Origin of the sequence: Sorangium sp. So ce375, assembly GCF_051473855.1 — a bacterium.
In the GTDB taxonomy this organism is placed as follows: domain Bacteria; phylum Myxococcota_A; class Polyangia; order Polyangiales; family Polyangiaceae; genus Sorangium.
This window is the reverse complement of record NZ_CP150335.1, coordinates 8,312,322-9,235,067: the sequence shown is the minus strand read 5'-3', so window position 1 is coordinate 9,235,067 and position 922,746 is coordinate 8,312,322. Positions and strand designations below refer to the sequence as shown.

716 protein-coding genes, 3 tRNA genes, 2 other RNA genes, 2 pseudogenes and 1 riboswitch (1 of these 724 cut by a window edge) are annotated in these 922,746 nt (G+C 71.3%); of the genes and pseudogenes, 368 read left to right on the top strand and 355 right to left on the bottom strand.

Annotation, left to right across the window (positions count from 1 at the left end; genetic code table 11):
• Positions 1 to 1,078: 1,078 nt before the first annotated feature.
• From WME90_RS34370 to WME90_RS34330, 9 genes are all read right to left on the bottom strand, one after another.
• Positions 1,079 to 1,852: a succinate dehydrogenase/fumarate reductase iron-sulfur subunit gene (locus tag WME90_RS34370; protein ID WP_437276280.1), complete on the bottom strand. Its 774-nt coding sequence runs from the start codon at positions 1,850 to 1,852 to the stop codon at positions 1,079 to 1,081.
• Positions 1,852 to 3,765: a fumarate reductase/succinate dehydrogenase flavoprotein subunit gene (locus tag WME90_RS34365; RefSeq protein ID WP_437276279.1), complete on the bottom strand. Its 1,914-nt coding sequence runs from the start codon at positions 3,763 to 3,765 to the stop codon at positions 1,852 to 1,854. The genes WME90_RS34370 and WME90_RS34365 overlap by 1 nt, the downstream gene beginning before the upstream one ends.
• A gap of 19 nt (positions 3,766 to 3,784) precedes the next feature.
• Complete coding sequence (locus WME90_RS34360; RefSeq protein ID WP_437276278.1) at positions 3,785 to 4,480, bottom strand: succinate dehydrogenase cytochrome b subunit; 696 nt, start codon at positions 4,478 to 4,480, stop codon at positions 3,785 to 3,787.
• Positions 4,481 to 4,615: 135 nt separating this feature from the next.
• Positions 4,616 to 5,476 carry a response regulator gene (locus WME90_RS34355; RefSeq protein ID WP_437276277.1) on the bottom strand — a complete coding sequence of 287 codons (861 nt, stop codon included), beginning with the start codon at positions 5,474 to 5,476 and terminating at the stop codon, positions 4,616 to 4,618.
• 317 nt (positions 5,477 to 5,793) lie between these two features.
• Positions 5,794 to 6,657 (bottom strand): urease accessory protein UreG, encoded by an 864-nt coding sequence (gene ureG, locus WME90_RS34350; RefSeq protein WP_437276276.1) that lies wholly within the window; start codon positions 6,655 to 6,657, stop codon positions 5,794 to 5,796.
• 9 nt (positions 6,658 to 6,666) lie between these two features.
• Positions 6,667 to 7,329 (bottom strand): urease accessory protein UreF, encoded by a 663-nt coding sequence (locus tag WME90_RS34345; RefSeq protein WP_437276275.1) that lies wholly within the window; start codon positions 7,327 to 7,329, stop codon positions 6,667 to 6,669.
• Between the two features lie 85 nt (positions 7,330 to 7,414).
• A complete protein-coding gene (gene ureC / locus WME90_RS34340; RefSeq protein WP_437276274.1) occupies positions 7,415 to 9,130 on the bottom strand; it encodes an urease subunit alpha in 1,716 nt (571 codons plus the stop codon).
• Complete coding sequence (gene ureA, locus WME90_RS34335; RefSeq protein ID WP_437276273.1) at positions 9,127 to 9,828, bottom strand: urease subunit gamma; 702 nt, start codon at positions 9,826 to 9,828, stop codon at positions 9,127 to 9,129. The genes ureC and ureA overlap by 4 nt, the downstream gene beginning before the upstream one ends.
• 54 nt (positions 9,829 to 9,882) lie before the next feature.
• Positions 9,883 to 10,746, bottom strand: coding sequence for an urease accessory protein UreD (locus tag WME90_RS34330; RefSeq protein ID WP_437276272.1), 864 nt, complete (start codon positions 10,744 to 10,746; stop codon positions 9,883 to 9,885).
• 472 nt (positions 10,747 to 11,218) lie between these two features.
• Between WME90_RS34330 and WME90_RS34325 the strand changes: the two genes are divergently transcribed.
• A complete protein-coding gene (locus tag WME90_RS34325) occupies positions 11,219 to 12,565 on the top strand; it encodes a class I SAM-dependent methyltransferase (RefSeq protein WP_437276271.1) in 1,347 nt (448 codons plus the stop codon).
• A gap of 83 nt (positions 12,566 to 12,648) precedes the next feature.
• A complete protein-coding gene (locus tag WME90_RS34320; protein WP_437276270.1) occupies positions 12,649 to 13,764 on the top strand; it encodes an aminopeptidase in 1,116 nt (371 codons plus the stop codon).
• A 1,302-nt stretch (positions 13,765 to 15,066) separates the two neighbouring features.
• On the opposite strand, the gene WME90_RS34315 is transcribed toward WME90_RS34320, so the two are convergent.
• Both WME90_RS34315 and WME90_RS34310 read right to left on the bottom strand, forming a co-directional pair.
• Positions 15,067 to 15,585 (bottom strand): nuclear transport factor 2 family protein, encoded by a 519-nt coding sequence (locus WME90_RS34315; protein WP_437276269.1) that lies wholly within the window; start codon positions 15,583 to 15,585, stop codon positions 15,067 to 15,069.
• Between the two features lie 193 nt (positions 15,586 to 15,778).
• Positions 15,779 to 17,053 (bottom strand): PP2C family protein-serine/threonine phosphatase, encoded by a 1,275-nt coding sequence (locus WME90_RS34310; protein WP_437276268.1) that lies wholly within the window; start codon positions 17,051 to 17,053, stop codon positions 15,779 to 15,781.
• 472 nt (positions 17,054 to 17,525) lie between these two features.
• Here WME90_RS34310 and WME90_RS34305 point away from each other — a divergent pair, with 472 nt between their 5' ends.
• From WME90_RS34305 to prs, 3 genes are read left to right on the top strand one after another with little or no spacing between them, the layout of a single operon-like run.
• A complete protein-coding gene (locus WME90_RS34305) occupies positions 17,526 to 18,545 on the top strand; it encodes a LolA family protein (RefSeq protein WP_437276267.1) in 1,020 nt (339 codons plus the stop codon).
• A complete protein-coding gene (locus WME90_RS34300; protein ID WP_437276266.1) occupies positions 18,545 to 20,506 on the top strand; it encodes a class I SAM-dependent methyltransferase in 1,962 nt (653 codons plus the stop codon). Before WME90_RS34305 ends, WME90_RS34300 begins: the two co-directional genes overlap by 1 nt.
• Positions 20,503 to 21,426, top strand: a complete 924-nt coding sequence (gene prs, locus WME90_RS34295; protein WP_437276265.1) for a ribose-phosphate diphosphokinase — start codon at positions 20,503 to 20,505, stop codon at positions 21,424 to 21,426. The genes WME90_RS34300 and prs overlap by 4 nt, the downstream gene beginning before the upstream one ends.
• Positions 21,427 to 21,701: 275 nt before the next feature.
• On the opposite strand, the gene WME90_RS34290 is transcribed toward prs, so the two are convergent.
• On the bottom strand, positions 21,702 to 23,045 hold the full coding sequence (locus WME90_RS34290; protein WP_437283696.1) for a DUF1552 domain-containing protein: 1,344 nt from the start codon (positions 23,043 to 23,045) through the stop codon (positions 21,702 to 21,704).
• A 349-nt stretch (positions 23,046 to 23,394) separates the two neighbouring features.
• Between WME90_RS34290 and WME90_RS34285 the strand changes: the two genes are divergently transcribed.
• From WME90_RS34285 to WME90_RS34275, 3 genes are all read left to right on the top strand, one after another.
• On the top strand, positions 23,395 to 23,613 hold the full coding sequence (locus tag WME90_RS34285; RefSeq protein WP_437276264.1) for a hypothetical protein: 219 nt from the start codon (positions 23,395 to 23,397) through the stop codon (positions 23,611 to 23,613).
• 482 nt (positions 23,614 to 24,095) lie between these two features.
• Positions 24,096 to 24,566 carry a ferritin-like domain-containing protein gene (locus WME90_RS34280; protein ID WP_437276263.1) on the top strand — a complete coding sequence of 157 codons (471 nt, stop codon included), beginning with the start codon at positions 24,096 to 24,098 and terminating at the stop codon, positions 24,564 to 24,566.
• Between the two features lie 62 nt (positions 24,567 to 24,628).
• Positions 24,629 to 25,414, top strand: coding sequence for a leucine-rich repeat domain-containing protein (locus WME90_RS34275; protein ID WP_437276262.1), 786 nt, complete (start codon positions 24,629 to 24,631; stop codon positions 25,412 to 25,414).
• Here the strand turns inward: WME90_RS34275 and WME90_RS34270 are convergent.
• The 5 genes from WME90_RS34270 to WME90_RS34250 form a co-directional block, all read right to left on the bottom strand.
• Positions 25,339 to 27,039 (bottom strand): M23 family metallopeptidase, encoded by a 1,701-nt coding sequence (locus WME90_RS34270; protein ID WP_437276261.1) that lies wholly within the window; start codon positions 27,037 to 27,039, stop codon positions 25,339 to 25,341. The two genes, WME90_RS34275 and WME90_RS34270, sit on opposite strands and share 76 nt — an antisense overlap.
• Complete coding sequence (locus tag WME90_RS34265; protein ID WP_437276260.1) at positions 27,036 to 27,644, bottom strand: hypothetical protein; 609 nt, start codon at positions 27,642 to 27,644, stop codon at positions 27,036 to 27,038. Before WME90_RS34265 ends, WME90_RS34270 begins: the two co-directional genes overlap by 4 nt.
• 303 nt (positions 27,645 to 27,947) lie before the next feature.
• Positions 27,948 to 28,721 (bottom strand): glutaredoxin domain-containing protein, encoded by a 774-nt coding sequence (locus WME90_RS34260; protein WP_437276259.1) that lies wholly within the window; start codon positions 28,719 to 28,721, stop codon positions 27,948 to 27,950.
• Positions 28,718 to 30,805, bottom strand: a complete 2,088-nt coding sequence (locus tag WME90_RS34255) for an ABC-F family ATP-binding cassette domain-containing protein (protein WP_437276258.1) — start codon at positions 30,803 to 30,805, stop codon at positions 28,718 to 28,720. Before WME90_RS34255 ends, WME90_RS34260 begins: the two co-directional genes overlap by 4 nt.
• A 196-nt stretch (positions 30,806 to 31,001) precedes the next feature.
• Positions 31,002 to 31,628, bottom strand: coding sequence for a glutathione S-transferase family protein (locus tag WME90_RS34250; RefSeq protein WP_437276257.1), 627 nt, complete (start codon positions 31,626 to 31,628; stop codon positions 31,002 to 31,004).
• A gap of 634 nt (positions 31,629 to 32,262) precedes the next feature.
• Between WME90_RS34250 and WME90_RS34245 the strand changes: the two genes are divergently transcribed.
• From WME90_RS34245 to WME90_RS34235, 3 genes are all read left to right on the top strand, one after another.
• Positions 32,263 to 34,533, top strand: a complete 2,271-nt coding sequence (locus tag WME90_RS34245) for a DUF3160 domain-containing protein (protein ID WP_437276256.1) — start codon at positions 32,263 to 32,265, stop codon at positions 34,531 to 34,533.
• 219 nt (positions 34,534 to 34,752) lie between these two features.
• Positions 34,753 to 36,120 (top strand): hypothetical protein, encoded by a 1,368-nt coding sequence (locus tag WME90_RS34240; RefSeq protein ID WP_437276255.1) that lies wholly within the window; start codon positions 34,753 to 34,755, stop codon positions 36,118 to 36,120.
• A gap of 8 nt (positions 36,121 to 36,128) precedes the next feature.
• Complete coding sequence (locus WME90_RS34235; protein ID WP_437276254.1) at positions 36,129 to 38,114, top strand: tetratricopeptide repeat protein; 1,986 nt, start codon at positions 36,129 to 36,131, stop codon at positions 38,112 to 38,114.
• Between the two features lie 301 nt (positions 38,115 to 38,415).
• Here WME90_RS34235 and WME90_RS34230 read toward each other — a convergent pair whose 3' ends face one another.
• From WME90_RS34230 to WME90_RS34215, 4 genes are all read right to left on the bottom strand, one after another.
• Positions 38,416 to 40,686: an ATP-binding protein gene (locus tag WME90_RS34230; RefSeq protein ID WP_437276253.1), complete on the bottom strand. Its 2,271-nt coding sequence runs from the start codon at positions 40,684 to 40,686 to the stop codon at positions 38,416 to 38,418.
• Complete coding sequence (locus WME90_RS34225; RefSeq protein ID WP_437276252.1) at positions 40,683 to 42,572, bottom strand: ATP-binding protein; 1,890 nt, start codon at positions 42,570 to 42,572, stop codon at positions 40,683 to 40,685. The genes WME90_RS34230 and WME90_RS34225 overlap by 4 nt, the downstream gene beginning before the upstream one ends.
• A 205-nt stretch (positions 42,573 to 42,777) precedes the next feature.
• The gene (locus WME90_RS34220; RefSeq protein WP_437276251.1) at positions 42,778 to 43,839 is read right to left on the bottom strand and encodes a YhjD/YihY/BrkB family envelope integrity protein; all 1,062 of its coding nucleotides are present in this window, start codon (positions 43,837 to 43,839) and stop codon (positions 42,778 to 42,780) included.
• 127 nt (positions 43,840 to 43,966) lie between these two features.
• A complete protein-coding gene (locus tag WME90_RS34215; protein ID WP_437276250.1) occupies positions 43,967 to 44,308 on the bottom strand; it encodes a hypothetical protein in 342 nt (113 codons plus the stop codon).
• 125 nt (positions 44,309 to 44,433) lie between these two features.
• Between WME90_RS34215 and WME90_RS34210 the strand changes: the two genes are divergently transcribed.
• The 3 genes from WME90_RS34210 (at position 44,434) to WME90_RS34200 (ending at position 49,254) form a co-directional block, all read left to right on the top strand.
• On the top strand, positions 44,434 to 47,532 hold the full coding sequence (locus tag WME90_RS34210) for a TIGR03960 family B12-binding radical SAM protein (protein WP_437276249.1): 3,099 nt from the start codon (positions 44,434 to 44,436) through the stop codon (positions 47,530 to 47,532).
• A 110-nt stretch (positions 47,533 to 47,642) separates the two neighbouring features.
• Positions 47,643 to 48,332: a sensor histidine kinase gene (locus tag WME90_RS34205; RefSeq protein WP_437276248.1), complete on the top strand. Its 690-nt coding sequence runs from the start codon at positions 47,643 to 47,645 to the stop codon at positions 48,330 to 48,332.
• Between the two features lie 58 nt (positions 48,333 to 48,390).
• Complete coding sequence (locus tag WME90_RS34200; protein ID WP_437276247.1) at positions 48,391 to 49,254, top strand: Uma2 family endonuclease; 864 nt, start codon at positions 48,391 to 48,393, stop codon at positions 49,252 to 49,254.
• Between the two features lie 24 nt (positions 49,255 to 49,278).
• Here the strand turns inward: WME90_RS34200 and WME90_RS34195 are convergent, their stop codons facing one another.
• From WME90_RS34195 to WME90_RS34180, 4 genes are all read right to left on the bottom strand, one after another.
• Positions 49,279 to 50,481: a vWA domain-containing protein gene (locus tag WME90_RS34195; RefSeq protein ID WP_437276246.1), complete on the bottom strand. Its 1,203-nt coding sequence runs from the start codon at positions 50,479 to 50,481 to the stop codon at positions 49,279 to 49,281.
• 2 nt (positions 50,482 to 50,483) lie between these two features.
• Entirely contained in the window at positions 50,484 to 51,323 is an 840-nt protein-coding gene (locus tag WME90_RS34190) for an AAA family ATPase (RefSeq protein WP_437276245.1), read from the bottom strand.
• Positions 51,324 to 51,371: 48 nt separating this feature from the next.
• On the bottom strand, positions 51,372 to 52,511 hold the full coding sequence (locus WME90_RS34185; protein WP_437276244.1) for a phospholipase D-like domain-containing protein: 1,140 nt from the start codon (positions 52,509 to 52,511) through the stop codon (positions 51,372 to 51,374).
• Positions 52,512 to 52,664: 153 nt separating this feature from the next.
• Positions 52,665 to 53,519, bottom strand: a complete 855-nt coding sequence (locus WME90_RS34180; protein ID WP_437276243.1) for a helix-turn-helix domain-containing protein — start codon at positions 53,517 to 53,519, stop codon at positions 52,665 to 52,667.
• Positions 53,520 to 54,214: 695 nt separating this feature from the next.
• Between WME90_RS34180 and WME90_RS34175 the strand changes: the two genes are divergently transcribed.
• On the top strand, positions 54,215 to 54,778 hold the full coding sequence (locus WME90_RS34175) for an ExbD/TolR family protein (protein WP_437276242.1): 564 nt from the start codon (positions 54,215 to 54,217) through the stop codon (positions 54,776 to 54,778).
• A gap of 29 nt (positions 54,779 to 54,807) precedes the next feature.
• On the opposite strand, the gene WME90_RS34170 is transcribed toward WME90_RS34175, so the two are convergent.
• The 10 genes from WME90_RS34170 to WME90_RS34125 all read right to left on the bottom strand — a co-directional run bounded on the left by WME90_RS34170 (position 54,808) and on the right by WME90_RS34125 (position 66,222).
• Positions 54,808 to 55,389 carry a hypothetical protein gene (locus WME90_RS34170; protein WP_012239127.1) on the bottom strand — a complete coding sequence of 194 codons (582 nt, stop codon included), beginning with the start codon at positions 55,387 to 55,389 and terminating at the stop codon, positions 54,808 to 54,810.
• Between the two features lie 29 nt (positions 55,390 to 55,418).
• Entirely contained in the window at positions 55,419 to 56,255 is an 837-nt protein-coding gene (locus WME90_RS34165) for a hypothetical protein (protein ID WP_437276241.1), read from the bottom strand.
• The gene (locus tag WME90_RS34160; RefSeq protein ID WP_437276240.1) at positions 56,252 to 58,267 is read right to left on the bottom strand and encodes a BatD family protein; all 2,016 of its coding nucleotides are present in this window, start codon (positions 58,265 to 58,267) and stop codon (positions 56,252 to 56,254) included. Before WME90_RS34160 ends, WME90_RS34165 begins: the two co-directional genes overlap by 4 nt.
• The gene (locus WME90_RS34155; protein ID WP_437276239.1) at positions 58,264 to 59,346 is read right to left on the bottom strand and encodes a tetratricopeptide repeat protein; all 1,083 of its coding nucleotides are present in this window, start codon (positions 59,344 to 59,346) and stop codon (positions 58,264 to 58,266) included. Before WME90_RS34155 ends, WME90_RS34160 begins: the two co-directional genes overlap by 4 nt.
• Positions 59,333 to 60,487 carry a vWA domain-containing protein gene (locus tag WME90_RS34150; protein WP_437276238.1) on the bottom strand — a complete coding sequence of 385 codons (1,155 nt, stop codon included), beginning with the start codon at positions 60,485 to 60,487 and terminating at the stop codon, positions 59,333 to 59,335. The genes WME90_RS34155 and WME90_RS34150 overlap by 14 nt, the downstream gene beginning before the upstream one ends.
• Positions 60,484 to 61,629: a vWA domain-containing protein gene (locus WME90_RS34145; RefSeq protein WP_437276237.1), complete on the bottom strand. Its 1,146-nt coding sequence runs from the start codon at positions 61,627 to 61,629 to the stop codon at positions 60,484 to 60,486. Before WME90_RS34145 ends, WME90_RS34150 begins: the two co-directional genes overlap by 4 nt.
• Positions 61,626 to 62,891, bottom strand: a complete 1,266-nt coding sequence (locus WME90_RS34140; protein ID WP_437276236.1) for a hypothetical protein — start codon at positions 62,889 to 62,891, stop codon at positions 61,626 to 61,628. The genes WME90_RS34145 and WME90_RS34140 overlap by 4 nt, the downstream gene beginning before the upstream one ends.
• The gene (locus tag WME90_RS34135) at positions 62,888 to 63,796 is read right to left on the bottom strand and encodes a DUF58 domain-containing protein (RefSeq protein WP_437276235.1); all 909 of its coding nucleotides are present in this window, start codon (positions 63,794 to 63,796) and stop codon (positions 62,888 to 62,890) included. Before WME90_RS34135 ends, WME90_RS34140 begins: the two co-directional genes overlap by 4 nt.
• A complete protein-coding gene (locus WME90_RS34130; protein ID WP_437276234.1) occupies positions 63,793 to 64,779 on the bottom strand; it encodes an AAA family ATPase in 987 nt (328 codons plus the stop codon). Before WME90_RS34130 ends, WME90_RS34135 begins: the two co-directional genes overlap by 4 nt.
• A gap of 96 nt (positions 64,780 to 64,875) precedes the next feature.
• Positions 64,876 to 66,222, bottom strand: a complete 1,347-nt coding sequence (locus tag WME90_RS34125; protein ID WP_437276233.1) for a serine/threonine-protein kinase — start codon at positions 66,220 to 66,222, stop codon at positions 64,876 to 64,878.
• 247 nt (positions 66,223 to 66,469) lie between these two features.
• On the opposite strand from WME90_RS34125, the gene WME90_RS34120 reads away from it, so the two are divergent.
• Both WME90_RS34120 and WME90_RS34115 read left to right on the top strand, forming a co-directional pair.
• Positions 66,470 to 67,579 carry a hypothetical protein gene (locus tag WME90_RS34120; RefSeq protein ID WP_437276232.1) on the top strand — a complete coding sequence of 370 codons (1,110 nt, stop codon included), beginning with the start codon at positions 66,470 to 66,472 and terminating at the stop codon, positions 67,577 to 67,579.
• Positions 67,576 to 69,261: a hypothetical protein gene (locus WME90_RS34115; RefSeq protein WP_437276231.1), complete on the top strand. Its 1,686-nt coding sequence runs from the start codon at positions 67,576 to 67,578 to the stop codon at positions 69,259 to 69,261. The genes WME90_RS34120 and WME90_RS34115 overlap by 4 nt, the downstream gene beginning before the upstream one ends.
• Before the next feature lie 18 nt (positions 69,262 to 69,279).
• Here the strand turns inward: WME90_RS34115 and WME90_RS34110 are convergent, their stop codons facing one another.
• The 3 genes from WME90_RS34110 to WME90_RS34100 form a co-directional block, all read right to left on the bottom strand.
• A complete protein-coding gene (locus WME90_RS34110; RefSeq protein ID WP_437276230.1) occupies positions 69,280 to 70,845 on the bottom strand; it encodes a dipeptidyl-peptidase 3 family protein in 1,566 nt (521 codons plus the stop codon).
• A 149-nt stretch (positions 70,846 to 70,994) separates the two neighbouring features.
• A complete protein-coding gene (locus WME90_RS34105) occupies positions 70,995 to 71,930 on the bottom strand; it encodes an SDR family oxidoreductase (RefSeq protein WP_437276229.1) in 936 nt (311 codons plus the stop codon).
• Positions 71,927 to 72,790: a lysophospholipid acyltransferase family protein gene (locus WME90_RS34100; RefSeq protein WP_437276228.1), complete on the bottom strand. Its 864-nt coding sequence runs from the start codon at positions 72,788 to 72,790 to the stop codon at positions 71,927 to 71,929. Before WME90_RS34100 ends, WME90_RS34105 begins: the two co-directional genes overlap by 4 nt.
• Before the next feature lie 365 nt (positions 72,791 to 73,155).
• On the opposite strand from WME90_RS34100, the gene WME90_RS34095 reads away from it, so the two are divergent.
• The gene (locus WME90_RS34095) at positions 73,156 to 73,626 is read left to right on the top strand and encodes a GNAT family N-acetyltransferase (RefSeq protein WP_437276227.1); all 471 of its coding nucleotides are present in this window, start codon (positions 73,156 to 73,158) and stop codon (positions 73,624 to 73,626) included.
• Here WME90_RS34095 and WME90_RS34090 read toward each other — a convergent pair.
• The 3 genes from WME90_RS34090 to WME90_RS34080 form a co-directional block, all read right to left on the bottom strand.
• A complete protein-coding gene (locus tag WME90_RS34090; protein WP_437276226.1) occupies positions 73,593 to 73,913 on the bottom strand; it encodes a hypothetical protein in 321 nt (106 codons plus the stop codon). The genes WME90_RS34095 and WME90_RS34090 overlap by 34 nt on opposite strands.
• 388 nt (positions 73,914 to 74,301) lie before the next feature.
• Complete coding sequence (locus tag WME90_RS34085) at positions 74,302 to 76,068, bottom strand: protein kinase domain-containing protein (RefSeq protein ID WP_437276225.1); 1,767 nt, start codon at positions 76,066 to 76,068, stop codon at positions 74,302 to 74,304.
• Positions 76,069 to 76,310: 242 nt separating this feature from the next.
• A complete protein-coding gene (locus WME90_RS34080; protein ID WP_437276224.1) occupies positions 76,311 to 78,197 on the bottom strand; it encodes a radical SAM protein in 1,887 nt (628 codons plus the stop codon).
• A 164-nt stretch (positions 78,198 to 78,361) separates the two neighbouring features.
• Here WME90_RS34080 and WME90_RS34075 point away from each other — a divergent pair, with 164 nt between their 5' ends.
• The 4 genes from WME90_RS34075 (at position 78,362) to WME90_RS34060 (ending at position 82,624) form a co-directional block, all read left to right on the top strand.
• Positions 78,362 to 80,584, top strand: coding sequence for a HEAT repeat domain-containing protein (locus WME90_RS34075; protein ID WP_437276223.1), 2,223 nt, complete (start codon positions 78,362 to 78,364; stop codon positions 80,582 to 80,584).
• Positions 80,581 to 80,955: an exodeoxyribonuclease VII small subunit gene (xseB, locus tag WME90_RS34070; RefSeq protein WP_437276222.1), complete on the top strand. Its 375-nt coding sequence runs from the start codon at positions 80,581 to 80,583 to the stop codon at positions 80,953 to 80,955. The genes WME90_RS34075 and xseB overlap by 4 nt, the downstream gene beginning before the upstream one ends.
• 14 nt (positions 80,956 to 80,969) lie before the next feature.
• On the top strand, positions 80,970 to 81,698 hold the full coding sequence (locus WME90_RS34065) for a competence/damage-inducible protein A (RefSeq protein WP_437276221.1): 729 nt from the start codon (positions 80,970 to 80,972) through the stop codon (positions 81,696 to 81,698).
• A gap of 146 nt (positions 81,699 to 81,844) precedes the next feature.
• Positions 81,845 to 82,624 carry a JAB domain-containing protein gene (locus WME90_RS34060; protein ID WP_437276220.1) on the top strand — a complete coding sequence of 260 codons (780 nt, stop codon included), beginning with the start codon at positions 81,845 to 81,847 and terminating at the stop codon, positions 82,622 to 82,624.
• A gap of 19 nt (positions 82,625 to 82,643) precedes the next feature.
• Here the strand turns inward: WME90_RS34060 and WME90_RS34055 are convergent, their stop codons facing one another.
• Positions 82,644 to 83,834: a tetratricopeptide repeat protein gene (locus WME90_RS34055; protein WP_437276219.1), complete on the bottom strand. Its 1,191-nt coding sequence runs from the start codon at positions 83,832 to 83,834 to the stop codon at positions 82,644 to 82,646.
• A gap of 75 nt (positions 83,835 to 83,909) precedes the next feature.
• On the bottom strand, positions 83,910 to 84,644 hold the full coding sequence (locus tag WME90_RS34050) for a hypothetical protein (RefSeq protein ID WP_437276218.1): 735 nt from the start codon (positions 84,642 to 84,644) through the stop codon (positions 83,910 to 83,912).
• Positions 84,645 to 84,915: 271 nt separating this feature from the next.
• Here WME90_RS34050 and WME90_RS34045 point away from each other — a divergent pair, with 271 nt between their 5' ends.
• From WME90_RS34045 to WME90_RS34030, 4 genes are all read left to right on the top strand, one after another.
• On the top strand, positions 84,916 to 86,253 hold the full coding sequence (locus tag WME90_RS34045; RefSeq protein ID WP_437276217.1) for a Stp1/IreP family PP2C-type Ser/Thr phosphatase: 1,338 nt from the start codon (positions 84,916 to 84,918) through the stop codon (positions 86,251 to 86,253).
• Positions 86,254 to 86,423: 170 nt separating this feature from the next.
• Positions 86,424 to 88,004: a hypothetical protein gene (locus WME90_RS34040; protein ID WP_437276216.1), complete on the top strand. Its 1,581-nt coding sequence runs from the start codon at positions 86,424 to 86,426 to the stop codon at positions 88,002 to 88,004.
• Positions 88,005 to 88,066: 62 nt separating this feature from the next.
• Positions 88,067 to 89,584 (top strand): hypothetical protein, encoded by a 1,518-nt coding sequence (locus WME90_RS34035; protein ID WP_437276215.1) that lies wholly within the window; start codon positions 88,067 to 88,069, stop codon positions 89,582 to 89,584.
• Between the two features lie 5 nt (positions 89,585 to 89,589).
• Positions 89,590 to 90,534 carry an RluA family pseudouridine synthase gene (locus WME90_RS34030; RefSeq protein WP_437276214.1) on the top strand — a complete coding sequence of 315 codons (945 nt, stop codon included), beginning with the start codon at positions 89,590 to 89,592 and terminating at the stop codon, positions 90,532 to 90,534.
• 88 nt (positions 90,535 to 90,622) lie between these two features.
• Here the strand turns inward: WME90_RS34030 and WME90_RS34025 are convergent, their stop codons facing one another.
• Positions 90,623 to 91,531, bottom strand: coding sequence for a M23 family metallopeptidase (locus tag WME90_RS34025; protein WP_437276213.1), 909 nt, complete (start codon positions 91,529 to 91,531; stop codon positions 90,623 to 90,625).
• A gap of 129 nt (positions 91,532 to 91,660) precedes the next feature.
• Between WME90_RS34025 and WME90_RS34020 the strand changes: the two genes are divergently transcribed.
• Entirely contained in the window at positions 91,661 to 93,079 is a 1,419-nt protein-coding gene (locus tag WME90_RS34020) for an LA_2272 family surface repeat-containing protein (RefSeq protein WP_437276212.1), read from the top strand.
• Here the strand turns inward: WME90_RS34020 and WME90_RS34015 are convergent.
• From WME90_RS34015 to WME90_RS34000, 4 genes are all read right to left on the bottom strand, one after another.
• Positions 93,018 to 95,318, bottom strand: a complete 2,301-nt coding sequence (locus WME90_RS34015) for a CapA family protein (protein WP_437276211.1) — start codon at positions 95,316 to 95,318, stop codon at positions 93,018 to 93,020. The two genes, WME90_RS34020 and WME90_RS34015, sit on opposite strands and share 62 nt — an antisense overlap.
• A 437-nt stretch (positions 95,319 to 95,755) precedes the next feature.
• Entirely contained in the window at positions 95,756 to 96,865 is a 1,110-nt protein-coding gene (locus WME90_RS34010; protein ID WP_437276210.1) for an HPP family protein, read from the bottom strand.
• A 126-nt stretch (positions 96,866 to 96,991) separates the two neighbouring features.
• Positions 96,992 to 98,917, bottom strand: a complete 1,926-nt coding sequence (locus WME90_RS34005) for a hypothetical protein (protein ID WP_437276209.1) — start codon at positions 98,915 to 98,917, stop codon at positions 96,992 to 96,994.
• A gap of 134 nt (positions 98,918 to 99,051) precedes the next feature.
• Entirely contained in the window at positions 99,052 to 99,591 is a 540-nt protein-coding gene (locus tag WME90_RS34000; RefSeq protein ID WP_437276208.1) for a hypothetical protein, read from the bottom strand.
• A 57-nt stretch (positions 99,592 to 99,648) separates the two neighbouring features.
• Between WME90_RS34000 and WME90_RS33995 the strand changes: the two genes are divergently transcribed.
• Complete coding sequence (locus WME90_RS33995; RefSeq protein WP_437276207.1) at positions 99,649 to 99,969, top strand: hypothetical protein; 321 nt, start codon at positions 99,649 to 99,651, stop codon at positions 99,967 to 99,969.
• Between the two features lie 248 nt (positions 99,970 to 100,217).
• Positions 100,218 to 102,074 carry a hypothetical protein gene (locus tag WME90_RS33990; protein WP_437276206.1) on the top strand — a complete coding sequence of 619 codons (1,857 nt, stop codon included), beginning with the start codon at positions 100,218 to 100,220 and terminating at the stop codon, positions 102,072 to 102,074.
• 60 nt (positions 102,075 to 102,134) lie between these two features.
• Here the strand turns inward: WME90_RS33990 and WME90_RS33985 are convergent, their stop codons facing one another.
• The 6 genes from WME90_RS33985 to WME90_RS33960 all read right to left on the bottom strand — a co-directional run bounded on the left by WME90_RS33985 (position 102,135) and on the right by WME90_RS33960 (position 106,825).
• Positions 102,135 to 102,383 (bottom strand): hypothetical protein, encoded by a 249-nt coding sequence (locus WME90_RS33985; RefSeq protein WP_437276205.1) that lies wholly within the window; start codon positions 102,381 to 102,383, stop codon positions 102,135 to 102,137.
• 245 nt (positions 102,384 to 102,628) lie between these two features.
• Positions 102,629 to 103,111, bottom strand: a complete 483-nt coding sequence (gene rraA, locus WME90_RS33980) for a ribonuclease E activity regulator RraA (protein WP_437276204.1) — start codon at positions 103,109 to 103,111, stop codon at positions 102,629 to 102,631.
• Between the two features lie 64 nt (positions 103,112 to 103,175).
• On the bottom strand, positions 103,176 to 104,561 hold the full coding sequence (locus WME90_RS33975; RefSeq protein ID WP_437276203.1) for a sigma 54-interacting transcriptional regulator: 1,386 nt from the start codon (positions 104,559 to 104,561) through the stop codon (positions 103,176 to 103,178).
• Between the two features lie 134 nt (positions 104,562 to 104,695).
• Positions 104,696 to 105,622: a Grx4 family monothiol glutaredoxin gene (gene grxD / locus WME90_RS33970; protein ID WP_437276202.1), complete on the bottom strand. Its 927-nt coding sequence runs from the start codon at positions 105,620 to 105,622 to the stop codon at positions 104,696 to 104,698.
• 141 nt (positions 105,623 to 105,763) lie between these two features.
• A complete protein-coding gene (locus WME90_RS33965) occupies positions 105,764 to 106,282 on the bottom strand; it encodes a hypothetical protein (protein ID WP_437276201.1) in 519 nt (172 codons plus the stop codon).
• Positions 106,283 to 106,423: 141 nt separating this feature from the next.
• Positions 106,424 to 106,825 carry a hypothetical protein gene (locus tag WME90_RS33960; RefSeq protein ID WP_437276200.1) on the bottom strand — a complete coding sequence of 134 codons (402 nt, stop codon included), beginning with the start codon at positions 106,823 to 106,825 and terminating at the stop codon, positions 106,424 to 106,426.
• 152 nt (positions 106,826 to 106,977) lie between these two features.
• Between WME90_RS33960 and WME90_RS33955 the strand changes: the two genes are divergently transcribed.
• On the top strand, positions 106,978 to 107,619 hold the full coding sequence (locus tag WME90_RS33955) for an RNA polymerase sigma factor (protein WP_437276199.1): 642 nt from the start codon (positions 106,978 to 106,980) through the stop codon (positions 107,617 to 107,619).
• On the top strand, positions 107,616 to 107,876 hold the full coding sequence (locus WME90_RS33950; RefSeq protein WP_437276198.1) for a hypothetical protein: 261 nt from the start codon (positions 107,616 to 107,618) through the stop codon (positions 107,874 to 107,876). The genes WME90_RS33955 and WME90_RS33950 overlap by 4 nt, the downstream gene beginning before the upstream one ends.
• A gap of 64 nt (positions 107,877 to 107,940) precedes the next feature.
• Here the strand turns inward: WME90_RS33950 and WME90_RS33945 are convergent, their stop codons facing one another.
• Complete coding sequence (locus WME90_RS33945; protein ID WP_437276197.1) at positions 107,941 to 110,952, bottom strand: beta-propeller domain-containing protein; 3,012 nt, start codon at positions 110,950 to 110,952, stop codon at positions 107,941 to 107,943.
• A 379-nt stretch (positions 110,953 to 111,331) separates the two neighbouring features.
• On the opposite strand from WME90_RS33945, the gene WME90_RS33940 reads away from it, so the two are divergent.
• Positions 111,332 to 112,246, top strand: coding sequence for a hypothetical protein (locus WME90_RS33940; RefSeq protein ID WP_437276196.1), 915 nt, complete (start codon positions 111,332 to 111,334; stop codon positions 112,244 to 112,246).
• Between the two features lie 97 nt (positions 112,247 to 112,343).
• Here WME90_RS33940 and WME90_RS33935 read toward each other — a convergent pair whose 3' ends face one another.
• The gene (locus WME90_RS33935; RefSeq protein WP_437276195.1) at positions 112,344 to 115,220 is read right to left on the bottom strand and encodes an Hsp70 family protein; all 2,877 of its coding nucleotides are present in this window, start codon (positions 115,218 to 115,220) and stop codon (positions 112,344 to 112,346) included.
• A 226-nt stretch (positions 115,221 to 115,446) separates the two neighbouring features.
• On the opposite strand from WME90_RS33935, the gene WME90_RS33930 reads away from it, so the two are divergent.
• The 4 genes from WME90_RS33930 (at position 115,447) to WME90_RS33915 (ending at position 120,956) form a co-directional block, all read left to right on the top strand.
• Positions 115,447 to 115,956 (top strand): OmpA family protein, encoded by a 510-nt coding sequence (locus WME90_RS33930; protein ID WP_437276194.1) that lies wholly within the window; start codon positions 115,447 to 115,449, stop codon positions 115,954 to 115,956.
• Positions 115,957 to 116,454: 498 nt separating this feature from the next.
• Positions 116,455 to 117,123: a hypothetical protein gene (locus WME90_RS33925; protein ID WP_437276193.1), complete on the top strand. Its 669-nt coding sequence runs from the start codon at positions 116,455 to 116,457 to the stop codon at positions 117,121 to 117,123.
• A 60-nt stretch (positions 117,124 to 117,183) separates the two neighbouring features.
• A complete protein-coding gene (locus tag WME90_RS33920; RefSeq protein ID WP_437276192.1) occupies positions 117,184 to 118,158 on the top strand; it encodes an aldo/keto reductase in 975 nt (324 codons plus the stop codon).
• Between the two features lie 356 nt (positions 118,159 to 118,514).
• Positions 118,515 to 120,956, top strand: coding sequence for a GH36-type glycosyl hydrolase domain-containing protein (locus WME90_RS33915; protein WP_437276191.1), 2,442 nt, complete (start codon positions 118,515 to 118,517; stop codon positions 120,954 to 120,956).
• Positions 120,957 to 121,056: 100 nt separating this feature from the next.
• Here the strand turns inward: WME90_RS33915 and WME90_RS33910 are convergent, their stop codons facing one another.
• On the bottom strand, positions 121,057 to 122,361 hold the full coding sequence (locus WME90_RS33910; RefSeq protein WP_437276190.1) for an amidohydrolase family protein: 1,305 nt from the start codon (positions 122,359 to 122,361) through the stop codon (positions 121,057 to 121,059).
• A gap of 864 nt (positions 122,362 to 123,225) precedes the next feature.
• Between WME90_RS33910 and WME90_RS33905 the strand changes: the two genes are divergently transcribed.
• Positions 123,226 to 123,690 carry a hypothetical protein gene (locus WME90_RS33905; protein WP_437276189.1) on the top strand — a complete coding sequence of 155 codons (465 nt, stop codon included), beginning with the start codon at positions 123,226 to 123,228 and terminating at the stop codon, positions 123,688 to 123,690.
• Positions 123,691 to 123,868: 178 nt separating this feature from the next.
• On the opposite strand, the gene WME90_RS33900 is transcribed toward WME90_RS33905, so the two are convergent.
• From WME90_RS33900 to WME90_RS33885, 4 genes are all read right to left on the bottom strand, one after another.
• A complete protein-coding gene (locus tag WME90_RS33900; RefSeq protein ID WP_437276188.1) occupies positions 123,869 to 124,747 on the bottom strand; it encodes a transglutaminase family protein in 879 nt (292 codons plus the stop codon).
• Between the two features lie 150 nt (positions 124,748 to 124,897).
• Positions 124,898 to 126,775 (bottom strand): Hsp70 family protein, encoded by a 1,878-nt coding sequence (locus tag WME90_RS33895; RefSeq protein ID WP_437276187.1) that lies wholly within the window; start codon positions 126,773 to 126,775, stop codon positions 124,898 to 124,900.
• Positions 126,772 to 127,428: a DUF2760 domain-containing protein gene (locus tag WME90_RS33890; protein ID WP_437276186.1), complete on the bottom strand. Its 657-nt coding sequence runs from the start codon at positions 127,426 to 127,428 to the stop codon at positions 126,772 to 126,774. The genes WME90_RS33895 and WME90_RS33890 overlap by 4 nt, the downstream gene beginning before the upstream one ends.
• 101 nt (positions 127,429 to 127,529) lie before the next feature.
• The gene (locus tag WME90_RS33885) at positions 127,530 to 128,189 is read right to left on the bottom strand and encodes a hypothetical protein (RefSeq protein WP_437276185.1); all 660 of its coding nucleotides are present in this window, start codon (positions 128,187 to 128,189) and stop codon (positions 127,530 to 127,532) included.
• A 340-nt stretch (positions 128,190 to 128,529) separates the two neighbouring features.
• Between WME90_RS33885 and WME90_RS33880 the strand changes: the two genes are divergently transcribed.
• Both WME90_RS33880 and WME90_RS33875 read left to right on the top strand, forming a co-directional pair.
• Positions 128,530 to 128,742, top strand: a complete 213-nt coding sequence (locus WME90_RS33880; RefSeq protein WP_437276184.1) for a twin-arginine translocase TatA/TatE family subunit — start codon at positions 128,530 to 128,532, stop codon at positions 128,740 to 128,742.
• Positions 128,743 to 128,828: 86 nt separating this feature from the next.
• Positions 128,829 to 131,975, top strand: a complete 3,147-nt coding sequence (locus WME90_RS33875; RefSeq protein ID WP_437276183.1) for an MXAN_5808 family serine peptidase — start codon at positions 128,829 to 128,831, stop codon at positions 131,973 to 131,975.
• Here WME90_RS33875 and WME90_RS33870 read toward each other — a convergent pair.
• On the bottom strand, positions 131,972 to 132,106 hold the full coding sequence (locus tag WME90_RS33870; RefSeq protein ID WP_437276182.1) for a hypothetical protein: 135 nt from the start codon (positions 132,104 to 132,106) through the stop codon (positions 131,972 to 131,974). The genes WME90_RS33875 and WME90_RS33870 overlap by 4 nt on opposite strands.
• Positions 132,107 to 132,109: 3 nt before the next feature.
• Between WME90_RS33870 and WME90_RS33865 the strand changes: the two genes are divergently transcribed.
• A complete protein-coding gene (locus tag WME90_RS33865; protein ID WP_437276181.1) occupies positions 132,110 to 132,664 on the top strand; it encodes a TerB family tellurite resistance protein in 555 nt (184 codons plus the stop codon).
• Positions 132,665 to 132,690: 26 nt separating this feature from the next.
• Here WME90_RS33865 and WME90_RS33860 read toward each other — a convergent pair whose 3' ends face one another.
• Positions 132,691 to 132,996, bottom strand: coding sequence for a hypothetical protein (locus WME90_RS33860; RefSeq protein ID WP_437276180.1), 306 nt, complete (start codon positions 132,994 to 132,996; stop codon positions 132,691 to 132,693).
• A 186-nt stretch (positions 132,997 to 133,182) separates the two neighbouring features.
• Here WME90_RS33860 and WME90_RS33855 point away from each other — a divergent pair, with 186 nt between their 5' ends.
• Complete coding sequence (locus WME90_RS33855; RefSeq protein WP_437276179.1) at positions 133,183 to 134,049, top strand: uroporphyrinogen-III synthase; 867 nt, start codon at positions 133,183 to 133,185, stop codon at positions 134,047 to 134,049.
• Here WME90_RS33855 and WME90_RS33850 read toward each other — a convergent pair.
• Together WME90_RS33850 and WME90_RS33845 are read right to left on the bottom strand one after the other, a co-directional pair.
• Positions 134,037 to 134,861, bottom strand: a complete 825-nt coding sequence (locus tag WME90_RS33850) for a hypothetical protein (protein ID WP_437276178.1) — start codon at positions 134,859 to 134,861, stop codon at positions 134,037 to 134,039. The genes WME90_RS33855 and WME90_RS33850 overlap by 13 nt on opposite strands.
• Positions 134,862 to 134,951: 90 nt before the next feature.
• On the bottom strand, positions 134,952 to 137,702 hold the full coding sequence (locus WME90_RS33845; protein WP_437276177.1) for a tetratricopeptide repeat protein: 2,751 nt from the start codon (positions 137,700 to 137,702) through the stop codon (positions 134,952 to 134,954).
• 647 nt (positions 137,703 to 138,349) lie between these two features.
• Between WME90_RS33845 and WME90_RS33840 the strand changes: the two genes are divergently transcribed.
• The 3 genes from WME90_RS33840 (at position 138,350) to pdxA (ending at position 141,930) form a co-directional block, all read left to right on the top strand.
• Positions 138,350 to 139,795, top strand: a complete 1,446-nt coding sequence (locus WME90_RS33840; protein WP_437276176.1) for a TldD/PmbA family protein — start codon at positions 138,350 to 138,352, stop codon at positions 139,793 to 139,795.
• Between the two features lie 204 nt (positions 139,796 to 139,999).
• A complete protein-coding gene (locus WME90_RS33835; RefSeq protein WP_437276175.1) occupies positions 140,000 to 140,839 on the top strand; it encodes a winged helix-turn-helix domain-containing protein in 840 nt (279 codons plus the stop codon).
• Complete coding sequence (pdxA, locus tag WME90_RS33830; protein WP_437276174.1) at positions 140,836 to 141,930, top strand: 4-hydroxythreonine-4-phosphate dehydrogenase PdxA; 1,095 nt, start codon at positions 140,836 to 140,838, stop codon at positions 141,928 to 141,930. Before WME90_RS33835 ends, pdxA begins: the two co-directional genes overlap by 4 nt.
• An 80-nt stretch (positions 141,931 to 142,010) precedes the next feature.
• Here pdxA and WME90_RS33825 read toward each other — a convergent pair whose 3' ends face one another.
• From WME90_RS33825 to WME90_RS33810, 4 genes are all read right to left on the bottom strand, one after another.
• On the bottom strand, positions 142,011 to 143,003 hold the full coding sequence (locus tag WME90_RS33825) for a ketopantoate reductase family protein (RefSeq protein ID WP_437276173.1): 993 nt from the start codon (positions 143,001 to 143,003) through the stop codon (positions 142,011 to 142,013).
• Positions 143,004 to 143,071: 68 nt separating this feature from the next.
• A complete protein-coding gene (gene dtd, locus WME90_RS33820) occupies positions 143,072 to 143,524 on the bottom strand; it encodes a D-aminoacyl-tRNA deacylase (RefSeq protein ID WP_437276172.1) in 453 nt (150 codons plus the stop codon).
• A gap of 2 nt (positions 143,525 to 143,526) precedes the next feature.
• On the bottom strand, positions 143,527 to 144,000 hold the full coding sequence (locus WME90_RS33815; protein ID WP_437276171.1) for a hypothetical protein: 474 nt from the start codon (positions 143,998 to 144,000) through the stop codon (positions 143,527 to 143,529).
• Positions 143,997 to 144,680, bottom strand: coding sequence for a hypothetical protein (locus tag WME90_RS33810; protein ID WP_437276170.1), 684 nt, complete (start codon positions 144,678 to 144,680; stop codon positions 143,997 to 143,999). Before WME90_RS33810 ends, WME90_RS33815 begins: the two co-directional genes overlap by 4 nt.
• Before the next feature lie 681 nt (positions 144,681 to 145,361).
• Between WME90_RS33810 and WME90_RS33805 the strand changes: the two genes are divergently transcribed.
• From WME90_RS33805 to WME90_RS33795, 3 genes are all read left to right on the top strand, one after another.
• Positions 145,362 to 146,849 carry a YcbK family protein gene (locus WME90_RS33805; RefSeq protein ID WP_437276169.1) on the top strand — a complete coding sequence of 496 codons (1,488 nt, stop codon included), beginning with the start codon at positions 145,362 to 145,364 and terminating at the stop codon, positions 146,847 to 146,849.
• Between the two features lie 12 nt (positions 146,850 to 146,861).
• Positions 146,862 to 147,407: an NUDIX hydrolase gene (locus WME90_RS33800; protein ID WP_437276168.1), complete on the top strand. Its 546-nt coding sequence runs from the start codon at positions 146,862 to 146,864 to the stop codon at positions 147,405 to 147,407.
• Positions 147,408 to 148,280: 873 nt separating this feature from the next.
• Positions 148,281 to 148,694: a hypothetical protein gene (locus tag WME90_RS33795; RefSeq protein WP_437276167.1), complete on the top strand. Its 414-nt coding sequence runs from the start codon at positions 148,281 to 148,283 to the stop codon at positions 148,692 to 148,694.
• Here WME90_RS33795 and WME90_RS33790 read toward each other — a convergent pair whose 3' ends face one another.
• A complete protein-coding gene (locus WME90_RS33790; RefSeq protein WP_437276166.1) occupies positions 148,695 to 149,102 on the bottom strand; it encodes a hypothetical protein in 408 nt (135 codons plus the stop codon).
• A gap of 762 nt (positions 149,103 to 149,864) precedes the next feature.
• On the opposite strand from WME90_RS33790, the gene WME90_RS33785 reads away from it, so the two are divergent.
• The 7 genes from WME90_RS33785 to WME90_RS33755 all read left to right on the top strand — a co-directional run bounded on the left by WME90_RS33785 (position 149,865) and on the right by WME90_RS33755 (position 160,193).
• Positions 149,865 to 150,965, top strand: a complete 1,101-nt coding sequence (locus WME90_RS33785; protein WP_437276165.1) for a PEGA domain-containing protein — start codon at positions 149,865 to 149,867, stop codon at positions 150,963 to 150,965.
• 17 nt (positions 150,966 to 150,982) lie between these two features.
• Complete coding sequence (locus tag WME90_RS33780; RefSeq protein ID WP_437276164.1) at positions 150,983 to 152,572, top strand: hypothetical protein; 1,590 nt, start codon at positions 150,983 to 150,985, stop codon at positions 152,570 to 152,572.
• 38 nt (positions 152,573 to 152,610) lie between these two features.
• Positions 152,611 to 154,152, top strand: a complete 1,542-nt coding sequence (locus WME90_RS33775; protein ID WP_437276163.1) for a hypothetical protein — start codon at positions 152,611 to 152,613, stop codon at positions 154,150 to 154,152.
• A 445-nt stretch (positions 154,153 to 154,597) separates the two neighbouring features.
• Entirely contained in the window at positions 154,598 to 155,131 is a 534-nt protein-coding gene (locus WME90_RS33770) for a hypothetical protein (RefSeq protein WP_437276162.1), read from the top strand.
• 1,131 nt (positions 155,132 to 156,262) lie between these two features.
• Complete coding sequence (locus tag WME90_RS33765; RefSeq protein WP_437276161.1) at positions 156,263 to 156,709, top strand: hypothetical protein; 447 nt, start codon at positions 156,263 to 156,265, stop codon at positions 156,707 to 156,709.
• A gap of 182 nt (positions 156,710 to 156,891) precedes the next feature.
• Positions 156,892 to 158,433 carry a hypothetical protein gene (locus WME90_RS33760; protein WP_437276160.1) on the top strand — a complete coding sequence of 514 codons (1,542 nt, stop codon included), beginning with the start codon at positions 156,892 to 156,894 and terminating at the stop codon, positions 158,431 to 158,433.
• A 698-nt stretch (positions 158,434 to 159,131) separates the two neighbouring features.
• Positions 159,132 to 160,193, top strand: a complete 1,062-nt coding sequence (locus tag WME90_RS33755) for a DUF1835 domain-containing protein (RefSeq protein ID WP_437276159.1) — start codon at positions 159,132 to 159,134, stop codon at positions 160,191 to 160,193.
• A gap of 159 nt (positions 160,194 to 160,352) precedes the next feature.
• On the opposite strand, the gene WME90_RS33750 is transcribed toward WME90_RS33755, so the two are convergent.
• The gene (locus WME90_RS33750; protein ID WP_437276158.1) at positions 160,353 to 161,282 is read right to left on the bottom strand and encodes a hypothetical protein; all 930 of its coding nucleotides are present in this window, start codon (positions 161,280 to 161,282) and stop codon (positions 160,353 to 160,355) included.
• 1,054 nt (positions 161,283 to 162,336) lie between these two features.
• On the opposite strand from WME90_RS33750, the gene WME90_RS33745 reads away from it, so the two are divergent.
• Entirely contained in the window at positions 162,337 to 163,041 is a 705-nt protein-coding gene (locus WME90_RS33745; RefSeq protein ID WP_437276157.1) for a DUF6968 family protein, read from the top strand.
• 189 nt (positions 163,042 to 163,230) lie between these two features.
• Here WME90_RS33745 and WME90_RS33740 read toward each other — a convergent pair whose 3' ends face one another.
• Entirely contained in the window at positions 163,231 to 164,163 is a 933-nt protein-coding gene (locus WME90_RS33740; RefSeq protein ID WP_437276156.1) for a hypothetical protein, read from the bottom strand.
• Positions 164,164 to 164,497: 334 nt separating this feature from the next.
• On the opposite strand from WME90_RS33740, the gene WME90_RS33735 reads away from it, so the two are divergent.
• The 7 genes from WME90_RS33735 (at position 164,498) to WME90_RS33705 (ending at position 170,054) form a co-directional block, all read left to right on the top strand.
• On the top strand, positions 164,498 to 165,703 hold the full coding sequence (locus WME90_RS33735) for a serine hydrolase domain-containing protein (RefSeq protein ID WP_437276155.1): 1,206 nt from the start codon (positions 164,498 to 164,500) through the stop codon (positions 165,701 to 165,703).
• Positions 165,704 to 165,962: 259 nt separating this feature from the next.
• Positions 165,963 to 166,358, top strand: coding sequence for a hypothetical protein (locus tag WME90_RS33730; RefSeq protein WP_437276154.1), 396 nt, complete (start codon positions 165,963 to 165,965; stop codon positions 166,356 to 166,358).
• A gap of 210 nt (positions 166,359 to 166,568) precedes the next feature.
• Positions 166,569 to 167,078, top strand: coding sequence for a hypothetical protein (locus WME90_RS33725; RefSeq protein WP_437283695.1), 510 nt, complete (start codon positions 166,569 to 166,571; stop codon positions 167,076 to 167,078).
• Positions 167,075 to 168,109, top strand: coding sequence for an HTTM domain-containing protein (locus WME90_RS33720; protein WP_437276153.1), 1,035 nt, complete (start codon positions 167,075 to 167,077; stop codon positions 168,107 to 168,109). The genes WME90_RS33725 and WME90_RS33720 overlap by 4 nt, the downstream gene beginning before the upstream one ends.
• Before the next feature lie 82 nt (positions 168,110 to 168,191).
• The gene (locus WME90_RS33715) at positions 168,192 to 168,569 is read left to right on the top strand and encodes a hypothetical protein (protein WP_437276152.1); all 378 of its coding nucleotides are present in this window, start codon (positions 168,192 to 168,194) and stop codon (positions 168,567 to 168,569) included.
• A complete protein-coding gene (locus tag WME90_RS33710) occupies positions 168,481 to 169,338 on the top strand; it encodes a Smr/MutS family protein (protein ID WP_437276151.1) in 858 nt (285 codons plus the stop codon). The genes WME90_RS33715 and WME90_RS33710 overlap by 89 nt, the downstream gene beginning before the upstream one ends.
• Positions 169,335 to 170,054, top strand: coding sequence for a hypothetical protein (locus WME90_RS33705; RefSeq protein WP_437276150.1), 720 nt, complete (start codon positions 169,335 to 169,337; stop codon positions 170,052 to 170,054). Before WME90_RS33710 ends, WME90_RS33705 begins: the two co-directional genes overlap by 4 nt.
• Positions 170,055 to 170,145: 91 nt before the next feature.
• Here WME90_RS33705 and WME90_RS33700 read toward each other — a convergent pair whose 3' ends face one another.
• Both WME90_RS33700 and WME90_RS33695 read right to left on the bottom strand, forming a co-directional pair.
• The gene (locus tag WME90_RS33700) at positions 170,146 to 170,982 is read right to left on the bottom strand and encodes a hypothetical protein (RefSeq protein WP_437276149.1); all 837 of its coding nucleotides are present in this window, start codon (positions 170,980 to 170,982) and stop codon (positions 170,146 to 170,148) included.
• Between the two features lie 25 nt (positions 170,983 to 171,007).
• Entirely contained in the window at positions 171,008 to 172,024 is a 1,017-nt protein-coding gene (locus WME90_RS33695; RefSeq protein ID WP_437276148.1) for an isocitrate/isopropylmalate dehydrogenase family protein, read from the bottom strand.
• A gap of 292 nt (positions 172,025 to 172,316) precedes the next feature.
• On the opposite strand from WME90_RS33695, the gene WME90_RS33690 reads away from it, so the two are divergent.
• Positions 172,317 to 173,198, top strand: coding sequence for an OmpA family protein (locus tag WME90_RS33690; RefSeq protein WP_437276147.1), 882 nt, complete (start codon positions 172,317 to 172,319; stop codon positions 173,196 to 173,198).
• A gap of 87 nt (positions 173,199 to 173,285) precedes the next feature.
• On the opposite strand, the gene WME90_RS33685 is transcribed toward WME90_RS33690, so the two are convergent.
• Positions 173,286 to 174,125 carry an AraC family transcriptional regulator gene (locus tag WME90_RS33685; protein ID WP_437276146.1) on the bottom strand — a complete coding sequence of 280 codons (840 nt, stop codon included), beginning with the start codon at positions 174,123 to 174,125 and terminating at the stop codon, positions 173,286 to 173,288.
• 76 nt (positions 174,126 to 174,201) lie between these two features.
• Here WME90_RS33685 and WME90_RS33680 point away from each other — a divergent pair, with 76 nt between their 5' ends.
• Positions 174,202 to 174,984, top strand: a complete 783-nt coding sequence (locus WME90_RS33680; RefSeq protein ID WP_437276145.1) for a class I SAM-dependent methyltransferase — start codon at positions 174,202 to 174,204, stop codon at positions 174,982 to 174,984.
• A gap of 59 nt (positions 174,985 to 175,043) precedes the next feature.
• Here the strand turns inward: WME90_RS33680 and WME90_RS33675 are convergent, their stop codons facing one another.
• Together WME90_RS33675 and WME90_RS33670 are read right to left on the bottom strand one after the other, a co-directional pair.
• On the bottom strand, positions 175,044 to 176,816 hold the full coding sequence (locus WME90_RS33675) for a hypothetical protein (RefSeq protein ID WP_437276144.1): 1,773 nt from the start codon (positions 176,814 to 176,816) through the stop codon (positions 175,044 to 175,046).
• 236 nt (positions 176,817 to 177,052) lie between these two features.
• On the bottom strand, positions 177,053 to 179,632 hold the full coding sequence (locus WME90_RS33670) for an alpha/beta fold hydrolase (protein ID WP_437276143.1): 2,580 nt from the start codon (positions 179,630 to 179,632) through the stop codon (positions 177,053 to 177,055).
• Positions 179,633 to 179,856: 224 nt separating this feature from the next.
• Here WME90_RS33670 and WME90_RS33665 point away from each other — a divergent pair, with 224 nt between their 5' ends.
• A complete protein-coding gene (locus WME90_RS33665) occupies positions 179,857 to 180,189 on the top strand; it encodes a transcriptional regulator (protein ID WP_437276142.1) in 333 nt (110 codons plus the stop codon).
• A gap of 72 nt (positions 180,190 to 180,261) precedes the next feature.
• On the opposite strand, the gene WME90_RS33660 is transcribed toward WME90_RS33665, so the two are convergent.
• Complete coding sequence (locus WME90_RS33660; RefSeq protein ID WP_437276141.1) at positions 180,262 to 181,242, bottom strand: hypothetical protein; 981 nt, start codon at positions 181,240 to 181,242, stop codon at positions 180,262 to 180,264.
• A gap of 339 nt (positions 181,243 to 181,581) precedes the next feature.
• Between WME90_RS33660 and WME90_RS33655 the strand changes: the two genes are divergently transcribed.
• The 3 genes from WME90_RS33655 to WME90_RS33645 all read left to right on the top strand — a co-directional run bounded on the left by WME90_RS33655 (position 181,582) and on the right by WME90_RS33645 (position 185,275).
• Entirely contained in the window at positions 181,582 to 182,193 is a 612-nt protein-coding gene (locus WME90_RS33655; protein WP_437276140.1) for a hypothetical protein, read from the top strand.
• A gap of 317 nt (positions 182,194 to 182,510) precedes the next feature.
• The gene (thrS, locus tag WME90_RS33650) at positions 182,511 to 183,710 is read left to right on the top strand and encodes a threonine--tRNA ligase (RefSeq protein WP_437276139.1); all 1,200 of its coding nucleotides are present in this window, start codon (positions 182,511 to 182,513) and stop codon (positions 183,708 to 183,710) included.
• A 131-nt stretch (positions 183,711 to 183,841) separates the two neighbouring features.
• Positions 183,842 to 185,275 carry a cytochrome P450 gene (locus WME90_RS33645; RefSeq protein WP_437276138.1) on the top strand — a complete coding sequence of 478 codons (1,434 nt, stop codon included), beginning with the start codon at positions 183,842 to 183,844 and terminating at the stop codon, positions 185,273 to 185,275.
• A 143-nt stretch (positions 185,276 to 185,418) separates the two neighbouring features.
• Here the strand turns inward: WME90_RS33645 and WME90_RS33640 are convergent, their stop codons facing one another.
• Positions 185,419 to 185,898 (bottom strand): VOC family protein, encoded by a 480-nt coding sequence (locus WME90_RS33640; RefSeq protein ID WP_437276137.1) that lies wholly within the window; start codon positions 185,896 to 185,898, stop codon positions 185,419 to 185,421.
• 393 nt (positions 185,899 to 186,291) lie between these two features.
• Between WME90_RS33640 and WME90_RS33635 the strand changes: the two genes are divergently transcribed.
• Both WME90_RS33635 and WME90_RS33630 read left to right on the top strand, forming a co-directional pair.
• Positions 186,292 to 187,623 (top strand): aminotransferase family protein, encoded by a 1,332-nt coding sequence (locus WME90_RS33635; RefSeq protein ID WP_437276136.1) that lies wholly within the window; start codon positions 186,292 to 186,294, stop codon positions 187,621 to 187,623.
• 107 nt (positions 187,624 to 187,730) lie between these two features.
• A complete protein-coding gene (locus tag WME90_RS33630; protein WP_437276135.1) occupies positions 187,731 to 188,546 on the top strand; it encodes a Uma2 family endonuclease in 816 nt (271 codons plus the stop codon).
• A gap of 110 nt (positions 188,547 to 188,656) precedes the next feature.
• Here the strand turns inward: WME90_RS33630 and WME90_RS33625 are convergent, their stop codons facing one another.
• From WME90_RS33625 to WME90_RS33605, 5 genes are all read right to left on the bottom strand, one after another.
• Positions 188,657 to 189,940 (bottom strand): RNA polymerase sigma factor, encoded by a 1,284-nt coding sequence (locus WME90_RS33625; RefSeq protein ID WP_437276134.1) that lies wholly within the window; start codon positions 189,938 to 189,940, stop codon positions 188,657 to 188,659.
• 74 nt (positions 189,941 to 190,014) lie between these two features.
• Complete coding sequence (locus WME90_RS33620; RefSeq protein ID WP_437276133.1) at positions 190,015 to 190,440, bottom strand: YciI family protein; 426 nt, start codon at positions 190,438 to 190,440, stop codon at positions 190,015 to 190,017.
• 135 nt (positions 190,441 to 190,575) lie between these two features.
• Entirely contained in the window at positions 190,576 to 190,896 is a 321-nt protein-coding gene (locus WME90_RS33615; protein ID WP_437276132.1) for a hypothetical protein, read from the bottom strand.
• 93 nt (positions 190,897 to 190,989) lie between these two features.
• The gene (locus WME90_RS33610; RefSeq protein WP_437276131.1) at positions 190,990 to 191,682 is read right to left on the bottom strand and encodes a VTT domain-containing protein; all 693 of its coding nucleotides are present in this window, start codon (positions 191,680 to 191,682) and stop codon (positions 190,990 to 190,992) included.
• A gap of 302 nt (positions 191,683 to 191,984) precedes the next feature.
• On the bottom strand, positions 191,985 to 193,511 hold the full coding sequence (locus WME90_RS33605) for a deoxyribodipyrimidine photolyase (protein WP_437276130.1): 1,527 nt from the start codon (positions 193,509 to 193,511) through the stop codon (positions 191,985 to 191,987).
• Positions 193,512 to 193,835: 324 nt separating this feature from the next.
• Between WME90_RS33605 and WME90_RS33600 the strand changes: the two genes are divergently transcribed.
• From WME90_RS33600 to WME90_RS33590, 3 genes are all read left to right on the top strand, one after another.
• Positions 193,836 to 195,035, top strand: coding sequence for a hypothetical protein (locus WME90_RS33600; RefSeq protein ID WP_437276129.1), 1,200 nt, complete (start codon positions 193,836 to 193,838; stop codon positions 195,033 to 195,035).
• A complete protein-coding gene (locus tag WME90_RS33595; protein WP_437276128.1) occupies positions 195,032 to 195,790 on the top strand; it encodes a ferritin-like domain-containing protein in 759 nt (252 codons plus the stop codon). The genes WME90_RS33600 and WME90_RS33595 overlap by 4 nt, the downstream gene beginning before the upstream one ends.
• A 163-nt stretch (positions 195,791 to 195,953) precedes the next feature.
• Entirely contained in the window at positions 195,954 to 198,095 is a 2,142-nt protein-coding gene (locus WME90_RS33590; protein WP_437276127.1) for a S9 family peptidase, read from the top strand.
• A 142-nt stretch (positions 198,096 to 198,237) separates the two neighbouring features.
• On the opposite strand, the gene WME90_RS33585 is transcribed toward WME90_RS33590, so the two are convergent.
• Both WME90_RS33585 and WME90_RS33580 read right to left on the bottom strand, forming a co-directional pair.
• A complete protein-coding gene (locus tag WME90_RS33585; protein ID WP_437276126.1) occupies positions 198,238 to 198,705 on the bottom strand; it encodes a response regulator in 468 nt (155 codons plus the stop codon).
• A gap of 168 nt (positions 198,706 to 198,873) precedes the next feature.
• Positions 198,874 to 199,668 carry a TerC family protein gene (locus WME90_RS33580; protein WP_437276125.1) on the bottom strand — a complete coding sequence of 265 codons (795 nt, stop codon included), beginning with the start codon at positions 199,666 to 199,668 and terminating at the stop codon, positions 198,874 to 198,876.
• Positions 199,669 to 200,132: 464 nt separating this feature from the next.
• On the opposite strand from WME90_RS33580, the gene WME90_RS33575 reads away from it, so the two are divergent.
• Both WME90_RS33575 and WME90_RS33570 read left to right on the top strand, forming a co-directional pair.
• On the top strand, positions 200,133 to 202,286 hold the full coding sequence (locus WME90_RS33575) for a hypothetical protein (protein WP_437276124.1): 2,154 nt from the start codon (positions 200,133 to 200,135) through the stop codon (positions 202,284 to 202,286).
• A 66-nt stretch (positions 202,287 to 202,352) separates the two neighbouring features.
• Positions 202,353 to 202,736, top strand: a complete 384-nt coding sequence (locus WME90_RS33570; RefSeq protein ID WP_437276123.1) for an STAS/SEC14 domain-containing protein — start codon at positions 202,353 to 202,355, stop codon at positions 202,734 to 202,736.
• A gap of 74 nt (positions 202,737 to 202,810) precedes the next feature.
• On the opposite strand, the gene WME90_RS33565 is transcribed toward WME90_RS33570, so the two are convergent.
• Together WME90_RS33565 and WME90_RS33560 are read right to left on the bottom strand one after the other, a co-directional pair.
• Entirely contained in the window at positions 202,811 to 205,126 is a 2,316-nt protein-coding gene (locus WME90_RS33565; protein ID WP_437276122.1) for an Rv1355c family protein, read from the bottom strand.
• A 76-nt stretch (positions 205,127 to 205,202) separates the two neighbouring features.
• On the bottom strand, positions 205,203 to 205,631 hold the full coding sequence (locus WME90_RS33560) for a hypothetical protein (RefSeq protein ID WP_437276121.1): 429 nt from the start codon (positions 205,629 to 205,631) through the stop codon (positions 205,203 to 205,205).
• A gap of 612 nt (positions 205,632 to 206,243) precedes the next feature.
• On the opposite strand from WME90_RS33560, the gene WME90_RS33555 reads away from it, so the two are divergent.
• From WME90_RS33555 to preA, 5 genes are all read left to right on the top strand, one after another.
• Positions 206,244 to 207,692 (top strand): CoA-acylating methylmalonate-semialdehyde dehydrogenase, encoded by a 1,449-nt coding sequence (locus WME90_RS33555; RefSeq protein WP_437276120.1) that lies wholly within the window; start codon positions 206,244 to 206,246, stop codon positions 207,690 to 207,692.
• Positions 207,692 to 208,564: a nitrilase-related carbon-nitrogen hydrolase gene (locus WME90_RS33550; protein WP_437276119.1), complete on the top strand. Its 873-nt coding sequence runs from the start codon at positions 207,692 to 207,694 to the stop codon at positions 208,562 to 208,564. Before WME90_RS33555 ends, WME90_RS33550 begins: the two co-directional genes overlap by 1 nt.
• Positions 208,565 to 208,765: 201 nt before the next feature.
• On the top strand, positions 208,766 to 210,169 hold the full coding sequence (gene hydA, locus WME90_RS33545) for a dihydropyrimidinase (RefSeq protein WP_437276118.1): 1,404 nt from the start codon (positions 208,766 to 208,768) through the stop codon (positions 210,167 to 210,169).
• A 47-nt stretch (positions 210,170 to 210,216) separates the two neighbouring features.
• A complete protein-coding gene (locus WME90_RS33540) occupies positions 210,217 to 211,608 on the top strand; it encodes an FAD-dependent oxidoreductase (protein ID WP_437276117.1) in 1,392 nt (463 codons plus the stop codon).
• Positions 211,609 to 211,611: 3 nt separating this feature from the next.
• Entirely contained in the window at positions 211,612 to 213,000 is a 1,389-nt protein-coding gene (preA, locus tag WME90_RS33535) for an NAD-dependent dihydropyrimidine dehydrogenase subunit PreA (protein ID WP_437276116.1), read from the top strand.
• Positions 213,001 to 213,067: 67 nt separating this feature from the next.
• Here preA and WME90_RS33530 read toward each other — a convergent pair whose 3' ends face one another.
• A complete protein-coding gene (locus tag WME90_RS33530; RefSeq protein ID WP_437276115.1) occupies positions 213,068 to 216,682 on the bottom strand; it encodes a DNRLRE domain-containing protein in 3,615 nt (1,204 codons plus the stop codon).
• Positions 216,683 to 217,216: 534 nt separating this feature from the next.
• On the opposite strand from WME90_RS33530, the gene WME90_RS33525 reads away from it, so the two are divergent.
• Positions 217,217 to 217,636 carry a hypothetical protein gene (locus WME90_RS33525; RefSeq protein ID WP_437276114.1) on the top strand — a complete coding sequence of 140 codons (420 nt, stop codon included), beginning with the start codon at positions 217,217 to 217,219 and terminating at the stop codon, positions 217,634 to 217,636.
• Positions 217,637 to 217,657: 21 nt separating this feature from the next.
• Here WME90_RS33525 and WME90_RS33520 read toward each other — a convergent pair whose 3' ends face one another.
• The gene (locus WME90_RS33520) at positions 217,658 to 218,881 is read right to left on the bottom strand and encodes a hydroxymethylglutaryl-CoA synthase family protein (RefSeq protein WP_437276113.1); all 1,224 of its coding nucleotides are present in this window, start codon (positions 218,879 to 218,881) and stop codon (positions 217,658 to 217,660) included.
• Between the two features lie 420 nt (positions 218,882 to 219,301).
• Between WME90_RS33520 and WME90_RS33515 the strand changes: the two genes are divergently transcribed.
• Positions 219,302 to 220,549, top strand: coding sequence for a hypothetical protein (locus WME90_RS33515; RefSeq protein WP_437276112.1), 1,248 nt, complete (start codon positions 219,302 to 219,304; stop codon positions 220,547 to 220,549).
• A gap of 134 nt (positions 220,550 to 220,683) precedes the next feature.
• Here the strand turns inward: WME90_RS33515 and WME90_RS33510 are convergent, their stop codons facing one another.
• Together WME90_RS33510 and WME90_RS33505 are read right to left on the bottom strand one after the other, a co-directional pair.
• Positions 220,684 to 222,015, bottom strand: a complete 1,332-nt coding sequence (locus tag WME90_RS33510) for a formylglycine-generating enzyme family protein (protein ID WP_437276111.1) — start codon at positions 222,013 to 222,015, stop codon at positions 220,684 to 220,686.
• A 202-nt stretch (positions 222,016 to 222,217) separates the two neighbouring features.
• Entirely contained in the window at positions 222,218 to 226,075 is a 3,858-nt protein-coding gene (locus WME90_RS33505) for a serine/threonine-protein kinase (RefSeq protein ID WP_437276110.1), read from the bottom strand.
• 332 nt (positions 226,076 to 226,407) lie between these two features.
• On the opposite strand from WME90_RS33505, the gene WME90_RS33500 reads away from it, so the two are divergent.
• Together WME90_RS33500 and WME90_RS33495 are read left to right on the top strand one after the other, a co-directional pair.
• Positions 226,408 to 226,647 carry a hypothetical protein gene (locus WME90_RS33500; protein WP_437276109.1) on the top strand — a complete coding sequence of 80 codons (240 nt, stop codon included), beginning with the start codon at positions 226,408 to 226,410 and terminating at the stop codon, positions 226,645 to 226,647.
• Positions 226,648 to 226,660: 13 nt separating this feature from the next.
• Complete coding sequence (locus WME90_RS33495; protein WP_437276108.1) at positions 226,661 to 227,212, top strand: hypothetical protein; 552 nt, start codon at positions 226,661 to 226,663, stop codon at positions 227,210 to 227,212.
• A gap of 78 nt (positions 227,213 to 227,290) precedes the next feature.
• Here WME90_RS33495 and WME90_RS33490 read toward each other — a convergent pair whose 3' ends face one another.
• Complete coding sequence (locus tag WME90_RS33490) at positions 227,291 to 227,809, bottom strand: MarR family winged helix-turn-helix transcriptional regulator (RefSeq protein ID WP_437276107.1); 519 nt, start codon at positions 227,807 to 227,809, stop codon at positions 227,291 to 227,293.
• On the opposite strand from WME90_RS33490, the gene WME90_RS33485 reads away from it, so the two are divergent.
• Positions 227,718 to 229,358: an FAD-dependent oxidoreductase gene (locus WME90_RS33485; RefSeq protein ID WP_437276106.1), complete on the top strand. Its 1,641-nt coding sequence runs from the start codon at positions 227,718 to 227,720 to the stop codon at positions 229,356 to 229,358. The two genes, WME90_RS33490 and WME90_RS33485, sit on opposite strands and share 92 nt — an antisense overlap.
• On the opposite strand, the gene WME90_RS33480 is transcribed toward WME90_RS33485, so the two are convergent.
• Positions 229,347 to 229,862 (bottom strand): MerR family transcriptional regulator, encoded by a 516-nt coding sequence (locus tag WME90_RS33480; protein ID WP_437276105.1) that lies wholly within the window; start codon positions 229,860 to 229,862, stop codon positions 229,347 to 229,349. The genes WME90_RS33485 and WME90_RS33480 overlap by 12 nt on opposite strands.
• Positions 229,863 to 230,038: 176 nt before the next feature.
• Here WME90_RS33480 and WME90_RS33475 point away from each other — a divergent pair, with 176 nt between their 5' ends.
• The 3 genes from WME90_RS33475 to WME90_RS33465 all read left to right on the top strand — a co-directional run bounded on the left by WME90_RS33475 (position 230,039) and on the right by WME90_RS33465 (position 233,343).
• Positions 230,039 to 231,115, top strand: a complete 1,077-nt coding sequence (locus WME90_RS33475; RefSeq protein ID WP_437276104.1) for an aldo/keto reductase — start codon at positions 230,039 to 230,041, stop codon at positions 231,113 to 231,115.
• A 62-nt stretch (positions 231,116 to 231,177) separates the two neighbouring features.
• A complete protein-coding gene (locus WME90_RS33470) occupies positions 231,178 to 231,759 on the top strand; it encodes a metallophosphoesterase family protein (RefSeq protein WP_437276103.1) in 582 nt (193 codons plus the stop codon).
• A gap of 438 nt (positions 231,760 to 232,197) precedes the next feature.
• Positions 232,198 to 233,343, top strand: coding sequence for a TIGR03118 family protein (locus WME90_RS33465; RefSeq protein ID WP_437276102.1), 1,146 nt, complete (start codon positions 232,198 to 232,200; stop codon positions 233,341 to 233,343).
• 52 nt (positions 233,344 to 233,395) lie between these two features.
• Here WME90_RS33465 and hrpA read toward each other — a convergent pair whose 3' ends face one another.
• Together hrpA and WME90_RS33455 are read right to left on the bottom strand one after the other, a co-directional pair.
• A complete protein-coding gene (gene hrpA / locus WME90_RS33460) occupies positions 233,396 to 237,175 on the bottom strand; it encodes an ATP-dependent RNA helicase HrpA (RefSeq protein WP_437276101.1) in 3,780 nt (1,259 codons plus the stop codon).
• 163 nt (positions 237,176 to 237,338) lie between these two features.
• A complete protein-coding gene (locus WME90_RS33455) occupies positions 237,339 to 238,289 on the bottom strand; it encodes a LysR family transcriptional regulator (protein WP_437276100.1) in 951 nt (316 codons plus the stop codon).
• Positions 238,290 to 238,374: 85 nt separating this feature from the next.
• On the opposite strand from WME90_RS33455, the gene WME90_RS33450 reads away from it, so the two are divergent.
• Together WME90_RS33450 and WME90_RS33445 are read left to right on the top strand one after the other, a co-directional pair.
• Positions 238,375 to 239,337, top strand: a complete 963-nt coding sequence (locus WME90_RS33450) for an NAD(P)H-binding protein (RefSeq protein WP_437276099.1) — start codon at positions 238,375 to 238,377, stop codon at positions 239,335 to 239,337.
• Positions 239,338 to 239,806: 469 nt separating this feature from the next.
• Positions 239,807 to 240,913 (top strand): DUF1566 domain-containing protein, encoded by a 1,107-nt coding sequence (locus WME90_RS33445; RefSeq protein ID WP_437276098.1) that lies wholly within the window; start codon positions 239,807 to 239,809, stop codon positions 240,911 to 240,913.
• 683 nt (positions 240,914 to 241,596) lie between these two features.
• Here WME90_RS33445 and WME90_RS33440 read toward each other — a convergent pair.
• The 6 genes and pseudogenes from WME90_RS33440 to WME90_RS33415 form a co-directional block, all read right to left on the bottom strand.
• Positions 241,597 to 243,819, bottom strand: coding sequence for a hypothetical protein (locus WME90_RS33440; protein WP_437276097.1), 2,223 nt, complete (start codon positions 243,817 to 243,819; stop codon positions 241,597 to 241,599).
• Positions 243,820 to 244,190: 371 nt separating this feature from the next.
• Positions 244,191 to 245,999: a glycoside hydrolase family 28 protein gene (locus WME90_RS33435; protein WP_437276096.1), complete on the bottom strand. Its 1,809-nt coding sequence runs from the start codon at positions 245,997 to 245,999 to the stop codon at positions 244,191 to 244,193.
• Positions 245,914 to 246,378 carry a transposase zinc-binding domain-containing protein gene (locus tag WME90_RS33430; RefSeq protein WP_437276095.1) on the bottom strand — a complete coding sequence of 155 codons (465 nt, stop codon included), beginning with the start codon at positions 246,376 to 246,378 and terminating at the stop codon, positions 245,914 to 245,916. Before WME90_RS33430 ends, WME90_RS33435 begins: the two co-directional genes overlap by 86 nt.
• A gap of 24 nt (positions 246,379 to 246,402) precedes the next feature.
• Positions 246,403 to 247,284, bottom strand: coding sequence for an alpha/beta hydrolase (locus WME90_RS33425; protein WP_437276094.1), 882 nt, complete (start codon positions 247,282 to 247,284; stop codon positions 246,403 to 246,405).
• A gap of 75 nt (positions 247,285 to 247,359) precedes the next feature.
• Positions 247,360 to 247,842 (bottom strand): hypothetical protein, encoded by a 483-nt coding sequence (locus tag WME90_RS33420; protein WP_437276093.1) that lies wholly within the window; start codon positions 247,840 to 247,842, stop codon positions 247,360 to 247,362.
• Positions 247,843 to 248,163: 321 nt separating this feature from the next.
• A pseudogene (locus WME90_RS33415) lies at positions 248,164 to 248,592 on the bottom strand (LLM class flavin-dependent oxidoreductase); the annotation flags it as partial.
• Between the two features lie 416 nt (positions 248,593 to 249,008).
• Here WME90_RS33415 and WME90_RS33410 point away from each other — a divergent pair.
• Entirely contained in the window at positions 249,009 to 251,105 is a 2,097-nt protein-coding gene (locus WME90_RS33410; protein ID WP_437276092.1) for a right-handed parallel beta-helix repeat-containing protein, read from the top strand.
• 246 nt (positions 251,106 to 251,351) lie between these two features.
• Here WME90_RS33410 and WME90_RS33405 read toward each other — a convergent pair whose 3' ends face one another.
• Positions 251,352 to 251,768 (bottom strand): hypothetical protein, encoded by a 417-nt coding sequence (locus WME90_RS33405; protein WP_437276091.1) that lies wholly within the window; start codon positions 251,766 to 251,768, stop codon positions 251,352 to 251,354.
• 775 nt (positions 251,769 to 252,543) lie between these two features.
• Here WME90_RS33405 and WME90_RS33400 point away from each other — a divergent pair.
• Positions 252,544 to 253,098, top strand: coding sequence for a hypothetical protein (locus tag WME90_RS33400; protein ID WP_437276090.1), 555 nt, complete (start codon positions 252,544 to 252,546; stop codon positions 253,096 to 253,098).
• Between the two features lie 173 nt (positions 253,099 to 253,271).
• On the opposite strand, the gene WME90_RS33395 is transcribed toward WME90_RS33400, so the two are convergent.
• On the bottom strand, positions 253,272 to 253,400 hold the full coding sequence (locus WME90_RS33395; protein ID WP_437276089.1) for a hypothetical protein: 129 nt from the start codon (positions 253,398 to 253,400) through the stop codon (positions 253,272 to 253,274).
• Between the two features lie 164 nt (positions 253,401 to 253,564).
• On the opposite strand from WME90_RS33395, the gene WME90_RS33390 reads away from it, so the two are divergent.
• A complete protein-coding gene (locus WME90_RS33390; protein ID WP_437276088.1) occupies positions 253,565 to 253,717 on the top strand; it encodes a hypothetical protein in 153 nt (50 codons plus the stop codon).
• Positions 253,718 to 253,805: 88 nt separating this feature from the next.
• Here WME90_RS33390 and WME90_RS33385 read toward each other — a convergent pair whose 3' ends face one another.
• A complete protein-coding gene (locus WME90_RS33385) occupies positions 253,806 to 254,450 on the bottom strand; it encodes an ATP-binding protein (RefSeq protein WP_437283694.1) in 645 nt (214 codons plus the stop codon).
• Positions 254,451 to 254,520: 70 nt separating this feature from the next.
• On the opposite strand from WME90_RS33385, the gene WME90_RS33380 reads away from it, so the two are divergent.
• Together WME90_RS33380 and WME90_RS33375 are read left to right on the top strand one after the other, a co-directional pair.
• Positions 254,521 to 255,090, top strand: a complete 570-nt coding sequence (locus WME90_RS33380; protein ID WP_437276087.1) for a CAP domain-containing protein — start codon at positions 254,521 to 254,523, stop codon at positions 255,088 to 255,090.
• Positions 255,091 to 255,373: 283 nt separating this feature from the next.
• Positions 255,374 to 255,973, top strand: coding sequence for a hypothetical protein (locus WME90_RS33375; RefSeq protein ID WP_437276086.1), 600 nt, complete (start codon positions 255,374 to 255,376; stop codon positions 255,971 to 255,973).
• Between the two features lie 191 nt (positions 255,974 to 256,164).
• On the opposite strand, the gene WME90_RS33370 is transcribed toward WME90_RS33375, so the two are convergent.
• Positions 256,165 to 256,932: an SDR family oxidoreductase gene (locus WME90_RS33370; RefSeq protein ID WP_437276085.1), complete on the bottom strand. Its 768-nt coding sequence runs from the start codon at positions 256,930 to 256,932 to the stop codon at positions 256,165 to 256,167.
• A 138-nt stretch (positions 256,933 to 257,070) separates the two neighbouring features.
• Between WME90_RS33370 and WME90_RS33365 the strand changes: the two genes are divergently transcribed.
• Positions 257,071 to 258,054, top strand: a complete 984-nt coding sequence (locus WME90_RS33365; protein WP_437276084.1) for an AraC family transcriptional regulator — start codon at positions 257,071 to 257,073, stop codon at positions 258,052 to 258,054.
• Positions 258,055 to 258,670: 616 nt separating this feature from the next.
• On the top strand, positions 258,671 to 259,312 hold the full coding sequence (locus tag WME90_RS33360; RefSeq protein WP_437276083.1) for a hypothetical protein: 642 nt from the start codon (positions 258,671 to 258,673) through the stop codon (positions 259,310 to 259,312).
• A 38-nt stretch (positions 259,313 to 259,350) separates the two neighbouring features.
• Here the strand turns inward: WME90_RS33360 and WME90_RS33355 are convergent, their stop codons facing one another.
• Positions 259,351 to 259,620, bottom strand: a complete 270-nt coding sequence (locus tag WME90_RS33355; RefSeq protein WP_437276082.1) for a hypothetical protein — start codon at positions 259,618 to 259,620, stop codon at positions 259,351 to 259,353.
• 246 nt (positions 259,621 to 259,866) lie between these two features.
• Here WME90_RS33355 and WME90_RS33350 point away from each other — a divergent pair, with 246 nt between their 5' ends.
• Positions 259,867 to 260,091, top strand: a complete 225-nt coding sequence (locus tag WME90_RS33350; RefSeq protein WP_437276081.1) for a hypothetical protein — start codon at positions 259,867 to 259,869, stop codon at positions 260,089 to 260,091.
• Positions 260,092 to 260,312: 221 nt separating this feature from the next.
• Here the strand turns inward: WME90_RS33350 and WME90_RS33345 are convergent, their stop codons facing one another.
• Together WME90_RS33345 and WME90_RS33340 are read right to left on the bottom strand one after the other, a co-directional pair.
• The gene (locus WME90_RS33345; protein WP_437276080.1) at positions 260,313 to 260,771 is read right to left on the bottom strand and encodes a hypothetical protein; all 459 of its coding nucleotides are present in this window, start codon (positions 260,769 to 260,771) and stop codon (positions 260,313 to 260,315) included.
• 53 nt (positions 260,772 to 260,824) lie between these two features.
• Positions 260,825 to 260,983 (bottom strand): hypothetical protein, encoded by a 159-nt coding sequence (locus WME90_RS33340; protein WP_437276079.1) that lies wholly within the window; start codon positions 260,981 to 260,983, stop codon positions 260,825 to 260,827.
• A gap of 111 nt (positions 260,984 to 261,094) precedes the next feature.
• On the opposite strand from WME90_RS33340, the gene WME90_RS33335 reads away from it, so the two are divergent.
• From WME90_RS33335 to WME90_RS33320, 4 genes are all read left to right on the top strand, one after another.
• A complete protein-coding gene (locus WME90_RS33335) occupies positions 261,095 to 261,541 on the top strand; it encodes a hypothetical protein (protein WP_437276078.1) in 447 nt (148 codons plus the stop codon).
• Between the two features lie 360 nt (positions 261,542 to 261,901).
• Complete coding sequence (locus tag WME90_RS33330; protein WP_437283693.1) at positions 261,902 to 263,065, top strand: IS481 family transposase; 1,164 nt, start codon at positions 261,902 to 261,904, stop codon at positions 263,063 to 263,065.
• Positions 263,066 to 263,826: 761 nt separating this feature from the next.
• The gene (locus tag WME90_RS33325; RefSeq protein WP_437276077.1) at positions 263,827 to 264,876 is read left to right on the top strand and encodes an IS1 family transposase; all 1,050 of its coding nucleotides are present in this window, start codon (positions 263,827 to 263,829) and stop codon (positions 264,874 to 264,876) included.
• 223 nt (positions 264,877 to 265,099) lie between these two features.
• Positions 265,100 to 265,642 (top strand): hypothetical protein, encoded by a 543-nt coding sequence (locus WME90_RS33320; RefSeq protein ID WP_437276076.1) that lies wholly within the window; start codon positions 265,100 to 265,102, stop codon positions 265,640 to 265,642.
• Positions 265,643 to 265,693: 51 nt separating this feature from the next.
• On the opposite strand, the gene WME90_RS33315 is transcribed toward WME90_RS33320, so the two are convergent.
• Positions 265,694 to 266,188 carry an RNA polymerase sigma factor gene (locus tag WME90_RS33315; RefSeq protein ID WP_437276075.1) on the bottom strand — a complete coding sequence of 165 codons (495 nt, stop codon included), beginning with the start codon at positions 266,186 to 266,188 and terminating at the stop codon, positions 265,694 to 265,696.
• Between the two features lie 62 nt (positions 266,189 to 266,250).
• Complete coding sequence (locus tag WME90_RS33310; protein ID WP_437276074.1) at positions 266,251 to 266,586, bottom strand: transcriptional regulator; 336 nt, start codon at positions 266,584 to 266,586, stop codon at positions 266,251 to 266,253.
• Between the two features lie 685 nt (positions 266,587 to 267,271).
• Between WME90_RS33310 and WME90_RS33305 the strand changes: the two genes are divergently transcribed.
• Complete coding sequence (locus WME90_RS33305; RefSeq protein ID WP_437276073.1) at positions 267,272 to 268,309, top strand: hypothetical protein; 1,038 nt, start codon at positions 267,272 to 267,274, stop codon at positions 268,307 to 268,309.
• Between the two features lie 385 nt (positions 268,310 to 268,694).
• Here the strand turns inward: WME90_RS33305 and WME90_RS33300 are convergent, their stop codons facing one another.
• From WME90_RS33300 to WME90_RS33255, 10 genes are all read right to left on the bottom strand, one after another.
• Positions 268,695 to 269,567 (bottom strand): hypothetical protein, encoded by an 873-nt coding sequence (locus WME90_RS33300; RefSeq protein ID WP_437276072.1) that lies wholly within the window; start codon positions 269,565 to 269,567, stop codon positions 268,695 to 268,697.
• Positions 269,564 to 270,934, bottom strand: coding sequence for a hypothetical protein (locus WME90_RS33295; RefSeq protein ID WP_437276071.1), 1,371 nt, complete (start codon positions 270,932 to 270,934; stop codon positions 269,564 to 269,566). The genes WME90_RS33300 and WME90_RS33295 overlap by 4 nt, the downstream gene beginning before the upstream one ends.
• On the bottom strand, positions 270,934 to 272,313 hold the full coding sequence (locus tag WME90_RS33290; protein ID WP_437276070.1) for a LysM peptidoglycan-binding domain-containing protein: 1,380 nt from the start codon (positions 272,311 to 272,313) through the stop codon (positions 270,934 to 270,936). The genes WME90_RS33295 and WME90_RS33290 overlap by 1 nt, the downstream gene beginning before the upstream one ends.
• Positions 272,314 to 272,497: 184 nt before the next feature.
• A complete protein-coding gene (locus tag WME90_RS33285; RefSeq protein WP_437276069.1) occupies positions 272,498 to 274,402 on the bottom strand; it encodes a tyrosine-type recombinase/integrase in 1,905 nt (634 codons plus the stop codon).
• A 308-nt stretch (positions 274,403 to 274,710) separates the two neighbouring features.
• Positions 274,711 to 276,246: an LA2681 family HEPN domain-containing protein gene (locus tag WME90_RS33280; protein ID WP_437276068.1), complete on the bottom strand. Its 1,536-nt coding sequence runs from the start codon at positions 276,244 to 276,246 to the stop codon at positions 274,711 to 274,713.
• A gap of 46 nt (positions 276,247 to 276,292) precedes the next feature.
• Positions 276,293 to 277,759 carry a hypothetical protein gene (locus tag WME90_RS33275; RefSeq protein ID WP_437276067.1) on the bottom strand — a complete coding sequence of 489 codons (1,467 nt, stop codon included), beginning with the start codon at positions 277,757 to 277,759 and terminating at the stop codon, positions 276,293 to 276,295.
• A 145-nt stretch (positions 277,760 to 277,904) separates the two neighbouring features.
• Positions 277,905 to 278,843, bottom strand: a complete 939-nt coding sequence (locus tag WME90_RS33270) for a hypothetical protein (protein ID WP_437276066.1) — start codon at positions 278,841 to 278,843, stop codon at positions 277,905 to 277,907.
• A gap of 256 nt (positions 278,844 to 279,099) precedes the next feature.
• Positions 279,100 to 279,408, bottom strand: coding sequence for a hypothetical protein (locus WME90_RS33265; protein ID WP_437276065.1), 309 nt, complete (start codon positions 279,406 to 279,408; stop codon positions 279,100 to 279,102).
• A 471-nt stretch (positions 279,409 to 279,879) separates the two neighbouring features.
• The gene (locus tag WME90_RS33260; RefSeq protein WP_437276064.1) at positions 279,880 to 280,272 is read right to left on the bottom strand and encodes a hypothetical protein; all 393 of its coding nucleotides are present in this window, start codon (positions 280,270 to 280,272) and stop codon (positions 279,880 to 279,882) included.
• 211 nt (positions 280,273 to 280,483) lie between these two features.
• Entirely contained in the window at positions 280,484 to 280,897 is a 414-nt protein-coding gene (locus WME90_RS33255) for a hypothetical protein (RefSeq protein ID WP_437276063.1), read from the bottom strand.
• A 1,039-nt stretch (positions 280,898 to 281,936) separates the two neighbouring features.
• On the opposite strand from WME90_RS33255, the gene WME90_RS33250 reads away from it, so the two are divergent.
• Complete coding sequence (locus WME90_RS33250; RefSeq protein ID WP_437276062.1) at positions 281,937 to 282,149, top strand: hypothetical protein; 213 nt, start codon at positions 281,937 to 281,939, stop codon at positions 282,147 to 282,149.
• A 56-nt stretch (positions 282,150 to 282,205) separates the two neighbouring features.
• Complete coding sequence (locus WME90_RS33245; protein ID WP_437276061.1) at positions 282,206 to 283,018, top strand: protein kinase domain-containing protein; 813 nt, start codon at positions 282,206 to 282,208, stop codon at positions 283,016 to 283,018.
• An 8-nt stretch (positions 283,019 to 283,026) separates the two neighbouring features.
• On the opposite strand, the gene WME90_RS33240 is transcribed toward WME90_RS33245, so the two are convergent.
• Positions 283,027 to 283,335: an NAD(P)-dependent oxidoreductase gene (locus WME90_RS33240; protein WP_437283692.1), complete on the bottom strand. Its 309-nt coding sequence runs from the start codon at positions 283,333 to 283,335 to the stop codon at positions 283,027 to 283,029.
• Between the two features lie 1,018 nt (positions 283,336 to 284,353).
• Between WME90_RS33240 and WME90_RS33235 the strand changes: the two genes are divergently transcribed.
• Positions 284,354 to 285,109 carry a hypothetical protein gene (locus tag WME90_RS33235; RefSeq protein WP_437276060.1) on the top strand — a complete coding sequence of 252 codons (756 nt, stop codon included), beginning with the start codon at positions 284,354 to 284,356 and terminating at the stop codon, positions 285,107 to 285,109.
• Between the two features lie 77 nt (positions 285,110 to 285,186).
• Entirely contained in the window at positions 285,187 to 285,828 is a 642-nt protein-coding gene (locus WME90_RS33230; protein ID WP_437276059.1) for a hypothetical protein, read from the top strand.
• Between the two features lie 177 nt (positions 285,829 to 286,005).
• Here the strand turns inward: WME90_RS33230 and WME90_RS33225 are convergent, their stop codons facing one another.
• The 3 genes from WME90_RS33225 to WME90_RS33215 all read right to left on the bottom strand — a co-directional run bounded on the left by WME90_RS33225 (position 286,006) and on the right by WME90_RS33215 (position 290,244).
• The gene (locus WME90_RS33225) at positions 286,006 to 287,541 is read right to left on the bottom strand and encodes a hypothetical protein (RefSeq protein ID WP_437276058.1); all 1,536 of its coding nucleotides are present in this window, start codon (positions 287,539 to 287,541) and stop codon (positions 286,006 to 286,008) included.
• A 37-nt stretch (positions 287,542 to 287,578) separates the two neighbouring features.
• Positions 287,579 to 288,964, bottom strand: coding sequence for a hypothetical protein (locus tag WME90_RS33220; protein WP_437276057.1), 1,386 nt, complete (start codon positions 288,962 to 288,964; stop codon positions 287,579 to 287,581).
• A gap of 275 nt (positions 288,965 to 289,239) precedes the next feature.
• Entirely contained in the window at positions 289,240 to 290,244 is a 1,005-nt protein-coding gene (locus WME90_RS33215) for a hypothetical protein (protein ID WP_437283691.1), read from the bottom strand.
• 347 nt (positions 290,245 to 290,591) lie between these two features.
• Here WME90_RS33215 and WME90_RS33210 point away from each other — a divergent pair, with 347 nt between their 5' ends.
• The 3 genes from WME90_RS33210 to WME90_RS33200 all read left to right on the top strand — a co-directional run bounded on the left by WME90_RS33210 (position 290,592) and on the right by WME90_RS33200 (position 293,502).
• The gene (locus WME90_RS33210) at positions 290,592 to 291,722 is read left to right on the top strand and encodes an RNA polymerase sigma factor (protein ID WP_437276056.1); all 1,131 of its coding nucleotides are present in this window, start codon (positions 290,592 to 290,594) and stop codon (positions 291,720 to 291,722) included.
• 120 nt (positions 291,723 to 291,842) lie between these two features.
• Positions 291,843 to 292,739, top strand: coding sequence for a helix-turn-helix transcriptional regulator (locus WME90_RS33205; RefSeq protein WP_437283690.1), 897 nt, complete (start codon positions 291,843 to 291,845; stop codon positions 292,737 to 292,739).
• A gap of 199 nt (positions 292,740 to 292,938) precedes the next feature.
• The gene (locus tag WME90_RS33200) at positions 292,939 to 293,502 is read left to right on the top strand and encodes a sigma-70 family RNA polymerase sigma factor (RefSeq protein ID WP_437276055.1); all 564 of its coding nucleotides are present in this window, start codon (positions 292,939 to 292,941) and stop codon (positions 293,500 to 293,502) included.
• Positions 293,503 to 293,619: 117 nt separating this feature from the next.
• Here the strand turns inward: WME90_RS33200 and WME90_RS33195 are convergent, their stop codons facing one another.
• Together WME90_RS33195 and WME90_RS33190 are read right to left on the bottom strand one after the other, a co-directional pair.
• A complete protein-coding gene (locus tag WME90_RS33195; protein WP_437276054.1) occupies positions 293,620 to 293,949 on the bottom strand; it encodes a hypothetical protein in 330 nt (109 codons plus the stop codon).
• 323 nt (positions 293,950 to 294,272) lie between these two features.
• Positions 294,273 to 294,881 (bottom strand): ParB/RepB/Spo0J family partition protein, encoded by a 609-nt coding sequence (locus WME90_RS33190; protein ID WP_437276053.1) that lies wholly within the window; start codon positions 294,879 to 294,881, stop codon positions 294,273 to 294,275.
• A 1,131-nt stretch (positions 294,882 to 296,012) separates the two neighbouring features.
• On the opposite strand from WME90_RS33190, the gene WME90_RS33185 reads away from it, so the two are divergent.
• The 10 genes from WME90_RS33185 to WME90_RS33140 all read left to right on the top strand — a co-directional run bounded on the left by WME90_RS33185 (position 296,013) and on the right by WME90_RS33140 (position 307,057).
• Positions 296,013 to 296,639 carry a hypothetical protein gene (locus WME90_RS33185; protein ID WP_437276052.1) on the top strand — a complete coding sequence of 209 codons (627 nt, stop codon included), beginning with the start codon at positions 296,013 to 296,015 and terminating at the stop codon, positions 296,637 to 296,639.
• Positions 296,636 to 297,730: a hypothetical protein gene (locus WME90_RS33180; RefSeq protein WP_437276051.1), complete on the top strand. Its 1,095-nt coding sequence runs from the start codon at positions 296,636 to 296,638 to the stop codon at positions 297,728 to 297,730. The genes WME90_RS33185 and WME90_RS33180 overlap by 4 nt, the downstream gene beginning before the upstream one ends.
• 111 nt (positions 297,731 to 297,841) lie before the next feature.
• Entirely contained in the window at positions 297,842 to 298,627 is a 786-nt protein-coding gene (locus WME90_RS33175) for a hypothetical protein (RefSeq protein WP_437276050.1), read from the top strand.
• 211 nt (positions 298,628 to 298,838) lie between these two features.
• Complete coding sequence (locus WME90_RS33170) at positions 298,839 to 299,966, top strand: DUF6602 domain-containing protein (RefSeq protein ID WP_437283689.1); 1,128 nt, start codon at positions 298,839 to 298,841, stop codon at positions 299,964 to 299,966.
• A gap of 1,824 nt (positions 299,967 to 301,790) precedes the next feature.
• Complete coding sequence (locus WME90_RS33165; RefSeq protein WP_437276049.1) at positions 301,791 to 302,807, top strand: serine/threonine protein kinase; 1,017 nt, start codon at positions 301,791 to 301,793, stop codon at positions 302,805 to 302,807.
• Between the two features lie 292 nt (positions 302,808 to 303,099).
• Positions 303,100 to 303,678 carry a hypothetical protein gene (locus WME90_RS33160; protein WP_437276048.1) on the top strand — a complete coding sequence of 193 codons (579 nt, stop codon included), beginning with the start codon at positions 303,100 to 303,102 and terminating at the stop codon, positions 303,676 to 303,678.
• A 174-nt stretch (positions 303,679 to 303,852) separates the two neighbouring features.
• The gene (locus WME90_RS33155; RefSeq protein WP_437276047.1) at positions 303,853 to 304,422 is read left to right on the top strand and encodes a hypothetical protein; all 570 of its coding nucleotides are present in this window, start codon (positions 303,853 to 303,855) and stop codon (positions 304,420 to 304,422) included.
• A 251-nt stretch (positions 304,423 to 304,673) separates the two neighbouring features.
• A complete protein-coding gene (locus WME90_RS33150; RefSeq protein WP_437276046.1) occupies positions 304,674 to 305,840 on the top strand; it encodes a hypothetical protein in 1,167 nt (388 codons plus the stop codon).
• 405 nt (positions 305,841 to 306,245) lie between these two features.
• Positions 306,246 to 306,488, top strand: coding sequence for a hypothetical protein (locus WME90_RS33145; protein ID WP_437276045.1), 243 nt, complete (start codon positions 306,246 to 306,248; stop codon positions 306,486 to 306,488).
• Between the two features lie 404 nt (positions 306,489 to 306,892).
• The gene (locus WME90_RS33140; RefSeq protein ID WP_437276044.1) at positions 306,893 to 307,057 is read left to right on the top strand and encodes a hypothetical protein; all 165 of its coding nucleotides are present in this window, start codon (positions 306,893 to 306,895) and stop codon (positions 307,055 to 307,057) included.
• A 35-nt stretch (positions 307,058 to 307,092) separates the two neighbouring features.
• On the opposite strand, the gene WME90_RS33135 is transcribed toward WME90_RS33140, so the two are convergent.
• The 6 genes from WME90_RS33135 to WME90_RS33110 form a co-directional block, all read right to left on the bottom strand.
• Positions 307,093 to 307,695, bottom strand: coding sequence for a hypothetical protein (locus WME90_RS33135; RefSeq protein WP_437276043.1), 603 nt, complete (start codon positions 307,693 to 307,695; stop codon positions 307,093 to 307,095).
• Positions 307,685 to 308,281: a hypothetical protein gene (locus WME90_RS33130; RefSeq protein ID WP_437276042.1), complete on the bottom strand. Its 597-nt coding sequence runs from the start codon at positions 308,279 to 308,281 to the stop codon at positions 307,685 to 307,687. Before WME90_RS33130 ends, WME90_RS33135 begins: the two co-directional genes overlap by 11 nt.
• On the bottom strand, positions 308,278 to 309,261 hold the full coding sequence (locus tag WME90_RS33125) for a hypothetical protein (protein ID WP_437276041.1): 984 nt from the start codon (positions 309,259 to 309,261) through the stop codon (positions 308,278 to 308,280). Before WME90_RS33125 ends, WME90_RS33130 begins: the two co-directional genes overlap by 4 nt.
• Before the next feature lie 414 nt (positions 309,262 to 309,675).
• Positions 309,676 to 310,353, bottom strand: coding sequence for a hypothetical protein (locus tag WME90_RS33120; RefSeq protein WP_437276040.1), 678 nt, complete (start codon positions 310,351 to 310,353; stop codon positions 309,676 to 309,678).
• Complete coding sequence (locus WME90_RS33115) at positions 310,350 to 311,285, bottom strand: PEGA domain-containing protein (RefSeq protein WP_437276039.1); 936 nt, start codon at positions 311,283 to 311,285, stop codon at positions 310,350 to 310,352. The genes WME90_RS33120 and WME90_RS33115 overlap by 4 nt, the downstream gene beginning before the upstream one ends.
• A gap of 24 nt (positions 311,286 to 311,309) precedes the next feature.
• Complete coding sequence (locus WME90_RS33110) at positions 311,310 to 312,884, bottom strand: serine/threonine-protein kinase (protein WP_437276038.1); 1,575 nt, start codon at positions 312,882 to 312,884, stop codon at positions 311,310 to 311,312.
• Between the two features lie 340 nt (positions 312,885 to 313,224).
• Here WME90_RS33110 and WME90_RS33105 point away from each other — a divergent pair, with 340 nt between their 5' ends.
• The 6 genes from WME90_RS33105 to WME90_RS33080 all read left to right on the top strand — a co-directional run bounded on the left by WME90_RS33105 (position 313,225) and on the right by WME90_RS33080 (position 319,441).
• Positions 313,225 to 313,875, top strand: a complete 651-nt coding sequence (locus WME90_RS33105; protein WP_437276037.1) for an Isoquinoline 1-oxidoreductase subunit — start codon at positions 313,225 to 313,227, stop codon at positions 313,873 to 313,875.
• Positions 313,872 to 314,330: a (2Fe-2S)-binding protein gene (locus WME90_RS33100; protein WP_272095274.1), complete on the top strand. Its 459-nt coding sequence runs from the start codon at positions 313,872 to 313,874 to the stop codon at positions 314,328 to 314,330. Before WME90_RS33105 ends, WME90_RS33100 begins: the two co-directional genes overlap by 4 nt.
• A 2-nt stretch (positions 314,331 to 314,332) precedes the next feature.
• Complete coding sequence (locus WME90_RS33095; protein ID WP_437276036.1) at positions 314,333 to 316,621, top strand: molybdopterin cofactor-binding domain-containing protein; 2,289 nt, start codon at positions 314,333 to 314,335, stop codon at positions 316,619 to 316,621.
• 157 nt (positions 316,622 to 316,778) lie between these two features.
• Positions 316,779 to 317,471: a DUF969 domain-containing protein gene (locus WME90_RS33090; protein ID WP_437276035.1), complete on the top strand. Its 693-nt coding sequence runs from the start codon at positions 316,779 to 316,781 to the stop codon at positions 317,469 to 317,471.
• Positions 317,468 to 318,424 (top strand): DUF979 domain-containing protein, encoded by a 957-nt coding sequence (locus tag WME90_RS33085; RefSeq protein ID WP_437276034.1) that lies wholly within the window; start codon positions 317,468 to 317,470, stop codon positions 318,422 to 318,424. Before WME90_RS33090 ends, WME90_RS33085 begins: the two co-directional genes overlap by 4 nt.
• Before the next feature lie 12 nt (positions 318,425 to 318,436).
• On the top strand, positions 318,437 to 319,441 hold the full coding sequence (locus tag WME90_RS33080) for a DUF2891 domain-containing protein (protein WP_437276033.1): 1,005 nt from the start codon (positions 318,437 to 318,439) through the stop codon (positions 319,439 to 319,441).
• 205 nt (positions 319,442 to 319,646) lie between these two features.
• Here WME90_RS33080 and WME90_RS33075 read toward each other — a convergent pair.
• Together WME90_RS33075 and WME90_RS33070 are read right to left on the bottom strand one after the other, a co-directional pair.
• Positions 319,647 to 319,721: transfer RNA gene (locus WME90_RS33075), tRNA-Gly, on the bottom strand.
• Positions 319,722 to 319,909: 188 nt separating this feature from the next.
• Positions 319,910 to 321,541: a sigma 54-interacting transcriptional regulator gene (locus WME90_RS33070; protein ID WP_437276032.1), complete on the bottom strand. Its 1,632-nt coding sequence runs from the start codon at positions 321,539 to 321,541 to the stop codon at positions 319,910 to 319,912.
• Between the two features lie 155 nt (positions 321,542 to 321,696).
• Between WME90_RS33070 and WME90_RS33065 the strand changes: the two genes are divergently transcribed.
• From WME90_RS33065 to WME90_RS33055, 3 genes are all read left to right on the top strand, one after another.
• Positions 321,697 to 322,878 (top strand): cytochrome P450, encoded by a 1,182-nt coding sequence (locus WME90_RS33065; protein ID WP_437276031.1) that lies wholly within the window; start codon positions 321,697 to 321,699, stop codon positions 322,876 to 322,878.
• 164 nt (positions 322,879 to 323,042) lie between these two features.
• The gene (locus WME90_RS33060) at positions 323,043 to 324,299 is read left to right on the top strand and encodes a hypothetical protein (protein WP_437276030.1); all 1,257 of its coding nucleotides are present in this window, start codon (positions 323,043 to 323,045) and stop codon (positions 324,297 to 324,299) included.
• Between the two features lie 240 nt (positions 324,300 to 324,539).
• On the top strand, positions 324,540 to 325,547 hold the full coding sequence (locus WME90_RS33055; RefSeq protein WP_437276029.1) for an STAS domain-containing protein: 1,008 nt from the start codon (positions 324,540 to 324,542) through the stop codon (positions 325,545 to 325,547).
• Positions 325,548 to 325,676: 129 nt separating this feature from the next.
• On the opposite strand, the gene WME90_RS33050 is transcribed toward WME90_RS33055, so the two are convergent.
• From WME90_RS33050 to WME90_RS33040, 3 genes are all read right to left on the bottom strand, one after another.
• The gene (locus tag WME90_RS33050; RefSeq protein ID WP_437276028.1) at positions 325,677 to 326,624 is read right to left on the bottom strand and encodes a peptidase dimerization domain-containing protein; all 948 of its coding nucleotides are present in this window, start codon (positions 326,622 to 326,624) and stop codon (positions 325,677 to 325,679) included.
• A gap of 200 nt (positions 326,625 to 326,824) precedes the next feature.
• Positions 326,825 to 327,151: a YnfA family protein gene (locus tag WME90_RS33045; protein ID WP_437276027.1), complete on the bottom strand. Its 327-nt coding sequence runs from the start codon at positions 327,149 to 327,151 to the stop codon at positions 326,825 to 326,827.
• 62 nt (positions 327,152 to 327,213) lie between these two features.
• Entirely contained in the window at positions 327,214 to 327,543 is a 330-nt protein-coding gene (locus WME90_RS33040; RefSeq protein WP_437276026.1) for a hypothetical protein, read from the bottom strand.
• A gap of 173 nt (positions 327,544 to 327,716) precedes the next feature.
• On the opposite strand from WME90_RS33040, the gene WME90_RS33035 reads away from it, so the two are divergent.
• The gene (locus tag WME90_RS33035) at positions 327,717 to 328,253 is read left to right on the top strand and encodes an RNA polymerase sigma factor (protein WP_437276025.1); all 537 of its coding nucleotides are present in this window, start codon (positions 327,717 to 327,719) and stop codon (positions 328,251 to 328,253) included.
• Complete coding sequence (locus WME90_RS33030; RefSeq protein WP_437276024.1) at positions 328,240 to 328,779, top strand: hypothetical protein; 540 nt, start codon at positions 328,240 to 328,242, stop codon at positions 328,777 to 328,779. The genes WME90_RS33035 and WME90_RS33030 overlap by 14 nt, the downstream gene beginning before the upstream one ends.
• A gap of 238 nt (positions 328,780 to 329,017) precedes the next feature.
• On the opposite strand, the gene WME90_RS33025 is transcribed toward WME90_RS33030, so the two are convergent.
• A complete protein-coding gene (locus WME90_RS33025; RefSeq protein WP_437276023.1) occupies positions 329,018 to 329,662 on the bottom strand; it encodes a hypothetical protein in 645 nt (214 codons plus the stop codon).
• A 199-nt stretch (positions 329,663 to 329,861) separates the two neighbouring features.
• Positions 329,862 to 330,269 carry a hypothetical protein gene (locus WME90_RS33020; protein WP_437283688.1) on the bottom strand — a complete coding sequence of 136 codons (408 nt, stop codon included), beginning with the start codon at positions 330,267 to 330,269 and terminating at the stop codon, positions 329,862 to 329,864.
• On the opposite strand from WME90_RS33020, the gene WME90_RS33015 reads away from it, so the two are divergent.
• On the top strand, positions 330,151 to 330,405 hold the full coding sequence (locus WME90_RS33015; protein ID WP_437283765.1) for a hypothetical protein: 255 nt from the start codon (positions 330,151 to 330,153) through the stop codon (positions 330,403 to 330,405). The genes WME90_RS33020 and WME90_RS33015 overlap by 119 nt on opposite strands.
• A gap of 171 nt (positions 330,406 to 330,576) precedes the next feature.
• Here the strand turns inward: WME90_RS33015 and WME90_RS33010 are convergent, their stop codons facing one another.
• The 5 genes from WME90_RS33010 to WME90_RS32990 all read right to left on the bottom strand — a co-directional run bounded on the left by WME90_RS33010 (position 330,577) and on the right by WME90_RS32990 (position 335,871).
• Positions 330,577 to 332,991: an ATP-binding cassette domain-containing protein gene (locus WME90_RS33010; protein ID WP_437276022.1), complete on the bottom strand. Its 2,415-nt coding sequence runs from the start codon at positions 332,989 to 332,991 to the stop codon at positions 330,577 to 330,579.
• Positions 332,988 to 333,407 (bottom strand): DoxX family protein, encoded by a 420-nt coding sequence (locus WME90_RS33005; RefSeq protein ID WP_437276021.1) that lies wholly within the window; start codon positions 333,405 to 333,407, stop codon positions 332,988 to 332,990. Before WME90_RS33005 ends, WME90_RS33010 begins: the two co-directional genes overlap by 4 nt.
• Entirely contained in the window at positions 333,404 to 333,844 is a 441-nt protein-coding gene (locus WME90_RS33000) for an SRPBCC family protein (RefSeq protein WP_437276020.1), read from the bottom strand. The genes WME90_RS33005 and WME90_RS33000 overlap by 4 nt, the downstream gene beginning before the upstream one ends.
• Positions 333,841 to 334,170, bottom strand: coding sequence for an ArsR/SmtB family transcription factor (locus WME90_RS32995; RefSeq protein ID WP_437276019.1), 330 nt, complete (start codon positions 334,168 to 334,170; stop codon positions 333,841 to 333,843). Before WME90_RS32995 ends, WME90_RS33000 begins: the two co-directional genes overlap by 4 nt.
• A gap of 246 nt (positions 334,171 to 334,416) precedes the next feature.
• On the bottom strand, positions 334,417 to 335,871 hold the full coding sequence (locus tag WME90_RS32990) for a DUF4215 domain-containing protein (RefSeq protein WP_437276018.1): 1,455 nt from the start codon (positions 335,869 to 335,871) through the stop codon (positions 334,417 to 334,419).
• Between the two features lie 641 nt (positions 335,872 to 336,512).
• On the opposite strand from WME90_RS32990, the gene WME90_RS32985 reads away from it, so the two are divergent.
• The 5 genes from WME90_RS32985 to WME90_RS32965 all read left to right on the top strand — a co-directional run bounded on the left by WME90_RS32985 (position 336,513) and on the right by WME90_RS32965 (position 341,506).
• Positions 336,513 to 337,127: a hypothetical protein gene (locus WME90_RS32985; protein WP_437276017.1), complete on the top strand. Its 615-nt coding sequence runs from the start codon at positions 336,513 to 336,515 to the stop codon at positions 337,125 to 337,127.
• 84 nt (positions 337,128 to 337,211) lie between these two features.
• A complete protein-coding gene (locus WME90_RS32980; RefSeq protein WP_437276016.1) occupies positions 337,212 to 337,880 on the top strand; it encodes a hypothetical protein in 669 nt (222 codons plus the stop codon).
• A gap of 55 nt (positions 337,881 to 337,935) precedes the next feature.
• Positions 337,936 to 338,961 (top strand): hypothetical protein, encoded by a 1,026-nt coding sequence (locus WME90_RS32975; RefSeq protein WP_437276015.1) that lies wholly within the window; start codon positions 337,936 to 337,938, stop codon positions 338,959 to 338,961.
• The gene (locus tag WME90_RS32970; RefSeq protein ID WP_437276014.1) at positions 338,958 to 339,866 is read left to right on the top strand and encodes a prenyltransferase/squalene oxidase repeat-containing protein; all 909 of its coding nucleotides are present in this window, start codon (positions 338,958 to 338,960) and stop codon (positions 339,864 to 339,866) included. Before WME90_RS32975 ends, WME90_RS32970 begins: the two co-directional genes overlap by 4 nt.
• A gap of 251 nt (positions 339,867 to 340,117) precedes the next feature.
• Positions 340,118 to 341,506 (top strand): PPC domain-containing protein, encoded by a 1,389-nt coding sequence (locus WME90_RS32965; protein ID WP_437276013.1) that lies wholly within the window; start codon positions 340,118 to 340,120, stop codon positions 341,504 to 341,506.
• 9 nt (positions 341,507 to 341,515) lie between these two features.
• On the opposite strand, the gene WME90_RS32960 is transcribed toward WME90_RS32965, so the two are convergent.
• The 3 genes from WME90_RS32960 to WME90_RS32950 are packed head-to-tail and all read right to left on the bottom strand — an operon-like array spanning position 341,516 to position 344,575.
• Complete coding sequence (locus tag WME90_RS32960) at positions 341,516 to 342,688, bottom strand: cytochrome P450 (protein WP_437276012.1); 1,173 nt, start codon at positions 342,686 to 342,688, stop codon at positions 341,516 to 341,518.
• Position 342,689: 1 nt separating this feature from the next.
• Positions 342,690 to 343,676 (bottom strand): acyltransferase domain-containing protein, encoded by a 987-nt coding sequence (locus WME90_RS32955; protein WP_437276011.1) that lies wholly within the window; start codon positions 343,674 to 343,676, stop codon positions 342,690 to 342,692.
• 11 nt (positions 343,677 to 343,687) lie between these two features.
• Positions 343,688 to 344,575 carry a hypothetical protein gene (locus tag WME90_RS32950; RefSeq protein WP_437276010.1) on the bottom strand — a complete coding sequence of 296 codons (888 nt, stop codon included), beginning with the start codon at positions 344,573 to 344,575 and terminating at the stop codon, positions 343,688 to 343,690.
• Between the two features lie 484 nt (positions 344,576 to 345,059).
• Between WME90_RS32950 and WME90_RS32945 the strand changes: the two genes are divergently transcribed.
• Complete coding sequence (locus WME90_RS32945; RefSeq protein WP_437276009.1) at positions 345,060 to 345,713, top strand: glutathione S-transferase family protein; 654 nt, start codon at positions 345,060 to 345,062, stop codon at positions 345,711 to 345,713.
• Between the two features lie 66 nt (positions 345,714 to 345,779).
• On the top strand, positions 345,780 to 346,820 hold the full coding sequence (locus WME90_RS32940) for a hypothetical protein (protein WP_437276008.1): 1,041 nt from the start codon (positions 345,780 to 345,782) through the stop codon (positions 346,818 to 346,820).
• A 225-nt stretch (positions 346,821 to 347,045) separates the two neighbouring features.
• On the opposite strand, the gene WME90_RS32935 is transcribed toward WME90_RS32940, so the two are convergent.
• Positions 347,046 to 347,789, bottom strand: a complete 744-nt coding sequence (locus tag WME90_RS32935) for an SDR family oxidoreductase (RefSeq protein WP_437276007.1) — start codon at positions 347,787 to 347,789, stop codon at positions 347,046 to 347,048.
• A 93-nt stretch (positions 347,790 to 347,882) separates the two neighbouring features.
• Here WME90_RS32935 and sigJ point away from each other — a divergent pair, with 93 nt between their 5' ends.
• Entirely contained in the window at positions 347,883 to 348,776 is an 894-nt protein-coding gene (sigJ, locus tag WME90_RS32930; RefSeq protein WP_437276006.1) for an RNA polymerase sigma factor SigJ, read from the top strand.
• 297 nt (positions 348,777 to 349,073) lie between these two features.
• Here the strand turns inward: sigJ and WME90_RS32925 are convergent, their stop codons facing one another.
• On the bottom strand, positions 349,074 to 350,447 hold the full coding sequence (locus WME90_RS32925) for a toll/interleukin-1 receptor domain-containing protein (protein WP_437276005.1): 1,374 nt from the start codon (positions 350,445 to 350,447) through the stop codon (positions 349,074 to 349,076).
• 573 nt (positions 350,448 to 351,020) lie between these two features.
• Complete coding sequence (locus WME90_RS32920; protein WP_437276004.1) at positions 351,021 to 351,356, bottom strand: DUF6968 family protein; 336 nt, start codon at positions 351,354 to 351,356, stop codon at positions 351,021 to 351,023.
• 829 nt (positions 351,357 to 352,185) lie between these two features.
• Here WME90_RS32920 and tnpA point away from each other — a divergent pair.
• Positions 352,186 to 352,395: an IS66 family insertion sequence element accessory protein TnpA gene (gene tnpA / locus WME90_RS32915; protein WP_437276003.1), complete on the top strand. Its 210-nt coding sequence runs from the start codon at positions 352,186 to 352,188 to the stop codon at positions 352,393 to 352,395.
• A gap of 254 nt (positions 352,396 to 352,649) precedes the next feature.
• Here tnpA and WME90_RS32910 read toward each other — a convergent pair whose 3' ends face one another.
• Entirely contained in the window at positions 352,650 to 353,273 is a 624-nt protein-coding gene (locus WME90_RS32910; protein ID WP_437276002.1) for a hypothetical protein, read from the bottom strand.
• Between the two features lie 421 nt (positions 353,274 to 353,694).
• Between WME90_RS32910 and WME90_RS32905 the strand changes: the two genes are divergently transcribed.
• Complete coding sequence (locus tag WME90_RS32905) at positions 353,695 to 354,099, top strand: RidA family protein (protein ID WP_437276001.1); 405 nt, start codon at positions 353,695 to 353,697, stop codon at positions 354,097 to 354,099.
• A 116-nt stretch (positions 354,100 to 354,215) separates the two neighbouring features.
• On the opposite strand, the gene WME90_RS32900 is transcribed toward WME90_RS32905, so the two are convergent.
• Positions 354,216 to 355,094 carry a hypothetical protein gene (locus WME90_RS32900; RefSeq protein WP_437276000.1) on the bottom strand — a complete coding sequence of 293 codons (879 nt, stop codon included), beginning with the start codon at positions 355,092 to 355,094 and terminating at the stop codon, positions 354,216 to 354,218.
• Between the two features lie 247 nt (positions 355,095 to 355,341).
• On the bottom strand, positions 355,342 to 356,475 hold the full coding sequence (locus WME90_RS32895; protein WP_437275999.1) for a hypothetical protein: 1,134 nt from the start codon (positions 356,473 to 356,475) through the stop codon (positions 355,342 to 355,344).
• 307 nt (positions 356,476 to 356,782) lie between these two features.
• Here WME90_RS32895 and WME90_RS32890 point away from each other — a divergent pair, with 307 nt between their 5' ends.
• Complete coding sequence (locus WME90_RS32890) at positions 356,783 to 357,046, top strand: hypothetical protein (protein ID WP_437275998.1); 264 nt, start codon at positions 356,783 to 356,785, stop codon at positions 357,044 to 357,046.
• 275 nt (positions 357,047 to 357,321) lie between these two features.
• Positions 357,322 to 359,226 carry a serine/threonine protein kinase gene (locus tag WME90_RS32885; protein WP_437275997.1) on the top strand — a complete coding sequence of 635 codons (1,905 nt, stop codon included), beginning with the start codon at positions 357,322 to 357,324 and terminating at the stop codon, positions 359,224 to 359,226.
• A 276-nt stretch (positions 359,227 to 359,502) separates the two neighbouring features.
• Here WME90_RS32885 and WME90_RS32880 read toward each other — a convergent pair whose 3' ends face one another.
• Positions 359,503 to 359,733: a hypothetical protein gene (locus WME90_RS32880; RefSeq protein WP_437275996.1), complete on the bottom strand. Its 231-nt coding sequence runs from the start codon at positions 359,731 to 359,733 to the stop codon at positions 359,503 to 359,505.
• Between the two features lie 487 nt (positions 359,734 to 360,220).
• Positions 360,221 to 360,565, bottom strand: a transfer-messenger RNA (tmRNA) gene (gene ssrA, locus WME90_RS32875).
• 437 nt (positions 360,566 to 361,002) lie between these two features.
• Here ssrA and WME90_RS32870 point away from each other — a divergent pair.
• Positions 361,003 to 361,293, top strand: a complete 291-nt coding sequence (locus WME90_RS32870; protein ID WP_437275995.1) for an oxidative damage protection protein — start codon at positions 361,003 to 361,005, stop codon at positions 361,291 to 361,293.
• A gap of 83 nt (positions 361,294 to 361,376) precedes the next feature.
• On the opposite strand, the gene WME90_RS32865 is transcribed toward WME90_RS32870, so the two are convergent.
• Entirely contained in the window at positions 361,377 to 362,165 is a 789-nt protein-coding gene (locus tag WME90_RS32865; protein WP_437275994.1) for a hypothetical protein, read from the bottom strand.
• Positions 362,166 to 362,513: 348 nt separating this feature from the next.
• Here WME90_RS32865 and WME90_RS32860 point away from each other — a divergent pair, with 348 nt between their 5' ends.
• Entirely contained in the window at positions 362,514 to 363,584 is a 1,071-nt protein-coding gene (locus WME90_RS32860) for an esterase/lipase family protein (RefSeq protein WP_437275993.1), read from the top strand.
• A gap of 86 nt (positions 363,585 to 363,670) precedes the next feature.
• A complete protein-coding gene (locus WME90_RS32855; protein ID WP_437275992.1) occupies positions 363,671 to 365,446 on the top strand; it encodes a hypothetical protein in 1,776 nt (591 codons plus the stop codon).
• A gap of 121 nt (positions 365,447 to 365,567) precedes the next feature.
• On the opposite strand, the gene WME90_RS32850 is transcribed toward WME90_RS32855, so the two are convergent.
• Positions 365,568 to 366,809, bottom strand: coding sequence for a BamA/TamA family outer membrane protein (locus tag WME90_RS32850; RefSeq protein ID WP_437275991.1), 1,242 nt, complete (start codon positions 366,807 to 366,809; stop codon positions 365,568 to 365,570).
• A 578-nt stretch (positions 366,810 to 367,387) separates the two neighbouring features.
• Here WME90_RS32850 and WME90_RS32845 point away from each other — a divergent pair.
• Positions 367,388 to 369,004 (top strand): NTP/NDP exchange transporter, encoded by a 1,617-nt coding sequence (locus tag WME90_RS32845; protein WP_437275990.1) that lies wholly within the window; start codon positions 367,388 to 367,390, stop codon positions 369,002 to 369,004.
• Between the two features lie 35 nt (positions 369,005 to 369,039).
• On the opposite strand, the gene WME90_RS32840 is transcribed toward WME90_RS32845, so the two are convergent.
• The 5 genes from WME90_RS32840 to WME90_RS32820 all read right to left on the bottom strand — a co-directional run bounded on the left by WME90_RS32840 (position 369,040) and on the right by WME90_RS32820 (position 374,626).
• Positions 369,040 to 370,641: a GDSL-type esterase/lipase family protein gene (locus tag WME90_RS32840; protein ID WP_437275989.1), complete on the bottom strand. Its 1,602-nt coding sequence runs from the start codon at positions 370,639 to 370,641 to the stop codon at positions 369,040 to 369,042.
• A 36-nt stretch (positions 370,642 to 370,677) separates the two neighbouring features.
• Positions 370,678 to 372,213, bottom strand: coding sequence for an FHA domain-containing protein (locus WME90_RS32835; RefSeq protein ID WP_437275988.1), 1,536 nt, complete (start codon positions 372,211 to 372,213; stop codon positions 370,678 to 370,680).
• Positions 372,214 to 372,542: 329 nt separating this feature from the next.
• Positions 372,543 to 373,226, bottom strand: a complete 684-nt coding sequence (locus tag WME90_RS32830; protein WP_437275987.1) for a TIGR00266 family protein — start codon at positions 373,224 to 373,226, stop codon at positions 372,543 to 372,545.
• A gap of 15 nt (positions 373,227 to 373,241) precedes the next feature.
• The gene (locus tag WME90_RS32825) at positions 373,242 to 373,910 is read right to left on the bottom strand and encodes a TIGR00266 family protein (RefSeq protein ID WP_437275986.1); all 669 of its coding nucleotides are present in this window, start codon (positions 373,908 to 373,910) and stop codon (positions 373,242 to 373,244) included.
• Positions 373,911 to 373,930: 20 nt separating this feature from the next.
• On the bottom strand, positions 373,931 to 374,626 hold the full coding sequence (locus tag WME90_RS32820; RefSeq protein WP_437275985.1) for a TIGR00266 family protein: 696 nt from the start codon (positions 374,624 to 374,626) through the stop codon (positions 373,931 to 373,933).
• A gap of 159 nt (positions 374,627 to 374,785) precedes the next feature.
• Here WME90_RS32820 and WME90_RS32815 point away from each other — a divergent pair, with 159 nt between their 5' ends.
• On the top strand, positions 374,786 to 377,368 hold the full coding sequence (locus tag WME90_RS32815; protein ID WP_437275984.1) for a protein kinase domain-containing protein: 2,583 nt from the start codon (positions 374,786 to 374,788) through the stop codon (positions 377,366 to 377,368).
• Positions 377,369 to 377,527: 159 nt separating this feature from the next.
• On the opposite strand, the gene WME90_RS32810 is transcribed toward WME90_RS32815, so the two are convergent.
• The 3 genes from WME90_RS32810 to WME90_RS32800 all read right to left on the bottom strand — a co-directional run bounded on the left by WME90_RS32810 (position 377,528) and on the right by WME90_RS32800 (position 381,163).
• Entirely contained in the window at positions 377,528 to 378,049 is a 522-nt protein-coding gene (locus tag WME90_RS32810; RefSeq protein ID WP_437275983.1) for a hypothetical protein, read from the bottom strand.
• A 9-nt stretch (positions 378,050 to 378,058) separates the two neighbouring features.
• Entirely contained in the window at positions 378,059 to 379,945 is a 1,887-nt protein-coding gene (locus tag WME90_RS32805; RefSeq protein WP_437275982.1) for an AarF/UbiB family protein, read from the bottom strand.
• Positions 379,946 to 380,020: 75 nt separating this feature from the next.
• A complete protein-coding gene (locus tag WME90_RS32800) occupies positions 380,021 to 381,163 on the bottom strand; it encodes a serine hydrolase domain-containing protein (RefSeq protein ID WP_437275981.1) in 1,143 nt (380 codons plus the stop codon).
• Positions 381,164 to 381,316: 153 nt separating this feature from the next.
• Between WME90_RS32800 and WME90_RS32795 the strand changes: the two genes are divergently transcribed.
• The 6 genes from WME90_RS32795 (at position 381,317) to WME90_RS32770 (ending at position 390,487) form a co-directional block, all read left to right on the top strand.
• The gene (locus tag WME90_RS32795; RefSeq protein ID WP_437275980.1) at positions 381,317 to 382,192 is read left to right on the top strand and encodes a protein-L-isoaspartate O-methyltransferase family protein; all 876 of its coding nucleotides are present in this window, start codon (positions 381,317 to 381,319) and stop codon (positions 382,190 to 382,192) included.
• 619 nt (positions 382,193 to 382,811) lie between these two features.
• On the top strand, positions 382,812 to 384,029 hold the full coding sequence (locus tag WME90_RS32790; protein ID WP_437275979.1) for a type II secretion system F family protein: 1,218 nt from the start codon (positions 382,812 to 382,814) through the stop codon (positions 384,027 to 384,029).
• Positions 384,029 to 385,492 (top strand): sensor histidine kinase, encoded by a 1,464-nt coding sequence (locus WME90_RS32785; RefSeq protein ID WP_437275978.1) that lies wholly within the window; start codon positions 384,029 to 384,031, stop codon positions 385,490 to 385,492. The genes WME90_RS32790 and WME90_RS32785 overlap by 1 nt, the downstream gene beginning before the upstream one ends.
• Before the next feature lie 367 nt (positions 385,493 to 385,859).
• Positions 385,860 to 386,465 carry an MlaC/ttg2D family ABC transporter substrate-binding protein gene (locus WME90_RS32780; RefSeq protein ID WP_437275977.1) on the top strand — a complete coding sequence of 202 codons (606 nt, stop codon included), beginning with the start codon at positions 385,860 to 385,862 and terminating at the stop codon, positions 386,463 to 386,465.
• A 78-nt stretch (positions 386,466 to 386,543) separates the two neighbouring features.
• The gene (locus WME90_RS32775; RefSeq protein ID WP_437275976.1) at positions 386,544 to 389,087 is read left to right on the top strand and encodes a tetratricopeptide repeat protein; all 2,544 of its coding nucleotides are present in this window, start codon (positions 386,544 to 386,546) and stop codon (positions 389,085 to 389,087) included.
• Positions 389,088 to 389,206: 119 nt separating this feature from the next.
• Complete coding sequence (locus tag WME90_RS32770; protein WP_437275975.1) at positions 389,207 to 390,487, top strand: aspartate kinase; 1,281 nt, start codon at positions 389,207 to 389,209, stop codon at positions 390,485 to 390,487.
• A gap of 91 nt (positions 390,488 to 390,578) precedes the next feature.
• Here the strand turns inward: WME90_RS32770 and WME90_RS32765 are convergent, their stop codons facing one another.
• Complete coding sequence (locus tag WME90_RS32765) at positions 390,579 to 392,255, bottom strand: hypothetical protein (protein ID WP_437275974.1); 1,677 nt, start codon at positions 392,253 to 392,255, stop codon at positions 390,579 to 390,581.
• Between the two features lie 425 nt (positions 392,256 to 392,680).
• On the opposite strand from WME90_RS32765, the gene WME90_RS32760 reads away from it, so the two are divergent.
• From WME90_RS32760 to WME90_RS32745, 4 genes are all read left to right on the top strand, one after another.
• Positions 392,681 to 393,019, top strand: coding sequence for a hypothetical protein (locus WME90_RS32760; RefSeq protein ID WP_437275973.1), 339 nt, complete (start codon positions 392,681 to 392,683; stop codon positions 393,017 to 393,019).
• 7 nt (positions 393,020 to 393,026) lie between these two features.
• Positions 393,027 to 393,749, top strand: coding sequence for a hypothetical protein (locus WME90_RS32755; protein ID WP_437275972.1), 723 nt, complete (start codon positions 393,027 to 393,029; stop codon positions 393,747 to 393,749).
• The gene (locus WME90_RS32750; RefSeq protein WP_437275971.1) at positions 393,746 to 394,309 is read left to right on the top strand and encodes a TlpA family protein disulfide reductase; all 564 of its coding nucleotides are present in this window, start codon (positions 393,746 to 393,748) and stop codon (positions 394,307 to 394,309) included. Before WME90_RS32755 ends, WME90_RS32750 begins: the two co-directional genes overlap by 4 nt.
• 259 nt (positions 394,310 to 394,568) lie before the next feature.
• On the top strand, positions 394,569 to 394,955 hold the full coding sequence (locus WME90_RS32745; protein WP_437283687.1) for a VOC family protein: 387 nt from the start codon (positions 394,569 to 394,571) through the stop codon (positions 394,953 to 394,955).
• 96 nt (positions 394,956 to 395,051) lie between these two features.
• Here the strand turns inward: WME90_RS32745 and WME90_RS32740 are convergent, their stop codons facing one another.
• The 4 genes from WME90_RS32740 to WME90_RS32725 form a co-directional block, all read right to left on the bottom strand.
• Entirely contained in the window at positions 395,052 to 395,894 is an 843-nt protein-coding gene (locus WME90_RS32740) for an SHOCT domain-containing protein (protein WP_437275970.1), read from the bottom strand.
• A 119-nt stretch (positions 395,895 to 396,013) separates the two neighbouring features.
• Complete coding sequence (locus WME90_RS32735) at positions 396,014 to 397,291, bottom strand: aminotransferase class I/II-fold pyridoxal phosphate-dependent enzyme (protein WP_437275969.1); 1,278 nt, start codon at positions 397,289 to 397,291, stop codon at positions 396,014 to 396,016.
• 160 nt (positions 397,292 to 397,451) lie between these two features.
• Positions 397,452 to 399,407 carry a 2-hydroxyglutaryl-CoA dehydratase gene (locus tag WME90_RS32730; protein WP_437275968.1) on the bottom strand — a complete coding sequence of 652 codons (1,956 nt, stop codon included), beginning with the start codon at positions 399,405 to 399,407 and terminating at the stop codon, positions 397,452 to 397,454.
• Positions 399,408 to 399,477: 70 nt separating this feature from the next.
• Complete coding sequence (locus tag WME90_RS32725; protein WP_437275967.1) at positions 399,478 to 403,086, bottom strand: BadF/BadG/BcrA/BcrD ATPase family protein; 3,609 nt, start codon at positions 403,084 to 403,086, stop codon at positions 399,478 to 399,480.
• A 351-nt stretch (positions 403,087 to 403,437) separates the two neighbouring features.
• Between WME90_RS32725 and WME90_RS32720 the strand changes: the two genes are divergently transcribed.
• On the top strand, positions 403,438 to 404,142 hold the full coding sequence (locus WME90_RS32720; RefSeq protein ID WP_437275966.1) for a TetR/AcrR family transcriptional regulator: 705 nt from the start codon (positions 403,438 to 403,440) through the stop codon (positions 404,140 to 404,142).
• An 81-nt stretch (positions 404,143 to 404,223) separates the two neighbouring features.
• Here WME90_RS32720 and WME90_RS32715 read toward each other — a convergent pair whose 3' ends face one another.
• Positions 404,224 to 404,952, bottom strand: a complete 729-nt coding sequence (locus WME90_RS32715) for a glutamine amidotransferase (protein WP_437275965.1) — start codon at positions 404,950 to 404,952, stop codon at positions 404,224 to 404,226.
• Positions 404,953 to 405,134: 182 nt separating this feature from the next.
• Here WME90_RS32715 and WME90_RS32710 point away from each other — a divergent pair, with 182 nt between their 5' ends.
• Complete coding sequence (locus WME90_RS32710) at positions 405,135 to 405,680, top strand: YkgJ family cysteine cluster protein (RefSeq protein ID WP_437275964.1); 546 nt, start codon at positions 405,135 to 405,137, stop codon at positions 405,678 to 405,680.
• A 69-nt stretch (positions 405,681 to 405,749) separates the two neighbouring features.
• Here the strand turns inward: WME90_RS32710 and WME90_RS32705 are convergent, their stop codons facing one another.
• Both WME90_RS32705 and WME90_RS32700 read right to left on the bottom strand, forming a co-directional pair.
• Entirely contained in the window at positions 405,750 to 406,115 is a 366-nt protein-coding gene (locus WME90_RS32705) for a hypothetical protein (protein WP_437275963.1), read from the bottom strand.
• Positions 406,116 to 406,230: 115 nt separating this feature from the next.
• The gene (locus WME90_RS32700; RefSeq protein ID WP_437275962.1) at positions 406,231 to 406,668 is read right to left on the bottom strand and encodes a hypothetical protein; all 438 of its coding nucleotides are present in this window, start codon (positions 406,666 to 406,668) and stop codon (positions 406,231 to 406,233) included.
• Positions 406,669 to 407,098: 430 nt separating this feature from the next.
• Between WME90_RS32700 and WME90_RS32695 the strand changes: the two genes are divergently transcribed.
• The 12 genes from WME90_RS32695 to WME90_RS32640 all read left to right on the top strand — a co-directional run bounded on the left by WME90_RS32695 (position 407,099) and on the right by WME90_RS32640 (position 458,315).
• On the top strand, positions 407,099 to 407,752 hold the full coding sequence (locus WME90_RS32695; protein WP_437275961.1) for a hypothetical protein: 654 nt from the start codon (positions 407,099 to 407,101) through the stop codon (positions 407,750 to 407,752).
• 143 nt (positions 407,753 to 407,895) lie between these two features.
• A complete protein-coding gene (locus WME90_RS32690; RefSeq protein ID WP_437283686.1) occupies positions 407,896 to 408,153 on the top strand; it encodes a hypothetical protein in 258 nt (85 codons plus the stop codon).
• 531 nt (positions 408,154 to 408,684) lie between these two features.
• On the top strand, positions 408,685 to 410,256 hold the full coding sequence (locus WME90_RS32685) for a tryptophan halogenase family protein (protein WP_437275960.1): 1,572 nt from the start codon (positions 408,685 to 408,687) through the stop codon (positions 410,254 to 410,256).
• Between the two features lies 1 nt (position 410,257).
• A complete protein-coding gene (locus WME90_RS32680; RefSeq protein WP_437275959.1) occupies positions 410,258 to 411,853 on the top strand; it encodes an FAD-binding oxidoreductase in 1,596 nt (531 codons plus the stop codon).
• A 9-nt stretch (positions 411,854 to 411,862) separates the two neighbouring features.
• Positions 411,863 to 419,461, top strand: coding sequence for an SDR family NAD(P)-dependent oxidoreductase (locus tag WME90_RS32675; protein ID WP_437275958.1), 7,599 nt, complete (start codon positions 411,863 to 411,865; stop codon positions 419,459 to 419,461).
• On the top strand, positions 419,458 to 424,902 hold the full coding sequence (locus tag WME90_RS32670) for a type I polyketide synthase (RefSeq protein WP_437275957.1): 5,445 nt from the start codon (positions 419,458 to 419,460) through the stop codon (positions 424,900 to 424,902). Before WME90_RS32675 ends, WME90_RS32670 begins: the two co-directional genes overlap by 4 nt.
• 29 nt (positions 424,903 to 424,931) lie before the next feature.
• Positions 424,932 to 431,342 carry a type I polyketide synthase gene (locus WME90_RS32665; protein WP_437275956.1) on the top strand — a complete coding sequence of 2,137 codons (6,411 nt, stop codon included), beginning with the start codon at positions 424,932 to 424,934 and terminating at the stop codon, positions 431,340 to 431,342.
• Complete coding sequence (locus WME90_RS32660) at positions 431,339 to 436,729, top strand: type I polyketide synthase (RefSeq protein ID WP_437275955.1); 5,391 nt, start codon at positions 431,339 to 431,341, stop codon at positions 436,727 to 436,729. Before WME90_RS32665 ends, WME90_RS32660 begins: the two co-directional genes overlap by 4 nt.
• Positions 436,726 to 442,512 carry an amino acid adenylation domain-containing protein gene (locus WME90_RS32655; RefSeq protein ID WP_437275954.1) on the top strand — a complete coding sequence of 1,929 codons (5,787 nt, stop codon included), beginning with the start codon at positions 436,726 to 436,728 and terminating at the stop codon, positions 442,510 to 442,512. The genes WME90_RS32660 and WME90_RS32655 overlap by 4 nt, the downstream gene beginning before the upstream one ends.
• A 120-nt stretch (positions 442,513 to 442,632) precedes the next feature.
• A complete protein-coding gene (locus tag WME90_RS32650; RefSeq protein WP_437275953.1) occupies positions 442,633 to 446,550 on the top strand; it encodes an amino acid adenylation domain-containing protein in 3,918 nt (1,305 codons plus the stop codon).
• Complete coding sequence (locus WME90_RS32645; RefSeq protein ID WP_437275952.1) at positions 446,547 to 456,773, top strand: amino acid adenylation domain-containing protein; 10,227 nt, start codon at positions 446,547 to 446,549, stop codon at positions 456,771 to 456,773. Before WME90_RS32650 ends, WME90_RS32645 begins: the two co-directional genes overlap by 4 nt.
• Positions 456,774 to 456,869: 96 nt before the next feature.
• Positions 456,870 to 458,315, top strand: coding sequence for a family 43 glycosylhydrolase (locus WME90_RS32640; protein ID WP_437275951.1), 1,446 nt, complete (start codon positions 456,870 to 456,872; stop codon positions 458,313 to 458,315).
• 154 nt (positions 458,316 to 458,469) lie between these two features.
• Here WME90_RS32640 and WME90_RS32635 read toward each other — a convergent pair whose 3' ends face one another.
• The gene (locus tag WME90_RS32635; protein WP_437275950.1) at positions 458,470 to 458,904 is read right to left on the bottom strand and encodes a VOC family protein; all 435 of its coding nucleotides are present in this window, start codon (positions 458,902 to 458,904) and stop codon (positions 458,470 to 458,472) included.
• Positions 458,905 to 460,125: 1,221 nt separating this feature from the next.
• Here WME90_RS32635 and WME90_RS32630 point away from each other — a divergent pair.
• On the top strand, positions 460,126 to 461,262 hold the full coding sequence (locus tag WME90_RS32630; protein ID WP_437275949.1) for a hypothetical protein: 1,137 nt from the start codon (positions 460,126 to 460,128) through the stop codon (positions 461,260 to 461,262).
• 109 nt (positions 461,263 to 461,371) lie between these two features.
• On the opposite strand, the gene WME90_RS32625 is transcribed toward WME90_RS32630, so the two are convergent.
• Positions 461,372 to 462,817, bottom strand: a complete 1,446-nt coding sequence (locus WME90_RS32625) for a PLP-dependent aminotransferase family protein (RefSeq protein ID WP_437275948.1) — start codon at positions 462,815 to 462,817, stop codon at positions 461,372 to 461,374.
• A 109-nt stretch (positions 462,818 to 462,926) separates the two neighbouring features.
• On the opposite strand from WME90_RS32625, the gene WME90_RS32620 reads away from it, so the two are divergent.
• From WME90_RS32620 to WME90_RS32600, 5 genes are all read left to right on the top strand, one after another.
• A complete protein-coding gene (locus WME90_RS32620) occupies positions 462,927 to 463,550 on the top strand; it encodes a GNAT family N-acetyltransferase (protein WP_437275947.1) in 624 nt (207 codons plus the stop codon).
• Between the two features lie 148 nt (positions 463,551 to 463,698).
• Entirely contained in the window at positions 463,699 to 464,289 is a 591-nt protein-coding gene (locus WME90_RS32615; RefSeq protein ID WP_437275946.1) for a Uma2 family endonuclease, read from the top strand.
• A gap of 427 nt (positions 464,290 to 464,716) precedes the next feature.
• Positions 464,717 to 465,103, top strand: coding sequence for a DUF4280 domain-containing protein (locus WME90_RS32610; RefSeq protein WP_437275945.1), 387 nt, complete (start codon positions 464,717 to 464,719; stop codon positions 465,101 to 465,103).
• Positions 465,104 to 465,416: 313 nt separating this feature from the next.
• Positions 465,417 to 469,583, top strand: a complete 4,167-nt coding sequence (locus tag WME90_RS32605; protein ID WP_437275944.1) for an eCIS core domain-containing protein — start codon at positions 465,417 to 465,419, stop codon at positions 469,581 to 469,583.
• A gap of 41 nt (positions 469,584 to 469,624) precedes the next feature.
• Positions 469,625 to 470,230: a hypothetical protein gene (locus WME90_RS32600; protein ID WP_437275943.1), complete on the top strand. Its 606-nt coding sequence runs from the start codon at positions 469,625 to 469,627 to the stop codon at positions 470,228 to 470,230.
• Positions 470,231 to 470,256: 26 nt separating this feature from the next.
• On the opposite strand, the gene WME90_RS32595 is transcribed toward WME90_RS32600, so the two are convergent.
• From WME90_RS32595 to WME90_RS32495, 21 genes are all read right to left on the bottom strand, one after another.
• A complete protein-coding gene (locus WME90_RS32595) occupies positions 470,257 to 471,948 on the bottom strand; it encodes an ATP-binding protein (protein WP_437275942.1) in 1,692 nt (563 codons plus the stop codon).
• Positions 471,949 to 472,018: 70 nt separating this feature from the next.
• Entirely contained in the window at positions 472,019 to 474,145 is a 2,127-nt protein-coding gene (locus tag WME90_RS32590; protein ID WP_437275941.1) for an AAA family ATPase, read from the bottom strand.
• A gap of 15 nt (positions 474,146 to 474,160) precedes the next feature.
• Positions 474,161 to 474,364, bottom strand: coding sequence for a hypothetical protein (locus tag WME90_RS32585; RefSeq protein ID WP_437275940.1), 204 nt, complete (start codon positions 474,362 to 474,364; stop codon positions 474,161 to 474,163).
• An 8-nt stretch (positions 474,365 to 474,372) separates the two neighbouring features.
• Positions 474,373 to 476,604, bottom strand: coding sequence for a hypothetical protein (locus WME90_RS32580; protein ID WP_437275939.1), 2,232 nt, complete (start codon positions 476,602 to 476,604; stop codon positions 474,373 to 474,375).
• 42 nt (positions 476,605 to 476,646) lie between these two features.
• Positions 476,647 to 477,327: a phage tail protein gene (locus WME90_RS32575; RefSeq protein WP_437275938.1), complete on the bottom strand. Its 681-nt coding sequence runs from the start codon at positions 477,325 to 477,327 to the stop codon at positions 476,647 to 476,649.
• Positions 477,324 to 478,322 (bottom strand): baseplate protein J, encoded by a 999-nt coding sequence (locus WME90_RS32570; RefSeq protein ID WP_437275937.1) that lies wholly within the window; start codon positions 478,320 to 478,322, stop codon positions 477,324 to 477,326. The genes WME90_RS32575 and WME90_RS32570 overlap by 4 nt, the downstream gene beginning before the upstream one ends.
• Before the next feature lie 3 nt (positions 478,323 to 478,325).
• Positions 478,326 to 481,340 carry a putative baseplate assembly protein gene (locus tag WME90_RS32565; RefSeq protein WP_437275936.1) on the bottom strand — a complete coding sequence of 1,005 codons (3,015 nt, stop codon included), beginning with the start codon at positions 481,338 to 481,340 and terminating at the stop codon, positions 478,326 to 478,328.
• Between the two features lie 13 nt (positions 481,341 to 481,353).
• A complete protein-coding gene (locus WME90_RS32560) occupies positions 481,354 to 481,767 on the bottom strand; it encodes a GPW/gp25 family protein (RefSeq protein WP_437275935.1) in 414 nt (137 codons plus the stop codon).
• A complete protein-coding gene (locus tag WME90_RS32555) occupies positions 481,767 to 482,366 on the bottom strand; it encodes a phage baseplate assembly protein V (protein WP_437275934.1) in 600 nt (199 codons plus the stop codon). Before WME90_RS32555 ends, WME90_RS32560 begins: the two co-directional genes overlap by 1 nt.
• Positions 482,363 to 483,397: a phage late control D family protein gene (locus WME90_RS32550; protein ID WP_437275933.1), complete on the bottom strand. Its 1,035-nt coding sequence runs from the start codon at positions 483,395 to 483,397 to the stop codon at positions 482,363 to 482,365. Before WME90_RS32550 ends, WME90_RS32555 begins: the two co-directional genes overlap by 4 nt.
• A gap of 11 nt (positions 483,398 to 483,408) precedes the next feature.
• Entirely contained in the window at positions 483,409 to 484,149 is a 741-nt protein-coding gene (locus tag WME90_RS32545) for a CIS tube protein (RefSeq protein WP_437275932.1), read from the bottom strand.
• Positions 484,146 to 484,475: a hypothetical protein gene (locus tag WME90_RS32540; protein ID WP_437275931.1), complete on the bottom strand. Its 330-nt coding sequence runs from the start codon at positions 484,473 to 484,475 to the stop codon at positions 484,146 to 484,148. The genes WME90_RS32545 and WME90_RS32540 overlap by 4 nt, the downstream gene beginning before the upstream one ends.
• Before the next feature lie 1,151 nt (positions 484,476 to 485,626).
• The gene (locus tag WME90_RS32535; protein ID WP_437275930.1) at positions 485,627 to 486,154 is read right to left on the bottom strand and encodes a phage tail protein; all 528 of its coding nucleotides are present in this window, start codon (positions 486,152 to 486,154) and stop codon (positions 485,627 to 485,629) included.
• Between the two features lie 13 nt (positions 486,155 to 486,167).
• A complete protein-coding gene (locus WME90_RS32530) occupies positions 486,168 to 486,338 on the bottom strand; it encodes a DUF6760 family protein (RefSeq protein ID WP_437283685.1) in 171 nt (56 codons plus the stop codon).
• Positions 486,335 to 486,718, bottom strand: coding sequence for a phage tail assembly protein (locus WME90_RS32525; RefSeq protein ID WP_437275929.1), 384 nt, complete (start codon positions 486,716 to 486,718; stop codon positions 486,335 to 486,337). The genes WME90_RS32530 and WME90_RS32525 overlap by 4 nt, the downstream gene beginning before the upstream one ends.
• Positions 486,712 to 487,146 carry a phage tail protein gene (locus WME90_RS32520; protein ID WP_437275928.1) on the bottom strand — a complete coding sequence of 145 codons (435 nt, stop codon included), beginning with the start codon at positions 487,144 to 487,146 and terminating at the stop codon, positions 486,712 to 486,714. The genes WME90_RS32525 and WME90_RS32520 overlap by 7 nt, the downstream gene beginning before the upstream one ends.
• A 46-nt stretch (positions 487,147 to 487,192) precedes the next feature.
• Positions 487,193 to 488,446 carry a phage tail sheath family protein gene (locus tag WME90_RS32515; protein ID WP_437275927.1) on the bottom strand — a complete coding sequence of 418 codons (1,254 nt, stop codon included), beginning with the start codon at positions 488,444 to 488,446 and terminating at the stop codon, positions 487,193 to 487,195.
• Between the two features lie 16 nt (positions 488,447 to 488,462).
• On the bottom strand, positions 488,463 to 489,659 hold the full coding sequence (locus WME90_RS32510) for a phage tail sheath family protein (RefSeq protein WP_437275926.1): 1,197 nt from the start codon (positions 489,657 to 489,659) through the stop codon (positions 488,463 to 488,465).
• 36 nt (positions 489,660 to 489,695) lie between these two features.
• Positions 489,696 to 490,328, bottom strand: coding sequence for a carboxypeptidase regulatory-like domain-containing protein (locus WME90_RS32505; RefSeq protein WP_437275925.1), 633 nt, complete (start codon positions 490,326 to 490,328; stop codon positions 489,696 to 489,698).
• An 8-nt stretch (positions 490,329 to 490,336) separates the two neighbouring features.
• Entirely contained in the window at positions 490,337 to 490,909 is a 573-nt protein-coding gene (locus WME90_RS32500; protein ID WP_437275924.1) for a DUF4255 domain-containing protein, read from the bottom strand.
• A 410-nt stretch (positions 490,910 to 491,319) separates the two neighbouring features.
• Positions 491,320 to 493,893: an SUMF1/EgtB/PvdO family nonheme iron enzyme gene (locus WME90_RS32495; RefSeq protein ID WP_437275923.1), complete on the bottom strand. Its 2,574-nt coding sequence runs from the start codon at positions 493,891 to 493,893 to the stop codon at positions 491,320 to 491,322.
• Between the two features lie 252 nt (positions 493,894 to 494,145).
• Between WME90_RS32495 and WME90_RS32490 the strand changes: the two genes are divergently transcribed.
• Both WME90_RS32490 and WME90_RS32485 read left to right on the top strand, forming a co-directional pair.
• The gene (locus WME90_RS32490) at positions 494,146 to 494,703 is read left to right on the top strand and encodes a DJ-1 family glyoxalase III (protein WP_437275922.1); all 558 of its coding nucleotides are present in this window, start codon (positions 494,146 to 494,148) and stop codon (positions 494,701 to 494,703) included.
• A gap of 393 nt (positions 494,704 to 495,096) precedes the next feature.
• Entirely contained in the window at positions 495,097 to 495,900 is an 804-nt protein-coding gene (locus WME90_RS32485) for an SDR family NAD(P)-dependent oxidoreductase (protein WP_437275921.1), read from the top strand.
• A 92-nt stretch (positions 495,901 to 495,992) separates the two neighbouring features.
• Here the strand turns inward: WME90_RS32485 and WME90_RS32480 are convergent, their stop codons facing one another.
• Positions 495,993 to 496,565, bottom strand: a complete 573-nt coding sequence (locus WME90_RS32480) for a Uma2 family endonuclease (RefSeq protein WP_437275920.1) — start codon at positions 496,563 to 496,565, stop codon at positions 495,993 to 495,995.
• A 230-nt stretch (positions 496,566 to 496,795) separates the two neighbouring features.
• Between WME90_RS32480 and WME90_RS32475 the strand changes: the two genes are divergently transcribed.
• Entirely contained in the window at positions 496,796 to 498,544 is a 1,749-nt protein-coding gene (locus WME90_RS32475; protein ID WP_437275919.1) for a carbon starvation CstA family protein, read from the top strand.
• A gap of 3 nt (positions 498,545 to 498,547) precedes the next feature.
• On the opposite strand, the gene WME90_RS32470 is transcribed toward WME90_RS32475, so the two are convergent.
• On the bottom strand, positions 498,548 to 499,597 hold the full coding sequence (locus WME90_RS32470) for a Glu/Leu/Phe/Val dehydrogenase dimerization domain-containing protein (protein WP_437275918.1): 1,050 nt from the start codon (positions 499,595 to 499,597) through the stop codon (positions 498,548 to 498,550).
• Positions 499,598 to 499,782: 185 nt separating this feature from the next.
• On the opposite strand from WME90_RS32470, the gene WME90_RS32465 reads away from it, so the two are divergent.
• From WME90_RS32465 to WME90_RS32455, 3 genes are all read left to right on the top strand, one after another.
• Positions 499,783 to 501,297, top strand: coding sequence for an AlkA N-terminal domain-containing protein (locus WME90_RS32465; RefSeq protein WP_437275917.1), 1,515 nt, complete (start codon positions 499,783 to 499,785; stop codon positions 501,295 to 501,297).
• Entirely contained in the window at positions 501,278 to 501,808 is a 531-nt protein-coding gene (locus WME90_RS32460; RefSeq protein ID WP_437275916.1) for a methylated-DNA--[protein]-cysteine S-methyltransferase, read from the top strand. The genes WME90_RS32465 and WME90_RS32460 overlap by 20 nt, the downstream gene beginning before the upstream one ends.
• A gap of 1,103 nt (positions 501,809 to 502,911) precedes the next feature.
• Positions 502,912 to 503,589, top strand: coding sequence for a hypothetical protein (locus WME90_RS32455; protein WP_437275915.1), 678 nt, complete (start codon positions 502,912 to 502,914; stop codon positions 503,587 to 503,589).
• A 54-nt stretch (positions 503,590 to 503,643) separates the two neighbouring features.
• On the opposite strand, the gene WME90_RS32450 is transcribed toward WME90_RS32455, so the two are convergent.
• Complete coding sequence (locus WME90_RS32450) at positions 503,644 to 504,594, bottom strand: LysR family transcriptional regulator (RefSeq protein ID WP_437275914.1); 951 nt, start codon at positions 504,592 to 504,594, stop codon at positions 503,644 to 503,646.
• A gap of 57 nt (positions 504,595 to 504,651) precedes the next feature.
• On the opposite strand from WME90_RS32450, the gene WME90_RS32445 reads away from it, so the two are divergent.
• The 3 genes from WME90_RS32445 to WME90_RS32435 all read left to right on the top strand — a co-directional run bounded on the left by WME90_RS32445 (position 504,652) and on the right by WME90_RS32435 (position 507,769).
• Positions 504,652 to 506,514 (top strand): alpha/beta fold hydrolase, encoded by a 1,863-nt coding sequence (locus WME90_RS32445; protein WP_437275913.1) that lies wholly within the window; start codon positions 504,652 to 504,654, stop codon positions 506,512 to 506,514.
• A 79-nt stretch (positions 506,515 to 506,593) separates the two neighbouring features.
• Positions 506,594 to 506,857 carry a hypothetical protein gene (locus WME90_RS32440; protein WP_437275912.1) on the top strand — a complete coding sequence of 88 codons (264 nt, stop codon included), beginning with the start codon at positions 506,594 to 506,596 and terminating at the stop codon, positions 506,855 to 506,857.
• An 18-nt stretch (positions 506,858 to 506,875) separates the two neighbouring features.
• Positions 506,876 to 507,769 (top strand): Uma2 family endonuclease, encoded by an 894-nt coding sequence (locus tag WME90_RS32435; RefSeq protein ID WP_437275911.1) that lies wholly within the window; start codon positions 506,876 to 506,878, stop codon positions 507,767 to 507,769.
• 81 nt (positions 507,770 to 507,850) lie between these two features.
• On the opposite strand, the gene WME90_RS32430 is transcribed toward WME90_RS32435, so the two are convergent.
• A complete protein-coding gene (locus WME90_RS32430; RefSeq protein ID WP_437275910.1) occupies positions 507,851 to 508,423 on the bottom strand; it encodes a hypothetical protein in 573 nt (190 codons plus the stop codon).
• Between the two features lie 270 nt (positions 508,424 to 508,693).
• Here WME90_RS32430 and WME90_RS32425 point away from each other — a divergent pair, with 270 nt between their 5' ends.
• A complete protein-coding gene (locus WME90_RS32425) occupies positions 508,694 to 509,296 on the top strand; it encodes an STAS domain-containing protein (RefSeq protein WP_437275909.1) in 603 nt (200 codons plus the stop codon).
• A 609-nt stretch (positions 509,297 to 509,905) separates the two neighbouring features.
• On the opposite strand, the gene WME90_RS32420 is transcribed toward WME90_RS32425, so the two are convergent.
• Genes WME90_RS32420 through WME90_RS32410 form a run of 3 tightly spaced genes read right to left on the bottom strand, consistent with a single transcriptional unit; the run spans position 509,906 to position 512,671 of the window.
• The gene (locus tag WME90_RS32420; protein WP_437275908.1) at positions 509,906 to 510,622 is read right to left on the bottom strand and encodes a thioredoxin-like domain-containing protein; all 717 of its coding nucleotides are present in this window, start codon (positions 510,620 to 510,622) and stop codon (positions 509,906 to 509,908) included.
• Entirely contained in the window at positions 510,619 to 511,317 is a 699-nt protein-coding gene (locus WME90_RS32415) for a hypothetical protein (RefSeq protein WP_437275907.1), read from the bottom strand. The genes WME90_RS32420 and WME90_RS32415 overlap by 4 nt, the downstream gene beginning before the upstream one ends.
• Positions 511,318 to 511,324: 7 nt before the next feature.
• A complete protein-coding gene (locus tag WME90_RS32410) occupies positions 511,325 to 512,671 on the bottom strand; it encodes a vitamin K epoxide reductase family protein (RefSeq protein WP_437275906.1) in 1,347 nt (448 codons plus the stop codon).
• Positions 512,672 to 512,976: 305 nt separating this feature from the next.
• On the opposite strand from WME90_RS32410, the gene WME90_RS32405 reads away from it, so the two are divergent.
• The 3 genes from WME90_RS32405 to ygfZ all read left to right on the top strand — a co-directional run bounded on the left by WME90_RS32405 (position 512,977) and on the right by ygfZ (position 515,282).
• Positions 512,977 to 513,555, top strand: a complete 579-nt coding sequence (locus WME90_RS32405) for a hypothetical protein (protein ID WP_437275905.1) — start codon at positions 512,977 to 512,979, stop codon at positions 513,553 to 513,555.
• 60 nt (positions 513,556 to 513,615) lie between these two features.
• Complete coding sequence (locus WME90_RS32400) at positions 513,616 to 514,218, top strand: hypothetical protein (RefSeq protein WP_437275904.1); 603 nt, start codon at positions 513,616 to 513,618, stop codon at positions 514,216 to 514,218.
• Between the two features lie 74 nt (positions 514,219 to 514,292).
• A complete protein-coding gene (gene ygfZ / locus WME90_RS32395) occupies positions 514,293 to 515,282 on the top strand; it encodes a CAF17-like 4Fe-4S cluster assembly/insertion protein YgfZ (RefSeq protein ID WP_437275903.1) in 990 nt (329 codons plus the stop codon).
• 57 nt (positions 515,283 to 515,339) lie between these two features.
• On the opposite strand, the gene WME90_RS32390 is transcribed toward ygfZ, so the two are convergent.
• The 3 genes from WME90_RS32390 to uppS all read right to left on the bottom strand — a co-directional run bounded on the left by WME90_RS32390 (position 515,340) and on the right by uppS (position 518,580).
• Complete coding sequence (locus WME90_RS32390; RefSeq protein WP_437275902.1) at positions 515,340 to 516,665, bottom strand: Glu/Leu/Phe/Val family dehydrogenase; 1,326 nt, start codon at positions 516,663 to 516,665, stop codon at positions 515,340 to 515,342.
• A gap of 239 nt (positions 516,666 to 516,904) precedes the next feature.
• Positions 516,905 to 517,726: a phosphatidate cytidylyltransferase gene (locus WME90_RS32385; RefSeq protein WP_437275901.1), complete on the bottom strand. Its 822-nt coding sequence runs from the start codon at positions 517,724 to 517,726 to the stop codon at positions 516,905 to 516,907.
• Positions 517,727 to 517,728: 2 nt separating this feature from the next.
• Positions 517,729 to 518,580: a polyprenyl diphosphate synthase gene (gene uppS, locus WME90_RS32380; protein WP_437275900.1), complete on the bottom strand. Its 852-nt coding sequence runs from the start codon at positions 518,578 to 518,580 to the stop codon at positions 517,729 to 517,731.
• Positions 518,581 to 518,638: 58 nt separating this feature from the next.
• Here uppS and WME90_RS32375 point away from each other — a divergent pair, with 58 nt between their 5' ends.
• A complete protein-coding gene (locus WME90_RS32375) occupies positions 518,639 to 520,021 on the top strand; it encodes a 3-keto-5-aminohexanoate cleavage protein (RefSeq protein WP_437275899.1) in 1,383 nt (460 codons plus the stop codon).
• The gene (locus WME90_RS32370) at positions 520,018 to 522,801 is read left to right on the top strand and encodes a hypothetical protein (RefSeq protein ID WP_437275898.1); all 2,784 of its coding nucleotides are present in this window, start codon (positions 520,018 to 520,020) and stop codon (positions 522,799 to 522,801) included. Before WME90_RS32375 ends, WME90_RS32370 begins: the two co-directional genes overlap by 4 nt.
• Before the next feature lie 91 nt (positions 522,802 to 522,892).
• On the opposite strand, the gene WME90_RS32365 is transcribed toward WME90_RS32370, so the two are convergent.
• Both WME90_RS32365 and WME90_RS32360 read right to left on the bottom strand, forming a co-directional pair.
• Positions 522,893 to 523,741 carry a sigma-70 family RNA polymerase sigma factor gene (locus WME90_RS32365; protein WP_437275897.1) on the bottom strand — a complete coding sequence of 283 codons (849 nt, stop codon included), beginning with the start codon at positions 523,739 to 523,741 and terminating at the stop codon, positions 522,893 to 522,895.
• 257 nt (positions 523,742 to 523,998) lie between these two features.
• The gene (locus WME90_RS32360) at positions 523,999 to 525,168 is read right to left on the bottom strand and encodes a DUF882 domain-containing protein (protein WP_437275896.1); all 1,170 of its coding nucleotides are present in this window, start codon (positions 525,166 to 525,168) and stop codon (positions 523,999 to 524,001) included.
• A gap of 293 nt (positions 525,169 to 525,461) precedes the next feature.
• Between WME90_RS32360 and pilM the strand changes: the two genes are divergently transcribed.
• From pilM to WME90_RS32335, 5 genes are all read left to right on the top strand, one after another.
• Positions 525,462 to 526,523, top strand: a complete 1,062-nt coding sequence (gene pilM / locus WME90_RS32355; protein WP_012238809.1) for a type IV pilus assembly protein PilM — start codon at positions 525,462 to 525,464, stop codon at positions 526,521 to 526,523.
• Complete coding sequence (locus WME90_RS32350; protein ID WP_437275895.1) at positions 526,520 to 527,164, top strand: PilN domain-containing protein; 645 nt, start codon at positions 526,520 to 526,522, stop codon at positions 527,162 to 527,164. The genes pilM and WME90_RS32350 overlap by 4 nt, the downstream gene beginning before the upstream one ends.
• Positions 527,164 to 527,799, top strand: a complete 636-nt coding sequence (locus WME90_RS32345) for a type 4a pilus biogenesis protein PilO (RefSeq protein ID WP_437275894.1) — start codon at positions 527,164 to 527,166, stop codon at positions 527,797 to 527,799. The genes WME90_RS32350 and WME90_RS32345 overlap by 1 nt, the downstream gene beginning before the upstream one ends.
• On the top strand, positions 527,796 to 528,452 hold the full coding sequence (locus WME90_RS32340) for a pilus assembly protein PilP (protein WP_437275893.1): 657 nt from the start codon (positions 527,796 to 527,798) through the stop codon (positions 528,450 to 528,452). Before WME90_RS32345 ends, WME90_RS32340 begins: the two co-directional genes overlap by 4 nt.
• Before the next feature lie 88 nt (positions 528,453 to 528,540).
• Positions 528,541 to 530,865, top strand: coding sequence for a type IV pilus secretin PilQ (locus WME90_RS32335; RefSeq protein ID WP_437275892.1), 2,325 nt, complete (start codon positions 528,541 to 528,543; stop codon positions 530,863 to 530,865).
• A 49-nt stretch (positions 530,866 to 530,914) separates the two neighbouring features.
• Here WME90_RS32335 and WME90_RS32330 read toward each other — a convergent pair whose 3' ends face one another.
• Positions 530,915 to 531,853, bottom strand: a complete 939-nt coding sequence (locus WME90_RS32330) for a LysR family transcriptional regulator (RefSeq protein WP_437275891.1) — start codon at positions 531,851 to 531,853, stop codon at positions 530,915 to 530,917.
• Positions 531,854 to 532,031: 178 nt separating this feature from the next.
• Here WME90_RS32330 and WME90_RS32325 point away from each other — a divergent pair, with 178 nt between their 5' ends.
• The 4 genes from WME90_RS32325 (at position 532,032) to WME90_RS32310 (ending at position 538,093) form a co-directional block, all read left to right on the top strand.
• Entirely contained in the window at positions 532,032 to 533,363 is a 1,332-nt protein-coding gene (locus WME90_RS32325) for a wax ester/triacylglycerol synthase domain-containing protein (protein WP_437275890.1), read from the top strand.
• Positions 533,364 to 533,374: 11 nt separating this feature from the next.
• Complete coding sequence (locus tag WME90_RS32320) at positions 533,375 to 535,204, top strand: NAD(P)/FAD-dependent oxidoreductase (RefSeq protein ID WP_437275889.1); 1,830 nt, start codon at positions 533,375 to 533,377, stop codon at positions 535,202 to 535,204.
• A gap of 183 nt (positions 535,205 to 535,387) precedes the next feature.
• Positions 535,388 to 536,056, top strand: a complete 669-nt coding sequence (locus tag WME90_RS32315; RefSeq protein WP_437275888.1) for a hypothetical protein — start codon at positions 535,388 to 535,390, stop codon at positions 536,054 to 536,056.
• Positions 536,057 to 536,500: 444 nt separating this feature from the next.
• The gene (locus WME90_RS32310; protein ID WP_437283684.1) at positions 536,501 to 538,093 is read left to right on the top strand and encodes a peptide chain release factor 3; all 1,593 of its coding nucleotides are present in this window, start codon (positions 536,501 to 536,503) and stop codon (positions 538,091 to 538,093) included.
• Between the two features lie 42 nt (positions 538,094 to 538,135).
• Here WME90_RS32310 and WME90_RS32305 read toward each other — a convergent pair whose 3' ends face one another.
• From WME90_RS32305 to WME90_RS32285, 5 genes are all read right to left on the bottom strand, one after another.
• Positions 538,136 to 539,998, bottom strand: a complete 1,863-nt coding sequence (locus WME90_RS32305; RefSeq protein WP_437275887.1) for a DUF885 domain-containing protein — start codon at positions 539,996 to 539,998, stop codon at positions 538,136 to 538,138.
• Positions 539,999 to 540,056: 58 nt separating this feature from the next.
• Entirely contained in the window at positions 540,057 to 541,262 is a 1,206-nt protein-coding gene (locus WME90_RS32300; RefSeq protein WP_437275886.1) for a hypothetical protein, read from the bottom strand.
• 68 nt (positions 541,263 to 541,330) lie between these two features.
• Positions 541,331 to 541,999: a DNA-3-methyladenine glycosylase gene (locus tag WME90_RS32295; protein ID WP_437275885.1), complete on the bottom strand. Its 669-nt coding sequence runs from the start codon at positions 541,997 to 541,999 to the stop codon at positions 541,331 to 541,333.
• Positions 541,996 to 542,469 (bottom strand): peroxiredoxin, encoded by a 474-nt coding sequence (locus WME90_RS32290; protein WP_437275884.1) that lies wholly within the window; start codon positions 542,467 to 542,469, stop codon positions 541,996 to 541,998. The genes WME90_RS32295 and WME90_RS32290 overlap by 4 nt, the downstream gene beginning before the upstream one ends.
• A 139-nt stretch (positions 542,470 to 542,608) precedes the next feature.
• Complete coding sequence (locus tag WME90_RS32285; protein WP_437275883.1) at positions 542,609 to 544,093, bottom strand: sigma-54-dependent transcriptional regulator; 1,485 nt, start codon at positions 544,091 to 544,093, stop codon at positions 542,609 to 542,611.
• Between the two features lie 391 nt (positions 544,094 to 544,484).
• Between WME90_RS32285 and frr the strand changes: the two genes are divergently transcribed.
• The 3 genes from frr to WME90_RS32270 all read left to right on the top strand — a co-directional run bounded on the left by frr (position 544,485) and on the right by WME90_RS32270 (position 546,523).
• A complete protein-coding gene (gene frr, locus WME90_RS32280; protein WP_437275882.1) occupies positions 544,485 to 545,042 on the top strand; it encodes a ribosome recycling factor in 558 nt (185 codons plus the stop codon).
• 346 nt (positions 545,043 to 545,388) lie between these two features.
• Positions 545,389 to 545,583, top strand: a complete 195-nt coding sequence (locus WME90_RS32275) for a hypothetical protein (protein WP_437275881.1) — start codon at positions 545,389 to 545,391, stop codon at positions 545,581 to 545,583.
• Positions 545,584 to 545,659: 76 nt separating this feature from the next.
• Positions 545,660 to 546,523, top strand: a complete 864-nt coding sequence (locus tag WME90_RS32270) for a Stp1/IreP family PP2C-type Ser/Thr phosphatase (protein WP_437275880.1) — start codon at positions 545,660 to 545,662, stop codon at positions 546,521 to 546,523.
• Between the two features lie 58 nt (positions 546,524 to 546,581).
• On the opposite strand, the gene WME90_RS32265 is transcribed toward WME90_RS32270, so the two are convergent.
• The 4 genes from WME90_RS32265 to WME90_RS32250 form a co-directional block, all read right to left on the bottom strand.
• Complete coding sequence (locus WME90_RS32265; protein ID WP_437275879.1) at positions 546,582 to 547,142, bottom strand: hypothetical protein; 561 nt, start codon at positions 547,140 to 547,142, stop codon at positions 546,582 to 546,584.
• A gap of 112 nt (positions 547,143 to 547,254) precedes the next feature.
• Positions 547,255 to 548,445 (bottom strand): cystathionine gamma-synthase, encoded by a 1,191-nt coding sequence (locus WME90_RS32260; RefSeq protein ID WP_437275878.1) that lies wholly within the window; start codon positions 548,443 to 548,445, stop codon positions 547,255 to 547,257.
• Between the two features lie 86 nt (positions 548,446 to 548,531).
• The gene (locus tag WME90_RS32255; protein WP_437275877.1) at positions 548,532 to 549,392 is read right to left on the bottom strand and encodes a protein kinase domain-containing protein; all 861 of its coding nucleotides are present in this window, start codon (positions 549,390 to 549,392) and stop codon (positions 548,532 to 548,534) included.
• A gap of 19 nt (positions 549,393 to 549,411) precedes the next feature.
• Positions 549,412 to 550,323 (bottom strand): hypothetical protein, encoded by a 912-nt coding sequence (locus tag WME90_RS32250; protein WP_437275876.1) that lies wholly within the window; start codon positions 550,321 to 550,323, stop codon positions 549,412 to 549,414.
• 185 nt (positions 550,324 to 550,508) lie between these two features.
• Between WME90_RS32250 and WME90_RS32245 the strand changes: the two genes are divergently transcribed.
• Positions 550,509 to 551,150 (top strand): hypothetical protein, encoded by a 642-nt coding sequence (locus WME90_RS32245; protein WP_437283683.1) that lies wholly within the window; start codon positions 550,509 to 550,511, stop codon positions 551,148 to 551,150.
• A 17-nt stretch (positions 551,151 to 551,167) separates the two neighbouring features.
• Here the strand turns inward: WME90_RS32245 and WME90_RS32240 are convergent, their stop codons facing one another.
• Positions 551,168 to 551,662, bottom strand: a complete 495-nt coding sequence (locus WME90_RS32240) for a YqaA family protein (RefSeq protein ID WP_437275875.1) — start codon at positions 551,660 to 551,662, stop codon at positions 551,168 to 551,170.
• 95 nt (positions 551,663 to 551,757) lie between these two features.
• Positions 551,758 to 552,261, bottom strand: a complete 504-nt coding sequence (locus WME90_RS32235; RefSeq protein ID WP_437275874.1) for a response regulator — start codon at positions 552,259 to 552,261, stop codon at positions 551,758 to 551,760.
• 387 nt (positions 552,262 to 552,648) lie between these two features.
• Between WME90_RS32235 and WME90_RS32230 the strand changes: the two genes are divergently transcribed.
• On the top strand, positions 552,649 to 552,921 hold the full coding sequence (locus tag WME90_RS32230; protein ID WP_437275873.1) for a hypothetical protein: 273 nt from the start codon (positions 552,649 to 552,651) through the stop codon (positions 552,919 to 552,921).
• An 80-nt stretch (positions 552,922 to 553,001) separates the two neighbouring features.
• On the opposite strand, the gene WME90_RS32225 is transcribed toward WME90_RS32230, so the two are convergent.
• Positions 553,002 to 554,384, bottom strand: a complete 1,383-nt coding sequence (locus WME90_RS32225; RefSeq protein WP_437275872.1) for a hypothetical protein — start codon at positions 554,382 to 554,384, stop codon at positions 553,002 to 553,004.
• Positions 554,385 to 554,788: 404 nt separating this feature from the next.
• On the opposite strand from WME90_RS32225, the gene WME90_RS32220 reads away from it, so the two are divergent.
• Both WME90_RS32220 and WME90_RS32215 read left to right on the top strand, forming a co-directional pair.
• Positions 554,789 to 555,379, top strand: a complete 591-nt coding sequence (locus WME90_RS32220) for a Uma2 family endonuclease (RefSeq protein WP_437275871.1) — start codon at positions 554,789 to 554,791, stop codon at positions 555,377 to 555,379.
• A gap of 103 nt (positions 555,380 to 555,482) precedes the next feature.
• Entirely contained in the window at positions 555,483 to 556,073 is a 591-nt protein-coding gene (locus WME90_RS32215) for a Uma2 family endonuclease (protein ID WP_437275870.1), read from the top strand.
• Positions 556,074 to 556,281: 208 nt separating this feature from the next.
• On the opposite strand, the gene WME90_RS32210 is transcribed toward WME90_RS32215, so the two are convergent.
• Positions 556,282 to 556,357, bottom strand: a tRNA-His gene (locus WME90_RS32210).
• Between the two features lie 314 nt (positions 556,358 to 556,671).
• A complete protein-coding gene (locus WME90_RS32205; protein WP_437275869.1) occupies positions 556,672 to 557,772 on the bottom strand; it encodes a histone deacetylase family protein in 1,101 nt (366 codons plus the stop codon).
• A gap of 81 nt (positions 557,773 to 557,853) precedes the next feature.
• Between WME90_RS32205 and WME90_RS32200 the strand changes: the two genes are divergently transcribed.
• A complete protein-coding gene (locus WME90_RS32200; protein ID WP_437275868.1) occupies positions 557,854 to 559,302 on the top strand; it encodes an MXAN_5187 C-terminal domain-containing protein in 1,449 nt (482 codons plus the stop codon).
• 84 nt (positions 559,303 to 559,386) lie between these two features.
• Here WME90_RS32200 and WME90_RS32195 read toward each other — a convergent pair whose 3' ends face one another.
• The gene (locus WME90_RS32195) at positions 559,387 to 560,610 is read right to left on the bottom strand and encodes a hypothetical protein (protein ID WP_437275867.1); all 1,224 of its coding nucleotides are present in this window, start codon (positions 560,608 to 560,610) and stop codon (positions 559,387 to 559,389) included.
• 61 nt (positions 560,611 to 560,671) lie between these two features.
• Here WME90_RS32195 and WME90_RS32190 point away from each other — a divergent pair, with 61 nt between their 5' ends.
• The 4 genes from WME90_RS32190 to WME90_RS32175 all read left to right on the top strand — a co-directional run bounded on the left by WME90_RS32190 (position 560,672) and on the right by WME90_RS32175 (position 566,450).
• On the top strand, positions 560,672 to 561,676 hold the full coding sequence (locus tag WME90_RS32190; protein WP_437275866.1) for a hypothetical protein: 1,005 nt from the start codon (positions 560,672 to 560,674) through the stop codon (positions 561,674 to 561,676).
• Positions 561,677 to 561,830: 154 nt separating this feature from the next.
• Entirely contained in the window at positions 561,831 to 564,122 is a 2,292-nt protein-coding gene (locus tag WME90_RS32185) for a transglycosylase SLT domain-containing protein (RefSeq protein ID WP_437275865.1), read from the top strand.
• Between the two features lie 121 nt (positions 564,123 to 564,243).
• A complete protein-coding gene (locus tag WME90_RS32180; protein WP_437275864.1) occupies positions 564,244 to 565,557 on the top strand; it encodes a hypothetical protein in 1,314 nt (437 codons plus the stop codon).
• Between the two features lie 194 nt (positions 565,558 to 565,751).
• On the top strand, positions 565,752 to 566,450 hold the full coding sequence (locus tag WME90_RS32175; RefSeq protein ID WP_437275863.1) for a DUF4230 domain-containing protein: 699 nt from the start codon (positions 565,752 to 565,754) through the stop codon (positions 566,448 to 566,450).
• A 71-nt stretch (positions 566,451 to 566,521) separates the two neighbouring features.
• On the opposite strand, the gene WME90_RS32170 is transcribed toward WME90_RS32175, so the two are convergent.
• The 5 genes from WME90_RS32170 to WME90_RS32150 form a co-directional block, all read right to left on the bottom strand.
• Entirely contained in the window at positions 566,522 to 568,162 is a 1,641-nt protein-coding gene (locus tag WME90_RS32170) for a hypothetical protein (protein WP_437275862.1), read from the bottom strand.
• Between the two features lie 32 nt (positions 568,163 to 568,194).
• Positions 568,195 to 572,943: an nSTAND1 domain-containing NTPase gene (locus tag WME90_RS32165; protein ID WP_437275861.1), complete on the bottom strand. Its 4,749-nt coding sequence runs from the start codon at positions 572,941 to 572,943 to the stop codon at positions 568,195 to 568,197.
• Between the two features lie 38 nt (positions 572,944 to 572,981).
• A complete protein-coding gene (locus WME90_RS32160) occupies positions 572,982 to 573,368 on the bottom strand; it encodes a DUF4280 domain-containing protein (RefSeq protein ID WP_437275860.1) in 387 nt (128 codons plus the stop codon).
• 89 nt (positions 573,369 to 573,457) lie between these two features.
• Positions 573,458 to 574,363 carry a hypothetical protein gene (locus tag WME90_RS32155; protein ID WP_437275859.1) on the bottom strand — a complete coding sequence of 302 codons (906 nt, stop codon included), beginning with the start codon at positions 574,361 to 574,363 and terminating at the stop codon, positions 573,458 to 573,460.
• 46 nt (positions 574,364 to 574,409) lie between these two features.
• On the bottom strand, positions 574,410 to 575,639 hold the full coding sequence (locus WME90_RS32150) for an eCIS core domain-containing protein (protein WP_437275858.1): 1,230 nt from the start codon (positions 575,637 to 575,639) through the stop codon (positions 574,410 to 574,412).
• Positions 575,640 to 576,184: 545 nt separating this feature from the next.
• Between WME90_RS32150 and WME90_RS32145 the strand changes: the two genes are divergently transcribed.
• From WME90_RS32145 to WME90_RS32070, 16 genes are all read left to right on the top strand, one after another.
• On the top strand, positions 576,185 to 577,504 hold the full coding sequence (locus tag WME90_RS32145) for a peptidylglycine alpha-amidating monooxygenase (RefSeq protein WP_437275857.1): 1,320 nt from the start codon (positions 576,185 to 576,187) through the stop codon (positions 577,502 to 577,504).
• A 157-nt stretch (positions 577,505 to 577,661) separates the two neighbouring features.
• Entirely contained in the window at positions 577,662 to 577,946 is a 285-nt protein-coding gene (locus tag WME90_RS32140) for a hypothetical protein (RefSeq protein ID WP_437275856.1), read from the top strand.
• A gap of 108 nt (positions 577,947 to 578,054) precedes the next feature.
• Positions 578,055 to 579,731, top strand: a complete 1,677-nt coding sequence (locus tag WME90_RS32135) for an AMP-binding protein (RefSeq protein ID WP_437275855.1) — start codon at positions 578,055 to 578,057, stop codon at positions 579,729 to 579,731.
• Positions 579,732 to 579,758: 27 nt separating this feature from the next.
• Positions 579,759 to 580,763, top strand: a complete 1,005-nt coding sequence (locus WME90_RS32130; protein WP_437275854.1) for a type VI secretion system protein IglI family protein — start codon at positions 579,759 to 579,761, stop codon at positions 580,761 to 580,763.
• The gene (locus tag WME90_RS32125) at positions 580,760 to 581,656 is read left to right on the top strand and encodes a hypothetical protein (protein WP_437275853.1); all 897 of its coding nucleotides are present in this window, start codon (positions 580,760 to 580,762) and stop codon (positions 581,654 to 581,656) included. Before WME90_RS32130 ends, WME90_RS32125 begins: the two co-directional genes overlap by 4 nt.
• A 118-nt stretch (positions 581,657 to 581,774) precedes the next feature.
• Positions 581,775 to 582,989, top strand: coding sequence for a type VI secretion system contractile sheath small subunit (locus WME90_RS32120; protein ID WP_437275852.1), 1,215 nt, complete (start codon positions 581,775 to 581,777; stop codon positions 582,987 to 582,989).
• An 80-nt stretch (positions 582,990 to 583,069) separates the two neighbouring features.
• On the top strand, positions 583,070 to 584,674 hold the full coding sequence (tssC, locus tag WME90_RS32115; protein WP_437275851.1) for a type VI secretion system contractile sheath large subunit: 1,605 nt from the start codon (positions 583,070 to 583,072) through the stop codon (positions 584,672 to 584,674).
• Between the two features lie 51 nt (positions 584,675 to 584,725).
• Entirely contained in the window at positions 584,726 to 585,295 is a 570-nt protein-coding gene (locus WME90_RS32110) for a hypothetical protein (RefSeq protein ID WP_437275850.1), read from the top strand.
• Between the two features lie 19 nt (positions 585,296 to 585,314).
• Complete coding sequence (tssK, locus tag WME90_RS32105) at positions 585,315 to 586,604, top strand: type VI secretion system baseplate subunit TssK (RefSeq protein WP_437275849.1); 1,290 nt, start codon at positions 585,315 to 585,317, stop codon at positions 586,602 to 586,604.
• Between the two features lie 33 nt (positions 586,605 to 586,637).
• Positions 586,638 to 587,003 (top strand): GPW/gp25 family protein, encoded by a 366-nt coding sequence (locus WME90_RS32100; RefSeq protein ID WP_437275848.1) that lies wholly within the window; start codon positions 586,638 to 586,640, stop codon positions 587,001 to 587,003.
• A 22-nt stretch (positions 587,004 to 587,025) separates the two neighbouring features.
• A complete protein-coding gene (locus WME90_RS32095; protein ID WP_437275847.1) occupies positions 587,026 to 588,663 on the top strand; it encodes a hypothetical protein in 1,638 nt (545 codons plus the stop codon).
• Between the two features lie 5 nt (positions 588,664 to 588,668).
• Positions 588,669 to 589,247 carry a hypothetical protein gene (locus WME90_RS32090; RefSeq protein WP_437275846.1) on the top strand — a complete coding sequence of 193 codons (579 nt, stop codon included), beginning with the start codon at positions 588,669 to 588,671 and terminating at the stop codon, positions 589,245 to 589,247.
• Between the two features lie 10 nt (positions 589,248 to 589,257).
• Positions 589,258 to 590,922 carry a type VI secretion system baseplate subunit TssF gene (locus WME90_RS32085; protein WP_437275845.1) on the top strand — a complete coding sequence of 555 codons (1,665 nt, stop codon included), beginning with the start codon at positions 589,258 to 589,260 and terminating at the stop codon, positions 590,920 to 590,922.
• Positions 590,919 to 591,533, top strand: coding sequence for a DotU family type IV/VI secretion system protein (locus tag WME90_RS32080; RefSeq protein ID WP_437275844.1), 615 nt, complete (start codon positions 590,919 to 590,921; stop codon positions 591,531 to 591,533). The genes WME90_RS32085 and WME90_RS32080 overlap by 4 nt, the downstream gene beginning before the upstream one ends.
• Positions 591,533 to 592,159, top strand: coding sequence for a hypothetical protein (locus WME90_RS32075; RefSeq protein ID WP_437275843.1), 627 nt, complete (start codon positions 591,533 to 591,535; stop codon positions 592,157 to 592,159). The genes WME90_RS32080 and WME90_RS32075 overlap by 1 nt, the downstream gene beginning before the upstream one ends.
• 49 nt (positions 592,160 to 592,208) lie before the next feature.
• A complete protein-coding gene (locus tag WME90_RS32070; RefSeq protein ID WP_437275842.1) occupies positions 592,209 to 595,709 on the top strand; it encodes a hypothetical protein in 3,501 nt (1,166 codons plus the stop codon).
• An 87-nt stretch (positions 595,710 to 595,796) separates the two neighbouring features.
• On the opposite strand, the gene WME90_RS32065 is transcribed toward WME90_RS32070, so the two are convergent.
• Positions 595,797 to 596,417: a hypothetical protein gene (locus WME90_RS32065; protein ID WP_437275841.1), complete on the bottom strand. Its 621-nt coding sequence runs from the start codon at positions 596,415 to 596,417 to the stop codon at positions 595,797 to 595,799.
• Positions 596,418 to 596,688: 271 nt separating this feature from the next.
• Between WME90_RS32065 and WME90_RS32060 the strand changes: the two genes are divergently transcribed.
• From WME90_RS32060 to WME90_RS32040, 5 genes are all read left to right on the top strand, one after another.
• Positions 596,689 to 597,114 carry a response regulator transcription factor gene (locus WME90_RS32060; protein ID WP_437275840.1) on the top strand — a complete coding sequence of 142 codons (426 nt, stop codon included), beginning with the start codon at positions 596,689 to 596,691 and terminating at the stop codon, positions 597,112 to 597,114.
• A gap of 613 nt (positions 597,115 to 597,727) precedes the next feature.
• On the top strand, positions 597,728 to 598,189 hold the full coding sequence (locus tag WME90_RS32055) for a hypothetical protein (RefSeq protein ID WP_437275839.1): 462 nt from the start codon (positions 597,728 to 597,730) through the stop codon (positions 598,187 to 598,189).
• 75 nt (positions 598,190 to 598,264) lie between these two features.
• Positions 598,265 to 598,999, top strand: a complete 735-nt coding sequence (locus WME90_RS32050; protein WP_437275838.1) for a vWA domain-containing protein — start codon at positions 598,265 to 598,267, stop codon at positions 598,997 to 598,999.
• The gene (locus WME90_RS32045; RefSeq protein WP_437275837.1) at positions 598,996 to 599,748 is read left to right on the top strand and encodes a PP2C family serine/threonine-protein phosphatase; all 753 of its coding nucleotides are present in this window, start codon (positions 598,996 to 598,998) and stop codon (positions 599,746 to 599,748) included. The genes WME90_RS32050 and WME90_RS32045 overlap by 4 nt, the downstream gene beginning before the upstream one ends.
• A 6-nt stretch (positions 599,749 to 599,754) precedes the next feature.
• Positions 599,755 to 601,524 (top strand): protein kinase domain-containing protein, encoded by a 1,770-nt coding sequence (locus tag WME90_RS32040; protein ID WP_437275836.1) that lies wholly within the window; start codon positions 599,755 to 599,757, stop codon positions 601,522 to 601,524.
• A gap of 89 nt (positions 601,525 to 601,613) precedes the next feature.
• On the opposite strand, the gene WME90_RS32035 is transcribed toward WME90_RS32040, so the two are convergent.
• The gene (locus tag WME90_RS32035; RefSeq protein ID WP_437275835.1) at positions 601,614 to 602,735 is read right to left on the bottom strand and encodes a sensor histidine kinase; all 1,122 of its coding nucleotides are present in this window, start codon (positions 602,733 to 602,735) and stop codon (positions 601,614 to 601,616) included.
• Positions 602,736 to 603,036: 301 nt separating this feature from the next.
• Between WME90_RS32035 and WME90_RS32030 the strand changes: the two genes are divergently transcribed.
• On the top strand, positions 603,037 to 603,168 hold the full coding sequence (locus tag WME90_RS32030) for a hypothetical protein (protein ID WP_437275834.1): 132 nt from the start codon (positions 603,037 to 603,039) through the stop codon (positions 603,166 to 603,168).
• Positions 603,169 to 603,172: 4 nt separating this feature from the next.
• Here WME90_RS32030 and polX read toward each other — a convergent pair whose 3' ends face one another.
• Both polX and WME90_RS32020 read right to left on the bottom strand, forming a co-directional pair.
• Positions 603,173 to 604,966, bottom strand: a complete 1,794-nt coding sequence (polX, locus tag WME90_RS32025) for a DNA polymerase/3'-5' exonuclease PolX (RefSeq protein WP_437275833.1) — start codon at positions 604,964 to 604,966, stop codon at positions 603,173 to 603,175.
• A gap of 11 nt (positions 604,967 to 604,977) precedes the next feature.
• Entirely contained in the window at positions 604,978 to 605,283 is a 306-nt protein-coding gene (locus WME90_RS32020; protein ID WP_437275832.1) for a DNA ligase LigA-related protein, read from the bottom strand.
• Positions 605,284 to 605,509: 226 nt separating this feature from the next.
• Here WME90_RS32020 and WME90_RS32015 point away from each other — a divergent pair, with 226 nt between their 5' ends.
• Together WME90_RS32015 and WME90_RS32010 are read left to right on the top strand one after the other, a co-directional pair.
• Entirely contained in the window at positions 605,510 to 606,925 is a 1,416-nt protein-coding gene (locus WME90_RS32015) for a sugar porter family MFS transporter (protein WP_437275831.1), read from the top strand.
• 139 nt (positions 606,926 to 607,064) lie between these two features.
• Positions 607,065 to 607,625: a tyrosine-protein phosphatase gene (locus WME90_RS32010; RefSeq protein WP_437275830.1), complete on the top strand. Its 561-nt coding sequence runs from the start codon at positions 607,065 to 607,067 to the stop codon at positions 607,623 to 607,625.
• Between the two features lie 153 nt (positions 607,626 to 607,778).
• On the opposite strand, the gene WME90_RS32005 is transcribed toward WME90_RS32010, so the two are convergent.
• The 3 genes from WME90_RS32005 to WME90_RS31995 all read right to left on the bottom strand — a co-directional run bounded on the left by WME90_RS32005 (position 607,779) and on the right by WME90_RS31995 (position 610,061).
• Positions 607,779 to 607,997 carry a hypothetical protein gene (locus WME90_RS32005; protein WP_437275829.1) on the bottom strand — a complete coding sequence of 73 codons (219 nt, stop codon included), beginning with the start codon at positions 607,995 to 607,997 and terminating at the stop codon, positions 607,779 to 607,781.
• 383 nt (positions 607,998 to 608,380) lie between these two features.
• Positions 608,381 to 609,127 (bottom strand): outer membrane lipoprotein-sorting protein, encoded by a 747-nt coding sequence (locus tag WME90_RS32000; RefSeq protein ID WP_437275828.1) that lies wholly within the window; start codon positions 609,125 to 609,127, stop codon positions 608,381 to 608,383.
• 166 nt (positions 609,128 to 609,293) lie between these two features.
• Positions 609,294 to 610,061: a helix-turn-helix domain-containing protein gene (locus WME90_RS31995; protein WP_437275827.1), complete on the bottom strand. Its 768-nt coding sequence runs from the start codon at positions 610,059 to 610,061 to the stop codon at positions 609,294 to 609,296.
• Positions 610,062 to 610,202: 141 nt separating this feature from the next.
• Between WME90_RS31995 and WME90_RS31990 the strand changes: the two genes are divergently transcribed.
• The gene (locus tag WME90_RS31990; protein WP_437275826.1) at positions 610,203 to 610,544 is read left to right on the top strand and encodes a hypothetical protein; all 342 of its coding nucleotides are present in this window, start codon (positions 610,203 to 610,205) and stop codon (positions 610,542 to 610,544) included.
• A gap of 30 nt (positions 610,545 to 610,574) precedes the next feature.
• Here the strand turns inward: WME90_RS31990 and WME90_RS31985 are convergent, their stop codons facing one another.
• A complete protein-coding gene (locus WME90_RS31985) occupies positions 610,575 to 611,666 on the bottom strand; it encodes a peroxiredoxin-like family protein (RefSeq protein WP_437275825.1) in 1,092 nt (363 codons plus the stop codon).
• An 88-nt stretch (positions 611,667 to 611,754) separates the two neighbouring features.
• On the opposite strand from WME90_RS31985, the gene WME90_RS31980 reads away from it, so the two are divergent.
• Both WME90_RS31980 and WME90_RS31975 read left to right on the top strand, forming a co-directional pair.
• The gene (locus tag WME90_RS31980; protein ID WP_437275824.1) at positions 611,755 to 612,669 is read left to right on the top strand and encodes a LysR substrate-binding domain-containing protein; all 915 of its coding nucleotides are present in this window, start codon (positions 611,755 to 611,757) and stop codon (positions 612,667 to 612,669) included.
• Positions 612,670 to 613,119: 450 nt separating this feature from the next.
• On the top strand, positions 613,120 to 613,476 hold the full coding sequence (locus tag WME90_RS31975) for a hypothetical protein (RefSeq protein WP_437275823.1): 357 nt from the start codon (positions 613,120 to 613,122) through the stop codon (positions 613,474 to 613,476).
• Between the two features lie 199 nt (positions 613,477 to 613,675).
• Here the strand turns inward: WME90_RS31975 and WME90_RS31970 are convergent, their stop codons facing one another.
• Positions 613,676 to 613,930, bottom strand: coding sequence for a hypothetical protein (locus tag WME90_RS31970; protein WP_437275822.1), 255 nt, complete (start codon positions 613,928 to 613,930; stop codon positions 613,676 to 613,678).
• Positions 613,931 to 614,192: 262 nt separating this feature from the next.
• Between WME90_RS31970 and WME90_RS31965 the strand changes: the two genes are divergently transcribed.
• Positions 614,193 to 614,278: transfer RNA gene (locus WME90_RS31965), tRNA-Leu, on the top strand.
• A gap of 789 nt (positions 614,279 to 615,067) precedes the next feature.
• Entirely contained in the window at positions 615,068 to 615,268 is a 201-nt protein-coding gene (locus tag WME90_RS31960) for a hypothetical protein (RefSeq protein WP_437275821.1), read from the top strand.
• 127 nt (positions 615,269 to 615,395) lie between these two features.
• Here WME90_RS31960 and WME90_RS31955 read toward each other — a convergent pair whose 3' ends face one another.
• Positions 615,396 to 615,743 carry a hypothetical protein gene (locus WME90_RS31955; protein ID WP_437275820.1) on the bottom strand — a complete coding sequence of 116 codons (348 nt, stop codon included), beginning with the start codon at positions 615,741 to 615,743 and terminating at the stop codon, positions 615,396 to 615,398.
• Between the two features lie 198 nt (positions 615,744 to 615,941).
• Positions 615,942 to 617,486 carry a histidine ammonia-lyase gene (gene hutH / locus WME90_RS31950; protein WP_437283682.1) on the bottom strand — a complete coding sequence of 515 codons (1,545 nt, stop codon included), beginning with the start codon at positions 617,484 to 617,486 and terminating at the stop codon, positions 615,942 to 615,944.
• A 211-nt stretch (positions 617,487 to 617,697) separates the two neighbouring features.
• Here hutH and WME90_RS31945 point away from each other — a divergent pair, with 211 nt between their 5' ends.
• A complete protein-coding gene (locus WME90_RS31945; RefSeq protein ID WP_437275819.1) occupies positions 617,698 to 619,488 on the top strand; it encodes a hypothetical protein in 1,791 nt (596 codons plus the stop codon).
• 141 nt (positions 619,489 to 619,629) lie between these two features.
• Entirely contained in the window at positions 619,630 to 620,619 is a 990-nt protein-coding gene (locus WME90_RS31940; protein WP_437275818.1) for a D-cysteine desulfhydrase family protein, read from the top strand.
• A gap of 13 nt (positions 620,620 to 620,632) precedes the next feature.
• Here WME90_RS31940 and WME90_RS31935 read toward each other — a convergent pair whose 3' ends face one another.
• Positions 620,633 to 621,409: an NTP transferase domain-containing protein gene (locus tag WME90_RS31935; protein WP_437275817.1), complete on the bottom strand. Its 777-nt coding sequence runs from the start codon at positions 621,407 to 621,409 to the stop codon at positions 620,633 to 620,635.
• A gap of 159 nt (positions 621,410 to 621,568) precedes the next feature.
• Here WME90_RS31935 and WME90_RS31930 point away from each other — a divergent pair, with 159 nt between their 5' ends.
• Entirely contained in the window at positions 621,569 to 622,342 is a 774-nt protein-coding gene (locus WME90_RS31930; RefSeq protein WP_437275816.1) for an acyl-CoA desaturase, read from the top strand.
• Positions 622,343 to 622,438: 96 nt separating this feature from the next.
• On the opposite strand, the gene WME90_RS31925 is transcribed toward WME90_RS31930, so the two are convergent.
• Positions 622,439 to 623,533: a hypothetical protein gene (locus tag WME90_RS31925; RefSeq protein WP_437275815.1), complete on the bottom strand. Its 1,095-nt coding sequence runs from the start codon at positions 623,531 to 623,533 to the stop codon at positions 622,439 to 622,441.
• Positions 623,534 to 623,661: 128 nt separating this feature from the next.
• Here WME90_RS31925 and WME90_RS31920 point away from each other — a divergent pair, with 128 nt between their 5' ends.
• Complete coding sequence (locus WME90_RS31920; RefSeq protein ID WP_437275814.1) at positions 623,662 to 624,579, top strand: TIGR01777 family oxidoreductase; 918 nt, start codon at positions 623,662 to 623,664, stop codon at positions 624,577 to 624,579.
• A gap of 577 nt (positions 624,580 to 625,156) precedes the next feature.
• Here the strand turns inward: WME90_RS31920 and WME90_RS31915 are convergent.
• The gene (locus WME90_RS31915; RefSeq protein WP_437275813.1) at positions 625,157 to 627,028 is read right to left on the bottom strand and encodes a HEAT repeat domain-containing protein; all 1,872 of its coding nucleotides are present in this window, start codon (positions 627,026 to 627,028) and stop codon (positions 625,157 to 625,159) included.
• 372 nt (positions 627,029 to 627,400) lie between these two features.
• Here WME90_RS31915 and WME90_RS31910 point away from each other — a divergent pair, with 372 nt between their 5' ends.
• The 3 genes from WME90_RS31910 (at position 627,401) to WME90_RS31900 (ending at position 631,489) form a co-directional block, all read left to right on the top strand.
• Positions 627,401 to 628,648 (top strand): glycosyl hydrolase family 18 protein, encoded by a 1,248-nt coding sequence (locus WME90_RS31910; RefSeq protein ID WP_437275812.1) that lies wholly within the window; start codon positions 627,401 to 627,403, stop codon positions 628,646 to 628,648.
• A 76-nt stretch (positions 628,649 to 628,724) separates the two neighbouring features.
• Positions 628,725 to 629,297, top strand: coding sequence for a thioredoxin family protein (locus tag WME90_RS31905; RefSeq protein WP_437275811.1), 573 nt, complete (start codon positions 628,725 to 628,727; stop codon positions 629,295 to 629,297).
• 1,118 nt (positions 629,298 to 630,415) lie between these two features.
• On the top strand, positions 630,416 to 631,489 hold the full coding sequence (locus tag WME90_RS31900; RefSeq protein ID WP_437275810.1) for a glycosyltransferase family 2 protein: 1,074 nt from the start codon (positions 630,416 to 630,418) through the stop codon (positions 631,487 to 631,489).
• Between the two features lie 209 nt (positions 631,490 to 631,698).
• Here the strand turns inward: WME90_RS31900 and WME90_RS31895 are convergent, their stop codons facing one another.
• Positions 631,699 to 633,207: a hypothetical protein gene (locus WME90_RS31895; RefSeq protein WP_437275809.1), complete on the bottom strand. Its 1,509-nt coding sequence runs from the start codon at positions 633,205 to 633,207 to the stop codon at positions 631,699 to 631,701.
• Between the two features lie 2 nt (positions 633,208 to 633,209).
• Positions 633,210 to 635,405 (bottom strand): SUMF1/EgtB/PvdO family nonheme iron enzyme, encoded by a 2,196-nt coding sequence (locus WME90_RS31890; protein WP_437275808.1) that lies wholly within the window; start codon positions 635,403 to 635,405, stop codon positions 633,210 to 633,212.
• Between the two features lie 485 nt (positions 635,406 to 635,890).
• Between WME90_RS31890 and WME90_RS31885 the strand changes: the two genes are divergently transcribed.
• Entirely contained in the window at positions 635,891 to 637,318 is a 1,428-nt protein-coding gene (locus WME90_RS31885; RefSeq protein ID WP_437275807.1) for a porin, read from the top strand.
• An 82-nt stretch (positions 637,319 to 637,400) separates the two neighbouring features.
• Here WME90_RS31885 and WME90_RS31880 read toward each other — a convergent pair whose 3' ends face one another.
• The gene (locus tag WME90_RS31880; RefSeq protein ID WP_437275806.1) at positions 637,401 to 637,670 is read right to left on the bottom strand and encodes a hypothetical protein; all 270 of its coding nucleotides are present in this window, start codon (positions 637,668 to 637,670) and stop codon (positions 637,401 to 637,403) included.
• A gap of 469 nt (positions 637,671 to 638,139) precedes the next feature.
• Positions 638,140 to 638,466, bottom strand: coding sequence for a winged helix-turn-helix transcriptional regulator (locus WME90_RS31875; protein WP_437275805.1), 327 nt, complete (start codon positions 638,464 to 638,466; stop codon positions 638,140 to 638,142).
• Positions 638,467 to 638,560: 94 nt separating this feature from the next.
• On the opposite strand from WME90_RS31875, the gene WME90_RS31870 reads away from it, so the two are divergent.
• The 7 genes from WME90_RS31870 to WME90_RS31840 all read left to right on the top strand — a co-directional run bounded on the left by WME90_RS31870 (position 638,561) and on the right by WME90_RS31840 (position 644,515).
• Positions 638,561 to 639,565, top strand: a complete 1,005-nt coding sequence (locus tag WME90_RS31870; RefSeq protein WP_437275804.1) for a quinone oxidoreductase family protein — start codon at positions 638,561 to 638,563, stop codon at positions 639,563 to 639,565.
• 305 nt (positions 639,566 to 639,870) lie between these two features.
• Entirely contained in the window at positions 639,871 to 640,329 is a 459-nt protein-coding gene (locus WME90_RS31865) for a VOC family protein (RefSeq protein WP_437275803.1), read from the top strand.
• Between the two features lie 164 nt (positions 640,330 to 640,493).
• Positions 640,494 to 641,213, top strand: coding sequence for a 16S rRNA (guanine(527)-N(7))-methyltransferase RsmG (gene rsmG, locus WME90_RS31860; RefSeq protein WP_437275802.1), 720 nt, complete (start codon positions 640,494 to 640,496; stop codon positions 641,211 to 641,213).
• Between the two features lie 671 nt (positions 641,214 to 641,884).
• The gene (locus WME90_RS31855) at positions 641,885 to 642,184 is read left to right on the top strand and encodes an RNA recognition motif domain-containing protein (protein WP_437275801.1); all 300 of its coding nucleotides are present in this window, start codon (positions 641,885 to 641,887) and stop codon (positions 642,182 to 642,184) included.
• A gap of 107 nt (positions 642,185 to 642,291) precedes the next feature.
• On the top strand, positions 642,292 to 642,474 hold the full coding sequence (locus tag WME90_RS31850) for a hypothetical protein (RefSeq protein WP_437275800.1): 183 nt from the start codon (positions 642,292 to 642,294) through the stop codon (positions 642,472 to 642,474).
• 197 nt (positions 642,475 to 642,671) lie between these two features.
• Positions 642,672 to 642,833 carry a hypothetical protein gene (locus WME90_RS31845; RefSeq protein WP_437275799.1) on the top strand — a complete coding sequence of 54 codons (162 nt, stop codon included), beginning with the start codon at positions 642,672 to 642,674 and terminating at the stop codon, positions 642,831 to 642,833.
• Between the two features lie 209 nt (positions 642,834 to 643,042).
• Complete coding sequence (locus tag WME90_RS31840) at positions 643,043 to 644,515, top strand: hypothetical protein (protein ID WP_437275798.1); 1,473 nt, start codon at positions 643,043 to 643,045, stop codon at positions 644,513 to 644,515.
• 58 nt (positions 644,516 to 644,573) lie between these two features.
• Here the strand turns inward: WME90_RS31840 and WME90_RS31835 are convergent, their stop codons facing one another.
• The 8 genes from WME90_RS31835 to WME90_RS31800 all read right to left on the bottom strand — a co-directional run bounded on the left by WME90_RS31835 (position 644,574) and on the right by WME90_RS31800 (position 651,992).
• Positions 644,574 to 645,794, bottom strand: coding sequence for a hypothetical protein (locus WME90_RS31835; protein ID WP_437275797.1), 1,221 nt, complete (start codon positions 645,792 to 645,794; stop codon positions 644,574 to 644,576).
• Positions 645,795 to 645,877: 83 nt separating this feature from the next.
• The gene (locus WME90_RS31830) at positions 645,878 to 647,161 is read right to left on the bottom strand and encodes a lactonase family protein (protein ID WP_437275796.1); all 1,284 of its coding nucleotides are present in this window, start codon (positions 647,159 to 647,161) and stop codon (positions 645,878 to 645,880) included.
• A 159-nt stretch (positions 647,162 to 647,320) separates the two neighbouring features.
• Complete coding sequence (locus WME90_RS31825; protein WP_437275795.1) at positions 647,321 to 647,983, bottom strand: NrsF family protein; 663 nt, start codon at positions 647,981 to 647,983, stop codon at positions 647,321 to 647,323.
• Between the two features lie 7 nt (positions 647,984 to 647,990).
• Complete coding sequence (locus WME90_RS31820) at positions 647,991 to 648,722, bottom strand: RNA polymerase sigma factor (protein ID WP_437275794.1); 732 nt, start codon at positions 648,720 to 648,722, stop codon at positions 647,991 to 647,993.
• Positions 648,719 to 649,645, bottom strand: coding sequence for an HvfC/BufC N-terminal domain-containing protein (locus WME90_RS31815; RefSeq protein ID WP_437275793.1), 927 nt, complete (start codon positions 649,643 to 649,645; stop codon positions 648,719 to 648,721). The genes WME90_RS31820 and WME90_RS31815 overlap by 4 nt, the downstream gene beginning before the upstream one ends.
• Positions 649,642 to 650,523: a DUF692 domain-containing protein gene (locus WME90_RS31810; RefSeq protein ID WP_437275792.1), complete on the bottom strand. Its 882-nt coding sequence runs from the start codon at positions 650,521 to 650,523 to the stop codon at positions 649,642 to 649,644. Before WME90_RS31810 ends, WME90_RS31815 begins: the two co-directional genes overlap by 4 nt.
• Before the next feature lie 31 nt (positions 650,524 to 650,554).
• Positions 650,555 to 650,953 (bottom strand): hypothetical protein, encoded by a 399-nt coding sequence (locus WME90_RS31805; RefSeq protein WP_437275791.1) that lies wholly within the window; start codon positions 650,951 to 650,953, stop codon positions 650,555 to 650,557.
• 199 nt (positions 650,954 to 651,152) lie between these two features.
• The gene (locus WME90_RS31800) at positions 651,153 to 651,992 is read right to left on the bottom strand and encodes a YceI family protein (protein ID WP_437275790.1); all 840 of its coding nucleotides are present in this window, start codon (positions 651,990 to 651,992) and stop codon (positions 651,153 to 651,155) included.
• Positions 651,993 to 652,451: 459 nt separating this feature from the next.
• On the opposite strand from WME90_RS31800, the gene WME90_RS31795 reads away from it, so the two are divergent.
• Both WME90_RS31795 and WME90_RS31790 read left to right on the top strand, forming a co-directional pair.
• A complete protein-coding gene (locus WME90_RS31795; RefSeq protein WP_437275789.1) occupies positions 652,452 to 653,087 on the top strand; it encodes a hypothetical protein in 636 nt (211 codons plus the stop codon).
• Positions 653,088 to 653,267: 180 nt separating this feature from the next.
• Complete coding sequence (locus WME90_RS31790) at positions 653,268 to 653,651, top strand: hypothetical protein (RefSeq protein WP_437275788.1); 384 nt, start codon at positions 653,268 to 653,270, stop codon at positions 653,649 to 653,651.
• Positions 653,652 to 653,945: 294 nt separating this feature from the next.
• Here WME90_RS31790 and WME90_RS31785 read toward each other — a convergent pair whose 3' ends face one another.
• The 3 genes from WME90_RS31785 to WME90_RS31775 all read right to left on the bottom strand — a co-directional run bounded on the left by WME90_RS31785 (position 653,946) and on the right by WME90_RS31775 (position 658,596).
• Entirely contained in the window at positions 653,946 to 654,194 is a 249-nt protein-coding gene (locus WME90_RS31785; protein ID WP_437275787.1) for a hypothetical protein, read from the bottom strand.
• Between the two features lie 92 nt (positions 654,195 to 654,286).
• A complete protein-coding gene (locus tag WME90_RS31780; protein WP_437275786.1) occupies positions 654,287 to 656,845 on the bottom strand; it encodes an ATP-binding protein in 2,559 nt (852 codons plus the stop codon).
• A gap of 128 nt (positions 656,846 to 656,973) precedes the next feature.
• Positions 656,974 to 658,596, bottom strand: a complete 1,623-nt coding sequence (locus WME90_RS31775) for an ABC-F family ATP-binding cassette domain-containing protein (protein ID WP_437275785.1) — start codon at positions 658,594 to 658,596, stop codon at positions 656,974 to 656,976.
• Positions 658,597 to 658,857: 261 nt separating this feature from the next.
• Between WME90_RS31775 and WME90_RS31770 the strand changes: the two genes are divergently transcribed.
• Positions 658,858 to 659,214, top strand: a complete 357-nt coding sequence (locus WME90_RS31770; protein ID WP_437275784.1) for an arsenate reductase family protein — start codon at positions 658,858 to 658,860, stop codon at positions 659,212 to 659,214.
• A gap of 201 nt (positions 659,215 to 659,415) precedes the next feature.
• On the opposite strand, the gene WME90_RS31765 is transcribed toward WME90_RS31770, so the two are convergent.
• The 3 genes from WME90_RS31765 to WME90_RS31755 form a co-directional block, all read right to left on the bottom strand.
• Positions 659,416 to 660,135 (bottom strand): hypothetical protein, encoded by a 720-nt coding sequence (locus WME90_RS31765; protein ID WP_437275783.1) that lies wholly within the window; start codon positions 660,133 to 660,135, stop codon positions 659,416 to 659,418.
• 226 nt (positions 660,136 to 660,361) lie between these two features.
• A complete protein-coding gene (locus WME90_RS31760; protein ID WP_437275782.1) occupies positions 660,362 to 661,465 on the bottom strand; it encodes a hypothetical protein in 1,104 nt (367 codons plus the stop codon).
• Positions 661,466 to 661,534: 69 nt separating this feature from the next.
• Positions 661,535 to 663,040: a serine/threonine protein kinase gene (locus WME90_RS31755; RefSeq protein WP_437275781.1), complete on the bottom strand. Its 1,506-nt coding sequence runs from the start codon at positions 663,038 to 663,040 to the stop codon at positions 661,535 to 661,537.
• Positions 663,041 to 664,003: 963 nt separating this feature from the next.
• Here WME90_RS31755 and gndA point away from each other — a divergent pair.
• Together gndA and WME90_RS31745 are read left to right on the top strand one after the other, a co-directional pair.
• The gene (gene gndA / locus WME90_RS31750) at positions 664,004 to 665,536 is read left to right on the top strand and encodes an NADP-dependent phosphogluconate dehydrogenase (RefSeq protein WP_437275780.1); all 1,533 of its coding nucleotides are present in this window, start codon (positions 664,004 to 664,006) and stop codon (positions 665,534 to 665,536) included.
• A 638-nt stretch (positions 665,537 to 666,174) separates the two neighbouring features.
• Positions 666,175 to 666,399 carry a hypothetical protein gene (locus WME90_RS31745; RefSeq protein ID WP_437275779.1) on the top strand — a complete coding sequence of 75 codons (225 nt, stop codon included), beginning with the start codon at positions 666,175 to 666,177 and terminating at the stop codon, positions 666,397 to 666,399.
• A 7-nt stretch (positions 666,400 to 666,406) separates the two neighbouring features.
• Here WME90_RS31745 and WME90_RS31740 read toward each other — a convergent pair whose 3' ends face one another.
• The 3 genes from WME90_RS31740 to WME90_RS31730 form a co-directional block, all read right to left on the bottom strand.
• A complete protein-coding gene (locus WME90_RS31740) occupies positions 666,407 to 666,874 on the bottom strand; it encodes a hypothetical protein (RefSeq protein ID WP_437275778.1) in 468 nt (155 codons plus the stop codon).
• A 389-nt stretch (positions 666,875 to 667,263) separates the two neighbouring features.
• Entirely contained in the window at positions 667,264 to 668,406 is a 1,143-nt protein-coding gene (locus tag WME90_RS31735; RefSeq protein WP_437275777.1) for a hypothetical protein, read from the bottom strand.
• A gap of 129 nt (positions 668,407 to 668,535) precedes the next feature.
• Positions 668,536 to 669,696 (bottom strand): hypothetical protein, encoded by a 1,161-nt coding sequence (locus WME90_RS31730; RefSeq protein ID WP_437275776.1) that lies wholly within the window; start codon positions 669,694 to 669,696, stop codon positions 668,536 to 668,538.
• A 258-nt stretch (positions 669,697 to 669,954) separates the two neighbouring features.
• Here WME90_RS31730 and WME90_RS31725 point away from each other — a divergent pair, with 258 nt between their 5' ends.
• On the top strand, positions 669,955 to 670,617 hold the full coding sequence (locus tag WME90_RS31725; RefSeq protein WP_437275775.1) for a hypothetical protein: 663 nt from the start codon (positions 669,955 to 669,957) through the stop codon (positions 670,615 to 670,617).
• Between the two features lie 195 nt (positions 670,618 to 670,812).
• Here the strand turns inward: WME90_RS31725 and WME90_RS31720 are convergent, their stop codons facing one another.
• A complete protein-coding gene (locus tag WME90_RS31720) occupies positions 670,813 to 671,460 on the bottom strand; it encodes a hypothetical protein (RefSeq protein ID WP_437275774.1) in 648 nt (215 codons plus the stop codon).
• A 101-nt stretch (positions 671,461 to 671,561) separates the two neighbouring features.
• Positions 671,562 to 674,063 carry a M1 family aminopeptidase gene (locus tag WME90_RS31715; protein ID WP_437275773.1) on the bottom strand — a complete coding sequence of 834 codons (2,502 nt, stop codon included), beginning with the start codon at positions 674,061 to 674,063 and terminating at the stop codon, positions 671,562 to 671,564.
• Between the two features lie 560 nt (positions 674,064 to 674,623).
• Between WME90_RS31715 and WME90_RS31710 the strand changes: the two genes are divergently transcribed.
• Positions 674,624 to 675,892 (top strand): hypothetical protein, encoded by a 1,269-nt coding sequence (locus WME90_RS31710; RefSeq protein ID WP_437275772.1) that lies wholly within the window; start codon positions 674,624 to 674,626, stop codon positions 675,890 to 675,892.
• An 11-nt stretch (positions 675,893 to 675,903) separates the two neighbouring features.
• The gene (locus WME90_RS31705; RefSeq protein WP_437275771.1) at positions 675,904 to 677,370 is read left to right on the top strand and encodes an OmpA family protein; all 1,467 of its coding nucleotides are present in this window, start codon (positions 675,904 to 675,906) and stop codon (positions 677,368 to 677,370) included.
• Between the two features lie 147 nt (positions 677,371 to 677,517).
• Here WME90_RS31705 and WME90_RS31700 read toward each other — a convergent pair whose 3' ends face one another.
• The 5 genes from WME90_RS31700 to WME90_RS31680 form a co-directional block, all read right to left on the bottom strand.
• Positions 677,518 to 678,546, bottom strand: coding sequence for a hypothetical protein (locus tag WME90_RS31700; protein WP_437275770.1), 1,029 nt, complete (start codon positions 678,544 to 678,546; stop codon positions 677,518 to 677,520).
• On the bottom strand, positions 678,524 to 680,134 hold the full coding sequence (locus tag WME90_RS31695; RefSeq protein ID WP_437275769.1) for a protein kinase domain-containing protein: 1,611 nt from the start codon (positions 680,132 to 680,134) through the stop codon (positions 678,524 to 678,526). The genes WME90_RS31700 and WME90_RS31695 overlap by 23 nt, the downstream gene beginning before the upstream one ends.
• Positions 680,135 to 680,311: 177 nt before the next feature.
• Positions 680,312 to 681,349, bottom strand: coding sequence for a TOMM precursor leader peptide-binding protein (locus WME90_RS31690; protein WP_437275768.1), 1,038 nt, complete (start codon positions 681,347 to 681,349; stop codon positions 680,312 to 680,314).
• A gap of 31 nt (positions 681,350 to 681,380) precedes the next feature.
• Positions 681,381 to 682,154: a SagB/ThcOx family dehydrogenase gene (locus WME90_RS31685; protein WP_437275767.1), complete on the bottom strand. Its 774-nt coding sequence runs from the start codon at positions 682,152 to 682,154 to the stop codon at positions 681,381 to 681,383.
• Between the two features lie 11 nt (positions 682,155 to 682,165).
• Positions 682,166 to 684,307: a TOMM precursor leader peptide-binding protein gene (locus tag WME90_RS31680; RefSeq protein ID WP_437275766.1), complete on the bottom strand. Its 2,142-nt coding sequence runs from the start codon at positions 684,305 to 684,307 to the stop codon at positions 682,166 to 682,168.
• A gap of 1,142 nt (positions 684,308 to 685,449) precedes the next feature.
• On the opposite strand from WME90_RS31680, the gene WME90_RS31675 reads away from it, so the two are divergent.
• Positions 685,450 to 687,330, top strand: coding sequence for an amidohydrolase family protein (locus tag WME90_RS31675; protein WP_437275765.1), 1,881 nt, complete (start codon positions 685,450 to 685,452; stop codon positions 687,328 to 687,330).
• Positions 687,331 to 687,357: 27 nt separating this feature from the next.
• Here the strand turns inward: WME90_RS31675 and WME90_RS31670 are convergent, their stop codons facing one another.
• Complete coding sequence (locus tag WME90_RS31670; RefSeq protein ID WP_437275764.1) at positions 687,358 to 688,446, bottom strand: serine/threonine-protein kinase; 1,089 nt, start codon at positions 688,444 to 688,446, stop codon at positions 687,358 to 687,360.
• A gap of 851 nt (positions 688,447 to 689,297) precedes the next feature.
• On the opposite strand from WME90_RS31670, the gene WME90_RS31665 reads away from it, so the two are divergent.
• From WME90_RS31665 to WME90_RS31655, 3 genes are all read left to right on the top strand, one after another.
• Positions 689,298 to 690,575: a hypothetical protein gene (locus WME90_RS31665; protein WP_437275763.1), complete on the top strand. Its 1,278-nt coding sequence runs from the start codon at positions 689,298 to 689,300 to the stop codon at positions 690,573 to 690,575.
• Between the two features lie 220 nt (positions 690,576 to 690,795).
• A complete protein-coding gene (locus WME90_RS31660; RefSeq protein WP_437275762.1) occupies positions 690,796 to 691,431 on the top strand; it encodes an MBL fold metallo-hydrolase in 636 nt (211 codons plus the stop codon).
• 163 nt (positions 691,432 to 691,594) lie between these two features.
• Complete coding sequence (locus WME90_RS31655) at positions 691,595 to 692,713, top strand: branched-chain amino acid aminotransferase (RefSeq protein WP_437275761.1); 1,119 nt, start codon at positions 691,595 to 691,597, stop codon at positions 692,711 to 692,713.
• Between the two features lie 202 nt (positions 692,714 to 692,915).
• Here the strand turns inward: WME90_RS31655 and WME90_RS31650 are convergent, their stop codons facing one another.
• From WME90_RS31650 to WME90_RS31615, 8 genes are all read right to left on the bottom strand, one after another.
• The gene (locus WME90_RS31650; RefSeq protein WP_437275760.1) at positions 692,916 to 694,310 is read right to left on the bottom strand and encodes a sigma-54-dependent transcriptional regulator; all 1,395 of its coding nucleotides are present in this window, start codon (positions 694,308 to 694,310) and stop codon (positions 692,916 to 692,918) included.
• 210 nt (positions 694,311 to 694,520) lie between these two features.
• A complete protein-coding gene (locus WME90_RS31645) occupies positions 694,521 to 694,952 on the bottom strand; it encodes a response regulator (RefSeq protein WP_437275759.1) in 432 nt (143 codons plus the stop codon).
• Between the two features lie 72 nt (positions 694,953 to 695,024).
• Positions 695,025 to 696,644, bottom strand: a complete 1,620-nt coding sequence (locus WME90_RS31640; RefSeq protein WP_437275758.1) for a protoglobin domain-containing protein — start codon at positions 696,642 to 696,644, stop codon at positions 695,025 to 695,027.
• Positions 696,638 to 697,171 carry an adenylyl-sulfate kinase gene (locus WME90_RS31635; RefSeq protein ID WP_437275757.1) on the bottom strand — a complete coding sequence of 178 codons (534 nt, stop codon included), beginning with the start codon at positions 697,169 to 697,171 and terminating at the stop codon, positions 696,638 to 696,640. The genes WME90_RS31640 and WME90_RS31635 overlap by 7 nt, the downstream gene beginning before the upstream one ends.
• On the bottom strand, positions 697,168 to 698,280 hold the full coding sequence (locus tag WME90_RS31630; RefSeq protein WP_437275756.1) for a phosphotransferase family protein: 1,113 nt from the start codon (positions 698,278 to 698,280) through the stop codon (positions 697,168 to 697,170). Before WME90_RS31630 ends, WME90_RS31635 begins: the two co-directional genes overlap by 4 nt.
• A gap of 247 nt (positions 698,281 to 698,527) precedes the next feature.
• A complete protein-coding gene (locus WME90_RS31625) occupies positions 698,528 to 700,423 on the bottom strand; it encodes a multicopper oxidase family protein (RefSeq protein ID WP_437275755.1) in 1,896 nt (631 codons plus the stop codon).
• Positions 700,424 to 700,725: 302 nt separating this feature from the next.
• Positions 700,726 to 701,817, bottom strand: coding sequence for a D-xylose ABC transporter substrate-binding protein (gene xylF / locus WME90_RS31620; RefSeq protein ID WP_437275754.1), 1,092 nt, complete (start codon positions 701,815 to 701,817; stop codon positions 700,726 to 700,728).
• A 76-nt stretch (positions 701,818 to 701,893) separates the two neighbouring features.
• Complete coding sequence (locus WME90_RS31615; RefSeq protein ID WP_437275753.1) at positions 701,894 to 703,564, bottom strand: glycoside hydrolase 5 family protein; 1,671 nt, start codon at positions 703,562 to 703,564, stop codon at positions 701,894 to 701,896.
• Between the two features lie 507 nt (positions 703,565 to 704,071).
• Between WME90_RS31615 and WME90_RS31610 the strand changes: the two genes are divergently transcribed.
• The 5 genes from WME90_RS31610 to WME90_RS31590 all read left to right on the top strand — a co-directional run bounded on the left by WME90_RS31610 (position 704,072) and on the right by WME90_RS31590 (position 709,784).
• A complete protein-coding gene (locus tag WME90_RS31610; protein WP_437275752.1) occupies positions 704,072 to 705,172 on the top strand; it encodes a sterol desaturase family protein in 1,101 nt (366 codons plus the stop codon).
• Between the two features lie 245 nt (positions 705,173 to 705,417).
• Positions 705,418 to 706,104 (top strand): hypothetical protein, encoded by a 687-nt coding sequence (locus tag WME90_RS31605; RefSeq protein ID WP_437275751.1) that lies wholly within the window; start codon positions 705,418 to 705,420, stop codon positions 706,102 to 706,104.
• A gap of 261 nt (positions 706,105 to 706,365) precedes the next feature.
• The gene (locus tag WME90_RS31600) at positions 706,366 to 707,487 is read left to right on the top strand and encodes an ADP-ribosylglycohydrolase family protein (RefSeq protein WP_437275750.1); all 1,122 of its coding nucleotides are present in this window, start codon (positions 706,366 to 706,368) and stop codon (positions 707,485 to 707,487) included.
• Positions 707,488 to 707,620: 133 nt separating this feature from the next.
• Entirely contained in the window at positions 707,621 to 709,036 is a 1,416-nt protein-coding gene (locus WME90_RS31595) for an AAA family ATPase (RefSeq protein WP_437275749.1), read from the top strand.
• The gene (locus WME90_RS31590) at positions 708,996 to 709,784 is read left to right on the top strand and encodes an HNH endonuclease (protein WP_437275748.1); all 789 of its coding nucleotides are present in this window, start codon (positions 708,996 to 708,998) and stop codon (positions 709,782 to 709,784) included. The genes WME90_RS31595 and WME90_RS31590 overlap by 41 nt, the downstream gene beginning before the upstream one ends.
• Here the strand turns inward: WME90_RS31590 and WME90_RS31585 are convergent.
• Positions 709,705 to 712,125 (bottom strand): NACHT domain-containing protein, encoded by a 2,421-nt coding sequence (locus WME90_RS31585; RefSeq protein ID WP_437275747.1) that lies wholly within the window; start codon positions 712,123 to 712,125, stop codon positions 709,705 to 709,707. The genes WME90_RS31590 and WME90_RS31585 overlap by 80 nt on opposite strands.
• A 122-nt stretch (positions 712,126 to 712,247) precedes the next feature.
• Here WME90_RS31585 and WME90_RS31580 point away from each other — a divergent pair, with 122 nt between their 5' ends.
• A complete protein-coding gene (locus WME90_RS31580; protein ID WP_437275746.1) occupies positions 712,248 to 713,138 on the top strand; it encodes a helix-turn-helix domain-containing protein in 891 nt (296 codons plus the stop codon).
• A gap of 126 nt (positions 713,139 to 713,264) precedes the next feature.
• Positions 713,265 to 713,759: a VOC family protein gene (locus tag WME90_RS31575; RefSeq protein ID WP_437275745.1), complete on the top strand. Its 495-nt coding sequence runs from the start codon at positions 713,265 to 713,267 to the stop codon at positions 713,757 to 713,759.
• Between the two features lie 90 nt (positions 713,760 to 713,849).
• Here the strand turns inward: WME90_RS31575 and WME90_RS31570 are convergent, their stop codons facing one another.
• From WME90_RS31570 to WME90_RS31560, 3 genes are all read right to left on the bottom strand, one after another.
• Positions 713,850 to 714,518: a response regulator gene (locus tag WME90_RS31570; protein WP_437275744.1), complete on the bottom strand. Its 669-nt coding sequence runs from the start codon at positions 714,516 to 714,518 to the stop codon at positions 713,850 to 713,852.
• 801 nt (positions 714,519 to 715,319) lie between these two features.
• A complete protein-coding gene (locus tag WME90_RS31565) occupies positions 715,320 to 719,840 on the bottom strand; it encodes an nSTAND1 domain-containing NTPase (protein ID WP_437275743.1) in 4,521 nt (1,506 codons plus the stop codon).
• A 347-nt stretch (positions 719,841 to 720,187) separates the two neighbouring features.
• On the bottom strand, positions 720,188 to 721,006 hold the full coding sequence (locus WME90_RS31560) for a hypothetical protein (RefSeq protein ID WP_437275742.1): 819 nt from the start codon (positions 721,004 to 721,006) through the stop codon (positions 720,188 to 720,190).
• A 611-nt stretch (positions 721,007 to 721,617) separates the two neighbouring features.
• Here WME90_RS31560 and WME90_RS31555 point away from each other — a divergent pair.
• The gene (locus WME90_RS31555) at positions 721,618 to 722,652 is read left to right on the top strand and encodes a hypothetical protein (protein ID WP_437275741.1); all 1,035 of its coding nucleotides are present in this window, start codon (positions 721,618 to 721,620) and stop codon (positions 722,650 to 722,652) included.
• A 115-nt stretch (positions 722,653 to 722,767) separates the two neighbouring features.
• On the opposite strand, the gene WME90_RS31550 is transcribed toward WME90_RS31555, so the two are convergent.
• The gene (locus tag WME90_RS31550) at positions 722,768 to 724,039 is read right to left on the bottom strand and encodes a hypothetical protein (RefSeq protein WP_437275740.1); all 1,272 of its coding nucleotides are present in this window, start codon (positions 724,037 to 724,039) and stop codon (positions 722,768 to 722,770) included.
• A 526-nt stretch (positions 724,040 to 724,565) separates the two neighbouring features.
• Here WME90_RS31550 and WME90_RS31545 point away from each other — a divergent pair.
• The 5 genes from WME90_RS31545 (at position 724,566) to WME90_RS31525 (ending at position 729,520) form a co-directional block, all read left to right on the top strand.
• The gene (locus tag WME90_RS31545; protein WP_437275739.1) at positions 724,566 to 725,954 is read left to right on the top strand and encodes an RNA polymerase sigma factor; all 1,389 of its coding nucleotides are present in this window, start codon (positions 724,566 to 724,568) and stop codon (positions 725,952 to 725,954) included.
• Positions 725,955 to 726,403: 449 nt separating this feature from the next.
• Positions 726,404 to 726,970, top strand: coding sequence for an RNA polymerase sigma factor (locus WME90_RS31540; RefSeq protein ID WP_437275738.1), 567 nt, complete (start codon positions 726,404 to 726,406; stop codon positions 726,968 to 726,970).
• A 258-nt stretch (positions 726,971 to 727,228) separates the two neighbouring features.
• The gene (locus WME90_RS31535; RefSeq protein WP_437275737.1) at positions 727,229 to 728,143 is read left to right on the top strand and encodes an undecaprenyl-diphosphate phosphatase; all 915 of its coding nucleotides are present in this window, start codon (positions 727,229 to 727,231) and stop codon (positions 728,141 to 728,143) included.
• A 663-nt stretch (positions 728,144 to 728,806) separates the two neighbouring features.
• Positions 728,807 to 729,232 (top strand): RNA recognition motif domain-containing protein, encoded by a 426-nt coding sequence (locus WME90_RS31530; RefSeq protein ID WP_437275736.1) that lies wholly within the window; start codon positions 728,807 to 728,809, stop codon positions 729,230 to 729,232.
• A 108-nt stretch (positions 729,233 to 729,340) separates the two neighbouring features.
• Positions 729,341 to 729,520, top strand: a complete 180-nt coding sequence (locus WME90_RS31525; RefSeq protein ID WP_437275735.1) for a hypothetical protein — start codon at positions 729,341 to 729,343, stop codon at positions 729,518 to 729,520.
• 274 nt (positions 729,521 to 729,794) lie between these two features.
• Here WME90_RS31525 and WME90_RS31520 read toward each other — a convergent pair whose 3' ends face one another.
• Entirely contained in the window at positions 729,795 to 730,151 is a 357-nt protein-coding gene (locus WME90_RS31520) for a hypothetical protein (RefSeq protein ID WP_437275734.1), read from the bottom strand.
• Between the two features lie 482 nt (positions 730,152 to 730,633).
• Between WME90_RS31520 and WME90_RS31515 the strand changes: the two genes are divergently transcribed.
• The 4 genes from WME90_RS31515 to WME90_RS31500 all read left to right on the top strand — a co-directional run bounded on the left by WME90_RS31515 (position 730,634) and on the right by WME90_RS31500 (position 736,860).
• Positions 730,634 to 731,707, top strand: coding sequence for a DUF72 domain-containing protein (locus tag WME90_RS31515; protein WP_437275733.1), 1,074 nt, complete (start codon positions 730,634 to 730,636; stop codon positions 731,705 to 731,707).
• A 184-nt stretch (positions 731,708 to 731,891) separates the two neighbouring features.
• Positions 731,892 to 735,116 carry a hypothetical protein gene (locus WME90_RS31510; RefSeq protein ID WP_437275732.1) on the top strand — a complete coding sequence of 1,075 codons (3,225 nt, stop codon included), beginning with the start codon at positions 731,892 to 731,894 and terminating at the stop codon, positions 735,114 to 735,116.
• Positions 735,117 to 735,185: 69 nt separating this feature from the next.
• Positions 735,186 to 736,289 (top strand): deoxyhypusine synthase family protein, encoded by a 1,104-nt coding sequence (locus WME90_RS31505; protein ID WP_437275731.1) that lies wholly within the window; start codon positions 735,186 to 735,188, stop codon positions 736,287 to 736,289.
• Between the two features lie 25 nt (positions 736,290 to 736,314).
• Positions 736,315 to 736,860 carry a hypothetical protein gene (locus WME90_RS31500; protein WP_437275730.1) on the top strand — a complete coding sequence of 182 codons (546 nt, stop codon included), beginning with the start codon at positions 736,315 to 736,317 and terminating at the stop codon, positions 736,858 to 736,860.
• A gap of 33 nt (positions 736,861 to 736,893) precedes the next feature.
• Here WME90_RS31500 and WME90_RS31495 read toward each other — a convergent pair whose 3' ends face one another.
• From WME90_RS31495 to WME90_RS31480, 4 genes are read right to left on the bottom strand one after another with little or no spacing between them, the layout of a single operon-like run.
• Positions 736,894 to 738,054 carry a homogentisate 1,2-dioxygenase gene (locus WME90_RS31495; RefSeq protein WP_437275729.1) on the bottom strand — a complete coding sequence of 387 codons (1,161 nt, stop codon included), beginning with the start codon at positions 738,052 to 738,054 and terminating at the stop codon, positions 736,894 to 736,896.
• Positions 738,054 to 739,205 carry a 4-hydroxyphenylpyruvate dioxygenase family protein gene (locus tag WME90_RS31490; protein WP_437275728.1) on the bottom strand — a complete coding sequence of 384 codons (1,152 nt, stop codon included), beginning with the start codon at positions 739,203 to 739,205 and terminating at the stop codon, positions 738,054 to 738,056. The genes WME90_RS31495 and WME90_RS31490 overlap by 1 nt, the downstream gene beginning before the upstream one ends.
• Before the next feature lie 37 nt (positions 739,206 to 739,242).
• A complete protein-coding gene (gene maiA, locus WME90_RS31485) occupies positions 739,243 to 739,908 on the bottom strand; it encodes a maleylacetoacetate isomerase (RefSeq protein ID WP_437275727.1) in 666 nt (221 codons plus the stop codon).
• Positions 739,905 to 740,882 carry a fumarylacetoacetate hydrolase family protein gene (locus WME90_RS31480; protein WP_437275726.1) on the bottom strand — a complete coding sequence of 326 codons (978 nt, stop codon included), beginning with the start codon at positions 740,880 to 740,882 and terminating at the stop codon, positions 739,905 to 739,907. The genes maiA and WME90_RS31480 overlap by 4 nt, the downstream gene beginning before the upstream one ends.
• A 190-nt stretch (positions 740,883 to 741,072) precedes the next feature.
• Here WME90_RS31480 and WME90_RS31475 point away from each other — a divergent pair, with 190 nt between their 5' ends.
• Complete coding sequence (locus WME90_RS31475) at positions 741,073 to 743,475, top strand: substrate-binding domain-containing protein (protein ID WP_437275725.1); 2,403 nt, start codon at positions 741,073 to 741,075, stop codon at positions 743,473 to 743,475.
• A gap of 46 nt (positions 743,476 to 743,521) precedes the next feature.
• Here the strand turns inward: WME90_RS31475 and WME90_RS31470 are convergent, their stop codons facing one another.
• The 3 genes from WME90_RS31470 to WME90_RS31460 all read right to left on the bottom strand — a co-directional run bounded on the left by WME90_RS31470 (position 743,522) and on the right by WME90_RS31460 (position 746,537).
• A complete protein-coding gene (locus WME90_RS31470; protein ID WP_437275724.1) occupies positions 743,522 to 743,863 on the bottom strand; it encodes a DUF1801 domain-containing protein in 342 nt (113 codons plus the stop codon).
• Positions 743,864 to 744,239: 376 nt separating this feature from the next.
• On the bottom strand, positions 744,240 to 745,022 hold the full coding sequence (locus WME90_RS31465) for a dienelactone hydrolase family protein (RefSeq protein WP_437275723.1): 783 nt from the start codon (positions 745,020 to 745,022) through the stop codon (positions 744,240 to 744,242).
• A 108-nt stretch (positions 745,023 to 745,130) separates the two neighbouring features.
• Positions 745,131 to 746,537 (bottom strand): NAD-dependent succinate-semialdehyde dehydrogenase, encoded by a 1,407-nt coding sequence (locus tag WME90_RS31460; RefSeq protein ID WP_437275722.1) that lies wholly within the window; start codon positions 746,535 to 746,537, stop codon positions 745,131 to 745,133.
• Positions 746,538 to 746,788: 251 nt separating this feature from the next.
• Here WME90_RS31460 and WME90_RS31455 point away from each other — a divergent pair, with 251 nt between their 5' ends.
• Positions 746,789 to 747,793: a hypothetical protein gene (locus WME90_RS31455; protein ID WP_437275721.1), complete on the top strand. Its 1,005-nt coding sequence runs from the start codon at positions 746,789 to 746,791 to the stop codon at positions 747,791 to 747,793.
• Entirely contained in the window at positions 747,790 to 748,539 is a 750-nt protein-coding gene (locus WME90_RS31450) for a metallophosphoesterase family protein (protein WP_437275720.1), read from the top strand. The genes WME90_RS31455 and WME90_RS31450 overlap by 4 nt, the downstream gene beginning before the upstream one ends.
• Positions 748,540 to 748,562: 23 nt before the next feature.
• On the opposite strand, the gene WME90_RS31445 is transcribed toward WME90_RS31450, so the two are convergent.
• Both WME90_RS31445 and WME90_RS31440 read right to left on the bottom strand, forming a co-directional pair.
• Entirely contained in the window at positions 748,563 to 749,384 is an 822-nt protein-coding gene (locus tag WME90_RS31445) for an alpha/beta hydrolase (RefSeq protein ID WP_437275719.1), read from the bottom strand.
• Positions 749,385 to 749,512: 128 nt separating this feature from the next.
• Positions 749,513 to 750,328 (bottom strand): metallophosphoesterase family protein, encoded by an 816-nt coding sequence (locus WME90_RS31440; protein WP_437275718.1) that lies wholly within the window; start codon positions 750,326 to 750,328, stop codon positions 749,513 to 749,515.
• A 306-nt stretch (positions 750,329 to 750,634) separates the two neighbouring features.
• Between WME90_RS31440 and WME90_RS31435 the strand changes: the two genes are divergently transcribed.
• Positions 750,635 to 751,576: a hypothetical protein gene (locus WME90_RS31435; RefSeq protein ID WP_437275717.1), complete on the top strand. Its 942-nt coding sequence runs from the start codon at positions 750,635 to 750,637 to the stop codon at positions 751,574 to 751,576.
• 142 nt (positions 751,577 to 751,718) lie between these two features.
• Here the strand turns inward: WME90_RS31435 and WME90_RS31430 are convergent, their stop codons facing one another.
• The 5 genes from WME90_RS31430 to WME90_RS31410 form a co-directional block, all read right to left on the bottom strand.
• Complete coding sequence (locus tag WME90_RS31430; protein WP_437275716.1) at positions 751,719 to 752,090, bottom strand: hypothetical protein; 372 nt, start codon at positions 752,088 to 752,090, stop codon at positions 751,719 to 751,721.
• A gap of 66 nt (positions 752,091 to 752,156) precedes the next feature.
• Complete coding sequence (locus tag WME90_RS31425) at positions 752,157 to 752,537, bottom strand: hypothetical protein (protein ID WP_437275715.1); 381 nt, start codon at positions 752,535 to 752,537, stop codon at positions 752,157 to 752,159.
• Between the two features lie 274 nt (positions 752,538 to 752,811).
• Positions 752,812 to 753,279, bottom strand: coding sequence for a peroxiredoxin (locus tag WME90_RS31420; RefSeq protein WP_437275714.1), 468 nt, complete (start codon positions 753,277 to 753,279; stop codon positions 752,812 to 752,814).
• A 114-nt stretch (positions 753,280 to 753,393) separates the two neighbouring features.
• Positions 753,394 to 754,599, bottom strand: a complete 1,206-nt coding sequence (locus WME90_RS31415) for a serine/threonine protein kinase (RefSeq protein WP_437275713.1) — start codon at positions 754,597 to 754,599, stop codon at positions 753,394 to 753,396.
• Positions 754,600 to 754,696: 97 nt separating this feature from the next.
• Positions 754,697 to 756,157 (bottom strand): hypothetical protein, encoded by a 1,461-nt coding sequence (locus tag WME90_RS31410; protein ID WP_437275712.1) that lies wholly within the window; start codon positions 756,155 to 756,157, stop codon positions 754,697 to 754,699.
• 139 nt (positions 756,158 to 756,296) lie between these two features.
• Between WME90_RS31410 and WME90_RS31405 the strand changes: the two genes are divergently transcribed.
• On the top strand, positions 756,297 to 757,031 hold the full coding sequence (locus WME90_RS31405; RefSeq protein WP_437275711.1) for a hypothetical protein: 735 nt from the start codon (positions 756,297 to 756,299) through the stop codon (positions 757,029 to 757,031).
• A 215-nt stretch (positions 757,032 to 757,246) separates the two neighbouring features.
• Here WME90_RS31405 and WME90_RS31400 read toward each other — a convergent pair whose 3' ends face one another.
• The 4 genes from WME90_RS31400 to recA all read right to left on the bottom strand — a co-directional run bounded on the left by WME90_RS31400 (position 757,247) and on the right by recA (position 761,249).
• Positions 757,247 to 758,218 (bottom strand): HDIG domain-containing metalloprotein, encoded by a 972-nt coding sequence (locus WME90_RS31400; RefSeq protein WP_437275710.1) that lies wholly within the window; start codon positions 758,216 to 758,218, stop codon positions 757,247 to 757,249.
• Positions 758,219 to 758,376: 158 nt separating this feature from the next.
• Positions 758,377 to 759,237 (bottom strand): hypothetical protein, encoded by an 861-nt coding sequence (locus tag WME90_RS31395; RefSeq protein ID WP_437275709.1) that lies wholly within the window; start codon positions 759,235 to 759,237, stop codon positions 758,377 to 758,379.
• A gap of 307 nt (positions 759,238 to 759,544) precedes the next feature.
• Complete coding sequence (locus WME90_RS31390) at positions 759,545 to 760,048, bottom strand: SixA phosphatase family protein (RefSeq protein ID WP_437275708.1); 504 nt, start codon at positions 760,046 to 760,048, stop codon at positions 759,545 to 759,547.
• Positions 760,049 to 760,070: 22 nt separating this feature from the next.
• Complete coding sequence (gene recA / locus WME90_RS31385) at positions 760,071 to 761,249, bottom strand: recombinase RecA (protein WP_437275707.1); 1,179 nt, start codon at positions 761,247 to 761,249, stop codon at positions 760,071 to 760,073.
• 384 nt (positions 761,250 to 761,633) lie between these two features.
• On the opposite strand from recA, the gene WME90_RS31380 reads away from it, so the two are divergent.
• Positions 761,634 to 762,926: a serine/threonine-protein kinase gene (locus tag WME90_RS31380; RefSeq protein ID WP_437275706.1), complete on the top strand. Its 1,293-nt coding sequence runs from the start codon at positions 761,634 to 761,636 to the stop codon at positions 762,924 to 762,926.
• Here WME90_RS31380 and WME90_RS31375 read toward each other — a convergent pair.
• The 3 genes from WME90_RS31375 to WME90_RS31365 form a co-directional block, all read right to left on the bottom strand.
• Positions 762,874 to 764,994: an ATP-binding domain-containing protein gene (locus WME90_RS31375; RefSeq protein ID WP_437275705.1), complete on the bottom strand. Its 2,121-nt coding sequence runs from the start codon at positions 764,992 to 764,994 to the stop codon at positions 762,874 to 762,876. The two genes, WME90_RS31380 and WME90_RS31375, sit on opposite strands and share 53 nt — an antisense overlap.
• 85 nt (positions 764,995 to 765,079) lie before the next feature.
• Positions 765,080 to 765,694: a TetR/AcrR family transcriptional regulator gene (locus WME90_RS31370; protein ID WP_437275704.1), complete on the bottom strand. Its 615-nt coding sequence runs from the start codon at positions 765,692 to 765,694 to the stop codon at positions 765,080 to 765,082.
• 73 nt (positions 765,695 to 765,767) lie between these two features.
• Positions 765,768 to 766,502: a tyrosine-protein phosphatase gene (locus WME90_RS31365; protein WP_437275703.1), complete on the bottom strand. Its 735-nt coding sequence runs from the start codon at positions 766,500 to 766,502 to the stop codon at positions 765,768 to 765,770.
• Positions 766,503 to 766,573: 71 nt separating this feature from the next.
• Between WME90_RS31365 and WME90_RS31360 the strand changes: the two genes are divergently transcribed.
• The gene (locus WME90_RS31360) at positions 766,574 to 767,116 is read left to right on the top strand and encodes a hypothetical protein (RefSeq protein WP_437275702.1); all 543 of its coding nucleotides are present in this window, start codon (positions 766,574 to 766,576) and stop codon (positions 767,114 to 767,116) included.
• A gap of 194 nt (positions 767,117 to 767,310) precedes the next feature.
• Complete coding sequence (locus WME90_RS31355; RefSeq protein ID WP_437275701.1) at positions 767,311 to 768,537, top strand: ArsA family ATPase; 1,227 nt, start codon at positions 767,311 to 767,313, stop codon at positions 768,535 to 768,537.
• Positions 768,538 to 768,614: 77 nt separating this feature from the next.
• Here WME90_RS31355 and der read toward each other — a convergent pair whose 3' ends face one another.
• Positions 768,615 to 770,336: a ribosome biogenesis GTPase Der gene (gene der / locus WME90_RS31350; RefSeq protein ID WP_437275700.1), complete on the bottom strand. Its 1,722-nt coding sequence runs from the start codon at positions 770,334 to 770,336 to the stop codon at positions 768,615 to 768,617.
• Positions 770,333 to 771,880, bottom strand: coding sequence for a GTPase Era (gene era / locus WME90_RS31345; protein ID WP_437283681.1), 1,548 nt, complete (start codon positions 771,878 to 771,880; stop codon positions 770,333 to 770,335). The genes der and era overlap by 4 nt, the downstream gene beginning before the upstream one ends.
• Positions 771,881 to 772,132: 252 nt before the next feature.
• Here era and WME90_RS31340 point away from each other — a divergent pair, with 252 nt between their 5' ends.
• Together WME90_RS31340 and WME90_RS31335 are read left to right on the top strand one after the other, a co-directional pair.
• Positions 772,133 to 774,700 (top strand): glycosyltransferase family 39 protein, encoded by a 2,568-nt coding sequence (locus tag WME90_RS31340; protein WP_437275699.1) that lies wholly within the window; start codon positions 772,133 to 772,135, stop codon positions 774,698 to 774,700.
• Positions 774,701 to 774,829: 129 nt separating this feature from the next.
• Complete coding sequence (locus tag WME90_RS31335) at positions 774,830 to 775,318, top strand: TIGR02266 family protein (protein ID WP_437275698.1); 489 nt, start codon at positions 774,830 to 774,832, stop codon at positions 775,316 to 775,318.
• Positions 775,319 to 775,421: 103 nt separating this feature from the next.
• On the opposite strand, the gene WME90_RS31330 is transcribed toward WME90_RS31335, so the two are convergent.
• Positions 775,422 to 776,414, bottom strand: coding sequence for a zf-HC2 domain-containing protein (locus tag WME90_RS31330; RefSeq protein ID WP_437275697.1), 993 nt, complete (start codon positions 776,412 to 776,414; stop codon positions 775,422 to 775,424).
• A 20-nt stretch (positions 776,415 to 776,434) separates the two neighbouring features.
• Positions 776,435 to 777,055, bottom strand: a complete 621-nt coding sequence (locus WME90_RS31325; RefSeq protein ID WP_437275696.1) for an RNA polymerase sigma factor — start codon at positions 777,053 to 777,055, stop codon at positions 776,435 to 776,437.
• Between the two features lie 528 nt (positions 777,056 to 777,583).
• Between WME90_RS31325 and WME90_RS31320 the strand changes: the two genes are divergently transcribed.
• The 10 genes from WME90_RS31320 (at position 777,584) to WME90_RS31275 (ending at position 791,993) form a co-directional block, all read left to right on the top strand.
• The gene (locus WME90_RS31320; protein WP_437275695.1) at positions 777,584 to 778,477 is read left to right on the top strand and encodes a hypothetical protein; all 894 of its coding nucleotides are present in this window, start codon (positions 777,584 to 777,586) and stop codon (positions 778,475 to 778,477) included.
• Positions 778,478 to 778,503: 26 nt separating this feature from the next.
• Entirely contained in the window at positions 778,504 to 780,912 is a 2,409-nt protein-coding gene (locus tag WME90_RS31315) for a tetratricopeptide repeat protein (RefSeq protein WP_437275694.1), read from the top strand.
• Positions 780,909 to 785,267: a tetratricopeptide repeat protein gene (locus WME90_RS31310; RefSeq protein ID WP_437275693.1), complete on the top strand. Its 4,359-nt coding sequence runs from the start codon at positions 780,909 to 780,911 to the stop codon at positions 785,265 to 785,267. Before WME90_RS31315 ends, WME90_RS31310 begins: the two co-directional genes overlap by 4 nt.
• On the top strand, positions 785,264 to 786,646 hold the full coding sequence (locus WME90_RS31305; RefSeq protein WP_437275692.1) for a tetratricopeptide repeat protein: 1,383 nt from the start codon (positions 785,264 to 785,266) through the stop codon (positions 786,644 to 786,646). Before WME90_RS31310 ends, WME90_RS31305 begins: the two co-directional genes overlap by 4 nt.
• 14 nt (positions 786,647 to 786,660) lie before the next feature.
• Positions 786,661 to 786,909 carry a hypothetical protein gene (locus WME90_RS31300; protein WP_437275691.1) on the top strand — a complete coding sequence of 83 codons (249 nt, stop codon included), beginning with the start codon at positions 786,661 to 786,663 and terminating at the stop codon, positions 786,907 to 786,909.
• 8 nt (positions 786,910 to 786,917) lie between these two features.
• Positions 786,918 to 787,541: a hypothetical protein gene (locus WME90_RS31295; RefSeq protein WP_437275690.1), complete on the top strand. Its 624-nt coding sequence runs from the start codon at positions 786,918 to 786,920 to the stop codon at positions 787,539 to 787,541.
• A gap of 190 nt (positions 787,542 to 787,731) precedes the next feature.
• Positions 787,732 to 789,177: an AgmX/PglI C-terminal domain-containing protein gene (locus WME90_RS31290; RefSeq protein ID WP_437275689.1), complete on the top strand. Its 1,446-nt coding sequence runs from the start codon at positions 787,732 to 787,734 to the stop codon at positions 789,175 to 789,177.
• Positions 789,178 to 789,421: 244 nt separating this feature from the next.
• Complete coding sequence (locus WME90_RS31285; protein WP_437275688.1) at positions 789,422 to 789,964, top strand: hypothetical protein; 543 nt, start codon at positions 789,422 to 789,424, stop codon at positions 789,962 to 789,964.
• Positions 789,965 to 790,065: 101 nt separating this feature from the next.
• Complete coding sequence (locus tag WME90_RS31280; RefSeq protein WP_437275687.1) at positions 790,066 to 791,400, top strand: hypothetical protein; 1,335 nt, start codon at positions 790,066 to 790,068, stop codon at positions 791,398 to 791,400.
• Positions 791,400 to 791,993 (top strand): polysaccharide biosynthesis/export family protein, encoded by a 594-nt coding sequence (locus tag WME90_RS31275; protein WP_437275686.1) that lies wholly within the window; start codon positions 791,400 to 791,402, stop codon positions 791,991 to 791,993. The genes WME90_RS31280 and WME90_RS31275 overlap by 1 nt, the downstream gene beginning before the upstream one ends.
• Positions 791,994 to 792,047: 54 nt before the next feature.
• On the opposite strand, the gene WME90_RS31270 is transcribed toward WME90_RS31275, so the two are convergent.
• Entirely contained in the window at positions 792,048 to 793,022 is a 975-nt protein-coding gene (locus WME90_RS31270; protein WP_437275685.1) for a PCC domain-containing protein, read from the bottom strand.
• Complete coding sequence (locus WME90_RS31265; RefSeq protein WP_437275684.1) at positions 793,019 to 795,025, bottom strand: OmpA family protein; 2,007 nt, start codon at positions 795,023 to 795,025, stop codon at positions 793,019 to 793,021. Before WME90_RS31265 ends, WME90_RS31270 begins: the two co-directional genes overlap by 4 nt.
• A 182-nt stretch (positions 795,026 to 795,207) precedes the next feature.
• Here WME90_RS31265 and WME90_RS31260 point away from each other — a divergent pair, with 182 nt between their 5' ends.
• From WME90_RS31260 to WME90_RS31250, 3 genes are all read left to right on the top strand, one after another.
• Positions 795,208 to 795,867, top strand: a complete 660-nt coding sequence (locus WME90_RS31260; protein WP_437283680.1) for a Maf family protein — start codon at positions 795,208 to 795,210, stop codon at positions 795,865 to 795,867.
• A complete protein-coding gene (locus WME90_RS31255; protein ID WP_437275683.1) occupies positions 795,864 to 797,408 on the top strand; it encodes a hypothetical protein in 1,545 nt (514 codons plus the stop codon). The genes WME90_RS31260 and WME90_RS31255 overlap by 4 nt, the downstream gene beginning before the upstream one ends.
• An 84-nt stretch (positions 797,409 to 797,492) precedes the next feature.
• On the top strand, positions 797,493 to 797,756 hold the full coding sequence (locus tag WME90_RS31250; protein ID WP_012238561.1) for a hypothetical protein: 264 nt from the start codon (positions 797,493 to 797,495) through the stop codon (positions 797,754 to 797,756).
• Here the strand turns inward: WME90_RS31250 and WME90_RS31245 are convergent.
• The gene (locus tag WME90_RS31245) at positions 797,737 to 798,795 is read right to left on the bottom strand and encodes an RluA family pseudouridine synthase (protein WP_437275682.1); all 1,059 of its coding nucleotides are present in this window, start codon (positions 798,793 to 798,795) and stop codon (positions 797,737 to 797,739) included. The two genes, WME90_RS31250 and WME90_RS31245, sit on opposite strands and share 20 nt — an antisense overlap.
• Before the next feature lie 65 nt (positions 798,796 to 798,860).
• Positions 798,861 to 799,421 carry an SMI1/KNR4 family protein gene (locus WME90_RS31240; RefSeq protein ID WP_437275681.1) on the bottom strand — a complete coding sequence of 187 codons (561 nt, stop codon included), beginning with the start codon at positions 799,419 to 799,421 and terminating at the stop codon, positions 798,861 to 798,863.
• A 948-nt stretch (positions 799,422 to 800,369) separates the two neighbouring features.
• Here WME90_RS31240 and WME90_RS31235 point away from each other — a divergent pair.
• Positions 800,370 to 802,121, top strand: coding sequence for a MopE-related protein (locus tag WME90_RS31235; protein WP_437275680.1), 1,752 nt, complete (start codon positions 800,370 to 800,372; stop codon positions 802,119 to 802,121).
• Positions 802,122 to 802,201: 80 nt separating this feature from the next.
• Positions 802,202 to 802,705 carry a phosphohistidine phosphatase SixA gene (gene sixA / locus WME90_RS31230; RefSeq protein WP_437275679.1) on the top strand — a complete coding sequence of 168 codons (504 nt, stop codon included), beginning with the start codon at positions 802,202 to 802,204 and terminating at the stop codon, positions 802,703 to 802,705.
• 48 nt (positions 802,706 to 802,753) lie between these two features.
• Here the strand turns inward: sixA and WME90_RS31225 are convergent, their stop codons facing one another.
• Entirely contained in the window at positions 802,754 to 803,788 is a 1,035-nt protein-coding gene (locus WME90_RS31225; RefSeq protein ID WP_437275678.1) for an AAA family ATPase, read from the bottom strand.
• Positions 803,789 to 803,915: 127 nt separating this feature from the next.
• Here WME90_RS31225 and WME90_RS31220 point away from each other — a divergent pair, with 127 nt between their 5' ends.
• The gene (locus WME90_RS31220) at positions 803,916 to 805,460 is read left to right on the top strand and encodes a flavohemoglobin expression-modulating QEGLA motif protein (protein ID WP_437275677.1); all 1,545 of its coding nucleotides are present in this window, start codon (positions 803,916 to 803,918) and stop codon (positions 805,458 to 805,460) included.
• 60 nt (positions 805,461 to 805,520) lie between these two features.
• Here WME90_RS31220 and WME90_RS31215 read toward each other — a convergent pair whose 3' ends face one another.
• Positions 805,521 to 806,369, bottom strand: a complete 849-nt coding sequence (locus WME90_RS31215) for an RNA polymerase sigma factor (RefSeq protein ID WP_437275676.1) — start codon at positions 806,367 to 806,369, stop codon at positions 805,521 to 805,523.
• A 214-nt stretch (positions 806,370 to 806,583) separates the two neighbouring features.
• Complete coding sequence (locus tag WME90_RS31210) at positions 806,584 to 807,375, bottom strand: enoyl-CoA hydratase/isomerase family protein (RefSeq protein WP_437275675.1); 792 nt, start codon at positions 807,373 to 807,375, stop codon at positions 806,584 to 806,586.
• Between the two features lie 84 nt (positions 807,376 to 807,459).
• Here WME90_RS31210 and WME90_RS31205 point away from each other — a divergent pair, with 84 nt between their 5' ends.
• The 5 genes from WME90_RS31205 to WME90_RS31185 all read left to right on the top strand — a co-directional run bounded on the left by WME90_RS31205 (position 807,460) and on the right by WME90_RS31185 (position 813,488).
• The gene (locus WME90_RS31205) at positions 807,460 to 807,726 is read left to right on the top strand and encodes a phosphopantetheine-binding protein (protein ID WP_044969499.1); all 267 of its coding nucleotides are present in this window, start codon (positions 807,460 to 807,462) and stop codon (positions 807,724 to 807,726) included.
• A gap of 25 nt (positions 807,727 to 807,751) precedes the next feature.
• Positions 807,752 to 810,064 carry a beta-ketoacyl synthase N-terminal-like domain-containing protein gene (locus WME90_RS31200; RefSeq protein ID WP_437275674.1) on the top strand — a complete coding sequence of 771 codons (2,313 nt, stop codon included), beginning with the start codon at positions 807,752 to 807,754 and terminating at the stop codon, positions 810,062 to 810,064.
• Complete coding sequence (locus tag WME90_RS31195; protein WP_437275673.1) at positions 810,061 to 810,975, top strand: hypothetical protein; 915 nt, start codon at positions 810,061 to 810,063, stop codon at positions 810,973 to 810,975. The genes WME90_RS31200 and WME90_RS31195 overlap by 4 nt, the downstream gene beginning before the upstream one ends.
• Positions 810,972 to 812,879 (top strand): beta-ketoacyl synthase N-terminal-like domain-containing protein, encoded by a 1,908-nt coding sequence (locus WME90_RS31190; RefSeq protein ID WP_437275672.1) that lies wholly within the window; start codon positions 810,972 to 810,974, stop codon positions 812,877 to 812,879. Before WME90_RS31195 ends, WME90_RS31190 begins: the two co-directional genes overlap by 4 nt.
• A 123-nt stretch (positions 812,880 to 813,002) precedes the next feature.
• The gene (locus WME90_RS31185) at positions 813,003 to 813,488 is read left to right on the top strand and encodes a hypothetical protein (RefSeq protein ID WP_437275671.1); all 486 of its coding nucleotides are present in this window, start codon (positions 813,003 to 813,005) and stop codon (positions 813,486 to 813,488) included.
• Between the two features lie 39 nt (positions 813,489 to 813,527).
• Here the strand turns inward: WME90_RS31185 and WME90_RS31180 are convergent, their stop codons facing one another.
• The 4 genes from WME90_RS31180 to asnS form a co-directional block, all read right to left on the bottom strand.
• Positions 813,528 to 814,442, bottom strand: a complete 915-nt coding sequence (locus WME90_RS31180) for a patatin-like phospholipase family protein (RefSeq protein WP_437275670.1) — start codon at positions 814,440 to 814,442, stop codon at positions 813,528 to 813,530.
• Between the two features lie 41 nt (positions 814,443 to 814,483).
• A complete protein-coding gene (locus tag WME90_RS31175; protein ID WP_437275669.1) occupies positions 814,484 to 815,179 on the bottom strand; it encodes a hypothetical protein in 696 nt (231 codons plus the stop codon).
• Between the two features lie 28 nt (positions 815,180 to 815,207).
• Positions 815,208 to 815,945 (bottom strand): class II glutamine amidotransferase, encoded by a 738-nt coding sequence (locus WME90_RS31170; protein ID WP_437275668.1) that lies wholly within the window; start codon positions 815,943 to 815,945, stop codon positions 815,208 to 815,210.
• A gap of 566 nt (positions 815,946 to 816,511) precedes the next feature.
• On the bottom strand, positions 816,512 to 817,852 hold the full coding sequence (gene asnS, locus WME90_RS31165; protein ID WP_437275667.1) for an asparagine--tRNA ligase: 1,341 nt from the start codon (positions 817,850 to 817,852) through the stop codon (positions 816,512 to 816,514).
• Between the two features lie 64 nt (positions 817,853 to 817,916).
• Here asnS and WME90_RS31160 point away from each other — a divergent pair, with 64 nt between their 5' ends.
• A complete protein-coding gene (locus tag WME90_RS31160) occupies positions 817,917 to 818,759 on the top strand; it encodes a PDZ domain-containing protein (RefSeq protein ID WP_437275666.1) in 843 nt (280 codons plus the stop codon).
• 15 nt (positions 818,760 to 818,774) lie between these two features.
• Positions 818,775 to 819,305, top strand: coding sequence for a TrmH family RNA methyltransferase (locus WME90_RS31155; RefSeq protein ID WP_437275665.1), 531 nt, complete (start codon positions 818,775 to 818,777; stop codon positions 819,303 to 819,305).
• Positions 819,306 to 819,441: 136 nt separating this feature from the next.
• On the opposite strand, the gene WME90_RS31150 is transcribed toward WME90_RS31155, so the two are convergent.
• The 3 genes from WME90_RS31150 to groES all read right to left on the bottom strand — a co-directional run bounded on the left by WME90_RS31150 (position 819,442) and on the right by groES (position 822,055).
• On the bottom strand, positions 819,442 to 819,975 hold the full coding sequence (locus WME90_RS31150; protein WP_437275664.1) for a GNAT family N-acetyltransferase: 534 nt from the start codon (positions 819,973 to 819,975) through the stop codon (positions 819,442 to 819,444).
• Positions 819,976 to 820,102: 127 nt separating this feature from the next.
• Entirely contained in the window at positions 820,103 to 821,731 is a 1,629-nt protein-coding gene (gene groL, locus WME90_RS31145; RefSeq protein WP_437275663.1) for a chaperonin GroEL, read from the bottom strand.
• Positions 821,732 to 821,764: 33 nt separating this feature from the next.
• Positions 821,765 to 822,055 (bottom strand): co-chaperone GroES, encoded by a 291-nt coding sequence (groES, locus tag WME90_RS31140; RefSeq protein WP_012238539.1) that lies wholly within the window; start codon positions 822,053 to 822,055, stop codon positions 821,765 to 821,767.
• 453 nt (positions 822,056 to 822,508) lie between these two features.
• Here groES and WME90_RS31135 point away from each other — a divergent pair, with 453 nt between their 5' ends.
• The 11 genes from WME90_RS31135 (at position 822,509) to WME90_RS31085 (ending at position 837,757) form a co-directional block, all read left to right on the top strand.
• Positions 822,509 to 823,114 (top strand): hypothetical protein, encoded by a 606-nt coding sequence (locus WME90_RS31135; RefSeq protein WP_437275662.1) that lies wholly within the window; start codon positions 822,509 to 822,511, stop codon positions 823,112 to 823,114.
• Complete coding sequence (locus WME90_RS31130) at positions 823,114 to 823,779, top strand: hypothetical protein (protein ID WP_437275661.1); 666 nt, start codon at positions 823,114 to 823,116, stop codon at positions 823,777 to 823,779. Before WME90_RS31135 ends, WME90_RS31130 begins: the two co-directional genes overlap by 1 nt.
• Before the next feature lie 119 nt (positions 823,780 to 823,898).
• Positions 823,899 to 824,753 (top strand): response regulator transcription factor, encoded by an 855-nt coding sequence (locus WME90_RS31125; RefSeq protein ID WP_437275660.1) that lies wholly within the window; start codon positions 823,899 to 823,901, stop codon positions 824,751 to 824,753.
• Between the two features lie 336 nt (positions 824,754 to 825,089).
• On the top strand, positions 825,090 to 827,027 hold the full coding sequence (locus WME90_RS31120) for a hypothetical protein (RefSeq protein ID WP_437275659.1): 1,938 nt from the start codon (positions 825,090 to 825,092) through the stop codon (positions 827,025 to 827,027).
• Between the two features lie 72 nt (positions 827,028 to 827,099).
• Positions 827,100 to 828,104: an AAA family ATPase gene (locus tag WME90_RS31115; RefSeq protein WP_437275658.1), complete on the top strand. Its 1,005-nt coding sequence runs from the start codon at positions 827,100 to 827,102 to the stop codon at positions 828,102 to 828,104.
• A gap of 18 nt (positions 828,105 to 828,122) precedes the next feature.
• Positions 828,123 to 829,076, top strand: a complete 954-nt coding sequence (locus tag WME90_RS31110) for a DUF58 domain-containing protein (RefSeq protein WP_437275657.1) — start codon at positions 828,123 to 828,125, stop codon at positions 829,074 to 829,076.
• Between the two features lie 2 nt (positions 829,077 to 829,078).
• On the top strand, positions 829,079 to 830,986 hold the full coding sequence (locus WME90_RS31105; RefSeq protein WP_437275656.1) for a vWA domain-containing protein: 1,908 nt from the start codon (positions 829,079 to 829,081) through the stop codon (positions 830,984 to 830,986).
• Positions 830,983 to 833,805 (top strand): VWA domain-containing protein, encoded by a 2,823-nt coding sequence (locus WME90_RS31100; protein WP_437275655.1) that lies wholly within the window; start codon positions 830,983 to 830,985, stop codon positions 833,803 to 833,805. Before WME90_RS31105 ends, WME90_RS31100 begins: the two co-directional genes overlap by 4 nt.
• A 226-nt stretch (positions 833,806 to 834,031) precedes the next feature.
• Positions 834,032 to 834,976: a homocysteine S-methyltransferase family protein gene (locus tag WME90_RS31095; protein WP_437275654.1), complete on the top strand. Its 945-nt coding sequence runs from the start codon at positions 834,032 to 834,034 to the stop codon at positions 834,974 to 834,976.
• 72 nt (positions 834,977 to 835,048) lie between these two features.
• Entirely contained in the window at positions 835,049 to 836,380 is a 1,332-nt protein-coding gene (locus WME90_RS31090; RefSeq protein ID WP_437275653.1) for a glutamate--cysteine ligase, read from the top strand.
• Positions 836,381 to 836,443: 63 nt separating this feature from the next.
• Complete coding sequence (locus tag WME90_RS31085; protein ID WP_437275652.1) at positions 836,444 to 837,757, top strand: hemolysin family protein; 1,314 nt, start codon at positions 836,444 to 836,446, stop codon at positions 837,755 to 837,757.
• A 1,709-nt stretch (positions 837,758 to 839,466) separates the two neighbouring features.
• Here WME90_RS31085 and WME90_RS31080 read toward each other — a convergent pair.
• The gene (locus WME90_RS31080) at positions 839,467 to 841,371 is read right to left on the bottom strand and encodes a HEAT repeat domain-containing protein (protein WP_437275651.1); all 1,905 of its coding nucleotides are present in this window, start codon (positions 841,369 to 841,371) and stop codon (positions 839,467 to 839,469) included.
• A gap of 187 nt (positions 841,372 to 841,558) precedes the next feature.
• Here WME90_RS31080 and WME90_RS31075 point away from each other — a divergent pair, with 187 nt between their 5' ends.
• The 5 genes from WME90_RS31075 to WME90_RS31055 all read left to right on the top strand — a co-directional run bounded on the left by WME90_RS31075 (position 841,559) and on the right by WME90_RS31055 (position 846,940).
• Positions 841,559 to 842,503 carry an XdhC family protein gene (locus tag WME90_RS31075; RefSeq protein ID WP_437275650.1) on the top strand — a complete coding sequence of 315 codons (945 nt, stop codon included), beginning with the start codon at positions 841,559 to 841,561 and terminating at the stop codon, positions 842,501 to 842,503.
• Positions 842,500 to 843,138 carry an NTP transferase domain-containing protein gene (locus WME90_RS31070; protein ID WP_437275649.1) on the top strand — a complete coding sequence of 213 codons (639 nt, stop codon included), beginning with the start codon at positions 842,500 to 842,502 and terminating at the stop codon, positions 843,136 to 843,138. Before WME90_RS31075 ends, WME90_RS31070 begins: the two co-directional genes overlap by 4 nt.
• Positions 843,139 to 843,240: 102 nt before the next feature.
• Entirely contained in the window at positions 843,241 to 845,556 is a 2,316-nt protein-coding gene (locus WME90_RS31065; RefSeq protein ID WP_437275648.1) for a xanthine dehydrogenase family protein molybdopterin-binding subunit, read from the top strand.
• Positions 845,553 to 846,035, top strand: coding sequence for a (2Fe-2S)-binding protein (locus tag WME90_RS31060; protein ID WP_437275647.1), 483 nt, complete (start codon positions 845,553 to 845,555; stop codon positions 846,033 to 846,035). The genes WME90_RS31065 and WME90_RS31060 overlap by 4 nt, the downstream gene beginning before the upstream one ends.
• Positions 846,032 to 846,940: an FAD binding domain-containing protein gene (locus WME90_RS31055; protein ID WP_437275646.1), complete on the top strand. Its 909-nt coding sequence runs from the start codon at positions 846,032 to 846,034 to the stop codon at positions 846,938 to 846,940. Before WME90_RS31060 ends, WME90_RS31055 begins: the two co-directional genes overlap by 4 nt.
• On the opposite strand, the gene WME90_RS31050 is transcribed toward WME90_RS31055, so the two are convergent.
• The 4 genes from WME90_RS31050 to hisF form a co-directional block, all read right to left on the bottom strand.
• The gene (locus WME90_RS31050) at positions 846,941 to 847,144 is read right to left on the bottom strand and encodes a hypothetical protein (RefSeq protein WP_437275645.1); all 204 of its coding nucleotides are present in this window, start codon (positions 847,142 to 847,144) and stop codon (positions 846,941 to 846,943) included. It lies immediately after the preceding gene.
• A gap of 278 nt (positions 847,145 to 847,422) precedes the next feature.
• The gene (locus tag WME90_RS31045) at positions 847,423 to 847,806 is read right to left on the bottom strand and encodes a TerB family tellurite resistance protein (RefSeq protein WP_437275644.1); all 384 of its coding nucleotides are present in this window, start codon (positions 847,804 to 847,806) and stop codon (positions 847,423 to 847,425) included.
• 33 nt (positions 847,807 to 847,839) lie between these two features.
• Positions 847,840 to 850,329: a hypothetical protein gene (locus tag WME90_RS31040; protein ID WP_437275643.1), complete on the bottom strand. Its 2,490-nt coding sequence runs from the start codon at positions 850,327 to 850,329 to the stop codon at positions 847,840 to 847,842.
• Positions 850,326 to 851,138, bottom strand: coding sequence for an imidazole glycerol phosphate synthase subunit HisF (gene hisF / locus WME90_RS31035; protein WP_437275642.1), 813 nt, complete (start codon positions 851,136 to 851,138; stop codon positions 850,326 to 850,328). Before hisF ends, WME90_RS31040 begins: the two co-directional genes overlap by 4 nt.
• A gap of 181 nt (positions 851,139 to 851,319) precedes the next feature.
• Here hisF and WME90_RS31030 point away from each other — a divergent pair, with 181 nt between their 5' ends.
• Both WME90_RS31030 and WME90_RS31025 read left to right on the top strand, forming a co-directional pair.
• Complete coding sequence (locus tag WME90_RS31030; RefSeq protein ID WP_437275641.1) at positions 851,320 to 853,323, top strand: zinc-ribbon domain-containing protein; 2,004 nt, start codon at positions 851,320 to 851,322, stop codon at positions 853,321 to 853,323.
• Entirely contained in the window at positions 853,320 to 854,588 is a 1,269-nt protein-coding gene (locus WME90_RS31025; RefSeq protein WP_437275640.1) for a hypothetical protein, read from the top strand. The genes WME90_RS31030 and WME90_RS31025 overlap by 4 nt, the downstream gene beginning before the upstream one ends.
• Before the next feature lie 88 nt (positions 854,589 to 854,676).
• Here WME90_RS31025 and WME90_RS31020 read toward each other — a convergent pair whose 3' ends face one another.
• Positions 854,677 to 856,953 carry an alkaline phosphatase D family protein gene (locus tag WME90_RS31020; RefSeq protein ID WP_437275639.1) on the bottom strand — a complete coding sequence of 759 codons (2,277 nt, stop codon included), beginning with the start codon at positions 856,951 to 856,953 and terminating at the stop codon, positions 854,677 to 854,679.
• Positions 856,954 to 857,171: 218 nt separating this feature from the next.
• Here WME90_RS31020 and WME90_RS31015 point away from each other — a divergent pair, with 218 nt between their 5' ends.
• The 4 genes and pseudogenes from WME90_RS31015 (at position 857,172) to WME90_RS31000 (ending at position 860,357) form a co-directional block, all read left to right on the top strand.
• Positions 857,172 to 858,605 (top strand): DUF6986 family protein, encoded by a 1,434-nt coding sequence (locus WME90_RS31015; RefSeq protein WP_437275638.1) that lies wholly within the window; start codon positions 857,172 to 857,174, stop codon positions 858,603 to 858,605.
• A 56-nt stretch (positions 858,606 to 858,661) separates the two neighbouring features.
• Positions 858,662 to 859,003, top strand: a complete 342-nt coding sequence (gene uraH, locus WME90_RS31010) for a hydroxyisourate hydrolase (RefSeq protein ID WP_437275637.1) — start codon at positions 858,662 to 858,664, stop codon at positions 859,001 to 859,003.
• A 114-nt stretch (positions 859,004 to 859,117) separates the two neighbouring features.
• Positions 859,118 to 859,483: pseudogene (locus tag WME90_RS31005) on the top strand (formylglycine-generating enzyme family protein); the annotation flags it as partial.
• Between the two features lie 436 nt (positions 859,484 to 859,919).
• The gene (locus WME90_RS31000) at positions 859,920 to 860,357 is read left to right on the top strand and encodes a CHRD domain-containing protein (RefSeq protein WP_437275636.1); all 438 of its coding nucleotides are present in this window, start codon (positions 859,920 to 859,922) and stop codon (positions 860,355 to 860,357) included.
• Between the two features lie 102 nt (positions 860,358 to 860,459).
• Here the strand turns inward: WME90_RS31000 and WME90_RS30995 are convergent, their stop codons facing one another.
• The 3 genes from WME90_RS30995 to WME90_RS30985 all read right to left on the bottom strand — a co-directional run bounded on the left by WME90_RS30995 (position 860,460) and on the right by WME90_RS30985 (position 864,356).
• Positions 860,460 to 862,013, bottom strand: a complete 1,554-nt coding sequence (locus WME90_RS30995) for an allantoicase (RefSeq protein WP_437275635.1) — start codon at positions 862,011 to 862,013, stop codon at positions 860,460 to 860,462.
• Positions 861,992 to 863,347: an allantoinase AllB gene (gene allB, locus WME90_RS30990; protein ID WP_437275634.1), complete on the bottom strand. Its 1,356-nt coding sequence runs from the start codon at positions 863,345 to 863,347 to the stop codon at positions 861,992 to 861,994. The genes WME90_RS30995 and allB overlap by 22 nt, the downstream gene beginning before the upstream one ends.
• 130 nt (positions 863,348 to 863,477) lie before the next feature.
• Positions 863,478 to 864,356 (bottom strand): MBL fold metallo-hydrolase, encoded by an 879-nt coding sequence (locus tag WME90_RS30985; protein ID WP_437275633.1) that lies wholly within the window; start codon positions 864,354 to 864,356, stop codon positions 863,478 to 863,480.
• 358 nt (positions 864,357 to 864,714) lie between these two features.
• On the opposite strand from WME90_RS30985, the gene WME90_RS30980 reads away from it, so the two are divergent.
• A complete protein-coding gene (locus tag WME90_RS30980) occupies positions 864,715 to 865,542 on the top strand; it encodes a DUF3025 domain-containing protein (protein ID WP_437275632.1) in 828 nt (275 codons plus the stop codon).
• 88 nt (positions 865,543 to 865,630) lie between these two features.
• On the top strand, positions 865,631 to 866,335 hold the full coding sequence (locus tag WME90_RS30975; RefSeq protein WP_437275631.1) for a glutathione S-transferase family protein: 705 nt from the start codon (positions 865,631 to 865,633) through the stop codon (positions 866,333 to 866,335).
• A gap of 14 nt (positions 866,336 to 866,349) precedes the next feature.
• Here the strand turns inward: WME90_RS30975 and WME90_RS30970 are convergent, their stop codons facing one another.
• Complete coding sequence (locus WME90_RS30970; protein WP_437275630.1) at positions 866,350 to 867,156, bottom strand: class I SAM-dependent methyltransferase; 807 nt, start codon at positions 867,154 to 867,156, stop codon at positions 866,350 to 866,352.
• A gap of 145 nt (positions 867,157 to 867,301) precedes the next feature.
• A complete protein-coding gene (metH, locus tag WME90_RS30965; protein ID WP_437275629.1) occupies positions 867,302 to 871,051 on the bottom strand; it encodes a methionine synthase in 3,750 nt (1,249 codons plus the stop codon).
• Between the two features lie 581 nt (positions 871,052 to 871,632).
• Here metH and erpA point away from each other — a divergent pair.
• Together erpA and WME90_RS30955 are read left to right on the top strand one after the other, a co-directional pair.
• Complete coding sequence (gene erpA, locus WME90_RS30960; RefSeq protein WP_012238498.1) at positions 871,633 to 871,956, top strand: iron-sulfur cluster insertion protein ErpA; 324 nt, start codon at positions 871,633 to 871,635, stop codon at positions 871,954 to 871,956.
• 466 nt (positions 871,957 to 872,422) lie between these two features.
• Entirely contained in the window at positions 872,423 to 873,274 is an 852-nt protein-coding gene (locus WME90_RS30955) for a sigma-70 family RNA polymerase sigma factor (RefSeq protein ID WP_012238497.1), read from the top strand.
• Positions 873,275 to 873,345: 71 nt separating this feature from the next.
• Here the strand turns inward: WME90_RS30955 and rnpB are convergent.
• The 3 genes from rnpB to proC form a co-directional block, all read right to left on the bottom strand.
• An RNA gene (rnpB, locus tag WME90_RS30950) (RNase P RNA component class A) lies at positions 873,346 to 873,810 on the bottom strand.
• A 182-nt stretch (positions 873,811 to 873,992) separates the two neighbouring features.
• A complete protein-coding gene (locus WME90_RS30945; RefSeq protein WP_437275628.1) occupies positions 873,993 to 874,604 on the bottom strand; it encodes a hypothetical protein in 612 nt (203 codons plus the stop codon).
• Between the two features lie 384 nt (positions 874,605 to 874,988).
• Positions 874,989 to 875,846: a pyrroline-5-carboxylate reductase gene (gene proC, locus WME90_RS30940; RefSeq protein WP_437275627.1), complete on the bottom strand. Its 858-nt coding sequence runs from the start codon at positions 875,844 to 875,846 to the stop codon at positions 874,989 to 874,991.
• Positions 875,847 to 876,090: 244 nt separating this feature from the next.
• On the opposite strand from proC, the gene WME90_RS30935 reads away from it, so the two are divergent.
• The gene (locus tag WME90_RS30935) at positions 876,091 to 877,584 is read left to right on the top strand and encodes a Do family serine endopeptidase (protein WP_437275626.1); all 1,494 of its coding nucleotides are present in this window, start codon (positions 876,091 to 876,093) and stop codon (positions 877,582 to 877,584) included.
• A 63-nt stretch (positions 877,585 to 877,647) separates the two neighbouring features.
• Here the strand turns inward: WME90_RS30935 and WME90_RS30930 are convergent, their stop codons facing one another.
• A complete protein-coding gene (locus WME90_RS30930) occupies positions 877,648 to 878,883 on the bottom strand; it encodes a lysylphosphatidylglycerol synthase transmembrane domain-containing protein (RefSeq protein WP_437275625.1) in 1,236 nt (411 codons plus the stop codon).
• 320 nt (positions 878,884 to 879,203) lie between these two features.
• On the opposite strand from WME90_RS30930, the gene WME90_RS30925 reads away from it, so the two are divergent.
• Positions 879,204 to 880,328: a 6-phosphofructokinase gene (locus tag WME90_RS30925; RefSeq protein ID WP_437275624.1), complete on the top strand. Its 1,125-nt coding sequence runs from the start codon at positions 879,204 to 879,206 to the stop codon at positions 880,326 to 880,328.
• A 242-nt stretch (positions 880,329 to 880,570) separates the two neighbouring features.
• Complete coding sequence (locus WME90_RS30920; RefSeq protein WP_437275623.1) at positions 880,571 to 883,780, top strand: response regulator; 3,210 nt, start codon at positions 880,571 to 880,573, stop codon at positions 883,778 to 883,780.
• A gap of 31 nt (positions 883,781 to 883,811) precedes the next feature.
• On the opposite strand, the gene cdd is transcribed toward WME90_RS30920, so the two are convergent.
• Complete coding sequence (cdd, locus tag WME90_RS30915; RefSeq protein WP_437275622.1) at positions 883,812 to 884,285, bottom strand: cytidine deaminase; 474 nt, start codon at positions 884,283 to 884,285, stop codon at positions 883,812 to 883,814.
• Positions 884,282 to 885,133: a purine-nucleoside phosphorylase gene (locus tag WME90_RS30910; RefSeq protein ID WP_437275621.1), complete on the bottom strand. Its 852-nt coding sequence runs from the start codon at positions 885,131 to 885,133 to the stop codon at positions 884,282 to 884,284. Before WME90_RS30910 ends, cdd begins: the two co-directional genes overlap by 4 nt.
• A gap of 44 nt (positions 885,134 to 885,177) precedes the next feature.
• On the opposite strand from WME90_RS30910, the gene WME90_RS30905 reads away from it, so the two are divergent.
• From WME90_RS30905 to WME90_RS30895, 3 genes are all read left to right on the top strand, one after another.
• Entirely contained in the window at positions 885,178 to 885,621 is a 444-nt protein-coding gene (locus tag WME90_RS30905; protein WP_437275620.1) for a hypothetical protein, read from the top strand.
• A gap of 576 nt (positions 885,622 to 886,197) precedes the next feature.
• The gene (locus tag WME90_RS30900) at positions 886,198 to 886,902 is read left to right on the top strand and encodes an RNA polymerase sigma factor (RefSeq protein WP_437275619.1); all 705 of its coding nucleotides are present in this window, start codon (positions 886,198 to 886,200) and stop codon (positions 886,900 to 886,902) included.
• Positions 886,899 to 888,167, top strand: coding sequence for a hypothetical protein (locus tag WME90_RS30895; RefSeq protein WP_437275618.1), 1,269 nt, complete (start codon positions 886,899 to 886,901; stop codon positions 888,165 to 888,167). The genes WME90_RS30900 and WME90_RS30895 overlap by 4 nt, the downstream gene beginning before the upstream one ends.
• A 151-nt stretch (positions 888,168 to 888,318) precedes the next feature.
• Here the strand turns inward: WME90_RS30895 and WME90_RS30890 are convergent, their stop codons facing one another.
• Positions 888,319 to 888,624 carry a PilZ domain-containing protein gene (locus WME90_RS30890; RefSeq protein ID WP_437275617.1) on the bottom strand — a complete coding sequence of 102 codons (306 nt, stop codon included), beginning with the start codon at positions 888,622 to 888,624 and terminating at the stop codon, positions 888,319 to 888,321.
• Positions 888,625 to 888,773: 149 nt separating this feature from the next.
• Between WME90_RS30890 and WME90_RS30885 the strand changes: the two genes are divergently transcribed.
• Positions 888,774 to 889,847: a hypothetical protein gene (locus WME90_RS30885; protein ID WP_437275616.1), complete on the top strand. Its 1,074-nt coding sequence runs from the start codon at positions 888,774 to 888,776 to the stop codon at positions 889,845 to 889,847.
• A 52-nt stretch (positions 889,848 to 889,899) separates the two neighbouring features.
• Here WME90_RS30885 and WME90_RS30880 read toward each other — a convergent pair whose 3' ends face one another.
• The 3 genes from WME90_RS30880 to WME90_RS30870 form a co-directional block, all read right to left on the bottom strand.
• Entirely contained in the window at positions 889,900 to 890,463 is a 564-nt protein-coding gene (locus WME90_RS30880) for a hemerythrin domain-containing protein (RefSeq protein ID WP_437275615.1), read from the bottom strand.
• 227 nt (positions 890,464 to 890,690) lie between these two features.
• Positions 890,691 to 892,934: a hypothetical protein gene (locus tag WME90_RS30875; protein WP_437275614.1), complete on the bottom strand. Its 2,244-nt coding sequence runs from the start codon at positions 892,932 to 892,934 to the stop codon at positions 890,691 to 890,693.
• A 64-nt stretch (positions 892,935 to 892,998) separates the two neighbouring features.
• On the bottom strand, positions 892,999 to 893,403 hold the full coding sequence (locus tag WME90_RS30870) for a PilZ domain-containing protein (protein ID WP_437275613.1): 405 nt from the start codon (positions 893,401 to 893,403) through the stop codon (positions 892,999 to 893,001).
• Positions 893,404 to 893,461: 58 nt separating this feature from the next.
• Between WME90_RS30870 and WME90_RS30865 the strand changes: the two genes are divergently transcribed.
• The 3 genes from WME90_RS30865 (at position 893,462) to WME90_RS30855 (ending at position 897,314) form a co-directional block, all read left to right on the top strand.
• Positions 893,462 to 895,216, top strand: a complete 1,755-nt coding sequence (locus tag WME90_RS30865; protein ID WP_437275612.1) for a class I adenylate-forming enzyme family protein — start codon at positions 893,462 to 893,464, stop codon at positions 895,214 to 895,216.
• 52 nt (positions 895,217 to 895,268) lie between these two features.
• The gene (dnaJ, locus tag WME90_RS30860; protein WP_437275611.1) at positions 895,269 to 896,369 is read left to right on the top strand and encodes a molecular chaperone DnaJ; all 1,101 of its coding nucleotides are present in this window, start codon (positions 895,269 to 895,271) and stop codon (positions 896,367 to 896,369) included.
• 99 nt (positions 896,370 to 896,468) lie between these two features.
• The gene (locus WME90_RS30855) at positions 896,469 to 897,314 is read left to right on the top strand and encodes a pyruvate, water dikinase regulatory protein (protein ID WP_437275610.1); all 846 of its coding nucleotides are present in this window, start codon (positions 896,469 to 896,471) and stop codon (positions 897,312 to 897,314) included.
• A 288-nt stretch (positions 897,315 to 897,602) separates the two neighbouring features.
• Here WME90_RS30855 and larE read toward each other — a convergent pair whose 3' ends face one another.
• Entirely contained in the window at positions 897,603 to 898,475 is an 873-nt protein-coding gene (gene larE, locus WME90_RS30850; RefSeq protein ID WP_437275609.1) for an ATP-dependent sacrificial sulfur transferase LarE, read from the bottom strand.
• Positions 898,476 to 898,578: 103 nt separating this feature from the next.
• On the opposite strand from larE, the gene WME90_RS30845 reads away from it, so the two are divergent.
• On the top strand, positions 898,579 to 899,379 hold the full coding sequence (locus WME90_RS30845) for an OmpA family protein (protein WP_437275608.1): 801 nt from the start codon (positions 898,579 to 898,581) through the stop codon (positions 899,377 to 899,379).
• Between the two features lie 59 nt (positions 899,380 to 899,438).
• On the opposite strand, the gene WME90_RS30840 is transcribed toward WME90_RS30845, so the two are convergent.
• Positions 899,439 to 901,850 (bottom strand): fused MFS/spermidine synthase, encoded by a 2,412-nt coding sequence (locus tag WME90_RS30840; RefSeq protein ID WP_437275607.1) that lies wholly within the window; start codon positions 901,848 to 901,850, stop codon positions 899,439 to 899,441.
• 246 nt (positions 901,851 to 902,096) lie between these two features.
• Here WME90_RS30840 and WME90_RS30835 point away from each other — a divergent pair, with 246 nt between their 5' ends.
• From WME90_RS30835 to WME90_RS30825, 3 genes are read left to right on the top strand one after another with little or no spacing between them, the layout of a single operon-like run.
• Entirely contained in the window at positions 902,097 to 903,698 is a 1,602-nt protein-coding gene (locus tag WME90_RS30835; protein ID WP_437275606.1) for an ABC transporter ATP-binding protein, read from the top strand.
• Positions 903,695 to 904,786: an ABC transporter permease gene (locus WME90_RS30830; protein WP_437275605.1), complete on the top strand. Its 1,092-nt coding sequence runs from the start codon at positions 903,695 to 903,697 to the stop codon at positions 904,784 to 904,786. The genes WME90_RS30835 and WME90_RS30830 overlap by 4 nt, the downstream gene beginning before the upstream one ends.
• The gene (locus WME90_RS30825; RefSeq protein WP_437275604.1) at positions 904,783 to 905,694 is read left to right on the top strand and encodes an ABC transporter permease; all 912 of its coding nucleotides are present in this window, start codon (positions 904,783 to 904,785) and stop codon (positions 905,692 to 905,694) included. Before WME90_RS30830 ends, WME90_RS30825 begins: the two co-directional genes overlap by 4 nt.
• Positions 905,695 to 905,738: 44 nt before the next feature.
• Here WME90_RS30825 and WME90_RS30820 read toward each other — a convergent pair whose 3' ends face one another.
• Complete coding sequence (locus WME90_RS30820) at positions 905,739 to 906,335, bottom strand: Uma2 family endonuclease (protein ID WP_437275603.1); 597 nt, start codon at positions 906,333 to 906,335, stop codon at positions 905,739 to 905,741.
• Between the two features lie 73 nt (positions 906,336 to 906,408).
• Positions 906,409 to 907,038, bottom strand: a complete 630-nt coding sequence (locus WME90_RS30815; RefSeq protein WP_437275602.1) for a hypothetical protein — start codon at positions 907,036 to 907,038, stop codon at positions 906,409 to 906,411.
• 27 nt (positions 907,039 to 907,065) lie between these two features.
• On the opposite strand from WME90_RS30815, the gene WME90_RS30810 reads away from it, so the two are divergent.
• Positions 907,066 to 908,271: a M14 family metallopeptidase gene (locus tag WME90_RS30810; protein WP_437275601.1), complete on the top strand. Its 1,206-nt coding sequence runs from the start codon at positions 907,066 to 907,068 to the stop codon at positions 908,269 to 908,271.
• A gap of 25 nt (positions 908,272 to 908,296) precedes the next feature.
• Here the strand turns inward: WME90_RS30810 and WME90_RS30805 are convergent, their stop codons facing one another.
• The 3 genes from WME90_RS30805 to WME90_RS30795 form a co-directional block, all read right to left on the bottom strand.
• Positions 908,297 to 909,496, bottom strand: coding sequence for an MFS transporter (locus tag WME90_RS30805; RefSeq protein WP_437275600.1), 1,200 nt, complete (start codon positions 909,494 to 909,496; stop codon positions 908,297 to 908,299).
• A gap of 191 nt (positions 909,497 to 909,687) precedes the next feature.
• Entirely contained in the window at positions 909,688 to 910,275 is a 588-nt protein-coding gene (locus WME90_RS30800; protein WP_437275599.1) for an N-acetyltransferase family protein, read from the bottom strand.
• Positions 910,276 to 910,499: 224 nt separating this feature from the next.
• Positions 910,500 to 915,479 (bottom strand): hypothetical protein, encoded by a 4,980-nt coding sequence (locus WME90_RS30795; RefSeq protein WP_437275598.1) that lies wholly within the window; start codon positions 915,477 to 915,479, stop codon positions 910,500 to 910,502.
• 519 nt (positions 915,480 to 915,998) lie between these two features.
• On the opposite strand from WME90_RS30795, the gene WME90_RS30790 reads away from it, so the two are divergent.
• Positions 915,999 to 918,074 carry a protein kinase domain-containing protein gene (locus tag WME90_RS30790; RefSeq protein ID WP_437275597.1) on the top strand — a complete coding sequence of 692 codons (2,076 nt, stop codon included), beginning with the start codon at positions 915,999 to 916,001 and terminating at the stop codon, positions 918,072 to 918,074.
• Between the two features lie 67 nt (positions 918,075 to 918,141).
• Here the strand turns inward: WME90_RS30790 and WME90_RS30785 are convergent, their stop codons facing one another.
• Positions 918,142 to 919,251 (bottom strand): THUMP domain-containing class I SAM-dependent RNA methyltransferase, encoded by a 1,110-nt coding sequence (locus WME90_RS30785; RefSeq protein ID WP_437275596.1) that lies wholly within the window; start codon positions 919,249 to 919,251, stop codon positions 918,142 to 918,144.
• A 331-nt stretch (positions 919,252 to 919,582) separates the two neighbouring features.
• Here WME90_RS30785 and WME90_RS30780 point away from each other — a divergent pair, with 331 nt between their 5' ends.
• From WME90_RS30780 to WME90_RS30760, 5 genes are all read left to right on the top strand, one after another.
• On the top strand, positions 919,583 to 919,912 hold the full coding sequence (locus WME90_RS30780; RefSeq protein ID WP_437275595.1) for an SPW repeat domain-containing protein: 330 nt from the start codon (positions 919,583 to 919,585) through the stop codon (positions 919,910 to 919,912).
• An 89-nt stretch (positions 919,913 to 920,001) separates the two neighbouring features.
• Positions 920,002 to 920,739: a pyridoxine 5'-phosphate synthase gene (locus tag WME90_RS30775; protein WP_437275594.1), complete on the top strand. Its 738-nt coding sequence runs from the start codon at positions 920,002 to 920,004 to the stop codon at positions 920,737 to 920,739.
• A gap of 52 nt (positions 920,740 to 920,791) precedes the next feature.
• Positions 920,792 to 920,857, top strand: a riboswitch (guanidine-III (ykkC-III) riboswitch).
• Positions 920,858 to 920,878: 21 nt separating this feature from the next.
• Positions 920,879 to 921,196, top strand: a complete 318-nt coding sequence (sugE, locus tag WME90_RS30770) for a quaternary ammonium compound efflux SMR transporter SugE (protein WP_437275593.1) — start codon at positions 920,879 to 920,881, stop codon at positions 921,194 to 921,196.
• A 54-nt stretch (positions 921,197 to 921,250) separates the two neighbouring features.
• Entirely contained in the window at positions 921,251 to 922,276 is a 1,026-nt protein-coding gene (locus WME90_RS30765) for a dipeptidase (protein WP_437275592.1), read from the top strand.
• 80 nt (positions 922,277 to 922,356) lie between these two features.
• A protein-coding gene (locus WME90_RS30760) for a class I SAM-dependent methyltransferase (RefSeq protein ID WP_437275591.1) crosses the window boundary here: on the top strand, positions 922,357 to 922,746 show its 5' portion. 375 nt of this gene lie beyond the right edge of the window; the window shows 390 of its 765 coding nt (coding positions 1-390); it begins with the start codon at positions 922,357 to 922,359; its stop codon lies off the right edge, out of view.

The window sequence follows — 922,746 nt, the reverse complement described above, 5'->3', positions numbered from 1 at the left end:
AGGGCGCCCTCCGGCAGCCTGCTCAGCCCCAGTCTGGTCTGCGGTCCCGGTGCGCGTCGTTCCCATGTGGAAAGCGGATCTCCTGACCCGCTGGGAGAAAGGTCGCCGCGGCCGTTGCCCTGGCTTCTCCTCCTGCCGGCCCTCCCCTCGAACCGGCTTCCGCAGAAGAGCGATACTCGATGCGATCCTGGCGCGCTCGCGGCGGGATGCCCCCCCTCGCTGCGGCGCTCTAAGTTCGACCTAGTCTACGACACGATGTGGGCTGACCACAATTGTCTTATGATGTCTGATCCCGTTCGGGACAATTTTGAGGTTATTCCAACTACTGGCCTCGAACAAGCGCCTGTTGACCCTGACATGTTTCTTTGTGACGCGGGAGAGCTCCACGGCATCTTCGCGGTTGCGCTGCGACTGGAGCGGCGGTTCGTCACATCCGGAAAGCCTTCACTCGCTTGGGCTGCAGTCGCGACGAGATGTTCTCGAAATAAGCCGAGTGCTTATCCCACGTTGACTGTACGGTTGGAGCTCGCGGGGTGAAGAGTGTTTAGGAAGTCCCTGAGTCCGTGATCAGGAAACTCCTGGCCCGCTTTCCACAGGTGGCACGCAGTTCGTCGCGGTATTCAGTGAAAAATTGTACGAAAGTGCAGGATGAGGTCGGTGTTGTGCCACACCGACGGCCGCCGTCGGGATCGTGCTTGGGCACCCGTGACGCCAGGGCTCGCCTGTCATGCCGAGGGGCCCTGCTCGGGTGAGCGTCGCGCCGAGGCGCTGCAGCCTGGGCCTGCAGGCACCAAGGGCCGGCCGTACGGGCAGTGATCTGTCGAAGGTCCGGCCTGACCCCGTGGGCCGCGGGCGCGTCCTTGACGCACAACGCCCGAGGGGCAGGCCTGTGGCCGTGCAGGGTGCGCCTACCTGCGCCGCGTATCGGCGGTGACGGAACGCCGCCGTTCAAGGCGTGTGGAAGGGAGCTTTTGCTATCGAGGAGAGGGAGGGGCGGGGGAGGGGCAGGGGAGGGGCAGGGGAGGGGCGACGAGGCGCCGCCGGCCTCGGGCGAGGCCGGCCGGCGGTGCGGCGCGCTTCAGCCCGTGCCGCCCTTGGCCTGCACGTCGCGGTGGACCAGCGTCGCGCGCAGGTAGTCGCGGTTCATCTTCGCGATCATGTCGAGGGGGATCTCCTTCGGGCAGACCGCCTCGCACTCGCCGACGTTCGTGCAGTGGCCGAAGCCCTCGACGCGCATCTGGGCGACCATGTTGAGGCTCCGCTGATCGCGCTCCGGCTGGCCCTGCGGCAGGAGGTTCAGGTGCGTGACCTTCGCCGCGGTGAAGAGCGAGGCGGAGGCGTTCGGACAGGATGCGACACAGGCGCCGCAGCCGATGCACGCCGCCGCGTCCATGGCGCGCTCGGCGACCACCTTCGGCACCGGGATCGCGTTCGCGTCCGGCGCGCTGCCCGTCGACACCGAGACGAAGCCGCCCGCCGCGATGATCCGGTCGAACGCGCTGCGGTCCACGGCGAGGTCGCTCACCACCGGGAACGCCTGGGCCCGCCACGGCTCGAGCCACAGCACGTCGCCGTCCTTATAGTGACGCATGTGCAGCTGACACACGGTCGTCCCACGGAGGGGCCCGTGCGCCTGACCGTTGATCATGAAGCCGCACATGCCGCAGATGCCCTCGCGGCAGTCGTGATCGAACGCGATGGGCTCCTCACCCTTGAGGATGAGCCGTTGATTGAGCACATCGAGCATCTCGAGGAAGGACATGTGCTCGCTGACGTCGGGCACCTCGTACGTGACGAACCGGCCCGCTTCGTACTTGCCCTTCTGCCGCCAGACATGGAGGGTGAGGCGCATTATTTGTAACTCCGCTGCGTGGGGTGAACCTCGTTGAACTGGAGCGGCTCCTTGTGGAGCTCCTGGGCTTGGCCTTCGCCTCGCCAGGCCCAGGCGGCGACATACGAGAAGCGCTCGTCGTCGCGCTTCGCCTCGCCCTCGGGTGTTTGGTGCTCCTCGCGGAAGTGCCCGCCGCACGACTCCTCCCTGTCGAGCGCGTCACGACACATGAGCTCCGCCAGCTCGAAGAAGTCGGCGACGCGCGCCGCCTTCTCGAGCTCCTGGTTCAGGCCGGTGCCGGTGCCCGAGACGCGGACGTCGCGGTGGAACTGCTCGCGGAGCTCAGGGATGCGCGTGAGCGCGCCCTTGAGCCCGGCGGCGTTGCGCGCCATCCCGCACTGCTCCCACATGATCTTGCCGAGCTCGCGATGGAACGAGTCGGCCGTGCGCGAGCCGTTCGCGCCGAGCAGCTTGTTCAGCCGGGCGCTCGCGTCGCGCTCGGCGTCCCTCACGGCGGGGTGGAGGTCGTCGACCCGCTCGAGCTTCGTCGACGCGAGGTAATCGCCGATGGTGTAGGGGATGATGAAGTACCCGTCGGCGAGGCCCTGCATCAGCGCGCTCGCCCCGAGCCGGTTCGCGCCGTGGTCGGAGAAGTTCGCCTCCCCGAGCACGTAGAGGCCGGGGATCGTGCTCATCAGGTTGTAGTCCACCCAGAGCCCGCCCATCGTGTAGTGGATGGCCGGATAGATGCGCATCGGGACGCTGTACGGGTCGTCGCCGGTGATGCGCTCGTACATGTCGAAGAGGTTGCCATAGCGCTCGGCGATGGCCGGCTTGCCGAGGCGCCGGATGGCGTCCGAGAAGTCGAGGTACACGCCGAGCCGCGTCGGCCCCACGCCGCGACCCTCGTCGCACACCGCCTTCGCCGCGCGCGACGCGACGTCGCGCGGCACGAGGTTGCCGAAGCTCGGATAGCGGCGCTCGAGGTAATAGTCGCGCTCGCCATCGGGGATGAGCTCCGGCGGGCGCGTGTCGCCCGCGTTCGTGGGCACCCAGATGCGGCCGTCGTTGCGGAGCGACTCGCTCATGAGCGTCAGCTTCGACTGGTAGTCGCCCGAGACCGGGATGCACGTCGGGTGGATCTGGGTGAAGCACGGGTTGCCGAAGAGCGCGCCGCGCTTGTGCGCCCGCCAGACGGCCGTGGTGTTCGACCCCTTCGCGTTCGTCGAGAGGAAGAAGACGTTGCCGTAGCCGCCCGACGCGAGGACGACCGCGTCGCCGAGGTGCGTCTCGAGCGCCCCCGTGATCAGGTTGCGGGTGATGAGGCCGCGCGCCTTGCCGTCGATGACGATGAGATCGAGCATCTCGGTGCGCGGGTACATCTTCACCTTGCCGAGGCCGATCTGCCGCTCGAGGGCCTGGTAGGCGCCGAGGAGGAGCTGCTGCCCCGTCTGGCCGCGCGCGTAGAACGTTCGCGACACCTGCGCGCCGCCGAACGAGCGGTTCGCGAGCACGCCGCCGTACTCGCGCGCGAACGGCACGCCCTGCGCGGCGCACTGGTCGATGATGTTCACGCTGATCTGCGCGAGCCGGTACACGTTGGCCTCGCGCGCGCGGTAGTCGCCGCCCTTCACGGTGTCGTAGAAGAGGCGGTAGATGCTGTCGCCGTCGTTCTGGTAGTTCTTCGCGGCGTTGATGCCGCCCTGCGCGGCGATGCTGTGGGCGCGGCGCGGAGAGTCCTGGAAACAGAAGCTCTTCACGTTGTAGCCGAGCTCGGCCAGCGTCGCGCTCGCCGCGCCCCCGGCGAGGCCGGTGCCGACGACGAGGACCGTGTACTTCCGCTTGTTCGCCGGGTTGACGAGCTTCAGGTTGAAGCGGTGCTGGTCCCACTTCTTCTCGATGGGACCTTCGGGGATCTTCGCATTCAGCTGCATGATGACGGACGCTCCGGGCTCAGCGGACGATGCCGAACAGGACGGCCAGCGGGATGGACGAGAAGCCGGCGAAGAGCAGGATCGACGACACGGCCGCGAACTTCTTGAGCACCGGCGAGTAGCGCGGGTGGTTGGCGCCCACCGACTGGAACATGCTCCACGCGCCGTGGTAGAGGTGCAGCGCGAGCAGGCCCATCGCCACGACGTAGGCAATCGCCGCGGGGCCCGGGCTGAAGCCCTTCACGACGTTGTCGTAGGCGTCGAGCGGCACGAAGTCGGGGTGCACGGTGCCCGTCGTCAGGTGGAGCAGGTGATAGACGATGAAGGCGCCGAGGACGCCGCCGCTCAGCAGCATCGTGCGCGCGGCGACGTTGGGATGCCGCTGCCCCTTCACCTGGTAGCGGACCGGCCGGGCAGCGCGGCTGTGCTGCGCGAGGGTCACGCCCGTGTAGACGTGGACGATGAGGGCGGCGAGGAGGAGGAGCCGCGTCCCCCACAGCAGGGAGGGCGTCCCGTGGAGGAAAGCGGCATAGTCGTTGAACTTCTGCCGGCCCAGGAAGACCTGGAGGTTGCCGGCCATGTGGCCGATCACGAAGCCGAAGAAGATGACGCCGCTCAGCGCCATCGCGATCTTCTTGCCGACGAGATCTCGGTAGAAGGTCGCGGCGCGCTGGGCCCTGGCGGGGAGAGTCGATGGTGCGGCGGTGGGGCTCATCGCTCCCCTCCTTTAGTGGGGCGCGAACGCGTTCGCCAGAGGGAATCTTGAGCTCGATCGCCGAAGAATTTGCGGGCGCCAGCCGCAGATCGCGGCCCGGGCGAGCGCGCGGCGCGCGGCTGCTCGGGGCGCGCGTCAGGCGGCGCAGGGGCCGTGCGAGCGCCGTACCTTGTGGCCGTAAAAAGCGAGCGCGAGCTCGATCGCGAAGATGCCGATGGCCTGCTCCTCCTGGCTGGTGAACGCCGGCAGGCGCTCGTCGCGGAGCACCACGAGGCCGCCAAACGAGCTCTCACCAAGGCGGAGCGGCGCGACGATGGCGGCGCCGAAGCGATCTCCCTCCGCGGTGCAGAGCAGCTCGGGCGCGTCGTCCGCGGACAGGCGGACGGGCGCGAGCGCGCCCTCGATCCGCCCGGCGAGCCGAGCGATGAACGCCGCAGGCACCTCGGCGCCGGAGGCTGCCTGGTACAGCGCGGCCCCTTGATCGAGCGCGAGGGAGAGCGCCGCGCTGGTCGTATAAACCACCTTCGCCGCGAGATCCACGGCGCGCTCGGGGAAGTCGTCCCGCGAGAGGGACGCGACAAGGGCGGCGCTCGCCTGGTGGACGGCCGCCACGGCGTCGAGGTGGGTGCGCAGGATCGCCGCCTCGAGCAGCCGCTTCATGTCCTCGATGTCGTAGGGCTTCTCCAGCATGTCGTACGCGCCACGCTCGATGCACTCCACGGCGGCCTGCGCGCTCGAGCACGGGGCGCCGATGATGATCTCGAGGTCCGGGCTGATCGCCTTGAGCGCGGCGACGGTCTCGGCGCCGTCCATGCCGGGCGCCCCCACATCGACGACCACGAGGTCGAAGCGGCGCGCCTTGACGAGCTCGATCGCGGCGGGCCCGCTCTCGGCGCAGGTGACATCGAAGCCGCCCTGGCCGAGCTCGAGCGCGAGCCTGTCGAGGACCCTCTTCTCGGCGTCTACCACCAGCACATGGGGTCGAGCCTGGCTCACTGATGCCTCCTCCTCTGGTCTACGAGGGCTCCGCCGCGCCGCCTCGCCGTCCGGCGCTGCCGTGATCGCGTGGCGACAACAGCTGCGCCGGATGGCGCCCCGCCCGGCGGAGCCCTCTCCGCCCTCTACCAGCCGTCCGAAGTCCGCCTAAGGTCCAATAGAACCGGTATTCCAGCGAAACGGAAGTCGAAGCGGCGTTGCCGCTCTCCTCCTTTAACAGGGCGCGGGGCCGCGCGCCCGGCGCGGATGTGCTCCGGTATGCCGACTCGTGTGGACCGTGAGCGCTTGTCGCAGCCGGAGGCGCGCGATTGAGGGGCTTATTTCGCGGGAGGCGCCGTGGTGGTCGCGCGACGCATGGCGGAGAGGATGTGGTCGATGATCTCGGGGACTCCCTTGCTCCGGTTGCACTGCGCGAACAGGAACGGACCGTCGCCCCGCATCCGCCGGGCGTCACGCTCCATGACGCCGAGGTCGGCGCCGACGTGCGGAGCGAGATCTGTTTTGTTGATGACGAGCAGATCCGACTGCGTGATGCCCGGTCCGCCCTTGCGCGGCACCTTGTCGCCGCCGGCGACGTCGATCACGTAGATCGTGTAGTCGACGAGCTCGCGGCTGTACTGGGCGGCGAGGTTGTCGCCGCCGCTCTCCACGATGAGGAGCTCGGGCGCGACGCGGTCCATGAGGTCGTCGAGCGCGACGAGGTTGTGGCTGATGTCCTCGCGGATCGCCGCGTGCGGGCAGCCTCCGGTCTCCACCGCGCGGATGCGCTCCGGCGGCAGCGCCTTGTTGCGGTGTAGGAACTCGGCGTCTTCCTGGGTGAAGATGTCGTTCGTGACGACGCCGAGCGGCATCCTGTCGCGCAGCGCGCGGCAGAGCGCGAGCACGAGCGCCGTCTTGCCGCTGCCGACGGGCCCCCCGATCCCCACCGTGAACGCGCGCGCCGAGAAGTCGCGGTCCTTCGGCGCATCCCGCTCGCTGAAGAGCCCCGGGTGCGCCCAGTGCTCGTGCGTGTGCCCATGCGCGTGGTCGTGGTCGTGGTCGTGGCCGTGGTCGTGATCGTGGCCGTGATCGTGGCCGCGATCGTGGCCGTGATCGTGGCCGTGATCGTGGCCGTGATCGTGGCCGTGATCGTGGCCGTGGCCGTGCTCGTGGCCGTGCCCGTGGTCGCCAGGGTCGTGCATGCTGTCACCTCACGATTGAAAGAGACGCGAGTAGAGCCGATCCTGCGTGGCCCCGAAGAGATCGAGGAGCGGCGCCGGCTGCGCGAGCTCGTCGATGCCGTGATCTTCACACTCATGGAGCACCGCGTCGAGGAGCGGCGCGCTCTCGAGTTGCAGTCGCTGCGCCTCCAGCGGCCCGACGAGCCCGAGCCGCACCGCCGCCGAGACGACGCCGCGGAGCGAGGCGTGGAGGTAGACGGCCTGCGCGTCCTCGCGCGCGACGCCGAGCGCCGCGAGCGCCGCGCCGAACGCGGGCGCATGGTGGCCCAGCGCCTGCCGCGCCCGGACGGCGGCGTCGAGTCGGCGGATCTCGGCGGAAGGGAAGACGCGCGCGCTCGTCGCGAGGAACGCGCGGCCCTGCGTCCGGCTCGCCCGGTTCGCGACGTGGTTCACGAGGAAGGCGTCGCAGGCGTCGTCGACGGCCGCGATCTCGAGCGGGCGCTCGTGCGCCGCCCGCACGAGCGGCAGCGCGCCGAGGCCCACCTGCCAGAGCGCGCTCGCGACGAACGACGAGAGCGCGCTCCCGGCCCCGACCTCGCCGAGCTGCACCGCCGCCTCGAGGCCCGCGGAGTGCGCGAACCCTCCGACCGGGAACGCGGAGTCGGAGATCTGGAGGAGGAGCCACCTGTTCATGCGCGGAGGGAGGCGGACCGAGGCAAAGGGAGAGAGGGAGGAACGAACCAGCGGGAACGCGGCGACCGCGAGCGAGCGCCCCGCCTCAGAAGAGGCTGTACCGCTGGGCGAGGGGCAGGACCTTCGCGGGGTCGCAGCGGAGGAGCTCGCCGCCGGCCCGCACCTCGTACGTCTCGGGGTCGACCGTGATCGGCAGCAGCGTGCTGTTGAGGCGCATGTCGGCCTTGCCGATCCGGCGGCACCGCCGGACCGCCGAGAGGCGCTTCTTCAGATCGAGCCGGCGGATGCTCCCCTCGTCCATGGCGCGGCTCGACACGAACGCGATGCTCGTCTCGCCGATCGCCGTGCCGAGCGCGCCGAACATCGGCCGCATGTAATACGGCTGAGGCGTCGGGATCGACGCGTTCGGATCGCCCATCTGCGCCCAGGCGATGAGGCCGCCCTTGATCACGAGCTCCGGGCGCACGCCGAACATGTCGGGCCGCCACAGCACGAGGTCCGCGAGCTTGCCCGGCTCGACCGACCCGATCTCGTGGGACATGCCGTGCGCGATGGCCGGGTTGATCGTGTACTTGGCCACGTAGCGGCGGATCCGGAAGTTGTCGTTGTCGCCCCGCTCCTCGTGCAGACGGCCGCGCTGATCCCGCATCTTGTGCGCGGTCTGCCAGGTCCTCGTGATCACCTCGCCGACGCGGCCCATCGCCTGGCTGTCGCTCGAGATGATGCTGATCGCGCCGAGGTCGTGCAGGATGTCCTCGGCCGCGATGGTCTCGCCGCGGATGCGGCTCTCGGCGAACGCCACGTCCTCCGGGATGTTCCGGTCGAGGTGGTGGCAGACCATGAGCATGTCGAGGTGCTCGTCGAGCGTGTTGACGGTGTAGGGCCGCGTCGGGTTCGTCGAGCTGGGAATGACGTTCGGCTCGCCGCAGATGCGCAGGATGTCGGGCGCGTGCCCGCCGCCCGCGCCCTCGGAGTGGTAGGAGTGGATCGTCCTGCCCTTGAACGCCGCGATGGAGTCGTCGACGTAGCCCGACTCGTTCAGCGTGTCGGTGTGGAGCGTGACCTGGATGTCCTCGTGCTCGGCGAAGCTGAGGCAGCAGTCGATGGCGGGCGGCGTCGTCCCCCAGTCCTCGTGGAGCTTCAGCCCGACGGCGCCGGCGCGCACCTGCTCGAGCAGCCCCTCGGGCGACGAGGTGTTGCCCTTGCCCGTGAAGCCGATGTTGAGCGGGAGGACGTCCGTCGCCTGCAGCATCAGCGAGATGTGATGGGCGCCCGGGGTGCAGGTGGTCGCCTTCGTGCCGGTCGCCGGGCCCGTGCCGCCGCCGACGAACGTGGTGACGCCGGACGCGAGCGCCTCGTACCCCTGCTGCGGGCAGATGAAATGGATGTGCGTGTCGACGCCCCCGGCCGTGACGATGTGGCCCTCGCCGGCGATGACCTCCGTCGTCACGCCGACGATCATGCCCGGCGTGACGCCGGCCATCACCTTCGGGTTGCCGGCCTTGCCGATCGCCGCGATGCGGCGCCGCTTGATGCCGATGTCGGCCTTGTAGACGCCGGTCCAGTCGACGATGAGCGCGTTCGTGATGACGCAGTCGAGCGCCTCGTCGTTCGAGGCGCCGGCCATCTGCCCCATGCGATCGCGCAGCACCTTGCCGCCGCCGAACTTGCACTCGTCACCGTAGGACGTGTGATCCCGCTCGACCTCGGCGATGAGCCCGGTGTCGCCGAGCCGCACGCGGTCGCCCACCGTAGGCCCGTAAATATCGACATAGTGGCGCCGCTGCATCCTGTGGCTCATGCCTGCTGCTCCTCCGGCGCGGCGTGCGCCGCCCCGCCCTGCGGGTCGACCTGCACCAGCGTGATCGTCTTCTCGTCGCCCGGCTCGAAGCGGACCGCGGTGCCCGCGGGGATGTCGAGCCGCATCCCGGCCGCCGCCGCCCGATCGAACTCGAGCGCGCGGTTCGTCTCCGAGAACGGGTAATGGCTCCCCACCTGGATCGGTCGGTCGCCGAGGTTCTTCACGGGGAGGGAGAGCCGCCGCCGGCCGGGGGAGAGCTCGATCTCGCCGGGCTTCACGAGCACCTCGCCGGGCGTCGGCTCGGCCGTCCGCTCCGCCGGGCCTCCCGCGAAGCGCGACGTGTCGGGCACGGGGAGGAAGCTGCCGTAGAGCGCGAGCGCGAGATCGCCGTGCTCGAGCGCGATCGGGTGGTGGACGGTGACGAGCTTCGTCCCGTCGGGGAAGGTCCCCTCCACCTGGACCTCGGCGATCATCTCGGGCACGCCCGGCATCACCTGCGCGCGCCCGAGCAGGCGGCGTCCTACGTCCATGAGCTCGGCGACGCTGCGGCCGTCGCGGATGAGCTCGAGGATCTGCGTCGCGATGAGCGCGACGGCCTCGGGGTAGTTGAGCCTTATCCCGCGCGCGAGGCGCTTCTGCGCGAGGAAGCCCGCGCCGTGCAGCACGAGCTTGTCGAGATCACGAGGCGCAAGGTGCATGTTCGCCCTCTCTCCGGCGCGGCGACGCCGTGGCTTGGCCAGCGCGGCGCGACGCTACCACTTTCGTGCGAACGGATCATCACCGAGCTCACCCGCGAGGAACGCGAGGGCGCCGCGGAGGAAGCCGGCGACGCGCTCGACGCTCGTGCCCGCGACGCGCACGACCGCGCCGCCGCCCCGGAGCGGGCTCGCGGACGCGACGAGCTCGGCGCGCCGCTGGGGCGGCGGCCGCGGCGCGAGCAGCGCCTCGGCTCCTGCCCGCGCGCGGGGGCCGAGCGCGACGAGCGTCGCGAGCGCGTCGAAGCGCCCCATGCGCTCGAGCAGCGCGCCGTGCGCGGGATCGAGCAGCGTCGCGTCGAGCAGCACGGCCTGCCCGCCGCGGCTCACCCGGGTGCGCGACGCGTACCTGTCGAACGCCCAGCGCTCGCCCCGCGCGCTCCGGCCCGAGGACAGCGCGTCGACGAGGACGAGCGACGCGTCGTCGGCGAGCCTGACGTCGATGTCCTGCTCGTACCGCGAGCCCGCGAAGCAGACGACCGGATCGGGGATCGCGACGAGGAGCCCGCCTGCCTGGACGTCGGCCTCGAGGCGCTGGCGGCTCCCGCGGGGCGAGCGGTAGACCTTTGTCGAGGCCTGGGTGCTCAGCAGCGCGGCGGCCCCGCGCCCGACGCGCGCGTCGAGGTGGAGCTCGTCGCCGCCGACGAGGCCGCCGCCGAAGCTCGCGACGAACACCCACGCTGCGTGCCCGTGGTTCTTCGGGGCGAGCAGCTTGAGCGGGCTCCTCGCGAGCGCCTTCTCGAGCACGGTGCGGCCTGCGACGCGCGTGAACACGAGCTCACCGCCGCCGGCCTCGCCTGCGCGCCGCGCGGGCGGCGGTGGGTCTCGCAACGCGGCCGGAGGAGCGCTGGGCGTGTTCACGGGCCGGCGTGCGTACCACGGACCGCGCCCCGGCGGCGAGGGAGCGCTGTGCAGACCGGCGGCGAGGGAGCGCTGTGCAGACCGGCGGCGAGGGAGCGCTGTGCAGACCGGCGGCGAGGGAGCGTTGCGCGGACCGGTGTTGGATGCTTCACGCGACCAGGAGCACGACCAGGAAGGTGAGGAGAAATTCGAATCATCTTCCCGATTTCCCTCCATCGTCGAGAACATGAAACATCCCGGACATGCGAGCCTGTTGTCGGGACTCTCCCGAATACCGCTACGGTGCTATCAGCAACCCGGACACGGCGTTCCTCCTGTTCCCGACGACAACGCGTGTCCGGGGTGTCCGCCGGCCGCTGTGGGCGTTCCATGACTCGATGTGATGGCGTTGACGTGGATGACATGTTGCTTGACGGGAAAGCGCCGCTCGGGTCAGCTCGTCGGGCGGCCGGGGGGTCGCGGAGGGGGTCCGATGTTCATCGTCAGAAAGGGCGACATGCCGCCGTGGTCTCGTCGGTTCAAGGAGGCGGCCTCGCGCCTGCTGGAGCGCCATGGCGGGACCCCGTTCGAGCTGCGCTTCTGGGGCGGCGAGCGGCTGCGCTTCGGCGCGGGCGCGCCCGAGTTCGCCGTGACGTTCAGGACGCGTCGGGCGCTCTGCGAGACGGCGTTCCGGGGCACGCTCGGCCTCGGTGAGGCGTATGTCCGGCGCGAGGTCACGTTCGAGGGAGATCTCGAGGACTCGCTCGCCGGCCTGTTCCAGCTGGCGCGGTCGGTGGAGGCGCGCCTGCCGCGCCTCGTGCCCGCATCGTCGTCGTTCGATCGAGGCGTCTCGGGCGTGCTCGACGCGCTCCGGCTCGGCCTGCTCGCCGGGCCCGCGAAGCGCGAGAGGCTCGCCGTCGAGCGCCACTATGGGCTAGGTAACGACTTTTACCCTCTTTACCTGGACAGGCGCCTCCAGACGTCGTGCGGTTATTTCAGGTCTTCGGGCGAGACGCTCGACGATGCGCAGGCGCACAAGATCTCCCTCGTCGCGCGGAAGCTCGCGCTCCGGCGCGGGCAGCGGCTCGTGGATCTCGGGTGCGGATGGGGGCACCTGATGTTCCACGCCGCGGAGGCGTACGGGGTGCAGTGCCTCGGTATCACCCTCTGCGAGAACCAGGCGAGGTACATCCGCGAGCAGGCGGCGGCGCGGCGGCTCCCGGTCGAGGTCCGCGTGATGACCTGCGACGAGCTCGAGGACGAGCCGCGGTGGGATCGGCTCGTCTCCCTGGGCTCGATGTGCCACGCGGGCGAGCGCCGTATCGAGGTGTTTTATGACAGGGTGAAGGCGCTGCTCGTCCCGGGCGGCGTGTGCCTGCTGGAGAGCGTCACCAGAGAACAGGAATCGTCGCGGACTGACCCCTTCCTGCAAAAGCACATCTTCCCCGGGTACTGGCCTCCATCGCTCCAGGGGATGGCGACGCGCGCCGCGGCGCGCGGCCTCGACGTGCTCGACGCGGAGAACCTGCGGCGCCACTCCGCGCTCACGGCGCGCTGCTGGCGCCGCAACTTCCTGGACAACAGGGAAAAGATCGAGCGGGTCACCGGCTTCGACGGGGCCTTCATGAGGACGTGGGAGTTCTATCTCGCGTGCGCGGCCGCCGCGTTTCGCAGCGGGCATCTGGGCGCCATCCAGATGGTGCTGTCGAACGGGGCTCCGCGCGACTACCCGCTCGTACGAGAGCCCCTGTATGCTACCGAGGAGCCCTCCCTGAGGGAGCGCGCGCCGATCGTCCCGGCCGTGCAGCTCAGCTCGTGGGGGGCGGCGCTGCCGTCCTGATCTGCCGGGCGCGCCCCACCGGCGCGCGCTCTCTCCGCGCAGAAGATCTTGTTAAGCTCGCGCGGCCAGCTATCAGCTAGAGGATGAGCGAAAGGCTAGCGGCCAGCGCCCGTCGCGGCGCCGCGCCCTCGTGGTCCGTGTCGCGCCCTCGCTTCGCGGCGCGTGTGGTCCTGGCCGCCGCGTGGCTCGTCGCGCTCTCTTGTCTGCTCGCCTCGTGTGCTCAGGCCAGCTACATCGCGCAGGCGGGCGTCGGCCAGCTCTCGATGGCGTGGCGCACCGAGTCGCTCGAGGACGCCGCCTTCGACGCTCGCCGGCCGTGGCGGACGCGCGCGCTGCTGCGCGAGGTCCCCCACATCAAGCGCTTCGGGGAGCGCCACGGGCTGACCCCGACCGGCAATTACAGGACGTATGTCGAGCTCGATGGTCCGGCCGCGGTCTGGGTGGTGAGCGCGTGCGAGCCGCTCCGGTTCCGCTCGAAGACATGGAGTTTTCCTATCGTGGGTACAGTCCCCTACATGGGGTGGTTCGATCTCCAGGATGCCAAGGAGTTTGCGGCGCCGCTCAAGGCGGCTGGCTGGGACGTCGATGTGCGTCCGGCGGGCGCCTACTCGACGCTCGGCTGGCTGGAGGATCCGGTCCTGTCCACGATGATCTCGGACGGGGACGAGGCGCTCGGCGACCTTGCCAACGTGGTGCTGCACGAGTCGCTGCACGCGACCCTGTACGTCACGGGGCAGACGAGGTTGAACGAGAGCCTTGCGAGCTTCGTCGGGGACGAGCTCGCCAAGCTCTATCTGGACGAGCGGACGGGCCCCTTCTCCGCGGAGAAGACGGCCTACATGAGGGAGCAAGAGAAGGGCGAAGCGCGGACGCGCGCGCTGCACGCGGCCTATATCCGCCTCAATCGGCTGTATGCGTCGCCGGTGCCTGAGGCCCAGAAGCGGGCGGAGAAAGACGCGGTGCTGGCCCGGCTCAAGGCCGACATCGGGGCGCGCCGCCCGATCAACAACGCGTCGCTCGTGCAGTTCCGCGTCTACAACTCGGGGACTCCCGAGCTCCGGGCGCTGCTCGCGACCTGCGGTGGCAGCTGGCCGAGGTTCCTGGGCGCGCTGCGAAAGCTGGAGAGCCACAAGTTCTCGACGCCCCAGGAGAACATCGGCCGGGTGGTCGAGCCGCTGATCCAGGCCGGCTGCAGGTAGCCGCGCGAGCGACGTTGTGTGCCGCGAGCGACGTTGTGTGCCGCGGGCTGCGCTCTCCATGCCGTGAGCTGCGCGACGCGCTGCGTAGTGCGCGCTGCGCTGCGTACCGCGCTGCGCCTCCAGCGGGGTGAGCATCGTCGAGGTACGACGCAAAGCGTCGATAGCCACCGTCTCGCTCTATTGCACTTCTTCGCTTCCACGGTGCAATGCAGGGCGCCAGCTCGCTCGTAGATGAACATATTCATGTCCAGGTAAACTCCGCGTTCTGGATCTGAACCCATCCGTGGATCGGACCAGTCCCTGCGGAAATGTATGACCGGTGCTGGCTTTCCGGGCCTCGAGGGCGCCTCGGGAGGCGGGGTTCAGCGGTAATTTTGGCTGTCAGGCGCCAGGACCGCGGCGCCTTCGCCGTTGGCCCGCCGGTTGCTGTATGTGTCCGCCAGATGTCGCTCCCGCTCGCCGTCCTGTTTCATGGGGATTCGAAGGGGGAGACCCCTGGCATAGCCTTCGCAATATACGCCCCTGTCTTCGGGGGGACGCCGAGCGAGGTGATCGGCGGCGCAAGCCGAGCGATCGCGACCCCGCCGTCACCCGAATGTCATAGCCCGTGCGGTATCGCGCTCCTTGATTGACTTGTCGCCGGGCGCCGGCGGAGAGCTTCGGTTTACGTGACGACAGCCGCCTTACGAGGCGATTAAGGAGGGATGGACGAGGCACGCGCGACGCGCGTCGCCCATTGCGTTGGCTTATCATGACCAGCTTGTCAGACCTCGGTCTGAGCTTCTCTTATCTGTTGTGTTCTGTCGTGCAGCCCCAGTTGTTGACTCTGCTTCCCGCTTCGCTTCCGCTTCTCCCCTGCTTCGCTTGAGCTTGGTCGTTCGATTCGGGTTTGCGCTTCATTCTTTGCTTCAGCTTCCTCTTTCGGTTTGACTGGCTTCTTGGATTGTCTTAGTCTTCCGCCCGTCTTCGCTTTATCTTCACTCTTTACTCTTTTCTTGATTGCGCTTCGTATCGCTTTCCTGACTTCGCTCTTCTGATCGCGGGCCTCTCCAGGACCTCCGGTGGATTCTCCTCCACCGGCGCTCTTGTGCGGCCCCGGCGGGTCCGCGCCAGCGGGCCTCGGGCCGGCGGGTTCTCCCGACCGGCCTTTCTTTTTTGCACGAGCGCTACCCGGGCGTGCGCACGGCGCCGCGATGCTCGTGGCCAGGCTGCGCCTGGAGCGGGAGCACCCTGGTCAAGAGCCGTGGTCTCGGGCGCGAGCGCCGCGGTCCGCGGCTGTCATCTCGGGCGCGAGCGCCGTCATCAGCGGCTGTCGTCGCCAGGGCCTTGCCTGGGGTGGACGGTGGCGGAGACGATCTTCCACTCGCCGTCGATCTTCTCGAGCCGCAGCGCCACGGGCAGCTCGTCACGCCGGACCTCCTGTCCGTGCCGGGCCCCCGTGACCGTCGCGGTGGCGGTCACCTTCGCCGCCATGCCGGCCGGGTCGATCTCGATCTCCGCGCCGCTCAGGCTCACGTCCGCGGTTTGATAGACGACCGCCGCCTGCGTCGCCGCGGCCGCGAGCTCGTCGCGGCCGCGGAGGCTGTCGCCGATTTCGGTGATGCGGGCGCTCGCCTCCTTCGCGAAGATCTCGGCGAACTCCTTGCGAATGCGGCCGTGGCGCACCAGCGGATTCCGCTCGCCGTCGTCGATGCGCACCGCGTCCTCGAGCTGGGCGAGCCGGTCGCGGATCCGCTCCTCCTCGGAGGGCGAGAGCAGCAGCGCCGCCGCGCCGAGGACGGCGCCGGCGCCGATGAGCCCGAGCGGGAGCCAGCGCTTCATGCGCGGAGTATAGGCGAAGGCTCCGCGCGAGCGCGTGGAACCGTGGAACCTTGGAGCCGTGCGATGAAACTCCCGCCGGCTTCGACCGCGGCGGGCAGCCTCCCCGGGGGGGGCACCGACAGCGCGCGGCACGCCGCCGCCATGCCGTCGATGGCGAGCGCGATCTGCCGGGGGAGCGGGCACCCCCGCTCGGTCAGGCGTCTCGCTTGACGACGAGGGCCGTCAGGTCGTCGATCTGCTTGGCCGAGCCAGCGAAGCGGCGGACCTCGGCGAGGAGCGCGCCGAGGATGTCGGACGTGGGGCGCGCGTGCAGGCGATGGATGAGGTCGCCGACGCGCTCCTTGCCGAACACCTGCCCGGCGGCGTCCTGGTACTCGTAGAAGCCGTCGGTCAGCAGCACGAGGAGGTCGCCCGGCGCCATCACGAGGGGCGGGGTCGGGGGCAGGTCGAGATCCTTGAACATGCCGAGCGGGACGGTCGACGGATCGCGCCACACGACCTGGCCCTCGGCCGCCCGGTAGTGGAGCAGCGGCCCTTGCCCGGCCGCGTGGAAGCGCAGATGGTGCGTCGTCGGGTCGAGGATGCCGAGGAACGCCGTGATGAAGCGGTCGTTCGGCAGGTCCTCGATGAGCTGCTGGTTGATGTGGTGCATGAGCGCGTCCATGTCGGCCGAGAGGCGCAGGCCGATGCGGAGCATCGCGCGGAACTGGGTCACGCTGAGCGCGGGGCCGATGCCGTGGCCGGCCGCGTCGGCGAGCAAGAGGAGCATCGGCGACATGTCTGCGCGCTCGTCGAGCCGGATGACGTCGTAGATGTCGCCGCCGGTGTCGTCCGCCGGCTTGCTGAACGCCGACAGCGAGTAGCCGGGGCAGCGCGGGAGCCGGCGCAGGAGGATGTTCTGCTGGATGTCGCGCGCGATCGTGAGGTCGCGCTCGAGCTTCAGCTTGATCATGCGCTCCTCGAGCAGGAGCGTGCGCTGCACGGCGACGGCCGCCTGCGCCGCGAGCAGCTCCGCCACGTCGCGCTCGTCCGGGCCGAAGTGACCCACCGCCGAATTCAGCATCTGCAGCACGCCGACGAGCTTGTCGTCGAGCCCGATGAGCGGCACCGTGATCAGCGATTTCGTGTGATATCCCGTCCTGCGGTCGATCTCCTGGTTGAACCGCGGATCGGCATAGCAGTCGTCGACGACGATGGTCTGGCGCCTGCGCGCGCACTCGCCGGCGATGCCCTTGTCGATGCTGACGCGGATCTGGGCCTCGCCCGTGGCGACACGCGAGTAAAGCTCCTTGGCCTCCGCGTCGTAGAGGAAGACGCTCCCGCGGTCGGCGCCGATCACCTCCCGCCCCGTCTTGATGATGAGCTCGAGCAGCTCCGTGAGGTCGTACGGCGCCGCGAGCTTGCGCGAGACGTCGAGGATCAGGATGAGCGACGACGCATCGATCAGGGAGGGAGTGCCGGCGCGCATGCGGCCGGAGAGTTTGGGCTACGTGGAAATAGGGGTCAAGACATGGTCTCGCCCCGGGGGCTCGTGACGACCTCATCGCCCGAGCGTGTCCGCGCCGTCGTCCCGCCGTCCCGCCATCGTTCCGCCGTTCTCTCGCTCCGTCGCGCGTCGTTCCGCCGTTCTGTCGCGCCTTCGCTCCGTAGCGCCGCCGTTCCGCCGTTCTGTCGCTCGGTAGCGCCGCCGTTCCGCCGTTCCGTCGTCGTGGGGAGCTCGGGCGCTCCTCGGCGTGCTCCGGCGATCGTCGGCGCGGTTGCCCTTGGCGCGGCCCATTTTTCGAGCGACGGCGGCCGCGAGCGCGCCGGAGACGGAGACGACGCGAGCGCGCGGTCGATGCCGTCGGCCCGGGGCCCGGGGCGGTGGAGGTCGGCGCTACCACCTTGGCCCTACCTGTCCTAGAACACGCGACGCACTCTCCTTGAAAGCGAGCTCTTCGATGAACCGCCTCCGCCTCGTCGCCCTCGTCCCGGCCGCTGCCCTGGTCGTGGCGGCCTGCGACGCGCCGCCCGCTCCCGTCGGCGCGGCGCCCGATGCCTCGCCCTCCGCCGCGGCGTCGCCGCCGGCTCTGCCGCAGCCGGTCGACGCGCCGCCCGCCGCGCCGACGGCGAGCGCGGCGGCCGCCGACGTGAGCGCTCCGGCGGCGACGGACGCGGCGGCGCCGGCCGACGCGGGCGCGCCGGCGGAAGACGCGGGCCGGAAGCGCGAGGACGCGGGCGCCGCGACGGCAGGGCGCGACGCGGGGCCACGCGCTGGCGACGCGACGGAGCGCGACGCGGGCGGAGGGCGCGCCGAGGCGCCGGCGGCGGCGTCTGCGCCCGCGCCCGACGCGTCGGCCCCGCCCTCGGTGCCGCCCGCCCAGGCGGGATCCGCGGACGCCGTCGCGGCGGAGGTCGACGCGATCTTCGTGGGCAAGAAGACCTACTTCGCCCGCTTCAAGCAGGAGCACACGCAGAAGGTCTCGGGGGCCGTCAAGAAGCAGAGCGGCTCGATGTCGGTCGAGAAGCCGGACAGGATCTCGTTTCGCTACGACCCGCCGAACCAGAACCGCATCGTCTCCGACGGCGTGTCGCTCAAGGTCTACGTCGCCGAGGACCGGCAGATGTTCGTCACGCCGGTGAAGAACTCGGAGTATCCGGGCGCCCTCTCGTTCCTCATGGGCCACGGGCTCCGCCCGTCGTTCACGTTCACCTTCAACGAGAAGGCGAAGTTCGAGGGCGGCCCCGTCCTCGTCGGCAAGCCGCGCGCGCCGACTCCCCACTACGAATTCGTGATGTTCTATATCGACAAGGCGCTCCTCGCGAAGAAGGACCCGGGCGTCGTGCGCCGCGTGCTCATCGTCGACGCGCAGGGCAACCGGAACCGGTTCGATTTCGAGAACGCGTCGCAGCCCGCGTCGATCGATCCGGCGGAGTTCCAGTTCACGGCGCCGCCCGGCACCGACGTCAAGCAGAACTGATGATCCCGCGCCTTTCGCTCCCGGAGCTCTTTCCCGACATCCATCCGGAGTGGATCATCGCCGAGGACGAGGATCTCATCGTCGTCGACAAGCCGGCTGGCCTGTCGACGCACGCGCCGGAGGCGGAGCGGATCGACGACATGGTGACGCGCCTCCGCGCCTTCCTCCGCGGCCGCGGCGACGACGAGGCGTACCTCGGGATCCACCAGCGGCTCGATCGCGACACGTCGGGGGTCCTCCTGTTCACGCGGCGGCGCGAGGCGAACGCGGCCGTCGCGCGGCAGTTCGAGGGGCGCACGGTGCAGAAGACGTACGTCGCCGCCGTCTCCGACTTCGGCGATCGCCCGCCGCGCGGCACCCTGCGGCACCGCCTCGTCCCGGCGCCGGGAGGCGCGATGCGCGCGCTCGCCGAGACCGGCGGGGCGCGAGAGGATCGGGCCGCGAGGCGGGAGGATCGGACCGCCAGGCGGGGGGATCGGGCCGCGGGGCGGGAGGATCGGGCCGCGGGGCGGGAGGATCGGGCCGCGGGCGGCGTGCTGGCGATCACCCGCTACCGCCTCCTCGAGCGCCGCGGTGATCGCGCCCTGCTCGAGCTCCGGCCCGAGACAGGCCGCACCCACCAGCTCCGGGTGCAGCTCGCCGCGATCGGCCTGCCCATCGCCGGCGATCCGCTCTACGGAGGCCCCGAGGCCCCGCGCCTGCTCCTGCACGCCGCCGAGCTCCGCCTCGATCACCCGGCCACGGGCGCGGCCGCGACCTTCCGCTCGCAGCTGCCTGCAGTCTTCGAGGCGTGGCTCGCGGCCGCGCCGGCGGACCCGTACGCGGGCGGCGTCGCGGCCATCGAGCGCGCCATGCGCGAGGCCGCCGAGCGGCGGTACGGGATCGCGCGCGCCGGCGACACAACGGCGCTCCGGCTCGTCCACGGCGCGGGCGACGGCCTCCCCTCCGTCTCCGTCGACCTCTACGGCGAGCACCTCGTCGTGTCGCTGTTCGGCGCGGGCGAGGGCGAGCCGGGCGCGCCGCCGCGGGACCTCGTGCTCGACGCGGCCCACCGGCTCGGGGCCAAGGGCGTCTACGTCAAGGCGCGCCCGAAGCACGCGAGCGTCATCGTCGACGCGCGGCGCGAGGAGTTCGCGCCGCGGCACGCCGTCCGGGGGGAGGACGCCCCGGAGGAGTTCACCGTCCTCGAGCACGGCTTGCCGTTCAAGGTGCGGCTCGGCGACGGGCTCTCGACCGGTATCTTCCTCGATCAGCGCGAGAACCGGCGGCGGGTGCGGGAGCTGGCCAGGGGGGCCCGGGTGCTGAACCTGTTCGCCTACACGGGGGCGTTCACCGTCGCGGCCGTGGCGGGCGGCGCGCGCGAGAGCGTGACGGTCGACGTCTCCCGGAGCGTGGTCGCCTGGGCGCGCGACAACCTCGCCGCCATCGGCGCGGACCCGGCGGCGCACGTCGTTGTCGAGGCGGACGTGTTCCCGTGGCTGAAGGCCGCCGCCCAGTCCGGCCGGCGCTTCGACCTGGTCGTGCTCGATCCGCCGAGCTTCGCGACCACGAAGAAGAGCCGCTTCAGCGCGGCGAGCGATTTCGGTGCGCTCGCCGCGCTCGCCTTCCGCGTGCTCGCCCCGGGCGGCAGGCTGCTCGCCTGCACAAACCACCGCGGCATCGTGCGCGCCAGGTTCCGGCGTCATTTGCACGAGGCCGCGCGTGAAGCAGGATGCGACGTCGTGCAGATGAAAGATCTCCCCGATCCCGTCGATTTTCCCAGCGAACCAGGCGCGGAATCCCACCTGAAGAGCGTCCTCGCCAGCGTGGGCGCGCCGTCCGCGAGGGCCCGAGAGGGCGCGCCGCCTGCCAAGGCAGGGAAGGCTGTGCCGTTCGCGAGGGCAGCGAAGGCCGCGGCTGCCCAGGGCGCGCGCCGAGGGCCCGCCGCCCCGGCCCGGACGACCCGCCGAGGTGCGCGATGAGCCAGCGGCGCCTGCTCATCACGATCAGCTCGTACAGCTACCTCGAGCCTTCCTTCCTCGCCGCGGGCGACTTCGAGCGCGGCGTCGTCGAGCGCAAGAGCTTCCCCGACGGCGAGCGCTACCTGCGCGTCGCTGTCGACTGCTGGGGGCGCGACGTGGTCCTGCTCGGCGGCGCCCCTCGGGACCTCGACTGGCTGGAGATCTACGATCTCGGCTGCGCCATCTCGCGCGCAGGCGCGCGGTCGCTCTCCATCGTGATGCCTTATTTCGGCTACGCGACCATGGAGAGGGCCGTGAAGCCGGGCGAGGTGGTGACCGCGAAGACGCGGGCGCGGCTCATCTCGGCGATCCCCTCGTGCGACGCGGGCACGCGCATCTTCCTCTTCGATCTGCACACCGATGGCATCGAGTTCTATTTCAGCGACTCGCACGTGACGCGCCACCTCTACGGCGCTCCGCTCATCACGCAGGCGGTCCGCGAGCTGATGGGCGATCGCCCGTACGTGCTGGCGGCGACGGACGCCGGTCGGGCCAAATGGGTGCAGAGCCTCGCCCGCGGCCTCGGCGTCGAGCCGGCGTTCGTGTACAAGGAGCGGAGGGGCGACGGCGTCGGCGTGACCGGCATCAACGCCGACGTCTCGGGCCGCGAGGTCGTCATCTACGATGACATGGTCCGCACCGGCTCATCGCTCGTCCAGGCGGGGCGCGCCTACCTCGCCGCCGGCGCATCCAAGGTCCACGCCGTCGCGAGCCACCTCGTCTTGCCGGGCGACTCCCTCGAGAAGATCAGGAAGGCTTCCGTGTTCACGACGCTGCTCGGGACCGACTCGCACCCTGGCAGCCAGCAGCTCGCCGATACGCCCGCCGCCCTGCGCTCGGTGGCGCCGCTGCTGGTGCGCGCGCTCGAGCGGGAGACCTAGAGCGGCGGTCACCCGCTTCGGATACGGGCCCATCTCGACGTTTTCGGTGCTCAGCGCACCGGAGTGCGCTTGCGCGCCGAAAACGCCGATCTGGGCCCGTCTCCTGTGCGGGTGACCGCCGCTCTGCGACGCTCCTACCAGGGGCGGGTGGTGCGCTTGCGCGCCGAAAACGCCGATCTGGGCCCGTCTCCTGTGCGGGTGACCGCCGCTCTGCGGCGCTCGTAACCAGGGGCGGGGGGGGACCGCTCTGGGGCACCGTCGTCTACGACGAGAGGCTACGTGAGGTTCGTGAGCGGTCCGGTGCAGTGCTCACGCAAGCCGAACGTGGTCCGGGTGTCGCCGAACAGGTTCAAGATCGAGACGAGCAGGTTGTTGTGCGGGAGGCTCGGGTACCGGACCCAGCGCCCGGTGCGCAGGCCCCCGCCGCCGCCGGCCAGCAGGAACGGCATGTCCTTCTTGTTGTGGAGCGCCGGATTCGAGATCTCGGAGCCGAAGAAGACGACGCTCTCGTCGAGCAGCGAGTGCCCGCCCATGTCGACCTTCGCCATCTCCTGCAAGAGATAGAGGTGCTGCTCCGAGTACCAGGTGTAGATGATCTCGCACTCGGCCGGCCTGAAGCCGCCCATTTCCTGGTAGAAATGGTGGTGCTCGGTCAGGTTCAGCCACGGCAACGTGTACTTCGCCTCTGTGTCGCTCCACTGCAGGGTGCCGACCGCGGTGATGTCGCAGGCGAGCGCCATCACCAGCATGTCCGTCATCAGCTTGCCCACCTTGGGGATCGCCGCGTCGGTCGAGCTGTCCACCATGACGCCGACGTCGTCCGAGTTGAGCCCCGCGCTCGGGTCGTAGTCGGACGTGTCGACCATCATCGGGGCCCGGCAAGCGCTCGTCGTTGCCGGCGTGCTGCCGAGGCTCTGCTCGATCTCGCGGATCTTCGTCAGGTGCTGGTCGAGCTTCTGCCTGTCGGCCGCGCCGAGCCGCGCGGAGAGGGCGGCGTAGCGCCGGTCGAGGAAGTCGAGGATCGATCGCTTCCGGGCGAGGCGGAGGGCGGCGTCGTCGCTGGCGCCGGGGTTCAGCGTGCCGAAGAGCTCGGTGAAGATCTCCACCGGATCGAGGCGCGGCTGGATGGGGCTGTGCGGCGCGGTGTCCTCGAAGTTGGCGATGTTCATCGGCGACATCAGGCCGTGGGACTTGCCCGTCCCCCAGCGCACCGCGAGCTGGACGCTCGCCTTCGCCTTCCGACCGGCCGAAATCCGGGAGGCGATCACCTGATCGATGGACGGCCCCCTCGCGTAGCCGGTCGAGGTGAGCATCTGATCCGTGCCCGTGAGCCAGGCGATGATCCCGCACTGGTGCTGCTCCCCGATCGCGCTCTTCATGTCGAGGCCGTCGACGACGAGCAGCCGGTCCTGCACCGGCGCGAGCGGCGCCAGGATGGGGCCCAGGGTGAAGCTCGTCTCGGTGCCGGTCGGACGCCAGCGGTCGATCACGGTCCCGCCGGGCGTGTAGACGGCGAGGAAGCGCTGGGCGGGGGCGGGTTGCGCGTGCGCCGGGCGCTCGGTTCCCATGATCTCCAGCCACGGGAGCGCGACGGCGATGGCGCCGGCGCCTCGCAGCACGGCACGTCGGCTCAAGCGGAATTTCGACATACCCCTCCCTCCTTTCAAGCAGCCATGTAGAGGAAACCGTCCGTCCGGGTGAGCTCGACGAGGAGCGCAGATTCGTGACTTGAAGACCCAGACATCGTCCTCGCTCGCCGCCCGCACGGGGCAAGCCGAGGTCCCCTGATTCAACAACAATATTTACGAAGTGACCAGGGGGATTGTCGTGCGGGGCCCACCCGCCGCGCGCTGGTGCGAGGGCCACGTCGTCGAGCGCGCGGCGCCGAATTCCCTTGCCGGCGCCGATCGGCGCGTGGATGCTCGCCCCGGATGCGCGGCTCGCGCAGAAAGGATGAGCGTCGAGACCATGGACGAGCTGGTACGGCAGGTCGCAGAGAAGGTTGGCATCTCGGAAGACAAGGCCCGCGTGGCCGTGGAGACGGTGGTCAATTTCCTCAAAGAGAAGCTCCCCGCGCCGCTCGCCGCCCACGTCGACACCGCGCTCGGCGCGGCGGCCCCCGCCATCGCCAACCTCGATGTCGGCAGCCTCGCAGGCTCGCTCGGCAGCCTTTTTGGCAAGAAGTAGCGGCATCTCCGTCGAGCGCCCGGCCGGAGCGCTCTCGACCCAAGTCCACCTCTCCTCTCCCGACCCTGACCCTGGACGAAGCGGCCTCCGCGCTTCGGGCCGAGGCGCGCTCACGTCCAGGACGTGCTCGCGCCTCGCTGCCTGGCGCGGCGTAAGCACGCGCTGACGGCGCCCGGCGCTTCACGGCTCCGTCCTGGTCCGGCGCGCTCTCGACCCGGCGCCGCGAGCGCGGCCTCGCGCTGGGTTGAGTCTTCGCATCCCCGCGCGCGCGCGCCTCGGAGGAGGCCGTCGCGGGCGCCGCGGCGGGCGACAAGCGTGGAGAACCCCGGGTTTCCTGGACGAAGCGCGCGCGGCGATGGATAGCGGCTGCACAGGCGGGCTCCGGCACCGGGCTTGCGAGCATCGAAGGCCTGGAGAAGCACCCGCCCACCTCTCTCTTCAAGCGGGCGGTCCGGCTTCCGCGATGAGAGGAGCGATATTCCATGGCGTCCGTGATCGGCGGTGAAGCCGCGTTCATCGGGTCCTTGACCGAGCTGATCGAGCTCAACTGGTCCACGGTGGACGCGCTCGCAGCGGCGCTCGCGCGGATGAGCCGACCAGGCGACAAGAGCCGGCTCGCGAGCTTCCTTCACGATCACGAGCGTCACCTCGAGGTGCTCGCCGCCCTGGCCCACGAGCTCGGTGATCCGCCGATGGACAGCGGCGTCCGACCCAAGCTGAAGAGCAAGGCGCTGACGAACGGGATGGTCGGAGATCGCGCGATCCTCGAGGCGATGAGGCATTACGAGGAGGACAGCTGCGCTGCTTACGAGCGGATGATATCGTTCCGAGAAGGCCTCTCCGATCGCGCGCGTGACGTCCTCCGGCACTCGCTCGCGATCGAGCGGCGCCACCGGGACTGGTTCACCGAGCAGCTCGACTCGCGACAAGGGCTTTTGCTGCTGCCGCTGTAGCGCGCAAGAGCGCCCTTTACAGGGCTCGGCTTTCTTCCGCCGTCTCGTGTATCATCGCCGCGATGATTCGCGCTCTGGTCCTTGCACCTCTTGGCCTCGCCCTTCTTCTGCTCGGCTGCGACGAGCCCCGGAAGCCCGTTGCCCCGGCGGCGTCGGCCGCGCCTCTGGCGGAGAAGCCCGCCGAAGCGCCTCCTGCCGCGAGCCCGGCGGCCACGGCCAGCGCGCCGCCGAAGCGGCAAGAGGTGGTGTGTACAAAGAGCGATCCGGTGACCTTCTCTCATCCGGCGCTCGAGGCCAGGGTGCGGCAGCAGCTCCAGAAGCCCGAGGGGCCGATCAAGCGCGCCGAGCTGAAGAACATCAAGACCATGAACCTGTCCGACGCCCAGGGGCTCGACGAGCTGGATCCGTGCATCTTCCCCGAGCTCACGGGCGTCAAAGGGCTCTATCTACCGCCGGGCAAGATCGACGACCTCCGCCCGATCAAGGGCCTGCTCCGGCTGGAGTCGCTGCGCGTCTCGGCGACCCTGGTCAAGGATCTCTCGCCGCTCGCCGGCCTGGTCAAGCTCGACCGGCTCGACATCGGCCGCACGCCCGTCGCCGACCTCTCGCCGCTCGCCGGCCTCACGAGCCTCACCGAGCTCCAGCTCGACGAGACCGAGGTGACCGACGTCGCCCCGCTCGCCGGCCTGAAGAAGCTCGAGATGCTCCAGATGAAGCGGACGCGGGTGAGCGACGTGTCGCCGCTCCGGGAGCTCAAGAGCCTGAAGAACGTCTACCTCGAGGGCTCGCGCGTCGAGGACGCGAGCCCGCTCCGGTCGATCCCCGGGATCAAGATCCACGAAGGCTGAGGCGGCCGGCGCTCGCGCCGCCGCCTGCGCGCCGCGCCGAGCGCCGCCGCCGCGAGCAGCCCGAGCTGCCAGCCCGCAGCCGCGGAGCCCGCGGCGCCTGCGCCGGCCGCGCCGCACTCGCACCGCAGCTGCCCGTGAATGCCGACGTTCGCGGGGAGCGCGTCCTCCTCCGCGCCTCCGGTGGCCGGAGCGCCCCCGGCGCCGCCCTCGCCCGCGCCGCCGCCTTCGCCCGGCATCGGCGGCGCGTCGATGACGTAGAGCGGCGGCCCGGAGCCCTGCACCAGGAACGGGCGCGGCCGCAGCGCCGGCCCGAGCGGCAGCGCGGCGAGCCTCGCGGCCGGCCACACGACGGCGTCGCCCGGATCGAGCTCCCACGCGTTCGCCACCTCGGCGTCGGGCACGGCCCGCCGCTCGCCGACGTCGACGAGCCAGAGGGAGGCCGCGCCGTCGTCGCCGCGCACGAGCAGCGGCGACGACGGGAACGCGTCGCCCTCCGGCAGCGCCTGGAGCGCCGCGTCCGGCGCGCTGGCGACGTCCCAGAACCGCGAGAACCCCCAGGCGTCCAGCGCGCCGTCGCCGCCGAGCCGCCGCCTCACGCCGGAGGGAAGATCGAGCGGGCAGGCGAGGGCCCTCGGGCTCCCCTCCAGCTCGACCTGCTGGCCGCTCAGCGCGTCGACCCCGTAGGCGTGGACCGCGTGTGCGCCCCCCAGCAGGCTGAGCGGCATCGGCGCCTCGAAGCCGTGCGCGCACGAGCCGAGCGGCTCGCAGAGGTCGTCGCGGTGCAGGTCCGCGGCGAAGCTGTAGCCCTCCGCGCCCTCCTCGGTCGCGGGAACGTCGAAGTAGAGCCGCGCGTCGGCCGGCGCGCCCTCCGCGTCCGGATCGCGGGTCCAGCCCGCGATACCGCTGCAGCCCGCGGTCTCCAGCGCGCCCTCGGGGGGCTTGTTGAGCAGCGCCTGGTACGAGGCCACGAGCGACGTGTAGGGCGGCACGTAGACCACGCCGACGCCGCTCACGGACTGCCGCACGTTGAAGTGCAGGTGAATGGTCGTCGGCGTGCCCCCGAAGACGTTGGACACCCGCCCGATGCGCTCCCCCCGCGACACGTCCTGGCCGGGTGAGACCTGGACATCGGACATGTGCAGGTAGTCGTAGCGAGTCCCGTCCTCGCCGGTCAGGTACACCGAGTAGCCGCCGACGCTGGTGATGGTGCCGTCGACCACCGCGACGACCCAGTGCTTCCCCGCCTCGCACGTCGCCGGCCGGACGTCCTGCCCCTGGTGCCCTGTGCCGGCGGGGCAGAGGGGCATCACCCACGAGCGCGACTCGCAGTAGTTGTCGCGCCACGGATACGCGTAGTTGTCCGCGTCGCACTGTCCGCCGGCCGGGCCCGCGCTCCCGCCCTTGTTGTAGACTTGGGAGTTGGCGAACGCCGGGCCCTCCTCGAGCGGAAAACGCATGGAGGGCGCGTACACGACGTCGTCGACGCGCCCCTCTCCCGAGCCTGGAAGGAGCTCGCCGGCCGGCTGGTACGAGAACGGATCGGCCGCGGCGGCGCGCGGCAGGAGCGCGAGCGTGGCTGTCGCGAACAGCGATGTCAGCGCGGGGCGGGGGCGCGGCGCGATCACGGCATGTCTCCCGCGGCGCTGACCCTGGCGCCGCCCACATACACGAGCTCCGAGGCGAGCTCGACGACGAGCGCGTCCGAGGCGCAGGCCGGCGCCTCGGGCGAGGCGCACTCGACGTCGAGCGCGTACGAGACGCCGTTCTCGAGCCACGACGCGCTCCAGATACCCTCGTTCGCGGTGACGAACGCCGGCGCCCCGCGCACGGCGTGGGCCCCCCGGAACGGTGGAATGCTCGGATATTTGCGCGCGAGGCGGGTCATCGTGAGCGAGACGGTGATCGCGTCCGTCTTTGCCCAGAACGTGGTCCAGTGATCCCTGGCGACGATGACAGGCGCCGCGAGGAGCTCGCGCCGGGATGGCACGAGCACGGGGACCCGCGAGGCCCTGGCGGCGTGGGCCGCGGTCTTCGGGAGCGCGGCGAGCGCGCTCCGGTCGACCGAGGCGGCCGGCGGCCAGGTGACCGCGTTGATCACCGGGGTCACCTCGGCGACGAGCGGCTGGGCGGTCGCCGGATCGGGCGGTGTTTCGGACGGGGGCGCGGTCGGCTCGCAGGCGGCGACCGCGGCAGAGAGGAGGACAACAACAGCAGTGGACACGCCGCGCATGAGGCCTCGCGGAAGGGGACCCTCTATTCTAGTCGAAAAATTGCAGCCTGGCCCATGAGACGGCGGGGCGCGCGCACGATGTCGTCGGGATGTGAGTTGTCTTGCGCGGATCGATTCCGCAGCACGCTGCGTCAGCGCTGAACGTGGACTTCTCTGAGCACGTCCGTCAAAGCCACGTTGGAGTCCAAGCGCTGTGTCTCAGGGGCGTGTGACCTGACGAGCGATGGATCGATTTCCGGATGTTTCCGGGTGCGATCGTCACGGCGAGCTCGTCCCTCGCGCGCCGGACCCACCGCCAGCGCGTCAGAGCGTCGTCCCGCCCGCCGCCCGCGCGAGCGCCTGGTCGATCGCCCGCGGGCTGAACCCCACGAGGATCTGACCCCGCACATCGATGATCGGGATGCTGCCGCCGTGCTGGTGGCTCTTCGCGAGCTTGTCCTGCATCTCCGCGGCCGCGCCCGCGTCCTCCTCGATGTCCTTCACGACCGCGGCGATCCCCTTCGAGCGCAGGTAGTCCGCCGCCTGGTGGCACGGCTTGCACCACGAGGCGCCGTAGATGATCACCGTGACCCCCGCGAGCTGGCTCGGCGCGCCCGGCGCGCCGGCGCCCGCAGAGCCGTCGGGGCCCGGCGCCGCCGGCGGGGGCGCCGTCTTCGCGATGTGCTCGGCGCGCCGCTTTTCCAGCAGCGACTCCCACTCCCTCCGCGGCATCGTCCGGACCGCATACGTGCCGTCCGGCCGCTTCTGCGTCAGATCCGCGACGTAGAACGCGTCCCGCGTCCCCTCCGTCCGGTCCGAGAGCATGGCGCGCACGAGCGCGCGGCCCTCGGCCGGCACGTCGGCCGGGCGCAGCTCGACGTGCGTGTCGCCCTTCTCGTCGATCCACGTCAGCATCAGGTTCGCGGTGTCGTCGCGCAGCTCGATCGGCGGCAGCTCGGCGACGGCCTGCGCCGGCGTGGTGCCGTCGTCGCGCTTCTCCTTGCACGCCGGGCCGAGCGCCGCCGCGGCGAGCGCGACCAGCGCCCCCGCGACGCGGGCCCGCCGCGCGCCCCCCGCTCCCGGCGCCCCCCGCCTCATGCCTCGCCTCCCGCCGTCGCCGAGGCCCCGAGCTCCTCGCTGAGCGCCATCCACTCCGCCATCGCCGCGTCGACGCGCTTCGCGAGCGCCTGCTCCTCGCGCGCCGCCGCCGCGAGCTTCGCCCAGTCGCCGCCCGGGTCCTGCTTCAGCGCCTCGCGCATCTCCGCGAGCCGCGACTCGCCCGCCGCGATCTCCGCCTCCAGCTCCTTGAGCCGCTTGCGCTTGCGCTCCGTGGCCCGCGCCGCCGCCTTGTCGCTCTCGAACGCCCGCCGCCGCGCCGCCGCGTCGCCCGCGGCCGCGCCGTCCGGCGGCGGCATCGTCGCGCCGCTCCGCCGCACCGCCCGGCCAGAGGCCTTCGCTCCCCTGTCCGCCGCGTCCGCCCTCGGCTCCTCGCGCGGCGCCGGCGCGGCCGCCGCCTTCCGCGCGCCCTTCGCCCCCTCGCGCTCCTCGCGCGCGCGCTCCGCCGCCTCCGCCTCGGCCGCGAGCTTCTCGAGGTTGTCCCGGTAGTCGCGGAAGCCGCCGGGGTAGATGTCCACGCGCCCCTCGCGCACCGCGACGATGCGCGTCGTCACCGCCTCGAGGAACCTCCGGTCGTGCGAGACGAGCAGCACCGTGCCCTCGAAGCCAGCGAGCGCCTCCTCGAGGATCTCGGCGGCGGGGATGTCGAGGTGGTTCGTCGGCTCGTCGAGGAAGAGCAGGTTGCGCGGCTCGAGGAGCAGCTTGCCGAGCGCGAGCCGGCTCCGCTCGCCGCCGGAGAAGCCCTGCACCTTCCGGAGCGCGTCGTCCCCGTAGAAGCGGAAGCGCGACAGGTACTGGCGTGTCGCGTCGACGTTCATGTCGGCCCGCACGCTGCGGATCTCCTCGACCGCGGTCCTCGACGGGTCGAGCGAGCCGAGGTGCTGGTCGAAGTAGCCCTGGCAGAGGTTCGTGCCGCGCCGCACGTCGCCCGCGTCCTCGGGCGCGCCCGCGCCGGCGAGCAGCTTGAGCAGCGTCGATTTGCCCGTCCCGTTGGGCCCCACGATGCCGACGCGGTCGCCGCGCCGCAGGAGGAGGTCCACGCCGGAGAAGAGCGTGCGCCCGCCGCGCGAGGCGCCGAGCCCGCGCGCGTCGAGCACGATGTCCCCGCTGCGCGGCGCGGGCGCGAACCGGAACCGGACCCTCTCGGCGGTCGCCCACACGTCCTCGGGCCGGTCGATCGTCTCGAGCTTGTCGAGCATCTTGCGCCGGCTCTGCGCCTGCTTCGTCTTCTGGCCGGCGATGTTGCGCCGGATGAACTCCTCGGTCTTGGCGACGAACGCCTCCTGCCGCTCGGCGAGCTCCCGCTCCCGGGCGAGGTCCTCCTCGCGGGCGAGCGCGTAGTCGCTGTACCTGAGCGGGTAGGCGCGGAAGCTGCGCTGCCCGAGCTCGAACGTGTGCGGGCAGACGGCGTCGAGGAACGCGCGGTCGTGCGAGACGCAGAGGAGCGCGCCGCCGAGGCCCGCGAGGTGCTTCTCGAGCCAGGTGATGGTCTCGATGTCGAGGTGGTTCGTCGGCTCGTCGAGCAGCAGGAGGTCGGGCTCGATGGCGAGCACCACGCCGAGCTGCAGGCGCCCGCGCTCGCCGCCGGACAGGCTCGAGACGGGGCGGTCCATGTCGGCGGGCGAGAACCCGAGGTGGGCCGCGATGATCTCCACGCGGCGCTCGAGGTCGTCGCCGCCGGCGATGTGGTAGCGGTCGGTGAGATCGCTGAGGCGGGCGAGGTCGGCCTCGCTGCCGCTGGCGGCCGCGTGCTGCGCCGCGGTGAGGGCGTGGCGCAGCTCGAGCACCTCCGAGAAGCCGGAGAGGAAGGCGTCGAGCACCGTGCCCTGGGCCGCGAGCTCGTGCGACTGCCGGAAGTACGCGAACCGGATCCCCTTGCGGATCACGACCGAGCCCGTGTCGGGGGTGAGCTCGCGCGCGACGAGGCGGAGCAGCGTCGATTTGCCCGCGCCGTTCGGAGCGACGAGCGCGGCGCGCTGGCCTTGCTCCAGGGAGAAGGTGATGCCCTGGAAGAGCCTGTCCGCGCCGTAACCGAAGCTGAGGTCGGCGACCTGGAGGACCGTCATTGCGGCCGAGTTCTAGCATGTGTCGGGCGCGCGCAAGGGCGCTCGGGGCGCGATGCGTCGGGCGCGCGCAGGGGCGCTCCGGGCGCGGCGCCCGAGCTCGTCGTGCCAAGAGCGTGGATGGCTGTCGGCGCGGGCTGCGCAGGCGGTGAAGAGGCAGGGCGCCTCGCTCGCCCGGGCGAGCGGGGCGCCCGCGGGCTCAGTCGTCGACCATGGCGGCCTTCACGGCCGGGCGCTCCATGACACGGCCGAGCCAGCCCTTCAGGTTCTTCAGGTCCGAGGTGTCGATCTTGGTCATCGAGAGGCCCCACCCGAGCACGGACGCGAGATCGAGATCCGCCAGCGTACAGCGCTCGCCGGTGACGTACGGGCGGCCGTTGAGGCGGCCGTCGAGGATGCGCAGCAGGCCGCGCACCTCGGTCAGCGCCGCCTCGGCCTGCTTCGCGTCGTGCTGCTCCTTGGGGAACCAGTCGCTCGTGTTCTTCATGTAGCGGTACAGCGCGCTCGTGACGTTGACCTGGCCCCAGACGAGCCAGGTGAGGGCCATGAGCTGCTCGGGCGAGCCGGGGGCGGGCCACAGGCCCTTCTCGACGCCGTAGCGCTCGCCGAGGGCGATCTGGATCGCCACCGACTCGAACATCGGGGTGCCGTCGATCACGAGGGTCGGCACCTGGCCATTGGGGTTGAGGGCGAGGAACTCCGGCTTCTTCTGGTCTCCGGCGCGCAGATCGACCCGGACGGCCTCGTAGGGGACGCCGAGCTCGGCGAGCGAGATGCGGATGCGACCAGCGCTGGACTGAGGGGCGTAATAGAACTTGATCGACATGGTTGGCCTCCGGCGCCCCCTTGTAGTTGATCCGATTCACCGCCGTCACGCACATCGTGCACGGGGTCGCCAAGTTTCCTCGCGCCTCGTTGAAACCGCGGAGTTCCCGTTTTGTCATAGGTAGCAAGAAATCGACAGTATCGGGCGGCTGGGCCACGAGAGGTCACTCAGGCGCCGAACGGCGTGAAGGGCTGACAAAACCCTCATTTGTTGGCGGTTTTAGCGAGAAATTGAACAGGGAGCGGGGAGACGGGGAGATTGATGGGTTTACTCCCCGTCTCCCCGCCTCGCTGTGAATTCTCCGAAAAATTCGGGGGAATGCTTCGGAGTGAAGAGTGCAGTCGTCAGGGCAACACAATCGCTTCTTCTCTCCGGCGGTCTTCACGGCTTCACCACGCTCTCTCCGCGTGAAAAGCAGACCTCGGACGACCCCACCCGATCCCGGCGCGGTGACATCGCGCCATCTCTCCCCGGCCGCGCCTCCTCGCGATGGTGTCGTATCCTGCTGCACTGGAGCGGATCTTTCCTGTCGCGGACGAAGAGGGGAGCGCGCCTCGCGTCCGCGGCACCGTCCTTGCCCGTAGCGGGGCGCCGCGCCCCGCGCACTGGAGGCGCGCTCTGGAAGGAAAACACGATGCGCAAATCGCTTCTTCACTTTCACCTCGTTCCGATCCTCCTTGCCCTCGCCGGCGGCTGCTCCAGCGAGAGCAACCCGCAGACCGGCGGTACGCAGACCGGCGGTACGCAGACCGGCGGTACGCAGTCGGAGCAGCCGCCCTCGCCGCTCGGGCCCGAGCAGCAGGCGGAGCTCAGCGCGCTGCTCGACGAGCAGGAGTCCTCGGCGAACATGACCGCGGAGGACTTCGCCTCGAAGTACGCCGTCCCCTTCGCCTCGGGCCTGCCTTACGCGCCGGCGGACGCCGAGGGCCTCTCGCTCGTCCAGGGCTCCACGCTCGCCCTCGACCAAGACGAGCTCGCGAAGCTCTCCGCGAACGGCTTCGTCATCTCGGAGAAGAAGGCCTTCCCGACCTTCACTTACGGCTACGCGAGCATCTACGCGCTCGACCTGCCGCTCTACGTGTCCGCCGACTCCATCCTGTACGCGGTCCACCGCTCGTACGACGCGATCCTGAAGGGCGTGGAGCTCGCCGCGCTCGCGCCCGAGCTCGGGGCGATGCTCGAGGAGATGCGCGCGCGGCTCGCGGCGGGGGCCGGCGGCGAGCTCGGGGCCGAGGCGCGCGCCGACGCGGACCTCTTCACCGCCGTGGCGCTCTCGCTCCTGAACGACGCGCCCGTCGCGCCCGTCGCGGGCGCGGACGCCGCCAAGATCGACGAGCTCGTCGCGGGCGCCAAGGCCCACCAGGGCGCGGGCAACGTGCGCCTCTTCGGCTCCGAGCGGATCATGGATTTCTCGCAGTTCGAGCCCCGCGGCCACTACACAGAGCAGCCGGAGCTCCAGCGCTATTTCCGCAGCATGATGTGGCTCGGCCGCGTCGACTTCCGCTTCCTGGAGACGCAGGAGGACGGCACGCAGCTCCTCCAGCGGCGGCAGCTCGAGGGCGCGTATGTGCTGCGCGCCCTCGCCGACGAGAGCACCCTCGCCCGGTACACGCGCATCGACGATACGGTCCAGGCCTTCGTCGGCGAGAGCGACTACATGACGCTGCCCGAGCTCGACGTCCTGCTCGCGGACCTCGGCCTCGCCGGCGCCGCCGGCCTCGCCGGGCTCTCGGACGAGCAGATCATCGACGTCGTGGTGAAGAAGGGCCACGGGACGCAGCGGATCTCGAGCCACATCATGATCAACGGCCTCGGCAAGGGCACGATGCCGCTCTCGTCGAGCTTCGCGCTGCTCGGCCAGCGGTACGTCGTCGACTCGCACGTCTTCTCGAACGTGGTCTACGACCGGGTGAAGGGCGGCACCGTCAAGCGCATGATGCCGAACCCGCTCGACGTGGGCTTCGCCGCGCTCGGCAACGATCAGGCGGGCCTGTTGCTCGCGCCCGAGCTCGGGCAGTTCCCCTACGCGCCCGACCTGCACATGATGCGCGTGCTCGTCGACGCGCACCCCGGCGACTTCTGGGGCAAGAACCTTTACAATCACTGGCTCGGCGCGCTGCGGGAGCTGTCGCCGACGAAGGCGCTCGCCGACACCGCGGGGCTGCCGGGGGTGGCGAAGACCGAGGCGTGGGGCCGGCGCCTCCTGAACACCCAGCTCGCCTCGTGGGCCGAGCTGCGGCACGACACGCTGCTCTACGCCAAGCAGTCGTACACGAGCGGCGCCACGTGCGAGTTCCCGGACGCCTACGTCGACCCGTACCCGGCGTTCTACGCGCGCATCGCCGAGCTGGCGGAGCAAGGCGGGCGCGCCGTCGAGGCGCTCGATCTGTCGGGCGATTCGTTGCCGTCGCTGCTGGCGCAGCGGATCCCGGCGTACTTCGCGAAGCTGCAGAGCGTCGCGCGGACGCTCGGCGAGATGGCCGAGAACGAGCGCGCCGGGGTGCCCCTCACGGCGGAGCACCTGGATTTCATCAACCAGGCCGTCCGGATCCAGAGCGGCTGCGGCTCGGACGAGGGGTCGGAGGGCTGGTATGCCCAGCTCTTCTTCGACGTCTTCCAGACCGTGGCCGAGGACCCGACGATCGCGGACGTGCACACGCAGCCGACCGACGAGGGCGGCGCGCCGGTCGGGCGCGTGCTGCACGTGGGCACCGGCCGGCCGCGGCTCATGGTCGTCACCGCCGATCCGTGCGGCACGCCGCGCGCCTTCGTGGGGCTCGCCTCCTCGTACTTCGAGAAGATCACCGAGGACTTCGAGCGCATGACCGACGAGGAGTGGGCCAGCGAGCTCCAGCAGGCGACGCCTGACGACGTCGCCTGGATGCAGGACCTCGTCTCCCGCTGATCTCGCGTTCAGGGCTCGCGCCCGCACGATCGAGCCCTGAAGTCTGTGCCGTGCTGTGCCGGCCAACGCGCTGGTGTGTCCGTGGGATCGCGGTTGCGCGCAGCGCCGTCGAGCGCGCTGGACATGCGCCGGCGGCGCCGCGGCGAGCGACGGTGCTCGGGGCGATGACGCGGCGTTCTCCACCAGGCGAGGCTTGAAGCCGTGTGGTAGCGTCGGCGCATGGCCACGGGCACTTCGGTGCGTGACGTCTGGAACGAGCTACGCACGCGCTTCGACGTGGAAGAGTGGCAGATCCGGGACGAGTGGCGCGCGGACCGGACGGACAGCCCCGCCGGGAAGATCCTTCGGGAGCTGGATCGCCCCGCCGCGCCACGGACCTCGCCGATGTTCCTGCTGTCCGGAACGATCGGCACGGGCAAAAGCACCGAGCTGTGGAGGATCGCCGAGGAGCGGGCCCGGACGGGCGCCGAGCTCGTGGTGTTCGTCGATCTGGTCCGCCACTTCCAGAGTGCCTTTGGCTCCACCGAGGCGCTGCAGCACATCAGCTCGTGGGAAGTGTGCTTTCTCTGCGGCGTCGCGCTGATCCGCGCCGCACAGGAGGAGGGGTATCGATGGAGTCCGGACAGCGTTCGAGGGCTCGCCGATGCCTGGTCGGCGCTCGCCGGCGCGGCGCTGCCACAGGGCGCAGCGCCGCCGACCATCGATGTGTTCACCGCCGCGAAGTCCATGGTGCTCTTCGCGTCGACGGCGGTGTCGGTCGTCGCGCCCCAGGTGGGGGCGGCCGCGATGATGGTCAAATCGCTCGCCGAGCTGGCCAGCGCGGGCAAATGGTCGCTGCCGATGGCGAAGAAGGACACCCGGCGGCTCGAGGACCAGGATCCGCTCATGCAGAGCCTCGTCGACAGGGTGAACGTGCTGCTGGGCGACTTCCGGCAGTGGAGTCGCCCGGTGCTCTTCGTCATCGACGGGCTCGACCGTATCGTCAGCTTCGAGCGAGCCGAGGCGCTCTTCCTGCACTCCCAGATGCTTGCCCGCCTGCAGGCTCCGCTCGTCGTCTGCGCTCCGTTCGCGCTCAGGAACCACCTGGCCACGAGCGAGGTGCGGCGGTTCAAGCCACGTATCCTCCATAACGTGCCCGTGCTCGATCATGCCGACCCGACGCGACCGGGCCCCGGCGTGGCCTTCTTCGTCGAGCTGTTCCAGCGCCGCATCCACGACCTCGGCGCGGGCCACCTCGTCCCGCAGCCGCTCCTGGCTCGGCTCGCCTACTACTCGGGCGGTCGCGCCCGCGACTTCGTCAGGACCATTCGAATGCTCGCGGACTACGGCTACGACGATGCGGCGCCCGTGGCCACCGAGGCGATGGTCCAGGAGGTGATCACGGAGGCGCGACACCTGATCGAAGGAGGGGTCGACAAGGGGCATGTCGCGCTGCTCGAGGCTGTCGCCCGCGATCCCAAGCACGAGCTCCCGGACAGCCAGACGGCGCGGGAGCTCCTGACGTATGCCCGGCTGCTGCCTTATCCGAACGAGTCGGAATGGTTTTACCCGCACCCGCTCCTGATGATCAGCAAGGTCCGCCTGTAGCTCCGTGGGTGGAGCGGATCGCGCGGGCTTTCCGCGGGATCGATCGGGGCCTCATCGTGCTCGTCGATCACGCGACGAACGCCCGCCTCGGCGAGCTCGTCCGCGGCCTCGTCGTGGAGCACCCGGAGCTCGATGTGCTCACCGAGGCGCCGCGCGTCGAGGACGTGCCTCGCGGCGCGCTGCTCGTGCTCGCCGCGCGGGCGGTGGACGCGCTCTGGCTCAACTACACGCGCCCGATCTTCCGCGAGCGCGGGCTCAAGGTCGTGCTGTGGAGCACGGCGGAGGTGACCGCGGCCCTGGCGAAGGAAGCGCCGGACTTCTTCGACTGGACGTCGCGCCGGTTCGAGTGTCCCGGCGGCGTTCCACGGCAGGCGATCCTCGGCCTGCGGGCGGCGCTGTGCGCGCGGGCGCCCGGCGTGCGCTGGCGCGGTCCGGAGCTCGAGGCGTCGTTCGAGGCGGCGTTCCCTGGCCGTCCGCTCGTCCGCGTGCGCGCCGATCTCCCCTACGACGCCTTGATCGAGGCAGCGAGGAGCGCGGGGCGCGGCTGGAACGTGTGGTCCGAGATCTACAGCGAGCGAGACCTCTACCGGGTGCGGTGGGCGATGGCCGAGGCGGGCCGGCGAGGGCGCGTGGTGCTGGACGCGCCGCGGGTCGTCCATGACGACCTCCGCTCCCCCGTGAAGGACTACTGGCTCGTCCACGGGCAGCTGATGAATCTCCATTACGCGAGGGAGGTCCTCGGCGACGCGGGCGCGCAGGCACCCGGGCGGCTCGCCGCGCTCCTCGACCTCGAGCCGGAGGCGATCCGGCTCGCGGTCGGGCTGCTCAAGGCCGGCATGAGCAGCGCGTCGGTGGAGGAGGCGGCGCGCGAGAGCGGCGACCCTGGCGCGGCGGTTGCGCGGCTCGCCTGGGGCCAGGCCTCGTCGCTCGTTCTCAAGGAGCGATTCGAGGCCATGCCTCCGGTGCGGCGCGCGTTCGCGGCGGACCGAGAGGCGCGCAAGCGCCATGCGAGCGAGCGGGCTGCCATGCTCGCGCGGCTCCGCGAGCGCGTGAGCGCCACCCTGGATGTGACGAAGGCAGACGTCGAGCCCCTGCTGCGCGACGGCTCGGTGCCCGGGCAAGCGTGGGACGCGATGATCGCGGCGGCCCGCAGCGTTCAGGCGCACGACGTCGCGGCGTACTGGTCGGCGCGAGGCTCCGGCTCCACGGAAAGCGTGGCTCGGCGCACCTTCTTCGAGTGCATCCGGGCGGCGCAACACGCCCTCGCCGATCGCGACGTGGACGCCGCTCTCCGCGCCGTGGAGGAGATCCGGGAGGACGACACTCGCATCGAAGGCAATGACGAGTTTTACGACAAGGTTGTCTTCCGAGTTGCCCGAGCTGCGCTGGCAGCAGGCCGAGCGGGCGAAGGCGAGCGCCTGTTCGAGCACCTCATGAGCTGGCGCAAGCGAGGGGAGATGACATTCCGCCAGCTCCAAAGGTTGTTGCAGTTCGCGAAGCTCGACGCAGCGATGGTCGAGCGATGCCTTCAAGAGAGCGTGCGCACACACGCACCCGAGGAAGCGCCGTGGAAGCAAGTCGTCGTGCTCCGGGTATTGGCGGAATCCCTCGCAGCGCAGGGGCGATTCGCTGAGGCCGAGGACCAGCTCCGTCGAGCGCTCGCGCTCGAGGCGCACGTGCACCCGCTGCTCGTCGTCCGGATGCTGACGAGGCTTGCGGACGTGCTCGCCGCGCAGGGGCGCCACGCGGAAGCCGTGCCGCTCGCCAGCAAGGCTCTCGGGATCGCGCGTCGTTACCGCAGCAATATGGCTTTCCGAAATGGGGCGCTGGCGCTCTGCCGGCTCGCCGAGAGCCGCTCGGCGCTCGGCGAGCCGGACGCGCGCGAGACGGCACAGCAGGCCCTCGACGCGCTCCGCGCCGAGTTTGAGGAACTGGATGCGGTCCGGAGGGAAGTGGAGCCCCGTCTCTTGCGCATCCTCGGGCTCGACACCTGAAGCTCGGGCCGGAAGTGAGCCCGCACACCGCGCCCTGTTCCACGACAGCCTCCGGTTTGAGTTTCAACTCTCCCGGAGGCTCCGGACAGCCTCCGGTTTGGGCTTCAACTCTCCCGGCGGCTCCGGACAGCCTCCGGTTAGAGCCTCAGCTCTCGGCGGCGGCTCCGGACAGCCTCCGGTTAGAGCTTCAGCTCTCGGCGGAGGCTCCGGACAGCCTCCGGTTTGGGCTTCAGCTCTCGGCGGCGGCTCCGGACAGCCTCCGGTTTGGGCTTCAGCTCTCCCCGGCGGCTCCGAGCGCGCCTCACGCAGCCGCGGCCGCCGCCAGGAACGCCTGCGAGAGCTCCGACGGCGCCGGCAGCGCCGCGCTCGCGAGGCCCCGCCGCGCTACCGCGAGCCAGCGCATCGGGTCGGCGACCGCGCCGCTCGCGATCGCCGCGAGCAGGCGGCGGCGCATCCAGTCCTTGCGGCGGTAGAAGCTCGTGCCGTGCTCGGCCGTCGGGCGCGGGACGTAGCTCGCCAGCGAGACGTGCGTCTTCTCGTGGAGCAGGAGATCCGCCAGCGCCGTGAAGGCGACCGCGTCGTCGCGCAGGAGCACCGCGGTGAGCAGCGCCCGCACCCGCGCCGACGCGAGGTTCACGCTGATCCCGCTGCCGTCGGTGTGCGCCATCTCGTCGGGGCCGTAGAGGTCCTGGTGCACCCAGATCGGCGAGGCCGGCAGGTCCGTCGACTCGGAGATCGCCGCGTCGAGCCGCTCGATGATCGTCATGGCCGCGGCCACGGCGCGGACGCCGGGCACGTCGATCGCGATCTTGAGGAGCGCCTCGCGCGAGGTGCGGGGCATCGGGCACGGCGCTGCGCTCGGCGCCCGCGGAGGCGCCCCCGCGGCGGCCTGGAGGGGCTGCGACGCCGCGCCCTCGCTCGCGAGGCGCCGCCAGAAGGCCTGCGCGAGCGGCTCGTCGAGCGCGAGGTACACGAGCTCCCCGGGCCGCACGCCGTGCGCCTCCCGCCCCACGGCGGACTCCGGAGCGGGGGCGCCGAGCGGCCAGCGGGCGGTGCTCCGGACCTGGCTCGACGACAGCGACAGCGCGGCGTCGAGGGGGCGGAGCGCGCCGATCCGGTGCGCCTGGAGCAGCTCGCGCAGCGTCAGGTGCGCGCTCCGGTAGTGGGCCTGGCCCAGCAGCGGGGACAGCGCCGCCCCGGAGGGCCGGTGGCCGGCGTCGACCACGGCCGATCGGAAGAGGGGCGCGTCGAGCAGCCCGCTCGCGAAGCGGATGACCTGCTCGGGCGCCGCCACCGTGGGGGTGCGCGCCACCGGATCGAGCTCGTCCACCGCCTGCGCGGACGCGATCGTGATGCTCTCGCCGAGCAGCGCCGCGTGGAGGAGCCGGTCGAGGACCGAGGAGAGGCGGTGATCGACCGCGCGCAGGAGCTCGCGATCGTACAGGGCGTCGCGGAGGACGAACCGCTCGAAGGCCGCGACGAGCGCCGCCTCGACCGCCGTGGACGCGCTCGCCGCGACCGCCGAGCGGCCCTTGTTGAGCGGCACGCCGAGCGGCAGCTCCGCGACGAGGCCGAAGCCGGCCGCCGTGATCGCCCGCGCGAGCTCGCGGTGCAGCCCGAGCTCGGGGCCAGGGAAGGGATCGATCCGCGTCGCCACGGTGAGCCCCTTCTGGGTGATCGTCAGCTGCGGCTCGATGCCCTCGCCGCGGCCCACGAGCAGCTCGACCGCGCCGCAGAGCTCGCCCGAAGGCGGGAGCCGGAGCGGCACCTCCGCGCCGCGGCGGAGGCGCCCGCGCGCCGTGTTGACGAGCGCGCCGTCCACGTAGATCCGCGCGACGGCCGCGTCGACCAGCCCCACCGCCGCGGTGACCTCCGCGGCGAGCGCCGGCCGCGAGATCTGCTGCGCGAGCGACAGCCTCACCGAGGTGCCCGTCGTCGGGCGGCGCGGCGGCTCGGGGGCGCGCTCGTCGACTCGGCGCGCAGGGACGCCCGCGCGGCCGCCGTCCACGGGCGGCGCGGGGGAGGGGCGGGGCAAGGACAGGAGCGTCCACGAGAAGTCCTCGTAGGGCGGCCCCGCGCCGAGCGGCGCGACGAGCAGCCGGTGCCCGCCCGAGGACGTCGCGGTGACCACCTCGATCCACGGCGCGATCTCGAGCACGGAGAAGAAGCCGATCCCGTGCTCGCCGATCGCGTCGGGCTCGCCCGCCTTGCCGCTCCGGAAGGGCACGAGCAGGTCGGCGAGGAGCTCGGTCCGGCTCATGCCGCGGCCTTGATCGGTGACCGAGATCTCGCGCCCGTCCTCGGACGAGCGGACGTCGATGCGGGCGCCGGGAGGCGACGCGTCGAGCGCGTTCTGGAGCAGCTCGCGGAGCGGGCCGATCCGCGACGACGCTTGCGCGTAGATGGTGCGCGAGAGGATGCGCTGCGCGAGGTCGGGCACCGTGGCCTCGCCGCGGCAGGCGGCGACGAGCGCGAGGCGCTCCGCGCTGCTCGCCTGCAGGTAGGCCTCGGCGCGCCCGTGGATCCGCACGAGCAAGAGCTCCGAGAAAAGCCCGTACGAGATCTGGGTCATGGCTCGCCTCCGGACGTCCTTTCGCCGTGCCGGGGCGCCGCGAAGGCCGCCCCGTCCACGGGTTCGCCGACGATGAGATCGCGCTCGAGATCGGCCTCGCGCACCCCGGAGGCCCGGTCGAAGGCGGCCCGCAGCGCGTACCAGTCGCTCCAGCCCGAGGGCCTCCGCACCGCCGCGCTGTCGTCGCGGATGAGCAGGAGCCGACGCGTGCCGAGGCACGGCAGCGGCCCGGCCGGCCGCCGCCCCGGCGCGTCGGGGAGCGGCGGGGTGCCCGGAGCCCGGCGCGCCGCCGCCGCGCCCGCGCCGCGGTCCGGCTGGAGCCGGCTCCGGCAGAGGGCGACCATCGTCGTGTGCGGGCTCGTCGCCCGCGCGGCGAGCAGCGGCAGCCCTGCCAGGTCGATGCGGCGCCGCGCGAGGGCCGAGAGCGTCTCCGGCGCGTCGACCTCGAGCTCGTCCTCGAGGAGCTCGCGCTCGCCGGGCAGGTGGGGCTGCCACTCGCGCTCCGCCCAGAAGCTCTCCGGCACGAACAACCGCTCGGCCACGCTCGGCCCGAGGAACCCGAGCAGCGCCTCGCGCCGCTCGGGGGTCACCATGCAGCGCCCCGGGCCGAGCAGGGCGCGCGCGAGATCGAGCGCGACCTCGTCCCAGCCCGCGGACTGCAGCATGAGCGCGCTGATCTGCGCGGCCATCTCGGCGAGCCTGTCGCGCGCGCGCCGGCCCTCGCCGCTCGCCGCGGCGAGCTCGATGAGGCGCCGGTAGAACGCCGTCGCGACCGCGGTGAACTCCGGCCCGACCTTGAGCGCGTCCCGCCCCTCGGTCAGCTCCACGGCGGCCGGAAAATCGATGAGCGCGAGCTCGGCGAGGGCGAGGCAGGCGTCGACCTTGACCCCGGCGTGGAAGGTGGCCGCCGAGATGCTCGGGAGCAGCCCTCGCCCGCCGACGTGGAACCGGGCGGAGAGCGCGTCGTCGCGCTCCTCCGCGAGGCGGGGCCGCGCCTCCCGCGCCGTCGCGCTGGGGGGCTCCGGCGCGACCGCGACCCGCTCCTGGATGAGCTGCCCGCCCGAGATCAGCCGGCCGTCGTTCACGGCCGCGCCGTCGAGCAGCACGAGGGCGCGGCTCGCGGGGAAGAAGTGGAGCGCGTCGCGCAGGTAAGCGCGGACCGTGGCCGCGTCGAGCAGCGCCGAGGCGACGCGCACGCGCGTCCCGAGCAGCGGCGCGATCCGGCGCACCGAGCACATCAGGGCGGCGGTGAGCTCGGGCGACGCGCGGCCGCGGGCGTGCCCGAGCTCCTCCGCGGCGGGCGCGGGCGCGCTGCACGGGTCGCCCGCGCTGGGCCAGGCCACGACGCGGATCGCCCACCCCTCGACGCCATCGCCGGTGGTCAGGTGCATGCTGAAGCTCTCCGGATCCGAGAGCCCCAGCCCGAGCACGGAGAAAAAGCCGACCCCGAACCGGCCGAGATCGATCCCTGGCCGCTTGTCCGTCGCGAACGGGATGAGCAGCCGTGAGAGGATTGCCCGGAGCCCCATGCCGGCGCCGGCGTCGCTGACCTCGACCCGCCCGTCGGTGACGGCGATGTCGACGACCGGCTGCGGCGCGCGGGCTGCGTCGGCGGCGTTGAGCACGAGCTCGATGAGCGGCCGGAGCGGATGCCCGAACTGGCGGCAGATCTCCTCGTCGAGGATCTTGAGCAGGTAGGCGCGGTCGATGGGCGGCTCGGCGAGGTCGCGCTGCCCTGCGCACAGCGCGTCGAGCGCGGGGCGGTGCAAGCCGACGGCGACGAGCTCGTGCAGCGCCCCCAGAAAGTACAGCCCGGCGTCGCCCTGCAAAGGCGCGGCGCGTCGGCCGCCGCCCCCGTCACCCCCCGCTCCGTAGTGCGCGTGCACGCTCGACTGCTCCCCCTCACGCCCGCCCTCGACATGCCCCTGCGCGAAGTGCGCGCACCCACCGTGCGAATGCGCGCCGAGTGAGCGCCGAGTGGCGGACGAGCGACGGCGCTTTCACCGCCCGTGCCGAGCCGAACCGTCGGGCGTCGACCGTCCGTCCTTCAGCGCGCGGCCGCCGGGGGCGTCGGCCTTCCGCCGCTCCGACCTACCCGGCGGCTCGGTGCTCGCGCGGAGAGCTCGGTGCGCCGTGCGCTTCGTCCTCGTCCGCGCCGCCCGCGCCCTGGGCGTCGCCGAGCCGCGCCGCCCCGCGGGGGAGCGCGACGCCCTGGGGGAGGGTGGCGCTCAGGGGCAGCGGCGTGACGCTCTGGGGCGACGGCGTGGCGCTCTGGGGCAGGTCGGAGAGCTCGGGCAGCTCGGAGAGCCCGAGCGCGCTCCACTTGCCCGGGGGCGGGATCGACGTCACGCCGGCGCGCTCCCGCTCCAGGCGCGCGTTCAGCTCGCCCCCGATGAGCAGCGCCAGCGCCAGGAGCCACAGCCAGAACAGGAAGATCGCGACGGTCGCGAGGCTCCCGTAGAACGTGGCGTAGCGGCCGAGCGTGGCGACGTAGAGTGAGAAGAGGGTCGACACGGCGGACCAGAGCACCACCGTGAGCACCGCGCCCGGGAAGATCCGGCGTCGCTCGATGTTCGGGCGCTGGATCGAGATCCTGAAGAAGGCGGCCACCATGCAGATGACGAGGCCTCCGGGGAGGGCGAAGGCGACGATGCGGGCGCCGATCGAGCCGGAGAGCGTGCCGATCAGCACGCCGACGCCGGCGACCACGGGCACCACGGCAAGGCTGGCCATCACGCACGCCGCCGCGATCGCCCTGCGCACGTACCAGGGGCGCTCGCGCGTGTTGTAGATCGTGTCGAACACGCCCATGGCGGTCGAGAGCCCGGAGGACGTGATCCAGAGGAAGCCGGTGATGCTGATCGGCGCGACCGCCGACGACTGCGAGAGCCGGATGAGCTCCTCGGAGACGAGCGTCGCGACGTCCGGGGGCGCCGCCTGCAGGATGGGCCGCACCACCACATCCGACCACTGGTGGATCCTGCTGAGCACGTAGCCGGCGAAGGCGGCGAGCGGGATCAGGCTGAGGAACGCGTCGAAGGCCATCGCGCTCGCGGCCCGCGGCCCGTTGTGGCGATCCAGGCTGACGATGACGCTCCACACCGCCCTCGCGGCGCGGTGGCGCTCGATCTTTTGCCGGATCGGAGAAGGCACGGGCGCAGCGTCGCTCTCCCTCGTGCGGGGCGCAATACCGTCCGATGCGCCGCCGCGCCTCGCCGATCTCGAGACGGCGGCGATCTCCGCGCAGCGGCGCTCTGTGTGCCTAGGCCGCCTAGGCCGCCTAGGCCTGGGTGTTCCTGTCGGCGGCGAGGAGGCTCTGTACGGCGTAGGGCACCGACTCGACGCCGGCGAGCTCGGCGAGGGCGTAGGCGATGTGCTCGCGGCTCGCGTGCGGCGGGATACCGACGATCGCCCAGGAGCCGCCCTCGCCGCGCTGCAAGTTGCTCCCGCGCTCGACGCGCATCGCGGAGAGCGCCGGGTAGACGGCCACCGTCATCCGCTTCGGTCGGAGTCGATCCAGCGTGCGCATGGCGAAGGCGATCCGGTCGAACTCGCTGGGGTCCCGGTACTCGACGTGCCGCGCCCGGTCGAGCTCCACATGATGGGCATCACGCTCGCGCACGTCGTGAGCATAGCCCAAGCAGGCCGCCGCGCCGCTCCGGCCTGCGGCCCCGGACGGCGGCTCGAGCTGCCTCGAGCGAGCCGCGGGTGCCGGCGCCCGCCGGCCATGCTACGCGCCGGAGCGCCATGGACAGCCTCCCCCTGCTCGCCGATCACCCGTACGCCTCCTTCCTCGATCAGGTCGAGAAGCCTGCGCGCTACGCGGGCGGCGAGGTCGGCGCGGTCGTGAAGGACTGGGCGTCGGTCGAGGCGCGCGTATGCCTGGCATTCCCGGATGTCTACGACATCGGGATGAGCCACCTCGGCTTCAAGATCCTCTACAAGCTCCTGAACGACGACCCGCGCACGCTGGCCGAGCGCTGTTATACGCCCTGGATCGACATGGAGGCCCAGCTCGTGAAGCGCGGGCTGCCGCTCGTGTCCCTCGAGTCCTCCCGTCCGCTCAAGGACTTCGACGTCGTGGGCTTCTCCCTCCAGTTCGAGCTCACGTACTCCAACATCCTCACGATGCTGCACCTCGGCGGCATCCCGCTGCGCGCGGCGGACCGCGGCGAGGACGACCCGATCGTGATCGCGGGCGGCCCGACGGCGACCCACCCGGAGCCGATCGCCCCCTTCATCGACGCCCTCGTCATCGGCGACGGCGAGGAGAAGGCGACCGAGGTCGCCCTCACGTGGGCCCGGCTCAAGCGCGAGGGGGTGCCGCGGCGCGAGCGGCTCGTCGCGATCGCGCGCCTCGGCGCCATCTACGTGCCCTCGCTCTACGCGACCCGGCTCGATCCCGACACCGGCTTCGAGGTCGTGGACCGCCCGCTCGTGGCTGGGATCCCGTTCCCGATCGAGCGCGCCCTGGTCGACCTGAACAGGTACCCGTTCCCTGACGAGAGCCCCACCGGCGGGCCCGAGGCCATCTTCGACCGCATGTCGATCGAGATCGCCCGCGGCTGCACCGAGGGGTGCCGCTTCTGCCAGGCGGGCATGATCTACCGACCCGTCCGCGAGCGCGATCCCGAGCAGATCGTCGACACCGTGATGCGCGCGGTGAAGAGGTCCGGCCAGGACGAGGTCTCGCTGACGGCGCTGTCGACCGCCGACGTCTCGTGCATCTCGCCGCTCATCAAGAAGGTCACCGACCGCCTCACCGCGGAGCGCATCTCGCTCGGCGTCTCGTCGCTCCGCGCCTACGGGCTCGAGCCCGACCTCCTCGACGAGCTCAAGCGCGTGCGCGCGACCGGCCTCACCTTCGCGCCGGAGGCGGGGACCCAGAGGATGCGCGACGTCGTGAACAAGAACGTCACGGAGGAGCAGCTCCTCGAGACGGCCGAGCGCGTGTTCAGCCGGGGGTGGGGCAAGATGAAGCTCTACTTCATGATCGGCCTGCCGACCGAGACCGACGAGGACGTGCGCGGCATCGTCGAGACGGGCGCGCGCGCCGCCGGCGCCGGCAGGAAGGCGGCGGGCAAGGGCAAGCCGGTGGACGTGACGGTCAGCGTCTCGACCCACGTGCCGAAGCCCCACACGCCCTTCCAGTGGGCGGCGATGGACACGCTCGGCGAGGTCGGGCGCAAGCAGCAGCTGCTCAAGCACACGGTGCGGCCCTACCGCGCCGTCACGCTGAAGACCCACGAGGCCCACGCCAGCGTCCTCGAGGGCATCTTCGCCCGCGGCGACCGCCCCCTCGCCGACGTCCTCGAGCGGGCCTGGCGTCACGGCGCCCGCTTCGATTCGTGGGAGGACCGGCTCGATCTGGCCGTGTGGGAGGAGGCGTTCACGCACGTCGGCGTCGACCGGGCGAAGTACCTCGGCACCCTCCCGGTGACGGCGCGGCTGCCCTGGGATCACATCGACGTCGGCCTCGAGGAGGGCTTCCTCGCGAAGGAGTACAGGAAGGCGCTCCAGAGCCGCCTGAGCCCGCCGTGCGGCAAGGTCGCAGGCACGTTCGTCCACCACACGAACCTCGACGACGCCAAGGCCGACACGCGCCGGCTCGTCTGTTACGACTGCGGCGTCGCTTGCGACCTGACGCAGATGCGCGAGGAGCGGCTCACCTTCCTCGATCGCCTCGGCGCCCACCGGCGCTCGCTGCCGGTGCTCACCGAGGCAGGCGCCGCGCTGCCTGCGGCCGTCGCGGGCCCCCCCGGCGAGCCGGCGAGCGACGGCGGCGCGGCGCGGGCGAGCGACGAGGGCGCGGCGCGGGCGAGCGACGAGGGCGCGGCGCGGGCGAGCGACGAGGGCGCGGCGCGGGCGAGCGACGAGGGCGCGGCGCGGGCGAGCGACGAGGGCGCGGCGCGGGCGAGCGACGACGATGCGCAGCCCCCGCGCGCCGCGGACGAGGCGCCCCACCGCGCGCGGCGGATCGCGCCTGCGCCGAAGGGGCGCGGCGGCTTCCGCTACCGCTTCCGCTTCGAGAAGAAGGGGCCGATGGCGCTGCTCGGCCACCTCGACGTCGTGCGCGAGCTGCCCCGCGTGCTCCGGCGCGTCGGCGCGCCGATGACCTACACGGCGGGCTTCCACCCGAAGCCCGACATGACCTTCTCGCCCGCGCTCTCGCTCGGCGTGATCAGCCTCGACGAGTACGTCGATCTCCGCCTCGAGCGCGATCTCGATCCCCCGGCGCTCGACGCGCTCGTCGCTGAGATGTCGGCCGCGAGCCCGCGCGGGCTGGTGTTTCGCGGCGCCGTCAAGCTCGGTGCGGAGGACCCTTCCCTGAGCAAGCTGATCGCCGGCGCGCGCTACGCGCTCGCCTTCGCGCGCTCCTCGATCGGCGGCGACGCGGAGGCGCTCCTCGCGGCCCGCTGCAGCGCCGCCCTCTCGGCCCCGTCCCTCCCGATCCGCCGCGAGATCGACCGGCTCGCGAAGATGGTCGACGTGCGCCAGTACCTCGTGCGGGCCGAGGTCGGCGGGCCGGAGGTCGTGTCGGCGCTCGCGCGCGCCGGGCTCGTCGGTGATCTCGTCGCCCTCGAGATCGAGGTCGACATCCGCGGCTCGGGTGCAGTGAAGTCGTCCGAGGTCGCGGCGGTGATCGCGGGAGAGCCGGGCGAGGTGCCGGGCGCGATCACGCCGCCGCCGCACCGCGCCGTGCGGCTTCAGCTGTTTGGACGTGCCGCGCCGGCGGGCTCCGCAGCCGGCGAGCGCTTCTCGCTCTTCGACCTCGATCGGGCGCGCCGCGTCAAGTCGGCTCCAGAGCGGACTCCGGCCCTCCCGCTCGCCGCGGACGCCGAGTGAGCCAGCCCGGGACGGTCGCGTCGTAAAGATCCTCCTGGCGACGGCGGCGTGTCGTCCGTGGAGCGCGCGCGGGCGATCGCTCGGGGATCGGCTACGCTGCGCTTTGCTTTATGGCAAAGGAGGGTCACGAGACGGCGTGCTGTGCCGCGCGCCTCGCCGCGGCGGGTGCGGTCGGCGCGAGCGTCGCCCACGAGCTGCGCAACGCCCTCGCGGTCGCGGAGTCGTCGCTCTACCTGGCGCAGCGCGACCTCGACGATCGGCCCCGCCTGCTGCGCCACCTCGATCAGGTGACGTGCGAGATCCGCAAGGCGCACGAGGTCATCGGCAGCGTCCTCGGGCTGGCGCGCGGCGAGCCGCTGCGGCGCGAGCCGGCGCACCTCGGCAGGCTCATCGAGAGCGCCCGTCACGCGCTGGTGCTGCCCACGGCGGTCCGGTTCGACGTCGCCGTCGCGCCGGCCGACCTCACGCTCCTGTGCGATCCCATCCTGCTCGAGCGCGTCTTCTCGAACCTCTACCTCAACGCGATCGAGGCGTTCGACAAGGCGCCCGGCGGCGTGATCGTCACGCGCGCGTGGAGAGGCGACGAGCGCACGCACATCGAGGTCGAGGACAACGGCCCCGGCGTCCACCCCTGCGTGATCGGTCAGCTCTTCGAGCCGCTCGCGACCGCCAAGGTGAAGGGGACCGGCCTCGGCCTCGCGCTGAGCCGGGTCATCGTCGAGGCGCACGGCGGCGAGATCACAGCGACGCCGGGCGGGTGCGGGGGCGCGGCGTTCCGCATGTGGTTGCCGGACGCGTAGCGGGCGCGGAGCGCGGCGACCTCCTCGGGGCGCGTCCCCGGCGTGCTATCGTCCTCGCATGCAGGTCAAGCGCCGGACGGCGGAGCGCGGCCCTTTTCGTGCGGAGCACCTCCGCGCGGGTGATCCGTACGAGCTGTCGAACGGCCACCCCGTCTACTGCGCCCCCACCGGGGGGCGGGCCTCTGGGCCGAACCACCTGGGCAGCTCGGTCGTGGGGTGGGATCCGGCGGTCAAGGAGGTGGGCGTGGACACGGGGTACTCCCCGGATCCCGGCACCCTCCGGGCGCCGGACGTCGCGGTGGGCAACGTGCCCGACAAGCCCGGCTGGGTGAGGGGCGTGCCGGAGCTCGCGATCGAGTACGCCGACGTGGGGCAGGACGAGGAGAAGCTGAAGGAGAAGATCGCCGACCTGCTCGCGGCCGGTACGAAGCTCCTGTGGGTGGTGCGCCTCAACGGTCCACGGCGGGTCGAGGTGCACGAGCCCCGCAGGAAGGTGCGCGTCGCGCTCCCCGGGGAGCTGCTGAGCGCGCCAGGCATCCTGAAGAACGCGGTCCGTGTCGAGGCGCTCTACGATCGAAGCGAGGCGGAGAAGAGCACGCTGACCAACCTCCTCCAGCGGCGCGGATACGAGGATCTCGACGCCGTGCTCAACGCAGGGCGCGAGCAAGGGCGCGAGGAGGGGCGCGAGGAGGGGCGTGAGCAAGGGCGCGAGGAGGGGCGTGAGCAAGGGCGCGAGGAGGGGATCCTCGAGGGCAAGCGCGACGCGCTTAGGCGTGTCCTCAGCCGGCGAGGATTGCGGCTCACGAAGGCGGCCGCGGCGAAGATCTCGTCGTGCACGAGCGAGCGCGAGCTCGACCGCTGGCTCGACCGCGCCCTCGTCGCGTCGGCCACGGCGGAGGTGTTCGGGCGCGCGGGCCGTTGACCCGGGCCCCGCGCGCCGCGCGGATCAGGCGCGGCCGCGGCCGCGGACGAGCTCGGCGATGGCCTCTCCAAGGCCCTCGAGCGTGAGCGCGAACATCGGGAAGATGCTCTTGATCGCGTCGACGGTCGGGTGGGGGTACGGGCCGATCCCGTCCGGGTTCAGCCACACGGCGCGGTCGAAGTGTTCGCGGAGCATCATCAGCCAGGCGACGCCTGGCAGCCGCGCGTCGGGGTCGAACGAGGAGCCCGCGCCGCCGCCGGAGCCCGACGAGCCGAGCAGCTCGTAGGGCGCCATCGAGGCGTCCCCGACCATCACGAGCTTGTGGTGCTTGCCGCACTCGCGGAGGAGCTCGCGCACCGGGATCGGGTCGAGGAGCCCCTCGGTCCTGTAGACCCTCTCGTAGACGCAGTTGTGGAAGTAGTAGCTCCTCAGCTCCTTCCAGTGCGTCGCGCGCTTCGCCGCGCTGAAGAGCTGCGACACGAGCGCGGCGCTGGGATCCATCGAGCCGCCCACGTCCATCATCAGGATCACGCGCGTGTTCGGCCGGCGCGGGGGCCTCGTGACGATCTCGATCTCACCCGCATTTCTGGCCGTCGCGTCGATCGTCGCCTCGACGTCGAGCTCGCGATCGCCGCCCTCGCGCGCGAAGGCGCGCAGCTTGCGCAGCGCCACCTCGATCTGGCGCACGTCGAGCGTGAGATCGCTGCGGTAAGGGCGGTAGCGGCGGGCGTCGGCGTTCTGCACGGCGCCGCTGCGCCCGCCTGCGGGGTCGCCGACCTGGATGCCGCTCGGATGGAAGCCGCCGCGGCCGAACGGCGAGGTGCCGCCGGTCCCGATCCACCGGCTTCCCCCGTCGTGGCGCTCGCGCTGCTCGCGGAGGCGCTCCTCGAACCGCCGGAGCACCTCCTCCAGATCGAGCTCCTCGATCATCGCCTTCTCCTCCTCGGAGAGGGCGCGCCTCTTGATGGGGTCCCGGAGCCACGAGAGGAGCTCCTCCGTGACCGCCTTGGCCTCACCCTGTGCGCCGCGGAAGTGCTGGGCGAACGCCAGGTCGAAGTCGTCGAGGTGCGCCTCCGAGTGGACCAGCATCGCCCGCGCGACGTGGTAGAAGCCGTCGAGCGAGCTCTCGTGGAGCCCCGCGGCGAGCGCGCGCGCGAGGCCGACGGCCTCCTGGGCGCCGACCGGGACCTTGCGCGCCCTGAGCTCGTAGAGGAACGCGACGAACATCGCTACGACCGGTGCCGCCTGCCGCCCGCCAGCTGGTCGGCGAGCGCGACAAGGTCCTGCTCCTTCTTGAGCAGCGCGCCGAGGAACGGCAGCGCCCGGTCGAGCTTCACCTCGCCCACGCCCGCCCTGCGCAGCACGGCGATCCAGTCGATGAGCTCGCTCGTCGAGGGGCGCTTCCGGATCCGGCTGTTCTTCCGGATCTCGTAGAACACCTGCATCGCCTGGTCGGCGAGCGCCCGATCGAGATCGGGGTGGTGGACGCGGATGATCTCCCGCATGAGCTCGGGCTCAGGGAAATCGATGAAGTGGAAGACGCAGCGGCGAAGGAAGGCGTCCGGCAGCTCCTTTTCGTTGTTGCTGGTGATGATCACGACGGGCCGCTCCCGGGCGGCGATCTCGTCGCCTGTCTCGGCGATGCGGAAGCGCATCCGATCGAGCTCGTGGAGGAGATCGTTCGGGAACTCGAGGTCCGCCTTGTCGACCTCGTCGATGAGGAGCACGACGCGCACCGACGCGCTGAACGCCCTGCCGAGGGGGCCGAGCTTGATGTACCGGCGGATGTCGCGGACGTCGCCGTCGCCGAAGCGCGCTTCGTAGAGCCGCTGCACGGTGTCGTAGACGTAGAGCCCGTCCTGCGCCCGCGTGGTGCTCTTGACGTGCCAGGTGATGAGCTCGGCCGACAGGCTCCGCGCGATGGCCTCGGCGAGCAGCGTCTTGCCGGTGCCGGGCTCTCCCTTGACGAGGAGCGGCCGCTCCAGGACGAGCGCGCAGGTGACGGCGGCCTCGAGCGCCTCGCTCGTGAGGTAGCGTTCGGTGCCGCGGAAGCGGCGGAAGTCGGACATGCCAGAACGGTAGCACCCCGCCGTCGAGCGCGGCGGACCGCGGCGGGATCAGAGCCAGTCGCGCGCGAGGTACGCCGTCCACGAGGCGGCCCGCTCCCAGAGGGGGCGCTGGGTCCAGCGCGCGACGGTGATCTCGTGGCAGTACGCGAGATCGTCAGCGAACATCCGCTCCATCGCGCCGGCGAACCCGCGGTGCGAGACGACGGCGTTCACCTCGAGGTTCATGCGGAGCGACTGGCTGTCGAGGTTGGTGGAGCCGACGGTGGACCAGAGGCCGTCGATGACCGCGGTCTTGGCGTGAAGGACGCGGCCGCGCCACTCGAACATGCGGGCGCCGGCGTCGAGGAGATGGCCGTAGAGGGCGCGCGACGCGAGCAGGACCGCGGGCACGTCGGTGGTGCCGGCGACCATGATCCTGACGTCGACGCCGCGACGGGCCGCGGCGGAGAGCGCGTGGATGATCCGGAGCGGCGGCAGGAAGTACGCGTTGGTGATGAAGATCTTGCGCCGGGCGCGCTCGATGGCGTGCCGGTAGGCGTCGCGGATGCCGTGGCGGTGCCTCCGGCGGGGGAGGTCGTTGCTGATGATCTGGACGGCGGGATCGGGCCTGCGCTCGGCGTAGCCGTAGCGCTCGCCGTCGGTGGGGGCGCCGCCGGCGCGCTGCCATGTTCGCAAGAAGAAGTACTGGAGCTCGGCGGCGGCGGGGCCCTCGATGCGGAGATGGGTATCGCGCCAATCGGCGCCGCCCTCCTCCGCTGGTGCGTAGTCGTCGGAGAGGTTGAGGCCGCCGGTGAAGGCGACCACGCCGTCGACGATGAGCGCCTTGCGGTGGTCGCGGCGGGCGACCTTCCCGAGCGGGGCGGAGAGATCGAGGGGGCGGAACGCGTGGTGCCGGACGCCGCCGCGGCGGAGCCTGTCGAGGAAGGACGACGAGACGGAAGAGCCCCAGGCGTCGAAGAGCACGTTCACCTCGACGCCCGCCGCCGACCGCTCCATGAGCGCCTCGGCGAAGCGCTGGCCGGTGCGATCGTCACGGAAAATGTACGTCTCGAGGCAGATCGTCCGCCGGGCGCGGGCGATGGCCTCGAGCATGGCCGGGTAGGTCTGCGCACCGTCCTTGAGGAGCGCGAGGCGGTGCGCTCCCACGGTCATCTCGGCGAACGCGGGCGCAGGAGGGGGCTGGGACATGCAGCGGGGGCCGGGCTGCCCGGGACGAGGCGGCGCGATGATAGCGCGGACGGGCGCGCGACGCCGCGGCCTGATGGTCGGTGGGCGTCGGTCGGTGGGCGTCGGTCGGTGGGCGTCGGTCGGTGGGCGTCGGTCAGCCGTCGAGTGCCCCGGTCAGCCCGTCTTCTCGACGTACGTCATCACCAGGTACATGATGACCTGCTGTTCCGTCGGGTTCCGGTACTGATGGGGCACGTCCGCGTCGAACAGGATCGCGTCGCCGGTCGAAAGCTGGTGGCGCTCGCTGCCGACGACCATCTCCAGCGTTCCGGACGTCACCACGAGGTTCTCCACCGTGCCGGGCGGGTGAGGATCCGCATGTTCCGTGGCGAGGGGCGCGAGCGTGATCTCGTAGAACTCGACGGTCCTCGGCACATCGAACGGGAACAACGCGCGCGAGGTGAACGAGCCATCGTGCGACGTCAGCACCTTGGCGCGCGCGGCCAGGATGAGCGATGTGCCGCCGAGCGACTGGTCGCTGATCAAGGTCGAGAAGGGCACGCCGAGCGCCCGCGCGATCTTCCAGAGCACGTTGATCGTCGGTGTGCTCTGGCCGAGCTCGATCTGGCTGAGCATCGCCCGGCTCACGCCAGACGCCTTCGCCAGGCGCTCGAGCGAGAGCCCGCGCTTGGTCCGGAGCCGACGCAGGTTGGCCCCGACGATGCCAGTGAGCGCCGAGGAGGCGTCCTGAGGAGCTATTTCGTACGCCCACGCCGCTCCAGACGCCTCGTCCACGTCCGGCTGCTGGCCCTCTCCCGTCGCGCGGCTGGCATACGAGCTCGCGGGCCCAGCGAAGCTCTCCGACCTGCGGTGCGAGCGCGGTCCAGCAGGCGACGAGGAGCGCCCTGTCGGTACGGCGGAGGCCTGCACGCCGTTTTCGTAGCCCTCCACGGGCAACGAGGCGCCGAGCGCCTCGCCGGAAACCAGCCCGGGCGAGCTCCGTGGCGTGTTCTGACGGACCGATTTCATCGCATCTGCCAGAAGGGCATCCACGTCCACATCGGGAACCACCAGAGGGCGACCGGCATGGTAAAGGAGCTGCCCGACGACACGTTCCTGTCGCGCTCGGGAGCGTGTTCGTTCCGAGCCACCCGCCGCTGGCGGTACTCCTGCAGGTCGATCACTTGAGCACTCTGGGGGCGCATCCGCTTCACCTCCAACCCGTAGACCCATCGTCCGTTATAACGGATTGTTTGTCAAGGGACAGCTCGGTCATGATCGGCCATGACGCACCGGGGCTGGCACGCTGCGTCGAACCGAGGACGGTACGGAGCTCTCTCGGCCGGTGTGCAAGGTGCCGGCAGCTTCGCCTACGCCGGAGAAATCGCGCTCCTCGCCCGTCCCTTGCTCGGGCGAGCGCCTATTGACGAGCCCGCCAGGCCTCCAACGCGTTCCGCTGTAGACGAACAGAACAAGATGAAGGTCGTCCGAAATAGTGGACGACACGGAGCATGGGTCACCCACGTGCGCGGCGCGCGCCTCGCTCCTTCCATCGGGGACCGCCGGCGTTGCGCGCCCGCGCGCGTGATTCGTCCGTGGCGGGGATGGATGCACCTTGATGCTTTCCAGGAACATCCCGCGTGCGCCGCCCTCTGTCCTCCTATCGCAGCGCGACCGCCGAGCTGGCGAGCGCCGCGACAACACAAGCACACAAGGAGGCAGCCATGGCAGGCGTCGACGTGGGAGGTGGCGAGAGGCGGGCGCGAAACAGCGAGATCAACATGATCCCGTTCATCGATCTGTTGATGGTGACCATCGCCTTCCTGCTGATCACAGCGGTGTGGGTCACGAGCTCGCGACTCAAGACAAGCGCGGAGGTGCCCGCCGCCGCGGGGTGCGGGGCGGACTGCCAGAAGGAGCCTCTCAGGACGATGCACGTCCATGTCGGCGAGGATCGGTTCAACCTCGTGTGGAAGCAGGGCGCGACGGTCTTGAGCGAGGTGAGCGTCCCCAAGCGTCCTGTCGAGATCGGCGGGGCGGGAGCCACCGCGATCCGTTACAGGGAGCTCGGCGAGGCCATCCAGCGCGAGTGGGAGCGGAGCGGTGAGCACCGCGCTCCGAGCGACCGCCGCGCCGACCAGGCCGTGCTCCACAGCGACGACAAGACGCCGTTCCGGGAGCTCGTCGCCGTGCTCGACGCCATCAACGCACCGCGACGGACCGTCCTCCTCGATGACGGCCGCAATGCCGAGATGCCAGCCTTCCTGGCCACCTTCTCGGCACGCTGAGAGCGGTGGTCGAGAGATGGGGAAAGGCGTTACGCGGTGAACTCGGTTGTCAGCGCTACCCAGTTCGAGGGCGGGCGGACGGCGTAGCTCAGCGCCAGGACCTCGATGAGCACCACCCGGTAGATCGCGTGGACGTCGTCGACGTCGACCTCGTGCGCGTTCGCCTCGAGGGCCGCGTCGAGGTGCTCCTGCACGAACGCGAGGACGTCGGGCTGCTCCATCGCGATGACGTCGTCCGAGTCCACCGCCTCGGCAGGATCGTGGAGGCGGATCTGCTCGTCCAGGTTCAGCGACTCCTCGACGCCCGTGAGCGCCGTCTCGGTGACCTCGTCGAGGTCCTGACCGAACAGCTCGTCGAAGGCGAGCCAGATCGCGAGCGTCAGGAAATAGCCGAGGGCGAGCGCCGTCTCGTCGAGCGGGCCCGAGAGCACCGAGGAGATCCGGTCCGCGAGCGCAGGCTGCGTCTGCTCGAAGCGCGTGAACGCGTCGTCGAGCTGCTTGCGCGAGTCGTCATCATCCTCGGCGAGCTGATCCTCGATCTCCGACAGGACGCGCGCCGGCACCTGAGCGTACGAGGGGACGGGGCGAATGGCTGCGCGGCGTACCCACACGCGGACAACCTAGCACACGATGGCGCGGCTCATGGAGCGAGCAGCCGGATGCTCGACGCAGGAACCCAGCCCTCCGTGGCGCCCCAGCGGACCTCCGCGAGGCCGCCCGATCTCCTGCCGACCTCGACCGATGCTCCCTCGGGGATCGGGCTCTGCTCCGCGCGAGGCAGCGCACGCCCGCCCTCGTCGAGGAGCCTGACCTCGGGGACCACCACGACGCCAGCCCGGGTCGTGAGGCGGAGGTGCCGCGCCGCATAGGTGAGCGGCACCAGCGCGAGCAGCGCGACGAGCGCCGTCGGCGCAAGGACGCTGCCCGCGACGTGCGCAGGGCCGGCAGGGCGGCGCCGCAGGACGACGCCCAAGGCGAGGAGCAGCGAGGCGAGCAGCGCCGCCGCCGCCCAGGTGCGCTCCGACGCGAGGCCGACGATGACGCGGTCGAGCGTCGGGCGCACGTCGACCGCATCGGTGGCGCGGCGCGAGCGCCGGCGGGTGATCTCGGCGCGCACCAGATCCAGCGCGCGATCCGCGTCGGCGTCGCCAGGACGGAGCCGCAGCGCCTCCTCGAACGCGGCCGCCGCTCGGCCGAGGTCTCCAGGGCGATCCGCGCCCTCGCGGACGCGCGTGACGTAAGCGAGCCCGCGGTTGTAGCTCGCGTCCGGGTGCGCGAAGCCGCGGTCGGCGAGCAGCTCGAACGTGTCGATCGCCGCCCCGTACTCGCCGCGGCCGAGCGCCGCCGTGCCCTGCTGGAACAGCGCCTCAGGGGGCTCCGCCGGCTGTGCGCGCGCGTCGCTCGGCGGCAGCGCCGACGCGAGGCCGGCGGCGAGGAGGAGCGCGACGGCGAGGGGGCGCCTGCGGCGACCGTTCACGTGGGCTTCCGTCGCGCGAGCTCGGTCATGACCGCGCGGCCCTGCTCGACGAGCGCCGCCGCGGCGGCGCCTCCGCCCTCCTGCGCGGCCGGCTCGAACCGGATCGCCTCGCACGCGGCCAGCGCCTCGCAAGCGCGCGTCGACAGGGGCTCAGGGACGCCGCGCCGGCCCAGCTCGCCCGGGAGCTCCGCGAGCAGGACGCCGCGCGATCGGAGGCCCGTCGCGGACTCGATCGCCCGGTGCACCGCGCGCTCGATCGCCGCGGCCGTCGCCCCGAGATCCCCCTGCGCGGCCGCCTCCTCCGCCTCGCGCTGGGCGATCGCCGCGAGCCGCGCAGGCGAGGTCGCGCCCGCCGCGCGGCGATCGCGCGCCCGGCGCAGGAGTCGATCGCCCGCGCCGAACAGCGTGACGGCGAGCGGCGGCGCGGCCAGGAGCAGCCAGAACGGCGCGCCGTCGAGCGGCAGCGTCGCGGGCGGAACGTACGGGCCGAGCGACGTGCGGAGCCCCGGCATCGCCGCGAACGGCTCGCCGCGGCCGGCGCCGTCGCCCTCGGCGAGAGGCGCCCTGGACGGCGGGCCGGACGACGCCGGAGGAGCCACCGGGGTCACCTGGACGACGCCGAGGTCGGCGCGCTCGACCACGTAGCGCTTCTGCGCCGGATTCCAGTAGGGAAACTCGATCTTCCCGAGATCCACCGCGCCGCTCTCCTGGATCCGGACGACGTAGCCGAACGTCCGGGTGCCGCCGATCGCGCCGCCGCGCGGCTCGATCGCGTCGCGCTTCTCCGGGTCGAGCCAATCGAGGCCGGTCCGCTCCGGCACACGGAGCGACTGGGGGAAGTTGCCGGTGCCCGCGATCTGCACGGTCACGGCGACCGAGCCGCCCTGCTCGATCTGGCGCGGCTGCACCGTCGCCTTGAGCGTGAACTGACCGACGTCGCCGACGGCATAGCCGGACGGGCGGCCGGCGAGGGGCGGCTCGGTGACCTGGACGACGACGTCGTTCGACTCACGCAGCACGCGCGCGCCGATCCGGCGGCCCGTGATGCGCGCCTGCATGCTGCCCGTGTGCAGCTCGCCTGCCTTCAGAGGGAACAGCGCCAGCTTGTCGACAAGGCGGGCCGCGAAGCGCTGCCCGCCGACCCGCGTGTACACGGGCCGCTCGTGGCGGGGGTCCTCGAGGAGCGCGTAGCGGAGGAAGTCCGCGGCGGGCGCCGCCCGGGGCTCGCTCATCTCGGCGTTCTCGCGCAAGTACAGGTAGAACGAGACCGTGACCTGCTCGCCGACCACCGCGGTCGTCTTGTCGGGGATGGCGCGCAGGAACACGATCGGGGCAGGCTCGCTCGGCATCGCGAGCTCCGGCGCCTGATCCTCAGGCTCTTTCTCGACGTCATCGTCGTCGAAGATGCCGCCCGGACCGCCGAACGGCCACGGGAAGCCCTGCAGCGGGCCGCCAGGCAACAGGAATGGGTTGCTCGGCCGGCGCGGCCGCCCGCTCGCCGGCACGACCTTGATCAGGATCGGATCCGCCGGCAGGCGCTTGCCGTTCCACGAGATCGTCGGCCCCGGGATGGTGTAGCGGCCGGGCTTGTTCGCGACGATCTGCCACGTCGCGCTGATGCCCAGCTGCGTCTTCATCACGCCGCCCCCGAGCTGCGTCATCATCTGCGTCCCGATGCTCGGGCCCGAGACGACGGACAGGTCGGGCGGGACGCGCAGCTGCGGATCGGACGGCATGTCGCCGCCGCGCTCCACGAGCGCCTTCACCTCGACCGTGAACGGCTCGCCGACCTCGACCTCGGTGGCGCTCGCGTGCGCCGAGAGCTCCGGCTGCTGGGCGCGCGCGCGGAGCGGGGCGAGCAGCGCGGCCAACGCCATCAGCAGCGCGGTCGCGAGCGGCGCAAGGCGCGGCAGGGCGAGCGCGGGCGGGGCAGGGGAGCGCGCGGCCAGCGCGAGCGGCGGGGCGAGCGCGGCGAGCGCGTGATGGACGAGGGAGCGCGGCGGGCGCGTCACTTGTCCTCCATCCCGCGGCCGCGCCGCATGCCGGCCTTGTTCTTCGCTTCCTGCTCCTGGTACGTCGGCGCCTCCTCGAGCTGGTCGAGGATGCGATCGTCCTGCCGACCGGTCTGCGGCTGCTGCTGGGGCTGCTCGCGCGGTGGCTCGGGCTGCTCGGGTGAGCCGGCGTCGGGCGCCTGATCCTGCGGACCAGCGTCAGGGCTCTGATCCTGGTCGCCGCCGTCGTTGCCCGCGTCCTGGTCGCCGCCGTCGTCGCCCGCGTCCTGGTCGCCGCCGTCGTCGCCCGCGTCCTGGTCGCCGCCGTCGTCGCCCGCGTCGGGCTCGGCGTCCGGCGGCGCGTCGGGCTCGGCGTCCGGCGGCGCATCGGGCTCGGCGTCCGGCGGGGCGGCGTCCTTCTGGTCCTCGATGCGCCGAAGGGCGATCGCCCGGTTCCAGGCCGCGTCCCGGCCGACGCCGTCGCCGCCGGCCTCCTCGAGGATCCCGGGGATGATGGCCAGCGCCTGGTCGTAATACGTCACGGCATCCTCGTACTTCTGCCGCAAGAACTCGAGGTTGCCCGAGAGATAGCGGGCCCGCGCGCGCAGGTCGGCCGGCACGCTCGGATCGGCCCCGATCGCCTTCAGGAGGATCTGCGCGCAGTCGATCTCGATCCCGCGCAGCGCATCGTTCTGCTCCTGCTCCGGCCCGCCGTCCGCGAGCTCCTCGTCACCGAACCGATGACCGTAGCGCTCGGCCAGATGGAACAGCGTCAGCCCGAGATCGAACGAGCCGTTCGGCTTCTGACGCACGGAGTCCGGGAGCCCGATGCCGGCGTCGCTGCACGGGCCCGTCCCCAGGTAGCTCTCGAGGGCCTGCTCGGCAGACTCGAGGTTGCCCGCGTCGAGATCGCGGATCGCCTGGTCGACCGCCGGCGCGTTCCGCTCGAACGGGGACGTCGGATCCCACCCGCTGCACCCGGTCGCCGCCGAGAACGCGGCGCCCGTGAGGCACGCGGCGGCGAGCCCGATCGCGATCCAGCGCCCGCGGCGCGCGAAGAACCCGGCGAGATCCACCCGCTTGCGATCACGACGCGGCATGCTGCCCTCCGGCGTTGCTCCCCGCGGCCTGCCCCGCTCCCGCCGCGAGGTCCTCGCCGGCCGGGCGCCTCTTCAGCAGCGCGGCGCGCTTCGGCGCGGCCTCGGGGCGCGTCGCCACGAAGCGACGGCGCGGGGCGTCCTTGAGGAACACCTCGGCGATGAGGAGCAGGATCGCGAGGCCGAGCGGGTAGAAATAGACGTCCGCGTAGACCGTCTCGACCCGCTCCGAGAACTCGCTCTTCATCTGCCGCCGGAGCTCCGCGGCGATCGTGTCGATGCCCGTGGTCCCCTTCTCCGCGCGGATGATCTGCCCGCCCGGCGTCGCCTGCGCGATCGACGCGAGCTGCTGCTCGCCCGACAGCGACAGCTCGGTCGTGAGCGGCTTGCCCTGGCGATCCGTCCGCCACCCGACGATGCGGCCGTCCGGGCCGATCTCCGGGATCGGCTCCGGCGTGCGCCCGCCGATCTGCACGACGTGGATCGTCGTGCCCTGGGCGCCGATCGCCTGGGCGACGCTCAGCGGATAGCCCTCGAGGTCCTCGCCGTCCGTGACGAGCAGGATGATCCGCTTGTGCTCGGCGGACTTCGGATCGCGCTTCAGGAGCTCGCTCGCCTGGTCGAGCGCGCGCGCGATCGCGGTGCCGCCGATCGGCATGTCGTTCGGATCGAGCTGGCGGAAGAACTGCGCGATCGCCGCGCCGTCGGCGGTCAGCGGGAAGCCCATCGGCTCGCCGGCGAACGCGACCGCGCCGAAGCGCGCGCCCTCGAGATCCTTGATGAGGCGGGCGACCTCGACCTTCGCCCGGAAGATGCGGGACGGCTCGACGTCGCGCGCGTACATGCTCTTCGAGTAGTCGAGCACGATCACCACGTCGACGTTGGTCGCCGGCACGAGCCGCGTGCCCTTGCCGTACTGGGGGCGCGCCGCCGCCACGAACGCGAGCGCCGTCGCGAGCACGAGCAGGACGCCCTTCCAGGCGCGGCGCTTCGCCGGATCCGCCGTGGTGAGCGCCTTCACGCGATCCTCGTCGCCGAAGCGCTTGATGGCGCGCGCCACGCCGAAGCCGCCGAGGATGAGCAGGAGGCCGATCAGCGCCGCGAACGCTGTCCCGAGCAGGAACCAGGGGGCCGCAAAGTTCACGGGAACCTCCGGAGCAGCCACGCGCGCAGGAGCGCGTCGAGCCCGATCAGGAACACCCCGGGCAGGAGCAGGAACGGGAACAGATCCTCGTACGCGGCGCTCGACGCCTCGAAGCGGGTCTTCTCCAGCCGGTCGAGCACGTCGTGCATGCTGTCCGCGAGCGCCTTCGCGTCGGTCGCCACGTACGACGCGCCGCCCGTCTTCTGCGCGATCTCCTGGAGCAGCGCGGGGTTCACCGGGAAGCGGTGGCGCACGTAGCGCGGCTGCCCGAAGAGATCGATGCCGTCCTCGACCTCGACCTCGTCGTCGGTGCCGATCTGGATCGTGTAGACCTTCGCGCCGAGCGTGGTCGCGAGGTGGGTCGCGTACTCGGGGGAGATGGCCCCGGCGTTCGAGTCGCCGTCGGTCAGGAGGATGACGACCTTCGACTGCGCGTCGCTCCTGCGCAGGCGGGCGACCGCCGTGCCGAGCGCGTCGCCGATCGCCGTCGCGCTGCCGTCGATCACGTTGAGCGTCATCTGCGAGACCATCTGCGTCAGCAGGTGGTAGTCGAGCGTCGGCGGCGACAGCACGTAAGCGGCCTTGCCGAAGACGACGACGCCGAGGCGATCGGTCTTCCTGCGGCTGATGAAGTCCTGGAGGACGAGCTTGGCCGTGTCGAGCCGGGTCAGCCGCTTGCCGCGCGGCAGCTTCGGCTGGCCGGGGAGATCGCTCGCCCGCGCGTCGAGGATCGCGCGCATCGAGCCCGACAGGTCGAGCGCCACGACGATGTCGATGCCCTTGTCGTCCGAGCGCTGCTCGCGGAGCACGCTGACCGGCCGCCCCATCGCGACGACGAACAGCGCGAGCGCCACGGCGCGCAGCACGCCCGGCAGGTCGCGCAGGTGGCTGCGCAGGCCGCGCGGCCCGCGCGCGAGCGGCGCGACCGTGCCGAGCCGGAGCCGAGGCCTGCGCGCGTCCTCCGCGAAGATGCCCCAGTACCAGACGACGGGCACCGCGACGAGCGCGAGCAAGAGCCACGGGTTCTGCCAGCTCGGCGAGGACCAGGCCTCGCGGCGCGCGAGGTACGGGTAGACGCAGGCGAGCGCGGCGACGACGAGCGTCGCGAGGAGGGCGAGCGCCGCGCGCTTCGTGCGGCTCAAGGCGCCTCCTCCGGCGCCCGGGACGGGCGAGCGGGCGTCTGCTCCCTGCCGGCGGGCGAGCTCCCGGGGCCGGCGCCCTCGCCGGGCCGCGCCGCCGGCGGCATCGTGCGGTGCACGATGATCTCGCCGTCGTCGAGCGCCGTGAGGCAGTCGGCCTCGGTCGGCTGGAGGCGCGCGAACTTCACGAGGTCGCAGCTGGCGAGGAACCGCGCGATCTGCGTCAGCACCGGCACGGGCGGGCGCACCCGCGCGAGCAGCGCGCGCATCTCGTCGCTCGTCGTCTCGAGGCCGTCGAAGCCGTACCGCGCGCCGAGGTACTTGCGCACGCAGTCGCTCACGCGGTCGAAGTACTCGTCGGTCCGCCCCTCGCCGAGCAGGTCCGAGCGCCGGAGCGCCTCGAGCTCCTCGAGCGCGGCGACCCACGGCAGCTTGGGCGGCGGGGCGGCCACCACGCGGGGCCGGCGCATCCAGCGCCAGACCAGCCAGCCCACGATCAGCGCGAGCGCCGCGCCGATGAGGATGCCGACGGTGAGCTGCTTCGCGAGCACCCACTCCTCCCGCTGCGGCCGCGGCGGCGGGTTCGGCTTGACCTTGGGATCCCGGTCGTTGGCGATCGGGTCCTCGATCACGATCTCGTGCGGCTGGGTGCAGACCGTGACGAGCTCCCCGCTCGCGCGGGACACGGCGATCGGCACCGGCGGCAGCAGGAGCGCGCTCCTCCCGGGCTCCTTGGGCAGCGGGACGAACGGGATGACGAGCTTGGTCGTCGCGCCGGTGTCGGTCGCCGTCGTCGTGCTGGTCGGACCCGCGCCGGCGTCGGCCTCGGGCAGCACGAACCCCGCCTTCTCGATCGCGCGCGCGGCGTCGCTGTCGCTCTGGACCTTGAAGCCCTCCGGCAGCACCGTCTCGCCCTTGCCGTGCGCGACGGTGATCTCGAGGTGGGCCGCGTACCCGCTGAACCCGTTCCTCGGGAACGCCTCCGTGATCTGGGGTCGCGTCGCGCCGGGCGGCACGTGCTCCGCGCACGAGGCCCACACGCTCCCGCCGCGCTCCGTCGCCGTCGGCATCGGCGCCGGCGCTGGCGGCGGCGGGGGGGCGTCGTCCGCCGCGGGCCCGCCGGCGCCGCCAGCGCCCGGCTGCGATCTCGCCGGCGCCGCGGACGCGAGCGCCGCCGCGAGCGCGGCCCACGCGAGCGGCCGCGTGGCCCACCCGCGCGGGCTCGCGCCGGGCGCGTCGTGGACCGAAGAGCGGCGCGGCCTCATCGCCTGAGCCTCCGCGCCCGCTTGGCGAACAGGTCGCGCAGCGGGCTCACGAAGCTCTCGCCGGTCTTCACCACCACCGCGTCGAGCGCGAGCTTCTTGAACAGCCTGTCGCGGTCGCCCCGGAGCTTGCGCATGGCGGCGCGGTAGTGGTCGCGCACCGCCCGGTCGCCGGTGTCCACCACGACCTCTTCTCCGGTCTCCAGGTCCTCGAACGTCGCGAGCCCCACGTCGGGCAGCTCCTCGTCGCGCGGGTCGACGAGCATCACCGGGATCACGTCGTGCTTGGCGCTCGCGAGCGAGAGCGAGCGCTCGAAGCCGGAGGCGAAGAAATCGCTGATCACGAAGGCCACGCTCCTCCGCTTGGCCACCTTCACCAGGGTCTCGAGCGCGAGCTTCAGGTTCGTCCCCGTGTACTTGGGCTCGTGCCCAAGGATCTCCCGGATGACCCGCATCACGTGCTTGTCCCCCTTCTTCGGCGGGACGAGCTTCTCGATCGCCTCGGTCGCGAGCACGAGGCCCACGCGATCGTTGTTCTTGATGGCGCTGAAGGAGCAGAGCGCGGCGATCTCGGCGGCGACGCGCGCCTTCGACGCGCGCCGCGTGCCGAACTGCTCGCTCTGCGAGGCGTCGACGACCAGCATGACGGTCATCTCCCGCTCCTCGACGAACACCTTCACGAACGGCTCGCTCATGCGGGCCGAGACGTTCCAGTCGATCCAGCGCACGTCGTCGCCCGGCATGTAGGCGCGGACCTCGCGGAACGAGAGGCCCTGCCCCTTGAAGACGGACGAGTACGTCCCGGAGAGCTGCTCGTTGGCGAGCCGCTGCGTCCGGATCTCGATGCGCCGGAGCTGCTTGAGGAGCTCCGGCGGCAGCGGGTTCTTCGAGCCGGAGGCCTTGATCACGGCACCTCGACCACCTCGAACACGCGCCGGACGATCTGCTCGGACGTGACCTCCTCGGCCTCCGCCTCGTAGGTCAGGACGACCCGGTGCCGGAGCACGTCGGGGCCGATCGCCTTCACGTCCTCCGGCGTGACGTAGCCGCGGTGGCGCAGGAAGGCGTGCGCGCGCGCCGCGAGCGCGAGCGCGATCGAGGCGCGCGGGCTCGCCCCGTACTCGATGAGGCTGCTCAGCTCCCGCATCCCCTTCTGCCCGGGCTCGCGCGTCGCGAAGACGACGTCGACGATGTAGTCCTTCACGCGGTCATCCATGTACACGTCGCGCACGACCTTGCGCGCGGACACGAGCTCCTCGGGCGTCGTCACCTTCGCGGCCTTGCCCTCGATCACCGCCGTCGTGCGGTCGATGATCTGCCGCTCCTCGGCCCGCGCGGGGTACCCGACCTTGACCATGAGCATGAACCTGTCGATCTGCGCCTCGGGGAGGCGGTAGGTCCCCTCTTGCTCGATCGGGTTCTGGGTCGCCATGACCACGAACGGGCTCGGCAGCGGGTAGGTCGTGTCGCCGATCGTGACCTGCCGCTCCTGCATCGCCTCGAGGAGCGCGCTCTGCACCTTCGCCGGGGCGCGGTTGATCTCGTCGGCGAGCACGAGGTTCGCGAAGATCGGGCCCAGCTTGGACGTGAAGTCGCCCTTCTGGTGGTTGTAGATGACGGTGCCGATGAGGTCGGCGGGCAGCAGATCCGGCGTGAACTGGATCCGCGAGAACTTCGCGTGGATGGCGTCGCAGAGCGTCCGCACCGTGAGCGTCTTGGCGAGGCCCGGGACGCCCTCGAGAAGGACGTGTCCCCCGGTCAGCAGCCCGATGAGGATGCGCTCGATCATGTACGTCTGACCGACGATGACCTTGCCGACCTCGGTCAGCAGGGTGTCGATGAAGGCGCTCTCTTTTGCGACCAGCTCGTTCAGGGCGCGTACGTCGTGCATAACGGGTGGGAGCTCATAGCAAGCCCGGCCGCCCGAGGACAACCGGCGCGGCCCGAATATTCCTCGGCGCGAGGCGGGCCTCGGCGCTCCGCAGCGTCAGAAGCCGGGCTCGCGGAACTTGGCTCGCCCGGTCTCGGCAGGCGATCGCGAGCGAGGTGGGCTCGCGGTCGCGGCGGGGGCCGAGGACGGCGGCGTCACGGGCGCGGTGGACGGGGCCGGCTCCGGCGCGCGCGGGGGCTCCGGCGCGCGCGGCTCGGCGGTGCGGACCCCCGGGGGCGGCTCCTCCGTGATGGCCGGCGCCGCGGGCACCGCCACGGGAGGCGCGCCGGGGCCCTCCCCGAGGCCGATCCACAGGAGCATCGCCGCCCCGAGCAGCGCGCCCGACGCGACGAGCGCCGCCGCGGTGGCGATCGTCCGGGCGCGGCGGCGCGGGTCCAGGCGCGAGGGCGTGCGCCCGCGCGACCTGCCCTCGGCGGCGCGCAGCGCGTCCTTGATCATCGCCGCGCAGCGCGTGGTGCGCGCGGCGAGCGCGTCGCGGAGGTACGCCGTGACCTCGTCGGCGCGGCTGCCGAGGGCGGCGTTCACCGCCTCCAGCGCGTCCGCGAGCTCGGCCATCGTCGCGAACCGCTCGGCCGGATCCTTGGCGAGCGCGCGCATCACCGCCGCCTCGAGCGCGGGCGGGTACCCGGGGACGAGCGCGCCCGGCGGATCGACCGGCTCGGGCCGCGCGATGCGCGCCATCGTCGCGAGGTCGTGGCTCGCGGCGAAGGGGTGGGTGCCCGTCGTCAGCTGATAGAGCACGATCCCGAGCGCGAAGATGTCGGACCGCCGGTCCAGCTGCTCGCTATAGACCTGCTCGGGCGCCATGAAGAGGATCTTGCCCTTCATGTGCCCGGTGTTTGTCGTCGGGTTGTCCGCCTGCGCCATGGCCTTGGCCACGCCGAAATCGGCGATTTTGACCGAGCCGTCCCGCGTGATCAGGATGTTGTGCGGCGAGACGTCCCGGTGAACGAGCCCGACCAGCGCGCCGTCGTCGTCCCGTAGCTCGTGGGCCGCGTGGAGCCCCCGCGCCGCCTCGATCGCGATCCGCACCGCGACGGGAAGGGGGAGCGGCCTCCCCTGCTTGCGCGTGCTGCCGCCGAGCAGCGCCACGAGCGCGTCGCCGTCGATCCACTCCATCACGAAGTAGAGCACCCCGCTCTGCTCACCTTGGTCCAGGATCGCGCACACATTCGGGTGCTTGATCCGGGCCGCGATGCGCGACTCCGTGAGGAACATACGCTTGCAGCGCGGATCGCTGGAGAGCGCCGGCAGCATCGTCTTGACGGCCACGATCTTGTCGCCCGCCGCCCCGCCGCGCTCTCGGGCCGCCCACACGGTGCCCATTCCGCCCTGCGCGATAGCGATCAGCAGCTCATATCGGCCGAGAAGCTGGCCTGGCACAAGATCGACGGGCGCTATCACAGCTCGTACCTGCGACTCCTGTGTCGTCGTGAATCCGACCGTGTTGAAGCGCTCACCGACGGTGCGAGAGCGTTCCAGGCCGGCCGTGCGAGAGCGTTCCAGGCCGGCCGTGCGAGAGCGTTCCAGGAACGAGCGCTGATCTCAAACAATTTTCCAGTTGTCGAGGATCAGCCGGCGTGAATACGGTTAGACTGCCTCTATCGCTTGGTGATGGAAGGAGGCGTGGGTGGAGCATCGGATCACCATCGGCGGAGTCGTGTTCTTCGCCGTGGTCGGCGTCGGTCCGGCTGCGTTCGCCGCTCCTTCTCCGGAGGGCGCCGAGCGCGTGCCGCCTGCGGCGGTCGCGAGCGACACGGCGGCTCCCGCTGCGTCCCGTACGCCGAGCGCCGCGGAGCTCGCGTCCGCGCGGCGCCTCTTCGCCCTCGGCCTCGCCGCCGAGGATGGCGGCCGGTGGGCGGAGGCGCTGGAGACGTACGAGCGCATCAGCAAGATCGTCGTGTCCCCGTCGCTCTGGTATCACCTCGGTGTCTGTCACGAGGCGCTCGGCCATGTCGTCGAGGCGCTCAACGCGTTTGAGCTCGCCGCGTCCGGCGCGACCGCGCGGAAGGAGCTCGCGCTCGCCAGGGAGTCGCGCTCACGCCTCGACAAGCTCCGCGTGAAGACGTCGCAGATCGTCCTGCAGCTGCCCGAGGACGCGACCGGCGTGCGCGTCGAGATCGATGGCGAGCCGATCCACGCCGCGCTCGTCGGCGCGGCCATCCTCGTGAGCCCCGGGGCGCGGCGGGTCGTGGTGGCGGCGGAGAACTACGCGGCGCGGTTCGAGGCGACGGTGCAGGCCGAGACAGGCGCGGTCGTCGAGCTGCAAGCCGAGCTCGGCCGCAGGCGGCCGCTCGCGGTCGTGCGGCCCAGCGCGCCCGTGCGCCAGGCGCCGCACCTCGCGCCCGCGGCGGGCCCGCGCGTCTCGCCGCTGCTCGTCGTGGGGACGGCGGCCGCGCTCGCCGCTGGCGCCGTGGTCACGGGCACCATGGCGTACGACGTGCGGGAGAGCTTCGTGAAGAAGAACGACAACCCTGCCCCGGGCTCGCTGGGCGAGCGGCAGGCGCTGTACAACCGCGGGAAGGCGCTCGGCGTCACGAGCACGGTGCTCACGGGGGCCTTCCTTATCGCGGGCGGCTACGCGGCCTACCTCTTTTGGCCATCGTCCTCCTCACCCGCGGCGCCGTCCGACGCCGCCGGGCGGCGGCTCTCGCCCGCGCCGCGCACCCCTGGCCCGACGGCGGTCGCTCCATGGGTCGGCGCGGACGGCGCCGGGGTCGCCGTGCAGGGAGCGCTGTGAGCCGCGCACCTCGCCCCGGAAAGGGCGTCGTCGCGGCGCTCGCCCTGGCCTGCAGCGGCCTCGGCGCGTGCGCCTTCATCGCGCCGTTCCCCGACGTCGCGGCGGATCCCGTGCTGGCGGGTGAGGCGGGAGGCGGCGGTGGGGCGGGCGGTGGCAGCGAGGCCCCGGAGATCTGCGTCGCCCGGGTCGAGATGGACTGCTACGAGGGGCCGCAGGGCACGCAGGGCGTCGGCCTTTGCGCGGGCGGCGTCGCGACGTGCAACGACGACGGTACGGACATCGGCGCCTGCGTCGGCCAGGTGCTGCCCACGTTCGAGAGCTGCGCCACGCCCGAGGACGAGAACTGCGACGGGCGGGCGTGCACGGGTGATCCCGTCCACAGCGTTGCGCTGGGCGGCGCCGGCGCTCAGCAGGGCCTGGGCATCGCCACCTCCGCCGATGCCGTCGTGGTGGTCGGCTCGGCGTCCGGCAGCACCGATCTCGGCGCGGGCTCCTCTGACGAGCTGGGCGCGCTCGCCGAGCCAGACTCGTTCCTCGTCTCGTTCTCCCGCGACGCCTCCGCGCGCGAGGGGCGGTTCCGGTTCGGCCGCCGCTTCGCGGACAGCGTCGCCCGGGCGGTCGCGCTCGCGCCCGGGGGCGACGTGGTGCTCGCGGGCAGCGCGTCCGGCGACGTCGATTTCGGCGGCGGCGTGCTCAAGGGCTCCGGCCGCCGCGCCGACGTCGTCGTGGCGCGCTTCGACGCGACGGGGGCGCACCAGTTCAGCCGGCGCTTCGGCGACGGCGCCACGCAGCACGCGACCGCCGTCGCCGTGGACGAGGCGGGGAACGCCTTCGTCACCGGCGAGTTCTCGGGCACGCTCGACTTCGGCGAGGGCCGCCAGGGCGAGCGGTTCACCCTGGAGAGCCAGGGCAAGAGCGATGTCTTCCTCGTCAAGCTCGACGCCGCCGGCCACGTCGACTGGGCCAAGCGGTTCGGCGGCGCGGGGGAGCAGGCCGGCACGGGCGTCGCGGTCGACGGCGACGGCGACATCGTCGTGGTCGGCCGGTTCAGCGGGGAGATCGATTTCGGGGGCGAAAAGCCGCTCACCACCGACGCCAAGACCAACCTGTTCGTCGTGAAGCTCGACCCCTCGGGCGACCACGTCTGGAGCAAGGCGGCCGACGCGACGAACACCGCCGAAGCGCTCGGCGTGGCCGTCGACGGCGCGGGCAACATCCTCGTGACCGGCTCGTTCCGGAACGCGGTCTCCCTCGGCGAGTCGCTGCTCACGAGCAATGGAGACAAGGACATCCTCCTCATCCGGCTGGACGAGAACGGCGTCCTTCAGTGGTGCGAGGACTTCGGCGACGACGCGGACCAAGAAGGCGCTTCCGTCGCGGTCGATCTCGCGGGCAACATCCTCCTGACCGGCTCTTTCCTGGGCAGCCTCGATATCGGTCAGGAAGAGCGCTCTGCCACGGGCGCCGCGGACATGTTCGTGGTCAAGCTCGACCCTGCCAGCAACCCGATCTGGTCGCGCTCGTTCGGCGACTCGGGCGAGCAGCAGGGCGCCGCCGTCGCCGTCGATCTCCTCGGCGACAGCTGGGTGACCGGTCGCTTCGACGGCGTCCTGGATTTCGGGGCATCCGCGGCCACGAGCCGGGGCGCCGGCGACGCGTTCCTCGTGCAGATCGGGCCGTGAGCGCCGCTCGCCGGCGGCTCACTCGCCGGCGAGCGGGTAGATCGGCCGGATGTCGATCGGTATCCCCTCGAGGCCGCCGAGCGCCTGCTGCATCGGCGCCGAGACCTCTCCGTACCGGGAGAGGAGCTCGCCGGCGGCCTGCCTGTCGCCGCGGTGCTGCACCATGCAGAGGTCGCGGACGAGGCGGGTGATGGCGGCCTCGAGCTCCGCGGGGTCGACGGTGAAGCGCCGTGTCGCCGGGTCGAAGCGGGCGGCGCGCTCCTCGAGGAACCTGTTGATCTGGAGCGCGGCCCCCTTGCCGTGGGCCTCGGCCACGCCGAAGCGGGTGCTCCTGAAGAGCCCTGCGAAATAAGAGATGAGGAGCTTCTCCCTGAAATCGGCGGCGAAGTCGCCTCGCCGGATCATGAAGAGGACGTTGTAGGCGCCCATCACGTCGGCCTTGGCCTCCTCGAGCGCGGAGTAGGTCGGGCCGAGCGCGAGCCGCACCTCGACGCGCTCGCCGCCCACGCTCGTGAACGCCGGGCCCAGGCTGTGCGAGAGCTCGTGGAAGAGCGTCTCGTTGAAGAACGCGTCGGAGGACAGGTGATCGAGCTGCGCCGGGTCGAGGATGCGCTCGGCGATGGGGCGCATGATCAGCTCGAACTTCGTCTCGATGACGTTGCGGAGCAGGACCTTCTTGGCCCCTTTTTCGGCGCGGACGCGCTCGTCGTTCGGCAGGTTGAACGCGATCGTCTGGACCGATTTGCGGGCATCACCGGCGCTGTACACGAGGTCCACGACCTGGATGGGGCTCTCTCCGCCGCGCGCCGTCTTCACGTCCTCGGGGATGGGCAGGTTGCGCTCCATCTCCGGGAGGAGCTCCTTGTACTTCGAGAGCTTCCGGGAGGCCTCCGGGTCGCTCACCGTGACGAACGACTCGAACGAGGCCTTGAGGCCGAGGAGCTCGTCCTCGTAGGTCTCGTAAGGGCCGATGGTCACCTCGACCCGGCTGTCGAGGTCCATCCAGTCCTTGTCGGATGCATAGTAGTCGTCCGAGCGGAACGCCGCGGCCCGCGACCTCAGGAACCTTCGCAGGCTCTCGCTCGCCGTGAGCGCCGCTGCCTCTGCGAGCAGCGCGCCGGCGGGGCCGAGCCACGCCGCGTAAGCCTGGCTGTAGGGCACGGCGACGAGCCTGCCCTGGTCGCGGCGGATGAGCGTGAACAGGCTCTCGAAAGCCTCCTTGTCGCCCGGGTGCTGCTCGATCCACGCGTGGAGCTCGTCGGCCGAGAGATCTTCCGGGTAGAAGCCGGCGCCGGGCGGATGGGGCTTGTCGATGGCGAAGGGGCGGTGGTGATCCTGCCTGTCCCACGGGCCGCGCATGATGTCGAAGTAGGCGAGCCTGTCCCGCCCCTCCGGGGTGCCGTCCGCGAGGAGCCTCCCGCGGAGCTCCGGGTTCCCGGCGTAGGCTTGCCGATCGAACACGGGATCGAGCTGCCGCGAGGCCTCGATGAGCTTGTCGAGCGCCCTCCTCTCCGACTCGGGCAGATCGCCGACATCCGCGGTGAGCCTGGCCGGCGCGAACTGCTTGACCTTATCAGACAGCAACGGGACCTCCTTGTGGCGGGGGCAGATTCGTGCGCTACGGACTCATCCGCGTCGTTCGGCTCGCTGCGGCGTACTTTTGTACGCCTCACTCGCCATGCCTAGCGGCTGGGTCCGTATCACACGAATCTGCGCCCCGCCGCTATGACGGTTCAGGAGCGGCTCGCCTCGATCGGGTGCGCGTCGCGGTATTCGCGGATGGCCTGGGCTTCGTCGACGGCGTGCTTGAACCCGGTGGCGGTGCGGAAGGCGGTCCCGTCCACGACGACGGGGTACTTGATGTGGGTCAGCGCCGCGCGCGGGAGCTTCGGCAGGCCGAAGCGGCCGAGCGCGTTGCGCAGCACGAACTCGGGGAGGGGCACCGCCACCCTGCCCGCCGCCCGGACGATGAGCGACAGGGGCACGGGCTGCGGGCCTGAGACGTTGTACACGCCGCGGATGCGCTTCTCGAGCGCGAGGCAGATGGCGGTCACGACGTCCTGCTCGTGCATGAACTGGAACAGCGGGTCGAAGCCGAGGACGTACGGAACGCGGGGGCCGCGGAGGAAGTTGGCCAGCGTGCCGTGGCCCGTCGGGCCGAGCGTGTAGCACATGCGGAGCACCGTCGTGCAGAGCTCGGGGGCGCGCCAGAGCGCCGTGCAGGCGTAGAGATCGGCCGCCACGAGGTCGGCGAGCTCGGGGAACGTGGACACCGCCATCGGCGGATCCTCCTCCGTGTGGTAGAGCGGCGACTCGGGGCCGGCGCCGTAGTACGTGTGTCGGCCGACGAAGATCACGTGCTCGACCCCGCAGGCGCGGCTGTTGTCGAAGACGACGCGCGTGCCGCCGAGGTTGATCCGATACCGCTCCTCCGTCTGCTCCACGAGGTGCGTCACGGTCGCCATGTGGATGACGGCGTTGGGCCGGCTCTTGCGGAACACGTCCTCGGCGGCGCGCTTCTGCAGATCCACGTTGTGCATCTCGACGCCGGCCGGGGCGGTCGGCCACGGCCGCCGGTCGATGCCGATCACCTCGTGCCCCTCCTCGAGGAGGCGCGTCGCGACCATGCGGCCGAGCTGGCCCGTGATCCCTGGGATGAGGACCCTCATGCGTGCTCCTTCGATGAGGCGGGTCTGGCCGGCGTGGCGCCGCGCCAGTCCACCGCGAGCTTCCCGCGGCGCCGCTTTCGCCCGGCCTCGATGAGCTCGGCGATCCTCGTCTTCACCTGCTCGACGTGGCCCAGGATCACCTCGTCTTCCTCGGCGCCGGTCCCGGCGAACGTCATCGGCTCGCCGTAGGTGATCTCCAGCTGGACCGGCAGCGGCGCGGGGACGAGGTACGGGGTGATCGGGATGTACGGCACGCCGAAGAGCCGCCCGATCGTGTACGAGTTGGCGATGGTGGGCACCGCCTCGCCGCCGCCGACGAACCCGAAGGGGATGATGGGCGTCCTCGTCTTCATCGCGAGCCGGACGAACCCCGACCCGAAGTGCACGAGCGAGTTGCGCTCGCTGTAGAGCTTGGCGGTGCCGCGCGCCCCCTCGGGGAAGACCATGAGCAGCCGCTCGTCCTCGAGGAGGCGGCTCGCGTGCTCGGGGAGACCGGTGAACTGCCCTGTGCGGCTCGACCAGAGCGAGGTGAAGGGGAGGCGATTGATGAATTTCTCCGCCATCCCCTCGGCCAGGCGCGGAGGATCCATCTCGAAGAACATCGACGCGACCACCATCGCACCGTCGATGGCGACTCCCCCGCAGTGATTGCCGACGAGCATCGCCCGCCCGCGCCCGGGGACGTTCTCCATGCCTGCCACGCCCACCGAGAAGTAATGATGATAGAAGAAGTCCAGGAGGGAGAAGAAGAGACCCAGGTGCTTTCGGGAGATGCCGTAAGGATCGACCCCGAAGCTGTTGAAAGGGATCTCCAGCTGCTGGACGCGTTGGGCAATCGAGTCGCTGACGAGCAGTGTCAAGGGTCACGCTCCGGGAGGCTTGGGCGCCCGGAGGGTACGCGCGATCGGGCGAGGAGCACAACCTCCGCCGGCCCGCGCAGGCGGCGACCGGACTGCGCCGGGCCGGCGCGGGGATCCATGGATCGCGCGCCGGAGCACCGGCCGGAATCGTCGATGATCGATTCTCGAAACATAACGCGCCGCGGCGACGCCTTCGCGGCCGATCTCTGCCGGTTGTGCGCTCGTCGCTGGATCGAGGTGTCGCCATTGAGCAGCCGTGCTGACCGCGGTATGGGGTCGGCCATGTCGATCCGACGCCGCACTCCCGAGCTTTCCGGCCGAACGACCGGAGAACGTCCCTGCGATGCCCGCCGGGAGGTTGCCCCGTGACCGATCTCGTGATCCGCCGGGCGGCGCCCGCCGATGCGACGTTCATCGCGGCGAACAACCGGGCCATGGCGCTCGAGACGGAGGGCAAGGTGCTGGATCCCGCCACCTCCCTCCGCGGCGCCGCCGCGCTGATCGCGGATGATGCCAAAGGGTTCTATCTCGTGGCCGAGCACGCATCCGAGGCGGCTGGGCAGCTGATGGTGACCTACGAATGGAGTGACTGGAGAAACGGCACTTTCTGGTGGATCCAGTCCGTCTATGTGACCCCCGCGCATCGGCGCAGCGGGGTCTTCCGGGCGCTGTATCGGCGAGTTCAGGAGATGGCGGCGGACGCGGGGGACGTATGTGGCATCCGCCTGTACGTGGAGACCGCGAACGTGCGCGCGCAGTCGACCTATGTCGCGCTCGGAATGCAGCGTTCGCACTACGAGCTCTACGAGCTCGATTTTGCCTTCGGCTCGTCCTGAGGCGTCCGGCTCTCCTGGTTCGCGCCAGGGGGGACGACCGCGGCCATCGACGGCCAGGAGCCCTTGACGAGGGCTCGCATCGCGGCCGTCTTCAGCGCGACCTCCCCAGGATCGAGGAAGACGCCGAGGGCCTGGCGGATGTGAGGGAGCGAGCGGATGAGATCGGCCGGCGTCATCGCTTCGGGCGGCGACACGTCGCACCGCTCGCAGGCCTCCTGGATGATCCTTCTGGCGAACGCGGGTGCGAGGCCACAGCACTCGACGACCTGCTCGAAAAGCGAGCGCATGAGCTGGTTCCCCCCGGGGTAACGTCCGACGCGCGGCGCGTCTTTCACTTGGGCGAGCACATACCGCCCTACGACAAGAATAGCCTACCTCCTATATCGCGCTCGTGAGGCGACCACTGACGTTCTGCTGTTTTCCGTGAGCATGTAGGCGACGCCGCGGCGCGTTCAATGTGGGACAACGCGACCTGGCGTCGCTCGATTGGCGCCGAGGTAGCGGGAGCTCGCGGGCGCCGGAGTGTTGGACGTGTCTCCATGGTCGGAGTGTTGGACGAGGCGGTGAAAAGGATCATGGCTCGGCCCTCGGAGCGCCCGCCGGATCCATGCGCAAGCGCCGTCTCGGACTGCCGCTGTCGTGACGTCGTGCGTCACCGCCCCGCTGGGGCGTGCGTCACAGGCCTGATGGTTTGAACGGCGTCCGGGAGGTCGTCCGCGGGGCGCTCCGCTTCGGCTCTGGCGCCTTCGGCGGGGTCTTTGGCGCCGCGCTCTGAACGGTCGATGAGCGGGTGGCCGGCTTCGCCGTCGAGGTCGTGGATCCGCTGGCCGTGCGCGTGTCGGGCCGGCTCGCCCCGGGCTTGGCGGCGGCGGGCGAGGCCGCTCTGGAGCTCGGCCGCGGCGCGGCGCTCGTCGCAGCACGGGCGGCGGTGGACGCAGGGCCTTGTGCGGGCCTGCCGGGTGCGGAGCCGTGGTGGGATCGGCCGGGCGCGGGGGGCTGGGCGGCTTTGGCGGGAGTCGCGCCCTGAGCGGATCCGCCGGCGGTCGCGCCCTGAGCGGATTCGCTGGGGACCGGCGAGCCGGCCGGTACGCCGGGCTGCCCCGGCGCGGCCGTCTGGAGCGGCGCGCCGGCCGCGACGGCCGCGGGGAGGAAGGACGAGATCCGGGAGACAGAGGCGCCCTCCGGCGTGACGCGAGCGGCGGGCTCGCGCTCGCCGGCGGCGAGAAAGGCGCCCGTACCGACCGCGAGCGCGAGCGCGCAGGCGCCGGCGATCACGCGGCGGCGCACGATGTGGTGCCGTCGGGACACGGCCTCGGAGACGACGGCGCCCAGCGCAGGCGCGCTGCCCTCGGCTCCGGAATTGTCGGGCGCCGCCTCGACGCTCCGCTGGGTCAGGGGAGAGCGCTGGCTCAGGGGCAGAGGATCGCTCAACGGCGAGCGCTGGCTCAGCGGCGAGCGCGCCGACCTTGGCGCGGATGCGGGACCGTTCCGCGCGCTGACCGGCGCGGTCAGGCTCTCCGGCGGCCCGCGCAGACCGACCTCCTTGATGAGCGCCTCCACCGCCCGCGGCGACGACACGGCGAGGCCCGTCGTGCTCGCGGCCGCCTCTTCCAGCGCCTCGGCGAACGCCGCCGCGGTCGGGAAGCGGTCGTCGGGGTCGGTGCGCAGCGCGCGCAGGCAGATCCGGTCGAGCGCGGCGGGTACCGATGGCACCACCCCGCGCGGACCCGTGGGCGCGCCCTGGAGGATCTGCGCGAGCAGCGCGCCGTCGTTGTCGGCCTTGAACAGGCGCTCCTCGGTGAGCATCTCCCAGAGCACCACGCCGGCCGAGTACACGTCGCTGCGGCGATCGACGTTCGCGGCCCGGATCTGCTCGGGCGCCATGTACGCGAGCTTGCCCTTGAGCGCGTTGCCCCGCGTCGACACGAGCCTCGTCTCGGCGCGGGCCACGCCAAAGTCCGTGATGCGCGCGATGCCGTCGATGCCGACGAGCACGTTCTGCGGCGAGACGTCGCGGTGCACGAGGTGGAGCGGCTCGCCGTCGCCCCCGGTGAGCTCGTGCGCCGCGTGGAGACCCGCGAGCACGTCGAGGAAGATGCGGAGCACGATCCCGAGCGGGATGGGCCGCTTCGCCCGCGCGCACGTGCGGAGCAAGTTGTGGAGCGACGGACCCTCGATGTACTCCATGACGAGGAACAGCGGGTCCTCGACGAGATCGAACGTCGCGACGACGTTGGGATGGCGGACCCGCGCCGCGAGGCGCGCCTCGTCGAGGAACATCGCGACGAACTCGGGCTCCGCCGCGATGTGCGGGTGCATCATCTTCAGGGCGACGAGGCGCTCGAACCCGCCGGCGCCCAAGGCACGCCCGAGATACACCGTCGCCATGCCGCCTGACGCGATGGCGCGCAAGCTCTCATAGCGGCCCGCGTGCAAGGTCACATGGCGAGACTACACCATGCGTGGTGCATTCTCCACGAGTCCCGCGCTGTTTGCGCGAGCGCGCACCCCTCCCACACGGCCGTGAGAGAAACCGGATTCTGTGTCGATGTGAGACGTCCTACGACCGACCGTCGAGTCCAGGGGATCACATCACCTGTCTGTCAACGATCGGCAACGATCGGCGACGAGCGGCGGCGATCGGCGGCTGTGCCGCCCGCGCTGGGCAGGAGGAAGATGCGCGATCAGCTCACGATCGGCAGCCGCCTGGCCGATCGCCGCGCGCCGCCCTGCTCGCGCTCGCGCAACGCAAGGTCGTGCTCGATGATCGTGAGGGGGTTGTCGTAGGCCGGTAAAGGAAGATCCTGATTCTTTGCATAGACAGGGTGCCTACCGTGCTTCTTGTACCACTCGGCCACCGTGGCGTTGGCCTTCATCTTCTCGAGGATGTTCCGCCATCCAGCCCCGGTGTTGTACGCACAGAAGCTGATCTCGCCGAGCTGCGTTCCGTACGGAATGATGCACATCTCGGTACGGCGGAAATCGTAATTGAACAGATCCTGGAACCACATGCCCGCGACGAACAGCACCCGCCACTCGTACTCGCGGGCGTCCCCCTCGCCGGCGTGCGCGGCGCCCGTCTGGCTCATGAACTGCTTCACGAGCGTCGCGAGGTGGAAGCCGGGCGGCGCCTTCTCGGGTTGGTAATGGCGCAGCAGCGCGGCGACGACCTGCGCCCTCGTGAGGGTGCGGCCGCGCCCGGCGTCGAAGATCGCGCGCAGGTCGGAGAGCAGCCCTTCGACATCGATGAAGTCGAGCAGCGGGACCATCTGCTTCGTCTTCTTGTGGACGAACAGCACCGTGCCGATCCCGCAGTTCGGGTGGCAGCCGCAGTTGATCTGCCCCCAGTCCTTGTCGGGGCCGTCGAGGAGGTCGGTCACGTTGCCGAAGGGGCTGAGCGCCGACAGGGGGAACCAGTCGCGGAGCGGGTCGGTCACGCCGGTCTGCCGGGCGACGTCGTGCGCGAGGTGGCTCAGCGTGTAGCGCTGCTTCTCGCGCAGCTCGTCCGAGATGTCCTCGTCGCGGCCGGTGAAGCTGACCGGCTGGAAGCTGACGACCGTGATCTTGTCGGCGTTCTGGACGGCGAAGTCGATGATGGGCCCCACCTGATCGTTGTTCACGCCGTTGACGATCGTCACGACAAGGATGACGTCGATCCCGGCGGCCGAGAGCTCCTCGATCGCCCGCAGCTTCACGTCGTAGAGGTTCCCGATCTTCCGGTGGCCGTTCGCGGCGTTCGTGACCCCGTCGAACTGCAGGTACGCCATCCGGAGTCCCGCCTCCCTGGCCTTTCTGGCGAAGCCCGGCTCGTCCGCGAAGCGGATGCCGTTCGTCGCACACTGCACCGCGAAGTACCCCTTCTTGCGCGCGTACCGGATCGCGTCGAGGAAGTGCGGGCTCAGCGTCGGCTCGCCGCCGGAGAACTGGATCGACATCTGACGGCGGGGGCGCACGTCCGCCGCGTCGTCCAGGATGCGCGTGATCTCCTCCCAGGAGAGCTCGTGTACGTAGCCGACCTGATTGGCATCCATGAAGCACGGGTCGCACATCATGTTGCAGCGGTTCGTCAGGTCGACCGTGAGCACCGCGCCGCGACCGTAGCGGATGGTGCTCGAGCCGTGGTCGTGGATCCTGTCCTTCGTCATCTCGACGTCGCGGCCGCCGAAGAGGCGCTCGATCCGGGCGAGGAACGCCGGATCAATCGAGATCGTGTCCGAGAAGGAGCCGTGCTTCGGGCACGTCTTTTCCATCACCACGCGTCCGTCGCGCGCGACGATGCTGGCGCGGATCTCCCCGGGCTTGTCCGTGATGAGCTTGGTCCAGTCCGCCCTGCCACTCAGGATCTCGGCGCGCGCCTCCTTGACGCAGCGCGGGCACAGGCTGTCCGTCTCTCGAGGCCAGCCGAGCGGGGGCTTCGTGCGCTCGCCGCCCCTCGGGATCGGCTTGTCGCTCCACTTCGGGTGAAACGGCCTGGGCTCGCCGCCGAGGCGGCTCAGTCGCTGCAAGACCAGCCACGCCTTGTCGGCGGAGACCGTGATGGCCTTTTCCAGTGTCCGTACCAGGTCGATCAAGCGTCACCTCTCTCACAGCCGCATTTCGCGGCTGCACGGTAGGTGGACCTAGCGCGTGCTTCCATCAAATTCCAGGCTGTCACGCGGCGCTGACGCGGCGTTGACGCGGCTTGGCCTGGGGCGTGACAGCGGGCCGTCGATCGCGGGATAGTGCGGCGGAGCGAATGCGACTCCTCCCTGGAACCCCCCGCGCCCTGGGCCTCGCCGCGGCGCTCGCGGCCACCGTGATGGCGGGCCCGGCGGCGCCTCAGCCGGTCGCGCGGAGCGCGCGGGCGCCCCAGCCCGCGGAGGACGGCGGGAAGGCGCCCGCTGGGGCCGAGGCCGGCGCGACGCCGCTGCGCGGCAGCCTGGGCGTGCCCGTCGGCGAGCGGCTCCTCTCGTCGAGCGACCCGGCGGCGCGGCTCCGCGGCGTCGAGCGGCTCGGGGCGATCGGCACCGAGGAGGCGGTGAGCGCGCTGCTCGCCGCGCTCGAACAGCACGGCCCGGGGGCGCGCGATGCCAGGACGCGCCTCGCGGTGGTGCGGGCGCTCGCGCCGCACGCGCAGCGCGACAGCGTGCGGCAGCTGCTCGCGCGCGAGCTTTCGGAGAGCGCGCCCGCGCGCGGCGCCGCCTCGCCGCTCGGCGAGGTGCTGCGCGGCACGGCCGCCCTCGCGCTCGCGCGCACCGGCGAGCGGCGCGCGCTCGGCGTGCTCGTGAACGCGATCGTGCAGGGCGGCGCCGCGGGCGAGGCCGCCGCGCGCGCGATCAAGGCGCACCCGCCCGCGTCGCTCCAGCTCCTGCTCGGCAGCCGCAAGCGGCTCGAGCCAGCGCTCGTGAGCTTCCTCGGCGATCTCGGCGATCTCCGGGCGATCGCGGCGCTCAGGCCGATGCTCGAGGGCAAGGACAGGGCGGCGCAGGTGGCCGCGGCGCGCGCCCTCGCGCGCCTCGGCGACGAGGCGGCGCTGGCGAAGGCCCGCGCGTGGCTCCGCAAGCCAGAGCCGGGGCTCTTCGAGGCGACCGCGGAGATCCTCGTCTACCTCGGCGCGCCGGAGGCCCCGGACGCCGTGGCCGCGCTGCTCGGATCCGAGCTCGGGCGGATCGAGGGGCTCAGGCTGGCGGAGCTCGCGCCGGCCGAGCGGCTCGTGCCCGCGCTCGCGCGCGCGCTCCCGCTGCTCCCGGACGACGCGCGGCCCCGCGCCGTCGCGGCGATCGGCCGCGCGGGCGGCGCGGAGGCGGCGCGGCAGCTGCGGCGGCTCTCGACCGAGCGCCCAGAGCTCGCGACGTCGGCCGCGTTCGCGCTGGCGACGATGCCGGGGGCCGAGGCGCGGGCCGCGGTCGCGGAGCTCTTCGAGGGCCCGCGCGCGGCGAAGGACGCGGACCTCCGCAGGCTCGGCCTGCGCGCCGGCGTGGTCCGCGCGCTCGTGCTGCGCGACGCGCCCGAGGCGCTCGAGGAGCGGCTGCTCGCCGCGCTCGCCGGGCCCAAGGGGTCGAGCGATCGCGCCGTCGGGGTGTTCGGCGCCGTGGCGCTCGGCCTCCGCGACGCGGGCGACGTCGTCGGCGCCTGTGCTCCGTCCTCCTGCGATCGCGCGGCGGTCCACGCGGCGGCGCGCGGCGCGCTCGCTCGGGGAGAGCGCGCCCTCGCGGCGCTCGCGCCGCTCTTCGCGGCGCTCGCGGCGCCGAGCGCCGCGTCGCCGCCCGGCGCCGCGAGCGCCGCGAAGAGCGGCGACGAGGCGCCCGACGCGGCGGCGATCTCCGCCGGCGTCGCGCTGCTCGCGGAGCCCGGGGGCGGGGCGATCGCGACGTCGCGGCTCGCCGCCCTCGCAGAGGCGGGCGGCCCGCTGTCGCCGCTCGCGGCCCGCGCGCTCGCGGCCCGCGACGACGAGGTGATCCGCGGCAGGATCGAGCGGCTGCTCGAGGGGAGCGATCCCGTCGTGCGCGCGCACGTCGCGCTCGGCCTCGGGAGCGATCCGATGCCCGACAGCGTCTCCCTCCTCGCCCGCGCTTACCGCTTCGAGGACGACCCCGCGGTGCGCCGCGCGATCGTCCGCGGCCTGTCCCGGCGCACCGAGGTGCAGCGCAGGCAGGTCCTCGTCGCGGCGCGGGATCTCGATCCGGACGAAGGCGTGCGCGCGCTCGCGCGGGCCGCCCTCTCCGGCGCGGACGCGCGGTCGCTCGATCTGCCGCGCTCCGCGCTGGCGACGGGCGTCGTGTGGGTGGCCATCGTCCCGAACGACCGGAGCGCGTCCGGGAGCGCTTCCTCGCGTCCGGCGCGGCTCGTCCGGCCGGATGGGCTGGCGGTCCCCGTCGTGGCCGATCCCGACGGCGTGCTCCTCGTGCCGGCGGTGCCGCCCGGCGCGAGCGCCGTCCTGCTTGCGCCGGCCGCACCCCCGGGGGACTCTGGCTCATGACGACGATGAGCAACGCGACGGACGAGGGCGGCACGGGCGTGGAATCACGCGTCGAATCACGCGTCGACCCGAGCGCGGAGCCCCGCGCCGCCGGGGCTCCGCCCGTGACCGAGGCCGACCGCGCTCCGCGGAGCGGCGACGCGGGCGCCGGCGCGATGTCGTTCGAGGAGTCGACGCGCCGCCTCGCGAAGATCGTGGCGGAGCTCGAGGGCGGCGATCTGCCGCTCGAGCGCGCGCTCTCGCTCTTCGAGGAGGGCATTCGCCTGTCGCGCTCGGCGCAGGAGCGCCTCGATCGCGCGGAGAAGCGCGTGGAGGAGCTGCTCGGGATGGACGCCGACGGGCGCCCGGTGACGCGCGAGTTCGAGAGCTGAGCGGAAGAGGTGACATGAGGACGGCAGCGGCGCTGATCATCGGAAACGAGCTGCTCAGCGGGAAGATCGCTGACGAGAACCTGTTCGTGCTCGCGGGCACCCTGCGCGCGCTCGGCGTCAAGCTCGAGCGGGCGGTCATGGTGCTCGACGAGCTCGAGGTGATCGCCGCCGAGGTGCGGGCGCTCGCGGCGTCGCACGACTGGGTCTTCACGAGCGGCGGCGTGGGCCCGACGCACGACGACCTGACGATCGCGGGCGTCGCGCGCGCGTTCGGCGTGCCGGTGGTCAGCGCGCCCAACATCGAGAGCCTCCTGCGCGAGCACTACGGCGATCGGCTCACCGAGGGGCACCTGCTCATGGCCCGCATCCCGGAGGGCGCGCGGCTCGTGACCGGCGGCAGCGCCGCGTGGCCCGGCGTGGTGATGCGCAACGTGTGGATGCTGCCCGGCGTGCCGCAGATCTTCCGGGCGAAGCAGGCGCTCATCCAGGCGGAGCTCTCCGGCGGGGCGCCGTTCGTCTCGCTCGCGGTGTTCACCACCCTCGACGAGGGGCAGCTCAAGCCCATGCTCGACCGCGTGGTCGAGGCCCACCGCGACGTCGACATCGGCTCGTATCCGAGGTGGTCCGGCGTCGACTACCGCACGAAGCTCACGTTCGACGGCCTGGTCGAGGCGAGGGTGCGCGCGGCGCGCGACGCCTTCGCCGAGAGCCTCCCCGCGGAGACGATCGTCCGCGTCGAGTGACGCGCGTCTCCCGTCGTGTTCTGAGCGAGCGCGCGAGGGCCTGGCGGCCGCCACCCTCCGCCGCCGCTCCGCCGCCTCGCCGGCGCGCGCGTCCCCGCGGCGCCGCGCGCCGGTCGGCGGGCCCGCCGCGTGCTTGTCGCTCGCGCATGAGCCCGTGGAAGCGCACCGCCCTCCTCTCCGATCACCTCTCCGAGACGTGCCCCGACGACCCTGCGGCGCTGGCCGCCTTCATCGGCCCGCGGGAGCGAGCGCTCGAGGAGGGGATCTGGTCGCTCGGCGACGCCGACCTGCTCGCGATCGTGCTCGGCACCGGGCTGGTCGGCACCCCCGTGACGCTCGTCTCCGCCGCGCTCCTCTCGCGCTTCGCCGGGCTGGAGGGGCTGGCGCGGCTCGGCCCGCACGCGCTCGCCGAGCACCCCGGCCTCGGGCTCGCCAAGGCGCTCCGCATCGCCGCGTCGCTCGAGCTCGGGCGGCGCGCCTTCGAGCGCGCGGTGCGCCCCCGGCCTCCGGTGCGGACCTCGGCCTCGATCGCGGCGTGGTGCGCGGCGCAGCTCGGCCCGCTCGATCACGAGCAGATGTGGGTGATCTCGCTCGACGGCCGCAACGGGATGAGGGGAGCGCGCAGGGTGGCGCAGGGCGGGCTCCACGGGTGCTCGGTCGCGGCGAGGGACATCCTGCGCGCCGCGCTCTCGGACGCGGCCTCGGCGTTCGTGCTCGTGCACAACCACCCGAGCGGCGACTCGGCGCCGTCGCCCGAGGACGTGGCCATGACCAACGCGGTCGCCGCCGCCGGCGAGGTGATCGGCGTGCCGCTCGTCGACCATGTCATCCTCGCGCCGGACGGCCACTACTCCTCGCTGCTCGACCTCGGGATGATCGGGCCCGGCGACGCGCCGCGCGGCGCCGCCGAGCGGCCGCGCCCCTGACGCGGCGCCCGCGCCGAGATCAGGCGCGCCGGCTGACCAGGAGGCCGTGCCGCTCTCCGCCGGGCGCCGCTCCCGTGCCGGGCACGCTCGCGAACCGCAGCGTCGCGCCGCCCCAGTCGACCGACGGGCTCCCCTTGAGCAGCGAGGCATAGAGCGCGCTCGCCTGCGTCATCGGGCAGCCGATCGCCTCGCGCACGAGCGTGAGCGACGCGGCCGTCGCGTAGCTGACCGGCGCCTGCCGGCCGTCCTCGCCGATCACCGTGACCTTGAAGACGTCGTCCTCGGCGCGCCCGGCGCGGTCCGGATCGGTCAGCGCGAGGTGCAGCGCCTCGATCGCGTAGCTACCGGCGCCTGCGCTCGCGTCGAGCGTCACGTAGAGCTCGAGGAGCGGCGCCGTGTAGCGGACGACCTGCCGCGCCGCTGCTCGTCCACCCGGCGCGAGCGTCGCCAGCGCCTCACGGCGCCTGAGCTGGGCCTCCACGACGAGCGCCGACCGCGCGAGCTCGCGCTCCGTCTTGCCGAGCAGCCGGCGCGCGCGCATCTCGGCGAGCGCGCGCTGCAGCACCTCGCGGTTCCTCGCCGCCTGCTCGTGGCTCCGCTCGCGCGCGAGCAGCGCCTCGAGCTCGCCGAGCGCTCGCTCGTGCTCCCCGATCGACGCGAGCGCGTCGGCGAGCGTGAGCCGCGCGTCGGTGAACGAAGGCGCGCGCCTCACCGCCTCGCGGTAGGCCGCGATGGCGGGCGCGATCTCCCGCCGCGCCTCGTGCGCGAGCCCGAGCGCGAAGGCCGCCCGCGCGTCCTCCGGCGCCGCCTCGCACGCCCGCGAGAGCCAGCGCGCCGCCTCGTCATAGAGGCGCTGGTCATAGAGCACCACCCCGAGCTCGCGCAGCGCCCGCGGGTCGGGCGGATCGTTCGCGGCGCCCTGCCGGAGCTCCGCGGCCGCCTCGTCGAGCCGGCCGAGGCGGACCAGCGCGCGGGCGTAGGCGAGGCGCGCCTCGATGTCGCCTCCGCCCCGTTCCACCACGCGCGCGAGCGCCCTCGCAGCGTCCGCCCAGCGGTCCTCCGCCGCGTACGCCGCCCCGAGCGCGAGCCACGCCCCCGCGTCGTCCGGCGCGCCCGCGACGTGCCCCTCGAGCCCGGCGATGCCGCCCGCCATGTCTCCGCGGCTCAGCAGATCGAGCGCGCGCGATCGCTGCGCTCCGGACGACGTCATGGCGGCAGCGTACGCCGGCGCGGCGACGCGGGTCGAGCGCCTGAGCGGGCGGGGCCTCGCCCGCTCAGGGCGGCGTCAGTACCCCCGCGGGAGATCGGCCGCCAGGCACGAGACGGTGTTCGGCGCCCCGCGCGACGACCACTTGGCGCCGGCCGGCGCCCCGCCGTCGAAGCGCACGCCCTCGTGTGGATCCCACGACGGCGTCTCGCCCGGGCGCAGGGAGTGCGTCCCGCTCTGGTAGAACGCGATGATGTACGTGTGCCCCGCGACCCGGCAGCCGAGCCGGCCCGCGAGCGCTTGCGCGAAAGCGCGGCCGGTGTGGCCGAAGGCGCTGCAGCAGCGGAGCCACACGACGGCGTCCGGCCCCGCGAGCTCGGCCTTCAGGGCGTCGAGCGCGCCGTCGAGCGGCGAGCCGGGCCGGAGCGTGGCCTCGTCGAGCCGCGTCGCGCCCATGCGCATGTAGCCCCAGCCGCCGTGCCCCCAGGCCTGCAGCGACGCGATCTTCTGGCCGCGCTCCCGCGCCGTGCGCGCCGCCCAGCCGAGCGCCTCGGCCCAGCTCGAGGCGGCCTGCCACGCGTCGGCCGCGCCTGTCATGCGGTGCAGGAGCGCTCCGGCGCGCCAGATCGGCGTGAGCCCGATCGTCGCGCCCACCGCCTCACCCAGGATCTCGAGGTCCCCGGTCTCGGCGGAGCCGGCGGAAGCCGTCGAAGCGGGGCGCGCGCTCGCCGCGCCTTCGCGCCGCCTCGCGCCGTTCGCCCGCCGCGCGCCACCCCACCCGACGTCGGTGTTATCGAAGAGAACGAGCCGCATTCAACCCCCCATTCTACACGCTCCGAATGTACCGCCGCTCGCAACCGCGGCCACGCGGTCGATTCCCCACCCGCCCCCCGAGCGCCCCCCGACGGCGCGCCGCACGCGCCGCACGGGCCCCACGCCCTGGGCGCGGCGAGGGCGCGATGGACGGGAGGAGGTCGCCCGTTGGCGTCCGTCGACGTCCGTCGACGTCCCTCGACGTACGGTTCGTGGTGGGCGCAATCGATAGTGATTTCCTCCCGCGCCCTCGGGTAGCCTGCCCGAACCGATGGGCCTGTCCGAAAACATCAGGTTTTATGCGGCGACCGATGTCGGTCGCATGCGGGACCACAACGAGGACAACTACCTCGTCGACAAGAAGCTCGCGCTCTTCGTGGTCGCTGACGGGATGGGCGGGCACGCCGCGGGCGAGGTCGCGAGCGCCCTCGCGGTCCGCATCATCCACGAGGAGCTCAAGAAGGAGCGGGACCTCATCGAGAACCAGGCGCGCAGCAACGTGCGGCGCGCCGCGATGAAGGAGGTCCTCAGCCTGCTCGAGCACGCCGTCCAGCGCGCGTGCGCCCGGATCCACGAGGAGGCGAAGGCCGACGCGACGAAGCGCGGCATGGGCACGACGCTCTCCGCGCTCCTCATCGCCGGCTCGCACGGCTACATCGCGCACGTCGGCGACAGCCGCATCTACCTCCTCCGCGAGGGCCGCATCCAGCAGGTCACCGAGGATCACACCGTCTACAACGAGCTCATCAAGCGCGGGAAGCTCACGCGCGATCAGATCGAGAAGGTCGCGCAGAAGAACGCGATCACCCGCGCCGTCGGCGTGTACGAGCGCGTCGAGGTCGACACGCTCACGATCGAGGTGCTCCCGGGCGACCAGTTCCTCCTCGCGTCGGACGGGCTCCACGGGTACATCGCGCACACCGCGGAGCTCGAGCCGTTCTTCGAGGAGGAGAACGGCGAGGTCGCCGCGAACGGCCTCATCGATCTCGCGAACAGGAAGGGCGGCAAGGACAACATCACCGCGGTCCTCGTGCGGCTCGGCCAGGGCGACCACCGCGACAGCGTCCGCGCCCGGCTGCTCGCCCTGAAGCGCGACGTGCTCGCGAAGATGCCCCTCTTCGCGCGCCTGCAGGAGCGCGAGATGCTCCGGGTCATGCAGGTCGCCGAGGTGCTCTCGTTCGAGCCGGGCCAGATCGTGGTGCGCGAGGGAGATCGCGGCGACGAGCTCTTCATCGTGCTCTCGGGCCTCGTCCGGATCATCCGCGGCGAGTCGGTGCTCAGCGAGGTCGGCCCGGGCGAGCACTTCGGCGAGATGGCCCTCATCCGCAGCATGCCGCGCTCGGCCACCGTCTCGGCCGTGGAGCAGAGCGAGCTCATCGCCGTCCGTCGCGCCGATTTCTTCGAGATCCTCCGCAAGGAGCACGAGCTCGCCGTGAAGCTGCTCTGGCAGTTCCTGGGGGTGCTCGCCGACCGGCTCGACCAGACGTCGCGCGACCTGAGCACCGCCCGCGAGGAGCTGGCCGCGGAGGACATCACGAGCGAGATCTTCCCCGACAGCGAGGAGGGGAAGAGCCCGTTCGCCCCCGAGGAGCGCTCCTCGGCGCGCTGAACGGCGCCCCCGGCGGGCCGCCCCGTCGCGGGCGCGGCCGACGCGCGGGACAGAGCTGGATTGCTGCGGCGCGGACGACGGGGCGCGGCCGCGCGAGCCGGGCGAGCGATTCGCGGATTGACACCCTCCTACCCCGGCCGGTAGCGTCCGTCCGACGGATAACCATGAGCATGCACGGCAGAACGTACTGCGAAGGCCATCTCGCTCGCGTCGCCATCAACGTGGCTGGGGGCTCGGCGTTCGCGTCGCTCGCGCTCGCTACGGCGGCTCTCCTCGCGGCGTCCCCCGCGGCCGCCGACGAGCCGCGGAGCGCCACCGAGCCGCGGCTCATGACGGAGACGGGCGAGATCACGAGCGTCGTCGACGCCTTCGACGACGGCGACACCTTTGATCTGAACCTCAGCCTCGGCTTCGAGTACGCGACGAAGAGCGCGAAGATCCGGCGCGAGACGAGCATCGCCGGGCCGGGGCTGTCGTCGGGCGGCTACACGTCGAACCTGCTCAACGTGGCGAGCTACAACGAGGTGACCTCGAAGCTCAACATGCGCCTCGACGTCGGCCTCTACCGGGACCTGGCGCTCTACCTCAGGATGCCGCTCATCCTGAACCACGCGCGCGAGCTCACCGATCTCAACGGCAGCGCCGGGGCGGAGGCGCAGGCCGTCGCGCTCGCGGGAGCCCCCGGGGAGCAGCTGTTCCAGCTGCCGTTCACGTCGCCGAACCGCAGCGGCATCGAGTACCTCGCCGTCGGGCTCGACGTGAACATCATGAACCAGGCGCGCGACCGGACGAAGCCGACCTGGCTGTTCGGGGTCGAGGGGCGCTTCCCTGTGAGCGAGCCGATGCACGCCTGCACCGAGGCGCCGAAGAGCGGCCAGGTGAAGTGCGCCGATCCGACGGACATCAACCGGAACAACACGAGCGACAACGAGTTCGAGGGGGAGAGGATCGCCCAGCGCGACCCCGGCGTGTCGCGCGGCACCATCGGCCTCGAGGTCCACACGTACCTGTCGAAGCGGATCAAGTACGTCGAGCCGTACGGCGGGTTCAAGGCGCTGTTCGAGTTCCAGCAGGAGTCGAGCGACTACGGCCTCACCGACCTGAAGACGTCGCTGGTGAACCACCCGCCGCTCGTCGGCACCGTGATGCTCGGCATGTTGATCGTCCCCTGGGAGAACCGCGAGAAGTACACCGGGCTCACGCTCGATCTGCGCTTCACCGGCGAGTACCACTCCGAGGGGCGCGACTACTCGGAGCTGTTCGACGCGCTCGGATCGAGCGACGCGAGCTCGCTGCGCCAGCCGCAGTGGGCGGCGTTCCGCGACAACGACGCGTACGACCCGGACCTGTGCAGGACGGGCGACGCGAGGGCCTGCGCGCCGTCGGTCGTCGACGAGGGCTCGCAGCGGACGTACTTCACGGGGCTCAGCGACGTCCAGCCGTACGGCTCGTACCGCGCGTCGGCGAGCGTGACGTGGAGGGCGGCCGAGCTCGTGAAGTTCCAGATCGGCGCGGGCTTCCGCCACGATGGGGGGCACGGCATCGGCGGCGATCAGCCGTGCAACTCCCAGTACAAGGACAGCCTCGGGGCGGCAGGGCCTTGCCGCCGCCAGGACGAGGACGGGCGCCTCACCGTCACCGGCAGCCCGAACCCGAACTACCGCCCGACCATCAACGCGGTCGGCCGCCGCTTCTACGTCAACGACAGCAACACGTTCGATCTCTTCGCGAGCGGCACGTTCATGTTCTGATCGACGCCCCGAGCGCCGTGGCCGCCGCGGCGCTCGCCGCCTCTGGCCGAAGCAGCGACCCCATGATCGACCCCAGGCACCTCCGCGGTGGCGTGGGCGCTCTGGCGCTCGCCGCGGCGCTCGCTGCGGCGCTGCCAGCGTCGGCTCAGCCCGAAGACGCGGCGCCGCACGCGCGCTCCGGAGACCGCGCGCGACCGCCGCAGCCCGCGCGATCGCCGCAGCCCGCGCAGCCGCCGCAGGCCGCGCGCTCCGGAGAGCCGGCGCCTCCGCCGCGGCCCTCGAGGTCGGCGGTCGTGCTGGCGACGGCGGTCGCGCCCGAGGCCGAGGAGCGCGCCGCCCCGCTCGCCAGCGCGCTCGACGCGCTCCTCTCGGACACGGCGCAGGACCTCGGCCTGTCGGTGGAGCTCGCGGGCCGCGTCAACGCGCGATCGCGGCCCGACGAGGCCGAGCTCATCGAGCGCGCGCGCTCCAGCGACAAGCTCTTCATCGCGCCGAGCCTCGAGCTGCGCGGCGACGAGGTGGAGCTCAGGCTCTCGCTCGCGTCCGGCGGATCGAGGTCGCTCAGGGTGCGGGTCGAGCGCGTCGCGCGTGATGACCTCGCGGTGCGCGCCGCGGTGATGCTCCGCGACCTCCTGGCCGAGCTCGACGGCGGCGCCGCGGCCACGGTTCTTGCCCGCGAGGCGCCGTGCTCCGAGCGGTGCCGCGGGCGCCTCGCCACGCCGGCGCGCAGCGTGGGAAAGGCGACGCTCGCGGCCAACGCGACGCTCTATGGAGGCCTCGTGGGCTTCTCGATCCAGCGATCGAGCGGCTCGGACGATCCGCGCCTGCTCTACCCGCTCCTGGCCGTCGGGGCCGGCGTCGGGCTCGGCGGGGCGATCATCATCGCAGAGGAGTGGGACGTCGGCATGGCCGACGCGTGGTATCTCGGGTCCGGCACGTGGTGGCCGACGATCGCGGGCCACCTGATCTACGAGGGCCGCTTCGCGCAGCACGCCCAGGATCCGGCGCAGGAGCGCTGGGCGTCCGGGCTGATCGGCGGGACCGCCGGGATCACGCTGGCGGCGCTCGGGCTCTCGCTGGGCCACATGTCCGAGGGCGGCGCGCTGATGGCGCAATCGGGCGGCGGGCTCGGGCTCCTGCTCGGCGGGCTCGTCGAGTGGGCGGGGCGGGGCGACGTGCAGCGGACGCCGATCGCGGGGATGGGCTACGGCGCGGCGCTCGGCTGGCTGGGGGCGGCCGCGGCGGCGACGCAGCTCGACGTCACGGCGTCGGAGGTCCTGGCGATCGACGTGGGCGCGATGCTCGGCGGGCTGGGCGCCGCCGCGCTGGCCAGCCCGCTCGTGTTCGAGTCTCCGACCGAGGCGCAGCAGCGGGCCTGGGTCGGCGCCACGGCCGCGGGCTTTCTGCTCGGGGCGGGCGTCGCCTGGCGCGTGACGCGCCCTTCCGCGGTCGGCGCCCGCAGCGCGGGCCCCTCGTGGAACCGGTTCGGCCTGCCCATGTTGGGAGTGATAGGAGAGAGCGTGGTCGGGAGCCGGCGAGCGCCCGCGCTCGGCCTCGGGTGGCAGGGGACGATTCCGTAGGAGTTATGAAGATCACGATCACCGAGCTGGATGCAGGGACGCGCCTCGACAAGCTGCTCGTGCAGCTTCTCCCCGGGCTGGGGCGGGCGGGCGCGAAGCGGCTGTTCTCCGAGGGGCGCGTGCGCGTGCTCGGGGTGGGGAAGAGCGGCGCCGGCCGGCGCGCGTCGAAGGGCGACGTGGCGGCGGCCGGAGAGGTGCTGGAGGTCGACGTGGAGCCCACGGAGGCCTCCGGCGCGGCGACGCCGGATCCTTCGGCGCCGCTCGACGTGGTGCTCGAGCGCGACGACCTCGTCGTGGTGAACAAGCCCGCCGGGGTGCCGACGGCGCCGCTCCAGCCGGGCGAGCGCGGGACGGTCGCGAACGCGCTCGTGGCGCGGTACCCCGAGATGGCGGGCATCGGCTTCTCTCCGCGGGAGCCTGGGCTGTGCCACCGGCTGGACACGGACACGAGCGGCCTCGTGCTCGCGGCGCGCACGGCCGCGGCGTTCGCGGCGCTGGGCGCCGGGCTGAAGGAGGGCCGGCTCGACAAGCGCTACCTGCTGGTCTGCCAGATCGGCGATCTCCCCGAGATGGGCTCGATCGAGGTGCCGCTCGCGCCGCACCCGAAGGACAAGAAGCGCGTCTACCCGTGCATCCACCCGCGCGACGTGGCGCGCTACGCGCCGAGGCCGGCCGCGACGATGTACAAGCGCGTGCGGCAGGTGGGGCTCTGGGAGCTCGTCGAGGCGCGGGCGCCGAGGGCGCTGCGGCACCAGATACGGGCGCACTTCGCGTCGGTTGGGCACCCGCTGGCCGGCGACGTGCTCTACGGCGGGCCCGTGGTCGAGGGGCTGAGCCGCCACGCGCTGCACGCGCACTACATCGGGTGGGGCGGCAGCGACGCGGTGCCTGCGTTCGTTGTGACGTCGCCGCTGCCCGCGGACATGGCCGCGCTGGTCGGCGAGGCCTGAGCCGGGCGCCGCGCCGCCTCAAGGCGCGTTCGCGCCTCTGTCGAGCGTGGCGCGCCGCGCTCGCGCCTCGCCCGGGCGGCGCGCCGCCTCAGGGCGCGCTGGCCTCGATGACATGGCCGTCCACGTCGCGCGCCCGCGCCGTGATCTGGAGGTCGTCGGCCGACGCCGTCCCTTTCATGTCGCCGAAGCGGAACGCGATGACGTACGTCGAGGACTGCGCGTTGAACTTCGCCGGCTCGATCCGGATGCCTCCGAGGCTCTGCTCGTCGATGATCGCGGCGTCTCCCTCCCCCGTATACTTGCGGTTCCACTCCTCGTAGTTGAACACCCGCTCCTCGATGAGCTCCCCGGTCGACCGGGCGGACGTCGCGACGGCGACCTCGACGAGTCCCGGGGCGATGCCGGGCAGGGTGGCCTCGACCTCGACCGAGACGCTCGTCGTGGCGTCCTCGTCGGTGCGGCGCACGGCGATCGCCGGGGGCAGCCCGCCCGGCGTCGGGAGGAAGCGGAGCGGGTGCACGCAGTACACCTTCTCGTGCCCTCCCTCGCGGATCTCGAAGTGCAGGTGAGGGAACAGGCTGCTGGCGGCGAGCCCTGTATAGGCGATGTGCTGACCGCGCCCGACCTGCTCGCCGGCCTCGACGAGCGGCATCGCCAGGTGGATATAGGTGCTGTAGAAGCACGCGCCCGGCTGCTCGCAGTGCTCGATCTGCACCACGACGTCCTCGAAATCCTGGTAGCGGCCCGCGCGCACAACCTTCCCGTCGGCGACCGCGTACACCGGGGTGCCCATGACGGTGGGGATATCGATGCCGCGGTGGAAGTCGTAGACGCCATCGCGCGAGGTCTGCAGGCGGGGGCCGAAGCTCGACGACATCGGCTGGATCTCGTCCGTCCCGCCGATCGGCCACACGAGGTCTGCGCCTTCGGGCTCCGAGGCGCAGCCGGCGGCGAGCGCGGAGAGGGCCAGCACGGGCGCGAGGGACGATGGCTTCATGGTGGCGAGTCCTCGGCGCGCGGGCGCAGCGAAGGTGGCGAGGCCACGGCGCAGCGCCGCTCGCTCACGCTATCGAAGCAGAGCGCAGAAGTCGAGGTCAGGGGCGCTGCGCGCGTGTACGATGCTGCGATGTCGCCGCGCGCGCGCCGAGCGAGGCGCTCTCTCCCTGCACGGCTGACCCTCGCGGCCTGCGTGCTCGCTCCGGCCGCGCTCACTCCGCGCGGCGCTTCCGCGGAGCAGCCGGCGCTGGCGGAGGCGGCGCCTGGGCGCGCCCCGCCGCGCTCTGCGTGGTCGAGCGACCTGTCCGGCGACGGCGGCGTGGAAGGTGAGCCGGCGCGCCGTGGCCCGGAGACGCCCTATTTCCCGGTCAACCTGTCGCTCCTCTTCCCGCTCAGCACCAACGCCACGGCGCCCGATCTCGCCACCCACCTCGATCTGGCGCTCCTCCTCGGCCGTGTCGGGTTCGTGGACGGCGCCCAGGTCGGCCTGTTCTCGTGGACGTCGGGGGATCTGCGCGGGCTCCAGCTCGGGGTCGCGAGCGTCGTCTCGGGGCGCGCCGAGGGGCTGCAGCTCGCGGGGGGGTTCGCCCTCGCGGACGCCCCGCTCGCGGGGGTGCAGGTCGCCGGGCTCTTCGGCTGGGCGAGCACGGCGGTCGCAGGCGCGCAGATCGCCGGGGTCGCCAACCAGACGTACGCCGACGTCGACGGCCTGCAGGCCGCCGGCGCCGTCAACGTCGCTCGCGGACAGGTGACGGGCGTGCAAGCGGCCGGCGCGGTCAACATCGGCCGCGTCGACGGGCTCCAGATCGGCGCCATCAACGTCTCGCAGGAGCAGCGGGGGCTCCAGATCGGGCTCATCAACGTGGCCCGCAAGATCGACGGGCTCCAGATCGGCGTCATCAACGTGACCGACCATCTCCGGGGGGAGTCGCTCGGCCTCATCCCGCTGCCGCGCGAGGGGGGGATCCGGCTGGCGCTCTGGGGGAGCACCGGACTGCACGGCAACGCCGGCCTCAAGTTCTCGAGCCGGTACGCTTATACGATCCTGAGCTTCGGGCTCCACAGCGAGCCGCGCGCGCCACGCGCGCAACGTGTCGACGAGGAGCGCGCCGCGGAGCGAGAGGCCCTGTACGCCGTGGGCCTCGCGATGGGCTCACGCCTGCCGATCGGCGTCGAGCCCCTCTCGCTGAGCGCCGATGTCGGCGCCTACCACCGCGGCCCGTTCCAAGGGGATCTCCCCGGGCGAAATGAGGTGCTGAAGGCGCGCGTCTCGGCCTCGTACGCGCTGGCGGAGCGGCTCTCTCCGTTCGTCTGCGCCGGCGGCTACCTGACGTTGCGGGGCGAGGGCGCGCTCGAGGTCGGCGGCGGGCCCGAGCTCTGCCTCGGCGTCGAGCTCGGCCTCGTCGACGCGGCTCGGCGTCCTCGCGCGCCCGCAGCCCCGCGGGGCCCTGCTGCGCCCGCCGCCCTCGCGGGCCGCCGCGGCGCCCTCAGGGCGTCGCCGGGGCCAGCGCGTACGACCGGTGCGTCATCGTCACGCCGAGGCTCGTGAGCGCCGGGTCCGCGGCGGTGCAACGCACGAAGCTCCAGTCGTTCGGCGTGGCAAGGCCGAACCCGAGGGAGCTGTCGGCGACGGTGCCCTCCCACTCGATGAGCGACACGTCGTCGAGGAACGCGGTGGCCTCGCCGCTCGTCGGCACGCCCGCCCTGAAATAGAACCGCACGGAGCCAGCGTTCGACGGCGGGGTGAGGTCGATGGTGAACTGCTGCCAATCGTACGTTCCGCCCGCGCGCGTGAGCACGACGCTGTTCGATAGGCTGGTCCCGCCGCTCGTGTACCAGTAGACCTGCACGCGCATCTGGCCGGCGTTGTCTCCCTTCATGTAGCCGGTCAGGGTCAGCTTGCGGCCAGGCTCGAACTTGACGCGGTTGTTCATGTAGGTCGAGACCTCGGACGTGCTGTTCGACTTGCGCAGGAACACCATCGCCCCTGTCCCGCCATGGACGACGCTGTTCTCGATGTAGCGGTATTCGCTCATCGACCACATCGAGCCCTCGTGGGAGGTGTCGTCCACGTCGCCGTCCTCGAAGTCGCCGTAGAGCATGATCTCCCGGCCGTAATCGCAGCTCGCGGCGGCCGTCGTCCGGACGGCGGCGAGCGAGTCCGCCGGACTCGAGCGCAGGTGCGCGAGCGGGCTTGTGCGGCGGCTCGTGAGCGGCACGGTGCGCGTCTCGACGGCGTCGCTCGTCGTGTACTGCGAGGGGGCGCTCACCGCGGCGGCCCGCGGGCCGCTCGCGAACACGACCGCGCCGGTCAAGCCGTCCGCCGCCTCGCCGGGCGCGGGCGCCGCCGGGAGCGTCGTGGAGAGGTGACCGATGTGGCGGATCGCCCGGCCGAGCCAGGCCCCGCCCACGAGCTTCGGGACATAGTCCTCGTTCTGGAACGGGATGAGCTGCACGCGGTGGACCGCGCGGTTGCCGCTCGCGTCCTCGTCGATGTCGATGGCCGCGAGGTACGACTGGTACGTCTCGAACACGTCCTGATCGAAGACCATGTTGCCGAGCGACATGAAGATGTAGCGGGGGCCGGCGCCGACGTTGTAAAGCCCGACGCCGTGGATCGTGTGCGGGTGGTGCGCCACGATCATGCCGGCGCCCTTCTGGACGAGCTGAGTGAACCGCCGCCGCATGCCGGACGACGGATAGTCGCTGTACTCGATGCCTCCGTGGACCACCGGGATGGCGAAGCGCCCGACCGCGTCCTTGGCCATGAAGTCGCTGATCTCCGTGAGGCCGAGCTCGAGCGCGCCGGCCTTGGGGGGGGGCCCGTCGGAGGCGGTAAGCGCGTACTCCGGGAGCGTCGTCCCGTCGTTGACGAGCTGGCTGAACCCCTGGAAGGCCACGTCGACGCCGCGGAGCGTCCGGTACAGCACGGTGCCCTTCGCCATCGTCTCGTCGAGCCCTGCGCCGAACCAGTCGAGGCCGGCGTTCGGCACGGCGGTGAGCGTGTCGGCGACGCCTGCCTCCAGGTAATCGTACATGTGGTTGTTGCCGAGGCTCACGCCGTCGACGCCGGAGAGCGCGAGCGCCCTGACCGCCTCGGGGTACGAGAAGAACGTGAACGACTTGTAGGGGTGGGGCGTCGTCGGGTTGGAAGTGACAGGGCACTCCAGGTTGACCTGGGTGTAGTCGGCCGACGAGAGGACGTCGCGCAGGAAGGTGAGGATGGCGCTCGCGTCGGCCTGCCGCGTGGCGGGGCGGATCAGGTCGCCCTCCTCTCCCTCGATGCCGTCTTCGTCGCTGTCGATGAAGCGCCGCCCGAACATCGTGTCGCCTCCCACGAGGATCCGGGCGCGGCCCGCGCGCTGCACCGTCAGCGCGACGCGGCCGACCCCGGCGGCCGCCTCGGCGAGCGGCCGGTGCAGATCGGCAGGGATGATCTCGCTGTAGTACCCGTCGATCTCGACGCGCAGCAGGATCGAGCGCCGCGCGAGCGCCGCCATCGTGAACGCGCCCGTGCCGTCGGTGAACGCGATCTCGCCGTCGTTGACCGCGCCGCTCCCCCAGCCGATGGCCGTCACCTCGGCCCCCACGATCGGCGACCCCGCCTCGTCGACGACGACGCCGGTCACATCGATGGGGGCCGCCGCGTAGGTGGCGTCGTACGTGGCCTCGGTCGCGTCGAACCGGTACGCCGCCAGCCCATCGCCGGCGGCGAGCCAGACGCAAGCCGCGGCGCACGCGGAGAGCGGCGTGGATGTGATGATGCGGACAACGGGTCTTTTTGCCATGGTCGCTCCCGATCGGTTGAGGCCTGTTCGAGGATGGATGTCATCGACAGGCGTGATGGCCAGAGCTCCGCCGGGGTCGGTCGAACACGTGCAAATGTGCTGTGCGACGAGACTCCGAGGTGACCAAGGCCGACGATGGGGTCGCGAGCGTCGACTGGCCGCTCAGCCCTCGCTGGAGAGACCGCGAGAGCGCCGACCCATGCACGATTCGAGCCGTTTCTGCGCTGGCGTTTGAGACAAAGACGATTAGTGCGAGACTATCATGCTCCGGTCATCGACCGCTATACGCTCGAATGGAGCCGCCTGCGATTTGTCGTTTTGACGAGGTGTGTTTGCACGTAAAGGCACGTGAAGGCGCGTGTATGGACGGTGCGCTGTGGCGATGCGCGCCTGTGTCGCATGGGGGCGCACCGCCCCCGGCCGGCAGCGCGCGCTGGCTACCTGAACAGCGCCGAGCCTTTGGCGAGCTGTGCGCGGCCGATCACCGCCAGGAGATCGGTTTGGGTCACGATGCCGCGCAGGCGCATCTCGGCGTCGACGATCAGCGCTTCGTGCACGCGCCCGCGGGAAAGGAGCTGGAAGAGCTCGTTGATCGGCGTGCTCTCGCGGGCGATCTCGAAGTAGATGGAGGGCAAATCGCGCACGGTGGCCTCGGGCATGGCCGACGCGATCGAGATGTCGATCGCGCCGTGCACGACGCCTCGCTCGTCGACCACCGGCAAGACGCGCAGGGCACGCTCGCGGAGGCGGCGCAGCGCCAGCGCGCTCGGAGCGTCGGGGTGAATCGTGACCAGATCGCGCGACATGATCTCGGCGCACGTGATGCCTCCGCGCAAGCGCCGCTGCGCTTCCTCTTCGACGCTCCGAACGAGGGCGATCAGATCTTCGCGCTCGACGTCGAGCGGCGTACCGAGGCGCTCGATGGCGGCGTCGATGTCGCTCGGCGAAAAGCCGACGCGGAGCTCGGGCGGGGCATCGGCGGTGCCGTGGGGCGAGACCGGCAAGGTCACGACGTGCGGGTAGCTGCGGCGCACCAGGTTGTTGAAGACGAGCCCGGCGGCCACGAGCAGCACGGAGTTGATGGCGACCGGCATGAGCGCGAAGCGATAGCCCAGGCTCGTCACGGCCGAGCCGCCGATGACCGCCGTGAGCGCCACCGCGCCCGCGGGCGGGTGCAAGCAGCGCAGCAGGCTCGTGACGGCGATGGTGACCGCGACCGCGACCGCTCCGGCGCACAGCGGATCGGGGATGAGGCGCGCAGCGGTCACGCCGATCACGGCCGCCAGCACGTTGCCGCCGAGCACGGACCAGGGCTGGGCGAGCGGGCTCGCGGGGACCCCGAACACGAGCACGGCCGAGGCGCCGATCGGCGCGATGAGGAGCGGAGCGTGCGCGGTGGGGCCGACGCAAGCGTTCATCACGAGCCCGGTGACCAGCAGCCCGAGCAAGCCCCCGATAGCAGCATAGAGCCGCTCGCTCACGAGCAGCGGCGTGCGCACTGGCTGGAACCGCGTAAGAAAGCTCGAGCCCGCAACTCCAAAGCTCATCGCGCGGCCATATATCGAGGTGCTCGCGCGTTGTCTATGAACGCGTACGAGCGCTTACGAACGCTGGCGAGGTGCTCGCGGATCGCGAAATCGTTTCGGGACGTCGGGGCGCGGGCCGACCCTGCGCTACGCCGCGGCGGAGACGGCCTTCTTGCGGGGGCGCGGCGCGCGGGTCGCGCCGGCCGCGCCAACGCCGGACGGCTTCGTCGGCGTGGCGCCCGCGGGCGGGGTGGACACGGCGCGGACGAGCGCGGCGGCGATGGCCGCCGTCATCCGCGCGGTCGGCAGGCGCGGCGTGAACGCGAGCACGCGCTCGCCGGGGCGGCGGCCGCGCGACGACCGGCCGCTCTTCGCGAGCCGCTCGACGGCGTGCTCGCACGGCGAGCCCGGCGCGACGCGCAGCAGGACCTCGGGCAGCCCGATGGCGCCGCCGGCGCCGGGCGCGTAGACGACGCCGACCTCGATCGCCACGAACCCGGGGAGCGCCGCGCGCGGCGAGAGGCCGAGCCGCAGCTCGTCGGCGTCGGGGCTGCCGTCCGGGATGCGGAGGCGGCCGACGATGCGGAGCTCCTGCGCCGCGGCCGCGGCGCGGGCAGGCGCCTTCCGCGAGCGCCGCACACGCCGCGCGACGTCGCGCAGGAACGCGACCGGCCGCGCCGCCGGATCGGCCGGGAGCTCGGCGAGCCGGCCGGTGCAGAAGATCGCGAGCAGCGCCGTCGCGTCGAGCGCGAGCAGGTGGGCGTGGTACGGCGAGGCGGCCGCCACGGCGTGGACGCCCGCGCCGAGCCCGGCGAGCAGCGCGACGAGCAGCGCCTTGCCGGCGCGCGTCGAGACGTCGAGGTAGACGCCGCGCACCCGCGGCGGCTCGCGGAACGCCTCGGCCTCCGCGATGGGGAGCCACTTGCCAGGGCGCCGCAGGGCCGCGCTCGCGCGCTCCGGGCGGGGCGTGCGGTGCGCGGCGAGCGCGGTCGCCGCGGCCACGAGCGCGGCACCCGGCGTGCCGTCCCTGAGCAGGAGCTCCAGCGCGACGCCCGCGACCAGCGCGAGCCCCGCGAGCGCGGCGCGCGGCGCGAGCGGGATCGGGACGAGGGGCCGCGGCGCGACGCCCGCGGCCTGCGCGAGGCGCTCGTGCTCGCGCGCCTTGAGCGCGACGAGGGCGCTGTAGAGCGCGAAGAGGACCACGCCCGCGGCCACGTAGAGGGTGCGGCCGCGATCGGGGCTGCCGGCCGCGGCGTCCGAGATGCGGCCGAGCGTGTCGGCCCCGGGCCGCGCCGCGGCGGGCTCGGGCTGGAAGGCGCGCGCGTCGGCGCGGATCGCCCACCGGATCGGCTCGGCCTTGGGGGCGTACGGGCGGAGCAGCTCGAGCTCGTCCTTGTCGAGCGCGCGACGGAGCGTGGAGAGCGTCGTCGGCGCCGCGAGCTCGTCGGGGGACGGCGCCTCGCCCGCCGCGCCGGCGCGCGCCTCGTCGACGCGCGGCTCGTCGGGCGCGGCCGGGAGCGCGACGGTGAGCCGCGCCGAGTCGTAGCCGTCGTCCCAGACGGGGCCGGTCCATGAGACGCGGGTGCTCGGGCCATCCTGCCGGATGAGCCCGCGCTTCATGAGGTCCGTGCGATACCGGAAGAAGAGCACGAACACCCCGCGGCTCAGGCCCTTGCCGTCGAAGCGGGCCCGCAGCGCCGGCGGGCGGCGCGTGCCGTCCTCGCGCGGCCGGGGGTCGGGCGGCAGGAGCTCGATCGCGACCGGCGCCGCGGACGCGAGGGAGCCCGCCTCGGCGGCCTTGAAGGGCACGGCGTAGCTGCCCTGATCGAGCTGAGCGTCCGGGTCGACGCCCTGGATGTCGAGCGCGCGGAGCGGCCCGCCCGAGATCTTCAGCGTGACCTTGTGCTCGACGGTGGCGGCGCCGGCCCGGTCGATCGACAGGCGCACGTCGTCTCCGGCGACGTGCGCCTCGACCCACGCGCGCGCGGGGCGGGCGAACGCGATCGACACGAGCGCCGCCAGGAACGGGAGCAGCAGCGCCGGCCCGGGGCGGCGGGCGATGCGAGAGGGCATGGTGCAGGAGTCCCACGGCGCCGCGCGCGGGGCCAAGTTCCCTGGCCCGCGCCGGCCGACCGGCGCCGAGCCCTCCGCGGCGGGGGCCGCGCTGCCCTGCGCCGCCGCCGCTCAGGAGACTGCGGATGTGATCCTCAGTACGCGACGCCGAGCGAGAGCGACCCCATGAGCTTGATCTTCCCCGCCTTGTCGTAGAACACGATCGTGGGGGTGAGCTCCGCCGGAGGGGCGAGCGCGACGCCGAGCCCGAACCCTCCTGACATGGCGAACCCGCCGTCGCGGCCGAAGATGTTCGTGCTCCCGATGATGACGCCGAGGACGGCGCTGCTCACGTCGCGGCTCGCGGCGACCGTCGATGCGCGGGGAGGGGTGTAGGTCGCCTCGAACGACTCGTAGCCGACGCGCCCTTTCACCCAGAACCCCCGCAGCGGCTTTCCTTCGACGTAGACGCCGACGTCGGCCGCGAGCGCGTACCCGGTCGTGTCGATCGACGCGTCCTCGAGCGAGCCCCAGATCCACGACGGCGCGATGCCGATGGTGAGCGGTCCGATGACGGCGACCTCGCCCTCGAAGGTCATCTTTCCGAAAAGGAGATCGAGGGCGTTGTAGCGGACCGACCAGCGGCAGCAGGTCGACTCGGGGGGCTTCGGGGGCGGCGGTGGCCCGGCCGGCAAGGCGTACCCCGGACCATAGCCGGGCGGCTGCTGCGGATATCCTTGCTGAGGGTAACCTTGCTGAGGGTAGCCCTGTTGAGGATATCCCTGCTGTTGAGGATATCCCTGCTGCTGAGGGTAGCCCTGCTGAGGATATCCTTGCTGCTGAGGGTAGCCTTGCTGAGGATATCCCTGCTGTTGAGGATAGCCTTGCTGGGGATACCCCTGCTGCTGAGGATAGCCTTGCTGCTGAGGATACCCCTGCTGTTGAGGATACCCCTGCTGCTGAGGATACCCCTGCTGCTGAGGATAGCCTTGCTGCTGAGGATACCCCTGCTGTTGAGGATACCCCGACGGCGGTTGGGCAGCTCCACCGGGCTGCGCCTGGCCTTGCGGTAGCGGCTGACCGTTTTGTTGCGCTGTCGCCGCCGGCGCGAGGAGGAGCGCGCCGAGGCCGAGAAGGACGCCGCAAGCTGCCGGGCGGAGGGCCTCCCTGGAGGAGGGCGCACGCGCGGGGCCCAGACCCATGGTGAAAGCGCAATCCATGGCGGAGGACTGTACCGAATCCCGAGCACGCCGGCTACACGCGCGCCGCGAACCGTCGCCGCGCTCGCGCGCGCGATCTCCAGCCTGTAATCTCCGTTCCGATGCTGCCAATCCCCGAAGCCGTCGCCGCCGATCTCCCGCCCGGAAGCGCCGCCGCCTCCAGCGGAGCCGCAGCCGTGCCGGCGGGCGATCCGCGCGCCGCGCGCGGCGCCGAGACATCGTCGGCCGAGCTCGATCGTGCGCTGTCCGAGCTGGGCGACGCAGCGCTCGGGTTCGCTCGCATGCCGCTCCTCGAGAAGGCCTCCCTGCTCCGCTCATCGCTCCCGGGCCTGCTCGCCGCCGCGCGCCCCGAGGTCGAGGCGTCATGCGCCGACAGGGGGCTCGATCCAGGCTCGTCGGCGAGCGGCGAGGCGTGGCTCGCGGGGCCCTGCGTCACGCTCTCGCAGGCGCGCCGCCTGGCCGAGGCGCTCGAGGACATCGCCGCGCGCGGACGCCCCCGGCTCGGCCGCGGGGTGGTGCGCGCCCGCGCGGACGGCCGGATCGAGGTGGAGGTGTTCCCGACGTGCCTGAAGGACACCGCCCTGCACGGGCCGCTCCGCGCGCGCGTGCTGATGCAGCCCGGAGCGACGCGCGAGAGCGTCCGGGAAGGGCAGGCGCGCTTCTACCAGCAGCGCGACCCCGAGGGGGGCGTCGCGCTGGTGCTCGGCGCGGGCGATGTCGCGGGCGTCCCCCTCCGGGACGCGCTGCACAAGCTCTTCGTCGAGGGGCGCGTCGTGGTGGTCGCGATGAGCCCGCGCAGCGCGCCCCTCGGCGCGATCATCGAGCGCGCCCTCGCGCCGCTCGTCTCGCGCGGGCTGCTCCGCTTCGTCTACGGCGGCGCCGAGGTGGGCGCATCCCTCGCGGCCCACCCCGCCGTCTCGGAGGTCCACGTCACCGGCCCGGCGGCCGCGCACGACGCGCTCGTCTGGGGACCGCCAGGCCCGCAGCAGGCGCGCCGGCGGGCCTCGGGAGAGCGGCTGCTCGACAAGCCGGTCTCCTCCACGCTCGGCGGCGTCAGCCCGGTCCTCGTGATGCCGTGGCTCTACGGCGGCGACGAGCTCTGGTTCCAGGCGAGGTGCCTCGCGAGCCAGATCGTGAGCGGCGCCGCGTCTGGCAGCCACGCGGCGAGCCTCCTCGTGCTGCCCCGGGGCTTCGTGCAGCGGCCGCTGCTCTTCCGGATGCTCCACCGCGCGCTCGCCGCCGTGCCGCCGCGGCGCGCCGCCCACCCGGAGGTCGAGGCGCGTCACGCCGCGCTGACGGCCGGGCGCACGCCGATCGAGCCCGATCGCCTCGAGGCGTCCGCCGACGTGCCGCTGCCGTACGGGGTCGCGCGCATCGGCGCGCCAGGGCCGGGCGAGCTCCCCTGGACGCTGATCGCCGGGCTCGCGGCGTCGGACGCCGCCGAGCCGTTGTTCTCGACCGAGCCGATCGGCGGCGTGCTCTCCGTCGTCGAGGTCGGCTCGAGCGATCCGGTAGAGTTCCTGGAAGCGGCGACCCGCTTCTGCAACGACCGGCTCCAGGGCAGCCTTGGCGCGACGATCGTGGTGCACCCGATGAGCGAGGAGGACCCCGCCGTCGGGGCCGCGCTCGACCGCGCCTTGCTCGAGCTCCGGTACGGCGTGATCGCGGTGAACCAGGCGCCCGCCGCCGCGCACGCGGCCGTCGTCCCGCCCTGGGGCGGCCACCCCGGCTCGACGCTCGCCGACATCCAGAGCGGGCTCGGCTTCGTGCACAACACGGCGATGCTCGCGCAGGTCGAGAAGACCATCCTGCGCGCGCCGCTCACAGCCTTCCCGCGGCCGCCCGGCTTCTGCGATCACCGGCGCTCCCACGTCGTCGGGGAGAGGCTCGCGGCCTGCGCGGCGGAGCCGCGGTGGGGCAACGTCGCGCGCGTCGTGTCGGCCGCGCTGCGGGGCTGATCCGGCGTCGCGTCCCCACCGCGTCCTCGTCGCGATCCTCTCGTGATGACCGCGCGGCGATCAGGACGGGAGCGACGAGCGGAACTCCTTCACCTTCTCCACGATCTCGCGCAGCGCGTTCCGCGAGGCCTCGGAGACGTCCTCGGCCAGCTTCTCGGCGTCGAGGAGCCTGGGCTCCAGCTTGTCCCAGGCGTCCTTCGCGTCCATGCCGGCAAGGTGGAGCCTGACGCGGATCTCGTCGCGCAGGGTCTGCAGCGACTCCAGGCTCTTGTTCAGATCGCTCTTCAGCTCGGACGTGATGTGGCTCATTCTTGTCCTCCCGTTCGCACGAGGTGTTGATTGCCTCTGCGTCTGTCTGCGTCTGGTTGCGTTTGATGCATCGGCCGCGCCAGTTGGCGCGCTTCGACGCAGCGCGCGACATCCACGCGTCCTGGCTGGATCCGAGCCCATCAATCCTAGGCGCTGCCACCGCGCGTCCTCCTCACGAGGTGTGGCGAAAGCGCCCAGGGACGTGCGTTTTGCCGCACCTCGGGCGCGAGCGCGCGTCCGAGCTCTCAGGCAAGCTGCTTTTGCGCGCAGACGATCCCGTCGTGATCGGCATAGACGAGCTCGCCAGGGACCCACGTGACCCCGGCGAACGTCACGGCGACGTCGCGGTCCCCCGCGCCCTTCTTGCCGCTCTTCCTCGGGTGCGTCGCGAGGGCCTTCACGCCGATCGGGATGCGGGCGATCGCCTCCGCGTCGCGGATGCAGCCGTAAACGATCACGCCGGCCCAGCCGTTCTGATGGGCCATGGCGGCGATGTTGTCTCCGAGGAGCGCGCAGCGGAGGGAGCCGCCTCCGTCCACGACCAGCACCCGCCCGTCGCCGGGCTCTTCGAGCGCCTTGCGGACGAGCACGTTGTCCTCGTGGACCTTCACCGTGGTGATGCGCCCATGAAACAGGCGAGCGCCGCCGTAATCCCGGAAGATCGGGTCAGCGACGACGACGTCCGGGTGCTCGTCGCACAGATCCGTGGTCCTGATCTCTGAGCTCATGAAGACTCCCTCTCCGTTTTCATAGGTTGTCGGCCGGCGGATTCAACCGCTCGTCCGCCGCCGGTCAGGAGGGCTCGTGGCGCTCGCCGTCCTTGGCGGAGGGGGCGCCGCCCTTGCGCTTGTCCGCGCCGGCGAACGCCGCCGAGTCGACGCCATGGCGGGCGAGCCACCGGCGCAGCTGGTTCCGGTGCATCCCGAGCGAGCGCGCCGCGCGCGTGACATTCCCCTGCTCGCGCCGCAGCGCCGTCTCGATGGCGAGCCGCCGCATCTCCGGCGGCGCCGGCGTGCGCCGCGCGACCTCCGTGATGTCGAGGCCCGCGGACGGCGCGAGATCGATCACGTCCACCACGGAGCGCCCCGCCTCGAGCGCCGCGGCGCCCGCCTGCCGCACCTCGCAGAGCAACTCCCGCACGTTGCCCGGCCACGCGCGCAGCGCGCAGCACTCCAGGAAGCTGGCGCCCGGCGTGAGCTGCGCGCCGCTGCGCCTGAGCTCCGCCGTCACGAGCCACGGGAGCTCCTCGAGCCGCTCTACCAGCGACGGGATCCGGACCTCGGGCCGGCCGATCCGATAATAGAGGTCCTCCCGGAACCGGCGCGCCGCGACCTCGCCCTGGAGATCCTTCAGCGTGGCCGCGCACAGCCGGAACTCCACCTTGCGCGGGCGCGTGTCGCCGAGCGCGACCACCTCCCGCGTCTCGAGGACGCGGAGCAGCTTGGGCTGCACCGACGGGTCGAGCTCCGCGATCTCGTCGAGGAACAACGTGCCGCCGTGGGCAGCCTGGACGTAGCCCTCGGCGTCGGCCGTCGCGTCCGAGTAGGCCCCGCGCCGCGCCCCGAAGAACAGCCGCTCCGCGAGGCCCTCCGGGATCGCGGCGCAGTTCACGGCGACGAAGGGGCCGCCCCGCCCCGTCGCCGCGTGATAGGCGCGCGCCGCGAGCTCCTTGCCGGAGCCGCTCGGCCCGGTGAGCAGCAGCGTGTCCCCGCGCATCCCCGCGCGGTGGATCGCCTCGCGGACCTGGCGGAGCGTGGGGCCGACAAGGCCGTCCTCGTGCTCCAGGACCCCGGCGCGCCGGAACGGCGCGATGTCCGTGGTGAAGCGGAGCAGCGTGCTCCCGAGCCGGATCACGCGCGGGGGCGACGAGAAGACGTGATCCTCGATCTGCGCTCCATCGACGAAGGTGCCGTTCCTGCTGCCGAGATCGGTGATCCGGAGGCCCTCGCCCGACAGCGCGATGCGGGCGTGCCGGCGCGACACCTGCTCGTCCTCGACGACCACCGTGTCGTCCGCAGCCACGCGGCCCAGCACGACCGCCCCGCCCTCGAGCGGGATCGGCGCGCACGCAGGCCGGCCGCGGGTGAAGATGACCACGAGGCCGGGCGTCGTCCCCTCGGGGAACGCCGCCCGCGGCGTGTCGGACGCCCTGATCGTCGACTGATCGTCGGCACCCACACTCTACGCATACATGATCCTACGGCGGCTCTGAAGGCTCCGTAGGGTCGGTCAGTGTAGGTGAAAAAATCTGTCGAAGCGCGATGCCTGCGCGTTCCCCGCTGGGGGCGCGCCTCCGCGTCTGGCGGAGGTGGTCAGTACCGCGGCACCGACGGGTCGACGTCCTGCGACCACGCGTCGATCCCGCCCTGGAGGTTGTAGAGGTTCCTGTAGCCCTTCGCGAGGTAGTGCTCAGCGGCCGCCTGGCTGCGGCCGCCGTGGTGGCAGTGGAAGACGATCCGCGCGTCCTTGGCGAGCGTCTCCAGGTACCGCTGCCCCGCCTGATCGAGGTGACGGGCCCCCTCGATCGTGGCGATCTTGCGCTCCTGCTCGGTCCGGACGTCGAACAGATCGAGCGCCTCTCCGCTGTCCAGCAGGGCCTTGAGCGCGGTCGACGAGATCTGCTTGACCTTCGGTGGCTCGTTCGGGCTCTCCAGCTTGAAGCCGCCGCCGGAGGGGCCCTCGACGAAGTCGATCGACAGCCCCTCGGCGCGCCGCGCGCTCGCGCCGTCGAGCAGGAACACCACCCCGCCCGCCTGGGCCTCGACGTCACCTGCCTGCCGCGGGCCGAAGTAAAGACCGTAGTTGTAGGAGGCGTCGATCTCGATGTGGACGAAGTCGGCCTCGGACTCCCTCGCGGCCGTGAACGCGGCGAGCGCCGCCTCGGTCACGCGGAGCGTGGGCGGCGCGTGCGCCTCGCCGTGCGCGCGCCCGAGCGCCTTCACGAGCTCCCCTGTCGCGTGCAGCTCCTTCACGATGTCGCAGCCGCCGACGAACTCGCCGCGGATGTAGAGCTGCGGGATCGTGGGCCAGCTCGAGAACTCCTTGATGCCGTCGCGCAGCGCGGGATCCGAGAGGACGTCCACCGTCACGTACTCGGGCAGGTGCTCGTCGAGGATGTTCACCACCGCGGCAGAGAACCCGCACTGCGGCATGGTGCGCGTGCCCTTCATGAACAGGACGACATCGCTCTCGCGGATGATGGTGGCGATCCTGGCCCGCATGGGCTCGCTGAGGCTCATGTGTTTGCTCTCCCTCTGTGGCCGTGGCGGCGCAATCGATTCCGGCGCGCGTCCGCGGGCCTCTCGCTAGCATGAGCGACGTACGGCAGCGAGGTGCTCCAGCCGCGCCTGACCGCGCGCCGGAGCGGCGTTCCGGTGCGCTCAGCGGCCGAGCAGGAGACCGACGACCGCCGCGATCGCGGCGAGGGTCGCGATGAGGGCCGGCGCGCCGAGCTCCGCGCCGAGCACACGGACACGCCCGGCGCTCGCCCTCGGGGATCGCGCGAGCGCGTCCGACGGGGGCGGCGTCATGCGGCGCACCCCTGGCGACGCCGCGCTGTCCTCGCGGAGCTCGACGAGGAGCTGATCGAGCGGGGCGTGCTCGCCGAAAGGGCGCACGAGGCGGAGCGTCACGCCGCCGGCGAGGTCGGGGGGGAGCCGGAGCCTCAGCGTCCTCGCGGCGAGCTCCGTCGGGGCGCGGTGGGCGCCGCTCCGGGCGCAGCTGTCGCAGCCGCCGCCGTCGCAGCGGGCGCAGGTGATGCGGGCGGGCACCGCGATCTCGATGTCCGCGCCGTCCAGCGCCCACGCCGCCGGGACGGCGAGCGCGAGGCGGCCCCGCGAGCCGTCCGAGGCGTCGAGGCCTTCGCGGTCGATCAGCTGCGCGAGCTCGGCTTTGCCCATCGACCCTGTGTGCCGCACCCGGGCCCCGGTGCCAAGCGCCGGCGCCCTGTGAGGCCTGCGGTCGCGAGCCCGGCCGCGCCCTCCGCCGGGGAGCGGGAGCCCGCGCGGCTCGCCGCGGAGCGCGCCGACGCCCGTCGACGCTCACGACCGCGCGTCGCGCGGCTCGCCGCGGAGCGCGCCGCCGCCCGCCGGCGCCCGGCCGGCGCGCAGGACGCCCAGCGCGGAGAGCAGGCACGCGAGGGCGAGCAGCAAGCCGCCGAGCGACCCGGGCCGCGTGCTCTCCTTCAGCCCCACGACGAGCACCCGCGCGAGCTCGCCGTCTGGAACCTTCGCCGGATCCGACAGGTAGCTGAACACCGCGCCGAGCGCGATCCACGTCGCGTGGATCGTCGCGACGAGCGTCGTCAGCCCCATGGCCGCGATGAACCGGAGCTTCCCGGGCTCCGGCCGCCGCGCGAACTGCAGCCCCGCCCCGACCGTGACCATCCCGAAGACAAGGATAGGCCACATCCCCCAGCCGCCCTCGACGAAGAAATCGAACATCGGTGCCTCCCTCTCGTCTGCGCTTCTCTTTCTGCTGCGTGTCGCCGCCGCCGCCGTGCGCGCCGGCCTTCACGAGCCCCAACGCCGCGCCGTGGATCCCGTGACCGGAAAACTTCCTTGTCACGCCCGCCGCGCTCGCGCGTTATGTCGGCGTGGAGAGGGGAGGCGCAGCAGCTCCGTCCGACGCCGAGCTCGCGGCGCGCCTGAGGCGCCGCGATCCGCGCGCCTTCGACGAGCTCTACGCGCGCTACCACCCCCGGATCTTCAGCTTCCTCGTGCGCCTCTGCGGCCGGCGCGACGTCGCCGAGGACCTGTTCCAGGACACCTGGCTCGCCGTCGCGCGCCACGCCGGCCGGCTCGCCGAGGACACCGATCTCGCCGCGTGGCTGTTCACGATCGCCAGGAACCGCTACCGGAGCCACCGCCGCTCCGCCTTGATCGACCTCGCCCGCGCCGCGCTGTTCTCCCGCGAGCCCGCGCCGGCCGCGCCCGAGCCCGAGATCGCGGCGGACGCCCGGGCCGACGTCGCGGCGCTCGAGGCGGCGCTCCGCGACCTCGCCGCGGCGCACCGCGAGGTGCTGCTCCTCGGGGCCGTCGAGGGGCTCGACTCGGCGCAGGTGGCGCAGGTCCTCGGCATCCGCGAGGACGCCGCGCGCAAGCGCCTGTCGCGCGCCCGCGCCGAGCTTGCGGCCTGCCTCGAAAGGCGAAATGCTGAGCGGCCCCGGCGGGGATCGGCGACCCCGATCGCCGCCGCGGACGCGGCGGACCGACACCCGCGGGGAGGTTCTCGATGAAGCCGTTCTCAGGAGAGGATCCGCTGGCGAGGAGCCTCGCCGATCTGCCGCTCGTCCCGCTCGACCCGGCCCGGGCCGACGCGGTCCGGCTCCGCGCCCGCGCCGCGCTCGTGGACGAGGCGGAGCATCCGGCGCCGAGCGCGCGGCTCTCGCTCGCCTGGTCGGCGGTGATCCTGCCGGCGCTCCTGCTGAGCTCGGGCTGCGTGTACGTGTGGGATTCGGTGCAGAAGATCGGGCAGATCTACGGGGGAGGGTAGCGAGGGGGCGCCTTCACCGCGCGCTGCTCGTCACGGGCAGCGCGGCGAAGGCGCGGCGCGCGGATCAGTCGCCGAGGTCGACGACCTGGAGGCCGTAGTTCCCGAGCGAGCAGAGCGCGCTGTCGCCGGAGACGGTCACCGAGGAGAGATACCCCGAGAGCTCGCGCTTGGTTTCGAAGGTCAGCTCGTCGAGGTCGGCCGCGTCGAGGACGGAGAGCGTGGGCGGGTAGTAGCTCCCGAAGACGATGCGCGTCCCGTCGACGGCCTGCGGCCAGCCGACGTCGGCGGACGGGAGCTCCTTCGACGCGAGCTCGATGCTGCCTTCCGCGAGCCCGCTGGCCACGACGACCTCGGGCGAGGACCCGGTGTAGATCGCGTAGCTGTAGATGAACACGCGGTCATCTCCCACGAGCACCTGCCCGATGGCGGCGTCGTCGAGCCGTTTCTCGTCGCGGAGGCGCGCGGTCGTGCTGCCGACGTCGAGCATCATGAGGGTGTGGTGCGTCCCGCGGCAGACGCCAGGGCCCTCGTAGTTGTACGGGTCCGTCGGCACGAATCCGTAGCTCGGGAAGGTGTCGCGGCACTCTTCCCAGCTCGCGGCCTCGACCTCGATCGTCTCGTAGTCGACCGTGAGCGCGCGCTTCGACGCGCCATCGAAGGCGAGCAGCGAGCCGGGCACGTTGACCGGCGTCCGCACGACCGGCGCGGACGGGTCGGCCACGTCGATGCGGTCGAGGTAGAAGCGCGCCCTCGAGCTGTCGTTCGGCAGCGGCACCCAGTGCGAGGTCAGCACGGTGGTGCCGTCGATCTGCAGGCCCGTGTGGCCGGCGCCCTCGGGCACGGGCACCGAGCGGTGTACTGGGCTCGACGGGTCCGAGAGGTCGATGATCTCGAGCGACGGATCGCGCGGCACTGGCTCCGAGGCGCCGCTGCCATCCTCGTCGTAGTACTGGTTGGCGGCATTGCGGAGCACGAGCGTGCTCCCGGCCTGGACCACGGAATCGCCCGTGGCGAGGACATTGCCGTAGTACCCGTAATCGTAGAGCGCGTTGCTGGGGATCGGCAGAGCGCGTTTGCTGGCGATCCGCGGGGATTCGGGGTCCCTGAGATCGATCACGGCGAGCTGCGTTTGCGTCCAGTCCGCGTACGTGGGCCAGAGCAGGTAGGCGTACTGCCCGTGCGTGAAGATGCGCGCGCTGGAGAGGCCGGAGCCATAGCAGTCGTCCGCCGATCCGGACGCCAGCTGCGCGAGGTCGAGCGTCCCGATCGGCTCGGCGCGGCTCGGATCCGCGGCGGACACGATCGCGAGCTCCGCGCCATTCGTCCACCAGTCCGCGCTCATGCGGATCACGAGATCACCTGTGACGGCGGTGTTGGTGACGATCGTCGCCAGATCGAGGTCGGCGACCGCGGTCGGGGCGTCGCGGTCCGCGATGTTGAACGTCCCGACCTCCTGATCCGAGACGGCGAAGAGCCGCGTGTCGTGGACGAAGGCGCGCCGCGCCCGACCGCGCGACGGAACGGAGCCGCGCTTCGTGAGCGTGTCGTCCGTGAAGTCGATCAGCTGGACGCCGCTGCGGTACGAGCCGCAGCCCGTGCTCTCGTGGAGGTACAAGCCGCTGTAGGGCACGAGGATGGTGCCGAGGTCGTCGAGGATGGTGAAGGCCTTGTGGATCTGGTCCTGGCCCTCGGCGAAGCTCCCCCAGTCGCCGCCGAAATGGACGCGCTTTAGCATCGTGGGCTTCGCGAGGTCGGAGACGTCGAAGAGCGAGACGTGGAGCGCGCCGTCTGTGGACGCGTTGTCGAAGCCGAGGGCGAGCAGCCGGTCGCCGCGCGGCTCCATGTGGTAGACCCAGCCGGGCATCTCGAGCTCGCCGACCTGGGCGGGGTGCTCCGGGTCGCTGAGGTCGATGGTGAAGAGCGGGTCGGTCTGCTCCGCCGTGATCGCGTAGGCGCGGTCGCCGTCGAAGCGGACCGAGCGCAGCGTCTCGGGCTTGGGAAGGGCGAGCTCGGTGTAGCCGAGCGGCGTGAGCTCTTGCGAGGACGCGACGGTGAAGGTCTGGACGCCGGGCATCGCCGTGTTGTTCCACCAGACGCCGGGCTGGCTGACGACGCGGAGGACGCCCTCGTGCTCGTCCATCTGCCAGCGGCTCTGGATCTGTCCGGCGGCCTCGACGCTCGCGCCCTCGACGAGCGCGCCGCCGGGGTCGGAGATGTCGACGACCTGGATGGTGGAGTGCCCCTCCCCGGTGCCGTCCCACTCGATGCCCGCGATGTACATGCGGTCCTGGGTGACGCTCACGCTGCGTTGCCACCCGTGGCTGTCGGGGTCCTCGTCGTCGTAGCTCAGCTGATCGACCACGGCGATCTGGGCGGGATTGCCGACGGCCAGGGAGGTGATCGTGGTGTTCCGCGCGTCTTTGCACCCCCAGCAATAGCCGTCCTCGAACGTGACGGTATAGAGCACGTCGCCGACGATGCGCGAATCGGAGATGGCGCCCGGCAAGTCGAACGAGCCGATCTGCTGGATATCCGCCGGGGCGGAGACGTCGAGCGCCTCGATATGGCTCGTCTGCTGATATGAGGTGTCGCCGGTGGCCGCGTCGACGACGTAGTGGGTCCACGACGAGAACATCGCGTAGACGACCCCGTCGCGCAGGTACATCTCGAAGGGGATCCCGCTCGCCCGGTAGCGCCCGAGGAGGCTCAGCCGGTCGCGCCGCGAGATGTCGATGATGCTGAGCCCCGAGTACTCCGAGAGCGCGTAGAGCTTGCCGTCCTTGACCTGGATGATGTCGGCCTCGGTGATCGCGCGCTCCGCGTCCCCGTCGCCACCTGCATCGTCCCCGACCGGAGCGCCGTCGCCGCCGGTGCCGGAGCTCGCCGCCGCGGCGTTGGCTCCCTCCCCTGCCGTATCTCTTCCATCGCCGCCGTTCGGATTGTCAGAGATGAAGTCGGTCTGACCGGTCTCGGATGAAGGCCCCGTCGAACCTCCATCGCAGCCGGTGAGTCCGGCCGAGACCGCCCCCGCCGCGAGGACGAGCCAGGCGGCGTAAGTTCTAGACAGGAAGGTCATGGTTACCTCGTTGATGACGAGACACTGGCGTCATGCCTGCGCCGGTGCGCGCGCACTGTTCAGGTCCCGTGTCCGGCGCACTTAGCAAGCCGCGGGCCATGTAAAACTCCGCGAAATGGCGGAGGATTTTTGCGGGTATCCCTGCGGCTTGTGCCAGAGTGTGCGGTCGGCGGGCTGCCGGCGGTCAGGGACCTGCCCGCAAGGCGTGCGCCGTGGCGCTGCTCGATGCCCTGATCCGTGGGTGAGCTCTCGTGATCCTGGCGCATCCCCTCCGCGCGCTGGGGGCGTGCCGGCGCCGTGCTTGGCACGAGGTGTGGATCCTGGCGCCCGTGGCTGCCGAATGGCAGGGTCAGCCAATCTCTTGATAGGAGGCTTGACGATGGATCTCTTCAGCAAACGTCACCGGCTCGTCGTTTCGATGCTCATGCTCTTCGTTCCCTTGCTCACCGGCGCCAAGGGCAAAGGCTGTCAGGGCACGGTCGTGGACGGGGGGGTTGACCATGGGGGCGGGGGGGTGGCGGGCGGCGAGCCCGCCTCGTGCAAGGTGACCGGCTGCAGCGGGCAGGTCTGCGCCGATGCCGATTCGGATGTGGTCACGACGTGCGAGTGGCGCGAGGAGTACGCCTGTTACAAGGAGCACGGCGTGTGCGAGCGGGGCGCGTCGGGCGAGTGCGGCTGGCGCGCGACGCCGGAGCTCGAGGCGTGCCTCGGCGGCGGCGAGCCTGCCCCGTGCGTGGTGACCGGCTGCAGCGGGCAGGTCTGCGCCGATGCCGATTCGGATGTGGTCACGACGTGCGAGTGGCGCGAGGAATACGCGTGTTACGCGGAGCACGGCGTGTGCGAGCGGGGCGCGTCGGGCGAGTGCGGCTGGCGTGCGACGCCGGAGCTCGAGGCGTGCCTCGGCGGCGACAAGCCTGCGCCGTGCAAGGTGACCGGCTGCAGCGGTCAGGTGTGCGCCGACGAGGAGGTGGCCACGACCTGCGAGTGGCGCGAGGAGTACGCCTGTTACAAGGCGCACGGCGTGTGCGAGCGGGACGCGTCGGGCGAGTGCGGCTGGCGCGAGACGCCGGAGCTCGAGGCGTGCATCGGCGGCGACAAGCCTGCCCCGTGCGTGGTGACCGGCTGCAGCGGTCAGGTGTGCGCCGACGAGGACGTGGCCACGACGTGCGAGTTCCTCGAGGAGTACGCGTGTTACAAGGAGCACAGCGTGTGCGAGCGGGGCGCGTCGGGCGAGTGCGGCTGGCGGGCGACGCCGGAGCTCGAGGCGTGCATCGAGGCGGCTTCTGGCCATTAGAGCGGGTGCAGGTTCGTGGGATACGGGCCCAGCCGCCAGGTAGGTGAGTGAGGCGTACGAAAGTACGCCGCAGCGAGCCGAACGACGCGGAGGATCCCTACTCGCTCACGAGCCGCAGCCCCACCGGCAGCCCCTCTCCAAAGAACGCGGCGCGCTCGGCCTCCTCGACGGCCACCACCTCGCGCACCGCCCTGACCCACGCCTCGGGCGCGCCCACCTTGACGAGCCGCCGCTCCACGTCGCCGCGGATCCGGTCCGAGACGTCGCGCGCCCGGTCCCCGGTCCTGCGCGCGAGCTGCACCGCGGCCGGCGCCGCGGACGGCAGCTCCTGCCACTTTTCGCGCAGCAGGTGGTCGAGCCACCGCTCGGCCGCGGCCGGCGACACCACGTGGTGGACGCTCGCGTACGCCGGCACGCGCGCGCCGAGGCGGCCGATCGCCGCCCAGAGCCGCGCGTCGCGGTCGGTCCACGTGCGCTCCAGGATCCACGCGCCGAGCTCGCTCCTCCGGCCGGCGGGCACGCGCTCCAGCGACGCGCAGAGCTCGAGCAGATCGTCGAGCGCCTCCGGCTTCACCCCCTTCGGCTTCTTCAACCGCTGCTCGGCCGGGGCCAGGAACGGATCCGCCAGATCCCGGATCGCGACCTGCAGCGGCTCGTCGAGGCCGCCCGCGACGCGGCGCCACGCGATCCAGAACTGCTGCCAGGAGCGCGCCTCCTGCGGGAACGCCAGGCGCTCGGCGAAGAGCGGCGCGAGCGCGGCGACGCGCGCAGGGTCGCCCGCGTCGCCGAACCCGGGGCGGAGACAGTAGCCGGCGAGCGACCAGAACACGCGCTCGTGATCGGCCGAGCGCCGCCGCGAGCGCGCGCTCGGGACGAGCGTGTCGAGCAGCGCCCGCGCGGTCTCCGTCGTCCAGGTGGCGCGCTCCCCGAGCACGCGCTCCAGCTCGCGCACGAGGTTCTTCGCCTCTCGCGGCGCCACGTCGGGCCGCCCCTTGCCGAACACCCGCTCGATCGCCTCCCGGGCCTCCTCGAGGCGCTTGCCGCCCGGCGTCGCCGCGGCGTAAGGCCTCGCCTGCGCCCGCTCCGCCGGGATGCCGCCCGCCGCGCCCCCCTCGGCCTCGGCGGCGCGCGCGCCGCGGCCGTCCTCGCGCAGCTGGAACGCCAGCCGGAAGCGGCGCGGCGCCGCGGCGTCCACCTCGACGCAGGCGAGATCCAGGGTGCCGATCGCGGTGAGCTCTCCCTCGATCTGCACCCGCACCTCCGCCTGCTTGCCGGACGCGGCGCGCGCGGCGTCCCCCGCGTCGAACGCCACCGCGATCGGCGGCAGCGCGTCGAACCGGTCGTCCTCGAGGGGGACCAGGTCGCCCGCGCGATCGGCGCGCGCGTCGTCCGACGCGAACAGGTCGAACCGCACGGGGCGCCCCACGACGAGCGCGAACGTCCGCCCGGCCGCGGCGTGGACGCTGCCCTCCTTCGCGCCGCGCGGCACGACGCAGACCGCCGGCCGCGGCCCCCCGCCGGCGGGCGGCTCGAGGCCGACGTAGTAGCCGCGCGCCGCGCCCCCCTCGATGCGCACGCCGCGGCCCGCGAGCGCGAGGCCATAGGCGACCGCGCCCCGCGCCACCGCGAGGTCGGGATCGGCGTGCGGGAGCAGATCGAGCGGCGGGCCTCCCCAGCGCTCGACGACCTGCGCGAGGCGCTCCGCGACGCGGCGCGCGCGGAAGACGCCGCCGTTCAGGAGCAGCGCGGTCGGCCCTCGCGCCTCCGGGGCGTGGCGAGCGAAGAACCAGGCCACGTGCCGGGTGATCGCGACGTCCCGCTCGTAGGGCAGGCCGAACGCGACGAGCCCGCTCCGCCCGCGCTGGGGCCGGGCGTCCCGAGGCGCCTCCGGGAAGAAGCCGTCCAGCACGACGCCCTCGACCTCCTCGCGGCCGAGGCGCGTCGTCAGCGCGCCGCCCACGAGCCGCGCCCCGTGCGAGAGCACGGTGACCGGCGCCTCCTCCGGCGGCGCAGGCGCGGCCCCGGTGGCGCCCTCGGCGGAGGCGCCGCCGGCGAGCAGGCGCTCCTTGGCGGCGCGGCAGGCCAGCACCAGCTGACCGAAGCGCGCCGGGTCGAGCTTCTCCCCCGCGCCGCCCACGAGGCGCGGCTCGCAGAGGTGGGCGAGCGCGAGGTCCATGTTGTCGCCGCCGAGCAGGAGGTGGTGGCCGACCGCGACGCGCGAGACCTCGGGGTGGCCACTCGCCGCGCCAGCGCCCCGGGCGACCCGGATGAGCGACAGATCCGTCGTGCCGCCGCCGACATCGCAGACGAGGACCATCGCCTCGCCGCCCGAGCGGTCGAGCAGGGCATCGAGGCCCTCCGCGCCGGCGAGCCGCATGAAGTCGTAGAACGCGGCCTGCGGCTCCTCGAGGAGGCGCGCCGACAGGCCGGCGCGGCGCGCGGCCTCGACGGTGAGCTCGCGCGCGACCTCGTCGAACGACGCCGGCACGGTGAGCACGACCTCCTGCGCGGCGAGCGGGCGATCCGGGAAGGCGTCGTCCCAGGTGCGCCGCACGTGGGCGAGGATCCGGGCGCTCGCGTCGAGCGGCGAGGCGCGCGGCAGGGAGGGCGCGTCCTCGGCCGCGCCCCATGGCAGGATGGGCGCCGTCCGGTCGACGCCAGGGTGGCAGAGCCAGCTCTTCGCCGAGGCGATGAGCCGGCCGGGGACCTCTCCGCCGCGCCGGCGCGCGTGCTCACCGAGCGCGAAGGGCGCGTCACCGAACGGATCGGCCGGCGCTTCGCCGGGGAGGGGCGCGTAGAGCAGGGAGGGCAGCAGCGGGCGCGCCTCGATCTCGGTGGCCGTCACGAGCTGCGGGATCGAAAAGACGCGGATCGCGCCGGGGCCGGCGTCGCGCTCGGCCCACGCCACGACGGTGTGCGTGGTGCCGAGGTCGATTCCGACGATCAGGCTCGGGCTCTTCGCGGGGGCGGACATGCGTGCGCGCAGCAACGATACTGGATCGCCGCCGCGCATTGCGCAGGTCCGGCGCGCCTCCGCGTCGGCTCGCGCGCGCCCTCGCCGGGTGCAGCACGGCGGCCTCACCGGGCCGCCGGCCGCGCGCGTCCGCGCCCGGGCGCCGCCGGCGGGGTCAGCAGGGGCAGCGGGCGCTCGCGTGCTTCTTCCGGTTCTTCCGGGCGATTCCCCGTGCTAGACGCGCGAAATGCGAGCGAACCGAGCGATCTGGCTTGTGGTCCTGGGCGTCCTTGCGGCGGGGTGCGGGTCGGCGAAGACCGAGATGTCGGTGGCGGCGAGCGCGGCCCCGCCGCCGCCTCCTCCTCCGGTGGTCGCCCAGCCGGCGGCGCCTGCCGAGGCGGTCATCGAGGGGGATCGCATCAAGATCGCCCGGCCGATCTTCTACGACCTCGACAAGGACGAGATCCGGCCCGAGTCGTTCTCGGTCCTCGACGCGGTGGCGAACATCCTGCGGACGCACCCGGAGATCACCGCGCTCACGGTCGAGGGGCACACGGACAACCAGGGCAGCGTGGAGCACAACATCAAGCTGTCCGAGCGCCGCGCGAACGCCGTGGTCCGCTACCTCGTCCAGCGCGGCGTCGCGACGCCGATGACGGCGCCGGGGTACGGCGCCGGCGCGCCGCTCTGCTTCACGAGCGACGAGGGCTGCCGCGCCATGAACCGGCGCGTGGAGTTCCGCATCAAGACGAAGTGACCGGCCGGCGGCCGATCGAGGCCGCCCGCGCGTCGCTCCGGGGACGACACGTCCCCCCGCGCCTGCTCCCCGAGCCACCCGAGCGTCGGAACAACAGGCCAGGTTAACACAGGTCCTTCCTCGAAATCGACTGCTTACCGTCGCTCGCGGTTGCGTTGCGCGTGTTGCGTCGTCGCGCCGCGCGCAACGCAACCGCGTACGGCGCAAGTCGATGCCTGTCCGTCTGTGCGCCTGTGGGACAAGCGACTCCCAAAGATGGTCGTACGGCAAAATTGTGTTGAACGACGCCTCTCGATCGTACTTAATACATCACGGGAATCCGCGCGCTGAGTGCGACGCGTCAGTTCGAGCAACTCATGCATTGCGTGGTGGATCATGGCGAGCGTTCGTCGTCGTTTGCTGGAGATCGCTTGTTTCGCCCTGCCGGGGCTCGTGTGGGCGGCGCCGCGCACCGCGGCTGCGCAGCACGTCGATCATCTCAGATGGGCAGAGAGCCTCGTGGACAACATCAGCCCCGAGAACAACGAATACAACTCGAGTCCCAGCTTCATCTCCTGGGCTGGCGTGGGCGGCGCGCGGCGCTATGCGAACCGGACGCAGTGCGCCACCTTCCTGACAGAGCTGCTCAAGCGGGGCTACGGCTTCACCGAGGCGTCGCTCGACGACTGGCTGGGCAGCCGGAGCCCGAGCGCCGCCGCCTACTACGACGCCATCGTCGCGGAGAATGGATTCAAGAGGATCCGCGACCCCATGGACGCGCGCGCCGCCGACATCATCGCTATCCGCTACCCCGCTGGCGAGTCGTCGACCGGGCATATCGCGATCCTCCGCCGGGCGCCGAGGGTGAAGCTCCCCGTGAGCCCCTTCGTCGCTGGCACGTTCCAGCTCGAGGTGAGCGTCGTCGACTCGACGAGCACGCAGCACGGCTCGTCCGACTCCCGGTACTCCTCGGGCGGCCGCTGGACCTCCGGCGCCGGCTACGGCGTGATGCGGCTCTACACGAACACCTCGGATACCATCGTCGGGCACACCTGGAGCACGGCCGCCGTCACGGCCTATTACCCCGCGACGGTGCGCCAGGTGGTGATCGGCAGGCTGGTGTTCGAAGACGACGACCGGTCGGGCTGGGGCAGGGGATCGGACGACGACTCCGACGACAGGTGGTAGGCGACGGCCCCGGTTTACGCGCGACCCGTCGGTTGATAGAGTCCTCTCGAGGAGGGCCGTATGCGCGAGCCGAGCGAGACCGGAGGTACCGACGGCGGCCGCCGTGGCGTGCTGGGAGCGGTCGCCCCGACAGCGCCCGCCGTCGCGGTCGGAGCAGCAGCCGGCGGCGAGCAGCCGGCGGCGCCTGCGGCCGCGGGGGCGTCGGCGCGCGCGCTCGGGAGGACCGGCGCGCAGGTCGAGCCGGTGTCGCTCGGCGGCGAGGGGATCCTCCGGACGACCGGCCGTCACCGCGAGGCGGTGCCGGTGATCCTGGAGGCCTTGCGCCTCGGGGTCAGGTATTGCGACACCGCGCCTGCGTACCAGCAGAGTCAGGACTACTATGGTGAGGCCTTCCGCGCCGCGGGCCCGGGGGCGCGCGAGCAGGTCTTCCTGGCCTCCAAGACGCACGCGCGCGATCGCGACGGCGCGCTGCGGCTGCTCGACGACAGCCTGCGTCGGCTCGGGACAGACCACCTCGATCTGTGGCAGCTGCACGATCTACGGGAGATCGAGGAGCTCGACGCCATCTTCGGCAAGCGGGGCGCCATCGAAGCCGTGGAGCAGGCCAGGGCCGACGGCCGCGTGCGCCACGTCGGGATCACCGGTCACCACGATCCGCGGATCCTCGTGGAGGCGATGCGACGTTATCCTGTCGACACCGTGCTCTGCGCGATCAACCCCGCAGATCCGGCGCGCCTCCCGTTCCTGACGACCGTGGTCCAGGAGGCGCGGCAGCGCGGGGTCGGCGTCATCGGCATGAAGGTCATGGCCGCGGGCCGCCTGCTCCAGGATCGCGCCGCGAGCGCGAGCGAGCTCATCCGCTACGCGGCGAGCCACGCCGACACGGTGATCGTCGGCTGCTCGTCGGTCGCCGAGGTGCGCGAGAACCTGGGCGCGCGGTCGCTCTCCTTCCCGATGCCGCCCGCCGAGCGCGCCGCGCTGGAGTCGCGCGTCGCGCCGCGCGCCGGTCGTTACGACACCTTCAAGGCCGGTTAACCCACGGATGCGCGGCCCTGCGGGTGAGGCGCAGCGCGCGCGGAACGTCGTTGTGTAAAATTTTCTACTTGCTGCAATCATGGGTTGTCTACCGCACATCCACCGGTGTGATGCCCGTGGGATGCCCATGGGATGCCGGCGCGATGGATCGCGGCGGATGTGCGGCGTTCTGCCTCGAAAAACGCCGGCGAGCGCGCCCTCTGGCCCCGTTGACAAGCGGAGGCGCCGGGGTCTAGAGTGGCGGCCCTCTGAGCTCGCTCGGAGGCCCCAGGCCCAACAATCATTAGGCTTATCCGACCCGGGGCAGCGCTGCCTCCGGGTTTTTTTCTGTCGCTATCCACGGAGACCGCGCGTCCATGAGCAATCAGTACGGCCACTTCGACGACGAGAGCCGCGAGTACGTCATCACTCGGCCCGACACGCCGCTGCCCTGGCTCAACTACCTGGGCTCGGACGAGATGTTCGGCCTCTGCACCAACACGGCGGGCGGCTACACGTTCTGGAAGGACGCCAAGCTGCGCCGGCTCACGCGCTACCGGTACAACAACGTGCCGATGGATCTCGGCGGGCGCTACCTGTACGTGAACGACGGCGGGGTGGTGTGGAACCCCATGTGGAAGCCCCTCAAGACGGCGCTGGATCGCTACGAGTGCCGCCACGGCCTGGGCTACACGAAGATCACGGGCGAGAAGAACGGCGTCGAGGTCGAGGTGCTCTTCTTCATCGTTCCCGGCGAGAACGTGGAGATCTGGCGCACCCGGGTCACCAACAAGAGCGGCTCGAAGAAGGACATCCAGCTCTTCTCCTTTCAGGAGTTCTGCTTCTTCGAGGCGCTCAATGACATGACGAACTACCAGCGCACCTACTCCATCGGCGAGGTGGAGATCGAGGGGAGCGCCATCTACCACAAGACCGAGTTCCGCGAGCGCCGCTCCCATTACACGCTCTTCGCCTGTACGCGCGCCATCGACGGCTTCGACACGAGCCGCGACGCCTTCTGCGGCAGCGTCCACCACGGCCTCCACGAGGCCCAGGTGCCGGCCAAGGGGAAGGCCACGAACTCCAAGGCGTTCGGCTGGAACCCGATCGGCAGCCACCAGGTGAGCCTCTCGCTCGAGCCCGGCGCGAGCGAGACGATGAGCTTCGTGCTCTCGTACGTGGATCACGGGGATCTGCCCAAGTTCAAGGCGCCCTTCGTCCTGAACAAGCAGAAGGGCAAGGAGATCCTGGCCAAGTACTCGGCGCCCGGCGTCGTGGACGGCGCGTTCGCCCAGCTGAAGGCGGACTGGGCCGGGATCCTCTCGAACTTCCAGGCCGACTGCCCGGACGAGCACGCGCGGCGCATGCTCAACACCTGGAACCAGTACCAGTGCATGGCGACCTTCAACCTCTCTCGGTCGGCCAGCATGTACGAGACCGGCATCGGCCGGGGCATGGGCTTCCGCGACTCGAACCAGGATCTCCTGGGCTTCGTGCACCTCGTCCCCGAGCGCGCCCGCCAGCGCATCCTCGACATCGCCGCCACCCAGCTCAGCGACGGGACCTGTTACCATCAGTATCAGCCGCTGACGAAGAAGGGGAACGCCGACATCGGCGGCGACTTCTACGACGATCACCTCTGGCTGATCCTCTCCACGTGCGCGTATATCAAGGAGACGGGCGACAAGAGCATCCTCAAGGAGTCGGTGGGTTACGCCGACAAGGCGGGCTCCAAGGAGGATCTCCTCCACCACCTGGAGACGTCGATCGCCTACACGATGAAGAAGCGGGGCCCGCACGGCCTGCCGCTGATCGGCCACGCGGACTGGAACGACTGCCTCAACCTGAACTGCTTCAGCACCGAGCCCAACGAGAGCTTCCAGACCGCGGGCGACGTGAAGGACTCGAAGGCCGAGTCCGTGATGATCGCCGGCCTCTTCCTCTATGCCAGCCGCGAGATGGCCGCCCTGTACGACTGGCTGGGCCAGAAGCCCGACGCGGCGCGCATGCGCGAGCACTACACGGAGATGCTGGCCGTGGTCGAGAAGGAGGCCTGGGACGGCGAGTGGTACCGCCGCGCCTATGACGCCGAGAGCCGGCCGGTCGGGAGCAAGGAGAACGAAGAGGGGAAGATCTTCATCGAGAGCCAGGGCTGGTGTGTGCTGGGCGGCGCCGGCGCGGACAACGGCCGCGCCAAGCAGGCGATGGAGAGCGTGCACAAGCACCTCTACACGAAGAACGGTATCGTGCTGCAGCAGCCCGCGTACTCGACCTATCACCTCGAGCTCGGGGAGGTCACCTCGTACCCGCCGGGCGTGAAGGAGAACGCGGGCATCTTCTGCCACAACAACACCTGGATCCACCTCGGCTGGTGTCTCCTGGGCGAAGGGGAGCGCGCGCTGGAGTACTATCTCTCCATCTGCCCCTCGGCCAAGGAGAGCCAGATCGAGACGTATCGCGCCGAGCCTTACGTCTATGCGCAGATGATCGCCGGCAAGGACGCCCCGGTCTTCGGTGAAGCCAAGAACGCCTGGCTCACCGGCACCGCGGCCTGGACCTTCGTGTCCGTCAGCCAGGGGATCCTCGGCGTGCAGCCCCAGTACGACGGCTTGAAGCTCGACCCCTGCGTGCCCAAGTCGTGGAAGAGCTTCTCCATTTCCCGCCGCTTCCGGGGCGCCAGCTACGAGATCAGCGTCAAGAACTCGGGGGTGTGCAAGGGCGTGAAGAAGCTCACCGTGGACGGCAAGCCCGTCGCGGGCAACGTGATCCCCCTGTCGCCGGCCGGCTCGACGGTGCGCGTCGAGATCGAGATGGGCTGAAGGCCCTCTGTCGGAGCGCGCCGCCGCCACCGCGCGGCGCGCTCCGCGTGCGCTCGTCCCGTCCGCGTGACGAGCTGTCTGCGTGACGAGCGCGTGCGGCTCAGTCGGCCTGAGCTGGGCCGATCCATCTCCCGTTCAACATGACCCGCTTCACGCGGCGCATCGCTCGGATGTCGGCGAGGGGGTCGCCCTCGACCAGCACGAGGTCGGCGAGCTTGCCCGGCTCCACGCTGCCGAGCCGGTCGTCGACGCGGAAGTACCTGGCGTTCTCCATCGTGCCAGCGACGAGGACCTCCATGGGCGAGAGGCCGCTCTCGACGAGCAGCTCCATCTCGCGCTGGTAGGCCCACCCTCGCTCGGCGCCCGGCACCTTGCCGTGGGAGCCGACGACCACCCGCACGCCTGCGCGGCGCGCCGCGAGGGTGAGCTTCATCATGTTGGCGAAGCCCCGCACCTCGGTCTCCGTCGCGCCCGCGTCGCCGGCGCGGCGCTCGAAGACGGCGAGCGTCGGGGTGAGGAAGGTGCCTCGCGCCGCGAGCAGCCGGAGCAGCGCTCGGGTCCGCGGGGCCTCGAGGGAGACGCCGCGAAAGATCTCGTAGCGTCCCGGAAAGCGCGCGTCGTTGTCGGCGATCACCGACTGGCGGTAGCGCTCCGCCTCGCGCGGCGGCACAAGCGCCGTGCCGAGCGACGTGATGTGCTCGATGCCGTCGAGCCCGGCGCGGACCGCCGCCGCGGCGTCCACCGTCTCCAGGTGCGCGACGGCGATCACCCCGTGCGCGTGCGCGGCCTTGGCGATCTCCTCGACGAGCCCGAGCGGCAGGCGGAAATAGACCTTGATCGCGGACGCCCCGCGCTCGACCAGCTGATCTACGGCCCAGCGGGCCTCGGCCGCGTCGCGCACCAGCATCGCGCTGTCCGGATAGGCCGGATACAGCCCGTCGAGCAGCGGCCCCGCAAGGAAGAGCCGCGGCGTCGGACCGAGCTTGCGCGCGGCATCGTACGCCTCGATCCAGTTCCCCGGCTCGCGCAGCGAGGTGACGCCGCGCTGCAGGACGACGCCGGGCAGCCCGTCATCGCCGTCGAGGTGGAAGTGCGCGTCGATGAGGCCGGGCAGCACCCAGAGCCCCGCGCCGGGGACGACCTCCGCGCCGGCCGGGACGCCGGCGGCGCCGCGCGCGCCCGCGGCGACGATGCGGTCGCCGCGGACCACGACGACGGCGTCGCGCACGGGCGGCCCTCCCCGGCCGTCGATAAGGGTGGCCCCCACGATCGCCACGGTGTGAGCGGCGTCTGGCCGCGCGACGGCGTTGATCTCCCGTATGGGCGGCGGCTTCGGCTGCCCGTCCGGCGAGGGCCATTGCACGGGCGTGCTCGCGCAGGCGCACAGGCCCGCGAGCGTCGCCAACAGACACACGCGCACTACGCGCAACACGCGCAACACACGCAACCGAAAGCCCATCGTGCCCTCCCCCCGTGACGCGCGACGAGCCCCGCGCGTCGCCGTAGCTCCGCGGCGCGCGAGGGGCCGTATCGCTGGCGCTCGGCGCGCGTGATCGCAGCGTGAGATCGGGCTCTGGGATCGCGCGCGACGCAGGCGCCGCGCCTCTGATCATAGCAGATCCGTGCTCCAGGGCCGCTGTCACGAGCGCTTTCCAACTTCCACCTTCAAGTCGTCGAAGGCGCGCGCTCCCGGCGATGTCCGCCGCCATCTCCAGATTCGCTTGAGGCATCAGGCGGCGCAGGCGCGCTCGGCGCGGGCGGCGCAGCGCCCGGCGACGGCGCGGCGTTCCGTGGAGCACAAGGACGCTCGGAACTCGCGACTTGCTGGATTCGGTGCGACGCTCCAGGCGCGCGTGCGTCGTGCTGTGAGCGTGGGCCGCGAGCGCCGCGGCCACGGCGATGCGCTCGGTTCGCGACGCGGGATTGCGGTGATGCTTCGTCGATGCTTCGTCAGGGCGCCGGAGTCGGGTGATCCCTGAGCCGCGGGCGCTGGTGGGCCCGTCATCAAAGCGCATGCCATGGTAGTTGGGGTCGCTCGAGATCGGGCAAGGCGCGTACAGCTGTTTCCTGCGCCGCATCCTGCGCCGCATGGAAGATAGTTGAGCGTCACAGCCTGGGTGGAGTAGTGTGCCGCCGCCGGCACGCGGGGGTTGTCGCGACCGGCGAGTCCCGTTGGGACTGACAGACGAAGCGACGATCGACGACGGGCGCTTGTTCAAGCGCGCCGGAGGACAACATGCGGAATATCAATCTTATCAGCATTGGCTCGATGGCTCTCATGCTTGGCGCGACCGCCTTCTCGGCGGGGTGCGGGGACGACACCGAAACGACGGGCTCGGGCGGCGGGACCACCGCGAGCAGCACGACCGGTGAGGGCGGCGCCGGCCAGGGCGGCGCCGGCGAGGGTGGCGGCGGCGACGTGGGCGGCGCCGGCCAGGGCGGCGCCGGCCAGGGCGGCGGTGGCGACGCGGAGTGTGTGACCTGCTCGGAGCCCCTCCTCGGTGATGCCGATACGGCGGACCTGTGCGAGTCCTCGGTGCCGAAGTACCAGGCGCTCACGGAGTGTATCTGCGCGAATTGCGGCGCGGCGGAGGGCGATGCCTGCTTTGCCTCGTGCAATGGGGACGAGGAGCCGAGCGACGAGTGCACGGCGTGCGGCATGGAGGCCGCCACCACCGAGGGGGGCGCGTGCCTGGAGCAGGGCACCGCCTGCCTCAACGACAGGCCGGAGTGATGTCGACGCGCCGAGGTCTCGCGGATCCGTCCGCCTGCCCTTCGGCGAGCCTCGCGGCGGCCGCAGGGAAAGGCGGGACGCCTGTCTCCCCAGCGGCCGCTGTTCCGTGCTCTCCACTCTCGCTGTGCGACTGTTGCGCCCGGCGCCCGTCGGTGAGCGGGCGCTCTCGCGGAGGAGCTTAGTCCACCTCGGCCACCGTCACGTCGACCGTCATCGTCTCGACGGCGGCGGTGTAGAGCGTTCCCGCCGTGGGCGTAACATCCGTGAAGTTACGTCCATAACCGACCCGCACGTGGTCGATGCTGGCCAGCACACCGTTCGTCGGGTCGAACCCCTTCCAGCCGATGTTCGGGATGTAGAGCTGCACCCACGCGTGGGTCGCGTCGGAGCCTGCGCGATTCGCGCCGACATTGCCGGTATAGATGTACCCGCACACGTAGCGCGCCGGAATGCCGAGGAGCCGCGCCATGCAGATGAACAGGTTCGCGAAATCCTGGCAGACCCCGCGCCGGTTCACGAAGACGTCATAGGGAGTCGTCGCCAGGGTCGTTGAGCCCGGAACATACTGGTAATCGCGGAAGAGCGTCAGGTTGATCGCGAAGAGCGTCTCCATCAGGTCCGCGTCGTTCTTCGCGACGAACGACATGGCGTAATCGAAGAGCTCCTGGAGCTGGGTGTCGGGGAGCTCCGCTGGGCGCACGTACGGCGCGATCATCGCCTGCTCCCAGGGCATCCAGACGAGCGGGAACGCGGGCCGGATCTTCTTCTTCGCGAACGCGAACGGATCGACGTCGCAGAGCTCCACGATCGAGTCGGCCGCGATCGTGAGCGCGGTATACGGGGAGGTGATCTCGAAGCGCGTGACCCAGTTCCCGAAGACGTCCTCGAGCTCTACCGTGGGCGCTTCGGGATCGATCGTGAGCGTGTGCGAGAGCACGCGTTGATCCCAGTCGTGCATCGGGCAGAGATGCAGCTTGTGCACGCTGCGCTCCACCGGGCGATCGTAGGTGTATTTCGTCGTATGGACGACACGGAGCTTGCGAGTCGTCTGCGCCATGTCGTGTCCTGATGAGATCGCCTCGGCCCGGGCGCTCGCTCCCTCGCGCCGCGCGGCGCGAGGGTAGCGCGGGCGGGCGCGCTCAGCATCCGGTTCCGGACGGACGGGTTGTGATGTTTCAGGCCGCGCCTGACGCGGACGTCGCTGCGCTCACGCCTCGGCGCGCACCGACAGCTCGATCCGCCAGCGCTCGTTCGGCTTCTGCGCCTCGCGGGGGATCGCCTCCAGGAGCAGCGTCCCCACCTCGGTGACCGACGCGCGCAGCTGCACCGGCACCATGTCGCCCTCCCGGCGGCCCTCTGTGGGCAAGGTGACCTCGATCGGCGAGAGCTCCTCGAGCTCTCCGGGCTTCCAGGCCTCGAGCTCGGTCCCGGCCTGGTCGTCCCGGCGCACCGACGAGCTGAAGAAGCGGAAGCGCACCGGCTCGCCGACCACCACGCCGAACTCCTGCGGCGGCAGCGTCGCCTCGGTGCCCTCTTCCATGCCGAACGGCGCGAGGCAGAGCGCCGTGATCGGCGGCTCCAGACCGGGCACCGCGGGCACGGCGCCCTCGATGCCCACGTAGTACGCCCGCGCCGTCCCGCCGCGGATCCGGAGCCCCCGGCCGCGCCGCGCGAGGCCGTAGGCGGCGGCGCCGCGCGCGACAGCGAGATCCAGATCGTCGCTCGGGAGCACCCGCGGCCGGGGCGCGCCGTCCTCCTCGAGCCAGGCGCCGAGCGTCGCGACAAGCCGCTCGCGCAGCGCCGCGCTCTTCATGACGCCGCCATTGAAGAGCACCGCCGTCGGGTGCAGGAGCCGCGGCGCGCGGCCGGGCTCGGCGTCCGTCCCTCCCTGGGGGGCGAAGCCCGGAAGCTTCGACGTCGCGCCCGCCTGCCGCCCCAGGAACGCGGCCAGGTGGCGGGTGATCGCCGCGTCCTGCGCGTACGGGAGGCCGAGCTGCGTCAGGCCGGCGCGCGCGCGGGTCGCCGGGCGCGCGGAGGAGGGGACCTCGGGGAAGAACCCGTCCACGAGCGTCCGGGTGATCTCGTCCCGGGTGAGCTCGGTCCGGATCGACGCCCCGAGCAGCTTCGAGCCGCGGCCGGCGATCACGATCGGCGCCTCGGTCAACGACGGATCGCCGAGCAGCCGCTCCTTCGCCACGCGCGCCGCGTGGGTGAGCGACGTCATCTGCCAGCGGTCGAGCTCCTTGCCGTCGGCCGCGAGCTTCGCCTTCACGACGTGCGCGAGCGCGAGGTCCATGTTGTCGCCGCCGAGCAGGATGTGGTCGCCGACCGCCACGCGGACGAGCTCGAGCGAGCCGTCGCGCGGCACCGCGGCGATCGCCGAGAAGTCGGTGGTCCCGCCGCCGACGTCGACGACGAGCAGCACGTCGCCCGGCTGGAGGTGCTTGCGCCATGCCTCGCCGACCGCGTCGATCCAGGCGTACACGGCCGCCTGCGGCTCCTCGAGCAGGGTGAGGTCCTCGAACCCCGCGGCGCTCGCCGCCTCGACCGTGAGGTCGCGCGCGGCGGCGTCGAACGACGCGGGCACGGTGATCACGATCTCCTGCTTCGCGAGGGCGAGCGCCGGATCGTCCTTCGCGAACAGGTGGTCCCAGGCCTCGGTGAGGTGCTCGAGGTACCGCCACGACGCCTCGACCGGCGAGATCTTCTCGATGTCCTCGGGCGCGCCGAGCGGGAGCGTCGGACCGCGCCGATCGATGCCGGGGTGGCAGAGCCAGCTCTTCGCGCTCGAGACGAGGCGCGCCGGCGCGTCGACCCCGCGCGCCCGGGCGTGCTCGCCGACGACGAAGCGCCGCTCGGCGTCCCAGGGCAGCGCCTGGGGGCCCTCGCTCTCGTGGGGGATGTACATGAAGGAGGGCAGGAGCGGCCGCGCCTCGAGCGTCCCTTGCGCCACGAGCTGGGGGGCGGCCATCACCTCGGGCGACGGCGCGAGCCGCGCGTCGGCGCCGTCCTCGGGCAGGCGCGCGTAGGAGAGCGCGCAGTGCGTGGTGCCGAGGTCGATGCCGATGATGTAGCGCGCGCTCATAGCTCGACCTCCGCGGGGGCGATGATGCTGGCGTCGTGGCCGGCGACCGGCGTAGGCAGCGAGAGCTCGTCGGCGCGCCAGCCCCGGTGGCGTAGCACTCCTCTGTAGGGCGCGGTCCCGGACACGTTGCCGATGAGCTTGATCTCGGAGGGGCTGTAGCCGGCCTCGAGCGTCACCTTCGCCCCCTCGTCCTCGCGCCGCACGGGCGCGAGCTTCGCGTGGCTGCGCAGCGCCTTGCGGCAGCCCTCGTGGACCATCCTGGCCGCCACGCCGACGTCCGCGTCGCCGAACGAGGCGATGTCCTGCTCGAGGAAGTCGACGAGCCGCCCCTCGCGCTGGAGCAGCGAGAGCAGCTGGAGCGCCGAGCCCACCGCGCTCGCGGCCTGCGGCGCGGGGGCGGCGGCCTGCGGCGCCGGGGCGGGCTCTCTCCTCGCCGCCGCGGGCGCGTCGGGGGCGGCGGGCGCGCCGCCCGCTCGATCTCGCTCGAGCTGCCGCGGCTCGGCGCGCTCGGCCGGCGGCAGGGCGGCGACCACCTCGCGCGCCTGCCACGCCCGCGCGGCGAACCCGGGATCGAACAGCACGCGAAAGAAGCACGCGAAGGCGAACCAGAGCCTCGTGGACCAGGGCAGCGGGGGATCGTGGAGGTCGGCCACGGCGAGAGCCTAACGCCGAGCGTAGGGATCGGCACAGAGACCGGCGCGCGGGGCAGGGGGGCGCCCGTACCGCGCCGCCGCCCAGGGCGACCCCGGGCGCCTCAGAAGCTCGCTCGGAGGACGGGGACGCGGACCTCGTGCCCCTGCGCCACGCCGAACTTGAACATCTCGTCCTGCGAGTAGAGCGGCTTGAGCGAGAGCGCGGGCACGCCGAGCGCGACCCGGCGCGGCGTGATGTCGACGAGCCCGAGCCGGGGCTCTTCCCAGCGGCTTCGCCGGAGGAACGGGGCTGCGTCCGAGGTGATCTGCACGTTGATCCCCGGCTGTGGCGGCTCCGCGGCCGGCTCGTTGCGGATCGGCTCGCTCTGGTCGGACTCGGGGGGCTTGTACGCGGTGGCGTTCAGGGTGACGACGAGGGTCGGGATGACCAGCGCCATGCCCCCGGCGAGCATGTAGAGCGGCACCTCTGCGGGCGGCTCCGCGGCCTCGACGAAGTAACCGGCGACGCCCCCGCCCACCGCGCCGAGCCCGCCGAACACGAGGTACGGCCAGGCGCGCTCGACCCCGATCGCCCCCATGGTCAGCATCACGACCTCGCCGCCGAGCAGCGCGCCGCCGACGATCCCCTTGCCGTCGACGCTCACCGTGTCGCCCCCGCTCGCCTCCTGAGCGCTCGCGCGCCCAGGGGCGCCGGTGAGCACCGCCGCCGCGACCGACGCTCCTGCGAGATACTGCGCTGCCTTACAATTCAAGCGGTTCATCGGCATCGTGTTTTCCCCGTGTCGACTGTCGCAACGCCTGCGAGGGCTCAAGCTATGGATCACCGCCGGCCTTCCGTGAGGCTGGCGTCCGGGCCGGCCGGCTGGCGACCTTGCCTGGGCCGTCGCGCCGTTCTCGATTTGTGAACCGCTGGCGGAGCGAGCGGGGCTCACGCGCCTCGTCTCTCCGCCAGCGGAGCCGGTCGCGCGAGCCTAGCACGGGTCTCAGCGCGTCGAACCGCTGCATTGCCGGTGTGGAGGAGGGGTGGTATGGGTCGACCCTAACCGGGCCGTGACCCGCCGACCTGCCGCCGCGCGCGGCAGCCTTCAAGGGAACAACGCTATGGGCCGCATCGGACCGCTCGAAATTGCCCTTCTCATCGGCCTCGCCCTGCTCCTCTTCGGCGCGGGGAGGATCGCGGACGTCGGGAAGGGGATCGGCGAGGGCATCCGCAACTTCAAGAAGGGGCTCCGCGACGACGAAGAAGAGGATGCCGCCAAGCAGCTCCCGGCGAAGCCCGACGCGAAGGAAGAGGACTCCCAGAAGCCGGTGTAGCGCCCGCGCCGGAACGCGGCGCTCGGCGCGAGCGCAGGTCGACGTCGGTCGACGCTCGCCGAGGCGCGTCTATACTCGAGCGCCGTATGCCTCACCGACCCCTGGAGCGCATCGCCAAGGCGCTCGTCGTCTCCGCCACGTTCCCGCTGGCAGCGTACTTCGTCCTTCAGTTCGGCCCTGGCGGGCTCTGGCGTGGGTTCGAGCCAGCGCTCGCGGTCACCGGGCAGGTGGCCAAGGCGCCCTACGACCTCACCCGTCTCGAGGCCGTGAACGAGACGCTGAAGATGATCCGGGACAAGTACGTCGAGCCGGATCGCGTCAAGCCGAAGGAGATGCTGCTGTCGGCGCTCAACGCCGTCCAGCGCGACGTCGCGCAGGTGATCGTCCTCAACGAGGATCCCAACGAGGTCACCGTCCGCGTCGAGACCAGCGAGAAGAAGTTCCGGATCGACAACATCCAGGGCCCCTGGGACGTCTCCGCGCGCCTCCGCGAGGTCTTCACCTTCCTCCAGAAGAACCTCCGCGGCACGGAGGTCGATCTTCGGGACGTCGAGTACGCGGCGTGCAACGGCATGCTGCACACGCTCGACCCGCACTCGACGTTCCTGAGCCCCGAGGCGTACAAGGAGATGAACCTCTCCACGTCGGGCGCGTTCGGCGGGCTCGGCGTCGTGATCTCGATCCGCGACCAGATGCTCACGGTCCTCAACCCGATGCCCGAGACGCCCGCGGGCAGGGCGGGCCTGAAGCGGCTCGATCGGATCGTGAAGATCAACAACGAGTCGACGCTCAACATGCCGCTCGACGACGCCGTGCGGAGGCTCCGCGGCGATCCTGGCACCCCGGTCACCGTGTGGGTGACCCGCGACGGCGAGGGAGGGTGGCAGGGGCCGAAGGCCTTCGAGCTGACCCGCGAGGTGATCAAGGTCAGGTCCGTCGAGTCGCGCGCCCTGGAGGGCGGCGTCGGCTACGTCCGGCTCAAGACGTTCCAGGCGACGTCGACCGCGGAGCTCGACGCCGCGCTCGACGGGCTGCGCAGCAAGGGGCAGCTGAAGGGGCTCGTGCTCGATCTGCGCGGCAACCCGGGCGGCCTGCTCGATCAGGCCGCGCGCATCGCCGACAAGTTCCTCGCCGACGGCGTCATCGTGTCCACGGTCGGCGCCTCCGAGGGGCGCGAGGAGAAGCGCGCCAAGGGGCCCGGGACGGAGCCGCTGTACCCGATCGTGGTGCTCGTGAGCGGCAACAGCGCGAGCGCGAGCGAGATCGTGGCCGGCGCGCTGAAGAACAACGATCGCGCCGTCATCGTGGGCTCGCAGACGTTCGGCAAGGGCAGCGTGCAGCTCGTCTTCCCCGACGTCACGGCCGAGAAGGCGGCCCTCAAGCTGACGATCGCGCAGTACCTGACGCCGGGGGACATCTCGATCCAGGGCGTCGGCGTCACGCCGGACATCGAGCTCGATCCGATGACGGTCGACGAGCTCGAGATGGATCTCACGGTGCAGAAGGACGGGCTCCGGGAGCGCGACCTCTCGGCGCACCTCTCGAACGCGCGGGCGGCGGCCGCGGGCAAGCCGTCCGAGGTCGTCCGCTACCAGCTCACGAGCACCGAGCGCGAGCAGATGCGGGAGCGCGGGGGCGACATCGACGAGGACTTCTCCGTCGACTTCCCGATCCGCTTCGCGCGGGAGCTCGCCGCGCGGATGCCGCCCTCCACCCCGAGGCTCCAGCAGCTCCGGGCGATGCACGACTACATCGAGCAGGCGGGCAAGGAGGAGCTGGGCAAGGTCGCGGCCGAGCTGACGAAGCTCGGCGTCGATTGGTCCGACGCGCCCGAGGGGGTCACGCCGGCGGCGAAGTCCGAGCTCGACGTGAAGGTCGAGACCGATCGCCCGAACGCCGAGGTGACCGCGGGCCAGCCGATGGAGCTCCGGGTCACCGTCAAGAACAACGGCAAGCAGCCCGTCTACCGGCTCCGCGGGACGACGGAGAGCGACAACCCGTACTTCGACAGCAAGGAGCTCATCTTCGGCAAGATCGGCCCCGGCCAGACGAAGAGCGCGAAGGCGCCGCTCGGCTGGTGCGAGGTCGAGGGCCGGAAGGTCGGCTCGACGAAGCCGAGGAAGGCGAACGAGAAGCGCGTCTGCACGATCCCGATGGACGCCCTCTCGCGAAGCGACGGCCTCAAGGTGAAGTTCGAGGTCGCCGCCGCCCCGGAGCCGCCCGCCGTCGAGATCCGGCCCACGGTGCGCGCGCTCGATCGGCCGCTCTTCCAGTACGCCTACCAGATCGTCGACGATCGCGAGGGCAACGGCGACGGGCTCATCCAGAAGGGCGAGCGGGCCAGCATGTACCTGACCGTCAAGAACGTCGGCAAGGGGCCGTCCTACGAGACGCAGGCGAACATCGCGAACCTCTCGGGCGACGGGCTCATGCTGCACGCAGGGCGCTTCGACATCTCGAACATCAAGCCCGGCGAGGTGCGCAAGGTGGTCTTCAGCTTCGACGTGGAGTCGCAGCTGTCGGAGCCCGAGGCGACCCTCACGCTCTCGGTCGGCGATCGCGATCTCCGCGAGTTCGCCAGCGAGAAGGTGAAGATCCCGATCTCACCGCGCGTCCAGCTCAGCGGCGGGGGCTCCACCGTGAAGGCCGGGGCGGAGGGGGCGACGCTGCTCCCGTCGCCCGAGGCGAGCGCGCGCGGCTTCGGCCGGCTCTCGGCGGGCGCCGTGGTCAAGGTGCTCGGCGAGGCGCCAGGCGGGTTCCTCAAGGTCGACCTCGGCGCGGGGCGCTTCGCGTTCGTCGCGTCGCGGGATGTGACCCCGGGCGGCGGGCCGGCCTCGGCGGCCATCGCGTTCGAGGACCTCTACTCGCACGCGCCGCCGACGCTGGACATCGCCGCGGCGGCGCTCGCGACGACCGCCGGCACCGTCAAGATCACCGGGACCGCGGCGGACAGCGAGCGGCTGCTCGACACGTTCATCTTCGTCGGGTCGCGGAAGCTCTACTACAAGTCGAACCGCGACGGCGCCGACCCGAAGAAGGCCGACTTCTCGTTCGAGGCGCCGCTCCGGCCGGGGGTCAACGTGATCACCGTGGTCGCGCGCGAGACGCCCGACACAACGACACGGCGCACGCTCGTGGTGCGCAAGGACGGGCCTGACGGCTCGATCCTGAAGACCCCCAAGTCCGACAACCCCGTGGACGACTGGATTGCGGATCGCGGGGGCGAGGACTAGGCCGCCGGAGGATGGACGACCACGACGACAGCGATCACGGCGACGACGGCGCCAAGGACGACCGCGGTGCCGGGCGTGTCGGGCGGGGCTGCCCGGGGCTGCCCTGCCCGGCGAGGATCTGGTAGCCTCATCCCGTGGGACTCCTCGCCTGGCTCGGCCTGAAGCAGGGGGGCTCGTTCCCGAACCTCGACGCCCTCCTGACGGAGCTCCGCGCGGCGCTCCCGGACGACGAGGCGGTCGTCCTCCGCTACATCGCCACCGTCATCGTCCTGCTCGGCAAGGTCGCCTGCGTCGATGGCCGCTTCTCCGACAAGGAAGACGAGCTGCTCCGCGAGCTGCTCGCGCACATCGACGGGCTCGCGCCGAGCGGCGTCGAGGCGGTGTTCAACGCCCTCCAGGGCAAGCTGCCCGCGCTTCAGGAGGGCGAGGTCGACCGCTGCTACCGAGAGCTCAAGGCGCTCTGCAACGCGAGGGAGCGGGTGGAGGTCGTGCGCCTCTTGATCCGGCTCGCGGCGGCGGACGGCGCGCCCACGCCGGCCGAGCGTGCCGAGATCGAGCGCATCGCGGAGGAGCTTGGCGTCTCGCTCCTCGACATCGAGCCGGACCTCTCCGCCGACGCCGGCCATCAGGCCGGCGCACCGGCGGCGCCGGATGACGCAAGCGGGCCGGACGGCGAGCCGTCGGCGTGAGCCGGGCGCCAGCGCCGCTCGGCTGATCAGTCGCGCGCGTCGCGCTGCTCGGCGCCGCCGTCAGCGCTCGGGGCGCGGCTCGCGAGGCCGAGCGCGCGGCGCTGCTTCAGCGCCGTGAGCGCCACGAACAGGACGAACAGGACGGCGCCGAGCACCGCCACGAGCACGCCGAAGTTGAAGAGGTAGTGCGCGCCCTGCGCGCCTCCCACCCCCATCAGGAAGATGCCTAGCAGCGCGAAGCCCGCGCCGATGACGGGATCGGGGCCGACGTCGTTCTCCGACGTCGCACGCGAGAGCCCGCTCCCCTGGACCCCGGAAGCCTCATTGCTCATCGGATGGCTCACACGAGGAGCTTAGCAAACTGGTCCACCGCCCGAAACCCGCCAGCGCCGGACCCGGGCTATGCTGCTCGGGTGAGCACGCCCACCCCTCCCCGAAACGACCGTCCCTCTCCGCCTGCGCCGTCTGACTTCGCCGGGCGTCGCGTCATCACCTTCGAGAGCCGTCGCGCCGCCGAGATGGCCTCGTTGATCCAGCGGTATGGCGGTGTGCCCGTCACGGCGCCGACGCTCCGCGAGGTGCCCATCGAACGGAACGAGCGCGCTCTCGATTTTGCGCGGCGCCTCGCGGGCGCCGAGCTCGACCTCGTGATCCTGATGACCGGCGTCGGGACCCGGGCGCTCGTGGCCGAGGCGGCGCCCGCGCTCGAGCCGAGCCAGGGCGCCGGCGGAGCGTCCAGCGACGGCGGTGACGCGGACGCCCAGGGCGTATCTCGCCTCGCGGCGGCGCTCTCTTCCGTGCAGCTCGTCGCGCGTGGCCCCAAGCCGGCCGCGGCGCTGCGCGAGCTGGGCCTGACCCGCTTCAGCACCGTGCGCGAGCCGAACACCTGGCGGGAGATCGTCGAGGCCGTCAGCGCGCTCGGCGACCTGAGGGGCAAGCGCATCGCCGTCCAGGAGCACGGCGCGCCGAGCCACGAGCTCTACGCGAGCCTCTCGGCGGCCGGCGCGCAGGTCACGCCGGTGCCGGTGTACCGCTGGGCGCTCCCCGAGGACACCGCGCCGCTCCGGCAGGCGCTGCGCCTCCTTTCGGATGGCGGCGCGGCGATCACGCTCGTCACGAGCCGCGCGCAGGTCGAGCACGCGCTCCTCGTGGCGGCCGAGGAGGGGCTCGTCGAGCGGCTGCGCGCCGCGCTCGCGCGGGGCGTGGTGGCGTCCATCGGGCCTGTCTGCACGGAGGCGCTGCGCGCCGAGGGGATCGAGCCCGATCTCGAGCCCGAGCACCCGAAGATGGGCCACCTGGTCAAGGCGGCGGCCGCGCGCTCGCTCGAGATCCTCGTCGCGAAGGGGAATCGGGGCGACGCGCCCCTGTCGACTCAATCTTCGTAGTCGTCGTCCGCCTCGTCCGCTTCGTCGGCGGAGCGCGCCACGGTCGCCGGCTGGGGCGAAGGGCCCGGCTCCGCGCCGGCGGCCGCGCGTCCGCGCGTGTCCGCGTGGCCCCTGTCGATCAGCTCGGCGCGGTAGAGCACGCGCCCGTCCTCGGCGGTGATCTCGCCGCCCACGTCGCCCCAGGCGAAGTCCTCGCTCTGGAGCGTGCGCATCGTCGCCTTCGTCTTGCCGATGCGCACGCGGAAGCTCGTCTTCTGGCACGGGATGGAGGAGCCGCCGATCTGGACGTTCACCGCCTCGCTGCCGAGCACGTCCTCGTTCTCGTCGGCGGCGAGCGCGGTCTTGGCCATCATCGCGTCGTAGGCCGAGAGGGTCGCCGGCCGCTCCGCTCCGTCGTCGATCCACGCCGCGCCGAGGATCTCGCCGCGCCTGCTGGGCGCGTCGCTCATGCGGACCCGGAGCGCCTCGGTCTGCTTGCCGTCCTCGAGGGTCACGTCGACAACGAGCACGTCCCCTTCACGCGCGACGACCCGCTGCGTGAGGAGCAGCGGCGTCTTCCTGAAGCTGCCGGAGAACCGGTAGGCCACGTAATCGCCGGGCTTGCGCGCGCCGGCCGTCTCCTCCGCGATCGGGCCGCGCTCCTCGGTCGAGCCCTTCGCCCGCTGCGGGGCCTCGCGCCGCGCTCGCGCCGCCACCTTGGCGGAGGCGTCCTGCGCGCTACCGGAGCGAGCGTTCGTTTCGATCCCGGCGCCGCAGCCAGCAGCCAGGACCGAGGTGAGGGCGGCGAAGGCGAAGAGGAGCGGTCGGTTCATGCCCCTCCGCTACCGGAGAGCGCCGGCCATGGCCCAATTTCTGGCGTTTCCAGGGCGCGCCCGCGCGGCGCCGCGCCGCGCGGGCCGCGGTCAGGGCAGCTTGCCGCTCGGGAGGAGATCGTCGAAGGCGGCGTCGAACTCGTCCGCGATCATCTCGGCGCCGACGGCGCGTGCGGCCGGCTTCGGGACGTCGATGCGGCGCAGCCGCTCAGCGACGCTGCCGCGCGGGTCGCTGTAGCTGGGGCTCATCCGGGCGACGCGCTGGAAGTAGTAGAGCGCCTGCTCGGGGACGCCGCGCATCTCGTAGGCGTTCGCGATCTCGTAGGTCAGCGCGAGCTCCTGCTCGACCGTCTTGTGCGAGGCGTGCAGGCCGCGGATGAGCGCGTCGATGCCCGCCTCGATGTTGCCCATCTGGAGGTGGGTGACGCCGATCATCGACTGGCAGACGCACTCTCGCCCGGGGTCGCGGGCGGCGAGCTCGAACTCGCCGATGGCGTCGGCGTACAGGCCCATCTCCTTGTAGGCGACGCCGAGATCGTAGTGCGTCGACGCGTCGGACTCGGAGATCTGCGCCGCGACGCCCGCCTTGAACTGCTCGAAGACGCTCTCGACGCTGATCTGCCGAGGGTCGTCCTGGACGCCGGTCACCGAGCCCGGCGCGACCTCGAGCTCGTCGATCATCTTGAGCGACTCGGCGATGTCGAACGCGCGGTCCTCGTCCGGCCGCTCGCTGCCGCGCGGGACGACCCGCGTGCCGCTCTCGTTGTCGGTGGCCGCGCGCCCCACCTCCGGCTCCGAGGACAGCTCCGTGACCTCGCGCAGCCGCTCCATCAGGAGCGGGTGGTTCGGCAGCCGCGCGAGCTGCTCCTCGAGGATGTTCCGCGCCTCCTCGAACATCCCGTGCTGCGCGAAGAACTCGACCTCCTCGAGCGCGTCCTCGTCGAGGGCGTCCGCGCGCCGGGACCCCGGCGGCACGGAGCGGCCCGACGCCGGTCGGACCGACGCCGGACGGCCCGACACCGGGCTGTACAGGGCCGGCGGCGCGGCGAGCACGGGAGGCGGAGGTATCGAGGACGCCGGAGGCGGAGCCTGGGACGCGGCGACGGCCAGGGGGTGCTCGGGCGAACGGCTCGGGTTGACCGACGCCGTCTCCTCCTCCTCGTCGTCGATGGCCTCGAGCTCCTCGACGTCCTCGACCTCCTCGACGTCCTCGATCGGGAAGCTCGGCAGCGGCGGCTCGTTCGCGAACGGGTCGTCGAGGTGCGTGACGAGCTCTGGCCGCCGGGGGAGCGCCTCGACGACGCCGTCTTCGTCGAGCGTGTACGCGGGCAGCGGCGCGTCGGGGTCGTAGAGGTCCTGGCTCGGCACCTCGGACGCGTACGCGTCGTTCTCGCCGGCCGCCGGCGAGGCTTCCGGCCCGTGCTCCTCGTCGGTGAGCTCGTCCTCCTGCGGCACGGCGTAGCCGAGCAGGTTGAGCATCTCCGTGGCCTGGGCGTGGCCGGGCTCGAGGAGCAGCACCTCGTCGAGGAGCCTCGCGGCGTCGTCGACGGCGTCCTCGCTGGCCAGCTGCTGCGCGAACCCGAGCATCTGCTCGACGGCGCCGTCCTGGTCTCCGGCCTCGATCAGGACATCGCAGAGCTTCTCGCGCAGCTCTCGAGCGGACGGCAGCCGGGCGACGCCGCCCTTGAGGAGGGCGATCGCCTTGTCGTACTGCCGGTCGCGCCGGAGGCTCTCGGCGTGCGCGACGAGCTGCCGCGGGCTCGCGATCGGCGACGTCGAGGGCTGCGACGCCCGGAGCGGGATCGGCACCGCGGACGCGGGCTCGTCGTCCTCGACGTCGAGCTCCTCCGCCTCGTCGTCCTCTTCCTCTTCGAGCTCGACGTCGATGGACGCGCGCGTGTTCCTCGACGAGGGCGCGATCTGGGAGGCGAGCTGGCGCACGCCCTCGTCGTTCGGAGCGCGCGTGATCAGGGCCGAGACGAGCGCGGTGAACTGATCGACCCGCCCGGCCTCCTTGGCGATGCGCGCCGATTCCTTCTGTACCTCGATCGCCTTGGCCGGCTGCCCGAGCAGGTCGAACGCGCGGGCGAGGAGCGCGAGCGTCTCCAGGTCCTTCGGGTTCTCCTTGAACGCGATCTGCAGCTTGGTCAGGGCCGACATCCCGTCGCTCGGGTCGCCGCGATCGAGGTAGATCTCGGCGGCCATGCGGGCGAAGCGGGCGTCTGGGCGGTGCTGCAGCAGGCGCTCGACGACCTTCAGCGCGTCGTCGCGCCGCCCGAGCTTGAGCAGGAGCTCGGCCGCCGTCCCGAAGCGCTGGATCGCGGCGTCGTAGTCGCGGACCCGGATGAGCGCCTCCGCGAGGCGGAGATAGGCGAGCGGGTTGTTCGGGTCGAGGTCGACGACCCGCTTGAAGATGTCGATGGCGTCGCGGTCGCGCCCCGCGCGGAGGAGGCGCGTCGCGACCTCGTCGTAGGCGGCGAGCGCGTCGCTCGTGAGCCCGAGCTGCGTGTAGATCTCCGCGAGGCGCGGGACGATGTGGCCGAAGCGATCCTCGTACTGCGGGACGTGCTTGTGGATGATCTCGCGGATCTGCTTGTAAACGGCGATCGCTTTGAGCGCGAAGCCCTGAAGGGAATAGAACTGGCCGACGCGCTCGTAGGTGGTGATCGCCTCGACGTACTCCTCCGTCTTCAGGTAGAGGTCGCCGATCTTGAGCAGCGTGCGGACGTCCTTCGGATCGTCTGCGACCAGCTTCTGGTACTCGGCGATGGCCTTGTCGAAGCGCTTCCGCTCGACAAGCTTCTGCGCGGTCTGGAGTACCTTGTCGCGATCGACCGCCACGGCGATGGGAATCTCCTGCTGAGGACAGCAAGGCGTTGCTCGGGCGCCCCGTCGGCATCCCTCACTTCGCCTAAAAAACACCTAGCCAATCCCGCCACCACGTACAAGCGCGCGGCACCGGAAGTTCCGGAAGCTACCGCCAAGGTGCTTGTTTGCAGCGTGCGGGCCCCCGGGGGCCCCTGTCTGGGCGACGCGGCGACCGCTTGGCGCGGTGGCCGCGAGCCCCCGCCCCGGTCGGACGCTGGGCGGTCCGGTCGAGGCGCGTCGAACAGCGCGCCCTATCCCGTAGGAGCGCGCTGAACAGCCAGGGATTCGCGAAGATCGCGGGGGAAGGTGGCGAGCGCCGCCGTCCCCGCGAAGACAGCATTAAGCCTAGCAGTCGAGCGGCCTTGTTGCACATTTCGTGCGATCTTCTGCGAGGCGTCGCCGCCAGCCGCCAGCCGCCCGCCGCGTGGGCGACCGCGCGACTTCGGCGTGCCCGCCGGGTGATGTATGGGCGGCGCGCCGGATGAGAGGGCAGGGGGTACGTCGCGAGCTCGGCCGTTGTCGGGGGCGAGAGCGGGGCGAGCACGGGCGTGGGCGGGAGGGCGCCTCGGAGCGCCGCCGCTTCTCGACCGCCCCGGCGAATGGACCTAGAGTTGGGCACCATGTCGCTCAGCCAGGCCTACCGCGCCCCGTTCGCTCCTGGAGAGGAAAATGCCGTCGACGCCGCGCTTTGCGAGCGGCTCCTCTCGGTCGCCCTGTCCAAGGGAGGTGATTACGCCGACCTCTTCTTCGAGTACCGGGCGGGGGGCGGGTTCACCTTCGACGAAGGCATCCTCAAGGCGGCGTCGCGCGGCGTGTCGATGGGGGTCGGCGTCCGCGTCCAGCGTGGAGATGCGACCGGGTACGCCTACACGGAGGACCTCACGTGGGACGCGATGAGGCGCGCGGCCGAGACGGCGGCGCAGATCGCGACGAGCTCCGGCGGCAAGGAGAAGATCGAGCTCAGGCGCCGCGAGCTGCCGACCCGTTACCAGCTGCCCAGCATCTCGCTCGACGCCCCGGGGCTCGCGAAGCGCGCGCTGCTCGAGCGCGCGAGCGCAGCGGCGCTCGCCTACGATCCCAGCATCGTCAAGGCGGAGGCGAGCTTCGTCGAGGAGGTGCGCGAGGTCCTCGTGGCCACGAGCGACGGGCGGATGGCGCACGACGTCCAGCCGCTCATCCGCTTCGGCGTGCGGGCGCTCGCCGAGCGCAGCGGGAAGCGCCAGGAAGGCTCGAGCGGCGGCGGCGGGCGCATGACGACGGCTTACTTCGAGGGCAAATCGCCGGAGTGGCACGCGGAGGAGGCCGCTCGGCAGGCGGTCGCGATGCTCGACGCGCGCGACGCGCCCGCGGGCGAGATGAACGTCGTGCTCGCCCCGGGCGACAGCGGCATCCTGCTCCACGAGGCCGTGGGGCACGGGCTAGAGGCGGACTTCAACCGCAAGGGGACCAGCAACTACGCGGGGCAGATCGGCAAGGACGTCGCGAGCCCGCTCTGCACGGTGGTGGACGACGCGACGCTCCTCCAGTCGCGCGGCACGATCAACGTCGACGACGAGGGCCACGAGCCCGAGCGCAGCACGCTCATCGAGAACGGCAAGCTCGTCGGGTACATGCACGACCGGCTCTCGGCCCGCCACTTCGGGCTCACGCCGACCGGCAACGGGCGGCGCGAGAGCTTCGCCGCCGCGCCGATGCCCCGGATGACGAACACCATCCTGCTCGCCGGCCCCCACGATCCCGAGGAGATCGTGAGGTCCGTGAAGCGCGGCGTCTTCGCGAAGAAGTTCGGCGGCGGCCAGGTCGACATCTCGAACGGCGATTTCGTGTTCTCGTTGACCGAGAGCTACCTCATCGAAGACGGCAAGCTGACCGCGCCCCTCAAGGGGGTGAACCTCATCGGCAACGGCCCCGAGGTGCTCCGTCGCGTCACCATGCTCGGCCATGACGTCGCCGTCTCCGACGGCATCTGGACGTGCGGCAAGGACGGACAGAGCGTCCCCGTGGGTGTGGGCTGCCCCACAATCAAGATCGATCTCATCACGGTCGGCGGAACGCGGATCGGCTGATTTTCCAAGGCTGGAGCACCGGGCAGAAGGTAAGCCCTGCAGCTGGTTTGGTGGGTTTAGCGCGGTGCGTCTTGCAGGCTCGTCGTGACACCCGTATACGGGGCGGACATGGCGCGTCGTTCGTTCATTGCCATTGTTGGACACGGACCGGACCTGGAGCGCGATGAGGGCGCCGCATCGGTCTTGCGCTCGCTGGGCGCTGACGTGCGGACCCTGGATCTCTGGGACGATCCACCGCGGCTCTTCCACGACGACGAGAGCAAGGCGCGGGCAATCGTCGTCGAAGCGCTCGATCGGCCGGACCTGGCCGCGGCGGCGCTGCGTGCGCTGCGCCGCGAGCCGCGCCTCGAAGAGGTCGGCGCGCTGGTCGCGGTGAGCGTCGCGCAGATCGCGCGGATCGAGCCGTCCAGCGGCTTCGACGACTTCCTGCTCGTGCCGTACGTGCCGGCCGAGCTCTACGCGCGCGTGCGCCTCGTCGAGTGGCGCCGCAGCGAGTTCGCGACCGAGGAGCGGGTGAAGGTCGGCGCGATCGTCATCGACCGCGCGGCCCACGACGTCTCGGTCGGCGGCATGCACGTGCCGCTCACCGCGAAGGAGTTCGCGTTGCTCTCGTACGTGTGCGAGCGCCGCGGAAAAGTTGTGTCGCGGACAGAGCTGCTCCGCCGCGTCTGGGGCAGCCAGTACGAGGGCGGCGCGCGGACCGTCGACATCCACGTGAGGCGCCTCAGGGCGAAGCTCGGCGCGGCGCTGCCGCTCGTCACGCTGCGCGGGGCCGGATACCGCCTCGAGTCGCCGATCCCCGGCGCCGGTGGGCCCGAGGGCGGCGACCCGAGCAGGGCGCTCCCGCGGAGCGGAGCCGGCGCGGAGGCGCAGGGCGACGAGCGCGGGGAGCTGCGCGACGAGGACGAGGACGAGGTCGGCGACGACGAGGGCGACGAGGACGAGGACGACGAGGACGAGGAGACCGCGGAAGCGAAGCCCCGGTCGGCGACCTCGGCGCACGACGCCGCGCCCCCCGGGCGCGAGCGGCGCATCACCCGATGACGTCGCCGGTCCGCCGCGGCGCTCCCGGCGCCGCTACGGCGCGCGGCGGCGGTCGTTCGCGCGCCGCCGCGCCGCCGATCGTCGCGATCAGCGTCGGATGTCCGAGCGGGGTGGGCCCCGAAGTGGCCGTGGCAGGCGCGGCGTCCGTCGAGGGCGCACGCTGCGTGCTCGTCGGCGATGAGGCGATCCTCCGGCGCGCAGCGCGGCTCGTCCGGGTCGCGGCCCGCCGGCTCGTCGTGGTCGATGGGCGCGCCGCCATCGAGCAGCTCGCGCCCGGCGCGATCGGGCTCTGGGCAGGCAGCGCGCCGCTCTCGCGGCCGAGCGTGTTCGGCCGGCCCGAGGCCGAAGACGGCGCGGCGCAGCTCGCGTGGATCGACGCGGCGACCGACCTGGTCCGCGAAGGCGTCGCGGCGGCGCTGGTCACGGGTCCCGCGTCGAAGCACGCGATCGCCACGAGCGGCGCGCCGGGGTCGGCGGATTTCCTGGGGCACACCGAGCACCTGGGCCGGAGGCTCCGCGCGCGCGAGGTCACGATGGCCTTCGCCTCGGGCAAGCTCGTGACCGCCCTCGTGACGACCCACCTGCCGCTGCGCGACGTGCCGGAGGCGGTGAGCCCGCGCGAGGTGGCGCGCGCCGCCGTGTGGCTCGCGCGGCTGCTCGCCGATCTCGGCCGCGAGAGGCCGCGCGTGGCCGTCGCGGCGCTCAACCCGCACGCAGGCGAAGGCGGGCTCCTCGGCGACGAAGAGCAGCTGCGGATCACGCCGGGGATCCGCCTCGCGGCGCGGCGGCTCGCGCGCTCGGGCCCGACGGCGGAGCTGACCGGGCCCGTCGGCGCGGAGACGGCGTTCCGGCTCGCGGCCCGCGGCGCGCTCGACGGGGTCGTCGCCATGTACCACGACCAGGCCACGATCCCGAGCAAGCTCCTCGGCTTCGGCGAGGCGGTGAACGTCACGCTCGGCTTGCCGATCGTGCGCACGAGCGTCGACCACGGCACCGCGTACGATCTCGCGGGAACGGGGCGCGCCGACCCGCGCGGCATGCGCGAGGCGATCGTGCTCGCGGCGCAGCTCGCGGCCGCGCGAGCGCGCTGACGTAACGACACGCCGACGCGCGCACCGACGTAACCGACGTAACCGACGTCACCGACGTCACCGACGTAGAAACACGCGGCTCAGCGCGCCCGGGCGCGGCCGTCGAGGAGCGCGAGCAGCCGCTCGAGCGCCGGCATGCTCACCCCGCGCTCCCGGCCCATCGCGAGGACGGCGGCGCCCATCGCGAGGTGCTGCGCGTGGAGCTTGGGGCCGAAATGGATGTCGAGGAACCGCAAGAACTCCGGCGCCAGCAGGCGCACGAGCGCGATGCCCGGCTTCAGCGTCAGCGGCCCGATGAAACGGGTGAGGAGCTTCGTCCACGGGGCCACCTTGCCCAGCCGCTCCGCGAGCGCCGCGGACTCCCTTGTCGCCTCGATCACGGTGCCGAGCACGACGTCGTTCTCGAGGAGGGCGTTCGCCCCGCCGCCCGCGTCGATGGCGGCGATCAGCGGGAAGAACGCGGTCGTGGTGGCGACGTTCTGCGCGCCCACGTCGCGCTCGAGCCGCGCCGGGAGACCGGCGCCCGTGAGGCGGCGCGCGAGCTCCTCGAGCCGCGGTCGCTCCGCGGGGGCGCCCCCCGCTTCGTCGATGAGCGTCGGCGCGAGCTCGGTGATCCAGGCGCGGACCACGCCGCGCTCGTCGAGGTAGCCCGAGACGCCCGGCATCGCGGGGGTGATGCGGCGCTGCGCGGCCTCCTCGAGATCGGCGCGCTCCCTGGGCAGGAGCGGCGTGAGCACCACGGCGGGCGCGGCCTCCGCGCCGCGGAGGAGATCCGCGACCGACCTGCCGCCCGCCGCCCGCTGCGCGGCGCCGCCGAGGTCACCTCGGGGGACGAGCTGATCGAAGCGCACGGTGATCAGGACGACGTCCGTGTCGGCCGGGATCTCGGCCGCGAGGCGCGGGCGATCGAGCGTGTCGCGTCGATCGGCGCCGTTCACCTGCTCGATGACGAACGGCCGGACGTCGTCGACGCGCTCGGGACGGACCACGAACGTGACGTCGTCTCCCCGGACCGCGAGGCGCACGCCGTAGACCCGCCCGAGCGCGCCCGCGCCCACGATGCTGACCCGCATGGCTCCCCCGTAGCCTGCGCACCGGCGGGGGGAAAGGGGGCGGCCGTCGCCGGGCGCGACGGAGGCCCTCAGAACGTTCGCTTCGAGTCGATGAGGATGGTGACCGGGCCGTCGTTCTCGACGAACACGCGCATGTCGGCGCGGAAGCGGCCGGTGGCCACCGTGAGGCCGCGGGCCCGCAAGGCGGCGACGAAGCGCTCGTACAGCGCCTCGGCGCGCACGGGCTCCATGGCGCCGTCGAAGCTCGGCCTCAGGCCGCGACGGACGTCCCCGAAGAGCGTGAACTGGCTGATCGCGAGCACGCCGCCGCCGCGCACGTCCGCGAGCGCTCGCGACATCTTGCCGGCGTCGTCGCTGAACACCCGGAGACCCGCGATCTTGCTCGCGACGTGGTCGGCGTCGGCCTCTTCGTCGTCCTTCGCGGCGCCGACGAAGGCCACGAGGCCGCGCTCGATCGCGCCGACCACCTGGCCTCCGACCTCGACGCGCGCGCCGAGCGCGCGTTGAACGACCGCGCGCATCGCTAGCGCTGCGCGGCGCGCGGGGCGGCGGCGGCGGCGGCGGGCTCCGCCCCGTTGCCCGCGCTCAGCCCGAGCTCGCGCATCAGCTTGGCCGTGAGCTTGAAGTAGGTGCCGCGATCGTACGGCTGGTTGAGGATGTGGAAGTCCTTGCGCACGAGGCCCACGCAGCCGAAGCAGTAGGTGCAGCCGGTGCAGTCGACCGAGCGCACGAGGTACGACGACTGCGTGCACCGCTCGGACGCGACGCAGTGGCTGCACGCGATGAGATCGCGGCAGCCGCGGCAGTGCGTGCTGTCCGAGCAGCGCTGGCTGTCGACGCAGTAGTGGCACCGCTGCAGCGCCTTCGAGCCGCGGCAGAACGTGCAGTCGACGCAGCGCTCGCACGAGACGCACGCGACGCACCGCTCGTTGCCGGTGCCCGTCTCGAACGTCTGGATCAGCTTGCGGAGCTCGGCCTCGAATTCCGCGCGCGTCATTCCGCCTCGCCGCTCGCTTCGGAGATGCCGCCGCCCGCGCCGCGCCGGGCCGCGCCGTCCGCGCCCGGGGCCTCGGGCCTGCCGCTCACCTGGCGGCGCAGCCGCTCGGCGGCCTCGCGCGTCGCGGGCTCCTCCGCGAACTCCTCGATGCGCCGGAGCCGCGACTCGAGCACGGCGCGCCGCTTCGGCAGCTCGCCGGCGAGGATGCCCGCGAGCTCGTCGATCGCCTCCTGGATGCGCTGCTCGTCGCTGTGCTCGAGCAGCTGCAGGTACACGTCCTGCTCCGCGGGGAAGGTGTGGCCGGCACGGAGGAAATCGTTCGCGGCCTTGGAGATGTTGGGCCGGCCCGACGCGCAGAGCAGCTTCGACAGGAGCCGCTGGCGCTCGACGGCCTTCGGATCGCTCTGCGGAGGCGGCGCGAGGACGATGCGCCCCGGCGCCTTGGACGCGGCGTCGCGTCCGGACTTGACGCGCCCGCCCTTGCCGTCCTCTGCCTCCGGCTCCTTGCGCGGAGAGAACAGCGCCTCGAGCGCGGCGCGGTGTTGCTTGGCTGCCCGCCGGTCCTCGCCGCTCTGCGTCGGACGCGGCAGCCCCGCGCTGTTCGGCTGACCACGGCCATAGGCCGTGTGGAGCTCGGGATTGTGCCAGACCTTGGTTGCGTCTCTACGAATTCGCCGCATGTCGTGCCCCTGCTGACCTCGGAGCGATGATCATGGACGCGCCGCCGGGATCGGCTTCCGCATCCCGCGTGTGGCGCCCCGCTTGCATCGATGGTGTGGTGAATGAGGCTGGTGCGTGTTGGGCCGGGCGCTTCCCCCGCGAACCGCGATGGCCCGGACGATGTTGCGCAAGGGACGCGCCCCTATCTCCGCGCTGATCACGCTGGCCGCGTTGATCGTGAAGGCAGGGCCACGCCGCAGTGCGTGGTGCGCCGGGCGATACCCGACCGCGGACCGCGTGACGAGGGGCTCTGCCCCCATGCACCCCGGAACCGCGCTCACGACCCAACCGCAGTCGCGAGGCAGCTGGTTCCTACCACAGCCTTTGGTCAGCGCCGCAGAAAATTGGGCTGCCCTCCGCACTTCATGCCATTCCTGTCCTCACGGCTCGGTTCCTTCCGAGCTTCCCTTCTGAGCTTCCCTTCTGCGGTTGCCTTCCGTGCTTCTGCGCTTCCGAGCTTCCGCGAGGGGCGCCTCGGAGACGCTGTTTCGAGGTCGCCGACCTCGTCCCAGGTCGATTCAAGAAGCGGACCGCCGACTGCCCTTCCCAATCCCACATCCTGCGGACGGGCGGCGACGCCGTGTTCGGGAGATCCGATCCGTGGTGGATGTCACTCGCACCCGACCCGACTGGAGCTTTCCATGATGAGCCTTCGATCCGTGAGCACTGCAGGCGCGGCGCCGCGGGACGCCGGGGGCGCTGTGCGCAGCGCGGAGCCGCGCGCGCGCCTGAGGCGTGCTCGTGCGGCCGCGCTCGCGGTCCTGGTGAGCATCGCGGTGCCGGCGCCCCTCTGGGCGGAGCCGCTGCCCGGGGCGCACGCCGCTGCCGAGAGGTCCAGGGAAGAGGAGGGGGAGCGGGCCCGTCGGGATCGTGCGCCCGCGAGCCCTGCAGGCGCGGAGCGAGCACCGCGAACGAAGAAGCGGGAGAGCTCGCTCCACGGCCGCGCGAAGGGCGCCTCGGCAGCGACCGGTGACGAGGAGACGAGCGGGGCGGGAGACCGGGGAGGGAGGGCCCGTACCCACAAGAAGGTGCAGCACGCGGCGGGAGACGCGGCGGAGAACACGGTCGGCGAGAAGAAGACGGGCAGCGAGAAGAAGAAGGAGAAGAGGCGGGCGGCGCGCACGGCCGAGAGCAAGCGGCGCGGGGCGAAGAAGGGCCTGGAGAGGGAGGCGCCTCCGAAGCCGTGCCACGGACCGGTGCTCTCGATCGATCGCAGCGGCATGGAGCTCGATCGCTTCGAGCTGGTCGACTGCAAGGGGAAGCCGCGCGAGGAGGCGCGGCGCGCCCTCTCCTTGCTCGCGCGCCCGTGGGGCACGCCGCGGCCGATCCTGTCCGACGAGAGCGTGCCTGTCCGGAAGCCGGAAGCGGCGAGCCGCAAGGGGCGGCGCGCGGGCGATGAGCCGCGAGCCGCCGGGGGCAGGGCGAGCGGGGTGCAGGCGGGGGAGATCGCGCCCGGCGTGCGGCTGCTCGATCCCGGGCTGCTCTCTCGCATCGACACGCTCGCGCGGCGGTACCCGGGCCGGCTCGTGTCGCTCGTGAGCGGGTACCGGCCGCAGAGCCAGGGCAGCCTGCACCAGTCGGGGCGAGCGCTCGATCTGCGCATCGCCGGGGTGCGCAACGACGAGCTCGCGGCGGCCTGCCGCGCGCTCGCCGACACGGGCTGCGGCTACTATCCCAACAGCTCGTTCGTACACGTGGACGTGCGCGCGCCGGGGACGGGGAGCGTCTCGTGGATCGATGCGTCCGGACCCGGCGAGGCACCCCGCTATGTGGCCGCGTGGCCGCCGCCGCAGGACGAGGCGCGGGCGGCGACCGAGGGGACGCCCGGCGAGGACGGGGAGGAGGTGCTCCGGCGGGAGCGCCGCGAGAGGTCCGCGAGCACTGCGGCGGAGAAGGTCGCGAGCGCTGCACCGGAGAAGGCGGGAGCTGCGCTGGAGACGGCGGGAGCCGCGCAGGAGAAGGCGGGAGCTGCGGCGGAGAAGGCGGGAGCTGCGGCAGAGAAGGCGGGAGCTGCGGCGGAGAAGGCGGGAGCTGCGGCGGAGAGGGCGGGCGCCGCACCGGAGAGGGCGAGCGCCGCACCGGAGAGGGCGAGCGCCGCACCGGAGAAGGCGGCGACGGGCGCGCCGTAGTAGGGAGGCGCGATGGGCATCACGATTCCTCGCCGCCACGCCTCGGCGCTCGCCGGTACGTTCGGTCCGCTCGCGGTCCATCGCCATGAAGTCATGGCCGCGGGCGCGTCTTATCCCGCCTTCACGCTGGAGCTCGCCGACTGGATCTCGGTGGCCGCGATCACCGATGCCGGCGAATTCGTCCTGGTGCGGCAGTACCGGCACGGCGTCGACGCGGTGACCATCGAGACGGCTGGCGGCATCGTCGATCCCGGGGAAGAGCCGGCGGCGGCAGCGCCGCGCGAGCTCCTGGAGGAGACGGGATATGCTGTGGAGTCGCTCGAGACGCTCGGGTGGGTACACCCGAATCCCGCGCTCCAGGCGAATCGCTGCTTCCTCTACCTGGCGCGCGGCGCGCGGCGGGTCGCCGAGCCCGAGGGCGACGAGCACGAGAGCACGGAAGCGGTCGTGATGCGCGCAGACGAGGTGATGGCAGCGATGCAGGACGGCCGGATCAGCCACGTGATCGCGGTGATCACCCTGCTGCGGGCGCTCGCCGTCGCGGCGGCTCCGCGCTGACCGCGGCGCCCGCGAGAGGGGCAGCCGGTGCCGCCTGGGCGGCCGCGGAGCTGCTCCCGAGGTCCAGGGATCGGATTTCCAGGGCGGAAGAACGGGATCCACGCTCCGCAGAACGAAATTTCGGTCGCTTGAACGAGATTTCGGGTCGCGGCTCCTGAAAAGTGGCTCCGGTCAACGGGGCCGGAGGTCTCGAGCTCGCGAGGCGGGCTCGAGGCACACCTCGAGATCCTGCGCGCCGCTCTCGAGAGCCCCGATTTCGTTCTGGAGAGCCGAAATTCCGCTCGTGAGACCTCCGCCGGCTGTTCCCGAGACCCCCTCGTCGGAGCTCGAGACCCCTCTTTCCGTGCGCGAGACCCCCGCCGGCGGTTCTCGAGAATGGATTTTTCGTTCGCGTGACCGCCGGAGCCGGTCGACGGACCGAATTTTTCGAGCGTCGCAGCGAGCAAGGGACGCGCGACAGCTGATCTCGGGAATCGCGCGGCGCGGCGGGCATGGAGGTCCCGGCGCGCGAGCTGGCGAGCGCACTGGCGCCGAGGCACTCGAGCAGGCGCCGCTCCGCAGCAGCGCGGCGCTCCTGGACTTTTGCGACGCTCGTCGACCGATCGGTTGACGAACACCCCCAGCAAGAGCGTTCCGTTACCGACGGACGCGACGGCGTACGACCTACCCCCGCGTCCTTCGGCCGCCGGTATGGGATGTGCCAGCTCAACTACTCTTGACGGTCTCCAACATCACGATTGGCTACCATGAATCGGGGCTGCTAATCCGGCGCCAGATCTGCGTCTGATCTGCTCTTCGCATACGCAAAGCCAGTGTGAACCACATGAGCCTATGGTCCGTGCCGTGACGCGAGAAGGCGAAGGAGAAATCACGATGAAGTCGGTTGTCGTCATCGTGTGCGCGGTGCCGCTGGTGATCTTGTTCTACGCTGCGTGCAGCGTCGCTCCCGAGACGGAAGCGGAGGACAACGCAGGCGTGGAAGAACCGCCCACAGATACGACGGAGGAGGAGCCGGTTGCAGTGGGCGCGCAGGAATTGGACTGGTGGGTACACTGTAAGAATTTGGATTCTGTGGAATGTATGATTAAATGCGCCGAGGCGGGCGTTCCATGTCGACCATCGTATAAGCATCCGTACAAGGACAACGCAGGGAACGGCGACCTCACTGGCTGCATAAAGAAGCCAAAGGAAGTTTGCGTCTACCACTATTCATCGAACGGCGACGGGTGCTTCCTTGTTCGCAATACAGGGCGTGCGTATTGTGTGTACGTGGGCGGTAGGAGATGATTATCGGTTGAGTGGGTGTTTTTGTTCTTGCTCGTCGCCGAACTTCGCGACGAGCTGCTCGACAAGCGTCTCGACCTCTGAAGGTAGATCGTTGCCTGGTGTCCAGGTCTTCAGCAGCGTCTTGAGGCGATGCGCCCGAGCGATGTCGTCGTCGCCTACGGGAGGTCCTCCTTCCATTTCTCCGCTTGCAACGCCTTCCTTTAGTTCCGATAGTGCGCTCTCGAATGCCTCTGCTCGACTACTCAACGTTGAAGGTTCGACTGCTAGATCCGCTACAGAAGAGGAATCGGATCTGATCCAGTTCAGGAGCGCTTCAAGGCTTGCAACGCCTTCAAAGAACCCCTCGCCCCACCGCATGAGCCGCTCTATCGTCGGCGGAGCACCTTCGTCTCCATTGCGCTGTGTCATTGTATGTACGAACATACCTGGCTGCTGCCTGTTGTGCCACCCGCTGCCGCACCGGTGATGAAAAACGTGACGAGTGCGCCCGTCGCTATAGTTGACTATCGTGTAATTACCGTAGATTGAGACCCAATGTCTGCGAGCTCGTTGAGTGCATCGGCGTCGAGGCGCACCCGGGCGAGCTCATCGAGCACGCCGGTATCGAGGCCCACCCGAGCGAGCACGTCGCGGACAGCCTCTGGGCCCTGTGGAGCGCGGCGCAGCCGGCATCGGGGCGCTGGGGCAGAGGCGGCGCTCGTGAGGGCGCAAGGATGGCCATGCCGAGGCCACCTGAGCCCAGCGTTTGGGGTGCTTCTACCTGGAGGAGATGATCCCCTCGCCGAGAGCGAGCTGCCGAGCTTCCCCCTACGGCGCTGACGCGGCCGCTGTACGCGCCGCGAGCCGCCTCGCTGAGTGGAAGCCGCCCGAGCTCTCCCTCTCGTGCACCTCCGCGGTGCGCCCACGCTGCGGTGGAGCGCTTCGCCGAGGGCGTCGCCGCCCGAACGTCCCCGGCGCCCCTGACCGCCTTATGCTACCGCGAGCATAGCGCGGGCGGCCGCCTCGCCGCGCTCGGCGCGCCTCAACAGCGGCGTGGACGCGCCGAGGGGCGGCGCGCCAGCTGGGTACAGAGATGCATTGCGGCTCGGGGGATAATTTCTCAGCCAAACGGCCGCTCTGTGGCGATTGGCGCTGGTTGACGCCGAGCGCCTGCCGCAAGTACCGTCGTGCATGCGCCGCGTCGCCCATGCGCTCTCGATCCTTCTCGTGCTCGGGGCCGCAACATCCTTCACGAGCTCGGTCAGCGCTCAGGCGCTCAAACCGAAGGTGACACCGGACGGCAGCTCGACGGTGAAGGCCCATATCCGCCGTGGCCAGAGAGCGCGCGACGCCGGGCGCTGGACCGAGGCCCACGCCGCCTTCAAGGCGGCTTTCGAGGCGACCGACGCGGCGTCTGGGACGGAGCGCGAGCGCAAGGAGATCGCCGGGGAGCTCGGGCTCTGCGAGCTCGCGCTGCACAAGTACCGTGATGCGGCCGAGCACCTGGCCTGGAGCCTCGAGCAGCGCGAGACGCTCCCTTTGCCGCTGCAGCTGAGGTTCGAGGAGGGGCGGCGCAGAGCAGCGTCGTTCGTGGCGACGCTCATTCTGGCCGTGGATCCGCCGGACGCCGAGGTCTTCGTCGATGGCAAGCCCATCGGCCGGACCGCGCGGACCTACGAGCTGTTCGTCGAGCCGGGCCAACACATGGTGCGAGCCCGGGCGCCAGGGCGTGAGGACGGATTCCACACGTTGCGCGCCGTGGCGAGCGCGGAGCACGAGGTCACGCTGCACCTGCCCCACGCGGCGGAGAGCAGCGCGAAGGCAGAGGCGCCGGCGACGCCGACGCCCGCGAGCACGGCGCCCGCCGCGCGCACGGAGGCCCCCGGGCCGGCGGTACCGTGGCTCGGGCCGGCGCGTGTCGCCGGCATCGGTCTGACCACGGCGACGGCCTCCCTCGGCGTCTTGTTCATGGTCCGCGCGAGCGCATCCGACGGCGATCTCAAGGAGCGCAACAGCAAGCTGGACGCGCTTGGGTTCACGCCGTGGGCGTGCCGCGAACCGTCGCCGCCTTCAGCGTGCAACGAGCTGGCGGTCCTCCGGCGAGAGCGAGATCAGTTCGCCGCCCTCGGCACGGCGATGGTGGTGGCGAGCGGCGTGGTCGGCGCCATGACGGTCGCCTCGTTCTTCACGGATTTCTCCTTTCTGCAGTCCGAGCCCACGGGAGCCCGCGTCGCGTTCTCGCCGGCCGCAACGCCAGGGCAGATCGGCCTCGTGGCGCACGGGGTGTGGTGATCCGAGGAGCCAGGGACATGCACTTTCTCCAGGGACGACACGTGCGGCGGCTGTGCGCCGTCGCCGCCTTCTCGACGAGCGGCGCGGGAGGGCTCTCCGGCTGCACGTACACAGAGGACTGCGGCGAGGAGCGGATGTGCCTCGCCCCCCCGCCATCGCCGTGCGAGGTGAACGAGCCGGGCATGGGGCCCGTGATGGACGAGTGCGGGGTGTTCGTCAGCGCCAACGCTCCAGCGGAGGGGGCGCGCGCGGGCACGCGGCTCGAGCCGTTCGGCTCGCTGCAGACCGCGATCGTGGAGGCGCAAGCGCGGGGCTTGGGCCACGTCTATGCGTGTGGCGAGACGTTCGAGGAAGAGGTCACCCTGGTCTCGGGGATCCACCTCTGGGGCGGCCGTAGCTGCGATGACGGCGCGTGGTCGTTCGATGGCGCCAACCACCCGACGATCATCGCCCCGCCTTCGGGGATCCCGCTGCGGGTCGTGGGGGGCGACGGCGCGACGTCGGTGATCTTCGGCGTGCGCGTCGTGGCGGCGGACGCCTCCGCGAGCGACGGCAGGTCGTCGATCGCCGTGATCCTGAGCGCGGGGGCCGAGGCGAGCGTGCGATCGAGCACGATCGTCGCGGGCGACGGCAAGGACGGGGAGCCGGGGAAGGACGCGGACAGCGAGCGGGCCCAGGACGGTGTCTTGGGAATCGACGGCGCGGACGCCTGCACGGAGGACTCCCCGACGGGTGCCCTTCCGGTCGTGACGGCGTGCGACGACGGCGCCGAGTCCACCGGAGGCTACGGGGGCGACGGCGGGCTCGACGCGGGGGGCGATGGCGCGCCGGGGCAGCCGATGCCGGCGGGGAACCAGGACCCGGAGAAGACGGGTCTCGGAGGCGCTGGCGCGGACGTCGCGATCTGCGACGAAGGGAAGCCCGGCCCCAACGGCGCCAACGCCGATCGCGCTGACGGTGCGGCGGGCATGGGCTACCTCACCGAGGACGGCTGGGTCGGTACGCTCGGGGACAACGGGAAGCGAGGCGGCGTCGGCCATGGCGGTGGCGGCGGTGGCGGCAGCAAGGGGCGAGGCGACATGGTCGCGTGCCGAACCGGCGGGCCTCAGGGCGGCGCGGCCGGTGGCTCGGGCGGGAGCGGCGGCTGCGGCGGCCGGGGAGGCTATGGCGGCGGCTATGGCGGGGCGAGCATCGGTGTCGTTGCGCTGCAGGGGAGCTCGGTGACGCTCGAGGCGACCACCGTGACCGCGGGCAAGGGCGGCAACGGCGGCGTCGGCGGAACGGGCCAGCCGGGCGGCGTCGGACGACCGGGCGGGGACGCTGGAAAGGGCATGGATGGCCTGTGGGATGCGTGCCCCGGTGGCAAGGGCGGCAACGGCGGTCGCGGGGGCGATGCCGGCGGCGGCCTCGGGGGCTCCTCCTACGGCGTCGCCTCCATCGGCGCCTATGTGGGCATCGGCCCGGATGCTTCGCTCAAGCCTGGAGGCGCCGGCGATGGCGGGTCCGGAGGCAATGCGGCTCCCGATGACCCTGTGGGCAAGGGAGAGCCGGGCCACTCGTTGCCCTACGTTCAGTTCGAGGCACCCGAGCCTGAACTGCCCCGCTGAAGGGCCGGGAGCACCCCGTGTCACATCGAGGGAGAGCCATGCGAATCACCGGAGCGATCACCCTGTCCCCCGCGCTGTTGCTCGTCGTGGCCGGTTGCGGCACCGCGCCGGGCCCGAGCGACGCTGGCGGCGCGGCGTGCGACGGCGCGTCGTGGTGTCAAGGCGACGCGCCGCCGGAGTCGGTCTGTGTCGAACGCCTCGCCGCCGGCGTGCTGGAGGATGGCTGCGGGGTGTTCGTCGCGGGGATGTTCGGCAACGGGGATGATGCGAACCCCGGCACGAGGGACAAGCCGGTGCGCACGCTGCAGCGCGGCGTCGAGCTCGCGCGCACCGGACGAGGGCGCGTCTTCGCGTGCGACGACGGGTTCTACGGCCCCCTCGCGCTGCCGTCGGGCGTGGATCTCATCGGCGGCTACAACTGCTTGTACTGGAAGCATGAACTCCCCGGGCGCCCGACGCTTCAGATTGTACAAGGCTACGACGTCACCCTGACCGTCGTGCCCGCGAGCCCCGGAGACACGGGTGCCGCGGACGGGGTATCGACGATCGTCGACATGCGGTTCAGCTCGAACGGTCCGATCGGGATGCTCGTCCAGTCCGGCACGTCGGTGGAGCTCCTCCGGAGCCTGGTTCACGCCTCCTGGGGCTGGGCGGGCCGCGATGGCGAGGAATGGCCCTATCCGAACGAGGCGGCGGAGGGGCCCCATGGGCAGTACGGGGGCGACGCGTGCTCGGCCGCCGTCGTCCCTGGCGCCCCTGCGGCGGTGAACGCGTGCGACGGAGGGATCCCCAGTGTCGGCGGGAAGGGAGGGGACGGGCTCCCCGACGGCGCCGGCGACGGCGAGGACGGGCAGCCGTTCGAGGCGTCCAAGCCGACGTACGGGCGTGGTGGAGGCGGGGACGTGCCGGGAACCAATTGCGAAGATGGACAGGTCGCGCTCCACGGCGCGCACGGTTTCATCGGTGCAGCCGGCAAGGGCATGGGGCGCATCACCGAGACAGGGTGGGAAGGCGACAAGGCCGGCGACGGGGCCAGGGGCATGCCCGGCCAGGGGGGCGGCGGGGGTGGCGGCCGTCGGGGAGGGCTCTCCGCGTGCGGTGTGGCGTCCAAGGGAGGCGCCGGCGGCGGCTCCGGCGGCGCCGGCGGCTGCGGTGGTCGAGGCGGCCAAGGGGGCGACAACGCCTGGCCGTCGATCGGCATCGTCGCGCTTCACGCCAAGCTGACCGTGCGCGATAGCAAGATCGAGGCACGCTACGGCGGGCAGGGCGGCGACGGCGGACCCCCCGAGCGAGGCGGTCGAGGCGGCCGCGGCGCTCCGGGAGGCGCCTTGGGGGACGGCACGTGGTCCTGTCACGGCGCCAATGGGGGCGATGGGGGTTACGGCGGCTACGGCGGCCCCGGGCGCGGCGGCGACTCGATCGGCATCGCCTACCTCGACGAGGACCAGCTCACGCTGGAGGGCGTCACCTACGAGCTGGGATCGCCGGGGAAGGGCGGCGTGAGCTGGGATATCTGGTCCGACAGCGAGGTCACGGGGGAGGAGGGCATCGCCGCCGAGACGTTTCGGTTCCCTGAGTGAGCAGGATCAGAGCGCATCGGACGAACACCTCCTGGTTTGGAGTGCGATCCGTACGCGCCACACGAGCCCCCTCGCTGAGTCGAGCTGCCCGAGCTCCCCCCTCGGGCACCTCCGCGGTGCGCCCACGCTGCCGTGGGCGCTTCGCCGAAGGTACCGCCGCCCGAACCTCCCCGGCGCCCCTGACCGTGTCTACGCTGCCGCTGGAGTAGCGCGGGCGGCCACCTCGCCGAGCGAGGTGCGCCTGGCCCTTGGGCGCTCGTCGACCGTTTGGTTGACGAACACTCCCGCGGCGTAGCCGCCTGCGCACCAGATGCGCCCGGGAGGGTCGAACGGCCCTTACATCGACTAGCCGGATCTCAACTTTCCTTGACACCCGAATCTCACCCAGAAAAACTGGTCGCATCCCCGCGTGGCGCGTGTCGGGGCTCGGCGGGGGACCTCCACCATGTCGTTGCGCTTACACGGCAACGTCCGCCTGCTCTGCGCATGTGCGCTCGTCCTTGTTCCGGCGTCGGCGCAGGCACTCGAGTTCAGCGGTGGCGTGAGCGTGGGCGGGATCCAGGTCGGGACCGAACCCAAGCTGGCCGTGAGCCCCTTCGCCGGCTGGCTCTGGCGAAAAGAGAGGGACTTCCGGATCGAAGTCCACAACATGCTCAGCATCATTCCGGGGGCACGCGTAGGGGTCTACGATCGAACGGCGGTTACCGTTGGCTACGTCACGGAGACGGGCAACGTCAGCCTTGGTCCATCCCTGTCGCTCTACTCGATGCCGGTATGCGGTGCCGTGATCTGTGACCGCGTGATGGGGCTCGCTCCAGGCGGGCGCGCACAGTCCGACTGGTACTTCGCTGGGCGTCTGGGGGCATCCACGAGCCTCAACGTGGACTGGGCTGGTGGGAGAAGTCGTGTTCTTCCTGGCAGCGTGGTTGTAATGGTAACTGCTGGGCCTATCTGGAGATTCGGGGGAGAGTCGAAATGAACAAGCTGTTGGCTGTTCTATGTTTCGTTCTAGCGGGGTGCAACTTCGATGTCGGGGATTGCTACCTCCGGAGTGAGGGAGAAAGCGGCGCCGGCGGCGTCATCATCACCGCGACAGGGGTCGGCGGTTACGGGTTCGGCCCGACAGGCTCGGGCGGCTTCGGGCCTGTGCCGCCGCTGAAGCCGCAGGACATGGATCCTCCTTCTCCTCCCGTCTGCAACATCGCGAGCCAGACACCATGTGAGGAAAAATGCGAGGCGGACTCCGAGTCTGACAATATTCAGTGTGGAAAGATCGAGGACGAAGCGCAGCGGACAGCGTGTCGGGATAGCGCATACGCTAGATATAAGAGCTGTCGAGAAGGTTGCGAGCTGACAAGCAATAAGAGCTGTGACGAGAAGTATCAGGATTGCATGGACCGCGCTCCATGGCGGTCTTGCGCAAGGCCAAATTCTGGAGACGCAGGCCAGACGATGTGTCGAACCTGCTATGGACGGTGCAAGTCCGGGGATCCTACATCGCCGGAGTGCAAAAAGTGTTTGTTCTGAGGTTCCAATGGCTATTCACGTCACTACAAATGAGGACATTCGGAGCGCGGTCCGACGCGGGTCTCGCCTTCCTGTGCGGTTCATGCGCGATAACGTGCTGGAGGGGCCGTGCGCGTCCGGACCCGAAGACCATTGTGAGCAGCGGTGCGATTATTGGAACCTCCAAGGGCGGGAAAGGGCACAATTTCGTTCGCGGTTTCACGATGTTATCGATGCGTTGAGATCGCGGCATAGAATCGTCGTGTGGACGTCCGGGTTGTGGAGGGATAGGCTGATGCTGTGGGCGCTCTGCGCGTGGAGGCTCCGCTATCGGCCCGAGCACCCTGACCTCGACATGGTCGTCCTGGGAGATGCGCCGGAGGATGGGTTTAGCCGTGGATTCGTCCGCGTGAAGCCGGCCGACGCACGCCGCGGTCAGGACGACGCGTGCGCTCAGTCTCGGACACGCGTCCAGCACATGGCGCGCTCTTGGCGAAAGCTATCCGGTCGGTCTCCGATCCTGTCCACCGAGGGTGGGCGCGCAGATCGAGCACGGAAGGAACTCGTAGAGCTGGGCACCCACCAAGCTGCATTCTTTCCTCGGGTGGACGGCAACGCGCTCACCCTGTCTTGGGTTGACCAGCTCTTGTTCGCGTGTCTAGGAAAAGACTGGTTGACGCCCGCTGACGTATTCATGCACCGCTCATCGGCTGGCGAAGAGCTGCGCAGTGGTTGGGGGGAACGCATCGGCGACGTCTTTATCGCCATGCGGCTGCGCCAGTGGGCAGATCACCGTGGGGCCGAGGCGGCGCTGGAGAGTGTGCCCTATAGGACGGACAGACGACCCATGCTGGAGGCTCGCTACAGGTTGACGGCTGCCGGCGATGAAATAAAGCGACACGGTCTTGCAGACATCGCCCAAGGACCACCGGTGCCGGTGTGGGGTGCCACAGCGTACGATCCGCTGGCTCCTTGGGTGGTGGTGGACGACGACACAGATCACCAGCGCATCCAGCTACTTGAAGAGCGCGCCACGCAGGGCGTGGAGTGATGCGCTGACGCGTACGTCGGCGCAGACCCCTGGAAGCCCGCTTTTCTCGTCGAGGCAGGCGGGCCGCGCCGGGCTCCAACCTGTTGGGGCCACTCGTTGCCCTACGTTCAGTTCGAGGCACCCGAGCCTGAACCGCCCCGCTGAAGGGCCGGGAGCACGCCGCGTCACACCGAGGGAGAACCATGCGAATCACAGGAGCGATCACCCTGTTACCCGCGGTGCTGCTCGTTGCGGCCGGCTGCGGCACCACACCAGGCCCGAGCGACGCTGGCGGAGCGGCGTGCGACGCCGCGTCGTGGTGTCCAGGCGACGCGCCGCCGGAGTCGGTTTGTCTCGAGCGCCTCGCCGCCAACGTGCTGGAGGATGGCTGCGGGGTGTTCGTCGCGGGGATGTTCGGGAACGGGGACGACGCCAACCCCGGCACGAAGGACAAGCCGGTGCGCACGCTGCAGCGCGGCGTCGAGCTCGCGCGCACCGGACGAGGGCGCGTCTTCGCGTGCAACGATGGGTTCTTCGACGCCCTCGTGCTGCCGTCCGGCGTGGATCTCATCGGCGGATACCACTGCTTGAGCTTTGCGCATGAGCCCGGCGGGCGCCCGACGCTGCAGATGGATACCTTCGACATCACCGTGACCGTCGTGCCCGCGAGCCCCGGCGACACGGGAGCCGCGGACGGGGTATCGACGATCGTCGACATGCGGCTCGTTTCGCACGGCTCGATCACGATGCTCGTCCAGTCCGGCACGACCGTGGAGCTCATCCGGAGCCGAGTTCACGCCTCGTCCGCATGGGGAGGCCGCGATGCCGAGAAATGGCCCTATCCGAATCGGGCAGCGGAGGGGCCCGATGGGCAGTACGGGGGCGACGCGTGCTCGGCCGCCGTCGTCCCTGGCGGCGCTGCGGCGGTGAACCCGTGCGAAGGAGGGATCCCGAGCGTCGGCGGGAAGGGAGGGGACGGGCTTCCCGACGGCGCCGGCGACGGCGGGGACGGGCTGCCGCTCTCGGCCTCCGAGGAGCCGTACTACGGGCGGGGGGGACACGGGGAGGTGACAGGCGTCGATTGCGACGAGGGATCTGTCGGGCGCAGCGGCGCGCAAGGTGTGACCGGTGCCGCCGGCAAGGGCATGGGGCGCATCACCGAGGCAGGGTGGGAATCCGACAAAGCCGGCGACGGGGGCAGGGGCATGCCAGGCCAGGGCGGCGGCGGGGGTGGCGGCCATCGGGGAGGGCTCTCCGTGTGCGGTGCGGGGTCGAAGGGAGGAGCCGGCGGCGGCTCCGGCGGCGCCGGCGGCTGCGGCGGTCGAGGCGGCCGAGGTGGCGAGAACGGCTATCCGTCGATCGGTATCATCGCGCTTCATGCCAAGCTGACCGTGCGCGATAGCGAGATCGAGACATCCGAGGCCGGGCAGGGCGGCGACGGCGGGCCCCCCGAGGAAGGCGGCCGAGGCGGTCGCGGCGCTCCGGGAGGCGCCTTGGGGGGCGGCCTGTGGTCCTGTCAGGGGGCCAACGGGGGCGACGGGGGCCCCGGCGGCTACGGCGGCCCCGGGCGCGGCGGCGACTCGATCGGTATCGCCTACCTCGACGAGGACCAGCTCACGCTGGAGGGCGTCTCCTATGAGCTCGGATTGCCAGGCAAGAGCGGCGTGAGCTGGGATATCTGGTCCGGCGACGAGGTCACGGGGGAGGAGGGCATCGCCGCCGAGACGTTCCGGTTTCCTGACTAGTCGGGATCTTCTCGGAAGGACGACGCGGTCCGCAGACGATCCGCGGAGGCACACGAGCCCAGGGCGACGCCCGTAAGGTCCGGTTAGAGGCGTCATAAGATCCGCGCGGGACGTACTTGCCCAGTGGACGGAGGGCGCTGGTGCCGAGCTCGCCGGCGCACGCCTCAACATCCCGACGCACCCCGTCGAGCCCACCCCCTGGCGCATGACCGCAGGGCGGGATTGCAGATCGCCGGTTGACGCTGCTTTTCCGGTAGTGGATCGATGCGCGCATCCGAAACAGGGAAATGTATGGAACATGGGTTGGTGATGAAGGCGAGCGCGCTCGTGCTGTGCGGCGGGCTCGCAGCGATGCTCGTGTCGGCATGCGACTTATCCTACACTTGCGACACAGTGGAGTCGGGAAGCGCGGGTGCTGGAAACCCGACAGAGTCCGCAGGAGCGGGAGATTTTCCAAGTAGCGGCGAAGACGACGAAGGCGGAGTTGAAGACGTGGGCAGCGACTCGTCCGCGTTAATGGCAGGCTGCACGCCAGTTCACGATTGTACCGATATGTGCGAAAAATGCCAGGAAATTGGTGGGCGCTGCACGCGCAGGAACAGTCACGGCTATAGCTACTGCGAGATCTGTCGTGACGAATGTCAGCAAGATAAGCCATATACGTATGTGATTTGTTTTCAGTGCGGATTCCAGTGAGTATGACGGTCGCCCCGATCCTCCTGAGCGCGACTCACGTTACCTTCGACGCGGCAGGCGCAGAGCGTCTGGCGCAGCTCGGTGCGACCAATGTCGTGCGCGCGCACGAGAGCCTTCTGATTGGACCGAGTCGCCCGGTTCCCGCAGAGCATGTCCGGATGCGCGAGGCGTGGTTTTCCTGGTGCGAACAATGTTCGGACAGTGACGATGCGGGCGAGAAATGGGATCAGCTCTATTCATCCGATCTTCGGTGGAATCCGCCCATCGTCCTGTGGGCAACAAAGAGTCTCGATGACCAGGTGAACCTCTGGAGAATCTGTAGCTACCTGCGAAGCCTGGGGATCCGGTGCAGTGACGTCCTCATCATGGAGTTCGAGCGCGTCTACGGTACGATGAAAAGATTCCCTGAGCCACCGAGGATCCCGCCGTTCGACTGCTCCGGAACGATAGCCCACCACGCCGACGAGATCCTTCTGGATCGCCTCGACAAGGCGCGCCCCTGGCCGGTGGAACGTTACGAACGTGCCGTCGGCCTCTGGGAATGCTACGCGGATGAGAACCCGCTGCCTTTCGTCGAAAGCTGCATCGCTGGTGTCGAAGGATTTTCAGAGCTCGCTTCGCTGTGGGCGCTCCTCTCCTGCTTTTTCCCACGGAGAGCCACGACAGGTGCCCTGGGCCTCAGCCGATATGACGACCTTATTCTTGCCATCCTGTCCGTGGAGGAATGGCAGACTCCAGTAAGGGTAATCTGCAATAGGTCGCAGCTTGGTGAAGACTTGCGGGATCTCGTCTCCTGCACAGGCGACCTGTACTTGGGAGATCGTCTTGCCCAATGGGCCAAGCACGATTCGGGCGCCGCGGTGGAGCGCGCTCCTGGCCCGAAGCCGCCTGACTACCCGCTGCTCTCGAAGGTCTACCGCCTCACCGAACGTGGCGCGCAGCTCCGAGACAGGGGACTTGATCAGCTCGCGGACGCGCCGCGCCTTCCCGTAGCTGGGGCCGAGGCGTACTCACCTGTGGCCCCCTGGGTGCTGCTCGAAGATGGGCGGCTCGCTCGCCTGTGAGGGCGATCCCCGGCAGGCTGGGCCTGCCTGGGTTACGGCAGGGCTGCTCCGCAGGAGCAGGAGCGGCAGCCCGCCCGGGGGCGCCGCGCCCGCGTCGATGGTGCCTCAATCGTGCGCGGCGCCCAGTACCTCCGGCGAGGTCGTGGAGGGAGAGCTCGCCTACTCGTCCTCGTCCTCGTCGGTGTCCTCGTCCTCGTCGGTCTCCTCTTCGTCCGTCTCGTTCTCGTCGGCCGCCGGCTCCTCGTCGCTGACGTCTTCCTCTCCGTCCTCCTCTTCGACCGCCTCCGTCTTGCCGGTCGACGTGCGTTTGGCCGAGGTGAGACCCAGCTTCAGCTGCGCCTTGACGCCGAACACCTGCCGGAACGTCGTCGCCCAGTCGTTGAACCAGTCGCGCAGATCGTCGAGGGCTTCTCGCTGCGCTTGCTGGGCGCTCGCGAGCTCGGCGGCGGACACCTTGCGCTGGGGCAGCGGGCCGCCGCCGACCTCGAGCTTGCCGAGCATGCCTCGGACTTCCTTGAGCTTCTCGTCGGTCAGGCCGCGCTTTACGAGGGTCTGCCGGACCTTCTTCGCGTCCTCCTCGCCGCTCCGGGCGAGGCCGTCGAGCCGGGAGAGGAACGTACCGACCGACACGATGACAGCCGGCCCGAGGGGCTGCTGCTCGAGGTTTCTGAAGAAGGCGGCCTCGAAGGCCTCCCGGCGGGCGCGCGGGACGGCGCGGCGAATGATGACGCGCGTGCGGGGGAACCACGTGTTCTCGAAGGCGTCGACGTCCTGGAGCAGGCGGAGCCGCTCTGCGCCTTCGAGCGCCCCGCCGCTCGCGACCTCGGCGAAGAGGTGATCGAGCGGCTTCGCCTCGCCCGAGGCGAGCCTGAGGAGCCGCCACCCTTCGCGGTGCTCGTCGGCGGTGTAGCCCTCGCGCCGGGCGCGTGCGTTGAAGGGCACGGTCTGGATGTTGACAAGCAGCTTGAGGGAGCGCTCCAGGAGATCCTGCTCCGCGGCGGTGAGGACCAGCGGCGGGAGCGCCTCCTCGGCGTTGCCGGTCGGAGCGGATTTCGCAGATGATTTTTTCGGGGACTTGGGCTTGGCCATGAAATGATCCTCCGGTGAGGGGCGATGGTAGCGGCGCATCCCGCTGGGACACAAGAGCTCGCACTCCGCGGGTTCGCGCTCGCGCGCGGGATCGTCCGGATCGGGGCGGCGTGGACGAGCCCACGTCAGCGTTGACCCGGCGCGGCGTCAGCGTGCAGGACGAGAGGGATCGCCTCCACTCCCCCTGAGCCAATGATCGCGTCTACGATGCTGCTGAGGTACCGCGGGCGGCCGCCTCGCCGGGCTCGGCGCGGCTAGCCCTTGGGCGCTTGTCGACCGAGCGGTTGACGAACACCTCCACCGTGGGACGTTCCGCTGTCAACGGACGCGCCGCCGGTGCCTGAACGCCAAGATCTCATGTGTTCCTCATGGACGAACCGTGGAGCAACTCTGAGCGTAACACGAAGCTACTTATGGAATCTCGATAGTGCCCTATAGACGCCGCTGAGGATCGGTCGAGCCTCGCGGGAGGGTACATGAATACTGTTATATTCATCGCGGCTGCGTTTTTCATGCTGTGCGTTGGTTGCGTGGTGAGTCCAACCGAACAAACAGCCCATGAACCGTCAGAGCGGCACATTCAGGAAACGAGCGACATTGGTACGCCTCCCGCTCGGTCTGCGCCGCTGGATCTAGCTGCTGAAGCGCTCGACGAACCCTTGTCGCGAGGTGCCTGTGAGGATGCGTGTGAGCTGTATCATCGGCATTGGAGCCAGTTCTGTGGTCGTCTTCCAGGGGGCGGTGTGCGACAGTGTCACTCTGAATCCATGGAAGGATACGGTCTCTGTCAGAAAAATTGTCGCAACGGGTGCGAAGCTGCCGGTTCAGCTATGTATGATAGATGGGAGCTGTACTGTGACGAACGTTGTCCGTGGTACTACAAAGGCGAATGTAACCTGCGCAATAGGCTAGGGCGCGTGGTGTTTAATCGCGAGTGCGGCTGAGTGCGGCGTGTGGAACGGGTCGCGCTCTGAAGAGTTAGAGAATTTCGTCTGAGCTTGAGCGGACGCTTCTCCAGCTTGACTAGGCGTTGGAAGCGTGTATCGGACGATGCATGGACAAAATCCTCGGAGAGCGGAAGCTGGTTTTCAAGCCTGCCGACGGCTCACCGGCTCAAACGGTAGTCGCTCGATTTGGCCATCCAGAACCAGGAAGCAACGGCACATGGTGGGTAGACGTTCAAGTGGAGCAAGCAGGGAAAGCCGGTACAGTAGACCGAGCGCACGGCCTGGACCAGGCTCAGGCTCTCTTGCACGCGTTCCTGATTCTCGATGCTCAGCTTGAGGCCATGACGGACCGTGGACCCATCGAGCTGTCCGACGGCAACGGACCCGTAGAGCAAGAGTCTACAGAGAAAACGGAAGCTTGGCGCTTCGTGCCGAGAAACACATCGGAGTACGGATCCACGTCCAGCAGCGAGCTGATGCTTGCAAAAGTGGACGTTCTTGGTGAGCGAGAGCTGACGCTGAAGAGGAAGGATGGCAGCGAGGAAAAGGTTGTCGTGCGCCTCGGACACCCATACCTGTCTAGAGGCCATTGGCGTGCTCCGTGCGAAATTGTCGGGCCGAAGGGCGCGGTGCAGCGTCGCTTCGGAACAGGCGAGGACTCGATCCAGGCGCTGACGCATCTGCTGTATCTCGTTCCGATCATCCTGGAGAGCGTCGCAGAAGAAGGGGAATTTTTTACGCAGGAAGGCGCGACAGGACACTGGTTCCCTCGAGTTTTGATCGAGGAGCAACCGTACAAAGCAGCGAAGTGAAGCGCAGATCCGCGCACGGCACCGGAGCAGACAGCGCGGTAGCGGCCTCGAGGTCGAGGCGCGGCGGCGCTGCCTTCCATCTGGCCGGGGTTCGGGCATGATGCCGCCGGCGAGAAGCTCGAAAGCGAGCTTGGACCGCCCCTGCGCGGAGCCCGGCGTGCCCAGCGATCTGGTGGAGGGGACGCTCTCCTACTCGTCCTCGTCCTCGTCGGGGCCCGATTCCTCGTCGGTCTCCTCTTCGCCCGTCTCCTCCTCGTCGAGCTCCGGCTCCTCGTCGCTGACGTCTTCCTCGCCGTCCTCCTCTTCCGCGACCGCCTCCGTCTTGCCGGTCGACGTGCGTTTGGCCGAGGTGAGACCCAGCTTCAGCTGCGCCTTGACGCCGAACACCTGCCGGAACGTCGTCGCCCAGTCGTTGAACCAGTCGCGCAGATCGTCGAGGGCTTCTCGCTGCGCTTGCTGGGCGCTCGCGAGCTCGGCGGCGGACACCTTGCGCTGGGGCAGCGGGCCGCCGCCGACCTCGAGCTTGCCGAGCATGCCTCGGACTTCCTTGAGCTTCTCGTCGGTCAGGCCGCGCTTTACGAGGGTCTGCCGGACCTTCTTCGCGTCCTCCTCGCCGCTCCGGGCGAGGCCGTCGAGCCGGGAGAGGAACGTACCGACCGACACGATGACAGCCGGCCCGAGGGGCTGCTGCTCGAGGTTTCTGAAGAAGGCGGCCTCGAAGGCCTCCCGGCGGGCGCGCGGGACGGCGCGGCGAATGATGACGCGCGTGCGGGGGAACCACGTGTTCTCGAAGGCGTCGACGTCCTGGAGCAGGCGGAGCCGCTCTGCGCCTTCGAGCGCCCCGCCGCTCGCGACCTCGGCGAAGAGGTGATCGAGCGGCTTCGCCTCGCCCGAGGCGAGCCTGAGGAGCCGCCACCCTTCGCGGTGCTCGTCGGCGGTGTAGCCCTCGCGCCGGGCGCGTGCGTTGAAGGGCACGGTCTGGATGTTGACAAGCAGCTTGAGGGAGCGCTCCAGGAGATCCTGCTCCGCGGCGGTCAGGACGAGCGGCGGCAGCGCCTCCTCGGAAGAGACAGCGGTTGTGGACTTGGCGGATGACTTCTTCGGGGACTTGGGCTTGGCCATGAGATGATCCTCCGGTGGTGCCGAGAGTATCGGCGCGCTCCGCTGGGACACAACAGCGCACCCCCGCCTGATTCGTGCTCTCTCTCAAGAGGCACTGACCAGCGCGGCGTGAACGGGCACACGTCCGCCTTGACGCTGCACGGCCACAGCGTGCAGGCGGACTTTCGATGTCCAGCGTGGGCGAGAGCACTCGCCCCTGCGCGCGCCGGTTGACACGGGCGAACTGCTCGCGTCTTGATGCGCGCCCGCCGCGGTGCCGTCCCGGGAGCCCCTTGGGAGCAGCGCCGCGGAGCACAGCAGTGGACCTCACGGGGAAACCATGGAGATCCGATCGATGAGCCGTGTTCTTCGGCCGACCGCTTTCTTCTCTTGCGTCGGCGGCCTCCTGCTCGCGGGGTGTACGAGCTCCTCGCCCGCACCGCTCGACGCGGTGACCACCACAGACGACGATGGCTCTGGGAGCGTCGGAGTCGGGAGCGACGCCGCCGGGCCGGGCGGTTCAGACGACACGCCGGGCGCCAGCTGCAACGAGCTCTCGGCCGAGCTCCAGGGAGCGCTCGATGCCGCCGTGGAAGCGCAGCGGCTCCCCGGCGCCGCAGCCGCCGTGAACCTCGTCGGTTGCAGCTGGCTCGGCGCAGCGGGGGTCGCGGACACGGAGGCCGATGTGGCCATCCAGCCCGGTGATCTCTTCCGCGCCGGGAGCATCACGAAGACCTTCGTCGCCACGCTGGCGCTGAGGCTCCGCGCAGAAGGCAAGCTGTCGCTCGACGACGCGGTCTCCGCGTACGTCGACGGTATTCCCCAGGGAGATCGGATCTCCGTGCGACAGATACTGAACCACACGAGCGGCATCTTCGATTACACGGCGATCGACGAGTTCTGGACCGCGGCCCTCGACGATCCGACGCACACGTGGACGCCTGCGGAGCTCATCGATCTCGCGGCGTCGAAGCCGCCGTATTTCGAGCCAGGGCGCGGCTTTGCTTACTCCAACACGAACTACATCATCGCCGGCTTGATCGTCGAAGCGGCCTCGGGAGAGCCCATCGGCGAGCTGCTCCGCACCCGCGTCCTCGAGCCGGCGGGGCTCGTGCACACCTACCTCGACGGCGCCCAGGAGGCCCTGCCCGGCCTCGTCCACGGCTACGGGCGGAGCCGAGGGGAGCTCGTCGAGATGACCTCCGCGATCGACGTGTCCGCGGCCGGCGCGGCGGGCGCGCTGGTCTCGACCACGGGCGACCTCACGAGCTTCTACCGCAAGGTGCTCGACGGCACGCTTCTCGGCCCCGCCGAGCTCGAAGAGATGACCGCGTGGGTCGACGCGCCCCTCGGCGAGGTCACCGGGTACGGCCTCGGGCTGTCGCGCCGTGAATCTCCGCTCGGCGTCCAGGTGGGACACGACGGCGGTATCTGGGGATTCACGTCTTCGTCTTATTACGCGGTCGACAAGGATGCTTCTATCACCGTGCTCGTCAACCTCGACGGCGGCGATGTCGGCAGGATCGTCGATGATCTGTCGAATGTCCTGATCACGCCCTGAGCCGAGCAGGGCGCCGTTCACGTCGATACCGACGCGCGCGCGCTCAGCTCAGCGCCGGCCGCTGTCCACTGCGCGCACACGCGACGCCCTGCGGGCTGCCACGTGATCGCGCGCGGGGCGCCGAACCGCGGTTATCGGGGACCCGCGCCGCCGCGCGCTGCTCCGGCGGTCTGCCGCGAACGGGCCTGACGCTTGCATCGCCGTGGACGCAGCCTGCACGGGATGACACTCGCCAAGACGCTCGTGAAAGGAGTCCGTGATGAAGCTGGTGAAAGCGCTCGGGGTCCTGGCGCTGTCCGGAATGGCGCTCGGCGCCTCCCAGATCGCTGCGGCGGAGGGCACGACGCCGATCCAGGAGCTCGTGCTCGTCGAGGAGACGACGAGCTTGGAGTCCCCCGACGCCCGGATTCCTCCAGACGATGTCCCCTATCACGGATACTTCCGGCCGTTTCAGCCGAGCAGGCCGTATGGGGACATCCGGCCGTTCATGCCATTCTGGCCGTACAGGCCTTATGGGCACTTCCGGCCGTTCAGACCATTCCGGCCCTACGGGAGCTTCCATCCCTACGGGCTGCCCCTCGACCATGGGCGGTCCGAGGCAGCGCCTGCAGGAGACCAGCCCGGGCCCGTCATGAGCCTCGGAGAGCCTCGCTGATCTCGCTCCAGGTGTGACGCCAGGGGCTGGGTGGGTCTCCGCTCCTCTCGCCGTGCGGGGGGCGTCGCAGGGCCGGTCTAGCCGGAGAACCCGGGACTCCGCTCCTCGCGTCGCGCGGGATGGGCCGGACCTCGCGCGCGGGGGCCGGCGTAGGGGGGCTTCATGCGTGGAAGACGAAGACAACGACGTCGGGATCTCGCCCCCTTGGCCATGGCCGCCGCGGCAGCGCACATCGGCTGCGTCCTGCTCGGGGCGCTTCAGGTCGATCTGCAGAAGGCAGGGCGGCTCGGCAGCGTGGTCGCTTATTACAGCGCGCTCTCCGGGGCCGACAGCGGCTACAATTTCTTCGCGCCCTCGGTCAGCGCGCTGCCCTGGGCGAGGTTCCAGGTGACGGACGCGCGGGGGAGGGTGATCCCGGACGTCCTGGAGTCCGGGGCGAACCAGGAGGCGGATCTCCGGGTCAGGAGCATCGTGGCGCTCTTCATGATCGAAGAAGACGAGTCGCTGCGGCGCTCGCTCGCGGCCTCGTGGGCGGGCAAGGTGCTCGCGAGGTACCCCGGAGCCGCGAGCGTGACCGTGCGGCTGGAGGTCTGCGATCTCCCATCCATGCAGGAATACCGCGAGGGCGAGCGGCCGACGTGGGGCCTGATCTACCGGGCGAAGCTCGTCCGGAAGCAGAGGTTTCGGGCCGCCTCGCGCGCGAAGGGCGGCGCGCCGTGAGCGAGCCGAGCGGCGCCTCCGGCAGGACGGGGTTGTCCCGCGTCTCCGCGGCCGTCGAGCGCGGTGCGCTCGCGTCGGTGATCGAGCGCGGTGCGCTCGCGTCGGTGATCAAGCGCTTCGCGCTCGCCCCGGCGTCCGCGGCGCCCCTCGCGGCGCTCCGCATCGGGCTCGCGGCCGTGCTCCTCACGCAGGCGGCGCTCGTCGCTCCGGTGCTCTTCGAGCTCTACGGCCCCGCGGGCATCCTCCAGGAGCCGCTGCGGGACGCCTTCACCCCGCACGATCTGCCCGGCATCGGCTGGCTGACCGAGCTCCTCGCGCCGCTCGGGATCGGCGAGGCCCCGATCCTCGTGGGTACCGGAGCCCTCTATGTGCTCTCCCTGGCCGCGCTGCTCTGCGGACTCAAGACGAGGGTCGCTGCCCTCCTCGCCTGGAGCACCCACAGGATGCTGATGGTGACGGCGGACCCCACCGTCTACGGAGCGGACGTGTTCGCCAACATCTTTCTTTTCTATCTCCTCTGGGTGCCCTCCGGCGCGGCGCTGTCCCTCGATCAGCGGGCGCGTCGGTCACGTCGCGCGCTCGCCGGCGCGACCGACGAGCCGACGCCGGGCGCGCGGCTCGGGCTGCGCATAGTCCAGCTGCACCTCTGCATCGTCTACCTCGCGAGCGGACTGGAAAAGGCTTGTGGCCATTCCTGGTGGAACGGCGAGGCGATCTGGCGCTCGGTCATGCTCCCGGAGTACCGCCAGCTCGATTTCTCCTGGCTGGCGAGTCGCCCCTGGGTCGCCCAGGCCGCAGGGTGGTCCGTGCTCGCCGTGGAGCTCGGATATGCCTTCTTGATCTGGCCACGGCTCACCCGGCGCGCCGTCGTCGTGGCCACCTCCCTGCTGCACCTCGGGATCGCGGCCTTCATGGGGCTCGGCGTGTTCGGCGCCATCATGCCGGTGCTCACCCTGGCCGCCTTCGGGGTGCCCGCGGAGCCCCGCGCCCCGTCGCCGCGACCCGAGCTCCCACGCGCGGGCGGCGGCTGAGCTCCCACGCGCGGGCGACGGTCGAGCTGCGCGCGGTCGGGCGCCCCGCGGCAGGGCCAGCCGATGACGTATGCTGCGCCCGATGCGCTCTCACGACGCGGCACACCCCGGCGCCCCGCAAGCCGCCCCCTCGCCCGCCGAGCTCTTCCATCGCATCTTCGAGCTCCTCGCCGACATGGAGGGGGCGCAGAGGGCCAAGGTCGTCGACCTCGCGCGGCGCCTCATCCCCACGCTCACGGCCGAGGACATCCGCAACCCGCACGACTTCCCCGGCCTCGACGACCCCGACTGGCACTTCGAGGACGGGCAGCTCGCCGGCATCGAAGCCGTCCGGTTTGCACTCCGCGGCCTCGCGAGCGATGTTCTGGGGGATGGCGAAGGGCGCGAAGCGCGAGAGAGACCCGAGATCGGCGGCCAGCCCGGCGCGAGCCGCGAAGGCAGCGGCGCGCAAGGCGAATGAGGCGTTCTACCAGCCGTTCTCCACGCTCCGGCAGCTGACCAAGCCCAAGCCGGCGCCCGAGGCGAAGCCCAAGCCGGCGGCCTCCGCGCCCGAGGCGAAGCCCAAGGCGACGGCCTCCGCGCCCAAGGCGGCCTCCGCGCCGGAGGCGAAGCCCAAGGCGAGATCGGCCGCGCCTCCGAACAACGGCGCGGCGCCGCGGGCAGGCGCCGAGCAGGCGCCGCGGCCCGTCGACCCCGAGACGTTCGCCATCTACATGGCCGGCGTCCGCGTGCTCGAGGATCGCGCGACCCGGATCCCGGTCACCGCCAGCCGCGTCGAGCGGGCCGCGCTCCCGGCGATCGCGTTCGATCCGGACGCGGACGCGCGCTCGCGCATGCGCTCGCTCGTCATCGAGGGGATCAAGTTCGAGATGACGGACGACAGCGAGCGCATCGAGGGCCGGCGCCTCGACGTCGACCCGCGCGAGCTCAGGCGGCTCCGCCGCGCGCGCTACGCCGTCGATGGCACCCTCGATCTGCACGGCCTGAGGCTCGAGGCGGCGCGCGAGGCGGTCGAGGCGTTCGTCTGCAAGCGCCAGCGCGACGGTGACCGCGTCGTCGCCATCGTCCACGGAAAGGGCAACCACTCGCCCGGCGGACACGCCGTGCTCCGCGGCGAGATCGCCGCCTGGCTCAGCAACGGCCGCGTCGCCCGCCACGTCGCCGCCTTCGCGACGGCCCCGGACGTCGAGGGCGGCGCCGGCGCCGTGCTCGTGCTGCTCACGCGATGAGGCGGCCGACGCGCGCCGAGCCCGCCGGAGCGCCGGGGCACGGGCCCGATCCGAAGGAGCGCGCGGCGCGCCGCGCCCTCCCGCCGACCGCCGCGCTGCTCGCGCTGCTCGCGCTGCCGCCCGCGTGCGCGCCGGCCCCGGCCGCGCCGCACGAGCCGCCGAGGCCCCCGCCTCCAGCGCAGCCGGAGGCGACGCTCGGCGACGGCGAGCTCGGCGCGTACCGCTCGGACCGCTTCGATCTCCGGCTCCCGCTGCCCGACGCGCGCGGCTTTCGCGTCGAGGACGGCGAGGGCCCCTGGCTCGTCGCGACCCACGCCGCGTCGTCGACGTCGCTGCTCGTGCGCACGTGGCGCGAGGACGGCCGCGCGAGCCGCGCGGCGTGCGAGGCGCGCGCGCGGCTATGGCGCGACCTGCCGCGCCCCGGCGAGGGCCTCACCGCCGCCGAGCGCCGGATCGATGTGCCGGAGGGGTTCGACACGGTCGTGGCGATCGGCGTCGCCGATACCCCGCCGGGCGCGCCGATCGACGGCTTCGCGGTCGCCTTCGGCGGCTCGGGGCGGCGCTGCTTCGCCTTCATCGCGGAGACGCGCGCCGCGGGGCCCTCCGCCGAGCGGCTCGTGGCGGAGCGGCTCGCCGCGGTGGTCGAGATCTCGCTCGGCGGCCTCCGCCTCCTGCGCGAGATCGCGCCCGCCGTGCCACGCGAGCCGCCGCCGTGAGCCGCCGCGCAGAGCCGCCGCCGTGAGCCGCTGCGCAGAGCCGCCGCGTGACGAGCCGCGGCGCTGAGCCGCCCCGGCACGAGCCGCCGGCTCAGCGGTAAACGCCGCTCCGCGCGCGGGACTCGAGCGCCGCGGCGAGCTCCTCCTCGCCGATCGACCAGGCCTCGGCCGACAGCGCGCGCGCCTCGACGGGCCTGAGCGCCTCCAGCGCCTGCGGCGCGAAGCGCAGCCGAGAGAGCGACAGGAGGCGCTCGAGCGCCTCGGACGCCGCGCCGCCCTGGAGCTCCTGCCGCCACGCGCGATCGATCGCCTCGAGCCGCGCCGGGCTGTTCCACGCGTCGGCGATCACCACGCGGCCGAGCCGCGCGTCGATGGCGTCGATCCCTGTGGGCAGCGCGACGATCGCCTGCTGCGCCGCGCGCGCCGGATCGCCGAGGCCCAGGGAGAGCAGCGCGCGGGCCGCGTCGAGCAGCCGCGCCTCGTCGGGCCGGAGCGCGGCCCGATCGACCGACGGGAGCCGCTCCAGCGCGGCCGCGTAGCGCTCGCGGCGCGCGGCGTCGATCACGGCGGCCAGCGCGCGCAGGACCCTCGCCGTCGGCGGCGAGAACCACGGATCCGCGCCCTCGCGCGGCCGCTGCGCCGGGTCCTCGAGATCGAGCGCGGCGGCGCGCCACAGCGACGCGCGCGCGTCGAGGACGGCGCGCGTCGCCTGCACCGCGAGCAGGAAGAGCAGGGCGGCCGGGAGCAGGCCCTTCACGCCCCAGACCTCGCTGAGGAAGTAGCTCGCCGCGACGATCGTCGAGACCGCGAGGAAGAGCAGCAGCCGCCGCCGGCGCCTCGCGTCGTCGGTCGCGGCGCCGGCAGCCCCGTCCGTCGCGCCGACGACCTCGGCGCACCACTCGAGCAGCCACGTGAAGGCGGATCCCACGTCTGCGGGATCAGGATGCCCTCCGCTACGACTCCGCGCGAGGCCTTTCGATCTCCGCGCAGAGCGCCCGGGTGAAGTCGGTCGTGCTCGCGGTGCCGCCGAGGTCGCGCGTGCGCACCTGACCTGCCCGGTAGAGCGACGTCAGCGCCCGCTCGATCCGATCGCCCGCGTCGTGCTCGCCGAGGTGCCGCAGCATCATCACGGCGCTCTGGACGAGCGCCGTCGGGTTCGCGTACCCCTTGCCCGCGATGTCCGGCGCGGACCCGTGCACCGCCTCGAAGACCGCCGCGTTGTCGCCGATGTTCGCGCCGGGCACGATCCCGAGCCCGCCGACCAGGCCGGCCCCGAGATCCGAGAGGATGTCGCCGTAGAGGTTCTCCGTCACGATCACGCCGAGCCGGTTCGGATCGCGGACCATCGTCATGGCCGCCGCGTCGACGATCATCTCGCCGAGCTGGACCTCGGGGTGCCCCACCGCGACGCGCCGCGCGCAGTCGAGCGCGAGGCCGTCGGAGATCTTCATGATGTTCGCCTTGTGGACGATCGTCACCTTGCTCCGGCCGTGCTGCTTCGCGTACCGGAACGCGAACTCGGCGATGCGCGTCGAGCCACGCTCGGTCGTGAGCTTGATGCTCTGGGCCACGCCGGGCAGGATCATGAGCTCGAGCCCGGCGTAGAGCCCCTCGGTGTTCTCGCGGACGATGACCATGTCGACGTCGAACCGCGCGTCGACGCCCGGCAGGCTGCGGATCGGCCGCACGTTCGCGTAGAGGTCGAGCGCCTGTCGGAGCGTCACGTTGACCGAGCGGAACCCGCCCCCGATCGGCGTGGTCACCGGGCCTTTCAGGGCGATCCGGTTCTTCCGCACAGCGTCGATCACGGGGAGGGGGAGCGGCGAGCCTGTCAGCTTCGCGACCTCGATGCCCGCGTGGTGGATCTCCCAGTCGACGGCGACGCCGGCGGCAGAGATCACATCCTGAGTCGCCGTCACAACCTCCGGGCCGATGCCGTCGCCCGGGATCAGCGTGATGCGATAGGCCATGGGCCGACCCATTAGCAGGTGCGCAGGCGGGAACAATGGACAAGCGCGCCGGTGTTGCGATGGCGCATACACGCGCCGCGTCAGCGCGCCGCGCCTGCGCCGACGCAGCGACGGAGAGAGGCGCACGGGGCAGCGAGGTCGGGCGGATCCATGCGCCCTTTTACAATCGCGCGCGACCTCGGTAGGGTACGCCTCCGCACGGCCTGACAGGCCGCTGTCACCTGGAACCGGGCGCGGGTCGGGCAATCGGCCCCAGCTCACGTTCACAAAACTAGAGTGAAGGAGCGTGCTCATGCACCCTCGTGTCTTGAAAGGTCGCAGAACCGCTTTCGCGGCCTTCCTGCCTGCCGTGATCGCGTCGTCCTCGCTGGGGTGCGGCTACTCCGAGGAGGAGTGGAAGGCCCAGCTCGACAAGTACAACCGCCTTCAGAGCCAGCACCAGACCACGGAGGGCCGCCTCGCCCAGACGCAGCAGGAGCTCGAGGCCGCCCAGGCGAAGGTCGCGGAGCTGACGAAGCAGCTCGAGGCGGCCGGCGTCGACATCAGCAAGCTGAACGAGAACCTCCAGGCGACGAGCACGCAGGTGTCGCAGCTGAGCTCGACGCTGGAGGAGCGCGAGAAGGCGCTCGCGGAGTTCAAGGCCCGCGCCCGCCAGCTGGAGGCGATCAAGGCGCGGTTCGAGACGCTCAAGAAGAAGCTGGACGAGCTCACGAAGCTCGGCCTCGCGGTGAACATCCGGAACAACCGGATGGTCATCTCGCTGCCGGGTGACGTCCTCTTCGACTCCGGGCGCGAGACCTTGAAGAAGGAGGGCAAGGAGATCCTCCTCAAGGTGGCGACGGTCGTCAAGAACGACAAGTCGCTGCTCCAGCGCGACTACCAGGTCGCCGGCCACACGGACAACAAGCCGCTCGCGGGCGGCCAGTTCCGCGACAACTGGGGCTTGTCGCTGATGCGCGCCCGCGAGGTGCTCGTGTTCCTCGTCAGCCCGGCCGACGTCAAGGGCGGCGGGGGGGCGCTCCCGGTCGCGAACTGGAGCGCGGCGGGCTTCGCGGACACCGATCCGGTCGCGACCAACGACACCGACGAGGGCCGGCAGAAGAACCGCCGGTGCGATCTCATCGTGGTCCCGAGCGTCGAGGAGATGCTCGACCTCCGGGCCATCACGCAGTAGCCCGGGACCGCGCGGCGCGCGCCGCGCGGGCCGCCGTTCGCGGCGCGCGCTTCGATGGTCGCGTCCGCGCCGCCGGGTCAGCTCAGGTCAGCTCTCGTGTCCGCCGCCGCCCGGCGAGGGTCGGGCGGTCCTGCGGAACTCGCTCGGCGTCTGGCCGGTGACGGCGCGGAACGCGGCGGCGAACGCGCCGAGGTTCTGAAATCCGACGTCCAGCGCGACCCGAGTGACGCTCGCGTTCGGGCCGGAGAGCAGGTCGATCGCCCGGAGCACGCGCGCGCGCGTGACGAAGGCGCGCCACGTGACGCCGGTCTCCTCGCGGAAACGCCGCCGCAGCGTGCGCTCCGTCGCCCCCGCGAACGCCGCGGCCCGCGGGAGATCGGCGCTGGAGACGTCGCGCAGCACGCACTCGATCGCGCGCTGCACCGGCAGCGTCCTGCCGCGGGGCAGCCGGTACGTGGCGCCGCGATCGAGGAGCGGGCCGATGAGGTCCGCCATCGCGGCGAAGAACGTGTTGGCCGCGGCGTCGTCCGGACGCCGCGCGACCGGCCAGCGGCGCGCGTAGATCACCATCTCGCGCAGCAGCGCGGGGATCTCGAAGATCCTCACCGCCGTGAGGGGGGAGGGGAACGCCGCGGGCTCGAAGTAGATCGAGACGATCGACGCGTCACGGCGGGTGGTCGCGTGCCGCTCGCCCGCGGGGATGAGCGCGGCGAGCTGCGGGGGGAGCAGGAAGGAGGCGTCCTCGATATCGAGGCGCGCCGTGCCCGCCAGAGGGCAGAGCAGCTGGTGCCGCGCGTGCGTGTGCCAGCCGTAGGCGGCTCCCCGCAGCTCGTCTTCGTAGGAAAACGCGCGCGCGCGGGCGTGGTCGAGCCCGAGCCGCGCGAGGTGATCGGCGGTCTCCGTTGGGGTCAGGACGTGGGCTTGCAAGGCGTGGCCTCTCGGAGGCGATCTTTGTCCGTTCGCCGGCAGCCGTAAAGCCGGATCGCGTCCACCTTCGAGCCCCATGAAGCAAGCCAGTCTCACGGGGCACGATGCGTTGATACAGGAACAGTTCACCCGCCAGGCGAGGCCGTTCGCCGAGGTCCGCGCCCACTCGGCAGAATCGGCCATGGAGCTGCTGCTCGACGCGCTCGCCCCGGCGCCGAGCGACGCGGCCCTCGACGTGGCCTGCGGGCCGGGGATCGTCGCCTGCGCGCTGGCCCAGCGCGTGGCGAGCGTGCGGGGGCTCGACATCGTCCCGGCGATGCTGGACGAGGCGCGGAAGAGGCAGGCGAGCCTCGGCGTCTCCAATGTCACATGGGAGCTCGGCGACGCGACCCGGCTGCCCTATCCGGACGAGAGCTATCACCTGGTCACGACGCGCTACAGCTTCCATCACCTGCTGGAGCCGCTCGTGACGCTGCGCGAGATGGCCCGCGTGTGCCAGAGGAGCGGGCGAGTCGCCGTGATCGACGTGGCGCCCGCCGAGGACAAGCAGGCCGCGTACGACGCCGCCGAGAAGATCCGCGATCCGTCGCACGCGAGCGCGCTCACCGAGAGCGAGCTCCGCGCCCTGTTCGACGCGGCGGGGCTGGAGATCGAGACGACGAGGCGGTACCGGCTCGAGGTGGAGCTCGAGGGGGCGCTGCGGGCCTCCTTCCCTGAGCCCGGCGGGGCGGACCGGCTCCGGGCCCTCTACCGCGCCGATGTCGGCGTCGATGCGCTCGGCGTCGGCGCAGAGCTCCGGGGCGACGAGGTCCACTTCGCTTATCCGATCGTCATCCTGGTGGGCCGAAAGCGCGGCTGAACGGAGAGGCGCCTTCGGCCCTGCGCAACGGCTGGATCGACGCGCCAGGGCTCCGCCGCTCAGGGGAGCGGCGCGGCCGGGCAGGAGGGGTCGGTCGTCGCCTCGACGTCGTCGACGTGCAAGGCCTCGTCGTCGAGCGGCGCGTCGCAGGTGCCGCTGGCTCGTATCTTGAAAGAGAGCTGCTGGGGCCTGCCGGCCGTGCGCGGATCCAGGCAGATCGTCTGTTGCGTCCAGCGCTCGCTGGGAGGCAGGGCGGCTCCCGGCGTCGAGGAGGCGGTCGCCGCGCGGAGGTGGCTCGTGCGGTACCAGAACTTCAGCGCCGGACCGGCCGTCCCCTGGGGCTCGGGGACGGTGAACACGGTGGAGGCCGAGGGCTCGCGGCACGGCTTCCGCACGGACAGCGAGAGCGAGACGTCGCCGGCGTGCGCGGCCGCCGCGTCGACGGCGAGCCTGGCGCTGCCGCGCGCGGGGTCCTCCGCGTTGAGGACCCATGTCGGCGAGAGGCCCGCGCCGGCGCTGGCGTTCTCGAAGCCGGGATCGAAGAGCGGCGCGTCTCCGGGGCAGCGGTCGTCAGAGACGATGGCCAGGTCGTCGACCGTGAAATCTCTCTTGTTCTCGTCGGTGCACGGCTGGCTGTTCCGGTCCCGGAAGGCGAAGGCGAGGCGGTGTGCCATGCCGAGGGCCCACCGGGGCAAGCAGGCATGCGAGACCTGTGCCTCGCCCGTGCCCGTCAGGGCCGTCAGCCGGTGCGTGCTGAGCATCACGTCGACGATCGCCCCCGGGCTGCCCCGGCTCCAGATGCGGAGCGCCGGGCTCGGCAGCGCGGCGGACGGCAGCGGCGCCGAGGCCGTGCCCTCGAGCGAGGGATACTGGCAGAACAGCGAGGTGGCGAGATGTCCGCCCTTGCCGCCGCCCTGGCCCAGGCCGACCTCGATCTCGGAGACGCCGTTCTCAGGAGTCGCCGTCCAGCCGGCGACTCCAGCTTCGAAGTCGCCGTTCAGCACCTGGCCAGGCCGCGGGCACTCGCTCATTTCATCAGGCTGAATGGCGACGTCATCGAACGTCAGCGTGAAGCCCTGTCCGGTGTCCTCGTCGCACAGGCGAGAACGCCGGGCGGGCCCGAGGAGCAGCTCGATCGGCCCGCCATAGGCGCGCTCTCCCAGGCACACGCGTTGCGGGGAAAAGGACGAAGAGGGCATGAGGTCGATGTCGCTGGTGCCTCCGCCGATCCGGACCCCGACCCCCGGGAGGCCGAGGCAGTCCATCGCGGGCCCGCAGCCGATGCGCGCGGCGAACGTGAGGAGGAGCGGCCCGGCGCACGCGAGGTCCGGCATCGAGAGCCGCTGATAGAAGCCGGCCATCTGGCACACCGCGTCTCTCCCGATGACGCCGGCACCCGGGTTGCCGTTGCCCTCGACCTCGGGGGAGACGAGCGCTGCGCCCGTGGTGCTCCAGGCGTCCGAGCGCTGGAACGAGGGGTCCCGCAGGCCTGCCTGCGAGACGCACTCGCCGTCGCCCATCGCGTCGTCACCGGCGCAGGCACAGCCCGAAAAACACACGCTGTCCGCGCAGGGGAGCCCGTCGCCGCACTGGCCCAGAGACCCGCACGGACAGCCTCCCTCACCGGGAGGGCAGCCCGCATCGGCGCCCGCGGTCTCGGCGTCACCACCCGTGTCGCCCGCGCCCTCGGCGCTGCCGTCGCCTCCGGCCTCGCCGGCGCCTGCTGCGCTCGCCGCTGCGGCAGAGCCCTGCTCCGTCCCGGAGCAAGCGCTCGCGAATGCGCCGAGCACGGCAGCGATATAGCAGGTCAACGCGCGTGACCATCCCATCATCCATTCAAGCTAGCGAGCGGATCATGCGACCGCAAGGCAGATAGGATATTTCATTCAGCTTCAGTGAGACATCGAGATAGGGAGAACTCTCAAGTCGTATCGGGTGAAGCCGGAGACACGGACGTCCGTACGCTGAACTCGAGCTCATCGCGACGCGGTCGAACATTGGTTGAGCGAGCGCGGCGAGCGCGAGCGTCCGAGAGGCGAGCGCGTATCTGACGGTCCGCGCGGGCGTGTCAGCCGCCGGAGGCCGCGCCGGGGGCGCCGAGCGCCGCGGAGGGCACGAGGCTCGAGACGGGGCTCCCGCCGGCATCCGCGCCAAGGAAGGCCCGCAGCTCGGCCAGCAGCGGGCCCGGCTCGCCGACGAAGGGCAGGTGATCCTCGCCCGGCAGCTCGACGTAGCGCGCGCCGCGGATGCGGCCGGCGAGGTCGCGCCCGGCCGCCGCCGGGACGGCCCGATCGCCGGCCCGGTGGAGCACGAGCGTCGGGGCGCTCACCCGGTCCAGCATGGATCGGACGTCCGCGGCGGCGTGGGCCCGGAGCATGCGCGCCGCCCCGCTCGGGCTCGTGCCGTGGCGCAGGTACGCGGCCCAGAAGCGACGGAAAGCGCCGTCTTCCGCCGCCGACGGGGCCAGGCGATCGAGGAAGAGCGGCTCGCCCCAGCCGCTCCGCAGCGCGCGCTCGGCCTCCTCGGCGTCCTCGCCGGCGAGCCCGAAGAGGCACCCCGGCCAGGCCGCCATCTGCGCCGCGCTCCCGAGCGCGATCAGCGCGCGCGCCCGCTCCGGGTGCGCCGCCGCGAGCAGCGCGCACGGCGCGAACCCGGCGCCGACGCCGAGGAGCGCGGCCCGCTCCACGCCGGCCGCGTCCAGCACCGCGAGCAGATCCTCCGCCTGCTGCTCGGCCGGAGCGCCCGCGCCCTCGCGCTCGCTCATCCCGGTGCCGCGCTGATCGAGCACGATGAGCCGCGCCCACGCGCCGATCTCGGCGAAGAACCGGGAGATGCGCGCGCCCTCCCACGCGGCCTCCACGTGCGTCACCCACCCCTGGACGAGCACCAGATCGATCGGCCCGTCGCCCGCGGCCCTGTAGGCCAGGCTCGCGTCCGCGCTCGTGGCGAACCGGGTCTCCGCCGCGTGCAGCCGCGCGGGCGCCCGCGTGGAGGAGACCACCCCCTCCCGCGCGGCCTCGAGCCCGCGCCCCATCGCCTCGGCGAGCTGCGCGTACGCGTCTGCCCAGGCGCGCGCGACGGCGGGCGACCACGCGTCCCCTTCGAGCTCCTCGAGCGCCTCGAGCAGCGCGCGGCCCACGGCGTCGAAGTGCTCGGGCAACGCGGCGTACGCCGCGTGGCGGCGCCCGAGCGCCTCGAGCATCCCGACCAGCTTGTCCGGCGCGCGCAGGTTGTCGATCACGAGCTGCAGCGCCGCGGCGAGCTTGAGCCGTTGCTCGCGCATGTCGGGCGGGAACAGCGCCCGGAGCGCCGGCTCGCGGGTGAAGAGCCGCTCGTAGAAGCGCGTCACCAGCGCCTCGGCGCGCGGGGCGAGGCGCGCGAAGGAGGCGCGCACGACGTCCGCGCCCGCGTCCTGCGGCCCCGCAGGGGCCGAGCCGGGGCGCACGATCTGGAACGCCCGGCAGAGCGCCTCGGTCTCCTCGAGCGCGGCCTGCACCTCCTCGGCCGACGCGAAGCGCGCCTCCGGATCGCGCAGGACGCAGCGATCGATGACGGCCGCGAGCATCTCCGGGACGTCGGGGCAGATCGAGCGCAGCGGCGGGAGCGCCCGCGCCGTCACCCAGCTGGCGATCGCGTGCACGTCGAGGCCCGCGTGAGGCAGACGGCCCGCGCACAGCTCGTAGAGGACGAGCCCGAGCGCGTAGACGTCGGAGCGGGGCGTCCCGGCGGTGCCGGCCCAGAGCTCCGGCGCGAGGTAGAGCGGCGTGCCCATCATCATGCCGCCGTCGGTCAGGGTCGCGGTCCCGAGCGCAGAGGCCACGTCGAGCGCCACCGGGATCGCGGTCGTCAGCGCGGACATGTCCGAGAGCGCCCAGGGGGCGGGCGCGACGGTGGCCCTCGGCGCGGCGTGCCGGCCGGCGTCGAGGGCGGTGGCGCCGGGCTGGTCGCCGAGCTTGGCGAGCCCGAAGTCGAGGAGCTTCACCTCGCCGCTCGCGTCGAGCATCACGTTCGCCGGCTTGATGTCGCGGTGGAGGACGCCCCGCCGGTGCGCCGCGGCGAGCCCGCGCGCGAGGCCGAGCGCGAGGCGCAGCGCGGCCGGCCACGGGATCGGCTTCGGGAGCAGCTCGAGCGGCTCGCCCTCGACGAACTCGTAGGCGATGTACGGCCGCCCGCGCACCTCGCCGATCCGGTAGACAGCGACGACGTTGGGGTGCTGGAGGCGCGCGATCGCGCGGGCCTCGACGCGCAGCCGCTCGATGGTCTTGGGATCCGGGCTGTCCGCGGCGACGAACTTGAGCGCGACGGGCCGGTCGAGCACCTCGTCGTGGGCGAGGTACACCTGCCCCATGCCCCCGCGGCCGAGCGGCCGCAGCACGCGGTAGTCGTCGAAGGCCGAGGGGGGCGTCCACGAGACCGGGGGCGGCGGCGGATCGACCGGGGGCGGCGGCGGGTCGCTCTCGCCGAGGCGCTGCTGCGTCGCGTGGACGAAGAGCGGCGCCTCGATATCGCCCTCGCCCGGGCGCCTCCAGACCCGCGCGCGGCAGTCGTCGCAGCCGGCCACGTGCCCGCGGAGGCTCGCCGCGTCGTCGTGCGGGAGGTTGCCCGCGAGCCAGGTGGCCAGGGCGTCGTCGGACGGACACGGGATCATGCGCTGCTGTTCTCCGGAGCGGCATTCTCCATGTGCGCTGTGGGCAGCGCAATGGCCGCGCGTGCTCTGCCGCACCGCGCCGCTCCGCTGTCGTGAGAGGCAGCACCTGCGCGCCCGTCCTGGCCGCGCCGTGTCGAAGCGCGGCAGGGCCGGCGCGCAAGCGCGCTCGCGCGAGCGTTCGGCGCTGGACCGGCGCGGCCGCGGTGTCACGCTCGCCGAGATCGATGAGCGACCCGAAGCCACCGCCGAGCCCAGCGCCCCGGTCGGAGACGGTGCGGCACGCGCTCCTGGAGGAGCTCCGCAGGGGAGCGGCGACCGCGTGGGAGCTCTCCACCCGCCTCGGGATGCGCGAGCGCGACGTGGCGCCGCACCTCGAGCACCTCGCGCGCTCGCTGCGCGCGCGCGGCGAGCGGCTCTCGGTCGCGCCGGCGCGCTGCCTGCGCTGCGGCTATGCGTTCGACGAGCGGCGGTCGCTCGCGAAGCCGAGCCGCTGCCCGGCGTGCCGGGGGGAGCGCCTCGAGGCGCCGCGGTTCCGGGTCGACGCCGGCGAAGCATGAGGCTCGCGGGCGGCGGCGCTCGCAGGCCGTCCGGTCGGCGCCGGCGAAGGATGGGCTCGCGGCCGGCGGCGCTCACAGGGCTGGCCGGTCGAGCGGCTCGGGGCGCCCCCGCCGCGCGGCGCGGGCCTCCACCTCTTCGAGCAGCCTCGGGCCGGCGCGCTCGCCCGCGCCCGCGAAGAACGCGCGGGCCTGGGCGAGGTCGCCGTGCGCTGCGTAGAGCTCGACGAGCTCTCGCTCCGCGGCCTCGTCGATGGTCGCCTCCGGCGAGCCGGTGGGCGCGGGGTCGAGCTGCACGATCGCGCGCAGCGCCCTCATGGCCTGCTCGGTGGCGCCTCGGCCGCCGATGCCCCGCAGGCTCCACGACTTCACGTAGAGCGCGCGCTTGCGCAGCGCCGTCCCCGTCGCGCCGCGGAGCGCGCAGTCGCAGGCGCTCACCGCCTCGTCGAGGCGCCCCGCCGCGAACGCCAGATCGGCCAGCGCGAGGTAGGCCTCGGGCGCCTCGCGCGACGCCGGGTGCTCGAGGGTGAGCTGGCGCAGCCGCGCCTCGGCGCCGCGCGCGTCCCCAGCGTCCTGGAGCGCCCGTGCGAGCGCGAGGAGCGCCGGAGGCCGCTGCTCCGCCGCGCGCAGCGCCGGCGCGTCGACGAGCGCGGCGTAGGCCGCCGCGGCGTCCCTCTGCACCCGCGCCGCTTCTGTCTGGAGCGCCGCTCTCCGCGCCGCGTCGCGCGCGCCCGCGGCGCCCGCCTCCGCGACCTGGTCGAGCACGAAGAGCTGCACGCCGATCGCGCGGTAGCGCCTCGAGAGCGATTCCGCATGGCGGACGAGCGGCTCGGCCGCCGCGCTCGCGCTGGGCTCCGCGCCGCCGCGCGCGGCGCGCGCCGGGGCGAGCGCGCTCGCGCTGGGCTCCGCGCCGCCGCGCGCCGGCGCTCCTTGCGCGGCGCACCCCCCCGAAGCGAGGGCGAGCGCCATGAAGGCGGCGACCCGCCGCGCCGCCGCTCTGCGCGGCTCCGTGAGACTGCCGGCGGACTCTGCGGCGCGCTGCACAACCGGTGACACTTCCTCTCCTCGCGACTCGCCGGCGGCAGAGAGGGCGAAACGCTGCGCGCCTCGTCGTGCCGAACGGCGCGGGAAGATAGCCGCGCGCGCTCCACGGACCAGCCCAATCCACGGCGGATGCGCCGATTCTCTCCCTGAACCGCGCGGAGAACAGGGCCTTTCGAGCGCTCTGCGCGGCGGCGCACACGCGGCGGCGCCGGGCGGAGCGACGCGCCGCGGAGCACGCTCCACGAGCACGCTCCGCCTCGGCCCATCCGTTGCGTCTCGGCCTTCGACGTTCCGCGCCCGGACCGGCGCTTCACACCGGGCCGGGGACGCATCCGGATGGAGAGTCACGACATGGCGACAAAAGTGAACTGCCTCCCGTTCACGATCCCCACGATGCCGCGCCTCAGGCTCGCCGATCTCGAGGATCGCTTCAGGCGCCTATCGCACCTCATGTACGACACGCGGGTTCCGATCGCGACGCTGGAGAAGGAGGTGTATCCCTACCTCGCCCGTGGCATCGAGTTCGTCAATCCATGGCGGCGGGTGCGCGGGATCGAGACGTACCAGGTCGGCCTCTCGGGAGTTCGCGGCGGCTGCCGTTTCGACCTCGACGTCTCCCAGCTGAACGTCCGGCTCTTCGAGCTGCGCGACGCAGGCCGGGCGCTGGTCGACAGCACCTTGTACTTGAGGCCGTTCCCGCGCTGCACGTATCCCGTGCGGGTGATCCTGACCTACGATTTCGACATGATCGACGGCGGCGAGAGCTTCGAGATCACGCGCCATGAGGAGATGTGGCGCATCGGGGACATCCTTCGGAGCGCTCCGCTGCTCGGCCGCTCCTACGATGTCTTCCGATCCTGCTCGGGTTACCTCTTCACCGGTGCGTTGCTCCTGTCCCGCGCCGTCGCCGTCCGTCCGCCCGGCGCCGAGGCCACGCGGGCCGAGCCGGCCCCCTCGCGCTGACGCCGTGCCCCCCAACCGCGCAGTCATGCAGCCGTGCAGCCGCCAGCGCGGCGCACCGCGATGCGGTAAGCGCAAACGTAAACGTCGATGGTACCGCGACGTCCCGCTTGACGGGATCTGGATGGCGCGATACACCTGTCCTCGTGAGCTCCGGCTTCACCGCGACCACGACGACCACTACCCGCACCGGCGGGATTGGTCTCGTGTGCATGCGGTGAGCTGACGAACACACGAGGAACCAAGCCCCGCCGGGATCCGGACGGGGCACGTCGCTATGCAGCGCTCCGTCTGGCCGGCCACCGCCGACGGAGACTGACATGCTCGACGAAGATGATCATCGGTATCTAGGCCAGCGTCTCGACCTCTTCCACCTCCAGGAGGAGGCGCCCGGCATGGTGTTCTGGCACGCGCGTGGGTTCACGCTGGTTCGCCTCCTGGAGGAGGCGGTCCGACGCCAGATGATGCGTGACAGCTATCGAGAGGTCCGCACGCCGCTCATCCTGCGGCAGGCGATCTGGAAGGCCAGCGGCCACTGGGACAATTTCTCCTCGAACATGTTCCGGCTCCAGGAGCAGGATAACGCCGCTGCCATCAAGCCCGTGAACTGCCCGGGTCACATGCAGATCGTGGCGCGCATGGCTCCGTCGTACCGGGATCTCCCGCTGCGGATCGGCGAGCTCGGCATGGTGCACCGGGACGAGCCGAGCGGCACGCTCCACGGCCTCTTTCGCCTGCGCCAGTTCACTCAGGACGACGGGCACATCTTCTGTGTCGAGGAGCAGGTCGAGGCCGAGGTCGTGCGCTTCGCGAGCGCGCTGCGCGACTTCTATGCTGGCTTCGGCTTCCAGGACATGGAGGTCGGCTTCTCGACGCGCCCCGCCGAGCGCTACGGGAGCGACGCCGTGTGGGACAGGGCGGAGGCCGCGCTGTCCGGCGCGGCGAGGAGCGCGGGGCTCGAGTACAGGCTGCAGCCCGGGGAAGGGGCCTTCTACGGACCCAAGCTCGAGTTCGTGCTGCGCGATCGGCTCGGGCGGAGCTGGCAGTGCGGCACGATCCAGCTCGATCTCGTGCTGCCCGAGCGCTTCGACATCACCTATGTCGACGCGTCGGGCGCGCGGCGGCGACCAGCCATCCTGCACCGTGCCCTGTTCGGCAGCGTGGAGCGCTTCCTGGGCATCCTGCTCGAGCATTACCGGGGCGCGCTGCCGCTCTGGCTATCTCCCGAGCAGCTCGTCGTCGTTCCGGTGACAGACGCGCAGCGCGCCTATGCTGAAGAGGTCCTCCTCGAATTCCGGCGGAAGGGGGTGCGCGCGATCCTCGACGCTGGGGACGACACGCTCTCACGGAAGATCGCCCTCGCGCACGCGGCGTCTATCCCGCTCGTCGCGGTGGTCGGAAAGCGCGAAGCCGAGCGCCGCTCCGTGGCGATCCGTGAGCGGGAGGGCGGCCAGCAGCGCGAGCTGCCGCTCGACGAGGCCGTCGTCGATGTGGTGCGGCGGAGCGCGCCGCTCGCCTGAACGCGCGCCGGCGATCTGTCGGAATCGACGGAACCGAACGCCGGCCCGCGTGTCGGAATGTCTCCGGCGCCCTGGTCTCCTTGGGCCGGGGACACTCCGACAACCCTCGTTACCACTCACGGAGCAGCTCGATGGGAACTCTGCCGCCCGGGCCGAAGTCGGTCAGCCTCATGGACTACATCCGCTCAGGATTCATCTCCTCCGAGCCCTTCTTCAGGCGCTACGCCGCCGAGTACGGCCCCACGTTTCGCGTGAAGTCGCCGAGCGGGATGCTGACCATCACGGGCGATCCGGAGGCGATCCGCGCGGTCTACACGGCCGACCCCGACGAGTTCGAGGTCTGGGGCGCCCAGCTGACGGAGCCGGTCTTCGGGACGTCGTCGGTGGTCGTGACGGCGGGCGCACGGCACCGGCGCGATCGGCGGCTGCTCGCCCCGCCGTTCAGCGCCGGCGCGATGCGGGGGTATGGCGGCGCGATCGCGGACATCAGCCTGGACGTCGCGTCGCGATGGCGTCCGGGCCGCTCGTTCTCGATGCTCGCGGCGACCCAGGCGATCGCGCTCGACGTGATCGTCCGCGTGGTCTTCGGCGTGAGGGGCGCGGAGCGCGTCGGCAGGACCCGCGAGGCCGTGCTCGGGCTCATCGAGTCGCTGAGCCCGAGCTTCATGATCCTCCCCGCGCTCCGGCGCGATTTCGCCGGCTTCGGCCCGTACGCGCGCAACCAGCGCGCGGCCAGGGCGCTCGACGCGCTGCTCGTCGAGGAGATCCGGGCGAGGCGCGCGGCGGGGGACGCCTCGCAGGACATCCTGGGCCTGATGATGAGCGCCCGCCACGACGACGGCGGGGGCATGAGCGACGTCGAGATCGCGGACCAGCTCCGCGCGATCCTGTTCGCGGGCCACGAGACGACGGCCATGTCGCTCGGGTGGGCGATGTACTGGCTGCACCGCGAGCCGGCCGTGCTCGCGCGCCTCCTCGACGAGCTCGACGCGCTCGGCCCCGCCCCCCAGCCGGACGCGCTCGCGTCGCTGCCGTACCTGGACGCTGTGTGCCTGGAGGCGCTCCGCATCCACCCGCCGGTGGTGGACGTCGCCCGCGTCGTGAAGAGGCCGTTCCAGCTCAAGGGCTTTACCGTCCCGGCGGGCGAGGCGATCGCCGCCTCGCCGCTGGTCCTGCACGGCCGCGAGGATCTCTACCCGTCGCCCGAGCGATTCCGCCCTTCTCGATTCCTCGAGCGGAAGTTCACGCCGTTCGAGTTCATCGCCTTCGGCGGCGGCGCGCGCCGGTGCCTGGGCGCCGCGTTCGCGTTGTACGAGATGAAGGTCGTGCTCGGCACGATCCTCGGGAAGTACCGGCTCCGGCTCGAGAGCCAGGCGCCCATCCGGCACGTGCGCCGCGGGCTCACCATGGGGCCGAGCGGGGATGTGGCGATGATCCTGGAAGGGGAGCGGGAAAGATCGAGGGCGAAGGGCCGCGCAGCTGCGGTCCAGGGCAGCCCGGCGGAGCCTGCGCTCGGGCACGCCGCCCCGCAGCCTGCAGGGCGGTGCCCCATGGGCTTCTCCTGAGCGCCGCTCACCGCTTCACCGCGCGTCGCCGGCCATGATCCAGGGGCTGTTCGGCGCGCCCGTGGTCGCCTGGATCGAGCCGCCGTTTCACTGCGATTACGGCGCCGACATCCCGCTGGGCGAGCGGGGGTTCTTCAATCACGTCACGTCGCTGAGGGGAAGTGCTTCTGGGCGCCGGCGTCCAGCTCCTGCTGCGTGGCTGCCTTCTTCCGGGTCGCGAGCGACCAGCGGTGGCCGAACGGGTCAATCACGATGCCGTACCGGTCACCCCAGAACATGTCCGCGAGCGGCATCTCGACGGTGGCGCCCGCCTCGACCGCGCGCTTCCACGTCGCGTCGACGTCGGGAAGATCGAGGTGGATCGTCACGGCGGTGCCGCCGAGCGACTTCGGCGTGCGGCTCACCCCGCCGCACATCTCCGGAAAATCGTCGCTGAGCATCACGAGGCCGCCGTTCACCAGGAGGGCCGCGTGGATGAGCTTCTTGCCGTCCGGCGTCGGCTGTTCGGCCGTCACCGTCGCGCCGAACGCGCGCTTGTAGAAATCGAGGGCCGCGCGGGCGTCGTGAACCGTCAGGTAGGGCGAAACGGGGGGAGGAGCGGGGGCTTCGTGGCTCGTGGTCATGCGCCGCACCATATTAGTAACCTCTACTATGTAAAGCGGGCTGGGTGGCGGCGAGCTCGCCCGCCCCCGGTCCCGGGATCCCGGCCGGAGAGGCCGCATCGCGCGCCGGCAGGACGTGGCGCGCGCCCTGTGGGTGAGGGCCGCGGGCTGAAGCCGCGGCGCGCCCGCGGGCGCCGTGGACAAGGACGGATCACGACGTCCTCGGTGATGGGATCGCGCGCGGCGCGTGAGCGCGCTCGATCCGTCCGGGCCTCGCTGCGGCGATGAGGCGATGTGCCGCACGGAATCGCGGGCGCGGCGCGCGGGAGCGGGCGAGCGGCGCTGGGGAATTCGCGTGCGAGGAGGTCTGATCACCCTCTACGCTGAGCGCCTCCTCGAACCGCGAAGGTTGCCATGAGCGATGACATCGTCGAGCTGACCACGAAGCACACCTACGGCACCTGGCGCGCCCAGCGCGGCTGGAAGCCGATCCATGTCACCCGCGCGGAGGGCTGCGCGTTCTGGGATGCGTCGGGCAAGCGCTACCTGGACCTGTCCTCGCAGCTCATCTGCTCGAACCTCGGCCACCAGAACGAGGCCGTGATCGAGGCCATCTGCGCGCAGGCGAGGCAGCTCGCCTACATCAGCCCGGCGCACACGTGCGAGGTGCGGGCCAGGGTGGCGCAGAAGCTCCTGGAGGTGATGCCGAAGGGGCTCGACAAGTTCTTCTTCGCGACCTCGGGCACGGAGGCGAACGAGGCCGCGTTCAAGATGGCGCGGCTCTACACGGGCAAGCACAAGATCATCGCGCGCTACACGTCGTACCACGGGTCGACCGCGGGCTCGGTCGCGGCGACCGGCGACTTTCGCCGCTGGTTCATCGAGCCGGCCGGCAAGATCCCGGGCGTTGTGTTCGGCCCGGAGGTGAACTGCTACCGCTGCCCGCTCGGCCGGAGCTACCCCGAGTGCGGCGTCGCGTGCGCCGACTACCTGGCTTACATGATCGACCACGAGGAGAACGTGGCGGCGGTGATCGTCGAGCCGGTCGTGGGCACGAACGGCGTCCTCATCCCGCCGGCCGACTACCTGCCGAAGATCGCCGAGATCGCGCGGAAGCGCGGCGTGCTCCTCATCGCGGACGAGGTGATGAGCGGCTGGGGCAGGACCGGAAAGTGGTTTGCGGTCGATCACTGGGGCGTGGTGCCGGATATCCTGACGACCGCGAAGGGCGTGACGAACGCGGCCGCGCCGCTCGGGGTCGTCGCGACCTCCCGCGCGATCGCGGACTACTTCGACGACAACATGTTCGCGCACGGCCACACGTACGAGGCCCACCCCCTCACGCTGGCCCCTGTCATCGCCGCGATCGACGAGTATCGCCGGCTGGACCTCCTCGACCGCGCGACGAAGATGGGAGACATCGTGGGCGCGAAGCTCCGCGCCCTCAAGGACAAGCACCCCTCGATCGGCGACGTGCGCGGGATCGGCCTGTTCTGGGCGGTGGAGCTCGTGAAGGACCGCGCGACAAAGGAGCCGTTCAACGTGCCGCAGGACAAGGCGGCTCGGCGGCCCCTGGTGGTCGACGCGGTGGTCGCCGAGGCGGCGAAGCGCGGGGTGTCCCTCATGGGGTGGGTGAGCCACCTGCTCGTGGCGCCGCCGCTCATCATCAGCGAGGCGGAGATCGACGAGGGGATCGCGGCGCTCGACGCGGCGCTCGACATCGCGGATCAGCGGCTCTCGGCCTGAGGGCGTCGAGCGCGAGGCGGCCCGTCACGGGCCGCCGGAAGAGCACGCCCGTGGCTGGCGCGGGCGCGCCCGGCGAGGGGGCGCGGCGACGTGCTACCATCGTGCCCATGACTGCACGCACGAACGGCCTGCCGACCCGTCCGCCCCGGAACACGGGGCCGATCGAGCTGCGCGATTTCGGCCCGACCGGCCGCCGTCTGGGTACGCCCGACGACTGTTACGACGGCAGCCCGTGGGAGCTGCACCGCGGGGAGCTGATCGAACAGATGGGGAGCAAGGATATCCATGGCATCGTGATGGCGCTCCTCGCCGCCCTCTTCCGCACGCACGCGCGCGAGGGCTTCACGGTGATGACCGACGTGTACTGCGATCTCAGCGACCCGGGGGGGCCGTCGCTCCGGGCGCCGGACGTGGTGGTCGTGGGCGATCTCTCGTCGCCGCGGAACGACGCCTACCGCGGCACGCCGGTGCTGGCCGTGGAGATCCGGGGCACGCAGTCGAGGCGCTACCTCGAGGAGAAGGTGAAGCTCTACCTGGAACACGAGTGGCCGTGGGTGTGGATCGCGCACGCGGAGCGGCGGGAGCTCGAGGTCGTGCGGCCGGGGACGGCGTCGATCACCTACCGTCCGGGCGCGGAGGTGCCGCTCCTGCCGGAGCTCGGCAAGTACGGCCTCGGCGCCGTGCCGGTCGCGGCGCTGTTCGAGGAGCGCGACGCGGCGCGGTTCACGGACGAGTGGGTCGAGGCGCGCACGCAGGCGCGCGCGATCCTCGCGGTGCTCTCGGCGCGGGGGCTCGCGGTGCCGGAGGCGGTGCAGGCACGGGTGCTCGCGTGCGAGGCGCCGGCAGCGCTGGAGCGATGGCTGGCCAGCGCGGCGACGGCGGCGAGCGGGGCCGCGTTCGCGGCGGCCGTGGATCGAGGGTGAGCCGGCGGCCGTCCGCCACCAGGTAGGGGCGGCGGCCGAGGGCCGCGCCCTCCGGGGAGCGCTCCTCGGCGCGGCGCCAGCCCGTCACCGCGGCGGCGCCCGCCCCACCTTTACCGCGACGGCGGCGCCGAGCCGCGCGCGCACTCGGCGGCGCGCGCGAGGAGCAGGTCGCGCTCGCGCGCGTTGCGCGTCAGCGACGCCGCGCGCTCGAACTCCACGCGCGCGTCGGCGAGGCGGCCGAGCTTCGCGAGGAGGTCGCCGCGCACGCTCGGCAAGAGGTGGTAGCTCTCGAGGGAGCGCTCCGAGGTCAGCGCGTCGACGACGGCGAGGCCCGCCGCCGGGCCGAACGCCATCGAGAGCGCGACGGCGCGGTTCAGCTCGACGACGGGCGACGGCGTGACCTGGGCGAGCGCCGTGTAGAGCGCCGCGATGCGCGCCCAGTCCGTCTCCGCCGCGGTGCGCGCGCGCGCGTGGCAGGCGGCGATCGCGGCCTGGAGCGCGTAGGGACCGAGCGCGCCGCCGAGCGCCTCGGCGCGCTCGAGCGCCGCGAGGCCGCGGCGGATCAGCAGGTGATCCCAGCGCGCGCGGTTCTGATCCAGGAGCAGGATGGGCTCTCCCGACGGGCCGACCCGCGCCCTGGAGCGCGACGCCTGGATCTCCATGAGCGCGACGAGGCCGTGGACCTCCGGCTCCTTCGGCACGAGCTCGGCCAGGATGCGGCCGAGGCGGAGCGCGTCCTCGCAGAGGGCGGGCCGCATCCAGTCGCCGCCGGCCGTCGCCAAGTAGCCCTCGTTGAAGACGAGGTAGATGACCTGGAGCACCGACGAGAGGCGAGGGGCGAGCTCGGCCCCGCGGGGGACCTCGAACGGGACGCGCGCCTCGGCGAGGGTCCGCTTGGCGCGGACGATGCGCTGGGCGACGGTAGGCTCCGGGACGAGGAACGCGCGCGCGATCTCCTCGGTCGTCAGGCCTCCGAGCAGGCGGAGCGTGAGCGCCACCTGCGCCTCGGTCGAGAGGACAGGGTGGCAGGCCGTGAACACGAGGCGCAGGAGGTCGTCGCCGACGTCATCGTCGAGCGCGGCGTCCAGATCCGGCGCGGCCAGCGCGTGCTGTGCCTCGAGCTCGTGGCCGAGCTCCTCGTGCTTGCGCTCCAGCCGCTTGCTCCGCCGGAGCTCGTCGATCGCGCGGCGCTTCGCGGTGGCCATGAGCCACGCGCCCGGCTTGTCCGGGACGCCCGACTCAGGCCACCGCTCGAGCGCCGTGAGGAGCGCGTCCTGCGCGAGCTCCTCGGCGAGGCCGACGTCGCGCACCATCCGCGCGAGGCCGGCGATGAGCCTGGCCGACTCGATCCGGAAGACGGCGTGGATCGCGCGGTGCACATCGGGGGCCGTCACGGCGCCCGATCAGAGCACCTTCCTCCGCTGGCGCAAGCCCCCTCCGCCGGCGCACGCCCGGAGGCGCGCCGCGGCTACTGCTTCTTGGCCGCCTGCGCGCGCAGCCGCTCCTCCTGCTCCCTGAGCTCGGGCGTCAGCGCAGGACCGAAGTCGTCCACCGTGAACACCTGGCGAATCTCGATCTCCGACTCCTCGTGCATGGGGTTGGGACAGCGCTTCACCCACTCGATCGCCTCTTCCTTCGACTTCACGTCCCAGATCCAGAAGCCCGCGATCAGCTCCTTCGTCTCGGCGAAGGGCCCGTCGACGACCGTCCTCTTCTCGCCCGAGAACCTGATGCGCGCGCCCTTCGTGCTCGGGTGGAGGCCCTCGCCCGCGACGAGCACGCCGGCCTTGACCAGCTCCTCGTTGAACTTCCCCATCTCGGTGAGGAGCTGCTCGCTCGGCATGACGCCCGCTTCGCTGTCCTTGGTGGCCTTGATCAGGATCATGAATCGCATGGTCGTGTCTCCTTGCTTCCGTGGTGGAGCTGGGCTCCAGAGGGTCTCTCGCCCGGTGCGAACCCTGGCTTCATCGTCACGACGAACGGCGGGACGCGGGATCGACACGCCGGGCGATCTTTTTTTGAGATTCTGTTAAGTGTACGAAATTGTTGATTGTTGTGGCGATTTGTCCGCCCGCCGTGCCGGCGGGAGCCGGTCGATGCTCTCGAACGAGAGCCGCGCGCGCTGCGCCCCGAAAGGCGCGAGGACGCGGGCGATCTCGGTCACGCTCTGGACGCGGGCGTTCGGGTCCTTCACGAGGCACCGGCTCACGAGCTCCGCGACGGCCGGCGGCGCGTCCTGCCGCAGGGTCAGGAGGGAGGCGGGCGCATCCATCATGATGGCCGCCGTGACCGTGGTGAGGCTGTCGCCGTCGAACGGGTGTCGCCCCGTGAGCATGCGATACAGGATCATGCCGAGAGCCCCGATGCCCGTGCGGACAAACAGGGACGCTCGGGCGACGACGTGACTCGGCTCGATCTGCGCGCGACGTCTGTCGGACAGCGCTTACGGCTCGGCCTCGACGCGCGTCGCGTCCTTCTTCTGCTGGAGCCTGAGCTTGATCGCCCCGAAGACGGCCGGCGCTATCGTGACGGCGATGATCAGGTAGACGATCCGCTCGATCTGCTTCGCGTCGAAGATCTTGCCAAGGAAATATCCGAGGAACGTCATCGAGAAGATCCAGAGTACGCCGCCCACCACGTTGAACATCGCGAAGCGCCGGTACTGCATCTGCCCCACGCCGGCCACGACCGGCGCGAACGTCCGGAAGAACGGCATGAAGCGCGCGATGATGATCGTCTTGCCGCCGTGCTTCTCGTAGAACTTCTGCGTCGCGACCAGGTGATCCTTGCGGAACAGGAGTGACTGCTCGCGCGTGAAGATCTTCGGCCCGGCGCGCCGCCCGATCGAGAAGCCCACCGCGTCGCCGATGATCGCCACCGTCATCAGCGTGACGTTCATCAGGAGAAGGTTCTGGAAGTTCGACAGATCGAGCGGGTTGATGAGCCCCGCGTTGACGAGCACCCCGGCGGTGACGAGCAGCGAGTCCCCGGGAAGGAAGAACCCGACGAGCAGCCCCGTCTCGGCAAAGATGATGAACATCAGGACGGGGTAGCCGCCCCACTCGAGCAGCGACTCGAGCTCTCTCAGCCTGCTGAAAAATTCACGGAGGAGATCCACGGCCACTCGATAGCTCACCTCGGCGGCTGCGTCGAACCCTGCGTGCGCTCCCGGCGCCAGCGTGCGGCGCGTCCGGCGCGTCCGGCGCGTCCAACGCGTCCGTTCCGACGGGAGCCGCCGGCGGTGGGTTGTCCCGCGCAATGTGACGCGACTGTGACGCGACTCACCGCGCCGCCGGGCTCCTCCATCACCATGGGGTGAGCGCGCCAGGTAGGGCGCCCGGAACCTCGGGCTCGTGAGCGAGCGCCCCGGCTGCGCTCCCAGCAACCTCGGGCGCGAGCTCGCCCGGCCGTGCCGCCCGCGCCGGCGGTGGCCGCGCGCTACGGCGCATAACGCGCCAGGTACTCCTTGAGATGCAGCTTCCGGGCCGTGTTTTCGGACGACATGTAACGTATCGTGCCGAAGATCTCCCGCTCTGGACCCCAGGCCCGATCGTAGCGGCCGAGCACCCAGAAGATGCCCGACGTCGAGTTCGGGTCGCGGCCGTCGAGCGCATATCGATCGTTGAGCTCGATCATGATCTCGAGCGCCTCCCGCGGCGTCCGCGACCACTCCAGGATCTTCTTGCCCCAGAGCATCCGCAGGTAATTGTGCATTCGCCCCTCGCGCAGGAGCTCGACCTGCGACGCGTTCCAGATCCGGTCGTAGGTCGCCCCGGCCGCGAGCGCCTCGATCGGATAGACGCGCGGGCGCCTGTCGCGCGCGTGCTTCTCGAGCGTCGCGAGCGCCCAGTCCGGGAGAGACTCGTAGTCGGTCGGATCGCGCTTCCACGAGAGGCGCGGCCCGTCTCCCTCGCTCGCCCCGAGGGCGAAGGCGTTGAACCCGAGCTCCCGCCAGGTGACGAGCTGCTCGAGGAACGCCTCGGCCGAAGCGCTCATCCCCCAGAACCCCTCGCGGCTGCCGCTCGGCCTCTTCACTCCGTCGCCGGGGCGGCCGAGCCGATCGAGGCGGAAGCCCTCGCGCCGGGCGACGGCGGCGAAGACCTCGTGCGCCGCGAGGTGGCCGAAGTGCAGGTACGGCGACAGGCCGCTCGTCGCGCCGGCGTCGGGGTGATCGCGCTCTTCCAGGTAGCGCGGCAGCCGCTCCGAGACGAAGCGCGCGAGCTCTTTGCCAGCCGTCTCCGGGCCGCCCCGGCGAGGCGCCGGCGGGACGGCGTGATCGATGGGGAGCGCCGAGAGCGCAGCAGGGTCGCCCGCCAGCAGCGCCGGCGAGGCCGCGGGCCACCTGCGCGTGAGCGCGCGGGGGAGGGGTGCCGCCGGCCGGAGCCTCGCCCGCTTCAGCGGATCGGCCGCGGGCTGCGCGGCGAGGTGCTCGCCGATCACCCGCTGCCAGAAGATGCGGAACGAGCGCGCGGTCGTGAACACCCGATCGGCCGCGCGCATGGGCAAGAGGCCGTTCGAGTCCACCTGCTCGAGGCGGACCGGCGCCTGCCGCGCCGCCGAGGCGACCATCCGGGGGAGGAAAAAGCACGGGTAGTCGTCCGTCACCACCACGCACGCCCGCGCCGCGAGCGCGCCGAGCAGGCCCTTACCGGCCCCCTCGGCGGGCTCGACATAGGGGTGATGCACGACGCCAGCCGCCGCGAGGCGGCGCGCGTTGTCGGCCATGCCGTCGATCACGAAGCGATGGATCCTGTCGCTCGCCCAGCGGTAGCCGCACCGGAGCGCCTCCAGCACGACGAGCGGTCGATCGAGCGCCATCGACCAGGCGATCGCGCGCTCCAGACCGAAATTGTACCGTGTCCGGCGACTCGCGATCATCCAGTAAAGGACGTAGTCGCCGTCCTCTCGGACAGGCATCGCGTTGCGGGTCCGGATCCGGAGCTCGGGGACGCTGCTGGAGATCACGACACCTCCTTCACGACCGGCCCGCCAGCGCGCCCCGCGGAGCTGGGGCGACGGAGGGGCGGACCGTCAGGGCGCCAAGGACGCCAGAGAAGCGCGGTTCTCTCTCGGCCTCGGCGCTCTGCTCTCTCTTCAGAGCGAGCGGTGCTCTAGCACAGCTCGGACAGGGGCGCGCAGATGTGTCTGGCGGATTCATGTGGGAGGGAGCGGCGCGTGGATCCGGCCTCTCGGGATATGCCCACGCTTGCGCCGTCGCGACGGCGGCTTCAGGTACCGCCGCAGCGGTCGTTCATCGGCGTACGAGCACGACGCGCGAGGAGGGGCAACATGGCTCTTGATCTCCTGAGAGAGCGGGGGACACCGCTCGACCGCCAGTCGTTCAACTGGCGTGATCTCGTACAGGTGCCGTTCAGCAAGCTGGACGACGACGCGTTCACCCGGGTGCGCGTCATCCTGATGAACGGCATCGAGCTCGAGAGCGTGCGGTTCCTGCACAGCTTCGCGCGCATGAACCGGGATCTGCGGCGCGTGCTCGCCCAGGTGCGGCGCGTCGATCACCACCAGACCACGGTGGTGAACTGGCTCAACCCGCCGGATCAGTCGCCGCTGGAGACCACCATCGGATACGAGCAGGTCGCGATCGAGATCACCGCGCACGTGGCGCTCTCCGAGCCGGATCCGTACCTCGCGCAGGTCTATCGCTTCGGCATGCTCGAGGACTACGATCACCTGTACCGGTACGCGGCGCTCCTGGACCGCCTGGAAGGCAAGGACGCGAACAACATCCTCCAGTCGTACACCGACGTGACGGCGGGGCGTCCGACCGCGGTGGAGCACCGCGCCCCCGAGGACGACGTGCGCGCGCCGTACGACCGGCGGAGCGCGAGCGCGATCACGAAGCTCAACGCGCTCACCATCATGTCCGCCGAGCAGCAGACGCACAACTACTACGTCAACGTCGGGCCGTTCTTCGCGGACCCGGTGGCGCGGCAGCTCTACGCCGAGATCGCCTCGATCGAGGAGCAGCACGTCACGCAGTACGAGGCGATCATCGACCCCGAGGAGACCTGGCTCGAGAAATGGGTCCTCCACGAGGCCAACGAGGTCTACAACTACTGGAGCTGCCTCCAGCAGGAGCAGAACGCCCGCGTGAAGCGGATCTGGGAGCGGTTCCTCGACTACGAGCTCGGGCAGCTCCACGTGGCCATCGAGCACTTCAACCGGATCGAGCGGCGCGACGCCGCCGAGATCCTCCCCGCCTCGCTCCCGGACCCGGTCTCCCATAAGAGCCACCGCCAGTTCGTGCGCGACGTGCTGTCCACGGAGGTGCAGCTCCGCGCCGTCGGCGAGGCCATCGTCGATCCGAGGGTGATCCCGGAGAGCGCCGCGACGATCGCCTACCGGCAGCAGATGAACTCCGCCGGCTCCCCCTCCGAGATCGTGGCCGCGGGCTACCGGTTCACGCCGGGCACCGAGCTCTCGCGGCGCGCCGAGAAGATCGACGGACAGAAGGAGGCGACGCCATGAAGCAGATCAGGATGGGGACCAACACCACGGGCATCGCGACCTCGCCCATCGACAGCAAGGAGCTCATCGAGTTTGCGCAGGTGATCCCGCCGAGCTCCCCCGGGAGCGAGGCCGAGGCCGCGGCGGTCAGGAGCGAGTACGCGAGGGAGTCGGGGACTGTCGGGACCGTGCCGCCGCCGGCGAGCCTCAAGGGGGTGGTCAAGGCAGCCGGAGAGCTCATCCAGGGCAGGCCCCCCGCGCTCCTCATCGACAAGCTCGGCGAGCGCCTCCAGTTCGAGCGCTCGGGCACGCGCCTCTACGAAGCGGTGATCACCAAGCACGACGCGGAGGGCACCTTCGAGGGAGGCCCGACGCGCGCGGACCTCGAGGCGATCCGCGACGACGAGCTCCGGCATTTCGCGCTGCTGAAGCGCGCGATCGAGCGGCTCGGGGCCGATCCGACCGCGATGACGCCCAGCGCCGACGTGATCGGCCTGGCGTCGGCCGGCGTCCTCGCGGTCGCCGTCGAGCCGAGGATCGGCCTCGGGCAGAGCCTGCAGGCGCTGCTCGTCGCCGAGCTCACGGACAACGACAGCTGGCGGATGCTCATCGACCTGGCGATCGCTTACGGCCAGGACGAGCTGGCCGCCGAGCTCCGCGTGGCCGAGCAGCAGGAGGCGCTCCACCTCGATCGCGTGCGAGCGTGGCTCTCGAGCAAGCTCGCGCTCGACGCGCGCGGTGAGCCCACCAGCACGACACCGCAGCAAGCCGCCTGACGCGGAGCCGGCATACCCCGGATCAGGCGATCCGAGCTGGGCGGATCGCGTGCGCCTTCGACGCGCCGCCGTAGACCGGCCTCCGGGATCTCGGTTATGACGCTCGGCGTGCGGGCCCGGCGCATGCGGGTGCCGCCAGCGGCTCCGTGCCCCGGGTGAACCCATGGACTTGCCCCAGAAGCTCCGATCGCTGTTCCTGCTGCCCTTGATCGCGCCGCTCGCCTGCGGCGGCGCTCCAGCGCCCGCCCCGGCGCCGCCCCGGCAGGCCGCCGCGCCGGCCCCGGCAGCCCCGGCAGCCGCGGCAGCCCCGGCGACCCCGGCGGCTGCGGCTCCGGCCGCGCCGGTGAAGGCCGGGCCGCGCGCCGACGCGACGCTCATGCCCCGGCGCGTGCTCTTCGGCAACCCGGATCGCATGTCCCCCCAGATCAGCCCGGATGGCCAGCGGCTCGGGTTCCTCGCCCCGTCCGAGGGCGTGCTCAACGTGTGGGTCGGCCCGGCCCAGGAGCCGGCGTCGGCCAAGCCGGTCACGAAGGAGCAGAGCCGCGGGGTGCGCACCTTCCAGTTCCCTTACACGAGCGAGTACGTCCTCTATCGCCAGGACAAAGGCGGCGACGAGAACTGGCACATCTACGCCGTCGAGCTCAAGACCGGGCAGATCAAGGATATCACCCCCTTCGAGGGGATCTCCGCGACGTTCGAGGGGATGAGCCCCAAGATCCCGAACGAGATCCTGATCGGCATGAACGATCGGGACAAGAAGGTCCACGACCTCTACCGCGTCGACGTCCGCACCGGCGAGCGCAAGCTCGTGCGCCAGAACGACGGGTTCGTGGGGTTCGTCGCCGACGACGATTTCAAGGCGCGGCTCGCGGCGCGGATGACGCGCGACGGAGGCCAGGAGTTCCTCGACATCACCGGCAAGGAGCCGAAGCCGTTCGTCGCGTTCAGCCCCGAGGACGTCGTGACGAGCGGGGCCGTCGGCTTCGACGCGGCTGGCAAGACGCTCTATTTCCGGGACAGCCGCGGCCGCGACACCTCCGCGCTCGTCTCCCTCGATCTGCGGACCGCGAAGCCCGCGGTGCTCGCCGAGGACGCGAAGGCCGATGTCAGCGACGTGATCGTCCACCCGAAGACGGGCAAGGTCCAGGCGGCGGCCTCGGAGCGCGAGCGCAAGCGCTGGCAGGTGCTCGACAGGAGCATCCAGCCGGACCTCGACGCCCTGCGCGCGGTCGCCGACGGCGAGCTCGACGTGCTGAGCCGCTCGCTCGACGACAAGCGCTGGACCGTCGGATACACAGTCTCCGACGGCCCGGTCCGGTACTACCTCTACGAGCGCGACACGAAGAAGGCGATGTTCCTCTTCACGAACCGCGCCGCGCTCGAGTCGCAGCCGCTCGTGAAGATGCGGCCCGTGGTCATCAAGGCGCGCGACGGCCTCGAGCTCGTGAGCTACCTGTCGCTCCCGCGCGCCGCCGACCCCGACGGGGACGGCAAGCCGGACAGGCCGCTCTCGATGGTGCTCCTCGTCCACGGCGGCCCCTGGGCGCGCAGCTCGTTCCGCCTCGATCCGATGCACCAGTGGCTCGCGAACCGCGGCTACGCCGTGCTGAGCGTCAACTTCCGGGGCTCGACGGGCTTCGGGAAGAGGTTCGTCAACGCGGGCGACCTCGAGTGGGCGGGCAAGATGCACAACGATCTGCTCGACGCGGTGGACTGGTCTGTCGCGCAGGGCATCGCCGACAAGGCTCGCGTGGCGATCATGGGCGGCAGCTACGGCGGCTACGCGACGCTGGTCGGCCTGACCTTCACGCCGGAGACCTTCGCCTGCGGCGTCGACATCGTCGGCCCGTCGAACCTCGTGACGCTGCTCCAGTCGATCCCGCCCTACTGGGCGCCGATGCTCGAGCTCTTCGCCAAGCGGGTCGGAGATCCCCGCACCGAGGACGGCCGCGATCTCCTGCGCACGCGCTCGCCGCTCTACCGCGCCGACCAGATCAAGCGGCCTCTCCTCATCGGCCAGGGCGCCAACGACCCGCGCGTGAAGCAGGCCGAGAGCGATCAGATCGTCAAGGCGATGACGAGCAAGGGGATCCCCGTGACGTACGTGCTGTACCCCGATGAGGGCCACGGCTTCGCCCGCCCGGAGAACTCCATGTCGTTCAACGCGATCGCGGAGACCTTCCTCGCGGAGTGCCTCGACGGCTCGTACGAGCCGATCGGCGACGACTTCAAGGGGTCGAACGTCACCGTCCCCGTCGGCGCCGACGCCGTCCACGAACTCTCCTCCGCGCTCCCCCGTCGCTGAACGCCTCCGCCCCACGCGGCGTATGGGCGCGCGCCGGCGCAACCGGCGCGCCGGCCCCTGCGCGGTCCGCCGCGCGCGCGCGTGCGCCGTGCGCCGGCGCGCCGTGGTCCTGGCGCGCCCGGCCTGCTCGCGTCCGGCGCCGCTAGGTCCGCTGCGTCGACGCGGTCTGCGTGCGCCGCCGCGCGCCTGGCTCGCTCACCGGGGGCGCGCTCGTCATGTCGTCGAGCGTCTCCAGCAGCTGCTCCAGATCGAACGGCTTGTTGATGATCCTGGTCGCGTCCGGGTGGTTCGGATCGATGCAGAAGCCGGGATCGCTGAGCGCGGTCACGAGCACGACCGGCGCCGCTCGCCCCTCGGCCGCCAGCGTCTCGATGAGCCGCGGCCCGTCCAGGAACGGCATCACGCAGTCGATGACGATGGCGTCGGGCGACGCCTGAGAGCGCAGCCGCTCCAGGGCCTCGAGGGGGTCGGTATACCCCTCGACGTCATACCCTTCCGCCAGCAGCACCTCCAACAGCGTCTCGACGATCGCGTCGTCGTCGTCGACGACGACGATGCGCCGCCGCTTTCCCCGCTCTGAGTCTCCCTGGTCGTCTCGATCGTCGCTCACGCTCACCTCGGTGGAGAACCCCGGTGTCACTTCTGGGACCGGCCGCTCTCGCCGTCTACCCTCCGACACCGCGCCTGTGCGAATTGTTTACAGGCTCTCCCGGAGCTCGCTCCAAGAGCCACGCTCTCCGGCTGCTCTCCGGCTCTTCCGCGGAGATCCCGGCGTGGCTCAGGCCGCTGGCGGCGCCTGCTCGTGCGCTGGCGAGAGGTCTGGAGAGCTTCCCCTCTTCGTGCGTAGCTGGACGGGCTTCTGGCGCACCCGGAGGCGCATGTTGATGAGCTCGACGCCGAGCGAGAACGCCATGGCGAAGTAGATATAGCCCTTGCTGATGTGCTGGCCCATGCCGTCGGCCACCAGCACCACGCCGATGAGGAGCAGGAAGCTCAGCGCGAGGATCTTCATGCTCGGGTGGCGCTGGATGAACGCGCCGATGCTCCCGGCGAAGACGAGCATCACGCCCACGGCGACGAACATGGCCACCATCATGATCGAGATGTGCTGCGCCATACCGACGGCGGTGATGACCGAGTCGAGCGAAAAGACGATGTCGAGCAGCACGATCTGCGTGATGACGGCGGCGAACGACGCCTTCCCCTTCGGCTGCTCTTCCTTGGGATCGTCGACCTCGAGTTTGTCGAACATCTCGTGGGTCGCCTTGCCAATCAAGAACACGCCGCCGCCGAGCAGGATGAGATCACGCCCGCTGAAATCGTGTCCGAGCAAGCTGAACAGGGTGGCTTTGAGCCCCATCACCCACGAGATCGCGAGAAGGAGGAGCAGCCGCATCCCGAGGGCGAGCAGGAGGCCGATGCGGCGCGCGAGCGGCTGCTGCTCCCGCGGCAGCTTCGCCGTCATGATGGAGAGGAAGACGATATTGTCGATTCCAAGCACGATTTCCAGCGCGCTGAGGGTCGCCAGCGTGATCCAGCCGTCGGCGTGCAGAAAGGCGCTCATCTCGGGCATCGGGTTGGCGCTTTGTAGCATGGACAGCAGCGGCCGCCCGCCACGTTACGGCATCGCCTGTTCTCCGCTGGATCCCAGGCGATCTTGCTCCCGTGTTCAGGGTGCGGGGCGAGAGCGAGCACCGCGAACGCAAATGGTCGATGTTCGTGGGGGCGTGGAGCGTGGAGCGGGGAAGGTGAAACGTCGATGGACGCGTGCGTGCGTGGAACGTGGGTGGAACGTGGGTGGAACCCCGTCGACGCGCGCGGCACGGGGGCGCTTGACGCAGGATGTTGACATCCGGTACAGATGATATGGAAGTACGCGCAAGTGGATCTGCCTCCTTCCCGGCTTCCAGGTGAGCTCCTGCGGGGTGTTGTCGAGCTCGCCGATCGGTGCCGTGCTTCCTCGCCATGCTGGCGAAGCGGCATGGTCGCCTGTTCCTCATGTGGAACGGCTAGTCTCACGACAGAGGGGGCGACCGCGTGACCGTGGTTCCGAAGATCGGCTTCGGGCAGGAAGCGCGCTGGGCTACCGGCGGCGGCGCTGACGGGGTGTCGCTGGATCGGGCGCTCCTCGGGAGCGAGCCCGCGGCCGAGGTGCCGGAGGCGTGCTGGCTGGACGGAGGCGCGGTCTGGCTGCGCATCGACGGGCTCGATCCGGGCGGCTACCCGATCGTCCTGCTCGGCTCGATGGGCGCCTGGATCGAGCCCGATTATCGGACCTCGTTCCCCTTCGGCAGCGTGGTCAGCGCGCAGCTGTACTTCCATGGCGTCGAGATCGGCCCGCTCCCCGCCCTCGTGGTGCTGCAGTCGATGGGCCTGCGCGGCCCGCTCATCGGGCTGTCCTTCCAGGAAGCGCCCTCCCGCGCGATCGGCCAGATCCGCGACGTGCTGCACGCCCTCGTCGAGGCCGGCGTGGCCAAGGCCGCGGCCGCGAGCCTCTTCAGGTCGTCGGCGCCCGAGGCCGGGCAGGTGCGCGAGATCATCGATGACCCGCGGCGGGTGCGCAACATCCTGAGCGTCCTCCTCCGGAGGAAGGGCATCGTCCGCCGCGCCGCCGAGGGCGCGCCCTCGCTGTGCGTCATGCTCAGCGAGGTGGGGATCGGGACCGTCAGGTGGTTCGGCATCGAGGGCTGGAGCGAGGCCGCCGCGGTCGAGATCGCCGGACACAGCTCCGTCTTTCGGTTCAACATCCGCGCAGAGCAGGTCCGCCCGGGCGAGATCGTGTCCGAGCTGCCGGCGAGGGTGGAGCGCTTCCGCCAGAGCCTCCACCAGCGGGGCGTCGAGGTGGAGCTCACCGCGCGCTTCATGCACCCCTACTGGCTCCACCTGCCGCCGGTCGAGGTCGAGGTCGTCGACGTGTCGTTCTCGAGCCTGCGGCTCGCGCTCAGGGAGGGGCAGCCGCCGCTCGATCCGAGGCTCAAGCTCGCGCTGGAGCTCCCGGACGGCGACGACGGGGTGATCCACCTGAAGGGCGAGGTGCGGTCGGTGTCGGCGGCCGACGGCGCCTATGCCCAGCTCTGCAGCGTGCACGTCGTCGCCGCGAAGCGCGAGGACGAGCGGCGCTGGCTGCGGCTCGTGTCCCGCATCCTGCACGCGACCACCTACGGGGGGACGGCGTGGCAGGCGGAGTTCTGGGACCTCTTCGCCTCGTCGGGCTACTTCAACCTCTCCGGGCGGCGCCCGGAGAACTTCGACGCCATGCGGCCGAGCTTCGTGAAGATGGCGCAGAGGGCCGCGGCGTTGCCGCACCTCCTCTACAACGTCACCTGCCTCTCCGAGCACGGCATCGAGGGCAATTTCTCGGTGATGAAGCCTTACCACGGCACGTGGATGTTTCATCAGCTCGCGAAGCGGCCCAAGAGCGCCTCGAACCTGAGCTCCCGGCAGGTGCTCCGCGACATCTTCACGCGCTGCTGCGAGTACGCGCTGGCCGACCCGGAGTGCCGGTCGGTCATCGTCTACGCCGAGGCGCACGTCGCGTGGAACGAGCGGTCGTTCTTCGACTTCGCCCGCAAGCACGAGGCGACGGGGCTCGCGCTCGCGCTGCCGTTCCGCCTGATCGGCATCGACGTCCCGGCGCGGCCTCCGGAGGGCGCCCGGGCGGGCGACGGCGCGCGGCTCGAGATCGGCGAGGCGACCCAGCTGGAGCAGGCGGCGCTGCTCGGCCAGCTGGGCGAGACGGTGCCGCGCATCTACGCGGAGGCGCTCGATCTCGTGCCCGGCAGGCTCGCGCTGGGGCCCTGCGTCGAGCGCTGGCGCAGCGCGGGCCTGGAGCGGGAGCGCGCGGTCCTCGTCGCGCGCGAGCACGGCGAGCCCCTCGCGGCCGCGGTCCTCGAGCTCGGCGAGCTCGGCACGAACCTCTTCCGCCTCCTCGACTCGGTCCGCCTCTTCCCCATGCGCCCCGGCGGGGACGCCGCGTTCGGCCCCCTGCTCGACGCGGCGTGCGACTGGTTCCGGAGCTACGCTCGGCCGTCGTTCATCTACTTCGGCGAGCGCGGCAAGCTGACCTACGAAGGTCCTGCCGGCCTGCACGACCTCGGCGAAGGCCGGCTGTGGATGGTCGGCAGGGAGCTCGTCCCGGCGTTCGTGGAGCACGTCTACCGGATCACCGAGCCGAAGCTGCCGCAGCGATGACGGCCTGGATCCCCCGCGGCGCGACGCTATCGTCTCTCTCTGTCTCAACTCCCCAGGCGAGGCGGCATGTACCAGCTCAAGATCGACCTCATCAACGCCCTCATCGAGGTCACGTTGCAAGGCGTCGTGCGCGCGGAGGAGGCGCAAGCGTACGCCGCCGATTACAAGAAGGCGCTCGGCTCGCTCTACGGCCGGAGGATCCGCGTCTTCGTGGATTTCCGTGGGTTCTCCATCGCGTCCGAGGAGGCGACGGAGCTCCTCCGCGACATCGGGACGACCGCGGCCGCGATGGGGGTGATCCGGACCGCGGAGCTGGTCCAGAGCGATCTCGCGGCGCTCCAGGCGGGCCGGATCGCCCGTGAGGCGGGCATCGCGGAGCTCGTGCGGGTCTTCAAGGACGAGGGCGCCGCCCGCACCTGGCTCCTCGGCGATCGCGCGGCGCCGGGGTAGGGACCGTGGCCGGCGTCCGCCCGGGGTCGCCCCGGCCGGCGCGGGCAGGGCCGGGGCGCGCCCCGGCCCTGGGATCAGCGCACGACGAGCACGTCCTCGAGGGGACGGCGGAGCGAGCGCGTCGACGGCGGGCCCGCGAGCGACAGGCGGAAGAGCAGGATCTCCGCCGTCGCGTCGGTGACGTCGAACAGCCGGACGTACCGCTCCCGGAGCGCCCTCGCGACCTCCACGCTCTCCGGATCCATCCCCTCGCCGTGGCCCCGGATCAGCCGCGCGAACAGGTAAGGCAGCGTCGCCATCGGGTAGACCGCGATGCCCCGCTGCGTCGCCGTGAGCCACGCCCGCTCGACCGCCCTGCCGCCCTGGAAATAGTCCGCGAGCCCGGCGCGAGGCAGGGTGATCAGCCCGACGGCCATCGCGCCGGCGATCGCCTTGCGCGCCGACTTCTCCAGCGCTCCTCCGCCGCCCCAGCGCTGAACGAGCTCCATCGTGCGCCAGTCCCGGCAGATCCTGAACCCCGCGAGATCGACCGGCGAGAACTCGAACGAGCCGACGAAGATGCCGTCTCGGCGCGCCTCCGCCTCGGCTTCGGTCCAGCGTATCTCCTTCATCAGGTCGGCGTGGGTGCGCTGCGCGAGCAGCCGGATGCGATCGCCGACGCCGAGGAGGGCGGCGATCTCCTCGAGCGCCGCCGGCGACTCCAGCAGCTGGAGGTCCGCCCCGGGGATGGACCTGACCGCGGCGGCGAGGGCTGCGCGGTGCTCGTCCGCGAGCTCCGCCCGCTGGCTCGTGCGCCGGTTCGTGCACCGGAGCCCGATGGCGTCCGCGAGGGGATCCATCGCGTGATCCTCCGCGCCGCTCACCGGCGCGCCGAAGAAATCGAACGTCGCCGCGAGCTCCTCGTCGCCGTCCCGAGGGAAGGGCGAGACGCGCACGTGGAGCCCCTCGCGGTGCGCGGCGAGGACGACGTTCTCGGCGGCCGCGCCGAGCGCGACCACGCCGCCCGCCCCCTGGTAGTCGGCGAGCGACTCGGAGCGCGCCCGGTCGTGCAATAGCCCGAGCCGGCGCCCCTCGTAGACCCAGCGCCAGGGCTGGCAGTTGCCGCCCGAGGGCGCCGCGATCCCCGCCTCGACGAGGCGCCGCAGCCGCTCCCGGTCGAGCGCGACGGCGCCGGTCGCCCCGTCGAGCGGGGGCAGCCGCGATGCCGGGGCGATCGCCGGGCCCCGCGCCTCGGACGCGCCCGGCGCGCCGGCCTCCGCCCCCTCTGCCCCCTCTGGCCCGCTGATGATCTGCTCCAGGTCGACGTAGTACCGGCCCGACCGCACGGGCTCTCCCAGGGCGAGGCGGCGCGCCGTGTCCGCGGCCGCGGCCCCGCCGTGGACGACCGCCGAGCCGAGCTGGGGCCACGTGCTCACCGTCTGCTGCACCTCCAGGAGCGAGGCGCTGAACCGCGTAGAGAGCGTGTCTTGCCCGATGATCTGCATGACATAAGGCACCTTGTCCTCGGTCGACAGGCCGCGGATGCGCTCGGGCCTGAGGTCGCCGACGAGCCCGTGGAGGATCGGCCGATCCGGCTCCAGATCGAAGCGCTCCACGTCGATGAGCCCCCTGTCGCTCGTGTCCATCAGGACGGGTATGCGGTGGGCGCGCGCCCTCAGGCGGAGCTCCAGCTTGATATCGAGGCTGTCGCACTCGTCCACGACGATATCGAGCTTGCCCCCCTCGAGCAGGAAGCGATCGATGTTGTCCGGAGTGACCCCTTCGGCAAAGCACTTTACTTCGAGGAACGGGTCGAGCTCGGCGATCTCGCGCGCCGTGGCGACCACCTTGGGCACGTCGAGGTTGTGCACGCCGGTCCGGATCCGGTTCATGTTGGAGAGCTCGAGGTGGTCGAAGTCGGCGATGCGCAGCTCGCCGGCGCTCCGCTCGAGCGCGACCGTCAGCGCCACCGACTGGCCCACGGAGAGCCCGACGACGCCGAACCGCCGGCGCGCGAGCGTCTCCTGCTCTTCGGGGCTGATCTTGTACCGGTTGCGGTTGGTCCGCAGCTCGACGAACTCGGCCTCATCGAGCAGGTGCACGAGGCGGCGCGACCACGGGTAGTGGACCCAGGCGCCGTACGCCTGGCGAGGGACGCCGGCGAGGTGCTCCTCCACGAGCCGCGCGATCTCTGGCTCGCCGAGGGTCCGTCGGGGGTGCCGCGTCTTCACCAGATCCGCGAGCTGCCGGTCGATCGCGTCGCAGATCTGGAGGCGCGCGTCGTCGCGCAGCAGGCGCCCGAGCTGCTCGGCGTCGGCCTCGCGCGTCGGCCGGAACAGGCGAGGCCGCCACTCCGTCGATTCGGTGTACCGCTCTTGATGCTCCGAGAGGAGCTGCTGCCACCTGGTCATGGCCACCGTGGTATCACGGTCTCTTCCGGCACGTCGCGGCGCGCGGCGCTCGGCGAGCGCGCCGGCCCGCTCCGGGTCACTTCGTCGTGCGGGGCGCCCGACCCTCGATCTCGAGCCTCATCCTCGCGACCTTGTGGTGCACCGTGGCGGCCTCGGGCCCGCCGACCTCCAGATAGCGCAGGGCGGAGGCGATGTCGTTGCCCCGGAACGACCTGACCCTCGGGTTGAACCAGCTGAGCGCTATCCCGATCTGCCGGACGAGCAGCGCGTCGGTGCAGATTGCCACAGTGAGTGTATGGCTGCTTACGAAATCGTTGATCGACGCGCGCTGCTTCGCGTTGGGGCCGCCTCCGGCCGTCACCACCAGCGTCTTGGAGCAGGTGGGTGGGAGGGCGAGCACGGTCTGCATGTAGAGCTCCCAGTCCTCATCGCACGGCTGTTCCCTGCCATGGACGGCGATGAGCACGTGCTCCGTCGTGTCGAACAGCATGGTGGGTAGGGTCATCGTCTCACCGAGCGCACACGTAGCTTACGTCGTCGTGCCGGCGAGCCGCCAGATCGCGGACGCATCCGTCTCCTGGGACGGCCGTGCCGCCTGCGACGGGGCGAGGGGGCGCGAGAGCCACGGCGTTGCACCTAGGACGGTTCGATCGACGCAGCAACGACTCGAGGCGACATTCGTCGCGGCGCTGACCGCGAGAACCGCGAGCCGGTGGGGGCCGAGGCCGCGCACGGCGGCGCGCTCCCGTCGCGCCATGGCATCGGCCTGGCTCGACCTGAAGGGCCGTTGCCGATGACGCCGCCCGAGCGGGACGGCGTCGGCGATCGCGCGGCGCATCCAGGGCATACCCGAGCTGTTTCCAAAGGATTTCATGACGTGCTGCTGGGCAGTTGCACCGGGGGTTGCCAGCTGCGCTGTGGTCTATACTACGGAATGTGCGGTGGAGGTCTTCTCAGCGCGCTTCGGCGCAATTCGATGTTGCACCGAGGCTTGACGGATGACCCCCACCACATGTAGCGCTCGATCGGTGGGTTGTATTGTCCAGCAGACAGGGCCGGCGCCCTGCTTGCTGCGGTTCTCAATGTGACCACCTCGCCGGGGGAAAGGTTTTTCGCGATGCGTGTGCTGGAAAACTTCGTCGGCGGAGCCTGGTCTCGAGCTTCAGAGACGACGCGCCTCGAAGTGAAGAACCCGGCGACCGGGGAATCTCTTGCGGAGGTCCCCCTCTCGACGACGTCGGACGTCGACGCGGCGGTGAGGGCCGCGCAGGCGGCGTTCCCCGGCTGGAGCGCGACGCCGCCGGTGCAGCGGGCGCGCTACCTCTTCAAGCTGCGCGAGATCTTCGACGCCCACCGCGACGAGATCGCGGCGATCTGCACCTCCGAGCACGGCAAGACGCTGGGCGAGGCGCGGAACGATTTCGGGCGCGGCATCGAGAACGTCGAGCACGCGGCCGGCATTCCGGCCCTCATGATGGGGCAGGGCCTCGAGGACGTGGCGACCCGGATCGACTGCCACACGATCCGCCAGCCGCTCGGCGTCTTCGCGGCGATCACGCCGTTCAATTTCCCCCCGATGGTGCCGCTCTGGTTCTTGCCCTACGCGATCGCGACGGGGAACACGTTCGTCCTCAAGCCGTCGGAGCAGGTCCCGCTCTCGCAGCAGCGCATCTTCGAGCTCATCGAGCAGGTCGGGCTGCCGCCCGGCGTGGTGAACCTGGTCCACGGCGGCCGCGACGTCGTGAACGCCTTCTGCGCGCACAGGGACATCGCGGGTGTGTCGTTCGTCGGCTCGTCGGCGGTCGCGCGCCACGTGTACAAGAGCGCCGCGGAGGCGGGCAAGCGGGTCCAGGCGCTCGGCGGGGCCAAGAACTTCCTCGTGGTGATGCCGGACGCCGAGCGGCAGATGACGGTCGCCAACGTCGCCGAGTCCATCTATGGCTGCTCGGGTCAGCGGTGCCTGGCCGGCAGCGTCGTCGTGTGCGTCGGCGACACGTACGAGGCCGTGCGCGACGGGCTCGTGCGCCACGCGAAGGGGATCGTGCTGGGCGACGGAGCGAAGCCGGGCGTGACCATGGGCCCTTTGATCTCGGCGGCGCACCGGGACCGCGTGCTCTCGTACATCAACCAGGGCGTGGCCGAGGGGGCGACGCTCCTCCTCGACGGCCGGGACGCCACGGTCGAGGGGTATCCCAACGGCAACTGGGTGGGCCCCACGGTCTTCGGCGACGTGCGGCCAGGGATGGTGATCGCGACCGAGGAGATCTTCGGGCCGGTCGCGTGCCTGATGCGCGCGAACGACCTCGACGAGGCGATCGCGATCGCGAACCGGAGCGAGTATGGCAATGCGGCGTCGATCTACACGTCGAGCGGCCGCGCGGCGCGCGAGTTCCAGCACCGCGTGGGCGCCGGGATGGTCGGCGTGAACATCGGCGTCGCGGCGCCCATGGCCTTCTTCCCCTTCGGCGGCCAGAAGGGCAGCTTCTTCGGCGATCTGAAGGCGCACGGCCCGACGGCCATCGACTTCTACACCGAGCGCAAGATCGTCATCACGAGGTGGTTCTGATGGCACGGAATGTACTTGGTGGGCTGATCCAGTGCTCGACCCCGATCGGCGATGAGGGCGCCTCCGTGGCGGCCATCCGGGACGCGATGTTCGAGAAGCACCTTCCGTTCATCGACGACGCGGGGAAGAAGGGGGTGCAGATCCTCTGTTTGCAGGAGGTCTTCAATACACCTTACTTCTGTCCTTCGCAGGACGCGAAATGGTGCGACGTGGCCGAGCCCGTCCCCGGCCCGACGGTCGAGCGGCTCGCCGCGTATGCCAAGAAGTACAAGATGGTCATGATCATCCCGATCTACGAGCGGGAGATGGCGGGCGTCTATTACAACACGGCCGCCGTGGTCGACGCCGACGGCACGTACCTCGGCAAGTACCGGAAGACGCACATCCCGCACACGAACGGGTTCTGGGAGAAGTTCTTCTTCAAGCCGGGGAACCTCGGCTATCCCACGTTCCAGACGCGGTATGCCCGGATCGGCGTGTACATCTGCTATGATCGCCACTTCCCGGAGGGGGCGCGGCTGCTCGGCCTGAACGGCGCCGAGATCGTGTGGAACCCCTCGGCGACGGTCGCCGGGCTCTCCCAGTACCTCTGGAAGCTCGAGCAGCCCGCGCACGCCGTGGCCAATGGATACTTCATCGCCGCCTCGAACCGCGTCGGCACCGAGGCGCCGTGGAACATCGGCAAGTTCTACGGGACGAGCTACTTCTGCGACCCGAGGGGCAGCTTCCTCGCGACGGGGAGCGAGGACAAGGACGAGCTCGTCGTCGCCGAGATGAACCTCGACATGATCGAGGAGGTGCGGAGGACGTGGCAGTTCTACCGCGATCGCCGGCCCGAGACGTACGGCGAGCTCATGAAGCAGCTGCCCTGAGGGCCCGGGGCGGCGGGAGGACGGCGAGGTCAGCCAGCGAGCGCGACGAGCGCGACGAGCGATGCGAAGTCCACCGCGAAGACACAAGCAGCGCCGGGGCGCTGGTCGCGGCCGGCCCTCTCCCCCGGCGTTTCCCTCGCCATGGCGGCGCCGCCCCCCGGAGGGGACCCGCCGCCCGGCGCTCACCGGCGGAGGAGCAACATGGGCATCCTGATCAAGAACGGCGAGATCATCACAGCGAGCGACCGGTTCGTCGGCGACGTCTACTGCGAGGACGGGAAGATCGCCGCCGTCGGCGCGGGGCTCGCGAAGGAGCGCGCGGGGGACACCGTGATCGACGCCTCGGGGCAGCTCATCTTCCCCGGCGGGGTCGACGCCCACGTTCACATGGAGCTGCCGTTCATGGGGACGGAGAGCTCCGACGATTTCGAGACCGGCACGGCGGCGGGCGTCGCCGGGGGCACGACCTCGATCATCGATTTCGTGATCCCGGCCCGCGGGCAGGCGCTGCTCGACGGGCTCGCGATGTGGAACGAGAAGGCGAAGAAGGCGGTCTCCGACTACGCCTTCCACATGGCCGTCACCTGGTTCGGCGACGACACGCTCAAGGAGATGGCCGTCTGCACGCGAGAGCACGGCATCCCGTCGTTCAAGACCTTCATGGCCTACCGCGGGGCGATCGGCGTCGACGATCCCGAGCTCATCCAGGTGATGGAGGCCGCCAAGGGCCTCGGCGCGCTCGTGACCGTCCACGCCGAGCACGGCGACGCGGTCGTCGCGCTCCAGAAGAAGCTCCTGAAGGAGGGCAAGACCCACCCGCGGTACCACGCGCAGAGCCGCCCCGCGCCGATCGAGGGCGAGGCGACGGGGCGCGCGATCATGCTGGCCCGGATGATCGGCGAGCCCATCTACATCGTCCACCTCACCTGCAAGGAGGCGCTCGCCGCGGTCACCGAGGCGCGGAGCAGGGGCCAGGTGGTCATGGCCGAGACGTGCCCGCAGTACCTCCTGCTCGACGACTCGGTCTACGAGAAGCCCGGCTTCGAGGGGGCGGCCTACGTGATGAGCCCGCCGATCCGGCCGAAGGGCCACCAGGACGCGCTGTGGGCCGCGCTCTCGTCGGGGCTCATCCAGACCGTGGCGACCGACCACTGCCCCTTCAACCAGGTCGGCCAGAAGGACATGGGCAAGGACGATTTCTCGCGGATCCCGAACGGCGCCGCCGGCATCGAGAACCGCCTCGCCCTCCTCTGGACCTACGGGGTGCTCGAGGGGCGGATCGACGTCCACCGCTTCGTCGATCTCTTCTCCACGCAGCCGGCCAAGATCTTCGGGCTGTACCCGCGCAAAGGCTCGATCGTGCCGGGCGGCGACGCGGATATCGTTGTCTTCGACCCGAAGGGGACGAGCACCATCTCCGCGAAGACCCACCATCACCGGTGCGACCGGAGCATCTTCGAGGGCTTCGAGGTGAAGGGGCGGCCGACGCACGTCATCGTGAACGGCCGGGTCCAGTGCGTGGACGGCAAGCTCGACGTCGAGCGCGGCGCCGGGCGCTACCTGCCGCGCCGGCTCGGCCCGACCCAGGGAGCCCAGGCCTTCTAGTCACCACCCTCCACGCCCCACCCGAGAGGAGCCGCGCGAGCGCCAGCATGACCCGAGCCCCGATACGCCTCTCAGCCCTCCCGTCCGGCCGGATCGAAGAGCGATTCGAGGACAAGAGCCCGCGCTACAACGACGCCGAGGCGATCGCCGAGGCGAACCGGTGCCTCTACTGCGTCGACGCGCCCTGCGTCAAAGCGTGCCCGACGGCGATCGACATCCCGACCTTCATCCGGAAGATCGCGGCCGGTCAGGTGAAGGGCGCCGCCCGCACCATCCTCACGGCCAACCTGCTCGGGCAGTCGTGCGGGCAGGCCTGCCCCGTCGAGGTGCTCTGCGCGGGCGACTGCGTCTACAACGCTTGGGGGCGCGAGCCGATCGCGATCGGCCGTCTCCAGCGCTACGCGGTCGAGTCGGCCCTCGCGCGCGATCCGCGGATCTTCCGGGCGAAGCCGCCCACCGGCAGGAGCGTCGCGCTCGTGGGCGCGGGGCCGGCGTCGGTCGCCGCGGCGGGCTACCTCGCCCTCGAGGGGCACCGCGCGGTGATCTTCGAGCGGAAGGCGATCCCCGGCGGCCTGAACACGCTCGGGATCGCGCCCTACAAGATGAAGGGGCACGAGGCGCTCCGCGAGCTCGAGTGGGTGCTGTCGCTCGGGGACGTCGAGCTCCGCGCCGGCGTCTCGGTCGTCGCGCAGGCGGCCGGGCCGGGGGAGATCTCCGCGCGCGACCTGCTCGCGGACTACGACGCGGTCTTCCTGGGGCTCGGCCTGGGCGCCGACGCGCGCCTCAGCCTCCGCGGGGAGGACGGCGAGGGCGTGGTGGGAGCGACCGCGTTCATCGAGCGCCTCAAGGCCGATCCGGGCCTCGATCTCGCGGCTGTGCGGCGCGCGGTCGTCATCGGCGGCGGGAACACGGCGCTCGACGTCGCCCACGAGCTCGCGCTGCTCGGCGTCGACGTGGCCGTCGTGTACCGCCGATCCGAGGCCGAGATGTCGGGCTACGCGCACGAGCTCGAGGGCGCGCGGGTCGCCGGCGCGCGGCTCATCGAGAACCGGGTGCCGGTCGAGGTGGTGCGCGAGGGCGGCAAGGTCGTCGCGCTGCGGATCGCGCCCGCCGACGCCGAGGGGCGAGGCCCCGCGCCGGGCGCGGAGGAGCTCGTGCCCGCCGATCTCGTCGCGATCGCGATCGGGCAGAGCCGGGCGACGCAGGTGGCGCTCGCGTTCGAGGGCGTGGTCCTCGACGCGCGGGGGCGCGTGGTGGTCGACCCGGCGACGCACCGCACGGGCAACCCGAAGGTCTACAGCGGCGGCGACTGCGTGAACGGCGGCAAGGAGGTCGTCAACGCGGTCGCCGAGGCGAAGATCGCCGCGCGGGCGATGCACGAAGCGATGACGACGCGGACGGGCGGCGCGGCGCCCGGATCCTCACGGCAAGGGAGCTGAGCGATGGCCGACCTGTCTATCGACTTCGCCGGGATCAAGAGCCCGAACCCGTTCTGGCTCGCCTCGGCGCCGCCGACGAACACCGGAGATCAGGTCCGGCGCGCCTTCGACGCCGGCTGGGGCGGCGCCGTCTGGAAGACGCTCGGGAACCCCATCGTCAACGTGTCGAGCCGGTTCGGCGGCATCGACTACGGCAACACGCGGCTCATGGGGCTCAACAACGTCGAGCTCATCACCGATCGCCCGCTCGACGTGAACCTCAAGGAGATGCGCGAGATCAAGCGGCGTTACCCGGGCCACGCGCTCATCGCCTCCCTGATGGTCGAGACGAAGGACGAGTGGCGCGAGATCATCCGCAAGGCCGAGGACACGGGCGCCGACGGGCTCGAGCTCAACTTCGGCTGCCCGCACGGCATGTGCGAGCGCGGCATGGGCTCGGCCGTCGGCAACGAGCCGGCGGTCCTCCAAGAGATCGCGCGCTGGGCCGTCGAGTTCGCGACGACGCCGGTCATCGTGAAGCTCACGCCCAACGTCGGCGACATCCTGGAGCCGGGCGAGGCCGTGCTCCGCTCGGGAGCGCACGGCGTCTCGCTGATCAACACGGTGAAGTCGCTGATGGGCGTCGATCTGGAGCGGATGGTCCCGCTCCCGCGCGTCGGCGGCGCGTCGACGAACGGTGGCTACTGCGGGCCCGCGGTCAAGCCGATCGCGCTCCACCTCCTGAGCCAGCTGGCGCGCCACCCCGGCGTCGGCCGGCTGCCGATCTCCGGCATCGGCGGCATCTCGAACTCCCGCGACGCCGCGGAGTTCATCGCGCTCGGCGCGACGAGCGTCCAGGTGTGCACGGCGGTGATGCACTACGGCTACCGCATCGTCGAGGAGATGATCGAGGGGCTCAGCGACTGGCTCGACGATCACGGGATGCGCTCGGTGAACGAGCTGCGCGGCAGGGCGATCCCGCAGGTCCAGGAGTGGGGCGAGCTCGACCTCTCGTACCGCGTGATCGCGGACATCAGCGCCGAGAAGTGCATCGGGTGCCAGCTCTGTTACGTCGCCTGCATGGATGGGGCGCACCAGTGCATCCACCTGCCGGGGAGGACGGAGGCGGAGGCGCGCGCGGCGGGCCACACCCACCTCCCGAAGGTCATCCCGGATCGCGCCGTGACGGCGGATCCGAGCGGGGAGGCGGCTCCGTCGCGGGTCCCGTTCGTGGACGAGGAGGAGTGCATCGGCTGCAATCTGTGCGCGCTTGTCTGCCCGGTGCCGGGGTGCATCACGATGAAGGAGGTGCCTTCAGGCAAGCCTCCCGAGACGTGGAACGACCGTGTCCAGAAGGGGACGGACTTCGTGCCCGGCGGGCTGGAGACGACTGCCCGCGCGCGGAGCTCGTGAGCCCCGGGCTCCTGGCCCGGAGGCCAGGAGCCCGCGACGACCGCGAGCGCGCCGGGGCGCAGCTCGGCTACGGGGCGAGCTTCACGACGATGGCGTCCCCGTGGTTGTACGTGCCCACGCCGACGGCGTTGCCCGCGCTGTCCACGGCCAGATCGAAGATCTCGCCGCGGTCCGCGCTGCCGATCGGGTCGACCGACCACGACACGGCGCCCGACGGCGAGAGCTTCGCGACCGCGCCGCGCGGGTTGATGAACGCGTTGCCGGCGCCGTCGACGGCGACGGCAGGGAGGTTCCAGTAGCTGGAGAGCAGGCCGAGGCCCGTCGTGTCGACGCTCCACACGGGCGCGCCGGAGGCGGTGAACCTGGTCACGGTCGTGCCCAGGTTGACGACCAGGTCGCCGGACGGGGTCGCGGCGACGTCGCCCCGGCCCGGCGCGCCGGAGACGACCTGGCTGAAGACGTGATTGCCGGCGGCATCGAGCTTCGCCAGGTACATGCCGTGAGCCGCCGGCGAGCTTCCCAGCGGACCGCCGCCGAGGTTGAGCGCGCCGGAGAAGCGGCCGAGGACGATGACGTTGCCCGCGCCGTCCACGGCGACGCTCGCGGGGTCGCTGTCGTACGGGTCCGCCGCGAAGGTCCTGACCCAGATCGGCGCGCCCGACGCGCCGAGCTTCGCGATCAGGAGATCGCTGCCAGGCCCGCCGCCGAGGGGGCCGGTGCCGAGATCGACCGTGTCCCAGAGGACGCCGGCGAGCGCGGCGCCCGAGCCGGCGCGCGCGACCTCGACCTGGGAGAGGCCGACGATCTCCGCGAGGAGATCGCCCGACGCGGTGAACCGCTGGACGCCGACGCTCGAGCCCGCGAACAGCTCGCCGGATCCCGACGCGGCGACGCTCAAGAACGTGCCGTTCTCCGGGCGCCTGTCCCACACGTGGTTGCCCGCGGCGTCGAGCTTCGCGAGGAACTGGGTGTCGAACATCCCCGAGGGGAGCGGCCCGCCCTGCCCGACGAAGTCGATCGCGCCGTAGGCGTAGCCGCCGAAGATCACGTTGTCCGCGCCGTCGATCGCGACGGCGCGCGCGTGCATCGACTCGTGCCAGCCGTTGACGAAGCGCCGGCTCCACAGGACGCTGCCGGGGGCGCACGGCGCGCAGCTCGGGCCGCCGCAGTCCACGCCGGACTCGGCGCCGTTCTGGATCCCGTCCTCGCAGGTGTCGTTGTAGCAGACGGTGAGCGCCGGCCGCTCCGTGGTGCTCGCGCTCTCGCTGCTCCGCAGGGTGCTCCGGGTCACCGCGGCCTCCTCGATCAGCACGCCGTTGTTGGCGAGCGCGCCGCTCACCCAGGCCTGCGCGAGCGCGGTGACATCGACGTTCCGGAAGCCGGTGGTGCCGCCGGGCCCGCCGGTGACGAAGGAGGCCTCGATCGCCGGATCGAAATGGCCGCCGCCGCCGAAGTTGCCCCACGTGACGCCCGACTCCGTCCACGCGGCGGTGGCCCGGTGGACGCGCACGGCGCTGCTCTCGATCTTGTACGTCTGGTACAGCGACAGCGTCGCCGAGGCGATCTCCGCGCTCGCCGGGATGCCGGCGAGGTTGAACCAGAGCAGGCTCCGCCGGACGCCGCCCGTGCCGGTGCCCGTCGTGAGCGAGGTGCTCGCGCCGTCGTTCCAGGTGGGCGATACCTGCCAGAGCGTCGCGTCGGCCACGTCGCCGCCGAAGCCGCGCCGGAAGGTCACGCACCGCGGGTCGCACGCGTCGCCGTGTCCGTCGGCGTCGCCGTCCACCTGCGATGGGTTCGCGGCGGCAGGGCAGTTGTCGTGCTCGTCGACCACCCCGTCGCCGTCGCTGTCCTGCGCGAGCTCGAACGCGTACGCGGGAGAGCCCACGATGACCGAGCTCCCCGAGACGGCGACGGCCTTGCCGAAGGCGCCGCCGGTCCGGCCGCCGCCGGTGAGCTTGCCCCGCTCGATCTCGATCCACTCGCCGCTCGCCGGGGAGAACACGTACGCCGCGCCCGCGTCCGGCTGATCGAAGCGGTCGGCCAGGATGGCGCCGGCGATCGCCATGCTGCCGGAGATCGCCACCGCGCTGCCCAGGCCGTCCCCGGTCCTGCCGTCGGTCGCGATCAGCCTGGAGTCCTGGTTCCAGCCGGTCGCCCCCCGGTCGAACACGTAGGCGAGGCCCCGCCCGAGCTCGTACCACGGCATCGGCGGGCTCATGACGCCCGGCGCGCCCACGGCGATGCGCCCGCCCGAGATCGCGACCGAGCTGCCGAAGCGATCGTACGGCTCCGGCGGGTCCGCCGCGAGCCTGTGCGCGCCGCTCCAGTCGCTCGCCTCGAACACGTACGCGGCGCCGACGCCGTCGTTCTCCAGCCACCACTTGTCCCCGGGTGAGCCGACGACCACCGTGCCGCCTTCGATCGCGACGGGCGGCGTGTTCCAGGTGTTTCCGTCGGCCGGGGCGACGAGCTCGACCTCCTCGCTCCAGGCGCCGCCGCTGCGCGCGAACACGTAGACCGACGCCTCGGCGGAGAGGACGGCCCGATCGCCGTCGACCGCGACCGCCCCGATCACGGGGTTCGACGCCCCGCCGCTCGCGACGAGCTTGGCCTGCTCGGACCACACGCCCCCGCTCCGCACGAACACGTAGGCGGCGCCTGTGCCCCCGGTCCCCCAGGGCGCCCCGACCACGGCCGTGTCCGCCGAGATCGCGACCGAGGCGCCGAAGCCGTCGCCCGCGGCCCCGTCGCCCGGGACGAGCCTGGCTTGTTGCGTCCAGGCGCCGCCGCTCTTCACGAACACGTAGGCCGCGCTCCCGGGCGCCCCGACGATCGCGGTGTCACCCGACATGGCGATCGCGTCGCCGTTCAGGTGGATCGGGGTCGAGCCATCGACCGCGATGAGCGCCGTCCGCTCCGAGGCGGCGAGCGGATCCACCGTCACCGGGTACGCGGCCCCGGCGGTGTCCACGCGCAGCGACAGCGTGCGCGCGTCGACGCCGAGCTCCATCCACGCGGGCAGCGCCCGCCCCGTGGCGTCGCTGGCGTGGAGATCCGTGTACCGCATCGCCACGGCGCCGGACGCCTCGCGCAGCGCGACCCCCTCGCCGCCGGCGAGCGGCGTCGCTCGGAGATCGCCGCCCAGGGCGAGCTCGATCACGAGGTCCTGGTCCCCCGGGGCGAGGCAGGGCGGCGCCCCGGGCACCGTGAAGCCCTGCTCCAGCCCGAGCGGCCCGTTCACGTACCACTCCACGAGCTCCTCGCCCGGCGACGCGCCCTGCCGGCGTAGCTCGACGCGGTTCTTCGCGGCGCTCGGCGCCGCGCGCGGCACCTCGCGCAGATCGCCCGCGCACCCGTACCGCGCGGGGGCCATCGAGAAGCTCCACCGCGCGTCGCCCTCCTCCGGCGCGATCCGCACGCCCGAGGCGCTGAAGTCGGCCGCGAGCCGGTGCGCCGGGTTCGGCGCGCGCAGGCTGGCCCCCGTCGCGCCCGGGGAGCCCTCGAGCACCCTGTAGCTCTCGGGCGCCGACGCCTGCACGGCCTCGATGTACGCCGCCCGAAGGCGCGCTGGTGCCGCCGCGCCGGGCGCCGCGGGCGCCGCCGCCGCGCCGTCCACCGACGGCGCGGGCTCTCGCGGCGGCTCTGTGGAGGCGCACCCCCCCACCATGGCGGCTGCGGCCATCACCTGTCCGATCCTCCCCATGCGATGTCCCATAAGCTGGCTCTCCATCTGGCTGACGCTCCCTCGCGCGGGCGCTCCGGGCGCCGGAGCGCTCCACGCCGGAGGGCAGCGAGCTCGCGGCGCTCCATCGCAAGGTCCGCGCCCTCGCCAGGGACAGGGGTCCGGCGCCGTCGCCAGGGAAGAGGAGCGCCGCCGGCGCGGCGCGCCCTCTGCCGATCGAGGTCGGTTCCAGGGCGCGCTCGCGGTCCGCTCCCGGCCTCTGGCCGGCCATCGGACGCGACGACGGCCGCCGGCCGGCCGCGCGCGCCGGGGCGCTTCGCGCTCGCCTCGGTGCCGCTGCCCTGCGGCCGGCGTTCACGAGCGGCGCGCCGCCGCGTCCGATTTCGTGACACGCGCGGCGTGGTGACCGGAACAAACAACAGGGAGGGCAGGTGCCCTCGCTGGAGGAACATGGTCCCGAAAGACGCAGCGACGAAAACCCCGCGGAATCGCGGTCTCACGCCGAACGCCCACGCGAAGCAAGGGCAGGCGGGCATGTCTGATCACGAGGAGCGGGCCGAGCTGCTCGCCGAACACCGTCTGGAGCTCGCGCGGCTGCTGCGAGGCCTGCCGGCCCAAAGCGGCGCCCCCTCGTCGCTGACGGGTTATCTCCTCTCCTTGAGGGAGCCGACGGGCTACCTCATCGCGATCGGCCTGCAGCAGCGCGACCCCGATCTCGAGCCCGAGCGCACGCTCCGCTCGGCCCTGGCCGCCGGCGAGCGCACGCCGATCCTTGTCGGCATGATGGCGCGCTCGCCGCTGGCCGAGATCATCGCGCCGCTCTCGCCGGTCACGCGCGCGGTCGCCGCGCGCCTGAAGCGACCGGCCCCCTCGGCCACGCTGCGGGTCGTCGTCGCCGCGGCCGGCGGGGCGGAGCTCTTCTTCGTGAAGCTCTCGGACCTCTCGTCCGGCTGAGCGGGCGGCCGGCTCCGGCGCTCACTCGTTGGCGTAGACGCGCCGCTCGCTCGAGTCGAGCCCGAGGTACACCACCCGGCTGTCGAGGCTCGCTCCCCCGCGCTCGGCGCCCTCGGGCGCCGGCCGGCGGTCGGCGGCCTCGTCGCCCCTGCGCAGCGCCTCGTACTCCGCGACGGAGGCGCGACGGCACCCGTCGAGCGGGGCGTCGATCTCGAGAGCGGCGACCAGCGCTCCGGCCTCCGGCCCGATCCTGCCCGCGAAGAACTCGGCGCAGCAGCCCGATCCGTAGCTGAACAGCCCGATACGCCGCCCCTCGAGCGCGCGGGCCTCCGCGTTGAGCAGGGACGCGAGCGCCAGGTAGAGCGAGCCCGTGTAGATGTTGCCGACGCGCGACGGCAGATCGAGCGACGGCTCCACCTCGACGGCGAAGCTCTCGTCGGCGGCCTGCTCGGTCAGGCCGTCCATCGCCAGCCGGTGGCGGTGGGCCTTGCGGGCCATCTTGCCGTAGGGGACGTGATAACAGGTGCGCGCGAGGGGGTCGCCGTCGCCCGCCACGCGGCGCCACTCGCCGTAGGCGCCGGCGAGGGCGTCGAGGTAGCACTGCACCGAGTAGTGGCCGTCGACGAGCGCCTCCTTGTGGTGGAGCGGCCGCCAGAAATCGTAGACGTCGCGCGCGTACGTGCCGGTCTGGCCGACCTCGATCTCGACGAGGCGCGGGCGCTCGCGCACGAGCAGCGCCACGGCGCCGGCGCCCTGGGTGGGCTCGCCCGCCGAGCCGAGCGCGTAGCGCGCCACGTCGGAGCACACGACGAGCGCGGCGCGGCCGCGGGCCGAGCCCGAGGCGATCCAGTCCACCGCGTTGAGCAGGCCCGCGGTGCCCCCGAAGCAGGCGTGTTTGGCCTCGAAGACCCGGCACGCGCTCGGCAGCCCGAGCAGGCCGTGGAGGAAGGAGGCCGCCGGCTTCGCGTGATCCACGGCCGTCTCGGTGCCCACGACGCAGAGCCCGATGTCGTCAGGGCTCGCGCCCGAGCGCTGGAACAGCCGGCGGGCCGCGTTGGCCCCGAGGGTGATCGGATCCTCGTCGGGCGCGGCGATCGCCATCCGGCGGGTCCCTAGGCCGCTCAGGTACTTGGATGGCGCGACGCCCCGCGCCTCGGCGAGCTCGGCGAGCTCGACGAACCGGCGCGGGACGGCGAGGGCGATCGCATCGATGCCGATGCGAGGAAAGTCATGACGTAGGCTCATACCTGCATCCTAGGGGCGCATTGTGCAGAGACCATCGAGCCCACGGGGAACGTCGGAGGAACCGACGCGCCCGACGCGTCGCGGCGCCCCGCTCCATCCGGCGCCTGCCCTCAGCGCCCGCGACGTCAGCGCCCGCGCCTCTGCCCACCGCGCCTCGCCGCGCGCACCATGTATAGTGACAGCGACCCTTCCATGACACATGTCATGGAACAGCCTCCGGGAAAAATCGCGCTCGGGTCAAAATCGTCACCACATCTCGTTGCAGTTGTGCAATCTGGAATGGCGCGTTCGTGCGCCATAGCGGTCGAGGTTCATGTGAAGCTCTCCCGGTCCAACGTGTTGGTTCCGCTTCTTGGGTTGGGTGTCCTGCTGTTGACCGGCGCTTCAGGGTGCTCCTGCAGCTCCGGGGCGGAAGGCGGCGTGGACGCGACGGCCGGAGCGAACGTCGGCGGAGGCGGCGCGGGCGGCGACGGCACCGCGGGCGGCACGGGCGAAGGCGGCGAGGGCGGCGACGACGGGGGGACGATCGGCACCGGCTCCAGCGGCTCCAACACGGGGGGCGGCGGTCCCGTCACGCCCGATACCGCGTGTGTCGCCACGGTCGCCCACGCCACGCTCACGAAGCGGCCGGTCGACATCGTGTTCGTCATCGACAACTCGTCGAGCATGGCAAACGAGATCATCAGCGTACAGAACAACATCAATCAGAGCTTCGCCTCGATCATCGGCGAGAGCGGCATCGATTACCGCGTCATCATGATCTCCGCGCACGGCGCTGCGGAGGTCGACGACTCGATCTGCATCGGCGCCCCGCTCAGCACCGCGACCTGCTCCCCGGTCCCGGAGGTTCCGGGGAACAACCCGCCCATCTTCTACCATTACAGCCACGAGATCAGGAGCAACGACGCGCTCTGCGTGCTCCTCGGCAGCTACAACGGCGGCATGCCCGACCAGCACGGCGTGGCGCCGTCCGGGTGGTCGGAGTGGGTGCGCGAGGACTCGCTCAAGGTGATCACCGTGATCACCGACGATCATGTGGGCTGCCAGTCGACGCACCTCGAGCGCAACATCTATATCGACGACACGCGGCAGCCCTGGGAGGATGTCGCCACGGACTTCGAGGAGATGCTGTTCGGCCTGGACCCGGCGGTCTTCGGCGACGCGACCGCGCCCAACTACGTCTTTCACAGCATCGTCGGGCTCCACGAGAACGAGCCCGCCACGGACGCCTACGCGCCCGACGCCGCCGTGGTCGAGGAGATGTGCGGCACCGCCGTCGCGCCGGGCACGGGCTACCAGACGCTCAGCAAGAGGACGGGCGGCCTCAGGTTCCCGCTCTGCGAGACGAGCTCGTATGACATGGTGTTCCAGGCGATCGCGGAGGGCGTCATCACGGGCGCGGTGGTCGCGTGCGATTTCGAGGTGCCGGACTCGCCGCCGGGAGAGGTCATCGACCTCTCGACCGTGGTCGTCCAGTACACGCCGGGCGACGGGAGCGACCCGCAATCGTTCAAGCAGGTGGCGAGCGTGCAAGCGTGCGCCCCGGGCTCCTTCTACATCGCGAACGGCATGATCTCGCTCTGCCCCGACGCGTGCCAGCTGGTCCAGGACGACGCCGCGGCGGCGGTCGACGTCCTCTACGGCTGCGACCCCGAAGCGGCGCAGTGAGCTCCCCGGTCGGGCGGCGGCGCCGGTGAGCGCGGCCGCCGCCCGATGGGGCCGGCGCGGGGCGCGTCGAGCGCCCTGCGCGGCCGTCGCGAGCGCGGCGGCCGCGCTTCACCGGCGCCGCCTCCCGCGAACACTCAGAGGCAGCAGCGGAAGCCGTTGGTCGGATCGTCGTCGGTGAGCCGATCCTTGGAGGGCGGCAGCTCTTTTTCCTCACTCATCGTGGGCGTCTTCACACCGCAAAGAAGGTGATCCCTGTCGGAGAGCTGCGAGCCGCCACGGATAAGGCATTTCCCTGTCGCGTCGCAGGAGTTTTCCCACTCGGCCACGTTGCCGCTCATGTTGTACAGGCCCGTCACGCCGCCAATGCACGTCGGGATGGGCGGAGACGGACTGGGCGGGCCGGGCTTCTTCGAGAGCCCGGTGTTCAAATCGACGCCCACGCACCTGGTCGACTCGTAGTCGTCACCGTACGGATAGTTGTTCAGCCCCTGTCCGGAGCACGCGTTGTACCACTCGCTCCGCGCGGGGTTGTCGAACTCGGCGACGGAGTTCTCTCCGCCCCCGATCCTGCCGCAGAGGTGCTTGCCGACATAAGCGCAGTACGTGAAGGCATCGCACCAATCGATGTAATTGACGGGCTCTCGCCCCTCCGTGTAGGGCCACCCGCTCGAGGGGCGATAGACGTTCCCTGTGCACTCGGCCGGCATGCCGGCGAGCACCGGGTTCGCCGTGAGGAAGCGGTCGTACTCCTGCTTCGTCACCTCATACTGGTCGATGCAGTAGCTCCCGCCGCCGGCCACGGGCGAGATCACCATCGACTCGGGGCACGCGCAGGTGTGGGTCGTGGTGTTGCAGATCGACGTCGCGCAGTCGGTGTTGGCGGCGCAGCGCTGCCCCGCGGGGCACCGTGTACTGCAAGTGATCCCGCCGCAGTCGATATCGGTCTCTCGGCCGTTCTTCACGCTGTCGCTGCAGCTCGCGTCCTGACAGACGAGCTCGCGGCAGACGAGCTCACGGCAGTCGGTCGATTTGGAGCACGCCTTGCTAGGGGCGCAGCTGGGGCAGAGCCCGCCGCAATCGATGTCGGTCTCCTGGCCGTTCTTCACGCCGTCGCTGCAGGTCGGCTCCAGGCACTGGCCGTTCACGCAGCGCAACGACCCGCAATCCGAGCCCGCCGCGCAGCGCTTGCTGGTCGCGCACGGCGGGCACGCCGGGTTGCCGCCGTGCGGCGCGGCGGCGCCGCCGCAGTCGATGTCCGTCTCGTCGCCGTCCTTCACGCCGTTATCGCATCGCGCCGCGGTGCACGTGCGCCCGGCGCCGGCCCCCCCGCCCTCCTCGCACCGCCCCGAGAAGCAATCCGCGGGCTCCGCGCACGCCTGATCCACCAGGCAGAGCGTGGCGCAGGTGCCGCCGCAGTCGACGTCCGTCTCGTCGCCGTCCTTCACGCCGTTGGAACAGCTCGGCACAGCCTCACCGCCCTGTCCGCCGGTGCCGCCTTGCCCGCCGGTACCGGCGCCCTGTCCGCCGGTGCCGCCTTGCCCGCCGGTGCCGGCACCCTGTCCGCCGGTGCCGCCCTGCCCACCGGCGCCGCCGCCCTGCCAAAGGAGCCGTGGAATCGGCGCTCTCCTCCGCGAAGAACCGGCGCCTCTCCGCACGACGAGGGGCGCTTCAGGGCGCGTGTCCGTCGAGCCAGCCTTGCGCGAGCGTCAGGATCCGCGCGTTGTCGGGGACATCGCGCAAGAAGCGCTCGCGCCAGACAGCATCGCCGATCCTCCCGGCACGCACGAGCAGCCCGTTGCGGGCGAGGGCGATGGCGCCCTTGGCCTCGGCCATCTGGCCTGTTGCGGCCAGCGCCTCGGCGTGGACCAGGCGCACCAGCGGGCCGTCCTCGTCGCGGCGGTCCGACTCGAGCAGGGACAGGGCCTCCGTCGTGGCGGCCAGCGCCTCGCCGGCGCGCCCGAGGTCGAGCAGCGCGCGCGCCCGCGCCGCGATGGCCGCGGGGAGGCGCTCCGGCACCCCCCGCGCGAGCGCCTCGGCCGCCTGCGCCTCCGCCTCGGCGAGCGCGGGCTCGCCCGCGAGGAGCAGCACGCGCGCGAGCTGGAGCCGGCTCTCGCACTCGCGCCGCCGGTCGCCGCGGCGCTCCAGCGCCTCGATCGAGCTCCGCAGGGCCGCCCTCGCGGCGTCGACCTCGCCCGCGTGGGCGAGCGCGAGGCCGAGGTTCTGCAGCGCGTTCGGGACCCGGTCGTCGAGCGCCATCCGCTCCGCCTCCGCGAGCCCGGCGCGGAGGACACCCGCCGCCGCCTCGAAGTACCCGAACTGCACGTAGCAGAGGCCCATGTTGAGCCGCGCCCGGCACGCCTCGCGGCGATCGCCGATGTCCTCGAACGCGGCGAGCGCGGCGCTCATGCTCGCGATGCAGGCGCTCGGATCGCCGTTGTGCTGCCGGAGGAGCCCGTGCAGGTAGAGGAGCTTCGCCTCGATCATGAGATCGGCGGCCGACGCGTCCTCCGTCGCGCGCTCGACCGCGTCGATCAGCGCGTCGACGCACGCGTAGCGGCCGCCGAGCAGGAGCACGATCGCCCCCTCGAGCAGGCAGGCGTTCCTCGCGATGCGCGCGCCCTCGAGCGGCTCCGTGCCGAGCACGACCATCATCCAGCGCTCGACCCGCTCGTAGTGGCCCTGCTTGTGCCCCGCCCCCGCGAGCTGCGTGAACGCCGAGAACCACGCCACGGAGCCCGGCACGAGGTGCCGCGTCGCCTCGAGCCCGCGCTGCTGCGCCAGGGCCGCCTCCCCGCGCCAGAGCAGCGCCTCGGCCTCGACAAGGCGGAGCGCGCCGACCGCGGCCGGATCCGGCCTGCAGGCGATGCCGCGCTCGGCGCAGGCGATCGCCTCCGCGAGGTCGTTGCCGCGCAGGGCGTTGTCGGCCGCGCGCAGGTACCACTCGGCGGCCTTCTCGGGCTCCTCGCCGCGCTCGAAGTGCTCGGCGAGGACCCTGGGATCGCCCTCGCCGGCCGCCTCGAGGAAGCTGCCCGCGAGCGCGTGGCCGATGCGGAGGTCGCGCGCGGTCAGCATGCCGTAGGCGGCCTCGCGCACGAGCGCGTGGCGGAAGCAGTGCTCCGCGTCGTCCCGCGGCCGCCCCTCGCCCCGCCGCACGATCACCTCGCGCCGCAGGAGCTCCGAGAGCAGCGGCGCGATGTCGGCGCTCCCGAGGAGCGCCGAGACCGCGCTCGACCTGAACGTCTCGCCGAAGATGCTCGCCGCCCTGAGGAGCCGCCGCGCCTCGGCGTCGAGCGTGTCCAGCCGCGCCTGCACCATGGCCACCACCGTCTCGGGCTGGCCCTCGCTCTTGCCCTCGGCGGCCGCGCGGATCTGCTCCTCGAGGAAGAACGCGTTGCCGTCCGCGCGCTCGACGAGCTTCGCCACGAGGTCGTGCCCCGCGCGCGCGCCGAGCGCCTCGCGCACGAGCCGCTCGCTCGCGCGGCGCGGGAGCGGCGTCAGGTGGAGCTCGTGGGCCAGCCGGCCCTCCCAGAGCTTCGGGAAGAGGCGGCGGACGTCCGGCCGCCCCAGGGCCAGCACGAGCAGCGGCAGGTCCTTGAGCTGGCGCAGCGCCTCGTCGACCATCGTGACGGTCGGGAGGTCGCCCCACTGGAGGTCCTCGAGCACGAGGAGCACGGGCCCCGCGCTGCACGCCGCCCCGAGGAAGTCCTCCCAGGCGTGGCGGAGCTGGTCGCCCATCAGCACGGCGTCGCGCCGCGCGAGCCGGAGCTGCACGTCGTGCTCGTCGGGGAAGGGGGCGCCGACGAGCTCGCCGAGGAAGGCCGCGACGCGGGGCGCGTCGAGGTCCCCGTGCTGCTCCACGCGGCTCCGGATCTTGCGCTGCCGCGTCTCCAGGGGCTCGCCGTCGGCGACGCCGAGCGCGTCCCGGAGCGCGCTCGCGAGCAGGCCGAACGCCGCGCCCGCGCCCACGGGGTCGCCCTGGCCGATCCAGACCTCGATCCTGTCTCCCCGCTCTCGGAGCTTGCGGATGAGCTCCTTTCGCAGGCGCGACTTGCCCATCCCCGCCTCGGCCGTCACGAGCACCGCGCCCGCCGCGCCCTCGTCGATGCAGCGATCGACCTCGGCCACGAGCATGGCGAGCTCGCGCTCGCGGCCCACGTAGGTGGTCGGCCTGCCGAGCAGCTGCGCGGTCCGCTCGTCGCGCGCCCCGTGCAGGACGCGCCCCGCGGCGTCCTCGGTGACGTCGAACCGCGCGCCGATGAGGCCCGCGGTCACCTCGTCGATGCGGACGCCCGCGATGGGGGGGTGATCGTCGTCGGCCGCGAGCATCTGGAAGGCGCGGTCGATCAGCTCGCCGACGGGCACGCGCGCCGAGAGGTCCGCCCGGCCGGTGGCGAGCGCGACGGGCGCGCCGCCGAGCAGCTCCTGCAGCGCGAGCGCGCACCGGGCGGCCCGCGCCGCGAGGTCGGTCGGCGTGCCCGCGCCGGACAGCACGATGAGCGGCGAGCGGCCCTCGAGGAGCTCGAGCTCGCCGCGGTACTGCTCGGCCACGTCGTGCAGCTGCCAGAGCTCTGCCCGGCGCGGCTCCGCCGCGGCGCTCTCGTTGCCCACACGCTCGCGGGTGACGACGAGGCACGTCACGCGTCGCTCGCCGGTCGTGAGCTCCACCGCGCGCGGCGCGAAGGAGCGGGGCCTGCCGACGCTGCTCTCGGGCGCGCCGATCGCGGCGAGCTCGGCCGCCACGGCGCCGCCGTCGGCCGGCCGATCCAGCGGGGATTTCGCCAGCATGCGGGCCACGAGATCGTCGAGCGCGGCGGGGGTGCCGGGCCGGAGGTCGCGCGCGCGGGGCGGCTCCTCGAGGAGGACCTTCATCAGCACGGCGAGGCCGGCGTTGCCCTGGAAGGCGGCGCGGCCGGTGAGGCAGCGGTAGAGGATGCAGCCGAGGGCGAACACGTCGGCGCGGGTGTCGACGCTGAGCTCGCCGCGCGCCTGCTCGGGGGCCATGTACCCGGGCGTGCCCAGGACGAGGCCCGCGGCCGTGAGCGGCTCGTCGGTGACGGCGCGGGCGAGGCCGAAGTCGATGAGGTGCACGCGATCGAGCGAGCCGCCTTCGAGCAGCAGGTTGCTCGGCTTCAGGTCGCGGTGGACGAGCCCGAGCCTGTGGATGGCGCCGAGCGTCCTCGCGACGTGGAGGCCGAGCTCGAGGGTCTCCTCGAGGGTGAGGCCCTGGCGGATGAGCCGGTCGGAGAGCGTCTCGCCGTCGAGCCACTGCATCGCGAGGTACGGCTGTCCCCACGCGGTGGTGCCGTGCGTGACGTACCGCACGACGCCGGGCACGCGGGCCGCTGCGAGCGCGTGGGCCTCACGCCCGAAGCGGACGAGGTGCTGCGCGCTCTCGGTGGTCAGGAGCTTGATCGCGACCGCCTCGCCGGTCTCCTGATCGCGGGCCCGGTAGACCGACCCCATCCCGCCTGAGGCCGCGAGGTGCTCGATGCAGAACCGGCCGTCGATGATGTCTCCTGCCTGCATCGCTCACCGAGGACCCTGACGAGGAGCCTCGCCGGCGGGCAGCCTGCCAGCGAGGTGAGCGCTGCGTCCAGTGCTCATTGGGGCGCGCGTCGCGGCCAAGCGGGCGTACGTCTTAAGGAAAATCCCGATCGGGATGGGCGGCCGCGCGAGCGCGAGCGCGGGTGAGCGCGACAGGACGGGCGGGGCGGCGCGACAGGCGCCTTCGCGGCGCTCCGGGTGGGGCCGCCAATGGACGCTTCGAACGTGAAGAAGGGCGGGGGCGTGAGAGCGACTCGCCCCTCGTCGATTGGCGCGCTCAGGGGCGCTGGCCGCGCTCGCTGAAGGAAGCGTCGATGACGGACCCGTCGTCGCGTGTCATGGGCGCAATCGGCCAGAGCGAAGCGATGCACATGGAGCGCCGCTGGTGCGGCGATCGACATGGCCGTGCGTGCGGCAGAGAGTATATCCGAGGGACATCCGGTACAGGGCAGAGCCTGAGCATCATCGCATGGCGCTGCGCGCAGGCGCGGCTCTCTGAGACCGGCGGCGCCTGGCGTCTGCTCGTCCGAGCCGGACGTGCGCTGTTTTCTTGAGAGGGGGTGCAGTATGAAGACGTTCGGCTTCGCGGCGATTCTGACCACGATGTGCGCGCTTGCGGCGTGTTCCGGCGATGACGGCGCTCGCGACGCGGGCGACCCGGGCGGTGCAGACGGCCAGGGCGGCGCGACCGGCGCGACCGTCTCGATTGCGGTCTCATCGACCGCGGGGGAGGGGGGCGCGGCAGGTGTGGGGGGCGAGGGGGGCGCTGGCGGAGGCAGCGAGTGCGCCGGCACGACCGGAGACGCGTGCACGGCGTGCTGCATCGATGCGCACCGGGCTGGGGCTGGCGAGCTCCTCGCGTCGACGATCGGGTTCTGTGGCTGTGAGGCCGGAGCTCCGTGCGCCGCCAAGTGCGATACGGCGGATGAGGCGACAGATGCCTGTGTGGAGGAGGGGGGCATCGACGCCGCGGCGCTGCGGGACAACGCCGAGTGCGTGGAGTGCGTGGCGGCGCTCTCTGCGGACGCCGCCTGCTACGCCTCCAGCGGGGACGACTGCATGCAAAGCGAGGAGTGCGAGGCGTTCGTCCTGTGCACGAGCGGGTGCTCCGGGAGCTAGTCGATGCCTCACAGGGGGCCGCTCTCGCTCCACGGCCTGCCGGCACCACGACGGCGCCGCAGGAGGTCTGCGACCCCCTCAGGTCTTGTCCGTTCCGCTTGACGACGTCATCAAGTCGTCCACGAACCGGCGCATCAGGCGCACCAGATCGCTGAAGTCTTCCTCACTCCACTTGGCGAGGATAGGGGCCGCAAGCCTCTGACGCGCGGCGTCCAAGGCGTCCGTCACCTGCCGCCCCTTGTCGGTGATCACCGCCTCATGGACGCGACGATCGGCCGGGCTCGGTCGACGTTCGATCAGCCCCAGGCTCTCGAGCTTCGCGACCTGGCGGCTGACGGTCGTGTAATCGCGCCCGGCCCGGTCCGAGAGCTCGACCACGCCGATCGGCCCGAAGCGCTCGATCCCGATCAGCAGCCGGAAGAGGGCTTGATCCAGGGAGATGCCTGCCTCCGCGAGCAGCGCCTGATCGCGCTGCGGCTGATTCATGAGCGCGACCAGATCGACCATGGCTCCGTGGAGCTCGCGGAGCTTCTTTTTTGTATTCCGTGTATTTTGCACAAATTCTCTTGACGCTTCGGAGGGCGCAACTATATGCATAGTACACATATCTGAAACGCGGTCCAAAAAAACGGAGCTCGCCGTGGAATCTAATTTTTCGACGGATGTACTGATCGTTGGCGCAGGTGCTTCCGGGTTGACCCTCGCCATTGAGCTCGCCCGTCGGGGCGTTGCGTTCCGGCTCATCGACCGGCTGGACGGGCCATTTCGCGGCTCGCGCGGCAAAGGGATCCAGCCGCGCAGCCAGGAGGTGTTCGAGGATCTGGGCATCCTCGACCGCGTCGTCGCGACCGGCGGCCTGTACCCACCCCCGCGGGACTATCGCGACGACGGGAGCTACGAGGAGTCGCAGCTCATGGCGCCTCAGGACCCGACGCCCGGCGAGCCCTATCATCTGCCGCTCCTCGTGCCTCAATTCCTGACCGAAGCCGCGATGCGTGAGCGTCTGGCGGAGCTCGGGAAGCGCCCGGAGTTCGGCCGCGAGCTGAAGCGCTTCGAGCAGGATGGCGAGGGCGTCGACGCCCGCATCGCCGGTCCGACGGGCGAGGAGACAGTCCGCGCCCGCTACCTCGTCGGAGCGGACGGCGGCCGCAGCGTCGTACGGCACGCGCTCGCGATCGACTTTCCCGGCAAGACCATGGGTGTGCGCGCGGTCGTCGCCGACGTCGTCCTGGATGGGCTCAGCAGGGCCGCCTGGCATCGCTTCAACAACGGGTCGATGGAAAAGCAGATATCGCTGTGCCCGCTCGCCGGCACCGACATGTTCCAGCTGCAGGCCCCGGTTCCTCTGGAGGGCGATGTCGATCTCTCCGCGGAAGGCCTTACAGCGATGGTCCAGGGGCGCACGGGCCGAGGCGACATCGTGATCCGTTCGGTCTCCTGGGCCTCCGCCTACACCATGAACGCGCGCATCGCCGACCGTTACCGGGACGGGCGCGTCTTTCTCGCCGGCGACGCCGCGCACATCCACCCGCCGACGGGTGGGCAGGGCCTCAATACGAGCGTGCAGGATGCCTACAACCTCGGCTGGAAGCTCGCCGCCGTCCTGGCAGGCGCGCCGGAGACGCTGCTCGCGACCTACGAGGAGGAGCGCCGGCCGATCGCCGCGGAGACGCTCGGCCTGACGACGAAGCTCCTGGAGGCGGCCAAGCAAGGCGTCATGCGCCGCGGTCGCGAGGTGCACCAGCTCGATCTGGGATACCCGGAGTCGTCGCTGGCCATGGAAAAGCCGAAGCGCAGCGGCGGCGTCCTCGCGGGCGGCCGAGCGCCGGACGCGCCCGTCCGCGGTGCGGCGGGGATGCCGACACGGCTCTTCAAGCTCTTCCAGGGTCCGCATTGGACCTTGCTGGGTTACGGGCTGGACCGGCGCTCGGCCGTCAAGCCGCGCCCCGGACTTCACATCCACGCGGTGGGGCCGCACGGCGACATTCTCGATGACGGCGGCCACCTGCGCGCTGCTTATGGCGTGTCGCTCGGCGACTGGGTGCTCGTGCGGCCGGACGGATATATCGGCGCCATCGTGTCGTCCGATCATGCACCGGCTCTGGAAGCCTACCTCGCCAGCGTCGGCCTCCCCTCACGGGGATGACACCGCATCAACATGGCACGAGCCAGGCGTCGAACGGCGCTCGGCGAGCTGACGCTCCAGCTCCTCGTACATTCGCACCTTTTTCTCGATGCCGGCGAGGTGCGCCTGCTGCTCGGCGAGCTTCCTGGCCACCTCGTCGCGGTGCGCTTCGAGCAGGGCGCGACGCTCCGAGATGGTCGCGTCGCCCCGGCGCGCGAGCGTCGCGTAAGCGAGCATCCGCTGGATCGGCATGCCCGTCTCGTGCAGCCTGCGGAGGAAGACGACCCAGCGCACGTCGTCGGGGCCGTAGCGGCGGTGGCCGCTGCGGGCCCGCGCGATCGGCTGGATGAGGCCGATCCGCTCGTAGTAGCGCAGCGTGTGCGTGCTCGTGCTGGTGGCGGCAGCGACCTCGGCGATGGTCAACCTGCCAATCGCTCCCGAGGGCACCTCGGCAGGTTCCGCGGGCGGGGGGCGGACGTCGATGGCGGGGAGCGGAGGGCGATCGGCTGCTCGGCGGGGCTGCACTGGTCCTCCTTGCCGCGCGGGGAGGGCCGGCGGCGTTTCGGCACCCGTCACGGTAAAAGCTCGAGTGCGCTCGAAGTCAAGGGCGCACCAGGCCTCGTTTTTCGACGCCAGGCGCCCCTTGACTTCGAGCGCGCTCGAAGACTTACCCCTCCGGCACACACAAGGGAGAAGGCACGATGCGATACAGGCTCCTAGGGAAGACAGGCCTCTACGTGTCCGAGCTCTGCCTCGGCGCCATGACGTTCGGCGGGAAGGGCTTCTGGCAGGTGATCGGCGCGCTCGGCACCAGCGAGGTCGAGGCGCTCGTGGGCACGTCGCTCGACAGCGGCGTCAACTTCATCGACACGGCGGATGTTTACTCCGAAGGCGAGTCGGAGCAGCTCGTCGGCGCGGCGCTCAAGGCGCTGGGCCGCCCGCGCGAGCAGGTCGTCGTGGCCACCAAGGTGCGCGGGCGCGTGGGCCCGGGCGTGAACCAAATCGGCCTCTCGCGGGCGCACATCCTCGCGAGCATCGACGGGAGCCTCCGGCGGCTCGGGCTCGATCACGTCGATCTCTACCAGATCCACGGCGTCGATCCCGTGACGCCCATCGAGGAGACGGTGCGCGCCCTCGACGACGTGGTGCGCTCGGGCAAGGCCCGTTACGTCGGCTTCAGCAACCTGCCCGCGTGGCTGGCCATGAAGGCGATCGGCTTCGCGCAGGCGAACGGCCTCGCGCGGTTCGAGAGCGCCCAGGTCTACTACTCGCTCGCGGGGCGCGACATCGAGCGCGAGATCGTGCCCTTGGCGCAGTCGGAGGGCATCGCGATCCTCCCCTGGAGCCCGCTCGCGGGCGGCATGCTGTCGGGCAAGTTCGATCCGGAGAAGCCGGGCGGCCCTGACGGCGCGCGGCGCGCGAGCTTCGACTTCCCGCCCGTCGACCGCGCCCGCCTGCCGCGCGTGCTCGGCGCGCTGCGCGAGGTCGCGGGCGCCACGGGCCTCTCGGTCGCGCGCGTCGCGCTCGCGTGGCAGTTGACTCGCCCCTTCGTCACCAGCGTCATCATCGGCGCAAAGACGCGGGAGCAGCTCGCCGACAACCTCGCCGCCGCGGAGGTCACGCTCTCTCCCGAGAACGTCAAGCAGCTCGACGAGGCGAGCGCGCTGTCGCCCGAATACCCCGGCTGGATGCTGGAGTGGCAGAACCGCGAGGCGCGCGGCGTCGCCGGCGGGCAAACGATCGGGGATCGCGCCCGCCAGCACCAGACGAACAAGTAGCGGGCCTCATCCCCGAGGCCTCCGCCTGGTCAGGCGCGGCCTTCACGACTACAAACCCGCGCATGGCCAAGCGCGTGCACCGCCGAGAGACGATCCAGCTCCGCGATGGGTCCCTGCGCCTCGTCGCGGTGGCCGACACCCACAGCCACCCGCACGCCGACAGCGCCCGGCGGATCGCCGCGCTCACGCCCGATCACATCGTGCACGCCGGCGACATCGGCGCGCTCACGGTCCTCGATGGGCTCCGGAGCATCGCGCCGCTCTCCGCGGTGCGCGGCAACATCGATGTCCATGCGCCCGACATCCCCGACTCCATCGCGCTCGACATCCGCGATGGGGACGAGACGGTGCTCACCGCCCTGCTCCTCCACATCGCCCTCTACGGCGGCAAGCTCCGAGCCGAGGTGATCCGCTTGGCTGCCGAGGTGGGCGCGTCGCTGGTCCTGTGCGGGCACTCCCACGTGCCCTTCATGGGCCGCGATCGTGGCCTGACGGCGTTCAACCCGGGGTCCATCGGGCCGCGCCGATTTCTGCTGCCGATCGTCTTCGGCGTGGTCGAGATCGATCGCAAGCGCGTGGCGCTCCGACACGTGGATTGCGAGACGGGGGAGACGTGGATGCCGCCGGCCTTGGGCAGGGGGTGAGCGGGACCGTGGAGGTGCCGCCCAATCACGTGTCCCCCGAGGACGAAAGTGCGGCGCCGAACTGTCGCGATTCGTCACTTTTGCCGGGATCTCGGAGGATCGTGACGGCGGATCGCACCGCCTCGGAAGGCGTGGACCCACCCAAGCCCAGCCGCCGACGTCGAGCTCGTAGACCTCGCGCCGGGGCTCACCGCTCAGTCGAAACGGATCGTCCGCCTTGCCGCTCCGCGGCGGGTCATGGGCGGTCGCGCGGTCAAACCGGCTATCGCTCCTGGAATTCCGGTGTCGTAAGCGACATTCGCGTGTAGGAGCATCGGCGATTCCTGCTTGACGAAGAAGTCTCATGAGGCCTTAGTAGAGCGCTCCTGGGGCTTTTCATGCGGTGGTGCGGTTATCCGTTCGCTCTGCCGTTTACCTTTCGGAGCTGGGGGGATACACATGAAAGCGAGCGCTTTGGTGGGCGGATGCGCCCTCGCGACATTGGCGTTGTCCGCGGCGGACGTCGGCGCGGCGGACGTCGGCGCGACGGAGAGCGACCTCTGTTTTCGGCAGCGGAACCTCGTCTCGAATCTGACCGATGTCAACGCGCAATTCGTCGATTCCAATCTTAAGAACTCTTGGGGGATCCAGGCGTCGGCGGGGGAGCTTCTCTGGGTGGCGGACAACGGGACCGGGGTGGTCACCGTTTATCAAACCAACGGTCAGCCGGTCGGCAGCCCGCAGCTCATCATCGATATCCCGGCCGGGGTGGCGAGATCCATGTCGGCGCCGACGGGCCTCATCCTGAACGAGACAACGAGCTTCAGGGTTCCCGGCAATTTCGATTTATCCGCGCTCTTTCTCACATGTAGCGAGGACGGAGCGGTCTCAGCGTGGAACCCGTTCGTCGATCTGACCGAGGCCCGGATCGTGATCGATAACTCCAACGCCATTAAACCGGCCGTCTACAAGGGCCTCGCCATCGGGCACAGCGCCCGGACAGGGCGCGACTTCCTCTACCTGGCGAACTTCGTCAGCGGGAAGGTCGAGCGGTACAACGGACGGTACCAATTCCTCGATTCTTTCACCGACGATTGCCTCTTCTCGACGATGGATCCTTGTTCGCCCGGAGTGCCAGCCTCGCAGAACAGCCAGTTCGCGCCGTTCAACGTCGCGGTCATCAAAGGTCATGTGTACGTGTCGTTCGCGCAGCGGATGCCAGGGACCATCGACAATGCGCCCCTCAACGGCTTCATCGACGAGTTCTCGCTGACCGGAAGGTTCATCCGGCGCTTCGCCTCGGAGGGGCCGCTCAACGCCCCGTGGGCGATGGTGAAGGCCCCGCGCAGGCTGGGCCGCTTCAGCGAGACCCTCCTCGTCGGGAACTTCGGCGACGGCCACATCAGCTCCTTCGACTTCGATTCGGGCGAGTTCATCGATCAGCTCCAGCGCTGCACCGACGGTGGCAGTGAGCCTCTCGTCATCGACGGTCTCTGGGGGCTCACCTTCCAGCCCGCGCCCGGCCCCAACCCGAGCCTCTTCTTCGCCTCGGGCCCGAACGACGAGGCGAATGGCCTCGTTGGACGTCTCCGGCAGGTACGCTGAGCGCCGGGACGGCGGCGGCTCCGCGCCGCGTGACCAACCAGCCCCTGCGCCGCTATCCCAGCAGCCGCTTCCACTGCTCCGTGAGCCGCTGCGGCGAGACCGGGACAGCCGCCTTCAGCTCGGGCGCGAAGAGCGAGACCCTGAGCTCCTCTATCAGCCAGCGGAACGACTCCAGCTCTTCCGCGGGCACGCCCTTGTCGCGGAGCCCCTGCTGGTGCTTGAGGTAGTCCTGCCAGAACGGCAGCACCTGCGCGGCCTTTGTCTGGTCCTTCTGCGGGCCGTTGGGCAGCCGCTCGAGCCGGATCTGGGCTGCGCGCAGGTAGCGGGGCAGGTGCGCGAGCCGGTCGAGCGGGGCGCGCGAGAAGAGCCCGACCGGCAGCAGGAAGTCGACCTGCGTGCGCACGTCGTCGAGCGCCGGCCTCGACGCCCCAGGCTTCCCCGTCATCGAGCGGAGCATCGCCTGCACGCGGTCGAGCTCGACGCCGATCTCGCGCGCCAGCCCCGCGAGCTTCCCCAGCACGCCCTGCAGCGACCCGCGGCCCTTGTCGAGGCGCGCCAGGAACGCGGCCTTCGTCCTCGGAAAGGCGCCGGGATCGCCGAGCTGGAACGCCTCGTCCAGCGCGCGCAGCGCGATCTGCCGGGCGAGGCCGGGCTCGCCGGGGGCCACCTTGGCGCCGAGGCCGCTCACGGCCACGGCGCTCCGCAGCGGCTGCTCGAGCTGGCTCATCTTGCCCCCGAGCTGCAGCAAGAGCAGCCGCCGCAGCCCGGCGCGCGTCGCCTCGGCCGCCGCGGCCTTCGAGGCGAGCACGCGCACCGACACCGACGTCTCCGCGTCGACGAGCGCCGGGTAGCCGAACACCTTGTGGCGCCCGGCGTCGACCTGGACGCGCTCGGGCAGCGCCTCGACGCTGAACGACGTGAGCCCGTCCCGCTCCAGACCCGCCTTGCCGACCCGCGCCCACGCCTCGCGCGCCCGGCCGGACAGCCGCTCCTTGAGCTCCCGGAGCTCGCGCCCCTCGCCGATCACCCGGCCTTCCTCGTCGAGCACGCGGAAATAGAAGCGCAGGTACGGCGGCAGATCCTGGGGCCGGAACGCGTCCTCCGGCACGCGCTCGCCGGTGCGATCCTCGACCGCGCGCGCGAGGACGGCCCGCAGCGGGCCCTGGAACGGCCGCAGCTCCGCCGCGATCTCCCGGGCGACCTCGCGGAGGGGGGCGAGCGGGACGAGCGCCTTGCGGAGCGACTTCGGCAGCGAGTCGAGCAGCTGCGCGATCTTCTCGGCGTGCCACCCGGGGATCATCCACTCGAGCTCCTCGGGATCGGCCTGCGGCAGGAGCACGAGCGGCAGCGAGAGGGCGATGCCGTCGTCGTCCTCGCCCGGATCGAAGCGGTAGGAGAGCGGCACGGCGGCGCCGTAGAGGTCGAGCGAGTCGGGGAAGCGCTCGGGCGTGAGCTCCGCGGCCTCGTCGAGCAGGACGTCGGCGAGCGACAGGTGCAGCGCCCGCGGGTCCTCCGCCTCGGCCTGCTTCCGCCACGCCTCGAACGTCTTGCCGCTGAAGACGCCCTCGGGCACGCGCCGATCGAAGAAGAGCTCCAGCGCGTGCTCGTCGGCCAGCATCTCGCTCCTCCTCGCCTTGTCGCGCAGCCGGCTGACCTCCTCGAAGAGCTGCCGGTTCGCCTCCATGAACGGCGCGCGCGTCGCGTACTCCTGCCGGACCAGCGCGTGGACGAGGAAGATCTGCCGCGCGGACTTCGGATCGATCGCCCCGAAATCGACCCTTCGATCCCGCGCGATCGGCAGCCCGTACAGCGTCACCTGCTCCCGGGCCATCACGGCCGCGGGCTTCGCGGCCCAGTGCGGGTCGCTGTGGCTGCGCTTGCAGAGCGGCCCGGCCGCGGCCTCGATCCACGCGGGATCGAGGGCCGCCGCCATCCGGGCGAAGAGCTGCGACGTCTCGACAAGCTCGGCGGCCATGATCCACGCGGGCGGCTTCTTCGCGAGGCCCGACGAGGGGTGGAGCTGGAAGCGCGTCTGCCGGGCGCCGACGTACACCCTGTTCTCCTGGTTCCACATGCCGATGCGGCTGAGCAGGCCGGGCAGGAGCGCGCGGTGGATGGCGTCGCCCTTCGCGGGCGCGTCGTTCGGGGTGAACCCCATCTCCTTCGTGATCCGGCTGATCTGCCGGTGCACGTCGGCCCACTCGCGCATGCGGAGGTACGAGACGAAATTGTCGCGGCAGGCCTTCCTGAGCTGGTTCTGGGTCAGCCGGCCCTGCGCGTCCTGGTAGAAGCTCCACAGCTTCAGGAGCCCCACGAAATCCGACGTCTCGTCCTTGAACTTCCGGTGCGCGTCGTCGGCCTGCTTCTGCGCGGCGAGCGGCCGCTCCCGCGGATCCTGCACGCCGAGCGCGGCGGCGATGATCAGCACCTCGGCGAGCGCCCCCTCGCTCTCGCCGCCCAGGACCATCCGGCCGAGCCGCGGGTCGAGCGGCAGCCGCGCGAGCTTCCTGCCGATGTCCGTGAGCTCGCCCGCGTCGTCGAGCGCGCCGAGCTCCTCGAGGACCCGGTAGCCCTCGTCCACGGCGCGCTTCGAGGGCGCGTCGAGGAAGGGGAAATCCTCGATGGCGCCGAGCCCGAGCGCCTTCATCTGGAGGATGACGCCCGAGAGGCCGACGCGCAGGATCTCCGGATCTGTGTAGGCGGGCCGCGCCCGGTCGTCCTGCTCGTCGTAGAGCCGGAAGCACACGCCGCTCTGCACGCGGCCCGCGCGCCCCTTGCGCTGATCGGCGCTCGCGCGCGAGATGGGCTCGATCTGGAGCTGGGTGACGCCCGTGCGGGGGCTGTAGCGGTTGACGCGGGCGAGCCCGGAGTCGACGACGTACACGATGCCCGGGATGGTGAGCGACGTCTCCGCCACGTTTGTCGCGAGCACGATCCGCCGCCCCGGCAAGGACTGGAACACGCGCTGCTGGTCGCCCTGAGGGAGCCGCCCGTAGAGGGGCAGCAGCGTCGTGTGCGGCAGGCCGTGGCGCGTGAGCTCGGCCATCGTGTCGTGGATCTCGCGCTCTCCAGGCAGGAAGACGAGGATGTCGCCGCGCGGATCGATCGAGGTGATCTCCTCGACCGTGGCGGCGACGGCGTCGGCGACCTCGGCCTCTCCGCTCTCCGGGCGGCGGTGGATGACCTCCACGGGGTACGTGCGGCCGGAGACCTCGATGACGGGAGCGCCGCCGAAGTAGGTCGCGAACCGGTCGGTCTCGAGCGTCGCGGAGCTGACGATGACGCGGAGATCCGGGCGCCTCGGCAGGAGGCGCTTGAGGTAGCCGAGCAGGAAATCGATGTTGAGGCTGCGCTCGTGGGCCTCGTCGATGATGAGCGTGTCGTAGCCCGAGAGCCGCGGATCACCCTGGATCTCGGCGAGGACGATGCCGTCGGTCATGTACTTGACGTACGTGGCTGGGCTCGTCCTGTCCGAGAAGCGGATCTTGTAGCCGACCTCCTTGCCGAGCTCGACGCCGAGCTCCTTGGCGACGCGGGCCGCGACGCTGGTGGCGGCGATGCGGCGCGGCTGGGTGACGCCGATCCGGCCGGAGAGGCCGCGGCCCATGGCCAGGCAGATCTTGGGGAGCTGCGTGGTCTTGCCGGAGCCGGTCTCGCCCGCGACGATCACGACCTGGTGCGCCTCGATGGCCCGGGCGATGTCGAGCACCCGCGCCGAGATGGGCAGCTCCTCGGGGAAGCGGACCGGGCCCCCGGACGCAGGCGGGGACGAGGCCTGGCCGCGGGGGGCGGGCGGCGCGGGGGACTGCTCTTGCGGAACGCGGGGGCTCACGGTGCGCGAGGGGGTAGCATCTCCTGCCGCGGGGCGCTGTTCGAAGCCGCTCGCTCGCTACCCCGCGCGCCCGTCGACGGACCCCCTGCGGAAGACGGTGGATGGATGTGCGCAGTACGACAGTGCGACGCACGAGCGCGCGGCGCGCTGTCGTCGGCATCCTCTATCCGACCGCGGGCACGGTGGCCGGCTCGCTGCGCCGCGCGCGCCCGGGAAAGCCGCGGCCGAGTTCGCGCACCACCTCGCTCACCAGCTCGCGCAGCCAGCGGTGACGCGCGTCCTGGTTGAAGCGCCGGGCCCAGGCCACGCACATGGGCAGCTCGGGCGTGCTCACGGGACAGGCCTGACGGTGCAGACTGGGAGCGAGCACCCGCACGATGTCGTCGGGCAGCGTGGCGACCAGATCCAGCTCACGCACGAGCGTGATGGCTGCCTGAAAGCTCGGCACCGTCACCGCCACGCGCCGGCGCTTGCCCAGGGCGCGCAGCGCGTCGTCGACGTAGCCGCCCTCTTCGCCGCCTGGCGACACCAGCGCGTGCTCGGCCGCGAGGAACGCCTCGAGTGTGAGCTTCTTACGCTTGCGTGTGACCGTGACGAAGCGGCGCGTGTACTGCACGCTCATCACCAGCTCGTCGAGCATGGGAATTCGAACCTGCCCCCGCAGGTCGGGCAGCACCGCCAGATCGACAACGCCGCGCACGGCCTCGTGCGCGCTCTCGAGCACCAGCGGGCGCACGCGGATGTCGAGCCCGGGCGCCGCCGCGCGCATGCGCTCGAGCAAATGGCTCGCCAAGACGGCCTGCATGTCGTCGCCGAACGCGAACGTGACCACGCCCTGGGCCGTGCGCGGAACGAACGCGCTGGGTGGACCGAGCACGCGCTGGGCGCCCGCCAGGAGCGAACGCACCTCGGGCAAGATCTCGCTGGCCCGCTGGGTGCGCACGAGCTTTCTGCCCGTGCGCACGAGCAGCTCGTCGCCCGTGGCCTGGCGCAGCTTTTCGAGCGTGCGACTCATGGCGGGCTGGCCCACGCGCATGCGGCGAGCGGCCAGCGTGACGCTCTCGGTCTCGAGCAGGGCGAGCAGTGCAGGCAAGAGGTCGACGGGTGCATCCATGCTTTGAAAGCATACATGATAGGCCGACAATCGATTTTCGGCATGGTCGAGAGCAGGGCATGTTGCGGACCGAGGAGAGGTTCCCATGTCGAAGCGCAGCGAAACGGAAAGCCCCAAGCACATCGTGGTGGTAGGCGCTGGCCAGATCGGCACGCCCCTGGTGGAGCAACTGGCCGCAGACGGCCACCGGGTCACGTGGTGCAGCCGCACGAAGCCCGCTTCCATGCCCATGGGCGTGGAGCACCGTTCGGTCGACGCTCGCGACGGCGAGGCGCTCGCGGAGATCGCGCGTGGTGCGCACGCCATGATCGCCGCGGTCAATCCCGCCACCTACGACGCCAACGTCTGGGCCGAGACCTTGCCTCCGCTCCATCGTGGCCTGATCGAGGGCGCGAGCCGTGCCGGTGTGCGCCTGGTGCTGCTCGACGCGCTCTACCTGTACACCTTGCGCGAGGGCCCGCTCTCGCCCGACACGCGCCATGCGGCCGAGACCGAGAAAGGTAAGATCCGCATGCAGATCGCCGACCTGTACACGGCAGCGCAGCGCGCGGGCACCTTGCGTGCGGTGATCTTCCGCGCCAGCGACTTCTGGGGGCCCGATCTCACCAGCGCCCTGCTCACGCGCGATGGCCTGCGCGGGCTCAAGAACGGGAAGCGCCCGATGCTGATCGGCAACCCCGACGCACCGCACGCCTTCACGCACCGCGACGACGTGGTGAACGGCCTCATCAAGCTGGCGTTCGCGGGCGACGACGTGGAGGGCAGGGTGTTTCATGCGCCGGTCATTCACGTGAGCCAGCGCGACCTCGTGCAAGCGGTGGCCCATGCCATGCACGTGGCGGTGCGCCCGATCGTGGCCAAACGCTGGCTCTTGCGCGTGGCAGGCCTGTTCTCCAGGTCGGCGGGCGGCATCGTGGAGATGCTGCCACAATGGGAACAACCTTACCTTGTGGACGACTCGAGTTACACCGGACGCTTCGGCACGCGGGCGATCACGCTCCAGGAGGGCGTTGCACAGCTGGCCAAGCTCACCCCGGCCCTGAGCTGACCCACGCGACCCCAGGCCTCAAGGACTTGTCGAGCCACTCACTCAAGCGCTGATACGAAGGCGACGTCGCCCCTGTGCAATGAGTGTGTTTCTGGATCGAGGCGAAGCTGATGTCTCTGGGGCCGCTGTTGATGCGCAAGTAGCGCTCGACCTGACTGACGCGTCGGAGCTCCTTCGCCGTGTGATCAGGCGACGCGCCGCGAGCCGCGACGGCGGCCGTTTGGACGAGATCAGCAGTGTACATCTATACAGTAGGATGCCTTCCGCTCGGTGCTACGTCGCGGTAATCGCGGGCGTTTGACGAGTGGAAGGCCTGCCTGATCGAAGAAGGCCCGTTCTGCCGATGATCTCGTACAGTCGGACTGCACGATTCAGGAGCGGCTCCGAGATTCTTACCTTTGAGGAACGCGTTTGCTCGTGCTATCCGCTAGAGAAATCGGCGTCAATTTCTACTTGAATGATCCTTGCAATGGTTCAATCTACCTCGATGCCATCCGTTGATGAGAAGAAGAGAAGGCGAGGGCAGGGGCGGTTAATTCCCGCCCCTTTCCTTTTCTTGGGGTTCACTATCCTGGGCTGTGACAGCTCGTTGGAGGCGAGTTCACCGAAAACCTGCGGGGAGAATTGCAGTACCGATCAGGATCCGACCTCACCCGAGAGCCCTGACGGCACCGAGAGCGACAGCACCGAGAACGACAGCACCGAGAACGACGGCACCGAGAACTGCTCCTCCTCCGATCCTGCTCTCTTCCAAATGGCGCAGTGGCCGATGCCCGGTTCGACCGGGGAAGACCACTCCGTTCAATATCGGGTGGACGAGGAGGTCACCCACGACCAGATCACCGGACTCGACTGGCAGCGGCAGCTAGCGCCGGTTTCACTCACAGATGAGCATGCTGCGGAATACTGCGCTGAGCTCATCCTGGGCGGGCACTGTGATTGGCGACTGCCCACCCGTGTTGAAGGGGTCAGTTTGCTCGATCTACAGAGAAAGCCTCCTTCCTTCGACCCAGGGGCCTTTTCGGATATAGACGGTGACCTTGTACTTTGGTCGGGAAACCCTGAGCGGCTCTTTCGCCTTGGCATTGATGGAGGCCTTCGTGTGCGATCGCCCACCATCGCGGGCCCGGACAGGGTGCGGTGCGTTCGCGGGGGAGGGGTCCCCGACAGCGACGGCAGTCGCTACGAGCTCACACCTGACTTGGCGAGGGACTTGGGCACCGGCCTCACTTGGACGCGAGCAACGAGCAAGCAAACTTACGCGGATGCCGCTTCGATGTGTGCAGGGTTGCAATTGGATGGGGGTGGTTTTCGAGTTCCCAGTTTGAAGGAGCTGCATACTCTCATGTTCGACTCAAAGCCAAATGGTCCATGGATCGACCAAAGCGCATTTCTCAGCTTTCCAGCAGCGGTATCCGGGCATATCCCTTTCTGGACCTCGTCGCTCGAGGCCGCCGACCCGAATTCGGCTTGGATGCTCGACTTTGCCACCGGTACCGCCGAGGCGACCGCGGCCACGGCAAATTTTACCCTGGAGAGCACGCTGCACGTCCTCTGCGTCCGCTCGCGGCCGTAGCGCATAACGCAGGCGGCGACCCCGTGGTTGGGGCAACCTGACCCTGGTTCGCCTGTGGAAGGTAGATGAAACGATGGACCCGCTCGCGCGTGAGCTGAAACTCCGTCTCAGGGCAACAGGCAGCTGTGACGCTGCATGGGAAGTCATTGAGGGAAGTCCCTTCTTTGACGACATCGAAACTCACCCCGACTCGCTGAGTGAAGCTTCGCAGGTCCTGCTCGATTGCGCTCGCGCTGCGCGAGATCCGCTGCGCGGAGTCTACTTGGCAACGTACGTTCGGCTGGGCATCGCGTCTGGTCTCTCTCTCTGTTTTGTCCGATCGACGAAGCCACCGATCGACCTCGAAAGACTGAAGATTGGCGGATCGAGGCGGATCAGATCATTCCATTTATGCGCGGTAGTGAGCCAGAGGGTTGGGATTGGGCGCTATGAACTCGTTGGTTTTCTCAGAGGCCAGGGCTTTCGCTACAGACCCGTTCCAATAGAGGTGAATGGTCTGCGATGGGAAGCGCATCTGGCCCGCTTCAAGGCGCCGGCGCCGCGTCAGCGAGGCCGTCGGCGGCCCGCCCGATCCGCTCCAAGATCTCGCCCACCTCCTCGTCAGAGGTGTCGTGCTCGACCCCGACGCACTCGCGCAGCTCCGCGGTGTACCGGGCGCGCCGCCCAGGCGCCTCAGGATCGCGTCAAAGGGTCGTGATCGTCACGTCGTCGAAGCGCACGTCGCTCATCGCCCACGAGAACAGGGCGACCGAACCCCACGCGTACGTCACCTCGCTCGGCACCGCCAGCACCACCTGATCATTGACCTTGATCCGGTGCGTCGTCCCCTCGCGCTCGACCCGCACCGTCATCCATGTGTTCTGCGGCGGCACATAGCTCGTGTTGACCGCGAGCTCGGTGAAGACGCCGTTGTCCACCCGGACCAGGCGCGCGACGCTCAAGCTCGCGTCGAACATCACCCGGTAGTAGCTCGAGCCGGTGTCGTTGATGGCGTACATGAGGCCGAAGCCGTCGGGGTCGCCCGCGTAGATCTTCGCCGAGAGCGCTCCCTGCCCGAAGGCCGTGCGGGGCGCGACGAGGTAGGTCCCGCGCATGTCGACAGCGCCGTCGGCCGCGGTCTGGGGGTAATCGAACGCGCTGCCCGTCTCGGTCGCCGCTCCGCCTACCCCCCTCCAGTTTGGCGAGCTGTCGGTGATGCCCTCGTTGATCACGGTCCAGACGTTCGGCGCGACGCCTTGATCGAACGTCTCTTTGAAGGGGATGGTGCCCAGCTTGGCCACGTTGACCGAGCTCAGGTCCACGGTGACGACGGAGCCGGCCGCCTTCCCGCACGAGGTGGTCTTGATCTCCTCCCAGAGGAGGTAATCGTGGGAGACCCAGGTGTGCCGCACCGACTGCAGGTTGACGTTCTCCACCGGGTAGAGCGACTGATCCTGGAGGCCCGCTGCGTAGATACCCTCGTATTCGTCCGTGAGCGTGCTCTTGGCGAGGTTGGGCAGGCCGTAGAGGCCGCCCCACGTGTCGTTGTGGAGGTCCTCCCATTTCTTGTAAGAATGCCCGCTCACCGAGGCCAGCCTGTATTGCCAGCCGAAGATCGAACCCGAGGAGAAATCGATCACGTCGAAGTCGTTCAAGGACTGAGAGGCCTGCTGGCTCGCATCGAAGCTGAAGCTCGTGGACGGCCCGTCGGCGTCCACGCCCGCGCCGACCGAGAACCCGTTCGACGTGGTGAACGTCGAGGACTCGTTGGCCGAGTGGGGCCTGTGGGCGTAGGGCGAGAGCCCACCCGACAGGGGGCGAATCGAGTGCTGGAGGGCCTCCTGGAAGTAGCCGCGGTTGTCCCCCGAGTTCCACTTGAGCCCGCCGGGGTTGTACTGGGTGCCATTGCCCGCGAAGACGACGTATTTGCCCTCCGGTGCGTTGGAGGCGAGGAGCGTCACCGTGAAGTTGCGGTCGATGACGGAGCGCTGGCCGTCGCCGCCGCACTCCCAGCTGATGGAGGGGGACGTCACGTTGTACGAGCGGTAGGTGCCCTCGGGCAGCGGCTCGGTCACGATCTGGGCGAGCGCGTGGGCCTTGTGGTCCGCGAGCAGGCCCTTGATCTCGGCGAGGAGCTCGCCCCGGTCAGGCAACGCCGTCTGCGCGACCTCGGACCTCGAGGCGATCCGGGGCTTTGCGTCGATGGTGATGGGCTCGGCCTCGGGCGCCGCGTCGAACAGCGCGTCGAGCTCGGCCTCGCTCTTTTCGAGCTTCTTTCCGAGCTCGGCCCGCTCGCCCGCGGTCATCCGGGCGTACCTCGCCTTCGCGGAGGCCGGCAAGCGCACCGAGCTGTGCTCCTCGGTCTCCTCGCCGGTGACGTCGCCAAAGACGCGCACGTCGAAGTGCTGGCCGCCCGGGCTGGGCGCCGCGTAGACGACTTGCGCGGACATCCCGATGCCCAGCGCCAGCGCGACCTTCTCGGCGTCGCGCGCGTTCTCGAGGATCACAGGCACCCCCGCGAGGCGCGCTGCCCGGAGCAGGGACGCGTAGGAGCGGATGTCGTCGGCGCTCGCGGCCTCGGCGTCGATGAGCACGGCGGACGCCTCTGCCACGCGGCTCGCGGGGCCCGGGTTCGCGATGAGGTCCGCCCGGAACCTCGAAGGGGCGCCGTCCATGAGCTCCGCGAGCAGAGGGGCCTTTTCGCGTTGAATGGACGTGAGAGCGACGACAGGGCCCATCGTGGCAGCGGCGGGCTCCGCGGCCGGGCCGCTGGGCTCCGCGGCCGGGCCGCTGGGCTCCGCGGCGCCCGGCTCATCGTCAAGGAAAGGATCCGCCTGGGTCTCTGGGGCAAGGCCCCCGCAGCCCGCGGCGGTCAGGAGGGTGAGGGCCAGGGGAGAGAGGCGAGCCAGAAAGGTGAATTGTCGCATGGGGGGTCCTCCCAGAACATTCGTTGCAGGGTGAGGTCGGACGCGCGGGCGCTGGGGGCGCCGATGCCCCTCGCTCCACGCGCCTCAAACCCTCTCCGCAAACGGAGAGGAAGACCCGACACGGGCTCGGTCGATTTCTGGATCGAGCGAGCCCGCGCTCTACGAGCCCCGCGGCGCGCTACGGAGGGCTCGATCGCGACGGCATCCTGGGGGATGACATCCCACACGCCGGCGCCCCGGTGGTGCGAGCTCTCCGGGATGTTCGGAGGGCAGGCTCCGCTCGAGCACGCGCAGACGGTCGGCGACGAGGCGCCGTCCTCGCTCGGGTCGAGCCCGGCGGCCTCCTCGACGCCTTGGCTTTCGGCGTTCTTTCACTTGAACGTGATGTTGGACACGTACTGGTTCACGTTCCAGCCGTTTCGCCCCGTGACCTTGTTGCCCTGGATCGTGAAATTGTCGAAGTGAATCCCATTGAAGTTCACGGTGCTCGACTTGCCGTGAATGTAGATCTCCTTGTTCACGGCAGAGGCAACATTGTTGATGAACAATTCCTTGACCGTGGCCCGGTTGGGAGCGTTGCGCCAGGTTGCCGTTGCATCTTCTTCGAAGTCGATGATCCTGCCGTCGACCGTCTCGACCCTGACGTCCTGCCAGGTGATGTTCTGGATCACAGCGGTGTCGTCCGCATTGATCCCGAGGGCCCGGCCGGCCTTGACGATATCGAGGTCCTTGAAGGTGATGTCCTCGATCGTCTGACCGTAGGTCTTGGTCCCGATCTTCGTCGCCGCTGAGTTGCTGTAGGCAACCACCTTCTCGTAGGTGATGGCCTTGGTGTCCAGCTTGCCTTCTTGCTCGCGCTTCGGCGACATGCTGTCGTCACCGCTGTAGATGAAGGCATTGTAGAGCTTGCCGTTCGTGGAGCAGTCGAAGTCCACTCCGTCGGTTTGGTTGTAAGCTGTCGTGGTGGGGCGGCGATTGATCACCTTGAAGTTTTGGATGGTCACCTTGTCGCTGTCGAAGATCAGCGTGTTCCAGAAGACTGGATCGCGCACGACGATGCCGTCGACCAAGACGTCCGTGCTGTCGTCGATCCGGAGGGTGTTGATCTTGAAAGAGGGTGTATCGTTGTCGGTGCCACGGATCTTCGAACCGTTGCCGTCGATCACTCCCCGACCGAGGATCTTCGTGTTGCTCACCTTGTTCATGTGAACCACGCCGTGGGAGGTGTTCTCGACGGCCGGTGCGCCCGTGCCATTGTAGTCGCCCGTGCTGGTCGAGCCGTCCAGGATGGCGCCGGCCGCCAGGTACAGGGTCATGTTGCTCTTCAGCCACAATTCCCCGGTCTTGTAGCGTCCGGGAGGCACGTACAGGATGTTCTGCGCGGATCCGGAGGCGGCGTCGATGGCGGACTGCACCTTGGAGGTGACGAGCGCAGCGCCCGTGTTGTCCACGTCGTAGTCTGCGAGGTTCTTCACGTCGACATCGCCCAATTTCGGCGGATCGACCTCTTGGTCGTCGATGAGGACGAACAGCAATTCCTTCGAGGCGATCTGCAGGATCAAGTAGTTGGGCCCGCTGTCGAAAGTGAGCGTGTCACCGTTCTTGGTCGCCGACAGCATTCGGCTCTTCGGGCTCAAGGTGTAGGAGCTGAAGCCGCCGTTCACCGTAACGGCGACGGTCGCCTTGCAGCCGCTCGCCACGCCGAAGTGGGCGTAGTGCACCTGCATCTCCTGGCCAAACTTGGTCATCTTTTCGACGAATTGCGCCGCCCCGTTGGCCGTCACCGTATAGAGCGGGCTCTCGGAGGCGCCGGGGAGGGTAGGGTAGGTCATCACTGCCCCGTCGGAGTCGCAATCGATGGGCGCGGCCCCGCCGGAGCCTCCACCCGCATCACCGCCCGAACCCGAGGTAGCCCCACCCTCCGCGGCGCTGCCGCCCGCGCTGGTCGCACTTCCGCTTCCGCCTGCGCCATTGCCGGCGACCTCACCCCCGCCGGTGCCCGCTCCTCCTCCGGTACCCGCTCCTCCGCCGGATGTGACGCCGCCCGAACCTGGAGGACTCACCGTGTCGCCGCTGCTCGTTCCGGCTCCGCCGTCATCGCCGGTTCCAGAGCAGCCTGCTCCGAAAGCCAGCGAGACGCCCACTGCGACGCCCATCACCCAAATGCGAGAAAGGTTCATCTTTGCTCCTCCGAACCGCAGCGGCCACCTTGGCGCTCGCGCGTCGACAGTGCAGTGACGCAAACGGATAGGACAAGCAAACGCGGTTCACAAAGTTAACGTTCACATGGCTGTTCCTGACTCGTGCAGCTCGACTGTATGAATTCACTGGCAGGACGGGCCCTATGCGAGCGCCTCGCTCCGACACTGCCGACGGCGCTGCCTCGCTTCGCTCGTCTCCTCTGCGCGACATGCGCCGTGCTCCGCAGCTCGGGCAGAGACCGCGTCCCTTACACGAAAAGGTTACGAGCAAGTCGTGACCCCACGCGCCGCAATGAGAACGGCAGAATCCCCGCGAGAAGTCCCTGCACGCCAGGTAGGTAGGAAACGCCAGCTCCACGCGGCGCGGCAACCCTCGGTCGATTCAATGCGCCGGCGCCGCGTCCGCGAGGCCGTCGGCGGCCCGCCCGATCCGCTCCAGGATCTCGCCCACTTCCTCGTCGGAGGTGTCGTGCTCGACCCCGGCGTACTCGCGCAGCTCCGCGGTGAACCCGGCGCGCCGCAACTCGGCGATCGAGGCGCGCGCGCCTCCGGTCGGCACCGCCACGTCGGAGGCGCCGTGGAAGGCCGTGATCGGCGGAAGCGTCGCCGGGCGCGGCTCCGAGCGCAGCGCCGCCGACGGGTAGAGCGACGGCGGGAGCAGACCGCCGATGGGGAAGGCGGCCGCCAGCGCCTCGGGGTGGGTGACCGCCAGGGCGAAGGTCATGATACCGCCCTGCGAGAAGCCGGTGACGAGCGGCTTGCCGACCGTGGGGCGGGCGGCTGCCAGGGCGGCGAGCGCGGCGGCGATCCGATCTGCTTCCCGCGTGACCAGGGGGGCGGCGACGTCGTCGCCGACGGCGTCGTACCAGATGTACATCCCTCCGCTCGGGTGGCCGTACGGGAGGATGAGCCGGGCGCGGCGGCGGTAGCGCAGGAGCAGCTGCAGGAAGTCCGCGGGATCCCCGCCCATGGGGTGCAGCGCGACGATCATCGGCACCCGCTCGTCGGGTCGCGCCCCGCCCGTCATGTGCTCGAGGTAGCGCACGCCCGCGATCTCGCCCCGGGTGGTGCTCCCCGGCGCTCCCGCCGGCGGCGGAGGCGCGACCGGCCCCGTTGACGGCGTCTCCGACGATGGACGCGCGGGCGCCGACCCCGCTGGGGGCGCCGGCGCCGGCTCGCGGCTGCACCCAGGCCCCGCCAGGAAGACCACGCCGATGGAGAGGAGCAAGCGCAAGCGAAGGGGATCGGCCGACGGGTGGCGCATCGGTACAACAATACTCCGATCGCCGGGAGCGACGCCGCGCGCAGATCGCCGCGGTCCTGTCTTCGCTCGCGTCTTCTACTTCCTCTTGGCGGAGCCGAACAAGACGAAGCTCGGGGAGTCAGGCAGCGGCTTAGGAAGGAAGAGAATCTCGTTCCCCTGGCCTACCACGACGAAATCGGTCACTTCCCTCGTCCCGTCATCGATGGTGCAATCGGTGGTGCCGGTGCCGTCGGCGTCGACGTGGTAGCTGCACATGAACGTCTGTTGAAAAATGGTCCCCCCGACGTTGAGCGTTCGCTCCGCCGAGGTGATGTGCCCACGGCCATCGATAATGAGGAAACCTATGGCCGCGGCCGGAGCGGAGTTCAGCTCTCCCTGGACGGAGAACGCGTAGCGTCCTCGTATACTGGCATCCGTGAACCCATGCTGGCAGCTCTCGTCATCTCGGTCGTGGTCGGCGTTCGCCTTGGACGCGAAGACGAGCGCCCCCGCGACGAGCAGGACGCCCGTGAACGCTAGACGGCGAGGCCCCGTCCTCTTCCAGAAATGTTGTTCCATGTCGATCCCCTCTTCGCCGTACACCGCGCTTCGCGAACCTCGAAGCGCGCCCCATCTTAAGACGAGCGTAGGGTAGCGAGGAGCATTCTCGGTGCAAGCCAATCCCCCGTTCCTGATCGCTCCCTTCCGATCTCGGCTCCCGTCCCTTTCGGCCGAGACACCGCATCGGGAGCGTCTGGGTCGACGCCTCTACGACTTGCCCGAGACGGCGGCTTTCACCCGATTCAGCTCTTCGAGAAACCGAAGATCGAAAAGGTCCTCCGCGCCGTCTCGCCCCGAGCGCCGAGTTGACGGGTTATCGAACGGGCGCCCCGGCAGCGCTCAGCGCGCCGCGGCGGGGGGCGGGAAGAATCGCTTGGGGGGCCGCGCGAGCCCCAGGTTCTCGCGCAGCGTTCGCCCTTCGTACTCACGCCGGAACAGGCCCCGGCGCTGGAGCTCGGGGACGACGCGATCGACGAAATCGTCGAGGCCGCCCGGCAAGTAGGGGAACATGATGTTGAAGCCGTCGCAGCCGCTCTGGACCAGCCACTCTTCCATCTGGTCCGCGATGGTCCCGGGCGTGCCGACGAACGCGAGCCCCCCGAAGCCGCCGAGGCGCTGCGCGAGCTGCCGCACCGTCAGCCCTTCGCGACGCGCCAGCTCGATCGCGCGTTCGCGCCCGCTCTGGCCGGCGTTGGTGGGCGGGATCTCGGGCAGCGGCGCGTCCGGATCGAACCGCGATGCGTCGCAGCCGAGCGCGATCGAGAGCGAGGGACCCAGGTTGCCGGCCGGCGACCCGACCCAGGTTGGGCGAGCGGCGACCCGACCCCGGTTGAATTCCACGCAGTCAGAAATCTCTGACAGGGTGAAAATCCACTGTCGCCAGCCTTATTCGCTCGGATTGAACCCTTCCTCGCCCCGACGCCTCGCGAACCGAAGGCTGTCCGAACGATGCGCAACTGTACGATCGTTGCGCAAGATCGCGTGATCGCTCCAGCCATCGAATCGCGCCATCGAGGTGATCTCCTCGTCGTTCCGCCACGATGAGCGTCATGGCCGCCTGCTTGCAATGTCCTCGCGTCGAAGCACCTGGTGCACGCGTCGTGTACGCGGCTCCAGCGTCATCAGCCAAACAACGAGGACCACGACCCATGAACCGATCGCGCAAGAACCGGATGACTCCTACGATGCATCGGTACGCTCCGCCCGGCGCCCTGCTGCTCGCCGTCGGGCTCTTTCCCGCATGCGCGACGCAAGGCGGGCCCGATGAGTCGGACTCCGAGGCGCTCGGCGCCGGGCTCGCCGCGAGCGCGACGATGACCTGCTCGAAGCTGACCGTCCTCAAGGGGTCCACCGGAGGCCAGGGCGCTCAGGCCCTGGCGACGAAAGATCTGAGCGGCACGGCCGATACGTGGAGCAAGTATGTCGAGTTCAACCCCGGCAGCCAGGCTCAGTGCGAGTACGCATTGCCGGCCGGCGCCTCGGACGCCGACGTCTCGGCGCTCAGCCTGTCGGTGAACTACCGAGGACCCGCGAAGGCCCAGATGCTCTGGACCTTCGACGCCTGGGACTACAGCACCAGCACCTGGGTCAAGATCGGCGACAACGCGTTCGCTTCGTCCTGGGCCTGGAGCGCCGCCACCATCGCGCTCCCGTCCCCGCACGCTCGGTTCGTGTCGGGCGGCAAGCTCAAGATCCGCTATGGAACCACGAGCACCGCCGACGCGTCCGACGTCGACCTGCTGGTCCTCAACGCCACCCTCACCAGCGGGCCGCCGCCCGAGTGCGTCCCCGAGACCGACGCGCAGCTCTGCTCGCGGCTCGCCAGGAGCTGCGGCCCGCTCTCCGCCAATGACAGCTGCGGCAACCCCCGCACCGTGGCGAGCTGTGGAACGTGCTCTGGCACCCAGACGTGCGGTGGTGGCGGGTCGCCTGGCGTGTGCGGCTCCACCTCCGACCCCAACCCCACCCCCAGCCCGGTGGCCGGGGCGTGCGGCGATCGCTCGAGCGGCAGGACCATCACCGTCGCGCCATCGGGCGGCGACCACAGGACGATCCAGGCCGGCCTCAACGCGGCGGCCGCAGGCGACACGGTTGTCGTCAAGGCGGGCACCTACAACGAGAAGGTCTCCTTCACGAGGAGCGGCACCGCTGCAGCCGGCTGCATCACCCTCAAGGGCGAGGCCGGCGCGATCCTCGACGGGACCGGCAAGAGCGGCGTCGGCATCGACATCTCCAGCAAGAACTACATCAAGGTCACCGGCATGACGGTGCAGAACTTCAAGGGCAGCGGCGACACGCCGATGGGCATCAGCGTGAGCGGCAGCTCGAGCTTCCTCGAGATCCGCAACAACCTCGTGCACCACATCGAGAGCTCCGAGGACGCCCACGGCATCGCCTTCTACGGGACGTCCGCGACGCCGATGACCGACCTCCTCATCGACGGGAACGAGATCCGGAACTGCAAGCTCGGCTCGAGCGAGGCGATGGTCCTCAACGGCAACGTCACAAAGTTCGTCGTCTCGCGCAACACGGTCCACGACAACGACAACATCGGCATCGACTTCATCGGCTTCGAGGGCACCGGCCCCTCGGGCTCGGACCAGGCGAGAGGCGGCGTGTGCGTGGACAACATCGTCTACAACATCTCCTCGGCCGGAAACCCCGCGTACGACGGCGAGCGGTCGGCTGACGGCATCTACGTCGACGGCGGCAAGGACATCGTCATCGAGCGAAACAAGGTGGACTCGAGCGACATCGGCATCGAGATCGCCAGCGAGCACGCGGGCAAGACCACCAGCAACATCACCGTGCGGAACAACTTCGTGTCGCGGAGCTACCAGGGCAACATCATGATCGGCGGCTACGACACGAGCAGGGGCAACGCGGCGGACATCGCGGTGCTCAACAACACGCTCTACCAGGGCGCCGGCGGCGAGATCATCATCCAGAACAACTCGAACGGCGTGCTCATCCAGAACAACATCCTCCGCGCCACGTCGGGCAACGGCTACGTGAGCAGCGGCAGCAACAACAGGAACGTGACCGTCGACAACAACATCTTCTTCGGCGCGAGCCGCAGCTCGGCGGGCGCCTTCTCCGACCCGCACGCGAGGTTCGTCGACCCCCTCCTCGTCGGGCCCCCGTCGGACCTCCACCTGACCAGCGGCTCGCCGGCCGTCGACGCCGGCATCGATCTGGGCAGCCGGAGCGGCGCCACCGACATCGACGGCGGCGCGCGGACGAGCGGCACGCGCATCGACATCGGCGCCGACGAGCGCTGAAGCCGCGCCGACTCCGCGAGGCGCGGGGTCCCGCAGGCCGGGTCGGGCGCCCTCGCCAGTAGGGGACAGCTATACCCCCTGCCGCGAGCGCGAGCGGCCAGGGCCGCCCGGTCGTCTGTCGGATGAAGGCGCGCACCCGCCCGACGTCCTCGACAACCGCCGTCAGCCGCGCCGGATCGTTGAAGTTGTTCACGAAGGCGTCGGCGAGCGCCTGGCGCGTAGGGAAAAGAAGCCAGAGCCTATTTCCTATTTCTTCCCCACGCGCCTCTTCATCGCCGCGAGCTCCGCGTCGATCTCGGCGTCCACGTCCCTCGACGGGAGCTCCCGGGCGGAGCTCGGGGACGGCTCCTCCGGAGGGGCGGCCGGCGCGGGCTTCTCACGGTCGAGGCCGATCGCTCGCGCGACGCGCTCGGTGAGCGAGGCCTTCGGCTCCTCCGGGAGCGGCGGGACGTCGGCCGGGTCGAATGCCGTCAGGCACTCGCCGCACTGGACGACGTCCTCGGCGCTGTCCCATAGCGAGACGGCGATGAACAGGCTCACGTTGAACGTCTTCTTCGCCCGGTAGAAGACCCCGGCGGTCCCGCACTGCGGACACTCGCCCCGGAACTTCTCCCCCGATCGCTCCACCCGCTCGCGGGTGCCGAAGATGAGCGGGAACTTCATGGATCGCTCCGTATCACGGTGCGCCCCGAGCGTCACTCGACGGATCCACCCCGCCCTGTGCATGGACGGGCAGAGAGTGGAACAGGCCCAGTGTCGCAGTCGACACGAGTTCCGTTCGCGCGATGCGCGTCGATCGAGTCATTGGATGTTCCCTCGTTGCCTCGAAGGACCTATGCGCGTAGGTAAAAGAAGCCGGATCGCTGCGCGAAGACGTGTGGCGCGACGAACCGAAGTGGCGGGACCGCGCGCGTCGCGACGCCTCGTTCATGGGTCCAACGAGCGGGCCCCGCGCGGCGCAGAGCACGCCAAGGGGGGCATCGGGGTGCCGCAGGCACACGTCGCCCTTCGGGCGTTGGTCTGGCCCGGGACGTACTGGCGGCTACGGGGCGTCCCCGAGCGCCTTTCGGCGCAGGACGGTGCTCTTCAACGCTCGGGGCTCCGGGTCGCGTGCGGCGCCCTGCGCCCCGAACCCCCAGTACGGCGGCCGCCGCGTCGGCGCTGGGTGAGCGGCCTGGAACGTCGCTCGACTCACCGAGCTGGACCCACAAAGAGAGCGCTCCGGCCGTTTTCTCTCGAATCGGCTTGGTCCAAGTATTCGTTTGACGGTTGCCAAGACCATGTGCCAGTCTGGTCCCTGAGGGGCTGGAAAAAGCGGCGGAGGGGATGGTAACCAACGTCGCCCTCTGGTGATCCAGGGCCGGCCATGCGGGGCGGCTCGGGGCCACGTCCGCCCATCGGGGCCTGCCTGGCGGCCGATCCCCAACGGAGTGAGGCGATGATGCGAACGTTCTTTTTGAAGCGGCCGGCGCAAGTGGTGGCGCGGTGTCTGGCCGTTGCGGTGCTGGCGGTTGCGGGGGTGAGCGTTTCGGCGTCGTCGGCCCATGCGGCGTCCAGTACGACGTGCACGGGCAGTGCCGCGCTCGGCTACTCGCCGGGGCTGACGTTCTCGTCGCAGTCGGTCAGCTGGACCTTGACCGACACCCACAGTTCTTGCACGTCCACGGACACCAGCCTGACGGCGGGCAGCTCGTCGCTAAGTGTCACGGGTGTCGCGTCGTGCAACACCGCGGGTGTCTACCCGAATGTCCCCACCTATACGATCTCCTGGAACAACGGCCAGTCCAGCACGATGTCGCTGACCCTGACCGATGCGGTCGTCGGCGGAATGGAGGTGGTGACCGGTGTGGGGACAGTGACGTCGGGGGAGTTCACCGGCGCCGTGGCGACGGTCGTATGGGTCTACACGGTCATTAGCCCGCTGCAGTGCCTCACCTCGCAGGGGGTCACCAGCCAGAGCGGAACGGTGGTCGTGCAGATCATCGAGCCGTGATTCATCGAAAGAATTCCGAGTCGATGCCGCTCGTACCGGTATCTCTCTTCATGACAGGAGCGAGAGCGGGTCCATATCGACCGCGACGGTCCCGTCGGCAAAGGCGCGCTTGAGCGACAGCCGCACCAGGCCGTCCTGTTGCAGCTCGACGCGCTCCCGCGTGTTCGGGGGTCTCAGGAGCCTGGAACGTCGCTCGGCTCACCGAGCGCGGTGAGGAAGCGGGCGATGTTGCTCGGCTCGGTGATCATGGCGACGAGCTTCACCCTGCCCTTGCAGGCCGGGCAGCGCCCTCTCGACGCCACCGCCGCGCTGCCTGCTCCGGCGCCATGTACGACGCCAGCGCCGCGATCGCGCGCTTGCCGGCGTCCAGCTCGACGCCCGCGGCCGCTCCGTGGTCGACCAGGCAGCGGCGCCAAGTCCGCGCTCGAGGAGCCCGCCAGCGACGTGGCCGAGCTCGACCAGGTGGATGGCGACGGTCACGAGCTCGCCGGCGCTTAGCACCGGTGTCCAGTCACCAGCGCCCGACGTCGCCCTCGACCTGCGCGACGGCCCCGCGCTCGCCGGCGTCCACCTCGACCCCGCGGCCCCCGCGTGCTCGATCAGGCCGCGGCACCTGTAGATGATCTCGACAACCCGCGGGAATTCGGTGAAGTTCACCGGTGAAATCCGCGTCCGATGCCGGTGAAGGTTCCCGGTGAAGAGGCCGCTCAGTGCTTCTTGGTGCGGCGCTGCTTGGTGCGAAGGGCGCTCAGCTCCTTGGCCTCCTTGAGCCGGTAGCTCTCGGCCTCGATCTCGATCACCTCGGCGCGGTGCACGAGCCGGTCGACGAGCGTGACGACGCAGGCAGCATGCGGGAAGACCTCGCCCCAGTCGGCGAAGGCCTTGTTCGTGCTGAGCAGGATCGGCTTCTGTGCGTCGTAGCGACGGGTGACGACCTCGAAGAGCAGGTCGGCGTAGCGGCTATTGTAGGAGAGATAGCCGACTTCATCGATGCAAAGAAGGGCGGGAACCGTGTAGCGGTGCAGCCGGCGCGCGAGCGCGGCCGAGGAATCCTGCGCGGCGAGGTCGGCGAGCATGTCACTCGCGGTCGAGAAGCGGACCGTGTGGCCGCGGACGACAGCCTGGTGGGCGACGTTCTTGAGGATCATGGTCTTGCCAACGCCGTTGGGGCCGACGAGCACGGCGTTGTGGCCAGTGGCGATGAAGCCCGGGGCGAAGAGGTCGTCGACGGCCTCGCGGTCGATTTTCTTGGGCCAGGACCAGTCAAAGTCGGTCATCGGCTTGAAGGCGGCGACGCGGGAGTTTTTGACGCGGCGTTCGAGGCTACGCTTGTGGCGCTCGCGCTCCTCGATACGCCCGAGCCGCAGATCGAGAGCCGCTTAATTGTTGCGGCGCGCGGCCGAGCTGTAGGACAATTGTTCCGTGAATACGCTCGGCTCACGTCTCCACGGGTTCGCGCTGTTCTCCCTGATGCTCGCCCTCGTTGCCGGGTGCGGCAGCTCGTCCGACGACGCCGACGCCCCGGCGAGCGACGGCGACGACGAGCCGTCCCGGATGGCCGGGATGACGGCGGCCCACAACGAGGCGCGCGCCGCGGTCGACCCGCCCGCCGATCCGCCGCTGCCCCCGCTCTCGTGGTCGTCCGAGCTCGCCGCGGTGGCTCAGGCCCATGCCGATAAGTGTGTGTTCCGCCACAGCGCGAACGGCTACGGAGAGAACCTCTTCGCGACGTCGAGCGGCGCCTCACCCGCCCCCGAGGATGTCGTCGGCTCGTGGATCGACGAGGCGGTCAGCTACGACCTCGCGAGCAACGCCTGCAGCGCCGCCACGTGCGGCCATTACACCCAGGTGGTCTGGGCCGACTCCCTGCGGCTCGGCTGCGGGATCGCCAGCTGTGCGGACGGCTCACCGTTCGAAGGGGGCAGCGCCTGGCAGTTCTGGGTGTGCACTTATGATCCTCCCGGCAATTTCATCGGCCAGCGCCCCTACTGAGCCGAGCGCGCAGCGCGCTCGGCGCCGCGCGGGGCCGCGCTTTCGACCCGTGAACGAGGCGCCGCGACGCGCGCTGGCCCGCCACATCGGTTCGCCGCGCCATGCTCCCTCGCGCAGCGATCCGGCTTCTTTTACCTACGTGCGCGTAAGTCGTTCCATGTCATCAAGGGCGTGAGCATGGCTTGCTCACTCGAAGTGCGCCCCCTTGACCTGGCGTGCGCCGCCGCGTAACCATCGCCTTCGGTGGCTCCAGAGTGGAGCGTGGGTTCTCTAGGAGATGGTCATGCAGATGTATTACTTGCTCCCGCTCGTGTTGATGGCGGCCGCTTTCGCGTACTCGATGTACGCCCGCAAGAAGGCCCTGGCCGAGGCCGCCAACATGACCCCGGAGGAGATCGAGCAAAAATTCAGCGACTTCTACGCCCAGTATTACGAGCTCCAGCCCGGCGAGCGCATCATCGGCAACTGGAGCGGAGTCGAGTACCAGGCGCCCGCCGGCACGGCCCGCCGCATCGCCGGCGGAGTCCTCAACGCCGCATCTGCCGCCGTGATCGGCGTCTCCACCTACGTTCCCAACGTTCACGTCGGCCTCACCAACCGCGGCCGCGTCGTCGTCTCTCGCGAGTACAGCGACTTCGGCAAACGCGGCAACTACAAGCACCTGGCCGCCTTCGATCAGGGCACCCGCGCCTTCAACCAAGACGCGGCGTATCCCGGCCAAGACATCGGCCCCCGCCCCGGCAACCCCTTCAACCCTCTCGTGAGCCTCGAGTTCATCCAGCTCCGTTCGCCCAGCGGCGACACCTACGAAGCGTGGCTGTCCCCGCAGGGCAGCCGCCACGGCCAGAACGGATTCAGCTCGATCTTGCAGTCGCTCGGTTGAACGCGGCGAGCGGCGCAACGCTGACCAAACCGCTCATCCCTGCCAGTCGCGCCCGGCCCAACCCAGGGGGCCTATTCCTCACCCGACATGTGGGACTCGGAGAAGCGAAACGCATCGGCGGGTCTGTGCCGGGGAGCCAAGCGCGAGGGAGCGCGGCCGACGAGGTCGGCGGCCCGATGAGGGCCTGACCGTCAGCGCGCCGTCATTCCGCCGTCGACGCGGTAGTTCCCGCCGGTCAGCCACCTCCCGCGATCCGACGCGAGGAGCGCGACGACCTCCACGACGTCATCGGTGGTGCCGAGGCGTCCGAGCGGCACCTGCTGGACAAACGCATCGGCCGGAATGCCCATCCCGTCGGTGAACGTCTTCCGCAGCTCGTCGGCGCTCGGTGTCGCCACCGGCCCCGGCGTCACGACGTTCACGCGGACTCCGCTCGACGCGAGCTCCACGGCGAGCGTGCGCGAGTAGGTGTCGAGCGCCGCCTTCGCGGCGCAGTAATGCGCGAACGGGCCGTACGGAATCGTCGCTGCCGTCGACGAGATGTTCACGACCGCGGCGGCCTTCGAGGCGCGGAGCGCCGGCAGGACCGCGTTCGTGAGGCGAACCGCGGAGAGGAGGTTGAGCGCGAGGGTGTCTTGCCACTCCTCGTCGGGGATCGTCGGGGAGCCTCCCAGAAACCCGCGCGACCCGCCCGCGTTGTTCACGAGGATGTCGAGGCCGCCGAGGGCCGCGAGCGCCTCCGCGGCGATCGCCTTCACCCCTTCGCTCGTGCGGACGTCGCCTGAGACGAACGTCGCCGCCGCGGGGGTGACGTCGCTGCGCGAGCGCGCGGCGACAACGACCTTGGCGCCGGAATCGAGAAGGCGCTGCGCGATCGCCGCGCCGATGCCGCGCGAGCCTCCGGTGACGAGGGCACGGCGACCGATGAACTCCTTCGAGAGATCGAGCTTGCTGGACATGATGTTCCTTTCGTCGAGGACAACGCGTCCTTCATACGGCTCGCGATCCGCACGAACCATGCGAAGTCGTCTGGGAAAGTTTCGAAATCGTCCGCACGGCTTGGACACCGCGGCCCGCGCTCATTACGCTATCGAGCGATGGATGCGCTGAGCGCGGTGCTCGCCCCGGTTCGTTTGCGGCGGACGCGCTGGGTCTCCACCGTCGGGCGCGCGCCGTGGGGCGTCGCCCTGCCGGTGGTCAAGAGCTGCATCCGGTTCCACTACGTGGTGCGCGGCAGCGCCTGGCTCAGCGTCGACAAGACGGACGAGCCGCGCGTCGCGCTCTCCGGTGGCGATCTCGCGGTACTTCCGCTCGGCCACGCCCATGCGCTGCGCGACCATCCGCGGAGCTCCCCCCGGAGCTTCGCCGAGCTCGTGCGATGCGCCCCCAACCCGACCCATGACGTCATCCACATCGACATCGGCACGAAAGGCCCGGAGACGACCTTCATCACGGGCGGCTTCGTGCTCGACGATCCGCTCGCGACACCGATCCTCGCGACCCTGCCGCCGCTCATCCGGATGACCCCCGACACGGAGCAGGCGGTGCCGTCGTTCCTCGAGAACATCCAGTTCATCACTCGCGAGGTCGAGACGAGCCGGCCCGGGTCCGAGATCGTCCTTCTCCGGATGGCGGACGTCATGTTCATCCAGATCCTCCGCGCGTACCTCGCGCGCTTGCCCGAGGACGGCGGCGGCTTCCTCGGCGCGCTCCGCGATCCGAGCACCGCCGCGGCGCTCGGCGCGATGCACCGGCGCGCCGAGGAGCCGTGGACGGTGGCCTCGCTCGCGAAGGAAGTAGGCCTCTCGCGCTCGGTCTTCGCGGCGCGCTTCACAGCGCTCGTCGGCGAGCCGCCGCTAGGCTACCTCACGCGGCTCCGCATGCAGAAGGCTGCGGTTCTCCTCCGCGAGGGCGCGCCGCTCGCGAAGGTCTCGCGCCTCACCGGCTACTCGTCCGAGGCCTCGTTCAGCCACGCGTTCCGGCAGTGGGCCGGCATGGCCCCCGGCGCGTGGCGGCGGCACCTCAAGTCGAGCGATCCGAGCGCGGCTTCGGACGGAGGGCGTCGAGCCCTCCGTGCTTGAAGGCATATCGGCTCGGCGATCATGGCGACGAGCTTCATCCTGCCCTTGCAGGCCGGGCACTCGAGGACATCGAGCGCAAACGTGCGGCGCAGAAGCTCGGCGCGGGTCGTCGACCGCCCGGTAGCCGCCCCGCTTGCGGCGCGGCGCCGTCACCAACCGCGATCCGTCTACGTCATGGCGGTCTAGCTGAACGAGTGGTCCGGGCGCCGCTGGATCAATCGGGGAGGGCGGCGGTCAGGTCCATCTCGACCAGGATGTCGAGGGCGGTCCAGCGCGAGCTCGGCGCGGAACGGCGAGATCGCACGCCACGCATCACGCGGCCGGCGCCGACCGCGACACGGCGCGCTCCCAGTCTGTCGGCTCCTGCTCACCACACCTGGCCGTCGTCCCTGCGCTACACGTGTGATCTTTCGACAACAGGACGATCGGGTCCCCATGAACGGTGTGGTCATCTCCCGTTCCTCCGGGATGTGGGAGCCCGGGATGCACGGCGCACGCGGCAGCCATGCAGAAGGATTCGTGTTCTCGCGCGCCGTGGCGACCGGCGCGGGTCGAGTCGGCGACGGGAGCGCACGAAAGCGGCGCCCCTGGTACGGCAGGTGCGATGGGTCCTGGCATGCCTAGATTTCAACCGATTCTCGTTGGTTTCACGGCGCTGACCTTGCTCCTCCTCGCCGGGACGGCGCGCGCGCAGGAAGGCGGCTCGTCCGGCCTCGAGCCTGCGCCCCGCGCCGCCCCGCCCATGGATCTCGGCCTGCTCGTCGGTGCCGGCATCCTCGTGACCCCGGACGCTCCCGGGATATACGTCGATGTTGCGGCCACGTACCGTATAGGCCTCCTCGAGCTGGGCGCCTTTGGCCAGCTGGGGGGTGAGCTCTTCGGGTACAGCTTCACCGGCGCCGGCGCGACCGCAGGCGTCGCGTGGCGCGCGCCTTTCGGACTCCGGCTCTCGCTCGCGGGCGCCTTCGGGGCGCACGGCTACAAGGGCGTCGGCAGCAAGTTCCTGGACGCGGATCCCGGCGGGGACGGCGAAACGCTCTTCGTCGGGGCTCGCGCCGGGGTGAGCTGGATCTCCGGGAAAGGTCCCACGCACTTCGAGATCGGCATCGCCGCCGCGGCCGAAGCCGATGTGATACGGGACGAGGACACCTACAGCTATTTCGACGTCGAAGAGACGCGCCGCGTGCGACGCACCATTGGAGGCGCGCACGCGATGCTGTCGCTGGTACGGCTAGGGGTGAGCTCCGACGTGCTCTGACCCGGTCTCCGCTGCGAAAGCGCGATGAACGTCCCGGCTCAGCGCTGGGTCCGCGCGCCCTCCCCGTCGTCGATCTTTTTGCCGTGGCCGGAGGCGATCCGCTGGATGTAGTACCTGGTCGCGTCGTCGGCGGTGTCAGGCGGCGAGGTGACGTTCTGGCGCGGAGCAGTGAAGCTGCGCCCTCCTGCTGACTCGCTCATGGCAGAGACGTCGGCCCAGAAGGTCAACACCACCGGCTCCGGCCGCCGGCTCCGCTTGGTCGCCTTGGGCGGGGGGCTCGGTGGGGACTGCACGCTCACGCGGTACATGATCCGCTTCTCTTCGTCGTGGAATCGTGGAAGTAGATGGGCCTGATGCCGTGTCTCCAACCGCGGCGTCGGTCAAGCGAAGGGCTGTCCGGCGGAACCTACCGCTCGGCCGCGGCTACGACGTTGGCCGGGGCTTGTCGAGCAAGGGATGGCGGAAGCCTGCCGAGGCGTTACCTTCCCCGATCCCTCTCAGCCGATCCGGCCGCATGGACGCGGCTCCTCGGCCTTGAGGGTACGGAGGGAACCATGTCCGGAGGCAAGGGTGGCGGCGGCGGTGGTGGTGGCAAGGGTGGCGGCGGCGGTGGCGGCCACGGAGGAGGTGGTGGTGGTCGTGGGGGTGGCGGCGGCGGTGGTGGCGGCGGGAAGGGCGGGGGAGGCGGCGGGAAGGGAGGCGGGGGCGGCGGCAACTGGCCGAGCACGACCGGCAACCCGTCCGGCCCCGGTCGAGGGAACGCCCCGCCGTCGAAGTAGAACCTGAGCCGCTCCTACGCGGCGTTCCGATCGAGCGCGTTTGCCGCGAACCTGCGGCGCGGGCAGCTCCGCGGGAGCACGTCGGCGTTGCGGGCGAAGGGGCTTCGCCTGCGGCGCTCACGTCCCGGGGCAGTCGCCTCCGAGGGGGGCGCGAGCGGCGCGCCTACCGCGCAGCAATGAGCCCACCATCACCCGGTGCACACGGCTGGACGAGCAGCCGCTCAAAATGCGCCGCAGGAGCGCCCCAGATTCTCCAGGCCGCTCACCACCTGTTGAGCGGCGTCGAAGCTGCCCATGTACAGACGCTCGCCCTTCTGGGCGCTGCGGTCGCCGATGACGATGCGATAGATGACGCCCAAGCCCGTCGTGTCGTGCCATTCCCCGTTCGCCAGCAGCTCGCGGTCCAGGAAGCGGAGCGAGAGGGTGTTCGGCGGGCCAGCCGTCGTGACCCGGACGCGGCAGTGCCCGAGGTATTCGAACCGGGCCCCGAGCCCCAGCTTCTCGCGGCCCATGAGCTGCGCAATCCCCACCGCCACCTCGGTGCGCCAGGCTTCCTGCTCGGGATGGGGATCGTCCCTCCCGTCCGCTCGAGCCTGGTCTTCTGCGGCGGCGATATCGGCGCGAAGCCTGGCGGCAACCTCCTCCTCGCGGGCTTGGATCAGCGGCGCGAGCGAGGCCATGAACGCTTGCTTTATCTCTTCTGTTCCCTCTGTGCCCTCTGTGCCTCTGTGGTTCAAATTCTCTCTCGAGCGGTCTCGCGCGGCTGGAGCCGGCCCGAGAGGACGTCGCCCAGGTCGACCGTCACGCCGGCGCCGCGGCGGACCCTATCCGCCAGCACCCCCTCCAGGGCCGCCAGGTTGCCGTGGATGTGGGAGACGGCCGCGATCCGCACGGCCGCGGCCTGGCGAAAAAAAAGTCGCCGCCGATGTCGAGGCGGCGCCGGCGGCTCCGACGTCTCCGTGAAGCGCCGAGGACGGCGCGACATCACCCGGATGAGGACACCATGAACACGATCGACGCCCTCCAAGGAACGCTCACCGCCACGACCGACGCCGCCCCGGCCCGGACCACGCTCCGCAGCGTCGGCGCGGTGCTCGCCGGCCTCCTCTCGACCGTCGTCGTCACCACGGCCGTGGACATGGCGCTCCACGCCTCCGGCGTCTTCCCGCCCCACGGCGAGCGGATGAGCGACGCGCTGTTCGTGCTCGCGCTCGCCTACCGCATCCTCTTCAACACCGCCGGCTGCCACGTCGCGGCCCGGCTCGCTCCGGCTCGCCCGACGCGCCACGCCCTCGCCCTCGGCGTCGTCGGCCTCGCCCTCGCCACCCTGGGCGCCATCGCGATGTGGGACCTCGGCCCGGCCTGGTACTCGCTCGCGAACATCGCGATCGCGCTGCCGTGCGCCTGGGCAGGCGCGCGGCTCCGAGGCGCTCGCCCCCGGTCGTCATGACGTTGTGCCGTGCATTCTCGTCCGGCGGCGGGCGGCGCGGCGCGCGCCCGTCACCGGGCGAGATGGCCGCCGTCATGCGGCCGGCGTCGAGCGTGCTCGTGTTGCAGGCGGTTGGCGCAATTTGCTGCCGTGAACCCCGCATAGTACCCTCGCCCTCCTCCGGGGCGGGCACGCGCGGGTGGTGCTGCACTTTCCCCCAAAGTGCAGCACCACCCGGAAACGGTCTGGGGGAGGCAGCCGGCAGCCGGTACAGACCGGGGGCCTGGGTTACAAAGTTGACCGGGACCCTGGGTGACAGATCAGACCGGGAGCCTAGGTAACAGGCTCTCGGTTTTTGTAGGAAACCGACCGGAGGTGTCGGTGCCCTGGAAAGCGATCTGTCCCATGGATCAGCGCGTTCATTTCGTCAGTTTGGTCAACGAGTCCGACGAGACGTTCACGGCGCTTTGCGAGCGCTTCGGGATCAGCCGGAAAACAGGCTACAAGTGGGTCGCGCGCTATGAAGCGCGTGGCGCTGCCGGGCTCGCAGAGCATCGGCCGGTGGCACACTCATGCCCGCATCGGACGCCGGCGGAAGTGCTCGACAAGCTGATCGAGCTTCGCAAGGAGCACCCGAAGTGGAGGCCGAAGAAGTTGCGTGCGCGACTGGAGTCGCTAGGCGTCAAGGAGCTGCCAGCCGCCAGCACGATCGGCGACGCACTCAAGAAGCACGGGTTGATTCCGCCGCGCCGCCGTCGGGTTCATCCGCCCATGCACCCGCTGCCGATCGCGCCGACAGCGCATCCGAATGAAACGTGGTGCGTGGACTTTAAGGGGCACTTCGTGGTCAGCGACAAGACGCGCTGCTACCCGCTGACCATCACGGATCACACGACCCGTTTTCTACTCAAGTGCGAGGGTCTCGTCAAGGCAGATGACATCGCTGTAAGGCCTCACTTCGAGCGAGCGTTTCGAGAGTTTGGCCTCCCGGCGCGAATCCGCTCGGACAATGGGCCTCCGTTCGCAAGCCCGGGCATCGGTGGGCTCTCCGCGTTGTCCGTCTGGTGGATTCAGCTCGGCATTACGCCGGAGCGAATCGAGCCCGGCCATCCGGAGCAGAACGGTCGGCACGAGCGGATGCATCGCACGCTAAAGGACGAAGTGGCAAGCCCGCCGGCCGCGTCCATGCTCGCACAGCAGCGCGCGTTCGATCAGTTCCGACGGGTGTACAACACGGAGCGTCCGCATGAGGCACTCGAGATGAAGACGCCGTCGTCTCGGTACACGCCATCTCGTCGATGCCTGCCCGAGAGACCCAAGTCGCCCGAGTATGCCGACACGATGAAGGTGCGGAAACTGGACGATATGGGCCGCTTGAGCTTCGCCGGGCAGACCTCGAAGACGAGAGTGTCCCGGCTGCTCGCTTACGAACCGGTGGGGCTCGATCCGGTCGAGGAAGATGGCTGGAACCTCTACTACGGGCCGGTTCTGCTTGCAAAGGTCACGCTCAAGAACAAGGAGCTCCGCTTCGAGAAGCAGCGCTGAGCGCCTTCACAACGAACCAACAGCAAACTCACAAGTTGCCAGTCTCCCCCCCGGCCCCCCCTCGAATGAGCTTCGCTTCTAGCCTTTGGCGGCACTCGCCTCGGCACCGTCAACTGGCGCGACCGCGCGCAAAGAGAGACGATGACGGCTTTTGTCTTTGTCTTGAGACTCGGATTGCGTTAATAGGCTGCTGGTACGTGACGACGAAGAACCCCGTTCGCGTAACCAATCGTATTGGTCTGCGTCTACTCACCCCCCGGTAAGTGACGGCAGCCACCCGGACCGCGGCTCCGAGCCTCGCGGACCGCGATCCCGGGAGCCCAGAAAGTGTCACCTAGGCTCCCGGTCTAAAGTGTTACCAGGGCTCCCGGTCGTTCAGCCCTGCCGGCAACAGAAACGGTCTGGTGGAGGCTGCTGGGCAGCCCTACCGGCAACGGAAGCGGTCTAGGGGAGGCAGCCGGCAGCCCTACCGGTAACGGAAACGGTCTGGTGGAGGCTGCTGGGCAGCCCTGCCGGCAACGGAAACGGGTAATGGTCAAGGTGACTGGCACCTTGACCAATGGTCGGACACAAGCTGTCCTATCTGACCCACGTCTCTGACGGCGAGTAATCGCGAAATCAGCTAGAATTAGGGCCTACCAAGCAAAAGCGCCATGTCCGGCTGGAACCCGAGCATGGCGCCAGAGCACCGAGCGGTAGGCCCGCCCGTCGCCCGCAACGTCGAGCATGGGCCATGCCGCTGAGAAAGGCAAGGCCCGGCCATGTCTCTGCTGTCAGCGGAGGCGCGCGCTCGCGTCGTCTCTCAGCTCGTCGAAGGCTGCTCCATCGCCTCCACGTGTAGGCTGACTGGGGTCAGCAAGCCGACCGTGCTCGCTCTGCTGCTCCGCGTCGGAGCCGGGTGCGAACGGCTGCACAATCGCATCGTCCGTGGCGTCACATGCCACGTTGCGCAGTGCGACGAGATCTGGAGCTACGTCCAGAAGAAGCAATCTCGGGTGACTGCCGCCGATCCTGCTGAGTTCGGCGACGCGTACACGTTCATTGGGATGGCCAGCGCGTCGAAGCTGATCATCAGCTACCGCGTGGGGAAGCGCGATGAGGAGAACACCACCGCCTTCATCAAGGATCTGCGGGCTAGACTGACCACCATCCCGCAGCTCTACACCGACGGCTGGCAGCCGTACATCGCCGCGGTCGGGTCGTCGTTCACTGGCGGCGTCGACTACTGCCAGGTCGTCAAGCGCTACAACCGGAAGGCTCGGCGCGACGACGATCACAGGTACGAGCCTCCGCGTGACCCGTTCATCACGAAGACGCCGGTCTTCGGCGTTCCCGACGTGGATGCTGCTTCCACTAGCCATATCGAGCGCCAGAACTGGACCATACGGATGCACATCCGCCGCTTCACCCGGCTCTGCAACGGCTTCTCCCGGAAGCTGGCGAATCACCGCGCCGCGGTCGCGCTCCACGTCGCCTGGTACAACCTGGCTCGGATCCACGAGTCGATCCGCTGTACGCCGGCCATGGAGGCGGGCATCGAGCGGCACGTCTGGTCCATCCCGGAGCTCGTCGAGGCCGCCCTGGCGGAGCCCGAGACCGAACCGCCGACCCCGCAGCCGCTCAAGCTCCGGACGCCGCCACCCGGGGCGCCCACGTCGCCCGCCAGGGCTCTGCCGAACGGGCGCGGGTTCTTGCGGCTGGTTGGGAGCGGGCCGGCTGCGCCTGTGGCGCCTACGCCGCCCGAGGGGCCGGAGCCCCCGCCCGCACCGCAGCCGAGGCGGATGATGCAGCTCAGGTTGTTCGAAGAGTAGATCCGTTGACAAACACAAGACCCGGACCAAGTCTCGGTGGCCACGGCGGCTGCTAACAGACTCCGGCGGCGTCCGTCCAAACTCGCAGCGCCACGCCATCGCGACGAACGGACAGAACCACCCACCCAGGGCATGGCACTATGACCACTGCCTCAAGGCCATGCTCTATGGCGAACGCTAGCTCTGTGCCTGCAACCGCGGAGTCGATCGAGGTGCTCATATAATGTCCGACAGCGCAAAGAATCCCAACAAACTCGACGATCTCATGGGTATGTACAAGCAGGCCGAGAAGTCGGCGCGAGCCGCACAGGAACAGCAAGACAGCGAGTCGAGCACGTTCTTGGAGGCCGTGTCCGACAGGCTGAACGACGCCCTGAGGCCGGCGTTTGCCGAGATTGAGGCCCGATACAAAGGCAGTGGGCTGAGTGCGACTGTTGGCGAAGGCAAGAAGATCACATGCGATGGCGAATTGTCTGCTCAGGCGAAGGTCGCTGGCCAGGCCACGTCGCTGATATCCATGCGATTCCAGCTGCCAGATGGCTGGCATCCGACGAATGGGTTCGCCGTCCTGTATATGCCGGACGTCGGCTTCGTTGCTGATGAGTCAAAGCGCCGACTGGTGCTGTATGTCACCAACCTGACGGGGACATCGAGCCAGGCGCCTCTTGCGGTGAAATCTCTGGACCCGGCGACTCTCACGAGGCAAGTCGCACTCAACGAGATTGCCAGTGCTATCGCTGGCGTTAATCGCCTTGGGATGAGGTAGCGGGCGTCGAGGCGATGTCGCTCAGGTTGCTTGCGGTCGGAGTGGGCTGACTCACCACCGCCACCTCTTGAGCCGCAGCGCAAGCGCTTCCCTCGCGATCCTCAGCCGGCTGAGCGCCGTGTGCGGGCTCATGCGGTGCTTCCTGGCGTACGCCGAGACGCTCTCAGGGTCGTCGACGGAGAGGAGCGCGTCGACCTGCCAGCCCGGCAGGCTGGCCATGGCGTCGAGCACTTCGCGGGCTTCGATCTGCGCGTGCATGTCGATGCCGGCGGGCTCGCGGAGCAGCCCGAGCGGCGACGGATGAAGCACGGCGCGTCGCGCCCACGCGCTGTGCACGTAGTGCGAGGCGAGGCGCCACGCGATGCCGTGCAACCACTTCCGGAGCGCGTCCCTGGGCTTGTCCTTCGGATCTGGTCTGTAGAGCCCGCGTCGGACGGCGTTCCAGGCGTTGAGCAACACCTCGGCCTCCACATCGCGGCGGTCGCGCTTCGGGATGCCGGCGAGCGTCGCCATGACGATGCCGCGCTCGGCAAGGATCGCCTCCATCGTCGGCTTCTTCCGGGGATGTCGAGCGGCAGGCGGGCTCTTCGCCCCCTTCCGCCGGGGCTTCACCCAGACCTCCCGCACGTCGGGCAGCGGTCAGCGGCGACGGGCCGACCGAGCAGGCGTTCGATGGTGGTTCCAGCGGCACGCGCGGCGCGCATGGCGGTGCCTGGCGACCCGGCGAACTGGCCCGAGGCGATCGCGCGGATCGAACGGGTCGGCATGCCCATCACCTCGGCAAGGCATGCCCACGTGCCGTACGCGGCGCGCAGGTTCTTCAGCGCCGCCCGGAGGCGCTTGCGCTCGGGTTCGGTGAGGGAACGGGTGACGAAGGAGCGGCGGCTCCGTGTGGGTACACGTCCGCCTTGCCCACCGTCGGGTGGGATCAGGTATAGCTGCACTGTCGGACCTCGGTTGCTCGGGGTTCGGCCACGCGGGGCGGACGCCGGCAAGCGTCGCGCCCCGCACTTCTTCCGGCCGAACCTACGGGCCCGATCCGAGCTCCGCTATCGCGAAGTGCTCACTTTGACCAATCGACTGGCACCTTGACCATTACCCGGAAACGGTCTGGGGGAGGCAGCCGGCAGCCCTGCCGGCAACGGAAACGGTCGGCCGCGAACCACCACACGTGGATGGCACGGTGCGTGCCGACATGCGTGCTGACAGCTACCAGACGCCGTGACGAGAGCAGCACACTCGACGCCACCCCGCCGCGCGCCGGGCACATGACACCTTCAGGCGACTTCTCGCGAGCCTCGCGGGGCCCAGTCCATGTCGCAAGATCACGACGAGCGGCCCCAGGTCGTGATCCAATTGGAACATGAAGGCGGGAAGCCGGGAAGAAAACATGAATGATCTTCCCGCCTTCCTGTGGACTCTCTCTGGGCAAAATTGACCACCACCCGGCGGCACGCCGTCAGAAAATCAGCCGGCATGTCGATTGACGGGGGCGCGGGGGTGATTATCCCTGCCCGGAACGTCCGGCGTGGGCCTGGCGTTCTCAACACGTCCAGCGCGCAGGGGTGGAGCGCTTCGTACCTGTTCTCCGCTGCTCCGCGACGACGAACAACGAGAGGTCATCCCCTCATGACGAAGCCTTCTCCGCTCAAGAAGAAGCCCGCTCCCAAGAAGCCCGCGGCCCCGCCCCAGGCGGCGGCGGCGTTCGACAAGATCCTGCCCGAGATCGAGGCGCTGAGCCCGGATCGGCTGATCGCCATCAACCTCGATATTCCCCGGGTCGTCTCTCAAGTGCTGGGCGTGCTGCCCGGCCTCCTCGCGCTGCGCTCCGCCATCGCGGAGCACGTGCCGACGCACGATGTCGCGTTGCTCGACCGGCTCGAGGCCTACGCGCTGGCCGCCTGGTACGCGCACCTCGCGTGGCTGTCGAGCGGAGGCGCCGAGAACGCGCTGAAGCCGTTGCTCGCGGAGGCAGCCCCGCTGCGCGAGAACCTGCTGAGCGACGCCGAGGCGCTGGCCCGGCGCGGCCTGCTCGACGCGGACACGGTCGCGGAGATCCGCGCGGGGCTGGGGCACATCGACATGGCGAACGACCTTGTCGCGCTCTCGGCGCTGTTCACTGCGAGCTGGGCGGAGGTCGCCAACAAGACGGCGGCGACCGAGGAGGAGGTGAGGCGCGCCGGGGAGATCGGGCCGCAGCTGCTCGCGGCCCTCGGCGTGCGGGAGCACGGCAAAGGTCCCGGGCCGACCGAGGCCGCGGACAGGAGGGCGCGGGCGTTCTCGCTGCTCGTCCACGCCTACGACCAGACCCGCCGCGCCGTCGCGTACCTGCGCTGGGACGAGGAGGACGCCGATACGATCGCCCCCTCTCTCTACAAGGGCCGCACCGGCCGCGCGACGGCGCACAGCGACACCGCCGCCGCCCCGGGCGACGAGGCGCCGGCTGAACCGGCTGCGCCCGGCGCGGCGACCCCCGCAGCGCCGAACGGCACGGCAACGCCTGCTGCGCTGAACGGCGCGGCAGCGCCCGCGGTGCCCGGCGCCGCGCCGAACGGCGCGGCGCCTGCCGGCGAGACATCGCCGCCCGCCTCCGCGGCGAGCGCTTCCCGCTCCCAAGGATCGGCTGCCCAGGCGAACGCACCGGCGGAGACATCGCGCATGCGCTGAGAGCTGACCGCCACCGCGCCGCCAACCCCGCTCCACGCGCAGCCAGCACGTCACCTCACCCTCTCCCGCGTTCGTCGCGGCCATCTCGACGCCGCTCGCGACCATGCGTCATGGCGCGCACGGCTCCGGTTCCCAACATCCCCGCGAGCCCCGGCATGAACCTCGGCATCTTCCTATCGGCGGCGGCGAAGACGTCGTCTGCCGGAGCTGAAGGCGTTCGCGGACCGCGTGGACCGCCAGATCGAGACGCCGCTACGCTCGCCGGATCTCGAGCAAGGTCACCCCCTTCGGACCGGGCGCGCCGGGCCCGCAGGCGCCGAGCAATCAGGGCGGTGGCGGCGGCGGGGGACATACCACCGATCCGCTCGGCCGGACCATGCGGCCATCATGGCGCGCGGCGGAGCGCGCCGCGCTGCCAGACGTACCGGCCGCGGGCGCTGCAGATACGCCGGTAGGTGGCACGCGCGCGATGCCAGGAGGCGCTATTCCAGCCGGAGGCGCCCGGGAGGGGCTTGTTCGCGGCGATCGAGGGGTGGTCGCACGCCGGGGTCATCCCAGCCGGATCCGCGAATCGGACCGCGCCCCCCTCGATGCGGAGCTCGAGCGCGACGGAGCAGGGGATCGGGGTACCCGGCGCGCAGTCGTCGAGCGTCGCGCTGGTGGGCACGTCGAGCACGGGCTGGAGCGCGCCGCCTCGCGCTGCGTAGAGCACCGTGTGCGTCACGAAAGGCACCGCCGTGGAATCCTGCTCGCGTCCGCGCGAGCACTCCATCAGCTCGACGTCGGACAGGCTGAGCGCCCCGTGGCAGGAGCACATGTTGAGTCGCTGAGGCGGGATCGTGGCGAGGGTCGACCAGCATGAGGCATCGGGGCGCCACACGGCGCCGCGGGCGGCCAGCCAGGCATTCTGGTCGAACGGCTTGCCAACCGGCGTGCTCGGGTTGGGGTTCATCCCAGGAGCCGGCGACGCTGCCCCCGCACCAGCCGTCGACGGCGGCGGCGCTCCCGCGCTCGACGACCCGGTGATGCCCGGGAGCGCGGCATCGAGATCGAGATCGACCGGGCCAGCCCCGCCAGCAGAGGCGCCTCCGGCGGGCGAGGCCGACGCCGCGGGCGCGCTCGTGGTGGTGGCCGACGAGCCCAGCTCGCCCGGCGACGCGTCGCCCTGGGACTCTCGCTCTCGATGACAACCCGGCTGACTTGCTGCGAGGACCGCCGCGAGCACGACGAGGGTGGGCGAGGCGACGGCGCGTTTCAAAACAGGGAGTCCTGCAAGAACTGCTGCAGAAAGGTCAGGGTGAAGGGACCGGGCATGGCCACGTAGCCACCGAAGATCGCGAACTGATGCCAGTAGTCCTTCCCCTCGCGCAAGTGTGGGTAGGCGGCGATCACGTGATCCCAGAGCGGGTTCTTGCCGGCCTCGTAGGCCTTGCTGTCCGGTGGCGTCGCGGTGACCCGCGCCACGGGGCCGCCTGCGAGCTTCTCGATGCTGATCCGGATCCCCTCGTTCGCCGTGAGCTGATAGCCCCCGGTCATCCGCAGCACTGCGTCGCTCCGCGCGTTGAACCACTGGATCACGGCGGGTGCATTCGAGGACGTGCCCCGCGCGTCGAACGCGTACACCTCCGAGACGCGCTGGCGGTTGCTGGCGAAGGCGGCCCACAGGGACAGCCCGCCGGCGCTGTAACCCGCGACGCCGAGGCGTCCGAGCTGGATCGCGCCACGGTTCCTTGCGAGGCGTTGCTCGGCCCAGAGCAGCCGGAGCGCGCCGCCGGCGAGGGCAGGCAGGGAGGCGCCGATCGCAGCGCCGAAGTCGCTGCCGCTCGGCCAGGGGTGAAGGATGACCACGGGCTTCTGGCTCCGAGAGAGCGCATCCTCGAAGCCAGCCCGCAGATGCACAAAGGGATTGTTGTTATCGGCGGGGTCGGGGCGGAACCTGTCAATCCGCCAGACCTCCGCGAACAGATCGTCCACGGGCTTGAGCAGATAGCGGTTGAGCCCGAACATCTGGTGATGGGCCTCGTCGATCCGGGTATACGTGTAGCTCTCGGGCCGGAAGAACACGATGCAGCCGACCCCGGGCGCAGGAGGCGCGGCGCACGCGGCGGGGACGCTGGCGAACCAGATGAGCGGCTTCCCACCGGTGTATCCGAGGGCGACGAGCTCGGGATCGCCCGGCTGATGCTCGGCGATGTACTCAGACGCGAACGCGGCGTACGCCATCCAGAACGGCGTGATGTTCACGAACTCCGTCCGGATCTGCGCCAGCGCGGCGCCGTTCACGTTCGCCATCACCTTCGTGTCCACGAGGGGGTGGCTCTTGACGTAGGCGGGGATGTTCGCCGCCTCCAGCATCGTTCCCCCCGCGACCACGTCGTAGGGCTGCTCCACCTGGAGCACGGGGTGGCTCATCGGGCCCACGCGCCCGACCGCGCCGAACGAGGCCGTGAACGTGGCCTTCAGGACGACCCGCGCCGTGCCGTCGGGGATGTCGAACTCGCGCACGCCCGGGGACATGGACGCGAGCGGCAGCGGCGCCCCACCGGCCTCGAGGCGAACGTCGGCCCCCGCCTCGGGCAGGAGCGCGTGCCCCGCGTTTGGCCAGATGACCCTGAGCTTCAGCATCAGACCTGCTCCGTCTCCTGGAACACGGGATACACCTTCCCCTCGAGGGCCAGCTCGACCATCGTCGACCTGTAGACGAGCTCCTCGACGAACGGCGGCGGCGCGTCCAGGCTCGGCGCGGGCAGGTCGAGCGGGATGCTTTCCAGGAAGCGCCATACCGGGTCCAGCTGCGCCTGGAACAGCGCATCGTGGAGCGCGTCCACCGCCGCGCGGAGCCACTCCGGGGGCGCAGGCGCGGCGGGCGCAGGCGCATCCGGCGGCGGCGCAGGGCTGACCGGCAGCGCGACCCACTCCGGGATCGCCTCCGCCGGCATCACGAGCGTGTCCCCAGGGAAGATCACGTCGGGCGATCGCCCTGCGTAGCGCTCCTGGTTGAGCGCCCAGATATCCCTCCAGCGGGCACCGTCCCCGAGGTAGCGGGCCGCGATCCGCGCCAGCGTGTCGCCGCTCTGGACGACAAGCACGTTGGGCGCGATCCACAGCCCGGCATCGACCGGCGGCGGGGGGATCGGCGGCGGCGATGCTGGCGAGGGCTCCGGTGCGATCCCCTGCACGACGGCCTGAGCGCCCGTCGCGGCGGAGTGGAGCGCGAGCATCGCGCGCTCCTCGGCGACGGTGAGCTGCCATGGCCCCGCCGGTTCGACCAGGGACAGCGCGGCCCACGGGGATGCCTGGGCGATATGAACGAGGTCGGTGCGCGTCACGAGCAGGAGCTTCTGGGGCTCGGCATCCGGCAGGCTCACGGCATCACCGATGCGGCTCGGGACGCGCACGTGCCACGTGTCTCCCTCGGGCAACGGCGCTGTCCGGCGCAGGCCCCGCTCCCGGCCGGCGAGCGCCCTGGCGAGCTCATCGGCACTGGCGATTGCGGCGCTTCCCCAGCCCGCCGGCACGCCATCGACGCGCACGCGCCCGCTTTCGTTCGTTCTGCGCACGACCTCCCCTGCAGGCGTGCTCACCCGCATGCTCACATCGGCGATCGGGGTCTCGAGCTCGTCCAGCAGGACGATCTCGTAGAACGAGAGCTCGGTCCCCGCCTCGGGAGGTCGGCCCGACCGTGACCTTGCCGGTCCAGCGTGCGGCGCGCGGGCCTCCTCTCTTCGGGGCGCGGCGGACACACAGGCGCGGATCTCGCGCAGCGCGACGAGCTCTCCGTACTCCAACGCCCGGCGTACGCGCGCGGAGATCCGATCGCGGAGCTCTCGCTGATCCTGCGGACGCAGGCTGGACACGCCGCAGCAGGTGAGCTCGCAGTAAACCTCCTGAAGGACATAGAAGTTCTCGTTCCGCTGAGCATCGATGGCGGGCGAGGTGAACAGGGGCGAGACGGGCTCGAGACGGTCCCTGGATAGATCGTCGGCTGCGTGAAGCGCGCGCACGAGGTATATGCGCTCGCCGAAGTCCAAGACCGGCCATCTCCTGAGCCAGGAATTCGTCATATGGGGGGTGATGAGAAGACCGGCATGGATCCTGTCGAGCTTTCAGGAATATATCAATCCTCTGTGAGCCAGGTCAAGAGAGACGGTGACGCACCGGTATGGTAAAGGCATACGGCACGACCCTTCACGCTTGAACACTGGTAGAGCGTTGAGTCCCTTCCTGGTCGCACGCGGTCGTGCCGAGCTGCCCGGCTTGAGGAGACCCTGTTCGCCGCACCGCGCGGAGAGCTTGCTCCCCGAGGGCCGAGCGGCTCAGCAAGACCTTGCGCCCGCAACCAGGGAGGAACTTGGGCTTCTTCCCTGGTGCCGGCGAGGGTGCGGCGGGAAATAGAACAACTTCATCGGGTTCACTTCCATTGTCGAGCGGGCCACCTTCCGGTGTGGCCCAACGCGGGCCCAACTGGCGCCCCTCGGCCACCACAGTGTCCACCTCGGGGAGGGCGGCCTCGTCGCCCAGGGCCAGCTCCCCGTCGGACGGCGCGGAGGCGAGGGAGCCCGCGTCGTTCGTCGAGCCCGCATCCGGCTCCTCGGACTCCTCGGACGCGCGACCGCTTCCTCCGACCGAGCCGCCTTTGCCGGTCAGCTCAGGGATCGCCTCGTCCAGGGGGGCGAAGTCGCCCAGAGCGAGCTCCGCGACCTTGCGCGCGGCGCGCTTGTAGTTGTGGATCTGGTCGCTCGAACTATGCCCGGTGCGATCAGAGATCCACGTCTCCGTGCGGCCGTTCGCGAGCTTGACAGTGATGAAGGTCGCACGGGTGTCATGCAGGCGGATGTTCAGCCTCGCATCCGTGGTCTCGAACAGCTCTGGCCGATCGACTCCGGCGCGGCGGAGGTGATCTCTGAAGTTCTTCGCCCCGTTGTGCCCCGGCAAGGCGTTGCCCCACTTGCCGACGAAGACGCGTACCTTGTCCGGGCAGATCTCGCGCCACTTGCGGAGCGCGCGCACCACGTCGGGCGAGAGTGCCCAGGCCCGGGGATCGTCCGTCTTGTTCTCGTCGAGAACTACGGCCCCCCGGTCGAGGTCCAGATCCGACCACTGGAGTCTGCCGGCCTCATCAGCCCGCATGCCTTCCCGGTCGAGGAAGCCGTAGTAGATCCGGAAGCACAGGGGGATGGCCTTGCACCGCATCAGGCGATGGTCCTCGTCGGGGTAGAGGTATCCCTTTGCCTTCTCATCATCGGTTTTGGGGATCCACCCCCGCGGCAAGGGGTTGCTAGCGATAATGCGCGCTGGATAGGTCGCGAGTGTCAACATACGATGGATGATTTGAGCGATCTTTTGACGCGTTCCGGGCTGCAAGTGCCCTGGAAGCAACGACATCGCGTGATCAGCGTGGTCGAGCGTGAATCGCACGAGAGGGACGGGGCCGAGCACGTTAAGGACGTGAGCGAGTCTCCTTCTGTAATCGTCGGTACTTCGAATCGCCTTCACATGATCCGGATACTGCTCGGCGAGCTTTCCGGATAGAACCCGCTCCGCGAACTCGGCGAAGGTCGTTTCCCCGGTTGCGCGGGCCCGCGCTTCGCCCCGGCACAACTGGTCGACCGCGAGCCGGACATCACGGAGCGCGTTCCCCTCGCGCGCGGCAGCCTGCTCCAGCAATGGCAGGCCGAGCACAATCTGGCCGGCTGCGAGCAGGTGGCCCGCGAGGTCGGCTAGCACCTCCAGGCGTGCGTTGGCTTCGTGCTCGGTCCGGCACGTCGGCAGGCTGAAGGTGCGTCGACCGGCCTCGCCAAGGCTGAGGCGCGCGGTCCACGTGTTCCGGCGCAGCCGGACCGAGCCGGAGCCATTGGCACGCTTCTCTCCTGCTGGACTGCCGGGGGCGCGGGCGGCCAGTTTCGGACGCTCCGTTGTGCTTGCCGGGCGCGGCGAATCGGCAACGGTTGCTGCTGCCTCCGCCGGGGTGGGGCGTCCGCCAGAGCGGCTCGAGCGCAAACGTCGGTCGGTCGATGCCTGTGCAGGGAGGGATGAGGTGGGGATCGAAGCCGAGCGCTTGGCGCGCGCCCGTCGCTGGGGTACGTCGGTCATGGGTCGGTCTCCGGTGAAGGCGGGGGTCGATCAAGGGCCCGTCCGGCGTTGGTAGCGCCGAGCGGGCCCGCTCTACTTCGGCGGCAGCCTAGCACGGCTTGCGCCTGCGGGATGAGCGCTCGCCCGGCCGGTGCGCGGACCCGGACCTGGGACAGCTTCGAGGCCGGCAGAGGCCAGCACGGCGGCAACCCGCGCGCGCTCATTCGCTTCTGTAGTGCGACGGGCTTTGTCCTAGATCCGTGTTTGGAGGCAGGGTTGTGAGGCGAGCGGGCAGCTTGATCCGCAAACCGTGAAAAAGATGGGGGCCGTCAGTCGAACACAGGAAACTGACCCCGATAGGCACCACCCGATGCCGATTCGGTCTTCTGGATCTCTTCTTGGTGGATCGCGAGCGATAGGTAAATGAGCGCTGCACGAGCAGTCTTGAGGAGCCGCAGCGCTTTTGCCTCTAGTTCGGTCTTATCTACGACGAAACCGAACAGGTCTTGGGGAACTGCGCTCGGCTCATCGAGTCGCCTGATTATTCGGGGCGCGACCACTCTCGCGTACTGATGTTCCAACTGGTTCCGGAGTTTCGCAACATCTCGTGCGTCCGGCTCGATCGCCTGATGATATTGCTGATCCCATTCGTGCAGATCCTTGCTGAGCCAAAACAGGCCACGCAGAGGCCAGTTTTTCCGGTTCTCGAAGTCAGGGATAATTCCCTTCTCGGGCTGACCGTTCACGTGCCACAGGCTCCGAATGTTGATCTTATGGAGTGGCCTCACGATCTTGAAGTACCGCGCGAGGAAGATCGCCACCTTGTCGAGCAGCGAGTACGCCACCCGAAATGCCAGCTTCACGCGTTCCGTGGCAAGACCGAACACCGTGTCGTTCCAAGTATCCAACAGCCCAAGGTTCTTGTCGGCGAAGTGGCGTCCCGAACCAGGGTGGAGCCCCTCGTACAGGAGCCATCGGGCTACTGCGAACTCTTGCTTGAGCTGGTTATAGAAGCCGTGAAAACCGCTGCCGTGTTCGGCGGACACACTCATGGTCGGAAGGTGCAGAACATCTCGTGCTGCAACCGAAAACGCTCCCAAATCGTTCAGTGGATTTAGGTATAGACGTTCTCGCAGCGCCCAGAGCTGGAATGCTTTCTCGGTCGGCTCGTTTTCGGCCAGCCAAGCGCCGTTGCGATCTACGTCCTCGATACTTTTGCCCGCCCTTTGAGATGCGTACTCGTGATGCATTCGCAGGCGAGGAGAAAGCCCGGGCTCTAATGGCAGCGACAGTGCCCGTTCTAGAATGCTCACGACGGATGTGGCGAAGACTGCCTGGTGACCATCGTCATAGAGGGAACGAGCGTAATGTAGGAGGCACACGCCGCGATTGGCGTGCTCCATTCCGAAGTTGGGGTCTACGCCGCGGGCCGCATCGTAGTAGGCGAGCGCGTCGACAAATCTTCCCACGTTAGACATGAGGTTGCCGAGGTTGGTAGCAATCTGGCATCGTCGGATCGGTTCAAGTTGGTTGAATCGCTGGTGGGAGAATGCCCGTCTGAGCGCTAGGATCTCCTCTCGTGCTTCTTGGTCTTCCCAGGTCCATTCTGTGTCAGGGTCGGAGGCTCGCCGAAGGTACCGAAGACCGGCCCATGCATTCCCGACGAAGTAGTGTAGGAGGGGCTCCGCGTTGAGCCTGGTACCATTGCGAAGTAGATCGTCCGCAAGACGAATGGCATTCTGTAGGCCGTCTGTGCGGCCGGCGTCTTCGGAGCCGTCGATCAGCTTGGCGAGCAGAGCGATCGCGTCGTCCAAATCGAGGTCAGTCAATGACTTTGTGTCGATCAGTGTGTCAATGTTCGCCATGGCGCAATTGCTCGATATTGTTCTGGAATGGTTCCAACCACTTGCACTACAAGATAGATTCGATCATGAATCTCTGGCGTGCATCAGCCCGAGCTTCATCGTCAATAGGCCACCACGTGGTAGCCGGTTCATCATACGGCCGTCCTGGCTTTTTAGTCCAACCTAAGATCGCTCCCCTGTAGCCGACTGCCCGCGCAATTAGCGCCACGAGCATAGTGCGCACAACGGCGATTCGAGACGTGTAGGACTCTACGTTCTCCTGTGACTCTTGAAACATCAAGGCTGTGTGTACTATGGTGCCACGGCCGTCATCAAGCTCAGACGCCATCTCAGCCGTAATATCAATTTTCATGAGCTGGAAAGCATCCTCGACCACCCGGCTCGCTGCGCGGCGTGCAGGGATGCTCGTGATCTTACTGTACAACGTCTCACCAAATCCAGGACTCGCCAAGGCTTTGATCTTGTCCTTGTTCTCGCGAAGCCACTCCCGCCATTTCGATTTGTCAACCAGCGGCCGCTCAGCTTCGGGATCCTGATTGAGCAGCCAAAATGCGAAGGCTTCGAGGGCAACGTGTAGGGTCATATATTCACCTTCAACGTGGTAGCTGGCAAGGCCATCCAAGTAGAAGGTCAGAGCAATGTAGAGGCGCAGCTCGGGCCGTGAATGATATGTATCGCTGATCGCAGCGAAGAAAACGGGTGCCCAATGTTCTGCGCAGAAGTCAAGTGGTATCGGTGGCTTGGCGCGCGGTCTGTGGGAATGATCCCGACCGTGGCGTCCTCCTACTATCGCGACCTGTCCGTAGGACTCGTCAATGCCAAAGATGAGATCGAAATAGAACGCCCGGCCAAACACAAACTGTAGACCTAAGACGTCCGGATAAACATGAGAACGAGATGGTGCGGACTCGTTCCCGGTATCAATGATGAGGAACCAGGCGTTCTCGTCCGACTTGTTGCGCTCGCGTTCATCATCGAACAGGTCGCGCTTAACGAAGTAATATGTATAGACACCACGGAAACGGTAGCCGTCCGCATCCATGCAAGTGCTCACTGTTCCGTCCGCGCTTGTCTTTGTTCGGTGAATCAGCAGATTGCCTGCCCCTTTCGGCGGATTGAATCCTTTGACATAAGTCACCCAAAGCCGCGGAGGACGACGCGCATCTATAACCGACCAATAGAATCCATTTGCACGATCGACGTCCAGGAATGCACTGTCGGCCTTAAAGCGAGCACCATCTGCGAGGACGCCTTCGAAGGGCTTGTTTCTTAGATCGTTACGTTCAGTATGATCAAAGAAGATGGATTCTATATCGCTGCAGATGACGTTGAGAGATCCGGCTTCAATGAGGATGCCGCTCGCCTTGTTGGACAGGTCTCGTCCGTTCCAGAGGAATTGAACTGGTAGAGCAAAGGAAGGTACAGACGGCGCCCAGCCGTCCAGAATTTTTAAGATTAGCGCTGCCACGTGTATCGGTACTTCTTCAACGTGCCTGCTTGCATTCTCTTCCATGTTGCCTCCGCTTGCCGTTGACGAACCGTGGGAAGCTCCCCGGACGATACGGCGGTGTGACAATCACGCTGAGGTTCCCAATCGGTCCCCGTCGCGCGATTCTCCAGGTGGATTGAAGATGCGATCGACAGTTGCAGCACAACGATCAGGGAGGGAAGGAAATGCGTCCTTCCTTGTGTACGATCTCCTTGGACTGAGTTTCTTGAACGGAGTATTCAATCCCCCGAACGATGTGTTTGAGATCCATATGAAGGTGCAGTTCGCTCAGCGACCAACCAAGGCGCTGGTTGATGTCAGCGCGAATCTGCGGGCCTTGAGTCCGAAGATTCTCTTGCAACCTGTACAGGCGGTTGAAGAACAAGTTGGCCATGTTCACTGCTAGCATGTTTCGGCCACTGGACACATAACCATCGCCAACGATTCCGTAGACCGTTCCATCGTCGACCTCAGCGCCCAGTGCAAAGTGGCTCTTGTTACGTCTGCGAGACAAGACTCTGCGAGACTCGTCGTCGTTCAGGGAAAGATCCGACACCCCGGGAAGCTTCCCGTGCTCGATGAGCTTCGGCCAGTTGTCGTGAAGGATTTGGAGGATGCGACCCTTGGCGAAAGTGGTGGGATGACCTGAACCGTGCTCCATCACATCGATCAAGTAGATGGTGTCGGAGGTCACGAAGACGAAGAGCACTGGGCCTGTACGCTTAACGAAACCATCAATTTCGATAGTTCGCCCACCCAGATGCATGTGGCATACGCGCCAATCGTTGAAGAGGATGTCGTGGAGCTCGAGATTCATCCACGTTCTAGAGAAGTATGGCAGGAGCGTGCGACCAGCGACCGCATCCTCGATGATGGCGGTCACGCCGGCTTGATGGTCGCTGGACAGGAGGAGTTTGTTGAACTCTCGTGATCGTGCGACCTTGCGTGGTCTCGCAGGGATATACCGCCGCTTGTAGTCGAAGTACCTGACAGCCACGTCCCAAGGGTCAAGGGCCGCATCCACAGACATCCCGCTCAACTTGAGGCGGTGCGCGAGTTGCTCGCGCACGTTCCGCGGAAAGTCCGCATGAACCAACTTCTCGGTCATATCAATCGTTCTAGCAGGTTTTGTGCCAATCTCAGCTCCGCCCTGAGATGAGGGTGGAGAGCGGGAGGGCTGCCCCGGGGCCTATCAGTGAAGATAAAGACCTATCCTGGAGGATAGAGGCGCCCCGATCGAAGCTCCCCGACAGCATTCGTCGTGGAAGATCCCGGGGGATGCTCCCTGATCCAAGGTCATGGTGCTCGGCACTCATGCGGTAAGTCAGGGAACCATCTGCGGGATCTGCCTACATCAGGGTGAGCTACGGGGCGGCCACGTCGAGCGTCCACCGGCCGGTTTCACCCCGATCCGTCCACGTCCCGAAGAACAGGCGGCGTCTATCAGCCTCGATGGAGTTGAGCTCCGCGCTCCCCTGCCATCTCTTCGGGCCCTGCTCCTTCCAAGTGCCGATGACCTTGTCGCCCTTGTCCTCGCCAGTGAACGAGCCATGCACGGGGACGCCCTCGTCGAGGTAGTCGTAGGCGAACTGCATCACCCCCTCGACGTACTCGAAGTTGTGGATCTCGCCTGCATAGATTTTTGCGCCGTACGTAAATGAATGGAAGTTCATGTAGGAGAGCGTAGTACAAGCCTATTTGGCGCGCCGCGTCGGTCTTGATCGTTCCGAGGCAACCCCCCGGGAAGCTCTCGGGCATTCAGGACTTCTAGGCCAAAGCCAGTGCGACGCGAGGCCGGCTCACTGGCCAGCGACCGCAGGTAGGCGACGAACGCCTCGCGCTGGACCAAGCACAGCTCGCCGAGCTTCGTGATCAGCACGGCACAGCCGGGCGGAGCCCACACCGTTCGGTGCGCATCGCTGCCCGTTGATTTGCGGGCGGTGCGAGCAGTCGGCTTCGGGCAGCCCGTCAAGCTTGCCGGGCTGGCCAGTCCGCGTCGGGCACGGGAATCTCCTTGGACGACGACGGGCGCCCGCCGGAGCGGCTCCAGTGCGCTCGCCGGTTCGGCGGACGACGGCTCGGGAGCGAACGCGGCAGGAGGCGCAGGCGAGCGCTCCGCCCGCGCCCGCCACCGCTGGGCGAGATCAGTCATGGGTCGGTTTCCGGTTTCGTCGGGGCCGATGAAGCGCTCGCCCGGCATTCTCGGCACCGGCTCGGCCGGTGCGTGCGCACAGGACGGGCTCCAGGCCGGCAGCTGCCAGCACGGCGGCAACGCGCGTGCCCTCGTCCGCCTCTGCGTCACGGCGCGACGCCGGATCACCGGCCCGCGCTTGGAGGTAGGCAACGAACGCCTCGCGCTGGACAAGGCGCAGCTTGCCGAGCTTCGTGACCGGCAGCGGGAAGCCCGGCCCGCGGATCGTGTCGAGGAACACGCGTGCCGGGATCCCGGTGACCGACTCGACGTTCTTCTGTGAGAGCATCTCCGGCTGCGGCGCAGTGAGCGTGAGCCCCTCCAGCGGGATCGCGAGCGTCGCCATTGCCGTCGTCGTCGCGGGCGGGGCGAGCCCTCGGGGGCTGCCCGGGCCTCTGGCGGACACGTCCGGGACTGTTCTTTCAACCACGCGCATGCCGTTGTCTGCCTGACGAAGAGCAAGGGGTGCCGATACACGCGCGAGAGCCGTTCGTGTCATGCTGTACCTCCATCCGTGTTGGGTTCGCGCGCAACCATCAATGGCATGGTTGTGAAGCTCAAGATCGTTGTTGGTCCCAAGTAGTCCCGCGCAGGATCCGATCGTACGGCAGATGTGCATGCCGATCGCCCGAACGTGGGCTTGGGACCTCGGGCCTCCCGCGCTCCGCTGCCTCCCACGCGGCGCGCAGGCTGCTGGCAGCTTTTTCTCCCCCCTCCATCGGCGGCGCCATTCGCTTCAGCACCTCCAGGCGCGCAGCCTCCAGCCTCGACCGGCGCGGCGCCGTCGCCCGGCGCTTCTCCACGAGCTCACCCAGCACCTGCTCCGCGCGCTCCCACTGCGCCGCCGCCCCCGGCGCGTGCGCGATCCTTCGCACGGCGTTCCAGGGTGCTTCAAGCTGATCACACAGGTTGCCGAGCTCGGGGTGCAGCCGTGCGATCGCGCGCAGGTGGCACCGGGTCTGCTTGTTCATCTGGAAACACTCTTCCAGGACGTGGCTCGGCGCGCGGACAACTCCGCACGCGAGCTCGTACCAGCGACGCGAGCTCATGCGTCTACAAAAGCACCGAACCACAAACCTGCCAGAGCGAAGCCTTCATTTTCCGTTCAACTTTAAAGAGCGTTAAAGCACAGTACAAGAGTCGGCTCCTGGCGAGGGCGACGGCATTAAAGTCTGATGTAGCGTGCGACCAAGAGAACGCCGGTCCTCACGTGGCACCGTGCCCTGACTGGCGTTCGCTGGGACCCGATCACGTGAGCTCGGTGTGCGGGGTGACCCCTCCCGGCGATCCCACGGCCCGGCCATCGAGCGGGGCCAGCTCGCCCGGCGCCGCGGCCGCGAGCCGCGCTGGCGTCCACCTGGGCGAGCTCCGCCTTGCGCCAGCCTCCCGCCTGGACGAGCTCCGCGGCCCCGTGCGCCGAGTTCGCGTCCGCGGCGTGTTCGGCTCCAGGCCCAGACCGCTCCGGCGTCCGCCGGGAAGAGCTCACGCCGCACCCTTCGGGCCGCCGCCCCGCGGTCGTGCCCGCCGCGTGCCGCCCTTGCATACGTATGCGACGAAACGGAGGTCGGCGGCTCGCCGGAGCCCCTCGGCCGACCCCGCGCAAAATTACCAAATCGACCCCCTTCGCGCCCCCCAAATCGGCCCCTCGGGCGCTCCCTCGAAGCCGTCTAACTGCGCGTCACCAAAGCGGTTTCCACACCTGACCAGATCCCGGTAACTCGCGACGAGATACCGGTTCGTCAGAATTACCATTTCGAGCCTCCTCACGGGCTCTCGTTCAGGCTCCGTCCCGATCCCGACCCCCCACGACGGAGATTCGGATGTGGCAGGAGCAGCTACCCTCGCGCCGTGGGCGGCTCCAGACGCGCGGTCGCCAGGCCGCGCTGGCGGGCAACGCTGCTATACGTGCGGCATCGTGCACAGCCCCAGGCGTTCGCCCGCCAGTGGCACTCGAACACGCCCCTCGTCGTGGTCCCGACCACATACCCTTCGGTTCGTCTGGATCGTCTCATGTCCGAGGGGATCTGGAACTTCATCTTTGCCAATCAGTCCATCCGGACGGTGGTCTCCGCCTTGAGAGAGAACCTGCGCACCCTGCGCGCCAGCGCCGATCTCATGTCCGTGGAGGGGCGGATCGCCTCGGTGGAGGAGCTCTTTCGCCTCCAAGGCGCCGACGAGCTCTACCGGGCGGAGCGAAAGTATTTCGACCCGACGCGTCGGTGACACCGGCGCCCGTGCTAGGCTCCGGCCGAATTGAAGGCGCGAGGGTCGAGGGCGGCGTGAACGACTTGGTGGACACGAGGCGAACCGCTCTCGACGTCGAGGACTTCCTTCACGGGCTCCGGGGCGCTGCAAGGAGCGATGTGAAGACGTCCAACCCCGAGCTGCGCGCCTGGTTTGTCGACCTGGGGGGACGATCTTTCTTCGTGAAGTGGGCGAAGCGCGAAATCTTCGACGAGACGCTCCGCAAAGACGCGGAGATCTGCTCGCTCGGCCTTCACCCGGCGATCGTCCGTCTGTACAATGTGCTCGAAGCGCGGGACGGGACGGCGCTCGTCTTCGAGAAGATAGAGGGGACGCCGCTCATCGAGAGACAGAACCGCGGTCGGTTCAACGCGCTCCCGGTGGCCGAGAAGATGCGCGCGCTGCGCTCCATCTTCGGCGCCATCGACGCCATCGCCGGATCAGGCTACGTCGTCGTCGACTTCTACGAAGGCAATGTGATCTACGATTTCGCCCACAGAACGGTCAAGATCCACGATTTCGAGCTGTTCGAGCGGGGCGAGGGCTTCACGCTGAAGGCCCAGCGCAACTACGGCTCCACCCGGCTCATGGCCCCTGAAGAGTTCATCCAGGGATCGTGGATCGACGGCCGGACGAACGTCTTTCAACTCGGGCGTTATGCCATCTGCGCGCTGAGCGACCGCGCTGGCGAGGACTGGCGCGAAGGGTTCCGGTGCTCTCCCGAGCTGGCAAACATCCTCCTCCGGGCGACCAGACCGGATCCAGCGGAGCGACACCCATCCGTCAAGCGGTTCTGGGAAGAGTTCGACGCGGCGACGGTCGATGTCGCCGCCGGATCCACCAACTAAACAATTTCTCAACGCGGAACGCGCGCAGCCCAGACGACGATCGCGGCCAGCGCGGCGTGAGCGATCTCCTCCTGGACGTCGGCGGCACGCCCGCCGATGTGCGGCGTCGAAAGGACGCGCGGGTGCTGGAGGAGCTCCACGTCCAGCGCCGGATCGAGCACGTCGCAGCCGTACCCGTCGAGCAGCCCCTCGTCGAGGGAGCGCCGGACGGCGTCGTGATCGACGACCTCGCGTCTGGACATGTTGACCAGCACCCCGCCACGGCGCGCTCGCGCCAGGATCGCGGATCCGATCAGGTGCCGAGTCTCGGGCGTCAGCCCTCGGGCCTTCGACTTTTCGGCGGACGCAACGTCTACGCCGCCGAGGCGAACGCGCCAAGGTCGGCGTAGGTGCCGGGGGTGAACGGTGAACGCCGGCGATCACGTGGCCGCGATCTTAACCGACCCGACGCGGGACGCGATGATCACCGACAGGCGCACCGTCAACCGCGGCGGCGGCCCGCCCAGGGCGCCGCGGCGGGTCGCGCTCGCTCGTGGCGCTGGCACGCGGGCGACGTCGTGCAGCCCAGGGCGCACCGCCGTCCGAGCGCGCTCACGGCCACGTGGACACACCGCCAGTGACAGCAGGCTGCCGAACACTGGCACCGCAGACAGCTGCGCAGTGGCCCACGCTCTGGACGGTAAGACCCATGTCCATTGGGATGCCCTCCTCTAGGTTGCATTTGACGCCCAATCCTGCCATCAGAAGAATTGGTTGCATCGCCACGTTCTCCGGGCGATGGCAAAGGGGGAAGTAACCGATGAGAACGGAATGCCGACGGGTCGCATCGGCGGCGATGTTCGCTCTCGTGCTCGGTGTTGCTTCGACGCAGGTAGAGGCATCGGAGCTGAGCGCCGGTGTAAGCCTCGGTTGGATCCAGGCTGGCACTGCGCCGCGCTTCGCGGTAGGCACGCATGCTGGGATATCGTGGCACCTCAAAAAGAACCTCCTGTTGAAGATTCATGATCTGTGCAGCGTTGTGCCTCCAATCCAGATAGGCGGGCCCGGCGTTTACAATCACACCTCCGTTGTCCTTGGATACAGCTGGAGGGATGGCGACATTGACGTGGGCCCATCGGTTGCGCTCTACTTCATGCCAGCGTGCGGAAGCACCTTGTGTGGACAGGTTGCCGGGATGGCGGTGGGCGGACATGCGCAAGCCAGCGCGTACATTGCGGGGCCGCTGGGCATATCGGCGAGCGCCAATCTGGATTGGATCGACGGAAGAAGTCTTGTTCTACCAGGCTACGCATCCGTCGTTGTCGTTGCCGGCCCCGTGATGCGATGGAGTTCCAGATGAGCTCAAGGACGAGCCTGTTTTTCATCGTAGCTATCGCGATCTGGGTGTTGGCGGCATGTAACTGGACGGTGGGAGACTGCTACCCTCGCGAGGAATGGACCTCGGGCGCAGGTGCGGGACCAGGTTCGGAGCCCGTTCCGGTCTTCAGCTCCAGCGCATCCGGTGACTTCGGAAATGTGCCATCGGGAGAACGGCAAGGCGCCGGCGAGCAAAAGATCGAGTGCAACAAGACGGATAGCCCAGACGAAGAGGAAGAAGAGCGCCCGGAAGACAGCTCGGAGAGTCCGACAAATGGCACATGCTCAGGCCCCGGTGACACCGCCGGAGACGGCCAGACTTACGTATTCTGTAGCGACATCTGCAGTTCGAAGTGTCCGCCGGCCGGAGTGAACGGCTTCTCGCCAACCATCTTCAGTTTCGTCACGACGATCCCCGACGACGGAACAGGCGAATCGGGAGGCTGGCAAAAAGCCACCGTTCGTCTGAAGGTCAAGCGGTGGGTTGAAATATATCCGGAGTTCTGGGAATGTCCACAGATGACGTTCAGGATGCCACTGCGAAACAGAGCTCAGGGGCAGATTCCAGCGGACGAGGCTGCGCGCATCAGTGCCGACGTGGCGACCAGAGCTTCGCGTAAGATAATGAGGGCAAACCCCACTATTCCGCGAGGAATCTACTGTACCATGTTAAAGGACGAGATGGACATCAGCCTCCGCAAGCGCGTGGATGGGTCCAGAGTCACACAGCCATGAAGCACGGGGTCGAGGAGTTGTTCAGCGTCGTATATCGATACTACCCTCGGCGAGTTCCGTACGAGGATCTTGGTCGCGTGCAAACAGAAGAGGATCGACGGCTGGTGGACGCCCGTCGCCGAGCCGGCGCCGATTGCGAACAGTGGCTTGGCATGTTGCGGCGCCTGCGCGAGCAGTTCCCCGAGAACGAGGTCGACAATTTCTCAGCTCATCTCGCGATGGGAAGTCACGACGGCTGCTATTCCGGTTCTCTCTATCTTCCGAAGGCCACCGGAGAACACCGACATGCAATTGAATTGAGGGTGAGCTTCCTGGTCCCTTATTACATCGTCTACAGCTCGCGCCTCGTTGATGATCTCCAGGGGATCGAGAGGAAGAAATCGCTCCGCGCGACGCCACCTCGTGCTGTCACCATCTTCGTCCATGACACGGCCTACATCCTGCCCGCCTGGGTTGGCAAGCTGATCAAGCTGGTGAAGCCCGAGCTTGTCGAACCACCTTCGATGGAAGATAAACCCACGCGGCAGGTCATCTCCTTTGAGCTATCGCCCGATGAGCAGCCGTACGCTGCAGGGATCGCCCAAGAGATCGAAGCGACATGGGGATACGAGCGCATGCCGCCGGAGGTCGGCAACGTGGTCGTGCCGGACGTGGCGACCAATCTACGACGTTTGGGAGAGGCCAGGCTATACGATTGCCTTTTTTCAGACGCATGGTAAGCCGGTGATGCTCTCAACCTCGACACTCACCGACATCCCAAGCGATCTGGCAGAGCATGAAGCGCAGCGGACCGGGCTCGAACCGTCCAGAGCGGGCCGAGCTCGCCGACGGGACCTTCGGCCTTCGCGCCCGGTTCTATCGAGCCGGATAGCTCGCTGCGGTAAGCTTCAATCCAGTTATTCAGGAAAACGCAGTGTCTCGACCTTGATGCCATCCTCCCCCGTGATCGTCTCGCCCGACCAGTCCCAGCTGATGCCGCCCTTGCCCGGCGGACCGAGCTCGTAGGTGACGCCCTCCAGCGTGAGCTGGTCCTCGTCGAGGTAGGCGATGCCGATCGAGTCGCCGCCGCGCCCTGGGCCGCCATAGCCGCCGTCGCCCCCTCGGCCGCCGTCGCCACCGTCGCAGGACCACGTGCCGTCCCCCACGGCGCCGCCGAGCTCGCCTCGCCCGCCTTTGCCACCTTCCTCGGGCTCCCCGCCGTCGCCGCCTGGACCCGCGTCGATGGTCGTGATGACGCTATCGCGCAGCGTCACCTTGGCATGAAGCGCGACGATGCCGATGGTCGGGTGCCCGTTTTCGCCCCCTCGGCCACCCCTGCCACCGCAGCCGCCAGCGCCGCCGGAGCCGCCGCCGGCGCCTCCCTTGGTGGCCACGCCGCACACCGCGAGCTCGCCTCGACGGCCGCCGCCCCCGCCGCCGCCTTGACCCGGCATCCCCCTGCCGCCGTCGCTTGCCCACTCACTCACCCAGCCTGTCTCGGTGATGCGTCCGATGCCTTGACCCGCGGCGCCGACGGCGCCGATCATGCCGGAGAGCCCGGGGGAGCCATTGCTGCACTGGGCGCCTGGCACGTCCCCGCGTCCTCCCCAGCCACCCTGCCTGGAGTTTGGGTCTGGCGTCGGCTCCCCGTCGTTCCCGTCCTCCGCGCCGTCAGGGAGCCCGTCGCCTCCCTTGCCGCCAACGCTCGGGATTCCACCGTCGCACGGATTCACCACCGCCGGGCCGCCGGGAACGGTCTCCGCCGAGCACGCATCGTCACCATACAGGCCATCCGGTCCGTCCGCTGCACGATGTGGCCCGCGCCCCCCATCATGGCCTGCCCAGCCGTACGACGTGCGAACCTCGCTCCGTATGAGCTCCACGGCCGTGCCGGATTGCACGAGCATTCCGATCGGGCCGCCCGACTGGAACCGCATGTCGACGATCGTCGATACCGCGTCCGCGGCTCCCGTATCTCCGGCGCTCGCCGGTACGACGGTCAGAGCGATGCCATCGGTAGCTGCAATCTGAATCAGCGAGCGCGTGTCGAGCATGCGATCCCAGTCGATGCAGCTGAAGCCGCCGATGAGATCCACGCCGGAAGGCAGCGCGAGGGGCCCGAAGAAGCCGTCGGCGCACGCGAACACGCGCCCTCGTGCGGTGCGTGCGAGCTCCACGGCACGCTGCAACGTACGCACGGGCCGCTCCTTCGTTCCCGGGCTCGCGTCGTCGCCGTCGCCCCAGACGCCGGCCACGAACACCCCGCAGCCATCCTCCCACACGTCCGCGGCGAGGCGCTCGAGACAGAACGACTCTGGCGGGGCGTCACCCTGACACGACGAGGTGCCGTCGCACCCCGTTCCGCCCGGCTCGTTGGGACCCGGTGCGGTGCCGCAGCCGGCTGCGACGAGGAGCAGCGCGGGGGACAGATAGATCACTCTTGTGGTTCGCATCGTTCTCCCTCGATGTCGTGTCGTGCATGGGGGACATTCACTGGGGCGGTGGGGGATCGGGGACGTCGAATTGACGGTAAGACATGGAGTCGCCTTGCAGACCCCTGCCGACATGGTCATCAGGCGCGGCATTGCCGGCCAGTCCGCCGTCCCCACCTCTTCCGGCCTTCGCGGGCGCGTCCGGCCCGAAGCTCACGGAGGCAGCGATGGACGCCACGCCGTACGAAGGGCCGCCGAGGCCACCCCCGGCATCACCTCCGCGACCGCCGTTGCCCCCACGGCCGCCGCTGCACGCTCTCCACATGTTGTTATAGCCGACCCCACCGTCACCGCCCTGAAGCCCCAGGCCGCCTGGTTGACCCGTCCCGCCAACGCCACCGCCGCCGCCGTTGCCTGCAAACACCTCCGTGCGCTCGAGCGTCAGCGCGCTCCCGTGCAACGCAATGATGCCGATGCTCGCCCCGCCATAGCCGCCGCCCTTGCCTCCCTGGCCGCCGCAGCCCCCGCTTCCTCCCGAGCCGCCGGCCGCCCCGGCTTGCGGTCGGCCCGCCGGGCACGCCGTCATCTCGCCTCGCGATTTGCTGCCGCCACCGCCGCCGCCGCCCTGGCCGACGCCGCCCTTCTTCCCGTCCTCACCACGGACACCGATCCATCCATCCTCGCTGAGGAATCCTGGACCCGAGGCGCCACCCGCGCGATCGGCGGGGGCGCCGTGTGCGCCATCGCCTCCGTCGGTGCATCTCGTGAGATCCGGGCCGAGCCCCGCATGGCCGTCGAGTTCCGAAGTCTCCGCAGGTGCGGGCTGTCCCGCAGCGCCATCGCCCCCCGATTCAAGGTCGCCGTAGCCCCCAGATCCGCCCGTTGACTCGATGCCGTCGTCGCACACCGTCACGACGGGGAGCGCGCCTTTCGCGAAGTCCGCGGTGCAGGCGTCCGCGCCGTCGTTCCCCTGCACGCCGTCGCTGGTCGGTTCGCTGCGCGCGTCCTCTCCGGGCTCCCCGTCCTTGCCGTTGCCCGCGATGATCTGGCTGTCCCGCACGATCGCCCGGGCCCCCGAGCTCAAGATCATCGCGATCGACGACTTTCCATCGATCGCGGAAGCGTCGGCCGCCACGGCGCGCACGCCGACGATCAACGACGTCGCGTTGCCCCCCGCGATGCCTGCATCTTCACCCGCGAGGACGCGCACCGGGATCCTCGCAGGCGGTGCGATGACGGTCGACGCCTTCGGTCCGATGGCCGACCATTCATACGACCAATCGCCGCCGCCATCACAGTTGCGGCTGCCCCAGAGGTCGACCCCGGAAGGCAGCGTGACCTCCTCCTCGAACAACCCGCCGCACGCATACACGCGCCGGGTCGCTGCCTCGCCGTTGCCTCGTCCACTCGCGGCGATCCCGATCGCGTGTTGCAGGGTCTTCACCGGTGCGTCCTTCGTGCCAGGGCTCCTGTCGTCACCCGACAACGGGCTGACGAATACGCCGCACTCGTCGAGCGCCGTTGTCGTCGCTGGGTCGCCGTCACAGAGAGTCGGCTCAGGCGCAGGGGCGCACTCCATCACTTCCCAGCAATCGTCGCGGTACGAAGTGCAAGCTAGCAGCGTGCTGCTCGCTCCCCACGCACAGACCACGACAGCAACGGCGGCGGCCAACGCTCTTCGGTTTTCCCGTTGCCGCATCCCCTCGGTACCCGGCATGGTCACCACACCCCCTCGATCCTCACGCCCGTCTCGTGCCCGGTCACGACGGGCGATACATTGACCCGATCCTGCGCTGGCGTGCGCCCCAGGAAGGAGAAGTCGGTGAAGAAGAAGGACGCGGCGGTGGCCGCGCCGATCACACCGCCGGTGATGACGAGGGCCGTACCCACCCGGTCGGACAGGTTGCGCGCGTCGCGCAGGCGCCGCAGCTCGCCGCAGGGCGAGCGCTCTGGCGCTTGCCAGCACATGGACGAGCTCGAGCTTGGGTCGCTCTTGAGCTGGTCACGCCGAGCGCTCATATCCTGGTCGAGCTTGCTGGCGCTGATCATGAGGATGGCGCCTGTCGATACGGTGCCCGTCGCGAGCGTGATTCCCACGACACGCAGCGTCCCCGGCCAGGAAGCCCACGGGCTGAGGGCCTGCGCGCGCGGAGCGGGCAAAGCGCGCACGGGGGTCGGCGTCGCGGTTGCGGTCCCGTTGGCGCCACTCGCCTCCTTGGTGCCGCTCGCCGCCGCACACAGCAGCGGCATCGTGAACTCGTGCTCCGCGCCTGCCACGGCGCGCAAGGAATGAAGCGCGTCCTTGCAGCCCGGTGCACGGCCCCGCACCATGTGTTGGCCCGGCTCGAAGAACAGCGTGTAGGTCCGCGCGGTCCTGGCGATGCGCTTGCCGTCGATGAGCACCTCGGCGTCGGGCGGATCGACGCCGAGCACGAGCCGCGCGACGTGCGGCGCTGCGTTGCGCTGCCCTGCCTCGAATCGCTGCTGGAGCGCTTCTGGCAACGCTTCGCGCTGTTCGAGGCTCCTGGCCAGGTGCTCGGCCGCATCACGGTACTTGTGCAGCGCAAGCTCGCAAAGGCCGAGCTCGCCCGCGAGCTCCGCGCGCTCCACCTCGGTGCTGGTCGCCGCGTCTGCGGCCTCGAAAGCCGCCTTGTAGGCAGCATATGCCTCGATCCACAGCCCGGCCTTGCGCGCTCTGCGACCACGGCGAACATGCTCTTTCACCGTCGACCCGTCGCTCGGTCCCGCCTTCGGATGGATATCGTCCGCGCTGGACGAGTTCGGGAAGCCTGTTGCAGCCCCGAGCATGAGAAGAATCGAGAGCGAATGCGCAGTGGAACGCATCCAGCGACGGTACTGACGCCGACTGCTCGGCGTCAACCGGCAGGAAACCGCCACGTCTCGGCGGTTTTGGCGAGAATTGGCGGTCGGATGACGGAATGCGTTCGTCCATCCGCCAGGCCCGGCCGGATGTGGTCCATGCAGCCACAAATGGGCACACTATCCGACCGAAGTTGCTCCTCCACTCAATTTTCTGAACCCTTTGGGCCGCCTCAGGTGTGCTGCTTACCGTGGCCAAGCCAGCGACCGTCTCCCTCGGCTTCGAGCTCTTCCGGCGCCTGGCCAGGCGCCACGGTGTCCCGGCGCGAGACGCCGAGGACGTCGCCCAGGAAGCGCTGCTGCGGGGGTTGGACGCCGACAAGCGGATCGAACCGGGCGGCGACCCGGGGCCCTACCGCGTCACGATCGCCGTCAACCATGCGCGCAATCACGTCCGTGACGCGCGCTGCCGCGGCGAGGTGCTGACGTCATTCGATGAGTGCGAGATCCGAGATGAGTGCCTCACGCCGGAAGAGTTGCTCAGGAGACGGCAGCGGGAAAAGCTCGCCCGGGAGCTGATCGACCAACTCGAGCCCAAGTACCGGGATCTCGTGATCAAGCACGACCTCGAGGACATCCCGCTCGCGCAGATCGCCGCCGAGCAGGGGATCCCGCTCGACACGGTGAAGACGCGACACCGGCGGGCGCTCGAGGAACTCGAGGTGCAGGGCGGACGGCGGCGGGCGCGGCAGCGCTCTCATGGATGGGACGACAGCGCCTGCGTGCCGGTCGCGTTGGGGTTCGGCCGCCGCGCGTCGTGGGTGGCCTCCCTGCGCCGTTTGGGCATGAGGATCCTCGTTCAGGCCGCGCTCGTCCTGCTGACGGGCGCGCTCGTCTCCGCGGTGCCGCCCTTGCCCGGCCTGGAATCGAGGATCAGGGCGGCGGCGGTCCACGCCCCTGCCACCGCGCCCGCGGCGCAGGACGCCGTGGCGCGCCCCGTGCGAGATGGTGCCCACAGCGCCGCGGGGCCCGCCAGCGGAGACGGCGGTCGCGACGTCGCGGTGCCCACAGCGGCAACAGCGCACGAGATCTCGTCGCCGACGGAACACGGAAGCGCGCACGGCGAGGCGATGGCGACCGGCACGCCCGCTCCCTCGAACTCGAACACGACAAGTCCCCGGGCCGCGCCTCCGGCGAGCCCCGTTCGAAGGACTGTCAGCGAGATCGAGAGGAGCCTGGTCAACCAGGCTCGGAGGGCGATCGAAGCCAACGACGTCATGGCCGACGTCGAGGCTCGCCGGCTGCTCGAGGCCCACGCGCGACAGTTCCCGCGAGGGCGGCTCGCCGCGGAGCGCGAAGAGCTGCTCAGGCAGCTTCGCTGAATCGTCGGCCACCCATCAACAGCCAGGCAGGCGGGGACAACGGTGCTGCTTTCGCGCAGCGCAATGCCGAGATCCGTCTTGTGTCGGACAAGAACGCTCACGTCCAGGAGGCGAAATATGATGGAAGACATGCTGGGTGCGATGTGGCTCGTGTCGCCGCTCGGGCTCGCGATGATCGCGTGCGTCGCGATCGGCTTCGCGGTCACCGCGCGCGAAGCGCTGGGACGAGAGCGCGGGCTTCGCGAGGCGCGCGAGCACGCGCATGATGACGAGGAGGCCGCCCTGACCGATGCGACGGAGCAGGTCGCGGACGAGCGGGACCGATACCGGCGCCTTCTGGACTGTCACGTCGACGCGGCGCTCGCAGAGCTGACAGAGGTCCACGCGCGCCCGGTCCCCTGGCCAGGAAGGATCCTCGAGTCGTTCTGCGCGACGATGCCTTCGTGGAGGAGGAAGCTGGCCGAGAGCACCGGGTTGGACCCGCGGGAGGTGGAGCAGCTGCTGAGGAGCGAGCTTCCTATGACGCCCGGTCTTGCTCGGCAGTTGGAGGCCTTCACCGGCACGCCGGCGCGGTACTGGGAGCGCCTCTGGCAGCTGCACGACGACCACCGGACGGACGCCGAGGAGACCGTGGTGATCCAGGTCGGCGAGCCCGTCACCAAGCGCGAGAGCTCGGCGCGTCCGGTGTCGTCACCCGCGCCGAGCTCCGCGCCACCGACTCCGCCGACGATACCTCCCCGCGCGCTCGACGTTCCTCCGCCCGTGGTGCCGTCTCCCGAGCTTGCGGCCAGGAGCCCGCGGGCGAAGCTCCCGCCGCCTCCGCTGCCGCGGCTTCGGTCGCCGCTCCCTGTCCGCGCCGCCACGGGGGCGGAGCTCGCCGAGCGCGCCGCCTCGCTGACGAGCTTCCCGCTACAGCGTGACGAAGGGGGGACGAGCTCCGCCAACGCGTCCGACTGGGAGGACGCAGAGCGCTCCCCGCTGAACACGACACTGCCGGGCGTAGGGAGCCATGGATGAGCGCCGCCGCGCTTCGCAACTACACGCCATCAGGAGCCTGCTGGCAAGCATGCCTCCGCTACGGGAACTGAGCAGCTACGGCTGACGTCTTCCTTTGGTAGCGGACGCCTACGGGGAAGTCCTCGAGCCGGTGCCGCATGTGTCCGGAGACGCGGCATCATCAGATTACGGGCGAATGCCCGCGGGGGACGGTGAAGCCATGGGTCGTCCGTCGAATGAAGACGAGCGCGCCGCCGCGTGCGCGCGCCTGTTTTGCCCGGCGGTGGTACGCGCCGTGCTGCGCTGGCTGGGGAGGCTGGGGGTCCCACCGGGCCATCGTACCGACGTCGCAGGCCAAGTCTGGCTCAACGCCTGGGAGAGCTGGCCCAGGTTCGACCCGAAGCGTGGCAGGCCGGAACGCTGGTTGAACGCGATCACCGTACACGTTGCCTCGCACTATCACAAGCGTATGCAGCACCGTAGGGAGGAGCTAGTCGATTTCATCGATGTAGCCGATCCAGCACCGGATGCCGCTGCTGCGATGGAATCCGACAGCATCAGATCGGACGTCGTCGGTGCGGTGAACGAGCTCGATCCGCAGCTGCGCTTTGTTCTCGTGGCACACGATCTGGAAGGGATCCCGATGGCCCAGGTGGCAGAAGACGCGGCGCTACCTCTCTCTACGCTCTACAAGCGACGCACAAAGGCCATGGGTGCGCTGCGCGACATCATCGGGCTTCGGGTAGCCATGGAGAACTTCGCCCGGAGAGTGGGGTCGCAATGAGCATCAAAGGCCTGGTTGTGCACTTCCGGCGCGACTTGGACGACCATGAGGCCGAGCGAACCATCGGCGCTCTCATGATGATCAAAGGGTCATCAAGGTGTCACCTGTTGCGACCGGTTACAAGGACGACCTGAACCGGCAGCAGGTCAAGGGAGAGCTGCGCGACAAGATCCTCGCGCTTGTGGGCGAAGAATAGGCGTCGAGCTCGGCTGGAGCGCCCCCGAGCCGAGCTCGTTCGGCCTCGGGCGGCAGGGGGAAGAAGTCGCCGGCGACACGGGGCAGCAGCAGGCTCTCGATCCGGTCCATGTCGTCGAGCCCGTAGTGCGTCGCGATCCGCACCGCGGCGAGCAGCGGCTCGCACGAGTAGTCACGCATCATGACCGCCAGCCTGCGCAGCGTGCGCAGCGACCGGCCGCGCCGCTTGAGCAGCGCGACATACGCGATCACCTCATCGACGCCGCGCGAAAGCTCGCGCTCCTCTGGCGACGGCGGGTCGCGCGCGAAGACCTTTTCGCTGCGCGGCGGTCGGTGCTCGGCGCGGTCACTCGTGCGTCGAGAGCTTCGCGCCGGCGGCGACGTGCTCCTCGTGCACGCGGGCGAGGTTGTTCTTGCACCGCGGCACGAGCTCCAGGAGCTGCTCGCGGTACGGCTCGGCCTTCTAGGCGCGCGCGATCTCGGGCACGTCCGCGGTGCCCGCCGCGAGCACCTCCTTGACCGGGCCGCGCGAGATCCCGAGCGCTCGCACGATCGTCCGCGTGCCGTGACCCTATTCATTCGGCATTCGCGCCGAGCCACGCCGCGTGCACGATCGCTATCTGCCGCGTCGTCAGCCGCAGCGGCGCCACCGCGTCCGCGAGCCGCTCGCCGCACGCGCGGTTGGCACGCGCCAAGGTCACCAGGCATTTCATGGCCGCGTGCGCTCCGAGCGTGTCCGCGCGCACGTGCGCCTGCACCGCCTCGGGCAGCTCCGCGACCAGCGGTAGACGCCGGCTCACCCAGCTCGGCATCCGGCCGAATCGCTTGCTCAGTTCCTCGCCGCTGCAGCCGAATCGCTCCCGCAGCTCGCGCAAAAACCAGCCCAGATCGAGCGCGTTGTCCGCGTCGCCCGCGCGCAGCATCCGCTCGAGCAACAGCGCATCCGCCGCGCCAAGAGCCCATGCCGTTGCCCGCACCGTGTGCTGCCCCAGGGGACGAAGCAGCCGCACCCGCTTGTAGCCGTCGATCACCACGGGCCGCTCGGACAAGGCCGGGCTCACGACGATGATGGGCGCCTGGTGTCCAACCTCGGCGTGCGACGAAAACGGGCGCCGCTCCTGCGCCGGGCTGCGGCTGCGAAGCTCTTCGTTGCGAAGGTCGAACTGGTGGAACTCTAGATCCATCGGGCACCGAAGAGCCGCTGCTCCGCGGCGCAGGCCGACCCTGGCACATCTCGGCTCGGGTCTGTTCGGCAACCCTTCGGGGTGTCCGCCCGTTTCTCAAGTATCCATGACCTGCGCCTGCCTCTGGTTTCGCGCGGCGCCGACCGGGACTCGGCCGAATAGCCCAAGGAAATCCGCGCCTTGGACCCCGAACTCGTCTTGCGCGATGTCCCTGCGAAAGTGCCTCGAGCGGCGGCGGCACCCGCAGCGACGCAGGCGGCGGCAACGCCATCACCGTCCGCAGTTTCAGCCGCCGCCCGGAGAAGTAGTCCGGGTTGCGCTCCGGCCACGACCCCTGCGTCGTCTTCCGCCCCGCCACGTGGCACGACCGTGACGACCACAAGTGCTGCCGATCACCAACGGGAGGATCAGGCTGGAACCACCGACGGCAGACTCGGCACGGCCTCGATGCATCCCCCGAGCGTCGCGCCTCGCCCCCGTCGCGGCCCGCGCACTCACCACCGGCTCGATCTCGAACGCGCTGGCGGCGCGCTCGGTGCGACCACCGTCAGCCGGAGGAATGGACCAGTTTCGCGACCAGAGGCGGCTCAACTCTCGACGATGAAGCACGTGCTGCGCCGCGACGACCTGGCCGTCCGCAGCCCCCTCGACGGCCCTTTCGGTGCGAGGTTGTGAAGGGACCGGTATGTGTCCGGCAGCCTCCGATGAGGCGGCCCGCGGTGTCACCCAGGCGCGACGCGGCGCGACGCCCCCGGCGGCGCGTCTGCCGCGCCCCCTCCAGGCGCCCCCGGTCCCCCGGAAAGGCGGCGATTGCCGCCGGTGTTAGACGGATCTACCTTATGGCGCTGGACAGCATTTGAGCCTTGAGGCGCAGAGCCGATCCATGAGATTTTGTAGGGGATGTCACAAAGACGATCTAGACGGACCTGGTCCGGCGGCTTCGATTGAACAATCGACTGATAGTTAAGCGGCAGGGCGCGCTCGCGCGATGTTGAGCGCAGAATAAGCGAACGGCTGGTGCAGCAGATGACGGTACGCTCACGCAGGATGTTGGCGCCGGCGTTGATGACGCCCCTGTTCTGGCAGTAGTTTCAGTGTTGTCTTTCCCAAAGGACCGCAGAGGATTTCAGGATGGACGTAAGCGCGAACAACAACAACAATGGTGAAAAGGCAGCGGCGACCGCGGACGGTCGGAGGGAGCAGGAACGAAGCGGTAGTTCCGGCAGCAATGCCCAACCTTCGACTATTGAAAATGACATGATAGATAGCGCTTCCCGAACTTTGAAGCGCTTGATCACATGGTCCGTCTGGCTTGGCACTACGCTGATGGCGATTGTGTTTCTCCTCGGCGCGGGCTTGTCGATGCTGAGTTCGCCTTGGCTGGTCGAGATCGCAAAAAGGAACTTCGCAGCCACGATAGGGCTCCCTTTCGCCTGTCTTGCAGCATTCGCCGTCGTTACCATCCTGGAGTCTACGTCCGGTCCTTTGGAGTTCGAGGGTCTTAGCTTTAAGTTCAAGGGCTCATCCGGACCTGCGGTTCTCTGGTTGGCGTGCTTCATCGCTATTGCTACAGCAATGAAGTTGTTGTGGGTGGAGCCCGCGAAGGCGGAACCCGCGAAGGTGGGCACAGTGACGCTGCGGAACTGTACTTCCCATCAAACCGCTGCATCCGCGACGCGTCTTGCCGCGCTCCGCGCGGCAAGACGCGTCGCGGATGACCGGCACGGCGTTAGGTTCACCCCCAGAGGAAACGCATGAGCGAGGACGACGCCAAGCGGTACATCGAGTACTTCCAGAAAGGGATGATGACCGAGGGTACAGAGCATCGGTTCGATCACTCATTCGCCCTGAAGTGGCTCGAACAGTCTCGCACTATTCGGGAGGAGATGGCCCGCCGTGAGGCACCTCAGCATTACAAGAGTCTTGTCCGCGAGTTTGAAGCGGAGATGGCCAGCTATGTCCCCAAAACAAAGTACGATACATTCGAAGCAAACGCGATCTTCAGCGGCGTCCTCAAGCTCGTCGATGAGGCCTGCGGTGCGTGGGACGTCAAGCTGAATCGCCCAGTTGTTCTGGCCGCATCGACAGCTCTCGACATAACACCTCTGGCGCTTCCTTCCTCAGACGTGCACCATCTGTTCGCCGGGTTGGGAACGTACTCGTTCTGTAACTACTGGAGCAAGATGTGGTCGGAGACATTCAACTGTCTCTCGGAAGCGCACGGTACGGTACAGATGGACCGCCCAAAGGTCAGATCCGCCCTCATGGCGAATCCGCATCTTGTGCTGCTCCCCCTCACGATGACGCTGTACTACGCAGCCAATAGCACGTTGGTTGGGTACGGCCCACTGATGCAGCGGAGTGCGCTCCGCATGGAGTTGCTCACGGCCATGGAGGTGTTCGCAGTAGGACATGAGTACGGCCACTTCTTTCTGGAGGAGGGCACCGGTCACATTGGTGATGTGCCAGAAGACGAGCGCAGCACAGCGGAGGAGCACTTCGCAGACGCCATAGGATATCTGTTGTGCAGGGCATACGGCAACAAGCATAATAACTGGTCCGCCTTCTGCGGGGCCGCGACGTTGCTCTTTTTTCGATCGGTGGAGCTATGTGAGCTCGTTCGTGAGCGAGTGGGAGGCGCGCCGATACCCAAGACGTCCACCGTAGCTTCTCATCCACCCACCAAAGCTCGCGTCAAACGGGTCTGTGACCTCGCCGGAATTTATACAGCTCCGGACCAGAGGCCAACTGTCACTGGCTATCTCGCAGAGACCGCGCTCATTTGCGATGTAGTAGAAGAAGCAGTTCTGGCATCGGTCGACGAATTCAAGCGTCATGAGGCAGGATGATAACGCCATGGAATCTAACAAGGTTTTGCTGCTGGCGGGCGCGCCGTAGTACACCCGCAGCAGAAGACCGCGTTGGACAGGCAGCGGCGGATTCAATGGCCGGAGATCACAATGACTCAAGATATAAGAGCCGCGGATATCAAGCCGACGTACGAGAACATCTCCGCAATTTGTCCGTCATGTAAGCAGCACAATGTCTACAATCGAGCCAGCGATATCGGGCATTTTCGCGCAATCTCCAATTACCGCGTCATATGTCTCAACGGTGAGTGTGGCGCATTCTTCTATGTCGTGGGGGACTTGATCAACCCTGGCCACGAGATGCTTCTTTTGGACAGCTGGTCGTTCTTCCGCGAGAAGCGGTACATTCAGGCCGTTTTGAGTGCGGCTACCGCGTACGAGTTTTTCTTTGCTCACTTTCTGCGCGTGGAACTTCTGTTCCGGCCAAACCTCCGCGACATTGATTTTTCGGTCGATGAGATACAATGGCTTAATGATCATGCTCAATTGCTCATCAAGAAAACGCAGCGGCACGCGTTCGAAGATATGCGCCGCCTATTCCTCCGCGTCGCGCTCGATAGACATAAGTTGACTAGTCGCGCGGCGGCGGCAGGCTACATCGCCGGACTGCCCAAGAAGCCGGGCGCAGTCCTGCGTCGAGAGGTAGAGTCTATTGCCAATCTGAATCGGAGCAAATTATTGCTACGCGTTGTTGAGGCAGAGATCGCCCAGCTCCGCAATAAGGTTGTGCACAAAGATGCACTTCGGCCAACTCGCGAAAATACCGAGCAAGCGATAACGAATGCATATGAGACGATTTTTGCCCTTGGGACGCATTTCAAGATCGGGGACACCGATTACCACTTGAACGAGTCGCGAGAGGACGCTGCTCCATGAAGAACTGTTCAGTAAGCGAGTGGAGCCGACGAATCCCGCCTGGAAGACCGGACCCTTCCGGGGAACCGTTGGCACGTGGCGCATCGCAAGGATCCCCTCGCCTGGCTTCGGGGCTCACCCGCAGGTCGTTGGGCCGCCGATTGATGAAGCGAGAGTACGGCAACCGGACGTCTGCTGCCGAAGCAAACTTCACACTGAAGCGTGAGACGTGATGGTCACCGAGTTCGCAAAACAACGCAAGGGTCCTTACCATCAAGTATACTTGTCGCACGTTGAGCGAGCTATCGCCGCGTGCCGCACCGTCAGCCCGTTACAGCACTCGGGTGAAAAGGGCCGCATTCGCGAAATTCTTCTCCGCTCGATGTTTCGTCCATTGCTCCCCAGTGACTTGGGTGTTGGGACAGGTTTTGTTGTGGGTGCGGCTGGTGAGGTCTCTACTCAACAAGACATCGTCTTGTACGATCGATCAACTCTTCCTCCTGCCCTTTTCGATCCCGAGCTCGGCATTTTTCCGATCGAGTCTGTCTTGCACACGATCGAAGTAAAAAGTGTGCTTTCCCGGCAGGAGTTGCTCTCTTCTCATCAGGCTGCAAAAGCGCTCGCCTCGCTCATGATCCACGACAAGGGCGGCAATATGGTCAACACTGGGCCTCGCCCATGCGCGTCGGTGTTCGCGCTCGATACGGATCTCACTCTTGGCGGCAAGAGTGAGATTGGCAGATATGCCGAACTTCTGGTTCAAGAACGTCCTCGCCTTTCCGCGTTCTGCGTAGTCGGCCGCGGCTACTGGTGGTTGGACGGTGAGACCTTCCGAGCGTGGCCTGAGCGGTACGAGTTCTCGGAGGTCATCGGCTTTATTGGCGGAATCTTGAATTCGCTACCGCATCTTTACGATGCACGTCGCACCGATCGTCCACCGTTCGGAGCATACCTAATGGACTTCGGGGCAGACCTTCGCTCGGTGTTGCGCGACATCGGTCGCTTGGGCGATGAAGTTGACGCTCTTCGCGCATCTGGTACGACCGAAGATGCGACGCTTATGGCACTCCAGGATCGCTTTCGAGTCTTGTCTAATGAGCTTGACGAGGTCTTTGCGCAGTATCAGGACGAGGTGCTGCGAGAAGGCTACCAGAAAGCCCGTACGCTCGCAGACGGGGTCGCCAAGAAGATCGCTGCGGCCGCAGAAGCCGAGCAACCAAATCAGTCGGGTGCGGGAAAGCAGACCACGAAGGATGTCGCGCTGGAGAACGAACTGCGGGTAGATATGGCACCGGGTATCTCCTGCCCCTGCGGTTCTGGGAAGGGATTCGAACGCTGTCATGGTCGTCAGAGTGAGTAGGCCTCGTATGGTCGTGACGGCAGAAATGAATGTCAGGTGAGCCGAGCGGCACAAGGATGCAATGCAGCCGACGGGTGCACGCACGGGTGATTGCCAAGTCGTTAACGCTCGGGTGCTGCGCCGGACGGTGCGACGCGTCGGAGCGCCGCCTTTGGCCGGTGTTGACGCTCACGATGGTTGCTGCTCGATTGCGCAGGCTGGTTGCTGGCCATCGCGAGGGTGAACGCTCCCGGTCACGCCGCTGATGGCGCCCCATCGCGAGGGTGAACGCTCCCGGTCACGGCCGTGATGGTCGGCCCATCCCGCGGCCGAGGCTGCCGGAGTGCTCGGGCGCGTCAAGGGTGCCCGCGCCGGGGGCGCGGCGGCTACGCCGCCCTTGACCCGCACTCCGCGCCCCGGCAACCGTCCCGTGCGGGCGATGGGCGAACGGAGCCTCCGGCGGGGGCTCCGGGCACCGGATGGCCATCAACCAGCGCGAGCGAAAAATGGGCCAGGACTATCATCTAGCCAGGTCGGTAACAGCCGGCGTCGTGCCTGGAGCGTAAGCGCCCGACCATCGCCATGGGCATGGCCCCTTGCGGCTCTCTCCGGGGTCGACGATGCTGGGCGCGGGGCGGCGTCGGCCCACGACTCAGCACGGGCACAGGCGGTCCTGAAAGAGGGCCCGGCGAGGCGGCCTCCACCCGCGTCGCCGGCCGAGGCTCGCGTTGTTCAGGTCGCGTCGGCGCCGCTGGCGGCCGGAGCCGCGAGCGACGCTCGCGCCCACGCGTCGGGCGCTTACGGTCGAGCTGGCGGAACGCCAGATCCATCGGGGACCGGAGCGCCGCAGCTCCGCGGCGCAGGCCGACCCTCGCACACCCCGGCTCGGGTCTTTTCGGGCCCCCCGGAGTGTCCCCCCGTTTCTCATGAAGTATCTACGACTTGCGCCTGCCTCTGGTCTTGCGTGGGGCCCACCAGGACTCGGCCGAATACCCCAGGGAAATCCGCGCCTTGGAGCCCGAACTCGTCTTGCGCGCTGTCCCAGGGAAGCCGGTCGAGCGGCGGCGGCACCGGCAGCGGCGCAGGCGGCCACGCCATCGCCGTCCGCTGCTTCAGCCGCCGCGCTACGAAGTAGTCCGGATTGCGCTCCGGCCGCGATCCCTGCGTCTTCGTCCGCCCCGCCACGTGGCAGGACGGCGACGAGCACACGTGCTGCCGATCGCCAACGCGAGGAGCAGGTTGGAACCATAACCGGCAGACCCGGCACGGCCGCGCGCGACGCATCCCCCGAGCGTTGCACCTCGCCCCCCGTTGCGGCCAGCGCGCTCACCACCGGCTCGATACCGAACGCGGCGGTGGCGCGCTCGACGCGACCACCGTCAGCCGGGGTGGACCAGCTTTCGCGACCGGAGGCGGGTCAATTCTCGACGATGAAGCACATGCTGAACCGCGGCGGCCTGGCCGTCCGCAGCGCCCTCGACGGCCCCTTCGATCCGAGGTTGTGAACGGACCGGCATGTGTCCGGCAGCCTCCCGATGAGGCGGCCCGCGCCGTGTCACCCAGGCGCGACGCCTCCGGGTGCGCGTCCGCCGCGCCCCGGCCCCCGGAAAGGCGGCGACCGCCGCCGGCGTTAGACGGATCTCCGCTATGGCGGCTGGACAGCATTTGAGCCTTGCGGCTCCAAGCCGATCCGTGAGACTTTTCGTGGGAGAGGTTACAGAAGGCAGCGATCTAGACAGACCTGGTCCGGCAGCTTCGGTTGATCGATCGACTGATAGTTCGGCGGGCAAGCAAGCGTAAATCTTCTCACGGCATGTCGTGTTGCGCACGGAGGACTCGGTCAGAATGGCAACTACTTTCGGAAAGCGATGGCGTTCCACCGGCAAGGCCGCACAAGAAGGTGGCCAGGCACATGTCTTCGAGGTGGTCGATCTCCAGGCCGCTGATCAGACGGCGACTTTTGCGTTGAAGCGCTTGAAGAAGGCGCAAGATCCGAACCGTGTCGCTCGATTCAAACAAGAGGTTGAGGCGCTGCGGATTCTCGATCACCCGAACATCATCAAGATTCACGATGATGGCGTCGACGGTGATAAGCCCTTTTATGTGACAGACTACTACAGCAGGGGCACTCTTGAGCAGCATGTCGAGCGAATTGCCCAAGATCCGCCTCGTACGCTGCTCATCTTCGCGAAGATTTGCGACGGAATTGGGGCAGCGCACCAAAAAGGCATTATCCATCGAGACATCAAGCCCGAGAACGTTCTTCTCGCGGCTGATGACGAGCCAATTGTGACAGATTTTGGCCTTTGCCACATGAAAGACACGGACCGCCAGACTCAGATGAAGGAGGCGGTCGGCGCACGCTGGTACATGGCGCCGGAACTGGCCCACGGGCGCGCTTCGGATGACAAGATTACGCCGCGGTGTGACGTGTATTCACTGGGCAAGTTGCTGTATAATATGCTTTCAAACGACATCTTCGATCGTGAGGAGCATCGCAGCCCGGGCTTTGAACTGGTGAACCGCACGGGCAACGAGGCACTCGAGCACGTGAACCGCATTCTGGATGTAAGTATTGTGCATGACCCTGCCGGTCGATGCAAAGATGCCACTGAGCTTGCTCACCTTGCCCGTGCAGCGTCGAGTCTAATCGCCGCAAACTACCGAGTCGTTCGACCTCTTGGACTTCAGCTGTGCACATTTTGCGGGGTTGGGCGGTACCTGGTCAAGGAGAGAGGCTTCGTGGAAAATACGAATTATTCAGGGCAAGAATGGCGTTTTTTGGTCTGTGACCAGTGTGGGCACATGCACCAGTTTCGCATCGAGAAGGCCGCAAGAAAGAAAGACTGGTGGGGTGCCTGAGCATTACAAGCGAAGAGCCCATGTCTCGTGGGATACAGGTTCGGACCAGGCCCAGAAGCCGCGGAACTCCGCGCTGGTGCCGACGGGCGGGGTATACCTCGGCCGCGACATACCGCAACGTTGTGCCGACCTTCGGACTACGCCGCAGTAACCGAGTGACGATATGACAGTTCAACCTAAGTGCTACGCGTGCGAAGAGCCCGCGACCTCCGAAGAGCACGCCCCGCCCAAATGTTTCTTTCCTGACGCCCGCGACCTTCCTCCCGGCGCGCCGAGCTGGAGGTCCAAATTGGTGAAGGTGCCGTCCTGCCGAGTACATAACCAGGACAAGTCTGGTGACGACGAGTATGCCGCCTGCTGTATCGCGATGAATGCGGAGGGCAGCGAAATGGCGTCTACCCTCTTCCAAGGCACACGGCTCCGCGCCATGATGCGCAACGAGGCAAGCCTCGGGAAGCGAATCTTCTCAACTGCGAAACCAGCTCAAAACGAAGAGGGTCGAGATACCCTTGCTATTAGGTACGAGGTCAATCGCATCTTCCGTGTCGTTGAGCAAACGGCGCGCGCGCTGTACTTTCATGAGACCGGTCGCAGGTGGCCTGGCTCCTGCACAGTCCATTGCCCGAGACTTTACCAGGACACGTACGGCTACCCCGAGTACGCGGGCATCCTATCGCGGCTCCAGCAGCTATCCGAAGGATTCAACGAACTTCTCCGTCGAAAAGTCGCACCCGCACAAGGTGCTTATCCCGAGGTGTTTTGGTACCAATTAGTCGAGCACGAGCAGGGTATACCGATGGTGCGGATGATGTTCTATTCAACTTTCGAGTTCTTCGCGACCACCCAGGGGCTGACTGGGCTGGCACCATGACACGAAGGGGCGGGCCCAACAGGCCGTTGCTGCTGACCGCGCTGGGCGCGGCGGCAGACCAGCCAGTCGTTAGGCGCAGCGTGGCGGCGGGCGTGAACGGCCGCTCCAACAGACCGGGTTCCGATCTCACAACCGACGTGGCACAATGGCGTGGCCAATGACAGGGCTCCCCACATGAGCGAGACAGAAAACAAGCCGAAGGTGCACGCCATCTCCAGGCCTGGCGAGAACGACGTCGGAACCAATCGATTTTCACTCCTGCGCGCAGCCGCCGACAAGGCCGCCGAGGCATTTAAGCACGGCTTCTACCTCGAGGCAATCACGCTGGTAGAGAGCCTGTTGGCGACGCGGCTGGAGAGCCGCTTGGCGTGGGTTCGAGAAATTCAAGGGAAGAGCCTGGCGGTACGGTTCAATACGCTCGGGCCACTTTGCACGGAGTTGCTCGGCGAGAATGCCGCGGCTGCACCTGATTGGCACGCGTTTTACGGCCCCATTCAAGACATCAGAGAATGGGCTAAGAGCCGGAACGTGGCACTCCATGAGATGGCGAAGCTAATCGAGGAGGATGGTCGCGTTTTCAGCGAGAAGTACGAGATGTGCCGTACGATCGCCCTGAGCGGCTTTCGGGCGATTCTTGCATATGATGCCGTCGACCGAAATGAGCGACGCAAGGCAGGGAAATACACAGCCACGGACGACATGAACAACGGGACGGCGTTCGACCATCTGCGAAGCCTCGTGTAGCAGGCCCCAATGCCTTCTCCCTTGCCGAACGAGGGACTGAACCACGGAGCCGTGGCGGTCACAGGGCCCGCCCTGCGGGCCGTTGCTGACCAATGGTCCGCGCAGCCACGGTCGCGCTGCCGAGCGGACCGCGGCAGCACGGCTACTCGTTGGCGGCTGAGAAGCCAACCAGGGCGCTGATACGCGGTCGCGCACGCGAGCCTTGACAGCGACAACGATCCCGTGCCTCCTCCCTATGAGGGACGCTCAAGATGATCACGATCGACATTCCCACGCCAGCGCACCGACCCGTCATGCTCACGGGCGAACTCGACATGGTTCCGGTCGGGTTCGCGATGGAGAACGTGAAGTCCGGACCAGAGGGCGGCCAGAGTGTCAAGATACTGCCACGCGGCTTCTACACTTCTGACGACGGACCCGAATTGTATACGTATCTTGATCAGCTCTTCGTAGCTCTGCTTGGTCGTACCGTACTTTCCCGGGGCGTACGAATCGAAGACATCGACAACTGCCTCGTTAACGTAGTCTACGGGACGCACGTTAAGGTGTGGATTAACTTTCCGACAAAGCTAACCTTCGTTGCAAAAGGAGAGCTCGCAAACGGTCATCCAGTTGCCCTCGACGACATCGCGGACGTGCGAGAGGCGCATTTTCCCGGAATCGAACTTCCAGACTGCGGCTCCATCGCATACACGTTTCAGCATGGCTGGCGAAGAGGTTTTTACTTCGATTTCGTAGACTATCTAGGGGAGGGCCCTGAAGAGGCGCGCCACAACCTCCCTAAACTGTTTGGCTCGCTACACACGGCGCTTCTGCTGAGAGAGCGTATCAGGATGAGCGCCGACGTCTTGGACAAGATGTCGCGTGCCGGGTGGTTCCCCTTCGTGCGCCTGCCTCACGAGATCGCGATGGATCTATATCGCCATTTCGAAATTGGATGGGATTACTCTAGTATCGAGGCGCAGATCGTGCGCGTACTCTCGGGTAACATCCAAAACTGGATTAAGGAGTGGGCAAACAAGCCCGTGTTTGCTCCCCACATGGAAGCTATTAGGGCGGCGGCCCAGGCTTACGCGACCGGTCAGTATATGGCTGCGTCAATCCTGCTGCTGCCGAAGGTTGAAGGAGTCCTTAGGCATCTTCATGTCGGTAAGGGTCAGGCGACCGCGCGCTCGCTTCGGACGAACTTGTTTGAGCGGGTGAGAGCGGATGTTGAGGGATTCACCGCGTACCTTCCGGAAGCATTCGTGCGTTACCTGGAAACATTCTACTATGCAGCGTTCGATCTTGAGTCGAACGTGCTACCACCCTCGCGGCATGCGTTTGCGCATGGCGTTGGGCCTGATGCTCAGGCTGCCGAGCCGATCTTCTGCTTGCGCTTGCTCCTGACGCTTGATCAACTGTTTTTCTATGTCTGAAGTGGATCGGTTTGAGGACCCACAGCGTGAGAGGATGTTCGCATGAAGCTCGATGCTAGCTCTCCATCGCGCGGCTGTGCGAGCCATGAGGGAGCAGGCTTGTGATTGTGAGCCTGTAGTCCCGGTGCCGTCGTGTGCAGCCGCCGCCGAACTCGCCGCTGCTGCTGACGCCGCGTCGGACCTCGCTTCGCTCGGCACGCCGGAGCGCAGCAGAGCGTCACGCGTTAACGCTCGGGTGCTGCGCGGACCAGCGCGACGCGCCGGACTCCGCCTGTGGCCGGCGTCATGCCTGGGGCGCGTCGATTCGTTCGAGCAGGCGGACGGCCGAGATGGAGGGCGACCAGGCGTGCCTTGTCCCCGCCTGGTGCGTGCTCGGCGTTACCTTCGAGTGAACCGACCCCGCTCGTGGGGGAGGTCTGCGATCGGTGCGGGGCCGCCCCCGTCGCCGCACGCCGCGGGCACGACGAGCAGCCGGCCGATTGCCTCGTGGACGACACGAGCCGCAACGTGATCTCCGAGGGCGACGGCGCGGCTGAGGGCGCTGGCGAGCGAGGCAACCACGGCGGCGCGCGGCGGCGGATCGGTCTGCGGGAGGTCTCCGATCCCGAGGCTCGCCGGTTGGGCCCGGGCTGGGTCCATGCCTTCTGAGCGGGTGCGATCCGTCGTCAGGTCCCCCGGGAATCCCCAGGAAACCGACGGATCGCCCCGGTTCGCCACCGCAAATTCGTCCTTGGGCAACGATTTTGCCGTGCCGAACCGTCACGAGCCGTCGCTTTTGCCGCAATTGTCGGGGCACCAGACCACCGATCGCACCCCGTTCGGAACGGTATGGACCCAACCGGCAAGCCCCGGGCTCGGGGAGCTTGCGGTGGTCGCCTACACATCGGGCCGCCGTCGTCGCCTCGCTTGCCGAGACGCTTACCCGCGCCGTCGCGCTTGGAGATGAGATAGCTGCCCGCGTCGTTCACGAGGCGATCGGTCGGCTGCTCGGGCTGTCGGCGGTACCGGGGGGCAAGCGCGCTCGGCCGCCCTCGTCTGCCCCGACGGCGTGTTTGTCCGACAATCTCGGCGAGCTCGACGCCGCCGGCCGCACGAGCGCGCCAGCGGCCGCCCGCGAGGCGGTCCTCGCCGCGAACACGAGCGGTGCGGACGCCGCTCTCCTCGAGATTTCGGCGACGCTCCAGATGATAATCGGCAACCAGGCGACGGGTGGCTGAGCGTTCCCGGCAAGGTGGTCCCGCGAGGCCGGCAATCAGGCGTTCCGGAGCCGCTCGGGGATCACCAGCCCGGTGATGAACAAATCCAGCAGCTCAAGTGGGCTCAACATCGGCGCCGGGGCGATCAGGTCGTCGTGGCCCGGATGCATGTGTGCCCGCAGCTCTCTGGACTCGTTCCTGTGACCTGGTTGGTTCAGATCAAAGCGCAAAAACCGCGGGAGCCGATCCGCCCCGGAGGAATGTTGCGGGAAGTTGAGCTCGAAATCATAGGCGAGCAGCTCCAGGGGCTGTCCCTTCCGCGTCCTCAGGGTGAGGGTGAAGAAGAACCAGGCCCCGTCGGGCCTGCGGAAGTGCGGCTTTTCACCGGTTCGCTTCAGATCCTTTTCGCCGCCGTAGATGCCCGTGAACTCGGGCGGGTCACCCAGAGGGCTGCGCTTCCGCTTCAGCGCTTGCAGCACCTCGTGGGGCTTCATCTTGAGGTCGCCCTTGTCTGTCGCGTCGAGGAGGCAGTCTCTCATCTCTCGAATCAGGGCATCAGGGTCCTCGGGCAGCGTCAGGCCGTCTCCGCGTCCGCACAGGTGCGCTTGCAGCGCCTGCGCAGATGCGGCCCGGTCGTACGGCCTGTGCTCAGCGCTCAAGCAGGTCTCCCCGGTCGAGCAGCATCAACCACTCGGCGTACTCGGGATCGCTCGGCAACGTCCTCGCCTCGGCGCGCGCGATGACCTCCTCGTTCGACAGCCCCGACCACGCCTGCAGTGCTGCGAGGCGGCGATCCTGCTCCTCCTCGGTCAGCTCCTCGGCGCGGGGTCGGTAGGTCCAGACGCTCGCGCCCAGCCAGCTCGAAAAGTTGGGCGCGTGGCGCATGATGTCGTCGAACGCCGGTGCCGAGACGACGAGGGCGGTGCGCTCATCTCTGGCGAGCCGGCTGCGCAGATGGTCTAGGTGTGACCACTCCGGGGCCTGCCAGCTGTCGAGCCCCCAGATGACGACCGGGCCTCGCGCTGGAGCGATGCGCTCGCACAGGTCCAGCGCGTCACGCGCGCCCTGGACGCGCACGACGTCGGCGTCGCCCAGCGCAGCCATTTCTTGCGCCAGCTCCTCGGCAGCTTGGCTCGCATCATGGACGGGCTCCACGACGAGCACCGCCCAGTCCCCCCGGCCGCGCCGCGCCATGAGGCGCAGCGCCAGCTCGGCGGCGCCCATGGGCATCAACGCGACCGTCATGCGCTCCTCGCAATTTGATCGAGCATCGGCGCGATCGTCGGGTGAACGAGGAAGCGGGGCTTGCCGGAGGTGGCCGCGTACTCCAGGACGCGCCTCGTCGCGAGCAGGGCGAGGTCCTTTTCCGAGGTCTGGACGAAGCTCTCCTTGGCTCGGACCCACTGGAGCACGGCGAGCTGTTGCGAGTCGAGGCCGACCATCTGCTTGCGACCGAACACGTCCGCGGCGATGTTCACATGGTGCAGCTCGATGGCGTCGGCGCCGTCGACATACGCCTCCTCGCCTGCAGCTTGCGTCAAGGCGACGAGATCCCGGAGCACCCCGCCTGACAGCACCGCGAGTCGCTCCGCAGCGCGGTCCGATATCTGGTGCTCCGTGTCCCGTGCGCTGAGCACCCGTACCAGGAACTCACGCCCCGCGGCATCATCCAGGACGTCGACCGCCGGTATGTGCCATTCGCGATCGAATCGCTGGAGCGTGACCCTCTGCACGCCGTAAAGAGCGGTCAGCGGACCCACCAGGATGGTGCCGATGCCGAGGGCCCGAATGCTCGTGATGGCGCGCTCGACGATGGCTGCGAACCTGGCAAGATCGGACATGCGATCAAGCCCGTCAAGGAGCAGGACCATGTGCGGCAACCGCGGTGTGATCATGTCGCGTAGCTGCTGCAGACCCTGGGACAAATAATCGATAGAATCATCGAACCACGGGTCATCGGAGTTGATGTACGACCCGTACGATTCCAGAAGCTTGTTCAGGTCGGGGCTGACGTGCGCGGGATCGAGCCACTCACCCAGCTTGATATTGACAATTGCAAGGAGAGCTGCGCTGTCGATCCGGCTGGGGTCCCCCCACAGGCTCACGTCGATATAGACTGCGCACACGTCCCCGGCGGCGGTCAGCCTATCGCGCGCCACGAGGAGCTGCGTTGTCTTGCCCGAGCCGATGCCGCCGACGAGCACGTGAGACGCGGACGGCTTCACCTCGAAGCGCGCTGCCAGCTGCTCGGCGATGGATGGTCCAGGTCGCGGCACGTAGAAGCCGCGCTCGACGGCGTCGCGCGGATCGGCGCTCGGCTCGAACCGGCCCATGAAATCCCGCCACACCTCGCGTCGGTTGCGCACGACGGCAGTATGCCGCCTGCCAGGGGATGCCGTCCACCCGGGGCGCCGCTCCAGCGTAGCGTCTGCTTGGCCGGCGACGCGGGACGCTGGCTGCTCGCGTGCCCATCCGTCCCACGTGCCGGCGCTGCGGCGTGCGGCCGTTCAGGGCGAGAGCGGCCCCCGCGCCTGCCCCTCTCTCTCCAAGGGCCGCAGGAGCGGCTGCCCAGGCGAACGCACCGGCGCAGAGCACGCAGACTCCCCCGCTTGCGGTGCCGTTCGCGAAGCAGGATCGAGCTAGTCGCCGCCCTTGCACGCCGGGGGAGGGCAGCGGCCTTCCAGGATGTCGCGACACACCCTGTCGCGGTCCTTCTTGTCGGGCGCGCCGAGCGCGGCGTAGATCTGCTGCGTGCTGCACCCGAGCGACCCCTCGGCCGTGAGCGGGCCGCACGCGTCGAACACCTGCGGCGCCGGCAAGGCCGCGCAGAGGGACTCGCAGGCCGCGATGTCCGCGAGCTCGAGCGGGCACACGGCCGCGTAGAGCGTGCACATCGCCTCGCACCGCCCGACGCACGCGGCGTCGCCCTCCGGGCCGAGCGGCCCGGTCGCGGTGCAGCCCGCGGGATCGCCGGCCTCCACCGCGCGGCACCCGGCATACCCCTCGGGCGACGGCATCGCCTCGCAGACGGTGCAGCACGCCTCGACCGACGGGTACTGCGGCGTGAGCTCGCAGAGATCCATCGACCGGGCGCAGTGCGTCGAGCACGCGGCGATCTCGCACGGGCCGGTCTCCTGGGCGGGCGGAGTCCAGCTCTCCGGGGTCCCATCGCCGGCGTCGCCCGCCGCGGCGCCGGTGTCGATGCCGTCGCCCTCGGCCGAGGTGGCGCCGTCCTCGCCGTCGGGCAGCGGGGCGACGAGCTGACACCCGGCGACCCACGCCGCGAACGCGCAGGCGGCAGCACGGCGCGCCCTCACAGCGTCCCTCGCATGCTGACGTAGCCCGGACCGACCGCCCAGGTGACGCTCGACGCCGGCGCCTTCGAGCGCTCCATGCCGAGGGCGATGCCGCCGACGGCCGCCCCGGCGATGGCAAGGCCGAACCCCACGTTCGAGACCCAGCCCAGGGCGTTCGCGTCGCCTCGCGCGCCTGCGGAGCAGCCCGTGGCGCCCTGCCTGCACGCCTCGGCGAGATCGTCCCTCGCGCTCAGGTAGGCCGCGCCCGCGCCGAGCCCCACCGCCAGCCCGGCGCCCGACGCCACGAACCCGCCGACGGCCCACGGCGAGACGCCGGCCGGGCGGGGCTCCGGCGTGAGGGCGACGTCGAGCGTCGTGACCTCCCGCTCCGGGACGTAGACCCGTTGCCGCGCGCCGGCGTAGCCGTCGGCCTCGACCTCGACCCAGTGGTTGCCCGGATCGATCAAGGTCCCCTGCGAAGAGGCGTTCACCACCTGGCCGTCGACCCGCAGCCTGGCGCCGGCGGGGCTCGGCACGAGCCGCACCTTCAGCCGGGGGATGCGGTCGTCGAGCTCGTCGCGCAGGGCTTCGGCGCGGCGCCGCGCCTGCATGAACGGCCAGGGTTCCCCGGGGAGCGCGCGCGACGAGGCGATCGCCGACGCGATCTCGCGCGCCTCGCTGAGCCGGCCGATCGCCGCGAGCGCCTTCGCCACCTCGATGGAGGTCGTGGGCACGCGGACGAGCTGCTCGGCGCGCTGGTAGGCGCGGAGCGCCTCCGCGTACCTCCTCAGGATGAAGAGCTCGTCGCCCTGGTACACGAGCTCCCGGGCGTCGCGCCGCGCCTTCTCGTCCGTGTCGCCGCCGGCGGTGTCCGCCGCGTCACCGGCGAGCGCCGGCGGCGCTGCGAGGATCAGGCTCGCGATCAGCATCAGGGTCCTGGGCCCGGGGCGCATGGTCTCTCTCCTGTCAGCTCCCTGTCAGAATCCGAGATCGCGGCGCCAGCGCGCGCGCGTCGCGACCGTCTTGCTCAGCGTCGCGGCCGGCGCCGGCCGCGACGCTTGCGGGGCGCTCGGCGCGCCGGACATCGCCTGCGCCCTGGCTTCGGCCTGCGCCGGGGATGCTGGCGCCTCGGCGTGGGGCGTGGCCGCAGGCTGCACCGGGGCCGCTGCCTGCGCCTCGGCATGGGCCGTGGCCGCGAGCTGCGCCGGGGCCGCGGCCGGCGCCTCGGGCTGGGGTCTGGCCGCAGGCTGCGCCGGGGCCGCGGCCGGCGCCTCGGGCTGCGGCCCGCGCGTCGCGCACAGGGCCGCGGGCTCGACGGCGGGGGCGGCGCCGTCCGACGTCCCTGCCGCGACCATGGCGAGCGATGCGGTCTGCGCTGCCGGCGCGGTCCGGGTGACGCCGGAGGCCCCCGCCCACGCCAGGGTGCTGAGCCCCATGACGGCGCCCGCCGCCAGGGCCCAGGTGCGCCCCCGCGCCCGCTGCCGCGGCGCGATCACACCCAGCGGTCCGAACGGCATGAGCGTGGTCACGAGGGACGAGAAGCCTTCGACCGAGCCGAGGGACTCGCGCGGCGGCATGGGCTCGGTCTGGCCGGGCCGCGGGGCGTGCGGGGCGGCGACGGCGGCGTCCAGCGCCTCGAGCACGGCGCGGGCGCAGCGGGGGCGTCGCGCCGGGTCGGGCTCGAGCAGCGAGAGGACCCAGGCGTCGATCGCGGGCGGCACACCCGGGGCGAGGCGGGACGGCGGCGGGGGAGGCCCGCGGTCGATCGCCACCGCCACCGCGGCGACGGTGGGGCCGCCGAACGGGATCTGCCCGGTCAGGCAGAAGTAGGCCACGACGCCGAGGGCCCAGAGATCGCTGTGCGGTCCGACCCGCGCTCCGCCGGCCATCTGCTCCGGCGACATGAAGTGCGGCGTCCCCAGGATGGCGCCCGTGACGGTGAGCCGCTCGGCCTCCTCGACGGTGTTCTTGGCGATGCCGAAGTCGAGCACCTTCACGAAGGGCTCGGGCTCGCCGTCCACGAGGAAGATGTTCTCGGGCTTGATGTCGCGGTGGACGATGCCCGCCTCGTGCGCCTTGCCCAGCGCGGCGCAGAGCTGGCGCAGGAGGGAGACGGTCTCCTCGAGCGAGAGCCGCCGGCGGCGCTCGACGAGGTCCTGCAGCGTCTCCCCGTCGAGGTGCTCCATCACGATGTAGGGGACCCCCTGGTCGGTGAAGCTCACGTCGAACACGCGGACCACGTGCGGGCTCTGGATGCGGGCCGCGGCCTCGGCCTCCCGGTGGAGGCGCACGACGGCGAGCGGGTGGTCCACGTACATGTCGCGGAGGAATTTCACCGCGACATGGGTCCTGAGCGCGACGTGCTCGGCGAGCCAGACGCTCCCCATCCCGCCTTGGCCGAGCGCGCGGATCAGCCGGAGCTGCGGGCCCACGTGCATCCCCGGGAGCGGCCCGCGCTCCGAGCTCGACGCGGTGTGGCAGCCTGCCTCAGCTGGGGCGATCAGGCAGGGCGATGGCTGGGTGGCCTCGCCTATTCCTAGCGTCTTGCTCATGCCGGAGCTGGCTTGCACGCGGCGAGCCAGCGCTCCGACGGAGTGGTTGCGGGGACATGCGCCGGAGTCGGGGTGTCCAGTCGTGGCGTGGAGCCGCGCTGCATGGCGCCCTCGTGACAGTTCGCTACAGGCGCGGTCGCGGCTGCGGTGCGCGCTGTCGACACCGGCTCACGGACGGTTCACGGCCTCCGTCAGCGCGCGCTGCACGCGTCGCCTGTCACCGGAAATCGCGACGTAACACGGGCTGCGCTGTCCGTGGACGCGACGGGGGACGCGACGCGGGCGCAGGTCGAATCGGGGCTTGTCGTCCGCGCGCCGAGTCACCAGGGTAGGCCGGGCGATGCAGCCCCTCCTCGTCTGCTCCCTGCTGGCTGGGCTCGGCCTCCTCGCCGCGGCGTGCGAAGCGCCGCCCGCGGAGGCGCCAAGGCCGGTCGACCTCCCACCCGTCGCCCCGGGCGAGCTCCGCAGTCCGGAGGCGTTCGCGTCGATCCGGGACGACGACGCGCGCGCGGCCTCGCTCTTCCTCGAGGCGAGCAAGGTGATGCTCCACCCGCGCTGCGTGAACTGCCATCCTCACGACGGCGTCCCGCGCCAGGGCGACGCCGGCGAGCGCCACATCCCGCCGGCCGAGCGCGGCCCGAGCGATCGCGGGGTGGCGGCGATGGAGTGTACGTCGTGCCATCAGGCGCAGAACCTCGAGCTCGCCCGCGTCCCCGGGGCGCCGGGCTGGCACCTCGCGCCGGCGGAGATGGCGTGGCTCGGCCGGTCGCCGGCGGCGATCTGCGCGCAGATCAAGGACCCGGCGCGCAACGGCAAGAAGACGCTCGCGCAGATCGTCGAGCACTCCGCGCGCGACGAGCTCGTGGCGTGGGGGTGGGCGCCCGGCCATGGCCGCACGAAGGCGCCCGGCTCGCAGGCGGCCTTCGGCGCGCTCGTCGACGCGTGGGTGAAGGCGGGCGCGGCGTGCCCGCCCGAGGAGGCCCGACCATGATCATCCTGAAGGTGAACGGCGCCGAGCAGAGGCTCGACGTGGATCCGGACATGCCGCTCCTCTGGGTGCTGCGCGACGTGCTCGGCCTCACGGGGACGAAGTACGGCTGCGGCCAGGCGCTCTGCGGCGCGTGTGTCGTGCACCTCGACGGCGAGACCGTGCGCGCCTGCGTGACGCCGGTGAAGCGCGCCGCGGGCGGCTCGGTGACGACGATCGAGGGGCTCAGCCCCACGGGCGATCACCCGCTGCAGCGCGCGTGGGTCGAGCTCGGCGTCCCGCAGTGCGGCTTCTGCCAGGCGGGGCAGATCATGAGCGCGGCCGCGCTCCTGCGGAAGAACCCGCGCCCGTCGAACGACGACATCGACAGATCGCTCGCCGGCAACATCTGCCGGTGCGGCACGTACACGCGCATCCGCGCGGCGGTCCGCAAGGCCGCCGGCCTTCCCACGGAGTGAAGATGGAACAGCAACGCGTCGTCCTCCTCCGCCGCTCTTTCCTCGCGGGGTTCGGGCTCGCGGTGGGCGGGCTCGCGCTCGGGGTCGCCGAGGCCGCGCCGCCCGCGCGCGACGTGAGCCGGCCGCCGCCGGCGCCGCCCACGTCCAGCGGCGCGCAGGCGCAGCCGGGGCTCCGGACCGGGGTGTTCCTTCACATCGCGCCCGACGGGACGGTGTCGATCGTCTGCCATCGATCGGAGATGGGGCAGGGGATCCGCAGCTCGCTGCCCGTCCTCGTCGCCGACGAGCTCGGCGCCGACATGGCGCGGGTCAAGATCGTCCAGGCCGACGGCGACAAGGTCTACGGCGATCAGAACACCGACGGCTCGCGCAGCGTGCGCGGCAGCTACGAGCCGATGCGGCGCGTGGGCGCGACCGCGCGCGCGATGCTCGTCGCGGCCGCCGCCAAGAAGTGGCGCGTCCCCGCCGCGGAGTGCGTCGCCCAGCAGCACGCCGTCCACCACGTCAAGTCGAAGCGCTCGCTGGACTTCCGCGAGCTCGTGGCCGACGCGGCGAAGCTCCCGGTGCCCGACGCGGAGGCGGTCCCGCTCCGCCCCGCCTCGGAGCTCCAGCGCGTCGGCGGCCCGCTCCCGCTGCTCGACGGCCCGGCCATCGTCACGGGCGCGGCCCAGTTCGGCGCGGACGTGCGCCTGCCGGGCATGCTCACCGCGGTCATCGCGCACCCGCCGGTCGTGGGGGGCAAGGTCGCGCGGTACGACGGCGCGCGCGCGCTGGCGGTCCCGGGCGTGAAGAAGCTCGTGGAGCTGCCGGCCCCGAAGGGCGCCGGGGTCGGGTTCCAGCCGCTCGGGGGCGTGGCGGTCGTGGCGGACACGACGTGGGCCGCGATGCGCGGCCGCGCGGCGCTGCAGATCGTGTGGGATCACGGCCCGAACGCCTCGTACGACTCGGCGAGCTACCGCGAGGCGCTCTCGCGCGCGGTGCGCGCGCCGGGCAAGGTCGTGCGGAAGGTCGGCGACGTGGACGGGGCGCTCAAGGCGGCGGCGCGCACGGTCGAGGCCGAGTACTACGTGCCTCACCAGGCGCACGTGGCCATGGAGCCGCCCTCGGCGGTGGCGAAGGTCGACGCGGACGGCTGCGAGGTGTGGGCGCCGACGCAGAACCCGCAGGCGGCGCGGGCCGAGGTGGCGCGGGCGCTCGGCCTCGACGAGGGCAAGGTCACGGTGCACGTGACGTTGCTCGGCGGCGGCTTCGGCCGGAAGTCCAAGCCGGACTACGTCGCCGAGGCGGCGCTTGTCGCGCGCGCCATGGGGGCGCCGGTGCGCGTGCAGTGGACCCGCGAGGACGACGTGCAGAGCGACTATTTCCACGCCGTCAGCGCGCAGCATCTCACGGCGGGGCTCGACGCGAACGGCAAGGTGACCGCCTGGCTGCACCGGACGGCGTTCCCGCCGATCCCGTCGACGTTCGACGCGAAGGTGAAGACCCCGAGCGAGAACGAGCTCGGCCTCGGCGTGCTCGATCTCGCGCTCTCGGCCCCGAACGTCCGCGCCGAGGCGTGCGACGCGCCGGCGCACATCCGGATCGGGTGGCTCCGGTCGGTCTGCAACATCTTCCACGCCTTCGCGGTGCAGAGCTTCATCGACGAGATCGCGCACGCGCGGCAGGCCGATCCGCGCGACGTGCTGCTCGAGGTGCTCGGCCCCGCCCGGAAGGCGACGCCCGCCGAGCTGGGCGTCGACAAGGTCCCGAACTACGGGGCGTCGATCGAGGAGCACCCGGTCGACGTGGGCCGCCTCCGTCACGTCATCGAGCGGGTGACGGAGATCTCGGGGTGGGACGCCGCGCGCAAGGCGGGCCGCGCGCTGGGCCTCGCCGCGCACCGGAGCTTCCTCACGTACGTGGCGGTCGTCGCCGCGGTCTCGAAGGACGAGCTCGGCAAGGTGAAGGTCGACGAGGTGTGGCTCGTCGCGGACCCCGGCACGATCATCAACCTGGACCGCGTGCGCGCGCAGATGGAAGGCGCGGTCGTCTTCGGGATGAGCATCGCGCTCCACGGCGCGATCACCGTGAAGGGCGGCGCGGTCGAGCAGACGAACTTCCGCGACTACCCGGTGGTGCGGAGCACGGAGGTGCCGGCGCGGATCCACGTCGAGATCGTGAAGAGCGACGCGCTGCCCGGCGGGGTCGGGGAGCCCGGGGTGCCGCCGGTGGCGCCCGCGATAGCAAACGCGGTGTTCGCCTTGACGAAGACGCGCGCGCGGGAGCTCCCGCTGCGGCGCCTGGGGCTGTGACGGGGCGGGCGCGGGGTGATCGCCCGGAGGCCGTCGCGCCGGGCCAGGGTGGATTGAAAAGCTGAAATTCGAGGCGGGGGCCTCGGTCGCGCGCGAGGCGCCGCGGACCGGGCCGTCGCCGGCTTGCGGCGTCGCCTGCGGACACGAGGGAGAGGGCATGCTCACGTTCCTCGGGGTCGTGGTCGTGGTCGTCGGCTTCATCGCCCGCATCCATCCGCTCCTGGTCGTCGCGGCGGCCGCCCTCGTGACAAGCCTCTCGGCGGGGATGAGCCTCGTCGAGGGGATCTCCGCCCTGGGCAAGGCGTTCAACGACAACCGCTATGTGAGCCTTGTCTGGCTCGTCCTGCCGGTCATCGGCCTCCTGGAGCGCTCGGGCCTCCAGGAGCGGGCGCGCGCGCTGATCTCGCGGGTGAAGACCGCCACGGCCGGGCGCATTCTGCTGGCGTATTTCGTGGTGCGGCAGCTCAGCGCGGCGCTCGGCCTGACCTCGCTGGGCGGTCACGCGCAGATGGTCCGGCCGCTGATCGCGCCCATGGCCGAGGGCGCCGCGGAGAACCGCCACGGGCCGCTGCCGGACAGGACGCGCTGGCGGATCCGCGCCTCGGCGGCGGCGGCCGACAACGTGGCGCTCTTCTTCGGAGAGGACATCTTCCTCGCCGTCGCGTCGATCCTGATCATCAAGGCGTTCCTCGAGCAGAACGGCATCCTCCTGGAGCCGCTCCAGCTGTCGATCTGGGCCATCCCTACGGCGGTCCTGGCGCTCCTGATCCACGGGACGCGGCTCCTCCTTCTCGACCGGCGGATCCATCGCGAGCTCGCCCGCGCGGGCGCCGGGAAGGCGGCCGAATGATCACGCTCGATGCCGCCTATCTCGTGGGAGGGCTGTTCTTCGCGGGGTCGGCCGTCCTGAGCGCGGCCGATCGCGAGAACTCGAGGCGGTGGAAGAACACCCTGTTCTGGGGTCTCCTGGCGACGAGCTTCCTCTTCGGCTCGCGCCTCGGGGATCTCGGCAACGGGGTGCTCGTGATCTCGCTCGTGCTCCTCGGGGGCATCCGGGGCCTGGGCTGCGGGCGCCCCGCCACAACGACGCCCGAGCAGCGGCGCGCCAGCGCCGAGCGGCGCGGCGACCTCCTCTTCGTCCCGGCGCTGATCATCCCGGCGACCGCCCTCCTGGGCGCGCTGGTGCTCAAGCGGGTCGAGATCCACGGAGCGCCCTTGCTCCACCCCGGGCAGGCGACGCTGATCTCGCTCGCCCTCGGCGTGGTGCTGGCGCTCGCGGTCGCTGTCGCGTGGCTGCGCCCGCCGCTGCTCGCGCCTCTGCAGGAGGGCCGGCGCCTGCTCGACACCGTGGGCTGGGCGGCGATCTTGCCCCAGCTGCTGGCCGCGCTCGGGGTCGTGTTCGCGGCCGCGGGCGTGGGTGACGTTGTCGGCGAGCTGGCCGGGAGCGTGCTCCCGCGCGGCGGCCGCCTCGCCGCGGTGGCAGCCTATACCGTGGGCATGGCGCTGTTCACGGTGATCATGGGGAATGCGTTCGCGGCGTTTCCCGTCATGACCGCGGCCGTCGGGCTTCCCTTGATCGTGCGCCGGCTCGGCGGCGATCCGGCGATCATGAGCGCCATCGGCATGCTCTCCGGCTTCTGTGGGACGCTGATGACCCCCATGGCCGCGAACTTCAACATCGTTCCAGCGGCCCTGCTCGGGCTGCCCGATCGTGACGGCGTGATCAAGGTCCAGCTCCCCACGGCGTTGCTCCTGCTGATCGGGAACACGCTCCTCATGTACCTTCTCGTCTTCCGGCGCTGAGGTCGCCCTTCCATGACGCACGTCCTGACACCGGACATCGCCTCGCGTTTCGCCGCCATCGCGCTCGGGCACGTGACGCGGGAGTATCCGAACAAGCTCGATCACGTGATCGCCGGCCCCGAGGACGTGAAGGGCCCGCGCGATCTACACCCCATCTTTCACGGCAGCTTCGACTGGCACTCGTGTGTTCACGGCCACTGGCTCCTCGCGCGGATCCACCGCCTCTTCCCCGATGCGCCCGCCTCCGCGTCCGTCCGGCGGCTGCTCGACGCGCAGCTCACGGGCGAGAGGGTCGCCGGCGAGCTGGCCTATCTGCGGCGGCCATCGAGCCGCGGCTTCGAGCGGCCTTATGGATGGGCGTGGCTGCTGATGCTCGCGGCCGAGCTCTCGCGGTACGAGACCGAGGAGGGGCGGCGCTGGTCGGCCGCGCTGGCCCCGCTCGGCGACGCGTTCGCCGGGCGTCTCCTTGCGTTCTTGCCGAAAGCCACGTACCCGGTCCGCGCCGGCGCGCACACGAACACCGCCTTTGCGCTGGCGCTCGCGCAGGAGTACGCCGCCGTGAAGGGCGATGAGCGGCTGTCGCGGCGCTGCGTCGAGGCCGCGCGGGCCTGGTACGGCCGTGACGAGGACTGCCAGGCATGGGAGCCGTCGCAGGACGACTTCCTCTCGCCCGCCCTCGTGGAGGCCGAGTGCATGCGCCGGGCCTTGCCCGGACCGGAGTTCCACGGCTGGTTCGCGCGGTTCCTGCCGCGGGCGGCGCGGGGCGAGCCCGCGACCCTGTTCGAGCCCGCGACGGTCAGCGACCGGAGCGACGGCAAGATAGCCCACCTCGACGGGCTCAACCTGAGCCGCGCCTGGTGCTGGCGCTCGCTCGCCGCGGCGCTGCCCGAAGGGGACGAGGTCCGCGCCCGCGCCCTCGACGCGGCCGAGCGGCACCTCGACGCCAGCCTGCCGCACGTCGCTGGCGACTACATGGGCGAGCACTGGCTAGCGAGCTTCGCCCTCCTCGCGCTATAGCGGGGCGCAGCTTCGTGCGCTACGGGCTCATCCGCAGAGTGAAGCTCGCTGCGGCGTACTTTCGTACGCCTCACTCGCCTGCCTAGCGGCTGAGCCCGTATCCCACGAATCTGCGCCCCGCTATGGGCGAGGGACATGGTTGACGCGCCACGAAGACGCGCGGAGCGCGTGCTCCGCGGCGGCCGGTGTTGCAGCGTCTATATCGTGGAGCGGGAGACGGGATTTGAACCCGCGACGTCAACCTTGGCAAGGTTGCACTCTACCACTGAGTTACTCCCGCAAACGGCGATCCCAATCGAGCAGGAAACTAGGCTCCTGTGGCGCGTGTCAGCGACGAGGCCGAGCGCGCCGGGACGTCCTCGGAGGTCGTCTCCGTCGATGGGGGCGGAGGAGTATCAACCGGCGTCGCCCTAGTCAAGCACCGATGTGCGCGGCCGTGACGCTTCTTTAAGACGGAGCTCTCGGCGCCTACCCCGCGCCGCGCGCGTACTGCCTGAGCTTCCGGTAGAGCGTCGACGCGCCGATCCCGAGCTCCGCGGCGGCGCGCGCCTGGTTGCCGCCGTGCCTTTCGAGCGCCGCGAGGATCGCCCGTCGCTCGACGCTCTCCAGCGTCCGCTCGGCCGGCTCCTCGCTCGCACCGCCGCGGAGCTCGGGATCGGCGCCGCGGACGTCGTCCGGCAGATCGTCCAGATCGGCGACGCCTCCCCGCGCCAGGGCGACCGCGTGCTCCACGGCGTTCTCCAGCTCGCGCACGTTGCCGGGCCACCCGTGGCGCTCCAGCGCGCCTTCGGCCTCCGGCGTGAAGCCCGCGACGGGGCGGTCGAGCCTCCGCGACGCCGCCGCGAGCAGCGCGCGCGCGAGCGGCAGGATGTCTTCCCGGCGCTCGCGGAGCGGGGGAAGGCGGATCTCGATGACCCGCAGCCGGTAGTAGAGGTCCCGCCGGAAGCGGCCCGCGGCGGCGTCGGCCGCGAGAGCGCGGTTCGTCGCCGCGACGATCCGGGCGTCGACGGCGCGGCTCGTGTTCTCGCCGACGCGGCGCACCTGCCGCTCCTGGAGCGCGCGGAGGAGCTTCGCCTGCACCCCGGGCGGCATCTCGCCGACCTCGTCGAGCAGCAGCGTGCCCCCGCGCGCCGCCTCGAACAGGCCGGCGCGGTCGTGGGTCGCGCCGGTGAACGAGCCGCGCGCGTGCCCGAAGAGCTCGCTCTCCAGCAGCGTCTCGGTGATCGCCGCGCAGTTGATCGCGACGAACGGGCCCGCGGCGCGCGCCGACGCGCCGTGGATGAGCCGCGCCACCCGCTCTTTCCCGGCGCCGCTCTCGCCCGTGAGCAGGATCGTCGAGTCCACCGGCGCGACCCGCCGGGCGCGGTCGAGCGCCCGCCGCATCGCCGGGCTCTCCGCGACGAGCGCGGCCGGGGGCTCGCCCCGCGGCGCCGCGAAGGGCAGGGCGCTCGCCTTCGCGACGAGCGCGCGCCCTGCGGCTCTCCGCGGCCGGGCGGGCTCGCGCGGCGACGGATCGAGGTCGCTCTCGCGGAAGAACGGCAGGTGCTCCTCGAGCGCGCCGCCCCACGCGGCGCGCGTCCGGCCCTGGAAGTGGCAGACGTCGTCGCCCCGGCCGATGCACCGGTCCTCGATGACGTAGACCGCCTCGCCCGTCGCCCGGGTCATGTAGCCGCTCGCGATGCCGGCGAGCATCCAGCAGACCGGCTCGTCCGCGCGGCCGAGGCGCAGGAGGTGCTGCTCGGCCTCGTACGACGAGAGGAGCGTGGCGCCACGCGAGGCGAGCGGCGTCGTGTCCCCGGGGGCGAGCCGGATGAACCCCTGCAGCGTGTGGAGCAGGGCCCCTGCGCCGTGCAGCTCGGCGTCGCTGTCCCAGGCGAGCCGGGACGTCATCGCCTCCGCCATCCGGGCGCCGTGCTCGACGCCGAAGCGGGTGAGCACGGCGCGCGCCCCCGCGTATCCCGCGAGCCGGACGAGCTCCTCGCGAAGCCTCCCGAGCGCCCCGGCGTCGAGGATGACCGCGCGCTCCCCGGCGAAGCGGACGACGCCGCCGTGCGCGTCGACGTCGAGCAGCTTCCGGATGTCGAGATCGGCTGCGCGCATCGGACGACCTTTCCTTCAAGACGACAGGGGTGACCGGTCACCCTGACCGGCGGGCCCGCGAGGTGCCACGGGCGAGCCCCGGATCTCGCATGGAACGCGGCCTCCCGGGCGCGGGCCCGGCGCGTGCTCGGGGTCGTCGCGGGAGGTCTCTTTGCATGAGCGAGCGCGTGGACATCATGACACCCGCCTTCCGGGCGGATCCGTATACGCCGTACGCCGCGATGCGCCGCGAGGCGCCGGTTTGCCAGGTGGATCCCGGCGGGATGTGGGCGGTGAGCCGGTACGCCGACGTCGCCGCGGTCTTGCGGAGCCCGGAGCGGTTCTCGTCACGGGGCTTCAGGGCGGCATGGCAGCCGGCGTGGGTGGGCCACAACCCGCTCGCGAGCTCGATCCTGGCCATGGATGGGCCGGAGCACGCGCGGCTCCGCGGCCTCGTGAACCGGGCCTTCGGGGCGCCGGCGATCGCGCGCATCGAGCAGCGGGCCCGCGGCCTGTGCGAGCGGCTCGCGGGGGGCCTCGACGGCGACGTCGACTTCATCGCCGCGGTCGCTGCGCCGCTGCCGGCGTTCGTGATCAGCGCGCTGCTCGGGCTGGATCACGCGCTCGAGCCGCACTTCAAGCGGTGGATGGACGATCTCCTGTCCGTCACGCCCGAGCCGGCGAGCGCCGAGCACGCCGCCCGCGTCCGCGCCACGATCGCTGAGCTCGACCGGTACATGGCCGACGTCATCGAGGCGCGCAGGCGCTCGCCCTCCGACGATCTCGTGAGCGAGCTTGTCCGCGCCGAGGCCGGCGGCAAGCTCCTCGGCGATCGCGAGATCATCGATCTGCTCGTCAGCATCCTTGGCGGCGGTCTCGAGACCACGACCCACTTCCTCGGCAGCTCGATGCTCTTGCTCGCGGAGCGCCCCGCCGAGCTCGAGCGGCTGCGCGCCTCCCCGCAGCTCATCCCGAGGTTCATCGAGGAGATGATGCGTTATGACGGCCCGACCCAGTCCGTCCCCCGGCTCACGACGTCGGACGTCGCGCTGGCCGGCGTGACGATCCCCGCGGGATCGCTCGTGCTGGCCCTGGTCGGCTCGGCGAACCGCGACGAGCTGCACTTCACGGATCCCGATCGCTTCGATCTGCACCGCGGGCAGCCGAGCCTGACCTTCGGGCACGGCGCGCACTTCTGCCTGGGCGCGGCGCTCGCCCGGATGGAGGCGAAGGTCGCGCTCGAGGTGCTGCTCCCGAGGATCGGCGAGGTGACCCGCGCGCCGGGCGAGATCCCCTACAACCGCACGCTCACCGTGCGCGGCCCCGTGTCGCTGCCGCTCCGCTTCAAGCCGGCCTGAAGCGCAGCGCTGCGCCGTGCGATACTGAGGTATCCCCTCGAATCTCCGGGAAAATTGAACAGGGAGGCGGGGAGACGGGGAGTAAAATCCCACAATTCTCCCCGTCTCCCCGTTCAAATTCTTTTTTGTTAAAAGTGCCAACAATCATGAAGGGATTCGTCAGCATGCGATACCGAGCGTTCCTGCCGCTGGTCTTCGCTCTGCCGGCGTGCGGCCCGGCGGCTGCGCCCGCGCTTTCCGCGAGCGCTCCGCCCGCCGTGGCCAAGGCCGCGGCGGCCTCCACGGCGTCGCTGCCGCCGGCGCCCGCCGCGGGCGTCGCGCCCGCGCCTGCCGCGAGCGCCGCGCCGGCGCCGCAGAGCGCCTGCGCCCTGGAGCGCGGCTTCCACGGTACGATCGGGCCGAAGCTCGAGGTCTTTGCGCGGCTCGAGCGCGACGGGGGGACCGTGCGGGGGCGTTACTTCTATGCCCACGTCGGCGTCGACATCCCGCTTGCCGGGTCGGTCACCGACGCCGGCGAGATAGCGTTTATCGAGGGCAACCCGGCGCGCCCGACGGGCCAGTTCGCGGGCACGTGTCGGGCCGACGGCCACCTCATCGGGACGTGGACGAGCCCGCGGGGCGCCTCGCTGCCGTTCGATCTCGCCTCGGTCGGCGCGCGCGACGTGCTGCTCGTGGCCACGAAGAAGAGGGCGCGCCGCTTCCCGCCGCGGCCGAACCCCGATGGCCCGCCGGACGGGCTCGGCATCCCCTTCGAGCCTGCCGAGGCGTGCAGCGAGGAGCTCGCCTGGCCCGAGGTCTTCGGCGCCGCGACGGCGACGAGCGAGGCGGCCCTCAACCGCGCGCTCGAGAGCGGCGCGTGGGTGTTCGGGCAGGGGGACGAGGCGAATTTGCGCGCGTGCAAGACGGGCGAGCGAATGGCCGCGTCGCGCACGTTCGAGGTCGCCCTCAACGAGAAGGGGCTCCTCGCGGTCCGGTCCCGAGATGCGATGCGGTACGAGGGCGGCACACACCCCTGGGACCCTGGGCCCGAGCGCTGGCAGGTGCTCGACGCGCGCACGGGCGCGCCCGTGACCCAGCTGCTCGACCGGTCCGCCGCGTCGAAGAAGGCCCTCCGGCCCTTGATCGAGCGTTGCCTCGCGCCGTTCGCCGACGGCGACGCGACCGTGCTCGAGCTGCTGCGGGAGCGCGTGAGCCTCGACAACCCGGATCTGCTCGTCTTGCCGACGCCCGCCGGGCTGAAGCTCGCCGCGACCGGATATCCGCCGCCGCTGCGCGTGCTCGAGGGAGAGGGCCCGGTCCTGACGTGGGCGGCGCTCGCCGGCGCAGGCGCGGTCGGCCCGAGGAGCCCTCTCGCTCGCCTCTGGGAGGGCCGCAGCGCGGCCGCGGCGGCGGACCCGTGCGCGAAGCCCGGGTCGCCCTGAGCCGGACCCGACAGGGGCCGTGAGCCCGACCCGGGCTGAGGTGATAGCCGACATCGATGACCCGGACCTGCTCCTCCTGCCGACGCTCACCAGGTTGAAGCTCGCAGCGACCGGAGATACAACGCTGCGCGCCTCCTGTCGGCGTGGGCGGTGATGTCATCGACACGCGCCATTGTCGCGCTCGTTGGATGCGACCCAGACCACGCCGAGGGCGCCTTTCCCCGGGGGAGGATGCTTTTCATGGAGCACGCGGGCCGAAGGAACATGGAACAGAAGACAACTCCGACGATCGCCGAGCTCGAGCACGAGATCGACGCGCTCCGGCGACGCGTCGCCGAGCTGGAGATCCCTGCGCGCCGCTACAAGGCCCTGCTCGACGGGGGCATCGTGAGCATGATGATCTACGATGGCGAGAGCCGCGCCATCGAGGTGAATCGTCGGTGGGAGCAGCTCTGGAGCTTGCGCCTCGGGGATCTCGCCGAGTGGCGGTTGCTGAAGGACGAGCAGGTATCCGCCAATGGGTCGATGCCCCTCGTGGAGCAGGCGTTCTGGCGGGGCGAGGCCACGGCGTTGCCCACCATCCGGTACGACCCGGTACAGGCGGATACGCTGCAGAAGGGGACGGCCCGCTGGGTCGCCTCCTCGCTTCACCCCATCCACGACGCCGCGGGCGGCGTCCGCGAGGTGCTGCAGATCCATGTGGATGTCGGCGAGCTCAAGCAATCCGAGGATGAGCTGCGGGTCCAGACGGCGCAGCTCGAGGCCGCGGTCGCCGAGCGGACCCAGCGGCTCGAGGAGCAGCTCCGCGTGAGCGAGGAGCAGCAGCGCGCCATTGCCGCGCTGTCCACGCCCGTGCTCAGGCTCTGGGACGGCATCCTCGCGCTGCCGCTCATCGGTCGCGTCGACGCCGAGCGCGCCGCCCGCATCCTCGAGGTGCTGCTCCAGGCCATCGTGGACACGCAGGCGGAGCACGTGATCCTCGACGTCACCGGCGTGCCTTTCGTGGACGCGGAAGGGGCACGCCACCTCCGCGACACGGTGCGCGCGTCCTCGTTGCTCGGGACGCGGTGCGTCATCGCGGGCGTCTCGCCGGCCATGGCGAGACTGCTGATCGACAGCGATCTCGGCTTCGATGGCGTCCCCATCGTCGCGAGCCTCCAGGATGGGCTTCGGCGCTTGTTGTCCGGTCGCAACGACGCTCGCTCCATGGGCGCTGCTGGCCAGCGCTCGCTTCGGCCCGTCGAATGACGGGCCAGGCACGTCCTTCGGAGGGCGGCCCGCCGGGCGACGCTGGACCGCATGCGCCCGGCCATCGTCCTGGAGTTTGCCCCCCTCGCGGCGCTCGCCGGGGTCGACGATACCGACGCACGGAACACGTCACGTCATCTTGGTGAACCAGCGATCGAGGATGGTTTGCGCCCGCTCGAGCTCCGAGAGCTCCGTCACCTCGTTCAGCGCGTGCATCGTCCGCTCCGTGCCCGGCCCAAAATTCGCCGCTGCGATCCCGAGCGTCGTGAAGCTTGCCACTTCCGTCCAGGTTTGCCGCGCCTCGACGCCTTGAACGCCGCTTTGTTCGAGAGCGGCGATGAGCGCGTGGCTCCGGTTCGGCGGCGCCGCGCGGGAGAGCTCCTCGAACCGGACGGCGCCCACGCGGTCCACGAGCGCCATCAGCCGATCTTGCGAGTCATGGGAGCTCGTGCTCGGACCGTACGTGTGGTGCACGTTCACTTCCAGCTCATCCGGCAGGACGCTGCCGGAACGGCCCCCGCGCGCCGAGGTGATGTTCATCATCTCGTACCAGGTGAGGCCGTCGACGACGTCGGGCACAGGCTCGAACGCGGCCACGTGCGTGAGCACGCGCGCGAGCTTGTGGATCGCGTTCACGCCGGCCCCGGGCAGCCCGCTGTGCCCCGTGCGGCCTGCAAACGCCAGCGTCGCGTGCGTCGAGCCTCCCGAGCCGAGCTGAAGCTTGTTGTCCGTGGGCTTGAGCACCAGGGCGAAGTCGGCCCCCTGGAGCTCGGCGTCCTTCTTCATGACCACCCTGAGCTCGCTCGCGTCGAAGCCGCACCCTCCGCGCGCGTGAAACACCAGGGTGATATCGGCGTGTACCTGCGGCCGGCGCTCGGCCAGATCGAGCATCAGGCTGAGGCCGCTCTTCTCGGCGGCTCCAGCGCCCAGCACGCGCTTGTTCTCCGTCCGCGCTTCGCCTCGGTGCCCTGGGTTCGCCACGTCGAGCTGCCCGACGAGGAGGACCTTGGGGCCTCCGGACCCGCGCGTGAGCGGCGCTACCAGAGAGTCGCCGTAGCGGCGTGGCGCTGCAGCCAAGGGGAGCGCCGCGAGACGTCGTGCCAGCTCGTCGGCCAGGTTGCGTTCCTCACCGGTAGGCGAGGGGATCCTGCACAGCCACAGCAGATTCTCAAGTAGCTCCAAGTCGACCTCCGATCAGGAGCAACGATGCGCGCTTGCTTTCCCCGCGGCAAGTCGCAGGTGAGCTGGCGCGCGTGACCACTGGAAACGGGGACTCCCTACACGCGCGGTCCGAAGGTGATGATTGCCGTGCCGATCAGGCACACCGCAGCACCGATCAGATCCCAGCGATCGGGCGGTTGCTTCTCGACGAGCCACCCCCATGCGACCGCGGACGCGACGTAGACGCCGCCGTACGCTGCGTAAGCTCGCCCGGCGCTCGGATGAAACGACAGCAGCCAGGCGAAGAGCCCGAGCGACGCGGCCGCGCCGACGAGCAGCAGCGGCGACCGCCCGCCTCGCATCCAGAGGAACACGAGATAGCAGCCGGCGATCTCGGCGAGTGCAGTGGTCACGAACAACGGGACGACGACGAGCGGGTTCATTCGCGGGCAGCGTAGACCGATGGTGGCGTTTCAGCCATGCTCGCGGCGCCCGATCTTCGATATCACGCGCTCCTCTGCGCTGCGCCGCGCTCGCAGCAACTGCCGTCCACCTTGCATGCAGGACCGCACCCCGACGCTTCGCCTTTCTTGAGCCGGCTCAGGGCGGCCATCACGCTCAGCGCGATGACGAACACGCTCCCGCCCACCAAGAGCTCCGAGCCTGGCCGGAACACCGACGACAGCGTGGCGACGGCGCCGCTCCCGAGCCCCGCGGCCGCGAGCAACGGGATGGCACAGCAAGCGGCGCAGCCGATGAACGCCGCCACGGCCGCGAGACCGAGGCGGCGCTTGGAGACGATGGGCTCTGACTTCTGGATCGAGGACGTGCTCATGCGTGGGCTCCTTGGGCGGCTCCCGTGAGCCGCGCGTCCCACTAGGCGGCCTCGCACCGAGCGTGACCCGCAGGACCAGACGATTTCTGGTCACGCCGGGGCCCCCCCGGCCTACCGTAGCGTTCCCGAGGGATCTCTGACGTTCGGAGTCGTCGAGGTAAGATAAAGTACGAATGGACGCATCGCGCCGGAAAGCCATCCACGACGCGATGGTTCGGCTCTCCGACGGAGACCGGACCGCGTTCGACGTCCTGCTCGACGAGCTCTGGCCCGTTATCCTCTCGTTCGCGGAGCGTGGAGTCGGCCGCGGTGCGGACGCCGAGGACGTCGCGCAGGAGGTCTTCTACAAGATCTGCGCCCGGATCGCCGAGTTCGATCGGAGCCGCGGTGGCCTCTCTTGGGCGTTCGGGATCGCCAGCTACGAGATCATGACGCACCGCCGCCGCCATCAACGCCGCCGCGAGGTCTCCGACGAAGTGTCCGTGGCGACGCACGTCGATGGCTCCGCGTCGCAGGAAGAGCAGCTCCTGGCGCGGGAGATCGCGCTCGCGTTCGAGCAGGCCATGGGGGCCCTCACGGAGGAGGACCGAGCGTCGCTCGGGCTCCTCGACGGGGCGTCCGACGCGGTGGGCGCCACGCTTCGCAAGCGCAAGCAGCGCGCGCTCGACCGGCTGCGCGGAATCTGGAGGCAGATCTATGGTGAGCCGTGAACAGCTGAAGCGCGGTGGTCTCCGCGCGTACGAGGCCGGCCGACTGCGCGCCGCCGCGCGCGCGGCGTGGGTGCTCGTGCCTACGGTGCTCGTCTGTGCGCTCGAGACGGGTGCGGGCGAGACCTGCGCGTGCATCGGGGTGCTGTTGCTCGGCGCGAGCGTCTTCCTGCGCTGGCGCGACCGACGAGGAGCGGACGCCGTGCGCTACGGGCTCCTCGCCGGTGCACTGCCGCTCGTCGCAGGACTGCTCGTCGCCCGGATCGCGCCCAGCTGCGCCGGCGCGCCGCTCGTGTCGGTGTGCACCGCGGTGTGCCTCGGTGTGGGCCTTCCATCGGGGGTCTGGCTCGGCCGCCGCCTGGCGCGGGGCGCGGCGCCGGCCTCGACCTGGCTCGCGGCGAGCGGCATTGCCGTCCTGGCGGCGAGCCTGGGCTGCGCCGGGCTCGGGTTGACTGGACTCCTTGGCGCGGCGGTCGGCCTGGTGCTCGGGGTCGCGTCGGCGAGCGCGCTTTCACGGGCAACGACCTAGCTAGAGCGCCAATCACGTTGTAGTCCCGAGGAAATCAACAGAAGGGAAGAGCAACCGCAAGGGCGCAAGGGGCGCAAGGGGAAGGCAAGAAAATATCGCGTCTCTGGTCCCTCGCGCCCCTTGCGCCCTTGCGGTTGTTCTCTTTCCCGCATTCCTTGCCCTTGGTGCTTGCTTCCCGGCAGATCGGTCGGGCCTAGCAACCCATTAAATTCAGGCAACTTTCAGCCTGTTCGGTGCTCTAGCTCGCGGGGGGCGCTGGCACAGCAAGATCGAAGTCACCGTATACCCAGATCCCGGCGGCATCGTAGAGCTTCGTCAATGCTGGTTTGGAGACTCCATTCTTCCCCCACGGCTGGAGATCCCCGTCGAGCTCGCAGAATGAAAGATCTGTTGCCCCAGCGGCCTTCAGCGTCTCGGCCCGTACCAGTACCGCAGCCAAGATGGCTTGGTCGAACGGCTTGACGAATTCGAGATCGCCGCCGCTCAGCTCGATCGCGCGCTCCAGCATGGCATCGTCGAGCGCGAAGACATCGAGCCCTGGGTGCTTGCGCAGCGACGTGAGCGTCGTGTCGAGCTGCTTGAGCTCCTCTTTCACTCTGCTCTCGAACATGCTGAGCACCCGTAGCGCCGTGGCTTCCTCGTCGATCGAGACTCTTCCGCTTGCCTTGCCCCAGCGTAGAAACTGGCGAATGGCATCTGCTTCATGCCGAGGCTTGAGCTCCCGGATTGGACGACGTGCCTCGTTCAGGCAAATGGACGGAAGATGAAGCTTGAGCTCTCCCGTGGCAGCGCGGTCGAGAAGATCAACCGCTGCTTTTTTCTTGTGATGCGCAGGCGCAGCATAATCTACGACCCAATTGGTCTCGACGAAGACGTGCCGCATCGTTCAGGTCCCGGTACGCCTCATGCTCGCACGCGGCCCAGCCGCACGCACCTCTCCTTGCTCCAGCGCGGGCACCACGTGATCCTCGACGGCCTCACGCAAGTCTGGCGCCAAGGCGGCCAGATTGGATGGATTCGTGAGCCCTTCCAGCCAGCGCTGGACTGCGTTCTCGAATTGAAATCCGCGCAGTCCTGGTTCTTCAATCGAGCGAATTGTCGACGCCACGTCCGCTTCGAAGACGCCGGCCGTCGAGAACGCCCCGACGAGCTCCACCGACCCTTCCTCGTAGCTCGCAAACGTATCGCGGTAGATGCGCACTGCGTCCAGCGTAACGAGCATCCCGGTAGCGTAGCCATGGCGCACCATGTACGCCTTGAGCTGTTGTTCCGACGCCTGGAGATCGTGGATCGACAGCTTCACCTCGACGACGAGCGAGCGGCTCGTACCGTCGCGGGAGGTGACCAGAATGTCCGGAGCGAACGACATGCATGCATTGTAGCACGTCACGCGCCGATCCCGCGTCCGTTGGGCTCCCGCCGCAGCTGACCGGCAGGATGCGCGCGTTCGCCGCAGAGGCCGTCCGGAACGCGCCGAGGCGGAACGGCAGGAGCTTGCCCGTCGTGCTCCGCGTCCCTTTCGGGAAGAACACCGTCGATCAGCGCGGCATCACGTTGCGCCGCGCGGCGCCGAGCTCTTCCAGGGCGCTGCGGGCGCTCTCGCGATCGACCGGCGTGTGGCCGTAGAGGCGCATGCACCAGCCGAGCAGCGGGACTCAGAGCAGCGCGTGCTTGGCGATGAAGCGGAGCGGGGGGCAGCCCTGGAGCACCACGAGGAGCGCAAGGATAGCGATCGCGCCCTCGTGGTTCGCGGCGACCACGTAGATCGAGGCGCTGGAGGGGGAAACGCGGGCTCGCTCAGCGAGATCGCCCAGCTCGGGCGGCCTTCGGCTGGCTCCCGACGAACGCCGCCAGGTGCTCGCCGGTCAGCGTCGACTTCGCTGCTACAAGGTCCGCCGGGGTGCCTTCGAACACGATCCGCCCGCCGTCGTGGCCCGCGCCCGGTCCGAGGTCGATGATCCAGTCGGCGTGCGCCATCACCGCCTGGTGGTGCTCGATCACGATGACCGACTTGCCGGAGTCGACAAGCCGGTCCAGCAGCCCGAGCAGCTGCTCGAGGTCCGCCAGGTGCAGCCCGGTGGTCGGCTCGTCGAGCACGTAGACGCCGCCGTCGGCACCCATGTGTGTCGCGAGCTTGAGCCGCTGCCGCTCGCCGCCCGACAGCGTGGTGAGCGGCTGGCCGAGCCGCAGATAGCCGAGCCCCACGTCGGCCATGCGCTGCAGGATCGCGTGTGCGGTCGGCGTGTGCGCCTTGCCGGCACCGAAGAAGCCGACCGCCTCCTTGACCGGCAGGTCGAGCACCTCGGCGATGTTGAGCCCGCCGAGCCGGTAATTCAGCACCGACGCCTGGAACCGCCGGCCCTCGCAGTCCTCGCAGACCGTGGTGACGCCGGCCATCATCGCGAGGTCGGTGTAGATCACCCCGGCGCCGTTGCAGGTCGGACAGGCGCCCTCGGAGTTGGCGCTGAACAGGGCGGGCTTCACGTTGTTCGCCTTCGCGAACGCCTTGCGGATCGGCTCCAGCAGATCGGTGTATGTCGCCGGATTGCTCCGCCGCGAGCCACGGATCGGGGTCTGGTCGACCGACACAACGCCTTCCCGGCCAGACACCGATCCGTGGATGAGCGAGCTCTTGCCCGACCCCGCCACGCCGGTCACCACCACCAGCACGCCGAGCGGGATATCGACGTCGACGTTCTTCAGGTTGTGCGAGCGGGCGCCGCGCACCTTCATCACACCCGACGGCTTGCGCACCGACGGCTTCAGCGAGACCCGGTCGCTCAGGTGACGCCCGGTGAGCGTGCCGCTCGCCCGCAGCCCATCCACGGTGCCCTCGAAGACCACCTTGCCGCCGGCGGTGCCGGCGCCGGGGCCGAGGTCGACGACGTGGTCGGCGATCGCGATCATCTCCGGCTTGTGCTCGACCACGAGGACGGTATTGCCCTTGTCGCGCAAGCGCAGCAGCAGCTCGTTCATCCGCTGGATGTCGTGGGGGTGCAGCCCGACCGTCGGCTCGTCGAAGACATAGGTCACGTCGGTGAGCGACGACCCGAGGTGGCCGATCATCTTTGTGCGCTGCGCCTCGCCGCCCGACAGCGTGCCCGACGGCCGGTCGAGGCTGAGATAGCCCAGCCCGATCTCCACAAACGAGTCCAGCGTGTGCCGCAGCGTCGTCAGCAGCGGCGCGACGGACGGCTCGTCCAGACCGCGCACCCACTTGGCCAGATCGTTGATCTGCATCGCGCAGGCGTCGGCGATGTTGATCCCCTTGATCTTGGAGGACCGGGCAGCCTCGCTGAGCCGCGTGCCGCCGCACTCGGGACAGGTGGAGAACTTGACCGCGCGCTCCACGAACGCCCGGATGTGGGGCTGCATCGCGTCGACGTCCTTGGACAGCATCGACTTCTGGATCTTCGGGATCAGCCCCTCATACGTCAGGTTGATGCCCTCGACCTTGATCTTTGTCGGCTCCTTGTGGAGCAGGTCGTGGAGCTCCTTCTTCGTGAACTTGCGGATCGGCTTGTTCGGGTCGAAGAACCCGCAGCCGCTGAAGATGCGCCCGTACCATCCATCCATCGAGTAACCGGGGATGGTGAGCGCACCCTCGTTGAGCGACTTGCTGTCGTCGTACAGCTGCGACAGGTCGAAGTCGGAGATCGATCCCATGCCCTCGCACCGCGGGCACATGCCTCCGTTGACCACGAACTCGCGTTTCTCTGTCTTCTTCCCGCCGGCCTTCTCGACCGAGATCGCCCCGACACCGCGGACCGACGGGACGTTGAAGGAGAAGGCGTTGGACGAGCCGATGTGCGGCTTGCCGAGGCGGCTCCACAGCACCCGCAGCATCGCGTTGGCGTCGGTCGCCGTGCCGACCGTCGAGCGGGAGTTGGCACCCATCCGCTCCTGGTCGACGATGATCGCTGTCGTCAGCCCTTCCAGCACGTCGACCTCGGGCCGGCCCAGCGTCGGCATGAACCCTTGCACGAACGCGCTGTACGTCTCGTTGATCAGCCGCTGCGACTCTGCCGCGATGGTGCCGAACACCAGCGACGACTTGCCCGATCCCGAGACGCCGGTGAACACGGTCAGCCGTCGTTTGGGGATCTCGACGCTGACGTCCTTCAGGTTGTTCTCGCGCGCGCCCTGGACGCGGATCAGGTCGTGGCTGTCTGCGGCGTGCTGTTTGGTGGAGGAGGCCATGTTCCCGATCATGCCATCAACATCGACGGTTTGTGAAGGGATCCCGGCACCTTGCGCGAGTCCGGCCGCAGCGCCCACGAGGTCACCGCCAGCGCGAGGACCACGAGCGGCGCGACGATGTGGCCAGCATTGCTCGTGGAGTCGCTGGCACCGACGGCGGCCCAGGCGAAGGCGGCGCCGGTGAGGTCGAAGACGAGGCCCGCGTACGCCCACTCCTTCAAGCGCGGGAATTTCGGCGCCAGCAGGGCGAGCGCGCCGAGGATCTTCCAGATGCCGAGGAGCGTGACGAAGTGCAGCGGGTAGCCGAGGCGCACGAAGCCGTCGACGCTCGCTGGCGCGTGGAGGACGTGGGCCACGCCGCCCGAGACCATGGACGAAGCGACCAGGCCGGTGGTCACCCAGTAGGCCACGACCCTCGCCCGGCTCACGCGACCCTCGCGAGCAGGTCGACGAGCTTCCCGCCCATCATCTTCCAGCCGTAGCGCGCGCCGGCGAAGTTCTGCTTCTGGTCCGGCTTGAAGCCCGACTGCACGAGGGACAGGCGCGTACCCGACGGCGTGGGCGTGAGCGTGAAGGTCACGACGGTCTCCAGAAAGGGGACGCTCCACGTGTACTTGAGCTTCCGGTGCACCTCGATCTCGACGAACTGGCAATTCACGGTGCCGTCCCAGCCGGGATACGGCTGGGTCTTGAACGTGAACGCCGCCCCGTGCTCGAGCTTGAAATCGATGGCGGGCAGGAGCCACTCCGCGAGCAGCTCCGGGTCGGTGAGCGCGCGCCACACCTTCTCCGGCGCATGACGCAGATCGAATTCGAACGAAATGGATTCCGTTTGCGATTGTGCGGTCGTGTCGGTGAGATTCATTTGTCCATTTTCTCCAGCAGTCGTTCAAGGCGATCGACGCGCTCTGTCCAGAAGGCGCGGTAGTGTGTGATCCAGTCGATGAGCGGCTTCATCCCTTGCGGCTCCACCCGGTAGTAGACACAGCGCCCCTCGCGCCGGCCGCTCACCAGGCCGGCGTCTTTCAACGTGGCGAGGTGCTGCGAGATCGCCGGCTGCGAGATGTCGAAGCGCGCCGTGAGGTCCTTCACCGCCGCTTCGCCAAGCGTGAGCGACTCGAAGATCGCCCGGCGGCTGGGGTCCGCCAGCGCCTGGAAGATCTTGTCTTCGATCACGGCCGCGCGCTGCATCCGTTACTTATAAGCCGACGCTTATTGATTGTCAAGCGCGCGGATCGGGCCGCCCGGACCGGCGGAGCTGGGGGCATCTTCCTCGCAGCCCCCTGGCGCAGCGCGTCGCAGGCCGCGTCGACGTCGACGGGGTGGACACCGCGGCCGGCTCGCTCTGGGGCGCGCACGCCCGCGCCGGCTCCCGTGGGGAGTGTTATGGGGACCTTCCGGCGCCGGCCGTCCGGGGGGACGGCTCGTGTCAGCAGGTCAATTCGGGGTGATGTTCAGCTCGAACGAACCCGCGGAGACATTGTTGTAGCTGTCGACGAAGATGTCGATCGGCGTCCCCGCTGTCACATTCACGGTGAGCGACTCGGGGTCTCCGGAGTTGCCGTCGTCCAGGCAGTGGATCTCGCTCACCTCCTCCCTGCAGTCGGCCCGCACGTGGAGAACGAGATCGGCGGAGCCCTCGGGCGTCACGGTGATCGTCACGCTGCCGTCCGCCTCAGGGGAATAGCGGTACACGAGCTCCGGGCCGTCGCCCGCGCACGCGGCCGTGAAGCCGCGCGTGCCCTCGGACGTGTCGCCCGTCACCGCCGCGGCCGTCAACGGCGCCGCGCTCGCGCACGCCACCTCCGGGTCGATCTCGCACTCGCTCGAGCACGTGTCCCCGTCGGCGTCGTTGCCGTCGTCGCACTCCTCCGTGCCCACCCTCACCCCATCGCCGCAGACCTGCTCTGCAAAGGCCACCTCGAGCGCATAGTCCGGGTCCTCTCCGGCGGTGTTATCGATGAAGAGGAAGTACGTGTCCCCGGCCTCGGCCAGCAGCTCGACGGCCAGCTCGTCCGGGCCAAACGCGACCGAGCAGCCGAGCAGCGTCGACGCGTCGTCGCAGCTCGTCCGGACGTACCAGTCGTAGTCGCCTCCCGATGCGGACCTCGGGGCGAGGACGAGCGCCCCCTTGGCCGGCGCCACGAACTGGAAGACCTGCTCGTTCGAGCCCACGCCGACCGCATAGGTGCCGAGGCGGGCAGGGCAGATCGTGGCGAACACGTTCGTGCCGTCCCTTGTGTTGCCCGTGAACGTGCCCCCCGCGGACACGTCGATCGCCCCCGCGCACGCCGTGGCGATGCCGTGCACGCACGCTTCCTGCGTGGAACAGTCGAGCTCCTCGCAGTCCTGCAGGATGTCCCCGTCGTCGTCCTCGTCGTTGTCGCACGCCTCCTCGAGCGAGCAGCGCTGCGTCTCGCTGTTGCAGGCGCCCTGGCACTGATCGTCGCTGTCGCAGCCGCCCACGCACGCCGCCCTCGCGCGGAGCTCGTCCACCACGCGGCAGCGCTGCGCCGCGCCCGGACAGTCGGCCGCCTCTTCGCAGGAGCGGAAGCAGAGCGAGAAGTCGTTGCCAGTCGCCACACAGATCGAGCCATCCTCGCACGGGGCGATCGGCTCTCCGCAGAGCGCCGTACAGTAACCCCCCGCCCAGCCCAGGTCCCCCTCGGTCAAGCACAGTCCCCCGCGGCAATCCTCGTCTGCAGTGCACGGCTCCCCGTTCGCTCTACCCTCCTCGGGATCCTCCGGTGGGCCGTCGTCGCCGCCAGCGCCGCCCTCACCCCCCGCGCCGGACGCCGTTCGCACCGGCGTCACCTTTTCATCGTCGTCGCCGCACGCGGCGAGCGCCAACCACATCGCTGTCATCGCGGGCAGGGAAGTGCCGAGTCGCATGTCTTGTTTCTCCTCTTCCTTCCGGGAGGGTAACGCCCTCGCTGCGCGGCGTACGAGAGAACGTGCACCAGATCGCAACACCAGAAATGTCGCAATTGTTGCGTCTGGATGAACTCGTACGAGGCGCTCGCGTCGAGCAGCGCGCTCGTCGCTGACGCCGCCGTGCTCTGGAAGGTAGCGGTGGGGCCGATCGTCTCGGGTCCGAGGGCAGCGACGCCGCGATCGGCAGGTGCGCCGCCGGAGGCCGCCGTGCCGCCGGAGCTCCGCCGACGGCCATGGCTCCCTGAGAGCGATTGGCCGGGCGCATTGCCCCGATAGGCATCGCGCAAGTCCTCATCGAAGGATCGATCGCGACGTCGAGGACCTCCATCACGAGATCGGCGCATTGCGCGCGACCGGCCGCCGACGAATCGATAATTTTCGCTCATTGATGATCGTGCGCACGACCGGATCACGACGATGCCGCGCTTCATCCGAGTTGACAGAGACACCCGCGGCGCGCTTCACTATGAATACCGGGATGGGCGTCGACGAGAGCCGCTCGTCGATTCGTGGCGGCGCGCGGCCCCGCTGGATTGGCCGCGGAGGGCGAGGCGCACGCCGCGAGAATGGCGCGTACCCGGGAGCCAACGGAGGTCTCGATGGCACTCAAAGAAGGATTTGACGCGGACGACTTCAAGCGACGCATGGAAGTCTACGGCATGGATGAGTCGTCGATTCGATACGAGAAGCTGTACGTCGAGCGGGACACGAAGATCGTCCTGTCGACGCAGAAGCGCGACAAGAGCTTCGTCGAGCCGCACGTCCTGAGGACGAGCGATCTCGACACGCTGAAGCGGTGGGTCGGCCTGCCGGACAAGCTGTTCGAGCAGCACGGGCGGTGCGCGCTGAAGTGCCCCCCGGTCCCGACGAACTGGCTCCCTCCGGGCATCGCGGACGACGTGACGAAGGGCGACGAGCCGCAGCAGAAGCTGAGCGCGCGTCATCACGAGGCGATCGGCCGCGCGACGTACGCTTACCTCCGCGGCCCGTCCTCTGCGGTCGCGCGGTACAAAAAGAACATCGAGCTGCACTTCAAGGAGTTTCTGGTCCCCCTCTGGCTGTTCCGCGAGGTGATCGTGGAGCCCGGCGCCGTCCTGCACTTCGGCGCGGGGATGCACACGCTCCTCGCCAGCAAGGTCTGGGTCAAGGACGGCGGCAAGATCAGCTCGTCGGGCGACCTGACGGTCAACTGCTCCCTTCTGCAAGGCGCCTGAAGGCGCGTCGTCGGACGCACGCGCGCCGCGCGCTGTGCCGCGCGCGGCTCCTGGCAAACACTTCTTTCTGAACGAGGATGAACCATGCCTAGCGAATTCGAGGTACAGTCTGCAGACGGCGCTCCCGGCCCGAACGGCGCCAACGGCGGGACGGGGTCGACCGGCGGGGCCGGGTACAATGCCGAGTGCCACTGGGACGGCGACGATCCCGGGGTCGGGGGCGCTACGGGCGGGCCCGGCACCAACGGCGGAGCCGGGGGGAACGGCGGGAACGCTCCTGCGCCGCTCGACCTGGTTATCAAGGTGAACCAGCTCATCGGCACCATCAACGGTTACAACAAGGGGGGACGCGGCGGCCCCGGTGGCAAGGGAGGACGCGGCGGCGACGGCGGTCCCGGCGGAGACGGCGGCAGCGGCAGCGGCTGCGAGGATCCGCAGAACGGCGGTGCCGGCGGCGGTGCCGGTAACGGCGGCAAGGGCGGCAACGGCGGGAAGGGAGCGAATGGAGGGAACATCTTCCTTCTTTACAAGAGCGAAGCGGGCGGCGGCTCGTTCGGCGGCGAGTCCGAGCTCGGCGCGGGCGGCGCCGCCGGTCAGGGCGGCGATCCGGGCACACCCGGGCTCGGCGGCCGCCGCGGAGGTGACGGCGTGAGGGCGCAGGGCGGCGCCCCCGGATCTCCGAACGGCCCTGGTGATCCGGGTCTGCCCGGCACACCCGGGCAAGTGTTCGCCGGCCCCGATCCCGACGCGTAGGCGCTTTCAGAGCAGGGCAGCCTCCCGGACGAACGCCAGATAGATGAAGACCTCTATGCCCCTTCCACGCGCAATGGACACGTTCATCGATGCCGTCGCGCAGATCGCAGGCTCCCCTGCAGCGGCCGTGAGCGCGGCCGTCCACGAAATGCTCGATCTGCCGCGAACCCAGGCCGCGGCCGGCGCCGAGCGACGTCCGGGCAGCGATGTACCCCGCCCCGTGCGGTCGTCCCTCAACAACGATGGATCACCCCTGCAAGCGTGTGTCACCTCGAGCCCGAGCGCGCTGCGGACCCGGCTCGTCTGCGACCCCGCCGCGACCGGCGAGAGCCCTGCCGCGGGCTTTCGGCTGGCGCGGCGGGCTCTCCGCCGGCTGCTGCCGCAGCGGGCGACGGCCGAGGTGGCGGAGCTCTGCGAGAGCACCCTCCGCCTGCTGCTCCCCACGTCGCAGGAGGAGCTCAATCGGCTGGACAACGGGACGTTCTGGCTGGGGATCGGGCTCGGCACCCCGGGGATCGCGCTCTATACCAGCGGTCGATACGGAGATCCGCGCGAGCGATGGGCAGCCGCGGGCCGCTGGCTCACCACCATCGCTCGTCATCCGCGGATCGCGGAGCGCCTGGTGAGCCACCTGAGCGAAGACATGAAGCTCGCGAGCGCGGCGCTGGAGGGCGCAGACGGCGCGAGCGCGCGAGGGAAGCTCTACTTCCGCCTGCGACGACCGGCTCCCCTCTCGGCGCTCCGCATCGAAGGGATGTCGGCGCCAGCGATGAATCGATTCCTCCACACGTTCGCCGGCGATCAGACGATCCTGCTGAACGGACTCGTCGTGAGCGTCGGAGTTGGCCTCATGACAGGAGAGCTCGCCGACGTCAAGGTCGACCTCTGCGGGCATTGCATCCGCCTGAGCCCCTCGGAATGGGCCCGACGGGTGGCCGACTTCTGCGCGGCCGCCGGCGTCCGTCCACCGCCCATCGAGGATGCGCTCGTCTCGGGCGCCGCCGAGCCTGCCTTCATCGGCTTCGGCCTGGATCGGCACGCCGAGCCACGGCTCAACACCTACCTGAAGGCGCGCGCATGAGACCGCTGCTGGAGGCGCTGCAGGCGGGCGTGGATTTCCTGATCCGCGCTCAACGGGGAGACGGCCACTGGGAGGATTATCGATTGCCGGTGGGGACGTCGGACGCCTGGGTGACAGCGTACGCGGGGCTCGCGATGTCGCACGCGGCGCGCAGCGCCCGCGCGCCCGGGGCGGCCGAGGCGGCCGAGCGCGGCGCCCGGTGGCTCGCCAAGGCGAGGCACTACCAGGCAGGGTGGGGATACAACGCCCACACCGGGCCGGACGCCGACTCCACGGCCTATGCCGTGATGCTCCTCACGGCGACCGGCAGAGATCCACATCCTGGGGACATCGAATGGCTGCTCGCGCGCTGGAAGCAGGAGGGAGGGTTCGCGACCTTCGATCGCGCCGACGCGTGGGGCGATGCGCACCCGGACGTCACGGCGACCGCGTTCAGCGCTCTCCGGCAGCCGGAACGAGAGCGTTTGCGATCGGATCTCCTCAGCTACGCTCGACGCTGCCGGCTGCCTGACGGCACATGGCCGGCCTACTGGTGGAGGACGGCCCATTACAGCACCTACTGGAACCTCCGCATGCTGTCGTCTCTGGGGTGCCCCGCCGACGCGCTCCCCCCGGTCGTCTCGGCGAAGGAGACGCTCTCGATCCACACGGCGTTCGATCTGGCCTTCGTGGTGGCCATTTCGGCGATCAACCTGGGCGCGAGCGATCTGACGCTCGCGCTCGCCTCGGAGCTCTGCGAACTTCAGAGGCCGGACGGGTCCTGGCCGGGCGGACTCAACCTCCGTGTGACCGATCCGCAATGCACCGCACCTTGGGAGCAACCGCGCGGGCGCCTCTACGCTGATCCGGCCGGGATCATCACCACCGCGAGCTCCCTCTGCGCGCTGTCGGAGGCGCTGGGTTGATGCCTGGCGCAAGGGGTCCCAGCGCACGTGGCGCGGTGCTCCTCTACCGCGCCACGTGTCCGAGATGCAGGGTGCTTTCCCGACTCGTCGTGCTACTGTCGATCGGCACGGTACGGCGCGTGCCCACCGCCTCCGAGGAGGCACGTGCCCTTTATGAGGCTCACGGCAGCCCGCCGGGGAAGCTCGCGCTGGTCAGCGAGGACAGAATGACGACGGGGTGGGTGGTATTCCCTATGTCGACTTGGATTCTCGTGAAATCGTGGTTGACGCGATGGAGTCGGTTCTTCTTTGTTGTCCTCGCGACCGCTGGTTGCGGCTCCGCCCCGGAGCCGAGCGCGCGCACCTGCCCTATCAATGAGATCCTGGAAAAAGAGTGCACTTGCGGCGGCGATGTCTTCGATGCCGGGCAAGGCGCGGTCGTCGTCTGCGACGGCGCCTCATTGCGCGACAAGGGATCAACGGCCCCTCTGGCCCCCGCGCGCGCCGAAGAGTGCAACGGCCTCGACGACGATCTGGACGGGGAAGTCGACGGCGACGACGTGTGCGCGCGGGCGTGCGCGCCGGCCGAGATCGAGGCGCTGAGCGCCAAGCTCCGGATGCCGGCCCCGACCGACGTGACGGTGCCGGACGGCAGCGGCGAGACACCGGTCTTGACCCTCGTGAACGAAGTACCGTCCTTTTGCGTCGAGCCGGCGCCGCCGTCCACCCCGGAGGACGTCACCGTCGCTTGCGGAGAGGTGCTGACCGTGCATGCCGACGGCCTCACGGCCAATACGCTGCGCGTAGCGCCGGGCGGGGTCGTCCGTGTCGTCGAGCCGGCCGCCCTCCAGATCTCGGGCGAGCTCATTGTCTGTCCGGGAGCGACCGTTCAGGCGGGCGGCGAGCCCTCGCGCGACGGCGACGGCGGCGACGGCGTGGACTTGCAGATCTCGGCGGAGACGCTGCTCGTGCTCGGGACCGTGACGACCGCGGGAGGCACCACGCTGAAGATGAGCGGCACCGCGAGGGTGGGCGCGTCAGGCGCGCTCACGGTGAACAGCGCTCGGCTCCTCCTCGCAGGGCTCCTGGATACCTCGGGACCGAGTCATCCCGACGGCTACGGAGAGCAGCTGGGAGGCGCCCCCGGGGGCGCTGTCCTGGTCTCGACGACCACCGAGTCGTTCCTGTCGGGGGCCGTGCGGTCGACCGGTGGCGCCGGAGGGAGCGCGCTCGGGTGTGGTGCCGGCGGGAACGGCGCAACGAACGGGAGCGTCACGATCGAGGTGCCGGTCTGTTGTTACGACTTCAACGTCGTTGGCGGCAGCGGAGACGGCGGCGGCGCAGGCGTCCTCGAAGATCTGCTCGAGAGCCCCGAGGCGGCCTTGGACCGGGGCGAGCACGAGCTGGCCCTCTGCGACGGCGAGGATCGGTTCGCGCTCGCGGGGAAGGCCGGGCAGGAGATCGAGCTCCAGCTCACGCCGGGCGCGGGCGTCGACATCGACGTCCATCTGCTCGACGAAGGCGGCGCGATCGCAGCGCGAAGCGAGGGGGTCTCGGATGTGGAGCGGATCTCTGTCCCCGAGAATGGGGACTACACGCTGCGCGTGTTTGCGGCTGGGCCCGTATCCGGTCCGGGCGGTTATCACCTCTCCGTCCGCTGACGCGCGCCTTCACCCGTGAGGGCCCCGCGCGTCGAACCGCAGCGGCAGCGCGCGGGGGCCGCGCAGCACGAACGAGCCGATCCGCTCGATCTCTCCAGGGGCCGGCTGCAGGCCGGGCAGATCCAGGAGCGCGTCGAGCGCGATGCGCGCTTCCATCCTGGCGAGCTGCGCGCCGAGACAGAAATGATGCCCGAGCCCGAATGCGAGGTGGCGGCTCGCGTCGCGTCCGAGGAGGAAGCGGTCGGCATCCGGAAAAATGGCTTCATCCCGGTTGGCCGATCCCAGGAGGAGCAGCGTCGTTGCGCCGGCCGGGATAAGGCTGCCCCGGATCTCGATGTCGCGCGTGGCGCGCCGGAGGAGTATCTGGACCGGAGCATCGTAACGAAGCGTCTCCTCCACGAGCGCAGGGACGAGCGAGCGGTCTCGCCGCACGCGATCGAGCTCGCCCGGGTGCTCGAACAGCGCGAGCAAGGCGTTGCCGATCAGGTTCGTCGCCGTCTCGCTGCCGCCCAGCACGAGCAGCCTTGTGAAGTCGAGCGCCTGCTCCGGCGACAGGGCGCTGCCATCGCTGTCTTCCCGCACCAGGGCGCCGATCAGATCGTCCCCGGGCGCGCCCCGCCTGGACGCGAGGACGGCGCGCAGGAAGGCCTCGAACTGCGCGATGGATTGCTCCACTCGCCCGCGATCTCCGGCCATCACTCGGCCGGTCCCGTGGGCGATCACGTCGTCGGCCCACCGCCTGAAATCGCTGTGATGGTCGGCGTGGACCCCAAGCATCCCGGCGATGACCGCGATCGGGAACGGGGCGGCGAGCTCCGCCATCACGTCGCACGAGCCGACAGGAGCGAAGTCGCCGACGAGCTCGCGCGCCAGCGTCGCGAGCCGGTCTTCGAGCTCCCGCATCCTGCGCGGGGAGAACGCCCGTTCGACCCGCCGGCGAAGGCGCGTGTGCGCGGGTGGGTCCGAGCCGAGCAGCGTCTCGCTGGGCGCGAGCTTGCGGCCGGCCATGATCGAGGACGAGAACACGTCCGGGCGCTTGAGCGCGAGGCTCACGTCCTCGTGACGGCTGAGCACCCAGAAACCCCGGGAGGCCAGCCGGTGCACGGGCGCGTCGAGGCGCAGCGCCGTGTAATAGGGATACGGATCGCGCTGCACCGCGGGGGCGAACGGGTCGTAGTCCATATCAAGCGGCTCGAGCTCGCCGGAGGACGTCGAGCGACCGGAGCATCGATGCCTGTTCTCCTTCGGGAGGGTTGAGGGAGTGGAGGACGACGCCCCGCTCGCCGGCGCGCTCGAGCAGCATCGTCAACGAGCGTGAGAGCACGGGCTGCGGTCCGATCTCGAGGAACACGTGGTACCCGGACTCGATCAGGAGCTGGGCGGCCTGCTGGAACAGCACCGGGCGGCTGACGTTCCGCCACCAGTAGTCGGCGTCGAAGCGCTCCTCCTCCGTCTGCCAGCTCCCGGTGACCGTCGAGACGATGGGAACCGCGGCGGCGCGCGCGCGGACCGCGCGCAGCGCGCTCAGCAGCTTGCCGCGGAACAGCCGCGCATGGGCCGTGTGGGCCGCCCAGCCCAGCCGAACGGGCCGGCTCTTGACCCCACGGCGCTTCAGGTCGCGGAGCACCTGCTCCACCGCGTCGGCGTCGCCGGAGAGGACGGTGAACGCCGGATCCATGATCGCCGCGACCGAGACGCGACCGCCGGCGCGCCGCGCCGCGTCGGCGGCCTCGGCTGCCGAGACCTGGACCGTGGCCATGCGCCGCCCGGCGGAGTGCGCCTGGACGAGGCGGCCTGTGTGGATCGCCACGGCCAGCGCGTCCTCGAGGTCGAGGATCCCGGCCGCGAACGCCGCCGCCGGCTCGCCGCCGCTGATCCCCACGACCGCGTCGGGATCGATGCCCCACGCGCGCCACAGCCGCGCGAGCGCGAGCTCCACGGCCAGCGTCGCCGGGTAGCAGAGCCCGCACTCGTCGAGCTGTTCACGATAACGTTCGTCGGTGAGGGCGTCGAGGATCCGCAGCCCGGCGTCATGGCGCCGACCGATCCCGTCGCACTCCATCATGACCTCCCGGAACAGCCGCTCGCGCTCCAGGAGCTCTTGCCCCATTCCCCAGCGTCCCGGCCCCAGCCCGGCGAACGCGAACACGACCTTCGCCCGTGCGTTCAACTCACGCTCCCTCACGATCGCGCGTCGGCGCAGCGCGCCTCGATGTGCTCGGGCCGATAGAGATACTGCGAGACGTCACCCCGCGTGATGGGCCCGTCGGGATCCTTGTTCTGGATGCAGCACCAGTGAAAGCGCGCGAGGTCTGTCGGAAGCGGCTCGCCGCGCTGGTTCGCCTCCTCCCAGCGGCGAAACACTTCGTCGCACTCGGAGAGCGGGATCCGGTGACGCGCGAAGTTCCCGTGAAAATGGACGAACAGATCGCTCGATCGATAGAACCTGGGGTGGTTTTGGAGGCCATCGACGTACTTGATCCGGCGAAGATCCTCCGGGTGCTGCTTGAGCAGCCAGATCATCGCCTCTTGCTCGCCGATCCCGTCCCAGATCTCGCCCTGCGAGACGAACTGCACCTGCGCATAGGCCTCGCGAAGGAAATCCCTCGACCAGGCCGTCGCCTGCATCAAGAACACACCGGTATTGATGGGCATTCGGGCGAGCCCCTCGGCCAGCGGAACGCCGAGAAAACGGAGGTACTCGTCGTGCGACTGAACGATCAGATCGTACGCGGGATCGCAAAATTCTTCGACCCGGCGGGCCTGGTTGAACACCAGGGTGTCACTGTCCGCCCAGAGCACCCAGCGGTGACGCTCGAACGCATCGAGTATGGCCGGAAGCTTCGCCCAGCACGCCGGCCGATCGGCGGCGACCGGTACGTCGTCGATGAACCGATAGCCGTGACGCGCGCAGTACTGCCGCCGGTTCTCCAGCGCCATCACGCCGAGCTTCTCGTACTTGAAGGTCGGGTTCTTCGGCGGAACCGCGTTGAAGGTGATGACCCCGACCTCGGAGCCGTCAACGTCTCCGTGGGACGGGTGCGTGGAGCTCGGCGATGCGGTGTCCATGAATGGATAGTAAACCGCTCCTTGAGCAATTGTGTCAAGTCGCGGGATGCCGGCATCACGGCGTATGTCGGGACGGCGCGACTCCGGCATGCGCTCACCGGGGCGCTCGCCGGCGGGTCAGGTCGCCGGGACCTCCTCCTCCCTCCTCGGCGCGCGCCGCCGCCTGTGGAGAGCGCGAGCTGGCAGTCCGCGGAGCGGGTCGGCTCCGAAGCGCTGAGAGACAAACGACGACACGCCATCGAAGCTTTTCCTCAGGTCAGCCGGCTCGGCCGCGACGTAGCGCGCACCGGGACCGGCATCGCGCGGCCCCGCCGGGTACGTCTACGCCTTGCCGCTGTGCTGAAGCGATGGCGTCGGACGTAGATAGGGCAGGGTGATGCAGAAGGGCTGGAGGCGTGGCCTCACGTTCCATGGCAAGCGCTCGGCCATGGTTGCAAAGATGTGCCCCCGCAGCCTATGATCTTCGCCAAGAAGGAGCCTCTCGATGACGATCACCATTACCGCCTTTGAACGCTCACCCGATGGCGGCAAGGGACTGGCGCGTGATACGCGCGTTCGCTGGGCGCTCGAGGAAGTCGGCCAGCCCTACCAGGTTCGCCTTGTTTCGTTTCGTGCGATGAAGGAACCCGCGCATCTGGCGCTTCATCCCTTTGGCCAGATTCCGACCTATGAGGAAGGCGATCTCGCGCTGTTCGAGACAGGGGCGATCGTGTTTCACCTCGCCGAGCGACATGCGGGCTTGCTGCCGGACGATGCCAATGCTCGGGCGCGCGCGATCACATGGATGTTTGCCGCGGTCAACACGGTAGAGCCACCGATTCTTGATCTCGTAACCGCCAGGATCCTGGAGGGCGACAAACCCTGGTCTGCGGAGCGCCTGCCTCTGGTCGAAAATCGCATCCGCGATCGGCTCGGCCGGCTCTCCGTTCGCCTGGGCGATTCCGACTGGCTCGATGGTGCGTTCAGCGCTGGCGACTTGATGATGGTGTCGGTGCTGCTCAGGTTGAGAGCATCGGGCATTCTGGACGAATACCCAAACCTGGCCGCTTATGTCGCCCGCGGCGAAGCGCGGCCCGCCTACAAGCGAGCGTTCGACGCTCAATTGGCGGTTAACACCGGCAAGCCATCGACAGGCTGATTGCGGTCCGTCGGTGCCGCACGCGCACCCGCTGCGGAGGGCAGCCGCGAGGCGAAGGCGCAGGCCGTGCTCGCCTTGCTCGAGGCCCGCGGGCTTGAGCTCTCCGCGGTGGGGTGGGAGCGCGTCCTCGCGAGCACCCTACGGCGGCCAATTGAGCAGCGTCGGCGCGCGACGTTGAGCAGAGTCGGCGCAACCTTGAGCGAAGTCGGCGCAACCTGCCCGGATCCGCGCTCCCTGCTCCTCCCGCACCGTGACGACGTAGCTCCAGCCTTCACCGCCATGGATTTCCCGCGTCCCGCGCGCCGGCGAGCTTCCGTGCGCCAGCGCCGCGGGCACAGCGGCGAGCGGCGGCACCCGGACGATGACCACCGGCTGCAGCATGGCCGCGCAGCCCAGAGCGAGCGTGGTCGCGACGACGCGTTCTCGGTACAGGCACAGCGATTGCTTCACTCGGCGCGAAACAAAGCGCGCTCGCTGAGCGCGAGCCGGTGGAGGTATTGCATGAACCGCAAAGACCGCGTTCTGTCGTCTGTGCTCGGGCTCTTCGCCCTCGTGACTGTCCCCGCGTGCGCCGTCGACCAGGAAGACCAGCCCGACATGATCGAGGCGCAGAGCAACCTCGATGAGGAGACTGAGGCGACGGACGAGACCAGCGAGGCGCTCTCGGCTCTCGATCAAGCAGCCAGCGCCAGAATGAGCCTCGCCCCCTCGGTCATCACGTTTTGGGAGAACAACGGCTGCGGCGGAGACCAGGTCGGCTGGTATACGTACTACGATTCGTATCTGTCCATGCCCAACACCAGCGGCTCGGGTTGGGTGAACGATGAAGCCCGCTCCATCAGGCTGTTCCGAGTCCAGCCTGGGACGGTCATCCGGGTCTATGATAACTCTTCAGGCAGCCTCAGCAGTGATGACTGGGCGGAGATCACCGTCAATCGCTACGTCGAGGACCTTTGCGTCTATTCCTTCCAGGTTCCGGTGAGCAATATGGATTATACCCTCGTCTATTGCAATGATGGCAACCTTGACGGGAAGGTCTCGCTCGCACGGGCCCAGCCCTACGCGTTCACCAGCTATACCTGCGGAGGAACATTGCAGTGGCCGTAGCCGCCGCTCCGGTTCCCGGATGGAGAGCTGCTCCTCAGGGGCTGTCGCTCGGCCTTGTCGACGAGCTCTACAGCGGATTCACGAGCTGCCCGCCGCGAGGTTTCGCGCATGTTCGGCGACTCGCCGCTGCGCGATAGCCGCGCGCTGAAGCAGGCGTCCGCGGTCGTCCAAGACATGTAGTCCGACCGCGTCTCGCCGGTGACGCCGGATACCGCGGTTGATTCCTCACGCCCGCGCGAGCCACGCATCGAAGCGAAGCGCTCCAAGTCGCGGGGCCGGGCCGGGGGTGAGCGCGCGGTCGTCGAGCTGCGCGCCGAAGTACTCGGCTGCGGCGTCCGTGACGACCTTGCGCGGGTCCTTCTTCGCCGCGAGCCACCGGCGGCCGAGCTCGTCGAGGCCGATCGCCTCGGGGCCGGCGAGCTCGACCATGCCGTTCTTGGGCGACTCCTCCGCGATGGCTGCCAGCGCTGACGCCACGTCGTCGGCCGCGATCGGCTGGAGGAGGGCAGGCGTCAGCGTGGCCGTGTCGCCCTTGGTCGCAGAGTCGACGATCGCGCTGACGAACTCGAAGAACTGGGTCGCGCGCACGATCGTGTAGGGCACCCCTGCCGCGCGGATTGCCGCCTCCTGCGCCACCTTCGCGCGCAAGTAACCGCTCGTCGGCAGGCGGTCGGCCCCCACGACGGAGAGCGCGACGTGATGGCGAACGCCCGCGGCGGCCTCGGCGGGCAGGATCACACCGGCCGCCCTCTGGAAGAAGCCCATCACTGCATCGTCCTCGAACGAGGGCGCGTTGACGACGTCCACGACGACCTCGGCGCCGCGGACCGCCTCGGCGACGCCGGCGCCGCTCAAGATGTCGACGCCCGTGGACGTCGACGCCGGTGTAACCTCGTGCCCCTTCTCCCGAAGGATCCCGACCAGCTTCTTCCCGATGAGCCCGCTACCCCCGAACACGACGACCTTCATGACGATTCTCCTGGTTCGCGCATCCCGACCGGATGCTCCGTTGCGGGGAGGACCGGACAGCCCGCCGCCTTGTGACAGGTCGGAGCAAGAAAAGTGACGGCGCCCCGAGCCCCTGAAGACTCACCGCGTGCCGCCGACCCGTTCGTCGCGTTGCGGCCCCGGCTGCTCGGCATCGCGTATCGGATACTCGGCAGCAGGGCCGAGGCGGATGACGTCGTGCAGGACACCTGGGTCCGCTGGCAGGCGATCGACCGAGCGACAGTGCAGGAGCCGACGGGATTCCTGGTGACCACCGCCACGCGCCTGGCGATCAACGTGGCCCAGTCCGCGCGTGTCCGCCGCGAGGCGTACGTCGGGCCCTGGCTACCCGAGCCGATCGACACGAGCCCCAGCGCGGAGCTCGGCGCCGAGACGCAGGAAGGCCTCGCCCTGGCCGTGCTCGTGCTCCTCGAGAAGCTCACGCCCACGGAGCGCGCGGTGTACGTGCTCCGCGAGGTGTTCGACTACCCGTACGAGGAGATCGCCGGGATCCTCGATCTCGGCGAGGCGAACGTGCGCCAGGTGTTCGCCCGCGCGCGGAAGCACCTCGCTGGCGAGCGTCGCGCCCCGGTCGGCGTCGAGCAGCAGCGGCGCCTCCTCGAGAGCTTCATCGCCGCCGCGCAGAAGGGAGATCTCTCCGCGCTCGAGCGCCTCTTCGCGGCCGACGTCGCGTCGTACACGGACAGCAACGGACGCGTGCGGATGGCCGCCCGCGTCCCGGTGCACGGCCGCGAGCGCGTCGCGAAGCTCGTCGCTGGCTTCGCCAGCCGCTTCTGGCCGGGCACCGCCGTCACGTGGCTGGAGACGAACGGCCAGCCGTCCGCCCTCATCCGCCGGGACGGCGTCGCGCTGGCGCTCGCCTCCATCGACGCGTCCGCCGAGGGCATCGAGCGCATCTACTGGATGATGAGCCCCGAAAAGCTCGCGACCTTCGTGGCGCCGCGATGACTCCAGGGGCGGTGGGGCGCGTACGCCGCCGGAGACTCGGCCCACGGCGGCGCCGAAGTCCGGCTTGTCGCTCCAGCGCTGCCCGACGGCGCGCGGGCGCTCACCGCTGCTGCCCGGCGACGGTGCAGCGCCGCCTCGGCCGTCGGCAGGTGCTGGAGCGCCCTTGCGCGCCCGCTTGGGCGAGGCAGGTGCCCGCGCAGGCGGGGACGCCGTCGGCGGGGGGGACGAGGCAGGCGCCAGGCTGAACGGCGGGCGCGCGCCGTAGCGGCGCCCGGTGCGCTGCCGCAACCTCGCTCTTTATGCTCCACCTGCCGGGAGCATCAGCCGGCTACGCGCCGCCGCTGTCGCTGCCATGCCCATGATGACTCTCCGCAGTCCATGCGCAACTTCGAGCCATGCTTCATCCCTGTCCTGCCACTTGGTGATCGGCTTGGTCCCCGGGGGGAGCGCATTGAACTGGCTCATCGGCGATAGCTCCCATTGTGCCGGTCGGACGAGCACTGGAATTATACCGGCGGCCCCTATCGCCTGGCGCTCCATCGCGAGTCTCACTTGAACCTCGTCAATCGCATCAGATGCAAGGAAGTCAGGGCTCACGAGGAAGACGTACAGATCTGCCTCTTGCAGGGCTCCGCGGATCTCGGAATCTCGTTCGAGGCCAGGCGCGATGGCATGCTCCGTCCACGTCGCGATGAGCCCCTTGCGACGCAGCTGGGAGAGATGCGTCTCCAGCTGCTCGCAGTGCTCTCGATCCTCGCTCGCGTAACCGATGAACACCTTGAACGGCCGCAGCAGCTCCACCCGATCCGCCTTCAGGTTCCACGACCAAGCCTGGGTCGTGGCCCCGGTGCGGCCATGCTCGTCTCCAGCCCCCTGCGCAGCAGAGACGCCCGCGAGGCTGAGCGTGATCCTGTCCAGATGCTGGCGTATCTCGGACAGGCCCTCCCGCACCGCGTCTCCCTGGAGGGCGCCGGCCAGCCTCACGAGCGGGTGTGCCTTCTGCGCCTCCCATACCTTGAGGTACAGCGCTTCCGCCACCGCGTCGAGGTCCGCGCGCCGAGATGCCATGAGGCGCACGACCGCCGCCGTGCCGCGCTCCTCGAACTGTACGATGCGACAGTCCGTGTCTTTGCCGAGGACCCCGAAGATGGTCCCGTCGAGAAGGTACCTGTGGAACGGCGTGAGACGTGTGTCGAAATAGAGCGTCAAGCCTTCACTCACGGGTTGCCCAGAACGCACCAGGCGCAGAGTCGGCACCGGGGTCCCGTGGAAGGCGACGCGCCCTGGTGCAGGCATGATGAAGTACGCGCACAGTACATCCGCTGCGCCGAGCTCGTTCAGCAGTTGGCGATCGGCCTCCGAGAGCGCCTTCTCCACGGCCTCGTGGAACTCGGGGAGAAGCCTTCGCGACACATCGGCCTGGAACTGCGCAGCGCTCATGGGTCGACGATGGTCCCAGCTCTCGTGCGCCGCCACGACTTGCCGCTGGAGGAGGCCGCGGTCTGTCACGGCTTCCAGGTACCTCGGGTAATGCCTCGACCTCGCGCCCCAGAGATGGACCGATGCAATCACCTGCGTGATTTCGACCCCCAGGGCCCGCAGATCGTCGTTCGGGCCTGGCCGCGAGGCAGGTGCGTCCCTTTCTGCGTCATCGTCGAGGGTGAGCCTCATGCTCCCCTTCGAATCGACGAGAATGCGAGCAGGACGAAGCCATAGCTCGAAACGAGCTTGTCGGTATGTTCCTTGGCCCGATGTCCTCCGTGGGCATCCACGGACCCGGAAGGGGAGCTGTGCGAAGCAGAGCACGGACGGCTCCGACTCCGCCGCTTCTTCCATTAGGGCCGCGCCTTCGCAGAGGAGGTTGTAACTGGCGGCCCCTACTCGGAGCAGATGCGACAGGGGGGCGACGGCCTGGCCCGGTCCTGGCGGGTTCATCTGCTCGATATCGGCACGATCCCAAATCGCTTTCATAGACACTTGGGCAGTGTGGGTCTACGCCTGGGAACCCCATGGCCAGCTCCCTCTGCGAGGTCAGCGGAGATACCGTCCCGTGTCAAGCAGAGCCCGGTCGGCAGACTCGTCTCAGGTAGGTAGGGAGATTGTGGTCGCCACCGGTCCACCTACATCCGGTCCTGCTCGACTGGTCCTGGCTTCCAGCTGGGCGGACCCGGGATTCGGCTCGCGGGCCCATGCTCGACATCACGACCCGGGGTCGGTGCTGTGTCGAGGGCCCTCGCGTACCCGCTACTCGGAGCGGGGCTTGCCCGGCGTCGGCTTCGTCAGGTGCGGGATAGCCGGGAACCAGTGCCAGTCGTCCCCCTGGGCGCTCACCTGACCCAATGCACCAAGGCTGTCCATCAGGATCGGTATCATATGTAGCGCGCCATATAGGGCTTGAAAGGCGTCGAGCCCTGAACCGTGGGAGCGCGTGACCTCACTACCTGGTCCTTGGATTTCGAAATCAACTTCCCAGCCGCGCTCATGCCTGAACTCCGGCTTCCACAGCAGAACACGGATCGCTTCTTCGGTACCGTCCGGCCGCTTCAGCGTGAGCTCTCGCTCTGCGATGGGGAGCTGCATGCGCCGATGGTGCCATCGTCCTCGGCATCGTCAAGCGTCCGTCCTCTGCATACTGCGAGACATCTGCCGTTGCCGAACGTGCGTGCTCTGTCGCACACTTTTCGGTGCTTACGTGGAATTCTCTCCGAGCAATACAGAACCCATCGTTCATCGAGCGTTCTGCAGGCGTTTTCGCAAGTGGCAAATCGGCAAGCGGCTACAGCCTTTGCGCGGCCTTCGTTGTGCTCTGCATGGCATTGCTGTTTGGTCTCAGGAGGTGCCACCAAAGCGCCGCACATGAGTTGCCACACGTCCGATCCATCGTTTACTGCATTGTCGCATCGCCCTTGTGATGTTCGTTCGGGTTCCGGATCCTCTGCTGCGAGTGCTCCAGGTCGAGGGGTAAACAACAGCGTGAACGTTACGAGCGCGGTTTTGAGCATGACCTGCCCCCCGCTCGCTTATATGGAGCGCACGTGTGGGAGCGGGAGGGGCATGCGGATTAGGGCGCCTTATTACGGTACCTGTGTCCCCGTGAGACTGCCAGGCTATCCACTTACGACCCGCGAGCTGGAGATCTTCACGGCCCGCGGCGGCGGGGGAGCGCGTCCTCGCGAGCACGGGCCTGGCCGAGCCGGACCGCGGGATCCGCCGTGCCGCGATCGTCAGCGACGCCCGGGATCTCCTCACCCACGCCGGCCTCGCAGCGGGAGCCCCGTGCCCTGACGTCGGGGCACAGTAACCGCCCGACCAACGTCATCGTGACCAGCCCGTCGGGGCCGGTTACCAGTTCCCATCGCGACGAAGGAGGAAGCGATGGCAACGAGGGTGGAGTGGGCCGGCCGATCGGGTGGAGCGATGGGAGCGCTGCGGGCTGAGCGCAGAGAAGTTCGCGCGGCGCGAAGGGTACAAGCCGAAGCAGGTATACTGGTGGCGCTGGAAGCTGCGGGCGGAGGGGGCCTCCCGGCCGTTGATCCTCCTCTGCTCCCGCGGGCTCCGGCTGCCAGCGACGCCGACGCGTCCTGAACGACGCAGAGCTCGATCTTCGTGCTGGGGGTGAGCTCCTCGCCGGCCCTCTCGTGTCCGCCCGTATCCGCCCGTGCCCACAAGGGTCGTGGGTGGACGTTGCCCCTCACCCAGCGTCGTCGACTCCGACGAGAGCCGCAAGGGGGCGCGCCCATGGCGATCGCTGGGCGCTTACGCCGCGGCGCCCCGCCGGGGCGCCAGCGCTGGCCCGGGTCACTTCACCGCAGGCTGGCTGTGGCGTGAACCGCGCACGACGAGGGGGCGAGCCGACCTGGCGTGAGGTCGCGCTCACCGGAACGGCCAGATCGCGGCCGCGGCGATGCAGCGTAGGTCACGGATCGCGTCGAGCGCGGGCGCAGCCGGCTGATCGCGATCCGCCTCGTCGGTCGACTCGAAGATCGCGAGCGTCCGATCGGAGGGTGGGGTCTCGCACGTCGGGACGCGCTCGACCGGCCGCGAGTCGTCGAGATCCGAGGGGTGCGCCGCGTGCAGCACGCCGCGACGGAAGGCGAACATACCTGCGTCCCGCATGCGCTCGCCGCTGAACATCACATCGACATCCGCGCCGCACCGCACCTGACCGTCCAGCGAGCCGCCAGGCCACGCGACGCGTGCAATCCACGTCGATGGGCCGGCGGGCGGCACCGCTCCCCAGGCGAGCACGCATTCCCCCGGAGCCCCTGCGCGCGCGGCCTCCTGGTCGAGGGCGCGGCGCACCTGGGGGAGGACCTGGTTGATCTCCATGCGCACGGTGATCTGCGCGGCGGCCACGGTCGCCGCCGGCTCCGCCGTACCCTGCGCCGCGGCGGCGGACGCCGTGGGGCGGGGCGCCGGAGCATGCGACGGCGGTTGCGACGGCCCGCAGGCGCCAAGCAGGAGCGCTGATGCGGCGTACAGGATGTCGCGGAGCATCGCTCGACTGTCGGCGCGACCGCGCCGTGGGTCAAGCAGGGCGCCGCCGAGGAGGAGCGAGGGCGGGGCCAGGACGCCGATGCAGCCCGACAGCGGCTCGCCACACCAGCATCCGCTTCGTCACGCCCGACGGCGCGGCGGGTAGCGCCCACTGCGGCGGCCTCGCGGCGGGGGACGTGCAGGCAGCGCGTATCGCCCACGAGGGACCCACGATTTGCGCTCGTGGGTATGCCCGAGGCCCTTTTCATGAAACCAAGCCGTTCGGCGTCCGCGTGCGGGTCGTGGAACTCGGCGCCTTCCAACGACGGAGATCTTACGCAAGGCTTTGGGATCGGCGCGTCACTTCGGATCTCCTTACCAGGCCCACGACGCGCACGGCGCTTGACATCCTCGGATTGGTTTGCTTTTCCTTTCTCCCTCAGTGCGCTCGGTCAAGATCAACCCGCCCGACGTCCACCGAACTCCCGGTTATCACCACGTCACGATCGTCGAGGCCGGCCGGCTGGCCTTCCTCGCCGGCCAGTGCCCACTCGACCTCGACGGCAACGTGGTTGGCCTGGGCGACTACCTCGCGCAGGCCGACCAGGTGGCAGCGAACGCGCTGACCGTTTTGAACGCGGTTGGGGCGCAGCCCGCCGACGTGGTGCGCTCGGTGATTTACGTGGTCAGCGACGACGACCAGGTGCTGGGCGCGGTGTGGCAGCGACTGAACGACTCGGCGCTCGGCCCGGCCTTCAGTACGGCCAGCACCCTGCTCGGGGTCGCTTCGCTCGGCTTCACAGGTCAGCTGGTCGAGCTGGACCTGACCGCCGCACTCCACGGTTGATCCGGCGGCGGCCGGTATCGACGGCCCCGGTGCGCGTCCTTTCCTTTCTTGAGGCCCGCAGGCTGGAGGTCCCCGCACGCGCTCCGACGTCACGCTCCCTGACCGAGGACCCTCGTTCAGTGGAAGGCGAAGCGGTCGACCGTGATCTCGTAGCTGGGTTGTTCGCCGCGCTCGATGCGGCCACCGAGCGATATGTTGTGCTCCTCGCCGCTCGTCGCCACGTACTTCGCGTCGGCCGCCACGAACGTGCACGCACCCTCGATCGGCTGCGGGCGCTCGAAGAGGCAGCCGTAGCCGTCCTCGGCGACGGGGCGACAGATGCGGGTGTCGATCTTCAGCGCCTCGACCTCCTCGCGCGAAAACAGGCGCTCCTCGTAGGTGATCTTCATGGGCTTCTCGCAGCGAACGTAGATGGGCAGATACTGGTGCTGCGCGTCCCGGTACACGACGCCGTCTTCGATCTCCTCGCGCGTGCCCGCGGCCACGTCCAGATAGCCCTTCAGGCGGACCGGCGCCTCGATCGCGGCGGGGAGACCCTCGGCGGGCATCGCCTCGGCGTGCGGGTGATCGCCGGCGTAGACGAGGACGTTGAGGAAGCGGTGCCGCGCGCCGTCCCCGGCGGGGTCGAAGATCTCGCTGACCGCGTCGCACCGTGCGGCCTGCTCGGCGGAGTGGCTCTCCATGTTGTCCCCGCTCGACTCGAACCCGAGCTCGTAGACGCCCACGCTCGCTCCCCAGCCATTGTCGTTCTTGGACGCGGCCAGGCCGGCGGCGTCGTTGTCTGGGGCGATCCAGAGGTTGTTGGTGGTGAGCTCGGGGACGTGCGCTAGCGAGCGAACGAGGGAGCCGTTGTCGCCGCAGCCGCGCCCGATCTGTTCATAGGCGGTGTCTACCTCCGCCGGAGTCGAGGGGGGTGCCGGCGCCGCGGTGGGCTCAGCGAGCGTGTCGCCATCCGATCCGCCGCAGCCCGCGACGAAGATGAAAGGAGCCCCCACGAGAACCAGCGAACGAAAGCAGTTACTCATGGCCGCGGTGGGAGCAAAGCTCGTACCTCCCCGACCCATGCGAATTTTCCGTCCAAATCGCAGCGCGAGACGCGACGCGTGAACGGGGCGCCACACCTCGGCCGCTTACGACGCGGCCGGCGTCATCAACCTCGCCGCCGAGCGCACCCGGCGCCGCGGGTAGCCCCGGCTGGGCCCGCGCTCGCCGCCCTCGGCGGGTGGCCTCCTGCCCTCACCCTCAGTCTTCGGCGCTGACGATGAACCCGTCCGACGTCGATCCCGGTCGTTTGTTGATGGCCAGGTAGACGCCGCTCGCGTCGGCCGCGATGTGGGAGATGGAATCGTCGGTCTTGACGAGCTGGGTGGGATTCTTCCCGTCCACGCCGACGCGCCACAGCGCTCCGGACGAGGCCCAGTAGAGCGCCTGTGCGTGGGCGACGAAGAAGGTGCCCTCCACGTCGGGGGACGAGAGCACCTCGGTCGGATCGCCGCCGGACACGGGCACGCGCCAGATCGCGCCGGGGCTCATGTAATAAATGAACTCGCCGCTGATCGCGAAGCCCAGGAGGGTGCCACTGTCCACGGTCACGATCACCTGCGGCTCGCCGCCGGTCCGGGGGGAGCGCAGGATCTCGTCGTTGTCGAAGAACTCGGCGGATTCCCAGTAGACGAACCCGGAATCCAGGGCCAGCGTCGTGCTCAAGACGTCGCCGGCTGGACCATGCACGACCTCGTCCCCGGCGTCGAGCCCGACGCTCCTGACCTCGAGCGGCTCCGAGCGCACTCGCTGCGTGAAGAAAACGCGCTCGCCATCGGTCACGACATCTTCGATGTCGCCAAAGTCGTCGACGAGCGTCACCAGATCGAACACGGCACCGCCCGATTTCGGCATCGCGCGGACCCAGTGCGTGACCGAGTTTTCGGCCCAATACACGTTCTTCTCGTCCACCGCGACGGACAGGGGGATATAGGGTGAATCGTAGATCTCCTCGCGCCCTCCCCCCGCCTTCGCCACGCGCGCGACGGCGGTGTGTGAGAGCTGTTCGACCCAGTACACGTGCGACGCGTCGACCGCGATGCCGTGATCGATGGACACGTACTTCCCGGCGTGCGCGAGCACCGTGCAGCCGCCGGCCGACACGCCCACGGGGAGGCACGCGCCATTGCAGGACACCTGCGCTGCTGGGCAGTCGGCGGGCCCCTGTCCGCCCCCGCCGGTCTCGCTGCCCGCGCTCCCGCCGGCCCCGCCCTCGCCCCCTTGCATCTGCCCCCCAGCCCCTTGCGCTTGCCCCCCAGCGCCCTTGTCGTCGCCTCCACAACCAACGATCGTCGACATCACCACGACGGTGCTTGCGAACCAATTCAGCCGCATACAACCCTCCTGTTCCGATCTGCCGACCTGTACGCGCCCGCCGGAGCACGTTTTCGTCGCCGGGGGGCGCGCTGGCGCGGCGTTCGACGGTCGCGGGAGCGATCCATTCGACGCCGTGCGTCGCGCTCGCTCCCGGGCGATCTCGGCGCCCGAGAAGGCCGCCGGGCTGACCAGCCATACCCCCGGGACGAAGGCGTCGGTCCGGTTCTCGGCTGGGCGAGCTACGCCGCCCCTGCCCACCCGAAGCGTGCCGCGCGGTCGGCTCGGCCCGGAGCGGCGAGGGCATGCAGGCGGCGGTGCACGTGGGATGGTCGCCGAGCGAGATGCGGACGCGCCGGCGCCGAGGATCTACCCTGCCGCCATCGTGATCCGCCTGCGCCGTGAGAGTCTCTTCCGCGCCGATGTCGCTGCGCTGGAGCGCCTCGCCCGGTGGCTCGGTCTGCCGGAGCCGCGGCGCTGGCGAACGGAGCGCGAGCGCAAGGCGAAGATCGTCGAGGCGATCGAGAGGTGCGAGAAGCGGCTCGCGAAGGTGGAGGAGGCCGGGTCACGGGTCATGACGGGCGGACGGTAGCTCGCCTGCCTTGACGAGAGAGCGGCCAGTCCGGCTTCCGCGGGGGCTCCGGGCGCGGGACGGTCATTCAGCACCTCGTTCAGCGGAGGAGCTTCCGCAGCAGCTTTCGCCCGCGGTGCAGTCGCTTGTTCGTTGTGCCTGGACGGGCACCAAGCTCTGCTGCGATCTCCTCTAGGCAGCCCGTTCGCTGTGGTGACGGTGGTCGCGCCGCCGGAGGCGAGGTCGAGCGGCGCGGCCGACTTCCCCAGCGCCACCGGTTCGAGTAGCATGTCGCCATGGGTGGACTCACACAGCTGAGACCAGGGGATATCTTCGCGCAAGACTTCCGCGTCGTGAAGCCGTTGCGGGAGGGCGGGATGGGGGCTGTGTACGTCGCCGAGCAACTTTCGACGACGAAGCTGCGCGCGCTGAAGTTGATGCAGCCGGAGCTGGTAACACAGCCCGCGCTCCGCAAGCGCTTCGATCTTGAAGCGAAGATCGGCGCTCAGATCGAAAGCGATCATGTGGTGGAGGTAATTTCATCCGGTGTCGATGACGCTACAGGATGTCCATGGCTTGCCATGGAGCTATTGGAAGGCGAAGACCTCGATTCCCATGTCCGGCACAATGGGCCACTCCCAATACCAAGCGTTGCTGAGATATTTGATCAGGCTGCGCACGCGCTCAGCAGAGCTCACGATCAACAGATCGTGCATCGAGATCTCAAGCCCGAAAACATCTTCCTTGCCAAAGCGCGGCGCCGCGGCGCAGAATTTGTTGTTAAAATTCTCGACTTCGGCATCGCGCGTATGGTTGCAGAAGTGAAGACCACATCGAGCAAGACGCGTACGGGACTGGGAACTCCCCTGTGGATGGCACCCGAGCAAGCTGAGCCGGGTCGACACATCGTTCCGCAAACTGACGTGTGGGCGCTGGGGCTAATCGCCTTTTGGGCCCTCACAGGACGCTACTTCTGGAAAACTGCGTACGAGCAGTCGGCAACGCTAATGATGCTGGCGATGGAGGCCTTTGTGCGTCCACTGCCGACAGCCTCTGCGCGAGCCGCCGAGTACGGCTGCAAAGAACGAATTCCACCGGGATTCGATCTTTGGTTTGGTCGCTGCGTGGCGCGCGATCAGAAAGACAGGTATGTAAATGCAGCCTCTGCGTGGGCCGCTCTCGAGATCGTGCTGGACGCGAGCAAGCGGTTGTTGGACGCATCCGCGACAGAGAAGCTACCCCTCGGGTCGATTTCATCCGCATCTGTTGCAGAGGCACGCACGCACGGTCCCGACCCACGCCAATATGACGACACGTCATCGACCGCAATGATAGGCGATGCGCTCTCGTTTCCGGAAATATTCGCACGTGAGCGGAGCATCCAGGCGAGCCACCACGAGCAGGCGCTGCTGGTCATGGAGGTCTTGCTGACTGCGATGTTGCAGCAGAGATATCCCGAGATTCTGATCGAAAAAGTGAAGGTGATCTATGCGGAGCTTACCCGCAACGCGTTCGAGCACGGATGTGTTGACGCCTCGGAGGTAGTAACAATCCAGATCGAGGTTACACGCGTCTATGTGACCATCTCGATTTTTAACCCGCCGGGAAGAGTGTTCGATCTAGCGTCGAAGCTGCAAGAGCAGGAACAGTTGCTCAGATCGGAGCCCCGCAGGAGGCGCGGGCGAGGACTCCTCTTCGCGAGGCAGCACGCGTCTTGCCTCGAACAGCTTCGCAGCGATAAGGGTTGTGCGATCCGAGCCATACTATATAGGTCGGGGCACAAGAACAAGCTGGCAGCTCACCAGTTTGATGGATTCGTGGTCGTGAGATTAGAGATTTTTGACAGCCTTGTCACTGGCTTTGGATTGTGGGGAGAGGTGGATGAGATTAGAGAGCAATTCAGAGAGGGTCGGCTTGGAGGAGATATGGTATTTCACTGGCGTGGTCGGCTCATACCAAGTCAAAACCTCTACGTTCTGATGGACCTCGTCGATGTCTGGACCGAAGCCGGTCGGAAGGTTGTTTTTGCGGTATCTGCGGGAGTTTACGACACTTTCCTTAATTACATCGAGATTCTCATTCAGGGTGACCCCGTTGGCGTGACCTACAAGTCGTTTGATGCTGCTGTTCGTGCCATCGCAGCGCAGGATGTGGCTGACATGACGCTTGAGCGTTACAAGGAACTGTATCCAGGTACCTGAGATATGTGAAGAGGCGGGCAAGTGCTGTGTCCCCTTTCTGAGTGCCACTTTTCCCCGCCGGGTGGTCTTATCGGGGCCTGGAGCGCGCGGTCACGGGATCCGTCCTGCGGTGCCCTGCCCGATGATCCCGTCCGTCCGGCTCTGTTACCCCGGCGCGCTCTCTCCCGTTGGCCGAGGTTGGGGGCGACGGCGCTTCATGCAGCGCTTACGGTGCCAGATGTCGCCCGGAGCCTCGAGTTGCCCGGATGATCGCGATGCTTTAAGCTGTTCTGGTTCTTAGTTGCCTTTGTGCTGCAACGCACGTAGCTCGAATTCGCCGCGTGCCTGGATAAGTCTGGCGTTCTGCTCGTCTTTGGCTAGCCGATCCATCTGCCATGGTGTGGCGACGGCACCGATGCCCTTTTCAATTGCTCCTATGAGCCTCTTTATGATCGGTATGCTGGCTGCGATCGGGATGCCACTCCCAACGCCTGTGACTACTGCCGCGATCTGTTCTGCGTCAACCATAATTGCTCTCGAAAATCAGTAGTAGACTCTGCTGGGAAACGTGAGCTTCGCGCAGGCGCTCCAAGGCATCTTTCTGGTCGTCGTTGCCGCTCCAGCTACCCCATGGCCACTATCGTCTGAGGCGAGCGGAGATACCGTCCCGTGTCAAGATGGGGCACGCGCTCGGTAGGGGGCCGGCACGGTCCGGCGCCGGCCAGCAGGGCAGGGACCCCACCCGCCACCTACATCCGCGCGGACCCGGCAGGCAGCGTCTGCTCGCTCGGCTCCGGGCTGCGCAACACGCAGGCTCGGACCCGGGATCCACCCCCGCCCGCATGGTGCCAGCTGTGGCGCTCCGTGGAGCCCCGTACCCTCGCGTCACCTGCCGCGGCCGCTCTCGGTGGTCCCGCCCACGCCGTGCCCGCCCCAAATCCAGGGTCGCCAAGATTTGTCAGGTCACACGCAGGGCACACAAAAAGCAGAAGACACGGCTCTCGCCGTGTCTTCTTGGTGGAGGCGCCGGGAATCGAACCCGGGTCCGCAAGGCATCCAGTCTACCTTCGTTCACGTGCGTAGTCGCCATGCGCCGGCGACGGCGTTCGTAGATTCGGCTACGACCTATCCCTCACTGAATCTCAGTCGCGTTATCGAGGGCGTCCTCACGCGACCCAGCCCTGTGGTTGACACCCTTGGAGTACTAGGACGACCTTCTCCTCAGATGGCTTAGCGGTTATTAGGCCGCGACAGCGTATGCGTTGTCGTTCGCACTTGTAACGTCCCGCTTGATAGGCGGAGCAGGAGCCGCCAGCACGCAGACAGACCTTCAGTCCCCACGTCGAAGCCGATCGCCCCCTCGTGGTTCGTTCAGACGGACCGAATATTGCTAGAAACCGTGCTGCCGTCAACCCCTCGCTGCCAGATCGCTCCGTCGTTGACGTCGCCGTGCTCTCCTGGGGCCCGTTTTTGTCCAATCCTTCCCCGCGCTCCCCGCGCTCCTGCCTCGACCGTCCACGCACCTCCGTCAGCCCAGCCCTCTCCACCTGCCTCAACCCGCACCTGCCTCAACCTGGTGCCGCCCGCCCGATCGGCACCTGCCTCAACCTGGTGCCGCCCGCCAGCCCGTGGTGCCGCCCGCCAGCCCGCCAGCCGCCAACCCGCCCGCCTGTCCGCTCTGGGCGGCCCCCTCTCTGGTCGCCCACCTGCTGACCTCGCCTGCGTGCCTGCTGCTCTCGACGGCTCCTCGTGGCTCGGCTAAGAAGCCCGCGAAAAGGAAAAGGAGTCGGGCAACTTATGTCGAGGATGGTCCAGTGCGTGAAGCTCGGCCGTGAGGCGGAGGGGCTGGAGAAGCCGCCGCTGAAGGGCGAGCTGGGCAAGCGGATTTTCGAGAACGTCTCGAAAGAGGCGTGGCGGATGTGGCTCGAGCACTCGAAGATGCTCATCAACGAGTACCGCCTCGACCTCATCTCCGAGGCCGGCCAGCGGATCTGGATGACCGAGCTCGACAAGTACTTCTTCACGGGCGGGAACGAGGCCGCGCAGCTCCCGCCCGACTACGTGGCGCCCAAGGACAAGCCAGAGTAGCCGACCCGCCCGCCGCCGGCCCTGCCCGGCGGCCGTCCCACCCGCCCTCGGTCACCGTGATCGTGCCCCCCGCCCGCCGCCCCTCAGGGCAGCGGCCCCGGCGTGGGCAGCGCTCCGCCGTTGCGCACGTAGTCGATCAGCGCCGCCGCCATCTGCTTGTCGACCTTCTCGCACTTCGCGGTGACCGCCCCCATCGTCGCGCCCTTGCACTCTCTCTTCCGCTCGATGATGAGCTTGCCCGTCTTCTCGTCGGCCAGGAACGCGTCGCGCGTCTTCTGATCGAGGCTCTTCCACGGGATCGGCGCGAACTTCGGCTTCGGCGGCACGTGCTGCCGGACCTCCTCCGCCATCAGCGTGGCGCACGTCCCGTCCCATCGCAGGACCTCGTATCCGCCCCCGGCGCCGCTCACGACCATGCCCCCCGTCTCGGGCTCGCGGTGATAGAGGATCAGCACCTCCTCATCGAACACAAGCTTGTCGTTCGAGGACGACCCGCCAGAGGCGTTCACCGCATCGGTGTCCCGCGTCAGGTACCCGCGCGTGAACGGCGACCCCTTCGCGAACAGGGTGAGCGCCACGTCCGGATGGAACCCGCTGCAGAGCCGCTTCACGAACGCCACCGGCGGCAAACACTCGTTGCCCCGCTGCTCGCACGTCGTCGGGATCTGCCGCGACGCCTCCGCCGCTGCGTCCTCCTCCTTCTTCCCACCCTCTCCCTCCGCCGCCTCGCCGCCCTCCTTCGCCGCCGGCGCCGCAGCAGCCACGTCGGACGCCGCTTGATCCGGCTCCGACGGAGGAGGCGCCGCGCCGCCGCAAGCGGCCAGGGAAGCCATCAGCAGTACAAGCGCAAACGAGCTCTGGACAGATCGCATGGCCGACGAACCTACCGGAGCCAGCTCGGCTCTCCGCATGGAAAAACAACGGCGACCCGCGACGCAATGCGCCAACGCGGCGTCAAAATGCATGGCGCATTGGCAGAAAGCCCGCTGCTGCCCGCGACGCAATGCGCTGAACACCTCGAATGGTGCAAATTTCCGACAGCGCTTGACATCAGCATCCCATCAGCAGAGTCTGAGCTGATTCCGGCAGGAGGTGGTCGTGCTGGATCTTTCTTCGTAGGCATCCTCGTCATCGCCTGTTGGTGGTTCGCGTAAGTGCAAGTCTCACACGGGGGCTCGTCAATGCGACAGTGGGTGATCGCTTGTCTCGTAGGGTGTGCGATGGTCGGTTCCTGTGCGCTCCTCGCGGGCTGCGTCGCGGCCGAGGAGCAGTTCGATCCGCCGGGCACCAGTGAGGTGCTCACGGGCGCCGGGGGCGGCTCCGGCTCGGGCGTCTGGGCGAGCTCGTCTGGCTCGTCGGGCTCGTCGGACGACCCGGGCGGCAACGGCGGCGGCTGGCCGTCAGGGAAGCTCGGTCCGCCGTATCCGATCGTCCTCGCTCATGGCTTCTTCGGATTCGAGGACTTCGCGGGCGCGGGATACGTCAGCTACTTCTACAACCTCAAACAGGCCCTCGCCGAGAGCGGCGAGACGGTGTTCACGCCCTCCGTCGACCCGTTCAACAGCTCCGAGGTCCGCGGCGCACAGCTGCTCGCGCGGATCGAGCAGGTCCTCGCCGCGACAGGCCACGAGAAGGTCAACATCATCGCCCACTCGCAGGGGGGGCTCGACGCGCGCGTCGTCGCGCACGACAGGCCCGATCTCGTCGCCTCCATCGTGACCGTCGCCACACCCCACCTGGGCTCGAAGGTCGCCGACGTGGCGCTCGAGCTCATCGCCGACGAGCGCCTGCAGGACATCCTCGACGATCTCATCAACGCCATCGGCGCGCCGCTCTACGATCAGATAGGCAACGAGACGAGCGTCTTCGCTTCGCTCGAGCAGTTCTCGTCGCCCGGCATCGCGGAGTTCAACGCGACCTACACCGATTCGCCCGGCGTCTTCTATGCCTCCTTCGGCGGGCGGTCGGGCCGCGCGCGCGGCGGCAGGGATTGCTCGACCCTCACCCCCGCGCCCTTCGTCACGCGGTTCGACGACGGCCTCGACCCGGTCCACCCGCTGCTGTCGCTGACAGAGACCCTCCTCGACGGCGGCATCGGCGAGTCGTTCCCGAACGACGGGCTGGTGCGGGCGCGGGACGCGCGATGGGGGGAGTTCTGGGGCTGTATCCCGGCCGACCACTTCGACGAGATCGGCCAGCTCTTCGGACAGAGCCCGGGCGACGGGAACCCGTGGCTCTATATCGACTTCTACCGGTCCGTGATCGCGCGGCTCCGGCAAGAAGGCTTCTGACGAGGCCGCCGTCGTCCGCGCTCGCCCGCCCTCGGGCCGCTGAAAACCGCCCCGAGCGGCGCCCTCTCCACTACCATCCCCCGCCGATGCTCAAGGCGCTGCTCAAAAGCTCGCTCCCGCTGCTCGCCGCGCTCAGCGCGGGCTGCAGCGGCGACGTGCGGCGGTTCCCCCTGCGCGATCCGGTCTGGCGCGACGCCGACCTGAGCCCCGTCTCGCTGCCCTGCCGGCCCGATCCCGAGGCCCCCGGCGACGATCCGCAGCACCGCCTCTGCTCGCCGGCGCCGTACGAGTCCTCGTTCGCGTGGGACGCCGCCGACAACCTCGTCTTCCGGCCGGTGACGCGGCTCTTCGCCGTGGATCCAGGGGGCGAGGCGGCCAACGTGAACAGCGTCGACGAGGTGCCGGACTCCAGCTGGTTCACCAACCGGATCGGGAAGCGGCCGCTCTCCGTCGAAGAGCTCGTGCGCGGGCCGTGCGGCGACAAGACGCTGGACCCCGAGGCGCCGGACGGGTCCTGGGTCATCGACATGGGCAAGCCGAACGGCGCGAACCCCGGCTTCCGGATCAAGGTCGAGGGCGTCGGCAAGTTCATGCTCAAGGCCGACCCATCGGACCAGCCCGAGCGGGCCACCGGCGCCACCTCCATCGCGGCGCGCCTCTACCACGCCGCCGGCTTCTGGGCGCCGTGCGACTCCGTGGTCTACCTGAAGCCGTCGGTCCTGAAGCTGTCCCCCGGGCTCACGGTGACCGACAACAGCGGCGTCGCCAGGCCGTTCGATCAGGCGGCGCTCGACGGCGTGCTCGCCAAGGCGTCGAAGCGCGGCGATCGGGTCCGCATGGTGGCCTCGCGGTGGCTCCCGGGCCGCGCCCTCGGCCCGTTCAGGTACGAGGGGACGCGGGAGGACGACCCGAACGACGTCATCCCGCACGAGGATCGGCGCGATCTGCGCGGGGGGCGCCTGCTCGCCGCCTGGCTCAACCACTTCGACTCGCGCGAGCAGAACTCGATGGATGTCTGGCTCGCCGAGGACCCGAAGGACAAGGACGCATCGCCGGGCCACGTGCGCCACTACTACATCGATCTCGGCGACTGCTTCGGCAGCGAGTGGGAGTGGGAGGAGATCTCGAAGCGCCTCGGCCACGCCTTCTACTTCGACGCCGAGTACGTGCTCCTCGACTTCGCGACGCTCGGCATCCCCGAGCGGCCGTGGGACCGGGCGAGCCACGACCCGCGGGGCGACATCTTCGGCTTCTTCAGCGATCGCGACTTCCGGCCGGAAGCCTGGCGCGGCGGCTACCCCAACCCGGCCTTCGGGCGAATGACCGAGCTCGACGGCGCCTGGGCCGCCCGGACGCTCGCGCGCTTCACGCCGGAGCTCATCGAGGCGGCGGTGCGGAGCGGCGATTTCACGGCGCCGCGGCACACCGCGTTCCTGCTCGACAAGCTCCTCAAGCGGCAGCGCGCGATCATGACACGGTACCTCACGCGCCTGTCGCCCATCGCCGACGTGGCCCTGGCCTCGCCGGCTGTGCTGTGCGGCGTCGACCTCGCGCGGCGCACCGGCGTCGCGCGCCCGCAGGACCTCCGCTACGAGGCCGCGATGTACGCCGGCGAGGCGCTCGCCCCGAGCGCGCGGCCCGCCGTGCGCCCCTCGCCGGACGGCGGCGTGTGCCTCTCGCTCCCCCACATCGCCGGGGATGGCGGCGCGCCCGACGACGCGCCCTCGCGCTACGCCATCGTCGATATCCTGAACGGGCAGGCGCCCGGCCCGCTGCGCGCCCACCTCTACGACCTCGGCCCGCGCCGCGGCTACAAGCTCGTCGGCATCGAGCGCCCCGACGAGGCCGATCCGCCCAACTGAGGCTCTCCCGCGTCGGATACGGGCCCATCTCGACGTTTTCGGTGCTCAGCGCCCTTTCGTGCGCTTCCGCGCCGAAAACGCCGATCTGGACCCGTCTCCTCTGCGGGTGACCGCCGTTCGCTCAGAAGCCATGGGTGGCGCCGATCATGAAGCGCAGCTCCTGGAGGCCCGCCCCCTGCTCGAAGGTCTCGGTGGCCGAGCCGATCAGGACATCGATGGAGTGGTCGCGCTCACCGCTCGTGCGCAGGCCGAGCACGAACGACATGCGGAGCAGGTCGAGATCGAAATCGCGGAGGTGCTCGCCGAACACGTTGCCCGCGGCGACCTGCACCGTGCCGTCGACGAACGCCCAGATCGGATAACGGTACTCCAGCGTCGCGGCGGCGGCGCTCCGCCCGCGGAGGCGCCCTTCGCGGAAGCCGCGCATCGGCGCGTCGCCGCCGAGCTCGGCGAGCTCGGTGAAGGGGACCTCCGCGGCGCCGAGCGGGTCGGCGAAGGCCGTCGAGAGGGCGAGGCTCAGGATGCGGTCGTGCCCCGTGAGGTCGACGAACCCGCCCAGCGAGCCGCCGTAGCGGACCCACCGGCTCTCCAGCGGCCGCTCCAGATCGGCGGCGTGCTCTCCGAACAGCTCCAGCCGGACGCCGTGGCCCCGCGCCGGGCGCGGCCGGCGCGAGTCGAGGGCGGCCCGGCCTCCGATCCGGTAGGCCGTGTATCCGGTGTCGAACGACGGCGGCATCGGATAACGGCCGCTCGCGACCCGGAAGCCGACCGTCGGCCGGCAGCAGATGTCGTGGAAGTCGACGGTCTTCGCGCCGGTGCTCGCCTCGACGAAGCTGAATGTGCCGAAATCGGCGTGGAGCGTCGCGGTCCCCTCGACGCTGCGGGCGCTGTAGCGGGCCCAGTCGCGCTCCAGCGACCTGGGGCCGATCCCCGCAAACAGCCAGTCTGGCCGGATGTCCGCCTCGCCGCGGAGCTTCAGGTGAGCGCGCGCACCGAGGGGGATGCGATCGGCGACCGTGAGCCTCAGCCAGCCGATTCCGCCGGTCGCGGCGTGGACGCGGAGCTCGTTGCCTGGGACGAACAGGTCATCATAGAAGAAGTAAACGCCGACGCTCGCGCGAAACCCGAAGTCGAAGAGCGCCGTCGGGACGATGCCGATGGTGTCGTTCGGCCCGAAGGTGAAGATGTCCTTGAGCTCCTTGATCCACTCGCCCTGCTCCGCCGCGACGGTGATGTAGCCGAGCGGCCGCCGGACCAGGTACTCGCTGACGAGGTAGGCAGGGAAGAACACGACGCGCGGCACCCAGAGCAGCGCATCGCCGGCGCTCGCCGCCTCGTCCGGGCGACCATCGTAGTCCGTCACAGGGCGCTTCGCGCCGGGCGCAAGCGGCGCCGCGGCGGGAGGCCGTGGCTCCGCCGCCGCGCGAGGAACCAACGGCAGAGTCCGCTGGACCTCGGGCGTCGGCGTGGCCGTCGGCGCGGCCGCGGGCGTCGTTGCGGGCGGCGGTGCAGCTCCTGCCGCAGGCCGATCCACGGCCCCCGCCTGGGGAGCGGCGCTTCCCGCCTGTGGAGCGGCGCCCCCCGCCTGCGGAACGGCCCGCGCCTCGGCGCTCAGCGACAGCGCGGCGCAGCTCGCGAGCGCGGCCGCGCGCCGCCGCCAGGCCGTGCCGAGCGCGCGCGTCCGTCCCTCTTCGTTGGTGCCCAATCCGCCTCGCCTCTCGCACGAAAACACGTCGCGGCGCGGGAGCATAGCGGAGTTCCCGGCCCGAGAGACGCCTGTCTGCGCGGAGCGCCCCTGTCGAACGCTTGTGCGACGGTTCACACGCCCGGCGGTGAGAGGGAGGTTGCCGGCCGGGACCAGGCTCGATAGCCTCGCGCGCCCGGCCATCGGTGCTGTTCCGGCAGCGCCAGAACGGCGGTTTTCCGGGGATGGAGCGGCGGGTGGCGAGCACAGGTGAGAACGAGACACGGGCCCCAGGCGTGCTTCACAGGCTCCTCTCGATCTTCGCCGAGGTGAAGCCGCGCGAGGTCTTCAGCGTCCTCGTCCTGACGCTGAACGTGTTCCTCCTGCTCACGGGCTATTATCTCCTCAAGGTGGTCCGCGAGCCGCTGATCCTCGCGGGCGGCGGGCTCGAGATCGGCGGGCAGCGCCTCGATCTCGACGGCCCCGAGGTGAAGGCCTACGCGGCGGCGGGCCAGGCGCTCCTCCTCGTGGGCGTGGTCCGCGCGTATGGCGCGCTCGCCAGGCGCTTCGGGCGCATGCAGCTCACCACCGCCCTCACGCTCTTCTTCGCGGCGAACCTCGTCCTCTTCTTCCTCCTCGCGCGCCTCGGCGTCCCCCTCGGGGTGCCCTTCTATCTGTGGGTGGGCTGCTTCAACCTCACCGTGATCGCGCAGTTCTGGTCGTTCGCCAACGATGTTTATACGCCCGAGCAGGGCAAGCGGCTCTTCGCGATCGTCGGCATCGGGAGCTCGCTCGGCGCCATGCTCGGCGCGCAGATCGCGAAGCGCATCTACGTGCCGATCGGCCCCTACAACATGATGCTCGTCGCGGCGGGCGTGCTGCTCGCCTGCCTGGGGCTCACCTACCTCGTCCACCGCGACGACCTCGCGCGCCCGGGGGGCGCGGCGGACAAGGCCGAGGCGCCGCCCGGGGGCGCGGCGGGCGGCTTCAAGATCATCGCGCACAACCGCTATCTCCTCCTCATCGCCGGCCTGACGCTCGTCCTCAACTGGGTGAACTCGACCGGCGAGTACATCCTCGATCGCACCCTGATCGAGTTCGCCCAGAGCGCGCTCGACCCGGGCAGCGAGCAGCGCGGCGCACCCGAGCCGCCCGCCGCCGGCGCGGCCGCGGGCGCGCCGCTCGCGGCGGGCGCGCCGGTCTACCTCGTCGATCCGCAGGCGTCGCGCCTGCTCGAAGGGAAGATCGCCGCCGTCAAGGGCGGCGCGTTCGACGTCGAGGCCGGCGGCAAGATCGTCGAGGGCGCCGAGGCGGGGCTCGTCCACCCGCGCACCGAGAAGGGGAAAAAGGCGGCGCTCGGCGCGATCATCGGGACCTTCAAGGGAGATTTCTTCTACTGGGTCAACACGTTCGGCGTCGTCCTGCAGCTCTTCTTCGTCTCCCGCATCTTCAAGTACCTCGGCGTGCGGTTCGCCCTGTTCATCCTGCCGGCCATCGCCCTCCTCGGGTACGCGTCCCTCGCCGTCCTGCCGGCGCTCGCCGTCGTGCGCGTCGCGAAGATCGCCGAGAACAGCGCCGATTACTCCATCCAGAACACCGCGCGGCAGGCGCTCTTCCTGCCGGTCGGCCGCGACGCCAAGTACAGCGCCAAGGCGGCCATCGACACCTTCGTCGTCCGGGCGGGGGACGTGCTCGCCGCCGTCGGCGTGATCGCCGGCCAGGTGCTCGCGCTCTCCACGCGCCACTTCGCGATGGTCAACATGGCCCTCGCGCTCGTGTGGCTCGGCGTCGTGGCCGGCATCGCCCGGGAGCACAGGCGGCTCGCCGCGGACGAGCCTGCGCCGCCTGCGTCCGATGACCTCAAGGCCGCGTAGCCTCAGGGCCGCGTAGCCTCGAGGGCCGCGTAGCCTCAGGGCCGCGCGGCGCTCGCCTTCCAGCCCTCGTACGCTTCCATCAAGGACAGGTACAGCCAGCGGCCGATGACCTCGGCCCCCGCGCCCGACGGGTGCGCGAGATCGGCGCCGCCGAGCCCCCGCTGGACCCAGATCCCCATCGAGCCCGAGCCGCCCATCGCGCCGAAGGTGTCGAAATAGCCGCAGCCGACCTGCCCGGCCACCCTGCGCTGGATCGCCGCGAGCTTCGGGATCACCGGGCGGCTCCGGTACACTTCGCCCTTCTTGTCGGCGCGGTCCATCGGGCCCACGAGCAGGCACGACGACCCGGGCAGCGCCGCCGTCACCTGCTCGAGCACCGCCTTCATCGTCGCCTCGTACTGATCGAGCGGGTACAGCTCGCCGTCCTCGCTCTCGTTCATGCCGTAGTGGAACACCGTCAAGGCCGGGTTCCGCGCGCGCAGCTGCTCGGCGAAGTGGGCGTCGTCGCTCTTGTCGAGGAAGCGGATGCGGCAGCCCTGGATGCCGATGGCGTCGAGCACCACCCCCGGCGTGTCCCGCTCCATCCACACGCCGAACGCCCGCACGCCCGGGCCGTGCGCCCGCACCTCGATGCCGTGCGGCCCGTCCGGGACCTCGTACGTCGCGATCGCCGAGCCGGCCTCGTCGGCCCGCGTGTCGATCATCTCGCGGCTCTCGCCGTCGATCTTGATCTCCATCCGCCCGCCCTCGGGGTGCTTCAGGTAATCGACGGCGAACCGCGAGACAGCCCGCCCGTAGCTCCCGGTCTCCGCGGTGGCGAACCGCGAGAACACCCCCGCGCCCTGCGAGCGGAACGAGACGCCGCCGAGCCCGTAGAGCCCGTCCTTGGCGAACGGGCCCACCACGCGGCTCACCTGCCAGCCAGGGCCGGCGAAGCGGACCACGTCGTTATGGAAATATCCAGGCCATGCGTTGGCCATCAGCATGAACCCGTGGCCCGCGTCGCCGAACCGCTTCTGCAGCTTGCGCCGCAGCGTCGCCGTCACGAAGTCGCTCGCCACGATGGAGTCGCCGAAGTAGGTGATGCGCGCGATCGACTGCGGCGCCTTGCGCTCCACCGCCGCGAGCGCGCGGAAGAACGGCGTCATCGCCTTGCCGCTCGGGTCCTCGATCGGCCGCGGCGGCTTGCCCTCGGAGGCGACCGCGGCCGGCAGGAGCTCGGCGGCCGCGGCGGGCAGCGCGACCTCCTCGGGCTGGCGCAGCTCGGCCTGCTCCGTGGTCTCTGTGGCGAGCGTCGTCTCCCCGACCGACGCCACCGGCGCCGGCGCAGGGACCACGACGAGCCCCTCGCCCTCGGGCAGCGGCGTGAGCACCCGCAGCCGCGACAGGCTCGGGTGCGCGTAGGGGACGAGCACGAGCAGGGCGAGCGTCGCCATCGCCAGGGCAGCCGGCGACGCGAGCCCGTTCCGCGCCGGTGAGCCCACGGGCGCGAGGCCTCCGCCGCGCTCGGCCGGAGGAACACCGCGACCGCCGTGCGGGCGCGCCTCGTGAGCGGCCGGTTCGTGGGCCGCCGGTTCGTGGACGTCCGGCCCGTGGGCGTCCGGCTCGTGAGCCCTGGTGCTGCTCGTGGAGGTCATCGACGCACGCGGAAAGAAGGAGGGAAGCGCCCGGGGCTACGGGGTCTTCTCGGCGGTGCGCTTCTCCAGCTTGTCGAGGGCCGCCGTCGCCTTGTCGCGGCAGACCGCGTCGCCCTGGTGGATGCAGATCGCGCGCAGCAGCTTGATCTCGCTGGCCGACGCCTTCCCGCTCCAGACCTTCGGCTCGAGCGCCCGCCGCTGCGCGGGGTACGAGCTCGAGTCGAGGGCGCTGCTCGTCGGCGCGGCGCCGGAGGCCGAGGGCGCGGGCGCCGAGGTCGCGGCAGAGGCCGAGGCCGAGGGCACGGGCGCCGGTGCAGGCTGCGCGGGCCAGGACGGCGGCGCGCCGAGGTGCGGCACCGGCACCGGCACCGGCTCCGGCTCCGGCGGCGCCTCGGGATCGACCTGCCGCCGCATCTCGGCCACCCGCGCGCGGAGCGCCGTCGGGACGCCCGTCGTCTTGGCGATCTCGTTGAGCAGCGCGAGCTTCTCCGCCTTCGTCCCGGCCTGCTCGACCTGCTGGAACATCCCCTCCGCCCAGCGCTCCTCGATCTCCTTGAAGCGCGGCGTCTCCCGGACCGGCGACGTCTCGGCGATCTCCTGCAGCTTGCGGTGCGCGGCGTCGACGTTCCCCGAACGGAACTGCGCCTCCGCCGCGTCGAGGATCTGCGCGTCGTCGCCCGCCAGCGCCGGCGCCGCGGGCTGCACGTCCGGCTCGGGCGACGTCGACCCGTGCGACCGGGCGCGCGTGACCGCGATCACGGCGATGACGACGATCAAGGCGACGGCGAGCAGCAGCCCCATCGCCTTGCTCGCCCCGCCGAACGAGCGGGACGACTGCACGGAAGGGGCCACGCTCCCGTAGGCGCCGGGCGCCGCCGTGCCGGACGCGCCGTCCGGCCCGGCACGAAAGATCTTGCCAGCGGCGACGAAGCGGAGGCGGACGTCGCCGAGCTCGAGCGCGTCGCCCGCCTCGAGCAGGCCCCGCTTGAGCTCGACGCCGTTGATGCGCACGCCGTTCGCGCTCTGCTTGTCGACGACCTCGTAGCGGCCGTTGCCGAGGCTGATGAGCTCCGCGTGCAGGCGGCTCACGGAGCTGTGGTTGATCGAGATGGTCGCGTCCTCGGAGCGCCCGATCGTGAAGCGCTCGCCGTCGAGCGGGAACTCCGCGCCGGGGGTCGGGCCGACGACCATGACGAGCCGGTTCGGGCGGGTGTGGAGCGGGAGGTGCGCCGTGCTGCGGCTGCCCGGCGGCGGCGTCGGGCTCGTCACGGCGGACGAGAGCGCCTCATCGACGATCTCGATGCGGTAGTCGCCGAGCTGCACGAGGTCGCCGTGGCGCAGGTGCTGCTCGCCGTTGACGCGCCCGCCGTTGACGTACGTGCCGTTGTAGCTGTTGAGATCGCGGATGACCCAGCCCTGGCCGTTCTTGGCGAGCGTGGCGTGGGTGCGCGAGACGTTGCGATCGGTCAGCCGGATCGAGTTCGACTCTCCGCGTCCGAGCGCGTACTCCTCATGGGCGAGGGGGAGCCCCGTCTGTTTCCCCTCGTCATCCTCGATCGTCAGCTTCCACATAGCGGGTTCGGGGCACTCAGGCGGGGCCAGGCTCGCCCCGCGAGCCCCTGCGGAACCGTGGCACCACCGCTCGCCGTACGAGCCTCCTCAGCGAGGCGGGACTACTTTAGCTAGTCCGCCTCCGAGAAGGCAATGACGGCGCGCCGGCCCGTGGCGGGCGGCCGGGACCGCGCCGTCTCCAGCGCCGAAATCCGCGATCGCGGGCGAGAAAGCCCGCCGGGCCGAGGCGAGCGGCCGGCCGCTCGACGGCCCTCCTCGCCGGACGCGCAGCCGCGGCGCCGCGCCGCGCGCGTTCCGTCCAGGATCCGCGGGCAGCGCCGCGCGGCGGCCTACTGGCCGCCCACGGGCCGGAACGGGTGGAGGAACGCCGAGAGCGCCCCCGGGTTCCGCGTCTGCAGCCAGAGCCTCCCGTGCCCCCGGAACTCGCAGACGAGCCCCTCGCCGGACAGGAACAGGCCCTTCAGGCCCGCGAGCTTCCGCACGTGATACCTCAAGCCCTCGGTGAACGCGAGCAGGTGTGTGTTGTCGCAGAGATATCCCTCGTGCTGGCGACCGACGTCGATCGCGTGGATACCGCCGTAGCTCGAGAACCAGATCAGCCCTTCGCCATAGGCCCGGAGCAGCGACAGGCCGCCGGCGAAGAAGCCCTTGGCCCCCTGCCACTTCGCGTCGAGCGTGATGCCGGGCGTGGAGGCGAGATAGGCGCCCGACTGGAGGAAGACCTCCATGCCCGAGCGCAGCACGAGGCGCTCGATCGACCCCTCGGGGGCCGGGGCGAGCCGCATCGACTGCATGGGCGCCGTCGCCGTGAAGGTGCTCTGGAAGAGGCTCTCTCCGGCCGTCAGCCTGCGCTTGAGCGCGCTGCCGAGACCGCCCTGCAGGCTGGTCTTCATGTCGATGGCCGCGTCGCGGGCGACCATCGCGCCGCTCTCCGCGACGATCTGCTCGCCGGCGTGCTCGAAGGTCACGTGGAGGACGCCGAACTCTGGGTTGTCTCGGATCTCGTCGCGCACGCCGTCCCCCGATCTCTAGGGTTGCCGCGGGGCGAGCCGCGCGCCGATCGCCGCGCCGTACCTGCCGGCATTGCGCGACTGGACCCAGAGGCTGCCGTGCCCCTCGACGTGGCAGACGAGGCCCTCGCCCGAGAGCCACGTGCCGAGCCACGTCGACGTGTTCTTGCCGACCCTGCAGGTGAGCGTCGACTCCCACGCTGCGAGGTGCCCCGTGTCGATGACGACGTGCCCTCTCACCGCGAGCTCCTCGAGCGCGCCGAACGCGCCGATGATCATCCGACCCTGTCCGGCCGTCTCCAGCGCGAAGATCCCCGCCCCCGAGAAGAAGCCGCGCAGGCCCGAAGAGCGCGGCTTCACCTCGACATCGGGGCTGGACGCGACATAGGCGCTGCTCTGGACGCACCATTGCCTGTCACCCACCTCCAGCACGGCCATGTCCCCGGAGAGCGGTGTCGCGAACAGCACCTCTCCGTGCCCGCCCTCCGCGATGAACGCGTTCCTGTAGAAGGACTCTCCGGCCAGCATCCGCTTCAAGCCCGACATGATGCCGCCCGACTGCGTCTCCACGCGCACGTTGGTCGACATGCCCACGAGCGCGCCGCTCTCGGCGAACACACGCTCGCCCGGGTCGAGCCGGCACTGCGCGAGGGCCTGGGAGGGACGGTAGAGGAGATTCACCTGCATCGAACGCCTCCGCCGCGCGCTCAGGGCGGGAGCAGCGGCGCGAGCCACCCCACGAGCGCGCCGGCGCTGCGCGACTGGATCAGCACGCGGCCACGGCCCGAGAGCTCGCACACGACGCCTTCGCCAGAGACCATGAGGCCCGTGAGCCCGCCGCCAGGGCTCTTGATCTTCAGCGCGAGGGACGCATCGAACCCGACGAGGTGCCCGCCGTCCACGAGGAGCGACCCGTCGCAGGCGAGCTCCTCGATCGCGCCGTAGCTCGTGATCCAGAGGTCCCCGACGCCGGAGGCCTCCATGAAGAAGACGCCCTCCCGCGCGAGGATGGCGCGCAGCCCACCCCAGCGCACCTCGACATCGACGTCGCCCGCGCTCGCGAGGTACGAGCCCGCGCTGAAGAGCACCGGCTCTCCCTGGAGGCGGACGTGCTTGACGCAGCCGCTGAGCGGTGGAGCGAGCCACACCCACCCGCCCTCCGGCGCCTCGATCCGGTTCACGAAGAACGTCTCGCCCCCCGCGAGCTTCCGGAGCAGCGCGATGACGAACGCCTTCAGCCGCCCGAGGAGCCCGGCCGCGCGGCCCGCGTTCAGCTGGACCTCCGTTCGCAGGCTCGGCGAGCGCGCGACCATCGCGCCCGCCTCCGCGATCAACACCTCGCCCGGATCGAGGCTGACCTCCAGCAGCGAGGACGACGGCTCATGCTTGGTGCGATGCTGCATTCGTCCACCCGCGAGGCACGTACATATAACGGAGCGACGCCGGGAGCGGAAGCGGGAAGAAGGTATGTCGAGGTGAGCAGGACGCGGCGGATTTCATGTTTTCTGTTCGCTGGTTCGCTTGCGCTGACTTCTACCCTTCAGCGTGGGTAGACTGAGCTCGTGAGCGATAGGCGACTGACGGCCTCCGAGCCGACGCCCCGCAGCGAGCCGAGCCAGGGGTCCGGCTTCGTCGCCGCGCCCCAGCGCATCGCCGGGCGCTACGAGATCCTCGGCCTGCTCGGCACCGGCGGCATGGGCAGCGTGTACCGCGTCCGCGACGTCGAGCTCGACGAGGTGGTCGCCCTCAAGATGCTCCGGCGTGATCTCGCTGACTCCGCCGGGATGCTCGAGCGCTTCCGGCAGGAGGTGAAGCTCGCGCGCCGTGTCACGCACAGGAACGTGGCGCGGACGTTCGACTTCGGCGACCACGACGGCGAGAAGTTCCTCACGATGGAGTGCGTCGAGGGCGAATCGCTGCACAGCGTCCTCGCGCGGACGGGCCCGATGCCGTCGCAGCAGGCCATCGGCATCGGCTGCGCGCTCTGCGACGGGCTCGGCGCCGCGCACGCCGCGGGCATCGTGCACCGCGACCTCAAGCCCGAGAACGTCCTCATCGACAGGAACGGGCGCGTCGTCATCACCGATTTCGGCATCGCGCGTACCTCGTCCGGGCCGAGCGCCGGCGAGTCGTCGGGCTTCGTGCTCGGCTCTCCCGCGTACATGTCGCCGGAGCAGCTGACCGGCGAGCCCGATCTCGACGCCCGCACCGACATCTACGCGCTCGGCATGATCCTCTTCGAGTGCCTCACCCACCGGCGCGCGTGGCCGGGCTCCGGCGCGATCGCGGCCGCCATGTCCAGGCTCAAGTCCCCGCCGCCCGACCCGCGCTCCGTCCGTCCGGACGTGCCGCTCGCCGTCGTGGACGTCGTCTTGAGGTGCATGGCGATGCGCCGAGAGGACCGCTACGCCAGCGCGGCCGAGGCCCATCGGGCGCTCCTGCTCGCGCGCTCGCGCCTGTCGATCGCCCCGCAGCCGGCGCAGTCGCTCGTGTCCGCCATCGCCGCGTCCTCCGCCACGGCCGCGCCGACGGCGCCGCAGCCGATCGAGCAGAACCCGACCCAGCAGAACCCGACCCGGGTCGCAGCCTCGTCGCACGAGGCGACGACGGCGCCGCAGCGGCGGCTCATGTCGCCCACGCTGTCGGCCCCCGCGCCGACGCCCGCGCCGACGCCCACGTCCCTGCTGAAGACGGTCGCCGTGCTCCCGTTCCGCAACGTCGGCGCACCGGACGACGAATACCTCGCCGACGGCTTCACCGAGGACCTCACCGACACCCTGTCGATGACCGCCGGCCTCAAGGTCCGGCCGCGCGCCGCGGTGTCCCGGGTGCGGCTCGACGGCCGCGATCCCAGGGACATCGGCCGCGAGCTCGGCGTGCAGGTCGTCGTCGAGGGATCGATCCGCCGCACCGGCGGCGGCTACGGGCCGGACGGGCCGCGCTCGCAGCCCTCCGCGCCGTACTCGCGGTCGGCGTCGCGCACGCCGCCGGGCGGCGTGCGCGTGACCGTGCGCGTCATCGGCGTCGACGACGGGTTCCAGCTCTGGGCGAAGCGGTTCGACAGCTCGCCCGAGGCGCTGCTGACGGTGAGCGACGACGCGGCGGGCGCGATCGCCGCGGCGCTCACCGTCGACGCCGCCAGCCGCGAGCGCGAGGCGCCGAGCGACCCGCGCGCGATCGACCTGTACCTGCGCGCGCGCCACCAGATGCGGCGCCTCTGGTACGGGGACGCCGCGCCGGCCGTGACGCTCTTCGAGGAGGCGCTGTCGTTCTCTCCGAACGATCCGAACATCCTGTCCGGTTACGCGATCGCCTCCGCGCGGCTGATGGGCGCGCGGGGCGACGGCGCCGCGCAGTTCGCGAAGGCGCAGCAGGCCGCCGAGCGGGCGATCGCGCTGGCCCCCGCGCTCGGCGAGCCGTGGGTGGCCCTCGCGACGGTCCGCTTCAGCGCGGGTGATCCGGTCGGCGCCGTCCCGGCGCTGCGCAAGGCGCTCCAGTGCGCGCCGAGCCTGGCCAAGGCGCACGAGCTGCTCGGCCGCCTCCTCCTCGAGGCGGGGCTCGTCGACGAGGCGTTCTTCCGGCTCGACACGGCGCTGGCGCTCGATCCGAGCGAGCCGTTCCCGCGCTGGGAGCTGGCGCGCGGCCGCGCGCTGCTCGGCGACTGGCCGGCGGCCGGCGTGCTGCTCGACCTGCCGGCGGAGGACCCGTCGAGCCGCTATCACAAGGCGGTGATGCGCGCCCGCTTCGGGCTGTGGCGCGGCGCCCCGTTCCCCATCGACGACCTGCCGCTCGCGACGGAGACCCTCCCGATCCAGTACGCGCGCATCTACCGCGACGTGCTCGCGACGTCGCGGCTCTCGGACGAGCAGCGGGCGTTCCTGAGCGCGAAGGCGGACACCTCCGAGCCGGGCAGCCGGCTGCGCCCGCTCATCTTCCAGATGTACGCCGAGATCCTCGCCTTCCTCGGCGAGCACGACGCGCTCTTCCGCGTGCTCGCCGGCGCGGTGGACGCAGGGCTCTTCGACGCCCTCTGGATGCAGCGCTGCGGGGTGCTCGACGCCGCGCGCGCCGACGCGCGCTTCGCCCCGCTCCGCGCGCGCGTCGAGGAGCGGGCCGCGGCGATCATCGCCGCGTTCAAGGCCTGAGCGCCGGGCTGGAGCACCGATCGGCTTGGAAGCCGGGAGATCAACGCAAAGGCGCAAAGGCGCAAAAAAGAGATCTTCTCGTTGCGCCTTCGCGCCTTCGCGACTTTGCGTTGAATTCTCGCGCCTTCGCTCGAGAGGCGCCGGCCGCCGGCGCCGCGCTCAGCTCCTGCGCGCGTTCTTGGCCGCCTTGGAGACGGCGGGCATCAGCAGGTCGCCCTCCACGTGGCCGGAGACGTCCAGGATGGTGCGCCCCTCCGCGTCGCGCCCGGGGCGCTCCCGCGTGTAGCGCTCGGCGGGCGCGGCGAGCACCACGCCGAGGTCGCGGGCGATGCCGGTGAGCTCGGCCGAGAGCGCCTCCTCGACGAGGCGGGCCCGCTCGCCGCTCGGCGCGCCGGCGGGGATGGCGACGGCCACCGAGCCCGAGACGACGCCGTCCTGCGCGAGCAGCCCGTGCGGCGAGCCGGTCGCCTGCGCGAGCTTCAGCGCGACCCGCGCCGCCTCGCAGCGGTCGCGCGCCGCGGCGAGCGACGCCGCGCCGCGGCGGAGGATCTCGCGTGCGTCCTCCGCCCGAGAGCCGCGGTACTCCTCGGCGAGCGCGGCGTTCGCCTCCCTGATCCGCGTTACCTCGGCCTCGGCGGCCGCGAGGGCGGCCTCGTACTGCGACAGATCGATCGAGCTCATGGCGTCTCGTCACCCTCGGTTCGTGAACAGGATGCTCCCAGCGAGCAGCGCCCCGGCCGCCGCGGCGCCGTAGAGGCAATAGCGCGCGAGCGCCGCGTGGCCAGCCAGGTAGAGCTGTAGCCCCGCGAAGCCGGCCGCGATGGCGAGCGACGCGTAGATCAGCTGGCGCACCCCCGTATAGACGAGCGACGCGGCCTGGGCGAGGCCCCGGATCTTCACCTCGGCCTCGCCGCGGTTGGCGCGCGTGAGGTACTTGCGCAGATCGTCCGGGATCGTCAGCGCCTTGATCCCCATGTCCTTCGCCGCCTCGAGGGCGATCTGGGCCCAGTCGCGGCTGCCGAGGACGAAGTCCTGCAGGTAGGGGCGCACGACGTCCATCGGGTTCAGATCCGGATCGAGCTGCGTGCAGACGCCGGTCAAGAGGAGGAGGGTGCGCTCGAGCAGCACGAAGTCGCGCGGCACGTGGAACGCGCCGGAGAGCTCCTTCAGCCCGATGTTCATGCGCCTGAGGTCGATGAGGCTCTCGATGCCCTTCTGCGGGTCGAGCTTGATGTCCTTCAGGTTGAACGACTCGAGCTTCACCTCGTCCTGGAAGCGCTGGTGGAAGAACTCGACGACCTTCTCGCTGACGTCGACGGCGTCCCGGCGCGAGAAGAAGCGCATCTTGCGCAGCGCCTTGATGATCCCCTCCGTGTCGCGGCGGATCACGGCCTCGAGGAACTCGGGGATGCCCTCGCGCATCTCCTGGGAGAGCTCGGCGACCGCGCCGAAGTCGAGCAGGATGAGCTCCCCGCCCGGCCCGACCAGCATGTTCCCCGGGTGCGGATCCGCGTGGTAGATGCCGTCGATGAAGATCTGCTGGCAGAAGACCTGCACGATCTGCCGGGCGAGCGCCCTGCGATCGACGCCGTGCGCCTCGAGCGCCGCGACGTCGCCCACCTTGATGCCCTCGACGAACGTCGTCGTCATCACCCGGCGCGTGCAGTAGGCGTCGATCGGCCGGGGGAACCGGACCTGCGGCTGCTTCGCGAAGTTGTCGGCGATGCGCACGATGTTCCTGGCCTCGCGCACGAAGTCGAGCTCCTCCAGGATCATCGAGCGGATCTGGTGGTAGTAGGCGTCGAGCCCCTGCACGGGGACGAACTGCGCGACGATCGCCATGATGCGGCGGATGGTGAGCAGGTCGAGGCGGACGATCTCGTCGATGTCGCGGTGCTGCACCTTCACGGCGACGCGCGTGCCGTCCATGAGCCACGCCTCGTGCACCTGGCCGAGCGAAGCGCTCGCGAGCGGCTCCCTGTGGAAGCGGGCGAAGACGTCGCCGATGGGGCGCCCGAGCTCCTCGGCGATGCGCGCCTCGATCTCCTCGTAGGGGCGCGGCGGCACCTGGTCCTGCAGCCCCTCGAGCCCCGCGCGCAGCGTCGCGGGGAGGAAGTTCGCCATGATGCTGAGCATCTGGCCGACCTTGATGAAGAGGCCCTGGAGCTCGACGATCGTGCGCTCGATGCGGCGGGCGTTCTTCGCGTGGACCTCGTCCACGCGGTTGTTCGCCCACGTCTCGCCGAAGAGGCGGCGCAGGAAGAAGAACCAGAGGTAGCTCGCGAGGACGGTGAACGTCGTCAGGTACGCGCGGACGAAGCGGCCGCTCTGCGCGGCGTTCTGGCGGAGCGAGCGCGGCTGCACGGCGTGGCCCTGCGGGCGCAGCGGCGCCCTGGCGGACCTGGGCGGCGGGGCGTCGCCCGCGCCGCCGGGCGGCCTCGGCGCGCCGCCCGCGCCGCCGCGCTCGCGCTGGACCGCGCCGGGGCGCGGCTCGCCGGGCGCGCGCGGCGGCTCTGCGGGCGAGCGAACCAGCCCGGAGGACGGGCCCAGCTCTTCAGGGACGGCGCCGTGTGACACCGCGGCAGCCTAGCATCGCTCCGCGCCGGCCCGCGAAAACGCGGGAGCGATGCGACGCGCCATCCGCCCCTCGCGTCATCGTGCCCGCGCCATCGCCTCCGCGATCGCGTCATAGACGGCGGGCCGCGCGCGACGGATCGCGTCGGAGGCGCGCGTCGGGTGGACACGGTTCGTGAGCAGCACGCCGACGAGCTCCGCTTCCGGGTCGATCCAGAGGCTCGTCCCGGTGAAGCCGAGGTGGCCGAAGGTCCGCGGGCCGAAGCGCGCGCCGGAGCTCGGCCTCTCGCCGCTCTTGCCGTCGAACCCGGCGCGCAGCGACCCGCCTGGGCGCGGCTCGATCAGCCGGCGGAGCTCGTCGCGCGCGAGCCACTCCGGGCGTTCGCCCGCGAGCGCCTCGAGCAGCGCGACCCCGAGCCGCGCCACGGACATGGCGTCGCCGAAGAGGCCCGCGTGTCCGGCCATCCCGTCGCGCGCGATCATCCAGGCGTTGTCGTCGTGCACCGCGCCGCGGATCACGCCCCCGCGAAACGCGACGTCCTCGGTGGGGACGACGCGCTCGTCGAACCGCGGATCGCGGCGGCGGAGCGCGCGGACCGGCGCGACCGCGAGCCCGAGCGGGCCCGTGACCTCCCGCGCGATGACCTCGTCGAGCTCGGCCTCGCCGCGCCGCGCGACCGCGGCGCCGAGGAGCAGGTACCCGAGGTCGCTGTACACCGGCGGGAACCCTCCCGCGGGCGGATCCCCCGCGCACTCCTCGCGGCGCCCGTTCGCGCAGGCGAGCAGCGCGCCGAGGGGATCGATCGGCGCGTCGTCGCCGGGCGGATGGAGCGGGCGGTGCGCCTCGAGCCCGGCGCGGTGCGCGGCGAGGAGCTCGATCGGCACGCGCGCCGATCGCGAGCCTGCGAGCTCGGGCAGCACCTGCTCGAGCGGCTCGTCGAACCCCAGCTTGCCGGCGCGGGCGAGCCGCGCGAACGCGAGCGCGGTGAACGGCTTCGTCACCGACGCCAGATCGAAGATCGCGTCGCCCGTCGCCGCAGGCGGCGTCGCGCCGCGGGCGCCGGCCGGCGCGCTTCCTTCCAGCCACATGCGTCCTGCGGCGCCCGCTCCGTACTGGACGTTGTCTCGCGTGCGTACGGCAGCGGCGACGCACGCGCACGGCGCGGCGCGGTGCGCTTCGATCGCGAGCGCTGCGATCGGCGTGAGATCGACGGCGGTCATGGCCGAGGATGGGGAGGGCGGGGCGCCCCTGTCAAACGAGCTCTGGCGGCGCGCCGGATGAGCCGGCCGACGCGCGGACAATCCGCGCGGACAATCGCAGCGCGCTCCTCGAAAGAGCGAGCGGCACGGGCGGTCCTGCTTCAGGATCTCCCCGTGGCCTCTCCCGCGGGCACCGAACCACGCGCCGCCGTTGCGCCGCTCGCCGCGCTCGCGGCGAGGTACGACGATCGCAGGCCCGATCGCTGGGAGCCGGTCCCCGAGCGCCTCGACGCGGCCATCGCGGGCGACGTCGAGCTGGCCGAGGCCGGCCGTGTCGCGCGGGCGCCGCTCGTGGCCGAGCTCGCGCGCCGCTTCGAGTTCCTCGCGCACTACCTGGACGCGATCCTGCTCGTGCCGCGCGAGCGCTTCGTCCTGCCGGAGGATCTCGCGGCGTCCGCGGACGACACCCCGCTGCCGCTCGACCGTGCGGGGCAAGCGACGGTGAGCGCGCCGCACGCGTACCTGCTCACGTACAGCCTGCTCGGCCTCCTTCCGGGCGATCGCCTCCTCGAGCTCGGCACGGGCACCGGCTACGGGGCGGCGCTCGCGCGGCGCATCGTCGGCCCGAGCGGCCACGTCACCTCCATCGAGATCGACCCGCTGCTGTACGCGCGCGCGGTGCGGCTGCTCGGCGCGCGGCCGGATCTCCGGGGAGGCGACGAGGTGCTCGCGGCCAGCGGCGCCGGTCCGTCGGACGAGGGCGCGGGCGTCACGCTGCTGTGCGGCGATGGGCGCGCGCTCGCCGAGCGCGTGCTCGCGCGCGAGGCGACGTCGCCGTCGGAGCGGCCCTGGAAGGTCGCGGTGACGTACGCGCTGACCGAGCCGCCCGCGGCGCTCGAGGAGCAGCTGAGCGACGGGGGCATCCTGGTCGCGCCGGTCGGCGCGTGGGAGGGCCACCAGGACCTCGTGCGCGTCGAGCGCCGGGAAGGCGCCCTCCTCCGCGAGGTGCACGGCGCGGTCCGCTACGTGGCGGAGCGCGGGCGTAGCTAGCTCTCGCTGCGGCCACGTGCCGACGGCTCCTTCGTTCGGTGGCGACCCATCCGGACCGGACGCCACGTTCTCGACATGACGGGAGCGATCGCACGATCCGGTGGCGACGACGCGTTTCGTCAGGGGGAACCTGTGCCATGTCCGTGGGAGACGCCCATCGTGTCCTGATGGCATGCCGCGCTGTCCAGATGGCACACCCTCGTGTCCAGATGACCCTCTACGCTGTCCGGATGGCACACCCTCGTGTCCGGATGACCCACCACCCTGTCCAGATGGCACACCGTCGTGTCCAGATGGCCCACCACCCTGGCCGAAGGACCCGCCCCTTGTGCCAGCGTGCGAGCTGTGGCGAGCCGTGTCCCCCATCCCGGCGCATCAGGATCGGCGGGAGCTATCCGGCTGGGACGAGGTGAGCGCCGGCGGGGGTCTCCGCGCGGCGCCCTCTCCCTGCCGCCTCCCCCGTCGCACCGTCCCCCACCGCCTCGCCCCCTGGATCAGAGAACGCCCCACCGTCTTTGACCCTGGACCTCCCGCAACTTTATCCTGGCGTCCCCGAGGCGGGGCTGCCCCGGCGCGTCGGCTCGGCCCGCCGTGGACCAGGGAGAAGACCGGGAGCACTATGGCGGAGTTCGTTTGGGAGGCGCGCGGCCGCACCGGAGAGATCCGGAAGGGCACCATGGAGGCCGAGAACGAGGCGGCGGTGCAGAACCGCCTCCGCGCTCAGCAGCTCAACCCTACCCGGGTCAAGAAGAAGGGCACCCCGCTCAGCTTGAGCCTGTCCTTCGGCTCGGGCGTCGAGCCGAAGGACCTCGTCAAGTTCATCCGCCAGTTCGCGACGATGATCGACGCGGGCCTCCCGCTGGTGCAGTGCCTCGAGATCCTGTCGAACCAGGAGCCGAACAAGATCTTCCAGGTGGCGCTGCGCGACATCAAGAACACCGTCGAGCAGGGCGCCACGTTCAGCGACGCGCTCCGCCGCCACCCGAAGATCTTCGACGACCTGTTCGTCAACCTCGTCCAGGCCGGCGAGGTGGGCGGCATCCTCGACAGCATCCTGAACCGGCTCGCGATCTACATCGAGAAGCGCGTGAAGCTCGCGCGCCAGGTGCGGGGCGCGCTCGCGTACCCGATCGCCGTCATCGTGATCATGATCGTCGTCATGGTCGTGCTGATGTCGTTCGTCATCCCGTCCTTCGAGACGATGTTCGCGGAGTTCGGGGCGAAGGACGCGCTCCCGCAGCTCACGAAGATCGTCATCGCGACCTCGAAGGTGTTCGTGACCTACCTCCCGCTCATCATCGTTCTGGCGGTGGGCGCGGTCGTCGGAGGCACCTACTTCTACCGCTCGCCGGCCGGCAAGCGGATGGTGCACCGCCTCATCCTCAAGCTCCCCATCCTCGGCCCCGTGATGCAGAAGATCGCCGTGGCGCGGTTCTCCCGCACGCTCGGCACGCTGCTCGGCTCCGGCGTGCCGATCCTCGACGCGCTCGACATCGTCGCGAAGACGGCCGGCAACGTCGTCGTCGAGGAGGGCCTCATGTACTCGCGCCAGAAGATCTCCGAGGGGAAGAACATGGCCGAGCCGCTGGGCGAGATGCAGGTCTTCCCTGGCATGGTCGTGCAGATGGTCGCGGTCGGCGAGCAGACCGGCGCACTCGACACGATGCTCAACAAGATCGCCGACTTCTATGAAGAGGAGGTCGACGTCGCCGTCTCCGCGCTGACGTCGCTGCTCGAGCCGCTCCTCATGGTCATCGTCGGCGGCATGGTCGGCGTCGTGCTCATCTCGATGTACCTGCCGATCTTCGATCTCGCCGGCAAGATCAAGGCGGAGTGATGTCGCCCGCGGCCTCCCCGGCGAGCCTGCGCGGCGAGGCCGGGGCGCCGCGAGATCACGTCCAGGCCGCGCCGTCGATCGACGCGCGCGGCTCATCGCCCGCGGTGCCGCTCCCGTCGGGCGCGCCCGGCGGCGCCGAGGCGCCGCTCGCGAGCCGGCTCACCTGGCTCATCGCGCTGCGCCTCGCGGTGCTCACGGTCTTCCTCGTCGTGACCGCGGCGGTGTACCTCGGCGGCTTCACCCCGGGGAGCTTCTCCAGCATCGTCGCGCTGGTCACGGTCGCCGCCGCGTACGGCGTCTCGGGCATCTACGCCGTGTTCCTGCGCATGAACCGCGCCCTCCGCGCGATCGCGCGGGCGCAGCTCGTGACCGATCAGATCACCTGGACCGCGCTCGTGTACATCACCGGCGGGGCCACGAGCGGCGCGACGTCGCTCTACGGCCTCACCTGCCTGACGGGCGCGATCCTCCTCGGGCTCCCCGGCGCGATCGTCGCCGCGGCGTCGGGGGCGGCGGCGTACCTCGTCCTGTGCGCGGCGCTCGGGCTGCACCTCGTCGGGGTGCCGCCGGACCAGCCCATCGGGGCGTACGTGACGCAGTGGGGCGAGCTCCGGTACCCCATGTTCGTCAACCTGCTCGCGATCGTGGTGGTCACGCTGCTCGCGAGCTACCTGGCAGAGCGGCTGCGCGCGACGGGCGGCCGGCTCGTGCAGGCCACGGCGCGGGCGGAGCAGGCCGAGCGGCTCGCGGCGCTGGGCCGCCTCGCCGCGGGGCTGGCCCACGAGATCAGGAACCCGCTCGGCTCGATCGCGGGCTCCATCGAGCTCCTGCGCACGGGGGGGACGCTCTCCGACGAGGACCGGAAGCTCTGCGAGATCATCGAGCGAGAGACGGCGCGCCTGAACGATCTCGTGGGCGACATGCTCGATCTGTCGCGCCCGCGGGTGCCGGCGCTCGAGGGCGTGGACCTCTCGGCGACGGCCCGCGACGTGGTCGTGCTCGCGGGGCGCTCGGGCCGCGGCGGCGACGTCGAGGTCCGCTTCGATGGGCCGCCGTCTGCGCCGGTGACCGCCGACGCAGCCCAGATGCGCCAGGTCGTCTGGAACCTCGTGCGGAACGCGATCCAGGCGAGCTCGGCCGGCGCCGTCGTGACCGTGCGCCTCTGGCGCGACGCGAGCGCCTGGCTCCTGGAGATCCGCGATCAGGGGCGAGGCATCCCCGTGGGCGCCCGCGACCGCCTCTTCGACGCGTTCTTCACGACCCGCACGCACGGCATGGGCATCGGCCTGGCCGTGGTGAAGCGGATCCTCGACGATCACGGCTTCGCGATCGAGGTGGACAGCCGCGAGGGCGAGGGCACCGCGTTCCGGGTGCGGATCCCTGACCGGCCGCCCGGGGGAGGCGACGCGGAGCGCCTCACGGGCGCCGCGCAGCTCGCCCCGGGATCGCGCCCGTCGTGGTGACGCGGAGCTCGCGCCGCCGCGCTCGCTGCACGTCACATGGGGGGCGTGGCGCGCCGTTCACGCTCCGCCGAGTCGCCCCCGAGCTTCCCCCCCAAGCGCCCAGGCGGGAGATCGGTGCAGAGGCCGCCCCGGCGCGTGAATAGGCCGCCGAGACCCTCGTCTGCCCCTGGGAAGCGGGCCAGTGCAGGCGGATTGCCGTTTCTTTTCGCGGTGTTCGTGGAGAGCAGGGATACGACGTCGCCGGGCCGCCGGGCCCCCCGTCCCACCTGGCAGGCCGTTTGCCAGGCCGTTTGCTGAAGGACAGGGTGAGCAGTAGAAGCGTCCCGAGGCGCGCTCGCGGCCCGCAGGTACAGAAGGAGAACCACACGTGACACGCAGGATGAACCATCTCTTCGCGGCGACGTTCTCGCTGCTCGCGCTCACGCTCGGCCCGGTGGGCCTCGCCAGCGCCGGGCCGGCGACGGACGTCGTCAAGGCCAAGCAGGCGGTCCTGTTCGACCTCCTGAAGAAGGGAGGGGGCGAGAGCCAGAAGAAGGTCGGCGCGGTCTTCGACGAGATGCTCGACTACTCGGCGCTGGCGGAGAGCTCGCTCGGCAGCGAGTGGGCCGCCCGGACCGACGCCGAGAAGAAGCAGTTCAGCGAGCTCCTCAAGCAGCTCGTGCGCAAGGCCTACGAGCGCAACCTGAAGAAGACGCTCGATTTCAACATCGAGTACCTCGACGAGGCCGAGAAAGGCGGCGTCATGACGGTCAAGACAAAGGCCGTCTCCAAGAAGGACGCGCGCGAGGAGCCGGTCGAGATCGCCTTCAAGCTCTCCCAGAAGGGGGGCACCTGGCTCGTGCAGGACATCGTCACCGAGGGCGTCAGCCTGGTGGGGAGCTACCGCGCGCAGTTCACGAAGATCATCAAGAAGGATGGGTTCCCGGCGCTCATCCAGAAAATGAAGGACAAGCTCGCCAAGGGCGAGCTCTGACCCGCCCCGCCCCGCTTCGTCCGGCGCGATCGCCGTGAACTCGCCTGAAATGCCGCCGGGTTGATACCCTTGGCGGGTATGGCTGCTGGACAGAGGCGCGGCCGGCCGGCGCGCGCGCTGGGCCTTGCGCCGTCGATCCGCGCGCTCGCGCCCGGCGGCGGCGCCGCCCCGCGTCCGCCCGACGACCGCCCCGTCCTCCGGCTCGCCGTCAGCAAGGGCGCGCTCGCCATCGAGCTCGGGGAGCCGTTCGCGCTCGGTCCGCTCCGCGTCACCGAGCTCGTCGTGCGGCTCGCCGGGATCCGGTTCCCCGTCGACCTCTCCGGCGGCGTGGCGCGCTTCCGGCACCGGCGCGGCCAGCTCGTGCGGCTCGCCGTCGAGGCGCAGGGGACCGCGCTCGCCGGCTGGGCCGCGCCGCGGCTCCGCGGCTTCCTCGGCGACGGCGCGCCGCAGCTCATCATCGCGCCCATCGAGGACGGCGCGCTCGTCGCGCTGCGATCCGGCGAGGCGGCGCTCGCGTTCGAGGTCGCCGTGGCGCCGGGGGAGCGCGCGCTCAGGCTCCTGCCGGAGCGCGCCCGCGGCATCGGCCTCGCGGCCCCGCCGCACGCGCTCGCGCTCCAGGCGCTCTCGATGATGGCAGGCGCGCACGGGCGCCTCGTCGAGGGCGCGATCGTCCTGGACGCCGCGGTCGAGCGGATCATCCGCCGGCTCCTGCCCGAAGCGGGCGCGAGGGCGCCCGCGGTGGCGGGGGTGCAGTGGGCCGCGGTCACCGCGGAGGCGGGCCGCTTCCGCGCCGAGGGCGCGCTCGGCGCGGCGGCTCCGGCGCTGGGCGACCGCGCGCTCAGGGCGCTCGAGGTGGCCGAGCTCGCGGGCGCCGCCGACGAGCTCGCGTCCGCGGGCGGGCTCGACGAGGCGCGCCGCGCCTACCTCGCCGCGCTGGAGCGCGCCCCGCGGCACCCCGAGCTCTCCTCGCGGCTCGCCTGGATCGATCTCGTGATCGGCGAGCGCGCCGAGGGGGCGCTCTCGACCGTCATCGACGCCATGCCCGCCGTGGACGCCGGCCTCCTCGGCGGCGCGCTCCTCGAGGCGGTCGGCGATCGCGACGGCGCGTTCTCGGCGCTCGCCCGCGCCGCGCACGCGGAGCCTTATGGCCCGCTCGCCGCGCTGGCCTGGCTGCGCGCGGCGGCGCTCGCGGACGCGGTCGACGTGCGCCTCGACGCGCTGAACCTCGGCGTCGCGCGCGCGCCCGGGATCGAGGCGCTGCGCTGGGCGCGGCTCCGTGCGCGGCTCGACGTCGCCGACGTGCGCGGCGCGCTCGCGGACGCCGAGCACCTCGAGGCCTCCGCGCACGGCGCCGAGGCGCGCCACGCCGTGTCTCGCAGGGCGGCGGAGGCGTTCCTCGCGCAGGGCCACGTCGCCGACGCGCGCGTGCTCTTCGAGCGGGCGCTCCGCTACGCGCCGGAGGACCCTGACGCGGTCGCGGGCCTCGCGCGCTCGCTGCGGGCGGCCGGGGAGGGGAGGCGCGCGCTCGACCTCCTCGCCCGCGCGCGCGTCCTCGCCGCGCGCAGCGGCGCGTCCGCGTGCGCGCTCGACCTGGAGCTCGGCCGCGGGCTCGCAGAGATCGCGGGGGATCTCCCGGCGGCGATCGCGCGCGTGCGGGGCATCCCGCCCGGCGTGCCGGAGGCGATGCAGGCGCGGCTGCTCGAGGGCCGCTGGTGCGCCGGGCTCGGTGATCTCGGGGGAGCTTCGGTCGCGCTCGGGCGGCTGCGCGACGCGGTGGAGCTCGCCCTGCAGGGCCGCGCCGACGACGCGGGGGCCGCTCGCGCGAGGGGAGCGCCGCTCGGCGACCGCGCCGCCGCCGTCGCGGCCCTGCTCGTCGAGGCGGCCGAGATCGAGGAGCGATCCCGGGGAGATCTCCTCGCGGCGCAGCGCCACCTCGGCCTCGCGCTGCGCCTCCGGCCGCGCGATCCTGGCATCACCGCCGCTTTCCGCCGCGTCTCGAGCGAGATCGCGCCTCCCGCCGCGCCCCCTGCCGCGGCGTCGCCTGGCCCGGTCCAGCGGCCCCGCGCGAGCGAGCAGCGGATCGAGGTCCACGTCGCCGCCCCGCGCCGGCGCACGATCCCGCCCGAGCCCGTGGTGGTCGCCTCGGCGCCGATCAAGCCGCCCCCTGGCCCGCGCGCGCCGGCCGCGCCGCCCAAGGTCGCGCCGGTCGACCCCGGGATCATCGATGAGATGCCCACGCTCGACGGCACGGACACGTCGACCGACCTCGCGGTGCCCATCCCCAGCAGCGTCACGCTGGCGGAGGGGCAGGTGCCGCTGGCCCGCGTGTTCGGCGTCGACGACGAGCTCCTGGCAGAGCGGCTCGCCGAGCGGGTCCGCGCCGATCCCACCGACCAGGAGGTGGCGATGGCGCTCGCCGACGTGCTCGAGCGGCTCGGCCGCGATCTCGATCTCCTCGCCCTGCTCTCGGCGCGGATGGAGGAGGGGGACGACGCCGTCCGCCACGTGGTCGCGCCGCGGCGGCGCAACGTGCTCGCGCGGCTCGCCGCGAGGGCGCGGGCCGAGGGGCGCGAGTCCGAGGCGGAGCTCTACGAGATGCTGCTCCAGAGCGAGCTCGGCTGAGCGCGCCCTCGCGCCCCGCGTGCCGCCCGCGCCGGCGCGTCGCTGCGCGCTTGGCCCGCGCGCAGCGCCCGTGATAGCCCGAGCTCTTGCGCAGCGCGCGCAGCGCTTGGAGGTGCAGCATGGCCGAGCAGCCGTCGAACCGCGCCCAGCAGGAGGGCTCGCCGAGCGAGCCGGGCGCCTCGCCCGCGAAGGCGGGCCGTCCGATCATCGTGCAGAAGTATGGCGGCTCATCGGTCGCCGACGTCGACAGGATCGGCAAGGTCGCCGAGCGCGTCGTCGCCGCGAAGCGGGCCGGCAACGACGTCGTCGTCGTTGTCAGCGCGATGGGCAAGACCACGGACGGCCTGCTCGCGCTCGCCCGGCAGGCGGCGAACGCGGCCGCGGATCCTCCCCGGCGCGAGCTCGACATGCTGCTCTCGACCGGCGAGCGCGTCTCGATGGCGCTCCTCTCGATCGCCATCCAGGCCCGGGGCTTCGAGGCGATCTCGTTCACGGGCTCCCAGTCCGGCATCCTCACGAACGATCGCCATTTCGACGCGCGCATCATCGAGGTCCGTCCGTTCCGCATCGAGGACGAGCTCGCCCGCGGCCGCATCGTGATCGTCGCTGGCTACCAGGGGATGAGCTACCGCCGCGAGATCACGACGCTCGGCCGCGGGGGCTCCGACACCACGGCCGTGGCGCTCGCGGCGGCGCTCGGCGCCGAGCGCTGCGAGATCTACAGCGACGTCGACGGCGTGTACTCGGCCGATCCCCGGGTCGTCCCGGACGCCCGTCACCTGCCCGAGCTCGACTGCGCGGTCCTCCAGGAGATGGCCGAGTGCGGCGCGAAGGTCGTCTGCGCCCAGGCGGTCGAGTGGGCGCGGCGCTCCGGCGTGGCCCTGTACGCACGGTCGACCTTCGACGCCGGCCCCGGCGCGCGGGAGACGGTGGTGCGCCGGTTCGCGCCGGGATCGGCGTCTCCGACGCTCACGGCGCGCGCGATCGTCGCCGAGGGCAACGTCGTCCTGGCGCGGGCTCACGGCGGGCTCCGGCTCGACGAGCTCCTCCGCGCGGCGGGCGAGCTCGGGCTGGGCTTCCGGGATCTCTCCTTCGGTCCCGGCGGCGGCGCGCTCGTGATCCCGCTCCTCAACGTGCCCGAGTGGCAGGGGGCCAAGCGAAAGCTCGCCGCGCTGCTGCCGTCGCTCGAGCTCGTCGAGGGGCTCGCCGCGGTCAGCGTCGTCGGCGACGGCCTCTCCGCGACGGCGGAGCCGCTCGCGCGCTTCGTGGAGGTCCTCGGGCGCGCCGGGTTCGCGCCTCGGTTCACGGTCGCAGGCCCCCTGCGCCTCGGCGCCCTCGTCGACGCCGCGGACGTCGCGGCCGCGCAGCGCCTGCTGCACGCGTCGTTCGTCGAGGGCTGAGCGCTCGGCTGGCCCGCGCGCGCTCGCGCTGTCGCACGAGCGCGGCGAGCCGGCGCCGCGCTGCCGCCGCTCGCGCGGCGGAGGGCGACCGTCAGTGCTTTCTCTGTCGCGTGAGCGCGACGAGGCCCGCCCAGCACGCGACCCACACGACCTCGCGCGACGCGTCCCAGGCGAGCGCCGCCGGCCCGATCGACGCGGCCTCCTCCTCGGGGGTGCCGGCGGGCGTCGCCCCGATCTCGGCGACCAGCGTGGGGGCGGCGCTCGACGGCACGTGGACGAGCTGCGCACGGCGCTCGCCCTCGCGGGCGACGAGCGCCAGCAGCGGCGAAGCCTTGTGGTCGCCCGCGAAGGCGAGGGCGACCACCACGGCGAGCCCCTCCAGCACGCGGAAGGTCTCGCCGCCGTCGCGCGACACGCAGAGGAGCCCCGCGCCGGAGATCGCGATCGAGCGCCCGCCGGCCGCCGCCGCGAGCCGGCAGTCGTCGGCCTCCGCGGCGCGTCGCGCCGCGCCGGACAGCGGCACGACCGGCGAGCCTTCGTCGTCGCCACGGAGCCGCTCGATCTGCGGTCCATCCGCCGCGCTCGTGAGCGCCACGATCACCCCCTCGCTCGCGCTCATCCGGAGCACGCCGTCCCGCAGCGCGGGCCCGGGTGACAGCGAGAGCGCGCCCTTCGACGGCGACGGCGACGGCGCTGCGTCGTGGCGGGGCGAGCTCGCGGTCACGACGGAGTCGGCCTCCGGCGGCACGACGACCGCGCCGGCCGCGGGCGACCACAGCGTCTTGCCGGCCAGCACCCACAGGCGCCCCGGCGTCGTCGCGAGCGTCACCGGCGCGCCGCCCGTGCCCCACGCGCCGAGCGGGCTCGCGGTCTTCCCGCGGTCGTCGCTCAGCAGCAGGTTGCCGCGGCGCGTGGCGATGAAGATCGCGCTCTCCGCCAGCGCGATCGAGGACGCCGACGCGTCGATGCCGGCGCGGCGCGCGGACAGCGCGCCCGGGTCGACGACGAGGACGGTCCCGCGATCGCCGCCCGCCCGCTCCGCGCGGCGCGGGCGGCCTCCCGTTCGCGCGGGGGGCTCGCTCGTCATCCCGGGCTCTGCGCCCGCGTTCCCTGCGATGACGTAGCCTCCGGCCACCGCGAGCGTGCTGCACGGGACGGCGGCGCCTGCGCCCTCGACGACGATCCAGGGCAGCGCATCCCAGCCCGGGGCCGGGTCGTCCGCGAGATCGGGCAGCTCCGCGAGCAGATCTTCGCCCTCGTACGCGCCGTCCTGGTCCGCGTCCAGCGCCGGCAGCTCGCCCTCGTCCACGTCGTTCGACGGGTCCTCTCCCGTCCCTTCCGCGCCGCCGTCGTCGCCATGCGCTCCACCGTGGTCGTCGAGATCGTCCTGCTCGGCGTCGTCGTGCTCGACGGCCTCATCGGCCAGCCACGAGCCCGCGTCTGCGTCCGCGATCCCCTCGTGGAGCGCCCCGACGTCGACGCCCTCTTCCGCGGGCTCATCCTCTCCGGTCTTCTCGTCGTCCACCGTGAGCTCGACGCCGATCTCCAGGTCGCTCGCGTTCGCGTCATCGAGCCCGTGCTCCGCGTCGTCGAGCGTCTGCAGGAGGTCGTCGAAGCCCTCGTCGCCCCCTTCCTCCTCGCCGTGCCCGAGCGGGGGCAGGTCGAGCAGCTTGCCGTCGTGCTCGTCGTGCTCGTCGTGTTCGCGCTCGTCGTCGTCGACGGCGGTCTTCGGCTGCGGCGCCGGGCACGTCTCGCGGCGCTCCGCCATTCGCTCGCTGCAGGCTCGTGAGGCTGACATCGGCGGGAGTGTAGCGCCCCTCGCGGCGCTTTCGCCCCGCGCGGCGATCTCCCGGGCGATCCATGGGCTCCAGAGCCCGTCTGCCCCGGATCGAGGCGCCGGCGCTCGTCGGCGCTCGTCGGCTCTCGTCGGCTCTCGTCGGCTCTCGTCTGGTTCGGGCTTGCGTCCTGTCGCGTCCCGACGGCGCCGCCGGCGAGCCGCCGGCGCGGATGATGACGAAGCGGTGAAGGTGAGCGGCCCGACGATCCTCACCGCGCATCGGCGGGCTCGAGAACGCCCTGGGGTCCACGGATCGCGGGACGAACGCGGCCTCTTGACGCGGCGAGGGGGCTGGCCATCCCCGCCGGGTGTGCCCGCTGGATCCCTCAGGCGAGCGGTGCTTAGCTCCGCCGTCCATGGGCCGGAACGACAGCAATTCCAGGCGCGTCGCGTCCTCGTCTCCGGCCGGCGGTCAGCCCTCGGGCGGCGTGGGGCAGCTCGGGCCCGCGCGCGGGCCCCTCTCGATCGCGGATGCGAGCGCCGGGATGCTGGTGCAGCACGTCGTGGTCGATCCTGCGGACGTCGTGTTCGTGAAGGGCATCGTCGAGGCGAGCGACGGCGTCGCGCTCCTGTTCGCGTATAGCGGCGGAGAGCTCACGCTCGCGGCGCCGCTCGGTCGGGGCGACGAGTTCGCCGAGCTCCTGCTCGATCTGGAGCGGGACGTCGGGGCGCGGCGCCGCGATGCGCTGCGCTGAGGGGGGCATGACGGAGCGCCGCGACCCGAGCTCGGTCGATCTCGCCCAGGAGCCCTCGCTGGACGCTGCCTCTCACGAGGGCGCGGCGCAGGGCCTGCCCGCGCCGTCCGGCGCGCTGCTCGATCCGCGCATCCTGGCCGCGTGGAGGGAGTGGCTCGCGGCGCTCGCGACCGACGCCGAGGCCGCCATCGCTGCGGCCCACGTGTACGGGGAGCTCGGCCCCGAGGCGCGCGACGCGTGGCTCGACGTCCTCGCGGAGGACGCGCCCAAGCTGCAGGTCCCTGCGGTCGCGATCTACGCGCCGCTCCTGTCGGTCGAGGGCGACGCGGGGCGCCGCGAGCGGATCGAGGTCGCGATCGGGGGGGACGACCTCGATCCGCGTCCGGCGGGCGGATTCGCGCTGCGCGGCGTCGCCGCGGGGGGCGATCGGGTGGTGGCGCTGGTGACGCCGCTCTACCTGCGCTTCGTGCGGGTGCTCTGGTGTCGCTATCTCCCCGAGGACGGCATCGCCTGGGCGCGGCACGACCCGATCGTCCGCGCGGAGGACGCTCCCGGTCCCGGGATCGTGCTCGACGGCGCGCAGCTCGAGGCCACGCCGATCAAGCTGGTCATCGAGGAGCTGTGCCATGCCGTCCTCGCGCAGCAGCGCAAGGGGGCCGAGCTCCCGCCCTCCCTGCAGCTCTGCGCGGATCTCTTCGACGCGCACCTGGAGGGCGATCCCCTGCCATGAGGCCTCGCGCGCCGGTCTGCACGCCGCTCTTGCTGCTCGCGATCGGCTGCGGCGGGGGCGGCGACGCCGTCCGGGAGCCGGCGGCGGGGCCTCCGGCGCCCGCGGTTGTCCCGGCGCGCGGCCCGGTGCGGAGCTTCTCCTACGAGACCCTCGACGGCCGCGAGCTCTCGACCGCGTCGCTCTCGGGCAGGTTCAGCGTGATCGGCTTCGTCGCGACGTACGACGTGGCGTCGCAGGCGGAGGCGCGGTTCATCGCGGGGCTGTTTCGCGATCACACGCCGCGCGTCAACGCGGCGCTCCTCGTCCTCGAGGCGAGCGAGAACCGGCCGCTCGTCGAGGCCTTCGTCGCGACGCTCAAGCTCCCGTATCCGGTGGCGCTCGCCGACGCCCCGACGATCGCCGGAGAGGGGCCCTTCGCCGGGCTGCACCACGTGCCGAGCGTCATCGTCCTGGATGCCGAAGGCCGGGAGGTGTTCCGGTACGTGGGTCTCATCACCCAGGAAGCGCTGGAAGAAACCCTCCGCGGTCTCGAGCGCGAGAGCGCGCGGCCCGCGCGGTAGGCCCGGCAGCGGGGCGCCCGCGGAGCGGTGGCGCCGAGCGAAAATCGTGTGTGGACGGATCACTGGTCCGGCACACAAGCGGCCGTGGCGCGCCATGCCGAGTTCCTGCTGACGATGGTAATCCTGGGGGACTCATCGCAACGGTGCACAGAGGTGCACAGCGTGTCGTCTGTTGCGCGCCTCGACGGAAAACGGGAAGGAGAGGCGCAGTCATTTCTTCGGCTGGCGCATGCCAGTCTGGGCGATGATGGTACACATGATGATCGACCACATCGGTTTTCCAGTCTCGGATTTTGAGCGGAGCAAGGCGTTCTATCTGGCGGCCCTGGCCCCCCTTGGTTACGGGCTCGTGATGGAGGTCACGCCCGAGATGACCGGGGGCGCGGGCTCCCACGCCGGCCTCGGGGCCCCCGGGAAGCCGGATTTCTGGATCGGCACAGGGACTCCCCTGCAGGGCAGCTTGCACGTGGCCTTCGTCGCGAAGACGCGGGCCGATGTCGACGCGTTCTACCGGGCCGCGCTGGCAGCTGGAGGCGTCGACAACGGTCCGCCGGGGCTCAGGCCGCAGTACCACCCGGGCTATTACGGTGCGTTCGTGCGCGATCCCGACGGGCACAACATCGAAGCGGTGTGCCACGGCGGCTGAGGGCTGACGGGAGTTCGGCGAGCGATCTTCTCCGGCGCTGGTCCGGCGCTGGTCGCCCGCTCGTGGTCGCCCTCGGCGACCGTCCTCTCCTCGCGCTCAGAGCCTGCTCAGGAGCTCTGACTTCTTCGCAGTGAACTCCTGCTCGGTGATGAACCCCTTTTGCCGCAGATCGGCGAGCCGCTCGATGGCAGCGAAGATATCCGCCTCCTGAGCAGGAGCGGGGCGGGGCGGGGCGGCGTTGGCCTGCGCCGGAGCGGCGGCAGGCGCTGGCGCTGGCGCTGTCATCGGCGCCTGCTGCACGGCAAGGTCGCCGGAGATGATTGGCAAGCTCAGCACGCTCACCAGGCCGTACTGGCTGGTGAACGTCACCGACGACCCTGACCCCTGCTGCTGCGATACGCCGCCGATCTGGTGATCGAGCGTGTCGTAGACGCTGACGCGCCCGTTGACCTCGACGGCCAGGCGCCTCGCGCCGGGGAAGTAGGCATATCGGACGTTGTTCTGCGACCCGCTGGAGCTCGGCACGCCGAGCTCCCCGGGCCACCAGCTGCCCGAGCCCCCTCCCGACCCCGGGACGAACAGGCTGACCGGCGATCCCCCAAAACCTCCACTGCCACCTTGCTGCTGCTGCTGACCGCCCTGCGATGGATATCTCGCAGGCGCTGGAACGAACGGCTGGCTGGCCAGCAAACTGGACAGCTCGGAGCACAGGCCGTCCACCTTGGCCTTGAGACCGTTGTTGAACATGTCCCCGATCATGGTCATGCCGCCCAGCATCCACTGCCCTCCGCCGCCAAGCTCGGGGTGGTAGAACTGCGCCATCGTTCCATGGCCGTTCACGAGCGCCTGCAACAACGTCATCACCGCGTCGGTGCTGACGAAATAGCGATGCGACAGATCGGAAACTCTCTGCTGGCCTTCGGGGGTGAGTTGCTGCATGACGAGGCGCTCCGGGAGGAAGCGCCCAGCCTTGCATTGCGGTGCGTCGTCCGCAATGCAGGCGAACGACGATGATGGCGATTAGAGCGGGGCGCGTCTTCGTGCGCTAAGGGCTCGCTCTAGCCAGCGAGCTTGCGGACGCTCGCGAGCTGGACACAGATCGCGACGACCTCCATCGCGACGCGGATCTGATCCAGCGGCGGCAGCGAGGGCGCGATCCGGATGTTGCGGTCGCGAGGATCGCGGCCGTACGGGTACGTCGCGCCGGCGCCGGTCAGCTTCACGCCCGCCTTGTTGGCCAAGCGCACCACCTCCTTCGCGCAGCCGTCGAGGGTGTCGAGGCTGACGAAGTAGCCGCCGCGCGGCGAGGTCCAGCTGGCGATCCCCTTGCCGCCGAGCTCACGCTCGAACGCGGTCGTCACCGCCTCGAACTTGGGCCGCATGAGCTCGGCGTGCCGCTGCATGTGGCTCAGCAAGCCCTTGTAATCCTTGAAGAACCGGACGTGCCGCAGCTGGTTCACCTTGTCCGGACCGATGGTCTGGATGCCGAGGTGCTTCTTCGCGTCCGCCACGTTCGCGGGGCTTCCCGCCATGGCGCCGACGCCGGCGCCGGCGAACGAGATCTTCGACGTGGAGGCGAAGACGAGCGGCCGGTTCGGGTGGCCCGCCGACTGGCACGCCGACACGATGTTCTCGAGCTTCTCCCCCTCGGCGTAGAGGTCGTGGACCGCGTAGGCGTTGTCCCAGAACAGGCGGAAGTCCGCGGCCGCCGTCTTCATGCCGGCGAGCCGACGGACCACCTCGGGGGCGTACGTGGTGCCGGTGGGGTTGGAGTACTTCGGGACGCACCACATGCCCTTGATGGCCGCATCCTCGGCGACGAGCCGCTCGACCTGATCCATGTCCGGCCCGGCGGCGCCGAGGTCGACCGTGATCATCTCGATGCCGTGGTGCTCGCAGATCGCGAAGTGACGATCGTAGCCGGGGCTCGGGCACAGGAACTTGACCTTGGGCTGCTTCACCCAGGCGCCGCTGCCGTCGGGCACGCCGTGGACGAGCGCGCGGACCACCGCGTCGTGCATCATCGTCAGGCTGCTGTTCCCGCCGATGATGACCTGCTCCGAGGGGACCTCGAGCAGCTCGGCGAAGATGGCCTTCATCTCGGGCAGCCCGTCGAGGCCGCCATAGTTGCGCGTGTCCGAGCCGTCCGAGGCGACGAGGTCGCCCGCGTCGGGCAGGCCGAGCATGCCGTTCGCGAGGTCGAGCTGCTCGGACGACGGCTTGCCGCGCGTCATGTCGAGCTTGAGGCCGCGGGCTTCAAAGGCAGCATAACGTGCCTCGAGCTCACGGGTGAGCGAGGCAAGAGCATCGGGAGACAACGAGCGCAGTTCAGTCATGGCGCGCGATATCTAGCAGAATTTCGCGCGTGCGTCGCGGCCCGACCGCGCGCCGGGCGGCCCGCGCGGCGCGTCGGTCGCGGAGAGGCACGGAGAGGCGTGGAAAGGCGCGGAGATGCCCAGAAGGCCGCCGGGCGCAGCTCGCCCGGCGGCGTCCGCCTCACTCCGCGGCGATGGGCTCCACGCTGTTCGCCCCGTGGCTCACGTGGCGCACCTCGGGGTTGTTCTCGAAGTACGCCTTGCCGGCCAGGCGCTTGACCAGCGGGCTGAACCGCTCCGCGGCCTTGCCGCCGACGAGGTCGCGGACGAGCGCGACGTCCTCGCGCGCCCGGGCGAGCGTCTCCGGGTTCGTAAGGAACTCCCTTGCCGCCTTCGCCTTGGCCGGGGCGGCCATCACCGCGTCGCGGAGCGCCCCCGCCGCTGCCTTGGCCTTGCCCACGGCGCGCTGGGCGGCCGTCTGCTTGATGAGCGGCGCCACCTCGTACACAAGGTTGGCAGCCGAGCCGGCGACGCGGTGCGGCGCGTGGTGAAGCGGGCTCGCGTACTTCGGGTTCCTCGCGAGGAACGCGCGCACCTCGGCCTCCGTGACGCCCGCCTCCTCGTAGGCGCGGGCGAGCTCCTGCTCGGCCAGGATGCGCGCCTTGAACATGTACATCTGGATGCGGGAGTAGAAGTTCGTCGCGCCGTCGCCGCTCGTCTCCACCGCGCAGAAGATCGTCCCGGGGTAGCGCGACGTGATCAGCGACTGGACGCCGTCGGAGACGCCCGACGAGGGCATGCAGCCGAACGGCTTCACGCTCACCGTCACGTGCGCCTTCGACTTCACGGCGTTCACGATGAGCTTGCCGACCTCCATGTGCCCCTCGCCGCCGCGGAGGTCGTTCGAGTAGTAGTCCTTCGCCACCTCCGCCACGAGATCCATGTCCGGAAGGTGGTAGTCGAGCAGGCCGAGCGGCAGCGCGAACGCCTGGAAGCCGACGCGCAGCGCCCCCTCGGCGAGGCGCATCGTCGCGAGGCGCTTCGCCACGCCGAACTCGTCGAGGCCGGCGAGGCCGTAGTTGCCCTCGTCGGCGCCGCGCAGATCGCGCCGCTCGCGGGTGTCTCGGGCGCACTCCCAGATGTTGTAGAGGAGCCACGCCGTCGTGAGCTGGATGTCGTTCTCGCCGCCCTCGCTCTCGAGGAACCTCTGCAGGGCGTAGTTGCCGTCACCCTCGGTCGTCATCGCCCAGAACTCGCCGATGATCGACGTCTTCGCCTTGGGCCGGAGCTTGTCCACCTGGACGCGCTCGAACTCCTTGCGCGCCTCGTAGAGGGCGCGGAACACGTTCGTCTGCTCGAAGAGAGCCTTGTAGACGATGCGCTTCGCGCTCTCCATCGCGCGGTTCGTCGCGCCCGGCTCGACCTCGTAAGGCCGGATCCGGTAGCCGAGCGCGTTCAGCGTGTCGCCGCAGACGATGGCCTTGATGATCGCGATGAAGAAGGCGGGGTTCATCTCGAGCCCGACGTCGTCGCCCGTCGCCTGCGAGAGCCCGCCCGTCTGCTGGAAGAGCATCACCCGGAAGCCGTCGAAGCCGGCGTCGCGGAGCGCCTTCCGGTACTCGGTCACGTACATGCCGAACCGACACGGCCCGCACGCGCCCGCCGTCAGGAACACGTAGTTCTTGATGATGTCCTCGGTCGACATCCCCTGCTTGTCGCGCAGGTCGATGAGGTACTTCACGAGGCCCCCGACCGTGAAGTAGGTCGGGTTGCACTGCCCGCGGTTGCCGAACTCCTTGCCCGTCTGCAGCCCCGCGTTGTCGCTCATCCCGAAGTAGTGGACGTTGTAGCCGAGGCCCTTCAGCGCGCCCTCGCACAGGAAGTCCTGCGCGGCGGTCAGGCCGCTGATGAGGAGCGTCACGTTGTCGCGCTCCTTCTTGGTCATCTTCGGCTTGAGCATGTTGTCGACCCACTGGCGCCGCTCGGCCTTCAGCCCGAGCCGCTCCCGCTCGGCCTCCTCGAACGCCCTGAGCTCCGCCTCGATGTCGATGTCGGTCTTGATGGATCGCGCCTCGCCCACCAGAGGAAGGCGCGTCTTCTGCGTGGTCGTCGTGCTCGTCGTGCTCGTCTGTTGCATGGCGTGGCTTCCCTTCGCTTGGATGCTGGAAGGGCGGCCGCGCCGTCCCCCCCTCGACCTTCGACGTGGTTCAGGCTTCCAAGGGGACGACGGTCCCGTCGGACTGCTTCTTCTTCAGCTGAACGAGGCCCGTCTTCGGCGCCTCGGGCGGTGAGGCCGGCGCGACGTAGCTCCGGAGCTTCTCGGCGAGCGCGGCGATCTCCCGCTCGAGCGCGGGATCCGTGATCTTGCGCGCCGCCTGCTGGTCGCGCTTCAGCTGGAGCAGCTCGAGCCGCTTCTCCTCGATGCGGTGGACCAGCTGCGCCTTCTTCTTCGCCGCGTCCTCGAGCGCCTCCTCGTGCAGCTTGAGGCTGTGCGCGTAGGTCTTCACGCGGATCTTGATCGAGCCGCCCGGCTTGTTGGCGTCGATGTCGTGCAGCGCAGCGTACGGCGTGGCGCTCGAGCTCACGATGCTGTCGATGATCCCGTACGTCGGCGCGTCGTGGCCGCACTTGAAGCTCGAGAGATCGAGCAGCACGACGTTCGGGTGGCGGGCGGCGAACTTGGCCGCCCAGACCTTCTGCGCGCTGTTGGCCGAGTAGTTCTCCGGCCAGACATCGTTGATGTCGAGCGGGTGCTGGCCCGTCGCGAGCTCCTCCTTGAAGTACCGCGCCAGGTACTCCATGTCGCGCGGGATGGACCGCACCGAGAGGATCGGATAACCGAGCACCTGGAACTCCTCCGGGATGCCGTGGTTCAGGCCCGGGTCGGAGTGGTACGGCCGCCCGATCATCAGGATGGCGACGCGATTCTCGGCCTCGACCGTCTCGAGGATCGCCCGCCCCTTGTCCTGGAGGTCGCGCTCGAACTGCGAGAGCGCCCGCATCCCCTCGCGGTGCGCGTGATCGCTCTCGTCCTCGGTGATGCCGAGCCGCGGGCCCCAGGTCTCGAACATCCGGCGCGCCGTCAGCGTCATCTCGGAGAACGTGAGCGCGGGATCGAGGTACTCGATGCCGCGCGTCTTGAAGAAGTCGACCTCCTTCGTGAACGCCGCCTTCATGACGTCCGGCACGCCCGCGACGATCGGGCAGCTCGTCTTGTCCATCACCCCTTCGCCGAAGCTCGGAACATGGGTGAGGATCGGGAAGAAGATGTAATTGAGCTTCTTCTCGTCGCTGTGGTGGTGGAAGAGCAGGTTGTGGACGTGGGCCTGCGCCACCTTGGACGGGAAGCACGGATCGATGGAGCCGTACTTGCCGCCCTCGACCCACATCTCCTCGCTCGTCGCGTCGCTGAAGACGACGTTCTGCTTGGGGATGCCGAGCGCCTCGAAGTAGGCCCGGTAATACGGGCCGGTCGAGTAGATGTTGAGCACGCGCGGGATGCCGATGCGGACGCGGCGGAGGCGCTCTCGCGCGTCGAGGCCGCTCCGCCGGAACGGGCGCGTCGTCTCCACCCGGCGGATGCCGAGGAAGCCCTTCTTGACGATCGTGTCCTTCACCGGCGCGCCGTCCTCCGGGAGCGGCGCGGTGTCGTAGAAGTGCCGGAAGGCGAGCTTCGACTCGTAGTCGACGAGGTTCGGGAACTGCTTCGCGATCTTCTTCCGCTCGGCGACGAGCGCGAGCATCGCCTGCTCGCTCTCGACCGTGCCCTTCTCGCACGAGAAGCCCGAGATGTAGCGGCTCGTCGTCCCGTCAGGCCGCTTCGTGTCGATGAACGTCCGCTTGCACTCGTTCGGGCAGAAGTGGCAGACCGTCTCCTCGTCGTTCTTCGTCGTGTATTCGAGGGCGATCGCCGCGTCGATCCCGATGAACGTCGACCGGCCCTTGCGCTTCACGACCCGGAGCGTCTCGAACGCGGCGCCGAGCGCGCCGGCCTCGCCGGTGTGCGGGTGGACGAACACCTCGGCGCCGGGGACGCGCTCCTTGATGTAATCGACCTGCGCCTTGACCGCCGCGAGGTTGTACTGCGTGCCGCCCTGGAGCACGTAGCGCGTGCCGAGCGCCGCGAGCCGCGGGATCTGCACGACGTACTGCCACACGTTCTTCGGCAGCACCTGGGCGAGGCCGGCGAGCAGCTCCTCCTTCGAGAAGCCCTCCTTCTGGAAGTTCACGCGGTCCGTGTCGAGGAAGACGGCGCAGCCGTAGCTGAACTTCGGCGCGAGCTCGGCGCCGAACGCCGTGTCGGCGTACTCGGTCACCTTCAGGCCGAACTGGTCGGCCATCGCCTGGAGCAACATGCCGTTGCCCGCAGAGCACGAGTTGGAGAGGCGGAAGTTCGCGATATCGCCGTTCTTCATGAACAGGACCTTGATGTCCTGTCCGCCGATATCGCAGATGACGTCGACGTCGCCGAAGAACTTCACCGCGCTCATCATGTGGGCGACGGTCTCGACGATGTTGACGTCGGCCCGCATGCACTCCTGGAGCACGTCGGCCGCGTACCCGGTGCCGCCGAAGCCGAGCACCTCGAGCGTCGCGCCCTGATCGAGCACGTACTGGCGGAGCTGGGAGAGGAGCTCCTTCGCGTCCTGGATCGGGTTGCCCTTGGAGAGCTGGTAGGCCTTGCAGACGATGTTCCCGTCCTCGTCGATGAGCACCGCCTTCGACGAGGTGGAGCCGCCGTCGAGGCCGATGACCCCGCGCACGACCTGGCCGGCCGCGAGCTTCATCGGCGTGAACCTCGGGATGCTGTAGAGCTTCCGGAACTCGTCGACCTCGTCCCGGGTCTTGACGAGCGGCGGGCCCGCGCTCTCGCCGAGCCGGGCCTTCCTGCCGTTCGTCATGTACTCGACGAGCCCCGACTTGCCGGCGTAGAGGCCGACCTCCGGCGCCTCCTTGAGCCCGTAGACGCAGGCGCCGAACGCCGCGTAGTACTGCGCGTTCTCCGGGACGAAGATCGTCTCCTCGACCGGCTGGTCCTTCGGCCAGGCGTAGCCGCGCTCGTCCCAGGTCTCGGGGATCCGCTTGCGCCAGCACTCCTGGAGGAAGGGGAGGTAGGTGTTGGGGCCGCCGAGCAGGATGACCTTGTGCTTCAAGGTCGAGCCGCGCGTCAGCACCGACAGGTTCTGGAGGACGATCGCGTCGGCGAGAGAGCAGAGGATCTCCGTCGAGGGGATACCGCTCTTCACGAGGTTCACGATGTCCGTCTCGGCGAAGACTCCGCACTTCGCGGCGACGTGGTGGAGCTTCGAGTCGTCGAAGTGGATCTTCACCACCTCCGTCGAGGGGAGGCCCACCTTGATCATGCACTTGTCGATGGTGGCGCCCGTGCCGGAGGCGCACTTGTCGTTCATCGACGGCGCGGCCGTCTTGTCGCCCGTCTTCGCGTCCCGCTGGAAGATGATGATCTTGGCGTCCTGCCCGCCGAGCTCGATGACGCTGCCCACGTCCGGGTGCAGGTTCTCGACCGCGAGCGTGACCGCGTTGACCTCCTGGACGAACTTGGCGCCGAGGCCGGCGCAGAGGGGCGCCGCGCCGGAGCCCGTCATGAACACCCGCCAGCTCTCCCTCGGCGACGCGGGGAACGACGCCTCGATGGTCTCGAGGAGCTCGAGCACCTTCTCCGGCTGCTTCGTCTGATGCCGCTGGTAGTCGCTCCAGAGAATCTCGAGCGTCTGCGGATCGAGCACGACCGCCTTCACCGTCGTCGAACCGACGTCGATGCCGACCACGACCGGATCCTGGATCTGCCTTCCCATCGGGGCTCCTCCCACCGCCGTCGCCGGTCCCAGCGTCCGACTGACTGGCTGGTCAGTCGTGATGGCTACAACGGGATGCCCGGGAAATCAAGCAATCCGGTGCGTCTTGGTCGTCGCCCGACGCGGGTTTCCTGCCATCTCGGGCCCTCTCTGCGTCCAGGGCGCAAGGTTCCGACGTCACGCTCGGTTTCGCTCGGTCTCGTGCGGCGCCGTTCCGCCGCGTTCGGCGCTCGCGTGTCGTGCGCTGTGCCGCGATTTTTCCGGATCTTTTGGGGCGACGGGCCCAGGAGACGCCGGCGGGGAGACATCGATCCCCAGATGGCAGGCCGGTGATGGTAAAGCGACCGGCCCATGGACAAGGCCGAGCGCCGCCAAGCGCTCCTCCGCGCGGCGCGCACCGTGTTCTCCGAGAAGGGGTATCACGAGGCGAAGGTCGATGACATCGTCGCGCTCGCGAAGGTCGCGAAGGGGACGTTCTACCTCTACTTCCCCGACAAGCGCTCGGTGTTCGGCGAGCTCGTGCGCGGCCTCTTCTCGCGGCTCGGCGGCGCCATCCTGCGCGTGGACCCGTCGGCGGACGTCGAGGCGCAGGTCAAGCACAACATCCGCGCGATCGTGGCCGTGCTGCTCGACGATCCGGCGCTGACGAGCATCCTCCTGTCGCACGCGGCCGGGCTCGACCCGGCGTTCGTCAAGGAGCTGCGGGCGTTCCGCCAGGAGGTGAAGGTCCTGCTGCAGCAGAGCCTCACGGAGGGGCAGCGGCTCGGCATCATCGAGCCGGGGGACACGGAGCTGTACGCGACGTTCACGATCGGCGCGCTGAAAGAGGTGCTGTTCGAGAACGCCCTCGAGGACCAGGCCCGCCCGCGCGAGCGGATCGTCACGGCGCTCTACGATCTCCTGCGGCGGGGCTACCTCCGGATGGACCCCGCGACCGGGCTCGCGGCGCAGCGCGCGGAGGGCGAGCGCGCCGCGCCCGGCGCGGGCGACGCCTCGGCCGAGGCGCCGGAGCGGGTGAGCCCGGCGCGCGGCCGGCGGGCCAGGTCGAGAGACTGACCGATGCGTCAGTCGGGGCTGACCGGCGCGTCAGTCAGGGCGCGCACTACCCCGGTCCGGCTGGCAGCGTAGGGATCAGGGTTAGGCGCCGCGCACGACAATGTGGCGGATGAAATTATGCAGCGTCCGTGTGCCGAGCTGATCGGGCGCGATGGGCGCGAGCAGCGACGGGACGTCGAGGCCCTCGTCCCTCAGGATGTCGCTCCGATGCATGATGTAGCCGGCGATGACGTCGTGGTCCATCTCGGGGTGGAACTGCACGCCGTAGCAGGTGCTCGTGAAGCGGATGACCTGATGGTCATCGAGCTCGGTGAACGCCAGGCTCGCGGCGCCCTCGGGCAGCGTGCCGACGGTATCGAGGTGGGTCGCGTGCGTCTCGAAGCTCGACGGCAGGCCGTCGAAGAGGGGGTCGTCGGCGCGGCGCTGGACGCGGATCCTGCCGATCTCGCGGCCGCGCGGGTTCCGGACGACCTCGCCGCCGAGGGCCTGGGCGAGGATCTGGTGGCCGAAGCAGATGCCGAACGTCGGGGTGCCGGTCTGCACGACGGCGCGCAGCCACGACTCGCAGCGGAGCATCCAGGGCTCGCGGTGGGGGACGTTGGCCGACGAGCCGGTCACGACGAAGGCGGCGGTCTCGGGGGCGTCGGGCGCGGGGAGCTCGCCCGTGAGGGCGTCGACGGTGGTGTATCCGCCGCTCCAGGTGGCGCCGATCGTCTGCTCGATCAGGTCCGCGAACTGGCCGCGCCGCTCGAGGACCGGCTGGACGGGCTCACCGGTCTTCACGATGACGAGATTCTTGCGATGTCGCACCCTTCCAACATAGCGCAGCGCGCCCGCCGGGCGAGGCCGGGGCTTGGCAGAGCGAGGCTGTGGCGCGAAGATGCGCCCCGATGTCCGCCTATGTTGTGTCTCGCCCCGTCTGGCGCCGGTTTCGTCCGCGTTTCCTGAGTCGCGCAGCGGCGCACGTGAGGGCCGGCGGACACGCGGCCATCGTGCTTCCGGACGAACGGGTGGACCTGCTGCTCTCCATCGGCCAGGACGGGAAGCTCACGGAGCTCGGGCTGTGGTCGCTCCTGTCGATCGAGCAGCAGCGCTTCCGCCGCGTGAGCGAGGGGCCGGCCCAGGGGCTCGCGACGGCGCGGGTGAAGCGGCAGTACGAGGGCTCCGTCCTCGACTGGTGCGAGCGCGACAGCACGCACCCGGGGGCGATGCGCGACGTGGCGCTCGACTGCCTGGCGTGCGGCGCTTGCTGCCATGACGCGAATGTGGTGCTCGACGAGGTGGACCTCGCGCGCTTCCGGGAGGCCGGGCGCGGCGACCTCACCGGGCGCACCTACGTGCGGCGGGCGCGGGACGGGAAGATCACGCTGCGCTTCGCGGCGAGCGGGCGGTGCCAGCACCTCTGCGAGGACAAGCGCTGCGCCATCTACGAGATCAGGCCGGACAACTGCCGCGCGTTCGTCGTGGGGAGCGAGGCGTGCCTGTCGGCGCGCGAGGAGACGCTCGGGATACGGGACGGGGCGCCCGCGGAGCGGTGAGCGGCGGGCTCGCCGCGGGGCCCGCGGTCGCGTGAGGGCGGGGTGCGGCGGGGCGAGCGTCGCGCGCCTTCAGAACAGGACCCGGACGCCTCCGCCGAGCGGACCGAGCTGCAGCTCGGCCCGGGTCGTGGCGCGATCGAGCTTCATCTGACCCGTGATCCAGAGCGGTATACCCGTGAGGGCCATCGCGCCTCCGACGCTCATGAGCACGGTGGGAAAGACCCATGCGTGAGACGCGCAACCGCAGGAATCGTCGCCGCTCCGTCGGGTGAGGAAGAACATGCCTGCTCCGACGGAGCCGAGGACCAGCCCGCCCACGGAGAGGCCGGTGCCCACGTCCCGCCGCGTGGTGTCGACGGCGGGCGCCGGCGCCGTCGACTCGGCGTGCGCGTTGCCCACGAGCAACAGGATCACCCCGAACGCGGCGAGACGCATGCCGGCGAGGATCCCTGGTCGCGGCGCGCCCGTCAAGACGAGGAGAAGCCTCTCGATCGGCCGCGGAGGTGGCGCCGCGGGCGCGCGGGAGGCCACGATGCCCTGGGCCCGGCGCTCACGTCCGAACGCTCGTGAGCTGGCCCGCGACCGCGGCCTCATAGAACGCCGAGAGGTCGTGATGGGCCGCCGCCGGGTCCGGCAGGCCGTGGGTGGCCAGCCAGGCAACGCCTTCCTCGAGGCTGGCGAAGACATGATGTGGAAACTGCTGGCGTCCCAGGGCGTTGAGCCCCGTGACGATGCTGCGCACGATGGACGCCCGAAAGCCCGACCCGATGTGGATCACCGCCGAGTGGGACACGATGCCATCCACCGCGCACAACATCCCGGCGAGAGCGGCGCGGCTGCGCGAGTCGGGCACGATGGCTTCGGGGGTCACGATCTGCAGCAGCCACACCTTGCGGGACGGGGAGCTCGCCTGCGCCCCGACGATCGCTGTCTTCAGGGATGTGGCGTGGTGCGGGTGGGTCGTCTTCAGCCAGACCGCGGTGGCCATGGAGCTCCAATAGCCTACCGCAACATCCACCGTCGCCTCGACGACCTGACAGCTCGCGCGCAGCTTGTGCTGCTCACCCGCCTGGGTGAGCGACCGCTGCGGTGCGTCGATGAGAGGTCCCGGTGACGTCGACGATCTGCTCACTCCGCTCGATTCTACGCGAACCTGGCGAAGATCATGGCGAAGAGTGGCGTCGAGCAGGTCGATCGCACGCCGGGTAACCCGGGCGTCTGGTAATCAGGAGCTCTACGCCTTCGACATCGCGCACCTCCCGAGGTGTCACGACGCAAAGCGCCGAGGAGCCGACGTCCTTCGGAGTGACGTGCACGTTGCCGGCCCGCACTGGCGCGCTCGGCCCATCCCTCGGCGCGGCCGTCGTGATCAGGCGGTGTCCTTCCTGTCGCCGGCGGGCTCGTGTACAACTGCATACGTGAGCCACGTCGTGATGCAGGCAGCGGAGTTCTCGACGGTCGACGCGGCGGCGCGCGCCGAGGCCGAGCTGCTGCAGCTCGTCGCGGACTACATTACCTACGAGAAGACCGCCGACGCGCCGTGGAGCGACGACGCCGTGCCCGGGCCGCTGGTCGAGCTCGGTCGGCGGCACGGGGTGCCGTGGCCGGGCGACTCGACGTCGCGGGTCCTGCTCAAGGGCCTGTTCGAGGACGAGGCGAACGTGCTCCGCGTCGATCGCCTGGTGTTCTTCTGGGGCGGCGGCTTCGACCTCGGTGACGCGTGGCTGCGTGCGGTGCTGCTGCGCGGGCTCGGCGCGGTGCGCTGCACCGGTTGGCCGCAGCTCTTGGTGCGCGTGGACGATCCGCAGGCTCGCGCGGCGGCGTCGGGCGAGTTCCTCGTCGAGGAGGGCTACGAGGAGCAGTTCACGACGACGCCGGACGACGCAGCGCTCGACGGTGCGCTGTTCGCCATCACGTTCGAGCGCGGCGGCGACCGCGTTCACCTGACGTTCGACGACTCGGGCGTGCAAGAATGGGCGTTCGTCGCGATGCTGCCGCAGCTCTGGGGCGACGATCCCGTGCTGCGCGCCCCCGCGCGGGAGGCGCCGGGGGGAGCGGCGTCGCTGGAGTAGGAGAGGGCGGTGACGGCCGCGCGAGGGAGCCGTTCGACCGATGGGACCACACGGGGGCACCTGAGCGAAAGATCATGTTGTGAGGTTCCGGAGGGCCGGTACGATGCCAGGTTATGCGGCACGCGTACTGGCTCGTCGTTGGAATGGCGATGTTTGCGGCGACCTCGGCCAAGGCAGATGCGCCGAAGACGGACGCCGCGATTCGGAAGGCCCTCATCGCCGAGTCACGAGCGGCGTACAGCGGGAGCTGCCCGTGCCCTTACGATACCGATCGAGCGGGCAGACGGTGTGGCAAGCGCAGCGCTTACTCGCGGCCGGGAGGCGCAGCGCCTCTCTGTTATGATCACGACGTGACGCAGGAGATGATCACCGAGTACCGCGCGCGCGACGCGGGTCGTTGAGCTGTCTCGAACGAGCTTGTAATCGCTACCTGGTACAAATCGAGCGGCGACAGGGGTCGGCCGGACCGCTGTCGCGCGATTCGACTTCGCGCGGGTTGTCCCGGCGCACGACGACGGCTGGAAGCCGGACGACGAGACAACGGCTGAAAGCTGGAGGAGCGTGAGACGGCAATGTTGTTGACACCGCGAAAATAGTGGGAGAAGCTCACCTCGTTTTACCTTGGCGACCCAGCTGTACCGCACGCACGCCCGGACGAACACGGGACAGGCCGATGTTCGAGTCGATGGGAGGAAGAGGGACCGCTGGCCCCTTGCTGCACTGCTTTCCTCATGCCTTGCCGCCCCCCCACGGGGCGGAGCGCTCCGCACCTCCCGCCTCGGAGCCCGCTCCTGCATCGATTGCCAGACGACGCATTCGTCGAGCCCGTCTGCGCTCGGCCGACTTCGAGCTCGTCGAATCGCCGGCCGGAGAGCGGCGTGCAACCTTGGAGATGCGAGCCAACGCTTCTTCGCCCCGGAGACCGACCTTCGATGAGTAGAGTTCAGAAAATCGTAATTCTGGGTGGTGGCACATCTGGCTGGCTCGCGGCCTCCTATCTCCACAAGGCGCTCCACGGCAATGTGCAGATCACCCTGATCGAGTCGAGCCGAATCGGCACGATCGGCGTGGGGGAAGCCACGGTGCCCAGCATCAAACAGGAGGTCTTCGACTTCTTGGGCATCGACGAGTCCGAGTGGATGCCGCGCTGTAATGCGTCTTACAAGCTCGGGATTCGGTACGAGAACTGGGCGGAGCCGCCCTCGAGCGGCAAACCGCACTACTTCCACAACTTCGGCGAGATCGAAGAGATCGAGGGCATGCCGCTCTCGCATTTCTGGCTCCGCAAGCGGCTGATGGGCAGCGATGAGCCGCTTCACCGCGCCTGCTACGTGACCGGGCTCCTGAACGAGCGGTGCAAGTCGCCGCGCCATTTCGACGGCCGTACGGAGACCTTTTACGCGTATCATTTCGACGCGGGCCTCCTCGGCTCCTTCTTACGTGAATGGGCCATGGCGCGAGGCGTGATGCAGGTCGTCGACGAGGTCGTCCAGGTCTTGCAGGACGAGCGGGGGAACATCACCTCGCTCCGCACGGCAGGCGGATCGCTCGTCGACGGCGATCTCTTCATCGACTGCTCCGGGTTCCGCAGTCTCCTGCTCACGGAGACGCTGAAGGAGCCCTTCATGCCCTTCTCGGAGAACCTGCTCAACGATCGTGCCGTGGCGATCCTCGCGCCCCACCGCGGCGACGAGATTAGACCCTACACGACCGCGACGGCGCTGACCTCAGGATGGGTCTGGCAGATTCCCCTCTATTCGCGGAGCGGCTGCGGCTACGTGTACAGCAGCCAGTACATCGATCCTGGCTCGGCCGAGGAGGAGCTGCGTCGCTTCCTCGGGCTCGGCCCCGACGAGGGAAAGGCGAATCATATCCGGATGCGGACCGGCCGCCACCGGCGCGCGTGGGTGAACAACTGCGTGGGGATCGGGCTCGCCGGAGGGTTCATCGAGCCGCTCGAGTCGACTGGCATTTACTTCATCTACGCCGCGCTCTACCAGCTCGTCCGCCACTTCCCGAGCCTGGCCATGGAGCCCGCCTTGCGCGACAGCTTCAACGAGCGCGTGGGCTACATGATCGACGACGTGCGGGACTTCATCGTCATGCACTACTGCACGACGAGCCGCGAGGATACGCCGTACTGGCGGGCGAACAAGCACGACCTCATGGTGCCAGAGTCGCTGAAGTGGACGCTCGAGCAGTATCGCTCGGGCATGCCCGTCAAGCGCAGCTACTCCGGGCCTCGACTCTACGAGCAGTTCGAGGCCAGCTTCGATCGGTTCTGGACCAACAGCAATTACATCTCGATCCTGGCGGGTATGAACTACCTGCCGGCGCAGTCGTCGCCGATCCTGGAGCACAGGCCGGGCGCCATCGAGGCGGCCGAGGGGAGGTTCCGGGCGATCCGCGGGCGCTGCAGCGAGCTCGCAGAGACGCTCCCCGGTCATCGCGAATACCTCACCAAGCTGCACGAGGCGCACGCCTCGACGACCGCGGCTGAATGACATGAAGCTACCCGAGGCTGTCATCGCTGCGCTCGAGGACGCGGTCGGCGCCGAGCACGTCGTGCGTGACGCGCGCGCGCTGGACGAGGCGGGCACCGCGACGTTCGCGACCCGCCAGAGGATCCCGGCCATCGTGCGGCCAGCGAGCTGCGACGAGGTGCAGCGGATCGTGCGCGTCTGCAACGAGCACCGGATCCCGCTGTACCCGACCAGCGCCGGCCGCAACTGGGGCTACGGCTCCCGTGTCCCGGCCCGCGACGGGAGCGTGCTCCTCGATCTCCGGCGGCTCAACCGGATCCTCGAGTTCGACGAGCGCCTCGCCCACGTGACGATCGAGCCCGGGGTCACCTTCCAACAGCTCTACGAGTTTCTCCGGGATCGGAAATCCGCGCTCATGCCGACCTCGATTGGCGGCAGCCCGCTCGCGAGCATCGTCGGCAACGTCCTGGAGCGCGGTGATGGCCCGGGGCCTTACGGCGATCGCAGCTCGCACGTGTGCAATATGGAAGTCATATTGCCCGACGGACGCTGTATTCATACCGGATTCGGGCGCTTCGACGGGGCGAAGGCAGGAGCGATCTACCGACACGGGGTGGGCCCGGCGCTCGATGGGATTTTCCTGCAGTCCAATCTGGGAATTATAACAAAACTTACGTTGTGGTTGAGCCCGCGTCCGTCGTACTTCGCGACGTTCACCTTCACGTTCGACGACGACGCGGCCCTGCCCTCCGTGGTGGAAGCCCTTCGTAACCTGAAGATGGCGCTGCCGCGGACGTCGTTGAGCCTCGCCAACGATTACAAGATGATGGCCTCCACCCAGCAATACCCTTGGGCTGACGCGGGCGGGCGCAGGCCGCTCCCCGCGGCGTTGCTTGAGGCCTTCCGCGCGCGGGTGGGCGTCGGCCCCTGGGCAGGCTCGGGCGCCATCTACGCGGCGTCGCGAGAGCAGGGGCACGCCGAGCGCCGGCTCGTCGAGAAGGCGCTGAGGGGCAGGGCGAGGCGCCTCATTTTTCTGGACGATCGCGTCGATCGGCTCCTGCGCCTCGTCCCCTCGAGGCTGATGCGGCTCGGGGGGATCGACCTCGGCCCGCACCTCGATCTGATGTTCCGCAAGAGCCCGCTGCTCGGGTTTCCCACCGAGGTGAGCATACGCAGCACCTACTGGCGGAAGACGGCGCCACCCAGCCCGAGGTTGCACCCGGACCTCGATCGCTGCGGCGTCCTCTGGTGTACCCCGGCCGTCCCTTTCACGGGCGAGGACGTCCGTGCAGCGGTCGACGTCGTCCGGGAGTTCTGCCTGGAGCGCGGCTTCGAGCCCAACCTGGCCCTGCTCTTCATGAGCGAGCGGTTCGTGTCCTTTTGCGCAGCCATCCTCTTCGACCGCGACGCCGAGGGCGAGGACGAGCGGGCGCTGGCCTGTCACGACGCGATCCTCGAGGCGCTGATCGGAAAGGGATATCTGCCCTTCCGGCTCGGCATCCAGTCGATGCGGTTCGTGCCTCCGCCGAGCGACGACTCCGCGTCGGTCTTCGCCTCGCTGAAGCACGCCCTCGATCCGAACGATATCCTCGCTCCAGGACGCTACGATTTCCGCTGAACCGTCGACGTGTCCCCGCCCCCTCCGCTCGACCCCTCCGCCCTGCACGAGCTGCTGCTCGATCGCCTCGGCGCGCGCCTCGGCGTCTCCGCGAGCGCGCTCGACCCACGCGCGAGCTTCCGCGAGCTCGGCCTCGATTCACGCGGCGCCGTCGGGCTCGCCGCCGAGCTCGCGGCGACGCTGGGGCGGTCGCTCCCTCCCACGCTCCTCTGGACCTATGCGACCCCGGAGCTGCTCGCGCGTCACCTCGCGGGCGTGCAGCGTGAGCGCCTCCATCGAGCGGTCTCCGCGACGCAGGCTCCGATTGCCATCGTCGGAATGGCCTGCCGCTTTCCGGGGGCGCACGACACGGCGGCGCTCTGGGACCTGCTGCGCGACGCCCGGGAGGCGACGCGCGAGGCGCCCGCGGATCGCTTCCCCCCCTCGATTTTCGACGACGATCCGACCACGGAGGGGAAATCTCACGTCCGGCGGGGTTGCTTCCTGGAGAGCGTCGACGCCTTCGACCCTCGCCATTTCGGCATATCGCCGCGCGAGGCGGCATCGATGGATCCCCAGCAGCGCCTCGTGCTCGAGCTCGCCTGGGAGGCTCTCCTGGACGCCGGCGCCCGCCCCTCCACGCTTCGAGGCAGCCGCGCGGGTGTGTTCATCGGGGCGATCTGGCTCGACTACGCGGCGCTGCACGACGGTGATCTGGCCGGGATCACGCCGCACGCAGGCACCGGGCACCGCGCGCTCGATATCATCGCGAACCGGGTGTCGTACGTGCTCGATCTGCACGGCCCGAGCCTGGTTGTCGACACGGCGTGCTCGTCGTCCCTCGTGGCCATCCACCTGGCGTGCCAGAGCCTGCGGAGCGGCGAGTGCGAGACGGCGCTCGTGGGGGGCGTCAGCCTGATGCTCGCCCCCGAGACGCACGTGGCGCTCTCGAAATTCGGGGGGCTCGCGCCGGACGGGCGCTGCAAGGCCTTCGACGCGCGCGCCGATGGCTACGGGCGCGGAGAAGGGGCCGCGATCGTGGTGCTCAAGCCGCTCGTCCGCGCGCTCGCCGACGGAGATCGGGTCTATGCCTTGATCCGCGGCACCGCCGTCAACAGCGACGGAGCGAGCAATGGCCTCACGGCCCCGAATCCGGCCGCGCAGGAGGCGCTCCTCCGCGAGGCGTGCGCTCGCGCGGGCGTCGATCCGGCCGAGGTGGCCTACGTCGAGGCGCACGGGACCGGCACGGCCCTGGGCGACCCGATCGAAGCGCAGGCCGTCGGCGCCGTGTACGGGCAAGGCCGGCCCGCGGAGAGGCCGCTGCGGATCGGCTCGATCAAGACAAACATCGGGCACCTCGAGGGGGCGGCCGGGATCGCCGGGCTCGTCAAGGTCGCGCTCTCGTTGCACCGGCGCGAGCTCCCGCCGAGCTTGCATTTTCAGGACCCGAACCCGCTGATCCCGTTCCGCGAGCTCGGGCTGACCGTGCAGACCGAGCACGAGGCCTGGCCCGCTGGCGTGCCGCTCCTCGCGGGCGTGAGCTCGTTCGGATGGGGCGGCACAAATGCGCACGCGATCCTCGAGGGAACGAGCAGGCCCCCGGCGAGGATCGCCTGGGCAGGGGCCGGTGAAGGCAGCGAAGCGGCGCCGAGCATCGCGTTCGTCTTCGCGCCGCAGGGGGGGCAATGGCGGGGGATGGGGCGCGCCCTCCTCGCGCAGGAGCCCGTGTTCCGGGCTGCCGCGCAGGCGTGCGACGCTGCGTTCTCGCCGCACCTCGGGGTCTCGCTGGTCGAGCTGCTCACGGGGCTCGTCGAGCATCCGCGCCTGGGCTTCACCGATCTGGTGCAGCCGATGATCTTCACCGTGCAGGTCGCCCTTGCCGCGCTGCTCGAGCACTGGGGCGTGCGGCCTGACGTGGTGATCGGACACAGCATCGGCGAGCTCTCCGCTGCCCACGTCGCCGGCGCGCTGAGCCTCGAGGATGCGTGCCTCGCCGTGCACCACTACAGCGCGGTGCAGGGGCGCACCGCCACGCGCTCGGGCATGGCGCTCGTCGAGCTCGCAGCCGACGCGGTGGACCCGTGGATCGCCGACCGATCCGGGGTGTGGATCGGCGCGTACAACGGTCCGAGCTCGACGGTCCTCTCGGGCGACGCCGGCGCGCTCGACGAGCTCATCGCGGCGCTCGCCAGCAGAGGGGTGTTCGCCGCGCGCATCGACGTCGACGTGGCCGCGCACAGCCCGCGGATCGACCCGGTCCTCGGCGCGCTCAGGGAGGCCCTCGCCCCGATCGCGCCGCGCGCGGGGGCGTTGAAGCAGATCTCGTCCCTCCACGGACGCTCCGTCGATGGGCGCGAGCTCGGCGCCTCGTACTGGGCCGACAACCTGCGCAGGCCAGTGCAGCTCTCCCGTTCGGTCGACGTGGCCCTCGCCGACGGCTGCACGCACTTCGTCGAGCTCGGCCCCCACCCGATCCTGCAGCAAGCGCTGCGGCAAATCGTGAGCTCCTCGGGCCGGGCAGCGGTCGTGCTCGCGGCCATGCGCCGCGGCGACGATCCCCGTGCGACCCTGGTTCAGACGGCCGCCGCGCTCGCGAGCGCCGGCGCCCACGTCCGCTGGGAGCGCGTGCCAGCGGAGCTCGTCCCGGCGCCGCCCCCCGCGCGCCAGGCAGACGCGGCCCTTGTGGCGCTCTCCGCCCCATCACCTGCCGGGCTCCGGCGCGCGGCCGAGGCGCTCGTCGCGCGCCTCGATCGCGGAGATGCGCCACGCCTGCTCGATCTCGCCTACACGAGCGCTGCTCGCCGCGACCACGAGAAGGTCCGGGCAGCGGTGCAAGCCTTCGACCTCGACGAGCTGCGCGCCGGGCTCGAGGCCGTCGCGGCTGCTCCGGACGCTCGGCCTGCGGCGCGCCCGCCGCGCGTGCTCTTCGTGTACCCCGGTCAGGGCTCGCAATGGCCGGGGATGGGGGCGAAGCTCTTCGCCGAGGAGCCCGTATTTCGTGAGGCGCTCCTCGCGTGCGACGCGGCGATGCAGCCCGAGCTCGGCGCGTCGGTCCTCCGCTGGCTGGACCAGGAGAGCCCACCGAGCGGCGTGGACCAGGTGCAGCCGGCGCTGTTCGCGATTCAGGTGGGGCTCACCGCGCTCTGGCGGAGCTTCGGCGTCGACCCGAGCGGCGTCGTGGGCCACAGCATGGGCGAGGTCGCCGCTGCGGTCGCCGCGGGGGGCCTCGACCTCGCGGACGCGGGGCGCGTCATCTGCCGTCGCAGTCGGCTCCTGTCGCGCGTCCGCGGCGGGGCCATGGCCTGGGTCGAGCTCGCCCCCGACGCCGCCAAGGCGCTCGTGCGCGATGTCCCCGGCCTGTGCGTCGCGGCGATCAACGGCCCCCGGGCGTGCGTCCTCGCCGGCGAGCCCGCGGCGATCGACGCCTGCCTCGCGGCGCTGCAACGGCGAGGCCTGTTCTGTCGACGCATCAACGTCGACGTGGCCTCGCACAGCGCCTTCGTCGATCCGCTGCTGGATCCCCTCCGCGCCGAGCTCGAGGCGCTCCAGCCGCGCGCCGTCGCGAGCCCCTTCTACTCGACCGTCCTCGGCCGACGCCTGAGCGACGAGCCGCTCGGGGCCGACTACTGGGCGCGCAACCTGCGGGAGCCCGTGCTGCTCGCCCCGGCCGTCACGGCGGCGCTCGCCGATGGCTACGACGCGATCGTCGAGATCAGCCCGCACCCGACGCTCCTGCCCGCGCTCGCCGACGTGGTTCAGCAGGCCGGCGCGACCGCCGCCGTGCTCCCTTCGATGGAGCGCGGCGTCCCCGAGCGCACAACGCTCCTCCGCACCGTGGCCGCCCTCTTCGCGGGCGGCGCTGCCATTGCGTTCCCGCGCGTGGCCCGGCCCGGCGCCGTGGTCTCGCTGCCGCCCTTCCCCTTCGAGCGCGAGCGCTCCTGGTCTCCCCGGCCGCGCGCAGGCGTCCCTTCGGGAGGATCGCCGCGCGTCGTCGCGCTCGATCCTGCGCACGCGCCTGGCGTGCGCCTCTGGCAGCGGACCCTGGGGCGCGGAGAGCCATGGATCGACGACCACCTCGTCCGCGGACGGGTGATCGTCCCGGCCGCCGGCATCGTGGCGATGGCCATCGGGGCGCTGCGGCTCGGCCCCGACGCCGCCGAGCGCATCGTGCGTCTGGAGATGCCGGAGGCGCTCGCCGTGCCAGAGGAGGGCGTGACGACGACGCAGCTGGCGCGGCTCACGACCGGGCCCGCGTCCGCGCACCTGCGCCTCTCGAGCGCGTCGGCAGACAACTCCGGATGGACGTTGCACGCCCGCGCCGACGTCGAGGGCCCAGGCCGCCGCGACGCGCGGCAGCTCGACGTGGCGGCGAAACGATCGCAGCTCGAAGGGAGGCTCGACGGCGCAGAGCTCTACGCGGCGCTCGCTCGTCGCGGGATCGAGCACGGAAGGCGATACCGGGTCATCGACGAGCTCCGCTTCGGGCCGGGTGAAGCTCTCGCCTGGATCGGCGGCGGTCGACGGCCGGAAGCAGAAGACCTCGCGCTCGATCCAGCGCTCGTCGATGGAGCGTTGCAGGCGCTGTTGCTCATGCTCCCCGGCGGCGAGCCGCGGCTCGGCGCGGTCGAGCTGGCCCTCCCCGTCGCGATCGACGAGGTCCTCCTCCAGGGAAAGCCCTCCGGGGGCGCGTGGGCGCACGTCGAGGTCCACGCGGAAGCGGGCGTCGCCCGTGGCGATGTGGGCCTGTACGATGCGTCCGGAGCGCTCGTGCTCGCGCTGCGCGGGGTCCGCTTCCAGGAGCTGCGGGCCGGAGGGCCTGCCCTCTACGAGCTCGCCTGGGAGCCGCTGGCGCTGCCGCCTCGGAGCGGCCGTTCCTCGGGGAGGTGGGTCGTCGGGGGAGATCCGCGGGGCCTGGGACGGGCGCTCGCGGCGCGGGGGCGAGAGATCGGGTTTCACGGCCGCTGCATCGGGACCGGCGCAACCGACGTTCTCGCCTCGGTTGAAGAGCTCGCCTCGGGCGAGCCCGTCACCGATCTCGTCTACCTCGGCGGGATCTCCAGCGGCGCGGTCGCGGCGGCCTCGGCAGCGGCCGAGCTCGCGCACGCGGCACGCCGGGCGCTGGACGACGCTCTCGCGTGGGTTCGCGCCTGGCTCGACGCGGCTCGCCCTGGTCATCCACCGCGGCTCTGGATCGTCACGGAAGGGGTCTGGACCGCGCGGGGCTCCTCCGCGCTGACAGGCGCACCGCTCTGGGGCCTCGCGCGGGTCGTCGCGTGCGAGCACCCGGAGCTCGGCTGTAGCATGGTCGACGTCGAGCCAGAGCTCGCTCCGAGCACGATGGACCGGCTCGCGGCGCTCCTCGCGAGCTCGCCGCGCGAGCGCATGGTCCGCCTGGAGGCCGAGCGATGCCTTGTCGCACGGCTGGGTCGTGCGTCGGCGCCGGAGATCCCCCCGCGGCGCTCTCCCGACGAGCGGCTCTCGTTCCACGCCCAGGCCGACGAGGGAACCGGGCCCGCCCTGCGCACGGAGCCGCGTCGGCCTCCCGGACCCGGGCAGGTCGAGATCGCCGTCGCGGCCGCGGGGTTGAACTTCCTCGACGCGCTCGCGCTCATCGGCGCTTCCCCCGAAGGCCCGCGCGCGGCCGTCCCCCTGGGGCTCGAGTGCGCCGGCACGGTCGTCGCCGCGGGTCCGGGAGTTTCCCTCGAGCCCGGCGCGCCCGTCGTGGCCGTCGCGCGCGGCAGCCTCGCGACGCACGTGCTCGCGGAGGCCGCCCTCGTCCTGCCGTCTCCGCCCTCGCTCCCCGCGGAGCGCGCTGCCGCCCTGCCCATCGCGCTCATGACCGCGCACCACGCGCTCGTCGAGGTCGCGCGGGTGCGCCGGGGCGAGCGCGTGCTCGTGCACAGCGCCGCAGGGGGCGTCGGCCTCTGCGCCGTCCACATCGCGCGGGCGCTGGGCGCGGAGGTGCTGGCGACCGCGGGTACGCCCGAGAAGCGGGCTTACCTCCGGGGGCTCGGGATCTCGTGCGTGGCCGACTCGCGTTCCCCCGACGCCTTCGCGGCGGCCGTCCGCGAGCACACGGGGGGGCGCGGCGTGGATGTCGTGCTGAACTCGCTCGCGGGCGCGGCCTTGCCCCTCAGCTTGAGCCTGCTCGCCCCAGGCGGCCGGTTCGTCGAGATCGGCAAGCGCGACCTCCTCGCGCACACAGCCATCGATCTCTGGCATTTGAAGGGGAATTGCTCCTTTTCGACCGTCGACCTGCTCCCCTGGCTGACCGTCGATCCGGCGCGCGCAGGGGAGCTGTTGCGCGCGGCGCTCACCTGGACAGGGGCCTCGTGGGCGCGCGAGCTCCCCCTCGCCGTGGCGCCGCTGGTCCGCGCCGAGGAGCCGCTGCGGTCGCTCCTGCGCGGCGACAACCTGGGCAAGCTCGTCGTGCGCGCCCCGGAGACGGCGGCGTTGCCGCTGCTCCGCCCGGATCGGTGCTACGTGATCACCGGGGGGCTCGGGGGGCTGGGAAGAGCGGTCGCCCGGTGGCTGATCGCCGCCGGGGCACAGCGCGTCGCCCTCGTCGGGAGGCGCGGAGGGGGCGTGCCTCCGGAGCTCGAGGGCGCCGGCGCCGATGTGCGCGTCTTCGCGGCCGACGTCGCAGATCCGGAGCAGATCGCGCGCACGCTCGATCGGATCGAGGAAGCGCTCGGCCCCCTCGGCGGCGTCGTCCACGCGGCCGGCGTCATCGCCGACGCGCCGCTCGAGCGGCTCGACCCCGCCACGGTGACCTCAGTGTTCGCGCCGAAGGTCACGGGGGCGTGGAACCTCCACGTGGCGACGAGGGGGCGAGCGCTCGACCTGTTCGTCTTGTTCTCCTCCGTCTCCGCGCTGCTCGGGCTGCCGGGGCAGGCCCATTACGCCGCCGCCAACGCCTTCCTGGACGCCCTCGCGCGCCATCGTCGAACGCTCGGCCTTCCGGGGACCTCGATCCAGTGGGGCGCGTGGGCCGACATCGGGCTCGCGGCAGAGGCGAAGACCCGAGCGGGGCTCGAACGTCAGGGGATCCGCGCCATGCCCGTGTCGACGTGCCTGCACATGCTCGAGGCGATCCTGTCGAGCTCGGCCTCGGTGGTCGCCGCGCTCGACCTCCGGCCGGAGGCCTTTCTCGCCGCGAGGGGCGGGCCCGCGGAGGAGCCGCTGCTCGACGCGCGCCCGCCCGGGGCGCGTGAGACCATGACGGGCGCGCGTCCCGCGCTCGAGCTCGCGGGAACCCCGGCGCAGCGACGGCAGCGCCTCGCGGCCTTCGTCAGGGCGCAGATCGGAGCCGTCTTGCACATGGATGGCGGCCGCATCGACGCCGCTGCGCCTCTCCGGGCGCTCGGGGTCGACTCCTTGCTCGCGCTCGAGCTCAAGCGGCGTATCGAAGGAGGGATCGGGGCGCCCCTGTCGGCGACGATGATCTTCAATCACCCCACGCTGAAGGACCTCTGCGCGTACCTCGGCGGGCTCCTCGACCTCGACGAGGAGCAGGGCGCCGACGTGGAGCGAGGGCCCGACGTCGGCGCGCTCCTCGACGAGATCGATGGGCTGTCCGACGACGAGGTGCGCGCCCGCCTCGCGAAGATGAGAGGAACCAGCGCATGAACGATGAGCACGGGTCGCGGGTCGCGCGGTTGTCCCCGGAGCGGCGGGCGTTGCTCGAGGGCAGGCTCGGTGGCCCGTCTCCCTCCTCCGGCCCTTCGGGGGCGTTCGCGGTGATCGGGATGGCGTGCCGCTTTCCTGGGGCGGATAGCCCCGAAGCCCTCTGGGAGCTGCTTTGCCGAGGCCGGGACGCGATCACGGAGATCCCGCCGGATCGCTGGCCCGCGAGCGCTCTGTTCGACGCCAATCCGGATCGGCCCGGGCGCATGAGCACGCGCTGGGGTGGGTTTCTCGAGGAGATCGGCGCGTTCGACGCCGACTTTTTCGCCGTCTCGCCGCGCGAGGCCGAGCGCATGGATCCGCAGCAGCGCCTCGTGCTGGAGGTCGCGTGGACCGCGCTAGAGCGCGCGGGGTGGGTCGGCCCTCGGCTGCGCGGCGCTTCGGTGGGCGTCTTCGTCGGCGCGCACAGCCAGAGCAGCGACTACGCCTGGATGCAGTTCGCCGATCCGAAGGGCATCGACGCCTATACGGGCACGGGCACGGCGCACAACATGCTCGCGGGCCGCGTCTCCTACGCCCTCGACCTCCACGGCCCGAGCATCGTCGTCGACACGGCTTGCTCGTCGTCGCTCGTGGCCATGCACCTGGCCTGCCAGAGCCTCGCCGCGCGCGAGTGCGACATGGCCGTCGTCGCGGGCGTCAACGCGGTGCTGTCGCCGCTCTTCGGCATCGCCTCGTCGAAGAGCCGGCTCTTCTCGGCGGACGGGCGATGCAAGGCGTTCGACGCGCGCGCAAATGGCATCGTCCGGAGCGAGGGCTGCGGCGCCCTCGTGCTGCGGCGCGCCCCGGACGCAGCGGCGCACGGAGAGCGCGTGCTCGCCGTCATCCGCGGCACGGCCGTCAACCAGGACGGCCGGACGAGCGGCTTGACCGCGCCGAGCGGCCCCGCGCAACGAGCCGTCATCCGCGCCGCGCTCGCGCGAGCTCAGATCGATCCGGCCGCGATCGCCCTGATCGAGACGCACGGAACCGGGACGTCGCTGGGGGATCCGATCGAGGTCGAGGCGCTCGCCGAGGTCCTCGGCGACGGCGCGTCCCCGTGCTTCCTCGGCGCCCTCAAGACGAACCTCGGCCACCTCGAGGGCGCGGCCGGGATCGCCGCCGTGATCAAGGCCGTGCTCTGCCTGCAGCACGGCGAGATCCCGCCGAATCTCCACTTCCATTCGCTGAACCCGCACATCCGCCTCTCGGGCACCCGGCTGCAGATCCCCGCGAAGCTCGAGCGCTGGCCGCGCGAGGGCGCCCGGTTCGCGGGCGTGAGCGCGTTCGGGTGGTCCGGCACCAACGCGCACGCGATCCTCGAGGGCGCGCCGCCGAGCGAGCCGGGCGCCGCCTCGCAGGACCAGAGCGCCCCGGCCGCGGCGCTCCTGCCGCTGTCGGCGCGCTCCCCTTCCGCGCTGCGAGAGCTCGCTGCCGCCTGGGCGAGCGTCGTGCGTGAGCGCCCAGCGGAGCTCCTCGAGCTCTGCACGACCGCCCTCGACCACCGGGCGCGCTTCGAGCACCGCGCGGCGGTCGTCGGCGATGGGGCCTCTGCCATCGCCGAGGCGCTGTCCGCGGTCGCGGCCGGCGCCGCGCACCCCGGCGCGCGCCTCGGGACCTCGCAGGGCGATCGGTCGCGCGTCGTGCTCGTCTTCTCCGGCCAGGGGGGGCAGTCGTCCGGCATGGCGCGCGCGCTGATGAGGGAGGCCCCCGAGTTCGCCGAGGCCTTCGCCGCTTGCGACGCGGCGTGCGCGCCTTACCTCGGGGCCAACGCCCTCCTGGCGATGCTCCGCGACGGCGACGTCGAAGCGGCGCCGATCGGCCTGCTGCAGCCGGTCCTGTGGGGGATCCAGGTAGCCGTCGCGGAGCTGCTCCGTCGCCGCGGCGCCCTGATCGACGGGGTGATCGGCCATAGCATGGGCGAGGTCGCCGCGGCGGTGGTCGCGGGCGCGCTGGGGCTCGACGACGCCGCGCGCGTCATTTGCAGGCGCAGCGCGCTCCTTTCGGAGCTACGCGGGACGGGGGGCATGGCGGTCGTCGAGCTCTCTGCGGAGGCCGCGCACGACGTCCTCGCGGCGCACGAGGGGCGCATCTCCGTCGCCGCGTACAACGGGCCGCGCACGACCGTCGTATCCGGCGAGCCAGCCGCGCTGGACGCGCTGCTCGCCGAGCTCGCGCGCCGCGACGTGTACTGCCGACGGGTCGCCGTCGACGTGGCTAGCCACAGCCGTGGCGTCGAGCGCCTGCGCGCGCCGTTGCTCGACGCGCTCGCCGGGCTCAAGCCGCGATCCGCCGCCGTGACGCTGTACTCCACGGTCACCGGCGCCTGCTGCGACGGGGCGGAGATGAGCGACGGCTACTGGTTCCGGAACCTGCGGGAGCCCGTGCGCTTCGCGCAGGCGGTGGCGCGCGCGCTCGACGACGATCGCGCCTCGTCGTTCGTCGAGATCGGACCGCACCCGGTGCTCTCGTCTGCCCTGCGCGAGGCGCTCGCCGCGTCCGGCGCGGGCGAGGCGCGCGTCATCGCCGCGCTCCACCGCGGCGACGACGGCCTGGCGAGCGTGCTCGCGGCCTGCGGCGAGCTCTTCTGCGCCGGGACGGACTTCACGGCCGCGCGGCTGCTCGGCGCGCGCGCGCGCCCCGTCGACGCCCCGACGTACCCCTTCCAGCGCCGGCCCTTTCGGCTCCCTCGCTCGACGCTCCTCGCCCACGAGCGCCTCGCCCTCGGCCGCGGCCACGCGGGGGGCCAGAAAGAGGACGCGCTGCTCGGCGTCGCCCTGAGGATCGCCGCGCGGCCGGGGCTCCGTGTCTGGCAGGCCGCGCTGAGCGCAGAGCGAGAGCCGACGGCGTTCACGCACGCCGTCGATGGCAGCGCCCTTCTTCCGGCATCGAGCACCCTCGCGCGGCTCCTCGCCGCGTGCGAGGCCGTCCTCGGCGCGGAGGTGATGCTCGACGATGCCGCCTTCGAGCGCGCTGTTCCGATGAAGCTCGACGGGCAGCTGCACGTGCAGACGAGCGCGCTCGAGGGCGCAGACGGCCTCCTGCAGATCGAGCTGTTCGTCTCTTCGGGCGACGAGGGCTGGGAGCGCGTCGCGCGCGCCACGGGGCGGCGTGCTCCAGCGAGGGAGCTCGGCCTCGAGGCGCTTCGTGCGGCTCGCGCGCGCCTCGAGGGGATCGAGCCCAGCTCGGGGGCCTCGCTGTACGCTGTCGCGGCGGAGCGGGGGTTCACCGTGTCCGCGGAGGCGCCGCGCATCGCGAGGGTCTGGAGCTCCGCGGACGAGGTCCTGGCGGCGCTCGAGGAGGGGCCCGAGGGGGACGAGGACCTCGCGCCTGCGGCGATCGAGGCGTCTCTGCACGCGCTCGTGCCGCTGTTCGAGGGGGCGCTCCCCGTGCTCGTCGGAGCGGCCGGGGTACGCTCGTACCAGGCGCCCTGGAGAGCGCGGTGGGTTCATGTCGCGCGCGGCGAGGGCGGGACCTCTTCGCTCGCCGCCTTCGACGAGCGGGAGCAGCCCGTGTGGTCCGTCGCGTCGCTCGTGCTCCACCCTCGCGTCGCGAGCGGGACCGCCGCGGACGATCTCGACGGATGCATCCATGAGCTGGCATGGAAGCAAGCGGGACCGCAAGGCCAGCGCGGGGCCACGCCAGGGCGCTGGCTCGTGCTCCACGATCGCCTGGGCGTGGGCACCGCGCTCGTCGCGCACCTGCGCGCCGCGTCCGTGCCCTGCGAGGCGTGGAGCGAGCTGCCCTCGCCGGAGGCGCTCCGCGCGGCCGCGCGGATCGTCGATCTGCGCGCGCTCGATGCCACCGACGCGCAGGCCCTCGTGGCGAGCGCCGTGAGCCTCACGCAGGCCTGCGCCGCCTCCGCGCAGGAGGGCCGGACGCCCCGGATCTTCCTTGTCACGCGGGGCGCACACGCCGTGGGGAAGGGCCCGGTCGAGCCCGGCCACGCCGCCGTGTGGGGGCTCGGGCGCGTCGTCGCCGAGGAGCACCCCGAGCACTGGGGCGGGCTTGTGGACCTCGATCCTCGCGTCGCGCCCGACGAGGCCGCGCGCTCGCTCTTCGAGGCGTTGCTGCGTGATGACGGCGAGGACCAGGTGGCGCTGCGAGGCGGCGACCGACTCGTGCCGCGCCTCGTGCGGGCCCCTTCGACGAGCAGACGAGCGGCCTTCCGGGCGCGTCCGGACGCGACCTACGTCGTGACCGGCGGGCTCGGGGGCGTGGGCCTTTGCACGGCGCGGTGGCTTGTCGAGCGCGGCGCGAGGCACCTCGCGCTCCTGAGCCGACGCGGTCCCGCGGACGACGCGCGCTCGACGGCCCTCGCCGGGTTGCGCGAGCGGGGGGTCGAGGTGGAAGCGCCAGCGCTCGACATCACCGATGCCCGCGCGCTGCACGAGTTCCTCGAAGCGCGCCGGGCAGCCGGCCGCGCGCCCGTGCGGGGTGTGTTCCACGCCGCGGCCGTCGTGCGCGACGCCCTGATCCGCGATCTCGGGGAGCTCGCCCTGCGCGAGACGCTCGCAGCCAAATCGTACGGCGCCGCGAACCTCCATGCGGCGCTGAGGGGTGAGCCCCTCGACGTCTTCGTGCTGTTCTCTTCCATCGGTGCGCTGCTCGGACAGCCCGGGCAGGCGGCGTACGCCGCGGCCAACGCGTATCTCGAGGGGCTCGCCGAGCACCGGCGTGGCCTCGGCCTGCCTGCGCTCGTCGTGCACTGGGGCCTGTGGGGCGGGCTCGGCCTGGCCGAGAGCGCGGGCGGAGCGCGGAGCGCAGCGGCCCTCGCGGAGCACGGTCTGCGGGCGTTCTCGGCCGACGAGGCGCTCGAGCTCCTCGGCCGCGTGCTCGAGGACGGACGGAGCCAGGCCTTCGTGGCGCGGATCGACTGGCGGCGCTGGGACAAGGCTCACCCCTTGCACCTCGGTCCGCGCCTGCTGTGCGAGCTCGGGCAGCCCCGCTCGTCCGCCGTCGCTCCGCCGCTTCGTGCAGAGCTCGCCGCGCTCCCGCCGGGACCCGCGCGGAGAGCCCGCTTGCTGGAGTATCTGCGCGGCGAGATCGCACAGGTGCTGCGGCTCGGAGCCACGGTGCTCGATCCGGCCGCGCCTCTGGGGCGGTACGGCATCGATTCGCACATGACCCTCGAGATCCGGCGGCGCCTCGAGGTCTCCACGGGCCTCGCGCTGCCTGCGACGCTGGTCTGGAACTACCCCACCTTGCAGGCGCTCGCCGCGCACCTCGAGGGCAAGCTCGCCGAGGCTCGCGAGGCGCCGGATCGGCCGGGGGCGGCGGCGGGCAGCGGCGGCGCAGCGAGCGGAGATGCGGCGGGCGAGAGGAGAGACGCGCAGCCTGCGGCGTCGGGCGATGATCCGCTGCAGGCGCTCCTGCTCGCGCGGCTGACGGAGCTCGGGTTTTGAGTGGGCCGCGGGGGGAGGGAGGTCGACGCGTGACGAGCTCGCAGGATCCAGGGGTGCCCTCGCCGCTGCAGCGCGCCTATGCCGCCATCGAGGCGCTCCAGGCGCGCCTTGCCGATCTGGAGCGCAGCCGGCGTGAGCCGATCGCCATCGTCGGTATGGCCTGTCGGGTCCCCGGGGCGGGCACCGTCGCGCAGTTCTGGGACATGCTCCTCCGGGGGGTGGACGCCGTCGGAGAGGTCCCGCCCGAGCGCTGGGACGGCGGTGCGCTCGGCGCGCGCTCGCCCGCGATGCGCTGGGGTGCGTTCCTCTCCGATGCGGACCGCTTCGCGGCGGACGCCTTCGGGATCTCGCCGCGCGAGGCGGTGCACATGGATCCTCAACAGCGCATCTTCCTCGAGGTCGCCTGGCAGGCGCTCGAAGACGCGGGCCTGACCCGGGCCGAGCTCGCGGGCAGCGACACGGGCGTGTTCGTCGCGGCTTACGCCAACGACTATGCGCGCATGCAGCTCGCCGAGCTCCCGCAGATCGACGCGTACACCGCGTCGGGGATCGCCGCGAGCGGCGCGGCGAACCGCCTCTCGTACATCCTCGATCTGAGGGGGCCGAGCCTCGTCGTGGACACCGCTTGCTCGTCGTCGCTGGTCGCGTTGCACCTGGCCTGCCAGAGCATCCGCAGCGGCGAGTGCAGCGCCGCCGTGGTCGGCGGGGTCAGCCTCGTCCTCGGGCCGGAGACGGGGATCGCGCTGAGCAAGTGGGGCATGATGGCCCCCGACGGTCGCTGCAAGACGTTCGATGCGCGGGCTGACGGCTTCGTGCGCGGGGAAGGGTGCGGCGCGCTCGTCCTCCGTCCGCTCTCCGCCGCGCGCCGCGATCGAGACCGGATTCACGCCGTGATCCGCGGTAGCGCGATCAACCAGGATGGCCTGACGGCGACGCCCACCGCGCCGAGCGGCCTCGCGCAGCAGGCGGTCATCCGGGCGGCGCTGCGCAGCGCGGGGGTCGATCCCGGGTCGATCGGCTTCATCGAGGCGCATGGAACGGGCACGGCGCTCGGGGATCCCATCGAGATCGAGGCGCTGCGCGAGGTGTATGGCCGCGGAGACCGGCCGTGCGCCCTCGGCGCGGTGAAGACGAACGTGGGACACCTGGAGGCTGCCGCGGGCGTCGTGGGGGTCATCAAGGCCGTGCTGTCGCTGCGCCACCGCACGATCGCGCCCAACGTGAACTTCGAGCGGCTGAGCCCGCACGCCGAGCTCGCGGGGACGCGCTTTTACGTGCCCACCGCGCAGGGGTCGTGGGACGACGATCGACAACCACGCCGCGCTGCCGTCAGCTCGTTCGGGTTTGGCGGGACCAACGCCCACGTCGTCCTCGAGGAGCCGGCGGGGCCGGGGTCCTCGACGGGCGAAGGCGAAGCGGCGCGTCTGCTGCCGCTGTCGGCGCACGATGCGCCGACGCTCGACGCGCTCGCCGCGCGGCTGCGCGAGCACCTCACCGAGCACCCATCGACGTTCGCCGACGCTTGCTTCACGGCCAGCGCGCGCCGTGATCATCGCGCGCACCGCCTGGCCGTGGTCGGTCGGACCGCGGGGCACGTGGTCGAGCAGCTCGCGGCTCACCTCCGCCGCGAGGCTGCGCCCGGCGTCGCGGTGGGCACGGTGAACGAAGACCGCTGCGCCGGGCTCGTCTTCGTGTTCCCCGGGCAAGGGGGCCAGCACGCCGGCATGGCGCTCGACCTGCTCTCGTCCGAACCGGTGTTTCGTGACGCGTTCGAGGCCTGCGATGCGGCGCTCGCGTCGCTCCTGTCCGTGCGCCCTGCCGACGCGCTGCGCCTCCCGGCAGGCGCGCCTGCCTGGGAGGATCCGGCCGTCGTGCAGCCGGCCCTCTTCGCCGTGCAGGTGGCCCTCGCGGCGTTGTTCCGTCATTGGGGGGCCCAGCCTGCGGCGGTCGTAGGACACAGCTTCGGCGAGGTCGCCGCTGCGCACGTGGCCGAGGCGCTCGATCTCGGTGACGCAGCCCGCGTCATCGCCGAGCGCAGCCGGCTCCTCTCGAGCCAGCGTGGAGGAGGCATGGCGCACGTGGCCCTCGGGGAGGCCGACGTCTCCGCGCTGCTCGCCGGCTTTGCCGATCGCCTGGCGCTGGCGGCCGTCAATGGGCAACGCTCGACGGTGGTCGCCGGTGACGCCATCGCTCTCCAGGCGTGGCTCGGCGACCTCTCGGCTCGCGGCGTCGAGTCCCGTCGGATCGCCGTGTCGGTCGCCTCGCACTGTCCCCTCGTCGAACCGCAGGCTGCCGCGCTGCGCGCATGCCTGCGCGACATTCGCCCCCGCGCGGCGACGATCCCCTTCTTCTCCACGGTGACCGCGTCGCGCTGCGAAGGGACGGAGCTCGGGGCAGCGTACTGGGCCCGCAACCTGCGCGAGCCCGTCCGTTTCGCGGCCGCCGTGGCCTCCTTGCCGGGCCATTGCTCGGCCTTCCTCGAGCTCGGCCCGCACCCCGTCCTCCAGCGTGATCTCACCGATGTCCGCGGAGAGCACGGCTGCGCGGTCGCGGCGCAACGGCGCGATCAAGACGGCATGGAGGCTGCTCTCTCGGCGCTCGGCGCGCTCTATGTCCGCGGGCTACCCGTCGAATGGGCGCGGACCCCGAATGGCCGTGGCGCTCCCACGTCGCTGCCCCCGTATCCCTTCGCTGGGCCTCGGTACTGGCTGCCGCGCGCGTCCGCCGCGCGGGCCCACGCGCCCGGCAGGGGGTTGCTGGGAGCGCCGATCGTATCCCCGCGGGTGCGCGGCTTTGCGGGCGAGCTCGCGGAGACGGCCCCTGCCTATCTCACGGATCACCGCATCGGGGGGCGCGCGGTGGTGCCGGCAGCCGCGCTCGTTGCCATGGCGAGCGTGGCCGCCTCGCGGCTGCTCGGCGGACGTCGCGCCCTGACGGACGTCGTCCTCACAGAGGCTCTCGTCGTGGGGCAAGCCCCGTCCGAGGTGCACGTGCTCGTGGACGTGACCTCCGACGGCGCTGCGAGCGTCGAGATCTTCGCGCGTGGCCCCGAGCCTGGCGGCGCTTTCCAGGCGCACGCGCGCGCGGCGGTCTCGCCGGAGCTGGAATTGGAGCCTCCTCCGAGGGTCGACCTCGCGGCGCTCCGCGCGCGCATGCGCCAGGAGATCGACCCCAGCGCCCTCTACCGGCGCTGTGAGGCTGCCGGGCTCACGTATGGACCCGCTTTCCGAGGGGTGCAGCGCGTATGGACGGCGCCGGAGGAGGTCCTCGGCGAGATCGTCTTGCCGCCGGAGGCGGGAGATCCGGCCCTCGACGACGCTCCCCATCCCGCGCTGGTCGACGCCGCGCTGCAGCTCTTCTCCGCCTGGCTGCCCGACGGAGCCCCGGCCGCCTTCGTCCCCGTGGCGATCGACCGCGTCTCGCTCGGCGGCGCGACCGGCCTCACGCGTCTCTTCAGTCATCTGCGCCTGCGCGAAGGGGGACCCGCGGAAGACGCTGCCGTCGTCGACGGGTCTCTGTTCACGGACGACGGCTCGATCGTGGCGTCGTTCCTCGGCGTCCGAGCGCGCCGGATCGACGTCGCGAGGATCGGGCGCCGCCCGCTCGCGGACGCGCTCTACCGAGCGGTCTTCGTCCCGGCCGGCGGCCGCCCCGGAGAAGGCAAGCTCCCCGGTCGCGTATGGGTGTTCGGCGAGCGCGACGGCCTCGCCGCGCGGCTCGCCGAGGCGGCTGCGCAGCGAGGGGTGCGGTGCGTGCGGGTCTCGATGGGCGAGGGCGAGAGCTCGCCGGCAGCCCATCCGGAGCTCCCGGAGGACTTTCACGCCCTCCTCGCGGGGACCTCGCTCTCGCCGGACGAGGTCGTCGTCTGGCTGGGCGCTCTCTCCGAGGGCCCTATCGCGGCCGAGAGCATCACCTCCGCGAGCGCCGCGACGTCGCTCGCGGGCCCCTTGCACCTCGTCCAGGCGCTCGCGCGGCTCCCTGTCGTCCCTCGGCTCTGCTGGGTCACGCGCGGCGCGCGCGCTGCCTACGAGGGGGCCTCGGCGGCGCCCAGCCAGGCGATGCTCTGGGGCTTTGCGGGCGCCGTCGCGCGCGAGCACCCCGAGCTGCGATCCCTTCGTGTCGACCTCGACCCGAGCCCGCAGGAGGACGAGGCGCTGCGGTTGCTCGCGGAGCTCTCGGGCGCCGACGCAACCGACGATCAGATCCTCCTCCGCGGTGGAGGCCGCCTCGCTCCGCGCCTCGTGCCCGTCGACGACGAGGCGCATCCGGGCAACGTCGCGCTCGTCGCCGAGACGCCCGGCGCGCTCGACAGCCTGAAGCAGAGGCCCATCGGCGACCGCGCGCCCGGCCCTCACGAGGTCGTCATCGACGTACGGGCCGCCGGGGTCAACTTCCGGGACGTGCTCGGCTCCCTGGGTATGTACCCGGGGCCTCGCTTCGAGCTGGGCAGCGAGTGCGCGGGCGTGATCGTGTCGGCCGGCGCCTCGGTCGCTCTGACGGCGGGTACGCGGGTGGTCGCGGCCGTCCCCGGGAGCCTCTCGTCGCGCGTGGTGGCGCCCGCCGCGCTCGTCGCGCCGATCCCGGAGAGCCTCGGCTTCGCGCAGGCGGCCACCCTGCCTGTCGCGTTCCTCACCGCGATCCACGCCCTCGAGGGGCTCGCCCGGCTCGGGCGCGGCGACCGCATCCTCATCCACACTGCGACCGGCGGCGTCGGCCTGGCGGCGCTGCAGATCGCGAGGCGCCTGGGGGCCGAGGTGATCGCGACCGCCGGCAGCCAGGAGAAGCGCGCTCTGCTCGGTCGTCTCGGCGTACGCCACGTCTTCTCCTCGCGCGACCTCTCGTTTGCCGACGGCGTGCTCGCGGTCACCGCGGGGGGGGGCGTCGACGTCCTCCTCGACATGCTCGGGGGCGAGGCGACCGCGGCCAACCTGCGCGCGCTCGCGCCCCGCGGGCGCTACGTCACGCTCAGCAAGCGTGGCCTCTGGTCGAGAGAGGAGGTCGCCGCCGTGCGCCCCGACGTCATGTTCGAGGCGCTCGATCTGGGCGAGATCATGGCCGAGGACGCGGCCGGCTTCGGCGCGCGGCTCGAGGCCCTCCTCGCGCGCGTCGAGCGGGGGGAGCTCTCCCTCCCGCCCTTGTCGACATGGCCGTGGAGCCGCGCTGTCGAGGCGTTTCGCCAGATGGCCGCGGCCGCGCACGTCGGCAAGATCGCGTTGACCCTGCCGCCTCGCCCTGCGGCGAACGTCGTTCGCCGGGACGCGAGCTACCTCGTCACGGGCGGCCTCGGCGGCGTGGGCCTCGTGATGGCGTCGTGGCTCGCGGAGCGGGGAGCCGGGCGCATCGTCTTGCTCGGGCGCAGCGCTCCCGGGGCGGAGGCGCTCTCGACGGTGACCCGCCTGCGCGAGCGGGGCGCGGACGTCGAGATCGTCCACGGCGACGTGGCCGACCCGCTCTTCGTCGATGCGCTCGTCGCTCGCTGCGTCGATTCCGCTGCCCCGCTCCGCGGCGTCCTTCATTGCGCGGCGGCGCACGACGACGCCGCGGTCACCCGCATGACGTTCGCGCGCGCGCGCGAGGTCGTCCGGCCCAAGCTCCTCGGCGCGCTCGCGCTCCTCCAGGCGATCGCCGGGCGGGGCGCTCGGCTCGACTTCTTCGTGCTGTTCTCCTCCGCGGCGGCGACGCTCGGCTCGCCTGGACAGGCCGCCTACGCCGGCGCCAATGCGGGCCTCGACGCCCTCGCGCACGCCGCGAGGGCGATGGGGATCCCGGCCTCGAGCGTTCAATGGGGCCCCTGGTCCAAGGTCGGGCAAGCGGCCCGCCGCGCGGACGAGGAAGCCTGGCGCGCGCGGGGGCTCTGGAGCCTTTCGCCCGCCGAGGCCCAGGAGCTCCTCACGCGCGTCCTCGAGCGGGGCGAGGTGGACGTCGCGGCCATGCGCGCAGACTGGCCGCGCCTCGTCGCTGCGCTCCCCGGAGGGCGCTCCGATCCGCTCTTCGCGAGCCTGCGCCGCGCGGAGAGCGAGCGCCGCGAGGTCGCTCCTGCCCGGGGATCTCTGCGCGACGCTCTCTTGCGGTCCCCGCCAGGGGAGCGGCGGCGCGCGCTCATCACGTCGCTCGAGCGCGAGGCCGCGCGCGTCTTGCGGCTCCCCCCCGAGCAGCGCGTGCCGTCGCAGCGACCGCTGCGCGAGCTCGGGCTCGATTCGCTGCTCGCCGTCGAGCTCCGCACGGCGACCGCCACGCTGCTCGACTGCGCTCTCCCCGCGACCTTCTGGTTCGACCACCCCACGCTCGCGGGCGCGGCCGACGCGCTGCTCTCGAGGCTCCCCGAGCCCTCGGGCGCGGCGCCCACCGAGCGGGCGCTCGACGCGGACGCGGTCTCACGCCTCTCCGAGGACGAAGCCGAGGCGCTCTTGCTCGAAAAGCTCGAGGCGTTGAAAGCATGACGCAGAAGCCACCCTCCCCGAAACCCGACGAGGCCACGCTCTCTCCGCTGAAGCGGGCGCTGCTCGCGCTCGAGCGAATGCAGGCGCGCGTGGCCGAGCTCGAGCGTGGCGCGCAGCCTGCCCCTATCGCCATCATCGGCGGCGCCTGTCGCTTCCCTGCCGGCGCCACGAGCCTCGACGCTTACTGGCGCATGCTCCGCGACGGCGTGGACGCCATCCGGGACGTGCCGCGGGATCGCTGGGATCCAGCCCGCTACGCGCACCTGCTGGAGTCGCCCCAGGAGCTCCGCTGGGGCGGCTTCCTCGACAACGTCGATGCGTTCGACGCTGCGTTCTTCAACATCTCACCCCGCGAGGCCAAGCACCTCGACCCGCAGCAGCGCTTGTTGCTCGAGGTGGCGTGGGAGGCGTTCGAGAGCGCGACGCTGGCCCCGGATCGGCTCGCTGGCAGCCGCACCGGCGTGTTCGTCGGCATCTGCACGAGCGACTACCTGCACATGCACCTCCGGCGTGATCCTTCCGAGATCGACGCCTATATGGGCACGGGCAACGCCCTCGCCGTCGCCGCCGGGCGGCTGTCCTATTATTTCGGATTGCGCGGCCCGAGCCTCGCCGTCGATACGGCCTGCTCCTCCTCGCTGATCGCCCTGCACCAGGCCGTGCAGAGCCTGCGCCGAGGCGAGACCGATCTCGCGCTCGCGGGCGGCGTCAACGTCATCCTCTTGCCCGAGATCGCCATCACCTTCTCGCGCGCTCGCATGCTGGCCGCGGACGGGCGCTGCAAGACGTTCGACGCTCGCGCCGACGGGTTCGTCCGAAGCGAAGGTTGCGGGCTCGTCGTCCTGCGGAGGCTCGACGATGCGCTCGCCGCGGGCGACCCGATCCTCGCCGTCGTCCGCGGCACCGCGGCGAACCAGGATGGTCGCAGCAATGGCCTCACGGCCCCCAACGGACCGTCGCAGGTCGACGTGCTGCGCGCCGCGCTCGCCGATGCGGGCGTGCCGCCGGCGTCGATCGATTACGTCGAGGCGCACGGCACCGGGACCAGGCTGGGAGATCCCATCGAGGTCCAAGCGCTGCTCGAGGTCTTCGGCGCGTCACGCCGCCCGGACCGGCCGCTCTGGCTGGGATCGGTCAAGACGAACCTCGGCCACCTCGAGGCTGCCGCGGGGATCGCGGGGGTGCTCAAGACGGCGCTCGCGCTGCGTCACCGTGCCTTGCCGCCCCACCTTCACCTGCTCGAGCTCAACCCTCACCTTCGCGACGTCGCGGGCCGGATCGCGATCCCGAAGACGCGCTGTGCATGGCCCGGGAGCGGCCCCGAGCTCCTCGCCGGGGTCAGCGCTTTCGGGATCAGCGGGACGAACGCGCACGCCATTCTCGGCTCGCCGCCCGCAGAGCCGGAGGCCGCGCCGTCGCCGGCCCGCCCACGTCTCTTCACGCTCTCCGCGCGAGATCCCGCGGCCCTCTGCGAGCTCGCGGCGCGGACCGCCGAGGCGCTCGATCCATGCTCGCCCGAGGGTTTCGCGGACGCCTGCTTCACGAGCCAGCTCGGCCGCGCCCACCTCGAGCACCGCGCCGCGATCGTCGCGGAGGCGAAGGCCGTGGTCACGGCGGCGCTGCGCGATCTCTCCACGACGGGCGCTCATGCCGACCTCGTCCAGGGCGAGACCTCGTCGACGGAGCCGCTCGCCCCCGTGTTCGTCTTCCCCGGGCAGGGCGCGCAGTTTCCCGGCATGGGCCGCGAGCTCTTCGCCGCCGAGCCCGTGTTCCGCAGCGCGCTTGAGCGCTTCGGGAGGCTCGTCGACGAGCACCTCGACAGGCCGCTCCTCGATGTCCTCTTCGGCTCCGACGCGGAAGCCCTGCTCGGCGCCACGGCCAATACCCAGCCGGCGCTGCTCGCTGTCGAGCTCGCGCTCGCAGAGCTATGGGCCTCCTGGGGGGTGAGACCCGCGGCGGTGCTCGGCCACAGCGTCGGCGCCTATGCAGCCGCTTGCATTGCTGGGATCCTCGACCCGGCGGACGCCCTCCGCCTTGTCGCCGCGCGAGGGCGGCTCATGCAGGAGCGCTGCGAGAGAGGCGCGACAGCTGCCGCCCTGGCCGGCCCTGATCGGGTCGCGGCGATCCTGCGCGAGGCGGGGATCGAGGGCGTCGAGATCGCGGCCATCAATGGGCCCGACAACGTCGCCGTGGCGGGCACCTCCAGGGCGATCCAGGCGGCCAGCGCCGCGCTCGCGCGAGCCGGCGTCGACGTCCGGCTGCTGCCTGTCTCGCACGCCTTCCACTGTCGCCTCGTGGACCCGATGCTCCCGCCGTTCGCGGCGCTCTGCCGCGAGCTGCGCCACGCGGCGCCCGCTGTGCCGTTCGTCTCCGACACGACCGGCGAGTGGCAGACCGCCCTGGATGGGGACGCGTGGGTCCGCCACGTGCGCGCCCCGGTGCGCTTCGGCGATGGGCTGCGGACGCTGTCGGCGGCCGGTCATCGCGTGTTTCTCGAGGTCGGGCCAGGCAGCTCGCTGTCCGCCATCGGCCGCCGGACGTTCGACGACGCGCACACGTTCGTCCCGAGCTTCCGGCGCTCGGGCGACGCCCTTTCGCACGCCGTGCGCGCGCTCGCGACCCTCTATGTACGCGGCGCGTCGCCGCGGTGGGAGGCGCTCCACGAGCCGGGGCGACGCCGCCGCTCCGAGCTCTTGCCGCATTACCCCTTCCAGCGCCAGCGCCACTGGATGGCCCCCGCCTCGACGCCGCGGCGGATCGAAGGGCACCCCCTCCTGGGCCCGGCGAGAGGGCTCGCCGATGGTCAAACCTGCTTCGAGGCGGAGATCGACGCGGAGAGGCTCCCTGGCGTCGCGTCGGACCACGTCGTCTTCGGCGCGGCGCTGGTCCCTGGCGTGGCCCTGCTCGAGGCCATGGATTCGGCCGCGCGGGCCCTCCTCGGCGCCGAGGCGTACGCCGTGGAGGACGTGTCGATCCACAAGGCCCTGCTCCTCCCGGCGAGCGGCTCGCGGATCCTGCAATCGCTGGCGGCTCCCCTCTCGCCGGACCGATCCTCGTTCCGCATCTTCAGCCGCGCGCTGGTCGGGCAGGGGACCTCGCCCTGGACCGAGCACGCGAGCGCGACGCTCGCGCGCGCCCGCGCGAAGGCCGAGCCTGTCGACATCGATTCCCTTCGCCGGCAGGCCCCCACCTCGGTCTCGGGAGAGCGGTTTTACACGAAGCTCCTGCGCAAGATCGGAGGCGACGGGCCGCGCCCGGGGGCGACCCATCAGCGCCTCACGACGCTCTGGGTCGATCGGGCGGAGGCCGCGGGTCGATTCGACGCCGCGACCATCCCGCGGCCTCGCGACGGAGCGTTCGGCGTCGCGCCGCTCTTCCTCGGCCTCGACGCGTGTTTCCAGCTCGTCGAGGCCATCCGCATGCACACCCCGGGGTGCGACGACGAGGCGCTCTACTTGCCAGTCCGGGTCGAATCCATGCAAGTGCACGGCGCAGGCCCGCCGGCGTGGGTGCACGTCCGCCTGGATGCGGCCCCCCGTCCGACCGACGAGCTCATCCGCGGCGATGCGCTGGCCCTCGACGAGGCGGGCGCACCGCTCGCCGTGCTGCGAGGTTTCTGGTTGAAGCGCGCCACGGCCGAGGCCGTGGCGCGGCTCGTCGCCCAGGAAGCTCCCCGCGTCTGCTCGCTGCGGTATGTCCCCGTGACGCCGCCCCCCCGGGCCGATCTCGAGGGCTCACGGTGGCTCGTCTGCGGCGCCGGCGCGGCCCTCGCAGGCGAGCTCTGCGGTGCGCTGCACGCGCGGCGCGCCTCCGCGTCCGTCGTCGCAGCGAGCTCGTCGCTGCGTGACGCCCTCGCGGGGGAGCCTGCCCACGGGTCCGCCGTGGTGCTCTGGGTGCTGCCCGACGCGCCCGCCGACGACCGGACGCCTCACGTCCGCGCAGAGCAGCTCTGCGCGGATCTGCTCCCGGCGATCCAGGCGCTCGCTGTCGCCGAAGGGGCGTATCGCTTCTGGCTCGTCGTCCCGGCCGGGGACGCCGCCTCTGCGGCTGCGGCGGGCCTCGCGCGGACGCTCGCGTGGGAGCACCCGCGCGCGTGGGGCGGCGTCGTCGAGGTCGACACGAGGACGCCCGCGTCTCTCGGGCTCCTCGTCGACGCGCTGGCCGCCGAGGTCCCGGAGGATCACCTGAGCGTCGATTCCGCCGGCCTGCAGGCCGCGCGGATGATCGATCTCACCCAGGCCTCGAAGGCGAGCGCCTCTCCGTCGCCGCCGCTCGGCGCCTCTCCCGGGCCGCGCCCGACAGCGTGGCGAGCCTCCCCCGATGCGACCTATATCGTCGCCGGCGGCCTCGGCGCGCTCGGCGGCGCCGTCGCGCGGCGGCTTGCCGATCGAGGCGCGCGGCACATCGTCCTCGTCGGGCGCGACGCTCGGAGCGCGGACGAGGCGATCGCCGAGCTCGGCCGGCGCGGCGCGAGCGCGCGCTTCGTCGCCGCCGACCTCGCCGACAGGGCGGCGCTCCGCGCCGCGCTCGAGCCCGTGCTCGGCGCGTCTCCGCCTGCCCGCGGCTTCGTCCATGCCGCCGGCGCGCTGGATGACGGTGTCCTCGTCAATTTGACGCCGGAGCGACTCACCTCCGTCATGCGGGCCAAGGCGGCGGGAGCGGCGAACGTGCACGCCCTGATCGGGCACCAGCCGCTCGATTTCCTCGTCTTCTTCTCCTCGGCGACGGCCGTCTTCGGCGCGCCGGGGCAGGGAAACTACGGCGCCGCGAATGCGTTCCTCGACGCTTTCGCCCGGCAGATCGCGGCGTCCGGGGGCGCTGCGCGCAGCGTCGCGTGGGGGCCATGGGCCAGCGCGGGCATGGCGGCGCGCCGCGCGTCGACGGGCGCGCTCTCCATTCGGGGGCTCGCCCCTCTGGACCCCGAGGTCGCGCTCGATACGCTGGAGAGCATCCTGGCCGGGAACGAGCCGTCGTGCGTCGTCCTTCCTCCGGATCTGGCGCCCCTCTCGGCGGCTCATCCCCTCGCGCCTCGCGCCTCGCTCTTGCGCGGCCTCGTCGCTCCACCCCTCGCGGCTCCTCCGCCGCCTCGCGGCGGGGCCGATCCTGGCCGCCCGGCGCGCCCGCGGGAGGCGTTGCTCGCCCTCGTCGCCGCGGTGCTCGGCGGAGGCGACATGCCCCTCGATCCGGCGCGCCCGCTCGCCGCGCACGGCATGGATTCGCTCATGGCCGTCGAGCTGCGCGACCGCATCGCGCAGACCTTCGGCGTGCGCGTCACGCTCGTCGAGCTGCTCGCGGAGATCACCCTCGACGCCCTGGTCGAGCGCGTGCAGGCGCTGCTCCACGAGACCGCCGCGGGCGAGGACGAGCTCGAGGAGATCACGGTATGAACGTAGAAGAGCTCCTCGATGCGCTCGGCGCGCTGGGCGCGACGCTCTCGGTGGACGACCGAGGACAGATCCGCTGCCGCGCGCCTCGCGGCGCGATCGCACCCGAGCTCCTCGCGGCGCTGCGCGAGCACAAGGAGACGCTCGTCGCGCGCCTCTCGCGGAGACCGTCGACCTTCCCGGCCATCACGCCGGACCCTGCGCGCCGAAACGAGCCCTTCCCCCTCACCGATATCCAGGAGGCTTACTGGATCGGCCGCAGCGGCGCGCTGGGGCTCGGTGAGGTCGACTGTCATGGCTATTTCGAGTTCGACCGCGTCCCTGGGCTCGATCCTGCGCCGCTCGAGCGCGCGCTCCAGCGCGTCATCGACCGGCACGACATGCTGCGCGCGATCATCACCCCCGAGGGCGCCCAGCGGGTCCTGCCCGAAACGCCTCCGTACCGCGTCGCGGTGCTCGACCTTCGCCGCCGCCCGGCCGAGCAAGCCGAGCTGGCCCTCGCGGCCGTCCGCGCCGAGATGTCCCACCAGCGGTTCGACCCGGGCCGCTTCCCGCTCTTCGATGTCCGGGTGAGCCTGCTCCCGGAGCGCTCCCGCGTGCACGTGAGCCTCGATGCCCTGCTCATCGATGCCGCGAGCGCCCTGCGGCTCTTTCGCGAATGGCAGGAGTGCCACGACCACCCCGAGGCGACGCGCGCGCCGCCCGCGCTGACGTTCCGCGATTATCGCCTCGCAGAGCTCGCGCTCTCCGAGGGCCCGGCCGCCCGGGCGGCGCGCGCCTATTGGTTCGAGCGGCTCGACGAGCTCCCCCCTGCGCCCGAGCTGCCGGAGCGGAGCGTGACGGAGCCGCCGCGCTTCGTGCGCCGCAGCGCCCGGATCGACCGCGCGTCCTGGGAGAGGCTGAAGGCGCGGGCGAAGGAGGCCGCCGTGACCCCTTCCGCGGCCGTTTGCGCGGCGTTCGCCGAGGTCCTCGCCGACCACGCCAGGCGTCCGCGCTTCTCCCTGAACCTCACGCTGTTCCGACGATTGCCGCTCCACCCCGACGTGGAGTCGATCCTCGGTGAGTTCACCTCGACGTTGCTGCTGGCGGTCGACGTGCCGGAGGCGCCCTTTCGCGCGCGCGCGCGGGCGCTCCAAGAGCGGATGTTGCGGGATCTGGAGCACAGCCAGATCTCCGGCCTCGAGGTCCTGCGCGAGCTCGGGCGGCGCCGCGGAACGGTGGGCCGGCAAGCCATGCCCGTCGTGTTCACGAGCCTCTTGCCGAGCCAGGGCGACGCCGCGCCCGGGTTGCCGTGGGCGTGGCTCGGGGAGCTCGTGTACAGCGTGACGCAGACGCCGCAGGTCTCGCTCGACTACCAGCTCCTCGAGGACCGGGGGGACCTCGTCGTCCAGTGGGACAGCATCGACGCGGGATTCCCTCCCGGCCTCATCGCGGCGATGTTCGCGGAGCACCACGCGCGGCTCCTCGCCCTCGCCGACGACGAGGCGGCGTGGGACGCGCTGGCCACCGATCGTCCGCTCGCGCACCCGGAGGTGCAGGCGACGGATCGCTCTTTTCCGGGCGGCTTGCTGCACGAGCTCGTCGCGGAGCAGGCCCTGCGGACGCCGGACGCGCTCGCGGTCGCGTGCGGCGTGAGCCGCCTCGATTACCGCGAGCTCGAGCGGCGGTCCAACCAGCTCGCGCACCGGCTCGTGCGGGCGGGAGCGCGGCGAGGTGATTGCGTCGCCGTCACCCTCGACAAGGGCGTCGAGCAGGTCATCGCGGCGCTCGCGGTGCTCAAGGCCGCCGGAGCGTACGTCCCCGTCGATCCGCAATGGCCCGACGCCCGGCGCGCCGACGTGCTCGAGCGCTGCGGCGCGACGATCGCCGTCACGTCGAGGGAGCTCTCGGCGACCCTCTCCTTCAGCGCGGCCCTCACGATCGTCTGCGCGGATGATCCAGCGCTCGCGGGCCACCCGGACGTCGCCCCGCGCGTCGCGCAATCGGCCGACGATCTCGCCTACGTGATCTTCACCTCGGGCTCGACCGGCACGCCCAAGGGCGTCGAGATCGAGCACCGGGGCGCCGTCAATACGATCCAGGACATCAACGAGCGCCTGTCGGTCGGCCCGGGGGATCGCGTGCTGGCGCTCTCCGCGCTCGGCTTCGACCTCTCCGTGTACGACATCTTCGGCCTGCTCGCCGCAGGAGGCGCCGTCGTCTTGCCCGAGCCTTCCATGCGCATGGAGCCCGCGCGCTGGGTCGAGCTCCTGGTCCGCGAGCGCGTGACGCTGTGGAACACCGTGCCGGCGCTCCTCGGCGTGCTCGTCGATCACCTGGACCTTCGCGGCGAGCCCCCGGAGCTCTCCCTGCGCGCCGTGTTGCTGAGCGGCGACTGGATCCCGGTGGGCCTGCCAGCGCGCATCCGCGCGTTCGCCCCCGGCGCGCGGCTCGTCGCGCTGGGAGGCGCGACCGAGGCCTCCATCTGGTCGAACGCCTTCGAGATTGGCGAGATCTCCCCCTCGTGGAGCAGCGTTCCGTATGGCCGGCCGCTGGCCAACCAGCGCATGTACGTGCTCGGCGATCGCCTGGAGCACCGACCGGTCTGGGCCCCTGGCGAGCTTTACATCGGAGGGGTCGGGCTGGCGCGCGGCTACCGGGGTGATCCCGCCCGCACGGCCGCTTCCTTCATTCGCCACCCGCGCACCGGCGAGCGGCTCTACCGGACGGGGGACCTCGGCCGGCTGTGGCCCGAGGGGATCATCGAATTTCTCGGCCGCGAGGACACGCAGGTCAAGGTCGCCGGTCATCGCATCGAGCTGGGAGAGATCGAGGCCGCGCTGCAGCAGCACCCCGCGGTGCGCGTCGCTGTCGCGGCCGCGCAGGGCAGGCCCGGCGAGGAGCGGAGGCTCATCGCCTTCGTGGTCCCCCGCGACGCGCCGCCGTCCGTCGCGGAGCTCAGGGCGTTCCTTGCGGATCGGCTTCCTGCGGCGTTCCTGCCCGCGGCTTTCTATCGGATCGCCTCCGTGCCCCTCTCCAGCAACGGCAAGGTCGATCGGCGCGCCCTGCTGGAGAGCCCCGGGGAGTCGCTCCTCGATGCCGAGACGCGGCTGCCGCTTCACGGCCGCGCGGCGCCCGCGCCGTCGAGCGACGCCGGCGTGACCGCCACCATCACCCGCCTGGCCGAGGAGGTCCTGAAGAGCGGGGCGCCTTCGCTCGATGACGACCTGTTTCGCCTCGGGGCCAGCTCGCTCGATATCTTCCGGCTGCTCAATCGCCTCGAGCAGACCTTCGGCTCGCGCCCGACCATGGAGGCGGTGTTCCGGAGCCCACGGCTCCGCACGCTCGTCGACTTCTACGCGCCAGCTCCAGCGGCGCCGAGCCCGGAGGCGGCCGACGCCGCGCACCGCCCCCGGCACGAGCTCCTCGGAGACGCGGGCGCTCGCGCTGCGTTCAAGGCTTCCGAGCGCGGGCTCCGGCGCTTCGCTGACGACACCTCGTTCGTCCCGCTCGAGGCGCGGAGCCAGCCTGCGGCGCTCGCCCGGCGCAGCCACCGTCGCTTCGGCCTCCGCCCGCTCCCGGCGGCGACGCTGGGCCGCTTGCTCTCGCCGCTCGGACGAGCGGAGATCGATGGAGTCGGGCGCCGCCGGTATGCCTCGGCCGGGGGGCTCTATCCCGTGCAATTGTACCTGCACGTCAAGCCGGGCAGGGTCGAAGGCGTCCAGGCCGGCACCTATTATTACGACCCGCGCGAGCACCGCCTCGCCCGCCTGTCCGCGGCGCGGCAGTGCCATCCGGCCATGCACGCGCGCACAAACGCCACCGCGGCGGACGAGGCGGCGCTCACGCTGATGCTGTTCGCGGACCTCGCCGCGATCGAGCCCGTCTACGGCGAGCTCGCGCCCCGCTTCGCCGCCGTGGAAGCAGGGCTCATGGCGCAGCTCCTCGACGAGGAGGCCGTGCGGTGTGGCCTCGGGCTCTGCCACCTCGGCGTATTCGACGTCGAGCGCGCGCGCCAGAGCTTCGACCTCGGCCCCGATCACCTGCTGGTCCTCGGCCTGCTCGCCGGTCCCCCCGACCCCGACGCTCCCCCGGTCACCGACGACGGAGGCCCCGAGCCTCCCGTCGCGCGCTCGCACCGCATCGCCACGCGCGTCGCGGCGCTCGGCGAGGACGAGGCGCAACGCATGCTCGATGCGCTCGAGCCGCGCGAGGAGGGACGGCGCCTCCGCCAGGAAGGGCCAGGTCATTCCCCCCGGACCCCCGGGACGATGAGCGCGGCCGAGCTCGCGCGAGCCCTCTCGACCCTCTCTCCGGTGCAGCGCTCGTTATGGGCGAGCCTCGCAGCGGAAGCGGGCGTCGATGCGCTCGAGCTCGGCCCTCTGCCCGCGCCGCGGCCGCGCGGCCCGGTACGGCTGTCGGACGCGCAGATGGGCGTGTGGCTCGCGCAGGAGCTCGCCCCGGAGGCGCCCCTCTACAACCTCGGCGCCGCAGCGCGGTTGCGAGGTCCGCTCGATCCGCGCGCGCTCGAGGGCGCCCTTCGCCGCGTGCTCGCGCGCCACGCGGTCCTGCGCAGCCGCGTGGTCGTCGAGGGCGGCATCCCCAGGATGCGCATCGAGGAGAGCTCGCCGGCCGACCTCCCCCGTGGCTCGGCCCGTGAGAGATCCCTCGCGCACGTGCTCGCCGAGCTCGGCGAGTGGGCCCGCCATCCGTTCGACCTCCAGCGCGACCCGCCCTGGCGCGCCCGGCTCCTCGCGCTCGGAGAGGACGACCACCTGCTCGCGCTGTGCCTGCACCACATCGTCGCCGATGGCTGGTCGATGGGGCGCCTGCTCTGCGACTGGCTCGACGCCTATGCCGCCGCCGAGCGCGAGGGGTCGCCGACAACCGCGCCGCTTCCCATCGATTACCTCGACTATTGCGCCTGGCAGCAGGCGCGCAGCGAGCAAGGGCGCTGCGACGCGGACATCGCCTACTGGCGCGGCGCCTTCACCCCGGCGCCCCCCGCGCTGCTCCTCCCCCCGGATCGGCCCGCCCCGCCTCGCCCGACCTACCACGGCGCGCGCCGGCACCTCGCGCTCGATCCGGCGCTCGCCGAGGCTGCACGGGCCCTCTCGCGCTCCGCGGGGGTGACGCTCTTCTCGGTCCTCCTCTTGCCGCTCGCCGTGCTCGGCCTGCGGGCGACAGGCGGCGAGCTGTTCACCCTGGGGACCGTCACGGCGCACCGGACCCGCCCCGAGCTCGAGGGGCTCGTCGGCCTGTTCGCGAACTCGCTCGCGCTGCGCTGCGACCTGCGCGGAAATCCGAGCGCGCGTGCGCTGCTCGCCCGCCTGCACGGCGCGTGCAGCGAGGCGTTCGCGCACCAGGAGGCCCCCTTCGAGCGCTGGGCCGGGGCCCTGGGGCGGCGCGGCGGCGCGCCGCCGTTCGATACGTTCTTCGTCTTGCAGAACGCGCCTCCCCTCGCGGAGGTGCTGTCTGCGCACCGGCGCGCCGGCCTCGAGATCGAGGCGGTGGAGCTCGACGTCGGCGCCAGCAAGCTCCCGTTCGAGCTCTGGTTATGGGAGACGCCCGACAGCATCGCCGGCACGGTCACCTACCAGACGGAGCGCTACGAGGCGGCGCGCATCGAGCGCTTCGTGGGCGATTACCAGGCGCTGCTCGCCGCCGTCGTCGCGAGCCCCGACACCCCCGTGCTCGCGTTGCCACTCGCGGGCCAGGGAACGCGGACCTCCGCGCCGCAGCCGGTCGCGCCCGTCGCGATGTTCCGGTTCGACCGGATCGAGGACCCCGAGGCCGACTTCACCTGAACCGTCGAGGCGCCAGCATGCAGAACGACGCAGAGCTTCCCGCCTTCTCGTTCAACCAGCTCCGCTGCGCGCCCGATCCCTCCGCGGCAAACCCGGGCTCGCCCCGGCGCAGATAACGACATGAACCGTCACGACGAGCTCTTCTCTTTCGACGAGCACAGCCTGGCAGATCGCGCGTACTGGCTGGACAAGCTCTCTGCCGCTCCCCCTCCTCCCTTCCCGGACGTGCTTGGCGGCGACCGCCAGCGCGCCAGCGAGCGCGCGGTCGAGGTCTTGCCCGTCCCCGTGGCGCTCCATCGCCGCTGGCTCCGCGTCACCGGCGGTGATCTGGCCCTCGCGCACGCGGCGCTTGTCGCGACCTCGCTGCTCGCCCTGCGCCGCTACAACGGCGGCCCCCGCGCCGCGCTCGCCGTGCCAGCCGGGGAGGACGACCGGGGCCTCGTCTCCCTGGCCATCCACGAAAACGAGGACTTTGGCAGCCTCCTAGAGCGAACGCGCGCGGAGATCCTGGCCGCCGCGGCGCGCGCGCGCTGCCCGTGGAGGCGGGTCGCGTCCGCGCTCGAGGAGGCGGGGGTGAACGTCGCCGGCGCGTTCTCCTGCGTCGTGGCCGCGGCGGGCATCCACCCGCCGCCCGCGGAGCCCGCGGCGCTCGAGCTTCGCCTCGCCTTCGACGCCGCCCGGGCCGAGATCCGCGTCGAGGCCGCGGCGGCGCACCTCGGCCCCGCCGTCCGCTTCGCGGCGCACGCGCTCCACCTGCTCGACGCGGGCCTGCGGGCTCCTTCACGGCCGCTCCACGCGCTCCCCGACCTGCCCCCGGACGAGCTCGCGAGCCTCGCCCGCTGGAACGCGACCGAGCGCTCGTTCGGTCCGGATCGCTGCCTCCACGAGCTCTTCCGCGAACAGGCGCTCCGCACCCCCGCTCGCATCGCCGTCGCCGACGAGGACGGGGAGCTCGATTTCGCCACGCTCGAGGGCCTCGCCAACGGCCTCGCGCACGAGCTGCGCGCGTCGGGGGTCCGCGCCGAGACGCTCGTCGGGGTCTGCTTGCACCGCTCGCGCGCGCTCGTCGTCGCGCTGCTCGCCGTGCTCAAGGCGGGCGGAGCGTACGTCCCGCTCGATCCGGAGCTGCCTCCGGAGCGCCTCTCCCAGCACGTCGCCGATGCGGGCATCGACCTGCTCCTGACGAGCGCCGCCCTGCGCGACGAGCTCGGGCTCGCTGCGGCGCGCGTCGCGCAGGTCGATGATCTGGGCGCCCTCGCGCAGAGGAGCGCGCCGCCCGGCACGCCGGAGCTCGACCCGGGCGGGCTCGCCTACGTCATTTTCACGTCCGGATCGACGGGCCGCCCCAAGGGCGCGATGAATACCCACCGGGCGATATGCAATCGGCTCTCGTGGATGCAGGCGGAGTACGGCCTGACCGACGAGGATCGGGTCCTGCACAAGACCTCGATCGGCTTCGACGTCTCCGTGTGGGAGCTGTTCTGGCCGCTCATCACCGGCGCGCGCCTGGAGCTTTGCCCGAGAGGACAGCACCGCGATCCAAGCGCCATCGCGCGCCTCCTCGCGGCGCGATCGATCTCCACGGTCCACTTCGTACCGTCGCTGCTCGATCGCTTCCTCCAGGCGGGCCCCTTGCCCGAGCTGCCCCGCCTGCGGCGCGTCGTCTGCAGCGGGGAGGCGCTCTCCACGTCGCTCGCGGACGCGTTCTTCGCGCGCCTCCCCGCGGTTTCCCTGCACAACCTCTACGGCCCGACGGAGGCAGCCGTCGACGTCACGGCCTGGGCCTGCCGCCGCGGCGAGGCGCCCGTGCCGATCGGGCGCCCGATCGCCAACACGCGCATTCACCTGCTCGATCCGCACCTGCGACCCGTGCCCATCGGCGCCCCGGGGGAGCTCTGCATCGGCGGCGTCGCTGTCGGGCGTGGTTACATCCGGGCTCCTTCGCTGACGGCCGGGGCGTTCGTCCCGGATCCGTTCGCCGCAGGCGCCCGGCTCTACCGGACCGGCGATCTCGCCCGTCTGCGCGAGGACGGCGCCATCGAGGTTCTGGGGCGCATCGATCATCAGATCAAGATCCAGGGCGTCCGCATCGAGCCCGCGGAGATCGAGGACGCGCTGCGCGCCCACCCCTCGGTATCGCAGGCCGCCGTGGTCGCCCGCGCCGTCGAGGGAAAGACGCAGCTGATGGCCTATGTCGTCGCCCCGTCGACCACCACCGCAGCCGAGCTGCGCGCCCACCTCGCCGCGCGGCTCTTGCCGGCCATGATCCCCGCCTCGTTCGTGCACCTCGCCGCGCTGCCCTTGACCGCCTCGGGGAAGCTCGATCGGCGCGCCCTGCCCGAGCCTGCCGGGGTGAGCGAGAGCCGCGAACGACCCGCGACCCCCACGGAGCTGAGGCTCGCGGCCGTCTGGAGCGAGGTGCTGCGGGTCGAGGCGGTGGCGCGTCATGACGATTTCTTCGCGCTCGGCGGCGACTCCATCGCGGCGATGCGGGTCGCCGCGAGGGCCGCCGAGGTCGGGCTCCTGCTCTCGACGCGCCTCCTGCTCGCCCACTCCACGCTGGCCTCGGTGGCTCTGGCGCTCGACGCGGGACACGCGCACCACGCCGAGCAGGGGACCATCGTCGGCGAGGCGCCCCTCTCCCCCGTCCAGGCCTGGTTCTTCGAGCAGCGGCTGCCGCGCCCGGAGCACCACAACCTCGGGCTCCTCGTCGCGGCCCCGGGATCGCTCTCGCTCGACCGGCTCGCGGCCGCCCTGCGCGCCCTCGTGGCCCACCACGACGCCCTCCGCCTGCGCTTCTCGCGCGGTCCGGAGGGCGTTCGCCAGCGGTTTTCGGGGCTGCGCGCCGACGAGGGCGCGCTCGCGGAGATCGACCTCGCCGCGCTGCCCCGAGCCGCGCGGGCCGAGTCCCTCCGCGCGGCGCTCGCGCGCCTGAACGCCGGGCTGCGCCTCGAGGACGGGCCGCTCTGGGCAGCGTTGCTCATCCGGGACGAGGGGGGCGCGGCGCGCCTGGCCCTCGTTGCGCACCACCTCCTCGTGGACGTCGTCTCCTGGCGCGTGCTCCTTCAGGATCTCGCGAGGGCGCTCGCGCAGCTCGATCGAGGCGAGGCCGTGGTGCTCCCCGCGAAGACCACCTCGTACCGCTACTTCTGCGAGGCGCTCGAGAAGCGGAGCCAGAGCCCCGAGATCCTCGAGGAGCTCGAGCACTGGGGCGCGCTCGAGAGGCTACCCTGCGCGCCGCTGCCGCGGGACCGCGAGGGGGAGAACACCGAAGCCAGCGCCGAGCACGTCGAGCTGCACCTCGCCGAGGAGCCGTCGCGGATCGCGCTGCTCGATGTGCCGACGCGGCTCGGCGCTTCGCCGCTCGCCGTGCTCGTCGCGACCCTCGCCGGGGCGCTCGCGCCGTGGGTCGGCGAGGCAGGGACGCGCATCGACCTCGAGCGCCATGGCCGGGAAGAGCTCTCGAGCGAGGTGAACCTCTCGCGTACGGTGGGCTGGTTCACGGCCATCGTCCCGCTCGCGCTGGACCTCCGCGGGCTCCGGGGCGAAGGCGCCGTGTCCGCCGCCGATGCAGCCCTGCGCGAGGTGCCAGGGCAGGGGCACGGCTTTGCTCTGCTGCGCCATCTGCGCGGCGACGCGGCCATCGCAGCCCGCCTCGCGCGGCTTCCGCCCGCGGACATCCTGCTCAACTACCTCGGCAACATCGATGATCTCGGCGATGTCGCGTCGACGTTCCGCTTGCTCCCGGAAGAGCCGGGGCCCCTGCGCGCCGGCGGCAACCCGCGCAGCCATGTCCTCGAGATCGGCTGCAGTCTCCAGGGGGGCTGCCTCCGGCTGAGGATCACGTACAGCGCGGCGCTGAACCGGCGGGAGACCATCGTGGCGCTCGGCGAGCGCTGGCTCGCGCAGCTCGCCGCTCTCGCCGGCGCGCCGCCTCCTCCGGACCGCCCCCCTTCACCTAACGATTTCCCCGACGCCGACCTCGACGCGGGCGACTTGACCCGCCTGCTCGCGCGCCTGCCCCGACAGCCCCGATGAACGACCGCCAGCTGCCCGAAGACATCTACCGGCTCACCCCGCTCCAGGAGGGCATCCTGTATCACGCCCTCTACGCGGACGACCCCTCGGTCTACGTGGATCAGGTGCGGCTGCGCCTCGGCGGCCACCTCGATTCGACCGCGCTCGCGCAGGCATTTCGCGGCGTGATCGCGCGCCACACGGCCCTCCGGACGTCGTTCCATTGGCAGGACATCGATCACCCCGTCCAGGTGGTCCACCGCCACGTCGAGCTGCCCTGGTCCGAGGTCGACCTGCGCGATTGCCCCGAGCACGAGCGCGAGCGTCGCTTCGAGGACCTTGCCTCGGCGGCGCGGCGCACCGGCGCCCCGCTCGACGCCGCCCCGCTGTTCCGCTTCCTCCTCGTCCGCCTGGACCACGCGGCGTGGGGGTTCGTCTGGACCGTTCACCACATCGTGGCGGACGGCTGGTCGCTCTCGCGCGTCCTCTCCGAGGCGCTGTCCCTCTACGACGCGGCCCGCCGCGGCCGCCCCGCCGCGCTCCCTCCGGCCATGCCCTTCCGCCGCTACGTGGCGTGGCTGCGCAAGCGGGACGCGGGCCAGGCCGACGCATTCTGGCGCCGGGAGCTCGCTGCGTTGTCCTCGCCGACTCCGCTGGCCACGTTCGCCGAGCCGCCCGATCCGGATCGCGACCGCGACGCGCTCTGCGCCGCGACGCTCGAGCTCCCCTCTGCGCTCGCTCTCGGGCTCCAAGCCCTCGCGCGCGAGCGGCGGTGGACGCTCGCCACGCTCCTCCAGGCAGTGTGGGCCATCGTCCTCGCCCGCACCTCCGACCAGACCGACGTCCTCTTCGGCGTCACGAGCGCGGGCAGGCGGGCGGACATGCCCGGCGTCGACGACGCGGTGGGGCTGTTCATCAGCACCCTGCCCGTGCGCGTCCGCGTACCCGACGACATCACCGTGGCCTCCTGGCTCGACGAGCTGGGTCTGCGCCTCTCAGCCGTCCGCGAGCGGGAGGGGGACTCGCTCTCCCGGATCCAGGCCTCGAGCGATCTCCCGCCGGGAGCGCCCCTCTTCGAGAGCCTCGTGGTCGTCGAGAACTACCCGCTCGACTCGCGTCTGCTCGGGGGTGACATCTCTGGCCTGGAGGTGCAAGGCGCCCATGTCGTCGAGCACAGGCCCTATCCGCTCACGCTCGTGGCCTCCCTGCGCGGCGGTGGCGTCCACCTGGAGCTCCGCTACGACCCGGCACGCTTCGCCACGCGAGCGGCGGAGCAGTGGCTCGCGCACCTGGAGCGCGTCTTGCGCCTGATCCAGCGCGACCCCCTCCGCCGCCTCGGCAGGGTGGACCTGTGCGGGTCCGAGGACGCGCGCTTCACGTCGAGCCAGCCGTCGAGCCAGCCGCTCCCGCCTGCCCGGAGGGAGGGCTCGATGGGGATGGCCGGGCGCTTCGCGGCCCACGCGGCGAGCGCGCCGGACGCGATCGCGCTCGTCGACGGCGCGAGGCGCGTCACCTACGGGGACCTCGCAGCGCGGGTGTACCGCCTGGCCCGCGAGCTCCGGCGGCGCGGCGTGGGCCCGGAGGTTCGGGTGGGGCTCTGCCTGGGCCGCTCGGCAGAGCTCGTGTGGGCGCTGCTCGGCATCGTCGTCGCAGGCGGAGCGTACGTCCCGCTCGATCCCGACTACCCGCGGGAGCGGCTCGAGTACCTCGCGCGTGACGCGCGCCTCTCGCTGGTCGTTACCCAGCGCGAGCACGGCGCCAAGCTCGGCGACGCCCCTGTCCTCTGCGTGGACGATCCGGAGATCGCCGCCTCGATCGACGCGCAGGATCCTTCCCCCTGTCTGCGTCCGGTCGATGGTCACCAGCTCTTTTACGTGATCTACACCTCGGGCTCGACGGGGCGGCCCAAGGGCGTCGAGGTCGAGCACGGCAACGTCGAGCGCCTGTTCGACGCGACCGACGCGTGGTTCGGGTTTGGCCGGGACGACGTCTTCACGCTGTTCCACTCGATATCGTTCGACTTCTCGGTCTGGGAGCTCTGGGGCGCGCTCGCCCGCGGCGGCCGGCTCGTCGTGGTCCCTTATGGGATCAGCCGGAGCCCGGACGCGTTCGTCGCGCTCGTCCGTGCCGAGGGCGTCACGGTGCTGAACCAGACGCCCTCGGCGTTCCGTGGGTTCGCCGCGGCCGAAGCGGAGGGCGATCCGCGCGCCTTGCGTCTGCGGCTCGTGATCTTCGGCGGCGAGGCGCTCGATTTCGCATCCCTTCGCCCGTGGTTCGAGCGGCACGGCGACGCGCGCCCCGAGCTCGTCAACATGTACGGGATCACGGAGACGACCGTCCACGTGACCTATCGACCTCTCCGCGCCGAGGACGCGCGCGCGAGCGCGAGCCGGATCGGCCGCCCGATCCCCGATCTCCAGCTCGACGTGCTGGACAGCGGCGGGCGCCCCGTACCGACGGGTGTCGCCGGGGAGCTCCACGTCAGCGGCCCCGGCGTCGCGCGCGGCTATCTCGGTCGGCCCGCCCTCACGGCCGAGCGCTTCGCCCCCTCGCCCCGCGGAGGCCGGGCTTATAAGACCGGCGACCGCGTGCGCCGCCTGAGCGACGGGGACATCGAGTACCTCGGCCGCGGCGACCATCAGATCAAGCTGCGGGGGCACCGCATCGAGCTCGGGGAGATCGAGGCGGTCCTGCTCGCGCAACCGCACGTCCGCGAGGCGATTGTCCTCGTGCGCGAGGACGTCCCGTCCGATCGTCGCCTCGTCGCCTACGTCTGTCTCCGCGCGCGGGGCGACGATACCGAGGATCCAAGGGCGCTCCTGCGCCTTCACGCCGAGCAGCACCTGCCTGCTTACATGGTCCCAGCGGCGATCGTCGTGCTCGACGCGCTGCCGCTCACGCAGCACGGCAAGCTCGATCGCGCCGCGCTGCCGCCCCCTGGCGAGGGCGCGTGGCGCGCGGAGGTCCAGGGCGCTGCCCCCCGCACCCTCGTGGAAGAGGCCCTGTGCGCGATCTGGGCGCAGGTCCTCGGGCGAGGGAAGGTCGGGATCGATGAGTCCTTCTTCGAGCTGGGGGGCGACTCCCTGCTCAGCGTGCAGGTCCGCGCGAGGGCTCGACAGCGCGGGCTCGACTTCACGCTGCAGGATCTGATGCGGAGCCAGACGATCCGCGAGCTCTCGCGGCACGTGAGCGCCGCGAAGGCCTCCCCCGTACCGAGCACGCGCCCGTTCGAGCTCTGCCCGCCCGAGGTGAGGGCGACGCTCCCGGGCGACGTGGTGGACGCCTTCCCGCTGGCGCAGCTCCAGAGCGGGATGATCTTCCATTCGGAGCGTGACGGCGCCTATCAGAACGCGGCCCGCCTCGGCATCGGTCTCCGCTTCGAGCCTGCGGCGTTCGCCGCGGCGGCGGCGGACGTCACCGCGCGTCACCCCGCGCTGCGCACGAGCTTCGACCTCACGAGGCCGGAGGAGCCATTGCAGCTCGTGCATGCGCGCGCCGACCTGCCGGTCGAGGTCCGTGACCTGCGCGATCTGTCCGACGAAGAGCAGGAGCGCGCCGTGACGGAGCGGCTCAGCGAGCTTCGGAGCAGGCCTTTCGACCTCCAGCGCCCGCCGCTCCTTCGCCTCGTGGCTTTCGTGCGCGGCGACGAGCGCTTCGACCTCGTCATCGTGGAGCACCACGCCATCCTCGACGGCTGGAGCCTCGCCGTCTTCGTCGACGACCTGCTCCGCGCGCTCCAGCACCGGCTCGCGCACGGCGACCGCCCTTGCCCTCTCGGCGCCGACGCGGAAGGCGCGACCATGCGGGATTTCGTCGCCCGGGAGCGGGCCGCGATCGCCTCGCAGGAGAGCGAGCGGTATTTCCGCGAGGCGCTCGCCGGGCTGGACGCCGCCGCTCTGCCGAGGTGGCCGCTCGATCCGGCCGATCGGGGCGAGGGTGTACGGCGTGTCGCCGTCCCCATCGCGCCGGAGATCTCGGACAAGCTCCGGAGCGTCGCGCGCAGCGCCGGCGTGCCGTTGAAGAGCGTGCTCCTCGCGGTCCATGCGGCGGTCCTCGCGTTCGTCGCCGGCAAGGAGCGCGTCGTCACCGGCGTGAGCATGCACGGTCGCGCCGAGGTCGACGGCGCAGACCGCTCGCTCGGCCTCTTCATCCAGCTCGCCCCCCTCGCGATCGACGCCGCCCGCGGCTCGTTCCTCGAGCTCGCCGGCGCCTGCTTCCGCGGAGAGCTCGAGCTCCTGTCGCACGCGCGCGTGCCCGTCGCGCACCTCCAGCAGCGCCTCGGAGAGCGCCTCTTCGAGGTCGGCTTCAACTTCACCCATTTCCACGTCGCCGCCGCCGCCCTGCGGGGCGCCGTCTCCAGCGTCGATGGTGCGGCTCCGACCAGCCTGCCGCTCATGGCGCAGTTCCACGTCGATCCCCGTGACGAGCGCGTCGGCCTCGATCTGGACTGCGACACGTGTGTCCTCGCGCGCGCCGACATCGAGACCATCGCAGGGGTCTACGGTCGCGCTCTCTCGTGCTTCGTCGAGCGACCCGAGGCGCCTATCGCCGACGCTCCTCTGCTCGGAGCGGACGAGCTCTCCCGGATCGAGCGCTGGGAGCGCAACGCTGCGCCGTATCCCGCGGACGGCACGGTCCACGAGCTGTTCGCTCTGCAGGCCGCCCGCACCCCCGAGGCGAACGCCGTCGTCTTCGCGGACCGGCGCCTCACCTACCGGGAGCTCGACGCCGCGGCGAACGCGCTCGCTCGGGTGCTCGTGAGCCGAGGCGTCGGGCGTGGAGCTGCGGTCGGCCTGTGCATGGAGCGCTCTGCCGAGGCGATCGTCGGCATGCTGGCCACGTTGAAGGCGGGCGCGTATTACGTGCCGCTCGACCCCGCGTACCCCCTCGCGCGGCTACGGTTCATCGCCTCGGATACCCGGATGCACGCCATCCTGGCCCGCGGACCGCATGTGGAGGTCGCCGGGGCGCTCGGCCCCGAGGTCATCGCCCTCGACGCGGGATCCGAGGCCCTCACGCGGGCCGCGGCGAGCGCCCCCGGAGCTCTCGTGGGCCCCGACGAGCTCGCGTATGTCGTGTACACGTCGGGCTCCACGGGCGAGCCCAAGGGCGTGGCCATTCCACACAGGGCCATCCTGCGGCTCGCGTGTGGAACGGACTACGTCTCTCTCGGCCCCGGCGACGTCGTGGCGCACGCCGCCACCCTCAACTTCGACGCTGCCACCTTCGAGATCTGGGCCCCGCTGCTCGCGGGGGCGTCGGTGGCGGGCGTCCCGCGCGACACCGCCCTCACGCCCTCCGAGCTCGCCACGCACATCCGAGCGTCCGGCATCACGACGCTGTTCCTGACCACCGCCTTGTTCAACAAGTATGCCTCGGAGTGCCCGGGCGCGTTCTCGAGCCTGTCGAGCTTGCTCTTCGGCGGCGAGCGCGTCGACCCGCGCAGGGTCGCCGACGTCCTGCGCGACGGTCGTCCCCGGCGCCTCGTGCACGTGTATGGTCCGACGGAGACGACAACGTTCGCCACATATCAATGCGTCGATGCCGTCGCGGAGGGGGCGGCGAGCGTGCCGATCGGAGGCCCTATCGCGAACACGGAGGCCTTCGTCCTCGACTGTCTCCTGCGGCGCGTCCCCCCTGGCACGCCTGGTGAGCTCTACATCGGGGGACCTGGCCTCGCCCGGGGATACCTCGGCAAGCCAGCCGCGACCGCGGACGCGTTCGTGCCGCACCCGTTCGCGCGAGAGCCGGGATCGCGCCTGTATCGCACCGGAGATCGCGTGCGCCGCGGCCCCGACGGCGCGATCGAGTTCCTCGGGCGCCTCGACGATCAGGTCAAGCTGCGCGGCTTCCGCATCGAGCTCGGGGAAATCGACGCGGCCCTGCGCCGCGTGCCCGGCGTCGAAGCCGCGGCGGCCGTGATCCGGGAGGACGACGCGGGGCGACGCATCGTCGCTTATTTCGTCCCCGGGCCCGGAGACGCCCTGTCGGTTACGTCGGTTACGTCGGTCGAGGAAGCGCTGCGCCGGGCGCTGCCCGCTTTCATGATCCCGTCCGACATCGTGGCGCTCCCGGCGCTCCCCATGAACACAAACGGCAAGGTCGATCGGCGCGCCTTGCCGCCTCCGCCGCGCCGCGCCGCTCCCGAGCGCCTCGTCGCGCCGGCGCAAGACTCCCAGCAGGCCCTCCTCGTCCAGATCTGGGCGAGCCTCTTCGGCGTCGATCGCGTCGGTGTCGACGACAGCTTCTTCGAGCTCGGCGGCGACTCGCTGCTGAGCTTGCAGATGGTCCACAGAGCACACGCGCAAGGCTTCACGTTCTCGCTCGCCGATCTCTACGCTTCCCCCACGATCCGCGCGCTCGCCGACCGCGTCGGCCCCCCCTCCGCCATCCCGGCGCGCGCGCCCTTTGCCGTGCTCGGCACGGCCGCGCGGAGCGCCTTGCCTGGCGACGTCGAGGACGCGTATCCGCTCACGCAACTGCAGCTCGCGATGCTGCTCCATAGCGAGCACGGGGCGTACATCAACGTCACGACGCTCCGCCTACGCCGCAGCGTCGCCCCGGAGCACCTGCGCGAAGCGCTCGCCCTCCTCACGGCCCGGCACCCGGTCCTGCGCAGCTCGTTCGCTCTCGATGAGGGCATTCAGCGGGTGCACGCGGCCGTCGAGGTGCCCATCTCCCTCGGAGAGGACGCGGCGCGCTTCGCGAGGGACGCCCGGAGCGACCTCGCGCGTCGCGAGGCCTGGACCGTCGCCCCGCTGCTCCGGGTCGCCTTGTGCTCTGCGGAGGGCCAGGAGCCCGAGCTCGTCCTCGCGTATCACCACGCGCAGCTCGACGGCTGGAGCGTCGCGACGCTCCTCGCCGAGCTGATGCAGATCCTCCGGCGCGAAGCGCTGCCGCCGCCGCCGCTCGTGGGGATGCCGGAGCTCGCGCGCCGCGAGCGGGACGCGCTCGACCGGCAGGAGGACCGCGGCTTCTGGGCCGGCGTGCTCGCCGACGCCCCGAGCGCAGCGCTGCCGCTGCCGCGGCGGAGCGACGGAGCGAGCGGGGTGCATCGCCGCCTGCTCCAGGTCGTCCACGCGCAACGGCTCAGACAGGCAGCCGTGCGCCTCGGGGTCCCCCTGAAGAGCGTCCTGTTTGCCGTCCATCTGCGCGCGCTCGCCCTGTTCACCGGCCGGCGGCGCGTTTGCACGGGCTTGACCGTATCGACGCGGCCCGAGGGGCCTTCCGCGGATCGAGCGATCGGCATCTTCATGAACACCTTGCCGCTCTCCGTCGAGCTGCCCTCCGGCTCCTGGGCGCGCCTCGTACGCGCTGCTTTCGAGGTGGAGCGCGACGCGATGGCCCATCGGTTCCTGCCGCTCTCCGCCATCCTGAGGGAGAGCCCCCACGTCGCCCCGCTCGAGAGCGCGTTCAATTTCTCTCATTTTCGCGCCATCGGCGCGGGCGCGCCCGACATCGGCAGCGCGACGGCGGACGGGGAGACGCACTTCGCGCTGGGCGCCGATTTCAACCTCGATCCCCGGAACGACGATCTCACCCTCACGCTCCATCTCGATCTCCAGCGCTTCACCCCGGCGCACTGCGAGGAGCTGACAAGGTGGTATCTCGAGGCGCTCGAGGCGCTCGCGCAAGACCCTGAGGCGCCCCACGCGGCGCTCTGGGCCACACGCTCGACGCCCGGATCCATCGCCGCCGGCTCATGCCCGGAGCGGCCTCGAGAGCTCTTGCACCACGCCTTCGAGCGCATGGCCCGCGTCGCCCCGACGAGGGCGGCGCTCGTCGCGGCGGGCGCACCCCTCGATTATGCGACGCTCGATGGCCGCGCGAACGCGCTCGCGCATCGATTGCAGGAGCTCGGCGCGCGTCCCGATGTGATCGTCGGCGTGTGGTCCCAGCGCACGCCCGATCTCATCGTGGCCATCTATGCGATCATGAAGGCCGGCGCGGCCTTCCTCGTGCTCGACCCGACCCTGCCCGTGACGCGCCTCGCGGCCCAGCGCGCCGATTCGGGCGTGAAGCACATCCTCGCCGACGGGACGCCACCTCCCGAGCTGCTCGACGAGGCGACGCGCGTCCTCGCCGTGGGGCCGGACGTCGCCGACCTGCCCCCGCCGTGTGATGCCGATCCGGACAACATCGCTTTCGTCGTCTACACCTCCGGCTCCAGCGGCGCACCCAAGGGCGTCGCGGTCTCGCACGCGAGCGCGCTGAACCATCGCCTCTGGAGGCAGGAGGTGGTTCCCCTGCTGCCCGACGATTGCCAGCTTCAGCTCATCCCGCCCGCCTTCGACCCGTTCGTCGCGGAGTGCTTCGGTCCGCTCGCCGTGGGCGCGCGCCTCGTGATGCCGACATGGTCCGGACAGCCGCCCCTGCGCGAGCTCTCGCGCCTGCTCGTCGAACAGCAGGTCACGCGCATCCAGGTCTCTCCGCCATTGCTGCGCTTGCTCGCCGACGAGGGCGTGCTCGCCGAGGCGACGGCGCTGAAGCAGATATTCTGCGGCGGCGAGGCGCTCACCGCGTCGCTCGTGGAGCGCTGTGCGTCCCAGACGCGCGCGCTCCTGACCAATTTCTATGGGCCCACCGAGACCTGCATCGAGGCGTCGGGGTACACCTGCGCCTCCCTTTCCCCCGGCGAGACGGTGCCCATTGGATCGCCCGTGGCGCGCGCTCGCCTGTACATCCTTGGCGACGAGCTCGGCGCCACGCCCGTGGGTGTCCCGGGAGAGCTCTTCATCGCCGGGGCCGGCCTAGCGCGTGGTTATCTCGGGCGCCCGGGGCTCACGGCAGAGCGCTTCTTGCCGGACCCCCACAGCCCCGTCCCTGGGGGGCGCATGTACCGCAGCGGGGACCTGGCGACCATGCGCCCGGACGGCGCGATCGAGTTCATGGGGCGCATGGATCGCCAGCTCAAGATCCGCGGCGTTCGCGTCGAACCCGGCGAGATCGAGGCCGCTCTCCTCGCGCGAGCCGAGGTCGCCGAGGCCGCCGTCGTCGCCGACGATCTCGCCGGGCTCCGGGCGTTCGTGGTGCTCCGGCCCGGCGCCGCGATCGAGCCCGAGGCGCTGCGCGAGCGCGTCGCAAGCGGGTTGCCGGCGCCCATGGTTCCACGGCAGGTGCACTGCATTCAGGAGATGCCCCTCACGCCCACGGGGAAGATCGACCGCCGCGCGCTCGTCGAATCCACACGAGGGGTCCCGGAGGCGACGCCGTTTGTGGCCGCGCGGGACGACGCGGAGGCGCGGCTCGCCAGCATCGTCGCCGACGTGCTCGGCGCGCGGGGACCCCTCGGCGTGGAGACGCCATGGCATCAGCTCGGGGGCGATTCCCTCACCGCGCTGCGCCTCGCCGCGCGTCTCGAGCAGCGGTTCGGGCGGCGCGTCCCCCTCGCGACCATCCTGGCGGACGGTCGCATTTCGAAGATCGCTCAGGCGCTCTCGAGCGCGACGGCGCTCGCCGGCGAGCGCAGCGTGCTCCTCCGCGCGGGCCCGGGCAGTCCTCTCTTCTGCGTGCACGCGGCCGGCGGGGGTGCGCTGATCTACCGGGACATCGCGCAGAAGCTCCGCTCCGGTCGCCGCGTCGTCGGCCTCCCTGCGCCCGGCCTCGACGGCGAGCGCGCGCCGTTCTCGAGCCTTGTCGATCTCGCGGCGCATCATGCCGACACGATTGCCGGACTCGTGCCCGAAGGGCCGTGCGACGTGCTCGGCTGGTCGCTCGGGGGCGCTGTCGCTTTCGAGACGGCGAGGCAGCTCCTCCGCAAGGGGCGCGAGGTGGGCCTCGTCGTCGTGATCGACACACATCCGGACGAGCTCCGCGCCGCGCCTGCCGACCTCGCGCGTGTCGATTATGCCGCGCTGTTCCTCGCCGAGCTCGGTTTATCGAGGAACGCGCCGCTCGGCGCGCTGGAGGGCGAGCTCGGCAGGGGAGAGCCTTACGAGGTCGCGCGTGCGCTGGGTCTCGTCCCCGCGGATCTCCCGCGCGCCGTGTTTGCTCGTCTTCTGGCTATTTTCGAGGCCAACTTGCGAGCCGGCTGGACCTACCGCTTCGAGCCCATTCCTTGTCGGGTTCTCCTGTTGCTGGCGGAGTCACCCGGGCAAGCGCGTGCAGAACGAGCATTCCGGGAGCTCGTCCGCGGACGAATGGAGGTCGTGCGCCTCCCCTTTGATCATTATGGAATCCTGCGCGGGGGCGGCGTCGACGCCGCGGTGGCGGCTCTCGACGCTGCCCTCGACGCTGCGCCGTAGCCCGCCCGCCACGCCGACCGCCCTCGTGGGATGACGGCGGCGCGACCGGACCCAGGTCCCTGTTGCCGAGCATGGCAGTCCTCGAGAGCCCGTCGCATGAACGCCGACGCCATCGTCCTGCAGACGCCGCCAGGCGCACCGTTCACCTTCGGAGTCACCGTCACCCGCCGAGGGCCGCGCAGCTTCCAGGTGACCGAGCCGGGGCAGGGCGCGTGGCGCCATGAGCTCGCCCGGGTAGAGCAGACAGACTACGTCGACCTCTTCGAGGCGATGGCGCGCGACCTCGGGACCCGCGTGCCGCTCGCCCGCACCCCGCCGCCGCCGCGGAAGGGCGGGGCGCCGCTGCGGCCCCTGCTGACCGAGGCCATCGCGCCGGAGATCCTCTACGGCTATGGGGACCCGTGCGTGGTGCGGGTGGGCGAGCGCGCGTGGCGCTTGCTCGTGACCTCGAACGACGCGCCGAACGCCTTCCCCATCCTGGCCACGAACGACCTGACGACCTGGCGGCTGACCGGCTTCGTCTTCCCGGAGGGGCGCGCGCCGGCCTGGGCGCTGACCGGCCGCGACCGGGCGGATTTCTGGGCGCCGGAGATGCACCTGGTCGGGAATGAAACCTGGCTCTGCTTCACGGCCCGCGCGCAGGACCGGTCGCTCGCGATCGGCCTCGCCCGAGGCGCGAGCCCGGACGGCCCGTTCGAGGCGGAGCACGCGCCGATCGTCACCGGGGACGTGATCGACGCCCACATCCTCGTGGACGCCCACGGCACGCCCTGGCTGGTCTGGAAGAAGGATGACAACGGCGTGTGGCCCCGCCAGCTGGCCGCCTTGCTTCACCGGGAGCCCGCCCTGGTGCGTGAGCTGTTCGTGGCCCGCAAAGACCAGCGCACCGCGGTCCTGGCGCTGACGCTGTGGCCGTGGGTCGCGACCCTCGAGCCCATGGAGCAATTCTACGTCCTGCAGCCGCTGATCGAGGCGGCGACCGCGGAGTTCACGGCGTTCGCGGGGCGGCTGGAGGAGCTGCGGGCGCGGGCGCGGGCGTGCGGCGCGCAGGCGGAAGAGATCGCCGCGATATCGCGGGCGCTCAGGACCCGCATCTACGCCCAGCAGCTGTCGGCGGACGGCCGCGGGCTGGAGGGGGAGCCCGCCGTCATCCTCGAGAACGACCAGCCCTGGGAGGCGCACCTCATCGAGGGCGTCTGGATCACCCAGGAGGGCGGGCGCTATCACCTGCTCTACGCCGGGAACGACTTCTCGACCGCGTACTACGGCATCGGCGCGGCCGTGGCGGACGCTCCCACGGGCCCGTACCGCAAGTCGTCGGAGGTCTTCCTGAGCTCCAGCGAGGAATGGTGGGGGCCAGGGCACCCGTCCGTGGCCGTGGGCGCCGACGGGCGCCATTACGTGTTCCTGCACGCCTTCCGCCCGGGAAGGGTAGGGTACAAGGCGTTCCGGGCGCTGCTTGCCGCGCCGATCCGCTTCGAGGGAGGCGTCGTCTCGCTGGACACGTCGGTCTGGCCGGCGGTGCGACCCGACCCAGGTTGAGGTGGCCGACCCAGGTTGAGGTGAGCGCAGGTTGAGGTGACCGACCCAGGTTGAGGTGAGCGCCTGCTCCGCCGAAGGCGCAGCGCGCTGTCATCGCGCGGGAACGGGGCACGGAGGAGGCCCGGAGGGGGCGACGTGGTCGATCCTGGTTGGTTCAGCCCGAAGCCGCCAGCAACGCCGCGTCGTGCGCCTCGGCGCCGGGCCCGAGGGGCTGGCCGTAGGAGAACTCGACGTAGTTTCCGTCCGGGTCCTTGAGCGCGCAGAAATAAGCCACTGGATAGGGCAGCTCCTTGGGCGGCCAGACGAGGTGCGCTTCGCCGCGGCGCGCGATCTCGTCGACCGCGGCGCGGCTCTCGAGCGCAAACCCGAAATGACTCATGTCCTCCGGCGCCTGCGGCGCGCGCTGGCCGCCCTCGATCATCACAAGGACGAACGTCCGCTCCTTCCCGTCCTCGGCGAGCCAGGCGACCCGCGTGCCGGCGTCGCTGCGCTCGTGAACCACCTTGAGCCCGCAGAACTCGCGATAAAAGGCGATCGTCGCATCGAGGTTGCCTACGTGGAGCGCGACGTGGGTCATCATGGGTTTCATTGTAAACTCCCCTCCTTTTCTCCCCCGGCAGCGTAGCGGCGAACAAGCGCGGCAGCAGCGGGGCTGCGCCCCGGCGCGCTCGAGCGGAGGTCCCGTCCTAGCGCACCGATCACGCTGGAGTTCCGAGGAGATCAACAGAAGGGAAGAGCAACCGCAAGGGCGCGAGGGGCGCAAGGGGAAGGCAAGAGAATATCTTGTCTCTGGTCCCTTGCGCCCCTTGCGCCCCTTGCGGTTGCTCTCTTTCCCGCATTCCTTGCCCTTGGAGCTTGCTTCCCGGCAGATCGGTTGGGGCTCACAAACCATTGAATTCAGGCAAGTTTCAGTCTGTTCGGCGCTAGGCGGGCTCGAACGCCTTGCTCGACGCGTACCCGCGCGCGGTGGACCGGATCTTCGCGATCTGATGGAGCCCTATACCATCACCGGCCGACGATCGCGAAAGCGCCGGTGATCCGCCGCCGGAGGGAGCAGGCGCACGCGGGATGCGGCGCCTGGACGACGGGGGTTATGCGTCTTTGGCAAGAGACTTCCCTTCTGCTTCGAGGGCAGCCTTGATGACCCCGATCGCCTTGGGGCCCACGCCATGAAGCGCCTTGAGCTGGGCTTCTGTGAACCGAGCGACCTGGTCCAGGCGAGAGACGCCGGCCGAAGCGAGCGCCCGAAGCGCCGGCTTCCCGATGCCCCTCGGAAGTGGAGACTCCGGTCGTTCTTTCGTTCTGCTCGGCATGCGCCTCGTTCCATCTCGGTTGTTGCCTGGGTCGCTGGCGTCCAGCTTCGCCGGCGAGCCCCGGCGTCATGAACACGTACAGCGTGTCAGGGACGGCGACCGCGGTACAACATCGCAGCATTCCCGGTCCGGGGTAGCGGCGGCCGGGGCCGTGTCGCGCCCGGCGAGCCTTCGGCGACCGGCGGCGCGACCCGACCCTGGTTGAGGTGACCGCTGACACGCGGAGACGACGCCTGTCATGGGAGCGTGACAGCGAGGGTGTCATGAGCGCGTGACAGCGACGTGCAGCAACCCGGTCGCTGGCCGCGGCCGGCGTGTCGCGACCACGGCCTGATCGCGCCCGATCCGGCGCTTCGCCTCCGGAACAGGAGGCAGAGCCATCGCTGGACGCGCCGGGTGGCCGCACGCGGCATGCGCGTTGCAGTCGTCTTGTCGCGGTCGCGCCGGGGCAGCGATGGCCGTTATCCAACATCGAACTCGTGGAAAGGAAGCATGTCATGAGGAGCAAAGCACTGCTGCTGGGATCGCTCGTCGTCGGTATCATGGGCGCAGGTTGCGCCGTGGCGTACGAGGGCGAGGTGGGCGACGCCCAGCAAGCGTTCGTGTCCCATGCGTGGGCGTATGCGTGGGCGAACCAGGCGACGGGCTCGTTCACCGCGAGCTCGAGCTACTCGCGGAACTCCTCCGGAGACGCATTCGGGCAGGGCGTGAGCAACACTGTCACGCAGCTCGGTGCGGGCCAATATCGCGTGCGGTTTCCGGACGTGGGCGTTGCGCCGGGGGGGCATGTCCAGGTCACGGCCTACGGCGCGGGCGCCGAGCGCTGCAAGGTCAACTCCTGGGTCAGGAGCGGCGATGACGTGGATGTTTATGTCAACTGCTTCACCGCCGGCGGCGCGCCGGTCGACACCCAGTTCAGCGTCGCCTATGTCCACAAGTCGGGCACCGGATCCTCGGACGAGGCGTACGTCTGGGCGAACGACCCGACGGCGTCGGCGTACACGCCCGCCGCGACCTACCAGTTCAACTCGAGCGGCGTGAACAACACGATCGCGCGCGAGGGGGTGGGCTACTATGCGGTGACCCTGCCGGGGCAGACCGCGGGCGGCGCGACGGTCGAGGTGACGGCCTACGGCCCGGGCAGCGATCACTGCAAGGTCAGCAGCTGGGGGCAGTCCGGAGACGACGCGCTGGTCCGCGTGCGCTGCTTCGACAGCTCGGGCGCCCCGTCGGATAGCCAGTTCACTCTCAACTTCGCGCGCTCGAGGCAGGTGAACGGCGGGCTCTCCTACAGCTACGCCTGGGCGAACAACGCCACGGCGGCGGCGTACACGCCGAGCCTCTCCTATCAGGAAGGCTACATCGCGGGGGACCTGGGCGAGGTGGAGACCGACATCACCATAGGGCGCACGTCCGCGGGCCGCTACTCCGTCAGCCTGCCCGGCATGTCGGCGTCGGGCTCGAACGTGCAGATCACGGCGTACGGCGCCGGACCGGAGTACTGCAAGGTCGTCGGCTGGTCCGGCACCGAGACGAACACGAACGTCAATGTCGCCTGCTTCGATGCCAGCGGCGCGCCGACGGACACGCGCTTCGTCCTCGTGTACACGGACGACAAGTTCATCGTCCTGTGAGCTGCAGGGCGGGGTGGGCTCCGGCCCGCAGGCGATGGGCGCGGCGCTCCGGGGGTCCTGAGGCGGGCTCGAACGCGCCGCCGCCTTCGAGTGTCTCGGGAGCCACCGATCACATCCTCTTTGCCTCGTCGACCAGGATGCTCACCGCGGCGCTGAACTGCGCGGGGCTGACCCGGCCGTAAGCGAGCCGCATGCCCGCGCTGCTCGCTTCGAGGGTGGCGAGCGGGCCCGGCAGGACGGCGACGCCGCGTACCAGGGCGCGGCGCGCCAGCTCTACGATCGGGTGCCGGGGCCAGAGCGTCCAGACCGCCAGGCCTCCGTCGGGGGGCGTGACCTCGAGAGGGACCTCCCGCGCCGCGCGCGAAAGCGACTCGAGCGCGGCGTCGCGGCGCTCGGCGTAGGCGCGCCGGGCACGCCGCACGTGGCGCTCGAAGCCTCCCTCCGCGATCCAATCGGCGAGCGCTGCCTGGGTCACGCCGTCCCCCGCCCTGACGCTGCTCTGGCGCTGCCGAGTGAGCACGTCGAGCAGCTCGCCGCTGCCGCACAGCATGCCGACGCGAACGCCCGGCGCGACCAGCTTCGAGAGGCTGGCGACGTACAGGACGTGCGGCGCCGACGCGCTGGCGGCGAGCGGAGGCTGAGGCTCGCCGCGATAGTGGTACTCGTGATCGTAGTCGTCCTCGAGGATGGGCACGCCGTGCGCGAGGGTGAGGTCGAGCAGGGCGCGGCGGCGCGGAGCCGAGAGCGTGACCGTGGTCGGATACTGATGATTCGGCGTCACGTACACGAGCCGGACGCGCCGCCGCCGCAGCAGCCGCTCGAGAGCGCCGACGTGCAGGCCTCGCGCGTCCACGGGGACGGGCACCACCTCGGCTCCCGCCGCTCGAAACGCCCGCCAGGCGGGGAAGTATCCTGGATCTTCCACGGCCACGACGTCGCCGGGGCCGAGCAAGGTGTGCGCGACGAGCGCGATGCCCTCCTGCGAGCCGCACGTGACCAGCAAGCGCTCGAACTGCACCGCCCGCGCGCGCCGCAAGTACGCGAGCAGCTCGCGCACCAGCGCCGGATTGCCGTCCGCGTCGGCAGCATGCAGCGCGCTCGTGCCGTGCCGCGCGAGCACGTGGGCGTACGATGCCCGCAGCTCGCGCAGCGGCAACAGCGCCGGATCGGGCGTCGCGGCGTGCAGCGGATACCGCACCTGACCGAGCGCCGGGGGTGGTGGCCCGGGCTCGCGCACGACGCGAAACTGGTAGCGCGCCGCGCTTCGCTTCTCGTGCCGCGGCGCAGGCGGCCCGGGCTCGGGCGGGGCGACGCGATAGCCGCGGCGCGGCTCCGCACACAGCAGCCCCTCCGCGCACAGCGCGTCGAGCGCCACCATGATCGTCTGCCGGTGCACGCCATACGTGCTCGCCAGCTCGCGCGTGGACGGTAGCAGCTCGCCCGCCACGCGGCTTCCGCTCGCCAGCGCCCGGCGCAGCGCCTGGGCGACTGGCACCCAGCGCGTGGGCCGACCGTCGCGGGAGACGGCGCTGCGTGGCTTCGGCGAGGAGCCCATCTGGTCGAAGTATAAACGCACATCTGGACGAAATGCTGCATCCAGCCTGCGCTAACCATCCGGGAGAGGCGCGGCTCGCTGGTGGGGTCGGCCTCCCGGAAAGAACCACATGCACCTCACCCCGAGCACGCTCCGCGGCGAAGCCGTGGTGCTCCAGCCCCTGTCTGAAGATCAGCTGCCCGAGATCACGCGGGCCGCGCTGTCCGGCCCCGACGTCTGGCGGTTCATCCCTTACTCCATGCGCGATGCGGCCGACGTCGAGAAGGTCATCCGCCTTGCGCTCGCGATGCAGAGCCGCGGGGAGGCCATCTCCTTCGGAACCCGCCTCGCGTCGACGGGCGAGCTGATCGGCGGCACCAGCATTCGCCTGGTGGACGCCGCGCTGCCGTCCGTCGAGATCGGCGGCACCTGGATCGTGCCAGCGTGGCAGCGCACCCGCGTCAACACGGAAGCCAAGCTGCTCCAGTTGGCGCATGGCTTCGAGCAGCTCGGCTGCCAGCGCATCGAGCTGAAGACCGACGTCCGCAACCTGCGCTCCCAGGCCGCCATCCAGCGCATCGGCGGGACCCGGGAGGGGGTGCTGCGGTCGCACATGCGGCGCGCCGACGGTAGCCTGCGTGACAGCGTGCTGTTCTCGATCCTGGCGAGCGAATGGGCTGCGGTGAAGGAGCGCTTGCTGGTCCGGCTGGCGAGCGCCGAGGGAGCGACGCGGGCAGCGCGGGTGGATGGCTGAGGATCATCGCCCGCCGGGTTGGCGCGACGCCGCGAGAAATCGCCTCGCCGTCGTAGCCCTGCGCGGGTGACCGCCCCGGTCGGCGTGCCGCCGGGAGCCCGCTCCTCACCGCCTTGCCCCGCCGCCCCGCCCCGGGCAGGCTTTGCCAATGGGCCAGCCCGCCGAGAAGCAGCGCCGCGCCACGTACGCCGACCTTGAGGCCGTCCCGCCGAACAAGGTGGCCGAGCTCGTCCGCGGCACCCTCCATGTGTTCCCCCGTCCTGCGCCGCGGCACGCGCGCGCAAGCTCAGGCCTGGGTGCCGAGCTGACCGGCCCGTTCGACCATGGCAAGGGCGGCCCGGGCGGCTGGTGGATCCTGGACGAGCCCGAACTGCACTTCCCTGACCCGATGGCGCCTGGCGAGATCGACGCGCTCGTGCCCGACCTCGCGGGCTGGCGCCGCGAGCGCATGCCCGACCTGCCCGAGACGGCGTACTTCGCGCTCGCCCCGGACTGGATCTGCGAGGTCCTGAGCCCGTCGACCGAGGACGTCGACCGCACGGAGAAGATGCCGATCTACGCGCGAGAGGGCGTGCGGTCCGCGTGGCTGGTCGACCCGATCGCACGCACGCTCGAAGTGTTCTCTCTCGTGTCCGGTCGAAGCTGGGAGCGCGGTCCGATCCACCGCGACGCCGCACGCGTTCGCGTCGCGCCTTTCGAGGCGATCGAACTCGACCTCTCGGTCCTCTGGGCGAAGTAGTGGCTTCGCCGCCCAGGGCCGATCTCCTCGAAATCGCATAGAACCGGCGCGCCTCTCGCCCCGGCTTTCCGCTGCGCTCCGCGATGTCGAGCGGAGCGGAAAGCGCCGCTCGACGCAGCTGAACAGCCAGTTCCCCGTCACGGGCGCTGGCGTAGCGGGGGCCACGGGATGCTGCGCGGGGGCGGGCGGCTGCGCGGCGGCGCCCTCCTGCGCCGGCCGCGGGTCCGGCCAGTGACGAACAACGTGACACCGCGATGGTGCCATTGCCCGCGGCGGATCCCGCGCTCCTTCGAGGGGGGTACAACGCCTTCAGCGCTTTCACGGGTGCATGTGGATGCTACGCACGCGCGCCCACCGCGCCGACGCTCGCTCGTGCACCTCGCGCCGGAAAGCGGTACCGTCCGGCGCGGGAGGCGCTCGTTCATCCATGCCGAAGCTCGTCGTCAACGGCGCGAAGCTGCGTTGCAGCGAGGGGATGTCGCCCTCGACGCTCACCGTGCCGCCCGCCATCGGCTCCGGTTCCTCCGAGATGCCGGCCGCGACCGTGATGGACCAGAAGCCGATGGCGAACATCGCGCCCTTCGGGATGTGCAAGACGCAGGCAAACCCGCAAGTCGCGGCCGCCACGTCAGCGGCGCAGGGCACGCTCACGCCGCAGCCGTGCGTGCCGGTGATCCCCGCGCCGTGGTCGCCCGGCGCCTCGAGCGTGACGTTCCAGCAGCAGAAAGCGCTGACCGACGACTCGAAGTGCACGTGCCAGTGGACCGGGAGCATCGAAATCACCGACGCCGGCAGCACGATCGAGGTGAAATAGGGCGCGCGCTCGGACTTCGCGCTTGTGGTGCAGCCACGCGGCGAGCATCATGTCGACCGCTTCGTTCGAGAGCTGGTCGTGGAGGGAGGGGGACGCGCGTCGAGTCATGGAGCGGCTCAGACAACAGCTTCCGGCACCCGAGCGGATCCGCCCCTCCGCAGTCACGCCATCCGCGACGCACGAGCGCGAGCTTTTCGCTCCCTCGCGCGCGACGCGCGCCGACGCGGGCGCGACGCGCGCGCTCGACGAGGCCGCGCCTGCGGGCCCTGGGCGTTTTCGAGACACCTTTGCCCAGGCGAGCATCTTCCCGGCCTTGGCTCACGCGAGCGGCGCGCGCGCGCCGCTGCAGATGGCGTGCGGGGCGAGCTGCGGCTGCGCGAAGTGTTCGGCCGGTCGGGCGAGCCTGTTCGAGAGCATCGGGCTCCAGAAAAAAGACAACGGTACGAAGGGCGCCGGAGGCAAAGCCGGTGAAGCCGCGGCCGAGCCGAGCCACGCGGGCCCGCCGATGGTCGACGCGGACGAGGTGCGGCGGCGGCTCGGCTCGGGCGCGCCGTTGCCGGTCGCCGTCGCGCAGCGGTTCTCCGCGGCCTATGGGCACGATCTATCCGCCGTTCGAGTGCACGCGGACAGCGGCCTCGCGGCGCAGGTCGGCGCGCGCGCCTTCACGACGGGCAGAGACGTGGTGTTCGCGCCAGGCGAATACCGGCCCGGCACGGGGGACGGCGATCGGCTGATCGCACACGAGCTCGCGCACGTGGTGCAGCAGGCGGGCGGAGCGGGCGCCGTGCAAGGCGCGGGCGTGTCGGAGGACGCGTACGAGGCGGAGGCGGATCGGGCGGCGGATGTGGCCGTCCGCGGCGGCGCGGTCTCGCGCCTCTCGCCGGTCGCCGGCGGGCGCGTGCAGCACGACCTCAAAGACCGCGTCGTCGGCGCCGTCCGAGGCGCCGGCCAGGTCATCGGAGATGTCGCCGAGGCCGGACGAGACGTGCTCGTCGAACAATTCTGGAAGCTCGTCCGCGCCATTGCGCCGACCGCCGAGCCGTATCTACGCGACCCGGGCAGGTTGTGGGAGGACATCAAGGCTGCGGTCGGCCGAGGAATCGACGCGCTCGTCGGCGGAGTCCTCGGCGCGCTCCCGAAAGACGGGATCTTCGGCGCCGTCGCGACGTTCTTCAAGACCTTCGTCCCGGCCCTCGCGCGCTTGACGAAATCGATCTCGAAGGACGACCACGCCGGCATCGTGGCGGCGGTGCAGGGCGCCATCGAAGCGTTCTCGCAGATGTCGGACGCGGTCCTCGCGCCGGTGCAGGGGATCTTCAAGGCGGTCTCGGGCGGCCTCGCGAAGGCGTTCGAGGCCGTCGGCAAGCCGATCCTCGACGTGGTCAAGAGCCTCGCGAAGGACGCGTGGAGCGCGCTCGAGGGGTTCGTCGACGACGTCGTGTCGATCGGGAAAAAGGTCGGCACGACGCTCTCCGGCGTATGGAAGTCGATCAAGGAGGCGCTCGGCTTCGGCGGAGACGACAGCTCCAAGGGCGGGCTCTGGGATCGCATCAAAAAATGGGCCGGCGATCAGTGGGAGAAGGCCAAACCGACGGTGCTCGGCTGGGTCGAGCCGCTGAAGACGGTGGCCAAGGTGCTCGTCGTGACCTCGCCGTTCGGGCCGATGGTCCTCGCGCTGAAGTACGGGCCGAAGGTCGTCCACTGGCTCAAGGACCTGTGGAAGGCGATAGCGGATCCGAACAACATCCCGCGCGCGCGTGAGAAGGTCGTCGGCGTCCTGCACGGCCTCAGCGCATTCCTTCAGGGAGCATCGGCGAAGCTCGGCGCCCTCGCGAACGACATCAACAAGGCGCTCGAGGGCATTTCGAAGCCGCTCGCGAAGGTCACGGAGATCTTCGGCGCGACGGGCTTCTTGAAGCTCGTCGCCGCGGGCGTGCGCCACCTCGCCGAGGGGATCGAGAAGGGCATCAAATGGGTCGGCGAGAACGTGCCGCCCTTCGTGAAGAGCGTCGGTGATTTTTTCACGACGATCTGGGCGTGGGCGAAGCCGATCCTCGATGTCGTGGTGAAGGTCGGGTTCGTCGTCGCGAACCCGCTCGGCCTCCCGATGCTCGTCGCGTCGCACGTTTGGCGCAGCGCTCCGCGCTGGCTGAAGGTCGTCGTCGTCAGCTTCGTCCTCGACATTTTGATTCGTTTCCTCGATCGATTGCCGGACGGCGCGATCGCGGCGGGCATGGGGCCTCTCGCGTCGCTCGTGAAACACGGCGTCCTCGGCTTCTTGCGCAAGATCTACGGCGAGAGCGGCTCCGACGTCGATCACGCGGTGGCCGCGGCCGATCGCGTGGCGAAATTGGCGGGCGGCGGCGGCATCGATTTCGCCCTCGGCTTCGGCAAGGGGATCCTGACGGGGATATGGGAGGGCCTCGTCTTCCCGATCGAGCTCGTCGTGCACGTCATCGAGGGCGTCGCCGCGATCGGCGAATACCTCGACAAGGCGTCGGAGAACATGTCCGCCGAGCTCCGCAGCATCTGGAGCAAGGTCAAAGGCGCCGCGGCGGGCGTCAAGGGGGCCTTCTGGCCCGCGATCAAGTCGGTGTTCTCGGGCGGAGGGAGCGGCTTCCAGAAGGTGCTCCGCGTGCTCGAGGCGGCGTGGGGCGCCATCTCCGGCGCGGCCGCCAGCGTGGGCAGCGCCATCGCGGGCGCGCTGATGGGCTTCATCATGAAGCCCGACTTCGAGCTCGGATCGAAGCTCGGCTGGGTCGCCGGGACGGTGATGTTCGAGGTGGCGCTGGCGGTGCTGACGGGCGGCGCCTCCGCGGCGCTCTCGGCGGCGAGGGGCCCGATCGCGCGAATCCTTCAGCTCATCGTCAAGATCCACACGGCGATGGGCAAGGTCTTCGAGGCGATCCTGCACATGCTCGGGCCGGTCCAGAAGGCGCTCGGCCGCGCGCTGAAGGCGTTCTCGGAGATCCCGGCCGTCAAGACGGTGATCACGGCGCTGGAGCGGCTGTTCAAGGAGATCGAGGCCGCGGGCGTGCGGGCGATCAGCAAGCTCCCCACGGCGGCGACGGCCAAGGGAGCGGCGCAAGCGGGCGCAAGGGCGGCCGGCGCAGCGGGGCGCGTGGACGTGAAGGCCGCGGAGGAGACGCGAGCGGCCGCGGCGAACGTGGAGAGCAAAGCCGCGAGCACGGAGACCAAAGGCGGGAGGGCGAGGGTCGAGGAACCTCCGGCCGCGAAGACCCACGAGGAGGCGCCGACCGCAAAGACGCAACAAGAACCTCCGCCGAAGGCGCGCGAAGAACCTCCGCCGAAGACGCACGAGGAACCTCCGCCGAAGACGCATGAGGAACCTCCGCCGAAGACACGCGAAGAACCATCGACCGCCAAGTCGAAGGGCGAGGATCCCGCTGCGGGCGCGGAGGCGCCCAATGTCGATGTCCCCGCCGTGCCTGGCGCGTCTCGCAAGATCAAAGTCGGCGAGGGACACCACACCATCGCCGCAAAACGTACGTCGACGGGCGATATCCTCCTCACGGCCTGTTCCAACTGCTGGGCCCTTCGGGACCGCCTGGAAGCCCTTGCCAGCAGCCTTCCCCCGGGACCCGCCAGGACACAGGCGCAGCAGCTCGCTCAGGAAGCGGCGGACCTCCAGACACGGATCAACAAGGGAGCGGTGAACGACATCGCGGCAGAGACGCGTGCGCTCGCCGAACGCGTCGAGAGCGCTGCCCAAACCCACCCTGATCTCGGGTGGTCACTCAGCAACTTCTTCGAAGGCCTAACGGTCCGTCCCTACGCGCCGCATGCACCCGAGCCGGCAGGGCTCATCAACGCCACGACGAAGGACGAGTTCATCGCGGCCACGGGTGGCACGGGGAGACCCGGGTGGTTCGAGCAGGCAAACGCATTCTCCGCGGGCGCGAAAGCGGAACCAGAGCGCACGCTCGACGCCGCGTGGCAGTGGTACCAGCACGCGAAAACGACGCAGGCGCGACCCGCGCTTGGCGAGTTCAAGCAGGTCAGAGCGGCAGTCGGCGCTCGAAGCGAGGCGCGCGCCGTCCCCGGCGCGGATGTCACCAACCTGCCCGAGCTCTACCCCCTCAACGTTCCGCAGAGCAATTGGCAATATCAGGTCAACGACGCCTGGATCGTGGGGCACGTGGAGAACAACAGCGTCTTCGAGATCGTGTCGAACCCCACGGCGAAGAGCCTGCTGGAAACGAAGCTCGGGCGCGGAGCCGGGGATCGGGTGCAGAGCGTGTTCGGGCGCGAGCTACAGGCGCTCGAGCGGCACGGGTACGCTTTCGTGCAGGACGTCGGGCCCAGGGGCGCCCTAGGCACTCGAGGCATTTCGGGCCGAATGGTACCTCCATCGGAGGTAGCGAAATTGCCGAGCATGGGCTACGTCTGGGTACCCTACAAGACGCCTGCGGGCCACTTCGAGGGTATCACCGGCGCGTGGGTGCTCGCAGCCCCCTGAGGCCGCGTAGATGCGACGCTCCCGGCGCGTGGAGGACGATCATGGATGTGCAAGACATCGCGAAGAGAATCTGCGAGTTCGACGAGCGGTTCGCGCACCTGGAGGACGACCGAGAGGATTTCGAAGAGGATCTCGCAGACGTCGACGGCATGGATCGCTCCACTTACCTCGACTTTCTCGCGCGACGCGGCGCCACTCCCTTTGGTCGTCTCCTCTCCGAATTTCGGAATTTCGTCATCCCCGGCGTGCTGGACGCCTATGCGCAGGGAAGCGATCACGAGAGACGAGCCATTCGCGAGATTTTTGCACAGCGTCGCCGCGCGACACTCGAGCTCTGGTCTCTGCTCGACGAGCGTGCGTGGCTGCTTTCCAAGTCACCCGCGCAGGAAAAACCCGGCTTGCTGCGGACGCTCCTGCTCCTGGGAGTGCTCGCCGAGCGGTATCTGGATGATTACCAGACGGCTATGATCCTCACGAGCGCGTGGCGAAACGTGGAGAACGATGGGCTCGATCCCAAGCGATTCTTCGACGATGTCGCGAAGATGGCGGGTCAGGACAAGCTGGAGCACGGCCGATCGGCGAGTGAGCTCCTGCGGGATTTCGAGCCCTACATCTACGATCAAAGTGCGCCCGTGAAGCGGGTATAGTTGCCGAAACAGACGATCCAACCGACTTACGTTCGGGTGGATGCCATCCCTTCCGGCATCCCCCTCCCGAGCTTCCCATACTCCGTCCTCGCCGCCGCCTGGACATGCCTCATCCGCACCGGCGCAGCCTCCTCCGCCGCCAGCGCCGCCGCGGCGACCGCGATGTTCCGGATATTGCCGCCCGCGAGGTGCATGGCGGCCAGCCGCTCGAAGTCGAGCCCGTCCGTCGGCGTCTCCGCCGGGAACACGCGCCGCCAGATCCGCTCGCGCTCGGGTTCGCCTGGAAATGGAAAATCCACGACGAACCGTAGCCGCCGTAAGAACGCCGGATCCAGCGCGTCACGCACGTTCGTCGTGAGGATCGACAAGCCGCGGTAGCTCTCCATCCGCTGGAGCAGGTAAGCGACCTCCATGTTCGCATACCGATCGTGGCTGTCCTTCACGTCGCTCCGCGGACCGAAGAGGGCGTCGGCCTCGTCGAAGAGCAGGATGCAATCCGCCTCCTCCGCCGCGTCGAACACGCGCCGCAGGTTCTTCTCGGTGTCGCCGATGTATTTGCTGACCACCCGGCTCAGATCGATCCGGTAGAGATCCAGCCCGAGCTCGCGCGCCAGCACCGAGGCCGCCAGCGTCTTTCCCGTCCCGCTCGCCCCCGCGAACAGCGCGTTCACCCCGAGGCCGCGCCCGCCTCGCTCCGCAAAACCCCACCGCTCGCCAAGGTGCGCGCGTTGCCTCGCGTGGACCGCGATCTCGCGCACGGCCGAGCGCTCCGGCTCGGGCAGGACGAGGTCGTCCCACCCTGCGCTCGACGCGACGCGCTCGGCCAGGTCGCGCAAATCCGAAGGCGACCGCGCGTCCTTGCTCGCCCGCTCGATCTCGATGCAGACCGCCGCCCTGCGCACAGGCCCGAGGCCGCTCCGCGTCGCGACGAGCACGGGCCCCGCGAAGCGCTCGGCGAATCGACGCGAGGCGAGCCAGCGCGCCGCGTCGATTCGATCGTCGAGATCCTGGCCATCGAGCATCAACGCGCTGCCGCGGAGCAGCGTCTCGCGCGTGACGAGCCGCGCCAGACGATCGTCGTCCACGTTCGCGCCGCTCGCCGCGAGCGCGAGCACGTCGAGCCGGAGCCCCAGCGCGGCGCATGCGGCCGCTGCAATCAAGGGTTTCTCGGCGCGCGCCGGCCCGCAGAGCTCGATCACGGGCAGCTCCCCGTCCCCCGCGCTCCTCCACGCGTCCACGATTCGCCCCGCGACGGCGCGCTGCGAGGCGCTCGGGTCCTGCGGGGGCTCGACGCGCTCGTAAAACCCCGCGAGCCGCTCCTCCGGCTGATCCAGGCCGACGAGGAAATGCAACACGCGCTCATGGATCCGCAGCGGGCTCGTCGAGAGGCCGTCGCCCGGGGCCACGTCGATCAAGCAATGGCCGCGCAGCGGGCTCGACGGGCCGATCGCGCTCCAATGCGCGTCCGCCAGCGCGCCGAGCGCGAGCCCGAAGCTCGGCTGCGTCCTCCGCGGATCCCCATGCGCTTCGGCGCACGCCCGAGCGAGCGCGGCGTCGAGCTCCACGCCCGCGCAGAGCAGCAAGAGATCCCGCTCGAAGGGCGACAAGCGAAATGCATTCGCCACGAGCGCGATCGCCGGCGGCGCGGGCATCGCCTCCTCGGCCGCTCCGAGGGCCGCGAGCGCGCTCGCGAGCGCCTCGTCGCTTTTGCGCTCCACGCGGCAGCGCAGGACGGCGAGGGCCGCGACGACCCAACGGTGGTTCGCCCCGTGCCAGTCGCGCGGCGCGTCAGCGGGGGAAATCGAAGAAACCAGCGTCCACCACCTTTCCCATCTTCTGGAACTCGCGCCGCGTCGCGTGGAGCAGGTGCCGCATCGCCACGGGCTTTCCCTCCTCGGCCGCGATGAACGCCGCCGCGAGCGCGATGTTGCGGATGTAGCCGCCGGAGAGCTCGATGCGATCGGCGAGGAACGCGAGATCGACGTCCGCGTCGAGCGGCGTCTCGGGCGTCCAGATGCCCCGCCATATACGCAGCCGATCCGCCGCGTTCGGGAACGGGAGCTCGATCACGAACGCGAAGCGCCTCACGAACGCCTCGTCGATGTTCTTCATGAAGTTCGTCGCGAGCAGGACCACGCCCTCGTACGACTCGACGCGCTGGAGCAGGTAACTCGTCTCCAGGTTGGCATACCGGTCGTGTGCGTCGCGCACCTCGGTGCGCTTGCCGAAGAGCGCGTCGGCCTCGTCGAAGAAGAGCGCCGCGTTGGCGGCCTCCGCGCTGTCGAAGAGCTCCGCGAGGTGCTTCTCCGTCTCGCCGATGTATTTGCTCACCACCGTCGAGAGATCGATGTGCAGGAGGGTCACGCCGAGCTCGCCGGCGATGACGCTCGCCGCCATCGTCTTTCCGGTGCCGGGCGGCCCCGACAGCAGCGCGGAGAGCCCTTTTCCGAGGCCGAGCTTTCGCTCGTACCCCCACTCGTCGAGCACCCGGCCGCGGTGGCGGAGCTGCGCGCAGAGCTCGCGGAGCAGCGCCTTTTTGTCCGCGGGCAAGACGAGATCGTCCCAGCCGTGGCGCGGGAAGATCGCGCGGGCGAGCGAGCCGATCCTCTGATCGTGGAGCGATCGACACGCCGCCGCGACGTCGGCCGTCGTCGGGCGCGCGCCGGGCTCGCGCAAGCGAGCTTGGCTCTTCACGGCGGCGGCCGCCTCGAGGATCTGGCCGCCCGTGAGGCGAAACGTGCTCGTCAACGCGGAGAGATCGACGCGCTCGACGCCGTCGCCGCCGAGCGCCCTCGCCCAGAGGCGCGCTTGATCGGCGGCGCTCGGCCTTTGCAGCTCGACGTGCGCAGCCCGGCCGTCGCCGGAGCCGAGCGCGCCTGCGAAGGGCGCCGCGCCGGAGACGAACGTGAGGCCCGCGTGCGCGCGGATCGCCCCGGCGAGCGCCCGCGCCGCGGGGGTCTTCGGGCTCGCGAGCGCGGCGCCGGCGTCGATCCAGTGGAGCGCGGCGTCGGCGAGGATCGCTTCGCGGAGGATCATCGGCAAGAGGAGCGCGACGGCGTCGTCGCCTGCGGCGAGCAGGGCCGGGGTATCGACGAGCGCGAGCCGCCGACCGGAGGCCGCGCAGATCGCGGCGGCGAGCGAGCGCTTGCCGGCGCCGGCGGGGCCCGCGATCGTGACGATCGCCGAGGGGCCGTCGCGCGGCTCGAGCGCGACGAGGCCCGCGAGGCTCTCCTTGAGCTCGGCCGGCATGAGCAGCGCGTCGAGCGAGCCTTGGGGGCGCGTCACGCGGACATAGGGCGCGACGCGCGCGTCGAGGGCGTCGTCGCCGAAGAGGAAGCCGGCGATGCGCGGGTCGATGGAGAGGGCGCGCGCGGGGAGCGGCAATCGCGCGTTCGCGGGCTCGTCGTCGAGGTGCACGAGCGCGTGGCGCAGGAGCGGCGCGCCTCGGCTGAGGCGGCGCCGCGCGGCGATCTGCGCCTCGATCGACGGCAGGAGCGCCGCGAGCACGGTAGAGGCGGTGGGCCGCGCGGCGCTGGCGCTCGATGTGCCTGGCACCTCGGGCGCGAGCGTCGCGAGCAGCAGATCGACGTCGACGCGATCGAGCCCGAAGCGAGCCGCGAGCTCCGCGAGGCGGAGGGGAACACCCGAGCGGGCGTTCTCGGCGGCGCGGCGCTCGATCTCGCGGGCCGAGCGATCGGCCTCGGCGCGCGCCGCGAGCACGGCCGCCGAAGGCGCGGGCGCTCGGGCCGCGGCGCGGTCGAGCAGCGCGTGGATACGCTCCTCGGCGGACGACGCACGGCGCGCGCGGGCGGGCTCTGCATGAGCGATCGCATGGACGGCGAGCAGCAGATCGACGCGCGCGACCTCGGCGAGGAGGTGCTCGATCGAGGACGCGTACGGCGCGGCGGCGGTCATCCGGCGCTGGCGGGTTCAGCCTGTGGGCGGCGCGGGGGCAGCGCCGTCGCTGGGCGCTTGTGGCGCAAGGAGATCCCGGAGCACCTGCATCGCGCCTTCGATGCGGAGCAGCGTCGCCGTGATCGCTTGCTTCTTCGCGTCGAGCTCGGCGAGCATTTTCTGACCGGCTTCATATTCTTTCTGCAGCTCTTGCAGCCTGGATTCGATGTCCTGCTTCATTTGTTTTCCTATCGCTCGACGGGCGACCATTGGTGCAAGTTGATCAGCACGATGACCTTTCCGCGATCCGACTGCGAGCCGTCGAACGCGGAGAGCGCCATGCCGATGACCCTCGCCGGGCGGCTCGCCCTCATCGCGTGCCCCGGCTCGGACGCGCTCGTCAACAGGTCGCCGATTCGGATCGGGCCGCCCTCGAGCGTCACCTTGACGGGGACGCGCCCGGCGAGCGCCAGCGCGGTCGGGTTTTTCGGGTCCTCCCACGAGACGCCGAGCAAGAACCCGGGTTTCTCCGAAATGACGCCCAGGATCGTCGTCTGCTCGGGCGCCGACGAGCGAATGAGCCGCTCCGGCACCTCGGGGTCCGCGACGACGACGTCGCCAGGCTCGAGCGACGGATCGTGCCGGTCGAACTTCTCGGCGAGGTCCCATCCACCCGTCTGCCAGCCATGCACGCTCTTGCCGGTCCCTCGCACCGCGACGTCCCACGTGTGGACGCCGCCGCCCCAGCCGCCCGGCAAACCGCCCACCGGATCGTACCCGCTCGTGCCGATGTTGCCCGGGATCTTCACGTTCCCGTTATAGATGGCCATCATGCGCTCGCCGCCGCCGGCGTTCCACTCGGCGTCGTTGTGGGTGCCGCCCTTGTAGAACGCGAAGTTGCCACCTGTACGAAAATACGTCGTCGAGGACTGGACGCCGATGCCGTAGTCGTTACTCCACAGGTTGATCATCTGCCGGACGGTCGCGCCGAAGCTCAATACGCCTCCGATGTAGCTGCTCCCCGTGACCTTGAGATTCCCTTCCGGCTGCTGCGACCAATCCCCGATGGCGAGGCCGCCGGTTCCGATCGCGACCGATTTGTAGATCGCCGTGAACGGATAATGGGAATCGGGATTGACCCGCAGGCAATCGTCCGCGTTCGCCTGCAACATGCCGAGCCCGCTCTTGTTCTTGATCCGACTCCCGGTCACCTGTGCGTCGCCCGCCACCTCGAGCCCCCCGTTGACGAGCAGGTAGTCCCAGAGCTTGACGAGCCGACCCTTCGTGGTCCCTGCCCGACCGAGGATCATCAGAGCCTCGTAGTTCTTGGAGTTCTCGATGGCGGCGTAGCCGGTTGTATTTCCGATCCCCGAATGGTCGTGCGTCGTGCTCGTGAAGTAGAGCGCCGAGTTCGCGGCATAAACGTCGCCTTGGACAGTGGCCTTTCCACCGATCGTCGCGTCGCTCGTGACCTTGAGCTGCCCGGCTGGGAGCTGCGTCCAATCCCCGACGGCGAGGCCGCCCGTCCCGATCGCGACCGGCTTGTAGATCGCCGTGAAGGGATAATCTCCATCGGGATTGACGCGCAGGCAATCGGCCGCGTCGGCCTGCAACATGCCGAGCCCCGTCTTGTTCTTGATCCGATTGCCGGAGACCTGGAGCGCGCCGCCGATCACGGCGTCGCTCGTGGTCTTGAGCTGCCCGCTCGGGAGCTGCGTCCAGTCGCCGACGGCGAGGCCGCCGGTCCCGATCGCGACCGGCTTGTAGATCGCCGTGAAGGGATAATCCCCGTCGGGATTGACGCGCAGGCAATCCGTGGCGTCCGTCTGCAAGATGCCGAGCCCCGTCTTGCTCTTGACCCGGTTTCCCGACACCTGGACGGTTCCCGTCACGTTCAGGTTGCACTCGAGATCGACGAGGCCAGGCGACGCATCGCCGCGCGCGTGGAGCGCGTACCCGGCGTTCGCCGGGCCAGGCAGCCGCAGCCCCGAATACGTCCGCCCCGTCGCCGTCACCTGTGAGGCCTGCCCGTTCGCGATGACCGCCTGCCCGAGCACCACAGCGTTCGCCTGGACCGCGGCTGCGAGCACGAGCGTGGGCGCCTGCGTGAACCGCGTATTCGAGGAAACGGCGCTGTTCGCGTCCGCGGGCCTGTCCGCGACCTCACCGAACGAGAGCTGAACGTAGAGCGCCCCGTTGTTCTCCGGCTTGATCGCGAGCGTCTGGTCCGCGCCCACCAGAATCGTGCGGCCCTGAGCGTCGATCGCCGTGCCCGCCGACACCTTGACCGTCGTCGCATTGGCGAGCGCGAGCCCGAGCCCCTCGCACACCCCGGCCACGTGCAGCAGGCGGTCGTGCCGCTGCCGGCGATCGATATGATACTTCTGCTCGTCGATGAACTCGTCGTCCTTGAGATACTCGCCGTCGTAATAACGAACGCGAGAGAGCGTGTAGGTCGGGAGCTCGTACTTATCGGCCATGGCCTGTTCCTCGAATCAAATACGGGCAATGGGGGCTGAAGTTCAAACCTTCGTCGTCCCGAGCACGAGCGGGTTCGTGCTGCTGATCGTGAGCCCAGGCCCGAAGGCCGTGTTGCTCTTCGCGTTGTTGATGCGCATCGCCGGGTAGAGGATGCGGAGCCCATACACCGCGTGCGCGGGCTTCTCGCGGTCGACGATGGCCCGCACTCGGCGCGTCTGGCGCGCGAGCTTCGCCGGATCACGCTCGGACACCGTGAGGATCACGCCGAAAAAATGAGGCGGCTTCGGGTTGAACGGGAAATGCACGGCTTCGAGGCTCTCGTGCAGGCCGTCGTGGAAATCGACGACCTGCGCCTCGTCCCCCGACAGGTGCAGCACCTTCTCGATCCCGGCGCGCGTCCCCCGCTCCCGGTAGAGCGGCACGATGTTCGCGAGGAATTTTTGCTTCGTCTCCTCGCTCCAATCATCGCGCAGGCTCGTCGCCACCCACTGCGCGAGCCAGGGCAAGAACTCCGGATCGGTCCGCAGAGGATCGAAATAACGGTCGATCCCGTCGAGGACCCGCTCGATCCCCTTGAGGTCGCGAACGTCGTCGAGCGAGGCGTCGTCGGGGATCGACGCCGGGTCGACGCCCGAGAGCACCGCCTCGAACGCGAGCAAGAAGCGGCCGAGGAACGGGCTCTGCCGCAACACCGCAGGCAAATAAGGCAGATAACTGCTCATGGGATCGGCCACCACGTGCTCCCTCGCCGCTCCATCAACGTGAGCTTCATGTTCGCGGGCTCGAAGCGCGGCAGCTCGTGCGCCTCGATGCGCAGCCCGAGGAGCTTGCCGCCGCTCGTGTTCTGTCGGCTGCCGAGCACATCGCCCGGCGCCGTGAGCTTCAGCGTGGCGTCCGTCGCGACGTACTCGACGCCCTCGACGTCGTCGATGACGGCGAGAACGTCGGACAGATCGACGTCGCGACCGAAGGGCCAACCGCGCCGCGTCCGCCCGTCGGGGTAGGGGTCGAAATGTTCGAGCAGCGCGCGCTGGATGGCCCCGCGCACGCCGGCGCCGCCTGGCGGCGCGTCGTCGCGCAAATGAATCGTCGCCTCGAGCGTGATCGGCACCGGCGTCGGGCCGACCACGTGGAGCCTCGTCGTGATGAGGCGGCGCTCGGCGAAAAAAGCGGTCAGCGCGCCGAGGAGCGCGGCCGAAGGCGCCATCCACGGCGTCTTCGGGCGAGGCACGACGATGAGGCTCACGTGGCTCGGCGCGGCCGCGAGCTTGTTCGCCGCCGACAGGTCGCGCTCGGGGACGCAATGCGCTCGCGCGATCTCGCTCGACCCCGCGTCCTTGGCCTCGAGCTCAAGCGCCTCGGGCGAGCGAGGCCACGCGGACGCGACGAGGCGCTCGTAATCGTCGGCCGTCACCGCGCGGTAGAGCTCGCGCAGGTCGCGGAGCGTGGCCTCCGTGGCGGCGCCGAGATCGGCCTCGCCCCCGTGCGCGCCGCCGCTGAGGAGCCGCAAGAAGGCGCGCTCGCTGCTCTCCGGGATGCGACCCGCGCGAAAGATGAGCATCTCGGTCAGCCACGCGAAGAGCTCGATGAGCGCGATGCCGGGATCCGACGGGTTGTGATCGGTCCAGCCCGGGTGAATCGCCGGCAGCGCCGTACGCGCCTCCTCGACGAGCTCCGCGTACGTCTTGTCGTCGAGCACCGGGAGCTTGATGGCCATGGCTCACGTCCCTCCGGGCGAGAAGATCTGCACGGTCTGGCGGCCCGGATAGATGAGCACGCGCGCGCGCGTCGGGCTGTCGGGCTCCGGCGGCCCGGCGCTGCTGCCAGTCGGGGACATCGTCCACGTGAGCGCGCCGATGCGATGCACGCCCGGGATCGCCATCACGAAGCGATAGACGTCCGACTCGTGCGGGAGCGCCCCGAAGGCCCAACCGCCGCCGTCGGTGTTGCCCGTGATGGGGTGGAAGAACGCGACCAGCGCGCGCTCGATGCGATCCCGCAGCGCCTCGAGCCCGGACGCGGACGACGCCACGACGTCGAGCTGGGTGACGCTCACCTCGATCCACGAGGGACCCGCGATCCGGAGCGTCACGGCCGGGCCCGAGCGCGCGCGCAGGTAGGCGTCCACCTCGCGGAGCAGGCCCGTCGTGGCCGCCGGCGGCACATCGGGCCCGTTCGTCGCGATGAGCAAGACGAGCGCGCCCGGCGCGAGCGCGCCGAGCCCGGCCGTGTCGGGGTTGTCCGCCGCCTTGATCACGTCGAAGTCCGGCGTGATCACCCGCGCGCGCGCCACCGCGGGCGAAGCCTCGAGCGCGAGGTCCTCGAAATCCTGCGCAGTCACCGCGCGGTAGCCGTGGCGAACGACGCTCGGGCCCCACGTCTTCACGTCGCCCGGCGTGTCGGCGTCCGCGCCGCCCGTCGCTCGCTCGTGGTTCGTCACGCCGTCGACGTACGGGACGGTCGTCTTGAGCGCCACCACGGTCCCGGCCGGGCGGTTGCCGTCCGCGCCGCCGCCGGTCGCGTACGCCTTCGCGCGCACGTTGCGGCTCGCCCACGGCGGCGCCATGCCGCGCCGGCCGTCGCCGAAGCGCACGACGCCCGCCTCGCGATCGATCGTGTAGTGCCGGTCTCGCGGTCCCGAAGCATAAAAATCCTCGACCTCGTGCCAGCGCACCCAGACCTGCCCGGGGAAGGCCGGATCGACCTCGCTCGACACGGCGTCGTCGCCTTCGGCCTCGACGAGCGCGCGCCGCTCCTCGCCCTCCGGCGCGCTCGGCTCGCGCACCTCGACGCGCTGCCCGGCGAGCACGGGCCGCGCCGCGAGCTTGAACGATTGCCCCGCGCTCCCGTCCGCCGAGCCCAGGATCTCGTTTGTCCTGGCGGTCGCGTCATAGGCCCACACCGTGTTGGTCAGCACGTGGCCGAGCCTCGGCGACGACACCCCCGCGGGGAGCTGCGAGCGCGCGCGAATCCAGAAGAGGTCTCGCGCGAAGAGAGCCTTTCTCCCGAAATCCTTGGGACCGACGAAGCGGACGAGGCCGCTCGCGGAGAACGCGCCCGTGCCGTCCTCGCAGACGAGCGGCGTCCACGCCCCGCCGGACGACGAATACTCCCACGTCACGCTGCCGCTCACCGCCGCGTTCGCTTCCTTCGCGGCGCTCACCGGATCGAGCGGGGCCACCTGGAAGTAGAGGTACGTGTCGAGCGGGGCGAACGCGCGATCGAAGCCGAGGTACAGCGTGCGCGCGGCTTCCCCCGAGCGCGTGAACGGCGCGAACGGCGCCGCGAGGTCGCGATCGACGCAGGCGCGCTCGTCCTCCGTCGTGCAGAGCGGCTTCGTGTTCTTGATCGTCGCGGTCGACGTGAGGGTGATCGATTTGACGATGGGCGGGCGATAACCGTCATCGGTCATCTTCGGCGGTGTCAGGTTGTAATCGATCGCCAAGCCCTTGCCGAACGAGCCGCCGGAGAGGCGGATTCGAAGCCACGTCGCCTTCGTGCTGCCGATCGTCATGGGCGCGGCCTCGGCGGGCACGACGAACGGCGTCGTCGTACGCAGCACGTCCTTCGCCGTCGCGCTCGTCGGTTTTACGTCCGCGAGCACCACCTTCCAGCCGGTCCCCGTCGAGATCTCCCACGTGAGCACCGGCGCGTCCGTCGCCTTGAGCGGCTGCGTCGTGTCGTTCAACGTCACGTTCACGGTGACGCTCGCGCCCGGGCGGAGCACCTGGTCGCACGCGAGGAGCAAATGGTCGTTGAGCCGCGGCTGCTCGCCGAACGGGTAGAAGTCGAGCGAGAGATCGAGCACGCGCCCGCTCGAGAGCGCCGCGGTCGGCGCGACGTTCGTCTGGGTCTGCGTGGTCATCACCTGCGCGCCGAGGAGCTTCGGCACCCCGGCCGCCGGCCATGCTTGGAGCTCGGCGCGGAGAAAACGCGCGCTCCGCCCGTTGATCGAGATCTTCGCGATGTCCGAGGGGATCTTGAACGTGATGCTCGTCGTCGGTACGGCGTCGAGCGTGAGCGAAGACCAGGCGGCGCCGTTCCAGTAGGTCCACCGCACGAGCGGCGCCTGGGGCGCGTGGAGCGCTTGCCATTTCGCGGCGTCGTCGACGGTGAAGGTGACGGTCACCGGCGTGCCCGCGGGCAATCCGAGCACGTCGTCGGCCGCCAGGTACATCATGTGCGGCGCCGCTGCGCCGCCGTCGAAAGCCTCGAAGAACGCGTCGCGCGCCCCGGTCGCCTCGGCCGTGTGCTCCGAGAGGCGATCGCCGTCCGGCTGGCGCACGAAGACCGCGGCGAGCTTCGCCCGCGTCGTGCGCAGGTCGTGTTCGGTCTCGAAGACGACCTCGCGCGCGTCGCCCGGGAGCGGCTTGGCGCCGACGCGTGTTTGTCCCGGCACCGTGGGCTCGGCGTCGCCCCGCGCGACGAGCGTGAACGTCAGAGGCACCCGCGCCGCTCGCGCCTCGGCGGGCGTGACGCCCGTCCGATCGAGGAACGCGAGGAAGCTCCGCTCGGGCACGCGGTTGACGCGGTCGATCGCATGGCGCGCCATCCTCGCGAAGACGCGGACGAGCGCGCGCCCGAGATCCACCTCGTCGCCGGCCGGTGGCGTCCAGCCGGGCACCGAATTGCCCTGCGCGTCGGTCGTCCGCGTGAACGCGGCGGCGAGCTTCTCGGTGCGCTCGGCGATGTCGTCGTACTCGGATCCCAGGACGGGGGGGCTCGGGATGGGCATCGTCCGCTTCCGATCAGATCGACAGGTAGAAGGGGTAGACGAGGTTCGACCGGCTGTTCGTGGCGCGCACCTCGTAATGGATGTCGACAAGGACGCCTTGCGGATCGCTCGGGTGCAGGCGCGCGTCGACGGAGACGAGCTCGACGCGCGGCTCCCAGCGCTGGATCGCCTCCGTCACGGCGCGGGCGATGTCGCCCATCGTGCCGGACGAGCGCGTCGCGAAGACGAGCTCGTGGATCCCGCAGCCGAAATCGGGGCGGCCGATGCGCTCGCCGCGCGCCGTCGAGAGGAGGATCCAGATCGCCTGCCGGATCTTCGCCTCGCCGCCCGCCTCCGCGACGCGGCGCGCCTCGTCGAGGCCCACGCCCCCCGTCGTGAAATCGAATCCCCAGCCGTTGCCCAGGAAATCGTCGCTCCGAGCGGCCATCACTGCACCTTCAGCTTGCCGTCGTTGATGTTCACGCTGGCGCCTTTGATCGCGACGTCGCCGTCGCTCTCGAGCGTGAGCTTGCCCTTGACCTTCACCGTGAAATCGCCCTCGGACGTGATCGAGAGCGCCCCTTTCGCGGCGTCGAAGACGATGGTGCTCTTCTGCTTGCCGTCGGCGATCGTGATCTTCTCGGAGCCCTCCGTGTCGTCGAGCGTGACCGTATGCCCGCTCCGCGACTTGACGATCCGCACGTTGTTCTTCCCATCGGCGTTGTCGGCCGGCGGCGTGTCCTCGCCGTTCCAGAGCGCGCCGACGACGAAGGGACTATCGACGCGCCCGTGCTCGAACATCACCAGCACCTCGTCGTCGACCTCGGGCAAAAAGTAGACGCCCCTGTCCTTGCCTGCCATCGGCGTCGCGACGCGGGCCCAGTTGCTCTCGTCCGCGTCCGACAGCCAGGGGAACCTGACCTTGACGCGCCCGAGGCCGCTGTCGTCCTGGTTGTTCGTCACGATGCCGACGACGACGCCATAAATGCGGCTCTCGTCGCGGCGAGGCGCGGCGAAGAGGTCCTTGAACGCCCCGTAATCGCTCACGGCAGTTGCTTCTCCGCGGAGAAAGAGGTCTGAAACCCGGATTTCGCCGAGAACCGGTGCGTCACGGAGCCCAGGCGGTACTTGCCGCTGAACCGCGCGCCGACGTTTTGGATGTCGACCTCGACGCCCGCGCGCAGATCCGTGCGGCCGAGGCAGCTCCCCTGCACGCTCATGCTTCGGCGCGCGAGCCTCTCGAGCTCGGCGTACGCCGCGCGGTCCGCCTCCTCCTGCGTCGCGATCGCCTGCCTTGTGAGCACGAGCTTCGCCTTGCCGAACGCCGCGTCCCCGCTCGCTCCGGGCGGCGCCGCGCTCGCCGATCCGGACGTGCCGATGATCTCCTTCTTCGTCGCGGGATCCCAGCCCCGCACCTCCACGGAGCCCACCTGATCGGCCGCCTTCACCGTCGCCGAGAAGTCGTTGAGATCCTTGTCCGCCGAGAGCACCACGGTCTTCTGGGTCGTGCTCTTCTTCTGGAACAAGAGCACCTCGCCGTCCACCACGACCTCGTAATCGATCTCCTTCGCGCGCTCGCGCAGAAACTCGAGATCGCTCTTGCCGTCCTGGAGGACGTATTTGCGGACGACGCCGCTGTCCTTGACCTTCGGCGACAGCCCGTTCTTGTTCGCGATCTGCGCGGCGATGTCGCTGTCCTTCATGTCGACGAACGTCCGCGTGGACGTGCCGCGGCGCAGGCGGTGACGGCGATCGTAGCCCCGCACCGTGAAGCGCGGCGCCTGCCCGCTCGACAGGTCGAGCTCGACGCTCACGATCTCGGCCTTGCAGACGGTCTCGAGGTTGCTCGTGTAGCCGAGGTCGATCTCGATCGCCTTCCCCATGTCGAAGAGCTTGTCGTCGACGCGTGAGACGTCGGTCTTCTCGTCGTCCCAAGCGATGAACGAGATCTTGCAAGCGCTCGGCCCCTCGGTGTCGTCCTGCACGTCGACGTCGACGAGCGCGTCCCAGTAGGGCGCCGGCCACGGCTTGCCGTCGAGCCTCACTTCGATCGAGGGGACGTCGCTCCCAGACTCCATCGCGCGTCCTTTCACCGTACCTTCGGGATTGCGAGCGTGCGCCCCGGGACGAGGGCGCGCGGATTCTCGATGCCATTCTCGTCGGCGATCAGCCGCCAGTGGCCGCCGTCGCCATAATGCTCCGCCGCGATGCCCATCAGCGTGTCGCCCGCACGAACGACGTACACCTTCGCCACGTCGGCCGAGTGCAGCTCGACCCGGTTCGACCCGACGACCTCCATGAACGTGCACTCCATCGTCGCGCGGACGGGCGTGCCGTCGGGCATGAAGAGCGTATAGGTGCGGTTCGCCCGCTGGAGGACGCCATGGAAGAGCGTGCTCTTGCCCCACATCAATTGGCACTTGGGGGGCCGATGCAGCTCGGCGTTCACGCGCATGAGCGCCATGACCTCGTCGGTCTTCTTGACGACGCTCTCCGGCGGGGTGAGCGAGCCGCCGACGAGGCTCGTCACGCTGCTCGCCATGGAGGCCGCCGCGGCCGCGAGCATGCCGCCCGCAGAGTCGGACGGGTAGGGCGCATAGGTATCGAAGAAGAGGTTCAGCGTGAGCGTCTCCGGCGCGACGCTCCGAAACACCATCATCCCCGACGAGGCGCTCGTCGAGCCGAGCGTCGGCTCGACGTGCTCCCAGGTCGCCGACGTCGAAAACGCGAGCTGCGCCGGATTGAAGCCGACCTTCACCTCGCCCGGCTTGGTCCCCTTCTTCTGCTCGTAATAGATGGTGAGTTTTTCGACGGTCTTGTCCGCGCTCATCCGAGGCCTCCTCGGCGATCCCGCTCCGCCGCGATCCTCCGCAGCAGCTTTCGCTCGACCTTGTCGACGAGGGCCTCGATGTCGTCCTCGGGCGCGGGGCGAGGTCGCGCCGTCACGCCCTGCGCGCGCTCCGGCGCATGGACGGCCGTCGCCACGGCGCGCGCGGCGCGGGCCACCGTCGGGACCTCCGGCGCCGCAGGCGTCGCCGCGACAGCCGCAGCGGCCGCGCGGACATGGGGCAGCTCGGCGAGCCGCGGCGTCGAGGCGGCCGCCGCGCGCGGCGCGACGCGAGGTCGGCCGGGCAGCGGAGCCTCCGCGAGGGCCACGGGCGGAGGAGGCTCGGTCGCGACAGGCGCGACGACGGGTCGCGTTGCCTGGTGGCGCAGCGCCGGGGCGTCGCCCTGGACCCCACGGGGGCTGTCCGTCGCTCGATCCGGAACCCGGCGCAGCCCTCGGGGGGCGACCGCGCGATGCGCGCGGGCGAAGGGATTGGCGGAGGCGGTGGAGGTCAGAGGCGTCCCGGTGTCCACGAGGGGGGCGAGCGGGCTCGGCGGCGAGGCAGGGGCGACGGTGACCGGCGGGAATGGCGCGTGCTCCGGCGCGTCGGCGGTCCCAGCGGGTGGGAATGGCGCGCGCTCCGGCGCGGCGGCGGTCCCAGCGGGTGGGAATGGCGTGTGCTCCGGCGCGTCGGCGGCTCCAGCAAGGGGGAACGGCGCGCGCTCTGGATCTCCCGCGCCTCCACTCGGTGGGAATGGTGCGCGTACCGCTCCAGCCCCCGCTGGAACCAGGGGGAACGACGCGCGCTCTGCTGCGCCTGCGGCTCCAACCTGCGGGAGCGGCGTTCGCTCCGCATCGCGGGCGGCTCCGCTCGGGGAGAGCGGCCGTCGCGGCGGCTCGGCGGCCATTCCGGCAGCCGAAATCGGCTCTGGCGGCGTCCGGACGGTATCTCGGAGGGGCGAGCCGGCCTCCGGCGTCGCCCCGACCGTGGTTGAAGCGGGCGCGGCGGAAGGGAGCTCGAGCGCGTCGCCCGGCAGCCGAAATGCGTCTCGCGGGAGCGCCGAAAGCCCCGGCGACGGCGCCGCGCCTTGGACTACGCCCGTCGCCGCCCGCGTCGCCTCTGCCCGTGCGACCGTCGCCGCCTGCCCCTCGCGCGCCACGAGCGTCGATGCATGGACCACGACGCGCTCTCTCTCGATCCTCGCGGCGCCCCCGCCCGCCGGCGCCGCGTTCCCCGTCACCCAACGCGCATGGACGAGCGGCAGATCGTTCACGCGCAACGTCCCTCCCTGGCCCCGACGCTTCGAAAGATCGCCCAGGAGCGGGAGGCGCCCCGAAAAGAAATCGACCCAAGCCACGATGCGCCGAGCAATCGCGAACGAGATCACCCCCGGCCCAAGGAGCGGCCGTAACAAGCGCCGGAGGAGCGCCGGATCGACGCCCTCGAGCCAGGCCTGGGGTGCGGATCGCTCCTCCATGGTCACCCGGAGATCAGCGACCCGGCCGCGCGGACCGCTGACAAGACGCGGCTCGCCGTGGGCTTGGTGATCCCGCGATGGACGAGCTCGATCGACTCGGCGGCCACCTCGGTCCCGGCGGCGCCCTGGAGCTGCGGCCCGGTCCATTTGACGGGGAGCGCGTCCCGAACGTCCCACCACATCGCCGGCAAGCGCTCCTGATCGAGCAGGAGGATGCTGAGGTTCCGGCGCGTGATCACGCCCTCCGACACGTCGTTGAACCACACCCAGAGCGTGTCGAGATCGGTGAGCCCGCGAGAGAGGACGAGGTTCGGAAACCGCGTCTCCCCCGGCAGCTTGTGGATGTACCCATTCACGCCGCCCTCGGCGTACTCCTTGACCTCGACGCTCGCCTCGAGCCCGCGGACGTCGCGGAACCCGCCGACGAGAAGGCCGTCCACCTCGACGAGGAAGTTGTAGCCGAGGTACGGATCGAGCCTCGCCCCCGAGAGGGCGAAGAGGGCGTTGACTCCGAAGGGCAGACCAAACACGGGCTCGCTCCGTTCAGCCGCTCTTCGCGGATGCTTCGTTGATTCGAGTGTTCATGCGCGCCACCTCGGCCACCCACCGCTGCCTCTCGCGGTGATCCAACTTCATGACCTCGTCGTACGTCCAGTGCAGGTAATGGGAGAGATAAGCTACCTCCTCGGAGAGGCGTTCCGAGGGGTAGCTCAGGCTTCCCCCATGGCTCGAGTCTCCACCTCGAACTCGCCCTGGCAGTGCGGGCAGGCGACGACGAGCCGCGCGTGCCCCTGCTCGTTGATGCGCCGATAGAAGCCCTGCAGGAAGATGAAGTCGCCGGAGAGGAGCCCCTCGATGACCTTGGGGTTGATGAACTCGAGCGACCCGAGCCGCACCACGACGCGCGAGAGCAGGATGATCACGAGATACCCCGGATTGCTCTGCACGCGCGGATCCTTGAGCGGCGCGATCTCGTCGTACGCCGTCGAGAGCCGCATCGCGCCGTCGCGGTGCACGACGCCGTCCGGGCCCACGTACCCGTTCGGCAACGTGAACGGAAAGTCCACGGGTCGCTCGGGAGAGCCGACTACCATTTCTGGACCTCGACCCCCTCGTGCGCGAGCTCGAGCGTCTCGATGGCGATCGCGTCGCTCGTCGCGTCGAACGCCGGGCCGGACCATTTGCTCGGCCAGCAATTCTTGATGTTCCAGCGGATCTTCTCGTTGCCGGCCTCGTCGCGCAGGATGATCGAAATGGTGCGGCGGACGGCCTTGCCCTTGGCCACGCTGTCGCGCCAATCCCAGAGCGCGTGATCGTCGGTGATGCCGCGCTGGAGCGTGATGTGCGAGAACGACAGCATGCCGGGGATCTGCCGCGGCGCGAGCGTCGGGTCCGTCCCCTCGCGGTATTTCGTCGCCGCCGTCGAGCTGTCGAGGCCCGAGCACTGCTTGAAGCCCATGCGGGTGATCCCGTCCATCTCCACTGCGAAGTTGTAGCCACCAAACGGGTCTTTTCGATCCATCGTGGAACGCTCCTCTCGGAAAATCGCTATCGCACTCTCGAAAGTCTCAAGCGCCGGTCACGGCGGCGCTCCCGGCGCCCGTCAGGAGGCGCAGCACGATGAACTCGCTGGGCCGCGCGAGGGAGAGGCCGATCTCCGCCACCATCATGCCGCGCTCCCGCAGCGCGGGCGGGTTGGTCTCTTCGTCGCATTTCACGTAAAACGCCTCGACGGGCGTCGCGCCCTGGAGCGCCCCGCGGCGGTAGAGGCCGTCGAGGAACGCCGTCACTTGCCGATTGATGCGCAGCCACAGGCGCAGATCGTTCGGCTCGAACGTCATGTCCGCGGCCGCGAGCTCGAGCCAGCGCGCGACGGTGAGGTACGTGCGGCGCGCGTTGACGTGCGCGAAATGGGCATCGTCGGGCGTGAGCGTGCGCGCGCCCCAAGGCCGGATGCCGCGCCCCGGGAGCGCTCGGACGCAGTTCAAGCCGGCCGCGTTGAGCTCCGCGATCGCCGGGTCGTCGAGCGCGAGCTGCACGTCGAGCGCGCCCTCGAGGGGCTCGTTCGCGGGGGCCCGGTGGACGCCGATGCGGTGATCGAGCCGTGAGAGGACGCCGGCGATGTGCCCGCTCGGCGGCACGAGGCCCTGGCCCGTCCCGGCGCAGCTCGCGCAGCCCTTGCCCGCGCACGTGGGGCACGCCCCGCCCACCTTGATCCAAGGGCCATACAGCGCGCCGTTGAAGCGAGACTCGCGGGGCCGGTCCTGGCGGATGGCCTTCGCCCTCGCGACGATGGCGGCCGCGGTGACCGAAGGATTGGGCAGGCGCGTCCCCGGGGCGTCGAGCAGCGCGAAGCACCCGGGCCGCTTCGCGCAGAGATCGAGGATCTGCTCCTGCGCCGGGGCGGCGCTCTGGCTGTCGGGCGCGCCGGCGGTGTCGGGCGCACAGACGACGTCGAAATCGTCGAGCGCCTCGAGCCGCGCGAGCGCCGCTTCGAAGCCGCCGGGCGCGTGGAGGAGGACGTGGCAGCGCCGCCCGCCATTTTCGAAGAAGCCGCGCACGGCGAAGCCCAGAAGACCATCGGCCCAGGCCGCGCCGAGGGCCCCGTCGAGGATCGTGAACGTGGAGGCGTCGAGCGTTACGGGTCGCGGCTCTTCCCCGTACAGCGCCGCGAGCCCGAGCTTGCCGGCGAGGTCTTGGAGCCCCGGGCGGAGGCCCGACGGGCGAGCGCCGACGAACGCCGGCACGCCCGTCTCGAGGACGGGCGAAGGGCGGCTCGCCACCTGCTCGAGGTGGACCCCCGGCGCTCGATTCCCGACCACGAGCGGCACCGCGCGCCTAGCTCTCGGCCTTCTGCCCGAGCTTGAACACGACGAACTCGGCCGGCCGCGTGATCGCGACGCCGATCTCCGTCGTCACCTGGCCGATGTCGCGGAGCGAGGGCGGGTTCGTCTCGGCGTCACATTTCACATAGAACGCCTGCTCGGCCTTGCTCCCGAAGAGGGCGCCCGCGTTCCAAACGTTCGTGAGGAACGCGGTGACGTTCCGGGTGATCTTCGCCCAGAGGTCGGGATCGTTCGGTTCGAACACGGCCCACTGTGTGCCCTGATCGATGGAGCCGCGCAGGTAATTGAAGACGCGGCGCACGTTGAGGTACATGAACTCGGTGTTCGCGGAGCCGCCGACGGTGCGGGCGCCCCAGACGCGGATGTTGCCGTTCATGCGGCGGATGCAGTTGACGCCGTGGGCGTTGAGGCCGTCCTGCTGCGCGCGGCTGATGGCGTATTTCGTCTCGAGCGCGCCGAGCACGGTCTCGTTCGCGGGCGCCTTGTGGACGCCGCGCTGCGCGTCGACGCGCGCGTAGATGCCCGCGACGTGGCCGCTCGGCGGGACGAACTTGGGCTTCTTCGAGGCCGGATCGTAGACCTGGATCCAGGGGAAGTAGAGCGCGGCGAAATCCGAGTTGTCGGGCATCGCGGCGCCGTTCTTGGCGAGCTTCACGCCGAAATCCGGCTGTCCTCCGTCGGTCTCGAGCGTCTCGGGGGTGTCGAGCACGGCGACGCGGGTCTCCACCTTCTCGCAATGGGCGGAGAGGGCGCCCGTCTGGATCTTCGAGGAGAGGCCCGGGGCCGCGACGATGGCGATCTCCTCGATGGGCTCGAAGAGCGCGAGCGCGTCGGCGATCGGGATCGTGCCATAGTCGACTTCGCCGCCGCCCGCCGGGGCGGTGGGGGCGACGCGCGTGACCCAGCAGCGCGTTCCGCCGTTAAGGAAGAACCCGTAGACCGCGTGGGCGAGGAGGCTCTGGCCGCGGTCCTTCGAGAAATCGCCGAAAGAATTCTTGAATTCGGTGAAATTGGTGACGAGCTTGACCTCGCCGACCTTCGCGATGGTTTGACCTTCGGGCATGGTGACCGAATCCGGCACGACGCCGACGAAGCCGGCGGTGCTGGTGCCGACGCCGCCGATAGGGGCCGAGCCCGAGGGGACCTGCTCGACGTAGACTCCCGGTGCTTTACTGGAATAGTCCGCCATGATGTCTCACTCCACGACTTTGGTGCTCGTACAGCGTTATGCCCCGGCGGGCTGCAAAAGGATGATTCCGACGTCGACGATTTGTCCTGGCGAGATCTGGGCCGCGATGGCGTCGCGGCGATATCCGGAGGCGCTGATCGAGAGGCGGCGCGCGCCTTCCTGGACGCCGCTGACCACGAAGCGGCCGGCTGCGTCGCAATAGGCCGTCTCCGCGCCGCCCTCGACGCGGACGCGGGCGAGCGGGAGCGGCAGCGACGTATCGCTGGCCTTGACGAGCCCGCGCGCCCCGGTCGGTGGCAGCGGGATCGCCACGATCGAAGCGGCGATGTTCCCTTCGGCGTCGCGTTTCACGGTGAACGCTCGGGCGACGACGCCATAACGCAGCCCGGCCGGGGCCGCGATCGAGACGGTATACGCGCCGTCGGGCAGGTCGGCGAAGCAAAAGCAGCCGTCGGCCGCCGCCACCGCGCGATCCGGGCGGGCGGTGGCGTCGTCCTCGCGCGCTCGGCGCTGCTGCGCGTGAATCGCGAGCGCGCGCTGGAACGCGCCGGGGCTCGCGGTGATCGACGCGATTGCGCCGGCGATCGGCTGCGAGGTCAACGCGTCGATCACCTTGCCAGCGATGGCGACGCGGTGGACGGCTGGCTTGATGCGAAGAAATCCCCCCATCGGTGACGCTAGCCTCCGCTCGTGAAGCCGACGGAGCCGGCGTCTTCGGGCTCTTTGACGTCCATCGCGATGGTCAGGGTGTAGTGAAACGCCGCTTTGGGTTTGCCTCCGAGGGCCTGCCAGAAATCGCCGCGGCTCTGCTGATTGCTCGGCGGGGAGACGCGCGCGCGGACGGGGAGCGGCTGTGCCTTGAGGGATCCGCGGAGGGCTTCGCGGGGGATCTCCTTGTGGCGGAGAAGGACGCGCATGACCTCGCCGAGCAGCCTGTGTTCGTCCTGCTCCGGCTGTTGCACGCCTACCTTGGCCCAGGCGGTGATGAGGTAGTGGCAATCGACGCGCGCCGGCGCGGGCGTGCGCACGACGCGCCCCCCCGAGAGCCGCTCCATCTCCGGCTCGTGGCTGCGCAGATCGCGGTTCTCGTTGATCTCGTACAAGAAGAGGTCGATGGCGGGCAGGGGAACGGTGGAAGGCGGAAATTGTCCGTCGGGCGTCGCAAAGCTGATGCTCACCTGCTCGACGAGCGCCGGCGAGAGCTCCCGCTTGAGCAGCTCGGCTAGCGTGCTGTCCAGGTCATGAAACATTCGTCCCCGCCTCGCGTGTCCCTCGCGTCGGTCAGCCCGTGAACAACGATGGACGGAAGCCATGCTCGGAGGACGTGGGCACGGCTGTCAAGGGCGGAGAGAAGGGCGATGGTGGTTTTTGTTTGGCGGGGGGAGGGTGATGTTTGGCGGGGGATTTTTTCAGGCACCCCTAAACAAAAGCCCAATCAGGAGTTTGATTCCTCGATTTCGGTTCATGAAAAGCCATATCGAGAGAATCGACCCTGGGAACCCGTTCAATCCACCCAGGATTCAGAGAAAGCGCCCAGGAATCGAGCGAATCGGACCGCGCGCGTCCCGTCGGATCGGTGATCGCCGGACGCACGGCGCCGGATCCGGGCTCGCGGCCGGGACGACGAGGGGCGCGGCGCTTCAGCTCAGGGCGCCGCCGCTCACTGCGCGGCCGGCGCTGCCGGCTGCGCGGGGGCGGGCGGCTGCGCGGCGGCGCCGTCCTGCGCCGGCGCATCCATGGCGCAGCGGAAGCCGATCCACGCGTGCGCCGTCACGGGCGCCGCGGCGGTGCGGTACGTGGCGGAGAGCTTCTCGGGGCCGTCCAGGAAGCTGCCGCCGCGCACCACCTTGAGCGGGAAGGACGGGTCGCCCTGCGGGTTCTCGCCCCCGGGCGGCGGGAAGACGAGGCCGTCCGAGACCCACTCGGACACGTTGCCGGCGAGATCGTAGATGCCCTCCGGGGTGCGATCGCTCGGGTGGGCGCCGGACGCGCAGGTCGCGACCTCGGTGCCGCGCGCGAGGCAGCCCTCGTTGCGATCGTAACAGGCGCGCTCGCAGGTCGGCGCGTCGTCGCCCCAGACGAAGGCCCGGCCGGCCGCGCCGCGCGCGGCGACCTCCCACTCCGCCTCGGTGGGCAGCCGCCGGCCGCGGAAGCGGCAGTAGCTCTCGGCCTGGGAGTAGTCGACGCAGTTGATCGGGTGCCCGGTCGCGTTGCGGGGCTCGTTGCAGCGCCGCGTCCAGAGCTCGACCTCCCGCTGCTCCTCGGGCGCCGCCGGCGCCTTCGCGCCGGGCAGGAGCTCGGGCGTCAGCGAGACGTGATCCGCCGGCCCGCACATGCGCTGCTGCATGCACGCCCGGTAGGCGCGGACGGTCACCTCGTTGCGATCGATGTAGAACCCGCGGGTGAGCGTCACCTGGCGCGCCTCGCCCGCGGCGCCGATCGTGGTCGAGATGGGCCCGATGAAGACCATGTCCGCCGGCGGCGCCGCGGGCTCGGCGGGCGCGGCGGAAGGCGCCGGGGCCGAGGCGCTCGCGGTCGGCGCGGCGGTCGCGAGCGCCGCGCCGACCGCGGCGGCCGTCGGGGCGTGGCCGGCCGACGATGCCGCGGTGGTGCGCGCTGCCGGCGCCCGCGCCGGCTTCTTCTCGGGCGCCCGCGTGAGGACGTACGCCGTCGCGCCGGCGCCGCCGAGCACGAGCGCCGCCACGAACCAGGGAAGCGCCGCGCGCGCGGTGCTTCGGCGGCGCGGCGGCGCAGCGACCGGCGGCGCGGCGTGCGGCGGCGCGGCGTGCGGCGGCGCGGCGTACGGCGGAGCGGCGTACGGCGGAGCGGCGTACGGCGGCGCTGCGTGCGGCGGCGCTGCGTGCGGCGGCCCGCCCGCCGCGGGCGGCAGGTGCGCGGCCGCGCCGGGGTGCGGGGGCGGCGCGCCGGCCGCGGGGTGCCTGGCGGGCGCGACCGTCTCGATCATGGAGTCTTCGACCTGCGCGGTCCTGGAGCCTCCCGTCGCCAGCGCGCCGGCCGCGGCCGCGGCCGCGCCTCCCGTCCGAGGCGCCGCGCCGCCCGTCGCGCCGGCGGCCGGCGAGCCGCCCATGCCGGCGTTCGCCGGCGCGTTCCCGCCGTGGCTCACCTTGACGACGGCGGGCCGCGCCGGGGCGGGCGCGTGCGCGTCGGCGAGCATCGTCGGCTCGCTCGGCCCGACGGCCACGCCGAGCCCCTGAGCGGCCGCGTACTCCGCGGTCGACAGCCCCGCCGCGTGCTCCGCGGAGGGAGCGCCGCGGCCGGCGAGAGCCCCCGCGCGCTCGCCGCTCGCCGCGGCCGAGAGCGCGTCCCAGAACTCGCCCGCGCTCGTGAAGCGGTGCTTGGGCTCGATCGCGAGCGCCTTGTCGAGCACGCGCTCGATCGCCTCCGGCGCCTCGGGGAGCCCGCGCGCGCGCAGCGTCGGGCGCACCGCCGGGTCGGCCGAGGCGATGTAGAGCTGCGTTGGGTCGTCCCCCTCCAGGGCGCGCTTGCCGCTCACGAGCTCGACGAAGATGAGCGCGAGCGCGAACACGTCGGTCCACGGGCCCGTCGCGCCGCGGGCCTTGTTGAACTGCTCGGGCGCGCCGTAGCGCGGCGTGAACGCGCTCGGCCCCTGCCGGGTCGCGGCGAGCGCCTCGGTGAACGTGGGGTGGTCGGACAGCACCTTGGCGATGCCGAAGTCGAGCACCTTCAGCGTCCGCGCCCCGCCGACGTGGGTGAGGAACAGGTTCGCCGGCTTCACGTCCCGGTGCGCGACCTTGTGCGCGTGCGCGACGGCGAGCGCGCGCGCGGCGGGCGTGAGCAGCTGGATCGCCTCGGCGATCGACATGCCGGCCTCGCCCCGCTCGCGCCGGTCCCGGAGGTATTGCCCGAGCGTCTGGCCCTCCAGCCACTCCAGCACCAGGTAGGGCACCCACACGCCGGCCTGCGTGGTGAACGCGCCGACGTCGAGCGCCTGCACGATGCCCGAGGTGGCCCGCGACAGCCGGTGCAGGATCCGCCCCTCGCCCCGCAGCGTCTCGAGCAGCGCGTCGCGCTCTGCGATGTCGAGCGAGGTCGGCAGCTTCAGGCACTTGATCGCGATGAGCTCGCCGAAGCCCTCGTGCATCCCGCGGTAGACGACGCCGAACCCGCCGTCGCCGATGACGGCGGCGACGCGGTACTTCCCCTCGATGGTCTGCCCCGAGAGGCCGAACGGATCGTCGGACGGCTCCGCCATGCCCCGCTCCTAGCGCGTCGACGCCCCCAGGCAAAGGGGCTTCAGCGCCGCCCGCCTCGGCAGGGCGCGCGCACGCGCTCGGGCGCGCTCGCATCGGCTCGCATCGGCCCGCATGCGCTCGTTCCGCCCTCGTTCCGCGCTCGTTCCGCGCTCGTTCCGGCGAGCGTCCGGCTTGCGTCGGGCCAGGGTACCGCCAGCGTACGGGTCGTATCCGACTTGCATCCGGCGGCGCGCGGCGCCATGCCCGCGCTCATGAAGACGCCGCGAGCGCTCGTGATCCTGGCCGAGGGCGCCGAGGAGATGGAAACGACGATCATCGTCGACGTCCTGCGCCGCGCCGAGGTCGAGGTCGTCCTCGCCGGGCTCGATGGCCCGGGTCCGGTGCGCTGCAGCCGCGGGGTGCGCCTCGTGCCGGACGTGGATCTCTCGGCGGTGACGGGCGACTTCGACGTGGTGGTCCTCCCGGGCGGCAAGGGCGGGGCCGACCGGCTGGCCGGCGCGCCGGCCGTCGGGGAGCGCCTTCACGCGCAGGCGCAGGCTGGCCGGCTCGTCGCGGCGATCTGCGCCGCGCCGATCGCGCTGGCGTCGCACGGGCTCTTCCAGGGTCGGAGGATGACGTGCCACCCGTCCGTGAACGACGTTGTGTCGGCGCACGGCGCGCTCGTCGCGAGGCCGGTCGTCGAGGACGGGCAGCTCGTCACGAGCCAGGGGCCGGGCACCGCGATGGCGTTCGCGCTCGCGCTCGTCGCGCGGCTCCGCGGCGAGGAAATCGCGGCGAAGGTGCGGGCGCCGATGATGCTGCCGGCCTGAGCGAGATCGCCGCTCGGCCGGCCGAAGCTCGGGGTCGCGTGTCTCGTGGCGCGGGCCTGGCGAGCGCGGGCAGCGCTCGGCCGATCGTATTTCCGGCTCGCGCCCTCGGGAGGGCGGCTCCAGCGACCGCGATCCGGGGTCTCGAGGCCGCGCGGCGGGGTCGGTGGCGGTCACGAGGACCCGGGTCTTCGTTCGCGAGAGCCCCTCGGCGGCTCACGAGACCCGGGTCTTCGTTCGCGAGAGCCCCTCGGCGGCTCACGAGACCCGGGTCTTCGTTCACGAGACCCCCTCGGCGGCTCACGAGACCTCTCCCGAACGTGTCATGTCCGTGTGACGGTTCTAGGCAATCAAGGAAATTGTATTTACTTTCCGCATCCACGGAGGGAGTTCGATATGAAGCTTATTTCCAAGAGCGCGATCGTTACCGGGGGTGGTCAGGGGATCGGTCTCGGGATCGCGAAAGACCTCATGAGTCGCGGCAGCAACGTGCTGCTCTTCGGCCGGACGGCGGCCAAGGTCGAGGCGGCGGCCGAGGAGCTGAACCGCGCGGCCGACGGCGCGGCGCGCGCGCTGCCCTTCCTGGGCGACGCGTCCCGCGCCGAGGACGTATCGCGCGCCGTCGAGGCGGCGACGTCGGCGTTCGGATTACCGGGGATCCTCGTGAACAACGCGGGGATCGCCACGCTCGCGCTCCTGACGGACCTGCCGGAGGAGGACTTCGACCGCGTCCTCGACGTCAACCTGAAGGGCCCTTTCCTCTTCATGAAGGCGGTGGCCCGCGGCCTCATCGCCGCGAAACAGCCGGGCGCCTTCGTCAACATCACCTCCATCAACCAGGTCCTGGCGACCGACGGCCTGTCGCACTACTGCGCCTCGAAGGCGGCCCTCGCGCAGCTCACCAAGGTGGCCGCGTCCGAGCTCGGGCGCCACGGCATCCGGGTGAACGTGGTGGCGCCGGGGCTCATCCGGACCCCGCTCGTCGACGAGATCGGGCTCACGGCGGGGCTCAGCGCAGAGAGGTTCCTCGAGCGCACGCCGCTCGGGCGGATCGGGGAGACGGCCGACGTGGCGCCCGTGGTCTCGTTCCTCTGCAGCGAGGAGTCGCGCTGGATCACCGGCGATACGGTCTTCGTCGACGGCGGGAACAACATGCGCGGCCTGCACAGCTACTGGGACACGTTGCAAGCCAGCCGCTGAGGGCGGAGCGTGTCTGAAGGCCGAGGGCTCCCGGCCGGCGCCCTGCGCCGCCCCTCGGGGACGCGGACGAAGCCATTCGCCCTCCAGCGAGGCTATGCGCCCTCGTCCCAGAGCGGCGCGAGATCGAGCTCGATCGCGTCGAACGGCTCGGCCCGCACCTCCACGTTTCCGTGGAACGTGTCGACGAGCAGCCACTTCCCCCCGAGCAGCCGGAAGACCTCGAGGGTCCGCAGCTCTGGATCGGCGAGCCACAGATGGCTCACGCCGCTCGCGGCGTAGAGCGGCATCTTCTCGCTGCGATCGGTCGCGGCCGTGCTGTCGCCGGAGAGCACCTCGCAGATCCAGTCCGGGATGACCGTGAGAGGCCCTTTCCTGGGCGCCGCGAAGCGCGTGCGGTGCCATCCGGCGAGGTCGGGCACGCGAATGTCGCCGCCAAAATCGATGCGCGGCTCGACACGGAAGACCCAGCCCCCGGGGCCGCCGTCTTTCCCGAACCGGAAGGGCCCCCCGAGCAGGCTTGTCAGGTTCGACTGCGCGGCCGAGTGAGGATCGTTCGGCCGCGGGTGCATCACGAGCTCACCGCCGATGATCTCGCCGACGTAGTCCTCGGGCACGGCGTCGAGATCCTCCCACGTCTTCGGCAGATCCCTTGCGGCTTCGGCCATGGCGCCAGCATAGCCCAGCGGAACGGGAGAGGCGGCCAGGCGCCCGCGGCGACGTGGAGCACCGGTGCATCGTGAGACCGCCCCGGAGCGCGCCAGGCGAGGGTGGCTCAGGGCCGCTCCTGCAGCCCCTCGCGATCGCCAGGGTTGGGCCGAGCCGCCCGGCCGGCGCCCCTCCGGCGCCCTCGTTTGCCAGATCACCGCCGCCCGCGGATGGCCTTATACTCCGCCGCGTGCTGCCGCTGCTCGCTCTGACCGTCATCGTCGTGCTGTGCCTTGGCTACCGCTTCTACGGGAGGGTCGTCGCGCGCAACTACGCGCTCGACGACGGCGTCGTGACGCCCGCGGTCAAGGTGAACGACGGCGAGGACTACGTCCCCACGAAGCCGTTCTACCTCTTCGGGCAGCACTTCAGCGCCATCGCCGCCGCCGGGCCGATCGCGGGCCCGATCCTCGCCGGCCAGGCGTTCGGGTGGCTCCCGTGCATCCTCTGGATCGCGCTCGGCGTCGTGTTCATCGGCGCGGTGCACGACTTCTCCGCGCTCATCGCGAGCGTCCGCCACGAGGCCGAGAGCGTCGCCGAGATCGCGAAGCGGCACATCGGCCGGCGCGCCTGGCTGTCGATGATGATCTTCATCTGGCTCGCGCTCTCCTACGTGATCGTCGCGTTCACGGACATCACGGCGAGCACCTTCGTCGGCAAGACCGAGGAGTTCGAGGGCGGCTCGTTCCAGTTCAACCCCGGCGGCGCCGTCGCCGCGGCGAGCGCCGCCTACCTCGGCCTCTCCATCGTGATGGGCGTGGTCGAGCGGTACCTCAAGCCGAAGCTGTGGCTCACCACGCTCATCTTCGTGCCCGCGACCCTCGGCGTCGTCTGGCTCGGCACGAAGATCTCGACCGCGTTCGTGCTGCCGCTCGACAACCCGCAGCGCGCGTTCGGCCTCATCATCCTCGTCTATTGCCTCATCGCCTCCCTCCTGCCGGTCTGGCTGCTCCTCCAGCCGCGCGGCTACCTGGGCGGGTTCGTCCTCTACATCGCGCTCGCGGTCGGCGTGATCGGGATCTTCTTTGGAAACCTCCGTTATCCGGGGGAGTTCGAGCTGCGGCAGCCCGCGTTCACCACGTTCAACGCCGGCGGCGCGACGGGCATGCTCTTCCCGTTCCTGTTCGTCACCATCGCCTGCGGCGCCTGCTCCGGCTTCCACGGGCTCGTCTGCTCGGGGACGACGTCGAAGCAGATCTCGAAGGAGTCGCACACCCACTCGGTGGGCTACGGCGCGATGCTGGCCGAGGCGTTCGTCGCGCTGATCGCGCTCGCGACGCTCGTCATCGTGGCGCAGGGGACGAAGCTGCCCGGGCCGGGCAAGATCTACGGCGACGGGATCGGCAAGTTCCTTACCGTGATCATCGGCAAGGAGCACTTCCTGTTCGCCGCGACGTTCGGCGCCATGGCGTTCTCCACCTTCGTGTTCGACACGCTCGACGTCTCGACGCGCCTCGCCCGCTACATCCTCCAGGAGCTGTTCAGCTGGAAGGGGCGCGTGGCGTCGGCGGCCGCGACCGCGATCTCGCTGGCGCCGCCCACGCTGTTCATCATGACCGCGCGCCCGCCCGCGCCCGGCGTTCGGCCCGCGTACCTCGACTTCTGGACGCTGTTCGGCACGAGCAACCAGCTGCTCGCGGCGCTGACGCTCCTCGCGGTCACCGTCTGGCTGCACCGCGAGAAGCGGCGCATCTGGTACACGGCGATCCCGATGGTGTTCGTCATGACGATCACGGTGTGGGCCCTCATCCTCCAGGTGCGTACCGCGTTCGCCGCCGTGCGGACCGAGGGGCTCGCGCTGAACGCGACGACGATGAACGGCGTCGTGGGGCTCGCGCTGATCGGGCTCGCGGTGTCGCTGATGGTCGAGTCGGCGAAGGCGCTGAAGAACGGCCCGGCCACGGAGCCGGCGCCTGGGCCAGGAGCGGTGACGCGGTAGCGATCAACCGGCCGCCGCGCGCTCCTGCAGGCGCGCCTCGGCCAGCCGCTCGGCGGCGAGCTGCGGGGACACGCCGTCGCTCGCCGCCATCTCGAGGACCCGGAGGACGGTGTCGTGGATCGCGTGGACCCGCCGGTAGACCTCGGCGCTGGACCAGCCGAAGAGATCCGCGCCGCCGCTCAGCACGCCGCCTGCGTTGGCCACGACGTCGGGAACGTAGAGGACGCCCCGCGCGGCGAGCGCGTCGCCGTGGCGCGGCTCGAGGAGCTGGTTGTTGGCCGCGCCGGCGACGATCTCGGCCCTCAGCGCCTGCACGGCGCGGTCGTCGAGGACGCCGCCCAGCGCGCACGGGGCGAAGACGTCGGCCTGGACCGACGCGATCGCGTCCGGCGGGACGATCGTGGCGCCGAGCTCGGCCGCGACGTGGCGGGCGCGATCCGGGTCGACGTCCGCGACGAGGAGCCGCGCGCCGAGCCGGTGGAGCTCCGCCGCGAGCCGGCTGCCGACGCTGCCGCAGCCCTGGAGCGCGACGGTCCGGCCCGCGAGCTCGTCGCTGCCCCAGCGGTGGCGGGCGGCGGCCTGGATCGCGCGGAGCACGCCCCGCGCGGTCCACGGCGACGGGTCGCCCCCCTCGCTGGCGAGGCCCTTCACGTGGCGCGTCTCGCGCCGGATGAGCTCCATGTCCGCGGGGGTGGTGCCCACGTCCTCGCCCGTGATGAACCTGCCGCCGAGGCGCTCGATGAAGCGCCCGTGCGCGCGGAACAGCCTCTCCCGGTCGAGCGGCTCCGCGCCCCTGCGGAGGACGACCGCCTTGCCGCCGCCGACGTCCATCCCGGCGAGCGCGTTCTTGTAGGTCATGCCGCGCGACAGGCGCAGCGCGTCCACGAGCGCCTCCTCGTCGCTCGCGTACGCGAGGAGCCGCGTGCCGCCGAGCGCCGGGCCCAGCGCCGTGCTGTGGATCGCGATGATCGCGCGGTAGCCCGCGGGCTCGTCCGAGCAGAACAGCACCTGCTCGTGCCCCAGGGCGGCAAGGGTGTCGAACACGCTCTTCATGCCACGCCGAGCGTACCATTCCGCGGCGCCTGGGCCGGCGCGCTCGGTGGGCGGCCCGCGGCGCGGCGGCCCGGCGAGCCGGGACGCCCTGTCGGGCCGGGACGGCCAGGGGCGGCGGGGCCGTCCGCCCTCACAGGTCCGAAAAGCGCCAGAGCCGCGGCGCCACCCGCGCTACGACGCTCTGCATGCGGCTCGACGAGGACGCGTGTTACCGAGCGCTGGAGACCCGCGACCGTCGCTTCGACGGCCGCTTCTTCACGGGCGTGCGATCGACGGGCATCTACTGCCGCCCGATCTGCCCCGCGCGCACGCCGAAGCGGGAGCGCTGCGTGTTCTTCCCCTCGGCGGCCGCCGCGCAGGAGGCCGGCTTTCGCCCGTGCCTCCGCTGCCGCCCCGAGGCCTCGCCCGGCACACCCGCGTGGCTGGGCACGTCGGCGCTCGTCTCGCGCGCGCTCCGGCTCATCGCGGAGGGGGCGCTCGACGACGCGGACGCCCCGGCGCTCGCCGCGCGGCTCGGCGTGGGCGAGCGCCACCTGAGGCGGCTCTTCCTGCGGCACGTGGGCGCCTCGCCGCTCGCGGTGGCGCAGACGCGGCGCCTGCTCTTCGCGAAGAAGCTCCTCGACGAGACCGCGCTCTCGATGACCGAGGTGGCGCTCTCGGCTGGGTTCTCGAGCGTCCGGCGCTTCAACGACGCGATCCGCGAGACCTACGCGCGCACGCCGCGCGAGCTGCGAAAGGCCGTAGCGAAGCGGGGTGGGGGAGCGGCGGGCGGCGCGCCCGACATCGCGCTCCGCCTCCCGTTCCGCCCGCCGCTCGACTGGGGCGCGCTCGCGGGCTTCCTCGGGGCGCGCGCGATCCCCGGCGTGGAGTCGGCGGGCCCCGGCGTGTACCGCCGCACGGTGCGCGTCGCCGGCGGGCACGGCGTCATCGAGGTGCGCCCCGAGCCCGGCGAGCCGTACCTCCTCGCGCGGCTGAGGCTGCCCGGCACCGAGGGGCTGATCCACTGCGCGGAGCGGCTCCGGCGGCTCTTCGACCTCGGCGCCGATCCCGACGCGATCGCCGCGCACCTCGGGGCCGATCCGCGGCTCGCCCCGCGGGTCGCGGCGATGCCGGGCGTGCGCGTGCCCGGCGCGTGGGACGGCTTCGAGCTCGCGGTGCGGGCGATCCTGGGCCAGCAGGTCAGCGTCCGCGCCGCGACGCAGCTCGCGGGCCGCCTCGTCGAGCGGCACGGGGAGCCGCTCGCGGTGCGCGGCGGCCTGCCCGAGGGCGCCGAGGGGCTCCGCTTCGTCTTCCCGACGCCCGAGGCGCTCGCCGCGGCCGATCTGACGGATCTCGGCCTGCCGCGCGCGCGCGCCGCGACGATCACCGCGCTCGCCGCGCGCGTCGCCCGTGGCGAGGTCGCGCTCGACGCCTCGCGCGGCCTGGAGGAGACGGTGCGCGCGCTCTGCGAGGTGCCGGGCGTCGGCGCGTGGACCGCGCACTACATCGCGATGCGCGCGCTGCGCGAGCCGGACGCGTTCCCGGCCACGGATCTGGGCCTGCGGCGCGCGCTCGGCGGCGTCTCTGGCGCAGATCTCGCGGCGATGGCCGAGGCGTGGCGCCCGTGGCGCGCCTACGCAGCGGTGTTGTTGTGGACGGCGGACGCGCAGGGAGCGCGGCCCGCAGAGAAGGAGATATCGGATGGATCTCTCGCTGGATGAGGTGGAGTCGCCCATCGGCGTCATTCTCCTGGCCGTCGGGGGGGGCGCGATTCACGGCCTGGATTTCGCGGACTACGGATCGCGCCTCCGCGGGTCGCTGGAGGCGCGTTATGGCGCCGTCGCGCTCCACGGCGCCGCGGATCCCTGCGGCTTCTCCAGCCGGATGAGGGCCTATCTAGGCGGCGATCTCGCCGCGCTCTCCGACGTCCCCGTCGAGCCCGGCGGCACCGGCTTCCAGCGCCGCGTGTGGGCGGAGGTCCGGCGCATCCCGCCTGGCGCGACGCGCGCTTACGGGGAGGTCGCGGCGTCGCTCGGCCAGCCGTCGGCGTCGCGCGCTGTCGGCCTGGCGAACGGCCGGAATCCGGTCTGTCTGATCATCCCGTGCCACCGGGTCATCGGGGCCGGCGGAGAGCTCACGGGGTATGCCGGCGGCCTGGAGAGGAAGCGGTGGCTGCTCGCGCACGAAGGCGCCTGCTTCCTCGCTCCGCGCAGCGCCGCGATCGTCGGATAGTCGCTTCCTCGACGGCGCCCGGGATCCGAAGTCCATCCAGCTGGTCAAGACTCGCTCAATGGGGAAATCGGCGCCGCCGAGGCTTCGGGTCACAGGAGAGCACCCTACCGACGCTTTCGTCGCAAGCTCGCAAGGAGATAGAGGCGCCGCGCGAGCGGACGCCGAGGCTGCACAGCAGCGGCGACGGCCACGGGCAGGCGTCGAGCCATGATCACCCAGGGCACCAACTGGGCGCGCAGAGGGGCGCTGGGGCTGCACAGTGGAGCCACGCGATCGCACGATAGGACGCCCAAATGGGTGCGCAGGAGGGCTGCCGGGGCCGCGCGGGAGCCACGCGATCGCACGATAGGAACTCCAAATGGGTGCGCAGGAGGGTTGCCGGGGCCGCGCAGGAGCCACACGATCGTGCGATAGAACACCAAAGTGGGTGCGCAGGAGGGTCGAGGGGGCTGCGCAGGCGAGCGCCGAGGCTGCGCAGCAGGGCTGCCGGGGCTGCGCTGCAGGACCGCCGAGGCTGCGCAGGAGGGAGCCGATGCCGCGCAGGAGGGTCGCCGGGCCTGCGCAGGAGGGTCGCGGGAGCTGCGCAGTGTACGAGCGGAGCCCTGGTAACACTTCTGACCGGGAGCTGCGGTGACACTTCCTTGAGCTATGGGCCCCTGCTCCGGGAGGACTGGAAACAGCGACCGGATCCTCGTCGACAGGACACGCTCGCCGCACTTTCTCGGACCGCCAGGATCTACACACGAGCCGCTCCCCGCGGTACGCGGCGAGACGCGCGGGGAGATCGAGGTCGGACGTCGAGCCTCTGCAGGGCTAGCGCAGCGATCACGTTGGAGTTCCGAGAATCAACAGAAGGGAAGAGCAACCGCAAGGGCGCGAGGGGCGCAAGGGGAAGGCAAGAAAATATCTCATCTCTGGTCCCTTGCGCCCCTTGCGCCCTTGCGGTTGCTCTCTTTCCCGCATTCGTTGTGCTTGGAGCTTGCTTCCTGGAAGGTCGGGTAGGGCTCGCCACCCATTGAATTCAGGGAAGTTTCAACCTGTCCGGCGCTCTAGCAGATCCGCGGCGCGGCGCGGCGCGGCGGGGCGGCTACACTGAGCGGCCCGTGGACTCCGTGATGGACCGCATCGAGGTGATGGTCGCCTGGCTCCGGCAGCGCCGGTGGGCGCACCTCGCCGTGGTGAACCTGCGCATCCTGATCGGCTTCGCGTTCCTGCCGGCGGGGCTGAAGAAGATCCTCGGCGAGCCGTTCACGGACCCGGGGAATCGCGGCCCGTTCCACGAGTTCTTGCACGCGTTCCACGCGACCGGGCACTTCTACACGTTCGTGGGCGTGGTCCAGCTGGTGGCCGCGACGCTGCTCATGACGCAGCGGTTCGCGACGGCCGGCGCATTCATGGCGCTGCCGGTGACAGGCGCGATCCTGGCGTTCTGCTGGAGCACGGCGGTCGTCCCGACGGCGATGGTCGTCACGCTGATGTTCGCGGGCCTGGTCGGGCTGGCGCTGTGGGACGTCGAGCGGTGGCGCGGCGTCCTCGACGCGCCGGACGCCACGCCGCGGGCCGCGCGTGCCTCGTCGCCCGCACCGATCGACCTGCGGCTGTGGAGCCTGTGCGGGGCGGCCATCCTGGTGGCGTACCTCGCGACGTGTCTGCTCGGCGGCGGCATCTACCGGCCGCGCGGGCCCGCGCTCGATGAGCCGGGGTTTTACGTGCTGATGGCGCTGCCGCTGTTCCCGATCGTGACCGCGCTCATCGATCGTCGCCGGCGCGCGGGGCGCTGACGCCCCGGTCAGGGCTTCGGTCGAGCCAGGAGCTCCGACAGAAGCTTGTCGCCCTCAGCGCCGCGTCATCGGCGCGCGCAGCCGCTTCGGCACGGCGCGGCCCGCGAGGAAGATGTCGCGGAGCCAGCGGCACCCCTCGTCTTCATCCACGCGCTTCGACCACACCGCGCAGATGGGCGTGCTGGGAAGCTCGATCGGCGGCGGGCGCAGCGCCACGCCGTGCAGCGCCTGCGCGCGCAGGGCGACGCTGGTGGCGATGGTGCAGATCGCGTCGGACTCGAGCACCGCGAGCGGCGCAGTCGCGAAATGCGGCACGCGCACCGCGACGTTGCGACGGGCGCCGACGCGCTCCAGCGCGCGGTCGACGGCGCCGTCCATCCGGCCCTCGACGGTCACCACCACGTGCGGGTACGAGAGGTATGCGTCGAGCGTGAGCGAGCGGCGCCGGGCGGCGGGGTGATCGCGGCGCAGCATCACCGTGAACGGGTCGTGGAACAGCTCCGCGCGGCAGAGCCCGGGCTGGCGCGCGATGGAGGCGTCGCCCACGAGCGCCACGTCGATCTCGCCGGCCTCGAGCGCCGGCACGCTCGCGCTCGTGAAGCGCTCGATCCACAGCCCGGCGCCGGGCGCGTGCGCACGCAGGTACGCAAGGAGATCCCCTAGCATCACGAACTCGAAGTAGTCGAGCGTCGCGATGCGGAAGGTCCGCTGGGTGTCAGCGGGCGAAAAGGCCCGCGCAGGCGCGACGGCGCGCGCGAGCGCGTCGAGCGCCGCGGACACGCCCTCGCGCATCCGCGCGGCGCGCGGGGTCGGCACCAGACTGCGGCCCGAGGGGACGAGCAGCGGGTCGCCCAGCACCTCGCGCAGCTTGGCCAACGAGTGGCTCATCGCCGACTGCGACACGTGGGTCTTGCGAGCAGCAGCGCTCACGCTCCGCGTTTCGAGCAGCGCTTCGAGCGCGGGGAGCAGGTTGAGGTTGATCCGGCGGATATCGAAATCGCTCATGGCTGGTATGACCAAGCTTCAGTTTTCATCATACATCGTCGCGTCCATCCTCGGGGCATGAGCTACGACGAGAGGGCGAGAGGAGCAGAGATCCTGGTCACGGGCGCGACGGGGTTCGTCGGCCGCTGGTTGCTCGCCGCGCTGACGCGGCGGGGGCGATCGGTCGCGGCGCTGGTGCGCGGCGCTCGCGAAAGAGAGGCGGAGCTCTCGCGCTTCGTCGCGCGCCTCGGCGGGGACGCGGGCCGCCTCACGGTCGTCGAGGGGGACGTCGAGGCGCCGGGGCTTGGCCTCTCGCAGGAGCTCCCCGCGGTGCGCGTCGTCTACCACCTGGCCGCGCGCTTCGCCTTCGGGCTCGGCGCGGAGGACGCGCGGCGTGCCAACGTCGACGGCACGCGTCACGCGCTGGCCTGGGCCGCGCGAAGGCCCGCGCTCGCGCGCTTCGTGTTCCTCGGCGGCTACCGCATGTCCCGCGTCGACCCCGCCGCGCTGGACGAGGAGGCGCTCCGCGCGGCGTACGCCTCGGGTGCGTACGAGGGATCGAAATTCGAGGCGCACGCCGCCTTCCGCGCCCGCGCGCGCGAGCTCGGCGTGCCCTGGACCGCGGTGCACCCGAGCTCGGTGATCGGCGACTCGCGGACCGGCGAGACCGTGCAGCTCACCGGGCTCGGCGACACGGTGAAGCGCCTCTACGAGGGCGAGCTCCCCGCGCTCGCGGGCTCGCCCCGCACCTTCGTCCCGGTGGTGACCGTGGATTACCTCGCGGAGTACCTCGCCACCGTCCCCGAGTCCGACGCGACCGTGGGGCGGGATCTCGTCGTCTTCGATCCTGCGAGCCCGCCGCTCTTCGAGCTGCTCGCCCGCGTGGCGCAGCACCTCGGCGTCGCGCTGCCTCGCCGCGCCGTCCCCGTCTCGATCCTCCGCGCCCTGCCGTCGGCGCTGACCGGGGTTCACCGCGAGAGCCTGGGCTTCCTCTCCGAGGACCGTTACGACACCGCGGCGGGCGACGCGCACGCCGCGGCGATGAAGCTCCGCCACCCGCCGCTCGCGGCCGCGCTCGCGCGCTGGTGCGAGCACCTCGTGGCCACGCGCTTCCTCGAGCAGCCGCCCGTCCCCGCGGCGAGTCTTCGCGGCGGGATCTTCACCGCCGGCGATCCGAGCGGCGCCGACGTCGTCCTCCTGCATGGGTTGCCCTTCGACGCCGAGGCGATGGCGCCGCTCGCGCAAAGCCTCGATCGCGAGAGCGCGCGGATCGATCTGCCAGGCCTCGGCCGCTCGGGTCCGTCGCGCAGCCTCGATCGCGCTTGGCTCGGCGAGATCCTCGGCCCGCGCCGCGCGCCCGCGGTGCTCGTGGGGCACTCGCTCGGCGCGGGCGTCGCGGTCGAGCACGCGGCCGCGCACCCGCGCGACGTCTCGGCGCTGGTGCTGATCGCGCCGGCCTTCCTCACCGCGCCGGCGCCTCTTTTCCTGCGTTTCCCCCGGATCGTCGCGCTCGCGCTCGCGCGCCTCGGGCCCGCCGAGATCGAACGCCGCCTCGTGTCGGGGGGAGATCCGTCGCCTGCCGCGATCGCCGCGCGCGCGGCGCTCTCGCGCCGGGGAGGCGCGCTCCGCGTCGCGCGGGCGCTCGCCGCGGCGACCGCGGAGCGACGCCGAGCCGCGCTGCGCGGCGCGATCGGCGCGATCGCGGCGCGCGGCCTCCCGATGCTGATCGTGCACGCCGCGCGCGAGCCGCTCGTGGTCGACGTCCCGGGCGCCGAGATCGTCTGCATCGAGGGCGCGGGGCACAACCCGCACCTCACGCACACGGCCGAGGTCGCCGCGGCGGTGAACCGCTTCCTCGCGAAGGTGGGGACCGCCAAGCACGCTTCGACCGACGGCGCGGATCCTCTCGGCCACGCCCCGCTCGACCCTCGCGCCGTGTGACACGATCACCGGCGCGAGATCCGGTGTGCCCGCGGTTTACGACCCCACGTTCGCCTACCGAACGTTTTTCGTGCCGGGCATGGATCTGCGCCTGCGCTCGGTCCGCCTCTCGGGCTCCGGCTGGTTTGCCCTGAACGACGACAATGCGCGCTTCCGCGCCGAGGCCGCGTATCGCGAGCAGCTCATGCGCGAACGACGCTGGTCTTCACCCTGTAAGCGCGCGGCCGTCGTGCGGTGTCCGTCCACGCAGGCGGACAGCCACACGTCTGCCCACGGACAGCCAGACGTCTGGCCACGTCGGCTCGCACGCGGCCTGATGGACGCCGGGCCCTACCCGGAATAGATCCATATGAGAATTTCGATGACCGCGCCGCCCCGCCACCCCGTCACCGCCGACCAGCTCCGCCCGGGAGACCCCTACGAGCTGTCGGAGGGCCGGGTAGTCGAGTGCCTGCCCAGCGGTCGCCGCGGCGGCCGGCGCAACGGCACCGGGTTCGGCGTGCTGGACAGCGATCCGCTCGCCGAGGCCGCCGCCGTCGATCTCGGCGTCTCGCCGCAGCCGGAGATGCTGCGCGCCCCCGACATCGCCGTGGGCCCTATCCCGGACGAGCCCGGCTGGGCTACCGAAGCGCCGCCGCTCGCCGTCGAGTACGCGGACACCGGCCAGGACGAGGTGGAGCTGCAGAACAAGATAGACGAGCTCTTGGCGGCCGGCACGCGCTGGATCTGGGTGGTGCGCCTTCAAGGCGCACGTCGCGTCGAGGTCTATGATGCCTCCATCTCGGCCAGGCAGAAGGCGCCGGAGCGCAGGTCGCAGGCGAGCGCCCGCGCGCAGACGCCCCGGCGCCTGCCGGCGCGGGTCGCCTTGCCGGGCGAGGCGCTGCTCGCGCCGGGCGTGCTGAAGAACCCGGTGCTCGTCGAGGCGCTCTACGACCGCGAGGCCGCGCACGAGGCGACCCTGCGCAACCTGCTCCAGCGCAGGGGTTATGAAGACATCGAGGCGGTCCGGGAAGAAGGCAGGAAAGAAGGCAGAAACGAGGGCAGGAAAGCAGGCAGAAACGAGGGCAGGAAAGAAGGCAGAAACGAGGGCAGGAAAGAAGGGCACATTCAGGGACTGCGGATCGCGGTGCGGGATCTTTGCGAGGTGCTCGGCATCGCCCTGTCACCGGAACGCGAGGCGACCCTCGAGGCCATGGCCGGACCGGAGCTCTCCACCCTGCGCGAGCAGCTCAAGCGCGAACGACGTTGGCCTTGACCCTGGTAGCGCGCGGCCGCTGTGCGGGGTCCGTCGACACCTGCCGACGGGCCAACCCATCTGCTGACGGCGATGGGGGGCTCACCAGGTCGTGATGAACGTGCAGGATCTGGCGCCGCGCAGGCGCGTAGATTGGCTCTCGTCGAGCACCGCGTCGAGCGTCGGCTCGAATTTGCGGCCGCAGCCGACGATGACGCCGCGGTCGTTCTCGCTCGGGTAGGGGGTGTCGCACACCACGTCGATACGACGCTTGCCCACGCGCGCGCAGCGGAAGTGGCCGATGCCCTCGGCCATCGCGCCCGTCTGGACATCGACCATGGGCGCCCCGTCCAGGCGATGGTTCATGTGATAAGCGACATCGATGAAGCGGAACGCGGCCTCGACGTCCTTGATCTCCTCGGGCCACAGGGCGTTGTCGGGGATGTATCTGCCGATCTGGAACATGGTCTGCGGCCCGATCTCGCGGAGCACGTCCCTGTACACGTCGAGGCAGGCCTGCTGGGGGTACCAGGCATTGACGTCGATCTCCCGGATCCCGTGCCTGGCCAGGATTTTGAGCGCCAGGCCAGAATACGAGCCCGTCGCCATGGTCAGGCCGACGATGGCCTGGCCGCGCACCTCGATACCATCTCGTATTGCCTTGAACGCTTGCATGAGCCCCTCTGTCGACAAGGCGGTACGGGCGCGAGCCGCGCGGCCGCACGATGATGGTAACAACACCTGCCCAGCCTCGTCGAGGCCGCGTGCACCGGGTCACGCGCGCCGGCCGCACGGCGCAGAGCGCGGCGGTCGGCGGCGGTCGGCGGTCGAAAGCAGCCGTGGCGGAGCCGGTCGGAGCCGGTCAGGCGCGCGCCGCCCCCGTGGACCGCTCACCGCCCGCCGTGGTATGTCATGGAGGTTTGCGGGGGGAAGGTGAGCTCTCCTGTGGCGGAAGACAAGGGACACCAGGCGCTCGCGACCATCCTCGCGCTCCTCGCCGAGGTTCGCGAGGGCGCGTATGATGGAAGGCTCGCGGCGCTGCCGGCCGACGACTCCCTCGCTCCGGTGCATGAAGGAATCAACGCCATGCTCGAGGTGCTCGTCCGGGAGCGGCGCCGGAATGCGGTCTACCGCGACGAGCTCGAGGAGGCGCGCACGACGATCGAGCTGCAGCGGGCCGCGATCCGGGAGATCTCCAGCCCGATCATCGAGGTGGGACGTGGGGTGCTCTGCTTGCCCCTCGTGGGGATCATGAGCGCGGAGCGCAGCGAGGGGGTGCTTGACGCGCTGCTCGCGGCCGTGTCGGAGCGCGGTGCGCGTTGTGTGGTGGTGGACGTGACCGGCCTGAGCGGGATGGACATCGACACGGTGCGGTGGTTGCTCCGGCTGGCCGGCGCGGTGCAGCTGCTCGGCGCACGCTGCGCGTTGACGGGGATCGGGAGCGAGCTGGCGAGGACCATCGTGCACGCTGATTTCGAGGTGAGGGGGCTGACCACGCTGAGCAGCGTGCGCGAGGCCCTGGAGCGCTTCGCGCGGGCCTCGGAGTGATGGGCGTCGATCGCCGTTGCCGCCGCCGCGGACGGGGCCAGGTCAAGCGGTGATAGCCTCAGTATGGATACAGGTATACGGTACGACGCTTCCCGCTTGAACATGAAGCAGCGGTGATTGCAGGCGGCTCAGGTGTGTGGGGGCCAGCTTGATCGCATAAGACACGTCTTGTCGACTGGTCCATTCAGTCTGACTGCGCGGGCCAGGGACGGCTTCGAGAATCTCGACTTTGCGGAGCGCATTGGCTTGTCTTAGAGCGACGAACAGGTTGCAAGTCGTATAAATTCAATGAGTTGCCAAACTCGACGCTCCCCCGGAGAGCAAGCTCCAAGGACAAGTGAATGAGGGAAAGAGAAAAACCGCAAGGACGCAAGGGGCGCAACAGATGAGAGATGAGGTAGTTGCCAGTCTTCCCCTTGCGCCCCTCGCGCCCTTGCGGTTTGCTTCTCTTCTCTTGATTTCCCCGAGACTCGAAGGCGATCGGTGTTCTGGCCGCCTGCGATCGGCGAAGCCGAGGTCCAGGGCCAGCTCCGTCAGGTTCCGGGCCCCGCCGAGGAGGCGCTCGAGGGCTGTGCGCAGGCGCAGGCCGAGCAAGTAGCGATGGATGGGCTACTTCTTCCCCGCGAGGAGCGCCGCGATCGTCGGATAGTCGCTGTCCTCGACGGCGCCCTGGATCACGCACGTCACCTGCCCGCTCGGCGCCGCGAGCGCGTGGATCGGCAGCTCGGTCGTCTCCTTCACGCCGAGCGACCGCAGCCACGCTGCCCGCTGGGGCCCGTCGGGCAGCCAGTACGAGGCGCGCACCCCGGTGCCCGGCTGCGCCTCCAGGAACCGCGACAGCTGCCGCTCGTCGTCGTCGATCGAGATGAACGCCAGATCGACGAGCACGCCGGCCGCCCGCAGCTTCTGCTGCCATCCGAGCAGCCGCGGCATCTCCTCCATGCACGGCTTGCACCACGCCGCCCAGAAGTTCACCCAAACCCACTTGCCGACGCCGAACCCGATGTTCGCCGGCAGCTTCTCCGCGCCGCTGGCGGCGACCGCCGTGAGCCCGCCCGACGAGGGCGCAGGCCGCGGCGACTGCCCCGCGCACAAGAGCCGCGGCGCGGCCGGCGCCGCCTCCGCCGCGGCGCTCGCAGGCGCCTTGGCGCTCGCGGTCGCCGCCCCCACCGGCGCCGTCACCGCGTTGCTCCGCCCCTGGCCGGGCGTCGGGGGCGGCGGCAGATCCGCCTTCTGGTCCGCGTCGCACCCGCCCGCGAGCCCCGCGGCCAGGGCGAGGGCGACAAAGGCGCCCCGGAGCGCGCCGCTCCTCTCCTCGGAGCTCACAGCTGACAGTCCACCCAGGAGACGAACGCGCTCCGGTTGATGGCCTCCGCCGTACATGCCTTGTTCTTGCGCGAGACGTTCCATTGGCAGTATTCCGCGCCGAGCTGCGCGAACTCGTTCCCGAGCCACAGCATCCCGACCTTCTTCTCCAGGTCCTGCTCCTTGAACTTGTCGGAGATGTCGAAGAACGCGCTGTTCGCGCGCTTGTGCGAGAGCGTCCGGTTGAACTCCGGCCCCCCCGTCTTCGACGCGCGAGCGACGATGAAGAAATAGCGGGCTCCGCGCCGATCGAGCCACATCTCCTCGATCATCTTCTTCCCGTCGTCGTCGAGCTTCTCCGAGGCGTCGTCGAACATCACGACCCCGCCGCGCTGCTTCAGCGGCGTGAAGAGCGCGTTGAAGTCGTCGTCGCTGATCGACGCGAGCGTCTTCACGTCGGCCGGCTGGCACCCGCGCCGCGCCTCGGCCCCGACCAGGCCGCACGCGTTGAGCACCCGCTGCAGCACCGTCTTGAACGCCGGCGTGCAGTACGGCGCCTCGGCGTCGTTGGCGATGGCCACGGCCGGCTTCACCGCCGCGGCCAAGCCCGTCTTCAGGCGCTGCGACGCGGCCTGCACCTCGCTGTGCACCGTCACCCCGGACGCGACGAGGAGCGCGCACCCGGCCACGATCCCGATGATCCCTGCGCCTCTCATGATCTCCTCACTTCGTCCGGAGCGCCGGCGCGAGCTGCCTTATCGCGTACGACATCCCGATGTCCGTATCCTCGTCGCAGAGCCGCGTCGTGCCGAGGAACATCTGCGGCGTCGAGACAGGCAGCTTGTTGTCCACGATGTAGCGGAGCATCCGGTTCAGCCGCAGCGCCGTCTCCTTCGAGTCCATGCACGCGTCGAGCCCCGGCCAGCGCTGCCGGATCGCCGCCTGCACGTTGGCGGTGCCCGCCCCGGCCTTCGCGCCCGCGAGCAGCTCTTCCTGGTTCTCGTAGGACCACTCGAGCACATCCATCGCCCGGTGATCGCTGCACAGGATCGCCTTCGAGAGCAGGCACGAGCCCGGGTGCACCGGCCGGTCGAGCATCCAGTTGCACTCGCTGTCCAGCGGGAAGAGCACGAGCGTCGCGTCGAGCTTGTCGAACACCCCCTCGGACACGAGCCGCTGGTGGAACGCCTTGCAGGTCGGGCAGAGCGGATCGACGAAGATCGTCGCCGGCTGCACCGCGCCCGGGCGCGTCACGTGGATCAGCGCGCCGTTCGGCTCGGTCGGCTTCTCCAGCTTGCCGCAGCCGGTCATGTAGCTCGCGTAGCTCGGGAGCGCGCTCGCGTAGAGCAGCGCCGGCGTCACCGCGCACACGGCGAGCGCGACGAGCCACCCCGGCAGGAGCAGCGCCGAGCCCATGCGGCGCGGCGGCTCGGCAGGCGCGGCGGGGCCGCCACCCGGCCCGTCGACCCCGAGGGGCGCCCCGGGCACGGTGGGCCCCACCCCGGCCGCGCCTGCCGCTGAAGGCGCGCGCGGAGCCGCGCTGGACCAGGCCGCGGCGCGGGCCGCCCTGCGGTCCTCGAGGAACGCCCAGACGCCGCCGGCCGCGAGCAGCACGGACGAGATGTACATGCCGACGCACGTCTTGCAGAACACCCCGAGGCGCACCGCCGAGATGGTCGCCATCAGGATCGACACGGCGAGCGGCGTGAGGCCCGCGAGGAACAGGAAGTGCGCCGCGCGCCGCGGCGCGTGCTGGCCCGAGAGCAGCACGTAGAGCGCGAACGCCGCGAAGAACGCGAACGCGCCCAGGGCGAACAGCGAGATCGGGATACCGCCCCAGAAGCCCTCGCGGAACAGGGCGGAGTAGGGGCTGTACATGGCCACGCGGCACGCGGTGTCGGCGCCCGCCTGCGCGCCGAGCCCGGGGATGAAGCTGCAGTGCAGGTCGTGGACCTGCCGGTCGAGGTGCCGGATGTAATCGAACGTCGATGAGGCGCTGAACGCGAGTCCCAGGAGCGACCCGCTGAGCGCGAGCGCTGCAGGCCCGCGAGGACCACGACTGCGTGACATGGCCGAGTGGATTACGCGACGTCGGGCAACGCGTCAAATAAGGACGCCTGTGCGCGCGGGCGTGCGTCCCCCCCCGATGGCATGACGCGCGGCGCGCGGCGCAGGGCGCGATCGCCCCGCGAGGTGCGCGCGCTGACCGCGCACCGCGCAGCGCCGAGCCCGCCGGCAAGCGCCGCGCCGAGCCCGCCGGCCGAGCGGCTCGCCGCGCGTTGACGAGGGGGCGCGGTGCGTGCGTCGTCGTTGCCCACGCGATCGGCCGCTGCTAGGAGCCGGATCGGGGGATTCGGGAGCCCACAGCCATACCGATGACGACCTCTGCACCCGGCGCGGCGAGCGGCGCGCCCTCTCCTGTGAAGCTCGGCCCGTTCGACGCCGAGTTCCTCGCGGATCTCCCCTACGACCCCTCGGTGCTGTTCTTCGACGAGCTCATCGAGGTAGACGCCGAGAAAGGCCTCGTGCGCTGCCGCATGCCGACCGACAGGCCGATGCCGCTCGTCGACGCGCAGCGGGCGCACCCGCTGCTGCACCCGCGCCACGTCGCCGGCGCGATCATGGTGCACGCGACGGGGATGCTCGGCTTCGTGCACGCCTACCACCTGCTCGGGCTGCGCCACCGCGAGGGCTGGATCGGTTATGGCACCAACATCCACCGGGTGGTCTTTCGCAAGCTGGTGCAGCCGGGCGCGCCCATCGAGGCGACGTGCGTCGCGACGCGCTCCCGGCTCGGCGTCAAGCGGCACATGATCCGCTATTCGTTCGAGTTCCGTCACGAAGGCAGCGTCTGCTACGAGGGCGATCAGACGGCCGTATGGATGCGCGTGCAGGACGTTCCAGCGATGGATTCCCGACCCGCGATCGAGGACCCCGAGCGATCCCTCGCTTGACCCTCGCGTTCGTCTCGTCTACCCGCCCTCCCCATGTCGGATTTCGATGCAGGATCGATCGTGCCGTCCACACGCGATCTTCTCCAGGTGATCTCCACCCGCAGGAAGAACATGGCCCTTGTCGGGCTCGTCGGCTCGGACACGCCGGCGGAGGATGCGGCGCGGCTGCACGAGCTGAACATCTCCGCGCTCGCGTTCGCCGAGGCCGGGCTCGCCATGCAGGGGGCCGCGCGGGCGACGAGGACGGTTCCGTCGCTCTGCCTCTCCCGGGTGGGTGATCGGGACGGCGCCCTCGCGGCGCGCTACTACGGGGCGGACGGGGTCTGCATCGACGCGACGCTGCCGCTCGACGACTGGGACCGCCTCGCGAAGGGGGCGAGGACGATGCGCATGCTGCCGCTCGCGCTGGCCGAGGGCAAGGAGGGGGCCGAGGCCGCCGCGAAGGTCGGCGCGCGCGCGGTCCTGGTCCGGGGCGCGTCGGCGGAGGCGGTGATCGAGGCCGTCGCGTCGCTCCCGAGGGCGCTCACCGTCGTCGCCGAGGTGCTCTCGGCCGACGCCGACGCGCTCCGCCGTCTCGTGGGCCACGTCGACGCGGCGATCGTCCCGCCGGGCGTCCACAAGTCGGCCGAGTTCCCGGGCCTCGTCGCCGAGGTCGACCCCTGAGCGCGCGCCCCGACCGCTGAAATGTCGGGCCGCCCCTCGACGGCGGGGGCTCCCTCCTCCACGATTCGGCCTCGATGAGCAAGGCCTACGAACTGGATGAGCCGCGGCGCGCGCTCCGCGAAGGAGCGCTCGTGCAGGCCATGCCCGAGCTCGGGACGCTGATCGTCACGGGCTCGGACCGGCAGACCTGGTTGAACGGCCTGGTCACCTGCGATCTCGCGCCGCAGAAGCCGCTGCCTGCCGGGGCGAAGGCCGCGCCCCCCGCGGGCGGCGCGTACGGGCTCAACGTGGGGAAGACCGGGAAGATCTTCGCCGAGGTGTGGATCGTGATCGCGGCCGATCGCATCTACGTCGGCGCGCTGCGCGAGCGCGTCGAGCAGCTCCGCGAGCTCTTCGATCGCCACCTCATCATGGAGGACGCCGAGGTCCAGGACGCCTCCGGCGAGCACGCCTGGGTCTTCGCCCACGGCCCGCGGTCCGCCGATCTCGCGGCGGCCGGGCGCGCCGCCGGCGCCGAGGCCGCGATCGTCGACTGGACGGGCCTCGGGGGCGCGCTGCTCGTCGCGCCCCGGCAGGCCGAGGGCGCCGTCCTGGAGGCGCTGCTCGCCGCGGGCGAGGCCGGCCCCGTCCTGCCCGTGACGGCGGCGGCGTGGGACGTGCTCCGGGTCGAGAACAACGTCCCGCGGTTCGGCGTCGACTTCGACGACCAGAACTTCCCGCAGGAGGCCTCCATCGAGGAGCGCGCCGTCTCGTTCAACAAGGGGTGCTACCTGGGGCAGGAGACGGTGTTCATGCTCCAGGCGCGCGGTCACGCCAAGAAGCGGCTCGTGCAGCTCGCCGTCGAGGGGGAGGGCGGCGTGCCCGCGGGCGCGGAGATCGCGCTGCCCGACGGCGCGGCCGTCGGCGAGGTCACGAGCCAGGTCGAGGACCCGCGCGGGAAGGGGCTGCTCGCGCTCGGCTACGTGAAGTACAAACACGCGGTCCAGGGCACCGCGCTCCGGATCGCCGGCCGGGCGGCCGAGATCACGCGCGCTCCCGCCGGGCCGGTGCGCGCGAAGGCGTAGCGCTCCGCGCCGGCGCCGCCGGACGGCGGGCCGGGGGAGCGCCGGGTAAAGCCCACCTCAGGGGAAGATCTCGCGCTCTCCGTACACCGCGGCGAGCCGCTGCAGCGCGACGGCATAGGCCCCGAGGCGGAGCGTGCACTTCTTCTGCCGCGCCATCTCGGTCACCTCGCGGTAAGCGCGCTTCATGGCCTTTTCGAGCCGGGAGTCGACCTCCTCGAGCGTCCATGTCTCCGAGCGCTTGTTCTGCACCCACTCGTAGTAGCTCACCGTGACGCCGCCCGAGTTGGCGAGGACGTCCGGGAGGATGTGGATCCCGCGCTCCAAAAGGATCTTCTCCCCTTCAGGCGTGCACGGACCGTTGGCGCCCTCGGCCACGAGACGGACTTGCAGCCAGCTCGCCTCCTCCACGCCGACCTGGTTTTCCAGGGCCGCCGGGATGAAGATGTCCGCCTTGAGACGGAAGAACTCCTCGCGGCTGATCGGCTTGCCGGCCGGATAACCCGCGATCGAGCGGTTCTTCTTCACGTAATCCTGCAGCTTGTGGGGATTGAACCCTTCCGGATTGTAGAGATACCCGGTGTGATCGCCGACCGCGACGGTCGAGGCGCCGAGCTTCGACAGGAGCACGGCCGTGTGCGAGCCGACGTTGCCGAAGCCCTGCACGAGCAGCGTCGCGCCGCCGAGGTTCACGTCGTTGTCCTCGGCCCACTCGGTGATGCAGTGGACGACCCCCTGACCCGTCGCCTTCTCGCGACCGTACGTGCCCCCCGACGCCACCGGCTTGCCCGTCACGACGCCCTTCACCGCCTGCTTGAAGAGCTGTCCGACGGTGTTCATGTACGTGTCCATGGCCCACGCCATGGTCTTCGCGTCGGTGCCCATGTCGGGAGCCGGGATGTCCGTCTCCGGGCCGATGTTTCCGCCGAGCGCATGGAAGAAGCGGCGCGTGATCCGCTGGAGCTCGGCGCGCGACACCTCGTTCGGGTTGAACTTGATACCTCCCTTTCCGCCGCCGAGCGGCAGGTTCATGAGGGCGCATTTCCACGTCATCATCGCGGCCAGCGCCTTGAGATCGTCGAGCGACACCGTCTCGTGATATCGAATACCCCCCTTGAACGGCCCGAGGAGGTTGTTGTGCTGGATCCTGTAACCCTTGAAGAGCCGGATGCTGCCGTCATCCATCCGCACTGGGAAATTGACGATGATCTCGTTCTTCGGCTGGCTCAGGATCGTGGTGATGTATCCCGGCAGCTCGATCAGCCGGGCGGCCTCGTCGAGATAACCCTGGACGACTTTGAAGAACTCGTATTTGTGCCTGTGGCCGGGAGCAGCAGGGGTGCTCACCGGCGGAGTCGCGGTCTTGGTACTGAGCTGTTCTTCCATGGCTATGTAACTTTCTAGTGCGCAGAGCGCTTCCGTTCAACGTCGGGCGCAACCATGCATCGCGTCAAAGCGGCTCCGGACGGGCGGGGCGATGCGTCAGGCTGCCAGTGTGCGATGAGGCGCCGCGTTGACGGCGGGTACGCAGCGTCGGTTGGGCGAGGCGGCGGCGCGGGCGCGCCGTGTGGGTGGCGCGCGTCGAGGGGGCGCGGTCTTCGGACGGGCGCGGCGCGGGGCGCCGTTCAGGACCTCGACCACAGGACATACAGATACGTGATGATCCCGGTGACGAGCAGGGCATCGACGCGGTCGAGGATGCCGCCGTGGCCGGGCACGATCCCGCCAGAGTCCTTGATCCCGAAGGAGCGCTTGAACAGGGATTCCCCGAGGTCTCCCGCCTGACCGAGACCGCCCGCGACGATCGCGAGCGCGAGGGCGTCCACGAGCGGCAGCGACCGCAGGAACCAGAAGTGGGCAAGGAGCGCGCCGATCACCGCGAAGAGCAGGCCGCCGAGCGCGCCCTCGACGGTCTTCTTGGGGCTCACCGCCTCGTAGAGCTTGCGCCGGCCGAGGAAGCGGCCCGCGAAATAGGCGCCCGTGTCGGAGAACCAGGAGAGCAGCATCGCCAGCACCACGAACGAGGGGCCGTCGGCGCCCCCGTCGCGGCGGAGGAGCGCCAGCGCGCCGAGCCCGCCGCCCACGTAGAGCGGGCCGAAGCTCATCGCCAGCACGCGCAGCGCCGCGGTGCGCATCTCGCCGAGGCGCACCAGCGTGACGAGCATCGCGGCGAACGGGAGCAGGAAGATCAGCGCGAGGAGCGCGCTCGGCGAGCTGCCGAATCGCCAGATCACGCCCAGGACGGCGAGGGTGAGCGCGACGCCGATGGCCCGCGCGACGCCGTCGTCCGCGTGGGTCATCGCGAAGAGCTCGAGCGCGCCGATGGCGGCGGCGATCGCGACGAGCGCCGCCCAGCCCCAGCTCGGGCCGAGGTAGAGCAGCGAGAGGAGCAGGGGCGCGGCCACGATCGCGGTGACGACCCGCGTCGCGAGGTTGGAAGCAGCCAATCTCAGACCCCCGTCCGTGAGCCGTTGTGGGAAGCGTGGGAGGCAGGCGCGGCGATCTCTCGCGTGGGCCACGCCAGGTCCGCGTCGAGCGCGCCCGCGCGCGGCGCGGACGGCTCGCCGCCGCCGCCCTCCGCGCCGTGCGTGGGCTCGGCGGCGACGTCGCGCCGCTGGTAGGCCGCGATGGCGGCGAACAGGTCGTCCTCGGTGAAGTCGGGCCACAGCCGCTCGGTGAACGACAGCTCGGCGTACGCGGCCCCGTAAAGCAGGAAGTTGGAGAGCCGCTGCTCGCCGCCGGTGCGGATGATGAGATCCGGCTCGCCCACGCTCAGGCTCGGCAGCCGCGCGGCGAGCAGCGCCCCGTCGATCGACTCCGGATCGAGCCTGCCGGCGACCGCCTCCATCGCGAGCTCGCGCGCCGCGGCGGCGATCTCCTCGCGCGCCCCGTAGGACAGCGCCAGCGCGAGCGTCATCTGCCGGTTCGTCGCGGACGCCTTCCGGAGCGGGTCGAGCACGTCGCGGACGCCCTCGGGGAGCCGGCTGATGTCGCCGATCGCGACAAGGCGGATGTCGTTCTCGAGGATCTCGCAGCGCTCGCTCATCAGGTACTCGCGCAGCAACCCCATCAGCGCGTCGACCTCGTTCTGAGGCCGCGCCCAGTTCTGCTCGCTGAACGCGTACAGGGTCAGCGCCTCGACGCCGAGCCTCCGGCAGACGCGCACGATCCGCCGCACGGCGGCGCTGCCGGCCTTGTGCCCGGCCTCGCGCGGCTCGCCGCGCAGCTCCGCCCAGCGACCGTTGCCATCCATGATGATTCCGACGTGGCGCGGGAGATTTCTGGCTTCTACGAGGTTCATCGGCGGGGGCAGTTTCCCTTGTTGACTACCGACTGTCGACTGTTGAGTCTTCACGCCCATGAGCACAGGGGTTGGTCTCACGGTCACGCTGCGCGTCAGGATGGGCGCGCACGACGCACATTACGCGGGCGAGCTGTGCGATGGAGCGCGTATACTCGCGCTCTTCGGCGATGTCGCCACCGAGCTCCTGATCCGCCTCGACGGCGACGAGGGGCTCTTCCGCGCGTACGAGGCGGTCGAGTTCCTCGCCCCGGTCCGAGCAGGCGATTTCATCGAGGCGACCGGGGTGGTCACAAAGGTCGGCGCCACGTCGCGCACGATGGCGTTCGAGGCGCGCAAGGTCGTCGCCAGCGTCCGCGAAGCCGGGGTGGCGCCCTCGGCGGCCGACGCGCTGGCCGAGCCGATCATCGTGTGCCGGGCGCTCGGCACCTGTGTCGTCCCGAAGGAGCTTCAGCGTCGGCCGCGCCTCGTCCTGCCGGCGCTGTCGGCGCCGCCCCCGGACCACGCGCAGCTCCCGGAGCCGCGGCCGATCATCACGCCGCCCCCCCGGATCCTTGTCACGCCGCCGCAGAGCGCCCTCATCCTGACGGCCGCGATCGTCGGCGCGGAGACGACCCGGGCGCAGACGCCGCACCTGCCCATCACGGCGCGCGAGCTCGCCGACGAGGCCGCCCGCTGCCGCGACGCGGGCGCCTCGGTCGTCCACCTGCACGTCAGGAACCCGGACGGGTCGCCGAGCCAGTCGCGCGCGCTGTTCGCCGAGGCGATCGCCGCGATCAACGAGAAGACGGACGTCATCGTCCAGACGTCGACCGGGGGCGCCGTCGGGATGAGCGTCGACGAGCGCGCCCAGCCGCTGCTCTGCAGCCCCGAGATGGCCACCCTGAACTGCGGCACGATCAACTTCGGCGACGGGATCTTCGACAACGCCCGGCCCCTCATCCGGGACATGGCGGCCCGAATCCGCGCGGCGGGGAGCGTCGCCGAGCTCGAGTGCTATGAGGTCGGCCATATCCATGAGGCGCTCAGCCTGGCCGCCGAGGGGATCCTCTCGGACCCGCTCCACTTCCAGTTCGTGCTGGGGGTGCCCGGCGGCATCGCTGCGCGCGAGGACGTGCTCCGGTTCATGATCACCCAGATCCCGCAAGGCGCCACCTGGGGCGTCGCCGCCGTCGGCCGACATCAGCGCCCGATGACCGAGCTCGCCATGCAGCTCGGCGGGCACGCGCGGGTCGGGCTGGAGGACAACATCTACCTGGAGAAGGGCGTGCTCGCCGAGGGGAGCGCGCCGCTCGTCGCCCGCGCAGCCGCCTTCGCGAGGAGCGTCGGCCGCGAGGTGGTCGAGCCGGAGCGCGCGCGGCAGCTCCTCGGGATCCGCCCGCGCGCCGCGGCGGCCCAGGCCGGCGCGGCCGGTGGAGGGAGCGCGCGCGCGCAGGGATGACCGACCGACCGCTCTCCCCATGGATCGATCACCTGCGCGGTCGGCTCCCGATCGCGCTCGGCGTCGCCCTGCTCGGGGCCGTCGCGCGGCTCTCGACGCCGGCCCCGCCGGCGCGGACCGCGGACGCCATCGCCGGGATGCTCGGTGGGGCGATCGGCGGCACCGTCAGCCCGGACGACTTCGTCTGGGAGGAGCGCGGCGGGTTCTTCTCCGACGCGCTCCTGGGCCGCCGGGTGCTGTTCCTCGGCGTCGCCGATGTCGCGCGCCCGGACGGCGCGGAGCGCGGGCCCGACGCCGAGCGCGGGCGTGGCGCGGAGCGCGGGCCCGACGCGGAGCGCGGGCGTGGTGTTGAGCGCGGGACCGACGGGCGCGGCGCCGCCGACCTGTACCGCGCGCGCGTGCGGCTCACCCGCTCCGGCCGGCCGGTGAGCCTGGACGGCGTGCGCAACCTGACCAGGACACCCCTCGGCGACGATCGCGGCCTCGTCGCGCGCGGCAGCCGCGTCGCGGTGACCACCTCCGCCTTCGGCGCCGTGCAGGGGATCACGCTGCTCGATCTCGGCGGCGGCGGGCGCGCGGGCGCGCGTCCCCTCGGCGAGCGGCTCCGCGCGGCGATCGACGGCTGGATCGAGACCGGGAGCGTGGACGGCGCGTCGCTCGTTGAGATCTCGTTCGACAACCCGCCCGCGTCTGCGCGGCTCGACCTCGTCGACGAGGGCCTGGTGATGGCGCTCGGACCGGAGGCGGTGCCGGCGGCGCTCAACGCCAGCACGGGCGAGGTCGACACGGGCGGCCGCGATCCGTTCGTCGCCCGCGCGCACCACGTCCCGCGCCGCGTGCCCTCGCTCGGGGAGCTCGCCGCGCCGTCCGCCGAGCGCTTGCTCGGTCCGACGGCGGCCGCCGCGGTCGAGCGGCTCGCGCTCGCCGTGTCCGGCGCGGCGCGGAGCCTCGCCTCGCCGGACGCGGCGTACCTGACCCACGGCGCCGCTTCTCCGGAGCCCGCGCCCGAGGGGTGGCCTTCGCTCTGGCCGCCGCCGCCGGTCGCGCCGGCGGTCGATCCCCCGCTCCCGGGGGAGGGCGCGTGGGTGCTTGTGGCTCCCTCGCTCCCGCGTGTGCTCCCCGGCATCGAGAGCGATCCGCAGCGCCCCGCGAGCCCGTTCGCCGCGACGACCCTCCGGCCCGACCCGCGGCGGCCAGAGGTGCGCGTCCACCTGCTCGCGATCGACACGCGGCACATCAAGTTCACCTTGCAGGCCGGCTACGAGGCGCCCAGGCCGACCGTCGGCCCGCGCGGCACCGGGCTGCTCCCCGACGCCTCGACGCTCCGGGGCGCCATCGGCCTCGGCGCGCCCTCGCGCGAGCCGGGCGCGCCCCAGGCAGACACGGAGGCGCTCGGCATGGTCGTCGGCGGCCGCGCGCTCGTGCCCCCGCGCGACGGCGCGGCGACGGTCGGCGTCGATCTCTCGGGCCGGCCGTACTTCGGCGCGTGGCCGTCCGGCGGCGACCTCGAGCGCGTGCCCTGGGCGCTCTGGCAGCGCCCGCCGTCAGGGAACCCTGGCGCACCCCGCGCCGAGGGCGCCGCGCGCTTTCCCTGGGCGCTCTGGCAGGGCCCTTCGCTCTTCGAGGCAGGGAGCGCCGCGGCCCCGCTCGCCGTCCTCGCCGTCCCCCCCGCCGGCTCCCCCGCGGAGCGCGCGCCGGCCGACGCGACGCTCTCGCCCGGCGACGGGGACGACCTCCTCGTCGAGCGCGCGGCGCTGTGCATGACCGACCGCGGCTTCGTGGTCCATGCGTGGGGCAGCGCCCTCGACGCGGCCGCGCTCAGGGCGGCGCTCGAGCGCGCCCGGTGCCTCGCCGGCGTCTCGCTGGGCAGGGCGCCGGACCCCCTCGGCGTCGCGTTCCTGAGCCGCCAGCAGGACGGCAGCCTGACCGCCGAGCGGCTCGCGCCCGCGATGTCGATCGCGCCGCCGGCGCACGTCGCGTCCGCGTCCCCGCGCCCGTTCCTCTATTTCGAGTCGCGCTCGGCGGAGGGGCCCCCGGCGCCGGATCTGTCGTTGCCCGGCGAGCGCATGGGCTGGACGCAGGACGGCGGCGCGCAGCCGCCCCCGGCGTGGAGCCCGGCCGTGTACGCCGCCGACGGCGTGCACCTCGGCGCGCAGGTCCGCGTCCACGCCTTCGCTCCGGACCGGTTCCTGTTCCGCCTCCGCGCCGGTTCGCGCGAGATCTCGCCGCGGAGCGCGCCGAAGCTCGACGCCGAGGTGCCGGCCGACGAGCGGCGGCAGGTCCTCGCGGCGATCGGCGTCGGCACCGGCCGGCGGCGCGGCCCGCGCGGGCTCGCCGTGGGCGGCACCGTCGGCCTTCGCTTCCGCGGCGAGGGAGGCTTGCTTCTGGTCCGCCAGGGCCGCGTCGAGATCCGCCCGGCGGGCGGCGCCCCGCTCGCGCCGGGCGCGGACGCGACGGAGCTGCCGCTCACCGCCGACGACGGCCGGCTGCGGCCGGAGGCGCGCGAGATCGGGACCATGCGCCGGCGCAGCGCTGCCTGCGTGCTCGACGACGGCACGCTGCTCGTGGCCACGACCACCTTCGACAGCGACGAGGCGACGACCGAGGCGCTGCTCGACCTCGGCTGCGCTCGCGTGGTCGCGCTCGATCGCGGCGCGCACCGCAATGCGTTCGTGCACCGGGCCTCCGGGGACCCTGCCTTGCAGCAGGCCTACGAGGACACCGCGCTCTTCGCGGTCGGCGTCGCGATGCCCGGCCGGGCGCGCCGGCTCGCCCCCTGAGCGCTGCCCTGCCCGCGCGAAGCGGCCGCGGAGCGGCGAGGATGGCCGGTCCTCCTCGCCGGCTCTTCCGGGGGACGGGGCTGGGCGGCGATCAGGCGTGGGACAGCATGCCTCGCAGCATGCCGAGCGCGCGCGTGTGAAGCTGCGAGACGCGCGGCTCGCCTATCCCGAGCTCCGCGCCGATGTCCTTCAGCTTCGCCCCTTCGAAGTAGTACATGCCGATCACGCGTCGCTCCCGCTCCGGGAGCTGCGCGATGGCGAAGGACAGCGCCCGCCGGGTCGCCAGCGCGGAGATCGCCTCGATCGGGTCGTCTTCGCCCGACATGTGCACCGACTCCTCGGCCGGGGTCACCTCGCTCAGGCTCACGAAGACGGTCGCGCCGCCGACCTTGCTGGCGGCCGCGGCTTCGGCCTCGACCGCCTCGCGCGCTCGCCGCGACAGCCAGTCCTGCGCGCGGAGCTCGTCGACGATCGCTCCGCGGATCCGGAGCTTCGCGTAACCGGCGAACGTCTCGCCGTCGTTCCCGCCGTTCTTGCGGAGCGAGTCGACGAGCCCGAGCATCCCGGCGCTCAGCAGATCGTCACGCTGCACGTTGGGCGGCAGGTGGCGCGACACCTGCCGCACCAGCTTGCGAACGAGCGGGAAGTACCCCTTCAGCACCTCTGGGTGGAGCGGCGCGCACGGCGGCTCGTGGCCGCGCGGCTCGCTCCCGCAGGCGGCGTCGATACAGCGCGGCGGGCTACAGCCGCCGTCCGGCTCGCCGTTTCGCTCCAACGACGGCCACGCCGCCTCGTAGGCGCAGGGAGACGTGGCCTCCACGGACTCCCAAATTTCGTGCGCGCACCTTGACGCGACTTCCGCGGACTCCCAAAGCTCACGGGCGAGCGACGCGCCCGGCTCCTGCACCCCGACGCCCGGCGCCGCATCGAGATCGAGCACGGAAGGCGCTTCGAGCAGCGCGTGCTCGCACGGGACGATCGGACACGTCCCGCCAAGGGCGACCGGCTGGACGAACTCGCCCCCATCACAGCATGGGGGGAGTGACCTGGGAGGGAGCCCCTCCCGCTGCAGTCGGGTCGATTGCTGCACGTGAGGTGGATTGGTGCCACAACTCTCGCAGCGTGCAAGGCAGAGCCGTGCAATTGTGTCTGGTGCGGATGTTCAGTGTGTGGATTATAGCCAGCGGGCGCGACAGCTCACTTTCCCGCGGGCGGAGTTTCAGGAGCAAGGGTGGGTGAACCTGACCCCAGGACCTTCTCCGTTCCGCCTCCACTGCCCACCGTGCCCGAGTTTGTCCCTGTAGTATTCATGGGTTGCGGTTGAGCCGCACGGGGCTCGCCTGACCCATACACCTCTTCTTCGGCGGAGACGGGGACATCGCGCGCCGCCTCGTCCGCCGCGACAGAGCCCTTCGCCCCCTCATAGCGGGGTGCTTCTCCAGGCCCTGAGTAATCCACCCAGTACACCTTATCTGATCTGACGTCCAGGTGAACGAACGTCGAGTTGGGATAATATCCGACACCCGCGTTGCGGAAGCCTCGGCAGAAATCGCGGACCACGGTGTTGGGCACGCCCTCGACCATGAAATCGACGGCGCGACCGTGGTTGTGGTTGGAGTGTGGGGTGTACTGGGTGGGGGAGTAGGGACGATAACCGCTGACGACGCGGAGGGGCCTGCCGCCGAAGTGGTCGCTCACCATGGCTATCAGCGTGGCGAGCCGCGGATCGATGGGAATCGAGGCGGTGGGGGACGCGCGCATCAGCCGGCTGAGCTTGGGGAGGGCCTTGGGGACGAGCCGCCCTTTCGGCGTGAGCAGCTGGAGGTCCAGCCGCTCCCCGCCGCGCACGAGGCGGACCCACCCGGGGCGCTTGGGCCGCTGCGCATAGCGCTTGTTCGGCGGCGTCGACCGGGGATCGGCCTTCGCGTCCTTCTTCGACCCCTTTCCCGGGGAACGGGCGTCGGCGTCGCGCTCCTTCGCGCTGGTGCCGCGGCTCCGCTCCGGCTCGTCGCGCAGCGCGGCCCCCCGGCCGGGGGCGGCGCGCTTGGCGCGCGCCCCGGGCTCGCCCCGCTCCGGGATCACGAGGACGAGGCCCGGGTGGATCCGCTGGCCAGGCCTGAGCCCGTTCGCCTCGCGGAGCGCGTCGACCGTGATGCGGTACCGCTTCGCGATCTTGCCGAGCGTCTGGCCGGCGTAGACGGTGTGCTGGCCATCCTCGGCGACCGCCGTGCCGGGCGCGGCGCTCAGGAGAAAGGCCGCCGCGAGGGCGGCGAGCACACACCGCACCCGCGATGACCGAGGGGGCGGCTCCATCGCGGCCCCGGCGCGGGGGCCGATGCCGCAGAAACGGGAGAACTCCGGATGCATGAGGGGACTCTGACCTGCCGTCATCCGTGCCCGACGACCGAGCCCCGGACAGTGCTACCCTGGGCTGGCGCGCGCTCGCCGGGCCGACCGGCGGCGCCGCGCCGCGTATCGGACTTCGATAGGCGGGCGGCAGGCGAGCGTAAAGCGGTTTTTTGCCCAGCGATCGGCGGTGGTGCGAAGCTTCGCCAGAAGCGACCAGAAGCGATCACAGGGGATCGGGCGCCCGGGGGCCGGGCAACGCGGCCCGGGCTTCCCTTGCTTCACCCAGCTGGGCGCGGATCAGGACGGACGGGATGTCGGAAGGCAAGAACTTGATCGGGGTCGATATCGGATCGAGCGCGATCAAGATCGCTCAGATCAAAGAAGGTCGCAGGGGCTATGGCCTCGTGCGGCTCGGTTACGCGCCGCTCGCGCCGCAGGCCATCGTCGACGGCCACGTCATGAACGCGCAGGCCATCGTCGAGGCGCTCGGCCGGGCCTTCTCCGAGGCCAAGATCCGCCAGCGCGAGATAGCGCTCAGCATCAGCGGTCAGGCGGTCATCATCCGCAAGATCACGGTGCCGCTCATGACCGCCGCCGAGCTGGACGAGCAGATCCAGTGGGAGGCCGAGCAGCACATCCCCTTCGACATCAAGGACGTGCACGTCGACTACGAGGTCCTGCGCCGTCGCCCCGAGGCCGGGCAGATGGACCTCCTGCTCGTCGCCGCGAAGCGCGACGAGATCAACGACTACACCCAGATCGCCAGGACGGCGAAGCTCAAGCCCATGGTGGTCGACATCGACGCGTTCACCGTCCAGAACCTGTTCGAGGTGAACCGCGGCATCCCGCCGGACCAGACGTTCGCCATCATCAACGTCGGCGCGAGCCTCGCGTCGATCAACATCGTGTCGCGCGGCGCGAGCGCGTTCACCCGCGACATCGGCAACGGCGGCAACTACATCACCGAGCAGATCCAGCGGAAGCTCGGGATCAGCTTCGAGCAGGCCGAGGAGTTCAAGTGCGCCAGCGTGACCTCGGGCCCGGGCGGCGTGCCCGCGCAGGTCATCGAGACCATCGAGCAGGTGTGCGACTCCATCGCGGGGGAGATCCAGCGCTCGCTCGACTTCTTCCTGGCGACCAGCGGTGAGGGCGACATGCACCGCATCTACCTGACCGGCGGCTCCTCCAACCTGCCGGCGCTGCCGGCCGCGATCGGGCGGCGCGCCCGGGTGGCCGTCGAGCTGATCCAGCCGATGGAGCGCATCACCGTGGAAGCGAAGGAAGTCAACCAGGAGCTGCTCCGGCTCCGGGCGGCGCAGTTCTGCGTCTCGCTCGGGCTCGCGATGCGCAAGGACCGGGAGAAGCGCTCGTGATTCGCGTCAACCTGCTGCCGCAGCGGCGCGGCACGCGCGGGGCCGCGCCCCAGGCGAGCCAGCGGTGGCTGCTCGTCACGCTCGGCGTCGTGATCCTCGAGATCGTCGCGCTCTTCCTCTTCCACCAGACGAAGGTCGAGGAGCTCGAGGAGCAGAACCGGAAGAACTCGCTGCTCCAGAGCCAGATCCAGGACATCCGCACGCTCGTGGCGAACCACGAGGAGATCAAGAAGGCGCTCGTGGTGCTCCGCGCGCGCGAGGACGCGATCGCGAAGCTCCAGGCCGCGCGCAGCGGGCCGACGGCGGTGCTCCTCGAGCTCGCGCAGCTGCTCACGAACGGCAAGGGGCCGACCGCCGACCCGGACAAGCTCGCGCAGCTCCGCAAGGAGAACCCGCTCGCCGTCTACAACCCCTCCTGGGACAGCCGGCGGCTCTGGCTCACGAGCTACGTCGAGTCCGAGCGGACCGTGCGCGTCGAGGGGCTCGCGCGCGACGGCACCGACGTCTACGAGCTCGCCCAGCGGCTGAAGCTGTCCTCGTATTTCTACGACGTGCAGCTGCTCCCGGGGAAGAAGGAGAACGAGAAGGCGTCGCGGCTCGAGCTCGTGTCGTTCGCGCTGCAGCTGAAGGTGAGGTACTGATGGCCACGAAGCCCATGCCCGCGCAGGCCGGCTCGGCGCTCGACCGGCTGCCGACGGTCGCCAAGCTCGGCGTCGGCGCGCTCTTCGCGGCGCTCGTCGGCATCCTGTACTTCGTCGGCTTCTACGCCGACGTCGACTCGCAGATCGAGGGCGCCGTGCAGAAGCAGGGCTCGCTCCAGGCCGAGCTCACAAAGGCGCAGGCGTCGAAGGCCGCCTACCAGAAGGACCTCGACGAGAAGACCCGCCGCGAGCAGATGAGCCGCGAGCAGAAGAAGATCCTCCCGGACGAGTCCGAGACGCCGGCCTTCCTCTCCGCCATCCAGGGCGTCGCGACCGTCTCCGGCGTCAACCTGACGTCGTGGAGCCCCACCGACGAGATCCCTCAGGAGTTCTTCTCCAAGGTGCCGATGAAGCTGACGCTCTCCGGCAAGTTCCACCAGGTGGCGAAGTTCTTCCACGGCGTGGGGCAGCTCGACCGCATCATCAATCTCGAGGAGGTCCAGATCAAGGAGCCGAAGGTCGTGGGGACCGACGTGGAGGTCGAGGTGGAGTGCCTCGCGACCGCGTTCCGCGCCGTGCGCGCCGGGGAGACCCCGACGAGCGGCGTGAAGCGGCGCGGCGGAGGTGTCCGGTGAAGGTCGGCCGGATGCTGCTGCTCGCCCTCGGGGCGACCACCGCCGCGGCCCTCGCGCTCACGGGGTGCGGGGAGGATCCGCCGACCGCCGCTCCCAACCCGGCCGGCGCGGCAGCCCAGCCGATGGCCTCGGCCTCGCCGCCGCGCGCACCCGCGGCCGGCGCCGCCTCCGCGGCCGCGTCCGCCAGCGCGCCCGAGCTGCCGCCGCTGCCGCTCCGGGAGTTCCAGGAGGCCGACTTCTCCGAGAGCGACCGGAGCCGCGACCCGTTCCGGAGCTTCGAGTCGCTCTTCGCGACGCAGGCGCGGGGGCGGGTGACGATCCAGCGGCAGGTCCTCGTGGATCGCTTCGCGCTCGACGAGCTCAGGCTTGTCGGCGTCGTCTCGCGCGCGCCCGCCCGCGCGCTGCTCACCGATCCCACGGGGCTCGGGTGGGTGGTGAAGGTGGGCGATTTCGTCGGCAAGGCCGAGATCGTTCACGCGGGCGGCCCCACGGGCGTCGACGTGGCCGTGAACTGGCGCATCGATCGGATCCGCGACTCCGACGTCGTCTTCATCCGCGAGGACCCGTCGCACCCGGAGATCCCGCCGACCACGCGCGTGATCGCGCTGAGGCCGCTCGGCGAGGAGGGCGAGGCGGCCCTCGGCGCCCCTTGAACGCCACGAATTGGGCCCGCGCCGGGCACCCGAAGTAGCCTCCCGGCAGCGTGACGCAGATCTCGCGTCACCGCGAAGCGGGAGTGCAATGAAGAGCAATCGAGACTATCGCCCGAGGCGGGGCGCGCTTCGCCGTGCTGCGGCACTCGGGGTGATGTTGATCCTCGGCGCTCCTGCGGGAGACGCAGACGCCGCCGCCCCGATCAAGGTCAGCGACGTCCGGCTCACGGCGCCGGGGGAGGGCAAGGCCGAGATCGTGGTCGCGACGAGCGGCGCGCCGCGCTTCTCGGCGCGGGTCGCGGACGGCGGCAAGCGGCTCCTCGTCGATCTCGAGGGCGCGGAGGCGGGCGGGGCGTCCGGCGCGATCACGGGCGGCAACGCGATCGTGGCGGGGGTGATGACGCAGGGGTTCGGCAAGGCGACCCAGCGGACGACGCGGGTGCTCGTGCAGCTCGCGCGCCCGGCGGCCTACCGGATCCGCGCCGAGCAGGGCGCGCTCGTGATCGAGCTCGCCGCCGCCGACGCGACGGCGCCCATGGCGGCGCGCGCCCCGGTCGGCCCCGCGGCGGCGGCGCCGGCGCGCGAGCCGGCGGCGATCACCGACGTGCGCTTCGAGCATCAGGCGACGCTCGATCGGGTCATCATCGAGCTCTCGTCGATCCCGAGCTACCGCGAGTCGACCGGCAAGGGGGGGCGCCGCGTCATCGAGCTCAGCGGCGTCCGGCTCCCCGACGCCCTCCAGCGCAAGCTCGACGTCGGCGCCTTCGGCGGCCCCGTGCGGGCCATCTCGACGTTCCGGCGCAACAGCGATGACTCCAGGGTCGTCGTCGAGGTCGAGCAGGCCGAGGGCACCTCGGGCGTGGTCGCGCGCGAGGGGAACGCGCTCGTGCTCAGCGTCGCGAAGGGCGCGCTGCCCCCGACGCTCTCGGGGATCGCCGCGGACGGCGGCGCGGCGAGGCGGACCCGCACGGTCGCGCGCGAGGCGGTCCTCGACGACGGGGCGCCGAAGGTGGAGACCTCGTTCGAGGGCGCGGCCAGCAGCCAGGAGTCGCTCGTCGAGCCCGACCAGGCCGGCGCCTTCATGCCCGCGATCGCCGGGCAGCAGCGGCGGTTCACGGGGCGGCGCATCGACCTCGACCTGAAGGACGCGGACATCCACAACGTCCTCCGGCTGATCTCCGACGTGGGGCGGGTCAACATCGTGACCGCCGACAACGTGACCGGGACGGTCACCATCCGGATGCGCAACGTCCCGTGGGACCAGGCGCTCGAGACGGTTCTCCAGGCCAAGGGGCTCGGCGTCGTCCGGCAGGGCAACATGATCCGCGTCGCCCCGATCGCCGATCTCAACAAGGAGCGGGAGCTCGCGATCGCGCGGCGCAAGAGCGAGCTCCAGCTCGCGCCGCTCGAGACGCGGCTCATCCCGATCAACTACGCGGACGCGAAGGACCTCCAGGATCGCTCGAAGGACATGCTCTCGCCGCGCGGCTCGCTCGCGGTCGACGAGCGGACCAACGTGCTCATCGCGCGCGACGTTGCGGGGAACCTGAACCAGATCGAGGAGCTGGTCCGCTCGCTCGACACGCAGACGCCGCAGGTGCTGATCGAGGCGCGCGTGGTGGAGGCGACGAGCCGCTACGTGCGCGACATCGGCATCCAGTGGGGCGGCGACGGGACGTTCAGCGCGGCGACCGGGAACCCGACGGGGCTCGTCTTCCCCTCGGCGATCGGCGTCGCCGGCGGCGCGACCGACTCGAACACGCCGACCGGCGGCCTCTCGCCGTTCTCGAACCAGGTCTCCAACCCGAACTTCGCGGTGAACCTGCCGGCCGTCGTCGGCGCCGGCTCCGGCGGCGCGCTCGGCTTCACGCTCGGCTCGATCAACAACACCGTCAACCTCAGCGTCCGGCTCTCCGCGGCCGAGGCGAGCGGCATGCTGCGGGTCGTCTCGAGCCCGCGCATCCTCACGCTCGACAACAAGGAGGCGCGGATCAGCCAGGGGACGCTGATCCCGTTCTCTCAGATCAGCGCCCAGGGCGTGCAGACGACCTTCCAGGAGGCCAAGCTCCAGCTGCTCGTCAAGCCGCACGTCACGTCGGACGGCAGCGTCGCGATGCACGTGAAGATCAACCGCGACGAGCCGGACTTCAACCAGACGTCGGCCCGCGGCGACCCCACCATCCTGAAGCGCGAGGCGGAGACCGACCTCCTGATCATGGACGGGCACACGGCGGTGATCGGCGGGATCTTCACCCGCAACACCGGCCGCAACCTCGATCAGGTGCCGTTCTTCGGGGACATCCCGATCCTCGGCCTCCTCTTCCAGCGACGCCGCGCGAGCGACACCCGCAACGAGCTCGTCATCTTCCTCACGCCGCGCATCGTGAACCGCGCCGAGGCGCTCGGCCGGTAGCCCCGGCGCGGCGCGCCCTCGACCCCAGGCGCGGCGCGCCCTCGACCCATCAGGCGCGCTTGCGCCGTGCCGGCTCCCGCGCGCTCGGGAGGGTCTCCGTCACGGCGCCGCGCAGCCACGCCCGCGCGGGATCGCCCTCGGTCCGGCTGTTCCACGCCATCGCGATCTCGATGGGCGGCAGCTCGAACGGCAGGTCGAAGGTGCGGAGCGCCAGCAGGCTCGAGAACGCCCTGCCGAGGCGGGTGGCCACGGTGGCCACGAGGTCCGACGCCGCGATGGCGTGCGGCACGAGGAACACGTGCGGCACCACCATGGCCTCGTGGCGCGCGATGCCGCGCGTCGCGATGAGATCGTCCGCGGCCCCGTCGTGGGCGCCGCGCCTGGGGACGACGACGTGGGGGAGGGCCGCGTACGTCTGGAGATCCACGTGCCCGCGCGCCGTGGGGTGGCTCGCGCGCGCGAGCCCGGCGAAGCGATCGTCGAAGAGGGGCGCGCGGCGCAGGTCGGAGGGGAGGCTCTCCTGCGGGAAGACGCCGATCGCGAGATCGATCTCGCCGCTCCGGAGCGCGTCGACGACGCGGGCGTCGAGCGGGAGCAGCTGGAGCGCGAGCCTCGGTCCGCCCTGCGCGAGCGCCGCGTTGAGCCGCGGCAGGAGCACGAGCTCCACGTACTCCGTGGCGGCGATCCGGAAGGTGCGATCGCTCGTGGCCGGGTCGAAGGCCGGCGCCGTCTCGCCGAAGAGGCCCGCGAGATCGTGGACGATCGCCGCGACCTGCGGCGTCATCGCCTCGGCGCGCGAGGTGAGCGCCATCTGCCGGCCGACCCGGACGAGAAGCGGGTCGGAGAAGAGCTCGCGCAGCCGCGTCAGCGCGTGGCTCATGGCGGGCTGGCTGAGGCCCACCCGGCGGGCCGCGAGCGTCACGCTGCGCTCCTGGAGCAAGGCGTCGAGCGCGATCACCAGGTTGACGTCGATCGACGAAAGATTCACAGAGAGAATATATTGTTAAATATGTATCCACGATGTGGATACTTTCGTTTTCTTGCGGGGCGTGCGGCAGGTGTGGCGAGGAGGCGCGATCCCGCGCCTGCGGGCGCTGTCGTGTGGCCCGCGTGGCTGCTAGGGTCGCCCGCGGCTCCCCCCTGACTGGCGGCGCCTCGCGGAGACCATGACATCGCCCGTTCTGCTCGGGGGGATCGACTTCTTTCACCTCATGAACGATCGCGCCATGCGATCGCGCGGCCAGGCGGGCAATCATTGCCTGTTCGTGATCGAGCTCGACGGCCGCCTCGATCTGGCGCGGCTCGCGGCGCGGCTGGAGCGCGCGACCCGGGCGCTGCCCGAGCTCCGGTTCCGGCTGGACAACAGCGTGCTCGGGCGGGCGGGGCGCCCCCGCTGGGTCGTCGATCACCACCGGCGCGCCCCCGGGCCGCGCCTCCACGAGGTGGCGGGCGAGCGCGAGCGCGCGGCGCACATCGAGGTGCTGCTCGGGGATCGGATCTCCGCGGAGCGGCCGTGGGCGCTCGACGTCGTGCGCGAGGTGGGCAGCGGCGATACGGTCGTGCTCCGCCATCACCATGCGCTGACGGACGGCAGGGGCGCGGATCGGCTCGCGGCCTGGCTGGGCTCCGGGAGCGGCGACGCGCCCGACGACCCGCCGCCGCGGCAGGAGCGGCACGACGCGCCGGAGCGCCTGCTGGCCGCCATGAGCCGCGACGAGCGGATCGCGCTGGCGCGCGCGTACAAGGCCCACGTGCTGGCGCTCGGCCGCGCGCCCATCCTGTCGCTCGCGCGCGCCTGTCCGGGGGTGCGGCCCTCGGCCTCTCGCGTCCTCCGGCTCACGCTCTCGGCGGAGGAGACCCGCGCCTTCGATCTCCGGGTGCGCCAGCGCGCGCGGCTCGCCGAGACGAGCCTCATGCTGATCGCGGCGACGCGGCTCGCCGACCGGGCGCTCGCGGAGCGCGGCTTCGCCCCGCCGCACCACGTGATCCCGCTGCCCCTCTCGCTCGACCCCAAGGGGGGGACGCGGCGGCTCTTCGGCAATCACCTCACGATGGCCCTGCTCTCGCTCGGCCGCGACGAGCTCCGCGACGACGCGCGCGCGGTGGCCCGCCTGGCCGAGCAGCAGCGCGCCATGGTGCGCGACAGGCTCGATCTCGCCATGATCGCCGCGCTCGATCTGGCGCGCTGGCTCCCCGGCCCGATCTACCGCTGGCTGGGGGATCAGCCCTTCCATGGCGAGCTCGCCTCGCTGATCGTCTCGAACCCGGGCGCGGTGACGGTGGAGCGGTTCGCGGGGCTCCCGGTTCGCTCGGCGTACCCGCTGCCCGCGGTCGTCGCGCCGCCGGGCTTCCAGGTGATCTTCAGCCGCTTCGGCGGTCGCCTCTCGGCGTCGATCGTCCACGGCGACGGGCTGCTCCGTCCGGACGAGGCCTCGGCGATGCCGGAGGCGCTCCGCGCCGAGCTGCTCGGCGAGCCCGGGCCGCCGGGCGGGGTATAAGGGCCAGGGTCATGCGCACGTTCGATATCGTCATCATCGGCAGCGGCATCGCCGGCGGCTTCCTCGCGCGGCAGCTCCGCCTCGCGTGCCCCGACCTCGGGGTCCTCGTGCTCGAGGCCGCCGAGGCCATGGAGGACTACAAGGTCGGCGAGAGCACGGTGGAGGTCGCGGCGAACTACATGGTTCGCCGGCTGAACCTCGGCACGTACCTCTACCAGCACCAGCTGCCCAAGAACGGGCTCCGCTTCTTCTTCGACTCTCCGGGCAAGGACCTCCCGCTGCCCCGGATGAGCGAGATCGGCTCCGACCACATGCCGTTCCACCCGAGCTTCCAGCTCGAGCGCGCGCGGCTGGAGCGCGATCTCGTGACCATGAACCGCGCCGCGGGCGCCGATGTCGAGCTCGGCGCCAAGGTGGTCGACGTCGCGATCGACGGGCGCGGGCGGCACAAGATCGTCTACGAGCAGGGCGGCGAGCGGCGCGAGGTCGCCTGCCGCTGGGTGTGCGACGCCTCGGGGCGGCGGCACGTGCTCTTCCGCAAGCTCGGCGTGAAGGTGCACAAGGAGGCGCGGCTCAACACGGCGGCCGCGTGGGGGCGCTACCGCGGCGTCGCGGGGCTCGACGCGGTGACCGACGCGGCGTGGCGGTCGCGCGCGCGGTACACGTCGCGCCACCTGTCGACGAACCACTTCATGTACGACGGGTACTGGATCTGGTTCATCCCGCTCGCCGGCGACCTGATGAGCGTGGGCGTCGTGTTCGACAAGGACCGGATCGGCGCGGGGAACGCGCCGGCCGGGGCGCTGCCCGGGCCGCGCACGCGCGCGGAGTTCGAGCGCTTCCTGGGCGCCCACCGCGCCGCGCGCGAGCTGCTCGAGGGGGCAGAGCTCGAGGACTTCCAGAGCTATGCCCACCTGCCGTACCACGCGGAGCAGTACTTCTCGACAGACCGTTACGCCGTCACCGGCGAGGCAGGCGCGTTCACCGACCCCTTCTACAGCCCAGGATCCGATTTCATCGCGACCGCGAACGAGTTCATCACGCAGATGATCCTCTCCGACGTGCGCGGCGATCGCGCCGGGTTCGAGGAGAAGGTCGCGGCGTACGACGCGTACTACCGGTTCAAGTACGACAGCACGCTCCGGCTCTATGAGCGCATGTATCCGGTGTTCGGCTGCTTCGAGCTCTACCGGTTGAAGTACCTGCTCGACTTCAACAACTACTACAACCTCGTCGTCTGGCCGTTCATGGCCGATCGTGTGACGGACGTGGGCTGGATCCGGGAGGAGCTCAGGTTCACCGATCTCGTGCTGCGCGCCCTCTCGACGATGGGCGAGCACCTCACCTCGCTGGCGAGCGACCTGCGCGCGCGCGGGGAGTACTTCGCGCAGAACGAGGGGCGCTTCGCCAACGGGCTGAACGGCGTCGCGCAGCTGGAGACGCGGCTCGGGCCGGCGATCGACGAGCGGTTCCGGCGGGAGCAGGTCGACCGAGCGTACGGGAGCGTGTTCGCCGCGCTCATCGAGAGGCGGCTCGGCGAGCAGGGCCTCTCCGATCGCGCCCGCCTCGTCTCGGAGCTCACCCTCCCGCAGGTGCTCGTGTTCCGGGACATCACGCCCGAGCGGCTCGCTCGCCTCCTCCAGCGCATCGGCGAGCGGATGACGAAGGAGCTCCGAGACGAGCTCCCGGACGCGGGGATCGAGCGGATCGAGCTCGGCCCGGCCGGCGTGATCTCGGTCACAGGGCCTGCCGAGGGGACCCAGGCGCGCGCGGACGCCCTGTCCCGCGCGCGGGCGCTCTGGGACGCCTCGGCGGGATCGCTCGCGCATATCGCTCTCTGAGCCCCTCTCGTCGGCTCTCCGGGTCTGGTCGTCGCCGCAGCGGCGGGCGCCTCGCGCTGCCTCGACGGGCGCCCCCGCGGTTTCCCCTGTACGCGCGTCCGTTCCGCAGTATCACAGCGGCCGATGCGGTGGAGAGCAGCAGGTGGGCGTCTGGGTCAGTGGGTGGTCTCCGTGGCGTTGTCGATGACCGCCGTCGGCGCGTGCGTGGGTGCGGTCGCCGAGGGCGGCGCGCCGCCGCGGCAGGAGCCACCGGAGCAGGGGTGGATCACCGCCGCGACGCCCGACGCGGGCGCCGGTCCGCGGTGTCCGCACGGCGCGCTGGAGGACCCGCACCGTGGCTTCGTCCGGTGCCTTGAGCCGGGCGAGGCGGACGCCGGCTGGCTCCCGCCGCCTCCGCAGCCCGAGCCGCCGTCCGACGGCGGCGCCCCGCCGCCTGACGGTGGCGCCCCCCCGCCCGACGGCGGCGCTCCCGGCGACGCCGGCCCCATCGACGGCGGCGTGCCTGACGCTTCGATCGTGTCGGCCCCGCCTCCGCTCGTGGAGATCAAGGAGCCCGAGTTCATGAACGGCGACGTTCCGAACGTGGCCAAGCGCCTCGAAAAGGTCGCCCCTGATCTTGCGAAGTGTGTTGCCGACAATGGCGGCCTCTCCGGCGTATCGGGCAGCATCAAGGTCCAGTTCCTGGTCCGTGTGCGCGGCCGCGCCGAGGGGGTCGAGATCCTCGACTCCCGCGGCGTGACCTCCGAGGCGCAGCGCTGCATCCGTCAGCTCCTCAAGAACAAGCCCATCGGCACGCCCAGCTCCGACCCTGTGGGCGTCACCGTCACCCTCTCCCTGCGCGCCCCGAAATAACGCTCCCCCGCGCCCCGCCGAGCAGGCGTCCACGGCGCGACAAAGCGCCGCCCCGCATCGCGGCCCTTCCCTTAAAAATACCCCCTTACAAAGAGCCAGGGCGGGCGGGGGTGGCGCGCGAGCGGGCGGCGGGGGTGGGCCCCACGAACCCGAGGGCCGGCCCGCATCGCAGCTCCCACCTCCCGGATCGTGTCTCCCGTCCAGTGCGGCAATAGCCCCCCAAAAGGCCCGAGTTCGTGGGGGGACCCCCGCCGCCCGCTCGCGCGCCACCCCCGCCCGCCCTGGCTCCGTCCAGTGCGGCAATAGCCCTCCAAAAGGCCCGAGTTCGTGGGAGGCCCCCCGCCGCCCGCTCGCGCGCCACCCCCGCCCGCCCTGGCTCCGTCGCCCCGTGGGTTGACGCAGCCCGCGCGGACTCTATCCTGCCGCGCCGCCGTGCCCGACCCGATGCTCACCCGCGAGATCGCCCGTCGAAAGACGTTCGCGATCATCTCCCACCCCGACGCTGGCAAGACCACCCTCACCGAAAAGCTCCTGCTTTACGGAGGTGCCATCCAGCTCGCCGGCGCCGTGAAGGCGAAGAAGGCGCGTGCCCACGCCGTCAGTGACTGGATGGAGATGGAGCGCGAGCGCGGCATCTCCATCTCCACGAGCGTCCTCCAGTTCCCGTACAAGGGTCGGCTCCTGAGCCTGGTCGACACCCCCGGCCACGCCGACTTCAGCGAGGACACCTACCGCGCGCTCATGGCGACCGACGCCGCCATCATGATCCTCGACTGCGCGAAGGGCGTCGAGACGCAGACGAAGAAGCTCTTCCGCGTCTGCAAGCTCCGGCAGATGCCGATCTTCACCTTCGTCAACAAGCTCGATCGCCCCGGGCGCGACCCGTTCGAGCTGATCGGCGAGGTCGAGGAGGTCCTCGGCATCGGCGTCTACCCGGTCACCTGGCCCATCTCGGCGGGCGGCAAATTCCGCGGCGTTTACCACCGCGAGCGCAAGCAGGTGTTCCTCTTCGAGCTCGTCGCGCACGGCGCCGAGATCGCCCCGATGGAGGTCGTGTCGCTCGACGCGCCCGAGCTCGTCGAGGCGCTCGACGAAGAGGGCGCCCGCCAGCTGCGCGAGGACATCGAGCTCATCGACGCCGCCGGCGACGCGCTCGATCGCGACAAGCTCGCCCGCGGCGAGGTCACGCCGATGTTCTTCGGCAGCGCCATCACGAACTTCGGCCTGCCGCAGTTCCTGGACGCCTTCATCGAGCTCATGCCCCCGCCCGCGCCGCGCGGCAGCGACAAGGGCCCCATCGCGCCGGACGACGACCGCTTCACCGCGTTCGTCTTCAAGATCCAGGCGAACATGGACCGGGCCCACCGCGACAGGATCGCGTTCCTCCGCGTCTGCTCCGGCCGCTACGAGCGCGGGATGAAGGTGCACCACGTCCGCCTCGACCGCGACATCCGGCTCACAAACCCGGTGCAGTTCATGGCCCAGGAGCGCACGCTCGTGGAGGACGGCTTCGCGGGCGACATCATCGGCGTCTTCGACCCGGGGCTCTTCCTCATCGGCGATTCGCTGTGCAGCGGCTCGCCCGTGAAGTACGCCCCGCTGCCGCAGTTCCCCCCGGAGCAGTTCGCCCGCGTCCTCATGATCGATCCCATGAAGCGCAAGCAGCTCAAGAAGGGGCTCGAGCAGCTCGCGCAGGAGGGCTCGGTCCAGCTCTTCCGGCCGCCGGAGGGGCGGGAGGGCGAGGCGATCCTGGGGGTCGTCGGCGAGCTCCAGTTCGACGTCGTGAAGCACCGCCTTTCGGCCGAGTACGGCGTCGACGCCAGGATCGAGCGGCTCTCGTTCAGCCTGGCCCGCTGGGTCGAGGGCGAGCCGGTGCCCCTCGCCGAGCTCGAGTCGAACCTCTACGGCTACGGCGCCCTCGACGTGCACGGCAACCCGGTCGTGCTCTTCAAGGGCGACTGGCAGCTCGAGTCCTGCCAGAAGGCGTTCCCCAAGGCGCGCTTCGTCGAGCTCGGCGGCTCGATCACTCCAGTATGACCTTCCGCCGCGCGCGGCCCTTTTGCCGCGCGCGGATCGCCGCTACTCCGCGAGCAGCGCCGGGAGGTGCCGCACGGACGGCGAGCCGTGGCTGAGCAGGCGGTCGTGGTAGGCGCGCTCGGTGAAGCCCGGCTTGCGCTCGTGCTCGGCGCGCAGGCGCATCATCTCGGTGAAGCCGTGGAAGTACGTGGTGAGCTGCGCGCTCGTGAGCCGGGCGCGCCGCCACTTGCCGACGGCCTCGCCTTCCTCCTGGAAGGCCTCCTTCGTCATGAGCGCCAGCGCCTCCCCTTCGCTCATCGCGCCCGCGTGCACCCCGTGGTCGAGGATCGCGTTCACCGACAGGCGCAGCACCATCTTCTGGCGCTGCATCCGCACCTTCGGGCCGCCGAAGCCGTGGTGGGCCATCAGCCACTCGGTGTAGACCGCCCACCCCTCGACGAACGAGCCGCTCGAGAAGACCGCGCGGAATTTCGAGGGGAACTCGTTGTTGTGCATGAGCTGCAGGAAGTGGCCCGGCATCGCCTCGTGGACGGTGAGGTCGGCCAGCATGCTCGTGTTGTACTCGCGGTAGAACGAGTCCACGCGCGCCTTCGGCCAGTCCTTGGGCGTCGGCGCGATCGCGAAGAACGTCTCCTGCTTCGCCTCGAGCGGGCCGGACGCGTCGCAGTAGGCGATCGCGACGCCGCGGCGGTACTCGGGCATCTCGATCACCCGGCAGGGCTCGTCCGGGATGCGGACGAGGTCGCGCGCGCGGACGAAGTCGGTCGCCTCCGCGAGGAGCTTCTCCGACGCCTTCACGATGGTCGCGTTCGTCGGGTGATCGGCGGCGAGCGCGTCGAGCACCTTCCTGATCGCGGCCATCTTCTCGTCGTGCGCCTCGACCCTCGGGAAGGGCTGCTTCCCGAAGAGCGCCGGCCAGAGCTCCCTCGAGGTCTCGAGCATCTCGTCGTGCGTCGCCGCGAGCAGCGCGCGCGCGCTCGCGACCACGCCGTCGACGTCGGTGGCCGCGTCGTCCAGCGTGAAGCGGAGCTTCTTCTCGAAGCGCGCGCGGCCCAGCCGGAAGTCGCCGTCGCTCCTCGGGAGCAGGTCCTTCTCGAGGAACGCCTCGAAGCCCTCGAGCGCCGCCGCCGCCGCGCTCGCGGCCGCGTCGAGCTCGGCCCGCTGCGCCGGGACCGACGCGAACAGCGCCGGTAGATCGGCCTTGCAGAGCGCGATGAGCCCCTTGTTCTGCGCGATCGCCGTCTCGGTGTGGATGCGCGGCGGCGCCGCCGTGAGGCGCCGCTGCGCGGCCTGGACGAGCGCGGGGACGCCCGAGAGGCGACCCCCGAGGCTGCGCAGGCGCTCCTCGAGCGGCGCGAAGCTCCTCGTGATCAGGGGGTCGAGCCCGTCGCCGATGAGGCCGGTGTACACCATCGGGTTCCACGTCGCCTCGCGGAGCTCGTCGATCGCGAACAGCCAGGAGCGCAGCTGGTTCTCCATCATCGCCGCGTCGACGCGGCTCTCGACGCCCAGGCTCGCCGCGGGCAGCGCCCCGAGCTCGGCCAGCGCCGCCTCGATCGTGCGCCGGCGCGCCGCCTCGCCCTGCTCGGAGATGTCCGGCCACACGGCGTCGTACCGGTGGTCTCCCGCCTCGGTGGCGCGGACCGGCTCGTCGCGCAGGTAGCCCTCGAGCACGCGCGCCGACAAGGCCGCGAGCGCCTGCTCGGCGCCGGCCTCCGCGCCCGCGGCTCCGGGCCGGGCGTCGGCCGGGCTCACGACGGCCACCTTCGTGACGGGCCCTGCGGGCGGCGGGACGGCGGGCTCGGTCGACCCGCACGCGCAGAGCAGCGCGATGAGCAGGGGGAGGTGGCCGCGGAGCGATCTGCGGGCGAAAGAGAGCGCATCGAAGGGACCATGGTGTCGCACCTGCGCCTCCTAGCGCCAGCGCGCCGAGAAGGGAACGTGCCGAGGGGCAGCATCGGCCTCAGGGCGCGCTGCCGAGGGAGGCCTTCGCGAGGCGGGAGATGCCGTCCACGTCGCCGTGCACCGCGTCGAGCAGGGGGCCGAGCGCGAGGCGGAGCTGCTTCGAGTTCGGGTGCCGGAGGATGCGCGCCATGCTCTCGGCCGCCAGCTCGTTCAGATCCTGCTCCGCGTACCGATCGATGTGGGCGCTCGAGAGCGCGAGGCCCGGGAAGGCGGTGCGGCAGAGCGCGTCGATCAGCTCCCCCGCGACGCCCGGCGCGATCTGCGCGGCGCCCAGCGCGACGCGGGCCTTCTGCGCGCTGATCGCGCACGACTCCGTGCGCAGCTGGCTGATCACGGGCGAGCCGAGCGCCGTGTGCCAGCGGGAGAGCTCGGCGGCCCGGCTCGCCTCGAACTCGCCCGGCGGCGCCTCGGAGACGGGCAGCAGCGCCGCCAGCTGCTCGGCGGCGCCCGGATCGATCGCGACACGGCGCACGATGATCAGATCGTGTGCCCGCAGACACCCGAGGAGCAGCCGCGTGGACGCGTCGCGCAGGAGCGGCGAGAGCGCGGCCGCGATCACGGTGGGGGGCGAGCCGATGAGCCCCGGGCTCGACCCCCGCGCTGCGCCCGCACCCCCGCCGCGGGCGCGGTACGCGCCGGAGCTCGGCGGCGAGCGCACGCTGATGGGCGGCGGGATGCTCGACGGCGTGTTGCGACCGACCGACGGCGGCGCGCCGGGGGCCTGCACGAAGCCGCGGCTGCTGGCCGGCGGCACGCCGGTGGGCCGGCCTACGCTGCCTGGCGGCGGCGGTCTGTTCGACGGCGTGCGTGAGCCGGCGGTCCGCGCGGGCTCCTGGATGGACGGCGGCGCCGGCGCCGGCCCGCTGCGTCGCGACTGCGTGGTGCGATCGGCCACGACGTGCAGCGACGCGAGCTCGATCGCGCGCAGCGCCGGGATGCCGCGCGGCGCGCGGGCCGCGATCGCCGCGGCGAGCTCCGCCTCCTTGCCGAGGAGCGCCTCCTGCTCTGCGGTCTCGCGCAGCAGGTCCCCGGCGAGCTGAGCGCACCGCTCCGCGGCCCTGTCCGCGGAGCTGCGCGTCTGCGGCTCCTTGAAATAGAGCGTTAACTTTCCCCGCACGGTCTCCCGACGCGTGTCTGCCGTGACGACCTGCGACGCGCTCTCGACGTTGGCAGGTTCACGCCCCCCGAAAGGCCAGAATCCCATGCGCGCCATTGTCGCGCGATCCTGGGCCCGCGCGCGAGCGCTTCGAGCGCTCGCGCCCTCACGTCCGCTCAATGGCGAGGAGGAACGGAGACATAGCGATTGCCGCGCTCGTAGAATCGCCACGGCTTCTTCGCCCATGCACCTGCATAGTCGACGTTGATGCGAGGAGACCTTCCGATGGGTCCCGCCGCGCCGGGGAGCAGCGAGAGCTGCGCTCCGCAGACATCCATCCCGTACGCGGAGCGGTCGAGCCCGAGCGCCTTGCACAGCTTCCCCGGCCCGTTCGTGAGCTCGATCCGCCCAGGCGCGACGCCCCGCCGGAGGCTCATGAGAGGGAGGCCGATGAGCGGCTCGATCGCGCGGATGAGCACCGCGTGCGGCTCTCCCTCCGAGGCCACCACGATGTTGAACGCCCAGTGCATGCCGTAGAGCTGGAACATGTAGGCATAACCCGCCGGGCCGAACATGACCTCCGTCCGCACGGTCCGTCGCCCGCCCGCGCTGTGCGCGGCGAGATCGTTCGGGCCGCGGTAGGCCTCGGTCTCGACGATGCGTCCGGCGGCGGTGCCCTCGGGCGTCGTGTGGACGAGCACCTTGCCGATGCACGCTCGCGCGACGATGAGCGCGGGGCGAGCGTAGAAGTCACGCGGCAGCGGCGCCGCTCCTTCGAGGAGCTCGGCAACTTCGCTGGGCGCGGGGGGCTCGAGCGTGGGATGCACGGCGGGCTCCGGGCTCATCCCTCGGGGGGACGCGCCGCCCGGAAGCGCTCGTCGATGAACGAGAGCACGTCGTCGCGGTGCTTCTTGGCCTGGAGCTCGTGGTGGAAGACCGCCGCGATCTCCAGGGAGGGCGTGATGACGTAAGTGATCCGCCGGGCGATGCCGATGAGCGGCCAGAGGACGCCGTAGGCGCGGCACACGCTGCGATCGCGGTCGGCGATCATCGGGTAAGGGACCTTCTGCGCCTCGGCGAACCGGCACTGCGTCGTGTGGTCGTCGGTGCTGACGCCGACGATGCTGGCGCCCGCGAGCGCGATCTCGGCGTGGTTGTCGCGGAAGAGCTGGGCCTCGACGGTGCAGTGGGGCGTGAAGGCCTTCGGGAAGAAGTACACGACCGTGCAGAGACCCCCCTGCGCGGACAGCACGAAGCGCTGGCCGTCGATGGCCAGCGTGTCGATCTCCGGCGCGCGCTCGCCGACCTTCAGCATGCCGACGCAATCTGCCGCAAGTCGCCGCCGTCGTCGACTGGGGTCACCCACCGCGGCGTTCCAGCGGGGTCTTCAGGTCGCGTCACGTGTCGTGTGTCACGGGTCACGTCAGGTCGCGTCACGTGTCGTGTGTCACGGGTCACGTGTCGATTCCGAGCCGCTTCAGTCTGTAATAGAGGGTCGTGCGCTGCATGCCGAACTGCCGCGCGACCTCCGCCTTGTTCCCTCCGCAGCGGTCCAGGGCGGCGAGGAGCTCCCGCCGCTCGATGTCGTCGAGCTGGGAGCTCAGATCGAGCCTCGGCCGCGCGCACGCCGGCGCGGCGGGCGCCTTTCCGGCCGGGTCCACCTCCGGCTCCGCCGTCGCGGCGGCCTTCGGCGCGCGCGCGGGCGGCTCGGCCGGCGGAGGGCGCGCCGTGAACGCGAGGTGCTCGGGCAGGATGACGTCGCCGCGCGACAGGATGGCGGCGCGCTCCACCACGTTCTCCAGCTCCCGCGTGTTCCCCGGCCACGCGTAGGCCGTGAGCTTCGCGATCGCCTCCTCCGAGAGCGCGGTGGCCGCGCGGGCGTTGCGCCGCGCGACCTTGCGCAGGAAGTGCTCGGCGAGGGCGCGGATGTCCTCGCGCCGCTCCCGGAGCGGCGGCAGCCTGAGCGGGAACACCGAGAGCCGGGAGACGAGCTCCGGCAGCACGCCCGCGCGCGCCCAGGCGTCGTCGATGCCGGGCGTGAGCGACAGCACGACGCGCACGTCGACGCGCGTGGTCTCCGTCGACCCGAGCCGCTCCACCTCGCCGTCGGTGAGCACGCGGAGCAGCCGCGCCTGGAGCGAGGGCGTGAGCGGCGCCGGCTCGTCGAGGTAGATCGTCCCCCGGTGGGCGAGCTCGAGCCGGCCTGCGCGCTCGGCGAACGCGCCGTCGAAGGCGCCTCGCCGCCAGCCGAACAGCTCGCGCTCGAGCGCGTCGCCGCGGAACGCGGCGCACGTCACCTTGACGAACGGCTGCTCTTCCCGCGGGGAGCCCACGTGGATCGCCCGGGCGACGACCTCCTTCTCCGCCCCTTCCTCGCCCTCGATCAGCACGTGTGTGGCCGCCTTCGCCACCTCGCCGATCCGGGCGGCGACCTCGCGCATGGCCTCGCTCTCGCCGGCGATCTCGCCGAAATCGATCGGGTCCCGCTGCTCGCGCTCGAGATAACCCGCGTACTGCGCGAGCTGCTCGCGCAGCCGCCGGTTCTCCCGGAGGGTGGCGACCCCGGCGATGGCCTGCCGGAGGATGACGGCGAGCTCCTTCGAGTTCCAGGGCTTCTGGACGTACCGGTCGACGGCGCCCGAGTTGACCGCGTCGATGAGCACCGTCATGTCCGCGTAGGCCGTGAGCAGCACGCCCGCGGCGTCCGGTCGCCGCTCCTTCGCCTGCTTGAGGAACTCGATACCGCTCATCCCCGGCATTCGCTGATCCGCCACGATCACCGCAGGGTCGAGCCGATCGAGGAGCGAGAGGGCCTCGGCGCCGCCCAGCGCGTAATGGATCTTGAACGACTTCCTGAAGGCGAACCGGAACGCGTCGAGGTTGTCCTGCTCGTCATCGACGACGAGGACGTCGAAGCTGTTCCAGTCCAGATCGCGCATCGGGTCGCCCTGCCTTCCAGAGTTACTACAGCTCGGCGCGATCGTGACAGCGGAGGTGGCGCGTTCGGCCGCCAGCGCGGCGCTCCCGCCGCGCGCCCGCGCGCCCGAGCGCCGCCGCGCACCCTGCGGTGCCTCCGCGTCACGCCGCCCCGCGTCGCGCCGCCCGGGCGCGCGTCGGCCTCCGCGCCTGCCGCGCCGGGCGGGTGGGACGGCGGCGCTCGTGCGCGTGCGCGTCTGCTTGCGCTCAGGCGGAGGCGAGCGCTCTTCCGACCACGACGCCGGCGGCGTCGGATGGATCGATTTCTCCGCCGGCCCGGAAATACGCGGTAAGCTCCGCGCCCGCCCGCGAAGAGGGCGGGCTGGGCGAGCCCCACACGGAGGAAGCCGGATCATGCTCGAGGACGTCATCAAGGAGCTGCGCGAAGGGATCGAGAAGGCCATCGAAGCTCTCCGGCGGGACCTGTCGAAGGTGCGCACCGGGCGCGCGAACGCGGCCATGCTCGACGGCATCCGCGTCGACTACTACGGGGTGCCTACGCCGATCGTGCAGATGGCCACGGTGTCCGTGCCGGAGCCGCGGCTCATCAGCGTCAAGCCCTGGGAGAAGAACCAGGTGAAGGCGATCGAGAAGGCGATCCGGGAGAGCGATCTCGGGCTGAATCCCCAGGTGGATGCGGATCTCATCCGGCTGCCGATCCCGCCGCTGACGGAGGAGCGGCGCAAGGAGATGGTGAAGCTGACGAAGAAGAACGGAGAGGACTGTAAAGTTGCCATCCGGAAGCACCGCCGGGACGCGAACGAGATGATCGACTCGCTCGAGAAGGACGGCGACGTCAGCGGCGACGAGGCCGACCGGGCCAAGAAGAAGGTCGACGACGTGGTGGCCGAGGGAACGAAGCTGGTCGACACGGTGATCGCGGGCAAGGAAAAGGACATTCTGGACGTGTGAGCGGGGTCCTCGGCCGGGCGGGCGTCGGCGACCGAGCCAAGCCCCTGTCCCGGTGAGGCTCCCGTCCCGAGGCAGCGCGCGGTGGAGGCCATCGCCTTCAGGGCAAACGCAAGGCGCGTGGCGACGCCGCGTGCGCCGCGCCGAGCCTGGCCCGGAGACGCCCGTAGCCTTGCTGTCCTGCCGTCACACGACCCACGACCCCCGGCGCGCCTTCGCTTGCGTCCGAGCGCCACGAGGCGCGCCCGAGCGCCACGAGGCGCGCCCGGGCCCACGAGGCGCGCCTGAACCCACGAGGCGCGTCCGGGTCCAGCCCAGCCCACAACAGACCGTCCCGTGAAGCGAAGAAGTGAAAAAGAGGCTTGCGGTCCCCCCGGTCGGAGTCGGTAGGATCAGGAAGGTCGGCGAGTGGGCGCGCGCGAACGCGAACGTGAAGACGAACGTGAAGGCGAACGCGAACGTGAAGACGAACGTGAACGTGAAGACTCTGAAGACGCCCATTACGGTGCGAGAGGCCCTGCTTGACAGGTTTTCGCTAGCGTGAAATGGTTGGTGTTCGAAGCCGAAGGCCCGGAGCCGTCTCAAGGATTCCCGAGGTTATGCGAGCGATCGCTTCAGGAATGACGGACGTTGGTCTCCAACGCGACCACAACGAGGACAGCTACGCCGTCCTGTCGGAGTACGACCTGTTCATCGTCGCGGACGGCATGGGGGGCCACCGCGCGGGGGACGTAGCCAGCAAGCTGGCGACCGAGTCCATCGCGGACTTCTTCCGGTCCACGTCGCGGGAGGACGCCACCTGGCCATTCCACTTCGACACCAGCCTGTCGGAGGAGGAGAACCGGCTCCAGGCGGGCATCCGGGTCGCCAACCGCCAGATCTTCGAGCGCAGCATCCGATCGCGCGACTGCGCCGGGATGGGCACGACGGTCGTCGGGGCGCTCTTCTCGAAGAAGAAGAACCGGATCTACGTCGGCCACGTCGGCGACAGCCGCGCGTACCGCGTCCGCAAGGGCTCGATCAGCCAGCTGACGCGCGATCACTCGCTGTTCAACGACTACATCATGGCGATGCCCGAGCTCACCGAGGAGCAGCGGGCCGAGCTCCCTCGCAACGTCATCACCCGCGCGCTCGGGATGCACGACAGCGTCTCCGTGGATCTGATCAGCGACGAGCCGCAGCCCGGCGATGTCTACCTGCTCTGCTCCGACGGCCTGAGCGGGATGCTCTCGGACGACCAGATCCTCCACATCGTGAGCTCGACCGAGGAGGTCCCGGAGATGTGCCGCCGCCTCATCGCCAAGGCGAACGAGAACGGCGGGGAGGACAACATCACGGCGCTCGTGATCCGGATCGACGAACAGGACGACGTCGCGCTCCCGAACAGCGCGACGATCGGCCCGCCCGCCGACTCGCAGCAGGTCAGCATGGGCGACCGGTCGACGGTCCCGGCGATATCGGCCTCGCGCTCCGAGAAGAGCTGACGCGCGGGGCGCCCCCCGCGCGCGCCCCTTTCAACACGCCAACAAGCCGGCGGGCCGCTCAGCCCCCGCAGCCGTCGAAGGCCAGGACGCCCAGCCTGAGCTGGCAGGTCTCGCCCTCGTTCAGCATCGCCGGGCACTCGAAGCCGACCCAGATCTTGCCCGCGTCGACCCCCTGCTTGCCCTCGAACCAGAACTTACACGGGGCCGCTGGATCCGAATAGAAGGTCTGGCCTCCCGTCTTCGCCGAGGAGAAGGCGATGTCGCCGGTGGCCGGCGCGTCCTTGGTCGCCGCGGGGGCGATGCTGTCGATCTTGACGCGGATGTCCGAGGCTTCGGCGGGGTTCTTGGCCATCGCCGAGACGGAGAAGGTGCCCGAGCCGGAGACGGAGCAGTCGACCGTGACGTCGTCCTCGCCGTCGGTGACCAGCCGGACCTTCTGGCCCGCGCTCACCTCGCCGAGGACCGCCAGGTGTCCCGGCGCGGCGCAGTCGATGCCTGGGTCGGCGAAGTTCATTGTGTATCCGCCGCGCGGGGTCGGCGGCTCCGAGCCGCTGCAGCCGAGGCCGAGCAGGGGTAGGAGGCCGAGCACGGGCACGAAGCCGAGGCGAGCGAGACGCATGGAAAGCTCCGGTGGTAGGTGGCGGCCCCAAGGCCGCTCTTCGCTTCTATCGTACTCGGGGGCCCGCGATCAAACGGCGGCCGCGCCGCGCGTGCTCACGCTCCGCGCATGCTCACGTGCCCGCCGCGCGCCCGTGCGCGGCGTCCAGCGCCTGCGCGAGGTCGTTCCAGAGGTCCTCGCTCGCCTCCAGGCCCACCGAGAGCCGGAGGAGGCCGTCGGCGATGCCGAGCGCCTCCCGCGCCGCGGCGGGCACGGAGGCGTGGGTCATGAGGGCGGGGTGCTCGGCGAGCGACTCGACGCCGCCGAGGCTCTCGGCGCAGGCGAAGATCGCGAGCCGCTCGAGGAACCCCGAGGCGACGGGGAGGCCGCCGCGCACGACGAACGAGATCATCGCGCCGGGCGCGCGCATCTGCCGCGCGGCGAGCGCGTGGCCGGCGTGCGTGGGGAGGCCGGGGTAGTTCACCGCCTGGACGGCGGGGTGCTCGGCGAGCCGCCCGGCGATGAGCGCCGCCGACGCGCACTGCTGGCGCACGCGGACGCCGAGCGTCTTGATCCCGCGGAGCACGAGGTAGCAGTCGAACGGGCTCGGAACGGCGCCGATCGCGTTCTGCAGGAACCCGATCCGCTCGGCGAGGGCGTCCTCGGACGTGACGAGCGCGCCGCCGACGACATCCGAGTGCCCGTTCAGGTACTTCGTGGTCGAGTGCGCCACGACGTGAGCGCCGAGATCCAGCGGCCGCTGGAGCACCGGCGTGGCGAAGGTGTTGTCGACGACGAGCAGCGCCCCGTGCGCGCGCGCGATCTCGGCGAGCCCGGCGATGTCGAAGATCTTGAGCATCGGGTTCGTCGGGGTCTCGATCCAGATCATGCGCGTGGCCGGGGTGAGGGCCTTGCGGACGACGTCGAGGTCGCTCATGTCGACCGAGGTCGAGGCGATGCCCATCGGCCGCATGACCTTGTCGAAGAGCCGGAAGGTGCCGCCGTAGACGTCGTCGCCCGAGAGCACGTGATCGCCGGGACGGAGCGTGTGGAGCAGGGTGGTGGTCGCCGCGGAGCCGCTGCCGAAGGCGAAGCCGTGGCGCCCGCCCTCGATCGCGGCGAGGCACGCCTCGAGCGCCTTGCGGGTGGGGTTGCCGCTGCGGGAGTACTCGAACCCCTTGTGGTGGCCCGGCCGCTCCTGGGCGAAGGTGCTCGAGAGCACGATCGGCGTCATGACCGCGCCGCTCGTCGGATCCGGCGGCTGTCCGGCGTGGATCGCGAGCGTGTCGAGGCCGAGCGTGTCGTGACCTAGGTGGGGCTTCATGCGGTCGAGACTTATCCCATGAGCCGCGTGCGTCCACGGTTTTGGCGGGCGGGAGGGCCGGCCGAGCGCGCCGCGTCGGCGCCGCCCTAGCCCCGCGGTGCGGCCGCGTCGAACGCGTCGAGCAGCGCCCGCGCGCTCCCCGCGCGGCGCTCCGGATCGCGGTCGAGCGCGCGAGCGAGCGCTCGGCGCTGCCCCGGCGAGAGCGCGTCCGCGGCGGAGAGCGCGTCGAGGCAGACGCCCGATTCGCTGATCTCGATCAGCGCCGCGGCCTGCTCGCGGGCGCGCGTGAGCGGCGCGCCGGTGGCGAAGGCGACGAGGGTCGCCGCCATGGCGTAGACGTCGCCGCGCGGCGTCGGCGGGGACTCGCCGCGGGCGATCTCGGGAGCGACGAAGGGCACCGTGCCCCGGTCGGCGGTCTCCAGGTCCGGATCCATGCCGCGGAACCGCGCGGCGCCGAGATCGACGAGGCCGATGTCGCCGAGCGGGCCGAGCAGCACGTGATCCGGGCCGAGATCGCCGTGAACGAAGCGGATCGGGCCTCCGGCGTCCTCGAGCTCCTGGAGCTCGGCGAGCGTCTCGATCGCGGTCCTCGCGACGTGGACGACGAGCGAGGCGGGCGGCGGACGGCCGCGGCCGCGCCATCCGTCGAGCACGTCGCGGAGGGAGGTGCCCTCGCGCCGGCTCTCGAGGAGGAAGGGGCCGTGACGATCGGCGCCGACGCGCGCGAGCGCGGGCAGGGCAGGGTGCCGCGCGAGGGAGAGCGCCCTGGCCTCGCGGACGATGGCGGCCCGCCCGGCGTGCTCGTGGAGGACGCGGGGGACGAGGCGCTTGCACACAAGCGTGGCGAAGGGCGGCGAGCCTCCGAGGCGGACAAGCGCGACGTCGAAGGTGGCGCCGGCGCCGAGGTGCTCGATCAGCTGGGTGCCGTCGGGAGCGGGGTAGGGCATGCCGGCCGCCGATGGCCTCTCACGCGTCCGCCGGCTGCGCGGCGGCCAGCTCGTCGCACTCGCGGAGCCACGTCCGCGCCTCTTCTGCGCCGGCGCCGCCGCGCATCGCGAGCGGCCACCGCGCGTCGCGCCAGCGCGCCGCAAACTCGGCCCAGCGCGCCGGCACCTCGGGGCGCCCGGCGAGGGCGGCGACCCTGTCATCGACGCTCTGGAACGGGAACACCGGCTTTCCGAGCCCGAATCGCGCCTGCACCCAGTGGACCGCGCCGATGAAGACCCCATAACGGCAGCGGCGCGTCTCCTCGTCCACGCCCACCACCGGCGACCTCCAGTCGAGATGGATGTCGTCGAGCTCCGGCGGCCGCGGCTCGTGCTTGCCCACGCAGAGGTGGACCGCCTCTTCATCCGGCTTGTGCACCTCGCGCCAGCTGTCCGCGTCGCGCGGCTCGCCGCCCCGGAGGAGCGCCCCCATGCTCGCCGCGAGCGAGCCGAACAGCGCGCCCCGCTGGTGCTCGAGCCCCCCGAGGATCGTGTCGCGCGCGACGCGGCGGCCGCCCGCTCCCGCGAAGCGGCGGTCGAGGCGCTCGCGCATGGCCGCCGGCTCCACGTAGACCACTTTGAATCCCGCGCTCCCGCCGCACCAGACGTTGCGCAGATACCTGATCTGCGTCCACAGGCCGAGCGTCGGGTCGATGTCCCGGACGCGCTCGAAGATGCGCACAACGACGTTGAGGCACGTCGGCCCGAGCCGGGTGAGCGCGTCGCCGAGGTCGCGCGGCTCGGGGGCGCCCCAGAACGCGTTGTCCAGGTTGAGCTCCGCCCCGGGGCAGCGCGCGAGCCGGTCGGCGAGGCTCCTCTCCAGCGCCTCGCGCAACGGTCCCGCGAGCCCAGCCACGTGCGGGCCGGCCCCGGCGTCGAGCGAACCGGTCATGCCAACATCTTATCACGTCGGCCCCGCGGCTCCGAGCCTGGACACGGCCGCCTGTGGGATGACGGCGTACCCCCACGGGAGGCGGGCGGCGGCCAACTTTTCTCCGCATCACGCGGCATATCACTGCGTCCAGCGCGAACGTGATAGAAGTCTCGAGCACCGGCATGGATCCCAGGATCTTGGAGATGCTCTTTATCGCCGTGAGCAACGGCGTGGCCCTCTTCATCGGCGCTTACCTGGCGCGGAGATCGGCAGATCTCAGCGGGGACCGGCGGGCCGAGCACGAGGAGAGAGCGGAGGTCCAGAGACAGCGGCGAGAAGCGCTCTTGGAGCGACTGGCGCTGCAGCGCCGCGCGCTCGAAGACTACGCGCGGATGGTCGTCCGGTGGTCGTCGGTGCCCGCGTCCGGAGGGCCGCGCACGAAGGAGGAGGACCTCGCGGCGGACCAGGAGTCGATCGCGATGTACGCGCAGATGGCCAACGCGTTCGGGAGTCGCCAGTTCGCCGAGCAGGCCGCCGCGACGCTGCACGCCGTGCGCGCCGGCCGGGGCAACGTCCAGGTGTTCCCGTTCGCCGTGCAGATCGCCTCCGCCTGCTACCAGGAGATGATCCGGGCGATCTCCGAGCTCGAGAAGGAGATCGGCCTGCCGGCGCCGCGGTCGCCCGCGCGGCCGTTCCTCCCGGACGAGGAGCTCGCGAAAGAGGCGACTCGGCTGTTCTCCAGGAACGTCGTGGAGCGCTCCGGGATCGACCTCGGCATGGTCGATCAGATCCTGGAGCGCGTCAGGGTGAACCCGTCGTCCGAGGAGACGGAGAGCCCCAGGTAGCGCTCACGCCTCCGGCTTCACTGGCTCCATCCCGCCCGGATGAGCGCGTAGAAGAGGAGGAGCCGAGGCACCCGGAACAGCACCATGGTGAGGAAATAGCGCGGCGGGACCCGGTACAGCCCCGACAGGTAGCACAGCATCGAGAAGGGGATCGGCGAGACGCTCCCGATCGCGATCGCCCAGTACCCGTAACGTTCGAAGAGCCGGTCTATCTTGGGTCGCGTCCGCTCGATGCGCGCCGCGAAGAGACGGAGCCGCGCGAGGCGGCTGGCGAGGCGGTAACCCGTGCAGCCGGCGAGGAGCGAGGCGGCCGAGATGGCGATCAGGGGCGCGATCTGCGAGCCTCCCGCGGTGATCGCGGTCAGCATGTAGAACTGCGGCGGGATCGGGAACGAGAACGCATCGGCGAGGTAGGTGCCGACGAACATCCCGGCGACGCCGAAGCGCTGCACGAACCCGCGGCCGAGCGCGTCGAGCTCATCGCGCGCGAGGTACGCCGCGAGCGCGATCACCCCGAAGAGCGCGGACAGGCTGAGCGCGAGCTGGACCAGCGTGCGCCACAGATCTCGGCGATCGCCGTGCGGGCGCGGCTCGCCCTGTCGAGGCGTCAGACCGCCTCCAGCCGGCGGCGCTGCAGCCGCTCGATGATCCGTCGGCTGCGGAGGGTGCTTTGAAATATCCGCGTCGCCTTCTCGAGGGCGTCGAGGAGCTCCTGCTCGGCGCCGTGCTTGTCGACATAGGCGAAAGGCCGGTACGCGTTGATGACCTCGAACGAGTCCTTCTCGTCCTGATAAGCCGAATAGAAGATCACGGGGACTTCCGGCTGCACCTTGCGGATCTGGTCACAGACCCAGAACCCCTCCTGTCCTGATATCCGCACATCGACGATCACCGCGCACGTGTCCTCGGTGAAGGCGGCGACCCCATCCACGGCCGAAGAGCACATGACGAGGCGATATCGCTTCGAGAGGAGCGCGCCGAGCGGCTGCCAGATGCTCCTGTCCTCGTCGACCACGAGCACGAGAGGACGCCGCGCGGACTCGGGCGTCTCACGATCGGGTCGCTCGGCTGGGTCGGCTTCGAGCAGGGTGTCGGATTCCTTGGAGGGCATTCGTCGTCGATCGTCGAGGGCGCGTCAGGAGGCGCCATGACGCAATGTACCACGCCGGGCGCATCGAGCCAGCGCGCGCCGTCGGCGCCGCGCTCGCTGCCGCGCCGAGCGCGGGGGAGGCGCGGAAGCGGAAGCGTTGGCTCAAGCCGACGCTGACGTGATGCCGGTGCGCGCGCACGCCGTCGAGCGGTGGGCGGCGGCCTGGGATTCGTCTATGCTCTGCGCGGAGGCGTGGCCTCATGGTGAGGCGCGCTGGCCTTCTGCGAAGCGCTGCTACCGTGCCGGGTCGCGCGCTCGCCTTCTTCTCGTGCGCAGACGCGGGCTGCCGGTCGGCAGCGGGTCGCTCGCCGGGGAGAGTCGCCGTTCCACAACCGAGGTGAGCTGCCCATGAAGAACGCAGAACTCCGAACGATCCCCCTCGTCATCGCCGCCGCTCTCGGCCTCTTCGCCGCCGGGTGCAAAGACGAAGAGATCCTGAACGCGTGCAGTGAGCTCTGCAAGCACCGCATCCTCTGCGCGGAGGAGAACAAGGTTCCGCCGCCGAGCAAGACCAGCTGTGAGACGGCGTGCCTCGGCATCGAGGGGAATGACCTCATCGAGCGGACCGAGGCGTGCGTTAACGAGGCGTCCTGCGATTTCGTCGCGTGCGCGGACCCTTGAGCGCAGCGCCCGAGGCCGCGCGTGAGGCGGGGGCGCCCCGCCTCGCGGACGGACGGATGGCCGGGTGAGATACCGCGCGATCAGGGCTCCACGTCGCACTCGGGCGCGTCGCGGAGCTGGCCCGAGGCGTGCGGTCCGTCGAAGTGCAGCAGCTCGAGATCGACGAGATCGAGGCGCGCGAGCGTCAGATCCAGCGGGCCGACCGACACGCCGGCCACCGCCTCGGCGTAGGCGCGCACGCCGCCGTCGATCCGCGCGCCGTACGAGCAGTAGGGCGGCGCGGTCTCCGCCGTGACGCGCGCGTACGCCTCGAGTCCGACGTTCGGGCCGACGATGCCGTACAGGCGCGCCCGGAGCTCCGCGCCGGCGCTCACCTTGCCGGAGGCCGTGATCTGGCCAGGCGCCCCGATGGAGGCGGAGCCCGAGGCCGAGCCGGAGGGCTCCCAGATCGTGCTCCACTTGCCGTTCCTGTAGTCGACCCCGGCCTCGATCTCGGCGGTCGCCTGCGCCTCGGCCTCCACCTCCGCGGCCGTGAAGGACAGCCCCAGATCCGCCTTCGCTCGCGGCACGACGTCCGTGGTGACGACGACGGGGACGGGGCCCACCCAGAAGGTCAGCGTCGGCAGAGGCACGCTCAGGGCGCCTCCGGCGAGCTCCAGGAGATCGACCGCGCAGCTCCCCGTGACCGTGCCGGCGCCGTGGAGCCTGGCGCTCACGTCGAGCTGACCCGACGCGACGAGGCGGAGCTGCTTCAGCTCTGGCACCGGGTTGAGCTTGCCCCTCGGGCCGATGTGGACCTCGAGGTCGAGCGCCGGCGAGAGCTCGGCGGTGACGTCGAGCGCCGCCGTCCCGTGCGCGGTGACCCCGCACGACGCCGGGAGAGAGGCCGAGGAGAGGTCGAGGAGCTTCATGGAGGCGCCGGACGCGATCTTCAGGGCCTCCGCCGCGCTCGCGATCTGCTCGCCGTCCTCCGCGCCGAGCTCGCGGGCGCGCGCGAGGTGATCGTCGATGGCGCGCGCGTATTCGCGCGCGTCGTAGTGGACGTGGAAATGCCCCTCGGTGATGAACTCCGTCAGCGGAGCGGGCGTCGTCTCGAGCGCCACCCGCGTCGCGTCGAGCGCGCGCACGCTGACGACGCGCGCCAGGTATCCGCCTCCCTGCGTGCCGCCGAGCACGTCGCCCGCGGCGAAGGGCGGCATGCTGCCGTCGTGCGTGATGACGAGCTCGTGGTCCTCGAGCACCGCGGCGACGAACCCCGGCTCCTTCTCGGGCACGCGAGCGCGCTCCGAGAGCGTGAGCGGGCGGACGACATCGACGGCGCCGGGGGCCGGCAACTCGGTAGGATCCGCCGCGTCGCTCGACTCGACGGCACACGCGGCGAGCTGAGGTGCGCTGAACGCGACGAAAGCGGCGGAGATGAGGCGCGTCGTCAGCGCGCGGCTGCCAGGGAGAGTGGTTTTCATGCGCGCCGACGCTACGCGTGGTTTGTGGCGAATTGGTTACAAAAATGAGACTAGATGTCTCCGGCAGAATGGGTAACTGCCCACCGTGGTGGGTAGATATCCATGAATCGATATTTCCGAGGCGCGCGAAAGATGCTTATCGAAGCGGCGATTCGTGAAGCCGTGCGAGCGCGCTCATGCATGGAGCGCGAGAGCGCTCGTTGTGACGTGCGAGCGCGCTCATGGATGGCCTCGGGCGCGTCGAGCCTCGGACCGGGGCGTTCAGGAGGAGTCCTGCGTGTGGAGGTGCGCGACACGACGCGGTTCATCACTCATCGCCGCGGCAACAGCGCAGGACCGTCATTGCGGGTCGCAACGGTGCTCGCCGCCTTGCCCCGCCGCCCGCCCCCGGGCAGGCTTCGCCCATGGGCCAGCCCGCCGGGAAGCAGCGCCGCGCGACGTACGCCGATCTCGAAGCCGTCCCGCCGAACAAGGTGGCGGAGCTCGTCCGCGGCACCCTGCACGTCTTCCCCCGGCCGGCGCCGCGACACGCCAACGCCGAGGGAGCCCTGCAAGGCGAGCTGTTCGGCCCATTCCACCGCGGTCGCGGCGGCCCGGGCGGGTGGTGGATCCTCCCCGAGCCCGAGCTGCACTTCGCCGACCCGGACGCGCCGGGCGAGATCGACGCGATCGTGCCCGACCTCGCCGGCTGGCGCCGGGAGCGCATGCCCGAGCTACCCGAGACGGCGTACTTCGCCCTCGCCCCGGACTGGATCTGCGAGGTGCTGAGCCCGTCGACCGAGGACGTCGACCGCGACGAGAAGATGCCGATCTACGCGCGCGAGGGCGTGCGGAATGCGTGGCTCGTCGATCCGATCGCGCGGACGCTCGAGGTGTACGTGCTCGATGCGGATCGCCGTTGGGGGCCCGCGGTGATCCACCGCGACGCCGCTCGCGTTCGCGTCGAGCCCTTCGGCGCCATCGAGCTCGATCTCTCAGCCCTCTGGGCGAGGTAGCCGGCCGCCCTCGCCAGCCGTCGATGAGCGCCCCGGCAGGCCGTCGATCTGGGCTTGCTCTCGCCGCCTTGCCGCGCCACCTGCCCCCGGGCAGGCTTTGCCCATGGGCCAGCCCGCCGAGAGGCAGCGCCGCGCGACGTATGCCGATCTCGAAGCCGTCCCGCCGAACAAGGTGGCGGAGCTCGTCCGCGGCACCCTGCACGTGTTCCCCCGGCCAGCGCCGCGACATGCACGAGCCGCGTCCAGGCTCGGAGGGAAGCTGTCCGGCCCCTTCGACCTGGGCGAAGGCGGGCCCGGCGGCTGGACCATCTTGGTCGAACCTGAGCTGCACTTCCCCGACCCGGATGCGCCTGGTGAGATCGACGCGCTCGTGCCCGACCTCGCCGGCTGGCGGATAGAACGCATGCCCGAGCTTCCCGAGACGGCGTACTTCGCCCTCGCCCCGGACTGGATCTGCGAGGTGCTGAGCCCGTCGACCGAGGACGTCGACCGCGACGAGAAGATGCCGATCTACGCGCGCGAGGGCGTGCGGCACGCGTGGCTGGTCGACCCCCTGAAGCGGACGTTGGAGGTCTTCTCGCTCGTCTCGGGCCGGAGCTGGGGGCCCGCGCTGATCCACCGCGACGACGCGCGTGTTCGTGTCGAGCCCTTCGAGGCCATCGAGCTCGATCTCTCGGTCCTCTGGGCGAGGTAGCCGACCGCCGCGTCGACACGGGCGCTTCGACCGCTCCGCCGGCGAACACCGCCCCCTGCATCCAGGTGGCCTTCTCGCATGATCCACCCGCCCCAGGACGCCAAAGGACCGGGGTTGGATCCACCGCCGGACCCAAGCCCCCCCGGCTTCGTCCACCTCGCCAGCCCTCGGGTCGCCGCTTTCGCCAACGATTTCGGGCTGTTCTACCTGGGGTGAGTAACGGGATTCGAACCCGCGACAACTGGAGCCACAATCCAGTGCTCTACCAACTGAGCTATACCCACCGTTCTTCGCGGCCCGCGGGCTGCGAAGGCCTGGCAGAATACTCAGCTTCGCGCGGAGTGCAATCAGGTAAACGCAAGGCGCGTCGGTCTTTGTACCCCCGCTTCCCCCGCTTCCTCCGCCGTGGTCCCTCCTGGGAAGAAGGAGGCGCCGGCCACCTCCGGCAGGCAGAGGGATCCGCCGGGGCCTCGCCGGGCAGGGGCCCGCCCGGCGGCCCCCGCCCTGGCCCCGTTCGCACCTCGGCCTCGGTCCTCGGTTCCTCCGCGGTTCCGTTCCTCCGCGGTTCCCCAGGCGCGCGCCGCCGGTCGACCCTCGCTCAGAGCGTCGTCCACCGGCGCAGCGCGGCCCGGCGGGCCCGGTCCAGGTCCGCGCGATGGCGCGTCGAGATCGGCGCGCGCTGCGCGGGCTGCGCCGGCGGCACGGACGCTCCGGCCGGCTCCTCCGCTGCCTCGCAGCCGGAGGCCGCGAGCAGCGCCGCCGCGAGCGAGCTCTCGAGCGCGGCCAGGTCGTAGCCGCCCTCCAGGAAGATGGCGAGCCGCCCCCCCGCCTTCGCGGTCGCCATCGCCGCGAGCCGGCGGGCCATCCACGCATACCCCGCGCGCGACAGCTTCATCGCCGCGAGGGGATCGCGCTCGTGCGCGTCGAACCCCGCCGAGACAAGGATCAGCTCGGGCGCATACTCGTCGAGCACCGGGAGGAGGAGCTCGTCGAAGGCAGCCTCGTAGACCGCATCCGTCGCGCCGTCGGACAGCGGCACGTTCACCGTGTAGCCGGCGCCGTCGCCCACGCCGAGCTCGTCCGCCGCGCCGGTGCCAGGATAGAACGGCCACTGGTGCAGCGAGCAGAACAGCACGCGCGGATCGTCCCAGAAGATGTCCTGCGTGCCGTTGCCGTGGTGCACGTCGAAGTCGATCACCGCCACGCGCGAGAGCCCGCTGCTCAGCGCCGCCCGCGCAGCCACGGCGACGTTGTTCAGGATGCAGAAGCCCATGCCGGCGTCGCGCGTGGCGTGGTGACCGGGCGGGCGGAGCAGCGCGACGCCGAGCCGGCCGGGGCCGGCGAGCACCGCATCGACAAGCGCCACCGCGCCGCCGGCGCCGCGCTTCGCCGCGTCGACCGAGCACGGGGCCAGGTACGTGTCGGGGTCGAGCGCCGCGTAGTGGCCGCTCAGCCGGCGCAGCGACTCCAGGTACCGCGGGGCGTGCGCTCGAGCGAGCTCTTCGTCCGTGGCGTCGCGCGGCGCCACGCGCTCCAGCGCGAGGCCAGCCGCAGCGCAGCGCTCGATGGCGCGGCGGGCCGCTTCGAGGCGCTCGGGGCGCTCGGGGTGCGGACCTCGCGCGCGATGTTGCTCGAACAGCGCGTCGTCGACGACGTACAGGCGCGGGACTTCGGAGTGCGGCTGATTCAAGTGCACCATGAGCGGGGTGGAGAGTTGTAGCAGCGCCGCAGCGGATGGTAGCTTGCCCTGAGCCCCGGAAAAAAGGAGTGGAGACGCAGGATGCGCGGAAAGATCATCGCAGTCTTCGCCGTGGTTGTCCTCATGGTCGGAGGGCTCTTCTACGCCCTAACGCGCGCCTCCCTCGCGGAGATCGGGCGCCCCGGCGAGGCGCCGCGCGCGCTCGCGGCCGCCATGGCTCAGCTCCAGGTGGACGGCCTCGTGCTGGAGCGGTGGCTCGACTCCCACGCCAGCGACCCGAAGCTGCGCGAGCCGTTCAACGCGGGCACCGCCCCGGCCCGCGCCGAGGCGGCCACCAGCGCCGCCAACGCGATCCGGGAGGCGGTCGCGGCCTCGCCCGAGCTCGCCAGGACCCCGCCCTCCCTCGTGGTCCTTGTGGACACGAAGGGCGTCGTGCTCGGACGGAACGCCTCGGCGCTCATGCGCGGGGACAACCTCGGCGCGGTCTACCCGTCGCTGAAGCTCGCCATCGAGCAGGGGGTGACCGGCTCGGACGTGTGGGTCAGCAGGGCGCGCAACGAGCAGCTGCTCGCGTCCTACGCGCCCATCCGCAGCGACGCCGGGCAGATCATCGGCGCCGTCGCGGTGGGCACCGCGCTCAACGACGAGCGGCTGACCAACGCGAGCGAGCGCACGAGCGGGCGCCTCCTCGTCGTCGCGATGCAGTCGGGCGACGGGCTCGACGTCGTGGCGAAATCGCGCGACGCGCCCCCGCAGCTGGTCGCGGCGCTCACGGCGTCGCCGGCGAAAGACGGCGCCCTGAAGGCGCTGCGCTCCGGGCAGATGGTCGACGTCGGCGGGCTGTCCGGTGAGTACAGCGCCGTCGGGCACGCGCTCGACGGGTACGGAGACGGGCGGCGGGCGGTGCTCCTCAGCATCGCGCAGCTCCGGACGCCGGGGCTCGCGAGCGCGCTGCTCTGGCCGCTGCTCGGCGTCACCGCGCTCGGGCTCGTGCTCGTCGTGATCGCCGCCTATTTCCTGGACGCGTACATCTCGCAGCCGGTCTCCGAGATCGAGGACGGCCTGCTCGCGATCATGAACGGCCGGACCGACCTCCGGTTCGAGATCGAGCACGCCGAGCTCGGCGGGCTCGTGTTCCGCCTGAACTCGCTCCTGAACCAGCTGTTCGGCGTGCAGGAGGACGAGACCGACGCCGAGGGGCGCCCGTCGCGCGCGCCGACGTCGGCGTCGTTCCGGGACGCCCTCGAGGTCGACGAGCGGATGGCCGCGCTGTCGGCAGGCGAGATCCCGGCCGACGCCAAGGCGCTCCTCGAGGAGCCGGAGGACGCTTACTACGCGCGCATCTTCGCCGAGTACATCGCCGCGAAGAAGTCGCTCGGCGATCCGGTGGACCACATCGCCCGCGACGCGTTCGTCGCCCGCCTCAAGGCGAGCGAGCAGGAGCTCGGGCGGAAGCACGGCAAGCCGATGCGTTACAAGATCGAGGTCCGCGGCAAGGAGGTCGTGCTCCTCGCCGTGCCGCTCGCCTGACGCGCGCGGCGCGGGCCCGGGGACCGAGGGGGCGTGGCGCCCCCCGCGGCGCCCCCCTCGTCGAGGCGCGCCGCGCCGCGCCGCTCAGTGCAGCACGGCGTCGGAGCCTTCGTGCAGCTCGACGCGCCCCGACGACGGCTCGCGGCGGAGCGCGATCACGTCGGAGAGCTCGCAGCCGAGCGCGATCGCGGGCGACGAGGTCGTGACGATCCACTGCACGTTGGGCAGCGCGGCGCGCAGGCGCGCGGCGAGCGATCGCTGGCGGTGCACCGGCTGCTGCACCTCGATGTCGTCGATCAGCACGACCCCCTCGGCGAGGCGCGGATCGCCGCTCGGGTGCGCGGACGCGAGCGCGCGGAGCGCCAGCGCGCCGAAGGCGACGGTGTGCCGCGCGCTCCGCCCGAGATCGTCGAAGTCGACGCGCTGGCCGTCCGCGCGCTCGAAGATCGGCTCGAGCCGGAGCGGATCGACGCCCGCGTACGCCACGCCGTGGCCCTCGAGCAGCGCCCCGAGCACCTCCTTGAGCGCGCGATCGAGCGCGCCGAGCCGCTCCGCCTGGGCGCCCGGCCGAGCGTCCGGCGGCACGTTCGACGGCGCCTCCGGCCCGCTCTGCGAGCGGTCGCGCGCGAGCGCCGCCGCGATCGGGATGAACGAGAGCACCTGCTTCGTCTCGCGGGCGAGGTCGGTGCGCGTGGCGTCGTCGAAGCTCGCGGCCGCGCGCACGTCGTAGCGGAGGACGCTGCGCTCGGGCGTCGTCAGCACGATCGAGGTGCGGGAGAACCAGCGCGCGCCCGAGAGCGCGACGAGGACGAACCCCCCTTCGGCCGCGCGCCGCTCGAACAGCGACTGCTCCCTCCGCCGCAGGAGCGCCGCGTCCTCGGGCTCGTCGAGGCGCGCGCTCGGGCTTGTGACCCGCAGCGGGTGCGCGCGCGCCGGGTCGTCCGTGCCGAGCAGCCAGTCGGTGACCACGAGCGGCTGCGCGCCGTCGTCTCCGCGCGGCCTCGGCTGCGCGACCGCGTACCCTGGCCGGGTCGAGGCGATCGCCGACAGGATCGAGGTCTTGCCCACGCCGTCGCCGCCGAACAGGACCACGAGCCGGCGCGGCGCGCCGGCGGCGTCCTCGAGCGAGAGCGAGAGGTCCTCGAACGGGCCGACATGGGCGAGGCGGACGCGGGAGAGCAGCACCGCCCGCGAAGCTACCACCGCGCAGCGCGCGCGGTACGCCGCGCTGCCGTGGGCGCCGCGCCGCGCCGCCCACGGCAGCGCGGCGGCGCGGCGAGCGCGCGGATCGACGACGCGCCGTGGCATGCCTGGCGCGCGCGAGGGCTCCCGCGCTGCCGGTGGCGCGCGGGGGCGCGGCAGCCTAGATTTGTCGTCCGGGGTCGTCACCGTGCTGCGCAAGCTGCCTCCGCCGGATTTCCGCTACGTGTGGCTCCGCCCGGAGCCCGGCTCGACCGGGGCGCTCGCCGCGGCCGGGACCGCGGGGCTCGCGGGCGCCTCCGCGGCCATCTGGAGCGCCGGGAGCTACGCGCTCTCGCTGGGGCTCATCGCGATGGGGAGCGCGCTCGGCTTGCTGGCGCTGGCCCGCGCCGAGCCCCGCCCCCCGATCCAGCGCGGCGCGCGCGAGGTGACGATGGCCGTCGTGCCGTGGGGCATCGTCGTCGATCCGGACACGGAGCCGCGGGTGCTGCGGTGGCCCGCCATCACGCGGGTGAGCGTCGACGTGTCGCACACGATGCGCGGCGGGACGCCGGCCATCGTGTCGAGCCTCGTGACCGTCCACGCCGCGCACGAGGTGCTGGCAGGCCGCGCCGCGGGCGCGGTGGACCTGGAGCGGCTCCTCGCCAACCTCGAGGGGTATGCGCAGGAGGCGTCGCGGCCCGTCGCCGCCGACATCGAGGGGCTGACGGCGCTCGGCGACGGCGTGACCGAGCCGATCGCCGCGGCGCTGCTGCAAGCGGCGGACGGCATCTGCGCGACGAGCCGCGGCGACGCGCAGCTCGCGCTGCCGGGGGGCGGCTACCGCACGGCGGCGGCGCGCGCGGCGGCGCCCGAGACGATCGCGGCGCTGCGCTCGGCGCTGTCGTGGAGCCACGACTGCCCCGCCGACCCGCGGCCGCTCGCGGCCGTCCTCGCGGGCGCGCTCGGGGCGGCGGAGCTCGTGCCCGAGCTGCTGGGGCTCGCGAGCTCGCCGCACCCGGTGGTCGCCGCGTTCGGCAAGGCCGCGGCGCTCCGTCTGGGTGCGCCGCCGAACCGCGCTGGCTCGCTCGACGAGATCGCGGTCTTCCTGTTCGAGGAGGACGTGGAGATCGGAAAGCAGTGGATCGCTTCGGCCCCGACACTTTGTTTGCGACCTGGTACCCAAGCTTGCTAGCTAGAGGGGTCGGCAGCGCGCGCGCTGCAGTTCGAGCGGCCTGCGCGCGGAGGCCGCCGTCCTGCGTCGCTCCGTCCTCGCGGCGCGCTGCCGGCGGATCGTCCAACGCGCCGGGTCGGCTATGAAACGGGCTCCGTCGCCACCGAAGCCGTCTTTGCGGGGAGCGCGCCGCGGGCTCGCCGCCGCGTGTGCGCTCGGCCTCTCGCTCGCCGCGTGCGCGGAGCACCACGCGGCCGGGCCGCCGCCGTCGCAGAGCACCGCGCGCGCGCCGGCGGTCGCGCCGCCTGCGGCGGATGGCCTCGCGCCGCCTGCGGCGGATGCCCTCGCGTCGCTCGCGCCCGTGGTGGACGGCGCGTGGGTCGAGTCGGTGCGGCTCGAGCGCTGGGCCGAGGCGGCGGAGCGGCTCGACGCCCTGCCCATGGAGCAGCGCGCGCTGCCCTCGATGAAGTACGCGCGGGCGCGCGTCGCGCTCGAGCTCGGCCATCACGGCAAGGTGGTGGAGCTGCTCCACGGCCTGGAGCAGGAGCTGCCGCTGCTCGCCCGCGAGGTGGCGCGCTACCGCGCGGAGGCGGCGTTCGTGGCGGGGCCGTTCCTCGTGGCGGCGGCGTACTTCGAGGGCACGGGCAGCGCGCCCGGCCTCGCGCGCGCCGCGCTCGCCTACCTGAAGGGCGGCGATCTCAAGCGGGCCCGCGCGCTCGCGGATCGGGCCGTGGCGGCGGCGCAGCGCGCGCGCAGATCGCGCGACGAGGCCGCGGCGCGGATGGCGCGGGCGCGCGTCCAGCTCGGCGTGCGCGACGCCGCCGAGCGCCCGGGGGAGAAGGCCGCCGCGGCGGCCCTCGCGCACGCCGACCTCCGGTGGATCGTGAAGAGCGCGCCGTCGTCGCCCGACGGGCGCGAGGCCGCGGCGCTCCTCGCCGCGGTCCCGGGGCAGCTCTCGCAGGCGGAGCGGCTCCAGAAGGTCGACGCCATGGTCGCCGGGGGCAGCGCGACGGAGGCGATCGCCGAGCTCGACAAGATGTCGGGCGTCCCGGCATCGGAGCTCCACCACCGCAGGGCCACGGCGCTCTACCAGGCGCGCGACTACGAGGCCGCGGCCGCGGCGTTCCTCAAGGTCGCCGCCTCGCCGTCGGCGCGCCAGGCGGAGCAGCTGCACCTCGCCGCGCGCTCGCTCTCGCGGCTCCGGCGCGAGGCGGAGGCGATCGAGCGGCACCTCGCGGTCGCGCGCAAGTTCCAGAAGACCCGGTGGGGCGAGCTCTCGAGCCTGCTCGCCGCCCGGCTCCTCATGCAGGTCGGGCGCTACGGGGAGGCGGTCGCGCAGTACGGCCGGTTCATCGGCGCGTATCCGCGGAGCGATCGGCGTGACGACGCGCTCTACGAGCGGGCGCTCGCGACGCTGTCGACGGGCAGCGCCGCGCACGCGCGTCGGCCGCTGGAGCAGCTCGCGCGCGACGCGGGCCCGGCCGACGCGGCGCGGCTGCGCGAGCTCGCGGGGCTCGCGGCGCTGCGCGGCGGCGATCGTGACGGCGCGGTGCGGCTCTGGACGCAGGTGATGCGGGAGCAGCCGCTCTCGTGGGGCGCGCTGCTCTCGCGCTCGCGCCTCTCGGCGGTGGGCGCGCCCGTGCCGCCGCTGCTCGTCCCGGCGTCGCCCGGGGGCGCTCGGCCCGCGGAGGTGAAGCTGCCGCCGGCCGCGGCGCTGCTCGCGTCGATGGGGCTCGACGGCGACGCGGAGAGCTACCTCGCCGAGAACGAGCGCGAGGCGACGGCGGCCTACGCGGGGCAGGAGAGCGAGGCGCTCTGCCGGATGTACGGCATGCTCTCGCCCGCGAAGCGCCGCTACCGCGTGGGCTCGCAGGCCGTCTCCGCCGCGGCGCTCCGGCGCGCGCCCTCGCAGGCCGAACGCTGGGCGTGGGAGTGCGTCTATCCGGAGCCGTACGTCGGCGAGGTGCGCGCGCTCGAGGCGCAGCACGGGCTGCCGAGGGGCCTCGTTCACGCGCTGATGCGCCAGGAGAGCGCGTTCGATCCCGTCGTGGTGAGCCCCGCGAGCGCGGTCGGGCTGATGCAGCTCATGCCGTCGACGGCCCAGAAGGCGGCCAGCGAGCTCTCGCTCGGCTTCGACCTCGATCAGCTCAAGAGCGCGCCGCTCAACCTGCGCCTCGGCGGCTTCTACATCGGCAAGCTGCTCCGGACGTTCGAGGGCAGCCTGCCGCTCGCGACGGCGGCGTACAACGCCGGGCCGAAGGCCGTCTCGCACTGGCTCGAGGGCGGCATCGATCGGGACACCGACGTGTGGGTGGCGCGGATCCCCTACGACGAGACGCGCACCTACGTGGGTCGCGTCCTCGCGAACCTGGCGCGGTATCAGTGGCTGGCCGGCGGGGACGCGGCCGTGGAGATGCTCCCGCTCACGCTCCCCGCGGACGCGCGCGCCCCCGCGGACGCGTACTGAGGGCGGTCGCCGCCGCGCCGGCGCAAGAGTTCCTCCTGCGTTGAAATTGCGCTGCACGCTTGAACTCGCCGGCGGGTGCCATCACCGTGATGGGGTGGCAGGGACCGCTGGAAGAGACGGCGTGTTCAAGCGGTGTGGGGTCCTCATCCAGCCCTACGCGGACGTTCGATCCATCGGCCGGCTGCTCTCCTCGGCGCTCGCCTGGCTCCTCGTCGTCTTCTCCGTCGCGTCGCTCGTGGAGCCGATCGCGGGCCCGCTCGTGGCGGCCCTCATGGTGCCCTTCGCGCTGCTCGGATCGTTGCTCGCGCTGCTCTGCCTGGCGTGCCTGCTCTACACGCCGATCGCGTGGCTCTGGGCCGCGGTGGGCTCGTCCGGCGCGGCGATCGTCCGGGTGAGCAACGCGCTGTGGATCGAGCGCCCTGGCGATCGGCGGTCGTTCCCGCTCCTCTCGCTCACGCGCGCGCGCCTCTCGAGCTCCGGCGGCGAGGTCGCCTTGAAGACCGACGACGGCGATGTCATCCGGGTGCGCGTCGACGATCCGGGCGACGCGGAGCGGCTGCTCGGCGCGATCGCCGCCGGGCGAGCGCGGGGCACGTGGAGCGCGCGGCTCTATGACGACGCGCCGTCGCTGCCCCGGCGCCGCCTGTTCGTCGGGGTCGCGGCGCTCATGTCGTTGATCTGCTGGTCGGTGCTCGATTTCGACGTGGCGCTCTCGCTCGGCGTCGTCACGGGCGCCTCGGCGTGGGTGCTCGCGGCGCTGCTCCGGGAAGGCTCCGCGCGCCGCGTGCTCGTGGCGGGCAGCGACGGGCTCTCGCTCCGGGCTGACACCGGAGAGCGCTTCATCTCCTTCGGATCCATCGAGCGGGTCGAGGAGACCGCGCTCGGCGTGGAGCTCGCGCTCTCGGGGGGCGAGGAGATCTCGCTCACCCTCGTACCGCCGCAGCTGCTGCGCGATCCCAGCGAGACGGGGCTCAGCATGGAGCTCGCGGAGCGGCGCCGCGAGCACCTGCTGGCGCTGCTTCGGGAGCGGTGCGGGCGCGGCGCTCACGAGGCGGGGCGCGCGGTGGCGCTCCTCGGGCGCCGCGGCCTGCCCGCGTCTGCCTGGCGGGCGGCGCTGCGCCGCCTCGTGGGCGAGGCCGGCGCCGACTACCGGACGGCGAAGCTCACGCGGGAGCAGGCGTTCACGGTGCTCGAGGACGGCGGCGCGCCGGCCGAGCTCCGCATCGGGGCCGCGCTCGCGCTCGCCGGCTCGCGAGACGGCCAGACCGAGGAGCGGCTGCGGATCGCGGCCGAGGGGTGCGCGAACCGCGACGTGCGGCTCGCCCTGGAGCAGGCGGCCGAGGGAGACGTCGACGACTGGATGCTCGAGCAGGCGCTCTCGTCCTCGGCGGTGCAGGCAGCGCCTGCGCCGCGATCCCCGGCCCGGGCGGCGTGAGGCCGCTCGCGGCGCCGCGGCGGCCTCTGCGCCGCGGCGGCCTCTGCGCTGTGCGGGGCTTTTCGATTCTTCTCGCCCTCCGGCCTCCCGGTTCTCATTACTCTCCGTAGAGGACGCGCGGCTCCTCTGGTCGGTGTCCAGCCGAGCTGCCGAGGGCGCCTCCTGCGCGCCCGTGATCCTCCGAGGTAGACCCGATGGAAGGCCCGCTCCAGGATCCCTACGCTTCGGTCGCAGTTCACGCGCCGCGCCCCCGCGCGCAGGCGGGCCGCGCCTTGAGGATCGCGCTGCTAGCCGTGGCGCTCTTCGCGTCGGTCGGGGTCGGCGCGCTCGTGGTGGCGCCGCGCCTCGGCGCGCCCGCGCCGTCGAGCGTCATCGTCGCGCGGCCGTCGCCTGCGCTCCTCATCGCGATCCGCGACCTGTCGCGGCTCGAGACCACGGAGGTGCACGTCGAGAAGGTCGTGGATCTCGCCGACCGGCAGAGCCGCCTGTTCGGCCTGGTGCAGGCCACCGACGCCCTCCTGCTCGTCGCGGTCGGTCACGTCACGATCGGCGTCGATCTCGCGCGGATCGGCGAGGGCGACATCGCGATGGATCCGGAGACCGGGGTCGCGCGGCTCACGCTGCCGGCGCCCGAGGTCTTCTCGACCCGGCTCGATGACGACGAGACGTACGTGTACACGCGGGCGACGAGCCTGCTCGCGCGGCGCAACGAGCAGCTCGAGGCGCGGGCCCGGAAGGAGGCGACGGCCGCGATCGAGAAGGCCGCGCTCGAGGGGAACGTGATGGTGCGCGCGAAGGCGCAGGCCGAGCGGCAGATCACGGCGCTCGCGACGCAGCTCGGCGCGAAGCGGGTGGAGATCCGCTGGCGCGAGGTCGGCGGCGGCGGGGGCTGACGCGGGGCGGGCGCTCAGGGGGGTGGCCCGCGCGCCGGCAGGAGGGCGTGGCGACGAGCTGCCGGGCCTCGTCACCGCCCCAGCGCGGCCCGCCCGCCACGCCGGTACGCCTCCGCCAGCCGCTTCAGCTGCCCGAGGTCGATCCGGTGCTCCTCGGCGATCTCCCGGGTCCCTCGCTCCCCGATCAGCACATGGCCGATCGCCGCCTCGAGCGTCTCGAGATCGCAAGGCAGCTCCTCCGCCACCGGCGCCGGCGGCGCGACGGCGGCGCTCGACACCGCCCTCGCCGCGTCCCGGGCCAGCGGCAGCCGCGCCGCCGGATCCCCGAGCAGCACGTAGCCCGCCAGATCCTGCCGCAGCATCCACAGGTGCACGAGCCGCGCTGGCTCCCGCGCGTACGCCCCGAGCTGCGCCTCGCGATCGTACAGGCTCGTCAGCTCCACGTTCGTCTGCTGAAACGCCCGGGTGAGCTCGCGGAACGCGACGCCGGCGCGGTCGCCGCGGAGCAGCGCGCGCAGCACCGAGAGGAACCTGGCAGGCCGGGTGATCGGCGCCTTGCCCGCGTCTCGCTCCTCGAAGCTGTAGGTCCACGCGAGATCGATGTGCCCCAGGAAGGCGAGCGGCCCGTCCGGGTTGGCGAGCGCTGCCCGGGGCAGCGCGGCGATGAAGGGCGCCCCGCGCGGGAGCGCCTTGAGCACCGCCGCGGCCTGGCCATAGAACTGCCCCACCTGGCGGAGCTGCTCCAGCCAGTGTCGGTACGCGCTCGTGTCCGGCGTGCCGCCGCCGTAACACGAGAACATGAACCACACCCCACCGGGCAGGAACGGCCGCGCGGCGACGTCGGAGGCGGTGAGCCGCCCCTCCTTGCCGAGGACCATCGCGCCCTGAAGCTCCCGCTGCTCGGCGGCGCTCCGCCAGCCCTCGGTCGGGACGCCCGCGCCGTGGCTCATGGTGAAGAGCACGCCGAGCTCGCGCCGCGACGCCGCCTCGAGCAACGCGGAGGGCGAAGGGTCGGAAGGGGCGCCGAGCTCCAGGATCTCGCGCGCCGGGAACTGCCCGGCGCGCTGCCGCCTCCTGGCGAGATCGAGCCCCGGCGCGACAAGCGCCTTGTGCCCGAGCGCCGTGGCGGGCGTGCCGTCGTGCACCGTGTAGAAGAGCGACCGCGCCTCGGCGGCCGCGGCGGGCTCGCGCTCCGCGCGGAGGAGCTTGTCGATGTAGGCCTCGTAGCCGCGCTCGTCGGCGAAGGCGAGGCGCCCGACGTAGCCGTCCGCGCCCTGCACCTGCTGGACCGCGAGCGGCACCTGATCGAGATCGCCGAGGATGAGCTGATAACGCGGGAGCTCGAGCGCGAGATCGGCGCCCGTGTCGAAGACGTCCTTGCGGAACCGGCAGGCGCCCGCCATGTCGAGCTTCGGCGGCGACCGGAAGATCTTGATCTCGTGGCCTCCCTGGTTCTCCCGGCGCGCCTCGAGGAGCGGCCGCGCGATCTCGAGGAGGCGGTCGCCGGCGCTGCCCTCGGGCGCGATGACACCCCAGCGCTGGGCGGCGAGATCGTTCGGATCGCCGCCCTCGTCCCAGAGGTACTCGGGGCCGGGGCGCTCCTCGGCCGGCGGCGGCGCGTCCGACGCGCCGCCGGACAGGCCGCCGGAGAGCACGGGCTCGCCGGTGTCGGCGTGGGAGAGGAGCAGGTGGAGGCCGCTCGATGCGCTCATCGCTCCGATTGTCGGCGCCGGGCGGCTCCCGCTCAAGGCTTCGCGGGGCCGCCGGCCTTTCGGCACGCCTCGTAGGCCTGCCTGGCCGTGGCCTCGTCCTCGCCGAGGTGGCTCTCCCGGATCTCCGCCGGGATGCAGTTGCGGCGCTCCTCGTCGACGAGCGACGCGAGGGGCTTTGGGTCCGTGATCCACTCCATGCTCCACCTGACCCCGTTGCTGCCCAGGACGATGAGCTCCTTCTGGTCCTGGCTGAACATCGCCCGCGACGCCTGCGCCACCTCGCCTTGCACGTCGAAATCGCAGCGGTGCCGCGGGCTCACGGTGCACAGGCGCACGGCCCCCGTATCGGACACGGCGGCGACGAACCGGCCCGATGCATCGAAGCTCAACGACACCACGGGGCCGTCGTGCTCGAGGTGCAACCCCGCCGGCTCCCTCATGTCGCCGGTCCACACCCAGGTCGCCGCCTCCGTGCCGACGATGATCCCGTCGCCCGCGGGCGAGAAGGCGGCGCTCGTGACGGGCCGCGCGTGATGGAGCACCGCGCGGCGAGCCCCCGGCGCGTCGGTGCTCCACACCTCGGCGATGGTCCCGCTCGCCGTGAGGACGCGCCGGCCGTCGGCGCTCCACGTGACGTACTGGATCCCGCCCACCTCCGAGCGGAGGGTGATCTCCGGCGCGCTGGGCGTGTCCAGGTTCCATAGCTCGGCCGTCGCGCCGGAGGCGAGGGCGACGCGCCGGCTGTCGGGGCTCCACGCGGCGAAGGCGATCCGGCCGCTCCGCGCCTCGAGCGTGGCGAGCGGCTCAGCGGCGCCGTCGAGGGTCCAGATCGCGGCCTTCGTGCCGGACGCCAGCAGCAGCCGGCGGCCGCTCCCGTCGAAGGCCGCGGCGGCGAGCTCGCCGTCGGCCCGCACGTGCGCGGGCAGCGCCGATCGATTCTCCCACGCCTCGAGCGTTCCATCGGCGGATGCGGTGAGGGCGCGCGCGCCGTCGGGGCTCCAGGTCACGAGCCGGCGCCGGCCGGCGCCCCCCTGCGCGGTGGGTTGCGGGAAGATGGGCCGGCTCATCCCGTCGATCGTCCAGAGCGCGGCGGAGCGATCCCAGGCGCCGGTGGCGAGCTGCAGCGTGATCTCCGCGCCGCGAGCGCGGCCCTCCACGACATCGAGGGAGCTCACGTCGGCCGTGTGGTGCCGGAGGACGTCGATGCGGGATCCATCATCGGCGCTCCAGATGCGGGCGGTGTTGTCGTCGGCGGCGGTGAAGACAAAGGCATCGCCGCCCCACGCGGCGGCGTTCACGGACGCGAGGTGGCCGGAGAGCACGAGCGGGTCGCCGGCGCCGTCCGCCGGGAAAATGCGGGCCTGGTGGTCCGCGCAGGCGGTGACGATCCTCGTGCCCCTCGCGTCGAAGCGCGCGTCGTTCACCGGCGCCGGGTGCTCCAGGGCGATCGGGGCGCTGCCCCCGTCGATCCACGCGACGCGCGCGGAGTGATCCAGCGACGCGCTCACAAGGCGCCGATCATCGCTGCTGAAGCCCACCGAGGAGACGGCGTCGTCGTGGTCGAGGAGCACCTCACGGGCAATGAGCTGGGCCGCGTCGCCCGCCTTCCACAGCGTCACGGATCCGTCGTGTGAGCCCACCGCGAGCAGCGCGCCGTCATGGCTCCACGCCACCGACGCCACGGCGCCCCCGCCGGGGGACGCCTCGGAGAGGAGCTCGCCCTGGGGGGCGCCGACGCTCCAGATCCTGACGACGCCGTCCTCGGCCCCGGTGGCGAGGTGGTCGCCCTTCGGGCCCCACGCGACGGCGTGGACGCGGGAGCCGTGCACGAGGGTGGCCAGCGTCGACCCGTCGCGGCCGAAGACGCGCGCCTTGCCGTCGCGGGACGCCGTCGCGACGCGCTCCCCGTCGGGGCTCCACGCGACGCGCTCGACGAAGCCCTCGTGGTCGTCGAGCGCGACGTCGGGCGCATAGTAGAGCGGCAGCTGCTGCGCGAGGTTCCTCCACTGGGGCTCGCCGCGCGCCTCCTCGTCCGTCAAGTGCAGCGCCCTGGCCGCCCAGAGGTAATGGCGGGCGGCGTAGAGCGCCGTGGCCGCCGCGATGTGCTTCGCGTTCTCGGCCTTGTGCTGGCTCCTCTCGGCCTTCTCGCGGGCGTTCAGCGCGGCGGCGCCCAGGACCAGGGCTACCGCCGCGGCGGCCAGCGCGGCGACGGCGATCCGGCGCAGCCGCCGGCGCTCGTCCTCGTCCCGCTTCTGCCTCGCCGCGGCCTCCTCCCGCTCGGCCTCCTCGCTCGCGGCGATCATCGCCGCCGCGTCCGCGCTCAGCGTGTCCTCCTGCTGGTCCCGGACCTGCCGGGCGTAGCCGAGCTGCGCGCCGCGGAGCACCGCGCCGTGCCCCTTGAAATCCACCGACCAGCGCTCGATCTTCGCGATCTCCGAGAGCCTCGCGCGGTCCTCGGCGAGCCACGCGCCGAGCGTCTTCCAGCGCCGGATCAGCGCCTCATGGGCCACCTCGACGACGACCTCGCCGCCCTCCTCGCCGCGGGTGAGCAGGCGCGCGTCCACGAAGCGGCGCAGCACCTCCTCGCATCGGGCGCGGAGCTCGGGATCCGCCGGCAGGAGCCGCGCGACCGGCACCCGCTGCCGCGTGTCGCCGGCGCCGCTCTCGCCGACCCCGACGAGGCGCGGGAGCAGGCGCCGCGCGGCCTCGCGCTGCGCCTCGTCGAGCCCTGCCAGCACCTGGTCGGCCATGCGCTCGAGCGCGCCGAACACGCCGCCGAGCTCCTCGTAGCGCTCCGTGGAGAGGGTGCGCCCCGCGCGCCGCTGCCAGAGCAGGTCGAGCGTGTACTCGAGGAGCGCCAGCGCTCCCGGCTCGACGCCCACGTCGGCGATCATCCGCGCCGCGAGCCCCGGGTCGAGCGCGAGCCCCACGCGCCGGGCCGGCTCCTCCACGGCCTCGCGCATCTGCGCGGGCTTCATCTGCGCCACGAACACCCGGTGGTCCTCGTCGTAGGCCACGGCGTCGAGGCGCAGGCCGGCCTCCGCGTCGAGCGACAGCTCGCCGCACTGCCCGAGGAAGTCCACGCGCAGCGTGGCGATGACGGAGGGCCCGCCCGGCTCGCTCGCGAGCGCCCAGAGGCGCCTGACATACGCCTGCCTCGCCGCCGGGTCGGCGGTGTGGGTGAAGATCTCCTCGAGCTGATCGATCACCAACAAGAGCGGCAGCTCGGGCCGCAGGCGCCGCGCGAGCGCGGCCTCGAGCGCCGCGGCGGGCTCGGACCCGGGGCGGGTGACGACGACCTCCCAGCCGCCCTCCGCGGCCGCGAGCGCCGCCGCCTCGCGCGCCAGCGTCTGCAGGGCCTGCTGCACCGCGCCGCTCCGGCGCTTGTCGCCGAGGAGCTGGGAGAGCCGGCCCACTGTGCGCTGCAGGGCCTCGATCTCGTCGCCCCGCGCCGGCTCGTGATCGCCGGGCGCGCGCGCGACGAGCGCGGGGATCACGCCGGCGAGGACCACCGAGGACTTCCCCGTGCCCGAGGCGCCCGCCACGACGAGCAGCCGCGGCTTCCCGCCCTCGCGCAGCGCCGCGAGGTCGCTCAGCGCCTCGTCGCGCTCGGCCTGGCGGCCGAAGAAGAAGCGGCTGTGGGCCGCGTGGAAGGCGAGGAGGCCGCGGTACGGCCGGACGGCGATCGGCCGGGTGTCGTCGCCGTCCTCGGGGCGCGCGTGCAGCGTGAGCGCCGCCCAGTCGAGGCTCTGCGGGTCGCGCGCGAGGCGGCGCCGGCCCGCGAGGAAGGCCTGCTCGACCGAGGCGGGCTCGGCGAGGAGCGCTTCGTAAAAGGTCTGGGCGAAGCGGCTGGACCCCTCGGCCGAGAGCGGGAAGCGCGAGGCGATGACGGCCTGGACGCCGGCCTGGTGGAGGTTCTGGGCGACGCTGCCCAGGTGATTGCCGATCCGACCGGCGTTGCCGCTGTCGCACGCGGAGAGCACCACGAGGCGGATCCTCCCCGCGTGAGGCGCGAGGATCTGCCGGAGGCGGGCCGCGTCCACGAGGGCGCGGTCGCCGCTGCCGTCGTCGGCGTCCCAGCACAGGCCGTAGGAGGACCCGGCCTCGCCGCCGTGGCAGAGCAGGTGCAGGACGGTGACGAGCTGGCCGGATCGCGGCGCGTCGTCGAGCGCGCTCGCGAGCCGGTCGAGCGAGAGGCCGTCGATGACGTCGCGCGAGGGGTCGAAGGCGTGATCGCCGCGGGCGCAGGCGCCGCCGATGGCGTCGAGGTGCGGCTTGAGCGGGATGCCGCCGGCGGCGGCCGACCAGCCGACGAGGATGCGGCCGCCCTCGGGCAGGGGCGAGGGCTCCTCGGGGCGGGTGCGGCTGTCGGGCCAGGCGTAGCGGAGGAGCACGTCGGGCAGCTCGCCGAGGTGCTGGCCTGTCGATTTGAGGGTGAGCAGCTCCCAGGGCAGGCCATAGAGCTCGGCCGCGCTGGCGCGCAGGGTGATGCACACGGGCTCGCCGCGCTCGCTGGCGGCGGCGATGGCGGCCTCGTGCTTGGCCCAGCCAGCCGGCGCGAGGAACCTGCGGAGCCGGTTGCCGAGGCGCTGCACCACCGCGGGATCGCGGCCGGGGCGGCGGACGGCGTCGAGGTCGGCGTGGAGCTCGCGGCTCCAGTCGAGCGTCGCGGTCTCGGCGCCGCCGCCCTCGGTGCGGAGGACGTAGTCGGTGGCCCCCTCCGGCTGGAGGAAGGCCTCGTCGGGGCGCTCGGTGCGGGACAGCTCGAGGGTGAGGCGCATGCGCGGGGCCCCTGGCGAGCGCGGGCGCGGCGGCGCGCTCAGCCGTCGATGACCTTGGTTTGACCGGGGTTGAGGATCTGGATGACGCCGCCCCAGGAGCACATGAGCTTTGCGGCGTTGTCGAGGGCGGGCATGCCCTTGAGGAGCACCTTGGCGCTGCCCGGGATCCAGGTGCCGGCGGGGGCGGGGACGCAGGGCATGGGGGTGAGGACGCCGAGGGCAGCGGCGGTGGCCGAGGCGACGGTGGGGTTCGCGAGGGAGGTGCAGGCGCCGAAGGGCATGACGTTGACCATCGGGGCGCAGTCCGAGACGTTGCCGGCAGGCAGGGTGGCCATGGCCTGGTGGACCGGGAGGACCATCAGCGTGGCGGGGGCCATGCCGAAGCTGCACATCATGGTGGCGCCGGCGCAGACTTGAACGGCCATAGAGCAGGGGAGGATAGGAGAGATGGCGGCGGGGGCGAAGTTTCCTGTCGAACAGGTGACGTGGGCGGAGCGGCGGACCAGGGATGGCGTTACCAGGGGCAGCCCGTTGGCTTCCCCTTCGCCAGCTCTCCGTGCAGCCACGTGAGCGTTACGTTTCCGGATTTGATGATCCAGGCGACTTCGTCGGGCTCGTAGCTCCTCGGGTGAGCTCCGGTGATCTGACCATAGTATGGACCGAGCGAGACGGTCTCCCCCGTCATTTCGTTCCAAACGGTCCACTTCGCGGCGAACTTGTAGACGATGTCGTCATCCTCCGCGATGCCCTTGCCCTTCGAGTATCCCGGCTGATCGATGAAGACCCACTCGTTCAGCGTCGCCGACTCGCTCCATTCAGAGGTATATGGCTCTTTTTTGCTCCAAGTGCTCTTGTCCTTGTGACCCTTGTGGGTCCCATCGATGATGATGGTCTCGTCGTAGGCTTCTTGCTCGTATTTCCAGTTGTCGTAGTTGTAATCTTCGGCCTTGTGGCCCGTTTCGAGGCCGAAGTACACCGTGATCTTGATGTAGAACTGAGCGGTCGTCGGCCCCCCATTGGGGTGCTTCATCCATTCTACCTTGATGACACTGAGCTTGGCGTCCGGCTTTGAAGATCGCCGCTCGCGCAGCTTCATCGGCTGGAGCGCAGTCCGCGCGCCCTTCTGGTCGAGCGTCGCGCGCCCCTTCGTGGACGCCGTCGCGGGGTGGGGCGGCCTCGACGGCTTGGAGGGCGCCGCCTTCTGCGCCACGGCGGCGGGGTGAGGCGGCTTCGACGGCTTGGAGGGCGCGGCCTTTTTCTGCGCCACGGTGGCCGGGTGAGGCGGCTTCGACGGCTTGGAGGGCGCGGCCTTTTTCTGCGCCACGGTGGCCGGGTGAGGCGGCCTCGACGGCTTGGAGGGAGGAGTCTTTTTCTGCGCCACGGTGGCGGGGTGCGGCGGCTTCGTCTGGGCTCGCTCCATCTCGGCTCCTCCGGTCTTCAGCTCTCGTCCTCGGCTCCTCCGGTCTTCAGCTCTCGTCGTCCAGCGCCTCGTACATCACCCTCGGCCTGGGCGCCGCCCCGTCCTCGGGCACCGGCACGCTCGCGGCGCGCAGCACGTCGAGCGCAAACGTCGAACACTGGCGCTTCTCCAGGCTGTAGCGGTATCGCCCCGACTCGTACTCGGCCACCTTGGCCATCGCCGCGCGCGCCTGCTGCGGCGTGATGGCGTACGCCCGCGTCTTCACCCCCGGCCTCTCGAAGGCGTCCCTGTCGTCGTGGACGACGCCCTCGACACCCATCCTGAGCCGGCCCAGGTCCCGCTGCGGGTCGTAGCTCGAATAACGGGCCGGCGAGAACCCGAATGCGCGCCGCTGCCCGCTCGGCTCCTCGATCGCCACGAAGCTGTGCCCCGAGAGCGGCTCCGGCAGCTTCTGGTCGTGCATGTAGGCGCCGACCAGGAGCCGATAACCACCCTTTGCCTGCACGCCGCCCTTGGCTTGCGCGCTGCCCTTGGCCTGCGCCCCCGCCGGCCCGCCCGCCCCGCCAGGCGCCGGTCCCGACGAGCCAGGCCCCATCTTGCCCTCCGCCGCGGCCTTTCCGTGCCGATCCGCCTCGGCCTCGAGCTCGAAGTCCTGCACCACCGCCACTCCGTCGCCGTAGGGGTTCGCGACGCGCCCCTCGCGCTGCTGCACCACGTGGGTGAGCTCGTGGCCGAGGAGCTCCTGGCCATACCGCGTGTGCGGCTGGTAGTGCTCGGGCGCGAAGTAGAGGTCGGAGCCGAGCGTGAAGGCGAGCGCACCGATCGACGCGGCCTCCGGGCCGACGTGGACCCGCACGTCGGAGAAATCGGCGCCGAAATAGCGCTCCATGCGGAGCTGCACGGAGGGCGGGAGCCGGTGCCCTGCCTTCGCGGGCCCCTCGAGGAAACCAGCCGGCGGCTGGAACGCGTGGACGTCGGCCTCCTTGCGCTGCGCGACGCCGGCGGCCCGGGGGGCCGCGCCGAAGGGCACCCGCGGCTGGGCGACGGTCGCGGGGTGCGGGGGGCGCGGCGCGAAGCTGAGCCCGGGGCGCGGCTGGGCGACGGTGGCGGGGTGCGGGGGCCGCTGGCGGAGGTCCATGGCGGCGCGCGGCTGCGCGGCGGTGGCCGGGTGCGGCGGCAGGACGGTGCGGGCGAAGCGCTGGACCGCGGTGCCCGCAGGGACGCGGCGCTCGGGGAAGAAGGCCTGGATGACGCGGGGGAGCGCGGCGGGACGCATGGCCGATGGTGATCAGGATATCACGCCCGCCCGCGGAGGCCCCAGAAACCTGCTACCTGCCTCTGCTGCGCACGTGCGACAGCATTACGTGGAGCCGCACCATTCTCGACTTGGGCACAGCTGCGCGGTGTCAGGCAGCTGGTCCTCGTCGAGGCAAGGATGCTAGCGATTTTCTCGAGAAAAGTGCCCCAGTCGAGACTAGTCCGCAGCCGAGCTTTGACCAGACGGCACCGCGCCTCCTGGCGCGCGAGCGCCTCGATACCTTCCGCGTGAGCGCACCGTTGAACGATCTCAGAGCGGGCGGGCACTCACCGAAGGAGCACCGACGCCAGGTCGCCGGCCCGTCCGTAGACGTGGGTCGCCGGTGCTCTCACGCGCCAAGTCTCCCGCTGTTCTCGGGAGCTCGCGGCGCGCGTTCTCCTTCCACCCAATTCGACGGCGTCTTTCGGAATCTCGGTCTTCGACCGCCCTTTCGAAAAGCTGCAGATCAGCGCTCGATACCCTCGAACGCCGATTCAGGTCGCACTTTTCCCCGAGGAGCTCGCATGAATCGTAGTCGTTATTTGTTCTCGGCGCTGTCCTTCCTATCCGCTCTCGTGGTCGTCGCGTGCAGCGACGCCGAGAAGGGCAGCAGCGGCTCATCCGGCTCCGGTCCGGAGAACGGCAACGCGGAGGCGCTGCCGTGCGACGTCGACAAGATCCTCTCCACGAAGTGCCAGACCTGTCACGGGGCGTCCCCGAAGTTCGGCGCGCCGTTCCCGCTGGTCGACCGGAGCGATCTGGTCGCGCCCGCGGTGAGCGATCCCAACAAGAAGGTCTACGAGCTCGTCGCCGCACGCGCCCGCGACACCGCGCGCCCCATGCCTCCGCCCCCGACCGAGCGCCTGACCGCCGCGGAGCTCGCGATCTTCGATCAATGGATCGCCGCCGGCATGCCGGCCGGTAAAGACACGTGCGTCGACCCGGGCGGCGGCGGAACCATCGACCCTCCGACCCTGAGCTGCACACCGGATGTCCTGCTAGCGCCGTCCGCGCCTTACGTCATGCCGAAGGGCGTCCAGGACCAGTATATGTGTTATGGGGTCGATGTAGAGATCGGCCAGAAACGACACCTCGTCGGGGTCGTGCCCCACATCGACAACAGCACCATTGTACACCATATCCTGCTCTTCAAGGCGGATGAGGCGTCTCCCTCGACGCCCACGCCGTGCAGTGGGGGCGACATCATGGGGCCTCTTTTGGCCGTCTGGGCGCCCGGCGGCAAGGCCACGGAGCTGCCGCCAGAGGCGGGCTTCCCGCTGGAAGGCACGGCACACTTCACAATCCAGGTGCACTACAGCAACATCAAGGGCCTCGACGGGCAGCAAGACAGCACCGGCTTCGACGTCTGCACGACGACGGAGCTCCGCCCCAACGACGCCGGCATCTTCGCGTTCGGCACAGAAGACATCAACATCCCGCCTCACGGCTCGCTCGACGTGAGCTGCGATTACCAGTTCCCGCGGGATATGGGGGCGCTTTCGGTGATCAGTGTTATGCCGCACATGCACACCCTCGGCAAGCACCTGTCGAGCAACACGGTGCCCACGGACGGCAGCGAGCCGAGCAACCTGGGGCTCGCCGATCCGTGGAACTTCGACAACCAGATCTGGTACGATAACGATACCATCCTTCGAGGCGGAGACACCGTGAGGACGCGTTGCGCGTGGGACAACCCGGGCAACAGTGTCGTGGAATTCGGGGACCGGACGCTGGATGAGATGTGTTATAATTTCGTGATGTACTATCCGTCTCAAGAGCTAGAGTTAAAGGTGGGGGACTGGACTTCTCCGACGGACGACGTGTCCTGTGTGACGACAAAATAGACCAGCTCGTGCAAGACGCGCGGCCTGTGCCCAAGCGGAGGCGCGCGCCGGCCCACGCGGAGCCGGTGCTATCGGCGGGGAAAGGGGTGGTGAGCGCTCAAATGGCGATCGCGGTCTCGCTCGATCTGACCGTGCTGCGAAGCAGATCGTGGCATGGGTGAAGCGGAACGTCCGAACGAGGCGCTTGGTAGGTGACCGAGCGCGGCGCGTTATCGGCCGCTGCGCTGCCAGGGTAGGCGGTACCCGAGCCGCGGCAGATCCAGGACTCGAAGGCGAACTGAAGGGAAAACGCGATGTGTTGCTCCGGCTCGTCGCGCGGGCGGGGATCGCGCTCTCGGACGGCGAACGCAGCCGCATCCTGGCGTGTGAGGACGGCGCCACCCTGGATCGGTGGGCGGAGAACGTTCTCCGGGCAAAGACCGCTGCCGACGTGCTCGTCTGAGACACCCTTCGCCTGAGCCCCGACCGGCGGCCCGCCAGGCCCTCCGACCAGCGGCTCCCGGCACATTGTTGCCATCCACCAGCCGCGGCCGTTAGGTTCCCGCCCCTGGTGGACATCCCCGCCGCCCTCCGCTCCCTCGAGCTCTCCCGCGAGGACGACGTCCCCGAGCTCGCCTGGCTCACCGCGAGCCACGACGATCCCCCGGCCTTCTGGTCCGCCCTCGCCGAGCACGCGCGCCGCGCCGGCCCCGCCCCGCGCAGCCGCCCCGGCGACGCCCACGACCTCTACCACGACGCCATCGCCCGCCACGCCGGCGCCGGGCGCGCGGCCTTCGTCGGCTACGAGCGCCGCGCCGGCTGGCGGTCGCTCTCCTATGCCGAGCTCGCCGCGCGCGCCTCCGCGTGCGCCCGGCGGTGGGCCGCCGACGGCGTCGCCCCCGGCGCCGCCGTCGCCCTCGTCCTCCCCCTGGGCATTCCCTGGCTCGTCGCGTTCGGCGCCGCCCTCCGCCTCGGCCTCGCCGTCTCCTTCCTCGCCCCCGCCGGCGAGCGCGCCCTGCTCCGCCGCCTGAAGGCGCTGGATCCCGCCCACGTCGTCGTCGATCCCGACGCGCCGCCGCCCATCGGGCCGTTCGCCGAGCTCGCCCTGCCCCTCACCGGTGACGGCCCGCCGCACGCCGCGCCGCCGTACGCCTACGCGCCCGACGAGCCCTGCGCGCGCCTCTTCTCGCCCCTGCGCGCGCCCCTCGCCGAGCCGGTGGACCTGCCCGCGGCCGCCGCGTGGCAGCGCGCCCTCCACGACGCCGTGCTCGCGTACCGCCTCGGCCCCGGCGACGCCCTCGCGCTCCCCGGCTTCCACCCCCAGCAGCACCACCCCGCGGCGCTCCTCGCGACCTTGCTCGCGGGGGCCACCTTCGTGCACCTCACCCACGCCGACGTCCTCTCGCGCCCGGCCCTCCTCCTGGAGCAGCCCGTCACCACCCTGGGCATCAGCCCCGCGCTCTGCGAGGCGCTGCGCAAGGCGCCGATCGGACGGCCGCCAAAGCTGCGCCAGTGGGTGCGGAGCGTCGATGAGCCGCTCGACTGGGTGGCGTGGAACGACCTCGTCAAGAAGAACGACCTCGCCAAGGTGCCGTCGACAAATCTCCTCGTCGACGCCGCGGCCGGCGGCGCGGTGCTGTTCTCGACGCGGCGGCCCGGCAGCGTCCAGGCGCTCGCGCTGCCGGCGGCCGGACAGCCCTATACGCTCTTCGATGCGATCGGGAGCGGCGAGCCAGCGATCGGGGGCGCAGGCGTCTTCGTGCCGGTGCCCGACGGCGATCCGAAGAAGGACGGGTGGTTCGTGCTCGCGCGGCGCGGCACGGAGTTCCTGTGGGGCGGCACGCTCGTCCCCCGGCGCGCAGGGCGGGTCTTCCCGGCCGCGGAGCTCGCGGAGCGGATCTCGGAGGTGCCCGGCGTCGCGGGCGCCTGCGCGGTGCCCGCCCCCACCGGGGACCCGGGGGGGCGCTGGGCCTTCGTCCTCCTCGCGTTCGCGGGCGCGCCGCCGAGCCGCACCCCCACGCACGCCGCGCTCTCGGCCGCGATCGACGCCGCCGTCCGCGAGGACCTGGGCGACGACTTCCTGCCCGATCGTGTCACCGTGCTCCCCCTCTACCCCCGCAGGAAGGGCCGGAAAGTGGACGCCGCGTGGTGCGAGCGGCAATATTCGTCGGGCTTCCTGGCGGCGAAGGCGCAGCACCCGGTGTTCCGCCGCCTCGCCGAGCTGCGGGGCCTGGTCCTCGGGGCCTGAGCGCGGGCGACCGCACGGATCCGCTGCATGATCGACCTCGCCATCGTCTCGCGCGCGCTCGACGGCCCCGGTCAGGACGTGGCCGAGTCGGCCATCGATGAGATGGTGCGCCTCATCCAGACGGGGGAGCACCGGGAGGCGGCGAGGCAGGCGGCGAAGGCGCTCGCGGCGGGCGGCACCGACGTCCGGGCGATCACCGCGCTCCTCCTCGGCGCCTTCGTGGAGCGAGGACCTCCGGCGCTCCCCGAGGTGCTGGACGTCCTGACGGGCGCGATCGGGCGGCGCTGGGAGGCGCTCCGACCCGCGGCGCGGCGGGAGCGGGTGGTCGACTCCGCCCTCTGCCTGCTGTTCCGGAGCGTGAAGTCGAGCATCGACTTCCACGAGAGCGCGCGCGACGCGACCTGGCGCGCGTGGGCGCAGCGGATCGAGCGCGATCTGGTGCGCGCCTGCCTCGAGGCCGCCGCGGCGTTCGAGGCCGCCACCGCCGAGCGGATCGCGTCCCCGCGCTGCGCCGTGGAGCTCGCCGGCCTGAAGGCGCGGATCGATCTGTACCTGCAGCGGGTGCCCCAGCGCGAGCCCCCGCCGGCGCCGGCCGCCGCCGCCGAAGAGGAGCCGGAGGCCGGGGAAGAGCCGGAAGAGGCGACCGCCGCGGGCGACGCGCCGGCGGCGCCGGACGCGGCGCCTCCCGCCGCCGGGAGCCACGAGGGCGAGCCCGCGCCGCAGGCGCAGGGGGCGCAGGTGATCGAGGTGTCGCCGGCGCTCGCTGGCTTCATCCGCAAGCTCGAGGCGTTCGCCGGGCTCGTCGAGCGGGGCGAGATGGGCAAGGCCGCGATCGTGGCCCGGGACATCAAGGCCGCGGTGGACGACTTCGATCCGCGCGTCTACCTGCCCGCGCTCCTCGCGCCCCATTTCCGCCTGCTCAGCGCGAACATCGAGGCGATCGCGCCGCACTGGGCCGCGGCGGGCAGCCCGGCGTGGGAGGCGCTCGAGCAGCTCTACCAGGTCGATCTCGACGCCTTCCTCGATCCGTGAGCGACGCGATGGCCGCCGCCCGGAAGCCCCCCGACGAGGATCCCGCCGACGACGGCGGCCCCGAGGCGCTCGAGGCCGCCATCCGCCGGCGCGCGAACGCGTTCGACCCGCCCGCGCTGATCGCGCTGCTCCGCGAGAAGCTCCCCGGCCGCGCCATCCGGTTCCGCTGCCACCCGTCGCTCTCCACCCGCTCCGCGATCGTTCACGACGTCGAGATCGCGCCCGATCACGTGGTCGTGACCCTGAACCTCGGCCTCCGGAGCAGCACCAGCCCGCTGCCCTCGTATTTCCTCGAGCTGCTGGCGCACCCGCGCGCCGGCCCGGCGCTGGAGGGCATCCTCGCGCTGCTCGACGATCGGCTGCTCCGCGACCGCGTGGACGCCCTCCTGCCCGAGCTCGCGGAGCGGCTCTTCCCCCGCGCGGCGGACGTGCGCCGCGACGCGCTCGCGCTGGCTCGGCCGGCCTCGCCGCTCGCGCTGCACTGGATCCTCGAGAAGGTCTACCCGGAGCTCGCCGTGAGCGTGCGCCGCGCGCCGGTGCGGCGCGGCATGCCGGCCCAGGACCCGCGCCTCGGGCAGGCGGTGCTCGGCTACGCGGCGCTCGGGGGCGAGGCCGAGGTCGCGGCGCCCGGGCTCGACGCGCTCCTCATCGCCGAGGAGTCCACCACGTGGAGCGGCGAGCCCTGGGCCGCGGAGGCGCGGCGCCGCCTCGCCGCGCGCGTGCTGCCGGCGCTCCGCGATACAGGCCTGCACCTGCGCGTCATCCTGATCGATCGCCAGGCCGAGGGCCGGCTCGATCTCGTAGGCAAATCCCACCTGGGATTCGAGCCGATCGTGCGGGCGCGCCCACCCAAAGCGATCCTCTTGTTCGAGGGGCGCGTCCCTACGGCGTGACCTGAAAGTTGTTCCGCGAGCGATGAGTGTGTGAGCCTATGTGTCGTCCGGGGGCAGCGCCGTGTGCAGAGCGCGCCACCCGAGCGCCCCTGTGCCCCAGCGAGGAAGGAGGACGGCGTTGAGCAAGCCGATCCAGGAGCAGATCTTCAAGTCGCGCCTGACGATTACTTATCGGACCAACATCACCGGGACAGTCCAGCAGGAGAAGCTGCCTTATCGACTGCTCGTCCTGGGCGAGTTCGCGGGCCGATCCCTCCGCGAGGCGGGCCTGCTTCCCGACCTGGCGAAGCGGAGCATCCGAACGATCAAGCGCGGCACGACGGTGAACGATCACCTGCGCGACCGCGAGGTCACCCCGATGTGGCGAATCCCGAAGGACGACGAGGCGCTCCGGCCGCTCCGGAGCGCCATCCCCGGGCAGATCCATTTCGACAAGGTGACGGTCCGCATTCCCCTGACCGCGCTCGAGCAGGACGGCGAAAAGGCGTTCAGCCTGACCGGGTCGGCGCGCTTCGAGAGCAAGGCGACCGACAACGGGATGACCGACATCACCGGCGAGGAAGTCCGCGTCCACGGCTCGGTCACGGTGACCATCGCCAACCGCACGGCGACGGCGAAGAGCGTCAAGATCGATCTGACGGGCGCAGTCGAAGGGGCCTATGAGGATCCGTCGACGAACAAGGAAGTCATGCGCGTCACCGGGCTCCTGGAGACGCGGGGCCTCGCGCTCGACGACAAACGGGTGAAGGTCGTGCCGGCGGACGAGGACGATGAGGACGCCGCCGCGGCCGCCGGGGACCGGAAGGTGAAGGTCTTCACCGTCCAGGTCGAGGGCCCGGAGCCTGTCTTTGCGGAGCGGACCATCCCGTTCCGATCCGTCGACGCGTTCTCACCGGACGAGGTCGCCGCCAGCATCCCCGAGGTGTACCGCCTGCAGGTGCTCAAGAAGCTCCTTCTGGAGCTGCAATCAGGGCTCAGGAACCGGCCCGATCTCCGCAAGCGGCTGAAGGACATGCTCCCGGGTTACGGTGAGCCTCCGGCGGCGATCGAGGCGAAGCTCCAGGGCTTCCGCGACCTCAAGGAATGGGCGGGCGAGAGCTTCCCGCTGCTCCGGATCGAGCAGACCGCCGTCGCCGCGCCGGCGGGCGGCGGCGCGGCCCCGGCGGGCGGTGGTGGCGCGGCTCCGGCAGGCGGTGGTGGCGCGGCTCCGGCAGGCGGTGGTGGCGCGGCCCCGGCAGGCGGTGGTGGCGCGGCCCCGGCAGGCGGTGGTGGCGCGGCCCCGGCAGGCGGCGGTGCAACCCCGGCAGGCGGTGGCGGCGCCGGCGGCTCGTGAGCCCCGGACTCTAGGATGAGAGCGCTCGGCAAGACGAGGCGGGAGAATCAGCGATGGCTCTGACGGACAAAGCGAAAGAGTTGCAGGAGCGTCTCCTCGAGACGCTCGGGGAGACGCCGGGGGATCTCTACAAGGATGATCATCCCAGGGCGGTGATCAGCACGGCGATCACGCCTGCGGGGGCCGCCGCCGGGGGGCCGATGACCTTCGGTGGGGACGGCGGCGCGGTCGCGCCGGCCGGCGTGGCCCCGCCGCTCCATTTCGACGATCGCAGCACGGAGCTCAACGAGGGCTCGCGCTTCATGAACGCGCTCGCGGTGCTCCTCGTGAACAGCGCCGACATCAACCGTGACCTGAAGAGCTTCAGCGATATCCTCGACACCATCACCCGGCTCACGGCCACGATCGACAAGAAGATCTCCACCTACCTGGATCGCGTCTACCACGACGACGACTTCCAGGCGCTGGAGGCCGCGTGGCTCGGGCTCAACGACCTCGCGTCGAGCGTGAACGACGAGGACGTGACCATCGACTTCATCGATGTGAGCAAGGACGAGCTCTACAACGACCTCGTCGATCACAAGTCGGACATCTTCGGGGGAGAGCTCTTCAAGAAGGTGTACATCGAGGAGTACGATCGCTACGGCGGCAAGCCGTTCGCCTCGATGATCGGCCTCTACGAGTTCACGTCCTCGGACGAGGACATCGAGTGGCTCAGCGTGATGAGCAAGGTCGCGAACGCGAGCCATTGCCCCTTCGTGTCCTCGGTGCACCCGACGTTCTTCCAGCCGAGCAAGACGATGGAGGAGGTCGCGCAGATAAGCGATCTCGACGCGGTGCTCGCGCACCCCAGGTTCGGCAAATGGCAGGAGCTCCGCGACACCGACGCGGCCGCCTACATCGCCCTCACGCTGCCGCGCTACCTGCTCCGCCGGCCCTGGGCCAACGGCGCGTCGGTCCGGAAGGGCAACCAGATCGGGTTCGGCGAGACCGTCCACCCCGGTCGCACCGACGACGCGAGCAACTTCCTATGGGGGAACGCGGCGATCCTCTTCGCGAGGAACATGGTGCGCTCCTACGAGCAGAGCGGCTGGGCGCAGCACATCCGCGGCCCCAAGGGCGGCGGCATCGTCGAGGGGCTCACCGTCCACACGTACACGAAGAACGGCTACGAGGAGATCCAGCCCCCGGTCGAGATCGCCGTCCCCGATTACCGCGAGCTCCAGTTCGCGAAGAACGGCTTCGTCCCGCTGGTGCACAAGAAGAACGAGGCCACAGCCACGTTCTTCAGCTCCCAGTCGATCAAGAAGCCGCGCTTCTTCGTCGCGGACGAGGACATCCAGACAAAGAACGCGCACCTCGTGACGAACCTGGCCTACACGTTCTCGATCACCCGCATCGCCCACTACGTGAAGCGGATGATGCGCGATTACATCGGGAGCACCGCCGACGGGCCGTACATCCAGCGGGTGCTCGAGGGCTGGCTCGGCCAGTACGTCACCACGATCACGAACCCCGACGACCTGACGCTGCTCTATTACCCGTTCAAGGCGGTGGCGGTCGAGGTGGAGCCGAAGCCGGGCCCCTTCGGCTGGTACAAGGCGACGTTGTCGGTCCTGCCGCACGTCCAGTTCGAGGGGATGGACGTAGAGCTGCGCCTCGAGGCGGCCCTCGGCGGGCCCTGAGCCCGCGAGGCCACGCGCTCGAGCCCCCATTGCGAGAAAGGATGAGCGGCCATGCCGACGTTCCGTAGAATCCTCGATATCTATCAGGGATACAATTACAAGAAGGACAAGCAGACGCCGGTCGGCTTCATCACGAAGCTGAAGCTCGGCGACACAGATCTCACGGCGGACCAGACCTGCAAGGACCCGACGAACCCGACGACGGATCTGAAGGCCGTCGCCGTGCTGTCGGATATCCAGTGGGACACGGGTATCACCGACGCGATCTATTTCTCCGGCCAGGTCTCCGTCAGCAACAAGCAGAACATCCTCACGCTGGTCTACACGTCGATGACCAACGTCCTCGCGGAGTTCCAGTTCTCCGTCTATGACTACGACCCGCTGGCGAAGAAGTACTTCCTCTGCTTCCACAGCAACCAGACGGACATGAAGGGCATCCTCGAGAAGAACGGGGACGACCTCAACCTGGCCGTGGCGGACGACGCGTCGACCCAGGTGCAATCGCCCGAGAACTACGCCGCCACCACGGGCATCAAGCCGCAGCCCACGGCGCAGGCGCTCCAGGTCGCGGTCGGCGACGGCAAGAACTTCGCCAAGGCCTGGGGCCTCACGGTCGGCTGAGCCGGCCGCTGGGAGCACCATGGCGGCCTCCACCCTCGCTCGTCCGACGTGGCGGATCGGGCAGATCCTTCTGCCCGAGCACTTCTTCGGCCTCGAGGCGGCGCTCGCGGCCGAGGCGGCGCTGCGCGCGGGGCTCAGCGCGCCGTCCTACGGCGTGGCCCGGCTGGAGTGGAACGGCGACGATCCGACGGACGGCGTCCTCTGGCTCACCGGGCTCACCGCGGTGCTGCCGGAGGGCGCGCTCGTCGACGTGCCGGGCAACGCCAGGGTGCGCGCGCCGCTCGATCTCAAGGAGTCCGGGCGGCGCGAGGTGGAGGTCTTCGCCCACGTGCTCGACTCGGCGGGCGATGGCGGCGATGGCGGCGACGGCGATGAGGGCGAGGCGCCGATGGAGCTGCCCTCGCCGCGGGAGATCCCGCGGGCGTTCCACGTCATCGAGCTCTCCACCGAGCGCGCTTTGACCGGCGCCCGCGGCCGCGTCCCCCTCGGCCGCTTCACCCTGCAGCGCGGCGCGTTCCGCCTCGACGAGGCCTCGGCGCCGCCCCTCCTGCGCCTCGACACCACCCCTTACTTAACCCGCGCGCTGGCGTCGCTCCGCGGCGATCTCGCGAGCCTGGAGAGCGCGCTCGACGCGCGGGCGATCGACGCGCTGGGCCGGGGGGAGTCGCTCGGGCCGGTGCAGCGCGTGCGGCTCGAGGCGCGCAAGCTGGCCGCGCTGCTCGAGGACCTCGAGCGCGGCGTGCCGCTCCACCCCTACGCGGTGTTCTCTGCGCTGCGCGCGTTCTCGCTCGACATCTACCTGCTCGAGGAGCGCGACGCGCCGTGGCGGCCGCCGGCCTACGACCACGACGCGCCGGCGCGCTGCTTCGGCGAGGTGCTCGCGCACCTGGGGCGCCGGATGGCGGCGCCGCAGCCGTCCTCGCCGGCCATCGCCTTCCTCCCGGACAACGGCCGCCTCGTCGTCGCGGAGGTGCCCGACGAGGCGCTCTCGGCGCCCGAGGTCTACGTGGCCGTGCTCAAGGCGCGCGCGGCCGATCGGGTGCCGCTCGAGGGCGTGCGGCTGGCCAGCCCGAGCCGGCTGCGGATCGTGCGCGAGCACGCGCTGCGCGGCCTGCGGCTCACGCCCACGTCGAGCGCGCCCTTCCGGCACGGCTTCGGCGGGGCGGTCGACTTCTACCGGGTCGTCGGCGGCGCGGCCGGCGAAGAGGGCGGCGAGTGGGCGCACGCGACGCGCGAGCGCGCCCTCGCGTTCCATCCGCCGCCGCACCTCGAGGGGCACCAGGTCGTCCTCTGCTGGAGGCGGCCGTGATGGCTCTATACTCGGGCGCGGAGGCGCTGGATCGTGTCGTTCTTCGGGAAGCTCGCAGGCAATCCGGACGAGGGGCCGCTCGAGAGCATCGCGCGGAACCTCGAGGCGGTGCTCAACGCGAAGCGCGGGCACGCCGGCGCCGTGGAGGTCTTCGGGATCGGGAGCTACGACGGGACGCACGCCGCGAAGCCGTTCGTCGCCGCGCTCACCCAGGAGATGCTGGAGCAGGTCAGGCGCTACGAGCCGCGGCTCACCGAGCCCCAGCTCACGCTGATGGGGCGGGATCGCGCGCTCTGGGTGCGCTTCCAGCTCAGCGGGCGCTGCCGGGGCCAGCCCTGCTCGTTCGCGATCCTCTTCCACAGCGTCCTGCGCGGCGTCCGGGTGTTTCCCGCGGCGTAGCGCCGGGGGGAGGGGCGCGGCCGTGAGGGAGCGCCTTCAGATCTCGCTCACCCTCACGCTGGCGGGGACGGCGCACGAGATCCCCGGCGGCGACGTGCGCGGCCTCGGGCTCGAGATGCACGCCTGGGGCGTGGAGGGCTGGGTGGAGTTCGTCGTGCAGGCCGACGACGGCCGGCAGGGGAAATACGCCGACGCGATCTTCGAGGATTTCCAGAAGCCGGACCTCGCCGAGATCTCGCTCTCCCTCCAGGCGGGGCACCTCGAGACCGACACCGAGGCCTCGGACGCCGTCGTGGAGACGGGCGGCGTGGTGCTGGAGCGGGCGCTCCGCGAGGAGGTCCACCAGCCCGACCGCGAGTCTGCGGACGCGCTCTCCCGGTACTACCGGGTGAGCTTCGCCGACCCGGCGCGCGCCCTGTGGCGCCAGCACTTCCCCTGCGAGCTCACAACGAACAAGTCGTTCAAGGACGTCATCGAGGCCCACAAGGGGGCGAAGGCGACGCTGACGTACGACTTCGACCCGATCACGACCGCGGAGCCGCTGCTCTTCTTCCACCTCGATCCGGCCTCGGGGAGCAGCTTTTACGATCTCGTGCTGTGGTACGTGCGGCACCGGGTGGGCGTGTTCACCTTCGACCACGCGGCGCGGACGTACGCGATCAAGGGGGCCAAGGACACGAGCGGCACGGCCGCCGAGCTGCCCGCGGACGACGTCGCGCGGGTCAGCTCGGTCTTCCCGGCGATCCCGCGGCACAAGCCGCGCGTGCGCTGCTCGTACACGGAGTCGCCGCGCACCGAGGTCTGCGACAACGCGAACGCGGCCGACGGGGTGTTCCGCGACGTGCTGATCCGCACGCCGATCGCCGCGGACGTCGACGGCCGGGTGGCGCTGGAGAAGTCGCGGCCGCTCCTGCCGGGGCGGGAGGTCGAGGTGGTGTTCCGCCGCTTCCCCACCGTGGCCATGGCGCCGGGGAGCCTTGTGTCGATCACCGCGACCGGCGGCGGGCACAGCGCCGCGCTCCTCCTGGCCTCGGATCCATGGCGGGTGTACCGGCTCTCGATCGAGGCACGCGCCGTCGACGAGGGGCCGGAGCAGAGCTACGGCGAGCCGACGACGGGGTTCGAGGTCTCGATGTCGGCCCGCCTCGAGGCCAAGGCCGAGCCCGCGCAGCGGCTGCCGCCCATCGTGGATCCGCGCTTCCCGGGCTACCTGGAGGGCAAGGTGGTGAGCACGGTCGGCGAAGACGCCCTCATCACCTACCAGTTCGCGACGGACTCGAGCACCTCGGTCGAGCGCTACACGATCAAGATCCCCCTCTTCGACGACCAGGAGATCACCGCGCCCTACGAGCCGACCTCCGGCGCGGGGACGCTCTACCTGCCGCTCTACAAGGGCGAGCGGGTCCTCTGCGCGCTCGATTTCAACCGGGCGCGCGTCCAGACGCTGCTCGACTGGCGCGCCGACGCGCGGGTCCCCCTCGACGGGCAGGGGCAGCACCTGTTCCTCGGCAAATCGGCCACGAACAGCACGTCGGTGCGCCACGATTACCAGGACGATAAGCCCGTGCTCCGCGTCCTGCGCACGAACGACAAGGACACCGTCCTCCTCCAGCTCGAGGAGGGCAAGCTCACCCTCAAGGTCGAGGAGAAGCAGGGCTAGCCGCGATGGGGACCCTTGTCTGCACCATCGAGATGGACAAGGCCGCGGGGCTGACCGTCACGATCGCCAACGCCGACGGCAAGATCACGCAGACCGTCAAGATGGACGGCACGATGATCGAGCTGAAGGTCGCGGGTGATCAGGCGACGAGCGTCATCCAGCAGGTGGCCGACAAGATCACCATCACGTGCAAGCAGTTCGAGGTGAAGGCGGAGGAGACGATCGCCCTCTCCTCGGGCAAGGCCTCCACGTGGAAGAGCGGCGACGCGCTCACGGTGCAGAGCGCGAAGGACATGACCCTCTCGTCGGACGCGAACGTGAGCGTCTCCGGGCAGAAGATCTCGGCGGAGGGGCAGACCGAGGTGAGCCTGACCGGCGCGTCCACGAGCAAGCTGTCCCTCGCGAGCGCGGGCGCGACGCTCTCCTCCGGGGGGAAGCTCGAGCTGTCGCAGGCGCAGGCGGCGATGTCGGGGGTGCAGGTCCAGGTGAAGGCGGACGGGATGATGTCGCTCGAGTCGACAGGGGTCGCCACGCTGAAGGGCAGCCTGACCAACGTGCAGGGCAACCTGGTCAACCTGGGGTGAGGTAGGGAGCATGAGCGCGATCGGCGAGCAGCTCTCCGCGATGTTCCTGGCGGAGCTCCAGGCGCTCGACGCCTTCGCGGCGCGGCGCGAGGCGGAGGGGGGCCTCCTTCCCGGGCGCGACGACCCCGACGTCCGCCGGATCCTCGAGGCGATGGCGTTCTTCTCGGCGCGGACGCGCGCAGCCGCAGCCGCCGCCACCCGGGCGGCGGTGCGGCGCATCGCCGCGGGCACCCTCGACGATCTGCTCGCGGTGTCGCCCGCGGCGACGATGGTGCAGGCGGTGCCGGACGGCGGCCTGCTCGAGCCCGCGGGGCTGCCGGCCGGCACGCTCCTGCGCGTCTCGACGCCGGAGGGCAAGGTCGGCCTCTTCTCCACCGCGCGGCCGCTCATGGTGCTGCCGATCGAGATCGAGGGCGCGGCCCTCTCCGAGGTGCGGCGCCGGCTGCGCCTCACGCTGCGGCTGCGCGCGCTCCGGCCGATCCGGGGCGCGGTGGAGCTCCCGATCTACGTGCGGCGCTTCAACGATTACCGCGCCTCGCTGGCGCTGCACGACGCGATCGAGCAGCACGTGGTGCGGGCCTTCGCCGAGATCGACGGCGGCGGGCGCGAGGTGCCGTGCGGGATCTCCTTCGGCGCGGAGCCGCCGCGGCGGCTCGTCGACGAGGCCGGCGAGCCGGGCGCGCTCGCGCGGATCCGCGCGTTCTTCCACCAGCCGGAGCAGGACCTGTTCGTCCACGTCTCGGTGCCGGCGGCGCCCTCGCCGTGGAGCGCGCTCGCGATCCACGTCGAGCTCGACGAGGCCTTCCCGGCGGACCTCGGGGTGTCGCGCGACGCGTTCCACCTCTTCGTCGTGCCCGCCGTGAACGCCTGGACCGATCTCTCCGCGCCCATCCTCTGCGACGGCACCCGGGACGGCTACCCGGTCCAGAGCCCGAGCGCCGTCCTCGAGGCCGTCGAGCTCACGGGCGTGCGCGGGGTTTACCGGAGCGACGACCGGGGGCGCTCGCCGATCCTCCCCGCCGCGCTCGCCCAGGGGGCCGGGCGCAGCCCCGGCGGTGGACAGAGCGGGGACACGTACGAGCTCGAGGAGGACGAGGAGGGCGGCCCGCCGCGGCTCCGCCTGCAGATCGCCGGCGCGTTCGAGAAGCCCGCGAAGGTCCAGGTGGACGCGCGCTGGTCTCAGCCCGCCCTCTGGTCCTCGGCGGTGGGCCGGCTCGCGATCGTGCCGCAGACGCGGCACCTGCCGGCGGTCTCCTTCCGCGCGCTCGGGGCGCTGCGCCGCCCCGAGGAGAGCCCGCTCGCGCGCGATCCCGCCCGCTGCCTCGACGTGCTCTCGCTGCGGATGCGGCCGGCGCTCTCGCAGCGCGACCTGGTGGGCATGCTGGAGATCCTCGGCACGGGCGCCGACGGGCCTTACCGGGGCGCGCACGCGCTCGTCGACGCGCTCGAGGTCGCCGAGGCGCCCGATCCGGCGCGGCGCGCGGCCGGCATCCGGCGGGTCTACCGCCTCGCGCTGCGGCGGCGCAGCCCGGAAGACGCGCCGCTCCTGCGGCGGCTCGCGGTGCAGGTGGTCGAGCTGCTTGACGCGTGGACCGAGGATCCGGTGGACGTCGAGGTCGACGCGCGCGCCGACGCGCCCCGGCGGGCGCTCCCCGCCGGCGGGGGGCGGCCGTGACCCCCCGGATCTGGGCGGAGATCGTCGCGGCCCACGAGGACGGCGAGCGCATCATCGCCGCGGAGTTCGGGGAGCGGGCGTCGCGGCTCGACGTCGCGGCGCTCAGGGCGCGCTTGCGCCGCCGGCTCGACGAGCTGCTCGCGGCGATCTCTCCCCCGGCGAGCGAGGACGACGCCGTCTCCGCCCTGGTGCCGCTGGTGCTCCTGTTCGACGAGCGGGTCGAGGGCCGGCTCGGCCGGATCGACGCCGAGGATCCGCCCGAGTGGCCGGCGCTCCAGCGCGACCTGTTCCCTGCGGGCGACGGCGGCGACATGTTCTACGAGCAGGCGGCGGCCCTGCTGCGCCAGGCCGCGCCGCCGGCGCTCGTGACGGGCGCCTACCTGTACTGCCTCAAGGCCGGCTTCCAGGGGCGCCTCGTCGACGATCCGGCCCAGATCCCGCGATGGAAAGAGCGCCTCGCCTCGAGGCTCCCAGCGGCCGCGCCCCTCGCGGCGGAGCCGGAGAAGGCCGCGTCGCGGAAGGCGCGGCCGCGCTGGCAGTACACGGTGGCCGCGGTCGTCGCCCTCCTCGCGCTGCAGGTCGTCCTGTTGGCCATCACCCGCGGGATGTGATGCAGTTGGCCGCTATGGCGGCCGATCCCGAGCGCAGTTCCCCCACGTCGCCGCTGCTCGAGCGCTGGCGCGAGACGGCGCCGCAGCCGGCCGCGCGGCCGCGCGCGCCGTGGCCGGTGGACCGGGCTCCGCGCGAGCCGCCCGCCGCGCCGCCTGCGCATCCGGTCGACCCGAAGGGCTGCGTCCCGGAGGGTGAGGCCGCGCCGCCGCCCGTGCATCCGGTCGACCCGAAGGGCTGCGTCCCGGAGGGTGAGGCCGCGCCCCGGGATCCGAAGGGCGAGGCCGCACTGCGGGATCCGAAGGGTGAGGCTGCGCTGCGGGATCCGAAGGGTGAGGCTGCGCTGCGGGATCCGAAGGGTGAGGCCGCGCCCCGGGATCCGAAGGGTGAGGCCGCGCCCCGGGATCCCGTCGCGCTCCTCGCCGAGCTCGACGCGGCGATCGCCGCGGCGGCGCCGCCGGCGGTCGTGCCGGTCGCGCGCGCGGCGCTGGATCCCATCCGCGCGGCCCTGGGCGTGCCCGAGGCGGAGCGCGATCCCGCGGCGCTCCTCCTGGCCTTCGAGCAGGCGGAGGACCTCCTCGAGGCGCTCCTCCTCGCGGCGCGGACCCCGCCCCCCAGGGAGGGCTGATGCGAGCGGCGAGCGCGGCACCGCCGGGCCGCGAGGGGAGCTGGCCCCCGTGAGCCTCTGGATGATCGTCGCGCTCGCGGTGGTCGGGGTCGCGCTGGTGGTGCTCGCCGTCATCCTGCTCGTCCGGCAGCGCCGCCGCGCGCCGAAGGTGCCCTCGACGCCCCCGCTCGGCGCGTCGTGGTCGCACTTCCTGGACGGGCTGCCGGCGAGCGCCCGGCGCGATCCGATCGTCGTGGTGCTCGGCGAGCGGCTCGCGGGCAAGTCTCGGCTCGCCGTCGCCGCCCTCGAGCAGGGCGGCACCCCGGCGCTGGCGGCGCCGGACGCCCCCGAGGACGCGCGGCTCACCCTCTTCGCCGGCCGGCAGGTGCTCGTCCAGGAGATCTCCGGCGATCTCCTCGAGGACACGCGCGCCGAGGCCCGGGACGCCCTGCGCGAGCTCTGGGAGCCGCTCGCGCTGGAGGTGCCGCTCGTGGTGGTCGTGCTCGACCCGCGCGCGCCCTCGTGGTCGCCGGGCGGGTTGCGGCGCCTGGGCGCGCTCGCGCGCGAGAAGATCGACCTGCTCACCGCGCTGCGCGGCACGCCGCCGAGCGTGCGCGTGTGCCTGACCCGCCTCGACGAGGCGGTTGTGGGCTTCCGCGAGCTCGCGCCGATCGCCCGCGACGCCGGCCACACCGCGGAGCTGATCCCCGCCGGGCGCAGCGCGTCCGAGCTCTCCGCCGCGATCGCCCCGCTCGGGACCTACCTCTCCCCGGCGCTCGCGGTGCTGTCCCCCGAGGCGCTCGGCCGGGCGACGCGGTTCCTCAACGTGTGCGGCCCCAATCTCCTCGGCGCGCTCGCGCCGTTCCTCGAGGCGCTGCTCGGCGGCCGCGGCGCCGCGGCCCCGTCGCTCCAGGGCATCGTGCTCGCGGGGCTGCCGGCGGAGGGCGACGTCGGCGCCTCGATCCTCGGCGATCCGCTCTCGTTCGACGGCGCGCTGGTCGACCGGGACGCGCTCGCGCTCGACCGCCGTCGGTCGCGGACCGCGATCTTCGCCGCGATCGCCGGGGCGGCGCTGCTCCTCGGCGCCTACGCCTGGCACGCGCGCGAGCTCGGGCGCGCGGGCGACGCGGTGGATCGGCTGGCGGGGGCCGTGGAGGACGCGCGGCGCGCGCCGCCGAGGAGCTGGCCCGCGAACGCGAAGGCCCGTGAGGCCGAGGCCGCCGCGGCCGACGCGCTCTCTTCCGCGCTCCGCCCGCTCTGGCCCCCGCTGCGCGTCGCGTTCTCGTCAGAAAAGCGGGACCAGGTCGAGCGCTTCCTGACGAACCTCCGCGAGCTCTACCTCCTGCCCCGCGCGCGCGGCGGCGAGCGCGTCCGGCGCATCTACGCCCTCTCGCTGCTCTACGCCTCCAGGGACAACGCGCTCGGCGAGCGCATCCGGGGCGCGCCCGACGCGTGGGCGGCGGCGCTCGAGATCCCGTCGCGGATCGCGCTCGACTACATCGAGCGAAGCGACCGCTCCTGGTCCGGCACCGTGGAGCCGCGGCCGGGCGGCGAGGCCGATGTCTCGATGGCGGACTGGGACGGCTGGCTCGACGCGCTCGACGAGGCGCTGCGGCGGGAGACCATCACCCAGGACGCGCTCGACGCGCTCCAGAAGCGCGGAGCCGAGCTGTCCGAGTCGATCGGCGGCGCGATCGAGGTGGGCGGGCTGGACGCCGTGATCCAGGACCTCCGGGCCGTGCGCGGCGACGAGGAGGTGGACGCGCTGCTCGGGTCGGGGGCGACCCGGCAGCAGGCGCCGCGGTGGGTGAGTGAGAACCGCGAGGGGCTGGAGGGGCTCCTGGCGATGGTGAAGCAGGGGAGCCTCGCCGTGCCCTCGGCGAAGGGCAAGGGCCTCCGCGACGCGCTGAAGGACCTCGCGGTCGCCGGGGGCAACGCCGGCGCGAAGGACGCCGCCATCGCGCTCGTCGTCGACGGCGAGGCCACGCGCACCTACCAGACCGGGGCCTTCTCGGATCTGCTCCGATCGAGCCGGTCGGGCCTGTACGTGCGGGCGTTCATCGACGACGTGGCGGCCGCGGGGCGGTCGCTCTTCTTCGCTCGGGCCTCGGATTACCCCGCGGTCGGCCTGGGTGACACGCGCCTGCGCGGGCCGACCCGGAGCCTGCCGGGCACGTTCACGGCGCGGGCCGTGGACGCCGAGATCAAGCCGCCGCTGCTCGCCTTCGACGCCGCGCTCGACGCCGCGCGCGTGCCCCGCGACGACCGCGCCGCGTTCACCCGGCTCGTCGCCGAGGGGATCGCGCGCCACGCGTCCGAGCACCGGGCGGCGCTGTGGGCGTACGTCTCGAGCTTCCACCTCGACGTGAGCTCCGCCGCGGGTCTCCGCGCCGATCTGGAGGCCATGGTCGGCCCTGCGTCCTGGTTCACGGACTTCTGGGTGACGGTGGCGGAGAACGCGCGCGTGGAGCCCGAGGGCAACACCTACCTCCAGGTGCTCGCGGACGCGCTCGCCGCGTTTCGACCGATCGTCGAGGTGATGACGGGCGAGAAGGGGAAGTACCCGGCGCTCGACCAGTACTACGCGGTGATCTCGCCGATGCTGCCCTCGCTCGACGACGGCGCGCCGGCGGCGCCTGGCGCGGCGGACGCGCCGCTCGCGGATCGGCTGCCGCCGATCGGGAAGCTCGGGCTCGCGATCCTCGACCTCGACAAGCCGGCGCCGCTGCAGCAGGTGACCGCGTGGCTGGACGGGGCGCGCATCCACGAGAAGGCGCAGCGCGAGCCGTTCCTGATCCCGGTGGAGCTGGCCTACGAGATGGCGCTCCAGCGGGTGGAGCGGACGATCGACTCGGCGTGGCGGGAGCAGATGCGGCCGCAGGTGGCGCCGCTGCTCGCTCGCTTCCCGCTGGATCCGCGAGGTGAGACGGAGGTGTCGCCGGACGATCTGCTGGCGACGGTGGGCCCGAAGGGGACGTTCCGGTCGGGGGTGGATCTGATCCTGGGGCCGGTGTGTCGGAGCGCGAAGGCCGCCGGGTGTACGCCGAAGGCGCCGGCGGGGTCGCGCGCGGTGAAGGTGCCGGGCGAGGCGGTGGGGCTTTCGGCGTGGGCGGACAAGCTCTCCGCGGCGCTGTGGGATGACGGCGGGAAGCCCAAGGCGATCGCGCTCCAGGTGCGGCCGCAGATGCTGCCGGAGGTGCAGTACGGGGCCGAGATCGGCGTGACGCGATCGTTCCTGCGCTCGGGCGAGACGACGGTGTACGGCTTCAATCAGGTGCCGGCGTGGCGCCCGCTGCCGGTGACGTGGTGGACCTCCAGCTCCGCCGGTGCAGGGATGGAGCAGACCCTGGTCAAGGCCAGCGAGCCGCGGGCGCAGACCATCGAGGTGAGCGGCTCCGCGTGGCGGTTCTACCGGCTGCTCTGCCGCGCCGCCGGGGGATCGGAGGGGGTCGTGACCTGGCCGTTCGATCCGCCGGTCTCGTTCGACATGCAGCCTGACCCGTGGGCGCTCGTGGTGCCGCCGGGGAACCGCGGGCGGCGGTGCGTGAGCCTGGTGGCGGCGGGGGACTGACGGGCGGGTGCGTTTCGCCGCGAGAGGTGGCCCTCGTTGTCGACCCGGGTACGCGCCCAAGGCGTGCGCGGCCGCTCCCCGGTCCGATTATTGGTAGATGGCGATGTGGATGGCGGGCGACACAGTTGCCGGCGTTGTCGTGATGAACTGAGTGACGGTGCTCTGCGAGCTGATGCCGTTTAAGTTCGGGTATTTCGAAAACAAATTGCGTATGTAGTCCGTGTTTTCCATCGTGATCGAGATCACGATCAGAATGGGAATTGCCTTCAGGGTATTGCGGTTGATTTCACTCAGCTTGCCGATGTCCCCGAAAACGTTTCTATTGAAATTGTCCCTCTGCTTGTAGGACTCGCATTTGAGCTCGATCACGAAGGGCAATAGACCGCGGTACGCCTCATTCGAGCGGATGAGCAGATCCGCGCGCTGGAGCCCGATGTACTTCCCCTGCGGTTCTCGCTCGACGAGGTGCTTGCCTAACTTCCGGTGTAGGAGAACGTCGACGGACAGCGCAAGCTCGACCTGGGCCCAGCCCTCCCAGCCGCCATTGAGCTCGTAGATCGTCACGATCCTCTGATGATCGAGCTGGTGGAACCACGCGAAGATGATCCGGATGAGCTCACGCTGCGCCGTGGCCGGGTCGGGCAGGTTGTCGAACGGATTTTGAAACGTGGCATCGTCGGTCGCGTTCACCAACCTCGTGATTTCCATCGGCTGCGCGGTCCTCTCCGTTCCCCTGCCGTGAAGCGACGGGATGCCCTCGTCGCCGGGTCGGGCCTGCGGCTGCGCTCCCCTGTGGGGGTGCATGGTCGCCTGGTGCGGAGGGCGCGCCGGTGGTCCAGGCCGCGTGTGTCGTTGCAGGACGGTCGCCGGGTGGGGAGGGAGGATGCGTGGAGCCTTCATCGTGAGGTCCTCCTGAGCTGAGCGCGATCGGTGCTGAGAGCCGGTTCTGCGATAGGGATTGCGCACGGCACGGTAGCGCGTGGCACGCACTCTGGACAACGACCCGGGGGGCCGGTTACGGCCGGGGGAGGAATCCGCCGGGGTGGCGAGCGGCGGCCGTGGAGGAACCCTCTCGGGTTGGCGACCTTATTGGGTGCAGGCCCAGGGGGGTGACCTAGAAGGCCGCCGGCTCAGCTGGCGCGAGGTCGAGGTGCTGCGCCTCGTGGCGCGCGGCCTCAGCAACCGCGGCGTCCCGCGCGAGCTCGGGGTGAGTGAGTTCACCGTCAAGCGCCATGTCCAGAACCTCTCACCAAGCTCGATTTGCCCGCTCGCGCTGCGGCGGTGGGGGAATCGGCCCACCTTGGTGGCGTCGATGCCATACCTGATGACGTTCTTGTTCCGCTTGAACCCCTCTTCGTCTTCAATCTCGATGTTGTCGAGGAGCTCGAACCGGTATTTTTTTTGACGAGGTTATCGAAGCTGTCGTACTCGGTGAACGCCGTGAGGGTCTCCGTCAGGCCGAACGTGAAGGCCGAGGCCATGTTGCCGGCGCCGAGCTCGATGTGGCGGGCGCCTGGATCGAGCCTCCTGAGGATCTCGCCTTCGGCTGGGCCTCGCGTGGCCGAGCAGACCGCGGCCAGGGTCCACAGATCCTCGAGCGCGAGAAGCTCAAAAGATACCTCGATAGCTCCGTGCTACTCACGCCGGTCACGAGCGCGAGCAAGGGGGGCGCGCCCTCGAGGCCGTGCTGTTGCCCGAGGTCGTCTCGGTGGTTTTCACGGCGTCCATGCGCTGCACCGCTGCCGGCCGCACCCTGGGCTGCGCGATCGTGGCCGGGTGAGCGGGGCGGGGGGCGCGGCGGTGGTCGTGCGGGGGCATGGGGCTGGGGTCGCCGCGGAGACGCGCCGAGGTCGGGGCGAGCATAGAAGAGGCGCCAGTCGAGACCAAGAAACACCGCGTCGCCTCGCCGCCGCGGCGGCAGACAGGGCGCACCGCCCGGGCGGTGGAACGGCACGCACCATCGCCAGATGGCGCCCTATTTGCCCGCGTCGCCCCCGGCGCGGGAAGATGACTATCCCATGCGCGTCGCGTATCTGACGATCCTCGGGGCGGCGCTCGCGCTCCCGGGTTGCGGCGGCTCGACCAGGGAGCTCCGCCTCACCCTCACCCCCGCGGCCGAGATGAACGACGCCCGCTCGTGTTACGTGCTCGCCCGCTCGATCGACGGCAAGGCCTTCTCGACGGAGTCGTACGACGACGTGGCGGGCAAGGCGATGGCGCCGGACGACTCGGTCCTGAGCGCGGTGGCGGTGCTCCCGGGGGTGAAGCAGGTGCTCACGATGCCGGTCCCGCAGAAGGGGCGGGTGGCGATCTACGCGCTGTTCAAGCAGCCGGAGGACGAGGCGTGGCGCCTGCTCCTGCCGGAGGAGGTGCCGGAGGAGGTGGAGATCCGGCTGGACCGCAGCCAGATGTGCTGGACGAGCGACAGCGCGCCGAAGGGCGCGGCGGCGCTGTGCCGGCAGCGGAGCGAGCGGCGGTAGGCGGTCGGGCATACGGAGCAAGAGCGCCCCGCACCGCGAGCGCCGAGGCGCCTCCCCCAGGAGCCCGCCGCTTTCTTGTCCCTCTGCCGCCGCCTGCACTTCCATTCCGGCATGCCGCCGTCCCAGGTCGCCCCCTCCCTGGTTGATCGAGTCCGGGTCAACGACAACAACCGCGAGCCCCGCCAGCCGCTGGTCCTGCTCGTCGACACCTCCGGCTCGATGACCGCCGACCTCCCCGACCTCGCCGCCGGCCTCGACGGCCTCCGCGCCGCGCTCGCGCGGGACACCGTCGCCAGGAACCGCGTCGAGCTGGCGGTCGTGACCTTCGGCGGTCAGGTCGCGGTCCACGGCGATTTCGGCGAGGCCGCCGTCTTCGAGCCCCCCGCGCTCGCCGCGGCCGGCGATACGCCCATGGCCGCCGCGATCGAGCAGGCCCTCGATCTCCTGGAGGCCAAGAAGCGCGCTTACCGCGAGAGCGGCCTCGATTACTATCGCCCGCTGGTCTTCCTCCTCACGGACGGCGAGCCCACCGACACCGCCCGATGGCCGGCGGCCGTCCGCCGCGTCCGCGAGGCCGAGCGCGACAGGAGGCTCGTCCTCCTCGCGGTCGGCACGAAGACCGCCAATTTCGGCCGCCTCAAGGAGCTCTCCCCCGATCGCGCGCCGCTCCGGCTCAAGGAGGCGCAGTGGGACACCATGTTTCAGTGGCTCAGCCGGAGCCTCCAGGCGCGGAGCCGCTCGCGGCCCGGCGAGGAGGTCCCGCTCGAGGATCCCACCGGCCCGCGCGGGTGGGGGGCGCTGCCGTCGTGACGGGGTGGCTCGTGTTCGGCGCGTCGGTGCGCGGGCCGCAGCACGAGCAGGAGGGCTCGCCCTGCCAGGACGTCTGGGCGTGGGGCCCGGCCGGCGAGCGCCGGGTCGGCCTGTGCCTGTGCGACGGCGCCGGATCCGCCGCGCACCCGGAGATCGGCGCCGCCGCGGTCGCGGCCGCGGTCGTGGAGGCGCTGCGCGAGCTCGCGCCGGAGAGCCCGCAGGCCCTCGGCGACGCGGTGCGCGCCGCCTGCGCGGCCGGCCGGCAGGCGCTGCTCCGCGAGGCCGACGCACGCGCCCTCGCGCCCGCGGATCTGGCCTGCACGCTGGTCGCCGTCGCCGCGTGGGGCGACGCCGTGGCCGTCGCGCACCTCGGCGATGGCGCCGTGGTCGGGCGCCGCCGCGGCGGGGAGCTCGTGGTGCTGAGCGCGCCCGATCGCGGCGAGTACGCGAACGAGACCTGGTTCGTCTCGTCGCCGTCGTGGGAGGCGCGGCTGCGCGTGGGGGTCCACGAGGGCGTCGACGCGCTCTGCGCCTTCACCGACGGCTGCGAGGGCGCCGCGCTCGTGCGCGGCCGCGCCCTCGCGCCGTACGCGCCGTTCTGCGCCCCGCTGCTCGACTTCGCGGCAGAGGTCACCGACGCCGGCGCCGCCTCGGGCGAGGTCGCGCGGCTGCTCGACGCCGAGCCGCTGCGGCGGAGCTCGGGGGACGACAAGACCCTCGCCGTCGCGCTGCTGCGCGCCTCGCCGTGAGGGCGCATGGGCGCGAGGGCGTACCGGGATCCCGCGGGGAGGGTCGTCGAGCTCGGCGAGGAGCTCGGCGCGGGCGGCGAGGGCTCTGTCTTCGCCGTCCGCGGGCGCCGGGCGCTGTGCGCCAAGATCTACCGGTCTGACCGGGCCGGAGAGCGCGAGCGCAAGCTGCGCGTGATGCTGGAGCGCCGGCCCTCGTGGCTCCTCCGCCGCGCGCTCGCCTGGCCTGTCGCGCCGCTGATCCAGGCCGAGGGGCCCGCGGTGTTCGCGGGGTTCCTCATGCCCATGCAGCGCGGCATGATGGAGCTCCACCGCTGCCTCGTGCCCGACGAGCGCATGCAGATCGCCGGCTGGCTCACCCAGCGGGACCTCTGCCGGCTCGCGGCCAGGCTCGCGCGCCTCGTCGAGGGCGTCCACCGCGCCGGCCATTGCGTCGGCGACCTGAAGCCGCAGAACGTCCTCGTCTCCCCGCTCTCCGGGCGCGTCGCCCTCGTGGACGCCGACTCGTTCCAGATCCGCGATCCCGAGGCGGGGGAGCTCCACGGGTGCCAGGTGCTCACGCCGGAGTACACGGCGCCGGAGCTCTGCGGCGCCGGTTCCGGCCGCGCGGAGCGCACCCCTGCGTCGGACGCCTTCGCCCTCTCCGTGCTGATCCACCAGCTCCTGCTCGGCGGGGCGCACCCGTTCGAGGGTGAGCTCGCGCCGGGCGGCGCCCGCGGCGCCGAGCGCATCCCGGCCCGGATCCGGCTGGGCCTCTGTCCCCTGGTGCCCGGCGTGACGGGGGTGCGCCCTGCGGCGGGGGCGATGCCGTTCGCGACGCTCCATCCGGAGCTGCAGGCGCTGTTCATCCGCTGCTTCGGGCCTGGCCACGGCGCGCCGGCCGAGCGCCCTGGCGCGGCGGCGTGGCGGGCCGCGCTTGTGCGGGCGCAGCGGGAGATGGTCCGGTGCGGGCGGAGCGCGGCGCATCTCCATGACAAGAGGCTCCCGCGCTGCCCGTGGTGTGAGCGCCGGGAGCGTACCGGGATCGATCTGTTCCCGGCGGGGCAGGGCTACCAGCGCGCGATCGCGCGGGTTCGCGATCCGGCGGCGGCGCCCGAGGCCGAGCGGATCCGCTGGCTCGGGCAGCACGCGCGAGGGCGCCTCCGGGACGGCGCGCTGAGCGCGGCGGAGCGGGCGTGGCTCGACCGGGCGGGGGCGGCGCTGGGCCTTGGCCGGGCCGCGGTAGCGCGGGTGATCGAGGAAGCGGCCGGGCGGGCCACCGGGGTTGGGGCAGGGGGGCCGACTGGGGTTGGGGCCGTGCGACCGACCGTGGTTGGGGCAGGGGCGCCGACCGGGGTTGGGGCGGGGAGCCCGACCGGGGTTGGGGCCGTTCGACCGACCGAGGTTGGGGGCGGGCGACCGACCGAGGTTGGGGCTCGGCGCAGGAGGATCTTCACCTCGGTCGCTTCGGTCGCTGCGGCCGGCGCCTGCGCTGCAGGCGTGCTGGCCACCTCGAGGTTGCTCGCGACCCAGGGCGCGACCGCGGGGCCGCGCCCCCAGCCCTGCGCCGTGCTCGCGCAGCGCGCGTCCATCGGCAACACGGGGGGCGCCGGCGTCTTCCTGCGCGCAGTCCCGTCCACGGGGAGCGACAGGCTCCCGCTGCCTGACGGCACGGCCCTCCGCCTCACCGGTCGCACGCAGATTGCCGAGAAGCTGGCGTGGTCCGAGGTCGAGGTGGTCGAGAGCGGCCGCGTCGGCTGGGTGGCCACGCCGTATCTGGTCCCGGAGGCGCCTCGCTGATCGGCATCCCGCCGTCGCATCGGCTGCGCGAGCGCAGTGGACTGAGGTCTGAGACAGGCCGCCCGACGTCGGCCGCCTGCCTCGCGCCGTCACGCCGGGGGAGGGCCGCTCGCGCTCGTGGTGGTCGAGCCTGCGCCGCGGGCTTTGTCCGTCGCGCAGGCCTGCCGGAGGATGGGCACCGTGAACGCGAAGGAGGATCCCTCCCCGACGCTGCTCTCGACCTCGAAGGTGCCGTGGTGCGACTCCACGATCGCCTTCGCGATGAAGAGGCCGAGGCCGAGCCCGCCGCCCTGCTTGCGACGGTCGCCGAAGTAGCGCTCGAAGATCCGGGCCAGTTTATCGGCGTCGATCCCGAGCCCGGTGTCGATCACGCTGAGCCGCACGAAGCGGCCTGACACGCCGGCGCGCAGGGTGATCGTCCCGCCGGGTGGAGTGAACTTCAGTGCGTTGACGGTGAGGTTGGTCAGCACCTGGAGGATTCGATCGCGGTCACAGAGCATGGGGGGGAGCCCCACCTGAACCTCGGAGCGCATCTGGATGCGCTTCGCCTCCGCTTCATCGGCGTGGGTCTCGACCACCTCGGCGAGCAACATCGCCGCGGACTCGGGCGCGAGGTCGAGCGCGATCCCTCCGGAGTCGATCAAGGCCGTGTCGAGCAGGCTGCGGAGGAGGCGGTTCATCCGCTGCACCGTCCGGTGCACGACGGCCGCGCGCCGCGAGATCTCGACGGCCGCTCCCGCGGTCGAAGCCCTCGCGATCAGCCCGGCGTTCAGATCGATGACGGCGAGCGGATCCCGGAGATCGTGGGCGACCATCGCGAGCGTATGCTCTCTGATCTGCGCGGTCGAGCGCTCCGCCGCCGCGGTGTCCTCGGCGCGCTCGCGCGAGGCGCGCTCGATCCGCATCGCCCGCGCCACGCTCTCGCCGAGCGCGCTGAGCATCGCGCCGATCAAGAAGAACAGCACCAGGCCGACGAGATCGGCGGGGTGGCTTATCTGAACGGCTCCATGCGGCTCGAGCCAGTAAGCGGCACCCGCGACGCAAAGCACCGTCGCGAGGAGCCCCGGCCAGAGCCCGCCCACCCAGGCGCTGGCGATGATCAGCACCGCGTAGAACATGACGAGGGGGAGCTTCAATGCCCACACCGGGGGCACCTGGGTGGCCAGGAGAAGCGCGACTGTGCCGGAAATCAGGGCTGTTCCGTAACGCATAACGGACGAGCTCGAGTTGCACTCTGGCGGAGAGCTCATGATCGGCGCTGACCCTGACCTCGCTGGCCGGCCATTGCAAGCGGCCATACGCCCCCGAGCGATGTCATGTTGAAGGGCGCGGGAAGCGGGAAGGAGGACCAGCGGCGGCCGATGACAGCGAGGCGTCGCGTCACCATGTTCCCCTCGGGCAGCGCAAACTGCCCATCGTGAGTCAGGGGGAGATATGAGCAATCTTCATCTCGAGCTCAGCGAACGCGAAGCGGATGACACGAGGACAGCCCTGTCGACACGGCTCGTGGGGATGCGAGACGAGCTGGTCCACACCGACGATCGAGCCTACCGGGCGGATCTGAAGGCGACGATCGAGCGGCTCGAAGTGGTGCTCCAGCGCCTTGATGCGATCGTGGCGGGGCCGGCGACGGCGGCGCTGTAGCGCGTCATGCCGGTGCTCGTCGACGCGCAGGGGCGGCGCTCGCCGAACGCGACCTCGGGGCGGCGCTCGCCGCGCGCCTGCGCCTGCCGATGAGCTCCAGGAACTCCGCGACAGGGGCCGTGTTGGCGATGTCGGCCGCGGTGCACCAGCCCCGCCGCGCCTGATCGATCCCGTGGCGCATGAAGCCGAGCTCCCCCACGGCGTGCGCGTCGGAGGCGACGACGAGCTTCGCGCCGGCCTCTCGCGAGAGGCGGATATGGATGTCGCAGAGGTCCAGGCGCTCGGGCTGAGCGTCGATCTCGAGCAGCACGCCGAGTTCGCGCGCGGCGCGCGCGAGCTGCGGGATATCGAGCGCGTAGGGCTCGCGCTTGCCGAGGAGGCGCCCGGTCGGGTGGCCGAGGGCCGTGACGAACGGGCTCTCGAGCGCGCGGAGGACACGGCGGGTCATCGCCGGCTCCGGCATCGTCAGCTTCGAGTGCACGCTGGCGACGACGTAATCGAGCGTCGCCAGCGTCGCGTCATCGAGGTCGAGCGCCCCGTCCTCGAGGATGTCGACCTCGGCCCCGTGCAGGATCGTGATCCCGCCGATCGTCCGGCGGAGCTCTTCGATGGCCCGCGCCTGCTCGCGGAACCCCGACGCGTCGAGCCCGCCCGCCGCGCGGATCGCCTGCGTGTGATCGGTGATGGCCACGTAGTCGTACCCGCGGGCCTTGCACGCCCCCACCATCGCCGCGAGCGCGTCGCGTCCGTCGGTGTACGTCGTGTGCACGTGGAGGTCGCCCCGGATGGCGCCGACCTCGACGAGCTCGGGGAGCCGCCGCTCGCGCGCGGCCTCGATCTCGCCCGCGTCCTCGCGCAGCTCGGGCGGGATCCAGGGCAATCCTACCGCCCGGAAGACGTCCTCCTCCGCCTGGCCCGCGATCCGCCGGTCGCCCCGGAAGACCCCGTATTCGTTGATCTTCAGCCCTCGACTCACGCCCAGCGTGCGAATCGAGATGTTGTGGGCCTTCGAGCCGGTGAAGTAGTGGAGGGCCGCTCCGTAGGACTCCGGCGGCACGATGCGGACGTCGATCTGGAGCCCGGACCGCAGCACGACAGAGCACTTCGTCGCGCCGCGGGCGAGCACCCGCTCGATGTCCGGATACTCCATCAGGCGTGACGCGACGGGCTCGCCGTGCCTCGCGGACACGAGGATATCGACGTCGCCCACCGTCTCCTTACGGCGCCGGAGGCTGCCGGCCACCTCGACGGCCAGGGCCCCGTGCGCGGCCCGGAGGTGCCTGAGCAGCGGCTCGACCTGCGCCTCGGCGTCCGCGAGCCGCGCGCGCCCGGCGGTCGCGCGTCGCTTCACGCAGCCGTCGAGGATCGTCGCGGCGAGCTTCTCGCCGAAGCCGCGCACGCCGACGAGGCGGCCCGACCGCGCGGCCTGCTCGAGCTCGTCCACCGTCTCGACGCCGAGCTTGTCGTACAAGAGCCGCGCGCGCTTTGGCCCGAGCGACGGGATCCGCATCATCTCGACGAGGCTCTCGGGGGTCTTCGCCGTCAGCTCCTTCAGCATCGCCAGCTCGCCGGTCCCGAGCAGCTCGACGATCTTTCCCGCGAGATCCTTGCCGATCCCAGGCAGCGCCGTGAGCGCGCCGGGGCCCTCGCGCTCCACGAGCCCGGCCACGGGCGCGACGAGCGCCGTCAGGGTGCGCGCTGCAGTGCGGTAGGCCCGCACGCGGAACGGGCTCTCGTCCTGGATCTCGAGCAGATCCGCCACTTCCTCGAAGATCCGAGCGAGCTCGATGTTCTCCATGCGCCCCCCGTTCACGCCTGGACGAGCTTCCGGAACTCGTCCTCTGTCAGCAGGGTGATGCCGAGCGCCCTGGCCTTCTCGAGCTTGGAGCCGGGGCGCTGCGTCGGCGAGTCCGGCGTCACGAGCTCCCGATAGAGCCCTTCCAGCCGCTTCAGCTCGCAGAGCTGGCGATCGTACTCGGCGTCCGAGAGGACCGGCCGATCGAGCTCATAGTAGAGGTGGTCGTGGCCCCGGATCTCGCGGCGCAAGGCCTCGATCCGACGTCGCGCGTCCGCGCGCGGAAGGCGCGTCACCCCGGCTGGCAATGCCGTGCTCATGCATGGGCCTCCCTTTCAGCTGGCGATGCGCTCGATCGCTCTCACCGCCGCGCCGTTTGCCGGTCGTTGTTAGCCGTTTATGGAAGCAGGTGTTGTGCCACCCTATCTGGCGCTCGGACGCTCGGGGTGACCGCAGGCGATGGGATCGCATGGCTCGAGATCCATGCGCGCCTGTGGCGCTCGAGCTGATGAAGCTCGGCGGCACGGTTCGTGGTTCACCGCGGGCATGGGGGAGCCCGCGGGGCAGCAGGGGGATGGAGGCGGTGAGGAGCAGCTCTCGACGGTACGGATCGCCCTTATCGCGTCCGTCGCCGCGCTGGGCGGCTTCCTGTTCGGGTTCGACACCGCTGTGATCAACGGGGCCGTCGGCGCGCTGGAGAAGATGTTCACGGCGCACGCGGGCACGGTGGGCCTGTCGGTGTCCTCGGCGCTGCTCGGCGCGGCTGTCGGCGCGGTGCTCGCAGGCAGGCTGGCCGACCGCTACGGCCGGACGCGGACGATGGTGGCGACATCGCTGCTCTTCGTCGTCAGCGCGGCGGGCTCGGGGGCTGCCATCTCTCCCTGGGACTTCAGCGCATGGAGGGTGCTCGGCGGCGTGGCCATCGGCGCGGCCAGCGTCGTCGCGCCGGCGTACATCGCCGAGATCGCGCCGGCTCACCTGCGGGGCCGCCTCGGATCGCTCCAGCAGCTCGCGATCGTTGTCGGCATCTTCGTCGCCTTGCTCGGCGATTACGCCATCGCGACGGCCGCGGGCTCGGCGGCGAATCCGTTCTGGCTCGGGTTACACGCCTGGCGATGGATGTTCTGGACCGCCATTCCACCGGCGCTCCTCTACGGGCTCGGCGCGCTGCTGATCCCCGAGTCTCCGCGCTATCTCATCGCGAGGGGGCGTGTGGACGAGGCGCTCGCCGTGCTCCGTGGCCTGCTCGGCGCGGCCGCCCAGACGAAGCTGCTCGAGATCCAGAGGACGATCTCGTCCGAGCACCGGCCCAGGCTCGCGGATCTGCGGGGGCGCGCTGGGCTGCTCCGCATCGTCTGGATTGGCATCGGCCTCTCGCTGTTTCAGCAGCTCGTCGGCATCAACGTCATCTTTTATTACTCGAGCGTCCTCTGGCAGGCGGTCGGGTTCGACGAGCGGAGCTCGCTCGCCATCACGGTCATCACCGGCATCACGAACATCGTGACCACCCTCGTCGCCATCGCGACCGTCGACCGTGTAGGTCGCCGGCCGCTGCTCATCGCGGGATCGATCGGCATGACGCTGACGCTCGGCGCCATGGCGGCCGTGTTCGGCGCCGCGGGCGAGGACGCCGCGGGCAACCCCGTCCTGATGGGCGCCGCCGGCCCTGCCGCGCTGCTCGCTGCCAACCTGTATGTCTTCTCCTTCGGGGCGTCCTGGGGGCCGGTGACCTGGGTGCTGCTCGGTGAGATGTTCGAGAACCGCATCCGCGCCCTCGCCCTCTCGATCGCGGCCGCCGCGCAATGGCTGGCCAACTTCCTCGTGAGCGCGACCTTCCCCGCGCTCAAGGCGGCCGGCCTGGGCATCGCTTATGGGCTCTACACAGCCGCCGCCGCGGCCTCGCTTGTGTTCGTCGTCGCCTTCATCCCCGAGACGAAGGGCAAGGAGCTCGAGGAGATGTGATGTGCGCCCGCCCCGCGAGGAGCGGGCGGCGAGCCCCCGAAGCGTGAGCTCGAGGTCGATACCCCGATACCGTGGGTTGCGCCCGTGATGAGCGCGAGCTTGCGCACGGCCCGTATTTCAGCCGAGAGTACGGCAGCGTATGAGCGAGACGTTCCGACCGGCCAACTACCGGGATGTCGGCGAGATCCTCGGCCTCTGGCTCGACGTATCGCCGATCCCTGCTGGCCGGCTGCTCCGAGGCGGGCGGTTCGACCTCATGACGACGGCCGGCGATCTCGGCGCACCCGGCACCATACTGAACCTCCGACGTGGCCCGGATCCTGCTCATCTGATGGGAATCGAGCATGTACATGTCGCCGCGGAGGATGACATCGAGAACTACGACACGCGGCAGCGTCGGGTGAGGAGCTGGCTCGGCAAGGCCCTCGCCGTGCTCGCGACGCCCGAGCTGGCCTGGCCGGTCTACGTACACTGCACGTCGGGGAGAGACCGGACCGGAGTTGTCATTGCGGCGGCGCTGCTGGCCATCGACGTGCCGCGACAGGTCGTCGCGGAGGAGTACATGCTCAGCGACGGCGCCGATCCTGGCGCCATCGATCGGGCCATAAGCGGCATCCTGGAGTGGCTGCCTTCTGCCGAGCTCGACAGGACGGGGCTGCGGGTCGCGCTCACCTCGCGCGGGGGCACGCGAGCCGGGTGAAGCGGCGCCGGAGAGGGCAGGCCAGCGCGGTCCGCTGTACCGCGCGGCACGCGGCGCGCAGCGCGCAGCGCGAACGGCGCGTGGGCCCCGCATTGACGTCAGCACGACGCGGGACAACGTGCCGCGCGCGCTCTGGCTGCAGACGGCGACCGGTTACAGGGGCGATCGCACGCGTTTCGAGGGGCTGCTCAACGCTGTGCGCTCCCAGCGCTCCTGCGCCGCGATAGCGTCGTCTGCGGCGCGGACACCCGAGACGAAGAGCGCCGCGTCCGCTGGATTGTTCAGGTCGAGGCCGAGCCGGAGCAGCGCGGCGCGGTCGCGTGGCGGCACCATGCGGAGGATCTCGGCGTCAGAGAGGCGCGTGGAGGGCATGGGGAGAAGGTAGCAGCCCGGATAGGTATCGGCGCGCGCTTGCGGATGCGACGGCGTTGCTGCCACCCTTTCGGCCGCCTGGATGCGAGGCCGCGCCGGCGCGTTGAGCGCGGCGGAGGTAGGTGATCTCTCAGCACCCTACCTGAACACCTGACTGGGCTTTCTGGCGACGAGCTCGCGAGGGCGATGGGCGCTTGCCGGTCGACAAGCTCCCGAACGCTCCGCTCGTACGCAAGCTGCGCGGCCTCGGCGCCCTGCTGCGCAGCCGCCGCGACCCTGCTCAGCGGCCTCGGCGCCCTCCTGCGCAGCCCCCGCGACCCTGCGGCGCGTCCACTTTGGTGTCCTATCGTACGGTTGTGCAGCTCCTGCGCTGCCCCGGTCGCTCACTTCTCCAGGTTGCGCTTGGAGAACGTGTCGTCGTTGATGGACTCGTTCACCTTCACCTTCTTGCGCGTCATCGTTGTGGTGAGGTTCTTTGTGTGGTCCACCATCTTGAGGGTGCCGGGGGTGCAGACGTCGCTGTCGCAGGAGTAGCCGGTGCGGGTCTCGGTCTTCACCAGCTTGCCCTCGGTGTTATAATACTTTATCTCGCTGGGGACGTTCTTGTCCTTCGTGACCGTCATCTCGATCTTGGCGTAGGAGGTTGTCTGGCCGCTCTTGGGGGTGAGCGTGAGCTTGACCTCCTTGCCGCTGGAGGAGCTGATGGCCGGCGTGTAGCTGCCGTACTTCTGAGTGGCCAGGTCTTCCTGGCTGAAGGCCATGCCGAAGGCGCTCTGATCGCTGGTGTGGCTGGCGATGCGGCGGACTTTGCCGAAGGACGGCAGATAGACGTACATCTCGGAAGGGGAGAGGATGAGGACCTTTGTGCCCTTGAGGTCCGCGGGAGCGGTGAACTCGGCGAGGCGCTTCTCGCCCTTCATCCACACGTTGATGCCGACGGTCTTGTCGGGTTTGCCGCTCTCCGTCGTCTTGGCCTCGTATTCGAAGTAGAGCGTCTTGGCCTTGTTCATGGCCGTTTCGGTCGCTGCCAGGGCCTTGTCGGCGGCGTCGTCGGCCAGCGCCGCGGGGGCGTGCGAGAGACCGAGCGCGACCGTGGTGGCAAGGATGGAAACGAAGTGCGAAAACCTCATCGGGACCTCGGAGAGCTGGGGGGCCCGCCGCTTGCCGGGGCGGAGCCGCCGTTGTTGATCAGGGCACTGGAGCTTGGGGCGGTGGCCCCGATATCGAACAGAGTGGAGGCGCGCTCGGCGGCCGGCGCCTCCGCACGAACCCCTGCGACGGGCCTGGCGAGCGCGCTCAGCGTCGCACACTTGAACGCAGGAAGCGCCCGGGGGGCTGGCCGGTGACAGCGCGCAGCTCGCGTGTGAAGTGGGATTGATCGAAGTAGCCGGCCTGCTGCGCGAGCTCGGCGAGGCTCGAGCCCGGCCTCCAGGCCTCCAGGGCGTGGCGCAGGCGCAGCAGCGACGCGAGCTGCTTCGGCGTCGCGCCTACGGCGCGCCGGAACCGCTTCTCTAGCGGATCCTGGCTGATGCCGAGGTGCCGCGCGAGGGCGCGGATGCGCACCGCGCCCCGCGCCTCCTCGAGCGTGCGCACGGCCGCAGCGACGACGGGATCGAGGACCGCGGTCTGGCACCGTTCGAGCAGCATCGATTCCAGGGCCGCGATCCTCGTGGCGTCGTCGCTCGCCTCCGCGACGCGCGTGCTCAGGCGCTCGATGTCCGCGCGCGGGACGAGGTCGAGGAGCGTCGACGTCTTTCCGAAGAGCTCGTGGAGCGGCTGAGGGAAGAACGCCGCGGCCCCGCCAGGCCGGAACAGCGCGAGCGTGATTCGGCCGCCCGCGCTGGTGCGCATGAGCCGCGCCGTGCTCGTCATCCCGGAGAGCATCGCGTCGGGCAAGCGCGAGGCGCTTTCGCCGTCCAGCACGCTCGCGGCGCCGCGATCGCGCACGCCGAGCACGAGCCCCAGCTCGGGCAGACGCAGGTGCGTCGTCTCCTCGTCGACCTCCACGAGCATGAACGCGCGCACGAACGGCGCGAGCGCGGCGCTGGGTGCGACGAGCTTCATCGCCTGTGGATCGTACCGGATCGGGGAGCGCCCGCCGAGCAGATCGATGAATTCGTACAATTCAGGCGGGACCGGGCCAGCCAGTGTGAGCGCGTCGAGACCCGAGCGCCTCGCGAACCTCACGCTACCAAGGAAGGTACCATGCCCGAGTTCGTCTTGATCTTTCGTCCCACACGCTCCACGAGCGCGGCCGAGCTGCCGAAGCGCAATGCAACCGCGCGCGATTGGGTGCTCGCGCGCCACGAGGAGGGCACGCTCCGCCTGGCGTGCCCACTCGACGACGCGGGCGCCGGAACGGTCGTCTCGGACGCCGGCGTCAGCCCAGTCCCGCCCGACCGCGCGATCGCGGCGGTGCTCGTTGTCGACGCGGCCGACCTCGACCGCGCCGTCGCGATCGCGAAGAGCTACCCGAACCTGGCCTTCGGCTCGGAGATCGAGGTGCGCCCCGTCAGGCCGACCGCGCCTCGGCCCCCGCCGCCGTGAGCGTCCTCGGCCGAGCCCTCGGGTGCTCCATCACGGCGCGCACACCTCGGCGGCCGCGCGCACGCTCGACACCGCAGGGGCACGCGTGAGCGCGATGATCTCGTCGACCGACCACTGATCGCCCGCGTGCTCGCCGTACTTGCTCGCGAGCACGCGGCCGTCGGGCGCGACGAGGAAGTCGGCCGGGAGCCCGAAGCGACCGCCGGTCGGGATCAGCGCGGGCGGCCGCTCGCGCCCGCGCAGGATCGCGATCGCGCTCCTCGCCACCGAGCGGACGATGGTGGGCCACACGCGCGGATCGAACACCGAGAGGAGCGACGGCTCGGCGCCGAGCTCTGCGTACAGCCGCTTCTCGGGATCGGGCACCACCGCGAAGGGGAGCCCGCCGGCGTGGAGCCGGAGCTCGTCGGCGCTCGAGTGGAACACGACCACCTCGCGGATCCCGGCCGCCGCGATCTCGTCGTGACGCACGGTGACCGAGCGGAGGTGGAGGTTGCACACCGGACAGCCCGCGAAGCGACGGAGCTGGAGGTGAACGATCCGCGTGGGATCGGGGATGCGGATCCGCTCGCCGTGGACGCCCACGAGCTCGCGCGCGCCGAGCACGGCCCCGGGCGCGAGCCTCGTGACACGGCGGCGCAGGTCGCCGATCAGGCCGAGGGCCGCGATCGCGGTGATCGCCGCGGGGACGATCTGCCCGACGCCGGTGATCTCGAAGAAGGCATCGTTGGGGAGCTCGTAGGTGGGCGGCGGGAACATCCGGAGGAGCAGGTCGCGAGGCGCGCCCGCGAAGAAGAGGACGTTCTTCGCGAGGTGGTTGTATGCGCCCTCGAAGAGCCCGATCGACGTCACCGGGAACGCGAGGGCGAGCGCCGCGAGCGAGCCCCCGGAGATGCAGCCGGCGCGCGTGCCCGGGCGCCGCCGGTACACCGAGTACGCCAGCGTGATGGGGACGCAGAGCGCGAGCGCGACGGCGGCGCCGTGGAGGCGCCACGGCGTCGCGTACCGAACGCTGCCGTAGACGTGGTGGATCGCGGTCGCGACGAGCGTCGTGATCGCTCCGAGGATGACCGCCCGGGCGCGCGGGCTGGGAGAGGTGGCGCCGACGTTCACGGTGCTCATGCAGGGCACCGTGGCTCGTGCGCGCGGCGCAAACCATCGCCGAAGGCGAACAACTTTCGTGCATGATACGCATCAATCGAGGTGCGACATGGACCGGCTCGCAGCGATCGAAGCGTTCGTCGAGGCCGCGGAGCTCGGGAGCTTCACGCTCGCCGCGCGCCGGCTGCGCGTCACGCCGTCCGCGCTCAGCCGCCGCATCAAGCAGCTCGAGGGCGAGGTCGGCGTGCGGCTCTTCCACCGCACCACGCGCGCGGTGACGCTCTCCGACGAAGGGCGCGGGTTCTTCGAGCGCGCCCGCGCCGCGCTGCGCGAGCTCGACGACGCGCAGCGCGCCACCTCGGGTCTGCGCGATCGACCGGCCGGGCTCCTCCGCGTGGAGGCGCCGACGGTGATCGGCCGTCACGTGATCGTGCCGGTGCTCGCGCGCTTCGCCGAGCGCTACGCCGAGGTCGACGTCGAGCTCGTGCTGCGCGACGACCCGGCCGATCTCGCGTCGGAGCGGATCGACGTCGCGGTCCGGCTGGGCACGCTGCCGGACTCGGGTCTGATCGCGCGCCCGGTCGGCCGCTCTCGGATGCTCGTCTGCGGCGCGCCCGGCTACCTGCGCGAGCACGGCCGGCCTCGCACGGTCGACGACCTCGAGCGCCACGTGCGCCTCGGGTACGCGCTGCACGGCCGGCTCATCCCGTGGCGCCTCCGCGACGGCGCGAAGGTGCGCGAGATCGCGCCCACGCGGCGCCTCGTCGTCGACGACGGCGAGGCGCTGATCGAGCTGGCGATCGAGGGCGCCGGCCTCGCGTGGCTCTGCGACTTCATGCTGGCGCGCGCGGGCAAGGCGCGGAAGCTCGTCGAAGTGCTCCCGGACACCGCGTGTGATGCGGCCGCGATCTCGGTCGTATCGCTCCCGACCCGCCACGTCCTGCCGAAGGTGCGCGCCTTCACCGATCACCTCCGCCGCGCCCTCGCGCCCGACGGCGCGGGGAAGCGGCGCGCTGCGCGATGATCGAGCAGAGCCTCGCCTGCGCCCGGATCGGCGCCGTCTTCTGGTGAGCGGTGAGCGCGGTTCGGCGACCTGGGTCGTCTGCGTAGCAACGCACGCTGCATTCGGAGAGGAACGCTCCGCTTGCTAAGCTGGGGCATGCGCTCCTGGTTTCTCCTCCTCCTCGCGTTGAGTGTTTCAGCGGCCTGCGGATCCTCGAATCTCAGCGCTGAAACGACAAGCGGCGCTGGCGCAGCGGGCGGCTCCGACGGCGCGGGCGCGGCGGGTGGTTCCAGCGGCGCGGGCATGACGGCCAGCTCCAGCGGCGCGGGCGCGGCGGGCGGCGCGGGTGCGGCGGGTGGTTCCGGCAGCGCGGGCGGCGCGTGTACGCCATGGAGTGATTCCGGCGAACTCTGCGCGACGACGGCTCAGTGCGTGGCGCCCAAGGCCACATGTTCGTGCAGTGGCAGCGCCGTGGGTTGCCTCGACGCCGAGACCTTCCAGCCGCTCGAGCTCCGCGGGCCTACGGTGCCGCCGCCGGACGGCGCGTGCTGCGACACGGAAGGGATGACCTGCGGCGGGTACTCGGACTGTGGGCCGGTCTGTCATTGCCAGGGCGGCGCGTGGTCCTGCACGACGCCGGCCGCGTGTCAGCCCCTCGTGTGCCCCACGGACAGCGAGGAGCTGCTCATGCTGGACGGCACGGCGTGTCCGGACCACGTCGGCCTCGAGTGCCCCAAGGCGCCCGGCTGCACCTCCGTGCGCTGCACGTGCGCGCTGAATCCGGAGGCGGGGACAGCCTTGTGGCAATGCCTCACGTTTCCCTGCTGAATGAGCAGTAATGTCCCATGGAGTCGTCGGCGGCTCAAGGAGCACGCGAATCGTCGCAAGCGCGTCTATCAACTCGTCATTGCGGAGGACTCCATCCGTCGCCACCACGCAATAAAGAGCCCGCCGCGGAGGCAAGCGGCGGAGAGATCCTGAGGCGGCGCGCCTCCAGGTGCAGTAGGTCGACCTCGAACGCGGTGGGCTACGCCTGAAGACGAACAAGACGAATGACCCCCGCGCGTGGGCGCTGTCGTCCCGCGTCGCTCCAGCGCCCCACGCTTGGCTCGCGCTGCGCGACAACCCAGCTCCCTCTGCGCCGCTTTTCGTCAACGAGGACGGCGAGCGCTTCAGCGTCGAGCACGCGGCCGAGCGGTTTCGCGCGTACCTCTAGCTCGCCGGCTTCGATCACCCGGAGCTCTTCGAGGACTCCGACGAGCGCCAGCAGGTACGCGCCCACGACACGCGCTCGACCTTCATCACAGCCGGGCTGGCGAACGGCCGGAGCGAGACCTGGGTCGCCGACCGAACCGGGCACCGGAGCTCCGTCATGACCCAGAGATACCGCCGGGCGGCCAGGACGTTTGCAGAGCGGGGCCTCGGCGAGCTAGCTTCCCTCGCCGAGACGATCCCCGAGCGCGGGGGAAACGTCACAAGAAGCGGCACGGAGGAGGGCGGGGGCGGGACAGCGAAACGGAAAGTAGTAGCTAAATCAACATCTTGGCCCCGTGGCGAAATGGCAGACGCGGTGGATTTAAAATCCGCGGCCCTCGCGGGCGTCCCGGTTCGAGTCCGGGCGGGGCTACCAGGCAGGGGAGGTGCTCGTCGGCGGGGTCATGCTCTCCGGCCAGAAGGGCCTGCCCGGCAGGCATGGCGATGGACCGGTCCACACGCGCCACGTACATCGCTCCCGCTGGCAGGCTCCGCCGGTGTGCTGACCCGTTCTCGCTACGTTGGGTTTTTCCTTTTGAGCCGGACTGTCCCTTCGTCTCCGACTGTCCGCAGGCCCATGACCGGCCGCATCGTTGCGCATTCCGTGACCTAAATTACGTTCGGAGGCTGCCGAGAGCCTCCGCGGACCGTTGCAACTCAACGCGGAGGCTGCCGAGAGCCTCCGCGGACCGTTGCAACTCAACGCGGAGGCTGCCGAGAGCCTCCCCGGAGAGTTGCAACTCAACCCGAAGGCTGCCGAGAGTCTCCGCGGACCGTTGCAACTCAACCCGGAGGCTGTCGCGAGCCTCCGCGGAGAGTTGCAACTCAACCCGGAGGTTGCCGTGAGCCTCCCCGGAGAGTTGCAACGCTCCCCGGAGGCCGGCGGGAGGTTTTCCTGCGGCGTGGCGTCGTCTGTCCGTGCTCCGAGGCGCCCTTCTCCTGCCTGGGACAGTCGGCCAGGACCACGGCGGCTACACCCTCTGCGCTCCGGCCATGTCGGCTCACACGGTCCGATGATCGCCGCGCCGACTTGCCCTGGGCGCCGCGCGCCCGTCACGGGCTGATGGAACCCTGTGGCAGTGCGATGAAAGAAAAGAACCCGCTCGTCTCCGCTCCTCTGAGCTCGACAAGGCTCTTGGGTTCGAGTAAGGGGGAGCGCCACTACATGGATCTGGACATCGACTGTCTGCGTGAGGCGAAGGTAGAGAACGTAGAGCGCCTTGCGCACTCTCTGGGCGTCAAGCTTCCTGAGCACAAGCGCCACGACAAGCGCGCTTACAACCGCGAGCTCATTCGCGTGGTGATGCAGGGCATCCGGCGCGACGCCGAGCGGTCGCGAGGCCGCAGGTTCTTCGGCCGTAGCTGACGATTTTATCCACACGGTAAGCCCTGAAGGGCCTCCGTTCTCCTCGCCTCTCCTCGTCTGAGCGGCTCCGTTCCCGGCCAACCTGTCCGACGCCCGGGCCGCTCGGCGCCCCGCTCTCCCTCTCCCTTCACCGCCCCTGCGGCTTGCTCCGCAGGGCCAGCCGGCTCCCCGTCACCCGGCTCCGGGCTGCCATCAGGAGCGGCGCCGCCGGCGTCAGCGGATCCACCAGGTCGTTCACCTGGAGCATCGCCCTGTCCGCCACCTTCCACGCCGCCGTCAGCCCCGACGCCCCCTGCTGGGGCGACCCCGCCAGATCCAGCGCTCGGCTCAGCTCCTTGCCCACCTGCGCGATGCGAGCGAGTTCCTCCCGCGACGAGCCCCCCTCCTTCGCCGCCACGTAGATCGTCCGCACAACCCCGAGCAGATCCCGCACGGCATCGAAGGGAAACGGCGGCGCGCTGACCGGAATGGGCACTGAGCCAATGTACAGCAACTCGCCGCCCAATGGAGCGATCGCATTCCCTGATCTCGCGTAAGTTTTCCTCTAAATCGTCTCAGATGTAACTTTCGTAACAGAAATAATCAGTTGAGCGGCCCCACCACCTCTTCTTCCCCCTCGACCGTGGCGATGAACGCCCCGCTCTGACCGCTCTGACCGCTCCGACAGAAATAATCAGTTGAGCGGCCCCACCGCCTCCTCCACCGCGGCGATGAGCTCCCCGCTCTGGATGAGCTCGGCGGCCGCTGCGATGTCGCGGTAGAGGGGGCGGTCCTCGGTGAGCCCGGGGACCACGCGGCGGATGGCGGCGTGGGCGGCGGCGACGCCTGCGCTCGGGCGGAGCGGGAGCCGCTGGTCCACGCCCTGCGCCGCCGTGATGAGCTCGATCGCCAGCGAGCTGCGGACGTTCTCGATCACCTGCGCGAGCTTGCGGGCGCTGATGCTGCCCATGCTCACGTGGTCCTCGCGGCCGGCGCTCGAGGGGATCGAGTCGACGCTCGCCGGGTGGCAGAGCACCTTGTTCTCGCTCACGAGCGAGGCGCTCGCCACCTGGGCGATCATGAACCCCGAGTGCAGCCCGCTGTGCGGCGCCAGGAACGGCGTGAGCCCGGTCGACAGCGCGGGGTTGACCAGCTGCTCGACCCGCCGCTCGCTGATGTTCGCGAGCTCGGCCGCCGCCATCGCGGCGAGATCCAGGGCGAGCGCGACCGGCTGCCCGTGGAAGTTGCCGCCCGAGATCAGCTCGGCGCCGCCATCCCCCCCGTCCCCGAGGAACACCGTGGGGTTGTCCGTGACGCTGTTGACCTCGCGGGTCAGCACCTCGGCGGCCCAGGCGACCGCGTCGCGCGTCGCGCCGTGGACCTGGGGCATGCAGCGGAGCGAGTAGGCGTCCTGCACCCGGGGGCAGTCCGCGTGGCTCTGCATGATCTCGCTGCCCGCGAGCAACGCGCGCAGGTTGCCGGCCGTGCAGGCCTGACCGGGGTGCGGGCGGACGCGCATCAGCCGCTCGTCGAACGGGCGCTTCGAGCCCATCAGCGCCTCCAGGCTCACCGCCCCGGCGATGTCCGCGACCGTGCAGAGCGCGGCCGCGTCCCGCAGCGCCAGCGCGCCGAGCGCCGTCATGTACTGGGTCCCGTTGATCAGCGCGAGCCCCTCCTTCGCCGCGAGCTCGAGCGGCGCGAGGCCGGCCTTCGCGAGCGCCACCGCGCTCGGCAGGAGCTGCCCCTCGAAGCGCGCCTCCCCCTCGCCGATGAGCGTCAGCGCGAGGTGCGCGAGCGGCGCGAGATCGCCCGACGCGCCGACCGAGCCCTGCGCAGGGATGCGCGGGCACACGCCGCGCTCGATCAAGGCGGCGAGCAGATCGAGCACCTCCGTGCGCACCCCCGAGTGCCCCAGCGCGATCACCTGCGCGCGCAGGACGATCATGGCGCGCACCTCGGCCTCGCCGAGCTCCGGGCCGACCCCGCAGGCGTGGCTCCGCACGAGGTTGCGCTGGAGCGCCCGGATGTCGTGATCCGCGATGCGCGTCTCCGCGAGCGCGCCGAAGCCGGTGTTGATCCCGTACACAGCCGGCGCGGCGTCGCCCGCCGCGGCGATCGCGTCGATCGCGCGCCGTGACGCCGCGGCGCGCTCCCGCGCCTCGGCGCAGATCGCCACCGGGCGACCGCGTCGCGCGACGTCCTCGAGATCCGCGAGCGAGAGCGGACGGCCGAGGAGCAACGGAGGTGACGGAGGTGACGAAGCGGCAGGACCAGCGGCGGCGCTCGGCGTGGAGAGGGTCACGAAGGCGCACGCTAGAGCGGCGGATGCCCCGCGAAAAGCCAGCCGCGCGCCGGAAACGGAAGAATCCAGTGCCCCGCGGGGATCGATCCGCCTATCCTCTCGGGCGCGCGTTCCCGGCCGGGCGCCGGTGAGCGGCTGCTTGCTTCCGATGCGCTTCGCCTTCGTCACCCTCGCCCCCCTTGCGTTTGCTGTCGCGCTCGCCTCGCCGAGCGCCGCTCAGCCCGTCGACGGGGCGAACGCAGGGCCAGGCTCCCCGAGCGCTGCTCAGCCCATCGACGGGGTGAACGCAGGCCCAGGCTCTCCGCCGGCTGCGCCGGCCGCACCGCTCGCGCCGGCCGCGCCGGACGTCGACGCCTTCGAGGAGCGCCTCGTGCTCGACACCGGCCGCAAGCCGCCGCCCCCGCCGGATCCCACGCGGGTGACGTTCTCTCTGCAGGCCGAGTACCAGCTCCGCCACCGCGCCATGAGCGATCTGCCGCTCCGGGCGCCGCCCCTGTCGGATCGGAGCGCGACGACGCTCGGGCAGAGCCAGTACCTCGCCCACTGGCTGCGCCTCTCGCCGCGCCTCCACTTCAAGGACAAGGCCTCGATCGTGGCGCAGATCGACGTCGTCCGCGGGCTCATCGCCGGCGACACCACGCGGGACGTCGAGCAGGTGCGCGACGCGCGCGCCGCCCTGGCGTGGTACGAGATGCACCCGCGCACCCTCTACCTGGAGGTGCCGTGGTCGCTCGGCGTCGTCCGGGTGGGCCAGCAGAGCGCGCACTGGGGGATGGGGCTCGTCGTCAACGACGGCGAGCGCGCGAGCGTCTTCGGAGACCCCGAGCGCGGATCGCTCATGGAGCGCGTCCTCTTCTCCGCCACGCCGATGGGGAAAGGCGGGCCGCTCCACGTGACCGTCGCGGGCGACCTCGTGTTCGAGGACAACGCGGCCGATCTGCTCGGAAACGACGTCGAGGGGCAGGACGAAGGCGAGGGCGATCGCGCCCTCCAGGCGGTCGTGTCGGCGCTCTGGCGAGAGCGGCGCGGCGAGATCGGGATCTACGGCGCCATGCGGCGGCAGGCGCGCGAGCGCCGCGCGAAGACGAGCCCGGCCCGGTTCAGCGAGGTGCTCACCGCGGGCATCCTCGACGTGGCAGGCAGGTTCGACGCGCCGGTGCCGGGGGGCCGCGCCCACGTCTACGGCGAGCTCGAGGCCGCGGTGATCTTCGGCTCATCCTCGTTCGCCCCGAGCGGGCCCGCGCCGCCCTCAGGCCCCGCGTTCGGGCGCTCGCCCACCGCGGTGCGGTCGGTCGGCGGCGCGGCCACGCTCGGCGCGGTGCACGTCGCGGGCAGCGGGGCGCGGCCGGGCGGGCGGTGGGGGCGCGTCGTCACGGAGATCGAGGCCGGCTACGCCTCGGGCGACGACGACCCCACGGACGGCGTGTCGCGGCGCTTCACCTTCGATCCGAGCCACAACGTCGGGCTCCTCCTGTTCGACGAGGTGCTCGCCTGGAAGACGGCGCGCGCGGCCACGATCGCCGAGAGGGAGCTCTTCGCCGCGTCCCCCGAGCCGGGCATCAGATCGCTGCCGTCCAAGGGGGGCGTGCCCGGCGCCGCCTACGTGAACCCCCGCATCATCGTGCGGCCGGCGCGCTGGCTCGACCTCAAGGCGGGCGCGGTCATCGCCGAGGCGACCTCCGACGTTGTCGATCCTTACGGCGCCCTGCGGGCGGGCGGCAGCCTCGCCAACTACGACGGCGGCGACAGCCGCCGCCGCGATCTCGGCGTCGAGCTGGACCTCGGCGTCGACGCGCGCATCGCGATGGGCAGGCTCGTCACCATCCAGCTCGGCACCGAGGCCGGCGTGCTGTTCCCGGGCGGCGCCTTCGACGACGCCGCCGGCGCCGAGCTCCCCGATCAGTACCTGCTCACGCTCAAGCTCGGCGTGATCCACTGAGCCGGCCAGCGCTCGCCCGGCCCTCGGTCGAGCCCGCGCGCGACACAGCAGACGAGGGCCGCCCAGGGTGCTAGAGGGCGGTGGCGAGGGCCGCCCTCCGGCGCGCAGCCGCGGGCCCCTCGCAGACAGCGGGGAGACACGATGCGCAAACGACTCGCGCTGAGCCACCTTCCGACACCGATCCAGCGCCCGCAGCGGCTCGCCGAGGCGCTCGGCGTCGACCTCTACGTGAAGCGCGACGACATGACGGCGGGCGCGGAGGCCGGCAACAAGATCCGCAAGCTCGAGTACCTGCTCGCCGCCGCGCGGGAGGAGGGCGCCGACCGCGTCATCACCTGCGGCGGCCTCCAGTCGAACCACGCGCGCGCGACCGCGCTGCTCAGCGCCTCGCTCGGCCTGCGCTCGGTGCTGTTCCTGCGCACGAGCGACCCGTCGGCCGCCGCGCCGCTCGACGGCAACGTGCTGCTCGACCGGCTCGCCGGCGCCGAGATCCGCCTGATCACGCCCGAGGCTTACCTGGACCGCAGCGCCCTGATGGCCGACGCGGCCGCCGAGATCCGCGCGGCGGGCGGCAGGCCGTACGTGATCCCCGAGGGCGGCTCGAACGGCCTCGGCGCGCTCGGCTACGTGCGCGCCATGGAGGAGATCCGGAAGCAGCTCGACCTCGGCCTCGCGGGGGGCAAGCCGTTCGACGTCATCGTGCACGCGTGCGGCTCGGGCGGGACGGCGGCGGGCACGGCGCTCGGCGCGGCCCGCTACGAGGTCGCGGGCGAGGTGCGCGCGATGGCGGTCTGCGAGGACAGGGCGACGTTCGCGCGGATCGTCGTCGGCATCATGGACGACGCGCGCGCGCTCGAGCCGCGCCTCGGCTCACCCGCCCACCTCGTGATCGACGACTCCGCGAAGGGCCCGGCCTACGGGGTGTCCACCCCGGGGCAGCGAGCGCGCATCCTGCAGGCGGCGCGGCTGTCGGGGCTCGTCCTCGACCCGGTGTACACGGGCAAGGCGTTCTCCGGGCTCTGGGACATGGCCGAGCGAGGCGAGCTCTCCGGCAAGCGGGTGCTGTTCCTGCACACAGGCGGCCTCCCGGGCCTCCTCGCCCAGGGCGCCGCCTTCGCCGACGCTCTGTAGGGCAGCGCGCCCCTCAGGGCGCGCCGCGCCACCACGCGTCGGCAAGCGACGCGTCTTCCAGGGTGTCGATCTCCATGTAGCCGCCGTGGGTGTCGAGCTTGTGGAGGGCGGCGCCGGACTCGACCATGTGCTGGAGCAGATCGATGAGGTAGGCGCGCCGGAACGTGCGGCCCTCGCGGAACTCCGGCCGCTCCGAGAACGCGGCGCGCGCGGCGTCGAAGGCGGTCAGGAACTGCGCGGCGCCCCGGGCCGAGAGCTTCATCACCCCGATGAACTCGCCCGTCGCGGACTCCGAGGGGATGCGGCGCGAGATCTCCAGCACGCGATCCGCCTCGGCGCCGCCGGCGCGGAGCTTCTCGGCGTCGGTCTCCGGGTGCTGCGAGCGGCCCACGTAGCGGCGCCGCCAGTCCGTGTCGCAGGCGAGCGCGATGTCGTGCGGAGAGCGGACAAGCCCCGCCACGATCTCGGGCCGGTAGACGATGTCGGCGTACGTCGAGACGAAGCCGCCTTCGAGGTGCTCGCGCGCGCAGAGCAGCGACAGCAGGATGTTGTTCTGCTCCCAGTCGCGGTTCTCGACGTACGTCAGATCCGGGTAGGCGGCCCGGATGACGTCGGCCTTGTAGCCGCAGACGAACACGATATCCGACCGCCGGAAGCCGCCCGCGGCGAGCGCCTCGAGGATGCCGTCGAGCATCGGGCGCCCAAGGATCGGGACCAGCGTCTTCGGCAGCTCTTCGGTCAGGTGACGCAGCCGGCTGCCCCGGCCCGCCCCGATGATCACGGCCTTCACGACACCGCTGTTACCATGAACGGACTCGTGCAATCACGCGGAATCACGGGCAATCACGGCGCATAGAGGCGACCGGAGGCCGCTCGGACCCGGGGCCTGTTACGGAAACGTGACCGTGAGCTGACCCCCTGCCGCGCGCCGCCAGGTTAGGACGCGAACATGGAGATCGCGGTCGTTCTCATCGCCCACTCTACGCTCTCGGTCTTTTTCCAGACCTTCTTCCTGCACCGGTACGCCTCGCATCGGATGTTCACGATGTCGAAGCGATGGGAGCGGATCTTCCACTTCCTCACGTACCTCACGCAGGGCTCGTCGTACCTCGTCCCCTGGGTTTACGCGATCTTGCACCGCATGCACCACGCGTACAGCGACACGCCGAAGGATCCGCACTCGCCGCGGTACTACTCGAATGTTGTCCGGATGATGCTGGACACCGCGCACCGCTACGACGCGATCTACGACGGCACGGCCGACGTGGAGCCGCGCTTCCTCGGCGGCTACCCCCAGTGGCCCACGCTCGATCGCATCGGCAACGCGTGGATCGGCCGCATCGCGTGGGGCGCCGGCTACGTGCTCTTCTACGTGGCCTTCGCCTCGCACTGGTGGCAGTTCCTGTTCCTCCCGCTCCACTGGACCATGGGCCCGCTGCACGGGGCGATCGTGAACTGGTGCGGCCACCGCTACGGCTACCGCAACTTCAACAGCGACGACGACTCCCGCAACACGCTGGTCCTCGACGTCGTGACGCTCGGCGAGCTCTTCCAGAACAACCACCACAAGTACGCGATGAGCCCGAACTTCGCGGTGCGGTGGTTCGAGATCGACCCGGCGTATCAGGTCATTCGCGTGCTCGCCTTGCTGGGGATCATCCGGATGTCCGACAAGGTCCAGGTCGCCCGGATGGAGCCCGAGGTCGCGCAGGCCGAGGGATAGAGCCCGCTCTCCCACGGGGGATGACCGCCGGCCGCGCGAGCAGCGCGGCCGGCCGTGAAGCGCGGCGCGCGGAGCCGAGGCCCCGCGCCCGGGATCTCACCCGAACAGCAGCCGGAACGCGCCAGGGACGTCCTTCGGACCGATCTGCTCCTTGCGCTTGTTGAACTCCGGCAGACACGCCTGGTAGGCCGCGTCGACCCGCAGATCGCTCCCATCCCAGCTCGGACGCCAGATCTCCATCGTCTCGCGCGCGAGGTCGATGACGTCCTTGAACTGCCCGCGCTCCTTCAAGATCTGCGTGCTGAGCCCGTACATGAGCAGCCCGCCGGGGATCGCCCCGAGCGCCGTCGTCGCCAGGGCCGGATAGCAGATGCGCGCCGTCTTCGCCCCGAACCGCTCCTGGATCTCCGCCATCGTCTTGCGCTGCAGGATCTTCGCGCCCGCGAGCGGGCCCATCGCGTAGACCGGATCGTCGCTCGGGTAGTCGTAGTCGCAGAAGGACACAACGCTCTCGCCCTTCGCGATGAGCCCCGCCGCGGCGAGCGGCTCGACCCACAGGAGCGACGACGTGCCCATGAACTTGTTGGTCCGCTCGATGTCCGCCTCGTTCGCGACGTCCACCTCGACGAGCCCGAGCCTGCGGATGTTCTCCGGGCGCGAGAAATCAGGGGTCTGGAGCACCGGATCGAACGCGACGTCGAGATCCTTCACCTTCGTCGGCCCGTGCTCCGCGTACCGCTTCATCGCGCCGGCCGCGATGCCGTTCACGAGGTGGACCGCCCGATACCGCTCCTTCAGCGCGGCGACCACCTCGTCGATCACCTGCGGCCGCGTGGCGTCGTTGTTCCAGAAGCGCGCGGTGAGCCCCTCGGCCTCCGCCGCGTCCGAGATCGCCTTCACGTGGTGCGGGCCGATCTGCATCTTCTCGCTGTCGAAGTGCACGGCGAAGACGGCGGCCCGCTCCCCGAAGAGCAGCTGCAGGGCGAGCGCCCGGGTCATGCCGTTCGACCCGCCCAGGATCAGCACCGCGGTGTCCGGGGCGATGCGCGCGCCCGCCGGGCTGATGCGGGCGCGGTGCGCCGCGAGCTGCTCGGTCGCCACGCGCGCGCCGTGCTCGGCCAGCGAGCCCACGAGCGAGCGGCGATCGAGGCCGCCGAGAGGAAGCTTCTTGAAGGTCTCTAGGTCATCCATCACGTCCGGGGTCTTACCGTCTCCAGCGCTCGGCGTCACGACTGGACAGCTGACGGCCGTCCGAGCGCCCCCTGGGCGGCGCTCGAAGGGAAGCCCCGCCTCCGTCCGAGCCGTGATAGATAGATCCCGTGAAGACGGTTCTTGTCACTGGCGGCAGCGGGTTTATCGGGCGCGGTCTCGTGAAGGAGCTGCTCGCGCGGGGTGATCGGGTGACGGTGCTGACCCGCGACGTCGGGCGTACGCAGGCGGCGCTGCCCGGGGCGCGCGTCGTGTCGTGGAGCTCCGACCGCCCGGGGCCGTGGTTCGACGAGGTCGACGGGGTCGACGCCGTCATCCACCTCGCGGGCGAGACCATCGTCAAGCGGTGGACCGAGGAGGCGCGGCGCGAGATCGTGAGGAGCCGCGTCGAGACGACCCGCCTCATGGGCGAGGCGATCGGCAAGGCCAAGCGCAAGCCGAGCGCGTTCCTCTGCGCGTCCGCCGTGGGCTACTACGGCCCGCAGCCGGGCGACAAGGTGCTCGACGAGGACGCGGCGCCCGGGGAAGGCTTCCTCGCCGACGTCGTCGTCCGCTGGGAAGAGGCGGCCCGCGCCGTCGAGGAGCAGCACGGCGTCCGGTCGGTGCAGCTGCGCATCGGCGTCGTGATCGGCGAGGGCGGCGGCGCGCTCGACAAGATGATCGCCCCCTTCCGGTTCTTCCTTGGCGGGCCGGTCGGCGACGGCAAGCAGGTCATCTCGTGGATCCACCGCGACGACGTCGTGGGGATGACCCTGCTCGCCCTGGACAACGACGCGGTGCGCGGCCCCTTCAACATGACCGCGCCGAACGCGCAGACCGGCGACGAGGTCGCGCAGGCGATCGGCGCCGTGCTCCACCGGCCGTCGTGGCTCCGTGTGCCCGAGGCGGTGGTGAAGCTGGGGATGGGCGACGCGGCCGAGATCGTCACCACCGGCCAGCGCGTCTATCCCAAGCGGGCGGAAGAGCTGGGATACGAGTTCCGCTACGCCCGCATCGTGCCCGCGCTCGAGTCGATCCTCCGCGGCTGAGCGCTCGGGCAGAGGTCGAGCTCGGCCCGCCGAGCTCTCAGCGCGGACCGGCGCCCAGGCCGGCGCGCGCGCTCTTCTAGGCGGGCAGCTGGGCGCCGCGGTACGGCGCCCAGCTGCTGCCCACACGACAAGAGCCGCCGGTGGCGCGCTGAGAAGTCGACCGGTGTCGAGCAGCGTACCATCGGGAGCCCCGGACGGCGGTTTCCCTGCGCTCCCCCAAGCGCTCCGTCCGCTTCCATGCTTACGCCATCGCGCTCCGAGAATCCTTCGGGATGAGTTGGATTGGCGCGTGCAGGGTATCCCGACTGGATGTCGACGTGCACCCTCAACAGGCACTGGGAGATCCAAAGTCGTTAGGGGAATCCCTTTGCCGCAGCGCGCAATCGCGGGGTTGCTCGTCTGAGGCGGTCTTCTGCGCGTGAGTGAGGGGAGGAGGCAGGCGCAGTCTGCGCTCGTTGTCCAGACAGGAGATCACCGCCGCGCTGTTCCGTCGTGGTCCGTTGTGGCGCCCCGGCGCGGCGCGGCGCGGCGCGCCGCGGTCAACGCGCGCTGTCGTCGTACGGGCGCGCTCGTGCGCTCAGGGGTTGAGCCCACGACTCTGGAGGATCTCTCGCACCACCGCTTGAGCGGAGCCTGGCAGCTCGGCGAGCGAGCCGCGGGCGAGCTCCACGAATTTCATGCCGCGCGCGCGCTTGAGCGCCTCGACGGCCGCGGCGCGCTCCTCGGCGCCCTCGTGCTGGAGGATGCCGAGGAGCATCTCGCCGGCCTCGAGGGTGTCGATCTTCGCGATCGCGCGCACGGCGCTGGCGCGCACGGCGGGGGCCTGCGACTCGCGGTAGATGCGGGCGAGCGGATCGAAGGCGTGGGCGAAGCGGAGCTCCTCCAGCGCGCGCGCGGCCTCGTGGACCACGGTGGGGTCGGGATCCATGAGCGCGTCGCGGAGCGTGATGAACGTGCGCTTGTAGAGAAAGCGGGAGAGCGCGCGGACGACGGCCACCCGGATCTTCGGCTCGGGGCGGCGGAACAGGTGCTCGAGCGGCGAGAGGATCGTGTAGAGCTCGACCGTCGCGAGCTGCTCGGCGAGGCTGATGAGCTGCTGCGCGGGCGATCGGTGCGCGGGGGCGGCCTCGGGCGCCGCGCCCTCGACGGCGAGCGCGGTCAGCCGGGCGAGCATGGCGCGGCGGCGGGTGACCTCGGACCACTGCGCGGGATCGAGCACGATGTCGCCGCACGCCTGGGCCGCGCTGCCGGCCTGCTCCCACTCGACGAGGTCGATGTGCCACACCTCGGGGAAGCCGAGCTCGTGGCGGAGGTGGGCCGGCAGCGGCGACGCGTCGATCGGCAGGTCCTGCGCGTTCACGTAGCGGCGGCCGGCGCGGGCGTAGTGCTTCTTCCGCGCCTCCTCGAGCGGCAGCTGCGTGAGGGCGCGGTAGACGGCGCCCACCTTGCTGTACTGCCCCGCCTCGCCGAGCGCGATCACGGCGGCGAGCAGCGCGTTCTCGGCGATCTCGGGCGGGGCGGCGCGCTTCTGCGAGACGGTGGACACCTCTTGCCAGAGGCGGGCCTGCGCGAGCACGGCGAAGTTGGCGACGGCGGCGAGGCCCTCTTTCCGGGCGTACGCGGCCATCTCGCGGGCGAGCGTGGCGGCGGCGGAGATCTCGCCCTGCTTCTCGGCCGCGGCGACGGCCTCCTCGTAGGACTGGAGCGCGTAGTAGCGCAGGTGGTCCTCGCGCAGGATGCGGATGACGTTCACGTAGCCCTCGAGGACGTGCTCGAAGGCGCGGCTCTCGCGCCCGATGGCGATGAGGACCTGGTAGCAGTCGAAGGCGCGCTCCCGCTGGCCGATGGTCTCGTACCTGTCGGCGGCCTCCTCGAGCAGGTGGACGGAGGCGAAGACGGCCTCGCGCGCCGCCGCGGCGTCGCCCGTGCGGAGCGAGGTGCGGGCGAGGTTGAAGCGGGCGAGGCCGGCGGCGTAGAGGTCGCTGCCCGACGAGGAGAGCAGCTGGGCGAGGCGCGACCAGAGGGCGCGGGCGCGGGCGAAGTCCTGGCCGCGCTCGCGGGCGATGGCGGCCTGCGCGACGAGGCCGGCGGCCTCGTACTCGTCGGCGGCGCGGCCGTAGAGCCGCTTCTGCCGCTCGGGATCCTGCTCGCGCTCGGCCCAGGCGAGCACGGTGCGGGCGCGGTCGATCGGCGGGACCTGGGCGATGAGCGGGCGCTGGCTCTGCTCGTTGCCCGCGTACCAGGAGACCGTGAGCGCGCTCCGCGCGTCGCCAAGCCGGACCAGCACGTCGCGGAGCTCGTCCGTCATGGCGACGTACTCCTCCTCGCGGGCGATGGTGTGCTGGAGGGCGCTGAAGAGCGCGTCGCGCGCGCGCGGGAGATCGCTCCTGGCCAGCGCGGAGCGGGCCTCGTCGCGGAGCTCGTGCAGGGGGCGGACGCCTTGGGTCATGCCGGGAGCGAGCGTAGTACACCACGGCCCTGGCCGAGGGAGCGGCGGGCGCGCGCTCGCGCGGGCGTCGCCGGCCCGGCCGCCGGCGGAGCGAGGCGCGAGGGCCGAGGCATCCCCTCGAATTCTTCGGAAAATTCACAGGGAGACGGGGAGGCGGGGAGGCGGGGAGAGAAATCTTCAAAATACTCCCTGTCTCCTCGCCTCCCTGTTCGATCTCTCCGCTGAAAAGGGCTGCAAAATAAGGCGATCCCTTAGGGGCGCGGGAATGGAGTAGCCGTCAAATGGCGCATCGCGGGCTCGGCGTGAGGCGGCCCGCGCAAGCGTGAGAACCGGGCTGTCGATGCGGCGGCGGGCTGCTAGAGCGCGGCCGATATGAAGTTGTTCCACAAGACTCTGATGCTCGCCTGCTCCGCCGCTGTCTCCGTGTCTTGCGGCGGCGCGGGCGAGCGCGCGCCGCTGCTCGACGAGGTCGGGAGCGCCGAGCTCTCCGCGTCGGCCGCGCCCGGCGCGCGGCGCGCGGGCCAGGCGGCGCGCGCGCCGGGCGGGGAGGCGCCGGGCGATCACCGCTTCTGCGGATGGCTGCACGAGTTCCTCGGAGATCCCGAGTCGACGGAGCTCGGATACGACACCTTCGCGGCGCACGCCGGCGCGTTCGACGCCGTCCACCCGAAGTGGTGGCGCGTCGCCTCGCCGACGACGTTCGAGAACCACCCGCGCGGCCGGGAGGCTCCGTTCGCCGGCTTTCACGACCGGCGCGTCCTCGACGGCACGACGGCCGGCGGCGCGCGGACCCGGCTCATCCCCCTCATCGCCGCCATCGACCGGCCCGATGTCGTCGCGGTGCACGCCATGCTCCACGATCCCGCGCTCCGGGAGAGGCACGTGGCGGGCATCGTCTCGCTCGTGATGGAGAACGGCTACGACGGGATCGACATCGATTACGAGCACCTCTCGTCCGTCCTCGGGCCGGGCGAGGCTGTCCGGGCCGAGCGGGCCGCGTTCTCGGCGTTCGTCGACGAGCTCGCGCGCGCCCTCCACGCGCGCGGAAAGGAGCTCTCGCTCGCGGTGCCGGCGGTCGCGTCCGCGAGGGGCGTGTTCGACTACGAGGCGCTGAGCGCCTCGGCGGATCACGTGCACGTGATGGGCTACGACTACCACTGGCACGGCGGAGCGCACGTCGGCCCGGTCGCGCCGCTCGGGTGGCTGAAGGAGACCGTCTCGTACATCGGGTCGCTCGACGGCGGCGCGCGCCGCGAGAAGTTCATCTTCGGGCTGCCGAACTACGGGCTCGTCGGGGCGGCGCCGGGGAGCGGGGGTTCCGTTGTGGGGTGCGAGCCGCTCAGCAAGTGCCTGGAGCTCGCGGGGGACCGCTACGAGACGAGCACCGATCATATGAGCTCTTGCCCGGACGACGAGGGCGGGCGGACCGCGTCGGGGAGGTCGCCGAACCGGGTCCTGGCGAGCGGAGAGCACGTCTTCTTCGAGGACCTCGCGTCGCTCGAGGAGAAGGTCGTCGCAGCCGAGCAGGGCGGGCTCGGCGGGGTGACGTACTGGAGCATCGGCGGCGAGCCGGGCGGGGCGGCGTTCTTCTCGATGATCGAGCGCCACTTCCCGAGGTGATCCGAGGGAGGCGCTCCGCGGCGGGGGCCGCGGCGTGGTAGGGTGCGCGCCGTCACAGCGAGAGGAGAACCCTGTCATGGCACGCACCCCGTCCACGATGCTTGAGCTGGGCACCCCGGCGCCCGACTTCAGGCTGCCCGACTTCGATGGAAAGCAAGTCGCGCTCTCGGATTTCACGAGGCAGAGGGCGCTCCTCGTGATGTTCATCTGCAATCATTGTCCGTTCGTCAAACACATCCGCCACGAGCTCGCCAGGCTGGGGCGCGATTATGGCGCTGACGACGTCGCCATCGTGGCCATCAACTCGAACGATGTCGTCGCGTACCCAGCGGACAACGCCCAGGCGATGGCGAGGGAGGCGCGGGAGGTCGGCTACACGTTCCCTTACCTCCTCGACGAGTCGCAGCAGGTCGCCAGGGCCTACCGGGCCGCCTGTACGCCGGATTTCTACCTGTTCGGCCCGGATCGCCGGCTGGTCTACCGCGGTCAGCTCGACGACAGCCGCCCTGGCAACGACGTCCCCGTGACTGGCCGCGATCTCCGCGCCGCCATCGACGCGGTGCTCTCCTCGGCGCCCGTCCCCTCGGATCAGCGCCCGAGCATCGGCTGCAACATCAAGTGGAAACCCGGCAATGAGCCGGCGTATTAGGGACGAATTTCGTAGGGATCACCGCCGGTCGGATCCGAAGGCCCATGGCGCGCCAGCGTGAGCACCAGCCGGCAGCCCGAGTCATCGTGGCGTGGACAGACACACACGAACGCGTGAGCCCGCTTTGCGACAAGGGCGGCGCCGCTGGACACCTCGGAAGCGAAGCGCCGCGGCCGTTCCGGCCGGACGCGTGCGATGCGTCTGCTCCGGGCGCAGCGTTCACATGAAATCGGCCTTACGCATACGCAGCTCGCGCGCCCGACGCTGAGCGCGAGCTCCCTCGAACGCGTGTTCGCCTCGGTGTCCGATCGGGCTCCCGATATCGCGTTGGACGCACGCTGTCCGGCCTGGTCAGCGCGGAGGCCATTCCCGCCGCGCGCAGCTTGACAATGTGAAGTATGAAACAATAATAAATCGCGCGTGAAAGAGCGCTCCGAGACGGTTTGTTTTGTTTTCGCTGTACGAAGCCCATCTGCGGAGGCGGTCGACGCTGACGCGGCTTCGAGACAACGAACGAACGAGGCGGCGTTCACGGCCAGGGTCGAGGAGCCGCGGACTTCACTGCTCCATGGATCCAGTCACGGCACCATTTAGCCTTGTTCGTGACGCGCCGCTGGGATGACCATCTCACGCGCACCTACATGGGCTGGTGACACTCGGCGATGATGACCGAGCCTGCGTGCTCGCGGAGGTGCCTGCGGCCCACGTTGCTGAGCTCGCCATGGCCCCGGGGCTCCTTGTCACCTGCGACGTATCCCGGGACTTCCTCGCGATAGCGCGCCTCGCGGATAGGGCGCGGTACGAGCTCGCGACGCCTACAGCGTGCATGGCGCGACCGATGGGCCTGCACGGGTGTGTCCGGAGGTATCGAGTTGGCAGATGAGATCCCTGGCAATTTTCTTGGCCAGAAAACCGGTGAAACTTGCGGAGAATCTCGCCTCCGGGTACTGTTCTGCATCTCGGATGCAGACCCGTTGCGTGCGGTCCGACCCGAACGACCGGCGGTGCGGAGGTCTGGAGTCCAGCGACATCGTAACGTGGCGATGAGCTAGGGGCTTGAGCTCATTTTGCTTCAGGGCACGCCCCAGGCTTTGTGTTTGCGGCAAGGGGGACAGCTCATGCATCAGCATACGGAATCACGTCGAGGCAGTATTATCGATGTTCCGCCGCTTCCAGAGCATCCTTTTTGTACAATTGTCATTCCTTGTTACAACGAGGAGCATTATATCGAGTCGACGCTCCGGTGCGTTCGCGCGCAGCGGTACCCGGCTGACCGCATCGAGATCTTCGTCGTGGACGGCGGCTCGACGGACGCGACGCGCGAGATCGTTGCGCGCATTTCGGCCGAGGATCCGCGCGTCGTCCTCGTCGACAACCCGCGGCGGATCCAGTCGGCCGCGATGAACATCGGCATCGAGCGTTCGCGCGGTGACGTGATCATCCGGATGGACGCGCACGCCGAGTACGACGAGAGCTACGTGATGGCCTCGGTGTCCGCGCTGCGCAGGACCGGGGCAGTGAACGCCGGGGGCGCTGCCCGCCCGCGGAGTCGGAACGACTTCCAGCGGGTGCTGTGTGCGGTCCTGTCGAGTCCGCTCGGGGTGGGCGGATCGGCCTACCGGGACGCGTCTCGAGAGGGGTTCGTGGAGTCGGTGTTCAACGGCGCTTTCCGTCGTGAGGTGTTCGATGTCGTCGGACTCTACGACACGAACGCGGTGACAAACGAGGACGCCGAGCTGAACCAGCGGATCATCGAGGCCGGAGGCAAAGTTTACCTGTCGCGGGACATCCAGGTGTACTACTACCCACGCTCATCCATCTCCGCTGTCGTGAGGCAGTACTTCGCCTATGGCAAGGGGCGTGCGCGAACGCTGTTGACTCATCGTCGTCTTCTGTCCGTGCGCCCATTCATCCCCTTCCTCATGGTGACGAGCTTCGCGCTGCTCACGGCGGGCTCTGTGGTCGTGCCGTCGCTCTGGCCGGTGCTCGGTGCGCAGGCGACCGCCTACGCTGTCATTGTCCTTGTCGAGTCGGGTCGCGCCGCGCGGCGCGGCGCGCTGAGCGATCTCCCGCTGCTCTGCGCGATCTTCCCGATAATTCACTTCGCCCATGGCGTGGGTGTCTGGGCGGGGCTCCTCCAGCACGCACGCACCGTCGGCCCCGAGCCGCGCGAGCGCCTCCCGGCGCGGTAACCCGAGCCGCGCCCCCTGCCTCTCCATCGCCACGGCCCGCTGGTGTCGCACCGTCTCGACCAAAAAAGCCAACGACGTCCACGAGCGCCCCTCGCTCCCGCCCGCTTATCCTTAACCGCAGGCCCGAGGAGGGAGGTGCCGCCGCACGGCGCCTGGGGGATGGGCCGATGTCTGAGCGCGTGGCCTGAGCCTTGCCCAACGGGCAAGGCTCAGGCCACGCGCGAGTTCGGCGGGGCCCCCAGGCGCCGTGCGGCGGCACCTCCCTCCTCGGGCCGTTCCTGTCGGTCCGGCCGCTCTTTCTCTCCAAGGATCGCCTTGGCCGCGCTAGCCCGAGCCGCCCCGCTCGCCACCGTCGCGTGGTCGACCACCCAGTGCGCGTCCAGCAAGTCGAGGTACTCGAGGTCGAGCTGCCCCCCGGAAGGCAGCATGAACACCGCCGAGATGTGCGCGTGGCTCTGCACCGCCTGCACCATCTCCCGCGGAATGTAGAGCGCCGCGTGCGTGAAGAGGTGCACCACCGGCGTGCGCGGATCGTGGTGCCGCGTCAGATCGAGATCCGTCGCCAGCTCCGCGAACACGCGCGCCGGGTTCCTGCCGCGCTCCCCCTTGAACGACAGGAGGTGCGCCGTCGGCAGCTGCCCGTTCTTCGCCCGGTAGAGCTCGTAGAGCCGCGCGTCGAAGAAGCGGAACGCCACGTCCTCGCCCTCCAGCAGGAGCCGCTTGCCCGTGGCGATCGCCATCCCCCGGGCGAACGTCTGCCGATCCCCGCGCATCGAGGCCGACGCGTCGATGAGCAAATAATGGATGCGCCGCTGCTCGTCCCGGCTCTGCTCGCGGGCGAAATACAGCACCTCGTTGTCCGCGATGCGGCGCGCCAGCTCCATGTCGTCCCAGGCGAGCTCCGTCAGCACCATGCTGTCGATCGAGCCGCGCGTGCCCAGCCCCGAGTAGCCGTGCGCCGCCGTCGTGCCGGCGGCCGGGCGCGTCTTCGTCTCGAGCACGCTCGGCAGGATCTCCAGCGAGAAATTCACGATGTCGTTCGCCTCGGGCGACGAGAGCGCCGCGAGCAGGTCGACCTGGGCGAGCGCCCCGGCCGACGCCTCCGAGCCCAGCATGCCGAACAGGCGCAGCGTCTCGATGTCGAGCGCGTCCGACATCGTGAGCACGTACAGCCTCGAGACGTCGAGCGCCTCCAGCGCCCGCTGCTCGAACTCGCGCCGCGCCGACAGGAACAGGCCGCGCAGCTGCGGCTCGATCCCCTCGAAGAGCGACGCGTCCGCGGGGAGCATCGCGCGGTACGCCGGCGGCGCGTGGGTGCGCGCCGCGACCGCGCCGAACAGGCGCGAGAGCACCACCGTGACCAGGTCGTCGCTCATCCGGAGCTGCGCCGCGCAGCGCGCGGCCTCGCTCTCGGCGAGCTCCCGGAGCACCGCCCGGTACCCCTCCACGATGCGCTCCGGGTCGCGCAGCCGCCCCGCGAGCTCCCGCGGATCGCAGCGCGGGCCGAGCTCCAGCTGCTCGCGCGGCGTCGAGAAGAGCAGGCCCGCGTCGTGCACCAGCGCGAACGGCAGGACCACCCCGAGCCGCTCCAGGCTCTGGTGCCAGCGGATCGCGCGCAGCGCGAGCGACGAGCTCAGCGGGCGCACCTGCGAGAACGCGAGCGTGCCGAGCGGGCCGGCGATCGAGGGGTTCGCGAGCTGGGACGCGGGGACCGGCACGGCTACAGGCGCGCGGCGCAGCGGAAGCCGATGCCCGGCGCGCTCGCCGCCGCGAGCTGGTGGTAGCGGAACGCCGGGTTGAGCCAGAGCGCGAAGCCGCCGTTGTAGGCCCCGCCCCGGATCGCCTTGCGATCGCCGGCCGGCGCCCCCTTCGGGTTCACCTGCTCCTCGTCCTTGTAGGTCTCGAACCAGTCCGCGGTCCACTCCCACACGTTGCCGACCACGTCGTCGGCCCCGAACTTCGTCCTGCCGTTCGGGAACGAGCCGACCGGCGCCGTGCCGGGGAACCCGTCGTCGGCCTCGTACATGCGATCGCTCGGCGTGAGCCCGTGCGCCTTCTCCCACGCCGTGCACTCGGTGCCGCACGCGTTCATGAAGGTCTGGTCGCCGGCCATGTCGCCCCAGGGGAATTTGCGCCCGTCCGAGCCGCGCGCCGCGTACTCCCACTCCGCCTCGGTCGGCAGGCGCTTGCCGTGGACCTGGCAGTAGGCGTTCGCGAGGCTCCACGGCAGGCAGTTGATCGGGTGCTTCGCGAGCTCGGGCTTGCCGAAGGTGCACTGCTCGGCGAGGGCCTTCAGCGTCTTCTGGTGCGCGGCGGCGGGCGCGCCGCTCGTGTTCGGGAAGTCGGGCGCGGGCGGGGGCCGCTTGCACTCCCCCTTGTCCGAGCACTCCTTGTAGTCGCCCGCCGTCACCTCGTGGACGTCGATGCAGAACGTGTCGATCGTCACCTTGTGCGCGGGCTGCCACAGCTTGAAGTCCGGCTCGTCGGAGCCCATGAAGAACTTGCCGCCGGGGACGAGCACCATGCCGGCAGGGCACTCGGTCTGCCGCGCGGGGAGCGCGGCTGCCACGGCCGTGGCGCTCGCCGTCGGCGCCGCCGCGGACGCGGTGGCGACCGGCGCGCTCCGCGACGCGTCCTCGCCGGGCGGCGCGCTGCGCAGCAGGCTCCAGGTGATGGCGCCGCCGGCCGCGAGCGCGAGCGCGACGCCGCCGAAGACCAGCGCGCCCTTCGATTTCGGCGCCGCCGCGCCGCCCGCGGTGGTCGCGCCCGCCACGGAGACCGGCTGCGAGGTCAGCGAGGGCAGCGGCCCCGGGGCCGTGGAGGGCGCCGCCATCGTCGGCGCGGTCTGCGCCTGCAGCGAGATCCGCGGCGAGGACGGGAGCCGCGGGGCGGACGCGCGGGCCGACGACGCGCCGGACGGCGGCGCGAGCGAGCCGCCGCCCGTGGAGAGCGCCCAGGCCGGGTCCTCGGGGAAGAGCGCCCGGTGCAGCGCCGACCAGAAGCGGCCCATGGTGGGGAAGCGGTCCGCCGGCGCCACGGCGAGCGCCTTCGCGAAGACCGCCTCGACCTCGTCGCTGACCGTGAGGCCGAGCGTCCGCGGGGTCGGCCGGCGCGACGGATCGCGGCTCGCGACCGCGAGCTGGAGGTAGTCGTCGCCCTGCAGCGCCGGCGCTCCGCCGAGCATCACCTCGATCATGATGAGCGCCATCGCGAAGACGTCGGTCCAGGGCCCGGTCGCGCCGTGCGTGCGGCTGAACTGCTCGGGGGCGCCGTAGCTCGGCGTGAACGCGGTGATGTCCTTGCCCGTGTGGGCCAGCGCCGTCGCCGCCGCCGCGTGATCGGCCATCACCTTGGCGATGCCGAAATCGAGCACCTTCACGAACGTGGAGGCGTCGCGCGGCTGGCCGATGACGAACAGGTTCGCCGGCTTGATGTCGCGGTGCGCGATGTTCCGCGAGTGCACGAGATCGAGCGCGATCGCCGCCGACTCGAGCAGCGCCATCGTGGCGCGCAGGTCGCGGGGCGGCGCGCCCTCGCTGGTCTCGTCGAAGAGGACCTGATCGAGCGGCTTGCCGTCGAGCCACTCGAGGACCATGTAGGGCAGCCATTGCCCGTCCGGCGCGTTGAACGTGCCGATGTCGCGGGCCTGGACGATCGCGGCCGAGCGGCTGGAGAGCTCGGTCATCAGCTTGCCCTCCTGGATGAACGACTGGAGCAGCTGCTCCCGCTGCTCGGCCGGCGCGTCCGCGAGGAGGGTGAAGCACTTGAGGGCGACGGGCTGCTTCCAGATGACGTGCTCGGCCCTGTAGACGACGCTGAAGCCGCCTTCGCCCACGGCGTGGCCGATCCTGTACTTGTCGGCGATCAGGCTGCCGGAGATGTTCAGCGGGTCGCTGCGGTCCGGGTTCTGGCTCATGAGATCCCTACGCACCGCGACGGGGCGCCGATCGGAGGCCTCGTGCGTGCGTCGGGGCCATCTTAGTTGCCTCGCGGTCGGTTGGAACCCTTTCGCGCGATCCGGCGCCCTCGCCGGGCCGGAGGCGCTGCCCCTCCTCGGCGTCCGCCAAGGCGGACGTTTCGAGACCGTTTGACGGTAGGGAAGCCCTCATTCGAGCGCCATTCTCGGCGTCCTCCATCGCTTGACAGCCATCGGCGTCCGTTATATTGGACGTTGTCACGGTGGTTCCCTGCTGGCGTCGCTGCTGGCCAGCCGGGTGCTCGTGAACCGCGGCCTCTCGTCTGCGCGTCGTGCGTGGGCGCGGAGCGCAGGCCGGGGAGCGATGGTCCGCTGCCGGCGAGGGCGTGGTGTGCCTTCGCACCGGCGGCTGGTGCCGGCCGTGCGCGCCGCGCGTCGTGCGCCGTGCGCCGTCAGCAGTTGGTTCGAGCCGAGGATAAAGGCGCTTGAAATCGATCAACGGAAAGAAGTCGCACACGGTCCGCGCGGCAGCTGCGCTCTCGCTCTTCGCCGCCGCTCTCCCCTTGCAGGCGTCCGCCCAGCAGCCCGCGGCGCCGCCGCAGGCCCCGGCCCCGGCGTCGCCTCCGGCGCTGCAGGAGACCGGGGCGGCGGCCGGCGTCGATCCGCTGAGCCGCCGGGTCGCGGAGCTCGAGCAGCAGCAGCGCGCGCTGCTCGAGCGCCTCGAGGCCGAGCGCAAGGCGGCCGCCGAGGAGCGGGCGAGCGCGGCGAAGCAGCAGGCGGAGGCCGCGAAGGACAAGGGCGGCGGCGTCAAGGTGACGGCGGCTCCTGGAAAGGGCTTCACCGTCAAGACGGCGGACGACAGCTTCTCGTCCACGATCCGGGCCCGCTTGCAGATCCGCGAGACCATCACCCACGTGGGCGAGGACGACACGAACGAGATCAACGTGAGGACGGTGCGCCTCACGACGAGCGGTCAACTCCTCTCGCCCGATCTCAAGTACAACGTGCAGCTCGCCTTCGGCGGAAACGATTTCGAGAAGGACAGCCCTTCTCCCATCTTCGACGCCTTCGTCGAGTACACCGGGATCCGCGATCTCAACGTGCGTGTCGGCCAGTTCCTGACCCCGTTCAACCGGGCGCGGACCTTGCGCGAGGTCTCCCTCCAACAGACGGATCGCCCGATCGCCGTCCGCGAGTTCAACCTCGATCGCGACGTCGGCCTGATGTTCTCGTCGCCCGATCTCTTCGGCCTGGGAGGCAAGCTGTCGTACAACCTCTTCGTCGGCGGCGGCGAGGGGCGCAATCGCTTCGGCGGCCAGGAGCACGGCCCGCTCGCTGTGGCGCGGCTCGCCCTCCGCCCGTTCGGCGCGTTCGACGACGACCAGGACGCCGACCTCTCCCGCGAGGCGAAGCCCCGGCTCGCGGTGGGCGTCACCGGCGCCTACAACCACCAGACCAACCGCCAGAACAGCACCTTCGGCACGACGCTCACGCTCGGCGCGGCCGACTACCTGCACGGCGCGGCCGATCTCGTGTTCAAATACGCCGGCTTCTCGCTCGCGGGCGAGGCCATCGTGCGCCACGCCGAGAAGGATTCCTTCGAGGGCGAGGCCGACGGCGCGGCGGTGCGGGAGTGGACCCGGTCGGGGTACGGCTACTTCGTCCAGGCGGGCTACCTGCTGACCGATCGGGTCGAGGTCGCCGCGCGCTGGGACCAGATCTTCGCGGAGCGCGGCACCGATCCGAAGCTCGTCGATCTCGTCGACGCGCAGGGCAAGCAGGTCGGCAGCGGGCTCAATGTGTATCTGAACGGATATGCGCTGAAGTTCCAGGGCGACTATTTCTACATCTTCGGCAAAGAGGACGCTGACGCGCGCCACGTCGGCCGCCTCCAGCTCGATGCGTCGTTCTGAAGGGGGAGGGCCGCGCCCGGCGAGAGCGTGCGATTGGGAGCGATGGGCCCCGGCGGCCCTCGACGTGGTGAGATAGCGTGGATCAGCTCCCTGCCTGCGCGCTCACGGCGGCCGCGATCTGTTCGGCCGCCGCGAGCAGGCGCCTGCCCTGCTCGGCCGCGGGCAAGGTGTCGAGCGGCTCGCTCGGATCGTTGAGCGGGCGATAGGCGTCGAGCTCGGTGCTCTCGAACGCGCAGGCGCTGACGATCAGCGAGAGCAGGCAGACGGATCCGGCGTCGGCGCGGGCGACGAGCTCGGGAAGGCGAGATTCGGCGAAGTCGTCGTCGGCGAGCAGCGAGGCGCTGACGAGCACGACGACCGCGCGCGCCCGCGGCCTGTGCGTGCATCCGTGCGATGGCGCGCTCTCTCTCCCAAAGCTGAGCCGTATTGACGAGAGCTAGAGCCGCGGAGCTCGACGCTTAGAACGCCGAACACATGAGAGCCTCGTAGAAATCAACAGAAGAGAAGAAAACCGCAAGGACGCGAGGGGCGCAAGGGGAAGAGGGCAAAATATATGAACTCTCAACTCTCAACTCTCAACTCTCAACTCTCAACTCTCAACTCTCATTTCTTGCGCCCCTTGCGCCCTTGCGGTTTTCCCCTTTCGCGGTGCGCAACCGAGCCCTCTGGGACGCGTCGAGTCACTGCACGCATACCAAGGAATACTGGCACTCCAGCAGGAGCTGCGCTCTACCGGAGGCCCCGCCGTGGGACAGCGATCCGGCGAAAGTGCACTGGCTCGCGGCGGTCCGCCGCGCGACGAAAGGGGCTGGCCGTTGTGGTCAGTCGTCGAAGCGGTCGCGGTGCGCGGTGCCCCACGAGGCCATCGCGGCCATGATCGGCTCGAGGGTCTTGCCGAACGCGGTGAGGCTGTACTCGGTCTTGGGCGGGACGACGGGGAACGCGGTGCGCTCGACGAGGCCCCAGCGCTCTAGCTCCTTGAGCTCGCGCGTGAGGATGCGATCGCTGATGGGCGGAACGGCGCGACGCAGATCGGAGAAGCGTTGACGACCGAGGCGCATGAGCGTCCAGACGATGCGCGCCTTCCACTTGCCGCCCATGATGCGCGAGGTCAGCGAGACGGGGCACTCGAGCGACGACGGCTTCACGAACGGATACTAACAAAAATTTCCGTACTTCCGCGAGCTGGCGCGGGACACCACCGTGAGGGCACGAACGCATGCCGCGTCGAAGGAGCCCACCATGCGAGCCCTCTGCGTCACCCCCGAGCGAACCCTCTCCGTGCGCGACGTCCCCGAGCCGAGCGACCCGCCCCCGGAGCACCTCGTCCTCCGCGTGGAGGCGTGCGCCATCAACCCCGGCGACAAGTTCTTCCTCAGCGCGCCACCGCTCCCGCTCCGCGCGGTGCCGCGCAGCAAGCACGACGTGTGGGGCGCGTCGGGCGCCGGCGTTGTCGTCGCCGTCGGCGCGGGCGTGCCGAGCGACTGGCTGGGTCGGCGCGTGGCGGTCTATCGATCGCTGTGGCCGAGCGAGCACACCGTCGGCACGTGGTCGACGCTGGCGCAGATGCCGATGCGGTGCTGCGCGCTCATCCCGGAGGGCCTCGACGCGCGCGACTACTGCGGCTCGCTGGTGAACGTGATGACCGCCTACGCATTCGCGAAGCAGGCGATCGCGGATGGCCACCACGGCGTGGTCGTGACCGCCGGCACGTCGGCCACCGGGATCGCCCTCGTCGGGGTGGCGCGCGCGCTCGGCGTGCCCGCGGTCGCCGTCGCGCGCGACGAGGCCGGCCGCAGGAAGCTGCGCGAGCTCGGCGCGGAGGAGAGCGTGGCGCAGAGCGACGCGGGCTTCGACGCGGCGGTCGCCGACGCCGTCGAGCGCCACCACGCGACGGCGATCTTCGACGGGGTGGGCGGCGCCCTGCTCACGCGCATGGTGCCGCAGCTCGCGCAAGGCTCCACGGTCTACAGCTACGGCTACCTCGGGGGTCACCACGTGCCAGTGCAGCTCCCGACGACCCTGCTCACGACAAAGAGGCTGACGCTGCGCGGCTTCGCCAACTTCGCCAGCCCGACGGTCCGCGACCCGCAGCAGCTAGACGCCGCGCTGGTTCACATCGGCGAGCTGCTCCGCTGGCCTCACTTCAAGACGCCGCTCGGGCGCACGTTCTCGTTCACCCAGATCGACGACGCAATGGCGACGCTCGGCAATGGCGAAGGCAAGCCGGTGCTCGTGCCGGGCTGAGCCAGGCGGCGACGACGAGGTGAATCGTTTGCCAGCGAGCCGGCCTCCGTCTCAATCGAGAGGTCGCCTTCCTTCGTTTCGCTTCGCTGCGGGACGGGAGCGCGCCAGCTCCTCAGCTCTCGGTGCGCCATCGCGCCACGAGGTCGGCTCGGGGCGAGGGACGTTGTCGTCCTGCGTGGCGCGCGCGGCCGGGCGCCAGGTAAATTTCGTCCAATACGCGGCGGGCGCGGGCTCCTACGATGGCGGACAACCCGGATCGCCCGGGGAAAGGCCACGATCCGGCACGAGCACGAAGGAGCGCGACGATGACGAAGAGCAAGATCCACCCCGTCCCGGACGGGCAGACGTGCTTCCCCTACCTGAGCGCGAGGAGCGCCGCGGAAGCCATCGAGTTCTACAAGCGTGCGTTCGGCGCGCGCGAGGACTCGCGTATCCCGATGCCCGACGGGCGGATCGGGCACGCCGAGCTGTCCATCGGTCGAGCTCGGTTCTTCCTGTCGGACGAGTATCCCGAGCTCGGCGCCGTCAGCCCCGAGACGCTGGGCGGCAGCAGCGCGGCGGTCATCGTCTACGTGGACGACGTGGATGCGCTCGCCGCACGGGCCGCGGCGGCAGGGGCGACGATCGAGCGCCCGCCCCAGGACAAGCCGTACGGAGACCGGGTGGTCTGGCTCCGCGATCCGTACGGCCATCGCTGGTCCTTCTCGAGCCGCATCGAGGACGTCTCTCCCGAAGAGCTGCAGAGGCGCCTCTCGGCCATGTAGCGACCAGGCACGAGCGCCCGGGAGCGGGCGCCCCGGTCACCGGTCCGGCAGGGCTACGATCCCGACATCGAGAAAAAGTAGGACGGCCCAGAGCGGGCGGGGAGGGCGAGCGCGAGGATTGCGCCGCTTCACGAGCGGGACCTTGCTAGGGTGTGCGGACCTCCATGCTCCCTGATGAACGCGCTCCTCTCCCGCTGCCGGCTCCCGCCCCGCTCACGCCTCCGGAGGGCTTCGCGGAGCGCCTCGCGGCGATCGGCGTCACCCTCGACGCCGCGGTGATCGCCAAGCTCGGCGATTACCTCGCGCGCCTGCTGGCGATGAACGAGCTCGTCAACCTCACCTCGATCACCGATCCGGTCGAGGCCTGGGAGAAGCACGTCCTCGATTCGCTCACGCTCGTGCCCCTGCTGGAGGAGCTGAGCGCGGGGGCGCGCCTCGCCGACATCGGCTCGGGCGGGGGCCTACCCGGCCTTCCGCTCGCCATCGCTCGGCCCGATCTGAAGGTGACGCTGGTGGAGGCGACGCAGAAGAAGGCTTCGTTCCTCGTCGCGGTGGCCGCGGCCCTCGGGCTCACCAACGTGTCGGTGCGCGCCGAGCGCGCCGAGCAGCTCGGCAAGGGCGATCTCTGCGGCACGTTCGACGCGGTGACGGCGCGCGCGGTGGGGCGCCTGGTCATGCTGATCCCCCTGACGGTGCCCTTCGTGCGGCCCAACGGGATCGTTCTGCTGGTGAAGGGCCAGCGCGCCGAGGAAGAGCTCGCCGAGGCGAGCTGGGTCCTCGGGCGACAGCGGGCCGCCCTCGTGAAGACCGTGGGGACGCCGACGGGGAAGATCGTGATGCTGCGGAAGTCGGGGGAGGAGCCGAAGCGCCATTTCGGGCGGTGATCCACGGCAGCGCGTCGCTTGCCGCGCACGATTGTGCCCACAGGCTCGGCGCTGTCAGCCTGTCTTTGTGCACCACCATGTACACGAAGGCCGCAACGCTGGCGTCGTCTTCTGGGTACTGGGCTTCATGAATCCTCTAGTCCGATACAGCCGAATCGCGATCTGAGCCGCGGACCACCCCAGGCCTGGCCGCTCCGGCATGGACGGCGGAGGACGGTGCGCTTCCAGTACGGCCAGTACGGCGGCCCACGGTTCGGGTGAGCCCGCTGGAACGTCAGTGGGCTCGCCGAGCGCGGTGATTCGCCGCGTGCCGGAGCGCGGCGATCGCGGACATCGGCCACTTCGCCCCGATGCGACCTCGTTGTTCGCCGGCCGCGCGCGCTCGGCGGCAGGCTCGGCGACGGAAGACGGAACGGCTCGCTTGCGGACGACGATGTACCAGGGTAGGATGCCCCTCCTCACGACCGTCCCTGGCCCTCTATAACGACGCTTTCCCTCTTCCCTCTCTACATGAGGGAGATTGCAGCTCGCTCGGACGACTGGACGACGCACCGTGTGACCGCGCGGGAGTTCCGCGCGGCACGTCTCCGTTCGATCCGTCACGGCTTCGTCGGATGGCAGGCCGAGAGCGCCGCAGGGCGCACCAGAAAGCCGTAAAAGAGCAGGATGGCATGGGAAATCGTCTCTACGTAGGAAATCTTTCGTTTGGCACCACCCGCGAGACCCTCGAGTCTGCGTTCGCCGCGGCTGGCGAGGTCCGTGAGATCGCGATGCCGACCGACCGCGAGACGGGACAGCCGCGCGGCTTCGCGTTCGTGACCATGGGCTCGGCCCAGGCCGCGAACAGCGCCATCTCGCAGCTGAACGGCGCCCTCCTCGATGGCCGCGCGCTCAAGGTCAACGAGGCGCAGGAGCGTCCGGCGCGCGGCTTCGGCGGCGGCGGCGGCGGCGGCGGGCGCGACCGGTACTGATGGCGGGCGCGGCGTGGCGGCGCTCGTGCGCCGCCACGCCTGCGCTTTCAGGACGCACCACGAGGTGCTGAAGAACGCGCCCGGAGGCGCCGAAAGGCCGGTTCCGCATGCAGAAGCAGGGAGCATTGAAGCGGCAAGAGGAACGCGAACGGCGAGGGAAGCAGCGCCAGAAAGACGCGAACCGCCTCGCGGGCCGCATGGAAAAGGGCTCCGGCGATAGCAGGACACCGGGAGAGGATCCGGACATCGCGCGGATCGCCCCGGGGCTTCAGCCAGCGGTCGTCGCGTGAAGCGCGCAGCGCCGAGCCAGGGCGCCGAGAGCGCCCCGTCAGAGCCAGCTGCCGACCAGGACGGCTCGGTGCTGACGACCGTACGGCAACAATTCATCGAGCAGAGCGCAAACGCGCTGGGCCAGGCGTGGGCCAGGCGCTGGCGTCAAGACCTCCATCGAGAAGGCCGCCCCGCCGCCGGCGGATGGCCCGGCACGATGCGTGAAGCACGAACTCAGGTGGAGATCACCCTTCCCGGGGAGATGCGCCATCGCAAGATGCCCGCCATCACCGGCGTGGAGCGCGAGCTCGCCGCCCGGACCGCCTACTCGAGCGCGCGGAACGAGTGGCGAAAGCACACCGACCCCGAGATCCCTTAGGGCGGCAAACGTGCTGAAAATTGTCTAATTCCAATAGGTTATACCAACCTCCCGGAGGAGCCGCTGGGCGGCCTCGGGATCCTGTTTCTTTCATCCTCGCTGATTAAATTCAGCGATATCTGGCGCGGGGAACGTGCTCTGTCGAGCGCCGGAGCGCGAAGGACGCTCGAGGGCGGGCTCCGCTCGTCTACGGTGCGTGGATGAGAATCTTGACCTGGTTGGGTCTGGGGCTCCTGTGCGCGGCGTGTGGTGACGACGGCGATCTGTTCGGCCCGGGAGGAGGCGGAGCCGGGGGGGCCGCCGCGGCGACCGCGGCCAGCAGCGGCGGTGCGGGAGGCGGCGGCGGCGATGCCGCCAGCACCGGCGGCGGCGGCACCGGGGCCGGGGGCGACGCGACCGGTGGAGGGTCGGGCGTCGGCGTCGATCTCGCCGCGCCTGACGCCATCTTCCTCCACCCGGCGGGGGCGGGGAGCAACATGGTGTTTCACATCGCGATCGCCGGAGCCGACGACGGCGGCGCCTACGTGAGCGGCGAGGGGTTCGGCGAGATCACGCTGGGCGACCAGACGATCACCAAGCTGGGAGCGTTCCTCATCCGCCTCGATCCCGAGGGGGATCTCCTCTGGTCGGCGCCCATCGTCACGGCGCAGCAGTCCGCCGCGACGGCCGTGACCGTCGACGGAGCGGGCAATGTGCTCTTCGCGGGCGAGCTCTATGGCGAGGTCACGATCGGGGGCACGAAGCTGTCCGGCGCGACGGAAGATCCCGACGCCATGGTGGCCAAGCTCGACGCAGACGGCAACGTGATCTGGGCGAAGCGCTTCGCCTCGGCGGCCGCGGATCGCTGCTTTGCGATCGCGACCGACGCCACGGGCCATGTGTACGTGGGGGGCTATGTCGACGACGATATCGACTTTGGCGACGGCCCCCTGACGGTGGATGGCGAGTCCCCGTTCCTCGTGAAGCTCACACCGGACGGCGATGTCGCCTGGGCCAAGGTGTTCAACAACGCCGGCGGCGCCGGCAGCGCCGTGGCCGGCATCGCCGTCCACGAGGGCGGCGACGTGTCGATCACAGGCTACGCCGACGGGGCGCTGACCATCGACGGCACGGCGCTGTCGCTGCCCGCCGGCTCGACGATGATGGGCTTCATCGCCCGCTTCTCGAGCGCGGGGGAGAGCCGGTTCGCGCGGCGCTTCGGCGGGCCGGAGTTCGACATGGGCAACGAGATCGCCGTCGGTGAGGGCACGTTCCTCGCAGGCACGGTGAGCGGCGAGAGCGATGTGCTCGGGACGACGGTGGACGCGGACCTCGAGGGCGCGCCGTTCGTCGCGAAGCTCACGGAGAGCGGGACCGCCGAGTGGGTGATCACGCCGGAGCCGAGCGGCACGATGTACGGCCTCGCGCCCGACATGACGGGAGGCGTCTACGCGGCGGGTCGCTACGACGATCTCGTCACCTTCGACTACACCCCGTTCGCGCTGCACGCGAGCGCGCCCTCGGAGGTCACGGCGCTCCACCGTTACGCGTCGAGCGCCGGCTCCTCCGAAGGCATGGCGCTCACCTCCGGCGGCACGCTCTGGGTCGCCGGCACCTTCTACGGGTCCATCGACGTCGGCTCGGGTCCCGTCGCGTCGCCGAGCACGAGCGGATTCGTCCTCCGCATGCCGGCGCGCAAGTGAAAGAAGCCGGGTCGGCCGGTATCGGTCGCGGACAGCGGTGGAGGTCGCTAGCGACGCTTCAGAAGGCCGGGTAGCAGCTCTTGCCGTCGGTGGTGATCGGTTTGTCCTCGGGCTCGGCCTGCGTGAGGTCGATGGCGTGGAGATCCGTCACGTCGTCATGGCGCAGGCAGTAGACGAGGGACGTCGCGTCGGGAGCGATCGTCGCGCTCGTGATGTAGGTTCCGGGCTCGGCGAGCACGAGGGGGGATATCGTGGCTGTGGCCATGTCGTAGGCCAAGAGGGCGCTTGTCTCTACCGTCGTGTCGTTGGCCGGAATATCGACGGCCGCGGCGAAGACAAAGCCGCTGCCGTCGCCGACCCAGCTCGCCGTGGTAAGGGAGGGCCGCAGTTGGCCTGCGCCGTAGCCATAATCCACGAGCTTCTCAGGGGTGGTGCCGCCCGTGCTCGGATAGAGAAAGATTCCCTCATCCTCCGAATTCACGCACACGCTGTGAATGAGGAGGATTTCGCCGGTGGCCGGGTTGACCGAAGGTTCTATCACCGTGCAGCTCGTCACCGTGGGGAAGGAATCCGGCAAGCCACCTCCCGCGGGCACGCGCCACGGGAACGAGCCTCCTTGGAGGCTCGTCCCCTCGTACCACCAGTTGCCAAAGTCATAGAGAATGCCGGTGCCATCGGCCGTGAACATCGGTGCGTCCACCGAGATTTCGAAGTTCGTACGGCCCTCGCCGTTGTTGGGAAACACCGGCGTGAGGCGGCGGAAGTCGGTCCCGTCGGTGGCGAGGCTCCAGAGGCGGCGGGTCGCGAGGTGGGTGTCGTTGTCTTCCTTGGTGGGGCCGTAGAGCGAAGCGAGGACGATGCGGGTGCGGTCGGGCGAGAGGGTGTGGCCCCAGATCTCCCAACCTTCACTGCCGTCGCCGCGCAGATCGGTGACTACGCGCTCGGCGCCCGTCGCGAAGTCTCGCGCGATGAGATGATCGTGATCGGCCGTCTCTGCGCGCACATAGAGGAACGTGCCGGCGGGGAGGGCATCCGCGCCGGTGGACGAGCCACCGCCGCCGGAAGAGCCCGTGCCGCCCGATGTGCCAGCGCTGCCGGAGGAGCCGCTCGAACCAGCGCCCCCTCCGCCGGAGGGGCCCGTACCGCCGGAGGTGCCGGCGCTGCCGGACGTGTCCGATGTGCTGGTGGACGACGCGCTCTCGGGGGTGCAGGCCAACGTCGATCCCGCGGCGATCGCAACGAGACCGAAGACTAGCCAACTGTTCTTCGTCGGAATCATACGAACAGCCTAACGAAGTCTGCTCGCGCGCATCCGTCTTTCAATCCGGCCGGAGCAGGGCGCGGGAGAGGGCGCCCCGGCGGTCACCGGTCCGGCAGGGCCACGATCCCGACATAGGTGGGCTCGGGGACCTCGGTGACGCGGCCGGTCGGCTCGAGGGCGCCCGTCGCGTCGTCCACGTGAAACGCGACGATGTTGTTCGAGTCCTGGTTCGCGACGAGCATCAGCTTGCCTGTCGGCGAGATCTGGAAATGGCGAGGCGTCATGCCCTGCGTCGACGCATGGCCGGCGGGCGTGAGCGTGCCACGCTCGGGATCGACCGCGAAGATGGCGATGCTGTCGTGGCCGCGGTTCGACCCGTACACGAACTTGCCCGACGGGGACACCTGGACCTCGGCGCAGGCGTTATCCTCCGCGCTCACGCCGTCCGGCAAGGTCGAGACGGTCGCCAGCGCGGAGAACGTCCCGCGCGACGGCTCGTAGCTCAGGGTGGTGATCGAGCCGGCAGACTCGTTGATCACGTACGCGAACCGGCCACTCGGGTGAAACTCGAGGTGCCGAGGCGTCGTGCGCGCGGGGAGCTCGAGGGCGGGCGGGTCGTTCGGCTCCATGTGGCCCGTGTCCGCGTCGAAGGTGAGCTGCGTTATCGTGTCGAGCCCGAGGTTTGTGACGAACGCGAACCGGTTCGCCGGGTCGGTCACGGCGTGGTGCGATCTCGCCCGGCGCCCGAAGGACACGTCGCTGACCGCCTGGCCGAGCGCGCCGTCCGGGCCGACGGGGAGCACCGCCGCCGTCCCGCCGCCGTAGTTGGCGGCGAGGACGAAGCGCCCGGCGCGATCCGTGGACAGGTGGGCAGGGCCCGCGCCCTTCGAGGACGCCCTGTTGATGAACGCGAGCGTCCCGCCCTGCGGATCGATCCGGAACGCGCTGACGGCCCCCGACAGCTCCCCGTCCACCTCGTTCAGCTCGTTCACCGCGAAGAGGTGCTCGTGCGCGGGGTCGACGGCGAGGAAGGTCGGGTTCATCTCGGCGTCGAGCGGGCCCTGCACGGCCGAGAGCGCGCCGTCGGCGCCGTCCAGGCGGAAGACGAAGAGGCCCTGATGACCACCGACATAGACCATGAACGCGCGTTCGTCCTGCGCGCCGCCGCCCGCTCCGCTGCCGCCCGCTCCACCGCCGCCGGTCACGCCGCCGCCGGCCGCGCCGCCGCCGCCGGTGCTGCTGCCGCTCGCGCCGCCGCCCTGGATCGCGTCGTCACCGCCGCCGGCAGTCACGCCCGTCGTGGCGCCATCGTTCGCGGCTCCAGCGCCGGAGCTGCCGCATCCGAGCCACATTCCTGCCGCCAGAAAGAGGAGCGCGCGCTGCATCGGCCTGTTTTCTCCTGCCTGCTGCGTTAGCCCTGGCCAGGGCCGCGGCGCAAGCGCCTCGGCGCGATCCTCTTCGCGGCGCGGGGCGACAGGTCCGCGGCGGACGCGCCGCCCCGCGGCGATGGCCGGGGAGGAGAGTCCGCGACGCCTCGCGGCGCCTCAGGCTCGCCCGCGCAGCGCCCCGGCGGCGGCGCCGAGGAGCGCGCCGGCGGCGATGGGCAGGCCGTGGGCGAAGCTGACGTGGACGAGCTCGTCGAGCGAGCAGTGCGCGTGGATGCCGATCGCAGCCGCGAGCCCGCACAGGGCCCCCATCGCGGCGCCCCGCCACGCCGGGGCCGAGAGGAACGAGCGGCGCAGCAAGAGCGCCGCCAGCGCGAGCGGCACGAGCGCCATGCTGAGCGCGACCGCGCTGCACTCGAGGTGCACCTCCAGGGGCGCCGGCGGGTCCGCCGCGCGCGTCGTCACGACCGCCGCGGCCAGGAACCCGAGCGGCACCGCGGCGACGAGCGCCTGGAGCGCCCGCACACCGGCCGGCAGGCCCCGGGCGCGCGGCACGAACACGACAAGCAGGCCGAGGCCGGAGAGCGCCGCCCAGAGGACGAGCGGGAGGGCGACCCGGGGCGACCCCAGGTCGTCGCGGAACCCCTCGACCCACGTCCGGAGCAGGATCCACGCGAGCCCCGCCAGGATCGCGCCGACGACGCGGCGCTCGCGCGCCGGGCGCGTCGGCGACGGCTCGGTCGGCGCCTCGACCACCGCGGGCGGTGGGCGGGCGGCGAGGTGGGCCGCGGGATCGGGGATGTCCTTAAGGCCTTTCAGCAAGTCGCGCTCATTCGCCATCGGCACCTCCCCGGACGCCGCCCTGCCCCTTGCTCCGGCGGCCGCCCCGCTCCGGCTTTGCGGCAGCGGGCTGTTCGTCGTCCCTGTCCACGCGTTGTTCCGGGCCTCGTTCCGCCTCGGGCCGCCGCTTGAGATCGTCGAGCGCCGCCCGCAGCGCCTCGTAGGCGCGGAACGCGCGGAGCTTCACCGCGCTCGTGGTCGTCCCCAGGATCGCCGCGGCGTCCTGCACGCTCAGCCCCTCGTACCGGAGGAGGATGAACGCCTCGCGCTGCGACGCCGGGATGCACGCCAGCGCGCGCTCCACCGCCCGCGCCGTCTCGGAGGCGATCGCGACCGCCTCGGCGTCCGCGCCGCGCGCGTCCGGCGGCTCCGCGCCCGGATCGCTCGGGAGGCGCTCGGTGCTGCGGTGCTTCTGGGCGCGCGCGTGATCCAGGTACGCGTTGCGCGCGATGGCGTAGGCCCAGGGCGCGACGGCGCCGCCGCGGGCGAAGCTCGATCGGGCGCGGTGCATCCGCAGGAACGTCTCCTGCGTCAGGTCGCCCGCGAGCGTCTCCGAGCCGCACATGCGGGTGAGGTACGCGAGGAGGCGCGCCGCGAGCGCGCGGTGAAGCTCCGGAAACGCGCGCGCGTCGCCGCACGCGTACCGGTCCATCGCTTCGTTCAGGGCGAGCTCGTCCATGGCGGTCCTGACGGCATACACCGTCTGCGCGCCGGCGATCATCGCGGCGCCGCCGATGGCCCGAGGAGCGCCCCGCGCTCGGCCAGATCGCTCAGGAGGGCCGCGGTGCTCTCCAGCACGGGCCCGTCGACCGGGCGCCCCAGCGCGGCGCAGCCCTCGACCACGGCCGCCCCGAGCGCGGCGCCCGCGAGGAGGCGGCCCAGGATCTCCGCCGCGAGCGGCGTGAGCTCGAGGAAGCGCACGTCGTGCGCGGCGTCACGGTACACGAGCAGGCGCGTGGGCTCGCGCGCCGGCACGTCGCGCGCCGCCTCGTCGCCATGCAGCCTGTGGACCGCGTGCTCGTAGCGCACGAGCGCCGCGGCCCGCTGGAAGCGCGCCCCCCGGTCGAGCGATAGCTCCTCGTGGGGCGGCGCCGCATCACCCGGCGTCCCCGGCGCCCCGGCCTCGTCGTCGTCCTGCTCGGCGCACGCCGCCGCGAAGGCGGCCAGCTCGTGGCGCGCGAGGTCGCCGAGGTACGCGGGGACCTCCGGATCCCCGGCCCAGCGCGGCGCAGCGAAGCCCACGAACTCGAAGGCGACGTCGCGGAGGTAGCGCGACCGGGGCAGCTCCGCCTCGATGAAGCGCGCCACGTCCGCCTCGAACCGCGCGCCGAGCCGCGCCGCGGTCCGCGGGATCCCGGCGCGGATGGCGCCCGTCAGCCCGCGGCGGATGAGGCTCCGGTAGAGCAGCAGCCGCTTCGGCGGGAGCGCCGCCATCGCCTCGAGGTCCGGCCCCTCGAGCCCGGCGCGGGCGAGCCACGCGCGGGGCTCGCCCGCGAGCACCTCGCCGTCCGGCGCGCTCACGCTCCGCTGGAGCGCCCGCTCCAGCGCCACGAGCTCCGGCGGCGGCTCGTTCGGCGCCTTGCGCGGCTCAGCCGTCTCCCGCGGCTCAGGCACCCCGCGCGCCTCGCTGTCGCGCGCGCTCACGCCCGCGCCTCCCGCGCGGCGAGCCCCCGCTGGTACGCCGCGTCGACCTCGGCGAGCTCCGCGAGCAGCGCGCCGAGCGGCGGCACGTCGTTGTCGCGCTCGAGCACGACCGGCACCGGACCGGTCCGCGCGACCGCGCGGGCGAGCAGGTCGAGCACCGGGGCGATGACCGGCGCGCCGTGGGTGTCGACGAGGACCTCCGCGTCGTCGCGCCACTCGTGCCCCGCGACGTGCATCGCGACCACGCGCTCGGGTGGGATCTTCTCGAGGAAGGCGACCGGGTCGAAGCCGTGGTTCCGGGCGTTGACGTGGACGTTGTTCACGTCGAGCAGGAGCCCGCAGCCGGCGCGCTCGAGCACCTCGACGAGGAAGTCGGCCTCGTCGAGCGAGGCGCGGCCCGGGACCAGGTAGTAGGTGATGTTCTCGATCGCCATCGGGCGCCCCAGCCGGTCCTCCGCCTCGCGGATGCGGGCCGCGGCGTGGGCGGCGGCCGCGGGCGTGTGCGGGAGCGGCAGGAGGTCGTGCACGAACCTGCCGTCGACCCCGGAGAAGCAGAGGTGATCGCTGTGGAAGGGGGGATCGAGCCGCTCGAGGAACCCGCCGAGCGCGCGCAGGTAGCCGGCGTCGAGCGGATCGATCCCGCCGACCGACAGGGAGAGCCCGTGCGTCAGGATCGGGCGGTGCTCCCGGACGCGCTCGATCGCGGCGGGGAAATAGCCGCCGCGGCGCATGTAGTTCTCCGGGGAGAGCTCGAAGAAGGGGACGGGCAGCGCCGCGTCGCGCGCGTCGCGATCGGGCGCGTCGAGCGCCGCGAGCACCTCGTCGAGGAACTCCCATCGGAGCCCGAGGCCGACGCCGGTGAGCGCGCTGCCGGTCATGGGGGTGCGGGGAGGGCGCGGCAGGCCGCGATCAGCCGCAGGTGCCCTGGCCGCAGCCCGCGTGGCCGGGCTTCTTGGCGGCGGCGCCCGTCTTCTTGGCGGCGGGCTTGACCGGGGCGGCGGTGGGCGGCACGGGCGGGGCGGCCGTGGCCGCCGGGGTGGCGGTGGGCGCGACCTGCGGCGAGGTCGGGGCGGGCTGCGCGTCGGGCGCCGGCGCGGGATCGGCCGGGGAGGCGGGGACGTTCGCGCCCGCGGCGGCATCGCCGGAGGTGGTCTCGGCCGGCGCGGGATCGGCCGGCGCGGGGGCGGTCTGCTCGGCGGGAACCTCGCTTGCGTTGACCGGCGCCTGCGCGCCGGCGCAGCCGCTCATCACCATGGCGCCAGCGCTCAGCGCGGCGAGGGTCTCGTAAATGCTCTTCTTCGACAGCATCGTGTGGCTCCTCTGGTTCTCGTCTCGACGGGCCTACGCCCGCCGTTGTCGTCTCGACGGGCCTGCGCCCGCCGTTGTCGTCTCGAAGGGCCTGCGCCCACCGGGGGGCGAGGCGTGATCCGGCTCCCCGGCGGCATCCGGATCGCCGTGGCATCCCAGAGCCGCTGCGGCGCCGCAACGGCCTACTTTCGCGCGGCGCTCACCGCGCGCCGCCGTCTGCGGCCGGCGCCGGCGCCGTGGCCGCTGCGCCGGCGGTCGCGGTGAGATCGAGCGACACCATCGCCTCCTTGGCGACCTTGGGCGACAGCACCTCGAGCGTCTTCTGGGCGAGCTTTCCGAACGCCTCGCGCGGGCGGACGTCGTGCTCGGCGAGCCCCACCGGGAACGGCTTCGCCGTCTTCACGGTGACGCTGGCGGGCCTGTCGCCCTCGTACCTGAACGTCGCGATGAGCTCCACCGTCCTCGGGGACTGCCGCTGGTGCAGAAGGAGGTCGCCCGACGCCGTGACCGTCACCGTCCGCTCCGCGCCGGACAGCTTCGAGAGGTCCTTCTCGCCGGAGGTCGAGATCGACCGGATCGCGAACTGGGCCTTCTCGTTCTTCGCCCGGATGTCGTCGGGCGTGTCCTTCGAGATCTCGAGCCAGGTGCGCGCGTGTTCGTTCTGCAGATCGCTCTTCTTCTCCTCGCCGGGCTTGCCGTCGTCGCCCACGGCGGTCTGGAAGAGCTCGATCGTGGCGAGGTCGACCGTGATGAGGCCCGTCGTCTTCGTGATGTCGGCGGGGTCGACCTGCAAAGTCCCCCCGGCCGCGCCCGTGATGCGCCCGCGGATCTTCTCCCGCGGCGCGTCCATCACGAGCTCGACCTTGCTGCTCGCGCGGTCGATCGCGAAACCCGCCGCGGCGGGCGCCTTCGCCTCCGGCGCCTTGAGCTCGGTCGCGGCGGGCGCGAGGCTCGGCTGCTCCCCCTGGCACGCGGCCGCGCCTTGGCTGGCGGCCGCGAGCGCGAGGAGGAGCAAGGTCCTTGTCCGGATCGTCTTCACGCTCGCCTCCTGGCTCTCTCGGGTTGCTGCGCGCCGGCGCACGACGGCGCGCGGCGGCCTCCACTTGACCAGGAAGGCCGGCGCACGGGAAGGGAGATCGGGGTCGTCGTCGCCGCTCGCTCGCCCGCTCGACGCGTCGCCTGGCCCAGGCGACGCCGCGGCTTAAGGGATCGACAGAGCGCTCGCCGAGGCGCTGCTCGCCCTGCGGGCCGCCTCGAGAGCAGCGGTCGTGCGCACGGCGCTGCGTGCGGCTCCACATCAGGTTCCATGTTCGGTTCCACGTCCGAGATACGTGCGAGCCGCGCCGTGGTTTCGGTGGCGGCCGGCTGTGCGCGGCGCAGCCGGCTGTGCGCGGCGCAGGGCGACGTCCTCCGGGCCTGCGCTGCACAGCCGCATGTGGCCTGCTGTGTGCACGAGGCGGTCGTCGAAGACGGAACGAGCCAACCGGAGACAACTGCAATGAGCACGCGACGACTCGCGGCGGCTGCCATGACCGCCGCCGGAATGATGGCGCTGGCTGGTGCGGCGGAGGCGCAGGGCGCGGCGGGGCGGGATCAGCCCCTCCGACCGACAGGCAACATCCCTCCGGCGGATCAACCGCTCATCCGGCGCATCCCGGAGCCCACCGTCGCGGTCGAGGGCGGGTTCGGCGTGCTGGGCTACGTGGGCGGCGCCGCGGGCATCGGGCCGAGCTGGAACGTGCGGGTGACCGGGAGTATGTCGCCGCGCGTGGCCGTCGAGGCCAACTACACCGGCTCGGTGAACCAGCGAACGATCGAGGGGAAGTCGCTGCTGATGACCTCGCTCGACGCGGGCCTGCGTTACAACATCCTGCGCGCGGACGAGGCGATCGTGCAGCCGTTCGTGGTCGGGGGCGTGGGCTACATCGGCTGGGCGGGCCGCGGCGGCGACGCGTTCGCGGTGTCGGTGCCGCTCACCGCGGGCGTGGAGCGGCTCGTCACGCGCAACGTCAAGGTGGGCGCTCGGTTCAACTTCCGCCCCGCGTTCTTCGACGACCTGACCATCGGCGGCGTGACGAACCGGACGGGCGGCGACAGCTGGTCGCTGCTCGCGCACGGCGGCGGCGCGTTTTGACCTGGGCCATCGGGTTTTGGCCTGGGCCATCGGGCTCTTGACCGGGGCCGCGCTCGCGGAACCAGGCGAGCGCGCGCCGGGACCATGTCGTCCCCTGGAGTGGAGTACGCTGCCGGCCGCCTGGGCGGCGACCCGCCTTCGGGGTCCCGCGGCCGGGCTTCATCCACGGAGAACGACGGTATGAACACGCGCAGCGACTCGCCCCGTCGGGGCCCGAGCCTCTCTCTCACGGGGCTCGTCTTCACGGGGCTCGCGCTCGTCTCGAGCGCGGCTTGCTCCAGCCAGCAGCCGCCGACCCAGGGGACGTCGACGACGGCGGCGGGCGACCGGCGCGACAACGACTGTTCGACTGGGCCGCTCCTCGAGTGCCCCGAGGGGCAGCTCGACGGCTGCGCCAACGGGACCACCACGGAGCACCGATGTGTCGCGGCGGGGCGGGGGAGGTGCCTCGATATCCGAGCTGCGCTCGTGAAGTGCCTGGACGGCGAGATCCTGACGCACGACGGCTGCCCCGAGCCGGCCTACATGAAGCGGTGTGCACCCAGCTCCGCGCAGCTGCCTTGAGCGGCAGCTCTCGATCGGGCGTCCGTTTCCTGCGACCCTTCGGCATGGGCGCTCCTTACTACTCGTCCGAGGCCGCCCATTGATAAAGTTCAGTGGCTCATCGGGCGCCACGAGCTGCACCAGGTGGTGCAAGCCCGGTCGCGACCCGCTTGCAGGTGATGCAAGCCCGGTCGCGACCCGCTTGCAGGTGGTGCAAGCCCGGTCGCGACCCGCTTGCAGGTGGTGCAAGCCCGGTCGCGACCCGCTTGCAGGTGGTGCAAGCCCGGTCGCGACCCGCTTGTTGCACCTACAGGCCTACCGGCGACCTGCTTTCCGCTGCTGCATCGTCGCCGACACGATCGGTCCCCCCGCGTACGACCCGGCGCCGCCCTCGCTGCCCCAGCTGTCGACCTCGTCGGGCGGAGTGTCCTCGAGCTCGCCAGACGGCGTGACCGGCCCGCGGACGCCCGGGACATCCGCCTGCGGCGGAGGCCGCTTCTCATGGCTGACCTCGTTCCCGGAGCGCGGCGCGCCCGGCGGATCGTGCGTCTTTTCGACTCCCATGTTCCCTCCTTCCCGAGGACTCCTGGGACCGGCGCGCTCGATCGTCCACTCCTCCCCTGCGGCGGCTGCCCTGTCTGCCCGCCGCCCCAGGCTCAGTCGTCGTCCAGGACCGGGATCGTGAACCTGAAGGTCGTCCCCACCCCCACGCGGCTCTCCACGTGGATCGTCCCCCCGTGTGCCGCCACGAGCTCCCGGGCGATGGCCAGCCCGAGCCCGGTGCCTTTGTAGCCGTTCCGCTGGCCGCGCCAGAACCGCTCGAAGAGGTGGGGCAGCTCGTCCTCCGGGATCCCCGGCCCGGTGTCGGCCACCGAGAGGACGACGTGCTCCTCCCGGCGCTCGCACCGCACCGTGATCGCCCCCTGGGCGCCCGTCACCTGGAGCGCGTTGCTCAGGAGGTTCGTGAGCACCTGGAGCACCCGATCGCGATCGCACGCGACGAGCGGGACGTCATCGGCCGACACGAGCCCCAGCTGGACCCCCTTCTCGTGGGCCTGCGACTCGAACGTCTCCACCGCCTCCCTGCCGATCTCCCGCGGATCCTGCGGCTGCGGGCGCAGCGCCAGCCGGCCCGCGCGCAGGCTCGCGAAGTCGAGCAGGTCCTGGAGCAGCCGATCCATCCGGTGCGCAGAGCGCTGGATCGCCTGGATCGCCTTCGTGTCGCCCTTCTCCTCCCGCGCCGCTGCGCGCTTCGTCATCACGGCGGCCGCCGTGAGGATCGCGCTCAGGGGGTTCCTGAGGTCGTGGGACACCGTGGCGAGCACGTTGTCCCGGAGCTCGATCGCGCGCTGCGCCGTCTCGTACAGGCGAGCGTTGTCCGCGGCGAGCGCCGCCCGCTGCGCCAGATCGTGCGCGACCGCGAGGTCCACCTCGTCGTAGACCCGATCGGACCCCGTGGTCGCCAGCGTGATGCAGCCGAACGTGCGGCCGCGCGCGACCATCGGGACCACCATGGCCGACGAGATCCCGAGCGCCTGGACGAACCGCCGGAAGGCGCCGTGCTCGTCGAGCGAGGCGAGCGCCGGGTGCGACAGGTCGCGGACGAGCTCCGGCCGCTCGCTGCAGAGCGCCCGCTCCAGGAGCGCGGTCAGCGCCGGCGGGGGATCCAGCTCGCGGAGCAGCGCCTGCGCCCTCTGGAGATCCTCCGGGCGCGCGTGCGTCGCCGTTCCCCCCCGCGCCTCCTCCAGGTCCGGGAGCGTCTGGATGACGCACCAGTCCGCGAACTCGGGGACCGTGAGGTGGCCTATCCGATCGAGCGTGCCCTGAAAATCGAGGCAATCGTTGAGGGCGGCGCTCGCGGTGGCCAGGAAGCGCTCCCCCCGCTCCGCGCGCGTCCGCTCGGTGATGTCGAAGAAGGTCGCGACGGCCGCCTCGACGCGCCCGCCCGAATCCAGGACCGGCGCCGAGCGCACGAGGATCCGCCCCCGCGTATCGTCGCTGCGGAGGATGTCGATCTCCTCGTCGATCACGGTCTCGCCGGTCATGATCGTCCGCGCGAGAGGCCAATCCCTGGCCTCGTACGGCTTGCCCGACTGCGTATCGAAGCCCAGGCCGACGGCGTAGTCGTCGAGGCCCCCGACCCTGATGCGCGGCAGCCGGAAGATCGCCGAGGCCTGGGAGTTCGCGATGAGGATGCGCCCCGTCGGCGGCTCGGCGATGACGAGCCCCGCCGGCAGCTGCTCGACCACGGCCGCGAGCAGCGCGCGGGCGTCGTCCGCCTGGCGCCGCGACGCGCGCTCCTTCGCGACGAGCTGCGCCTGCACGATGATCCCGGTCGCCCGGCAGGTCATCGTGCGCAGCATCAGCGTGTCGTCCTCGGAGAACTCCTTAGCGCTGCGGGAGCCGAGGACGGCGACGCCGATGGGGCGCCCCTCGTGGATCAGCGGCACGCCGTAGACGGCGCGCATCCCCCGCGCCCGGATCTCCCGGGCGGTCATGGGCAGGAGCCCGACCGCGGCGTCGAGCGACGTGGGCCCGCGCAGCGCGAGCACGGCGCGGGCGAACTCCCGCGTCGCCTCCAGCGAGGGCCCGAGAAGCGGCCCGCCGTCGAGGCCGGCGGTCGCGTGGACCTCCAGGGCGTCCCCGTCTCCGAGCAGGACGAGCGCCACGTCCACGGCCGCCGCCACCTCCTGCGTGGCGCGGAGGAGCGCCCTCAGGAAGGTGTCCAGATCGCTGCTGCCCAGGGCGGCCGTCGAGATGGCGTCGAGCACCTGGAGCAGGCGCACGCGCGCCGTCTGGTAGCGCGACACGGCGTCCGCGATCGCCTCGTCGATGGTCGCGTTCAGCTGGATCAGCTCGCGCCCCCCGCTCCCGCCGCCGTCCCGCTCCCAGAGCTCCAGGATCACGGCGCGGAGCGCCGCGTACTCCATCACGACGTCGGCGAGGTCGTACCCGTGAGCGAGCCGGCTCAGCGCGTGCAGCCCGGGGACCCCCCGGAGCCTCCGGTCGACTGTGGCCCTCGCGTCCGCGCTGCGCGTGCCTTCAGCGATGTAAGCGAGGACGTCCGGGAGCTGGTCGGTCGGCATCGGCGCCGGCGACCGCCGCGCCGGGCTGAGCGCCTGGACTCGATGTTTCCAGGCCTCCAGGATCGCGTCGTGCTGGCGCTGCACGAAGTCGGAGAGCCGCTTTGAGGTCGGTCTACCGAGCGAATCCATCAGGGATCCCCACGATAGCGCGAAACGTCGGGCACGTGTTCCCCTCGCGTCGAGTCGAATCGACGAAACAGGATGGAGCCCGGACGGAGCTCGCGCTCCGCGGGCTCACGCGCCCACGTCGGCCAAGGTCAGCTTCGGATGCCTGGCGCCTCATGGCCGCTCTGGGCGACATACTCCTGGTATCCCCCGCCGTAGACGCGCGGCCCGTCGGGCAGCAGCTCGAGGACGCGGTTGGACAGCGCGGCGAGGAAGCGGCGATCGTGCGAGACGAACAGCATGGTGCCCTCGAAGGAGGCGAGCGCGTCCACGAGCATCTCCTTTGTCGCCATGTCGAGGTGGTTCGTCGGCTCGTCGAGCACGAGGAAGTTCGGCGGATCGTAGAGCATGATCGCGAGCACGAGGCGGGCCTTCTCGCCGCCGGACAGGACCCGGCAGGGCTTGTCGATGTCGTCGCCGGAGAAGCCGAACGCGCCGGCGAGCGTGCGGAGCGACCCAATCGAGGCCTGGGGGAAGCTCGCGACGATGGACTCCCAGACCGAGCGGGTCGGATCGAGGAGCTCCATCGCGTGCTGCGCGAAATACCCCAGCTTGACGCTCGCGCCGACGCTCACTTCGCCCGCGTCCGGGGCGGCGGCCCCCGCGATGAGCTTGAGGAGCGTGGATTTGCCGGCGCCGTTCACGCCCATCACGCACCAGCGCTCCCGACGGCGGATCAGGAGGTCGAACCCGTCGTAGATGGGGCGATCTCCGAACGACTTCTTCACGCCGGCGAGCCGCGCCACGTCGTCGCCCGAGCGCGGCGCGGGCTTGAACTCGAAGCGGATCGTCCTCCTGCGCTTCGGCGGCTCGACCTTGTCGATCTTCTCGAGCTTCTTCACGCGCGACTGGACCTGCGCCGCCTTGGCGGCCTGGGCCTTGAAGCGCTCGATGAAGCGCATCTCCTTCGCGAGCATCGCCTGCTGGCGCTCGTACTGCGCCTCGGCCTGCTGCTCGTTGATGGCGCGCTGCTGCTCGTAGAACTCGTAGTTGCCGGAGTAGCTGGTGAGCTCGCCGCCGTCGATCTCGATGATCTTTGTGACGATGCGGTTCATGAACTCTCGGTCGTGCGAGGTCATGACGAGCGCGCCGGCATACTGCTTCAGGTACCCTTCGAGCCAGATGATCGACTCGATGTCGAGGTGGTTGGTCGGCTCGTCGAGCAGGAGCGCGTCGGGCCTCATGAGGAGGATGCGGGCGAGCGCGACGCGCATCTTCCACCCGCCCGAGAGGGCGCCCACGTCGCCGTCCATCACGGCCTGGCTGAAGCCGAGCCCCGCGAGGATCTCGCGCGCCTTGGCGTCGAGCGCGTAGCCGCCGAGCTCTTCGTAGCGGGCCTGGGCCTGCCCGAAGCGCTCGATCAGGCTCTCCATTTCATCCATGCGCTCGGGGTCGGCGAGCGCGGCCTCGAGCTCGCGGAGCTCCGCGGCGACGACGGAGACCGGGCCGGCGCCGTCCATGGTCTCGGCGACCGCGCTCCTGCCCGTCATCTCGCCGACATCCTGGCTGAAGTAGCCGATGGTGACGCCGCGGTCGATCGCGACCTGGCCGCCGTCGGGCGCCTCCTCCTTGGTGATCATCCGGAAGATCGTCGTCTTGCCCGAGCCGTTCGGCCCCACCAGGCCGACCTTCTCGCCGCGGTTCACCGCCGCGGAGGCCTCGAGGAAGAGGATCTGCTTGCCGTGCTGCTTGCTGATGGAATCGAGACGGATCACGAGGGCGCTGCCGCAGGAGGCGGCTCCTTTCCGCGCCCCCTATACCAGACGGCCCGTCGCGCGCTGTGGCATTTCTTCCGTCGCAGGCGGCCTTGAACACGGCGCGCGCCGTGACCCGCGGTCAATCGATGCATTGCTCGCCCTCGGGCGCATTGCACAGGAGCCCTTTTTTTTCTCTCCTGCTATGGGCGCGTTTTCTATCCCCTTTTTCACGCTCATCCGCGCTTGATGTCGCGGGGCCGAGAGGGCAGAAGGGCCGGCATGAGCAAGGTCCAGATCCTCTCTTATGCCGGCTGCAGCACCTGCAAGCGAGCGCTGAAGTGGCTCGGCGAGCGCGGCATCGACGTCGCCGTGCGCCCCATCGTCGACGAGCCGCCGACGGCCGCGGAGCTCGCCCGGTGGGTCCCCGCGAGCGGGCTCCCGGTGCGCCGGTGGCTCAACACGAGCGGACAGAGCTACCGCGCGCTCGGCAAGGCGCGGGTGGACGCCGCGAGCGACGACGAGGTCGCTCGGTGGCTCACCGAGGACGGGAAGCTCGTGAAGCGGCCCGTGCTGGTGAAGGGGAGCCGGGTGCTTGTGGGCTTTCGCGAGGACGACTACGCCGCGCTGTTCGGCTGAGCTCGTTGCGCTGTTCGGCCGAGTCCGCCGCGTTGTTTGGCTGAGTCTGCCGCGTTGTTTGGCTGAGTCCGCCGCGCTGTTTGGCTGAGTCTGCCGCGTTGTTTGGCTGAGTCTGCCGCGCTGCTTGGCTGAGCTCGTCGCGTTCGGACGAGCGACCTCGGCCGTGGCGCCGCGGCCCGAAGCGTCTAGGGGCGCGGCGCCTCAGGGGGCCGAGGTGAAGCGGCCTTTCCGGACCTGGCTCAGCTCGAACGAGCTCTCCGGGTCCAGGTTGTTGTCCGTCGTGCCGTTGCGCGTGCGGCGGATCACGAGGTCCACGTCGCAGCTCTCGGGCTCCTGCGAGCTGGTCGCCTCCAGCTCGCCCGCGTCGATGGTGTACGTCCCCGGGTCGCCCCCCACATCGAACGTTTTGGAGAAGATGCAGTCGCCCTTCACGTCGATCACCATGTCGTCCCCGGAGGCGCTGGGCAACCACGCGACCGTGAGGTCCTCGCCGCGCGGGACCGGCTCCCGGGGCAGCGCCTCGAGGTCGAACGGGTCGGGGAGCGTCCCCACGTTGTTCGTCGCGTCGTCGTCGTCGTCGTCGTCTCGGTCCAGCAGCACCTTGATCTCGGTGCCTCCCGCGCCGACGTTGACGCCGGCCTCGTAGACCCCGGCGCTCTCGGCGGCCATCTCGACCTCGTCGCCGTCCACGGTCGCCGAGATCCGATCTCCCGCGCTGAGGATGATGTACGTATTGCTCTCGTCGCCGCCGGCCTTGAGGGTGGCCCGCAGGGTCGTCGACGACGCGCTCTCGGCGATCGCCTCCAGGGTCGCCGAGATCCCTCCTGTCTTGATCTGCTGCGAGTCGAGCGTCTCCGTGCAGCCTGCGAGCAGACCGGAGGCTGCGACCGCGAACATGGCCATCGTGGTCTTCGTGATCATGAGTTGCCCTTTCCTCACCGCCTCACCCGCTCGGGCGCGTCGGTCTGTAGTTTTGCATGAATACTACACTCGACCGCGCCTCGACGACGAGGCGCAAGGTTTCGACGATGCGTGGCGAGCTCGTCGTGGATTTCCCTTGAACGCCACCCCGCAACGTGGCTGTGAGGCGCCGCGCCTGCGCCGCGCTACCGTGCGCGCGCGAAAGCGGTGAACCGCGCGGGCTCGCTCACCACTGGCTGCGCAGCACGACGCCGCCGCCGGTCGGCCCCGCGAGCAGCGACCAGCTCACCGCGCCGGCTTTCGGGTGGGGCGCGGCGCCGGCGTGCGCGCCGGTGGCCGCGCTGGCCTGCGAGCTGGACGGGGAGGGCTCCGTCAAGAGGAGCACCAGCGCCGTGCCGGCCAGCGCCGCCCCGGCGCCGAAGCCGATCGTGCTCACAAGCCCCAGGTCCTTCGCGCGCTTTCCAGCGGCCTCTCCTTCGGGCGTCCTGCACACCGACCTGCCGGAGCCGACGTCGTCACAATCCTCGTCCGCGCGGCGGCTCTCGTTGAGCGCCATGGCCCCCGTCACCCCCCCGGCGATCAGCCCGCCCAGGGCGAGCCCGCCCGTCACGTAGGTCAGCACGCGTCGGCCGCTGGTCCCCGTTGGCGCCGGCGTCCGCGACGCGCCCTCGTCCTGGTGCGAGGGGGGCAAGGCGCCTTGCCGAGGCGGCTGATCCGTCGGTGTCGCGGGCGCCGCCTCGGGGAGCTTCACCTCGAGCTCGATCGTCTTCTGCTCGGACTTCTCGATCGTGAACCGCACCTCGTGCGTGGGCCCGCCTGGCGCCCTCGTCGTCACGACGTGCTCCCCCGGGTTGACGGGGAGCGCGATCCCGAGCGAAGGCCCCTCCAGCGTGATGCCGTCGCGCTGCACAAGCGTCCCCGGGGGCGCGTCGCTCGGCAGCGACAGCGTGAGCTGCGGAACGAGCGGCACGAGCGCGTCGCGCTGCTCGAGCACGATCTTGTAGCGATCGTACTGCTTGATCTGCTCGGACTCCGACATGCGGGAGTAGAGCGCGAGGAAGTCGTTGTAGCGCGAGACAGCGGTCGCTGTGCGCCCCCACTTGGCCTCGCACTCGGAGAGCGTGAACAGGCGCCCCGGGCGAGGATCGAGCCGATAGCTCTCGGTGAGGGCAGGGCAGCCGCTCTCGAACTTGCCCGCCAGCATGTCCGCGAGGCCCCGGTTGAAGAGCGACTCGGCCACGGCCACGGCGTCAGGCTGCGCGTTCGCCGGAGCGGCGATAGCAAGGCACAGGTATCCGCTCAAGATGGAGCCGGGCCAGAAGGTTCGCATCGGAGGTAACATGAGATACCTCCTTTGGGACCGCCCGAGGCAAAAAATCAGCGGGTTGTGGGGCCGCGTTCAGTCTGCTCCGTAGAGCGACTCCCGGGGCTTCGGCGAGGGGGAGGGGGAGGCGGTCGGGGTCGGCGCGATCTTGCGCCAGGCGCCGGGCGGCGGCGCCGGGGTGCGCGGCGCCGGCGAGGCCTTCGCTGTCGCCAGCACTTCGGGAGCGATCGCCAGGCTGCTGTTCGCGGGCGGCGCGGCGGCGGGGCTCGCGGACGCCGCGAGGTCGGTCGGCCCGGGCGCGCCGGACGCCTCGGGGCGGGCTGCGCCAGGGGCGGCTTCGGGCGGCGTTGCGCCAGGGGCGGCATCGGGCGGCGTGGAGGGCGGCGCGACGGCCGCGGCCTGCGTCACCTGTGCATGCTCGGTGTGGCCGGGGGCAGGGGACCCGCCCCTGCTGAACGCGGCGAAGGCGATGGCGCTGCCACCGACCAGGGCGATGGCCGCGACAGCAAGCGCGGATCGGCTCCTCGGCGTCGCGGCGGTGCCGGAGCCGGAGCCGGTGCCGACCCGGGTCTCAACGCCCGTGCTGGACGACTGGGCGGCCACCGGCATCGACGACGCGGGCCCCTGGCTCGCGTGGCTCATCCGCGGGATCGGCGTCTCCAGTACGGCCAGGCGCGAGGACCTGACCGTCAAGGGGGCGATGTCGAAGACCTCGGCGAGCGCCTCCACCGTGGACAAAGCGCTCGGGAAGCGCGCCCCGGGCTCGCGCGCCGTCGCCTTCGCGAACCACGCGTCGAAGCCCGGGGGCAGCTTCACCCCCTCCTTCTCCGCGCGCACGGACGGGGGCTCCTGCGGGCCGTGCATCGCGATCACCGCGAACGCGAGCGAGTTGCTGTACTCGCGCATGTCGTTCAGCCAGTAGGCCTTGCCGACGAGGGCCGTGTACGCGATCATGCCGAGCGCGAAGAGGTCGACCGCCCGCGTGATCGCCTCGCCGCTGAACTGCTCGGGCGCCATGTAGAGCGGCGTCCCGAGGGCGGCGGTGTTCGCCCCTTCGACCGCGGTCTCGGCGACCAGCTTCGCGATGCCGAAGTCGAGCACCTTGATCCGGATCTCGTCGTCGTCGTCGCTCGCCGCGAGGAAGAGGTTCGCGGGCTTCAGATCGCGGTGGACCACGCCGGCCGCGTGCGTCTTGTCCAGGGCGTGCGCGGTCTGGCGCAGGTAGGCGATGGCGCTCTCCGGCGGCAGACGCCCGCCGCGGCGGATGCGCTTGCTGAGCTCCTCGCCCCGGAGCAGCTCCATCACAAGGAACGGCATGCCGGTGTCCAGGTCGATCCCGGCGTCGAACACCTCGACGATGTGCTCGGTCGCTATGCGTGCGGCGATGCGCGCCTCGAGCTTGAACCGCGCGTGGAACTCCGGGTTCTCGGCGAGGTGCGGGTGCATGACCTTGAGCGCCCGCCGGCGATCCGTCTCGACGTGGACGACCTCGTAGACCGCCCCCATCGCACCCGTCGCGATGCTGCGCACGACGCGGTACCTACCAGCGAACAGCATCCCCTCGTTGAAGTTCAGCGACATAGTCTCACCCGCGTCGAACGAGGTTACACCACTTGGTCGGACGACCGCACTCGTTAACTTGCAGACCTTACAAACTCGCGGGCAGTGAGACTCCCCACATCGAACTCCCAATGTAGGTGATGCTCGCCAGGTCTGCGCCGGGTGCGCTTCCTGCGCTGCTCGGCGTCACGCACGCCCACGCACGCCACGCGCGCCGCTCGCGCCGCGTCTTGACCGTCGTCGGCGAGAAAACCCCGTGATTCCAGGGGACAAAGGGCCCCGCAGCCGCGATGGGGCGCCCGTCCGTTCCGATCGTTTTTCACGACAGACACACCGCATCGCCGGAGGCATCACCAGAGGCATCGTCAGAGCACGAGCACCGCGAGCAGCCGGGATCCGTGGAACACGTCGGACCCGCCGATATCGAGCTTGCGGCAGGCCGTGTAAAATCATCTCGAGCACCCGCGCCTGGCCGCGCGGGTGCTCGAGGTGATACCCTGGCCGATCGCTCGACGTCGCAGGACAGCGCGATGAGCACGCGGAGCCGGCTGAGGTGCGAAGTCAAGCGGAGCCGGAGCCCCAAGGACAAGTTGCCGGAGACCGCGATCCTCGTCGCCTCGTCGACCTCGCGCGCGCCGCCGGGGACCGCCGCTCGCGGCGCCGCGAGCGCGTAGAGGGGCCGCGCGAACGCCGGCGGGGCGCGGGGCTCACCGCGCGCGGCGCGGGCGAGCGCCTCGTCGAGCTTCACGCGGTAGAGCTTGGCGAGCGGGACGGCGCGAGCGTGGCGTGCGAGCGCACTGGACGCCGCGCCGCCGGCCTGCTCAGAATGCGCGGCCGTGGCTCCCAGCCGACCCAACGAGATCGACAGCGCGCGGGCCTGTGGCCCGCGGCTCGCGGCTCGCGTCTTGCTGACCCGTCGTCCTGGCCGCGCAGCACAGCGGTCGCTGACGGCGAAAGGGCCACGTGTGAAGGAGAAGAACCGGGATGAATGATGCCACATCCAGCTGCGACATCGGCATGATCGGGCTGGCCGTCATGGGCGAGAACGTCGCGCTCAACATGGCCGACCACGGGTTCAAGGTCGCCGTGTACAACCGCACGGTGCAGGTCGCGAAGGACTTCGTCGCGAGGAACCCGAGCACGCCCGGCGGCCTGGTCTACTGCGAGACGCTGAAGGACTTCGTCCGCGCGCTGAAGAAGCCGCGCAAGGCGGTGATCCTTGTCAAGGCCGGTCCGCCGGTGGACATGGTGGTCAAGCAGCTCATCGAGGCCGGCGTCGAGCCGGACGATATCGTCGTCGATCTGGGCAACTCGCTCTGGACCGACACCATCCGCCGGGAGCAGGACTACGCGAAGCAGTGCAAGTTCTTCGGCTCGGGCGTCTCCGGCGGCGAGGTGGGGGCGCGCTTCGGCCCCTCGCTGATGCCCGGCGGCGATCCCGCGTCCTGGCAGCACCTGGAGCCGATCTGGCGAGCGATCGCCGCCAAGGTCGATCCGGCGACCGGCAAGCCGATCGAGGGCGCGGCCCCCGGCAAGCCGGTGGAGGGCGGCGTGCCCTGCACGGCGTACATCGGGCCGAACGGCGCGGGCCATTACGTGAAGATGGTCCACAACGGCATCGAGTACATCGACATGCAGCTCATCTGCGAGGCGTACACGCTCCTCGACGGGCTGCTCGGGATGTCGAAGGACGAGATGTCTCGGGTCTTCTCGGAGTGGAACAGCGGGGATCTCGACTCGTACCTCATCCAGATCACCGCCGATATCCTCCAGCAGAAGGATCCCGTCCAGAAGGACAAGCCGTTCGTCGATTTCGTCCTCGACACGGCGGGGCAGAAGGGCACGGGCAAGTGGACGAGCAGCAACGCGCTCGACATGGGCATTCCTGCGAATGCGATCGCGGAGGCGGTGTTCGCCCGTTGCCTCTCGGCGTTGAAGGACGAGCGCGTCGAGGCCTCGAAGCACCTCTCGGGCCCGATCCCGGCCCCGGTCGCCGACCGCCAGGGGACGATCACGGCGATCCGGGACGCGCTGTACTGCTCGAAGATCTGCGCTTACGCGCAGGGCTTCCAGCTCATGGCGGCGGCGCAGGCGGAGTACAACTGGAAGCTTGATTTCGGCACGATCGCGAGCATCTGGCGCGGCGGCTGCATCATCCGCGCTCGGTTCCTCCAGAAGATCACGGAGGCGTACACGCGCAATCCTCGCCTGACGAACCTGCTGCTCGATCCGTACTTCAACGATCAGATCAAGCAGGGGCAGGCGAACTGGCGCAAGGTGGTGTCGATCGCCGCGCAGAACGGCGTCTGGGCGCCTGCGTTCATGTCGGCCCTTTCGTACTACGACGGGTACCGCGCGGCCCACCTGCCTGCGAACCTCTTGCAGGCGCAGCGCGACTACTTCGGCGCGCACACCTATGAGCGCACGGATCAGCCGCGTGGGAAGTTCTTCCACCTCGACTGGCCGGATCCCTCCCGTCCTCAGCTCGACATCAAGGGCACCGGCGGCGGGCACTGACGCCCGGCGCGATCCCCGTCGCCCTCCCGCTGCCGTCTCCTGTCTCCCGTCTCTCGCCTCATCCTCTTCGGCGCTCGCTCTCCTCCTCGTTCTGGCGTGAACGGGCTCTGGAGCGGCGGTCACCTGCTTCGGATACGGACCCATCTCGACGTTTTCGGTGCTCAGCGCACTGGAGTGCGCTTGCGCGCCGAAAACGCCGATCTGGACCCGTCTCCTGTGCGGGTGACCGCCGCTCTGGGTCCCCTCGGCCCGAGGGGGGAGCGCGAGCTTGCGCGCTCCGCATCACGGCTTGAGCGCCGCCCGGCGGGCGAGGGCGGTCGTCGCGTCTATGCGCGCTAGCAGCGGCAGAGCAGCTGTCGAACGGCCAGGACTGTCGCGCCTGGGGGTTCGCCGGGAGCGGGCGGCGCGGCAGGGGCGAGCGGGGTCTGATGGAGCCTCGCAACTGACGACAACTGACGACAACAGACGAGCAACAGACGAGCGCCGCGAGCAATGAAAAGAAATCATCTGATGCCGTGAGTTTCGGACAGTCAAACGTAAGTTATCGATTTTGTGGGTGATTTGGGCGAGAGAGCCCTTGGAGGGCAGCGTCGTTGACGGCAGAATGGGCGGCGGCAGATCGGGAGGAGCGCCCGCCCATGTCCAACCATCGACGGAACAACACGAGCGACATGCCCCGCTCAGGGAACGTGAAGCAGCTGAGCGCGAGGGAGAGGTGGGAGCTCGCGTGGGTGCGGAGGCTGGGCCTCGAGGACGTGGAGTGGGACGCTGAGCGCTACTGCGAGCACTGCAGAGCGGAGCGAGCCGCCCGAGAGGAGGCCGCCGAGGACATCGCAAAAGCCCCCGGAGGGCGATCCGAATAACTCGACCTCAGGTGAGGCTGATCCGCGGCCGCAGGTTCTGCTCGCGCAGGAACGGCTCGAGGTCGTCCACGATGTCGAGCTGCACCCCCGCCAGGCTCATCGCCGCCGCGATCGTCTGGATCCCCATGCGTCCGAGCTTGTTCATCTCCGGGGGCGGCCGGACGACGATGTGCTCGATCTTGTCGCGCACGTTGAGCCCCCACTGGGTCAGGACCACGCGCGCCTCGCTCTCGTACCGCACCATGAGCGCCATGTCGTAGATGAAGAACGCCCGCTCCCCGGGGCGCATGACGTTCACGAGCCTCTGGTACGCGTCGACCGAGATGAACCGCGCGATGTCGCCCGTCGCCACGGTGTCCCGCAGGAGCTGCACGACCATGCCTGCCGGCTGCGTGATCCACACGCCGACGCTCCCGGAGTCATCGAGCAGGTGCGGCTGCCTGCGGAACGCGAGTCTGCGGTTCGACGGGAGCATCTCTCTAATGACAATAGCCATTCCGGCTACCGGGGCTCGCCCGCGACGACCGGACGCGCCCCGCCAGCCCGACCGGTCCGGCAAGGCCGAAGGGCGCTATGGTTCCACACATCACCGGTCGAGCTCCTTCCAGGGGGTCAACGCTGCGCCATGGTGGTCGCAAAAAACGGATTCGGCCAGAAATGTGTGATCTTGCCGCCCGGGGACCGCCGCGCAGCCAGGCGGACATGGCCTTGGCCGCGCTGAAGCGGCCCCCCGAAGGCAGGACATGGCGAAGGTCGCCGGGCATCCCAGTGCTCCCCGCCTGACCGCTCAACCCGCGCGCCGCCGGGGCCGGCGCCGCCCGCGCCGCGGAGGGAGCGGCGAGGGGAGGCGGCGCGCGTGGCCGATCAGGCGAACAGCGCGGCGCAGGCCGACCCGATGAGGTTGACATGCTCGAGCCGGGTGACCCGGGGCTCGACGCGCGAGCCGACGAGGGTGCGCAGCGTCTCTTGCACCCGCGACGCGTAGCGGGGATCGCCCCAGAAGAGGCTGCCCTCCGCGAGGATACCGACGCCCGGAGGGCTCTCGAGCACGTCGGCGACGGCCGCGAGCGCCGCAGCCACGAGATCGGCCGAGCGCTGGAGCAGGTCACCGGCCACCCGCCGCACATCCCCGGCGCCCTCGTCGCGGAGCCGCACGAGATCCGCGGCGCTCGTCAGGGGGGCATGATCCGGACACAGCCGCCCGAAGAGCCGGGGCAGGTAGGCCCCGGACACCGCCTTCTCGAAGCGCTGCGCCCCGGGGTTCTCGGAGCTCGCGTCGAGCTCCGCGTCGAAGGGCTGGAGGTGCGGAGGGTTGAAGTTGCCGTTCTCGAGGTTGACCGCCATCGGCGCGACGAAGTGCCCCGTCTTGAGCTTCGGGATCCGTCCGGCCGGGAGGAACGTGGCCATGTTGGTCCCCGTCCCCACGATGAGCCCGATGAACGCCCCGGGCTGCGATCCGCCGTGCGCGAAGGCGCCCCCGAGCAGGCTCGCGACCGTGTCGTTCAGCACCCGGACCGGACCGGGACGGAGCCTCCGCGCGCTGAGCGCCCGGCCGAGCCGCTCGCCCACGCAGGTGCCCTCGACCCCAGGGACCTGGACGCCCTTGGTCCAGCGGAGCAGCCGCGCGTCGAGCGACGGCAGCGTCTCCGACGGGTACGAGAAGCAGTACCCCACCGGCAAGCCGTGCACGGCGCCCAGGCGCTCGACGAGCTCCGCCTGCACGTCGAAGAAGGCATCGCCCGCGATCTCCGGCCCGCCCGGGAACTTCGCGGGCTCGGGCCCGGCGACGATGCGCGACACGCCGCCCGGCGAGAGCTCCACGACGGCGGCGCGCAGGTTCGTTCCGCCCGCGTCGACCACCACGGCGCGCCCCGTCATCCCTTCCGGCGGCGGCGCGAGGTAGGCAGGGAGCGCGGCGATCTCGGTGCCGGGCGTGGAGAGACCGAAGACGATGCGCGCCGCGAGCGTGCGGCGGACGTCCTGGAGCTCGGTGAGCGAGAGCTTCATCGGGGGAATGCTTACCCTTGGGCCCCAAAGAAGGAAATAACTTTGCAGGTGAGGCCTCGAGCGTGCTTGGCGTCGCCCTCGCTCGGACGGCAAGGTTGCAGCGCCTCGCCGCTGGGATTGCGCCCTGCGTCACTTGGCAGAGGTAGCTGGAGAGCGGTTGTCGTCCACACCGAAGACGACGGGATAGACCACCGTGGCGACGCTCTTGTGGTCAGCGGCGGAGGGGAATCGGAGGCTGCGGAAGACCTCGAGCACGCAGCCGATGACCTTGGCATCGCGGAGCGGAGGAGCGGGTGACGACGACGGCGTCGCGCCGGGCGATGGCAGCGCGATGAGGAGAGGCGCGTCCGCGGGCGGGCGGTCGGCGTCACCCGCATAGGTGACCTTCCCCTCGCCATCGACGACGAGGTGGACGGGCAGGCGTCCTTCGAGCTTGGGGTTCTGGCGAAGGCCCTTTTCGAAGCAAGCGCGCATCTCGCCGAAGCGCTCCTGGACGACGCTCCGCACGACGTGAGGCGGGATGTGGGCTTTGCCTTTGATCGGCTCATACGGGTTGCTCTTGCAGCGGGCGGCGATGGCCCTCACGACCTTGGCGTCCTGGTCGAGCTCCCGCTCCAGGCCGGCGCGCGCGAGACCGGCGTTCTTGCGATCGCGCGCGTCGAGCGACGCGCGGAGCTTGCGGACCGCGGCGCCGGTCCGGGCGAAGCTCTCCCGGATGTCCCTGGCGCCCTGGGCGAGCTCCGGATCGGAGGCCTGGGCCGCGGCCGCGCGCGCCCAGAGATCGAGCCGATCTGCGATCCTCCCGAGCACGTCGGGCGGGGTGCTCAGGTCGGATTGACGGAGCACCTCGATCATCCGCGAGGCCTTCTGCACCTCCGGGCCGAGCGCCTTGCAGTCGGCGTCGGGCGAGCGCGCGGCGCTGCCCTTCCCGGGCAGGGGGATCGGGGCGCGCTCCGTCGCGGGCGAGCGGGCGGGCGGACGGTCGTTCCCAGGCGAGCGGACAGGCGCCCTCGCCTTGTCGGGCAGGGGGATCGGGGCGCGCTCCTTGGGGGCCGCGGGCGCGTTGTCGCGGGCGCGCTGGCTCCGGGACGGGCGGAGGGCGGCGCGCTCCTTCTGCTCGGGCGCGCGCAGGGCGGCGCGCGCCTCACCGGTCGAGCTCTCCGGGACCGCGCTCGGGGCGGCGACCCTGATGCGCGCGGGGTCGGCGTCGGCGGTCGGCTCCCTCCGAGGCGCCGTCCCGCAGCCCAGCAGGGCATGAACTCCGACGAGGACGAGCCACGCGCTTCGCATCCGTTCCTCCGAGGTGCGTCCGACGTACGAACCGCCGTCTTGATACAGTACACCGGTCCGCACATCGCCCGCCGGCGAAACGGCGGAGCCGTTCCGGGAGGTGGGTTTTCTGACACCGGTGGGAGCTGCGCAGTCGCCGCTCTCCTCCCGGCGGAACGGGCCGGAGGCGGCGTCGGGGCTGCCGCGCGGGCCGGGGATCGTGCAGGATGCAGGGCGCCTCAGGCGGACGTACGCGGGGGGCGGTCGAGGGGATGCAACGTGAACAAGCGTGAGAAGAACGGCCGCGGGGGCGGGAAGGACGATCACGGAAAGGGTGGGGGTGAGCTCGCGGAGTCGGCGCGCGCGCTCGAGCGCGAGCTCCTCCGCTTCGAGGAGCTCGCGGAGTCGGCGCGGCGGCTGTCCCTCGATACGCGCAAGGGGATCGAGCGCGCCGCGAAGTCGACGACCGAGGCCGCCGAGGCGCAGCAGCGCGTGAGCATGGCGCTCGGGTCGCTCATCGCGGCGATCGCCGCGGCGCGGGATCGGCACGAGGCGACCGCCACGGCGCTCGCGGCGCGCGGCGAGGAGATCAAGCGGCGGGCGGAGCAGCTCGGGGAGCTGTTCCAGCGCTTCGCGGCGCTCGGGGAGGAAGGGCGGAGCATCAACCAGCTGGTGCAGGAGACCGCGGCGCGCCAGCGGGACGCGACGACCCCGGAGCAGATCCACGAGGTGGTGGCGGCGATGGACGAGGTGGAAGGGCGCATGGGGCGCCTCGCCGAGGACGCGCGCGCCCTCGCCCAGGCGGCGACGGCCGCGGGGATCGTCGACCTTGCCGAGCAGGCGGACGGGATGCGGCAGCAAGTGATCGCGATGCGGAACAAGGTGGGGCTCCTGCGAAAGGGGATGGTCGCGCGGCTGGGCGGGGGGACGCAGCCGAACTAGAGCGACGGTCACCCGCTTCGGATACGGGCCCACCTCGACGTTTTCGGTGCTCAGCGCACCGGAGTGCGCCTGCGCGCCGAAAACGCCGATCTGGGCCCGTCTCCTGTGCGGGTGACCGCCGCTCTGCTCTGCATGCAACAGAGGTGAACCGCCAAAAACGTCAAGAACATGTTCTGTTCTTGGCGTCTTGGCGGCTCATTTCTGCGCTCGATCGACGAGATCGGGCTTTAAAGCGGACGGCGAGCGGCAGAGCGTGAAGTAATGGTCGAGCGCGGTCTCGCCCTTGAACGCGGCGCCGATCGACACGTCCTTCGAGACCCGACGCATGAAATCACGTGTTCCGTTGTAGACGAAGAACTGGAGTCCTCTGCTGTTGGGGACGACCCGGGGCCAGCCGTCAGGCACGGGGCCGTCAGGGACCTGGAAGTAGTCGATCACGACGGCGCCTCGCTCCTGCCACACAGGATTGCCGGCCGTCGGGACCGCGACGAAGAAGCCCGGGCCGATCCACGGACGCGTGAGTCCCTCGTTGTAGCCGAAGAGCCGGGCGCTGCCGTCCTCGGGCAAGGCAAAACGCTTCTCGAAGGAGCGGAGCGCGGACGGGAGAGGAAGGCTGTTCCTGCCCTCGTGATGAACCGCAACGCGGGGCGGGGTGCCGTCCGGGACGAAGAAGTCGAGCGTGAGCGGGAGCGCGTGGCCCGCGGCGGCATAGAGCGCCCGCTGATCCGCGCGCGTCGTTGTCGACAGGGCGCGGCGGCGCTCCTCGTGCGTCAGGCCGTCGAGGTGCTCGGCGATGCGAGCTATCGGGGCGTTCTGGCGAAGAAGTTGGGCGAGCTCCGACATGGGCCGCGGAGCATAGCAGCGTTCGGCGGGTGCGCAGAGGGCCGGCCTCGCCACGGAGCGAGGCCGGCGGGAGCGAGATGCGATGTCGCGGCGAGCGAGCGTCAGAGGCAGTCGACGGGAGAGCGCAGCAGGTCGGCGGCGCTGTCCGTCAACTCGGCGCCTTCGAGCCCCGCGGCGAAGCGGCCGAAAGCCTGCTCGTCACCGCGCGTCAGCGCGAACGCCGCGCAGACGGCGGCGGGGTGGGCCGAGCGGGCCGCGGGCGAGCGGAGCACCCGGGCGAGGCCCCCCAGCGCCTCCTGGTTGCCGGCCGGCGTGGGCGCGGCGGAGGCCACCACGGCGCGGAGATCCGCGGCGAGGACATCGGAGACGTCGGTCGCGCCGAGCACGCCGGCGAAGAAGGCTCGGAAGGCGGGGAGGGCGGCCGGGTCGAGCCCGTCGAGGTACGTCGCGAGGTGCCGGATCGCGAGAACGCGCGCGCGCACCGAGCTCGCCGCCTGCGCGACCTTGCCCCACGTGCGGAGCGCCGCCTCGGGCGGCAGCATGAACTTGGACAGGTACTGGAGCCGTACGTCGGAGACGCCGCCCGAGGTGAGCCCGGCCTCGAGCGCGGACCAGTCTTCGGCGAACAGCTCTTCGGGCGATACGACGGCGCTGCACGCCGCATAGCTGCCGACGTAGTCGAGCCCATAGCTGTACGGCGCTCCGGCGAAGATGCCGGTGAGCACGCTCGACCACGCGCGGCGGACGTCGGCGTCGAGGCCCGGCTGGCACGCGGCGTCGCACGCCGCGGCGAGCGATACGGCCCTGGCCGCCTCGCCGTCGAGGCCCTCGACGAACGCCTGGAACTCCTCGGGCGCGAGCCCCTCGGGCAGGCCGTCCTGGAGCGCGGCGAGCTGGTGGGCGCCGCCCACGTCGAGGAAGCACGAGACGCCCTCGGGATCCGCGGGGATGCGGCGCGGGGCGAGCGTCGCGACGTAGGTCTCGAGATCGCGATCGGTGCTCAGGAAGGCCCACTCGGGGTGGCGGTCCTGGGGATCGACGACGAGGATCTCGCCCGGGCGCGCGGGCGCGACCTCGACGCGCTCGCCGGGCGCGAGCGTCTGCACGCGGGCCGGGCCGTCGCCGGCCACCCACGCGAGCTCCAGCGGCGCGACGAGCGCGCCCTCCGGGTCGTGCACCGTCACGAAGGCCCCGCCGGAGGGCGCGGGGTCGACCGTGAGCCACGGGAGCGCCTTGGCCACGACCGCGCGCCGCGCGCGCGCCGCCGCCGCGGGGCCGAGCGCCGGCGCGAAGGCGTCGAGGAACTCGTCCGTGCCGACCGTCCCGAAGCGGTGCTCCTCGAGCACCCCGCGGAGCGCCGACCAGAACGCCTCCTCGCCGGCGAGGCTGCGGATCTGGGTGAGCAGCCAGGCGGCTCGGCCATAAGGCCCGCTCGTGTACTTCTCGCCCGGCGCGAGCGACGGATCGCGGATGGCGTCGCCCTCCCGGGGGCCGAGCTCGTCGCCGTTCAGCGTCCCCGTCCCGCTCTCGTCCGTGTAGACGCGGACGCCCTCCTGCTCGAGCAGCGTCGCCATGCCCTCCTTGATCCACAGGTCGTCCCAGGTCTCGAGCGTCACGAGATCGCCGAACCACTGGTGCGCGAGCTCGTGCGTGGTGAGCAGGAGATCCGAGGCGAGCGCGGGCTGCGTGCTCCGCTCCTCGCGCTGGAAGCTGATGCTCGCGTGCTCGACCCCGCCCACGGAGAAGTCCGGCAGGAGCACGAGCGCGTACTTCTCGAAGGGGTACGGCCCGAGCAGCTCCTCGAAGCGGCCGATGGCGCGCGCGAGCTCGTCCACCATCCTGCCGTGATCGCCCGGCAACCCGCGGCGGTGCCAGACCGCGACGGGGAGATCGCCCTTCGCCCCGCGCTCGACCTCGAAGTCGCCGACCGCGAACGCCATGAGGTAGGGCGGCAGCGGGTACGCGGTCTCGTACCGGACGAGGTGGCCCGAAGCCCCGAGATCCTCGTCGCCGACGAGATCGCCGTTGGCGATCATCGCCTCGCCGCCGTCGACGCGCATGGCGACCGAGAAGAAGGCCCGGTCCGAGGGCGCGTTGTGGCACGGCATCCACCGCGACGCGCCGAGCGGCTCCGACACCGTGTAGACGGTGCGTACGGCGACCGGATCGCCCATGCGCGCCGGCACCGCGCGGAGGGCGTCGCCGGAGAGCGCCTCGTAGTCGATCTCGAGCGCGATCGGCGCGCCGCTCATCGCCTCGGGCTCGCTCGAGAGGTCGATCGCGAGCGCCTTCCGCTCCGGATCGAGCGCGTGCGGGAGCGCGGCGCCACCCTTGCGCCGGACCTCCTTCACCTCGGCGACGGCGCTGTCGAGGACGACCGTCCTCGGGCCGTCTCCGGTGAGCGACAGCGTGAGGCCCAGCGTCGCCACGAGGCGGCTCCGCTCCCAGTCGAACTCGCCCTGGAGGTCGTAACGCTCGACGTCGAACGCGCTCCCCTCGAGCGGCGCCGGGCCTTCGCCCGAGCACGCGGCGACGAGCGATCCCAGCAGCAGGCAAGCCACCCGGAACGCTCCGGGCCGGTGTTTCTGGACAGTGAAGTGCATCGGGTTTCCTTCGAGCGGAAGAGGGGATTCATCTCGCGAGGCCGGGCGCTTGCGCTCGGACCCCCCGAGCCCACGGCGGCGCAGCGACGCCTAACTGACCGCGGGACAGTTACAGAACCCGGGCGCGTGGCCAAGCACGGTGAGCGCGCCTGAGGCCGCGTTGAGCGGCTCGGCGATGAAAAAGCGGGGCGCTCGGTCGCCCGCGTCACCGTCGCTCGGCGGCAGGCCGCCGCGCGTGGGCCAGCGCTTCCGGTGTGCGTGATCGCCGCTCCACCGGGCTCGCTCCGCTCCTCTCGCGCGTGCGCGAAGGGCGCGATGATCCGCGCCGCAACCAGCGATGGAGCGCGGAGGGAAGCGCTCTTTCCTTTCCCGCGCGGGAGGGGCCGACGGGGAGCGAGCTCCGTGATCTTCGCGCGGACTTCGCGCGGATCGCGCTTCTCCACGCGCGTGCGGGAAGGGGAGACGCGCGGTGTTGCAGGCGCGCACCCTTGCGCACTCTGGGCGCGAATCGCCTTTCATTTGCAAGGGTTGCGGCGACCTGTGCGAGGATGCTCCCCGCCATGGCACAACACAGAGATGGGTGCGCGCGGGGGCGCTCGTGGGTCGCGCCGCTGGCTGTGGGCGCGGCGCTCGGCGTCGCGCTCGTTCCACGGAGCTCGGCCGCGCAGACGTGGACTGCCGGACGGACGACGCCGGTGCTCCACGAGATCGTCGCGATCGACAGGAGCGGGGAGCCGCGATGGCCTTACGGCCGCGAGGACGTCGCGGGCGACGGCGAGGCGACCTTCGACGCGCCGGAGCGATCGATCGACTTCCGCTCCGCGTACGCGGTCGCCGCCGACGGGCGGTTCTGGGTGCGCGGGTACGTGTCGGGGACGGCCGCGATCGGCAGGGAAGCGACGCTGTTCGTGTTCATCGACACCGACAGGAACCGGCAGACCGGCGGCACGGCCGCGACGGCGGGGATCGACGACCGGTTCACGAACGACGCGTCGCCGGGCGGCTACGAGGTCGTGCTCGGCGTGAAGGGCGACGGCACGCGCGCGGGGGTCTGGTCCTTCGCGGAGCCGTCGGGGCGCTACGAGCCCGTCGAGGTGACGGACGCGCAGATCGCGACCGAAGCGGGGACGGACGTCGACCCCCTGCTGATCAACGAGGCGACGCACGGGTACGCGCAGGCATCCATCGCGCTCGACCTCCTCCTGGGCATCGGCGTGTCGTGCGAGGCGAACCTGTACTTCCGGTCGGTGAACGACGCGGCGGGGCTCGGGCAGGGCGATCTCGACATCGGCCTCTCCGCCCCGTGCGTGGCCGGCGACGCGGACGGCGACCGCGTGCCCGACGTGATCGTCCCGCCCTCGGGCTGCACCCGCGACGCGGACTGCGCCGGCGCGGGCGTCTGCGTGGACGGCGACTGCGTCCTGCCGGTGTCGTGCGTCGACGACGTGGACTGCGACGGGGACGAGGACTGCTCGCCGGACCACCGGTGCGTCCCGACGCCCAGGGACACCTGCACGTCGAACGCCGAGTGCGGCGCTCTCGTGTGCGTCAGCGGGCAGTGCGGCCCGTGCTCGCTGGGGTCGTCCGAGTGCGGCGCGGACCTGCGCTGCGCGCCGACCGGGCGCTGCGTCGACGGCGCGGCGTCGAGCGGCGCGGGCGGTCCGGGCGACCCGGAGCTCCTGCCGGGCGATGCGGTCCAGGGCGGCGCCTGCGCCTGCGCGGCGGGGCCCGCGCCGTACGGAGGGGGAGCCTTGTCGCTGCTCGCCGCCGGCGGGCTCGCGCTCCGGTTGCGGAGGCGCCCGCGCCGCGGACCCGGAGCCGGCCGATGAAGAGGAGATCCATGCGCGCACCGATCCTCGCCGCCACCGCCTGCGCTGCCTGCGCGATCCTCGCCGCCGCGACGACCGCGTCGGCGCAGAGCACGGACATCGACGTCGAGCGCTTCAAGCCGGCCGTCACGCACGACGCCTTCGTCGTCACCGAGGGCTCCGGCGTCCGCGAGCCCGGCGATCCATGGGAGTTCGGGCTGTTCCTGAACTACGCCCACAATCCGCTGATCGTCGCGACGGGCGACGGCAAGGTGCGGAGCCAGATCGTGAGCGGCCGCCTGGGGGCCGATCTCATGGCCTCGGTCACGATCGCCGAGCCGTTCGCGCTCGGCCTCGACGTCCCGTTCTTCCTCGCGCAGTCGGGCGAGGGCTCGCCGTCGTTCGCGGGCCTCGGCGACATCCGGCTCGTGCCGAAGCTGCGCCTGCTCGACGACCGCGACTCCATCGGCCTCGGCCTCGTGGCCGAGCTGCGCGTGCCCACGCACACCGGCGATTTCGCGGGCGGCGCGCGCAACGTCGTGTTCTGGCCGCGCATCGTGCTCGATCACCGGTTCGCGCCCGGCCTCAGGTTCGGCGTCAACGCGGGCGTCGCCATCCGCGAGGGGACGACGTACGCGAACGTCGAGGCGGCGAGCGAGCTGACGTACGCCGCGGCGCTCGGCTACCGCTTCGGCGGCATCGGCGGGAAGGTCGAGATCGGCGCCGAGGCGAACGGCGGTATCGGCATCGCCGCGGACGACCTGAACGAGGAAGAGACGCCGCTCGAGGCGCTCGGCTACGTGAAGATCAACCCGAGCGAGGAGTGGGAGATCAGCGCGGGCCCGGGGATCGGCGCGCTGGCCGGCTACGGCGTGCCGATCTTCCGCGTGTTCGCGGGCGTGAAGTACACGCCGACCTCGCACGACAGGGATCACGACGGCGTCGACGACGAGCGTGACCAGTGCCCCGACGTCGCGGAGGATCGCGACGGCGACTACGACAGCGACGGCTGCCCCGAGGAGGACGCCGACGACGATCACGACGGCGTGTCGAACGCGGACGACGAGTGCCCGGACGAGAAGGAGACGATCAACGGCGTCGAGGACGACGACGGCTGCCCCGACAAGGGCGAGCCGCGGGTCCAGTACGAGCAGGGCGAGTTCGTGATGCGGGATACGATCCGCTTCCGGACAGGCTCGGCCGAGCTCGAGCCGGAGTCGTACAAGACCCTCGATCAGGTGGCGCTCGTCATGAAGGCGAACCCCGAGATCGAGCGGCTGCGGGTGGAGGGGCACACCGACGAGACCGGCGCGCCCGAGCTGAACCAGGAGCTGAGCCAGCAGCGCGCCGAGACGGTCCGCAAGTACCTGATCCAGAAGGGCGTCAGCCCGGGCCGGCTCACGGCCGAGGGCTTCGGGTCGGACAGGCCGCTGGCCGAGGGCAACGACCCGGCGAGCCTGGCGAAGAACCGCCGCGTGGAGTTCGTGATCGACGAGTGAGGCGCGCTCGCCCGGGGGCGCGTCGCGCTCCCGGGCGTCGCGGCTGGCCCTGGCGGCGCTTGGGGCAGCAACCGGTGCGCCCGGCGGCCGCCGCGCCTCGGGCAGCAACGGTGCGCCGGGCGGCCGCCGCGCCTCGGCGGCCGCGCGTCAGAAGCGGCCCTGGAGCCCCAGCCCGCCGCCGGTCGTCCCGACGACAGGCGTGACCACGATCCGCGCCGCCGCGGGCTCCGCGTCGCCGAGCGACGTCACGAACAGCGCGACGCCGGCCGCGAGCCCGACCCCGCCGACGATGAAGCCGACGTTGGACAGCCTCGCGGCGCTCTGGGCGTCGTCGACCAGCGCCACGCCGCGGGCGTCGCAGAGCGCCTCGGTCCGGCAGTGCTCGTCCTGGGCCCGGTTCCACCGCGAGCTGGCGAGGAGCCCGAAGATCGAGCCCGTCACGACGCCGGCGACGCCGACGCCGCCTGCCACGAAGGAGAGGGTTCGGCGGGTGCCGGCGCCGCCGTCGCCGTTGCCGCCCGACGGCTGCAGCGGCGCAGCGGTCGGCGACGTCGACGGCGACGGGGCCGCCGCGGTCGCCGCGGGGTCGTCCTCGAGCGGGGGGACCTCGACCGTGACGACCTGACCGGGGCCGGCCGTCTGCACCTCGACCGAGAACGGCCTCTTGCCGGGCGCGGTCGCCTCGACGCGGTGCTTGCCCGGATCGACCGGGAGCGGCGCGCCCCACGCGCCTGCGTCGAGGACCGCGCCGTTGCGCCGCACGACGAGCCCGTCCGCCGGCGTGGTCACCGCGATGGCGAGGCGCTCCAGCTTCTTCTCCAGATCCGCCGCGCGGCGCGCCGCCTTCGCCTCGCGGTCGGCCTGGCCGGCGCGGCTCGCCATGTCCGCCGCCTCGCGGAACGCCGCCCAGGCGCTCGCGGAGCGGCCGAGCCGCTCGAGGCAGTCCGCCAGGTTCCACTGGGTGCCGTAGCCCGGGTCGAGCCGCTGGCTCGCCGCGAACTTGGGGCACGCCTCGGCGAGCTGGCCCTTCGCGACGAGATCGCGCCCCTCGCGGAAGAGCGCCTCGGCCGCAGCCGCCTGGTCCGCGGAGGGCTCAGCGCGGGCGACGCCCGCGCCGAGCGACAGGAGCGCGGCGACACACCACGCGACGCGGCTATTTCCTCGATGTCTCGTCATCGTCATTCCTCGGGGGCCTGGGGGGCGGCGCCGGCCTCTGCGCGGGCGGCCTCTGCGCGGGCGGGCGAGCGACGGCGCTCGCCGACGCCGACGCGGCGACACGCGCGGTCGTCGCAGCAGAGGGCGCCGCCTCGGGCGTCGACGAGGCCGCGGCGAGCGGATCCCCCGGCGTCGGCGCGTCGGCATGCGGCGGCTCGGCCTCGGTGTGCGGCGCCGGCGTGGCCGGGGCGCCCGCGGACGGCGGCGGTGGCTCGGCCTCGGCGCGCGGGGGCGGCGCCGGTTCGGCCGAGGGCGCGGCCGGCGGCGCGCCGCGCACCGCGAGGAGGTAGGCGCCCACCCCGCCCGCGAGCGCGGCGCCCAGCAGGCCGCCGGCGAGGAGGGCGACGGGCGGGCGCGACGCCGGGCGCTCGGGGCGGCTCGACAGCCTCACGCTGGTGGCGGGCGCCGTGGCCGACAGCGCATGCGGTCCGGTGTGCGCGCCCGACGGGCGCCCCGCGGCGTCGAAGGGAGCGGCCGACGCGCGCTGCGGGGTCGAGGCGCCGCCGAACGGCCCGCTCGAAGCGTGCGGGGCGCCCGGGGCGGCGCCGAACGACGGGCTCGACGCGCGCGGCGGGGTCAGGGCGGCGCCGAACGGCCCGCTCGACGCGTGCGGCGGGGTCGAGGCGCCGCCGAACGACGCGCGCGACGCGCGCGTGGCGGCGTCGAGCGGCACGAGCATCGCCTCGACGATCGCCTCGCCGCCCGGCAGGAACGCGCGCAGCGCGGCCGCGAGCTCGCCGGCGCTCCCGATGCGGCCCGCCGGATCGATGACCAGCGTCCGGTGCACGAGGTGGGCGACCTCCGGCGGCACCCACGGCGCGATCTCCTGGATCCAGCGCACCGGCGTCGTGCAGATGGCCAGGACGAGGTCTCCGAGGCCGGTCAGGTGCTCGTTGGGCCGATGGCCCGTGAGGGCGTGGTACAGGCTGATGCCGAGCGACCAGATGTCCGAGCGCGCGTCGATGACGCCGCTGCCGCGCGCCTGCTCGGGCGACATGTAGAGGGGGGAGCCGAGGAGCGCGCCGCTCTTCGTCATCCCGCCGTTGCCGAGGCTGTTGTCCGTCACCTTGGCGACGCCGAAGTCGAGCACCTTGATCACGCGCTGGCCGCCCTGCTTCCTCGCGAGGAACAGGTTCGCCGGCTTGATGTCGCGGTGGACGACGCCCGCCTCGTGCGCGCGCTCGAGCCCGAGGCACGCCTGCAGACCGATGCGGAGCGCGAGATCGACCGGGAGCGGGCCGAGCCGCTCGATGAGGGCCTGCACGTCCTCGCCCTCGAGGAACTCCATCGCGATGTACGGCGCGCCGGTCTCGCGGTCGCGCCCGGTGTCGAACACCTGCGCGATGTGCTCCGACTCGACCGCGCCGACCGCGCGCGCCTCGCGCTGGAAGCGGCGGAGGAGGTCGTCGTCCGCGGCCTGGCCGAGGATGACCTTCACCGCGACGCGGCGGCCCGTGCCCGCGTGCCGCGCCTCGTACACGGCGCCCATCCCGCCCTGGCCGAGCAGCCGGATCATCGTGTAGCGGTCGTCGAGGGTTCGACCGATCATGACGCGAGGCCCGAGCCGTCGGCGCCGGCCCTCGCGCGCGACACGCCCGCTCGGTCGAGGACCGCCCGGCGGTCCGGCTGCGGGGGGGCGCCCGCGGCGAGCGTGTCGGCCATGTGGGAGGCGGCTGGGAGGGGAGCCCTCTTCACGGCCGCAGGCTAGAGCACCTCTGCCCCCGCGTCATCCCTCGCCACATATCTTGCACCAGGGCAGCCTGACGAGCGTGTGGTGCGATGTCTCGAACGTCGCGAGGTCCTGGATCAGGAACCGGCCCCCGAGCCTGGACGGCGTGTATGCCGAGAGCACCTTGAGGGCCTCCATCGCCACGAGGTGGCCGAGCAGCTGCACCATCGTCCCGGCGTGCGGCGCGGGCTCGGCCGGGGAGCGCGCCGCGGGCAAGGGGTTGAGCGCCTCGGTCGTCGCGCAGACCCGGCACGCCGTCTTCCCCGGGAACACGAGGGGGCCGAGGACGGCCGTCGTCCCCGCGAAGTGCGAGAAGAGCGAGACGATCCGCGCGCGATGGCCGAACCGCGCGACGCGCTCCAGGAGCTCCGCGTCGTCGCCGCGGACCGCCGCGACGAGGAGGTGAGGGCGCTCCTCCGGCGAGAGGAGGTCGTCCCCCTCCAGCGCGGCGAGGGAGCCCTCGTCCACCCGGCAGAGCGGCGCGTGCTCGCGGATCAGCGCGGCCACGGCGCCGCGGCGGGGCGCGCCGATCGCCGCCTCGCCGCGCGCGCGGACCACCGCGACGTCGCGCGGGCCGACAGCGCCGCCGTCGAGCAGCCGGAGCGCGGAGATGCCGGCCCCCGCGAGCGCCAGGGCGGCCGAGGCGCCCCAGGGCTCGAGGCCCACCACGAGCACGCGCGCGTTCGCGATCCGCTGCGCCGCCTGATCGGGGGCCGAGGACCACCTGCGGAGGAACTCGCGCTGCCCGTCGAGGCGCTCGCCCTCGCCGGACGGCGCGTGGTCGGGCACCGGCTCGATCAGCCCGCGCGCCTCGAGCAGGTCGAGGAACGCCGTCACGCTCTTCCGCGAGTAGTCCGCGAGCGCCTCGACGAGCGCCTCCCGGTCGCGCGACCCGTCGAGCAACGGGACCATCCGCTCGACGAACGCGCTCACGTCCAGGCCGGTGAGCTGGAAGGTGCCGAGATCGGAGCGGAGGATGACGCCCACGTCGGTGGGTGTGATGCTGGCCGAGCGGCTGAGTCGAATGCTGGGCATGATGCTCTCCGACGCTTCTGGTTCAGGCACGCTAGGGCCCCTTCCGGCTCTCGGCCGGCGTGGGCTGACCGATGCAGACGACGTACATGGTGTCCTCCTCGGCCGGGAGCGCCAGGAAGGCTTTGAGCTCCTCGTCGTAAAATCCGCCGATCCCCACAGGGCCGAGGCCCATGGCCGTCGCGACGAGATAGAGATTCTGACCGACGTGCCCGGCGTCCAGCCACAGGAAGCGATATCCGCGCTGGCCGTATTTACACATCGTGCGGAACGGGACCGCCGTGATGATGACCACGACATTGGTGTTCAGGATCATGTCCTGAGCCAACGTGAGATCCACGAGCGTGGCGTGCGCGAGGCCTTCCCGGCGGAGCTCGAGCTCGTGCGCGCGGGGGTCGTAGTGGTGCAGGCCGTCCGGGACCCCCTCGACGGCCTGCGTCGCGACGTAGATCTCGAGCGGATACCGAGCGCCGGCCGAGGGCACGGGGCGATCGCAGCTCCACTCCCCGTCGACGTTGCGCATGCCGCGGACGCCGTAGCTCGCGTGAAGGAGCCGCCCGAGCGTCTCGATGGGCATCGGCCTGAGGGCGAACTCGCGGTGCGAGCGCCGTTGCTCCAGCACCGCGCCGAGCGGGGCGTCGATCGCGAAATCGCGCCCGGGCAGCGGCGTGCGCGTCGAGCCGACGTAGGTGCGGAAGCGGAGCGGCTGGAGATCCGCGTCGAACGGCGGCTCCAGCGGCCGCGCCCTCACGTGGGAGGACTGGAGATGATAGAGCCGCGCGACGTCCGCTTCTTTGCTCCTTGCCATGGTGTCCTCTCTCAGGCCATCGGGTGCGGGTCAGGGTTGATGCCGTGGGGGGCCATCGATCGAAGGCGCGGGTTGCCGAGCTGGGCGAGCTCGTGGCCGAAATGGATCTGCTGGAAATAGGGCCCGACGGCCCGGGCGACGCGGAAGGGGGTCGCCGCGAGATCGGGCGACGTCACGTCCACGATCGCGATGCGCAGCCCCGCGGCCTGCACGCGCCGGGTGAGCTCGGACGGAGAGACCTCCTCGGGCTCCTCCAGCTCGGCGGCGGTCACCGTGCCTCCTTCGCGGAGGAAGGCGAACGCCGCGGCGCGGCTCGGGGGGAGGTAGTAGACCGCGTGATCCTCGAGCGTGAGCACGTCCTCGGGCCGCTCGGGGATGGCGACGGCCTCACCCATCATCAGGCGGAAGATGTAATGGCATATCTGGCCTTGCTCCAGGATGGCTTTCGTGATCGCGGTGAGGGGGCTCAGGTGGGCGGAGATCGAGACCACCGCGCCGGGCCAGCGCTTGCCGTCGCCGTAACCCACGCACATCACCACGGGGACGGACACGCCCCCGTCGAGGAGATACAGCTCGATCCGAGCGCCGCGCTCCTCGAGCTGCCGGGCGATCTCGTGCACCTCGGGATCGATCGAGTCGTCGGGCAAGATCCGTCGCGCTGGCCGGCGAGCGAGCCATGAGATCATGAACGCGTCGCGCTCGATGAGCTCGAGCGCGGCCCCCATCGCGGCGTCCTCGAGCGTCGCGCCCGCGGCGAGCCCGTTCGAGGTCACCTGGCAGAAGTGGGCGTCGTGCCCTCCGCAGTAGTTGAAGTAGGTCGGGAGCGCCGGCACGTGCACGGGCGCGCCCGTGTCCATCCAGCGCCCGAGGGCCCAGTCGATCGGCGCGGCCTTGTCGACCCGCACGAACGGGAATCCGGGCTTTGCATACTGCTCCTCGTTGTAGAAACAGAGCTGCTCCGGAGCGATGAAGTCGCCTGTCATCCCGGCGACCGAGGAGCGAAGGAGCTCCTTCCGGTTGACGATCTCGGCGGAGTAGCGCTCGACGGCCTCGCCGGTCGCCCTGATCAGGGCCTCGACGGCCGTGAAGCCCTTTCCGGTGCCGGCCTGCGGCTCGTGCGAGCGGTGAGCGTGCGGGGAGCCGTCGGTGTACTCGCTGAGGACCGCCGCGGCCGTGATGGGCGCTTGCGGGGCGAGCGCCGGGCTCGTCGCGTCCAGCGTGAGGCGGCGGACGATGCCTGCCCGCGCGTCGACGACGCCGGCGAGCATTCGCCGGAGCTCCGCGGGATCGCGGGCCTCGTGGAGGCGCGTGGTCGAGCCCCGGCGCGCGCTCGGCGCGCGGGCGGCGGCGCCGCCGCAGACCGGGCACCAGGGCATCTGCAGGACGGCGTGGAGCGACGCCTCCGGATCGACGAGGTTCTGGACGATGAAGCGGCCCGCGAGCCGCGACGCGGCCCGGTTCACGAGCAGATCGACGGCCGCGAGCGCGACGGCGTGGCCCAGGAACGCCGGCATCGGCGCGAGGTAGGTGCGCGCGCGGCGCCCTGGGCGCGCGGCGAGGAGCGACGCCTGGAGCGCGTGATCCGCCTCGGGCCGATCGCTGGTCCCGAGCCTCCGCAGACGGCAGCAGTTCCAGCACGCGGTCTCTCCCGGCACGACGGCCGGGCCGATCACCGCGTCGAGCCCCTCGATGTGCGCGCTGAGCGACAGGGTGGAGGCCGCGTCGGCGAAGCGGGCGACGCCCTGGAGGACGAGGAGCTCATCGCCCGAGACGCAGGCGAGGATGAGGTCCCAGCCGGTGTCCTCCTGGACGATCGGGCGATCTGCAGCGGCGAGCAGCGTTCCGGGCGTGACCGCGCAGCCGGGGGCGGTGCGCGACAGCGCGAGGGAGAGCGAGCGCGCGCGATCCTCCCCGAGATCCGCCTCGGCGAAGGGGCCGAGATCGTCGGTCGTGACCTCCCTGTCGTCGAGGACGTGGAGCGCGCCGACGCCCAGGCGCGCGAGCTCGATGGCCGCGACGGCGCCCCACGGTTCGAGCCCGACCACGAGGACGCGCGAGCGCGCGAGCTTCTCGTGCGCTTCCGTCGGCGCAGGCGGGGCGGTCCCCTCGAGCGAGGGAGCGGTGGTCGCTGAGCTGGGCAGTTGAGTGGCCACGCGAGATCTCCAGGAAAGGGCAGCACGGCGGCGCCTCGACGAGCGCCGTCCTGCACCTTCGGTAAAGAGGTTCAACTCTGGTGCTCGGGGAGTGGGGCCCCGACAGGGAAAGAAGAGAAGAAGCTCGCGGGCTCACCACGATCGCGCGACGTCGCGCGATCGTGGTGAGCCCGGGAAGACGGGAAGGTGCCTTTCTCGATCCCTCGCGCTCCTCGTCTCCCTCCAGAGCTCTATTGCTCGGCCTTGGCCAGCCTCAGGGCTAGCTGCAGCGACACCTGCCGCCGCAGCGACAGCCGCCGCCGCAACGGCAGCTGCAACGGCAGCTGCAACGGCAGCTACAACGGCAGCTACAGCTACAGCTACAGCTACAGCTGCAATTGCAGCTACAGCTACAGTTGCAGCTACAGTTACAGCTACAACTGCAGCTACAGCTGCAGTTGCGGCTGGTCGGATTCGCTACTGCCACCTCATCCAGCCTGGCCGACAGTTCGTCGATGGCATTGCGGATCTCGTTTACCGTTACATCCAGATCCTTCGGAGCATTGTTGTCGTTGTTCGAATCGCTCATCGCAGAGCCTCCCACAAGTAGGTGAGGCACGCAAAGGGTCTTCGTCAATATGGGGCTCATCGCAGGACGACGGAAGCTTGTGCCGACTCCCTATCATCCAGGGCGACCCGAGCGCGAGAGATCCGGCCGCTAAAGCAGGTTGTCCGCGTGCTCCCCGCTCTCGCCCGCCCCACGCCGGGCGGCTCTCCCGGATGGCCCTGATCGTCGCCCGAGGAGCCGAGAAGGCCGGAACAACATCGAGCGTGCCTCCCGGCGCTCCCTCTGTGGGCTCGAGCGGGTGCGCTTCCGTGATAGGCCTATTTGTCACGCTCGCAGCGATCTGGCGCGTTCACCCGCTCGGGCCGTGAAGCCGAAAGGGGCGTCGGGGACGCAGCGCCTCGCTCGCGTCGCCCCCTCGACGCGAGCAATCTTGGATAACGCGGCATGCTGCGGGCGCGCGTGCACCGGACTGTGCGCGCCGCCTCATTCGATTGCTTTTCGGTGCTGTCTCCGGTACCCGGTCCGCCTCTTCGCGGGTGCCGGAGGCGCCCATCAACAACGGAGTGTCATGCGTCGTACTTCGCTCGGATCGGCGATGGGTCGTCTCGCTTTGTGTATCGTCGTCGCGTCAACGTGGCTCGCTGGCTGCGGCGTCGCGGAGAGCCCGGAGGCGCCCAGCGCGACCGAGGTCGGGTGCGCGGGCTGCATCGTGCTGAAGGGCGGCACGGTGTTCGACGGCACGCGCGCGGCCAGGGCAACCGTGGTGATCGAGGGCGAGAGGGTGCGCCAGGTCGTCTTCGGCGACGCCGAGCTCGGCGTCGAGGCCATGGGCGGCGAGGTCGTGGACGTCGCCGGCAAGACGGTCCTCCCCGGGCTTATCGATCTCCACGTCCACTCGCTCAGCGGCGCCGGGCCCTATGGCTATTACGACGGCGACCTCCACCTCGAGGATCACACGAAGGCGATGCTCCGGGCAGGCGTGACCTCGTACCTCGATCTCGGCTCATCCCAGCGCGTCATCTTCGAGCAGCGAGCGCGCATCAACGCCGGCGACCTCCTCGCTCCGCAGCTCTTCGCCGTCGGCCCGCTGCTCACGCCGAGCGGAGGGCATCCCTGCTATCACGGCAACCCGCCCGGCGATTTCTGCGTCTTCATCGACTCTCCCGCCGACGTCGATGGCGCTTTTGAAACACTCCTCCCGAACGCCCCCGACTTCATCAAGATCGTGCTCGAGTCGGGAGGATCGCGGTCGCTCCCGCACCTCTCGCCCCCGTCCGTGGCGGCCATCCATCAGGCGGCCGTGTCCGCGGGCGTCCGGGTCATCGCGCACGCAACGGGGGCCGCCGACATCGAGATGGCGCTCGACGCCGGCGTGACGCTCTTCGCGCACGTCCCGGACGAGGACCGGATCTCGCCGGAGCTCGCGCAGAGGATGGCCGCCGCCGGCGCCGTCGTCGTGCCCACGCTCGTGGTGCAGGATGGCCTGTACCGCACGGTCAACGGCGCGCTCACCGAGCTCGACGACCCCGCCCTCGCCGACGACGTGCCGGCCAGCGTGATCGCCGCCCTGCGCGACCCGTCCTTGCTCGAGGAGGTCAGGACAGAGCGGTTCCGAGAGCAGGTGAAGGCATGGCGCGAGCAGGGGATCGCGAACCTGAAGACCTGCTACCAGGCCGGTGTCACCATCGCCGCCGGCTCCGACGCCGGCAACCCGGGCGTCTTCCACGGGCTCAGCCTGCGCCGCGAGGTCGCGCTCCTCGTCGAGGCCGGGATGCCGCCTCTCGAGGCGCTCGCCGCCGCCACGCGCCGCGCCGCGGACGTGCTCGGGCGCCCCGATCTCGGGCGCATCGAGCAAGGCGCGCTCGCGGATGTGCTCGTTGTCGACGGCGATCCGCTCGCCGACCTCCGCGCGCTCGAGCGCGTGTCGCGCATCTACAAGTCGGGCGCCCTCCTCGATCGCGAGGCGCTCGCGCTGCCGCGCAAGACGAGCCTGACGCGGGAGCCCAGGACGGGCGCCCGCCCCGGCGAGACGTGCCTCGCCGCGTCGGAGTGTGCGCCCGCGCAGTCGTGCAACCAGGCGCAGGTCTGCGCGGCGGCCTGCAACGCCCCCTCGGACTGCGCGCCGGGGAGCGCGTGTTTCCTCGACGGCAGCTCGTTCACCGGGGGGGCCTGCACCGACGGCGACGGCTGCGACCTCTTCGCGCAGGATTGCGAGAACGGCGCTGCCTGTGTGTTCTGGGGCAACGCCTCGACGTCGTGCTGGTACGCGGGCGCGGGCTCGGACGGGCAGCCGTGCGACGCGTCGTACGCCTGCGCGCCCGGCAGCGTGTGCGACGGGGCCTCGACCACCTGCAGGGCCCTCTGCGATCCGCGCGGGGAGCGCGGCGAGCCGTGCCCGGACGGCGAGCGGTGCGTCGATCAGACCGCGATCGCGGGGCTCCGCGTGGGGACCTGCGCGCCGGCTGAGCGCCGCTGACCGCGCGCGCGACGACGCCGCGCGCGGTCAGCGCGACGCGAGCAGCCAGGCGATCACGCTCCCGAGCGCGAAGAACAGGATGCCCGCGCCGGCGAGCACGGCCCGCGAGGTCCGCCGCTCGATGAAGCTGGCCGCCGCCCGGAGGCTGGCCGGGGCGCCGATGGCGATGCCGCTGTCCGGCGCGCTCATCTTCTGGGCGGCGGCCTCGAGCGCCACGAGCACGGCGCGCGCGTGGGGGAAGCGGTCGTCCGGATCCTTGGCGAGCAGGCGCATCACGACCGCCTCCAGCGCGGGCGGGACGACGATGCCGGGGGAGCGCTCGGCGATCGGCGGCGGCACGGCCGACCGGTGCTGCGCGAACAGCGCCGACGGCTCGACCGCCGTGAAGGGGTGCTTGCCCGCGAGCATCTCGTAGAGGATGACCCCGAGCGCGTAGAGGTCGGCCCGCCGGTCGACCGAGCGCATGCCGAGCGCCGCCTCGGGCGCCATGTACGCCACCGTGCCGAGCAGCACCCCGGCGTTCGTGAGCGAGCGGCGCGAGCCCTCGTCGGTGAGGGAGAGCTGCTCGATCGGGACCTTGGCGAGGCCGAAGTCGATGAGCAGCACGCGCTCCTCCGGCCCGTCGAGGACCATGATGTTGAGCGGCTTCACGTCCCTGTGCACGATCCCGAAGTCGTGCGCCGCGTTGAGGGCGCTCGCGAGCTGGCGCGCGATGTTCGCGGCGCGCGGCGGGGGGACGGGGCCCTGGTCGATGAGCTTGCGCAGCGTGATGCCGCGGATGAACTCCATCACCATGAACCACGAGCCGTCGTCGAGCTGGTTGATCTCGTAGACCGCCGCGACGTTCGGGTGGAAGATGTGGCGACCGGCGAGCGCCTCGCGCTCGAAGCGCTCGATGAGCTCCGGCAGCTCCTCGGCGTCGGGGTGGAGCACCTTGACGGCCACGTCCTCGCCGGTCGCGAGCTTCTTGGCCCTGAAGACGGCGGCGATGCCGCCCATCGCGACGAGCTCCTCGAGGCGGTAGCGATGGACGAGCGTGCGCCCGACGAGCGTCATCGCGCGCTCTCGCGCCGCGGAGCTCGCCTGGCCACCCGCGATGAACACGGACTCGCTCATGCGGCCGCGCCTCCAGGCCGAGCCCCACGCGCGCCGGCGAGGCCGCGGCGCAGGGCACGCACAGCCGCGCCGCGCGCTCCCCCGTGAGCGGGCGCCTCACGGCGGAACAGCGGATCCACCCTGGATGACATCGTACGCTCACACACGCGGCGCCCCGAGGGTAGCGCCCCTCCGCGCCCAGCGCCATCCTCCCGTCGGGCGCGCGCTCGCAAGCGCGCGGGCAGCGCGGAGGCTGGAGCTCACGGAGCGCGCGTGAGCCAGGCTTCCCGAGCGGGCGTCGGTGGATCGCGGGACCGCGCCCGACGTCGCGGCCGCGCGCTCGAGATTCCCCCGCTCCGCCGTGATGGTGAGTCGCCTGGCTGCGCCGTCTCCTGCTCTGGTGACGCGGCCTCATCGTGTCTCGATCCGGGGCGCGCGGAGAGCCTCATCGCCTTTCGCTCGCGGCCGCGCGAGGGCGAGGCGCCGGCCGCGCGAGATGCGGAGTCGCGACCGCGCCGCCGACGTGTCGAGAGCCCGTTGCGCGCCGGGCGGCGCTCGCGCGTCGCCGGCGGCGCGCGACCACTTGTCGGTAGATCCGGCGACATCGCCGGAGCGCCAGCCGCGCGCCGGCAGGCAGGGTGGCCGGACCAGAGCGGCGTGCGCGCCGGTATCGGGCCTGCTGCCCTGCCACGAGCGCCCGCGCTCGCCTCCTCGGCGCGAGCCGCGCGCGAGCCGCGCGCGAGCCGCCCGAACCGCGAGATCCGCACGAAGCGTGCCCTGTCGTGCATGGACGAACTAGGTTTGAAGACACGCCAAGTTCACAGATGCGTTTTCTCGACAGGCTCGTGTAGCCTATAAGGGTGGAGGTTTCCATGCACAGCACAATGCGCCGCACCGTTCTCCTCGGGCTCGTTTCAGGACTCGCCGTAGCCGCTTGCTCCGCGCCCGGCGCGTCGAGCCTCTTCGCTACCGGCGGCTCCGGTCCGGGGAGCACGGCCTCCGCCGGAGGAGGCGAGGGCGGCGCGTCGGGCGACGGGGGCGCGGCGGGCGTGGGCGGCCAGGGCGCTGGGGGCGCGGCGGGCGTCGGCGCAGGGACCGGGGGGAGCGGGGGCGTCGGGCCCATCATCGACGAGCCGCCGGTCTGCGGGGATGTTTACGTCGATTGCGACGCGGATGAAGAGAACGGCTGTGAGGTCAACGTGAGGAACGACGCCCTCCACTGCGGCTCCTGCCCCGTCGTGTGCGATGGCATCTGCCGGGATGGCACTTGCGCCGGAGCCTCGGTCCACGTCTCGGGCCTGGAGGAGCCGCGGTACATCGCTGTCTCCAACGGCACCGTGTTCTGGACCAACGGTGAGCGGGGCATGGTCAGGCAGATGACGCTGGGCGAGGCGGCGGCCGTCAACATCGCCACCGGGCAGGTCCTGCCGGCGGACATCAAGGTCGACGCCACCCACGTCTTCTGGGCAAACCAGGGCGTGTCCGGCATGAACGACGGCCAGGTGGTGAGGGCGCGGATCGGCGGCCAGGAGGCGCCGGTGGTGATCGCCGCAGGGCAGTCCGATCCGTTCGGCGTGGCGCTCGACGACGAGTTCGTTTACTGGACGAACCGGGAGCGCGGAGGCTCCGTGGTCCGCGCGCGGAAGGACTCGGACGGCAACGGGCAGCTCACCGTCATCTCGAATCGCGGGGGGACGACCCACGCCCTCGCGGTCGACGAGACGAACGTCTACTGGACCGTGCGCGACGAAATCGGCCGGGTGATGTCCGCGCCCAAGGACTCCACGGGCGAGGGCCCGTTCACCACGCTGGCGACCGATCAAGGCGAGGTGCGCGAGATCGCGATCGACGCGACGCACGTCTACTGGACGACCAGCAGCACCGGCAACGTGATGCGCGTGGCCAAGACCGGCGGAGAGCCCACGGTGATCGCCACCGGGCAGAACCCGAGGGGCATCGCCGCCGACGCGACGGGCGTCTACTGGACAGACCCGACCTCGCCGAACGTCATGAGGATGCTGCCGAACGGCATCATCGGGGCCGTGGTGGCCGGGGAGCCGTCGCCCTTCGGCATCGCCCTCGACGCGACCCGCGTCTACTGGACCAACGAGCTCAGCTCGAACGGATCCATCGCGAGCGCCCCGAAGTAGGGGCCGCGGGCGGTCGGCGCGCGCAATCGAGGATCCGAGGATCCGAGGATCCGAGGCTCCCGCGCGTCCTTCAGCGCCGCCGCGCCCGGCGCTCCGGGCGGTGTCGGCGGTGGTCGACCGGCGCTCGCGGCGCCGCCTCGCCGAGGCGCCGCCGCGCGGCTGTCGACGTCGACGACGACGCGCGTGGAGGTCAAGGCGCAGCGTGCTACAAGCTCGCCCTGTGCTGCTCGAGACGTTCTCCGTCGGTCCGCTGGGGTGCAACTGCTCAATCCTCGTCGACCCCGCCAGCAAGGGCGCGGTGGTCATCGACCCCGGGGGCGACTTCGACAAGATCCGCGCGCGCGTCGAGCAGGCCGGGGCGAAGGTCGCGGCCATCGTGCACACGCACACCCATATCGATCACGTCGGCGCCACCGCGCCTCTCCAGCGCTGGTCGGGCGCCGCGGCCCGCATTCACGAGGCCGACCGCTTCCTCTACGATATGCTCCCCGTCCAGGCGGCCATGCTCGGCATTGCGCTGCCGGAGCGGTGCGAGATCGACGGCGACCTGAACGACGGCGCGATCGTGAAGGCGGGCGGGCTCGACTTGCACGTGCTCCACACGCCGGGGCACACGCCCGGCAGCGTGTCGTTCCTGGTGCTCGCGGAGACGGGCGCCGTGGCGTTCACGGGGGACACCCTGTTCCGGCGCAGCATCGGCCGGACCGATCTGTGGGGAGGCGACTCACAGGCGATCGTGTCATCCATCCGGGGCAAGCTGCTCACGCTCGATCCGTCGACCCGGGTCGTGACAGGACACGGCCCCTCCACGACGATCGGCGAGGAGCGCGACAGAAATCCTTTTCTGCGGTCGTGACGCGCCGCCCGCTCGCGCCCACTTGGACGCGTCGGCGTGGTGCTTTCTCGCGAGAAAGTGCTTGCATCCCGCCAGGATTCTTTCGAAAAATGCCGCGCGACGATGACGCGCGCCGGCCCACGTGAGCCGGGTCGACCGCTGTCCGCCGCGGAAGTCGAGCACGATGAGCACCGAAAGCGCGCCCGCCACGAAGGTCGATCTCGAGATCCTGCCCACGCCGCACCCCCTCGGCGACGCGGAGCGCGCGCAGCGCATGCAGAACCCTGGCTTCGGGCGCGTGTTCACCGAGCACATGGTCGTGATCCCGTACACGGCGGACAAGGGCTGGCTGCGCGGGCAGCTCAAGCCGTACGCCCCGATCACGCTCGATCCCGCGGCGATGGTGCTGCATTACGGTCAGGCGATCTTCGAGGGATTCAAGGCCTATCGGCAGCCGGACGGGCGCATCAAGACGTTCCGGCCGGAGGCGAACGCGCTCCGCTTCAATAGCTCTGCCCGCCGGCTGGCGATGCCGGAGATGCCGGTCGGCCTGTTCGTTGGCGCCGTCGACGCGCTGATCCGCCAGGATCGCGCGTGGGTGCCCTCGCCGGTGGGCGAGAGCCTGTATATCCGACCGCTGATGTTCTCCACCGAGGTGGCGCTCGGGGTGAGGGCGTCGCGCGAGTACGATTTCCTTGTGATCGCGTCGCCGGCTGGCGCGTATTTCCCCCAGGGCGTGAAGCCGGTGACGGTCTGGATCTCGGAGGATTTCGTCCGGGCGGCGCCGGGCGGCACGGGCGCAGCCAAGTTCGCCGGCAACTACGCGGCGAGCCTCCTCGCGCAGATGAACGCAGCGGCCGAGGGCTGTGCGCAGGTGGTCTGGCTCGATGCGGTCACGCGCAGCGTGGTCGAGGAGATGGGGGGAATGAACATCTTCTTCGTCTACCAGGAGCAGGGGCGCCCCGTGCTCGTGACCCCCGAGCTGACAGGCACGCTCCTGCCGGGTATCACCCGTGACAGCATCATCCAGCTCGCCCGGGATTTCGGTTATGCCGCGGAGGAGCGCAAGGTCACCTTCGACGAGTGGCGCGCGGCGGTGCGTGAGGGCCGCATGACCGAGGCGTTCGCGTGCGGCACGGCCGCGGTCATCACCCCCATCGGCGCCGTGAAGTCCCGGGAAGGGACGTTCGCCATCCACAACAACGAGACGGGGCCCGTGGCGGCGCGCTTCCGCGAGGCGCTGCTCGACATCCAGCACGGCCTCGCCCCCGACCGGCACGGCTGGATGCACGACGTGGTCTGACCGGCGCGCCCCGGCGAGGCCTCCGCGCGACGGCGGAGGCTAGAGCGGTTCCCACCCGCCCCTGGTGCGAGCGTCGCAGAGCGGCGGTCACCCGCACAGGAGACGGGTCCAGATCGGCGTTTTCGGCGCGGAAGCGCACTCCGGTGCGCTGAGCACCGAAAACGTCGAGGTGGGCCCGTATCCGAAGCGGGCGACCGTCGCTCTACTCCGCGGCCGGCGATCGCTTGGACTTCGCCGTCATGCCGTATTCGTGCAGGCGGTACTGGATGGTGCGAATGCTGATGTCCAGGATCTCGGCCGCGCGCGTCGTCGAGCCGTTCGTCGCCTCGAGCGTCGACAGGATGGCATAACGCTCTATCTCCGCCATGGTGGCGCCCGGGACCCGCAGGGCCCCCTTGGCGACCGGCGCCGCGTCGATGGGCAGGTGCTCCGCGTCGATGCGCGCGTCGTCGCAGAGGACGACCGCCCGCTCGATCGCGTTCTCGAGCTCGCGCACGTTCCCAGGCCACCGGTGCGCGACGAGCTTCGACCGGGCCTCGTCGGTGAACCCGTCGATCTTGCGGTGGTTCTCCGCCGCGAACCGGCGCAGGAAGTGATTCGCCAGGAGCAGCACGTCGGTGTCGCGGATGCGCAGCGGGGGCATGTCGATGTGGACGACGTTGAGCCGGTAGTAGAGGTCCTCCCGGAAGCGGCCCTCCTGCACCGCCGCCGCGAGATCGCGGTTCGTGGCCGCGATGAGCCGCACGTCGACCGACACCGTGTCGTTCCCGCCGACGCGCTCGAACGTCCTCTCCTGGAGCACGCGGAGCAGCTTCACCTGCGTCGAGGGGGCGATCTCGCCGACCTCGTCGAGGAAGAGCGTCCCGCCGTGCGCCTGCTCGAACCGCCCGATCCGCCGCTTGTCGGCGCCGGTGAACGCGCCGCGCTCGTGCCCGAACAGCTCGCTCTCGAGCAGGGACTCCGCGAGCGCCGCGCAGTGCAGCGTCACGAACGGCCCCTTGGCGCGCGGGCCCTTCGCGTGGATCGCGCGCGCGAGCTCTCCCTTGCCCGTGCCGCTCTCGCCGGTGATGAGCACCGTCGCCCGCGCGCCCGCCACCTGCCTGGCCATCCGGTAGACCTTCTGCATCGCCGGGCTCGTCCCGATGAGCCCCTCCACGCCCTCGCCCTGGCGCTCTCGCAGCTGCCGGCGGAGGTTCTCCGCCTCGACCCGGAGCGCGCTCCGCTCCAGGGCGCGCTCCAGCGTGAGGAGGAGCGCGTCGAAGTCGACCGGCTTCGTCAGGTAATCCTCGGCCCCGGCCCGCATCGCCTGCACCGCCGAGCTCACGTCCCCGAACGCGGTGACGACGATCACCGGCAGCGCCGGATCCTGCTCGCGCAGCTTCCCGATCAGCGCCACCCCGTCCATCTTCGGCATCTTCAGATCCGTGACGACGATGTCCGGCGGCCGCTCCGCCGCGACCTCGAGCGCCTCGACGCCGTCCGCCGCCGTGTCGACGGTATAGCCCTCCTGTCGCAGGAGCTTCTCCAGCCCCGATCGCGCGCTCGCCTCGTCGTCCACGACGAGCACCCTCGAGCTCTGCTTCTTCTCAGCGTTCATGTCTTCCTTCCAAAGATACCGTGTCCGCGAGGCGCCGCGATCCCCCTTCCGCTGCAGCGCGGCCGCGCGGCCGCGCGGCCCGGAGACGCCGGCGGCGAGGGGCCGCGCCGCCGGCGGGGCGACGGGCGCGCCAGCCCCTGTACACCGCGTGGGCCGCAGCCGTTGCACGCGGGCGCAAGCCGTTCGCCGGGGGAGGCGCGCTCCCCCCGCTCAGGCGTGGGAAGGAAAGGGGGAGCTCGGCTGCGCGGCGCCAGGGAGCGCTGCGTCCGCGATGGCGCGGAGCTCGTCGCTCAGGGCCGTATAGTCGATCGGCTTCGTGTGCACCACCGCCGCGGGCTTGAACTCTCGCCCGAGCCGCGCAACGAGGTCGGGATACCCGGTGAGCAAGAACAGCGGGAGATCCGGCCGGAGCGATCTCGCGAAGCGCGCGACCGCGATCCCGTCGGCGTGGGGCATCCGGAAATCGGTCACAAGGATGTCCGGGATCGGGCGGCGGGACAGCCGCGCGATGGCGAGCGCGCCGTCGGTGGCCAGCTCCACCTGGAAGCCGTCCTCTTCGAGCAGACGCTCGAGCATGCAAGCGCTCTGAACGTGGTCGTCCACGAGCAGGATCAGCGGATGTTCGGTGCTGCGCGGTTCCACGCCCGGATCCCTACCAAGTTGCGTGCCAGCGCCCGAGGGGGGAGGCGCGCGCGCCGAGGTGAGCGGCGGAGGTCAGCCGGAGCGGCGCAGCGGCAGCGTCACGCGGAACAGCGTCTTCCCCGGGCGGCTCTGGAACTCGATGGTCCCCTCGTGATCGGTGACGATGCGGTGCGCGATCGCCAGCCCGAGCCCGGTGCCGTTGGGCTTCGTCGAGAAGAACGGATCGAAGATCGGCGCGTCCGGGCTCGCGACCCCGGGGCCGTCGTCCTCCACCTCGATGACGGCGTGGCGCGGCTGCCGCCGCGCGCGGAGGGTGACCGTGCCGCATCCGGCCGCGTCCACCGCCTCGATCGCGTTGCGGAGGAGGTTCAGGAGGACCTGCTCGATCTTCGCAGGGTCGAGGTCGAGCACGATGTCGGTCGAGGGGAGATCCACCTTCACCACGGCCTGCCCGCCGGCGCCGTCCAGCGACGCGGCGACGCGCGCCGCACGCTCGCAGAGCGGGACGAACGGCGTCGGCCGGAGGTGCAGCGGCTGCGGCCGGGCGAAGTCCAAGAACTCGCTGACGAGGGCCGAGAGGCGGCGGATCTCGTCGCGGACGACGTGGATCGCCTCCAGCGTCTCCGCGTCCTTCACGCCGGCGCGCGCGAGCCCCCGCTCGAGGAAGGTCACGTGGAGCTGCGCGCCGTTCAGCGGGTTCCTGATCTCGTGCGCGAGGCCGGCCGCGAGCGTCCCCACCGCGGCGAGCTTCTCGCTCTGTCGCACGCGCGCGGCGAGCGCGTTCTCGTCGGTCATGTCGTGCCCGATCGCGAACAGGACCACCTCGTCGTCGGCCGCAGAAGGGGCGTACGCGAGCTGCCAGCGCACCTCGCGGATCTTGCCGGCGCGCGTGCGGACGCTGCTCTCCAGCAGATCGACGCCGGCGCGGCGGCCCGCGGCGACGTCCTCCACGAGGGCGCCGTGGTCTGCGCGGATCTCCTCGGGGAGGAGCGCCTCGACGAAGGGCACCCCGAGCACGTCCTCGCGCCCGAGCCCCGTGATCCGCTCGGCTTCCCGGTTGAAGAGCCGCACGATCGCGTGCGCGTCGACGCCCACGACGAGGACGCGGGCCAGCTCGACGGCGCTCTTGTAGCGGTGCTCCGTGCGCGCGAGCGTGCGGCCGACCTCCTCCAGGTCCATGCGCTCGGCGCGCTGGGCGCGCGCGAGGAAATCGTCGCGGTAGGTCTCGAGCATGATGGCGAGCTCGAGATCGAGCACCTTGCCCACCGCCGCCCTGACCGGGGTCACCTCCGCGCCGAGCGCGCCCTCGGCGATCTCGTCGAACGCGAGGCGGATGAGCGTCATCGCCGTGAACATGTACCGCTGGGGGAGGCCGACCCGGACGTGCATCCGCCCGATCTTCGCGCTCTCTTCGAAGTACGCGCCGTCGTAGGGCCCCGTGCAGATCCGCGTCATCCAGCGGACGAGCGATCGCTTGAGCCGCTCCACCTGCGCCTCTCCGGTGAAGACCTCGTGCGCGCCCTCGTGCTCGCGGATGCGATCGTAGAACTCGTCGGCGATGCGCGGGAAGTGCGGCTCCGCGTGCGCGCGGAGCGCGGCGAGCCGGCGCGCGTCCTCCTCGCTGAAGCGCACGTACCGCTTGATCTCGTCGAAGAGCGTCTCCTGCGCGGCCACGGCGCCCGTGCCTACCACGGCCCCGCTCCCGCGGGCGCGGACCAGGATCTCACGCGCTCGATCAGCGCCTCGAGCGCCGCCGCGTCCTCGCCGCCGCGCGCGACGAGCTCCGGCGCGAGCGGCGCCTCGTAGTCGACGCCCGCGCCGGGGAGCGCGCCGATCTCCCCCGCGCCCGCCGCGTGGTAGAGCCCCTTCGGATCGCGCTCCCTGCAGGTCTCTGGCGCGGCGTCCACGTAGACCTCGATGAGCCGCGGCGCGAGCGCGCGGGCGCGCTCCCGGTAGGCGCGGCGGTGCGCCGTCGCCGCCACGATCACGAACGCCCCCTGGCGCGCGAGCAGCGCCGCGAGGCGCGCGAGCGTCTCGTAGAAATCGTCGCGGGCGCGCGGGCCGTAGCCGGGCCGCGGCACGAGGGCGTCGCGGACCTCGTCGCCGTCGAGGACGCAGCTCGCCCGCCCCTCGCCGAGCAGCGCGCGGTGCACCCGTGCGGCCAGCGTGGATTTGCCCGACGACGGGAGCCCGGTGATCCAGACGACCCCGCCGCTCACGCGAAGAGCCTCTCTGCGTCGTCCGGATCGAAGCGCGGGGCGTCGAGGGCGCGCTCCACGAAGGAGAGCAGGGCGTCCCTCGCCCGCGCGGTGACCGCCGGGTACCATCCGGGGTTGGCCAGCACGAGCGCGCGCCACGCGAGGAACGGCGCCGCCACGTCGAGCACGCCCGCGGAGCCGCTCCAGCCGAGGTAGACCTCCCAGAACCGGCGCCACAGCGCGCGCAAGCCGCCCTCCCACGCGCCGGGCGCGTCCAGCGCGAAGAACACGTAGTTGATGGCGAGGCAGGCGACGTCGTCCGCGGGATCGCCCTGGGATCCGCGGCTCGTGTCGAGCAGCGCGAGCCGCGACGACCCGTCGAACACGATGTTGAAGGGGTGGAAATCGCCGTGCGTGCGCGCGAGCCGCCGGTCCATGCCGCGGAGCTTCCACCGCCACGCCACGCAGCGCCGCTCGATGGCCTCCAGCCGCTCGGGCGGCGCGCCGGGCACGTCGTCCGGATAGCCGTCGATGATGCCGAAGATGCCCTCGCCGTGGCCCACGAGATCCCGCACCGCGCGGCGGTAGCTGCCCTGCGCGCCCTTCCCGCTGTGGAGGGCGATGAGGTACCTGGCGAGCGCCTCGCAGCGCGCGAGATCCTCCGGGCGCGCGCTGCGCTCCTTCGCGATCCGGCGCAGATCCGCGGCGTAGACGTCTCCCTCCGCGTACGTGGTCAGGAGGTAGAACTCGCCCGCGTCCCGCAGGGACAGGAAGCGACCGTCGCGCGTCAGCGAGCCGACGTCCACGACCTCGACGTGCGACGGGATCGATCCGAAGGTGTCGAAGGCGAGCAGCATTTCCGCCGCGCGATCCGACCGCCTGTCGTGCCCGAACGCGTCCGCGGTCGACGTGTGCAGGACCAGCCTCTGCCTGGAGCCGTCAGGCCTCACCGCCGTGATCCGGAGGGGGACGCCGTAGCCGGCGGCCTTCTCGGTCTGGTCATGGCCCGAGCGGTTGTCGGGTCCCAGGGTCGTGATCTCCTCGATCCGCGCGTCGGGCAACGCTGCCTCGATGAGCTGGCGGACCGGGCGTGCGGGATCGGGGTCAGGCAGGACCGACGGGGCGCTCATGGTCTCCTCGGGAAGGCATGGTGGCGTGTTCGCGTGACCATGCGCACAGCAAGAAGCAGGCCGCATGCCTGACGAGCCTGCTCCAGCGGCAGCACGGGCCTCGGCCGGATCCCTGGCTTTCGAGGGGGCGGCGGCGGGCTGATGAGCGCGGGTACGGCGCCGGGCCGGACGCGCTCGCAGGACCTGCGCCGCCGCGCGAGGCGTGCGCGGGGCGGCGCGACATCGCGCAGCGTGAGGCGGGGCGGGATCAGCGCGTCGGGATCCCGGGAGGCATGGGGCCGATCTGGTAGGGCCGCATCATCTCGTTGTCCTCGTGCTCGAGGATGTGGCAGTGCCACACGAACCGGCCAGGCCCCCCGAACCTCGCCTTGATGCGCGTGATCTCGAACGGCAGCGCGACGACGGTGTCCTTCAAGCCTTCCTCTCCGGCCTCTGGCGGGCGCGGAGCCCCGTCGAACGGCTGGCGATCGATGATCTCGAAGTGGAGCTCGTGGAGGTGGATCGGGTGCGCGTCGACGGTGAAGTTGTGGATCTCCCACACCTCTGTCGATCCCGGGGACGGGTTCTCGGTGATGGGATCGTGCCAGAAGAGCGGCCTCGGCGTGCTGGAGCCCGGAGGAGGCTGGAGCGTGCCCAGCGCGGCCACCCTCAGGCCGGCGTCGGGCTGCAGCGCGGAGCCCAGATCGTTCAGGGATACCTGCCGCACGAGCGACGCGTCTCCGAAGGGCGCGAGCCGTGGCAGCTCGAGCCGGTGCGGGGGCGTGCTCGTATCCGTGCCGGTCGCCGACACGACGCGGAGCTGCATCACCTGCCCGGTCGTCGCCGGATCGGCGGGGGGCTGGGGGCGGCCGGTGAACGGCGCGTCCGGACCGAGGTTGAGGAGGACGATCTCGGCGCCGGCGCGGACCCCGCTGAAATCGACGATCACGTCCGCGCGCTCGGCCGGCGCGAGCAGGAGGGTCCCGCGCTCTACGGGGGAGGGGAGGAATCCTCCGTCCGAGCCTATCTGCCAGAACGGGAGGCCGTTACCCATCTTCAGGATCAAGAACCGCGAGGCGCTGCCGTTCAGGATGCGGAAGCGGTACCGCCGCTGCTCGACCTCGAGGTAGGGCCACGGTCGGCCGTTGACGACGATGACGTCGCCGAAGAACTCCGGGACCCAGATCGGTGGGATATCGCCCTTCGGGGTGTACAGCGCGTCGAGCGGCGGGGCGAGCCCGCGCGACGCTGGATAGAAGAGCGACCCGTCGTCGTTGAAGGAGCGGTCCTGGATGACGAGCGGGATCTCGTACACCCTCGCTCCCGGGCGGTCTCCTGATCGCGGGGCCGGTCCGGGCAGGACGTCCTGCGGCAGGTCGTCCGGCCCGCCGCGCAGCAGGTAAAAGCCGGCTGGCCCCGCGTAGACGTTGAGCCGGGTGATGCCGAGCGCGTGGTCGTGATACCAGAGCGTCGCCGCCCGCTGGTCGTTCGGGTACTCGAACACGGCCGCGCCCGGCTCCCACAGGCGCCCGAGCGGCGACGTGCGCTGGTAGTAATCGTAGAAGGTGCCTGTCGCCGCATACCCCGCGGGGATGTCGATCGCCGCGGGGAGATACCAGGCCTCGGGATAACCGTCGCTCTCCTGGGCCACCCGGGCCATCCCGTGGAGGTGCGTGACGAGCGGCACCGGTCCCTGGTACGGCCCCGGCGGGCAGCCGCCCGGGAACGTGGGCCGCCGGTCGCGGCCCTGCGCCCCGCCGGGCGGGTTGGCCCAGTGCAAGGTGGGGTCGACCGGGAGCAGGTGAGGGAGGAAGCGGCCGGTCGCCGGGTCCTTGAGGTCGTTGATCCACTTCACGCGCACCGGCCTCCGGTACGTCGCCTCGATGGTGAACGCCGGAGTCGCGAACGTCTCCGGGTGATGGACGGAGCCGTAGCTCCACACCGTCGTCGGGGGCAAACCCAGCTCGGGCGGCAGGAGTTGCTGCTCGATCTGCCGGACGGCGATCTCGTAGCCATCGAGGCCCGCGCTGCCCGCGCCGGGACCCGTGGCCTGGGGCATGACCTGCGGGATGAGCAGCGGGCGCGTGTACCTGGGGATGGCGGCGCCGGAGAGGGTAGGGGCCGAGCTCGGGGCGGCCGGACACGTGTCCACGGCCTCCTTCATCACGCCACCTGGCTGGAATGCCGCGAGCCCGTCGCGGCCGGATCGTGCTTCCGGGGCTGTCGTCGCTTCATGGAGGACATCGCATCTCCTTGCCTCGCGCAGCGATATGAGGGCGACGCATCATGACCAGCGCGCGCATCCGGTCCACCCAGGAAGCTCCGGATTCGAGGATCCTCGGCATCACCGACGATGGTCGTGATCGAGAGGGGCGCAGGTGGGGCAGGGGGGCGGATCCGAGCCCGCGGCTGGCCGCCTCGTGGCGGCCAGGGCGCTCTTTGGGCTCGGGATGTCCAGCAGGGGGCCTACTTGGACGGCCACTGATCCTTGGGGATGTCCTTGTAGACGTCCTCGACCTTGTGGAAGCCGTCCGCGATCACCGTCGAGGCGAGGTTGTCCTTGTCCACGGCGACCGGCGTGATGAGCACGCTCGGGACGTCCTTCTTGCCGTTGTTGACCGTCTGCGTCTTCTCGCCGACGGGCTCCTTCTTCGCCAGCTTGACGGCGAGCTCGGCGGCCTTCTCGGCGAGCAGCTTGAGCGGCTTGTAGACGGTCATGCTCTGGGTGCCGGCCGCGATCCGCTGGCAGGCGGCGAGCTCGGCGTCCTGGCCCGAGACGCCGACCTTGCCGGCGAGCTTCTGCTCGCCGAGGGCCTGGACCGCCGCGCCCGCGAGCCCGTCGTTCGAGGCCACGACCGCCGTGACGCTGTTGTTGTTCTTGGTGAGGGCGTTCTCGGTGATCTTGAGCCCCTCGACCGGCTGCCAGTCCTTGGCCCACTGGTCCGCCACCGTCTTGATGTCGCCCTTGTCGATGAGCGGCTTCAGGATGTTCATCTGCCCTTCGCGGAAGAGCTTCGCGTTGTTGTCGGTCGGGGAGCCGCCGATGAGGATGTAGTTCCCCTTCGGGAACTTCTTCACGAGGGCCTCGGCTTGGAGCTCGCCCACCTTGACGTTGTCGAAGGACACGTAGAGGTCCAGATCGGAGTCGAGGATCAGCCGGTCGTACGCGATGACGGGCACGTTCTGCTTGTGCGCCGACTCGACGATGGTCGCCGTCGTCTTGGCGTTGTGGGGCACGACGACGAGCACGTCGATGCCCTGCGTGAGCAGGTTCTCCGCCTGCGAGTTCTGGAGCGCGTCGTCGCTGTTCGCGGACTGCACGAGCACCTGGGCGCCGAGCGCCTCGGCCTTCGCCTTGAACAGGTCGCGGTCGCGCTGCCACCGCTCTTCCTTGAGGGTATCCATGGAGAAGCCGATGGTGAGCTTCTCCTTCTTCTTCTCCGTACCCTTGGTTTCCGCGCCCTTGGCGGCTGTTGCCTCGGGCTTGTCCGCGCTCGCGCCGCCTTCGGACGCCGGCTTCGAGCAGCCGGCCGAGAACGCGAGAGAGAACAACGCCATGAGAAAGGTGGAGCGACGAATCAAGGTGACCTCCGCATGAGATGAATGGATAGGGGCTGTGTTGTGGCCGCCGGCGCTACTGCGTCGAGTTGAGCTGGTCGGCGTAGCTCATGATAAGATTGAGGGTTTCAGTGTCGTCATCGTACACCGAGTACCACCCCTGGTATTCGTGGGGCGGGTCGCCGATGTAGTCGTTCCCGAGGAGCCAGTAGTCGTTGCCGTCGTCCGACGGCCTCCCCGTCCCGGCCCAGGCCCAGAAGTTGACGCCGGCGAGCTCCGGGTTTTCGACGACGGCGTCGAACATGGAGGCGTAATACTCGTTCCGCTTGGCGACGGGCGACGAGACCGGCTCGGCCTTGTCGTCCCGCGCGAGCCCGAACTCCTCCACGACGATCGGCTTGTTCAGCGCCCTGGCGTGCGCGAGCTGCGCGTCGATGTACCCGTTGCTCTTGGTGATGGCGGCCAGGAGCCCCTTGTCGGCGGCGCTGCCGATCGGCAGCGACGGGTCGTACCACTCCCAGTTCTCGGGCCAGACGTGGAAGGTGAGGTAATCGATGCCGGGCACGTCGTGGAACGCCTTGTAATCGCTGTTGGCGTAGTCGCCCCAGTTATAGGACAGGTCGCCCTCCGAGCCGATGGACACGAGGTGGTTCGGGTCGATGTCCTTGATGAACTTCGCGTTCCTCTCGACCCAGAGCTTGAAGAGCGGGCCCCAGCCCTTGAACGATCGCGGCTCGTTCCCGAGCTGCCACGCCATGATCCCCGGGTGGTCCTTGAGCTTCTCGATGATGACCTTGGCCCGGCTGAAGTAGAACTCCTGCGCCTTCTTGTTGCAGAAGAACAGCGACGAGAGATCCATCTGGTCGGGCCAGGGGTTCGTGTTCGGATCGAGCGTGCCCGAGTGAGGGATGGCCCACTCGTTGATGGCCACGGCCTGGCAGTCCTCGCCGGTGCCCTCCTGGAACCGGATCGAGCCGGCGAACGGCACGTGGTAGCCCGCCTCGAGCAGGGCAGCGCCCGTCGTGGGGTGGGTCAGGCCGACCTGGTACGCGCTGAAGTCCTCTCCGCAGGAGGTGGTCGGCTGCTCGTGAGCCCACTTCATGTACTGGGGCATCCCGCCGGACCAGTGCCAGAAGTCGTTCAGGGTCATCACCGCCTTCATCCCGCGGCTGTGCATCTCGTCGAGCACCGTCGCCAGCTTGTCGGCGAACGCCTCGAGCTCCGCATCGGCGCACGGCTCGTTGGACGACGCCGGAAAGATACGCTGTGGGCCGTATTGCTGATCGTTCTGCTGCGCCTCCGGGATGTCGCCCTCGCTGAGCGCCATGATCCTGAGGTTCAGGGCGCCGTGGGCCTCGAGGATGTCGAGCTCGTTGCGCAGGCGCTCGCGGCTGATGTAAGGAGCCGACCAGAAGTTCGTGCCCATATACCGGTACGTTTTCCCGTCGAGCAGCAGCTTACTACCTTCGGCGCGGACGTAGCACTTTTCCGGTTGCTGGGCGCAGTCGAGCGCCGGGCCCCCACCGGTTCCGTCCCCGCCGCCGCCGGTGGCGTCGCTGCCGCCGGTGGCGTCGCTGCCGCCGGTGGCGTCGCTGCCGCCGGTGGCGTCGTTGCCGCCGGTCGCGTCGCTGCCGCCGGTGTTGCCGGACCCGCCCGTGCCGCCGGAGGGCGCGGGCTCCTCCGGATCGGAGGAGGAGCACGCGGCGAGGGAGAGCAAACCCAAAGCGAGCAAGAAGGTCTTCTTCATGGTCGGTTCCTTACGTGGTTCGAGTGTCGTTCCTCACGGAACGCTGCGCCCTGTCGCCCCGAGCACATGGCCGGGTCGCAGGCATCTGCCGAGCTGCTGTGCCACCGTCGCGGGGTGGCATCGCCGGAGGCACCCGGTGAGCTCCCCCGAATTCCGCGACGATACAAATCTCCGCTCCGGGTGGGAGCGCGCTCGCCAGCGTGGGTGGTGGCAGACCACTTAAACGGTTCAGCGTCAACAGGGAAGAGGGCGGCCGGCGTTGCGCGTTGTCGCGCGGGCTTGGTGCTCGGTGCGCTGCGGAAGCTCGGCGGGCGGCCGGGCTGCGCCGCCTCGCGGGGCGTTCGGGCTCGGCGCCGGTGCTCGTCGTGAGCCGGCGGAGATCGAGGGGTGACGCGTGGTGGTGAGGCCGGCCGGGGAGGCGCGCCTCGATGCGCGCCGGGGGGGTTCAGGCTAGACTGGGCGGGCGTGGGCTGGTCCGCTGCGCGGCGGCTCCGCGGAGGACGGGGGATGTCGCCGAGCTTGATCCTGTTCGCGGTGCCGGCTTTCTTCGCGCTCATCGGCGTCGAGCTCTGGCTCTGCCGACGCCGCGGGCGCCGCGACTATCGCTTCTCCGACGCGCTCGCCAACCTCTCGTGCGGCGTCGGGCAGCAGATCGTCGTCTCCATCGTGAGCGCCGGCGTCCTCGTCTATGTCGTCCTGTTCGAGCGCGCCGCGCTCGTGCGGCTGCCGCCGGGCGCGGTATCGAGCTGGGCGGCCTGCTTCGTCGCTGTCGACTTCTGCTACTACTGGGCGCACCGCGCGAGCCATCGGGTGAACTTCATGTGGGCGGCCCACGCGGTTCATCACCAGAGCGAGGACTACAACCTCTCGGTCGCGCTGCGCCAGAGCTGGCTTCAGCGGGCCCTCTTCTGGCCGTTCTTCTGGCCGCTCGCCGTGCTCGGCTTCCCGCCGGCGATGCTCGTCACGACGTATACGCTGAACATCCTCTATCAGTTCTGGATCCACACGCAGCTCGTCCGCCGGCTCGGTCCGCTGGAGTGGGTGCTGAACACGCCATCTCATCACCGCGTGCACCACGGCGTCGATACCGAGTATCTCGACAGGAACCACGGCGGCGTGCTCATCGTCTGGGATCGCCTGTTCGGCACCTTCTGCGCCGAGGGGGCGCCCCCGCGGTACGGCGTGGTCCAGCCGCTCGCCAGCTTCAGCGCGCTGCGCGCGAACGTCGCCCCGTGGCGGAGGCTGGCGCGCATGGCGGCGGCGGAGCCGCGCCTCTCCGGAAAGCTGCTCGTCTGGTTCAGGCCGCCGGAGTGGCGATCCAACGCGACCCCGCGCGACGAGGGCCCGCTGCGCACCGACCCGGACTACGCCCTTCACGACGTCGCGCGCCCCCGCGGGGTGCGCGCGCTCGCGGGGGCGCTCTTCGTGACGGCGCTGCTCGGCGCGATAGCGTTCCTCTATGCATCGCCGGGCATGGCGGCGGGCCCGCTGTGGGCCGGGGCGGCCGTCCTCCTGGCGGTGCTCGCGGCGGTCGGAGCGCTGCTCGACGGGCCCGGAGGCGCCGGCGCGGCCGCGCGGCGCGCGCTGCTGGCGCGACAGACGGGTTGAAACCGCCAGAACAGGGCAGAATCTCGAGGCGAGGAGGCGCCAAGAACGCCAAGGAGAGAGAAGCCTCGTGGCGTCCTTGGCGTCATGGCGGTTCATTCAGAGGTGAACCGGCGCACCCGCAGGACGACGCCAGCGCTCAAGGCGCACGCTGGCACACGCGCGGCACACCGTGCACGTCACACCGTCGTTTTGCCGTGGTTTTTGCCTGTCTTCAGGTTGGCGCTGGTTGTGCAATGGTGGATGCCATGACGACGAAGAACGCCTCCCTGCTCTCTGTCCTGATGCCCCTCCTGCTGGCTGCCTGCAACATGACCTTCATCGAGGGGGCGACGGAGGACGGCGGCGCGAACGAGCCCGTCGAGCCGACGGGCGAGAGCAGCGCGAACGACCCCGGCGAGCCGCCGGATGAGGGCGGCTCGGGGGACCCTGCGGCCAGCGGCGGCTCCGGGGGCGGCGCTGCGTCGACGGCCGTCGCCTTGACGCGCGCTCAGATGGACGTGCTTTGGGAGCAGTACTGGGAGGGCCGGGGTGACATCACCGGCAGCTCCGGGTCGGGCGGCCCGGCTCCAGAGCTAGATCCCAACGACCTCTTCCTTCGTGCATCGGATCTCGGCGTCTCGTGCGGCTCCCCGACCACGGATCTGAGCTGCGGCGGGCACTGGCAGGTACACATCGTGCTGCCGACCGCCTATCAGCAGGTCGGCGTCTACGATCTCGACGATTCCGTGATCGGCCTCTATAGCTCCATGAGCGAGACGGGTCAGCCTTACTCTCCGCAACCGGACGACTGCCCGTGGGGAGGTGGGTCGTTCGGACCGGGCACGCTCGAGATCCTCGCCATCGACTCGGCCGAAGTGCGCTTCCGTCTCACCATGGGCTCGCTCTGGGAGAGCGATCCCAGCGGGGAGTACACCGCACCGCGCTGCCCCTGAGGCGCAGGCGTCCTCCGTCGGTCCGGTGGTGGGTCTCTTCCGGCTTCCCGCCGAGCGTGGCGAGCCGCAGCTCGGCGCGTCGAGCGTCGAGCGCATTAAGGAGGGCCCGTATCCGGAGCGGGTGTTCGCCGCCCTCGCGACACGGTGTCGATCCTTCTGGCGAGTGACTGCCATCCTGGCAGGCCGGCTCCTTGGCCGGGCGCGTAGGAGCGCGGATCTGCGCTGCGCTCTCCGGGCACGGAACGTGGAACGCGCGCTCGCATGCCCATCGAGACGACTCCCATCGATCGCGAGGACCGGCTCGCCGGCGTCCTCCTCGGCACCGCGGTCGGCGACGCGCTCGGCCTGCCCAGAGAGGGCCTGTCGCGCCGTCGCGCGGCTCGGCTCTTCGGCGCGTCGCCGATCGAGCACCGCTTCGTGCTCGGCCGCGGGATGATCAGCGACGACGCAGAGCACGCGTGCATGACGGCCCAGGCCCTCCTGGCCGCTCCGGGGGACACGGCGCGGTTTGCGCGCGCGCTCGCGTGGCAGCTCCGCGGCTGGCTCGCCTCGCTGCCGGCGGGCATCGGGTACGCCACGTTGCGGGCGATCCTCAAGCTGTGGCTCGGGTTCTCGCCGGAGCGGAGCGGCGTCTTTTCGGCCGGCAACGGCGCCGCGATGCGCGCGCCGATCCTGGGCGCGGCCCTCGCGCTCACGCCGTCGCGCATCGATTCGATGGTGCGCGCGTCCACGCGACTCACGCACACAGATCCCCGCGCCGAGGAGGGCGCGCGGATCATCGCCCTCGCGGCAGCGTATGCCGCGGTGCGCACGCCGGAGCAGGTGAATCCGGCGGAGCTCCTTTTGATGCTCCGCGAGCGCGTCGAGGACGAGGAGCTCCGCCGCCGGCTCGACTGCGCGGCGGAGCTGCTCGGCCGGCGCGCCTCTGCGGAGGACTTCGCCGGGGCGATCGGCCTCCAGGAGGGCGTGAGCGGCTTCATCGTGGACACCGCGCCGGCGGCCCTGTTCTGCTGGCTCGCGCACCCGGGCGATTTCCGGCGCGCGGTGGAGGACGTGATCCTGCTCGGGGGCGACGCCGACAGCACGGGCGCGATCGTCGGCGGCCTCGCGGGCGCGACGCTGGGGGCGCGCGGGATCCCGGGAGCGTGGCTCGACGGGATCGCAGACTTCCCGCGATCGATCGCGTGGATGCGGCGGCTCGGCGCGCGGCTCGCGCGGGTGTTCCGGGGCGAGCTAGGGGAGGGCGCCGCGGCAGGGGAGGAGCGAAATGCCCGAGCGGAGGGGCCTCTCGGCCTATTCTGGCCCGTGTTGCCGCTGCGCAATTGGGTCTTCCTGGCGCTGGCGCTGGGGCACGGATTCCGGAGGATGCTGCCGCCTTACTGAAGCGGGAGGAAGGCCGTGCCGGCAATGCACGCTCGGCGCGCCTTCCGAGATGCGCGGCTGAGCTGGTGCTCTGGCTTATCGAAGCTGCGTCGGGAAGCGCGCTCTCTGCGGTGCTTCTGGCTATAGTCGGCGGGTGACGAAGCGTCGCAAGCAGAGCAAGTCGGCGCCCGCGCCCCCGGTGGGAGCGGGCACCGCCGGTGGAGCACGACTCGTCCTCGAGAACGTCCGCTGCTTCGTGCGCAGCGAGGTGCCGCTCGGGGCGCAGGTCACGGTCATCATCGGGCAGAACGGCTCGGGCAAGACGAGCATCGTCGAGGCGATCGCCTCGCTCGCGCCCGGCGAGGGCGAGGGGCTCGACCGGTTTCCGCTGCGCCACGGCGGGTCGGTCGGGTCGATCGCGCTCTACGGCGCTGGCCCCGAGCCGATCGCGCGCTGGACCGATGGGGCAGCGCGCTCCGAGCGCGCGCGGCTCCCGCGTGGGCACCACGTCTTCGGTTATGGGCAGTATCGCGCCCTGCGCCCGCCGGTCAGGCCGCGCCAGGCGGCCGGGCACGCGCTCCTCGGTCCGGAGTGGGAGCCGGCGCTCATCCGGCCGCTTCCGACGCACCTCGAAGACGCGCTGCGCCGGCCGGCCACGCGCACGCTCGTCGATTTCGACGAGTACCTCTTCCGGGACCTCGCCGCCTACGTCGCGCTCCTGGAGGAGCGGGGCGAGTACGATCCCGCTGCGCGGGCGGTCTGGACGCGGCTCCACGAGTGGCTCGTGGCTCTCGACAGGCGCATCGAAGATGTGGAGATCGTCGAGCAGGAAGGACGCCGGGTGGCGGCATTCCGTCGCTCGGGCGTCTCGCTCTCGATCATCGAGCTCTCCGACGGGTACCGCGCCATGCTCTCCGTCGTGCTGGATCTCGCGATCCGCTACGCGCAGACGTTCCCTGCGCTCGAAGATCCCCTCGCGGGAGAGGCCTTGGTGGCCATCGACGAGGTCGACCTCAACCTTCACCCTCGCTGGCAGCGGCGGATCATCGACCGGCTCACGAGCTTGTTTCCGGGCACGCGCTTCGTGCTGACCACGCACTCGCCCGCGGTGGTGCAGGCCGCCATCGACGACAAGGAGCGCGCGATCGCGGTCCTCGTGCTGGACGAGAAGCCGGGCGAGGGCACGACGGTGCGGCGGTTGACCGAGGGGGACCTGGAGAGGCTCGACGGCGCCGAGGTCGATTCGGTGATGGTCGATGATGCTGTTTTTGGTGTTCCGTCACGCCTGTCGCCGACGTACGAGGCGCTGGAGGTGAAGGTCGCCGAGCTGACACGGAAGGTTGAGGACGGCACGGCGACGGCGCGCGACCGGCGGTCGCTGCTGAAGCTCCTGGATGAACTCCAGGGCGTGCTCGCGCGGGAGGAGGAACGGGAGGGCAAGGGACCACTTCTGTCCGGGATCGCGCGGACGCAGATCGCTCTGCTAAAGCGTCTGGACTCACAGCTCTCCGAGAAGGGAGAAAGACGGGATGATCCGGCTCCGGCGAGAAGGCGTCGAAGCGCCCGCTGACTGGCGAGAGGCGGTCGATGCGGCGTTCCCGGATGCGGCGGCCTTCTGGAAGAAAGCGAAGGCATTCGAGAAGCTCACCGAGCAAGGGGCGACGCGCAAGAAGGGATTTACGCGTTACGCGCCGGATGTGCTGCCATCCAACCGGAAGGGGAAGCGGGATCTCCCTCCGGTGTGGCGCACCGAGGCCTGCGTCCGGGCGGCCATTGCGGGGATGTCGCGTGGCATCTGCGCGTACTGCCAGTCACCGGTCAGCTCGACGCACCCCGGAAAAAGAGGCAAGGACAGGCCGCCGGGGCAGGTCGATCACTTCCGACCTAAGGCGCGCTTCCCTGCGCAGGCTTACGACTGGAACAACTATTTCCTGGCGTGCATGGCGTGCAACATCGCCAAGGGCGACATGTGGCCGAGCGGGGGATATGTCAGGCCCGACGAGGGCGAGCCGGGTAGCCGTTTCGTGTTTGCTAGGAGCGGCGCGATCAGGGCCCGCAAGGGGGATGAGCAGGCGAAGCGCACGATCGAGGACCTCGAGCTGAGGCGTTACTGGCTGACCTGGCACCGGGGAAAGGCCATCGAGAGGCACCTCAAGATCGTTGTTCCGCTGATGGGCCGTCCTGGCTTTCCGCTCGAGATGCTGCTCATCGACGGCCCTGACGAGTTTTCCGAGGCGATCAACCAGAACGTGCGGCGCGTTTGGGCGAACGGGCGGCGGAAGAGGAAGCCCTCGCGTGCGCGGCCTCGGCGCGCGTGATGAGCGCGTCGAGTTTGTCGCATTCCTGAGGAATCTTCTCGATTATTCTGAATCCTCGCAGAATTTGAATGGCGCTCGGATCCGCGGAGGGAATTGCGTCGTAAAAGATAGAAAACGCTCTCTCTGAGGATTCAATTAAGCATTTTATGTATACTGCGGCGCACATGGCGAGAGTGTAAGGGTCAGCTTCCATTTGGGCGAAGACAGCGAACGGACGACTTGTTTGGTTCGGGTCTTTCAAAAATTTTAGGATTGCCCTCGTTGCTGGCTCATAGCGAATATATGCAAGGGCGAATATTATCGAAGCCTTGTCCTCCGTCGTCCCTTTGTCGAGCCAGCGAACGAGCACCGGTCCAGCTACCTCACCAAGGTGGTAAATCGTGTTGAACTCCGTGGGGCTCGTCGGTGGAACCATGGCCGCCACGCGTTTCTCGATCTCCTTCCGCAGCGGCTGTCTCACCTCGATGGCGGTCTCGGCGCATTGCGCCGCGAGCATCGTCCCTTCAGCCACGTCCTCGCCGTCCTTGTCGAGCAGCCCACGGATGATCCGGTCCGCGTGCGCGCCCGGGAACCCGGCGGAAAGGACGATGACCTCATGCCACCACTTGGCCTTATAATTGCGCAGCAGCTCGTCGTAAGCGTGCGCATTCACCAGCTCCATCGCGGCGAGATACTCCTGGAATGTCAGGTGTGAGAACGCGAAGGAGCCCGGCACCCCCTCCACGAGCACGCCGTTGCGGTCGCGGATCTCGGCCACGATCGCCTCCGCCTCCTCCTCCGGACGGCCGAGATCCGGCAGGTGCGCCGCGAGCCTCTTGACGACCTCGTCCGCGGGCAGCTCCGCCACGCGCGCCTTGTGCATCGAGAGCGCGAGCCGGGCGAGCAGGGCGCGCTTCGCGTGGGCGTCGAGCTTGCCGATGGCGGCGCCGTCCGCGAACTTGGCTCGGTCCCACTCATAGAGCAGCACGTTGGTGATCGCCTCGTACAGGGCGACCCGTCGCTCCGGGATCCGCTGACCCAGGAAGCGGTGGACGACGCAGATGACGGAGCAGAGGAGGGGAGTCTGCGCGAGCTTCTCGATCGCCCGGCTCGCCCGCACCCGCTCTTTCAGGTCGTCTGCGGCGGCGCGCGCGTCGATCTCGGCCTGTCCGCGCGGCTTGTTGAGGCTCAGCTCGGCGGCCAGACACCAGCGATCGACGAAGTCGGCGACCTCGTCGCGCGTCATCGGCACGAGCCGCGCGCGCGCAAAGCCCCTGGGCGCGGCCTCGTCCTTCCCGGGCGTGGCGGTCGGCCTCGTCGTGACGACGACCGGGATCCCCGGATACGCATCCAGCATCGCCGTGAGGGCCGGGAGCACCTTCCCCGCCACGTGCGTCCGGGCTTCATCCAGGCCATCGACGAGGAGCAGCGCACGGCCGCGCTGCAGCGCTGCTTCCACGAACCAGGCCTCGGCGCCGGCGGCGCGAGCGAGCTCCTCCGGGGTCGCCGCGGCCTCCTGAAGTGCCCGCACCGGCACGACGAACGGAATCGATGCCCGATCGCGTCCTTGGGTCGAGGTGGTCAGCTCGCCCCGAGCGGCGCGCGTGGCCAGGTAGGCGAGGAGCGTCGACTTTCCGCTCCCCGGCTCACCGATGATCAGGAGCCGTGGGTGGCTCACGAGCGCGTCCGTGGCGAGCACCCGCGGCCGCTCAAGGGCGTGCAGCATGGCGCTCGCTGCCTTCGCTTCGGCTGTCGTCGCTCCACCCTTGGGTCGCTTGCCCGCCCCTTTCCTGGGTTTCGCCGCGCGCGGCTCCTCGGAGGGCTCCTCGACGTGCAGCGGCACATAGGCGATCTCGAGATCCTGCCGGACGCGCGCGCTGAGCTGGAGTCCGCGGATCTCGATCTGCCCGTGCCTCGCCTCGATCTCCCGCCGGTAGGCCCGCTCCGCGGCAGCGAAGCGCGCCTCTTCGTCGCCCCTGGCGGCCGCCTCGAGCACCGCGCGCTCTTCAGCGCACCGGATCTCGAACGCGTCGGCGTCCGGAAAGGCATCCTCGAAGCCCTTTTGCCCCCACCGCTCCACCAGCGCGCGCAGCTCGCCGCGCAGCCCCTCCGGAACGGGATAAGGCCCCCGCGCCTCGAGCGCATCGAGCAGCCGCCGCCTCGCCCGCTCACGCCGGTTCTTGCGGACCATCTCGGGCAGGTCGCCGCTCGCTCGAGGGGTCTCCGGCGCCTCGGCGAAGACCGTGTCGAGCACCGCTTCGTGGGACTCCGTGGCCGTAGGTTCCACCTTGGAGCGGCGCTTCGCCCCGACGGTCTTGCCTCGCCCCGCCCGGGTCTTTGCCTCTCGTACGGCCGCGGTCACGAGCCGGCATCCTAGAGATCGCCTACCTCACCGTCCAGCCGCCGAGCACCGCCGTCCTCCCGATCGGGCTCCCGGGCTACGCCGCGCGTCTGGAACGGCTCCCTCACGCCTCCGCCCATGGCATGCTGCTCCTCACGGGCCGCCCCATGCGCTTCGTCACGTACACCCCGCCTCCCCCACTCGGCCGCTTCGTCCGCCAGCTCTGGTACTACGCCGCCCCCGAGCTGCCCGACCTGCTCGAGCGCGTGCTCCCCAGCGGCGCCATGAGCCTCCTCATCAACCTCGCCGAGGACGAGCTGCGCTGGTACGACGGCGCGGCCGATGGCGGTGCCGACGGCGCCGCCGCCAGCACCGCCGCTCCCGCCCGCTGCCACCGCCTCTCCGGCATCGCCGTCTGCGGCGCCCACGCCGAGCACTTCGCGATCGACACGGCGGAGCAGCGCGCGATCGTGGGCGCGGAGTTCTCCCCGGGCGGCGCGTCCCCGTTCTTCGGCCCGGACACCGAGGCGCTCGGCGGCGCCCACGTCTCGCTCGACGCGCTCTGGGGCCGCGACGCGGGGCTCGTGCGCGAGCGCGTGCTCGAGGCGAAGACCCCCGACGAGAAGCTCCGCGCGCTCGAGTCCGCCCTCGCGTCGGCCCTCCTGCGCCCGCGCGCGCCGCTCGCGCGCGATCCCTCTGTCGACTTCGCGCTCGCCGCGTTCGCCGACCCGTCCCGCGCATGGACCGTGGCCGACGTGACAGGGCAGCTCGGGATGAGCCCGAAGCGGTTCATCCGGAGCTTCACCGAGCGGGTCGGCCTCACCCCGAAGCGCTATTGCCGCGTGCAGCGCTTCCAGCAGGCGATCTCCGCGGTCGAGCGCGGAGACCGCGTCTCCTGGGCGGGCGTCGCGGCCGTGTGCGGCTATTACGACCAGGCGCACTTCATCCACGACTTCCGCGCGTTCGCCGGCCTCACGCCGACCGAGTACGCGGCCAGGCGCCGCGAGCGAAACCACGTGCCGCTCGACGGCTGAGCCATCATCGCCGGCTCAGCCGGCGCTGCCGGCGGAGTCATCACCGGTGGCTCGGCCGGCGCTGACGGCTCAGCCGGCGGCACGTTTTTACAATACCCGCTCCGGCCGCGTGGGCATCCTTCGCCCATGACCCAGCGAAAACACCCCATCGCCCCGCCCCCGTACCATACCGTCGTGCCGCACCTCGTCGTCGCCGGCGCGTCGGACGCCATCGCGTTCTACAAGAAGACGTTCGGCGCGACCGAGAAGATGCGCCTCGCCGATCCGAAGCTCGGCGGCGCCATCGTCTGCGCCGAGCTCGTGATCGGCGACTCCATCGTCAGCGTCGCCGACGAGGCCCCCCAGTGGAACGCGCGCGGCCCGAAGGCGCTCGGCGGCTCGCCGATCGTGATCACGCTGAACGTCGAGGACCCCGATGCGGTCGCCGCGCGCGCCGTCGAGGCGGGGGCCAAGATCATCTACCCGATCGCGGACCAGTTCTACGGCCGGCGGGAGGGCAGGATCGAGGACCCGTTCGGGCACCAGTGGATCCTGTCGGCCGTCATCGAGGACGTCTCCGTGGACGAGATGAAGGTTCGCATGGCCAGGTGGTGGGAAGAGCAAGGCCCGAGCGGCGCCTGACCCGCCCGGCGTCGATCGCGACCGTCGGCCGTCGGTCGTCGCCGCCGCCGCCGCCGCCGCGACGGCCGCGGGACGGTGCGGCCCGCGGGCTCACCGGGCCCAACGCTTCCGGGCGCGCGGCGGCGGCGCGAAGGCCCTCGCCGGCTCCGGATCGTGCGGCAGCTCGTGCGGCGTGGCGCCGCACGTCGCGCAGGCCTCGAGCTTCGTGGATCTCGGCGCCTGCGACGACTCCGGCGCCACCCCGGCCTCGGGCCAGCCGCACGACACGAGCTCGCTCCTGGCGTCCGTCGGCGTGAGGGAATCCGCCATCGAGTGGACCGAGCGCTTCATCTCGGTGAGGCGCGCCAGCTGAAGCACGATCGCCGTGAGCCGCGACGGATTGAACGGCTTGAGCAAAACGTGGTGATACACGGCCTCCTTCGAGCGCGTGTACTCCTCGGCTCCAGTGATCAGGAGGCAGCTCGTGTAAACGGGCATGTTCGCCACCCGCCGGAGCAGCTCGTCCCCTTTCATCCCAGGCATTATCACATCGGAGCACACCAGGTGAAACTCCCTGGTTTCGAGCAGCGCGAGCGCCTGCTCCGCCGACGTACACTCCACGACGTCGACGTCCCCGGAGAGGACCGCCGAGATGGACCTCAGCGCCCTTTCATCGTCGTCGACGACGAGGACACAATACTTTCGCCGGGAAGACGAGATCGTGGCGTCCCTGTGCTGACCCTGCGAAGAGGTGCGATAGGCTCTTACGGTCGATGACACGGTGGCTGCCTCCCTGCGACGATGGCGGACCCGCATCCCATGCCGCTGTGCCGCGGCAGTGCGCGAGCGCGCTTGCGTGTTGTCGAGGGCCTGCGCGGCACCCCCCGGCGCCGACGGCCTCTTCTATCGAGGTGTACACGACGAAGTTTGTTCTAGTCAACCGCGCAACACGCTCTCTCGACAGGACAGGTTGAGATCTCGAGTTCCGTTCGACCTGCGTCGATGGTGTTGTCGAGGCACTCTGGACGTCGAGGGTGCAGCGCGAACGGCTCAGTTCAGTGCGGCTGCGGCGCGCGCCTGGGGTTCACGGCCGCGATGCACGACGGAAACAAATGCGCATTGTTCGAATCTTCACATGGTCATTGTGTGAGCTACGGCACTCTTGATGCTCTTTATCTGTCCTCCGCTCGGCCGGCGCCTCCGAGCGATCGGGACTTCCCTGTTTCCGTCGGGACTTCCCCTGTCCCAGCTGCCCTGTTCCTGTCGAGGTGTCGTTTTCGTGCTCGTGGCGTGCGCGGCGATCGGTGAGGTTGCCGGCCTCAACCGTAAGACGAGCGTCGACAGCCATGGTCGCGTTTCTCGCCCTCACGTCGGAGGGCATGGCGACTGTGCGGGCGAGGGACGGTGGCGTCGGGCCGCGGCATCCGGCCCGGGTGCGGAGCTTCGTGACCGTGTCCAGGCGAGCGCTGACTCCGATCCTTTCTTCCGCGACCTCCCTGCGCGGGCCGCGAAGCTGCCGTAACCGGTCGTGGGAGGCTCGGTTCCGGCTGCCGTCGCCCGGGTGAGCAGGGGCGCTCGGTTCTACGGGATCGGCTGCTCCACACGGCGCTGACAGGCCTGCCAGTCGGTGTGGGCCGCGGCCTCGGATACGTTCAACAACTCGACCCTGCGCTCGATGGGCAGGCAATCGCGGGTCGCCAACCACAGCTTCGGGTCGTCAGGGCCCCGGGGCACTTCGAGGTCCGTCCACACCCGCGCGGTCCTATCGGCAGACGCCGTGATGACGCGCCGGCCGTCGGGGCTCCACTCGGCGGAGTAGACCGGTCCGGCGTGACCGCGCAGTATCAGCGGTTCGCCGGTGCCGTCCGCGCTCCAGATGCGTGCCGTGCCGTCCCTTGATGCGGTCAGGATGCGCTTGCCGTCGGCGCTCCACACCGCCCGAACGACCTCGTTGTCGTGCCCGCCGAGGATCACGGGCTCGCCGCTCCCATCGACGTTCCACACCCGCGCGGTCTTGTCCGTGGACACGGTCACGACGCGCTTCCCGTCGGGGCTCCATTCCGCCGCGGAGAGGAAGGCCTCGTGGCGGGCGATGACGACCGGTTCGCCCGTCCCGTCGGCGTTCCACACCCGGGCGGTGGTGTCGTAGGAAGCTGTGACGACGCGCCGGCCGTCGGGGCTCCAGGAAGCGTACTTGACGAGGAGGTCGTGGCCCCGCAGGACCAGCGGTTCGCCCGTTCCGTCGGCATTCCAGATTCGCGCTGTCAAGTCGTCCGAGGCGCTGACGATGCGCCGCCCATCGGGGCTCCACGTCGCGAAGTTCACCCTCTCTTGGTGGCCGCGCAGGATGAGGGGTGTCCCCGTGCCGTCCGCGCTCCACACACGTACGGTGTAGTCCTCCGAGGCGGTGACGATGTGCTTTCCATCGGGGCTCCACGTCGCGGAGAAGATCCTGCCCTCGTGGCCGCGCAGGATGAGGGGTGTCCCCGTGCCGTCCGCGCTCCGCACGCGCACGGTGCGGTCCTCCGAGGCGGTGACAATGCGTCTTCCATCGGGGCTCCACGCTGCCGCCGTGACCGCGGCCTCGTGGTCGCCGAGCACGGGGGGCGAGCTCTCGATGTCCACGCTCCACACCCGTGCTGTACCGTCCCACGACCCACTGGCGATGTGCCTTCCGTCGGGGCTCCACGCCGCCACGAACACCGCGTTCTCGTGCCCGTGGAGGACCACGGGGTCGCCCGTCCCGTCGGCGTTCCACAGCCATACCTTCTTGTCCCAGTCCGTCGCTAGGATGCGCCTCCCATCGGGGCTGAAGGTCGTGGACAGCAGGTAGGTCGCGGACAGCTGCAGGAGCCCATGCCGGCTCAGGACGATGGGCTCGCCCGTGCCGTCAGCATTCCACACGCGCGCCCTCCCGTCCTCGGAAGCGGTCACGATCCGCTGTCCATCGGGGCTCCACGCCGCCCAGTAGACATCGCCCCCCAGCTCGATGTTGAAGACGATGGGCTCGCCCGTACCATCGGCGTTCCACACGCGCGCGGTGTTGTCCCAGGACGCCGTAACGATGTGCCTTCCATCGGGGCTCCACGCCCCAGCGCTCACCCAGCCCCGGTGACCTCGGAGGACGATGGGCTCGCCCGTGCCATCGGCGTTCCACACTCGTGCCGTCTCGTCACGAGATGCGGTCAGAATATGCCGGCCATCGGGGCTGTACGCCGCGAGCTGGATGACGTCCTCGTGACCTCGGAGGACGATGGGCTCACCCGCGCCGTCGGCGTTCCACACGCGCGCCGTCTTGTCCGTGGACGCGGTGACGATGCGCTTTCCATCGGGGCTCCACGCCACCGAGTACACGGCGTCGTCGTGACCGCGGAGCACGAGCGGTTCGCCCGTTCCATCGGCGCGCCACACGCGGGCAGCCCGGTCGTCGCACGCGGTGGCGATGCGCGCGCCGTCCGGGCTCCACGCGACGGACCAGAGCTTGCTCGAATGGCGGAGGACGACGCTGCTGATGCTGCCGTGGAGCGCGCCGAACACCAGATCGGACCAGCCCCGCGGCACGCCCGGCGGCTCGACCTCGCGCAGGAGGGCGAGCGCGGTCGTGGGATCGCTCCGCTCCAGCTCGCGCGCCGCCGCCATGCGCGTGGCGTTGCGCGCGTGCCTGGCCTCCTCCTGCGCGAGCGTCGCCTCCCGGTCGGCGCGCGCAGCCTCGCTCTGCGCCCGGACCGCGAGGAGCGACACGGCGACGGCGGTCGCGGAGAGCGCGGTGATGACGCCCGCCGCGATCCGCCATCGCAGGCGCCGCGCGCGATCGACCAGGGCGACGACCGCGCGCAGATACCGCTCTTCCCCGCGATCGATACCGAGCTCCGCGCCCGCGCCGCGCTCCGCCTGCCGGCGCGACAGCCACGCTCGGGCCTCGTCCGCCGCGCGGTCGCGCCAGAGGAGCCCCTCGGCCTCCGCGCCGGCCTTCCATTGGTGTGCCGCCGCGCGGAGCCGGGCCAGGAACTGGGCGTCCTGCGCGCTCTCGTCGAGCCATTGCCGGAGCTTCGCCCACGTGTCGATCAGGGACTCGTGCACGAGCTCCACCGTCGCGCCGTCCCGCTCGGCAGACGCCTCGACAAGGAGGAGCCTTGCGTCGGCGAGATGATGGACGACCCGCTGAAGAGCGCCGCTGTCCTCCGCGAGCCCGGTCAGCTCGGCGATGCCCACCACCGCGCGCGTGCGCTCGGGCGTGCAGAGGCGCAGGAACACCGCCCGACAGAGACGCTGATCGGCCGGCGAGAGCGCCCCGAGGACGGTGTCCGCGTGCGTGGACAGCGCACCCGCGACCCCGCCGAGCCTCTCGTAGCTGTCGCGCGTCAGCAGGCGGCGCTCGCTATCCCGCGCCTCCCATAGCCTGGTGGCCGTGAATTGCAGCAGCGGCAGCGGGCTCCGCGTCTTCTCGAGCGCGTCGAGCATGGCCTCGATCATGCCCTCATGCTCGAAGCGAATGTCGGCCGTCTCCAGGGGCCGCGTCAGCACCTCGCGCAGGCCGGCGCGCCCCATGGGCGGCAGCAGCACGAGCCCCCGTGTCACCTCGGTCATCAGCCATCGATCCTCGGCCACGCGGTCGAGGAAATCCGAGCGGAGGGAGACGACCACGCGCAGCGGGGAGGACGCGTCGTCGGCCGCGCCCGAGAGGCACACGACGAACGCGGTTCGCTCGGCTGGATCTGCGCTCAGCGTATACAGCTCTTCGAGCTGATCGACGAAGAGCAGGATATGCTGTGGGCCTCCCGGCCGCCGGCACCGCGCGCGCAGCGCGGCGCCGAGCAGGCCGGGCCGGGCGCGGAGCATCGGGAGCAGCGCCTCGGGGTCGGTCCGCTCGATCGGACCGGGCGCGGCGCCCTCCAGGCACGCGCCCCCGGCCTGGGCGAGCACATCGGCGAGCGCGGCGCACGGCCGGAGGCCAGGCCGGAGGGTGAAGGCCTCCCAGCGCTCCCCGGACCGCTTCAAGGCCGGGATCACGCCCGCGCGCACGAACGACGATTTGCCCGCGCCCGACGCGCCGGCCACGGCCACGACCGGCTGGTTGCGCAGCCGTTCCAGGAGGCTCGCGACCTCGCGCTCGCGACCGAAGAAGCGCCCCGCGTCGGCCTCCTGGAACGCCGAGAGGCCGGCGAACGGGCTCCCATCCTCACCCAGCGAGGGTGTCTGTCGGCTGGTCGCGAGCAGCTCGAGCGCGGCGCACAGCTCCTCGGCCGAGCCGAAGCGCTCTTCCCTCCGCTTCTTCAGGCAACGATCGATGATGTCGCCGAGCGGGCCCACGTCGAGCCGTCTCTCCCTCGCCCTGGGCATCGGCCGATCGAGATCGGCCGTCTCGGACAGCCGCTGCGCGATCTGCGGCGCGAACGGGTGCTCGCCGGTGCACAGCTCGAACAGGATGAGCCCCACGGCCCAGAGATCGCAGCGAGGATCGACCTCCTCGCACCGCCATTGCTCGGGCGACATATACGGCAACGTGCCGACGATCGTCGCCTCGTCGGTCACGGCGGTCGTGCTGGGCATCGCGCTGGCGGCGCCCGCGACCCGCGAGATCTCCTCCTGCCCGAGCCGCGCGGCGATGCCGAAGTCGAGGACCTTGATGGGCCCGGCGTCGGTCAGGACGATGTTCTCCGGCTTGAGATCGCGGTGCACGATCCTGAGCCGATGGGCGCAGCCGAGCGCGCGCACCACAGGAATCATCAGCTCGGCCGCGAGGCCCGGCGACGCGGGGGCGTGCCCGCGATTGTTCAGCCATTCGCGCAGCGTGCGGCCTTCGAGGTATTCGAGCACCATGTATGCGGTGCCGTCGAACTCGTCCACCTCGTGGATGACGACGATGTTCTCGTGCTCGCAGCGGGCCGTGGCTCTCGCCTCGACGAGGAAGCGGTCCGCGCCCCGGCCGCTGTGCTCCAGCAACATCTTGATGGCGACACGGCGGCCGAGCCGGGTGTCGCGCGCCAGGAACACGGCGCCCATGCCCCCCTGACCCAGCTTGCGGATGATCTCGTAGTGCTTGACGGTGGAGCCGATCGGCCACCGCGCGCGCTCGACGGTGGACGGAGCGGAGTCCCCCATCGCTCCCCGAGATAGCTCGGAGATCATTCGACGGCCCCCAGGGGCCAGAGCAGGCGTTTGGGCGGGGGGCGCTCGGCGGGCCCACACACACGGATCTTGCGTGGTGATCGTGCCGGCGATCGAACGGCATCGCCGGCGAGAATCGCGGGCTCGGCCACGCCGGCGGCTACACCGCCGATCGACACGACGATCCACGCGGGGCGACGCCTGGGGCAAGATGGCTGTGGGTCATGCCGCGGCTGCGGCGCTTGCGCGAGCATCGGGGCGGGTTGCATCCGGTGGCATGCTATACCCACATTCCGGAGCGACGCGACGGAACGGAATGCGCCGGTTGGCGTCCGCGGTCTTCAGCCTGGCGCGCTCAGCGCGCCGCCGCCGCTGGCCCCCGTCTCGGTCGCCGGCGGGGCGGCCGGCGCGCCGTTCTCCGCCTCGCCCTTGGCGCCCGCTTGCCCCCGCCGGGCGCCGGCCTCGCGGTGCGCGTCGAGCGGCCGGAGGGCCTTCCGGACGGCCTCGATGGTCTCGGGCTCGTCCTCATCGACCATGCCGGCGACCTTTGTCGCGTAGTTGACGATGGCGGACTGGATGGCGCGCACGTACGTCGCGAGGTTCGATGTCGCGGCGGCCTCTTTCTGCAGCTTGTCTTTCACCATCGCGTCGTAGCGCGGCAGGACATTGCCGATCTGCTCGAGGAACTCGGGCCCGGCGAGCGCGTCGATCTCCGGCTTCAGGCCCGCCTCCTCGATGTGCGCGACGATGGAGGCCATCACCGTGTTCTGCGCGGCGTACTCTGTGGTGAGGAACGACAGGCCGTCATCGCCGAACAGCTCCTGGACGAGCTCTCCGGCGCGCCGGGCCTGCGGGAAGCGCGTCTCGGGCAGCATCGAGGTCGCGATGAGGCGCATGCGCAGCGCCCCGAAGCTCCCGTCGGCTTCCCGGTCGAGCACGCGCACGTCGTCCTCGGACAGGGCGCCGTTCTCCCGGCGGCGCGCGGTGAGCGCCTTCTGGCCTGCCTCCCCGGCGGCCTTCAGCTTCGTACACGCCTTGGCGACGTTCTCCGGCGCCGTCTCCGGACAGGCTGCGACCAGCGCGTTGGCGAGGGTCACGCCATTGGCAATGTTGATGATGGGCGCGCGAACGTAGATCGAAGCATCGAACGTTTGGTCCATCGTGGCACGCTAAGCACCGCTCTTTCCTCCGTCCACCGCTGCTATCGTCGCTAACTTGCTATGGACTGCGCTGGTGCGTAGTCCAGCGAATGTTTACAGACGTGCTGGAGCGCGGGCCTGACGCGGGCGGTCAGGGCCGGTGGCATCCCGGAGCAGGGCGGGGCGGCAGCCGAGGCGGGCCACCCGCCTTCGGTGGTTCCTCGCCGGGTCTTCGGCACGCTCGGAGATACGCCGAGGGTTCCTCGCCGGGTCGCCGGCACGCTCGGACATACCCGACGGGGTGCCGGAACGGGTTGCCGTCGTGCTGGAGCGCACCGATCGGGTTCTTTCCAGAGGTCGCCGACCTGTTGGACAGGCCCGGAGGCCTCCCGGAACGGGTGATCGACCCGTCCGGCAGACCTCGAGGCCTCCGGCGCCCGCCCGCGCCGGCGTGTCGGGGCGCCGCGGCCCGGAAAAATCCGTTGCCGGGCGCCGGTCTTGGTCCGTAATTCCACTCGGTGCATGGCACAGCCGGTCGTGGCCTCTCGGCGCTGCCCCGCACCCTTTGCCTGACGCTCGAGCGGAGTCCCTTGCGCCATCCACGTCTGAACGCCATCGGGTGGAGCCTTGCCGTGTCCCTGGTGCTGGCCGCGCCGCCGGCCGCCGGTCAGGTTTCGTCGGGCGGCGCGCGGCTGTCCTATACGCGCGGCCCGGGCGCGGAGGGGTGCCCCGAGGAGCAGGCGCTCCGGGACGTCGTCGCCGCACAGCTCGGCGGGACCGATCCCTTCGTGGCCGGCGGCGGCGGCCGGCGGGTCGAGGTGGTCCTTTCGCGCAAGGGGCGGCGTTTCCTGGGGGAGATCGCGCTCTACGACAGCGACGGCCGGGGGCTCGGCGGCCAGGAGCTCACGGGCGCGGCCTGCGGGGCGCTGGTGGAGGACGTCGGCACCGCCCTCGCCATCGCGCTGCGGCCGCTGCGATCGGCGCGGGAGCCGGCGCCGGCGCCGCCGTCGCCGTCAGCTCCCGCGCCAGCGGAGGCAGCCTCCGCGCTGGAGCCGCCGGAGACGGGCTCCCTGGGAAGGGCGCTGGCGGGTCCGCCACGCGCGCCGGCCCCGGCGCCGTTGCCGCCATGCCAGCCCGCCGCGCCGGCGCGGCCCCGGGAGCGCCGTGGCCCGTCGCTGGCGTGGCCGCGCCTTCAGGTCGGGGCGGGGGCGCTGATCGCCGATGGATTGGCGCCGGCCCCAGCGGTCGGGTTCTCGGGGTTCGTAGGGGCCCGGTGGGAGGCGTTCTCGCTCTCGCTGGAGGGACGCGTGGACCTGCCGGTCGCCGCCGAGCGGTATCGGGGCAGGTTCTACGGTGTGTCCTGGCGCGGTGGCTCGGTTGTCCCCTGCGGGCATGTGGCCTGGTTCTTCGGCTGCGGCGTCGCCACAGCGGGCCGCGTGCGGCACTTCGGCATGGTCAACGTCGTGGGGGAGGCGTTGTCGCCCTACGCGGGGCTCGGGCTGCGCGGTGGCGTGGAAGTGCCGTTCTCGTACTCCCTTGCCGCACGGCTCACGGGCGAGCTCGTGGCCAACGTCGAGCGTCCCACGCTTCATCTCCGTGGGGGGGCGAATTGGTCGGTGGCCGGTTCCTCCAAGGCGGGAGCCTTGCACCTCGTCGCTTCGTTCTGATCTGGGCTCGACGGTAAGCCGATCGGGGCGCGCGGGCCTGGAGCATCAGGCCTGTTGGAAGCATCTGGACGAGACTCCGCGTGGATGCGGGCGTGAGAGGCCTGGTCCGCCTGTCTCAGGCAGGCACCGGATCAGGGATCGGCTCAGGGCGGCAGCAGAACGTCGCTGCGCCGAGCAGCGTGACGCTGCCGGTCGGCTCGCCGCCCGTCGGCTCGCAGGCGCCCGGATCGAAGCGCACAACGCTCGCGGATTTGCTCCCGAGCGCCGTCCCGGGGGAGATTGTGCCACAGAAGGCGGCATCGGAGCTCACCACCACGCCGACGGCGAGCTGTGAGCACGCACCATCGCTGAACGCCGACGCCAGGACGCTGCAGCTGCCCCCAGTGGGTTCGCCGCAGCCGCAGGGGGCGCAGCCGCGCGTGTCCTCGGCGCCCGCGAAGAAGACGTGCCGATCCGGGTAGGCCGCTGGGCAGTCCTGCTCGCCCTCGTGATAGATGCACGTCAGGAACCCCTCCGGAGGGGCGGCATCGCCGGTTGGCGGCGCCGGGGTGCAGGTCATCCCCGGATCGGCGCACGGCGCGAGCGCGGTGCCGGTGCACGCCCGGGCGAAGATCGCGAAGCTCCCGGCACCGTCAGGTTTCTCCGGCTCCTCGGAGCTCTCCGCGATCCTGGGCGCGCAGCTCCCCGGGAGCACGCGGGGGGCCGGGATCGCGAGCGACTGTGCGCACGGGGCGCCATCGCACATCTGCCCGGCGGCGGCCGCGTTGGCCGAGGTGCAGGAGCCGTCCCAACCTTCGGGAGCGGCGAACGGCGTCTCGGCGGCGCCGGGGACGTCGCAGGGAAAGCCGGCGTAGGCGTTCCACGCCGCCGGTAGCTCGCACGAGGCGTCCGGCGGATCGCACTGGCATGCCGGGCATGCGCGCGGCGCCGCCGCCGTGAAATCCGCATGGCCCTCGTAGCCGACGCTCGGCGCAGCGGCGGGGCAGTCGGGCGCTCGATCCGGAGGGCCGATCCAGACCAGCGCCGGCTCGGACCAGCCGAGCGGCTCCCGCGGCACGCACTGCCCGGTGCAGGTCTCCCGCAGGGTGGGATCGAACCCGGGGACCGTCGCGCTGTCGAAATCGGCGCCAGCTCCCGCCTCCGCGCAGGCGTCGCCTGCATCAGGACCGGCATCGCCGCACGCGTCGGCGCCGGCGCCACCATCCACGGGCTCCTCCCACGGTACAAGACAAGGATGGTCCTTGAATCCAGGCTCGGGATCCCAGGGGCAATCCCAGTGCTCGGTCGTTCCGCAGCCACCAACCCAGACCCCCAGCACGACGGCCGTGGCGCCCGACGCCAGCACCATCCCCCGCTTCTCCCGTCGAGCCCACCTCCACATCGTCATCGTCTCACCTCTTCATTGACGGCGCAGCTGCCGAGCGCGGTGCTCCCGCGAGCGAGTCCGGAGGGAAGCACGGGAAGAATGGCGCGAGAAGGCCTCCCCCTCATGGACGCTCGCAAGTCCGCATTGCGTACGCCATCAGGTTCTTCTCGGAATGATCCTCGCAAAAAGCTCGCATCCATCACGTGCCCGCCGAGCGAATCTCGTCGTACGGCGCGCAGGGCGTGCCGAGAGGTGCTGACGGGCTCGTTGATGGCTGCTCGCCGATGCGCCTCGTTGATTTCGCAACGGTACGCGGAAACATCATGTAATTCGACAGAACGGCGGTGGCCATCGAGGCGGCTGCGGGCGCGGCCGCATGGGGGGCCGCCGGGCCCGATTTTTTTTCTGCCCCGCGTACGATTTCGCCACAATCCGGCTCGTCTCGCCGGAACACGTAGGGATGACGGAGTCTCAACCCCCCCGGCCTCCGCCGGCCCCCGCCCCTGATGCCGACCCTGGATCGGCACCCGATGCCGACCCCGGGTCGATGGCCGACGCTGCCCCCGGGTCGATGGCCGACGCCAACCGCGGACCGGCGGCCGAGCCGCCCCCGCGGCCCTCCTTCGAGGAGGTTTACACGGGCCTGCTCCAGTACGTCCTGCAGGTGCTCTGGCGGATGGGGGTCCCGGCGCGGCACCTGCGCGATGTGGCCCAGGAGGTGTTCCTGGTCGTCCACCGCCGCTTCGGGGACTACGACCCTCGCTTCTCCATGAAGGCGTGGGTGGCGGGCATCGCGTCGCACCTCGCCCTGCGGCACCTGCGGCTCTCCCGGAACCGGCGAGAGCTGCTCGCGCGCTCCGAGGGCGAGCGCATCGACATCGCGGACCCGGGGTACGACGCGGAGCAGCGGTTCGCGCAGGCCGAGACGCAGCGGATCGTCCGCGAGCTCGTCCAGCGCATCGAGGGCGACCGGCGCGTCGTGTTCCTCCTGTACGAGATCGAGGGCATCGAGATGCGCGAGATCGCCGCGGCGCTCCAGATCTCGGAGAACACCGCGTGGGACCGGCTGCGGCGGGCCCGCAAGGAGTTCGCGGCGGCGGTCAGGCGGCTGGGCGCGAGGGAGCGCGACGCGCTCGGCGTGTACGGCGCGCGCTTCGCGCTGGCGCCGCTCGCCCTGGCCCACGCGCCGCTGCTGCTCGAGCTCGGGGACGCCCGGCTCGATCTGCCGGAAGGCCTCGGCGAGCTGCTCTGGGCCCAGCTTCAGGCGCTGCTCGCCCCTGCGGAGGGCGACGGCGGCGCGCCGGCCGGCCAGGCTGCACGAGCCCTTCCGCCCGGCGAAGGCGCAGCGGAGGCCGTCCCTGCGTGGGAAGCGCGCCACGCACCGGCGAGCCTCGCGCGGGTGGGCATCCAGGTCACGCGGGCGAAGCTCGTGGCGGCAGGCGTGGCCCTGTTCCTGGGCGGGGCCGGCGTCGGCGCCGGCACGCTCTACGCGGCGCTGCCGCGCACCGCCCCGCCGGAGATCGCCCTCGTTCGCGGCGACACGCTCGCGGCGGTCCCGGTCGGCCCGGGCGCGACAGCCGCGCTCGCCGACGTCCCGGCGGCGCCGTCCCCGGCATCGCCTGCGCCGCCACCGCCCGCCGCGACCGGCGCGAAGGCGGCACTCTCGCCGATGGACACCGATTTGACCCTGCTCCAGCGCGCGATCGCCGCGCTCGGAGCGGGAAGAGCGAGCGAGGCGCTCGGCGCGCTCGACCGCCATGCGCGGAGCTACCCGCGCAGCCCGAGAGCGCAGCAACGAGAGACCCTGGCGATCCAGGCCCTCGAGCAGACCGGCCGGCGCGCCGAGGCCGCAGCGCGAGCCGCCCGGTTCCGTAAGGCGTTCCCCGGCAGCGCATACCTGCCTGCCATCGAGGACGCGTTGAACGGCCCTCCGTGAATCTCCGCGAAGACGGGGCCTCGCCCGCGCCCCTCGACCGGGCTCGCCCGCGCCCCTCGAGCGGGACAGAGCGCCATCAAGCCACCGTGGACACCAGGAGAGCTGCTCCTGTGCTGGCGTCCATAGCGCCTTGAGCGATTCGAGCCCACTCGCCCTCTCTCGGGCTCCTTCGGCGGGAGATCGCGCCCGACCAGCAACCACGCCGGCGCGAGCGCCGCGTCGGAATCAAGGGCGGGATAATGAGCGTGCCTGCTCCATTTCGCAGCGAATCGCGAGACCGTCGCGGAACTCGCGCGCATGGATGCGTCATTCGAGGAGCAGCGCTGGTTCACCCGAGGACGCCGCGTCGCCGTGCTCCGGCGTCCCGCCGGGTTCTCCACTATCCATGACAAGGAGCATCCTTGCAGCCGTCGGCCGGTCGACCGGACCCCGATGCGCCGGAGAGCCCGGTGAGCCATCGCAAGCGCGGCGCGCCGCCTGCGTCCCCTGCGCCGCCGCGGGTAGCGGTCTTTCCATCCCTCGACGTGCTCGTCGCGGAGCGGCCCATGATCGCGGCCAGGCTCGTCGCGTGCGGCATCCCCGCGCGCGATTGCGAGGACCTTCTCCAGATCGTGCTCGTCGCCGCCTGGAAAGCCATCCAGTCGGGCAGGTACCGCCCCGATCCGCAGACCGATCCGCGCCGGGCGATACAGGCGTGGCTGCACGGCATCACGTGGCGGCAGGCAGGCCATTACCTGGGGCGCGCCTGCGTTCGCCGCGAGGTTCCGGTCGGCGAGCCGCGCGCGCTCATCGATGAGGGCAGCATCGACCCGGGAGGTCGGCTCCTCGCCCGCGCCGCGCTCCGCGCGCTCGCGGAGCTGCCAGCCCGCCATCGCGATCCCCTCGTCGCCGCAGCCGGTCCCGGGAGCATCGCCGCCCACGCCAGGGCGCACGGTCTGAAACCGGCAACGGCCGCCAGCAGGCTGCGGACCGCCAGAAGGGAGCTCGCCCGCCGGATCGCGCAGCGGCTCTGGTGAGTCCAGGAGCCGAGCGGCGGAAGCTGGTCTGTAGGGTTCAGCTCGTCCTTGTTCCGCGGGAGCATCCTGTGCACTCGGGACGGTCAGTGCTCGCGCCCGCTCTGGCGGGTCAGGGCCTTGGCCACCTGCGCCCCTGTCGCGCCATCCCCTGTGGGCCCGCCACCTCGTCGCCCTCGCGGCGCCGCGGTTTCGCCACGCAGGTGGGCTTCGTGCGCGCTCTCGAGCACCTCGCGCCCGCCTGCGGGTAGACTCGGCGCAATGTTCTGGTTCGATGCCGTCCTGCTCGGGGTCCTCGAGGGCCTGACCGAGTTCCTTCCCGTCTCGTCCACGGGTCATCTCATCCTGCTCGGCGCGTGGCTCGGCCACCAGAGCGAAGCGGCGAAGACGCTCGATATCGTGATCCAGCTCGGCGCGGTCCTCGCCGTCGTCGTCTATTTCCGCGAGCGCCTCTCGACCACCGTGCGCGGCATCGTCCGGCGGGATCCGGACAGCCTCCGCCTCGCGCTGGCCCTCGCGTTCGCGTTCCTCCCTGCCGCCGTGGTCGGACTGCTCTTCCACAAGGCCATCAAGGCGTACCTCTTCGGCCCGGGGCCCGTCGCGGCCGCGCTCATCGCCGGCGGCTTCCTGATGATCGGCGTCGAGGCCGTCCGCCGCCGACGACCGGATGAGGGCGCTCCCCGCGTCGAGGACGTCACGCTCCAGCGCGCGCTCGCGATCGGCTTCGCGCAGTGCTTCTCGCTCTGGCCCGGCGCGTCGCGCTCGATGACCACCATCGTCGGCGGGCAGCTCTCGGGCCTCAGCACCGCCGCGGCCGCCGAGTTCTCGTTTCTCCTCGCCATCCCGACGCTCGGCGCCGCGACGGTCTTCGACCTCGTCAAGAACGGCCGCGCCCTGCTCGACGCCCCCGGCGGGATCGTGGCGCTCGTGGTCGGGCTCGCCGTCTCGTTCGCCGTCGCCCTGCTCGTGATCGCGGTCTTCCTGCGCTACCTCAAGCGCTACGGCCTCGCGCCGTTCGGCTGGTACCGCGTGGCGCTCGGCGCCCTCGTCCTCTGGCTCTGGCTCGCGAGCCGCTCCTCCCCCGCCGAGGCCGGCGCCGCGGCGGCCTCGCCCGCGCCGCACGGAGGCACCGCGGCGACGACGGGGAGCCAGGAGAGCGCGCCCGAGGTGCGATAGCGTTCACCGCATTTCTGCTGGACAAAGTTCAGCCCTTGACCCATCGGCCGCCGACGCCCGCGCGATCGCGCCGCACGAGGTCGTGAACACGCGTCCCGCGCAGAAGAAGTCGGAAATGTCCATGCGTGTGCGACCCGGTCGAGAGCCGAGAGCGCGACCGGAAACCGTCGAAGAGCGCCGGGACGGGCGTGAAAGCGTGAGAGCGTGAGAAGAGGCTGGCTGCGCGCGCTCGAGACGCGCTTCCATGTGCGGGGAGATCGAAAGACGGCTCGCCACGGCAGGCGCAGCGGCGGAAGGCGGAACGCGGAAGGCGGAACGCGGAAGGTGGAACCCGGAAGGTGGAACCCGGAAGGAAGAAGGACGCCCGAGGGAACCCGGAAGGGAAGGGAAGGGGAGGGAAGACGAAACGGCTCGCTTGCGGATGACGACGCATCGGGCTAGGCTGCTCCCTCTCACGAACGTCCCTGGCCCTCGATACGACGCTTTCCCTCTTCCCTCTCTCGTGAGGGAGACTGCAGCTCGCTCGGACGACTGGACGACGCACCGTGTGACCGCGCGGGGGTTCCGCGCGGCACGTCTCCGTTCGATCCGTTACGGCTTCGTCGGATGGCAGGCCGAGAGCGCCTCATGGCGCACCAGAAAGCCGTAGGAAAGCAGGATGGCATGGGAAATCGTCTCTACGTAGGCAACCTTTCGTACAGCACCACCCGCGAGACCCTCGAGTCCGCGTTCGCCGCGGCCGGCGAGGTTCGTGAGGTCGCGATGCCGACCGACCGCGAGACGGGGCAGCCGCGCGGCTTCGCGTTCGTGACGATGGGCTCGGCCCAGGCCGCGAACAGCGCCATCTCGCAGCTGAACGGCGCCGTCGTCGATGGCCGCGCGCTCAAGGTCAACGAGGCGCAGGAGCGCCCGGCGCGCAGCTTCGGCGGCGGTGGCGGCGGTGGCTTCGGCGGCGGTGGTGGCGGCGGCTTCGGCGGCGGCGGCGGCGGTGGCTACGGCGGCGGTGGCTATGGCGGCGGCGGCGGCGGCGGTGGCCGCGGCGGCCGCGGCGGCCGCGGCGGCGGCGGCGGCGGTCGCGACCGGTACTGATCACGAGTGCGGCGCGGCGGCGCTCGTGCGCCGCTGCGCCCGCGCCGTCAGGATGCGCCAGAATGTGCTGAAGAACGCGCCCGGAGGCGCTGAAAGGCCTGGTTCCGCATGCAGAAGCAGGGAGCATTGAAGCGGCAAAAAGAACGCGCCCGGCAAGAGAAGCAGCGCGAGAAAGATGCGAATCGCCTCGCGCGCCGCAAGGAAAAGGGCCCCGGCGACGTAGGGACACCGGGAGAGGATCCGGACATCGCAGGGATCGTTCCGGGGCCTCAGCCTCCCATCGAGTGAGGCGCACAGCGCCGAGTTGGGGCGCGGAGAGCGCCCCGGCACACCGCTCGCGATGTGCGTCTCGCGATGTGCGTCGACTCGAGCGATAAACACTCGCCGAGTAGAGTGGTGCAGCTTCGTGTGAAACGGGCTCGGCCGCTATAGCGGGGAGCAGGTTCGTGCGTAACTAGCCCATTTGCGCCGTCCGGCTCCCAGCAGCGTACGAAAGTGAAAGCACGCCGCTGCGGACCGAACGGCGCGGATGAGCCCGTAACGCATGAAGATGCGCCCTGCGCTAGGCTTCGGGGCCGTGGTAGGTCGCCGTGGCGACATAGCGCAGGACCCGGGAGCAGAACTCGCTGCCACAGCTCCCTCGACAGGCACACTCCCCCTCGAACCGCGCCGAGCGCGAAGCGAGAGCGCTCAGGATCTCCTGCGTCACGTCGTAGCCGCCGTTGTCGCAGGAAGAGTACGAGCACGGCATTTCGAACAGCGCATGTGCATGCTCGACAACGACACGACGGATGTACTGCGTGTCATTCGTGAGCGCATTGGGCCGGGTCTCGCGGATCTCCAGGTTCAAGCTCGCCAGCTCCGGCACCTTCTGAAGAAGCTTGCCTGCCGCCTGCTCCCGCTTCCCGCGGAGGAGCATGCGCTCTTCCCGCTCGATATTCCGGCGACGATTCGCTGAGTACATCTGCCACCTCTCTGCCGCGCAGGACTGCGCTGCGCCCCTGCCCCTGTTCAGTATAGCGCAGGCGACCGGCTAGCGCATGGACAATCTGGGATTTCCATGCCGCTATCCGGCTTTCTTTCGGCTTCGGCTTCGTCGTCCGCGTCCGCTTCCGGCGCCTTCGGCAGCCTTCGGGAATCTTTTGCAATCGCAGCGCATCTGCGACGAGAGGGCGTGAGGAGAGCCGCCTGCTCAGGATCGACATCCGCTGCCCGTGATGACCAGGGCGCTCGCAGAACGCGTGAGCCTCGTCCGATGTTTGGCGGGTGTGCACCGACCAGACCGAGCAAGCACGGGCGGTTGTGCGCGACAGGGTTCGGCGCTTCGAAGAGGCGTCGCTCGGCTGCGCGGGGGTGCACAGGGCTTCCATCGCCGAAGAGCGGCTTTAAAGTGTGCCTGAGATGCACGAAGAAGCCCTGCGAGACCCGCCGCGGTCGCCTTCAGAGGAGACCGCACACCAGCAGGAGCAACGGCTCGCGCGCGCCATGGCCCTCGCGGCCTGCACGCCCGTGCCCGCCCGCCTCGGAAACGTCCTGGCTGGGACCGCCGGGTGGACCGATCCGACCCTGGTGAAGAGCCATCGTTTCTACCCGAAGGGCGTGTCGAGCCCGGCGCAACGGCTGAGCTTCTATGCGTCCCAGTTCCCGGTGGTCGAGGTCAACTCGAGCTATTACGCCCTCCCGGGACCTAGGATGGTGGCGCAGTGGGTCGAGCGGACAGCGCCCGATTTCGTGTTCAACATGAAGGCATTCGCGCCGCTCACCCAGCATCCGGTGGAGCCCGCCCGCCTCCCCCCGGACGTCCAGCGCGCGCTGCCAGCGGCGCTCCTCGACAAGCGGCGCCTCTACCCGGCAGACCTGCCGGCCGAGATCCGAGACGCGCTCTGGGAGCGCTTCCGGCAAGCGCTCGATCCGCTGCGGCAGGCGCGCAAGCTCGGGGTCGTGCTCTTCCAGTTCCCTCCGTGGTTCACGGCGACGCGCGGCAACGTGCGTGTCATCGAGGACTGCCGCACGCGCATGGACGGGCTCCCGTTCGCGGTCGAGCTCCGGCACGGCTCGTGGGGCGCGCCAGACCGCATCGAGCGCGTCGTGGACCTCCTGCGAGATCTCGGCGCGTTCTACGTCATCGTCGACGAACCGCAAGGCAAGCAGAACAGCATGCCTCCCACCGCCCTCGTCGCCGATCCTCGCCTCGCCGTGGTGCGCTTCCACGGCAGGCGCGAGGAGACGTGGGACGCCCCCGTCAGCGTGAACGAGAAGTTCAGGTACCTTTACGACCCCGCGGAGCTCGCTCCCTGGGCGGAGACGGTCGCCCGGCTTTCCCAGGAGGCGGAGCAGGTCCACGCGATCTTCAACAACTGCGTGTCCGATAGTGCCGTGCTCGGCGCCAGAGGGCTCATGACCCTCCTCGCCCGCAGGGAGGCGGTGCCGACCGAGGAGACCGCCCCAATCCCGGCGGGATCGACCGTCCACTGAGCCTTTCGTCGCGCTCGCTGGGTCCCTGTCGCGCTCGCTGGGTCCCTGTCGCGCTCGGTGTCCCTCTGGCGCTCGCTGCGTCCGTGCACCGCCGTGGACACCGCGCCCCTGGCAGACGGACGCTGGACGCCCGCGGCCCGTCCCCGGCGCTGCGGCGGTCGCGATCACGGTAGGCTACACCCCGATGATGCAGTCCAGAGCGGCGGGCGTCCCCCGCCTCGCAGCGCCACCGCGCCGGTCGCGTCGCGCGGCCGCGCTCCTCGCTGCGCTCGCGCTCGCCCGCTGCGGCGGCGCGCCGCCCCGACCCGCGCCGGAGGAGCGCCGCGCGCCCTCGGCGGCGCTCCCACCGCCGCCCGCGCCCGTGCCCGCCCGCTGGGTCGACGCGAGCGGCGCGACCGCGATCGGGCCCCGGATCGGCGGCGGCACGATCGCGCTTGTCGGCGGCCAGCGCGTCCTCGTGGGGGCGGACGGCGCGGCTCGTCCGGAGACCGCGCCGTGCCCCGAGCCGCTGATCGAGCTCGTGCTGGTGCCCTCCGCCACCGGTCCGAGGCTCGTCGGGCGCGGCGACCGCGGCGTCTACCGGTTCGACGACCCGCTCGGTGCGCCCGTGATCCTCGCCCGGTCCGAGGCCAATCTCCAGCGCATCGGCGGCGGGCCCGCCGTCGTCGCCGTCTGGGACGCCATCTCCGACTCCCCGAGCTTGCTCGACATCGAGACGGGGCAGCCGCGCGCGCTGCCGGGCTTGCCCGCGCTGCCGCTCCGGGCCCTCGCGTTCCGCGACGGGCGGCACGGCGCCGGGCTCTTCGAGGCGGCAGGGCTCGCGGTCACGGCCGACGGCGGCGCGTCGTGGCGCCCCGTCGCCGCGTCGCCGGGCGGCGACGGAGAGGAGGTCGACCCCGCCGCCCTGCTCCGCATCGTCGACGTCCGTGTGCGCGACGATGAGCTGCTCGCCGTGACGCAGGGGAGCGCCTCGTCGTCCGGGCAGCGCGAGGCGCGGATCCTGGTCGCCGAGGCGCGGCTCGCGCCCGCCAGCGAGGCGCCCGAGCCCGGCGCAGGCGCGCCGCTGCTCCGCTGGATCCGCGCGACGGGGCGCCACCCGCTCGAGGCGGCGATCTCGAGCGGCGCAGCGTGGGCGTCCACCGCGATCACGGCGAGCCATGGCGTCCTCGCCCGCGTGGACCTCGCGTCCGGCGCGCTCCACGAGATCGCCCCCTTCGGCCGCGGTGACTGGCTGGACGCCTGCGGCGTCGGCCGCGCGGGGCGAGCGGCGTGGGTGGCCTGCGCGCTCGGCGAGGACGGGTCGGACGGCCGCCACGACCCGTTCGGCGTGCTGCAGGTCAAGCCGGACCGCCCCCTCGGCGGCGAGCCCCCCGTCCTCGTGCGGAGCGGCGAGGCGGAGCTCCGCGTGTCGCCGAGCGGCGGCGCCCTGCTGCTCGCGCCGTGCGACGCGGACGACGAGGGCAGCGCGTGCGTGCGGCAGCCGAGCGGCCGGTGGAGCACGGTCCGCCCGGGCACGGACATCCGCTGGCGCGGCGCCGGCGCGCTCGCCGACGGCCGCATCGCGATCCTGCGCGGGCTCTGGGACAGCGACGTCGCGCCCGGCGAGGAGCCCGCGCCGCGCGGCGGCGACGGCCGCGAGGGCGCCGCGCCCGGCGCCCATGTCGCGGTGATCGACGCCGGCGGCAGGGAGACCCCGCTGCTCCCGCTCGACTGGCTGCGCGGCGGAGGCGACGACGTCAACGTGGTCAGCCCCATCGAGGAGGGGGCCGACGGCGCGCTGTCGTTCGTGGTGGCCGACGAGGCCGGCGAGCTCACCGCCGTCGTCCTGCCCCCCGGCGGCGAGGCCTCGCGGGCTCGCCTGGCCGGCGTGGCGCACGCGGTGGTCCATGCTGGCCACGGCGTGGCCGTCGGGGAAGGGAAGGTGCTCGCGTCGGAGGACGCCGGCCGCACGTGGTCGCCCGTCGAGGTCCCGCCCAAGGCCGCGGAAATGGCGGAAGAGATCGCCCAGATCGGCCATCAGCTCCCCGAGCCCGGGGTGCTGGCCGTCAACGAGGTCGGCCTGAGGATCGCGACCCACCTCCGCGTCGGCTGGGGGCCGCCCCTGCCCGCGCAGGGAGCGCCTCCCGGCGGTCCGGCGCTCGGGGCCGCGCCCATCCTGCCTCATCGCCTGCCGCCGGCGCCGGCGCTGCCGGAGCGCGCGCTCGTCTGCACGACACAGCCGGGGCCGCCGCCTTCGCCGGTGGGCGTGCCCCCGCCGCGCAGCACCCAGGAGGCGCTCGCGATGCTCACCCGCGGCGCGAAGCCCGGCCCCGACGGCCAGCGGCGCGTCTCGTCGGTGAGCGCCAGGCGCTGGGGCCTGCTCTCCACCGTCGCCGTGCTCGAGGCGCGCGCGCCCGGCGGCGCGGCTGCCAGAGGCGCCGGACCGGCGCGCGGCGCCGCCGCTGCGCCACGCGCGACGTGGACGCTGCGCTGGCTCGACCCCACCGAGCTCCAGGGCAGGGTCCGCTCGTGGACGGGCCCCGCGCCCGAGGGCGTCGGCCGGGACGCGATCCTCGCCCGGTTCGCGGCGTCCGGCGACCGGATCCTGTTCGGGGTGCGCGCCTCGGGCCGCGACCTGCTGATCCAGGTGAGGCCTGGCCGCGGCGCCGAGGTCGCCGAGGTGCCGCAAGAGCTGATGCCCGAGGCGGAGGTCGCCTTCAGCGAGGCGGCGGATGGACCCGTCGCGTGGCTCCGCGGCGCGTCGCTCGTCGCGTGGTCTTCCGGCGATGTCCCGCGGCCGATCGCCTCGCTCGCGAACCTCGGCGAGCCCGCGCTCGGGCAGCCCACGAGCGCCGGCGTGCCGCTCTTGCTCAGCTTCCGCGGCCTGACCCTCGGCCGGACGGTGCCGATCCCCCCCGCGGCGAAGACAGCGCAGGGAGCGATCGCGAAGGCCGCGCCGCTCCTGCCGCTCGACGGCTGGGACATCGTCCCGAATGTCCGCACCGAGCTCACCCGCTTTCCGGAGTGCGCCGCGCGCCCGCGCGGCACACGCTTCCTGCTCGACCGCGTGAGCGCACCCGCGACGATCGACGGCCAACGCGCGCCAACGAGCACGGCTGTTTATGACGTTCGGATGTCAGGTGGTGACGTCTGCGTGGCGAAGATGGCCGCGTTGATCGATCCGGAGCGGCGGACCGAGGGGCAGGCCGGCGCAGGCCCGCTCGCGTTCGTGCGCGCCGATTTCGCGGCCCGGCGCGCCGAAGGCGGCGAGCGCTGGAGCGGCGACGGCGCTGGGAGGCTCGGAGGAACAGGCGCTGCAGGCGCAACACGCGCAACTGGCGCAACTGGCGAAACAGAGCGTCGACGAGAGGGTCGATCCGAGGGGCGACCAGCGCGCCGCCTCGCGTGCTCGTTGCCTGTTCGGCCCTGAGTTTGCCGCTCTCGCGACGAGCTTTGCGCTCGACGGCCTGCCCTCCGCACGGGTATATGTCCGCGCTCTATGTCCTCTCCGAAGCACCCTCGTTCCTCGCACCGCCACCTCGGCGATGGCGTCGAAGACAAGCTCGTTCCGCTCGCCGCGCTCGACCCGCTGAAGATTGATTCATTCGACGATCTGCTCCGCGCGATGAGCAAGACCGCGTTCAGCGGCCGCGCGCTGGGCGAGGCGTGCGACGTGCTCGAAACGATGGTGCGCGACGAGGACTGCCTCGTCGTTGCGACGTTCTCCGGCGCGATGACGGTCGCCAAGATGGGCGTCGTCATCGTCCGGATGATCGAGGCCGGCATGATCGACTGCATCATCAGCACGGGCGCGCTCATGGCGCACGGGCTGAGCGAGGCGGTCGGCCTGACCCATTACAAGGCAAACCCGACCATCGCCGACGAGACGTATTTCGAGAAGGGGTACAACCGCGTCTACGACACGCTCGAGATGGAGAAGAACCTCAATGCGATCGAGGTCTTCGTCCGGCAGGAGCTCGACAAGCTGGACCCCGGCTCTCCCTGGTCGAGCGAGATCATCTGCCGCCAGCTCGGCAAGGCGCTGGCGGAGATGGGCGACTCGCCGGGTGTCCTCCGGAGCGCGTACCTCCGCGACGTGCCCGTCTACGTGCCGGCCTTCACCGACAGCGAGATGGGCCTCGACGTGGCGACGTGGATGCTGCGCAGGGTGAAGGAGCAGCACGGCGACAAGCCGGGCTTCGACGTGTGGCGCCAGGCCGTGCCGCCCCCGTACAACCCGTTCCTCGATCTGCTGAGCTACGCCCGCCTGGTCCGCAAGAAGAAGCGCCTCGGCATCTTCACCATCGGCGGCGGCGTGCCGCGCAACTGGGCCCAGCAGGTCGCGCCGTTCTACGACATCGTCGGCGATCGCCTGGGCATCGAGGTCGAGCACCCGCGGTTCCAGTACGGCGTCCGCATCTGCCCGGAGCCCGTCCACTGGGGCGGCCTGTCCGGCTGCACCTACTCCGAGGGGGTGAGCTGGGGGAAGTTCACCCCGCCGCACGAGGGCGGGCGCTTTGCCGAGGTATTTGCGGACGCCACGGTCGCCTGGCCGCTCCTCGTACGCGCCCTGCTCGAGCGGCTCGGCAAGATGCCGAAATAAAATAAAATGGGGGGAGGAGGTCCCCGTGCTTGCTGCCATCCGCCGCCTGCCGCGCGCCCACCGCGCGCTCCTTTCCCTGGCCGTCGCCGGCTGTGCGCTCGTGTTTGCGGGCTGCCCCTCGCCCGAGGAGCGCACCTGCGACCGCATCTGCGACTGCACCGGCTGCAGCGAGGCGAAGTACCTCGAGTGCGTCGACATGGCAGAGACCGCGCGGGCGGCCGCGGCGAAGGCGAGCTGCGCCGTCTCCTTCGACGAGTACGTGACCTGCGTCGAGGAGGCGATCGAGTGCGAGGACGAGAGGTACTCGTTCGAGGGCTGCGAAGACCAGCGGGTACGCATGCGTAGCTGCGGCGTCTCGGTCTTCCGCAGCGTCTGCGAGGAGGGCAACGACGTCTTCAGGGCTTGCGGGCTGGGAACCCCGTTCTCGCCCAACCCGGACGAGTGCACCGGGGCGCTCGCGTGCAACGCCAGCTGCGTCATCGGCATGTCCTGCAATGGCGTGAGCGGGATCGATTTCGAGGAGTCCCAGCGCTTCAACGAGTGCACGAACGAGTGCTTCAACAAGCCCTAGGCCCTGACGGAATGCTCCTTCCGCCTGACCCGCTCAGGGGCGCGCGATGAAGCTGTCCTGGTAGCCCGGGTCCTCGACCGCGAGCGCGGCCGCGGTGGCCGACAGCGGGCGGATGGTGTCGAGCATGACCGCGAGCTCGCTCGTCTCGCGGGCCCCGAGGCTCGCCTCGTACGCGCCGGGGTGCGGCCCGTGCGGGACGCCGGCGGGGTGGTGCGAGACGCTGCCGGGGCCGACGCCGCGGCGCGAGGTGAAGTTGCCGCGGCAGTAGAACAGGACCTCGTCGCAGTCGACCGACGCGTGGGGGTACGGGCAGGGGATCGCCTCCGGGTGGAAGTCGACCGGGCGCGGCACGAAGCTGCAGACGAGCGCGCCCCGCGCGGCGAACGTCCCGTGCCAGTCCGGCGGCAGGTGGACAAGCCCGACGCGCGCCTGGAAGCGCAGGATCGGGAACGCGAACGGGTACACCGTCCCGTCCCAGCCGACGACGTCGAGCGGCGAGCGCTCGACGGCGAAGCCGTGGAAGGCACCGCCGCGCTTCACGACGAGCGCGCGGATGCCCTCGTCGAGGGGGCCGACGAACGTGGGCCGCCGGAAATCGCGGTGGCAGTACGGCGCGTCCATCCGCAGCTGGCCGACCTCGTTGCGCCACTTGCCCGGGAGGTGGATGTCCGCCGCCTCGATCGAGAGCCACCGCTGGGGCGCGGCGTCCGGGAGGAAGCGGTAAAAGAGCCCCTTCGGGATGACGACGTAGTCGTCCTGCTCGAAGCGCAGATCGCCGAGCATCGTGCGCAGGACGCCGCCCCCGTGGAAGATGAAGAGCAGCTCGTCGGCGTCCGCGTTCGCGAAGTACACAGGATCGGCCGCGTCCGGCTGGACGAGCCCGATCACCACGTCGTCGTTGAAGAGCAGCGGCACGCGGCAGTCGACCGCGGGTCCGCCCTGCCGCGGCAGATCCTGCGACCTGTAGTGCCGCTTCGCGAGCGGGCGCGCCGGCGCGGCGACCGGCAGCGCGAAGCCGTGCTCGGCCTTCGCGACCCGGTGCTCGTGCGGCCGCCGCTCGTGGTAGGCGATCGTGTAGGGGCCGTCGAAGCCCGCCCGCGTGAGGCACTCCTCGTAGCGGAGATCCCCCGCCTCGCTCCGGAGGGCGACGTGGTGCTTCGGGGGGACGATCCCGACGACGACGCGATCGAGCATCAGCCGCGCCCCTCCGTCTTCTGCTGCCGCTCGATGCTCTCGAACAGCGCCCGGAAGTTGCCGGCGCCGAAGCCGCGGTCCCCCTTGCGCTGGATGAGCTCGAAGAAGAACGGCCCCGCCTCCGGATCGCGGTGCGTGCCCGCCGACTCCTTCAGGAAGATCTGGAGCAGGTACGACCTCGCGCCGTCGCCGTCGACAAGCACCTCGAGCTCGCGCAGCTCCGCCACGTCCTCGTCGATCTGCCCGATGCCGAGCCGCTGCAGGCGCTCGGGCAGCATCTCGTAATAGGCGGCCGGGGTCGGCATGAACTCCACGCCCCGGGCGCGCATCGCGCGCACGGCGGCGAGGATGTCGTCCACGGCGAGCGCCACGTGCTGCACCCCGTCGCCGCGGTGCTCCTCGTTGAAGACGTTGATCTGCGAGCTCTTGAAGTGCGGCCGGTAGGGCTCGTTGTTCGCGAACTTCACGCCCGAGGCCGGGTCCCACATCACGGCCGAGCGCAGGCCCGAGCCGTGATCCGCGCCCTTCGAGACGTCGTTCGTGTGGAACGCGATCTGCCAGAACGGCTCGAGCCCGAGCACGTGCTCCATCCAGAGCAGGGCGGGCGCCATCGTCTGGAAGTTCGAGGTGATGTGATCGAACCGGGTGATCCCGAACCGGTTCGCGCCCCCGCGCGGCGCGTCGTAGGCCGCGCAGCCGGGGAAGAGCGCGCCGTAGCCGCGCCGCTCCACGAAGCGGAAGGTGGTGTCTCCGAACGGCGTCGTGATCGAGAACGAGGCGAAGGTGCCTCCCGCCTCCGTGACCCGGTAAATCTCGTCGATCGGCGTGCCCCCGCGGCCGTCGAGCAGCCGGAAGGCGCGGTCGATGTCCTCCACCTCGAAGATGACCGTGCCCACCCCGTCGGGGTGCTTGCGCAGGTAGCGCCACGCCCGCCCTCCCTCGCCGACCGGCTGCGAGCAGACGATGACGCACTCGCCCGCCTGGAAGACGACCGACCGCTGCGCCGCCGCCGCGGTGAGCTCCGGTGAGCTCGCGGCGATCTCCGCGAAGTCGAGCCGCTCCGTGTAGAACCTGCGGCTCCGCTCCAGGTCGCGCACGTAGTAGTGCAGCGCCTCCACCCGCTTGATGCCGATCGACTCCACCTTGGCCATCCGAAACCTCCTTCGTTAGGGGTATTGCAGGGGCGAGCTATGCGACCGCGTCGACCTGGCGGTCGGCGTGAGCGGCCTGGAACGCGGGCAGCTCCATGCACGCGGCCTCGATCCGCGTGAGCGTCGAGAGCGGCGCGAGGTCGACCTCGTAGCGCCGCGCGTTGTAGAGCTGGGGCACGAGGAACACGTCCGCCACGGTGACCTGGTCGCCGACGCAGAACCGCCCGGAGAGCTCGCTCGCCGCCGCCTGGAACGCGGCGAGGCCCGAGGCGATGAAGCGGCGGGCGAAGGCCTTCTCGTCGCCGCCGAGCTCGTCCCGCACGCACTTCAGCGTGGCGGTGTTCTGCATCGGCTGCGTGCCGGAGTTGATCATCTCCGCGAGCTGCCGCGCCTTGGCGCGCAGGTACGGATCCGCCGGCAGGAGCGGCGGCGCGGGGAAGAGGTCCTCGAGCAGCTCGATGATGGCCACCGACTGGGACACGCGCCGGACGGCGCCGCCCTGCTCGAACTCGAGCAGGGGCACCTGCGCCATGGGGTTCTTGGTCCGGTAGTCGTCGCGGAGCTGCTCGCCGCCGTCCCGGAGGAGGTTCACCGGCCGGTACGCGTGCGGGGCGCCCTTGTGGGCGAGGGCGATGCGCACGCGCCAGCTGCACGAGCTGCGCCAGTAGCCGTAGAGCGTGAGCCCCTGGATCGCGGCGCTCATCCGGCCACCACGCGCTGCGCGATGCGCCCGAACAGGCTCTCTCCCGCGCGATTCAGCATCTCGATCATGATCGTGTCTCCTGGCTTCATGAACGGCGTCTTCGCCGCCCCGTGGGAGAGGATCTCGAGCATGCGCCGCTCGGCGAGGCAAGACACTCCGCGCGCCGGGTCCTCGTTGGAGACGGTGCCGCTGCCGAGCAGCGTCCCCGCCGTGAAGCTGCGGGTCCTGGCGATGTGCTCGATGAGATCGAAGAACGAGAAGTGCATCTCCGGGCCGGCCTCGGGATCACCGACGAGCGCGCCGTTGTAGATCGAGCGGAGCCGCAGGTGGACGCGCCCGTCGCGGAGCGCGTCGCCGAGCTCGTCGGGCGTGATCGCGAACGGCGAGAACGCGGTGGCGGGCTTGGAGCTGAAGAACCCGAACCCCTTCGCGAGCTCGGCGGGCACGAGGTTGCGCAGCGTCACGTCGTTGGCCAGCAGGAAGAGGCGGATGTGCCGGTGGGCCTCTTCGCGGCGCGTGCCCTGCGGGGTGTCGCCGAGGACGACGCAGACCTCGGCCTCGAAATCGAGGCCCCAGGCCTCGTCGCGCAGGACGATGTCGTCGGTCGGACCGAGGAGCACGCCGGAGCCGCCCTGGTACACAAGCGGATCGGTCCTTAGCGTCTCGGGGGGCTCGGCGCCGCGCGCCTTGCGCACGAGCACGATGTGGTGGATGTAGGCGGAGCCGTCGATCCACTCGTAGGCCCGCGGAAGCGGCGCGGCGAGCTCTTCCGCGACGAGCGGCGCGACGGCTGCCTCGCCGCGCTCGATGTCGGCCGCGATGCGGCGGAGCGCGGGCTCGGCGCGCTCCCAGTCGTCCAGCGCGGCCTGGAGCGTGGGGAACGCCGCGCCGGCGGGCGCGTAGGCGAGGCCGTCGCGGCGGACGACGACGAGCGTGCCATCGCGGCCGGGGCCGCGGAGAGAGGCGAGCTTCATGCGCGTGCGAGCTCCTCGTGGCCTTACGGTGGTCCCATCGTCTCCGCTTGACAAGCACGAGCCCGCTCACGCCTGCTACGGGATGCGCCCGCACGTGCGCTGCGCAGCGAGCGAGCGAGCGGTTGAACGGATCTGCATGACTACCGGACTGGACGTTTTCTCGACTCTCCACGACCTTGTGCGACGAGCCATGGAAGGCCTCCCGGGCGCGCGGCGTGGGAGCCTGCTGGCACACACCGGCCGGCGCCTCTCGTACAGGGCGATCGTCGGGCTCGACGATCTCCGGGTGAACATGCCGTCCGACGGCGGGGCGCTCAGCGCCTCGGCGCCGTTCGGACCCGCCGCGGCGCCCGAGGCCGCGCTCGGCCCGTGCCTCGTCCCCGCGGCCGCCTGGTACCGGGCGCACCTGCCCGAGCTCGCGGAAGCGCCTGGCTGGCCGTCCGACGGCGTGCACGTGCACGTCGTCCCCGTGCCTATGTTCGGCGCGCCGGGCGCGTACCTCGCCCTGGAGCAGCCGGACGCGGCGCCGCTCACGGGCCCGCGTCGCGCGCTCGTGGAGTCGGTCGCGGTGAGCGTGGGCGCCGCGCTCGAGCGGCGCGGCCTCTTCGAGGAGAAGGCGCAGAGCGCCCAGGAGCTGCGCCTGCTCGAGGAGGTGCTGCGCTCCGTCGCCGAGTCCGTCGATCTCCTCGAGCTCATCGAGGCGCTCGCGGACGGGATCCGGAGCGTGCAGACCGGACCGCGCTGGAGCGCGATCGATCTCGCCGTCCTGGAGGACGCGGGGGGCGATGGGCGCCTCGTCGATGGCTCGCGCGGGTCGCGCGACGCGAGCGGCGCGCGAGACCAGCCGATGATCCGCACCTACAAGGCTCCGCGCCGGCCGCTGACGGCGTACTGGAACAACGTGCGGGACGGCGCGCTGGCGGCGGGGCGTGATCTCCGGGTCGGGGTCGAGTTCAGGAGCGTCATGTCCTCCGGCGCCGCGGGTCAGGACGCGCTCCTCGAGGAAGGGATCCGCCGACGGGTGGACGGGATCGCGATCGCGCCCATCGACCCCGTGGCGCTCGAGCCGGCCATCGGCCGCGCGATGGCGGCGGGCATCCCGGTCATCACGATCGACACGCCGGCCGCCCCGGGCAGCCGGTCATTGCTCTACGTCGGGACCGACAACCGGGCCGCCGGGAGGATCGCGGGCGAGGCGATGCTGCGGCTCTTGCCGCAGGGAGGCGAGATCACCGTCCAGGCGGAGTCCTTCGCCGTGCCGAACGCCCAGGGGCGCATCGAGGGCTTCCGCGAGGCGATCGCCGGCTCGGCGGTCCGCGTGGGCTCGCTCTCGGAGAACCTGTTCGACGTGGACCGCGCGAGCGCGCTCGCCGTCGATGCGGTGCGCTCGAACCCCGGCCTCGCCGGCGCCTTCGGGGTGTGCAGCGAGAACGGCCCCAGCTTGGGGCTGGCGTCGGTGAGGCTCGGGCGGTCCGGCGATCTCAAGGTGGTCGCCTTCGATCTCGTCACCTCCACGGTCGCGATGCTCCAGGACGGCGTGATCCACGCCGTGGTCGTGCAGCGCGAGTACGACATGGGGTACCGCGGCGTGCAGGCGCTCTACGAGTTGGCCACGCGCGGCGTCCCGGAGGCCCTCGCGGACCTACCGGCGTCGCGCTGCATCGACACGGGGGTCGACCTCGTGACCCTCGAGCGCACGCCCTTCTCGAGCGCCCTCTCGGATCACCTCGCGTCGAGCTCCGCCCGCAAGATCGCGAACCGCAGGCTGGGCGCGGGGCGGCACGAGCGCAGCTTGGATTTCCTGGTGATCGGCATGGCCGAGCGCGAGAGCCTCGTCGACGACGAGCGCGCGCCCGTCGCGGACGACTCCCTGGTGGGCCAGGTGATGCGCTCGTGCTGCTCGCTCGTCATCGACACCGCGTCGAGCGAGCACCAGCGCTTCGGCGACGTCGCCGAGGCGCGCCGGCGCGGCGCGCGCACGCTTGTCGGCGTGCCGCTGCTCTCCCGGGAGGCCGTCCTCGGGGTCCTCGTCCTGGCCAGCCCGCTGCCCGACGCGTGCTCGGCGACCGATCTCGCGCTCATCGAGCGCGTGGCCGCGGTGGCCGCCGTCGTCATCGAGAACGCGCGGCTCCTGTCGCGGATCAAGGAGCGCACGAGGGCGCTCGAGTCGCTGAGCAGGCGCCAGGAGGCGCTCCTCGAGACGATCGCCGCGATGTCGAGCCCGGTGGTGCCGATCGCGCGCGGCGTCCTCGTCATGCCGATCGTGGGCGCGCTGGACACGCAGCGCTCCGGCCGGTTCATCGAGTCGATGCTGAAGGAGATCTCCGAGCACCAGGCGCGCGTCGTGATCATCGACGTCACCGGCATGGCGGTGGTCGACGCGAGCGCGGCGCACCACCTCGTGCAGGCGGCGCGCGCGGCCGGGCTGCTCGGGGCCGAGGTGGTGCTCGTCGGGATCTCGCCCGAGGCGGCGCGGCTGATGGTGGCGCAGGGGCTCGATCTCGGGGCGATCGTCACCCGCTCCACGCTGGAGCTCGGGTTCTCGTACGCGCTCGGCAAGATGGGCGGGAGGGTCGTCCAGGGGCGCGCCTGAGCCGCGGCGGCGCTCGCAGCCGTCGGCGCGGCGCTCCGCGCGACCATCACCGGCCCCGATGGAGCTCGACGGCGGCCGCGACGAGCGCGGCGATCGTGGGGACGTCCACGTCCTTGGCGGAGCGGATACGGATGTTCCTGGCCTGCTTGGCGTCGCCGGTGAGCAGGGCCTTCGGATCCGGCAGCTCGGCGCCGCGCTCGAAGCCGAGGTTCACGCCGAATCGCTGCGGGGCGAGCCAGCAGATCTTGTGTTTGTCGCCGTCGCCCATCCGGAAGCTGATGAGCCGCCAGCCTGGATAGACGTGCTCGTGGACGTCGGGAATGACGCGGAGGAGCAGCTTGCGCACGCGCAAGGTCAGCTGCTGCGCTTCGGGAGGGTACTCGCTCAACAGAGCGGCTACGGCCGGATCGTCCGACACAATGAATGACGGTAAGTCGATGTTCATGGAGACGCAACCGGCTGTGCGTCGTTGCGCGTCGTCGCGCGTCGTCGCGTGACGTTCGCGTGTTCCAGCGTGGGCGCTATCTGCCCAGGTATCCTCGGCGCAGGTGTCCTCGCCGCAGGCGCATCGGAACGCATCGGTCACATCGGGGCGCGCCGGGGCACGTCCGATGATGTCCGGCTACATGCGGTGACGTCCGGCCGAGCCCAGATTTCGGCTCAGGTCGCTTGGTCCGTTCGATGCGCTCGATTCGTTCGATTCGCGGCGGCCGTTTGACAAGCACGCATGACCCGGACCAGGGCGCGGCGTCCGCTGCGGGCGGTCAGGGTTGGAGTCGCTCGCGGAAGAAGGCGAGGACGCGCGAGAGCGCCTCACGTGTGGGGTGGCCCTCGCGATCGACCAGATCGCGCGTCAGGACCGAGTGGGCGGCGCGCGCGATCCCATGGGGGTTGCCTGGAGACGAGTCGATCTCGATCCCTTCGAAGCCGTCGCCGAGCTCTGCCCGGAGCCGGTCGAATCGGTCCTTCGGGCACAGCGGATCGTGGGTGAAGCGGAGCCCGAGCACCGGGGTTCCGGCGGCGACGCGCTCCTTGACGGCACGGAGGCCGTCGTCGGAGAGGTGGAGCCCGGCGCGGTGCTCGCGGGAGACGGGGATGGGCAGCGACGGCTGGCTCAGCACGGGCGCTGCGATGGCGGGGTCGACCATCAGCGCCAGCGCGAAGTTGCCCGTCACACACATGCCGACGGCGCCGACGCCTCTGCCCCCGAGCTCCGCGTGAACAGCGCGGCAGAGCGCGCGAAGCCAGTCGGTGATCGGGCTCGCCTGCCTGGATGCGAGCACGTGGAACTCGCGGCTGATGCACACGCGGGCCGCCTGCTCGAGCACGTAGAGGGGCGTGTCCCGCTTGCCGGGCGTCCCGAAGAGGTGCGGCATGAAGACGGTGAAGCCGGCGTCCGCCACGCGCTCGGCGAACGCGGCGACCGACGGGGTGATGCCCGGGATCTCGTGCATGACGACGACACCCGGGCCGGCGCCGCGGCGGTAGACCACGCGCGTCACGCCGTCGTCCGTGAACTGCGTCTCGGTGAAGCCGGGGAGCGACATGGCCTCCATCATCACTCGTCCCGGGACGCCGGGGAAGCGGCGGCGCCTGGCCGTCTCTGGCGCGCGGCCCGCTCGGTCGCTCGAGCGCTCCGTCCCTCGGTCACCCGGTCACTCGGATGCAGGCAAGCCCCTCGGCCGTTCGTCCTTGGCGATCCAGACGGTCTTGACGTTCACGAACTCGCGCAGGCCGTACGAGGAGAGCTCGCGGCCGTAGCCGGACATCTTGACGCCGCCGAACGGCAGCCGTGGATCGGACACGACCATCCCGTTGATGAACACCTGGCCGGCTTCGAGGTCGGCGATGAGGCGCTCGCGCTCGTTGGCGTCGCGGGTCCAGGCGCTCGCCCCGAGGCCGAACCTGGTGGAGTTCGCCAGGTCGATGGCCTCGTCGATGTCGGCGATGCGGAAGACCGCGGCGACCGGGCCGAAGAGCTCGTCGTCGGCGGCGGGGGAAGGGCGCTGGACGTCGGTGAGCACGGTCGGCGGGAAGTAGTTGCCCGGCCCCTTCAGCCGCTTGCCGCCGGTGAGGAGGAGCGCGCCCGCGGCCACCGACGCCCGCACCTGCTCCTCCAGCTCCGCGGCGATCTGCGCCGTGGCGAGCGGCCCGACGTCGACCGACGGGTCCATCGGATCGCCGACCCGCAGGCGCCGCATGGCCGCGACGAAGCGTTGCTCGAACTCCGGCACGATCGCCTCGTGCACGATGAAGCGCTTCGCCGCGATGCAGGACTGGCCGTTGTTGATGATGCGCGCCCGGATCGCGGTCCCCACGGCGGCGTTGAGATCGGCGCTCGGCAGGACGATGAACGGATCGCTCCCGCCGAGCTCGAGCACCACCTTCTTGAGGTGCTTTCCGGCGTGGGCGCCGACGCTGCGCCCCGCGTTCTCGCTGCCGGTGAGCGTCGCGGCCGCGATGCGCGGGTCGGCGAGGAGGCGAGGCACGACGTCGGTCCCCGTGAGCAGCGCCTGGAAGACGCCTTCCGGGAAGCCGGCCCGGCGGAGGATGTCCTCGATGGCGAGCGCGCAGCGGGGGACGTTGGAGGCGTGCTTGAGGAGGCCGACGTTGCCGGCGACGAGCGCCGGCGCGGCGAAGCGGAAGACCTGCCAGAGCGGGAAGTTCCACGGCATGATGGCGAGCACCACGCCGAGCGGATGGAAGGCCACGTAGCTCCTGCCGGCGTCGGTGGCGACCTCTTCGGGGGCGAGGAGGCGCTCGGCGTTGTCGGCGTAGTACCGGCACGCGGTCGCGCACTTCTGGGCCTCGGCGATCGCGGAGCCGATGGTCTTCCCCATCTCGATCGTCATGAGCTGCCCGAGCTGATCCTTCTCGGCCTCCAGGATCATGGCCGCACGGCGCAGCTTCTCGGCCCGCTCGGCGACCGGGGTCTGCCGGAAGCTGCGGAACGCGGCGTGCGCCCGCGCCACCTTCTGCTCCAGCGCCGCTGACGAGAGGGGTTCGAACGTCTCGAGCGTCTCTCCGGTCGCTGGATTGATCGTCGCGATGGCGGTGTTCACGGATGTGCCTCCTCTTCGAGCGTCGGGGGCCGTGCCCCGTCGCCAGCCAGCTCGGGGCGCGCCGAGCGGTCCCGGCAGGCGAGCTTGAGCCAGACCCGCCACGTCGTGCAATGGTCAGCGAGGACGAGCCCGCTTCTCTTCCCTCGTTCCGGCGTCTTCCGACGTGGTCCACGCAAGTTCCGCGCATGTTCCGGGCGCGTGAGGGGGGAGGGGGGTCGCCATCGCACGTCCTGTTCATTAGGCAGAGGGGCATGGTCCGCAGCGGATCCCCTGTCGCAGGCGACGCGGAGCACGCGCTTTCGGCCCGGGCGCCGCGAGCTGGCGAGCGCGCGGCGCTCGCACCTCCGGCCTTCGACGACCCCGCTGGCCAGCTCTCCCGCGCGGGCGAGCTGGAGGTGAGGGTGAGGGCGATGGAGTCGCTCCTCTGCGCCGGCGTGCCGTTCATGGTGGCAGGGGCGTATGCCTTTTTTGCGTACACGGGCATTTTCCGGGACACGAAGGATCTCGACGTGATGCTGGACGAGCGGGAGGTGCCGGCGGCGTTCAGGGCGCTGGAGCGGGCCGGCTTCACGACGGAGCTCATCGATCCGCGGTGGATCGGGAAGGCGTACGCCGGCGATCGCTTCATCGATCTCATCTTCTCGTCGAGCAACGGCCTGGCCGTGGTGGACGGCGGCTGGTTCGAGCACGCGCGTCCGGCCACGATCCTTGGGCACTCCTGCCTGATCGCGCCGGTCGAGGAGATCATCTTCACGAAGGCGTTCGTGGACGAGCGGGAGCGGTACGACGGCGCCGACGTGAACCATCTGATCTACGCGTGCGGCGACGAGATGGACTGGGAGAGGCTCCTCGCCAGGTTCGGTCCTTACTGGGAGGTCCTGTTCGCGCACCTGACGCTGTACCGCTTCGTCTATCCGGGCGCGCGGAGCCGCGTGCCCGCGTGGCTCGTCGACGAGCTCTGCCGGCGCACGCTGGAGCAGATGCGGGCCGGCGACGCGCCGCTCCGGGTCTGCCGGGGGAACCTGATCAGCCGGCGGCAGTACGCGCACGATTACGAGAAGCTCGGGCTCGTGATGGGGCCCGCTGCAGCTGCGCCCGAGGAGGCGCGGGGATCGCTGTGCCGGAAGCGCCGCCGGTCTGCGGCGGGGCGGCCTCGCCTCGGCAAGGGGAGGTCGGACTGCGACAGGGCTCTGGGCGGCGCGGAGGGGTCGGAGGTGGCGGTCGAGGCGGTGCGGGCCCGCAAGCCGGGATCATGAGCGCCACCGTCGCCGGGGGGAACGGGGAGCCGGGCAAGCGCCGCATCGCGGCGTCCTCGGATCTGCACTGCCGGCCGGAGCACGGCGCCCGGATGCGCGAGCTCGTGAAGGCGGTGAACGCGGAGGCGGAGCTGCTCGTGCTGTGCGGCGATCTCACCGATCGCGGCCACCCCGACGAGGCGAAGGTGCTCGCCGACGCGCTCTCGGGGCTCTCGGTGCCGTGCGCCGCCGTGCTCGGCAACCACGACCTCGACCGGGGGGCGAGCGCCGAGATCTCGAAGCTCCTGGGCGACGCGGGCGTCGAGGTGCTCGACGGGGATCACCTGATCCTGCGCGACGACATCGGTGTTGCCGGCGTGAAGGGCTTCATGGGCGGGTTCGGGAGCGCGACGCTGCAGGCGTTCGGCGAGGGCCCGCTCAAGGCGTTCGTCCAGGAGGCCGTGACCGAGGCGCTGAAGCTCGAGGCGGCGCTGTCCCAGCTCGACAGCGAAAAGCGGATCGTGATCATGCATTACACGCCGGTCCTCGAGACGACCGTCGGCGAGAACGTGGAGATAAGGCCCTTCCTTGGGACGAGCCGGCTGGCCGCGCCGATCGATCTGTACGGCGCCGACGTGGTCTTCCACGGCCACGCGCACCACGGGGCGCTCGAGGGGCACACGTCGAACGGGACGCCGGTGTACAACGTGGCGATGCCGCTGCTCAGGAAGCTGACGGGGAAGTCGTTCCTGCTGTTCGAGGTCTGACGAGCGGAGCTCGGTGCTCTCGCTCAGTGCTTCTGCAGGAAGGCCCGTATCGCTCCGAAATAGTCGGACGCGAACAGGTGGATATCGTTGTGCCCGGCGCCGTCGATGAGGTGCAGGGTTTTCCTGTCGTGGGGGACGGCCGCGTGGTTCTCGCGGGCGTGGTCCGGCGGGAGCAGCCTATCGCGCGCGCCGTGCAGGACGAGGACCGGGATCTCGACGTGCCTCAGGAGCTCCGGGTTCGAGAAGCGGCGGTGCGCCTCGTCGCGCAGCTCGCCGAGCTCGATCTCGAAGAGGGCAAGGAGCTGCCGCACGTCGCTGAACCCGCTCTCGAGGAGGAGCGCGCGGTAGGAGTCGCCGCGGTTCGCGGCGATTCGCGACGCCGGTGAGCTGCCGAGCGAGCGGCCGAAGAGCAGCGGCTTCGGGGGCCCGTCGAGGCCCGCGGCGCGGCTCTTCTCGGCGAGCTCGCGCAGGAAGAAGTCGGAGACCTTCAAGGGATCTTCATGGAGCGAGCGCAGCGTCGGCTCACCCTTGCTCCAGCCGTAGCCGCGGTAATCGACCATGAAGAGGTTGAGCCCGATGTCCCGCCAGGCGACGGCGATCTCGTCGTAATCGGGGGCGGTCTCGCCATTGCCGTGGAAGGCGAGCACGGTCGGGTTGCCCGGGTCGGACAGGTGCCAGCGCGCGCCGAGCGTCACCCCGGGTGCCACGGGGATGTCGTAGTCGGTCGCGCCGGCAGGCGGGCTGTTTAGCACCCGCGTGGGATAGAAGACGCTGGCGGAGCGAGCGCTCGCGTCGAGCGCGCGAAGGAGCTCGTCGAGCTGGCTATCGGGGTCGTTCGTCGGCATGGCTCACCGATCTGCCGCGGTCGGCGGAGGTCGTGGCGCGCAGGATACATCGTGTCGGGGCCGGAAGATCCGTGGGATGAACGCCCGCGACGGCGGCGGGGAAGCGGGCCGCGCGGCGCGATGGTGGCCTACGCGGTCGCGATGATGCCTTGCACCGCGGGCTCGCCATACTCGGCGCCGCCGGTGCGCACGACGAGGTTCGGGAGGATCTCCGCGACGCCGGCGCCGTGGGTGTGGCCGCAGAGCACCTCGATCCGCCGCTCGGGGTACCGCTCAGCGGCCTCGCGGATCACCTCGCCTGTGGCCTTGCAGCTGAAATGCGGGAGCCAATCGTCATTGGAGATCTGGCCTTCGTGCCAGCAGGCCTCTTTGAACGGGGGGACGTGCGTGGCGACGATGACGCGCCGGTACCGCTCGAGGGCCACGGGCAGGACGCGGCGCAGATACTCCGCGGCCTCGTCGCCGAGGCGGTGCAAGGCCTCTCTCCGGCGGCGCCGGTCGAGGGAGGCGAGCTCCTGGATGAGCACGTAATCGTTGAGCTCCACGGGCGATCTCTCGTAGTCGCCGAGGCGGGCGTCGGCCCAGCCGTCGTGGCCGACGAGGACGGTGTCCGGGCCAAGCTCGACGTGGGGGATCGACGGGAGCCACCTGAGCCAGGGGGAGGCGGCCGAGAGCTCGGCGGCCATCGTGCGCACGGCGGCGATGCTCCCGCGGTAGAAATCGTGGTTGCCGAGGACGAAGTAGAGCGGGCGCTCGATGGTCTGGGCGACGGTCTCGAGGAGGGGGCGGAGGCTCTTGGCTTCGGCGATGTCGCCGGTGAAGAGGACGGCATCGGAGGCGGTGGCGGCGAGGGTGGAGCAGAAGGCGGCGAGCTCCTCGCGGGAGAGGAAGTTGAGGTGGACGTCGGTCGCCCAGGCGAGGCGGAGCGGGGTCGGCGCGGCCATGAGAGCAGGATAGGCGGGGAGGGGAGGGGGAGCCAGTGAGGTGGCGCGAGAGCGGGAGGTGCTCGCCACGCGGCGAAGTGAGGGCGCTTCTTGTCGGCGGCGGCGAGGCCGCCGCGGTTCAGAGGCGGCGAGCCCTCCGAGGATCGTCAACAGGGCGCGCACTTCCGAGCTCCCATGGGCCGCCGCCTTTCCGTCGCGGGGGCCTCTTCGCAGGTTCGCCATGGCGCCGCCACCCCGGAGTCGGCTTTCTCCTCGCGTTTTCCCGTCGTTTCATGCCGGCACGGTCCGTGCTCGAGGCCCCTCGTCATGCCGACGCTCGAGCACAACGCCCTCGTCGAGATATTCCGCGAGCACCCGGAGCTCGCGCCCCGCTTGCTCGCGACGCTCTTCCACGTCGAGGTGCCGCCGCACGTCTCGGTTGCGGTGGTCGAGTCGTCGCTCGACCAGCTCATCCCAGTCGAGTTTCGCGCCGACCTGGTGCTCGAGCTTCGAGACGCGAGCGGCGCGCTCACGCTGGCGATCGTCCTCGAGGTCCAGCGCGACGAGGATCCCGACAAGAAGTTCTCGTGGCCGACGTACGTCACGGTCGTGCGCGCCAGGAAGCGCTGCGGCACGATCGTCCTTGTCGTAGCGCCGGACGCGGGCGTGGCCACCTGGGCGGCGGAGAACATCGACCTCGGCCTGGGGTTGGGCCACGTCGAGCCGCTGGTGCTCGGTCCAGCCGTAGTGCCCGAGATCACCGACCCTGCCGAAGCCGAGAAAGAGATCGAGCTCGCCGTGCTCTCGGCCGTGGTGCACGGCAACGGGCCGAACGGGCTCACCGTGGTTCAGTCCGCGCTCGCCGCCCTCGGTCGGCTCGACCAGGAGCACGCGGCGGTCTATTTTCACGTCATCTGGAACGGGTTGCGTGAGCCCATGCGGCGGGCTCTGGAGGCGTTGGTCATGGAACGGCAGATCGAAGGCGAGGCAACTTTCCCCCCGTTCGTGCAGAAGCTCATCGATCGCGGCAAGCTCGAGGGCTTGCGTGAGGGCAAGCTCGACGGCTTGCGTGAGGGCAAGCTCGAGGGCTTGCGTGAGGGCGAGCTCAAGGCCAAAAGGGGCACGCTGCTCCGGCTGCTCGCGCGCGCAGGGATCATGCTCTCCGAGTGCGAGAGCGCGCGCGTCCAGGCGTGTACGGACATCGCGACCCTCGACCGCTGGATCGATAACGTTCTCGGGGCGAAGGAGGCCACGGACGTGCTCTCCTGACGGTGAACGGATGCGGCCCGACGAGGCGATGAAACACGGTCTCCTGATGTCTTCGTGGGACCGTAAGCGGCCAGCGGCGGAGAGCTGTAGCAGCGCATCAAATCCGTGATCATGTCCGGAGATGCTTCAAAGGGCCGCCGACCTATGGCGATAGCCCGCCTGTCCCGTCCGCCTCCAGCGAGTCCGCGAGCGCGCAGCGCGCGAGTCCCGCCTTCTTGGCCTCTTCGCGCAGCATCGCGCCCTGCTCGGCGGCCCCTTTCACGCTGAGCATCGTGCGGAGCTCGATTCCATCGGGGCTCTCCACGTGCTCTGCGATCCACGCTGACCGCATCTGCCCGACGCTGATCGGATCGGCCTCCGGATCCAGCCCGGCTCGCCTGTCGACATCGCACATCACCGCGACCGCCTCGGGGAACGTCTGCCCGCGGGGGGCCGGGGCCTTCGCCTCGGGAGCTGAGCTGCAGGCGGAGAGGAAAGCGGGAAGGAGCAGGGCCAAGAGGGGATGGGGGCGCATGCTGCCTTCGACAGGAGAGGGCGCCTGGGCTTGGCAGCGATCACCTCGCCCAGGTGCGTCCGCCGGCTACTCGCCCGTGCCCCCGTCGACCGCCGGGACGAGCTCGATATCGACGTTCTTCGGCAAGAAGCTCTCGCACTCCTCGTTCATGACGGGCGTGAGCGTCTGCTCGAAGTCGTCGTAGCCTGTCCCGGAGATCTCCACCCGCGTCACCCCGGCTGTCCATAGCTCGCAGACGAGCGCGTCCAGCGCCTCGGGAGGAGGCTGCGCGCGATCGACGGCGCACACCAGGTTGGCCTCGTCGAGCGTCTTCCAGGTGGTCGGATCGCTCAGGACGAAGAGCGGCTCGTCCGCGGCGCTCCACGTGATGTGAACGGTGGTGTCCGGCGGGACGGTGGTGCCTGGCGCGCGCACGGTGATGGTGAACAGCGCCTGTCGTGGCCCCATCGGACAGCCGCTGGCGTCGCCCGTCCCCGAGCCGCCGGACCCGCCGCCCCCCGAGCTTTTGCAGGCGCCCACCGCAACAGCGGTCGCGAGCGCCGCCGCGGTGATCGCCGCGAAGGCCGTGAGCGATACGATTCGACCGGGAGCAAGAGAAGGGCGTGGTGCCACAAGGGCGACAGGGTAGGGGCGACATGCCCGCGAATCCAGCGTGAGCAAGTTTTTGCGCAGGGGGCGCGTCTCCTCCCTGCGCCCTGCCCGCTGCAGGCCGTCGCGGCTTTCAGGCCTGGGCCTTGAGCTCCGCGATGTCGTTGAGAAGGGCCTGCTCGTGCCCGTCCGGCTTCACCTTGAGGTAGGTCTTCCGCAGCACGCCCGACGGATCGATGACGAACGTCGTCCGGTCCCAGTACAGGGTGCCTTTCCACTCGCTCTGCCCGACGCCCGCGGCCTTGAGCAGCTCGTGGCGCGTGTCGGCGAGCAGATCGATGGTGAACGAGAACTTGTCGCAGAAGCTCCTGTGCGACGCGACGTCGTCCTCGCTGACGCCGATCACGGCGATGTTCGCTTTGTCGAAATCGCTCTTGGAGGCCGTGAACGACTTGCCCTGGATCGTGCATCCCGGCGTGTCGTCCTTCGGATAGACGTAGACGACGAGCCATTTGCCCGCGAAATCCTCGAGCTTCACGGTCCTGCCGTCCTGGTTCGGCAGGGCGAAGCGCGGAAACGGCTTTCCAATCTCGACGCTCATCTTCTCTTTGCCTTTGCTGTGGGCCGGAGGAACGCTCCTCCTGGCAGGTGGCCGGTCATGGGGCGGATGGGAAGCGCAGCGGCGCGGACGTCACGCCGCTGCCTGCGCGGGGATCTAGCGCGGGATGAGCCCGCGGAACCAGGCCGTCACCGAGGAGGAGGACTCGTCCTGGAGCGAGTCCGGGCCTTCCAGCTCGTCGGCGAGCCCCCCGAGCGGCGCCTCGCTGCGCGGGGGCGGCGAGCTCGGGTGCTCCTCCCCGTGCATCATGATCGTGGGGCCCTCCAGGGTGGGCAGCAGGCTCAGGCCGCTGCCGCCGGCGGTCGGCTCCTTCGTGAGCGACTTGAACTCGAGGAGCATCATGTCGATGAGCTCGGCGATCTTCTGCGTGCCGTCGACCGTCCGCGCCGGCCCGCCCTTGGCGCGCTCCACGAGCGCGGCGACGTCGTCCTCGCTCACCGGTCGGCCGTAGCGGTAGAGGAAGCGGGTCAGGTCGTGCCCGAGCTCGCGCGCCGTCAGGTAGCGAGCCGCCGGGTCGCGGGCGAGCGCGCGGCGGATGATCTGCTCCAGCTCGCGCGGCACCTCGCTGTTGATCTGCTGGAGCGAGGGGATCACCGCGTCGCGCACCAGCCGCACCGTGATGTAGTCGGAGTCGCCGAGGAACAGCCTGCGCCCGGCGAGCATCTCCCAGAGGATGATCCCGAGCGCGAAGATGTCGACGCGCTTGTCGACGCCCTGCTCCAGCACCGTCTCGGGCGCCAGGTAGCCGAACTTCCCCTTGATGATGCCCGCGTCGCTCTCGGCGAGCTGGCTCGACGCCTTCGCGAGCCCGAAGTCCACGATCTTCACCTCGCCGTAGCGGGTGATGAGCACGTTGGCCGGGGTGATGTCCCGGTGCACGATCTGGAGCGGCTTTCCGTCCCCGGTCGCGAGCTCGTGCGCGTAGGCGAGGCCCTGGCACATCTTCGCGGCCATGAAGGCGGCGACCTCGACGGTCATCGGCCGGCCCACCTTCTTCTGGTGATCGAGGAGGGCCCTCAGGTCGGCGCCGTCCACGTACTCCATGACGATGAAGTAGGTGCCGTCGCCGACGCCGATGTCGAACACCGACACGACGTTCGAGTGCGACAGGTGCGCCGAGAGGCGCGCCTCGTCGAGGAACATCGCGATGAACTGTTCCTTCTTGCTGAGCTGCGGCAAGACGCGCTTGATGGCGACCTGCTTCTTGAACCCTTCGATCCCCGCGCTCTCGGCGACGAAGACCTCCGCCATGCCTCCGGAGGCGAGGCGCTTGATGACCCGGTACCGCTGCTGCTCGGACATGCCCTGTCTGTCGTCCTCCCGCCCCGTGCCGCCGCCCAGTCTAGCGGCTCGGGGCCTGCCGCGGATCAAATCCACGACGCGGCACGTCCGCCTCGGGTCATCGGAAGGTGGCGAGCGCCGCGATCGCCGCGAAGGAGAGCCCGACGAGCGCGGCGAGGGCGAGCACCGACAGCAGCGGCTCCGCCCGCACGGCGGCGAGCAGCCGGTCGCGATCTTCCCTGGACAGCGGCGCGCCGTGGGGTCCGTCCTTGCCCTCGCTGCCCGAGGCGGCGGCGACGTGCGCCTCCAGGCGGCGCCGCGCGGTCCGGGATCGCAGCGCGAGCAGCAGCACCTGGGTGACCCCGGTGGCGCCGAGGACCAGGAGGCCAGCGCGCCGCGTCTGCGAGGCGCGGGCCCGCTCGCGCGCCTCGGCCGCCGGCATCCCGTCCGCGAGCAGCTCCACGCGCCGCGGCGAGGCCGGCGCCGCTGCTGACGAGAGCGGCCAGGCCACCGTACCCGCGCCCTGCTCGTAGGGGTCGCCCGCCACCACCGCCCAGTCGTCCATCGCGCCGCGGGCGACCGGCTCCGGGAGCGTCACCCTCCCCGAGAAGAAGCCCGCCCCGTCGGCCGCCAGCGGGACGATCGTCCCGAGCGCACGGCCGCGCGCGCCCTCGATCGAGACGTAGGCGCGCGGCCTCGGCGCCGGGGAGATCAACCGGAGCTCCGGCGGTTCGCCCTCGAGTCCGTCCGGATCGAGCCAGATGGCTCCCGGGATCACCGGAAGCCTCCCTTCCCAGGTGCCGTCCGCGCCCCGTATCCCTGGCGATGCGCTCCCCGGCTGGGTCGCGCGGAGCGTGAGCTCGACCGTGTGCGCCAGCGGCTTGAGCGTGAGCTCCGCGGTGCCGCGCGCGTCGGCCGTGATCCGCACCGGACCGCCGCCGTGCCCCTCGACGCCACCGTGCCCCTCGACGCTGCCGCGCCCATCGAGCTCTGCCCCGACGGCGCTCGCCTCGAGGCGCGCCCCTGCCGCGGGCGTTCCGTCCTGCGCCTCGATCGCGACGCGCACCGGCTCCGGGAACGGAGCTGCCAGGGCTCCTCGCGCGGCTGTCACCCGGATGCGGAGCTCCCCGTGCGCCGTGCCTGGCAGCGCGGTCGCGTGCGCCGCGGCTGGCGGCGCGCTCGTTTGCGCCGCTGGAAGGGGATGGAGCAGCGGGAGCCGCTGCTCCAGGAGCGTGTCGCTGCCCCGCGCGATCCGCACGGTCACCGGGTCCTCCAGCCCCGTCGGCGCGCGGAGCAGCGCCTCACCGATGCCGTCCTCGCCGAGCGAGCCGGTCCATCGCTCGAGCGGCGACCCCGCAGACGTGGCGCTCACCTCGACTTGCGAGAGCGCTGCTGGATCGTCGGCGCCGTAGAGACGGCGCACCCCTTCGACACGGAGCGCCAGCGCCTCGCTTCCGGCGACGGGCGTCCCCCACACCCGCACGCCGATGGCCATGCGCGTCGAGCCTGGTCCCAGGATCGCGAGGGCTGCGAGCCCGATGCCCAGCGCGGGCAGGACGTACGTCGCTGCGTTGGGCATAGGGATCATCGCCGTCCCAGCATACCTCTCCGTCCTTGCGGCGCGTTCGGGCTGCGGCACCTGCCTGGCTGCTCGCGCGGAGCGCTGGCATGGGCGAGCCCCTTTGCGTCCGGGCGTCTCCTCCGATAGGAAGCCGCCGATGGCAGCCGACAGACCGGTGAAGCGCAGGCGCAAGGGTTCGGGGACCACGGGGCAGGGCGGTGAGGTTGTGTTGCGGCAGCGGACCGATCCGCGGAGCGAGCGACGTTTCGAGCCGAAGGCGTCGCTCGAGCTTGGCCTCACCCTGCTGGGCATGTCCGTCGCGGCGCTCCTGGCCGGGGCGGGTGTTTACGGCGAGTGGTTCCGGGGCGAGGAGGCGGGAGCGCACCCGGCTGCCCCGTACCTGCTCCTCGGTGCCTTGCTCCTCGGGGCGGCGGCTCTGCTCTTCGGTCAGTGGTCGATAAAGTCGATCCGTGTCGGCGATGCCGGCGTCGGGCTCGAGGCCGGACCCGGCGAGCTCGAGCGCATCGGCTGGCACGATGTCACCGGCCTGTTGCTCACGGAGGCTGCGCTCACAGTCCAGGGCAACGGCACCGCGATCGCCATCCCGCTGCGGGCGCACCTTCCGGCGGCCGCGCGGGTGCTGGCCGAGGCGAGGTCGCGCATCCCCGCGCGTGTGGCTGACCTCAAGGAAGGCGCGCTGCCTCCTCCTGACGATGCCGCCGGCGAGGTACGCTCGCTGGAGCCGCCGCAGCTCGCCGGCCTTCGCTGCAAGGCGACCGACAAGCTGATCGCCTTCGAGGCCGACGCTCGCCTCTGCGGCCGTTGCGGCGAGCACTACCACAAGGACGGCGTCCCCCCCCGCTGCGTCACCTGCGAAGCCCCCCTGCGCTGAGCGCCCGCTTCGGATACGGGCCCATCTCGGCGTCTTCGGTGCTCAGCGCACTGGAGTGCGCTTCCGCGCCGAAGACGCCGAGCTGGACCCGTCTCCTGTGCGGGCGACCGGTCAGCGTGTGCTCTTCGCCGCGAACGACCGCCGCTCCTGAGCGGTCCGATTTCATGGGGGCCGTGCCCTTCGGCTCCCCTCCCGCGGCCCTCCGCGCTACGCCCTCAGATCCCGAATCGCCCCGCGTGCTCCCGGAGGAACGCGATGTAGACGTCTGCCTCCTGGTGCGACGCCACCTCGCCCGCCTCGACCGCCTCCTCCAGCGCCCGCTTGATCTCGCCGACCCGCCGCGACGGCGGCAGCCCGAACGCCTGCATGATGGCGTCGCCGATGCCGCTCGGCAGCGGCGGCACCACCGCGTCCTCGGCCTGGACCTGAAGCACCCGCTCGGCGAGCTCGCTGATCTGCTTCAGCCCCTTCCGCTTCTTCTCGGGCCGCTTCGTTGTGATGTCCGCCCGCGACAGGTCGAGCACGTCCTTCAGGCAGCTGCCCATCTCCTTGGCGAACCGCCGCACCGCGCTGTCGGTCCACGACGCATCGTACTGGCTCGCCCGGAGGTGGTGCAGGATCAGGAAGCGGATGCTGTTCTTCAGCGCCTCCTCCTTCGTGAAGAGCGGCAGCCGCCGGTCGATCTTGTCGAACATGCGCGCGCCGACCTCGGCGTGACCGAAGAAGTGGACCTCGCCCGTCGGCGAGATGGAGCGCGTCCTCGTCTTGCCGATGTCGTGCAGCAGGGCCGCCCAGCGGACCTCGATCCTCGGGACAGCCTGACGCACCACCTGCTTCGTGTGCTTCCAGACGTCCTTGTGGCGCCACTCCCCGTCGCCGAAGCCCACCATCGCCTCGACCTCGGGCAGCATTGCGGCCAGGGCGCCCGACTCGAGCAGGGCGTCGAGCCCGGCCTCGGCGTCGTCGCTCATCATGACCCGGTCGAGCAGCTTGCGGACGTCAGGCAGGTAAGCGGCGGCCGCGGCCTTGAAATCGGCGGGGCGCCCGGAGATCACCCTGGACGAGGCGTGTCGCTCGGCGCCCGCCTCGGGCTGCTCGGCCTCGGCGTTCTCTGCTCGCTGGACGGCCCACTCGAGTGCCTCCATCGCCCGCTTCGGGCTCGCTTCCTGGGTGAGAATCTCCTGCACGCTGGCCTTCCACACTTTCGAGGTTACGGGGTCGCCCACGGGGCGCCGGCTGGCGCGGCCCGTACGGGGGTCCGCCGGTTTAGAGCCAGCCGCACCTTCGCGCAATGGTTCGTCGCTCGGCGCCGCCGGATGCGGTGCGTCCGCAGGCGATGAGTGCGTCAGGTGCGGAGGAGCCGCCCCACGTGGTCCCTCTCCCAGGAGAGGGAGCGCTCGTAGTCGCGGAAGAGCCGCTCGCGGGCGAGGAACTGGGGCGGATGGAGCATCCTGCGCCCGTTGCCGTGGCTCGCCGGCATCACGTGGTGGAGCATCTCGTGGTAGATGACGTAACAGATGAAGTAGCGGGGGACCCAGGGCCGGTCGAGCACGGGGTGGATGCGGATCAGCCGCTCGACCGCCGAGTAGCTCCCGAGCTTGATGGTGCGCCTCGGCTTTCGCGCCTTGGTCCGTTTGCCCCAGGTGATCAGCGCGTCGACCCCGCCGCCGAAGTACGCGTGGTTCAGCTTCTGGAACAGGATCAGCAGGTCGTGCGTGCGCCCCTGGGTCGACAGCGGCGTGCTCACCGGCCGGCTCGCCCGGATGCGGTGGCCGTTCTCGTCGATGTACTGGCCCACCACGAGCGAGGCGGCCCGGTCCTGGGTCACCACGTATCGGACGAGCGCCTCCTGGACGACCGCCGGCGCATCCAGGAACATGTGGTGGACCCGCGCCTGCAGGATGCCCTCCCGGAGGGAGGAGGAGATCATCTGCCGGAAGTTGTCGGTCACCGAGAGCAGCACCGGCCGCTTCTGGGCCAGCTCCAGCCGCCGGATCAGCGCCTGGCGCGCCCCCTCGTGCACGTAGATGTGCGGCTGGCCCGGCGGCAGGTCGATGTCGATCGGATGGTGGCGGGGATCCGGCACGCGGACGACCGCCCGGGAGACACGCGGCAACAGGGAAGTACGCGCCGCGCCCTTCCCACCGCTGCGCGACAGACGGCCTGGAGGGGGTTGAGCGAAGGGGAAGGCCATCTGTCCCGCCATCTCAATCCTCCTTATTTGGGCGTATTCTCGGGTGGGATCCTTGTCAAGCGAGCGGCCGAGAACGTCGAAATCATTCGGATTTATGACTATGTAAGCGGACGGCCGGCCCCCCCGGTGGGGGTGGGAGGACGCCTCGGCCGGCGCTCGCCGGTGATCTGGATTTCCACTGCAAATTCATGAGTTTGTAGTGAAGGCCACGGGATGCCGCTCCGGCGAGGCCGCCTTCCGCCTCGGACGCGCGTCTTCTGCTCCTGTTCTCTCTCTTCCGTCACGACACGGCGCGCACACGCCGCGCCGCTCCTCTCGGCTAGGCGAGCGCACGGGGATCGAGGATCTGCGCCATGCGCCATCGGCCCTGCGCGCGCTGCGACGCCTCCGGCTCGAGGGCGACGACCAGGGCGGTACAGAAGCCGGCGGGGAGCAAGCCTGTCGCGCCCCGGCCTGGCGTGTCGAGGAGCGCGCGGACGAGGTGCTCCACGTTCGGCTGGTGCCCGACCAGCAGCGCATCGGCGCCGCCTCGGGCGAGCGCGGTGGCCAGCGCGATCGGAAGGTCGGCGTCGAGCGCGAGCTCGTCCCGGAGCTCGACCTCCGGCGCGCCGCAGAGCGGCGCCGCGATCTCGGCCGTCTCGCGGGCGCGCGCGAGGGGGCTCGCGAGCACCAGCGGCAGCGGTGCGCCGCCCCGGAGGCGGTGGAGCGCGCTCGAGACCCGCGCCACGCGCTCGCGGCCCTCGGGGGTGAGCCTTCGATCCGCGTCGCGCCCGCTCGGCGCCCGATCCTCCGCCGGGCCGTGCCGCATCACGTAGAGGTGCATGACGTCGGGGAGCAGCCAGGCGTCAGTTCGTCTTGCCCGGGGGACGACGGGCGTCCTGGCCGGACGAGGCTGCCTCGCCGCGACCCTTCGCCTGTGCGGGGGGCTCGGCAGCGGCCGCGCCGCCCTTCGGGCCGGGGCTCGCGGCGCCGTTCGTCGCGACGGCCCCGCCGGCGCGTGAGATCCCCTGCTTCGCGAGGACCATCGCCTCGATCTTGTCGAGCACCGCCGGGTGCTGCTCGAGGTAGGTGCGGGCGTTCTCCCGGCCCTGACCGATGCGCTCGCCCTGGAACGAGAACCACGAGCCGCTCTTCTCGATGATGCTCGCCTCGGTCGCGAGGTCGATGACGTCGCCGCTGTGGCTGATGCCCTGGCCGTACAGGATGTCGAACTCCACCTCGCGGAACGGGGGAGCCATCTTGTTCTTCACGACCTTGACGCGGGTCCGATTGCCCACGACCGCCGGCTCCTTGCCCCCCGCGGCGGCCTCCTTGATGGCGCCGATGCGGCGGATGTCGAGCCGGACCGAGGCGTAGAACTTGAGGGCGTTGCCGCCGCTCGTCGTCTCCGGGCTGCCGAACATGACGCCGATCTTCATGCGGATCTGGTTGATGAACATCAGCAGGCACTGCGACCGCGAGACCGTGCCGGTCAGCTTGCGGAGCGCCTGGCTCATCAGCCGGGCCTGGAGGCCGACGTGGCTGTCGCCCATGTCGCCCTCGATCTCGGCCTTGGGGACGAGCGCGGCGACGGAGTCGACGACGATGATGTCGACGGCGTTCGAGCGGACCAGCATGTCGGCGATCTCGAGCGCCTGCTCGCCGTAGTCGGGCTGGGAGATGAGCAGCTCGTCGGTCTTCACGCCGAGCTTCTTCGCGTAGTTCACGTCGAGGGCGTGCTCGGCGTCGATGAACGCCGCCGTCCCGCCCGCCCGCTGGATGGCCGCGATGGCGTGGAGGGTGAGGGTCGTCTTGCCGCTCGACTCCGGCCCGTAGATCTCGACGATGCGGCCTCGCGGGTAGCCGCCGATGCCGAGGGCGATGTCCAGGCCGAGCGAGCCGCTCGGCACGGCCGCGACCTCGTCGTGGAGCGTCTGCCCGTCCTTGAGGCGCATGATCGCCCCCTTGCCGTACTCCTTCTCGACGCTGGCGATCGCGAGCTCGAGGGCGGCAGACTTCTGCTTGGTGTTCTTCTCGTCACTCATGCGTACCTCGGGAGGGAGCGATGGGAGGGGGCGACGAAGGGGACCGCGGAGGTGGACCCGCGCCGCGCAGGGCAACAGTTTCCGGCAGCTTTACTGTCCGGTTGTTCAGGAATCAAGACCCCCGCATCCCGGATAGGACCGAAAACGTCCGCCCAGCGGCCTGACCCGGCCGGCCCTCTGTAGGGCGGTGATGTCGTGGTCGGAAGCGCTGATCGCGAGGATCCCCTGATTGCGGTCGAGTCTCACAACCCAGGTAACAATCGTGATCGTCCCACAGCGGGAGCACTGGCGGACTCTTCAACTGTGGGCCACACCTTCCGCGTGGGGGGCGGGGGGCGCTTTTTCCCGGGGTTTTCCCTGGGTCGGTACGAGCTCGTCCTGCGGGTGGCCGCAGGCGAGGTGGGCGAGGTCTGGGCGGCGCGGCTCAGGCGGGAGCACGGGTTTCAGCGGCTCTTCGCGATCAAGGTGCTCCGCCCCGAGCTCTCGCCCGATCCCGACGCCGTGCGGAGCTTCCTCGACGAAGCCGCGCTGGCCGCGCGCATCAGGCACCCGAACGTCGTGCCCGTCGTGGAGCTGGGCGAGACGGACGGCACGTTCTTCTATGTCATGGAGTGGGTGAGCGGAGAGCCGCTCTCGTCGGTGCTGCGCGCCGCGCGCGGGCGCCCGGCGCCGGTGCTCGTCGCGGCCAGGCTCGCCTACCAGATCTGCGCGGCCCTCGACGCGGCGCACGAGCTGCGGGACGAGGGCGGCAACCCCCGGGAGCTCCTGCACTACGACGTCTCGCCCGACAACGTCCTCATCACGTCCGAGGGGCTCGTCCGCCTGATCGACTTCGGCATCGCCAAGCTCGAGGAGGCGCGGAGGTCCGAGCGCCGCCCCCCGGCGCTGCGCGGCGACGGCGGGCGCGCTTCGACGGCGGGCGCGGCGGGCGGCGAGGCGGGCGCGTTCCTGTTCAGGAGCAGCGCGCCGTACATGGCGCCGGAGCACATCCGAGGGCAGCCGTGCGATCGGCGGTCCGATCTCTTCGGCGTCGGGGTGCTCCTCTACGAGCTCCTGTCGGGCGCTCATCCTTTCCAGGCCGACGACAGCGAGAGCACGATGACCCATATCGCGAGCGAGCGCCCTGCGGCTCCGCTGTCGTCGCGGGCCGCCCCGTCCCGGCGCGGGCTCGCGGAGCGCCTGAGCGCGCCGCCGCCGCCCGAGCCGATCCCGCCTGCGCTCGATCGCCTCGTCTCCGAGGCGCTCGCCAAGTCGCCCACCGCGCGCACGGCGACGGCCGCGAAGCTCATGCGCGCGCTCGAGGAGGCGATCCCGGGCGCCGGGAGCCCGGGCAGCGACGCGCTGGTCGCCGGCTGGATCGGGCAGATCCTGGGCCACACGTCCCACCTCCGCACGCAGCAGCTGCGCGCCGCGCTCGAGTCGCTCGATCCCGGGGACAGCTCGGTCGAGGACGCGCCGGAGCCTCGGTCCGGCCCGCGGCGCTGGCTGCAGGTGATGCTGGCGTTCGGGGCCGCCGTCCTCGGGGTCGCGCTTGCAGGGACCGCGGCGGTAGGGGACAGCCCGATCCCTCCCGCCGCGGTCACCGCGCCGGCCGGACCGCGCCCCCAGGGCGCCGCGGCGAGCGTCAGCTCGACCCCACGTCGCCGAGGAGCGGCGACCACGCCGCTCCGGAGATGAGCCAGAGCTGGTGCGACGCCCGCGTCACCGCGACGTGGAGCCGCCGGCGGGCCTCGTGGTTCATCGGGTACGCCGCCGCGGTCGCGTCGGGCACGATGACGTAGTCGAACTCGAGCCCCTTCGCGCTGTCGACGTCGGTGACGTCGATGCCCGGCTCGAACGAGAACGCTCCCTCCAGCACCAGCCTCGCCTCCGGCAGGTCCGCGATCAGCGCGTGGAGCTCCCGCGCGGCGTCCGCGTCCCGCGCGATGACGGCCACCGAGGCGCGGGGCTCCCGTCCGACGAGGTCGCGGAGCGCGCCGGCGAGGAACAGGCGCGCCTGCGCCTCGCTCGGGAAGCGGAAGAGCCCGACCGGCGCGCCCTCCCGGGCCGCGCGCGCGGGCGCTTCGGGCGCGAGCTCGCCGAGGAGCCGTCGCGCGAGCTCCGTCACCGGCCGCGGGCACCGGTACGACACCGCGAGGCGGCAGATCGCCGCGTCGCCCACGCCGAGCGCCGCGCGCGCCGCGTCCCACCCGGCGAAGCTCGAGAACGTCTGCTGCGCCTCGTCGCCGGCGAGCGTGACACTGCGCGTCTCGCCAAGGAGCTTCCCCAGGACGAACAGCTCGAACAGCGAGAAGTCCTCGGCCTCGTCGAGCACGAGGTGCGACCACCCGGCCCCGTCGAGGCCGCGGCGAGAGGCGCGCAGGAAGAGCAGGATCGGCAGATCGTCGACGTCGAGCGTCCCCGCGAGCTCGTCCGGCGTCCCTTCCGCGATGGGGCGGCCGTCGAGCGCCCGCTTCATCGAGGCCACGGTGATCGAGGCGAGCTGCCGGTCGAGCGGCTCGGCGATTTGCAGCAGGGTGTGCCGGACGGTCTCCTCGACGGCGCTCCTTGGGAGGTCCCCGCCCGAGGCGGCGACGATGCCCTCGAGGAACCCTCGATCCGTGAAGACGTCGGCGAGGCGGCGGCGGAGCCGCGGGAGCGTCGTGCTCGCCGGGGCGAGCTCGGCGAAGCGGTCCTTCACCGCGCGGTAGAGCGCCGGGTGGCGCTTGAGGCTGGAGACGAGCGCCGGGGGATCGGAGCAGAGGGCGATCGGCTTGCCGAAGACCTCGCGCGCGGTCGCGGACGACCAGGCGTCGAGCGTCTTCACCTGGGCCTCCCCCGCGCCGAGCGGCGCGAGCAGGCGGCGCGACAGCCGCGCGAGCCCCTCTTCGGGGACGACGACGTTCATGGCCGCGAGCGGGCAGCGCGCCGGATCGTTCGCGGCGATCCTGGCGAGGCGGTGCAGCGCCACGGTCGTCTTTCCGCTCCCGGCGCTGCCCAGCACGAGGAGCGGCTGCTCGGGGGGCGCGCACACGGCGGCGTACTGGTCGGCGTCGAGCAGGGCGGTGACGTCCGCGGCCTTCGCGCGGTCCGAGGCGCCGGCGCCGACGCCGAGGCTCCCGGGGCGGGCGGCGGTGCCCGCGCCGCCCGGCTGCATGGCGAGCGCCGCGCGCTCCGCGAGGGTCCAGCGACCGTCGCTTCGTCGCGTAAGGACCAGGCCGTCGCCCACGATCCGGGTGAGGGCGCCGCGCTCCACGACGACGATCCGGCGCGCCTTCACCACGCCCTCGGCCACGCGCCCCGGGAAGGTCTCCTCGTACTCGTCGCCCTCGCGGTACCGGTAGAAGATCTGCGCCACCGGCGCGACGCGCCAGTCGAGGATGCGCACGTCGGCCGACGGATCCAGGAACGTCGCGTGGCCGAGCAGGTAGTCCTTCGCCCCTCTGCCCTCGTCGACCCGGAGGTGGGCGAGGTACGGGCAGAGCGGGTCGGGCAGCGTCTCCCTGGGCTCCTGCTCGATAAGGCGCTGCCGGACGCTCATCTCCAGGAGCACCGCCGGCAGATCGTCGGCCGAGGTCGCGGCCGCCTCGTCGCGGAGCTCCCGGAGCGCCGCGATGGACCTGAGCTCGCGCGGCGCGCGCCGGTCGACGCGCGCCGCGCGCTCCTGCGCCCTGTCCAGCGCGGCGCGCACGCGCTCGAGGAGCGTCGCCTCTTCTTCGAGGACGGCGCGCGCCTCAACGGGCAGGTCAAGCGTGCTCTCTAACATGATGGGCCCCCTTGCTCCCTCGCCCCCGCGAGGGGTCGTGCTGGTGACGGTGAATTGTTCGTTCACTTTTGAGGCGAAGCGAAGATCACGTGAAGAAGCTCTTGAGTCCGACGAGGTGGTACTTGGAGTAACCGTGGACCGCCTCTCGGATGGCGGTCTCGTCCTCGAAGCGGACGAGGGTGCTCACCATCGTCCTGACGAGGCCCTGGTAGATCTGGTCCAGGTTGAACCGCATCACCTCGGTCACCGAGAGGCACGGGTCGAGCGCTCGGAAGTGCTCGATCGCCAGCTCGATGAGGCGCTCGACGGTCTCCTCGGAGAACCGCTCGTACCTGGAGCCGCCGGCCCGCCCCAGGAGGATCACGACGCGCAGCCTGTTCGCGATGCAGAAGCGGAGGAGCTCCTCCGAGAGCATGTGGTACGCGGCCGTCGGCGGGAGCGTCCGGACGTCCTCCACGCCGGCGAGCGCCTTCACCCGGCGGCGGAGCAGGAGCGTGAAGGCACGGGCGAAGCCGTCGTCCACGACCCCGTAGAAGAGCGCGTCCTTGTTCGCGAAGTACCGGTAGATGTTGCCCGTCGAGACGCCAGCCGCCCGGGCGATCTCGGCCATGGTCGCGCTCTCGTACCCCTTCTGCGCGAAGATCGTCAGCGCGGCGGCGGCGATGCTCTCCTGGATGTCGTCTTTGAGGTACTGCGCCATGGCGAATAGTGAACGCGTCGTTCGCTTATAGCGACGGGCGCCGACCCGTCAAGCGAGCGGACGGCTCGAGACCTCAGGGGTCGACGGTGCCGTCGAGGATCGCGCGCGGGCCGTCGACGAGCATGAAGGTCGCCTCCTCCTCGCCGACCCTGGCGAAGAGGGCCTTGATGCCGTCGCGCACCTCGGGGACGTCCTTCGCGGCGTGGGCGTCGCTGCACGCGGCGTAGTAGTAGCCGGCCTCGAGCATCTGCTCGGCGGCCCGGCGGGGGGTGCGCCCGTACTTGCCGGTGAGCGCCGCGACGTCGAGGAGGAGCACCGCGCCCGCGTCGAGCAGCGGATCGAGCGAGGAGAAGTCGTCGAAGACGGGCTCGTAGCGCTCCGGGTGGGCGATGACGGGGCGGAGCTTGCGGCGGCTGAGGTCGAAGATCCGCTCCGCGGCCCGGACGGGGAAGCTCCGGGTCGGGAACTCGATGAGCGCGGCGCGGCCGCCCGGGTAGGGGAGGGCGCTGCCGTCGAGCAGGCGCTGGAAGACGATGTCGTCGAAGAAATGCTCCGACGAGAGGTCGAGCGCGGGCAGGTCGCGCGCGCCGGCCGCGCCGCGCAGCGCCGCGCAGGTCGCGTCGTAGGCGGCCCTCAGGCTCCGCTGGGTGTTGTCGAACATCCCGGGGCGCATGTGCGGCGTGGCCACGACGGTATCGAACCCGGCGCCGCGGAGCGCGGTGAGGAGGGCGAGGCTCTCCTCGACGGTGCGGGCGCCGTCGTCGATGCCCGCGACCCAGTGGGAGTGCAGATCGATGAAGCCGCGCATCGTCGATCCGAACTTAGCAAAGTTGGCCGCCCCCGTGCGCTGCGACCATCCTTCGCGTCGAGGAGGTGTTCGTGTCGCTCTCGTTATCGAACCAGCAGCTTGTGCCTCAGCTCGTGTCGGATGGCTGCGCTGGCGGCCAGCGCGGCGGCAGACCGGGAGGCCGCGCAGAGCGCCCGGTCGATCCGGGCGCGCCCTCGATCGAGCAGGGTACGCCGGCCCTGGATGAGGGGACCCCTACCTCCGAGCGGCGGCGCCGCCGCAGCGACGATCCGGTCACCGCGCTGCACTATCAGCTCTCGACGACCCGCGCCGAGGCGAACCTGGACGTCGTGGTCCTCGTGGACGACAGCGGCTGCCTCGTCGCCGGGGCGGGCGCGTGGCCGGCGTGCGAAGAGCTCGCCGCCTACGCCCCGCTCCTCGCCAACCCGGACGCCGTTCAGAGCGCGGCGGTCGGCTCGCGTATCGCCGTGCTCACCGCAGATGTCGAGGTCCAGAGCCTCTCCGTCGCGGGCGGCGAGGTGCTGCTCTGCGGCCGTGGCGGTACCGCGGAGCGCGGCGCCTCCATCGCCCGCGCCGCCGCGGGGTGCCTGCGCATCCTCCGCGCCGCCGCCTGAGCGGTCGCTGCGCCGCGGGCTGAGCGGTCGCTGCGCCGCGGGCTGAGCGGTCGCTGCGCCGCAGGTTGAGCGGTTGCTGCGCCGCAGGCTGAGCGGTTGCTGCGCCGCAGGCTGAGCGGTTGCTGCGCCGCAGGCTGAGCGCTCGCACCCTCCCGGTTCGTGCTACAAGGGGCCGCGGCCTCAGGCCGCGCGCAATGCCCGGCCCGCTCGCACCCCCTCGGAACAGCCCGCCCGCCGCCGACGCGTCCCTCCAGGCAGACCACGCCGGTCTCGCCCCGCTGCTCGCCTCCCGCAGGGTGATCCTCTGCGTCGGCTGCGGCGGCGTCGGCAAGACGACAACCACCGCGGCGCTCGGTCTGGCCGCCGCCCGCCGCGGCAAGCGCGTGCTGTGCCTGACGATCGATCCAGCGCGCCGCCTCTCCCAGAGCCTCGGGCTCGAGGAGATGACGACCGAGGCGCAGACGATCGAGCCTGCCCGATTCGTCAGGGCGGGGGTCGACGTGCCCGGCTCGATGACGGTCATGATGCTCGACACGAAGTCGACCTTCGACAGCCTCGTCGCGTCGCTCGCCCCGTCGCCCGAGCAGCGCGACCGGATCCTCGGCAACGTCCTCTACAAGTACATCTCCACGTCGCTCGCGGGCACGCAGGAGTACATGGCGATGGAGAAGCTCTACGCGGTCAGGAGCGACCCGAGCTACGACCTCGTCCTGCTCGACACGCCGCCCACGGCGAACGCGCTCGATTTCCTCGACGCGCCGGAGCGCCTCGTCGGCGCCATCGACGGCGCGGCGACGCGGTGGTTCGTGCAGGCCTTCCAGAGCTCCGGCAAGCTCTCGCTCAACCTGCTGGCGCGCTCGACCGCCGCGGTGCTGCGGGGCATCGGCAAGCTGACCGGCAGCGGCTTCCTCGAGCAGATCGCGCTGTTCATCAGCGAGATGAACGCGGTCTTCGGCGGCTGGAAGCAGCGGGCGGACGCGGTGGCGTCGGCGCTGCGCGGCCCCGACGTGGCCTACGTGCTCGTCACGACGCCCGATCCGCTCTGCGTGCGCGAGGTGCTGTACTTCGCCGATCGCCTGCGCGAGCAGGACATGCGCCGCGACGCGTTCGTCGTGAACCGCGTCCACCCGGTGTACGGCGCGCTGCCCGGCGTCGGCGAGATCGCGGCCGCGCTCGACGGGAGCAACCTCGCGCTCGCCCCCGGCGCCGCGGCGCGCCTGCTCCAGGCGGCCCGGGACGAGAGCCGCATGGGCAAGCTCGACCAGCTCAACCTGATCGCCCTCGAGGCGGCGCTGGAGGACGAGCAGAGCAGCGGCAGCGTCCGCGTCGACGTCCCGGCGTTCCCGTACGACATCCACGACGTGGCCGGCCTCGCGAGGATCGCCGACGTGCTGGCGCCGCTTCCCGGGACGGCGGGGTAGCAGAGGGCAGCCGTCCGTTCGTCTGGCTGCCCTGGGGTAACCGGAAACGGTCTGGAGCAGGCAAGGGCTGCCCCGACCTACCCCCGCCGCCTCCGCTCCTTGTACTTCACCCGGACCGGCACGCCCTCCAGCCCGAACGCCTGCCGGAGCTGGTTCGCCACGTAGCGCCGGTAGCTGAAGTGGAGCTTGTCCGGATCGCTCGCGACGACGACGAACAGCGGTGGCGACGTCTCGGCCTGCGTGACGAAGAACAGCCGGGGCGCGCGCCCGCCGTGCGTGGGCGGCGGGTGCGTGAGGAGGATCTGCTCGAAGAAGCGGTTGAGCTCCCCGGTGGGCACGCGCTTCCGGTAGGCGTCGGCCACCTGGGCCACGGTCTCGAGGAGCTTCGCCACGCCGCGCCCGCTGCGCGCGCTCACCTGCGCGATCGGCGCCCACGGCACGAACGAGAGCTTGTCGCGGGCGTCCTGCTCCGCCTTCGTGAGCGTCTTCCGGTCGAGGAGATCGATCTTGTTCAGGCCGATCACGACGCCGCACCCGCGGTCGACCGCGAGGCCGAGGATCTTCGCGTCCTGCTCGGCCACGCCCTCGGCCGCGTCGCAGAGCAGGAGCACGACCTCCGCCCGCTCCATGGCGCGGATCGCGTGCATCACGCTGACCGCCTCGACCGCGCTGTCCTCCTTCGCCACCTTCGACTTGCGGCGGATCCCGGCCGTGTCGATGAGCAAGAACCGCTTCCCGTCGCGCTCGGCCAGCGTGTCGATCGGATCGCGCGTGGTGCCCGGCTGCGCGTCGACCAGCATGCGCTCCTCGCCCGAGATGCGGTTGACGAGCGACGACTTCCCCGCGTTGGGCCGCCCGATGATGGCGATGCGGAGCGCCCCCTCGGCCGACTCCTCGGGCGCCGCGGGCTCCTTGGGGAGCGCCGCCTCGATGGCCATCTCCAGATCCGAGATGCCGCGGCCGTGGAGGGCGCTGATCGGGATGAGCCGCTCCATCCCGAGGCGGTACAGCTCCGCCGCCTCGGCCTCGGCCCGCGGCGAGTCCGCCTTGTTCGCGACGTAGATCACGGGCTTGCCTGCGCGGCGCAGCAGGCCGAGCTCGGCGTGCTCCGAGGGCGTCACCGGTGTCACGGCGTCGAGCACGCAGACGATGACGTCGGCCTCGGCGATGGCGAGATCGATCTGCCGCTTGATCCCCTGCCGCATGGGGTCGTCGCTCTCGGGGTCGAACCCGCCCGTGTCGACGAGCGTGAAGCGCCGCCCCCGCGAGGTGACGTCGGCGTAGTGGCGGTCGCGGGTCACGCCGGGCTCGTCGTGCACGATCGCGACCCGCCTGCCGACCAGCCGGTTGAACAGCGTGCTCTTGCCGGTGTTGGGCCGCCCGACCAGCGCCACGATCCCGGCCGAAGGGATCGGCGCAGGCGCGTCTGCTGCAGCGTCTTCGACGGCCGCGACGGCCTCCTCGGCGAGCTCGTCCCTGTCCTCCGCCGGATCGTGGCTGTTCTGCTCGGAGGGAGCGCGCCCCCTGCTCACGCGCGAGCCGCCGCTCTTCTTCTTCACGGCGGCAGCGCCCTTGCCGGGCGCTGCCGCACCCTTGCCGGGCGCGGCGGCCGCCTTGGCGGACGCGGCGGCGTTCTTTCTCGGCGCGACAGCGCCCTTGCTGGACGCGGCGGCGGCCTTGCGGGGCGTGGCACCGCCCCGCTTCGCAGGGGCGTCGCCCGTCTTCGCCGTCCGGCCGCCTCCGGCAGGCCCCTTGCTGCGCTTGTTCGATTTGGAAAGGGCTGGCTTTGCCGCGCTCACGAGATCTCTCCCTTGTTGTAACCGAGCTCGTCCAGCCGCTCTCGCGACTCGCGCCACTCCGGTGTCACCCGGACCCAGAGCTTGAGGTTCACCTGCCGGCCGACGAGCTCCTCGATCCGGAGCCGAGCCTCGGTGCCGATCCGCTTCAGCTGCTCGGCGCCCGCGCCGATCAGGATCTTCTTCTGCCCGGGTCGCTCCACGTGGATGGTCGCGTCGATGTGCAGCGCTCCATCGCCTGTCGGCTCGACGTAGCGCTCGATCTGCACGGCGCTCGCGTGGGGCACCTCGGCCTTCGTCGCGCGCAGGATCTGCTCGCGGACGTACTCGGCGGCGAAGAAGCGCGTCGGCCTGTCCGTGAGCTCATCGGGCGCGAAGCCCCAGTCCCCCTCGGGGCAGAGCTTCGCCACCTCGTCGAGCACGCGCTGGACGCCGTCCTCGCGCAGCGCCGAGATGGGGACGATCGCCGCGAACTCCCGGAGCTTGGCGAACGCGTCGAGGAGCGGCAAGAGCAGCGCCTTGTCCCGCATCCGGTCGACCTTGTTGAGCACGAACACCACCGGCGCCTCGCTCCCGAGGTCCGCGAGCAGCGTCAGATCGCTCGGGTGCGGCGCGAGCGGCGGGCCGTCCTCGCCCTCCTTCACGCGCCGCGGGAGGCGCGCCGGATCCGGCGCTTCGGTCACGAACACGATCACGTCGGCGCCCCGAGCCGCCTCGCGCGCCGCCTGGTTCATCACGCGCCCGAGCTCCGTGCGCGGCCGGTGCAGGCCGGGCGTGTCGAGCAGCGCGATCTCCGCCGGGCCGTGGTGGACGACCCCGAGGATCGCGTCGCGCGTCGTCTGCGGCGTCGGCGAGACGATCGCGAGCGGATGGCCGAGCGCCGCGTTCAGCAGCGTCGATTTGCCCACGTTCGGGCGCCCGACGAGGGCGACGCGCCCGGAGCGTCGCGGCAGCGCGGCGTCGGCCTCCTCCGTCCGCCTTGGCTCGGCGCTCTTCCTGCGCTGCTGCTGCGCGCCGCCTCGCGCAGCGGCTCTCTGGTCCGGGAGCGATCGCCCTTCGGCGCTGCCAGCCCGGGGTCCACGCCCGGCCCGGCTGCGGGCCGCCCCGGAGGAGCGCGCCGCAGAGCTTCTCTGCTTGGCAGGCGTCGCCCCCTTATCCCGCTCGGCAGCGCGTCCTGCGCCGCCCCGCTTCTCCTCACCCCGCTCGGGAGCGCGTCCTGCGCCGCCCCGCCTCTCCTCACCCCGCTCGGCAGCGCGCCCTGCGCCGCCCCGCCTCTCCTCACCCCGCTCGGCAGCGCGCCCTGCGCCGCCTTGCTCGCCTGCGCGTCGCGACCTCTTGTCGGCGTGCGCCTGGTTTTCGCGCCGGGGAGGGCGCCCCTGCGGGATGGCCGCGTCGCCCGCTCGAGGGGCTTCGCTGGACTGCGCTCCCCGGGGGCTGCTTCGGCTTTCGTTCTTGGCAGGACGGGGGCCACGGGAAGCCGGGGCGGGCTTCGGCGCCTGCGGGCGCGCTTTCGCGCCCTGGGGCGCGCTCTGGGGACGGGCTTTCACCACGCCGCGCGCGATAGCAGACGCCCAGGGGGGCTACAAACGCTTCCCCACGATCCGTGGTCACGCGCGCGCGAAGGCGGTAAGGGGATGCCCTGCATGTCGAGCGTCCACCGAGGGGACCCACAGAGCGGAGCCCCGCCCGCCGGCCCCGATTCGCACGCCAGCGGAACGTTGCCCCGCGAGGAGCTGCCACCACCTCGCGAGGCGCGCCCGGCTGAGACCGGCGACGCTCCGGCCGCGGATCGCGACCGCGTGGCCGCCGCTGGCGGGCGCGCTGGCCTTGCGCGGCTCGCGGCCCTCGCGCTCGCGGCCCTCGCGCTGCTGCCCCTCATCGGCAAGAGCGGCATCTGGGACCCCTACGAGCTCGACCGTGCGGACCTGGCCCGCCGCATCGCCATCCACGTCTTCGGCGCGCGCGGCGTGGATCTCGCGGACACCCCCGGGCAGCTGCCGACCCTGACCGATCTCGGGATGGGCGAGCTCGGGTTCACCTCGATGGCGCTCGGCTTCCGATGGTTCGGCCTGCACGACTGGGCCGGGCGCCTCCCGCTCGCGCTCTGGGGGCTCGCCGGCGCGCTCGTCCTCTACGAGTTCCTCGCCCGCCTCGTCGATCGCAGGGCCGGCCTCTACGGCGTCGCGGTGCTCGTGACGATGCCGCTCTACGTGATGCAGGCTCGCACGATGCTCGGCGACATCGTCACGATGGCCGCGCTCACGATGGCGTTCTGCGGGCTGACCGGCGCGCTGCTGGAGGGCGGGCGAAGGGCGCAGCGCGGCGCCCTCCTGGCATCGACCGCGTGGCTCGCGGTGGGGATCCTCGGCGTCGTCGCCGGATACCTCAGCCGCGGCCTGCTGATCGGGGTTGCCGTCCCCGCGCTCGGCGCCGGGCTGACCTGGCTCCTGCTCCGGACGTCCGGCGCCTGGCCTGAGCCAGAAGGCCGGGGGCCCACGATGGGCGACCTCGTCGGCGGCGCTGCGCTCGCGCTCGGCGTCGCAGCGGCAGCGCAGGGCGTCCTCGTGCTCGCGAGCTCGAGCGCCGACGCGCCGCTCCCCCGCGCCCTCGGCGTGGCGCTCCTCAAAAAGCCGCCGGTCGAGTCCACGTTCGATCTCACGCTGCGCCAGCTCGGCCACGCGCTCTTCCCGTGGAGCGCCTTCCTGCCGTTCGCCGTCGGCCGGCTCTTCCGCGCCCCCGCCGCGGAGCGAGCGGCCGCGGACGTCTCCGCCCGCCTCGATCGCGAGGCCGGCGTCCGGATCGCCCTTATCGTCACGTCGGCGCTCGCTTACGGCGCCTTCGCGCTCCTCGCGCCGCACGCCGGGGCGCTCCCGTTCAGCGGCCCCGCGCTCCTCGCCGCCATCGCCGCGCTCGCCATCCGCGATCACGAGCGCGGCGCCCCCTCCTCGCGAGCGCTCGCCGTGGGCTGCGCCGTGCTCGCCTTCGTCCTCTACCGCGATCTCGTCACCTCGCCGGACAGGGCGCTCAGCGTCTTCTCCGTCGACAAGCCCGTCTTCCCGAAGAGCTTCGAGGAGGAAGCGGCCTCGGCGATGCGCTTCGTCCTGCTCGCGTTCGCCGGCCTCGTCGCGCTCACCTGGTTCGAGGAGCAGCCCCGCGAGCTCGATCGCAGCTTCAGCGCGTGGGCGCGGCGCCTCCTCGACGAGGTCCACGCCGGCGCCGCGGAGCTCGCCCGCATCTGGAACGGCAACCTGCTCTTCCTGCTGATCGTCATCGAGGCGGCGCTCGTCGGCGTCGGCGCGATGCTCTTCGTCGGCAAGCGCATCGGGTGGGGCACCGTGGCGCGGATGCCGAACCACCTCGCCGCGTACGGGATGAACGCCTGGTGGGCGCTGCCCTTGCTGCTCGCGGCGAGCCCCGTGCTGCTCCTCGCGACGCGCGACGCGTTCCGCCACGCCGTCGCGCGCGCCTCCGTCCCACGCGCCGTCGGCACGTTGATCGCTGGCCTCGTCGCCGGCTTTGCGCTGGGCTTCTGGTACTACCCGGCGCTCGCGGCGCAGCTCTCGCCGAAGGAGGTCTTCGCGTCCTACGAGTCCCTGCGCAAGCCCGGCGAGCCGATCGCGACGCTCGGCATCCGGAGCCGCACGGCGGCCTACTACCAGGGCGGCGAGGTCACCTCGTTCGCCGAGGTCCTGCCGGCGTTCGACTGGCTCACCGCCACGGGGAGCTCCGCGGATGGCGCAGCCGCTCCGGTCGCCCCCACCGCTCGCCGCTGGCTCGTCGTGAAGTCCGACGATCTGCCCAGGTTGAACAGCCTCTTTCGCAAGCGCTACGGGCGAAACCTGCCCGTCCTCGACGGTCGATCCAGCCAGATCCTCCTCGCGTCGAACGAGCTCGGCGGCAGGCCGAACGAGAGCTGGCTCGGCCGTGTCGTCCTCGATGAGCCACCTGCTCCCGCGAACCCGACCGAGGCGATGTTCGAGGATCAGCTGGAGGTGCTCGGCTGGGAGCTGACCGACGACGACGGCGAGAAGGTCTCGAGCGTCGTCCCTCAGAAGAGCTACCACCTACGGACTTACCTCCGAGTCCACCGGCCGATCACCGGCAACTGGAAAATGTTCGTCCACATCGACGGGTTCCAGCGCCGGTACAACGGCGACCATCCCGTGCTCGAGGGGCGCTACCCGCTGAGCCTGTGGCAGCCGGGCGACATCGTCGTGGACGACCACGAGCTCCAGCTCGAGCCCAACTTCACCCCGGGCGACTATGCGCTTTACTTTGGTTTCTTCGCCGGTGAGACGCGCTTTCAGGTGACGCGCGGGCCCGAGCACGAGGACCGCGTCCGGGGCGGCGTCATCCGTGTACGGTGAGCGGCCATCGTGGGGTTCCCGACGCATTTCGCACCGCGCGGCCTCTCTTGCGCGGCCCGGCGACGCGCGCGTGCTCCTCGGTGTCGAGCGCCCTCGACGCGCGTGCGGAAAGCGGCTAGTCGCAGACACATGACCGGGGGCCGTGGTGACTCGAGCCATCCGCCCGACACGCCGGGCGGTGCGTCGCCATCCTGCGCCTACGGCGATGCCCATCATGCCGGCGAGGACGCCGAGCACGAGATCCCCGACCCGGATTCGCTCAACCGACGCTCGTCCGAGCGCCTCGACGTCACGTGGCTCGTGGATTGCGAGACCGACGACACGTTCCTCTACGCCTCCATCGCCAACATCTCGGAGATGGGCATCTTCGTCCGCACGACGCAGCCCCTCTCGATCGGCACGCGGCTCACGCTCCGCTTCTCGCCGCCGGGGACCGACGGCTCGTACGTGCTCGAGGGAACGGTGCAGTGGATCAACGAGGTGCGCCCTCTCCACGACAACCCGAACCCGGGCATGGGCATCCGCTTCGTCGATCTCACGCCGGACGATCGCGAGCGCATCGTCGACACGATCAGGACGATCGCCTACATCCGCGATGCACCGGTGAGATCGAACTGACGAGAGCGCCCTCACGGCGCGGCCCGAGCGGCGGGGTCGGGCCGCGCTGCGCGCGTCGGATCGCGGCGGCGCGAGCCGTGCGGGCGCCCGCGCCCGCAGCCCGTCAGCGGGACGTCGCGGCGTCGGTGGGCGCTGCCTGCGAGGGGCCCGCTGCTCCTTGCTCGTCGGCGTCGCGCCGCGGCGCCGCGGGCATGGCCGCCTTGGGCACAGCGCGCCGCGCGGCGGCGGGGGCGGCGGTCGCCGGCGCCGAGTTCTGGGCCTGCACGCGGGCGGCGTTCGCCTCCATGTCCGCGAGCTGCTGCTCGGCGCGGTCGCCGTAGCCCTTCGCGGAGCGCAGCGCGAGCAGCAGCTCGCGCGCCTTCTCCGTGTCCCCGGAGGCCTTGTAGCACCGGGCCGCCTCCCACATCGCGGCCTGCGCGGCCGGCGTGCCCGGGTACTGCGTGCCTACCTCGTCGAGCTTGCCGACGGCGGCCGCGCAGCCCGACTTGCGCTGCAGCGCTTGCGCCTCGTGCAGCGCGGCGCTCGCGCCGTCGTCAGCGGACGCAGACGCGGACGCGCGTGCGCTCTTCTCCTTCGCCGCCTCGGCCTTGGGCGCCTCGCCCGCCTTGGCTTCGGCCGAGCGCCGGCCGTCGGGGTCCTCCATCGCGGTGGCGGCGGGGGCAGGCGCGACGCTGCGGGGCGGCTCGTGCTGATCCGACGCGGGCTGGCCCCACTCGGTGACCCGCACCGGCGCCACGCCCGTCTTCGGCCGCAGCAGCAGCAGGCTCGACCCGATGACGAGCACGAAGAGCGCCGCCATCGCCAGCTGCGGCCGCATCGCGTGGCTGCCGGCCCACGCAAGCGCGCGGAGCGCCTTGCGCCGGAACGGCGTCTTCTTCTGCGCGACCTCGACGGCGTCGAGGATCCGCGCCTCCAGCTCCTCGCTGGGCTCCTCGATCGGCAAGGCGCCGACGTCGCGGGCCGCGCGCAGCCCCGCGAACGCCGAGGCGCACCGGGCGCAGCCGTCCATGTGCCGCTTCATGGCCGCGTACGTCAGCTCGTCGAGCTCGTCGTAGAGCGCGTCCATCACGTGCCGGTCGAACTTCTCGCAGTCCATAAACAGCTCTTCCGGAGCGCTTAGCGCAGCGCCCTCGCGTAATCCTCGTACTCCGAGAGGGCCTCCTGGAGCCGCTCCAGGGCGTAGCGCATCCGGCTCTTCACCGTGTTCTCGGGCACCCCCACGATGTGGGCGATGTCCTTGAACGGCACGTGCCCGATCTCCCGGAGCAGGAAGACCTCCCGCTGATCGTGCGGGAGCCCCTCCACCGCGCGGACGATGCGCTGCCCCATCTCGGTCCCGATCGCGACGCGGTCCACCGCCGCGTGGGGCGCCGGGTCCGCGGTCCGCTCGCCGAGCGTCGGGCCGTCGCCGCCCTCGCCGGAGCCCTGGTCGAGCGACGGGTGGCGTCGGAGGGACATCTTGCGCAGGTGATCGATGCAGACGTTGCGCGCGATGGCGAACGCCCAGGTGGTGAACCTCGCCTCGTGCTTGAAGTCGGAAGCGCTCTGCACGATCTTCACGAACACATCCTGCACCAGATCTTCGGCGATCGCAGGCCCGCGGACCTGTCGCAGGATGAAGTTGTAGATGGACGTTTTGTGCCGCCGGACGAGCCCGGCGAACGCGGCGCGGTCACCGCCCTGAAAGCGCATCATCAGCGCTTCGTCCGTGACCTCCTCTCGAGAAATCGGGACCATCCTAGCTCCCGGAGCGGCCGAGCCTGTGCGGCGCTCCTTCGGTGGCCCGGGCGGCGGGGTGTTCGTGGCGGCGACCGCGGCGTCGCATCGGACGCGCAGCGCGGCTCGAAGATCTGAGGAGCTCTCCTTCCCCTGACACAAGCGCACCTTAGCGGATCCGGCCCCGAGCGAGCGAGCCCCCTTCGCCCGCAGCGCCCGCGGCCGTGGAAGGCCAGGGGGCTGGCCGCGCGTGGACCTGCGCGCGGGGCCAAGGAAGGAGCCGGTCGCGGTCGCGTGACGTTCTCGGGGCAGCGTGCCGCGGCCCGGCTGAGGACGCCGTCCGCGCCCGCGGAGGGAGGGGCTCCGCACGATTTCGGGCGCGCCACGTCGCGCCCCTGTTGCGCCTCGAGCGATGGGAGGCTGCTCTGGGCGGGGAGACGGGTGTCCAGGTCGTTGCGCTCGGAAGCCCGCCGCCACTAGACTCCCCGGCACCGGGCGTGAGATCGCCCCCCTCTGCTGACGAGGGTTCAACCACGAGGTTACCTTTCGATGCGACTTATCAAGATGCTGGCTGTCGGGGTGGGAGCCTCGTTCTTGATGTCCATGCCCGCCCTCGCGCAGAGCCCGGGTGGCTCGGCGGACAAGGTCGCTGCTCCCGCAGCCTCGGTGGCGCCTGCGGCTTCGACGGCGCCGGGGGCCTCCACCGCGCCGGTCGCCGCTGGCGCGCCTGCGAAGGGAGCGGCGGCGGCGCCCGCTTCCGCGCCGGCCGCCCCGGCTGCGGGCGCGGCCGCGGCGGGCGCCCCGGCCGCGGGCGCAGCGGCGGCGCCTCCCGCCCCGACGAGCGCTCCGGCTGCGAGCGCGGCCGCCGCTCCGGCGATGGATGGTCCGACCTACGCGGTGCGGCTGCGCGATCTGGAGCAGCGCATCGACGAGCTCAAGGAGCAGATCCGCCGCAGCCACACGCGGCTCTCGCTCCTCAGCGACACGATCCTCTCCGGCGGCGGCGCCGGCTCGCGCGCCTCGATCCGGTTCAACAACGAGCTGTCGTCCGCGTTCCGCGTGACCCGCGTGCTGATCGTCCTGGATGGCGCCGTCCAGTACAACAAGACCGATCAGTCGGGCGCCCTCGCCGAGCAGACCGAGATCCCGATCTTCAACGGCTCGGTTCCTCCGGGGGATCACACGCTCCAGGTGCTCGTGAACCTGCAGGGCAACGGCTACGGGGTGTTCTCCTACCTCCGCGGCTACCGCTTCGAGGTGCGCTCCAGCCATTCCTTCACGGCGGTCGAGGGCAAGACGATCAACCTCCAGGCCGTCGCGTTCGAGAAGGGCGGCGTCACGACCCCGCTCGAAGAGCGGCCGGCCGTCCGCTTCGTTGAAAAGATTGTGAGCGGCCTCGCGGATGCTCCCGGGCAGCCGCCCGCCGCCGCGGGTGGGAAATAGGATCGAGCTCGTTAGGACAAGTCGCCATGACCTGGGACTCCGGATCGCGGGTACTCCCTGCCTTGCTTGGCCTGCTCGCGCTCGGCGCGGCCACGACCGTGGCCCCTGCCGACGCGTGGGCCCTCGACGCTGAGCGCGCCTACACGAGCGCCTCTCAGCAGATCGGCAGCGTCTCCTCCGGGCTTGGCGCCATCCAGGCGGCGATCAACAAGTCCCGCGGCGAGCAGCGCACGCCGGCCCAGCGCATCGCGGACGCCGTCCTTCTGATGGGCTCCAGGGACTACGAGCGGGCGGCGAACGTGCTGAACCAGGTGGTCGAGAAGTACCCCGACCATCCGACGGCGTTCCCGGACGCGCTCTCGCTGCTCGGGGAGACGTACTTCCGCTCGAAGCAGTACCTCTCGGCCCGCCGGGTCTTCCAGCAGATCGTCGCGAGCGGCGCCGAGCCGCGCTTCGCCGCCTACCAGGCGAAGGCGCTCGGCCGGCTCGTGGACATCTGCCTCCGGATCAAGGACTACGACGCGCTCGACGCCATCTTCGCGTCGATGAACAGCGTCCCGGCCTCCACGGCGGGGAGCGCCCTCGCGTACGCGCGCGGCAAGGGCCTCTACGTGAAGAAGGACTTCGGCGGCGCGAAGGCCGCGCTCGGCGGGGTCGATCCGCAGAGCGAGTACTTCCACCAGGCGAGGTACCTGCTCGGCCTCATCGCGGTGAAGGAGGCGACGCCCCCGCCCGAGCCGCTCAAGGAGGGCGAGGCGCCCCCGGCGGTGCCCAAGACCCGCTACGTCGCCGCGATCGATCTGTTCCAGAAGGTGACGCAGCTCCCGGCCGACACCTCGGAGCACCGGCGCGTCATCGACCTCGCGTGGCTCGCGATCGGGCGGCTGTTCTACGAGGCCGACCAGTGGTCCCAGGCCGTGCAGGCCTACGGCCACATCGACCGCGTCTCGCCCGAGTTCGGGACGATGCTCTACGAGCTCGCGTGGGTGTATGTCCGCCTGGGCGACGTGGATCGCGCCCAGCGGTCGCTCGAGATCCTCGCGATCGCCGAGCCTGACAGCCAGAACATCGCGGACGGCTCGCTGCTCCGCGGCGATCTGATGCTGCGCGCGGGCCGCTTCGAGAAGGCGCTGAAGGTGTACGAAGGCGTCCGCGCCACCTACGACCCGATGCGCGTGCGCGTGGACGCCTTCCTCGGCTCGACGAGCGATCCCGCGGTCTACTACGACAAGCTGAGCCAGGAGCAGCTCGAGGCGCTCGACACCACCACGTCGCTCCCGCCGCTCGCGGTGCAGTGGGCGCGCGAGGCCGAGGACGGTCCGGCGGCGTTCGCGGTGATCGACGACATCAACCACTGCCGCGAGCTGATCAAGCAGTCGAACGAGCTCATCGAGAAGCTGAACGCCGTGCTCAGCTCGCCCAACCGGGTGCGCGCGTTCCCGGAGCTCAAGGCCGGCGAGGAGAGGGCGCTCGCGCTGCTCAACCGGGTCGCGCTGGCGCGCCTCGCGCTCGGCCAGGGCATGGACGACGTGGAGGACGACGCGCTCTCGGGCGAGATCGGCGGCGTGCGCGCCAGGCGCCGCGCGCTGGAGAAGCGCCTCGCGCGCGTGCCCGTCACCGACGCCGACTTCCAGGATCGCGAGACGCAGGCGCTCAAGCAGTGGAACACCCAGTCGCAGCGCCTGCAGCAGCTCACGCTGCAGATGGACAGCCTGCAGGCGACGGTCAACGGGCTCAGGCGGCTGCTCCGCGAGGGCCCGCACGCCGGGATCGTCCGGGATCCCTCGAGCATCGCTCGGTTCGAGCACGAGCTCGCGCAGAACGAGCGCGACCTCGCGCTTTACCGCCAGGAGGCCGACGTGCTCCGCAAGCAGGTCAGCGCGGGCCGCGTCCAGGTCGGCTTCGGCGATCAGCGCTTCATCGAGGACGCGCAGACGCGCAAGGCCCACCGCGACGCGTTGACGCGTGAGGTCGAGCTGGCTGCGGCGGGCGCTGGTGGTCCAGCGCTCGCGGCGTACGCGCAGCGGATCACGCCGGTGCTCCGCGCCGGCGACGCGGCGGACGCGAGGGTCGAGGCGGCGCTCCGCGACATCGAGGGAGAGGTCGCCCAGAAGTCCTCGGGGCTCCGGCAGATCGTCGGCCGGGAGACGGCGAACATCGTCCACTACTCGGTGCAGCTCGACGCGCTCGACGGGGAGGCGCGCGTCGTCGTCGGCGAGGTCGCGATGCGAAACTTCGGCCTCGTCCGCGATCGGCTGAAGAACATCATCCTGCGCGCCGACGTCGGCATCACCGAGGAGGCGTGGGAGGTCCGCGAGGAGCAGATGACGCGCGTTCGCAGCCTGCAGGTCGAGCGCGCTCGCGAGGATCGGGTCCTCAAGGAGGAGCTCAACGAGGTCCTCGACGACAGCGGCGATCCGGAGGACGAGAAGTGAGCAAAGAGCACGGCGGCGCGCGCGCACCGCAAATCTCTGACGCGCCGCGAAGAGGGGCAGGGACGCAGAGCTTCGGATCGGCGGGCGCGCCGTTCGGCGACGTCGTGCGAACGGCGCGCCGTCGTCCGCGCGGCGCGCTCGGGTTTGCCAGCCTCGCCCTGGTGCTGGCGGTCGCGCCGCTCGCGCTCTCCCAGCCGGGGGGGCAGCCAGCGCCGGCGGCGTCTGCCGTTCCCGCGGCTGCGCCGACCACGGCGCCTGCCGCCACGGCTGCGCCGGCCACCGCCGCTCCTCTCGTCTCGGCGCCGGCTGCGCCAGCAGCGCTGCCCGCGGTGCAACCCTTCGCGCCGCCGATGTCGGTCGGGCGCAAGCACGTGCCGCCGCCTCCCCCTCCGACGCCGGCCCAGCTCGCGGCGCTCGCCGCGCTCGAGAAGGAGGCGGCCGCCTACGAGAAGGCGGCCCGCGACTACCGGAGCGCCATCACCCGCATCGTGCAGCACCACTACGAGGACAGGCGCCGCCGCATCCTCTCGGCGCTCGACCGCGAGATCGAGACGGAAAGGAAGGGGCTCCGCGACGCCCGGGAAGAGGCGATCCGTCGGCTCGAGGTGTTCGTCGAGCGCTACAGCGGCCCGAACGCGCACCCCGAGAACACGCCCGACGCGATGTTCCGCCTGGCCGCGCTCTACGAGGAGCGCGCGCGCACCGACAGCGACGCGAGCGAGGATCTCAGCGTCGCGCTGCTCCCTGCCATCGCGCTCTACAAGCGCGTCATCCGCGAGTTCCCCCAGTACCGTGAGCTCGCCGGGATCTTGTACTACCTCGGCCATGCGCTGAACGATTCGGTCCGGTTCCCCGAAGCGCAGCAGGTGTGGCGCTCGCTCGTGTGCCACAACAAGTATCCCTATCCCGTCGCGGCCGACCCGAAGGATCCGACGCGCGACACCGTCGGCAAGCTCCCGCAGGACCACGACAACGATTACTGGACCGGCTGGGAGGCGCGCCACCCGACGCCCATCGGGTCGACGCCGGGCGGTCGGGCGCTCCAGACCACGCGCCGGGGCGCGCGGGCGCCCGTCACCGAGGACGAGACGGCATACGTCGATCCGTATCCGGACGAGTGCCAGCCGATCCCGCAGAAGACGGCGCTCGGCGCGGAGCCCCGCTACATCGCCGAGGTCTGGTGGCAGATCGGCGACTACCATTTCAACGAGATCGACCGCGCTGGCGGCCCGTTCAACTACAACAGGGCCGGGTCGGCGTACCGGCAGTCCATCAAGTACAAGAAGCCCCCTGTCCACGGCGTCGCGATGTACAAGCTCGCCTGGACGTACTTCAAGCAGCAGCGGTACGAGACCTCGGTACGCCAGTTCATCGAGCTGCTCCGCTACACCGACGAACAGGAGAAGCTGACGGGCGATCCTGGCGCGGATTTCCGGGCGGAGGCGTACACCTATATCGCCGGCTCGCTCACGTACCTCGACTTCGTCGGCCCCGGACCGGAGGAGCCCTACATCCCGCGGAACGACGTCCTCGACGTCGAGACCGACCCGCGCATGGCCGAGCAGAAGATGCGGATCGCCATCGAGCGCGTCCAGGATCCCAAGCTGATCCCGCAGGATCAGAAGTGGACGGTCGAGATCTACAAGGCGCTCGCGCTGGAGTTCAAGGAGCTCAACCAGTATCGGAACACGATCGAGGTGAGCGAGATCCTCCTCAAGAAGTGGCCGATGCACCGCGACGCGCCCGTGGTCCAGAACCAGATCGCGGACATCTACGACACGCTCACCTCGCAGTCGCGCGAGGGGACGGCCGAGCGGGCGCAGAACTCGGCGAAGGCGCTCGAAGCGCGCACGAAGCTCGCCCAGTACGTCGGGACGACCCCGTGGGTCGAGGCCAACAAGGACGACCCCGAGGCGATCCAGACCGCCGAGCGGCTCGTGCGCGGCGGGCTGCGCCGGGCAGCCGCCGATCACACGAACGCCGGCAGCGCGCTCGTGCAGCAGGCGCTGACCGTCGGCGAGAAGGAGACGCGCGACCCGATCTTCGAGCGGGCGCTCGGCGAGTACCGCCTCGCCGCGCAGGGTTGGGCCGGCTACCTGGCCCAGGACGAGAACGCCCCGGACGCGTACGAGAGCCGGTACTGGCTCGCCGACGCGAACCACATGGTCGTGGTCATCACGGTGGCGATGGATCGCTCGCCCGCGCCTCACGAGATAGAGCAGGCGAGGAGCTCGGCGGTCAGCGTGCGGGACTCCAACGAGGACGACAAGTACCTGCAGCCGGCGGCGTACATGGTCGTCGACACCGCGCACCAGGCGCTCCTGGATCGACACAAGCTCTTCCAGCGAACGAGCGGCGCCGAGGGCATCGAGCCGCGCGAGAAGGTGAAGATCGTCGGCGAGGGCGACCAGCAGCGCGTCGTCGCCGAGCCGCTGCCCGCTCAGGTTCAGGCGGCCGTCACCGCGCGGGACGAGTACATCCAGCGGGTCCCTCCCGCGCTCGACGCCCCGAAGAACATCGATCTCTACGCGTTCCAGGCGGCCGACTACCACTTCCTCTACGGCCAGTTCGCCGAGGCGCGCAAGCGGCTCACGCCCATCTACGAAGCGCAGTGCGGCAAGACCGAGTTCGGCTACAAGGCGTGGGAGCGGCTCACGACGATGTCGAACCTCGAGAACAACGTCGAGGAGAGCCGCAAGCTGGCCGAGGCGGCGCTCACGCGGAGCTGCGCCGTCAGCGAGGAGCAGAAGCTGAAGGAGGGCGACATCGCCCGCCCGACGATCTCTCGCGGCTATTACATCGACGCGGCGAGGGCCTTCGAGAAGGCCGAGAAGATGCCGGATGGCCCGGCGCGCGTCGCCGCCTGGCGCGAGGCCGCGGCGCTCTACAAGGTCGCGCTCGAGAAGGCGCCGGCCCGCGACGAGGCGCCGGAGGCCGCGATGAACGGCGCCTACTGCTACAAGCAGGTGGGCGACTACGACCAGGCCATCGAGATGTACTCCCTGTTCATCAAGGAGTACGGCAGCGAAGAGAACCTGTCGAAGCTCGAGAAGGGCGATCCGGGCGCGAACCCCCCGAAGAACCCCGATCCGAAGCGCTACGCCGAGCGGGTGAAGTACTTGAAGCAGGCCTACGACGCGCTCTCCGCCGCGTACGTCCTCTTCTTCAACTACCGCAGCGCGGCCGAGACCTACGACACCATCGCTCGCAACGGTCGGTTCGAGCAGGCGGCGCGCCGGGACGCCGCCCGGAACTCGGTGCTGCTCTACGCGAACATCGGGGAGCGCGACAAGATGACCGCCTCGCGCGCCACCTTCATGAGCCTGAGCCCGCCCCCGGAGCAGAAGGCCGACATCGATTTCCTCGTCGCCTCGGCGGACCTGAAGGCCTGGGACGAGCGGGGGGCCGACGAGGGCCCGAACCGCGCCGCGCGCACCAAGGCGACGCAGTCGATGGAGGCCTATTACGCGGCCAACAAGAGCAACCCGGCCGCGAGCGGCTATGTCGTCCAGGCGGCGTACCACGCGTCCAAGATGCGCGCCGCCGCCGGCGATCCGAAGGCCCGGGACTGGTGCAAGAACACCATGACGGCGTTCACGTCCTTCCGGAGCTCGGCGACCGGCGACAAGGTGAAGGCCCTCGGATCGGTGCAGGCCGACATGGCGGCGGAGTGCGCCTACAAGGCCATCGACGATCGCATCAAGGCCGAGTTCGACTACGACACCGGCCACCACCGCTACGAGGGCGTCATCGATCAGGTGAAGCGGGCCTTCGAAGCGGACATCGCCAAGGCCAACGACAAGTACTGGAAGGAGCTCCAGGAGGTCATCACGGCCTACGAGTCGCGGCCGTGGTCGGTCGCCGCGCGCGCGCGCCAGGGCTCGCTCTACGACTCCTGCCGCACCGGCCTCTACAACGCCCGCCCGCCGGGGCTGAGGCTCTACACGGACAAGGAAGAGAAGCTGCTCAAGCTCGCCGAGACGAGCGATCGCGAGGATCTCCAGGAGACGGCCGACGCGCTCCGGCAGAACCGGCGCGAGCAATGGCGCGCAGCGCGCGAGCGGCTCCTCGCCGACGCCGACAAGGCGATGGTCAAGTTCTACGTCGAGTCCGTTGTCTGGGCCAAGGCGTGGAAGGTCCGGAATCCAGCGGTCGACCTCGCGATCCAGCGGCTCGCGTTCTTCACGGACATCCTCGGCGACGCCAAGCTCCGCGAGTGGAGCCAGGGGGTCATCGATCCCGAGACGAAGCGCCCGTTCGAGTACAAGGATGGCCTCTTCCTCCGGACGCGACCCGGCATGACGCCGCCGCTCACGCCTGACGGCCTCCCCCTGCCCCTGCCGGTCGTCCCATGAAGCGCCGCCTCCCTGTCACCCTCTTCGCCAGCCTGCTCGCGGTCACGTCGCCGTTCGCCCTCGCCTCCTGCGGCGAGGAGGCGACGCCGCCGCCCAAGGCGCCCACGCGTCCCGTCGCGGGGCCCGCCGCGACCGCGCCCGTCCAGGCGCCGTACGGCATGAACGACACGCCGAGCTCGGCGCGCCCCTACGATCTGCCAGCCGAGACGGGCCAGCCGGCCATGAACGCCCGGGCGGCGGCGTTCTATCAAGGCGGCCTGCAGTCGTTCGCGACCGGAGACCTCGTCAACGCGAGGGCCCAGTTCGGGCAGGCGACGCAGGCCGATCCGCGCGCGCACCAGGCCTTCTACTCGCTCGGCGTGGTGCAGGAGCGGCTCCGCGACGCCGGCGCTGGCGCGAGCTACCGCCAGGCCTTCACGCTCGTGCCGGACTACGAGCCCGCCATCGTCGCGTACGCGATGCTCCTCGCCAGGAAGAGCCAGCTCGGCGAGGCCGAGCGGCTCCTGAACGAGAAGCGCGGCCAGATGCCGAAGTCGGCGGCCATCGCGGCGACGCTCGCGGAGATCAAGTCGCTCCAGCGTGACACCGGCTCTGCCCAGCGGATCGCGCAGGAGGCGCTGAAGATCAACCCGGACTACCGGCCGGCGATGGTCATCATCGCCCGCGACCACTACAGGAACCGTCGCCTCGATCTCGCGCTGTACGCGCTCCAGGCGATCCTGGACGGGTTCGAGCCGGTCAGCGAGAACCCGCCGCGCGACAGGGACAACGCCGAGGCGCTGCTGCTCCGCGGCCTGATCTACCGGGAGCAGGGGCAGCGCGCCGCGGCGCTGGAGGAGTTCCGCAAGGCGGTGACGCGCCGCCCCGATCTCGTCGAGGCGCGGGTGCAGCTCGCGACCTACCTGCTCGAGGCGGGCAACGCCCAGGAGGCGCTGCCGCTCCTGGAGGGCGCCGTCCGCTTCGATTCCGAGCACGTCGCCGCGCACCTCAACCTCGGGGACGCATACCGCCTGCTCGAGCGCTACGCCGACGCGAAGCGCGAGTTCGACTGGGTGCTCGGCCGCGACCCGAACCTGGCTCAGGTCCACTACGACCTCGGCCTGCTGTACCTGTTCGCCCCCGCCGTGCCCGGGATGACGCCGAAGCAGCAGGTGGCCGAGGCGATAAAATCGCTGACGAGGTTCCAGGAGCTGCGCAACAAGGGCCAGCGCGACGACTCGGAGGAGCTCCTGAACCGCGCCAAGCTCAAGGAAGGCGAGCTCAACGCCGCTGCCGCCGCGGCTCAGCCCGCGGCGCCCCCTGCCGCCGCGGCTCAGCCCGCGGCTCCTCCTGCCGCCGCGGCGGATGGAGGCGTCCCCGACGCCGCGACCGACAAGTGAGGGAGACCATGAGCATGTACAAGGCACTTGCGCTGGGTTCGGTCCTGCTCGCGGTCCTCGGCCAGGGCGGCCCGGCGAGCGCGCAGGAGAAGGGCAAGCAGCGCGGGGTCATCACGCTCGCGGAGGTGACGATCACGGGCCGCATCCAGAAGCCCATCGCGGCCGTCGACGTCAGCCGGATCCAGCCGAAGCTCACGCTCGCCGAGCTGCGCCAGCCGTTCCTGGACCGCATCGAGCAGGCGATCTTCAAGGAGCCGTTCTAGGCGGCGGCGTGTCCGCCGTCGCCGTGCTCTTGATCGCGCTCTCGACGGCGGCGAGCGCCGCGTGCGCCGCGATCTCGTGGAAGCACGCCGCGCAGGTCGAGCGCGCGACCGGCGGCGATCTGGTGGCGCTCGCGCGCTCGCTCCGCGCGCTGCCCGCCGAGGCGCGGCTGGCCGAGCTCGCGAGGCGGTCACCGCCGGAGAGCTGGGAGCGCCGCCTCGCGCTCGAGGTCATGTCCGCTGCTGATCTGCGCGCGAAGATCGCGGCGGCGAACGAGCTCCTCGTCGAGATCGAGCAGCGGCTCGATGCCGGCTCCGGGTGGCCGCGCGCGGCGGCGCGCCTGTCGGCGCTCGCCGCGCTGCTCCTGGCCACGCTCTCGTACCTGGCGAAGGCCGGGCCCTCGGTCGTCGCGCTCGTCCTGGGCGCGGGCGGTGCCGGGGCGATCGCGTCGGCGGCCGCGGGGCGCGCCGGCCGCGCCGCCGCCGTGCGGAGGCGCGAGGCGATCGACGCGCTCGTCCGGGTCGCTCTGGAACCGCTCGATGGCGTCGATGGCGTCGATGGCGTCGATGGCGTCGACGCGCGCTCCGGGACCCCTTCCGCATTACATCGACGTTCGCGCCGCGCGCCCCGCTGAGCGCGGCGCGCTCTCCTGGACCACCCACAGCTGTCCGTGTACCCTCGCGAGTTGTGGTGCCCTCCGCTGCGCGGCGCTCCTGTTGCGGGTCCAGGCCCGAGGTCCACCGGGCCCTGGAGCGCGGCTCCGCCAGCCGCGCGCGATCGCGGTCGGCGCCTGTCTCGTCCCCTCTCTCTCGGAGTCCTTTGGAATGACCCAGCAACCCCCGCACCCCACCCCGTCGCGCCCCGGCCAGCCCGGGCAGATGACCGCGGTCATGCGGGCGGTCGCACCGGTGACCGGCCCGAAGGTCCTCAGGATCGGCCTGGTTCAGGGGGGGAAGGTGATCGAGGAGCGCGTCATCAAGCAGCGCACCCACGTCACCATCGGCCCCAGCGAAAAGAGCATGTTCGTCATCCCGAGCAAGAGCATCCCGCCGAATTTCCGGGTGTTCGAGCTCGTGGGGGGCGAGTACTTCCTCAATTTCCTGGACGGGATGACCGGCCGGGTCGCCTTCAAGGCCGGCGTCTCGGAGCTCTCCGCGCTCAAATCGTCGGCCAAGCGGGTGGCGGTGGGCAACGTCCAGGCCTACCAGGTCCAGCTCAGCGAGGAGGCGCGCGGCAAGCTCGTCGTGGGGGAGACGACGTTCCTCTTCCAGTTCGTCGCGCCGCCGCCGGTGCAGCCCAAGCCGCAGCTGCCCGTCTCGGTGAAGTCGGGGATCGCGAACGACATCGACTGGACGACCACGATCATCGCCGCGTTCTCGTTCCTGTTCCACTTCGGCGCCGTGGGGTCGATCTACTCCGACTGGATGGATCCGGTCGTCGACGATGAGATCGACGTCGCGCAGCTGCTCGAATCCGTGAAGCAGCTGCCCCCGCCGCCGGTCGAGCAGCCGAAGGAGGACGTCCAGGCGCCGGCCGCGACGGCGGCGCCTGTGGCCGACGCGCCCAAGGCCTCCGCGGGCGGTGGGAACAAGGGCGCGGCTGCCAGCCCGGGGAAGGGCTCCGGCGGGATGAGCGACGCCCGCGCGTCGGCGCTCACCAACGAGCTCGCGCAGCTCGACATGCAGATGCTGGGCGCGCTCAACTCGAGCGGGAACGCGACCGCCAGCGTCCTGAGCTCGGGCGACGTGCCGACCGGCCTGCTCGAAAACGCGGCCGCCTCAGGGGCCGGCGTCGGCAAGGGCGGTGTGGCGGGATTGAACATGGGCGGCGCGGGGGGTGGCACTGTGCGACCTGGCGCGGCCGGCGGTGGCGGCCTCGCCACGATTGGCAACACCGGGAGCAGCGGCCCAGCGACGGCCGGCTCGGCACAGACGGTCAAGGGGCCGGTGGGCAACGCCCAGGTGGGCGGCGCCGCGGTCTCCGGCGGGAGCGTCTCGAACGCGCCCTCCGTCGTGGCCGGGATGACCGCCGGCTTCCGTCGTTGCTACAACAAGGGCCTTCAAGAGGACCCGAGCATGAAGGGGTCGGTCCGCATCACCGCGAAGATCGGCCCCAACGGCGAGGTGCTCTCGGCGACCCCATCCGGCGGCTCCGGCCTGTCCGGTACGGTGGTCTCCTGCGTCGTCGCGCGCGTGCAGAGCGCGCAGTTCGCGCCGCCCGAGGGCGGCGGCGCGACGGTTGTGATTCCTGTCACGTTCGTGAGCCAATAGCCCCCGACGTTTCGCGGGTCCGTGGACAAGACGCAATCGTCTCTCCTCGCCTGGACGTGAATGACGTGCTGGTGGCGCGCATCGAACCGGGGAGCACCGTACGGATGCTCCCGACGGATGCGTGCTGGTCGCTGCGCGGCATGTTCATTGCGTTTTGACAATTACGTCTACCCGCACCTATACTGCGCGGGTCTGACTTTCGGAGGCTTCCATGAAGCGTGAACAGATCCCTGGATTCGCCGCAGTGGCGCTGATCTCGGTCGTGATCGGCCACGGGATCGCCGCTGCGCAGGCGCAGACCGCGCCTCCGCCGGATGCCTCCGCCGGCCTCGCACGGCAGGTGACGCTCTCACCGGCGGAGCAGCTCGCGCAGAGCGAGACCTACGTCGCCCGGATGGACGGAGCCCGCACCTCGGTTCGCCGTCAGCTCGAGACGGCACGGTCGCAGCGTGACGTCGTGAAGACGCTCTGTCTCAACGACAAGCTGAATCAGATCGACGTCGCCATCCGCTCCGCCCGCGAGCGGCGGCAGGGCCTGGAGCTCGCCGTGAATCGGCGAGACGCCGACCTCTCCAACCATGAGTTCACGATCCTGACGGTGCTGCGGCAGCGGGCCGAGCAACTGACGGCCGAGGCCAACCAGTGCATCGGACAGGAAGCGGGCTTTATCGGCGATAGCGCCGTCACGGCCACGATCGATCCGAACCTCCCCAAAGAGGATCCTTCCGAGTATCCCGTCCCCCAGATCATCATCGAGCCGCCTGCGTGCAGTAGCTGTTTTCGGTAGGCGACCGCCTCTCTCGGATTGCCACTGCCCAATAGGCGATGAAAATTCGTGACACCATAGCTGCTGCCGCAGTCACACTCACTCTGTCCCCAGCGTTGGCCTTGGCGCAGGATCAGCCGTGGCTCAAGGATCGGCGCTACACCGAGGGCATCGGGATACGCACCGGCGATCTCGAGCTGCATCCCGGGGTCGCGGCGGAGTTCGGCTATGACTCCAACTTCTTCCGGCGAGACGAGGACGATGATGCCGGCCTCAATGACGTCGGGCCCGTCGGTTCGTTGCGGCTCCGGATCACGCCGTCGTTTTCGCTCTCGACGCTGAGCCATCAGCGCCAAGAGGTGACGCCCGACGCGCCGCCGCCGGACGTCGAGTTTCGCGCGGGCATCGCCGCGACGTATGACGAGTTCTTCCCGGTATCCGGCAGCGAGGTAGGGAAGGACCGGCTGAGCGAGCAGCGGAACATCGGCGGCCTGCTCGACGCCAGGCTGACGATCCTGCCCCGGCGCCCCTGGTCCGGCATCCTCGATGCGTCGCTCGGGCGGACCATCGCCTCTTCGGATCTCGGGATTTCCAACCAGAGCTTTCGGCGCGTCCACGCCGACGCGGGGGCGGAGCTCGTGTGGACTCCGGGCGGCGGGCTGCTCGACTGGCGCCTAGGCTATCGCTTCCTGGGCACGTTCTTCGAAGTCGATGAGTTCAACGGCCTGACGAACCTGCAACACACGATCCGGACGCGGGGTCGCTGGCGCTTCTTGCCCCGCACCGCGCTCATCTACGACGCGTCGCTCGGGTTCGTGGACTACCCGAACCCCGGCGCCCAGCTCTCCTCTCATCCACTGCGCGCCCAGCTCGGCATCAACGGTCTCGTGACGCCGTCGTTCGGCCTCCTCGCGATGGCCGGCTGGGGCGCGAGCTTCTACACGTCAGACAGCCAGGCCGAGGTGCACGACTTCGACAGCGTCATCGGTCAGCTAGAGCTGAAATGGTTCCTGACGCCGAACCCGTCGACCGATCCCGAGGCGGCGACGCTCGCGCTGTCGTCGCTGTCGGCCGGCTTCACGCGCGATTTCCACGACAGCTTTCTCGGGAGCTACTTCGAGCGCGATCGCGGTTACCTCAAGCTCACCTACTTCTTCGGCGGGCGCTTTCTGCTGATCGCGGACGGCGGCGTGGCGGCCCACGTGTATCCCGAGATCCCGAGCAGCAGCAGCACAGTGGGGCCGCCGGAACCCTGGACGGATGTCCGCGTCGATGCCTCTCTGTTCGGCGAGTACCGGATAGGGGACTCCCTGGGGATCAACTCGACCCTGCGGTATGGCAACAACATCAGCAGCACCGCTCTAGCGACTCCCGGCGAGTCGGGCGGCCGCCCCATCGAGAACCATCTCGGATGGCAGCAGTTCGAAGCGTACCTGGGCGTGCGCTGGTTCATGTGATGCGGCGCCCCCGTCGGTGGATCGCCGCCGTGCTCGCGCTGGCGCTCGCTGCGTGCTCATCGCGAACCCCTCAGCCAGTGAACCTGCCGCCGCCGGTGGAGGCGACGACCATGGGGGTCGGCGACGTGTTCGAGCTCCGCATCGTCGGAGAAGACAAGCTGCCCTCGACGTTCACCGTCGCGCCGGACGGCACCGTCGACTTTCCCTATGTGAAGCGGCTCAGGGTGTCGGGCCTCGAGCCGCAGGAAGTGGCGGAGCTCGTGCGCGCGAAGCTCATGGAGGGGCAGATCCTCACCGACCCCAGCGTGAGCGTGAGCATCAAAGAGTACAACTCGAAGCGGGTCGAGGTGCTCGGCGAGGTACAGAAGCCCGGGTCCCTGCCGCTCCAGCCCGGCATGACGCTGCTCCGCGCCATCTCGATGGCGGGAGGGTTCAACACCATCGCGAACAAGGATCGGGTCACGATCCGCAGGAAGTCTCAGGGCAAGACCGTGTTTGCCACGGTCTCGGTCGAGGACATCATCGACAACAAGATCCCCGATGTGCCGCTCCAGGCAGGGGACTCGATCCACGTCGCCCAGCGCGTCTTCTGAGCGCCGAGACGCCGTCTGCCACCTCTCGGCCGAGGTGGCGCGGGCGCGTTCCTGTCAGTTCTTCCGCGCGAGGCGGAACTGCTTCCTGCCTGTCGCCGCGTCCACGGTGGGAGGCTCGATGCGGAGCATCGTCAGCGAGACCTCGCGCACACGGCCGTCGCGCTCCTGGCGGAGGCGGATCCGCTCGCCGTCCGAGCTGATCACGATGCAGTCGCCGAAGTGGAAGTGGGTCACGCCGTCGCCCACTTCCGGATAGGGCTCGTCCTCCTGGCGAGGACGGACCGGGCGCTGCGGCAGCGGCGCTGCGGCGAGCTCCGTGGTGGAGCTCGGTGAGGTCGCGCGCGGCGGCTCCGCGGCGTAGGGAGGCGCCGCGCGCGGCGGTTCGGCGGCGAGCGCTGGAGGCGCCGCGCGCGGCGGTTCGGCGGCGTGCACCGGAGGCGCCACGCGCGGCGGTTCGGCGGCGTGCACCGGAGGCGCCACGCGCGGCGGTTCGGCGGCGAGCGCTGGAGGCGTCGCGCGGGGCAGCTCTGCGGCGTGAACCGGAGGCGCCAGGCGGGGCGGTTCGCCCGTGAGCGCGGGGAGGGCGGACGATTGGGCCGCGAGCTGCATCGTGCCTGTTCGATCGTCGAACACCCGCGCGAGGGGCAGATCGTCGAACGCCGTGACGCGAAGCTCGAGCCCGTAGACGCGCGCCCACACGAGCTCGCCGGCGGCGAGCTGGAGGCCGACGCCGGACTCGCGGGCGAGCGTGGCCGACAGCCGGAGCGAGGTCTCTCCCTGCTGGAGCGCGATGTTTCCCGAGAGCGCCACCACATCGCACGGGCCGTCGAGGACGCGCGTCTTCGCGTAGGTGCGGGAAGCTTGATCGAACAGCGCCACTTCGGCCTTCTCGAGCGAGCCTATCCCCTCGATCCAGCCGGCGCGCGCCTCGGCCTCGTCGAGGGCGCGCACCAGCGCCGCGGGGAGCTCCTCGCCGCGGTCGAGACGGATGATCAGATGGCGGGCACGGCGTGCCTCGAGGACATTCATCGCTGTTTCTTTTCTCCGGTCGTCGAGGGGGCAGCGGTCGGAGCGCCCGGGGCTCCTTCTGAGCGCCGGGTGCGGGTCGCCGTCACCTCGATCTGAGGCGCGCCTGGCGCGCGCTTGGCTGATGTGTCGCCGGCGGCGGCCGTGATGCGGTCGGCCGGCAACCCTGCGTTTGCTAGGAGATCCTTGACGGCGCTCGCGCGCGCGCCCGCGAGATCGAGCGCGCGCGTGGATTGATCGCCCTGACGATCGGCGTAGGCCTCCACGATGACGATGTCGAGGGGCATGCGCCCGCGCATGAGCTGGGCGATCATGCCGATCTGCGCTGCCAGGGCGGGCGGCACGCGGGCGCTCGCTGCAGGGAAGCGGACCAGGCCGTCGAAGACGACCTGATCGCCGGACCACCGCGGCAACGACCTGCCGCCCGGCTCAGGGCAGCCGTCGGCATCGTTCGTTCCGTCGATCGTCTCGGCCGTCACGGGGCACGCGTCGACCGCGTCGTCCACGCCGTCCTCGTCGTTGTCGCGCTCGGGGCAGCCGTCGTCGTCCTGGAAGCCGTCGCGATCTTCGGCGCTGCCCGGGCACAGGTCGCTGGCGTCAGGGACCTGGTCGATGTCGTTGTCGGGATCCGGGCAGCCGTCGTCGTCCTTGAAGCCGTCGATGTCCTCCGCGCCCATGGGGCACGTGTCGCGCGCATCCGGGATCCCGTCGCCGTCGTTGTCGGGATCGGGGCAGCCGTCGCTGTCCTGGAAGCCGTCGCGGTCCTCCGCGTCGTTCCGGCACCTGTCGGTGTCGTCCGGCACACCATCGCTGTCGTCGTCCGCGTCAGGGCAGCCGTCACCGTCCTGGAAGCCGTCGATCGTCTCGGGTTCGTCCCGGCACCTGTCGCGCCCGTCGGGGATCCGATCGCCGTCGTTGTCCGGATCGGGGCAGCCGTCGCCGTCCTGAAAGCCGTCGCGATCCTCCGCGACGAGCGGGCACTCGTCGTCGCGATCCAGGACGCCGTCGGCGTCGGCATCGCGCCCCGTCGGCGCATAGCGGAGCCCCAGGTTGAACCGGAAGCGCGGCGCGGTGAGCGCGCCCTCGGAGGCAAACGGGATGGCGCTGCCGCCGCCGACCGACAGCGAGACGTCGCCGGCGAGCAGCGGTGCGCTCGTGGCCGAGAGGATCCACTCCGCCGGCACGAGCGCCGGGGCTCCGGCGGGCTGCTCGGCGAGCGTGTAGAGGGCGAACGCCTCCGCGGAGGCGGTGAGCCAGCGGTCCGGGAGCACATCGACCGAGGCGCCGAGGGCGCCGAGGAGCTGCGGTCCGACCTCGGTGTGGACGAGCGTGCTCGCGCCACGGAGCCGGGCTCCGACCTCGGTCGCGATCCGGACCGCGCCGAGCTGGTAGGCAGCGGCGACGCTCGGCGCGAGCGTGACGGTCCCGGCGCTGGCGAACACCGCCCTGTCGCCGGTGGGCAGGCCGAGCTCGAGGCGCGCTGCCAGCGAGAGGCCATCGAGAGGACCACGCTGGGCCGGCGGCAAGATCGCGAACGCGGCGCCCAGGCGAGCGTCGCGCATCACGCTGCGCGGGAGCTTCGTGTCGGTGCCGAGAACGTCGGAGAAGCCCGATCCGTCCTGGTACAGGGTCACGGGAGCGGCGACCGTGACCTCCAGGCGATCGGTGAGTCCGAGCGACCCCAGGAAGGTCGCGTCGACCATGTTGTCCAGCACATGGATGACCGTCCCGTCGGGGTCGGGTGAGGAGGTGCGCAGGCCCACTGGCCGCGACAGGTAGCTCGCCACGAGGCCGAACGAGGCCTTCGCGCTCGGAGCCGTCCCCGTGCTCCCGACCGCGAAGAAGGGGCCACCGCCGGCGTGAGGCCAGAGGTTGTCGGCATCGACACAGCCCGACAGCCTGCTCGCAGGCGCGCAGTCGTCCGCGCGCGCCTGCGCCGGGAGGAGGAGGGCCGCCATGAAGACCCCAGACGCCATCAGCAGCGGGACGCTTGATCGTGCAGGCATCCTCCAGTCGGCGCGCATCGCGCCCGACCCTCTACTACTGCCGGGGGGAGAGTCAAAACAGCAATCGCCTCGCCGCGATCCGTCGGCGCCCGGGGCTCGGGTGCGTCGTGCTCCGCGGTCGCGCTCGCGCCGTGCTAGGACCACGCCCGGCCGGGGCCGGCGCCGCCGGCGTCCGCACGACCATGATCGACGACTCGCACCCGCTCCTGCTCGGCTCCGGCTCGCCGCGCCGGCGAGAGATCTTGACCACGCTCGGCCTGCCTCTCCGCGTCGCGGCAGCCGAGGTCGACGAGGCGGGGCGCGCCGGCGAGGGCGCTGCCGCCTACCTGGAGCGCGTCACCCTGGCGAAGCTCACCGCCGCGCGGCGCCTGCGCCAGGCGGCCGGGGCCGGCGCGATCCTCGTCGCTGACACGTCGGTCATCCTCGGCGATTCCATCCTCGGCAAGCCGCGGGACGAGGTGGACGCGCGCGCCATGCTCCGCGCGCTCTCGGGCCGCGAGCACCAGGTCTGGACCCGGTTTGCGCTCGCCGACGGCGATCGGGACGATCTCGCGACGGCGGCCGTCCCGGGCCGCGCCGTGGCGCTCCACGCAGAGACGGTCGTGACGCGGGTGCGCTTCCGCGAGCTCGACGACGACGAGGTGGCGTCGTACGCGGCGACCGGCGAGGGGCTCGACAAGGCCGGCGCCTACGCCATTCAGGGCATCGGCGCGTTCGCCGTGGCGCGCATCGACGGCTCCTATTCGAACGTCGTCGGTCTGCCCGCGTGCGAGGTCGTCGCCGCGCTGCGAGCCGCCGGCTTGCTCGCGCGCTTCCCGCTGTCGATCGCGCGCTCGTCATGAGCGACGGCGCCTCGGTCGCCGCGCGTCGGCGCGACGGGGGCGCGATCTTCGCGCTCGCCCTCGCCGCGCGGATCGCCGTCGTCGTCTGGGCGGCCGGGCGCTTCCCGCCGACCGCCGACGGCACCTATTACCAGCGCGTCGCCGAGCGGATCGCGGCGGGGCTCGGCTACACGTGGCTATGGCCGGACGGCGCCGTCACGTACGCCGCGCACTACCCGGTGGGCTATCCGGGGGCGGTCGGCGCGCTCTACGCGCTCCTCGGCGCGCACCCCGCGGTCGCGATGCTGCTGAACGCCGTGCTCGGCGCGCTCGGCGCGCTCGCCGTTCATCGCCTCGCGGCCCGCGCTGCGCCGCGCTCGCGCGCCCTGCCGGCGCTGTCGGGCGCGCTCGTCGCCCTCCACCCCGGGCTCGTCGCGTACACCCCGGCGCTCATGACCGAGGGCGTCACCGGTTCGCTCGTCGCTTGCGCGGCGTGGGCGTCCGCGAGGGCGCGCGAGCGACGCCCCGCGCTGGCCCCTTTCGCCGTCATCGGGCTGCTCCTTGGCGCCGCCACCCTCGTCCGCCCGCAGGTGCTCCTGCTCGCGCCCCTGTTCGCCGGCCTCTCCCTCTCGGGCGCTCCGCCCGCGGGCGGTTCCCGGCCCGAGGCGCGGCTGGCCTCGCGCGCGGCGCGACGCGCGGCCCCCGTCCTGCTGACCGTCCTCGCGGCGCTCCTCGTGTGCGCGCCCTGGACCGCGCGCAACTGCCTGCGGATGAACCGGTGCGCTCTGGTCAGCGTGAACGGCGGCTGGAATCTCCTCATCGGCGCCGACCCGGCTTCCACCGGCGCCTGGTCGCCGGTCCAGGTACCCGAGGCGTGCCGTGAGGTCTTCGACGAGGCCGGCAAAGACGCCTGCTTCGGCCGCGAGGCCCGCCGGATGATCGCGGAGCGCCCGGGCGCATGGCTCGGGCTCGTGCCGCGGAAGCTCGCGGCGACGTTCGACTACTGCGGCGCGGCCGGGTGGTACCTCCACGCCTCGAACCCGGCGGCCTTCAGCGAGGCGGACAAGGTCGCCCTCGGCGCTGTCGAGACCGTCTTCGAGCGCGTCGTCCTCCTCGCGGCGCTCGTCTGGGCGGCGCGCAGGCCCGCGCGGGCGTCCGGCGCTGCCCGCGGCCCCTCGCTCGCGCAGCGCGCGCTCGATCTTGCTCGGCTCGCGCTGTTCGCGCTGGGGGTCGTCGCCGCGCTGCACGTCCATGCATGGGTGGGCTATGTCGCGCTCCTCGGCCTGGCGCTGCTCCGGGGCCGCGCGCTCCTCGGGGCGCCGGTGCTGGTAGGCGCCGCGCTCGCCGTCCTCGCTGCGACCGCGGCGACGCACGCCGTGTTCTTCGGTGCCGGGCGTTACGCGCTGGTCGCGTTCCCGCTCCTCTCGGGGCTCGCCGCCCTCGCCGCGGCGCGCCAGAACACGGATCGGCCAGCCGCCGGCGCGGCGCGCGCGACCGCCCCCACGGGCACCGCGCCCCTCGCGCAGCCGCGCGGCTTCGGGTCGGACGACGAGCTACTTTGACAGCGCCGCCTGGGCTGCTGCATCCTAGGCCCCCGTCGGCTCGGGAGCGCGTGCCCCCGGCTGGCGAACCCGGAGGAGAGACGGATGCCCTTGATTGAAACGGAAGAGGCGGCGCGCCGCCTCGCGCGCGCCATCGCGAGCGATCTCTCGCTCTACAACGAGGAGAAGATCGTGCAGGGCATCCAGCAGGATGACCTCTTCACGGTCTTGTCCGAAGAGATCGAGGAAGGGCGCGCCCTCTACAAGAGCCGCGTCTCGCCGGATCTCTACCAGAAGAACTTCTACGACCGCGCCCTCGTCGACATCCTGATCAAGTCCAAGGGCCACATCAAATCGAAGATCTGGTAGCGAGCGCCCGTAGCTGGTCGAGCGCCTTGCGCATGTCCGCTGGGAGCGAGCTCTCCCAGCGCACGGGCTTTTGCGTGGCGGGGTGGATGAACCCGAGCACGCGCGCGTGGAGCGCCTGCCGCCCGAGCTCCTCCGCGATCGCTCGTATCGCCGGCTTCTTCGGCGGCTTGCCGTAGAGGGGGTCCCCGAGGACCGGCGTCCTGCCGCGCTCGGCGAGGTGCACCCGGATCTGGTGGGTGCGCCCTGTCTCGAGCGAGCACGCGACGACCGTCGCCGCGTCGCCGAGCCTCTCGACCACGCGGACGTGCGTCACGGCGCGGCGCGGCGCCGTGACGCGTGAGCCGGGCCCGCCGGCTCCGGAGCCGGGCGCGCCGGCGCCGCTCTGGATCCATGACGTGAAGCGGAGCCGGTCGGTCGGGTGGCGGCCGTGGAGCGTATCGTAGGTGGCGTCTCGCGCTTCGCCGGCGACGATCGCGGCGTACTCGCGCTCGATCGCGTGCCTGGCGAACCGATCTTTCAGCGCCTCGCGGGTAGGCTCGTCCTTGGCCACGACGAGCAGGCCGCTCGTCCCTCGGTCGAGCCTGTGCACGATCCCGGGGCGGACATGGCCCATGGGGTCGCGCGGATCGGCGGGCGCCAGGGCGAACCCGGGCAGGGCGAGCAGCCCGTTGACCAGCGTGCCGGACTCGTGCCCCCGGGCCGGGTGCACCACGAGCCCTGCGGGTTTGTCGATCACGAGCAGGTGCTCATCCTCGTACACCACCGGGATGAGCACGTCGGGCTCGGCCGCCGTCGCGGAGGGCGGCGGCGCTTCGGGGCGGACCTCGATCAGGGCGCTCGCGCGCACCGCCACCGACGCGCGCGCGGGCTCCCCGTCGACGAGGACCCTCCCTGCGGCGATCCACCGCTGCACCGCCGCGCGCGAGGCCGCGTGGCCGGCGCGATCGAGCAGGTGGACGACGAGCTTGTCGAGCCGGTCGCGCGGGTCGCCGTCGTCCACCTGGAACTGGAAGTGGAGCGCTTCTGCACCGGCAGCCATCGCGTTCGTCACGGACCTCGCTCACGGCCGAGCGGCGCCAGGGCGAGGGCGTCGCGGCCGCGCGATCAATACTCCGTGTCGCTCTCGTCGTCCTCTTCGGCTGTCCCGAGCTCGGGGTTGAGCGCCACGTGCGACTCGAGGTCCTCGAGCCGCCGCGCTTCGGACAGCTTGACGAGGCCGCACTGCTCGGCGAGGTACAGGTCGAACGCTGTGTAGCGCGGGAAGACCCGCACGTTCGTGTCCTCGTTGTCGAGGCCGAGGATGACGAGCTCGCCGTCCCGCCTGGCCTCCCCGAGGTAGAGCGCGTTCCACGGCTGACGGGGGAGGTTGGGCAGCCTCACGACCTTGGCCCGGAGTCGCGACTCGGTCCAGCCGAGGTCGGTCTTCGCCTCGGCCAGCTTGCGGACCGAGGTGAGCTTCGGTCGAGGCGCCGACGGGTCCCGGCCGAAGCGATGCCGCCCCTTGAACCGTGGGCCCAGGCTGTCGAGCGTGAAATCGAACTCGAGGAACGCCCGCAGCGTGGGCGGCAGCTCGACCATCAGCTTCGACTCGAGCGCATCGAGAGCCGCCTGGCTCGCTCCCACGGCGCCATGGCTCGAAGGGCGCTTCTTCAATTGCGCGATCACGCGATGCACAAGCTCAACGCCACGTTCGATCGGTGCCATGGTTCCACGACCCGCGGTTGCGCGGTATTCTTCAGGACCCAAAGGGCCTCACTGGGGCCGCGTCTCTGGGCCCCGGTTGTTGCAGGCTCGTCGCGCGCTCGGCCGGCGTCTACGTCAGCCGACCGGGAACGCATCCCTCTATGGTGCCTACCGGTCCGGTCCGCTCGGTGTCAACCCGCGATCGCACCTGCAGTCGATCATTCCTCATCCCCGGAAGCGATCGCCCGGACGCCTTCCACGTCACGTTCCTCGTCACCCGCGTCTCGAGGAGCGCGGTCCACCGCTCCCGCTCCCGCGTGCGCGCAAGGCGCGCCGCGCTCGCCAGATCAGGACGACGGCCGCGACGAGCACCACCGCGGCGCCGATCCCCAGGATGACCCACTGTGGCGCAGGGTAACGGCCGCGCTGAAGGCCAGGAGGCGGCCGCTCGTACTCGATCTGGAGCTGCACGCCCACCGGCCCTCGTTACACGCGGATGCATCGACCCGCAACTGATCCGCGGCGCGAGCGGGCCGGATCGGCGCGCAAGACCCCACGCGAGCAGCCCTGGCTGCTGTTCGGTCCAGCCGCGCAGATCGAGGAAGAAGGCCTCGAATCAGCGTGACGAGGAGCGGTCAGCGTCAACGGACCAAAACTTGCTTTCGTGGAAACTCGGACTTGTAAAGTGCATCGAAGCGCGGGCACCGTGCGGCCAGTGCGAGAGGGTGAGCGATGAAGCCGGGCTCTTCAGCGTGGGTCGGGGGGACGCCTCTGCGGTCTCCGGGGATTCGACGGTACCTCCTCGCGATCGGCGCGTGGGCGGCTCTCGGCGCGCTGGCGGGAGCGTGCGGCCGGACGAGCCTCCTCGCCCCCTCGGGCGCAGGCGCTGGAGGAGGCGGCTTCGGTGGCTCGGCCAGCACGAACAGCGGCGTGCCGACCTCGTCGAACGTCGGTGGTGGACGCCACGACGCGTGCGGCGGCCCCACGGACTGTGACGACGGGGACGACTGCACCAGCGACGAGTGCGTGGACGGGCGCTGCGACAATCGTCCCCGCGACGACGATCGGGACGGCTTCGGCCCGACGATCTGCGGCGGGGACGACTGCAACGACCTCAACCCGTCCGTCTTCCCGGGCGCGCCGGAGATCTGCACGGACGCGGCGGACAACGACTGCAACGGCGTGAGCGACTGCTTCGATCCCGCGTGCGCCGCAGGGGAGATCTGCGGCTGCACCCCGAGCCCTGCCGGCGAGCGCTGTGAGAACGGCGTCGACGACGACTGCGACACGATCGTCGACTGCTTCGACGCGGACTGCTCGGGGACGCCGGTCTGCGGCTGCTCCGACTCGGAGGCCGGGAAGTGCGGCAACGGCGTCGACGACGACTGCGATCGCGCCTTCGACTGCGACGACCCCGACTGCCGCTCCGAGCCGCTGTGCGCCTGCAGCGCCCAGGGCGAGCGCTGCGACAACCGCGAGGATGACGACTGCGATCTCCTGGTCGACTGCGGCGATCCGGACTGCCGCGGCATCTTCCCCTGCGCGTGCGAGCCGCCCGGCTCGCCGGAGCGGTGCGATGACGGCGCCGACAACGACTGCGACGGGCGCGTCGACTGCGCGGATCCGCAGTGCATCTCCGCGCCGGCCTGCGAGCGCTGCGTCCCGGAGGTCTGCGACGATGGCGTCGACAACAACTGCGATGAGCGCGTCGACTGCGCGGACAGCGCCTGCGCCTTCGCGCCGGGCTGCGAGCCGACGCCGGAGCGGTGCAACAACAGCGTCGACGACGACGGCGACGCCCTGATCGATTGCCAGGACCCGGACTGCGCGAGCAGCCCGGTGTGCGTGCTCGAGCAGGCCAACTGCTTGTCGCCGAAGCGCATCCCTGGGACGGGCACCTACACGGGGGACACGACCGGGCACGTGAGCGAGACCCGGGGCGCGTGCGGCGGCGACGCCGGCGAGGCGGTCTTCTTCTTCGTGCTCACCGCGCCGTCGCGCGTGCACCTCGACTCGCGCGGGTCGAGCTTCGACACGGCGCTCTACGTTCGCACCGGCGTCTGCAACTCCGGCCGGGAGATCGGCTGCGACGACGACAGCGGCGGGTCGTGGGCCTCCCTGCTGGACTTCAGCATCCTGTACCCGGGCACGTACTTCGTCTTCCTCGACGGCTTCACGATCGATCCCGCGAGCGGCCCGAACCAGGGCCCGTTCGTGCTCAACGTCGAGATCACCCCGAACCCGCGCGAGATCTGTGACGACGGCCTCGACAACGACGGCGATCACTACGTCGACTGCGCTGATCCCGGCTGCGCCGCCTTCGGCCCGTGCCGGAGCTGCGCGAAGGGCGCGGCGCCATCCCCCGAGTTCGGGACCGCCGCGTGCACCGACGGGATCGACAACGACTGCGACGGCGCGCTCGACTGCGCTGACGAGGACTGCAGCGCGAGCGATTTCTACACGACCGAGTGCTGCAACGGCCTCGATGAAAACGGCAACGGGTTCCCTGACGATTTCAACTGTCGATGCGCCTCAGATGCGGACTGCGACGAGGGGCAGATCTGCTACACGCACACCACGTACACGTGCGGCCTTCCGTGCGAGAGCTTCCTCGGGAGCGTCTGTCCGTTCGTGGCGTCGGGGTCGCACTGCAACGGGGCGACCCATCAGTGCGAATTCTGAGGGGCGGCGAGGTGACGCCTCTGCCTCTTTCGCGTGCACCGCGCTCCCCGGCTCGCGTTCGTCCGGGCTAAGGTCGGGTCATGGAGATCCTCATCATCCGCCACGGTCACGCCGTGGATGACGCGCCTGACCTCGGCGACGCCGGTCGCTGGTTGACGGGCAAGGGTCGCAAGCTGACCCGGCGTGTCGCCAAATGGCTCGCGAAGCAGAAGGACCGTTGTCCTGCGGCGATCTGGACGAGCCCCCTCGTGCGCGCGGTGCAGACGGCGGAGATCATCGCCGAGGCCGCCCGGCTGACCGACGAGGTCTCGGTGGTCGCCGAGCTCTCTCCCTCACGTGGCACGGCCGACATCCTTCGCCTGCTCTCGCAGCACCAGGGGGCTCAGCCGCTGGCGCTGGTGGGGCACGAGCCTTCGCTGTCGGCGCTCGTGACGTCGCTGCTCGGCGACATCGGCTGGACCGGCCAGAGCCTGAAGAAGAGCGGCGTCGTCGCGGTGAGCTGGGACGGGCGCGGGCCGGGGACGCTGCGCTTCGCGCTGGATCTGAAGGCCATGAAGGCGGTCAGTCCGGTGAAGGAAGCGTAGCAGAAGGCGCCTCGCTCCCGGTGAGGGGCGTCCGCGCCTCTCCGCCGCTCAGCGCACCGATCTCTCCACGGCGCTCAGCACGTCGACGTCGCGCACGCCGTCCGCCTCGGCGCGGTACGACAGCACGATCCGGTGCCGCAGCGCCGGGATCAGCAGCGCCCTCACGTCGTCCACGTCCGCGGCGGCTTCACCGCGGAGCGCCGCGCGCGCCTTGGCCGCGATCACCAGCGCCTGGCTGCCGCGCGGCCCCGCGCCGTAGCGCACGTAGTCCCGGACCTCCTGCGCGGCGCGCTCGGCGCCCGGCCGGGTCGCCCTGGCGAGGCGCACCGCGAGGTCCACGGCCTCGTCGGTCACCGGGATCCTCGGGACGAGGCGTCCGATCGCCAGCACCTCGCTCGCCTTGAGCACCGCCGCGATCGCCGGCGGCTTCCCCGAGGTCGTCCGCCGCGCCACCTCGCGCTCCTCGGCTTCGCTCGGGTACGTGACGTGGATCTCCAGCAAGAAGCGGTCGAGCTGCGCCTCTGGCAGCGGGTACGTCCCCTCCTGCTCGATCGGGTTTCGCGTCGCGAACACCTGGAACGGGTCGGGGAGGACGTGCGTGGTCGTCCCGACGGTCACCTTGCGCTCCTGCATCGCCTCGAGCAGGGCGGCCTGCGTCTTCGGCGGCGTCCGGTTCACCTCGTCCGCGAGGACGAGGTTGTGGAAGATGGGGCCGGGTTGGAAGCGCAGGCTCCGGGACCCGTGCTGCTCGTGCAGCACGTCGGTCCCCGTGATGTCGGCGGGCAGCAGGTCCGGCGTGAACTGGACGCGCCCGAAGCTGAGGTCGAGCGCCCTGGCGAGCGACGACACGAGCAGGGTCTTGGCGAGCCCCGGGACGCCGACGAGCAGCGCGTGCCCGCGCGCGGCGAGCGTGATCAGCATGGCCTCGACGACATCGTCCTGCCCCACCACCGCCGCCGCGATCGCCGAGCGGAGCCGCCTGGCCCCGTCTGCTGTGCGCTCGAGGAGCGCGGCATCCGAGAGGGCGCTCGATCCCTCATCGGCGGTCGTCTCGGCGTCATTCCTGTGCTCGGGATCGCTCATACGGGCAGGGCTCGTACCCCGAGGCGGCGATGCCGACAAGGATCCGACGAAGCGGCTCTCCCCGGCGCCGGTCCTGCTCTGTGGAGGTTTGCTCGGACAGGTGAGCCAGTGTTAGCAATCGATCGCAATGGCGCAGAGCTCTGAGGCCCGGGAGAGGAGAGGGGCGCGCGCGGCGGACGTGGACGCGCAGCGTGAGCTCCAGGTGAGCGAGCCGGCGGACGAGCCGCACAGCGGCGGAGCCGGCGTGGTCGAGGACGGCGCGGGAGCCGCCGCGGCGGGCGGCCGAGGCGGCCCTGAGGAAGGCGGCGGCGGGAACGATGAAGCGCCGTCGGCTCCGCTCGAGTCCCTGCGCTTGCGCGACGGACCGATCCCGCACGCGCCGGTCCCGCCGGTCGCGGGGCCGTGGCGTTCCTACAAGGAGATCCTCGCGACGCTGGCCCAGCGCGTGCTCGACGCGCAGCGCCCGATCCGCATCCTCCAGGCGCTCCGCTGGGAGGCGGACGTCGAGGAGCAATTTCTCCGCTCGAAGCAGCGCGAGCTGCCCGAGGTCACCTACTCGGACGACCTGGGGTTCGACCCGGCGGCCAAGCAGCGCGAGCTCGAGGAGATCCTCCGCGACGCCGAGCGGGAGCTCGGCAAGCGCGATCGGCTCGGGCAGATCCTCCGCGCGACGGCGGACGAGTACCGGAAGGTCGTGAGCATGCTCATGGGACGCGGAACGAAGACGTTCTACGCGCTGTCCCGCGAGCTCTACGGGTCCCCGAAGGACAAGCTGCCGGACGGAAAGACGAGCGTGCGGGACATGGGGTTCGTGCTCTACGACCTCCTGACGGCGATCGGTGGTGAGCGGCTCGGCCCATCGCAGCAGCGGGAGATCACGGCAGAGATGGCGGCGCTCGAGCTGAACGCCCGCTTCGATCGCTTCTTTGGCGGCGCGTCGATCCGCGTGCAGGTGGACGACTCGCTCCTCGCGGACGCCGCCGCGGGCAGCGACTACGTGAAGATCCGGAGCGGCGCGATGTTCTCCAAGAGCGATGTCGACATCCTCGAGGCGCACGAGGGGTGGGTGCACGTGGCGACCAGCTTGAACGGGCAGGCTCAGCCGGTGGCGCGTTGGCTCGCAAAGGGGCCTCCGCGCACCACGGCGGTTCAGGAAGGGCTCGCCGTTCTTGTGGAAATCCTCACGTTCAGGAGCACTCCGCGTCGTGCGAAGAAGCTGAATGATCGCATCCTCGCGGTGGACAAGGCGGAGGACGGGGCGTCGTTCCTCGACGTGTTCGAGTGGTACCGCACCGAAGGTTACGAAGAAGACGAGTGCTTCCAGAATGCCAGGCGCGTCTTCCGCGGCGGCGTGCTCGCGGGAGGGGCGCCGTTCACGAAGGACGCCTGCTACTGTAAGGGGATTGTCCTCAACTACGCCTTCATGCGGGCGGCCATTCAGCACGATCGGGCGATGCTGATTCCATTCCTGTTCGTGGGGAAGGTCGCGCACGAGGACGTCCCCGTCCTCCATGCGCACGTGACGGATGGGATCATCCGCCCGCCTCCCTATCTCCCGCCGATCTTCGACGACATGAGCGGGCTGGCGATCTGGATATGTTATTCTTCGTTCTTCTCCCGCCTGGGAGGGACAGCGCTCGCCGAGCACTACAGCAGGATGCTGGAGCACTGAGCGCGGCTGACCCGGGGGCGTCGTGTGGGGCGACCTCCTTTCGGTGTGTCCGGTGCTCACCTACGGAGGCGGCGCGGCGCAGGCCTGGGCGCTCGGGCCCGCGGCGTGCGTGTCGGCGATCGCGCGCGTCACGGCGAGCCAGAGGCTGAGCCGGGTGGCGTCTGGCACCTCGGGGATGAGCCTGGCCTCGCTCAGGAGTGACTCTTCGTCCGCCGCGCGGGAGCGCTCCGCGACCGGGAGGCGCAACGGATCGTGGAGCGCGCGTCGGTCCTCGGCGTTCATGCGCTTCACCGCCACGCGGAAGTCCTCGCGAGCCAGCCGGAGACGGTTGCGCACGGTGTTCTCTTTCACGTCCAGGTCCCGCGCGATGTCGGCGGTCGCCACATCGAGCAGATCGTGCATGATCAAGACGACGCGTCGCTCGATGTCGATCGCGCCGAGCAGCCTGCCGACGAGCTGACCGCTCTGCTCACGTGCCAGGAGCTGTTCCGAGCTCAGGCCAGGATCGGCGAGCTCGAACGGCCAGCTCGTCCCCGCGCCGACCGCGACCTCTCGGCGGCGGTGGGCACGCTCACGGTAGTGGCCGACCTGTCGCCATGCGATGCCGAACAGCCAGCGCCTGATGGGGTCGCCGAGCGGGCTCGCGGTTTGTGGCACCCGGCGTTCCAGGCCTCGGTCCTGCCTGCAAGGGGGATGTCTTGTGCCTGTCGTGTCGGTGCAGCGCCTCGGATCGAAGCCGTCCAGCGCGTGGTACGCAGCGATCATGACGTCTTGCACGACGTCGTCGATGTCGCGCTCTGCCACCCCGAGCCAGCGCAGCGCTTGTCGGAGGAATGACAGCCCGACAGTGTACACGGTCTCGAAGCTGGGCCGCTCCAGGAGGGGTACATGCTCAACAAGCTGTTGCATGCCTGAACTTACGTGCAGCAGCCCCCGCTGATTTGAAAATCGTCCAACCCCCTCAACGTTGCCACAAGAAAAGTGGGTTCCGTTACATCTGTGAGGGTTGCTCCTGGGTCACCGAGCCCGACCTCGGTGCAGCGGCGATCTCAACCTGGGTGTGCCTGGCTACCGCCGTGCACGAAGCGGCGAGGCAGCGCATGGCTCGACGTGGGGCGCGCGCTCACTTGCCTTGGAACACCGGCTTCCGCTTCTCCATGTACGCGGTGAGCCCCTCGCGGGCATCCTCCGACGCGAACAGCTCGGCCTGCAGCTCTCGTTCGAGGGCGAGCCCCTGTTCGAGCCCCACCTCGAAGCCTGTCTGAACGGCGCGCTTGATGCGCCCGACCGCCAGCGCCGCGCGGTTCGGGAGCGTGAACGTGTGGCTGTACGCGAGGACCCGGTCCATGAACTCGCCATGGGAGGCCGTCTCCCAGACGTCATTGATCAGGCCGACCGCGAGCGCTGTCTCGAAATCGAACGTCTGCCCCTCGCACATCAGCTGGATCGCCCGAGACTTCCCGATGAGCCTGGCGAGGCGCTGAGTGCCGCCCGTGCCTGGCAGGACGCCGAGCGCGATCTCCGGGAGGCCGATCTTGCCGGCGCCCTTGCGGGCGATGCGTAGGTCACAGGCCATCGCGATCTCGAGACCACCGCCTACAGTGTGGCCGTTCAGCGCCGCGATGCAGAGCTTCGGCGTGTGCTCGAGGCGGCTCAACGTCTCGTTCGCGTGGAGGCAGAAGTAGTATTTGAACGTCGGGTCCGACTCGCGGAGCATGTTGATGTTCGCTCCCGCGCAGAAGAACTTTTCGCCGTGCCCGGTGATGACGATGACATGCACATCGTTGTCGAAGCGGGCCTCGAGGATGGCCGCGTCGAGGTCCTTCATCATCTCGTGCGTGTAGCCGTTGACGGGCGGATCATTGAGGGTGAGCAGCGCGACGCCTGCAGAGGTGGCGTAGTCGACGAGGGCCATGGGCGCTCTTTACCAAACCGTCAGAAAAAGCGCTGCCCCCTGGTGGAAAGGCGCGGAATTGTGCTACCCCGCAGGGACGTGCTCATGAACGCGCAGGACGTGCGGCAGAAGTTAAAAGAACTCATGGTCGAGGAGCTGAACCTCGAGGGGAAGACGCCGGCCGACATCGACGACGCCGCGCCGCTGTTCGGCGCGGGGCTGGGCCTCGATTCGCTGGACGCGCTCCAGCTCGCCATGAGCGTGGAGGAGCGCTTCGGCGTCCGCATCCCGGAGGGCGACGAGGCGCGGCCGATCTTCGCATCGGTAGACGCGCTCGTGGCCCACATCGTCAAGTCGACCGCGGCGGCGTGAACGCGCCGCAGAGAGCCGTTCGGGCGTGCGAATCTGGGTGACGGGCATCGGGATCGTCTCGCCTCTGGCGCGCGGGGCGAGGGAGACGATGGACCGGCTCGTCGCGGGAGATCGGGCCTTCGCGCCGCTCTCCTTGTTCGAGATCCCCGGCACCCGCGGGCGCATCGCCGCGGAGATCCGCGGCCTCTCCCCCGAGGAGGTCGCTCCGCCAGGCGAGGCGGAAGGGTGGTCTCGAACCGACGCGATGGCCGTGCTCTCGGCCCGCGAGGCGCTCGCGCACGCGGGGATCGATCCGGGGGCCGTTCCGGTCGACCTGGTCGTCGGCGGGACGACCGCCGGGATGTTCGAGACGGAGGATCTGCTCGCCTGGCTGTCGCACGATCCCAGCGCGATCGCCCCCTTGAAGCGAATGCTCTCGCATCCGCTCTCCTCGACGGCCGATCACGTCCGCGCCGCCGTCGGCCCATTCCGGCGGGTGAGGAGCGTCTGCAGCGCCTGCTCGAGCGGCGCGAACGCCGTTTTGCTGGGCGCGGCCTGGCTCCGCGCCGGCCTCTCGACCCGCGTGCTCGCGGGGGGCGCCGACGGCCTGTGCCGGCTGACCTACACCGGCTTCGGCGCGCTCGCGGCCGTCGATCCGGATCCGTGCCGCCCGTTCGATCGGCGGCGCGCCGGGCTGAACCTCGGCGAAGCTGCCGCGTTCCTCCTCCTCGAGTCCGAGGACGCCGCGCGCGCACGCGGGGCGGCGCCGATCGTCGAGCTCCGCGGGTGGGCGACCGGCGCCGAGGCGCACCACATCACGAACCCCGAGCGCGAGGGGCGCACCGCCGCGCGCGTCATGCGCGACGCGCTCCGGTGCGCGGCGCTCGCGCCCTCGGACGTGGACTATATCAACGCGCACGGCACCGCGACGCCCCTGAACGACGTCATGGAGAGCGCCGCCCTGCGCGCCTGCCTCGGCGCCGAGGTGAGCCGCATCGCCGTCTCGTCCTCCAAGGGGCAGATCGGGCACACCCTCGGCGCTGCGGGCGCGGTCGAGGCGGCGATCACCGCCCTCGCCATCGCGCGTGGCGTGATGCCCCCGACGGGCGGCCTCGAAGAGGTCGATCCGGAGTGCCAGCTCGTGCACCTCAAGGAGGCGCGCGAGGCGCCGATCCGGGCGGCGATGTCGAACTCCTTCGGCTTCGGCGGCACCGACAGCGTGCTCGTGCTCGCGCAGCCCGACCGGTTTCCTCCGCCGCTCGACGCCGGCAGCGCGCCGCGGCGGCGCTCGGTCGTCGTGACCGCGGCCGCGACCATCGGCCCGCTCGGTGTCCTCGCGTCCCGCGGAGGCGCCGCGTATCTCGAGCCTGGGCCTCCACCAGCGGAAGGGGCCATCCCCTTCAACACGGCCGCGCACCTCGATCTCGCGCGGGCGCGGCGGCTCGATCGAGCTGGCCGGCTGACGACGGCCGCGATCCTCACGGCGCTCTCGGAGGCCGGGCTCGGCGGCGCGGCACAGGCCGAGGCCGGCGCGGGCGAGCCGGCGGCCGACGTCGCGCCGAGCCGCACCCTGCCCGGCGCCATCGTCGGCGCCTCCTTCGGGAGCGTCGACGCCTCGACCGCCTACATGCGGCGCATCTACGACAAGGGCGCGAAGTACGCGAGCCCCGCGGATTTCCCCAACCTGGTCCCCTCATCGCCGGTCGGGCACGCCTCCATCTATCTAGGCCTCCGTGGCCCGGTGTTCGCGATGGCCGATCTCGGCGCGACCGCGGAAGCGGCCATGGTCACGGCCATCGAGCTCATCACGGCCGGGGAAGGGGAGGTGCTCGTCGCCGGCAGCGTCGAAGAGGCGAGCCCCATGATCGAGCGGTGCCTCGGTCCGATCTGCTCGCAGGTCGTCAGCAGCGGCGTGCGCAGCGAGGGCGCGGCCGTGCTGCTCTTCGAGAGCGCCGCGCGGGTGCGTGAGCGAGGGGCGCGCCCGGTGGCGACGGTGTCCTGGTGGAGCTCCTGGCGTGGTGACGGCGTGGGGATGCTCGCCGGAGCGCCAGCGCCGGCGCGCCTCGGCGCTCCAGGAGAGGCCGCCCCGCGAGCGCAGGCCACCGTCCCGTGGCCGGCCGCCGTGTTCGTCGGACGGCAGGAGGAGCGCCTCATCGCCTGCCTCCACGGCTCACCGTGGGCCGAGGTGCCGCGCTCCACGCTGGCGTCGCGCGCAGGTGATCACGAGGGCGCTGGCGGGTTCGCCGCTGCTGCGGCGGTCGCGGCGCTCGCCATCCGCGACCTCGCGAGCGTGCTCGTCCTGGGTGGCGCACCCGACCGCGGATACGCCATCCTGCTGGTCGCTCCCGGCGACGCGTGACGACATCGCTGCCCGCTCCCGGCCGTCGTGCGCGCCGCATCGTCGGCGCTGGGCGCCTCCTGCTCTCACTCGCGTGGGTCCCCGCCTGCGCCGCGAGCGCTCCGCAGCGGGGCGGCCCGCTCGACGCCGAGCTCGCGCGCCTCCTGCCTCGCGCATCGGGGGGCGCGTCGGCCGCGCGGCCCGATCCATCGGCGTGGCGCGAAGGGCGCGAGCGCCTCGCAGATCTCCGCCGCGAGGTCGAGGGGGCTGGCCCGCGCACGCTCCGCGTCCGCCTGGCGCTGCGGGAGCCGCGCACGGGCCACATGCTCGAGGCGCGCGGCGCGATCGCGGTCGCCCCGCCGGCGCTCGAAGGGCGCGCGCGCACGGCGGGGAGCGACGTCGTCGAGCCGGAAGGCGCGCTGCGGATGATCCTCCTCGGCCCAGGCGGCACCACCGCGCTCGACCTGTGGGTACGCGGCGATCGCTTTCGTTTCGCCGTCCCCGCGCTCGATCTGCTGAGGCGCGGCGATGCCTCGACGCCTCGGGCTTCGCTCCGCGGTCTACCGGTAGATTTCCTGCGCTGGTGGATGCTCCACCCGGCGGCGGGGAAGCTGCTCTGGTACTCGCGCGCCGCGAGCACGGATTCCTTCGTCCTGCGCGACGGCGACGCCGTGATCGATCTGCGCGTCAACGACCGGGGCGTGATCGGCGCGCGCCGCACCACGTGGTCGACGGCGGAGGGCGCACGCCGGCGCCGGCTCGACGAGGAGGTCGTGATCGCCGAGGGCATCGGCTGCGGCAACGTCCGCTACGCGCAAGCCTCGACCGGGCTGCTCATCACGGTCATCTGCGAGGCCGAGGAGCGCGAACGCGCGCCGGATCCGCGCGCGTTCGTCGACCCCGACTCGCTGCGGCCGGGGGACGGCTCATGACCGACGCTTGCGTGATCGCCTCGGGCGCCGTCTCGGCGCTCGGCCTCGGCCCTCTCGCCTACCGCGTCCCCGGAGCTGGCGAGCCCGCGCCCGTCGCGATCACTCGCGACGCGGAGCTCGATCGCGCCGGCCTGCTGCGGCCGTTCGCCGCCCGCGCGCCCGCGGAGCTCGGCGTCGCTCCGGGCACCGATCGCGCGACGGATCTGCTGAAGGCGGCGCTCTCGCAGACCCTCGCGGCGCTGGAGGCCGTGCGCCCCGGCTTTCGTGGCGAGCGTATCGGCATCGCCCTCGGCACCTCCAGCGGCGGCATGCTCACCGCGGAGCGGTTCTTCGCCGCCCGCGCCGAGGGGGTTGACGCCGGATCGCTCGCCGCGCTGGCCTCGGGTGCGACCTATTTCGCGCCGTTCAACGATGCGCTCGCCGCGTTCGGGCTCGAGCGGACCCCGCTGCGCACGCACCTGCTCGCCGCGTGCGCGGCGAGCACCCTGGCGATCGGCCTCGGTCTCCGCTGGCTCGATCGCGACGCCTGCGATCTCGTGCTCGCCGGCGGTTACGACGCCCTCAGCACCTTCGTCGCCGCCGGCTTCGAGGCGCTCCGCGCGACCACGGCGTCAAAATCGCGCCCGTTTCGTGTCGGCCGTGACGGCATGGCGCTCGGCGAGGGCGCCGCCGTCGTCGCCCTCGTCCGCGAGGATCGTCGCCGCGGCGCCCCGGTGATCGTCCGCGTCGCCGGCTTCGGTGCGTCCACGGACGCGGTGCACATCACCGCCCCGGATCGAACGGGCTCGGGGCTCGCGCGCGCCGGCGCCGCGGCGCTCGCGGACGCCGGGTGGCCTGCCTCGCGCGTCGGTCTCGTCAGCGCCCACGCCACGGCGACGCCGTACAACGACGCGATGGAGTCGCGCGCGATCGCCGCGTTGCTCGCGACGCGCGGCCCCGGGGAGCGGTCGGACGCGCCGGGCGCAGGCGCCCCTCCGCCGGTGGTCCACCCGTTCAAGGCTCAGATCGGGCACACGCTCGGGGCCGCGGGGGTGCTCGAGGCGCTCGCGGCCTCGGCCGCCCTCAACGCGTCCATCGCCCCGCCGGCGGCCTCCGAAGGCGAGCTCGACCCCGACGCTCCGGCTCACCTGCTCGAGCGCGCCGAGCCGCGCCCGCTCTCTGCGGCGCTCAAGCTCTCGGCGGCGTTCGGCGGCGCCAACGCCGCCCTCCTGCTCACGTCCTCCGCGAGCGGGCGCCGCCCGCGGCGGCCCCGCGCCGTGGTCCTCCGCGCGCACGCGCGCGTGACGGGCTCCGATCTGGGGCGCCTCGCCGAGGCGACCGGCATCGCGCGCGATCGCCTGGCGCGCCTCGACGCGCTCTGCCGGCTCGGGCTGACCGCGGTCGCAGCCCTCGCTGCCATCGTCGGCGCCGACAGCTTGCGGGGCGCCGGCATCGTCGCGGGCCACGCGCTCGCGACGATCGACACCAACGAGGTCTATGACGCCCGCCGTCGCGCGCGCGGAGCCCGCTTCGTCGAGCCGCGGCTCTTCCCTGCGACGTCGCCGAACGCGATCGCGGGCGAGTGCGCCATCGCCTACCAGCTCACCGGGCCGAGCTTCGCGGTAGGCGCTGGGCTCGGCGGCGCGCTGGAGGCGCTCCGCGCCGCGGCCGATCTCGTCGCGTCCTCGGACGCCGACCGCATGGTCGTCCTCGCGGCCGACGACGCGGGGCCGGTCGCGCGCGAGCTGCTCGGCCTCACCGGCGCCGAGCATCGCACGCTCGCTTGCGGCGCCGTCGCGTTGCTCCTACAGGCCGCTCCTGGCGACACCGAGCGCCTGCGCAAGGTCGATCCCGACCTCCCTGTCGACCACGAGGGTCCGGTCGGCCACCTCGCCCTCCTCCGCTGGATCGACGAGCACGCGTAGCGGCGCGCCCGTCCCCGTCATCGCGCGGTGATCATGATCGCTTCGCTTGCCGATCCGCGCCTCGATCTGGCAAGGTTCCCAGCTGGAATCAGCTGCTTCCCCCGAGCGTTGTCCTGCCCGCGTATGTTCTGCCGCCAAACAAAAGCTGTCGCTTCGCTCCTCGTCGTTGCCTCGGCCGTCCTCGCCGGCTGCGCGACCCACTACATCCCGAACACAGACGTCGAGGACAACGACGACAACCGCAAGATCATCTCGTTCTGCGAGAAGTATCGCAACGCGGTGGAGAGCAAGAACGTGGGCGAGCTGCTCAAGCTCGCCTCGCCCAAGTACTACGAGGACGGCGGCAACATCGACGCGGCGGACGACCTCGATTACGCTGGCCTGCGCGCGTACCTCACCGGCAAGTTCCAGGACGCGCGCGCCATCCGCTACGAGATCCGCTACCGACGCGTCCTCAAGGGGGATGACGTCATCTACGTCGACTACACCTACAGCGCGAGCTACCGCATCCCGGGGGGCAAGGGCGAAGAGTGGCGCCGCAAGGTCGACGACAACCGGCTGGAGCTGGTCCAGTACCAGGACGAGTACCGCATCGTCGCGGGGATGTAGGGGATGTAGCGGTCGGGCGCCGCGCGACGGCGCCCCGCTCTAGTTCAGCGCGCTCTTCGAGGAGGGGGCATCGAAGACGCCCTTCTCCTTCGCGGCTGCGAGCACGCGGAGCGCCGTGCGGTAGCCGCGCAGGACGAGCGGCTTGGCGGCGAACCGGTTCATGTAGCTGTACCGGCCGATCGCGGGCGCCACGTCCAGGAAGGTGACGTTCGGGTAGAGCTTGGAGAGGAGCTCGACGCCGCGGCGCTCTTTCTCGGCCAGCAGGATGCTGAGCGACTGCCGGACGACGCTGGGCGCGCCGCTCCTCGCGATCGAGCGCTGCGACTCGTCCCGCTCCTCGGGACGGTAGATGTTGGAGATGATCACGATGTTCGCGCCGGCGTTCACGGCCAGGTCCGCGGAGAGCGTCCGGATCACCTCGCCGCTCAGGTGATAGCGGCCGTTGATGCGGTAGGGCCGGAACAGGCCGGGCACGCAGCAGCTGGCGGCGACCGCCTGGCTGATCGGCGTGGACTCATCGTAGCCCGGGCCGAACACGACGCGCTTGGCGCTGTCCACGTCGACCGCCGTCACGTAGACGGCGTGCGGCAGTTGTCGGAAGTCGTTGATCGGCAGCGTTCGGCGCACGTAGCGCTCGAGCCTGTCGATCGAGAACACCCCCGAGCAGAGGTATCCCGGGTCGAGCAGATCGCGCAGGGCGGGCGCGCCGAAGAAGCTCGACACGTGGAGGCGAGGCCCGCGGTGACGCCGTCTCCATGGGAGGCGGTATGCGTCGAGCAGCACGTCGAGCGGGATGTCCTGTCCGTACGTCGCGCTGACCAGCGCGCCCGCTCCAGCGCCCACGTAGATCTCTGGATGGATGCCCAGCTCCTCGCAAGCCTTCAGCACGCCGAGGTGCGCAAGGCCTCGCGCCGCCCCCCCGGAGCCCACGAACGCGATCTTGAGGCGGCTCATCGAGCCCCGATCTTGTCGGAGATATGGCACAAGCGCAAAGCCTACTGTAGCTGGAAGTCCTCGAGCAGCCGGTAGATCCTGAATCGCGGACCGTCGCGGCGCAGCCAGACGACGATCTCGTCGCCGAGCAGGCGATCTGCCGCGACCCTAGCGGTCGTGATCGGGACCCGGATCACGACGTCCTGGTCGTCGAGCGTGTCCGGCTGGATCGCCGGGTGATGCGGCGTCGTGAGCACGTCCTCCGCTCGGAAGATCTGGAGCTCCGACTCCCGGTAGACCGGCTCTCCGGCGAGCTTCCCGTACTCGAGCCGCCGGAACCGCTGCTCCCACCAGAGCCCGGCGATCGGCGGCTGCCCCGAGCCGCCCGAGCCGGTCTGGATGGCGAGGGCGTCGCGCGTGAGCAGCTCGCTCAGGCCTTCGCTGTCCTCGGTGACCACCCGCCGGAAGAACTCGTCCACGACGTCCAGCGCCGCGCCGATGCCGAGCGGTGTCCGGAGGGTCACGACGCTGTCGCCGACGTCGGCTTGGTTCGTCGGTGGCGGCGAGGTGCTCACCGGATCGAGCGCCACGCCATCGGGGCGGCGGCGCTCGTCAGAGAGCTCGGCGGCGGTGGGAAAGGAAGCCGGTCCTCCTTGCCCGCATCCAAGGAGAAACGAGCCCATGAGCACGGCGACGAGCAGCGAAGGACACGCTGGCGACCGCGAGATGTCCGGGGAGCCTGTGGGCGGTGCATGCACCGTGGCCTCCGGCGGGCCCTCCGGGCGTTCAGATCGGCTCGATCGCTGGAGCATCGGCGCGGGTGAACGTCACGATCGCACGCTCGCCGACGTGGGTCCACCCCGCGGGGGCCTGGTCGTCATCGAAGTCCGACGCGACGAGCGTCAACCGGCTCGCGGCGTAGTCGGGCATGCGCATTCGGCCCAACCCGCCGTCGCTCAGGAGCCGCTCCATGTCGTCGCTGCCCTGGTAGATGCGGTACGCCATCGGCGTGCCGCCGTGGGCGACGAGCAGGTACTCCGGGTTCGTGACCACGATGTTCATCGCGCTCGGCCCCGCCCCTTCCTCCGCGCAGAGCCGATCGACGAGCGCGATGGAGGACCGGAGGGCCGTCCGCGCGCTCGCCGCGTCCACGTTGGGCCGATCGAGCTGGCCGCTGTCGTGGAGGAAGGACAGGAACAGGTGGAAGAGGATCTCGCTGTCCGTCTCGCCCCGAACGTCGCGCTGGAGAAACTGCGGCAGCGAGTCGCTCAGCTGGTTTCGCAGGCGGGCGAACCCTTCGACCGTACCCGTGTGGGCGAACAGCCACTGCCGGTAGCGGAACGGGTGCGTGTTCTCGGTGCGCAGGCTGCCCACGGTCGCAGCCCGGACATGCGCCACGAGGATGTCGGCGCGCACGTCCTTGGTCATGTCGACCAGGCTGATCTCGGGTCGATCGTCGATCGGTCGGCGCTTGAGGAGAATCTCTCCTCCCTGGTAGAAGCCGACCCCCCAGCCAGGGATCACGCCCTCCCTTCGGCGAACCGTGAGGGCACGATCTTCGAGCTCGATCGCACGCGCGCCGAGATCCGGACGGTTACCGATAAAGCCGACGAGACGAGCCATAGCTTTGTCCTCGCGAGTTGGGTCGGGGAGGCGGGGGCAGGGTCCGGCTCGCCGGTAGAGCGCTCCCTCATCTGCAAGCAGGGGTGGCTCCGTCGGTCGGCCGAGTGAGCGTGGGTCGCGGGTTGCGCCCTATGCTTTCTTGATACGACAGAGTCGCCCTGCAAGCGGAGCAAAAACGGATCCCCAGCGGCGCGGCGGGGCGCGGGCACGGCCTGACCACACTGCCCGCCGTTGTCGCGCAGTTTGCCGGTCGCGCTGCCGGTCGCGCTGCCGGTCGCGTTACCTCTTACTCACGCTCCTCGCACAGAGTGGCGATTCGGACGCGTGGGTACGCGCGGAGCGGTTAGCCTCGTCTGCGTCTGCTTCCGTGCGTCGGCCCGTTGCGTCGGCGCCTTGGCGCATCGCGCCGTGCGCGAGGGCTGCCGAGCGGCGCCCAGAAATTCCCGCACCAGCTCTGACGCGCGGCACTAAGGCGAGAGACGATTCAGCATGCGCGGGAACGGGATCGTCTCGCGCACGTGGGGCAGGCCGCAGATCCAGGCGACGCTCCGCTCGACACCGAGCCCGAAGCCCGCATGCGGGAAGGTGCCATACCGGCGCAGATCCAGGTACCAGCCGAACGCCTCGGGGGGCAGCCGATGCGCCTCGATTGCCCGCTCGAGGGTGGCGAGATCATCCTCGCGCTGCCCGCCTCCGATCACCTCGCCATAACCCTCCGGCGCCAGGACATCGACGCAGAGCGCGAGCCGGTCATCCGTCGGATCGCGCTTCATGTAGAAGGCTTTCACCTGGGCCGGATAGCGGTGGACCATGACGGGGCGATCGTACCGGCCGGAGATGATCGTCTCGTCCTCACCGCCGAAGTCCTCGCCCCAGGGAAAGTCCGAAACTCCAGCGTCTCCAGTCGTTTTACGTTTCTCCGCCCGCGCCTCGTTCAGGATGGCGACGGCTTCGTCGTAACGGATGCGCGGGAACGGCTTCTTGACCGCCTCGAGCTTCCCGACGTCGCGCTCGAGCACCGCGAGCTCGGGACGGCGTCGCTCGAGGACCCGCTCGACGATGAAGCAGAGGAAGTCTTCCGCGAGGTCCATGTCGCCTGCGAGGTCCATGAACGCCACCTCGGGCTCGACCATCCAGAACTCGGCCAAGTGGCGGCGGGTCTTCGACTTCTCCGCGCGGAACGTAGGCCCGAAGCAGTACGCCTTCCCGAACGCGGCCGCGGCCGCCTCCATGTAGAGCTGCCCCGACTGGGTGAGGTACGCCTTCTCGCCGTGGTAGTCGGTCTGGAACAGCGTGCTCGTCCCCTCGCACGCGTTCGGCGTGAAGACCGGCGCGTCGACGAGCGTGAACCCGCGCCCGTCGAAGAAGTCGCGGATGGCCTGGATGATTGTGTGGCGCACGCGCAAGATCGCGTGCTGGCGCCTCGATCGCAGCCAGAGGTGGCGGTGATCCATGAGGAAGTCGGTCCCGTGCTCCTTCGGGGAGATGGGGTACTCGCCGGTGGTGGGGCCGAGCAGGCGGAAGCCGGACGCGGCGATCTCGTAGACCCCGGCGCGCTTCGGGTGCGCCCTTACCTCGCCGACGACATCGATCACGCTCTCCTGGGTGACCTTGTCGGCGGCCGCGAAGACCTCGTCGCCGACGTCGCTCTTCGCCATCACGCACTGGACGGTGCCGAAGCCGTCGCGCAGCTCGAGGAAGTGGAGCTTGCCGCTCGAGCGCTTGTTGTAGAGCCATCCGCGGAGCACGACAGTGCTGCCGACGTGCGCGCTGAGGTCGCTGGTAGCAATGACGGGCGAGTCCTGCATGGGCGCCCGAAATAGCACGGTTTAGTTGCGGCTGACGCCGGCTCCGGCCAAAAATGGCGGCATCTTGGTCCTCCGACAGCATCGCGCGTTATCGCTCTGCTTGCCCGCGTTCACCATGCTGCTCGTTGCAGCTGGCATACCGCTCGCCGCGGGCGGCTGCTCGGCCCTCTATCCCGAGCTCTCGGCCCGGCTCCGCGAGCCTCCTTCAGACCAGGAGCTGCATCCTCCGCCGCCCGAGGACGTCCGGTGGCTCCGCGTCGTCCGGGCGAGGGTTCCGGAACGCACTCGGGACGGACGTGCCTGGGATTCCGGGGCCGGCGACCTCCCGGATCCCTATGTCCGCGTCCTGGTCAACGGCGAGGAGATCTTTCACACGGCGGAGCAAGCCAACACCTTGGAGCCGACCTGGCCCGACGGACCCAGCGGGAATTTCCAAATCTTGCCCGAGGACCGGCTCCGGGTGGAGCTCTGGGAGGCGGACCCGCTCGTCGACAAGCCGATCGGGGTGCGCGACATCGGTCGCCCGAGCGATACGCAGCGAGCCGCTGGCGAGATCGAGGTCGAGTTCGATGCGGGCGGCTCGCTCACGCTGGCGTTTCAGCCGGCGCACGCCAAGTTCGGCCTTGGCCTCTGGTACCAGATCCATTCGGGCTCCGCATTCATCTCGCAGACCGTGGAGGGAGGGCCGGCCGAGCGCGCCGGGCTCCGCAAGGACGACGAGGTGCTGGAGATCGCCGGGCAGCCGCTGCGGCGCATGTCCGTCGCGGCGATCCGGGCCGCGCTCGACGCCGTGCCGAGCGCCGGGCTCGTGCTCCTGGTCAAGCACGCCACGGGCACGACCGAGCGGATCAGGGTCCACGAGGGGCCCATCTATCCGCTGTTCGATCGCTTTGCCGCAGCCGAGTAAGGGGGCCACCGCGCCGTGAAGATCCCGCCGTTCGGGCTCACCACCCGGGAGATCCGCGAAGAGCTCGCCCCCTTGCGGCACGATTTCTCGATCGCCGTCTGCCGCGCGAAGAACCCGTTCAACATCGGCGCCATCATCCGCGTCGCGCACTCGTTCCTGGTGCGGGAGATCTTCCTGATCGGGACCGAGCCCTATTACGAGCGCGCTTCGATGGGCATGCAGAAGTACGAGACCATCGTCGAGTGCCCCGACGAAGCGACCTTCCTCGAGGCAGCGCGCGGCCGCCCGCTCATCGGCGTCGAGCGCGATCACGCGCGGCGGACCCTCTGGGAGGCGCCATTGCCTCACGGGCTCGTCTTCCTCTTCGGCAGCGAGGACGACGGGTTGCCGCAGGTGCTGCTCGACGCCTGCGAGGACGTGATCGCGATCCCCATGTACGGGATCAACCACTCGTACCCCGTGGCGATCGCGGCGGGCATGACCATGTGCGAGTGGGCTCGGCGGCGCGACCCGCGCGGCGGCGTGAGCCGCGCCGGAGGCTGCTGAGCCGCGCCGGAGGCTGCTGAGCCGCGCCGGAGGCTGCTGAGCCGCGCCGGAGGCTGCTGAGCCGCGCCGGAGGCTGCTGAGCCGCGCCGGAGGCTGCTGAGCCGCGCCGCTACGGCCCTCCGCCGCGGGCGGGGCGCTACTCGCGGAAGCGCTCGAAGACGAGGAGCTCGCCCAGCAGGTCGTGATCGAGCGTGCCAGCCGGGCGCATCCCGAGCTTCTCGATCACCCGGAGCGACGCGCGGTGCCAGGCCGGCGTGGTGGCGATCACGCGCCTCACCCCCGCCTGCTGCAGCGTCCAGTGCAGCACGGCGCGCGACCCCTCGGTCGCATAGCCCTGGCCCTGGGACTTGCCCTCGACGCCGTAGCCGATCTCCACGGTGCCGGTCGCGTCGGGCCGGCCATTCAGCACCACGCTGCCGACGACGACGCGCTCCTCCTGTTCGCGCGTCACCATGAGCCGCGTGCCCCACAGGAACGCGTCAGGATCGTCGCGCAGCCGGTCGAGCGGCGAGCTGAAGGCGCGCTCGACGAGCGCGCGCCCAGGCCAGGCGTCAGGAAAGCGCGCGCCGGACAGGGCCTCGGCCTCGGCGCGATCTCCGCGGATGACCGCCTCGAGCAGGGACAGCGAGACCGGGGTGAGCGCCAGGCGCTCGGTAGTCAGGGTGCTCATCGCGAACCTGCGCCGGATCAGATCATGCGCCGGGGCCTGCCGGAAGTCGAAATGGCGAAGGGCCGACTTCCTGAGAGGAAGCCGGCCCTTGCCCGCCGGGCTTAGCGGTCAGCGCGGCGCGCCGCGATCAGAAGTCGTGGCCGTGGCCCGCGTGGGCGCCACCAGCCGCCGGCTTCTCCTCCTTCGGCCGCTCAGCGATGAGCGCCTCGGTGGTGAGCATCAGGCTGGCGACGCTGGCCGCGTTCTGGAGCGCCGACCGGACGACCTTGACCGGGTCGATGACGCCCATCTCGAGCAGGTTGCCGTAGTCGCCCGACGCCGCGTTGTAGCCGAACGAGTCCTTGCCGTCGCGCACCTTCTGCACGACGATCGAGCCCTCTTCCCCGGCGTTGGCCGAGATCTGGCGGAGGGGCTCCTCGATGGCGCGGCGGATGATGTTGACGCCGAACCGCTGCTCGTCGTTGACCTTGAGCTTCTCGAGCGAGCTCTGCGCGCGGATGAGCGCCACGCCGCCGCCCGGGACGATGCCCTCCTCGACGGCCGCGCGGGTCGCGTGGAGCGCGTCCTCGACGCGAGCCTTCTTCTCCTTCATCTCGGTCTCGGTCGCAGCGCCGACCTTGACGACCGCGACGCCGCCCACGAGCTTCGCGAGCCGCTCCTGGAGCTTCTCGCGGTCGTAGTCGCTCGTCGTGTTCTCGATTTGAGCGCGGATCTCCTGCTGCCGGGCCTTGATCTTGTCCTTCTTGCCCTGGCCGCCGACGATCGTGGTGTTGTCCTTGTCGATGATGACCGTCTTGGCGCGGCCGAGATCGCTGATCGTGACGTTCTCGAGCTTGAGGCCGAGCTCCTCCGCGATCACCTGGCCGTCCGTCAGGGTGGCGATGTCCTTCAGCATCTCCTTGCGGCGATCACCGAAGCCCGGCGCCTTGACGGCCGCGCAGTGCAGCGTGCCGCGGAGCTTGTTCACGACGAGGGTCGCGAGCGCCTCGCCCTCGACGTCCTCGGCGATGATGAGGAGCTGCTTCTGGCTCTTGGCGATCGCCTCGAGCACCGGGAGCAGGTCCTTCATGTTGGAGATCTTCTTCTCCGAGATGAGGATGTAGCAGTCCTCGAGGTTCGCCTTCATCGCCTCGGGATCGGTCACGAAGTACGGCGAGAGGTAGCCGCGGTCGAACTGCATGCCCTCGACCACGTCGAGGGTCGTGTCGGCGCTCTTGGCCTCCTCGACCGTGATCACGCCCTCCTTGCCGACCTTCTCCATGGCGTCGGCGAGGAGCTTGCCGATCGTCTCGTCGCCGTTCGCGCTGATCGTGCCGACCTGCGCGATCTCCTTCGCGTCCTTCGTCTGCTTGGCGGAGCCGCGGAGGTGCTCGACGATCGCCTCGACCGCCTTGTCGATGCCGCGCTTGATCTCCATCGGGTTGTGGCCCGCCGCGACGAGCTTGGAGCCCTCGCGGTAGATCGCCTGGGCGAGCACCGTCGCGGTGGTCGTTCCGTCGCCGGCGATGTCGCTCGTCTTCGAGGCGACCTCGCGGACCATCTGGGCGCCCATGTTCTCGAAGCGGTTCTCGAGCTCGATCTCCTTGGCGACCGTCACGCCGTCCTTGGTGACCGTCGGCGAGCCGAAGCTCTTCTCGATGACGACGTTGCGCCCCTTCGGGCCGAGGGTGACCTTGACCGCGTCGGCGAGGGCGTTGACCCCCGCGAGGATCATGCTGCGGGCGGACTCGTTGTAGATGATTTCCTTGGCTGCCATGGTGTCTCTCCTAAGTTCCTTCTGTCGCCCGCGTCACTTCTCGATCACGCCGAGGATGTCGTCCTCGCGGAGGATGAGGTGCTCCTCGCCGTCGATCTTCACCTCGGTGCCCGAGTACTTGCCGAAGAGGACGCGATCTCCCTCCTTGACGTCGAGCTTCCGCACGGTACCGTCCTCGGCGACCTTGCCGTTGCCGACGGCGACGACGGTGCCCTCGATCGGCTTCTCTTTCGCGGTGTCCGGAATGTAGAGACCTCCCTTGGTCTTCTCTTCTTCCTTCACGCGCTGAACGATCACGCGGTCCTGGAGCGGTCGAATCTTCATCTTTGCAAATCCTCCGGGGACGAGCGCCGCGTCCCACGAACGGCAAGACCCAGCCGGCGCGACCGAGCGCACCGGAAGGCCCCATACGATTGCAGTCTGGGCACTTTGCTAGCACTCACCTAGGGCGAGTGCTAGCGAGCGCGCGGAAGATAGCCACCCCCTGGAGGGTGTCAAGAGTGGCCCTAGGCCGGCACTTTGCGCGTTGGCAGCCAGGCGCGGAGGTGGCTGTAAGTCCTGGAGATCGCAGGGGAAGGTGCGTGGCACAAGGCTGGGCTCGGCGGAACCCCTCGGCTAAAATGAGCCTATGAGGGCGAAGCTGCGGCAGCACGGTGATGCGACGCCCTCACGGTCTCCCGCCCGAGGGAGGCCGACAGGACGTGTCTGGTTGACCTGAGCGCGCGGTGGCCCGGGTTACGTAGGTATCCAGGGCACCCGCCTAAGTGAGGTGCCGCTGTGAGCCAAGCGATCTCTGTGTCCCCGAGCATGACCCGCTATTTCCAGGAGGTTGTGGACGAGGCGCTCCGAGTTCGGAACGTCACCGCCACCGAGGCGGCGTCGAGTTACCTCGTCGGTCTGCTTTGTGCCTTTGCTCACCCGGACGAGCACGCCGAGTCTGCCTTCAACCAGCCTCTGACCTTTCTTCTGCGCGACGCCCTGGAAGCCTCCGGAGCCGAGCGTTTCCGGCGGCTGCGCAACCTGGGCGACAACGTCCTCTACGTGGTCGGCTTCTTCGGTGGTCACATCGACGTCAAGGGTGTGGACCGCGGCTACGTGGTCGGGGTCGGGTCGACGGCGTACCACCACGCGGCCGCGATGTTGCGCCTCAACGCGCGCGTTGGCCAGGGGCCCGACGTCCTTGCGGAGATGGCGGAGAAGTTCGAGCGGTTCGTGAGCGTCCTGAACGATGTGGCTGACGGCACGCTCGCGTCGGGAGCGCGGGACGAGCGCTCGGTGCTCCGGCTGTACGAGCGCTGGGTCCGCACGGGATCGAGCCGCCTCGCGGATGAGCTCGGTGCACGAGGGCTCGTGCCGAGCCGTGGTGCGGGCGGGCTCAACTGATGCGCGGCGCGACGTTCCCGGCCCGGATCCAGCAGCACCTGGCGCGAACCTACGCGCTCGATGACGCGCCCGCGGTCGACGATTTCATCCGGCTGACGGACGGCAGCGCACGCGAGGCGCTGCTGATCCGGCACGCCGACGGGGATATCGAGGTCGCGTTGCACTTGCCCCGCGGGGCGATGACGCGTGGGCGAGAGGGGACGCTCGACGAGATCTGCCAGATCGTCGAGGGCGTGAGCCACTTCCTCTACGTGGCCGAGCGGGCCCGCAGGGAGCTGCCGGCGACCCAGCTCGAGCTCGAGCTCCAGGCCGAGGTCGACAAATACGTGCTGCTGGTCTACGGCGGTCTGGCTGACGAGGTCGAGCTCCCGGGTCCGCCGCTCCGGCGCCGCCACGAGGCGGACCCGTCAGGGGCTGGGCGCTTCGAGCCTGAGCGCGCCGCGCGGATCCGCGCCCATCTCTTCGAGCGGGTCACCTTCACGGACCCCCCGGGCACCGAGACCGGCGATCGCTACCGGATCGCGAACGATCTGGCGGCGCGGTTCGCAGGTCGAATCGAGGCCGAGTTTGCCCGCCATGGGCGTCATGCCGAGCTGCTCGCTGCGCTGCGACGCTTCTATGCAGCGGGGCAGACGGAAAAAATCGCCCTTGCGCGCGCCGCATGATCGCATCCTTCACGGCGCTCGGGGCCGCTCGCGAGGACGGCGCGGAGCGCTGGTCGCGGCCTCGCCGTCTCGTTCTCTCTTGACCGGTTCGCGCGCACGTACTCTCATCCGCATCCACGATGCCTTCCGCGAGCACGATGCCGCCCCGTGTGCTGGTGGCCGAAGACGAACCGGCGATGTTGAGCCTCGTTGCGCGTCACCTCAGGAACCTAGGGTTCTCCGTGATCGAGGCTTCCGAGGGCGATGCCGCCTGGGATCTCGCGCGGGAGCACCGGCCGGATCTGGTGATCCTGGATGTGATGATGCCCGGCATGAGCGGCTGGGAGATCTGCAAGCGGCTGAAGAGCGATACGTCCGACGGACGGCCGTTCGCGAGCACCGGCGTCATCATGCTCACCGGGATCGGCGAGAACCTGAACGAGATGACGTCGCCGCTCTTCGCCGCCGACGCCTGGCTGAACAAGCCGTTCGATTTCGCGGATCTGGATGCGCGGGTGCGCGAGACGCTCGCGCGTTATGCGAAGCAGGTGCCCGAAGCGAACGGCGCCAAGGCCCAGGCGAGCACGGCTGGCGAGCCGCGTGATGCCGGGGCGCCCTCGTCGTCCGGGGCACGCGCGACGGGCGTGAAGAGGTCGGCGGTGAACGGTGCCTCGGCGAGCAGGGCGGCTGCCAAGAGGTCGGCCGTGGCGAAGAAGTCGAGCGCCAAGCCGGCGAAGAAGTCGGCCCCGGCGAACAAGTCGGCAGCCAAGGCGGAGAAGAAGCCGGCCGCGGCGAAGAAGCCGGCAGCCAAGGCAGCGAAGAAGTCGGCCGCGGCGAAGAAGCCGGCAGCCAAGGCGGCGAAGAAGCCGGCCGCGGCGAAGAAGCCGGCAGCCAAGGCGGCGAAGAAGCCGGCCGCGGCGAAGAAGCCGGCAGCCAAGGCGGCGAAGAAGCCGGCCGCCACGAAGGCGGCATCGAAGAAGAAGTCGATGAAGTGATCCAATCCGGGGCCGGCGCCGTGCGCCTTGGCCCGCCGTCTCGTTTCGACACAACGCATGCGTGCCGCCGCCGATCCGGGGCGCAGAGGAACCGTCCGGTCAGCGCGCGGAGGGACGACCCCCGCGCACCACCGCCGGCGTGCATCCATGCGGGCGGTCCGCTGGGCTCAGAGGCTGCCCTGCACGGGAATCATCAGGGCTCGCCGCGCGTCATCCCTTCGTACGCTGCGCGCAGCCTCCCAGGAACTTTCGGGCGCCTGACCCGTCAGCAGGTACAATGCGGCGACGTTTCCCCTTCGAGGGCCCCCGCGGGGGGCGCCCGGAGCGCTGAGCACCGTGAGCGACTCTCGCACGAAGCAACTGGACCGCATTCGCAGCGCCGCGCTCGCGGTCGAGCTGAGGCTCCGGTTCGGGCGCGCGTTGCGCGCGCTTCCGAGCGCGCTGACCGTCGCGTTTGCGCTCGCCGCCGGGACGCTCGCGGTGCACAAGGCGCTCCCGGCGTACCTCGGCGAGCCGCGCGCGCGCCAGCTCCTCCTCGGCGCAGGGGTGCTCGTGCTGGCCACCCTCGTCGTGGCGATGCTGCGCCGCTTGCCTCCCCGCGCCGGCACCATCGCCCTCGACCGGCACCACGACCTCCACGACCGGCTGACGATCGCCCTCGCCTTCGAGGCGCTGCCCGAGGCGCAGCGCACCCCCCTGATGGAGGCGGCGATCGACGACGCCTGCGAGCACGCTGCAGGGCTGCGCCCCGCCGGTGCCGCGCCGCTCGCGGTCCCTCGCGAGCTCTGGACCTCGGCCGCGGTGGGCCTCGGCGTGCTCGCGGTGGCGCTGCTGGAGGTGCGCACGCCGCGGAGCCAGGCGCCCGTCGCGGCGACCATCGACGCGCTCACGATGTCGCCCGACGACATCGAGCTCTTCAGGGACGCGGCGAAGGCGCTCGATCGGCAGGACCAGAGCCCGGAGATGAAGTCCGCGGTCGAGCGGTTCAACCAGCTCATCGAGGACATCGCCAACAAGCGCCTCGATCGCACCGAGGCGTTCCGCCGCATGGAGGCGCTGGAGCGCGAGCTCCTCAAGGGCGCCGAGGCCGATCTGAAGGCGCTCGAGGAGGCGCTGAAGGAGACCGGGCTCGACCTCAAGAAGAGCGATCTGGCGAAGGGCGTGGGGGAGTCCCTCGAGAAGAAGGATCTCGAGAAGACGAAGAAGGACCTGAAGGAGCTCGCCGAGAAGCTCCGCGACAAGAAGCAGAAATTCGACAAGGCCGAGATCGAGCGGCTCCGCAAGGCGCTCTCCGAGGCGGCGTCGCGCCGCAAGGAGGCGCTCGCCGCGATCAACGAGAAGCGCGCCGAGGCGCGCGAGCAGCTCCTCAAGCAGAAGCAGAAGCCCTCCGCGAACGATCAGCAGAAGGCCGAACAGGAGCGGCTGCTCAAGAAGAAGGAGCGGGAGCTGGAGCGCCTCGACCGCGAGGCCGAACAGAAGGAGCGGACCGGGCGCCAGCTCGATCGGCTCGACCGCGAGCTCGCGAAGGCCGCCGAGGATCTGATGCGCGACCTCGGGATGTCAGCGGATGATCTCGAGCAGGCGGCCGAGGACATCAACCGGATGCAGCAGGAGGAGATGTCCGAGCAGGAGAAGGAAGAGCTGCGCCAGCGGCTCGAGGAGCTCCGGGAGCTCGTGCGCCAGCAAGGGCAGGGGGGGAAGCAGCGGATGGCCAGGATGCTCCGCTTCGGCAAGCGCGCGCGCGGCAACCAGGGCGGCGGCGAGCAGCAGCAGGGGCAGGGTCAACAGGGGCAGGGCGACGGCGAGCAGGAAGGGCAGGAGGGCCAGCAAGGCCAGGGCGGTCAGAGCAAGAGCGGGCAGGGCCAGGGGCAGGAGCTGGTGATCGGGCCTGGCGGCAAGAAGATCCTCATGCCCGGCGGGCAGGGGCAGGGTCAGGAGGGGCAGGGGAGCGGCCAGGGCAACAGCAACGGCGGCAACCAGCCTGGGGGCGACGGCGTCGGCTCCGGCCGTGGCGGCGAGATCGCTGGCAAGCGCACCGACCCGAAGATGGGGACCCAGGACGTCCAGGCGCAGGGGCTCGACACGCAGCAAGGGCCCTCGAACAGCGAGGTGATCCTCAGCGCGGCCGAGCGGGGCTTCAAGGGGACCGGCTACAAGAAGGTCTTCACGGACTATCACACCGTCGCAGAGCAGCAGATCAACAAGGATCAGATCCCTGATGGATACCGGTTCTACGTGAACCGGTATTTCCAGCTCATCAGGCCGCGCGAGTGAGTCGAGCCGGGGGCTCGAGCGCGACCGCGCCTCTACCGACGCTCCGCGACAGCGGGCGCGAAGCAGGAAGTCATGGCCGAGAAGACGAAGGAAGCAGCGCGGGCCGAGGTGGACGTGTTCCGCGCGAGCATCGGTGAGCTGCGCGAGGAGGTGGGGAAGGTCATCGTCGGCAACCGCGAGGTGGTCGACGGGGTGCTCACGTGCATGCTCGCGGGCTCGCACGCGCTGCTCGAGGGCGTGCCGGGGCTCGGCAAGACGATGCTCGTCCGCACCATGGCCGAGGCGCTCGACCTCCAGTTCTCGCGGATCCAGTTCACGCCCGACATGATGCCCGCGGACATCATCGGCACCACGGTCATCGATGAGAACGCGGGCGGGCAGCGGTCGTTCTCGTTCCGCAAGGGGCCGATCTTCGCGAACATCGTCCTCGCGGACGAGATCAACCGGGCCACGCCGAAGACGCAGAGCGCGCTCCTCGAGGCGATGCAGGAGCACCGGGTCACCGTGTCGCGGCAGAGCTACACGCTGGAAGAGCCGTTCTTCGTCCTGGCGACGCAGAACCCCCTCGAGAGCGAGGGCACGTACCCGCTGCCCGAGGCGCAGCTCGATCGGTTCTTCTTCAAGCTGCACGTGCCGTTCCCCAGCCGCGACGAGCTGAACGCGATCCTCGAGCGGACGACGGGGACCGAAGCGATCGAGGTGCGGCCGGTGCTGAACAGGGAGCGGATCATCGCCATGCAGCGGCTCGTCCGCGAGGTGCCCGTGGCGAAGCACGTGCAGGACTACGCGGTGCGGCTCCTCCAGGCCACCCACCCCGCCGAGGGAGGCGGCCTCGACGAGGTGAAGCGGTTCGTGAAGTTCGGCGCGTCGCCGCGCGGGGCGCAGGCGCTCCTGCTCGCCGCGAAGATCCGGGCCCTCTTCGAGGGGCGGTTCGCGGCGTCGGTCGACGACGTGCGCGCGTGCACGCTGCCCGCCCTTCGCCACCGCGTGCTGCTCAACTTCGAGGGAGAGGCGGAGGGCGTGAAGACCGACGAGGTGCTGCAGGCGATCCTCAAGCACCTCCCGGAGAGCAAATGAGGCGCCGCCGACGGTAGCATGGGGCTCTTCGACGCGTTCAAGAGGGCCGCCGCGCCGCTGCGACGCTTCTCCGCGCTCTCCGCGAGCGCCCCCGACGAGGAGCTCTTCGACGACGAGTTCCAGCGCAAGCTCGACTACCTCGCGATGGTGAGCCGCCGCGTCTTCTCGGGAGCGATGCGCGCGGAGCGGCGGACCAAGAAGACCGGCTCCGGGGTCGAGTTCGCCGATCACCGCGACTACGCGCCCGGCGACGATTTCCGGTACCTCGACTGGGCCGCGTACCAGCGCTTCGACCGGCTCCTCATCCGCCTTTACGAGGAGGAGGAAGATCTCTCGATCTACTTCATCCTCGATACCTCGGCGTCGATGGCGTTCGGCGACGGCGAGAAGCTGCGGCACGCGAAGCGCCTCGCCGCGGCCCTGGCGTACGTGGGGCTCGCCAACCTCGACCGCATCGCGATCGTCACCGCGACCGACGAGATCAGCGGGCGCATGCAGCCGACCCGCGGCAAGGCGCGCATCTTCAGGATCTTCCGCTTCCTCGGGCAGGCGCGCGCCGACGGACCGACCGACCTCGGCGAGGCGATGAAGACCTTCGTGGCGCAGCACAAGCGGCGCGGGCTCGCCGTCATCCTCAGCGATCTCTACGATCCGGCGGGCTTCGAGCGCGGCATCAACGTGCTCCGGTACAACCGGTTCGAGCCGTTCGTGCTCCACGTCGTCGACGGGCGCGAGGCCCGGCCTGCGCTGCGCGGGGACGTGCGCGTCTACGACTGCGAGACCGGCGACGAGCGCGAGGTCACGGTGACCGCGAAGGTGCTCGATCGCTACGCCGAGGCTTACAGCCAGTACCTCGACGAGATCCGCCGCTTCTGCACGTCGCGGCAGGTGAGCTACTTCCAAGCCGACGTGTCCGTCCCCTTCGACGAGCTGATCCTTCGCGTGTTCCGCCGAGGCGGCTTCCTCCGGTAGCGATGCTGCACTTCACCGGCGTTCCGCTGCAGACACTGCTCCAGATCGGCGCCCTCGCCGGGGCCGTGGTCGTCGTCTTCTACATCCTCAAGCTGCGCCGGCGGCCCGTCGCGGTCCCCTTCTCGAAGATCTGGGAGCGCATCCTCCGGGACAAGGAGGCGACGAGCCTGTTCTCGCAGCTGAAGCGGCTCCTGTCGCTGCTGCTGCAGCTCGCGCTCCTCGCGCTGCTCCTGCTCGCGCTGGGGGATCCGCGCCCGCAGGCGAACCTCGTCGAGGGGCGCAACATCGTCGTCCTCATCGACGCGAGCGCGAGCATGCAGGCCATCGACGTCGCGCCCTCGCGCATCGAGCTCGCGAAGGAAGAGGTCAGGAAGATGGTCCGCGGCCTGTCCGGCAGCGACCGCATGCTGCTGGCCCAGATGGACGCGGCGGTCACGCCCCTGTCGACGCTCACCGGAGAGATCTCCGATCTCGAGGCGGCCGTCGCGGCGGTGAAGCCGACCGACGCCACCGCCGACTTCGCGCGCGCGCTCCGCTTCGCGAGCGACACCCTGAGCGGGCTCCCGTCGCCGGAGGTCATCGTCGTGAGCGACGGCGCGCTCGGCGAGCCGACCGACGCCGGCGGGCCCGTGCGCCTCGGCGAGCTCAAGCTCTCTTACCTGCCGATCGGCAAGGGATCGAGGAACGCCGCTATCACCGAGTTCTCGGTGCGGCGCTACCCGCTCGACAAGAGCCGTTACGAAGTGATGCTCGAGGTCACCAACACGAGCGACGAGCCCCTCGATCTCGAGCTGTCGCTGCTCGGCGACGGCCAGCTCACCGATCTGACGCGCATCCGGCTCAAGCCCAAGGAGAAGCTGCCCCGCTTCTACCCGAACCTCTCCGGCGCGTCGAAGACGCTCGAGGCGAAGCTCGCGCTGGCCGACGGCAGCTCGGACGATCTGCCGGCGGACAACCGCGCCTACGCGCTCCTCCCCGAGCGGCGCCGCGCGCGCGTCCAGGTCGTCTCCGCAGGGAACATGTTCCTTGAGGCGGCGCTGCTCCTCGACGAGTACCTCGACGTGACGTTCGTCGATCCGCAGCGGTACCCGGCGGCCTCCTCGTTCGACGTGACGATCTTCGACGGCGTGGCGCCGAGCGTCGCGCCGGGGAGCGGGAGCCTGCTCTACCTCAACCCGATCGGGAGCAGCGTCCCGTTCGAGGTGGGCAAGGAGATCCTCGACGACGACCCGAACTACCGCCTGGGCTTCGACGAGCTCGACGCGAAGCACCCGCTCCTGCGCTACACGGCGCTCAGCGACGTGAACGTCGCGCGCGCCCACGTGCTCAAGGGCAACAAGGAAGACAGGGTCGTCGGCCGGAGCTACAAGGGCCCGCTGCTCCTCGAGGGGCGGCGCAGCGGCGTGAAGTTCGTCGCGCTCGGCTTCGACGTTCGCGAGAGCGACCTCCCGCTCCGCATCGCCTGGCCGCTCTTCCTGCTCAACGCGATCAACAACTTCGTCGAGGAGGACACGAACTACATCTCCTCCTTCCGCACGGGCTCGGTCTGGCACATCCCGGCGTCGTCGTCCGCGGAGGTGGCCAGCCTGGAGCAGCCCGACGGGACGACGCGCGCGGTCCCCATCCAGGAAGGGCGCGCCGTGTTCCTCGGGCAGCACGCCGGCTTCTACACGCTGCGCGTCGGCGCCGCCGGCGCGCAGGAGGAGAGCATGTTCGCCGCGAACCTCTCGGCGCCGCAGGAGAGCGCGATCGCCCCCGCCGCCGAGCTCAAGGTCGACGGCCGCGGCGCGGGCCCGGTGAGCGAGTTCAAGATCGGCGTTCGCCGTGAGCTCTGGGTCTACCTGCTCGCGGCGGTGCTCCTCGTGACCGCGATCGAGTGGTTCACGTACCACAGGAGGGTGACGGTGTGAGCGCGTTCCGTGGTCGCAAGCTCCGCGTCGTCGCGTGGGCCATCACCTGCGCCGCGCTCGGCGGCATCCTGTTCTGGGCGTACCGGAGGTACGTCCTCCTGCACCCGGATCCGACGCTGACGTGGGTGCGCGAGGGGGTGAAGTACGAGCTCCTCAACCCGAAGATGCTCGGCGCGCTCCTGCTCGCGCCCTGGTTCGTCGGCGTCCTCGCGGGCTCTCTCGCCGACCTTCCCTTGCCGCAGCGCGTGCTCTCGGTGCTGCTGCGGGTCGCCTTCGTCGCGCTGATCGCGCTCGGCCTGTCGCGGCTCGCGAGGACCGCGACCACGGAGAAGGTCGCCACCATCTACCTCATCGACGTCTCCGAGTCCGTCACGGACGAGGCGCTCGACGACGCGCGCGCGACGCTCGACAAGGCGTTCGCCGAGAAGCCCGCGGACGGCGTCATCAAGGTGATCACCTTCGCGCGGCGGCCGCGGCTCGCCGAGGGCGCGGCCGGCGAGGCGGCCGGTCGCGAGGCGGAGCGGCGCCCGCCGCCCATCGGCCGTCACCTCGACGAGAAGGGGCAGCGCGGCGATCTCGGCGCGGGCTCGAACCTCCAGGCCGCGCTGCAGCTCGCCTACGGGCTGTATCCGCCCGGCTACCTCAAGCGCGCCGTGCTGATGTCGGACGGCGTGCAGACCGACGGCGACGTGCTCGCCGAGGCCAACCGGGCGCGCGACGTCGGGGTGCGGCTGTTCGCCATCCCGTACCGGCGGCCCGCGCCGCCCGAGGTCGCGGTGCGAGAGCTCAGGATGCCCGACCGGGTCAAGGTCGGGGAGACGTTCGAGATCCACGCCGACATCTACGCCAGCCGCGCCACAAGGGCGCGCGCGCGGCTCTTCCAGGGGGAGGCGCTGAACGGCCTCGAGGGCCTCCGGGACCTCGAGCTCAAGGCAGGGCCGAACGACGTCGTGTTCAAGAGCGTCGTGCGCATCGCGGGGCAGGTGACCTACGCGCTCGAGCTGGACCAGATCGCGGACGACAAGTTCAAGGAGAACAACAGGTACGCGACCACCATCGACGTGCCTGGGCGCCCGTCGGTGCTCTACGTCGAGGGGACGCCGCAGCACGCCGGTCCGCTCTCGAGCGCGCTCACCGCGCAGCAGCTCGACGTCGACGTCAGGCCGCCGGCCGGCTTCCCCGGCTCCCTCAAGGAGATGGAGCGCTACGACTTCCTGATCGTGTCCGATACCCCGAAGGAGGCGCTCAGCCTGCAGGGGCAGGAGATCATCGAGAGCTACGTGCGAGATCTCGGCGGGGGGTTCCTCTTCGCCGGCGGCGAGTCGGGGTATGGCCTCGGCGGCTGGTACCGCACCACCATCGAGCGGATCCTGCCGGTGCGGATGGACAACGAGCGAAAGAAGGACATGCCGAGCGTCGCGATGGCGCTCGTCATGGATCGCTCGGGATCGATGACGGGGCTGCCCCTCGAGATGGCCAAGGCCGCGGCGAAGGCGACCGCCGGGGTCCTGTCGTCGGACGATCTGATCGAGGTGATCGCGTTCGACTCGGCGCCGACCCGCTACGTGAAGATGCAGCCCGCGCGCAACCGCTCGCGGATCGCCGGCGAGATCGCGCGCATCCAGCCGGGCGGCGGGACCGAGATCTTCTCCGCGCTCGACGCCGCCTACCAGGACATGACCGTCACGCAGGCGCGCAAGAAGCACGTCATCCTCCTCACGGACGGCAAGGCGTCGACGGGCGGCATCCGGGACCTCGTGTCCGCCATGATCGCCGAGTCGATCACCGTGACCACCGTGGGGCTCGGGAACGACCTCGACGAGCAGCTGCTCAAGATGATCGCCGACGTGGGCGGAGGGCGCTTCCACGCGGTCCCGGATCCGAACAACCTGCCGCGGATCTTCACCAAAGAGACCGAGATGGTCGCGCGTGCCGCCGCCGTCGAGGAGTGGTTTCCGGTGACGCAGGTCGGCGACGCGGCGTTCCTCCGCGGCGTCGACGTCCGCACGGCGCCGAACCTGCACGGCTACGTCTCGACCAAGCTGAAGCCGGCGCCGGCCCAGGAGCTGCTCACGAGCGACGCCGAGGAGCCGATCCTCGCGCGCTGGCGCGTCGGCCTCGGGTGGACGCTGGCCTGGACGAGCGACGTCAAGGCGCGCTGGGCCGTCGAGTGGCTGAGGTGGCCAGGCTTCGAGAAATTCTGGGGGCAGCTCGTCCACGAGCACATGCGCCAGAAGCACCGGCGCGAGCTCGACATGAAGGCCGAGATCGTCGACGGAGAGCTGCGCGCGTCCGTCGACGCGTTCGGGGCCGACGACCGGTTCGAGAACAACCTGACCTCCCGGCTCACCATCATCGGGCCCGAGCCGGGCGGCGCGACGCGGGTCGTCGACATGCGTCAGACCGCGCCGGGTCGGTACGAGACGGCGCTCGCGCTGGATCGGTACGGCTCCTTCCTTTTGCGGGCGGAGCACCTGCGCGAGGCCGAGGACGGCTCGCTCCGGCCCGTCGCCGTCAGCTACGGCCACGTCTCGAACCCCTACCCGCGCGAGTACGCGAGCTTCGAGCCCGAGCTCGCGACCCTCGAGAGGGCCGCGACGTCAACCGGCGGCACGGTCGATCCGAACGGCGTGGCGGCCATCTTCGACCCGGCAGGGGAGAAGGTGACGTTCCACGAGGAGCTCTGGCAGCGGTTCATCTACGCCGCGATGGTCGTCTTCCTGCTCGATCTGTTCGTCCGCCGGGTGCGGATCTTCGACCGGAAGTTCGTCGCGCGCCGGGGCCGAGGGGTGGGGGGCCGGCGCCTCCCCGCCACATGACGGCCCATGGTAGAGCAGAGCCCCCTCGTGATGGCTGATCCCCCGTTCCTCCCCGGTGTCGCGCCCAGCGCCGGTGCGCGCCTGTCAGGTTGTCCCCGACCGCACTGCGTGGAACGCTGTGCTCCAGCCCGCTGGCCTGCACCATTTCGCGACGCGGAAGGGCCGTCTTGGGCTAGTTTCCCCTTATAGACCGGTGGTAGAGGAGCCCTGGAAAGCAGCGAAGGACGTGAATGCGCCCGAGGCCTCCACCTCTCGGCCTCCGGTAGGTCGTCCGCTCATCATCGGCGGCGATCCGCTCGCTTCGCTCCGTGGACGAGGCACCGCGGTCTCCTCCAACACCGCCCTCGGCCGGCTGCTCCGCGAGTCGCCTCGGGCGATCGCCGAGCTGCACGAGCAGGAGATCGCGCTGGGGATCGACGTGGTCCGGGCGCTCACGTCCGCGACGACGACGCGCGCCCTGGCGCCCATCGGGATGGCGTTCCGCGCCGCAGCGCTGACCGGAACCGCGGTCGAGCTCGCGACGGAGGCGGCGGCGGGCGCGGCCGCGCGCCGCGTGGCGGTGGCCGGTATCCTGGGCCACACTGCTGCCGCGCCCATGGCCGATCGGATTGCGGAGGACTACGCCGTCCATGCGGCGAGGCTGGCGGCGGCCGGCTGCGAGATCCTCGTCGCGTGCGGCTTCGATCCTGCTCAGGCGGCGTGCGTCGGCCCCGCGGTCGCGCGGCTGGCGCGCCGCGCGGCCGTGGTCAGCGCCAGCACGACGCAGCTGGCGACGTGGGCTCTCGTGGAGCTCGACGGCGCAGGACGCACCGCCGACGGCGAGGGCTTCGAGGAGGTCGCCCGGGCGGCCCTCGACGGCGGCGCGGACGCGCTGCTCTTCGAGGTCGTGTCGCTCGAGCTCGGGCTCAACGTGCTCCGGCGCCTCGAGGGCATCGCGCACGAGGTTCAGGTCGGCATGCTGCTCGGCGCGGAATCTGTGCAGGCGGATGGGGCCGACCGCCTCGCGCCCGCCGAGATCTGCGATGCTTGGGCGGCTTCAGCGGCGCGGCTCATCGAGGCGGGCGCGCGAATGCTTGGGGGAGGGACGGGGACAACGCTGGCGCACCTAGGCGCGCTGGCGAAGATGCTCCGTACGGCGCAGCGCGCGCCTCTGCTTAGGCGCGCGCTCTAGGCGAGAACGCAACCAACCGGAAACGTGATGATGGCCGATGCAAGCCACGGGAGTGAGTCGAAGTCTCAACCGTTGGAGACGTTCGACGATCTGCTGTTTCCCTTTCACGAAGCCACGAAGCCCGAATCTCTTCACCGGATCGGCGCCGAGGCAGAGAAGTTCGGGGTCGACGCGAAGACAGGCGCTGCCATCCCATACGAGGGCCAGCGGAGCATCCTCTCCGTGCTCCAGGCGCTCGTCGAGCGGCACGGATGGGCACCGGAGCAGGAGACCCCCGGCGGTCCGCTGATCGCGCTCGCCCGGGCTGGCGCCTCGGTGACCCTCGAGCCAGGCGGACAGCTCGAGCTGTCCGGAGCGCCCCTCGAGAATATCCATCAGATCTGCATGGAGATGAGCGGGCACCTCGCGGAGCTGCGGGACATCTCCGCCGAGCTCAAGCTGGTCTGGCTCGGCATCGGGTTCCACCCCTTCGCGGCGCAGGCCGATCTCTCCTGGGTGCCCAAGGCGCGTTACGCGATCATGCGGCGCTACCTGCCGACGCGCGGCGCCTACGGCCTCGACATGATGCGCCGCACCGCCACCGTGCAGGCGAACTTCGACTACGCCAGCGAGGACGCGGCGATGCGCGCGCTCCGCGTGTCGCTCCGCCTCTCCCCGCTCGTGACCGCCATCTTCGCGAACTCCCCGTTCTACGAGGGGGCGATGTTCGGCGGCCGGAGCTACCGCGCCAAGGTCTGGCTCGACGTCGACGCCGCGCGGCAGGGGCTGATCCGCAACGTGCTCGAGCGCGGCCGCCGCTTCTCGGACTACGTCGCGTGGGCCGTCGACGCGCCGATGTTCCTCTTCAAGCGCGACGGCGCGGTGATCGAGAACACGGGGCAGACCTTCCGCGACTTCCTCGAGCACGGCTTCGAGGGGCACCGGCCCACCCGCGCCGACTGGGAGATGCACCTCAACACCCTCTTCCCGGAGGTCAGGCTGAAGCGGACCCTCGAGGTCCGCGGCGCCGACTCGCAGCCGGCCAACCTCGTCTGTGCGCTCCCCGCGCTCTGGACGGGGATCCTCTACGATGCGCGCGCGCTCGACGAGGCCGACGCCCTCTCCGAGAGCTTCCGGTTCGACGAGCTCGAGGCCGTGCGCCCGAAGATCGCCGAGAGCGCGCTCCGCGCTACATTCCGCGGCAAGCCGCTCGCGTCGCTGGCCGAGCGGCTCCTCTCGATCGCCTCGGGCGGCCTCGAGCGGCGCGCGCGCCTGAACAAGAAAGGCAAGGACGAGCGCGTCCACCTCGATCGGATCAGCGCGCTCGTCGCCAAGGGGCAATCGCCGGCCGACGCCCTCGTCGATGGACTCAGCAACGACGATCCGGACCTGCGAAGCAAGATCCTCGAACGTGCGAGGATCTAAGCGCGGCTCGTCGCCGAGGCGGCGCGGGGCGGCGGGCGCACACGGGGGAGGACGTCGACCGGCATGACGCTCGTCTACCTCCTGGGCACCGCGCTCCTGGTGCTCCTCAACGCGTTCTTCGTCGCGTCCGAGTTCGCCATCGTCAAGATGCGGCCGACGCGGCTGGAGCAGCTCGTGCGCGAGGGGGACGCTCGGGCCCGGCTCGCGCTCCAGATGTCGCAGCGGCTCGACGCGTATCTGTCCGCCAACCAGCTGGGCATCACGCTCGCGTCCCTCGGGCTCGGCTGGATCGGCGAGCCGGCCATCGCCCAGCTCATCGAGCCGCTGCTCGCGCCGCTCGACGCCTGGTCGGGGATCGGCGCGCACGCCATCGCCATCGGCATCGCGTTCCTCCTGATCACGTCGCTCCACACCGTGATCGGAGAGCTCGCGCCGAAGTCGCTCGCGATCCAGCGGACGGAGAAGGTTACGCTCTGGGCAGCGCGGCCGCTGCACGGGTTCTTCGTCCTGATGTGGCCGATCATCTGGGTGCTCAACTCGTTGGCGAACGGGTTCGTCCAGCTCTTCGGGCTGCGGCCGGTGGGCGAGGAGGAGATCGCGCACACGTCGGAGGAGCTCCGGCTGCTCTTGACCAAGAGCCCCGCGGGGCTCGATCCGGCGCTTCGCAGCATGCTCGTGCGCATCTTCGACCTGCGCCGGCGCACGGCGAGGCACGTGATGTCGCTCCGCTCCGACGCGGCGACCCTGCGCGCGAACATGACGATCGACGAGGCCGTGCGGATCGTGGCCGACGCCGGGTACTCCCGGTACCCGGTGCTCGACGAGCAGGGCAAGAACGTGCTCGGCTACCTGCACCTGCGCGATCTGTTCGACGTCCTGAGCCACCGCCGCCGCGCGGCGCGCGTCGCGGAGCTGCTCCGCAAGCCGATCTTCGCGCGCGAGAACACGTCGGTCGAGCGCCTCCGCCTCGAGATGCAGGCGCGCCAGGTGCCGGTGGCGATCATCACGTCGGCGTCGGGCGAGTTTATGGGGCTCGTGACGATGGAGGACCTCATCGAGGAGATCGTCGGTGAGATCCGCGACGAGAACGATGAGGAGGTGCCGCCCATCCATCGCCGCGGCGGCGGCATCGTCGACGTCGACGGCCGCGTCCTGCTCGCGGACCTGGAGCGCGACGCCCATATCGTGCTGCTGCCCGAGGTGAAGACCGTCGAGACGGTCGGCGGCTATATGCTCGGCCGGCTCGAGCACCCGCCCGAGGCGGGCGAGCGCGTCGAGTGCGAGGGCTACACGCTCGTGGCGATGGATGTCGCCGGCCGGCGGGTTCGGCGCGTTCGCATCGTCCCCACCGACGCGGCCGGGGGCGAGCGGTCGTGACGAACGCGGCCCCTTGTGGCGCGGATCCGCGGGCCAGCGCCGTCCGTCGGGGGCGCCGCCCCGGAGCGTACGCGGCGAGGCGCGCACCCCGGGATCGGTCGCTCCGGGAGCGAACGGCGCGCGGATCCAGGTACAAACTTCGGCGGACAGGTACTACCCTGGCATCGTAAGTGGAAACGCTTGCAACTCGGATCTTGCGCGATGGGCCGCTGAACGAGCTCGATGCCGTCGGCTGGGCCATTCGTCTTGCGAAGCGGATCGAGGCGCTGCACGCCCTCGGCGTGGCGCACGGCGCCATTTCGCCCGAGTGCGTGCTCACGACCGCGGTCGACCGCACCTCGAGGGCGATCCTGGCCGATCTGCGTCAGACGCCGAGCCGCATCGCGTACCAGTCGCCCGAGCGCGTAGGAGGCGGGACGCTCTCGGCCGGCGACGACGTGTGGGCCATCGCGGCGACGCTCTACGAGGTGCTGACCGGGACGAGCGCCTTCGGCGGCGGGAGCGACGCGGAGACGCGGCAGCGGATCGCGAGCTCCTCGCCGGCGCCGCTCGCCGTCTTCGACGTCGGCGACGACGATCTGCAGCGGGTCCTCGACGACGCGTTCCAGCGCGATCGCGCGGCGCGGACGACGAACGCCGCCGCCTTCCGGCGCGCCCTCGAGGAATGGCACCCCGATCCTGCGGTGCGCGCGCTGCTCCCGCTCGACGACGAGGACGCGACGAACGACGAGGACGACGACGATGTGCGCACGCTGATGCGGGTCTCGCCGCTCAGCTCGAGCCAGCTCGACGAGGCCATCGCGCAGCGCGCGGCGGCAGCGGCCGCGGCGGCGGGGCAACCGACTCCGCCCCTTCCGCCGGAGCGCCCGCGTCCCGCGGCGGGGCAACCCGCCGGGTCGCTCCCGAGGCCGGGCGCCGCCTCGAGCCCGAGGGCGCCTGCGGTGGCTCCGGCCGCGCAAGGCCGCGCCCCGGCGGCGCGAGGGAACCTGCCGGGCGTGGGGGCGGTCCCGCTGACGCAGTCGTTCGGCGGCGCCCGCGCAGGCGAGGAGCCCGTGGTGGCCATGCGGGAGGCGACGCCCCTGAACCTCCGCGGGGCCGGTGGGCCATCGCCCGCGCGCTTCGGAGCGACATCGTCCGCCGCGCACCGCGCGGGCGACGCCGGGCGGCTTGCTTCGAGCGCGGCGTCGCCGGCTGGAGGGCCTCTCGGTGCGTCGACGGCCGGAGCGCCAGCGCCGGCGTCCCTGGGGCGCGAGCGTCCGGACGCAGAGCACGAAGCTGCCGCAAGACCTCAACCCCAGGGCCGCCAGCGGCCTTTCCTCGGCGATCTCGGCGAGGACATGCTCGACGAACCCACGCTCGACGCGCCCACGATCGTCGACGACGGGGACGATGACGACGACGATGTCCCCACGCGGACGCGCGAGGCGACCCACGCCACGCCTGTCGTGCCGCACCCGATCGACGCGACGCCGACGCTCGGCGCGCCCCAGGCGCTCGCAGATGCGCCGGCCGCAGGTCGCGCCGTTGCGGCGCCGCTCGAACGAGCCGCGGGGGCGCCCGCGACCGCGTCGCCCGCGGGGGGCGGCGCGCTCCTCGGGCCGAGCGCCGCCGCTGCCGGCGCGCTCGGCCCGCAGCAAGCCTCGCCGCCCCCGCAGCGCGCCCTCGCCGCGCAGCCCGGCGCTGCTCCCGTTCAGAGCGCAGCGCAGGGCTCAGCCGCGCCGGCGGCGTCGCCCCTCGGGGCGGCCGACGGCATCGGGCTGATCACCGATGTGCCGCCTGACCGCTCGGGGCGGCTCGGGATCATCATCGCGGTGGTGGTCGCGCTGCTCCTGGCGGTGGGGGCGATGCTGTTCGCCGCGCAGCTCGGCCTGCTGGGGGCCGCGCCCTCCGCGCCCCGGAACGGGGCGGTCGCGCCGGTCCACGCGTCGCTCGTGGCTCGCGTGCGGTCGGAGCGCCTCCTTGTGGAAGCTCTGGATCTGCGCGTCGAAGCCGCCCATGTCCACGCGCAGGAGCGCCTCGGGCCGGAGGCCTGAGCGGCGCGCGGTCGCCTCGGTCCGCTCGGGGAACGGCGAGATCCACACCATCCTGCCGCCCGGCGCGAGCGCGCGCGCGGCGCCCTCGACGAAGCGATCGAGCATGGCGTCGAGATCTCCCGTGCGCTCGACGCGCCGCCCGAGGGGGGGGTTGGTCAGGATCAGCGTGGGCGGCTCTCCCGGGGGCGGCGCGCCGCACGCGTCGCGCTGGAGGAGCTCCGCGTCGCGCGCGCCCGCGGCGTCGAGGTTCTCGCGCGCGATCTGCAAGGCGCGAGGATCGCGATCGGAGCCCACGAGCCGCCGGTACGGCCCGAGCAGGGCGCGCTCGCAGAGCTCCAGGCCTGAGCCGACGAACGGATCCCAGACCACGTCGTCGCCGCGCACCCCCGCGATGCGCGCCAGCGCGGCCGCGATCGTCGGGTGCGACGCCGCGGGCACGTCGCCCCGGCGGTACGCGAACCGCGGGTCGGGCAGGCGCGGCGCGAGCTCGACCCGGACACGGCCCCCGCCCTCGTAGACGACCATGTCCCAGGTGCTCTGGGTCGGATCGTTCACGAGCTCCGGGGCCTCCGCCTCCACGGCCGCCGCGGCGCGGAACACCGCTGCCCGGCGCTTGCCGCCGCCCGCCCAGTCGATGCGGTAGCGGATCGCGCCCTGCGTGAAGCGGCGCAGGATCTCGCGCGCCTCCCGCGAGATCAGCCGCTCGGCGACCGCCGCGGCGAGATCGGCGCCCTCGTCGAGCTTCCGCAGCGGCAGCGGGAGCGCGAACGACAGCATCGTGCGCGCCCCGAACAGGGCGTCGAGGCGGCCGCTCAGCACCACCTCGACCCGCGTCCCGCCGCACGGATCGCTCCGGAGCTCGGGGACGAGCGCCCCGCCGGGAGAGCCGGCGTCGAGCGCCGCGAGCTCCTCGGCGAGGATCGCCTCCAGCCCGCGCCGGCAGCGCACCGCCACCCGGAGGGGGCGCTCCGGCGCGCGATCGCCGGCGATCTCGGACGGCTCGCCGCGCGTCAGGGTCCTCCTGGCGAGGAGCTCGGCGCGCGCGCGCACGCCGGCGATGTCGTCGCCGCCGAGCTCGGCCAGCGCGTCGAGCGCGGCGCTGCCGCCGACCTTGCCGAGCGCGTCGATCAGCGCGCGGCGGACGTCGGGCGAGCGCTCGCCGCGCGCCGCGTCGGCGAGCGCCTGCTCGACGAGCGATCGCCCGGCATCGGCCGCGTGCGGCTTGCCGAGCGCCACCGCGGCCATGCGGCGCGTGCGGCGATCGTCGTCGCGAAGGCAGGCGAGCAGGTAGTCGCGCGCCCGCTGCGAGACGTCGGGGTCGAGCGGCGCCGCGGCCATCAGCTTGCCGACGAGCCGGGTGAGCGGCGCGCGCAGCGCCGGCGTCGCGCCGGCCGCGCGCTCGAGCGCGGCGGGCAGCGCCGCAGCGCCGGCGCGCCGCAGCGCCCGCTCCGCCAGCTCGGCGGGCTCGCCGGCCGCCTCGAGCATCTCCATCAAGGCGGCGAAGTGACGGCGGCCCGGCGTGAAGCCCGGATCCGACAGGGCGTGCTGGAGGTCGGGGTCGGGCGTGGCGGGTGGGGTCATCGTGGCTTGGATCTCCGCGTTTTCATTAGGATCCCGGCGGGGTCAGCGGGCCGGGATCGCGGGCGGCGCCTGCGCCGCTCTCCGCGCGCGCTCGACTTTCGCGACAAGCGCGGCGCTCCAGCAAGCTCTTTCGATGCCAGGGCGCCGGCGCTCTCGTTTTCGGTCGCCGGGTCGCTAGAGTTTCTCCATGCCGGATCTGAGCCAGGTCATCCCGCGGACGGCGCTGCCGCACGACGTGCTGCGGGCGGCGCTCGGCGCGCTCGAGGCAGGGCGGCGGGTGGTGCTCGCCTCGGTGGTGGCCCGGCACGGCTCGGCGCCGTCGACGCCGGGGCAGAAGCTCTGCCTCTTCGACGATCTCACGGCGATCGGCACGATCGGCGGCGGCGCCGTCGAGCGGGCGGCGCTCGGCATCATGGGGCGCGCGCTCGACGAGCTCGCCAGCACGCCGAAGCTCGAGACGTTCCGGCTGGGCCCGACGCTGGGCATGTGCTGCGGCGGCTCGGTCGAGGTCCTCATCGAGCCGATGCTGCCCGCGGTGCACGCCCTCGTGATCGGCGCCGGGCACGTGGGCGTGTTCGCCGCGCCGCTCCTCGCGTCGCTGGGCTTCCGCGTGACCCTCTGCGACGCGCGCGCGGCCGCCGCCGATCCCGCCCGCGTGCCGGCGCCCGCGCCGCTCGCCCGGGTGCTGTCGGCCCACGACGGCGCGCTGCAGGGCCTCGCGCAGGCGACTGGGGATCAGGTGCGGCTCGTGCTCGCCGAGCACGACGACCCCGAGGTGCTCGCGGGGCTGCCGCGGGATCTCGGTGAAGCGGCGGCGCTCGTGATGACGCACGATCACGCCCTCGATCAGGAGGCGATCGCGTGGGCGCTCGCGCGCGGCTTCGGCTATGTGGGCGGCGTCGGGAGCCGCGCGAAGGCGGCGCGTACGCGCGCGCGGCTCGAGGCGAAGGGGCTGCCGGAGGGCGACGCCGCGCGGGTGAGGATGCCGGTCGGCCTCGACATCGGCGCGCGCACGCCGGCCGAGATCGGCGTCGCCCTCGCCGCGGAGCTTGTTGCATGGCGCGCGGGGCGGCAGCGGGCTCGATGGTCGCCGGCCGGCCCCACGGCAGCGGGAGAGGAGCAGGCTGGATGAAGCGCGTGATCACGATCGTGCTGGCTGCGGGTGCGGGCAAGCGGCTCGGTGGGCCGAAGGCGCTCCTGGCCTGGCCGTCGGCGACGAAGGGTGGGGCCGAGCGGCCGCTGGCGATCGCGCACGCGGAGGCCCGGCTCTCGGCCGAGAGCGCGCGGGTGCTCGTGGTGGTGCGCAGCTCCGTCTTTCACGCGCTGCTGGCGCACGTGCAGCCGGGCATCGACCTGGTCTCGTGGACCGCGCCGGACGACGCCGGGCCGGCGGGCTCGCTGGCCGTCGCTGCGCCGCGCATCGGCGATGCCGACGCCGTCGTCGTGACGCCGGTCGACGTGCCGCCCGCGCGCACCGCGACGGTGGCGCGGCTGCTCGCCCGGCTCGAGGCGGACGCGTCCTCGGCGACGCCGCCGCTGGCGGTGCGGCCGCGGCACCTCGGCCGCGGTGGGCACCCGGTGGTGCTGCGCACCGAGGCGCTCCAGCGTTACCTGGAGGCTGATCCGCCGCCGCTCCGGGATCACCTGAGGGCGCTCGGCAACAGGTGCGTCGACGAGGAGGTGGACGATCCGGGGGTGCTGCACGATCTGAACGTCCCGGTCGACGTGATCCGCGTGCTCGGGGGGCCGCCGCGCTTTCTCGCCTGAAGGCGGCTGGCGATCGCCCACCTCGCGGGTCACGCCGCGCGGCGCGCTCGGGTCGACGTCTCCTGGGGGACCGGGCTATCGTCGGTGAGGAGGAGCATACGAATGGCGACGAGCCCTCCAGCGTCAGCGAGCACCGTGGGGAGCAGCGTGCCCCGCACGGACGGCCCACCCAAGGTCACGGGGGCGTCGCGCTACGTCGACGACATCCCGGCAATGCCGGGGGAGATCTTCGGGCGCACCGTGCGGAGCCCTGTGCCGCGCGGGATCCTCCGGGGGGTGCGGCTCGACCCCGCGTTCGACTGGAGCGACATCACCGTCGTGCTCGCCGAGGACGTCCCGGTCAACGTGGTCGCGCTGATCCAGGACGATCAGCCCGTCCTCGCGGCCGGAAAGGTGAACCACGCCTACGAGCCGATCGTGCTGCTCGGCTGCGCGGATCGGCTGAAGCTCGCGCGGGCGGTCCAGGCCGTCGCGCTCGACATCGATCCGCTGCCGCCGGTGCTCGACGCGCGCGCCGCGCTCGAGGGCGGGGAGATCATCTGGGGCGCCGACAACTTGATCAAGCGGTACCTCATCACGAAGGGGGGCGCCGACGTCGCGCGGGAGCGCGGCGAGGCGAGCGAGGCCGCCATCGACGCGGCGCTCGCGCGCTGCGAGGTGGTCGTCACCGGGACGTACGCCTCGCACCACCAGGAGCAGCTCTACATCGAGCCGCAGGGGGTCATCGCCTGGTGGGACGAGGCAGGCGCGCACGCGACGGGCTCGATCCAGTGCCCGTTCTACGTCCACAAGGCGTTCCTGAAGGCGTTCGGCCTCCCTTCCGACCGGATCCACATCACCCAGTCGGTGACGGGGGGCGGCTTCGGCGGCAAGGAGGAGTACCCGTCGATCATCGCGCTCCACGCGGCGCTGCTCGCGAAGAAGAGCGGCCGTCCGGTGCGCATGATCTACGACCGGACGGAGGACATCGAGGCGACGACGAAGCGCCACCCGGCGTCCTGCGAGATCACGAGCGGCTGCGATCGTGACGGGACGCTGCGCGCGCTGAAGATCCGGATCCTCATGGACGGCGGCGCGTACGCGACGCTGACGCAGGTGGTCCTGTCGCGCGGCGCCCTCCACGCCGCGGGCGCCTACCGCTGGGACGACGTGTGGATCGACGCGGCCGCCGTGGCCACGAACACGCCGCCGAACGGCGCCTTCCGCGGCTTCGGGGCGCCGCAGACGATCTGGGCGATCGAGCGGCACCTCGACCGCGTCGCGCGGGAGCTCGGGTGCGATCCGCTCGACGTGAAGGAGAAGAACGTGCTGCGCCCCGGCGACGCGACCGCGACGGGGCAGGTGCTCCGCGTGAGCGTCGCGGGCGAGCAGTGCATCGCGCAGGCGATCGCGGCGAGCGGCTACCGGCAGAAGCGCGCGGCCGGGCCGGTCGTCCGAGGCCGGGTGGCGCGCGGGATCGGGCTCTCGGTGTTCATGCACGGCGCGGGCTTCACCGGGTCGGGAGAGCGCTACTACAAGGGAAAGGTCGCGCTGGATCTCGCGCCCGGCGGGCGGCTCCGCATCCGCACGGCGTCGACGGACATCGGCCAGGGGACGGAGACGGTGTTCCGGCAGATCGCCGCCGACGCCGCGGGGCTGCCGCTCGATCGGGTCGAGTTCGCCGTGCCGTGCACGACGACGGTGCCCGACTCGGGCCCCACGGTGGCGTCGCGCACGGTGATGGTGGTCGGCTCGATCGTCGAGGCCGCGGCGCGGGAGCTGGCGAGCCGCGTGCGCGAGGAGCAGTCGGCCGCGGCGGGATCGCCGGCGCTGAGCTTCGAGGAGGCGGCCGACCGGCTGATCGCCCGCGAGGGCCCGGTGACGTCGCTGAAGCAGTACGAGCCGCCGGACTACGTGCGCTGGGACGACGAGGCGTACAAGGGAGACGCGTACCCGTGCTTCGGCTGGGCGTGCGACGTGGTCGAGGTCGAGGTGGACCTCGACACCTTCGAGGTGACGGTCGTCGACTTCTGGTCCGCCACCGACGTGGGCAAGGCGATCCACCCGGTGATGTGCAAGGGGCAGATCGAGGGCGGCAGCCTCCAGGCGATCGGCTGGTCGCTCTCCGAGGAGATCGTCTGGCAGGGCGGCAAGATCAAGAACCCGCGGATGACCAACTACATCATCCCGACGTCGCTCGACGCGCCGCCGTTCCATGTCGTGCTGGTCGAGGAGCCGTTCCCCTTCGGTCCAGGCGGCGGGGCCAAGGGCATCGGCGAGATGCCGATGGACGGCGGCGCGCCCGCGGTGGCCGCGGCGGTCGAGCACGCGACGGGGATCGCCGCGCGCTCGCTGCCGCTCACGCCGGAGCGCCTGCTCGAGGCGGCGCGGGGCGGCGCGGGGCCGCGCCCGCTGGCAGGGAGAGGGGAGCGCGCATGAAGGTATCGCTCGTCGTCAACGGTTCGCCGCGCGAGGTCGATCTGCCGCCGCTCTCGCGGCTTCTCGACGCGCTCCGGGGCCCGCTCGGGCTCACGGGCACGAAGGAGGGCTGCGCGGAGGGCGAGTGCGGCGCGTGCACGGTGCTCCTCGACGGGGACCCCGTGAACGCGTGCCTCGTCGCGATCGGGCAGTGCGAGGGGCGGCAGGTGACCACGGTCGAGGGCCTCGCCAGCGCCGGGCACCTGTCGCCGCTGCAGCGCTGCTTCGTCGAGGAGGGCGGCGCGCAGTGCGGGATCTGCACGCCGGGCATGCTCCTCTCCGCGGAGGCGCTGCTCGCGCGGCGCCCGGATCCGTCGGAGCTCGACGTGCGCGAGGCGCTCGCCGGCAACCTGTGCCGCTGCACCGGTTACCAGCGGATCGTCGAGAGCGTCCGCGCCGCCGCGGCGCTGCGCCGCGGGGAGGGAGGGGCGGCCCCGTGAGCCTCGCGGATCTACGGCTGTTCGAGATGCGGCACGTCTCCGGGCTCGGTCTGCTGTGCGAGATCGTGGCGGAGCGGGCCGCGCTCGGCGCGCCGGTCACGCTCCTCGCCGGCGGCACCGACTGGGTCGTCGAGCAGGAGCTCAGGCCTCCGCTCGATGTCGCTGCGGGGAGCGGGGCGGCGCCGCCGCTCGTCGTCGACGTGTCCCGGCTCTCGGACCTGCGAGGCATCTCGCTCTCCGGCGACACGCTCCGGGTGGGCGCCGCGACGACTTACCTGGAGATGCGCCGGAGCGACGCGATCGCCGAGCGGGCGCCGCTCCTCGCTCGGATGAGCCGCGACGTCGGCGCGGTGCAGATCCAGGCGCGCGGCACGCTCGGCGGCAACCTGGCCACGGCGTCGCCGGCCGCGGACGGCGTCGCCGCGCTCGCCGCCTACGACGCGACCGTCGTCGTGCAGAGCGTCCGCGGGGAGCGGCGCATCCCGATGAGCGCCCTGCAGACGGGCTACAAGCGCACGTCGCGGGCGCCGGACGAGGTGATCATCGCCGTGGAGATCGCGCTGCCGGCGCCTGGGTCGCCCTGGTACTGGCGGAAGATCGGCGCGCGGCGGGCTCAGGCGATCTCGAAGGTCGCGCTCGCGGGCGTGGCCGAGGTGCGATCCGGGCGGCCCGTGCGGCTCGGGCTGGGGATGGCGTCGGTCGCGCCGACGACGGCGCTCCTGCCGAGCGTGCGCGCGCTCTGCCTGTCCCGCCCGCTCGCCGAGCTCACCGCGGCGGAGGTCGACGCCGCGGTGGCGCAGGACGTCTCGCCCATCGACGACGTGCGCTCGACGCGGGCGTACCGGGAGCACTGCGCTCGCGGGGTGGTGCGGGAGCTCCTTCGAGAGCTCGGCGCGCCGGTCTGATCATTCCATCCAGTCGAGCTGCCCGGCTTCAGGCCTTCGGCCGCGTCCGCCGGGGCACGTCGGCCGCTCGTACGACGGCGGCGGGAGCGGCGTATCCGCGTCCATGTCGTGGCAGCGAGCGCATCGCCGCGGGGTGTTGGTGCCGGCCTGAAAGATGGTGACGCAGCCGCAGGCTGGGCAGATCATGCCGATGTCGTAATTCATGAGCACTCCTCGACGACGAACGCTCCAGGGCGGTTCGAGCGGCGGGAAGATGCGCTGAGGGGGCGACGTGGTTGCGACGGCGCGGCAACATCGCGTGGAAGGGTGGATGCCGGCGATCCGGGGCCGTCGAGAACGAACGCAGGATCACCCTCGGCCAGGTGGCCCGCCTGTTCCGTGTGTGGGGCGATAGCGCTCGGGAACGTTCTCCGGCGGCGCAGCGGATCGCGCTTTTCGGTGCGTCAGGCGCTGCTGGGGCGCGCCGAGCTCCGCCGTCCGCGTCAGAGCAAGGTCAGGAGGCGTCGGGCGCGGGCCTCGGCTGCCTGGATGATCTGCTCGGACTCTGGCTCGGAGAGCTCGAGCTTCTTGCTCAACGCGGCGATGTACTGCTTCTCCGCGTCGTGCTGCTCGCCGTCGACGAAGGTGAGCAGGACCGCGTGCTGCAGCAGCGCGCGGCGATCGTCGCCGCCGAGCTCGCCGAGGGCCACATCGTCGAGGGTCCTTCGCTGGGCGGCGTAGGCGCGGATCTCCTTCGCCTGGTCCTCGTTCGCCTCGAACGCCGCGATCAGCCCCTCCACCATCTCTCGCTCGGCGTCGTGGAACTCGCCGTCCGCCCACGCCACGCTCACGAGCGACTTCACGATCGCCATGCTCTGCTCTTGCATGGCGTCGAGTGTCGTCGCTCCCCAGGGGCAACGTCAATCGTGAGGGGAAGGCGTCCTCGCCTCCGCGCGCGGGATGGCGTGGAGAGCTCCCCGCGCGAGCGCCTCCGTCAGCGAGGCGAAGACATCGGGCCGCAGCGTTCCAGCGAGCCCGGCGAAGAGCAGGGCGAGCGCGAGGAGCGCAAGCCACAAGGACAGACCCCTCCGGCGCGGGGCGACCAGCGGCGCAGGCGGCCTGTCGTCGTCGTCAACCAGGACGACCCGAGCGGATTCGGGCGAGGCGGGCTCGGATGCAACAGGACGCACCACCCCGGCGAGCGGTGGGCGCGCACCGGGGATGCCGAGCGCGGAGGCAGCGGAGATGGCAGCGACCGGAGGCGGCGTGAGGGTGGGGTCGAGGCCAGCGAGCGCCTTCATGCTGCGCGCCGCACGGCGCTGCGCGCTGTGCTCGGACTGCGCCACGAAGCGCGCGACGAGCTCGTCGACCCGGGAAGCGCCTGCGCCGACAGCATCTGCAGGAGGGCGAGCGCTCCGGGATCGCCGCGAGGCGTTCCACACGATCGCATCGACGGGACCGAGCTCCGGCGGGCACGGCGTCTCCGTCGGCGCTGCGTCCGCGGGCGGTTCGTCGGGCGCTGCGTCCGCGAGGGGCTGAGCCGGCGCTGCGTCCAGGGGCGGTTGCGCGGGAGGCAGATCCGCGGGCGGTTCCGCTGGCGCTGCGTCCGCAGGCGGTTCCGCTGGCGCTTCAGGTAGCTGCGCGGGCGCCGCGTCCGCAGGTGGCTGCGCTGACGGCGCTGCGTCCGCAGGTGGCTGCGCTGGCGCTGCGTCCGCAGGCGGTTCCGCTGGCGCTGCGTCCGCAGGCGGTTCCGCTGGCGCTGCGTCTGCAGGCAGCTGCGATGGCGCTGCATCCGCAGGCGCAGCAGCGGCGTGCGCGGGTTCCGGACCGTCGGCTTCCGTCGCCAGCAAGGCCTCGACCGGCGCGGCCGGACCCGTCGGGACCGGCGCGGCCTGAGCGCCGTCATCGCGCCGCGCCGGAAGGGGCCAGGGCAGCGTGTGCCGCGCTGCCGGCGTCTCGTCGAACGGCGAGACAGCCGATCGAGGACCCGCAGGCACGGCGAGCTCCGCCCGACGGACGAGCGGCCAGGCGCCATAGGCCGGTGTGACCTGGAGCGCCGCCTCCGCCGCCATGAACTGGATGGCGGGCGCGCGCGACGTCTCGATGGGCTCCGGGACGTCGGTCTCGTCGGCGGGCGCCTCCGCCACGCGGGCGAGCACGGCCTCCTCGGCCGCAACCGCCTCCGTCCAGACGGCCGTGGCCACGGTCGGCGTCGGCTCCTGCGAGAGCGGCACGACGTCGGCGGGATCCGGGGAGAGCTCGACGAGGATCGACTCGGTCGGCGTCGGTTCCCGGGGAGACGGCGCGACGCCGGCAGGACCAGGAGAGAAGTCGACGAGGAGCACCTCGATCCCCTCGGGGCTCGTGAGCGCCTCGCCGCAGCCAGAGGGGCTGAAGGCGACGAGCGATGGCGCCGCTGCGGCGCGCGCTTCTTCAGGAGCGATCTCCGCCGCGCGCGCCATCGGCGCCACGGGCGCGATCGACCGAGCCGGCTCGATGAGCTCCGGGATGGCCGGGATCTCGGCCGGTGCGCCCTCATCGAGCTCCACCACCGCCTGCACGACGGTCGGGGTCGGCTCCGGCAGCGCCTCGACATGCTCTCCGGCGAACGATGAGCGCTCGGGCGCCTCGACGTGCTCGCCGGCGCGCGCGAGCTCCGATGCGACCTCGGGACGCGCCTCGACGGCCACCGCCCTGGCACCATCGCTCGCACCCGCGGGCGCCGGAATCGCCGCTGCCGTTTCACACGCGAACAGCCCGGGGCTGAGCGTGAGCTCCACGACCGCAGGTGCGACCGGTCCGGGGCTGAGCGTGAGCTCCACGATCGGAGGCGCCAGGGGCGCAGCGGAGACGTCGCCGCGCGGGGCAGCGGAGATCGCGTCGCGCCGCTCGTGCTCCGGTCGCGCGGGCGGCTGCGTCTCGTTCGCTTCCGGCGCCGCGGGCTTCGCCTGGACGTCCGGGCGCGGGCGCTTTAGCCGACCCGCCTCCTTGGCGCGCAGCGTCTCACGGGCGAGCCGCGCCAGCGCCCGCCGGGCGGCGTTGCGGTTCACGGGGATCAGCGCGGCCTCGAGCTCCCGCGCGACCGCTTCCGGGTCCTGCTCGGACGCGGGGCGCGGGCGCGCCGTCGCCGTGAGGTTCGGCATGCTGCCGGCGGACGCGGCGAGGAGCCGGGCGAGCAGGTCGCGCAGCAGCCGCGCGGCCTCGGTCGGCGCCACCGCCTCGCCGCGCGCGCGCACCGTGACGGTGCCTTCGGTCGTGAGCAGCACCGCGCGATCGTCGAGCCTGAGGGGCAGGCGGGACGTCGCGTCGCTGACCGCAAGCGCGAGGTAACCCGAGGTCTCCGGCACCAGCGAGGCGCTCCGCGCCTGCGCCGCGGCGACGACCTCCTCCAGCGTGACGCAAGCGCTCACGAGCGCCCCCGACCTGCAGCATCGCCCGGCCCGCCCGCGCGCGCCGGCCTGACCGGCACCCCCGCCGCCTCGAGGTACGCCTTCGCTTCGCCGATCGTGTACTCGGCGTCGTGGAAGATCGACGCGGCGAGCGCGGCGTCGGCGCCGCCCTCGACGAGGCCGGCGCGCAGGTGATCCAGCGTCCCGACGCCGCCCGACGCGATCACCGGGACCGGCACGGCCCGCGCGATGGCGGCGGTCAGGAGGAGGTCGTAGCCGTCCCGCGTGCCGTCGCGATCCATGCTCGTCACGAGCAGCTCGCCGGCGCCCGCGCGCGCGATCTCCTCGGCCCACGCGACCGCGTCGCGCCCCGTGTCCCGCCGGCCGCCGTGGGTCACCACCGTCCAGGCCACGCGCGAGGGATCCGCGATCCGGCGCGCGTCGATCGCCACCACGATCGCCTGCGCACCCCACCGGTCCGCGGCGCGCCGCACGAGGTCGGGATCGTTGACGGCGGCCGTGTTGATCGCGACCTTGTCGGCCCCCGCGTTGAGGAGCGCCTCGATGTCCTGCTCGGACCGGACGCCGCCTCCGACCGTGAGCGGCGTGAACAGCACCTCCGCCGTGCGCGCCACGACGTCCAGGATGATGCCGCGCTTCTCGTGCGACGCGGTGATGTCGAGGAACGTGATCTCGTCCGCGCCCTCGGCGTCGTAACGGCGGGCGGCCTCGACGGGATCGCCGGCGTCCCGCAGCCCCACAAAGCGGACGCCCTTCACGACGCGGCCGTCTTTGACATCGAGGCACGGAATGATGCGCTTCGCGAGCATACGTCCGCGTTAGCCCACTTGCCGCGCCTGGGCCAACTGTTGCGCCGTGCGCCCGCTCCAGAGCCGCGGGGAGCGTCCTCTCCCGCTCGTTGCCGGCATTTCCGGCCGCCCGGGAGGCGCCGCGCGCCGGCCGCAGCGCCCGGAGCCTGACCGCGCCGCGGTTCCTCGCTACCATGGCGCCATGCATTGCCCGCACTGCGGGAGACCCGTACCCGAGGGCTCGATCGCGTGCCCGCACTGCGGCGCCGCCCTCGCGCCGCCGGGCGGAGCAGCCGGTTACTATGGGATGAAGCCCGCGGCCCGCACCATGGTCGGGGTCACGCTCCCCGACCTGCTCCGACAGACGCCGTCCACGCCGGCCGATCCGGGGGGCGCGGGCCCGGGCAAGGCCGCGCTGCCGCCCATGGCCGGCGGGCCGGGCGCCGCCTCGCGCACGATCGTCGGCATGCCCGCCGCGATCTTCGGCGCGGCGCCCGCGCAGGCCGATCCGCGCCTGTCCGGGGGCACGCTTGTCGCGGGGACCCCGGCTGCAGCCGCCCCGGGAGCGCGCCTCGACGCGCCCGCCGCTCCGACCGCGCCGGCGCACGCGGCTCCGATCGCGCCGGCGCACGCGACTCCGGTCGCGCCGCTGCACGGAGCGCCGAGCGAGCTCCGCCTCGATCACACCGTGCCGATCGCCCCCGGCCTCGCGCCGTCGCGCGGTCCGGCGCCGCTGCCCGCCGTGTCCCGAACGCTGGTCGGCGTCGCGCGGCCGGGCATCGCGCCGCTCGCGCCCGGCGCCCCGGCCGAGCCCGATCTCGAGCTCGACGCGCGCTACCAGCCGGCCGGAGAGCTCGGCGCCACGATCGCGCCGGCGCGCTTCCGTGCACCTCCGCTGCAGAACCCGGCGCTCATGCGCCCCCACCGCCTGAAGCAGCGGCTCCCGCCGCCGCAGGCCCAAAGGCGCCCGCGCACGTCGCGTCGGGCCGTCGCGGTCGTCGTCGCGGGCGGCGTGCTCGCGCTCGGCGCGGTCCTGTTCGCGCTGCTCTGGCCGAGCGCTCCGCCGGTGACCGCGCGCGCACGCGCCGACGCCGAAGGCCGCGAGCTCATCGAGCTCCGGTGCGACAGCTGCCCTGACGGCACGGCGGTCTCCATCGGCGAGGGGCGCGCGACCATCGCCGGCCGCGTCGCGCAGATACCGCTCGCGAGCCCGCTCTCCGTCGGCGAAAACCGGATGAAGGTCGCCATCGACCGCCCCGGCAGCGGGCGCGACGAGACGGTCGGCGTCGCCATCCACGTCGCCTACCGGATCCGCCCCGACCTCGGCACGCTGCAAGGGGAGCGGCCCTCGATCCAGGTCGTGGTCGAGGCGAGCAAGGGGACGCAGGTGCTCCTCGACGGCAAGGAGGTCGCGCTCACGAGCGGCCGGGCCATCGAGTCGATCGACGTCACCGCCGCGGTCGAGGGGCTCTCGGACGAGACGAAGACGCTGAGCCGGCAGGTGCCGTACACCGTCACGCCGCCCGACGGCCCACGCGAGCAGGGCATGGTGAGCGTCGCGGTCGGCATCGTCCCGCTCAGCATCGAGGCGCCCGGCCCGAGCGTGGTCATCGACAAGGAGAGCTTCGTGCTCGCCGGGCGCACGGCCCGCGGCGCGCAGATCTTCGCCGGCGCGCACCCGATCGCGGTTCGCCCCGACGGCACCTTCGCGCACGTGATGAACGTCTCGTCTGTGGGCGCGACCCAGTTCGAGGTGCGCGCGAAGATGCAGGGCATGGCGCCGCGCATCGCGAAGATCGCGGTGCGCCGCGTCGACCGGCTCGACACCGCCGCGAAGGAGTTCGCCGGCCGCGGCCCCATCGGGTACGCGGAGCTCGCCGCGGGCGCGAAGGACAACATCGGCAAGCCGATCGCGGTGACCGGCGAGGTCCTCGAGGTGCGCCGGCAGGGTTACGCGACGCTGATCCTGCTCTCGGTGCCGCCCGCGTCCGGCTGCAAGGCGGGCGGCGCGACCGCCGCGAGCGCAGGCGCCGCGCCGCGCTCTCCGGACGCGTGCAAGGTCCGGCTCGTCCACGGCGCCGACAACCCCGCCCAGCGCGGCGACATCCTCACCGCCTACGGCAGCGTCGCGCCGCCGTTCGTCGCGCCGGGCGGCGCCGAGATCCCCGAGGTGGGGGTCGAGTTCACCGTGAAGGGCGCCCGATGAGCGCCGCGCGCACGACGGCGTGCAGCCCGCGAAAGCCACGCCGCGCTCGGAGGGCGGGCCTCGCCGCGGCCGCGATCCTGCTCTCCGCCGCGGCGCCGCTCGCCTTCGCCGACACCGTCGACACGAGCCGGCCGCACACGATCGTGGTCGGCGCGCCCCGCGGCTTCGCCCCGAGCGAGCGGCTCGACGCGCGCCGCACGGGCCGCTCCGCCGCGCGGCTGCCCTTCCCCGCGCGCGAGGCATGGCGAAGACAGCTCCGCGGCGGCATCGACGCCGCGCCGCTCGCGGACGCCGCGGGCGATCTCGTCCTCACGCTGACGGTCCCCGAGGTCGTCAAGCTGGGCGCGGACGGCCGGGAGCGCTGGCGCGTGCGCATCGGCGACAGCGCGCCGCTCGCGCCCGCCGTGCTCACGAGCGACGGCACCGTCGCGCTCATCACCTCGTCCGGCGTCGCCGTCGGGCTCACGCCTGCGGGCAGCGTGCGCTTCGCTGTCCCCCTCGGCCTCCGCGGGCGCGACGCCGACGTGACGCCCCTCGCGCTCGACGACGGCGGGCTCGTGGCGGCCCTCGGGCGCTCGCTCGTCGAGCTCGCCGCGGACGGGAGCGTGCGCGCCCGCGCCGAGATCGCGGAGCGCGCGACGGGCGCCCTGCTCGCGGGCCCCGACGGTACGCTCGTGACCACCGAGTCGGGCGCGGTGCTGGCCTGGCGCCCGCCCGGCGCGCCGAGGCGCGTCGGCTCTCTCGGCGGCGTGCCTCGCCGCGGCGCCGCCCTCGCCGACGCCCGCACGCTGCTCGCGGTCGTCGATGGCCGCCGCCTGGTCGCGCTGGATCTGCCGACCGGGACCGCCGTGGTCCGGGCCGGCGCGGCCTTCAGCGCGCTCGACGGGCCGCCCGCCATCGGCGTCGGGGGCGTGGCCGTGGTCTTGTCGACGACCGGCCTGCTCCTCGGGGTCAACGCCTCGGGCGATCAGGCGTTCCGGGTCGTGATCGACAGGCCCCCAGGCGGCACGGCGCCCGCCGACGCCGGGCTCTCCGGCTTCTTCGGCCCGGCGGACGCGAAGTCGAGCCCACCGGTCGTGATCGATCGCACCGGCCGCGTCGGCTTCGTGCGCGCGGGCGGACGCGCCGGCGTCGTCGAGGCGGACGGCAACGTCTCCATCGCGGCCGAGCGCGTCTGCTCCGCGCCGGTCGCCGTCGTCCCTGCCGGCGAGGAGAGGATGGCGATCGCCTGCCGTGACGGCACCGTGGTGATGCTGGCGCGCTAGAGGCGTTGCTCGGAGCCTGAGGCCGCGTGCCGCCCCCTGCGCGCGCTGGTCGGCCGGTGCCGCCGACCAGCACGGCCGATGGAAGGGATCAGGCGTCGACGTCCCAGGTCGCGGTGTCCGGGTTCCACTTCTTCCAGCTGCCCGCGTCGTCCCAGTACAGCTCGGGCTCGCCCGCCTTCGTCTTGTACCGCGCGATCGTGATCTGACCCTCGAGCGCCGCCGCGTCCGTCTCTTCGTACAGGGGGGCGGCGAGCGCGTCTTCGGGGATCATGTGCATGCTCACGACGAGCTCGTCGGCATTCGCCTCGACGACGCAGAACCCGTTGCTGCTGGCGTTGCTGAAGGCGAGGTGCGGATTGACCTTCGTCGTGCTGTCGACGAGGAGGCCGTCGATCGTCTTCTCGCTCAAGGCGCCTTTCAGCGCTGGATGGCTCGCCACCTGCTTCGCCAGCACCGAGCTGTACGTGGCCGACGAGATCGCGGAGCCGCCGAATTCCACGATCTTGGCTGTGGAGGCGGTGTTGTCCACTGCCGGTGTCCCTGCGAGGAAGGCGCCGAGATCGCCGGTGATCGACACCACGTTGCCCGGGACCGAGGCGAGCACCTCGAGCAGCTCGTTGCGTTCCTTGCGGAAGCCGTCCCAGCCGTCACAGCTCAGGTAGATGTGCCGGGTGAGCGGCTCCGGCTCGGCGTCCTCGGTGATGGCGACGGCGAGCTGTGAAAGGCGGTATTCATTCCCCCACACCTTCCAGGTGCTCTGCGACTCGGACATCGTCTTCTCGAACCAGGCTCTCTGCGCCTCTCCCATAACGACACCGCGCGCCGCGTCGGCCGTGAGGGCGATCGTCGACACCGGGTCGAAGGTATCCTTGACGACGAAGTAACGTGACCCGAGCGCGCTGTAATAGTCCGTCTTTCCGAGATCGGCGTAGGCGATCCCGAGGTCCAGGGAGGCCATGTCGCCGGCGCTGATGAGGGGCACCTGGTCGGCGCTCTGCTCGTTCAGCTTCGCCACGATCTGGTTGACGACGGCGGCGCTGAGGGGGCGCGGCGTCTCGTTCTGAGCGAACCCGAGGTGCGGGTCGAAGCCGAACAGGGGAGCGGCCTTCTCCAGCGCGTCCTTGTATTTCGACCACCCGATGCCGTCGATGTCAGCGATGTAGAGGCTCATGTACGGGGCCAGCGCCGCGCGCTCTGCCGCTGCGCCTTCGAACGCGAGATCGAGGTCCGCCTTCTGCGCGACGACCTTCCCCGGAAAGGCGTCCTCCGGGATCAGGTGATCCGCGCGGTAGGAGCGTAGATCCGTCATCACGAGGTGGACGTGCTGCCCGAACGGGAAGTCCCGGTAGATGGTGATGTCCGCCGGATACGCGACCGCGCTGTCGTAGCGGAAGTCGTCGCCCGCCGGATCATTCGGGTAGTCGACCGGCATGTACTCGAACCAGGCCTGGTTCGCCGCCTTGCGCCGGTACTCGTCCGTCTCCGGCTCTCGGCCATCGAGATAGGCCGCGGTCGCGCCGTGGCAATCGTTGGAGAACTCGTGATCGCCCCAGACAGCGATCATGGGAAAGAGCTCGTGTACCCGCTGCAACGCCCGGTCGGACCGGTACGTCTTGTAGAGCTCCCGGTAATTGCTCAGCGACTTGGCGGCGTGGTAGGCGGCGCCCTCCGCCGGCTGGAAGGCGATGGCGCCGTTCACGTCGGAGAAGGAGATGCTGCGCTGCTCTGACGGTGCCTGGAGGCTCGGGTCCCCGGTCGTCTCGTAGATATAGCCCCCGAGGTGGACGACGAAGTCGAGCTGCTCTTTCGCCAGGGCCGCATAAGCGTTGTAATAGCGACCGATGTAGTCCTGACCGGACACGAAGGCGAAGCGCACCGGCACGTCCGCGTCCCGCGCGGGCGCCGTCTGCGTCCGCCCGACGCGTGAGCTGACGCAGCCCTCTCCCGTCGTATAGTAGAAGCGATAATAGTAGGTGGTCCCGGGGCTCAGGCCGGTCACCTTGACCTTGACGCAGTGATCGAACTCCGCCCGGGCGGTCACGCGGAACTGCGTGCTGCTCGACCCGACGGTGGCCACGGTGTCGGAGCTCGGCTCGAGCGCCACGAGCTGCGTGAACGCCTCGTCGAGCGCGACGACGAGCGCCAGGTTGAGATCCGCCTGCTGCTCGCCGTCGACGAGCCGGGTCCACAGCACGACGCTATCGTGCCTCGGGTCTCCGGAGGCCACCGACTGGGGGAAGAACGCGTCGTCCTCGTGCACCGCGCACGCGCCGGCGGGCTTCACATCATCGGTGCAGGCAGCCGGTACGACCACCGAACCAGCGGTCACCAGGGTGGCGCGAAGAAAGTCTCGGCGTCTCATCATCGATTGAAGTCCTCCAACGACGGATACACCCCGAGCGCTGCGCGCGCAACGGCGGCGCCGGGGCGCGCTTCACGCCGCCGTTGCGCGCGCAGCGCTCCTCGCGCTCGCTCGAGCGGCGCGGCCCGCAGCATGGCGCCTCCTCGCGAGGAGCGCGAGCGCTACTTGACGTGCCGAATCAGGCGGCATCTCGTGTGCGCTCACCCTGCTGAAGGCACACCATGTTCCAGACGAGCCTCTCCTCCGAAGCGCTGCGCTGCGCGCTCTCGCGCCTCCGCGACGGGCGTCCTGTCTTCGACCACACCGGCGGGCGCCAGCCGATCCATACCGTCTACGGCGGTGCCCACCTGTTCAAGGCCGACACCGCCCGGAAGCTCGGGGCGGTGGCGCTCCGCGCCGTCGAGGAGCACGCGCCCGACTTCGCCGCCTTCGCGCGGGCGATCGGCCTGCCGGGGGCCGAGGGGCTCCCGGAGGGGCGCGCCGACGCCCTCGCGCTCGCGGCCGCGATCGAGGCGGGCGGAGGCGCGGCCGAGGGCGGCTTCGGGCCGGCGCGGCTCGCGCATGCGGTGTACGCGCGCGTGCTCGACAAGCTCCGCAGCGAGCCCGTGGAGGACCTGCGCATCGATTTCGAGGACGGGTACGGCGTGCGCCCCGGCCACGAAGAGGACGCGCACGCCGCGGCCGCAGCGCGCGAGGTCGCCCTCGGCATGGCCGCGGGCGGCCTGCCTCCGTTCCTCGGGATCAGGATCAAGCCGCTCGGCGACGGGTGCGCCGAGCGGAGCCTGAGGACGCTCGACGTCTTCTTCTCCGCGCTCGCCGCCGCGTCGGGCGGCGCGCTCCCGCCCGCCTTCGCGGTGACGCTGCCGAAGGTGGTCGCGCCCGAGCAGGTCTCCGCGCTGGCCGACGCCCTCGACGCGCTCGAGAGCGCGCTGCGGCTGCCGACCGGCTCGATCCGGATCGAGCTGATGGTCGAGACGCCCGCCTCGATCATCGGTCCTCGCGGGGAGATCGCGTTGCCCGGGCTTGTCGAGGCGGCCCGCGGGCGGTGCGTGGCGGCGCACTTCGGCGCGTACGATTACACGGCGAGCTGCGAGATCACGGCCGCTCACCAGCACCTCGCCCACCCGGCGTGCGACTTCGCGAGGCACGTGATGCAGGTCTCCCTGGCCGGCTCGGGGCTCTGGCTCTCCGACGGTGCGAGCAACCTCCTGCCCGTGGGGCCGCACCGCGTGCGGCCCGGCGGCGCGCCGCTCACGCCGCAGCAGAGCGAGGAGAACCGGCGCGCGGTCGTGGGCGCATGGCGGCTGAAGTACGGGCAGGTGCGCCGCGCGCTCGAGAGCGGCTACTACCAGGGCTGGGACCTCCACCCCGCGGAGCTCCCGGTGCGTTACGCCGCCACCTACGCGTTTTTCCTGGAGGGCGTCGAGGCGGCCGCCGCTCGGCTGCGGAGCTTCGTCGAGCGGGCCGCCCAGGCGACCGTCGCTGGTACGGTGTTCGACGACGCCGCGACGGGGCAGGGGCTCCTGGGCTTCTTCCTGCGCGCGATCGGCGCGGGGGCGATGACGGAAGGCGAGGCGGTGGAGAGGACGGGCCTCACGCCGGACGAGCTCAGGGGCCGATCGTTTCAGGCCATCGTGGCGCGCCGGAGCGCGTGATAGGAGAGCAGCGGAGTGGACCGGTTCGCGGAGAGCCCGAGCGGCGAGGAGGACCGATGAGCGCGATCACGACGCACGTGCTGGACACGTCGCGGGGCTGCCCGGCGAGGGGCGTGCTGGTGGTGCTGGAGGTCGGCGACGGCGACGGCTACCGGGAGGTCGGACGCGGCACGACGGACGATGACGGTCGGCAGAGAGGCCTGCTCCCGCCCGGCGAGCGGCCCATCCAGGGACGCTACCGTCTCACGTTCCACACCGGCGCCTATTACGCGGCGCTCGGACACGAGAGCTTCTATCCCACGGTGTCGATCCTCTTCGAGGTCCGGGACCCGGCGCAGCACCATCACGTTCCGCTGCTCCTCAGCCCTTATGGCTACACGACGTACCGCGGCAGCTGAGCGCGTGTCCGCGCGAGAGCGTCGTCCCATCCACCGGGAGCGCGCGAGCGCGCCGCCGCGTTCGCCTTCTGCGCCTGGGACGGCGGGAGGCTCCCGACAGAGGCGGAGTCGAACTTCGCGTCGGCCGGAGGGAGCGAGCAGCGGACGTATCCGTGGGGCAACGCGTTTCCGAACTCGACATACGCCGTGTTCGACGTGACGGGCAGCGCGGTTGTCGGATCGAAATCACCGAGGGGGGACGCTCGGTGGGGGCAGGCCGATCTCGCTGGGAACCTGTGGGAGTGGACCCTGGACTTCGAGGGGACATACCCCCAGCCGTGCCGTGATTGCGCGAACGTCGAGCGCGGCTCCGCGTGGGTGATCCGCGGCGGCAGCTGGTGGCAGCCCGAAGGGGACGACATCTCCAGTCGCCTGCGGGACGGCTGGGACCCGGCCGATGTGACGGACGCCCTCGGGTTTCGCTGCGCGAGGCAGCTATAGCGCAGGCGGCCCTTGTGGGCGCCTGCGCGGTGAGGCGCCGTTCAGGGCGAGATGAGGTAGATGACCGAGAAAGCCACGAAGAGCGTCGTGAATGCGAGCGCGATGAGCTTGGGCATCGTCCAGTCGTTGTTGTCGGTCTTCGAGATCTCTGTGCTCATCGTGTGCCTCCGCTGCGCGCCCCGCGCGCGCCCGTCTCGTGGCAGAAGGCGGGCTCGTCGTCAACCCTGAGCCCTGGCCGCAACGGGCCGGGCGTGCTCATGCGGATTCCTCCGCCGCTGCTCCGGCCGCGCTCGCGATCCGTCGTGTCCGTCGCGGCAACCTCGCCGCTCGAGCGATCGGCCGACGTGCGGGGCGGCATGTGCGGCGTGGACGGCGTCGTCTTTGCTCTTCGTGGCGCCCTCGCATCGCGCATCCCCGTGATGTGCAGGAGGGAGACATGCAGCACCTCACGATGTTCGTATCGGGCGCCGTCGTCCTCGCGACGTCGCTGGCGCGCGCGGCGTTGCCTGAGCGCCCGGTCGGTTTGCTCACGGCGGCGCTGACGGGGCGAGACGAGGTGCCCGGCGCCGGCGATCCGAAGGGGAGCGGCACCGCCCGCGTCACGCTCGATCTCGATCGAGGTGAGGTCTGCTTCGACCTCGCGGTGGCCGGCATCGCGCCAGCGACCGCGGCGCGCATCCAGGAGGGCTCCGGCGGCGGCGCGGGCCGCGCGATCATCACGCTGATGCCGCCGACCGGCGGCAGCTCCAGCGGCTGCGTGAGCGCGGCCCGCGACGACCTGAGCGCTTTGCTCGGCGATCCGGAGAGGTATTACGTCGCCGTGCGCACCGCCGATTTCCCGGACGGCGCGCTGCGAGGCCAGCTCTCCCGCTGATCGCCCGACGCTCGGACGACCCGACCGCTCGGACAGGATGCGCCGGCGCCGACGCGCCCCTCGCGCTTCGAGCTCACGCCTCGGGGCGGCGCCCCCCTGGATCTAGCCGCCCCACAGCAGCTTCTTCAGCCGGATCGCCGTGATCTTCCGCTGCTCGTCCGCGGCGATGGGCAGCTCCTGCTCCGGCGTGTGCTCGAGCCGCGCGCGCAGCGTCTCCAGCATCTCGTCAGCGCTCTTGCCCGTGGCGCAGACGATGTAGATGAAACCGAATTTCTCGTCGTAGGCGCGGTTCAAGCGCGCGAGCTCCTCCCGCGTCTCGCGCGCCGCGGCGCTCATCCCCGCCTGTTCCTGGCTGGAGAAGCGCCGCGCCGTCGCGCTCGCCTCCGCGGCCTCCGCCTGCGGCCTGGTCTCTCCGATGCGGGGGTGCGCGCGGAACGCCTCGAGCCAGTCCTCCGGGGCGAGCCGCGCAAAGGCCTGCGCCGCCGCCGCGGAGAGGTGCTCCTCGCCGCGGAACGGCCGCGCAGCCGCCACCTGCGACGCCCACGCCGACGAGCCGCACGCCACGCGGAGCTCCGCCTCGGCCTCCGGCTCCGTGAGCGCGTCGAGCCAGCGGAGCCGCTGCTCGGCCGCGCCGCTCCGGGTCGCCTTGCCGAAGATGCGGAGCCGGCTCACGCCGCCGTCAGGATAGATGTTCAGGCGCACGTGCGTGAACGGCCCCGCCGCGCGGAGCTCTTCCTCGAAGAGGTGGCGCGTGTGCGCCTGCAGCTTCGTCCGCGGCACGATCTCCAGCCAGTCGGCCGCGCCGGCGAGCTCCGCCGCGGAGCGTCCGGCCGCGTCGATCCCCTCGATCATGCAGCTGTCGGGGTAATTGCCCTTGAAGTGGTTCGTGTCGACCTCGATCCGCGCGATCTCGCCCTGAGCCGCGAGCGCCACGAGCGCCCAGTCGTACCCGGGCCCCCTCCGGCGGCGCGTCTCCCAGCCGTCTCCCATGTTCGCCGCGCGGCCGGGCATGATGAGGTTGTGGCGAACCCCGAAGAACATGTCGCTGCACGAGAGCACGCGCCCTCCGTTCTCCGCGGCCGCGAGGTCGATCTCCGCGCCCGCGCGGCCCTGCCGGCGAACGTCGGGGAGGGCATCGCCGTGCACCCGGAGCCGCGCCACCCCGCCGTCCGGGTAGATGTTCAGGCGGAGGTGCGTGAACCGGGAAGAGCAGCTCAGCTCGAACGCGTTCTGCGAGTCGCCGGCCAGCGGCGAGCGCGGCAGGATCTCGACCCAGTGGGTCCGCGGGTCGAGCAGCTCCTCGACCGGCGCGTCGGTCCGCGCCGCGCACGCCTCGATGGAGCAGTGCTCGGGGTAATTGCCCCGGAAGAACGCCGTATCGACGATGACCCCGCGGACGATCCCGGGCAGCCCCAGCCGGACGAGCGCCCAGTCGAACCCGGGAGTCCTGCGCCTGCGCGTCTCCCAGCCATCCATCCACTTCCCGCGATCTGTGTACTCGTGCTCCAGGAACACCGCCTTTCCTGGCTTGAGCAGGTTCTCTTTCGGCGCGAAGAACTCGTCGTTCGCCGCGAGCACCGCGCCGCCCAGGCGCTCCGAGGCCAGATCGAGCGCCTCCGCGAACGCCGGCCCCGTCACCCCTCTCGCTTCAGCCATCGCCCTCTCGCCTCCGCGGGGAAGCTCCCGCGCTCATAGACCTTCTCGCCGCGAAGGTAGGTGGCCTGGACGGCGCCGTGGAGCTCCTCTCCGGCGTACGGCGTCACCTTGTGCCGGTGCTGGAGGATCGGCGGCTCGACCCGGAAGGTCACCTCGGGATCCCAGATCACCAGATCGGCGTCGAACCCGCGCGCGATCTCCCCCTTGCGGCGCAGCCCGGCGAGCCTCGCGGGCCCCCGGCACAGCCAGGTCGAGAGCCGCTCGAGCGGGATGCCCCGGCGGCGGGCGTCGGTCCAGACGATCGACAGGCCGAGCTGCAGGCTCGAGATCCCGCCCCAGGCGGCGTCGAAGTCGCCGGCTTCGAGCCGCTTGAGCTCGGGGGTGCACGGGGAGTGATCGGAGACGACGAAATCGATGAGGCCGCCCGCGAGCGCCGCCCAGAGCTCCTCGCGGTTCTGCCGCTCCCGGATCGGCGGAGCGCACTTGAAGGGCGTCGCGCCGTCCGGGATCTCCTCGGCGGCGAAGTGCAGGTAGTGCGGCGTCGTCTCGGCGGAGAGCGCTGCGCCTCCGTCGCGCGCCCGCCTCAGGAGTTCGAGCGCCGTGGCCGACGAGAGGTGGACGACGTGCGCCGCAGCGCCCGTCGCCTGGCAGAGCGACGCGAGCAGGGCGATCGCCTCGTCCTCCGCCTCGCGCGGGCGCGAGCGCAGGTAGGCGGCGTACGTGCGCGGATCGAGGCCGGCGATCGCCGCGCGCGCCGCGTCGATGGGGCCAGGGAGCTCGGCGTGGACGAGCAGCGGCGCCCCCGTGCCCGCGAGCACCGCGAGCGCCGCCCGGAGGTCCGCCTCGGCGACGTGGCCGAACTCCGCCACGCCCGAGTCGACCATGAAGCACTTGAAGCCGAGCGCGCCGGCCTCGAGCAGCGGAACCAGCTCTCCGGCGTTGCCCGGGACGGCGCCGCCCCAGAAGCCCACGTCGACGAGGCACCGGCCCTCCGCCGCGCGCGCCTTCTTCTCGAGGTGCGCGACCGTCGTCGTCGGCGGGATGCTGTTGAGGGGCATGTCGACGAGCGACGTGACGCCGCCCGCGGCCGCGGCGCGCGTCGCCGTCTCGAAGCCTTCCCATTCGGTCCGCCCCGGCTCGTTGATGTGCACGTGCGCATCGACCAACCCGGGCATCACCACCGCGCCCTGGGCGTCCACGACGGGGCAGCCCTCCGGCACCTCGTCGTAGCCAGCGACGGAGACGATGGTGCCGCCCTGGATGTGCACGGAGGCCGGCCGCACGGCGCCCCCGGTGACCACCCGCAACCCGCGAACGATGAGGTCCGGCGTCATCAGGGGCGCGATGGTACCACGGCGCCCGGCGGACCGAGGCGGGCCGCTCGTCGAGGCGGTCGCCCGCCTCCGCGCCCTGAAGCGCGGGCCCACCTCCACCCTTCGAAGCGCGCGCTCGCCCGCGCCCGCTTCACCCCCTCTTCATGCGATCGATGAGCTCGGCGAGCTCGGCGCGCATGGCGTCCTCGGAGGGCGCGCGGTACCGGCGGAGGTGGCCGGGAAGGACCCACGTGAACCGGTGCTGGAGGAGGCGCTCCATCGAGCGGATCTGCTCCGCCCAGGAATACCAGCAGACCTCGCGCGAGGCGTCGAGGCGCCCGAGCTCTCCGGAGAAGAAGAGATGATCCCCGCTGAAGAGGTATCGGTCCCGGAGGAGGAGGGCGACGCTGCCCCGCGTGTGGCCCGGGACGGGGATCAACGTGAGATCGGGCGCGAGGGCCACGGGGTCGAGCCCCTGGATCTTCACCTCGGCGAGCGCTGTTCCGTCCTCCACGTCGCCCTCGTGGATCACGCGATCGCACCCGAAGGTGTCGTGGAAGATCCGGTGATCGGCGACGTCGTCACGGTGGGTGAGCACCATTGTCCGGACGCCGCCGAGCTCGCGGATGCGCTTCAGGAGCGGCCTGGCGGCGCGGGGCGAGTCGACGAGCACGTTGCCCTGGGGTCGCCGGATGAGGTAGCTCGCCGCGCCATAGGAGGACGACGAGGTATAGCCGCAATAATAGACATCCTCCTCGATCGGCTCGGGGAAGGCGAGGGTGGCGGCGGCCATACCCCCCGGCGCGGCCGTGCCGATGGACGCCGTGGGGCACGACACGAGCGCCATGGCCACGCGGAGGTGCTCGCCCGGCGTCGCGGGCTGGCGAGCGACGATGCTCTGCTCGACGGCGGGCTCGCGCGCGAACACCGAGGGGGCGATCTGACGGCACACGTCGCAGTCGATGCACGACCGGTCGACGAAATAATCGCCGTGGACGTTCTCTGGCAAACGGTCTTCGAGGCGAGCCATCTCGTTATCTCAGGATGACACGCGGACGGCGGGCGTGGGGGCAGATCCGTCACGACAACGTCCATGGCGAACAGCGGATCTCCCGGCTTGGCGCAAATTCTCTTCGCCTGATGGTAGGATTTGGAGCTCTCGGAAACCGAGCAGGTGAAATAGGGAGTCTCGGGATACCAGCGCTTCGCTGTCCCGCTCAGGTGCGCTCGGTCCACAAGGGGCCTGCCGGGCGACCGGCAGGCCCTGGTCCCAGCACCCGGCCTCACGCGCGCCGAGCTTCCCGTCGTCGCCTCGCGCGCTCAGCGCGTCCTGGCGCCGCCTTGCGCGCAGCTTGAGCTCTCGCCGCTCCGCTCCTACGCTGCGCCGCGTGAGCGCCGCCGGCCGAGCTGCGCCGCACCCGAGCGGCGCATCAGGGAGCACCCCTGTCCCCTGGGAGCCGCTCTTCTACGAGAAGAGCCGGCTCTACTGGCCCATCCGTCCCCTGGCTGAAGCGTTCGCGGGGTGCGCCGGCTGGCCGCCGGTCGAGGACTACAACCGGGCGCTCGGCGAGGGGTTCCCCGTGCGCTTCGCGGAGCAGAGGCCGCGGCCGCGCCGGCGCGGGCGGCGCGGGCCCGTCGACCCCTCCGCCCTCTACGACGCGCGCATCCACGTCGAGGGCTGCGTGCCCACGCGTCCGAGGAACTGGCACGACTTCCTCAACATGCTTGTGTGGGCGGCGTTCCCGCGCGCAAAGGCGGAGCTCCACGCGCGCCAGCACCGGGCGATCGCCGCGCGCCTCCATCCCGGCGCAGAGGCGCTCCCTCCGGCGCGCACGCGCGAGCTGGACGGGCTCGCGCTCCTCGACGAGGGCGGGCTCCTGCTGCTCGCCGACACGCGCGCGGCGCCCCTCCTCGGCGACGCCTCCGATCTGCAGCGCTGCGCCGAAGAGGTTCGGGACGCCGTGCAGCAGGGTGAGGCCGCGGTGCTCGTCTTCGGCCACGCGCTGTACGAGAGCCTCCTCCAGCGCGGTCCGATGGTCTACGCGATGGTGCAGCCGATCGCGTGCGACGGCCCGCTGCCTGCCGCGCCGGCCGCGCTCGTGGCGCTGGCCGACGCGCGCCTCAGCGACGCGCTGCGGTCGCCCGACAGCTTCGCGCACCCGGAGCGCAGCGCGCGCCTCCCCCTCGACGAGCGCGTCCTGTGCCAGCGACGGTAAGTGACGGCCGCGGCGGAGGAGCGACGGCGCCCTGAGCGTGCGAGGGGCTTGCCGCGGCGTGCACATCGACCGGAAGATGGCCGCCGCCATGACAGCGATCCGACTCTACGATCTGCAGGTGCGGGATGACCGCCGGCCGAGCCCCTTTTGCTGGCGGATCAAGTACGCGCTGGCCCACAAGGGCCTTCCGTTCGACACCGTGCCGATCGGGCTCACGGACATCCCCGGGATCGCCGGCGGCGCGCACAAGACCGTGCCGATCATCGACGATGGCGGAGAGACCGTCTCCGACTCCTGGGCGATCGCGGACCACCTCGACAAGGCCTATCCCGACCGGCCGCGCCTCTTCGCCTCGCCGTCCGAGCGCGAGCTCTGCCGCTTCGTCGAGGCCAGCCTGTTCGTGAGCGCCGGCAGATCGCTCCTGATGAGTTACGTGAAGGACATCCACGACCACGCTCACGAGCGAGATCGCGCCTACTTCCGGCAGACCCGGGAGAAGCTGCTCGGCTCCACGCTGGAGGAGCTTGCCAGCGGCCGCGCGGAGCGGCTCGGCGCGGCGCGAGCCGGCTTCGATTCGGTCCGGCTCACGCTGAAGGGCGGCGCGCCGTTCCTCGCGGGGGCGCACCCCGGCTATGCGGACTACATCGTCGCGGGCCTCCTGCTGTGGGTGGGGTCGATCGCCACCGCCCCCTTCCTCAAGGTCGACGATCCCCTCCTCGTGTGGCTAGGCCGCGTCCAGGACCTCTACGGTGGCCTCGGCCGGAAGAGCCCGCTGAACGAGATCGCCGCCTGAAGGGCGCTTCGCTCTCAGGAGCGCCGCCGCGCAGCGAGCGCATAGACGAGCGGCAGTCGGCGCTCGAACTTCTTCATGCGGAACTGCCCGGGCGGTCCTTCCACCATGTCCGGAAAGATGTCGTAGGGCGACCAGTCGAGCTCGCGCAGGCGCTCCAGCGCGAGGCCCGCGTCGAGGAGCGCTGACACCACCGTCCCGATCCCGTGGTTGAAGCCGATCTCCTTCAGCGTCACGGGCGCGCTCCTGTCGGCATACGTCCCTGTCTGCTCGGTGGCGATCGGCTCCCCGTGTCCGTCGTACGCATAGGCGATCTGCTCGAACGCGTCGTCGAAGGTCCACACGAGCGGGTGGAACTCGACGAGGTGCAGGACGCCCCCGGGCTTCAAGCACGCAGCGGCCGCGCGCGCCCAGCGCGTCATGTCCGGGAGCCACCCGAGGACGCCGTACGAGGTGAAGACGATGTCGAACGTCTCGCCGCCGACGGCCCCGGGGGCGTCGTAGACGTTGGCCTCGACGAAGCGCGCGTCCACCGAGAGCTCCTGCGCCAGCGCGCGCGCCGCCGCGATGGCCTCGTCGGAGAGGTCCAGCCCGGTGACGCGCGCGCCCAGCCGCGCCCAGGAGAGCGTGTCCTGCCCGAAATGGCATTGCAGGTGGAGGAGCGTCTTTCCGCGCACGTCGCCGACCTGCTCGAGCTCGATCGGCTTGAGAGAGCTCGCGCCGGCCCGGAACGAGGCCAGATCGTAGAATTTCGAGGCCAGGTGCACGCGGGTGCGCGCGTTCCAGGCAGCGCGGTTCAGCGCGAACCAGTCAGCTTCGGACATGGGGATATCTCTATCACAACGTCCGTCGCGCGGGCCGCGTCGGGTCCCTGCTGCGCTCGGGCGCCGTCCCTGCGATGGAACGTGCGCTCCTCTGCTCATCGCCTCATCGCCGCATCCCTCCGCCGTCACTCGTTCACTTCGGCGCTCACCCCTCGACGGCGGCCTTGGGGTCATACCCCAGGTTCGGCGACAGCCACCGTTCCACCTCCTCGACCGTCATCCCCTTGCGCTTCGCGTAGTCCGCCACCTGATCCCTGCCAAGGCGCCCCACCATGAAATACCGCGCCTTCGGGTGCGCGAGGTAGATGCCGCTGACGCTCGCCGCCGGCGTCATCGCGCAGCTCTCCGTCAGCTCGATGCCGATCGACGGCGCGTCGAGCAGCGCGAACAGCTTGCGCTTCTCGGTGTGATCCGGGCACGCCGGATACCCGAACGCAGGCCGGATCCCCCGGTACTTCTCCTCGACGAGCTCCTCGTTGGTCAGCGCCTCTCCCGCGCCGTATCCCCAGTCCTTGCGCGCGCGCTGGTGGAGCAGCTCGGCGAACGCCTCCGCGAGCCGGTCAGCGAGCGCCTTCGCGATGATCGCGCTGTAGTCGTCCTTGTCCTTCTCGTACGCGCGCACGATCTCGTCGAGCCCGAGCCCCGCCGTCACCGCGAACGCGCCGACGTGATCGGCGAGCCCGCTCTCCCGCGGCGCCACGAAGTCGGCGAGCGACAGGTGCGGCCTTACCCCGCCCGCGGCCCTCTCGCCGCCGTCTCCGTCCTCCTCGGCGCCGCCCTGCCCCTTCACCTGCTGCTGGCGCAGCAGGTTGAACCGGAGGAGCTCCCGCTCCCGCGCCTCGTCCGCGTAGAGCACGATGTCCCGCTGCTCGCCGCTCGCGGGCCAGAAGCCGTAGACGCCCCGCGCCTCGAGCAGGCGGCCATCGATGATCCGCTGCAGCACCTTCTGCGCGTGATCGAACAGCTCGCGCGCCGCCTCGCCGTACTGCGGGTGCTCCAGGATCTGCGGGAACGGCCCCCGGAGCTCCCAGGCGGTGAAGAAGAACGTCCAGTCGATGTACCTCGCGATCGCCGAGAGCGACACGTCGTCCACCACGCGGCGCCCCGTGAACGACGGCCTCGCGATGTCCTCGGGCCGCCACGCGATCTCGAGCCGCCCCCCGTCCGCCGCGGCGAGCGTCACGAGCGGCTTCGCCCGCTTCCTCGCGAAGAGCTCGCGCAGGCGGGCCTGCTCCTCCCGGTTCCGCGCGTCGAAGGCCGGCCGGTTCGCCTGATCGAGCAGGCTCGACACCACGCCCACGGCCCGCGACGCGTCGAGCACGTGGACCACGGTCCCGCTGAGCTCCGGCGCGATCTTCACCGCCGTGTGCTGCCGGCTCGTCGTCGCCCCCCCGATGAGCAGCGGCAGCCGGATGCCCCGCCGCTCCATCTCGCGCGCCACGCTGACCATCTCGTCGAGCGAAGGCGTGATGAGGCCGCTCAGCCCGATCATGTCGGCGTCCTCGCGGAGCGCCGTCTCCAGGATCCTGTCCTGGGGCACCATCACGCCGAGGTCGATCACCTCGTAGTTGTTGCACCCGAGCACCACGCCCACGATGTTCTTGCCGATGTCGTGCACGTCGCCCTTCACGGTCGCCATCACGATCTTCCCCTGCGACGACGAGCCCCCGGCGGCGTTCTCGGCCTCCATGAACGGCAGGAGGTACGCGACGGCGCGCTTCATCACGCGGGCGCTCTTCACCACCTGCGGCAGGAACATCTTCCCCGCGCCGAACAGCTCGCCGACGATCTTCATCCCGTCCATCAGCGGCCCCTCGATGATGGAGAGCGGCTTCGCGTACCTCTTCCGAGCCTCCTCCACGTCGGCCTCGATGAAGTCCACGAGCCCCTTCACGAGCGCGTGCGACAGCCGCTCCTCGACCGGGCCGTCGCGCCAGGCGAGGTCGAGCTCCTTCTTCTTGCCCTTGCCCTTCACCTGCTCGGCGAACTCGACGAGCCGCTCGGTCGCGTCCGGGCGCCTGTTGAAGAGGACGTCCTCCACCCGCTCGAGCAGGTCCCTCGGGATGTCCTCGTAGACCGCGAGCTGCCCCGCGTTCACGATGCCCATGTCCATGCCGGCCCGGATCGCGTGGTACAGGAAGGCCGAGTGCATCGCCTCGCGGACGACGTTGTTTCCGCGAAACGAGAACGACAGGTTCGACACGCCGCCGCTCACGCGCGCCCCAGGGCAGGTCGCCTTGATGATCCGCGTCGCCTCGATGAAGCTCTTGGCGAAGTCGTTGTGCTCCTCGATCCCTGTCGCGATCGCGAGGATGTTCGGGTCGAAGACGATGTCCTGCGGATCGAAGCCGGCCTCCTCGGTGAGCAGCTTGAACGCGCGCTGGGAGATCGCGACCTTGCGCTCCACCGTCTCGGCCTGGCCGATCTCGTCGAAGGCCATCACCACGACCCCGGCCCCGTAGCGCCGGATGGCGCGCGCCTTCTTGAGGAAGTCCTCCGGCCCCTCCTTGAGGCTTATCGAGTTGACGATCCCCTTGCCCTGGATGCACTTGAGCCCCGCCTCGAGGACCGACCATTTCGAGCTGTCGACCATGATCGGGATGCGGGCGATCTCGGGCTCGGTGGCGACGAGGTTCAGGAAGGTCGTCATCGCCTGCTCGGAGTCGAGCATGCCCTCGTCCATGTTCACGTCGAGGATGTTGGCCCCGCCGCGCACCTGATCGAGCGCGACCTCCAGCGCGGTCGTGAAGTCGCCCTTCTTGATGAGCTCCATGAACCGGGCCGAGCCGGTCACGTTGGTCCGCTCGCCGATCATCAAGAAGTTCGTGTCGGGCCGGATGACGAGCGTCTCCAGGCCGGCGAAGCGCCCGAATCCGTCGCGCTCCGCGGGCACGGGCCGCGGCCTCAGCTCGGCCGTCGCCCGGGCGATCGCGCGGATGTGGTCCGGCGTCGTCCCGCAGCAGCCGCCGACGATGTTCACGAGCCCGCTCTCCGCGAACTCCGCGAGCTGCCGCGACGTCGTCTCCGGGAGCTCGTCGTACTCGCCGAACGCGTTGGGGAGGCCCGCGTTCGGGTAGCAGCTCACCCGCGCCCGGGCGAGCTTCGCGAGATCCACGAGGTACGGGCGCATATCGCTCGCGCCGAGGGCGCAGTTGAGGCCGACGCTGAGCGGGCTCGCGTGCTCCACGCTCGTCCAGAAGGCGTCGATCGTCTGGCCGGAGAGCGTCCTGCCGCTCCTGTCGGTGATCGTCACGCTGAGCATGATCGGCAGGCGCCGCCCCTTCTCGGCGAAGACCTCCTCCATCGCGACGAGGCACGCCTTCATGTTCAGCGTGTCGAGGAACGTCTCGGCGAGGATCACGTCGACCCCCCCGTCGACGAGCCCGCGCACCTGCTCGGCGAACGCCCGCTGCAGCTCATCGAAGCTGACGGCGCGGAACGACGGGTCGTTCACGCTCGGCGAGATCGACAGCGTCTTCGGCGTCGGCCCCATCGAGCCCGCGACGAAGCGCGGCTTGCCGGGCGTGCGCGCCGTCCACGCGTCGGCCGCCTTCCGGGCGATCTGCGCCGCGGTCAGGTTGATCTCGTAGGCGAGCGGCTCGAGCCGGTAGTCGGCCTGGGCGATCGAGGTGCCCGTGAAGGTGTTCGTCTCGATGATGTCGGCGCCGGCGTCGAGGTATGCGCCGTGGATCTCGGCGATGACGTCCGGCCGCGTCAGCACGAGGAGATCGCTGTTGCCCTTGAGGTCGATCGCGTGATCGCGGAAGCGCTCGCCGCGGTAGTCGGCCTCGCCCAGGCGGTAGCGCTGGATCATCGTGCCCATCGCGCCGTCGAGGCACAGGATCCGGTGTTCGAGGAGCTCTTCGAGGCGCGCGGGGCGTTCGCTTCCGTTCATGGCTCTGCTCATCTGCTGGGCTTCTTTCCCGTGGGTGTTGCGGCCGCAGGGCAACCGTTCTGCTGCGCGAGCCGGGTGGCCCGGGGCCCGACGTCGCCAGGCTTGCGGTCCGGGTGGCGGGCGAGGCCGGTCTCACGCGGCGGGTGTGGATCGAGGTTTTTAATCCGCTAATTCGGATTAACAGATTGAAACCTGCCGGGCCTACCAGCCGGAGTCAAGCGTCGGCTGTGAGCGGGCGATGGCGGCGGTCCTGACCGCGGGCTCATCTGTCGACTTCGCGGCGCTGCGACGCGGCTGGATGAACGGCCGGCTTGTCGCGCCTGGGCGCACGGGCGGGGCGCACCGCGAGCTGGCGGCCCCACCTGGACGAATGGACGGCCAGGGTGCCGCCCGACGCCGCTCCGGCTGAGGCACTGGCGGACATCGCTGAAGGTGCGTATCCTTGGCGAGCCCTGAGCACCCCACCCCAGGGCACGGCCGGCCGGGCTCACCGCAGGGTTCGCCCTCCAGCGGGGCGAGCGCCCCCCTCGAGATAGGACCTGCCGTCCCCGCCCGACAAAGTACGTAGAGGAGATTCCAGGATGATCACGATCACGCAGAAGGCAGCCGAGAAGGTGATGGAGATCGCGACCGCGGAGGAGCTGCTGGGGCAAGGGTTGCGCCTGCGCGTCGTGGGCGGCGGGTGCGCGGGCTTCTCGTACGATCTGTATTTCGAGGACAAGCCGACGGAGTTCGACGAGGAGTTCGAGGACAGGGGCATCAAGCTCTACATCGACCCGCTGAGCTTCCAGTACCTGGACGGCACCGAGATCGACTACGTGGAAGGCCTCCACGGCTCGGGCTTCAAGTTCAGCAACCCGTCGGTGAAGAGCACCTGCGGTTGCGGCTCCTCGTTCTCCGTCTGATTCCGTCAGATTCCGTTTAATTTCATCTGAATCTGCGGAACGGTCGCCCGGCGCTCTTCCTGAGCGCCGCTTCCGTCCTGGCTCGCGCCGCTCGTCGCTGGAGCGGCCGACGCGAGATGCACACGGGCCGCGTGAGCGCGTCTGCCCGGAGCATCGCGATCTTCCTGGCTCTCTAGCGCCTTCGGTTTGCCTCGTCGTTCGCTCGGGTGAGCCTGAGGCGCGTGCGCCAGCGCTTCGCAGCCATGGTGTACAAGCTGCCCGCCCGGGGCGGCATGCCAGCTGCATCGCAGCCTGGGTGGGCTGCTCTCTTCGGAATCTCGAACCAACCACTTCGGCGGCAAGTGCCGGCGAGGCGATCAACGCGATCGAGGTCCGGCTCCGGCCGGCCTCGACAGCAGGAGCCGAGGTCCGGCGTTGGCCGGCCTCATCAACCGAACCGGGGTCTTCGGACCTCGAAGGAAACCCTGTGCAAACGTCCCGAGATCAGGCCAGCGCAGTTTCGCGCTACATCACGCATGTTCGGCAGATCCCGGAGCTGTCGCGCGAGGAAGAAGTCGAGCTCGCTCGACGGTGGCGGGACCATGGCGACGAGCAGGCCGCAGCTGCGCTCGCGCTCGCAAACCTGAGGCATGTTGTCTCGATAGCGATCAGCTACCGGCGTTACGGGATCCCGCTCGCCGACCTCATCGCCGAGGGAAACTTCGGGATCGTCCACGCGATCCGCAAGTACGACCCCGACCGCGGGAACCGCTTCGTGACCTACGCGGCCTACTGGATACGGGCGTACATCTTGAACCACGTCATTCACTCGTGGAGCCTGGTCGGCGTGGGTTCGGGCCCGCTCCGGTCGAAGATGTTCTTCCGGTTGCGGCGGGAACGGGCGCGCATCGCCGGCCTCGTGGGGGAAGGGGAGGAGGGGGATCGGCTCCTGGCCGAGAAGTTCGGCGCGCCCGCGGAGAAGGTGCTGGAGATGGCCCACCGGCTCGAAGCCCGGGACGTCTCGCTCGACACGAAGGTGTTCGAGGACGGCGCCCGGTCGCTTGTCGACACGCTGCCCGCGGACGATCAGGACCAGGAGGAGCGCTTCTCCCGCGCCGAGGAAGGGGCGCTGCTCCGGGAGCGGCTGACGCAGGCGGTGGAGAACCTGGACCCGCGCGAGCGGTACATCGTCGAGACCCGGATGATGGCGGATCCCGAGGAAGAGCTGTCGCTCGCCGAGATCGGGCGCCGCCTGGGCGTGTCCCGCGAGCGGGCTCGGCAGCTCGAGGCGCGCGCCAAGAAGAAGCTGCGCGACCGCCTCCAGCCGCTGGCAGCGTAGCGACTTGCCACAGGTGAGCGGCGGGCGAGCACAGCACAAAAGCACGAAGCCCCGCCGGGGCGGAGCTTCGTGGTCGCAGGAGACGTAAGCCGAGTTCTGTTGCGCGGGGAGTCGCCCCCCTCGCGCTGGCGATCATTCCTCTAGGACGCGCGTCGCCACGCGCCTCAAGCAGCCAACCCGGAGGCTTGGGGCGGGCAGCCCTTGCCGCGCCGGCTGTCGCCGTCGCGGACGCCTCCCTACGCGGCCTTGCTCCAGGTGGGGTTTGCCGTGCCGCCCTTGTTGCCAAGGGCGCGGTGGGCTCTTACCCCGCCGTTTCACCCTTGCCGCGCGGCGAGCCAGCGGAGGTTCGGAGCTCGGCCCATCCGGGCGGGAGGCTCCTCGCCCTCGCGAAGCGCGCGGCGCGGCGGTCTGTTCTCTGTTGCACTTTCCTCGAGATCACTCTCACCGGGCGTTACCCGGCACCCTGCCCTGTGGAGCTCGGACTTTCCTCCCGCGGACGGGTCTCCCCGGCCGCCGGCGATCGCCTGTCCCGCTGCGACGCGGCGAACATAGTCAAGAGCAGGCAGGACGCCAACACCCGATGGCGGAGAAGCGCAGGCGCGAACGGCGCGGAGCCATCGTGAGGGGAAGGCGTCCTCGCGTGCGCGCGCGGGACGGCCGCGCGGCTCCCGCGCGAGCGGGGAGGCGCGGCGCGAAGCGACGCCTCCCCGAGGCCGGCTCACTGGGCGATGCAGACCGGGGAGCTCTCCCCGATATGCGGGCAGTGCGCCACCGCGAGGGCCGCGGCCTCCGTCAGGTGATAGAGGCGGCAGGCGAGGGTGTCGCCCATGCTGCCGGGCCCGGTGTAGGGGGCCGCGTTATCGAACCCGGCGGCCTCCGCGTCGCAGGCCGCCTTGTCCGCGTAGACCTCGGGGCACGCCGCAGGCGCGACCTCGCAGAACGTCTCGATCGCGGTGCCGCAGACGTCGCCGCCGCTCGGACCCGCATGGATGCAGTGCGTCGGCGCGTCCGTCTTTGCCGCATCGGCGTGGTACGCGCGGCAGGCGAGCGAGTTGCCCGTCGTGTCGCCCGCGGTCCCCTCGGGGAGATTGGCGCAGAACGCTTCACAGGATGCCTGGTTGCTGTATTGAGCGCCGTCGCCACTACAGTTCGCCATGATCGCCGTGCAGTACGTGGAACAGCTGACCTCGGGCGCGCTGCCGCCGCCGCCATCGCCGCCTGTGCTGGAGCTCGTGGTGGCGCCGCTGCCGCCGTCTCCATCGTCGCCGCAGCCAGGGAGCGCGACGAACACCGTCAACATGCCTGCAAGGAAAAATCGTAGTGTCTGCATGATATGAAGAGTCTTGCCTTCCGCTCTCGGGGTCAAGCTTCGCGGCGATATGCCGGATGAGGTCTGTCGCGAGCGTCGTTCGACTGGGTCGAATCGGCGAGGTGACACTGCACCTGATGCGGTTCGCGAGAAGTAGGGACGAACCAGAGAGCGAGAGAAGAAGCAGGGACGAACCAGAGAGAAAGAGTTCGAACCGAGTCCATGGCGGCAGCGCATGGGGATCTCGATCGAACGCGGCCTCGATGTGGCCGACGTCTCAGCGGGGCGTGAGCGGGAGCGCTGTCGGGATACCGGGTGAAACGCGCTTCGTGTGGCGTGTTTGCTCAGCGTGCCTCGTGGACACACCGCCTCTCGGCAGAGATAGCAAACGCTCCGCCAGGGCGTTCAGGTGCGGCGGAGCTTCTGCGCCATCTGGGCGCCCAGCTCGGCCGAGCGGTTGGAGGCCGCCTCGACCGCGTCGATCAAGGTGCGGCGGAGGCCGCCCGCCTCCAGCGTGTGGAGACCTGCGATGGCCGTGCCGCCGGGGCTCGTCACCATGTCCTTCAGGCGGCCAGGGTGCTCGCCGGTCTCGAGCTGGAGCTTCGCGGCGCCGTACACCGTCTGCGCCGCGAGCAGCAGCGCCGCGTCCCGGCCGAGGCCGACCTTCACGCCGCCGTCCGCGAGCGCCTCGATCATCAGCATGACGTAGGCGGGGCCGCTGCCCGACAGGCCGGTCACCGCGTCGAGCAGCGACTCGTCGAGCACGACGACGCGGCCGACCGCCTGGAACAGGGTCCGCGCGATCTCGACGTCCTCGCTCGTGGCGTGGCTCCCGGCGGCGATCGCCGTGGCGCCGGCGAGCGCGATCGCCGCGGTGTTCGGCATGCTGCGGATGACGCGCGCGCCCTCGGGCAGGCGCGCCTCGATGGCGTCGATCGGCACGCCGGCCGCCACCGAGATCACGACGTCCGAGCGGCCGAGCCCCGACGAGATGGGGGCGAGGATGCGATCGACGATCTGCGGCTTGACGGCGATGACGAGGACGTCGGCCCACTGGCAGAGCGCCTCGTTGTCCTCCGTGGTCTCGATGCCATAGCGCCCATGGAGGAACGAGAGCCGATCGCTCTTGAGATCGCTCGCGCGGATCTGCTCCGCGCCCACGGCGCCGCCCTGAACCAGGCCTCGGATGAGCGCCTCCGCCATATTCCCGCCGCCAAGAAACCCGATCTTGCGCCCTCGCAGCAGACCCTCATCGCTCCGCATCGCTCGCCTCCAGGAGCGCGCACCCTAGCAGCCTTGACGAGCGCGCGGCTCAAATCTCGACGGACACCGCCGCGCGGCGGCGTGCGCCAGGGACGGGCGGGCAGGCGCGCGGGACCCGCCCGGACCGAGGCGAGCGCTCTTGTCGGCTTGGCCTGCGGCGTTATTGGTGCGGCGGAATGAACGCAGTCGGTCCCATGTTCGAGCATCGCAGGACGGGACCTTTGGAGTGCCCGACGGAGATTCCATGATTCAAGCGGTTTCCTATCGCTCTCGCGCTTCGGCCTTCGCGCTGCTCTCGGCGGCGGCGCTGGCCATTGGTGGCTGCGGTCAACAGGCCCACGCCGCGCCTCCTTCCACCCAAGCCGCCGCCGCCTCGCCGCAGGCCGCGGCGCCGCCGGTGTCGACCGTGACGCTCCCGCCGCCGGCGGCGCCGGTGCCGGCCACCTTCGATGTCGCCGCCCTGTCCGAGCGGGTCAGGCCGATGGTCGTCAACATCACGACGACACACGAGGCCGATGGGCCCGAGGGGCTCGACCCCTTCCAGTTCTTCTTCGGCCCGCAGGGGGGCGGCCGGATGAATCCCCGGGGGGGCGGCCCGCGGCCGACGCAGACGGCGCTCGGGACCGGCTTCATCATCGACCCGAACGGCTACGTCGTGACGAACGAGCACGTCATTCACGAGGCGTCCGGCGTCCGCGTGCGGCTCGCCGACGAGCGGGAGTTCGACGCCGAGGTCGTCGGCCGCGATCCCAAGCTCGATCTGGCGCTCCTCCGCCTGAAGGGCGCGAGCGGCTTGCCGGTGGCGCCGCTCGGCGCGAGCGAGCAGCTGCGGGTCGGCGAGCACGTGCTCGCGGTAGGCAACCCCTTCGGGCTCGGGCACACGGTCACGCTCGGCATCGTCAGCGCGAAGGCGCGCGCGATCGGCGCGGGGCCCTACGACGACTTCATCCAGACCGACGCCTCGATCAACCCGGGCAACAGCGGCGGTCCGCTGTTCAACTGGCGGGGCGAGGTCGTGGGCATCAACACCGCGATCCGCGCGGGCGCGAACGGGATCGGCTTCGCGATCCCCGTCGACGCGCTGAAGGACGTGCTCCCGCAGCTCCGCGAGAAGGGCTTCGTCGAGCGCGGCAAGCTCGGCCTCCTGTTCCAGCCCGTCACGCGCGATCTCGCCGCCGCGCTCCAGCTCGACGGGCCGCGGGGCGCGCTCGTCGCCGAGGTCGAGCCGGGCGGCGCTGCCGCGCGCGCCGGCATCAAGCCGGGCGACGTGATCGTGAACGTGAACGGCGTCCCCATCAACCACGCCGAGGAGCTGCGGCGCAACGTGGCGCGCAACGCGCCTGGCTCCCAGATCGCGGTGACGGTGGTGCGCGCCCAGAAGCGGCAGGAGATCGTGGCCAAGCTGGACGCGCTGCAGGACGAGGAGGGCGACGCGGCGGGCCGCGAGCGGCCGAGCCAGGGCGCACGGCCCGAGCGACAGCAGAGCGCCGAGAAGCTCGGCGTCCAGGTCTCCGAGGCCCCCGGCGGCGGGGTGCGTGTCGACGGGTTCGCGTCGGGCAGCAACGTCCAGGAGATCGAGGTGGGCGACGTGATCCTCGAGGTGAACGGCGCCCCTGTGAAGGATGTCGCCAGCCTCCGCGCGGCCGTCGCCAAGCTCAAGGACGGGTCCGTCGCCCTCCTCAAGGTGCGGCGCGGGAAGCTCGTCCAGTTCGCGGCCGTGCCCGTCCCCGCGCGCTGATCCTGCGCCAAGCGCGACCGGCGCGGCGGGCGTGAGCCCGACCGCGCCAGCCCCTCTTCCGCGTCACCCCATCCCTCGCTGCCGGTCGGCGGTCTCCTCCTCGCGGAGCGGCGCGCTCTCGCTCGCGGCGCGCGCCGCCTCCTCGAGCGCGCGCTTCTCCGCCTCTGTCTGCTTCACGCGCTCCTCGAGCACGTCGGTGCCGAGATAGCGGAAGACGTAGAGCCCTCCGACGAACATGCAGAGGAACAGGGTGAGCACGCGCCAGAGGACGACGTACGGCACGACGAACGCTCCCTGGACCCAGGGCGACATGAGCGCGTTCGAGCCGAGCTCGGCGACGCCGCTCGCGCCGGGCGTGGGGGTCATGTAGAGCGCGAAGTTGAGCAGCGCCTGGATCAGGACGACCTGCACGATCGGCGGGCCTACCGCGACGAACGTCGAGGGCGTGGTCGGAATACCGAGCCCGAGCAGGATGAAATAGGCGACGGCGAACCGCGAGCAGAAGAAGCCGAACGTGAGCAGCAGCGCGGCGGCGTAGGCGCGCTTGCCCCGGCGCATGTAGATGCGGAAGCCCTGGTGGAACTCGTCCACGCTCCGCAGCAGGCGCGCGGTCGTTGTGCCGGGCCTGGCGAGCGCGGCCTCGGCGCTGGCCCGCAGCCGGGGCACGCGCCGGGCGCACAGCAGGGCGGCGCGCAGGAGCTTCCCGAGCGGCACCGACAGCGCGCGGACGATCCCCTTGAGGAGGGGCGGGTAGGCCGCCGCGATGATCAGCGCGACGAGCGCCGCGCCGAACATGGCGACGGTGAACAAGAGCAGCCACTCGATCTCCTGGCCCGCCTGCAAGACCAGCATCCCGCTCTGCTGCAACGTGAAGATGACCAAGGCGGAGAGGAGAAAGAAGGTGATCGTGCACGAGGCGGTGAGCAGCTCCGCCGTGGCCACGTCGACGAGCCGCATCCCGCCGTGCACGAGCACGGCGGCCTGCGACGGCGCAGCGCCTGCCTGCCCAGGGGTCACCCCGGCGCAGAACATCAGCACGAACTCCGAGGTCACCGCGGTACGGACGCGGAGCTCGGGCCAGAGCACGCGCCCGAGGGTCCAGATCCTGAGGCCCCCGAACAGGCCTTCTTGCAGCGCCAGCACGGCGCCGACGAGCAGCCAGCCCGGGCGCACGTGCGCGAACGCGGCGGCGAGGCTCGCCTGCTTGTCGTGGATCTCGCGGTAGAGCACGTACGCGAACGACGCGAGCGTGAGCGTGACGATGATCTGGATGCCTCGGATCAGGGTGGCGCGGTTCATACAGGGGCGCGCAGCCGGGGTGATCGCGTGCGCACGCCCCTATACCCTGCCGCCGGCGCTCGCGGCCGTCATGCCTGCGCTGCTCCGGATCGACGCCCTCCCCGGGGCGGCCCCGACCACACGACGCGCGCCGGGTGCGAAGGGCGCTTCGCGCAGGGCTCCTCACCTCGGCGCGCGCGCCCGGCTCGTCCACGCGCCGCGTTCGGGGCCGTCCGTCGTCGCGGCGCCGTCGCATCGCCGCGCACGTCCGCGCCTTTCGAGCCCGGGTCGAGGAGATGTCTATTGCGTCGCCGGGGGCGGCTCGCGATGCTGCGCGCGTCATGGCGGCACGAAAGATCGCTATCAGTACCGGCGGAGGCGACGCGCCGGGGCTCAACGCTGTGATCCGCGCGGCCACGCTCGGCGCGCTCGAGCGCGGCTGGGAGGTCTGGGGGATCCGGCAAGGCTACCGCGGGCTGCTCGAAGACGCTCCGGGCGGGCTCATCCGGCTGGATCGCGAGCAGGTCCGGGGCATCGCGCACCTCGGGGGCACCATCCTGGGCACCGCGAACCGCGGCGATCCGTTCCACTACCCGACGCCGGGCGAGCACGGGCTCGTGCCGCGGGATCGCTCCGACGATCTCGTGCGGCGGTTCCGCGCGGAGGGGTTCGATGCGCTCATCGCGGTGGGCGGCGACGGATCGATGCGGATCGCGCACCAGCTGCTCCAGCGCGGGCTGCCGCTCGTCATCGGCGTGCCGAAGACGATCGACAACGACGTCTGCTGCACGGACCTCACGTTCGGCTTCGACACGGCGGTCTCCATCGCGACCGAGGCGCTCGATCGGCTGCACACCACGACCGAGGCGCACGAGCGGATCATGGTCGTGGAGGTGATGGGGCGGCACGCGGGCTGGATCGCGCTCAACGCCGGGATCGCCGGCGGAGCCGACGTCATCCTGATCCCGGAGATCCCGTTCCGGTTCGAGCCGATCGCCGAGAAGATCCGCCAGCGGGAGTCGCGGGGGCGGCGCTTCTCCATCGTGGTGGCGGCCGAGGGGGCGTACTCGCAAGGGGGTGAGCTGATCATCAAGGACGCGGGCGACGCCTTCCGCCGCACCGCCGTCCTCGGGGGCGTGGCCGAGCGCGTCGCCAAGGAGCTCGCGGCCTGCACGGGCAAGGAAGCGCGCTCGATGGTGCTCGGTCACCTCCAGCGGGGCGGCGGACCCACCACGGCGGATCGCTTGCTCGCCCTCCGCTTCGGCGCGGCCGCGGCGCGCTTCCTCGTCGAGGATTGCGGCAGCGGGATGGTGGCGCTGCGATCGAACCAGATCGAGCTGGTCCCCCTCGAGGAAGTCGCCGGCAAGACGAAGACGGTGCCGCTCGATTCGGACGCGGTCGTCACGGCCCGTGAGATGGGCCTGTGCTTCGGAGACGAGCCGTCCGGCCACTTCGTCGCGCCCTGAATCGCCCTGTCGGGAGACGAGCGCGCGGGTCTCCCGCCGTCCGCCTCGCCCCTGCAAGAGCCATGTAGGGATGTGCGGTATCGCGCCCAGACTGGGCGATTTCCGCCGGGCGTGCCGTCGGCAGGATCGGCGGGCGGACGGCGGCCGCACGACTTGAGCTGCGCGGCCAGCCTCGTGTTTGACACTCGTCGAAGGGGGCCGATATCTTGGTTTCCCCTCCGAACCCGCGCACACCCCGGAACATGACGAAAGTCCTCGTATTTGAGAGCGATCCGGCGTTTGCCGGAGAGCTCCGCACGGAATTGGGACGCCTCGGCTGCACCGTTCAGGTGGTCGACGACGGCAACGTCGGCCTGCAGGCCGCCGCTGCCGAGCGCCCCGACCTCATCCTGCTGTCGATCGAGCTGCCGCGCATGAACGGCTTCTCGGTCTGCAACAAGCTCAAGAAGGACGTGCAGCTCAAGGACGTCCCGCTCGTCATCATGTCGAGCGAGTCGAGCGAGGAGACGTTCGAGCAGCACCGGAAGCTCAGGACGCGCGCAGAGGACTACATTCACAAGCCGATCGCGTTCGGCGAGCTCCTCGAGCACATCCGCAACTACGTCCCGCTCGACGGGGACGACGCGGAGGCCGACCCCATCATGATCGACGAGGCCGAGGTGCTCGAGGCCGACATCGACGAGGACGCCGGCGATCCCACGATCATCACGGCGGCCGTGGGCTCGAACGGCACGTCCGCGAGCGTCGCGCCGCCTCCTCCGCCCGCCGTCGCGCCGTCGGCCCCGCCGCCGGCGCCTTCCGCCGTGCCGAGGGCGCCTTCCGCCGTGCCGCCGCCTCCGCCGGCAGCGGTCGCGCCGTCCGTGGTGCCGCCGCCTCCATCGGCGGCGGTCGCGCCGTCCGCGGTGCCGCCGCCTCCGCCTGCCGTCAGACCGTCTGCCGTGCCGCCGGCGCCGGCCATCGCCGCAGCGCCGGAGCGCGCCCGGGCGTCAGGTGCGCCGAGGCCCCCGCAGGGCGCTCCGGTGCGGTCGGACGTCCGCAAGCCGGACGAGGACATCGAGGAGTTCATCGGCGGCGCGTTCACCCGGCTGATCCGCGACGAGGAGGAGGAGCGGACCGACGTCAGGCCTTCGGTCGTGCCGTCGCCCTCGGTCGCGCCATCGGCGCGGACGCTGGCGCCCACGAAGACGCCCGTGCCGGCCTCGGCGCCGCCGCCCGTGAGCTCGTCGCCGGTGGCCGCCTACCGGGCTCCGGTCTCCGAGCGCGGGGCCTCTCACCGAGCTCCGGTCTCCGAACGCGGGCGGCTGACCCCTGCGCCGCCCGCGCCGCCTCGCTCCGACGCAGACGCGGTCGAGCTCGAGCGCCTGCGCACCGAGCTGGACCGATCCAAGGGCGAGATCGTCCGCCTCACCAAGGAGGTGGCGGCTGCGCGCGCGACCTCGCTCCGCCTCGAGGGCGAGCTCTCCTCCTCGAGCGACGGCAGCCAGGAGGCGGCTCGCCTGCGGCGTGAGCTCGATGAGCTGAAGGCGAAGCTCGCGGCCGGCGCTGGCGCCGGCTCCAGGCCCGGCGGCGTGTCGAGCCGCGAGTTCCTCGATCTGCGCGAGGCGCTGAACAAGAAGGACAAAGAGATCCTCGCGCTGCGCGACCAGATGTCGCGCAAGGACAAGGAGCTCCTGGAGCTCCGGGATCAGTCGCTGTCGCTCGAGCGGGAGAAGGCCGATCAGGTCGACAAGATCCTGGAGCTCGAGCGCGCGAGCGAGGACCTCGACGCGCAGGTGGCGTCGCTCCGCGCGGACAAGGAGCTCGCCGCGAAGCGCGCCGAAGACTTCAAGGCGCGCGCCGAGAAGCTGCAGGGGCAGATCGCGGCCCGCGACGCGGACATCTCGGCGGCCCGGCAGGCGCTGATGGACGCGGAAGCGGCGCACACGGAGGCGCTGCGGGCGGCGGCGGACGAGAAGGCGCAGGCGATCTCCGCCGTGGAGGCCTCGGCGCAGCGCGACATGGAGGAGAGCGCGCAGGCCGAGCGCGAGCGCTTCGAGCAGGCGAGCGCGGCGCACAGGGCGGAGGTGGATCGGCTCAACGCCGAGCACGCCGCCCAGCGCGAGCGCGACGCCGCGGAGCACCGCGCCGCCACCGAGAAGCTGACCGGCGAGCACGCTGCTGCCACCGAGAAGCTGACCGGCGAGCACGCCGCTGCTACCGAGAAGCTGACCGGCGAGCACGCCGCCGCCATCGAGAAGCTGACCGGCGAGCACGCCGCTGCGCTGGACCGACTGAAGGCGGACCATGCGGCGGCGGCGGAGGGGGCGAAGGCGGAGCACGCCGCCGCGATCGAGGGGCTGCGGGCCGAGCACGCCGCGGCGATCGAGGCGTCGCGGCGCGAGCACGAGTCCGCCGTCGAGGCGCTGCGGCGCGAGCACGAGGGCGCGATGGAGCAGCGCGAGCGGGAGCACGCCGCCGCGCTGGACACGGCGCGCGGCGAGCACGCCGCCGCGCTCGAGAAGCAGCAGGCAGCGCACGCGTCCGCGCTGGAGGCGCTGCGCGGCGAGCACGCATCCACGCTGGAGGCGCTGCGCGGCGAGCACGCATCCACGCTGGAGGCGCTGCGCGGCGAGCACGCGGACGAGATCGGGCGGCGGGAGCGCGAGCACGCGAGCGCGCTGGATGGCCTCCGGTCCGAGCACGCGCGCGCTCTCGAGGGGCAGGCAGAGGAGCACGCGCGGGCGGTCGCGCAGCAGACGGAGGAGCACGCGCGGGCGATCGCGGCCGCGCGCGAGAGCTTCGCAGCGCAGCTCGCGGCGCGGGAGCGCGAGCTCATCGAGGAGCGAGAGCAGGCCGTGCGCGACGCCGAGCAGGCCCACGCGAAGCGCGTGGCCGAGCTCGAGGAGCGCGCCGCCGAGCGGCAAGCGCAGATGGAGGCCGCGCACGCGCAGGCGCTCGCCGACACGCGCGCGTCGCACCAGGCCGAGACCGCCGAGCGGGAGGCCGCCTGGGCGGCGCAGCGGCGCGAGCTCGACGAGAACGCCCGCGGGCTCTCCACCGAGCTCGGGCAAGCGCGCAGCCAGATCGCGAACCTCGAGGCCCGGACGCAGGAGCTCGATCGGCAGCTGGAGCAGCGCGCGGGCGAGCTCTCCGCGGCCGCCGAGGAGCGCGAACGCCTGCTGGGCGAGCTCGCCGATCGGGCGCGCTCGATCGAGGAGCTCCAGGGCCGGCTCGCCGAGGCCGAGCGGCGCGGGACCGAGCTCGGCGCTCAGCTCTCGCAGCGGACCGAGGAGCGCGACACCCTGCGGGCGCAGGGCGAGCAGCTCACCGAGAAGCTCGCCGTCGAGCGTGCCCGCCTGCAGAAGGCGCGCTCGAAGTGGGGTGAGGACCGCGTCTCGCTCGAGCGCGCGCGGGAGGCGCTCGCCGCGGCGCTGTCGCAGATCGATCAAGCCGAGGCGCTGTCGCTCGAGTGAGCCCTCGGCGCTCCTGGAGCGCTCGGGGCGATCAGCGCGACAGCGCGGCCGCCCCGAACGCCTCGGGGAGGAGCGCCGACAGCGAGGTGGTCCGCGGCGGCACGCCGTCGGCCTCGGCGGCGATGAGGCGGATCGGGAAATCCACGGCGAACTCGGCGAGGGTCTGCCGGCACATGCCGCACGGGCTGCCGAGCACGGGCCCGCTGGTGGCGACGGTGAGCGCGATCGGATCGCGCTCGCCGGCCGCGACCATCTGCACGATGGCGGAGCGCTCTGCGCAGATGGTGAGCCCGTAGGAGGCGTTCTCGACGTTGCAGCCGGTGAACAGACGGCCGGATCGCACGAGGATCGCCGCGCCCACCCGGTAGCGGGAGTAGGGCGCGTGCGCCCGCGTCCGGACCGCGAGGGCGGCCTGGTCGAGCGCGTCCCAGTCGATCGCCTGCGCCGCGTCGTCGGCGCGCGCGGGCGCGGGCGCGTCGCCGACGTCGTGCGGAGGGCGGCTCACGAGGCCGAGCTCCCGCCGGCGACGTCGGCGCCGACGCGGCGGACCCACGCCGAGAGCAGCGCCGTGAACCGGGCGCGCGCTTCCCGTGCGGTCTCCTCGACCTCCTTGTGGTCGAGCTCGCGCTTGGTCATCCCCGCGGCGAGGTTCGTGATGCACGAGATGGCCGCGGCCGGCACGCCCATGTGCCTGAGCGCGATGATCTCCGGGACCGTGCTCATCCCGACCGCATCCGCCCCGAGCGTGCGCAGCATCCGGATCTCGGCGGGCGTCTCGTACGTCGGCCCGAGCAGCGCGGCGTAGACCCCCTCGCGCAGCGAGATCCCCGCGTCGTTCGCGGCTGCCCTCGCGAGCTCGAGCAGCCTGGGATCGTGCGCGTAGGTCATGTCGGGGAAGCGCTTGCCGAGCGCGTCGTCGTTCGGTCCGGCGAGCGGGTTCGCCCCCATCAGGTTCAGGTGATCGGTGAGCAGCATCAGATCGCCTGCGGCGAACCCGGGGTGGATGCCGCCGGCCGCGTTGGTCAGGAGCACGGCGCGACACCCGAGCCGCGCGAGCACGCGCACGCCGAACACGACCTTCCCCAGCGGGTGCCCCTCGTAGAAGTGCGCGCGCCCCTGAAGGCAGGCGACCGGCACGTCCCCGACGCGGCCTGCGCAGAGGAAGCCGGCGTGCCCGGCGACGGCCGGTCTGGGCATGCCGGGGATGTCCGCGTAGGGCACCTTCACGAGCTCGGAGAGCCCGTCGCCCCAGCCGCCGAGCCCCGAGCCCAGCACCACGCCGATGCGCGGAGGCACTGGAATTCGTTCACGAATGACGCGCGCGGCTTCGTCGAGCTCAGGCAGGAGGGTCACCGCGACAAGCTACCCCAGGGCGACGCAGGGGGTAAACGTCGCGGATGCACAGCGGCGCCGCGCGTGATAGGGTCGCCGCCCTTTCGGGGCAAGTGACGACGATGGGCACCAAGATCGAAGATTTCTTGAAGGAAAAGAAGATCGACCCCCGCCGCATCATCGCGGCGTCGGTGAAGATCGAGCGGCTGCAGCCGGAGGATCGGGCGATCCGCCTGACCAAGCGGCTGGCGCGCGGCAGCGAGGACGCCGCGAAGAAGAAGGAGGCGGCCGGCACCAAGAAGCCGCGCAGCGGCCGTCCGGTGACCGACCGCACGATCAGCGCTGCGCTGCTGGGCAAGCCGATCAGCGGCCCCGCCAAGACGCGCGTGCTGCGCGCGGTCAACCGCATTCTGGAGCAGAAGAAGCAGGAGAAGGTCGAGCTGTCGGCGCTCTTCGAGCTGCCCAAGAAGGGCGGCGCTGCGGCGGAGGGAGCAGAGGCCGCGGGCTGAAGCTGACGGGGACGACCCGGACAGCACCGCGATCTTCGACTCGCCCGGCTGGAGCGCACGTCGGCCCTAGGCCGACGCGGGCTTCAGCCGGGCGTCTTTTTGTCAGGGGCTGAAGCCGCTCGCTACGCGCGTTCGCGGCGGCGGGAGCCCAGATCGAGCAGATCGGCGGCGACGAGGGCCACGGTCAGCGACACGGCGATGAAGATCATGCGCCGGAAGGTCGCGCCAATGTGGCTCAAGGAACAACTTTTCTGCGTTCGGCGTAACCGCCGTCTGGGGGTGATCGGCCGTGCTGCGCCATGAATGATCCGGCGGCCCGGCGCATCCGAGCTCTCCGTGCATACCGTGGCGGTCGAGACAGGGGCGCTGTGGGCGCACCTCTCGCGGTCGTTCTTCTCCCTTGACACGGCTGAGCGGGACGGTCGTGGCGACGACGGCCTGTCCGGGCGAGCCGCGAGAGACGCCCACGTGGCGCTCGACGCCGTGCTCGCGGGCGGTGACCGGTCCCGTCGTCCCGCGTTCGTCATCTCACCGTCGAGCTCCATGAGCGACGGGGGGGCGGGTAGGCTTCCGCAGGTGACCGAGCCCGATGACGTGGGCGAGTGGATCCGCCGCTTCCAGAGCGGCGATCCGACGGCGTTCGCGGAGATCTTCCGCCGCTACCGCCGTGACGTCGCGCGGCTCGTCTTCAGGATGCTCGGACCGACCGCCGACGCCGAGGACGTCATCCAGGAGGTGTTCATCCAGGTGCACCGGAGCCTGGGCGACTTCCGGGGGCAATCGAAGTTCACGACGTGGCTCCACCGGGTGACGGTCAATGCCGTGCTGATGGCCCGGCGCGCCGCGCGCTGTCGGCCGGTGTTCGTGGGCGAGAGCGGCGTCGAGATCGAGGTGGACCGCGGCATGCTCCCGGACGAGGACGCCGCTCGGGCTCGCAGGATCGACGCCTTTCGACGGGTGCTGGAGCGCCTCCCCGAGAAGAAGCGGGTCGTCTACATCCTGCACGAGCTCGAGGGGATCGCGCCGGCCGAGATCGCCGAGATCGTCGGGGCGCCGGTCCTGACGGTGCGGACGCGCCTGTTCTACGCGCGCCGTGAGATCGAGGCGATGATGCGCGCCGAGCCGGCGCTCGCCCAGCTCGCCGCCGAGCTCGCGGAGGGCGGCGCGGCCAAGGCGGACGGCGCCGGTCCGGCGCCGGCGCGCGCGGGCGTATCCGTCGGGGGCGCCGCCGTCGGGTATCCCGCGGCGGATCCATCGGCTGTCGATGCGGAGGACGTATGAGCGGCGCAAAGCGCTACGACCGGGCACGCGAGCACATGGATCGGCTGCTCCGCGCCGAGCAGCCGCCCGAGCCGCGCTGGGAGGCCATCGAGCGCGAGCTGTTCGCGCGGATCGAGCGGGCCGCTCCGGTCCGCCGCGCCGCGCCGCCGCAGCGCTCGCAGCTCGGGCGCGCGCTCGGGTTCGCGGCGGCGGCGGCGGCCATCGCGCTCGCGGTCCTCGCGACCGGGCGCTCTGCCCCGCCCGTCGTCGCGACGTCGACGCCGCCGCGCGCCCGCGATCTCGCGGAGGTCCCCCCGGCAGCCGGCGGCGACCGGGCGTCGGGTGATCTGGACTTCCGTGCCCTTCGGCCTGGCGACTCCGTCGAGACCGCCGGGCACGCGGTCTCCTTCGTCGACGTCGGCTCGGTGCGCTGGACGCTCCTGCCGAACGGCCGCGCCGTCGTGCGCGCCGTGGGTGCGGAGGGGGTCGGCCACGTGATCTCGCTCGAGCGGGGCTCGGTGCGCGCCGACGTCGTCACGCGCGCGCCCGAGGAGGGGCTCGTCGAGGCGTTCGCCGTCGAGGTGGGCGGCACCCGCGTCGCGGTGCACGGCACGCTCTTCACCGTGACCCGGCTGGAGGGGCGCGTGGAGGTCGACGTCGAGCACGGCACCGTCGCGGTCGGCTCTGCGGCGTACCGCGGCGCGACCACCGCGCACCTCCTCGTCGGTCCGTCGCGCGGCACCTTCTCGCTCGACGGCGGCCGCGAGGCGCGCCTCCTCGAGCGCCCCGCGCCGCAGGACGGCGCTGCCTCGGCCGCGTCGCCGGCGACGGCGCCCGCTCCGCCCCAGCCGGCCGCCGGCGCGCGTCCGCCGGGCGGAGCCGCTGCCGCTCCGGCGGTCGTCGCTCGCGCGGAGGAGCCCGCCGCCCCGGCGGTCGCCGAGCCGCCTGCGCAGCTCTCGCCGCTGGCGACCGGGCCCGCGCCGACCGCCGCGCAGCCGGTCCCGGAGACGCAGAACGTGCCTCCCCCGCCGGCGCTCACGCCGGCCTCCGTGCAGTCGCTGCTGTCGAGCTGCTTCGCGCGGGAGAGCGCGGGCGGCTCGTCCTCGGTCCGTCGGTCGATCGTCTCGACGCTGCACGTCTCCGTGCGCCCCGACGGCAGCGTCGCCGCCGTGCGCTTCGACCCCCCGCTCCGGCCGGCGCTGCAGGCGTGCGCCGAGGCCCTCTACCGAGGGCGCTTCGCCGGCGGATCGAGGCAGCTCGCCATCCCGCTGACCATCGACGACTGAGCCCCCTCTGGAGTGGCGGTCACCCGCGAGTGGCGGTCACCCGCACAGGAGACGGGCCCAGATCGGCGTTTTCGGCGCGCAGGCGCACTCCGGTGCGCCGAGCACCGAAAACGTCGAGATGGGCCCGTCTCCGAAGCGGGTGCCCGCCGCTCTAGAGCGAGCCGAGGAGCTGCGTTAGCGCGTAGGTCTCGCGCGCGCCCATCACGCCGAACTGCACCCCCATCCCTTCCGGGGTGGTCCATCGCACCACCGACGGGATGACGGCAGCCTGCTTCAGGCCTTGCAGGGACAGCAGCACCTCGACGGTCGCGCCGAAGGGAGCCGGCGAGCTCGTCTCGATGAACATCCCGCCGAGGCTGAGGTCGCGGCATATGGCGTCGACGCGCGGGCCGTCGCCGATCCGGAACGCGATCGAGAGCTCGATTAGCTTGCGCGGGTGCTTCCGGTGATCTCGCACGTTCCTCGCTGGCTAGCTGCGCGGCGCGGAGAGCCGCCGCGTGGGGTATTCTGGTGCAGAGGAGACGATCAATGTCGCGAGCCGAGAGCGTCGCTGTCAAGCGCCGGGAGCCGCGCTCGGGTTCTTCTTCGAGCGGCGCGAGCGGGTCGATGCGCGCTTCCGCGGTCGCCGTCGCTCGCGACGGGGAGAGGGCGCGCCGCGGTTGGAGGCGGCACCTCGAGGGCTGGGAGCCGGGGCTCGTGGCCGTGTTCATCGCGGGCTCCGCGGCGATCCTCGCGGTGCCGCGGCCGGTCGAGCCGGCCGAGCTGCCGCTGCCGCTCGCGGACGCGCGAGCCCTCGCGCGCGTGCAGGACGCGGACATCACCCGCGCCCGCGAGGCCGAGCGGCTCGGGCTCGACGCCGAGGTGCGCGAGCTCGGCTCCGCCATCCGCGCGTTCGGGCTCGTGGACGCCGATGCGGCTCACACCGAGGCCGAGCTCCTCGCCGCGCGCGCGCGCGTGATCGACGCCGTGGGCCCCGCGCTCGCCCAGGGGGACGAGGCGGTGCTCCGGCTGCGCGCCTACCAGCTGAGGTCGTTCGTCCGCGAGGTGCGCCGCCTCGAGGCGACCGGCGAGGCGTCCGACGAGCTCCGTGAGCTCGGCGGCGACTTCCCCGGGCTGCTCCGCCGGAGCGCCTGGCTGAGGCGGGGGGAGTCGGGGCAGCGCGGCGACGGGAGCAAGGCCCGCCACGTCGCCGTGGATGGCACCGTGCTCGGGGTGCTCTTCAAGAAGCGCTGGAACGCCATCGTCGGCATCCAGCGCGATCCGTTCACGCCCTCGCTCGACGAGGAGCGCGCGCTGTTCAAGTTCCTGCTCTCGTACCCGCTCGTCGCTGCGAGGAGCGCGCAGGACCTGCCGGCTCCTCCCGCCGATGAGGCGGCGGCGCGCCTCGCGCAGGCGGGCGGGGCGGGGGCGCGCTCGGCCGCGGCGGCGCTCCGCGCAGCCGAGGCCGAGCGCGCCGAGGAGCGGTATCGCCTGAAGAAGATCGACGAGCTCGCCGCGCTCGATCCGTCCTATCCGAGGCAGCTCGCCCGCGGCGTCGCGCTCTATCGGCTGGGGAGCTTCATGCAGGCGGCGGAGGCGTTCCGCAGCCACCTGGACCAGCACCCCGACGGGGCGTACACCCTCCGAGCGCAGAACTACTTGCGCGCGGCGCTCGAGCGCGCTCGCGAGGAACAGTTCTAGGAGGAGCCTCCAGTCGACCGCGCCGAGCCGCCGCGCATCGCCGAGGGCCGTGCTACGGGCCCCGGCGTATCCCGCCGGGGCGGGACGGGCGCCCGCTGATGCCCTTGGCGGGGTTGCCCTGCCCGCCGCGCCCCCGGCGCGTCTCCATCTCGTGCATGATCCCCTGCTTGGCCGATGCCTGCAGGAACCGGCGAGCGGCCGGGAATACCTCCTGCTCCTCGCAAGCCACGTGGCGCTGGTGCGCAGCGCGCAGGTCCTCGATGAGCTGGGGGATCGTCTCCACGGCCTCCGGGCCTCCATCTCGCTCGATCGCGGCGCGCAGCGCGTCGATCGCGCGCTGATGCGCCTTGTGCTCCTGCCGGAGGCGCTCGAGGGTCGGCGCGATGGCCTCGAGCACCGCGAGCCGCGGGAACAGCGAGCGCTCCTCGTCCTCGAGGTGCCGGCTCATCGATCGCTCGAAGTACGAGACCACGCTGGAGAGACCTTCGAGCGCGGCGGCGCGCCCGCGGGGATCGCTGAGCGCGCGCGCGGCGCGCGCGAGATCGTTCAGGTTCTCTTCCAGGCTCCGGTGAGCGGAGGCGAGCTTCTCGAGCGGGTCGTTCCGGTCATCGGACATTCACCGATGATTGAACGACAACGCGCACGCGTGGAAGCTCTTTATTCCTCCCACAGGCTGTTTCGCGTGCTGCATTGCGCGCTCCATGCCGCGCGCTGGTCATCCGACCAACTCGCCACCTGACCAGCGGGGACCATATCGCACATTCGGTGAGGAGCGGCCGTCCTGCCAGCGGTCGTCGACGCGCCCTGAGCGCGTCGGGCGACGGGAGGCTTGGTTCGGCGCTCTCAGGGAAGCACCGCGTTGCGGGGCAGGTCGAGGTGCAGCGTGGGCGCCAGCATCTCGCGCGCGAGGTGCACCTCCAGCAGGTCGATCACGGGGCTCTTCGATACCGCACGGAGCCGCTCGTCCGCGCCAGCGTCGCCAGCCACCTTCCTCGCCATCGCCGTGTAGAATTGCGCCTCCACGCGCTGCGCCGCGCTCCGAGCGAGCCTGCCGAGATCCGCGTCGCTGAGCCCGCCGTTCGCCCAGGCCGCGAGCTTCCCCGTCCAGGACGCGCGGCTCGTCGTGCCGTCCAGCGCGCGGCCCGCGGTGCCGTCGGTCGCGACGCCGAGGGAGCGCTCCAGCAGCATGACCCAGAGCCCGCCATAGACGAGATCCTCCTCGTCCACGTTCGCCTCGAGGCCGCGCTTCAGCGCCCGCCGCGCGGCGGGGAGATCGCGCTCGACGAGCGCGCGCCCCACGGCGTCGAGCATCGTGGCGCCGAGCTGCGGCGGCTCGGCCGCCACCAGGGCGAACGCCCGCTCGTAGGCCCGGGTCGCGGCCTTCTCGTCGCCATAGCCGTCGAGGACGCGCCCGAGCAGCCGCTCCGTGCGCGCCTTCGCGCCGGAATCCCGGGCGCGCTGCCGGGCGTCGAGCGCGGCGGCGAGCGCCGCATCGAGCGACTCCTTCGCCCTGTCCTGCGTGCCAGCGTCGCGGTGGAGCTCGAAGGCGAGCAGGTGCGCCTGGATGATCTCGAGCGGCGCGGCGCGCGCGTCCGGCGCTCCCAGCGCCCGACGCACGTCTTCGAGCGCGGCCTGGGGCTCGCCGGACTGCCGCTCGGCCATCGCGAGCACCGTGAGCCCGTTGACCGTCGGCTCGGCCGCCGTCGCCGCGCGGAGCAGCGGCAGCGCGGCCACGAGGTTGCCGGCGCGCAGCTCGAGCGACGCCATGAGGGAGCGGACGCGCGCGCCGGACGGATCGAGCGCCGCGCCGCCGCGCACCGCCCGATCGGCGAGCACGAGCAGCGGCCCCGACGCGTTGTAGGTGCGCCGGGCCGCCTCGAAGTCGTCGTTCGACGCCTCCTCCGAGAGCGCGCTCAGCACGAGCCCGAGCGCGGCCCCGAGCGCGCCGGGGCTCGGCCGGTCGCCGAGCGCGCTCGCGATCACGAGCGGCGCCGCCTCGGACATGCCGAGGCGGATCAGCACCTGGGAGAGGAGCGTGGCGCTGTCGTAGTTCAGCGGATCGCGCCGGTAAGCCTCGAGGGCCGTGCCCCAGATCGCGCCGTCGAGCAGGTCCTGCCGCATCCCGGTCTCGGCGTCGCGCTCCTGCGCCTCGTGCTGCGCGAAGGCGGCGGCGAGCGCCTGCCACGAGACCGCGTCGTCGTCGGACGCGGCGGCCTTGAGCCGCTCGTACAAGCCGGGCGGGATCACCCGGCGCGCGCTCGTGCGGTCGATCTGCTCGATCGCGCCCTTCGCGTCCCCGTAGCGGAGGAACAGCGCCGCCAGGCTCGCTCCGCCGGACTCCAGCGCGCGCGCGGCCTCGACCGCCTCTTCGCGCTCCGGCCTCGCGTTGCCTTGCCGGTACTCGATGTTGAACTCGATCGCCCGATCGATCCACGCCGCGGTGACGGCGGCGGCGCGCTGGATCGACTCGGGGCGGCCGTCGACGAGGGCGCGCGAGACGGCCGCGCGCTGATCCGCGCCGAGCTGCTCGAGCGGCCCGCCGGTGCGCGTCTCCTTCATCCATTGCTCGAGCGCGGCGCGGTGCTCGTCGCTCTCGGCGCGGGCCCGGCTGCCGCTCGGCAGCGCGGCGGCGCGGATCTCCATGAGGGCCTGCACCCGCCCCTCGTCGCCGCGTGGGCTCAGCCGATCGATCGCGCCGTCGATGGCGCGCTCGCCCACGGCGTCGATCATCTCGGCGCGCCCCTCGCCGGGACGGACGAGGTAGAGCGCGCCGAGGACGCTCGCGACGGCACGATCGGGCTGACCTGCGTTGAAGCGCCCCGCGGCGTGCGCGAGCTGCCTGCGGATCACGCCGATGAGCAGGCCGGTGCGCTGCGGGCTCTGCTTGCCGTCGCGGACGATCGTGTACAGGCTGGCGGAGAAATCGGCGTCGCGGACCTCGACGGGAGCGACGCGGGCCTCGGCGCCGGGTGGCCCCTTCGCCCCCGGCGAGCCAGAGGCCGCGCAGGCGACGGGAGAGAGCGCGAGGGCGAGCGCGGCGAGACCCCGACCGAGACGGCGCCGAGGGAACAGGGGCGGCAGCGACATTGCGAGCCAGTGTACACGGGGGGAGCGTGCGCGCATCCCCTCGGGGGCCGCTCCGTCTCCGGCGCTACCGCGCGCCGTCGCCGAGCTTGCGGCCGAGCAGCTTGGAGGCGAGCGTCTCGCCGAGCTCGCTCATCATCAGCTGCTCGACCACCGCCTCGGTCGCGGCGCGCTCCGCCTCGCTCGTGTACTGGAACTCGATCCCCATCCCCGGCGGGGACGACTCCGTCGCCTCGGCGGACGTGACGACCCACTTCACCCGCCCGCGGAGGCGGAGCGGCTCGGTCAGGTTGCGGATCGAGAGGGCGAACACGAACTCGGTGCCGATCGCGAGCGGGCGCTCCGTCCGGATGAACGTCCCGCCTTTCGAGATATTGCGCGTGTAATCGGCGAAGAACGTGTTGAGCCGTTTGTACTCTACGCTCAGCTCGATCGCGGCGCGCTGGGCTGAGCGGCGGTCAGTCTCCGTCACGGCGTCACCCTACCACGGCGCATGCGGGCCAATGCGGGCCAGAGTAAAGTCGCCGCTTATGGAACTCGGTGGTGTCAGGGCCGCGCTGGCGACCGGGCGACGCGTGATCGACGCGACACACGCGACGATCGCCGCCGGGCGGGCGGTGACGCGGACGGGGCTGCTCGCCGCGCTGCGTTGGCCAGGGCTCAAGGTGCTCGCGCGCGAGCTCGCGAAAGGTAAGGCAAATCCGTCGCTCTTGTTCCGGTTCCACGCCGAGAACAGCCCGCACCGGATCGCGGTGATCGAGCCGCTGAGCCTCGCGCGCCGCGCGGCGGAGGGGGGCGCGGGGGCCCCGGCCGAGGATCGGGTCTACTCGTTCTTCGCGCTGAACGAGGCCATCGATCGGCTGGGCTACGCGCTCGACCGGCGCGGCGTCGGCCCGGGCGTCACCGCCCTGCTCGTGCTCAAGAACCGCCCCGAGTTCCTGATGTGCCAGGTCGCGCTCGCCCGCGTCGGCGCGTCCGTGGTCACGACCTCGTGGCGATCGACCCCGGCGGAGCTCGCCTACCTCGCCGGCCACTCCGGGGCGCGCCTGCTCCTGTTCGACTCCGACCTCGCCGGCGTGATCCGCGAGGCCGCGCCGCGGCTCGAGGGGATCGCGCCCGAGGGCATGATCGCGGTCGGCGAGCGCACCCCGGGCTTCTCGCACCTCGACGAGCTCCTCGCCGAGCGCGGCGCCTCGCCGGATCGCGTGGCCTCGCCGGATCGGAGCGAGCGCGCCGCGGTGGTGATGTACACGTCCGGCACCACCGGCAAGCCCAAGGGCGCGGTGCGCGGCTTCGGCGGCGGCATCGTCGCGCCGGCGCTCGCGGCCATCGGCGCGACCCCGATGCGCGCGGGGGACGTGCACCTCGCCGTGTGCCCGCTCTACCACCTGACGGCGCTCGGCTTCGTGAACCTGTCGCTCATCGTCGGCGCCACGATCGTGATCCCTCCGGAGTTCCGGCCCGAGCTCTTCCTCGAGGCGATCCAGCGTTACCGCGTGACCACCACGGCGGTCGTCCCGACGATGCTCCACCGCGTCCTCGAGCTCGGCGAAGCGCGGATCCGCGCCTACGACACGTCGTCGCTCACCGCCATCTTCGTGGGCGGCGCGCCGCTCTCGCCGGCGCTCGCGGCGGAGGTGATGGCGGTGTTCGGCGACCGGCTCTTCAACTTTTACGGCGCGACCGAGACGGGCATCGTGACGATCGCCGGCCCGGAGGATCTGCGCGCGTCGCCGGGCACCATCGGGCGCGCCGTCCCCGGCAGCGAGCTCCTGCTCGTGCGCGAGGACGGGACCCCGTGCCGAGACGGCGAGGTCGGCGAGCTGTTCGTAAGGAGCGCCTTGCTCGTCTCCGGCTACCACAGAGATCCCGGCGCGACGCGCGCATCCACGAGGGACGGTTACTTCTCGGTCGGCGATCTCGCGCGCCGCGACGCGCGGGGCTGCTACCACATCGAGGGCCGCAAGCGGGACCTCATCATCTCGGGGGGCGTGAACGTGTACCCCGCCGAGGTGGAGTCGGTCCTCCACGATCACCCGGCGGTCGCCGAGGCCGCCGTGGTGGGCGTCCCGGATCGCGCCTTCGGGGAGCGCGTGCGCGCGGTCGTCGCCCTGCGCCCCGGCGCGGCGGCGAGCGAGGGCGAGATCGTGGCCCACTGCCGCGCGCAGCTCGCGGGCCCGAAGGTCCCGCGCGAGATCGTCTTCGTCGACGCGCTGCCGCGCAACCCGACGGGCAAGGTGATGAAGCGCGAACTCGCCGGGCCCGAAGGGAAATCGGCGGAATAGGCGGCCCGGTAGCCGCTGTCCCGGGAGGGCGATCGATGCTATTTCGCACCTCGTGCGGGATCCGTACGAAGTATTGGGCGTCGAGCGTTCCTCGACGCAGGATGAAATCAAAAGCGCTTTCCGGCGGCTCGCCAGCCAGCACCATCCCGACAAGAACCCGGGGGATCAGGGCGCGAACGTCCGCTTCAAGGAGCTGAACGCGGCCTACCAGATCCTGAGCGATCCGCAGAAGCGCGCGGCGTTCGATCGGTTCGGCCCCGCCGCCGTCGGCGCCTCCGCCGGCTCGGGGGTCCCGGGCGTCCCCTTCGACATGCAGGACCTCAACCTGGACGCCATCTTCGGCGATCTGCTCGGCGCCCTGGGCATCCGGGTCGGCGACCGCGGGACGCTGCAGAAGGAGGTGCGGATCTCCTTCGAGGAGGCGGCGTTCGGCTGCGCCAAGGAGATCACCTACGATCGCGTCGAGCCGTGCGGCGACTGCGCCGGCTCGGGCTCCGCGCCGGGCGCGTCGACCGAGCGCTGCGCGGCGTGCTCGGGCCGCGGCCGCGTCCGGATGCAGCAGGGGATGTTCCCCATCGCCATCGAGCGCCCCTGCGGGCGGTGCCGCGGCACGGGGCGCATCGTGACGGACCCGTGCCGGACATGCCGCGGCGCCGGCCTCGCGGCCAAGCAGAAGACCATCGAGGTGACGATCCCCCCGGGCGTGGAGAACGGCGCGACCCGGCTCGTGGAGCGCGGCGGCAACGCCGTTCGCTCCGACCGGGGGCCGGGCGATCTGGAGCTCACCATCCGCGTCTCGCCGCACGAGCTCTTTCGCCGCGTCGGCGACGACGTGGTGTGCTCCGTGCCGATCTCGTTCGCGCGCGCGGCGCTCGGCGGCGAGCTGGAGATCCCGACGCTGGAGGGGAAGGGCCGGCTGCGGATCCCGCCGGGCACGCAGCCGGGCGCGGTGCTCCGGATCAAGGGCAAGGGCATACCGCGCCGCGTCGTCGGCGGGCGCGGCGACCAGCTCGTCGAGGTGAGCGTCGAGGTGCCGACGCAGCTCACCCCGACGCAGCGGGAGCTCATCGCGCAGCTGGCGAAGGAGCTCGGTGAGAACGTGCAGCCTCATCAGGCCACTTTCATGGACAAGCTGAAGGGGCTGTTTGGTTGACCTGGCGCGCGGCCGCGCGCGATCCTCCGCGTTGTCTGAGCGGCGAGGCACGAGCCCTGCCTCGAGCGCTGGGCCGAGTTGGCGACGGAGGCATCGGACATGGACAAGCCGAAGTTCATCGACGTCCTGAGCGACTCCACCGGAGAGACGGCGGAGAAGGCCGTGCGCGCTGCGCTCCTCCAGTACCCGGACGCGGGGGTGCAGATCCGCCTCCACACGCGGGTGCGCACGCCGGAGATCGCGCGGCCGGTGCTCGAGCGCGCGGCCCGGGAGGGCGCGCTCGTCGTGTTCACCGTGGTGAGCCCCGAGCTGCGCGAGTTCGTGCACGCCTCCACCGCCGAGCTGAACATCGAGGCGATCGATCTGATCGGCTCGCTCATCGTCCGGCTCGGCACCTTCCTCGACCGGGAGCCGATCAACCTGCCGAGCGCGATGCTCCCGCTGAGCGAGGAGTACTTCCGGCGCATCGAGGCGGTCGAGTTCGCGGTGAAGAGCGACGACGGCAAGGAGCCTCGGAACTTCAAGAGGGCGGACATCATCCTCGTCGGCGTCTCGCGCACCTCGAAGACGCCGCTGTCGACGCTGCTCGCGCAGCGCGGCCTCAAGGTCGCGAACCTCCCCCTGGTGCTCGGCGTCCCGCCGCCGCTCGAGCTGACGGAGGCACCGCAGGACAGGGTCATCGGCCTGACCATCGGGCTCGATCAGCTCTGCGAGATCCGGCAGGCGCGCCTGCGCCAGCTCGGGATGCCCTCCGAGACCAACTACGCGATGCGCGAGCACGTCCGGCAGGAGCTGGACTACGCGAACCGGCTCTTCGCCGCGCACCCGGAGTGGCCGGTGGTCGACGTCACCCGGCGCGCCATCGAGGAGACGGCGGTGATCATCCTGGAGCACCTGACCGAGCGCGACGAGCGCGCGAAGGCCGCGCGCTCATCGCTGATGTGAGGCCGCGCCGCCGAGCTGCGCGACTCGGCGCGCAGGCGGGGTGGGGGCGTGTCCGGATGGGCGGGGGCGTGTCCGGATGAGCGGGTAGCGTGTCCGGATGGGCGTGTGGCGTGTCCGGATGGGCGGGTAGCGTGTCCGGATGGGCGGGTAGCGTGTCCGGATAGGCGGGTAGCGTGTCCGGATGGGCGGGCGGCGTGTCCGGATGGGCGGGCGGCGTGTCCGGATGGGCGGGCGGCGTGTCCGGATGGGCGGGCTCTGCGGGGGTCCGCGAAGCACGCTCCAGCTGGATCAGCTCACGATCTTGAGGGCGCGGCCGACGAGGACCTCGTTGTGGCTTCCGGTCCTGTACCCGCCGAGATCGAGCGTCACGTACCGGAAGCCGTGCCGCTTGCCGGCGGCCACGACCTCGGCGCGCACGGCCGGCTCGGCGGCGCGCGCGAGCTCGCCCGCGTCGAGCTCGATGCGCGCGAGGTCGTCGTGGTAGCGGACGCGGACCTGGCGGAACCCGAGGCCGCGCAGCGCCGCCTCGAAGCCGCCGATCTGCGCGAGCCGCTCGCGCGTGACGCTGGTTCCGTAGGGGATCCGGCTGGAGAGGCAGGCCGCGGCCGGCTTGTCCCAGATGGGCAGGCCGACGCGCGCCGCCCCGGCGCGGACGTCGGCCTTGCTGAAGCCGAGCTCGACGAGGGGGCTCAGCACGCCCGCCTCCCGCGCCGCCTCCAGCCCGGGGCGGTAGTCGCCGAGGTCGTCGGTGTTGGTGCCGTTCACGATCGCCGCGAGCGCCCACTCGGATCGCTTTCGCGCGGCGATCCGGTAGAGCTCGCTCTTGCAGTGGAAGCAGCGATCCGGGTTGTTCGCGACGTAGCGCGGATCGTCGATCTCGGACGACTCGACGAGCCGGTGGTCGGCGCCGATCAGCCGGGCGATCGAGGCGGCCTCTTCCTTCTCGGCCGGCGCGAGGCTCGGCGAGACCGCCGTCATCCCGACGGCCCTCGGGCCGAGCTCCTGGTGCGCGACCGCGAGGATGAACGCGCTGTCGACCCCGCCGGAGTAGCAGACGAGGACCGAGCCGAGCTCCCGGAGCCGGGCGCGCAGGCCGGCGAGCTTGGGATCGATGGGCGAGCCCTCTGGCGTGGACGAGCGCGTGGACGACGGCGCGGACATGGCGATCCTCCCTTTACCACAAGCCGCGTTCCGCGCTGGTCGACCCGGCGTCCGCCAGGTTACTTGCGGTTCGAGCGCCGGTTCTGACACGCTGCAGGGCGAGATGGACCCGAAGAGGAAGCAGGCCGCCCTCACCTCCCTGCCGTTCGCGCTCGCGGCGGCGCTCGCGGCCGCCGCGTTTGCTGGCCAGGGATGCGGCGACAACCGGCTGCCGCCGCGGGAGCTGCCGCGCGCCGAGGAGCAGCGCGCGCTCCCGCGCTGGTACCCGGAGAAGCCCTGGTCGGAGCAGGACGGAGAGAGCCAGGTCTACATCGAGGGCAAGATCGTCTTCGACAACAACAAGGCGACCATCCGGCCGGGCAGCGAGAAGACGCTGGAGACGCTGCTCAAGTTCATCAAGGAACACCCCGAGGTGACGCGCCTCAGGATCGAGGGGCACACCGACGCGCAGTCGAGCGAGGAGCACAACCAGGAGCTCAGCGCGCAGCGCGCCCTCGCGGTCGCCAACTGGCTTGTCGATCACGAGGTCGAGAACGTCCGGCTGATCGCCGTGGGCTTCGGCGAGTCGCGGCCGCTCGGGCCGAACGAGATCGCGGAAGGCCGCAGCGAGAACCGGCGGGTCGAGTTCCACGTGGCCGAGGTGAACGGGCGCCCCTTCCTGGGGCAGGACCCGTACAAAGGTGGCCTTGCGCTCGAGGTGCTGAGCCTAGAGGAGCGCAAGCTGCGCGCGGAGAAGGCCGCGCAGCTGAAGGCACCCCCGCCCCGCAAGGGCTTCGTGGCGACGGGCGACGAGATCAAGCCGGTGCCGGCCAAGCCGCGGGCCCCGGCGGGAGCGCAGGAGGGCGAGCCCCCCGCGCCGACCGCGCCGGCCAAGGGCGGCGCGGCGCCCGGGGGCGGGGGCTGAGCGACCTCAGGGCGCGAGGTGCCGCGCGCGCGGCGCCCGGGGGCGGGGGCTGAGCGACCTCAGGGCGCGAGGTGCCGCGCGCGCGGCGCCCGCGTCCGGTACCGATCGAGGAGCGCGAGCGTCGCGTCCAGCGACGCGCCGTACGGGAGCACGTTGCCCTTCGGCGTGGCGTACTCGAGATAGAGGTTGTCGTCCGTGGACAGGATCGGGCCGCCGTCCTCGGCCGCGTCGGCGACGAAGCGGTCGAGATCGTCGCCCGAGGTCACGAGGGCGTCGAGGAGCTCCTCCAGCCGCGCGCCCGCGAGCGTCGCCTGGAGCGACGGGCGCGCGTCGAGCCCGGCGAGGCGCGCCTGCGAGGCGACGAGCGGCGCGCCGCTCGCGACGAGGATGCCCTGCGCGCCGCCCACGAACAGGGCGACGTGCGGGAACGCGCTGCGCATCGTCCGCACCACGACGGCGAGCTCGCGCCGCCGGATGTGGTGGAGCTGCACCCACTGCTGCAGGACGCCGCCCTCGCTGAGCCGGGACCGGGCGAGCTCGTAGAACTCGCGGCTGTAGAGGCTCGCGGCGCCAGCGAACCAGACGCTGGTGAGCTCGATGGCGATGAGGTCGTAGCGGCCCGGGGCGGCGACGAGCAGCTCGTTCCTGCCGTCGTTGAGCGAGAGGCGGACGCGGGGGTCGTCGAGCGCGCCGAGGCTCGGGCCGGCGAAGAAGCGGCGGGAGGCCTCGACGATCGCGGGTGAGATCTCGGCGACGTCGATGCGCTCGAAGGGGTACGCCGCGATGGTGCCGGTCGTCGTCCCGGTGCCCAGCCCGACGACGAGCGCGGCGCGCGTGTCGCGGAGGAAGAGCGAGGGGAAGTGCGCGAACCGGCGCTGCGCCGTCATCTCGGGGCCGTCGTCGCCCTGGAACTTGCCGTTCGTGTACATGGTCGTGATGCCGGCGCGGTGCGCGACCGTGGTGACGCCGCCATGCACGTCCTCGCGCACGAGGTCGATGCGCTCGGGGCGCGGCCCCATGGCGAAATAGACGTTCGCGCCGCTCGTGAGGCGCGCCATGTCCCAGCGGGGCGCCAGCACGGCGAGGACCGCCGCCGCCGCGGCCATCGCGAGGGCGCGGGGGAGCTCCGCGCCGGCGCGCGCGGCGGCGAGGACGGCCGTGAGGGCGAAGGCGAGCGCGATCGTCAGGAGGGCGCGCTCCGAGCCGAGCGCAGGCAAGATGAGGTAGCCGGTGACGATGGAGCCGGCGATGGTGCCCAGGGTGTTCGCGGACGTCAGCCTGCCGACGCGCGCGGCGACGTCGGCGTGCGCGGCGGCGCGCGCGAGCAGCAGGGGGAAGGTGGTGCCCATGCACAGCGTGGGCAGCGCGAGGATCGCGAGCGCGGCGAGCGCGCGGCACGCCTCGCGGCCGGCCCACCCGTCGACGTGCTTGCCCGCGAAGGCGAAGAGCCGCGGGAGCTGGTCCCAGAGCGGGACGGTGGCGGCGAGCGAGAGCGCGGTGGCGATGAGCCCCCGAAAGAGCGCGCCCTCGCCGTGGCGGCGCGCGAGGGCAGGCGAGCGCGCGGCGCCGGCCGCGAGGCAGACGAGGAAGACGGCGAGCATCAGCCCGAACGCGTAGGCGCTGTTGCCGATGAGCAGCGCGAGCAGGTGCGTCTGGACCACCTCGGCGGCGAAGACGAGGAAGCCCGACGCAAACGCGAGGAGGAGCAGGAACGGCGGCTCGGCCCGGCCGACGGCGGCGAGAGGGGCGTCCGAGGAGCGAGCGTCGGGGGAGGAGGGGGCCTCGGGGGAGCGCGCGTCGGTGGAGCGGGCCTCGGGCTCGGCGGCGGCGGGCGCCGGGCCGCGCAGCCCGGCGGAGATCGCGATGACGCCGAGGACGAGGTTGGCGATCGCCGCAGACCAGAGCGCGCCGCGGATCCCGAGGTGCGGGAGGACCACGTAGGCGCCGGAGAGCGCGCCGGCGGCGCCGCCCGCCGTGTTGATGGCGTAGAGCGAGGCGAGGCGGCGCGCGGCGTCGTGCTCGGCGGGGGGCGCGGCGCCGGCGCGGAGGATGCGCGAGAGCACCGGGAACGTGGCGCCCATCGCGACCGTGGGGACGACGACCACGAGGGCGGTCAGCGCGGCGCGCGCCGCGGTGAGCAGCGCGAGCGAGTCGGGCGCGGCGCGGGCGACGGCGACGTAGGCCGAGGTCAGCGCCTCGAACAGGAACGGCGAGACGGCGCAGATCGCGCCGACGATCGCCTCGAGCGCGCCGTAGACGACGAGCGGGCGGCGCGCGGACGCGGCGTGGCGGCCGCCGAGGTGCGCGCCGAGGGCGAGGCCGCCCATGAAGGCGGCGAGGACCGTGCTCACGGCATACGCGGTGGCGCCGAAGACGTAGGCGAGCAGCTTGGAGAAGGCGACCTCGTAGAGGAGGCCGGTCGCGCCAGAGACGAAGAACAGGGCGGCCACGAGCGGGAAGCGGGAGCGCACGGGCGCGCACGCTAGTACAGGCGCCCGACGAGCAGGCACCTCAGAGCGCCGCTCGAGGCCGCCCACGACCAGGCAGCCGAGGGCGGGCGACGCGCCGTCCTCGGCGGCGCCCGTCCGGCGAACCCGGACGCCCAAGGCGCGCCGGCGCGACTGGCGCCACGAGAGGGCAGGCCGCTTGATCCCCGGCGTGGTCGCCCCGCGCCGCCCCGCCCTCGCACGACCGCCCTCGCCGCGGAGCCTCGCTCCATGACGGCGCCGCCGGCCCCGGAGGTCCCCGCGCCGCCCGCCCCCGGCGGCGCGGCGATCGAGCTCGACCGCGTGAGCCGCAGCTACGGCGCGCAGATCGCCGTGCGCGCCGCCTCGCTCCGCCTCGCGCCCGGCGCGCTCCACGCGGTCGTCGGCGAGAACGGCGCCGGCAAGTCCACGCTGCTCAAGCTCGCGGCCGGCGTGCTCGCGCCCGACGCCGGCGTCGTCCGCGTCGACGGCGCCGCGCTGCGGCCGGCGACGCCCGCCGAGGCCGCCCGCCGCGGCGTGGGCATGGTCCACCAGCACTTCATGCTCGTCGGGAGCTTCCTTGCCCTCGAGAACATCGTGCTCGGCTGCGAGCCCGCGCTCCGCGGCGGCCGGCTCGACCTCGCCGGCGCCCGCGCCCGCGCCGGCGCGCTCATGGAAGACGCGGGGATCGAGATCCCGCTCGACGCCGTGACCTCGTCGCTCACCGTGGGCGAGCGGCAGAAGCTCGAGATCCTGCGGGTGCTCTACCGCGGCGCACGGGCGATCCTGCTCGACGAGCCCACGGCCGTGCTCTCTCCGCTGGAGGCCGGCGCGCTGTACGCGACCCTCCGGCGCCTCGCGCGCGAGGGCCGCACGGTCGCGGTCGTGACCCACCGGCTCGACGAGGTGATCCGGTTCGCGGACCACGTCACCGTGATGCGCCGCGGGCAGGTCGTTCTGTCGCGGCCCGCGGTCGGCTGGTCCACGGACGCCGAGGGAGAGCTCACCCGCGCGATCATGGGCGGCGAGCCGCCGCCGCGGGTCGAGCGGCCGCCGCTGGCCGAGGGGGCGCCCGCGGCGCTCGAGATCGCGGGGCTGACCGTGGTGGGCGCCGGCGGCCGGCTCGTGCTCGACGGCGTGACCCTCGCGGTGCGCGCAGGGGAGATCGCCGGCGTCGCGGGCGTCGAGGGCAACGGCCAGCGCGAGCTCGTGCGCGCCCTCGCCGGGATGGAGCCGCGCGCGGCCGGCCGCGTCGCCGTCTGCGGGGTCGAGCTGTCCTCGTGGGGCATCCGCGCGCGCCGGGCCTGCCTCGGCGTGGTCCACGAGGACCGCCACGCCGAGGGCTTGCTCCTCGACGCGTCGGTCGGCGACAACCTCGTCCTCGGCGACCTCGGCGCGCTGCCGCGCGGCGCCCGCGGCCGCGACGCCGAGGCGGCCCTCGTCGCGCGCCGCATCGCCCGCTTCGGCGTCGAGCCGCCCGAGCCGTCCCGCCTCGCGGGCGAGCTCTCCGGCGGCAACCAGCAGAAGATCGTCGTCGCGCGGGCGCTCGATCGCGTCGCGCCGGCGGCGCCCGGCCCGGGCGTGGCCACCGGGGCGCCGCGCCGCGCGGCCGCGATCCTCGCCCAGCCGACCCGGGGCGTCGACGTCGGCGCCGCCGCCGTCATCCACGCGGCCATCGCCGAGGCCGCCAGGGCGGGGCTCGCGATCCTCGTGGTCAGCGCGGACCTCGCCGAGCTCCGGCGGCTCTGCCACCGGCTCTTCGTGATGCGCAAGGGCAGGATCGTCGCGACCCTCCCGCCCGCGTGCTCCGACGAGCAGATCGGGCGCGCGATGCTCGGCGTGGAGGCGGCGTGAGCTCGGCCCGTGAGCCGCCCCGACGCGCGCGCGGGCGGCGCCGCCTGCGCGCGCTCCGAGGGGCCGCCCTCCCGGCGGCGCTCGTGCTCGCCGGCATCCTCCTCGCCCTGAACCTCATCTCGTTCGGCTTCGGCGAGGCGCCCGCGTCGACCTTGCGCCGCGCCTTCGAGGGCACGTGGGGCACCCCGTACGGCGTCGGTCAGGTGCTGTTCAAGGCGACCCCGCTCCTCTTCACAGGGCTCGCCTTCTCGATCGCGCTCCGCGCGGGCCTCTTCAACATCGGCGCCGAGGGGCAGGTGACGATGGCGAGCCTCGCGGGCGCCGTGGTCGCGGCCGAGCTCCCTCCGCGGACGCCGTGGTTCGTCGCCGTCCCGGCGTCGATCGCGTGCGCCGTGGCCGCGGGCGCCGCCGTCGCGCTCGTCCCCGCGCTCCTGCGCGCGCGCCTCGGCGCCCACGAGATCATCAGCGGGATCATGATGAACCGCGTCGCCGACGTGCTCGCGCCGTGGCTGCTCGCGTCGGTCCTCGGCAGGGCCGCGATGCGCACCGCGGACGCCATCCCCGCGGCCACGCTGCCGCGGCTCGAGCGCATCGTCCCGGCGCTGCACGGCAGCGCCGCGAGCGTCGCCTTCCCCCTCGCGGTGGCGCTCGCGCTCGCGGCGCACCGCGCGCTGTCGCGGAGCCGCGCGGGCCGCGAGATGCGCTTCGTGGGGCAGGGCGCCGAGGTCGCGCGCGCGGAGGGCATCGACGTGCCGCGCCGGCGCCTCGTGGCGATGCTCGCGTCCGGCGCCGCGGCGGGCGCCGCCATGACGGCGACGACGCTCGGCTACAAAGGGTACTACGAGCTCGGCCTGGGCGCGGGCGCGGGCTTCTCGGGCATCCCGGTCGCGCTGCTCGGCCGAGGGACGCCGCTCGGGCTCGTCCTTTCGGCGGTGCTCTTCGGCACGCTCGAGCAGGCCGGCCTCGCCATCAACGCGCGCGTGCCGAAGGAGGCGATGGACGTGCTGGAGGCGCTGGCCATCGTCCTCGTCGCCGCCGCGGCGGGCGGCGGCGAGCGCGCGGGCCGCCCCGGGGAGCCGCCTGCATGAGCTCGACCGCCCTCGTGATGCTCGCGGAGACGCTGCGGATCGCCGCGCCGTACGCCTGCGCGGCGATCGGCGGCATCTGGGCGGAGCGCTCGGGCATCGTCCAGATCGGCCTGGAGGGGGTGCTGCTCGCCGCCGCGTTCACCTCGGTGGTGGTCGCCCACGCGACCGGCAGCGCGGCGACCGGCCTCGCCGCGGCGATCGCCGCGGGCGCCGCCCTCTCCCTCGGCCACGCCTTGCTCGTCGAGCGCGCCCGCGTGGACGCCGTCGTCAGCGGCATCGCGCTCAACCTGCTCGCCTACGCCGGGACGCGCCTGCTCCTGCGCGGGCTCTACGACAGCGCCTCGAGCTCGCCCTCGATCGAGGGCTTCCGCGCCGGCCCGACCGGGAAGAGCGGCGCGGCGCTGCTCGCGCGCGTGCTCCTCGATCCCGTCTCGCTCGCGGCGGCGCTCGCGATCGCGGCGACGCCGCTCTTGATCGCGCGCACCCGCTTCGGGCTCCGGGTGCGCGCCGCGGGCGAGAACCCGGCCGCGGCCGCCGCCGCGGGCGTCCCCGTGACCCGCGTCCGCTGCGCCGCGCTCGCGCTGTCCGGCGCGATCTGCGCGATCGGCGGCGCGCACCTCGCGTACGACCAGCGCCGCTTCGACTCCGGCATGTCGAACGGCCGCGGCTTCATCGCGCTCGCGGCGGTCGTCGTCAGCGGCCTCCGCGCCGGCCGCGCGGCGCTCGCGTGCCTCCTGTTCGGCGCGCTGGAGGCCTTGCAGATCGCGCTCCAGTCCGCGGCGCGGGGCGCGTCGCGCGCGGGCGATCTCGTGCAGCTCCTGCCGTACGTCGCGACGCTCGTCGCGCTGGGGCTCGCGGCGCGACGGGCCGCGGCGCCGGGGGAGCCCGGGAGCCGCGCCGGCCCGTGACTGGCCCGGTCTCGCCGCGTGCCGCCGCGGGGGCGAGCGGGCTGTCAGGGGCCCGCGCTCGCCTCCGGCTCGATCCCTTCCCACCAGGCGCCGAGATCGAGCTCGATCGCGTCGAACGGCGCGGCGCGCACCTTCTCGTCCGCGCCGTGGAGGCCGAGCTCCATCCACCTGCCCTCGACATGCTGGGCGACGAGGAGCGTCCTGTCGCGCGGGTCGACGTACCAGATGTGCTGGACGCCGATCCGGACGTAGAAGCGGCGCTTGACGATCTGGTCGTAACTCGCGGTGCTGGGCGACAGGATCTCGCAGACCCAGTCCGGCACCAAGGTGATGGATCCCTCGCGGGGGAGCGTCGGAAGGCGCTCCCGGCGGAAGCCCGCCAGGTCGGGGGAGATCTCCGCGGCGCCCGGCAGCTGGATGCTCGGCTCGGGGAGGATCCACCAGCCGCCTGGGCCTCCGCGCCCTCGCTGGAACGGGTTCGTCAGGTCGGTCGTGATCAGACCCTCGACGCTCGCGTGCGGCGCGCGCGGACGAGGGAAGGCGTACAGCGTGTCGTCGAGGATCTCGCCGCGCCAGGTCGGCGGCAGCGCCTCCAGATCGGCGAGCGTGGCCGGGCGGACGAGGGTGGGTGCGATGTTCATGCGGGCCCGGCAGCAAATCTAGCCGAGGAACGGAACGGGCGCTCGGCGGATGGCGCCACCCCGCGCCGCCCCGTCACCAGCCGAGCCGCTGCAGCCGCTCCCTGGCCCCCTTCACCCCGAAGATCGTCTCCTCGCCCGGCGGCACCACGGGCGCGAGCAGCACCGCCGCGAGCACCGCGGTGACGACCAGCGGCGCCCGCGCGTCGTCGCCGGCGACCTTCGGCTCTCGCACCTGCCAGGCCCGCCGCGCCCGCGCGAGCAGCGCGTCGAACCCGGCTCCGCCGATCGCCCGCACCCCCGCCGCGGCCGCCGCGCGCACGAGCGGCGCGCGATCCAGCGGCACCGTCAGCACGAGCACGCGGCTCGTCGCGCGCGGCGTGGAAGAAGAAGAGGAGACGCGCGCGATGTCCACCTCGACGGCGTCGGCCATCGGCGTGGTCCCCGACGGGTACGCCTTCTTCTGCACGAGCGTGAGCTCCGCGCCGAAGAAGACGCGCGCCTGGTGCGCCCAGCGGTGCTCGTCGATCCGCGCCTCGGGCTCCGGCGATAACAACGACCAGCCCTGGCCCGGCGGCAGCAGCTCGATACGTCCTTGTGCCCACCCGCTGCCGTCGAATTCCATTCGCGCGCCCGCTGCCACGGTAATCCCTGGTTTGACCTGGTCCAGATCGCACGGAGGGGCGACCGGTGCTCTATAGTCCATGCCATCTAGGGTAAAGGTGAGCCCTGCATGCCGAAGTCCGATCAGGCGTCGGAAGAGCAAGGCCGGGCTGCCCTGAGGGCGGCCCTCTTTGTACACCGCCGCGCGCCGCTCTCCCGCCTGCTCGCCCGCCGCGGGCTCGGTCCATACCGCGGGTATGGCGAGCTCCTGGAGGCGATCGAGCGGCTCGCCGACCGCGGGGCGCAGCTCTCGCTGATCGGGCGCTCTATCCGGGGCGAGCCGCTGCTCGCCGTTCACCTCGGCGCAGCCAGCTCGGCCGCTGCGCGCGGCGAGGGGCGGGCCGCGGAGCGCCTGGCGCTGGGCGCCCAGGGCGGACGGAGCGTCATGAACGGCGCGTCCCTCCACGGCGCGCACGACGACAGCGGCCCGCCCGGCGGCGCGGACGATCCGGCGGCGAGCGACGCCGCCGTCGCTTCGTCGGCCGAGCGCGCCGGCCCGCTCGATCCGCGCCTCTCCAGGGCAGCCGGGCTGCGCGAGCGCGAGCGGACGACGGTGATCCTGTCCGGGATCCACCCCCTCGAGTGGATCGGCATCGAGGCCCACCTCGCGCTGCTCGAGCGCCTCGCGACCCAGGACCTCGGCGGAAGGTCGATCCTCGCCGTCCCGATCGTGAACCCCGACGGGCTCCTCCGCGTCGAGATGAACCTCCGCGCCGGGCGTCACCGGTACGTGCGGGGCAACGCCCGCGGCGTCGACCTCAACCGGAACTTCGACGCCGGCTGGTACGAGCGGGGCCTCATCCAGCGCCTCATCGGGCTCGTCTTCTCGCCCGGCAGCCGCCCCGCCAGCGAGCCGGAGGTGGAGGCCATCGCGCACGCGCTGTCGCCGCGCCGGATCGACCGCGCGCTGTCGCTGCACAGCGCCGGCGGCGCCGTGCTGTACCCGCCGGCGCACAGCCTCTGGCCCGTGGCCGACGCCGCCGAGCACCGCGCCTTCGCGCTGCGCGTCGCGCGCGCCGCGGATCGCAGGCCGTACCGCGCCATGTCCTACGTCCGCTTCGCCTGGGGTATCCGCAAGGCGGGCCTGGAGATCGACTGGCTCCACGATCGCCACGGGGCGCTGTCGCTCCTCGTCGAGTGCTCGCGCGGCAAGCTCGGCCTCCGGCCGTCGCGCCTCGTCGAGCCGTTCGCCTGGCACAACCCCCGGCGGCTCGACGACGCCACGCCGCCGCTCGTCGACGCCCTGCTGCCCTTCGTGAAGGGCGCGCGCGCCTAGCTCCGCGAAAAACGAGGCGCGCCGCTCAGAGCTCGATCGGCTCGCCGACGGGCATCTTCTGCAGGCCGAGGAGGACGCCGATGGCGGCGAAGCTCGCCGCCATCAAGCCGTACGCCGCCAGCGCCCGGTGCTCGATCAGCCAGCCGGCGCCGATGGGGCCGATGATCTGCGAGATGCTCGCGAGCGACTGGCTCACGCCGAGCGCCGCGCCCTGCTCGTCGCGGCCGACGCTCTTCGTGAGGAGCGTGGTGATCGCCGGCCGCACCACCGCCGCGCCGAACGCCGCGATCCCCACGAGCAGGAGCAGCACGGGCAGCGTGTACGCGACGCCGAGCAGGCCGTAGCCGATCACCATCGTGCCGAAGCCGAGCAGCGCGAGCCGCTCCTCGCCGTACCGCTTCGCCAGCCGGCCGATCAGGCCGCCCTGGATGCTGCCGCCGATGAGGCCGGAGAAGGCGTAGAGGTAGCCCGTCTCCTTGACGCCGAACGCGAAGCGCCGCTCGAGGAAGAGCGCCAGGCCGCCGATGAGCGTCGAGAAGGAGAGGGAGAAGGCGAAGAACTCGAGCAGCCGGCGGCGCGGGAGCGGCCGGTCGAAGTACCGGCGGAAGGCGTCCCCGCGGCCCATCGACGCCGGCCGGGCGGCCGCGGCGGCCGCCCCGTCCTGGGCCACCGGCGAGGGCGGCTTCGCCGGGAGCAGCGTGGCCGTGAGGAGGACCGACAGGAGCGACAGCACCGCCGCGCCGTACGCCGGCGCGCCGTAGCCGAAGCGGCTCGCGAGCTCCCCCGTGATGGCCGGGCCGAGCAGGAACCCGGAGCCGAAGGCGATGCCGATCAGGCCGAACGCCTTTGTGCGCTCCTCCGGCCGGGTCACGTCGCTGATGTACGCCTGCGCGATCGTCAGGTTCCCGGCCGTGAGCCCGTCGATGATCCTCCCGAGGAAGAGCATCCAGAGCGAGCTCGCCGAGCCGATGACGAGGAACCCGATGAACGTGCCGGTCTGGCTCGCGAGCAGCGTCGGCTTGCGGCCCACCTGGTCGGAGATCCGCCCGAGGATCGGGCCCGAGACGAGCTGGCAGACCGCGTAGCTCGCCGCGAGCACGCCGACCACGAGCTCGCTGGCGCCGAAGTGCTCGGCGTAGAACGGGAGGAGCGGGAGGACGAGCGTGAGGCCGAGGACGTCGACGAAGACGGTGAGGAAGATCGGCAGGAGCGGCGAGCGGAGCATGGTGGCTTTCGGTGGCGATGGACTGCGGTGGCGACCGACGGCGATCCGCGCCGGCGATGGCCGGGCCTTCGGGCGGGCGCCTGGACGGCGTTGTCCTCATGACGCATCTGCGCCGCGGCGGGTACCCTCCAGCGCTCGTCCGGGGCGTAGGCCGGGCCACGGGCGGACCCGGGCGCGCCCGTTCCCGCGCCTCAGCGCTCCGCCGGGGTGGCGCGCGGCTCGGGAGAGCGGAGCGCGAGCGTCATCTGGACGTCATCCAGGATGGCGCCGTCGACCCGGAACGCGTCTTCTCGGGTGCCGATCGGGACGAACCCCATCCCCGCGTAGAGCCGTCTGGCGCGCTCGTTGTTGGAGAAGACGCCGAGGTCGAGGTACGAGAGGCCCGCCTGATCGCGGGCCCAGGCGATCGCGGTCTCCAGCAGGCGCCGGCCGTGGCCCTGCCCGGTGTGGGGGCCGAGGATGCCCATCGCGACGACGGCGCGGTGGCCCTCGGACCGGACGCGGCCGCCGCGCAGCTCGACGTGCCCGATGACGCGCGCCCGCGGCTCGCTCGACCGGAGCAGCCAGGCCCGGCCCCAGAGCGGCTCGTCGAGCGCCTTGCCCCAGCGGTCGCGCGCGCTCTGCTCGACCTCGTCGGGGGCGAGCGACGTGGCGACGGCGAAATGGGGCACGCCGCGCCGGCCGGACTCGGCCACGTGCTCGATGAGGTAGGTCGAGAAGGCCCGCGCGTCCGAGCGCTGGGCCGGGACGATGACGGGGAGGGCGGGGGAAGGGATCATGCCGCGGCGCGCGCGGCGCCACGGCGAGCGTAGTGCCGCCCTGGCGCCCGCGCGACCCTCAACGGCAGCAGGGCGGGCTCGGCCGGTGAGACCTCGGGCCGGAGGGGCACGGGCGCCGCGCAGGGCCGGGCCGGCGCGCGCTCAGGCTGCGGGAATGGGGAGGAGAGAGGGGAAGAGAGGAGGGCGGGGCCCCGACGCGGGGCCCCGGCGCGGCGAGGCGCGGATCAGTCGGGGTACACGCCGAGCTGCTCCGGGTCGGCGAGGCCGAACTGGGCCATCATCTTGAGCAGGTAGTCGGGCACCGACTTGTAGCTCTTCAGCTCGTACGCGTAGTGGTTCTTGTAGATGGTGAGCTGCGTGCAGTTCGGGTTGATGTTCTGATCACACGCCGGCACCTCGGTGAACGAGCCGACCGGGGACAGGTCCTTGATCGCGCGATCCGGGACGATGATCGCGGTGCCGTCCGGGTGGTACGTGATCATCGCGCGACCGTACTTGTTGAAGCCGGGGCCATAGGCGGCGGCGTACGCCGGATCCGCGGGGACGTTGTCGCCCGCGTTGCCTGGCACCAGGTTGCCGTCGTACCTCTGCTCGTCGAGCTGGTAGCCCTTCGCGGTGAGGGCGTTGGCGTACTCGATCACGCGGGCCGCGATGCCCTTCTGCACCCACTTGCCGCCGGAGCCCTCGCACGCCGTCCTGTTCTTGCCGGCCCCGAAGAGGCACTCCATGCCGTACGTGCGGGCGTAGTAGACCTGACCGGACGTCGGGTCCTGCCACTCGATGCGCTGCTCGAAGCCCGGGTCCGCGTCGCTGCCGAGCCGGTAGACGCGCATCATGTCCAGCCAGTTCGTCTTGCCGTTGGCGGGGATGTACGCGAGCGTCCACGCGATCAGGAACTTCTGCACCTCCCAGCCGATCTGCGGATCGACGGAGATGGTCCGGTCCACGGTCGCCGGGTCGAAGTCGCCGCCGGTGTAGTTCGAGCAGAGGTTCCTCCCGTTGGTCGGGAAGCAGACCTGCGGCCCCTCGTTCGGCCACCAGCTGACCCAGCCCATCGGGCGCGCCGGGAACTCCTTCGCCAGCGGGTCGGGATCCGTGCTCTCCGCGTCGAGCACCGGCCGGCCGTCCGCGTCGGCCTCGAGGCGAGGCGCGAGGAGCGAGCGGTCGCCGGTGAGGGCGTTGGCGAGCACGCGGCGGTAGCCCTCGGGCAGCACGTCGGCCATGCCGACCGCGCGGAAGCGGGCGTCGTAGAAGTCGCGGCGGGAGCTGCTGACGAACCGGTCCTCCGACTCGGAGAGCAGGATGGCCGTGTGGATCTTGTCGTAGTAGCTGCCCGCGTTGAACGAGTAGTCGGTGTCGAAGTCGCCGTGATCGTCCGAGTTCCTGTTCTCGAGCGGGTGACCGCCGAACCCGATGTCCTTCAGGTAGCCGGTCGAGCCGTTCGGGATCTGGACCAGCACCGCGGTGTTGGCCGTGCCGCCGTCGCTCTCGAAGCTCGTGCCGGCGCCGTAGTCGTCGCCGTCGAGGTCCGAGTGGAGGACCGGGTCGTTGAACAGCGGATCGCGCAGGTAGTGCGGTCCCTCCTCCGGGCGAGCGAGCTGCCTGGCGAAGTGATCGAACGCCACCGTCGCGGCGACGACGTTCTCCTGCAGGCCGTTCTCGACGAGGAGCGGCCACAGCGTGTCGAACGACAGGCCCTGGTTCGTCGCGATGTCCTGGTAGATCGTCCCGTAGAACCCGATGCCGCCGGCGATGCCGAGCATCTTCTCGCTGTATCGGGAGTAGGACCGATCCGCCGCGGCGCGGACGTTGAACGTCGTCCGGTTGCGCCGGAAGTTGTCGAAGATGTGCCTGTTCTCCTGGGTGGTGATCAGGAACATCAGCTGCTCGTACGGGTCGGCGCCGTTGTCGTGACGGAAGACCGAGACGTTGCCGGTGTCGGCCCAGTTGTCGGTCGCGAACGCGTACGGCACGCGGACGCGGAGCTTGTCGTCGACCGCCGGACCGCCGCGGAAGGAGGGGAGCGAGGTCTCGCCGTCCTGCGGCTTGCGCATCTGCGTCCAGCCGACGTAGTCGACCGGCTGCTGGCGGCAGCGCTTCGTCTCGTCGCCGACCGTGACGATGCCGCCGTCGAGGAGCGGGTGCCACTTGCCGTCGAGCTCCTCGTTCCACGTCGCGGGCGGGGTCGCCGGCACGTCGTAGCAGTCGCGGATGACCCCGTACTGCGCTTGCAGCTGGGAGTAGTGGAAGTCGTTGACGCTGGGCGCCCTCGTGGCGGTGCCCTTCGAGAACGTGCCGTACTTGATGCCGGCCAGCCCGCCGAAGTTGTCCGTCGCGGCGAGGAGCCCGCCGCCGACCCGGCCGCCGGCCAGGTATTTGGAGTCGCGGTTGTCGTAGACGCTCACCGTGTCGCCGTAGAAGAAGCGCGCGGCGGCGAAGTCGTAGACGCCCAGGCCGACAAGGTCCTGGGAGACGTCGCCCGGGTAGTCCATGACCGTGGAGTGCTGGAACATCCAGATCATGTTCTTCTGCTCTTCGTCCGTGATCGCGTCGTAGTAGCGGGGGCCGACGCACTCCTCCGGGGTCTCGTCCGCCTCACCGGCGCACTGGGCCCTGATCTTTCCGTTCTTCGTCCTGAGCTGCCAGTACTGGGGCCGGAAGAAGAGCGAGGCGTAGCTGCTCACGAAGTTGTGCCGGAGGCCGACGGAGTGCCCCATCTCGTGCGCGATGACCGCGTACTGGTAGCGGCGCTGGATGTACTTGAACATCTGCTCGTAGCGCCCGCGCTTCTCCTCGGCCGTCTCCTTGTTGCCCATGGGGAACTTGTCGCGGAGCGCCTCCGCGAGGCCGGTCACCGCCGAGGCCTCGGGGGCCTCGTGCAGGATGCAGGCGCCGCGCTCGGCGAGCGCGTTGTCGTGCATCTGGCGGAGCTGCGAGTGCATCTTCGGGTTGTTCATCGCGAACGGCGACGCCGCGTCGGCGAGCGGGCCCTCGATGGGCAGGCCGGCGGGGATGCCCGCGTGCTTCAGCATCGCCGGGTTCATGAGGTCCGCCTCGGCGATGCTGCCCCGGGCGGCCTTCATGCGGGCGCCCACGGCCGCCTGCTGCGGGGAGGGGACGTCGCCCCGCACCGCGACGTCGGCGACCCTCGCCTTCATCGGATCCATGAGCGCCTGGAGCTGGGGGGAGACGCCCTGCGCGACGAGGCTCTCGTACGCTTCGGGGTCGAGCTTCGTGGCGCTCGCGAGCCGCGACGTGACCTCCCGCTTCGTCATCGTGGGCCCCTGGCCGCCGCCGGAGGCGCGGCTCGCCTGCGCCCAGTCACGGATGTACTTGCCATTCGTGATCTCGGCGGTCGGGATCTCGCCGTTGATGTAGCGGACGATGTCGACGAGCTGCTGCGCCGCGGAGTCGGTGACGTGGCTCCAGATGTTGACGCTGGCGGCCACCTTCTCGCCGGTGATCGGGTCGTCCGCGTCGGCCATGATGCCCCAGGGCGACGGCGTCTGCGGCTTGTCGACGATGAGCACGCTGTTGTAGCGGAGGTCGCCGAGCCGCGGGGCGACGCGCTCCTCGAGGGGAACGCTCGTGTCGCCGCAGGCCGGGTGATCGCCCTCGATGATGGGGTTGTGGCAGAGCACGATCACCGATGGCTGCGTGACGACGCTGGCGATCGCGCGCGTCGCCTGGTCGCCGCCGCGACGCTCCACGAGCGCCTCCACGGCCGCCCTGGCCTGGTCGTCGCACGCCGGCGCGTCCCAGCCGTCCCTGCGGCGGCACGCGTTCAGGTCGCGTGAGATCGCGACGGCCTCGTCGATGTCGTCCTGCTGGCCCTTCCACATCGGGAATTTCGCGTCGCAGTCCTCGCCGCCCGTCTTCCGGCACTCGACGAGGCGCGACGTCTGGATCGCGGTCTTCATCGCGAGATCCCACTCCTCGGCGGCCCACTGGGTCGCCTCGAAGAGGTCCTCCGACGAGTTGCCGCCGATGTACCAGGGGATGACGACGGCCTTGCGCTCCGCGTAGGGCAGCGTGCACTTCTGCTTGAACACGTCGCACTGCGAGCCCGCGCCGGCCGCGGCGCACACGTCCGCGGTGCCGTCCCCGTCCTCGTCGAGGTTCGGATCGGCGGCCTGGGCCGCCTCCGAGGTCGCGCAGGGGAGCGCGCCCTCCATCGCCTCGGGGTCCTCGTAGAAGTGGCTGCGCTCCCAGAGGTTGTAGCGGGCCGCGAAGCGCCGCCACTGGTTGTCCACGATCCCGTACTTGCGGTCGTAGCCGTAGCGGGAATCGGCGGTGAAGATGCCGAACGCCTGGAACCTCACGCCGTCGACGTCGACCGGCTCGTAGTCGTTGTCGACCACCTTCTTGAACGACTGCCGGATCGTGATCTCGACCGGGTTGCAGTTGCCGTACGGGTCGGTGCCGCCGGCGAAGTCGCCCGGGAGCATGCAGGCCGGGAACTTGTCGATGCCCCAGCCGAGGCTCGACAGGTCGAGCATGAGGGGCGTGGCGAACGCCTTCGTCGTGACGTCGAAGTAGCCGTTCTTGGGGTCGAACTGCGGGGCGTCGGCGGAGGCGGGATCGCTGATGTAATAGGCGAGCGGCTCGTACTCGACACCTCCGTAGAGGCCGATCTGCGACAGGGTGTCGAAGTTGTAAGCGTCGGTGGCGAGGTTCCGCGACCAGTCGACGCGGAAGTACTCGCGCTCGTACCAGGGCCTGTCGCTCGCGTTCTCGACGATGACGTTCGACTCTTCCCCGGTCGACGGGTTGTAGTCGCGGACGATATCGAAATGCGACTCGATCGCGTAGCTCGCGACGATCTGGCCGTCGTTCGTCGTCTTCTTGGCGAGCCCGTTATAGTTGTTGCCCTTGCCGTCGGTCCCCTCGATGCGCTCGTAGGCGAGCCGGGCGTTGAGCTGGTGCTCGGTGACCTCCCACTTGATCCGGGAGACGGGCTGGGCGTAGGTCGACGTGAAGAGCCCATCTTGGGCGGCGCCGTACCCGACGTCGACGACCGTCCCCCGCATGTAGAACTCGGGGTCGTCGACGATGTCTTTCAGGTCCTTTCCAACGAAGAAGGACTTGGCGAGCGCATTGCTCTGCACCCTTCTGATGGACGGCCGCTCCTCGGCGCAGCCCGCCCCCACGACGGTCAGCGCGACGGTGCCGAGGAGCACCGCACGCCTTAAAATTCGATTCATCAACGATCCTCCGGAAGCTGCCTGTCGAGATCGACGCACAAGCTGGCCCTTCGCGACGCACGCGGCGCAGCGCGAGGCAATCCCCCCAGGCAAGAACGTTGCCAACGTTCGCCAACGTTCGAAGGCGAGCTCTTTCGATAAGTTAAGCACCTGTCGCACATACGCATCGGGGGTGGCGTTAAAGAGTTAACTGTTGCCGATCGGGCTTGCGACCGGCGCCCGCCTCCGGGGTGACGGCGGTCGGGAGCGGTGCTCGGGACGGTCGTTGGCGCGCCGTCGTGGGCGCGCGGCGCCCCGGGAGGCCGTCGTCGGGGGCCGACAAGTCGTCGGCTGTCGAGTTCTTTGGTATGGTCGCCGCGTGCACTCTCCCTCGCATCGGACGCGCGGGTCGCGCGGGCGCGTGGACAGCCCTGGGCGCTGCGCTCTCCTGCGCGAGGGGCACGGCCGCCTGGAAGCGGGCGAGCGGCGCGGCCGCCCGGGAGCGGGCGAGCGGGGCAGACATCGGCAGGTGCCTTTCGCATGAGGCATGAGGCGCTCCTCGGCCGCAAGGTGGCCGGGCGGTTCACGATCACCCGCTTCCTCGGCGAGGGCGGCATGGCCAGCGTCTTCATCGCCGAGCGCGACGCCGAGCCCCGCCGGGTGGCGATCAAGATCATGAACCCGGAGTTCACCGCGGACCGCGCGTTCATCCGTCGCTTCCAGCGCGAGGCGAAGGCCGCGGCGCGGGTGAAGCACCCGAACTCCGTCAAGATCTTCGAGTACGGGGTCGAGGGCGCCCTCAGCTACATCGTGATGGAGCTGCTCTCGGGGGACGACCTCTACGCCTTGCTCGAGCGCCACGGCGCGGTCGGTCAGGCGAGGGCGGTCCGCATCCTCTCGGAGGTGTGCGAGGCGCTCGCGGTCGCCCACGAGATGGGCGTCGTTCACCGCGATCTGAAGCCCGAGAACATCATGGTGGTCCCCGACCCCATGCACCCTCACGGCGAGCGGGTGAAGGTGCTCGACTTCGGGATCGCCAAGATCCTCGATACGGGCTCGTCCGGCGACGAGCCCGAGATCTTCGCCGACCCGCTGTCCGTCGTCACGCGCGCGGGGACGTTCGTCGGCACGCCGGCCTACATGTCTCCGGAGCAGTGCGGGCTGCTGCCGGTGGATCAGCGGGCCGACCTGTACACCTGCGGCGTCCTGCTGTTCCAGCTCGTCACGGGGCGGCTGCCGTTCGAGGGCGAGACGCCGCTCCACACGGCGACGCTGCACATCCATGCGCCGGTGCCGGCGCCGAGCAGCTGCGCGCCGGGGATCCACCCTCGCCTCGAGGCGCTGATCGTGAGGGCGCTCGCCAAGCAGCCGGAGGACAGGTACCAGACGGCGCGCGAGCTCGGGTACACGCTGCACTGCCTGCTCGCCGAGCTGCCCGACACGGCCGTGGGGCTCGGGCCGATCTCGCGCCGGCAGCCGAGCTCGCTGTTCTCTCGGGATGCGTCGCTGCGGGGGCCGATGTCGCTCCCGCCGTTGACGTCGCTGCCGAGCTCGACGTCGGGGCCGATCTCCGGCCTGGGGCCGAAGGCAGAGCTCTCGATCGAGTCGGCCCGGACGCTCGTCTCCGGGAGGGCCGGCGCCGACGCAGGCCCTCCGCCGCCGGTGCTGCTCCACGCGCCTCCCTCGGAGCTCCCGCAGACGCTCGACCCGCAGCGGGTGGCTCCGGCGGCGGGTGTCGAGCCGCAGCGCTGGGCCGGGGAGTCGGTGCCGGAGATCTCGCTGCAGCTGCCGTCCTGGTCGCATGGCCCCAGCGAGGCGCTGCTCTCGGGGAACGGCCTGGCCGAGCCGGGCTCGGAGGACGACGCGGGCGAGGACAGCACGCTCACCATGGTCCGCCGCGACGAGCTCCTCGCCCCGGCGAGGGTGCGGGTCCACACGTCGGCCTATGACGAGGGGGACGAGCTGGACATCACGCCTCCTGGCCGCGAGGTGAAGGCGACGCTCCGCTCCGCCGAGGATTTCGGGCTCGGCACGCCGGCGAAGCGGGCCGAGGTCGGCCTTGTGCGCGTCGACTCCGCCCCGGTCCCGCCGACGCCGCAGAGCCCGCTGCTCGACGGGGGCGCCGCGGCGGTGTGGGAGAGGCCGCCGCGCGTCGCCAACACGCTCCGGCTTGTCTCGTCCCACCCCCCGGCCGAGAGCCAGATGCCGACGGTGACGCCCGGCGAGCTCCAGGCGGCGAGCCCGCAGGGGTTCGGGGCGATGGGGTCCGGCTCGGCGAGCGCAGAGGTCGCCGCGGGCTCCGCGGCTGCGGTACGGAGGACGCCTTCCATGGCGGACGGTGCGTCGCCGGCGGCCCCGGCGGCGCCGTTGCCGTCGGTCCCGGCGGCGTCGCCGTTCGAGCTCGCCACGACCGTCGCAGAGCAGCGCAGCGCGCTGGAGCGCCGCGCGACGATCCCCGATCACGTCGTGGGACCGCAGGCGCCGCCTGCGCCTGCGCCTGCGCAAGCGAGGGAGCCGAGCTGGCTCGCCGGAAAGCGGGGGCTCATCATCGGCTTCGTCGCCGGGATGCTCCTTACGGCGCTGGCCATGGTCGTCCTGATGCGCCTGCTCTCCTGACGCGCCTCGCCGGCGCGCGCGACGCACGCCGCGCCGGCGACGCGCGCGCGTCGCCGCGGCGGGCCGCTCAGGGGATGTCGTAGGTGAGCAGCCGGCACTCGATCGGGCCGTTGAACACGGCGAGCGATCGCTCCGGCCTCCGGCGCATGGCGTGCTCGATGTCCTCGGTGCCGGCGAGGATGGCGACGCGGTGGCCCGCGAGCCGCGACAGCGCGGCCGCCATGTCGCGGTAGAGGGCCAGCGTCCCCGGGAGGCGCTCGCCGTACGGCGGGTTGGTCAGGACGTGGCCCGGCGGCGCGGTCGGGGCGAGCGCGGTGATGGGCTGACAGCGGACCTCGATCTGCACGCCGGCCATCCGGGCGTTGCCCCGGGTGATCTCGGCGGCGCGCGGGTCGATGTCGGCCGCGACGATCGCGGGGCCCTCGGGCCGGATGCGCGCGCGCGCGGCGTCGCGGAGCGCGGCCGTGCGCTGCGCGGCGGCCTGATCGTGGCAGGCCCACCGCTCGAAGCCGAAGCGCTGCGCGCGCAGGCCGGGGGCGATGTCCCGCGCCCAGAGCGCCGCCTCGAGGGCGATCGTGCCGGCGCCGCACATCGGGTCCACGAACGGGCGGGCGCGGTCCCAGCCGGAGAGGCGGAGCAGCGCCGCGGCGAGCGTCTCCTTGAGCGGCGCGCCGCCGATGTGCGTGCGGTAGCCGCGGCGGTGCAGCGCGGCGCCGCCGAGATCGGCGTAAAGCGTCGCGCGGTCGCGGACGAGGTGGAGGAAGAGGGCGAGGTCCGGGTCGTCCAGGTCGACCGACGGGCGGGCGCCGACGCGGCGCCGGATCTGGTCGACGATGGCGTCCTTGGTCCGCTGGGCGATGAACTGGGTGTGCGTCAGCGCGCTCGAGCGGCAGGAGGCGCGGACGGCGAGCGTGTGGACCGGGCTCAGGTAAGGGGCCCAGTCGACGCGCGAGACGCCGTCGTAGAGCGCGTCCCCGCTGGGCGCGTCGAAGGAGGCGAGCTCGACGAGCACGCGCACGGCGGTGCGGAGCTCGATGCACGCGCGGAAGCCCTCGTCGGGCGGGCCGGAGAAGTGGACGCCGCCGCGATCGGCGCGGACGCCGCGGAACCGGTGCTCTCGGAGCTCGTCGCGGAGGGCGGGTTCGGTGCCTTTGGCGGCGGTCGCGAAGAAGTCCATGGCGACGGGGCTTGTAGCCGAACCGCAGCGCGGCGGCCCTCACGAACGCGGCCTGCGGCCGCGCGGCCGCTCCGGGGCGAGGCGCGTCCGTGGCACTGGATTCGCACGGCGCTGGGGGAGCTCTCGGGTGTGTGGACCGGGCGCAGGGACGCCGGCGCTCGGCAGGTGGGGTGAGCGGGCTCGGCGCTCGGCGATCGAGCGGTCGACGTGCCGCTCGGGGCGTGGAGCCTGGCCCGAGGTCGAGGCGAGCGGGCAGAGCGAGGGAGCGAGAGCGTCGCGCGGCGAGGCGTCAGCGCGGCGATTCGTGAGGAGAAAGCCAATGGAGCATCGGATGGCGGCTTTGCGTGGCATCAACATCGCGCTCGGGATCTGGTTGTTCCTCTCGGCGTTCCTCTGGCGCCACGGCCGGGAGGACTTCACGAACACCTGGGTGGTAGGCGCGCTGTGCGTCCTCTTCGCCCTGATCGCGCTCTGGGCGCCCAGGGCGCGTTACGCCACCGCGATCCTGGCGGTCTGGCTCTTCGTCAGCGCCTGGACGATACCGGCGCTGCTGATGGCGACGGTGTGGAACAACGCGCTCGTCGCCGTCGCCATCCTCGTCGTGTCGCTCCTTGCGACCGATGTCGCGGTGCGGGCCTCGCGGTCCACGCCGCGCGTGTAGGCCTCGCGGCCGCGCGTGTAGGCCTCGCGGCGTCGATCGTGTATAGCGGCGCCGCCAGCGCCGCGCACGAGCCGGCGAGAGGATGCCCCATGAAGCTCAGCGTCAATGTGAACAAGATCGCGCTCCTGCGAAACTCGCGGGGACACGACGCCCCGAACGTCCTCTCCTTCGCCCGGAAGATCGTGGACTACGGGGCCCACGGCATCACGATCCATCCGAGGGCGGACCGGCGGCACATCACACCCGACGACGCGCGGGCGGTGACTCGCCACATCACCACGGTGGAGACGAACTTCGAGGGTGACCTCCGCGAGGAGTTCCTCGACCTCACGCTCGAGCTCAGGCCGACGCAGTGCACGCTGGTCCCGGTCACGCCGGGTGAGCTCACCTCGCACCGCGGCTGGGACGTCGCGAAATGGCGCTTCGTCCTCCAGCCGGTGGTGAAGCGGCTCAAGGAGGAGGGGATACGGACAAGCCTCTTCGTCGAGGCGGATCCGGCGGTGGTGCCTTTGGTCGCGGAGATGGGGGCAGATCGCATCGAGATCTACACTGGTCCTTACGCGGAGGCGTTCGATCGCGGCGATCACCGCGCGGAGCTCGACAAGATCGTCGCCACCGTGAGGGCGGCCGTGGCGGCCGGGGTCGGGATCAACGCGGGGCACGACCTCACCGTGGAGAACCTCGCGCCGCTCGTCCGCGAGGCGCCGCAGATTCAGGAGGTGTCGATTGGGCACCACCTCGTGGGGCACGCGCTCGAGGTCGGGATGAAGCAGTCCGTGCTCGACTACCTCGCAGCGGTCGAGGGGCGCCGCGCGCCGGCGCAATAGCGGCGCCGATCTTCCCGCGCGTTGCGCAGGCCGCCACCCCTGCTAGGTTCCCCGCGGCGCCTCGCGAAGGCGTCCCGGACGAGACGCGCCGTACCCGGTCAGGATAAGACGACGCAGCCGCATTACGAGGAGAGTCGTCATGTCCTGGCTGGCGTTGCTCCTGGCAGGTCTGCTCGAGGTCTGCTGGGCCATCGGTCTCAAGTACACACAGGGGTTCACTCGCCCGCTGCCCACCGCGCTCACGATCGGCGCGATCGTCGCGAGCCTGCTCCTCCTCGAGTCCGCCTCGCGGACGTTGCCCATGGGCACGGCGTACGCCGTCTGGGTCGGCATCGGCGCGTTCGGGGCGGCGATCGCGGGCATCGTCCTGTTCGGCGAGCCTGCCACGGCCGCGAGGCTCGGCTTCCTCGCGCTGCTCGTTGTGTCCATCATAGGCCTCAAGGTGGCCAGCCCCTGAGCCGCCGTCGCCCGGCGCGCGACCGGCCGCCTCGGGTCGACTAGCCTTCCTTCCATGCACGGAACCCCGGAAGCCCGCGCCCTGCACGCGCAGTTCCCCGCCATCGATCTCCACGCCGACAGCCTCATGTGGGCGCGCTGGGTCGGCTACGATCTGCAGCAGCGCCACGAGCCGCCGCTGCCGCTCGCGGCCCTCGGCGGGCACGTCGACGTCCCCCGGCTCCGCGAGGGCGGCGTCGGCGCGCAGTTCTTCGGCCTGGTCTCGCTGCCCATCGGACAGCGGCGCGGGCTCGCCGCCGTCGTCGAGGAGCAGATCGATCTCCTGGAGCAGGCCGTCCGCGCGCAGCCCGACCGCCTCGTGAAGGCGCTCACGGCCGAGGACATCGAGGCGGCGCGGGCCCGCGGCGCCGTCGCGGCGCTGCTCGGCGTCGAGGGCGCGCACGCGCTCGAAGGCGACCTCGACACCCTCGCTCGCTTCGCGCGGCGCGGCGTGCGCTACCTCGGGCTCTGCCACTTCAGCGCCAACGAGGCGTGTTACCCCGCCTTCGGCCGCGGCCGCAGCGACGGTCGAGGCCTCACCGCGTTCGGCCGCGAGGTCGTGCGCTGCGCCGAGGACCTCGGCGTCATCGTCGATCTCGCGCACATCAACCGGGCTGGCTTCCTCGATGCGTGCGCGATCGCCCGCCGCCCACCCGTGGTCAGCCACACCGGTATCGCCGGCGCGTTCGACCACTGGCGCAACATCGATGACGAGCAGCTCCGCGCCCTCGCCGACCGCGGCGGGTGCGCCGGGATCATCTTTTGCCCGCTCTATCTCGGCGGTAACGGGCTCGCGCCCGTCGTCAAGCACCTCGTCCACATCATCAACGTTGCCGGCGAGGACACCCCGGCGCTCGGATCCGATTGGGACGGTTTCATCATTCCCACACGTGATCTGCGCGATGCGGCCCATCTTCCGCTCTTGACGGATGCGCTGCTGCGAGCTGGCTTGAGCGAGCGTGTGATCGCCAAGGTGCTTCGGGAGAACGTGATGCGCATTTTGAGAGACAACCCGCTTCCAACACGGCCCGCGGTTGCGTAGCCTCTCTCGATGGACCGTCGGGGTGGGTGGTCCCTCCGGCGCTGCTCGAGATCCTCCTTAACGCGGAGCGGACGCAGGCCATGACTCTCCATCGCCTCGCTGCACAGGGCTACGCGACTGCAGCGGATGCTTACGAGAAGGGGCGCCCCGATTATCCGCGCGCCGCGATCGAGCTCCTGCGCGACACGCTCCGCGTCGACGCCGCGAGCACGGTGCTCGATCTCGGCGCCGGGACCGGCAAGCTCACGCGCCTCCTGGCGCCCACGGGCGCCCGGCTGCTCGCGCTCGAGCCGGTCGAGGGGATGCGCCGCAAGCTGAGCCAGATGGTCCCGTCCGCCGTCCTGCTCGATGGGGTCGCCGAGGCCATCCCCCTGCCCGAGAGCTCGGTCGACGCCGCGGTGGCCGCGCAGTCCTTCCACTGGTTTCACGGCGATCTCGCGCTCCCCGAGATCCACCGCGTGCTCCGGCCG

What these genes read in the sequence shown, in the direction of transcription:
- WME90_RS33665 (WP_437276142.1), top strand. Translation starts at nt 179,857, where the DNA reads ATGAGCGACCCGAAGCCACCGCCGAGCCCAGCGCCCCGGTCGGAGACG.
- WME90_RS34075 (WP_437276223.1), top strand. Translation starts at nt 78,362, where the DNA reads ATGCGACTCCTCCCTGGAACCCCCCGCGCCCTGGGCCTCGCCGCGGCG.
- WME90_RS32325 (WP_437275890.1), top strand. Translation starts at nt 532,032, where the DNA reads ATGACATCGCCCGTTCTGCTCGGGGGGATCGACTTCTTTCACCTCATG.
- WME90_RS32980 (WP_437276016.1), top strand. Translation starts at nt 337,212, where the DNA reads ATGCCTAGCGAATTCGAGGTACAGTCTGCAGACGGCGCTCCCGGCCCG.
- WME90_RS31805 (WP_437275791.1), bottom strand. Translation starts at nt 650,953, where the DNA reads ATGCTGTCGAAGAAGAGCATTTACGAGACCCTCGCCGCGCTGAGCGCT.
- WME90_RS34200 (WP_437276247.1), top strand. Translation starts at nt 48,391, where the DNA reads ATGCAGGTCAAGCGCCGGACGGCGGAGCGCGGCCCTTTTCGTGCGGAG.
- WME90_RS32390 (WP_437275902.1), bottom strand. Translation starts at nt 516,665, where the DNA reads ATGGAAGAACAGCTCAGTACCAAGACCGCGACTCCGCCGGTGAGCACC.
- WME90_RS33960 (WP_437276200.1), bottom strand. Translation starts at nt 106,825, where the DNA reads ATGTTCGATTTCTTCGTCGAGGGCGGCTGGGGGATGTGGCCTATCCTT.
- WME90_RS33580 (WP_437276125.1), bottom strand. Translation starts at nt 199,668, where the DNA reads ATGCCCGAGATGAGCGCCTTTCTGCACGCCGACGGCTGGATCACGCTG.
- hisF (WP_437275642.1), bottom strand. Translation starts at nt 851,138, where the DNA reads ATGCTCGCGAAGCGCATCATTCCGTGCCTCGATGTCAAAGACGGCCGC.
- WME90_RS33740 (WP_437276156.1), bottom strand. Translation starts at nt 164,163, where the DNA reads ATGGCCAAGCCCAAGTCCCCGAAGAAGTCATCCGCCAAGTCCACAACC.
- WME90_RS33200 (WP_437276055.1), top strand. Translation starts at nt 292,939, where the DNA reads ATGGGTCGTCCGTCGAATGAAGACGAGCGCGCCGCCGCGTGCGCGCGC.
- WME90_RS31515 (WP_437275733.1), top strand. Translation starts at nt 730,634, where the DNA reads ATGCACGAAGAAGCCCTGCGAGACCCGCCGCGGTCGCCTTCAGAGGAG.
- prs (WP_437276265.1), top strand. Translation starts at nt 20,503, where the DNA reads ATGAGCCAGCGGCGCCTGCTCATCACGATCAGCTCGTACAGCTACCTC.
- WME90_RS32040 (WP_437275836.1), top strand. Translation starts at nt 599,755, where the DNA reads ATGGGCGCGAGGGCGTACCGGGATCCCGCGGGGAGGGTCGTCGAGCTC.
- WME90_RS33275 (WP_437276067.1), bottom strand. Translation starts at nt 277,759, where the DNA reads ATGGAAGAGAATGCAAGCAGGCACGTTGAAGAAGTACCGATACACGTG.
- WME90_RS34025 (WP_437276213.1), bottom strand. Translation starts at nt 91,531, where the DNA reads ATGAAGCCATCGTCCCTCGCGCCCGTGCTGGCCCTCTCCGCGCTCGCC.
- WME90_RS32175 (WP_437275863.1), top strand. Translation starts at nt 565,752, where the DNA reads ATGGAAGGCCCGCTCCAGGATCCCTACGCTTCGGTCGCAGTTCACGCG.
- WME90_RS32865 (WP_437275994.1), bottom strand. Translation starts at nt 362,165, where the DNA reads ATGCGATCTGTCCAGAGCTCGTTTGCGCTTGTACTGCTGATGGCTTCC.
- grxD (WP_437276202.1), bottom strand. Translation starts at nt 105,622, where the DNA reads ATGAGCCTCAGCGAGCCCATGCGGGCCAGGATCGCCACCATCATCCGC.
- WME90_RS34185 (WP_437276244.1), bottom strand. Translation starts at nt 52,511, where the DNA reads ATGTCCCAGCCCCCTCCTGCGCCCGCGTTCGCCGAGATGACCGTGGGA.
- WME90_RS33485 (WP_437276106.1), top strand. Translation starts at nt 227,718, where the DNA reads ATGGCTCCGTGGAGCTCGCGGAGCTTCTTTTTTGTATTCCGTGTATTT.
- WME90_RS32660 (WP_437275955.1), top strand. Translation starts at nt 431,339, where the DNA reads ATGACGCAGAAGCCACCCTCCCCGAAACCCGACGAGGCCACGCTCTCT.
- WME90_RS34105 (WP_437276229.1), bottom strand. Translation starts at nt 71,930, where the DNA reads ATGAGGGTCCTCATCCCAGGGATCACGGGCCAGCTCGGCCGCATGGTC.
- WME90_RS31275 (WP_437275686.1), top strand. Translation starts at nt 791,400, where the DNA reads ATGCGGCGCCCCCGTCGGTGGATCGCCGCCGTGCTCGCGCTGGCGCTC.
- WME90_RS32645 (WP_437275952.1), top strand. Translation starts at nt 446,547, where the DNA reads ATGAACGACCGCCAGCTGCCCGAAGACATCTACCGGCTCACCCCGCTC.
- WME90_RS32690 (WP_437283686.1), top strand. Translation starts at nt 407,896, where the DNA reads ATGGCGATGTTTGCGGCGACCTCGGCCAAGGCAGATGCGCCGAAGACG.
- WME90_RS32860 (WP_437275993.1), top strand. Translation starts at nt 362,514, where the DNA reads ATGGTCGGTTCCTGTGCGCTCCTCGCGGGCTGCGTCGCGGCCGAGGAG.
- WME90_RS32375 (WP_437275899.1), top strand. Translation starts at nt 518,639, where the DNA reads ATGAGCACAGGGGTTGGTCTCACGGTCACGCTGCGCGTCAGGATGGGC.
- WME90_RS33940 (WP_437276196.1), top strand. Translation starts at nt 111,332, where the DNA reads ATGGATCTCTTCAGCAAACGTCACCGGCTCGTCGTTTCGATGCTCATG.
- WME90_RS32895 (WP_437275999.1), bottom strand. Translation starts at nt 356,475, where the DNA reads ATGCGGCTGAATTGGTTCGCAAGCACCGTCGTGGTGATGTCGACGATC.
- WME90_RS31630 (WP_437275756.1), bottom strand. Translation starts at nt 698,280, where the DNA reads ATGAGCGCCCCGTCGGTCCTGCCTGACCCCGATCCCGCACGCCCGGTC.
- WME90_RS33500 (WP_437276109.1), top strand. Translation starts at nt 226,408, where the DNA reads ATGACGGACCCGTCGTCGCGTGTCATGGGCGCAATCGGCCAGAGCGAA.
- WME90_RS33185 (WP_437276052.1), top strand. Translation starts at nt 296,013, where the DNA reads ATGGACGTAAGCGCGAACAACAACAACAATGGTGAAAAGGCAGCGGCG.
- WME90_RS32910 (WP_437276002.1), bottom strand. Translation starts at nt 353,273, where the DNA reads ATGCTCCGCGACATCCTGTACGCCGCATCAGCGCTCCTGCTTGGCGCC.
- WME90_RS31985 (WP_437275825.1), bottom strand. Translation starts at nt 611,666, where the DNA reads ATGAGCACCGTGAACGTCGGCGCCACCTCTCCCAGCCCGCGCGCCCGG.
- WME90_RS31320 (WP_437275695.1), top strand. Translation starts at nt 777,584, where the DNA reads ATGCGACTTATCAAGATGCTGGCTGTCGGGGTGGGAGCCTCGTTCTTG.
- WME90_RS32075 (WP_437275843.1), top strand. Translation starts at nt 591,533, where the DNA reads ATGCAGTTGGCCGCTATGGCGGCCGATCCCGAGCGCAGTTCCCCCACG.
- WME90_RS32235 (WP_437275874.1), bottom strand. Translation starts at nt 552,261, where the DNA reads ATGCCCTCCAAGGAATCCGACACCCTGCTCGAAGCCGACCCAGCCGAG.
- pilM (WP_012238809.1), top strand. Translation starts at nt 525,462, where the DNA reads ATGTCGGAAGGCAAGAACTTGATCGGGGTCGATATCGGATCGAGCGCG.
- WME90_RS33730 (WP_437276154.1), top strand. Translation starts at nt 165,963, where the DNA reads ATGAAGCTGGTGAAAGCGCTCGGGGTCCTGGCGCTGTCCGGAATGGCG.
- WME90_RS31210 (WP_437275675.1), bottom strand. Translation starts at nt 807,375, where the DNA reads ATGGCCCTCGTCGACTACGCCACCTCTGCAGGCGTCGCGCTGCTCACC.
- WME90_RS31110 (WP_437275657.1), top strand. Translation starts at nt 828,123, where the DNA reads ATGGGGCTCTTCGACGCGTTCAAGAGGGCCGCCGCGCCGCTGCGACGC.
- WME90_RS34325 (WP_437276271.1), top strand. Translation starts at nt 11,219, where the DNA reads ATGTTCATCGTCAGAAAGGGCGACATGCCGCCGTGGTCTCGTCGGTTC.
- WME90_RS33850 (WP_437276178.1), bottom strand. Translation starts at nt 134,861, where the DNA reads ATGAACCGACCGCTCCTCTTCGCCTTCGCCGCCCTCACCTCGGTCCTG.
- WME90_RS31520 (WP_437275734.1), bottom strand. Translation starts at nt 730,151, where the DNA reads ATGCTCCTCCGCGGGAAGCGGGAGCAGGCGGCAGGCAAGCTTCTTCAG.
- WME90_RS31305 (WP_437275692.1), top strand. Translation starts at nt 785,264, where the DNA reads ATGAAGCGCCGCCTCCCTGTCACCCTCTTCGCCAGCCTGCTCGCGGTC.
- WME90_RS31450 (WP_437275720.1), top strand. Translation starts at nt 747,790, where the DNA reads ATGAGCGCCACCGTCGCCGGGGGGAACGGGGAGCCGGGCAAGCGCCGC.
- WME90_RS32505 (WP_437275925.1), bottom strand. Translation starts at nt 490,328, where the DNA reads ATGGGGGGATTTCTTCGCATCAAGCCAGCCGTCCACCGCGTCGCCATC.
- WME90_RS31575 (WP_437275745.1), top strand. Translation starts at nt 713,265, where the DNA reads ATGACCCAGCGAAAACACCCCATCGCCCCGCCCCCGTACCATACCGTC.
- WME90_RS31300 (WP_437275691.1), top strand. Translation starts at nt 786,661, where the DNA reads ATGTACAAGGCACTTGCGCTGGGTTCGGTCCTGCTCGCGGTCCTCGGC.
- WME90_RS32545 (WP_437275932.1), bottom strand. Translation starts at nt 484,149, where the DNA reads ATGAGCGCGGACAAGACCGTCGAAAAACTCACCATCTATTACGAGCAG.
- WME90_RS31425 (WP_437275715.1), bottom strand. Translation starts at nt 752,537, where the DNA reads ATGGGGCCACGACAGGCGCTGTTCACCATCACCGTGCGCGCGCCAGGC.
- WME90_RS32220 (WP_437275871.1), top strand. Translation starts at nt 554,789, where the DNA reads ATGGGCCAGCCCGCCGGGAAGCAGCGCCGCGCGACGTACGCCGATCTC.
- WME90_RS31720 (WP_437275774.1), bottom strand. Translation starts at nt 671,460, where the DNA reads ATGTCGGAGCTCGCCCAACTTCTTCGCCAGAACGCCCCGATAGCTCGC.
- WME90_RS33825 (WP_437276173.1), bottom strand. Translation starts at nt 143,003, where the DNA reads ATGCGGGTCAGCATCGTGGGCGCGGGCGCGCTCGGGCGGGTCTACGGC.
- WME90_RS34055 (WP_437276219.1), bottom strand. Translation starts at nt 83,834, where the DNA reads ATGACGTCGTCCGGAGCGCAGCGATCGCGCGCGCTCGATCTGCTGAGC.
- WME90_RS32215 (WP_437275870.1), top strand. Translation starts at nt 555,483, where the DNA reads ATGGGCCAGCCCGCCGAGAGGCAGCGCCGCGCGACGTATGCCGATCTC.
- WME90_RS33680 (WP_437276145.1), top strand. Translation starts at nt 174,202, where the DNA reads ATGAAGCAAGCCAGTCTCACGGGGCACGATGCGTTGATACAGGAACAG.
- WME90_RS34345 (WP_437276275.1), bottom strand. Translation starts at nt 7,329, where the DNA reads ATGAACAGGTGGCTCCTCCTCCAGATCTCCGACTCCGCGTTCCCGGTC.
- WME90_RS31870 (WP_437275804.1), top strand. Translation starts at nt 638,561, where the DNA reads ATGCGAGCCCTCTGCGTCACCCCCGAGCGAACCCTCTCCGTGCGCGAC.
- WME90_RS30920 (WP_437275623.1), top strand. Translation starts at nt 880,571, where the DNA reads ATGACGAAAGTCCTCGTATTTGAGAGCGATCCGGCGTTTGCCGGAGAG.
- WME90_RS33180 (WP_437276051.1), top strand. Translation starts at nt 296,636, where the DNA reads ATGAGCGAGGACGACGCCAAGCGGTACATCGAGTACTTCCAGAAAGGG.
- WME90_RS33640 (WP_437276137.1), bottom strand. Translation starts at nt 185,898, where the DNA reads ATGACCACGAGCCACGAAGCCCCCGCTCCTCCCCCCGTTTCGCCCTAC.
- WME90_RS31185 (WP_437275671.1), top strand. Translation starts at nt 813,003, where the DNA reads ATGTTCTGCCGCCAAACAAAAGCTGTCGCTTCGCTCCTCGTCGTTGCC.
- WME90_RS33985 (WP_437276205.1), bottom strand. Translation starts at nt 102,383, where the DNA reads ATGAGCCACATCACGTCCGAGCTGAAGAGCGATCTGAACAAGAGCCTG.
- WME90_RS33040 (WP_437276026.1), bottom strand. Translation starts at nt 327,543, where the DNA reads ATGAGCACGTCCTCGATCCAGAAGTCAGAGCCCATCGTCTCCAAGCGC.
- WME90_RS33750 (WP_437276158.1), bottom strand. Translation starts at nt 161,282, where the DNA reads ATGGCCAAGCCCAAGTCCCCGAAAAAATCATCTGCGAAATCCGCTCCG.
- WME90_RS33620 (WP_437276133.1), bottom strand. Translation starts at nt 190,440, where the DNA reads ATGCGATTCATGATCCTGATCAAGGCCACCAAGGACAGCGAAGCGGGC.
- WME90_RS33265 (WP_437276065.1), bottom strand. Translation starts at nt 279,408, where the DNA reads ATGAACTTCCATTCATTTACGTACGGCGCAAAAATCTATGCAGGCGAG.
- WME90_RS33085 (WP_437276034.1), top strand. Translation starts at nt 317,468, where the DNA reads ATGATCACGCTCGATGCCGCCTATCTCGTGGGAGGGCTGTTCTTCGCG.
- WME90_RS33115 (WP_437276039.1), bottom strand. Translation starts at nt 311,285, where the DNA reads ATGCGCCCCGGGCCCAGGACCCTGATGCTGATCGCGAGCCTGATCCTC.
- WME90_RS31890 (WP_437275808.1), bottom strand. Translation starts at nt 635,405, where the DNA reads ATGAGCCAGAACCCGGACCGCAGCGACCCGCTGAACATCTCCGGCAGC.
- ureG (WP_437276276.1), bottom strand. Translation starts at nt 6,657, where the DNA reads ATGCACGACCCTGGCGACCACGGGCACGGCCACGAGCACGGCCACGGC.
- WME90_RS34315 (WP_437276269.1), bottom strand. Translation starts at nt 15,585, where the DNA reads ATGAAGCGCTGGCTCCCGCTCGGGCTCATCGGCGCCGGCGCCGTCCTC.
- WME90_RS30815 (WP_437275602.1), bottom strand. Translation starts at nt 907,038, where the DNA reads ATGGACTATAGAGCACCGGTCGCCCCTCCGTGCGATCTGGACCAGGTC.
- WME90_RS33035 (WP_437276025.1), top strand. Translation starts at nt 327,717, where the DNA reads ATGGACGCATCGCGCCGGAAAGCCATCCACGACGCGATGGTTCGGCTC.
- WME90_RS34155 (WP_437276239.1), bottom strand. Translation starts at nt 59,346, where the DNA reads ATGCCGCGTCGTGATCGCAAGCGGGTGGATCTCGCCGGGTTCTTCGCG.
- WME90_RS33490 (WP_437276107.1), bottom strand. Translation starts at nt 227,809, where the DNA reads ATGCATATAGTTGCGCCCTCCGAAGCGTCAAGAGAATTTGTGCAAAAT.
- WME90_RS33010 (WP_437276022.1), bottom strand. Translation starts at nt 332,991, where the DNA reads ATGATCGGGAACATGGCCTCCTCCACCAAACAGCACGCCGCAGACAGC.
- WME90_RS34140 (WP_437276236.1), bottom strand. Translation starts at nt 62,891, where the DNA reads ATGAGGCCGCGCCGCTCTTCGGTCCACGACGCGCCCGGCGCGAGCCCG.
- WME90_RS34245 (WP_437276256.1), top strand. Translation starts at nt 32,263, where the DNA reads ATGCGCAAATCGCTTCTTCACTTTCACCTCGTTCCGATCCTCCTTGCC.
- WME90_RS30895 (WP_437275618.1), top strand. Translation starts at nt 886,899, where the DNA reads ATGAGCGGCGCAAAGCGCTACGACCGGGCACGCGAGCACATGGATCGG.
- WME90_RS33565 (WP_437276122.1), bottom strand. Translation starts at nt 205,126, where the DNA reads ATGACCAGGTGGCAGCAGCTCCTCTCGGAGCATCAAGAGCGGTACACC.
- groES (WP_012238539.1), bottom strand. Translation starts at nt 822,055, where the DNA reads ATGAAGATTCGACCGCTCCAGGACCGCGTGATCGTTCAGCGCGTGAAG.
- WME90_RS31070 (WP_437275649.1), top strand. Translation starts at nt 842,500, where the DNA reads ATGAAGCGCGTGATCACGATCGTGCTGGCTGCGGGTGCGGGCAAGCGG.
- WME90_RS32345 (WP_437275894.1), top strand. Translation starts at nt 527,164, where the DNA reads ATGGCCACGAAGCCCATGCCCGCGCAGGCCGGCTCGGCGCTCGACCGG.
- groL (WP_437275663.1), bottom strand. Translation starts at nt 821,731, where the DNA reads ATGGCAGCCAAGGAAATCATCTACAACGAGTCCGCCCGCAGCATGATC.
- WME90_RS31440 (WP_437275718.1), bottom strand. Translation starts at nt 750,328, where the DNA reads ATGGCCGCGCCGACCCCGCTCCGCCTCGCCTGGGCGACCGACGTCCAC.
- WME90_RS33920 (WP_437276192.1), top strand. Translation starts at nt 117,184, where the DNA reads ATGCGCGAGCCGAGCGAGACCGGAGGTACCGACGGCGGCCGCCGTGGC.
- WME90_RS33790 (WP_437276166.1), bottom strand. Translation starts at nt 149,102, where the DNA reads ATGACACAGCGCAATGGAGACGAAGGTGCTCCGCCGACGATAGAGCGG.
- WME90_RS33530 (WP_437276115.1), bottom strand. Translation starts at nt 216,682, where the DNA reads ATGGCCGCAGCCGCCATGGTGGGGGGGTGCGCCTCCACAGAGCCGCCG.
- WME90_RS33025 (WP_437276023.1), bottom strand. Translation starts at nt 329,662, where the DNA reads ATGCGGCACGTCTTCGTCGAGACCAATTGGGTCGTAGATTATGCTGCG.
- WME90_RS32800 (WP_437275981.1), bottom strand. Translation starts at nt 381,163, where the DNA reads ATGACCGCCGTCGATCTCACGCCGATCGCAGCGCTCGCGATCGAAGCG.
- WME90_RS31820 (WP_437275794.1), bottom strand. Translation starts at nt 648,722, where the DNA reads ATGATCGCCGGCGCGCAGACGGTGTATGCCGTCAGGACCGCCATGGAC.
- thrS (WP_437276139.1), top strand. Translation starts at nt 182,511, where the DNA reads ATGCTCGACGAAGATGATCATCGGTATCTAGGCCAGCGTCTCGACCTC.
- WME90_RS33855 (WP_437276179.1), top strand. Translation starts at nt 133,183, where the DNA reads ATGGCCTCGTTGATCCAGCGGTATGGCGGTGTGCCCGTCACGGCGCCG.
- WME90_RS31060 (WP_437275647.1), top strand. Translation starts at nt 845,553, where the DNA reads ATGAAGGTATCGCTCGTCGTCAACGGTTCGCCGCGCGAGGTCGATCTG.
- WME90_RS33990 (WP_437276206.1), top strand. Translation starts at nt 100,218, where the DNA reads ATGCTGCCAATCCCCGAAGCCGTCGCCGCCGATCTCCCGCCCGGAAGC.
- WME90_RS31710 (WP_437275772.1), top strand. Translation starts at nt 674,624, where the DNA reads ATGGCACAACACAGAGATGGGTGCGCGCGGGGGCGCTCGTGGGTCGCG.
- WME90_RS30930 (WP_437275625.1), bottom strand. Translation starts at nt 878,883, where the DNA reads ATGAACCGCGCCACCCTGATCCGAGGCATCCAGATCATCGTCACGCTC.
- WME90_RS31390 (WP_437275708.1), bottom strand. Translation starts at nt 760,048, where the DNA reads ATGCACCTCTACGTGATGCGGCACGGCCCGGCGGAGGATCGGGCGCCG.
- pdxA (WP_437276174.1), top strand. Translation starts at nt 140,836, where the DNA reads ATGACGTCGCCGGTCCGCCGCGGCGCTCCCGGCGCCGCTACGGCGCGC.
- WME90_RS32735 (WP_437275969.1), bottom strand. Translation starts at nt 397,291, where the DNA reads ATGACTGAACTGCGCTCGTTGTCTCCCGATGCTCTTGCCTCGCTCACC.
- WME90_RS33390 (WP_437276088.1), top strand. Translation starts at nt 253,565, where the DNA reads ATGGCGACGGTCACGAGCTCGCCGGCGCTTAGCACCGGTGTCCAGTCA.
- WME90_RS32890 (WP_437275998.1), top strand. Translation starts at nt 356,783, where the DNA reads ATGGTCGCCGAGCGAGATGCGGACGCGCCGGCGCCGAGGATCTACCCT.
- WME90_RS31690 (WP_437275768.1), bottom strand. Translation starts at nt 681,349, where the DNA reads ATGCCCAGCATTCGACTCAGCCGCTCGGCCAGCATCACACCCACCGAC.
- WME90_RS31915 (WP_437275813.1), bottom strand. Translation starts at nt 627,028, where the DNA reads ATGACCCAAGGCGTCCGCCCCCTGCACGAGCTCCGCGACGAGGCCCGC.
- WME90_RS32030 (WP_437275834.1), top strand. Translation starts at nt 603,037, where the DNA reads ATGCGAGACGAGCTGGTCCACACCGACGATCGAGCCTACCGGGCGGAT.
- WME90_RS33745 (WP_437276157.1), top strand. Translation starts at nt 162,337, where the DNA reads ATGGACAAAATCCTCGGAGAGCGGAAGCTGGTTTTCAAGCCTGCCGAC.
- WME90_RS32320 (WP_437275889.1), top strand. Translation starts at nt 533,375, where the DNA reads ATGCGCACGTTCGATATCGTCATCATCGGCAGCGGCATCGCCGGCGGC.
- hydA (WP_437276118.1), top strand. Translation starts at nt 208,766, where the DNA reads ATGGGCATCCTGATCAAGAACGGCGAGATCATCACAGCGAGCGACCGG.
- WME90_RS33325 (WP_437276077.1), top strand. Translation starts at nt 263,827, where the DNA reads ATGTCTCTGCTGTCAGCGGAGGCGCGCGCTCGCGTCGTCTCTCAGCTC.
- WME90_RS32990 (WP_437276018.1), bottom strand. Translation starts at nt 335,871, where the DNA reads ATGCGACTCGGCACTTCCCTGCCCGCGATGACAGCGATGTGGTTGGCG.
- WME90_RS30765 (WP_437275592.1), top strand. Translation starts at nt 921,251, where the DNA reads ATGCACGGAACCCCGGAAGCCCGCGCCCTGCACGCGCAGTTCCCCGCC.
- sixA (WP_437275679.1), top strand. Translation starts at nt 802,202, where the DNA reads ATGGAGATCCTCATCATCCGCCACGGTCACGCCGTGGATGACGCGCCT.
- WME90_RS32360 (WP_437275896.1), bottom strand. Translation starts at nt 525,168, where the DNA reads ATGCATCCGGAGTTCTCCCGTTTCTGCGGCATCGGCCCCCGCGCCGGG.
- WME90_RS31435 (WP_437275717.1), top strand. Translation starts at nt 750,635, where the DNA reads ATGCCGACGCTCGAGCACAACGCCCTCGTCGAGATATTCCGCGAGCAC.
- WME90_RS31215 (WP_437275676.1), bottom strand. Translation starts at nt 806,369, where the DNA reads ATGCAACAGCTTGTTGAGCATGTACCCCTCCTGGAGCGGCCCAGCTTC.
- WME90_RS30805 (WP_437275600.1), bottom strand. Translation starts at nt 909,496, where the DNA reads ATGCTCCGCTCGCCGCTCCTGCCGATCTTCCTCACCGTCTTCGTCGAC.
- WME90_RS31480 (WP_437275726.1), bottom strand. Translation starts at nt 740,882, where the DNA reads ATGAAGCTCGCCTCTCTCCGCGGCCCCGGCCGCGATGGCACGCTCGTC.
- rsmG (WP_437275802.1), top strand. Translation starts at nt 640,494, where the DNA reads ATGCTCCCTGATGAACGCGCTCCTCTCCCGCTGCCGGCTCCCGCCCCG.
- WME90_RS32445 (WP_437275913.1), top strand. Translation starts at nt 504,652, where the DNA reads ATGAGCTACGACGAGAGGGCGAGAGGAGCAGAGATCCTGGTCACGGGC.
- allB (WP_437275634.1), bottom strand. Translation starts at nt 863,347, where the DNA reads ATGACGCCGGACCTCATCGTTCGCGGGTTGCGGGTGGTCACCGGGGGC.
- WME90_RS32150 (WP_437275858.1), bottom strand. Translation starts at nt 575,639, where the DNA reads ATGCGTCCCGCCGCGCTCCCCCGCGTCATCCAGGCCTTCTTCCCCGAG.
- WME90_RS33450 (WP_437276099.1), top strand. Translation starts at nt 238,375, where the DNA reads ATGTCGAAGCGCAGCGAAACGGAAAGCCCCAAGCACATCGTGGTGGTA.
- WME90_RS33965 (WP_437276201.1), bottom strand. Translation starts at nt 106,282, where the DNA reads ATGGGCAAAGCCGAGCTCGCGCAGCTGATCGACCGCGAAGGCCTCGAC.
- WME90_RS32610 (WP_437275945.1), top strand. Translation starts at nt 464,717, where the DNA reads ATGCCGAAGCTCGTCGTCAACGGCGCGAAGCTGCGTTGCAGCGAGGGG.
- WME90_RS33880 (WP_437276184.1), top strand. Translation starts at nt 128,530, where the DNA reads ATGGGCCGCATCGGACCGCTCGAAATTGCCCTTCTCATCGGCCTCGCC.
- WME90_RS33675 (WP_437276144.1), bottom strand. Translation starts at nt 176,816, where the DNA reads ATGATGGGATGGTCACGCGCGTTGACCTGCTATATCGCTGCCGTGCTC.
- WME90_RS34030 (WP_437276214.1), top strand. Translation starts at nt 89,590, where the DNA reads ATGAAGATCACGATCACCGAGCTGGATGCAGGGACGCGCCTCGACAAG.
- WME90_RS31190 (WP_437275672.1), top strand. Translation starts at nt 810,972, where the DNA reads ATGACCGACGCTTGCGTGATCGCCTCGGGCGCCGTCTCGGCGCTCGGC.
- WME90_RS30820 (WP_437275603.1), bottom strand. Translation starts at nt 906,335, where the DNA reads ATGAACATCGCACCCACCCTCGTCCGCCCGGCCACGCTCGCCGATCTG.
- WME90_RS34190 (WP_437276245.1), bottom strand. Translation starts at nt 51,323, where the DNA reads ATGTCCGACTTCCGCCGCTTCCGCGGCACCGAACGCTACCTCACGAGC.
- WME90_RS31000 (WP_437275636.1), top strand. Translation starts at nt 859,920, where the DNA reads ATGCAGCACCTCACGATGTTCGTATCGGGCGCCGTCGTCCTCGCGACG.
- WME90_RS32885 (WP_437275997.1), top strand. Translation starts at nt 357,322, where the DNA reads ATGGGTGGACTCACACAGCTGAGACCAGGGGATATCTTCGCGCAAGAC.
- WME90_RS32810 (WP_437275983.1), bottom strand. Translation starts at nt 378,049, where the DNA reads ATGAGCTCGATCGATCTGTCGCAGTACGAGGCCGCCCTCGCGGCCGCC.
- WME90_RS33525 (WP_437276114.1), top strand. Translation starts at nt 217,217, where the DNA reads ATGTCTGATCACGAGGAGCGGGCCGAGCTGCTCGCCGAACACCGTCTG.
- WME90_RS31130 (WP_437275661.1), top strand. Translation starts at nt 823,114, where the DNA reads ATGCGCGGCGCGACGTTCCCGGCCCGGATCCAGCAGCACCTGGCGCGA.
- WME90_RS33670 (WP_437276143.1), bottom strand. Translation starts at nt 179,632, where the DNA reads ATGATCCCGTGTCCGTCCGACGACGCCCTGGCCACCTGGCTCGCGGGC.
- WME90_RS34300 (WP_437276266.1), top strand. Translation starts at nt 18,545, where the DNA reads ATGATCCCGCGCCTTTCGCTCCCGGAGCTCTTTCCCGACATCCATCCG.
- WME90_RS34370 (WP_437276280.1), bottom strand. Translation starts at nt 1,852, where the DNA reads ATGCGCCTCACCCTCCATGTCTGGCGGCAGAAGGGCAAGTACGAAGCG.
- WME90_RS32015 (WP_437275831.1), top strand. Translation starts at nt 605,510, where the DNA reads ATGGGGGAGCCCGCGGGGCAGCAGGGGGATGGAGGCGGTGAGGAGCAG.
- WME90_RS32310 (WP_437283684.1), top strand. Translation starts at nt 536,501, where the DNA reads ATGCTCACCCGCGAGATCGCCCGTCGAAAGACGTTCGCGATCATCTCC.
- WME90_RS31420 (WP_437275714.1), bottom strand. Translation starts at nt 753,279, where the DNA reads ATGAGCGTCGAGATTGGAAAGCCGTTTCCGCGCTTCGCCCTGCCGAAC.
- WME90_RS33550 (WP_437276119.1), top strand. Translation starts at nt 207,692, where the DNA reads ATGGCACGGAATGTACTTGGTGGGCTGATCCAGTGCTCGACCCCGATC.
- WME90_RS33555 (WP_437276120.1), top strand. Translation starts at nt 206,244, where the DNA reads ATGCGTGTGCTGGAAAACTTCGTCGGCGGAGCCTGGTCTCGAGCTTCA.
- WME90_RS31995 (WP_437275827.1), bottom strand. Translation starts at nt 610,061, where the DNA reads ATGAAGCTCGTCGCACCCAGCGCCGCGCTCGCGCCGTTCGTGCGCGCG.
- WME90_RS32790 (WP_437275979.1), top strand. Translation starts at nt 382,812, where the DNA reads ATGGCGGAGTTCGTTTGGGAGGCGCGCGGCCGCACCGGAGAGATCCGG.
- WME90_RS31695 (WP_437275769.1), bottom strand. Translation starts at nt 680,134, where the DNA reads ATGATCGGTCGAACCCTCGACGACCGCTACACGATGATCCGGCTGCTC.
- WME90_RS33785 (WP_437276165.1), top strand. Translation starts at nt 149,865, where the DNA reads ATGCGCCGCGTCGCCCATGCGCTCTCGATCCTTCTCGTGCTCGGGGCC.
- WME90_RS31265 (WP_437275684.1), bottom strand. Translation starts at nt 795,025, where the DNA reads ATGCCTGCACGATCAAGCGTCCCGCTGCTGATGGCGTCTGGGGTCTTC.
- WME90_RS33655 (WP_437276140.1), top strand. Translation starts at nt 181,582, where the DNA reads ATGGCGACAAAAGTGAACTGCCTCCCGTTCACGATCCCCACGATGCCG.
- WME90_RS32585 (WP_437275940.1), bottom strand. Translation starts at nt 474,364, where the DNA reads ATGAAGCAGGACATCGAATCCAGGCTGCAAGAGCTGCAGAAAGAATAT.
- WME90_RS32435 (WP_437275911.1), top strand. Translation starts at nt 506,876, where the DNA reads ATGACCGCGCCGCCCCGCCACCCCGTCACCGCCGACCAGCTCCGCCCG.
- WME90_RS32170 (WP_437275862.1), bottom strand. Translation starts at nt 568,162, where the DNA reads ATGAGCGCATCGAGCGGCCTCCACCTGCTCCTCTCCCACGCCGACACC.
- WME90_RS30810 (WP_437275601.1), top strand. Translation starts at nt 907,066, where the DNA reads ATGCCGAAGTCCGATCAGGCGTCGGAAGAGCAAGGCCGGGCTGCCCTG.
- WME90_RS32440 (WP_437275912.1), top strand. Translation starts at nt 506,594, where the DNA reads ATGGATCTGCGCCTGCGCTCGGTCCGCCTCTCGGGCTCCGGCTGGTTT.
- WME90_RS33935 (WP_437276195.1), bottom strand. Translation starts at nt 115,220, where the DNA reads ATGTCCGCCCCCGCGAAGAGCCCGAGCCTGATCGTCGGAATCGACCTC.
- WME90_RS32680 (WP_437275959.1), top strand. Translation starts at nt 410,258, where the DNA reads ATGAAGCTACCCGAGGCTGTCATCGCTGCGCTCGAGGACGCGGTCGGC.
- WME90_RS32960 (WP_437276012.1), bottom strand. Translation starts at nt 342,688, where the DNA reads ATGGACTACGACCCGTTCGCCCCCGCGGTGCAGCGCGATCCGTATCCC.
- WME90_RS30790 (WP_437275597.1), top strand. Translation starts at nt 915,999, where the DNA reads ATGAGGCATGAGGCGCTCCTCGGCCGCAAGGTGGCCGGGCGGTTCACG.
- proC (WP_437275627.1), bottom strand. Translation starts at nt 875,846, where the DNA reads ATGCGGAGCGATGAGGGTCTGCTGCGAGGGCGCAAGATCGGGTTTCTT.
- WME90_RS33090 (WP_437276035.1), top strand. Translation starts at nt 316,779, where the DNA reads ATGCTCACGTTCCTCGGGGTCGTGGTCGTGGTCGTCGGCTTCATCGCC.
- WME90_RS31900 (WP_437275810.1), top strand. Translation starts at nt 630,416, where the DNA reads ATGCATCAGCATACGGAATCACGTCGAGGCAGTATTATCGATGTTCCG.
- ureA (WP_437276273.1), bottom strand. Translation starts at nt 9,828, where the DNA reads ATGCACCTTGCGCCTCGTGATCTCGACAAGCTCGTGCTGCACGGCGCG.
- WME90_RS30880 (WP_437275615.1), bottom strand. Translation starts at nt 890,463, where the DNA reads ATGTCCGATGACCGGAACGACCCGCTCGAGAAGCTCGCCTCCGCTCAC.
- WME90_RS34180 (WP_437276243.1), bottom strand. Translation starts at nt 53,519, where the DNA reads ATGAAATCGGTCCGTCAGAACACGCCACGGAGCTCGCCCGGGCTGGTT.
- WME90_RS33795 (WP_437276167.1), top strand. Translation starts at nt 148,281, where the DNA reads ATGAAGTCGGTTGTCGTCATCGTGTGCGCGGTGCCGCTGGTGATCTTG.
- WME90_RS34005 (WP_437276209.1), bottom strand. Translation starts at nt 98,917, where the DNA reads ATGCCCTCTCGCATCGCCCGCCGCCCCGGGCCGGCGCTGCTGCTCCCG.
- WME90_RS32650 (WP_437275953.1), top strand. Translation starts at nt 442,633, where the DNA reads ATGAACCGTCACGACGAGCTCTTCTCTTTCGACGAGCACAGCCTGGCA.
- WME90_RS33440 (WP_437276097.1), bottom strand. Translation starts at nt 243,819, where the DNA reads ATGCGACAATTCACCTTTCTGGCTCGCCTCTCTCCCCTGGCCCTCACC.
- tssK (WP_437275849.1), top strand. Translation starts at nt 585,315, where the DNA reads ATGGCGGCCTCCACCCTCGCTCGTCCGACGTGGCGGATCGGGCAGATC.
- WME90_RS32600 (WP_437275943.1), top strand. Translation starts at nt 469,625, where the DNA reads ATGGATGTGCAAGACATCGCGAAGAGAATCTGCGAGTTCGACGAGCGG.
- WME90_RS31255 (WP_437275683.1), top strand. Translation starts at nt 795,864, where the DNA reads ATGAGCGACGGCGCCTCGGTCGCCGCGCGTCGGCGCGACGGGGGCGCG.
- WME90_RS32950 (WP_437276010.1), bottom strand. Translation starts at nt 344,575, where the DNA reads ATGGACACCGCATCGCCGAGCTCCACGCACCCGTCCCACGGAGACGTT.
- WME90_RS34320 (WP_437276270.1), top strand. Translation starts at nt 12,649, where the DNA reads ATGAGCGAAAGGCTAGCGGCCAGCGCCCGTCGCGGCGCCGCGCCCTCG.
- WME90_RS34265 (WP_437276260.1), bottom strand. Translation starts at nt 27,644, where the DNA reads ATGCGCGGCGTGTCCACTGCTGTTGTTGTCCTCCTCTCTGCCGCGGTC.
- larE (WP_437275609.1), bottom strand. Translation starts at nt 898,475, where the DNA reads ATGTCCGCGCCGTCGTCCACGCGCTCGTCCACGCCAGAGGGCTCGCCC.
- WME90_RS31770 (WP_437275784.1), top strand. Translation starts at nt 658,858, where the DNA reads ATGAGCAAGGTCCAGATCCTCTCTTATGCCGGCTGCAGCACCTGCAAG.
- WME90_RS32705 (WP_437275963.1), bottom strand. Translation starts at nt 406,115, where the DNA reads ATGCGTCTCGCCGCGTTCGGGGTGATCCTGTTGCTCGTGGGCAACGCG.
- WME90_RS30935 (WP_437275626.1), top strand. Translation starts at nt 876,091, where the DNA reads ATGATTCAAGCGGTTTCCTATCGCTCTCGCGCTTCGGCCTTCGCGCTG.
- WME90_RS34260 (WP_437276259.1), bottom strand. Translation starts at nt 28,721, where the DNA reads ATGAGGCGGGGGGCGCCGGGAGCGGGGGGCGCGCGGCGGGCCCGCGTC.
- WME90_RS32935 (WP_437276007.1), bottom strand. Translation starts at nt 347,789, where the DNA reads ATGAAGGTCGTCGTGTTCGGGGGTAGCGGGCTCATCGGGAAGAAGCTG.
- WME90_RS32630 (WP_437275949.1), top strand. Translation starts at nt 460,126, where the DNA reads ATGAGGAGCAAAGCACTGCTGCTGGGATCGCTCGTCGTCGGTATCATG.
- WME90_RS30795 (WP_437275598.1), bottom strand. Translation starts at nt 915,479, where the DNA reads ATGAATCGAATTTTAAGGCGTGCGGTGCTCCTCGGCACCGTCGCGCTG.
- WME90_RS31030 (WP_437275641.1), top strand. Translation starts at nt 851,320, where the DNA reads ATGCATTGCCCGCACTGCGGGAGACCCGTACCCGAGGGCTCGATCGCG.
- WME90_RS31790 (WP_437275788.1), top strand. Translation starts at nt 653,268, where the DNA reads ATGAACACGCGCAGCGACTCGCCCCGTCGGGGCCCGAGCCTCTCTCTC.
- WME90_RS33225 (WP_437276058.1), bottom strand. Translation starts at nt 287,541, where the DNA reads ATGCGAACCACAAGAGTGATCTATCTGTCCCCCGCGCTGCTCCTCGTC.
- WME90_RS32615 (WP_437275946.1), top strand. Translation starts at nt 463,699, where the DNA reads ATGGGCCAGCCCGCCGAGAAGCAGCGCCGCGCCACGTACGCCGACCTT.
- WME90_RS31810 (WP_437275792.1), bottom strand. Translation starts at nt 650,523, where the DNA reads ATGACCGGCAGCGCGCTCACCGGCGTCGGCCTCGGGCTCCGATGGGAG.
- WME90_RS32620 (WP_437275947.1), top strand. Translation starts at nt 462,927, where the DNA reads ATGCACCTCACCCCGAGCACGCTCCGCGGCGAAGCCGTGGTGCTCCAG.
- WME90_RS31745 (WP_437275779.1), top strand. Translation starts at nt 666,175, where the DNA reads ATGTCCAACCATCGACGGAACAACACGAGCGACATGCCCCGCTCAGGG.
- WME90_RS32020 (WP_437275832.1), bottom strand. Translation starts at nt 605,283, where the DNA reads ATGAGCACGGCATTGCCAGCCGGGGTGACGCGCCTTCCGCGCGCGGAC.
- WME90_RS30905 (WP_437275620.1), top strand. Translation starts at nt 885,178, where the DNA reads ATGCACAGCGGCGCCGCGCGTGATAGGGTCGCCGCCCTTTCGGGGCAA.
- WME90_RS33260 (WP_437276064.1), bottom strand. Translation starts at nt 280,272, where the DNA reads ATGGCGACGCTCGCGATCCCGCTGGAGGGGCTCACGCTCACTGCGCCG.
- WME90_RS33270 (WP_437276066.1), bottom strand. Translation starts at nt 278,843, where the DNA reads ATGACCGAGAAGTTGGTTCATGCGGACTTTCCGCGGAACGTGCGCGAG.
- WME90_RS31445 (WP_437275719.1), bottom strand. Translation starts at nt 749,384, where the DNA reads ATGCCGACGAACGACCCCGATAGCCAGCTCGACGAGCTCCTTCGCGCG.
- WME90_RS34040 (WP_437276216.1), top strand. Translation starts at nt 86,424, where the DNA reads ATGCACGGCAGAACGTACTGCGAAGGCCATCTCGCTCGCGTCGCCATC.
- WME90_RS33810 (WP_437276170.1), bottom strand. Translation starts at nt 144,680, where the DNA reads ATGCGGCGAATTCGTAGAGACGCAACCAAGGTCTGGCACAATCCCGAG.
- WME90_RS33015 (WP_437283765.1), top strand. Translation starts at nt 330,151, where the DNA reads ATGCATTGTAGCACGTCACGCGCCGATCCCGCGTCCGTTGGGCTCCCG.
- WME90_RS33285 (WP_437276069.1), bottom strand. Translation starts at nt 274,402, where the DNA reads ATGACCGACGTACCCCAGCGACGGGCGCGCGCCAAGCGCTCGGCTTCG.
- WME90_RS30775 (WP_437275594.1), top strand. Translation starts at nt 920,002, where the DNA reads ATGAAGCTCAGCGTCAATGTGAACAAGATCGCGCTCCTGCGAAACTCG.
- WME90_RS32670 (WP_437275957.1), top strand. Translation starts at nt 419,458, where the DNA reads ATGAACGATGAGCACGGGTCGCGGGTCGCGCGGTTGTCCCCGGAGCGG.
- WME90_RS32835 (WP_437275988.1), bottom strand. Translation starts at nt 372,213, where the DNA reads ATGTGGAAGCTGACGATCGAGGATGACGAGGGGAAACAGACGGGGCTC.
- WME90_RS31045 (WP_437275644.1), bottom strand. Translation starts at nt 847,806, where the DNA reads ATGCAAGAGCAGAGCATGGCGATCGTGAAGTCGCTCGTGAGCGTGGCG.
- WME90_RS30970 (WP_437275630.1), bottom strand. Translation starts at nt 867,156, where the DNA reads ATGTCCGAAGCTGACTGGTTCGCGCTGAACCGCGCTGCCTGGAACGCG.
- WME90_RS34065 (WP_437276221.1), top strand. Translation starts at nt 80,970, where the DNA reads ATGAGGACGGCAGCGGCGCTGATCATCGGAAACGAGCTGCTCAGCGGG.
- WME90_RS31940 (WP_437275818.1), top strand. Translation starts at nt 619,630, where the DNA reads ATGCGCAAACGACTCGCGCTGAGCCACCTTCCGACACCGATCCAGCGC.
- WME90_RS31980 (WP_437275824.1), top strand. Translation starts at nt 611,755, where the DNA reads ATGGACCGGCTCGCAGCGATCGAAGCGTTCGTCGAGGCCGCGGAGCTC.
- WME90_RS31625 (WP_437275755.1), bottom strand. Translation starts at nt 700,423, where the DNA reads ATGAAGGAGGCCGTGGACACGTGTCCGGCCGCCCCGAGCTCGGCCCCT.
- WME90_RS32750 (WP_437275971.1), top strand. Translation starts at nt 393,746, where the DNA reads ATGAGGCCTCGCGCGCCGGTCTGCACGCCGCTCTTGCTGCTCGCGATC.
- WME90_RS32970 (WP_437276014.1), top strand. Translation starts at nt 338,958, where the DNA reads ATGAGACCGCTGCTGGAGGCGCTGCAGGCGGGCGTGGATTTCCTGATC.
- WME90_RS32700 (WP_437275962.1), bottom strand. Translation starts at nt 406,668, where the DNA reads ATGGCCACCGCGGTCTGGCTGAAGACGACCCACCCGCACCACGCCACA.
- WME90_RS33590 (WP_437276127.1), top strand. Translation starts at nt 195,954, where the DNA reads ATGGACTTGCCCCAGAAGCTCCGATCGCTGTTCCTGCTGCCCTTGATC.
- WME90_RS33045 (WP_437276027.1), bottom strand. Translation starts at nt 327,151, where the DNA reads ATGAACCCGCTCGTCGTCGTCCCGTTGTTCGTGACCACTGCACTCGCC.
- WME90_RS32625 (WP_437275948.1), bottom strand. Translation starts at nt 462,817, where the DNA reads ATGGGCTCCTCGCCGAAGCCACGCAGCGCCGTCTCCCGCGACGGTCGG.
- WME90_RS32820 (WP_437275985.1), bottom strand. Translation starts at nt 374,626, where the DNA reads ATGCAGCATCGCACCAAGCATGAGCCGTCGTCCTCGCTGCTGGAGGTC.
- WME90_RS33060 (WP_437276030.1), top strand. Translation starts at nt 323,043, where the DNA reads ATGCGATACCGAGCGTTCCTGCCGCTGGTCTTCGCTCTGCCGGCGTGC.
- WME90_RS31740 (WP_437275778.1), bottom strand. Translation starts at nt 666,874, where the DNA reads ATGCTCCCGTCGAACCGCAGACTCGCGTTCCGCAGGCAGCCGCACCTG.
- gndA (WP_437275780.1), top strand. Translation starts at nt 664,004, where the DNA reads ATGAATGATGCCACATCCAGCTGCGACATCGGCATGATCGGGCTGGCC.
- WME90_RS34360 (WP_437276278.1), bottom strand. Translation starts at nt 4,480, where the DNA reads ATGAGCCCCACCGCCGCACCATCGACTCTCCCCGCCAGGGCCCAGCGC.
- WME90_RS31925 (WP_437275815.1), bottom strand. Translation starts at nt 623,533, where the DNA reads ATGGATGACCTAGAGACCTTCAAGAAGCTTCCTCTCGGCGGCCTCGAT.
- WME90_RS33770 (WP_437276162.1), top strand. Translation starts at nt 154,598, where the DNA reads ATGTCGTTGCGCTTACACGGCAACGTCCGCCTGCTCTGCGCATGTGCG.
- WME90_RS31315 (WP_437275694.1), top strand. Translation starts at nt 778,504, where the DNA reads ATGACCTGGGACTCCGGATCGCGGGTACTCCCTGCCTTGCTTGGCCTG.
- WME90_RS31560 (WP_437275742.1), bottom strand. Translation starts at nt 721,006, where the DNA reads ATGGACCAAACGTTCGATGCTTCGATCTACGTTCGCGCGCCCATCATC.
- WME90_RS33800 (WP_437276168.1), top strand. Translation starts at nt 146,862, where the DNA reads ATGGGCATCACGATTCCTCGCCGCCACGCCTCGGCGCTCGCCGGTACG.
- WME90_RS31615 (WP_437275753.1), bottom strand. Translation starts at nt 703,564, where the DNA reads ATGAAGAAGACCTTCTTGCTCGCTTTGGGTTTGCTCTCCCTCGCCGCG.
- WME90_RS34205 (WP_437276248.1), top strand. Translation starts at nt 47,643, where the DNA reads ATGGCAAAGGAGGGTCACGAGACGGCGTGCTGTGCCGCGCGCCTCGCC.
- WME90_RS32490 (WP_437275922.1), top strand. Translation starts at nt 494,146, where the DNA reads ATGAAGACGCCGCGAGCGCTCGTGATCCTGGCCGAGGGCGCCGAGGAG.
- maiA (WP_437275727.1), bottom strand. Translation starts at nt 739,908, where the DNA reads ATGAGCGCCGCGATCCAGGGGCTCACGCTCTACGGCTACTGGCGCAGC.
- WME90_RS31330 (WP_437275697.1), bottom strand. Translation starts at nt 776,414, where the DNA reads ATGGACTGCGAGAAGTTCGACCGGCACGTGATGGACGCGCTCTACGAC.
- WME90_RS33780 (WP_437276164.1), top strand. Translation starts at nt 150,983, where the DNA reads ATGCACTTTCTCCAGGGACGACACGTGCGGCGGCTGTGCGCCGTCGCC.
- WME90_RS31835 (WP_437275797.1), bottom strand. Translation starts at nt 645,794, where the DNA reads ATGATTCCGACGAAGAACAGTTGGCTAGTCTTCGGTCTCGTTGCGATC.
- WME90_RS31610 (WP_437275752.1), top strand. Translation starts at nt 704,072, where the DNA reads ATGTCGCCGAGCTTGATCCTGTTCGCGGTGCCGGCTTTCTTCGCGCTC.
- WME90_RS34250 (WP_437276257.1), bottom strand. Translation starts at nt 31,628, where the DNA reads ATGTCGATCAAGTTCTATTACGCCCCTCAGTCCAGCGCTGGTCGCATC.
- WME90_RS30780 (WP_437275595.1), top strand. Translation starts at nt 919,583, where the DNA reads ATGGCGGCTTTGCGTGGCATCAACATCGCGCTCGGGATCTGGTTGTTC.
- WME90_RS32740 (WP_437275970.1), bottom strand. Translation starts at nt 395,894, where the DNA reads ATGCAGCAACTCACCCCCGAAGGCCAGCAGAGAGTTTCCGATCTGTCG.
- WME90_RS33860 (WP_437276180.1), bottom strand. Translation starts at nt 132,996, where the DNA reads ATGAGCAATGAGGCTTCCGGGGTCCAGGGGAGCGGGCTCTCGCGTGCG.
- WME90_RS33560 (WP_437276121.1), bottom strand. Translation starts at nt 205,631, where the DNA reads ATGACCCTACCCACCATGCTGTTCGACACGACGGAGCACGTGCTCATC.
- WME90_RS34045 (WP_437276217.1), top strand. Translation starts at nt 84,916, where the DNA reads ATGGGCCTGTCCGAAAACATCAGGTTTTATGCGGCGACCGATGTCGGT.
- WME90_RS31605 (WP_437275751.1), top strand. Translation starts at nt 705,418, where the DNA reads ATGACGACGAAGAACGCCTCCCTGCTCTCTGTCCTGATGCCCCTCCTG.
- WME90_RS31370 (WP_437275704.1), bottom strand. Translation starts at nt 765,694, where the DNA reads ATGGCGCAGTACCTCAAAGACGACATCCAGGAGAGCATCGCCGCCGCC.
- WME90_RS32010 (WP_437275830.1), top strand. Translation starts at nt 607,065, where the DNA reads ATGAGCGAGACGTTCCGACCGGCCAACTACCGGGATGTCGGCGAGATC.
- WME90_RS33950 (WP_437276198.1), top strand. Translation starts at nt 107,616, where the DNA reads ATGAAGCCGTTCTCAGGAGAGGATCCGCTGGCGAGGAGCCTCGCCGAT.
- WME90_RS33595 (WP_437276128.1), top strand. Translation starts at nt 195,032, where the DNA reads ATGAAGCAGATCAGGATGGGGACCAACACCACGGGCATCGCGACCTCG.
- sugE (WP_437275593.1), top strand. Translation starts at nt 920,879, where the DNA reads ATGTCCTGGCTGGCGTTGCTCCTGGCAGGTCTGCTCGAGGTCTGCTGG.
- WME90_RS33095 (WP_437276036.1), top strand. Translation starts at nt 314,333, where the DNA reads ATGGAACAGCAACGCGTCGTCCTCCTCCGCCGCTCTTTCCTCGCGGGG.
- WME90_RS31105 (WP_437275656.1), top strand. Translation starts at nt 829,079, where the DNA reads ATGCTGCACTTCACCGGCGTTCCGCTGCAGACACTGCTCCAGATCGGC.
- WME90_RS30825 (WP_437275604.1), top strand. Translation starts at nt 904,783, where the DNA reads ATGAGCTCGACCGCCCTCGTGATGCTCGCGGAGACGCTGCGGATCGCC.
- WME90_RS31990 (WP_437275826.1), top strand. Translation starts at nt 610,203, where the DNA reads ATGCCCGAGTTCGTCTTGATCTTTCGTCCCACACGCTCCACGAGCGCG.
- WME90_RS32085 (WP_437275845.1), top strand. Translation starts at nt 589,258, where the DNA reads ATGAGCGCGATCGGCGAGCAGCTCTCCGCGATGTTCCTGGCGGAGCTC.
- WME90_RS34050 (WP_437276218.1), bottom strand. Translation starts at nt 84,644, where the DNA reads ATGCGGCTCGTTCTCTTCGATAACACCGACGTCGGGTGGGGTGGCGCG.
- WME90_RS31780 (WP_437275786.1), bottom strand. Translation starts at nt 656,845, where the DNA reads ATGGATTCGCTCGGTAGACCGACCTCAAAGCGGCTCTCCGACTTCGTG.
- WME90_RS31225 (WP_437275678.1), bottom strand. Translation starts at nt 803,788, where the DNA reads ATGAGCGATCCCGAGCACAGGAATGACGCCGAGACGACCGCCGATGAG.
- WME90_RS31760 (WP_437275782.1), bottom strand. Translation starts at nt 661,465, where the DNA reads ATGCGAACCTTCTGGCCCGGCTCCATCTTGAGCGGATACCTGTGCCTT.
- WME90_RS32225 (WP_437275872.1), bottom strand. Translation starts at nt 554,384, where the DNA reads ATGAAAACCACTCTCCCTGGCAGCCGCGCGCTGACGACGCGCCTCATC.
- WME90_RS34195 (WP_437276246.1), bottom strand. Translation starts at nt 50,481, where the DNA reads ATGTTCGTCGCGTTCCTCTACGAGCTCAGGGCGCGCAAGGTCCCGGTC.
- WME90_RS31505 (WP_437275731.1), top strand. Translation starts at nt 735,186, where the DNA reads ATGTCCTCTCCGAAGCACCCTCGTTCCTCGCACCGCCACCTCGGCGAT.
- WME90_RS31850 (WP_437275800.1), top strand. Translation starts at nt 642,292, where the DNA reads ATGCAGAAGCAGGGAGCATTGAAGCGGCAAGAGGAACGCGAACGGCGA.
- WME90_RS31845 (WP_437275799.1), top strand. Translation starts at nt 642,672, where the DNA reads ATGCGTGAAGCACGAACTCAGGTGGAGATCACCCTTCCCGGGGAGATG.
- WME90_RS33345 (WP_437276080.1), bottom strand. Translation starts at nt 260,771, where the DNA reads ATGGCCTCGCTCGCGCCGCTGATCCAAGCCCGCGAGGAGGAGGTTGCC.
- WME90_RS31930 (WP_437275816.1), top strand. Translation starts at nt 621,569, where the DNA reads ATGGAGATCGCGGTCGTTCTCATCGCCCACTCTACGCTCTCGGTCTTT.
- WME90_RS30835 (WP_437275606.1), top strand. Translation starts at nt 902,097, where the DNA reads ATGACGGCGCCGCCGGCCCCGGAGGTCCCCGCGCCGCCCGCCCCCGGC.
- WME90_RS33635 (WP_437276136.1), top strand. Translation starts at nt 186,292, where the DNA reads ATGAGCGATGACATCGTCGAGCTGACCACGAAGCACACCTACGGCACC.
- WME90_RS33335 (WP_437276078.1), top strand. Translation starts at nt 261,095, where the DNA reads ATGAACACGATCGACGCCCTCCAAGGAACGCTCACCGCCACGACCGAC.
- WME90_RS31220 (WP_437275677.1), top strand. Translation starts at nt 803,916, where the DNA reads ATGGCGCAGAGCTCTGAGGCCCGGGAGAGGAGAGGGGCGCGCGCGGCG.
- WME90_RS31905 (WP_437275811.1), top strand. Translation starts at nt 628,725, where the DNA reads ATGGCACGCACCCCGTCCACGATGCTTGAGCTGGGCACCCCGGCGCCC.
- WME90_RS32975 (WP_437276015.1), top strand. Translation starts at nt 337,936, where the DNA reads ATGCCCCTTCCACGCGCAATGGACACGTTCATCGATGCCGTCGCGCAG.
- WME90_RS30925 (WP_437275624.1), top strand. Translation starts at nt 879,204, where the DNA reads ATGGCGGCACGAAAGATCGCTATCAGTACCGGCGGAGGCGACGCGCCG.
- WME90_RS34090 (WP_437276226.1), bottom strand. Translation starts at nt 73,913, where the DNA reads ATGCGCTCGCTTTTCGAGCAGGTCGTCGAGTGCTGTGGCCTCGCACCC.
- WME90_RS33805 (WP_437276169.1), top strand. Translation starts at nt 145,362, where the DNA reads ATGATGAGCCTTCGATCCGTGAGCACTGCAGGCGCGGCGCCGCGGGAC.
- WME90_RS33885 (WP_437276185.1), bottom strand. Translation starts at nt 128,189, where the DNA reads ATGAACCGCTTGAATTGTAAGGCAGCGCAGTATCTCGCAGGAGCGTCG.
- WME90_RS31085 (WP_437275652.1), top strand. Translation starts at nt 836,444, where the DNA reads ATGACGCTCGTCTACCTCCTGGGCACCGCGCTCCTGGTGCTCCTCAAC.
- WME90_RS32760 (WP_437275973.1), top strand. Translation starts at nt 392,681, where the DNA reads ATGGGCCGGAACGACAGCAATTCCAGGCGCGTCGCGTCCTCGTCTCCG.
- WME90_RS31465 (WP_437275723.1), bottom strand. Translation starts at nt 745,022, where the DNA reads ATGTCGCTCCCCGGCTTCACCGAGACGCAGTTCACGGACGACGGCGTG.
- WME90_RS33495 (WP_437276108.1), top strand. Translation starts at nt 226,661, where the DNA reads ATGAAGACGTTCGGCTTCGCGGCGATTCTGACCACGATGTGCGCGCTT.
- WME90_RS32945 (WP_437276009.1), top strand. Translation starts at nt 345,060, where the DNA reads ATGACGATCACCATTACCGCCTTTGAACGCTCACCCGATGGCGGCAAG.
- WME90_RS31715 (WP_437275773.1), bottom strand. Translation starts at nt 674,063, where the DNA reads ATGCACTTCACTGTCCAGAAACACCGGCCCGGAGCGTTCCGGGTGGCT.
- WME90_RS31050 (WP_437275645.1), bottom strand. Translation starts at nt 847,144, where the DNA reads ATGAATTACGACATCGGCATGATCTGCCCAGCCTGCGGCTGCGTCACC.
- WME90_RS33445 (WP_437276098.1), top strand. Translation starts at nt 239,807, where the DNA reads ATGGTTCAATCTACCTCGATGCCATCCGTTGATGAGAAGAAGAGAAGG.
- WME90_RS33170 (WP_437283689.1), top strand. Translation starts at nt 298,839, where the DNA reads ATGGTCACCGAGTTCGCAAAACAACGCAAGGGTCCTTACCATCAAGTA.
- WME90_RS31065 (WP_437275648.1), top strand. Translation starts at nt 843,241, where the DNA reads ATGGCGACGAGCCCTCCAGCGTCAGCGAGCACCGTGGGGAGCAGCGTG.
- WME90_RS32155 (WP_437275859.1), bottom strand. Translation starts at nt 574,363, where the DNA reads ATGGAGCGAGCCCAGACGAAGCCGCCGCACCCCGCCACCGTGGCGCAG.
- WME90_RS32925 (WP_437276005.1), bottom strand. Translation starts at nt 350,447, where the DNA reads ATGAGGCTCACCCTCGACGATGACGCAGAAAGGGACGCACCTGCCTCG.
- WME90_RS32785 (WP_437275978.1), top strand. Translation starts at nt 384,029, where the DNA reads ATGTCGCCCGCGGCCTCCCCGGCGAGCCTGCGCGGCGAGGCCGGGGCG.
- erpA (WP_012238498.1), top strand. Translation starts at nt 871,633, where the DNA reads ATGATCACGATCACGCAGAAGGCAGCCGAGAAGGTGATGGAGATCGCG.
- WME90_RS34015 (WP_437276211.1), bottom strand. Translation starts at nt 95,318, where the DNA reads ATGGCAAAAAGACCCGTTGTCCGCATCATCACATCCACGCCGCTCTCC.
- WME90_RS31545 (WP_437275739.1), top strand. Translation starts at nt 724,566, where the DNA reads ATGGCCGACGCTGCCCCCGGGTCGATGGCCGACGCCAACCGCGGACCG.
- WME90_RS32415 (WP_437275907.1), bottom strand. Translation starts at nt 511,317, where the DNA reads ATGAGAGGCGCAGGGATCATCGGGATCGTGGCCGGGTGCGCGCTCCTC.
- WME90_RS31685 (WP_437275767.1), bottom strand. Translation starts at nt 682,154, where the DNA reads ATGGCAAGGAGCAAAGAAGCGGACGTCGCGCGGCTCTATCATCTCCAG.
- WME90_RS34230 (WP_437276253.1), bottom strand. Translation starts at nt 40,686, where the DNA reads ATGACCCAGATCTCGTACGGGCTTTTCTCGGAGCTCTTGCTCGTGCGG.
- xylF (WP_437275754.1), bottom strand. Translation starts at nt 701,817, where the DNA reads ATGGCGTTGTTCTCTCTCGCGTTCTCGGCCGGCTGCTCGAAGCCGGCG.
- WME90_RS31245 (WP_437275682.1), bottom strand. Translation starts at nt 798,795, where the DNA reads ATGGCTGCCGGTGCAGAAGCGCTCCACTTCCAGTTCCAGGTGGACGAC.
- WME90_RS33165 (WP_437276049.1), top strand. Translation starts at nt 301,791, where the DNA reads ATGGCAACTACTTTCGGAAAGCGATGGCGTTCCACCGGCAAGGCCGCA.
- WME90_RS31730 (WP_437275776.1), bottom strand. Translation starts at nt 669,696, where the DNA reads ATGCGAAGCGCGTGGCTCGTCCTCGTCGGAGTTCATGCCCTGCTGGGC.
- WME90_RS32430 (WP_437275910.1), bottom strand. Translation starts at nt 508,423, where the DNA reads ATGCAAGCGTTCAAGGCAATACGAGATGGTATCGAGGTGCGCGGCCAG.
- WME90_RS31180 (WP_437275670.1), bottom strand. Translation starts at nt 814,442, where the DNA reads ATGAGCCGCCTCAAGATCGCGTTCGTGGGCTCCGGGGGGGCGGCGCGA.
- WME90_RS32005 (WP_437275829.1), bottom strand. Translation starts at nt 607,997, where the DNA reads ATGCCCTCCACGCGCCTCTCTGACGCCGAGATCCTCCGCATGGTGCCG.
- WME90_RS31865 (WP_437275803.1), top strand. Translation starts at nt 639,871, where the DNA reads ATGACGAAGAGCAAGATCCACCCCGTCCCGGACGGGCAGACGTGCTTC.
- WME90_RS31945 (WP_437275819.1), top strand. Translation starts at nt 617,698, where the DNA reads ATGCGCTTCGCCTTCGTCACCCTCGCCCCCCTTGCGTTTGCTGTCGCG.
- recA (WP_437275707.1), bottom strand. Translation starts at nt 761,249, where the DNA reads ATGAGTGACGAGAAGAACACCAAGCAGAAGTCTGCCGCCCTCGAGCTC.
- WME90_RS31600 (WP_437275750.1), top strand. Translation starts at nt 706,366, where the DNA reads ATGCCCATCGAGACGACTCCCATCGATCGCGAGGACCGGCTCGCCGGC.
- WME90_RS31510 (WP_437275732.1), top strand. Translation starts at nt 731,892, where the DNA reads ATGATGCAGTCCAGAGCGGCGGGCGTCCCCCGCCTCGCAGCGCCACCG.
- WME90_RS32520 (WP_437275928.1), bottom strand. Translation starts at nt 487,146, where the DNA reads ATGGATCGAAAAGACCCGTTTGGTGGCTACAACTTCGCAGTGGAGATG.
- WME90_RS33715 (WP_437276152.1), top strand. Translation starts at nt 168,192, where the DNA reads ATGCGCTCTCACGACGCGGCACACCCCGGCGCCCCGCAAGCCGCCCCC.
- WME90_RS31830 (WP_437275796.1), bottom strand. Translation starts at nt 647,161, where the DNA reads ATGCAGCGCGCGCTCCTCTTTCTGGCGGCAGGAATGTGGCTCGGATGC.
- WME90_RS32250 (WP_437275876.1), bottom strand. Translation starts at nt 550,323, where the DNA reads ATGACCGGTTCGCTCGACGCCGGGGCCGGCCCGCACGTGGCTGGGCTC.
- WME90_RS33475 (WP_437276104.1), top strand. Translation starts at nt 230,039, where the DNA reads ATGCGATACAGGCTCCTAGGGAAGACAGGCCTCTACGTGTCCGAGCTC.
- WME90_RS31250 (WP_012238561.1), top strand. Translation starts at nt 797,493, where the DNA reads ATGCCCTTGATTGAAACGGAAGAGGCGGCGCGCCGCCTCGCGCGCGCC.
- WME90_RS33775 (WP_437276163.1), top strand. Translation starts at nt 152,611, where the DNA reads ATGCGAATCACCGGAGCGATCACCCTGTCCCCCGCGCTGTTGCTCGTC.
- WME90_RS32770 (WP_437275975.1), top strand. Translation starts at nt 389,207, where the DNA reads ATGGCCGAGCAGCCGTCGAACCGCGCCCAGCAGGAGGGCTCGCCGAGC.
- WME90_RS34310 (WP_437276268.1), bottom strand. Translation starts at nt 17,053, where the DNA reads ATGCGCGCCGGCACTCCCTCCCTGATCGATGCGTCGTCGCTCATCCTG.
- WME90_RS32165 (WP_437275861.1), bottom strand. Translation starts at nt 572,943, where the DNA reads ATGCGCCTCACCCTCGAGCTGTCCCGCACCGAGCGCCCCGACGAGGCC.
- WME90_RS31290 (WP_437275689.1), top strand. Translation starts at nt 787,732, where the DNA reads ATGACCCAGCAACCCCCGCACCCCACCCCGTCGCGCCCCGGCCAGCCC.
- WME90_RS31205 (WP_044969499.1), top strand. Translation starts at nt 807,460, where the DNA reads ATGAACGCGCAGGACGTGCGGCAGAAGTTAAAAGAACTCATGGTCGAG.
- WME90_RS31125 (WP_437275660.1), top strand. Translation starts at nt 823,899, where the DNA reads ATGCCTTCCGCGAGCACGATGCCGCCCCGTGTGCTGGTGGCCGAAGAC.
- WME90_RS30875 (WP_437275614.1), bottom strand. Translation starts at nt 892,934, where the DNA reads ATGTCGCTGCCGCCCCTGTTCCCTCGGCGCCGTCTCGGTCGGGGTCTC.
- WME90_RS33370 (WP_437276085.1), bottom strand. Translation starts at nt 256,932, where the DNA reads ATGTCCAGCAAGCTCGATCTCTCGAAGGAGTTCATCGGTCGCCGTGCC.
- WME90_RS32510 (WP_437275926.1), bottom strand. Translation starts at nt 489,659, where the DNA reads ATGGCGGACTATTCCAGTAAAGCACCGGGAGTCTACGTCGAGCAGGTC.
- WME90_RS30985 (WP_437275633.1), bottom strand. Translation starts at nt 864,356, where the DNA reads ATGGCTCGCCTCGAAGACCGTTTGCCAGAGAACGTCCACGGCGATTAT.
- WME90_RS32730 (WP_437275968.1), bottom strand. Translation starts at nt 399,407, where the DNA reads ATGCAACAGACGAGCACGACGAGCACGACGACCACGCAGAAGACGCGC.
- WME90_RS34240 (WP_437276255.1), top strand. Translation starts at nt 34,753, where the DNA reads ATGGCCACGGGCACTTCGGTGCGTGACGTCTGGAACGAGCTACGCACG.
- WME90_RS34060 (WP_437276220.1), top strand. Translation starts at nt 81,845, where the DNA reads ATGAGCCCGTGGAAGCGCACCGCCCTCCTCTCCGATCACCTCTCCGAG.
- WME90_RS32755 (WP_437275972.1), top strand. Translation starts at nt 393,027, where the DNA reads ATGACGGAGCGCCGCGACCCGAGCTCGGTCGATCTCGCCCAGGAGCCC.
- WME90_RS31025 (WP_437275640.1), top strand. Translation starts at nt 853,320, where the DNA reads ATGAGCGCCGCGCGCACGACGGCGTGCAGCCCGCGAAAGCCACGCCGC.
- WME90_RS32775 (WP_437275976.1), top strand. Translation starts at nt 386,544, where the DNA reads ATGGCTGCTGGACAGAGGCGCGGCCGGCCGGCGCGCGCGCTGGGCCTT.
- WME90_RS33425 (WP_437276094.1), bottom strand. Translation starts at nt 247,284, where the DNA reads ATGCGCCACCCGTCGGCCGATCCCCTTCGCTTGCGCTTGCTCCTCTCC.
- WME90_RS33725 (WP_437283695.1), top strand. Translation starts at nt 166,569, where the DNA reads ATGGCCGCCGCGGCAGCGCACATCGGCTGCGTCCTGCTCGGGGCGCTT.
- WME90_RS34210 (WP_437276249.1), top strand. Translation starts at nt 44,434, where the DNA reads ATGGACAGCCTCCCCCTGCTCGCCGATCACCCGTACGCCTCCTTCCTC.
- WME90_RS33755 (WP_437276159.1), top strand. Translation starts at nt 159,132, where the DNA reads ATGACGGTCGCCCCGATCCTCCTGAGCGCGACTCACGTTACCTTCGAC.
- WME90_RS30865 (WP_437275612.1), top strand. Translation starts at nt 893,462, where the DNA reads ATGGAACTCGGTGGTGTCAGGGCCGCGCTGGCGACCGGGCGACGCGTG.
- WME90_RS31270 (WP_437275685.1), bottom strand. Translation starts at nt 793,022, where the DNA reads ATGAATGTCCTCGAGGCACGCCGTGCCCGCCATCTGATCATCCGTCTC.
- WME90_RS33255 (WP_437276063.1), bottom strand. Translation starts at nt 280,897, where the DNA reads ATGAACAAGCAGACCCGGTGCCACCTGCGCGCGATCGCACGGCTGCAC.
- WME90_RS32205 (WP_437275869.1), bottom strand. Translation starts at nt 557,772, where the DNA reads ATGGTGCACTTGAATCAGCCGCACTCCGAAGTCCCGCGCCTGTACGTC.
- WME90_RS32200 (WP_437275868.1), top strand. Translation starts at nt 557,854, where the DNA reads ATGCGCGGAAAGATCATCGCAGTCTTCGCCGTGGTTGTCCTCATGGTC.
- WME90_RS33470 (WP_437276103.1), top strand. Translation starts at nt 231,178, where the DNA reads ATGGCCAAGCGCGTGCACCGCCGAGAGACGATCCAGCTCCGCGATGGG.
- WME90_RS33455 (WP_437276100.1), bottom strand. Translation starts at nt 238,289, where the DNA reads ATGGATGCACCCGTCGACCTCTTGCCTGCACTGCTCGCCCTGCTCGAG.
- WME90_RS34285 (WP_437276264.1), top strand. Translation starts at nt 23,395, where the DNA reads ATGGACGAGCTGGTACGGCAGGTCGCAGAGAAGGTTGGCATCTCGGAA.
- WME90_RS34020 (WP_437276212.1), top strand. Translation starts at nt 91,661, where the DNA reads ATGTCGCCGCGCGCGCGCCGAGCGAGGCGCTCTCTCCCTGCACGGCTG.
- WME90_RS33315 (WP_437276075.1), bottom strand. Translation starts at nt 266,188, where the DNA reads ATGGAGGCGATCCTTGCCGAGCGCGGCATCGTCATGGCGACGCTCGCC.
- WME90_RS33945 (WP_437276197.1), bottom strand. Translation starts at nt 110,952, where the DNA reads ATGACCTTCCTGTCTAGAACTTACGCCGCCTGGCTCGTCCTCGCGGCG.
- WME90_RS32245 (WP_437283683.1), top strand. Translation starts at nt 550,509, where the DNA reads ATGCTCTTTATCGCCGTGAGCAACGGCGTGGCCCTCTTCATCGGCGCT.
- WME90_RS33365 (WP_437276084.1), top strand. Translation starts at nt 257,071, where the DNA reads ATGGATGCGCTGAGCGCGGTGCTCGCCCCGGTTCGTTTGCGGCGGACG.
- WME90_RS31550 (WP_437275740.1), bottom strand. Translation starts at nt 724,039, where the DNA reads ATGACGATGTGGAGGTGGGCTCGACGGGAGAAGCGGGGGATGGTGCTG.
- WME90_RS33280 (WP_437276068.1), bottom strand. Translation starts at nt 276,246, where the DNA reads ATGGCGAACATTGACACACTGATCGACACAAAGTCATTGACTGACCTC.
- WME90_RS33055 (WP_437276029.1), top strand. Translation starts at nt 324,540, where the DNA reads ATGGAGCACGCGGGCCGAAGGAACATGGAACAGAAGACAACTCCGACG.
- WME90_RS32590 (WP_437275941.1), bottom strand. Translation starts at nt 474,145, where the DNA reads ATGACCGCCGCCGCGCCGTACGCGTCCTCGATCGAGCACCTCCTCGCC.
- WME90_RS34280 (WP_437276263.1), top strand. Translation starts at nt 24,096, where the DNA reads ATGGCGTCCGTGATCGGCGGTGAAGCCGCGTTCATCGGGTCCTTGACC.
- WME90_RS31375 (WP_437275705.1), bottom strand. Translation starts at nt 764,994, where the DNA reads ATGTTAGAGAGCACGCTTGACCTGCCCGTTGAGGCGCGCGCCGTCCTC.
- preA (WP_437276116.1), top strand. Translation starts at nt 211,612, where the DNA reads ATGGCCGACCTGTCTATCGACTTCGCCGGGATCAAGAGCCCGAACCCG.
- WME90_RS30855 (WP_437275610.1), top strand. Translation starts at nt 896,469, where the DNA reads ATGGACAAGCCGAAGTTCATCGACGTCCTGAGCGACTCCACCGGAGAG.
- WME90_RS33815 (WP_437276171.1), bottom strand. Translation starts at nt 144,000, where the DNA reads ATGACGCGCGCGGAATTCGAGGCCGAGCTCCGCAAGCTGATCCAGACG.
- WME90_RS32480 (WP_437275920.1), bottom strand. Translation starts at nt 496,565, where the DNA reads ATGGCCGAAGCCGCAAGGGATCTGCCGAAGACGTGGGAGGATCTCGAC.
- WME90_RS31335 (WP_437275698.1), top strand. Translation starts at nt 774,830, where the DNA reads ATGACCGGGGGCCGTGGTGACTCGAGCCATCCGCCCGACACGCCGGGC.
- WME90_RS34255 (WP_437276258.1), bottom strand. Translation starts at nt 30,805, where the DNA reads ATGACGGTCCTCCAGGTCGCCGACCTCAGCTTCGGTTACGGCGCGGAC.
- WME90_RS34175 (WP_437276242.1), top strand. Translation starts at nt 54,215, where the DNA reads ATGGCAGGCGTCGACGTGGGAGGTGGCGAGAGGCGGGCGCGAAACAGC.
- WME90_RS31795 (WP_437275789.1), top strand. Translation starts at nt 652,452, where the DNA reads ATGAGCACGCGACGACTCGCGGCGGCTGCCATGACCGCCGCCGGAATG.
- WME90_RS33360 (WP_437276083.1), top strand. Translation starts at nt 258,671, where the DNA reads ATGCCTAGATTTCAACCGATTCTCGTTGGTTTCACGGCGCTGACCTTG.
- WME90_RS31675 (WP_437275765.1), top strand. Translation starts at nt 685,450, where the DNA reads ATGGGTCGTCTCGCTTTGTGTATCGTCGTCGCGTCAACGTGGCTCGCT.
- WME90_RS32500 (WP_437275924.1), bottom strand. Translation starts at nt 490,909, where the DNA reads ATGTTTCATGACCTGGACAGCACGCTAGCCGAGCTGCTCAAGCGGGAG.
- WME90_RS32870 (WP_437275995.1), top strand. Translation starts at nt 361,003, where the DNA reads ATGTCGAGGATGGTCCAGTGCGTGAAGCTCGGCCGTGAGGCGGAGGGG.
- WME90_RS33690 (WP_437276147.1), top strand. Translation starts at nt 172,317, where the DNA reads ATGCACCCTCGTGTCTTGAAAGGTCGCAGAACCGCTTTCGCGGCCTTC.
- WME90_RS31665 (WP_437275763.1), top strand. Translation starts at nt 689,298, where the DNA reads ATGCACAGCACAATGCGCCGCACCGTTCTCCTCGGGCTCGTTTCAGGA.
- WME90_RS31785 (WP_437275787.1), bottom strand. Translation starts at nt 654,194, where the DNA reads ATGGGAGTCGAAAAGACGCACGATCCGCCGGGCGCGCCGCGCTCCGGG.
- WME90_RS32090 (WP_437275846.1), top strand. Translation starts at nt 588,669, where the DNA reads ATGGGGACCCTTGTCTGCACCATCGAGATGGACAAGGCCGCGGGGCTG.
- WME90_RS31705 (WP_437275771.1), top strand. Translation starts at nt 675,904, where the DNA reads ATGCGCGCACCGATCCTCGCCGCCACCGCCTGCGCTGCCTGCGCGATC.
- frr (WP_437275882.1), top strand. Translation starts at nt 544,485, where the DNA reads ATGCTCGAGGACGTCATCAAGGAGCTGCGCGAAGGGATCGAGAAGGCC.
- WME90_RS33235 (WP_437276060.1), top strand. Translation starts at nt 284,354, where the DNA reads ATGAGCTCAAGGACGAGCCTGTTTTTCATCGTAGCTATCGCGATCTGG.
- WME90_RS32880 (WP_437275996.1), bottom strand. Translation starts at nt 359,733, where the DNA reads ATGGTTGACGCAGAACAGATCGCGGCAGTAGTCACAGGCGTTGGGAGT.
- WME90_RS32495 (WP_437275923.1), bottom strand. Translation starts at nt 493,893, where the DNA reads ATGGCGGAGCCGTCCGACGATCCGTTCGGCCTCTCGGGGCAGACCATC.
- WME90_RS32195 (WP_437275867.1), bottom strand. Translation starts at nt 560,610, where the DNA reads ATGCCACGGCGCGTCGTCGATCCGCGCGCTCGCCGCGCCGCCGCGCTG.
- WME90_RS30945 (WP_437275628.1), bottom strand. Translation starts at nt 874,604, where the DNA reads ATGCAGACACTACGATTTTTCCTTGCAGGCATGTTGACGGTGTTCGTC.
- WME90_RS31475 (WP_437275725.1), top strand. Translation starts at nt 741,073, where the DNA reads ATGGAAGGCCTCCCGGGCGCGCGGCGTGGGAGCCTGCTGGCACACACC.
- WME90_RS32655 (WP_437275954.1), top strand. Translation starts at nt 436,726, where the DNA reads ATGAACGTAGAAGAGCTCCTCGATGCGCTCGGCGCGCTGGGCGCGACG.
- WME90_RS33570 (WP_437276123.1), top strand. Translation starts at nt 202,353, where the DNA reads ATGTACCAGCTCAAGATCGACCTCATCAACGCCCTCATCGAGGTCACG.
- WME90_RS33900 (WP_437276188.1), bottom strand. Translation starts at nt 124,747, where the DNA reads ATGGCGCAGACGACTCGCAAGCTCCGTGTCGTCCATACGACGAAATAC.
- WME90_RS33375 (WP_437276086.1), top strand. Translation starts at nt 255,374, where the DNA reads ATGCAGATGTATTACTTGCTCCCGCTCGTGTTGATGGCGGCCGCTTTC.
- WME90_RS30800 (WP_437275599.1), bottom strand. Translation starts at nt 910,275, where the DNA reads ATGATCCCTTCCCCCGCCCTCCCCGTCATCGTCCCGGCCCAGCGCTCG.
- WME90_RS31525 (WP_437275735.1), top strand. Translation starts at nt 729,341, where the DNA reads ATGCAGAAGCAGGGAGCATTGAAGCGGCAAAAAGAACGCGCCCGGCAA.
- WME90_RS33065 (WP_437276031.1), top strand. Translation starts at nt 321,697, where the DNA reads ATGAGCGAGCGCGTGGACATCATGACACCCGCCTTCCGGGCGGATCCG.
- WME90_RS33410 (WP_437276092.1), top strand. Translation starts at nt 249,009, where the DNA reads ATGCATCGGTACGCTCCGCCCGGCGCCCTGCTGCTCGCCGTCGGGCTC.
- WME90_RS30885 (WP_437275616.1), top strand. Translation starts at nt 888,774, where the DNA reads ATGCGCGCTTCCGCGGTCGCCGTCGCTCGCGACGGGGAGAGGGCGCGC.
- WME90_RS33105 (WP_437276037.1), top strand. Translation starts at nt 313,225, where the DNA reads ATGCAGCCCCTCCTCGTCTGCTCCCTGCTGGCTGGGCTCGGCCTCCTC.
- WME90_RS31115 (WP_437275658.1), top strand. Translation starts at nt 827,100, where the DNA reads ATGGCCGAGAAGACGAAGGAAGCAGCGCGGGCCGAGGTGGACGTGTTC.
- polX (WP_437275833.1), bottom strand. Translation starts at nt 604,966, where the DNA reads ATGGAGAACATCGAGCTCGCTCGGATCTTCGAGGAAGTGGCGGATCTG.
- WME90_RS31735 (WP_437275777.1), bottom strand. Translation starts at nt 668,406, where the DNA reads ATGAAGCTCTCGCTCACCGAGCTCCAGGACGTCCGCCGCACGCTCGCG.
- WME90_RS32300 (WP_437275886.1), bottom strand. Translation starts at nt 541,262, where the DNA reads ATGGGATTCTGGCCTTTCGGGGGGCGTGAACCTGCCAACGTCGAGAGC.
- WME90_RS33630 (WP_437276135.1), top strand. Translation starts at nt 187,731, where the DNA reads ATGACTGCACGCACGAACGGCCTGCCGACCCGTCCGCCCCGGAACACG.
- WME90_RS31535 (WP_437275737.1), top strand. Translation starts at nt 727,229, where the DNA reads ATGTTCTGGTTCGATGCCGTCCTGCTCGGGGTCCTCGAGGGCCTGACC.
- WME90_RS32640 (WP_437275951.1), top strand. Translation starts at nt 456,870, where the DNA reads ATGAACGCCGACGCCATCGTCCTGCAGACGCCGCCAGGCGCACCGTTC.
- WME90_RS31080 (WP_437275651.1), bottom strand. Translation starts at nt 841,371, where the DNA reads ATGACCCCACCCGCCACGCCCGACCCCGACCTCCAGCACGCCCTGTCG.
- WME90_RS31075 (WP_437275650.1), top strand. Translation starts at nt 841,559, where the DNA reads ATGCCGGATCTGAGCCAGGTCATCCCGCGGACGGCGCTGCCGCACGAC.
- uraH (WP_437275637.1), top strand. Translation starts at nt 858,662, where the DNA reads ATGAGCGCGATCACGACGCACGTGCTGGACACGTCGCGGGGCTGCCCG.
- WME90_RS33435 (WP_437276096.1), bottom strand. Translation starts at nt 245,999, where the DNA reads ATGAACCTTTCTCGCATTTGGGTGATGGGCGTCGCAGTGGGCGTCTCG.
- WME90_RS33930 (WP_437276194.1), top strand. Translation starts at nt 115,447, where the DNA reads ATGCGAGCGAACCGAGCGATCTGGCTTGTGGTCCTGGGCGTCCTTGCG.
- WME90_RS33905 (WP_437276189.1), top strand. Translation starts at nt 123,226, where the DNA reads ATGGCTCTCATGCTTGGCGCGACCGCCTTCTCGGCGGGGTGCGGGGAC.
- WME90_RS33520 (WP_437276113.1), bottom strand. Translation starts at nt 218,881, where the DNA reads ATGAGCCTACGTCATGACTTTCCTCGCATCGGCATCGATGCGATCGCC.
- WME90_RS32525 (WP_437275929.1), bottom strand. Translation starts at nt 486,718, where the DNA reads ATGGTAGTCGGCTCTCCCGAGCGACCCGTGGACTTTCCGTTCACGTTG.
- WME90_RS32460 (WP_437275916.1), top strand. Translation starts at nt 501,278, where the DNA reads ATGGATCTCTCGCTGGATGAGGTGGAGTCGCCCATCGGCGTCATTCTC.
- WME90_RS32920 (WP_437276004.1), bottom strand. Translation starts at nt 351,356, where the DNA reads ATGCAGCTCCCCATCGCAGAGCGAGAGCTCACGCTGAAGCGGCCGGAC.
- WME90_RS34275 (WP_437276262.1), top strand. Translation starts at nt 24,629, where the DNA reads ATGATTCGCGCTCTGGTCCTTGCACCTCTTGGCCTCGCCCTTCTTCTG.
- WME90_RS31405 (WP_437275711.1), top strand. Translation starts at nt 756,297, where the DNA reads ATGGCAGCCGACAGACCGGTGAAGCGCAGGCGCAAGGGTTCGGGGACC.
- WME90_RS32985 (WP_437276017.1), top strand. Translation starts at nt 336,513, where the DNA reads ATGGCACTCAAAGAAGGATTTGACGCGGACGACTTCAAGCGACGCATG.
- WME90_RS32260 (WP_437275878.1), bottom strand. Translation starts at nt 548,445, where the DNA reads ATGAAGCCCCACCTAGGTCACGACACGCTCGGCCTCGACACGCTCGCG.
- WME90_RS33080 (WP_437276033.1), top strand. Translation starts at nt 318,437, where the DNA reads ATGACGCACGTCCTGACACCGGACATCGCCTCGCGTTTCGCCGCCATC.
- WME90_RS32270 (WP_437275880.1), top strand. Translation starts at nt 545,660, where the DNA reads ATGACGGACGTTGGTCTCCAACGCGACCACAACGAGGACAGCTACGCC.
- WME90_RS32315 (WP_437275888.1), top strand. Translation starts at nt 535,388, where the DNA reads ATGACCGCCGTCGGCGCGTGCGTGGGTGCGGTCGCCGAGGGCGGCGCG.
- WME90_RS32450 (WP_437275914.1), bottom strand. Translation starts at nt 504,594, where the DNA reads ATGAGCGATTTCGATATCCGCCGGATCAACCTCAACCTGCTCCCCGCG.
- WME90_RS31495 (WP_437275729.1), bottom strand. Translation starts at nt 738,054, where the DNA reads ATGCTCGATCGCGTCGTCGTCGGGATCGTCCCCCCGAAGCACCACGTC.
- WME90_RS31700 (WP_437275770.1), bottom strand. Translation starts at nt 678,546, where the DNA reads ATGACGAGACATCGAGGAAATAGCCGCGTCGCGTGGTGTGTCGCCGCG.
- WME90_RS33875 (WP_437276183.1), top strand. Translation starts at nt 128,829, where the DNA reads ATGCCTCACCGACCCCTGGAGCGCATCGCCAAGGCGCTCGTCGTCTCC.
- WME90_RS32485 (WP_437275921.1), top strand. Translation starts at nt 495,097, where the DNA reads ATGAAGCTTATTTCCAAGAGCGCGATCGTTACCGGGGGTGGTCAGGGG.
- WME90_RS32255 (WP_437275877.1), bottom strand. Translation starts at nt 549,392, where the DNA reads ATGCCCTACCCCGCTCCCGACGGCACCCAGCTGATCGAGCACCTCGGC.
- WME90_RS32745 (WP_437283687.1), top strand. Translation starts at nt 394,569, where the DNA reads ATGATCGACCACATCGGTTTTCCAGTCTCGGATTTTGAGCGGAGCAAG.
- WME90_RS30785 (WP_437275596.1), bottom strand. Translation starts at nt 919,251, where the DNA reads ATGGACTTCTTCGCGACCGCCGCCAAAGGCACCGAACCCGCCCTCCGC.
- WME90_RS32825 (WP_437275986.1), bottom strand. Translation starts at nt 373,910, where the DNA reads ATGCAGGTGAATCTCCTCTACCGTCCCTCCCAGGCCCTCGCGCAGTGC.
- WME90_RS33705 (WP_437276150.1), top strand. Translation starts at nt 169,335, where the DNA reads ATGAGGCGGCCGACGCGCGCCGAGCCCGCCGGAGCGCCGGGGCACGGG.
- WME90_RS31755 (WP_437275781.1), bottom strand. Translation starts at nt 663,040, where the DNA reads ATGTCGCTGAACTTCAACGAGGGGATGCTGTTCGCTGGTAGGTACCGC.
- WME90_RS32855 (WP_437275992.1), top strand. Translation starts at nt 363,671, where the DNA reads ATGCTCAAGGCGCTGCTCAAAAGCTCGCTCCCGCTGCTCGCCGCGCTC.
- WME90_RS31410 (WP_437275712.1), bottom strand. Translation starts at nt 756,157, where the DNA reads ATGCCCAACGCAGCGACGTACGTCCTGCCCGCGCTGGGCATCGGGCTC.
- WME90_RS32285 (WP_437275883.1), bottom strand. Translation starts at nt 544,093, where the DNA reads ATGCGCGATCTGGACTGGAACAGCTTCGACGTCCTCGTCGTCGATGAC.
- WME90_RS33760 (WP_437276160.1), top strand. Translation starts at nt 156,892, where the DNA reads ATGCGAATCACAGGAGCGATCACCCTGTTACCCGCGGTGCTGCTCGTT.
- WME90_RS31325 (WP_437275696.1), bottom strand. Translation starts at nt 777,055, where the DNA reads ATGGTCCCGATTTCTCGAGAGGAGGTCACGGACGAAGCGCTGATGATG.
- metH (WP_437275629.1), bottom strand. Translation starts at nt 871,051, where the DNA reads ATGAACGGAAGCGAACGCCCCGCGCGCCTCGAAGAGCTCCTCGAACAC.
- WME90_RS33600 (WP_437276129.1), top strand. Translation starts at nt 193,836, where the DNA reads ATGGCTCTTGATCTCCTGAGAGAGCGGGGGACACCGCTCGACCGCCAG.
- WME90_RS33355 (WP_437276082.1), bottom strand. Translation starts at nt 259,620, where the DNA reads ATGTACCGCGTGAGCGTGCAGTCCCCACCGAGCCCCCCGCCCAAGGCG.
- WME90_RS32995 (WP_437276019.1), bottom strand. Translation starts at nt 334,170, where the DNA reads ATGCAGCGCGCGGCCGTGATCGAAGACAAGATCTTCCAGGCGCTGGCG.
- WME90_RS30995 (WP_437275635.1), bottom strand. Translation starts at nt 862,013, where the DNA reads ATGGCTGAAGCGAGAGGGGTGACGGGGCCGGCGTTCGCGGAGGCGCTC.
- WME90_RS31530 (WP_437275736.1), top strand. Translation starts at nt 728,807, where the DNA reads ATGGGAAATCGTCTCTACGTAGGCAACCTTTCGTACAGCACCACCCGC.
- WME90_RS33540 (WP_437276117.1), top strand. Translation starts at nt 210,217, where the DNA reads ATGACCCGAGCCCCGATACGCCTCTCAGCCCTCCCGTCCGGCCGGATC.
- WME90_RS32765 (WP_437275974.1), bottom strand. Translation starts at nt 392,255, where the DNA reads ATGGCGGAGCGCCGCGAGACGTGCCCGGCGCCGCAGCCGAAGACCGCC.
- uppS (WP_437275900.1), bottom strand. Translation starts at nt 518,580, where the DNA reads ATGAACCTCGTAGAAGCCAGAAATCTCCCGCGCCACGTCGGAATCATC.
- WME90_RS33150 (WP_437276046.1), top strand. Translation starts at nt 304,674, where the DNA reads ATGATCACGATCGACATTCCCACGCCAGCGCACCGACCCGTCATGCTC.
- WME90_RS33000 (WP_437276020.1), bottom strand. Translation starts at nt 333,844, where the DNA reads ATGAATCTCACCGACACGACCGCACAATCGCAAACGGAATCCATTTCG.
- WME90_RS33030 (WP_437276024.1), top strand. Translation starts at nt 328,240, where the DNA reads ATGGTGAGCCGTGAACAGCTGAAGCGCGGTGGTCTCCGCGCGTACGAG.
- WME90_RS32265 (WP_437275879.1), bottom strand. Translation starts at nt 547,142, where the DNA reads ATGCGTCTCGCTCGCCTCGGCTTCGTGCCCGTGCTCGGCCTCCTACCC.
- WME90_RS33615 (WP_437276132.1), bottom strand. Translation starts at nt 190,896, where the DNA reads ATGATCCTGTATCGCATGCTCACGGGGCGACACCCGTTCGACGGCGAC.
- WME90_RS32720 (WP_437275966.1), top strand. Translation starts at nt 403,438, where the DNA reads ATGGACAAGGCCGAGCGCCGCCAAGCGCTCCTCCGCGCGGCGCGCACC.
- WME90_RS33870 (WP_437276182.1), bottom strand. Translation starts at nt 132,106, where the DNA reads ATGAGGCTACCAGATCCTCGCCGGGCAGGGCAGCCCCGGGCAGCCCCG.
- WME90_RS33465 (WP_437276102.1), top strand. Translation starts at nt 232,198, where the DNA reads ATGAAAGCGAGCGCTTTGGTGGGCGGATGCGCCCTCGCGACATTGGCG.
- WME90_RS31590 (WP_437275748.1), top strand. Translation starts at nt 708,996, where the DNA reads ATGATCCGGCTCCGGCGAGAAGGCGTCGAAGCGCCCGCTGACTGGCGA.
- WME90_RS33735 (WP_437276155.1), top strand. Translation starts at nt 164,498, where the DNA reads ATGAGCCGTGTTCTTCGGCCGACCGCTTTCTTCTCTTGCGTCGGCGGC.
- WME90_RS32635 (WP_437275950.1), bottom strand. Translation starts at nt 458,904, where the DNA reads ATGAAACCCATGATGACCCACGTCGCGCTCCACGTAGGCAACCTCGAT.
- WME90_RS31655 (WP_437275761.1), top strand. Translation starts at nt 691,595, where the DNA reads ATGAGCACCGAAAGCGCGCCCGCCACGAAGGTCGATCTCGAGATCCTG.
- WME90_RS32685 (WP_437275960.1), top strand. Translation starts at nt 408,685, where the DNA reads ATGAGTAGAGTTCAGAAAATCGTAATTCTGGGTGGTGGCACATCTGGC.
- WME90_RS33400 (WP_437276090.1), top strand. Translation starts at nt 252,544, where the DNA reads ATGATGCGAACGTTCTTTTTGAAGCGGCCGGCGCAAGTGGTGGCGCGG.
- WME90_RS31415 (WP_437275713.1), bottom strand. Translation starts at nt 754,599, where the DNA reads ATGTCCGAGCAGCAGCGGTACCGGGTCATCAAGCGCCTCGCCTCCGGA.
- WME90_RS32065 (WP_437275841.1), bottom strand. Translation starts at nt 596,417, where the DNA reads ATGGAAATCACGAGGTTGGTGAACGCGACCGACGATGCCACGTTTCAA.
- WME90_RS31960 (WP_437275821.1), top strand. Translation starts at nt 615,068, where the DNA reads ATGGATCTGGACATCGACTGTCTGCGTGAGGCGAAGGTAGAGAACGTA.
- WME90_RS31015 (WP_437275638.1), top strand. Translation starts at nt 857,172, where the DNA reads ATGTTCCAGACGAGCCTCTCCTCCGAAGCGCTGCGCTGCGCGCTCTCG.
- WME90_RS32370 (WP_437275898.1), top strand. Translation starts at nt 520,018, where the DNA reads ATGACCGACCGACCGCTCTCCCCATGGATCGATCACCTGCGCGGTCGG.
- WME90_RS31650 (WP_437275760.1), bottom strand. Translation starts at nt 694,310, where the DNA reads ATGAACGCTGAGAAGAAGCAGAGCTCGAGGGTGCTCGTCGTGGACGAC.
- WME90_RS32465 (WP_437275917.1), top strand. Translation starts at nt 499,783, where the DNA reads ATGCGGCTCGACGAGGACGCGTGTTACCGAGCGCTGGAGACCCGCGAC.
- WME90_RS34305 (WP_437276267.1), top strand. Translation starts at nt 17,526, where the DNA reads ATGAACCGCCTCCGCCTCGTCGCCCTCGTCCCGGCCGCTGCCCTGGTC.
- WME90_RS32550 (WP_437275933.1), bottom strand. Translation starts at nt 483,397, where the DNA reads ATGGAGTCTGGGAGCGACGTCCCCTCGATCGAAGTGAGGCTCGACGGC.
- asnS (WP_437275667.1), bottom strand. Translation starts at nt 817,852, where the DNA reads ATGCAGGACTCGCCCGTCATTGCTACCAGCGACCTCAGCGCGCACGTC.
- WME90_RS34365 (WP_437276279.1), bottom strand. Translation starts at nt 3,765, where the DNA reads ATGCAGCTGAATGCGAAGATCCCCGAAGGTCCCATCGAGAAGAAGTGG.
- WME90_RS32290 (WP_437275884.1), bottom strand. Translation starts at nt 542,469, where the DNA reads ATGCTGAAGGTCGGCGAGCGCGCGCCGGAGATCGACACGCTGGCCATC.
- WME90_RS31855 (WP_437275801.1), top strand. Translation starts at nt 641,885, where the DNA reads ATGGGAAATCGTCTCTACGTAGGAAATCTTTCGTTTGGCACCACCCGC.
- xseB (WP_437276222.1), top strand. Translation starts at nt 80,581, where the DNA reads ATGACGACGATGAGCAACGCGACGGACGAGGGCGGCACGGGCGTGGAA.
- WME90_RS33100 (WP_272095274.1), top strand. Translation starts at nt 313,872, where the DNA reads ATGATCATCCTGAAGGTGAACGGCGCCGAGCAGAGGCTCGACGTGGAT.
- WME90_RS33295 (WP_437276071.1), bottom strand. Translation starts at nt 270,934, where the DNA reads ATGCTGAAGCTCAGGGTCATCTGGCCAAACGCGGGGCACGCGCTCCTG.
- WME90_RS32410 (WP_437275906.1), bottom strand. Translation starts at nt 512,671, where the DNA reads ATGTCACGCAGTCGTGGTCCTCGCGGGCCTGCAGCGCTCGCGCTCAGC.
- WME90_RS33710 (WP_437276151.1), top strand. Translation starts at nt 168,481, where the DNA reads ATGGCGAAGGGCGCGAAGCGCGAGAGAGACCCGAGATCGGCGGCCAGC.
- WME90_RS33110 (WP_437276038.1), bottom strand. Translation starts at nt 312,884, where the DNA reads ATGAGCAAGACGCTAGGAATAGGCGAGGCCACCCAGCCATCGCCCTGC.
- WME90_RS32565 (WP_437275936.1), bottom strand. Translation starts at nt 481,340, where the DNA reads ATGCCCATCCCGAGCCCCCCCGTCCTGGGATCCGAGTACGACGACATC.
- WME90_RS32295 (WP_437275885.1), bottom strand. Translation starts at nt 541,999, where the DNA reads ATGAGCCCGGAGCCCGCCGTGCATCCCACGCTCGAGCCCCCCGCGCCC.
- WME90_RS32000 (WP_437275828.1), bottom strand. Translation starts at nt 609,127, where the DNA reads ATGAGGTTTTCGCACTTCGTTTCCATCCTTGCCACCACGGTCGCGCTC.
- WME90_RS33205 (WP_437283690.1), top strand. Translation starts at nt 291,843, where the DNA reads ATGGAAGACATGCTGGGTGCGATGTGGCTCGTGTCGCCGCTCGGGCTC.
- WME90_RS31150 (WP_437275664.1), bottom strand. Translation starts at nt 819,975, where the DNA reads ATGAGCACCCTGACTACCGAGCGCCTGGCGCTCACCCCGGTCTCGCTG.
- WME90_RS32335 (WP_437275892.1), top strand. Translation starts at nt 528,541, where the DNA reads ATGAAGAGCAATCGAGACTATCGCCCGAGGCGGGGCGCGCTTCGCCGT.
- WME90_RS33320 (WP_437276076.1), top strand. Translation starts at nt 265,100, where the DNA reads ATGTCCGACAGCGCAAAGAATCCCAACAAACTCGACGATCTCATGGGT.
- WME90_RS33895 (WP_437276187.1), bottom strand. Translation starts at nt 126,775, where the DNA reads ATGAGCGCGCGCTACATCATCGGCATCGACCTCGGCACCACGCACTGC.
- WME90_RS33250 (WP_437276062.1), top strand. Translation starts at nt 281,937, where the DNA reads ATGTCCGAGGGGATCTGGAACTTCATCTTTGCCAATCAGTCCATCCGG.
- WME90_RS32405 (WP_437275905.1), top strand. Translation starts at nt 512,977, where the DNA reads ATGACGACCTCTGCACCCGGCGCGGCGAGCGGCGCGCCCTCTCCTGTG.
- WME90_RS31260 (WP_437283680.1), top strand. Translation starts at nt 795,208, where the DNA reads ATGATCGACGACTCGCACCCGCTCCTGCTCGGCTCCGGCTCGCCGCGC.
- WME90_RS31565 (WP_437275743.1), bottom strand. Translation starts at nt 719,840, where the DNA reads ATGGGGGACTCCGCTCCGTCCACCGTCGAGCGCGCGCGGTGGCCGATC.
- WME90_RS33420 (WP_437276093.1), bottom strand. Translation starts at nt 247,842, where the DNA reads ATGGAACAACATTTCTGGAAGAGGACGGGGCCTCGCCGTCTAGCGTTC.
- WME90_RS33130 (WP_437276042.1), bottom strand. Translation starts at nt 308,281, where the DNA reads ATGACGGTCGCGTTGATGCCCATGGGCGCCGCCGAGCTGGCGCTGCGC.
- WME90_RS33405 (WP_437276091.1), bottom strand. Translation starts at nt 251,768, where the DNA reads ATGAAGTTCCCGCTCATCTTCGGCACCCGCGAGCGGGTGGAGCGATCG.
- WME90_RS33070 (WP_437276032.1), bottom strand. Translation starts at nt 321,541, where the DNA reads ATGCGCGCAGCCGATCTCGACATCCGGAAGCTGCTCGACGTCGACGCG.
- WME90_RS33645 (WP_437276138.1), top strand. Translation starts at nt 183,842, where the DNA reads ATGGGAACTCTGCCGCCCGGGCCGAAGTCGGTCAGCCTCATGGACTAC.
- rraA (WP_437276204.1), bottom strand. Translation starts at nt 103,111, where the DNA reads ATGAGCTCAGAGATCAGGACCACGGATCTGTGCGACGAGCACCCGGAC.
- WME90_RS33155 (WP_437276047.1), top strand. Translation starts at nt 303,853, where the DNA reads ATGAGCGAGACAGAAAACAAGCCGAAGGTGCACGCCATCTCCAGGCCT.
- WME90_RS32570 (WP_437275937.1), bottom strand. Translation starts at nt 478,322, where the DNA reads ATGGCCATCAAGCTCCCGGTGCTCGACGACAAGACGTACGCGGAGCTC.
- WME90_RS33840 (WP_437276176.1), top strand. Translation starts at nt 138,350, where the DNA reads ATGTCGCTCAGCCAGGCCTACCGCGCCCCGTTCGCTCCTGGAGAGGAA.
- WME90_RS33695 (WP_437276148.1), bottom strand. Translation starts at nt 172,024, where the DNA reads ATGGCCTATCGCATCACGCTGATCCCGGGCGACGGCATCGGCCCGGAG.
- WME90_RS31020 (WP_437275639.1), bottom strand. Translation starts at nt 856,953, where the DNA reads ATGATGAGACGCCGAGACTTTCTTCGCGCCACCCTGGTGACCGCTGGT.
- WME90_RS34035 (WP_437276215.1), top strand. Translation starts at nt 88,067, where the DNA reads ATGATCGACCCCAGGCACCTCCGCGGTGGCGTGGGCGCTCTGGCGCTC.
- WME90_RS32110 (WP_437275850.1), top strand. Translation starts at nt 584,726, where the DNA reads ATGCCGACGTTCCGTAGAATCCTCGATATCTATCAGGGATACAATTAC.
- WME90_RS30975 (WP_437275631.1), top strand. Translation starts at nt 865,631, where the DNA reads ATGACAGCGATCCGACTCTACGATCTGCAGGTGCGGGATGACCGCCGG.
- WME90_RS31490 (WP_437275728.1), bottom strand. Translation starts at nt 739,205, where the DNA reads ATGGCCAAGGTGGAGTCGATCGGCATCAAGCGGGTGGAGGCGCTGCAC.
- WME90_RS32145 (WP_437275857.1), top strand. Translation starts at nt 576,185, where the DNA reads ATGAATCGTAGTCGTTATTTGTTCTCGGCGCTGTCCTTCCTATCCGCT.
- WME90_RS32160 (WP_437275860.1), bottom strand. Translation starts at nt 573,368, where the DNA reads ATGGCCGTTCAAGTCTGCGCCGGCGCCACCATGATGTGCAGCTTCGGC.
- WME90_RS32130 (WP_437275854.1), top strand. Translation starts at nt 579,759, where the DNA reads ATGATCGACCTCGCCATCGTCTCGCGCGCGCTCGACGGCCCCGGTCAG.
- WME90_RS33505 (WP_437276110.1), bottom strand. Translation starts at nt 226,075, where the DNA reads ATGCAGGCAGGAGACATCATCGACGGCCGGTTCTGCATCGAGCACCTC.
- WME90_RS32230 (WP_437275873.1), top strand. Translation starts at nt 552,649, where the DNA reads ATGAAGAACGCAGAACTCCGAACGATCCCCCTCGTCATCGCCGCCGCT.
- WME90_RS31395 (WP_437275709.1), bottom strand. Translation starts at nt 759,237, where the DNA reads ATGGCGGGACAGATGGCCTTCCCCTTCGCTCAACCCCCTCCAGGCCGT.
- WME90_RS33305 (WP_437276073.1), top strand. Translation starts at nt 267,272, where the DNA reads ATGACGAAGCCTTCTCCGCTCAAGAAGAAGCCCGCTCCCAAGAAGCCC.
- WME90_RS32035 (WP_437275835.1), bottom strand. Translation starts at nt 602,735, where the DNA reads ATGCGTTACGGAACAGCCCTGATTTCCGGCACAGTCGCGCTTCTCCTG.
- WME90_RS32575 (WP_437275938.1), bottom strand. Translation starts at nt 477,327, where the DNA reads ATGAGCAGTTATCTGCCTTATTTGCCTGCGGTGTTGCGGCAGAGCCCG.
- ureC (WP_437276274.1), bottom strand. Translation starts at nt 9,130, where the DNA reads ATGAGCCACAGGATGCAGCGGCGCCACTATGTCGATATTTACGGGCCT.
- WME90_RS33190 (WP_437276053.1), bottom strand. Translation starts at nt 294,881, where the DNA reads ATGGATCTAGAGTTCCACCAGTTCGACCTTCGCAACGAAGAGCTTCGC.
- WME90_RS31365 (WP_437275703.1), bottom strand. Translation starts at nt 766,502, where the DNA reads ATGCGCGGCTTCATCGATCTGCACTCCCACTGGGTCGCGGGCATCGAC.
- WME90_RS33915 (WP_437276191.1), top strand. Translation starts at nt 118,515, where the DNA reads ATGAGCAATCAGTACGGCCACTTCGACGACGAGAGCCGCGAGTACGTC.
- WME90_RS31670 (WP_437275764.1), bottom strand. Translation starts at nt 688,446, where the DNA reads ATGAGCGAGTCCGTGTTCATCGCGGGTGGCCAGGCGAGCTCCGCGGCG.
- WME90_RS31765 (WP_437275783.1), bottom strand. Translation starts at nt 660,135, where the DNA reads ATGATCACGAAGACCACGATGGCCATGTTCGCGGTCGCAGCCTCCGGT.
- WME90_RS32725 (WP_437275967.1), bottom strand. Translation starts at nt 403,086, where the DNA reads ATGGGAAGGCAGATCCAGGATCCGGTCGTGGTCGGCATCGACGTCGGT.
- WME90_RS33350 (WP_437276081.1), top strand. Translation starts at nt 259,867, where the DNA reads ATGTCCGGAGGCAAGGGTGGCGGCGGCGGTGGTGGTGGCAAGGGTGGC.
- WME90_RS30845 (WP_437275608.1), top strand. Translation starts at nt 898,579, where the DNA reads ATGGACCCGAAGAGGAAGCAGGCCGCCCTCACCTCCCTGCCGTTCGCG.
- WME90_RS31355 (WP_437275701.1), top strand. Translation starts at nt 767,311, where the DNA reads ATGCCCGGCCCGCTCGCACCCCCTCGGAACAGCCCGCCCGCCGCCGAC.
- WME90_RS32470 (WP_437275918.1), bottom strand. Translation starts at nt 499,597, where the DNA reads ATGAAGAGCGTGTTCGACACCCTTGCCGCCCTGGGGCACGAGCAGGTG.
- WME90_RS32055 (WP_437275839.1), top strand. Translation starts at nt 597,728, where the DNA reads ATGCGCGTCGCGTATCTGACGATCCTCGGGGCGGCGCTCGCGCTCCCG.
- WME90_RS33175 (WP_437276050.1), top strand. Translation starts at nt 297,842, where the DNA reads ATGACTCAAGATATAAGAGCCGCGGATATCAAGCCGACGTACGAGAAC.
- dtd (WP_437276172.1), bottom strand. Translation starts at nt 143,524, where the DNA reads ATGCGCGCGGTCGTTCAACGCGCGCTCGGCGCGCGCGTCGAGGTCGGA.
- WME90_RS34130 (WP_437276234.1), bottom strand. Translation starts at nt 64,779, where the DNA reads ATGCACGACGTACGCGCCCTGAACGAGCTGGTCGCAAAAGAGAGCGCC.
- WME90_RS32840 (WP_437275989.1), bottom strand. Translation starts at nt 370,641, where the DNA reads ATGACCTCCACGAGCAGCACCAGGGCTCACGAGCCGGACGCCCACGGG.
- WME90_RS32580 (WP_437275939.1), bottom strand. Translation starts at nt 476,604, where the DNA reads ATGGCCGATAAGTACGAGCTCCCGACCTACACGCTCTCTCGCGTTCGT.
- WME90_RS31430 (WP_437275716.1), bottom strand. Translation starts at nt 752,090, where the DNA reads ATGCGCCCCCATCCCCTCTTGGCCCTGCTCCTTCCCGCTTTCCTCTCC.
- WME90_RS31910 (WP_437275812.1), top strand. Translation starts at nt 627,401, where the DNA reads ATGAAGTTGTTCCACAAGACTCTGATGCTCGCCTGCTCCGCCGCTGTC.
- WME90_RS34010 (WP_437276210.1), bottom strand. Translation starts at nt 96,865, where the DNA reads ATGAGCTTTGGAGTTGCGGGCTCGAGCTTTCTTACGCGGTTCCAGCCA.
- ygfZ (WP_437275903.1), top strand. Translation starts at nt 514,293, where the DNA reads ATGAGCAAGGCCTACGAACTGGATGAGCCGCGGCGCGCGCTCCGCGAA.
- WME90_RS32560 (WP_437275935.1), bottom strand. Translation starts at nt 481,767, where the DNA reads ATGGCCGCTCGGAGCGACGATTTCCTGGGCAACGGCTGGGGATTCGAT.
- WME90_RS31455 (WP_437275721.1), top strand. Translation starts at nt 746,789, where the DNA reads ATGGTCCGCAGCGGATCCCCTGTCGCAGGCGACGCGGAGCACGCGCTT.
- WME90_RS31580 (WP_437275746.1), top strand. Translation starts at nt 712,248, where the DNA reads ATGCTGCTCCTCACGGGCCGCCCCATGCGCTTCGTCACGTACACCCCG.